This is a genomic window from Paenibacillus sp. FSL P4-0338 (genome assembly GCF_038002365.1).
Taxonomy (GTDB): domain Bacteria; phylum Bacillota; class Bacilli; order Paenibacillales; family Paenibacillaceae; genus Paenibacillus_AQ.
The window spans coordinates 115,344-1,038,089 of the sequence record NZ_JBBOCG010000002.1 but is presented as its reverse complement, the minus strand read 5'-3'; the positions used below and the strand labels follow the sequence as shown (position 1 = coordinate 1,038,089).

The 922,746-nt window shown below is 52.9% G+C and carries 743 protein-coding genes, 15 tRNA genes, 6 rRNA genes, 7 pseudogenes and 11 riboswitches (2 of these 782 running past the window's edge); of the genes and pseudogenes, 235 read left to right on the top strand and 536 right to left on the bottom strand.

Going from position 1 to position 922,746, the window contains the following annotated elements:
* From MKZ07_RS28480 to MKZ07_RS28465, 4 genes are all read right to left on the bottom strand, one after another.
* Positions 1-314, bottom strand: partial view of a pirin family protein gene (locus MKZ07_RS28480; protein WP_341028900.1) — the beginning only. Its footprint begins 388 nt before the window's first position; only the first 314 of its 702 coding nucleotides appear in the window; it begins with the start codon at positions 312-314; its stop codon lies off the left edge, out of view.
* Positions 315-335: 21 nt separating this feature from the next.
* A complete protein-coding gene (locus MKZ07_RS28475) occupies positions 336-911 on the bottom strand; it encodes a hypothetical protein (RefSeq protein ID WP_036693576.1) in 576 nt (191 codons plus the stop codon).
* 162 nt (positions 912-1,073) lie between these two features.
* On the bottom strand, positions 1,074-2,006 hold the full coding sequence (locus MKZ07_RS28470; RefSeq protein ID WP_036693574.1) for a manganese-dependent inorganic pyrophosphatase: 933 nt from the start codon (positions 2,004-2,006) through the stop codon (positions 1,074-1,076).
* Positions 2,007-2,093: 87 nt separating this feature from the next.
* Positions 2,094-2,930, bottom strand: coding sequence for an AAC(3) family N-acetyltransferase (locus MKZ07_RS28465; protein ID WP_084648866.1), 837 nt, complete (start codon positions 2,928-2,930; stop codon positions 2,094-2,096).
* A gap of 147 nt (positions 2,931-3,077) precedes the next feature.
* Between MKZ07_RS28465 and MKZ07_RS28460 the strand changes: the two genes are divergently transcribed.
* On the top strand, positions 3,078-4,061 hold the full coding sequence (locus tag MKZ07_RS28460) for a ring-cleaving dioxygenase (RefSeq protein ID WP_341028896.1): 984 nt from the start codon (positions 3,078-3,080) through the stop codon (positions 4,059-4,061).
* A 123-nt stretch (positions 4,062-4,184) separates the two neighbouring features.
* Here MKZ07_RS28460 and MKZ07_RS28455 read toward each other — a convergent pair whose 3' ends face one another.
* Both MKZ07_RS28455 and MKZ07_RS28450 read right to left on the bottom strand, forming a co-directional pair.
* Positions 4,185-4,877 carry a hypothetical protein gene (locus MKZ07_RS28455; RefSeq protein WP_051493334.1) on the bottom strand — a complete coding sequence of 231 codons (693 nt, stop codon included), beginning with the start codon at positions 4,875-4,877 and terminating at the stop codon, positions 4,185-4,187.
* Between the two features lie 105 nt (positions 4,878-4,982).
* A complete protein-coding gene (locus tag MKZ07_RS28450; RefSeq protein WP_036693787.1) occupies positions 4,983-5,672 on the bottom strand; it encodes a YjjG family noncanonical pyrimidine nucleotidase in 690 nt (229 codons plus the stop codon).
* A gap of 94 nt (positions 5,673-5,766) precedes the next feature.
* Here MKZ07_RS28450 and MKZ07_RS28445 point away from each other — a divergent pair, with 94 nt between their 5' ends.
* Entirely contained in the window at positions 5,767-6,726 is a 960-nt protein-coding gene (locus MKZ07_RS28445) for an MraY family glycosyltransferase (RefSeq protein ID WP_372238069.1), read from the top strand.
* 657 nt (positions 6,727-7,383) lie between these two features.
* Here the strand turns inward: MKZ07_RS28445 and MKZ07_RS28440 are convergent.
* From MKZ07_RS28440 to MKZ07_RS28420, 5 genes are all read right to left on the bottom strand, one after another.
* Positions 7,384-7,905 (bottom strand): mismatch-specific DNA-glycosylase, encoded by a 522-nt coding sequence (locus MKZ07_RS28440; RefSeq protein ID WP_036693571.1) that lies wholly within the window; start codon positions 7,903-7,905, stop codon positions 7,384-7,386.
* Positions 7,906-8,128: 223 nt separating this feature from the next.
* Positions 8,129-10,159 carry a hypothetical protein gene (locus tag MKZ07_RS28435; protein WP_143804284.1) on the bottom strand — a complete coding sequence of 677 codons (2,031 nt, stop codon included), beginning with the start codon at positions 10,157-10,159 and terminating at the stop codon, positions 8,129-8,131.
* Entirely contained in the window at positions 10,113-11,015 is a 903-nt protein-coding gene (locus tag MKZ07_RS28430; protein WP_036693567.1) for an ABC transporter ATP-binding protein, read from the bottom strand. Before MKZ07_RS28430 ends, MKZ07_RS28435 begins: the two co-directional genes overlap by 47 nt.
* Complete coding sequence (locus tag MKZ07_RS28425; protein WP_036693565.1) at positions 11,008-11,397, bottom strand: GntR family transcriptional regulator; 390 nt, start codon at positions 11,395-11,397, stop codon at positions 11,008-11,010. The genes MKZ07_RS28430 and MKZ07_RS28425 overlap by 8 nt, the downstream gene beginning before the upstream one ends.
* 190 nt (positions 11,398-11,587) lie before the next feature.
* A complete protein-coding gene (locus tag MKZ07_RS28420; RefSeq protein ID WP_063828998.1) occupies positions 11,588-13,036 on the bottom strand; it encodes an MFS transporter in 1,449 nt (482 codons plus the stop codon).
* Between the two features lie 155 nt (positions 13,037-13,191).
* On the opposite strand from MKZ07_RS28420, the gene MKZ07_RS28415 reads away from it, so the two are divergent.
* Positions 13,192-13,809 (top strand): TetR/AcrR family transcriptional regulator, encoded by a 618-nt coding sequence (locus tag MKZ07_RS28415; RefSeq protein WP_036693564.1) that lies wholly within the window; start codon positions 13,192-13,194, stop codon positions 13,807-13,809.
* Between the two features lie 89 nt (positions 13,810-13,898).
* Here the strand turns inward: MKZ07_RS28415 and MKZ07_RS28410 are convergent, their stop codons facing one another.
* Entirely contained in the window at positions 13,899-15,053 is a 1,155-nt protein-coding gene (locus MKZ07_RS28410; protein ID WP_341028885.1) for a polysaccharide deacetylase family protein, read from the bottom strand.
* A gap of 499 nt (positions 15,054-15,552) precedes the next feature.
* On the opposite strand from MKZ07_RS28410, the gene qoxA reads away from it, so the two are divergent.
* Genes qoxA through qoxD form a run of 4 tightly spaced genes read left to right on the top strand, consistent with a single transcriptional unit; the run spans position 15,553 to position 19,451 of the window.
* Complete coding sequence (qoxA, locus tag MKZ07_RS28405) at positions 15,553-16,569, top strand: cytochrome aa3 quinol oxidase subunit II (protein ID WP_341028883.1); 1,017 nt, start codon at positions 15,553-15,555, stop codon at positions 16,567-16,569.
* Between the two features lie 44 nt (positions 16,570-16,613).
* On the top strand, positions 16,614-18,563 hold the full coding sequence (gene qoxB, locus MKZ07_RS28400) for a cytochrome aa3 quinol oxidase subunit I (RefSeq protein WP_036693561.1): 1,950 nt from the start codon (positions 16,614-16,616) through the stop codon (positions 18,561-18,563).
* Positions 18,560-19,156 (top strand): cytochrome aa3 quinol oxidase subunit III, encoded by a 597-nt coding sequence (gene qoxC, locus MKZ07_RS28395; RefSeq protein ID WP_036693560.1) that lies wholly within the window; start codon positions 18,560-18,562, stop codon positions 19,154-19,156. Before qoxB ends, qoxC begins: the two co-directional genes overlap by 4 nt.
* A 1-nt stretch (position 19,157) precedes the next feature.
* Positions 19,158-19,451 carry a cytochrome aa3 quinol oxidase subunit IV gene (qoxD, locus tag MKZ07_RS28390; RefSeq protein ID WP_036693559.1) on the top strand — a complete coding sequence of 98 codons (294 nt, stop codon included), beginning with the start codon at positions 19,158-19,160 and terminating at the stop codon, positions 19,449-19,451.
* A gap of 126 nt (positions 19,452-19,577) precedes the next feature.
* On the opposite strand, the gene MKZ07_RS28385 is transcribed toward qoxD, so the two are convergent.
* The 14 genes from MKZ07_RS28385 to MKZ07_RS28320 form a co-directional block, all read right to left on the bottom strand.
* On the bottom strand, positions 19,578-20,705 hold the full coding sequence (locus MKZ07_RS28385) for a TolB family protein (protein WP_036693557.1): 1,128 nt from the start codon (positions 20,703-20,705) through the stop codon (positions 19,578-19,580).
* A gap of 125 nt (positions 20,706-20,830) precedes the next feature.
* Positions 20,831-22,540 carry a methyl-accepting chemotaxis protein gene (locus MKZ07_RS28380; protein WP_036693556.1) on the bottom strand — a complete coding sequence of 570 codons (1,710 nt, stop codon included), beginning with the start codon at positions 22,538-22,540 and terminating at the stop codon, positions 20,831-20,833.
* A 136-nt stretch (positions 22,541-22,676) separates the two neighbouring features.
* The gene (locus tag MKZ07_RS28375; protein WP_036693554.1) at positions 22,677-23,375 is read right to left on the bottom strand and encodes an ECF transporter S component; all 699 of its coding nucleotides are present in this window, start codon (positions 23,373-23,375) and stop codon (positions 22,677-22,679) included.
* On the bottom strand, positions 23,351-25,081 hold the full coding sequence (locus MKZ07_RS28370) for an ABC transporter ATP-binding protein (protein WP_341028875.1): 1,731 nt from the start codon (positions 25,079-25,081) through the stop codon (positions 23,351-23,353). The genes MKZ07_RS28375 and MKZ07_RS28370 overlap by 25 nt, the downstream gene beginning before the upstream one ends.
* A complete protein-coding gene (locus tag MKZ07_RS28365) occupies positions 24,997-25,941 on the bottom strand; it encodes an energy-coupling factor transporter transmembrane component T (protein ID WP_051493330.1) in 945 nt (314 codons plus the stop codon). The genes MKZ07_RS28370 and MKZ07_RS28365 overlap by 85 nt, the downstream gene beginning before the upstream one ends.
* Positions 25,938-26,870, bottom strand: a complete 933-nt coding sequence (locus tag MKZ07_RS28360; protein ID WP_341028874.1) for a DUF4430 domain-containing protein — start codon at positions 26,868-26,870, stop codon at positions 25,938-25,940. The genes MKZ07_RS28365 and MKZ07_RS28360 overlap by 4 nt, the downstream gene beginning before the upstream one ends.
* Positions 26,871-27,289: 419 nt before the next feature.
* Positions 27,290-29,455 carry an S-layer homology domain-containing protein gene (locus MKZ07_RS28355; RefSeq protein WP_051494056.1) on the bottom strand — a complete coding sequence of 722 codons (2,166 nt, stop codon included), beginning with the start codon at positions 29,453-29,455 and terminating at the stop codon, positions 27,290-27,292.
* Positions 29,456-29,662: 207 nt separating this feature from the next.
* Positions 29,663-29,840: riboswitch (cobalamin riboswitch) on the bottom strand.
* Between the two features lie 1,002 nt (positions 29,841-30,842).
* The gene (locus MKZ07_RS28350) at positions 30,843-34,052 is read right to left on the bottom strand and encodes a GAP1-N2 domain-containing protein (protein WP_341028872.1); all 3,210 of its coding nucleotides are present in this window, start codon (positions 34,050-34,052) and stop codon (positions 30,843-30,845) included.
* The gene (locus tag MKZ07_RS28345) at positions 34,049-35,311 is read right to left on the bottom strand and encodes a hypothetical protein (RefSeq protein ID WP_036701281.1); all 1,263 of its coding nucleotides are present in this window, start codon (positions 35,309-35,311) and stop codon (positions 34,049-34,051) included. Before MKZ07_RS28345 ends, MKZ07_RS28350 begins: the two co-directional genes overlap by 4 nt.
* A 48-nt stretch (positions 35,312-35,359) precedes the next feature.
* Positions 35,360-35,995 (bottom strand): hypothetical protein, encoded by a 636-nt coding sequence (locus tag MKZ07_RS28340; RefSeq protein WP_036701282.1) that lies wholly within the window; start codon positions 35,993-35,995, stop codon positions 35,360-35,362.
* A gap of 30 nt (positions 35,996-36,025) precedes the next feature.
* Positions 36,026-37,297, bottom strand: a complete 1,272-nt coding sequence (locus tag MKZ07_RS28335; RefSeq protein ID WP_036701284.1) for a vWA domain-containing protein — start codon at positions 37,295-37,297, stop codon at positions 36,026-36,028.
* Between the two features lie 836 nt (positions 37,298-38,133).
* Entirely contained in the window at positions 38,134-40,560 is a 2,427-nt protein-coding gene (locus MKZ07_RS28330; RefSeq protein WP_341028870.1) for a transcription initiation factor TFIID, read from the bottom strand.
* Positions 40,561-40,564: 4 nt separating this feature from the next.
* Positions 40,565-43,954, bottom strand: a complete 3,390-nt coding sequence (locus tag MKZ07_RS28325) for a tubulin-like doman-containing protein (RefSeq protein ID WP_076157010.1) — start codon at positions 43,952-43,954, stop codon at positions 40,565-40,567.
* Positions 43,955-44,026: 72 nt separating this feature from the next.
* Complete coding sequence (locus tag MKZ07_RS28320; RefSeq protein ID WP_036701290.1) at positions 44,027-45,847, bottom strand: vWA domain-containing protein; 1,821 nt, start codon at positions 45,845-45,847, stop codon at positions 44,027-44,029.
* 244 nt (positions 45,848-46,091) lie between these two features.
* Here MKZ07_RS28320 and MKZ07_RS28315 point away from each other — a divergent pair, with 244 nt between their 5' ends.
* The 7 genes from MKZ07_RS28315 to MKZ07_RS28285 all read left to right on the top strand — a co-directional run bounded on the left by MKZ07_RS28315 (position 46,092) and on the right by MKZ07_RS28285 (position 52,640).
* Entirely contained in the window at positions 46,092-46,244 is a 153-nt protein-coding gene (locus MKZ07_RS28315; protein ID WP_155991665.1) for a hypothetical protein, read from the top strand.
* Positions 46,237-47,160 (top strand): hypothetical protein, encoded by a 924-nt coding sequence (locus tag MKZ07_RS28310; protein WP_036701292.1) that lies wholly within the window; start codon positions 46,237-46,239, stop codon positions 47,158-47,160. The genes MKZ07_RS28315 and MKZ07_RS28310 overlap by 8 nt, the downstream gene beginning before the upstream one ends.
* Before the next feature lie 55 nt (positions 47,161-47,215).
* Positions 47,216-49,018, top strand: a complete 1,803-nt coding sequence (locus MKZ07_RS28305) for a hypothetical protein (protein ID WP_036701294.1) — start codon at positions 47,216-47,218, stop codon at positions 49,016-49,018.
* Between the two features lie 163 nt (positions 49,019-49,181).
* A complete protein-coding gene (locus tag MKZ07_RS28300) occupies positions 49,182-49,877 on the top strand; it encodes a response regulator transcription factor (RefSeq protein WP_036701296.1) in 696 nt (231 codons plus the stop codon).
* Positions 49,867-51,183 carry a sensor histidine kinase gene (locus MKZ07_RS28295; RefSeq protein WP_051494059.1) on the top strand — a complete coding sequence of 439 codons (1,317 nt, stop codon included), beginning with the start codon at positions 49,867-49,869 and terminating at the stop codon, positions 51,181-51,183. Before MKZ07_RS28300 ends, MKZ07_RS28295 begins: the two co-directional genes overlap by 11 nt.
* A gap of 24 nt (positions 51,184-51,207) precedes the next feature.
* Positions 51,208-51,690: a DUF2231 domain-containing protein gene (locus tag MKZ07_RS28290; protein WP_036701299.1), complete on the top strand. Its 483-nt coding sequence runs from the start codon at positions 51,208-51,210 to the stop codon at positions 51,688-51,690.
* 146 nt (positions 51,691-51,836) lie between these two features.
* Positions 51,837-52,640 carry a hypothetical protein gene (locus MKZ07_RS28285; RefSeq protein ID WP_341028865.1) on the top strand — a complete coding sequence of 268 codons (804 nt, stop codon included), beginning with the start codon at positions 51,837-51,839 and terminating at the stop codon, positions 52,638-52,640.
* Between the two features lie 101 nt (positions 52,641-52,741).
* On the opposite strand, the gene aroB is transcribed toward MKZ07_RS28285, so the two are convergent.
* From aroB to MKZ07_RS28270, 3 genes are read right to left on the bottom strand one after another with little or no spacing between them, the layout of a single operon-like run.
* Positions 52,742-53,887, bottom strand: a complete 1,146-nt coding sequence (aroB, locus tag MKZ07_RS28280) for a 3-dehydroquinate synthase (RefSeq protein WP_036701301.1) — start codon at positions 53,885-53,887, stop codon at positions 52,742-52,744.
* Positions 53,888-53,928: 41 nt separating this feature from the next.
* A complete protein-coding gene (locus tag MKZ07_RS28275; RefSeq protein WP_036701303.1) occupies positions 53,929-54,678 on the bottom strand; it encodes a WecB/TagA/CpsF family glycosyltransferase in 750 nt (249 codons plus the stop codon).
* Positions 54,679-54,709: 31 nt separating this feature from the next.
* Entirely contained in the window at positions 54,710-55,594 is an 885-nt protein-coding gene (locus MKZ07_RS28270; RefSeq protein ID WP_036701304.1) for a hypothetical protein, read from the bottom strand.
* A 161-nt stretch (positions 55,595-55,755) separates the two neighbouring features.
* Between MKZ07_RS28270 and MKZ07_RS28265 the strand changes: the two genes are divergently transcribed.
* On the top strand, positions 55,756-56,457 hold the full coding sequence (locus MKZ07_RS28265) for a class I SAM-dependent methyltransferase (RefSeq protein WP_036701306.1): 702 nt from the start codon (positions 55,756-55,758) through the stop codon (positions 56,455-56,457).
* 426 nt (positions 56,458-56,883) lie between these two features.
* Here MKZ07_RS28265 and MKZ07_RS28260 read toward each other — a convergent pair whose 3' ends face one another.
* From MKZ07_RS28260 to MKZ07_RS28245, 4 genes are all read right to left on the bottom strand, one after another.
* Complete coding sequence (locus tag MKZ07_RS28260) at positions 56,884-57,807, bottom strand: ADP-ribosylglycohydrolase family protein (protein ID WP_036701308.1); 924 nt, start codon at positions 57,805-57,807, stop codon at positions 56,884-56,886.
* A gap of 36 nt (positions 57,808-57,843) precedes the next feature.
* The gene (locus tag MKZ07_RS28255) at positions 57,844-58,842 is read right to left on the bottom strand and encodes a Gfo/Idh/MocA family protein (protein ID WP_036701310.1); all 999 of its coding nucleotides are present in this window, start codon (positions 58,840-58,842) and stop codon (positions 57,844-57,846) included.
* Between the two features lie 201 nt (positions 58,843-59,043).
* On the bottom strand, positions 59,044-59,844 hold the full coding sequence (locus tag MKZ07_RS28250; RefSeq protein WP_036701312.1) for a hypothetical protein: 801 nt from the start codon (positions 59,842-59,844) through the stop codon (positions 59,044-59,046).
* Between the two features lie 398 nt (positions 59,845-60,242).
* Positions 60,243-60,956 (bottom strand): YceI family protein, encoded by a 714-nt coding sequence (locus MKZ07_RS28245; protein WP_036701314.1) that lies wholly within the window; start codon positions 60,954-60,956, stop codon positions 60,243-60,245.
* 144 nt (positions 60,957-61,100) lie between these two features.
* Here MKZ07_RS28245 and MKZ07_RS28240 point away from each other — a divergent pair, with 144 nt between their 5' ends.
* The 4 genes from MKZ07_RS28240 (at position 61,101) to MKZ07_RS28225 (ending at position 64,715) form a co-directional block, all read left to right on the top strand.
* A complete protein-coding gene (locus MKZ07_RS28240; RefSeq protein WP_036701316.1) occupies positions 61,101-61,781 on the top strand; it encodes a response regulator transcription factor in 681 nt (226 codons plus the stop codon).
* Entirely contained in the window at positions 61,769-63,199 is a 1,431-nt protein-coding gene (locus MKZ07_RS28235; protein ID WP_036701318.1) for a sensor histidine kinase, read from the top strand. The genes MKZ07_RS28240 and MKZ07_RS28235 overlap by 13 nt, the downstream gene beginning before the upstream one ends.
* Positions 63,200-63,305: 106 nt before the next feature.
* Positions 63,306-63,821, top strand: a complete 516-nt coding sequence (locus MKZ07_RS28230) for a hypothetical protein (protein ID WP_036701320.1) — start codon at positions 63,306-63,308, stop codon at positions 63,819-63,821.
* Positions 63,822-63,977: 156 nt separating this feature from the next.
* Positions 63,978-64,715 (top strand): hypothetical protein, encoded by a 738-nt coding sequence (locus MKZ07_RS28225; protein ID WP_036701323.1) that lies wholly within the window; start codon positions 63,978-63,980, stop codon positions 64,713-64,715.
* 266 nt (positions 64,716-64,981) lie between these two features.
* Here the strand turns inward: MKZ07_RS28225 and ltrA (MKZ07_RS28220) are convergent, their stop codons facing one another.
* Both ltrA (MKZ07_RS28220) and MKZ07_RS28215 read right to left on the bottom strand, forming a co-directional pair.
* Positions 64,982-66,274 (bottom strand): group II intron reverse transcriptase/maturase, encoded by a 1,293-nt coding sequence (gene ltrA / locus MKZ07_RS28220; protein WP_036694821.1) that lies wholly within the window; start codon positions 66,272-66,274, stop codon positions 64,982-64,984.
* A 625-nt stretch (positions 66,275-66,899) separates the two neighbouring features.
* On the bottom strand, positions 66,900-67,826 hold the full coding sequence (locus tag MKZ07_RS28215) for a DUF6612 family protein (RefSeq protein WP_051494060.1): 927 nt from the start codon (positions 67,824-67,826) through the stop codon (positions 66,900-66,902).
* 211 nt (positions 67,827-68,037) lie between these two features.
* On the opposite strand from MKZ07_RS28215, the gene MKZ07_RS28210 reads away from it, so the two are divergent.
* Positions 68,038-69,495, top strand: a complete 1,458-nt coding sequence (locus MKZ07_RS28210; RefSeq protein WP_036701325.1) for an amidase family protein — start codon at positions 68,038-68,040, stop codon at positions 69,493-69,495.
* A gap of 42 nt (positions 69,496-69,537) precedes the next feature.
* Here the strand turns inward: MKZ07_RS28210 and MKZ07_RS28205 are convergent, their stop codons facing one another.
* Both MKZ07_RS28205 and MKZ07_RS28200 read right to left on the bottom strand, forming a co-directional pair.
* Positions 69,538-69,861, bottom strand: coding sequence for a YciI family protein (locus MKZ07_RS28205; RefSeq protein ID WP_083677915.1), 324 nt, complete (start codon positions 69,859-69,861; stop codon positions 69,538-69,540).
* 13 nt (positions 69,862-69,874) lie between these two features.
* A complete protein-coding gene (locus MKZ07_RS28200; RefSeq protein WP_036701327.1) occupies positions 69,875-70,432 on the bottom strand; it encodes a DUF1273 domain-containing protein in 558 nt (185 codons plus the stop codon).
* Positions 70,433-70,670: 238 nt separating this feature from the next.
* On the opposite strand from MKZ07_RS28200, the gene MKZ07_RS28195 reads away from it, so the two are divergent.
* Genes MKZ07_RS28195 through MKZ07_RS28185 form a run of 3 tightly spaced genes read left to right on the top strand, consistent with a single transcriptional unit; the run spans position 70,671 to position 74,635 of the window.
* A complete protein-coding gene (locus MKZ07_RS28195) occupies positions 70,671-72,320 on the top strand; it encodes a spore germination protein (protein WP_036701356.1) in 1,650 nt (549 codons plus the stop codon).
* A gap of 28 nt (positions 72,321-72,348) precedes the next feature.
* On the top strand, positions 72,349-73,452 hold the full coding sequence (locus MKZ07_RS28190; protein ID WP_036701329.1) for a GerAB/ArcD/ProY family transporter: 1,104 nt from the start codon (positions 72,349-72,351) through the stop codon (positions 73,450-73,452).
* Complete coding sequence (locus MKZ07_RS28185) at positions 73,445-74,635, top strand: Ger(x)C family spore germination protein (protein ID WP_036701331.1); 1,191 nt, start codon at positions 73,445-73,447, stop codon at positions 74,633-74,635. Before MKZ07_RS28190 ends, MKZ07_RS28185 begins: the two co-directional genes overlap by 8 nt.
* 89 nt (positions 74,636-74,724) lie before the next feature.
* Here MKZ07_RS28185 and MKZ07_RS28180 read toward each other — a convergent pair whose 3' ends face one another.
* Complete coding sequence (locus MKZ07_RS28180; RefSeq protein ID WP_036701332.1) at positions 74,725-76,764, bottom strand: beta-galactosidase; 2,040 nt, start codon at positions 76,762-76,764, stop codon at positions 74,725-74,727.
* A gap of 119 nt (positions 76,765-76,883) precedes the next feature.
* Here MKZ07_RS28180 and MKZ07_RS28175 point away from each other — a divergent pair, with 119 nt between their 5' ends.
* Complete coding sequence (locus MKZ07_RS28175; protein WP_051494062.1) at positions 76,884-77,720, top strand: AraC family transcriptional regulator; 837 nt, start codon at positions 76,884-76,886, stop codon at positions 77,718-77,720.
* A gap of 145 nt (positions 77,721-77,865) precedes the next feature.
* On the opposite strand, the gene MKZ07_RS28170 is transcribed toward MKZ07_RS28175, so the two are convergent.
* Positions 77,866-78,786 carry a LysR family transcriptional regulator gene (locus MKZ07_RS28170; protein ID WP_235218581.1) on the bottom strand — a complete coding sequence of 307 codons (921 nt, stop codon included), beginning with the start codon at positions 78,784-78,786 and terminating at the stop codon, positions 77,866-77,868.
* A gap of 124 nt (positions 78,787-78,910) precedes the next feature.
* On the opposite strand from MKZ07_RS28170, the gene MKZ07_RS28165 reads away from it, so the two are divergent.
* A complete protein-coding gene (locus MKZ07_RS28165) occupies positions 78,911-79,099 on the top strand; it encodes a hypothetical protein (protein ID WP_341028848.1) in 189 nt (62 codons plus the stop codon).
* Between the two features lie 215 nt (positions 79,100-79,314).
* Here the strand turns inward: MKZ07_RS28165 and ltrA (MKZ07_RS28160) are convergent, their stop codons facing one another.
* The 4 genes from ltrA (MKZ07_RS28160) to MKZ07_RS28145 form a co-directional block, all read right to left on the bottom strand.
* On the bottom strand, positions 79,315-80,607 hold the full coding sequence (gene ltrA / locus MKZ07_RS28160) for a group II intron reverse transcriptase/maturase (RefSeq protein WP_036694821.1): 1,293 nt from the start codon (positions 80,605-80,607) through the stop codon (positions 79,315-79,317).
* Between the two features lie 625 nt (positions 80,608-81,232).
* On the bottom strand, positions 81,233-82,537 hold the full coding sequence (locus MKZ07_RS28155) for an ABC transporter substrate-binding protein (RefSeq protein WP_036701336.1): 1,305 nt from the start codon (positions 82,535-82,537) through the stop codon (positions 81,233-81,235).
* 59 nt (positions 82,538-82,596) lie between these two features.
* Entirely contained in the window at positions 82,597-83,430 is an 834-nt protein-coding gene (locus tag MKZ07_RS28150) for a carbohydrate ABC transporter permease (protein ID WP_036701338.1), read from the bottom strand.
* Positions 83,430-84,311: a carbohydrate ABC transporter permease gene (locus MKZ07_RS28145; protein ID WP_036701340.1), complete on the bottom strand. Its 882-nt coding sequence runs from the start codon at positions 84,309-84,311 to the stop codon at positions 83,430-83,432. The genes MKZ07_RS28150 and MKZ07_RS28145 overlap by 1 nt, the downstream gene beginning before the upstream one ends.
* A gap of 133 nt (positions 84,312-84,444) precedes the next feature.
* Between MKZ07_RS28145 and MKZ07_RS28140 the strand changes: the two genes are divergently transcribed.
* The gene (locus tag MKZ07_RS28140; protein ID WP_036701342.1) at positions 84,445-86,283 is read left to right on the top strand and encodes a sensor histidine kinase; all 1,839 of its coding nucleotides are present in this window, start codon (positions 84,445-84,447) and stop codon (positions 86,281-86,283) included.
* Positions 86,280-87,992 carry a helix-turn-helix domain-containing protein gene (locus MKZ07_RS28135; protein ID WP_341028845.1) on the top strand — a complete coding sequence of 571 codons (1,713 nt, stop codon included), beginning with the start codon at positions 86,280-86,282 and terminating at the stop codon, positions 87,990-87,992. The genes MKZ07_RS28140 and MKZ07_RS28135 overlap by 4 nt, the downstream gene beginning before the upstream one ends.
* Positions 87,993-88,167: 175 nt before the next feature.
* Here MKZ07_RS28135 and MKZ07_RS28130 read toward each other — a convergent pair whose 3' ends face one another.
* The 3 genes from MKZ07_RS28130 to yicI all read right to left on the bottom strand — a co-directional run bounded on the left by MKZ07_RS28130 (position 88,168) and on the right by yicI (position 93,805).
* Entirely contained in the window at positions 88,168-89,400 is a 1,233-nt protein-coding gene (locus MKZ07_RS28130; RefSeq protein ID WP_076162511.1) for an IS110 family transposase, read from the bottom strand.
* Positions 89,401-89,735: 335 nt separating this feature from the next.
* Positions 89,736-90,911 (bottom strand): SGNH/GDSL hydrolase family protein, encoded by a 1,176-nt coding sequence (locus tag MKZ07_RS28125; protein ID WP_341028844.1) that lies wholly within the window; start codon positions 90,909-90,911, stop codon positions 89,736-89,738.
* 572 nt (positions 90,912-91,483) lie between these two features.
* Positions 91,484-93,805 carry an alpha-xylosidase gene (gene yicI, locus MKZ07_RS28120; protein ID WP_341028843.1) on the bottom strand — a complete coding sequence of 774 codons (2,322 nt, stop codon included), beginning with the start codon at positions 93,803-93,805 and terminating at the stop codon, positions 91,484-91,486.
* A 126-nt stretch (positions 93,806-93,931) separates the two neighbouring features.
* Here yicI and MKZ07_RS28115 point away from each other — a divergent pair, with 126 nt between their 5' ends.
* Positions 93,932-94,849 carry a helix-turn-helix transcriptional regulator gene (locus tag MKZ07_RS28115; RefSeq protein WP_036702019.1) on the top strand — a complete coding sequence of 306 codons (918 nt, stop codon included), beginning with the start codon at positions 93,932-93,934 and terminating at the stop codon, positions 94,847-94,849.
* Between the two features lie 161 nt (positions 94,850-95,010).
* A complete protein-coding gene (locus MKZ07_RS28110) occupies positions 95,011-95,361 on the top strand; it encodes a nuclear transport factor 2 family protein (protein WP_051494108.1) in 351 nt (116 codons plus the stop codon).
* A gap of 441 nt (positions 95,362-95,802) precedes the next feature.
* Here the strand turns inward: MKZ07_RS28110 and ltrA (MKZ07_RS28105) are convergent, their stop codons facing one another.
* The 14 genes from ltrA (MKZ07_RS28105) to MKZ07_RS28040 all read right to left on the bottom strand — a co-directional run bounded on the left by ltrA (MKZ07_RS28105) (position 95,803) and on the right by MKZ07_RS28040 (position 112,068).
* Positions 95,803-97,095 carry a group II intron reverse transcriptase/maturase gene (ltrA, locus tag MKZ07_RS28105; RefSeq protein WP_036694821.1) on the bottom strand — a complete coding sequence of 431 codons (1,293 nt, stop codon included), beginning with the start codon at positions 97,093-97,095 and terminating at the stop codon, positions 95,803-95,805.
* 589 nt (positions 97,096-97,684) lie between these two features.
* Complete coding sequence (locus tag MKZ07_RS28100; RefSeq protein ID WP_036702018.1) at positions 97,685-98,617, bottom strand: sensor histidine kinase; 933 nt, start codon at positions 98,615-98,617, stop codon at positions 97,685-97,687.
* 26 nt (positions 98,618-98,643) lie between these two features.
* Positions 98,644-99,381 carry an ABC transporter permease gene (locus MKZ07_RS28095; RefSeq protein WP_036702016.1) on the bottom strand — a complete coding sequence of 246 codons (738 nt, stop codon included), beginning with the start codon at positions 99,379-99,381 and terminating at the stop codon, positions 98,644-98,646.
* Positions 99,374-100,297 carry an ABC transporter ATP-binding protein gene (locus tag MKZ07_RS28090; RefSeq protein WP_341028841.1) on the bottom strand — a complete coding sequence of 308 codons (924 nt, stop codon included), beginning with the start codon at positions 100,295-100,297 and terminating at the stop codon, positions 99,374-99,376. Before MKZ07_RS28090 ends, MKZ07_RS28095 begins: the two co-directional genes overlap by 8 nt.
* A 94-nt stretch (positions 100,298-100,391) precedes the next feature.
* The gene (locus MKZ07_RS28085; RefSeq protein ID WP_036702012.1) at positions 100,392-101,084 is read right to left on the bottom strand and encodes a response regulator transcription factor; all 693 of its coding nucleotides are present in this window, start codon (positions 101,082-101,084) and stop codon (positions 100,392-100,394) included.
* A gap of 1 nt (position 101,085) precedes the next feature.
* Complete coding sequence (locus tag MKZ07_RS28080; protein WP_036702010.1) at positions 101,086-103,188, bottom strand: class I SAM-dependent methyltransferase; 2,103 nt, start codon at positions 103,186-103,188, stop codon at positions 101,086-101,088.
* Between the two features lie 171 nt (positions 103,189-103,359).
* Positions 103,360-104,298, bottom strand: coding sequence for an alpha/beta hydrolase (locus MKZ07_RS28075; protein WP_051494107.1), 939 nt, complete (start codon positions 104,296-104,298; stop codon positions 103,360-103,362).
* 125 nt (positions 104,299-104,423) lie between these two features.
* Positions 104,424-105,791, bottom strand: a complete 1,368-nt coding sequence (locus MKZ07_RS28070; protein WP_036702009.1) for a sensor histidine kinase — start codon at positions 105,789-105,791, stop codon at positions 104,424-104,426.
* Entirely contained in the window at positions 105,788-106,462 is a 675-nt protein-coding gene (locus MKZ07_RS28065) for a response regulator transcription factor (RefSeq protein ID WP_036702007.1), read from the bottom strand. Before MKZ07_RS28065 ends, MKZ07_RS28070 begins: the two co-directional genes overlap by 4 nt.
* 113 nt (positions 106,463-106,575) lie before the next feature.
* Positions 106,576-107,451, bottom strand: coding sequence for a radical SAM/SPASM domain-containing protein (locus MKZ07_RS28060; protein ID WP_036702005.1), 876 nt, complete (start codon positions 107,449-107,451; stop codon positions 106,576-106,578).
* 49 nt (positions 107,452-107,500) lie between these two features.
* Positions 107,501-108,487, bottom strand: coding sequence for a Gfo/Idh/MocA family protein (locus MKZ07_RS28055; protein WP_036702003.1), 987 nt, complete (start codon positions 108,485-108,487; stop codon positions 107,501-107,503).
* A gap of 1,034 nt (positions 108,488-109,521) precedes the next feature.
* Positions 109,522-110,910: a threonine synthase gene (gene thrC / locus MKZ07_RS28050; RefSeq protein ID WP_076161800.1), complete on the bottom strand. Its 1,389-nt coding sequence runs from the start codon at positions 110,908-110,910 to the stop codon at positions 109,522-109,524.
* Between the two features lie 197 nt (positions 110,911-111,107).
* Positions 111,108-111,602 (bottom strand): CYTH domain-containing protein, encoded by a 495-nt coding sequence (locus MKZ07_RS28045; RefSeq protein WP_036701999.1) that lies wholly within the window; start codon positions 111,600-111,602, stop codon positions 111,108-111,110.
* A gap of 121 nt (positions 111,603-111,723) precedes the next feature.
* Entirely contained in the window at positions 111,724-112,068 is a 345-nt protein-coding gene (locus MKZ07_RS28040; RefSeq protein WP_341028833.1) for a winged helix-turn-helix transcriptional regulator, read from the bottom strand.
* Positions 112,069-112,183: 115 nt separating this feature from the next.
* On the opposite strand from MKZ07_RS28040, the gene MKZ07_RS28035 reads away from it, so the two are divergent.
* The gene (locus MKZ07_RS28035; protein ID WP_341028831.1) at positions 112,184-113,101 is read left to right on the top strand and encodes a DsbA family protein; all 918 of its coding nucleotides are present in this window, start codon (positions 112,184-112,186) and stop codon (positions 113,099-113,101) included.
* Between the two features lie 271 nt (positions 113,102-113,372).
* Positions 113,373-113,510 (top strand): hypothetical protein, encoded by a 138-nt coding sequence (locus tag MKZ07_RS28030; RefSeq protein WP_341028830.1) that lies wholly within the window; start codon positions 113,373-113,375, stop codon positions 113,508-113,510.
* Between the two features lie 10 nt (positions 113,511-113,520).
* Here the strand turns inward: MKZ07_RS28030 and MKZ07_RS28025 are convergent, their stop codons facing one another.
* Together MKZ07_RS28025 and MKZ07_RS28020 are read right to left on the bottom strand one after the other, a co-directional pair.
* On the bottom strand, positions 113,521-116,124 hold the full coding sequence (locus MKZ07_RS28025; RefSeq protein WP_036701995.1) for a beta-mannosidase: 2,604 nt from the start codon (positions 116,122-116,124) through the stop codon (positions 113,521-113,523).
* Between the two features lie 216 nt (positions 116,125-116,340).
* Positions 116,341-117,036, bottom strand: coding sequence for a TetR/AcrR family transcriptional regulator (locus MKZ07_RS28020; protein ID WP_036701993.1), 696 nt, complete (start codon positions 117,034-117,036; stop codon positions 116,341-116,343).
* Positions 117,037-117,169: 133 nt separating this feature from the next.
* Here MKZ07_RS28020 and MKZ07_RS28015 point away from each other — a divergent pair, with 133 nt between their 5' ends.
* Entirely contained in the window at positions 117,170-118,522 is a 1,353-nt protein-coding gene (locus MKZ07_RS28015; RefSeq protein ID WP_036701991.1) for an MATE family efflux transporter, read from the top strand.
* An 80-nt stretch (positions 118,523-118,602) separates the two neighbouring features.
* On the top strand, positions 118,603-119,385 hold the full coding sequence (locus MKZ07_RS28010; protein WP_036701989.1) for a fused MFS/spermidine synthase: 783 nt from the start codon (positions 118,603-118,605) through the stop codon (positions 119,383-119,385).
* Here the strand turns inward: MKZ07_RS28010 and MKZ07_RS28005 are convergent.
* The 10 genes from MKZ07_RS28005 to MKZ07_RS27960 all read right to left on the bottom strand — a co-directional run bounded on the left by MKZ07_RS28005 (position 119,351) and on the right by MKZ07_RS27960 (position 135,196).
* On the bottom strand, positions 119,351-121,111 hold the full coding sequence (locus MKZ07_RS28005; protein WP_051494105.1) for a SpoIIE family protein phosphatase: 1,761 nt from the start codon (positions 121,109-121,111) through the stop codon (positions 119,351-119,353). The two genes, MKZ07_RS28010 and MKZ07_RS28005, sit on opposite strands and share 35 nt — an antisense overlap.
* On the bottom strand, positions 121,108-121,521 hold the full coding sequence (locus MKZ07_RS28000; protein ID WP_051494104.1) for an ATP-binding protein: 414 nt from the start codon (positions 121,519-121,521) through the stop codon (positions 121,108-121,110). The genes MKZ07_RS28005 and MKZ07_RS28000 overlap by 4 nt, the downstream gene beginning before the upstream one ends.
* Positions 121,518-121,859 carry an STAS domain-containing protein gene (locus MKZ07_RS27995; RefSeq protein WP_036701987.1) on the bottom strand — a complete coding sequence of 114 codons (342 nt, stop codon included), beginning with the start codon at positions 121,857-121,859 and terminating at the stop codon, positions 121,518-121,520. Before MKZ07_RS27995 ends, MKZ07_RS28000 begins: the two co-directional genes overlap by 4 nt.
* Positions 121,860-121,863: 4 nt before the next feature.
* Positions 121,864-124,428, bottom strand: a complete 2,565-nt coding sequence (locus MKZ07_RS27990) for a chemotaxis protein CheW (RefSeq protein ID WP_341028825.1) — start codon at positions 124,426-124,428, stop codon at positions 121,864-121,866.
* A gap of 22 nt (positions 124,429-124,450) precedes the next feature.
* Entirely contained in the window at positions 124,451-124,879 is a 429-nt protein-coding gene (locus MKZ07_RS27985; protein WP_036701984.1) for a chemotaxis protein CheW, read from the bottom strand.
* A gap of 12 nt (positions 124,880-124,891) precedes the next feature.
* Positions 124,892-126,463 carry a methyl-accepting chemotaxis protein gene (locus MKZ07_RS27980; protein WP_162174505.1) on the bottom strand — a complete coding sequence of 524 codons (1,572 nt, stop codon included), beginning with the start codon at positions 126,461-126,463 and terminating at the stop codon, positions 124,892-124,894.
* 243 nt (positions 126,464-126,706) lie between these two features.
* Positions 126,707-128,842: a LuxR C-terminal-related transcriptional regulator gene (locus MKZ07_RS27975; RefSeq protein WP_084649114.1), complete on the bottom strand. Its 2,136-nt coding sequence runs from the start codon at positions 128,840-128,842 to the stop codon at positions 126,707-126,709.
* Positions 128,843-129,077: 235 nt separating this feature from the next.
* On the bottom strand, positions 129,078-134,057 hold the full coding sequence (locus MKZ07_RS27970; protein WP_445670314.1) for a DUF4132 domain-containing protein: 4,980 nt from the start codon (positions 134,055-134,057) through the stop codon (positions 129,078-129,080).
* Positions 134,058-134,076: 19 nt separating this feature from the next.
* Complete coding sequence (locus MKZ07_RS27965) at positions 134,077-134,496, bottom strand: hypothetical protein (protein ID WP_036701980.1); 420 nt, start codon at positions 134,494-134,496, stop codon at positions 134,077-134,079.
* Between the two features lie 67 nt (positions 134,497-134,563).
* Complete coding sequence (locus tag MKZ07_RS27960; protein WP_341028816.1) at positions 134,564-135,196, bottom strand: hypothetical protein; 633 nt, start codon at positions 135,194-135,196, stop codon at positions 134,564-134,566.
* Between the two features lie 202 nt (positions 135,197-135,398).
* On the opposite strand from MKZ07_RS27960, the gene MKZ07_RS27955 reads away from it, so the two are divergent.
* Positions 135,399-136,151, top strand: coding sequence for a 3'-5' exonuclease (locus tag MKZ07_RS27955; RefSeq protein ID WP_341028813.1), 753 nt, complete (start codon positions 135,399-135,401; stop codon positions 136,149-136,151).
* A gap of 244 nt (positions 136,152-136,395) precedes the next feature.
* On the top strand, positions 136,396-137,166 hold the full coding sequence (locus MKZ07_RS27950) for a MerR family transcriptional regulator (protein ID WP_341028810.1): 771 nt from the start codon (positions 136,396-136,398) through the stop codon (positions 137,164-137,166).
* Positions 137,167-137,239: 73 nt separating this feature from the next.
* Here the strand turns inward: MKZ07_RS27950 and MKZ07_RS27945 are convergent, their stop codons facing one another.
* From MKZ07_RS27945 to rbsK, 6 genes are all read right to left on the bottom strand, one after another.
* Entirely contained in the window at positions 137,240-137,800 is a 561-nt protein-coding gene (locus MKZ07_RS27945; RefSeq protein WP_341028807.1) for a PepSY domain-containing protein, read from the bottom strand.
* Positions 137,801-137,916: 116 nt separating this feature from the next.
* Positions 137,917-138,519 (bottom strand): PepSY domain-containing protein, encoded by a 603-nt coding sequence (locus tag MKZ07_RS27940; RefSeq protein ID WP_051494099.1) that lies wholly within the window; start codon positions 138,517-138,519, stop codon positions 137,917-137,919.
* On the bottom strand, positions 138,516-139,883 hold the full coding sequence (locus MKZ07_RS27935; RefSeq protein ID WP_036701975.1) for a sensor histidine kinase: 1,368 nt from the start codon (positions 139,881-139,883) through the stop codon (positions 138,516-138,518). The genes MKZ07_RS27940 and MKZ07_RS27935 overlap by 4 nt, the downstream gene beginning before the upstream one ends.
* Positions 139,880-140,572 (bottom strand): response regulator transcription factor, encoded by a 693-nt coding sequence (locus tag MKZ07_RS27930; protein WP_036701973.1) that lies wholly within the window; start codon positions 140,570-140,572, stop codon positions 139,880-139,882. The genes MKZ07_RS27935 and MKZ07_RS27930 overlap by 4 nt, the downstream gene beginning before the upstream one ends.
* Positions 140,573-140,749: 177 nt before the next feature.
* Positions 140,750-141,514, bottom strand: a complete 765-nt coding sequence (gene aroD, locus MKZ07_RS27925; protein ID WP_036701971.1) for a type I 3-dehydroquinate dehydratase — start codon at positions 141,512-141,514, stop codon at positions 140,750-140,752.
* A gap of 112 nt (positions 141,515-141,626) precedes the next feature.
* The gene (rbsK, locus tag MKZ07_RS27920) at positions 141,627-142,565 is read right to left on the bottom strand and encodes a ribokinase (RefSeq protein ID WP_084649113.1); all 939 of its coding nucleotides are present in this window, start codon (positions 142,563-142,565) and stop codon (positions 141,627-141,629) included.
* Positions 142,566-142,877: 312 nt separating this feature from the next.
* On the opposite strand from rbsK, the gene glgP reads away from it, so the two are divergent.
* Both glgP and katA read left to right on the top strand, forming a co-directional pair.
* Positions 142,878-144,494 carry an alpha-glucan family phosphorylase gene (gene glgP, locus MKZ07_RS27915; RefSeq protein ID WP_341028801.1) on the top strand — a complete coding sequence of 539 codons (1,617 nt, stop codon included), beginning with the start codon at positions 142,878-142,880 and terminating at the stop codon, positions 144,492-144,494.
* Positions 144,495-144,765: 271 nt separating this feature from the next.
* Positions 144,766-146,220, top strand: a complete 1,455-nt coding sequence (katA, locus tag MKZ07_RS27910; protein WP_036701960.1) for a catalase KatA — start codon at positions 144,766-144,768, stop codon at positions 146,218-146,220.
* 193 nt (positions 146,221-146,413) lie between these two features.
* Here the strand turns inward: katA and MKZ07_RS27905 are convergent, their stop codons facing one another.
* From MKZ07_RS27905 to MKZ07_RS27820, 18 genes are all read right to left on the bottom strand, one after another.
* Positions 146,414-147,256, bottom strand: coding sequence for a hypothetical protein (locus MKZ07_RS27905; protein ID WP_051494098.1), 843 nt, complete (start codon positions 147,254-147,256; stop codon positions 146,414-146,416).
* A 179-nt stretch (positions 147,257-147,435) separates the two neighbouring features.
* Entirely contained in the window at positions 147,436-148,386 is a 951-nt protein-coding gene (locus MKZ07_RS27900; protein ID WP_036701958.1) for a helix-turn-helix transcriptional regulator, read from the bottom strand.
* Between the two features lie 372 nt (positions 148,387-148,758).
* A tRNA-Gly gene (locus MKZ07_RS27895) sits at positions 148,759-148,829 on the bottom strand.
* 17 nt (positions 148,830-148,846) lie between these two features.
* Positions 148,847-148,920 (bottom strand) — tRNA-Pro (locus MKZ07_RS27890).
* A gap of 32 nt (positions 148,921-148,952) precedes the next feature.
* Positions 148,953-149,029, bottom strand: a tRNA-Arg gene (locus MKZ07_RS27885).
* Positions 149,030-149,039: 10 nt separating this feature from the next.
* Positions 149,040-149,114 (bottom strand) — tRNA-Gly (locus MKZ07_RS27880).
* A 7-nt stretch (positions 149,115-149,121) separates the two neighbouring features.
* A tRNA-Leu gene (locus MKZ07_RS27875) sits at positions 149,122-149,205 on the bottom strand.
* A 16-nt stretch (positions 149,206-149,221) separates the two neighbouring features.
* Positions 149,222-149,297: transfer RNA gene (locus MKZ07_RS27870), tRNA-Lys, on the bottom strand.
* Positions 149,298-149,323: 26 nt separating this feature from the next.
* A tRNA-Gln gene (locus MKZ07_RS27865) sits at positions 149,324-149,398 on the bottom strand.
* A 205-nt stretch (positions 149,399-149,603) separates the two neighbouring features.
* Positions 149,604-149,681 (bottom strand) — tRNA-Asp (locus MKZ07_RS27860).
* A gap of 4 nt (positions 149,682-149,685) precedes the next feature.
* A tRNA-Met gene (locus MKZ07_RS27855) sits at positions 149,686-149,762 on the bottom strand.
* A 32-nt stretch (positions 149,763-149,794) separates the two neighbouring features.
* A tRNA-Val gene (locus tag MKZ07_RS27850) sits at positions 149,795-149,870 on the bottom strand.
* 5 nt (positions 149,871-149,875) lie between these two features.
* A tRNA-Glu gene (locus MKZ07_RS27845) sits at positions 149,876-149,947 on the bottom strand.
* Between the two features lie 162 nt (positions 149,948-150,109).
* A tRNA-Ser gene (locus MKZ07_RS27840) sits at positions 150,110-150,199 on the bottom strand.
* Between the two features lie 3 nt (positions 150,200-150,202).
* A tRNA-Asn gene (locus tag MKZ07_RS27835) sits at positions 150,203-150,278 on the bottom strand.
* A gap of 51 nt (positions 150,279-150,329) precedes the next feature.
* Positions 150,330-150,446, bottom strand: a 5S ribosomal RNA gene (rrf, locus tag MKZ07_RS27830).
* Positions 150,447-150,522: 76 nt separating this feature from the next.
* Positions 150,523-153,451, bottom strand: a 23S ribosomal RNA gene (locus MKZ07_RS27825).
* A gap of 266 nt (positions 153,452-153,717) precedes the next feature.
* A 16S ribosomal RNA gene (locus MKZ07_RS27820) occupies positions 153,718-155,278 on the bottom strand.
* Together the 16S, 23S and 5S rRNA genes with 13 tRNA genes alongside form the textbook arrangement of a ribosomal RNA operon.
* Positions 155,279-155,679: 401 nt before the next feature.
* Here MKZ07_RS27820 and MKZ07_RS27815 point away from each other — a divergent pair.
* The gene (locus tag MKZ07_RS27815) at positions 155,680-155,805 is read left to right on the top strand and encodes a DUF4023 family protein (RefSeq protein WP_076161612.1); all 126 of its coding nucleotides are present in this window, start codon (positions 155,680-155,682) and stop codon (positions 155,803-155,805) included.
* 199 nt (positions 155,806-156,004) lie between these two features.
* On the opposite strand, the gene MKZ07_RS27810 is transcribed toward MKZ07_RS27815, so the two are convergent.
* Both MKZ07_RS27810 and MKZ07_RS27805 read right to left on the bottom strand, forming a co-directional pair.
* Positions 156,005-156,721, bottom strand: a complete 717-nt coding sequence (locus tag MKZ07_RS27810; RefSeq protein WP_341028796.1) for a hypothetical protein — start codon at positions 156,719-156,721, stop codon at positions 156,005-156,007.
* Between the two features lie 104 nt (positions 156,722-156,825).
* Positions 156,826-157,383, bottom strand: a complete 558-nt coding sequence (locus MKZ07_RS27805) for a GNAT family N-acetyltransferase (protein WP_341028794.1) — start codon at positions 157,381-157,383, stop codon at positions 156,826-156,828.
* 280 nt (positions 157,384-157,663) lie between these two features.
* Between MKZ07_RS27805 and MKZ07_RS27800 the strand changes: the two genes are divergently transcribed.
* Positions 157,664-159,202, top strand: a complete 1,539-nt coding sequence (locus MKZ07_RS27800) for an acyl-CoA synthetase (RefSeq protein WP_341029786.1) — start codon at positions 157,664-157,666, stop codon at positions 159,200-159,202.
* Between the two features lie 174 nt (positions 159,203-159,376).
* Here the strand turns inward: MKZ07_RS27800 and MKZ07_RS27795 are convergent, their stop codons facing one another.
* The 3 genes from MKZ07_RS27795 to MKZ07_RS27785 all read right to left on the bottom strand — a co-directional run bounded on the left by MKZ07_RS27795 (position 159,377) and on the right by MKZ07_RS27785 (position 161,455).
* Positions 159,377-160,243: a CPBP family intramembrane glutamic endopeptidase gene (locus MKZ07_RS27795; RefSeq protein ID WP_036694588.1), complete on the bottom strand. Its 867-nt coding sequence runs from the start codon at positions 160,241-160,243 to the stop codon at positions 159,377-159,379.
* Positions 160,244-160,340: 97 nt separating this feature from the next.
* Complete coding sequence (locus MKZ07_RS27790) at positions 160,341-160,913, bottom strand: hypothetical protein (RefSeq protein ID WP_036694656.1); 573 nt, start codon at positions 160,911-160,913, stop codon at positions 160,341-160,343.
* Positions 160,914-161,014: 101 nt separating this feature from the next.
* The gene (locus MKZ07_RS27785) at positions 161,015-161,455 is read right to left on the bottom strand and encodes a HEAT repeat domain-containing protein (protein ID WP_076161608.1); all 441 of its coding nucleotides are present in this window, start codon (positions 161,453-161,455) and stop codon (positions 161,015-161,017) included.
* Positions 161,456-161,664: 209 nt separating this feature from the next.
* Between MKZ07_RS27785 and MKZ07_RS27780 the strand changes: the two genes are divergently transcribed.
* Positions 161,665-162,618 (top strand): NADP-dependent oxidoreductase, encoded by a 954-nt coding sequence (locus MKZ07_RS27780; protein WP_341028791.1) that lies wholly within the window; start codon positions 161,665-161,667, stop codon positions 162,616-162,618.
* Positions 162,619-162,623: 5 nt separating this feature from the next.
* On the opposite strand, the pseudogene MKZ07_RS27775 reads toward MKZ07_RS27780, so the two are convergent.
* Positions 162,624-163,324 (bottom strand): annotated as a pseudogene (locus MKZ07_RS27775) (DUF554 domain-containing protein).
* Between the two features lie 228 nt (positions 163,325-163,552).
* On the opposite strand from MKZ07_RS27775, the gene MKZ07_RS27770 reads away from it, so the two are divergent.
* A complete protein-coding gene (locus MKZ07_RS27770) occupies positions 163,553-164,749 on the top strand; it encodes a nucleotidyltransferase domain-containing protein (protein ID WP_036694592.1) in 1,197 nt (398 codons plus the stop codon).
* A gap of 286 nt (positions 164,750-165,035) precedes the next feature.
* Here the strand turns inward: MKZ07_RS27770 and MKZ07_RS27765 are convergent, their stop codons facing one another.
* The 6 genes from MKZ07_RS27765 to MKZ07_RS27740 form a co-directional block, all read right to left on the bottom strand.
* Complete coding sequence (locus MKZ07_RS27765) at positions 165,036-166,832, bottom strand: ABC transporter ATP-binding protein (RefSeq protein WP_341028788.1); 1,797 nt, start codon at positions 166,830-166,832, stop codon at positions 165,036-165,038.
* 13 nt (positions 166,833-166,845) lie between these two features.
* A complete protein-coding gene (locus tag MKZ07_RS27760; protein WP_036694594.1) occupies positions 166,846-167,304 on the bottom strand; it encodes a lasso peptide biosynthesis B2 protein in 459 nt (152 codons plus the stop codon).
* Positions 167,301-167,606: a lasso peptide biosynthesis PqqD family chaperone gene (locus MKZ07_RS27755; protein ID WP_036694597.1), complete on the bottom strand. Its 306-nt coding sequence runs from the start codon at positions 167,604-167,606 to the stop codon at positions 167,301-167,303. The genes MKZ07_RS27760 and MKZ07_RS27755 overlap by 4 nt, the downstream gene beginning before the upstream one ends.
* Entirely contained in the window at positions 167,603-168,541 is a 939-nt protein-coding gene (locus MKZ07_RS27750; protein ID WP_036694600.1) for a hypothetical protein, read from the bottom strand. The genes MKZ07_RS27755 and MKZ07_RS27750 overlap by 4 nt, the downstream gene beginning before the upstream one ends.
* 178 nt (positions 168,542-168,719) lie before the next feature.
* Positions 168,720-168,845: a paeninodin family lasso peptide gene (locus tag MKZ07_RS27745; protein ID WP_036694602.1), complete on the bottom strand. Its 126-nt coding sequence runs from the start codon at positions 168,843-168,845 to the stop codon at positions 168,720-168,722.
* Between the two features lie 28 nt (positions 168,846-168,873).
* Positions 168,874-170,799, bottom strand: a complete 1,926-nt coding sequence (locus tag MKZ07_RS27740) for an asparagine synthase-related protein (protein ID WP_036694603.1) — start codon at positions 170,797-170,799, stop codon at positions 168,874-168,876.
* 270 nt (positions 170,800-171,069) lie between these two features.
* Between MKZ07_RS27740 and MKZ07_RS27735 the strand changes: the two genes are divergently transcribed.
* Positions 171,070-171,654, top strand: coding sequence for a GNAT family N-acetyltransferase (locus MKZ07_RS27735; RefSeq protein ID WP_036694604.1), 585 nt, complete (start codon positions 171,070-171,072; stop codon positions 171,652-171,654).
* Between the two features lie 103 nt (positions 171,655-171,757).
* Complete coding sequence (locus tag MKZ07_RS27730) at positions 171,758-172,633, top strand: GNAT family N-acetyltransferase (RefSeq protein ID WP_341028781.1); 876 nt, start codon at positions 171,758-171,760, stop codon at positions 172,631-172,633.
* 32 nt (positions 172,634-172,665) lie between these two features.
* On the opposite strand, the gene MKZ07_RS27725 is transcribed toward MKZ07_RS27730, so the two are convergent.
* From MKZ07_RS27725 to MKZ07_RS27665, 13 genes are all read right to left on the bottom strand, one after another.
* Positions 172,666-173,322 carry a M48 family metallopeptidase gene (locus tag MKZ07_RS27725; protein ID WP_036694657.1) on the bottom strand — a complete coding sequence of 219 codons (657 nt, stop codon included), beginning with the start codon at positions 173,320-173,322 and terminating at the stop codon, positions 172,666-172,668.
* A 33-nt stretch (positions 173,323-173,355) separates the two neighbouring features.
* A complete protein-coding gene (locus tag MKZ07_RS27720; protein WP_156949612.1) occupies positions 173,356-174,657 on the bottom strand; it encodes a hypothetical protein in 1,302 nt (433 codons plus the stop codon).
* Between the two features lie 236 nt (positions 174,658-174,893).
* A complete protein-coding gene (locus MKZ07_RS27715; RefSeq protein WP_051493414.1) occupies positions 174,894-175,919 on the bottom strand; it encodes an ABC transporter ATP-binding protein in 1,026 nt (341 codons plus the stop codon).
* A complete protein-coding gene (locus MKZ07_RS27710) occupies positions 175,916-176,932 on the bottom strand; it encodes an ABC transporter ATP-binding protein (RefSeq protein WP_036694608.1) in 1,017 nt (338 codons plus the stop codon). The genes MKZ07_RS27715 and MKZ07_RS27710 overlap by 4 nt, the downstream gene beginning before the upstream one ends.
* Positions 176,899-177,858: an ABC transporter permease gene (locus MKZ07_RS27705; RefSeq protein WP_036694659.1), complete on the bottom strand. Its 960-nt coding sequence runs from the start codon at positions 177,856-177,858 to the stop codon at positions 176,899-176,901. Before MKZ07_RS27705 ends, MKZ07_RS27710 begins: the two co-directional genes overlap by 34 nt.
* A gap of 59 nt (positions 177,859-177,917) precedes the next feature.
* On the bottom strand, positions 177,918-178,889 hold the full coding sequence (locus tag MKZ07_RS27700) for an ABC transporter permease (RefSeq protein WP_036694610.1): 972 nt from the start codon (positions 178,887-178,889) through the stop codon (positions 177,918-177,920).
* 120 nt (positions 178,890-179,009) lie between these two features.
* Positions 179,010-180,755, bottom strand: coding sequence for an ABC transporter substrate-binding protein (locus tag MKZ07_RS27695; protein ID WP_036694611.1), 1,746 nt, complete (start codon positions 180,753-180,755; stop codon positions 179,010-179,012).
* Positions 180,756-181,349: 594 nt separating this feature from the next.
* Positions 181,350-183,911 carry an ABC transporter permease gene (locus MKZ07_RS27690; protein ID WP_445670310.1) on the bottom strand — a complete coding sequence of 854 codons (2,562 nt, stop codon included), beginning with the start codon at positions 183,909-183,911 and terminating at the stop codon, positions 181,350-181,352.
* A 10-nt stretch (positions 183,912-183,921) separates the two neighbouring features.
* The gene (locus MKZ07_RS27685; RefSeq protein WP_076161582.1) at positions 183,922-184,623 is read right to left on the bottom strand and encodes an ABC transporter ATP-binding protein; all 702 of its coding nucleotides are present in this window, start codon (positions 184,621-184,623) and stop codon (positions 183,922-183,924) included.
* Positions 184,624-184,844: 221 nt separating this feature from the next.
* On the bottom strand, positions 184,845-185,741 hold the full coding sequence (locus MKZ07_RS27680) for an SDR family oxidoreductase (protein WP_341028778.1): 897 nt from the start codon (positions 185,739-185,741) through the stop codon (positions 184,845-184,847).
* A 159-nt stretch (positions 185,742-185,900) separates the two neighbouring features.
* A complete protein-coding gene (locus tag MKZ07_RS27675) occupies positions 185,901-186,740 on the bottom strand; it encodes an aldo/keto reductase (protein WP_341028776.1) in 840 nt (279 codons plus the stop codon).
* 43 nt (positions 186,741-186,783) lie between these two features.
* Positions 186,784-187,239: a putative immunity protein gene (locus tag MKZ07_RS27670; RefSeq protein ID WP_235218408.1), complete on the bottom strand. Its 456-nt coding sequence runs from the start codon at positions 187,237-187,239 to the stop codon at positions 186,784-186,786.
* Positions 187,236-189,635: a GH36-type glycosyl hydrolase domain-containing protein gene (locus MKZ07_RS27665; protein WP_341028775.1), complete on the bottom strand. Its 2,400-nt coding sequence runs from the start codon at positions 189,633-189,635 to the stop codon at positions 187,236-187,238. Before MKZ07_RS27665 ends, MKZ07_RS27670 begins: the two co-directional genes overlap by 4 nt.
* Before the next feature lie 171 nt (positions 189,636-189,806).
* Here MKZ07_RS27665 and MKZ07_RS27660 point away from each other — a divergent pair, with 171 nt between their 5' ends.
* Positions 189,807-190,781 carry a DUF4003 family protein gene (locus MKZ07_RS27660; RefSeq protein ID WP_341028773.1) on the top strand — a complete coding sequence of 325 codons (975 nt, stop codon included), beginning with the start codon at positions 189,807-189,809 and terminating at the stop codon, positions 190,779-190,781.
* A gap of 286 nt (positions 190,782-191,067) precedes the next feature.
* On the opposite strand, the gene MKZ07_RS27655 is transcribed toward MKZ07_RS27660, so the two are convergent.
* Positions 191,068-192,447, bottom strand: a complete 1,380-nt coding sequence (locus MKZ07_RS27655) for an amino acid permease (protein WP_341028772.1) — start codon at positions 192,445-192,447, stop codon at positions 191,068-191,070.
* Positions 192,448-192,686: 239 nt separating this feature from the next.
* Between MKZ07_RS27655 and MKZ07_RS27650 the strand changes: the two genes are divergently transcribed.
* Complete coding sequence (locus MKZ07_RS27650) at positions 192,687-194,462, top strand: ABC transporter ATP-binding protein (RefSeq protein WP_036694624.1); 1,776 nt, start codon at positions 192,687-192,689, stop codon at positions 194,460-194,462.
* On the top strand, positions 194,449-196,224 hold the full coding sequence (locus tag MKZ07_RS27645) for an ABC transporter ATP-binding protein (protein ID WP_036694628.1): 1,776 nt from the start codon (positions 194,449-194,451) through the stop codon (positions 196,222-196,224). The genes MKZ07_RS27650 and MKZ07_RS27645 overlap by 14 nt, the downstream gene beginning before the upstream one ends.
* A 502-nt stretch (positions 196,225-196,726) precedes the next feature.
* Here the strand turns inward: MKZ07_RS27645 and MKZ07_RS27640 are convergent.
* On the bottom strand, positions 196,727-197,329 hold the full coding sequence (locus MKZ07_RS27640; protein ID WP_036694629.1) for a GNAT family N-acetyltransferase: 603 nt from the start codon (positions 197,327-197,329) through the stop codon (positions 196,727-196,729).
* 24 nt (positions 197,330-197,353) lie between these two features.
* Positions 197,354-198,271: an AraC family transcriptional regulator gene (locus MKZ07_RS27635; protein WP_036694630.1), complete on the bottom strand. Its 918-nt coding sequence runs from the start codon at positions 198,269-198,271 to the stop codon at positions 197,354-197,356.
* Positions 198,272-198,340: 69 nt separating this feature from the next.
* Here MKZ07_RS27635 and MKZ07_RS27630 point away from each other — a divergent pair, with 69 nt between their 5' ends.
* Complete coding sequence (locus MKZ07_RS27630) at positions 198,341-198,892, top strand: histidine phosphatase family protein (RefSeq protein ID WP_036694661.1); 552 nt, start codon at positions 198,341-198,343, stop codon at positions 198,890-198,892.
* A gap of 100 nt (positions 198,893-198,992) precedes the next feature.
* Positions 198,993-199,523, top strand: coding sequence for a ClbS/DfsB family four-helix bundle protein (locus tag MKZ07_RS27625; protein ID WP_036694632.1), 531 nt, complete (start codon positions 198,993-198,995; stop codon positions 199,521-199,523).
* 338 nt (positions 199,524-199,861) lie between these two features.
* Here the strand turns inward: MKZ07_RS27625 and MKZ07_RS27620 are convergent.
* The 13 genes from MKZ07_RS27620 to MKZ07_RS27560 form a co-directional block, all read right to left on the bottom strand.
* Positions 199,862-200,634, bottom strand: a protein-coding gene (locus MKZ07_RS27620) for an IS5 family transposase (protein ID WP_341027176.1) whose coding sequence is annotated in 2 segments (ribosomal slippage) — positions 199,862-200,304 and positions 200,304-200,634 — 774 coding nt in all. Because the reading frame shifts where the segments join, the coding sequence is not laid out codon by codon here.
* Between the two features lie 36 nt (positions 200,635-200,670).
* Positions 200,671-202,272, bottom strand: a complete 1,602-nt coding sequence (locus tag MKZ07_RS27615) for a glycosyltransferase family 39 protein (protein WP_341028770.1) — start codon at positions 202,270-202,272, stop codon at positions 200,671-200,673.
* Between the two features lie 328 nt (positions 202,273-202,600).
* The gene (locus tag MKZ07_RS27610; RefSeq protein WP_076161564.1) at positions 202,601-203,461 is read right to left on the bottom strand and encodes a formylglycine-generating enzyme family protein; all 861 of its coding nucleotides are present in this window, start codon (positions 203,459-203,461) and stop codon (positions 202,601-202,603) included.
* A gap of 166 nt (positions 203,462-203,627) precedes the next feature.
* Positions 203,628-204,251 (bottom strand): glycoside hydrolase family 11 protein, encoded by a 624-nt coding sequence (locus MKZ07_RS27605; RefSeq protein ID WP_036694640.1) that lies wholly within the window; start codon positions 204,249-204,251, stop codon positions 203,628-203,630.
* 558 nt (positions 204,252-204,809) lie between these two features.
* Entirely contained in the window at positions 204,810-205,850 is a 1,041-nt protein-coding gene (locus MKZ07_RS27600) for an NAD(P)-dependent alcohol dehydrogenase (protein WP_036694641.1), read from the bottom strand.
* A gap of 252 nt (positions 205,851-206,102) precedes the next feature.
* Positions 206,103-207,230: an ROK family transcriptional regulator gene (locus MKZ07_RS27595; protein ID WP_036694642.1), complete on the bottom strand. Its 1,128-nt coding sequence runs from the start codon at positions 207,228-207,230 to the stop codon at positions 206,103-206,105.
* 169 nt (positions 207,231-207,399) lie between these two features.
* Entirely contained in the window at positions 207,400-208,044 is a 645-nt protein-coding gene (locus tag MKZ07_RS27590) for a hypothetical protein (protein WP_156949613.1), read from the bottom strand.
* A gap of 126 nt (positions 208,045-208,170) precedes the next feature.
* Positions 208,171-211,533, bottom strand: a complete 3,363-nt coding sequence (locus tag MKZ07_RS27585) for a HEAT repeat domain-containing protein (protein WP_341028767.1) — start codon at positions 211,531-211,533, stop codon at positions 208,171-208,173.
* A gap of 262 nt (positions 211,534-211,795) precedes the next feature.
* The gene (gene yaaA, locus MKZ07_RS27580; protein ID WP_036694647.1) at positions 211,796-212,554 is read right to left on the bottom strand and encodes a peroxide stress protein YaaA; all 759 of its coding nucleotides are present in this window, start codon (positions 212,552-212,554) and stop codon (positions 211,796-211,798) included.
* 81 nt (positions 212,555-212,635) lie between these two features.
* Positions 212,636-213,802, bottom strand: a complete 1,167-nt coding sequence (locus MKZ07_RS27575) for a GyrI-like domain-containing protein (protein WP_341028766.1) — start codon at positions 213,800-213,802, stop codon at positions 212,636-212,638.
* Positions 213,803-213,860: 58 nt separating this feature from the next.
* Positions 213,861-215,255: an AraC family transcriptional regulator gene (locus tag MKZ07_RS27570; protein WP_341028765.1), complete on the bottom strand. Its 1,395-nt coding sequence runs from the start codon at positions 215,253-215,255 to the stop codon at positions 213,861-213,863.
* Positions 215,256-215,285: 30 nt separating this feature from the next.
* Positions 215,286-217,466 carry a 1,3-beta-galactosyl-N-acetylhexosamine phosphorylase gene (gnpA, locus tag MKZ07_RS27565; protein ID WP_341028763.1) on the bottom strand — a complete coding sequence of 727 codons (2,181 nt, stop codon included), beginning with the start codon at positions 217,464-217,466 and terminating at the stop codon, positions 215,286-215,288.
* Between the two features lie 12 nt (positions 217,467-217,478).
* On the bottom strand, positions 217,479-218,498 hold the full coding sequence (locus tag MKZ07_RS27560) for a glycoside hydrolase family 88/105 protein (RefSeq protein WP_341028760.1): 1,020 nt from the start codon (positions 218,496-218,498) through the stop codon (positions 217,479-217,481).
* A gap of 195 nt (positions 218,499-218,693) precedes the next feature.
* Between MKZ07_RS27560 and MKZ07_RS27555 the strand changes: the two genes are divergently transcribed.
* Positions 218,694-219,635, top strand: a complete 942-nt coding sequence (locus tag MKZ07_RS27555) for an AraC family transcriptional regulator (RefSeq protein ID WP_076161548.1) — start codon at positions 218,694-218,696, stop codon at positions 219,633-219,635.
* Here MKZ07_RS27555 and MKZ07_RS27550 read toward each other — a convergent pair.
* The 4 genes from MKZ07_RS27550 to MKZ07_RS27535 form a co-directional block, all read right to left on the bottom strand.
* Positions 219,619-220,044, bottom strand: a complete 426-nt coding sequence (locus tag MKZ07_RS27550; RefSeq protein ID WP_036694654.1) for an NUDIX domain-containing protein — start codon at positions 220,042-220,044, stop codon at positions 219,619-219,621. The genes MKZ07_RS27555 and MKZ07_RS27550 overlap by 17 nt on opposite strands.
* A 429-nt stretch (positions 220,045-220,473) precedes the next feature.
* Positions 220,474-227,736 carry an S-layer homology domain-containing protein gene (locus MKZ07_RS27545; protein ID WP_341028756.1) on the bottom strand — a complete coding sequence of 2,421 codons (7,263 nt, stop codon included), beginning with the start codon at positions 227,734-227,736 and terminating at the stop codon, positions 220,474-220,476.
* 315 nt (positions 227,737-228,051) lie between these two features.
* Positions 228,052-234,708, bottom strand: a complete 6,657-nt coding sequence (locus tag MKZ07_RS27540; RefSeq protein ID WP_341028753.1) for an S-layer homology domain-containing protein — start codon at positions 234,706-234,708, stop codon at positions 228,052-228,054.
* Positions 234,709-235,006: 298 nt separating this feature from the next.
* Positions 235,007-235,741 (bottom strand): hypothetical protein, encoded by a 735-nt coding sequence (locus MKZ07_RS27535; RefSeq protein WP_143804333.1) that lies wholly within the window; start codon positions 235,739-235,741, stop codon positions 235,007-235,009.
* 193 nt (positions 235,742-235,934) lie between these two features.
* Between MKZ07_RS27535 and MKZ07_RS33670 the strand changes: the two genes are divergently transcribed.
* Positions 235,935-236,087 carry a DUF4304 domain-containing protein gene (locus MKZ07_RS33670; RefSeq protein WP_084648854.1) on the top strand — a complete coding sequence of 51 codons (153 nt, stop codon included), beginning with the start codon at positions 235,935-235,937 and terminating at the stop codon, positions 236,085-236,087.
* Positions 236,088-236,250: 163 nt separating this feature from the next.
* Here MKZ07_RS33670 and MKZ07_RS27530 read toward each other — a convergent pair whose 3' ends face one another.
* The 6 genes from MKZ07_RS27530 to MKZ07_RS27505 all read right to left on the bottom strand — a co-directional run bounded on the left by MKZ07_RS27530 (position 236,251) and on the right by MKZ07_RS27505 (position 244,476).
* Positions 236,251-237,420, bottom strand: coding sequence for a DUF4317 domain-containing protein (locus MKZ07_RS27530; protein ID WP_036693000.1), 1,170 nt, complete (start codon positions 237,418-237,420; stop codon positions 236,251-236,253).
* Positions 237,421-237,602: 182 nt separating this feature from the next.
* On the bottom strand, positions 237,603-238,211 hold the full coding sequence (locus MKZ07_RS27525; RefSeq protein ID WP_036693010.1) for a hypothetical protein: 609 nt from the start codon (positions 238,209-238,211) through the stop codon (positions 237,603-237,605).
* A gap of 45 nt (positions 238,212-238,256) precedes the next feature.
* The gene (locus tag MKZ07_RS27520) at positions 238,257-239,096 is read right to left on the bottom strand and encodes a hypothetical protein (RefSeq protein WP_341028747.1); all 840 of its coding nucleotides are present in this window, start codon (positions 239,094-239,096) and stop codon (positions 238,257-238,259) included.
* Positions 239,097-239,370: 274 nt separating this feature from the next.
* On the bottom strand, positions 239,371-240,918 hold the full coding sequence (locus MKZ07_RS27515; protein ID WP_036693017.1) for a GGDEF domain-containing protein: 1,548 nt from the start codon (positions 240,916-240,918) through the stop codon (positions 239,371-239,373).
* Between the two features lie 73 nt (positions 240,919-240,991).
* Entirely contained in the window at positions 240,992-242,746 is a 1,755-nt protein-coding gene (locus MKZ07_RS27510; protein ID WP_036693020.1) for an ABC transporter ATP-binding protein, read from the bottom strand.
* Positions 242,743-244,476 carry an ABC transporter ATP-binding protein gene (locus MKZ07_RS27505; protein WP_162174445.1) on the bottom strand — a complete coding sequence of 578 codons (1,734 nt, stop codon included), beginning with the start codon at positions 244,474-244,476 and terminating at the stop codon, positions 242,743-242,745. Before MKZ07_RS27505 ends, MKZ07_RS27510 begins: the two co-directional genes overlap by 4 nt.
* 170 nt (positions 244,477-244,646) lie before the next feature.
* On the opposite strand from MKZ07_RS27505, the gene MKZ07_RS27500 reads away from it, so the two are divergent.
* Together MKZ07_RS27500 and MKZ07_RS27495 are read left to right on the top strand one after the other, a co-directional pair.
* Positions 244,647-244,853, top strand: coding sequence for a helix-turn-helix transcriptional regulator (locus tag MKZ07_RS27500; RefSeq protein ID WP_036693024.1), 207 nt, complete (start codon positions 244,647-244,649; stop codon positions 244,851-244,853).
* Complete coding sequence (locus tag MKZ07_RS27495) at positions 244,850-245,281, top strand: hypothetical protein (RefSeq protein WP_036693028.1); 432 nt, start codon at positions 244,850-244,852, stop codon at positions 245,279-245,281. The genes MKZ07_RS27500 and MKZ07_RS27495 overlap by 4 nt, the downstream gene beginning before the upstream one ends.
* A 17-nt stretch (positions 245,282-245,298) precedes the next feature.
* Here MKZ07_RS27495 and MKZ07_RS27490 read toward each other — a convergent pair whose 3' ends face one another.
* The 4 genes from MKZ07_RS27490 to MKZ07_RS27475 form a co-directional block, all read right to left on the bottom strand.
* A complete protein-coding gene (locus MKZ07_RS27490; RefSeq protein WP_036693032.1) occupies positions 245,299-247,023 on the bottom strand; it encodes a helix-turn-helix domain-containing protein in 1,725 nt (574 codons plus the stop codon).
* Positions 247,024-247,074: 51 nt separating this feature from the next.
* On the bottom strand, positions 247,075-247,842 hold the full coding sequence (locus MKZ07_RS27485; RefSeq protein WP_036693035.1) for a (2Fe-2S)-binding protein: 768 nt from the start codon (positions 247,840-247,842) through the stop codon (positions 247,075-247,077).
* A 1-nt stretch (position 247,843) separates the two neighbouring features.
* Entirely contained in the window at positions 247,844-248,911 is a 1,068-nt protein-coding gene (locus MKZ07_RS27480; RefSeq protein WP_036693038.1) for an ABC transporter substrate-binding protein, read from the bottom strand.
* A gap of 750 nt (positions 248,912-249,661) precedes the next feature.
* Positions 249,662-250,819, bottom strand: coding sequence for a 5-methyltetrahydropteroyltriglutamate--homocysteine methyltransferase (locus MKZ07_RS27475; protein WP_036693042.1), 1,158 nt, complete (start codon positions 250,817-250,819; stop codon positions 249,662-249,664).
* Positions 250,820-251,041: 222 nt separating this feature from the next.
* On the opposite strand from MKZ07_RS27475, the gene MKZ07_RS27470 reads away from it, so the two are divergent.
* From MKZ07_RS27470 to msrAB, 5 genes are all read left to right on the top strand, one after another.
* A complete protein-coding gene (locus MKZ07_RS27470; RefSeq protein ID WP_036693044.1) occupies positions 251,042-251,584 on the top strand; it encodes a hypothetical protein in 543 nt (180 codons plus the stop codon).
* A gap of 76 nt (positions 251,585-251,660) precedes the next feature.
* Positions 251,661-252,365 (top strand): response regulator transcription factor, encoded by a 705-nt coding sequence (locus MKZ07_RS27465; RefSeq protein WP_036693045.1) that lies wholly within the window; start codon positions 251,661-251,663, stop codon positions 252,363-252,365.
* Positions 252,365-253,405, top strand: a complete 1,041-nt coding sequence (locus tag MKZ07_RS27460; protein ID WP_036693047.1) for a sensor histidine kinase — start codon at positions 252,365-252,367, stop codon at positions 253,403-253,405. Before MKZ07_RS27465 ends, MKZ07_RS27460 begins: the two co-directional genes overlap by 1 nt.
* Before the next feature lie 43 nt (positions 253,406-253,448).
* Positions 253,449-254,165: a cytochrome c biogenesis CcdA family protein gene (locus tag MKZ07_RS27455; RefSeq protein WP_341028743.1), complete on the top strand. Its 717-nt coding sequence runs from the start codon at positions 253,449-253,451 to the stop codon at positions 254,163-254,165.
* An 18-nt stretch (positions 254,166-254,183) separates the two neighbouring features.
* Positions 254,184-255,737: a bifunctional peptide-methionine (S)-S-oxide reductase MsrA/peptide-methionine (R)-S-oxide reductase MsrB gene (gene msrAB, locus MKZ07_RS27450; protein ID WP_341028740.1), complete on the top strand. Its 1,554-nt coding sequence runs from the start codon at positions 254,184-254,186 to the stop codon at positions 255,735-255,737.
* A gap of 96 nt (positions 255,738-255,833) precedes the next feature.
* Here the strand turns inward: msrAB and MKZ07_RS27445 are convergent, their stop codons facing one another.
* Complete coding sequence (locus tag MKZ07_RS27445; protein ID WP_341028739.1) at positions 255,834-256,937, bottom strand: slipin family protein; 1,104 nt, start codon at positions 256,935-256,937, stop codon at positions 255,834-255,836.
* Positions 256,938-256,968: 31 nt separating this feature from the next.
* Between MKZ07_RS27445 and MKZ07_RS27440 the strand changes: the two genes are divergently transcribed.
* A complete protein-coding gene (locus MKZ07_RS27440; protein ID WP_341028737.1) occupies positions 256,969-257,166 on the top strand; it encodes a hypothetical protein in 198 nt (65 codons plus the stop codon).
* A gap of 799 nt (positions 257,167-257,965) precedes the next feature.
* Here MKZ07_RS27440 and MKZ07_RS27435 read toward each other — a convergent pair.
* The 4 genes from MKZ07_RS27435 to MKZ07_RS27420 form a co-directional block, all read right to left on the bottom strand.
* A complete protein-coding gene (locus MKZ07_RS27435; protein ID WP_339222253.1) occupies positions 257,966-258,802 on the bottom strand; it encodes a copper amine oxidase N-terminal domain-containing protein in 837 nt (278 codons plus the stop codon).
* 54 nt (positions 258,803-258,856) lie between these two features.
* Positions 258,857-259,180, bottom strand: coding sequence for a nucleoside triphosphate pyrophosphohydrolase (locus tag MKZ07_RS27430; protein WP_339222252.1), 324 nt, complete (start codon positions 259,178-259,180; stop codon positions 258,857-258,859).
* Positions 259,181-259,185: 5 nt separating this feature from the next.
* Positions 259,186-259,872 carry a nuclease-related domain-containing protein gene (locus tag MKZ07_RS27425; RefSeq protein ID WP_339222251.1) on the bottom strand — a complete coding sequence of 229 codons (687 nt, stop codon included), beginning with the start codon at positions 259,870-259,872 and terminating at the stop codon, positions 259,186-259,188.
* Between the two features lie 142 nt (positions 259,873-260,014).
* Positions 260,015-260,470 (bottom strand): hypothetical protein, encoded by a 456-nt coding sequence (locus MKZ07_RS27420; RefSeq protein WP_339222250.1) that lies wholly within the window; start codon positions 260,468-260,470, stop codon positions 260,015-260,017.
* Positions 260,471-260,663: 193 nt separating this feature from the next.
* On the opposite strand from MKZ07_RS27420, the gene MKZ07_RS27415 reads away from it, so the two are divergent.
* The 4 genes from MKZ07_RS27415 (at position 260,664) to MKZ07_RS27400 (ending at position 267,324) form a co-directional block, all read left to right on the top strand.
* On the top strand, positions 260,664-260,918 hold the full coding sequence (locus tag MKZ07_RS27415) for a helix-turn-helix domain-containing protein (protein ID WP_339222249.1): 255 nt from the start codon (positions 260,664-260,666) through the stop codon (positions 260,916-260,918).
* Positions 260,919-261,709: 791 nt separating this feature from the next.
* The gene (locus MKZ07_RS27410) at positions 261,710-263,032 is read left to right on the top strand and encodes a DNA cytosine methyltransferase (RefSeq protein WP_339222247.1); all 1,323 of its coding nucleotides are present in this window, start codon (positions 261,710-261,712) and stop codon (positions 263,030-263,032) included.
* Positions 262,986-264,089, top strand: coding sequence for a DNA cytosine methyltransferase (locus MKZ07_RS27405; protein WP_339222246.1), 1,104 nt, complete (start codon positions 262,986-262,988; stop codon positions 264,087-264,089). Before MKZ07_RS27410 ends, MKZ07_RS27405 begins: the two co-directional genes overlap by 47 nt.
* The gene (locus MKZ07_RS27400; protein WP_339222244.1) at positions 264,067-267,324 is read left to right on the top strand and encodes an N-6 DNA methylase; all 3,258 of its coding nucleotides are present in this window, start codon (positions 264,067-264,069) and stop codon (positions 267,322-267,324) included. Before MKZ07_RS27405 ends, MKZ07_RS27400 begins: the two co-directional genes overlap by 23 nt.
* A gap of 705 nt (positions 267,325-268,029) precedes the next feature.
* Here MKZ07_RS27400 and MKZ07_RS27395 read toward each other — a convergent pair.
* Positions 268,030-268,404 carry a hypothetical protein gene (locus MKZ07_RS27395; protein WP_341028732.1) on the bottom strand — a complete coding sequence of 125 codons (375 nt, stop codon included), beginning with the start codon at positions 268,402-268,404 and terminating at the stop codon, positions 268,030-268,032.
* A 54-nt stretch (positions 268,405-268,458) separates the two neighbouring features.
* Here MKZ07_RS27395 and MKZ07_RS27390 point away from each other — a divergent pair.
* Positions 268,459-269,231 (top strand): IS5 family transposase gene (locus MKZ07_RS27390; protein WP_341027176.1). Its coding sequence is split into 2 segments (ribosomal slippage): positions 268,459-268,789 and positions 268,789-269,231, totalling 774 coding nucleotides; the frame shifts between segments, so codons are not numbered across the junction.
* Between the two features lie 217 nt (positions 269,232-269,448).
* Here the strand turns inward: MKZ07_RS27390 and MKZ07_RS27385 are convergent.
* The 4 genes from MKZ07_RS27385 to MKZ07_RS27370 form a co-directional block, all read right to left on the bottom strand.
* Complete coding sequence (locus MKZ07_RS27385) at positions 269,449-269,910, bottom strand: hypothetical protein (RefSeq protein WP_339222241.1); 462 nt, start codon at positions 269,908-269,910, stop codon at positions 269,449-269,451.
* Between the two features lie 127 nt (positions 269,911-270,037).
* Positions 270,038-270,349, bottom strand: a complete 312-nt coding sequence (locus MKZ07_RS27380; protein ID WP_339222240.1) for a sigma factor — start codon at positions 270,347-270,349, stop codon at positions 270,038-270,040.
* A 210-nt stretch (positions 270,350-270,559) separates the two neighbouring features.
* The gene (locus MKZ07_RS27375; protein WP_339222239.1) at positions 270,560-271,336 is read right to left on the bottom strand and encodes a hypothetical protein; all 777 of its coding nucleotides are present in this window, start codon (positions 271,334-271,336) and stop codon (positions 270,560-270,562) included.
* Between the two features lie 95 nt (positions 271,337-271,431).
* Complete coding sequence (locus MKZ07_RS27370; protein WP_339222237.1) at positions 271,432-271,740, bottom strand: hypothetical protein; 309 nt, start codon at positions 271,738-271,740, stop codon at positions 271,432-271,434.
* Positions 271,741-272,194: 454 nt separating this feature from the next.
* On the opposite strand from MKZ07_RS27370, the gene MKZ07_RS27365 reads away from it, so the two are divergent.
* The gene (locus tag MKZ07_RS27365; protein WP_339222235.1) at positions 272,195-273,892 is read left to right on the top strand and encodes an AraC family transcriptional regulator; all 1,698 of its coding nucleotides are present in this window, start codon (positions 272,195-272,197) and stop codon (positions 273,890-273,892) included.
* A 63-nt stretch (positions 273,893-273,955) separates the two neighbouring features.
* Positions 273,956-274,996 carry an ABC transporter substrate-binding protein gene (locus MKZ07_RS27360; protein WP_341028729.1) on the top strand — a complete coding sequence of 347 codons (1,041 nt, stop codon included), beginning with the start codon at positions 273,956-273,958 and terminating at the stop codon, positions 274,994-274,996.
* Between the two features lie 256 nt (positions 274,997-275,252).
* Here the strand turns inward: MKZ07_RS27360 and MKZ07_RS27355 are convergent, their stop codons facing one another.
* Both MKZ07_RS27355 and MKZ07_RS27350 read right to left on the bottom strand, forming a co-directional pair.
* Positions 275,253-275,870 carry a type 1 glutamine amidotransferase family protein gene (locus MKZ07_RS27355; RefSeq protein ID WP_341028727.1) on the bottom strand — a complete coding sequence of 206 codons (618 nt, stop codon included), beginning with the start codon at positions 275,868-275,870 and terminating at the stop codon, positions 275,253-275,255.
* Positions 275,871-276,164: 294 nt separating this feature from the next.
* A complete protein-coding gene (locus MKZ07_RS27350) occupies positions 276,165-276,653 on the bottom strand; it encodes a hypothetical protein (RefSeq protein WP_341028725.1) in 489 nt (162 codons plus the stop codon).
* A gap of 287 nt (positions 276,654-276,940) precedes the next feature.
* Here MKZ07_RS27350 and MKZ07_RS27345 point away from each other — a divergent pair, with 287 nt between their 5' ends.
* Together MKZ07_RS27345 and MKZ07_RS27340 are read left to right on the top strand one after the other, a co-directional pair.
* On the top strand, positions 276,941-278,146 hold the full coding sequence (locus MKZ07_RS27345; protein ID WP_341028722.1) for an MFS transporter: 1,206 nt from the start codon (positions 276,941-276,943) through the stop codon (positions 278,144-278,146).
* A gap of 115 nt (positions 278,147-278,261) precedes the next feature.
* A complete protein-coding gene (locus tag MKZ07_RS27340; RefSeq protein WP_341028719.1) occupies positions 278,262-279,239 on the top strand; it encodes a phosphotransferase enzyme family protein in 978 nt (325 codons plus the stop codon).
* A 385-nt stretch (positions 279,240-279,624) separates the two neighbouring features.
* Here MKZ07_RS27340 and MKZ07_RS27335 read toward each other — a convergent pair whose 3' ends face one another.
* Positions 279,625-280,650: a carbohydrate-binding protein gene (locus MKZ07_RS27335; protein WP_341028717.1), complete on the bottom strand. Its 1,026-nt coding sequence runs from the start codon at positions 280,648-280,650 to the stop codon at positions 279,625-279,627.
* A 339-nt stretch (positions 280,651-280,989) separates the two neighbouring features.
* On the opposite strand from MKZ07_RS27335, the gene MKZ07_RS27330 reads away from it, so the two are divergent.
* Both MKZ07_RS27330 and MKZ07_RS27325 read left to right on the top strand, forming a co-directional pair.
* Positions 280,990-283,134 carry a sensor histidine kinase gene (locus MKZ07_RS27330; RefSeq protein ID WP_341028715.1) on the top strand — a complete coding sequence of 715 codons (2,145 nt, stop codon included), beginning with the start codon at positions 280,990-280,992 and terminating at the stop codon, positions 283,132-283,134.
* A gap of 22 nt (positions 283,135-283,156) precedes the next feature.
* Entirely contained in the window at positions 283,157-283,846 is a 690-nt protein-coding gene (locus MKZ07_RS27325) for a response regulator transcription factor (protein WP_036693096.1), read from the top strand.
* Between the two features lie 69 nt (positions 283,847-283,915).
* On the opposite strand, the gene MKZ07_RS27320 is transcribed toward MKZ07_RS27325, so the two are convergent.
* The 9 genes from MKZ07_RS27320 to MKZ07_RS27280 all read right to left on the bottom strand — a co-directional run bounded on the left by MKZ07_RS27320 (position 283,916) and on the right by MKZ07_RS27280 (position 294,252).
* The gene (locus MKZ07_RS27320; protein WP_036693099.1) at positions 283,916-284,485 is read right to left on the bottom strand and encodes an SF0329 family protein; all 570 of its coding nucleotides are present in this window, start codon (positions 284,483-284,485) and stop codon (positions 283,916-283,918) included.
* A 117-nt stretch (positions 284,486-284,602) separates the two neighbouring features.
* Entirely contained in the window at positions 284,603-285,829 is a 1,227-nt protein-coding gene (locus MKZ07_RS27315; protein WP_036693102.1) for an RtcB family protein, read from the bottom strand.
* Positions 285,830-286,051: 222 nt separating this feature from the next.
* Positions 286,052-286,768 carry a M24 family metallopeptidase gene (locus MKZ07_RS27310; protein WP_156949562.1) on the bottom strand — a complete coding sequence of 239 codons (717 nt, stop codon included), beginning with the start codon at positions 286,766-286,768 and terminating at the stop codon, positions 286,052-286,054.
* A gap of 79 nt (positions 286,769-286,847) precedes the next feature.
* Positions 286,848-287,567 (bottom strand): SDR family NAD(P)-dependent oxidoreductase, encoded by a 720-nt coding sequence (locus MKZ07_RS27305; protein ID WP_036693105.1) that lies wholly within the window; start codon positions 287,565-287,567, stop codon positions 286,848-286,850.
* A gap of 10 nt (positions 287,568-287,577) precedes the next feature.
* Positions 287,578-288,567 carry a tRNA dihydrouridine synthase gene (locus MKZ07_RS27300; RefSeq protein ID WP_036693107.1) on the bottom strand — a complete coding sequence of 330 codons (990 nt, stop codon included), beginning with the start codon at positions 288,565-288,567 and terminating at the stop codon, positions 287,578-287,580.
* 63 nt (positions 288,568-288,630) lie between these two features.
* Positions 288,631-289,170, bottom strand: a complete 540-nt coding sequence (locus MKZ07_RS27295) for a hypothetical protein (protein ID WP_341028709.1) — start codon at positions 289,168-289,170, stop codon at positions 288,631-288,633.
* Between the two features lie 18 nt (positions 289,171-289,188).
* Complete coding sequence (locus MKZ07_RS27290) at positions 289,189-291,153, bottom strand: ABC1 kinase family protein (RefSeq protein ID WP_341028707.1); 1,965 nt, start codon at positions 291,151-291,153, stop codon at positions 289,189-289,191.
* Positions 291,154-291,221: 68 nt separating this feature from the next.
* Positions 291,222-293,546, bottom strand: a complete 2,325-nt coding sequence (locus tag MKZ07_RS27285; RefSeq protein WP_036693110.1) for an ABC transporter permease — start codon at positions 293,544-293,546, stop codon at positions 291,222-291,224.
* 1 nt (position 293,547) lies between these two features.
* Positions 293,548-294,252 carry an ABC transporter ATP-binding protein gene (locus MKZ07_RS27280; RefSeq protein WP_036693342.1) on the bottom strand — a complete coding sequence of 235 codons (705 nt, stop codon included), beginning with the start codon at positions 294,250-294,252 and terminating at the stop codon, positions 293,548-293,550.
* A 245-nt stretch (positions 294,253-294,497) separates the two neighbouring features.
* Here MKZ07_RS27280 and MKZ07_RS27275 point away from each other — a divergent pair, with 245 nt between their 5' ends.
* The 5 genes from MKZ07_RS27275 to MKZ07_RS27255 all read left to right on the top strand — a co-directional run bounded on the left by MKZ07_RS27275 (position 294,498) and on the right by MKZ07_RS27255 (position 298,665).
* Entirely contained in the window at positions 294,498-294,866 is a 369-nt protein-coding gene (locus tag MKZ07_RS27275; RefSeq protein ID WP_036693112.1) for a GntR family transcriptional regulator, read from the top strand.
* Positions 294,867-294,871: 5 nt separating this feature from the next.
* The gene (locus tag MKZ07_RS27270; RefSeq protein ID WP_036693114.1) at positions 294,872-295,741 is read left to right on the top strand and encodes an ATP-binding cassette domain-containing protein; all 870 of its coding nucleotides are present in this window, start codon (positions 294,872-294,874) and stop codon (positions 295,739-295,741) included.
* Position 295,742: 1 nt separating this feature from the next.
* Positions 295,743-296,426: a hypothetical protein gene (locus MKZ07_RS27265; RefSeq protein ID WP_036693116.1), complete on the top strand. Its 684-nt coding sequence runs from the start codon at positions 295,743-295,745 to the stop codon at positions 296,424-296,426.
* A 298-nt stretch (positions 296,427-296,724) separates the two neighbouring features.
* A complete protein-coding gene (locus MKZ07_RS27260) occupies positions 296,725-297,945 on the top strand; it encodes an MFS transporter (protein ID WP_036693119.1) in 1,221 nt (406 codons plus the stop codon).
* 132 nt (positions 297,946-298,077) lie between these two features.
* Positions 298,078-298,665 (top strand): RBBP9/YdeN family alpha/beta hydrolase, encoded by a 588-nt coding sequence (locus tag MKZ07_RS27255; RefSeq protein ID WP_036693122.1) that lies wholly within the window; start codon positions 298,078-298,080, stop codon positions 298,663-298,665.
* A 28-nt stretch (positions 298,666-298,693) separates the two neighbouring features.
* Here MKZ07_RS27255 and MKZ07_RS27250 read toward each other — a convergent pair whose 3' ends face one another.
* Both MKZ07_RS27250 and MKZ07_RS27245 read right to left on the bottom strand, forming a co-directional pair.
* Positions 298,694-299,512 (bottom strand): CPBP family glutamic-type intramembrane protease, encoded by an 819-nt coding sequence (locus MKZ07_RS27250; RefSeq protein WP_036693125.1) that lies wholly within the window; start codon positions 299,510-299,512, stop codon positions 298,694-298,696.
* A gap of 25 nt (positions 299,513-299,537) precedes the next feature.
* Entirely contained in the window at positions 299,538-300,104 is a 567-nt protein-coding gene (locus tag MKZ07_RS27245; RefSeq protein ID WP_036693129.1) for a TetR/AcrR family transcriptional regulator, read from the bottom strand.
* Between the two features lie 258 nt (positions 300,105-300,362).
* Between MKZ07_RS27245 and MKZ07_RS27240 the strand changes: the two genes are divergently transcribed.
* From MKZ07_RS27240 to MKZ07_RS33665, 5 genes and pseudogenes are all read left to right on the top strand, one after another.
* Entirely contained in the window at positions 300,363-302,240 is a 1,878-nt protein-coding gene (locus MKZ07_RS27240) for a leucine-rich repeat domain-containing protein (protein WP_036693131.1), read from the top strand.
* A 173-nt stretch (positions 302,241-302,413) separates the two neighbouring features.
* Positions 302,414-303,190 carry a class I SAM-dependent methyltransferase gene (locus MKZ07_RS27235; protein ID WP_036693134.1) on the top strand — a complete coding sequence of 259 codons (777 nt, stop codon included), beginning with the start codon at positions 302,414-302,416 and terminating at the stop codon, positions 303,188-303,190.
* Positions 303,191-303,403: 213 nt separating this feature from the next.
* A complete protein-coding gene (locus tag MKZ07_RS27230; protein WP_036693136.1) occupies positions 303,404-305,242 on the top strand; it encodes an HSP90 family protein in 1,839 nt (612 codons plus the stop codon).
* Entirely contained in the window at positions 305,243-306,301 is a 1,059-nt protein-coding gene (locus MKZ07_RS27225) for a hypothetical protein (protein ID WP_036693139.1), read from the top strand. It abuts the gene before it with no gap.
* A gap of 92 nt (positions 306,302-306,393) precedes the next feature.
* Positions 306,394-306,471, top strand: a pseudogene (locus tag MKZ07_RS33665) (putative holin-like toxin); the annotation flags it as partial.
* Between the two features lie 137 nt (positions 306,472-306,608).
* Here MKZ07_RS33665 and MKZ07_RS27220 read toward each other — a convergent pair.
* Entirely contained in the window at positions 306,609-308,231 is a 1,623-nt protein-coding gene (locus MKZ07_RS27220) for an amidohydrolase family protein (RefSeq protein ID WP_341028698.1), read from the bottom strand.
* 111 nt (positions 308,232-308,342) lie between these two features.
* On the opposite strand from MKZ07_RS27220, the gene MKZ07_RS27215 reads away from it, so the two are divergent.
* A complete protein-coding gene (locus MKZ07_RS27215; RefSeq protein ID WP_341028695.1) occupies positions 308,343-308,924 on the top strand; it encodes a TetR/AcrR family transcriptional regulator in 582 nt (193 codons plus the stop codon).
* Positions 308,925-308,959: 35 nt separating this feature from the next.
* On the opposite strand, the gene MKZ07_RS27210 is transcribed toward MKZ07_RS27215, so the two are convergent.
* Complete coding sequence (locus tag MKZ07_RS27210) at positions 308,960-309,847, bottom strand: AraC family transcriptional regulator (RefSeq protein ID WP_036693145.1); 888 nt, start codon at positions 309,845-309,847, stop codon at positions 308,960-308,962.
* 121 nt (positions 309,848-309,968) lie between these two features.
* Between MKZ07_RS27210 and MKZ07_RS27205 the strand changes: the two genes are divergently transcribed.
* Positions 309,969-310,724, top strand: a complete 756-nt coding sequence (locus MKZ07_RS27205; protein WP_341028693.1) for an SDR family NAD(P)-dependent oxidoreductase — start codon at positions 309,969-309,971, stop codon at positions 310,722-310,724.
* A gap of 75 nt (positions 310,725-310,799) precedes the next feature.
* Here the strand turns inward: MKZ07_RS27205 and MKZ07_RS27200 are convergent, their stop codons facing one another.
* From MKZ07_RS27200 to MKZ07_RS27125, 16 genes are all read right to left on the bottom strand, one after another.
* Positions 310,800-314,843, bottom strand: coding sequence for an S-layer homology domain-containing protein (locus MKZ07_RS27200; protein WP_341028692.1), 4,044 nt, complete (start codon positions 314,841-314,843; stop codon positions 310,800-310,802).
* Between the two features lie 373 nt (positions 314,844-315,216).
* Positions 315,217-316,254, bottom strand: coding sequence for a hypothetical protein (locus MKZ07_RS27195; RefSeq protein WP_341028691.1), 1,038 nt, complete (start codon positions 316,252-316,254; stop codon positions 315,217-315,219).
* A gap of 46 nt (positions 316,255-316,300) precedes the next feature.
* Complete coding sequence (locus tag MKZ07_RS27190) at positions 316,301-317,254, bottom strand: class I SAM-dependent methyltransferase (RefSeq protein ID WP_051493300.1); 954 nt, start codon at positions 317,252-317,254, stop codon at positions 316,301-316,303.
* 5 nt (positions 317,255-317,259) lie between these two features.
* The gene (locus MKZ07_RS27185; protein WP_036693153.1) at positions 317,260-318,108 is read right to left on the bottom strand and encodes an FkbM family methyltransferase; all 849 of its coding nucleotides are present in this window, start codon (positions 318,106-318,108) and stop codon (positions 317,260-317,262) included.
* Between the two features lie 42 nt (positions 318,109-318,150).
* Positions 318,151-318,963 (bottom strand): ABC transporter permease, encoded by an 813-nt coding sequence (locus tag MKZ07_RS27180; protein ID WP_036693155.1) that lies wholly within the window; start codon positions 318,961-318,963, stop codon positions 318,151-318,153.
* A gap of 4 nt (positions 318,964-318,967) precedes the next feature.
* Complete coding sequence (locus tag MKZ07_RS27175; protein ID WP_179090472.1) at positions 318,968-319,777, bottom strand: ABC transporter permease; 810 nt, start codon at positions 319,775-319,777, stop codon at positions 318,968-318,970.
* Positions 319,755-320,759 (bottom strand): ABC transporter ATP-binding protein, encoded by a 1,005-nt coding sequence (locus MKZ07_RS27170; protein WP_036693160.1) that lies wholly within the window; start codon positions 320,757-320,759, stop codon positions 319,755-319,757. Before MKZ07_RS27170 ends, MKZ07_RS27175 begins: the two co-directional genes overlap by 23 nt.
* A 30-nt stretch (positions 320,760-320,789) precedes the next feature.
* Positions 320,790-321,968 (bottom strand): radical SAM/SPASM domain-containing protein, encoded by a 1,179-nt coding sequence (locus MKZ07_RS27165; RefSeq protein WP_036693162.1) that lies wholly within the window; start codon positions 321,966-321,968, stop codon positions 320,790-320,792.
* Positions 321,969-322,004: 36 nt separating this feature from the next.
* Complete coding sequence (locus tag MKZ07_RS27160) at positions 322,005-323,093, bottom strand: radical SAM protein (RefSeq protein ID WP_036693165.1); 1,089 nt, start codon at positions 323,091-323,093, stop codon at positions 322,005-322,007.
* A 27-nt stretch (positions 323,094-323,120) separates the two neighbouring features.
* On the bottom strand, positions 323,121-324,236 hold the full coding sequence (locus tag MKZ07_RS27155; protein WP_036693168.1) for a hypothetical protein: 1,116 nt from the start codon (positions 324,234-324,236) through the stop codon (positions 323,121-323,123).
* A 43-nt stretch (positions 324,237-324,279) separates the two neighbouring features.
* Positions 324,280-325,638, bottom strand: a complete 1,359-nt coding sequence (locus MKZ07_RS27150; protein WP_076158535.1) for a hypothetical protein — start codon at positions 325,636-325,638, stop codon at positions 324,280-324,282.
* Positions 325,635-325,886, bottom strand: a complete 252-nt coding sequence (locus MKZ07_RS27145) for an acyl carrier protein (protein ID WP_036693173.1) — start codon at positions 325,884-325,886, stop codon at positions 325,635-325,637. Before MKZ07_RS27145 ends, MKZ07_RS27150 begins: the two co-directional genes overlap by 4 nt.
* 13 nt (positions 325,887-325,899) lie before the next feature.
* Entirely contained in the window at positions 325,900-326,850 is a 951-nt protein-coding gene (locus tag MKZ07_RS27140; RefSeq protein ID WP_341028682.1) for an NAD-dependent epimerase/dehydratase family protein, read from the bottom strand.
* Positions 326,851-326,946: 96 nt separating this feature from the next.
* Positions 326,947-328,002 carry a hypothetical protein gene (locus MKZ07_RS27135; RefSeq protein WP_341028680.1) on the bottom strand — a complete coding sequence of 352 codons (1,056 nt, stop codon included), beginning with the start codon at positions 328,000-328,002 and terminating at the stop codon, positions 326,947-326,949.
* Between the two features lie 13 nt (positions 328,003-328,015).
* A complete protein-coding gene (locus tag MKZ07_RS27130; RefSeq protein ID WP_083677988.1) occupies positions 328,016-329,506 on the bottom strand; it encodes a class I adenylate-forming enzyme family protein in 1,491 nt (496 codons plus the stop codon).
* On the bottom strand, positions 329,503-329,742 hold the full coding sequence (locus MKZ07_RS27125; protein WP_036693181.1) for an acyl carrier protein: 240 nt from the start codon (positions 329,740-329,742) through the stop codon (positions 329,503-329,505). Before MKZ07_RS27125 ends, MKZ07_RS27130 begins: the two co-directional genes overlap by 4 nt.
* A 227-nt stretch (positions 329,743-329,969) precedes the next feature.
* Between MKZ07_RS27125 and MKZ07_RS33660 the strand changes: the two are divergent.
* A pseudogene (locus tag MKZ07_RS33660) lies at positions 329,970-330,114 on the top strand (IS256 family transposase); the annotation flags it as partial.
* A gap of 426 nt (positions 330,115-330,540) precedes the next feature.
* Here MKZ07_RS33660 and MKZ07_RS27120 read toward each other — a convergent pair.
* Positions 330,541-331,536 carry a phosphotransferase enzyme family protein gene (locus tag MKZ07_RS27120; RefSeq protein WP_036693187.1) on the bottom strand — a complete coding sequence of 332 codons (996 nt, stop codon included), beginning with the start codon at positions 331,534-331,536 and terminating at the stop codon, positions 330,541-330,543.
* A gap of 177 nt (positions 331,537-331,713) precedes the next feature.
* Here MKZ07_RS27120 and MKZ07_RS27115 point away from each other — a divergent pair, with 177 nt between their 5' ends.
* The gene (locus MKZ07_RS27115; protein ID WP_036693190.1) at positions 331,714-332,091 is read left to right on the top strand and encodes a hypothetical protein; all 378 of its coding nucleotides are present in this window, start codon (positions 331,714-331,716) and stop codon (positions 332,089-332,091) included.
* Positions 332,092-332,220: 129 nt separating this feature from the next.
* Here MKZ07_RS27115 and MKZ07_RS27110 read toward each other — a convergent pair whose 3' ends face one another.
* The gene (locus MKZ07_RS27110) at positions 332,221-333,246 is read right to left on the bottom strand and encodes a serine hydrolase domain-containing protein (protein WP_036693193.1); all 1,026 of its coding nucleotides are present in this window, start codon (positions 333,244-333,246) and stop codon (positions 332,221-332,223) included.
* Positions 333,247-333,322: 76 nt separating this feature from the next.
* Positions 333,323-334,210: an AraC family transcriptional regulator gene (locus MKZ07_RS27105; RefSeq protein ID WP_036693195.1), complete on the bottom strand. Its 888-nt coding sequence runs from the start codon at positions 334,208-334,210 to the stop codon at positions 333,323-333,325.
* Positions 334,211-334,356: 146 nt separating this feature from the next.
* Between MKZ07_RS27105 and MKZ07_RS27100 the strand changes: the two genes are divergently transcribed.
* Positions 334,357-335,112, top strand: coding sequence for a GNAT family N-acetyltransferase (locus tag MKZ07_RS27100; protein ID WP_036693197.1), 756 nt, complete (start codon positions 334,357-334,359; stop codon positions 335,110-335,112).
* A 117-nt stretch (positions 335,113-335,229) separates the two neighbouring features.
* Here MKZ07_RS27100 and MKZ07_RS27095 read toward each other — a convergent pair whose 3' ends face one another.
* Entirely contained in the window at positions 335,230-335,778 is a 549-nt protein-coding gene (locus MKZ07_RS27095) for a histidine phosphatase family protein (protein WP_036693199.1), read from the bottom strand.
* Between the two features lie 153 nt (positions 335,779-335,931).
* Here MKZ07_RS27095 and MKZ07_RS27090 point away from each other — a divergent pair, with 153 nt between their 5' ends.
* Positions 335,932-336,219, top strand: a complete 288-nt coding sequence (locus tag MKZ07_RS27090) for a hypothetical protein (RefSeq protein WP_162174446.1) — start codon at positions 335,932-335,934, stop codon at positions 336,217-336,219.
* On the opposite strand, the gene rlmD is transcribed toward MKZ07_RS27090, so the two are convergent.
* The 4 genes from rlmD to MKZ07_RS27070 form a co-directional block, all read right to left on the bottom strand.
* Positions 336,216-337,721: a 23S rRNA (uracil(1939)-C(5))-methyltransferase RlmD gene (rlmD, locus tag MKZ07_RS27085; protein WP_341028673.1), complete on the bottom strand. Its 1,506-nt coding sequence runs from the start codon at positions 337,719-337,721 to the stop codon at positions 336,216-336,218. The two genes, MKZ07_RS27090 and rlmD, sit on opposite strands and share 4 nt — an antisense overlap.
* Before the next feature lie 34 nt (positions 337,722-337,755).
* Complete coding sequence (locus MKZ07_RS27080) at positions 337,756-338,646, bottom strand: diacylglycerol kinase (RefSeq protein ID WP_036693231.1); 891 nt, start codon at positions 338,644-338,646, stop codon at positions 337,756-337,758.
* A 243-nt stretch (positions 338,647-338,889) separates the two neighbouring features.
* Positions 338,890-339,654 carry a sirohydrochlorin chelatase gene (locus tag MKZ07_RS27075; protein WP_076158513.1) on the bottom strand — a complete coding sequence of 255 codons (765 nt, stop codon included), beginning with the start codon at positions 339,652-339,654 and terminating at the stop codon, positions 338,890-338,892.
* A 3-nt stretch (positions 339,655-339,657) separates the two neighbouring features.
* Positions 339,658-339,948 carry a YerC/YecD family TrpR-related protein gene (locus MKZ07_RS27070; RefSeq protein WP_019913624.1) on the bottom strand — a complete coding sequence of 97 codons (291 nt, stop codon included), beginning with the start codon at positions 339,946-339,948 and terminating at the stop codon, positions 339,658-339,660.
* Positions 339,949-340,322: 374 nt separating this feature from the next.
* Here MKZ07_RS27070 and MKZ07_RS27065 point away from each other — a divergent pair, with 374 nt between their 5' ends.
* On the top strand, positions 340,323-340,871 hold the full coding sequence (locus tag MKZ07_RS27065; protein ID WP_036693237.1) for a hypothetical protein: 549 nt from the start codon (positions 340,323-340,325) through the stop codon (positions 340,869-340,871).
* 27 nt (positions 340,872-340,898) lie between these two features.
* On the opposite strand, the gene corA is transcribed toward MKZ07_RS27065, so the two are convergent.
* From corA to MKZ07_RS26995, 14 genes are all read right to left on the bottom strand, one after another.
* Positions 340,899-341,858, bottom strand: coding sequence for a magnesium/cobalt transporter CorA (corA, locus tag MKZ07_RS27060; RefSeq protein WP_036693238.1), 960 nt, complete (start codon positions 341,856-341,858; stop codon positions 340,899-340,901).
* A 202-nt stretch (positions 341,859-342,060) separates the two neighbouring features.
* The gene (locus MKZ07_RS27055; RefSeq protein ID WP_036693240.1) at positions 342,061-342,963 is read right to left on the bottom strand and encodes a response regulator; all 903 of its coding nucleotides are present in this window, start codon (positions 342,961-342,963) and stop codon (positions 342,061-342,063) included.
* 3 nt (positions 342,964-342,966) lie between these two features.
* Positions 342,967-344,256 (bottom strand): ATP-binding protein, encoded by a 1,290-nt coding sequence (locus MKZ07_RS27050; protein ID WP_341028664.1) that lies wholly within the window; start codon positions 344,254-344,256, stop codon positions 342,967-342,969.
* 87 nt (positions 344,257-344,343) lie between these two features.
* Positions 344,344-344,994 (bottom strand): amino acid ABC transporter permease, encoded by a 651-nt coding sequence (locus MKZ07_RS27045; protein WP_341028662.1) that lies wholly within the window; start codon positions 344,992-344,994, stop codon positions 344,344-344,346.
* A 42-nt stretch (positions 344,995-345,036) separates the two neighbouring features.
* The gene (locus MKZ07_RS27040) at positions 345,037-345,687 is read right to left on the bottom strand and encodes an amino acid ABC transporter permease (protein ID WP_036693248.1); all 651 of its coding nucleotides are present in this window, start codon (positions 345,685-345,687) and stop codon (positions 345,037-345,039) included.
* 185 nt (positions 345,688-345,872) lie between these two features.
* Positions 345,873-346,727: a glutamate ABC transporter substrate-binding protein gene (locus MKZ07_RS27035; RefSeq protein WP_036693249.1), complete on the bottom strand. Its 855-nt coding sequence runs from the start codon at positions 346,725-346,727 to the stop codon at positions 345,873-345,875.
* A gap of 33 nt (positions 346,728-346,760) precedes the next feature.
* On the bottom strand, positions 346,761-347,489 hold the full coding sequence (locus MKZ07_RS27030) for an amino acid ABC transporter ATP-binding protein (protein ID WP_036693252.1): 729 nt from the start codon (positions 347,487-347,489) through the stop codon (positions 346,761-346,763).
* A gap of 414 nt (positions 347,490-347,903) precedes the next feature.
* Positions 347,904-349,196, bottom strand: a complete 1,293-nt coding sequence (gene ltrA, locus MKZ07_RS27025) for a group II intron reverse transcriptase/maturase (protein ID WP_036694821.1) — start codon at positions 349,194-349,196, stop codon at positions 347,904-347,906.
* A gap of 653 nt (positions 349,197-349,849) precedes the next feature.
* Positions 349,850-350,839 carry an inorganic phosphate transporter gene (locus MKZ07_RS27020; protein ID WP_036693255.1) on the bottom strand — a complete coding sequence of 330 codons (990 nt, stop codon included), beginning with the start codon at positions 350,837-350,839 and terminating at the stop codon, positions 349,850-349,852.
* Between the two features lie 12 nt (positions 350,840-350,851).
* Positions 350,852-351,469 (bottom strand): DUF47 domain-containing protein, encoded by a 618-nt coding sequence (locus MKZ07_RS27015; protein WP_036693257.1) that lies wholly within the window; start codon positions 351,467-351,469, stop codon positions 350,852-350,854.
* Between the two features lie 205 nt (positions 351,470-351,674).
* Entirely contained in the window at positions 351,675-352,790 is a 1,116-nt protein-coding gene (locus MKZ07_RS27010; protein WP_305954389.1) for a DUF3048 domain-containing protein, read from the bottom strand.
* 169 nt (positions 352,791-352,959) lie between these two features.
* Complete coding sequence (locus MKZ07_RS27005; RefSeq protein ID WP_036693263.1) at positions 352,960-353,736, bottom strand: DODA-type extradiol aromatic ring-opening family dioxygenase; 777 nt, start codon at positions 353,734-353,736, stop codon at positions 352,960-352,962.
* A gap of 83 nt (positions 353,737-353,819) precedes the next feature.
* On the bottom strand, positions 353,820-354,650 hold the full coding sequence (locus tag MKZ07_RS27000) for an alpha/beta hydrolase family protein (protein ID WP_036693266.1): 831 nt from the start codon (positions 354,648-354,650) through the stop codon (positions 353,820-353,822).
* A gap of 204 nt (positions 354,651-354,854) precedes the next feature.
* A complete protein-coding gene (locus MKZ07_RS26995; RefSeq protein ID WP_341028655.1) occupies positions 354,855-355,055 on the bottom strand; it encodes a hypothetical protein in 201 nt (66 codons plus the stop codon).
* A gap of 185 nt (positions 355,056-355,240) precedes the next feature.
* On the opposite strand from MKZ07_RS26995, the gene MKZ07_RS26990 reads away from it, so the two are divergent.
* The gene (locus MKZ07_RS26990; protein ID WP_341028653.1) at positions 355,241-355,903 is read left to right on the top strand and encodes a DUF1129 family protein; all 663 of its coding nucleotides are present in this window, start codon (positions 355,241-355,243) and stop codon (positions 355,901-355,903) included.
* 41 nt (positions 355,904-355,944) lie between these two features.
* The gene (locus MKZ07_RS26985; RefSeq protein WP_341028651.1) at positions 355,945-356,883 is read left to right on the top strand and encodes a hypothetical protein; all 939 of its coding nucleotides are present in this window, start codon (positions 355,945-355,947) and stop codon (positions 356,881-356,883) included.
* A gap of 75 nt (positions 356,884-356,958) precedes the next feature.
* Here MKZ07_RS26985 and ilvA read toward each other — a convergent pair whose 3' ends face one another.
* The 21 genes from ilvA to MKZ07_RS26880 all read right to left on the bottom strand — a co-directional run bounded on the left by ilvA (position 356,959) and on the right by MKZ07_RS26880 (position 383,775).
* Positions 356,959-358,221: a threonine ammonia-lyase IlvA gene (gene ilvA, locus MKZ07_RS26980; protein ID WP_036693275.1), complete on the bottom strand. Its 1,263-nt coding sequence runs from the start codon at positions 358,219-358,221 to the stop codon at positions 356,959-356,961.
* Between the two features lie 197 nt (positions 358,222-358,418).
* Positions 358,419-360,461, bottom strand: a complete 2,043-nt coding sequence (locus MKZ07_RS26975) for a methyl-accepting chemotaxis protein (RefSeq protein ID WP_341028649.1) — start codon at positions 360,459-360,461, stop codon at positions 358,419-358,421.
* Between the two features lie 284 nt (positions 360,462-360,745).
* On the bottom strand, positions 360,746-361,234 hold the full coding sequence (locus tag MKZ07_RS26970; protein WP_256706978.1) for a PadR family transcriptional regulator: 489 nt from the start codon (positions 361,232-361,234) through the stop codon (positions 360,746-360,748).
* 48 nt (positions 361,235-361,282) lie between these two features.
* Positions 361,283-362,125 carry an NmrA family NAD(P)-binding protein gene (locus tag MKZ07_RS26965; RefSeq protein ID WP_341028646.1) on the bottom strand — a complete coding sequence of 281 codons (843 nt, stop codon included), beginning with the start codon at positions 362,123-362,125 and terminating at the stop codon, positions 361,283-361,285.
* Between the two features lie 277 nt (positions 362,126-362,402).
* Positions 362,403-363,725, bottom strand: a complete 1,323-nt coding sequence (locus MKZ07_RS26960; protein ID WP_341028644.1) for an SEC-C metal-binding domain-containing protein — start codon at positions 363,723-363,725, stop codon at positions 362,403-362,405.
* Between the two features lie 307 nt (positions 363,726-364,032).
* Positions 364,033-365,298 (bottom strand): phosphoribosylamine--glycine ligase, encoded by a 1,266-nt coding sequence (purD, locus tag MKZ07_RS26955; RefSeq protein WP_341028642.1) that lies wholly within the window; start codon positions 365,296-365,298, stop codon positions 364,033-364,035.
* A gap of 23 nt (positions 365,299-365,321) precedes the next feature.
* Positions 365,322-366,869, bottom strand: a complete 1,548-nt coding sequence (purH, locus tag MKZ07_RS26950) for a bifunctional phosphoribosylaminoimidazolecarboxamide formyltransferase/IMP cyclohydrolase (protein WP_341028640.1) — start codon at positions 366,867-366,869, stop codon at positions 365,322-365,324.
* A 579-nt stretch (positions 366,870-367,448) separates the two neighbouring features.
* The gene (purN, locus tag MKZ07_RS26945; RefSeq protein ID WP_036693288.1) at positions 367,449-368,063 is read right to left on the bottom strand and encodes a phosphoribosylglycinamide formyltransferase; all 615 of its coding nucleotides are present in this window, start codon (positions 368,061-368,063) and stop codon (positions 367,449-367,451) included.
* Complete coding sequence (gene purM / locus MKZ07_RS26940) at positions 368,063-369,103, bottom strand: phosphoribosylformylglycinamidine cyclo-ligase (protein ID WP_036693291.1); 1,041 nt, start codon at positions 369,101-369,103, stop codon at positions 368,063-368,065. The genes purN and purM overlap by 1 nt, the downstream gene beginning before the upstream one ends.
* Positions 369,104-369,759: 656 nt before the next feature.
* Positions 369,760-371,256, bottom strand: coding sequence for an amidophosphoribosyltransferase (gene purF, locus MKZ07_RS26935; RefSeq protein ID WP_036693294.1), 1,497 nt, complete (start codon positions 371,254-371,256; stop codon positions 369,760-369,762).
* Complete coding sequence (gene purL / locus MKZ07_RS26930) at positions 371,241-373,487, bottom strand: phosphoribosylformylglycinamidine synthase subunit PurL (protein ID WP_036693297.1); 2,247 nt, start codon at positions 373,485-373,487, stop codon at positions 371,241-371,243. Before purL ends, purF begins: the two co-directional genes overlap by 16 nt.
* Positions 373,465-374,154, bottom strand: a complete 690-nt coding sequence (purQ, locus tag MKZ07_RS26925) for a phosphoribosylformylglycinamidine synthase subunit PurQ (RefSeq protein WP_036693302.1) — start codon at positions 374,152-374,154, stop codon at positions 373,465-373,467. The genes purL and purQ overlap by 23 nt, the downstream gene beginning before the upstream one ends.
* A gap of 5 nt (positions 374,155-374,159) precedes the next feature.
* Entirely contained in the window at positions 374,160-374,405 is a 246-nt protein-coding gene (gene purS / locus MKZ07_RS26920; RefSeq protein ID WP_019913657.1) for a phosphoribosylformylglycinamidine synthase subunit PurS, read from the bottom strand.
* Positions 374,406-374,565: 160 nt separating this feature from the next.
* A complete protein-coding gene (locus MKZ07_RS26915; protein ID WP_036693305.1) occupies positions 374,566-375,456 on the bottom strand; it encodes a phosphoribosylaminoimidazolesuccinocarboxamide synthase in 891 nt (296 codons plus the stop codon).
* Positions 375,457-375,823: 367 nt separating this feature from the next.
* Complete coding sequence (gene purB, locus MKZ07_RS26910) at positions 375,824-377,119, bottom strand: adenylosuccinate lyase (RefSeq protein ID WP_036693308.1); 1,296 nt, start codon at positions 377,117-377,119, stop codon at positions 375,824-375,826.
* Between the two features lie 6 nt (positions 377,120-377,125).
* The gene (gene purK / locus MKZ07_RS26905; protein ID WP_341028636.1) at positions 377,126-378,466 is read right to left on the bottom strand and encodes a 5-(carboxyamino)imidazole ribonucleotide synthase; all 1,341 of its coding nucleotides are present in this window, start codon (positions 378,464-378,466) and stop codon (positions 377,126-377,128) included.
* Positions 378,463-378,948, bottom strand: coding sequence for a 5-(carboxyamino)imidazole ribonucleotide mutase (gene purE, locus MKZ07_RS26900; RefSeq protein WP_036693310.1), 486 nt, complete (start codon positions 378,946-378,948; stop codon positions 378,463-378,465). The genes purK and purE overlap by 4 nt, the downstream gene beginning before the upstream one ends.
* Positions 378,949-379,192: 244 nt before the next feature.
* Positions 379,193-379,294: riboswitch (purine riboswitch) on the bottom strand.
* A 152-nt stretch (positions 379,295-379,446) separates the two neighbouring features.
* A complete protein-coding gene (locus MKZ07_RS26895; RefSeq protein ID WP_036693311.1) occupies positions 379,447-379,881 on the bottom strand; it encodes a universal stress protein in 435 nt (144 codons plus the stop codon).
* A 50-nt stretch (positions 379,882-379,931) separates the two neighbouring features.
* On the bottom strand, positions 379,932-380,195 hold the full coding sequence (locus MKZ07_RS26890; protein WP_036693313.1) for a DUF1294 domain-containing protein: 264 nt from the start codon (positions 380,193-380,195) through the stop codon (positions 379,932-379,934).
* Positions 380,196-380,274: 79 nt separating this feature from the next.
* Positions 380,275-381,522, bottom strand: a complete 1,248-nt coding sequence (locus MKZ07_RS26885) for an MFS transporter (RefSeq protein WP_341028634.1) — start codon at positions 381,520-381,522, stop codon at positions 380,275-380,277.
* A 114-nt stretch (positions 381,523-381,636) separates the two neighbouring features.
* A complete protein-coding gene (locus tag MKZ07_RS26880) occupies positions 381,637-383,775 on the bottom strand; it encodes a DNA topoisomerase III (RefSeq protein ID WP_341028632.1) in 2,139 nt (712 codons plus the stop codon).
* 129 nt (positions 383,776-383,904) lie between these two features.
* Between MKZ07_RS26880 and tsaA the strand changes: the two genes are divergently transcribed.
* On the top strand, positions 383,905-384,348 hold the full coding sequence (gene tsaA, locus MKZ07_RS26875) for a tRNA (N6-threonylcarbamoyladenosine(37)-N6)-methyltransferase TrmO (RefSeq protein WP_051493310.1): 444 nt from the start codon (positions 383,905-383,907) through the stop codon (positions 384,346-384,348).
* Between the two features lie 18 nt (positions 384,349-384,366).
* Complete coding sequence (locus MKZ07_RS26870; RefSeq protein WP_036693316.1) at positions 384,367-385,272, top strand: AraC family transcriptional regulator; 906 nt, start codon at positions 384,367-384,369, stop codon at positions 385,270-385,272.
* 75 nt (positions 385,273-385,347) lie between these two features.
* On the opposite strand, the gene MKZ07_RS26865 is transcribed toward MKZ07_RS26870, so the two are convergent.
* The 13 genes from MKZ07_RS26865 to MKZ07_RS26805 all read right to left on the bottom strand — a co-directional run bounded on the left by MKZ07_RS26865 (position 385,348) and on the right by MKZ07_RS26805 (position 404,312).
* Positions 385,348-386,484 carry a DUF4179 domain-containing protein gene (locus tag MKZ07_RS26865; protein WP_036693317.1) on the bottom strand — a complete coding sequence of 379 codons (1,137 nt, stop codon included), beginning with the start codon at positions 386,482-386,484 and terminating at the stop codon, positions 385,348-385,350.
* Complete coding sequence (locus MKZ07_RS26860) at positions 386,459-387,061, bottom strand: RNA polymerase sigma factor (RefSeq protein WP_051493311.1); 603 nt, start codon at positions 387,059-387,061, stop codon at positions 386,459-386,461. Before MKZ07_RS26860 ends, MKZ07_RS26865 begins: the two co-directional genes overlap by 26 nt.
* Before the next feature lie 142 nt (positions 387,062-387,203).
* Entirely contained in the window at positions 387,204-387,950 is a 747-nt protein-coding gene (locus MKZ07_RS26855; protein WP_036693321.1) for an acyl-[acyl-carrier-protein] thioesterase, read from the bottom strand.
* Positions 387,951-388,178: 228 nt separating this feature from the next.
* Positions 388,179-388,295 (bottom strand): 5S ribosomal RNA (rrf, locus tag MKZ07_RS26850).
* A gap of 127 nt (positions 388,296-388,422) precedes the next feature.
* Positions 388,423-391,351 (bottom strand): 23S ribosomal RNA (locus tag MKZ07_RS26845).
* Between the two features lie 266 nt (positions 391,352-391,617).
* A 16S ribosomal RNA gene (locus MKZ07_RS26840) occupies positions 391,618-393,178 on the bottom strand.
* Between the two features lie 365 nt (positions 393,179-393,543).
* The gene (locus MKZ07_RS26835) at positions 393,544-394,353 is read right to left on the bottom strand and encodes a transglutaminase-like domain-containing protein (RefSeq protein WP_036696894.1); all 810 of its coding nucleotides are present in this window, start codon (positions 394,351-394,353) and stop codon (positions 393,544-393,546) included.
* A gap of 13 nt (positions 394,354-394,366) precedes the next feature.
* Positions 394,367-394,448: riboswitch (cyclic di-GMP riboswitch) on the bottom strand.
* 73 nt (positions 394,449-394,521) lie between these two features.
* Positions 394,522-394,603: riboswitch (cyclic di-GMP riboswitch) on the bottom strand.
* A gap of 126 nt (positions 394,604-394,729) precedes the next feature.
* Positions 394,730-395,383 carry a class D sortase gene (locus MKZ07_RS26830; protein WP_036696896.1) on the bottom strand — a complete coding sequence of 218 codons (654 nt, stop codon included), beginning with the start codon at positions 395,381-395,383 and terminating at the stop codon, positions 394,730-394,732.
* Positions 395,384-395,449: 66 nt separating this feature from the next.
* A complete protein-coding gene (locus MKZ07_RS26825; RefSeq protein ID WP_036696898.1) occupies positions 395,450-395,854 on the bottom strand; it encodes a GtrA family protein in 405 nt (134 codons plus the stop codon).
* Complete coding sequence (locus tag MKZ07_RS26820) at positions 395,844-396,821, bottom strand: glycosyltransferase family 2 protein (protein ID WP_036696899.1); 978 nt, start codon at positions 396,819-396,821, stop codon at positions 395,844-395,846. Before MKZ07_RS26820 ends, MKZ07_RS26825 begins: the two co-directional genes overlap by 11 nt.
* A 96-nt stretch (positions 396,822-396,917) precedes the next feature.
* Positions 396,918-400,757, bottom strand: a complete 3,840-nt coding sequence (locus MKZ07_RS26815; RefSeq protein WP_341028621.1) for a phospholipid carrier-dependent glycosyltransferase — start codon at positions 400,755-400,757, stop codon at positions 396,918-396,920.
* Entirely contained in the window at positions 400,754-402,754 is a 2,001-nt protein-coding gene (locus MKZ07_RS26810; protein ID WP_341028619.1) for a hypothetical protein, read from the bottom strand. Before MKZ07_RS26810 ends, MKZ07_RS26815 begins: the two co-directional genes overlap by 4 nt.
* Positions 402,755-402,911: 157 nt before the next feature.
* Positions 402,912-404,312, bottom strand: a complete 1,401-nt coding sequence (locus MKZ07_RS26805) for an NCS2 family permease (protein ID WP_036696901.1) — start codon at positions 404,310-404,312, stop codon at positions 402,912-402,914.
* 128 nt (positions 404,313-404,440) lie between these two features.
* A riboswitch (purine riboswitch) is annotated at positions 404,441-404,540 on the bottom strand.
* Positions 404,541-405,079: 539 nt separating this feature from the next.
* Between MKZ07_RS26805 and rsgA the strand changes: the two genes are divergently transcribed.
* The 4 genes from rsgA to MKZ07_RS26785 all read left to right on the top strand — a co-directional run bounded on the left by rsgA (position 405,080) and on the right by MKZ07_RS26785 (position 408,010).
* A complete protein-coding gene (rsgA, locus tag MKZ07_RS26800; RefSeq protein WP_341028616.1) occupies positions 405,080-406,153 on the top strand; it encodes a ribosome small subunit-dependent GTPase A in 1,074 nt (357 codons plus the stop codon).
* Positions 406,150-407,157, top strand: coding sequence for an aminoglycoside phosphotransferase family protein (locus tag MKZ07_RS26795; protein WP_341028614.1), 1,008 nt, complete (start codon positions 406,150-406,152; stop codon positions 407,155-407,157). Before rsgA ends, MKZ07_RS26795 begins: the two co-directional genes overlap by 4 nt.
* 150 nt (positions 407,158-407,307) lie before the next feature.
* The gene (locus tag MKZ07_RS26790) at positions 407,308-407,511 is read left to right on the top strand and encodes a helix-turn-helix transcriptional regulator (protein ID WP_036696905.1); all 204 of its coding nucleotides are present in this window, start codon (positions 407,308-407,310) and stop codon (positions 407,509-407,511) included.
* On the top strand, positions 407,501-408,010 hold the full coding sequence (locus MKZ07_RS26785; RefSeq protein WP_341028613.1) for a DUF3278 domain-containing protein: 510 nt from the start codon (positions 407,501-407,503) through the stop codon (positions 408,008-408,010). The genes MKZ07_RS26790 and MKZ07_RS26785 overlap by 11 nt, the downstream gene beginning before the upstream one ends.
* A 134-nt stretch (positions 408,011-408,144) precedes the next feature.
* On the opposite strand, the gene guaA is transcribed toward MKZ07_RS26785, so the two are convergent.
* The 4 genes from guaA to MKZ07_RS26765 all read right to left on the bottom strand — a co-directional run bounded on the left by guaA (position 408,145) and on the right by MKZ07_RS26765 (position 415,770).
* Positions 408,145-409,683: a glutamine-hydrolyzing GMP synthase gene (guaA, locus tag MKZ07_RS26780; RefSeq protein ID WP_036696906.1), complete on the bottom strand. Its 1,539-nt coding sequence runs from the start codon at positions 409,681-409,683 to the stop codon at positions 408,145-408,147.
* A gap of 593 nt (positions 409,684-410,276) precedes the next feature.
* Positions 410,277-412,703, bottom strand: a complete 2,427-nt coding sequence (locus MKZ07_RS26775; protein WP_341028611.1) for a DUF4129 domain-containing transglutaminase family protein — start codon at positions 412,701-412,703, stop codon at positions 410,277-410,279.
* The gene (locus tag MKZ07_RS26770; RefSeq protein ID WP_156949727.1) at positions 412,672-414,213 is read right to left on the bottom strand and encodes a DUF58 domain-containing protein; all 1,542 of its coding nucleotides are present in this window, start codon (positions 414,211-414,213) and stop codon (positions 412,672-412,674) included. Before MKZ07_RS26770 ends, MKZ07_RS26775 begins: the two co-directional genes overlap by 32 nt.
* A gap of 144 nt (positions 414,214-414,357) precedes the next feature.
* The gene (locus tag MKZ07_RS26765; protein ID WP_341028607.1) at positions 414,358-415,770 is read right to left on the bottom strand and encodes a polysaccharide deacetylase; all 1,413 of its coding nucleotides are present in this window, start codon (positions 415,768-415,770) and stop codon (positions 414,358-414,360) included.
* Positions 415,771-415,878: 108 nt separating this feature from the next.
* Between MKZ07_RS26765 and MKZ07_RS26760 the strand changes: the two genes are divergently transcribed.
* Together MKZ07_RS26760 and MKZ07_RS26755 are read left to right on the top strand one after the other, a co-directional pair.
* Entirely contained in the window at positions 415,879-416,559 is a 681-nt protein-coding gene (locus tag MKZ07_RS26760) for a DedA family protein (protein ID WP_341028606.1), read from the top strand.
* Positions 416,560-416,596: 37 nt separating this feature from the next.
* Positions 416,597-417,550 (top strand): helix-turn-helix transcriptional regulator, encoded by a 954-nt coding sequence (locus MKZ07_RS26755; RefSeq protein WP_036700087.1) that lies wholly within the window; start codon positions 416,597-416,599, stop codon positions 417,548-417,550.
* Between the two features lie 331 nt (positions 417,551-417,881).
* On the opposite strand, the gene MKZ07_RS26750 is transcribed toward MKZ07_RS26755, so the two are convergent.
* Together MKZ07_RS26750 and MKZ07_RS26745 are read right to left on the bottom strand one after the other, a co-directional pair.
* Positions 417,882-419,414: a DHA2 family efflux MFS transporter permease subunit gene (locus tag MKZ07_RS26750; RefSeq protein ID WP_036700084.1), complete on the bottom strand. Its 1,533-nt coding sequence runs from the start codon at positions 419,412-419,414 to the stop codon at positions 417,882-417,884.
* Complete coding sequence (locus MKZ07_RS26745; protein ID WP_036700082.1) at positions 419,411-419,863, bottom strand: MarR family winged helix-turn-helix transcriptional regulator; 453 nt, start codon at positions 419,861-419,863, stop codon at positions 419,411-419,413. The genes MKZ07_RS26750 and MKZ07_RS26745 overlap by 4 nt, the downstream gene beginning before the upstream one ends.
* Positions 419,864-419,993: 130 nt before the next feature.
* On the opposite strand from MKZ07_RS26745, the gene MKZ07_RS26740 reads away from it, so the two are divergent.
* On the top strand, positions 419,994-420,680 hold the full coding sequence (locus MKZ07_RS26740; protein ID WP_036700080.1) for a hypothetical protein: 687 nt from the start codon (positions 419,994-419,996) through the stop codon (positions 420,678-420,680).
* A 169-nt stretch (positions 420,681-420,849) separates the two neighbouring features.
* On the opposite strand, the gene MKZ07_RS26735 is transcribed toward MKZ07_RS26740, so the two are convergent.
* Complete coding sequence (locus tag MKZ07_RS26735; RefSeq protein WP_341028603.1) at positions 420,850-425,136, bottom strand: acyl-CoA dehydratase activase-related protein; 4,287 nt, start codon at positions 425,134-425,136, stop codon at positions 420,850-420,852.
* Between the two features lie 120 nt (positions 425,137-425,256).
* Positions 425,257-425,718, bottom strand: a complete 462-nt coding sequence (bcp, locus tag MKZ07_RS26730; RefSeq protein ID WP_036700078.1) for a thioredoxin-dependent thiol peroxidase — start codon at positions 425,716-425,718, stop codon at positions 425,257-425,259.
* Between the two features lie 102 nt (positions 425,719-425,820).
* Between bcp and MKZ07_RS26725 the strand changes: the two genes are divergently transcribed.
* From MKZ07_RS26725 to MKZ07_RS26715, 3 genes are all read left to right on the top strand, one after another.
* The gene (locus MKZ07_RS26725) at positions 425,821-426,879 is read left to right on the top strand and encodes an LCP family protein (RefSeq protein WP_036700076.1); all 1,059 of its coding nucleotides are present in this window, start codon (positions 425,821-425,823) and stop codon (positions 426,877-426,879) included.
* Positions 426,880-426,984: 105 nt separating this feature from the next.
* A complete protein-coding gene (locus MKZ07_RS26720) occupies positions 426,985-428,301 on the top strand; it encodes a glutamate-1-semialdehyde 2,1-aminomutase (protein WP_341028601.1) in 1,317 nt (438 codons plus the stop codon).
* A 240-nt stretch (positions 428,302-428,541) separates the two neighbouring features.
* Positions 428,542-428,898, top strand: coding sequence for a hypothetical protein (locus MKZ07_RS26715; protein WP_341028600.1), 357 nt, complete (start codon positions 428,542-428,544; stop codon positions 428,896-428,898).
* A 103-nt stretch (positions 428,899-429,001) separates the two neighbouring features.
* Here MKZ07_RS26715 and MKZ07_RS26710 read toward each other — a convergent pair whose 3' ends face one another.
* The 10 genes from MKZ07_RS26710 to MKZ07_RS26665 all read right to left on the bottom strand — a co-directional run bounded on the left by MKZ07_RS26710 (position 429,002) and on the right by MKZ07_RS26665 (position 437,395).
* On the bottom strand, positions 429,002-429,454 hold the full coding sequence (locus MKZ07_RS26710; RefSeq protein ID WP_051493986.1) for a hypothetical protein: 453 nt from the start codon (positions 429,452-429,454) through the stop codon (positions 429,002-429,004).
* Between the two features lie 478 nt (positions 429,455-429,932).
* Positions 429,933-430,178 carry a hypothetical protein gene (locus MKZ07_RS26705; RefSeq protein ID WP_036700069.1) on the bottom strand — a complete coding sequence of 82 codons (246 nt, stop codon included), beginning with the start codon at positions 430,176-430,178 and terminating at the stop codon, positions 429,933-429,935.
* A 9-nt stretch (positions 430,179-430,187) separates the two neighbouring features.
* Positions 430,188-430,751 carry a peptide deformylase gene (gene def, locus MKZ07_RS26700; protein WP_036700114.1) on the bottom strand — a complete coding sequence of 188 codons (564 nt, stop codon included), beginning with the start codon at positions 430,749-430,751 and terminating at the stop codon, positions 430,188-430,190.
* 104 nt (positions 430,752-430,855) lie between these two features.
* Complete coding sequence (locus MKZ07_RS26695; protein WP_036700067.1) at positions 430,856-432,148, bottom strand: stalk domain-containing protein; 1,293 nt, start codon at positions 432,146-432,148, stop codon at positions 430,856-430,858.
* 265 nt (positions 432,149-432,413) lie between these two features.
* Complete coding sequence (locus MKZ07_RS26690; RefSeq protein WP_036700064.1) at positions 432,414-432,704, bottom strand: hypothetical protein; 291 nt, start codon at positions 432,702-432,704, stop codon at positions 432,414-432,416.
* A gap of 15 nt (positions 432,705-432,719) precedes the next feature.
* Positions 432,720-433,607, bottom strand: coding sequence for an inositol monophosphatase family protein (locus tag MKZ07_RS26685; protein WP_036700061.1), 888 nt, complete (start codon positions 433,605-433,607; stop codon positions 432,720-432,722).
* A 258-nt stretch (positions 433,608-433,865) separates the two neighbouring features.
* The gene (gene uvsE / locus MKZ07_RS26680; protein WP_036700059.1) at positions 433,866-434,894 is read right to left on the bottom strand and encodes a UV DNA damage repair endonuclease UvsE; all 1,029 of its coding nucleotides are present in this window, start codon (positions 434,892-434,894) and stop codon (positions 433,866-433,868) included.
* On the bottom strand, positions 434,891-435,208 hold the full coding sequence (locus MKZ07_RS26675) for a hypothetical protein (RefSeq protein ID WP_036700056.1): 318 nt from the start codon (positions 435,206-435,208) through the stop codon (positions 434,891-434,893). Before MKZ07_RS26675 ends, uvsE begins: the two co-directional genes overlap by 4 nt.
* Positions 435,209-435,255: 47 nt before the next feature.
* A complete protein-coding gene (locus MKZ07_RS26670) occupies positions 435,256-436,347 on the bottom strand; it encodes a D-alanine--D-alanine ligase (RefSeq protein ID WP_036700054.1) in 1,092 nt (363 codons plus the stop codon).
* 19 nt (positions 436,348-436,366) lie between these two features.
* Positions 436,367-437,395 carry an amidase domain-containing protein gene (locus MKZ07_RS26665; protein ID WP_341028596.1) on the bottom strand — a complete coding sequence of 343 codons (1,029 nt, stop codon included), beginning with the start codon at positions 437,393-437,395 and terminating at the stop codon, positions 436,367-436,369.
* Positions 437,396-437,703: 308 nt separating this feature from the next.
* Here MKZ07_RS26665 and acnA point away from each other — a divergent pair, with 308 nt between their 5' ends.
* Complete coding sequence (gene acnA / locus MKZ07_RS26660; RefSeq protein ID WP_076161307.1) at positions 437,704-440,448, top strand: aconitate hydratase AcnA; 2,745 nt, start codon at positions 437,704-437,706, stop codon at positions 440,446-440,448.
* A 93-nt stretch (positions 440,449-440,541) separates the two neighbouring features.
* Here the strand turns inward: acnA and MKZ07_RS26655 are convergent, their stop codons facing one another.
* The 3 genes from MKZ07_RS26655 to MKZ07_RS26645 all read right to left on the bottom strand — a co-directional run bounded on the left by MKZ07_RS26655 (position 440,542) and on the right by MKZ07_RS26645 (position 444,869).
* Positions 440,542-441,555: an ABC transporter substrate-binding protein gene (locus tag MKZ07_RS26655; RefSeq protein ID WP_036700048.1), complete on the bottom strand. Its 1,014-nt coding sequence runs from the start codon at positions 441,553-441,555 to the stop codon at positions 440,542-440,544.
* A gap of 176 nt (positions 441,556-441,731) precedes the next feature.
* Positions 441,732-443,951 (bottom strand): response regulator transcription factor, encoded by a 2,220-nt coding sequence (locus MKZ07_RS26650; RefSeq protein WP_305954402.1) that lies wholly within the window; start codon positions 443,949-443,951, stop codon positions 441,732-441,734.
* Between the two features lie 165 nt (positions 443,952-444,116).
* A complete protein-coding gene (locus tag MKZ07_RS26645) occupies positions 444,117-444,869 on the bottom strand; it encodes an IclR family transcriptional regulator (RefSeq protein ID WP_036700045.1) in 753 nt (250 codons plus the stop codon).
* 284 nt (positions 444,870-445,153) lie between these two features.
* Here MKZ07_RS26645 and MKZ07_RS26640 point away from each other — a divergent pair, with 284 nt between their 5' ends.
* Positions 445,154-446,152 carry an alpha/beta hydrolase gene (locus MKZ07_RS26640; RefSeq protein WP_036700108.1) on the top strand — a complete coding sequence of 333 codons (999 nt, stop codon included), beginning with the start codon at positions 445,154-445,156 and terminating at the stop codon, positions 446,150-446,152.
* 187 nt (positions 446,153-446,339) lie between these two features.
* On the top strand, positions 446,340-447,527 hold the full coding sequence (locus MKZ07_RS26635) for a Fe-Mn family superoxide dismutase (protein WP_341028591.1): 1,188 nt from the start codon (positions 446,340-446,342) through the stop codon (positions 447,525-447,527).
* Positions 447,528-448,249: 722 nt separating this feature from the next.
* Here the strand turns inward: MKZ07_RS26635 and folE are convergent.
* The 5 genes and pseudogenes from folE to MKZ07_RS26610 form a co-directional block, all read right to left on the bottom strand.
* A complete protein-coding gene (folE, locus tag MKZ07_RS26630; protein ID WP_036700041.1) occupies positions 448,250-448,843 on the bottom strand; it encodes a GTP cyclohydrolase I FolE in 594 nt (197 codons plus the stop codon).
* A 60-nt stretch (positions 448,844-448,903) separates the two neighbouring features.
* Complete coding sequence (locus MKZ07_RS26625) at positions 448,904-449,149, bottom strand: YneF family protein (protein ID WP_076161298.1); 246 nt, start codon at positions 449,147-449,149, stop codon at positions 448,904-448,906.
* A 122-nt stretch (positions 449,150-449,271) separates the two neighbouring features.
* Positions 449,272-450,459: pseudogene (gene queG, locus MKZ07_RS26620) on the bottom strand (tRNA epoxyqueuosine(34) reductase QueG); the annotation flags it as partial.
* A gap of 35 nt (positions 450,460-450,494) precedes the next feature.
* Positions 450,495-451,112, bottom strand: a complete 618-nt coding sequence (gene lepB, locus MKZ07_RS26615) for a signal peptidase I (RefSeq protein ID WP_083678144.1) — start codon at positions 451,110-451,112, stop codon at positions 450,495-450,497.
* Positions 451,113-451,318: 206 nt separating this feature from the next.
* A complete protein-coding gene (locus MKZ07_RS26610) occupies positions 451,319-451,738 on the bottom strand; it encodes a GNAT family N-acetyltransferase (protein WP_036700038.1) in 420 nt (139 codons plus the stop codon).
* 416 nt (positions 451,739-452,154) lie between these two features.
* On the opposite strand from MKZ07_RS26610, the gene MKZ07_RS26605 reads away from it, so the two are divergent.
* Positions 452,155-452,763: a superoxide dismutase gene (locus tag MKZ07_RS26605; RefSeq protein WP_036700036.1), complete on the top strand. Its 609-nt coding sequence runs from the start codon at positions 452,155-452,157 to the stop codon at positions 452,761-452,763.
* 118 nt (positions 452,764-452,881) lie between these two features.
* Here the strand turns inward: MKZ07_RS26605 and MKZ07_RS26600 are convergent, their stop codons facing one another.
* From MKZ07_RS26600 to acpS, 13 genes are all read right to left on the bottom strand, one after another.
* Positions 452,882-455,554 (bottom strand): glycoside hydrolase, encoded by a 2,673-nt coding sequence (locus tag MKZ07_RS26600; RefSeq protein WP_341028585.1) that lies wholly within the window; start codon positions 455,552-455,554, stop codon positions 452,882-452,884.
* Positions 455,555-455,569: 15 nt separating this feature from the next.
* On the bottom strand, positions 455,570-456,583 hold the full coding sequence (locus MKZ07_RS26595) for a carbohydrate ABC transporter permease (protein WP_083678142.1): 1,014 nt from the start codon (positions 456,581-456,583) through the stop codon (positions 455,570-455,572).
* Between the two features lie 22 nt (positions 456,584-456,605).
* Positions 456,606-457,505, bottom strand: coding sequence for a carbohydrate ABC transporter permease (locus tag MKZ07_RS26590; RefSeq protein ID WP_036700035.1), 900 nt, complete (start codon positions 457,503-457,505; stop codon positions 456,606-456,608).
* Positions 457,505-460,045, bottom strand: a complete 2,541-nt coding sequence (locus MKZ07_RS26585) for a DUF5696 domain-containing protein (protein ID WP_051493984.1) — start codon at positions 460,043-460,045, stop codon at positions 457,505-457,507. The genes MKZ07_RS26590 and MKZ07_RS26585 overlap by 1 nt, the downstream gene beginning before the upstream one ends.
* Positions 460,046-460,063: 18 nt before the next feature.
* A complete protein-coding gene (locus tag MKZ07_RS26580) occupies positions 460,064-460,687 on the bottom strand; it encodes a Yip1 family protein (RefSeq protein ID WP_036700034.1) in 624 nt (207 codons plus the stop codon).
* The gene (locus MKZ07_RS26575; protein ID WP_341028579.1) at positions 460,674-462,116 is read right to left on the bottom strand and encodes a tetratricopeptide repeat protein; all 1,443 of its coding nucleotides are present in this window, start codon (positions 462,114-462,116) and stop codon (positions 460,674-460,676) included. The genes MKZ07_RS26580 and MKZ07_RS26575 overlap by 14 nt, the downstream gene beginning before the upstream one ends.
* A 19-nt stretch (positions 462,117-462,135) precedes the next feature.
* Positions 462,136-462,999, bottom strand: coding sequence for a carbohydrate ABC transporter permease (locus tag MKZ07_RS26570; protein WP_036700030.1), 864 nt, complete (start codon positions 462,997-462,999; stop codon positions 462,136-462,138).
* A gap of 5 nt (positions 463,000-463,004) precedes the next feature.
* A complete protein-coding gene (locus MKZ07_RS26565; protein WP_372238099.1) occupies positions 463,005-463,910 on the bottom strand; it encodes a carbohydrate ABC transporter permease in 906 nt (301 codons plus the stop codon).
* A 72-nt stretch (positions 463,911-463,982) separates the two neighbouring features.
* Positions 463,983-466,892 carry an extracellular solute-binding protein gene (locus MKZ07_RS26560; protein ID WP_235218553.1) on the bottom strand — a complete coding sequence of 970 codons (2,910 nt, stop codon included), beginning with the start codon at positions 466,890-466,892 and terminating at the stop codon, positions 463,983-463,985.
* Positions 466,893-467,048: 156 nt separating this feature from the next.
* The gene (locus MKZ07_RS26555; RefSeq protein ID WP_036700024.1) at positions 467,049-468,464 is read right to left on the bottom strand and encodes an extracellular solute-binding protein; all 1,416 of its coding nucleotides are present in this window, start codon (positions 468,462-468,464) and stop codon (positions 467,049-467,051) included.
* 495 nt (positions 468,465-468,959) lie between these two features.
* Entirely contained in the window at positions 468,960-469,997 is a 1,038-nt protein-coding gene (locus tag MKZ07_RS26550; protein ID WP_036700021.1) for a LacI family DNA-binding transcriptional regulator, read from the bottom strand.
* Positions 469,998-470,961: 964 nt separating this feature from the next.
* Entirely contained in the window at positions 470,962-472,239 is a 1,278-nt protein-coding gene (gene mutY, locus MKZ07_RS26545; protein WP_341028576.1) for an A/G-specific adenine glycosylase, read from the bottom strand.
* A 23-nt stretch (positions 472,240-472,262) separates the two neighbouring features.
* Complete coding sequence (gene acpS / locus MKZ07_RS26540; protein WP_036700130.1) at positions 472,263-472,676, bottom strand: holo-ACP synthase; 414 nt, start codon at positions 472,674-472,676, stop codon at positions 472,263-472,265.
* A 282-nt stretch (positions 472,677-472,958) separates the two neighbouring features.
* On the opposite strand from acpS, the gene MKZ07_RS26535 reads away from it, so the two are divergent.
* The gene (locus tag MKZ07_RS26535) at positions 472,959-473,777 is read left to right on the top strand and encodes an alpha/beta hydrolase family protein (RefSeq protein ID WP_036700133.1); all 819 of its coding nucleotides are present in this window, start codon (positions 472,959-472,961) and stop codon (positions 473,775-473,777) included.
* 75 nt (positions 473,778-473,852) lie between these two features.
* Here MKZ07_RS26535 and nadE read toward each other — a convergent pair whose 3' ends face one another.
* The 3 genes from nadE to MKZ07_RS26520 all read right to left on the bottom strand — a co-directional run bounded on the left by nadE (position 473,853) and on the right by MKZ07_RS26520 (position 477,105).
* Positions 473,853-474,662: an ammonia-dependent NAD(+) synthetase gene (gene nadE, locus MKZ07_RS26530; protein ID WP_341028573.1), complete on the bottom strand. Its 810-nt coding sequence runs from the start codon at positions 474,660-474,662 to the stop codon at positions 473,853-473,855.
* A gap of 140 nt (positions 474,663-474,802) precedes the next feature.
* Complete coding sequence (locus tag MKZ07_RS26525) at positions 474,803-475,237, bottom strand: BrxA/BrxB family bacilliredoxin (protein WP_036700137.1); 435 nt, start codon at positions 475,235-475,237, stop codon at positions 474,803-474,805.
* A gap of 167 nt (positions 475,238-475,404) precedes the next feature.
* Positions 475,405-477,105 carry an ATP-binding protein gene (locus tag MKZ07_RS26520; protein ID WP_156949729.1) on the bottom strand — a complete coding sequence of 567 codons (1,701 nt, stop codon included), beginning with the start codon at positions 477,103-477,105 and terminating at the stop codon, positions 475,405-475,407.
* Between the two features lie 197 nt (positions 477,106-477,302).
* Between MKZ07_RS26520 and MKZ07_RS26515 the strand changes: the two genes are divergently transcribed.
* Complete coding sequence (locus MKZ07_RS26515) at positions 477,303-478,562, top strand: BaiN/RdsA family NAD(P)/FAD-dependent oxidoreductase (RefSeq protein WP_036700138.1); 1,260 nt, start codon at positions 477,303-477,305, stop codon at positions 478,560-478,562.
* Between the two features lie 73 nt (positions 478,563-478,635).
* On the opposite strand, the gene MKZ07_RS26510 is transcribed toward MKZ07_RS26515, so the two are convergent.
* Positions 478,636-479,904 (bottom strand): ABC transporter permease, encoded by a 1,269-nt coding sequence (locus MKZ07_RS26510; protein ID WP_156949730.1) that lies wholly within the window; start codon positions 479,902-479,904, stop codon positions 478,636-478,638.
* Entirely contained in the window at positions 479,883-480,680 is a 798-nt protein-coding gene (locus MKZ07_RS26505) for an ABC transporter ATP-binding protein (RefSeq protein WP_083678082.1), read from the bottom strand. Before MKZ07_RS26505 ends, MKZ07_RS26510 begins: the two co-directional genes overlap by 22 nt.
* Before the next feature lie 334 nt (positions 480,681-481,014).
* On the opposite strand from MKZ07_RS26505, the gene MKZ07_RS26500 reads away from it, so the two are divergent.
* The gene (locus MKZ07_RS26500; RefSeq protein ID WP_036700143.1) at positions 481,015-481,482 is read left to right on the top strand and encodes a MarR family winged helix-turn-helix transcriptional regulator; all 468 of its coding nucleotides are present in this window, start codon (positions 481,015-481,017) and stop codon (positions 481,480-481,482) included.
* Between the two features lie 474 nt (positions 481,483-481,956).
* Here MKZ07_RS26500 and MKZ07_RS26495 read toward each other — a convergent pair whose 3' ends face one another.
* The 3 genes from MKZ07_RS26495 to MKZ07_RS26485 all read right to left on the bottom strand — a co-directional run bounded on the left by MKZ07_RS26495 (position 481,957) and on the right by MKZ07_RS26485 (position 484,538).
* Positions 481,957-483,471, bottom strand: a complete 1,515-nt coding sequence (locus MKZ07_RS26495; protein WP_036700145.1) for an MDR family MFS transporter — start codon at positions 483,469-483,471, stop codon at positions 481,957-481,959.
* A gap of 9 nt (positions 483,472-483,480) precedes the next feature.
* On the bottom strand, positions 483,481-484,059 hold the full coding sequence (locus tag MKZ07_RS26490) for a GNAT family N-acetyltransferase (protein WP_036700148.1): 579 nt from the start codon (positions 484,057-484,059) through the stop codon (positions 483,481-483,483).
* 179 nt (positions 484,060-484,238) lie between these two features.
* On the bottom strand, positions 484,239-484,538 hold the full coding sequence (locus tag MKZ07_RS26485) for a hypothetical protein (RefSeq protein WP_036700151.1): 300 nt from the start codon (positions 484,536-484,538) through the stop codon (positions 484,239-484,241).
* Positions 484,539-484,768: 230 nt separating this feature from the next.
* Here MKZ07_RS26485 and MKZ07_RS26480 point away from each other — a divergent pair, with 230 nt between their 5' ends.
* Positions 484,769-485,248, top strand: a complete 480-nt coding sequence (locus MKZ07_RS26480) for a GAF domain-containing protein (protein ID WP_036700153.1) — start codon at positions 484,769-484,771, stop codon at positions 485,246-485,248.
* Between the two features lie 221 nt (positions 485,249-485,469).
* Here MKZ07_RS26480 and MKZ07_RS26475 read toward each other — a convergent pair whose 3' ends face one another.
* From MKZ07_RS26475 to MKZ07_RS26465, 3 genes are all read right to left on the bottom strand, one after another.
* On the bottom strand, positions 485,470-487,902 hold the full coding sequence (locus MKZ07_RS26475) for a glycogen/starch/alpha-glucan phosphorylase (protein ID WP_341028568.1): 2,433 nt from the start codon (positions 487,900-487,902) through the stop codon (positions 485,470-485,472).
* Positions 487,903-488,009: 107 nt separating this feature from the next.
* The gene (glgD, locus tag MKZ07_RS26470) at positions 488,010-489,113 is read right to left on the bottom strand and encodes a glucose-1-phosphate adenylyltransferase subunit GlgD (protein ID WP_341028566.1); all 1,104 of its coding nucleotides are present in this window, start codon (positions 489,111-489,113) and stop codon (positions 488,010-488,012) included.
* Positions 489,114-489,136: 23 nt separating this feature from the next.
* Entirely contained in the window at positions 489,137-490,300 is a 1,164-nt protein-coding gene (locus MKZ07_RS26465; RefSeq protein WP_036700161.1) for a glucose-1-phosphate adenylyltransferase, read from the bottom strand.
* A 455-nt stretch (positions 490,301-490,755) separates the two neighbouring features.
* On the opposite strand from MKZ07_RS26465, the gene MKZ07_RS26460 reads away from it, so the two are divergent.
* From MKZ07_RS26460 to MKZ07_RS26450, 3 genes are all read left to right on the top strand, one after another.
* On the top strand, positions 490,756-491,442 hold the full coding sequence (locus tag MKZ07_RS26460; protein WP_036700162.1) for a response regulator transcription factor: 687 nt from the start codon (positions 490,756-490,758) through the stop codon (positions 491,440-491,442).
* Positions 491,439-492,908: a sensor histidine kinase gene (locus MKZ07_RS26455; protein WP_036700164.1), complete on the top strand. Its 1,470-nt coding sequence runs from the start codon at positions 491,439-491,441 to the stop codon at positions 492,906-492,908. The genes MKZ07_RS26460 and MKZ07_RS26455 overlap by 4 nt, the downstream gene beginning before the upstream one ends.
* Positions 492,909-493,043: 135 nt before the next feature.
* Entirely contained in the window at positions 493,044-493,610 is a 567-nt protein-coding gene (locus MKZ07_RS26450) for an FAD-dependent oxidoreductase (protein ID WP_036700166.1), read from the top strand.
* Positions 493,611-493,674: 64 nt separating this feature from the next.
* Here MKZ07_RS26450 and MKZ07_RS26445 read toward each other — a convergent pair whose 3' ends face one another.
* The 11 genes from MKZ07_RS26445 to ltrA (MKZ07_RS26395) form a co-directional block, all read right to left on the bottom strand.
* Entirely contained in the window at positions 493,675-494,658 is a 984-nt protein-coding gene (locus tag MKZ07_RS26445) for a glycosyltransferase family 2 protein (protein ID WP_036700168.1), read from the bottom strand.
* A gap of 84 nt (positions 494,659-494,742) precedes the next feature.
* Entirely contained in the window at positions 494,743-496,932 is a 2,190-nt protein-coding gene (locus MKZ07_RS26440) for a glycosyltransferase family 39 protein (protein WP_036700170.1), read from the bottom strand.
* A gap of 161 nt (positions 496,933-497,093) precedes the next feature.
* Complete coding sequence (locus MKZ07_RS26435; RefSeq protein WP_341028560.1) at positions 497,094-497,639, bottom strand: DUF1697 domain-containing protein; 546 nt, start codon at positions 497,637-497,639, stop codon at positions 497,094-497,096.
* A gap of 41 nt (positions 497,640-497,680) precedes the next feature.
* Positions 497,681-498,481, bottom strand: coding sequence for a phosphotransferase family protein (locus MKZ07_RS26430; protein ID WP_341028558.1), 801 nt, complete (start codon positions 498,479-498,481; stop codon positions 497,681-497,683).
* A gap of 16 nt (positions 498,482-498,497) precedes the next feature.
* Positions 498,498-498,794, bottom strand: coding sequence for an antibiotic biosynthesis monooxygenase family protein (locus MKZ07_RS26425; protein WP_076160099.1), 297 nt, complete (start codon positions 498,792-498,794; stop codon positions 498,498-498,500).
* A 14-nt stretch (positions 498,795-498,808) separates the two neighbouring features.
* Positions 498,809-499,429, bottom strand: a complete 621-nt coding sequence (locus tag MKZ07_RS26420; RefSeq protein ID WP_036700176.1) for an alpha/beta hydrolase — start codon at positions 499,427-499,429, stop codon at positions 498,809-498,811.
* A gap of 128 nt (positions 499,430-499,557) precedes the next feature.
* The gene (locus tag MKZ07_RS26415; protein WP_036700179.1) at positions 499,558-500,682 is read right to left on the bottom strand and encodes a GerAB/ArcD/ProY family transporter; all 1,125 of its coding nucleotides are present in this window, start codon (positions 500,680-500,682) and stop codon (positions 499,558-499,560) included.
* A gap of 27 nt (positions 500,683-500,709) precedes the next feature.
* Positions 500,710-500,913, bottom strand: coding sequence for a hypothetical protein (locus MKZ07_RS26410; protein WP_036700181.1), 204 nt, complete (start codon positions 500,911-500,913; stop codon positions 500,710-500,712).
* Between the two features lie 3 nt (positions 500,914-500,916).
* Complete coding sequence (locus MKZ07_RS26405) at positions 500,917-502,074, bottom strand: Ger(x)C family spore germination protein (RefSeq protein ID WP_036700183.1); 1,158 nt, start codon at positions 502,072-502,074, stop codon at positions 500,917-500,919.
* Positions 502,071-503,618, bottom strand: a complete 1,548-nt coding sequence (locus MKZ07_RS26400; protein WP_235218554.1) for a spore germination protein — start codon at positions 503,616-503,618, stop codon at positions 502,071-502,073. Before MKZ07_RS26400 ends, MKZ07_RS26405 begins: the two co-directional genes overlap by 4 nt.
* 309 nt (positions 503,619-503,927) lie before the next feature.
* On the bottom strand, positions 503,928-505,220 hold the full coding sequence (gene ltrA, locus MKZ07_RS26395; protein WP_036694821.1) for a group II intron reverse transcriptase/maturase: 1,293 nt from the start codon (positions 505,218-505,220) through the stop codon (positions 503,928-503,930).
* Positions 505,221-505,922: 702 nt separating this feature from the next.
* On the opposite strand from ltrA (MKZ07_RS26395), the gene MKZ07_RS26390 reads away from it, so the two are divergent.
* A complete protein-coding gene (locus MKZ07_RS26390; protein WP_036700187.1) occupies positions 505,923-506,288 on the top strand; it encodes an MGMT family protein in 366 nt (121 codons plus the stop codon).
* On the opposite strand, the gene MKZ07_RS26385 is transcribed toward MKZ07_RS26390, so the two are convergent.
* The 3 genes from MKZ07_RS26385 to MKZ07_RS26375 form a co-directional block, all read right to left on the bottom strand.
* Entirely contained in the window at positions 506,285-506,992 is a 708-nt protein-coding gene (locus MKZ07_RS26385; RefSeq protein ID WP_036700190.1) for a DUF1361 domain-containing protein, read from the bottom strand. The genes MKZ07_RS26390 and MKZ07_RS26385 overlap by 4 nt on opposite strands.
* Before the next feature lie 319 nt (positions 506,993-507,311).
* Entirely contained in the window at positions 507,312-508,604 is a 1,293-nt protein-coding gene (gene ltrA / locus MKZ07_RS26380; RefSeq protein ID WP_036694821.1) for a group II intron reverse transcriptase/maturase, read from the bottom strand.
* A gap of 660 nt (positions 508,605-509,264) precedes the next feature.
* Positions 509,265-509,693: a hypothetical protein gene (locus tag MKZ07_RS26375; RefSeq protein WP_051493992.1), complete on the bottom strand. Its 429-nt coding sequence runs from the start codon at positions 509,691-509,693 to the stop codon at positions 509,265-509,267.
* A 172-nt stretch (positions 509,694-509,865) separates the two neighbouring features.
* On the opposite strand from MKZ07_RS26375, the gene MKZ07_RS26370 reads away from it, so the two are divergent.
* Positions 509,866-510,177, top strand: coding sequence for an ArsR/SmtB family transcription factor (locus MKZ07_RS26370; RefSeq protein ID WP_036700192.1), 312 nt, complete (start codon positions 509,866-509,868; stop codon positions 510,175-510,177).
* A gap of 116 nt (positions 510,178-510,293) precedes the next feature.
* Here the strand turns inward: MKZ07_RS26370 and MKZ07_RS26365 are convergent, their stop codons facing one another.
* The 7 genes from MKZ07_RS26365 to MKZ07_RS26335 all read right to left on the bottom strand — a co-directional run bounded on the left by MKZ07_RS26365 (position 510,294) and on the right by MKZ07_RS26335 (position 516,401).
* Positions 510,294-512,072: a SulP family inorganic anion transporter gene (locus tag MKZ07_RS26365; RefSeq protein WP_076160087.1), complete on the bottom strand. Its 1,779-nt coding sequence runs from the start codon at positions 512,070-512,072 to the stop codon at positions 510,294-510,296.
* 106 nt (positions 512,073-512,178) lie between these two features.
* Complete coding sequence (locus MKZ07_RS26360; protein WP_036700195.1) at positions 512,179-512,505, bottom strand: ArsR/SmtB family transcription factor; 327 nt, start codon at positions 512,503-512,505, stop codon at positions 512,179-512,181.
* Between the two features lie 116 nt (positions 512,506-512,621).
* On the bottom strand, positions 512,622-513,002 hold the full coding sequence (locus MKZ07_RS26355; protein WP_036700196.1) for a hypothetical protein: 381 nt from the start codon (positions 513,000-513,002) through the stop codon (positions 512,622-512,624).
* 67 nt (positions 513,003-513,069) lie between these two features.
* Positions 513,070-514,698, bottom strand: coding sequence for a phospholipase D-like domain-containing protein (locus MKZ07_RS26350; protein ID WP_341028550.1), 1,629 nt, complete (start codon positions 514,696-514,698; stop codon positions 513,070-513,072).
* A 267-nt stretch (positions 514,699-514,965) separates the two neighbouring features.
* On the bottom strand, positions 514,966-515,262 hold the full coding sequence (locus MKZ07_RS26345) for a putative quinol monooxygenase (protein WP_036700199.1): 297 nt from the start codon (positions 515,260-515,262) through the stop codon (positions 514,966-514,968).
* 35 nt (positions 515,263-515,297) lie between these two features.
* Positions 515,298-515,933 (bottom strand): nitroreductase family protein, encoded by a 636-nt coding sequence (locus MKZ07_RS26340; protein WP_036700201.1) that lies wholly within the window; start codon positions 515,931-515,933, stop codon positions 515,298-515,300.
* A gap of 39 nt (positions 515,934-515,972) precedes the next feature.
* A complete protein-coding gene (locus MKZ07_RS26335) occupies positions 515,973-516,401 on the bottom strand; it encodes a MarR family winged helix-turn-helix transcriptional regulator (RefSeq protein ID WP_036700203.1) in 429 nt (142 codons plus the stop codon).
* 107 nt (positions 516,402-516,508) lie between these two features.
* Between MKZ07_RS26335 and MKZ07_RS26330 the strand changes: the two genes are divergently transcribed.
* A complete protein-coding gene (locus tag MKZ07_RS26330) occupies positions 516,509-517,291 on the top strand; it encodes a carbon-nitrogen family hydrolase (protein ID WP_341028547.1) in 783 nt (260 codons plus the stop codon).
* 30 nt (positions 517,292-517,321) lie between these two features.
* On the opposite strand, the gene MKZ07_RS26325 is transcribed toward MKZ07_RS26330, so the two are convergent.
* The gene (locus MKZ07_RS26325) at positions 517,322-518,227 is read right to left on the bottom strand and encodes a lipoate--protein ligase family protein (RefSeq protein WP_051493993.1); all 906 of its coding nucleotides are present in this window, start codon (positions 518,225-518,227) and stop codon (positions 517,322-517,324) included.
* A 223-nt stretch (positions 518,228-518,450) separates the two neighbouring features.
* On the opposite strand from MKZ07_RS26325, the gene MKZ07_RS26320 reads away from it, so the two are divergent.
* Entirely contained in the window at positions 518,451-519,338 is an 888-nt protein-coding gene (locus MKZ07_RS26320) for a CHAD domain-containing protein (RefSeq protein WP_036700208.1), read from the top strand.
* 106 nt (positions 519,339-519,444) lie between these two features.
* Here the strand turns inward: MKZ07_RS26320 and MKZ07_RS26315 are convergent, their stop codons facing one another.
* Complete coding sequence (locus tag MKZ07_RS26315; protein WP_341028545.1) at positions 519,445-520,080, bottom strand: ThuA domain-containing protein; 636 nt, start codon at positions 520,078-520,080, stop codon at positions 519,445-519,447.
* A gap of 49 nt (positions 520,081-520,129) precedes the next feature.
* Positions 520,130-520,852 carry an SDR family oxidoreductase gene (locus MKZ07_RS26310; RefSeq protein WP_341028543.1) on the bottom strand — a complete coding sequence of 241 codons (723 nt, stop codon included), beginning with the start codon at positions 520,850-520,852 and terminating at the stop codon, positions 520,130-520,132.
* A 229-nt stretch (positions 520,853-521,081) separates the two neighbouring features.
* Here MKZ07_RS26310 and ytxJ point away from each other — a divergent pair, with 229 nt between their 5' ends.
* The 4 genes from ytxJ (at position 521,082) to MKZ07_RS26290 (ending at position 524,050) form a co-directional block, all read left to right on the top strand.
* Positions 521,082-521,408: a bacillithiol system redox-active protein YtxJ gene (gene ytxJ, locus MKZ07_RS26305; protein ID WP_036700214.1), complete on the top strand. Its 327-nt coding sequence runs from the start codon at positions 521,082-521,084 to the stop codon at positions 521,406-521,408.
* Complete coding sequence (locus MKZ07_RS26300) at positions 521,405-521,647, top strand: glutaredoxin family protein (protein ID WP_341028542.1); 243 nt, start codon at positions 521,405-521,407, stop codon at positions 521,645-521,647. The genes ytxJ and MKZ07_RS26300 overlap by 4 nt, the downstream gene beginning before the upstream one ends.
* Before the next feature lie 106 nt (positions 521,648-521,753).
* Entirely contained in the window at positions 521,754-523,085 is a 1,332-nt protein-coding gene (locus MKZ07_RS26295) for a WD40 repeat domain-containing protein (RefSeq protein WP_341028541.1), read from the top strand.
* Positions 523,086-523,290: 205 nt separating this feature from the next.
* Positions 523,291-523,460, top strand: a riboswitch (cyclic di-AMP (ydaO/yuaA leader).
* Positions 523,461-523,594: 134 nt separating this feature from the next.
* Positions 523,595-524,050, top strand: a complete 456-nt coding sequence (locus MKZ07_RS26290; protein ID WP_341028540.1) for a hypothetical protein — start codon at positions 523,595-523,597, stop codon at positions 524,048-524,050.
* 519 nt (positions 524,051-524,569) lie between these two features.
* Here the strand turns inward: MKZ07_RS26290 and MKZ07_RS26285 are convergent.
* Together MKZ07_RS26285 and MKZ07_RS26280 are read right to left on the bottom strand one after the other, a co-directional pair.
* On the bottom strand, positions 524,570-524,767 hold the full coding sequence (locus MKZ07_RS26285) for a hypothetical protein (protein ID WP_143804369.1): 198 nt from the start codon (positions 524,765-524,767) through the stop codon (positions 524,570-524,572).
* 18 nt (positions 524,768-524,785) lie between these two features.
* The gene (locus MKZ07_RS26280) at positions 524,786-526,444 is read right to left on the bottom strand and encodes a family 43 glycosylhydrolase (protein WP_076160065.1); all 1,659 of its coding nucleotides are present in this window, start codon (positions 526,442-526,444) and stop codon (positions 524,786-524,788) included.
* A gap of 148 nt (positions 526,445-526,592) precedes the next feature.
* Between MKZ07_RS26280 and MKZ07_RS26275 the strand changes: the two genes are divergently transcribed.
* Positions 526,593-527,477, top strand: coding sequence for an AraC family transcriptional regulator (locus MKZ07_RS26275; protein WP_036700247.1), 885 nt, complete (start codon positions 526,593-526,595; stop codon positions 527,475-527,477).
* A 457-nt stretch (positions 527,478-527,934) separates the two neighbouring features.
* On the opposite strand, the gene MKZ07_RS26270 is transcribed toward MKZ07_RS26275, so the two are convergent.
* The 9 genes from MKZ07_RS26270 to MKZ07_RS26230 all read right to left on the bottom strand — a co-directional run bounded on the left by MKZ07_RS26270 (position 527,935) and on the right by MKZ07_RS26230 (position 538,055).
* Complete coding sequence (locus MKZ07_RS26270; RefSeq protein WP_036695288.1) at positions 527,935-529,683, bottom strand: ABC transporter ATP-binding protein; 1,749 nt, start codon at positions 529,681-529,683, stop codon at positions 527,935-527,937.
* Positions 529,673-531,457 carry an ABC transporter ATP-binding protein gene (locus MKZ07_RS26265; protein WP_036695287.1) on the bottom strand — a complete coding sequence of 595 codons (1,785 nt, stop codon included), beginning with the start codon at positions 531,455-531,457 and terminating at the stop codon, positions 529,673-529,675. Before MKZ07_RS26265 ends, MKZ07_RS26270 begins: the two co-directional genes overlap by 11 nt.
* 603 nt (positions 531,458-532,060) lie before the next feature.
* Entirely contained in the window at positions 532,061-532,261 is a 201-nt protein-coding gene (locus MKZ07_RS26260; RefSeq protein ID WP_036695286.1) for a hypothetical protein, read from the bottom strand.
* Positions 532,262-532,301: 40 nt separating this feature from the next.
* A complete protein-coding gene (locus tag MKZ07_RS26255; RefSeq protein WP_036695285.1) occupies positions 532,302-533,591 on the bottom strand; it encodes an ABC transporter permease in 1,290 nt (429 codons plus the stop codon).
* Positions 533,584-534,486 (bottom strand): ABC transporter ATP-binding protein, encoded by a 903-nt coding sequence (locus MKZ07_RS26250; protein WP_036695284.1) that lies wholly within the window; start codon positions 534,484-534,486, stop codon positions 533,584-533,586. Before MKZ07_RS26250 ends, MKZ07_RS26255 begins: the two co-directional genes overlap by 8 nt.
* Before the next feature lie 2 nt (positions 534,487-534,488).
* Complete coding sequence (locus tag MKZ07_RS26245) at positions 534,489-535,418, bottom strand: ATP-binding cassette domain-containing protein (protein ID WP_036695283.1); 930 nt, start codon at positions 535,416-535,418, stop codon at positions 534,489-534,491.
* Positions 535,418-535,828 carry a GntR family transcriptional regulator gene (locus tag MKZ07_RS26240; protein WP_036695296.1) on the bottom strand — a complete coding sequence of 137 codons (411 nt, stop codon included), beginning with the start codon at positions 535,826-535,828 and terminating at the stop codon, positions 535,418-535,420. The genes MKZ07_RS26245 and MKZ07_RS26240 overlap by 1 nt, the downstream gene beginning before the upstream one ends.
* Positions 535,829-535,880: 52 nt before the next feature.
* Positions 535,881-536,609: a hypothetical protein gene (locus MKZ07_RS26235; protein ID WP_076160053.1), complete on the bottom strand. Its 729-nt coding sequence runs from the start codon at positions 536,607-536,609 to the stop codon at positions 535,881-535,883.
* A 486-nt stretch (positions 536,610-537,095) separates the two neighbouring features.
* Entirely contained in the window at positions 537,096-538,055 is a 960-nt protein-coding gene (locus MKZ07_RS26230; protein ID WP_036695281.1) for a tyrosine-type recombinase/integrase, read from the bottom strand.
* 210 nt (positions 538,056-538,265) lie between these two features.
* Between MKZ07_RS26230 and MKZ07_RS26225 the strand changes: the two genes are divergently transcribed.
* The 4 genes from MKZ07_RS26225 (at position 538,266) to MKZ07_RS26210 (ending at position 543,239) form a co-directional block, all read left to right on the top strand.
* The gene (locus MKZ07_RS26225; protein ID WP_036695280.1) at positions 538,266-538,694 is read left to right on the top strand and encodes a chemotaxis protein CheW; all 429 of its coding nucleotides are present in this window, start codon (positions 538,266-538,268) and stop codon (positions 538,692-538,694) included.
* A 29-nt stretch (positions 538,695-538,723) separates the two neighbouring features.
* Complete coding sequence (locus MKZ07_RS26220) at positions 538,724-540,724, top strand: chemotaxis protein CheA (RefSeq protein WP_341028535.1); 2,001 nt, start codon at positions 538,724-538,726, stop codon at positions 540,722-540,724.
* A 29-nt stretch (positions 540,725-540,753) separates the two neighbouring features.
* Positions 540,754-542,343: a methyl-accepting chemotaxis protein gene (locus tag MKZ07_RS26215; RefSeq protein ID WP_036695278.1), complete on the top strand. Its 1,590-nt coding sequence runs from the start codon at positions 540,754-540,756 to the stop codon at positions 542,341-542,343.
* A 113-nt stretch (positions 542,344-542,456) separates the two neighbouring features.
* On the top strand, positions 542,457-543,239 hold the full coding sequence (locus MKZ07_RS26210; protein WP_341028533.1) for an MBL fold metallo-hydrolase: 783 nt from the start codon (positions 542,457-542,459) through the stop codon (positions 543,237-543,239).
* Between the two features lie 197 nt (positions 543,240-543,436).
* Here MKZ07_RS26210 and MKZ07_RS26205 read toward each other — a convergent pair whose 3' ends face one another.
* The 8 genes from MKZ07_RS26205 to MKZ07_RS26170 form a co-directional block, all read right to left on the bottom strand.
* Positions 543,437-544,447: a phosphotransferase enzyme family protein gene (locus MKZ07_RS26205; RefSeq protein ID WP_341028531.1), complete on the bottom strand. Its 1,011-nt coding sequence runs from the start codon at positions 544,445-544,447 to the stop codon at positions 543,437-543,439.
* Between the two features lie 201 nt (positions 544,448-544,648).
* Complete coding sequence (locus tag MKZ07_RS26200) at positions 544,649-545,113, bottom strand: DUF420 domain-containing protein (protein ID WP_036695274.1); 465 nt, start codon at positions 545,111-545,113, stop codon at positions 544,649-544,651.
* A 36-nt stretch (positions 545,114-545,149) separates the two neighbouring features.
* A complete protein-coding gene (ctaG, locus tag MKZ07_RS26195) occupies positions 545,150-546,058 on the bottom strand; it encodes a cytochrome c oxidase assembly factor CtaG (protein WP_341029774.1) in 909 nt (302 codons plus the stop codon).
* Positions 546,059-546,086: 28 nt separating this feature from the next.
* On the bottom strand, positions 546,087-546,410 hold the full coding sequence (locus tag MKZ07_RS26190; RefSeq protein ID WP_036695273.1) for a cytochrome C oxidase subunit IV family protein: 324 nt from the start codon (positions 546,408-546,410) through the stop codon (positions 546,087-546,089).
* 4 nt (positions 546,411-546,414) lie between these two features.
* Positions 546,415-547,041 (bottom strand): cytochrome c oxidase subunit 3, encoded by a 627-nt coding sequence (locus MKZ07_RS26185; protein ID WP_036695272.1) that lies wholly within the window; start codon positions 547,039-547,041, stop codon positions 546,415-546,417.
* Complete coding sequence (gene ctaD / locus MKZ07_RS26180) at positions 547,038-548,885, bottom strand: cytochrome c oxidase subunit I (RefSeq protein WP_051493522.1); 1,848 nt, start codon at positions 548,883-548,885, stop codon at positions 547,038-547,040. The genes MKZ07_RS26185 and ctaD overlap by 4 nt, the downstream gene beginning before the upstream one ends.
* A gap of 128 nt (positions 548,886-549,013) precedes the next feature.
* Positions 549,014-550,063 (bottom strand): cytochrome c oxidase subunit II, encoded by a 1,050-nt coding sequence (coxB, locus tag MKZ07_RS26175; protein ID WP_036695271.1) that lies wholly within the window; start codon positions 550,061-550,063, stop codon positions 549,014-549,016.
* Positions 550,064-550,471: 408 nt separating this feature from the next.
* The gene (locus tag MKZ07_RS26170) at positions 550,472-550,660 is read right to left on the bottom strand and encodes a hypothetical protein (RefSeq protein ID WP_019913840.1); all 189 of its coding nucleotides are present in this window, start codon (positions 550,658-550,660) and stop codon (positions 550,472-550,474) included.
* 487 nt (positions 550,661-551,147) lie between these two features.
* On the opposite strand from MKZ07_RS26170, the gene MKZ07_RS26165 reads away from it, so the two are divergent.
* Together MKZ07_RS26165 and MKZ07_RS26160 are read left to right on the top strand one after the other, a co-directional pair.
* Entirely contained in the window at positions 551,148-551,486 is a 339-nt protein-coding gene (locus MKZ07_RS26165; RefSeq protein WP_036695270.1) for a DUF4870 domain-containing protein, read from the top strand.
* A 93-nt stretch (positions 551,487-551,579) separates the two neighbouring features.
* Positions 551,580-552,533 (top strand): diacylglycerol/lipid kinase family protein, encoded by a 954-nt coding sequence (locus MKZ07_RS26160; protein ID WP_076160034.1) that lies wholly within the window; start codon positions 551,580-551,582, stop codon positions 552,531-552,533.
* 216 nt (positions 552,534-552,749) lie between these two features.
* Here MKZ07_RS26160 and MKZ07_RS26155 read toward each other — a convergent pair whose 3' ends face one another.
* From MKZ07_RS26155 to MKZ07_RS26145, 3 genes are read right to left on the bottom strand one after another with little or no spacing between them, the layout of a single operon-like run.
* Complete coding sequence (locus tag MKZ07_RS26155) at positions 552,750-553,055, bottom strand: hypothetical protein (RefSeq protein ID WP_036695268.1); 306 nt, start codon at positions 553,053-553,055, stop codon at positions 552,750-552,752.
* A gap of 49 nt (positions 553,056-553,104) precedes the next feature.
* Positions 553,105-553,923: a TrmB family transcriptional regulator gene (locus MKZ07_RS26150; RefSeq protein ID WP_341028527.1), complete on the bottom strand. Its 819-nt coding sequence runs from the start codon at positions 553,921-553,923 to the stop codon at positions 553,105-553,107.
* Between the two features lie 36 nt (positions 553,924-553,959).
* The gene (locus MKZ07_RS26145; RefSeq protein ID WP_341028525.1) at positions 553,960-554,790 is read right to left on the bottom strand and encodes a zinc ribbon domain-containing protein; all 831 of its coding nucleotides are present in this window, start codon (positions 554,788-554,790) and stop codon (positions 553,960-553,962) included.
* 279 nt (positions 554,791-555,069) lie between these two features.
* Here MKZ07_RS26145 and MKZ07_RS26140 point away from each other — a divergent pair, with 279 nt between their 5' ends.
* Positions 555,070-555,444: a hypothetical protein gene (locus MKZ07_RS26140; protein WP_036695264.1), complete on the top strand. Its 375-nt coding sequence runs from the start codon at positions 555,070-555,072 to the stop codon at positions 555,442-555,444.
* A 284-nt stretch (positions 555,445-555,728) separates the two neighbouring features.
* Positions 555,729-556,391, top strand: a complete 663-nt coding sequence (locus MKZ07_RS26135; protein WP_051493521.1) for a GTP pyrophosphokinase — start codon at positions 555,729-555,731, stop codon at positions 556,389-556,391.
* Between the two features lie 844 nt (positions 556,392-557,235).
* On the opposite strand, the gene MKZ07_RS26130 is transcribed toward MKZ07_RS26135, so the two are convergent.
* From MKZ07_RS26130 to MKZ07_RS26120, 3 genes are all read right to left on the bottom strand, one after another.
* Entirely contained in the window at positions 557,236-558,207 is a 972-nt protein-coding gene (locus MKZ07_RS26130; RefSeq protein WP_341028521.1) for a hypothetical protein, read from the bottom strand.
* Between the two features lie 39 nt (positions 558,208-558,246).
* Positions 558,247-561,336 (bottom strand): DEAD/DEAH box helicase, encoded by a 3,090-nt coding sequence (locus MKZ07_RS26125; RefSeq protein ID WP_341028519.1) that lies wholly within the window; start codon positions 561,334-561,336, stop codon positions 558,247-558,249.
* A gap of 347 nt (positions 561,337-561,683) precedes the next feature.
* Positions 561,684-564,134 carry a glycoside hydrolase family 31 protein gene (locus MKZ07_RS26120; protein WP_341028517.1) on the bottom strand — a complete coding sequence of 817 codons (2,451 nt, stop codon included), beginning with the start codon at positions 564,132-564,134 and terminating at the stop codon, positions 561,684-561,686.
* Between the two features lie 196 nt (positions 564,135-564,330).
* On the opposite strand from MKZ07_RS26120, the gene MKZ07_RS26115 reads away from it, so the two are divergent.
* Positions 564,331-565,095 (top strand): tryptophan-rich sensory protein, encoded by a 765-nt coding sequence (locus tag MKZ07_RS26115; RefSeq protein WP_036695260.1) that lies wholly within the window; start codon positions 564,331-564,333, stop codon positions 565,093-565,095.
* 311 nt (positions 565,096-565,406) lie between these two features.
* Here MKZ07_RS26115 and MKZ07_RS26110 read toward each other — a convergent pair whose 3' ends face one another.
* From MKZ07_RS26110 to MKZ07_RS26090, 5 genes are all read right to left on the bottom strand, one after another.
* Positions 565,407-565,787: a RidA family protein gene (locus tag MKZ07_RS26110; RefSeq protein ID WP_036695259.1), complete on the bottom strand. Its 381-nt coding sequence runs from the start codon at positions 565,785-565,787 to the stop codon at positions 565,407-565,409.
* 109 nt (positions 565,788-565,896) lie between these two features.
* Positions 565,897-566,559, bottom strand: a complete 663-nt coding sequence (locus MKZ07_RS26105; RefSeq protein WP_036695258.1) for an oxidoreductase — start codon at positions 566,557-566,559, stop codon at positions 565,897-565,899.
* 25 nt (positions 566,560-566,584) lie between these two features.
* Entirely contained in the window at positions 566,585-567,859 is a 1,275-nt protein-coding gene (locus MKZ07_RS26100; RefSeq protein ID WP_036695257.1) for an MFS transporter, read from the bottom strand.
* Between the two features lie 101 nt (positions 567,860-567,960).
* Positions 567,961-569,376, bottom strand: coding sequence for an ATP-binding protein (locus tag MKZ07_RS26095; protein WP_036695256.1), 1,416 nt, complete (start codon positions 569,374-569,376; stop codon positions 567,961-567,963).
* Between the two features lie 193 nt (positions 569,377-569,569).
* Positions 569,570-569,773 carry a CsbD family protein gene (locus MKZ07_RS26090; RefSeq protein ID WP_036695255.1) on the bottom strand — a complete coding sequence of 68 codons (204 nt, stop codon included), beginning with the start codon at positions 569,771-569,773 and terminating at the stop codon, positions 569,570-569,572.
* A gap of 482 nt (positions 569,774-570,255) precedes the next feature.
* Between MKZ07_RS26090 and MKZ07_RS26085 the strand changes: the two genes are divergently transcribed.
* From MKZ07_RS26085 to MKZ07_RS26070, 4 genes are all read left to right on the top strand, one after another.
* Entirely contained in the window at positions 570,256-571,161 is a 906-nt protein-coding gene (locus tag MKZ07_RS26085; RefSeq protein ID WP_036695253.1) for a hypothetical protein, read from the top strand.
* Positions 571,162-571,210: 49 nt separating this feature from the next.
* The gene (locus tag MKZ07_RS26080) at positions 571,211-573,088 is read left to right on the top strand and encodes an FAD-dependent oxidoreductase (RefSeq protein WP_036695252.1); all 1,878 of its coding nucleotides are present in this window, start codon (positions 571,211-571,213) and stop codon (positions 573,086-573,088) included.
* A gap of 240 nt (positions 573,089-573,328) precedes the next feature.
* A complete protein-coding gene (locus tag MKZ07_RS26075) occupies positions 573,329-573,778 on the top strand; it encodes a hypothetical protein (protein ID WP_036695251.1) in 450 nt (149 codons plus the stop codon).
* Between the two features lie 19 nt (positions 573,779-573,797).
* Positions 573,798-574,778, top strand: coding sequence for a polyprenyl synthetase family protein (locus MKZ07_RS26070; RefSeq protein WP_036695250.1), 981 nt, complete (start codon positions 573,798-573,800; stop codon positions 574,776-574,778).
* 217 nt (positions 574,779-574,995) lie between these two features.
* Here the strand turns inward: MKZ07_RS26070 and MKZ07_RS26065 are convergent, their stop codons facing one another.
* The 12 genes from MKZ07_RS26065 to MKZ07_RS26010 all read right to left on the bottom strand — a co-directional run bounded on the left by MKZ07_RS26065 (position 574,996) and on the right by MKZ07_RS26010 (position 591,289).
* Positions 574,996-575,958, bottom strand: coding sequence for a hypothetical protein (locus MKZ07_RS26065; RefSeq protein WP_156949632.1), 963 nt, complete (start codon positions 575,956-575,958; stop codon positions 574,996-574,998).
* Between the two features lie 581 nt (positions 575,959-576,539).
* Positions 576,540-577,424 (bottom strand): UbiA-like polyprenyltransferase, encoded by an 885-nt coding sequence (locus MKZ07_RS26060; RefSeq protein WP_341028512.1) that lies wholly within the window; start codon positions 577,422-577,424, stop codon positions 576,540-576,542.
* A 17-nt stretch (positions 577,425-577,441) separates the two neighbouring features.
* Positions 577,442-578,725, bottom strand: a complete 1,284-nt coding sequence (locus MKZ07_RS26055) for an aspartate aminotransferase family protein (RefSeq protein WP_341028511.1) — start codon at positions 578,723-578,725, stop codon at positions 577,442-577,444.
* Positions 578,726-578,893: 168 nt separating this feature from the next.
* Complete coding sequence (locus tag MKZ07_RS26050) at positions 578,894-580,819, bottom strand: peptidase U32 family protein (RefSeq protein WP_341028509.1); 1,926 nt, start codon at positions 580,817-580,819, stop codon at positions 578,894-578,896.
* 21 nt (positions 580,820-580,840) lie between these two features.
* Complete coding sequence (locus MKZ07_RS26045) at positions 580,841-581,632, bottom strand: energy-coupling factor transporter transmembrane component T family protein (RefSeq protein ID WP_036700649.1); 792 nt, start codon at positions 581,630-581,632, stop codon at positions 580,841-580,843.
* Positions 581,625-582,533: an energy-coupling factor transporter ATPase gene (locus MKZ07_RS26040; protein ID WP_341028506.1), complete on the bottom strand. Its 909-nt coding sequence runs from the start codon at positions 582,531-582,533 to the stop codon at positions 581,625-581,627. Before MKZ07_RS26040 ends, MKZ07_RS26045 begins: the two co-directional genes overlap by 8 nt.
* On the bottom strand, positions 582,509-583,375 hold the full coding sequence (locus MKZ07_RS26035) for an ATP-binding cassette domain-containing protein (protein ID WP_341028505.1): 867 nt from the start codon (positions 583,373-583,375) through the stop codon (positions 582,509-582,511). The genes MKZ07_RS26040 and MKZ07_RS26035 overlap by 25 nt, the downstream gene beginning before the upstream one ends.
* A gap of 19 nt (positions 583,376-583,394) precedes the next feature.
* On the bottom strand, positions 583,395-583,958 hold the full coding sequence (locus tag MKZ07_RS26030; RefSeq protein WP_036700635.1) for a Gx transporter family protein: 564 nt from the start codon (positions 583,956-583,958) through the stop codon (positions 583,395-583,397).
* Entirely contained in the window at positions 583,942-584,331 is a 390-nt protein-coding gene (locus MKZ07_RS26025) for a NusG domain II-containing protein (protein WP_036700638.1), read from the bottom strand. The genes MKZ07_RS26030 and MKZ07_RS26025 overlap by 17 nt, the downstream gene beginning before the upstream one ends.
* A 203-nt stretch (positions 584,332-584,534) precedes the next feature.
* Positions 584,535-586,070, bottom strand: coding sequence for an HD domain-containing phosphohydrolase (locus MKZ07_RS26020; protein WP_036700639.1), 1,536 nt, complete (start codon positions 586,068-586,070; stop codon positions 584,535-584,537).
* A 500-nt stretch (positions 586,071-586,570) separates the two neighbouring features.
* Positions 586,571-587,533: an alpha/beta hydrolase gene (locus MKZ07_RS26015; protein WP_036700659.1), complete on the bottom strand. Its 963-nt coding sequence runs from the start codon at positions 587,531-587,533 to the stop codon at positions 586,571-586,573.
* Between the two features lie 426 nt (positions 587,534-587,959).
* The gene (locus MKZ07_RS26010) at positions 587,960-591,289 is read right to left on the bottom strand and encodes a choice-of-anchor A family protein (protein ID WP_341028501.1); all 3,330 of its coding nucleotides are present in this window, start codon (positions 591,287-591,289) and stop codon (positions 587,960-587,962) included.
* Positions 591,290-591,370: 81 nt separating this feature from the next.
* Positions 591,371-591,463, bottom strand: a riboswitch (cyclic di-GMP riboswitch).
* Between the two features lie 751 nt (positions 591,464-592,214).
* On the opposite strand from MKZ07_RS26010, the gene MKZ07_RS26005 reads away from it, so the two are divergent.
* Positions 592,215-592,595 (top strand): hypothetical protein, encoded by a 381-nt coding sequence (locus MKZ07_RS26005; RefSeq protein ID WP_051494113.1) that lies wholly within the window; start codon positions 592,215-592,217, stop codon positions 592,593-592,595.
* 362 nt (positions 592,596-592,957) lie between these two features.
* Here MKZ07_RS26005 and MKZ07_RS26000 read toward each other — a convergent pair whose 3' ends face one another.
* From MKZ07_RS26000 to MKZ07_RS25985, 4 genes are all read right to left on the bottom strand, one after another.
* Positions 592,958-593,380 (bottom strand): ASCH domain-containing protein, encoded by a 423-nt coding sequence (locus MKZ07_RS26000; RefSeq protein WP_076162415.1) that lies wholly within the window; start codon positions 593,378-593,380, stop codon positions 592,958-592,960.
* 182 nt (positions 593,381-593,562) lie between these two features.
* A tRNA-Thr gene (locus MKZ07_RS25995) sits at positions 593,563-593,634 on the bottom strand.
* 87 nt (positions 593,635-593,721) lie between these two features.
* Positions 593,722-594,501 (bottom strand): sugar phosphate isomerase/epimerase family protein, encoded by a 780-nt coding sequence (locus MKZ07_RS25990; RefSeq protein ID WP_036702134.1) that lies wholly within the window; start codon positions 594,499-594,501, stop codon positions 593,722-593,724.
* 47 nt (positions 594,502-594,548) lie between these two features.
* Positions 594,549-594,857: an MTH1187 family thiamine-binding protein gene (locus MKZ07_RS25985; RefSeq protein WP_036702132.1), complete on the bottom strand. Its 309-nt coding sequence runs from the start codon at positions 594,855-594,857 to the stop codon at positions 594,549-594,551.
* A gap of 341 nt (positions 594,858-595,198) precedes the next feature.
* A riboswitch (cobalamin riboswitch) is annotated at positions 595,199-595,431 on the top strand.
* A gap of 344 nt (positions 595,432-595,775) precedes the next feature.
* Here MKZ07_RS25985 and MKZ07_RS25980 point away from each other — a divergent pair.
* Complete coding sequence (locus MKZ07_RS25980) at positions 595,776-597,761, top strand: anaerobic ribonucleoside triphosphate reductase (protein ID WP_341028495.1); 1,986 nt, start codon at positions 595,776-595,778, stop codon at positions 597,759-597,761.
* Positions 597,758-598,285: an anaerobic ribonucleoside-triphosphate reductase activating protein gene (gene nrdG, locus MKZ07_RS25975; protein WP_036702129.1), complete on the top strand. Its 528-nt coding sequence runs from the start codon at positions 597,758-597,760 to the stop codon at positions 598,283-598,285. Before MKZ07_RS25980 ends, nrdG begins: the two co-directional genes overlap by 4 nt.
* Before the next feature lie 93 nt (positions 598,286-598,378).
* Here the strand turns inward: nrdG and ssuE are convergent, their stop codons facing one another.
* Positions 598,379-598,948, bottom strand: a complete 570-nt coding sequence (gene ssuE / locus MKZ07_RS25970; protein ID WP_036702127.1) for an NADPH-dependent FMN reductase — start codon at positions 598,946-598,948, stop codon at positions 598,379-598,381.
* Between the two features lie 407 nt (positions 598,949-599,355).
* On the opposite strand from ssuE, the gene serS reads away from it, so the two are divergent.
* The 4 genes from serS to MKZ07_RS25950 all read left to right on the top strand — a co-directional run bounded on the left by serS (position 599,356) and on the right by MKZ07_RS25950 (position 609,019).
* Entirely contained in the window at positions 599,356-600,636 is a 1,281-nt protein-coding gene (gene serS, locus MKZ07_RS25965; RefSeq protein WP_036702126.1) for a serine--tRNA ligase, read from the top strand.
* A 653-nt stretch (positions 600,637-601,289) separates the two neighbouring features.
* Positions 601,290-606,419 carry an S-layer homology domain-containing protein gene (locus MKZ07_RS25960; RefSeq protein WP_341028491.1) on the top strand — a complete coding sequence of 1,710 codons (5,130 nt, stop codon included), beginning with the start codon at positions 601,290-601,292 and terminating at the stop codon, positions 606,417-606,419.
* Between the two features lie 417 nt (positions 606,420-606,836).
* A complete protein-coding gene (locus tag MKZ07_RS25955) occupies positions 606,837-607,742 on the top strand; it encodes an ArsR/SmtB family transcription factor (RefSeq protein WP_076160235.1) in 906 nt (301 codons plus the stop codon).
* A gap of 5 nt (positions 607,743-607,747) precedes the next feature.
* Entirely contained in the window at positions 607,748-609,019 is a 1,272-nt protein-coding gene (locus tag MKZ07_RS25950; RefSeq protein ID WP_036702122.1) for an MFS transporter, read from the top strand.
* A gap of 412 nt (positions 609,020-609,431) precedes the next feature.
* On the opposite strand, the gene MKZ07_RS25945 is transcribed toward MKZ07_RS25950, so the two are convergent.
* The 12 genes from MKZ07_RS25945 to MKZ07_RS25890 all read right to left on the bottom strand — a co-directional run bounded on the left by MKZ07_RS25945 (position 609,432) and on the right by MKZ07_RS25890 (position 625,785).
* Positions 609,432-610,067 carry a histidine phosphatase family protein gene (locus MKZ07_RS25945; protein ID WP_076160332.1) on the bottom strand — a complete coding sequence of 212 codons (636 nt, stop codon included), beginning with the start codon at positions 610,065-610,067 and terminating at the stop codon, positions 609,432-609,434.
* A 38-nt stretch (positions 610,068-610,105) separates the two neighbouring features.
* Positions 610,106-610,909: an aminoglycoside N(3)-acetyltransferase gene (locus MKZ07_RS25940; RefSeq protein ID WP_076160230.1), complete on the bottom strand. Its 804-nt coding sequence runs from the start codon at positions 610,907-610,909 to the stop codon at positions 610,106-610,108.
* A gap of 208 nt (positions 610,910-611,117) precedes the next feature.
* Positions 611,118-612,701 (bottom strand): response regulator, encoded by a 1,584-nt coding sequence (locus MKZ07_RS25935; RefSeq protein WP_036702117.1) that lies wholly within the window; start codon positions 612,699-612,701, stop codon positions 611,118-611,120.
* Entirely contained in the window at positions 612,701-614,596 is a 1,896-nt protein-coding gene (locus tag MKZ07_RS25930; protein WP_341028481.1) for a cache domain-containing sensor histidine kinase, read from the bottom strand. Before MKZ07_RS25930 ends, MKZ07_RS25935 begins: the two co-directional genes overlap by 1 nt.
* A 66-nt stretch (positions 614,597-614,662) precedes the next feature.
* Positions 614,663-616,345, bottom strand: a complete 1,683-nt coding sequence (locus MKZ07_RS25925; RefSeq protein WP_083678085.1) for an extracellular solute-binding protein — start codon at positions 616,343-616,345, stop codon at positions 614,663-614,665.
* Positions 616,346-616,444: 99 nt separating this feature from the next.
* A complete protein-coding gene (locus MKZ07_RS25920) occupies positions 616,445-617,335 on the bottom strand; it encodes a carbohydrate ABC transporter permease (protein ID WP_036702113.1) in 891 nt (296 codons plus the stop codon).
* Between the two features lie 18 nt (positions 617,336-617,353).
* Positions 617,354-618,343 carry an ABC transporter permease gene (locus tag MKZ07_RS25915; RefSeq protein WP_036702111.1) on the bottom strand — a complete coding sequence of 330 codons (990 nt, stop codon included), beginning with the start codon at positions 618,341-618,343 and terminating at the stop codon, positions 617,354-617,356.
* A gap of 161 nt (positions 618,344-618,504) precedes the next feature.
* Positions 618,505-619,170, bottom strand: a complete 666-nt coding sequence (locus tag MKZ07_RS25910; protein WP_076160222.1) for a hypothetical protein — start codon at positions 619,168-619,170, stop codon at positions 618,505-618,507.
* Between the two features lie 344 nt (positions 619,171-619,514).
* Positions 619,515-622,742 carry a cellobiose phosphorylase gene (locus MKZ07_RS25905; protein WP_341028478.1) on the bottom strand — a complete coding sequence of 1,076 codons (3,228 nt, stop codon included), beginning with the start codon at positions 622,740-622,742 and terminating at the stop codon, positions 619,515-619,517.
* 43 nt (positions 622,743-622,785) lie between these two features.
* A complete protein-coding gene (locus tag MKZ07_RS25900) occupies positions 622,786-624,129 on the bottom strand; it encodes a glycoside hydrolase family 30 protein (RefSeq protein WP_341028476.1) in 1,344 nt (447 codons plus the stop codon).
* Positions 624,130-624,237: 108 nt separating this feature from the next.
* Positions 624,238-625,251: a LacI family DNA-binding transcriptional regulator gene (locus tag MKZ07_RS25895; RefSeq protein WP_036702103.1), complete on the bottom strand. Its 1,014-nt coding sequence runs from the start codon at positions 625,249-625,251 to the stop codon at positions 624,238-624,240.
* 51 nt (positions 625,252-625,302) lie between these two features.
* Entirely contained in the window at positions 625,303-625,785 is a 483-nt protein-coding gene (locus MKZ07_RS25890) for a hypothetical protein (protein ID WP_076160214.1), read from the bottom strand.
* Positions 625,786-626,086: 301 nt separating this feature from the next.
* Between MKZ07_RS25890 and MKZ07_RS25885 the strand changes: the two genes are divergently transcribed.
* Entirely contained in the window at positions 626,087-626,893 is an 807-nt protein-coding gene (locus MKZ07_RS25885; protein WP_341028473.1) for an HNH endonuclease, read from the top strand.
* On the opposite strand, the gene MKZ07_RS25880 is transcribed toward MKZ07_RS25885, so the two are convergent.
* Complete coding sequence (locus MKZ07_RS25880) at positions 626,880-627,077, bottom strand: YwbE family protein (RefSeq protein WP_036702099.1); 198 nt, start codon at positions 627,075-627,077, stop codon at positions 626,880-626,882. The two genes, MKZ07_RS25885 and MKZ07_RS25880, sit on opposite strands and share 14 nt — an antisense overlap.
* A gap of 72 nt (positions 627,078-627,149) precedes the next feature.
* Between MKZ07_RS25880 and MKZ07_RS25875 the strand changes: the two genes are divergently transcribed.
* Positions 627,150-627,452: a hypothetical protein gene (locus MKZ07_RS25875; RefSeq protein WP_036702097.1), complete on the top strand. Its 303-nt coding sequence runs from the start codon at positions 627,150-627,152 to the stop codon at positions 627,450-627,452.
* 45 nt (positions 627,453-627,497) lie between these two features.
* Here MKZ07_RS25875 and sdaAA read toward each other — a convergent pair whose 3' ends face one another.
* The 3 genes from sdaAA to MKZ07_RS25860 all read right to left on the bottom strand — a co-directional run bounded on the left by sdaAA (position 627,498) and on the right by MKZ07_RS25860 (position 629,665).
* Complete coding sequence (gene sdaAA / locus MKZ07_RS25870; RefSeq protein ID WP_036702096.1) at positions 627,498-628,376, bottom strand: L-serine ammonia-lyase, iron-sulfur-dependent, subunit alpha; 879 nt, start codon at positions 628,374-628,376, stop codon at positions 627,498-627,500.
* A complete protein-coding gene (gene sdaAB / locus MKZ07_RS25865) occupies positions 628,373-629,089 on the bottom strand; it encodes an L-serine ammonia-lyase, iron-sulfur-dependent subunit beta (protein WP_036702095.1) in 717 nt (238 codons plus the stop codon). Before sdaAB ends, sdaAA begins: the two co-directional genes overlap by 4 nt.
* A 165-nt stretch (positions 629,090-629,254) precedes the next feature.
* Entirely contained in the window at positions 629,255-629,665 is a 411-nt protein-coding gene (locus MKZ07_RS25860) for a GNAT family N-acetyltransferase (protein ID WP_036702094.1), read from the bottom strand.
* A 355-nt stretch (positions 629,666-630,020) separates the two neighbouring features.
* On the opposite strand from MKZ07_RS25860, the pseudogene MKZ07_RS25855 reads away from it, so the two are divergent.
* Positions 630,021-630,406, top strand: a pseudogene (locus MKZ07_RS25855) (SDR family oxidoreductase); the annotation flags it as partial.
* Positions 630,407-630,481: 75 nt separating this feature from the next.
* Entirely contained in the window at positions 630,482-630,937 is a 456-nt protein-coding gene (locus tag MKZ07_RS25850) for a hypothetical protein (protein WP_235218603.1), read from the top strand.
* A gap of 348 nt (positions 630,938-631,285) precedes the next feature.
* On the opposite strand, the gene MKZ07_RS25845 is transcribed toward MKZ07_RS25850, so the two are convergent.
* The 3 genes from MKZ07_RS25845 to MKZ07_RS25835 form a co-directional block, all read right to left on the bottom strand.
* A complete protein-coding gene (locus MKZ07_RS25845; protein ID WP_341028471.1) occupies positions 631,286-633,097 on the bottom strand; it encodes an NAD(P)H-hydrate dehydratase in 1,812 nt (603 codons plus the stop codon).
* A 272-nt stretch (positions 633,098-633,369) separates the two neighbouring features.
* On the bottom strand, positions 633,370-634,002 hold the full coding sequence (locus MKZ07_RS25840) for an NAD(P)-dependent oxidoreductase (protein WP_036702092.1): 633 nt from the start codon (positions 634,000-634,002) through the stop codon (positions 633,370-633,372).
* A gap of 60 nt (positions 634,003-634,062) precedes the next feature.
* Positions 634,063-634,476, bottom strand: a complete 414-nt coding sequence (locus MKZ07_RS25835) for a GNAT family N-acetyltransferase (protein ID WP_341028469.1) — start codon at positions 634,474-634,476, stop codon at positions 634,063-634,065.
* A 227-nt stretch (positions 634,477-634,703) separates the two neighbouring features.
* Here MKZ07_RS25835 and MKZ07_RS25830 point away from each other — a divergent pair, with 227 nt between their 5' ends.
* Entirely contained in the window at positions 634,704-635,012 is a 309-nt protein-coding gene (locus MKZ07_RS25830) for a hypothetical protein (RefSeq protein WP_036702089.1), read from the top strand.
* Between the two features lie 199 nt (positions 635,013-635,211).
* Here MKZ07_RS25830 and ltrA (MKZ07_RS25825) read toward each other — a convergent pair whose 3' ends face one another.
* The 5 genes from ltrA (MKZ07_RS25825) to MKZ07_RS25805 form a co-directional block, all read right to left on the bottom strand.
* Positions 635,212-636,504, bottom strand: coding sequence for a group II intron reverse transcriptase/maturase (ltrA, locus tag MKZ07_RS25825; protein ID WP_036694821.1), 1,293 nt, complete (start codon positions 636,502-636,504; stop codon positions 635,212-635,214).
* Between the two features lie 588 nt (positions 636,505-637,092).
* On the bottom strand, positions 637,093-637,314 hold the full coding sequence (locus MKZ07_RS25820; protein WP_036702087.1) for a YezD family protein: 222 nt from the start codon (positions 637,312-637,314) through the stop codon (positions 637,093-637,095).
* A 101-nt stretch (positions 637,315-637,415) separates the two neighbouring features.
* The gene (cysW, locus tag MKZ07_RS25815; RefSeq protein ID WP_036702085.1) at positions 637,416-638,279 is read right to left on the bottom strand and encodes a sulfate ABC transporter permease subunit CysW; all 864 of its coding nucleotides are present in this window, start codon (positions 638,277-638,279) and stop codon (positions 637,416-637,418) included.
* Positions 638,280-638,304: 25 nt separating this feature from the next.
* Positions 638,305-639,168 carry a sulfate ABC transporter permease subunit CysT gene (cysT, locus tag MKZ07_RS25810; protein ID WP_442792489.1) on the bottom strand — a complete coding sequence of 288 codons (864 nt, stop codon included), beginning with the start codon at positions 639,166-639,168 and terminating at the stop codon, positions 638,305-638,307.
* 18 nt (positions 639,169-639,186) lie between these two features.
* A complete protein-coding gene (locus tag MKZ07_RS25805) occupies positions 639,187-640,308 on the bottom strand; it encodes a sulfate ABC transporter substrate-binding protein (protein ID WP_036702083.1) in 1,122 nt (373 codons plus the stop codon).
* A gap of 371 nt (positions 640,309-640,679) precedes the next feature.
* Here MKZ07_RS25805 and MKZ07_RS25800 point away from each other — a divergent pair, with 371 nt between their 5' ends.
* The gene (locus MKZ07_RS25800; protein ID WP_051494111.1) at positions 640,680-643,007 is read left to right on the top strand and encodes a poly(ethylene terephthalate) hydrolase family protein; all 2,328 of its coding nucleotides are present in this window, start codon (positions 640,680-640,682) and stop codon (positions 643,005-643,007) included.
* A gap of 102 nt (positions 643,008-643,109) precedes the next feature.
* Here MKZ07_RS25800 and MKZ07_RS25795 read toward each other — a convergent pair whose 3' ends face one another.
* Entirely contained in the window at positions 643,110-644,162 is a 1,053-nt protein-coding gene (locus MKZ07_RS25795; protein ID WP_341028465.1) for a lactonase family protein, read from the bottom strand.
* Positions 644,163-644,419: 257 nt separating this feature from the next.
* Between MKZ07_RS25795 and MKZ07_RS25790 the strand changes: the two genes are divergently transcribed.
* The 3 genes from MKZ07_RS25790 to MKZ07_RS25780 all read left to right on the top strand — a co-directional run bounded on the left by MKZ07_RS25790 (position 644,420) and on the right by MKZ07_RS25780 (position 646,589).
* A complete protein-coding gene (locus tag MKZ07_RS25790; protein ID WP_036702079.1) occupies positions 644,420-644,680 on the top strand; it encodes a GlsB/YeaQ/YmgE family stress response membrane protein in 261 nt (86 codons plus the stop codon).
* A gap of 168 nt (positions 644,681-644,848) precedes the next feature.
* Positions 644,849-645,355 carry a CcdC family protein gene (locus MKZ07_RS25785; protein ID WP_036702077.1) on the top strand — a complete coding sequence of 169 codons (507 nt, stop codon included), beginning with the start codon at positions 644,849-644,851 and terminating at the stop codon, positions 645,353-645,355.
* Between the two features lie 271 nt (positions 645,356-645,626).
* A complete protein-coding gene (locus tag MKZ07_RS25780; protein WP_036702075.1) occupies positions 645,627-646,589 on the top strand; it encodes an L-lactate dehydrogenase in 963 nt (320 codons plus the stop codon).
* 91 nt (positions 646,590-646,680) lie between these two features.
* Here MKZ07_RS25780 and MKZ07_RS25775 read toward each other — a convergent pair whose 3' ends face one another.
* On the bottom strand, positions 646,681-648,708 hold the full coding sequence (locus tag MKZ07_RS25775; protein WP_341028464.1) for a methyl-accepting chemotaxis protein: 2,028 nt from the start codon (positions 648,706-648,708) through the stop codon (positions 646,681-646,683).
* A gap of 182 nt (positions 648,709-648,890) precedes the next feature.
* Positions 648,891-651,218 carry a heavy metal translocating P-type ATPase gene (locus MKZ07_RS25770; RefSeq protein ID WP_156949767.1) on the bottom strand — a complete coding sequence of 776 codons (2,328 nt, stop codon included), beginning with the start codon at positions 651,216-651,218 and terminating at the stop codon, positions 648,891-648,893.
* A 214-nt stretch (positions 651,219-651,432) separates the two neighbouring features.
* Between MKZ07_RS25770 and MKZ07_RS25765 the strand changes: the two genes are divergently transcribed.
* Positions 651,433-652,524 (top strand): cation diffusion facilitator family transporter, encoded by a 1,092-nt coding sequence (locus MKZ07_RS25765; RefSeq protein WP_235218601.1) that lies wholly within the window; start codon positions 651,433-651,435, stop codon positions 652,522-652,524.
* Positions 652,525-652,751: 227 nt separating this feature from the next.
* On the opposite strand, the gene MKZ07_RS25760 is transcribed toward MKZ07_RS25765, so the two are convergent.
* The 8 genes from MKZ07_RS25760 to MKZ07_RS25725 form a co-directional block, all read right to left on the bottom strand.
* Positions 652,752-653,117 (bottom strand): ArsR/SmtB family transcription factor, encoded by a 366-nt coding sequence (locus tag MKZ07_RS25760; RefSeq protein ID WP_036702072.1) that lies wholly within the window; start codon positions 653,115-653,117, stop codon positions 652,752-652,754.
* A gap of 243 nt (positions 653,118-653,360) precedes the next feature.
* Positions 653,361-654,098, bottom strand: a complete 738-nt coding sequence (locus MKZ07_RS25755) for an ABC transporter permease (RefSeq protein ID WP_036702071.1) — start codon at positions 654,096-654,098, stop codon at positions 653,361-653,363.
* Between the two features lie 2 nt (positions 654,099-654,100).
* The gene (locus MKZ07_RS25750) at positions 654,101-654,817 is read right to left on the bottom strand and encodes an ABC transporter permease (RefSeq protein WP_341028459.1); all 717 of its coding nucleotides are present in this window, start codon (positions 654,815-654,817) and stop codon (positions 654,101-654,103) included.
* The gene (locus tag MKZ07_RS25745) at positions 654,814-655,725 is read right to left on the bottom strand and encodes an ABC transporter ATP-binding protein (RefSeq protein WP_341028458.1); all 912 of its coding nucleotides are present in this window, start codon (positions 655,723-655,725) and stop codon (positions 654,814-654,816) included. The genes MKZ07_RS25750 and MKZ07_RS25745 overlap by 4 nt, the downstream gene beginning before the upstream one ends.
* An 81-nt stretch (positions 655,726-655,806) precedes the next feature.
* Positions 655,807-657,225, bottom strand: a complete 1,419-nt coding sequence (locus MKZ07_RS25740) for a sensor histidine kinase (RefSeq protein ID WP_051494110.1) — start codon at positions 657,223-657,225, stop codon at positions 655,807-655,809.
* Positions 657,222-657,908, bottom strand: a complete 687-nt coding sequence (locus tag MKZ07_RS25735) for a response regulator transcription factor (protein ID WP_372238092.1) — start codon at positions 657,906-657,908, stop codon at positions 657,222-657,224. Before MKZ07_RS25735 ends, MKZ07_RS25740 begins: the two co-directional genes overlap by 4 nt.
* An 88-nt stretch (positions 657,909-657,996) precedes the next feature.
* Positions 657,997-659,031 carry an EAL domain-containing protein gene (locus MKZ07_RS25730; protein ID WP_036702065.1) on the bottom strand — a complete coding sequence of 345 codons (1,035 nt, stop codon included), beginning with the start codon at positions 659,029-659,031 and terminating at the stop codon, positions 657,997-657,999.
* A gap of 208 nt (positions 659,032-659,239) precedes the next feature.
* Positions 659,240-659,659: a pyridoxamine 5'-phosphate oxidase family protein gene (locus MKZ07_RS25725; protein ID WP_036702064.1), complete on the bottom strand. Its 420-nt coding sequence runs from the start codon at positions 659,657-659,659 to the stop codon at positions 659,240-659,242.
* A gap of 159 nt (positions 659,660-659,818) precedes the next feature.
* Between MKZ07_RS25725 and MKZ07_RS25720 the strand changes: the two genes are divergently transcribed.
* The 6 genes from MKZ07_RS25720 to MKZ07_RS25695 all read left to right on the top strand — a co-directional run bounded on the left by MKZ07_RS25720 (position 659,819) and on the right by MKZ07_RS25695 (position 665,912).
* Positions 659,819-660,997 (top strand): MFS transporter, encoded by a 1,179-nt coding sequence (locus tag MKZ07_RS25720; RefSeq protein ID WP_036702062.1) that lies wholly within the window; start codon positions 659,819-659,821, stop codon positions 660,995-660,997.
* 48 nt (positions 660,998-661,045) lie between these two features.
* Entirely contained in the window at positions 661,046-662,497 is a 1,452-nt protein-coding gene (locus MKZ07_RS25715; RefSeq protein WP_341028453.1) for a hypothetical protein, read from the top strand.
* A 72-nt stretch (positions 662,498-662,569) separates the two neighbouring features.
* Positions 662,570-662,680: riboswitch (TPP riboswitch) on the top strand.
* A gap of 149 nt (positions 662,681-662,829) precedes the next feature.
* Positions 662,830-663,903, top strand: a complete 1,074-nt coding sequence (locus tag MKZ07_RS25710) for an ABC transporter substrate-binding protein (protein WP_036702059.1) — start codon at positions 662,830-662,832, stop codon at positions 663,901-663,903.
* A 52-nt stretch (positions 663,904-663,955) separates the two neighbouring features.
* The gene (locus MKZ07_RS25705) at positions 663,956-664,249 is read left to right on the top strand and encodes a thiamine-binding protein (RefSeq protein WP_036702057.1); all 294 of its coding nucleotides are present in this window, start codon (positions 663,956-663,958) and stop codon (positions 664,247-664,249) included.
* Positions 664,246-665,007 (top strand): ABC transporter permease, encoded by a 762-nt coding sequence (locus MKZ07_RS25700; RefSeq protein ID WP_036702056.1) that lies wholly within the window; start codon positions 664,246-664,248, stop codon positions 665,005-665,007. Before MKZ07_RS25705 ends, MKZ07_RS25700 begins: the two co-directional genes overlap by 4 nt.
* Positions 665,007-665,912: an ABC transporter ATP-binding protein gene (locus MKZ07_RS25695; protein WP_341028449.1), complete on the top strand. Its 906-nt coding sequence runs from the start codon at positions 665,007-665,009 to the stop codon at positions 665,910-665,912. Before MKZ07_RS25700 ends, MKZ07_RS25695 begins: the two co-directional genes overlap by 1 nt.
* A 508-nt stretch (positions 665,913-666,420) precedes the next feature.
* On the opposite strand, the gene MKZ07_RS25690 is transcribed toward MKZ07_RS25695, so the two are convergent.
* The 9 genes from MKZ07_RS25690 to MKZ07_RS25650 form a co-directional block, all read right to left on the bottom strand.
* A complete protein-coding gene (locus tag MKZ07_RS25690) occupies positions 666,421-667,023 on the bottom strand; it encodes a response regulator transcription factor (RefSeq protein WP_036702054.1) in 603 nt (200 codons plus the stop codon).
* Complete coding sequence (locus MKZ07_RS25685; RefSeq protein ID WP_036702052.1) at positions 667,020-668,171, bottom strand: sensor histidine kinase; 1,152 nt, start codon at positions 668,169-668,171, stop codon at positions 667,020-667,022. The genes MKZ07_RS25690 and MKZ07_RS25685 overlap by 4 nt, the downstream gene beginning before the upstream one ends.
* A 6-nt stretch (positions 668,172-668,177) precedes the next feature.
* Positions 668,178-668,915 (bottom strand): ABC transporter permease, encoded by a 738-nt coding sequence (locus tag MKZ07_RS25680; RefSeq protein WP_076160315.1) that lies wholly within the window; start codon positions 668,913-668,915, stop codon positions 668,178-668,180.
* Entirely contained in the window at positions 668,915-669,826 is a 912-nt protein-coding gene (locus MKZ07_RS25675) for an ABC transporter ATP-binding protein (RefSeq protein ID WP_036702050.1), read from the bottom strand. The genes MKZ07_RS25680 and MKZ07_RS25675 overlap by 1 nt, the downstream gene beginning before the upstream one ends.
* Positions 669,827-670,133: 307 nt before the next feature.
* Complete coding sequence (ltrA, locus tag MKZ07_RS25670) at positions 670,134-671,426, bottom strand: group II intron reverse transcriptase/maturase (protein ID WP_036694821.1); 1,293 nt, start codon at positions 671,424-671,426, stop codon at positions 670,134-670,136.
* A 601-nt stretch (positions 671,427-672,027) separates the two neighbouring features.
* Entirely contained in the window at positions 672,028-672,615 is a 588-nt protein-coding gene (locus MKZ07_RS25665; RefSeq protein ID WP_036702048.1) for a TetR/AcrR family transcriptional regulator, read from the bottom strand.
* Between the two features lie 91 nt (positions 672,616-672,706).
* Positions 672,707-673,969, bottom strand: a complete 1,263-nt coding sequence (locus tag MKZ07_RS25660; protein ID WP_341028447.1) for an alpha/beta hydrolase family protein — start codon at positions 673,967-673,969, stop codon at positions 672,707-672,709.
* Positions 673,970-674,797: 828 nt separating this feature from the next.
* On the bottom strand, positions 674,798-675,550 hold the full coding sequence (nfsA, locus tag MKZ07_RS25655) for an oxygen-insensitive NADPH nitroreductase (protein WP_341028445.1): 753 nt from the start codon (positions 675,548-675,550) through the stop codon (positions 674,798-674,800).
* Between the two features lie 164 nt (positions 675,551-675,714).
* Entirely contained in the window at positions 675,715-677,058 is a 1,344-nt protein-coding gene (locus tag MKZ07_RS25650) for an aminotransferase-like domain-containing protein (protein WP_036699015.1), read from the bottom strand.
* 207 nt (positions 677,059-677,265) lie between these two features.
* Between MKZ07_RS25650 and MKZ07_RS25645 the strand changes: the two genes are divergently transcribed.
* On the top strand, positions 677,266-678,204 hold the full coding sequence (locus MKZ07_RS25645) for a DMT family transporter (RefSeq protein WP_341028442.1): 939 nt from the start codon (positions 677,266-677,268) through the stop codon (positions 678,202-678,204).
* Positions 678,205-678,369: 165 nt separating this feature from the next.
* On the opposite strand, the gene MKZ07_RS25640 is transcribed toward MKZ07_RS25645, so the two are convergent.
* The 3 genes from MKZ07_RS25640 to MKZ07_RS25630 form a co-directional block, all read right to left on the bottom strand.
* Positions 678,370-680,823: a heavy metal translocating P-type ATPase gene (locus tag MKZ07_RS25640; RefSeq protein ID WP_036699018.1), complete on the bottom strand. Its 2,454-nt coding sequence runs from the start codon at positions 680,821-680,823 to the stop codon at positions 678,370-678,372.
* Between the two features lie 118 nt (positions 680,824-680,941).
* Positions 680,942-681,142 carry a copper ion binding protein gene (locus tag MKZ07_RS25635; RefSeq protein WP_036699020.1) on the bottom strand — a complete coding sequence of 67 codons (201 nt, stop codon included), beginning with the start codon at positions 681,140-681,142 and terminating at the stop codon, positions 680,942-680,944.
* 365 nt (positions 681,143-681,507) lie between these two features.
* Positions 681,508-681,786, bottom strand: a complete 279-nt coding sequence (locus MKZ07_RS25630; protein ID WP_235218520.1) for a metal-sensitive transcriptional regulator — start codon at positions 681,784-681,786, stop codon at positions 681,508-681,510.
* 335 nt (positions 681,787-682,121) lie between these two features.
* Here MKZ07_RS25630 and MKZ07_RS25625 point away from each other — a divergent pair, with 335 nt between their 5' ends.
* From MKZ07_RS25625 to MKZ07_RS25610, 4 genes and pseudogenes are all read left to right on the top strand, one after another.
* Positions 682,122-683,642: an MDR family MFS transporter gene (locus MKZ07_RS25625; protein WP_036699026.1), complete on the top strand. Its 1,521-nt coding sequence runs from the start codon at positions 682,122-682,124 to the stop codon at positions 683,640-683,642.
* Positions 683,620-684,210: a PadR family transcriptional regulator gene (locus MKZ07_RS25620; RefSeq protein ID WP_327196393.1), complete on the top strand. Its 591-nt coding sequence runs from the start codon at positions 683,620-683,622 to the stop codon at positions 684,208-684,210. The genes MKZ07_RS25625 and MKZ07_RS25620 overlap by 23 nt, the downstream gene beginning before the upstream one ends.
* Before the next feature lie 229 nt (positions 684,211-684,439).
* On the top strand, positions 684,440-684,652 hold the full coding sequence (locus MKZ07_RS25615) for a hypothetical protein (RefSeq protein WP_036699028.1): 213 nt from the start codon (positions 684,440-684,442) through the stop codon (positions 684,650-684,652).
* A gap of 65 nt (positions 684,653-684,717) precedes the next feature.
* Positions 684,718-685,655, top strand: a pseudogene (locus MKZ07_RS25610) (aldo/keto reductase).
* Positions 685,656-686,111: 456 nt separating this feature from the next.
* Here the strand turns inward: MKZ07_RS25610 and MKZ07_RS25605 are convergent.
* Positions 686,112-687,344 (bottom strand): IS110 family transposase, encoded by a 1,233-nt coding sequence (locus MKZ07_RS25605; RefSeq protein WP_076162511.1) that lies wholly within the window; start codon positions 687,342-687,344, stop codon positions 686,112-686,114.
* A 967-nt stretch (positions 687,345-688,311) separates the two neighbouring features.
* Between MKZ07_RS25605 and MKZ07_RS25600 the strand changes: the two genes are divergently transcribed.
* The 5 genes from MKZ07_RS25600 to MKZ07_RS25580 all read left to right on the top strand — a co-directional run bounded on the left by MKZ07_RS25600 (position 688,312) and on the right by MKZ07_RS25580 (position 692,160).
* A complete protein-coding gene (locus tag MKZ07_RS25600; RefSeq protein ID WP_036695624.1) occupies positions 688,312-689,628 on the top strand; it encodes a hypothetical protein in 1,317 nt (438 codons plus the stop codon).
* A gap of 1 nt (position 689,629) precedes the next feature.
* The gene (gene sipW / locus MKZ07_RS25595; protein ID WP_036695623.1) at positions 689,630-690,229 is read left to right on the top strand and encodes a signal peptidase I SipW; all 600 of its coding nucleotides are present in this window, start codon (positions 689,630-689,632) and stop codon (positions 690,227-690,229) included.
* Between the two features lie 104 nt (positions 690,230-690,333).
* Positions 690,334-690,930, top strand: a complete 597-nt coding sequence (locus MKZ07_RS25590; protein ID WP_036695622.1) for a TasA family protein — start codon at positions 690,334-690,336, stop codon at positions 690,928-690,930.
* A gap of 39 nt (positions 690,931-690,969) precedes the next feature.
* The gene (locus MKZ07_RS25585; RefSeq protein WP_036695621.1) at positions 690,970-691,560 is read left to right on the top strand and encodes a TasA family protein; all 591 of its coding nucleotides are present in this window, start codon (positions 690,970-690,972) and stop codon (positions 691,558-691,560) included.
* Between the two features lie 267 nt (positions 691,561-691,827).
* Positions 691,828-692,160 (top strand): helix-turn-helix domain-containing protein, encoded by a 333-nt coding sequence (locus tag MKZ07_RS25580; protein ID WP_036695620.1) that lies wholly within the window; start codon positions 691,828-691,830, stop codon positions 692,158-692,160.
* A 146-nt stretch (positions 692,161-692,306) separates the two neighbouring features.
* On the opposite strand, the gene MKZ07_RS25575 is transcribed toward MKZ07_RS25580, so the two are convergent.
* Positions 692,307-692,450, bottom strand: a complete 144-nt coding sequence (locus MKZ07_RS25575) for an anti-repressor SinI family protein (RefSeq protein WP_143803895.1) — start codon at positions 692,448-692,450, stop codon at positions 692,307-692,309.
* Between the two features lie 34 nt (positions 692,451-692,484).
* Positions 692,485-692,588: riboswitch (cyclic di-GMP riboswitch) on the bottom strand.
* 496 nt (positions 692,589-693,084) lie between these two features.
* On the opposite strand from MKZ07_RS25575, the gene MKZ07_RS25570 reads away from it, so the two are divergent.
* Entirely contained in the window at positions 693,085-695,952 is a 2,868-nt protein-coding gene (locus MKZ07_RS25570) for a 2-oxoglutarate dehydrogenase E1 component (protein ID WP_341028438.1), read from the top strand.
* Between the two features lie 59 nt (positions 695,953-696,011).
* A complete protein-coding gene (gene odhB, locus MKZ07_RS25565) occupies positions 696,012-697,319 on the top strand; it encodes a 2-oxoglutarate dehydrogenase complex dihydrolipoyllysine-residue succinyltransferase (RefSeq protein ID WP_036695618.1) in 1,308 nt (435 codons plus the stop codon).
* A 603-nt stretch (positions 697,320-697,922) separates the two neighbouring features.
* Here the strand turns inward: odhB and MKZ07_RS25560 are convergent.
* The 3 genes from MKZ07_RS25560 to MKZ07_RS25550 all read right to left on the bottom strand — a co-directional run bounded on the left by MKZ07_RS25560 (position 697,923) and on the right by MKZ07_RS25550 (position 701,628).
* Positions 697,923-699,173, bottom strand: coding sequence for an L-lactate MFS transporter (locus tag MKZ07_RS25560; protein ID WP_036695617.1), 1,251 nt, complete (start codon positions 699,171-699,173; stop codon positions 697,923-697,925).
* Positions 699,174-699,295: 122 nt separating this feature from the next.
* Entirely contained in the window at positions 699,296-700,027 is a 732-nt protein-coding gene (locus MKZ07_RS25555; RefSeq protein ID WP_036695616.1) for a LytR/AlgR family response regulator transcription factor, read from the bottom strand.
* On the bottom strand, positions 700,024-701,628 hold the full coding sequence (locus MKZ07_RS25550) for a sensor histidine kinase (RefSeq protein ID WP_200869210.1): 1,605 nt from the start codon (positions 701,626-701,628) through the stop codon (positions 700,024-700,026). Before MKZ07_RS25550 ends, MKZ07_RS25555 begins: the two co-directional genes overlap by 4 nt.
* A gap of 561 nt (positions 701,629-702,189) precedes the next feature.
* Here MKZ07_RS25550 and MKZ07_RS25545 point away from each other — a divergent pair.
* Entirely contained in the window at positions 702,190-702,417 is a 228-nt protein-coding gene (locus tag MKZ07_RS25545; protein WP_036695615.1) for a hypothetical protein, read from the top strand.
* A gap of 106 nt (positions 702,418-702,523) precedes the next feature.
* On the opposite strand, the gene MKZ07_RS25540 is transcribed toward MKZ07_RS25545, so the two are convergent.
* Both MKZ07_RS25540 and MKZ07_RS25535 read right to left on the bottom strand, forming a co-directional pair.
* The gene (locus tag MKZ07_RS25540) at positions 702,524-704,041 is read right to left on the bottom strand and encodes a methyl-accepting chemotaxis protein (protein ID WP_341028432.1); all 1,518 of its coding nucleotides are present in this window, start codon (positions 704,039-704,041) and stop codon (positions 702,524-702,526) included.
* Between the two features lie 325 nt (positions 704,042-704,366).
* Positions 704,367-705,830, bottom strand: coding sequence for an NAD(P)/FAD-dependent oxidoreductase (locus tag MKZ07_RS25535; protein WP_036695613.1), 1,464 nt, complete (start codon positions 705,828-705,830; stop codon positions 704,367-704,369).
* Between the two features lie 136 nt (positions 705,831-705,966).
* A riboswitch (purine riboswitch) is annotated at positions 705,967-706,066 on the bottom strand.
* 361 nt (positions 706,067-706,427) lie between these two features.
* Here MKZ07_RS25535 and MKZ07_RS25530 point away from each other — a divergent pair.
* Positions 706,428-707,387, top strand: coding sequence for a GGDEF domain-containing protein (locus tag MKZ07_RS25530; protein WP_162174468.1), 960 nt, complete (start codon positions 706,428-706,430; stop codon positions 707,385-707,387).
* A 98-nt stretch (positions 707,388-707,485) separates the two neighbouring features.
* On the opposite strand, the gene MKZ07_RS25525 is transcribed toward MKZ07_RS25530, so the two are convergent.
* Positions 707,486-710,626 (bottom strand): EAL domain-containing protein, encoded by a 3,141-nt coding sequence (locus MKZ07_RS25525; RefSeq protein WP_341028429.1) that lies wholly within the window; start codon positions 710,624-710,626, stop codon positions 707,486-707,488.
* Between the two features lie 299 nt (positions 710,627-710,925).
* Between MKZ07_RS25525 and MKZ07_RS25520 the strand changes: the two genes are divergently transcribed.
* On the top strand, positions 710,926-711,069 hold the full coding sequence (locus tag MKZ07_RS25520) for a hypothetical protein (protein WP_171720322.1): 144 nt from the start codon (positions 710,926-710,928) through the stop codon (positions 711,067-711,069).
* A gap of 258 nt (positions 711,070-711,327) precedes the next feature.
* Positions 711,328-713,625: a TPM domain-containing protein gene (locus MKZ07_RS25515; protein ID WP_341028426.1), complete on the top strand. Its 2,298-nt coding sequence runs from the start codon at positions 711,328-711,330 to the stop codon at positions 713,623-713,625.
* A 159-nt stretch (positions 713,626-713,784) separates the two neighbouring features.
* Here MKZ07_RS25515 and MKZ07_RS25510 read toward each other — a convergent pair whose 3' ends face one another.
* On the bottom strand, positions 713,785-714,651 hold the full coding sequence (locus tag MKZ07_RS25510) for a LysR family transcriptional regulator (RefSeq protein ID WP_341028425.1): 867 nt from the start codon (positions 714,649-714,651) through the stop codon (positions 713,785-713,787).
* Positions 714,652-714,765: 114 nt separating this feature from the next.
* Between MKZ07_RS25510 and MKZ07_RS25505 the strand changes: the two genes are divergently transcribed.
* Complete coding sequence (locus tag MKZ07_RS25505) at positions 714,766-715,218, top strand: rhodanese-like domain-containing protein (RefSeq protein WP_036695609.1); 453 nt, start codon at positions 714,766-714,768, stop codon at positions 715,216-715,218.
* Between the two features lie 91 nt (positions 715,219-715,309).
* On the opposite strand, the gene MKZ07_RS25500 is transcribed toward MKZ07_RS25505, so the two are convergent.
* From MKZ07_RS25500 to MKZ07_RS25375, 26 genes are all read right to left on the bottom strand, one after another.
* Positions 715,310-716,098 carry a formate/nitrite transporter family protein gene (locus tag MKZ07_RS25500; protein ID WP_036723535.1) on the bottom strand — a complete coding sequence of 263 codons (789 nt, stop codon included), beginning with the start codon at positions 716,096-716,098 and terminating at the stop codon, positions 715,310-715,312.
* A 335-nt stretch (positions 716,099-716,433) separates the two neighbouring features.
* Complete coding sequence (locus MKZ07_RS25495) at positions 716,434-718,959, bottom strand: S-layer homology domain-containing protein (protein ID WP_341028422.1); 2,526 nt, start codon at positions 718,957-718,959, stop codon at positions 716,434-716,436.
* 158 nt (positions 718,960-719,117) lie between these two features.
* Positions 719,118-720,212, bottom strand: a complete 1,095-nt coding sequence (locus MKZ07_RS25490) for a toxic anion resistance protein (protein ID WP_036695607.1) — start codon at positions 720,210-720,212, stop codon at positions 719,118-719,120.
* A 13-nt stretch (positions 720,213-720,225) separates the two neighbouring features.
* Positions 720,226-720,939, bottom strand: coding sequence for a hypothetical protein (locus MKZ07_RS25485; protein WP_036695606.1), 714 nt, complete (start codon positions 720,937-720,939; stop codon positions 720,226-720,228).
* 36 nt (positions 720,940-720,975) lie between these two features.
* Positions 720,976-722,031 carry an ATP-grasp domain-containing protein gene (locus MKZ07_RS25480; RefSeq protein WP_036695605.1) on the bottom strand — a complete coding sequence of 352 codons (1,056 nt, stop codon included), beginning with the start codon at positions 722,029-722,031 and terminating at the stop codon, positions 720,976-720,978.
* Entirely contained in the window at positions 722,028-722,864 is an 837-nt protein-coding gene (locus MKZ07_RS25475; RefSeq protein WP_036695604.1) for an HAD family hydrolase, read from the bottom strand. Before MKZ07_RS25475 ends, MKZ07_RS25480 begins: the two co-directional genes overlap by 4 nt.
* Positions 722,861-724,015 carry a cysteine protease StiP family protein gene (locus tag MKZ07_RS25470; RefSeq protein ID WP_036695603.1) on the bottom strand — a complete coding sequence of 385 codons (1,155 nt, stop codon included), beginning with the start codon at positions 724,013-724,015 and terminating at the stop codon, positions 722,861-722,863. Before MKZ07_RS25470 ends, MKZ07_RS25475 begins: the two co-directional genes overlap by 4 nt.
* Positions 724,012-725,304 carry a phosphoribosyltransferase family protein gene (locus tag MKZ07_RS25465; RefSeq protein ID WP_341029769.1) on the bottom strand — a complete coding sequence of 431 codons (1,293 nt, stop codon included), beginning with the start codon at positions 725,302-725,304 and terminating at the stop codon, positions 724,012-724,014. The genes MKZ07_RS25470 and MKZ07_RS25465 overlap by 4 nt, the downstream gene beginning before the upstream one ends.
* A 76-nt stretch (positions 725,305-725,380) precedes the next feature.
* The gene (locus tag MKZ07_RS25460; RefSeq protein ID WP_341028419.1) at positions 725,381-726,589 is read right to left on the bottom strand and encodes an HpcH/HpaI aldolase/citrate lyase family protein; all 1,209 of its coding nucleotides are present in this window, start codon (positions 726,587-726,589) and stop codon (positions 725,381-725,383) included.
* Between the two features lie 232 nt (positions 726,590-726,821).
* Complete coding sequence (locus MKZ07_RS25455) at positions 726,822-727,565, bottom strand: TerC family protein (RefSeq protein WP_036695602.1); 744 nt, start codon at positions 727,563-727,565, stop codon at positions 726,822-726,824.
* Positions 727,566-727,592: 27 nt separating this feature from the next.
* Entirely contained in the window at positions 727,593-728,915 is a 1,323-nt protein-coding gene (locus tag MKZ07_RS25450) for a TerD family protein (protein ID WP_036695601.1), read from the bottom strand.
* A 94-nt stretch (positions 728,916-729,009) separates the two neighbouring features.
* Positions 729,010-729,591, bottom strand: coding sequence for a TerD family protein (locus MKZ07_RS25445; RefSeq protein ID WP_036695600.1), 582 nt, complete (start codon positions 729,589-729,591; stop codon positions 729,010-729,012).
* Between the two features lie 50 nt (positions 729,592-729,641).
* On the bottom strand, positions 729,642-730,217 hold the full coding sequence (locus MKZ07_RS25440) for a TerD family protein (RefSeq protein WP_036695599.1): 576 nt from the start codon (positions 730,215-730,217) through the stop codon (positions 729,642-729,644).
* Positions 730,218-730,246: 29 nt separating this feature from the next.
* The gene (locus tag MKZ07_RS25435) at positions 730,247-730,843 is read right to left on the bottom strand and encodes a TerD family protein (RefSeq protein WP_036695598.1); all 597 of its coding nucleotides are present in this window, start codon (positions 730,841-730,843) and stop codon (positions 730,247-730,249) included.
* A gap of 112 nt (positions 730,844-730,955) precedes the next feature.
* Positions 730,956-731,402 (bottom strand): tellurite resistance TerB family protein, encoded by a 447-nt coding sequence (locus MKZ07_RS25430; RefSeq protein WP_036695597.1) that lies wholly within the window; start codon positions 731,400-731,402, stop codon positions 730,956-730,958.
* Positions 731,403-731,659: 257 nt separating this feature from the next.
* Positions 731,660-732,382: an amino acid ABC transporter ATP-binding protein gene (locus MKZ07_RS25425; RefSeq protein WP_036695638.1), complete on the bottom strand. Its 723-nt coding sequence runs from the start codon at positions 732,380-732,382 to the stop codon at positions 731,660-731,662.
* A 14-nt stretch (positions 732,383-732,396) separates the two neighbouring features.
* Positions 732,397-733,044, bottom strand: a complete 648-nt coding sequence (locus MKZ07_RS25420; RefSeq protein WP_036695596.1) for an amino acid ABC transporter permease — start codon at positions 733,042-733,044, stop codon at positions 732,397-732,399.
* A 96-nt stretch (positions 733,045-733,140) separates the two neighbouring features.
* Positions 733,141-733,956: a transporter substrate-binding domain-containing protein gene (locus tag MKZ07_RS25415; protein ID WP_036695595.1), complete on the bottom strand. Its 816-nt coding sequence runs from the start codon at positions 733,954-733,956 to the stop codon at positions 733,141-733,143.
* Between the two features lie 220 nt (positions 733,957-734,176).
* On the bottom strand, positions 734,177-735,052 hold the full coding sequence (aguB, locus tag MKZ07_RS25410; protein WP_036695594.1) for an N-carbamoylputrescine amidase: 876 nt from the start codon (positions 735,050-735,052) through the stop codon (positions 734,177-734,179).
* Between the two features lie 28 nt (positions 735,053-735,080).
* Complete coding sequence (locus tag MKZ07_RS25405; RefSeq protein ID WP_036695637.1) at positions 735,081-736,109, bottom strand: agmatine deiminase family protein; 1,029 nt, start codon at positions 736,107-736,109, stop codon at positions 735,081-735,083.
* Positions 736,110-736,349: 240 nt separating this feature from the next.
* The gene (yfcE, locus tag MKZ07_RS25400; RefSeq protein ID WP_341028413.1) at positions 736,350-736,901 is read right to left on the bottom strand and encodes a phosphodiesterase; all 552 of its coding nucleotides are present in this window, start codon (positions 736,899-736,901) and stop codon (positions 736,350-736,352) included.
* A 506-nt stretch (positions 736,902-737,407) separates the two neighbouring features.
* A complete protein-coding gene (locus tag MKZ07_RS25395; RefSeq protein ID WP_036695592.1) occupies positions 737,408-738,892 on the bottom strand; it encodes a glutamate synthase subunit beta in 1,485 nt (494 codons plus the stop codon).
* A 293-nt stretch (positions 738,893-739,185) separates the two neighbouring features.
* Positions 739,186-740,166, bottom strand: a complete 981-nt coding sequence (locus MKZ07_RS25390; protein WP_036695591.1) for a permease prefix domain 1-containing protein — start codon at positions 740,164-740,166, stop codon at positions 739,186-739,188.
* Between the two features lie 5 nt (positions 740,167-740,171).
* A complete protein-coding gene (locus MKZ07_RS25385; protein ID WP_036695590.1) occupies positions 740,172-740,498 on the bottom strand; it encodes a PadR family transcriptional regulator in 327 nt (108 codons plus the stop codon).
* Between the two features lie 307 nt (positions 740,499-740,805).
* Entirely contained in the window at positions 740,806-740,985 is a 180-nt protein-coding gene (locus MKZ07_RS25380) for an aspartyl-phosphate phosphatase Spo0E family protein (RefSeq protein WP_036695589.1), read from the bottom strand.
* A 261-nt stretch (positions 740,986-741,246) separates the two neighbouring features.
* Positions 741,247-742,638, bottom strand: a complete 1,392-nt coding sequence (locus MKZ07_RS25375) for a helix-turn-helix domain-containing protein (RefSeq protein ID WP_341028410.1) — start codon at positions 742,636-742,638, stop codon at positions 741,247-741,249.
* 256 nt (positions 742,639-742,894) lie between these two features.
* Between MKZ07_RS25375 and MKZ07_RS33655 the strand changes: the two genes are divergently transcribed.
* The 3 genes from MKZ07_RS33655 to MKZ07_RS25365 all read left to right on the top strand — a co-directional run bounded on the left by MKZ07_RS33655 (position 742,895) and on the right by MKZ07_RS25365 (position 745,426).
* Entirely contained in the window at positions 742,895-743,326 is a 432-nt protein-coding gene (locus MKZ07_RS33655) for a helix-turn-helix domain-containing protein (protein WP_442792445.1), read from the top strand.
* A gap of 570 nt (positions 743,327-743,896) precedes the next feature.
* Positions 743,897-744,418 (top strand): TetR/AcrR family transcriptional regulator, encoded by a 522-nt coding sequence (locus tag MKZ07_RS25370; RefSeq protein WP_036695588.1) that lies wholly within the window; start codon positions 743,897-743,899, stop codon positions 744,416-744,418.
* A 114-nt stretch (positions 744,419-744,532) separates the two neighbouring features.
* On the top strand, positions 744,533-745,426 hold the full coding sequence (locus tag MKZ07_RS25365) for a hypothetical protein (protein WP_036695587.1): 894 nt from the start codon (positions 744,533-744,535) through the stop codon (positions 745,424-745,426).
* Positions 745,427-745,442: 16 nt separating this feature from the next.
* On the opposite strand, the gene pulA is transcribed toward MKZ07_RS25365, so the two are convergent.
* The 3 genes from pulA to MKZ07_RS25350 form a co-directional block, all read right to left on the bottom strand.
* On the bottom strand, positions 745,443-747,395 hold the full coding sequence (gene pulA, locus MKZ07_RS25360) for a type I pullulanase (protein ID WP_341028405.1): 1,953 nt from the start codon (positions 747,393-747,395) through the stop codon (positions 745,443-745,445).
* 573 nt (positions 747,396-747,968) lie between these two features.
* A complete protein-coding gene (locus MKZ07_RS25355) occupies positions 747,969-748,595 on the bottom strand; it encodes a C39 family peptidase (protein ID WP_051493578.1) in 627 nt (208 codons plus the stop codon).
* The gene (locus MKZ07_RS25350; protein ID WP_063829031.1) at positions 748,592-752,065 is read right to left on the bottom strand and encodes a PAS domain S-box protein; all 3,474 of its coding nucleotides are present in this window, start codon (positions 752,063-752,065) and stop codon (positions 748,592-748,594) included. The genes MKZ07_RS25355 and MKZ07_RS25350 overlap by 4 nt, the downstream gene beginning before the upstream one ends.
* 305 nt (positions 752,066-752,370) lie before the next feature.
* Here MKZ07_RS25350 and MKZ07_RS25345 point away from each other — a divergent pair, with 305 nt between their 5' ends.
* The 3 genes from MKZ07_RS25345 to MKZ07_RS25335 all read left to right on the top strand — a co-directional run bounded on the left by MKZ07_RS25345 (position 752,371) and on the right by MKZ07_RS25335 (position 755,017).
* A complete protein-coding gene (locus MKZ07_RS25345) occupies positions 752,371-753,195 on the top strand; it encodes a hypothetical protein (RefSeq protein ID WP_156949643.1) in 825 nt (274 codons plus the stop codon).
* Positions 753,196-753,299: 104 nt separating this feature from the next.
* Entirely contained in the window at positions 753,300-754,406 is a 1,107-nt protein-coding gene (locus MKZ07_RS25340; RefSeq protein WP_036695585.1) for a glycosyltransferase family 4 protein, read from the top strand.
* A 284-nt stretch (positions 754,407-754,690) separates the two neighbouring features.
* Entirely contained in the window at positions 754,691-755,017 is a 327-nt protein-coding gene (locus MKZ07_RS25335) for a P-II family nitrogen regulator (protein ID WP_036695584.1), read from the top strand.
* Positions 755,018-755,237: 220 nt separating this feature from the next.
* Here the strand turns inward: MKZ07_RS25335 and MKZ07_RS25330 are convergent, their stop codons facing one another.
* On the bottom strand, positions 755,238-756,479 hold the full coding sequence (locus MKZ07_RS25330; protein WP_036695583.1) for a DUF445 domain-containing protein: 1,242 nt from the start codon (positions 756,477-756,479) through the stop codon (positions 755,238-755,240).
* A gap of 362 nt (positions 756,480-756,841) precedes the next feature.
* Between MKZ07_RS25330 and MKZ07_RS25325 the strand changes: the two genes are divergently transcribed.
* Positions 756,842-757,717, top strand: coding sequence for a Cof-type HAD-IIB family hydrolase (locus MKZ07_RS25325; RefSeq protein WP_076161721.1), 876 nt, complete (start codon positions 756,842-756,844; stop codon positions 757,715-757,717).
* 13 nt (positions 757,718-757,730) lie between these two features.
* On the opposite strand, the gene MKZ07_RS25320 is transcribed toward MKZ07_RS25325, so the two are convergent.
* Positions 757,731-757,856: a hypothetical protein gene (locus MKZ07_RS25320; protein ID WP_256707949.1), complete on the bottom strand. Its 126-nt coding sequence runs from the start codon at positions 757,854-757,856 to the stop codon at positions 757,731-757,733.
* A gap of 136 nt (positions 757,857-757,992) precedes the next feature.
* Between MKZ07_RS25320 and MKZ07_RS25315 the strand changes: the two genes are divergently transcribed.
* Complete coding sequence (locus tag MKZ07_RS25315; RefSeq protein WP_036695581.1) at positions 757,993-758,463, top strand: Imm30 family immunity protein; 471 nt, start codon at positions 757,993-757,995, stop codon at positions 758,461-758,463.
* 93 nt (positions 758,464-758,556) lie between these two features.
* Entirely contained in the window at positions 758,557-760,902 is a 2,346-nt protein-coding gene (locus MKZ07_RS25310; RefSeq protein ID WP_036695580.1) for a UvrD-helicase domain-containing protein, read from the top strand.
* A 156-nt stretch (positions 760,903-761,058) separates the two neighbouring features.
* Here MKZ07_RS25310 and MKZ07_RS25305 read toward each other — a convergent pair whose 3' ends face one another.
* The 3 genes from MKZ07_RS25305 to MKZ07_RS25295 all read right to left on the bottom strand — a co-directional run bounded on the left by MKZ07_RS25305 (position 761,059) and on the right by MKZ07_RS25295 (position 762,945).
* Positions 761,059-761,640, bottom strand: coding sequence for a 50S ribosomal protein L25 (locus tag MKZ07_RS25305; protein ID WP_036695579.1), 582 nt, complete (start codon positions 761,638-761,640; stop codon positions 761,059-761,061).
* 95 nt (positions 761,641-761,735) lie between these two features.
* Entirely contained in the window at positions 761,736-762,683 is a 948-nt protein-coding gene (locus MKZ07_RS25300) for a DUF1861 family protein (RefSeq protein WP_036695578.1), read from the bottom strand.
* Complete coding sequence (locus tag MKZ07_RS25295) at positions 762,649-762,945, bottom strand: helix-turn-helix domain-containing protein (protein WP_063829030.1); 297 nt, start codon at positions 762,943-762,945, stop codon at positions 762,649-762,651. The genes MKZ07_RS25300 and MKZ07_RS25295 overlap by 35 nt, the downstream gene beginning before the upstream one ends.
* Before the next feature lie 198 nt (positions 762,946-763,143).
* Between MKZ07_RS25295 and MKZ07_RS25290 the strand changes: the two genes are divergently transcribed.
* The 3 genes from MKZ07_RS25290 to MKZ07_RS25280 are packed head-to-tail and all read left to right on the top strand — an operon-like array spanning position 763,144 to position 766,506.
* A complete protein-coding gene (locus tag MKZ07_RS25290) occupies positions 763,144-764,325 on the top strand; it encodes a glycosyltransferase family 4 protein (RefSeq protein WP_036695577.1) in 1,182 nt (393 codons plus the stop codon).
* Positions 764,325-765,431, top strand: coding sequence for a glycosyltransferase (locus tag MKZ07_RS25285; protein ID WP_341028397.1), 1,107 nt, complete (start codon positions 764,325-764,327; stop codon positions 765,429-765,431). The genes MKZ07_RS25290 and MKZ07_RS25285 overlap by 1 nt, the downstream gene beginning before the upstream one ends.
* On the top strand, positions 765,424-766,506 hold the full coding sequence (locus MKZ07_RS25280) for a mannose-1-phosphate guanylyltransferase (RefSeq protein ID WP_036695575.1): 1,083 nt from the start codon (positions 765,424-765,426) through the stop codon (positions 766,504-766,506). Before MKZ07_RS25285 ends, MKZ07_RS25280 begins: the two co-directional genes overlap by 8 nt.
* A 148-nt stretch (positions 766,507-766,654) precedes the next feature.
* Here MKZ07_RS25280 and MKZ07_RS25275 read toward each other — a convergent pair whose 3' ends face one another.
* The 10 genes from MKZ07_RS25275 to MKZ07_RS25230 all read right to left on the bottom strand — a co-directional run bounded on the left by MKZ07_RS25275 (position 766,655) and on the right by MKZ07_RS25230 (position 775,979).
* Positions 766,655-766,891: a DUF6953 family protein gene (locus MKZ07_RS25275; protein ID WP_036695574.1), complete on the bottom strand. Its 237-nt coding sequence runs from the start codon at positions 766,889-766,891 to the stop codon at positions 766,655-766,657.
* A 121-nt stretch (positions 766,892-767,012) separates the two neighbouring features.
* Positions 767,013-768,056, bottom strand: coding sequence for an ABC transporter ATP-binding protein (locus tag MKZ07_RS25270; protein ID WP_036695573.1), 1,044 nt, complete (start codon positions 768,054-768,056; stop codon positions 767,013-767,015).
* A gap of 41 nt (positions 768,057-768,097) precedes the next feature.
* Positions 768,098-768,898: an ABC transporter permease gene (locus MKZ07_RS25265; RefSeq protein ID WP_036695572.1), complete on the bottom strand. Its 801-nt coding sequence runs from the start codon at positions 768,896-768,898 to the stop codon at positions 768,098-768,100.
* Positions 768,895-769,824: an ABC transporter permease gene (locus tag MKZ07_RS25260; RefSeq protein WP_036695571.1), complete on the bottom strand. Its 930-nt coding sequence runs from the start codon at positions 769,822-769,824 to the stop codon at positions 768,895-768,897. The genes MKZ07_RS25265 and MKZ07_RS25260 overlap by 4 nt, the downstream gene beginning before the upstream one ends.
* Before the next feature lie 98 nt (positions 769,825-769,922).
* Positions 769,923-771,029, bottom strand: coding sequence for an ABC transporter substrate-binding protein (locus tag MKZ07_RS25255; RefSeq protein WP_036695570.1), 1,107 nt, complete (start codon positions 771,027-771,029; stop codon positions 769,923-769,925).
* Positions 771,030-771,257: 228 nt separating this feature from the next.
* The gene (locus MKZ07_RS25250; protein ID WP_036695569.1) at positions 771,258-772,034 is read right to left on the bottom strand and encodes an ABC transporter permease; all 777 of its coding nucleotides are present in this window, start codon (positions 772,032-772,034) and stop codon (positions 771,258-771,260) included.
* An 18-nt stretch (positions 772,035-772,052) separates the two neighbouring features.
* Complete coding sequence (locus tag MKZ07_RS25245) at positions 772,053-772,841, bottom strand: ABC transporter ATP-binding protein (RefSeq protein WP_341028388.1); 789 nt, start codon at positions 772,839-772,841, stop codon at positions 772,053-772,055.
* A gap of 22 nt (positions 772,842-772,863) precedes the next feature.
* Positions 772,864-773,892 carry an ABC transporter substrate-binding protein gene (locus tag MKZ07_RS25240; RefSeq protein WP_036695567.1) on the bottom strand — a complete coding sequence of 343 codons (1,029 nt, stop codon included), beginning with the start codon at positions 773,890-773,892 and terminating at the stop codon, positions 772,864-772,866.
* Between the two features lie 47 nt (positions 773,893-773,939).
* Entirely contained in the window at positions 773,940-775,394 is a 1,455-nt protein-coding gene (locus tag MKZ07_RS25235) for an aryl-sulfate sulfotransferase (RefSeq protein WP_341028384.1), read from the bottom strand.
* Between the two features lie 42 nt (positions 775,395-775,436).
* On the bottom strand, positions 775,437-775,979 hold the full coding sequence (locus MKZ07_RS25230) for a MarR family winged helix-turn-helix transcriptional regulator (protein WP_341028381.1): 543 nt from the start codon (positions 775,977-775,979) through the stop codon (positions 775,437-775,439).
* A gap of 331 nt (positions 775,980-776,310) precedes the next feature.
* On the opposite strand from MKZ07_RS25230, the gene MKZ07_RS25225 reads away from it, so the two are divergent.
* Together MKZ07_RS25225 and MKZ07_RS25220 are read left to right on the top strand one after the other, a co-directional pair.
* Positions 776,311-776,904 carry an RNA polymerase sigma factor gene (locus tag MKZ07_RS25225; protein ID WP_076155575.1) on the top strand — a complete coding sequence of 198 codons (594 nt, stop codon included), beginning with the start codon at positions 776,311-776,313 and terminating at the stop codon, positions 776,902-776,904.
* Positions 776,870-778,018, top strand: coding sequence for a DUF4179 domain-containing protein (locus MKZ07_RS25220; RefSeq protein ID WP_076155577.1), 1,149 nt, complete (start codon positions 776,870-776,872; stop codon positions 778,016-778,018). The genes MKZ07_RS25225 and MKZ07_RS25220 overlap by 35 nt, the downstream gene beginning before the upstream one ends.
* 85 nt (positions 778,019-778,103) lie before the next feature.
* Here MKZ07_RS25220 and MKZ07_RS25215 read toward each other — a convergent pair whose 3' ends face one another.
* The 3 genes from MKZ07_RS25215 to MKZ07_RS25205 form a co-directional block, all read right to left on the bottom strand.
* Positions 778,104-779,225, bottom strand: a complete 1,122-nt coding sequence (locus MKZ07_RS25215; RefSeq protein ID WP_341028377.1) for a TolB family protein — start codon at positions 779,223-779,225, stop codon at positions 778,104-778,106.
* A gap of 103 nt (positions 779,226-779,328) precedes the next feature.
* Positions 779,329-780,801, bottom strand: coding sequence for a sensor histidine kinase (locus tag MKZ07_RS25210; protein ID WP_341028375.1), 1,473 nt, complete (start codon positions 780,799-780,801; stop codon positions 779,329-779,331).
* Positions 780,798-781,490, bottom strand: coding sequence for a response regulator transcription factor (locus MKZ07_RS25205; RefSeq protein ID WP_036695561.1), 693 nt, complete (start codon positions 781,488-781,490; stop codon positions 780,798-780,800). Before MKZ07_RS25205 ends, MKZ07_RS25210 begins: the two co-directional genes overlap by 4 nt.
* 238 nt (positions 781,491-781,728) lie before the next feature.
* Here MKZ07_RS25205 and MKZ07_RS25200 point away from each other — a divergent pair, with 238 nt between their 5' ends.
* Positions 781,729-782,139 carry a hypothetical protein gene (locus MKZ07_RS25200; protein WP_235218451.1) on the top strand — a complete coding sequence of 137 codons (411 nt, stop codon included), beginning with the start codon at positions 781,729-781,731 and terminating at the stop codon, positions 782,137-782,139.
* A gap of 200 nt (positions 782,140-782,339) precedes the next feature.
* On the top strand, positions 782,340-782,789 hold the full coding sequence (locus MKZ07_RS25195; RefSeq protein ID WP_235218450.1) for an SMI1/KNR4 family protein: 450 nt from the start codon (positions 782,340-782,342) through the stop codon (positions 782,787-782,789).
* Positions 782,790-782,793: 4 nt separating this feature from the next.
* On the opposite strand, the gene MKZ07_RS25190 is transcribed toward MKZ07_RS25195, so the two are convergent.
* Both MKZ07_RS25190 and MKZ07_RS25185 read right to left on the bottom strand, forming a co-directional pair.
* Complete coding sequence (locus MKZ07_RS25190; protein ID WP_341028372.1) at positions 782,794-786,381, bottom strand: ATP-binding cassette domain-containing protein; 3,588 nt, start codon at positions 786,379-786,381, stop codon at positions 782,794-782,796.
* Positions 786,382-786,466: 85 nt separating this feature from the next.
* Complete coding sequence (locus tag MKZ07_RS25185) at positions 786,467-786,595, bottom strand: hypothetical protein (RefSeq protein ID WP_256706412.1); 129 nt, start codon at positions 786,593-786,595, stop codon at positions 786,467-786,469.
* Between MKZ07_RS25185 and MKZ07_RS25180 the strand changes: the two genes are divergently transcribed.
* Positions 786,555-787,103, top strand: coding sequence for a flavin reductase family protein (locus tag MKZ07_RS25180; RefSeq protein WP_341029763.1), 549 nt, complete (start codon positions 786,555-786,557; stop codon positions 787,101-787,103). The two genes, MKZ07_RS25185 and MKZ07_RS25180, sit on opposite strands and share 41 nt — an antisense overlap.
* Here MKZ07_RS25180 and MKZ07_RS25175 read toward each other — a convergent pair.
* The 7 genes from MKZ07_RS25175 to MKZ07_RS25145 all read right to left on the bottom strand — a co-directional run bounded on the left by MKZ07_RS25175 (position 787,100) and on the right by MKZ07_RS25145 (position 796,190).
* Positions 787,100-787,624, bottom strand: a complete 525-nt coding sequence (locus tag MKZ07_RS25175; RefSeq protein ID WP_341028370.1) for a helix-turn-helix transcriptional regulator — start codon at positions 787,622-787,624, stop codon at positions 787,100-787,102. The two genes, MKZ07_RS25180 and MKZ07_RS25175, sit on opposite strands and share 4 nt — an antisense overlap.
* Positions 787,625-787,820: 196 nt before the next feature.
* On the bottom strand, positions 787,821-790,694 hold the full coding sequence (locus tag MKZ07_RS25170; protein WP_341028367.1) for an S-layer homology domain-containing protein: 2,874 nt from the start codon (positions 790,692-790,694) through the stop codon (positions 787,821-787,823).
* Between the two features lie 245 nt (positions 790,695-790,939).
* Entirely contained in the window at positions 790,940-792,055 is a 1,116-nt protein-coding gene (locus tag MKZ07_RS25165; RefSeq protein ID WP_341028366.1) for a DUF4037 domain-containing protein, read from the bottom strand.
* 207 nt (positions 792,056-792,262) lie between these two features.
* On the bottom strand, positions 792,263-792,820 hold the full coding sequence (locus MKZ07_RS25160; protein ID WP_341028365.1) for a hypothetical protein: 558 nt from the start codon (positions 792,818-792,820) through the stop codon (positions 792,263-792,265).
* Positions 792,821-792,835: 15 nt separating this feature from the next.
* Positions 792,836-793,720, bottom strand: a complete 885-nt coding sequence (locus MKZ07_RS25155) for a DegV family protein (protein ID WP_341028364.1) — start codon at positions 793,718-793,720, stop codon at positions 792,836-792,838.
* A gap of 250 nt (positions 793,721-793,970) precedes the next feature.
* Complete coding sequence (locus tag MKZ07_RS25150) at positions 793,971-794,984, bottom strand: S66 family peptidase (RefSeq protein ID WP_341028362.1); 1,014 nt, start codon at positions 794,982-794,984, stop codon at positions 793,971-793,973.
* A gap of 171 nt (positions 794,985-795,155) precedes the next feature.
* On the bottom strand, positions 795,156-796,190 hold the full coding sequence (locus MKZ07_RS25145; RefSeq protein ID WP_036695551.1) for an AI-2E family transporter: 1,035 nt from the start codon (positions 796,188-796,190) through the stop codon (positions 795,156-795,158).
* Positions 796,191-796,423: 233 nt separating this feature from the next.
* Between MKZ07_RS25145 and MKZ07_RS25140 the strand changes: the two genes are divergently transcribed.
* On the top strand, positions 796,424-797,263 hold the full coding sequence (locus MKZ07_RS25140) for an SDR family oxidoreductase (protein WP_341028358.1): 840 nt from the start codon (positions 796,424-796,426) through the stop codon (positions 797,261-797,263).
* 59 nt (positions 797,264-797,322) lie between these two features.
* Here the strand turns inward: MKZ07_RS25140 and MKZ07_RS25135 are convergent, their stop codons facing one another.
* The 8 genes from MKZ07_RS25135 to MKZ07_RS25100 all read right to left on the bottom strand — a co-directional run bounded on the left by MKZ07_RS25135 (position 797,323) and on the right by MKZ07_RS25100 (position 803,998).
* Positions 797,323-797,769, bottom strand: coding sequence for a hypothetical protein (locus tag MKZ07_RS25135; RefSeq protein WP_036695549.1), 447 nt, complete (start codon positions 797,767-797,769; stop codon positions 797,323-797,325).
* A gap of 53 nt (positions 797,770-797,822) precedes the next feature.
* Entirely contained in the window at positions 797,823-798,740 is a 918-nt protein-coding gene (locus tag MKZ07_RS25130; RefSeq protein WP_076155612.1) for an ABC transporter ATP-binding protein, read from the bottom strand.
* The gene (locus MKZ07_RS25125) at positions 798,737-799,747 is read right to left on the bottom strand and encodes an ABC transporter ATP-binding protein (RefSeq protein ID WP_036695547.1); all 1,011 of its coding nucleotides are present in this window, start codon (positions 799,745-799,747) and stop codon (positions 798,737-798,739) included. Before MKZ07_RS25125 ends, MKZ07_RS25130 begins: the two co-directional genes overlap by 4 nt.
* 14 nt (positions 799,748-799,761) lie before the next feature.
* Entirely contained in the window at positions 799,762-800,607 is an 846-nt protein-coding gene (locus MKZ07_RS25120; protein ID WP_036695546.1) for an ABC transporter permease, read from the bottom strand.
* A 4-nt stretch (positions 800,608-800,611) separates the two neighbouring features.
* The gene (locus MKZ07_RS25115; protein ID WP_036695545.1) at positions 800,612-801,562 is read right to left on the bottom strand and encodes an ABC transporter permease; all 951 of its coding nucleotides are present in this window, start codon (positions 801,560-801,562) and stop codon (positions 800,612-800,614) included.
* A gap of 85 nt (positions 801,563-801,647) precedes the next feature.
* Positions 801,648-803,261 (bottom strand): ABC transporter substrate-binding protein, encoded by a 1,614-nt coding sequence (locus MKZ07_RS25110; RefSeq protein WP_036695544.1) that lies wholly within the window; start codon positions 803,259-803,261, stop codon positions 801,648-801,650.
* Positions 803,262-803,357: 96 nt separating this feature from the next.
* Positions 803,358-803,783, bottom strand: a complete 426-nt coding sequence (locus MKZ07_RS25105; protein WP_036695543.1) for a peptidylprolyl isomerase — start codon at positions 803,781-803,783, stop codon at positions 803,358-803,360.
* Positions 803,780-803,998, bottom strand: a complete 219-nt coding sequence (locus MKZ07_RS25100; RefSeq protein ID WP_036695542.1) for a hypothetical protein — start codon at positions 803,996-803,998, stop codon at positions 803,780-803,782. Before MKZ07_RS25100 ends, MKZ07_RS25105 begins: the two co-directional genes overlap by 4 nt.
* 232 nt (positions 803,999-804,230) lie before the next feature.
* On the opposite strand from MKZ07_RS25100, the gene MKZ07_RS25095 reads away from it, so the two are divergent.
* The 6 genes from MKZ07_RS25095 (at position 804,231) to MKZ07_RS25070 (ending at position 809,099) form a co-directional block, all read left to right on the top strand.
* Positions 804,231-806,000, top strand: coding sequence for a glycosyltransferase family 2 protein (locus MKZ07_RS25095; protein WP_341028349.1), 1,770 nt, complete (start codon positions 804,231-804,233; stop codon positions 805,998-806,000).
* A gap of 208 nt (positions 806,001-806,208) precedes the next feature.
* Complete coding sequence (locus MKZ07_RS25090) at positions 806,209-806,550, top strand: sigma factor-like helix-turn-helix DNA-binding protein (protein WP_036695540.1); 342 nt, start codon at positions 806,209-806,211, stop codon at positions 806,548-806,550.
* Positions 806,493-806,714, top strand: coding sequence for a hypothetical protein (locus MKZ07_RS25085; protein ID WP_156949642.1), 222 nt, complete (start codon positions 806,493-806,495; stop codon positions 806,712-806,714). Before MKZ07_RS25090 ends, MKZ07_RS25085 begins: the two co-directional genes overlap by 58 nt.
* 187 nt (positions 806,715-806,901) lie before the next feature.
* Complete coding sequence (locus tag MKZ07_RS25080) at positions 806,902-807,792, top strand: diguanylate cyclase domain-containing protein (protein WP_051493572.1); 891 nt, start codon at positions 806,902-806,904, stop codon at positions 807,790-807,792.
* A 33-nt stretch (positions 807,793-807,825) separates the two neighbouring features.
* Positions 807,826-808,530: an MBL fold metallo-hydrolase gene (locus tag MKZ07_RS25075; protein WP_341028346.1), complete on the top strand. Its 705-nt coding sequence runs from the start codon at positions 807,826-807,828 to the stop codon at positions 808,528-808,530.
* 119 nt (positions 808,531-808,649) lie between these two features.
* On the top strand, positions 808,650-809,099 hold the full coding sequence (locus MKZ07_RS25070; protein WP_036695538.1) for a GNAT family N-acetyltransferase: 450 nt from the start codon (positions 808,650-808,652) through the stop codon (positions 809,097-809,099).
* Here MKZ07_RS25070 and MKZ07_RS25065 read toward each other — a convergent pair.
* The 5 genes from MKZ07_RS25065 to MKZ07_RS25045 all read right to left on the bottom strand — a co-directional run bounded on the left by MKZ07_RS25065 (position 809,096) and on the right by MKZ07_RS25045 (position 814,967).
* The gene (locus MKZ07_RS25065; protein ID WP_156949641.1) at positions 809,096-809,476 is read right to left on the bottom strand and encodes a hypothetical protein; all 381 of its coding nucleotides are present in this window, start codon (positions 809,474-809,476) and stop codon (positions 809,096-809,098) included. The two genes, MKZ07_RS25070 and MKZ07_RS25065, sit on opposite strands and share 4 nt — an antisense overlap.
* Before the next feature lie 324 nt (positions 809,477-809,800).
* On the bottom strand, positions 809,801-812,443 hold the full coding sequence (gene clpB, locus MKZ07_RS25060) for an ATP-dependent chaperone ClpB (protein ID WP_076155626.1): 2,643 nt from the start codon (positions 812,441-812,443) through the stop codon (positions 809,801-809,803).
* A 77-nt stretch (positions 812,444-812,520) separates the two neighbouring features.
* A complete protein-coding gene (locus MKZ07_RS25055; protein WP_341028343.1) occupies positions 812,521-813,516 on the bottom strand; it encodes a DnaJ C-terminal domain-containing protein in 996 nt (331 codons plus the stop codon).
* Positions 813,517-813,784: 268 nt separating this feature from the next.
* Entirely contained in the window at positions 813,785-814,237 is a 453-nt protein-coding gene (locus tag MKZ07_RS25050; RefSeq protein ID WP_076155631.1) for an Hsp20/alpha crystallin family protein, read from the bottom strand.
* A 175-nt stretch (positions 814,238-814,412) separates the two neighbouring features.
* The gene (locus MKZ07_RS25045; protein ID WP_076155634.1) at positions 814,413-814,967 is read right to left on the bottom strand and encodes a GNAT family N-acetyltransferase; all 555 of its coding nucleotides are present in this window, start codon (positions 814,965-814,967) and stop codon (positions 814,413-814,415) included.
* Between the two features lie 105 nt (positions 814,968-815,072).
* Between MKZ07_RS25045 and pdxR the strand changes: the two genes are divergently transcribed.
* Positions 815,073-816,530, top strand: coding sequence for a MocR-like pyridoxine biosynthesis transcription factor PdxR (gene pdxR / locus MKZ07_RS25040; protein ID WP_341028341.1), 1,458 nt, complete (start codon positions 815,073-815,075; stop codon positions 816,528-816,530).
* A gap of 320 nt (positions 816,531-816,850) precedes the next feature.
* Here the strand turns inward: pdxR and MKZ07_RS25035 are convergent, their stop codons facing one another.
* Entirely contained in the window at positions 816,851-817,813 is a 963-nt protein-coding gene (locus MKZ07_RS25035) for a helix-turn-helix transcriptional regulator (protein WP_076155638.1), read from the bottom strand.
* Between the two features lie 114 nt (positions 817,814-817,927).
* Here MKZ07_RS25035 and MKZ07_RS25030 point away from each other — a divergent pair, with 114 nt between their 5' ends.
* Both MKZ07_RS25030 and MKZ07_RS25025 read left to right on the top strand, forming a co-directional pair.
* Complete coding sequence (locus MKZ07_RS25030; RefSeq protein WP_341028338.1) at positions 817,928-818,353, top strand: VOC family protein; 426 nt, start codon at positions 817,928-817,930, stop codon at positions 818,351-818,353.
* 67 nt (positions 818,354-818,420) lie between these two features.
* Positions 818,421-818,660 carry a hypothetical protein gene (locus tag MKZ07_RS25025; protein WP_341028336.1) on the top strand — a complete coding sequence of 80 codons (240 nt, stop codon included), beginning with the start codon at positions 818,421-818,423 and terminating at the stop codon, positions 818,658-818,660.
* Here the strand turns inward: MKZ07_RS25025 and MKZ07_RS25020 are convergent.
* From MKZ07_RS25020 to MKZ07_RS25010, 3 genes are read right to left on the bottom strand one after another with little or no spacing between them, the layout of a single operon-like run.
* Entirely contained in the window at positions 818,657-819,556 is a 900-nt protein-coding gene (locus MKZ07_RS25020; RefSeq protein ID WP_036695529.1) for a DNA-3-methyladenine glycosylase family protein, read from the bottom strand. The genes MKZ07_RS25025 and MKZ07_RS25020 overlap by 4 nt on opposite strands.
* A complete protein-coding gene (locus MKZ07_RS25015; protein ID WP_083677835.1) occupies positions 819,537-820,121 on the bottom strand; it encodes a methylated-DNA--[protein]-cysteine S-methyltransferase in 585 nt (194 codons plus the stop codon). The genes MKZ07_RS25020 and MKZ07_RS25015 overlap by 20 nt, the downstream gene beginning before the upstream one ends.
* Positions 820,102-820,692, bottom strand: a complete 591-nt coding sequence (locus tag MKZ07_RS25010) for a bifunctional transcriptional activator/DNA repair enzyme AdaA (RefSeq protein ID WP_051493571.1) — start codon at positions 820,690-820,692, stop codon at positions 820,102-820,104. The genes MKZ07_RS25015 and MKZ07_RS25010 overlap by 20 nt, the downstream gene beginning before the upstream one ends.
* A 223-nt stretch (positions 820,693-820,915) precedes the next feature.
* Between MKZ07_RS25010 and MKZ07_RS25005 the strand changes: the two genes are divergently transcribed.
* Together MKZ07_RS25005 and MKZ07_RS25000 are read left to right on the top strand one after the other, a co-directional pair.
* Positions 820,916-821,182, top strand: coding sequence for a hypothetical protein (locus MKZ07_RS25005; protein WP_076155647.1), 267 nt, complete (start codon positions 820,916-820,918; stop codon positions 821,180-821,182).
* A 22-nt stretch (positions 821,183-821,204) separates the two neighbouring features.
* Positions 821,205-822,083 (top strand): AraC family transcriptional regulator, encoded by an 879-nt coding sequence (locus MKZ07_RS25000; RefSeq protein ID WP_036695526.1) that lies wholly within the window; start codon positions 821,205-821,207, stop codon positions 822,081-822,083.
* A gap of 121 nt (positions 822,084-822,204) precedes the next feature.
* On the opposite strand, the gene MKZ07_RS24995 is transcribed toward MKZ07_RS25000, so the two are convergent.
* On the bottom strand, positions 822,205-822,687 hold the full coding sequence (locus MKZ07_RS24995; protein WP_341028333.1) for a hypothetical protein: 483 nt from the start codon (positions 822,685-822,687) through the stop codon (positions 822,205-822,207).
* 134 nt (positions 822,688-822,821) lie between these two features.
* Here MKZ07_RS24995 and MKZ07_RS24990 point away from each other — a divergent pair, with 134 nt between their 5' ends.
* Complete coding sequence (locus MKZ07_RS24990; RefSeq protein ID WP_341028331.1) at positions 822,822-823,667, top strand: copper amine oxidase N-terminal domain-containing protein; 846 nt, start codon at positions 822,822-822,824, stop codon at positions 823,665-823,667.
* 5 nt (positions 823,668-823,672) lie between these two features.
* Here the strand turns inward: MKZ07_RS24990 and MKZ07_RS24985 are convergent, their stop codons facing one another.
* Positions 823,673-824,305: a copper amine oxidase N-terminal domain-containing protein gene (locus MKZ07_RS24985; protein WP_341028329.1), complete on the bottom strand. Its 633-nt coding sequence runs from the start codon at positions 824,303-824,305 to the stop codon at positions 823,673-823,675.
* 269 nt (positions 824,306-824,574) lie between these two features.
* Here MKZ07_RS24985 and MKZ07_RS24980 point away from each other — a divergent pair, with 269 nt between their 5' ends.
* Together MKZ07_RS24980 and MKZ07_RS24975 are read left to right on the top strand one after the other, a co-directional pair.
* A complete protein-coding gene (locus MKZ07_RS24980; protein ID WP_341028327.1) occupies positions 824,575-826,212 on the top strand; it encodes an SWIM zinc finger family protein in 1,638 nt (545 codons plus the stop codon).
* Positions 826,209-829,250 carry a DEAD/DEAH box helicase gene (locus MKZ07_RS24975; RefSeq protein WP_341028324.1) on the top strand — a complete coding sequence of 1,014 codons (3,042 nt, stop codon included), beginning with the start codon at positions 826,209-826,211 and terminating at the stop codon, positions 829,248-829,250. Before MKZ07_RS24980 ends, MKZ07_RS24975 begins: the two co-directional genes overlap by 4 nt.
* A 112-nt stretch (positions 829,251-829,362) precedes the next feature.
* Here MKZ07_RS24975 and MKZ07_RS24970 read toward each other — a convergent pair whose 3' ends face one another.
* Positions 829,363-830,157, bottom strand: a complete 795-nt coding sequence (locus tag MKZ07_RS24970; RefSeq protein WP_036695521.1) for a hypothetical protein — start codon at positions 830,155-830,157, stop codon at positions 829,363-829,365.
* A gap of 613 nt (positions 830,158-830,770) precedes the next feature.
* On the opposite strand from MKZ07_RS24970, the gene hflX reads away from it, so the two are divergent.
* A complete protein-coding gene (gene hflX, locus MKZ07_RS24965; protein ID WP_036695520.1) occupies positions 830,771-832,042 on the top strand; it encodes a GTPase HflX in 1,272 nt (423 codons plus the stop codon).
* A gap of 448 nt (positions 832,043-832,490) precedes the next feature.
* On the opposite strand, the gene MKZ07_RS24960 is transcribed toward hflX, so the two are convergent.
* The 9 genes from MKZ07_RS24960 to MKZ07_RS24920 all read right to left on the bottom strand — a co-directional run bounded on the left by MKZ07_RS24960 (position 832,491) and on the right by MKZ07_RS24920 (position 849,007).
* Positions 832,491-834,506, bottom strand: coding sequence for a hypothetical protein (locus MKZ07_RS24960; protein ID WP_341028320.1), 2,016 nt, complete (start codon positions 834,504-834,506; stop codon positions 832,491-832,493).
* Complete coding sequence (locus tag MKZ07_RS24955) at positions 834,503-835,762, bottom strand: glycoside hydrolase family 88/105 protein (RefSeq protein WP_341028317.1); 1,260 nt, start codon at positions 835,760-835,762, stop codon at positions 834,503-834,505. Before MKZ07_RS24955 ends, MKZ07_RS24960 begins: the two co-directional genes overlap by 4 nt.
* 27 nt (positions 835,763-835,789) lie before the next feature.
* The gene (locus MKZ07_RS24950; protein WP_076155671.1) at positions 835,790-837,538 is read right to left on the bottom strand and encodes a glycoside hydrolase family 3 protein; all 1,749 of its coding nucleotides are present in this window, start codon (positions 837,536-837,538) and stop codon (positions 835,790-835,792) included.
* A gap of 138 nt (positions 837,539-837,676) precedes the next feature.
* Entirely contained in the window at positions 837,677-841,144 is a 3,468-nt protein-coding gene (locus MKZ07_RS24945) for a carbohydrate-binding domain-containing protein (protein WP_341028311.1), read from the bottom strand.
* Between the two features lie 131 nt (positions 841,145-841,275).
* On the bottom strand, positions 841,276-842,829 hold the full coding sequence (locus MKZ07_RS24940) for an ABC transporter substrate-binding protein (protein WP_051493194.1): 1,554 nt from the start codon (positions 842,827-842,829) through the stop codon (positions 841,276-841,278).
* Between the two features lie 54 nt (positions 842,830-842,883).
* Entirely contained in the window at positions 842,884-843,777 is an 894-nt protein-coding gene (locus MKZ07_RS24935; protein WP_036691245.1) for a carbohydrate ABC transporter permease, read from the bottom strand.
* Between the two features lie 45 nt (positions 843,778-843,822).
* The gene (locus tag MKZ07_RS24930; RefSeq protein WP_084648797.1) at positions 843,823-844,812 is read right to left on the bottom strand and encodes an ABC transporter permease; all 990 of its coding nucleotides are present in this window, start codon (positions 844,810-844,812) and stop codon (positions 843,823-843,825) included.
* Between the two features lie 225 nt (positions 844,813-845,037).
* Positions 845,038-847,269 carry a collagen-like protein gene (locus MKZ07_RS24925; protein WP_341028306.1) on the bottom strand — a complete coding sequence of 744 codons (2,232 nt, stop codon included), beginning with the start codon at positions 847,267-847,269 and terminating at the stop codon, positions 845,038-845,040.
* 262 nt (positions 847,270-847,531) lie between these two features.
* Positions 847,532-849,007, bottom strand: a complete 1,476-nt coding sequence (locus MKZ07_RS24920) for an ABC transporter substrate-binding protein (protein WP_341028303.1) — start codon at positions 849,005-849,007, stop codon at positions 847,532-847,534.
* Positions 849,008-849,086: 79 nt separating this feature from the next.
* Here MKZ07_RS24920 and MKZ07_RS24915 point away from each other — a divergent pair, with 79 nt between their 5' ends.
* Both MKZ07_RS24915 and MKZ07_RS24910 read left to right on the top strand, forming a co-directional pair.
* Positions 849,087-850,979, top strand: coding sequence for a sensor histidine kinase (locus MKZ07_RS24915; protein WP_341028300.1), 1,893 nt, complete (start codon positions 849,087-849,089; stop codon positions 850,977-850,979).
* On the top strand, positions 850,954-852,570 hold the full coding sequence (locus tag MKZ07_RS24910; RefSeq protein ID WP_162174437.1) for a response regulator: 1,617 nt from the start codon (positions 850,954-850,956) through the stop codon (positions 852,568-852,570). Before MKZ07_RS24915 ends, MKZ07_RS24910 begins: the two co-directional genes overlap by 26 nt.
* Positions 852,571-852,581: 11 nt before the next feature.
* On the opposite strand, the gene MKZ07_RS24905 is transcribed toward MKZ07_RS24910, so the two are convergent.
* Together MKZ07_RS24905 and MKZ07_RS24900 are read right to left on the bottom strand one after the other, a co-directional pair.
* Complete coding sequence (locus MKZ07_RS24905; RefSeq protein ID WP_036691253.1) at positions 852,582-853,310, bottom strand: hypothetical protein; 729 nt, start codon at positions 853,308-853,310, stop codon at positions 852,582-852,584.
* Positions 853,311-853,483: 173 nt separating this feature from the next.
* Complete coding sequence (locus MKZ07_RS24900) at positions 853,484-855,184, bottom strand: DUF4127 family protein (protein WP_341028297.1); 1,701 nt, start codon at positions 855,182-855,184, stop codon at positions 853,484-853,486.
* A 466-nt stretch (positions 855,185-855,650) separates the two neighbouring features.
* Between MKZ07_RS24900 and MKZ07_RS24895 the strand changes: the two genes are divergently transcribed.
* Entirely contained in the window at positions 855,651-855,812 is a 162-nt protein-coding gene (locus tag MKZ07_RS24895) for a hypothetical protein (RefSeq protein WP_156949526.1), read from the top strand.
* Positions 855,813-856,789: 977 nt separating this feature from the next.
* Here the strand turns inward: MKZ07_RS24895 and MKZ07_RS24890 are convergent.
* On the bottom strand, positions 856,790-857,542 hold the full coding sequence (locus MKZ07_RS24890; protein ID WP_036691256.1) for a geobacillin-26 family protein: 753 nt from the start codon (positions 857,540-857,542) through the stop codon (positions 856,790-856,792).
* Between the two features lie 611 nt (positions 857,543-858,153).
* On the opposite strand from MKZ07_RS24890, the pseudogene MKZ07_RS24880 reads away from it, so the two are divergent.
* Positions 858,154-859,087 (top strand): annotated as a pseudogene (locus MKZ07_RS24880) (transposase).
* Positions 859,088-859,212: 125 nt separating this feature from the next.
* Here MKZ07_RS24880 and MKZ07_RS24875 read toward each other — a convergent pair.
* Positions 859,213-859,695, bottom strand: a complete 483-nt coding sequence (locus tag MKZ07_RS24875; RefSeq protein ID WP_036691258.1) for a copper amine oxidase N-terminal domain-containing protein — start codon at positions 859,693-859,695, stop codon at positions 859,213-859,215.
* Positions 859,696-859,797: 102 nt separating this feature from the next.
* Between MKZ07_RS24875 and MKZ07_RS24870 the strand changes: the two genes are divergently transcribed.
* Complete coding sequence (locus MKZ07_RS24870) at positions 859,798-860,196, top strand: GNAT family N-acetyltransferase (protein ID WP_036691260.1); 399 nt, start codon at positions 859,798-859,800, stop codon at positions 860,194-860,196.
* Here MKZ07_RS24870 and MKZ07_RS24865 read toward each other — a convergent pair whose 3' ends face one another.
* Together MKZ07_RS24865 and ald are read right to left on the bottom strand one after the other, a co-directional pair.
* Complete coding sequence (locus tag MKZ07_RS24865; protein WP_051493195.1) at positions 860,197-861,465, bottom strand: PucR family transcriptional regulator; 1,269 nt, start codon at positions 861,463-861,465, stop codon at positions 860,197-860,199.
* Between the two features lie 286 nt (positions 861,466-861,751).
* Positions 861,752-862,885 carry an alanine dehydrogenase gene (gene ald, locus MKZ07_RS24860; RefSeq protein ID WP_341028282.1) on the bottom strand — a complete coding sequence of 378 codons (1,134 nt, stop codon included), beginning with the start codon at positions 862,883-862,885 and terminating at the stop codon, positions 861,752-861,754.
* Between the two features lie 310 nt (positions 862,886-863,195).
* Here ald and MKZ07_RS24855 point away from each other — a divergent pair, with 310 nt between their 5' ends.
* The 5 genes from MKZ07_RS24855 to MKZ07_RS24835 all read left to right on the top strand — a co-directional run bounded on the left by MKZ07_RS24855 (position 863,196) and on the right by MKZ07_RS24835 (position 869,914).
* Positions 863,196-864,515: an ABC transporter substrate-binding protein gene (locus MKZ07_RS24855; protein WP_235218337.1), complete on the top strand. Its 1,320-nt coding sequence runs from the start codon at positions 863,196-863,198 to the stop codon at positions 864,513-864,515.
* Positions 864,516-865,366: 851 nt separating this feature from the next.
* Positions 865,367-867,139 (top strand): sensor histidine kinase, encoded by a 1,773-nt coding sequence (locus MKZ07_RS24850; RefSeq protein ID WP_341028278.1) that lies wholly within the window; start codon positions 865,367-865,369, stop codon positions 867,137-867,139.
* A 27-nt stretch (positions 867,140-867,166) separates the two neighbouring features.
* On the top strand, positions 867,167-867,958 hold the full coding sequence (locus MKZ07_RS24845) for a response regulator (protein WP_036691265.1): 792 nt from the start codon (positions 867,167-867,169) through the stop codon (positions 867,956-867,958).
* 234 nt (positions 867,959-868,192) lie between these two features.
* Positions 868,193-869,074 carry a carbohydrate ABC transporter permease gene (locus MKZ07_RS24840; RefSeq protein ID WP_036691267.1) on the top strand — a complete coding sequence of 294 codons (882 nt, stop codon included), beginning with the start codon at positions 868,193-868,195 and terminating at the stop codon, positions 869,072-869,074.
* A gap of 12 nt (positions 869,075-869,086) precedes the next feature.
* Positions 869,087-869,914 carry a carbohydrate ABC transporter permease gene (locus MKZ07_RS24835; RefSeq protein WP_036691269.1) on the top strand — a complete coding sequence of 276 codons (828 nt, stop codon included), beginning with the start codon at positions 869,087-869,089 and terminating at the stop codon, positions 869,912-869,914.
* Between the two features lie 190 nt (positions 869,915-870,104).
* Here the strand turns inward: MKZ07_RS24835 and MKZ07_RS24830 are convergent, their stop codons facing one another.
* On the bottom strand, positions 870,105-870,827 hold the full coding sequence (locus MKZ07_RS24830; RefSeq protein WP_341028276.1) for a class I SAM-dependent methyltransferase: 723 nt from the start codon (positions 870,825-870,827) through the stop codon (positions 870,105-870,107).
* Positions 870,828-871,081: 254 nt separating this feature from the next.
* Here MKZ07_RS24830 and MKZ07_RS24825 point away from each other — a divergent pair, with 254 nt between their 5' ends.
* Complete coding sequence (locus MKZ07_RS24825; protein WP_341028273.1) at positions 871,082-872,074, top strand: hypothetical protein; 993 nt, start codon at positions 871,082-871,084, stop codon at positions 872,072-872,074.
* Here MKZ07_RS24825 and MKZ07_RS24820 read toward each other — a convergent pair.
* Complete coding sequence (locus tag MKZ07_RS24820; RefSeq protein ID WP_036691273.1) at positions 872,005-873,234, bottom strand: Zn-dependent hydrolase; 1,230 nt, start codon at positions 873,232-873,234, stop codon at positions 872,005-872,007. The two genes, MKZ07_RS24825 and MKZ07_RS24820, sit on opposite strands and share 70 nt — an antisense overlap.
* Before the next feature lie 198 nt (positions 873,235-873,432).
* Between MKZ07_RS24820 and MKZ07_RS24815 the strand changes: the two genes are divergently transcribed.
* The 4 genes from MKZ07_RS24815 (at position 873,433) to MKZ07_RS24800 (ending at position 878,171) form a co-directional block, all read left to right on the top strand.
* The gene (locus MKZ07_RS24815) at positions 873,433-874,308 is read left to right on the top strand and encodes an aldose 1-epimerase family protein (RefSeq protein WP_341028271.1); all 876 of its coding nucleotides are present in this window, start codon (positions 873,433-873,435) and stop codon (positions 874,306-874,308) included.
* Positions 874,309-874,519: 211 nt separating this feature from the next.
* Positions 874,520-875,509: a glycosyltransferase family 2 protein gene (locus MKZ07_RS24810; RefSeq protein WP_036691276.1), complete on the top strand. Its 990-nt coding sequence runs from the start codon at positions 874,520-874,522 to the stop codon at positions 875,507-875,509.
* A complete protein-coding gene (locus tag MKZ07_RS24805; protein WP_341028267.1) occupies positions 875,506-876,612 on the top strand; it encodes a polysaccharide pyruvyl transferase family protein in 1,107 nt (368 codons plus the stop codon). Before MKZ07_RS24810 ends, MKZ07_RS24805 begins: the two co-directional genes overlap by 4 nt.
* 44 nt (positions 876,613-876,656) lie before the next feature.
* Positions 876,657-878,171, top strand: a complete 1,515-nt coding sequence (locus MKZ07_RS24800) for an oligosaccharide flippase family protein (protein ID WP_341028265.1) — start codon at positions 876,657-876,659, stop codon at positions 878,169-878,171.
* A 129-nt stretch (positions 878,172-878,300) separates the two neighbouring features.
* Here MKZ07_RS24800 and MKZ07_RS24795 read toward each other — a convergent pair whose 3' ends face one another.
* The gene (locus MKZ07_RS24795; RefSeq protein WP_341028263.1) at positions 878,301-879,392 is read right to left on the bottom strand and encodes a threonine aldolase family protein; all 1,092 of its coding nucleotides are present in this window, start codon (positions 879,390-879,392) and stop codon (positions 878,301-878,303) included.
* Between the two features lie 195 nt (positions 879,393-879,587).
* On the opposite strand from MKZ07_RS24795, the gene udk reads away from it, so the two are divergent.
* The 8 genes from udk (at position 879,588) to MKZ07_RS24755 (ending at position 887,708) form a co-directional block, all read left to right on the top strand.
* Positions 879,588-880,217: a uridine kinase gene (gene udk / locus MKZ07_RS24790; protein ID WP_036726376.1), complete on the top strand. Its 630-nt coding sequence runs from the start codon at positions 879,588-879,590 to the stop codon at positions 880,215-880,217.
* A 112-nt stretch (positions 880,218-880,329) separates the two neighbouring features.
* Positions 880,330-880,653, top strand: coding sequence for a hypothetical protein (locus MKZ07_RS24785; protein ID WP_341028260.1), 324 nt, complete (start codon positions 880,330-880,332; stop codon positions 880,651-880,653).
* 299 nt (positions 880,654-880,952) lie between these two features.
* Positions 880,953-881,846, top strand: coding sequence for a carbohydrate ABC transporter permease (locus MKZ07_RS24780; protein ID WP_340827743.1), 894 nt, complete (start codon positions 880,953-880,955; stop codon positions 881,844-881,846).
* Positions 881,843-882,721: a carbohydrate ABC transporter permease gene (locus tag MKZ07_RS24775; protein ID WP_341028257.1), complete on the top strand. Its 879-nt coding sequence runs from the start codon at positions 881,843-881,845 to the stop codon at positions 882,719-882,721. The genes MKZ07_RS24780 and MKZ07_RS24775 overlap by 4 nt, the downstream gene beginning before the upstream one ends.
* A gap of 55 nt (positions 882,722-882,776) precedes the next feature.
* Positions 882,777-884,165 carry an ABC transporter substrate-binding protein gene (locus MKZ07_RS24770; RefSeq protein WP_341028254.1) on the top strand — a complete coding sequence of 463 codons (1,389 nt, stop codon included), beginning with the start codon at positions 882,777-882,779 and terminating at the stop codon, positions 884,163-884,165.
* 198 nt (positions 884,166-884,363) lie between these two features.
* The gene (locus tag MKZ07_RS24765; RefSeq protein ID WP_036726344.1) at positions 884,364-885,356 is read left to right on the top strand and encodes a LacI family DNA-binding transcriptional regulator; all 993 of its coding nucleotides are present in this window, start codon (positions 884,364-884,366) and stop codon (positions 885,354-885,356) included.
* A 12-nt stretch (positions 885,357-885,368) separates the two neighbouring features.
* Positions 885,369-886,367 carry an N-acetylglucosamine kinase gene (locus tag MKZ07_RS24760; RefSeq protein WP_341028250.1) on the top strand — a complete coding sequence of 333 codons (999 nt, stop codon included), beginning with the start codon at positions 885,369-885,371 and terminating at the stop codon, positions 886,365-886,367.
* A 6-nt stretch (positions 886,368-886,373) separates the two neighbouring features.
* A complete protein-coding gene (locus MKZ07_RS24755; protein ID WP_036691289.1) occupies positions 886,374-887,708 on the top strand; it encodes a 6-phospho-beta-glucosidase in 1,335 nt (444 codons plus the stop codon).
* A gap of 67 nt (positions 887,709-887,775) precedes the next feature.
* Here the strand turns inward: MKZ07_RS24755 and MKZ07_RS24750 are convergent, their stop codons facing one another.
* The gene (locus MKZ07_RS24750) at positions 887,776-888,498 is read right to left on the bottom strand and encodes a bZIP transcription factor (protein WP_051493197.1); all 723 of its coding nucleotides are present in this window, start codon (positions 888,496-888,498) and stop codon (positions 887,776-887,778) included.
* A 128-nt stretch (positions 888,499-888,626) separates the two neighbouring features.
* Complete coding sequence (locus tag MKZ07_RS24745; RefSeq protein ID WP_327196373.1) at positions 888,627-889,442, bottom strand: helix-turn-helix domain-containing protein; 816 nt, start codon at positions 889,440-889,442, stop codon at positions 888,627-888,629.
* A 126-nt stretch (positions 889,443-889,568) separates the two neighbouring features.
* On the opposite strand from MKZ07_RS24745, the gene MKZ07_RS24740 reads away from it, so the two are divergent.
* Complete coding sequence (locus MKZ07_RS24740; RefSeq protein ID WP_341028246.1) at positions 889,569-890,855, top strand: Gfo/Idh/MocA family protein; 1,287 nt, start codon at positions 889,569-889,571, stop codon at positions 890,853-890,855.
* Between the two features lie 210 nt (positions 890,856-891,065).
* Here MKZ07_RS24740 and MKZ07_RS24735 read toward each other — a convergent pair.
* Positions 891,066-891,149 (bottom strand) — tRNA-Leu (locus tag MKZ07_RS24735).
* A gap of 253 nt (positions 891,150-891,402) precedes the next feature.
* Here MKZ07_RS24735 and MKZ07_RS24730 point away from each other — a divergent pair.
* Positions 891,403-893,199: a helix-turn-helix domain-containing protein gene (locus MKZ07_RS24730; RefSeq protein WP_341028243.1), complete on the top strand. Its 1,797-nt coding sequence runs from the start codon at positions 891,403-891,405 to the stop codon at positions 893,197-893,199.
* A gap of 120 nt (positions 893,200-893,319) precedes the next feature.
* Here MKZ07_RS24730 and MKZ07_RS24725 read toward each other — a convergent pair whose 3' ends face one another.
* Together MKZ07_RS24725 and MKZ07_RS24720 are read right to left on the bottom strand one after the other, a co-directional pair.
* Positions 893,320-894,225, bottom strand: a complete 906-nt coding sequence (locus MKZ07_RS24725; protein ID WP_341028240.1) for an AraC family transcriptional regulator — start codon at positions 894,223-894,225, stop codon at positions 893,320-893,322.
* Between the two features lie 108 nt (positions 894,226-894,333).
* A complete protein-coding gene (locus MKZ07_RS24720; RefSeq protein ID WP_341028237.1) occupies positions 894,334-895,221 on the bottom strand; it encodes a GNAT family N-acetyltransferase in 888 nt (295 codons plus the stop codon).
* A gap of 190 nt (positions 895,222-895,411) precedes the next feature.
* On the opposite strand from MKZ07_RS24720, the gene MKZ07_RS24715 reads away from it, so the two are divergent.
* The gene (locus tag MKZ07_RS24715) at positions 895,412-895,804 is read left to right on the top strand and encodes a hypothetical protein (RefSeq protein ID WP_036691296.1); all 393 of its coding nucleotides are present in this window, start codon (positions 895,412-895,414) and stop codon (positions 895,802-895,804) included.
* Between the two features lie 101 nt (positions 895,805-895,905).
* On the opposite strand, the gene MKZ07_RS24710 is transcribed toward MKZ07_RS24715, so the two are convergent.
* The 3 genes from MKZ07_RS24710 to MKZ07_RS24700 form a co-directional block, all read right to left on the bottom strand.
* Positions 895,906-897,192, bottom strand: coding sequence for a glycoside hydrolase family 18 protein (locus MKZ07_RS24710; protein WP_341028233.1), 1,287 nt, complete (start codon positions 897,190-897,192; stop codon positions 895,906-895,908).
* Positions 897,193-897,364: 172 nt separating this feature from the next.
* Positions 897,365-900,181: a glycoside hydrolase family 3 C-terminal domain-containing protein gene (locus tag MKZ07_RS24705; protein WP_445670309.1), complete on the bottom strand. Its 2,817-nt coding sequence runs from the start codon at positions 900,179-900,181 to the stop codon at positions 897,365-897,367.
* A 222-nt stretch (positions 900,182-900,403) separates the two neighbouring features.
* Complete coding sequence (locus MKZ07_RS24700; RefSeq protein ID WP_235218339.1) at positions 900,404-900,565, bottom strand: hypothetical protein; 162 nt, start codon at positions 900,563-900,565, stop codon at positions 900,404-900,406.
* Positions 900,566-900,788: 223 nt separating this feature from the next.
* Between MKZ07_RS24700 and MKZ07_RS24695 the strand changes: the two genes are divergently transcribed.
* A complete protein-coding gene (locus tag MKZ07_RS24695; protein WP_341029759.1) occupies positions 900,789-902,099 on the top strand; it encodes a putative DNA modification/repair radical SAM protein in 1,311 nt (436 codons plus the stop codon).
* Positions 902,099-902,980 (top strand): TIGR03915 family putative DNA repair protein, encoded by an 882-nt coding sequence (locus MKZ07_RS24690; protein WP_084648805.1) that lies wholly within the window; start codon positions 902,099-902,101, stop codon positions 902,978-902,980. The genes MKZ07_RS24695 and MKZ07_RS24690 overlap by 1 nt, the downstream gene beginning before the upstream one ends.
* Before the next feature lie 66 nt (positions 902,981-903,046).
* Here the strand turns inward: MKZ07_RS24690 and MKZ07_RS24685 are convergent, their stop codons facing one another.
* The 5 genes from MKZ07_RS24685 to MKZ07_RS24665 form a co-directional block, all read right to left on the bottom strand.
* Complete coding sequence (locus MKZ07_RS24685) at positions 903,047-905,431, bottom strand: phosphoketolase family protein (protein ID WP_341028227.1); 2,385 nt, start codon at positions 905,429-905,431, stop codon at positions 903,047-903,049.
* Positions 905,432-905,709: 278 nt separating this feature from the next.
* A complete protein-coding gene (locus MKZ07_RS24680; RefSeq protein WP_036691306.1) occupies positions 905,710-906,432 on the bottom strand; it encodes a GntR family transcriptional regulator in 723 nt (240 codons plus the stop codon).
* A gap of 93 nt (positions 906,433-906,525) precedes the next feature.
* Positions 906,526-907,668, bottom strand: a complete 1,143-nt coding sequence (locus MKZ07_RS24675; protein WP_036691307.1) for a response regulator — start codon at positions 907,666-907,668, stop codon at positions 906,526-906,528.
* A gap of 109 nt (positions 907,669-907,777) precedes the next feature.
* Positions 907,778-912,337 carry an S-layer homology domain-containing protein gene (locus tag MKZ07_RS24670; protein WP_341028222.1) on the bottom strand — a complete coding sequence of 1,520 codons (4,560 nt, stop codon included), beginning with the start codon at positions 912,335-912,337 and terminating at the stop codon, positions 907,778-907,780.
* A gap of 340 nt (positions 912,338-912,677) precedes the next feature.
* Positions 912,678-913,613 carry a GNAT family N-acetyltransferase gene (locus MKZ07_RS24665; protein WP_341028216.1) on the bottom strand — a complete coding sequence of 312 codons (936 nt, stop codon included), beginning with the start codon at positions 913,611-913,613 and terminating at the stop codon, positions 912,678-912,680.
* A gap of 246 nt (positions 913,614-913,859) precedes the next feature.
* Between MKZ07_RS24665 and MKZ07_RS24660 the strand changes: the two genes are divergently transcribed.
* On the top strand, positions 913,860-916,241 hold the full coding sequence (locus MKZ07_RS24660) for a GH36-type glycosyl hydrolase domain-containing protein (RefSeq protein ID WP_341028213.1): 2,382 nt from the start codon (positions 913,860-913,862) through the stop codon (positions 916,239-916,241).
* Between the two features lie 418 nt (positions 916,242-916,659).
* Here MKZ07_RS24660 and MKZ07_RS24655 read toward each other — a convergent pair whose 3' ends face one another.
* The 3 genes from MKZ07_RS24655 to MKZ07_RS24645 form a co-directional block, all read right to left on the bottom strand.
* On the bottom strand, positions 916,660-919,212 hold the full coding sequence (locus MKZ07_RS24655) for a diadenylate cyclase (protein WP_341028210.1): 2,553 nt from the start codon (positions 919,210-919,212) through the stop codon (positions 916,660-916,662).
* A 680-nt stretch (positions 919,213-919,892) separates the two neighbouring features.
* Entirely contained in the window at positions 919,893-922,502 is a 2,610-nt protein-coding gene (locus MKZ07_RS24650; protein WP_341028208.1) for a metallophosphoesterase, read from the bottom strand.
* Positions 922,503-922,505: 3 nt separating this feature from the next.
* Positions 922,506-922,746: the end of a class I SAM-dependent methyltransferase gene (locus tag MKZ07_RS24645; protein WP_341028205.1), read on the bottom strand. The gene runs 1,025 nt beyond the window's last position; 241 of the gene's 1,266 nt are visible here — the last part of the coding sequence; its start codon lies beyond the right edge, outside the window — the gene reads right to left on this strand; it ends in the stop codon at positions 922,506-922,508.

Below are 922,746 nucleotides of genomic sequence, written 5' to 3'. Positions count from 1 at the left end.
TTATGCTCCGTATGAATCGCGCCGGTCCCTGCCGACATCCGCTGGATGCCGCCGAAGGACGTCTGCGCGACATTGCCCAGGTTGTCCTCATGACGAAGCACGCCGGACAGTACAATGGAGACAATCTCCATGTCACTGTGCGGGTGGGCGCCGAAGCCTTTGCCCGGAGCGATCGTATCATCGTTACAGACGCGCATCGGCCCAAAGGCCGTATTGTCCGGATCATAGAAATCCCCGAAGGAGAAGACATGACTGCCCTTCAGCCAGCCGTAGTCGAACTGGTGCGCAGACGCAGCAGGGTAGATTTTAATCAATGGAACCGCCTCCTGTGGTTATTATGAAGTGGTCGATATCTGCAGTTCAGAAACGATGAACCATTTCTTGGACGCAGCATCCTTGAAGTACACCTGAATCATATAGTTCCCCTTGTCGGTAACCTTATAATTATACGCTGACGATTTGAACCAGAAGCTGTCCTTCTTCTCTGTTATTGGCTGGTTATCCACAACATCCGTCTTGCCTGCCGGGTCTGTAATGGTAATTTTCAGATCGGAGATATCTGTTTTGAGATCATCCACCTGCACCAGGGCAGAGAAGGTATTGCTGGTGTCCATTCTGACTTTGCCAAAAATCTTGCCCTGCTCATCCAGCAGCACCGTGTTCACATTAGGCTTGTAGATCTTGACCGTCCCTGCTGAGTCGTCCACAGATACAATCGCCTGCATATTCTCAGAAAGCTGTTCCACAGGCACATAGACCCCGCCGTCCGAGGATAGTGCAGACTGCTTGAGCAGCATATTATTCACATAGAATGAGAGATCTGTTTTGCCGGCAGCAGCATACAGCAGGCCTCCTCCCGAGACCATCATCAGGCACATTGTTGAAATCGCCAGCTTGCGCATCTTCCCCATTATTCCCGTCCCCCTATATAATGTCCTATGCTGTTTATACCCTTCAGGCGTCAAGGAGTTGCTGTGAATTGTAAAATAAAACCGGCTGCACAATTTCCTGAGGAAAAGGTACAGCCGGTCACGGGACAACCTTCTTGCTCCGGGTGCACCCGGAAGCAGCAATTACAGCTTGGCGATCGTCTCGGTAAGAACCGGTACAATCTGTGATTTACGGGATACTACGCCCTTCAGCACAGCCTTGTTATCATCCAGCTTCACATTGTAAGCCTGCTCTACAGCCTCTGCTACGCGGCCCAGGGCGAGACCCACGGAATCGTTGTTCAGGATATCGGTAACTACGAACAGGAACAGATCCAGTCCCTTGTCATCAATAATCGCGGTAAGTGCCGCTTCCAGCTCCGGCTGCTTGGATAGAACATCATTCACATCCACAGCGTTAACCTGGGCAATCTCCACCTTATATTCACCCATCTTGAATTCCTTGGCATCCAAAGAGATCAGTTGGGCAATACTCTTGTCGCTCAGGTCTGCACCGGCTTTGAGCATGTCCAGGCCATAGCTCTCAGCATCTACTCCGGCAATAGCCGCAAGCTCACGCGCAGCTGCCACATCCTGCTCTGTGCAGGTCGGCGATTTGAACAGCAAGGAATCGGAAATGATAGCGGACAGCATCAGACCGGCGATGTTCTTAGGAATGGCCACGCCATTCTCTTTGTACAGCTTGTTCAGAATGGTAGCTGTACAGCCGACCGGCTCAGCCCGGTAATACAGCGGATAGGCTGTCTCGAAGTTCGCAATCCGGTGATGATCAATAACCTCAACCACACGAACCTGATCGATATCATTCGCACTTTGCTGGCGTTCATTATGGTCAACCAGAATCACTTGTTCAGCTTCGGCGGCTACGTTCTCCACCAAACGCGGTGCTTCTACCCCGAAGTGGTCGAGGGCGAACTGTGTCTCTCCGCTGATGTCTCCAAGACGGACCGGCTCGGCATCCCAGCCCAGTTCCTTCTTCAGTGCCGCATAAGCAATAGCCGAGCAGATCGTATCTGTATCCGGGTTTTTGTGACCAAAGATCAAAGTTTTTGTCATTTCCAATCTCCTTACTATGTTTTTGTGAGAATAATATACCATACATTGATAGAGACCTGCCAGAGACCCGTAAATATCCGGCTGGAATTAACTCTTGGTATGCTCCTGTCCTACCTGTACAGCTTGCCCCCGCTTCGTCTTCGGCAGCGCCTCAGGCACATCCTCCCCGGAGAGCGGCTCGTTATCCGAGAACAGATCCGGGTTCTCTCTGAGCATGCCGCTCAGGATACGTGTAGTCTCTACTGTGCCGCAGAGCATAACCGCCGCATCGCCGAAGCTGCCCCTGCGCAGCGCTCCGCCGTCCTCCAGCACGGACTCCACCTTCCAGAAATGCTGCGACCAGGACAATCCGCAGTGTCTGCGCGAAGGCACCGCAATCTCCTCCCCTGCCGGCGTCACAGTATAGAGCGCCTCATGCCCGTCCGTCATCCGGCCGGGAATATCCACCCACTCTTCAATGCCGTGAATGAACGTATTCCTCCGCAGATCCACACCGAGCAGCATAATCTCCGCTCCCCGGTCCAGCAGCTTGCCATAGACCGAGCCGCGCGCACAAGGCGTATCCCAGCGCTCATCTCCGGTTGTGAACACCGCTGCATCCCTGCCCAGCGCCGCCACTGAATGCGTGGGATGCCAGGAACGGATCACGTTCGGCCGCTTACGGAACAGCTCCGGCAGAATCCCCACGCAGACGGGCGACTCCAGCACCGAGAAGCGCGGATTCTGCCCGTCGATATAAGACCAGGTATGGGTCGGCAGGACCAGTAGCCCCTCCTTCATATATTCTGAGAGAACATCCAGTACGGTATCTGCTCCCCCTTCCACTTCACCAATGCTTTTGAGCGAGGAGTGGACCAGCAGTGTCCCCTGCGGATCGATCCCCATCCTCTCCAGCTGCTTCATCAGACTTGATCTGGTGTGCATGATTAACCCCGCTTTCCTGAATAATAAATACCGATCTTGAAATACACCTTGCAAAATTACTCATTTACTATTAAAATTATAGTAACTTAATATTAATAAGTAATTTACAGCTTTTATATACCAACTCAAATCTCAGGAGGTATTCCCATGAGTTTAACATTAAAAGGACTTCACCATGTATCTGCCATTACCGCCAAAGCGCCGGAGAACTACAAATTCTATACAGAAGTGCTCGGACTCCGCTTGATCAAGAAGACCGTCAACCAGGATGACGTATCTGTCTATCACTTGTTCTACGGGGATGAGACCGGGAATCCCGGCACGGAGCTTACCTTCTTCGAGCTGCCTAACGCAGGGCGCAACCGCGATGGCAACAACAGCATCTCCGCACTCTCCCTGCGTGTTCCCGGCGATGATGCCCTGCTCTTCTGGACACAACGCTTCACGGTACTGGGCGTAGAGCATGAGGGAATCACCGAACGCGGCGGCCGCAAGACGCTGGCCTTCACCGACCATGAGGGCCAGCGTCTCATCCTCGTCTCGGATGAGCATAACGAGGGCATGCCCGGCGGCAAGCCGTGGGCCAAGAGCCCGGTTCCTGCCGAGTATGCCATTGTCGGACTGGGACCCGCACATCTGACCGTCGAGACCGCTGAGCATACGGCCCTGATTCTGGAGGACCTGCTCGGCTTCCGCCGCGCAGGCAGTTATCCTTCTCCGGTGGCGGGCCAGCCGGATATTATCGTGTTTGAGACCGGTGAAGGCGGCTCCGGCACGGAGATCCATCTGGAGGAACGCAACGATCTTCCACAGGAGCGCCTGGGACGGGGCGGTGTACATCATGTAGCCTTCCGCGTCGATAACGAAGAGGAGCTGAAGCAGTGGATTGAACGCATCCGCAGCGTACAGCTCCCGAACTCGGGCTTTGTAGACCGCTTCTACTTCCGCTCCCTGTACTTCCGGGAGCCGAATGGTATTCTGTTCGAGCTGGCAACGGACGGACCGGGATTCGCCACAGATGAGGAAGTCGAGCATCTGGGCGAGGCGCTGGCCCTGCCGCCGTTCCTGGAATCTAAGCGAGAACAGATTGAGGCCCACCTGAAGCCGCTGGATACCCGTCCGCAGGTCTAACGTTATCATCCTAGTGATAATAGCTCTGGCGGTTTGCATACGAAGAAACTCCGGCTGACTTACAAGCCGGAGTTTCTTTTGGGTTAGCCAAGCCTGCATAACAATTTAACTTACTAGCTCAGATCAGCTCTCCGACCAGGTGATCGTGAAGAGGTTGAAGCCGGGCCGGGCCGTGGAGGCTTTGCCTGTAATGGATACAGGACTTGTCCCGCCGAGTCTGCCCGAAATTTTGACATTGCTGGCCGATACAGACTCCGAAGCATTATCCAGATTTTTAATCCGCGCATATTCACTGTACACGAAGCCCATAATCTCCAGTGTCTCCTGCGTTGAATACGTGAACGCCACCTTCTTCTGGCCGTTAGCATCCGTATCCAGCGTGATTGCAATCAGGGCATCCTGGGGAATCGGAAAGTCCTTAGGCAGATTAACCGGTCTAGCCGTTCCCTCCACTACTGGAGCAGGAGTTGCATTCCCTCCGCCGGTAGAGGTTCCCGGAGCAGGAGTCGGAGCAGGAATATCCGCGCTGCCGGCACCAATTCTCACTTTATAGTTGACCGAGTCATAATTGATAGGCACCTTCAGCACCGTAGCGATCGACTGGACCGGCAGGTAGGTGAGACCTTCGTAGGTGATCGGTGTCAGGGTTTTGCCATTACCGTCCTTCATCCAAAACGGGTTACCATCCACGACAATACCCAGGCTATGGTTCAGATAAGCCTTAATCTGCTGCAGTTTGGTGCCCGCATACACCCCTGCCGAGCCCGTTACCGTCATGCCGGTGACAACTGCGGCAATCAACCATTTTTTCTTCATAATATCCTCTCCCGTATGTTGTTGTTAAAAAAGTAGGAACTTAGCGTCCCTATATATTTAACACGGGAGCGAAACTTTCAACCTGCCTGCTGCCGTATATTCCGTTTACGCGCGCTTCACGATCTCGACCAACTCATCCAGACTGCGGATTTCATAGGTCGGAACTATCTCAGGATCACCGGGCTTGCCCAAGGGATTGAACCAGCATGTATCGATGCCGTAATTGTTCCCGCCCCGGATATCAGAGGTCAAAGAGTCCCCAACAATCAGCACCTTGCGTCTATCGGACAGATTAAGCTTGGCAAAAGCATAATCAAAAATCCCCGTCTCCGGCTTCTGGTAGCCCGTCTCTTCCGATACAATTACCGCTTCGAATACCTCGCTGAGCGGGGAACCCTTAATCCGGGCATGCTGCACATCGCTGATTCCGTTCGTAATCACAGCCAGCCTGCATCCGGCAAGCTCGCCGCAGAGCTCGGCAGCCCCCTGAATCAGGAAGGTACCCTCGCCGAGAAAGCGCAGGTATGCTTCACTGAATTCCTCCGGCTTGAACGTGAGCTGACGGGCGGCAAACAGCCGGTTGAACCGTTCTACGCGCAGGGCGGCAGAGGTGATCTTCCCTTGCTCGAAATCCTTCCATAAGGCATGGTTAATCTCCTTGTAGCTGGCCGCATACTCCTGTGCGCCTGTCTTCTGCCCGAAGTGGGCGAAGGCATGGCTTAAGGCATGGCTCTCGGCCATTCCATAATCGAACAGTGTATCATCGGCATCAAATAAGATACATTCGTATTTCATCATTTCCTCCATCTCGCTTATGTAGTTCGACAACATACATCCTTCTGCGATATAATCTGAGTTAGGCCTTTAAAAAATCAACGGGGTGATTGTCATTTTATACGGTTTAGCTTTTCTCGTGTCATTTTTTATCGTTTATCTGCTGATTCCTCCTCTGGCCAAGCTCGCTTTCCGGCTCGATTTCGTGGACAGGCCAAGGGAAGATGTTGAACGCAAAATCCATAGGGAGCCCATCCCGCTAACGGCAAGCTATGCCATATTCGTAGGTTTTTTCATTACATATCTGCTATTCGCACGTGAATTCACCCTGGAGACGCTCGCCCTGTTCATTGGCGGTGTGCTTCTGCTGACTATAGGAACCATCGATGACTGGTACAAAACCAAAGGTAAGGATTTCCCGGCTCTGCCCAAATTCATCGTACAGATTGCCGCCGCCGTTCTGGTGTTCTTTTCCGGCAATGCGTTCACCGGCTTCATTAATCCGTTCTCAGGTGATTATATCTCACTGCCGTTCATTTTGCAGTTCCTGCTGACGATCATCTGGATCTTCGGTGTCACTACGGTCATTAATTTCTCTGACGGCATGGACGGTCTGGCCGGCGGACTTACAGCGATCTCGGCAGTAACCCTGTTCGTCGTCGCACTCACGATGGGCCAATCTACTTCAGCCTTCATGGCAGTTTCGCTGATTGGGGTTACCCTGGCGTACTTGCGCTTCAACAAGGCTCCGGCCAAAATCTTCATGGGCGATGCCGGCGCCACCTTCCTCGGCTTCATTCTGGCGGTGATTGCACTGGACGGTGCCTTCAAGCAGGCCACGGTGTTGTCGCTGTTTATTCCGATTCTCGCGCTGGGCGTACCGATCTTCGACAATATTTTTGTCGTTATCAGACGCTTCCTTAAGGGACAAGCCATCTATCAGGCGGACGCCACTCAGGTTCATTACCGTCTGCTCAAGGCCGGTCTGAACCAGAAACAGGTGGTCGGCGTGCTCTATCTTGCCAGCGTCTGCCTCTCCCTGTCGTCCATTATCCTGCTGCTGATCCAGACGTAATGAAGTTACTATGTATGTCAAAGGCTGTTCCCACAAGTTATGAAATGGCTGCGGGGACAGCCTTTTTAGTTTTGATTTTTTGAGCAGGATCAGCGTAGGCGCTTGGGTGGACGCTCCGCGAACGGACCGTTGTTCCACATGAAATGGTTACTTAGGCTTTTACTTTTGAGCAGGATCAACGCGGGCACTCGGGTGGACGCCTTTTTGTTCGAGCAGGATCCACGCAGGCGCTCGGGTGGACGCTCCGCGAACGGAACGTTGCTACAATCGCTGTTGTCTCCAGATTTTATTTATTTCCTTAATCGGTAAAAATCCGGAGACAAAGGCGACCGCTATCGCTTTTCCGCATTCGTTCCGTCCTCACCGCTGTTTAAGCGGGATGCGATTTAAAACCACAAACCCGGCACTACACACGCCCTTTCGCCCTCGCGTCAGCTCATGCGTTAGGTTTTCTGTATACATTCGGACCACGAGCCGTCCCCAGCAAATGTATGCTGTTTTCCGCATACATTCAGGCCACACGCCTGCACGCTAGCAAATGTATGCTGTTTTTCGCATACATTGGGCCCTCTTCCCCTCGTACCTGCGCATTGTGTTCGGTTTTCCGCATAAATTCAGGCCGGTTACTCGTGAACCAGATCCCTCCCGGGCCCGGCTTCAAGGCTCCTGCACCCCTGTGAAGTCACGCAGCTGAGAGTAGATTCCGATGATCTCCGGCATCGGCATGCGGACCAGACCGCTGGATGAAGGGGCGACGAACTCCTTGACGCCGTCCACCACGGGAGCGGCTCCTTCCTGGAAGCCCCAGGCGGCTGTACTTCTGCGGCTGTACTCTGTGTACACGCCCTTGCCGACAAAGCAGGCAATCTCTGGACGGTATTCCTCCAGTTTGGCCCGCAGGAGCTCGCGGCCCTTGGCGTACTCCTCCCGGGTGATATCTTCAGCGCCTACGGTGGGGCGGGCGACGATGTTGGTGAAGCCATACCCCAGCTTCAGCAGTTCCCCGTCCTCGGAGGCCTCGTATAACCGCGGCGTCAGTCCGGACTTATGCAGTATGCGCCAGAAGTTATTGCGCGGATTGGCATAATGATGACCTAGCTCGCCGGAGCGGATGCTGGGATTGAAGCCGATGAAGACAATCTGCAGTCCATGATCCAGATGATCCCTTACCTCTTCCATGTTCGTTCCTCCTTACACTGGCCGCATTATTTTGCAGACCCTAATCTAATATACCCATGCTTCGGACTCAGGTACAACTGAAGCAGAAGCAGAGAACATAACACTGGCACTGACCTGGCACCGGCACTAACTTCCCAATACAACAAAGAAATCCCCCCGCAAAGGATATGCATCCGTTAACGAGGGGAACAGACCGTTGATTTACTGTAATAGATTAAACTGACTAAGGAAGAAGAGCCTTCAGCGCCGGAGACATCTCCTGCTCATCCAGCGAAATATAACTAGATGAATCATTCTTATACACTATCTTCACCGCATATCCTCCCTCTCTGCGGTTGTAATTGCGGCGATGCTCCAGAATACCGTTAATGAGCGTCTTGTCTGTGACCATGACCGCCCGTTTCTCGCTGCGGGCTAACTCCAGACGGGTCTCGGGATCATACATCCGCCCGGGTGGCAGCTTATTGTGATTCATATCCCTGAACATCTCGGCGGACACGACATCCGCTACGGTAATTTTGACTTTATCCGCATATCCCTCCTGCTCCAGCCAAGCCCCTAATTCATGGTAGGTAGGATACCAGCTATAAGTGTATTGAGCCTGAAACCCGTTCTGATCCGGTTTTTGAATAACCTGAATGGAAGCCCGTGACCGCTGATCCGAGACCTGATCCTTATAGGACATATTCAGCAGCTCACGGATCAGGATGTCCTTGAACTCCTTCACCTCTTGCGGATCGGAAATACTGAAGGCCTTATCCAGATTGCTCATCCGGATACTTTCTATGTTCTTGTTCATCCGGGAGATCTGATATCGCTCACGTTTGTAGTCCGCATGTCCCATGACCGCCTTCAACTCCGGCTCGAAGCCCGCTGACGGAACCAGATAGGTCCGCATGAGCGTCCCTCCGCTCTTCAGCTGGTATGATAGCGTGAAAGGATGGCGGGGGAGATATACATAATCCCACATGGCCTGCCCCTGATCAGGCTTGGCTGTTACGACAGCATGGTGCAATGCCGTTACAGCTTCAATATATTTCGCGTCCTTGGAATAGATATCAACCTCCTCCGCAGGTGCAGCGCTCTGAGCGCCGAATGGGCGTTGCATCAGGTCTGCATAATTACCACCGGCGAATACTGCACTCACCTTCCCGGAGGCCGGAACCCGGGTCTCATATCCGGTCAAGCCGGATACAGGAACATAGAGCAGCAACCCAAGCAGGATACTATATACTGCCAATTCAAGCGGCAGCTTGCGGCTCAGGATATGCCAGGTTTTGCGGAGAACCATCTCTACGAGAATATAACCGATTACCCCTCCGGCGACGACACTGCCGACGATCCAGCCTGTTCCCTGCTTGATACTGCCGAAGTAGCTGAGCGCAAGCAGCATACTGCAGAGCATCACCCCTGCTTTGAATAGCGGGTCGAAATAGGTGAAGGCCATTGCCTGTCCAGCCTTCTCACTGTGGCGCTTACGGTATAGCACGAAGGAGAGCGTTAAAAAGGCTGCAAACAGTAGAGCATACACCCATAGCTCTGTAGGACTAAATGGGCTATAAGACATATCTGCAATCCGCAGCATCGGCGCCCAATCCTTCAGGGATTCCCTCGATCCTATACTATCCGGGTACCCATACAAATATCTGTTCAGATGCATATCTATAAACATTAACATTGCCGCAGGGAGGACTAACAGAATGAGGGTCACCACTCCCTGCAGAATGGTCTGCCCCGTGCATATCCCGACAAACATCGTGAACGCGAACAGGAACAGGGTCAGCACAGTAAGGGTCAGACACCACTGCCAGACCTCCGCTCCGTGATAGATATACATATTGCTCTCCAGCGGGCGGACCAGCATCGTAACCACACTTGTAATCCAGATGGGCGGCAGCAGCAGAAGCAGACCGCTCAGCGTATAGGAAGACAGCAGATGCGAGCGGCGCAGCGGGAGGCTGTGCATCAGATCGGAGGAGCCTTTGGACTGTAGATAACGGGACAGGAACAATCCGGTGATGATCGGAAAAGGAATAAGGATTACCGGAATGTCCATGCCAAGATCGAATAGTCCCTCTAATACGACAGGCTCTTTTAGCCCTTCTCCATTAATGAACAGTTGCAGCGGGAGTATGAATAAGAGTGCTAGTGTGTACAAAATTCCAATCCAGCCATACTGGCGCAGGTTCTGGCGGATAATGCTGCTGTTACAGAATAATCGGCTGCGCGTCATAACCGGCATCCCCCATTTCATAGATAAAGATTTCCTCAAGCGTCAGCGGAAGCAGGTCATACACATACGGGTCATAGACATGAAAAGCCTGACTGATCCGCTCCCGCTCTCCTTTTACAATGTACAGGCTAACGCTTCCCCGCTGCTCCTGATGGAGGATCTGCAGCTTGGATTCCAGCGCCGCCGCATGACGTACGTCACGGAAAGCGACCTGAATCTTGTGCGTGTCGGCCTTCAGATCGTCCAGATCCTTCTCCACCAGCATCCGGCCCTCATGCATAATGCCGACATGGTCGCACAGATCCTCAATCTCGCGCAGATTATGCGAGGAGATCAGCACGGTAAGCTCGCGCTCGGCGACTTCCTGGAACAGCAGATTCTTGATCTGGCGGCGCATCACCGGGTCCAGGCCGTCGATCGGCTCATCCATAATCAGCGCATCCGGCTTGCAGCTAAGCGCCAGCAGGAAGGCGGCCTGCCGCTGCATCCCTTTGGAGAAGCGGCTGAGTCTGCGCCGGGGATCGAGCCGGAACACTGTAACCAACTCCTCGTATCTTTTTTGACTCCACCCTGTATAGATTGAGCGGTAGAATTCCGCCATACTTTTCATCGTAGCCTGCGGGAAGAAGTACGGGCTGTCCGGCATGAAGAACAGACTTCGCTTGACCTCCGGTGATTCATAGACGGGCTGCCCGCCTACCTTGACACTCCCTGTATCTGGACGATAGATGCCCACAAGCATCTTCAGGAGCGTGGTTTTGCCTGCTCCGTTAGATCCCAGCAATCCGTAGATGGCCCCTTTGGGTACCGTCAGCGAGAGGCCGTTCACAGCCTTTTCCTCCTGAAAAATCTTGTTCACTCCGCGTATCTCAATCATGGCTGCTCTCCTCTCTTCTCATATCCAGCGCCTGGCGGTACAGGGAACTGATTTCCGTCTCCGTGAACCCAAGGTAGACTGCTTCTGCCATCAGCCGCAGCAGTTCTTCCTTCAGCTCTGCCCGTTTGCTCTCACTTTGGCCCTGCTGCAGCGCGGCTACGAAGTTGCCCTTGCCCTGCAGCGAATAGATATACCCCTCACGCTCAAGCTCCCGGTAGGCTTTCTGAATCGTATTGGGATTGACTGTAAGCTGCGAGGATAACGCCCGCACCGAAGGCAGCTGTTCATCCGCCCGCAGAATACCATGCATAATCAACTCTTTCACCTTGTCGGTCAGCTGCTCATAGATCGGCTTGCGGCTGCGTACATCCAACTCGAACATGACAGTCCTCCTTTCTTCGGACCTGTGATCCGGCTGTTCAACTGTGTTAACTGTACTACTATTATTAATACAGATAAGAATTAATGTCAATCATTAACTTTTACTCTGTCTAGTTCCAGCGTATCACGCAAATAACCCCCACCTGCCTGCCCTGGACAGATGGGGGTTATGATTGCTTAGTGGGACTCTTCTATTGAACATGAACGCTGCTGCTACGCCGCTGTCTGCGTTCATCGCTGAACAGGGCAGCGCCTATACCCGGGAGGAGCAGGTAGCCTGCGAACTTATAGGTCTGACTAAACGCATCCACAGCCGCCTGTTGCTGTCTTATTGCCACGGTCCCGGCCTCTGCGTCTGCGGAGTTCGCCGCGCTCAGCTCCCGGGTTGTATTATGCTGGAGCACAGTGACGATGATAGCCACGCCGAGTACACTCCCCAGCGCCTTCGCCATATTAGTCACTCCCGAAGCTATGCCCACCTTGTCTTCAGGAACGACCCGGATCGCCGATGACATCACTGGTGCCATCGAGAGCCCCACGCCAAAGCCGGTCACTGCAAGCCGTAGCATCACCGCACCCAGCGTAGAGTCGGCCTCAAGTCCGCTCATGGAATAGGTGGCACCGCCAATCAGCACCATTCCCGCTGCGGCGAACAGACTGCTGCCGTATTTCGCAGACAGCGGCCCGGATACAGCCGAGCTGGCGATGGAGCCTAAGGCCATAGTTGAGAGGACCAGCCCTGCCCTCAGCTCCGACACCCCCATCACCCGGGTCAGATAAAAGGAGGTCAGCAGCGAAATATTCATCAGCGCCGCCCCCAGCACGATCATCGATACCGAGGTACTGTTGAAGGCCCTGATCTTCAGCAGGGACAGGGGCAGCATCGGCTCCTTCCCCTTAGACTGCGTAAGAAAAAAGAACACCAAACACAGCACCCCCGCAGCCATCAGTCCCAGGAACGGGCGCGAGCTCCAGCCGTAATCCTGCACTTTAATCAGGGCATATGTAATGCAGAACATCCCGCCTGTAATCCCCAGCATTCCGCCATAGTCTATGGACCGCCCTGCTGAATCATCCCGTGACTCCTGAATGAACATAGCGGTCAGCCCTATACTCAGCAGCCCAAGCGGTACGTTCACAAAAAAAATCCACTCCCAGCTCAGCTTCTGTGTCAGTATTCCGCCAAGTGCCGGACCGCTTGCCGCAGCCACTCCCGAGACGGCTCCCCATATGCCTATAATCAGCCCGTGCATTTCTTTGGGGAAGGTGGTGGTGCTTAGCGGAATTGTAACCGGCACAATAATGGCTCCCGCCAAGCCTTGAATGACCCTGAACAGAATCAGCATGCCAAGTGAAGTGGAGAGTCCGGCAAGCAGAGAGCTCAGTGTGAACACCCCCACGCCAATGAGGAATACCTTCTTCCGTCCGAATTGATCGGCCAGACGCGAGGCAGTCAGGATGAATACGGCAAATGCCAGGTTATAGCCGTTCATCACCCAGGATACCTGCGACACACTCCCCCCGAACTGGCGGGTCATCTCCGGCAGGGCAATATTAATAATGGTTGTATCCAGCAGCGCCATGAAAAAGCCCAGCACAATCGCCGTAAAGGATAAAGCTCTGCGCATCCCAATCCCCATATCGATCATCTCCTGAAATATGAAATAGAGTTCATATTCAGATTATATGAACCCTAGTTCATATTTGTCAATCAAAAAATGAACTCCGGTTCAACTTTTATTGACAGCGCAAAACCACTCCACTACAATCTGTACTATGAGGGGGACCTTACGATATGGGTGAAACAGAGGACAAGATTAGAACTCCGCAGCAGGAGCGCAGTATACGAACGAAGGAAGCCATTATCCGGGCCGCGATGCAGCTATTCTCGGACAAGGGTTTCTATCAGACGAATACGAAGGAGATTGCAGCGGCAGCCGGGGTCTCGACCGGGAGCTTCTACTCCTATTTTGTGGATAAAAGGTCCGTATTTATTGAGGTGCTCCACATGTACGGGGATGAGCTGATGGCCGAGGTCGAGCGGTCGATGGCAGAGATTAATTTCAATACGATTGAACGTACGGACCTGATCCTGCATCTGATAGACACGCTTCTGCTCGCGCATAAGGCATTTATCGGGTACCATAAGGATCTGAATATTATGTATCACAGCGATGAGGCTATCAAGCAGCTGATGGATGCCCAGTACGAGTCCGGCCGGCTCAAGACGCTGACCTATCTTCAGATGGGACAGGATGAACTGAAGACCGAAGATACGGAGGCAGCTTCGATCATTGTGTTCGAGTCAGTGAGCGCGATTGTAGACTTTATCTCCTTCTCGCCGCAGCGGATCGCTGTGGACCGGCTGAAGTCAGAGCTGGTTCATATGCTGGTGCAATATCTGTATAAGTAACAACTGCCTTTTCTCTATACATTTCCTCAAAAAAAGAGCAAGCCTGCAGGTACCCCGCAGCTTGCTCTTTCTTTATTGACCCTTGCGGATCAGCGTTTATCCTTCCAGAAATTGAGCGGCTCCATATCCTTCGTAATGAGCTTGAAGGTATAGCCTTCCTTCTTCAGCTTCTCCAGAATACGCGGCAGCACCTTGAGTGTAGCCTTCTGGTCATGCATCAGAATTACCGGATTCGTCTTGGACGCCTTCAGCTTATTCACCTGATCCATCACGGTGTTATAGATTCTGTCGCTGTTCTGTTTGTATTTCCAGTCATAGGAATCCACGTTCCAGTCCCAGAGATGGTATCCCTGCGTCAGGACTTTATCGCGGAAGGACTTGGTGAAATAGGGCTTGCTTCCGTATGGCGTACGGATCAGTGGGGTGCTTACTCCCGTCAGCTTCTTCAATGTTGCATTGGCCCCTGACATCTCGGCAAGCGCCGCTGCAGGAGAGGCATAGAACTTCTCCTTGCGGTGGGTCACACCATGCAGCGCTAAGCCATAGCCTTCCTTAGCAATCCGCTTTACCTGGGCGGGATGCTCATTCATGTTGTTCCCCAGCATGAAGAAGGTCGCCTGTACGTCATATTTGTGCAGGATATCCAGCAACTCACCAGTCGTCGCTGACGGGCCATCGTCGAAGGTCAGGTATACGGTCCGGCCCGGCTTGCCCGGCTCAGTGGGTGTAACGGGAGTGGCAGGAGTCACTGGAGCCACTGGAGCCTTCGGCTTCAGGTCGGCAGCATATTTATCGGTAAACACTGCATCGGTAAGCTGCGCCGAGCCGTCCTTCACACGAAGTAAATATTTATCTCCCGCGTAGGAAATGCTATACCCGAGGTACCCGCTAACCTTCAGCGGAGCCATGAGTTTGCCGTCCTGCACGAAAGTGCTCATAGGCACAGTAGTGCCATCCTTAAGCACGGCACCTCCGTCCTTGCTCAGCAGGGTAAGCGAACCCGTTCCGCCGGCTACTTGAATTCCGTCCGTCATTCCGGTAAGGGTCCATTTCAGCTCATCCGCAAGTGCACACAGCGGTACATAATAGGTGCCTTTTACGGAAACAGCTTCAACCTTACTTAATTTATCGTTGACTCCGAGCTTAAGAATAGCGCTATCACCTTTAGCATTAGCCGGGACCTGCACAAGCCCCATGATTAGGAATAAAGACATGAATAAGAGCAGAATTTTCTTGATACGCACAGCAGCAGTCTCCAATCTATGTATATTTATCTATTACTTTATCATATATACTTTCAACGTAATTTGAGAGATTGTAACCGGAAGCTAAAAAATTGTTACTCTTGTGCAATGATAAATGAGGGTTCGCCAACATTTTCAGAAAGCACGCAAATCTCGTCGAATGCTGTCACAGCAAGCGTTACACGGTTAAATCAGCGGTTTTTGGCGCAGAATAATTGTGACAATATTAATAACAATATCGATATTTTGAACAAAAATTGAACAACCTTAAAATTAGCTAAAGTGCGCCACTACAGTGATCTTTATCATACCCTTAGGGAGTTGTAACAATTTGATCACACATATTTAACTTGTTCGCCATTTTTAAGGTCTTTTTTATACTTTTATACAAAATATGTATTTTGCATTATGGGTAAGTAGTTCTTACTATAGATACAGATCAATGTACTCCCGTTAATGAACGGCGAATGAAAAGTAGTATTGAAGGAAGGAGTTCTATATGAAAAAAAAGGGACCGTTATACGCTTTGTTTTTAAGCCTGATCCTTCTCCTGCCGGGATGCAGCTCAATCGCTGTTTTGAACCCGAAGGGGCCGTCTGCAAGGACGTTATCTGACACCATCTTGCTCTCTATTCTTGTAATGCTCGGGGTTCTGGCTGTTGTCTACATTCTGTATATCTTTGTACTGGTGAAATATCGTGCGAAGAAGAGTAATGAGGGCTACATCCCTGAACATGAGGAAGGCAACAAGGTACTGGAGGCCATCTGGATTATCATTCCGATTATCATCGTAGCCTTCCTGTCCGTTGTTACCGTCAAGACGACTAACGAAGTGGAGAATGTGGCTGCGGACTATCAAGATCAGACTCCGCTGGTCATCTATGCTTCCTCTTCCAACTGGAAATGGCATTTCAGCTACCCTGAGGAAGGGATCGAGACGGTTAACTACGTGAATATGCCGGTGCATCGTGCGGTAGAATTCAGAATGTACTCATTCGGCACCATTACCAGTCTCTGGATTCCACAGCTTGCCGGCCAAAAGTACGCCATGAGCGACATGCTGACAACGCTTCATCTCTCCGCTGATACAGAAGGCTCTTATATCGGAAAGAACGCTAACTTCAGCGGTAAAGGCTTCGCCCACATGGAATTCGAAGCGCTTGTCCTGAGTAACAAGGGTTACGAGGACTGGGTGAAGGAAGTGAAGGAAACTGCGCCTAAGCTGACTGAGGAAGAATTCAAGGGCCTGCTGGCCACGGATTATCTCGGACGCAAAACGTATTCCTCCACCCATCTGGAGTTCAGCCCGCCTCCTGGAGACCACGGCGAGCATATGAGCGGCGGCGGCAAGGAGATGGATATGGACAACGGCAATCAGGAGCATCAGGATAACAAAGAGCTTCATCCTTCTCCAGAGCCGTCCAGCGGAACGGAATTCGATAGTAAGCCTGATCCTGAATTGGACCAGCCGCTGCCAACCTCAGCTGTAGATGAAAGCACACATGAAGGACACTAGCTCTCTTGCGAGCTTAATGCAACACACTGAAAGGAGCTACCCTAATGGATTTGGACAAATTTAAGGTTCACGGCGAACCCTTGATATACGGGGCCATGATCAGTATTGCACTGGCAACCATCGGGATTCTCGTAGGGCTTACCTATTTCAAGAAATGGGGCTATCTGTGGCGCGAATGGCTGACTACGGTTGACCACAAAAAAATCGGGATCATGTACATCCTCGCCGCGCTGCTGATGCTGTTCCGCGGCGGTGTAGATGCAATGATGATGCGTCTGCAGACGGCTGCGCCGGAAATGAAATTCCTCGATGCACAGCATTACAATGAGGTCTTCACCACCCATGGTCTGATCATGATTCTCTTCATGGCCATGCCGTTCATCATCGGTCTGATGAACGTAATCATTCCACTGCAGATCGGTGCACGGGACGTTGCCTTCCCGCGGCTGAACGCCGTCAGCTTCTGGCTCTTCTTCATGGGCGCCATGCTGCTGAACATTTCGTTCGTCATCGGCGGCTCGCCGGATGCGGGCTGGTCAGCGTACTTCCCGCTGGCGAGTCTTGAATTCAGCCCGACCGTAGGGAACAACTACTACTCTCTGGCTCTGCAAATATCCGGTATCGGTACGCTGATCACCGGGGTTAACTTTATCGTAACAATTCTCAAAATGCGCGCACCAGGCATGACGCTGATGAAGATGCCGATGTTCACCTGGTCCGTACTGATCACCAACGTTATTATTGTCTTTGCTTTCCCGGTTCTTACCGTAGCGCTGGCGATGATGATGTTCGACCGCCTCTTCGGCTCCCAGTTCTTCACGATGGCCAACGGCGGGATGGATATGCTCTGGGCCAACCTGTTCTGGGTCTGGGGACATCCGGAGGTCTATATCGTAATCCTTCCGGCGTTCGGTATTTATAGTGAGATTATCGCCACCTTCTCGAAGAAGAACCTGTACGGCTATACCTCCATGGTATTCAGTATGCTGATCATCTCGCTCCTGTCCTTCCTCGTATGGGCGCACCATTTCTATACGATGGGTCAAGGTGCCATGGTCAACAGCTTCTTCTCGATAACAACGATGGCCATAGCAGTACCTACCGGGGTCAAAATATTCAACTGGCTATTCACCCTGCGAAAGGGCAGGATTACCTTCACGACCCCGATGCTGTATACTCTAGCCTTTATCCCGATCTTTACGATCGGCGGGGTAACGGGCGTCATGCTGGCGATGGCCAGCGCCGATTACCAGTATCACAACACGATGTTCCTGGTTGCGCATTTCCACTACGTGCTGATTCCGGGTGCTGTGTTCGCCGTCATCGCCGGGTTCCACTATTGGTTCCCTAAAGTGTTCGGCTTCCGCCTGAACGAACGGCTGGGCAAGCATGCCTTCTGGTGGATCATCATTTCCTTTAACGTAACCTTCTTCCCAATGTTCTTCCTGGGACTGATGGGAATGACACGCCGTCTGTACACTTACTCTAAGGAATCAGGCTTCGGTCCGCTCAATATGCTAAGCTTCGTCGGGGCTGTCGGTCTCGCCATCGGCTTCGTGATCCTGGTCTACAATATTTACTGGAGTACCCGCTACATGCCAAGAGATACAACAAACGATCCTTGGGATGGCCGGACGCTCGAATGGGCTACGCATAGCCCGATTCCGCTCTACAACTTTGCGATTGTGCCTAAGGTTGAGACGCGTGATGCTCTATGGTCTGCGAAGCAGGAGAATATCCCGCTGTATACAGACACCAAATACACCAAGATTCATATGCCAAGCAATACCGGCAAGCCGTTCATATTGGGTGTAGTCTTCTTCTTCCTTGGCTTCTTCCTGGTATTCAGCATGTGGATTCCGGCGATTGTTGCCGGAATTGGAATCCTGGTCGTGCTGGCCTTCATGTCCTTCGATAAGGACCAAGGCTACTACATTCCTGTAGAAGAGGTTATAGCTACAGAAAAGAAACTGATGCGGGGTGAGACTGTATGAAAATAGATGCGTCCAAGCCGCTCGAATATTCAACGGAAGAGAACAGTAACAAGATCTTCGGCTTCTGGGTCTTTCTCGGAGCCGAGATCCCTCTCTTCGCTACGCTGTTCACTGTATATTTCGTAATGGTTAACCGCTATGCCAGCGGACCGAGCGGCAGCGAGCTGTTCGAGATCGGCCCGGTGCTGATGGAGACCTTCCTCCTGCTGTCGAGTTCCTTCACTATCGGTCTGGCTGTCCATGCCATGCGGCATGGCTACAAGAAAGCTATGATGGTCTTCATGGCGATTACGCTGGTGATGGGTCTTGCTTTTGTCGGTATCGAAATCGACGAGTTCTTCACTTATGTGCATGAAGGAGCTACCCTGCAGACCAGCGGCTTCCTCTCCAGTCTGTTCATACTACTGGGAACGCATGGTCTTCACGTCAGCTTCGGCCTGCTGTGGGGAATTGGCATTATGATTCAGCTGTGGAAGCGCGGCATTACTCCCGCTACCGCCAACAAAACGTTCATCTTCTCCCTGTTCTGGCACTTCTTAGACGTGGTCTGGATCTTTATCTTCAGCTTCGTCTACCTGAAAGGACTGATGTGACATGATGAAGCAACTATTCCCAATTAAGCATGTGATGGGTTATGTAGCCTCTCTGGTCCTCTCTGCCGCTGCACTGATTGTTATTTATGGAGACCTGTCCTCCAGTGCCAATATGGTGGTGCTGCTAATCACAGCGCTAATCCAGGCTTCCTTGCAGCTGTTTGTGTTCATGCACATCGGAGAATCGGCCGATTCCAAAAAAGAACTGTATATCAACATCGCATATGCCATGTTCGTGGCCCTGGTCACCATCTTCGGCACCCTGTTCATCTTCGTATGGGGCTGGTATGCTTAGCACCTAAGAAGCAGAGGAGCGTTATGCTCCTTCAAGTAATCTATAAAAAAAGCGGTCCGTATCCGGTAGATTTACCGGTGCGGACCGCTTTTTTTGGATTTTAAAGATTGCCATCATGTTGATGTTCTACTTTAACTGTACTATACTGCTGCTGCTGCCGCTGTCATCCCGCTCCGTATACGCAAGCTGCTTGCCATTGGGGCTCCATGAGGTGGTCATCGTCCCGTTGCTCTCCGCAATCTGAACGGACTTATCAGAAGACAGGTCGTAGACATATAAGGTATTCTTCGTTGTCCCCTTCTCCTCAATAGTTACACTATAGGCGACCAGACGTTGGTCTGGAGACCAGGAGACGGACCCAAGTTCAGCGCCTTCCACCAGGGTCCGCGGATTCTTACCGTCTGTGCCGCTGAGCAGCAGCGCCTGGGTATTCTCCTTATACTGCAGGATCAGCATTTGTTCTTCGTCCGGCGAAGGGTTTACGCTGCTGGTACCTGGAATATTTAGGTCTGCCTTTTCCTTAGTATTCAGGTTCAGGGTGTGCAGCGAGTCATTCGAATTACTGGTGTAATAGATCTTATTCTTGATTTGTCTTACAACAATCAGGCCTTCCCCGCCCAGTCCCTCCACCGGCGCAATCTTCATAGAAGTAGTCGCTGTATAAGCGCCGCCACTGTACGCTGGACCCACTACTGTATCCTTATCTGCCCACTCGGCTCCCATTGCCCCGGCAATGGTATCGCCCTTGATGGTGAAGGTCTTCTTGGACCCCAGGTCCATTACATTGTAGACAGGATCGCCCAGGGAGAATTCACTATACAGCAGAAACAACTGATCGGCGGATAGCTTGGCATCCCCCAGCATCATGTTCGCCTTCTCAGTAATCAAATCGTATTTGCCGGTATCCAGATGGAAGAAATACAGGCTCTGCGGATAAGACCCCTTCAGCTCTCCCGAGGCGATCGGCCCAAGCTTATCGTTCGCCTTGGACACGACAATGGTGTGATCATCTTTCCAGTCGGAAATCGCGATTTGCTCATACTGCTTAACTTCCCCAACCTTTACGCCAGCAGCTTCAGCAGGTGCCGGTGTAGCCTTCGGCCCTTCCGTCGGCTGGACAGACGCTTCTACAGGAGCTGCTGTTGGCTGCGGGCTGGGGCTAACCGCCGGAGTACTAGCCTGATTCGAGCTGCAAGCTGCAAGTGTCATTAACAAGGCTGGAACTACCGCCAGCTTCCATGTTCGATTATTCATTATAGAGACCGCCTCCCTGAGGTTAATAATAATAATACGTTCAAAAGCCCGGCTCCGCTGAGGATGCCCGGGAATCTCCAGGGTTCCTCGGCCGAATCGGGCCAGGCTCGTGTCTATTATAGCAGTTACAGCCGGAACCTTGCCAGATGCTTCTGCAGATCCTCGGCCAGGGTAGCCAGATACTGTGCGGAAGAGGACATCTCTCCCATCGCGGTCAGTTGCTCCAGGCTTGCTTCGCTGGTGCCCTGAACGTCTGCGGCGCCTTTGCGCGAGATTTCATTCACCGTCGACATAGACTTGGCTGCTTCCTCCGATTCTTGCGCGACATGGCCGATAACCTCTGTAATCTGCTCTGTCTGCTCACTGGCCGCCTGAATGGAGGTCTGGATCGCTGTAAAGGCTTCCGATACCACTTCACTCTGTGCTACGCCATGAGAGACAATCCCGGAGCCCTGCTCCATCGATTCAACGGCACTGGCGGTCTGCTGACGGATATGGTTAATGATCTCCGTAATCTGCAGCGAGCTTGATCCGGTAGCCTCCGCCAGCTTCCGGATCTCACCGGCAACTACTGCGAAGCCACGGCCATGCTCACCCGCCCGTGCCGCCTCGATAGAAGCATTCAGGGACAACAAATTGGTCTGGGTCGCAATCTCATTGATGGTTGTAATAATCGTATTTATCTCTTCAGACAGGCTGCCCAGGTTGCCCACAATCAGCCGGCTCGCCGAGACACTGGAGTCAATCTCCCGCATCTGGGCCAGAATCTGCTCTACTGCGTACACACCGCGTTCCGTGGAGGAGGCAGCCTGTTCCATCAGGCGTGTCATTTCATTTCCGCTATGCCGGGCTTCGGCAATCTCATAAGACATCGTCCGTACAGACTGCGTAGTAAGGGTAATGCTCTCTGCCTGCACATCGAATCCGGCCGCGATCTCGCCTGAGGTCTCAGCGATCATCTGTGAGGCGTGTGCGGTCTGGTCGGCACTGGCGCTCATCTGCTGGGAGGAAGCCGAGAGAATCTCGGCGCTCTCCGAGACGCCGCGCATCATATTTTTCAAGCCGTCCAGCATGGTATTGAACGAGGTATTAATCTGGCCGATCTCATCCCTGGACCGGTAAGCGGCAGAGGCCGTCAGATCCCCTTCTTCCGCCCGCTTCATCAGCCCCTGCAATTCCTTCAGCGGTCTTGTAATCAGCCGTGTGATAATGATACTGAGGACAATACTGAGCAGCAAGGCCAGCACAATCAGAACGCTGCTTAGTGTAACAGAGCTCTTGGCACTCTCTATGGTCTGTGTGTTATGGGCAGACGCATCCTGAATGAATAACGTCGCTGTCTCTTCAAGCAGCCTGACCATTTTGTCACGCAGCTCATTAAAGGTCTGGCCCGTGAACACCTGATACCCTTCGTCGTTAAGATCGTTATCGGCCAGGTGGATAATATTATCACGCTGTGAGCGGTAGTCCGGCAGCAGCAAGGTATATTCGTTCACATAAGCAGCAATCTTCTCATTGTTAAATTCAATGTTCCTCAGTTCGGCCATCAGCTCATTGTTCGTCTGGATGTTCTCCTGAATTCTCGCCTTCAGCTCCTGCTTCTTGGCGTCATCCGTGGTAATCAGATCCTCCAGCAGAAAAGACTCAATTGCCCGGTTATTCCCGCGGATCTCCGTTACGAAATAAATCGGCTGCAGGTTCTGCCTGTACGTCTCTTCAGACCTGTCCGCCATTCTGGTTGTCGTCAGAATACCTGTTGTTCCAATCCCGATCAGCAGTAGGATAACCACCGCTATCAGTACAATCATTTTATGCTTAATCTTCAGATGTCTCATTTCCCGTTATCCCGCCTTCTCGAATCTAGCTGTAACCTTATTTATCGGAGAATAACATCGAATTGTTGATGGCCCTGCTAAAAAAAATGTCGAAAAAAGAAGAAAAATATCGTTTTAGTAAAGCGCTATCTATTAATTATAATTCCATTCCCTCTTGAAGCAAGCCATATTTCTTGCGGAATCTCTGCAGCACCTTGGTCCAGCCTCCGGCCAGCACCGCTAAGAAGAATACATTCGACAAGGCATGGGCCAGATCGAAATAAAAGCTTGCGGCAAACGTAACGGCAACCAGCCGCCAGCTAAAGGCATCCGGCAGACTGAGCAGGACCCAGATATTCATAATCCAGCCGAACAGGAACCCCCAGATGAAGCCAAACACCAGCAGTCCGGCCCGCTTACGCAATAGCCAGCTCCTCCGCAGCCACCCGGCTGTAAGTCCGGTCATGCCCCAGGCGAACATCTGCCATGGCGTCCAGGGCCCTTGCCCGAAGTAAATATTGGAGACCAGCGCAGCAACTGCACCGATGACGAATCCCGCCTCTGCCCCGAAGACATAAGCGGAGAGGATGACAACGGCCGACACAGGCTTCACCCCGGGAAGCGCGGCAAAAGGTATCCGGCTGACCGCAGCGATGGCTGACAACACCGCCAGCAGCACGAGTTCACGGGACTGTAGCGGCCGGCGCTCCAGCCGGATGAACAGCGGCAGGAGCGCAGCCAGCAGCAGCACCACGCTAAGCAGTACATAATGCCGGTCAGTGAATGCTGCGGTAAGCGCAAGCCCGGCGATGAAGAGTCCCAGGGCAATTATCAGCGGTACGCGGAAGCGGGCCATGCGCGAATCACATCCTCAATAGTCAATGCCTGCGGCAGCCAGTCCCGCACCATCCGGTTGACTGCCGTGGTATAGAAGTAATTGCTGCTGAAGAACTCAGCCGGTGTGCCCTCCGCCGTAATTCCCCCGTCGAACAGGAGCGCACAGCGCGTAGCATGCTTAGCCGCGAACTCTACATCATGCGTTACGATAAGAATACTGATCCCTTGCCCGCGCAATTGCTGAAGCAGGGCGGCCAGCCTGTCTTTGGCGGCTGGATCAAGCCCCTTGGTCGGCTCATCCAGCAGCAGAATATCCGGCTTCATGAGCAGCATCATGGCAAGCGCGGTCTGCTGCTGCTGCCCGCCGCTGAGATCATGCGGATGACTCTGCAGCACCTCCCGGAGCTGGAACACTTCGAGTAAAGCCTCAATCCGGCTTGCTGCTGCCTCAGGGGATAACCCGGCGTAGCTGCCCATATGCTGTAACTCCTCAGCCACTGTATCATAACTGAAATAGAGCAGCGGATTCTGCGCCAGCAGGCCGGTAGTCTTGCCTTTGGCCAGCTCTATTTTGCCGCGCTGCGGCTTCATCAGCCCGTTCAGCACATGCAGCAGGGTGGACTTGCCTGCGCCGTTCCCGCCCATGACTGCCAGGAGCTCCCCCTGCTTGAGTGTCAGCGAGAGCTTCCTGAGGACCTCCCGGCCCTCCTTCTCATACCGGAAGGTCACTTCGCGGCAGGTGAGCAGAGACGATGCGGCGGGGATTGGGGATGAAGACGCCCCTTGAGCAGATATTACGCGGGAAGTTAGGGGGGCTGGTACGTCGGGACTATTCAAGTTATTAACAAGTTCTAAGCCTGCGGCAGCGTCCGTTCTAGCCAGCAGGGAATGTATCCAGCGTCTGCCCTCACGCACGGTCAGCGGAATATTCTCCGGCGCAGTCGAATCTGCCTCCGGAGAGAGCGACAAGTGCAGGCGTGAAGCGGCTGACAGGTAACGCCCAGCCGAGGTCAAGGCCCCGCTGCCGGTCTGCCGGGCGAACAAGCGGGGAGCGGCATCTGCCAGCAGCTTGCCGTCTTCCAGCATCAGCACCCGATCAGCCAGCGGCAGCACCTCCTCCAGCCTGTGCTCGCTGATGATCACCGTGACCGCCATCTCCTCGTTCAGCCGCTGCAGCGCCATAATGAATTCCCGCGCAGCAACGGGATCAAGCTGGGAGGTTGGCTCATCAAGCAGCAGCACCTTGGGCTGAAGCAGCAGCACTGAGGCCAGGTTCATTAGCTGCTTTTGTCCGCCTGACAGCTCATGTACCGGACGGTAAAGCAGCGGCTCCAGCCCGAACAAGCCACAGATCTCTGCCAGCCGGGTCCGCATGACAGCAGGCGGTAGCCCCAGATTCTCCATGGAGAAGGCCAGCTCATGCCAGACCGTATCCATCACTATCTGTGCATCCGGGTTCTGGAAGACCATCCCGATCTCCCCGGCAGCCACCGCTGCCGGAAGCCCGGATAGAGGTTTCCCTTTGTAGGTCAAGGTTCCGCTGGTTGAACCTACCGGGGCGAGCTCCCGCTTCAGATGGCGCAGCAGGGTGGTTTTGCCGCTGCCGGACGGGCCGCAGAGCACGACAAATTCACCCTCTTCTATGACGAACGATAGCTCATGGAGTGTGTCCCTGTTTTCTTCAGGGTATCGGAAGGATAACTGCTGTGCTTTGAGGATCTCCATAACCATTTCTCCTTTCCTTCCAGCCCCGCAGGAATGAGCACGAACAGGCAGAAGCTGCCGTACATGACGGCCTCCTGCCAGCCGAAGTCCGCCGGTCTCATCCGGGGATAGATCTCCAGCTTGCCGTAGCCCTGCACCCAGAACAGCAGCGTAACCACACCGCTAACGGTTAACAGCAGCATCACCAGCTTATCCTGCAAATCGGCCTTGTATATCGTGTAAGTGCTGCGTTTGGTGCTGCCGTAACCACGGGCTGACATGGAGTCTCCAGTCTGGAGGGCTTCCTCCAGCGACCAGGTCAGCAGCACTTTGAGCAGCGTCATTCCGTCAGTCATTCTTTTCTTAAGGCTTCCCGTACCGGTATCTACCCCGCGCAGACGCTGGATCAGCGTAATCTGGCGCAGCCGCCGCTGGAACAGCGGCACGAACCGGATGGCCATCAGCGTCAGCAGCGCCGTTCTCGGCGCAGCCGCCGCGAACAGGTACATGAATTTATCTGTAGTCACCGTGTAATTGTAGGATATAAACCAGATAAAAATGGTTAGCAGCATTGTCATCATCATCAGTCCATACAGCACAGCTTCCAGTGTAATAGGCTGATCCAACCAGTAGAACAGAATATGCGCTCCTCTATGCGAGAACAGCGGGTTCAGCAAGGCCACGGAAGCTGTCATCAGCAGCATAAAAGGCAAGCCGCGCACAAGCAGCCTCCCTTGTCCCTGCAATAGCAGCAACACCAGCAGTCCGGCTATCTCTGTAGCCAGAAATAACGGATGGAAGATCATCAGAGTGAACAGCAGCAGCCCTGCATAATACAGCAGGGCTACTACCGGATGCATGGAACGGAAGCCGCTGCTCATGGTGCTTTGGCCCCCAGGTCTTTGCCTAGATCAAGCGTATACAGCCACTCGATGGTATCCCCGGGCTCGACGATCCAGCTGCCCGCAGCCTTGGACGGAAATTCTCCATTGACCTTGTACATCCACCCGCTCTCTGACCCGTGATCATTCTCGTACAAATTATCTATACCTTCCACGTAAGCAAATGCCTTGCTGCCCTGATATTCCATCTGGATCTTCTGCCCCCGCGTAATCCGCTTCAGCAGGTCCAGCACACTCTCGCCCTTCTTGATCTCATACTGGGCGGCGGCCAGAATCACACCATGCTCCTCATCTCCGGTGATGGAGAGGGTGACCACGTTGTCCGGCTTGGGCGTGGCTGCCGGGGAGCGCGTGGCGGCTGGCGGCTTGGCCGTAGCCGCCGGAGCGGGCTTGGGGGTCGGCGGCTTGGGTGTGGCCGCCGATGGTTGCGTCGCCGCTGCGCTTGGCGGCGCCGGCTTGGCGGGCTCGCTTACGCCCGCCGTTGGTTGCGTCGCCGCTGCGCTTGGCGACGCCGGCTTGGCGGGCTCGCTTACGCCCGCCGATGGCTGCGTCGCCGCTGCGCCTGGCGACGCCTGGGGCTTGGCGGGCTCGCCCCTGCCCGCCGATGGTTGCGTCGCCGCTGCGCTTGGCGACGCCGGCTTGGCGGGCTCGCCCCTGCCCGCCTGCGCTGGAGCTGCCGTACCTTCCGCAGGGGCGGATGGTACGGCAGTGCCCTCAGCGGCTCCCGGCAGCGGAGCCGCTTCGTCTCCAGGCCGCGGCGTCTGCGCGGCCGGGGTCCCGGCGGGCGGGTGTGTGCCGCCGCCTGCCTCATCCGGCTGCGCAGAGGAGCAGCCGGAGAGCAGCAGCACCATCAGCAGGAGAAGCAGCGGAGCCAGCCTTCCCCGGCCTCTTTTGACTAGTTTGAACATTACCTGCACACCTCCACAAAAAGGGAAAAGAACGGGGCAGTCAGCCTGTTCCCCGTTCCTTCATACACCTTATGCTTACTTTTCAACACATATCCAAACGAATTTCAAGCAAATTTGTCACGCTAACGAGCCTTCAGCGCTTCGGCAACCCTATACGCCTCAACGGCTCATCGGCACGGATACTTTAGTTGGATTTTCTACACTTAATTATCCTGATTACGCATCTGTACAGAAATTAGTTGGATTTACAGCATCTAATTCTGCCCAGACCTCATCCTTCTGCAGCTTCAGACCTGAATAAGTGTCATTTATCCAACTAACTCCCGCTCTGCAGCAAATCCGGCCAAATTAGATGTCATTTATCCACTTATCGTCGGCCCCAGCGTGCAGTACAGTCTGCTCCCAACTCCAACTAAGAACTAAGGCAACCTAACCGCCACAGCAGCAGCCATCTCACGGGTTACCACAGCGGAAGGCTCGAATGCGCCGCCGGTGCCGCTCATATATCCAAGTCCCGTCACCGTACGGACAGCGGACAACGCATAGTCGCTAATCTTATCTTCGTCGCTGAACTTACCAGCCCCTGCTCCAGTTGATGCTGCATCCAGCTTATAAGCTCTAACTATCATTACAGCCATATCCTGACGCGTAACCAGCCCGTCCGGTTTGAACGTCTTAGCCGTCACGCCGCTGATAATTCCCAGCTCCTTCGCCCGGTTCACTGTTCCATAATACCATGTACCGGCCTTAACATCACTGAAGGCCCCAGCGGAAGCCGCCGCAGACGGCTCATTCCCGGTTAACCGCAGCAACAGCGCTGCAAATTCAGCACGGGTAATATTCTTTTTCGGCGCAAACACCAGACTGCCCTCACTCACACCATTCATCAGCTTGCGGTCATACGCCGTGTATACTGACTCCAGCGCCCAAGGCGAGATCGACTTCACATCGGCAAAAGCCGGACGGTCCGCCGCAGCAGAAGCCACCGTTACCGGGACCGTATGACGCACGATGGCAGGGGTCTTATCCTTCAGATATCCCGTAACCGTCAGGGTATATTTATTCGCCGGCAGACCACCAGCCACAACAGCCACGCCCGCAGCATCTGTAACTGCCGTTTTGCCGCCGATGGTTACCTGTACGCCTGCTGCCGGTGAAGTTACCGGATCAGAGGTGAAGGTCGCCTCATTCCAGACCCATTGCTTCTGGTTCACCTGCACCTTCAGATCTTGTCCAGGCTGCGGCTGTGCGGGCGTCACGGTTACGGCATCAACCACCTGCGTGTTGTCTCCGCCATAATAGACCACAATGCGGTCATTCTCCTCCAGCGCGAAGTCGCCCATCCCTACACTTGGATAGATCCATGCTCCGCCGCGGGCGACCACATACATCCAGCCATCATATCCGCCAAAAGTACCCGCAATCACGCCGCCGATCCCCGTCACATAATTGCCTGCTTCATTGACCAGGGCCAGGCGCTTGGCGGCTGCTGTCTTTTCCAGTGCATTAAGCACATTCCCTGCATACACGCCGCCTTCAGCCAAGGCTCCATTCGGACCTTCAACAGTAACCGAGACACTTACCTGATGATTCTTCACTGGTGTGCCGCTAAAATCAAAGAGCTTAGCGCCTGTACCAAACAGCTTGTACGCTACCAAAGCCTCCAGCGCCTGCTCCGTAGAGAGCGGATTGGAGCTGCCGCCCGCAGTGTGGACGAATCCGCCATCTGCTGCGCTGAAGCTCAGCAGCTTGCTGACCAGATTAATCTGGCCTTTGGTATACTCTGCTCCTGCCGGATCAATGCCGAAGGCAGACAGACCGATAATGGCCTGAGCTACACTCTCGCTGCTGTCGCCATATCCGCCGTTCTTGTCCTGTGCCTTAGCCAGCCAGGCTGCCGCCCGCTGACCGGCAGTATTCACGGCTGCTTCCTGCTTGTGTCCAGCCAGTGCGTTCAGCGTCATCGCTGTCATATCCGGATCACTCGCACCCGTGGTCAGGGTGAAGCCGCCGTCCGGGTTCTGCTTCGCCAGAATCTCTGCCAGCAGCTTGGACGGTGTCCATTTCGCATTTGCCGGGATCGTATAGCTGCCGGAATCCAGAGCGAGCAGTGCATAGACCGGATTATTCAGCGTCTGGCCGGTAATTGCATCGTGATTGTAGAGCTTCTCGATCAGGTTATAGCCTGCCACCTTCTCAGGATCGCCGCCCAGTGCCTTAACAGCAAGTGTGATCCGGGCATAGTCCGTTGCTCTGGCAAAAACACCCTTAGCCTCACTCACCTTACCTTCAAGCGCCTTCAGATAGCTGGCAGGAACCTTGTAGCCTGCTTGTGCAAGGCCAATCGCCTGCCAGTCCGACTGGACTCCGTTCTTCAGCATGAACTCCGCAGTAGCATAGACCGCAGCGGTTACGCTGGCTGCCTCACTTGCGGGCAGAGCGGATACTGCGGGCGCGGAAGTCCCGCCTGCCTGTGCAGCAGCAGCTTGTCCTGCCGGGGCTACAGCTGCTCCCAGCAGTGCGAACAGCATAATGACAGCAAGCCCCAACCGTATGAACCTGGATGATAGAGAATGGTTCTTCATAACTAACCTCTTTCCTGAAATAGAATGGATGAATCCTGCTTCCTCCGCAAAGAGAGCGGCAACCTAAAGACCGCCCTATGCAGGGCGGCCGGGGAAGAATACAATACAGGGCGGCTGAAGGAGTCGATGGCTCTCCAACATTACATTGAGCTTATACAGCCCTCGCCAATATCAGCATCTGCTCCACATTCTTACCCCCGAAGAATAGAAACAACATCGAAAAAGGCAGGTCTCCTGGCTCATACTTCACCGCTTCCCCCGCCTTCCCATCCAATTAGCAGACAGTGGCTCCTCAGGAGTTGCTCCGTATTTACAGTGGCGGGACCGCGCCGGACTTGCACCGGGCTTCCCTTTTAAGCAGATTGCTCTATTAGACATAGCCCTGCCAGCATCTGCTAGCGACAGCGTCCGGTCTCTAAGGCAATCTGCACCTTTTCCCAAAGCTTATTAAATTTTAATATTCTCAAACCATCATATCGACTATTCCCCTGTATGTCTATAGACAAGGTATATCTATTCCAGCGCCCCAAGACTCAGCCCATTCCGCACAAAAATCCTGAATAGCACATGCCCGCTCCCCCGGCACATTCGTACTATTCAGGACTATAAAAAGTTAATCTTCTGCTGCTAATCAAGACGTTGGTCTACTGCAAATCAACACTCTAGCGCACCTATGGAGACCGCGGCAGAAGGCCGATTGTATTCTATACATCACAATTAGTATAAAAGCAGCCGATAACGCATTCTGTTGCACTTCATACCATCGATTTCGGCAAATCCCCCTCAGCCGGGCCAAATCCCAAAAATCCACTGCACCAAATACAACAGAACGCCATATTAACTCCATTATGCCTGATTCTAGTGTACAAAGTGCGATCGAGCCGCTTCTTCCGGACACTACCATACTTAACTAATTACTTTATGCTCTTATCAGCCCGCTGGAGCGCCAATCATTGTACTACGTTAAAGTAGCATGCACTAGGCTATGACTAGTCCTCCATGCCGCGCTATATGCGCACAACGGTTCAGCTGCCGCTAGTCGATCATCAGGTTCAAACTAATCAACATTCATTTAATCCCCTCGCTTGCTGAGGGTTTGCAGTCCCCCAACTAACAAAGGTGAGAACGTTATGCTTAAATGCAATCTGTACAACTAAATCGTCTGATTTACGGCCAAATGTACTTTTAGCTGTATTTCGTGCAACTAAAATGCTTATGTACCCGGCTTTTCGCCCATTCAGGGCAAATATAGTTGTATAGAATACAGTTAGGAGAGGTATGCCTTCCTTTTCACTGTTTTTAGTTGTACAGAGTACACCTATCTCTGTAAGTAATGTTACCTGATCGCATTAGTTAAAAGCTTACGCAGCCTGCTATTGCTGCTGCTTTATTCTGCGTCCGTGTCCGCCTCCGGGCTTGCGGAAGCGGATGGCTCCGCACTAGGCGCGGCTGCAGCTGTAGCTTCCGGGGCGCTGCCCGGATCTGCCGCCAGCTTCAGCGAGTATCTTCCGGTGGTGATCATATCACCTGCCGCCAGCTTCGCGCCTGCTGAAAGCTCCACCGTCACCTCGTATACGCGTGACGGAGGAGTGCCGGCGGCTCCACTGTCCGCACCGCCGTCCACTCCCGCTCCTGCATCACCCTTCGCACCGCCGTCCACTCCGGCTCCTGCATCACCCTTCGCATCGCCGTCCACTCCGGCTCCTGCATCACCCTTCGCATCGCCGTCCGCTCCGGCGCCTGCCTTACCACTCGCATCGCCGTCCGCTCCGGCGCCTGCCTTACCACTCGCATCGCCATCCGCTCCGGCTCCTGTATTACCCTTCGCATCACCGTCTACTCCGGCGCCTGTATTACCCTTCGCATCGCCATCCGCTCCGGCTCCTGTATTACCCTTCGCATCGCCGTCCACTCCGGCGCCTGCTGCAACCTGGCAACTGCTAACCGTTGCCTTAACCTCATAGTCCGTAACGCCGCTGGCGGACTCCACGCCGATCCGCTCCGGCTTGAAGGCGGAGCATTCCGCAGCATCAGTGAAGCTGAACAACAGCTTCACGCTGTTATTCTTACCCGCATCTCCGCTACTATTCCCGCCAGTCCCTGCATCACCGCCGTTATTCCCGCCGATAAGCCGGACTGAGACCGGAGCCGCTACAGCGGCTTGTCCGGTCTCTGCCGGAAGCGGGCTGGGGCTGGCCACCGGCGCAGCTGTATCCTTGCCGCGTCCCCCTAGCTGGCTCAGCAGGATAACCGCCGCAATCAGAATGATCCCGAGGATGCTCCCTGAGATCAGGATTTGAAATCGGCTGCGGCTGACCCACCGCGCCAGCGGCGAAGCCAGCTGGGCGCGGGCTTCATTGTAGACAGTCTGCATGGCAGGCGTTGCTGTGTCGAGATGGGTTTTGCGGAATTCCCGGTTCTTGAACGCCTCGCGGTCGCTCTTTAGGAAATATCTCAGCACGGCCCGCTTGTAATTCGGCCACAGCTTCTTGCCTGAGCTTGCGAACAGCCAGCTATGCTGCGACCAGTCCAGGAACCGGTACACTGTCTCCTTGTCATTGCCCGCCTTGCGGACCACCAGATCCAGCAGCGCATCATAATCCAGCGGTCCGCCTTCACGTTCACTGCTGTGATAGAAGGCCAGCGGCAGCCGGTCGAATGGCTCAAGGCTCCGCGCTTCCTTCAGCCACCGCGCGCCCAGCAACTGTACATCGTCCAGCTCACGCGGCGTCAGTCCGGCAAAAATCTCCTCGTCCGGCGACTCCTCCCCGAACCAGCGGTAGGCCGCGCGCAGCGCATTCGCTTTGCGCTTCGCAATCGCATCGAGCGGCGGCTGCCAGTCTGCCGTATCCCGGTAACGCAGGAACGAGATCTCCAGCAGCTGCTCCATCGTCAGCTCGTCCAGCGAGAGCCGGTTCAGCAGGAAGCGGTCCGCAACCGTGCCCAACTCCTCCATAACGGACAAGGCCTCCGGGTACACACCGCCTCTGCGGCGCTGCTTCTCTGCCTGTTGGACCGCTTCATGAACAGCCGTTACCGCCGCTACCGGATCGGACTCCCGCTGCAGCTTCTCCAGCAGATATTCCTTGAAGGTATCCCGTACCGCTGCCTGCTGAAGCACTTCTGGAAGGCTCCGGCCGAAGTGGCCCACGAGGCGGAGGATATCCGCCGTCCCGGCAGCGGCAGCCAGCCGGGATTCCAGATACGGCTCGAACAGCGCTCTGCGGAAGAGAGATTGGGACAGCACTTTTTTGAAGAATGCCTCACTAAGCTCCGCATCGCTCTCAATAATCCCGTAAGCCGCCGACAGCACATCCTCCCGGCCCCCGGACTGGCAGTTCAGCATCCCGTTGATGAAGTAATCGACGATCTTCACCCGGTAATTATGGCCCGGCAGCGCGTAATACGCCTTGAACTGTTCCAGGATCTCCGTTGACGGAATCCCCTTCTTGCGGATCAGATCATATTCGCGGTCGAACCGCTCCAGGAACATATCATTCAGCCGCACCCGCGAGTCCAGCTTCCCCTCCGGCTTCAGATAGGACAGCAGGCCGCCGAGTATAGCGTTCTTGTTGTCTGTATATAAGGCTTCGTTGCCTTGCTCGATTTCATAAAAGACCGCCAGCTCATTGTAGAGCGCCAGCGACAGCTTACGCTCCGGACTCTCTCCGAGCAGCAGGCTGTCGGCAAACTTAGCGAAATCGCGGAGGCTTCCGCCCTTCTCCACCAGCGTCTTCCAGGCCAGATCGGCATAGATCTGCCGCGACTCGCCGAAGTCGGTATTCAGGAACCTTGCACCTGCCAGATCGAAGATGTAATCCTTCTCGATATTGCGGTCGCCCGGACGCAGTGAGCCCTTTTCCACGAAGGTCAGGTGAATATATTTGCGGCTCTGCGGCTCCTTGGCATACGTGATCACTCCGAGCCTGCGGCGGAAGTCATATGGCAGCGCAGCGAAGATAACTTCCGTCAGCCGGACCGCACGCTGCGACAAATCACTGATGGGCACATCCAGCGCTACATAGATTTTCTTCTTCCCGGCTACGGACAGCATTACCGCCTGCAGCAGGGCTTTGAACAGCTCTTCTGTGAATCCTAGACCGGACAGCACGCTGCGCGGATCTGACGGCACGTCCAGCTCTCGGGTTGCCACGGGAATCGACTCCAGCTCAGGCAGGGTTCCGCCAGGCTCTCCCTCATAGCTCCGGGCAAACCCCGCGTGCAGCCAGCTTCCATACCCCTCGACAATCTCTTCGGAGCGGATAGGCGGCACCACGAAATTATGGGCAAAAAAAGCGCTCCGCTGCCCCGTAAAATCCGCCGCCAGATAACGGCTCTCTCCGATCACAGTCTCGTTGCTCTCCGTATGGAACAGGTGCAGCGCAGCCGGATACAGCTCCTCATCCTTCTCGCCGCGCGCCGTAAGTTCAGCCGGGGCATCGTAGAGGCAGAAGGGATGCAGGATTTTTTTGACAAAATTATTATCGAGACTCTCCGATTTCGCTACCGTATCGAAGCCCTCTGTCGACCGGTACACGCCGCGGCGCTCGCGGGTATACATCTGCTGGGTGATCATGGACCCTGACAATCTGTTCACGGCCCGTCGCTCCCCTCAATGTAATTCAGCTTGTGCAGCAGCCAGATGAACGGCTCATCGACCCGGATCGGACTGACCACACCCTCCACCTTCTGATTGACCGGATTGCTGCCCAGCGCAGACACGGCGAAATACCCTGTATTAGCAAAATACACATCCATCGTATCCTTGAACGGACGGTCCACCTTCTCAATAAAGCGCCGGATTTCACCGTCGATGTTGTGGAACTCGTCCAGGTTCAGCGTTTTGCGGTGCACGTAGTTGTTGAACACATTGCTGTTCGACTTGATATAGTCGCCATCCTCATCCTTGAGGGAGTGGAGCATATCGCTTTTGGCCAGGACGACTGCGGTCGGAATCTCGGTCTTGCTCTTCTCCTGATAGGCGATGAAATCCCCGAACATGGTCAGCACCACATCACGCGGCTCATCATACTGCGATACCCACTCTCCCGGGCGGTCGCCGAAGTTAATGCGGATCTTCTCCCGGACCGAACGGATCTGCAGCGGATCGACCATGAACAGAATCCCTGCGGAGTTCTTAATATGCTGGCCGTGCAGGCCTAAGTAATCCTGATCGACCATTCCTTCACCGGCTACATCGAAGAACACCAGCGTCAGCGGGGGCTTGGATTCATCCTTGAACACAAACTGGAAAATAAACGGCTCCTGCATCTTCTCCTTCTGGGTAGACGCCAGCAGATCCCCACGCTCGAACAGCGGCTCCTCGTACAAGGTGCGGAATTTGCGGCTGATCTCGGCATTCAGCGGCATACAGGCTGCGTCGAAATGCCCTGCCGTTGTATGCTGGAGCGTGTGGATCAGCGAGGTCATATAGACAGACTTCCCGACCTGGGAAGCTCCGATAATCGAGATAATATTGCTAGGCACCTTGCCTGCTGTTACAGGCAGTTCGTTATGGCAGGACGGACAGAGCCGTCTGCGGGTCATCACCCCGTAGCGGTCGGTGAGCCCGGTCAGCACATTGTCTGTATAATGATGATACTCCTCCGGGATATCCGCCGGCTGCAGAACTGCTTCCATATCATCCACCGTATCGAGGCCGAAGCGCTCCCGGTATTTATTCAGCAGATCATCCTCACCGAGCGCATAATTCTCATCATCCTCACGGCTGTGCATGGCCCGGAACACCACTTCCTCCGGCTCAAAGCGCGTGAAGCAGAACGGGCAGACGATATCGTAATACAGCGGCCTCGCTGCAGGCTGATTCTTCTTCATGAAACGGCTAAAAAAAGACATCTCTCATCCTCCTCAGAGTTGTGTCAGCACCCGGTATGCTACTCCCGCTCACTCGGGAACCAGCTCATAATACGCCCCGTATTTAGGCCCATCGGTGAAAAAAATACGGATGAAGTCGTCCTTGCCGACCTCAATCGGCGGGAGCTGGTTGCGCCCGGGAGCGAAGTCCTGAACGAACGGGAACCTTGCACCGTCCTCCTTGGAGGATGGGTGCGCATCCCGCTTTTTGACGTAGCAGAGCACTTCCTTCGGCACCGGCACCTCGGCAGTAATCGTCATCTGCACGGTTTTCAGCTTGCTGAACAACCCCTTTTTGTGCTGGACCGCGTAGTAGATCCTCGCTTTGCCCGCGCTGACGAGCGCCCGGTTACCGCCATCCTGCTGACGGACCAGCAGCGTCTCCCCATTCTCGCTAATCCGCACGTAAATGGTATAGGCCACCATCCCGATCTCGTCCAGCCGGTCCCGGTACCCGTTATTCGCTTTGTATTCTTCACGCGTGTAGAGCTTCATGCCCGGAGGCGGATGCTCATGACTGTCCGGTGCCTCCGCAGAGGCCTTATGAATATATACCGCCTGTACACCGTCCGGCCAGCGCCAGCGCAGCGTACAGAACCGGTCTTCCACTCTGGATACAACTTCGGTAATCACCGGTGCTCCAGCGTCTGCCTCGGCGTACTTCATGGCAACCTGCCCCTTTCCCTGCATCTGGCTTTAGAACCCTTTACTGCCGCGGTTACGGCGGGGTGAATGAATACTGTCCGCAGGCGCATTAGCAGCCCCCGCAGCTCTTCCCCGGCGCGACAAGCGTCCTTCCCCTACAGGCACGATATACGTGAACAAGGTGAGAATGGCCGCCAGAACGAGCAGCGCCAGCAGCCGGGTCATAGGGTCCCAGAGCGTGTCGCCATTCAGGCCGGATTCCAGAATCAGCCCCGCAATAAGTCCCGATACCGCGCCCCCGATACTGAAGCTCCGGGCCAGATGGCGGTTATCGAACACAATGCCAAGGCCCAGACCCAGCGCCGTACCAAGCAGCATCAAGGCCAGCACACGCACCACAGCATAATAAGGGCTGTCCGCGGTCTGGTCGCTGCGTTCGGTCAGCAGTGTCCGGTCCCCCAGACGGTCATAAATCTGCTGGAATACGTCGCCAAGCCGGTTCGCATCGGCCACATCATAATACTGTCCGCCGGTGCCGCTGGCGATATTCTGGAGCAGATTTGCGCCGGACGGATCATCCAGGGCCAGCCCAATTGTATTCACTTTTATTCCACGCGCTACATAGTCTGTCAGCTCCGTAGAGGTATTGAACTGGCTGACACCGTCGGATAGGAGAATAACCATCGCCCCGCGGTCCGCGCCGTCTTCATGAATTACCTTCATCGCTTCGGCCAGCGCGCCGCTGATATTCGTTCCGCCTTCAGTCGTCTTCAGGCTGCTGATGACCTCCATAACCTTCTCGCGGTTCGCCGCTTTGGAGAGCGGGAGCAGCGGCTGGACCACGGAAGCCTCATTGCTGAAGGTAACTACAGCGACTTTGTTGTCTTTTTTGAGCTGCTGCACCAGATTCTTGGCCGCCGCGTAGCGCCTGTCTGACGGGTCGCTCTGCGACATGCTGCCGGAATCATCGATCACCATGACGACATTCTTAACCGGTTTGCTGCCGCCGAAGTTCAGCTCGTACACGAACTCGGTCAGCGTGCCCACGCCGAGCAACAGCACGACCATGAGCGGGAACATTTTCCACGAGGTGCCCAGGTAACGCAGCTTCCATGATTGTCCGTTCAGCTTCGGTGAAATGTTCTCTGCGACCAGAGCGCCTATTCCAACACATAAGGCCACGATGGCAAAATAAATGCCGACCAGCACCATCTGAGGTAAATCATACGGCCTGCGGTCCAGCAGCAACTCACCGAGCACAAACGCTACACCCGCGCCGAGCAGACTGAACAGCAGCAGGAGCAGATTGATTTTTCGCTGCATTGCACTTCATCCTTTCCGGGAAAAGCTTGATCTTCACGCGCTTCCCCATTCCATTCTATTGCACATCCGGCAGTGGAATGAATGAGAATTGTCCTACGAAGCCTGTTAGTGTAGGCCCGCACCCACGTCCGGGACCCGGAGCATGGGTATTATCATGGTGAACCCTCGGATCTCGGCCACCCTCCTGTAATCAGGGGCATTAGTGCTCCTCATTTGGCGGTTCAGCATACTTTCGGTGAAATCAGGGGCATTAGTGCTCCTCATTTGGCGGTTCGGCATACTTTCGGTGAAATCAGGGGCACTAATGCTCTTAATTTGCTGGTTCGGCACACTTCCGGTGAAATCAGGGGCACTAATGCTCTTCATTTGGTGGTTTAGCGCGCGTTCAGCGAATTCAGGTGCACTAATGCTCCTCATTTGGTGGTTCGGCATACTTTCGGCGAAATCAGGGGCATTAGTGCTCCTCATTTGGCGGTTCGGCATACTTTCGGTGAATTCAGGGGCATTAGTGCTCTTCATTTGGCGGTTAAGCACACTTTCGGTGAATTCAGGGGCACTATTACTGACACTTGCCAGCATCAGAGGGATTTATCCCTCTCTTTCCGCCATCCAGGCCACTTCCGCCAGCATCCGGTCAGCCTACGAACTCGCGCGGACTATAGATCCTGCGGTTGTGGTAGCCCGAACATAAATAATAGTTTGTCATAGCACTTCGCTCATCAGCACTCATCCCATCTAATCGCCGCTCATCAGCACTCATCCCATCTAATCGCCGCTCATCAGCACTCATCCCATCTAATCGCCACTCATCAGCACATATCCCATCTATTCGCCACTCATCTCATCACCGGCAGCTGCTCCTCTTCCAGACCGTGGAGCTGGTATCCGTTGCCGGCATAAGTCTCGTAATAGACCTTGCCGTTGCGGTAGTAGAGCAAGTCTTCCAAGTGGAAGCCGCCCATCAGGTTCAGCTTCTCTACGCCGCTGCGGCGCTGCTCATGTACGAAGCCGAGCCGGTAGATGCGGGTGGTCTCGTCAGCACTGAAGGCATAGCGCAGGAATTCGGAGGAGCTGTCGCCGAAGAAGTACTTCTCTTCATGCCGGTGCTCCTGCGTATACTCGAACAGGCGGACATTCATCGCCGCCTCCTCCTCCAGACTGCGGTAGAGCTGCTTGAACAGCTCCTCCTTGGAGACGATGTCCCGGTTCTCGTAAGCGGCTGCGACATTAGCGCGCCGCAGCAGCTCCTCCTCGAACGGAAGCGTGAACGGTCCCGCCGTAAGCAGCTCCCGGCGGCACAGCTCAATCAGCCGCTCGGCAACAGCCTGGCCGCCTCCTTGCACTAGCAGCCCGGAGAGACTACCCATGAACCGCTCGCTGAAGAAGATCCCCGCACCGCGCCGGGTCTCGATATCCTTCATGATATCGTCGGTCACACTGCGGTAATACTCCATGATGTTCTGATCTACGGCCTCTTTGCTGCGGCCAATGCTGACGAGGGCCAAGCTGTGCAGATCCTCCTCCAAAGCATCCATCGCCGCAACCTTCGTTCTGCTGTCTGCGTGCAGCTGCTCCAGTGCAGCGTCATAGCGGAGACAGAGGGCCAGCTCGCTCTCCAGCAGCAGAATCTCATACTTCTTGCCGTAGACGGACTCGAACAGATAATGAATGAAATTGCGCACCGTCCGTTTGTCCAGCAGCGGCACCCGCTGGAACGGCTGGCGCTCCACGCTCTCTGCATAGAGCCGCTCCAGCTCCTCCTGCGCGGAGAGCAGGGCGGAACGCAGACCGCCCATATGCTGGCGCAAGGCCTGCAGCACGCTGCCTCCCTCACCTGTCTTCTCACTGGTCCATTCTGCCAGCTGGTAGAAGGTGACCGGGAAGGCTCCTGCCTCCTCGGCCGCCAGCACGCCGGCCCACTCCCGGGCCGGGTCGATGCCCGCCGCCCTTCTCACGGACACCTCCGCAAAATTACTGCGGAAGTAAGCCTGCGCCCCTTCCCCGAACAGCAGTTCCTCGGCCTCGCGCAGTGAGAGCATGCGCAGCTGTGAATAGGACGGGCGCCCGTGGCTCATCAGCCCGGTCATCTCGGCGAGAGCGGACTGCTCCGGCAGCAATTCCGCCGCGCGGTCACGCAGGGTATCCGCTCCAAGGCCAAGCATCGCCTGCCGCTCCTTAAGACTCCGGTTATGGCCTGCACGCAGCCGCCCGGACAGATAATGCAGTGCATGGTACAGTACCGCCAGCGCAATCTGGCGGTTCGGCCGCCGCACCGCCGAGAAGCCGGCAGACGCGTAGCCTTGTCTGCCTGTGCTGCCGCGGATGCCGCTTTTGAACGTCATATTATTGTAGCCGCCATGCCCGGAGGCCTGATCGGCCGCAGGCCGGACCCGGTTCTTGAGCAGGCTGATGTGGGCGATAATCTCGTAATTGTCGTCCATCCCATGGACCGACATCAGTCCGCGCTCGTTCTTGTCGGAGAGCAGATAGACCAGATCGAACAGCGGAGAAGGGCCATGCGCCACTGGAATGGACAGCCCTTCCTCCGTAACCAGCAGCGGAGCGCTTAAGGCATAATCCGCCGCCTGCATCCCGTCCAGCTCACGCAGACAAGCCAGCCCGACCGAGCTGGAATAGCCGAAGTTATCCCCCTGCTCCCGTTCGTTAATCAGCGCGTACAGATCAATCTGTACTGATTTGAACGACTGGCTGAGAATTGCGCGGGCCAGGAGCACGATCTCCGGCAACAGCACATTCTGCGGGTCATCGACCCGTGTAATGACAGACAGATGGATAACGTCAAAAGAGGAATAAAGCCGCCCGTAATCCGCTATGCTGTTGCTTAAGCTGCGCAGCGTCCGGTTCATTCCGGCCAAATACTGGCTATCCTCATGAAATTCACGGTACAGCTCACGCCGGACCGTACGCGGATCACGCCCTGCCGTATCCGGCAGGGTCATGTGCATCACACGTTCATGGACGCTGCTGTTTCCGCTGCCGATCCGCCCCTTGACCCCCTCCTTCTCCTGCGTACTGCCGCTGCCGTTATGTGAACCGGCATGCAGCGCCATCACGCCGCCCGCATTGTCCCATTTGCGCTGACAGCGTTCCAGCACAGGGCCGATGGCCGGGGTCACCTTATCGCCCAGGAACAGGAACAGCGCAGGGTAATGGATACTGCTGCGCCCATCCCCCTTATTATGCTGTGCTTCCTCCAAAGCAGCGTATTGCTCGGCATATTGTAAGGCCTGATCTCTGATCATAGGCCTACTTCAGCTTTCTGCGGATGCTGCCAAGCTTGCCGGTCAGGCTCTTGTAGAAGCTGTACATTTCATCTCCGTTGGCATGCTCTACCCGCTCATATTCCAGAGCGTCACGTGCCTCCAGGAACGAGACATACATCCCTTCCAGCTTATACAGCAGCGGAGTTACATCTTCGGCTGCGGTCATCTCTCCGGCCCGGCGTGCTGCCTTGCGGAGCAGGAGACTGCGGCTTTTCTCATCCAGCTCACGGAAATGGCGGTAGACGGCATACTCCACATAGCTGCGTTCCTTCATCAGATTGGCGAACGGCTCCCAGGCATCCTCGTCCTCGTCACGGTCATAGACATAGAGCGCACCTTTTTTGGTGATGGTATCGGTGTACAGCGCTTCGATGAACTGGTCCAGCCATTTGTCTTCATCCAGATGCTGATGCACCAGCGCCTCCAGCTCCTGTGACTTGGCTGCCAGCGCATCGTATTTCGCCAGCTCCTCACGGACACGGGCAATGAGCTGCGGGGAACGGATCAGGTTCTCCTGGGCCAGCTCCAGATTAATGCTGCCGAAGATATCCTTCACGGCTTCGCGTTCAAGACCTCCTGTACGGAGCGCTTTGAGCTCTTCAGCAGCCTTGCGCACTTCACCCAGATTCGGACGCGGCGCATCCAGCTGCAGATCATAAGCGCCCAGCAGCTTGCCCAGATCCAGCGGCTTCGTGAAGTTCACGGAGAAGCGGCTGCTCGTGTTCTCGTCCACACCCTTCTCTATAATGACACCGGATTCCAGCGCCCGGGCGAAATCCGCACGCACTCTGGCATTATAATCACGGACGCGCGGGTTCACGTAAGTATCGCCCCATGACTTCTCCGGGATCGGTGAAGGCAGATAGGTCCAGTTGTCCTTGTCCGTCATCACGAGATGGCGTCCAATGCCTTCTTTATCCAGGATGGTCCGTTCATAGTTCTCCTCAAATACCCGCAGCGGCGTGTATACGAACAACGGCACCCCGTTGCGTGTATTCAGCCAGAAAATCCGGTTCTTCACCTGGCTCTCCTTGATCGTGAACTGCGATTTGCCGAGTGCATTGTTCTGATAATTCCGCACACCCTTCAGAATCCCCGGTGCCTTCACCGGCACAGAGACGAAGCCCCAGGACGGGAAGTGCAGACTGCCTGAGCTGTTGCTGAGGTGGAAAATCGGCACCGCATCCTCATCCAGACGTCCGGCAATAATCCGCTCCACGAACTTATCCAGCGGCTCCTCGTGCCCGTATTTCATCACCAGGAAATCCTCCATCGAGCGGGTAATCAGATCCCCGAACTTGTCGCTGAGGAACTCGGATATGGAGCGGACAATATCAATCTCCTGCTCCCTTACCCAGCGCCCGGAATGCTTCAGCATCTCGCGTGTGAAGTCACGGATCAGATCATCGCCATCCTTTTGATCCATGATTTTGGAGATGGTCGCCGAGATATCCGGCACGTTGACGATATTCCAATAGTAGGTTTTGTTGCCCTTGTGGTCAGCCTGCTCTTCGCCGTTAATCAGAATGTCGCCGTTCTTCTCGAAGATCGAGCTGAGCGCGGTCAGAATCTCGGTGAATACCCCGTAGATCCGGCTGTTCTCTTCATTCAGCAGCTCATACAGATCTTCATAGAACTGGATCATCTGCTCGGTGCGCTCCACATCGGCGTGCAGCCAGTATTCATTGATTTTGGCTTCAATATAGGCGTTCTTCTTCTTCTCCTTGGACACAAAAGCGCTCCGCGCATCGCCCAGCTTATCCTCTGCACTCTCCTGTGCGGTCTCAATATCACGCGGCAGGCGCAACAGACTCTCGCGCAGCGCTTCAATATAAGACTGGATCAGCTTCAGGATGCAGAAGCCCTTCTCTGTGTACAGCAGCCGCGACACATAGAACGGCCCCTGCTCGGGATGAAGGAAGATGCGCTCCAGCTCTTCGCCGAACTGTCCGGCAATCTCGCCCGGAAGCTGCTTCTTGGATTTGATATATTCCTCACGCGCACGGGCCAGGAAGTTCTGCTCCAGCTCCGTATCCATGCTGACGACCTGATTCTTGACCACGTTCGCATGGCTGAGACGCTCGCTGTTCTGATAGCCCGGCAATGGCTCCGGCACACGGGACTCGAACGTCTTGATCATCGTATCAAGATCGATGCCGAGCTTACGCGCCATCTTCTCCACATCCTCCTGATTCGGGGCGTGATGGAACATCTTGTCCATTTTGTCGAAGAGGCGGTAGGCCAGGTAGGTTGTCATTTCCTCAATCGGCAGCACGGCCGAGGATGCTCCAATAATGTTGTATTCATAGTTGGCAGGATAAGTCTTGTTCATCTGGGCAATGTTCGTGCGGATGTTGCTGATATAGTCATGGATGGCGAACTCTTCGCCGGATGCCTTCTCTTCACTGGCCATGAAGTTGGTGATGTTCTCAGCCGTCACATTCATGCAGTAATCGTAGGCATTCTCCAGCAGCTTGCCTTCCGTATTCGTTGCGGAGATGAGATGACAGAGATTGAACGGCGGCAGCGGCGAGTTGACGCTCAGAATATTGCCGTACTTCTGGCGGAACCGTTCGCCCCGGCTGTCCACGTTCATCCAGTAATCCAGTTCTTTAAGCGCGGCATACCCGTTCTTACGGATATACTCGCGGGTATGCTCGCTGAGGCTTTTGTTCGACAGGTTGACGTCCGGTGTGAACAGATAGCCCAGCGTATTGACACGGTCTATCCCGGCTGCGCCGTAGTCACGTTCAATAATGCCGCGCACGATGTAGGCAATATCCAGGAACGCCCCGCTGCCGGTTCCGCCGGACAGACCGGTAAGCAGGAAGACCATCAGCTTCTTGCTGGTGCCGACAGACAGCGTCTTGATCTTCTTGTCGATGGCGGCAACCACCTGGTTGATCTTCGTGAACAGCAACAGGCGTCCGGCCTGGCGCACCCCGGCGGCTCCGTTCATGCCGTCTGTGATGCTCAGCTCCGGCGACAGCCAGTCTGTAATGTAAGAATCCAGGATGCTGCGGTTCTGCAGCAGTCCGCCGATCTCGGCATTGGCCAGCAGCACGAATTCATTCTGCGGATCGAGGCCGATGCCCTTGTATTTTTTGCCGCGGTCCTGTTCATTGGTCTCGAACGCCAGGAATTCCACGTTGTCGGGCTTATCCCGCTTCTTCTTGGACAACGGATCTTCAGGCAGCTTGAAGCGGCGGTTAATCTGGTATTTGAGCCGCAGCAGGGCATCGATGCCCGTGCCGCCAAGCCCGATAATGAGGATCGGGTTGTCGATGGTATCCACTCTAATCTTGTCGCTGACGATCCCTCCGCCAAGCGATACATCCAGCTGTTGAATATGTTCTCTTACTACCGGTTTCATAGGTTCTCCCCCAAAAGTTGTGATAGCCCATGCATCCCGAATCGCTTCGGGAGCATACACTTAGCCTGCTTGTCAGATCAAATATTCCAATAGAATCGTCTTGTCTACCGTCTGCAGAGAGACTGTTACCCGGTCCCCGCTCTTCAGCTCCAGGCCCCGCGAGGTATCAGCAGCACGCCCTGAGCGTTCCACCGAGATCCCTTCGCCCCCGCGCAGCAGGAGCCGGTCATGGGTTCCCGGGGTGAAGACCAGCTTTTCGCTCTCCTTAAGTTCAGGAGCAAGCTGCAGGAGCTGGTGCAGAGTGAACTTGCCGCGGAAGGCGGCGAGCTTCTTGTACTGCGGATAGGTTTTCTCTCCGGTGTTCCCGTCCACCACTTCCACTACCAGTTGTCCGACGAACCCCCGGTTAGCCTTACTGCGCAGCAGCCAGAATGCGGCAGCAGCAGCCAGCAGCAGCACAATACCGCCGATGATATAGTACAGCGTGTTCGAGGTCTTCTCCTCAGCAGGCTCTTCGCCCGCAGGAGTGCCTGCTGACGGCGGGGTAGTCGCCACCGTTCCCGTCTTGGCATTGATCGTCAGCTCGTCGCTCTCGCGGTAGAAGCTGCTCTCCTCGGCCCGGACCTTCAGCTTATATTCATGACTGTCTTGTATCTCAAAAGTGCCCTTAAACGCAGCACCCGAATTGTCCAGCGGAATCTCCTGCACCTGGCCGGTATCGACATCAGTTGCCAGCAGCACCGCCTTCATCTCCTGATACAGGCTGCCTTCCGTTACCTCCGCCCCGTTGCTGTACAGATGGGAAGAGATCTCCACCTTGTCGCCTTTGCCGTAAGACTTGGCTGGCAGAGCATCCAGCTTCAGCTCCAGATCGTAGTTGAACACCAGATTAATATCGATCTTATCCTTCGGCACACCCTTGACCTGGAGCTTCCAGTCCCCCTGCTCCGGCGCGAGCAGCTTGATCAGGGTGTAGGTGGACGACTTCGACAGCAACACCTTATCCGAGGGAATAGCAACTTCCTTGCCGGAAGGATCGCTCAGCTTCGCCGTCACCGGCTTCGAGGACATAATGGAGATATTCGCTTCCAGCACGCTGCTGTTCGGCACGTTCACCGTTACGTCCTGATAATCGCCGTTTGCCGTAATGGACGGCACCGGCACCACCTTCAGCTTCAAGTGGCTGGCAAAAATCTCGCTGAGAATCTGCGGCAGATCATCGGCAGAATTCGTGGTGAACGCCTTGCCGCCTGTCTCGGCGGACAGTCCGGCCAGAATATTCTTGTTCAGCTTGCCGTCTGCATTCAGCCCTATGCTATATACGGGATACCCCTTCTGCTTGGCAGACTCTACTGCTGCCTTCAGCTCCTTGTCGGAATCGGACTGCTTCCGGCCGCTGGCTTCATTCAGGTCATTGTTGCCGTCCGCCAGCATGACAATCATTGGCTCATGGCCGGGATCGCTGCCGTTCTCCAGCACCTTCACTGCCTCTTCCATCCCGACCGCCAGGTCTGTGTAGGGTCCGCGGCTAAGCCCGTCGATGAAATTCTTCAGATCCTCCTTGTCGCCAGCGGATTTGATGCCGAGCAGCGCCTTCTCGCGCTGTACCTTATCGGTGTAGGCCACAATGCCTACCTTATCGCCTTGGGTGGACAGCATATCTATGAACATCTTCATCGCTTCATTGGCTATCTTGTTCTTGTCGCTCTTGTTCATCGAGTTGCTGACATCAATCAGCAGCACAGCGTCAATATGTGACGGTGCGGCTGAAGCCGCGCTGGCTCGCGAAGCAGCATATGGAGATACAGTGATGCATAAGATCATGAGCAATACAGGCAATATGCGCTGCAGTCTATTCTTGGCCTTGCTGAAATAACGTTCGTTACGAAGCATAAATAGGGCTCCTCTTGTGTGAAATTAGGCGGATATGGCAGATCCGTAACGCATAGCTAAATTCTGTCAATAGCATGCCATTATGATATAATTAAACCTTGTAAACTTCAACATAGTGACCGCTGGACCGGCACTTCCGCTAGTGGCAATCGCCATCCTGAGCCGGATAGACTATTCTAAGTATACGCCGCTTTCCTGAATATTTGATTAAAAGACCGTAACCAGAGCAGAAAGGAAGAGTTCCATGATTACATACGCCATACTCGGGATAACGTTTCTCTATGCTGTGATTCAGATCATTCTATATGCTTCCCGCCAGCGGAAGCCGCTCACCCGCGAGGATATCGACGAGCGCCTGCTGGCTGCATTGAACGGAGGAGATACGGCCCGTGAGTAAAAAGAAACCGGTGATCTTCCGTCCCTTCAAAGCCCCCCGTTACGCCTTCGAGAAGCTGCGCATCTGCCGCCGCTGTCACCGTTACACCGCGCTGGGCGAGGAACGCTGCACCCGCTGCGGCCGCGCTTCGCTGACTCCGGTGGAGAAGTATGCAGTGTCCCAGGCCGGGCGCAGGGTACAGACCCGGCTGCTCGTTATTCTCCTGCTGACCCTGGCCGGAATCTATTTCGGACAGAATCTGCAGCAGATGGTGCTGTGCGGCACAGGCGGTCTCGTATTAGCCGGACTGGTCTACTATACGCAGCGAAAAGTACGGCAGAACGAAAATCTGTATGCGCTGAACAAACTGCTTGGCCGTAATATCTATAGCATCAAGGAAGATCTGGAGCTGAACCGCCAGGAAGCCGTGACGGTACTGCGCGAGAATGATGTGCTCGCTTATGAGAAGCTGCGCGAGATCTCCGTGCTGCTGCGCGGAGACCGGATCTCCCGCCAGCGTGTCGCCCTGCTGCACGGCTTCCAGCTGCGCAAGGACATGACGCTGGAGCTGGAGCAGCTGCTGCTGAAGGACTTCGAGCCGCTGCTGGCTGAATATATCGGGGAGATCGCCAGGGTCCGCCCCGAGCTGATCAAAGACCGCACCCTGCGCTATGTCAAGAATTACGAGGTGCAGATTCTCGAAATGGATACGGGGCTGGTCATTATGGCCGCCGTTGCCAGTGCTGCGGTCCGCATGAAGCGATACGCGCTGCTCTACTCCGGCATGATCGGCCGCTATGTGCAGGAGCTGCCCAAGGACCGGTTCCTGCGCTTATCCAGACTCATTGCCGCGAACCCTTATGAGCCGTGGAACGGCCTGGATGCCAAGGTAGAGGAGATCCGTGAGCTGAAGTACCGCTGGGACCCTGAAGTATAAGGTTAGAAGCGGACTGCCGCTCTATCCTTATCTATAAATAAAGGGGCTATATTATATGACGATCATACGGGCTGTAACCCTGCGGAATATTATGATTATTCTGTGTATTTTGATGCTGCTCCCGCTGGGACAGAAGGCGCTGGGGATTAAAAATAAGCTTAAGGATGTACAAGAAGCCGGTGAATTGTACGCTGCCGGGGAGCTTATCGCCGCCGAGAACCGGTACCGCCAAGCAGCGGCCAACCACGCGATTTCTTATAAAGAAGAAGAAATATCGGCAAGACTGGCAGAGCTGGCTCCCATAACGGGCATCCGCAGCAGTCTAAGCAGACTGTCCTTAACGCTTGCGGACCAGCTGACTGTGAAGGATTTCGCAGGGATGATGGAGAGCTACGCCTACCTGCTCAGCCTGAAGAGCAAGTATATGACGCCGGGCGGTCCCTATGAAGCCTATTATCGCCAGCTCTCGGCGGATTCAGGCGTCTCAGACAAGATGACAGCCGGGTTCCGGCAGTTCAAGGATGAGTATCTGGCCGGACTTACCGCAGGTTCGACTAAGAGGGCAGATTCCGGGACGGGCAGCGACAGTACGGACAGTCTCAAATGGAGCCTGCTGCAGATTCCGGCAGACTATTACGGGGGAACCGCCGCCAAGGATAAGCTGCTCGCTGCGAGCTTCAAGGCCTATGATACCGCGGGGCTCAAGGCTCTGGCCGCAGCCGGAAGCTTCGGGCCTATGCTGGAGAGCGCCCTCTCTATGGAAGAAGCTTATAAGAATCATAGTTATACCGCGCCTTGGCTTAACAAGCAGGTTCAGGAGAGCGCTTCGCTCATCCTGAACAAGGATCTGGATGGTGACCTCACCGCAGTCTTCGCCGGACATGCTGCCCGCTACCGCAGCTATGCGGCATCTGCCGGCATCACCAGCTCCAAGGTGCTGAAGCTGATCGATAACAGCATCGCCCGGCTGCTCCGTGAGGGCACGCGCCATGTGCGCAGCGGCCGGTATGCGGATGCCATCAGGCTCTATGCCGAGCTGGCTCCGGTGCAGGATACCTCGGCGGAGACCGCAGCCGCAACGCTGGCCTGGAATACCGCCGAGCCGGTACGGCTGCTGCCGGGCGGCGAAGTGCCGGGCAGCTACTCCCTTACAGCGTCCGTTACTGACAAGTACGGTGCCAAGGTAGCCGTAGCTGGAGTAGATGCTGGCGGCAAGCTGGTCTACGCCGAGATGGGCGGGGACGGCACGGTCTCCACCCGGACCGGGGAGGTAGTCCCGGGTTCGGGGATGCTGAGCGCTCTTTCTTTTGACGAGCCGTTATCCGCTTACTCCGAAGTTCCAGTAGTTGTAGCTAACAGCGGTGAGACTGACGGACGCAGCACCTTCACAGGCTATGCCATCCGGCCGGAAGGTATCTCCCTGCTGTTCAGCTTCACGGGCAGCAGCTATGAGCTTATGGCGGAGGATGGCTCCATCCGCGTTGCGGACAACGATCTGACCGATGGGGCCGATGGCCGGACAGCTATTTTCCGCCAGGTGAACGGAAGTTATGAATTCACGGAGCTCTACCAGGAGGCCGCCGCCTATACTCCAATTGATGCGGCACAGCTTGAGCTTCATCTCAATGAGAAGGTGATGTTCTCCTGTGAGATTATCCTCGACTCTGCCGGAAGAACCGTCGCGCTCGCAAATGGACGTTACCTGCTTCTTCAAGGCCAGGTGCCTCCGTATACCGGCTCCGCCGTCATCAGCGGCCAATTTGAGAATGGCTATGGCTCGGTGGAGACTGATCTCGGCGAAGCTGCCGTGCCGGTATTTATTGTTGATTCTGCGGACAGCTTGAGCCTCATACTTTAACCTAACCGGGATAAGGAGCCTTTATTGCACATAGAGGTTCTTTATCTCTTTTTGTGCTTGGAATTTCATTATTTTTTCATTAATAACGGCTATACTGGGTCTTACAGGAACTGCGCGGGAGCGGTATCCATAATCATTCAATGAAGAAAGCGGGCTTGCTGCTATGCGAATTCTTTTGGTGGAAGATGATTCCAAGCTGGGCTATATGATCCAGTACAAGCTTAAGCAAGCCGGACATCTGAGCGAGTGGGTCCAGCATTCGGATGAAGCCGAGACATGGTTTGCTGCAGGGGAATTTGATCTCTACATTCTGGACTGGATGCTTCCCGGCAAAACCGGACTTGAGCTGTGCAGACAACAGCGGACAAGGAACGACAACACCCCCATCCTTATGCTGACTGCACGCGGCGAGATTGAAGACCGGGTTAACGGGCTGCTGACAGGGGCAGATGATTATGTAGTCAAGCCGTTCGCCTTCGAGGAGCTGCTAGCCCGGATCACTGCCCTGGACCGCAGAAAGCAGGTTCAGGGCACGATGAACAAGCTTGCCGTTGGCGGGCTGCTTTTGACTCCGGATACCCAGGAGGCTGAACGTGACGGTGTCTCTTTTACACTGACCCGGCGTGAATTTCAGCTGCTGGAGTACTTCGTCCGGCATCCTGGAACCGTATTGTCAAGAGAACGGATTCTGAGTTATGTCTGGGGCAATGAAGCGGATGTAACGCTGAATGCCGTCGATGCAGTCATCCGGCTCTTGCGGAAGAAAGTCGATGATCCTTTTCCGGTAAAGCTGATCAAGAGTGTACACGGAAGAGGGTACCGCTTAATAAATCCTGGAGCTGAGCCGGATGATACCTAACACGCGCAAGCATCTGACCCTCTTTTACAGCACCATGATTGGATTGATTCTGCTGATTATGGCGGTCTCCTTCTATTATGCATTGTCCGAAGTAATCCACAGGGATGAGAATCATAATCTCGAAGCTGCAGCATACAAGGCCCGGGAAGAATGGCTCCATATCTCCCCGCAGGATGCGGAAGAATCACAGGAGCGCCGGCAGGCAGACCATGCGATGGAGTGGGAATATTTGCAGAGCGACCAATTCGCGGCAATTACGGACAGTGCGTGGTCGATCGCTGCGCAGTCCCCCGGTAGGGAGAATCCGCTGCTCGCTCCTTCCATCCGGCAGCAGCTTGACGCTCAACCTGACCAAAGCCATGTTCATCTCCGCATTTCTTCCGGTAATCGTATGACAACGTATGCTGTACTGCGTATGTCGGCCGGAGATGCAGCTCAGCACATCATACTTATCGGTGAAGATGTCACGAGGCAGGAGGCCTTGCTTCAGCAAATGAGGCTGCTGCTCACAGCCATTACTCTGCTTCTGCTTGCTGCAGCCACCTTCATCGGGTACCTATTCGCCGGCCGGACCATGGTTCCCATTAGACAGGCGTTTGCCCGGCAGCAGAAATTTACAGCGTATGCTTCCCATGAGTTAAGAACACCCTTAAGCGTACTTCAACTGGCCGTGGATATTCTGGAGGAGGAGAAGGGGAAGCTGTCCCCTGTTCAGCAAAGGGTTCTTGCGGATATGAAGGAGGAGCTGCAGCGCATGAACAGACTGACAGAGCAGTTGCTCACGCTGGCCAGGAACGACTCTCCCCTGCAGCATACCGCCCATAAGCCGTTCGACTTAAAGCACAGCCTATCCTTCGCCGCAGCAAGAATGCAGTTGATGGCCGCCGAGAAACAAGTGACCCTGCAGCTGGATATTGACCACCCGGAAGAAGCGTTTCTTTTCACCGGAGACAGCGAACAGATCGACCAGCTGCTCTACATTCTTCTGGATAATGCGATGAAATACTCTTCCGCAGGGGATAAGGTCACACTGGGGATATCCCGTAACGGCAACGGTACGGTCGGGTTATCCATCCAGGACACAGGATGCGGCATTCCCGAAGCTGATATCCCCCATCTATTCGAACGTTTCTTCCGTGTCAATCAGGCCCGGACACGGGAACATGGCGGCACCGGTCTGGGTCTTGCTATTGCCTCTGAGATCGCCAACAGACACGGAGGCCGAATCGCGGTCCAGAGCACCCTTCATCAGGGAAGCACCTTTACGGTCATTCTCCCTGAAACCAAGGGTTCCACCCGGCAATAACTTTGAGAACTGGAGGTTTGAAGAATGTTCACTGAAATATTGGCACATATTCATCCGATTATCGTACATTTCCCGATTGCTCTGATCATTATTGGTTGCGGCTATGATGCGGTGCTCGCTGTGAGGAGACGCGCTCTGCCGCCCGGACAGGGGTTATGGTTATGGCTTCTGGCCGCCGCCGGGGCTTGGGCCGCTATTGCGACAGGTCCCGATGATGATGCGCGCGGAGTAACCTCATTCATAGAACCGCATGAGACGCTTGCGACATTAACCGCTTGGACAGTAACTCTGATCGCGGCCTGGAGATTGCTGATGCTCTGGAAAGGAAACCGGGCGTTTGTGAGAATACCGTTAGCGCTGTATATAGCCGTATCTGTGGCTTCATGCGGCCTGGTGCTGGGAACCGGTTATTACGGCGGAAAAATGGTGTACACGGACGGCGTAGGGGTATCCGCCAATGGCGCCGCAGTGAATCCGCCTCACTCCTCCTCTCACCGTGGCGGATAGAGATTCCTCGGGGCTGCGGATATTGCGAACGGCGCGGAGCCGCAGATCAGTGACGGGATGAGCAAGGTGACCTCTGCTTCATATATTGAAAGATTAATAGTCACGATGATACTATATAACGTAATTAAATGAATTGGAGGGAAATGATGGACGCTAAAGCGAAAAAAATATTAAACAAAACGTTCTGGTCTGCGCAGGGATGGAAGCCTGCCGGGACAAGACTGCCTTTTGCAGGAGAAGAGTTTGAATATGCTAAAAGCAAAGGGGTGATGTTCGATCCTGTGACGATGACGCATGATGAGTGTGTCTCGAGAATTTGTTATTTGCTAGAGCATGAGATGACGAAGGACAGGCTAGCTGCTGCCTTTTTACATAGCTTATCCACAAGAGAAGTACATCTGAGAAGCGGGTTATCCAGCTATGCATTAACCAGCAACCTTATTCAGCATAAATATAGTGACAAGCTTCTGGAGCGTGCCAGCTACAGCCATTGCTTCTATTGTAACGAACATAAATTAATGACTCATGAAGAATGGAATAATGCCGATATTAATATTTTGAATTTTGAACGGGTAAAATGGGGTGGTGTCCGCTTAAATTGGCTCCTATATTGCTGGATGGATATAGAACTGCTAGCGAAGGAGGAACCGGTAGAGGTGACATCTGAGGATGTTCAGATTCTCAAAAATTTACTGGCAGAGGTGGATGCCTGCGCTGAGACGGATTCCGCACGTAAATTAGAGAAGCGTTGGAAGAATGTATTAGCCTCCAACCAGTATGAACGAGATGCTATGATGGAAATATGGGGGTTTGCAGGTATATTAGCTTCTGAGGAGCGGCTTGGACCGGAACGCGGCAGAGGGACGGACTTCGTATCCGTAGATTCATGGCTTGGCATAGATCGTTATGCGAAAGAGAAGGTTGAGTATTATTTTGGAACTTATTTATAGCAAGGAGAATGGAATGGGCCAACTCCACTTTCGCAGAGTGAAAATTGAGTTGGCCCATTCCATTATGGACGATTCTATGTTTGAAACGAAATCGAGAGTGATTAATGGTTTGCGCGTAACTCTTCCAGCAGCTCCATCACCTCTGACTCCTCTACCGGAACGGAATACGAGCCGTCTGCGAAAAGCTTCATCCTCCCGATGCCGTCCTGGAAGACGAAGCGGATGCGGCCGCTGCGCACTTTTTTGTCCGTGTACATCTTATCTAGGAGCGCGCGGTTTGTAATATAATTTGGAATCTCTGTCGGCAGCCCCGCCTTCTTCAGCAAAGCCACCACACGGTTAGCCTGCTCTTCCGTCATATAACTTAATTTCACACCCAGCTTCGCCTGAATAACAAGGCCCACAGCAATGGCCTCGCCATGCAGCAGCCGGTAACCACTGAGCGCCTCAAGCGCCCGGCCTGCCGTATGCCCCAGATTCAGAATCTGCCGCAGATTACTTTCATGCTCATCCTGCTCTACCACTTCATATTTGATCCGGCAATTCGTCAGCGCGATATGCTCACACACCCCGGCCTCCAGGATCAGCTCCCCTTCTTCTGTAATGATTCTGTCCATGTTCGCTTCCAGGTAACTGAAGAACTGCTCATCCCCCAGACAGGCATGCTTGATGGTCTCGGCCAGACCGCTTCTGAACTCACGGGACGGTAGTGTACGCCAGGCGGCCAAATCTATGTATACTTTACGGGGCTGGTGAAAGACGCCGATCAGGTTCGTGGCGACAGGGGTGTTCACGCCTGTTTTGCCGCCAACGGAGGCATCTGCTGCTGCCAGCAAGGTGGTAGCATAATTCAGCGAAGGTACTCCCCGGCCAAAGGTTCCTGCCACAAAGCCCGCCAGATCCGTCACCGCTCCGCCCCCCACCGCAATAATACAGCAATCTCTGCCGTAGGCATGGCTTAGCAGCTGGTCTTCCAGCATTGCCTTCGTCTCCCGGGTCTTCGAGCTCTCCCCCGCCGGAAACGAGAATAATTCCACTTGGAATCCCTCATGACGTAGCAGCTCTAGTAAAGGACGGCCATATAACAACTCCACCGTAGAGTCTGTAATAATTGCATATTTGCTAATCCCCGTAAGCAGCCCCTGCTGCAAATCGCGAACTAATGAGGCGGACAGATGCTCACCGATTTCAATAGAGTAAGAGTGATCGACTACTTTTTGGAGTGTTACTTCAAAGCTCTTGGACATGGGCTCAGCCCCTTTCTCTATAAGACTATTGCCTGCAGATTTCATTTACGGATCATCGTCCGGTAGACGAACTTCGGCAGCGCAGATTGTCTGCGCCAGCGTGACTTCTGGCCTTTGGCGACGGGTGAGAACAACAGTCTGTGCGCCCACTCCAGATTCATTTTTTTCCAGATGGCCGGTGCTGGCCGTACTTTCCCGGAGATCACATCCAGACTTCCGCCCACGCCAAAAACAAGCTTAATCCCCTGCAATTCGTCTTTGTGCTTATACAGCCATTTATCTGAGTACGGAGCACCCATGGCAAGAATGAGCACATCCGGCTTGGATTGCTGAATACTGGCAATAATCCCTGGCTCTTCGTCAGGTGCAAAGAACCCGTGATGCCTCCCGGCAATCTTCACCTGCGGATAGCGCGTGTTAATCTGCTCCACTGCCAGTCTGCTAGTAGACTCATCTGTCCCCAGAAAATAAAAACGCCAACCCCGCTCATTTCCCCTCGCAAGTAAACTCAGCAGCAGGTCATAGCCGGTCACCCGCTCCGCAATAGGATTGCCTTGTCTTCGCGCCGCCATCACAATGCCGATCCCGTCAGGGACAATCAGATCTGCCGAGTCGATGATCTCCCGCAGCTGTTTGTCCGTTTGACTCGCCAGGGTAATCTCCGGATTCGCCGTAATGAGATGAAACAGCCCTCCCTGCCCGTCCATGATCTGCTCGTCCAGCAGCGAAGTCGTCTGTTCCAGCGTCAATTTGGAGAAGGGGAGTCCCAGAATACACACCTTGTCCTTCATCTTGTCACCTCTCTCTTATTCTCTAATCCCGTCAATCCTCGAAGTACTTCCACCATTCCACCAGCCAAGGCTCATCAACGCCGCGCAGGAGGAATTCCTCCAGCAGCACCTGACGGACCCGCTTCTCCATCTTCACAAAGCTGTTATCCTCCTGGTACATTGGCGCGTATGAAATATCTTCTGACAGGTAGAGCCGGAAGTCCTTCATGCAATCAAGCACCCTTTTTCCCACTGGAAGCTGCTCTGCTACCTGTACAAGCCATTTATCATACGGGTAGGGGTAGCCCTCCACCGTAATGGCGCAGCGCAGGGCCTGCTTGAACACCTCGACCGCCTGAAAAAGAATCGGAAAAGCCTCTCCCCGGCGCACGGGATTATCCAGGCTTTTGGCAGCACTCCGTAGGTCTATGTATGTCTTCTTCCGCAGGTTCATTAGAAGATCCGGGTGCAGCGGAACCGCTTGCGCGAACAACTCTTTCAAGCCCAGCGAATCATGATAGATACAGGAAACGGATGCATTCCACAACCAGTCCAGTTGCCCCTTCCCCAGAGCCTGCCCCAGCTCCGCTAATTTGAGCAGGGTGTAATGTCCTGTTTTGCCGCCGGGCAGATGCACATCGACAAACAAGCTGCTTCCCTCCGGGATCAGCCCCGCCCGTTCAAACCGGCTCGTAATCAGCTCATAGCGTTCATCCCGGCAGACCAGGATCAGATCGATATCCGAGCTGTCGTCCACAATCCCTAAGGCCGTTGATCCATCCAGCAGGATGCTGATATGCCCGCAATCTTCCGCAAGCAGCGGGTGATTCAGGATGTGGGTGCTGATATAACTGGCAATTTCCTGAAGTAATAGGCTATGCCGCTGCCGGTTGTCCGGCTTAAGCAGCAGACTGGATAGACTTGCCGTCCATAGCATACGCTTCCCTCCCTCTCTTAGTATTTCCGCTTCCTGCAACCAACCGCACAGAACATATTTCCGGAATATTATAACATAATTTAGGAGGGTTACTGTCTGGATTGTCTCATAGTGTACATTTGGTTTGCCGCATGATGACAGGAAGGGAGACTTTGAGAAGAATGAATGATGAAACGATTTATAGCCATGAGGACACGCTGAGGATGCTGGACGCTTTTTTCCGGGAGGAGGGAGAGTGGTGGGATGAGTTCTATGCGGATAAGGAGAAGGGCATTCCCTTTTTCCGGGATTGTCCCGATGAGAATCTGGTGGAATCCTTCAGCGGCGGGGTGCTCACCCCGGGCCGGGTGCTTGAGCTAGGCTGCGGAGGCGGCAGAAATGCAGTGTACATGGCCCGTCAGGGCTGTAAGGTGGACGCTGTGGATATTTCTCAGGCAGCGGTCAATTGGGGAATGGAGCGTGCAGCGGCACATCAGGTCGAGGTGAATTTTACTTGCGGGAATATCTTTGACCTGGAACTGACGCCCGGGAGCTATGACCTCATCTATGACAGCGGATGCTTCCATCACATCTATCCCCACCGCAGAGCCACCTATCTGGAACTGCTGGACAGGGCGCTTACGCCCGGCGGTTATTTCGGCTTGACCTGCTTCGCAGCAGGTTCCATGGGTGCAGAGATTACCGATTGGGAGGTCTACCGTCAGCGGCGGATGAGAGGCGGATTAGGGTTCACGGAGGAGCAGCTCAAGACGTTCTTCGGCAGTTACGAGAATATCCGGTTCCGGCGGATGCGCCAGACGGAGCAGAGTGAGAATCTGTTCGGTGAAGCTTTTCTGTGGACGGCCTTGTTCCGAAAAAGATAACTGCAGACATCAGAGCTATAACGAGCCACCACCTACTGGAGCAGTTATCGGATGCTGTCGGAGCTCGAACAGTAGTAACTGTACTTTGTACAATAGAATGCTGTAAAAAGGGCATCGAAATAGATTCTATTGTATTCGGTACATTTGAATGTTGAATAAAGGCTATTTTTCGCCCATTACGCAACATTCTACTGTATGAAATACCTGAAATACCTCTATTCCTCGGTTCTCAACCATTCGGGTAAATTTAGTTGTACAGACTACAGTTAGCAGAGGACGGCCTGCCATTTCACGTTTTTTAGTTGCGCAGAATACACTTATCTTCCATAATTGCTTCGAACGTAACCTCATGCTCTGCACGAAAAATAGGCTGAGCGCTCAACAAATGCGCCCAGCCTATCTCATGCCGCTTATTCCCGCTTACTGTTACTGCACCCGCTCCGTGAACAACCGGCCCGCGTAGTCGCTGATCAGCTCACGCATCGCCAGCTTGCGGCTCCATTCGGCCGGGATGCCACTGAGGCCGTAGTAGGCTCCGGCGATCTGGCCGTAGATGGCCCCGGTGGTGTCGGCGTCATTGCCAAGGTTCACGGCGAACAGTGCGCCCTCTGCGAAGCTGTCCGACTTATGGAATGCCCATAGCGCCGCCTCCAGCGACTCCACGACATAACCCGATCCCTGAATCTGTGGCGGCTCCTTCAGCTTGTAGGAGCCTTGCTTGATGTTCAGCATATGCGGCGTCAGCGTATCTTCATCCAGCCATTCACGGAAGGCCTCCGGCGCCAGCATCTCCTGCTTACTCCAGCCGTGCAGCCCGGCGAGAATATATGCCGCTAGCAGGCGGCAGGCAGCAAGACACTCGGCGGCCCCGTGTGTGGTTCTTGAACTCATCGCTGCATAGCGGATCACCTCCGCGGGGTGCTCCGCATAGTACATCACCACCGGAGCCAGACGCATAATTGAGCCGTTACCGGCAGAGAACGGGTCCTCTGAACCGCTGTAAGCCTCCCCGCTTGCTTCATACCGGTGCAGCGCTTCGCGCGTTGCGTTACCGATATCGAAGCACCGGCTGGTGCTGCTGAGTGCGCCTTCGCGGTACCATTTCACATAACGCTGCATCTGATCTGCCGGATCGAAGCCCTGCAGGGCAAGCAGACTCTCCGCAAGGCAGAGAGCCATGGAGGTATCATCCGTCCACTGACCCGGCTGCAGAGCAAATACCCCGCCGCCGACAATATCTGTCATTGGCTTGAAGGTGCCTGGGGCTTGGAACTCTACAGTTGTTCCCAGCGCATCTCCGGCGGCCAGCCCCTGCAGGCAACCCTGATAACGATCATTAGTCAATGTCACTTGGTCTCCCCCTTTCCAGAAGCCTCACACCGGCGGTTATTCGCCGGGGTATTTCAGCCCCCATTGTGCCCGGACAGTATCCAGCAGCTTCATTATGGCTAAGGATTCATCGAGGGTCATTACCGGACTCTCAGTAAGTCCCGCTTGAAGGCAGCGGCCCACTTCTTCCGCCTCGAAGGCATAGCCAATCGAAGCGCGTTCATCTTCGAACATCTCTGCTAATTCGCCGTTCATGTACAGCTCAGCAGACTTGGGATTGACCAGCGTGCCTTTGACCACGATATGCCCTTCCGTTCCGTAGACATAAGCTTCCTCATGCATGTTCAGGCGCACGCCCCCGTTCAGAGAAGCAGACACGCCATCGCCGTAGGACAGCAGCAGCGAGAAGTGCTCGTCCACGCCAGTCTCTCCGATATGAACGGTGCTGCTGACCTTCTCAGGATGCGGTCCAAGGACCATCGAGGCGAAGGAGACTGGATAGATTCCGACATCCAGCAGCGCTCCGCCGCCAAGGGCCGGATTCAACAGACGTCCTTCCGGGTTCCAGTCGGCGCGGAAGCCAAGGTCCGCCTTCACCAGCCGCACTTCACCAATTCTCCCGGCTGCGAGCCACTCCCGCACCTTCACCTGCGCCGGGATATAACGGCTCCACATCGCCTCCATCAGGAACAGCTTGTGCTCCCGGGCATAGGCCACTACTTCCTCCAGTTCAGCACTATTCACGGTAAAAGGCTTCTCGCACAGCACAGCCTTACCTGCACGCAGCGCCAGCAGCGCGTTCTCCCGGTGGAACGGATGCGGTGTGCCGATATAAATGGCGTCCACATCAGGATCATTCACCAGCTCTTCGTAGGTGGCGTATGCCACAGGAATGCCGTGATCGGCTGCGAATTTATCCGCGCTTTCCTGCGAGCGCGAGCCGACTGCATAAGCCACGCCGTTGCTGGCATGGGCCAGATCTGTTGCGAATTGATGGGCGATCCAGCCTGTGCTGAGAATGCCCCATTTTATCGTGTAAGCGTTATCTGCTGCCATAGTAATCTCCTCCTCTTAATGAAGCTCAGGTCCCTCTGATTCTATCAAAATCTCCCTGGTGTGTACATGTCCGCCTTCCGGCAGGACCCTCCAGCTCTAGACAAGTGTGTATTACAGCCCCAAGTGGAAACGGCTTTGCCGTCCTTTTAAAGGACGGTACCGTTTCAGCGAGAAATAGAAGGATAATGGATAGCGTGAAGCCTATACATTCTTATATTTGAACAACGAATTCAGGCGTTCCTCCGAATAACCGTCCTCCCCGCGCCAGTTGGCTACAGCGTTGAAGTCATTGCCTCCGCCCCGGCCCTGACGCGGCTCCTCCTGCGGAACCAGAATACCGGCATATCCCCAGATCTCCATCACCACATCCCGCTCATACTGATTAGAAGGGAAAATATTCTTCCAGTGCTTCTCCAGCTTCCGTGCCCCGTCCTTGCTGCCGCATAGCTTCACGGCCTCGGCCATGTCCTGCAAAATACGAAGATCCTGCGGAGTTGCCTCCACCTCCTCCTCCCGGCTAAACAGCTCCAGATCCAGCCAGCAATACAACAGCTTATTGAGGCGGATGCCACCCCATTTGACCCGCTCGAAATTGAGCACATTCAGATCTACAGCGTTGTACTGCTGATCAGACATCAGATGCCCGGCATCACAGGCCGCACAGCTGCTATACCTTGGCTGCTTAGCAGGAGGCTGGGCGTAGGCATGCGCAGACAGCTCCGAGGTCAAGGCCCAACTGGACAAGGCGCTCCGCAGATGAACCTTCCGGGTAGATAGACTGTGCAGGAAACCCGCCGCCACCTTGTCCCGGGTCACGCTTCCGCTGTGCAGCACCCGCAGTTTCTCCACCAGCTCATCATGGGTGATCGTCAGGGGATCGAACATGACCCCCTTGCTCTTGGCATAGTCGAAATCTTCACCGGAAAAAGTCCCGTACGTGCCCTTCCAGCCGCTGGCACTCCAGAACGATTTTTGCAGTATGGTTTTGGCCTTACGATCCATGTATCTTGCTCCCTTCCTTACCTGATGGTCCTGTTCAATGATTATGTATCTCTTATACTTAACCTGAAGGCGGGGATTTGCACCGTTACAAGAAATTACCCCTAAGGGGTGAAGGATGCTTTTATGGCGGTGCTCAGCCTACCTCTCACCAGTTCTGAGAGTCTTCTCTCACCGACCGCTTGTATGGATAGCACAATGTCCATATCTCACCGCAGCAGCAACGATTGTGTTCGCTTTTTCGATTACATTCCGGCCGTACACCCCGCGCCAGCCTAATGTGTTCGGTTTTACGCATACATCCGCCCCCACCGCCTTCGCGCCTGCCCAAGTTACATCGAAAACCCTCCCCGCCAGCCGCAAATCCACGGCAACGGGAAGGGTAATCTCCAAACCCTATATTATTTCTTAAGCACAAGCTCCAGGCGCACATCAAGGTTGTTCTCGGTACTCAGCACGATGGAATGCGGATTGCTAAGGCCGAAATCCTCGAAGGTTACTGTAGTCGTACCCGACAGCTTAAGCTCTCCGCCGCTGTATGCGGCCTGCGAGTCGAACGTGACTTCCTTCTCAATGCCCTTCACAGTCAGCATCCCCTTCAGTTGTACCGGCACCGCGGTACCCTCTGTCCATTCCTTCGGCAGCTCCGAGAAGGACTTCACCGTGAAGGTAGCTTCCGGGAACTCTGCCACGGACAGGAAGTCCGCTCCCTTGACGTGCTCGTCCCGTGGGGCTGTTCCTGAATCAAGTGCGTTCATGTCTACCGACCCTTCGCCGGTCATCGCGGAGGCATCCTCCAGATTCACCTTCCAGGTTCCCTTAACGGAGGGGTCTACGAAGTTCACGGTTTCCTTGGATGTGGTCACAGACCAGTAGACCTTGGACGGCTCTGTAATATTCCAGGCTCCGTTCAACTGCTCCGGTGTTACAGCAGCAGCGGCAGCAGCCGCATTGGCCGTTCCTTCCTTCTGGGCTCCGCTATCCTGGGCCTGCTCAGGAATCACCGATTCAATCTCCACCTTATTGCCAAGGCTGTTATTCACTAAGATGAAGGCGGTGATGGCTCCTGCAATAATTACAATGGCTGCGGTTATAGCGACGGTTCTCTTCTTCATACGATCTCCTCCATTCCATATTCTTATCTCTGCTCTATTGGCTTGGCTCCCATTCTACCAAAGCAATATGTCGGGAATAAGTCAAAGCGGACAGGCCGGGAATATGTTAGAATTGTCGTAATTTTAGTTAAGGGACTGAAGCTCATGCAATCGATACTAATCGTAGAGGATGAAGAAGCCATCGCGCGGGTGCTTAGTGCCTATCTGCGAAAAGCAGGCTTCCACGTCACCCGGGCCGCAGACGGCCGGAGTGCCCTGGACACCTTCGAGGAGGCGCCGCCCTCACTGGTCCTGCTCGATATCATGCTGCCGGAGATGGACGGCTTCGAGCTGCTGCAGCTCATCCGTGAGCGGAGCAGCTGCCCGGTCATCATGCTCACCGCCCGCGACGGCATCAATGACCGGCTCGCGGGACTGGACGGCGGAGCTGACGACTATATGTCCAAGCCCTTCATTCCCGAAGAAGTGGTCGCACGGGTGAAGGCGGTGCTGCGCCGTCCCTCGCAGTGGTCGGACGGCAGCCGCAAGCGCCATTTCGGCAGTCTGTTCATCGATTTCTCGGCGCGCAGCATCTTTCTGAACGGGGCGGAGGTCAGCCTCAGCCCGCGCGACATGTCGGTTCTGCTGTTCCTGGCCGAACGCCCGAATCAGATCTGCACCCGCGACCAGCTGCTGGAGCATGTATGGGAGATGGACTACGATGGAAGTGACCGGGCTGTTGATCTCTCCATCAAGCGGCTCCGTCAGGCACTGTCGCACTGGCCGGAACGTGAGGGCGAGATCCGCACACTGAGAGGAACAGGATATCAATTATGGACAACATAAATAAGAGTAAGAAGAAACGCAACAAGAAGAAGACCACCTCCATTCTCACTTACTGGACTCTGCGGTATCTGCTGATCATCAGCATTGGGCTGCTGGTGACGGCACTGTTCACCTTCTGGTGGATGCAGCAGGAGGCAATGAGCAACCGGATGCAGACGACCGGCCTGCTGGCGCAGGAGATCGCTGACCGCAGCGTAGATACAGACGGCCAATTAGCGATTACCCCGAACCTGAATAAGCTGGTGGAGGACCGCAAACGCTTCTTCAAGGTAACTGAGGAGATGTGTGTAATCATCACCGGACCAGAAGGAGAGCTGCTGTACTCCCAGCCCCCGATGACGGACGAGGAGATGCGGTACAAGCTCAATGATAGCCTGACCGATTCGCGGACCTCGGAATACAAGGCCGCTGCCGCGCAGATCCAGGGGGGCCAGGGCACGCTGGGGCAAGTGCTGGTTATGCAGTCCAAGCGCTCCCTGCGCCATATCCCGACGGAGGAGATTACCTTCTTTTCGATTATCATCGTCTTCCTGATTATTTTAAGCTGGCTGACGATCTATCTCTTATCGATCAAGCTGGCCAAGCCGGTTCAACGGGTGGCCGCCGCCGCCGCGCAGATTAGCAGCGGCCAGTATAATATCGTGCTTGAGACCGGGGCCAGAGAGCGCGAGATTCACGAACTCCTCGTCTCCTTCCAGGAGATGGCGGGCAAGCTGCAGCAGTTCGAGCAGTCGCGGGCCATCATGCTCGCCGGCGTGTCCCATGAGCTGAAGACGCCGGTCACCTCAATCAAAGGACTGCTCCATGCAGTACGCGAGGGGGTTGTCGAAGGCGAGGAGGCCGGGGAATTCCTTGATATCGCTCTGCTTGAGACCGGGCGGCTGCAGCATATGGTCGCTGACCTGCTGGACTACAATGCGTTGACGGCAGGCATGGTTGCCGTCCGTCACGATAACCTTGAAGCAGCACCGCTGTTGGAGGAAATCCTCTATCAATGGATGCTGACCCAGAGCGAGGAAGTCAATAAGCCCATCCTGCTGCTGCCGGAGACCCCGCTTGTGCTGCGAGGGGACCCGCTGCGCATCCAGCAGATTATTGTGAATCTGCTGGGGAACAGCCTGCAGGCGAAGACGCCGGACCGCAAGCTTCAATTGAAGCTTGAACTTACTCCTACGCCGCAGGGGCAGGCCGAAATCACCGTTACGGATAACGGGCCGGGCATCCATCCGGATAGCCGGGAACGGATCTTCGAAGCCTTCTACCGCAGCTCGGGCAAGCAGAGCCTGCTTCGCGGACTCGGGCTGGGCCTGACGTTCAGCAGACTGCTGGCCGAGGCCATGGGCGGCAGTCTGGAGCTGGGCAGCCACCCGCCGCAAGGCTGCTCCTTTGTGCTGCGGCTCCCGCTGGCAGAGTCATGAGCCCGGGAAGCGCGTGTAGTCCCGCGCCACACTGCGTGGTATAATCAATAATTTATAGCGTAAAACATATAAATTCTTATATTTCAAGTGGAAACCGGAGGCGTATATGCTTACTTTTGAACAGAAAATAGCTATTCTTGATTCCTATCCCCAGCTGGAGGCGCGGAAGGTCTCGCTGGGACGGGTGAATTATCACCTGGAGCAGAGCCGGCACGATAAGAAGACCGTGGCTTCGCATATTCACCCGAACGGGAACGGCTTCGTCTATGCCGGGCTGCTGCGGGGCTATGAGACGGATGATAAGGGACTGGTCAATATCCGCGATTATTCGGAGGCTGCGCTGCGCGAGCTGCTGGATGCGTCCATCACCTCTCTCTTGATGTACATTCCCGAGGCCCCGGCCCCTTCCAAAAGAAAGAAAAAAGCGCAGACTGGCGGAGCTGAAGCGCAGTCGCTGTGGACGAATGAGGATGGCCATACGCTGAGCCTGAGATTCGAAGAGGATCTGTGGTATCTCTATGCCGGACTGCAGCTTGAGATGGCCTTCGAGACGACGGCTGAAGCGGAGGAATATCTCGCTGAAGAGGGCTTTGCCCGGGTGGCGGACGAACCACAGGAATAGGAATGGCCCCGGCCCGTAAATCGACGTTTATCGACGATTTACGGGCTTTTTCGGATGAATTCCTGCATATTCCGGCAAATTTATAGAATTTCCCGGTGAGTCCCCTTATACTATAGCCAATGGCATTTTCCATATATTTCACAAGGAGGAATCACCATGAACAATCCGGAAGGTGGAACACCCTTCACGAATCCTGAGGGACCCAACAACCAACCTGGGCAACCGCAGCCCCAGCGCAAGGTAACTGAGCAGCTCAACAACCTACTCAAGGATGAACGTGTACAGCAGGCACAGGCGGTAGGCAAGCAGTATTGGAGCTTTTATCTGAGAGCCCTTACCCGTCCGTACAGTACAATGAGGGAAATTCCTGTGGCCCATTTCATGAACAGCCTGATCACTATGGGGCTTATGGCCTTGCTGACGGCCTTATATTTCCTCACCCTGTTCATCAAATGGGATGTCTCGGCCATCTTCGGCCCCGGCTTCCTGAAGCCGCTGCTATTGACGGCGGCAGGCCTTGCCGTTGCTTGCGGAGCCACTTATGCCGTTCTCCGGCTGGAGAAGGTCAGCTTTGATTTTAAATTGCTGATTACCCGGATGGGAACACTGCTCGTTCCGGCCGTGGCGCTGCTAGTGCTGGCGATTCTCACGCTCGTTGTCAGCCTGTACTCCTTCTCGACCACACTGGTGGCGTTGTCCTTCCTGTTCGTCTTCATCAGCATGAATACGGCTTTGTTTCAATATCCGCTGAACACCGCCGGCAGCCGGGGAATTGATACCTTATACCCGATTGCCATCGCCAACATTGTGACCGGATATATTTTCTACAAGCTGATCACCTCCGTCATTGCCGGCGCAGCCCTTGGTATGCTCAGCAACTCGTTTAATTTATAAAATCACCCCGCAAAGCGGGGCTTTAGCTAAGATGTTCACCCAGGTACTTTACAGGGGCGCCAAAACAACTTACCAAGTGGAAACGGCTTTGCCGTCCTTTTAAAGGACGGTACCGTTTAAGCGAGAACATAGAAGGACAATTTATCGTGTGAAACCTATAAATTCTAGAGTAAAGGGCTGGTGCAACCCAGCCCCTCCTCATCAAACCGTACGTGAGGTTTTCCCTCATACGGCTTTCCGATGTTTGTCATTCATCGGCATGCAGATTACAATAGCGTTTTTAGTCCATATTGGATGGTCAAATATCTAACTTCTGACCGGGATCTCATCCATCTTCCTCGTTGTCTCTTCTTCGCATACCACCGGGTAAATCGTTGCAGAATATACCAATCCAGTTTTGCTAACCTCTTTTGGCTGTACTTTGTGTAATAGTAGTTTCTCCATCCTTGAATCTTGGGATTGAGCCATTCCACGTGTTCCGCAAACGATTTCGAACGCATGCTGGGCGGTGCTAATCTTTCTTTAACCACGCCTCGAATTCGTTCCTCCGCCTTCTTCGTTAGCCACTGCTGCGTGGTGTAATACACCTTGCCTTGGGATGTTTCTGCCTTCTTTTTCCGGTGGTGCATTCCTAAGAAGTCGAATCCTTCGTCTCCTGTCCATAAGCCGACAATACGGGTTTTGGTTGGGTGTAGCGTCAGCTCCAGACGTTCCATGATTCTGCGTATGAGTTCATACGCATGTCCGGCGTCCTTTTTAGTTTTACAGACCACCACAAGATCGTCTGCATACCTCGTGAGTTCACCTACTCCTTTCCCGTGTTTTTCCCACAGTCGGTCAAAATAGTTCAGATAGATGTTCGCCAAAAGTGGTGAGATCACTCCACCTTGTGGTGTGCCTAAATCGGAACGTCTTACGTTTCCTTCTTCCATGACTCCCGCCTGAAGCCACTTCCGGATTAACTTCAGGATTCGTCTGTCATTGATACGCATTTGTACCAATTTCATCAGTTTCTCCTGGTTAATATTGTCGAAGTAACCTTGGATGTCGACGTCGACTACCCAATTTCCTTTGCGGTTGCAGGCTTTCCGGATTCGATCCAGTGCTCCTTTCGCACTTCGCTTCGGGCGAAATCCGAAGGATACTTCTTCGAAATCCGCTTCGAAGATCGGTTCAATGACGAGTTTGGTTGCCATCTGCACCACTCGGTCGCGCACGCTGGGTATGCCCAGCGGTCTTGGTTTCCCGTCTTTCTTTGGGATATAGTGCCGCCGTACGGGCTGTGGGTGGTAGTTACCATCCTTTAATGCTCGCTCGCAGTCTTTGAGAAATTGCACTTCTCCTTGTTTCTCAATATCCGCGAGCGTCACCGTATCTACTCCGGCAGCCCCCTTGTTCGCTTTCACCCGTTTCCAGGCTTCACTCAGCACATCCCAGCGGTAGACTTTGTCGTACAGTGCATGGAATTTACGCTTGTTGTTCTCCTTGGCCGCATGACCTAGCTTTTCTTGGAGTTCTTGAACTTTTTCCTTAGGTGTCGTTAGCCTACTGGCATTCACTCACTCGTACCTCCTCCAAAAGCATAAACAAAGCAGGGCTCCTTCTCTCCCTAAGGTTATGTTGTCCTTAGGTTCCTCGGTACTATGAGCCCCTCGGACTCCCTTCCCACAGACGGTTCATTTCATCTTTTGGACTTATAGAGCGTCTTTTTACGGGTTTCTAAAAAAAAAATCCTCCCGTGTGGGGGAGGGTCTCCCCAGTTCACTATGTCTTCTTTCCTTCCATGCCGATCCCCATACGCCGGAGGATTCTTCACTGCCGTTCCAAGTTCTCTGCAGCTTCCATGGTCTTCACCCATATAAGCGAGGTTCGACTTCCTCTCTTCCCCCTTGCGGGGCCTTTATGACGACGCGGCAGGATTCACTTCATGTTACGGCCTGGCGGGTTGCTCGCCCTGTCTCTGACCGGACTTTTGTCGATGCGCTTCTACGCACGGATTTCGCCGTACGCAGGCATCCTAGCTACACGGGGGCTTGGCCCCTCCCGTGACCGGACTTTCACCGGTTAGAAGATACGCGCTTTCTGGGCACGCCTTATATTTGCAAAAAAACGGCGCTGCCGTCCTTAACAAGGACAGCAGCGCCGTTTCCATGTGCTACATTGCTATTCAGCCCGTTACGCCTGTTACGGAGTTGTCGGGGCTGACGGTGCAGAAGGCATTTCAACTTCCTTCGCGTCTAGCGCTTCCTGCGGAATTTTGATCTCATCAACCTTGTTGTGATCGCTGATGGTCGCCTTCATATCCATATCAATGGATATTGTCTGGTCCCCATTGATCATATCCATGACCATGGTTACTTCAGTACGGGTTGGGAAGTAGGTCTTTTTATCCACCGCATACGCAATATTCATGGTTTTGATATTCATCTGCTCCATCATGGCAGCCATCTGCTGATCAGAGCCGCCGGTCTGGTTCATGTAAGTCTTCGCCAGCTCCTTGACATCATCACCGGATACCTCTGCGGCCAGCATATAGTTATCACCATCCTCAGTGATCTTTGTCTTTTCGGAAATTGCCTTGAATTGCTCCAACTGCTTCTCCGGGTTAGTAGACTGCTGCATAGCGGTAATGACCTGTTGACCCATTGTAGCAGGCAGCTTCATCCACGCACCGTTCGTCTGCGAATAGAAGCCGTCCTTTGTCACATACTGCTCAATCTTCTGGTCGCCCTGGGCCGTCTTCATCAGTATCTCCTGATGCATCGTCAGCGGCTCCTTAATGAATTTGGATTTCGTGGTCATATCGGTATCTTGCGCATTGTCCCCTTGTGCCGTCTTCACATTGATCTTCTGCTTCACTTGCGATTCCATCTCGAAGCTCTTCAGCTGATCAGACGCAGCAACCGTCTTCTTAATCAAATCCTCTACACTTGGAACTCCGTCCGAAGTCTGTTCAGCAGGCGCAGCCGATGCAGAAGCTTCCGGAGCCGCGTTCCCTGCAGGCGCAGCTGTTGCAGCCCCCTCCGAGGGTTTGAGTTCCTCATTATTGCCGCAGCCAGCCAAGGCAGCAGTCAGCATAACACCCATAAATATCGTAGTCCATTTCTTCAAGTTCGACTCCTCCTAATCATATCAGCAAGTAGTATTGTTAAATCTTGTGATGTATTTAACCACAGGGACACCCCTTTTAATCAGCCGTTTAAAAGTTACATCCAAAGTCATGGTCGTTCCGCCCGCAAAAGAACACTATGAAGACAGGCAAAACTATGCTTATATGATGGAGAATACTACTAAATCCAAAAGGGAAAGAAGCGTGGACCGCATGAGTTTTGAAATCGTAGAGGCTACCATAGCGGAGATTGGGACTGCTCTGGATTCCGGAGAGATCACGTCCAGACAATTAGTCCTGATGTATCTGGAGCGCATTGCCGATCATGACAAAAGCGGCCTGACCGTCAATTCCGTGCTGGAGATTAATCCGGATGCGCTGTTCATCGCTGAATCCCTGGATGCTGAGCGTCTGCATCAGGGGCCGCGCGGACCGCTGCACGGCATCCCCGTGCTATTGAAGGATAACATTAATACCGGGGATAATATGCATACCAGCGCGGGCTCGCTCGCGTTGGCGGATTCTTTTGCCGGAGAGGATGCCTTCATCGTCAGCATGCTGCGCGAGGCGGGAGCTATTATTATGGGCAAAGCCAATATGACGGAATTCGCTAACTTCATGACGAACGGCATGCCCTCCGGCTACAGCTCCCGGGGCGGGCAGGTGCTTAACCCCTACAACATCTCCACGCCGACAGGAGGCTCCAGCGCCGGGTCTGCGGTAGCGGTAGCCTGTAACTTCTGCACGGTATCCGTCGGAACGGAAACCTCGGGCTCGATCCTCAATCCCGGCAATCTTGGCTCTATTATCGGTATTAAGCCCACGGTGGGGCTGATCAGCCGCTCCGGTATTCTGCCGCTCTCCAGCACGCAGGATACCGCCGGGCCTATGGCACGAACGGTCCGGGATGCCGTCCTTCTGCTGAATGCCCTGCTCGGTCAGGATGCCGGCGATGCAGCTATGGGTACGAACAGAGGTAAGGTTCATGAGGATTATACGGTTTTCCTGGATGCAGACGGTCTGCGGGGAGCAAGAATCGGAATTCCTCGTGATTATTACTTCGAGGAGCTGACGGAGGAGCAGCTTGCGCTGTTCAATGCCTCTGTAGAGAGAATGCGGGAGCTTGGAGCGACAATCATTGATCCGGCCGAGATTACAACAGCACGGGAGATCAGCTATTCATCCGTGGTGCTGAATGAATTCAAAACCTCGCTGAACGCCTACCTGGCCCGCCTGGGTGCGGGTGCACCGATGCGCACCCTGAAGGATATTATTGATTTCAATCATGCCCATCCGGTCCAGACGCTGAAGTTCGGGCAAGCTACCCTGCTAGATGCCGAACATACGACCTCCGGCACCTTCACTGAGCCGCAATATCTTCGTGACCGTATGACAGATCTCAGGCTCTGCAAGGAGCTGGGGATCGACGCTACCATGCGCGAGCATCAGCTTGATGCCCTGCTGTTCCCCGCTGACTTCGGCGCACGGATTACCTCAAGAGCGGGATATCCGTCCATCGTTGTGCCGTCAGGTTATACCTCAGCCGGAGCCCCCTTCGGCGTAACCTTCTCCGCCCGGGCCTATGAAGAACCGGTGCTTATCAGACTGGCCTACGCTTATGAGCAGAACTATAAGGTGCGCAAGCCGCCTTCACTCCGTAGCTTCATCTGATTCCGCTTCACTCTATGTTCTCTATTATTCCTAATACAATGCCTAATCTGCGGCTATGCCCATATGCCTGTTGCCTTCATGGGACAGGCCCCAGGTGCGCAGCTCGTAGCTGCGGATACCCGAAGTGACATACGGGTCCCGCTCTGCGATAGCTGCCGCTGCCTCGCGGGAAGCTGCGCGGATAATCACCATCCCTCCAGGACTGTCACTGAACGGTCCGCATAATACCAGTTGCCCGCTTCGCTCCAGTTCCTGCAGATGCTTGACATGCGCCTTGATAATCTCCATATCCCTGCGGTCCTGCTCCGTAGGACTCAGCAGAATGACATAACAGATATCCTCGGGGTAAGCCGTCTCCTGATTCATGATTATCTCTCCTTCAATCATAATCCTGCCGGTTCTCTTCATCGGCAATGCTCTGAATCTCCTCTGCATGCATCAGATGCAGCTCATAATCGCCTTCGGCATGCAGCTTCACGACCCGCTCTTTCGTAAACTTCGCACTGCTCTCCGCTGCATCCTCGTCGTAGAACAACAGAATCCCGTCGCTTTTGCGCAGCAGGAGATCATCTCTGGCCTTGAACTGCCAGCTTCCGTCATAGGGGGCATTGCTTACGGCTCCGTAATAGTCGGCACCGGCCACAATACGGCGGTATTCATTCTGCTTCTCTTCCTTCCATTTCTCTTCCGGTGACGCATGCGCCGTAATAATACCCAGCTTCAGTCCTGGATATTGCTGCTTCAGCTCCAGCACTACTTCGCAAGCCCACAGATCAACGCCATATTGCCCGGGCGTGATGACCCATTCCAGTCCCTCCTCCACCAGCGGAATGATCCGGTTCGCGAGTGCTTTTTTGATATAAGGAATACCCTGATGCTTGCTGTCATAAATGCCGAGCTCATGGGCCCGGTAGCCTGTGACCAGTAAAGTCTTCATGTGCCCCGCCTCTCTCATGACTGCTTCATTCCGATATGTATGGAACAACCGGTACTCTATGCATTATATCTTATTTCGCGTGGCAGGGCTTCCGGACCCGGAGAGTATATAAGCCGGACCCGCCGTGCCAAATTATTTTCGGTAATTATGAGTAATTTTAGATGAAGTTTGGAAAACTGCATGAAGATGAAAACTCGTACTCCGTTATACCCAAATTCGAAAGCTGGGGATGATTACACTGTTCGGTATGATTCTTTCCTATATACCCGGCTGGGCAATCTTCGCCCAGGCGGGTGTGGCTATACTTGTTCCGCTGCTCCTGGCCTATCTCTATAAATCGCTCTACAAGCTGGTAGGCAGCGGACGCGGCCAGATCGGGTACGGCGCAAGAACCCTTCCGCAGCCGCCGCCACCGCTGGCTCCCGAGGAATCCTCTGCCCGTTTTACCGGTGATCTCCAGACCGACCTGCAGGCGGTTAAATCCGGCATCGGCAACAACAGCGATGTCCATTTCAGAGCATTCACAAATGCGAACACAGGTGCACAAGGAGTCGTCATCCATATCGACGGAATGCAGAGTGACCGGCTGCTCAGTATGGAAGTCATGCAATACCTGATGTATGAGATGCCTGCCGGTCCACAGTCTTCTGTTGAAATGGCCGGGCAACGTCTTCCCTTCAGTGAGCTTAGAGAGGAAGAGCATATCAGGGACTTCAATAAGTCTGTCCTCTTCGGTCATGCCGCCCTCCTGATCGAAGGACTGCGCTGCGGCCTCCTGATCGAGATGCCCAATGCTCCCAGCCGCCAAGCGGACGAGCCGGTCTCCGAAGCGCTGCTCCGCGGCCCCAGACTGGGCTTCACGGAAGTGCTCAGCGAGAATACCTCTATTTTGCGCCGCCAGGGCCTTAGCGATCAGCTTGAGATGGTATCCTTCCGGGCAGGGACCGCTATTGAAAGGGAGATCGTTGTGGCCTACATGAAGGATATCGTGAACGCTGATCTGCTGGAGGAGATCAAAAACCGGATCTCCAAAATCGATATGGATTTTCTGGCCGAATCCGGTTATATTGAGCAGCTCATTGAGGATAATTATCTCAGTCCGTTCCAGCAGCTGCAGAATACAGAACGGCCGGACAGGGTCATCAGTGCCCTGCTGGAAGGACGGGTCGCCATTATGCTCGACGGCACGCCCTTTGTGCTAATCGCACCGGTAACCTTCAGCATGCTGCTGCAGTCACCGGAAGACTATTATGATCGCTGGCTGCCGGGAACACTTCTGCGGCTGCTGCGTTTTGGCGCTTCCTTCTTTGCCCTGATGGCTCCAGCCCTGTATATCTCATTCATCTCCTTTCATCCGGGGCTGATTCCTACAGAGCTGGCGATTACGATCATCAAGACCCGGCAGGGTGTGCCCTTTCCCTCTCTGATAGAGGTGCTGATTCTGGAGGTCGCCATTGAGATCCTTAGGGAAGCGGGCATCCGGCTGCCGAAGCCGATCGGTCCGGCGATGGGCATCGTCGGCGGTCTGATTATCGGTGATGCAGCGGTCCAGGCCGGGATCGTCAGTCCGTTCCTGGTCATTACGGTCGCCGTAACCGCTATCTCCTCCTTCTCCATTCCGATGTACAGCGCCGGAATCACCCTGCGGATGCTGCGCTTCGCCGGCATGCTGTTCGCCTCGGTGCTGGGAATGTACGGGACCATTCTGTTCTTCCTGCTGATCTGCTGCCACCTGACCAAGCTCAAGAGCTTCGGAGTGCCTTATCTGACCCCGCTCTCCCCGTTCCGGCTCAGTGACTGGAAGGATCTGTTCCTGCGCGCTCCGATGGCCCTGATGAAGCGCAGACCGAAAATGATGAAGACCAAGCAGAGTAAACGAAGATCATAACCGCGCCTGGTATAAGGAGGAATGCAGTATGTTCATACGCACCGATGACAAAATTACCGCTACACAAACGGCCATATTCCTGAACAACACCTTGCTGGGCGCGGGTATTCTCACACTGCCGCGCAGCGTGAGCAAGAGTGTCGGAACCCCGGACGGCTGGATCTCCACCCTGCTCGGCGGGGCCATTGTGATGCTGGCTGTACTCCTTATGGTGAAGATCAGCCAGCAATTTCCGGGAAAAACCGTCTTTCAGTACTCAAGGCTGCTGACCGGCCGGTTCATCGGCGGTATTCTGTCTATGCTGTTAATTCTGTATTTCATCACTATCGCCGGCTTTGAGATCCGTACACTGGCCGAGGTTACCTTGTTTTTTCTCCTGGAGGGAACTCCGATCTGGGCAGTGATTCTTCCTTTTCTCTGGCTGAGTACCTATCTCGTGTACGGAGGCATCAATTCTATAGCCCGTGTCTACACCATTGTTTTTCCGATCAGCATTATGATTCTGCTCATCTCCTTCGTGCTCAGCCTGCGGATGTTCGATATCGATCATCTGCGTCCTGTACTCGGCGACGGATGGTCCCCCGTATTCGCGGGGCTCAAATCCACCGTGCTTGTATTCACCGGCTGTGAAGTGGCCATGACACTTGTGGCGTTCATGGAGGACCCCAAAAAGGCTGTCAAAGCCATGCTTGGAGGCCTCGCCATCCTGCTGTCCATCTATTTCCTGACTATCATTATAGTGATCGGAGGCATCTCTATTGATTCCTCCATCTCCAGCACCTGGCCCACTATCGATCTATTGCGCAGCTTTGAGGTGTCGGGTTTTTTCTTCGAGCGTCTGGAATTCCCGTTCATGGTCATCTGGCTGATGCAGATGTTCTGCAACTTCAGCAGCTTCTTTTTCCAGTCCTCACTGGGTCTCTCACAGATCTTCAAGCTTAAGGTGCACCCGATTATTTATGCGCTGGTCCCGCTGCTGTTCATCTCGGCGATGCTGCCCAAATCCTTAAGCGACCTGTTCGTACTCGGGGATACCATAGGCAAGATGGGAGTGGGGCTGTTCCTGCTGGTGCCTGTCCTGCTCTCCATCGTCTGGCTCATCCGGGTGAAGGGGCTGAAGCAGCATGTATAGACGAATTCTGGTGGTGCTGTGCAGTCTGCTGATTCTTGCCACACTGACCTCCTGCTGGAGCAGTAAAGAGATTGAGGATCTGGCCCTATACGCTGGCCTGGCTCTGGATATCGGAGAGCTCTCACCCACAGAGCAGAAGCTGGAGGACAAGGGCGCCACTTATTATAAAAAAAATAAGATTACCGCCACTGTGCAGATGGTTCCGGCTAACTCCGTAGGAGGGGTAGATAATCAAGGTAACAGCAGTAGCAGTGCACCTTATATGAATGTAACCGGAACCGGAGATTCTGTGCTGGAGATCTTCCGTCAATATTCGATTCTGCGTGAACGGCCGATCATCGGCCACCACCTCAAAGTTATAGTGATCTCAAGTGAGCTGCTGAAGCAGCAGAAGATCAACCAGTTATTGGATTTCGTCCTTCGGGATAATGATATCCGTCCCAGTACGATGGTGTTCTTAAGCCAAGGCCGCGCAGCAGACACCATGGTCTCGAAGCAAAAAAATGAAATCCCTGCCTTTCACATCAGAGATATGCTGCGCAATCAGAAGAGAACCAGTAAGGTGCTGGACCCCGTTATTTTATCCAAAATGGATGCCCTGATGGCCTCCAAACGAAGTTTTGCGCTGCAAAACCTGGTAACGGCGAATGATGAGGTAGAATTCTCGGGAGCCGGAGTGATTAAAGGAGATACAGGAAACTGGGTGGGGACGCTAAATCAGGAGGATACCGAATGTTTGACCTGGCTGAGCAACGGGGGGCAAAGCGGGGTCATTAAGACCTACGACTGGAGCAATGAGCCCGTTACCTACGAACTCAAGTCCATGAAAAGTAAAATTACGTCCAAAGTAGACGGAGACAATCTGTCCTTCGACGTCAACATTAAAACGGAAGGAAGGCTGATTGAAACCTGGAACGTAGAGGAATACCCTGCTGCCACCCATCTTCCCCAAAAAGCAGAGAAGCTGTTCAAGAAGCGGCTGGAGCAGATGATGCAGAGCCTGCTTCACAAGCTGCAGTCCGATTACAAAGCAGATGCCGCCGGGTTCTCCAACCGGCTCAGCATTCAGGAGCCCGCCTTATGGAGGAAGCTGGAGGATCACTGGGACGAGGAGTTCAGCCGGACCCCTATTCATGTCACCGTTGATTTGAAGATTACGGACTTCGGCTCCTTCACTCAATAGAATAATCCCGTTAAGTGAGTCTGTATAAAAAAGAAGCTGTCCCGGCCACCGTTTCTAATAAACGGCCTTCGGGACAGCTTTGTCGTGCCTTACTGTTTGTCTGATTTGTCTGAGAGAATCAGCACTCCGTGCCCAGGAACCGGGGTGGAGCCGCTGGACTTCTTCCCGGTAAGCAGATCGGTCCGCTTGCCTTCGCCAATATCCGCCCGAAGCTCCTCTGCTGAATGGTTCAGCAGGAACAGATAGGATACGCCGTCCTTCACACGCTGGACGGACTCAATGCCTTCAGGTGCGCTGACCAGCGGCACAATGCCGTTATCCGCGCACAGGTTAGCGAGGAAGCCGTTAAGGAAGGCCGCATCGGGACTTGTGGCCACATAATAGGCCTTGCCTTCACCGAAGCTATTCACCGTCAGGGCAGGCATGCCTTTATAGAAATCCGCGCCATACTGAGCGAGCACCTCTGCGCCTTCGGGATGAATCAGGTCGCAGAGCAGACCGCAGGTGTAAGAACGGTTCAAGGCTCCCCAGTCCTTATTCATTACAATTTCATTGCTCATGCCCGGCAGAAGGGCATCGATCTCCTCGGCCCAGATTCCCAGCACCTTGCGCAGCTCTCCCGGATACCCGCCAACCGTAACCAGATCGTTCTCATTAACAATCCCGCTGAAATACGTCGTAATGAAGGTCCCGCCTGCCTGGACGAAGGCTTCGACCTTCTCGGCGAAGCCCGGCTTCACCATATACAGCACCGGTGCAATGACAATCTTGTATCTCGACAGATCCTCTTCTACCCCGATCATATCCGCTTCGATGTTCTGCTGATAGAGCGCATCATAATACTTATGGACCTCATCCACATAATTCAGTGCAACGGACGGGCCGCTGGAGAGATCAAGCGCCCAGCGGTTCTCCCAGTCGTAGACAATCCCGATCTGCGCCGCACTGCGTGCATCCAGCAGCTCGCCGCCCAAGCTTTCCAGTTCCCGGCCCAGCTCGGCGCATTCGCGGAATACGCGGGTATGCTCATGTCCTACATGCTCAATGACCGCTCCGTGGTACTTCTCACACGCGCCGATGGACCGCCGCAGCTGGAAGAACAGCACGGTGTCGGCACCGCGCGCTACCGCCTGATAGCTCCAGAGACGCATCACGCCGGGGCGCTTCAGGGAATTGTAAGGCTGCCAGTTCTGCTGACTTGGCGTCTGCTCCATCAGCATGAACGGCTGGCCGTTCTTCAGGCCGCGCATAAGATCATGCGTCATCGCTGTATAGCTGACCGGGGTGTCCAAGGACGGATAGTTATCCCAAGAGATTACATCCAGGTACTTGGCCCACTTGAAATAGTCCAGCTCCGGGTAGAAGCCCATCAGGTTAGTCGTAATTGGAACATCCGTGCTGTACTGCTTAATCGCCTCATATTCGAGGATGTAGCATTCCAGCAGGCTATCCGACATGAATCTGCGGTAGTCCAGAGAAATCCCCTGGAAGTTGGTCCGGTTGCCCCCCCACTCTTCACTGAGTTCATTCGGAACAACGATTTCCTCCCAGTCATAGAAGGTATGGCCCCAGAACCGTGTGTTCCAGGCTCTGTTGAGCGCATCCAGCGTTCCGTAACGGTCCTTCAGCCAGACGCGAAAAGCAGCCTCGGACTGCTCGGAGTAATCATAGCCGCCGTATTCATTAGAGATATGCCAGGCCACCAGGCCCGGATGATCCTTATAGCGCTCCGCCAGCTTGCCGGCCAGCAGCGCCGCATATTTGCGGTAGATTGCACTGTTCGGATTGGAGTTGTGACGCCCGCCGAATTTGCGCTTGCGGCCCTGGACATCTACCCGTGTCACTTCAGGATAGCGGTGAGCCATCCAGGCCGGATGCGCCCCTGTACCCGTAGCCAGACATACATATGTGCCGTTCTTATATAAGCGGTCGATTAATTCATCCAGACCCGCGAAATCGTACGTATCCTCAGACGGCTGAATCAGCGCCCAGGAGAACACATTGATGGTTGCCACATCTATGCCCGCGAGCTTGAACATCCGCTCGTCCTCCGCCCAGACCGGGGCCTCCCATTGCTCCGGGTTATAATCTCCACCGTACCAGATCTTAGGTAACTTCTCGTTGATCACGCTACGCACATCCTTTATAGTATAAGTATATTCTTATTTTAATCGCTACCGCTATCGCTATAAATATAATATTAATGAATTGGAATATAATAATATGGAACAACAGGAGATGAACCGGAATGTCACTGGATGCCGTCCGCAGAATCGTATTCGCCCAGGAGAGCGGCCAGCTGCTCCCCATCACCCTCGACAGTATGGGCTATAACCCTGATCAGGAACAAGTCTCCCGGCCGCAAGGCTATCACACCTATCACTGGCTGCAGACAGCGCATGGTAGCGGGATGATCCACTTCGACAACAAGAAGCTCACCCTCACCGAGGGCAGCGGCATTCTACTGATGCCGGGTACACCGCACCGCTATGAAGCGCTCTCCTCAGAGACTTGGCGCACCTATTATCTCACCTTCGGAGGGACCTCAGCACGGCATATTCTGGATTCGCTCGGGATGAACACCAGCCTGTTCTACCGCTGGGAGAGCGGAGCGCCGCTGCGCTGGATGCTGAAGGAGATGCTGGACCGCCACGATGCTTCGAATGACATGTTCAGTCTCGGGGAATCCAGCGATGCCTACCGGTTCCTGCTGACTCTGAACAAATACGGGCAGCTGCATAACAACACGGCGATCTCCCGCAATGTAGACAAGCTTCAGCCGCTGCTGAAATGGATGGACAGCCATTATGGCGATCCCGAGGTAGGTCTCAGTGATCTCGCTTCCCGGCTTGAGGTGTCCGGCAGATATCTGAACAGCCTGTTCCTGCAGACCTTCGGGCTCTCCCCCTATGCTTATTTCGTCCGGCTGCGCATCCGCAAGAGCAAGGAGCTGCTAGTCGCCCAGCCCGAGCTTACCGTCAAGGCCATCTCGCAGCTGGTCGGCTTCCGCGATGTCAGCCATTTCGTAGCCACCTTCCGCAAGCAGTCGGCGGTTACGCCGGAGCAGTTCAGGAAGCTGCACTGAGTAGCACGTAAGATTGTGTTCGCTTTTCCGTATACATATTGCACTCGACATTTCCTATACAAACACAGAGACGGATACCATCCACCTAAGTGGGGTATCCGTCTTTTGCGGCATAAATATATGATCTTATACTACGCTGATGACTTCACTGCGCTTGTTCCTCCACAGTACCGCCGCTGCCTTGCAGCCTGTCTGTACCGCTCACCGCTTCCGGCAACCCTGCCTTCAGCTCTTCTATGAACTCCCGGAACGCACTCGTCATATAGAGGTCACGCCGCCGGATGAATACCGTCGGCACCTCTGCATACTGCTCGGGGAACGGATAGATCCGGATACCCTCAGTGACATTCATCCGGGTGAAATAGGATAACGGCAGCACCGCATAGCCGATTCCCGCCTTTACGCAGCCGAGCAATCCTTCCATCGTCCCGAACTCCATTACCTTACCCAGCCGTCCGCCCTCTTCCGCCAGCCAGCTCTCCAGCCTGTTCCGGTACAGACATTCTGAATTTAGCATCAGCAGAGTCTTGTCATGAACAGAGCGGATACCCTGATAATCCATCGTATCGGGTATCACCAGCCCAATCCGCTCCTGAATGAGCAGCTCCTGAACAAGCTCCGGGTGCTCCACCGGTCCGTCCATCAAGGCCCCCTGCACGTTATGCTGCAGAACCGACTCGATAAGCTCCCCCGCCCGTCCGACCTTAAGATGAACTTCCACATCCGGGTAGCACCCGCGGTACGTGGACAGGATAGCAGGCAGCCATACTGCCGCCGTCGTATCCGAGCCAACGCTAATTGAGCCTGTCGGAACCGGCGAATCCAGTACCGCCAGCTTGGCTTCATCCAGCAGATTAAGAATCTTGGCCGTATACTCCATGAACGTCCGTCCTGCCGAGGTCAAGGTGATTCCCCGGCTATGCCGGTAGAACAGCGGAGTCTTCAGCTCCTGCTCCAATTGTTGAATTCTTGCAGTCACATTCGACTGCACATAGTTCAGGCTTTGTGCAGCCTTTGAGATACTTCCTTCTTCAGCAACCGCCTGAAACACTTTGAGAAGACCCATATCCACGCTGCATCGCTCCCCCGGATCACCCATCAGCCGCAGTGATGGCCACCATCATTTCCCTTCATTATACATGATCCGCTCCACCGATTATGATAAAAATACCAAAGAAGGAGTGATACTCATGGGAAATAAACAGTGGAATTTCAAAATTCCCGGCAGCCCGGAAGATACCGCATTAACTATAGATACGAAGCAAATCACTACCGTCTATGACCTGCTGGACAGGCTGCGGCAAGCACAGTCCCAGACTCCCCAGGGTACCCCCTTACTCTCCCGAACCTTTAGAAAAAGACGCTATCCTTCCGCCTGATGATCCACCCGCCGCTGCCTTATCAAGTGGAAACGGCATTGCAGTCCTTTGAAAGGACGGTACCGTTTCAGCGAGAAATAGAAGGATAAGTTATTGTGTGCAACATATAAATTCTAGAGTAAAGGGCTGGTGCAACCCAGCCCCTCCTCATCAAACCGTACGTGAGGTTTTCCCTCATACGGCTTTCCGATGTTTGTCATTCATCGGCATGCAGATTACAATAGCGTTTTTAGTCCATATTGGATGGTCAAATATCTAACTTCTGACCGGGATCTCATCCATCTTCCTCGTTGTCTCTTCTTCGCATACCACCGGGTAAATCGTTGCAGAATATACCAATCCAGTTTTGCTAACCTCTTTTGGCTGTACTTTGTGTAATAGTAGTTTCTCCATCCTTGAATCTTGGGATTGAGCCATTCCACGTGTTCCGCAAACGATTTCGAACGCATGCTGGGCGGTGCTAATCTTTCTTTAACCACGCCTCGAATTCGTTCCTCCGCCTTCTTCGTTAGCCACTGCTGCGTGGTGTAATACACCTTGCCTTGGGATGTTTCTGCCTTCTTTTTCCGGTGGTGCATTCCTAAGAAGTCGAATCCTTCGTCTCCTGTCCATAAGCCGACAATACGGGTTTTGGTTGGGTGTAGCGTCAGCTCCAGACGTTCCATGATTCTGCGTATGAGTTCATACGCATGTCCGGCGTCCTTTTTAGTTTTACAGACCACCACAAGATCGTCTGCATACCTCGTGAGTTCACCTACTCCTTTCCCGTGTTTTTCCCACAGTCGGTCAAAATAGTTCAGATAGATGTTCGCCAAAAGTGGTGAGATCACTCCACCTTGTGGTGTGCCTAAATCGGAACGTCTTACGTTTCCTTCTTCCATGACTCCCGCCTGAAGCCACTTCCGGATTAACTTCAGGATTCGTCTGTCATTGATACGCATTTGTACCAATTTCATCAGTTTCTCCTGGTTAATATTGTCGAAGTAACCTTGGATGTCGACGTCGACTACCCAATTTCCTTTGCGGTTGCAGGCTTTCCGGATTCGATCCAGTGCTCCTTTCGCACTTCGCTTCGGGCGAAATCCGAAGGATACTTCTTCGAAATCCGCTTCGAAGATCGGTTCAATGACGAGTTTGGTTGCCATCTGCACCACTCGGTCGCGCACGCTGGGTATGCCCAGCGGTCTTGGTTTCCCGTCTTTCTTTGGGATATAGTGCCGCCGTACGGGCTGTGGGTGGTAGTTACCATCCTTTAATGCTCGCTCGCAGTCTTTGAGAAATTGCACTTCTCCTTGTTTCTCAATATCCGCGAGCGTCACCGTATCTACTCCGGCAGCCCCCTTGTTCGCTTTCACCCGTTTCCAGGCTTCACTCAGCACATCCCAGCGGTAGACTTTGTCGTACAGTGCATGGAATTTACGCTTGTTGTTCTCCTTGGCCGCATGACCTAGCTTTTCTTGGAGTTCTTGAACTTTTTCCTTAGGTGTCGTTAGCCTACTGGCATTCACTCACTCGTACCTCCTCCAAAAGCATAAACAAAGCAGGGCTCCTTCTCTCCCTAAGGTTATGTTGTCCTTAGGTTCCTCGGTACTATGAGCCCCTCGGACTCCCTTCCCACAGACGGTTCATTTCATCTTTTGGACTTATAGAGCGTCTTTTTACGGGTTTCTAAAAAAAAAATCCTCCCGTGTGGGGGAGGGTCTCCCCAGTTCACTATGTCTTCTTTCCTTCCATGCCGATCCCCATACGCCGGAGGATTCTTCACTGCCGTTCCAAGTTCTCTGCAGCTTCCATGGTCTTCACCCATATAAGCGAGGTTCGACTTCCTCTCTTCCCCCTTGCGGGGCCTTTATGACGACGCGGCAGGATTCACTTCATGTTACGGCCTGGCGGGTTGCTCGCCCTGTCTCTGACCGGACTTTTGTCGATGCGCTTCTACGCACGGATTTCGCCGTACGCAGGCATCCTAGCTACACGGGGGCTTGGCCCCTCCCGTGACCGGACTTTCACCGGTTAGAAGATACGCGCTTTCTGGGCACGCCTTATATTTACACAAAGGACGCCCCGCCTCCTCTCCTTTTCGGAGAGCGACTGGAGCGTCCTTCACAGCTTCGCTTACTTAAGCGCTTCGTCTTATTTCTTCAGCTTATCCCAGGCAGCCTGCATGCCCTTCTCCCAGCCGGCTTCATCTACTTTGCCGGCAATCAATTCTTGAATAGAGCTGGCGAATTCCTGTGTAACGCCATCAGGGAATTTGGAAGCCTGCAGCCCGTATACCTTGCCTTCTTTTACATAATTCCAGACATCCGCACCCAGCAGACCGATATCCTCAGGGGTTGCTGGAATAGTGGATAGCGCAGGAATGAACTTCCATTTCTTCACGATATACTCTTTCCCCATATCCGAAGTGACCAGCCAGTTCAGGAACGTCTTGGCTTCTTCCTTGGAGCCGGATTCCTTATTCACTACCAGGTTCGCCGGAACGCCCACCGACAGCTTATCGTTCATCGCCGCATCATCGTTGATGGGCATCGGGAACATCCCGATGTTCATGTCCGGCGTAATGTTGTCCACCAGCGTCTGTGCCCAGTTGCCTTCCTGCATCATAGCCGTTTCTCCCTTGGCGAACAGTGCCAGGTGAGTATTGGCATCGGTGGTCAGCGGATTCTTCTGGCCGTATTTTACCGTCAGGTTCAGCAAGTTGCTCCAATCCTTGAACTTCTCATTCCCTACAATGGATGCAGTTCCGTCGTTCAGGCCCTTGATGAATTCATCTACATTATCCTGCTGAGCAAAAGCTACGCTAATCCCCTGAATCCCCAGCAGCCACCATTCCTGATAAGCGTTGCCAAACGGAGTTACGCCAATCGCCTGTAGCTTTTTTGCTGCTTCTTCAAGCTGGGAAATGGTTTTTGGCGTCTCTGTAATCCCGGCTTTGGCGAACAGGTCCTTGTTGTATACATAACCGATACCTTCAAGGTTCATTGGCATCCCGTAGGTTTTGCCGTCCTTGGTCATAGGCTCTGCTGCAAGTGGAATCAGATCCTTCACCCAAGGCTGGTCCGACAGGTCTTCCAGTTTGTCAGCCCACAGTGCCATTTCGGCATACCCGCCGTTACTGAAAATATCAGGAGCATCGCCGGAAGCGAATTTGGTCTTGAGCGCTGCACCATAGTCTGCACCGCCGCCCACGGTCTGGATATCCAGCTTGATGTTAGGATGCTCCTTCTCGAATTCCACCTTCAGCTCATTCAGGCCTTCCACAATCTCAGTTTTGAACTGGAAAATCTTAACGGTCTTCACAGCGCCGCTATTGCCAGCGCTTCCATTAGAAGCATTATTGGAGGCAGACTTATCGGCATTGCCGCCACAAGCCGCGAGCACTACTGACATTAGCATTACGGATGACATCATCAGTGCAGAATGTTTCTTCTTCATTAGATATTTCCCCCTTGAATAATTTAACTGCTTCTTATGTGGAACGGGAGCCCGGTGAATTAACCCTTCACCGAGCCAGCCGCTATTCCCTCAACAATGTAACGCTGCATGAACAGATAGAAGATAACAATCGGGGCAATCCCGATGGTCAGTGCCGGAAGCGCCATATCCCACTGCTTCGTATACTGGCCGAAGAAGGAGAAGGTCGCCAGCGGAATGGTCCGCAGTCCGGGTGCTTGAAGAATCAGGGACGGCAGCAGATAGTCATTCCAGATCCCCAGCGCATTCAGCACGATAATGGTCATCAGCATCGGCTTCAAGAGAGGCAATACAATCCGGAAGAACGCCGAGATCGGGTTACAGCCATCCACCGTGGCCGCCTCTTCAATCTCCAGCGGCACAGACTTGATGAAGCCGTGGAACAGGAAGATCGCCATCGGAATGCTGAGGCCCAGATGGGAGATAATGAGACCTGTGAACGAGTTATTCACGCCCAGGACGTTCACAACCTTCAGGATCGGAATCATAATCGTCTGGAACGGAACCACCATCGCCGCTACCATCAGCAGCAGAAGAATCTGGTTGAACCGGTTATTGGCACGCACCATGCGGTACGCCGCCATCGCGCTGAACAGCGAGATAAGCGCTACACTGATGATCGTAATGATCAGCGAGTTGCGGAAGGCCTCGGAGAACCGGGCCAGCTTCCAGGCATTGGCATAGTTCGACCACATGAAGGTCTGCGGCCAGCTTGCCGCGTCGCTCAGAATCTCGCCGAAGGATTTCACCGAGTTCGCCAGCAGGAAGTAGAACGGAGAGAGGAACAGAAGCGCCAGAAGGATCATCATCACTTCAATGCCGATATTCCATCTGCTTTTGGTCTTGGCATTCATTAAGCTTCTACCTCCTTACTCTTCGTTATACGAACCTGAATGACAGTGATCAGCGCTACAATGAGGAAGAACAACAGCGCCTTTGCCGTACCCAGACCATAACGGTTATTCAGGAAGGCTTCGTTATAAATGTTCATCGCTACAGATTCCGTAGACTTGAACGGCCCGCCTTTGGTCAGCGAGAGGTTGAGGTCGAACATCTTGAAGGACCAGGAGATCGCCAGGAACAGTCCGATCGTAACCGCAGGCATAATCAGCGGAAGGATGATGTTGCGCAGCACCTGCATCCGGGAAGCGCCGTCAATCTCGGCAGCTTCGAGCACCTCTTTGGAGACGTTGCTGAGCGAAGCGATGTAGATGACCATCAAATAACCGGAGGACTGCCAGATGAATACCATGACAATCGCCCAGAAGCCGGTGGTCGCATCCCCGAGCCAGGGAAGGTTGAAGAAGGACAGGCCGGTAAGATCGCCCATAGTGGCGAAGCCTTTGATGAAGATGAACTGCCAGATGAACCCGAGCAGCAGGCCCCCGATCACATTCGGCATGAAAAAAATGGTCCGGAGCATATTGCGTGTCTTCAAAGGTTTGGTCAACAGATAGGCCAGGAAGAAGCCTACTACATTAGTCAAGATCACACCCAGCACGGTGAACCTCACGGTAAACCAGAAGGATGACCAGAAATCGTGATCATTCGTAAAAATACTTTTAAAATTCTCAAAGCCGACCCAGCTTACATTACCGGATACGCCGTTCCAGTCCGTGAAAGAGTAGTACATCCCCATCAGAAACGGAATAATCATGATCAAGGTAAAAAACAATAATGCCGGGCCAACGAAAAATACCTGCTGACCGAATTGGGACAATTTATTGCCGCGCATGTTATGGCCCCCCTTTCTTTTACTCACTCACTTGTTTATGATCTAAAGATATTATCTGTTTTTTGCAGAGCCTCTTACACCTACGCAAGTGATCTTTAGGGTGTAAAATATTGACCTGGATGTGACCCGCCCCATGAAATGGACCAGTATCCGCACGAAGCTGATCGTCTTTCTGCTTGTGCCCACCTTAATCTGCATTATGGCTACGATGTATGTCAGCTATTCCCACACCACCAAGTCGCTGCGGGACCGGGCGGTCGATGAGAACAAGAATCTGCTCTATCAGGGCTACAAGAACATTAACAGTCTGCTGCAGGAGATCAACCGTCTGTCGCTGAACGTGTATTCGGACGGCGATTTCTACCGGCTGCTTGAAGCAGGGTACGACGATCTGTCCTCCGATATTGCCATCTATAACTCGCTCAGCTATATCTCCACCTCGCTGCCCCACCTCTCACAGGTGTACTTATACAGTGTGAAAGACTCGAAGGCTACGCTGATTACCGACAACACAACACCCAAGCGCTGGCTGGCTGCTGCACCCTACCACCAGTCCAGTCTGAGCGGAAGCTCTCCGGTAAGCGTGCAGAGTACGCATCTGAGCAATGCTTACGGGCTGAGGCTACCGTTAACACAGTTCATACCGGAGCCAGTCTTTACCCTGCACCGCAGGATTGAGCGTGTCCCTACCTCTCAGGCGTTAGGCTATCTGTCTATTGATGTCAAGCTGACTGCCCTCAGTGAGATTGTGGACCAGCTGTACGAGCAGGATCAGGAGAATCTCTACCTGGTGGACAGCAGCGGCAGGCTGGTCTACAGCCAGACTACCGGGCTGCTAGGCAAACCGCTGAATGCCGATTGGTATAACAATCAGATTGCGGACAGCACGCAGCTGCAGGGTTATTTTGAACAGGACAGCTCCGTATTTATCTATCAAAAAATCGACAGCATCGGCCTCGGCTGGACGCTTGTCAAGCAAATTCCTGTCTCCTACCTGTTCCGCGAAGCCAAGGAGGCCGCCGCGATCAACCTGCTGCTGCTGGCGCTGCTGCTGGTGACGATCATTATTCTGACGATCCTCGTCGCCTTCCGGATTACCGCGCCGATCAAGCAGCTGACCCGGTATATGAATCAGGTCCAGACCGGTAACCTCAACATTGAGATCCGCCCGGCAGGCAACGACGAGATCGGTGTGGTCACCGAGCATTTCCGCAGTATGATGGACACGATCAACAATCTGATCCTGCGGGAGTACAGGCTGGAGCTGGCGAGCCGGACCAATGAGCTGAGGGCGCTCCAGTCCCAGATTAACCCGCATTTTCTGAACAACACTCTCCAGATTATCGGTACGCTGGCTCTGGAGCTGAAGGTGCCGCAGATCTATGGCCTGCTCTCGGCTCTGGCCAAAATGATGCGCTACAGCATGTACAATGATGAGAAGGTGGTGACGGTCCAGAATGAGCTGGACCATGTCAAAGCGTATATCCAGCTGCAGAAGGAGCGTTTTGAGAACAAGTTCAGCTTCAGTTGTGAAGTGGAGGAGCCGCTGCTTCAGGCGCTGATGCCCAAAATGATCCTTCAGCCGATTGTGGAGAATTACTTCAAGCACGGCTTCCAGCTTGACCGGCAGGACGGATATATTGAGATTAACGTGGCCGGGGTAACCCCGGAGCGGATGGAGATCAGCATCGCCAACAATGGCCTCCCCATTCCGGCAGGCCGGCTGGAAGCGCTGCGCAAGGAGCTGGAGCAGTCCAGCACCGCTGAAGAACGGGAGCTGCTGCAGAACGCCGGACAGGACAGCCCTATCAGACGCGATGCTCCGGGCGCGGGCATCGGCCTCGGCAATGTGCTGGGCAGGCTGCGGCTGGTCTGCGGGGATAATGCCCTGCTGACCGTGGATAATCTGAAGGCAGGCGGGGTAATCATCCGCTTGGAAATCGATATCGTAGTGGAGAGTGAACGGATATGAAGGCACTGATTGTAGATGACGAAGCAAGAGTCCGGAAGGCAGTCCGCCTGCTGGTGGACTGGGATGCTCATCAGATTGAGGAAATTCTGGAGGCCGGGAACGGCAATGAGGCCATCGGTCTAATCCGCCAGGAGAAGCCTGCGCTGGTCATTATGGATATGATGATGGAGTCCGGGAGCGGCCTGGAGCTGATGACCTGGGTGGATGAATTCGCAGGCAGTACCAAGTTCATTGTGGTCAGCGGGCATAATGACTTCGACTTCGTCCGCCAGACCGTCCGCCATGGCGGCATCGATTATATCCTGAAGCCGATTGAGCCGGATATGATTAACAGCGCGGTATCCAAGGCGGTAACCGCCTGGAGGGCCGAGGAAGCGGAACGCAGCCACCGCCAGCACCAGAGCCTCCGGCTGAATGAGATCAAGCCGATCTTCGGGGAGAAGCTGCTGTCCGCATTGATCGATGACCGGGTGAATGCCGAGGCCTCGCTGCGCCGTCTGATCCATGACGGCATCATCCCGCCGGACAGTAAGACCTCGCGCCTGCTCCTTGTGCAGACGGACAACGGCAACAATCCGCTGCTGCGGCGCTTCGGCGGTGACAGCGAGCTGCTCTACTACGCCATCGTGAACATCTGCAACGAATTTCTGCAGCAGGGCACGGGCATAGCGTTCCGCTATTGGGGCGGGCCGCCGGAGATTGCCATTCTGCTCTGGGAGCCGCATGAATCCGTCACTTCGCTGATCAGCCGGATGAATCAGGGCATCTTCCTGACGCTGCAATTCCGCATGCATTTCGGAATCAGCACGCCGGGCGCCTTCCCCGCGCATCTGCCGGCAGGACGTGCCGAAGCCGCCGAAGCCCTGCTGCGGCGGAATCTGCTTAGGCATGAGGATTACTGCCATTTTGCGGGAGCTGAAAGCAGCCGGGATGCGGGGGCGTTGTCTGGTGGGGTGACTGGCACGGAAACGGACGCGGGGCCGGGGGCGATGCTCGGCGGAAAGCAGCGCGATAAGCGGGAGAACGCAGTCCCGCTGAGCTTCGCCGATGTTCAGGAGGACTGGCGGATGGCGGTCATCAGCGGGACGCCCGAAGCCCTAAGCGCAGCGGCGCAGCATTGGACCCAGGAGCTTAGCCGCCGGGGAGTGGTTACGCCGCAGATGCTGAACGACTGGAAGGCCGATGCGCTGCTGATGCGCTCCCGTCTGGTCCGGGAAGCACTTGGCAGCCAGGCTGCTAACGTGCTGGCTGAGCTTGAGCAAGGGGACCAGCAGTACCCCTCTCCGCAGCCCAGCGGCTATTCCTTCTCCCTGTTCGCCTGGCGCGACTGGTCCCTTGCCTTCATGCAGCAGTTATCCCGGGCGCTCACGGACAGACAGCAGAAAGAGCGGAACCCGATGACGGAGATCGTAAAATACATCGAGCAGAATTACCCGTCAGATCTCTCCCTTCAGGAGGTGGCGGGCAAATTCCAGGTCAGCCGCGAGTATGTCTCACGCCGGTTCAAGCAGGAATACGGCATCAACTTCTCCGACTACATCGTCAGCGTCCGCATCGAGAAGGCCAAGCTGCTGATGCAGAATCCGGGCCTCAAGCTGGCCCAGATCTCAGAAATGGTCGGCTTCCACGACGTCAAATACTTCAGCAAAGTCTTCAAAAAGCACACCGGCCATTCGCCTAAGGACTACCGGGATCAGGCGGAGCATTAAGCTCCGTCTGGGTGGTGGATGAATACTGATTACTGGGTGCTGATTAACTGATTGCCTTGTTGTATTCGGTTTAATACGAAAATAAAAATATCGGAAAATGCGCCGCAGACTGGGTTTTTGACAAAAAAAGACCCACCGCCCCAAAAAACGTTTCGTTTTTTTGAAAAAGGGAAGACTATGGGATAGGATTCAATTGAACACTATATCCTAACTGCTGGATATATTTCACGTACCTATCTAACGTGTTTTTCTTGGACGTCTCATCGCCTAGTGAGACGTCTATTTCTTGGTATGACCTCTTCTCCCGCATCAGGGCATGGAGGATTCGAATCAGCAAATGCGCGGTGGCGACGTTTGCTTTTTTATCGCCTCGTCTCTTTCGAATTCGTCGAAAGAATTGTCCGATCCGGTTCGAGGAGCGAGAGTTTGCCCAAGCCGCCTGACACAAGGCCCCTTTCAGATGCTTGTTCCCTTGCATCGTTTTTGACTTTCTTCGCTTTCCAGCGCTTTCGTTGTTCCCTGGACACACCCCCGCCCATGAAGCAAACTGCGCATCACTCGGGAACATTTCCGCGACATGCGGCCCCACTTCGGCAAAGATGGTCACGGCAGACGTCCGCTCAATTCCTGGAATGGAGTCAATTTGTTCAATCTTCTCCAGGTACGGTTCTGCCTTCGCCTCGATTCGAGCTTCCAGTTCCGTGATCCTTTTCTCCAAATAGACCAAGTGGTCCCAGTGGTCTCGAATCATCTCGCGATGATGACGGCGCAGCTTGCCATTGAGCGCGTCTAGCAACTGCGGAACTTTCTTTTTTAAACGGGTTTTGACCAGGTTCTTAACGGTCCCTTCGTCGATGACCTCGCCGTCCATGATCTTCTGGAGCAGGCCCCGCCCTGAAACCCCATATAGATCGGACATAAAGGTGGTTAGCTTGATGTTGGCATCCTGCAGGATTTTGTGAATGCGGTTTTTCTCCGCCGTCACCGCCTGCACCATCTTACTCCGGTAACGGGTCAAGTCTCGCAAATCCCGGATGTCCTGTTCGGGCACCATACTGCCTTCAATGAGCCCGCAACGGTGCAATTGCGCTAACCAGCGCGCATCTTGCATGTCACTTTTTCGACCCGGCGTATTCTTTACCCGCTGGGCGTTGGCCAAGACCAGATCACAACTGCCCTCTAAGATGTTCCATACCGGTTTCCATAACACGCCCGTGCTCTCCATCACCACCTCCCGGCAGCCGTGTTCACTCAGCCAATCTTGCAGGCCTAGCAATTCTTTGGTTGTCGTCCCAAAGGTTTTCAGGTGACATTGTGGTTTCTGTTCGATCGGTCCTTTCAACACGCAGGCCACAACGGTTTCCTGGTGCACGTCCAGACCGGCGCAACACATACGTACAGCATCCATTCCAACCATCCTCCATCGTCAGTTTACAAATCATGCGCTCGAGTGAGTGTAATTTAATACACGTACTTTTGGGGCTACAATAGGCGATGCTCGAAAAGCGCAATAGAACGGTTTTTCGCACGGGGTGTATCCCAGTAACCGTTTCCGCCCTTTGATTTGTATATGTAGTGTTGACGACTACAGCCTCATTTAGAATGGTTGCGACGGATGCCACCCGCTTATTTTCATTCCTGGGGGTGACAAGGCATCTGTCTTGTCATGCCTGTTTTTCGCATACATTTGCCACGGTTACTCCACTCTTTTAATTGCTGGCGTTCGTTTGCTGGTAAATTCCGCTAACCTCTGTACCACGCCAAAAAAGCCTCCGCCACTGCCTTGCCCGCCGCACCGTTCGGATGCGGGTCGAACTCGTCGCTCATGTATTCCGGCTTAATTCTATGGTCAGCGGGGGCCGCAACAGAGAGCACGGCGGCCATGTCGAATACGCGGTCCACTCCGGCCGGAGGGCTCGTACGAATGCAATCATTGACTTTGCGCCAATAGGTTTCCCGCCCCCCCTCGAAATTAAAAGGTGGCACTGTGCTGAGAATAACCGCCGCCTCCGGCTGAGCTTCCTTGATCCGGGAGATAATGTACGCCAGGTCCTCCAGCAATTCCTCTGCCAAGCGCTGGCCGATATCAAGATCATTCACACCCAGCACGATCAGCACCTCATCGCCCTGCTGCGCCTTATGCAGCCAAGGCCCGTCCGTGGCTACATCATAAGCCCGGCCCCAACCGGAGCCGATATTCCACACTCCATACTCTGTGCCCAGCCCCTCCGCAATTCTTGCCGTCCAGTGTGTGTATTGATCCTTGGCCGTCCGTACCCCCTGCGTGATAGAGTCACCCAGGAATACCAGCTTCTTCGTTACGCCCTTCTTGTAGCCTAGGAAGCTTGGGAGGACCTGCAGCTTGTCCGATTCACTGAACGCATCCGCAGATTCCTGAGCGGCCAAATTGCCCGGTGCATCGTAGCCGGAGACCAGCATTCCCTCCACATTGAAGGGGAATGACTTTCCTGCACCAGCCGTGTTCAAGGTCCAAGTGAAGGCCAACATGTGCCCCTCCGGCAGCTCCAGAAGCGCTTCGTCGCTCCAGAACTGCTCGCCTGGCTCCACACACCGCGACCGTTCGCCGCCGAAGGTAACCGGCACCTGTGAGCCCGGCACAATGCTGCCGTCCGGCGCGGCTCCGCCATCGGCGACATATGCCGCTTCGATGCTCCACTTGCCGCCCGGTTCACTGGCTACGGCGTCCGCGCCCAGATCCCAGGTGGAATCCACCGCGTTGCTGTGCCAGAACTTCAGCGTCAGCTTGCCGTTCTCCCGCAGCCGGATATAGGTGCGGTACGTATGGGTGAACGGCTCCGGTGCGTTCATAATATAATTGGCGGTTGTAGACAGCGCGGTGGCCGAGGTGAACTCCGGCTGGCTCAACACTCCGGCTGGACTGTTCTCAATATTGCTCATAGTCATCGACTCCTTCTTATTCTGATGTTGCTTCTCTGGCTGATGGGTGGTGGGTAGGGCGGCTGGTGCTGTACAGAAACTTAACTCGGCACTAACTTGGCCCAACTTTGACACGACTTCGACCGACTGGCCCAACTTCTGCCCGGCTTCCTCCCGGCTATAGCTCGCCTTTGACCAAACTTTGCCCCCACTCCTGCCCGACTAATGTTGCATTATCTGCAACACTGATGCCTGTGAAACCCGCTATTCCGGTGCAATGTTGCACAAAATGCAGGAATTTCGCCGCTGATTCGCTCTGGGAAGCTGAAATGCTGCATTTTTGACAACAATTCGCTATAGCCCTGCTCCTGCTGAGGGGAATGTTGCACTTCTTGCAGCATTTAGCCCATTGTGCGCCATAGCGAGCAACAATCCCTCCAACGCCGCCAATCCCCAAAAAGCTCCCCGATCCAGGAGACGAATGTCCCCTGTCATCAGAGAGCTTGGTTACTTAAGGGCACACCACATGCTAAGCCCGCGTACGGGTGTATTCATTCTGTCTTGCAGGTATGTTAATTCAGTCTATAGCTGTCTTATTTCAGCGTAATCGTGAACGATACGGACTTCTCACCCGCGCCCACGCTCACTGTTGTCTCATCTACCTGCTCCGCACCTTCCACGGAGGCGATAGCGCCAAGATCCTTCACCGCCAGGGTGAATGCTTTGCCGCTGCCTTCGGCAGTTACTTTTACAGCGCTGCCGCTGCGTACCGCTTCAACCTTCAGCTCAGGAGCGCCGTGGATATCGCGCACAGTCGCAACAGCAGACTTACCATCCTCCAGGGAGTACAGCCCGAACTTCACACCGTCGGCAAAATCATAATCCGGACGGCTGTCCTCGCTACCGAGCGCAAGCAGGGAATTCTGACGGACAAACAGCGGCAGGCTGAAGAAGTCATGCTTCTCCTTGCGCCATGATCCGCCCTGTACGGTCTCACCGTTCAACAGGTGTGTCCAGCGTCCAGCTGGCAGGTAGTACTTCACTTCGCCGTTCTCCTGGAAGATCGGAGCCACCAGCAGGGAATCGCCCAGCATGTACTGGCGGTCCAGTACCTCGCAGGTCGGATCTTCCGGGAACTCCATCACCATCGCCCGCATTGAGGCCCAGCCCTGCTCATGCGCCTGTCCGGCTACATCATACAGGTATGGCATCAGGCTGCACTTCAGCTTAGTGAAGAAGCGGGTGACATCGACAGCTTCGTCGTCGTACGCCCAAGGCACACGGTAAGAGGTGCTGCCGTGCAGGCGGCTGTGGCTGGAGAGCAGGCCAAAGGCCAGCCAGCGCTTGAACACATGCGCCGGAGCAGTGTTCTCAAATCCGCCGATGTCATGGCTCCAGAAGCCGAAGCCGGACAATCCAAGCGACAGGCCGCCGCGCAGGCTCTCTGCCATCGATTCATAGTCAGCGTAGCAGTCGCCGCCCCAGTGAACCGGGAACTGCTGCCCGCCGGCTGTGGCGGAGCGTGCGAAGACAGCTGCTTCATTTTTGCCAAGCTTCTCTTTGAGCACTTCAAAGACAACCTTGTTATACAACTGGGTATAGTAGTTATGCATCTTGTATGGATCGGAGCCGTCGAAGTAGACCACATCCGTCGGAATCCGTTCGCCGAAGTCCGTCTTGAAGCTGTCTACGCCCATGTCCACCAGGTCACGCAGGTAACCGGCATACCATTCACAAGCCGCAGGGTTCGTGAAGTCGACCAGGCCCATACCCGCTTGCCAGAGGTCGGTCTGATAGACGTCGCCGTTAGCTTTTTTGAGCAGATAACCGTTCTTGCGGCCTTCTTCAAACAGCGGGGAGCGCTGTCCGATATAGGAGTTGATCCACACGCAGATCTTCAGCCCCTTGTCGTGCAGGCGCTTCAGCATACCCACCGGGTCCGGGAACACACGGGAATCCCACTGGAAATCCGTCCATTGATATTCGCGCATCCAGAAGCAGTCGAAGTGGAATACATGCAGCGGCAGATCGCGCTCCGCCATCCCTTCCACGAAGGAGTTCACCGTAGCTTCATCGTAGTCTGTAGTGAACGAAGTCGTCAGCCACAGACCGAAGGTCCAGGCCGGAGGCAGCGCAGGCTTGCCGGTCAGGGAGGTGTATTTGGTGATGACCTCTTTAATCGTCGGCCCTTCAATCACGAAGTATTCCAGGCTCTCGCCCGCTACGCTGAACTGGGCCTTCTTCACCTTCTCAGATGCAATCTCATACGAGACCAACTCCGGCTGGTTCACGAATACACCATATCCCTTGCTCGTCACATAGAACGGAACGTTCTTGTAGGCCTGCTCCGAGCTTGTCCCGCCATCCTTGTTCCACAGATCGACCACCTGGCCGTTTTTTACAAAAGCTGTAAATCGCTCGCCCAGACCATACACGAATTCGCCAACGCCTAAGTCCAGCTCCTCACGCATGAAGGTGTTGCCTTCCTGATCCGTGATGTAGGCCATCGATTTGTAACCGCTGCCGGTAATCCGCTCGTCGCCGCGGTAGAAGTCCACAGACCAGTGAGTACCCTTGTTGATGACCACGCGGAGTCCTCCGCTGATCAGCACCGTCTGCGCCTCTGTCTCCTCGATTTCCACATGATCGCCGGTTCCCTCAGTCAGCTCGAACGAAGGTCCGCGTGGAATCACGCCGTCGTTATGAATAATCTTGACGCCTACCACGCCCGGAAGCGGGGAATGGAATTTCACCGTCAGCAGTGTGGAGTTGAGCGTCGCCGAACGTCCCGTGATGGGCGTCGTCTGCGTGATGGCAGTCAGGCCTTCCTCCGTTTTTTCTACCACATAGTTCTGCACTGCACCATTGATTGTAATTCCGTCACGTACCAGCCATAAGCCGTCTGTAAATTTCATATGTGCACTTGCCACCCTTCGATTTGGTGTATATAGTTGCATTATACCGATAATAAAAGTTCAAAACTAATAATATAAAGCTCATTTATAACACTATTTTGACGTAATCTCACAAGGAGGCCCCTAATGGACCGCACCTCGCAGCGCTTGCTCAAAGAAGACCGCGAACACGGGGATGTCATGTTCCCCCTGGCTGCCTACTGGATTGACCTTCCCGCCGGAGCGCATGTCCTGGACACCCACTGGCATGAGGAAGCCGAGTTCTTCCTGCTGCTGGAAGGCGAGATTCTGTTTCAAGTGGACAGCGACTATTTCACGCTTCGTCCCGGTGAGGCTGTGTTCATTGAATCCGGGGATATCCACGCCGCTCACGCACTTACGGAGACCCCCTGCCGCTTCTGCGCCCTTGTCTTCCACCCCGACCTGCTGGCCAGCGCCCAATATGATACCATCCAGCAGAGCGTCATTTTGCCGCTTCAGGAGAAACGCCAGAGCTTTCCGCGCCACCTCACCCCTTCTGTTCCCTGGCAGGCGGAGCTGCTGCTGCATCTGAACCGCATGATGAACGCGTATGAGCAACAAATGCCCGGATTCGAAGCTTTTATGAAAGGAACCCTGCTGATTATGCTCTCACAGATTGCGCAGCCGGGGCGCTTCGTCAACCACAGCCAGTCCGTAGGCACGGAGCCCGCGAAGATTGACCGCCTGAAACGGGTAATTCTCTATATCCAGGACAACTACCAGGAGCCGATCCGTACCCGTGACCTGTCGGGGCTGATTCCGATGAGCGAGGGGCAATTCTGCCGTTTTTTCAAAAGCATGACCCGCAAGACGCCCGTCGATTACATTAACTCCTACCGGGTCCGCCAGGCCGCAGCCCTGCTGAAGCAGGGGGACCGCAAAATCTCCGATATTGCCATGGATGTCGGCTTCGACAACGTCAGCTACTTCATCAAAGTGTTCCGCAAAGTCATGAACTGCTCGCCCTCAGAATTCCGCAAGGACGCCAGTCCCTTCGCCGGGCAGAACCAGCTTTATCCGTAGGCTGAACCCCGCTCCCTTTCTTTTTCCTGCTTACGGTTGCCCGGATACGTTTAAGTTAGTGTATGGATGACCAGGCACCTGCCGCTTCAGCGGTGGCCTAATGGCTCATTCCGGTGGACATGCCGTTCCCCCACCAATCTACTTACAGGAGGCAGATATTCATGAATCAACATGTTACCTTGCCAATTGAGGTACAGGACTTCTACAATGCAGTAAACCAATACCAGCCCGACGCTCTGATCGAATTGTTCGCTCCCGGCGCTACCGTGAAGGATAACGGGAAGTCGGCCGAAGGCACAGAAGCCATTGCGGCTTGGGGTGAATCCGAGCTTTTCTCTGCTAAGGTCCGCTTTACTATTATGGAAATTGAAGAAATCCAGGGCCGCATTGCGGTGACCGCTGAGATGGAGGGGGAGTTCAATAAGAACCGTGTTCCCGCCCCGCAGCAGTTCACCCATGAATTCAAGGTACAAGGCGGCAAAATCAGCGAGCTGATCATCACGCTAAAATAAGCTTTAATGTATCCAGCACAAAATCACCCTAACGGGTGAACGGGATAGCACCGAATGTATGCTGTTTTTGATATACATTTGGGCCATACGTCTGCGTACGAGCTCAATGTGTACTGTTTTTAGCATACATTCGGGACGTGTGCCTGCGTGCGAGCACTATGCTGTTTTCCACATACATTCGGCCCGCCCTCCCTCACGCCAGCATCCTCGAGATAAATGAAGGAGCATGATCCTCCATCCTAATTTCCTGCAAGTGGAAACGGCTTTGCCGTCCTTTTAGAGGACGGTACCGTTTCAGCGAGAAATAGAAGGATAATTTATCATGTGGAACGTATAATTCTAGAGTAAAGGGCTGGTGCAACCCAGCCCCTCCTCATCAAACCGTACGTGAGGTTTTCCCTCATACGGCTTTCCGATGTTTGTCATTCATCGGCATGCAGATTACAATAGCGTTTTTAGTCCATATTGGATGGTCAAATATCTAACTTCTGACCGGGATCTCATCCATCTTCCTCGTTGTCTCTTCTTCGCATACCACCGGGTAAATCGTTGCAGAATATACCAATCCAGTTTTGCTAACCTCTTTTGGCTGTACTTTGTGTAATAGTAGTTTCTCCATCCTTGAATCTTGGGATTGAGCCATTCCACGTGTTCCGCAAACGATTTCGAACGCATGCTGGGCGGTGCTAATCTTTCTTTAACCACGCCTCGAATTCGTTCCTCCGCCTTCTTCGTTAGCCACTGCTGCGTGGTGTAATACACCTTGCCTTGGGATGTTTCTGCCTTCTTTTTCCGGTGGTGCATTCCTAAGAAGTCGAATCCTTCGTCTCCTGTCCATAAGCCGACAATACGGGTTTTGGTTGGGTGTAGCGTCAGCTCCAGACGTTCCATGATTCTGCGTATGAGTTCATACGCATGTCCGGCGTCCTTTTTAGTTTTACAGACCACCACAAGATCGTCTGCATACCTCGTGAGTTCACCTACTCCTTTCCCGTGTTTTTCCCACAGTCGGTCAAAATAGTTCAGATAGATGTTCGCCAAAAGTGGTGAGATCACTCCACCTTGTGGTGTGCCTAAATCGGAACGTCTTACGTTTCCTTCTTCCATGACTCCCGCCTGAAGCCACTTCCGGATTAACTTCAGGATTCGTCTGTCATTGATACGCATTTGTACCAATTTCATCAGTTTCTCCTGGTTAATATTGTCGAAGTAACCTTGGATGTCGACGTCGACTACCCAATTTCCTTTGCGGTTGCAGGCTTTCCGGATTCGATCCAGTGCTCCTTTCGCACTTCGCTTCGGGCGAAATCCGAAGGATACTTCTTCGAAATCCGCTTCGAAGATCGGTTCAATGACGAGTTTGGTTGCCATCTGCACCACTCGGTCGCGCACGCTGGGTATGCCCAGCGGTCTTGGTTTCCCGTCTTTCTTTGGGATATAGTGCCGCCGTACGGGCTGTGGGTGGTAGTTACCATCCTTTAATGCTCGCTCGCAGTCTTTGAGAAATTGCACTTCTCCTTGTTTCTCAATATCCGCGAGCGTCACCGTATCTACTCCGGCAGCCCCCTTGTTCGCTTTCACCCGTTTCCAGGCTTCACTCAGCACATCCCAGCGGTAGACTTTGTCGTACAGTGCATGGAATTTACGCTTGTTGTTCTCCTTGGCCGCATGACCTAGCTTTTCTTGGAGTTCTTGAACTTTTTCCTTAGGTGTCGTTAGCCTACTGGCATTCACTCACTCGTACCTCCTCCAAAAGCATAAACAAAGCAGGGCTCCTTCTCTCCCTAAGGTTATGTTGTCCTTAGGTTCCTCGGTACTATGAGCCCCTCGGACTCCCTTCCCACAGACGGTTCATTTCATCTTTTGGACTTATAGAGCGTCTTTTTACGGGTTTCTAAAAAAAAAATCCTCCCGTGTGGGGGAGGGTCTCCCCAGTTCACTATGTCTTCTTTCCTTCCATGCCGATCCCCATACGCCGGAGGATTCTTCACTGCCGTTCCAAGTTCTCTGCAGCTTCCATGGTCTTCACCCATATAAGCGAGGTTCGACTTCCTCTCTTCCCCCTTGCGGGGCCTTTATGACGACGCGGCAGGATTCACTTCATGTTACGGCCTGGCGGGTTGCTCGCCCTGTCTCTGACCGGACTTTTGTCGATGCGCTTCTACGCACGGATTTCGCCGTACGCAGGCATCCTAGCTACACGGGGGCTTGGCCCCTCCCGTGACCGGACTTTCACCGGTTAGAAGATACGCGCTTTCTGGGCACGCCTTATATTTAAAAAAGAAATCGTTCCTTCGGAAGATTGGGCTCCCGCCCAGCCCTTTCAAAGGAGCGATTTCTTTGGTATGAGACAATCCTCCCCAAATGCTATGAATAATTGAAACACTCCGCCGTCCAGCGCCGCGCCAAGCGTGCCCCCCTGCTTCTCAACCAATTGCTTCACAATGGCTAAGCCGAGACCGAGCTGACCGCTCGACCGCGAAGGATCGCTGGTGTACGTCCGCTCGAACAGCCTCGGCAGATCCTGCTCACGGATATGCTCCGTTTCATTGACGAACTTCAGCTTCACTTGCTGCTGTTCCGTAAACAGGGAGATGGTTAAGCGGTTCTTGCCGTAACGGAGCACATTCTGGAGCACATTGGAGAAAATGCGGATCATGGCTTTTTCATCCAGGGAAATCGTCTTGACGTTCTCATCCAGATGAAGCTGCACCTCAATGCCCTTCTGCGTAAGGTCCGGATGAAACGCCAGAATCACTTCGCTCAGTAGACTGTAGAGATAGACCGGCTGGCTGTCCAAGGGAGAGTCCCCCGAGTCCATACTGGATAATTCATAGAATGATTCCACAATATTGTTCATGACCGCCATTTTATGCATGATGATCTCCATATACTGCTGCCGCTCGGCCTCGGAGGCAAGGGGATCTTTCAGCAGATAGGCATATCCATGCATGGACGTAAGCGGAGTCCGCAGATCATGGGACAGATTGGCAATCTCTTCCTTCACGGCGCGCTCTCTCGACTGGTGGATCACCCGCTCTCTCTGGCGCTGATCCAGCAGCCGGTTAAGGGCCACGATGAGCTTCTCCATCTCCTTCCCGGGCAGAGGCAGCTTGACATGCAGGTGCTGCAGGGAAGACGACTCCCACTCCGTCAATTGCCGCCGCACTTGAATCATGCTCTGCCGCTGCAGTAGATACACAAGCAATATCCCTACAGCCGCCAGAGCGGCAATGATGGCTATAGCAAGATACATTTGTCTTCCCTCCTTAGCTGCACCTGTTAGAACTCTTCCTTCCTGAACAGATACAATCCCAATACATAAAAGAACACTGTAAACACCATTCCTGTAACCCACGGCTCCCAGGCAGGATAGGTTGCCACATCGTAGGCATGGAACAAATAATAAGCAGGGCTGTGACTGTAGAGCCAGGCCGCCCAGGTAAATCTGCCTTTCAGAGCGCTCAGAATCATATAGGGCAGGAAATAGATCAGCAGGAACACGGTAGATATCTGTGCATTCTTGTTCATCACAGCGGTAAGACAGAAGTAGGTGGTTACGCCGGCAATCATAATAGGCAGCAGACCAAGCAGCATCTGGCAGTATTCCGTAAGCGCATATTCATAGCTGCGCAGCAGCAGCCTTGAACCGAGCAGGACCGATATCCCGACCAGAACGAGCGCGAACAGCAGGAAGCCGGCCAGTGTAACCAGCAGCTTGACGGTGTAAATCGAGCGTCTGCTGAAGCCGTAGGCTACGGTATTTTTGAGCACATGCTTGTGATCTCCCATCAGGATTCCGGTGAAAATAGTCAGCAATGCGAAGATCACCGGCATCATTGACAGCACATTGCGGTAGAAGAAGCGCTCATTCCCATAGGGGAAATCCGGCACAGACTGATGAAAGACCTTGAGAGTTATAGCGGCAGCGACCATTAACACCGCACAGAGCAACCCGTAATAATAATAGCTCTTGGTGCGGACAAAACGGTACTGCTCACTTTTCATCAGATTAAGCATGACGCTCACCTCCCAGCAGACCCAGGTAGTATTCTTCCAGATCCCCGCCGGTGGCCGCAATGGAATACACGCTGACGCCCTGGGCATGAAGCACCCGGTTGAGCTGATCGGTCTTATCCATACCACCAGAGAGCACAATCCGGTGTCCCGGCAGAATCCGGTAAGGGATGCCCGGGAAATGCTTCTCCAGAACGGTAGACGCTTTGCCGCTGTCATCCACCACGATCTCTACATTTCTTCTGGTCTTCTGCAGCAGTTCTTCTGCCGTCAATTGCTCCACAATCCGCCCCTGGTCCATGAAAATATAACGGGTAGCCACACTCTGCAGCTCAGACAATACGTGACTTGAGATGAGGATCGTGATCCTTTTCTCTTCATTCAGCGTCTGCAGGAGCTGGCGGATCTCCGCCTTTCCCTCCGGGTCAAGGCCATTGGTCGGTTCATCCAGAATCAGCAGCTCGGGGCGGGTCATCAGCGCAAGCGCGAGTCCCAGCCGCTGTTTCATTCCGAGGGAGAAGGCTTTGAATTTCTTGTTTGCGGCATGAAGCAGATTGACATCCTTAAGCGCCTGCTCAATGGAATCCTTGCCAGCCAGCCCCCTCTGCAGGCGGAAATACTCCAGGTTCTGCCTGGCTGTGAATTCCGGGAAGAACGCCGGCTCTTCAATCATCGCCCCGATGCTCCGGCGTCCCTTCCGCAGACGGGCGTCATCCCGGTGTCCGTAGAGCGCAATCGCGCCTTTTGTTGGAAACACCTGCTCTGTAATACATTTGAACAGCGTGGTTTTGCCTGCGCCATTTTTACCGATCAGTGCTACGATATCCCCTGACTCAACCTGCAGGTTAATATCCCGGAGTGCGGAAGAATCCTGATAGGTCTTACTGAGCGCCTTAATCTCCAATATACAATGCATCATCGTTAAGACTCCCTTGCCGTTTGATAATTCCATTGTATAAAGAACACTTTTAATAAGCTTTAAGCAAAGTCTTAAGAAAGTGTAAAGAAATCCCCTAGACCAGCTTGAACCCGATGCCCCAAATCGTGCGGATATACTCTTCTTCCGTGATTGCAGCCAGTTTGGCCCGCAGATTGCTGATATGTACATTAATGGTGTTATCGTCTCCCAGGTAGGTGCCGCCCCAGATTTGCCGGTACAGCTCGCTTTTGGAGAAGATATGCTCCGGCCTCGACATCAGCACCGCCAGCAGTTCAAATTCGTATTTGGTTAAAGCCAGGACCTGGCCGTCCAGCATAACCTCCCGCCGCTGCTTGTCCATGACCAGCCCGCGTACCTTAAGCATCTGTCCCTCAGAACCTGCGGCAGGCGCATATTGCAGCCGGCGGAGCTGCGCGTACACTCTGGCCAGCACCTCCTCCTGGTCAAAGGGCTTAGTAATGTAGTCATCCGCTCCCAGACGCAGCAGACTCACCTTGTCCTCCAGCGTGCTTTTGGCCGAGATTACAATGATGGGTACGGTTGACTGCTCACGGATCTGTGCAATCAGAGATTCACCGCTCATGCCCGGCAGCATCAGGTCCAGCAGGATTAACTGGTAGTCTTCAAGCGACATTCGGAGGGAGGCTTCACTCCCTGAGAATGCAGGCACGGCCGTCAGTCCTTCACCTGTCAGCATCCGGCACAGCAGGCGGTTAATGTCGGCATCATCTTCTACCACAAGTACGCTGAGATTAGCGTGGTTCACTTTAGCCTGCCTCCTTACGGATCACAATAAAGCAGGTGCTGTCCGGAAGCGGCACAGGCTCTCCGCTCTCACCCATAATCTTAACCCGGTCCTCCAGCGCCTCCGTATATCCCTCCTGCAAATAATGACGGAAGACCTCTATCTTGGCCCGGTCCCCAAGCGTCTGCTGAATGAATGCGGCGTACTGCGAGGGTGTGAAATAACCGAACTGCTCCTGAACCTCATGAATGTAGGCTTCCTCTCCCCAGGTGTAGGTATAGAGGAATTCCATCGCATCATTTACCGGCATCAGAACCTCCTGTTCGCCAAGCTGTTCATAACGGATATTCCGACCGGCAAAATCCTTCGCGTACCGCTCCAGCCACGCCATACCGTCCGCCTCCAGAAACCGCACCCGGCGCTGCTGCTCCTCCGGCTCACTCATAATGCCGTCGCGGATAATAATCGTTCCTCCATCTGCCAATACATCGAAGGCACTGGTCAGCGCTGCCGCCACCGTGCCGTGATTGAACTTCCGGCCGTCCAGCGGCACATAAGAATACAGCTCATGCAGAATCGATGAGAAAATCACCGTGTCCACCGTGCCCCGCTCCACGTAATCCTTCAGGTTCAGCGCATCGCCCTGGAGCACCTCCCAGCGGCGGTCCTCCCGCTGCTTGCGCTGCCGCAGCGCTTCAATCACATTGCTTGAGATATCAATCCCCACAGGCACTACCTCCGGCATCCGCTCCTCAATCAGATCAAGCAGCACCCCGCCGCCGGGGCCGATGTCCAGCACCTTCCGTCCGGTAACGTAGTCCAGAATCACTGCCTTATAGTCAGCCGTATCATTCATCTGGCTTAAGTACGTGTCCTCATTGTGGAAGCGGTCAAAGGCGTCCCTCCGCAGATCGAACAGGTCGAACAGCAGCAGGACCGCCCGTTCATACAGCGCCGACTTCTCGGCCTCTATGCAGAACTCAATCAGCTTCTCCGCTGCCGCTGAGAACTCGAACTGGAAGAATAGCGTATCCGGCAGATGCTCCTTACCCAGCAGCCGGTGCGTAAGATGCGGGTTGCCGCCGGAAGGCTTCACGCCGCTGTAGATCTCCTCCCAGCCAAGCTCCGAGAGATACTTCTCAATAATCCGTTTTTTATAGACATTGATCTTCTTGCTGCCCTTGTAATCATAATGAATACTGTTCATGACCGCCTCGAAGCTGAGATGGCTTAGCTGGCTTAGCTGCAGCGGGCTGCTGCCGGCCACCAGACTCATGACCTTCAGGAACTGCTCCAGCGAGAAGGTCTGGAGCGCCGATTCCACATACCAGAAGGTGGCAGGCTGCAGCGGCTCCAGCGCAGCTGGGAGGAAGCCCTCCTGCACCAGCCCGTCCCACTCCGCCTCATAATCCTCCCCCTGCGCAATGGACCCGGCGCGCATTCTCCGCAGACGCTCCTTCATCGGGACCTCAGGCTGCAGATTCCCTGAGGCAATTACAGCAATCAGCTCCATGACCTGCGGACGGACCTCCTGCCACAGCTCCGGGGATACCGCAGCAATGATGCAGTGATTCAGTGCGAACAGCAGCCGCTCCAGCTCCTCTGCGCCCAGCAGTCCCTGCTCCACCAGTGCGGACAACGGAAGATTGACGGAAGGCGGAACCTCGCCGCGGATTTGCTGTCCAATCAGCCCATGAGTCTCAATCAGCGTATGTATCACCCGTCTCTTCTCCGCAGAGCCTGCCTCGTCCTGCTTCAACCCTTCCGCATACCGCCGGTACAACTCCGCGGAGCCGATATTATGAACGAAAATATTAATGCCCTCTTCCTGCCAGCTCCGGCGCTGACGGAGAGTCCCGCCCTTAGCCGTCTCCGACCAGATCAGCGTCTCCTCGGCCAGCTCCTTGATCCAATACGACAGCGGCAGACTGTCCAGCACCCGCAGGCTCCGCTCCACATAATCCAGCACCGGATTCTGCTGCGCAAGCGACTGCAGCGATTCTACCCGCTCCAGGTTCACAATCGTCTGCTCCGCCTGCACGATGGACTCCAGCCATGGATAGCCTTCTCCGGCAGGCCACCCTCCTTCACGATATGCCTCTATAGCCCGTAATGATTTCAGCATTTGCATGCCTCCCTATGTAATAGCAATCTATATACAATAGCCCATGTACTTCAGGTTTGAATCAGAAGCTCTGACGAATTGAACAAACCGCAAGCTTCTGGATAGAAGCTTGCGGCTACGGAGAGCTCTTGTTCAATTGTATCAGATCTATGGCCGGGAATCAGATTCCGCTCATTTCACTCCTGCCATGAATTCTCTGTAATCCTTGGCAATCTCTTTGGACAGCGTATGGTGCAGATAATGACCGCCTTCGAGCGGCACCAGCTTACCGTACACGGAATCCTTCACCTGCTCCTCATGCAGCTTCATCCAGCCTTCAACGTCGGTATTATTCGACTGTATGAAGAGCAGCAGCGGAAGCTCTTTGGGGAAGGCCAGCGCCTGGGCTGCTGTGAAATTCTCCTTGAAATGGTCGATCTCATTCATGACAGTGTCATTGTTTAAGTTCTTTGTGGCGATCATTTTCATCTGCTGCTTGGTGTGCTCGTCGAACGGAAGCCCGGCATACGGGTCGGGGCCTATCTTTTGGAACAATCTCATAATGCCGGATTTGTCGAGGAACTTCAGCGTCCCCACCGGTATTTTATCGTCCAATCCCCCTTGGTTCGGCACACTGCTGTCAATTCCTACAAAAGCCTGCACTTCATCCTTATACTTGTTCACATAATCCAGCCCGTAGATGCCGGCGATGGAATGACCCATGAGCGTGTAACGTTTGATCCCAAGCTGCTGCAACGCTTCATGAATCTCACTGACGATATTGTCCGAGGTCCGTTCTTTATCTGTCCGGTCACTTAAGCCATAGCCGAACGGCTCCACCACGACTACTTTGTAGTTAGGGGACAGCTCGTCTACCAGCGGTTTGAAGTCAAGTGCGGGCGCCCCGGTGCCATACCCCGTCAGCAGCACCACGGTCTCCTCACCCGATCCCTGGATGAGTACATTCATCTTCTTACCATCGACTGGCACAAGCTGACCGTACTGATCAATCTTCTTCAGCTCCGATTTGCTGCTGATGATATTGACCACAAATACTACGGCAAAAAATAACACGATCACAATCAGCAATGCCGCTATAGATTTAAGCAGAATTCTGAGTCCTTTTTTCATTATACAATCACCTGTCCTTATGAATCGGATGTGCTGCCTTGATGAGGAGCTAAGGATAGTATATATAATGAAAATGTACTCTCCGTGACGGTAATATGAACGGAGGATGAACGGGAGAAACAAACTTAATTCGCCGGTATATTCAGCGGCAGCGTTACAATGAAGCTTGTGCCTGCGCCAAGCTCACTCTCGACCCGGATATCTCCTTGGTGAAGCAGCACGATCTGCTTCACGATCGCCAGCCCCATCCCGCTGCCGTTATACTTGTTGCTGTGGGAGCGGTCCGCCTTGAAGAAGCGTTCGAAGATCCGCTTCTGGTCCTCGGGGGCGATCCCGATGCCGGTATCGGATACACGAACGGTCACACTTTTATTATCTTGCTTCGTATGGACACTTATTACTCCCCCATCCCCGGAGAACTTGATGCTGTTGCCCAGCAGGTTCGTCCATACCTGGCTCAACAGGTCATAATCCGCCGTGAGCACGGCAGCCGTCAGCTGAAGATCGAAGTTGATGCGCCGGGCCGACCATTGCGGCTGAAGAGCAACGATCACGCGCCGGATCTGTTCATCCAGGCTGAAGGTGGTGAACCGGAGCTGCTGGGACTGCGATTCCAGCAGGCTCAGCTTCAGCAGGCTGTCGCTCATCTTGGACATCCGTTCGGCTTCCCCGATGATGATATCGAGATAGCGGCCCCGCTCGCTCTCAGGAATATTCATCTGCTTCAGTGCCAGGGCATAGCCGGAGATGGAGGTCAGCGGCGACTGCACCTCATGAGATACATTCGACACGAAGTCACGGCGCATCTGCTCCAGCTGCTGCAGATCATGCATCATCTCCTCGAAGCTGCGCGCGAGGGCACCCAGCTCTCCCGATTGCTTGATATTCAGCTTCACGTTGAAGTCTCCGGCTGCGATCTTGCGCGTCGCATTGGTCAGCTTCTTAATCGGCCGGACCAGGAACATGGCCGCTACCAGGATCACAAGACTGCCGGAGATCAGCGAATACACCACGAAATACACCAGCCATTTCAGCACAAAGGCGGAAGAGGGGGGGCCGACAGGCTCTACGAACAAGGCTTTTTTTTCCGTATCCGTAGTTAATTGCAGCCCTAGGAGGCTGGTGGAGATGCCTGTCGGATTGACCTGCACAATTCCGCCTGCCAGCACCTGCTGGACCTGCGCTTCAGTCACGGTCTCCAGCTTCATCCCTTCTGGACCGCCATAAGACTGAACCCCGCCGTTCTCATCATAAATCCGCACATGATAGGTCTCAAGCTGATTCATGCCTGCAACGAACTCGTTGGCTTCGTTCAGCGGAAAGCTCTTATAGATCCGTACGATATCTTGTCCGAAGCGCAGCAAGGGAACCTGCAGATTCTCGTTCAATTCGTCTTTATATATCCAGATCGCCAGATTGAAGGAGATCACTGTCCCCCCGATCACGGAGACCAGGAAGGTCAGGACCACTCGGGTATAGAGGGATTTGATCATTCAGTAACCTCAAGCCGGTAGCCCAGACCGCGGACAGTCTCGATCCGAAAATCCGGCGAAGCCGCAAACCGTTCACGCAGACGCTTGATATGTACATCTATCGTCCGGTCATCCCCGGCGTAATCGATCCCCCAGATCTGGTCGATCAACTGCTCGCGGGTATAGACCTGTCCCGGTGTTCCAGCCAGCTTATAGAGCAGCTCGAACTCCTTAAGCGGCAGGGACAGCGCTTCTGTCCCGTTCATCACCTTGTAGGTCTGCCGGTCCAGCATCACCTCTCCGATACGGATCGTATGCGACTTGCCGATTCCCGAGCGTTTCAGCAAGGCTCTGACGCGGACCGTCAGCTCCAGCGGATCGAAGGGCTTGGTCAGATAATCATCGGTTCCCAGCTCGAAGCCCTTCACCTTCTCCCAGGTCTCCCCCTTTGCCGTCAGCATTAACAGCGGCAGCTCCGGGTCCGCTCTGCGGAGCTCCTTGCATAGCGCCCAGCCGTCCATCACCGGCATCATAATATCCAGGATGACCAGATCCACATGTGTTCTGGCATAGACCGCCAGCGCCTCTTGGCCGTCTGACGCTTCAGCGGTATCGAAACCGTCATTGCGCAGAAATAGGCAGACAAGCTCGCGGATATTCGCATCGTCGTCTGCAACAAGTATAGTAGGCATCTATTCCCTCTTTTCGTATGATCCGGCCTTATAAATCTCTATTCCCTCTAGCATCACCCTGCTGCCTTGCCGGTATGCACTGCACTAGCATCCACTCCGGCCTCGCGCTCCGGCTAGGTGCCGAACCGCTGCCGGTAACCGCATTTGCGGCACAGCTCCTCCACGGCCTCCCGGCGGGAGAAGCCATAGAACAGATTATTCGCCCGTTCCCCCTCGACAATCTCGGAGAACGGTTGCTCATGAATATTGCCGAGGTTGATCACCCCTTCGCCATCCAGACAGCACGGCACAACGGTGCCGTCTACCAGGACCGCCGCCTGGCTGCGCAGCGCATGGCAGAAGCCCTTGCCGTCATCCTCCGGCTCATGCAGTGCGGGCCATCTGAACTCGTGGTCCTGGTTCAGGTACACACGCGGGGCAATCTTCACGCCGCTGCCGGGGATGACCTTCTCCTCGATCCTGTAGTCGAGTCCGAAGGCCTCCTCCAGCAGAGCCAGTGTCTCGCGGTTACGCTCCTTCTCCAGATTCGTCCGGTTGTCCTCTGTCAGATTCCAAAGCCGGAACGAGACAATAACGCCCTGAGCTGAGATCTCCCGGACAAACTGGATAATCTCTGTAAGATAACCTTCACGGTTCTCCGAGCCTGCATGGCCGTCGAAGCTGTGCAGCGAGAAGTTCATCTGCCGCAGCGCCGGCTTGCCGAGCAGCTTCGGCCCCGCCTTACGGATTAGCGTGCCGTTGGTCGTAATGTTAACCTTGAAGCCCTTGGCGTGTGCGGCATCCAGCAGCTCGCCCAGTTTCGGATGCAGCAGCGGCTCGCCTTTGACATGCAGATAGATATGATTGCTATGCGGTTTGATCTCATCAAGAATGGTACCAAACGTCTCCAGCTTCATGAAGTTCTTCTGCCGCTCCGTGGGCGGACAGAAGCTGCAGGCCAGGTTGCAGACGCTTGTGATCTCGATGTACACCTTTTTGAACGTCTTCAAGTTCCGCTCCCCATTTCAATATATAATGCAGGCCAGGCTGCCCGTTACGCTAGAGATCCGAAGCATACCGCAGGCCGATCTGGGCCCTCGCCTCTTCCATCAGCTCTGCCACCGCCAGGGAATTGGCGTGGCTGTTGGTCGCGCTCTCCCGCTGCCCGCTCTTCAGCAGATGAATGAACTCCTCAACCTCATAGTACATTGCCTCATACACCTGCGGGAGCGTAAGCTCCTCGACGGTTCCGTCGCGGTAGTGGATTTTGACCTGATAGGGCTGGTTAATCTTGTCGATAACCATTGTTGCGTTCTCTCCCTGAATCTCGGCAGGCAGATAGGAGTCCGCAATCTTGGAATGCATAATGACCGCCCCCATGTCCGGGTAGCGCATCACCATACTGCCTTCTCCGTCCACACCCGAAGCAAGCATCAGGCCTGCCGCCTTCACTGTATCCGGCTTGCCGAACAAGACCACCATCGGATACAGGCAGTAGATGCCCAAATCCATCAGAGAGCCGTTAGAATATTCAGGATTGAACGCGTTCAGCACCGTCCCCTGACGGTAAGCATCATACCTCGAAGAGTATTGACAATAACCTGCGAAGTAGCGCCGGACTTGGCCTAGCTTATATAAATTATCCCGGATCACACCAAAATTCGGCATGAACGTGGATTTCATCGCTTCCATGAACAGCACATCATTGCGGCGCGCCGCTTCAATCATCTCCTTCAGCTCCCGGCTGTTGGAGGCCGCCGGCTTCTCACAAATCACATGCTTGCCGTGGTTCAGACAGATCAATGAATGCTCCGCATGCATCGAGTTGGGGCTGGCGATATAGACCGCGTCCACCTCTGCGCTTGATACCATCGCCTCCAGATCCGTATAGATCGAAGCCCCGGCATACTTGGCGGCAAAAGCCTGTCCCTTCTCCTCTGTGCGGGAATACACGGCCGTAAGCAGAAACTCCTCATTCTCAAGTCCCGCCTGCACAAAGCGGTCTGTAATCCAGTTAGTCCCTACAACCCCGAAACGAATAGTCATGAATGATCCCGTCCTTTTTCAAAATATATAGAATTTATATGTTCACGTTATACATTATCCTTCTATTTCATGCCGAAACGGTAGCGTCCTCTAAAAGGATGGCAAAGCCGTGTCCACTTGAAATGTCAGCTATACCTGCTATTTTCTCATTCCATGATAGGTATGTCCACTTATATACCGTAATTTCCGACAAATTCCGCTAGATTTCGCTTGTGAAAAAAAGCACCTGAGGATAAGCACAGAATTCACCTTCATTCGGCCAACACCTCTCAGACTATGAGACCATTGATCCAGCCGTTACCTCCTGGAATCCATGCATTAACCCCAGGCAGAATCATACCCCACAGTGGAGCCATTCTACTTCAACGAACCTTGCATTAACTCCCACCGAGCCATTCCACTCCACTAGCCTTGCATTAACTTCAACAGAGCCATTCCACTCCAACTAGCCTTGCATTAACTTTAACAGCCGAGCCTGCAATTGTACTTCGTACAATAGAATCGCGTGTAAAGCCCCCGTTTTGCCATTCTGCTGTATTTCGTACAATAAAATTAGCAGTTTGAGCCTGTAGCAGGCCTTCTCCCATAAATCTGCTGTATCAAATACAATAGAAGCGATTTTCGAGGTGTTTTGGAGACTTTCTATTGCCCATAATGCAATCACCCGAATGGGCGAGAACGCAGTTATAGAGATTTTTTAATTGCACCAAATACAGCTAAACAGAAATTTAGTGGCAAATCAGGCGATTTAGTTGTACAGATTGCATTTAAGCATTTACCCACTCGCACCTTCAAAAAGGTACACAAACCCCTCAGTAAGCAATTAGTTAACATCCTTCTCACAGATTCACAACTGATGCGCTACGAGAGGACAGCGGAGCGTACTATTCAGTGTCCCACAATACGAGCGACAGCGAACAGTGCGCCCACTATCCAGTGTCCCACAATACGAGCGACAGCAAACAGCCCCCGCTCATCCCGGCGGGGGCTGTCTTCATAATGCGGACGGGCCAGTCTGGCCCCGGCTCGCTATTTTATCCGTAAAAAGCCACAAGCTGGCGCACAATCTCCGCCTTGTCATGATCGACCACGACCTGATGCTGCGGCAGCTCGAACAGGGCGGCGATCGGCGCCGGGAACTCCTGCTTGATGCCGGTCAAGGCAATCGCCTCGTCGAACTTGGCCGGATGCGCTGTAGCGTAAGCAATGCTTATCTCATCCGGCGCACTGAACTTCTCGTAAGCGGCTACGCCACATGCCGTATGCGGGTCGAGCAGATAGCCGGATTCCTGCTGGTACTTGCTGATGATCTCCAGACACTGTGCGTTCTTCACGCCCAGCGCGGAGAAATCCGCCTGTACCCGGGCCAGCAGTTCGCCCTCCACCTTAATTGCGCCCTCACTCTGCAAGGCTGCCATGTACCCGGACAGCTTCTCTGCATCCTCATCCAGCAGATAATACAGATAGCGCTCAAAGTTGCTCGCCACCTGGATATCCATTGACGGGCTGTAGGTGCCCGTGAAGCTGCCCGGCTTGTATTCACCGGTAACCACGAACCGTTCGAGGATGTTATTCTCATTGGTGGCGATGATCAGCTTGTGGATCGGCAGACCCATTTTCTGCGCCAGGTAGCCTGAGAAAATATTACCGAAGTTACCCGAAGGCACGCTGATGTTGACCTTCTTCTGATCGCTTCCCGGAAGCTGCAGATAAGCATGGAAATAATAGACCGTCTGCGCCAGAATGCGCACGAAGTTAATGGAGTTAATTGCCCGCAGGTGATACCGTCCCTTGAAGTCGAGATCGGCGAACAGCTCCTTGATAATCTTCTGGCAATCGTCGAAGTTGCCTTCTACAGACAGATTCAGCACGTTGCTGTCATCTACGGTGGTCATTTGCAGTTCCTGTACCTTGCTGACCTTGCCGTGCGGATGAAGGATACAGATCTTGATCCCTTCTTTGCCGCGCACTCCTTGAATCGCAGCCGCTCCGGTATCGCCGGAGGTAGCCCCGAGAATATGGATGATCTCACCGCGCACCTTGGCAATATAGGAATACAGCTCGCCCATGAACTGCAGCGCCACATCCTTGAAGGCAAACGTCGGCCCATGGAACAGCTCCAGCACGTATAGAGAATCGTTCACCCGGTGCAGCGGCGTAACTTCCGGAGCGCGGAAGTTGCCATAGCTGGTGTAGACCATCGAGCGCAGATCTTCATAAGGAATTTCGTCATTGGTATAGTAGGAGAAAATCTCAAGGAACAGCTCCTGGAAACTCAGGCTTCTCCATTCCTCCAGCTTCTCCGGGGAAATCACCGGAATCTCAGCCGGCACCATCAACCCGCCGTCATCCGCCAGCCCCATCAGAACTGTATCAATAAAGCCTCTGGCCGCTACCTTGCCTCTTGTGCTTATATACTCCATACCCGTCTCATCCTCCTGAACCCCTCTTTATTTACTGTACATAGTACCACGTTTACGCGTTAAAGTCCGCTGATTCCGCACAAGTGGAAACGGCATTGCCGTCTTTTTAAAGGACGGTACCGTTTCGGCGAGAAAGATAAGGATAATTTTAGCGCGAAGCATACAAATTCTTATCTTTAGATAAAAGCTCACCAGGCCTATTTGCCCTGAAGCTCTTTCCAGACGGTTTTGTTACTGTACTTCTTCTCTGTGCTGACATCCAGGCCGAACCATTCCGGGGCAGCGAAGCCTTCCGCCTCCTCCAGCGAATCGAACTCAACCTCAAGCACCGTAAGCTCCAGCTGGGTGTAGAGATCAATCTCCACCGTAGTGTCGTTCCATACGCCTGTAATGCGGGTTTTGACCAACGGGATCGCCTTCACAGCCTCAATCATCTGGTTATACAAGCCTGCGGAAATGGAATATTCAATCTCCTGGCGGCTGATGCCCTTGCCATCCTTGAACGTATGCGTGTAAGTTACCTCACCCGTGTCCAGATCCGTGATCTTTCGCACCCGCAGCTCCTGCCCGTCCTCAATCGCAAGATAGGTCTGGTCAATACTGTGACGGGTCAGCACCTTCAGCTGTCCTTCTTCAATCAGCCGCTCCGGGTATTCCGGCAGCAGGAATTTGCGTTCAATCTCCATAGCCATGCTGTTTCTCTCCTCTGTATGCGGGCATTGTGCGAGCGTTAATGTTACATATTATTTATCATCATAGGGGCGGGCCATACGCAAGTCAACCGGAGACAACCGATTCACGGGTAAAATATTCCTATCCCTTTCCTGCGCCCGGGACATGAATGTTTTTGGCTCCCCAGGCTACGATCTCTTCAATTAACGGGACCAGCTCCTGCCCGGAGGGGGTCAGCGAATATTCGACGCGCGGAGGCACCTCATGATATTGCTCACGATGGATAATTCCGTGGTCGATAAGATCCTTGAGACAGTTCGTTAACGTGGTTCCGGTGATGCCGTTCAGCCTTCTTTTTAGCTCGTTATACCGGATCGGCCCCTCTTCGCTCAGTAAAGCAAGGATAGGCAGATTCCACTTCCCGCTGATGACATGAAAAGCAAAGGTGGCGGGGCACATCTGCGTTAAGTCGACCTCATATTTCATTGGGGATTCCTCCATCAGTATATTAAATATACCAGGTATTAAAAACAATAGTACTTGTTAATATTATTCCAGATATTATAATCATACTATAAAAAAGAAAGTGAGGTAAACAGCTATGAATACAAATCCTATGATCTGTGATCTGAAGACAGGTGTATGCGGGGTCAGCGACGAGGAGCATACGCAAATTATAGATTTCAATCCGCAGCCGCAGCCCAAAGTTACTCTCTATTATGCGACAGATCCGATCTGTTCACACTGCTGGGCCATCGAGCCTACCCTGAACCGGTTTATTCAGCAATATGGCAAGTACTTTGAACTACAGCCTCTAATGGGCGGGTTATTAGCGGGTTGGAATGGCTTTGCTGACAAGGCGAATGGAATACAGCAGCCAGCCGATGTAGCGGGGCACTGGAAGGAAGTCGGAGAGCATTACCGCATGCCTATTGACGGCACCCTATGGCTCCACAATCCGATTATGTCCTCTTATCCGCCCTCCAGAGTATTCAAGGTTATCCAGCAGAGACATCCGGGGAAGGAGCTGGCCTACTTGCGGAGCGCGAGAGAAGCCGTCTTCGTCTTCAACCGGAATATCGGGGAAGACGAGGTACTCACGGATATTGTGAATAGTCTGGGATTACCGGGCGATGACATCGTTCAGGCCGCAGGACTGGAAGCGGCACAGGAACTGCTGGAGGAGGATTTCCAGAAGGTAGCCCAGCTCGGCGTACGCGGCTTCCCGACCCTTGTCATGGTCAATGAAGAGAACCAAGGCATCAAGCTCGTCGGGTCCCGTACCCTGCAAAACTACGTGGACGCCTTGCAGCAGCTTATCCCTGAGCCTCTTGCTCCTGCTGCTCTACCGGCTATGCCGGAGCTGCTGGCCGGAGGACATCTTCTCTTCTCCAGAGAAATCGAGGCCATGTACGATATCGGGCAGGATGAGGTGGAGGCCTTCACCGCTGCTGCGCTTCCCGCGCATTCATACCGCACCCGGCAGATTCTGGGTGAGATGTTCATCGAACCGGCCTGAAGACGGCTGGGTATTCAAAAACAGCGGTCCCCCGTCATTGGAGGACCGCTGTTTGTTGGATGATACTGAATCATAATGCTCATTATACGAATTATGATGCCATGCGGACTGAGAATCCTCTATCCGGCTTAAACAGCTGATTTTTCCTATCATCCGGACTCAGAGGCCCCTATTCGTGCGATTTCACCTTGAAACGGCCAGCCCGGAAGACAATAAGGTCTTCTGAGTCCGCAAGAACAGAAATCAGATTAGTTTATGAGCAAATAAGTTCATGTCAGTCCGCAAGCCGGCTGTGGGTGAGGGGAGCCACGGCTCCAGAGGTGAATCCCCGCTGCAGAGGAATCCCCGCTGCGGCGGAATCACAGTGGCGGGCAAGTCCACGGTTGCGGAAGTGTCTGCATCTGCGTGAGAGTTCTTGATTAGATATAATCCGCCATCGAGCGGATCACAAGCCCCGTCGGAGCTGCCGGAATGAAGTCGCCCCCTCCATTGCCGCTGCTTCTAAGCGAGAACTCCACCGTCTTCGGCTCACCCGGCAGCAGATCGAAGTAATTATCGGAGAAGATGCCCTCTTCTTCTACAGTCAGATGAACCCCCCGCGCCAGCACATCGCTGCTCAGCGTGAAGCTCTGCCCGCCGCTTCCCGGTACCTCTGTCACCGTGATAACCGGCTGGCTTAGCGGAATATCCTTGGCAGCCGCGAAGTAATGCTCCTTGCGCTCCAGCACTTGCCTTGTCTCCGGTCCTTGTTCCTGCACCTGCCTTGCCTCTGTCCCCTGCTCCACGATCTGCCCGCTCTCCAGCAGCGAGGCCACCAGCAGCACACTAGCCGGCTCGCGGCCCTCCAGCACTTCGGCCAGCGGCAGCGTGAAGATCACAGCTGACGAATCCTCAGCAAGGGTTACCGGCTGCGACCACTCACGCAGCAGTACGCCGCTGATATCATGCAGCCGCAGCACCAGCTCTGCGTCCAAGGCTTCCCTCCGGTCAGACACCCCATAGACCTTGACGCTCTCCCCGTCCGTGCTGTCTACAGACAGCAGTACCTCCTGGAAGCTGCGGCGCACCGTATATTGCAGCGCCTTCCAGCGCCCGTAATAATCCATGCCCGCCCAGGAGGCTACCGGCCAGCAGTCATTCATCTGCCAGTACAGCGTGCCCATGCAATAAGGCTTGTTGCGGCGGTGGCTCTCCATAGCCATGCGGATCGCCTCGGCCTGAAGCACTTGGCTCATGTACAAGAAGCCCCGGAAATCCTTCGGCTGCGGCAGGTACATATCCATATACTCCTTAATCAGCTGATTGCCCGCTCCATTCTTCTGATGAGCCAGCATTACCTTCGATTCCAGCGCCAGCTCTGCTTCCTCTGCATAGCTCAGCACCGACTTCAGCTCCGGGAAGGACTGGAAGCCGTATTCGCTCATGAAGCGGCCCACCTTGAGATTATAGTTCTCGAACGGCTCCTTGGCGTGCCAGACGCCCCAATAGTGAACATCCCCGTCACCCTTAATTCGCGTGGCATGCTGATCCTGAGCACCGGTAAGCTCGCGCAGCGGTGAAGACGGCCAGTAGTCCATACCCGGATGGTTCGCAGCAACGGCTTCCGGCAGAATCCGGTGGAAAATCTCTTCATATGCAGCCCATAAGATCTGGCGGATCTCAGCATTCAGCTTCTCCTTCCAGCCCCAGCCCATGTACTCCTCATACTGCGACCAGGCCGAGTCAATCTCATTGTTCCCGCACCAGAGCGCGATACACGGGTGGTTACGCAATCTGCGGACATTATATACCGCTTCTGCGCGGACATTATTCAGGAACGCCTCATCCCCCGGATACATGCTGCAGGCGAACATGAAGTCCTGCCAGACCAGCAGCCCGTATTCATCACACAGCCGGTAGAATACCTCTTCTTCATAGAATCCGCCGCCCCACACCCGCAGCATATTCATATTGGATTCCACGGCCGTGGCTATCTCATGGCGGTAACGTTCTTCCGTAACCTCTGTAATGAAGCTGTCGTTCGGGATATGATTGGCACCCTTGGCGAAGACCGGCACCCCGTTCAGCTCAAAATGGAACGACGCCCCCTGCGCATCCGGCTTACGCACCAGCTTCATTTCCCGAAGCCCCGTCGTTGCCTCCGATACTGCTACAACCTGCGCTTCTTGCAGCAGCTCTGCACGGAAATGGTACAGCTCCGGCGTGCCCAGGCCGTTGCACCACCACAGGCGCGGGCGGTCAATCACCAGTTCAAGCTCTATCGACTGCTTGCCCGGAACGAGCGTAACCGCCTTCATCCATTCCTGCCCTTCAGTGCTCACGCGCAGCATTCCGTTCCATGCTTCCGGTGCATCCGCTTCAATCACGGCCGTCAGCCGGGCCTCCTGCTCATTCACTGCATGCTGGCGAATGTACAGATCCTCAATCGCCGCAACGTTACGGCCCGTCAGCATAGCTTCCCGCCAGATTCCGCTGGTCAGAAATCGCGGGCCCCAGTCCCAGCCGTAATGATACGGCGCTTTGCGGGCAAATACACTGATCCGCTGCTCCTGAAGACCACCTAACTCAGACTGGTCATTCGGCGCAGGCAGCGCGTAGCCCAGCGCCGCCAGCTTCGGCAGATCCTCAGTCACCACCGAGCGGAAGACGATGTGGAGCTCATTCTTACCTGTCCGCAGCAGCCCCTTCACATTCACGGTCCAGGACAGGAACATATTGTCTGCGGACAAGGCATGCACCCCGTTCACATACACATCGGCATACGTATCCAGCCCGGCGAACACCAGCTCAGTTACCGCCAGCGTCTGCCATGCCTCTTCTAATACAAATCCGGTTCTGTATTCCCAGTCCTTTTTATCAATCCATTGCAGCTCATGTTCATTCGTTCCATAGAAGGGCTGATCGATAACGCCATTGCGCAGCAGATCCGTATGCACCGTTCCCGGTACCACAGCCGTAAGCCATTCATCATCTCCGCAGGCTCTGAACTCCCAGTTCGACAGGTCGATTTGTAGTTGTTTCATAGTTCCTCCTATACTGTTTTTGCGCATTTCGGCGCTTAGCTACCCTAATTATATTTTGTTATAATAATGTTAGCAATAACAATATTCAAGGTAGCTACAATACAAACAAAACAAACATCTCATCGAACCCCTCAAACACATGCCCCCCTATATTAAGCCCCAGTCACCAATGTATCATTTGTTATTTTTGTTATCTTCCCCTGCGCTTACTTCTGCTTACTTCTGCTTATGCTGCTCTTCATGCTCCTTAATCACCTGCTCCGTCCCGAGCAGAATCAGCCTCAGTCCGAATTCAAAGGCCCCGTCAGTCCCCAGCAGCTCGAACAGTCCGTTCTTGAACATCCTGCGGAACAACCCAACCTCCTTATCGCTCATCGATTCCATCAGGCGAAGCAGTTCCTCACCCGGAGGCTCCTGTTGTTCCTTAGCCATCATAGCGACATTTCGCTCATGCTCATAATCGTCCAGCACGAAGAAGAACACGAAGTTCACCAGTGTTGTGACCACCTGCACCTTCTGCGCCTCCTCAAGCGGCGTGGATTCCACGCAGTGCAGCATCCGGTTGTTGAACCGGATAATGTCCGGCTCGTGGGGCAGTGTCATCATCATAAGTTGGGTGGAACAGGAATACCGGCTGAGCACGCTCCGTACCGTTACCGCAAATCCTGTCAATTGTTCCTTCCAGTCGCCCTCCGGGCGGTGCTCCTCCAGGATGACTCTGGAGATGTGGTTGGACAGCCGCTGGTAGAGGTTCTGCTTGCTCTTGAAATACCAATACAGCGAGGGAGCCTGAATGCCCAGCCGTTCCGCCAGCCGCCGCATGCTGAATTTCTCGATGCCCCCCTCCTTAAGAAGCTCCCATGAAGCTTCCAGAATCCGGTCCTCCGAGATTTGAGGTTGTGCTTTTTTCATCGTTATCCGCCCTTTTATCTAACAGTGTAAGTTTATGCTTTACAGTCTCTTAGGTTCATGATATCATCTAACACTGTAAGGTTCAATCTAACGCCGTTAGATTGACAAAAATCAGTGAAAGAAGTGATCCCTAATGGATACCGAAAACCTTTATTATTTTGAAAAAGCACCTATCACCAAAGCTGTCGCCCATTTCGCCGTGCCCATGATGTTAGGCACCTCCATGAATGTCATCTATTCGATTCTGAATGCCTATTTCCTGGGCACTCTCCACAATACGGCCATGCTGACCGCACTCGCCCTGACCTTACCGCTGTTCGCCATCATTATGGCACTGGGCAATCTGGTGGGGATCGGCAGCGGCACCTACATCTCGCGGCTGCTTGGCGAGCACAAATATGATGAAGTCAAGCAAGTGTCCTCCTTCGCCTTTTACAGCAGTCTCTTGCTTGGCCTCCTCGTGATGGCCGCAGGTCTACCGCTGATCGGCCCGATCCTTCACAGTCTGGGGGCAACGCCGGATTCCTATGGATTCACGAAGGATTATGTCACAGTCATGCTGATTGGCGCGCCGTTTGTTGTGTTGTTCTTTACGCTGGAGAATATGGTCCGCTCCGAGGGTGCAGCCATCGTGTCCATGATCGGGATGATGCTCAGCGTGGTGGTTAATATCCTGCTCGATGCTCTGGTCATCTTCGTGCTCCACTGGGGTGTAATTGGCGTAGCGTCGGCAACGGTTGTTGCCAACATGGTTGCGAGTGCCTACTACGCCTTCCATATGGGCTACAAAAGCCAATTCCTGGCGATCTCCTTCAAATGGTTCAAGGCCACCAAGGATATTCTCAGCAATGTGTTCAAAATCGGCGTTCCGGTCTTTATCATGAGTGTCTTTCTGGGAGCCATGTCGCTGATCTTCAACCTGTTCCTGATCGAATATGGAGATTCGGCTGTAGCCGCTTACGGGATATCCTCAAGATTGCTGCAATTTCCCGAGTTTATTCTGATGGGATTGTGCGAGGGAGTGGTGCCGCTCATTGCCTTCTCATTCACAGCGGATAAGCTGCGCATGAAGCATACCATCGGATTCACGGTAAAAGCGATGGCCGCCATGGCTGCCGTATTCGGCATCATCGTCTATCTGATATCCGACCATCTGATCGGTCTGTTCACCCAGGACCCGCAAATGATTCAAATGGGCAGCTACATTCTGCATGTCACCTTCTTGTCCTTATTCATTTCAGGGCTGACCACCTTGTTCATGGGGATCTTCCAAGCTACCGCGCAGGGAACAGCCGCGTTCGTAATGTCGATTATTCAAGGGGTCACCCTGATTCCTGTGCTCTTCTTCGCCAACCAGACGAATGGCTTCCATGGAGTGGTGTGGTCGCTGGTCATTGCCGATGCCGCTGCCTTCCTGGTCGGTGCCGCCATGCTGTACGCCCTACGGCACAAGCTACAGCCCGAACTAGAGAGTCTGGTACATTAAGTAAACCTAAGCAGTCTCTGAGAAACACAAGCAGCCGCAGGGAGGCCCTTCCTGCGGCTGCTTTATGCTTTTATGTTACTATGAAGGTTGTAACGCATTCCATCTGCAGAAGGAGTCTGATCCGCTTGCACGCACCACTCCATACTAACCACGACTCTCAGGACCTCGAGGTCTACGATACAACCGAGCTATATGGTGAAACCGGACGGTTCCGGGTTCTGCAATTCTCAGGGGAAGCTGTTCAAGGCGCAATGGATCTGGACCATCCGCGCCGGGTGATCTTCGAGTATCCCCGGGCGATGATCCATCTGATGGAAGCGGGTAATCCTTATTTCGAGCATGTCTTCCTGATCGGACACGGGATTGGGACGATTGCCGGTTATTTCGCCGAGAAGCAGTTTACGGTGGCTGAGGTGAACACGAAGGTAGTGGAGTACAGCAGAACCCGCTTTGGCTACACGCAGGATAACATCCTGATCGGTGACGGCCGCAGCCTGCTGGAAGCCGCCCCGGACCAGGGCCATGACTACATCCTGCTTGATGCCTTCACCGCTGCCGGGACACCGCCCCATTTCACCACGCTGGAGTTCTTCCGCCTTACCCGCGCCAAGCTGAACAGACACGGCCAGATCATCATGAATCTGATGGGCCGCAGCGGTAATGACCGCTTCATCAGTGCCATCCATACCACACTTCGTGAAGTGTATCCCTACACCCGATCCTTCGCCCTCCCGGCAGAAGGTGCGGCGGACCTCCGTAATATTATATTGGTTGGCAGCAACCGGCCAATCCCCTGCCAGTCCCGCCACATGGCCGGCTTCAGAGAGATCACGCCCGGGCCGGGGTATGTGATCCGGGATTAGGTCCTGCTTCGCTGCCAATATCCATGCAGATCATGCAAACATCATCCGGCATTTCCAGACCGGACAGATTATTCTCTCTACCGGATTCAAGCAGTTTGTCCAGCAGTACAGCAATCGGCTCATGTCTAGTATCATTCATTACTTGTACTACTCCTTCAACCTGTTCCTTCAACATATAACCAGGCTTCTCGATCAAACCGTCAGTATACAATAGTATTCTGGACTTCCCTGTAAATTGGATAGTCTGCTTTTTTGCATTTAAGTGGGGAATAATGCCGACTGGAAGACAGGAGGATTTCAAATGGAACACTTCTCCGCTGTCATCCATAAGCATACCGCTGGGATGGCCCGCGTTGATATATTCGATTGAACTCGTCTCTGTGTCCACGATCAAATATATGGCTGTGAAATAGAAATTGGCTGTTTCCTTTGACTCGCTAAACAGCTTGTTCATATGATTGTTTAAATCTGTAATCACTTCTTCCGTACTTATACTGCCCTGAATAATCCCTCTAAGAAGAGAACGTATAGACATACATACGAGTGCTGAAGAAACACCGTGTCCCATAACATCCATAATCAGAATACCGTACCGATGTTCACTTATACGGTACCAGGCATACATATCACCTCCAAGGTTCTGCGAAGGTATGTATCTGGCGTCAATTAAAAATAATGGCGTGCTCACCGGTCGACTGAGTACGCTCTTCTGCACCTGTCTGGCCAGTTCCAGATCAACTTGAATATTTTTCTCAATCAGTTTTTTATGGGTAATATCCAGTACCACTCCATTCACGATAACTGAATCACCCTTTGCAGTATAAAAGGGGAATAACCGGCTTTCAACCCATCGGATTTCCCCACTTGAATGGACAATACGATATTCCAGATTCGTAGTATAGGTTTCCCCGTCTGCAGCAGCAGCCATTCTGGCACTAACCATATCCTTGTCCTTATCATAAATCTGCGCCGACCATAAATGGGGGTATCGGTAATACTCCTCTGGAGTATAGCCGAATGTCCTTTCGCATGCTTGAGAGATGGTAAGTAGTTTATCTTGAGTCACATCATATGACCACAGTATAATATCAATACTCTCCAAAATAGTATTCAGCTGCGCCTGTACTACCTTCAGCTTTTCCTGCATTCTTTCAAATTCTGTAATATCCTTAGCAAAACCGATAACTCCCCGGATCACTCCTTCTGCCATAAGAGCGACACTCGATATATCAAAGATTTGAATCTCTCCGCTCTTATTAATCAATTGCAATTTTCGTGAAGTGGAAAGTATGCTTCCATTCATAATATTCCTAAAGGTCTGCCTAATTATCGGCACATCCTCCGGAAGGAGTAACTTGATAAACGGAGTACTCTTAATCTCTGCCTCTGAATATCCGAGGTTATCCAGAAGATTAGGGCTTACACTAATGATTAATTCATTGAGATCCACCACGTAAATTCCTGCATTGTTATACAAAAATAACGATTCATACCGCTGCTCACTGTCCCTTAGCTTCTTTGTACTCCCTTCATGCTGCCTGTGTAAGAGAATTAGTGAAGTCAGAATAACACATTGGCTCACAAAGCCGACAATAAAATCATAACTAAACCCTTTATTTACAAATAAAAGATTATACAAATTCAAGACAACTATTATGAAGAGAATCAGAAGAAATCTGTTTTTGACACACCATTCTCTGAGCGGGTATAACCATCTAGTGTTCATGTCACTCTCCTTTTCTTAGTCATGTAAAGCGTTACATAGGCATCTTCAGAGATTAACCTTACTTCATCCATAATTCCGTGAATGAGCATCATTCCCCTGCCATGCAATCCAAAAGGGGAGACCTGTTCATGATGTAATTCAAAGGATCCGCCACTCTGACAAACTTTAATCTCCATGATATCCGATTCGACCAGCCAAGAAACTCTGAACCTGCATATGTCTGAAGAACTTCCATGCTCAAATGCATTCATACATGCCTCTTCGGTTACCAACTGCAGCAGGATGGATTCATGCTCTGAGAAGCCTGAAATTTGCGCTATTTTCCTAGTAGTTTTTATGGCAAGAACTATATCATCGCGGTTATAAATAACGAGAATTTGACCATATGTTTTATCTGAGAGGTTGTTCATTTTAACCCGCCATTTAAATAGTCATAAGCATCATTAAGTTCCGTGAATATCTTCATGAAAGTACTGAAGTGAACAATTTCAAGTATTTCACCTACGGTAGGTTGTACACCTGCAATAACCAGTTCCTTGCCGGTACGACCTGCAGTCAGTACAGCATCAGCTATAACTCCAAGTGCAGCGCTGTTCAGGTAGGCTACATCTGTCAACTCAAGGATAAGACCTCTCGATTCACATTCTAAAAGCCTCTGGATGGTCCTGTGGAACTCTTCTACATTCTTAAGGGTTATATCTTTATTCCATTTCAACAGTTGTATCTTCTCGTGTAAAGAGTTCTCCATTAATCTATCCTACCTCTTTTCTCTTAGGCTCCAGATTTAACAGCTTTTCTAAATTCAATAAATGAATAAACTGCTGATCATTTTTATAAATGGCATCCAGCATTTCGGAATTCCGCATTACCTGATCCGGTGCCTCGTCCAAATGAGCCTTGGGAAGCAGACGAACCTCCGAAACCTCATCAACCAGAAGGCCTATCTCATGACCTGAGACTTCACAGATCAGAATCCGGGAGCTGGCAGAGTGGTCGTGAGCACTCATACCTAACCGGAGACATATATCATATACCGGAAACAATAATCCTCGTAGATTAATCATCCCCAGAACATGAGGAGGCGCTGAAACAAGCTGATGAATTTCCGGTACAGGCACAATTTCTTTCATCTTCCGGATCGGAATGGCAAAATCCATTGCCGACATCTTGAAGGTTACGTATTTCCCGGTTTCGTCATAAGGCTGTTTGCCTTCAGCCTCTTCTGGCAGAACCCTATCATAGGAAGATCCTGCTTCACGAGCAATAGAACCTACATCCAGGATATGCGCTACATGGCCGTCTCCAAGAATAGTTGAACCCGCGATATAAGAAACGTTGCCGATATAATTCCCCAGTGATTTGATCACGATCTCCTGGTTGCCAATGGTCTGGTCCACGACCAGACATACACGTTTATCTGCTAATCCGACAATTACAACAAATAGACGCTCCTTACTTGCACCCGGCTCCTCCTGCACCTGCAGCTTGCGGTGCAGACGGACAAGGGGCAACACCTGATTACGGAATTCACATACTTCTTTCCCTTGTACTGTGAGAATATCAGCGGTTCTCAGCCTAAAAATTTCAATAACATTAACTAACGGAACCGCAAAGGTGCTGCTCCCCAGCTTAATGAGCAGGGAGCGGATAATCGCCAGGGTCAGGGGGACTTTTATTGTAAACACCGTTCCTTCATTAGGTGTCGTTTCAATATCAATGACACCATTCAATTTCTCAATATGCGATTTCACAATATCCATTCCAACCCCGCGGCCGGATAAATCTGAAACCTGCTGTGCTGTAGATACCCCTGAACGGAAAATTAACAGCACCAGCTCTTTTTCACTCATGCGGGCAACCTCTTCAGCCGTAGCAAATCCTTTACGAACCGCCATTTCCTTTACTTTTTGGGCATCTATTCCCCGGCCGTCATCGGCAACGGTTATCACGACCATATTTCCTTGATGACTTGCCCGGAGTACTATGATACCTTTGCGAGATTTGCCCTTGGCTGCACGTTCTTCTGGACCCTCCAACCCGTGATCGGCAGAATTGCGCAGAATATGAATGAGCGGGTCGCTAATTTCCTCTATCAGGGTCCGGTCCAGCTCCGTCTCTTTGCCTTCGATGATGAGTTCAATACTTTTATCCGACTTTTGTGCCAGGTCTCGAATCATCCGCGGAAAGCGGCCGAATAAATGCTCTATCGGCAGCATCCGCGTTTTCATCATGCCATCTTGAAGATCGGAAATAACCATATTCAAATGATTGGCAATGTCATTCAGCAGATTGATATCGACATTGTTTTTGAACTGCTCGCTTAATTTCGCCCGTATACTGTGCAGTCTCGTATTATCAATGATCAACTCACCCACCAGATTGAGCAATCCCTCCAGCCGCTCCACATCAACACGGACCGTCTGTGCTACCTGTACCTTACTTTCGGGGGCCCTTGTGGATTCTTTAGTTTTGGCCGTCTCCTTTAGCAGATTATTAGATTCTTCTACCTTAGGCACAACTACTCCTTCTACAAAGGTATCCAGATTTAAATTTGTAATGTATTCCATACGCACTGAGTCAATCTGAGAGATTTGATTCAGACTGGCAATAATGTCCTCCTGCATTTGTCTGGTAATCAGAATATATACAATAGTTCCGGAAAAAGATGTATCCTTTTCGATCAATTCCAATGCCGGAAAGCAAACAGCAATTTCCCCCTGCTCCTTCAGATTGATCTCCGCCAGCTTAGCGCGTACATATTTCATGGACTCCTCTTCAGCCAACTGAACATGAATTGCCATTACCTCTGATCCGTTATCCAAAGCAGCTTGAATTTGTTTTCTCCGTGCATCGTCAAAAACAATATGCAGGGGAGGAGGTGCAGCTTTTCTCTCTTCAGCCTCACGTTTTGTGCTTTCGGCTGCAGCGGGAACCCGGACTTCTTCCAACCGGCGTATCAGCTCCGCAGTGTCCCCCTCTTCCAACATCCCGCCCAGAATGGACTGGCGAAGCTGCTTAATGAAATCAATACAGTCAAACATGATGTGCAGTAGTTCGGGAGATACCTCCAGTTGGCCGCCACGGATCAGATCAAAGACACTTTCCATCTGGTGTGTCAATCCGTTAAGCTGCTTAAATCCCATTACCGCCGAGGATCCCTTCAAGGTATGTGCAGCCCTGAAAATATTTTGTATGACAATCTCCTGACAACCCGCACTCTCGAGCACCAAGAGGTACTCATCCAAGCATTGAAGCTGCTCTTGCATTTCATCCAGAAACACTCCCAAATATGCGGAATTATTCTGATAATCATTCATTTTCTTCGCTCTCCTTTGTGCGTTACCCTTCACCGAACAACCGCTCGATATTCAGAATACTAATTAAACCTTCAGAGCTTTTCCCGATCCCATCCATATACTGGGCACCGTCTATTTCATGGGATTCCAAAGGAGACTCAATTTCCTGGAAAGAAGTCACCTTCTCTACAGCATCCACAATAATGCCCATAGCCTCGTGTTTATACCGCACTACAATAATTCGTGATTGTATCCCTGCAGCAGTCTCGGGAATACCAAATCTTCTGCACATACTGATCACCGGTACAATCTTGCCACGCAGATTAATAACTCCTTCAATGAAGCTCTTACTATTAGGTACCCCCGTGATATGCTCCATTTTTATTATTTCATCAATATCCCGGATATTAAAGGCATGCTTCTCACTTCCCAGCCTGGATACGATATATTGGTCAGAATCTGCTGTTAGCATGACTTTCCCTCCTTACAGCTTGAAGGCTGCTACTGCGCCATTCAGCTCATCAGCCAGTGTAGCAAGCATTTGTGAGGAAGCAGCTGTTTCCTGTGCCGCTGCTGCCGATTGCTGGCTTCCTGCTGCTACTGCCCCAATAGATACGAGCACCTCACTCGTTTGCGCCGCCTGTTCCTCACAAGCCGCCGCAATACCTGTAATTTGCTGGGTCGTCTCATTTACACGGGATGCTATGCCCTGGATTAAGCCTTCCGTCTGGTCTGACAAGGCCGAGACCTCGTTTACAGCCTGTACACTTAGTACCGTATTCTTTTGCATTCCCCGGATGATATAGGCGATTTGTTTGGTGGCCTCACTGCTTCGTTCCGCCAGCTTACGGACCTCATCGGCAACAACGGCGAAGCCCCTTCCCTGCTCTCCCGCACGCGCCGCTTCTATTGCTGCATTTAAGGCGAGCAGATTGGTCTGCTCGGCGATCTCATCAATTACTTCAATAATCTCACCGATTTTTTGGGAGTCCTGCTCTAGCAGCTCCATCTTCTCCGACAAGTTATTCATGCCCAGACTGGAATTCCTTACAGCGATACTTCCCTCCTCGGCCCCTTGACGAGTCAGCATGGACAGCTCCGACACCTGCTCAGCGTTCCTTGCAACCTCATCGATGCCTCTGAGCAGATCCTGAATCAGATGGTTGATGTTCTGGGCAGCCTGGGCCTGTGACTGACTGCCGCCGGCGATTTGTTCGGTAGTTGCTGATATCTCCTCGGAAGAAGCAGCTAAGTTCTGGGCAGATTCTGCGGTATTGCCGATTAATCCTCTTAAATTAGATATCATTTCATTTGCTGCCGCTGCAAGCTTGCTGAATTCATCACGGCTTTTAATCGAAATCTGTTCCCTGAGATCGCCGTCTGCCATCTTCATCATTACAGCCAGAAGTTTGGATACGGGTCCCACAATTCCTTGAGAGATCATTAAAGCCAGTGTGACAGCAATTGCAGCCGCCAGAAAAGCAAAGATAAGGATGGTAGTTCTTCCGGAATTATAGCTGCTTTCAGTGGCTTCAATAGTGTTATTTGCTCCTGTTACTACATCTTTGACTGCCAGATTTGCTGTATCCAGCGCCAATTGCAAATCAGGGACTGAATCAAGCATGGTCTGATAGGCATTAACGTTATCATTTTTCGTTCCCATTTCAATAACGTCCGGAACAATTGCATTATACTTCTCCACACTCTGCTTGATGATTTCCAGCGATGATTTTTGGTCAGCGCTCAGTGCAAGCTCTGCATAAGCCTTGATTGTTGAAGCAATATTATCCTGGTCTTCTTGAATGGCTGCACGTATTTCACTGAATTCTGCAACACGCGTTTCCAGTACGATTTTCATCAAATCGCCACGGAGTTTATAAAGATTCGTTTGTATACTCTCCATATTGACTAATGTCGGGAGATTATAATTACGCATTTCCACTGAATTGCTGTTCATTTGCTCCATCTTTACAATTGATAAGCCACTGATCACAAGAAGCATAGCTATAACACCCAAAAAACTTCCCAATAATTTAGTGCGGATGTTTAATTTCACATGAAACACTCCTTTAAGTAAATTCTTTTAATTGCAAATTGCATTTTTACCAATTTATCCTTTGTTATGCCTCTGCTCCAAACGGTTGAATATGTGAAATATTTCTCTTACATCATCATCGAACTAGGCCCTTGTGCCTATCATCACTAGTTCCTGTTCTTCGACAGTGTATCCCTGTTCTCTATAGGAATTTTCTCCCTCCCCTTCAGCAAAAAAAAAGCAACGAACACGAATTATACGGGTTCATTGCTTTTTCATATTATAGGTTAGGGATGAATTATACATTTGAGAAATCGCCTGGGCCCGGCCGTTGACACCCAGCTTCTCGTATATTTTAGTGATATGATTCTTAACGGTATGGGTACTGATATAGAGCTTCTCAGCAATTTCCTTATTGTTTAGCCCCTGTAAGACAAGTTGCAGAGTTTCCTCTTCCCTCGAAGTCAGATTGCCTTTGCTGACAAGTGGAGAAAGAGGTGCTGGCGATGCAGACAATGCGGACAAATAATGTTCAACGGTTCGCAGGGATGGGTCATTTATAGGAATAGGAAGGGATTCCCTCCACCCCTGCTCTCCTCGTTCGATATACCAGAGAACCATCAGCAGCGCTTTTCCCAGGAATGAATAGGACCTGCTTCTTCTTGCTTCATTCTCTCCAGTCTGGCCTGATCTGTAGCTCTGCAATTGACGCAGTAAACCTATAGCAGGGATGTCCCCGACATAACCTGCTAACAGTTCCGGATCATAATCAGCGAGCAGACTTGCCTGAGCCATACATTCCAATTCTTCAGCAGAACGGTCCAACTCTATTAGCAAACCACGTGTAAGCGCATTCACTTGGATTCCTTTGTTATACGCTTCGGGCTTCCACATTAACAACATATCATGCAATATGTTTATAATATTCTGTTTATCGACCGGAACCTCTGTTGCAGCTCCCAGAAGCTTTGTGACTATTAATGTATTGATTGCCTGTAAAAATATTGTAAACTCCTTATTCTGGGCTTCGTTTTGAAATTGGACCGTGAACACCCCAAGCAATCTTTGTTCGGCGGCCACTGGGAATTCAACCAGGCTTCTTCCTTTCCAATCCCGTTGTACAGGTCTGCCAAGCGTATTCAATGATGGCATCCCGCCGCCAAAATAGGTTGTTTCAATATCGGCTGCATAATCATTGTACAGCTCACTAGGAGCAGTGGAAGCCGTATATATTTGCATGCCCTTCTCACCCGGCAGATGCAATAACAGACAAACAAAAGAACTGCCGACCTGCTGCTGGACGGTCTCCATGAATATTTGCAGGAAGTTCTCCCTGCCTTCGACTGACACAATGGTCCGGGAGATTTCCACGAAGGCCTCAATCCGCATTCTTCTCCGTTCATAGGTTGCTTCATTATCCAAGTGATATATAGAAGAAGAGAGTTGCTGAGCCAGCAGCATGCCCAGATCCGCCTGCTCTTCTGATAATTCTTGCCTTAACGAATCTCCGCCAAACAACAGCCCGAACAGCCTATTCTTATACTTAACCGGGTAACAGATAATAACTTTAGGCTTAATTCCCTTTGACGTAAAAAAAGAAATCCGCGGATCCCGGTCTGATTTCTCCCAATACCCCATCTGCTTGGAGAGCCCTACCTGCCCCAAAAAACCTTCACCCAAAAAAAACGAAGCTCCCATTAAAGGATTATCGATATGAATTCCGGTTGTTTCAATTACGGTATATTGTTCATCATTGGATAGGTTACTGGCATATCCAGCAAATTCAAGTCCCATTACACGTACAAAGATATCAAGTACCCCTTGCATCCAAACCGGGCTTGCCGAATCCATCAGATTTACAAGATTCAACAACTGCAGATTATTCAAAGCTTTATTGTCTTCCTGCTCATGCTCGAGTAAAGCCGTCACGGCACCTGCAAGGGAGTCTAACTGATTAAGGAGATTCTCAACATATTGTTTGTTGTATGCTGCTACACCATCGAGGGCGCGGGTCCAGTCCTGCCATTTATCCGAAGGGAGCGTTTCATATATTCTGGCGGCAATCAATTCTTTGATGCTTCTATCTATCATAACCCCTGCAATAATATAATACGGTGGTCTTCCTCTGGTTGTAATGGGGGCAACCAGAAGCTTAAACCCTGTAATCGTTTCGTATACAATTGGCTTTGGTATGCCCTGTACTTTGCCCATAATTTTCACAATGCTATCTTCAAGGGAATTACTCTGGAAATCTAATAATAAGCCCACCATATCAGTCATTCCTGAAGGCTCTGTTAAGCGTTCGTCCTGTTGATTGGTAATCATAACCGTCAATCCGCATAAAGAAGAGTAAGCATCCTGCAGAATCTGCAAATTTAACTTCAGCTTGTTCTTCATCATACATTCCTCATTTCCCACCTACTGTCTGCATGTAGAAATTCGCTGTATTATGACTTTTCTCCTGCATGACCAATATATAAAATTACAAAACAAAGAGACATCACACACAATATACATATCCAAATGCACAAAAATGCAATTCCAATCCTACTCCGGGCCCTAAGGTGTTTGCATATTTCTACAGGGCTTCCGCAGCTGAAGCATAAGTGCAAGCCCCGTACGTACGGCATATAGCTTAAGCCTTCAGCTGTTCCAGAATCTGCGGGTCCTTGATCTTCGTATCATCGGCCAGCAGCACGACCTTGGAGAGTACCTCCGCTGTGCGCGGGTCCTCGTCCAGGAACGGCAGGAACAGCCGGCCCCGGTGCTGCGAATGCACCGGGATAATCGACAGGGCGCCTGCGGCCTGCTTGTACGCCTGACCGCTGCCCAGATGCACTGCATACTCGCCCAGCGTACCGTCTATACGCGCATAATTGCCATCCAGCCGGACGTTCCCAATCTTCAGCAGACGCAGCGACTCGCTGACGATCACCCGGCGCATCTCTACAGTCGTCAGGCTCGCTTCCGGATCGACGCCGCCGACATGGGCCACGCTGACGACAAGATCCACATCCCGCATAACCTCCGAGAACAACATGGGCGGCACCTGATCCAGCGGCACGCCCTTGTACGTCTTCCGGTCGAAGAACTGCACCGTCTCCAGTGTCGGCGCCTCAGTGTCCGCCGGCGAGAACCAGTCCGCCATGGCATAGAGCCGGACGATCAGGTTCTCGGCATAGAACACCTTCTGCAGCCCTTCCTCATAGCTGACCGTCCACTGCCGCCCCTTCAGGAGGGCGACCGTCTTGCTCGGCTGCACCTGATGGCCCGCATAACGGCGGGACAACACGCCATGGGCCAGTTCATCCTCATTCGGCAGATACAGCTCGCGGAAGACCTGCTTGAACGGCTGGCGGAGCTGACGGTCGAACAGATCCTTCTGATACAGGCTCCATTGTCCACTGCGGTATAGATCCAGCGGATGGGCAATCCGCAGCGCCGTCTCCCCGCTCAGTGCCGTAGATTCGCCCGCAGGACTGACCAGTGCCCCCTGATCCGCATCGTAATACCCCAGAGCATCGCCGCTCATCAGCACCAGCTTGCTAATCAGCGGAGCCAGCACCGGGTTCCGGCTCAGCCCGGCAACCTCTGCCGGTGTAAAGCTGCTGCCGGACTCCATCGACCGCTCCAGCTCGGCCCGGGCGCGCCGGAATTGTCCGGTTAGCTCGCTCTTGGCCTCCTTCAGCGCTTCGATCCACTCATGCTTCTTGAAGCGTGCGGGCACCGACTTCAATGCCTTCCCCTTGCTGGTCACTGCATAATCGCTTTGCCCTTCTTCATCGATACTAAGCGAGACGAAGGTCTCTTCGTCCAGCTCATAAGGCTCGAAGTACGCAGCATAATCATCCAGCTTGCGCGCCTCCATATCCCAGATCAGGCGGGTGACATCGGCATATCCGGCATTGCGAGCCAGGTTGCCCAGGGCAATCTGTGCGGCCTGGCCTTCGCTGGCGCGGCGTTGTGCGCCGAACTTCTTGCTCTCCGCCAGGAAGCGCTGGATGAACTCATAACGCATGCGGATATCCTGTTCGCGGTCTTCTCCCAGCGGAATCAGGCTATAGCTGAGCAGATGATCCTTGCCCCGCTTCTGCTCTACAGACTGCTTCATCTCTTCCAGGTTCAGCTTGCCGAGCGTGGCGTCGGCGAACAGCTGGGAACGGCGGTGGTTCGCACCGGCAGAGATGTATTTGGCACAGTCATAGAGCAGTTCGAACCGCTCTTGTCCAAGCTCCTTGTAGGCGGACTGGAACCAGTTCACATCGAAGGCACCGTCATTGAACTCCTGCGGCGTGATCGGCGAATAATGCGCCACCACCGTCTCTTTTTCGGCCGAGAAGCTTTCGTTAATATGGGCATGGAAGTACCAGGCGGCACTGCGCAGCCCTTCCCAGCCGAGGTATTCGGCAATAATCTCGATCCACTGCGGGGCGTACATGGCGGCCTCCAGCAGTTTTTGATCAGAGAGCTTGTATTCCTGCAGCAAGGTCTTCAGCCGCTCCGCATTGTCGCCCTCGCGCGGATAACATACCTTAAGGAGATGGCTGAAGGATTCTTTCTTCGTAATATTGTTGCCGTACCCGTACACGTAGCCGCGCACGAAGGTATCCTTATTCAGCCCGGACAGGATGCGGATACAGTACTCCAGCCCCTCGATCCGTTGCAGCCCCATCGTCATGCCGGTCACCTCGGTCGGCAGGTCGCCGCGCCCCAGCTCAATGGCCAACAGACGGTCAATGATCCGTGTACGCAGTGCAACCATCTGTGGACTGTTCTCAATCCAGTCGTACCGGCGTGAACTGATCCAGCTCATATGGTTGCGTGCATCCGTACTCAGCAGCAGTTCCTTAAGCAGCGTCTCTTCGCCGATGATTCCATCGTTGAAGGCCTGGACATAGTGTTTCAGCCCGATGATGCTGGACCGTTCTCCGTCCCCGCTGATTCCCTCGAACCTGTAGCAGGTACGGAACATCTCCTTGAACTCCTCTGGTCCGTTCCATAGCTTCTGCACCATATCGATCCACGGATCTGCCAGCACAGACAGGAAAGGCCAGTCCACAGCAAGCTTCTCCTCCGGGAACGCGGCCAGCAGCGCATTCACCGCACCATCGGCAAGACGGAAGCCCTCAGGGCTCTTATGGTCCGCGCGGAATGCATCCAGCAGCGACTCTACCTGCCATCTGTACTTCAGCTTGTCCACCAGCTTCATCACAGCCTGGGCCTGCTCCAGCGGATAGACCTCTCCCGCGAACTCCTTACGCCAGCCGGACAGCAGCTTCTGCTTGCTTAGTTCCTTATCATCGATCCCTACGGTATCGTAGCCGTCATAGTTCTCCAGGGTCTCATCCAGCTCCTCCAGGCTGATATAGAAGTTCAGCTCTATCAGATCCCGGGCGCTCCAGCCGCTCTTATCCCAATATTCAGCCCATACCTCATGCAGCGGGTACTGCTCAAGGGCGGATTTGACGGTCTCCTCATCGTTAATTAAGTACCCCTGCAGCGGTCTGAGGTTGGTCCCGATCAGCAGCGTATCCTTGTATCCGCTGTAGTATTCGACCTCATACTCCACATCGCGGTGCTTGTGGATCGTGTTGTCCAGTCCCTTAAGGAACGTATTGATCTGCTCCAAGGACAGCTTGAACACCTGATCCCAGGCGAATCCGTCCAGCACCGGCCCCTGCGTCAGCCACTTCTCAGACTGCTTGGGATCGAACATGCCGAAGCCGTTCACCTTGGTGTACTCATTCTTCTGGCTCAGCCTTCCAATCAGCTCGCGCTCCTGGTCGGAAGGCTTCTCCAGCGCCTCCGCCAGCGGACGTACCGCTTCAAAGAGCACCTGACGCTCCTCATCCTGGAACAGCACCGTCATAATCTCCAGTCCCGCCTGCCGCTGCAGGGCATTCTTGCCCTGCACCAGTCTGCGGACGGAGTCCTTCAGCGCTTCATCCGGCTGATTCAGTAGCATCCGGGTCACGCTCTGCCGAAGCGTACCCGTCTTGAGCTTCAGCAGCCCTTCGGCCATCAGCAGCTCATCCTCTGCCAGCGTCAGCTCCTGCGCCAGGTCCAGCGCCAGTTCCCGGTTCTTTATGCTCTTGTCAGAGAGGCTGACGAAGATGAATTCGCGCTGTACGGTATCCTCCGTATGCTGCACGAAGTAATTCAGCAGCTCCCCCCGTATGTCCGTGCTGAGCTTGTCCTTCAGCGCCAGCAATTCATTGACCCAGGCCGGGTCCATATCATAGGAGATCAGATAGAGCATCTTCTGGACCGGCAGATCACGGGTGTAGCTGACCTGCAGGAAATCCAGCACCTTGGAGGTGCCGGTCAGCTCCCGGCTGTCCGGGTTCAGGAAGATGTGCTTCAGCAGACCGAAGTCGCGCTGCCGCTCGCTTTTATCCTCAAGCTGCGGGCTGGTTACGACCTCGATCTTCGGCCCATTATCCTTCGGCCCTCTCCACATCCGGTTATAATCATAATTATAGTTCGTCAGAATCCAGTACAGCAGCTCCGGCTCTTGCTCGCTCAGATACTTCCGGGCGCTGCTCAGGCGCACCTCCCGGTTCTGGCTACCCGAGAGTACATACTGGGCTACGATTTTCTGGTAGGACTGGCCCTGTTCCATCAGGATATCCACCTTGCCAATCAGCTCATTCTCCTCATAGACTGCCGTCGCCCACAAGCTCAGGTAGACATGGTTGGCATTCTCGCTGGTCAGCCATTCCTCACGCAGCGCTTCATCTGTCAGCACCTGATAAGCTCCTTCAATCAACTGCTTCGCCACCCGCTGGTTCTGGGCTTCCAATCCCATGCCCGTCCATACGCCCAGGGCACGCACCACCGAGCTGTAGCGCACGAGATCATTATCCAGAATCACCTTAAGCATATAGAGATTGTTCTCTATTGTTCCCTCATCCATTGTCTCCATAATGGACTGCCGCAGTCCCTCCTGCAGCCGGGCAGCGAGCAGCAGCTCGCCAATCATCTGAACAGCAGCCTGATTATGGCTGAGGAATGCACCTTTTATCATATTGCGGCTGAGCATTGCCCCCTGGTTGTCCCCGTACACCGCATCCTTAAGCAGATTTTCCATTCCGCTGCCGCTGCGGTCCAGCTCATAGGCTATTACATCGGGAACGGCAATATCCACACGGTAGGATGTACTGTAATCCTTTTCATGATTCCCCTGCAGATACTCCGGCAGCGAGAATTCAATCAGCTCCATATAGATCAGAGCATTGATTTTGCGGAGGATCTGCATCCGGTGCGCCTGAACCTCCCGGGTCCGGAACGGCCGGCGCAGATACCCTATGGAATAAGGGTACTCCACTGCATGATTAACTATGTACCTTGTAAGATCAACAGTATGTGCGCTGTACAGCTGCTGCATGACCCCAATCAGTGGCCCCCAGTATCCGGTAAAATCAGCCTGAGCCGCCGCAGCGCGATCATCCATGATAACAAGGAAGCGGTCCAGCGAATCTTCCCCTTCATGAAGGTAGCGGTTCTTGCTGAACTCCGCGAGCAGGCCTGCCAGTTCCGCGCCTTCCCCCTTCAGCCCCTTGGCTTTGTTCTCAACATCCGCGTACCACTGAGTCTCCCACTCTTCATTTCCGATCTTCATCCTGTCATCTCCCTCACCATAATCTTCCGGCCAGCATCGTGAACCGGATCAGCGTCAGCTCATCGCCCTCTTCGAGCCTCAGCGGCTCATCCAGCGCAGTACATTCCTCTTCCTGCACAAACACCTTGTACAATCCGTCTTCGTAGGCAAGCAGTGCCGCATCCGTCGCCTTCTCCAGCTCAGGCTTTGCCTCGCCGTACACCGTGCCGAACCCGACCTTACCGTTATCGCCCTGCTCCGCAATTTCACCTGCAGTCAGGTAAGGGATCAACTCCCCCCGCTCCTGCCGCTCAAGCATCGCCTGCACCTGCCCGGCAACAATCTCCGCGATCAGCGCGCGAAGCGTCTGCGGACGGGCCGCAAGCAGCAGCTCCTTGCGCTCAAGCACCGGCCTGCGTTTGCCCAGGCTTTTGACGGTTACATACAGCTTCATGGCCTTCCCTCCTTACCTCAATAGCTCAATAGTTCTATTCGACAGATTATCTAGTTCATTACCCAATTTAGAGATAAATGTCACACCCTAACCAACCGGAAAGAACATTATAATTCTGCTCCAGGGTCTGGCTTCCATCCACCTCCAGCACCTTCAGCTTCCGATCCTTCGCTTCCCGTTTAACCTTATCAGCAAACAACGCGTCTCTCCTCATCCAATTTTCAAAAGAACGCTCAGGATTCTCTGTAGCTTGTAAGATGCCTTGAATCCATTCCCGCCTGCTGTATTGATTACGCTGAAATTGTTCTGACGGAATCATCCAGATTGCTCTTTCTTTTTGCCTCAGGAGAGGTTCTATCAGATCTGGTAATAACTGATTTCCTTCTACAACAACCGGATCGCTTCCCCCACCCGCCACATCGCTCAGTACATACAAGAAATCCTCCCGCAAATATTCAATATAAGTTTTCAACTGTTCCGCAATCTTCCTGGTGAGAAACACTTCATTCATCGCCATCCGCGACACCCTGTACATTACAGGCTGATCCTTCTCTGTAATATGCTGCAAATGCATCCCGACATGTTCGTCACAGGCATAGAGCGCAAAACCATTCTCCTCTGCAAACCGCTTGGCAAGTGTACTCTTTCCCGCACAAGCCGAACCGCCAATCCAATAGATTTCCCTGTTCAGATCCAACATTGGTTCCTCCCGGTAACTGGTCAAAGCCTTAAGTTCACTGCCCCGTTAGTTTTTCTCCTGACCTATTCGACATCTTCCTATTACTAACCTTTGCTTCCCACTCTTCCTTATTTCCCATGCAGCCTCTTTTTTTGCTAAAATAGAAGGGTCGGCGCATTTTCGTGCAATCTTGGCGCCAGTCACTGAAACGGAGGCATTACCTGTGGATTATATTATTCTGGACATCGAATTCAACGGCCGCAAATTTGCCAGCGAGCATCCCATGGAGGTCATTGAGATCGGAGCGGTCCGGTTAGACGCTTCATTGCAGGTTAAGGATGAATTCTCAGCCTTAATCAGACCCATATACTTCTCCACCCTGAATTCATTCATTAAGAAAAAAACCGGCATCCCCCAGGAGGATATCGACGTCGCCAGCCGGTTCCCGAAGGTTATTACCGCCTTCAGAGCGTGGCTTGACCAGAGTACTGACGGCGTGCTGCTCTTAACCTGGGGCGGCGAGGATATGAAACGGATTATCCAGGATGTGCGGATGCACAAGATGGATGATGCCTACTGGATGGAGGCCACCTACTTCGATCTGCTCAAGGGCGTCCTGCGCGCCCGCGGCCTCAGTAACGACATCAGCGTCGAAGGAGCTATGGCCCTCTTCGGCCTGGAGCCTTCCGGCTCCGCCCACCGCGCGCTTGACGATGCTAAGATGACGGCGGAGATCTTCCGCGCAGTCTTCAGCGAGCTGGACTTTGCGCGGTCACAGCATTATGTCGATACCTTCTCGAACGCCAGAGAGCGCAAGACGGTTAAGATCGCCATCAAAGCGATGACCGCCCAGAAAATCGTCCCCACCTGGGAGCTGGTTGCCGAGCATTACTTCCCTGCGGAGGATGCCCTGGCGGACCCCCTGAAGCTGGCAGAGCTTAAGGCGTATTTCGCCGCCCAGCTTGGCAAGAAATAACCCCATATGCCCGCGCAGCAGCGGCAATCTCCCGAGGCATAGCCCGGGCGGTTGCCGCTGTTTGCTTTTCCAGCACCGACGGTTACCCGCCCCGCAGTCTGGTTATTCTACCAAATAAGAGTTGACCTTGCCGTTACGTCAAAGTGTACAGTTAGATTTGTAAGCGGCCGCTTACCCGGCGGGGAGGCCTTGAAGACCATCCTCTGCCGGAGACGCGAGAGACAGATAGGAGGCAAGCAGGACCATGGAATATACGGTGCAGAAGCTGGGGGCACTTGCGGGGATCAGTGCACGGACCCTGCGGTATTACGATGAATTCGGCATTCTGAAGCCGGCCAGAATCAATTCCTCAGGATACCGGATCTACGGCCAGGCCGAGGTGGACCTGCTGCAGCAGATTCTGTTCTACCGGGAGCTGGGCTTAAGCCTGGAGGCGATCAGAGATATTATCCAATCGCCCTCCTTCGACGGCGCCCGCGCCCTGCGTGAGCACCATGACCAGCTGCTTCAGCGGAGACAACAGCTGGACCGGCTCATCGCGAACGTCGAGCAGACCATTGCACACACAGAAGGGAGAAGTTCAATGAGTAATCAGGAGAAATTCGCCGGCTTCAAGCAGAAGCTGATCGCAGATAACGAAGATAAATACGGACAGGAGATCCGGGAGAAATACGGCGCGGAAGCTGTGGAGCAGTCGAACCGCAAGCTGAGCCATATGACGGAGGAGCAGTACGCTGCCCTTCAACAGCTTGAGGCTGACATGTTCGCGTCCCTGGAGCAGGCGATGGAGGAAGGCGATTCGGCCAGCGAGCTGGCGCAGAAGGCCGCTGACCTGCACCGTCAGTGGCTAAGCTTCTACTGGGATACGTACACCAAGGAAGCCCATGCCGGTGTGGCCCAGATGTATGTCCAGGATGAGCGCTTCACCGCTTATTACGACCAGCGCCGCCCGGGTATGGCCGCGTTCCTGCGTGATGCTGTCCACGTGTATACGGGAGCGAAGCAGCAGACGTAATCGTTTGGAATAGCAAAGAGGCAGCCGTTAATCCGGCTGCCTCTCTTTTATTCTGCTGGAACGCTCTTCTGGCTCAATCATCATTCTCGTCGGAATCGGTATCGGTGTACACAACCTTGGCAGTATACGCATCGACACCTACTTCTGTCTTGACCTGCCCGTTCCTGATTTCAACCTCATAGACAGCGCCCCCGTGATCCCGGTCCAGATCAATCTCGGTGACCGTCCCCTTCACAGCAGCTTGAGCCACCTCAGCCGCCTTGCCTGCGGTAATCAGCTTCCCGCCTGAGGCCGGAGCTGCCTTATGAGAGTCATCATCATCTGCATCCTTGCGCACGCTGATCAATTTTCCCGAATACGCATCTACCCGGACATCTATCTCCTGCTTGGTCTGCTGAATTTCGATATCGTAATACGTGCCGCCGGCCTTCTTCTCCAGATCAATGCTCTCCACCTGCCCCGGAGCTGCCTTCAAGGCAATCTGCTCAGCTCGGCTTACACTGATCAACGTTTGACTCTGGCTCTTCACGGATGCAGCTGCTTCTGCCGTACTCCCCTTCAGCTCACCTATACCATAAGCGCCGCCGAGAATAAGTGCTGCCGCCGTGATACTGCTCCATATCTTTGTCTTCAATGTTAACGCCTCCTAAGTTCATTCTTCGCTGCTTCATGTAGTAACTATAACGCTACAATCTGAGAGAACAGCGGGAGCAACATTAGAATTCGCTGAGAAAACAAATAAACAGAACACTAGGAATCGTCCCCATCCGGCTCTTCCCAGGTCACAGACATAATATGGCCCGAGATTGCATTCACCTGGACTACGGCCTCCCGTCCGTCTGAAGTATGAATCTCCACCAGATAATAAGCGCCCGCCGCATCGATTCCCGTATCCACATCGTCCAGCTCCCCCGGTACCTCAAGCAGAGCCAGCCTGACAGCCTCCTCTTCGGAGACTACGCTCTGCGCTGCCGGGGTAGGTGCTGGTGACGGGGTCGCGTCAGCTCCGCCAGATGGAGCTGGAGTAGCGGCAGACGTAGGCTGCACCGCCGGTTCGTCCGTGCGCTTCAGCAGCACGATGGAGAGAATCTCGCCGGTCACTCCGTCCAGCTTCAGCTCATACCGTCCTTGCTCCGTCTGAAGCTCTGCTACATAAGCTCCAGCTTGCAGCTTCAGACTGTCTACCTTACCGGGATATTCGCTCAGCACAGCCAGCGTAGCCTGATCTCTGGATAACAGCGGCTCCGAATCCTTGCCAAATATCCAGAAGGCAACCACAGACAGCAACAGGAAGACAACCATACCTATAACTGCCTTGTACATCTTGCTCTTGTTCGTTGGTTTCTGCTTCATTGTCCACCTCCCCTGGGGTCCGCAGTCATGCGGATCGTCACCGAGGTTCCCAGTCCTACCGTACTCTCCATAGACAGCTCCGCTCCAATCGCTCCCGCGATCTCTGCGGCAAGTGACAGCCCCAGGCCTGCCCCTCCGTTCTCACGGGTTCTCGCCTCATCCACTCTATAGAAACGGTCGAATATCTTCGGCAGCTCCTCCAGCGGAATTCCAATGCCGCGGTCGGTAATCACAATCATCCGTTCCTGCCCGGCAGCTTCAATACGCACAGTTATCTGCTCATCGCTGTATTTACGGGCATTATCCAGGAAGATGAATAGCAGCTGCCGGAGCTTAGCTTCATCGCTGTAGCCCTCAGCCAGCCCTTCGACCTGAACCATGACCTCTCTCCCGTACGCATTATGAAAAGCCTTCGCCGAAGAACGCACCAGCTCCTCCAGATCCATCACCTTCAGCTCCAGCTCCCACTGCTCCGGGTGCTTCGCCAGCAGCAGCAGCTGCTCCGTCATTTCCTTCATCCGCACAGCTTCGGAATGGATGGCCTCAACCGATTCCTCGAACAGCTCCGGGTGATCCCGCCCTCTGCGCTTCAGCAGACTGGCATAGCTCTCAATAACCGTCAGCGGTGTCCGCAGCTCATGGGAGGCATCCGACACGAATTTCTCCTGCTTCACATAATTGCTCTCCAAGAGGCCTATCATTTCGTTGAAGGTATGCCCCATCTCTATCAGCTCATCCTTCGAGTGTGCTTCCAGCGGAAGCCTGCGGAATTTCCCGCTGCGCTGAATCTCCCGCATGGTTGCCGTCATTTGGACGATGGGCCGCATAATCAGGCCCGACAACAGGCGGCTGGAGAGCAGCAGCGGAAGCAGCGCCGCAAGCGTAGCCCCGGCAAGGACCATCCGAAGCACTCGTAATGTATCCATCGTGCTCTCCAGACTTTTGGTCATCTGGAGATTCAGCACGTTCCCGTCCGTCCAGATGACCGGAACGCTCACGAACGCATACAAGCGTCCGTCCACCCGGACCTGCTCCGCCTGCTTCCCGGAATGGTAGACCGGCTTCATCCGGCTGACCTCCTGCCCGGACGCTGAGGTAACCGGCGCCGGTCCGCTACCGTCCGCAGAGAGCAGCCGCAGCATTCCCTCAACAGGCACATAAGCCCGGAGCAGCTCCGGTGCCGTTACCCCGTCTCCCGCTTTTCTCATCGCGGCAGCGATTCTGGCCGTCTCGGCAGTTGCCTGCCCGAGCTGGCTGTCTAGTGACATCCGGCTGAACAGGGCGTAGATGAACAGGTTCATGAGGATAAGCAGCACGGCGAACAGCACGCTGGAATACAGATGAATGGTACTCCGCAGCTTCATGGGGTATCCTTCAGCACATAACCAACGCCCCGCACGGTCTGAATCAATTCAGGCTCGTGGCCGAGCGTAATTTTTTTGCGGACATAGCGGATATAGACATCTACAATATTCGTATCACCGTAATAATCGTACCCCCAGACGGCGGCCATGATCTGTTCCCTGTTCAGCACCTGGCGCTTATTCTTCAGCAGGTAGACCAGCAGGTCGAACTCCCGGGGAGTCAGCTCGATGCTTCGGCCTGCCCGCTTCACCTCCCGCGTAGCTTCGTTCAGCTCCAGATCATCTGCCAGCAGCAGATTGACGGCTTCCTCTCTCCTCTGCCCCGTGGCCAGCCGCAGCGCAGCACGGACACGCGCCAGCAGCTCCTCAATTTGAAACGGCTTCGTAATATAATCATTGGCCCCAAGGTCCAGGCCTGACACTTTATCCTCCACAGAGCTTTTGGCTGTAAGCAGCAGAACAGGTGTATCGGGATCGCCCGACCGGATCCGCCGCAGCAGCTCTATGCCGCTGAATCCAGGCAGCATCACATCCAGCAATAGCAAATCCGGCTGCTGCTCCTGGTACATCTCCAGCCCCTGATGGCCGCTGCCGGCAATGGACACACGGTATCCCTCGCATTCCAGCTCAATCTGCAGCAGACGGGCAATTCTCACCTCGTCCTCCACAACCAGAATCAATTCTGTCATCGGCGCTCCGCCCCTTCTACTTAGTTGCCTCCATTGTAGGGCATGGACAGCTACAGTTTCAAACTCCGCACGCCACTTGCAATACTCTCTATGTATGCAAAAGGGTGCTTCCACCGTTTCACCGGCCGGAAACACCCCTGTCTATCCCCACTCCTGCTGCTTCCGAACCGGCAGCCGCTACAAGCTGCGGTGCAGCAGTTCCAGCACACCGCGCAGCTCGGCAACCGCCACCTGCCCCGGTGCCGAAGGCTTATGCGCCGCACCGAAGGTCAGCGCCGAGCCGAAGATCTCTCCGGCCAGCCGGCTGATCACGCCCTCCCCATTCATCGCCATCGTAATGATCGGACGGTCCGCATACTGCTCCTGCATCCGGTTCGTCGCCGCCAGCAGGGTCAGCACATCGGCTGGACCTTGCGGCATTACGGCAATCTTCGGCAGATCGCCGCCCAGCTCTTGCGCCCGGCGCAACCTGGAGACAATCTCATCCTCGGACGGCGTCCCGTCGAAGTCATGATTCGAGAGAATCACGAACACCGCCTGTCCATGTGCTGCTGCAATCAGTCTGCGGACCTCCGCTTCCTCCTGGAACAGCTCCACATCCACAATATCCACCAGCCCGCTCTCTACCGCTGCCTGGATCAGCCGGAAGTAATAGGCTGAGGAGATTTCCCTCTCGCCGCCTTCCCTGGCGCTGCGGAAGGTGAAGATCAGCGGAATCTCCGGCAGCAGGCGCTGAATATCCTCCAGCACCTGGGTCACGGCATTAATATCTTCCACCTCCGTGAAGAAATCACTGCGCCACTCCACCACATCCGGCGCCAGTGCGATTAGCGCCTCAGCTTCTGCACGCAGCTCCGTCCGCGTCGTTCCGACCAGCGGAACACAGATTTTGGGCATCCCTTCTCCGAGGGTTATATTCTTAACAGTTACTGTACCGCTCAAACGTGTCAGCTCCTTAGCGGACCCGGAGTCTCAGAGCTTCCTCTGACGCTCCCCGCTTAATTTGTCTATAAGCATCTGCTTACTCTATCTCACATACGGAATCTGCTGGGATCTACTGCTCATGAGGCTTCGCATCAGCAGCTGTCCGCAGGAACTGCTCCACCTCTTCGAGTCTGGGCAGAGAAGCAATCGCACCGGTCTTGCCAACCGCCAGCGCACCGACAGCATTGGCGAAGCGGACCGCTTCCTCCAGTGTCCTACTGCAGGTCAGCTGCCAGGCCAGAGCCCCGTTGAAGGAATCACCGGCTGCCACCGTATCGACCGCCTGCACCGGGAACCCCTGGACATGCCGGCTTCCGGCAGCATCCACGATTAACGCCCCTTTGGAGCCAAGCGTTACAATGACGTGCCGGACCCCTTTTGACAGCATAATCCGGGCCGCACGCTCTGCATCCTCCACATTCTCCACAGAGATGCCAGCCAGAATCCCCGCCTCTGTCTCATTCGGAGTCAGATAGGTCACATGGTGCAGCAGCTCATCACTCAGCGGCTGGGCCGGAGCCGGATTAAGAATCACCGGAATCCCATGCCGGGACGCCATCGCTGCCGCAGCCTCGCACATCGCCAGATCCGTCTCCAGCTGCATCACCACGATCCCGGCCCCGCTGATCACGGTCTCAAGCGCTTCAATATCCTCCGGCTTCATCTCCATATTCGCACCAGGCACCACAATGATCCGGTTCTCTCCGGACCCGTCCACCACAATGGAAGCAACCCCTGTAGCCTGGGATTCACTCTGTGAGATATACGCAGTATGCACCCGCTCCTGCTCCATAATCTCCAGCAGCCCGCTGCCAAAAGCGTCTTTCCCCACTCTGCCGATCATCGTCACATCCGCGCCCAGTCTGGCCGCCGCAACGGCCTGATTCGCCCCTTTTCCGCCTGGAGACAGAACAAATCCCTGACCGAACAGGGTCTCCCCGGCCTCCGGCGCACGCTCTGCCCGCACGACCATATCCATATTCAGACTTCCAATTACGACTATACTCAATCCTTTACACCACCACTTGGTTTATTGTTTGATTTATGGTTTAGCTTATGATTTAGATGAACCTTGTACATTTATTCTCCCCTTATCTTATGGCCTTCCGGCAGGTTAATCAAATTTTATTTATCGGCTCCACAGGCAGCCAGTTGTCACCGAAAATTCGCTGTGCTTTTTAAGGATAAATATGCTAGAATGATGGTGCAATCGCTTCCAGAGCCCGTCCTGCCTTATTGAGCAAACGTTTGCATCTTAGATACAGCCTGCAGTAATTCTTATTCGCAGTACCATCTAAATCGCATTTAGGAGGCTTATCAAGTGAGCGACAACCACTTACCGTCAGTAGCTTATTTCAGCATGGAGTACGGACTGCATTCCGATTTCAAAATGTACGCCGGAGGCTTAGGCATTCTGGCCGGAGATTACATCAAGGGCGCGCAGGATATCGGGGCACCCATCATCCCTATCGGACTCAAATGGAAGCAGGGCTACACGGACCAGAAGATTGATGCAGACGGTAACCCCTACGACTCTTACCACAACTATGTGTACGACTTCCTGGAAGATACAGGCGTCAAGGTCACGGTAAAAGTCAGAAAGACCGATGTAGTCTGCAAAGTGTGGAAAACCGACCATTTCGGCAACCGTCCGCTCTATTTGCTCGACACCGATATCCCGGAGAACAGCGATGCCTGGATTACCGGCCAGCTCTACGGCTGGTTCGGGGAGGAGCGGATTGCCCAGGAGATCGTTCTGGGCATCGGCGGCGTCAAAGCCATGCGCGCCCTGGGCATTCCCATCGATGTCTATCACTTCAACGAAGGACATGCGGCGCTTGCTGCAATCGAGCTGATCCGGGAGAAGATGTCCGGCGGCAGTACCTTTGAAGAAGCCTGGAAGGCTACACGGGAAGAGGTTGTGTTCACTACACATACACCGATTAAGGAAGGTAACGAGACCCATCCGCTGGACCGGCTGGAATACATGGGGGCCTTTAATGGCTTAACCCGGGCGCAAATGGAGCGGATTGGCGGAGAACCCTTCAACATGACCGTTGCCGGCCTGCGGCTGGCGCGGATCTCGAATGCGGTTGCCCAGCTTCATGCCGAGACCGCGAACACCATGTGGAAGGAAGTCGCCGGCCGGTCTGCCATCATAGGCATCACCAATGCGATTCACACCCCTACCTGGGTAGATGAGCGGATGACCCGTGCCTTTGAGAAGGGCGGCGACCTGTGGGCCGTGCACAAGGAGATCAAGCAGGAGCTGATCAGCTTCATCGAGGAACGTTCCGGCATCGCCCTGAATGCCGACCAGCTGCTGATCGGGTTCTCCCGGCGCGCCGCTCCCTACAAGCGCAGTGACCTGATTTTCTCCCAGCCGGACATTATAGAGCCGTACCTGGAGAGCGGCAAGATCCAGATTGTCTTCTCCGGCAAGGCGCACCCGCTGGACGACAACGGCAAGCGGATCGTCAGTAATCTTGTAGCCATGATGCGCAAATATCCGAAGAGCGTAGTCTTCCTGGAGAACTACGATATGACCATCGGAGCCCAGCTGACCCGCGGCTCTGACATCTGGCTGAACAATCCGCGCAGACCGCTCGAAGCCAGCGGAACCTCCGGGATGAAGGCCGCCATGAACGGCGTCCTGAACTGCTCCATTCTGGACGGCTGGTGGCCGGAGGCCTGCATCGACGGCGAGAACGGCTGGCAGATCGGCGACGGCTTCGAGACTACCGACTTTGCGGTGCTTGACCAGCATGACAGCGATGCACTGTACGAGACCCTTATGAACCGCGTCCTCCCGGTCTTCTATGAGGATCAGGCCAAGTGGGTGCAGATGATGCACCGCAGCATCGAGACCACCCGCATCGAATTCGCCACCAAGCGCATGCTGGATGAATACTATAACCGGATGTATATCACAAGCTAACTCGTATTAGTTTGGTATCATCAGCTAACTTGCAGGTCTTCTTGCTTCCGTCATCAGTACCCCTTCCTGCTCCGCTTCTGTTCCAGAATCCCCCCTCCTGTCCGCTGCTGCGGGCGGGAGTTTTTTTGTTGCATTAGTATCATCAACCATCCTTCTTCTACATAAGCTTAATTATAATAATTATAAAAAAGGATTGATTTTATTTAAATTCTTGCTATTATAATACTTATACTTAATCTAAAATCAAATCCTACACGAGGTGATTGTGTTCATGACTACAAACAATAACAACAAGCTAACGACTAGCTGGGGCGCCCCCGTAGGCGACAACCAGAATTCAATGACCGCCGGTGCCCGCGGCCCCGTGCTGCTGCAGGATGTCCACTTACTGGAAAAGCTCGCCCACTTCAACCGTGAACGTGTTCCTGAGCGGGTCGTTCATGCCAAAGGTGCCGGTGCCCATGGTTATTTTGAAGTCACCAATGATCTCTCCCAATATACGAAGGCTGCCTTCTTGTCCGGGGTCGGCAAACGCACCCCGATGTTCATCCGTTTCTCTACCGTAGCCGGGGAACTGGGCTCATCCGATACCGTGCGCGATCCGCGCGGCTTTGCTGTGAAATTCTACACCGAAGAGGGCAACTACGACCTGGTCGGCAATAACACGCCTGTCTTTTTCATCCGTGACGCCATCAAATTCCCGGACTTCATCCATACCCAGAAGCGTCATCCGCAGACCCATCTGAAGAACCCGAATGCGGTCTGGGACTTCTGGTCCCTCTCCCCCGAGTCTCTGCACCAGGTGACGATTCTGATGTCTGACCGCGGCATCCCGGCTACTCTCCGCCATATGCATGGCTTCGGCAGCCATACGTTCAAGTGGGTGAATGCCGAAGGTGCAGCCGTCTGGGTCAAATACCACTTCAAGACAGAGCAGGGCGTCAAGAATCTCGATGTTAAGCTGGCAGCACAGCTAGCCGGGGAGAACCCGGATTATCATACAGAGGACTTGTTCAACGCCATTGATACCGGAGACTTCCCGGCCTGGAGGCTGCATGTGCAGATTATGCCTGTGGAGGATGCCGACACCTACCGCTTCGATCCGTTTGATGTAACCAAGGTATGGTCGCAGAAGGATTACCCGCTGATTGAGGTAGGCCGCATGGTGCTGGACCGCAATCCTGAGAATTACTTCGCCGAAGTGGAGCAGGCCACCTTTTCCCCCGGCTCATTCGTTCCAGGCATCGAGGCTTCTCCGGATAAAATGCTTCAGGGCCGACTGTTCGCATACGGGGATGCCCACCGCTACCGTGTAGGAGCGAACCATAACCACCTGCCGATTAACCAGCCTGTCGCCGAGGTCAACAATAATCAGCGCGACGGCGCGATGAATGCTACGAATAACGGGGGAGGCTCCGTCTACTACGAGCCTAACAGCTCCGGAGGTGCAACCGAGTCAGCGCAGCATAAGGCGGCTGCTTTTGAAGTCTCAGGCCAGGCGGACAGCGTCTCATATGATCATGACGATCACTACACCCAGCCGGGGGACCTGTACCGCCTGCTGAGCGAAGAGGAGCGTACCCGGCTCGTAAGCAATATTGTTGGTGCCATGACTCCAGTAGAGTCTGAGGAGATCAAGCGCCGCCAGATTGCCCACTTCTACAAAGCCGATCCGGAGTTTGGCCGTCGAATCGCAGAAGGACTGGGATTGGCTGTAACAGAGTAACCTCTATCCACAGCAAAGAAGGGATAAGCATCGCTTACCCCTTTTTTTGCATGATATGCAGCTTATATTTCCAGATTCATGAGACAGAGAGATTATAGACTAGTGGCCTGCTCCGTGATTGTTAATAGAGATATTGCCGGAGGCTGCGGATAAGTGGCCGCCTGCGCTTGCAGTTGATACCACAACGCTTGCGCTAATCAACAATACGGCTGTTAATAACGAGATCGCCTTTTTCATCTTTTAAAAACTCCCTCTCTAAGATATTTTTCATTATGTTTTGATAAGATTCTTGTTGTTCTGCGGTGGCATGGCTCCGGATGTGCTCATAAAACGACACGATCTTCCTAAAGCCTGTCCCATCATAAAGTTTACTACTTATTACCAAAATATAGAGAGTCAGATTAATTGCATCATGAATTTTCTCCCTTTTATACAAATAAATTGCACTAAGATGCATGTAGTCTATGTAGTATCTGATGTCTTCCTGCTTCGCTCTACAGCTCAGCTCCTTAAGCGGCTCATTGAACTCATCCAGTACCCAATCGATAGAAAAGTTATACTTAATTGCAGATTCCAGCACAGTAATTAGGCAAGCAAGCAGTTCCTCCTGGTCTCCCGTGCGAATGAATTCAACATAATCAGGAAGAACTTCTACCTTCCCTTCCAGCAGATCAATGACGAAGGTGTTGGCTATAGCAATGTTCTTGTAGTACTCTACTTCTGCGGCAGCTTCCTGATCCATATCCGTGATCCAGCTCAAATCCGAATACAAGCCTATACATTTTCTTGATTCAGCGAGGTTACCGAGCTTTTGATAGGCAATCCCCTTCATGCATGCACTGTACCCGAGATAATACGCTATATTTTTTTTCAAATAATACTTCTTTGCACCCTGTTGATGGGAGCCGTAGGTTAGAACTGCAAGTTCAAAGAGCTTGTCTGAAATCTCGAGAATTGCCGTCCAGTTCTCCCATGAGAACGAGACTTTAAGCATATCTGTCAAAGAGTCTTCATTCATCCCATCCAGTTCCAGCAATTTCTATCTTGCCTCCTATCATTCCATTATATTCCAATAATAACCTGCTTCACCGCTCCGGTCAATTCATTCAGGGCATATATATCTCTAAAAAAGCCTTTATTCTCCAGTTGAACTATTCAATCTAACCTTTTCGACATATTTTATTCCATATTATGTAGTATTGTGATCTACAACTACTACTGATACACATCCAGCCACTGCTCCAGCTGCTCCTTCAATCGTTCCCTGGCCGACTCCGGCTCCAGAATCTCCGCATTAGGGCCATACTGCAGAATCCACTTGATGAACTCATTCTCATTATTAACCGTGACTTCGAACAGCAGCGTCCCATCGCCTTCTTCGCTCATCCGCGGCTGTACGAACAGCTCCTCTTCCTTAATGTAACGCGCCACCTCCGGATCGAACCGTACCTTGAACGTGACATTCCGGGTCCCCCGGTTGATCGACCAGGTGTTTTTCAGATACTGCTTAATATTGAAATTTCCCTTATCAAAAGTAGACGCCGTCATCTCTACCTGCTCAAACCGGCTGATCCGGAACGTACGTATTGCGCCCTTCAGATGGCAATAGCCAATGAGATAAAAACGCTGATCCCGCGGGATCAGATAATACGGGTCAATCTCCCGCGCCGTAGTAACGTTGCTTGATTGCGAGTGGTATACCGTACGGATGCTGCGCTGCTCCAGGATTGCTCCAATAAGCGGCTGCAGGAAGTTCCGGCTCTCCTTGCGGTAGGCCGGGGTGCCCATTTGAATAATATCCGCAATATTCTCCAGCAGGCCATTTTGCCGCGATTTCTCCTTCAGATGAGTCCCCATCACCTTGTCATACGCAGAATGAAAACCCGGTGGGATTCTATCCTGATTCAGGACCGAAGGCAGCAAAGAGAACGCCAGCGACTCCTGCTCCGAGAAATCCAGCGGATACAAAAAGAATTTCCCCATGAACCGGTACCCCGTGCCCCTTCCTTCATTCGTAACCGGAGCAAAGTGGCTGATCAGCTCAAGATCCCTGTAGATCGTTCTTATATTCACCTCGCACCTAAAGGCCAAATCTGCTGCGGTAATCCCGGGGTTCGACTGAATGGCGTTAATGATTCTAAAAATCCGTATTACTTTGTCTGTCATAACAAATGCTCCTCAGCTTCCAAGTAAGTGTTGCCTATGATCCAATAGTCCCATAGTTATACTATATCAGTTCTATAGAAACATAACGCCCTCCAATACTATTGCAACCTCCCGGCCCTTACAACAAAATCACCCTAACGGGTGAACGATACTGCTGCTAATACCATTCTTAAACGGAGTTCACTTTTCTCCCTCTCTCTGCCTTCTCTCCATCTCTCTGCCTTCTGGCGGCCATTTGACAGCTACAGCTTAGCCAGGTGGAGCATCGATACTCTGGATTCTATTGTGTTCGGTTTTTCTCATACATTTCCTAAATAGCAAAAAAAGTCCGCCTTCCCAATAGGGCTGACGGACTCACGTGATACAGATATAAGCGGGTGATGGGAATCGAACCCACGCTATCAGCTTGGAAGGCTGAAGTTCTACCATTGAACTACACCCGCATAGGTGAAATGAAATATCGGGATGACACGATTTGAACATGCGACCCCCTGGTCCCAAACCAGGTGCTCTACCAAGCTGAGCTACATCCCGTTAATACAAAAACTGAATCAATGAAGTATAAATGGCGCGCCCTGAGAGATTCGAACTCCCGGCCTTTTGATTCGTAGTCAAACGCTCTATCCAGCTGAGCTAAGGGCGCAAAATCTATATGGAGCGGACGACGGGAATCGAACCCGCGACCCTCGCCTTGGCAAGGCGATGCTCTACCGCTGAGCCACGTCCGCAAAAACATGGTGCGCGTGAAGGGACTTGAACCCCCACGTCGTGAAACGCCAGATCCTAAGTCTGGTGCGTCTGCCATTCCGCCACACGCGCACACGTTACAAGAAAATGGTGAGCCATGAAGGACTCGAACCTTCGACACCCTGATTAAAAGTCAGGTGCTCTACCAACTGAGCTAATGGCTCTCATAAGAGAAACAATCGAAAATAGATGGCTGGGGATATAGGAATCGAACCTATGAATGACGGAGTCAAAGTCCGTTGCCTTACCGCTTGGCTAATCCCCAATATTATAATTAGCAAAATACTACGGAATCGGATGGATACTCTATACTTCGAGATATAGGATGCTCAATCCCTTATGTCTTAATACCAATTAAAATGGCTTAACAGGGCGGGATACTCTTCACTCCGTTACGAGATTGCGAAGTATTCCTTACGAAGCTTATGCGTAAGCGAACCCAGGGAATTCTCATCCCTTAAGCCATTAAATGGCGGAACCGACGGGATTCGAACCCGCGATCTCCTGCGTGACAGGCAGGCATGTTAGGCCAACTACACCACGGTTCCAAATTGGTTGCGGGGGCAGGATTTGAACCTGCGGCCTTCGGGTTATGAGCCCGACGAGCTACCGGGCTGCTCCACCCCGCGTCATTGAACAAAATCTATTCGGTTAAGATAGATGGTGGAGGCTGAGGGGTTCGAACCCCCGACCCTCTGCTTGTAAGGCAGATGCTCTCCCAGCTGAGCTAAGCCTCCATATATGACTCGTATGGGATTCGAACCCATGTTACCTCCGTGAAAGGGAGGTGTCTTAACCCCTTGACCAACGAGCCATGCTGTAAATATATTTGCTCTCATCCCTTTGCAGGGAGGTAACGCTACGGAGAGAGAGGGATACTCTTCACTTCGTTACGAGATTGCGAAGCAGTGCTAACGAAGCCTATGCTCCAACGAACCACTGAGAGTTCTCATCCCTTTGCAGAGAGGTAACGCTACGGAGAGAGAGGGATTCGAACCCTCGAGACGCTTGTGGCGCCTACACGATTTCCAATCGTGCTCCTTCGGCCAAACTCGGACACCTCTCCATATGGCTCCCCGAACAGGACTCGAACCTGTGACAACTCGATTAACAGTCGAGTGCTCTACCAACTGAGCTATCAGGGAATATGTAACCAATTAGGGCAAAAAAAATACCACAGTGTGTGTGGATGGTCCGCTTGGCGGCGTCCTACTCTCCCAGGACCCTTCGGTCCAAGTACCATCGGCGCTGGAGGGCTTAACGGTCGTGTTCGGGATGGGTACGTGTGGAACCCCTCCGCTATCGCCACCAAACGGGCATTTACAGCGTAAATGCTTCAGGAATTGATTCCTGAAAACTGAATCCGAAACGAATCTGCGTGTTAGAAATTTGGATAAGCCCTCGACCGATTAGTATTGGTCAGCTCCATGCATTGCTGCACTTCCACCTCCAACCTATCTACCTCGTCGTCTTCAAGGGGTCTTACATACTGGGAAATCTCATCTTGAGGGGGGCTTCACGCTTAGATGCTTTCAGCGCTTATCCCGTCCGTACGTAGCTACTCAGCCATGCTCCTGGCGGAACAACTGATGCACCAGCGGTACGTCCATCCCGGTCCTCTCGTACTAAGGACAGCTCCTCTCAAATTTCCTGCGCCCACGACAGATAGGGACCGAACTGTCTCACGACGTTCTGAACCCAGCTCGCGTACCGCTTTAATGGGCGAACAGCCCAACCCTTGGGACCTACTTCAGCCCCAGGATGCGATGAGCCGACATCGAGGTGCCAAACCTCCCCGTCGATGTGGACTCTTGGGGGAGATAAGCCTGTTATCCCCAGGGTAGCTTTTATCCGTTGAGCGATGGCCCTTCCATGCGGTACCACCGGATCACTAAGTCCGACTTTCGTCCCTGCTCGACTTGTAGGTCTCGCAGTCAAGCTCCCTTATGCCTTTGCACTCTGCGAATGATTTCCAACCATTCTGAGGGAACCTTTGAACGCCTCCGTTACTCTTTAGGAGGCGACCGCCCCAGTCAAACTGCCCGCCTGACACGGTCCCCGTACCGGATTACGGTACTAGGTTAGAACCTAGATACGATCAGGGTGGTATCCCAACGGCGCCTCCGCAGAAGCTTGCGCTCCTGCCTCAACGGCTCCCACCTATCCTGTACAGATCGTACCCAAATTCAATATCAAGCTGCAGTAAAGCTCCATGGGGTCTTTCCGTCTTGTCGCGGGTAACCTGCATCTTCACAGGTATTAAAATTTCACCGGATCTCTCGTTGAGACAGCGCCCAAGTCGTTACGCCATTCGTGCGGGTCAGAATTTACCTGACAAGGAATTTCGCTACCTTAGGACCGTTATAGTTACGGCCGCCGTTTACTGGGGCTTCGGTTCACAGCTTCGGGTTTAACCCCTAACCACTCCCCTTAACCTTCCAGCACCGGGCAGGCGTCAGCCCGTATACTTCGCCTTACGGCTTCGCACAGACCTGTGTTTTTGCTAAACAGTCGCTTGGGCCTTTTCACTGCGGCCCCCTCGGGCTATTCACCCTACCGAGGCACCTCTTCTCCCGAAGTTACGAGGTCATTTTGCCGAGTTCCTTAACGAGAGTTCTTCCGCGCGCCTTAGAATTCTCTTCTCGCCTACCTGTGTCGGTTTGCGGTACGGGCACCTTCTCCTGACTAGAGGCTTTTCTTGGCAGTGTGAGATCATGACCTTCGCTACTATAATTTTCGCTCCCCATCACAGCCTGGCCTTAATAGTGTGCGGATTTGCCTACACACCAGCCTCACTGCTTAGACGGACATCCATCAGTCCGCGTCACTACCCTCCTGCGTCACCCCATCGCTCATAGCGGATTACGGTGGTACAGTAATTTCAAACTGTTGTCCTTCGACTACGCCTTTCGGCCTCGCCTTAGGTCCCGACTTACCCTGAGCGGACGAGCCTTCCTCAGGAAACCTTGGGCTTTCGGCGGATCAGATTCTCACTGATCTTTTCGTTACTCATACCGGCATTCTCACTTGTATGCTGTCCAGCGCTCCTTACGGTACACCTTCAACCTACATACAACGCTCCCCTACCCCAGATGCAAAGCATCTAGCCATAGCTTCGGTGGTGTGTTTAGCCCCGTTACATTTTCGGCGCAGAGTCACTCGACCAGTGAGCTATTACGCACTCTTTCAATGGTGGCTGCTTCTAAGCCAACATCCTGGTTGTCTGTGCAACTCCACATCCTTTCCCACTTAACACACACTTGGGGACCTTAGCTGATGGTCTGGGCTGTTTCCCTTTTGACAATGGATCTTAGCACTCACTGTCTGACTCCCGGCAAGAAGTTAATGGCATTCGGAGTTTGACTGAGCTTGGTAACCCTTGCGGGCCCCGCACCCAATCAGTGCTCTACCTCCACCACTCCATTCACCGAGGCTAGCCCTAAAGCTATTTCGGGGAGAACCAGCTATCTCCGAGTTCGATTGGAATTTCTCCGCTACCCCCACCTCATCCCCGCATTTTTCAACATGCGTGGGTTCGGGCCTCCAGTGCGTGTTACCGCACCTTCACCCTGGACAGGGGTAGATCACACGGTTTCGGGTCTACGTCCACATACTCAGTCGCCCTATTCAGACTCGCTTTCGCTGCGGCTCCGGCTTCTCACCTTAACCTTGCATGTTAAACGTAACTCGCCGGTTCATTCTACAAAAGGCACGCCATCACCCATAAAGAGGGCTCTGACTTTTTGTAAGCACACGGTTTCAGGTTCTATTTCACTCCCCTTCCGGGGTGCTTTTCACCTTTCCCTCACGGTACTGTTTCACTATCGGTCGCCAGGTAGTATTTAGCCTTAGCAGATGGTCCTGCTGGATTCATACGGGGTTTCACGTGCCCCGCACTACTCGGGATCCGTCTCGGAGAGAACACAGTTTAGGCTACAGGGCTTTTACCTCTATCGCGGGCCTTTCCAGACCTCTTCGCCTACCATATTCCTTTGTAACTCCATGTGAGACGTCCCACAACCCCAAGAGGCAAGCCCCTTGGTTTAGGCTGTTCCGCGTTCGCTCGCCGCTACTGACGGAATCACTATTGTTTTCTCTTCCTCAGGGTACTTAGATGTTTCAGTTCCCCTGGTCTGCCTCTGCGTATCCTATGTATTCAGATACGAGTAACTGCGAATTACCACAGCTGGGTTTCCCCATTCGGACACCCCCGGATCAAAGCTTGCTTACAGCTCCCCGAGGCAGTTTCGTTGTTCGCCACGTCCTTCGTCGGCTCCTGGCGCCTAGGCATCCTCCGTGTGCTCTTAGTAGCTTAACCAACGTTCCGGTGTTTTGCTTGTTTGCACAATCAAAAACCTTCACTTTGTAGCAACTAATAACTATTTCAACTTGCTTACACAAGTTTCAGCTAAAAGATGTTCTAAAACGCAAATTCGTTTCGGTATCCAGTTTTCAAGGATCAAGGTAAAGATGAGAGCTTAAACTCTCAAAACTGACCAACGAGTGAGTAACAGGCCTAAACCTGATTGGTGGAAGCAAGCTTCCGATTTGAATGTCTTCATTGCAGAAGACGATTCTCCATAGAAAGGAGGTGATCCAGCCGCACCTTCCGATACGGCTACCTTGTTACGACTTCACCCCAATCATCTACCCCACCTTCGGCGGCTGGCTCCCTTGCGGGTTACCCCACCGACTTCGGGTGTTGTAAACTCTCGTGGTGTGACGGGCGGTGTGTACAAGACCCGGGAACGTATTCACCGCGGCATGCTGATCCGCGATTACTAGCAATTCCGACTTCATGCAGGCGAGTTGCAGCCTGCAATCCGAACTGAGACCGGCTTTGCTGGGATTGGCTCCACCTCGCGGCTTCGCTTCCCGTTGTACCGGCCATTGTAGTACGTGTGTAGCCCAGGTCATAAGGGGCATGATGATTTGACGTCATCCCCACCTTCCTCCGGTTTGTCACCGGCAGTCACTCTAGAGTGCCCAGCTTAACCTGCTGGCAACTAAAGTCAAGGGTTGCGCTCGTTGCGGGACTTAACCCAACATCTCACGACACGAGCTGACGACAACCATGCACCACCTGTCTCAACTTTCCCCGAAGGGCACCTGATGCATCTCTGCTTCGTTAGTTGGATGTCAAGACCTGGTAAGGTTCTTCGCGTTGCTTCGAATTAAACCACATACTCCACTGCTTGTGCGGGTCCCCGTCAATTCCTTTGAGTTTCAGTCTTGCGACCGTACTCCCCAGGCGGAGTGCTTACTGTGTTAACTTCGGCACCAAGGGTATCGAAACCCCTAACACCTAGCACTCATCGTTTACGGCGTGGACTACCAGGGTATCTAATCCTGTTTGCTCCCCACGCTTTCGCGCCTCAGCGTCAGTTACAGCCCAGAAAGTCGCCTTCGCCACTGGTGTTCCTCCACATATCTACGCATTTCACCGCTACACGTGGAATTCCACTTTCCTCTTCTGTACTCAAGTCACCCAGTTTCCAGTGCGACCTCAGGTTGAGCCCAAGGTTTAAACACCAGACTTAAATAACCGCCTGCGCGCGCTTTACGCCCAATAATTCCGGACAACGCTTGCCCCCTACGTATTACCGCGGCTGCTGGCACGTAGTTAGCCGGGGCTTTCTTCTCAGGTACCGTCACTCCGGTAGCAGTTACTCTACCGGACGTTCTTCCCTGGCAACAGAGCTTTACGATCCGAAAACCTTCATCACTCACGCGGCGTTGCTCCGTCAGGCTTGCGCCCATTGCGGAAGATTCCCTACTGCTGCCTCCCGTAGGAGTCTGGGCCGTGTCTCAGTCCCAGTGTGGCCGTTCACCCTCTCAGGTCGGCTACGCATCGTCGCCTTGGTGGGCCATTACCCCACCAACTAGCTAATGCGCCGCAGGCCCATCCCCAAGCAGCAGATTGCTCCGCCTTTCATTCTCTCCTCAGGAGAAAAAAGAAATTATCCGGTATTAGCTACCGTTTCCGGTAGTTATCCCAGGCTTGAGGGCAGGTTGCCTACGTGTTACTCACCCGTCCGCCGCTAAGTCTGAAAGGAAGCAAGCTTCCTTTCAGACTCCGCTCGACTTGCATGTATTAGGCACGCCGCCAGCGTTCGTCCTGAGCCAGGATCAAACTCTCCAAATTGGTATTTAGAAAGAGCGATTGCTCATTTTGAAACATCTGACGAGAATTTACATTCTCTAATTTGGATCTCGCCGAAACGATCTCCAGGTACTCACTCGTTGTTCAGTTTTCAAAGATCAAGCTCGTTGTCAGCGCCGCTTACCGCGTCACCAGCAACTCTTATAATATATCACATCCAACCGATCAATGCAAGCTCTTTTTTTAACTTCTTTTTCGAGCTCGGCGTTGATGTTTCGCGGCCAGAAATAGAATATATCATGGATAGAGATTCATTGCAAGCATTATTTTATATTTAACATCTTAGAATGATATTAACCGTAAATGGACAGAATAACCGAATATCTAAACGTAAGCTATGCATGCCTCAAGCCTACGTTATCTAACCTTCTAGGAGGATTGTTATGGACACTCATGAATTCGTGGAGAAGTTCCAGGAGAATCAGCGTAAAGCGCTAAAGAACAGAAACCGCGGTAAAGGAACCCCAGGCGCAAGACTGGCCAACAAGCAGCATAGCTCTAACAAATAACAGTAACAAGCATGCCACAAGCGGAAACGGCTTTGCCGTCTTTTAAAGGACGGTACTGTTGCGGCGAGAAATAGAAGGATAATGTATAGTGTGAAACATATACATTCTTCTATATCAAAACAAAGCAGGGATGTCTGCGCAGCCAGTTACGGCTCTGCGGACATCCCTTTTGCATTCTATTCTATAGAAGGAGTAGTAATTATTTGCTCAGCTTCGTTACGCCCACTGCCACTTTCTCGATTTGTGCTTTGCTGAGTGATTTGTCAGCGGAGCTGATGGTTACAAAACGGTCTGCCAGCTTGAAGGTCAGCATCGGCGTATCCGAAGGGGTATACCATTTCGCCTCTGTTCCATTGGAGAGCTTCACTGTACTGCTGTCATATCCATCGGAATAGTCACGCGGCGAGACATTTACACGCATTTTATTGAACAGGAAGCTTACGCCGTCATCACCGCCCGCAACCTTCTGGAAGGCATCTCCACTGACCATCTGTGTAGGGGCATAGGCTGTCTCAAAGCCCTCGAAGTTCGCAAACGCCTTAGCAATCTGCTCCTTCTGCGCTGCAGTGTATTGTACCGCCGTCAGCTTCACAGCTGAACCATTATCCGGCGTTGTCGCCCCTGTTCCAGTTCCAAGGATAACTTCATTCGTGGAGGCATTGAATGTCACCGGTACCTTCAGTGCATCTGCCATCGCCCGGACCGGAAGATACGTTGTATCCTTATAAGTGATTGGCGCCATTGTTTTGCCGTTGTTATCAACCGGAGTATAGGCCGCTCCGTTAACTTTGAACCCGATGCCGTGGTTAAGATAGGCGCTGATCTTCTGCATGTTCGTTCCTGCGTAGACCCCTGCTGAACCTGTAACGGCCATTCCGAATACCATCGTTGCTATGATCATTTTTTTGCTTTTCATTGAATATCGTCTCCCTTAGCCTGTGATATCAGTGTGTTCCTTGCTATGGATTTATTAAACCATTAACTTGTTTCTAACTTGTATCCGGATTGTAAAGAAGTAATTCAAATCTTCACCCCATACACCTCTGTATACAAAATATCTCTAAATCGGCGGAACTCTTTCATCGTCACCGGCTCCGGGTAGGTCATAATGCGCAGCGGAAGATCGGCTTGCCCTGCACGCAGCGGCGGCTGCATATAGTTATAGGGATTCAGGTAAAAGCCCAGCCGCTCGTAGAATCCGATTCTTCTCTGTTCCAGCTCACCGTCCGGCGGCTCTACCTCAAGCAGCACCGGCTTGTCCGAACGCATAAGGTAGCTGCTCATCAGCTTACGGCCGATCCCTCCGCTCCGGCACTCGGGATTCACGGCAATATGCTCGATGAACCGCAGCTCGGGTAGCTCCCATGCCGCCAAAAAAGCCAGTATCTCCCCCTCCGCATCCTTGCTGGTATACAGATGATAATTCGGCCGATCCAGCAAAGCCTGCTGCCCGGTGCGGGTTCTAATCTCACTTACCGGAAAAGAGGCTTCCATGATCGCGAATATTTCATTGAATTCCACTTCACTAATGCCTGCTTCATGAATAGTTGTCTCATTGATCATTGTATTCTCGTCCATTGCAATGGCCTGCTTTCTGCCGCTTCGCTGCGTGAAGGGCTCTAATGTATGGTCCCCTTATCCGGTTAAAAATACCTTCAGGGAGCCTGTACGCATCAAGATGTTTCAAAATAAAGACTGTCACAGAACATTCTCCGCTTCCCTATGAGCCGATTAGCATCTGGTACTAGGAGAACGTGCTATACTGTAGTTAACAGATACATCATTACTTATAATAGGAGAGGTTCATTTGGATAATCAACGCTGGATCGCACCTGAATTCTACAATCTCACTTCGGAAATGGAGCAGCATCCTGAAGATATGATTGCAATTAAATGGTTACATGAAAATGGGAGCCTGGAGCAAATCACCTATGGTGCACTCATGGCTCAGGCTAACCGCCTCGCCGGCGGACTGGCCGGCCTCGGACTTACGCAAGGCGACCGGGTCCTGGTCATGGTCCCCCGCCGCATCATCGCCTATGCGATATATCTGGCCTGCCTGAAGCTGGGACTGGCTGTTATCCCTTCGTCTGAAATGCTGCGGGCGAAGGATCTCTCGTACCGGCTGCGCCATTCCGAAGCGCGGGCTGTTATTGTCTGGTCTGAGGTTACCGGAGAAGTGAACAAAATCTCCGACGATCTGCCTGCACTGGACTACCGCCTCTCCGTCTCCAGCGGTGCAGCTGAGCCTGAAGAAGGCTGGATCGACCTGGAGGGTCTAATGGAAGGACAAGCCGATTCTCACCCTACGGTTGCCAGCCGCCGTGATGATATCGCTATTCTGGCCTACACCTCCGGAACCACTGGCAATCCCAAAGCAGTAGTTCACACGCACGGCTGGGGATATGCCCATCTGCGGATCACTTCCTCCCTCTGGTTCGATATCCGTGAATCAGATACGGTCTGGGCCACTGCCGCACCGGGCTGGCAGAAGTGGATCTGGAGTCCGTTCCTGACGGTACTCGGCAACGGGGCAACTGGCTTCGTCTATAATGGAGCCTTCCATCCGGAGCGCTACCTGCAGCTGCTGCAAGATGAGAAGATCCAGGTATTATGCTGCACACCGACAGAATACCGCCTGATGGCGAAGACTGAAGGTCTGGCAGACTACGATCTGTCCAATCTGCGCTGCGCTGTATCCGCCGGTGAACCGCTGAATCAGGAAGTGATTCATACCTTCCAGCAACACTTCAATATTACAATCCGTGACGGCTATGGACAAACAGAGAGCACCCTCATCATCGCAGCGCTGAAGGATGAGCCGATCCGGGTCGGCTCCATGGGCAAATCGATTGCTCCGGGCATTGTCGAAGTGATCGACGAGGACGGACATCCGCTGCCGGCCGGAGTGGTCGGTGATATCGCCGTACATCTGAGCATGCCTGCATTGTTCCAGAACTACTACAAAGATCCTGAGCGCAAAGCGAACTGCTCGCATGGGGAGTATTTTGTAACGGGCGACCGGGCGCGCAAGGATGAGGACGGCTATTTCTGGTTCGAGGGGCGCGGCGATGACATCATCATCAGCTCGGGCTACACGATCGGGCCGTTCGAGGTCGAAGAGGCGCTGATGAAGCATACCCTCGTTAAGGAATGTGCCGTAGTCGCAAGCCCGGATGAGATCCGCGGGTCCGTCGTCAAGGCTTTTATTGTACTCAAGGACGGCCATGCCGGAACACCGGAGCTGACCAAAGAGCTGCAAGCCCATGTGAAGGAGCAGACCGCCCCCTACAAATATCCGCGCAAAATCGAATACATTACGGATCTGCCGAAGACTACCTCCGGAAAAATCCGCAGAATCGAGCTGCGCGAGCAGGAGAAGCACGCTAACCTGTAACATAAGCTACTCTGTTAAGTGGAAACGGCTTTGCCGTCCTATTAAAGGACGGTACCGTTTCAGCGAGAAATAGAAGGATAAGCTATCGTGTGAAACAGATAAATACTTATATTTCCTAGGAGGGCTGCAAATCAGGCTGCTATATTGCCAGCCGAAACTATAAAATCCCCGTTCCTACAGTGATGCAGGACGGGGATTTTTGTGTTTCGGGAATGCTAACAGCAATACAAACAATACTGCAAGAATCAGCGTAGTCACCAGACTGGCCTCCAGACCAAACTGGCCACCGGTTAGCATTTCATTGCCCTTTAGAGCTACGGAATACAGACCATAAGTGTTATTACCGCTCACCGCAACCCCGTAAATATAACCCTGGAATAGATTCCAGGAGATATGCAGTCCCATTGCCGCATACAAGTTGCCGGTTCGCAGTGTCATCCAAGAAAAGATCAGGGCAATGAATACGATATTGAGTCCGCTGACCCAGTTATATCCGGGGTTCGCCAGATGGGCCAGCGAGAACAGGACGGAAGTCACGCCCACCGCAGCCGGAACGCCAATCCGTAAGGACAATAGCTGTTGAAGATAGCCTCTGAAAACAACCTCCTCGCATACTCCCGCCAGCAATGCTGTAAGTACAATATCCGCCGCATCCAGCTGTCCGAATTGCGGGTGTGCCCATTCCCCTTGCAGAACAGCATACCCCAGTCCCCACAGCACAAGCAGAATCAATGAAAGCAGCAGAAATCCGCCAGCAAATCCGGCGGCAAGGCTTACACCGTCCGGTCTGGATAATCCAATGCTGGACAACGGACGCTTATGAATTCTCCGTACCGTATAACAAACAACAATAAAGGAGTAGATCGCTGTAGATTTGAATACACGTACCCACCCGTCCGGATCAAAAAGCTGCTCAGAGCCGATCCTCAGCGATACGCCAAAGGAGACAAGAGCCGTCAGAAAAACAATAACCGCTACGACACATGATATTTCCCAACCTGCTCTAAGCTGCCGGTTACGGTTCATGAATATATTTTGCATATTGCGGATTCCCCTTCCCTCTATTGCCTGTCATTCATTAGACGGACTTCAAGGGGTTCTCCCTGCAAATTCATAGAAATGCTTGGAGGCATTGTCTTTACTCGGACCAATACTCGGCATCCGGGTTGAGCGCTGAACCTACTTCACCTTCTTTTACCAGATCGCAGTCCAGGTAGCCTTCCTCATCCAGGAAATAGACCTCCTGCTTATAGAATTCGCACAGCGTCTCCAGGAACTTCTCCGGTGAATCGTACATCACCACCAGATCGCCGTAGTCGTGCAACAGATCGCAGATCCGTTCCACGCCTTCTTCAGAGCGGTAGTAGCAAATGAAATCACTCCCATAGTTCGTCAGCAGCGGCAACACGATTCCACCGCCGGTATATCCCTTCTCCTGCAGAATCCCTGAGAGTATCTTCACCTCATGGCCGTATTCTCCGATATGAATCAGCCGGTAGCCCGGAATGAACTCCAGCAGACTGGGATCTTCCTCGGCGCCGCCCGTTCCAAGAACCGTATCATAGACCGCACGCAGAAGCGCAGGTACTTCGGGTGTAAACTCTAATATCGCATCGCTGCCCCCTGCCGGAGCTTCACCCAGACTGGCGGTGTACCCGGGACGCAGCTGCGTGGACAGCTTAAGGAATTCCTGAAATGTACCGGTAAGCATGTAATCATCCTTTCTCACAAAAATATAGCGGAGCAATAAGGAACGCCCCTATCTCTCCGCTTGGTGCTGTCTTGCTAATTCGCTATGTTATTTGAGATTGGTTACTTGGCAGCCGAAGCCCACATCTTCTCCAGCCACTGATCGAAATCCGCGCCCTTCTCGCCTTCATAGGCATCGTAGATATCAACCCGCATCTTCTTCAGCTTCTCTTTGAACTCTTCGTAGGTATGGTCCTTGGGCAGGCTCTTCTTAATCCGCAGAATAATCTTGGACAACCCTTTGAACAGTTCGGCTTTGTTCTTCGATGGAACCTTGACCTCTTCGCCGAAAGCCACCAGCTTGTTATATGCGGCTTCTTGCACGGTATATACAGGATCGCTGATCATCAGGCGATTAAGGATATCGATAATTTGTTTGTGGTTGTAGCGGCCCAGCTCTTCTACCGCTTCAAGACGCGCTCTCCAGTCTGCGGAACGGCCGGCGGCTTTCTTCAGTTCGTCATAGTTCTCTGGCAGCTCTTGGATTACTTCTTCATTATTCAAGCGTTACAATCCCCTTCTTGGTTAAATCTGATATATAGAACGTAATCATCTTACTTAGTGCAATTCTACCGTACTGCGCTGCTTGATTTCAATCTTTTGTCCAAACATTCATGGAAAAAGACTTGGAGGACGGATTTTGACTAACGGTAGCCGTATGCGTATAGTATGTACCAAATCATCCACCAGTAGATAAAGGAGACCCACCATAGATGAAAGCCATTGCTATACATATGCCCGGCCCGCATGGGAATCTAACAGAAATTGACCTCCGTCAGCCTGCTCCAGGTGAGCATGAGGTGCTAATTGAGATGTATGCGACCTCTGTTAATCCGGCAGATTGCAGCATACTGGATGAAGCACGGATTGCCAGCGGGGAACCCCCTGCTGCCTGTCCATTCATTCCAGGCGTTGTTGTAGCCGGAATCATTGCAGACACCGGCGCAGGGGTGAGCCGCTTCAAGCCTGGCGACGAGGTATTCGGCCTGAAGCCCGCTAGTGAGAGCGGAGGTTACGCGGAATATACGTTGGCCAAGGAGCATGAGCTTGCGCTTAAGCCCCCGGGGGTATCCTTCGCAGCAGCCGGGGTGTTACCCGCTGCCGGGCTTGCCGCCTGGCAGGCGTTGGCTGCCGCCAAGGTCGCAAGCCGGGACCGCGTGCTGGTGCAGAACGGTACAGGCGGAACCGGCAGCTTCGCAGTACAGCTGGCCAAGCTCAGGGGTGCTACGGTGATTACTACCGTCAGCGGCGATGAGGAGCTGGATATTGCCTGGGGCCTCGGGGCCGATCAGGCGATTAACAGCAGCGAGCAGGATTGTGCCGCGATTCTGGGACAGAGTATCGATGTGGTGATCGATACCGTAGAAGGCAGGGTGCTAAGCAGAAGCTTCGCGGTACTGGCTCCGGGCGGAAGGCTGATCTCCACTGCTGAACAACCTGATCCAGCCTTGGCAGCACAGCAAGGAGTTACAGCAGCTTATCTGACTCCCGCTGCCGATCCCTACCAGTTGAGCGAGCTGGCCCGGCTGACGGCCGGGCGGAAGCTGCAGCCGCTGATCGGCGGTGTTTTTCCGCTGAGTGAAGAAGGGCTGCGCACTGCACATGCGCTCAGCGCAAGCGGGAAGACGCGGGGTGTTATTGCTATTACGATAATTGATAAGCGATAATTCAGTTAAAAGTTATGTACCAGCACGACCAGCAGCACAGCCATCAGGATACCGGGCAGCAGGTTGGCTACCTTGATCTTAGTGATCCCGAGCAGGTTCAGACCGATTCCGATAATCATTACCCCGCCTGTAGCGGTCATCTCTGCTATGCAGTCGTTCAGCAGCGCATCAGGCACAAACCGGGTGATCTGCGTAGCCAGTAAAGCGATGGCACCTTGATACATAACAACAGGAATAGCCGAGAACATCACTCCGATGCCCAGCGTTGAGGTTAGAATTATGGCAATGAAGCCGTCCATGATGGATTTGGCGTAGAGGATTTCATGATTGCCTTTGATACCGCTGTCCAGCGCGCCTAGAATAGCCATGGCTCCTACAACAAACACCAGGCTTGCCGTGACAAGCCCAGCGAGATACTCCCCTGTCCGCCTGCACCTACTCTGCGCTCCAGCCAATCGCCCGCACGGGTGAATTTGCCTTCAATGTTGATCCACTCCCCGGCCACTGCGCCGATCACCAGACTTAGAATGACGATGAGGAAATTCCCGCTTTTCAGGCCCATCTGCACCCCCAGCAGCATAAGCGCCAGTCCAATCGCTTGCATCACAGTGTTCTTCATACTCTCCGGTATCCGCTCCAGCAGCTTGCCCAGCAGAGTTCCGGCAATAATTGCTATTCCATTCACGATTGCTCCGAGCAGTACCATTCCTCAGCAACTCTCCCGTCGATTCTTTTCTCTCTTAATCTGCATTATAAGGGCAGCCGTCACTATTGAGTCAAGACTATTCTCTGCTGGCAGGAATGATAAGCTCCGAGACGCACCCGGCGAAAAATTGACAAATTTCGGTTAGCGATGGTACGCTCACTAATATCGTTCTTTTAATAGAACAAATCCGGTGCGGATCTGTTCACAACTCAGGTGAGGAGCGTCTCTATGACTGACCGGAAGATCCTTAATCAGGCAAGCTTAACCAAGGAAGTACGCCTTATTCTTGCACTACTGAATTCCGGAAATCCAGATGAGACGGCGCGGAAGCATCCGCAGTTGTTCACAGAGGTGAACTGGGACTTATTCGTGGAGCTGAACCGTCAGCACAGGGTGTATCCCTACCTCTATTCCAGGCTGAGCAAGATGGAGGAGAAGGCGGTCCCTTCTGACGTTCTGGAGCAGCTAAAATGGCAATACCGCAGGAATACGGTGCAGATGCTCCAGCTTAGCGGTGAAATGAGCACTATCGCAGGTCAGCTGGCCGAGCTGAATATCCGCTGTCTGTTCCTCAAGGGGCCGGTGCTTGGGCAGGAGCTGTACGGAGACCTGTCGCAGCGCACCTCCCGGGATCTTGACTTCCTGGTGCCGATTGAACAGCTGGAGGATGCCGAAACCTTGCTGATCCGGCTGGGCTATGAGAAGGAAGACAAGTTCGAGAGCCTGCTTGGCGACTGGAAATGGCGGGAGCATCATTCGACGTTCGTGCATCCGCTCAGCAATGTTAATCTGGAGCTGCACTGGCGGTTAGGGCCAGGGCCTGCCAAAGAGCCTGCGTTCGACGAGCTCTGGCGTCACTCGCGGACCAGCAGCGCCTTCGGCCAGAATGTCCGCTATCTGGGGCCGGAGGATCTGTTCATGTTCCTGGCTGTACACGGTGCCAGACATGCCTGGTCCCGGCTGAGATGGCTGCAGGACATCAAGATGCTGCTAATGGGACAGCAGCCGCCCGACTCCGCCAAGCTGGTCCGCTTACTACAGCACTATGATCACAACGCCATAGGAGGACAGACGCTGATTCTGGCCAGAGAGCTGCTGGAGACGCCTGTCGATTCCAGCCTCGCCCCTCTGATGGACAGCCCCAAAGCCCACAGGCTGGCGCAGGATATTCTGTTCTATCTCCCTCGGATTGTGAATTTGAATACCCCTCCACTGGAGCCGGAGGTGGAGCAGCACTTCAAGCGGTATCTGCCAAGCATTCTATCCACCCGAAGCCGGATGCTCCGCTCCGCCAGCTTCCTGTACCCTTATGCTGCGGATGCCAAGATGCTGCCGCTGCCGAGAATGCTGCATTTCTTGTATTTTCCGCTGCGGCCTTTGCTGTGGAGCTGGCGGAAGATTACGGGTGCGGAGAAGGAGAATTAGGCAGGGACAGCCATACCAAAAAGGCAAGTGCTGCGTTAGATTAGCAGCACTTGCCTTTTTACGGTTTCGGAGCCGGGTGGCGGTCAGCCAATGTAATCGGTTTTTCGATTACATTCGGGCTACAACCTCTGCGCCCATCCAATGTAATCGGTTTTTCGATTACATTCGGGCCACAACCTCTGCGCTCGCCCAATGTAATCGGTTTTTCGATTACATTCGGGCTACACACCCACGCAGCACCGAATGTGTTCGGTTTTTCGCCTACATTCGCGTTTTAGGTATACCCTTATCCAGCTTCTTCCTGCCCTTTCAACAATCGGCTGAACATGCCGCCCTTCTCCGAAGCCAGACCGCTATAGACTCCCTGCTGGATGACCCGGCCCTGGTCGATGACCAGAATCTGATCGGCATCGCGGATCGTGGACAGGCGGTGGGCAATGACGATGACGGTCACCGATGCCTTAATCCGCTCCAGCGCCTCTTGAATCCGTTGCTCGTTCTCGGTGTCGAGCGCACTAGTCGCCTCATCGAGCACCAGAATCGACGGCTTGCGGATAATGGCGCGCGCCAGCACCAGGCGCTGCCGCTCCCCGCCCGACAGGCGGACACCCCGGTCGCCGAGCAGCGTATCCAGTCCGTCCGGCAGCTTGCGGACAAAGTCCGCCGAGGAAGCAAACTCCAGTGCCTCCCACAGCTCAGCTTCCTCCGCATCCGGCTTGATCATCATCAGATTATCCCGGATGGTAGCGTTGTACAGGAACGGGTCCTGCGCCACATACCCGATGGATCTCCGGTAGGACAGCAGCCGCTCCCCTGTGACCGGCTGACCGTCCGCCAGAATCTCCCCGTTCTCCGGCTGCATCAGTCCCATGAGCAGATCGACGAGCGTGCTTTTGCCGGCGCCTGAACGTCCGACAATCGCCGTCATCTGCCGGGCGGGAATCTGCACATTCACGTTCTGGAGCGAATATTGCGGCTCGTCCGCATGATAACGGAAATCGACATTCCGGGCTTCTAGACCGCGCTCCAGCGTCAAAGGCAGCACCCGTTCTCCGCCTTGATCCGCTTCATGCTCGACAGCAGCCAGACATTCTCCCTGCAGCGATTGCAGTTGTTTGAAGGATGGCACTACTGAGGCCAGCTGCTCCAGCAGCGACTGTAGCGTCGAGAAGGTCGGCCACAGCCGGGTGAAGACGAGAATGACCAGCAGCAGATTCGGCCCTTCCACTTGCATGAACCGGAAGGAGACGAAGATAAATACAGCAATCAGCAGCGTGGAAGACAGCTTATACAGGAGCTGGGAGTTAGAGCGCAGGCGCGTATAGTCGAGCTGCTCCTGCTTAACTTCGCCGGTGAAGGCATGCAGCCATTCGAGGCGGGACTGCTCCAGATTATTGCTTTTGATATCCTTGATTCCGTTCAGCTGATCGGTAATGCCGCCCAGATACGTCTTGCCCAGCTCCGTGCTGCGGCTGCCCAGCCTCTTCGCCTTACGGATGAACCGCCGGGAGAAGATGGACAGCAGCGCCGCACAGACGAGCACCGCCAGTGTCATCTTGGGGGACAGCCAGAAGGCAAAGGCAATCTGCACCAAGGTGAACAACAGCGAAGTGAGAAACTGCAGGAAGCCGCTGATACCCGCCAGAACTCTGGCTAGCTCCGTGGTCATCATATTGATCAAATCAGAGGTGCGTTTTCTCAGAAAAAAAGACCACTGTGCCCGCAGCAATGCGCTATACACCTCATATCGCAGCTGCCTGCCATAGGTCTGCTGAATTTCTACATTGCGAATCGCTACAAACCTTGCAATCAGATTCTGACAGAGCACAATTAGAACGTAACTGCCCAGCACCAGCAGCAGCGCTGTGGATTGCGGCAGTTCACTGATGAATCCGAGCATAGGCAGATGATAGCCCGCCGCCGCGCCGCCCAGCTGAATGCCGGCCATGCCAAGCATGGGAACAAGCAGCAGTATGGCAGAGCTCTCCAGCAGACCGCTGATCACCATGCCCAGCAGATTAAGATACAGCTTCACGCCCGACAACCGCTGTAGCTGCCGGACGTAGTAGATTATGGCTTGCATGGACCCACCTCGATTACTCGGCTTGTAACACCTTCGCGAACTTCTCCACCACCACGAAGCCTTGCATAGCGTCATCCCCCGAGACATAATGGGCTCCGCTGCGCAGCCAGGCGTGGGCAATCATTTTGCCCTGCTTATCGCGGGCCACCCCCATGTAGAGGGTACTCTCAATCCCCCGCTTCTCCAGCATCTTCAGGGCGGCTACCGCCCGGACCATACAGGTGCTTTTCCAGGGAGTATAGCGGCTCATCACCCGGATCGCCTTGGTAATCTGCTGGATGCGGCGAATATCGGAAGTTCTGGATACTTCGGGAGTCTCCATGGATTTCACCCCCAGCTGCGGGGCGGTCCTGGCAAAGGGGAACAACAGCTGGATGCGGACCAGCATCAGCCGCCATAACGTCTCGGGAATCAGCGCAAGCAACGCCTTGTCATGCACCAGCAGAAGACGGAGCCGCCGGAGAGTCATCATGGCCCGCTAACGATAGAGACAAGATCCTCATTCAGCAGATTCTGTACAAAATCAATGACATCCTGCTGCGCCAGCTCTGCCGGTACCTCAAAGATCTCCTGCATCTTCCCGGCAATCTGCCGAATCGATACCGGTGAAGCCAATGCTTCCCAGATCTCACCGCCGACTTCGCCGAGGTTGTAGTATTTCCCGTTCTTCACATTCAGCATGACCTTCTCGCCGTCCATGTCACTTGCGATATTGCCTTCCCGTTGAACCAGTACCGACTCCAGCGACAGCACTTCTGTAGTATTCATATTCATAGGTTCATCTCCTTCATCTTAGGCATAATCGTCTCCATAATCATTTCCGTCTGCTGCGGTGCACTGAAGCCCTGCTCGGGGCGGGTCAGCCGGTACATCGGCAGCCGGTTTACGAACGAGGCCAGCAGCCCGAAGTGCCATTCTCTGACACCCATAGGGTCAACCAGCGCTTTTTGATAAGTATGATTGTATAAGGTATGAAGCCGGTCCAAGCCGCTTATAGCCTCTACGGCCACCGGCCCGTCCTGCACCACAGACAGTTCAAAAATGCCGGCCAGCGGCAGCGGCTCACTCTGGAACCGGTCATGCACCGGTACCGCGAACTTGGTCTCCCGCTGAAACAGCGGACGGTATGCAGACGAATTCATTCCCAAATAGTCCAGGCTCTGCTGCCACAGCTTCTGCTGCGGATAACCTGGAACAGCTAATGGATGTCCATTATGCACCAACACGGGAATAACGTCGTCACTGACCAGGAGATGTCCCTGATCCATCAGATAGGAGGCAAGCGTGGATTTACCCGCACCTGAACGCCCCACCAGCGCATAGGCTTTATTGTCCAGCACAAGCGAGCTGCCATGCAGGGCCAGTATTCCTTTTTGCATCAATACTACCCCCATACAGCTGCCCAGAATGAATAAGCGGATGCTATCCGGATCGGCGCCTGCTGCTGGAGAGACTGTAATCGTACTGCCGTTCTGTATGGAAAAAATAGCAGTGCCCTTCACCATGAACATCACTTCATGCTCCGCGATGCCCAGGTTCGGCGTAATTTTCGGTATCGCTTCCCATCGTTCAGACAGAAGGCCTTCCACTACCCACAGGCTCCCTATCCTTCCGGGGTGATCCATACGGGGGAGCTCCGGCAACGGGAACTCACTGAGGATATGCAGGCCAAAAGCCTTATAACCGAGGCATTGCACTGTGCCAGCCATACTGCTCACTCCATCTCAGTCAATTTCACCCGTTGTCTTGCGGATGACAAGTGGAAACGGCATTGCCGTCCTTTGAAAGGACGGTACTGTTTCGGAACGTTACTTCGGATAAAGGGATAGCCCTGATCCCCCTCCAGCAAGCTAAGAGGGATTAGGGCTGAGCGGTAATGCAGGAAGACTAGGAGTGACTAACGATTTCATCTGGATCGGCTTGGAACGCATCGGCAATGGATACCCCCGGGCCAGCCATAGTCATTTTCACATCCAACACTTCCAATGCAGGCTTGCTGTATTCCTTTTTCATCTTGTCACCCCCTTTCAAGAAACGTCCTTCAGGAGAGCCGCTTCAAAAAGCGGTAGAACACCAGTCCTCGCGTAAGAAGGCGGAAATCTGTGTTAAAGATTAATAATGGTTCGGGCTCACTACCCAGCCGGTCCAAGCATCCGGCGAGCCCGGGACGATTCAGATAAGACGAAGCACGAGGGTCTTGCAGCATCTCCCTCAGCTCCTGCTGGAACCTCTGCCACTCGGGCAGTATACGGGTAATGCCGTCAGCTCCCTGAATACCGCGGCGGGTCTGGTTAAGCCTGACCTTATCCGGCAGCCGCCCCTCCATCGCCCTGCGGATGAGCGAGCGGTCCATTCCGTTCTGGACGTATTGCTCCTCAGGCACCGACATACAGAAGTTGATGACACGCAGGTCATTCGTCGCATCCCGGTCCCAGACCCTGTACTTCAGCGACAGCTTGGTAGCCGCCGTTCCGTTCACATTCCAGACATGCGGCTGGCGGAAATGCTCTCTGCGGATATCGTACACAGTCTGGGAGGCTGGCGACTGGTCCAGCTCCTTCAAGCGCTCCTGCACCCCTGTCCGCCGGGCAAATTCAGGATGGATCAGTTCCGGCGGAGCCTCCTGCTTCCCGGTCATCAGCTGGCCCAGGGCAGGGAATACCTTGCGCCCGGCAATCTTCAGCATTCTTTTGCGGCTTACGCCCATCGAATGGCTGTACAGCTTATTCTCCCGGTAAAAGCGGAACCAGCGGAACTCCCGCAGCAGCTTCGCCTGGTAATCCAGCGCCGGCCCCCAGGAGATACTCCAGTTGCCCCGCTGTCCGCTGAGCAGCACACCGGCATTCTTCAGTCCGGCTTGTTCATATATGCCCCTCAGCCAATAGGAATTCTCTATGAATTTGTAGGGCATCTCCATAATATCGAGCCATTCGTCGATTTCGCCATAAGAGCTGCGGTCAGGAAAATTGTAAAAGCCAGGCTCAATATTCCCGACGTAGTCGACGGTCTCCTGAATATATGGACGCTCATCGGTCACCCGCTGGCCCAGCTTGAACCCTGTAAAGTGATCCAGGGGATATGAACTGAAGGTGTAGAGCGGCTTACCTTCGCTGCGAAGCGCCTCTGCCGCAAAGCTCACCACCGCCCCTGAGTCCAGTCCGCCGCTTAAGTTCGCACCCGCTTCAAGATGGGTACGCAGCCGGTCCCGGACTGCACGTCCGAACACTTCACGGAATGCCTCCTCATACTCGCCATTGCTGCGCAACCGGAGTGGAGACGGGGTCTGGAAGGTGTAATACCTGGAGAAGGTTATCCCCTTCGCGCTGACTGTCATTGAATGCGCCGGGGGCAGCTGCTCCACACCCTGATAGACCGTGGAGAACATATCCGCGACATCCATCCGGCCCTGGCCTGCCAGGTATTCAGAGATCCAGCCTTCATGCAGTGCGTGTGTTCCATCCATTAGCGTGAGCAAGGGATGAATCACGGTGCAGAAGGAGAACTGTCTGCCAGAGCGGTGAAAGTACAGCGTCCGGCTCCCCGAGAAATCCCTCGCTCCAAACAGCGTCTGCCTGCCGGCATCCCAGATCATGAAGGCAAAATCTCCGACCAGATGCACCGGAGCCTGATCCCCCCATTTCTCATAGGCCAGAAGAATCAGCAGACTGTCCGGCATCGACTCCTGATCCTCCCGGACCACCTGAAGTTGTCCGAAGAGTTCGCTGCGGTTATCAATGATGGCGTCCGCTACGATCGTCAGCTTCCGCTGCGGATCATAATAGGGAAGCACCTCGCCCCGGGACTGCGGAGTAATCCACTGTGCGTGGCACCCGAGGAACAGCCCCTCCGTATTCCAGCCCCGGGCATCATCCGCCGGATAACGCTGCAGCTCCTGCATCAGTCGCAGGCCAAGCTCCGGGTCCAGCGGCCCATGCTGCATAGAATAGATCCCGGCGATTGCACTCATGGGTTAACCTCCAGCTGTCTATAATTTCGCTACCGTTACAGTACTAGGTTCATTACAACAGGTTCTTAATAGTGAACACTTCTTATTACCTAAGATAACGTTCTTGCCATTAAATGTGAATAGTACCTGAGAGTACTTTTAGGTATCCTTTAGCGTATTGACTATAGTTAAAATCTATGGTATTAAAACCCTGAAATATGACCTATGGTATATAATGGCTTATACTAAAAGTGACTGATTCACCAAATACCTTTAGTAGGAGCTAGATTTATGAAGAATTATTCAATGGACCCCATCCTGATTCCCGTACCGGAAAGCTTCGAAAGCAGCCGCCTGCAAATTCGCTCAGTAGCATGGGGAGACGGCGCTACTATACATGAAGCGGTACAAGAGAGCGCAGTGGAATTACGGCACTGGATGCCTTGGGCCCAGCAGGTCCCTTCTGTGGAAGAATCAGAGGTATCCATCCGGAAATCACGGCTGCAGTTTCTGGAACGCAGCGATATCCGGCTGCTGCTTTTTCATAAGAAGACGGGACAGCTTATCGGGAGCAGCGGCTTGCACCGAATCGATTGGCGGGTGCGTAAATTTGAAATCGGATATTGGGTTCGCACCTCATACGCGGGTCAAGGTTACATCTCAGAAGCAGTAAATGCCATTACAGATTTCGCCATACAGGAGTTACAGGCTAACCGGCTGGAGATCCGTTGCGACTCACGCAATACACAGAGTGCTCGCGTAGCCGAACGTACTGGCTTTACCTTGGAGGGTATCTTGCGCAATGACAAGACCGATGTAACGGGTAGCTTAAGAGACACGATGGTCTACTCAAAGGTTCGCGGGGTTGAATATTAAACGGGATTATTTAATTTAACTTAACTAATACCTGTCTGGCGGAGAGGGGATTTAGTATAGTTGGGGGTATTCTTTTACCTATACACTGAAGGAGCAACTACCTATGGATACTCTTCAATTTGTCTGTAATTATAAAGATATAGAGCCGCTGCGGAACAGCTTTTTCGAGTTGGCAAAAGATACGTTCGAGCTGGAGCTGGGGCGCTGGTATGAGGAAGGCTTCTGGACGGATAAGTATGTTCCTTATTCTTATGCGGAGGGAGACCGGATCGTGGCGAATGTCTCGGTGAATCTTATAGAGCTAATTATTAATGGGGTGAAGTCCCCTGCTGTGCAGATCGGAACAGTAATGACTCATCCTGACTATAGAGGACGCGGCCTGTCTGCCCGTTTGATGGACAAGGTGCTGGAGGATTACGGACAAGCGTGTGAATTCATGTATCTTTTTGCCAATGAGTCAGTCTTGGAGTTCTATCCAAAATTCGGCTTCCACCCGGTGGAAGAACAGATCTTCTCCATGCCCTGCCTCGGAGGCGCTGCCGGATCTGCGGCAATCCGCAAGCTGGATCTTGCCGACCCGCGTGATCTGAGCCTGGTCTCTACCCTTGGAGCGCAGCGGGTACCGGTATCTGAGCGTCTTGGCGTCAGCGGCGCCCATGGACTCCTGATGTTCTACTGCCTGAATGTGTTCAGCGATCAGCTCTACTACCTGGAGGACGAGAATCTCATTGCCATCTGCCAGCAGGAGAATGGGCAGCTTGAGCTTTTCGATCTGATCAGCACACAGCCCGTCTCCTGCCGCGACATCGCCCTGAAGCTTGCGGACAGCGACACGGAGACGATCATCTTCCACTTCACCCCGGATGACCCTGGCCTGGAGTTGTCAGGCACCAGCCATTCAGAGGGCCTATTCGTCCGCACTCAGGGCGGGCAGCAGTATCCTGCTAACGTCAAGCATCCGGCTACTTCCATCGCCTAGGCGTACGCTACACTTTTAACCTTGTAAAATGTTCACAGCGTCATAAACTGCCCCTGCCGGGCCAGATAGGCTTCCTTGTCCTTATAGTCCGGCATTATACTGCCCAGGCGCCGCCAGAAGGAACGGTCATGATTCATATGCAGCAGATGACACAGCTCATGAATGATGACATAGTCGATCACTTCAGGCGGCGCCATGGCCAGGCGGTAATTGAACGTCAGCTTGCCGTCAAAGCTGCAGCTCCCCCACTTGGTCCGGGATTCCACAATCTCGATATTCTTCGGCTTCACTCTGAGCTGCGTCTGGTAGGGCTTGATGCGCTCTGCGATGATTTTTTTCAGACTGGCCGTATAGAACTTCTTCAGCGCAAGCTTCAGCGCCTCCGCATCCGCCTGCCGCTCCCCAATCAGCTCATGCAGCGCATACTCCTTCCCCAAGTACAAGAAAGCTTCTTCGTCTCCCTCATAAGCCTTAACCTGCGGCACCTGCCGGGCCGCGGCATTGCTGCGCAGCTTCTCCAGAATCTTCGGGCCTAGACTTGCTACCGCACCGAGGATCGTCTCTTCACTCGTTCCCTTGGGCGCTTTAACGGTAATGAGATCCGAGCCGTCCACCGTTACGGAAAGCTTCTTGCGCCTCACATACTGGACATGTAACGTCACCATCTGATCTTCTAGTTGAATCTGCATAGCCACCATCGTTTCTGTAATTTCTAGTACACACTAATACACCGGATAACCGGATACAAACACCGCCAGATACAGGAGACCCCCCACAATGAATAGCGTCGTGAGCAGGATATCCTTCCATCTCTTATCCTCCGTCAATAGCACAGCGGCGAAGGCCAGCGGAAAAGCTACAGCGAAATAACGCGGAGCAGACAGCAGCCAAGTCGGGGCCACCACATAGACGAAATAGGCGATCATGTACGCCATATAAGCGGGATTAAGCTTCTTCGCACTGCGGAGCATCATGAAGAGAACCAGGAAGATCGCGCACAAATTCGGCAGCCACAGCCCCAGGAATGACCGGTAATCGGCATCCTTGAAGGTATTCACCGCATACTCTATCTGATATCTCACGGTATCAAAAAAGAAGTAGAACCGCTGCGACCAGTGCTCCCGCTGATAAATACTGAACTGGAATGCGTTGCCCGTCACATTGTAATTGATGTAGAGATAAGCCAGCAGACCGAACGAGACGCTCACCAGAGAGAGGACAGCCAAGATCAGCTTATTCGTAAAAGCCTTCCGGTCCATTGACCTGTAGCCAGCAGCCAGCTCCCGGGCAAATTCCACGGCAATCGGCACGGCCAGCAGAATCCCCGGGGAACGGGTGAATCCGGCCAGCGCCGCGCAGAGGCAGCCCAGCAGCCAGCGCTTTTTGCGCACAAAATACAGCGCCATCAGGGAGAGCAGCAGGAACAGCGCCTCCGTCATGGGAAGGAAGAAAAAGAAGGCCGACGGAAAGATAAAGATGTACTTCACTACCCGCAGGGCATTCCTGCGCCCCATATCCAGCCGGGCCAGTTCATAAGCGAACAACGCCGCAACAAGCGTGCAGAGATTGGCTACAACAAATCCGGCAGCCATATAATTTCCTGTGAAGAACTGCGCCAGCTTGATCATAACGGGGAAGAACGGCAGAAATACAATATGAAATCTGGGGTCCCCTTCCGTCACATACCACCGCTCGGCAATGCCCAGATAGGACATCGCATCAATTCCGCGGATATGCCACATCTCAATGAAGCGGGAGAACAGGCTGCCGGAGCCTCCCTCCCGAAGCACCCAGAACACATAAGCTGCCAGGATCAGCAGCACCCGGCTGAATATCACCCACAGCACAATCTTCAACCAGGTCCGCTGCCGTTCCTCCGGCGAGTCGTCCATATTCACCGTCCGCAGTGCGCCTGGGCTCATGATGTATCCGGTTATAGCGGGTATGGCCCGCAGGCCCGTCCAGATAAACAGGGCCAGACAGAGCAGCGAAGCCAAGGTCCCCGCCAGGGTCCAGGTATGCACGGACACAGCCCATACCCAGACAGCTAATATCATAACAAGTATAAAGAGTGCTGAAATTGCTGTATTGACCTTTTTCACCATAGCCTCCGGTTCCGCAACCTTTGCGTTGTCTTTTTCTCATTTTCTTATAGAAATGCCTGTAGCACAATGATTAGTTTGATCGGGCATGACAAAAAAGGAACACTGCGTAAGATTCAGCAGCGTTCCTCTTCGATACAGCGTAGGGTAATCCTTAATCAGGATTTCGGAAGTAACGGGAAATGACAGGCTACCGGACGGCCCGGCAGGACCTCTTCCAGCAGCGGCTCCACGAAGCGGCATTTGTCCTGGACGAACGGGCAGCGGGTATGGAACCGGCAGCCCGAGGGCGGATTGGCCGGGGAGGGCACATCTCCCTCCAGCATAATGCGCTCCTGCTTGCGCCTTGGCGTAGGCTTGGGAATGGCCGAGAGCAGGGCGGCAGTATACGGATGCAACGGAGCCGCGAACAGCTCCTCCGTCTCTCCTACCTCCACCAGCTTACCCAGGTACATAACCCCAACACGGTCAGAGATATGCCGGACTACGTTAAGACCATGCGCGATGAAAAGGAAGGTGAGGCCCAGTTCCTTCTGCAGCTTCATCAGCAGGTTAATGACCTGGGATTGCACGGATACGTCCAGCGCAGACACGGCCTCATCGGCCACAATAAACTGCGGATTCAGTGCAATCGCCCGGGCGATACCGATGCGCTGGCGTTGTCCGCCGGAGAATTCATGCGGGTAGCGGTTCCGGCGGCTGGCATCCAGACCCACCAGCTCCATCAGCTCAACTACCCGGGCATCGATCTCCTTGCCGGACATCTTCCAGTGAATGCGCAGCGGCTCGCCGATAATATCCTTGACGAGAAAGCGCGGATTGAGCGACCCGAACGGGTCCTGGAAGATAATTTGCATCTCTTCCCGCAGCTTCCGCATGTCACGCGAACCCAGCGAATGGATATCCTGGCCCTTGAATAACACCTGCCCCCCGGTCGCACTTTGCAGCCGGAGCAGTACCCGTCCGAAAGTGGATTTGCCGCAGCCGGATTCCCCGACCAGCCCGAACGTCTCACCTTGGCGGATCGCCAGACTGACCCCATCCACAGCCTTCACCTGTCCAACGGTCCGGTTAAGCAGACCCTTGGTGATCGGAAAATATTTCTTAATATCTTTAACTTCCACCAGCACTTCAGAAGAAGCGGGTAGCTTACGGTCTGGTATGGTTGCTGCCCTGTTCATCATGCGCGCTTCGCCTCCCTGCTGGTACCCGCTGAAACTGGCTTATCCTTGAACAGCCAGCAGGCGGTCCGGTGATCACCCGTGATCATGAAATCCGGCGGCTCCTGGCTCCGGCAGATCTCCATAGCATGCGGACAGCGCGGGTGGAAGCGGCAGCCCGCAGGCAATTGTCCTATCGGCGGAATCGTTCCGCTGATCGTATAGAGCTCGCCTCCCCGTCCGCCTTCGAACCCCGGAATTGACTGGAGCAGACCTATCGTATAAGGATGGCTGGGATGGTCGAAGATCTCTTCCACACCGCCCTCTTCCACGATAGCACCCGCATACATGACAGCAATGCGGTCCGCCATCTCGGCGGCCACCCCCATGTCGTGGGTAATCAGCAGGATGGACATGCCAAGCTCCGACTGAAGCTTGCGGAGCAGATCCAGAATCTGCGCCTGGACCGTCACATCAAGCGCGGTGGTCGGCTCATCGGCAATCAGCAGCTCGGGCTTACAGGCCAGCGCAATCGCAATGACTACGCGCTGGCACATCCCGCCGGACAGCTCATGCGGGTACTGCTTCGCACGGATCTCCGGTGCGGGAATCCCCACTAATCTAAGCAGATCGACCGCCAGCTTCAGCGCTTCTGCATCCTTCTTATTCTGATGCAGCCGCAGACTCTCAGCGATCTGCTCGCCTATGGTGAAGACCGGGTTGAGCGAAGACATCGGGTCCTGGAAGATCATAGCGATCTGGTTGCCGCGGATTTCCCGCATCTCCTCCTGGCTCTTCGCCCCCAGATCCTGTCCATGGAAGTCAATCTGTCCATCCAGGATCATACCGCCCGCATAATCAATCAGGCGCATGATCGCCAGCGAGGTGACACTTTTGCCGCTGCCGGATTCGCCTACAATACAGACCGTCTGACCTTTATTCACCGTAAGGGAGATGCCGTCGGTTGCTTTGAGCAGCCCCTTCTCTGTCGCAAAGCCGGCGGTTAGTTTCCGGATTTCGAGTAGTTTTTGCGCCATTGTTCCAGCCTCCTCCGGGATTTGGTCACTTGCTGTCTGGGATCAAGGGCATCCCGGATGCCGTCGCCGATAAAGTTAACCGCCAGCACCACCATCAGGATGCAAAAGCCCGGATACACCGCCTGCATCGGATCAACCAGCATGAACTCCTGCGCGTTGCTAAGCATCAGCCCCCAGCTCGTAGCCGGAGCCTGGATACCAAGACCAAGATAGGACAATGCAGATTCACTGAGAATCGCGCCGCCGACCATCAACGTGGCATTGACAATAATCGGGAAGCTTGCATTACGGAGCAGATGCCGGAAGATGATCCCCCAGCTGGATACCCCGATTGCTCTGGCCGCCTCCACATACTGCATTTCACGCAGCTGCAGGAAGGTTCCCCGGACCAGCCGGGCAATACTCATCCAGCTCGTGAACGCCAGAATCAGGATCATGAATTTAATCTTTGTTCCGAACAGCGCCATCACCAGGATATTCAGGAACAGGGACGGTACGGAGTTCATGACATCAACAATACGCATGAATACCGTATCCACAAATCCGCCGAAGTAACCCGAAATGGCTCCGACCACTGATCCGACCAGCACGGATACAAAAGCAACGGAAAAACCGATAAGCAACGAGATTCGCGCACTGTAGAGCAATCTGCTGAGAATATCACGGCCCAGCTCATCAGTGCCGAGGGGATGACCCTCCGCTCCCGGCTTCAGGTTGGCGAACATCAGATCAATCTTCTCCGGCCCATAGGAAGTCAGGAACGGTGCGAAGATCGCCAGCAGCACAAAGATAAGCAGGACGGCCAATCCGCCCATGGCAAAAGGATTGCGTGAAAACTTCTTCCACAGCACTCTCCATGGGCCGGGAGGTCTGTCCAGATCCACCACTGGAATTTCCGGGTCGGTCCCGCCCGGCATCGGACTCATATCCGGTGTCCCCAGCGGCTTGGATACCTTCCCTTTGGCAAGCTCAGTATTGTCTGTACTCATGCTGCCTTCCCCCCTTGCTTGCCGAGCTTCACGCGGGGATCAACTACGACATACAGTATATCTGCCAGAAGATTGCCAATGACGACCATCACAGCCGTTACGATGGTCACAGCCATCAGTGCCGAATATTCGCGCGCAGTGGCCATCTCTACGAACCAACGGCCCATTCCCGGCCAGTTGAATACATTCTCTGTTAGTGCGGCCCCTCCCACCAGGATCGGAAGATCAAGGCCAAGTATCGTAATAATTGGAATAAGCGCATTGCGCAGGGCATGGCGGAAGACGACCTTCCGTTCCTTGACGCCTTTGGCCCGTGCCGTCCGGATATAATCCTGATCCAGCACCTCCAGCATACTGGCCCGCGCATACTTCATATAAGAAGCCAGGAAACCAAGTGCCAGCACTGTTATTGGCAGCACCAGATGCATGAATAAATCAGCGATACTGTCTTCCTTGCCTCTTGTATGCATATCCGACAATGGGAACCAGTCCAGCTTGAGCGACAGCCACTGCTGCAGCAGAATCCCGAACCAGAAGGTCGGCATGGCGAAGCCCAGATAAGAAATGAAGGAAGCCGTCTGATCCGATAAACCATAGACTTTGGTACTATTGTAGATTCCCCAGGGGATTGCGATCAGCAGCGATACCAGCCAAGCTGCCCCCATCAGGATTATGGTATTGCCGATACGCGGCCACAGCAGGTCCGAGATCGCAATATGGTTCTTAAAGGTATAACCCAGATCCCCTTGCAGCAGGTCGCCGATCCAGTGAAAATACTGTACAGGAATGGGCTGATCCAAGCCCAGGTTCTTGGCTTGCTGCGCAAATATTTCCGGCGTCAGTCCCGGTGCGAGCATCACTTGCGTAGGGCCGCCCGGAGCCGCATGGATGAGAAGAAAGGTTAGTATGGTAATCAGAAAGATGACCAGTACCGATTGAAGTACACGGCGTATCAGATATTCTGTCATTGGCTGTCCTCCTAGAGATGGTAAGGCGATAGATTACGGAAGCCCCCCATTTATACAAAAGGGGGAGGTGAAAGAGAATTCTCTTTCACCTCCCGCAAGTCTATTCAGTTAGTCGGTACGTTACTCGGTTACCCACCATTTGATAGCGTGGAAGAACTGTCCGTAGCCCAGTGACGGCTCAGGAGCATCCTCCTCTGCCCAGTGCACTCTAGGTCCTGTTCCGATCGCCTGACCATACTGATACAGGAAGACATAAGGAAGGTCGGTCGAGATTTCCTTACCTACTTCTTTGTAGATTTCTTTGCGCTTAGCCTGATCTACCGTGGAATATCCGTCTACCCACAGCTTATCCAGCTTCTCATTCTTATACCAGCCGCTGTTCTGTCCGGCAGGCGGGAAATACTTGGAGGAGAAAATGCTCTCTGCATCCGGGTCCGGAGTATTCAGCGACCATGCCAGCAGCAGGGCCTGATATTTACCCGGCGTTACGTTCTGGTCAATCCATGCAGCGAAATCGATCGCCTTAGGCTTCACTTCAATGCCTACATCTTTCAGGTTCTGCTGGATAACAGCGGCTACCTGTTCACGACGGCTGTTGCCGGCATTATACTGCAGCTCGAAGGAGAAGCGGTGGCCATCTTTGACCAGAATGCCGTCTTTGGCATCCGCAACCCAGCCGTCTTCAGCCAGGAGCTTCTTGGCCGTTTCAGCATTGTAATCATAGTTCACAGCAGCATCACCCGGGTCAGCCCAGGTATCTGGCAGGAACGGTGCATTCATCAGTGCGCCTACGCCCTTCAGGATATTGTCTACCATCCCTTGACGATTCAGGGCATGGGCAATCGCCTGTCTGGTCTTCTGTCCCTGGAACAGGCCGTAGCCATCCGGGAAGTTCTTGCCGTCAAAGTTGAAGTTAACATATTCATACTGTGCGCCCGGCTTCTGGATGATATCGATTTTGCCGTCAGCCTTAACTGCTTCAACCTGGGTTACAGGAATCGCACTAATATGGTCTGTGTCACCTTTCATAATCGCCTGAACTTCAGTATTCTGGTCGGCATAGACCTTATAGATAATCTGAGCGATATGAGGCTTCACGGTTCCCCAGTAGGCCGGATCAGCATCCAGGGTATGGCTCTCTCCCTGCTTCCAGGCTGTCCATTTCCACGGTCCGCTTGTAACGGTCTTAGCCGGATCTGTACCGAAAGCGTTTTTCTGCATTTCGGTCGGCTTCACATCCTTAAGAACATGAGCGGGAACAATCTCCTGAACGAGCGCGTACAGGAATGGGGCGTAAATCTGGGACATCGTGAATTTCACCGTGTGGTCATCGACCTTCTCCACGGTCTTCACCTTGTCAAAGGCACTGATCAGGGGCGAGCCAGTCTCCTTATTCTTGGCCATTTCAACGGTGTAGACTACATCATCTGCAACGACGGGCTGGCCGTCACTCCATTTGGCGGTATCCTTCAGCTTCACAGTGTAGGTCAAGCCATCTTCGGAGATCTCCGGCAGCGCGGCAGCCAGCGACCAATCCTCTGCCTGTACATTGCCTTCACGGTCCAGGTTATACAGCTTGGCGAAGACGAATTGGGCCACATCACCAGAAGCGGTGTCATTAACTAAGAGGGGATTAATATTAACAATATCGGAGAATGAGCTTGTAACTAGTGTTCCGCCGTCAACAGGCGCGTCAGCAGCAGGTGCTTCCGTAGCATCAGGCGCTGTACTCTCTGCCGGAGCTGTAGTGGCTGCAGGCGCACTTGTTGAAGAACCCGCAGTGTTATTCGTACTGCAACCTGTAAATAGAACCCCTACCAACGATAAGACTAGTAAACCTGACCACCATTTTCTCTTTTTCGCCATTCCTTTACTCCTCCTTAGTTAGGTGCTTGTACCTGCTCTTCAAAGCTTCTCGGGAGACTGGATGCTCCGGATCGTTATGCGCCTAAGACTGCTAATGACCGCCTTCGCATTACATGTGACATAACATCACACCTAATATATATTGAAGGAATGCGATAAATAGACCGCAGGTCAATTAGGATCAGGGATAACTTTTCCGGCGGGAAGCCTCACAACTTCCCTCATAAATTATGGTTTATATTACATGTGAATATATCTTACGTCAATATATTTATTTACCGCTGTATAATCTTACTTTTTTGCTCCTGAAACATTTACTTCCAATGTATCTTGGAATAACTGTAAAAAAACCTTTCACACATCATTATAATGAGTTTAATCGGGTTAGTTTTAATGACACTTTCTTATCATATTCGCTATTTTTCGACACTGTTCATCATATTTCTGTGTGTTTCTGCGCTAATCCTCTTGTTATCCAGCCCTTTTCAGGCACAAAAAAGAAGAATAACGGCTCCGGGCTCCCTCTGCCCCCGGCTCATTATCCTTCCTTATATACTGATGCTTTTTTATTTTTTTGACAAAATCGTGACTGAACTACTCTACCGACTTCAGCGCTTCAATCATATGAATCCGCTTGAGCTTGATGTGCATGAAAGCCATTACGATCCCTGAAAATAGTATGGTCAATAGCGCTGCATAGATGTAGCTCTGCCAATTGATAAGCGGAGCGAACATGGTGGCATCCAGCTCAGCGGTCGAGAGGACGAAACGGTGCAGGATCACCCCCAGGGCACTGCCCGACAGGATGCCGAGCAGGGTCAGCAGAATATTTTCCCGGTAAATATACAGAGTGACTTCCTTATCATAGAAGCCGAGCACCTTAATCGTAGACAACTCGCGGATCCGCTCGGATACGTTAATATTGGTCAGGTTGTACAGAACCACGAAGGCCAACGCGGCAGCAGAGACAATCAGCACCACAATGACGATATCCATACTGTCCATAGTTTCCTCGAAGGCTTCTCCCACTCCGCTGGAAAAGCTGACCAAGGCCACCTGGCCATTAGCAGTCAGCTTCTCCCTGAAGGCACTCTCCCACCCTTTATCCTTGCCGCTGTAGTTGAGTAATTGAGTATTATAGACCGGCTCCTTGCCGAACACCTCCATGTAGTAAGCCGGAGTCATGTATACGTAATGCAGCACATAGTTCTCAGTGACCGCTGATACCTTGACCTGGAATGGCTCATTATTGCTGTCAAGAAGCGTCAATGTATCCCCGGGAGCAACATCATACAGCTTGGCCAGCTTCTCTGTAATGACCGCGCCCTCGTCACTAAGTACACGCGGCTTACCGGTGCTGCGGTCCTTGAGATTAACGAAAGACGCCAGATCAGCTGTATCCGAGGGAACAAATATCCGCACTTCCTGATCGTTCACGCCTTTGGCCCGGGCGGTCATAGCCTCCTGCAGTACATTCAGCGTACCTGTCACCGCAGTCTCCTGTTCAATCAGCTTCTTATAAGAAGCCTGATCTGAGGCTGTTGCATTATCATGCAGGGCTACCAAGGCGCTGTATTTCATAATCCCGCCGAACTGCCGCTCGGCGATGCTGCCAATGGAATCCTTCAGTCCAAAGCCGGTCAGAATCAGCGCAGTACATCCTGCCACCCCGATAACGGTCATGAACATCCGCTGCTTGTAGCGGAACAGATTGCGGGCCGTTACCTTTTGCACGAAGCTGAGCCTTCTCCACAGGAAGGTGAAGCGCTCCAGCAGAATCCGCTGCCCGCTCTTCGGTGCCTTGGGCCGCATCAGCACAGAGGCGCTACTCCGCAGTTCCACCCGTGAAGCGATCATCGCCGTCATCGTTGTACATACCAGCGCTACGATGATGGAGATCACGGCGTAGGAAGGATAGAAGCTCTTGATCACATCCGGCAGGTTGTAGAGCGAGCTATAGGCATTATAGATCAGATCCGGGAAGAACGTGAAGCCGACCGCTAGACCCGTAATAGATGCCGCAAGGCTGGCGAGTGTTCCGTATACCAGAAACTTGGTCATAATGTCCATAGCGCCGTATCCAAGTGCCTTCAACGTCCCGATCTGGAGCCGCTGCTCCTCCACCATGCGGGTCATTGTCGTTAAACTGACAAGCGCTGCAATCAGGAAAAAGAATACCGGAAAAGCCGACGCAATCGCGGACAAACGGTCCGCATTATCCTTGTATTCGGCGTATCCCGGGTTAATCGTGCGGTCTGCCACATATATCTTGGGCAGCTCCGGCTGGCTCTGTGCGGCGGATGCTGCCTGTTGTTGCGGCTGTTGCTGTTGCGTCCCCTGCTGAGCCGCAGCCTGCTTGGCCGCTGCTACCGCCTCCGCCTTCAGCTCCTCCAGACGCTGCGCCGGGTAATCCTTCAGCGCCTCCTCCACCCCGGAAAGATGCTGCTCAATCAGCTTATCATACGCAGGCGTATAGGCTGTTTGGGCAACCGTATCCTTGAAGCTGAGGTATGCCTCCGTATATACCGGAAGTGTGAAATCCCCTTCCGGGATGAGCGCGAACGCATCAAGGGTCCCTTTGCCGATCCGGCTGGTTCCGCGGTTCGCGGTCTCAATATATTGCGGACTCTGCGCGAAGCCTACTACAGTATAGGTCTTGGTCCGGAAGCTCTGTTCGGGCTTCTCCCCGGCCTCCCCGCCGAAGATAATGGAATCGCCGAGCTTGAATTTGTCCTGTTCGCGCAGGTGCTCATCCAGTACAATCTCTCCAGAGGCTGCCGGGAGATGCCCGGCGGTGAGCTTGTAGCCGTTCAGTTCATTATTGTCTGCATATGAATAGACCTTGGCAATTAGCCCGCTGTCGCCAAGAAAGACATCCGAGCTGTATACAGGCTGAACCGTCTGCACCCCGGGTATCCCCCGAAGCTGTTCAATCCCTCGCTCCGACAGCCCGTAAGTGGACTGGACCCGCAGATCCATCAGCCGCAGATCCTTATAATAGGTTGCTGCGGTGTCCAGCATATCCGGTCCGGCCGACTTGATCCCGGAGAAGAAGCTGACCCCCAGCATAATAATTGCAAAGATCGAGAGGAACCTCGCCTTGGTGCGGCCGATCTCCCGAAAAACATCCTTCCATAGTGCCCGTTTCTTCATCATTCCCGGCTCCTTACCATTCGATATCTTCCACGGATACCGGTGCTTCGTTCTTCACCATTTTCCGTACCTTGGCGTTGTTGATCTCAATGACCCGGTCGGCCATTGGAGCAATCGCCAGATTATGCGTGATCACAATCACCGTTGTGCCGGTGTCGCGGCAGGTATCCTGCAGCAGCTTAAGCACCTGCTTGCCGGTATTGTAATCGAGCGCACCGGTCGGCTCATCACAGAGCAGCAGCTTCGGCTGCTTCGCCAGCGCTCTGGCGATAGCCACGCGCTGCTGCTCCCCGCCAGAGAGCTGGGCCGGGAAGTTATTCAGCCGCGCGCCAAGCCCCACATCCTCCAGCACCTTCCGGGCATCGAGTGCCCGGGGCGAGATCTGCGAAGCCAGCTCGACATTCTCCAGGGTGGTCAGATTAGGGACCAGATTATAGAACTGAAACACGAAACCCACGTCATTACGGCGGTAACCGGTCAGTTCCTTGGCGTTATATCGTGCGATGTCGGTACCGTCCACAATGACCTGGCCTTCGTCGGCGGAATCCATCCCGCCCAGTATGTTAAGCACCGTTGACTTTCCAGCCCCGCTGGGCCCTACTATTACAGCAAATTCACCCTTCTCAATCTCGAACTCAATGCCGTCATTGGCAACAATCAGGGTCTCCCCCATCTTATAGCGCTTATATTCGTCCTTCACCGTTACGAATGCCATGCCGTCTCCTCCTGTCTTCTCCACAAACCGCTTATGCACCAGAACTGGCAGATACGATTCAATTAGTCCAGTGTAGCATATGAACCCCCTATGATGGCAAAAGTGGGGGAGGCCGCCCTCCGCTGAATCCAGGTGACGCAGACTGCTGCGAGTATTCCCCTCACAGCAAAAAACCTCCTAGCGGAGGTTCTTGCTCAAGGATGTTGTTACTCAACCTTAATTTATGGGGTCGGCATTCCACCGTTGGCATTCAGAGTCTCGCCGCTGACATAACTTGATTCCTGGCTGGCCAGGAATACATAAGCCGGGGCCATCTCAGCAGGTTGGCCGGGGCGTCCCAGCGGGGTCTTGGCTCCGAATTCCTTCAGGACTTCCTCCGGCTGTCCGCCGCTTACCTGAAGCGGAGTCCACACCGGTCCCGGTGCGACAACGTTCACCCGGATTCCCTTAGGCGCCACCTGCTGGGCGAACGCCTTGCTGAAGGTGTTGATCGCGCTCTTGGTGGTGGCATAATCCAGCAGAATCTCTGAAGGCTCATAGGCCTGAATCGATGATGTATTAATAATCGTACTACCCGGCTTCATATGCTTCACCGCTGCCTTGCAGAGCCAGAACAGCGAGTAGACATTCGTCTTGAAGGTAGCGTCGAACTGTTCTGTAGTCAGATCCGCAATGTCTTTCACGAACTGCTGCTTACCGGCGATGTTAGCCAGGATATCAATCCCGCCCAGCTCCTCTACGGCCTTGGCAATCAACTGCTCACAGTACTTCTCGTCCTTCAGATCCCCCGGCAGGGCCACTGCCTTGCGGCCGGCTTCCTCTACGAGCTTAACGACTTCCTTCGCGTCAGCTTCTTCCTCCGGCAGATAGGCCAGCACCACATCCGCGCCTTCACGGGCAAAAGCAATCGCTACCGCCCGCCCGATTCCGCTATCCGCTCCCGTAATGACGGCCTTGCGTCCGGTGAGCTTCCCGCTGCCCTTGTAGGTACCCGCTCCGTCATCGGGACGCGGATGCATCTTCGTCTCCAGGCCGGGACTGGGCTGCTGCTGCTCGAATTCAGGCGTAGCCTTTTCATATTGCTGCACAGGGTCTTGAATCTTATATTGATCACTCATAATGTATTCCTCCTCTGTTCGCTTCTGATTGTGTAGGCTTCTGACTCTTTCTATGTAACCAGCTTCCCTTTTTCTCAAACGAATTATGTATGAGCGCTGTAACAAAACAACAGCCCCCTGCCAAAGAGCAAGGGGCCGTATCTCTATAACATAAATGGATCAGAATTCTTCGTACACAGCCGGGTCCTGGTCCCACAGCGGTCCGGTGGACGGAAGCTCAGCAATCACCTTCATCTCAGCCTCCGACAGCTCGAAGTCGAAAATATCCAGATTCTCCCGCTGATGCTCCTCCGACTGCGATCTTGGAATCGGAACGGCTGCCAGCTGCACATGCCAGCGCAGAACAATCTGCGGGACGGATTTGCCCTTGGCTGCGGCAATAGCTCGTAGCTGTTCATTCTTAAGCAGATCCTCGCCGCGTCCCAGCGGACTCCAGGATTCTGTGACGATTCCGTGCTGCTCATGATACGCGCGCTGCTCCGCCTGATGGTAGAAGGGATGCAGCTCAATCTGGTTCATTGCCGGTACCACCCCCGTCTCCTTGATCAGGCGGTCCAGATGCTCCGGCAGGAAATTGCTGACGCCGATCGAACGGATCAGCCCTTTTGCCCGCGCATCAATCAGTGCCTGCCACGCTTCCACATACAGGTTCACCTTGGGATTCGGCCAGTGGATCAGATACAGATCATAATAATCCAGCCCCGCCCGGTACAGCGATTCTTCAATGGTCTTAAGTGCTTCCTCATACTTATGATGGCGTCCGGGCAGCTTGGAGGTAATGAACAGCTGGTCTCTGGCTATGCCGCTCTGCCGCACCGCCTCTCCGACAACCCCCTCATTCTCATAGTTGAATGCGGAATCGATCAGACGATAGCCTAAATCCAGCGCTGTCTTCACACTTTCCACACCCTCAGCGCCTCTGATCCGCGCAGTTCCAAAGCCAATTGCAGGTGCCTTCCTTCCATCATTCAGCAGTATTTCCGGAATATGATTTGTCATGTTTAAGAGCCTCCTGTGTGAAGATCATCGATCTCATGCTTCGTTATTCCTCATTCAGACGGATCAAATGCCGGTACTGCCATTCGCGCTCCTGCATCACGGCAGAAGCGGCCAGGCCGGGTCCGGCTGCTTCGTACACCGCCTTAACCGCATAAGTGGCGGCATGCACCGCATGGGTGGCTACATGGGCGGTAGCCGCTGCATGACCCGCAGCGCGGCAAGCCGCGCAGGCCGCTGCCGGACTTACCTCACGCGCAGCCGAGTGGGCCGCGAACGCAGCTTGCCGTGCAGCGGTCATCTTCAGCTCCCTGCGCACCCAGGCGCGTCCGGCTTCTACTGCCTGCCGGGGCCGCTTCTCTTCCGGGGATGCCGCCTCCACATAAGGCAGTACCCGTTCTGCACAGTCCCCGGCCCAGGCAGCCAATACTTCGTGCTGACTTGTGGCGGCCAGTGCGGCGATGGATTCATCCAGCCCGTCAGCGGCCAGTTTGGCCTTCACTCTACTCCTCCAGCAGCCCCTGCCGGAATCTTAACCAGCACCTGATACTGCTTACCCGGTCTCAGTTCTTTCAGAACACCGTCTTCCACAAGCTGTCCGTCCAAATATACCTCGATTGCCGCTGCGCCAGACTCACGTTTCATCTCAATCTGCAGCTCGGCGCCTCTGAAGCTGCGCTTCACGCTGGCTTCCTGCCACGCGGAAGGAAGCTGCGGCTTCACCTGAAGCCCTTCCCGGCAGCCTTGCAGTCCGAACAGTCCGTCGATCAGGCAGCGGTACACCCATGGAGCGGTTCCGGTGTTGAACAGATGACTGGAGCGTCCGGCAGTCTGCGGGAACTGCTTGTAAGCCCCCCGGTAATAATTAGGGATGAACACCGGCAGCTGGCCCCGCCGGATGATATCCTCGATATCAGGCCCGGGGAGCATTTTGCGCAGCAGACGATAAGCGTGATCCTGCTCCCCCACTGCATACAAGCCATAGATATAGAAGGCCGCGGCATGGTTGTAGACTGCGCCATTCTCGGCTGTCCCCGGATGCTTTTGGGTCACCCGGCCCACATCCTCGCGCATGGCGGTATAGGATGGTGCGAGCTTTTCTACTCCATACGGGGTCTCCAGCTGTTCATGGACCGACTTTATCAGCTTCGCCCGCTTCTCCTCACCGGCCGCACCGCTGAGCAACGCCCAGCCCTGGGGATTAATGAAAATACGGCCTTCCTTGTCGCTGCTGATTCCGAACACCACATTGTCATCGGTAATTCCCCGCGCATACCACTCGCCATCCCAGAAGTACTGATTGACGAGCTTATTCGTCTCCTCCGCCGCATGGCGGAAGGTCTTGGCGATATCCGTACGGCCGCTCCGCTCACAAATATCCGCCCAGACCATACAAGCATACGCGGTAGCGATGGTCAGCCAGCCGGACACGCCTTGTCCCCGGTACCCTACCATATTCATCGGGTCACACCAGTCGCCCTGATTGATATAATTCAGGCCGCGCTCATCCCGCTCATGGAGCAGCCACTGTACCGCCCGGTCGATATGCTCATGCACAGGTCCTGTCTCCAGGCCGCCCGTATACGATACTTCCTCATCCAGAATGCTGTAATCATCCGTCTCATCCAGATAGGTACTAAGGCAGATCGGCAGCCAGACACAATGGTCTGTATGCGGAACCTGATTGATATATTTCAGTTCAGCCGCTTCATGCAAAATAATGCCGTCCGGCATCGCTCCGCTGGCCTCCTGCTGGCTTAAGGCCGTCAGGAACGCCTCTCTTGCCGTCTGCGGCTTAAGATAGCTCATTCCCATATTATCCTGCAGATAATTCCGGGTCTGCGGGTCGGTGGTCAGGCGGTTGGTCTGCCCGTGATAATACATCTGCCGGGGCAGCCAGTGGTTGACCAGATTGTCGAGGTCCGCATCCGGCGTAGAGATCTCAATGCTTCCTCTGCCTTCCGCGATGTACTGGGCATATTCCCGCTCAGCGCGCATGAATCCGTCCTCGCCTGCCGCATCGGTATCCAGAAACAGCTTCCGGCGGATCTCCGCAATCTCCTGTTCACTCCGGGCCGGGCCGAAGACGAAGCGGTATTCACGTTCTTCCCCCGCAGCCAGGTCCAGACTGTATTGCAAGGCGGCAACCGGGGTCTCATAACGGGCTTCACCTTGCGCCAGCCGCTGACTCTTAAGCGCTGACGGCGAGCCGATTCCGCCTTCGCCCTCGAAGGCTTCCTGATTCACTTCCCAGGAGGCCGGGGCATGGTCGGCCAGCAGAAAGGTTTTGTCCTTCAGATGCTTGATCTTGGCATAATCCTGATATTTCTGATAAGGTGTGACCGCTGTAGCCACAATTCCCTGCAAGGCTTCCTTATACTCGCCCGACTGATTCATCCATGACATATAGCCGATGGTGAAGTAGGGATAGAGGCTGATACTCCGCTGAACTGAAGACAGATTGGTCACTTTTACCCGCCACAGCTCCATCGGGTCATCCTTAGGCAGGCTTAACGTCATCTCTATCGCGATCCCGTTCTTCTCGATGGTCCATACAATATTATGTTTACCTACTGCAAAAGTGTAATGATCCGGAGGGTTGCGGACAGGCTCATAAGGGGCAGAGAACAGCTCTCCATTCTCCTCATCCTTGACATAGACGAAGCGGCCGGGGTGATGGGCATAATAAGGCTGCTCCGGCTGCATGAACGTCTTGGCCTCCAGATTCGGCGCATAAGAGTATTTAGCAGGCTCGGGCTGCATGAACTGGGCTACCGCATAGCCCCGGCAGTTCATATGAATCATCATCTGCTCATTCCACAGGAACCCCGAAGCCTTGGGGAGAATGGTGGGACTGGACAGCTCATAATATTCATTATCTTCAGATGCTCTGATCATTCTCGTGCCTCTCTTTCCGGAATAAATATCCATCATTCTAGTATACTTTATTCAAGAATACGCTCTCATAGGTTTGGGGGCAAGTCTAATGGAAGAGTTTCAATTTCATCGTTTTGGTTTTTATAGTAGAATATACCCAAATTAACTACCACTAAATGAGAGGTGCATCCTATGAAGCAATCGTACATAGCCAGACTTGAATTATTCGTAACTAACGCGCAGCAGATTAAACAGGAATTCCCGTGGCAAAATGCCTCCGTGAACCGGCTGGCAGCCTTGCTCTACGCCGTGGAGGACAAGATGGTCAACGTACAGGCGATCCGCATGTACCATGAGATGGTCAAGGATAACACCCGGGGCTTCTCCTCCTTCCGCGGAACCTCAGCCATCTGTATTGCTGCGCTGCTCTCCCTCTCCGCCCAGCCGGAACAGCAGCTTGCAAATACGCTCGCTGTATATGACCTGCTCAAGGAACGCAAATTCCGGGCCTCCGACTACCTGGTCATTGCCGCCTATCAGATCGCTGCCCATACCCCGTACGATCAATATGCCGCAGCCATAGACCGCACTCAAGCTTTCTATGAAGGAATGCGGTCAAAGCACCGTTTCCTCACCGGACGGGACGACTATATCTTCGCCACCATGCTCGGCCTCTCCGATATCCCTGTAGAGCAAGGGTTGGAGCAGCTGGAACAGCTCTATGTTACGCTCAAGCCCGAGTTCTTCTCCGGCAATAGTGTTCAGGCGCTGACACAGGTGCTGGTGCTAGGCGGCGAGGATCTCACAAGCCGGGTGCTTAGCCTGCGTGAGGCGTTCCGGGCACGGGATATCCGGCTGGATAAGGAGTATACACTCTCGTCCCTTGGCATCCTGTCCCTGATCCCTTATGAGCAGCAGCAGTTGGTAAGCGATGTCTCGGACACCTATGAATTCCTGCGTCCGCAGAAGGGCTTCGGCGGCTGGTCGATCAACAAGCAGGAGCTGCTCCTGCTGTCTGCCGCACTCGTCTCCTATCAATATATAGTCGATGTGAGAAACGGCATTATTGAATCCGCACTCTCTACCAGCCTGACCAACATCATCATTGCCCAGCAGACAGCGATCGCTGTAGCTGCAGCCTCTGCTGCGGCGGCAGCTTCTTCTTAAGGGCTGACATGCAAAAGGCTTCCGGAGCGTAATTGCTTCGGAAGCCTTTTAGTTGGATTTCAGGCACTTGTTAACCAGCGATCTCCCGTGTGACGGAAATTAGTTGGATTTATGACACTTAACTCTGCCCATATCTGCGATGTTACCTATATCCGGCTGGATTAGGTGTATAATTTCCAACTACAATTCGCCAAACAACGATTTTGTTATAATTAGATGACGTTTTTCCACTTGTTGTTATGTTAGATAGCAGCGGCCGCTTGCCTGCCACCCTTCCGCAACAACCCTACACTTCCTCCCCATCCTCGGGCATCCGGCGCCTGCCGATCCCAAACGCATAGTACCCCGCCACAACAACAGCCAGGAACGACGCGCCGACGATCAGCGACAGATGGGTATCCGGGTTGAACCACATGCCGATGATGACCAGCGACAGGAAGATAATGATAATGTAGTTACTGACCGGGAAAAAGCGGGACTTGAACGGATGGACTGCCATCTCGCCTGCCCATCGCTCTCTGAATCTGAACTGGCTGAAGGCCAGGGCGAACCACGGAATCATTCCCGGAAGCACGCTGGCACTGTAAATATAGAGAAACAGCTTGGAGTCCGGCATCAGATAGTTCAACAATACGCCTACGAGCAGCAGGGAGATCGTGGTAATAATGCTGTTTCGGGGCACTCCGCTGGCAGAGACTCTGCCGAAGAACTTCGGAGCCTGTCCGTTCTGGGCCAGCGTGTAGAGCATTCTTCCCGCACTGTAGATTCCGCTGTTGCAGCCCGACATCGCCGCTGTCAGCACCACGAAGTTGATAATGCCAGCCGCAGCGACAATCCCTACCTTGGCGAAGGTCAGCACGAACGGACTGCCGATCTCGCCGATCTCATTCCACGGATAGATGGTCACAATGATGAAGATGGCCCCCACGTAGAAAATCAGAATGCGCCAGATGATATTCTTGATCGCTTTGCGCAGCGTTTGCTTCGGATTCTCCGCTTCCCCTGCCGTAATCCCCACCAGCTCAATCCCCTGATAGGCCGCCGTGACAATGCAGAGCGCGAACAGAAATCCCTTTAATCCTCCGGCAAAAAAACCGCCATGGCTATACAGATTGGACAGACCTAACGGCTGCCCGCCATTCCCGAGACCGAAAAAAATCACCCCGGTGCCGATCACCAGCATCACAACAATGGCAACCACCTTGATCATCGCAAACCAGAATTCAAACTCCCCGTACAGCTTCACCGCCGCCAGATTGGCTGCCGCAATGATGCCCACCCCGATCAGCGCCGGAATCCACTGCGGGATATCCGGGAACCAGTACCCGACATAGATACCAATTGCCGTAACCTCCGCCATTCCGACTGTCACCCACAGGAACCAATAACTCCAGGCGGTCAGGAAGCCGGCCAGCGGGCTGATATATTTGTGGGCAAACGTGGCAAAAGAACCGGTCACCGGCTCCATCACCAGCATCTCCCCCATAATCCGCATCACAAAAAACATAATGATTCCTGCCAAAAGATACGCAAGCAGCACGGAAGGCCCCGCCCACTTAATCGTACTTGCCGAGCCCATGAATAATCCCACGCCAATCGTGCCGCCCAGTGCGATCAGCTCGATATGCCGCGGCTTAAGCCCTCTGGTTAACTCTTTGGATTCCAACGAAATGCTCCTCCTCATATGTACACCTGTACACCTCACATGTACTCCACGCAATCTATCTTAATATGTAAGCATCATTGTAAGCTGTGATCTACATTAACGCAATGCAGAATTACTGGATTACTCCAGCAGAAAGTTTCACCATTTGTAACAATAAATTGCCCCAGAACCTATACATTTTGGTTCATAGTGTTATAATCACTTTGTTTATCACAAGACAACAGGAAACAGGTGATCAGATGTTTGAAATCAAATGGCTGTGGCAGAACCTGGAGGGCAACCGGGCGCGGTATATCGTGGCGCTCTGCCTCTCGGTGGTGGGCTCAAGTCTTACGATTGTGAACCCCTACATCAGCCAGCGCATCGTCGATACGTTCATTGCCGGTGACCACGCCGGAGAGAATCTTGCTACAGGCCGCGGACTGCTCATTGCACTCTGCCTGGGCATGATCGGCTTCTCTCTGCTCCGAACAGGGCTGGCATACTTCACGACCATGCAGTACGAAATTTCTTCACAGAATATGATGTACAATATCCGGATTTATCTGTACAACAAGATTCAGGGCCAGGACCGGGAATATTATGACCGCAACCGCACCGGGGACCTGATGACGAAGATGACCGGGGATCTGGATATGGTCCGCCACTCGATGGCGTGGATTTTCAAGACGATCATTGAATCGCTTACGATTTTCCTGGCAGCCGTCATTTATTTCCTCACGATTGATGTGAAGCTGACGCTGTGGATGCTGATCCTGTCACCGCCGATTTTTGTAGTGGCCTTTATCTTCGCCAAGCGAGTGCGCCCGATGTACATCGACCTGCGCGAGCGGCTGTCCCAGCTTAATACGACGACCCAGGAGAATATCTCCGGGAACCGGGTGGTGAAGGCTTTTGCCCGTGAGGAGTTCGAGATTGCCAAGTTCACGGAGAAGAACGTCAACTACGCGGTAGCGAATAAAAAAGCGGCTCTCGTCTGGCTTGACTACTTCCCTTATCTGGAGTCGTTCGCCCAAGGCTTCAACGTGGTTCTGATGCTGGCCGGTGGTTACTACGTGATGGAGGGGCGGATTACCTTCGGTGAGTTCACGGCGTTCTCCTCACTGATCTGGGCGGTCTCGAACCCCATGCGCAATATCGGAATTATTATTAATGATATTCAGCGTTTCTTTGCCAGCTTATCCAAAATCGTCGATATCTATTACGCCCGCCCGGCGATTGCCAACGATCATAACCCGGTGGAGCAACGCCGCTATGAGGGACGGATTGAATTCGATCATGTCCGGTTCAAATATGATAACGCTACCGTGCTGGATGATGTGAGCTTCACGATAGCCCCCGGCGAGACCATTGCGATCATGGGGGCCACCGGCTCCGGCAAAACCTCGCTCATCAACCTCATTCCCCGCTTCTATGATGTGGCTGGCGGGCGTGTGCTGGTGGACGGCAGAGATGTCCGGGAGCTTGAGCTGGATGAGTTGCGCGGGAATATCGGGATGGCTACGCAGGATGTCCTGCTGTTCTCCGATACCATTGACGGCAACATTGCCTACGGCGATCCCGATCTGCCTGAGGAGGATGCGCAGGCTTACGCGGCTCTGGCCGCTGCCCATGATTTCATTGTCCGGATGCCTGAAGGCTACGATACCGTAGTCGGGGAACGCGGTGTCGGGTTGTCCGGGGGCCAAAAGCAGCGGATTGCGCTGGCCCGCGCCCTGGCGGTCCAACGTCCGATTCTGATCCTGGATGATACGACCTCAGCGGTCGATCTGGAGACCGAGGAGCATATCCAGCGCAGCCTCCGGGAGCTGGAGTATCCCTGCACGAAGATCATCATCGCACAGCGGGTATCCACTACGGCCCAGGCTGACCGCATTCTGATCCTGGAGGGCGGGCGCTTGATTGAGGAAGGGACCCACGCCGAGCTGCTGGCGAAGCGGGGTTATTACTATGATGTATTCATGCTTCAGAACGAGGGCATTGGAAGGCAGGTGACCGAGATTGGCCAGGAATAAATTCGATGTCGATGAGAATCTGGAATCGCCGTTTAATATCAAGCATTTCCGGCGGGCCATGGTCTATATCCGGCGTAAAAAGAAGCCGATGCTGATCGCATTCGCGCTCAGCGCATTGTCAGCGGCAATCGCCCTGTCGGCTCCGCTGATTATGCAGCATGTGGTGGATGTGACCATACCCGCCAAAGACATGGGAGCACTGGCAGGCTGGTCCCTGCTAATGCTGGCGACCATCGTGGTCAGTGTCATTCTGGCGACTATCCGCTCACGGATTATGACCCGTGTCGGTCAGGATATTATTTTCGATATCCGCACCGACCTGTTCAAGCATCTGCAGGAGCTGCCCTTCAAATATTATGACGACCGGCCGCAGGGCAAAATCCTGATCCGGGTCGTGAACTACGTCAACGGGGTCTCTGACGTGTTGTCCAACGGGATTATCAACTTCATCCTGGAAATCGTGAACCTGATCTTCATCGCGGTGTTCATGTTCGCCGTGGATGTGCGGCTCTCCTTCATCATTCTGGCCGGACTGCCGGTGTTCCTCGGTGTCATGCTGCTGATCAAGACCCGGCAGCGCCGGGCCTGGCAGGCCGTATCGAACAAAAGCTCCAACCTGAATGCTTATCTGCAGGAGAGTATCAGCGGCATCGGCGTCACCCAGATGTTCTCCCGGGAGACACGCAATGAAGGGATCTTCACCCGTCTGGCCGGCAACTTCCGCACGGCCTGGATGAAGGCGCTGCGTTACAACATACTGATTCCGTTCAGTGTCGATAACCTGTCTACCATTGTTACGGCTATGATCTTCCTGGTTGGCCTGCTGACCCTGGACCCGCAGAATATGACGCTGGGCGTCATTCTCGCGATGAGCAGCTATGCGGCACGCTTCTGGCAGCCGATCCTGAACCTGTCGAACTTGTACAATAACTTCATTAATGCGGTCGCTTATCTGGAGCGGATCTTCGAGACGCTGGATGAGCCGGTAACGGTCAGCGATATTCCCGGTGCGAAGGCGCTGCCGCCAGTGGAGGGCCGGGTGACGTTCGATGATGTCACCTTCGCCTACGATCCGGGCCTGAATATCCTGGAGAACATCTCCTTCGATGTCGCAGCGGGAGAGAGCATCGCTCTGGTCGGTCCGACCGGAGCGGGCAAGACCACCGTCGTCAACCTGATCTCACGCTTCTATAACCTGACCGGCGGACGCATTCTGATCGACGGGCAGGATATCTCGCAGATCACGCTGAAGTCACTGCGCAGCCAGATGGGGATCATGCTGCAGGACAGCTTCATCTTCTCGGGAACCATTCTGGATAATATCCGCTATGGCAGACCGGATGCGACCGAGCAGGAGGTCATCGCCGCTGCGAAGGCGGTCTGCGCGGATGATTTCATCCGCGAATTCGATCAGGGCTACCAGACCGAGGTGAACGAACGCGGCTCCAAGCTCTCCCAGGGGCAGCGGCAGCTGATCTCGTTCGCCAGAACGCTGCTGGCCAACCCGCGGATTCTCATTCTGGATGAAGCCACCTCCTCTATTGATGCACAGACCGAGCGTCTGCTCCAGAAGGGGCTGAATGAGCTGCTTAAGGGCCGGACCTCGTTCATCATCGCGCACCGCCTGTCTACAGTGAAGAACTGCGACCGGATCATGTATGTCTCGAACAAAGGCATTGCCGAGAGCGGCTCCCATGACGAGCTGATCGCCCGCCGCGGCCTGTACCACCGGCTGTATACGGCGCAGAAGATGGAAGCCTGACGTGCAACGCAAGTAAGGCTATATAGATTGTACTTGTAGTTCAATTTATATAGGTTCAAACAAGTGGAAACGGCTTTGCCGTCCTTTTAAAGGACGGTACCGTTTCAGCGAGAAATAGAAGGATAATCTATCGTGTGAAACATATAGATTCTTATATTTTAAGAAATCGCCAAAAACCGCAGCAGGGGCTCCCCTGTCTGCGGTTTTTGGCACGCTTAGTTGGACCGTACAGCACATCTCCAGTGAAGATTGCGCCCTCACGTAAGATCCGTTACCGCCTAAGACTACTGTTACTGGCTTTCTCAATTTCGTGCAATTAAGCAATACTAATACTCCTGCTGCGATCCATGCGGACTGGAGAGCCGCTATTCCTGTGCATTGCACCATTTCGCGGGCTAAGCGGACTCACATGCACTTAACTAGCCGCGCTTGCCTCATTTCCATCACCAACTGGCCTTATAACGGCCCCTCAGTCCGCGGACGAGCGATAAAGCTGTCTTTTTCACAAAATAAAGGCCTCATGGTCCGGTTGTAGAACCTTCATATACTCTTCCCTCAGCATACTATAGATCTCCAGATCGACCACGCCCTTGCCGGACCAGAGGGCCGCCTGCCGCAGCATCCCTTCCTTGACATATCCGTTCTTCAGCAGCACCTTCTTGGAGGGCTCATTATTCAGCATCACTTCCGCCTGAATCCGGTTCACCTGAGCCTGCTGGAACAGAAATGCTGTCAACAGCTCAACGGCCCTGGAGGCGAGGCCCCTCCCCCACTGGGCTTCCGCAAGGAAGTAGCCAATGGTGACCATATTAACCCTCTGATTGAAGTCGCAGGCTTCAATGATTCCGAGCAGGTGCGTATCGTCCGCTGGAGCGAAGATGCCCCACTTGATCCGCGATCTTTTGCCATAATCCCGCTCATAATGACCGATCATGCTCTTGACTGTAGTCTTATTGTGCTTGGGGATAATCCCGCAATATTCGAACACATGGTCATTGCTGTAAATCTCGAACAGCCCGTCCAGATGCTGCTCCTCAATCTTGCCCAGCACCAGCTCCTCTGATCTTAAGACAGGGAACTGGTCAAACACAATCTCCATCTTCACCCGGGGCACTCCCTTCTCTGATCCTTAAGCGCTTGGCCTAATGGGGACGTACAGCTCAACCATGCACTTGCCCTGCGGGTCCTGCGCAGGATCATTCAGACAGAATTCAAGACATGGCCGGTCATCGGCTTCATAGCCGCTGCGGGGTAACCATACGCTGAACATCGTATCATACGCAAGGACAAATCTCTCTACCGTATCATAGTAGGAATACACCGCATACTGCCCGCCGGATAGAGTCTTGTATGCTACCTCCTCCCGATGGGCCTCCCGGTCGAATCCCTCCGGAAGTGTAACGCAAGCATCATAGCGGCATACAGACTCTTCCGTAAGTTCCCCGTCATCCAGTGAGATTCCGATGAACTGCTGATTCGCCGGATGCAGCCCCTTCTCAGTAGCCCAGCCGGTTAGCTTGTCCCATGCGTGATGCGTGTCCAGGTAACTACCAATATGCCTGACATAAGCGACTTCAACTTCTGCAATTACTCTAAGTTCCACCATACTGTCCCATGCCCTCCTTAACAGCGAATTACCTTCGGCTTTATTGTAATCCGCCAGGGCGGCCGGCTCTGCCTGCTTATTGCTGAGGAGTGACGGGAAATTGCTATGTTTCTGCCTGCTGTTCCTGACACTGCTGGGCGTACAGCCGAAATGCCGTTTGAAATGGACATTCAGAGCAGATACCGATTCAAAGCCACTTTCCCATGCAATCTCCAGAATGGTCAGGTCCGTCTTGGTCAGCAGCTCCCATGCCCGCTCGATACGCTTCCTGGTAACGAAGGCCATGGGCGTCATGCCCGTGAAGGCTGTAAATATTCTGCTGAAATGATATTTGGAGAAATGGGAGATCTCCGCCAGCTGATCCAGCCGCAGCGGCTGGCTGCTGTGATTTTCTATGTAGGCAATGACCTGCTTGATCCTCTCTCCATACTGCTCCTTCATCACTGAATCCCCCGTCCTCTTCGTGTTACAATACTGTACAAATATTAATAGATGAGGCGATAGTGAATGATTACCACTCTGTACTTCGTACGACATGCCCACTCTACTTATTCTACCGACGAATTGAATAGACCTTTATCCGAAGATGGACGGGCAGACGCACAGAGAGTTACCCGTCTACTACTTCATGAGAATATTAACATTCTGATCTCTAGTCCCTATAAACGGGCTATACAGACCATTGAGGGGCTGGAGAAACCGCTCAGGACTAGGATTGTAATTGAAGATGATTTTAAAGAAAGAATCTTGTCTTCAGAACCTGTACCGGACTTCGGGCAGGCTATCTCCAAGGTATGGGAGGACTTTTCCTTCGCCTGGCCGGGAGGAGAATCCAATCTGGTTGCCCAGAAGAGAGGCGTACAAGCACTCTATAAAGTTTTGCAGCAATATAAAGGAAATTCAATCGCTATCGGAACTCACGGTAATATGATGGTCCTGATCATGAATGCTCTGGATAAGCGTTATGATTATAGCTTCTGGAAGCAGTTAGAAATGCCAGACATCTATAAGCTAAGCTTCGTTGAGAACAAGCTTGTGAGTGTACAGCGTATTTGGCGCTAGCCCCCCCTTGGCCACACATATAGTTTCGATGCACCCGATTAAACTTGACAGACTGCTGTCACGGCGCTGTGATATAACCAGGTAAAGGAGTGATTGTCTTATGGCAAGCTATGAATACTCGTCAAGGCAGGACTTGATGGACACGATCCATAATCTGTACCTGCTCTTGGATGCCGAGTATGACGGCATTAACAATACATATAAGGATACGCGAATGCCCGAGGTGGACAAAACCCCTGCCGAGATCATCGCTTATCAGCTGGGGTGGCTGGAGCTGGTGAGGAGCTGGGACCGGAGCGAGCTGGAAGGACAGACCTTCTCCATGCCCGCTGCGGATTACAAGTGGAATCAGCTCGGCGGGTTGTATCAGTCCTTCTACAGCAAATATGCGGAGTATTCCCTGTCTGAGTTGCGCGGGCTCTTCCGGCAATCAGAGCAGCAGTGGCTGGACTGGATCGGAACATTGACGGAGGAGGAGCTGTTCATCCAAGGCGCGCGTAAGTGGACCGGAACCAAGGAGAACTGGCCGATGGCCCGGTGGATTCACATTAACTCTGCCGCTCCGTTCAAGACCTTTCGGGGGAAGATCCGGAAGTGGAAAAAGCATTGTCCTGAAGGACTGGCAGAGTGAAATAGTGGCAATATGACAAAGTGGCATAGCAGCTTAGCGTCCACTGCTTCGCAATCATTGCGTGCTGTCTGCCCTCCCGTCTGGCCCTTGCATCCCCCTCCTGTCAGGGCCTTCACGGTTCATTCCCCTGCTCCCGTCCTTGAAGTTGGTGCCCCCGCCGTTCATGCCGGGGAAGCCGCCGGGCCGGGAATTGAAGTCTGCACTAGTAATATTTTGAGCCGTGACCGCTTCGCAGGAAGTGAGCAGCAGAGAACAGCTAAGCATACTAATGATTAAGGTGATGTAATATTTCTTAGTCCGCATGATTAGGGCGTGTCTGAAAACTAATCATATTGAAGCTACTTCAACAGAATCATCGCGGAAGCGAGAAAGGCAAAGCTTAAAAAGTTTCGAGAAAGCTTGTCATAGCGTGTTGCGATTCCGCGGAATTGTTTGAGTTTGTTGAAAAAACATTCCACTACATGGCGTTCTTTATAATGGTAAAAATCACATGTCCAAGGATTTGCGGCATTGGATTTGGGCGGGATACAGTATGTTGCGTTTTGGGATTCAATGTACGTTCGAATCTCTACCGTTCCGTAGGCTTTATCGGCTAAAATAGCGGTTCCGGACAAGCTTACCCCTGACAGGACTTCGACCGCTGCCGTACAATCATGGATGTTTCCAGGCGTTAAAAATAGGCGAATCGGATTCCCTAGCGCGTCGACTACAGCGTGGATTTTGGTATTGCGTCCCCCTCGGGAAAGTCCGATTTCTTGGTTGGTTGCGGCATTTTCAGCCCTTTTTTAGCCCCCGCTGCGTGCTGGTGAACTTTACAAGAGGTGCTGTCTAGAGAAACATCCTGCAAGTCTGCATCGCTGGCGAGCGCTTCAAATATCTTTTGAAAAAGATCGTCATTGCTCCATAAACGAAACCGGGAATACACGGTTTTCCAAGAACCAAAACGTTCTGGCAGATCACGCCAAGGTGCCCCTGTTTTGACTTTCCAAAGCATGGCATTAAGCATCACCCGATTGGGTTTTGAGGGTCTGCCTTCACCCTTGTTTTCAGGTGGCAACAGTTCTTTGACCCTTTCCCAGTCCGGGTCTTTGATTTCGTGGCGTCTTAGCATCTTTTACAAGCTCCTCGTAATTGCGTCCTTGTAAAATTATGCTACGGTTATGCGTTGGAAGCAATATCTAGTTTTAAGACACGCCCTAGACCTCCTTGTCCCGGTCAGCAATACATATACGTCTTGGACACCCAAGTAGGATAAGACAAGCAGCAGCGGATACACAGGATACAGATACCGGGACTTAATCTCCCAGAGCAGGTAGAACCCGATGAAGCCAAGAATCACCAGCAGGAGCGGGGTCTCCGCGAAGCGCTTAGTCCGCAGTCCCCGGATTAACCGGATCAGAATGAAGACGTACATCAGGAAATTCTGGACATATATGGCCCACAGCAAGCTGCTCCGGTACATAGAAGCACCTTCAAACAGTCTGCTTGCAGCTGTGGAATAGCTGTAATGGCCCATTACCATGCCGCCCCTCCCGCCAACAGAGGAGGCTCCTTCATTTCCTATCCCGTAGCGCTCCATCTGATAGGTCCCTTCCGTCCAGGTCCAGACCAGCTTTTTATAATACATTCCTGCAAGCTCGGTTAAGGTCGCGCCGGAGAGCTTGCTGCGGATAGACGCCTTGAACAGTTCTACACTCTCCGCCTTATTATAGCCGGCCTCCTGTTGGTAGATATTATAGCTCTCCCGGTCATCCCAGAACCCGAGTGTCTCCAGATTAATCCCCATATTCAGCCACATGTACACTGGAGCAGAATTGCTGGACGGCGATTCGTCCACAATGCCTGTTGCTTGAAGCGCCGTATTCTGAATCCAGGCAGGGAGAACCCACAGCAGCAGCGTTACTCCAAGGGCAGCCATGACCTTTTTCACGCCAATCGCCCGCAGGTTCAGGAGCAGACCGAGGACAATGGCAATCAGGAAGATCATACCTATACTACGGAAGTAGTTGCCGAGTGTCAGCAGAACTGCCGCGAACAGTATATCCTTCATGGATCTTCTGCGGATGAACCTGACTGCGAAGTAGAGCGCGCTGGTGAGCAGAGCCGTGGCAATTCCATCATTATAGATGAAGTTGCTCATGAACAAAGCTGGAACATAGGTCGCAGCCACAATCAGAAGGCCATAGTCCTTCCTGCTTGATTTAGGATTCAGCTCTTGGCAAAGCAGGTAGATGACCAGCGTAGTGACGAGGGAGAAGAGGATATTGAAGCTTTTGATCACCAGATAATTGTCCGGGAACAGAAGCAGCAGCGTCTTCAGATACAGCACGAAGGAGAAATTGAACGGGAACATGTAGAGGTATCCGCCTGACTGAAAGGAGGAATAGTCCTTGTCATAGAGCATAGCCCAGGCCAGGGACAGCACCGTCTGTGAATCATCTGTAGGCATGCGGGTGAACAGAAAAATAATCACGAGCTGCAGGATACCAGACAACAGCAGAACGGCTGGAATAATCTTGGCCCGGCTATAGCCTTCAAGCTTCCGTGAGAGTCTGTACAGCACGAAGCCCAGTCCCAGAACAACTACGATCCATAGCAGGAAAATAAGCGGCTGCTGCCCTTCCAGCACCGCCCGGTCTCCATACACGGAATAATTATATTTTGCCCGGAAAAAGAAGGATGAAGCGATGAACAGCCCAATGAACAAGGCGAGGATGATCGTTACGATTTGCTGGATTCTTTTTACCATGATACCCTCCTGATCGGCAGCGTCCGGCGAATCTTTCGCATGTGCCTTAATCCATATACGGAGTATACATAGTGAATCTGAATGTTAGTTGAAAGGATGCTTCCTTATCACAAGTGGAAACGGCTTTGCCGTCCTTTTAAAGGACGGTACCGTTTCAGCGAGAAATAGAAGGATAAGTTATCGTGTGAAACATATAAATTCTTATATTTTTTAAAAAACCTCCGGGTCCTCTCCAGCCGCTGCATCCATAGATGCGCTCATGCCGGAAAATGTTCCCGAAGGCTTGCTGCTTAAACTATTCTGTTCCTGTTGAATACGTGCGGGTGAATCACTTGTCAGCAACAGCACGAACCACACGAAAGCCCTGGTCATTCCCCCGGCTGCTTGGGTCGAATTGGCCGCGGAAGGATACCTCCGTATTGTTCACTCCGCCGATCCAGCCACCGCCCTTCACGAGCCGGACCGAGCCGGTCTTGCTATTCGAATCCGCTTTCCCGTACCAGTTCCAGCACCATTCCCTTACGTTGCCTGACATATCGTACAGTCCCAGCTCATTGGGCTGCTTGAGTCCGGTATTTCTCGGCTGGCTATGGTTGTTCTCAATCGCAGGCCAGGTCCAGTCCCCAGTCAGGAATTGATCGCCGGAGTTCCTCCAGTACCAGGCTACCTCCTCCGGGTTGTCGCTTCCGCTATACGGATTGCTTGTGCTCATCTGGCCTCCGCCTGCTGCATATTCCCACTCGGCTTCTGTCGGCAGACGGTAACCGTCCGCCCCTTCATTTGCCGTTACATTCCATTTCATGAAATCCCGGTCACTTGTATTATTCGAATCAACCGTATTCTTGTCTATATTATAATAGAGGGCCAGGCCTTCCTTCACACTCCGCTCATTGCAGTACTCCACGGCATCATACCAGGTTACGCTCTCCACCGGCAGCTTGTCTCCTTGGAACTGCGAGGGGTTACTCTTCATCACTTCCAGCCATTCTTGCTGGGTGATCTCATATTTACCAATGTAGAAGTCCGGGAGGGTCATCTCTGTCCCGTAGTAATTGGATTTCGTATCTTTAAAAGTACCGCCTTCTATCCGCACTAAACGCTCATCCGCGGCAGGCTTCTCCTGCGCGCAGGCACTGGCTATAACCGCGATTGCCATACACAGAATCAGAATCATTAATGGTTTTCTCATGAATACCTCTCCTTTGAGCAGATGGGCAAGGTACAGGACCTAAGCACAGATCGGTGCATGAAAATGATAAGGCCGGCAGCTTGTCCACCCGGCCGGCCTTAGCCTGTCAACGGTTAGCTGAACTTACGGCACTGCCGGAACGGCAAGGCGCCTGTCAGCTTGTCCATTACCACACGGTTACGTTGGAGCTGCCGCTGCTCTGGTATCCTTCGGTAGCCAGTACCTGATATGACCAGCTGCTTCCCAGATACATTGATTTGCTCTGCCAGGCATTCACGTGGTTGCTGAATGTAATCTGGACATTGCTGCCGATTGGCCGTTTAGATTGTCTTACACTCCAGTACTGCGGGAACGTAGCATTTCCGTCAATAGAAGGAGCGTCGTAACGCATGGTACGATAGATATCATAAGTGCCGCCATCACTGTTCACCGTGCCTTTGTAATCGCCGGTTGGTCTGTAAGTTCCCCAGTTGTCTACCACGTAATATTCAATAAGGGAATTCCGGGTCCATCCGTATAAGGTCAGGTAGCCGTTGCCGGAAGGCGCGAAAACCCCTGCATTATAATTTACAACCCGGTTCGGTGATCCGTAAGTCCAGCCTTTACCCACTACGAAGTTCCCGGTATTGTACCAGTTCACACTATAATTCCCGCCACTTCCGTTCACCGCATTCACGGTTCCGCCGCCATCGGTCCAGTTCTGCCAATAATCTGTTGCGCCTGCAGTAGCTGCGAACGCGCTGAAGCTCAGTGCCGCTGTCATTAATACCGTAAGAAGTTTCTTTTTCATTGTCAATTAATACCTCCCGATTATAATGTGTTTGCTTGCAGCTTGCTTCCCCCAACAGAATAATAACTTATCCTGATGGTTATCCCATATATTTACTTGTCCTCCTTTCGAGAAAATTATATCTAGTAAGCGTTTACATTACTCTCCGCAAACTAAAGATTAACCCCCAATTTTTATTGATATTATGAAATTATTGGGATGAATCGACGAGAATTCCACTCTCGCCGAAGATAGGGGCGGAAATTGGGGGAAATTCGGCAGCGGCGGACTACCATTTACTCCTTCAGGATGGGTTGGCTGGAATCAGGTGCACTAATGCTCTTCGTAACCTAAGAGGGGCCTATCAGTTCATCCTCCGGCTCACCTTCAGCCCACTAAAGGAATTGGTCCCTTTCTTCCACCTCACCCCGTCTTCAGAGCCGACCAACGCCAAAAAGCCGCCCCAAACGGGGCAGCTCTGCGCTATTCTGCCATACTCACTTGTCACTATTCATCCATAGCTAATCTATTAACTTTTTCTATTCACCATCTAGCTATTCCCCATCAACTTTAGTCCCTCTAGCCCATCTTGATAACCGCCTTAACCACATCCTCCTTATTATTAATCACGTAATCGAACGCTTGCTGCGTCTCCTCAAAGTTGAATTCGTGTGTGACGATCCCCTTGACGTCGATCTTGCCGTCCGCGATGGCTCCGATGGCTGCCGGATACAGGTTGCGGTACCGGAAGACCGACTTGATGCCGGCTTCCTTGAACATAATCTGCATGAAGTCGAAGTCAATGATATCCTTGGCGGCCAGGCCAACCAGGACGATGGTTCCGCCTCTTTTGACCAGATATGGCGTCTGCTTCACCGTATGTTCACTGCCTGCCGTCTCAATCACCTTATCCACGCCCGCGCCATCGGTCCAAGCCGCAATGGTCTCCAGCACATTCTCCTGCTTGGCATGGATGACCCGCGTAGCTCCCAGCTTCATCGCCGCTTCCAGCCGCTTCCCGATAATGTCCACCACCACAATCTCCGTAGCCCCGTAAGCCTTGCAGGCTAGTAGTGTAACCAGTCCTATACAGCCAGCTCCAAGAATCACAACACGGTCCCCCAGCTTAACGCCGCCCTGCGCCGCAGCATGGAGTCCTACCGCCAGCGGCTCGACCAGTGCGCCCTCCTCCGAAGACACATTATCCGGCAGCTTGAAGGCCATATTCTCGGGGTAAGCGATATAGTCCATCAGACAGCCATGGTACGGCGGCGTAGCTAGGAACTGTACATCCGGGCAGAGATTGTACTTGCCACTCTTGCAGAACTCACACTGGCCACAAGTCACACCAGGCTCCAGCGCCACCCGGTCCCCCACCTTCAGATGCTTCACGCCAGGGCCAAGCTCCACCACTTCCCCGGCGCATTCATGCCCCAGAATGAAATCTCCGTCCACCACGAAATCACCGATCCGGCCATGCTCCAGGTAATGTACATCCGATCCGCAGATGCCGACAACCTCCAGCTTCACAATGACCTCGCCCTCCCGGACTGCGGGCATATCGATGTCCTTCATTGCCATTTGCTTCAGATCTGTCATATAAAAAGCTCTGTTCTTCATCCATTTCTCCTCCTCAGGAACATTAGCATACTCTTTAACAAACTCCTGTTACTTCAAGGATTTTGCCTTCCTTCTTCAACCATTCAATAATAATATACTTTTATAAAACCATTTAAATAAGATTATAAACGGAATTGGGGTGAAGTCAACAAAAACTCCCCCAGAGAAGGACAAGGCTGCGATTGCAGCAACGTCCCTCTTCCGGAGGAGCGGGGAAAGCAGATATTGTATTAGGGTAAAATCAACCCGGATCTAGATTCTGTCGATAAATTCAGTCACCAGCTCCAGGGCAGCGCCCACAGCGGTGGCCTCCAGCTTATATTTGCAGACCCGCAGGTAGGAGCCATCCTGCTCGAAGGTGTTCTTGCGGGCTGCCAGCGCCTGAAGCTCATCAATGTATTCCTCCATGTGAGCCCCGGCGTAGCCGCCGAGAATCACATCGCAATCGTACAGCATCCGCAGGTTATTCACTGTAAGCACCAGATAGCCCAGATATTCCTGCCAGATAGCCCGCTGCTCCTCCTTGCCCTCTCCCAGCAGCCGGAAGAATTCCGCGATGCTCCCCCCCGTGCTGTCCGATAGAATCCTCGCTGAGCAATAGGCATCTACACAGCCCTTCTGTCCGCAGTAACATGTACGCCCTTCAGGCACAATCGTCATATGCCCGAACTCTCCGCTACGGTGGTTCTGGCCTGCATAGATCTGGTTACCGGCTATAATGGCACCACCCACACTATTGTTAAGGGACAGATAGACCACATTGTGTATGTCCTGCTCTCCCCACAGTTCAGTGAGTCCCGCCGCATTCGCATCATTGCTCAGGACGCAGGGATAAGGGATGTATTCGGCGAACCGCCGGACACTGCCTCCCTTGAAATCTATGACTGTAGCATAGCTTACCGTCTGCCGGTCCCCGGATAGAATCGCAGGCAGCGCAATGCCTACTCCCAGAATCCGGCTGCGGTCCAGCTGACATTCCTCTACGAACTCCTCCACCAGCTTGCCTACCCCATGGAAGTAGGTCTCCTCATTTGCAAACGGATAATGATTCCTGACATTCTTAATGATTCTGCCGCTCAAGTCAATGACGACAATCCCCACATGATTCAGGGTAATATCCAGTCCGACGGCATATCCCGCCACACTGTTACAGGCCATCGACTTGGCCTTACGCCCCCCGGTGGATTCATACAGCCCGGTCTCCTCAATCAGCCCGCGTTCCTGCAGTTCCTTGAGATTCTGTGTCACGGTTGGAAGACTTAGACCCAGCGCCTGTGCAATCTCCTGAATGGAAGTGGATTCACGGTGATACAGGTACCGGTAAATGGCATTCCGGTTCATCTTTTTAACTTCCATACTGTTCAAGCGATGTGTCGCCATTCCAATCCCCCTCACTTTTACAAATGTGCTTTATAATTTTATACATATAATATGCAATCACACCCGTTATAGCAATCATTAGCCGCTTTAGTTGTGAATAATTTCACTTAAGTGGTTTTATTGTATCAAGAATTGGAAGGCCCGTCATTAATCTTTTGGGTCGATGGCCTTAATCGGTCCCTCTTGTCGCACTCATTCGCATGTTAACGCCAAGAATGACGAGCCAACCGGAGAACAGCAACTGGGAGATCAGGATCATTCCCTCACCAAGTAACCATGGATAGGAGCCGATTAGATCAAACACCCCGGTCAGAAGCCCGAGGGCTGCCGTGAATTGTCCCAGTCCGCTCTTCCAAATCACAAGGCTCAGCAGAATCGTTGCGATTCCAACAACTAATGCGACACAATGCACGCCCCCGTAATAGAAGCTGATGATCAGCCTGTAGCTCTCCGGCGTAAGCTCAATCCCATATACCGGATAGACCAGCCTCCCCAGAATAATAACCAACACGATATAGACAGGAACGCTAACCGCCAGCAGGCCGCAGCCAAACTCAGTCAGGACCGGATTCACCTGCACCAGCAGCCGGTATAATGCCGCGATGGAGGGGATGAGCAATACCGCAGCAAAGAACAGCACCTCGTCTGCCATTGAGAGCTGGAATCGCCATTCGCTCAGCCATGATAAGAGCGCAGCATCCTCCAGCGGAGGAGCAGGCACCGATCTCAGGAACAGATATTGGGCCAGGAAGAGCAGGCCGGAACAAATAAACGCCATTCCGCCAAACCGGATCAGCCGCTGACGGGTCATCATATCGCTTCATCTCGATTCTTATTTATTCTTAATGCTGCCGAATTCTATGAACATTTAGGCTTCCGGGTCTATGGCCGCTCCGAACAGGATGAGCAAGGCAAGCCTTGGCCCATCCTGCATATGCGGTTATAGCATGAACAGCCGTGACTCTCTCGCCGTCCAAATATTCAGCGCCTGTGTGCGGACTGCGGGATTCGCATGATTCCTGTACTCCCGCAGACGCTCTGACGGTTCCGGGCTCCAGCGCAGTGCGCTTCCCGCCGCTTCCAGCAACGACAGTCCGAGATACGGAGCCTCGTAAGACGGTTCTGCCCGCAGAACATCCACAATCTCAAGCAATGTCTCCGGTATCCAGAATCCGGCGCTGTTCTCCAGGCTGGCGGCAAGCCCGCGGTACAACTCGCTCAAGAGCTGAGGCTGACGGGTCACCTCCTGCGCGATCCGCTTCACATACCCGGACGCCTCCTCTGCGTGACTCCAATCGATCACTGCGATATATAAGGTCAAGACAAGCTCATATAAAGTCTCATCGGCGGCCAGCGTGCCGGCCAGCTCCAGGTACAACGGGGTAATCTGTATGCTTGTACTCTTAGGCAGACCGGTCAACTGCTTGATGAGTACCTGCAGGCGCTGCCGGTGCGGCAGGTCTCTATCCGCCGCTGCATTCCATTCCTGCGTCACGGGCGTTGCCGCCAGCTCCCGGCAGATATCGGCTACAACCGCGTTCACTTTGCCGTCCCGGGCGGCTTCAATCAATGTCATCATCGCGAACTCCCAGCTGGAGCTGTCCTTCAGACCCGCAACCGCCTGAGCCGCAGCCGCCGCAACGGTGTCTTCATAACCGCTTGTCCACCACTTCATGGAAATATAAGCCTGGCTGATGACGGATACATCCGGGTGAGCGGCAATGGCTATGATTAAGTCCAGATAGCGCGGTCTGTAAGCAAGCGGAAGCCCAGCAGGCTGCTGGGACAACAAGCTTACTGCGATATCACGCTCTGGAGAAGCAGCGATGGTACGCAGCACCTCCCAGCTCCGTTCATCATCCAGCAGCCCTCTGGCAGCATGCCCTATAGCAATCACCACATCCTTATGCACAGCAGGCTTCGCGAATTCATTCAACAGCAGCGGAAGACTGTCCTCACTTCTATACGCACCAAGCAGGCGGATGGATTCCTTGCGGACGGTGATCTTCAGCTTCTCCCTGCTCAGCAGAGCCTTCAGTGCCTGAGACAGCCGCTGCGGACTGACCCGGCGGATACACCTTGGGATGGAGTACATCGCTACACGGGCCCGGTCGCTATCCAGATGCTCCAGCAGCACCGGCAGGGATTTCTCCGGCTCCTCCAGCAGGGACAAGGCATGAAGCGCTGCCTCCACTACCGCCACCTCTTTGTCCTGTACCAGTTCATACAGCCGCTCCGGGTTCCCATCCGGCATACTGGCCATGATTCTAATCGCTCTCGAGCGCTCAAACAAGCTGTACTTGGAACCCGTTGCGACTGTGCTTAACAGAGCACCGTACGCCTCCTGCTGGCGCGGCAGCCAGCGGTAGAATCCGTCCGCAGCCGGAACGGGATAGACCGTTTTGCCCGAGAGGAACTTGCCCTTGATCGCAGCGCCCGAAATATAAGGGTCCAGCCATTCCTGGCGCTTCAGATGCAGATGCAAGAACACCTCGTGGATGGTGATATACGTTGGATCTGCATCCAGCAGCTCCTTCACCCGTTCATCGCGCGTCTGCAGCGGCTCCAGCCAGAGACGGGTTGCCCGGATAGCGGTTCCCTCGGTTTTGGCCCGGGTGGCTTCCCGTAAAAGCTGCTGTAGCTTGAAGATCCCGTACCCCCTTTTACCAAAAGAAGTTGCCAGGCTCAGCACCAGGTTGTAATCCTCCCGCTTGCCCGCCTGCGCAGCGTAGGAATAGATGCCGTCAAAGATGATCTCTTCCACGCCCCGCGGCATGTTCTTCGCAAGGGACGGCAGGGAGAGCTGCCCGTCCTGCTTCGCCAGCTTCTGGAGCGTGTTCAGCGCGAACTTGAACAGCTCCCCGCCCGTCTCCGCCGCCTGATGGCGCAGAATCGAGAAGGCCAATTGCTGCACAGAGTACCTCGTACCATAGGAGGTGTCTCTGGCATCAATCACACTGTCTACCAGCACAGTAAGCGCAGGGACATGGGCAGCCTCGTACACAGACGCCGGACTCTCCGACAGCTCCTTGAACACCGCCGCCCGGACAGGGTCCTGATCATTACGGATGCGGCCTAAGGTCAGTAGTGTAGCATCCATTCCCTGCCTTGCCAGAACGGTGCTGCGGACCAGCTGCATCAGCGCCGTAGCGCGTTCATCTGCATTCGATACCCGGGTGGCCTGCTCCAGCTGCTCTCTGACCTGAAGAATCGGGCGGGCGGCTGTGATGCGCAGGGTGTTCTCCCGGCTCTCCCTGATCTCACGCAGGCCCAGCATCCGGGCAGCCTCCCGGTCACGCAGCGCATGCGGCAATACATACAGCAGCCCCTCCGGATAAACCCGCTCCCGGCGCTTCTCCTCCTCATACGCAGCATCGAAAATCTCCTGGCGCTTAGAAGGCGCAAGATGCTCCAGAAGCCGCGCCACATGGTAGGGCTCGTCCGCCAGCAGCTTGGCAAGCTGCGACAATTGATCCATGGAGAGGAGCTTCGCCCGCTTGAGCACAGCTTCAGGCACACCATAAGTCATAAGCTCACCACGCGTCTGCGTCCGGATCAGCAGCTCATACACCGCGCCTGGTCTCAGGCGCATCAGTGTGCCAAGATTCGCCTTAAGCGGAGGCGGCAGCATGTCTGCCGGCCCATGGTTCACCGCATAAGCCAGCACCAGGTCAGGCTTGTGACTACTCAGATGCTCCATCGCGGAGGAGAACTGCGACCAGACCAGCCCCTTAGCCCTTAGCGGGGCCGCTTCCAGCTCGCTGGTGAAATACTCCGCGACCACCTCCAGATGGCGGCTGGACAGCTTTTTCCAATCCTTAATGGCGTACCCCAGCTCAGCCAGCCGCGCGCAGACGGTAGCCGCAGAGCAAGCCTGCAGCACAATCGCTGCCTCCTCCGGGCCCCACCGGGCCTGTACCACTGGCAATAGCCGCTCCGCCAGCTCCTGGCGGTTCATCAGGGCTACCGTGCGCAGTAGCTTGCGGCGGCAATCCTGTGACAGCTGCGGAAGCTCGTGTTCAATCTCTTCGGCTGAAGCGGCCTTGGGCAGCAGGCCCGCAGCCATTTTCCTGATACCCGCCATAGGATGATATAGCGCAGATCGGATCACAGAACCATCCAGCGTAGCGATCGCCCCCATCAGGGCCAGCCGCGCTTCATAAACCCCGCCCCCAAGTAAGGAGGTAAGTAGCTGTGAGTATTCCGGGGACCCCAGGTGATCACGGCCTAGTCGTGTGATTGTTTTGATTCTATCAGAATACCCCAGGGCATCCAGCTCCCCCAGTAAGCGCTCTTTATTCAATGGGTCTCGTCTCCCAGTCATAAGTCCTCCTCTTGAATCTGTTCTGAGTTCTTCCTTATTTTACAAAAAGTAAGCTTTCACCCGCAACAAGTGGAAACGGCTTTGCCGTCCTTTTGAAGGACGGTAACGTTTCAGCGAGAAATATGAGGATAAGTTATTGAATGAAACATATAAATTCTAATATTTCAAACAAAAGGGTAACCCCGAATCCGGTGCTTCCACCATCTTCAAGATTACCCTCTATACTGCTCAATCTATCAGCCTATTCTTTGTCTTGCTTGGCTTGAACGAACACATACGTGTTCTCATCCGACAAGGCCGCTTCATACCGGAAGTCAAATCCGCTGAAGCCCTGAATCTCCTCGACGCTGGTAATCTGCTGCTCCGCCATGAACCGGACCATCTCGCCCCGGGCCATCTTAACCAGTGTCGCCCGCTCCACCACCTTGCCGCCGATGTTCTGCCCGAATACACAGCTTACCATCCGGACATCACTGCTGAGGTAGGGAGAGACGCACCTGCTGTATTCCTTGGAGGCCAGATTCACAATCGTGTCAGTCTCTGCGAACAGCTGGTCCGCTAATCTTCTGTTCCAGAACTCATAGAGGGTACTGAAGCCCCGCCCACCCAGCTTGGCCTGCATCTCCAGCCTGTAAGGGACCACCCCGTCGAACGGCTGGACGATCCCATAGAATCCTGATAGTATCCGCAAATGCTGCTGCAGATAGTCCAGCTCCTCCGTCTGAAAAATCCCCGGCGCCATGTACTGGTACTGGATGCCCTCATAGGCGAAGATCGCCGGGGTCAGATTCCGGGTCAGGTCCATCTCTTCAATCCGCTGCATATTCAGCGCAGCAATAGCGTCATTGCATTTCCACAGCGCCTTGGCTTCTGCGTAACTCAACTTACGAAGCAGGGCCAGGAGCGTCTGTGACTCGTTTAAGAACTGCGGAGCCTGGCGGGATTCCAGAAAATCCGTGTCCGTTTTCATCTTTTTGGCAGGTGAAATGATGATTCTCATGATACGCTCTTTTCTACCCCTACGGGAAAATAAATGTACCTCTATACTATCATATTATCCCCGCGCCGGCCCCCGGCCAAGCTATTCAGCAGCAAGCGGTACGAAGACAGAGGCGCAGTTCGCCTGGCGGAACCGGGCAATCACATGCCTGCTCCAGTCACGCGTATACTCAGGGTGGGCGCTCAGGTACAGCTCCTCCAGATGATTGAATGCGGCATCATACGGGATGCCCGGATGATCACCGTTCACCTCAAGCTGGGTAATATGCAGATAGATGCCCCCGGGCACCGTCATCTTCTCCACACTGTCAGGAAGGCCATCGAAGCTGCTGACCCTTGTGCCGAAGCAGGAATTCACCCTCCCCTCCTCCCCGCTGTTCACCGGGAACCCGTAATAGTCATGCAGATAATAACGGGCTGCCCCGGTGGCGAATACCTGATCCTGCACGCCGAAATATTTGGTGATCACAAACTCCTCATCCTCCGGCAGCGTCATGCTGCAGGCAATCTTCATCTCCGGCAGCGTTACCGGCTTGAAGCGCAGGGAGCCGAACTGTTCAGCCGTATTCCCTGGCAGAATCACCGGCTCGTATTTGGTAAGAATCTCACCGGACTGGTCATATGTATTGAAGCTGAGGCCGGCGGGATTATAGACATAGCTTGTATCGTTGCGGAATTCACCCACGAAATATTCATCGGCGTGCATCCGTTCCTCGTAGCCGGTCCGCCCGGCGCTCTTCGATTCATTGATCAGAACCTTGGCATACCGGCAAGCGGGTACGGTCAGCGTCTCCGTATACTCCGGCAAATGCGCTGGCAGCCCCTCGAAGCTGCTTACCTCCATGCCCACAATCACTTTGTAGTTGCCATCCCCCTGAACCCCGGTGCGTACTGTGACGATCTCCCGGCCCTTAATCTGGTGCTCTATCAGACTGGAGAGCAGTGCAATCTCTCCTTCTGCCGCCAGCTTTTTCGTATAAAAATAATCATTAATCGTACCGCCCGCCTGCCCGGAATCATAATACCCGCCATAACCCCGGCTCTCATACGATATCGGCAGCGCAATCCCCACAACCTTCATTTCCGGCCTGTCCACAATGCTGCACAGCTCCGTAACCTGCTCTACATGAACCTCACTTAACATCTCCATCTGCTTCAGCTCCTCCACCATTCTCAGGATTACCGGCTTCACACGGGGACTATAGCCTTCAGCTGCTTGCTGCGGCAGTGCTTGCTTGCTCAGATTCATAGGTCAGCTCCTCTCCTGGTTAAGCTCAAGTATAGTAGCTCACGGTTCGTAAATATTATCACTTCTTAACATCTTTCAGCTTCATCCACACGCTCATCGTTATGGCATCCGGGCGGCCCGGGGCTACTGTCTCATAGGTGGTAAAAGGAAACGTCCCCTCCCTGCTACACCCGCTCTCCTCTACCCAGCTCTCCAAAAGCGCGATAAACATTCCCCGGTCTCCATAGCTGCTGCTCTCAAGCACCGCATACCTGCCTTCGGGAGCCTGCAGAATCTGAAGGCCGCTATCTCCGGCGAGCGCTATCGCTTGCCCCCGCTCCAGCCGGACTCCGCAGGTACAGCGCCCGCCGTGCTGGATGACGCAGAACATGCTGGCCGTTCTTAGCACTTCAGGATGATGCCTTGAGCAATAGTTCATCACGGCTGCCGCTGCCTCCTCTTCCGCCTGCTCCCCTTCCCTGGACGCAGCCAGAAATTCAAGACCTTCACTGAAGCTCACACTGATCTTGTCATAATCCGTCCGCTTCCTCACCGGCACATACAGAATAAGCCTCTTCACCTCGCTGCCCTTGCGGATATACTCTTCCCCGTAGCGCTCCTCATCCTGCTCGAACATGCTGGTCCTCAGCCACTTCAGATACAGATAGTCCCAGGCCAGTCCGATCTCAGCCTCATCGCTTCGGACCGCCAGCTTGGCACAGGTTAAGCTGCGTTCCGGGACAACCGCAAGCTCCCGGAAGATACTTCCGGTTAAGCTATGCATCAAGGCTGGGCCATACTCCACCGCAAGCTCATAACAGAACAAGCCGCCCTGCGGCTGCCCGTCTCGCCCGAAGAGTCTGCCCTGGTAGGCGGGGAGAAGAGCGTATAACGCTTCCAGCGCTTGCTGTTCAATGCCGCCGTGTCTGGTTGAATAGAATTTCATATGTATGGTTGCAGGAAGGATCTCTGTGCTGACGGTTACCTGCCGGACGGCTTCACTGTCGAATCTGGGGAAGAAATAGCAGGCGGCACTTTTTTGATAGGCTAGCGGGGTTAAGCTTGTGGCTGATTTCACATACTTGCATAAGGCTTGCTGGGAGCTGTAGCCGCAGGCGTATGCAATCTCGGCAAGCGGACGCTGTGAGCTTCGGATCATCCCGAGCGCCACCGAGAGCCTGCGCTTGCGGATGTACTCTTTGACCGAGTGGCCGGTGTAGGTATAGAAGTCACGGTACAGCTGCATCAGCGAGGTGAATCCGGCCTGCGCAGCTTGTTCAAGCGGAATCTCCTCATGCAGATGCTCCTCGATGAAGGCGATAGATTGTCTGAAGCGGGCGGACCCTGGCATAGGCATTCCTCCGGGAAGTACAGCATGCATTTCCACATAAGCCGTAGCGGCTACGATTGCAAAAAAAGTCCCGCCTTGGTACGCATTATGAAGAGGCGTGGCGGGATCGGTTACCATAATCATACATACTTAACTCTAAAGGTTCAACGGATCTTAGATATTCGATTCCCCAATCACCCGAATCACCGTATCAAAAGCTTCCAGCTCCACAACCTGCGGACCGCAGTCCGTCTCGATGGTGGTCTGCTGCGGCTGTGCGCTATTGTTAATGACAACCAGGCGCTTGCTCTGCGGATAATACGCACACTCGGTGTAGAGATTATCCGGGAGGTAGCGGGTCTCCTCCAGCTCATTGCCGGCATAGCGGATCAGATTCAGCAGCAGGCGGGTATTCTCCCAGCTGAAGGCCAAGGACGGCAGGTAGATGCCCTTCCCTCTCCCGAAGCTATTCACAGTCAGGGCCAGCTTGCCCTCTACCTCACGGACCACCGCAGCAGCCCCATCGGTCAGATAGACCCCGTTCTTCGGCGTGAGGCTGACGCCATCCGGCACCAGTCCCTGCACCGGCTGAACTTCATAAGCCCATTTGCCATGCGCCACCCGTGCGCCGGTATCCTCATCCACCCCGAGAACATGCGCCATCCGGAAGTAATGATCGTAGCCGTCCACGGCGGAAGGCTGATTCACCCCGATCAATGCGCCGCCCTTATACACCCACTCTGTCAAGGCGTCCACCGCCTGGCTGTCCTTCCAGTGCACCCCGCCGCTCCACGCTGAACCGGCGCTGCCTGCATTGATCACCACATCCACATCCTGCAAGGCACCCTGTCGGACATCCCCGAAGTCGATAAACCGCACCTCTACCGGTAAGCCGGATAAGGCCTCATTAATATGAATCAGATCATGCATATACGTCTCATGGAAGTGGCCGGAGAGGGTCCACGACCGCAGCTTGCCCCACGAGTGCAGAACAGCTACCTTAGTCTTGATGTGATACGGCTTCCCCTGCCTGTGCAGCTCCTTGATCTCCCTGAATTCATCCGCAATCTTCTCAATGTACGCACAGAAATCCGGGTAAGGCTCGACCAGATGCAGATAGCCGCCCAGGCCAATCCGGTCGATCGGCTCACGCAGGAGGGCACGCCGGATGTTAATCCAGTATTGCTTCGCATCGAGTGTGGGATTGCCTCCCTCCATGAAGGTAGGTGCGCCGCCCAGGCCAACCGGGAACAGATACGGATGCAGCCGGATCTCATGCGTCTCCACCTTCACCCCTGAGCAGAGTCTGGCTTCATAGCCCGAGAACACGCATTTGATCATCCCGTCGAAGCCGAACTCCCCGAAGCGGTCATTGTAGGGCTCTGCGCCCACCCAGCTGTCATCATAGAAGACATACGCCAGCTTGCCGTGCTTATGGACAATGTCAATTAACTGCTTGCCGAACCCGATGACGAAATCGTTGATAAAAGCCATATAATCGAGCTTACGCTGCTCCGCCGGAATATGACTGACACGGTATTTGCCGCCGTTCACGAAATCCTCTGCGCACAGCGAATAGCCGTATTGCTCCGCGAACAGATCCAGGCCCCGCGCGCTCACCGTGAAATCGTAGGACCCCCAGTCCGAGAACAGATGGCGGTTCTGCCCGCTGCTGCCCCAGATCCAGGCGAAATTGTAGAACAGGGAGGTGAAGCGGACCACGGTCGTCGCCTGATGCTCCCCGCACCAGTCCTCCATCCAGTCCAGCAGGTACTGCCGGGTCTCCTTATACATCGGATCAATCTGCATCAGATGCTCTTTATCCCAGTGATTCGTCGTGTGGTTGTACATGGAGATCTCTTCCCAGATCCGGTAGGCCATGAAGCTGACCGTATATTTATGCCAAGGCGTTATACCGGTTAGCACCACATTGCCGGACTCCCGGTCGTAATTCCACTGCTCCCCCGGCACCTCCTTCCCGGTTGTCCGGTCGTACACCTGCCAGTACTTGAACGCCTCACGCGAATCATTCACCCTGAATTGCTCTGCGAAGAAATCCTCCAGCAGGTAGATGGATAGGTAATCCTGCACAGCCACCTTCGGACTTGTAATCAGGAAGGTCTGCTGCAGCTTGTCCGGGTTCCTCGCCGCCCAGCCGTTATGGTCGCGGATGATGCACAGGGTCGAATAGATGCCGTAGCCGGCATTGATAATCTCTTCCGACAATTGCGTGCCGTCACTGTCACGAATGACATCGGCCCCCCAGCGTTCGGCAAGCTTCAAGGTCAGTGCTTCATAACCGGCTTCCCCCGGCAGGGTAAAAGCTCCTGTGGAGCCTGTAGATGGTGTCGGCAACAGAATTCCTCCTTATTTGAGCAGATCCGACAGGAACGCAAGCGCAAGGCCCTGGCCCCAGCCCTGAGTCCAGTCCTTGGGAATATGGCGGTACCCTTCACGGTCCTTCATGACGGCGGTGCCGCCCGATACGTTCAATACGCGTCCGTCTTCCGTGATGTTCTCCAGAATGCCCTTCAGGGCCTTCTGTACATATTTGGTATGCAGCGGATTGCCGTTATTCACCATGGCCGCCGCGATCCCGCAGGATGCCGACACCTCTTCATAGGACTCCTCATCGTCCAGCAGTGTGCGCCACAGGCCGTTCTCCGTCTGCAACAGCTTCAGCGCCGCCAGCTGATCCCGGAGCGAGCACTCCACATCCATACACTGCGGGTACAGGTACCACTCCTTAAGCAGCGGCTTCACCTGCGACATCGTATAGGCTCCCCAGGCATTCGCCCGGCCCCAGTACAGCCCGGACATATGGTCCTGCTTCACATGGTTATAGCCATGGAACCAGAGGCCGGTGCTTGGGTCCTGTAAGTATTTGATGTGCCAGTAATACTGGTTAAGCGCGTCCTGGATCAGCTCCTGATCCTCCAGCTTGCTGCCCACACGCAGCAGGAAGAACGCCGCCATGAACAGCGTATCCGCCCAGGCTTGCTCCGGGAAGTCATTGGATGCCGAGACCGTATGCTGCAGCACCTGATCCCCGAACCGCAGCGCGCTCCCCCGGATATAGCCGATTTTACTCAACACAATATCCCAGTACTTCTGCTCCCCGGTCTCTTCGTACAACGTGATCAGCATATGGCCCATTGCACAGGTGTTGACCGTAAAGGCGGGCAGCCCCAGCTCAATATATTCATCTACCCACTTCACCAGCTGGTCCAGGTACTCCTGGTTCCCCGTGGTCTGGTAGGCTCTGGACACCCCGTAATAGGCAACGCCGCAAGGCCACTCCCACGTTAAATCCATCGCCAGTGTCTTCCTGGCAACCTTATCGATTACGCTTAAGATTTCTTCCCGGTTATATGTAACTTGAAGCATGTGCATTCCCCTCTCCTGTTCCTTGCGTCTCTTGAAGGCAGCTACCATCCGTCCATCCGCTTGCAAGCGCTTTACAGAATCTATTGTAAGCAGTAAAATGTTCTACATCTAAGCACATTCACATCAAAACTGCGCAATTTCGACCCTTTATTCTTCATTCCTATTCTAACGTAAGAAGGACAGGAGCTACTGAAGATGCCCAGAAAAAAGAAACCCGTCATTGAGTACCGCCACTATAGCCTGCCGATCCAATTCCCTGTCCTGCTGCTCAGCGGCGAACGCTGGAAGATCTCCGATATCAAGAGTGAGCACCTGCATTTCCATAACCATCTGGAGATCGGGATCTGCTATTCGGATAGCGGAATTATGGAGATTAAGGGCGAGAACGTGCCTTTTGCCGCCGGGGATGTGACCTTCCTGCCGCGGTATCTGCCCCACACGACGTACAGCTCTCCGGGAGAGGCCAGTCTGTGGTCCTATCTGTTTTTCTCGCCGGAAGATCTGTTTCAGCATTCCTTCAAGAGCGCCTACGCCGGCTTCGAGCCGAATCTCTGGGCGGTGCAGGGCGCGAACTGTATTCTGAGCAGGGACAAGCACCCCCTCATCTATACGCTGGCTACCTCCATCGTCCTCGAATTGCAGCAGCAGAAGCCTTATTATCAGGAGAGTGCGTACGGCTTATTGCTATCCCTGTACATTGAGCTGCTCCGCATTCATTCTACGAACGAAGCCTTGAGCGGCCAGGAGGCCGGGCATAGCCTGAAGGGCGATTTCGTGATCTCTCCTGCGCTGGAGTACATCACCAGGAACTATATGACGCCGATGACCATTGATGATCTGGCCGAGCTGTGCCACTTAAGCACCACCCACTTCCGCCGCAAATTCCATGACATCATGGGCACCGCCCCGCTGGATTTCCTGAGCAGCACCCGGATTGAGGAAGCCTGTAAGCAGCTGAAGAGCACCGAGGATTCCATTCTGGAGATCTCGGAGAAGGTCGGCTTCCACTCCATCTCCAGCTTCAACCGCTGCTTCTCCAAGCTGATGGGCCTCTCGCCCAAGGAATGGCGCAAGGGTGCACAGTCGGAGGCGCAATCGGCGAAGGCGAGTATTCTGGAGTTCACGGGGTGGGTATGAGCGCTACTCTTCTAATACTCTCTTGGGTCCAGGGAGGAGCCAGGGGATGCTTCATGATCTCATCGCAGGTCAGCCAGTGGACGGCTTCCACTTCATCCGGACTCCGGTTAGTTGCCGTACCACTCTCATATTCACATAGGAACACCATATTGATGACATGACGCCCATCCTCAGTTACGAAGGAGGAGCTATACACAAAAGTAACCGCATCCTTGATCACGATGCCAACCTCCTCCTCGCACTCACGCTTCACCGTCCGTTCGAGGATTTCAAGCGTGTTGCCCTCAATATCCACTTTTCCCCCTACAAGAGCCAGAGTCCCTCCTGCATGCTCTTCTTGGGTACTTCGTGTAATCACAAGCCACTTATCTTCCTTACAGATAGCTGCTTCTACGTTAACAATAAACACACTGACATGCCCCTCTCCTGAAGATTCTGTTATAGCCAATTATAGCAAATACCAGACCTCTTCTAGCAAACACCAAGCTTCCAATCGTCCGGGTGATCAGCAAGTGGACAAACGTATCTTAATTTATCGCTTTCTGAGGATTGTACGCAAACAGGTGGAAAAACAGCAACTAGTTCTATTGATTGTGCCAATTCAGCTGAATTGTGATCCATTAAGTGTCATTTATCCAACTACTGTCCCTTTAGGACTCATCCGCTCTGCAACAAGTGTATAAAATCCAACTGCTTACGCGCAGCACCCCGCCCCCTTCCAGCTCTAGATTTTCTATAATTAGGTACACGCCAAATGTCAAAATTCAATCGTAAAAAAGCGAATTCAGCTCAATGCCTGAATCCGCTTTTTTGGGTTTGTATAATTTAGTTTAGACCATTAATCAATCAGCTTCGACTTCTGGAGCAGACGCTGGATCAGCACCGCCACTTCAGCGCGGGTGACGTTAGCCTGTGCCTCCAGCTTATTGCCGCCGCGGCCGGTGATTAAGCCAGCGGAGGCTGCCAGCGCCAGGCTGTCCTTCGCCCAGGCTCCCGTGCGGCTTGCATCCGTAAAGGCTGCAAGCACGCCTGCGGTGTCCACTGCGCCGGTCTGTTCTGCGAGACCGGTCAGCTTCATCGCCTTGGCAATAATGTTCATGGCCTGCTCGCGTGTGATCCGGTCTCCAGGACGGAAGGTTCCGTCCTCGAAGCCGTTGATCAGACCCGCTTCGGAGGCTGCCCCGACTGCTGCTGCATACCAGCTACTCGCCGGAACATCTGCGAACTTCGCAGCTCCCTCTCCAAGCTTTAGGCCCAGACCGCGTACGATAATCGCTGCGAACTCTGCACGGGTGATGTCAGCGTTCGGGTTGAACGTTGATTCGTTCACCCCGTTAATGACCAGACGGGAGCCCATGTCATTCACTGCATTCTTCGCCCAATGCTTCTCCACATCCGCGAACGTCAGCGGATGCCAGACCACCGAATAGGTGCTGTTCGTCAGACTGTTGATCTCTGCATAATACTTACCTTCCTTCAGGATGATTCGGGTGGGTACATGACGCACCGTTCCATCCGGATCAACAACGATACCTGTTGTAAGCCGGTTCGGGTTAACCCCCTGCGGAAGCGCCACTGTCCGCGATACATAAGCATTGAACCGGTTCAACTCTACTGTTGAGGTCCCGGAAGAAGCAGTAACCGTGAAATCCAGGGCTGGTGCTGCAAGGGTAAGGCCGTCTCTGCCTGCCGCAGCGCTAACCACCTGGTTCATGGCAGCCGAAGCATCACTAATGGTAATTCTCAGCGTAATGTCATCCAGCTTAGCTCCGTTACCTAATCTTGCGGCCAATGCGGCGATGTTAACCTCGGATGCAGGTAAGGTATAACTCCCCTTGCTGGTCTGAAGCACCAGGGTGGCCGCCATATTCTCCATATTCTTGATCATCTGGCCGCTCAATTCTCCGACAATCACATTCGAATCCAGCATCATCGGAATAGTTACTACAGCGCCGTTCCCCTCGGCATCCAGCTTCGCCTGCAATCTGGCCGGATCTACCGCGATGGTCGTTGTTCTAACGTTACCGGTGGTCGTGGTCGTTGCTTTACCCGCGTTCTCCTCCTTGCCGTTCACAAGGACAATCACATCGGTGACCGTACTGGACGGATTCCCGGAAGGAGTCCCGCTGTTCGTGTTACTTCCGGCAGTTGGGTTATTTCCGCTTCCCGGGCTGACCGGTTCGGGAGTCGGCGTTACCGGAGTCGTCACCGCAACTACTGCCATGACGCTGCCGTATTTCACCACTCTGCCTTCCTCATCTACCTCAGCAATCCCAAGCGTATCCCCATCGGCTGCCGGAACTAGCCCTTCAATGCCTACAAGGGTGTATCCGGTTAGAAGGTCTCCTACATTCGGTACAATGATGCTACCAGCACCAAAATTCTTATACAGCAGCTTATGCCCTTCAGCTGGTGCAGGCGTAACCTTGATTTGCGTATAGCCGTTACTCTCTGCACCACTCGGATCACTGGCACTCACAGCCAAGTCCCCGGCAGGGCTCAAGACATTCGTTGTAAAAGTCAGCGTAGTTGCCGGTCCCGCCGGAACCGATCCGCTGGCCGCCACACGAACCTTCACCGTATGCTCCCCGCTCAGGTTCGGCAGGTTGGTTCCGTCATATCGTACGAAGGGTCCCTCATCCACGGAGAATTCCATGCTGGTATTCAGGCCCATAATCGTATTGTTCAGATCATCCGCTACCACTTCTGGAGCTGCCGGGATCACGGCATCCGAGTCATGCACGGTCACCTGAGCAATAACCGAGGCAAAGTCAGTTGACGTAGCCTTCACCCGCACATAATACGTGCCCGGTATCAGACCAGTAACCGTAATGTCTGTAACTTCTGTCCAAGCCCCTGTGTTCCCCATCTGGTATTCCATCTGGACGGTCAGATTCTGCAGTGTTCCGTCATTGGCCCCGTTATAGGTCACATCCGTGACACTCACTCCAACCGGAGCAGCCTGACGCGCAGGAACACTCAACACTTGCGCATCACTATCGGTGGTGGTCACACCGTTACCTGTCTTCACGATATTCAGCACGCTGCCCAGCCAACTGCTGTCTATCGGCAGCGTTCCGTCCGTGGTGGCTGTTACAGCCGTACCATTTACGGTGTATACCCCTTCTGGAATCAGACCTGTCAATTGCTCAGCGTTAAAATCAATCACCGCCGCAGGCGTCACTTCCGCCTCAGATGCAAAGGAGGTCACTGTCACTTCCACCGCCGCAGAACTGAACGCCGTTGCTGTTGCCTTCTTGCGGACATCATAGATACCTGGCGCAAGTCCTGTGACGGTGGTGCCTGGAACATCTGTCCATGCGCCTGCTGTACCTTGTCTGTATTCCATGGCTGTTGTCACATTCGTGAGCGTGCCATCCTTCGCATGAATCGCCGTTTCGTCCGTTGAAGCTACACCCGCAGGCGCTGCCGGACGGGCAGGAATAGTCAAGGTCTGCGCCACACTATCTATGGTTGTCGATGCATTCCCCTTCTTCACTAGGCTCAGGGAGCTGCCCAGCCAAGAGCTATCCAGCGCCAGCTTGCCGTCTGCATCCGCTGTTACGGTCAACGTACCGTTCAGTGTATACGTGCCATTCGCCGCCAGACCGCTCAGCTGCTCAGCTTCATAGTCAATGACCGCTGCTGGTATGGCTTCCGGTATCGCTACATACGCTACCACATTCACGATGTGTGCTACCGAGGCAAAAGCCGTCAATGTCGCCTTGGTCTGGACGTAGTACGTACCCGGAGCAAGTCCCGTCACCGTTGTACCCGTCACATCCGTCCATGCTCCTGCGGCACCTTGCTTGTACTCCATGGCCGGAGTCGCATTCGTAAGCGTACCGTTCTTCGCGTTAATCGCCGTCTCATTCGTTGCTGTTACTCCGGCAGGCGCTGCCGGACGAACAGGGATGGTCAAGGTCTGCGCCGCACTGTTAATCGTCGTGGACGCATTTCCCTGCTTCACAAGGCTCAGAGAGGTTCCCAGCCAAGAGCTATCCAGTGCCAGCTTGCCCGCCGCATCCGCATATATTGATAACGTGCCATTCACCGTATAGAGACCATTCGCCAGCAGACCGCTTAGCTGCTCGGCTTCATAGTCAATCACCGCTGCCGGGATTGTCTCTACCATTGGCACATACGCATTCACCGTAACACTATACGCCTCCGAGGCAAAAGACGACGCCGTCAATTTCACACGGACCTCGTACGTACCCGGAGCCAGTCCCGTCACCGTTGTACCGGTCACAGCCGTCCATACTCCCCCGGTACTTGGCTTGTACTCCATCGCTGAAGTTACATTCGCAAGTGTACCGTTGTTCGCATCTATCGCCAGTTCATCCGTTACCGTCACACCTGTCGGTGTTGCCGGACGGGATGGAATGACCTGCACCTGCGCCGCACTGTCTACCGTTGTCGAAGCATTCCCCTGCTTCACAATACTCAGGGACTCTCCCAGCCAGCTCTGCTCCAGCACCAGGGTGCCATCCGCAGTCGCGGTTACCGCTGTACCATTCACGGTATAGGTGCCATTCGCCAGCAGACCACTCAGTTGCTCGGCTGCATAGTCAATCACCGCTGCCGGGATTGTCTCTACCATTGGCACATACGCATTCACCGTAACACTATACGCCTCCGAGGCAAAAGACGACGCCGTCAATTTCACACGGACCTCGTACGTACCCGGAGCCAGTCCCGTCACCGTTGTACCGGTCACAGCCGTCCATACTCCCCCGGTACTTGGCTTGTACTCCATCGCTGAAGTTACATTCGCAAGTGTACCGTTGTTCGCATCTATCGCCAGTTCATCCGTTACCGTCACACCTGTCGGTGTTGCCGGACGGGATGGAATGACCTGCACCTGCGCCGCACTGTCTACCGTTGTCGAAGCATTCCCCTGCTTCACAATACTCAGGGACTCTCCCAGCCAGCTCTGCTCCAGCACCAGGGTGCCATCCGCAGTCGCGGTTACCGCTGTACCATTCACGGTATAGGTGCCATTCGCCAGCAGACCACTCAGTTGCTCGGCTGCATAGTCAATCACCGCTGCCGGGGTAGTCTCTGCCGTTGGCACATACGTATTCACCGTTACACTATGCGTTTCCGATACAAACGACGACGCCGTCAATTTCACACGGACCTCGTACGTACCCGGAGCCAGTCCCGTCACCGTTGTACCGGTCACATCTGTCCACGTTCCTGCTATTCCTTGCTTATACTCCATCGCATTAGTCACATTAATCAATGTACCGTTGTTCGCATCTATCGCCATTTCATCCGTTGCCGTCACACCTATTGGTGTCGCTGGACGGGATGGAATGGTCAGCACCTGCGCCGCACTGTCTACCGTTGTCGAAGCATTCCCCTGCTTCACAATACTCAGGGACTCTCCCAGCCAGCTCTGCTCCAGCACCAGGGTGCCAGCCGCAGTCGCCGTTACCGCTGTACCGTTCACGGTATACGTGCCATTCGTAATCAGACCACTCAATTGCTCGGCTGCGTAGTCAATCACCGCTGCCGGGGTAGTCTCTGCCGCTGGCACATACGCATTCACCGTTACACTATGCGTTTCCGATACAAACGACGACGCCGTCAATTTCACACGGACCTCGTACGTACCCGGAGCCAGTCCCGTAACCGTTGTACCGGTCACATCCGTCCACGTTCCTGCTATTCCTTGCTTATATTCCATCGCATTAGTCACATTAATCAATGTACCGTTGTTCGCATCTATCGCCATTTCATCCGTTGCCGTCACACCTATTGGTGTCGCTGGACGGGATGGAATGGTCAGCACCTGCGCCGCACTGTCTACCGTTGTTGAAGCATTCCCCTGCTTCACAATACTCAGGGACTCTCCCAGCCAGCTCTGCTCCAGCACCAGGGTGCCAGCCGCAGTCGCCGTTACCGCTGTACCGTTCACGGTATACGTGCCATTCGCAATCAGACCACTCAATTGCTCGGCTGCGTAGTCAATCACCGCTGCCGGGGTAGTCTCTGCCGCTGGCACATACGTATTCACCGTTACACTATGCGTTTCCGATACAAACGACGACGCCGTCAATTTCACACGGACCTCGTACGTACCCGGAGCCAGTCCCGTAACCGTTGTACCGGTCACATCCGTCCACGTTCCTGCTATTCCTTGCTTATACTCCATCGCATTAGTCACATTAATCAATGTACCGTTGTTCGCATCTATCGCCATTTCATCCGTTGCCGTCACATCCGATGGTGTCGCCGGACGGGATGGAATGACCAGCACCTGCGCGGTACTGTCTACGGTTGTCGTAGCATTCCCCTGCTTCACAATACTCAGGGACTCTCCCAGCCAGCTCTGCTCCAGCACCAGGGTGCCAGCCGCAGTCGCCGTTACCGCTGTACCGTTCACGGTATACTTACCATTCGCCGTCAGACCGCTCAGTTGCTCGGCTGCGTAGTCGATCACTGCTGCCGGTGTCGGCTCCAGCGCTGGCTTGAACAGCGTTACGGTTGCCGTCTGCGGCGAACCGCTAACCGTGTATCCGCTTGGCGAATTCACAGCCACGGATACATCCCCCTCGCCGGTCACTGAAGTAAGTGCAAGGCTCCAAGCGGTCCCCGACCCGCTCAAGGTCCCTTTTACCGCAGAGCCTGTATCATCTGTAATCGTGATATCTTCTGCTGTTAATCCAGTGATCACAGCATCAAAGGTCAGGTCAATCTTCGTTGAAGTAGTGGTTCCCGGCACACCATCCGCTACAGCCGATTGCAGCACAACCGGAGTTAAGACCTCCCTGTTGAACAGCTTGCCGGTGATTCGGAAATGAGTAGCATCTGTATTATCTGTTGTGATGAAAACAATCTTGTCGCCGAAGGCCGGATATACAGCGAACTTCGCATAATATTCCACATTGAACATCCAAGTGTCTTCATTGTATCCCTGAAATACAGCCGGAGCGGAATCCACCGGCTGATCCGTTGTATACAGCAGGGTCCCGTCATTGTCATAGTAATTCAAGTAAGCATACTGGGTTCCCTCCCACTCTGTACCATAGTTATAGGCATCGTCAATGGCCTTATTCGACGCGGCATCCGTGCTTACTGTAACGAATCCCGGCAATGTGCCTTTCTTGTAGACAGCGGCAGATGTCTCGCCCAGCGAACCATTTACATTAAATCCGCCTTGGCTCACACCCGCATTGTCATATAAGGAGACACTCGTAATTCCGGTTTGCCAGCTAAATTGACTGAACATGAAATTCCCGTTGCCCAGTGTATGCAGATACAACTGCTTCTCATTCGTTCTCGCTCCAACATTAATGGTGGTTATGGAGGTTCCGCTGTTATTGAATAACTGCAGATAGATATTATCGTTCGGGGCCCCCGAATTGTAAGCCGCCATATACACGCCGTCACCAGCGGCGACGTAGGACATGCTCGCATTAGCAGCTACCAGCAGGGTTTCACTTGACACCGGTACGCCCGCAGCGGTAAATACGCGGGTAACCGTGCTTACATTATCATTTCGTTGCCAGGAAAAAGCGATATCGCCGTTAGACAGCTCCGCCGCAGATATAAAACGCGTCAGCTGCGGCTGACTGGCCGCACTGAAGGTATTCAGCCGGGTCTGGCCAGTCACCTTCTGGCCGGTCTTATCCAGCACCATGAAATAAGCATTGGGTGTGGCCTCGGTAACTGTGCCCAGCTGCAGGTTGTACTCGCTGGAGTCGCTTTTACTGTACATAATCAGCAGATTTCCGTTATTGAGAGCAAGCATACTCACAGACGTCATTTTGTAATAGGTGTCCATCAGGTTGCCCAGGTTAACGTCCGTTATAAGCGTTCCTGCGCTGTTAAAGACCCTTAAGAAGTTAGAGGAAGTGTATGTATTCCCCTGATAGACGAATGAATTCAGCAGAACCGCCGTACTTCCATCCTGTAGACCCTGCGCATCCGTCAGATTCTTGCCCGCCGCATAGGTAACCGGAGGCTCAATTACAAAATCGGCCGCTTCATTAAACGACTGCACCGCCGCATAGGCACGGAGTGACATCATAGGCAACAGCCCAATCACCAATACCACAGCCAGCCCGATCTTCCCCATTTTCTTAAACATCGCTTTCCTCCTTGTCGAATGACCATTTCCATAATATTGATAACGCTTCCGCAAAACTCTGAACATGCTGCACACGCTCTGCACATGCCCGGCATTAGCAAGCATTAGTTTTCCATACTGGTTTATCGACATTTTTCGCGTTAAAGTTAACTAATTCGACAAATTATTATATTCAATTTCGATATTTATGTATCTTTATTACTTGCATCCTTCATGACAGGGCACTTCCTACCTTTTTCACCCTTCTAGTAGGATGCATAACATTAAAAAGGGATTCAGCTCAAGCTGAATCCCTTTTTCTCTTTCCCTCTCCGTTTAGTCAATCAAATCTGACTTCTGCAGCAACCGCTGCATGAGAACAGCCACTTCTGCACGTGTGACATTAGCCTTGGCTTCCAGCTTATTACCGCTGCGGCCGCTAATCAGACCAGCCTTGGCAGCAAGTGCCAAACTATCTTTTGCCCAGCTGCCGGCAAGTCCTGCATCAGTAAAGGCTGCAAATACACCTGCTGTATCCACTGTGCTGGTCCGGTCTGCAAGACCGGTCAGCTTCATCGCCTTAGCGATGATCGTCATCGCCTGTTCGCGTGTAAGCTTGGCATCCGGACGGAAATTTCCGTCCTCGAAGCCGTTAATCAGACCATACTCCGAGGCCGCTTGTACCGCCCCTGCATACCAGGCACTCACTGGCACATCAGCAAAAGAAGTCGCTCCTTCACCGAGCCTCAGTCCCAGACCGCGTACAATAATTGCTGCGAACTCTGCCCGAGTGATATCCGCATTCGGGTTAAACGTCGTTTCGTTCACCCCGTTAATGACTAACCGCGAGCCCATATCATTCACTGCAGCCTTCGCCCAATGCTTCTCTACATCTGCGAAGGTCAACGGATGCCAGACTACCGAATACGAGCTATTCGTTAGACTGTTAATCTCAGCATAATATTTATTATTCTCCCGGATGATTTGGGTGGGTACATGACGCACCGTTCCATCTGGCTCTACAACGATACCTGTTGTAATCCGGTTCGGGTCAACGGCTCCAGGAATCTCCACCGTACGTTTCACATAAGCGTCAAACCGGTTGATTTCCACTGTGGAATTACCGTAGGTCCCAGTGACTGTGAAGTCTAGTGAAGGTGCAATCAGGTCAAAGCCGCCTTTGCTTGCTGCGACGGCTATCACTTGATTCATTGCTGCAGAAGACTCGCCGATCGTAATCTTCAGCTTGATATCTTCCAGCTTCACACTGGTGCCAAATTGCCGGGCCAACGCTCCGATATTAATCTCGGATGCTGGTAAAGTGTAAGAAGCCTTGCCGGTCTGGAGTACAAGCGTTGCCGCCACATTCTCCATATTCTTGATCATCTGACCGTTCAATTCGCCAACAAAAATGTTGGAGTCCAGCATTACTGGAATTGTAACCACTGCCCCAATGCCTTCCGCATCCAGCTTGGCCTGGAGCTTGAGCGGATCTACGGTAATGATCGTAGTTTTGGTGTTGCCCGAAGTAGTTGTCGTCGCTGTGCCCGCGTTCTCCTCCTTGCCGTTCACAAGGACAATTACGTTGGTGACCGTACTGGCTGGATTCCCGGAAGGAGTCCCGCTGTTCGTGTTACTTCCGGCAGTTGGGTTATTTCCGCTTCCCGGGCTGACCGGATCAGGAGTTGGTGTTACCGGAGTCGTCACCGCAACTACTGCCATGACGCTGCCGTATTTCACCACTCTGCCTTCCGCATCTACCTCAGCAATCCCAAGCGTATCCCCATCGGCTGCCGGAACTAGCCCTTCAATGCCTACAAGGGTGTATCCGGTTAGAAGGTCTCCTACATTCGGTACAATGATGCTACCAGCACCAAAATTCTTATACAGCAGCTTATGCCCTTCAGCCGGTGCAGGCGTAACCTTGATTTGCGTATAGCCGTTACTCTCTGCACCACTCGGATCATTGGCACTCACAGTCAAGTCCCCGGCAGGGATCAAGACATTCGTTGTAAAAGTCAGCGCCGTTGCCGGTCCTGCCGGAACTGATCCGCTGGCCGCCACCCGTACCTTCACAGTATGCTCGCCGCTCAGGTCCGGCAGGTTGGTTCCGTCATATCGTACGAAGGGTCCCTCATCCACGGAGAATTCCATGCTGGTATTCAGGCCCTTAATCGTATTGTTCAGATCATCCGCTACTACTTCTGGAGCCGCCGGGATCATGGCATCCGAGTCATGCACGGTCACCTGAGCAATAACCGAGGCAAAGTCCGTTGACGTAGCCTTCACCCGCACATAATACGTGCCCGGTATCAGACCAGTAACCGTAATGTCTGTAACTTCTGTCCAAGCCCCTGTGTTCCCCATCTGGTATTCCATCTGGACGGTCAGATTCTGCAGTGTTCCGTCATTGGCCCCGTTATAGGTCACATCCGTGACACTCACTCCAACCGGAGCAGCCTGACGCGCAGGAACACTCAACACTTGCGCATCACTATCGGTGGTGGTCACACCGTTACCTGTCTTCACGATATTCAGTACGCTGCCCAGCCAACTGCTGTCTATCGGCAGCGTTCCGTCCGTGGTGGCTATTACAGCCGTACCATTTACAGTGTATACCCCTTCTGGAATCAGACCCGTTAGTAACTCAGCAGCATAATCGATGATCGCATTAGGCATCACTTCCGCCGTTGCCGCAAATGACGTTATCGTCAACTCTGCCTCAGCTGAGGTGAAGGCCGTTACGGTCGCCTTTGTGCGGACAAAGTACATGTCTGGTGCAAGGCCTGTGACGGTTGTGCCCGTAACAGCTGTCCAAGAACCTGCCGTGCCGCGCTTATATTCCATCCCAGTATTCACATTGATGAGTGTGCCGTCCTTCGCATCAATCCCGGTTTCATCCATTGAAGCTACACTCGCAGGCGCTGCCGGACGGGACGGAATGATTAAGGTCTGCGCCGCGCTGTCGACGGTCGTTGTAGCATTCCCCTGCTTCACGACGCTCAACGTAATACCCAGCCAGCTGCTGTCCAGAGCCAGCCTCCCAGTCACATCCGCTGTTGCTGCCAGTGTGCCGTTAATGACATACTTACCGCCTGGAACTAGTCCGGTCAACTGCTCAGCTTCATAATTAATCTCTGCTGCCGGGGTGATTTCCTGCGCTGCCACGTACAGCTCGACAGCTACACTTTGCTCTTCCGAGGCAAAGTCCGTTGCAGTTGCCTTCACCCGTACGTAGTACGTGTCCGGAGCAAGGCCTGTCACGGCCGTGCCTGTAACGACACCCCAGGCACCTGCGGCACTCTTCTTGTATTCCATCGTGGAATCTACATTAACCAATGCTCCATCCTGAGCATTAATCGCGGTTTCATCCGTTGCCGTTACACCCGCAGGCGCTGCCGGACGGGACGGAACATTCAGCGTCTGCGCCACGCTGTCTGTAGTCGCCGAACCGTCACCCTTTTTCACGATGCTTAATGAAGCTCCCAGCCAGCTGCTAGCTATAGCCAGCTTACCGTTAACGTCAGCCGTTACAGGCTGACCGTTCACGGTATAAGCAGCGCCTGGCGTCAGGCCAGTCAGCTGCTCGGCAGTATAGTCGATCACCGCTGCCGGGGTAGTCTCTGCCGTTGGCACATATGCATTCACCGTCACACTATGTGCTACCGATACAAATGCTGCCGCTGTCGCTTTCGTGCGGACATAATAGGTATCCGGTTCAAGGGTTGTTACGCTTGTACCCGCAACATTCGACCAAGCACCTGCCGTTCCACGCTTATATTCCATCGCAGCAGTCACATTCGTCAGTGTTCCATCCTTCGCATCAATCGCGGTTTCATCCGTTGAAGCCACACCCGCAGGTGCTGCCGGACGAGACGGAACATTCAGCGTCTGCGCCACGCTGTCTGTAGTCGCCGAACCGTCACCCTTTTTCACGATGCTTAATGACGTTCCCAGCCAACCGCTATCTATAGCCAGCTTGCCGTTAACGTCCACCGTTACAGGCTGACCGTTCACGGTATACGCAGCGCCTGCCGTCAGGCCAGTCAGCTGCTCCGCAGTATAGTCGATCACCGCTCCAGGGGTAGTCTCTGCTGTTGGCACATATGCGTTCACCGTCACAGGCTGCGCTTCCGATACAAATGCTGCCGCTGTCGCTTTCGTGCGGACATAATAAGTATCCGGTTCAAGGGTTGTTACACTTGTACCCGCAACATTCGACCAAGCACCTGCCGTTCCACGCTTATATTCCATCGCAGCAGTCACATTCGTGAGTGTTCCATCCTTCGCATCAATCGCGGTTTCATCCGTTGAAGCTACACCCGCAGGCGCTGCCGGACGGGACGGAACATTCAGCGTCTGCGCCACGCTGTCTGTAGTCGCCGAACCGTCACCCTTTTTCACGATGCTTAATGACGTTCCCAGCCAACCGCTATCTATAGCCAGCTTGCCGTTAACGTCTACCGTTACAGGCTGACCATTCACGGTATAAGCAGCGCCTGGCGTCAGGCCAGTCAGCTGCTCCGCAGTATAGTCGATCACCGCTGCCGGGGTAGTCTCTGCTGTTGGCACATATGCGTTCACCGTTACAGGCTGCGCTTCCGATACGAATGCTGCCGCTGTCGCTTTCGTGCGGACATAATAGGTATCCGGTTCAAGGGTTGTTACGCTTGTACCCGCAACATTCGACCAAGCACCTGCCGTTCCACGCTTATATTCCATCCCAGTATTCACATTGATGAGTGTGCCGTCCTTCGCATCAATCGCGGTTTCATCCGTTGAAGCCACACCCGCAGGTGCTGCCGGACGAGACGGAACATTCAGCGTCTGCGCCACGCTGTCTGTAGTCGCCGAACCGTCACCCTTTTTCACGATGCTTAATGACGTTCCCAGCCAACCGCTATCTATAGCCAGCTTGCCGTTAACGTCTACCGTTACAGGCTGACCATTCACGGTATAAGCAGCGCCTGGCGTCAGGCCAGTCAGCTGCTCTGCAGTATAGTCGATCACCGCTCCAGGGGTAGTCTCCGGTGCCCCCCCCACTCCACTGTCCAGTACAATTCTTGTATTGTCGTTACCTACAATATAGAATTTATCATTCTGGAACCTAACCTGGTTTAATCCTTTTCCGCTGACTCCCAGCGCCTGCTCATCATATTGGGTCCAGGTAACCAGGTCTTTAGAAGAATAAACCACATGGGATTCCTGATCGTTGTACACTACACCCGCAGCAACATAATAACCGTTACCATAATCTATGGAACGCAGCTCCGTCCAGGCTGCGCCTGCATCAATCTCATGCTTCGTCCAGACAGAGGTGTCGCTTAACACACCGCTTGTCTCCAGCAGCTGCGGAGTTCCATCATTGCCATTCGTAGCTATAACGGCATATTTTCCATTCGCATAAGTGATATCATAGAAAGTGATGTAGCTGGAGGGCTCGTAATCCTTCAATGAGTCAAGTGAACTCCAGCTTGTTCCATTCGTAGAGGCCCAGATCCCTCCTGTACCAAAGGCCACATAACCCCCGTTCACAGCCTTCACATGGTTGAAAGAAGCGCCGTTTAAGGTAGTTACAACTGTCCATGAGACTCCATCAGCAGATTGGAGAACGTTATCGCCAGCCACGGCAACAAAACCGTTAGTGCCATAAGCTAATCCTTGTACAAGACCGGTAGCTCCGGCTGGAAGATCTGTAACCGTCCAATTCTCTCCATCTCCAGAGACACCCAGCTTTTTCCCCGCTGCAACGAAAACATTGTTTCCATAGGCAATTTCAGCGAATCCCAGCTTAGGCAGCAGGCGGTTAGACACACTCAACTGATCCCAGCCGCTTGAAGAGGACAGGAATATACTATCCTGAAGCTCCGAACCCGCGTTTGAGAGAACGTTTCCAACAACCTCCCACTTGTTTCCATTATAAGAACTTCCTTGTAAATTCCCGCCGAATCTGGCCCAGCGGGTCTGATCTGACGTCACGACAAGACTATGCGATGACTTGGTTATCAGAACCATTCCTGTGCCGTTTGAAGCAGCCGATATAATGGTATGATTCGTTACGGGCTCCGCCGCTGTCCAAGCCCCTCCACTATTGGCCGAGGTATACATTTTACCTTCCCTGCCATATCGGTAGAGTAATGATCCCGCCTGCACAACGCCAAGCATATAATCGTAAGAAGAGTCTGCCGCAAAGGTCATTCCATTGCTGCTTACATAACCGTTCTCCCAGTTTTTCGATACATAGAGCTTACCGTTGTACACAGCTAATGCATCCAGCCCAAACGTTCCGCCCAAGAATGCAGACGTCCAGCTTGACCCGTCACCCGAGTGGGCATAAGAGGCGAATATATTTCCCGTAATCACATATTTTCCATTGAAATTAATAATGTCCGTTATATAAAAAGTAGTACTGGTAGTCGATCCGTTTGGCCAGAGTGCCGGAACAGTACTCCACTGGCTCCAATTCTGTCCGTCTGCGGAAGAATAGATAACTCCAAGGTCTTGCGCCCGATTAGCAGCGGCCCACCTTCCGCCGACAGCATAAAATATCCCGTTAATGTAACGTACCTTTTGCAGGATATCAGCATTTACAGATGAGGATTTATCACTCCAGGTTCCGCCTCCATCCGTAGAGACAATAACCTTAGCCTTTGCAGTGGAGTTTGAATAATCAACACCTACCGCTACATAAGTACTTGAGGTAAATGCAATACTCCTCCATGAAATCTTGGCATTAGATGAAGGGGTACTGATCTTGCTCCAGCTCATTCCATCAGCCGATTGTACGATTCTCCCGCCCTCTCCTACTGCGGTATAAGTTCCGTTCTCATAGATTACACTGTTCAAGTTCGTATCCAGGTTGTCTGCCACGGCCGATGCAACAGTCAAAGTATCCGCCGAAGCCTGTGCTCCGGCAATACTCATATTCGGGAATATCAGTATAAATATAAGCATGAAAATCGAGATTTTTTTCCATAACAACGGTCTTTTCATACACATGCCCCCTTATGTCTATTAAATGTGCCGTCCAATTTATCCGTTAGCCAGCCCTCAACCCGTTAGTAAAAGTGCCCTCCTGTGAGCAGAATATAATTATCCACATTGGATTCGACAAAAATCGCCATAAACCTTCAAAATTACTTTACTAAAATTTAAAATACATCATTATATTTTTTTGCCGAATTTGGAAGCCACTCTTGCAAAAGAACTCCAGCTTCGCAACAGGATGAGTTACCATACGCGCAAAAAAGCCCGCTCTGTCGATTGCACAGAACGGGCTGATAAATATCCTCTACATTTCTTCCACATACCGCTTGGCTTCGCCAAGGGGCATATCCGTATGCTGACGAACCAGCTTGATGGCAAGAATAAGCTTGCCGTCCTTTTTTAACTGCCGGACATGCTCCTGGACCTCTTCGGGAACGACCCTCAGTGTTGTGCTTGCTGCCTCCCGGCGCTTCAGCTCCGCGGCTACCCGCTGCTCCATATCCGGCGTCAACGTCTCGTCTACAGAAGCGGCAGGCACCGGCCAGCGCTCCGGCCTACTTCCCCGGACCGCTGCGAGTACGGTGCCTACAATCGAATAGAGCACCATATACTGGGCCAAGCGGTACAGGTATAACCATACGGTACTTAGCGTGACCATCTCCCCGCCAGGCTTCAGTATAGCAAGGTTATCCGAAATGACATACTGGCCTGGCGCATAATTATTGACATCCTGGTCCAGCTGCAATTGACCTATAGATGAGACGATCCATTGCAGCGGCTTATTGTATACGGGGTTCCCGGCCGTGTCGATCATCATGCCCAAGAACGAGAAGACGGCGACGGCAAAGACCAAATAAGTGGACCAACTCAACCTTTTTACTAAAACTATAATACTGAACACAACCAGCAACGTCAGACTTCTCATGTAATCGTTATGTAGGAATAATTGAAAAACTACCGGCAGCCCCCATCCGAACAGCAGCACCATCACAGCCGCAAACCCAAAGAAAAACAATAGAATCTTAACATTCTTCATCACTACCTGCATTCTCCTTTCCTGTCTCCTATCCTATATTTACCCAGAAAGAAGTCATTTGAGGCGATCCTGTTTATAGTACCCTATAGCTGTCAGCCGACAGGTTATAATATGCAGCCTACTATCACCTCAGGTGAAGGAGGACTTACTTACTATGCAGGAATTGTTAAATATGAAATAATTATTCAAACAAGTCATCAAGCAGGACGTCAAACCTTTTTTCTCCGCACAGGGCTACCGTACAAAGGATCTGAACTTCTACAAAACAGAGGGCCAGCTTATCTATAACATCAATATTCAGAAATCGACGGGCAATACCTGGGACAAGCTCAGCTTCTATGTGAATTGAAGCTCTTCCTAAGCCCGCCCTGCTCCGGCCCATTGTGTTCGGTTTTTCGCAGACATTGGGCGTCGCGCACTCGCACCAACCCTACACCTACACATAAAGGGCTTCCCGCTCTCCTAAGGAGACATCGGGATAGCCCTTTTTCCGAAAAAACCTTCTATACAGATTAGGATAAGTTCTCCGTCAGCAGCGTGAAGCCCTCGATCACCGCATCCTCATCAATCTCAATCATGATGCAGCGCTTGCCCTGGTAATTCACCTGCCGCACATATCTCAGGTCCTGCGGGCTGATCGTGATGGAAGCGACCTTCGTATCGATCTTGATCGACTTCGAGGTGAACTTCGGGATGACGCTGCTGGCCTTCATCTCATAGTGCTTATTGTCCACGATGGTCTCGAATGCCCGCTCCACCTTCTCCGCCGTCACATCCTCCACGCCACTCGCCTTTAGCACACGCTCCACATCACGGTAATCGAGTCTCGGCGGTTCTTCCTCTTCCGCGTTGTCTTCAATCACCTGATGAATCTCTTCATACACCTGGGCAATGGTCGCCACATCGATCTGTTCGCCCGCCACTTCCTTCACAATATCTTCAAAAATAGACCGTTCCTCCAGCGCCGTCACCGACCGCTCCGCATTCAGCACCTGCTCGATGAACTGCGGGTTCGGGTTATTCGCGCTTCCTGTGCAGTACAGGACACGGTTGATATCCGAATAGTTGTCGGTCACACTCGGGTAGAAGAAGCCCTGCTCCGGCGTGCTGAGCTTGATGATCGGGTCCACCATGATATTATACTTGAACTCCCGCTCCACATAATCGAACAAAAGCGTCTTACGCTGCTGCTCCGTAGAATTCACACTGCACAGAATGAACGGGTGCGCGAATACCTCGTCCTTCCCGGTCTGCTCAGCTTCGTCATTACGCGCCTTAGTCGGCCGGAAGTATTGCCCCCTTACGAAGGTGATGACCGCATCCTTCTCATACTTGGCATCCACCAGCATTTTGTCCACCAGCATGAGCATCAGGTCCTGCCACTCCTCCGGGTCACCGGTTATCAGCCCCTGGTGCAGCATCACCTGCGACGGCTCCTCCGCTTGCTCCAGGAACTTCAGCTCGAACAGCTTCTGATCCAGCTCGCCCGTCAGCAGCTTCCGGAAGTTACTCATATACAGCTCCTGCTTCTCGCGTTCCAGCATGGCGAACGGCTGGCGCTCGAAGTGGTAGATTTCGTTCGTTTCTTTCATAATATAGACATTCAGAATATCGTACAGATTCAGCTGATCATGGTCCATCTTGAACTGCTTGCGGATATGTGCGGCTTCTTTCTTGATCATGGTATGTGACACAGCTCCTATGAAATGAATTGGTCAGGCAATAGCTTCCTTAATTATAGCACGTACGTTCTCCATGCAGTTGAAAATTCCGATTCAGCCCCTCACCTCAATGGAGGTGAATTCTCAACGTTGGTGATAAATAAAACCCCTTCGCCAGAAGGGGTTTTATTTATCAGTTCTATTCATTTTTTGTAGGCGGCTTCAAGATCCAGCAGATTCTTATCCGAGATCACCTGGTAATTACCGTCCTGTTGGGGAAATTCCAGGCTTGCCATAACTTCAGCTTTGAACAATCCATTCTCCCTCTCTGCTGTCTTGTCTGTTCCTGAGGATATCTTTATCAAGACCCAGCCGGTGCGATAATTTTCCTCCTTACGGATAATGTTGATCCATGAGTCTCCAACATCGGCAGGCTGTTTCTGCGGGTCTCCGTAGAGGTAGTTCCAGTAGAAGCGTTCCCCGGATTTCTTTGTGTTTCCTCCTTTGCTGAGGCTTTCAAGCTTCCCCCCAGCATCAACACATAGGTAAGCAGTATCTCCAGATAATTCATAGATAACATCATCACTGCCGTGCAGCTCAAACAGAATGCCTGGAGTTACGCTGATTGCTGGTGACCACCCAGCATTCCAGGATATATCAACTATTTCGTCAGCAGGCACATCAACAGCATTCAGTTCCTTCACTTTTTCCTCCGTATTGAGCGAGCACCCGGTACCAATCAGAGCCAGCATAAGGACTGCGCAGACAAATTCCCACCTTAATCTGCCAACTTTGATTTTGTTGAAGCTCATATTCAGCACCTCCTCTATTCAATTGGGATATTAGAAAATCAAAAATCAGATTGCAGGCTCAATCTTGTTAGGTTGGGGCCCAGGACCGTTTTTTGCCCAATAAATAATATAATAAATTGAGCTATTGTATGTTATGTTCCCCGGGTTACTTATATTGTTTACAGAATATTCATTAGTCCAGGTGGTATATCCTGGAGAGGAATAATTCCATCTCAAAGGATTGGTCCCCCTAGGTTTATGTGTCCAATCATTACCTGATAGATCACCTTTCATGAAAAGATAATCTACGCTGCCTTTTCTAATAGCACCTACTTTTTGATAATTAGCTAGTGGCGATGGTTTTGTGATTGTTTTATAACCCCAATATCCAAGGGTATCCAAATCATCAACTACTAAGTCCGCCATACTAGCTATAGGTAAACTCATACTGAATCCCTGACCGGAATGATAGCCTGGATTTTGGAATACATGCACTCCAATAGAATATCCATAACAATTATATCCGGTATAGCTGTTTGACCATGATCCTATCACTGTGCTATTTACTAACGAATAGCTGGCTTTAGCAGAGCTTTTTAAGGGAGAGACATCGAGAATTCTCCTAGCTAACTCCGCTAGCTCTGTATAATTATATGGGATGTGGTCCGTGCTTACTACTCCCCGCTCGATGTCCGAAACTATTGTCTTCACAGCATTCTCAGTGTATTCATTCTGTTCTAATCCCTCAGGCAGGATCAGCCCGTTATCAACGAGGGTATCCAGTAAATTATCACTGCTTAATTGTGCCAGCTTCTCTATTGCTAATGGGTTAGTCTCAGCATTCACTTGATTGGCCGGGAATCCGAAGACAAATAACATTATGATTACCAAAAATCCTGAGAGCATTACCTCCCCCTACAATAATAAAGATAAAAGCACAAAAATGTAATATTTTACACAATAATTCCATATCTTTATTTTCTACGAATGCTAAAAAGCCTTTTCTGCCATTGAACAGAAAAGGCTCCTCCGACAAAACATATCTACTACACAATAACCATATCAAAATTTCGCCTGATAGCCTGAGTGTAGTGGGGTGCTCTTGATATCAAGGACCCTTGCCGTCTCATACAGAAACTCCCGCACGGTTTCCTCAATTAACGACATCCCCCTGCCCATCTCAAATCTCATGATTTCCCTCCGCCTCTCCCCGCTTGATCGCATACATCCGTCTGTCGGCTTGGCGCAGCAGCGCGTCCGGGGCCGTTCCGTCCTGCGGATACAAGCTGATGCCGATGCTCATATCGATCTTCAGCTCTTCGCCTTCATAATCCAGCGTGGCCTGTGCAGCCGCCGCCAGCAGCCGGTGTTCCAGCTCTGCGGCGGTCAGCCCGCCTCCATCCACGGGGCAGAACAGCACGAATTCGTCGCCGCCGAAGCGGGCCGCCAGCCCGTCCGGCTGAACCAGCTGATGGATCATGCCCGCTACCTTGCATAACATCTGGTCACCGGCCTCATGACCCCAGCGGTCGTTCACCAGCTTGAACCGGTCGAGATCCAGCAGCAGGATGGCTACTTCCCCGCCACTGCGCTCTGCTTCCGCAAGAGTCTCCTCCAGTTTGTCGTAGAATTGTCTGCGGTTCGGCAGCCCTGTAAGCGGATCATGATAGGCCATGAAGGCAATCTGCCTTACATGCTGATTGCGCAGCCGGATGTCCCGGATGAGCAGCACGGCATGAGGCTCATGATCCACGGTCACGTAATCCCCGTTAATCATCACCTCGATCGGACTGTCCCCGCTGTGCAGCACCATTTCCAGCTCGCTGATATCCTCTTGCGCCTGAAGCTTCGCCACGATCTCCGCACCGCCCAGATCGGCAAGATTAGCCTTCCCGAGGGACAGACGATCGAACATCCTGCCGGCACTCGGATTCGCTTCCTTGATGCTGCCTGACAACGAGACGAGCAGCGCAGCCTGCGAGCTGATCTGAAACATTTTTTTATAGCGCTGTCCTGAATGGTGTAGGAACTCATACCTCTGCATGGACAGGCGCAGCACGAAGCACCAGATCAATCCTCCGTAGATATACGTATAGGGCGGCAACATTTCATCGAAGCGGAGATAACCGAATACAGCTACCCAGAAGAACGTCACCCAAGAGCCGTACTCCAGCAGCTTGAAGATACCGCCATGCTCCTGGTAATCAGGATCGGCGGCACTCCACTTGCGTGCACTGCGCAGCATGACGATGGGGATGAAGCTAAGCAGCAGACTTGCCGTTAAGGTCCCGTAGTAGGCTGAATTTGCTATCGGCCATTTCCATACCCCGCTTACGGTGAACAGCTGCACAGAAGTATAGGAACGTTGACCAATGAGTCCCGCCGGGATCGCCAGCGTTAGGATATGTAACAGATAGGGATACCACGGCCGGGACATCCGCTTATGGAGGCCAATCAACCGGGCAATCAGATGGAAGCCAAGCCCTGGAATGAGGATACCGACATTGGCGAACCAGACCGCAGCCAGCACCGGACTATATTCAATCGGCAGCATATACCGGATGTACTCCTCCAGGAACATCAGGAAATAGCACAGAATTGTAGCGCTTACCAGACGATGTTCAATCTTCCGCGGGTTGCGCAGCAGCACATCCATTCCCATGTAGAAAAAGAAGAGCATCGGCAGCCAATAAAATACGACAGGTATCCACACATGGATCGGGCTCATCTCTCTTCTCCTCTACAGTCTGTCACGGACATAGTTAATCTTAATTTTAATATATTACCGGGTGGAGACGCCGTCAATGAACAAGTTCTGTGGTATGGCTTAAGGCGGCGTATTGGCTGCGGAACAGCAGATCATAGGCCTCATTCCGGTTACGCAGGTTAGCATGGGTATCGCAGGCTGCCACCTTACCGGCTTGCAGAACCAGCACCTTATCACAGTCTTGGATCGTAGAGAGGCGGTGTGCGATCGAGATCATGGTAGTTCCAGCCGACAGACGCTTCAGCTCATTCCTGATATCGCTCTCATTCTCATGATCCAGGGCGCTTGTACTTTCATCGAAAATAATAATGTCCCGCTGCTGCAGCAGCGCCCGCGCAATCGACAGCCGCTGCTTCTGGCCCCCGGAGAGCTTCATCCCCTTCTCCCCGATAACCGTATCCAGCCCTTGCTCGAGTGATGCAATGAAGTCATAGATATTGGCGCTGCGGCAGCAGGCGATCAGCTCTGCTTCCGTTGCCCCGTCCCCCGCCAGCAGCAGGTTCTCCCGGATCGTCATATTGAACAGAACAGGCTCCTGCACCACGATGCTTACCTTGGCCGCCACACTCCCGCTGTTCACCGCATGCAGATCCGTGCCGCCGATGCTGACGCTCCCGCCCTGGGGCTTCATCTGTCCGGTCAGCAGTCTGGCAAGCGTAGACTTGCCGCTGCCGCTCTGCCCTACGATGGCTAGATGTTCGCCCTTCCCCACCGAGAACGAAATCCCGTCCAGCGCGAAGGCATTCTTCCCCTCATAGCGGAACTGTAAATTCTGAACCTCAATCTCTTGTCCGCTAATGCGCTTGTAAGGCCGCTGGTCCACCTTGGCATGCAATAGTCCGATCACTTTACTGATATTCACCGAATCATTCTTGTAATTCAGCAGGCCGTTGCTGATCGTCTCGATGAATCCGAAGAACTGTCCGTAGAAGCTGATGAACACCAGCAGCACACCGACCTCCGAATAGCCCTTAATCACGAAGAGTCCGCCGATGAAATAGATGAACAGCTGGGTAATGAAATTCTTGGTGAAGAACGAATAGGTAACGCCCAGATGCTGATAGAGCTGGCTGCGGAACCACACCGGACGGATAGCTGCATAATGCCCGTTCAATTCCTCTAGCTGGGCCTCCTCCAGATTATTGGTCTTAATATCCTTCCAGTTCTGCAGACTAGCATGTAAAAAGGATTCGTACCCGTTCTGCAGTCTCCATAGCTCCTCTCCCGCCTTTCTCGTCTTCTCGCCCAGAAGATTCACCGTCAGCAGGGAGACCGGAACGAAGACGAAGCTAAGGAGGGCGATCCGCCAGTCATAGCTTACAAGGATCCCAGCCAGCGCAGCAGCATACAGGACAGCGTAGCTGAAATCTAACAGATGAACCGTGAAGAACCGTCCGGCGGCAGCTGAATCCTGCTCGATCCGGCTTTTTAGATCACCAATGCTGTACCCGCTATACTCCTCATAATCCAGGCTGCTCACTCTATTCAGCAGTTTGCGCTTAAGCCTGAGATCATACCTCAGGAGCAGCTGGTTGGAGTAGCGCTTGCTGACCGCAATCCCGGCCGTCGTAAGCAGGAATACCCCCAGATAACCCGCGATAACCGGCCATAGCCCACTCAGATGCTTCTCCACCAGCACGCGGTTGACGAGCAGAGAGTACAAGAATAACGGAAGCAGTCCGCAGACCAGATTCCACAGCTTGAACAACGCGAGCACCAGCAGCGGCTTACGGACACCTTCAATTCCCTGTGTCAGCGCCTTATAGGCGGCCCATCTTGTCATGGTCATACCGCTTCGCCTCCTGCACACTGTTCGCTGAATAGATCTATGTACGTTTTGTTGCTTCTGATCAGCACGTCGTGAGTATCGTAGCCTGTGACCCGGCCATCCTCCAGCACTGCAATCGAGTCACAGCCTCTAAGCGTGGACAGCCGATGGGCGATGATGATCAGCGTCCGGTCTTGCCCAAGCTCACCGGTCATCTGCCGGATCAGCGCTTCATTCTTGCTGTCGAGGGACGAAGTTGCTTCATCGAAGACCAGAATTTTCGGATTCTTGACCAGGATTCGCGCAATAGCCAGACGCTGCTTTTGGCCGCCCGATAATTCCTGCCCGGAAGTCCCCAGCACCGTGTCCAGCCCGTCCGGCAGATTCAGGACCAGCTCATACAGCGCAGCTCTCTTAAGTGCTTCGAGTAACAGGCTGTCCTGATCACGGTTATTCGTAAAAGACAGATTATACCGCAGCGTGTTATCGTACAGAACCGTCTCCTGATGGACCACGCCCACCTGACTCCGCAAGCTGTGCAGGTTATATTCATTCACGTTGCGGCCATCGATCAGAAGCTCGCCGCCGTCAACAGGATAGAGGCTACAGAGCAGGCTTCCGAGCGTTGTTTTCCCGGCTCCGCTCCTCCCGGCAATGCCCACGGTGCTTCCTCCCTCCACACGGAGATTGAACCCGTCCAACACCCGCCTCTCTTCCGTATATCCGAAGCTGACATTACGAAATTCAATCGTCCCCTCGTTAATCAGTGTGGGCAGAAGCGCTTCTCTGTAGTCCTCCTCCTGCTCATTCAGGAGCTGCGCAACACGCTGTAAGGACACCGACTGCCCCCAGGTATCGGTAATCTTGCCGCTCATCGAGCTGAAGTAAGTCACAGCCATATTGAAATAGCTGGCGGCAGCCACAAAAACACCAAGCTGCATCTGCCCCTTCACAATCAGCCGGGCACAAATGATGAACAGCAGCAGTTGTGCAGCAAGCGTGATGAATGCGTTCACCCGCTCGGTGGTTACTTCGATTCTTCCATTGTCCACATGCTTGTGATGGATAGAGACTGTCCGTCTGAGATAGGTACGCGTTACCTGCCTCCCGGCATTCAGCAGCTTGATCTCCCGCATATTCGCCACAATTTCAAATAAGTACGAGGACAGCCTCCCTTGCTCCGCCGCCAGATCCCGGTTAACTCTAAGCGCCCGTTGCTTAAAGTATTTCGAGGCCAAGAACACGACAGGCACCAGTACCACCGTGAACACTCCCAACAGGACATGATAATAGAACATGAAGCCCACGGCGAACACGATATGCAGTAGATTCGAATACCCCCACAGTCCGCTCCAGAAGACGAGATTCATAATGTCCTTGGCATCGCGGTTCATCCGGCTGATCAGATCGCCGCTGTACATCCCGGAGAGATCCTTCCCCTTCTGATGCAGAATCTTGCGGAATAGCGCCCGCCGGATATCGAACACGAACCCCGTCATCATCTGGGAGGAGATCAGATTGTTCAGCGTCGCCACAATGAACTGATTGAACAGGAGAATTCCGGCATAGATCAGGCACAGCTTCAGGAAAGCCTTCAGATCCTGGTCATAAAAAGCGATATTAATCAGCCGTCCGCCCAGGAACGGATACATCAGGTTCACTAAGGTCATTAACGTAGTTACTAAGAAACCGCATACAAATACCAGCTTGTGCATCCGTATGAAGGTCATCACCCACCGTCTTGCAGTCACTGCCCCACCGCCTTCCATATATTCACAAGGAATATTGTAGCACGGACGTTCGTATATGAGGAGTGAGCAAATTCTCCATTCATCCTAGAATGGAAAGCAAACTTTACATAATGCGCATAATGCGATACACTCTCTATGTAAAGTTAACTTTCCATAAAGAGAGGGATTCCATGAATAACCGTTTGGAAGAGTTACGCAAGCAGCGCGGAATCAGGCAGGAGGAATTAGCAGCGGCGCTTGAAGTGTCCAGGCAGACGATTGGTTCGCTGGAGAACGGCCGCTATAACCCCTCAATCCTGTTAGCGTTTAAGATTGCCCGTTATTTCGGGCTGAGCATCGAGGAGATTTTTATTTATGAGGAGGAAGAGAATTCATGAAGAAATCCGTCACCGCTTATCTTCTGGTTATTGCAGGTCTTCTGTTGCTGGCAGGCAGTCTGTACCTTATTAGAACGGTTCAAGACCCGCAGGGGATCATGCGGACGTTGCCTTATATCTGTATTGGGCTGGGCTCCGGCGTCTTTGGCAGTGGAATGGGGGAACTCATCGGACAGCGTGCTCTGAAGCAGAGCCCTGCCACCGCCAAGGAACTGGAGATCAACAAGAACGATGAACGCAATATCGCCATTGCCACCCGGGCAAAGGCGAAGGCCTATGACATGATGGTTTATATATTCGGGGCTTTAATGCTGGCTCTTGCCTTAATGGAAACTGAACTCACCGTTGTGCTGTTACTGGTATTCGCCTACCTGTTCACGATTGGATACGGCATCTATTACCGGTTCAAGTATGATCGGGAGATGTAATTGGCAGCCGTCATCACTCAAGCCAGCAAGGCCTGGGCCACCTGATCCAGAATGCAGTTGATGCCTGTAGGTCCATAACAGCCGATCCAGGTAGCAGCATCTACCGGGTATATAAGCTGCCGCTGATCTGCACCTAGCATGCCCCTCACACTATGCTCTGTCATCGATATTCCCCCCTGCATTCGCTCGTTGCTGAGCAAAAAGTAGTAGTTAGCATGCACAGCCGGAAGTCTGTCCACGGAAATATGATAGGCCGTGTCAGAGGCGGTGTCCGCCACAAATAACGGGGCCGGCAGACCAAGGTCGCGGTACAGTACAGCACCTGTGCGGTGAGAAGCCGTGTGTACCCGGACGATGGACTCGCGCGGACGGATCAGCGCAACACTTTTACCCGCGAGTACCGGAGCAAGCTCTGCGGACAGCAATGCTGTACGGCGGAGATAATCGGCAATAATATGCTCTGCCTCCTCCTGCTTGCCGGTCAGTTCTCCGAACAGACGCAGAATCGTCTGCCAGCTCTCATTACGCTTGAACATGACCGTTGGCGCTACCTGGCTTAAGCGTTCATAGTGCGGAGCATGCACCTCGGTGCAGATAATCAGATCCGGCCGCAGCCGTTCAACCGCCGGCAGATCCGGGTACTCATAGGTTCCGAGCATTTCCGTTGCCGTTAATCTCTCCCGGAAATACGGCGGGAAATTCAGCGCCCCGCTTCCGAAGCCTACGCTTCCTGCGGGGGACATCCCCAGCGCATGTAAATGGTCAGCATATTGGACGTCCAGCACGGCGATCCGCTGCGGAGCAGAGGTGACAAGATATTCGCCCCGCAGATGGGGGATCACCGGACCCTGTGTTGATCCGTGCGGGGAGACCGAGCGTTCCGGCAATCCCGAAGGAACGGGAACCGTCCCCGGATCTGAAGCGGCAGCACGCCTGTAGAGCTGCGGAGGGACTCCATAATGCTTCTTGAATGCTCTGCTGAAATAATACATGTCGCGGTAGCCTGTCCGCTCCGCGATTACGCCGATGGGAGCATCCGTGTAACGCAGCATTCGCTCTGCATTCTCCATCCGCAGCTGGATCACGTATTCCATCGGCCCGAGCTGCTTCTCCTGCTTGAACCGCCGCTGGAGCTGCCGCACGCCGCATCCGGCCAGTGCGGCCAGCTCCTTAAGCCCCAGCTCCTGACGATAATGTCCCGCGATATAGGCGGCAACAACCTCCACCATATCCGGCTCTCTGCCGCCCTGACCACGTTCATGCTCCATAATAAGCTCGCACAGCATGCCTTGCAGCAGCGCATTGGCATGGAAGCGTTCCAGTCCTTCTCCCCGGCTCCATTTGGCTGCAATTCTCTCCGCTGCCATATGCAGCTCCGCAGGGGGCGCGGAATGGTGTACAAACGAAGTCCGCAGCGGGTGATTGCGCTGCGGGAAGAGCACATGGGCAGCTCCCGCAACAGGAATGGCCTTGTAGCTAATAGCTGTATAATGAATGTTGTCTGATCCCGCACTCAGAGTATAGGCTGATCCCTTGGCAGCATGACAAGCAAAAGAGGCCTGGACATGGCAGCCTTCACCATTCATCACAAGCCCTCCCTGCCCGCCGATGGCCAGCAGCAGCTGATTTGCCGCCAGTTCCGTTTCGCCCAGCACGCCGCCGGGCGGCACAGTACCACTGCGCACATCAAGCATCTTGACCGCCGTATCACTCCATAGACTCGCCTGTTCTTGTTGCGGCATTTCTCTCATCTCCTGACAACAGTATCCTTTGCTAAACGGATAGACCTGCTGTCATTTTAATTGAGATTCATTCTCATTGTCAATTTTCGGGCACTTTCTGCAATATTCCCCGGACATCCGGTAGTAAAAGCAGCACGTGATACGCTTGCTCTTCGCAACCGGAGCCTCGTCACTCCCCTCGGTGAACAGGGTGAACGGGTTGCGTCTTGCGCTGAACAATGGACCGGCGGCCATCCGGGTCAGATACGTAAAGTCCTCTTGCATCCGCAGCCTTTCTTCGCCGGACAGATCTGCTCCGGGCGCATACAGCGGGGCAATACGCACCATTATATTCTCCCACAGCACAGCCATGGAGACAGGTCCAACGGCAGCAAGCGTCTGCAGCATCGGCGCAAGCCGTACTGCAAAATTCCCCTTAACAACAGCTTCGCGCCACACTCCCCGATCATCCGGCGGGGAGGCTGACTGAAGCCCGTCCAGCGCCAGGAAAGGGAATGTCGTCTCTTCTGCAGAAGCCGGATGATAGAGGAAGCTTCTGTCCAGCGGGAAGAAGACTTCACGATTATGAATGGTCATGGCGGTCAGTATTGGCGCGATCCACAGATATCCGATCCGCTTAGCCAGCATGGAAGCCGCAACCTGTGTGTCCGGCGCACCGATATAATCCTTAAGCCAGCTAACATATTCGCGGCACACCGCCTCGTCTTGCAGCTCACTCAGAGCAATGGTGCGGACGCTGCCCGCAGGCGGCTCCCCCAGTCTCATCCGGTAATCCTCCGCCAGTTCCCTCCAGGGGGCGGACGACAGATATTGGTCCATCTCAGTTAGCTCCAAGCAGCGCTTCCGAGGCCTGATCTACAATAATATTGATCGCAAGGGGACCATAATACGCGATCCAGAGCGTTGAATTCACATCATAGGCACGGTTATTCTTCACTGCATCAAGGGATTTCCAGATCGGACTGCTGGCCAGAGCCTCTGCCTCTTTGGCGAACAGATCATCTGAGAGCAGAAAATAGCGATCTGCCCCGATATCAGAGACAGTCTCCATCGATATTTCAACCGAGGTATCATCCTTGATCGCCTGAACGAACGCAGGCGCCTTTAATCCCAGATCCTCATACAGAATGCTTCCAGTACGGTGCTCAGGACCATGTACACGGATCCCTTCCGGTCTCGGGCGAATCAGCGCGACCGTCTCGTCGCCCAGCTTCGCCGACAGCTGCTCACGCAGTCCGGTGATTTTATCCTCATAGGCCTTCTTCACCACTTCGGCCTCTGCCTGCTTACCTGTTATTGTACCGATGGTAGCCAGCGTATCCCGCCAATCCTCATAGAAGTCCAGTACGATTGTAGGCGCGATTTTACTGACACTCTCATAAGCCTCCTCCTGAAAATCAGTCATCAGGATCAGATCCGGGTTCAGCGCCACAATTGCTTCCAGATTGGGCTCATCGCGTGTACCCAGGACCTTCACACCATCCATCTGAGCACTCAGATATTCCGGGAACTCGTCCTTGGTTCCAGCAACCACGCTGCCTGCCGGCTTCTCTCCAAGCGCGATCAGCTGATCGGCGAATTTCACGTCAAGCACAGCGATCACCTTCGGCTTCTCCGTCAGCGTATGTTCACCTTTCATATCTTTAAGAGTAACCGGGTAGGCTGCTGTCGCCTGTGCCTCCGGTGATGCCTGCGCCTGTGCTTCAGCCGACGGAGACGGTTCAGCTGACGCAGACGGCTGTGCGGCTGTCCCTGCATTAGCTCCCCCTCCAGATCCGCAAGCTGTCAGTACCAATACCAGTGCCAGCATCCATACCATGAATAATCCTGATTGCCCAGCGGCGAATTTCTTCCTGCCGGCCTCTTGTTTCTGTGTTGCTCTGTTCACACTGACTCCCCCTGTTATGTATTATGTGATAATGATTTTCATTATCATAATTGTTAAAGCGAGTATATCCGATCTGCTGCCTCTGTTTCCATGTACTTTTGCGACATTACAGCCGGATAAATGCGACATGTTGTTTAGCTATATAAATTGAACTAATATTTTTTTCTTTTGGGATTGGCCGTGACTCCAGAGAAGTTTTGGACTTCCGGCCGCTGTTGTGTTTGAATTTCTTGATTAAAACTGCTACGCGCAGTGGAAATCCAAACACAGCCTATGCTTACGATGCGAGCTTTCCTGCGGAAAGCCTTCAGGCGGGCGCTTCCGCTCCTACAGTTCCAAAATTCCCCTCCGCCACTTTTCCCTTAACTTTAATTTTCAAGTTTAATCTATATAGCAGGTGATATAGACCGAAACATTAGGAAATCACCCTGTCGGGTGAAGGATGCGATGCCTTCTCTTACCAGCCGCTTGTATAGAGAATTGTTGCAATTCTTGCAGGATTCCTCTTTAACTATTACTTACTGAATGTACAATGTTGCATTATTCACACAAATTTCGGTGTTTAGAGCAAGTTAGCACTGGATTTGTTGCATTTCGTGCAGAATTTCAGCGTAAGACGCTTCTAATGGGCAGCAATGTTGCATTTCTTGCAGGAATCCTCTATACATGTTACCTAAACAATCAATAAGCCCGCATCCTGTTGCCAGATGCGGGCTTGCTTTTATGAACAGTTGCTGCCTATTAATGAAGTTAAGCCCAGTATTGCTGAGCAATCTTTTGCCCCTGTCTGATCTTCGCCCATTGCTCCGCTTCCGTCAGCTCATTACCCCCGTCGCAGGACGCGAAGCCGCATTGGTGGGAGAGCAGTAATCTCTCCTTCGGAATGATCGTGGACGCTTCATCCAGCATGCGGAGGACACGGGTCTCATCGTCCAGCGTACTGGTTTTGGAAGACAGCAAGCCTAGTACAATTTCCGTCTCCGGTCTATCCTTGAACACGGCAAGTGCCTCCAGCGAGCCCGCGCGTTCGTCGTCCCACTCCAGGAAGAAGCGGTCGTACTTCAGCTGCTTCAGGAACAGGTTGGCAATCTTCACATAAGAGCCGCCGCCCATATTCCGGGAATCATAATTCCCGCGGCAGTTATGGGTCCACATAAGCAGCCCCAAGCTATGTCCGTAATCAATAATGGTGTTGTTAATATCGATGAACTCTGTAGCGAGACTCTGTACTTCTTCATGGTTGATTGCCTCACCGGTAAAGGGCGAATTCGGATTATCGTCCGCGAATAGCTCCCAGAGGCAGTCGTCGAATTGCAGAATCTTACCGCCAGCGGCTGCGAATTCCCCTACAAAATCCTTATATGCCGTCACTAGACCGGCCTTCAGCTCATCACGGTTCTGGTACACTGCACCTTCGCCGCCAAGGTTATCCGACCAGGACAGCTCTCCGAAGATATGGGACGGCGAAGGCACGCACAGCTTCGTCTCCCTGTCTCCCGCATGCTCTTGAAGCTGGCGGTACGCCTGAAGGAAGTGGTGATTCTTACCGCCCAGCTCGCCTGTGATGCGCAGACCGATGTCTTTGCGCGTCTCGTATTTGGAGGTGCCGTCAACGTCTCTGAAGAAATACCCGTGAGGCGCGATATAGCGCTCCATCCCCTGGAAGCCCCACGCAAAGTCCAGATGCCACATCGACTTGGAATACTCTCCATCCGTCAGAATCGATAGCCCATTCTCCTTCGCTTGCTCGACTACCGACTGAATCGCCTTCGCCTCACACTGCTCATAGCCCTGGAAATCCCCGTAAAAAGGATACTGAATATCGTCCCGGTGTTCAATCTGCTGCTTATATTCTAATAGCTCCGCCGGACGCAGCAGGCTGCCTACGATCTGAAATCTATCACACATGATTAGCCCTCCTCTAGTTCCACTGTTCTGTCTTTGTGTATAAATTCTAGCATGGAGTACGGCATTAGACGTAACACTTATAACTGATATCTGGCTATAGGGAGAAGTTATACGTTCTTTGCGCCGCCGTAATACAATCGTAAGATTTCGCTTAGAGAATCGTAAGCTCTCCCGTTTATTCTGTTCCATGTAACCACTACAAAGAAATGGAGCGTGATTAGCATGGGTAACAGCAAAGCAGGCAAACGGTTCATGATAGCGGCAGTATTGGTTCTCTCTCTGGCGGTGTCCGGCATCTCCGGTGCGGCGGCAGGCATCAAGACGATGAAGAAAGACGGCATGGAGCTGATGAACCTAAGACAGGCCGCCATGATGTACGGCTACAGCATTGAATGGAACAGCAAGGACCGCTCCGTCTCGCTGATGTACATGGACAAGATGATGGACGACAGCAAGACGATGGACGACAGCAAGATGATGGACGATGGCGACATGATGGACGATGGCAAGATGATGGACGACAGCAAGACGATGGACGATAGCAAGATGATGGATGACGGCAAGATGATGGATGACGGCAAGATGATGGACGACGGCATGATGCCGATGGGCAAGATGATCAAGGTTATGATTGGGTCGAAAAAAATGATGGTCGACGGTAAGACGGTTAATCTGAGCATGGCTCCGGCCCTGTACGATGGCAGCACTTATGTGGCGGATACGGTAGTGACCATGTACATGAAGCCTGCCAAGGCCATGAAATAAGCCGGACTGAGCCGGACCCCCGCCATATGATATGATGGAATCAAATGGATTTTGGACAGATATGGGGTGGGTTAAGATGAATGAACGAGTGCTGGTCGCGGATGATGATCCGAATATTACCGATGTGTGCCGCAGGTATCTGGAACGGGAGGGGTATCTGGTCACCACCGCCAAGGATGGCTTGGAGGCGCTAGAGCTATGGCGCAGCCAGTCTCCAAGCCTGATTGTGCTTGACTTGATGATGCCGCATAAGAATGGCTGGGAGGTATGCAGCGAGATCCGGCAGACCGAAGATCTCCCGATCATCATGCTGACGGCGCGCGGCGAGGAGCAGGACCGGCTGATGGGGCTGACGATGGGGGCGGATGATTATCTGACTAAGCCCTTCAGTCCAAGGGAGCTCGTACTGCGGGTGCAGGCGATTCTGCGCAGAATGAGAGTTGTCCAGGTATCGCCGGCTACCGCCGCTGAGCACACAATCAAGTACGAAGGACTGACCCTCGATGTCGGGAAGCGTACGGTGGAGATCAGCGGGCAGGCGATTGACTTGACGGTGACCGAATTCGAAATGCTGTATCTGCTGGCGAGCCATCCGGGGCAGGTGTTCTCCCGGACGCAGATGCTGAGCAAGATCTGGGATTTCAGCTATGAAGGAGATACGACTACCGTTACGGTGCATATAAGAAGATTACGCGAGAAGATCGAACAGACTCCCTCCGACCCGAAATACATCAAGACGGTCTGGGGAATCGGATATAAGTTTGCGGGTGATGGCATCTGATGAAGCTGCGCACCTATCTATTATTGTCCAGTCTCACGGGGATCGGCGTATTGTTGATCTGTCTATTCGTCAGTTATTCCCGGATGCTGCTGACCATTGATCAGCTATACTATCTGTCGGGCATCACAGCCGGGATCGGCGTGTTCTCCTTCGTCCTGCAGCATCTGCTGACGCGGCCGGTGGAGAAGTCCATTGCCCGGATTACGGAGCAGACGGTACGGATTGCCGAGGGGGATTTCCACACCGAGGTCCCCACCATCGGCCCGCACGAGTTCAAGCTGATGGCCCGGCAATTCAATGAGATGAGCAGTAAGTTAAAAGAGAGCTTCGACCATCTCCACCAGTCCGAGTCCGCCCGGCGGGAGCTGATCGCCAATGTCTCCCACGATCTGCGGACCCCTCTTGCCTCCATTCAGTCGTTCGTAGAAGCGCTGGAGGATGATGTGATCAAGGACGAAGAGACCTTCCAGCGGTATCTGAATACGATCCGGCTGGAGACGAAGCGGCTGGCGGGGCTGATCCAGGACCTCTTTGAACTATCCAGCCTGGAGGCCAGCGGCGGAACCTTCGACCCGCAGCCCTGCCATGCGGATGAGCTGCTGATCAGCACGCTGGAGAGCTTCTCCTTCCATCTGGCGGAGAAGCGGCTGAAGGTCGAGATTGAGCTGCCGGAAAAGCTGCCCGCGGCCCTGATGATGCCCACGCAGATTAAGCGGGTGCTGTCCAATCTTGTGCAGAATGCGGTTCAACATTCTCCTGAAGAAGGCCATATCGTGCTGTCCGCCGCCGAGGAAGGCCCGTTCCTGCGAATCGCTGTGAGCGATGAGGGTCAGGGAATTGAAGCTGCGGAGACCTCACGGATCTTCGAACGGTTCTACCGGATAGATAAATCACGCAGTAAGAATAGCGGAGGCGCCGGACTGGGTCTTGCCATCGCACAATCCATTGTAGAACTGCATGGCGGCAAGATCGGCGTAGAGAGCACTAAAGGTTCTGGAAGCTGCTTCTGGTTCACGGTCCCCATCTACACCAGCCGGTAAGCCTTAGCTTTAGAGAAGCGTATTCATATAGGTGGTGATAGAGATGGCTGGTGATTTTGTATTCCTGTTCGGCGTCTTCGGCGCAGGGGTATTATCGTTTTTTGCACCCTGTATTCTGCCGCTGCTTCCGGTCTATGTCTCGTATCTGTCCGGAAGCCTGGCGGGCAATGTGAATCAGGGAGGGGTGGACGCAGGCTCCTTGCGGTTCCGTTCGGTATTCATGCTGCGGACCCTAATCTTCGTGCTTGGACTATCTGTGGTCTTCATCACCCTGGGCTTCGGCTCCGGCATTCTTGGCAATGTCATTTCAAGCTCCAGGTTCATTGCCGTCTGCGGAGTGATTGTCATTTTATTCGGAATCTACCAGACCGGACTAATCAAGATCTCCTGGCTCGAACGGGAAAAAAAGCTGTCCAGTCCCCGCGCAGCACGTGGCGGCTATATCGGGGCCTTCCTGCTCGGCCTGACGTTCAGCTTCGGGTGGACGCCGTGCATTGGCCCGGTACTCGCGGGCATTCTCAGTATCGCTGCCGGGGAGGGCTCCCCTGCTTATGGAGGATTTCTCATGCTGTTGTACACGCTGGGTCTGGCAATTCCCTTCCTTATACTATCCGTCTTCTCGGAAGTTCTGGTTAAGCGGATTCGCCGCTTGTACCGGTTCATGGGCGGGATCAAGATCGCCTCCGGCTGTATGCTGATCGCCATGGGGCTGCTGCTAATGACAGACCAGCTGAATACGATTGTGAGCTGGATTCAATAACGGGAGGAGGAATCAGGCATGAAGAAGACATGGAAGTGGATGGGATATATGCTGGTGATTGGCGGCTTGCTGTCGATCCTAGCCGCATGCGGCGCGAAGCCTGATGCGGGAGCAGGCAAGGCAGACTCTGCCGCAGCCATGAGCAAGGGGAAGCCTGCACCCGCCTTCGCCTTGAACGATCTGAAGGGCGCTTCACTCAAGCTGGAGGATCTGAAGGGCAAGAAGGTCTATGTGAAATACTGGGCCTCCTGGTGCTCCATCTGCCTTGCCGGTCTGGAGGAACTGAATACGCTGGCCGGCCAGGAGAAGGACTTCCAGGTGGTATCGATTGTAACCCCAGGCTACAAAGGCGAGAAATCCGCCAAGGAGTTCACGGACTGGTTCAACAAGCAGCCGTATGACAATCTGACTGTGCTGCTCGATGAAGACGGGACATGGGCCAAGGAGTTTCAGGTACGGGCGTATCCCAGCTCTTTTTATATAGATGAAGAAGGAATGCTGGTGAAGTCCCTCCCGGGTCATGCCTCCAACGAGCTGATTAAGGACACCTTCGCGGGAATGAGCTCCACCTCAGCTGCCGCCCCGGTTCCAGCGGTCAAAACCGCAAGTATAGCCGAGAAGGATCTGCGTAGCCTGTACCTGGCAGGCGGTTGCTTCTGGGGTGTGGAAGCGTATATGGCCCGCATTCAGGGAGTTCAGGATGTCACCTCAGGCTATGCCAACGGGAAAGGCGAGAATCCGACCTACGAGGATGTTATTCGCGGGGACCGGGGGTTCGCGGAGACTGTGCATGTGAAGTACGATCCGAAGCAGGTCACCCTGAAGCAGCTCCTGGAAGCTTATTTCAAGGTTGTTGACCCGACCAGCCTGAACAAGCAAGGCAATGACCGGGGCGTTCAATACCGGACAGGAATCTACTATTCGTCCCCGGAGGATGCAGCTGTTATCCAGCAGGCTGTAGCACAGGAGCAGACCAAGTATGACAAGAAAATCGTAACCGAAGTCCTTCCTCTGGAGAACTACTATCTGGCGGAGGAATATCATCAGGACTACTTGGCGAAGAACCCGAACGGGTACTGCCACATTGACTTAAGCATCCTGGACGAGCAAGAGCCGGTCATCGACCCGGCCCAATACCCGCGCCCTTCCGACGCAGAACTGAAGGAGCGGTTAACTGCCGATCAATACGCGGTAGCCGTCAAGAATGACACGGAGCGTGCCTTCAGCAACGACTATTGGGATAACTACGAGGCTGGCCTGTATGTCGATATCGCCACGGGTCAGCCCCTCTTCTCCAGCAAGGATAAATACGACTCCGGCTGCGGCTGGCCCAGCTTCACCAAGCCGATTGCCCCGCAGGTCGTCACCTATGATACGGATACCAGCTTCGGCATGGAACGCACCGAGGTCCGCAGCCAATCCGGCGATATCCACCTGGGTCATGTCTTCGACGATGGTCCTGCGGACCGCGGCGGCAAACGCTACTGCATCAACAGCGCCTCTATCCGCTTCATCCCTCTGGACCAGATGGAGGGGGAGCATTACGGGTATTTGACGGGGTTGGTGAAGTAGATTAAGCGTAGTCGTACCGATGTAAGGAGCTTCTCATACAATAAGAATCGCCCTCCACTAGCTCATAAGCTGAGCTGTGTGGAGGGCGATTCTTGTCTATTTACTTGCGCCGATGAGCGAGCTTAACCGCTCCAGCAGATCACCGCCGCCGGTGACCGAGATGGAGCCGATCCGGTCGCAGATTTTCTCCAGGAATTCCAGCTCCTTGAGCCGGAAGAGCGTCTGATTCTCATCCATCAGCTTCGCTGTATTCAGCAGGCTGCGTGTCGAGGCTGTCTCTTCCCGGCGGGTGAGCAGGTTGGCCTGGGCTTTTTTCTCAGCGAGCAGCACGGTGTTCAGGATGTCCTTCATGTCTCCCGGCAGAATTACATCCTTCACCCCTGCCCCGAGGAAGCGCACCCCGAACTCTTCCTCCTTCTCCCGGATACGGTCCAGAATGAACGTCGTCAGATCCTCCTTCCGCTTCAGCAGATCGTCCAATCTCAGCGTCCCGACATACTCGCGCAGCAGGAGCTGAAGCTGGATATGAATCTGCTCATCGAAATCCTTCATCTCCAGGACACGGTGCGGACTTACGATCCGGTACTGGCAGACGAAGTTCAGGCGCAGCGTAACCTTATCTTCCGTCATCATCTCCTGGCCAAGCAGATCCATCTGCTGCTGTCTCAGATCGACCTTCTTGGTCAGCACCGAGACCGGTCCCTTCCAGAAATAATACTTCCCCGGCGTCAGCTCCCGCTGAAGCGTATGATCATAGAACAGGAACCCCAGCTCGTGGCTGGCAATTTCGCAGCTCTGCACATACGGCGTAAGCTTGGCGATGATCGAGCGGTCGATCCCGGCGGGCAGCTCCGGCACACGAATGTCCGTGTGGACGAAGGTGTGCTTCCTCAGCAGATTCCAATACGCATACACCCCCGGCTTCAGCAGCTGCATGAACTGACCATCCTCATAGTGCAGCACATTCTCATGATCCTGTACCCGGACCACCTCAAGCTCCCGCAGGAGTTCATCATCCTGTAAGAACAGCTGCAGGTCCTTCCCGCCAGCGCTAAAAGGCTTGGCAATATCCAGTACCACCACAGTATGCTGCGACCAGGAGAAATAACGGTAGGTTCCCGGCAGCAGACGCTTCACATAACTTCCCTTATGAAAGAGCAGACCGCGCTGGTCCGCTTGAATCGTGATTGGCTTCAACATCGTATGTATTACCCCCTTCATGATTGGACCAATGGAAGACAGAATCCCGCTGCGGACCCGGACGGAATCACGCTTGAGACAGCCCGTCTGCCGGGAGATCCGGGAGGACTACCTGAGACCTGAGCTGACCCAACCTTCAGCCAGCCTTCGTTCTCTTCTGTCCTTACCTCAGTCTCCGCAAGCTTCCCTGCTGCCGGTATCCACAGATTACAAAGCCCTGCCACAGTAGCGCTAGACCAGCCGCCAGGGATTCTGTCCATTGGTTTCCTTACTCAGATTGTGCTTCAATGTGGCTCGATGGAAATCGAGTAGTGTAACCAACGTCGCTGTGAAGGCGATCGGGGAATCGAACCCCTTATCTGCTCTTACCGCAACGGACCGTACAGGATACCGTAGCATACATGCCGGCACTGCGGGATCACCTGAGATCCCCGCCTCGTTACGTCCGCCCGGATAAGAACCGGTTGTAGGATGAACGCTCTTGGCGTTACCTTACAGGGTCTATCATCGCTGATATCCAGCAGGGCGAACATGGCGGAAGTATTACGATGGGAGAATAAATTTCCAGAGGGGGATTTTAAGAGGCACAGAAAAAAGCCCAAAAGCAGGTGTTGGCTGCTTTTGAGCTTGGTTAGGGGTTTGTATATTCAAAATTACTACAAAAAAATAGACCGCCCTCTCCAAAGGAATCGGTCTATTTCTTGACTGCTATTCCGAAAGCCACCGCCCTTAAAAGTGGATACTGCTTCGAGAGTCGTGTATCGAGCACGGCTCTCTTTTTTCATTATCTGGTTGTGTTGATTCTCTCTTTCCACAAAAAGAATCAGGCCACCCCGGCCAACGGTAAGCGTCCTATTTCAATGGATAACCTTTAGAAGCCGCCGCCCTTATAAACGGCTATTGCTCCGAGAGTCGTGTTACCAGCACGGCTCTCTTTTTATTATACTTTCTCCTGCCTATTGCACCGCTCTCTTAGAATTTCTCATTAGCCCGAGCCCACTCTTCCGTGCCTGGCCTCCTTGTTTTCTTTACTCAATCCGTGAATTAAAAATCACATAATCCGGCGCTGTGGGCACATTAATCGTGAATGACAAGGCTCCTGCCTTGGGAGTCGGCTGCGAAGGCCCGGGAAGCTGCCGGACTACGGCCTGTCCTTGGCTGTCCACAGCGACCAACTCCAAGCGGGAAGCACCCTTGGGAATGACAAACCCGGAAGCATTAATCACACTGAGACTCAGCCGGAAGCCCTTGCTATCAGCAGACTGCGTCAGTAGTGTCGGATAAAAGGGATTGTGGTGCTCCCCTCCCAAATCTCCAAACGGGGTCACGCTCTGCCAAGACTTGGCCTGCGGCAATTCCGTATCTCCCCGGCCCTGCACTATCAGTACTTTGAGTCTGAGCACCTTATACATGTTCTCCCATTTCACCTTCTTTAGCCCAGTGAGGATCGGGTTCATGGGCGCAAACAGTACGCCTTCCAGCAGTTGTGGGGATGTCCCCAGCGCTATTGTACTGCCGTCTTTGGTTACCGCAGTGGCCTGTCCGGCCCGCAGTTTCCCCACACTCTCCCCAAGAAGCGATACCGTGGTGCTCTTTGTGACGGCATCATACGTCAGCTGTGCACCCAGCGCACCTGCGAACGCACGGACAGGTACCATCAATTTGCCTGCCTGTATATAGGGCGCCAGCTTACCTGGAAACAGCACATATTGGCTATTGATCAGCAGCGGACTAATCTGGTTCCCCACTACCGGTGCGGCCTGCGCCGGAGCCGCCGTATATATGACCGGCAACAGACCGGCGCACAGCAGCATAATCAAGGTTTTCATAGCCAGCCGAAAGAATGGATGATGGCGATCATTCATAATTGTTCTCTCCCTTTGTCGTGAATAATTTGAATAGAATTAAATGCCTAGTGTCTACTCCGTCACTTCAATTAGAAAAGTTCGATCTGCAAAGCCTCCACGTTCCTCAGCTTTCTTTGCCCTTACCTTCTCTAGATCTTCAGGCAGGATCTTATGTATTTGAGCAAGAGCATGAACCACCTCAAGGATATCGGCCAGCTCTTCCACCGCCTCTGCATCACCAGCAGCTTGATTATACTCTTCTACCTCTTCACGAAGCTTCTTTTTCAATTCAGAAACATAGGATTCGTACTCCAACGTTATGCAATTACAGTCCTTACCCGACTCTTGAATAATCTCAGGGATTTTGTCGCGAACAAGCTTGTTGTAGATCGTCATTTCATTCAGCTCCTTTTCTTGATTTTGTCCACATGAAGCTTACGAATCTCAGCATCGGTGATGTTGGCCTGGACCAAATAATCATATATAGTTTGGGCCAGTGCCGCAGAAATAGGAGGCTCAGGGTTCCCCAACTTCAAACTGATCAGCTTCCTAGAGATAAACTCACTTAATTCCACATCATACACAACCATTTCGTCCGAGTGAATCTTCCGTAGCTCCGGGTCAATACTGAAGCGACATCTCATCGTGAATGAAATCATAGAGATGTATTTTACGGCAGCTACATCTTTTAGCAGACTCTCAATGGCCTTGATATGCCCATAGTTCTGCTTCAGCGGATTATACATCTTATACCGGTTACTCACCGACCATTGCTGATCCGCCCGCCCACCTTTAATTTCTCCAATGTAGTTTTTCGTCTCAATAACAAATACGCAATATGGGGAAATAACAACATGATCAATCTGGGCGTAGCCTGTTCTAGATTTGGGATTAGGGAGCAGCAGATCGCTTAAGAATTTACAGTCCTTAGGTAGCTGGTCAAGCTGAATGTTAACTTTATGCTCGCCTAGCTGACCAATTCGGGTGGGAGCAACCTTGGGCTTAGCCTTTGGAGTATGTGCCTTATGTAATGCCTGTGGCGGCTTAGAATCTGATTTTCGGAAGAGTGCCCTTAATGCCTCAAACATAGCCCAACCTCACATCCTCTGGATTTACAATATATATGGTAATTCGACAATATGGGAAGGATTCCCTTCCATTAGTGAGCATAAGAAAAGGACTGTCGCGTGAACAGCCCAAACATGTGTAAGCTTATATTTTTATCGTATCTTATTCCGAGAGAACAGAAGGAGCAGTAAAGGCATTTGCAAGCTGCATTCCATCCTTGAGCCCCTGTAGATATAGACGTTCATTAAGAACGGCTTGCTTTAATTGAAGCTTATTCTCCCAATCCTCAAATTGCGGCATACGTGCAATATCTATGGAGTCGAACAACGCCTGAAACGCCTCGTTCTCTTCTTCAAAAGCTTGTCTAGGCTCCGACTGATATTCTATTTGTGCAGTCACTTCGTCTAAGCGTCCCTGAATCGTCTGTATAAACCATGCCGGAAAACTCACTGCATCTCCCCCAGAACAGAAGTTTAAAAGCAAACTCTCTGAATATCCGTTCTTCTCGTGATACATCCGATTAATAAGTTCATCCACTTTACGACTCTGAGTCTGAAGTGCCTCATTGGTGCTTAACGGAATTCCTTGCTCCATTAGTTGCTGCCCGAGTTCGTCCAACTTGCGCTTCTCCTCCTCGTACTTGTGCATTAAATTGTGCATTGCATCCTCACCTTTCTGGCAAAGCTATAGTTGTAGACGATGTATAAAATTTTTAATGCGTTTATCGGTTTATTTTATTTTAATTCGATATTCGCATTAAAACAACTCCTACCTCGCATACAATTCAGTTAAATTGTGAGGTGACACGGAAATGAGACATCGCAAAGAGCCCCCTGGTGACAAAAACATCATTGGGAGCCGAGTTGTATCAATTCGCAAAGCTAATAAAATGAAGCAGAAAGATTTTCTTGCTCGGTTACAAACCTTTGGATTGGACATTAGCCCGACCAGTTTATCAAGATTGGAAGGTCAACATAGGCTTGTACAGGATTATGAAGTGGTGGCTGTTGCGAAAGCACTGGAGGTTTCGGTTGGGGAGTTGTTGGGAGATAGTGAAAAGAAATAAAGATAACTCTACTTACTGTTTACTGCAGAATTAAAAATACTGATTTAATCTTTCAACATTGAGGCAAATATATTCCTTCTTTAAGAATTCTATTTGCTCTTTTTTCATAGCTATAGTCATTTGATTTGTTCATTTTCACGCCTTGAAAATGAGATATTTTCCCAAAAATACTTAATTTGATATAATTAGTTATTCAGCATAACAAATCGATTGACCTACATGGATAACTTTACAACTCCTATGATTTCAAAAGGCTTCATAGCCAAATAATCGCTTTATACATCTTATATATTGAAAATCATACCTATTCATCTCCCCTTTTGATACGAACATATGTATGCTATAATTGTACAAGTTAATAAAATGTCGTTGTACGTTCATAAAAAAGGGGCGTAATGTAAGAAGATTTTCATAAGGTCTAGATCCTAGAGAGTACGTATATCAAAAAAGCGTTTTCTATTGGGTGGATTGGACTTAAATCTATGTTTTCAACTAATTTATAAAACCCAAAATAAACATGTTTTCCCTTTGATCATTTCATAAGAGATCAAATTTAATTCATTTTAAATTTTCATTAAACATTAAAATACAAGTCAAAGTCTTGTATAATAATCACAAGAAAACTTGTTAATAAGGATCAAATACTCTGGTATTAATGAAAGTTAAGTACAGAGAGAATTCTCGCACTAAACCAGAGAAAGTTCACGTTAAAAGTTAGCATAAGTTGCTAAAACTAAAGTTTTAAGTTTGCCCACTATTAATAATAAATAAAGTTTCTTTGAGGTGTGAATATGCAAACACAAGAATTACTTCATAAAGCAATTTCCAAACCTGTTGGTTCAGAAGATTACAGGGATTATAAGACTATCTTGTTTAAAGAATGCGAAAGAGAGTTGCAGAATTTTGAACCGCTGAGTATTGGCGAGACAGCCCTTAACCCTATTCAAGTACTTGACTTTTTTAGCGGTGCAGGAGGAACTTCTCTCGGATTCGCTGCAATAAACCGTCTTTACCCAGTTTTCCGTTTTCTTGGAGGTTGCGATATTAATTCAATGTCTGCCGCTAGTTATAGTAAAAACTATGGAACCCCATTAATAAATGAAGATATTCTTGAAATTTCTAAAAATAAAAATAGTATTAGGAGCTTTTTAGAAAGTATAGATTTTAATCCTAAACTTCCAACAATACTAATTGGTTGTGCTCCATGTCAGGGATTCTCCTCTCATAGAAAAACACGATGGGATGAGGAAGACGATGATAGAAATAACCTAGTAGTGGCTTTCTCTCGTATTGTTTCAGAAGTGAATCCCGCCGTCTTTATCATGGAAAATGTCCCTGAATTTCTATCTAATAAGTATTGGAAATATTTCAGTAAAGCTAGATCAACTTTTCTTGATGCAGGTTATACAGTAAAGCAACACATTCACAATGCAGCCGAATTTGGTGTGCCCCAGGCACGTTTTAGATCGATCGTTATTGGAATGAAAAAAGAATTTTTGTTGCCTGAGGGCATATATACACCAGATTCATTTAAGACCGTACGAGATGCAATAAGTTCCTTAAGTACAATTGCTGCGGGTGAAACATCCCAAGAAGATTGGATGCATAAGGCTGTTGCCCATAAGCCAAGTACTCTCGAAATAATTAGGAAGGTGCCTCATGATGGCGGTAAATTACCCCAAGGAATTGGCCCGGAGAGCTTAACTAGGATTAAAGGATTTTCAGATGTTTACGGAAGACTTAGTTGGGATAAACCTTCTATTACAATTACTCATTATGCCCGGAATCCTGCAAGCGGACGATTTACACATCCTGTTCAAGATAGAGGGATTACCGCAAGAGAAGCTGCTCGCCTTCAGAGTTTCCCAGACGGTTTTACATTCGAAGGGAAATTTGATGACATTTACCGTCAAATTGGAGAAGCTGTCCCTCCGCTTATGTCATGCGGCATTGCGTCAAGCGTTTTGATTGAATTTCTTTCATGTGAACCAACCGAAGCTCAATTAAGTGCTGGTATTCAACCTCAAGATTTACCCGTGAGCAATTCTTACTCGAATGTTATTTCAGATGTTAAAAGTAAAAGGGGGGGCAAAAATGCGGTTAACTTGTGTTGATAGCTTTTCAGGTGCAGGAGGCCTATCATTAGGTCTTCAGCAGGCCGGACTTGAAGTACTACTTAGTTTTGATATTGAATCTAAATGTATCGATACAATTAATAATAATAACAAATACTTCTCACACCCTGCGATAAGTGCAGACATAAAGGATATGCTCGGAGGACGGTTGTTAAACGAGATCGGTTTAAGACAAGGTGAACTCTTTTTACTCGCAGGCGGGCCACCATGTCAAGGGTTTTCCGTTCAACGTATTGGCGAAGATCTTGACAGCAGAAATGATCTTGTTCTTCAATACGGAAGCCTCATCGACGAAGTTCGACCAATGTTCTTCGTAATGGAGAATGTATCAGGCCTACAAGGAAAACGAGGTAAAGCAACTCTTACTGAACTGATACGCCATATGGAGGACATCGGCTATGTAATTCATAAGGAACTTATAAATGCAGAAGACTATGGCATACCTCAACGCAGGAAGCGCATTATTTTGGTTGGAGAAAGACGAGATATAGGCTCAGAGTATACTTTCCCAAAACCAACGGGCAAACGGCAGACAGTACGTGAAACAATAGAGTTCTTACCCGAGCCCCCAAAAGATGGAACTACTCACCCTGACTACCTTCATCACAGGAGAGATCGACTTTCTGATAAAAATATTCAACGCCTCATGGTATTGAAACAAGGCCAGGGACGTGATCACCTACCTGATGATTTATTGGCAGATTGTCATCGGATCGATAGTGCAATTATAGGCCACCGAAATGTATATGGCAGAATGTCATGGGACGATGTAGCACCTACTATTACAGCACGTTTTGATAGCTTCACTCGGGGAATGTTCGGCCACCCAGAGCAATTGAGGAGCATATCACTTTGTGAAGGAGCTTTATTGCAGACTTTCCCAATCGATTATAAGTTTTCTGGTACAAAAGTTGAAATTGCTCGACAGATAGGAAATGCAGTCCCTCCAACACTCGCAAAAATAATTGGTGGAAGCATTATAGAATATTACCTTAGAAAAGAGGTAAAAGCTTGTGTCTTATCAGGTAATTATTAAAAAATATTTATCAAGCCTCCAACAAGATTATCAAGACTCATTATCAGGTAATCAACATACTGCCGAGCTCTCTTTCAGGCCTCCTTTGGATACTATGTTTAGAGAGCTGGCTACTGTTCTTAACGGAAATCCAAATATTGTAGTTATACTAGAACCTAAGAACCAAGCTCGTATGGGTAGGCCTGATTGGCGAATGCATGACAGAAATACTCTAGGTGTATACGGATATATTGAAGCTAAGGGCTTAAGCCAGAATACTTTTGATATTGCACCGTATGAAGAGCAATTTAATCGTTACCTTTCATTAGGACACAAGCTAATAATTACTGATGGCATTGACTTTGTTTACTCATTTACTGATGGCATGAAACCAAAAGTTGTTTCATTGATTGATAAATCGCTTATACTTCAGTCTGATTGGTCTTCTATTACTCCAAATATAGAATTCGAGCACATGATGCGTAGATTTTTTTCGGAACCATCGCCTCAGTATTATGACGAAGGATCTTTGGTGGAGCAAATTGCAATCAGAACACGTTATCTCTCAGATGAAATACTTCGTTTTTCGTCAATTCCATTAGATGAGGCAATGGATACTGAGGAGAAAAATGCAATCATTTTGTTAGATGGGTTAAAACAATTAGTTTATAACCATAACGATTCTAATATGCGTTTTGACAGTGTGTTTGCAGATTTTGCAGCTCAAGTCATTATGTTTACAATTTTATTTGCACATCGAGTTGAATGTACTGATGCTGATTCAGCAGTAGAAAAAGAAAGAAAAATTAGAGAGTACCTGTCCCGTGAAATTGTGGAAGGACAAGTTCTTCGCCCATTCCTTACTATCATTCATTATATAAATAACCAAGAAGATGAGAGTAGTTTCATTCTTTCCTGGACTGATGAGTGTATAAGCTTCCTATCATTCGTTCACATGACTGAACAACAAAGACAACATCCTGATTATCATAAGCTGTTTGAACTATTTTTGTCTAAATTTGATGCTCGTTCTCGCTTTGACTATGGTGCGTTTTATACCCCCATTGAGCTAGCTGACTTTATAGTTAGATTTACCGAAACTATCACAAAACGTTCTTTTGAAGGAAATAGTATTTTTTCAGACGGGAACATAATTATTGATCCATGTTGTGGAACTGGATCATTTCTTGAAAGTATCAGAAGAAACGATGCGAAAAAGGGAGCTTACTTGCTGTGCGGCTATGAAATATTACCCGCTCCATATATGCTTGCGAATTACCGAATGGCGATACTTGATACAGAGATTAACGAATCACGTTCCCACAATGAATTGTTACTAGCTAACACATTAAGCAACTACCTATTTGGTACGCCTGTAAACCCCCTTACGGTTGAGGGATATGAGTTAAATAGAGCTTACGAAATAGCTTCAAGGCCTATAACTCTTGTCATTGGAAACCCTCCATCCTCAGATTCATCGAAGATTAACACAGGAGATGATTTTTCTGTAATCCTGGACCTTATGGATGATTTTAGACCACCGGTTCAAAAACGTCATTTACGCCAGAATATTCAAAAGCAAATTAACAATCCTCACTTACAATTTTTGCGTTGGGCCTGTGAGAAACTTGATACTGCTCAAAATCATTCTGTTTTAGCATTAATTGTTCCCTCTAGTTTTCTTGAAGCCGATTCTTACAAGTTTGCTAGAAAGTACATTATTGAACATTTTTCTAATATGTGGATTATATCGATAGATGCTGATGCAAGAGCCGGCATTCGTTCAGATAGTTTATTTAATACCCAACAAGGACGAGCTATACTTTTTGCAACGCGTCGTTATGAGGAAACTTTGGGAGTAGAAAAATATAGGTACTATGATCTCTCCCGGTTTGCAAAATCAGATAAAACAAAAACACTTGCGAAAAGTGCTGATGAAATTTTTGGAATGCTCACTGAACATGATATAGACGAAGCTAGTTATAGCTTATGTCCATCGATACCTTTTAATCATGAAATTTATTCTTCATTTTGGCCTGTAAGCAACGAAAATGATGAGATTTCGATCTTTCAGCAATATTGTTCTGGTATAAAACTAGCCCCAACTAGTATCTTCACGCACTTAAAAGCACCTATGCTGAAACGGAGAAGCAAGGAAATTATGTTCCGGGGGAACGCTGCTGCTAAAGAGTGGATGGCGCATCAAGATAAACCTCCTAAAGACGAGGAGATAAGTTTCTTTGCCAATGAATTGATTTCTCACGGAGATCCGCAAGCCGTTGACACTTTGCTTAACGCCAATATTGTAAATTATGCTTTTAGACCTTTTTTGACTATGAAAGCATTTTTATGGCAAGACCTATTACACAAATTTAGTCGAGTTGGTGGTGGTGGGACTCGCAGAAGACCCGAAATTAGTGCTGCATTCAGTGCAAAAGGAACTATCGGATTTGCACTTTCTCATTCCCCTAAAGACCAAAAGGATAGGCTTAGACAATTTGCTTCTTTTTGTTGGTACCACCCTGATAATGATTTATGTAGAAGAGGCAATTCTTATATTTACCTTAACCAATATCCTGTGAAGGGAACACGAAATAGAGTTATAGAAAACAATATTCATCCTAAATTGGGAGTGCTCTTATCTCAATTATTAGCAGTCCCTATAAATAATATAGCAACGGAGATGGTATTTTATACTTTTGCCGTTCTTTGCTCCCAAGTATATCTGGACGAGTTTGAAGGTGCTTTGTTTACAGTAAATCGTGCTGATATGCGTCCACGAATTCCTATTGTTAATGATGCCGATGTATTCCGTCGATTAAGTTCGCTTGGACAACAGGTAGCGGAACTTGAAAAACGAGACTACTTTCCAGCAAATCATATGGGCTTTGATTATGAAGCTATTCAGGCAGAAATTCCAGAGGGATTCAAATTAAAACTCCTGGATCATCTTTTCGATGAAGAGCGAGAGATTTTAATTCTTACGGACGGATTAACTAAAGTTGAGATCCCCTGCCCTTCTTACATTCAGAGTATCAATATTGCTGGTTATGATATCATTAAAAACGTTTGGATGAAATTTAACTCTTATAACTTTACCCATAGTGTTTTTTCACCAAATGACGTTATAGATTTGCTTAATTTAATTAATAAATTAATTGAATATGTATCTTTGGTTGGACAAATTGACGTAGTAATTCACGACATTATTGAAGGGGCCTACCCACTCTTATTACCTACTGAGGGTAAATCCTAAGAGAATTAAACGCCAATGGTTGATGTTTATGATAAAAGAACGCGCTATTCTATTATGCAAAAGATAAGGTCCAAAGGTAACAAATCAATCGAACTACATCTGATTCACTTGTTTAAGGAACACAGCATAACCGGATGGCGACGTAACTACCCGGTGAAAGGACATCCTGATTTTGTATTTTAGATCGGCAGATTGCTACTTTTGTTGATGGGTGCTTTTGGCATGGACACACTTGTCGAAACACACAACCCCAAGAAAATGTTGAATATTGGGATGAAAAGCGTTCGCATAATATCTTACATGATAAAAAAGTCATAAATATTTTCAATAGCTGTGGCTGGACTGTCATTAGAATCTGGGAGTGCGACCTAAAAAAGAAAAATCAATATCAAACTATGCTCCGACTTAAAGAATCTATTGATAACAAAAGGTATTTTTCTGATACTCATAATTTCTTTTGGCAGCCAAAATGTAATTGTTAAATCTCAAGCGTTCTTTATACTCTATGTTGACCAAGAAAAATAAAGAAGACGTACAGGAATTCCCTGGCGTCTTCTTTGCTTTTTTTTGAGTCTGGTCACAATACCTTCGAATTCAGGAAAACCATGAGCTTGGCCTTAGGGCGTGTCTTAAAACTAATTTTTGATATGGTCTTCATTTTTGGTTTTTCAATATTCGTTCGCTACTTTTGTTCTAGAACCATATTTAGAGTTGAAATTCCGAATTGGAGCTGGTAACTGCCTTTGAAGTTATTGCCTTCACAAAGGTTTCTTTACTAGTTTGGATCGCTAGTTCTTTTAATTTGTCTTTCCCTTTAATAATGAAAAAAGGTGTGCCAGTAACATAATAATTCGAAAAATTGTTCGGTGTTATTTTTTCGCCTGTGATAGAGTAACTGGTAACTTTTCCGATTTCCAACTCAACTTCACTGGCAGATACGTTTTCGTCAGTTACTAAATAAATTTGGTCATTCCATTTTAAGATAGGAGCTGCGTTACTTTGAGAGGATTTAATCTCTGTAAAGGAAATATCCTTCTTTGTTGTATTAGGGCGTGTCTTAAAACTAGATATTGCTTCCAACGCATAACCGTAGCATAATTTTACAAGGACGCAATTACGAGGAGCTTGTAAAAGATGCTAAGACGCCACGAAATCAAAGACCCGGACTGGGAAAGGGTCAAAGAACTGTTGCCACCTGAAAACAAGGGTGAAGGCAGACCCTCAAAACCCAATCGGGTGATGCTTAATGCCATGCTTTGGAAAGTCAAAACAGGGGCACCTTGGCGTGATCTGCCAGAACGTTTTGGTTCTTGGAAAACCGTGTATTCCCGGTTTCGTTTATGGAGCAATGACGATCTTTTTCAAAAGATATTTGAAGCGCTCGCCAGCGATGCAGACTTGCAGGATGTTTCTCTAGACAGCACCTCTTGTAAAGTTCACCAGCACGCAGCGGGGGCTAAAAAAGGGCTGAAAATGCCGCAACCAACCAAGAAATCGGACTTTCCCGAGGGGGACGCAATACCAAAATCCACGCTGTAGTCGACGCGCTAGGGAATCCGATTCGCCTATTTTTAACGCCTGGAAACATCCATGATTGTACGGCAGCGGTCGAAGTCCTGTCAGGGGTAAGCTTGTCCGGAACCGCTATTTTAGCCGATAAAGCCTACGGAACGGTAGAGATTCGAACGTACATTGAATCCCAAAACGCAACATACTGTATCCCGCCCAAATCCAATGCCGCAAATCCTTGGACATGTGATTTTTACCATTATAAAGAACGCCATGTAGTGGAATGTTTTTTCAACAAACTCAAACAATTCCGCGGAATCGCAACACGCTATGACAAGCTTTCTCGAAACTTTTTAAGCTTTGCCTTTCTCGCTTCCGCGATGATTCTGTTGAAGTAGCTTCAATATGATTAGTTTTCAGACACGCCCTAGATTCTTGAGAATTTGAGCAAGCGATCAATAGTAATAATAGAGAAATCCCTATTAATTTTTTCATGTTATTCCTCCATAGAATCTTTATTTTCTTCATCCCCTCAGATGATGATAAAGGCATTTGGGGGTATCAAAAACGATGGACAAAAAGGCGCTCCTTCGAGAACACCTTTTTGAATATAGTTTATTTAAAATAATTCTCTAGCTTACTGATTATTTCAGCATTGCTGGTTGAATACTGACGTAGTCTATTCTTTGTAGCCTTACCGTCAAATAAGGAGATATTCATTGTGTTATATATATCAATCCCGAATCTAGCCTCCTTATTTACATATATCCGAATGGTATACGTATAGGGATCAAACTTAATTTTTCTGTCATGTGCATTCTTCAAGTCTAACTTATCGAACTCAGCTATGATCTTATTTATTTCTTCCCGATTTTCAATTTTAATTTCATCTTGAGTAACTTCAACACCTGAAGATCTTTGGGTGATATAAATGGTGGATACTTCATTAACATTAATTTTATCAGTTACTACTTTCTTAAAAGAAGTCGTCTTCTGAGCATTATATACAAAAACAGATGCAACCAAAATAATGATTAAAGCCCCGATTCCTATAAGGTACTTGGTTTGTTTTTTCATTATAAATTCTCCTTCTTTATCGCTTGATTACATTCATGTTTCCATCAGCCACCCTCTTCCCTTAAAACCCGCAGCACCCGCCCCCTAGCTCTCGATATATACTGCCGAACATGCTGCGTGGGAATATTCAAGAGCTCCCCGATTTGTTGATTGCGGCTGCGAGATCAGGGATTTGCTCTGCTACATCGTTCTTCAAGCCGGTATAGACCTTCCTGGAACGGCGGGTGCGCCTTCGGATATGGTCATAACAGTAATGCTTAATGGTATTGACGACATAAGAGGTAACTTTGCAGCCGCTTAAGGAGCGCAATAGAGATGTTTTGGGGATCAGCTTAATAAAAGCTTCCTGAATTAGATCATCAATGACCTCTTGATCCTTAATAATATTAAATGCTTTCTTTCTCATTAAAGGATAGTGGTTCTCATATAAATTCTTCATGAATGTTCTATCATCATCGGGTTCACAAGCCTTTAGAACGCGAAGTGAAATTTGTAACCCCTCCCCATATAATCCATATTAATTCCATTTTTAATCAATTATACCCTTTTTCCTGGTGATTCGGGCTCGTGAATAATAGGCTGGCGCAGAAAAAAAGAACGCCACGGCGTTCTCTTAATCATTCAGTATCACGTAGCTTCTAATGTCTCTCTATCTTCGATTTCGGACAAACCATGAACTTGGACTTAACAGGACAATGGTGATCACCACCACCGCCCCAAGCAGCATGATGTTCCAGCGGTCAAAGGTCCGGTAGAACAAATCCGGTGAGAGGTACGCTCCATTCTGATACAGTACGTCGTCAATATACCGTGCAAAGGTATGCTTCCCCTGGTCCAGGGTCCAATGTTGCTGACGTACAGCAGCACGAAATGGCTTGTTTGCTCTAATCGCTGAATCCAATACAGCCTCTAAGCTGTCCATTTGCACATAGTAATACTTCTCGCTCAATGCAGGATTTGCATCCTCTGCCGTCTTGAACGGCCGGACATACCGCCAACCCTTCTCATAAGTAGGATAGCTGGTATAGCCGTACCCTAACTCGTAGAATGAGGAGGCTTGTGTTCCTTCCGGAATGGCCTCAATCATCGTACCCTTCGGGATTTCTAAGGCAACAGGAGTTTCGCCGGATGGAAGCTCAGTATAATACTGCAAGGTTACAGGTGCTTCTATACGATGTGTTAAGGAATACGTAGGCTCTGCAGAAATGCCGGGAAAATAGAAGCTATACGTGCTCAGGTCCATTTGCTCCAGCGGAATGCCTTGTCCATAGGGACTGGCAGTTGCCGCAGTAGAGAAGTCCTTACGTAATTGATGGTTGTGATACAATGCGGAACCTGTGCGGTAGACAATAATGCACAAGAGGATAATGACCGTCAACACGGCACACCACGATAGCAATGATCTGGAAGCAGCGGGAACAGACATGTCATTATCCTCCTTATCGGTTCAGTTAAGCTAATTAACCTTTACGGTGAAGCCGGTAGGCTCAGCGTAGTAATCAGGCGTGCAGTACATAACCTTTATTCAAACCCATCCTCAGGCTCCCCCACCTCAAACCCTAATACCTTTGTAGCTTCTGCTTTAAACCTTCCGATCCAAGAATCCCAACCGCTCTGATCCATCTGCGCATAAAATGATAACCCGCTTGGCTCAACGGATGCCTGAATATAAACCTCATCCTCTTCCTGTCCATACCAGTGTGGAATTCCGTCTATGTACCCGATCCAACCAGGCATACGCTCATATAAGTTGGCAACTTTATTCCATACTTCATCGGGTAGATAATACCATATGTTCAGATTGCAATTATGAGAGGTTATTTCATTCATTTGCCTTCCTCCTTAGCCTCCAACCTTCAATTAAGCATCCCTCACATCGTACCATATATTGGAATTCATGTACTACCACGCCTAGCCCGACCAACAGAAATACCCTCATGCTGCACTCCTTCAGACTGATGTCAGGCATTATTTTCAACCCGCCCATTGTAGTGACCAGCGTCAAGTTTATCTTCATGCCATGCACTTATAATTACATCTGCGTTCTGAATCATTCTTTGAATATGGTCTACATCGTCTACAAGTCGCTTAATTCTGAAATGTTTGAAGCAATGATGCTTATGCTAACCTTTGGTTCGCTTGATCGGAGAGAGGATTTTCCCGTAGAAAAAAGAGCGAAGCTTGACCTTCTCATCCGTCTGGTTCTATGGGTTCTCCATCAGATGAACGCATATGACAATTCGTTTTTGTTATTGATATAATCAAGGCAGGGGGAGGTGCAACGGTGGATCAACATAGGCAAGCGGAAACGAACAGCTTGGACAACATGCTCTTACAGCCTGGAACTGAGGAGCATATCCTCTCTACAAGAATGTCGCTCCCGGAAAGACAATTTGTCAAATCTCACGTGCTGCTTCTCATTGTAAGCGGCAAGGGGGAGCTTGAATATAACGGACAGACTTATCCAATGGAGCGGGGCCACGCTTATCTATTGGCTCCCGGGATGTTTATGGAATTACGAACATCCGCGAATAATCCACTGAATTATTACAGAATCAGCTTCGATTTGTGGAATCCGGTCATGAAGGCGGGGGGTGTCAAGGATAACGAGGCCCTGTTCTGTCAAGCAAGATTCGCTGATGAGTTGTATGGCAAGCTACAGGTCCAGCAGAGCGCGGAGGTGCTCGGACGGACTGAGGAGCTGTGCAAGATTGGCGTCTCCGGCAAGGGAATTGACTCTAATTCCGGCGAACAGTCGATTCCAACTCCACACAGGTCTAGCTTCTCCTTTCGGCGTCAGATGCTGCTCTTCGACTTGCTGAACCAGCTGTTTCTGTCACAACCCGCCGATACAGCTGAGAATATATCGCGGCTCGAGCGAACAATGGATTATATGCATACCCACTACCCTGAGCTCATTACACGTGAGAAGCTCGCCGAATTGGCCGATATGAGTGTCTGGCATTACGCCCACTTGTTCAAGGCAAGGACTAGACACAGTCCTATGGAATATTTGAACGGAATCAGGATGAATCAGGCCAAGGAACGATTGCTCACTGGTGGAGGAAAAGTTCGCGACGTTGCTCGCCAGGTTGGGTTTGCCGACGAATTTTATTTCAGCCGCAAATTCAAAAAAACGGTCGGACTTTCCCCCACGAACTATATCAAGCAAAAGCTCGAGAAAATAGCGGCCATCAGCTTTCCTTATACGGGTCATCTGCTTGCCTTGGGTATAACTCCTTATGTGGCGCTTGTCGACAAACGCCGGGATTTGCACAGATTAGATTACGTGGAACATATTCCGTATCAGTTGTCGCGTTCCAAGACCATGAGCTTTGAGAAGTGGAGAACAAATCTGGATGTGCTTGCTGAAGCTCGTCCTGAGATCATCATCTGCAGTGAATATGAAGATGCAATCTCCCAGGGCTGTATCCGCCAATTGGCTACCACCGTAGTCATTGCGTGGAACCGGCTGGACTGGCGCAGTCATTTTCGCCAAGTAGCGCTGGTGGTTGGCAAGATGAGGGAGGCGGAGCTGTGGTTGGCCGCCTATAAGGCAAAAGCGGAGCGAGCCGGCGCGCTGCTTCGATCGGGACTCGGAGAGCATACAGTGTCTGTGCTGCACATTATGCTTGGCGAGTTGCTTGTCTATGGCTGCCGGAATGCCGGAGCCGTGCTATTCGAGGACCTTGGCTTGAACCCTGCATATGATGTGCACGACATTCAGACCTATCGCAATATCGGCATCGAGGACCTTGCTTCGTATACGGGCGACCGGTTGCTGCTGATCGTCGATGGGGACCCCGCTTCCAAGCACACATGGGAGACCCTTCGCGAATTAGAACAGTGGACCAGGCTAGTGGCTGTTAGAGAAGGACATGTCTACGAACAGCATGAGATGCCTTGGCTCGACTATTCCCCGCTCGCTCACAACATGATTATCGATCGGGTCGTTACGTTGTTCGGCGGCACAGGATGCTGAACGACTTAGCATCGGTGTCCATGGGTATCCCGCACAATTGTCCATGTATAGGGACATAGGCTTATGCTAAAATCAACATTGATAATGATTATCAATGTTGAGGGAGGGTATATTTTGCTTTTCAAACGTAAAGCTGCTATTCATGCATGTATTGCACTTTTGCTTGTATTTCTGACCGCTTGTGGAGGAGAAGAAGGGGGAGTCGCCACACAAAACACTTCTTTGGCTCCCCAATTTCTCACGGTTCAGCATAAATTCGGTGAAACGGATATTCCTGTCCATCCGCAACGGATTGCTTCGATCAATCTGGAGGATATGCTGCTCTCTCTTGATTTACCGGTCGTGCTGGCTGTAACGGCGGGGTCGGACAATTACTTGATGCCACAGCTGCAAGCCCGGGATATCCAGGTGCTCCCATCCCTTTCGCCGGAGGCGGTGCTTGAGTCGAACCCCGACTTGATCATTGCATTCGATGTTATCACACAGGAAGATTACGATGCCCTGTCCAAAATCGCGCCGACAATCGTCTATAACCGCCGGACGTGGAGAAGTTCAATTACTGAGATCGCCAAAGATCTAGGTCAGGAGGAGAAAGCGGTAGCTGTTCTCAAAGCCCATGAAAAGAAGGTGGCGCAGGCTAGGGAGGATCTGGCACCTGTTATAGCGGCCCAACCTACGGTAGCATTAGTTCGGGTTACGGCCAAAGATTTCCGCCTGTATTTCCCGTCGATTCTGTCCTCTGAGCAGGTGCAAGGCTATGCGACCGCCCTGTATCATGATCTTGGACTGCAGGCCGATCCACTTGCCTTGGATTTGCAGAAGAAGGAACCCGAAAGAGAAAATGCGACAATATCGATGGAGTTGTTACCACAAATTAATGCCGATTATATATTCGTCACAGTTGGCAGCGCCAGTGGAGGGCCGGAAGATTATAAGAAGGATCTCGAAGGCTTCGCCGAAATTGAGAAATCCGCCGTCTGGAAGTCACTTCCAGCTTATCAGCAAGGGAATATCCATATGGTTGGAGCCAAACACTGGATAAGCGATGGCATGTTGGCCGATGATCTGAAAATTAACGATATCGTCCAAGCACTCGGGAAGTAGTCGTAGAGCAGCGAGGAAATGGCCTATCGTGGCAGACATCGAGAAATGCTTCCGGCGCACCCAGCTTTTGCAGGTTCTGCACCTCGTCCTCGGCTTCTTCCACTGTTTCCAGATGTACATCCTCATTCGCCTTCTCCGCCATTCGTTCCACCTTTGCAGAATTCGCTTCATGTCGGCTACGTAGAAGTAGCCGACCTTTCCGAGTGGTGGGTGTTCAGCCCGTCCGCGAAGAGAGGGCGGTCTTGCTTAACTGCTCTTATCCCATCAACGCATAGTAATACTTCGCTTCCTGAGTCTTATACAGACCATACCAGGCCTCTAATTTGTCTGGTGCAAATACATCCAGGGCTTTCAACACATGCAGAGTGAATTCCAGCGGGGCGATGCCGGTTGCTGTGATTAGCTTGCCGTCCGTTACAGCGGGCTGCATTTGGTAGAACTCTTCGCCGGTGTAGGCGGGACAGATCATTTTGAGATACTCCAGATCATTGCTTGTATGCGGGCGTGAGTTCAGCAGTCCGGTCTGGGCAAGTCCCATGGTAGCCCCGCAGATCGCTGCCACTAATATATCCTCCTGTATACACCTCTCAGCAAGCCCAAGGATCGGCTTGTGGATGGCTTCGGTCCATGTCTCACCACCGGGTAGGATCAAGGCGTCTCCGCTTACCAAGCTGCACTCCTCTACCGTGATGTCAGGCATGATTTTCAGTCCGCCCATGGTAGTGATCAGTGTCTTCTCATTGGCTACGGTTACTATTGTAGATGGGGCTTGTCCCTCCTTGTAACACCTTCCCGAGTTCAGTTCAGCCGTTAGATACCCTACCTCCCAGTCGGCCATGGTGTCTAACACATATAGATATACCTTATTATTCATTAGTACGTCCTCCTTCAAGTTTCTTTCTTTTTTTATTATAAAACAGCTTCACTGACAACTACTGTCAGTGAAGCTATTTAAGCTGAACATATTCACTAGCGTTGCAGGCCGCCTTACTCTCTACAATTTACAATCATCTGGAGCCAGGAGGACGCCTGATCTTCGAGATGCGTAATCCCGCAGGAACTGACCTGTCCGATAAAGGGAGACGGGTTGGGGCCAATTCATCGATTCAGACAGCAACATAGTCAAGGTATCGGGCACACACTCAGCGTATGTAAGAAATCGTAAGCTTCAATCTGTTCTTTTTGCCATAATTAAGCTGACGATCTGCTTCATGTCCTCTTGGTTCAGGACGGAATACCAGCGGCTGGTTGTGTTATCCTTGCTAACTTTCAGCAGAAACAGCTCCTTCTTATCTTCGGAGACATCCAGAATCACTCTTAGGCTGCCCTGGACGTTTAAAAATATGGAGTCGAAGGGATCGGCTCCTTTTTGGTCACTTTTTGTCTTTTCCTTCACTTGCAGGTTGGAAAGCCGGGTTATGATATCGCTAATATGTTCATCGCCCTTAATCTTGAATTCGCTCTCTGCATCATTTCCAGGAATGAAGGTCAGTGTAGTGATCTCCTTGTTAGGTAAGGCGGGTGCTATCTGCCCTATCGTTGTTGTTGCAGGATGGAGCCAGATTCGAATGGTGGTACCATAATTTTGGATCAACAGGAAGATAGGAATGGCTGCTAATATAATTCTCAGTGTTAAAAAAACCTTCCGGTTACGCATATAAGGTTAACCTCCTTGTCTGCTCATTCGTCATGATATCGTCCTTACATTCATACCCAAGTATATCATAAGCTGGTTATACCCTCCCCTTCGCGCACCAAAGACGCCGCAGACGAACCTGATCGTCTCGTGTTCCCTCTATTTAGTTCTGTCCTCTTTTCTAGAGAACTTCCATGTTCCTATAGCACCAGCATCATCCTATAGGACTTAAAAGTGCGTACTTCTACATTTCTTATTTACTGTTTACACTAACATCAGCCATTGATTAACGAGGGGGAATGATTAATTTGGGACAAAACTGGAAAATCTTCATACTTGCTGTGGTCTGCTTTATTGTCGGGACATCCGAGTACATGATCACAGGCATTTTAGATAAAGTTGCCGCCGATACCGGAGTGACATTATCTCAGGCTGGACAGTTAATGACCGTCTACGCGCTAGCCTACGCCATAGGTACACCGATCCTAATGGGGGTCACGGCCCGGTTTGACCGTCGAAAGTTGTTGTTGTACTCGCTTGGCTTAATCATCGTGAGTAATGCGCTAATCATGATTTTGCCGGGTTATCGATTTATGCTGCTTGCACGGGTAATCATGGCGCTCGGAACTGGCGTATTTGTCGTGACATCACTTGCCCTAGCCGCTAAGTTAGCTCCTTCGAACAAGAAGGGGAGTGCGATTGCCACGGTGTTAATGGGTGTCACCGCTTCACTTATCTTGGGCGTGCCCATTGGCCGGGTGATTGCCGCCGCGTACGATTGGAGGCTGATTTTCGGCGGCATTAGCCTTCTTGCTATGGTCAGTCTGCCCGTGCTGGCAAGCGCAATACCGCGGATGGAAGGTGATGAGCCGATCTCCTTTGCCAAACAACTGGCTATGGTGAAGAGACCGCGAATCGCACTCTCTCTCGCCATTAACTTTTTTATGACGATGGGTTATGGCATTGCCTTCACGTATTTGTCGCCTTATCTGCTGGAAGTTGCCGGAATGAGCGATCGTTGGGTAAGCGGAGCCCTGTTCGCATACGGTATCGCCAGTCTAATCGGGTCAAAGGCAGGGGGAAGCGGCACCGATCGATGGGGAGTAGCCAGAACGTTAACTGGAGCAACGTTGTTAAATATGGTGATGCTGATATTGTTATCGGTAGTTTCTGGCACTTCCATATTCCTTGTTTTCTCAGTGCTGGTGCTTTGGTCGCTCTTCTCCTGGGCAGCCTCTCCAAGCCAGCAATATGATCTTCTTACCTTGTCTCCCAAGACATCTGGTGTCATGCTTGCCCTCAACACATCTGTGCTGCAACTGGCGATAGCGGCGGGGGCTGGACTTGGAGGCATTGTCATTAACTTTTTATCGCTGCAAGCCATTACGTGGGTCGCTGCTGCCTCCGTTGCTGTAGCGGCTATGATTTCTGCTGCGTTGTTCGGCATGATAAGTTATCGGTCGCGCCAAGAGAGTCAAAGTGCAGAAATAATAACATCTACAGCTCCGGAATAAGCTCCGGCTCCCCCTATCAATAAAAAACAAATATAGTCAACAGTTCCATTCCCGCCCATGAAGAACTATGCTATCGTACCTATTATACTTTGATAAATGAGGGAGCGAGCTGCGATTGAATAGACACTTGAATACCGCAATGGAAGCACTGGAGCACTACTCTATAAGCTGCAAGTCGGTTGATTTCATTGCACAGAGCGGCAATACGATCTACAAAGTCACTGATCTGGACAACAATAGTTACAGCCTCCGGTTACATATCTCTAAGAATGACGCACTTGAGCCAATCTGGAGTAAGCGGGAGGTCCTTCAATCCGAGATGGTTTGGCTGGAAGCCTTAACCTTGGAAACCCATGTGACCCTGCCTTCACCTTTTAAGAATATTCGCGGAGAATTCATTACGGAGGTGAACCATACTCACTGCACTTTGTTACGATGGGTGGAGGGTGAGCAGAAGCCTTTTATTCCTACTATAGAAGACGCTGGGGCCATAGGTGAATTGATCGGCAAGCTACATAAGCAAGCCTCGAACTGGAGCATCCCCGATGCCTTTGAACGCCCGGCCTTTGATGGCTCCCGGATCTTACAAGCCCTTAATACGCTGAAGGAACGCGCTAATGCCGGACTGCTTGATACAAGAGATACGGAGCTTCTGCTGCATGCAGGCGAGCAGGTCATTCACATGATGAACTCTATGGAGCGGACCGCCAGCCATTGGGGCATGATTCATGCTGATTTGATTCCAAGTAATTTAGTGTTTGATGGAGAAGAAGTACGGCCCATTGATTTTGGCGCCTGCGGGTTCGGTTATTACTTAGTGGATTTGGGCTGGACGTTCTCCTACATCCATCCTTCGTTCAGAGAACAGCTGCTTCAGTCTTATTCCATGCACCATCCGTTACCTGATAACTATACCCAGCGGTTAGAGGGCTTTTTCATTGCAGCACAGCTAGAGACCATGAATTTCTGGCTGGGCCTGCCTGACTCGCAAGAATGGCTGCCAGAACATATCGGTAAATTAGCCAGTAGAGAGATTAAGGCCTACTTAAACAATGAATCGTTCCTCTTCAGCGGCGTGCCGTATTGGGAATGACCTTCACCTGGGCTTGGCACAAGCGCAAGAACAAAATCACCCTTACGGGTGAATGAGATTACCTACGCGCCAGCAAATGTATGCTGTTTTCCGCATACATTCGGGCCATGCGCCTGCATGTGAGCACAATGTATGCTGTTTTTCGCATACATTCGGCCATGCGCCTGCGTGTGAGCATAATGTATGCTGTTTTCCGCATACATTTGAGCCATGCGCCTGCGTGTGAGCATAATGTATGCTGTTTTCCGCATACATTTGAGCCACACACCTGCGCACCACTTATCCACAACAGAAGAAAATCATAATTTCCTATACAAAAATAAAGACGCTGCGGGGTAACTCCCCGAGCGTCTTTGGCCTCTTTTTATAGGAAGGAAGTACTCCCTTAATTCTGCCCTCCATACCCCTTATACGTACCATAGACGGCATTCGCATACTGATCCGCCAGAATCGGGCGGCCGTAGGAATCGGTGGCGCCTGGATACCAGTTGTCGCCCCCGTTGTAATGTAAGAGTCCGTTGTAGATGTTGCCGAATCTGCCAATCTTCTCATCGAGAATAAGTCCGCCTAAGGCTACCTGATCCTGTTCGCTGCTGTGATTATATGTGCGGCCGAATTTGGCGCTGAATTGGGAGGCATACGCGGCCCGTGTATTCGGCTCGACCTGCATCAATCCGTCACCGGCGGATGGGCTGCCGGGCAGGCCTGCTCCGAAGCTGCTCTCCTTCTTGATCACCGCGCTTAGTAACAGTGCGAAATCTCCGCCTTTTCCGAATTTATTGTCCACATTCATGGCATAGGTCCAGATCTGGCTGGGTACCTCGGAGGGACGGGTGACGCCGGACGCGGGCGGTGAACCGTTGTAGATTTTGACCGAAGACATCTTGTCATTCACACTGTCGCCTACCCAGGAGGAGCTCGCCGTGTAGGTCCACTTCGTGCCGCCGAAATTATCGTCCGCATACACTTCAACCGTCCAGCCATTCGGTACCTTGAGCGAGGACATCCAGTCATTTGGAATGCCCGCATTGTTCAACTGGGACAGCACATAATTGCCTATTCCCAAGGTGACGGCCTTGCCGCCATAGTCTCTGTCTGCATAGAAGATGGCTCCGTTCGTAGCTGGGGGTGTGGTGGGAGTGGGCGTTGGTGTCGGTGTGGTAGTGTTGCCGCTCTTCCACAGTGCAGGAACATTCGGCGGCTCCCAGCCGGTCAGTGACGTATGCGCCTGCAGACAGGTATATGTACCTCCCCCATAGGTTACGGTGTCATTCACCGCATAGGCCGTGTTCGGCGACCATGCTCCTCTCGCGGCTGCATTTGCATTCGGTAAGGCGGTGAAGAATACGGAGAGCAATAATGCGAATGCGGCCAACAGGGATGCAGCTCTAGCTGACACTTTGGTATACAATAGCCAAGCCTCCTTAGATCGTTTCCCCACAGAATAACCCCACAAAGCCCCAAAACATAACAATAAAAAGGACCCTCCATGGGCCATTCATCAGGGTAGTATATTTTATTACCGATTTTCTAATTCATTCCAACATTTATGTAGTCTTTGAATCACCCCGAGAAACTTACAACTTTCGACAGTTCCGTCTCCTTGCTAGCATTCTACACGGAAATTTAGCCTGTTAATGAAAGAAAAGCAAACTTTACATCGTGCAATTTCACACAATTTTCGGCAATGATGCTATCATTAAGGCAATGAGCTTAAGAATGACGAATCTTGTAGATTGGGGTCGGCTTCATGATGAGGGGGATACTAAGGTCCGGTTCTCGTAATATCTGGTTACATATCGCTGTGGTTGTAGTTATGGGACTGATCGCAAGCTATGCCATCCTGTCTGCAACGCCGGATGCCCCCAAGCCTCGAAGCAAGGAAGGCCTTCTGGATCTAACGCATACCTCTATTAGTACCAATCCGCTGAAGTTACAGGGAGAATGGGCCTTCTATTGGCACAAGCTGCTCTCGCCCGAGGACATACGAACCCGGATGGCAGGCGGGAAACCGGCCGGCCGGGACCGGTATATCAACATCCCCAGCTCCTGGCTGGGCTACCCGCTGGACGGTCAAGCGCTGAAGGGCGAAGGCTATGCCACCTTCCGGTTGGTGATCCGGCTTAGTGAGCAGGATAGCAAGGAACGGCTGGCTCTGCGGCTGCCTACTATTTTTCATGCCTATAAATTATGGGTGAACGGAGAGCTGCTAGCAGAGGTCGGTGTGGTGGGTCAAGATAAGGAGGACATGACGCCGCGTCTGGCGACGAAGCTGGTGTTCTTCCAGCCTGAAGGCGACACGGTGGAGCTGGTGATGCAGGTAGCGAACTTCCATCATAAGCGGGGCGGCATCACCAAGGATATCGAGCTGGGCGGCAGTAATGTGTTGACGGTCCGGACCCATCTGAAGATTGCTGCGGATATGTTCATCACGGCCAGCCTGCTGGTGATCGGTGTGTATCATCTGCTGCTGTTCATGCTGCGGCGTAAGGACCGGGCACCTCTATACTTTGGCCTGTTCACTGTGATGTTCTCTATCCGTTCCCTGCTGAACGGCGAGCTTATGCTTACCCAGTGGCTGCCTCACTTTCCGTGGGAATTGCAGTTCAAGCTGGAGTATCTGATCCTGTGCCTCGGCGGATGGATGATCACAATGTATTTTGAATGCATTTTCCCGGATTACGTGTCGCGGTGGTTCCGCTATGGCACCCGGATCGTCACAGGCGCACTCTGTCTGGTAGTTGTGCTGACCCCTGCTCTCGTCTATTCCCGAATGCTGCTGCTGATCGGTGTGGTCGTGGTTCTCCATATGGTGTATCTGATGGTCGGGTTGGCTCATGCGGCCTTGCGGCGGATGGAGGGAGCGCTGATCTTCCTGCTGGTGTCGGTGGTGGCTCTGGCTACAGTGATCAACGATTTCCTGTATTACAACGAATGGTCCCCCATCGGGAACAGCTCGCCGTTCGGGCTGCTCATCTTCACGGTTGCCCAGATGCTGCTGCTCTCTTCCAGATTCACGCGGGCGGCAACGAATGAAGAGCGGATTGCCCGGGAGCTGCAGGAGGCCAACCACAAGCTGACCGGGATGAATGCCAATCTGGAGCAGATTGTGCTGGAGCGCACCCACGCCTTATCCGCCGCCCATGAGGATCTCCGCCTGTCGTACGAGCGCTTACTGCACTCCGAGGAAGGCCGGAAGAAGCTGCTAGCCTATATTACGCATGATCTGCGTATGCCGCTGTCCAGTATGCTGGGTTATGTCGAGGCGGTGATGGACAGGGTGAAGCCGGAGCGCAATGAACAGTACCTGAGGTATATCCGTGATAATACGATAAGGATCAACCGCATGATCGGGGAGCTGAGCTTCTTGTCCCATCTGGAGACAGGGCAAGTGGAATACCGGATGGAGCCGGTTCAGGTGATTCAGTTCCTGCGCGGCTTCTATGAACAATATGAGCTGGTGGTGCGGGATGCGGGGCTGAATTTCGATCTGGATATCGGGCATACAGAAGCTTCAAGCGCGGTCCAGCCTGTTGCCCGGATCGATACACAACGATTAGAGCAGGCGTTATTCAATCTGGTGTCGAACGCGATGAAGTTCACGCCTGGCGGCGGATTGGTGCGTCTTACGTTGGCCGTGGACGAAGGGAACGATACGCGGTGTGCGGTCATCAGCGTGCAAGACTCCGGTATGGGTATTCCTCCAGAGCAGCTGGAGCAGATCTTCGACCGCAATTACCGGGTAGACCGGCCGGGGCTGGATATGGGCGTGGAGGGCAGCGGACTGGGGCTGGCGATATGCCGGGAAATTGTACAAGCGCATGGCGGGAGTGTCCGGGCGGAGAGCGACGGGAAGACGGGGTCGATTTTCCAGGTCATATTGCCGTTGATCTGAGAAGCAGGAAGGTGACAATAGAATGGACACATACCGAATTATGATCGTCGACGACGATCCCCATATCTGTGAGATTGTTGAGCTATACTGCCAGCGGGAAGGCTTCGACTCCTCATCTTGCCACAGCGGGGCCGATGCTATGATGCTGCTTGCGTCCTTTAACCCGGACCTGATTGTGCTGGATGTGCTGCTGGCGAATGAGAACGGCATTGACTGGTGCAAGAACGCACGCAATTACACGAATGCCCCGATTGTGTTCCTAAGCAGTCAAGAGGAGGATGAGGTGAAGATCAGCGCTTTATCCTATGGCGGGGATGATTATGTGACCAAGCCGTTCAGTCCGGGCGTACTCATGGCCAAGATCAAGGCCCACCTCCGCAGGGTATCCACGGGCAGAAGGGAACAGCTGCTGGAGCTGCCGGGACTAACGCTGGATTTCTATGCTCAGTCTGTCCATATGGGAAGCAGAACGATTTTTCTGTCCAAAAAAGAATTCAGCCTGCTCTCCTACATGGCACAGAACGTGAATCAAGTGGTCACTGCCGATACACTGTTTCACCTCATCTGGGGGATGAAGAGTCTGGAGGATACGCGAACAGTGGCGGTCCACATCAGTAATCTGCGCAAAAAAATCGAGGAAGACCCCATCCATCCCGAGCGGATCATTACCGTCCGTGGGGCCGGATATATGCTGGTTGCCGGGAAACGCTGAGCACAAGCGGAAACGGCTTTGCCGACCTTTTAAAGGACGGTACCGTTTCAGCGGCAGCGGCCATAACAATCATCGTGCCCCGCGCCGCAGATCATAGAAATACTCCACCGCCGGATGCTTCCGCTGCATCTTCACGGCCATCCCCTCGATCCGCTTCCGCCCGACTCTCCGGTCCATCAGAGCCAGGATGTTCAAGATAATATCACTGCTCTCCAGGCTCTCCTCGATAGGAGTAACCAGGAACTTATTCGCCACCACAATGAAATTCGATTTCGTCAGGGCAGCCTGGGCCAACATTAATGCTTTGGCATGTTCGGTGGTTAAGCGGCTTCGGGCCATTATGATTAGGCGGTCCTCAGGGATGGGGCCTTTGGCCGTCAGTCTAACTGCTTCAATGTCCTCATTGGTGACGGAGATATGCAGCTCCGGGTCATTCTTGACCTCCAGCTCGGATGAGTACCAGCGGATAGAGCTGGACTTGTCGGTCATGCTGAGAATGTTCTTCTTGTCCACCGTAATATAACAGGTGCCTGATTTATCCGGCGAATAGCGGTAAGCGGGCGCCCGGTACTCTACCCGTCCCTCTAAGGATGGGCTGAGGAAGCCCTCCAGTTGCTGTTTGAGTTTGCTCCAGGACATGTAATCCCTCCATATTGAAAATGGAAAAAGGCCTATCGGCCTCTTCTTGAAGTTCTATGTTACCATACTTCGCGTCCTTACTGCCCGCCTGTGGAGACTTCGTGATGGATATCCCCCTCAATCCTTATACGGATCGAACTCATCCGCGCCAGCCATACATACGCCCACCGGCTTCAGAACGTGCATAACCTCAATGGTCCCGGCGTGCGCTTCCAGTACTTCTTGCAGCTTCCGGTAGACAAAAGGACTCTCGTCCGTCCCTGCGCCGCGCAGCTCTACACCGAACTCACGGACCGCCTCCATCATCTGCCCTGGCGTGATTTGACCTCCACTGCGGGTGCGGGTCTTCCAGTTCATACGGCCCGCTGCCTGGGTCCGGCTCATGATTCGGCCTGCTCCGTGAACGGTGCTGTAGTAGGCCTCACGGTTCTCCACGCTGTCCTTTCCCCGGACGATCACGGAGATGTCTCCCATGCTGCCGCCAATGAAGCCTATCTGGCCGGGTGCGGACGGAGTGGCCCCTTTGCGGACAACGATGACTTCCTTGCCGTCATGCGTCTCTTTCCAGGCATAGTTATGATGGTTATGCACCACCATGTCCGCTTCTGTTCCCAGAATGGCCAAGACCTGCTGGATGACATAGTCTCTGCCCGCATAAGCATAGCGACCAGCCAGCTTCATCGCTCTGTAATACATATCGCCCAGCTCACTGTTCAGGTCGAGCAGTACGGGCGGCTGATCCATCTTTTCCCCGGGGGCATTCGCCAGGAAGTCTCTGCCTGCTGCCAGGTTAAGGAACCCGCTCGCTGTCTTATGCCCGAACCCTCTGCTGCCGAAATGATTGGCAATCCATACCCGGCCGGTTGCGTCTTCTTCTAGTACGTCTACGAAGTGGTTGCCGCTGCCGACGGTACCGAGCTGATTCTGCGCCAGGTCCTTCAGCTTATCATGTACTCCGCTGCCCAACGTCTTGAACACCGCCCAATCCGGGTCGTCGAACAGTTCGTGTTCCACCCGCTCGTTATTAACCCGGCCTATGCCGAAGGAGATTCTGCGGGCAATCTCGTCCATGATCCCTGAGAGTCGCGGCCGCAGCTCCTCTATCTTCAAGCCGGTCCGCACCGCCTTATTCCCGCACCCGATATCGTAACCCACGCCAGACGGAGAGATCTGTCCATCGTACACCACCACGCCGCCAATCGGCTGGCTGTAGCCTTTATGATGATCTGCCATAAGCAGGGTCTGCACCACATTCCCGTTCTCCGCACACATCCGGGCCTGCACCAGGGCTCCTTCATCCGGCTTCCCCCACACCCGCACTCCGTCTATATTCTGATAAGCCATTTCGTTCTACCTCCTATGATCGGGATCACCGCGATGGTGCCGCAGCGTCCTCATGCCCTCTTAAGCTTCTGTGTCTATATTCGCTTATCCGGGCACCCAAGTACATGGCGGAAGTATTACGAACTGGGGATATCTAACAATGTAGCATACGTTGCCGGAATTCGAGAACATAAATAGGCCGCCCCGGTAACGGAAGCGGCCTATCTACTATTAAACAAGAAATCATAAGATAAGTAATTCTCCATCACGGAAATAATAAATATTCTCCCGTTTAAAACCGTACAATCCATTTGTGTGCTTAATATGCGGCTCAAATGTAAATAGTGATCCTTCACTAAGCTTCATCTTATTCCCGGACTCAAAGTATTTTCTGTGATCTTTATCGAATTCAATGGTATGTCCCAAATTTCCGGAAAAATCAAGATTAATGTAACCAAGTTGTTGGATAACCTCATTCATATATAAGTAGACTTCTTCAAAAGTCATACCCGGTCTTACAAAATCAATAAATTTGTTATGGAGCTCCTTTTCGGCGTTAATTCCATGTGAAAATTCTAGTGCAGATTCATTATTGGTATGTGCAAGTGCGTCTTCGGCAATTACTTTTCCATCAATCACTATTAGTGTTCGTGCATAGTCTCCCCAATAGGCGTTAATCTCTGGACTAAGATCTATGGTCACGATATCATTTCTGCGGACAAATGTATCCGAAGGCTTATACTCCTTACCCGATTCGGACCTAATTGTTCTCTTCCCAACGTGAACAAATGCCCCTACACCGTGATACCAAAAACTATGAATCCCCTTATCTCTCATAATCTCTTCGGCTCTATAGACGATTTCCTTTTCTGTGATACCTTCTTTAATTATCCCCTGTAATTGACTTATAGTATCTTTTGCGATCGATTGAACATAAGTATACTGTGACAGATGCTCCACTCTAAAACCGCTCTCCCCTTGACCGCGTGGATCGCGGCTACTGGCATTCTATTAAGTCTGATTCTCCACTGCTTCATCCCTACGCATTCGAATCCAGCATCGCCGGAATATTGATCTCCTTCACACAGGAAGCCTTGGACAGATTCATGACGCATTGTACCAGGGACACGATATCCTGAAGCGGAATCTGTGTGCCGTTGTAGGCAGACAAGACGGGCTCCACACCGGCCTCCAATGGAATCTGCGTAGCTATCTCGCCAGGATTTATGACCGTCACACCAATGCCATACGGCTTCACATGCTCCCTGACCGCATTGGCGATCCCGCGCAGACCGAACTTGGACGCGGTGAACGAGACCTGGGTGTAATCATTATGATCGAGGCCTGCCGTAGAACCGATGAAGAAGATGTTCGCATGCGCAGACTGCTTGAGATTCGGCAAAAGCTTCTGAATGCACGTAATCGCCGCAGTCACATTAATGTTAATGATGCTGGCAATCTCAGCCGGATCGTCCTGCTCAAAATCATAGTCATCGCTGAACCCCTTGCTCTCCCATACGCCAACATTATAGATGAATACGTCCAGGGTAACGCCGTTCAATGATTCTGCAATCCGGCCCGCAGCATCCGGCTTCGCCAAGTCAGCCTCCATCCAGGTCCGCTGAACCCCATCCTCCAGCTTCAGGCTGTCCGGATACGTTCTTGAGACCACCCAGACCTGATCGCCCGGCACCGGCAGCGCTTTGACGAAGGCCTCTCCCAAGCCCTTGCTTGCTCCGAAAATAATAAAGTTTCGCATATGCCCTCCCTTAACCCCCAAGCTCCTCCGCACCGTCCTGCTCTTTGCTGGCGAATTCATCCAGCAGCGCACGCACCTCGCGGGTGGACTTGGTGTTCATTAGATGATTTCTGAGTTCACTGGCGCCGCGGAAGCCGCGGACGTAGATTTTGAAGAAGCGGGGCAGCGGCTTGTAGGAACGTGATTCCAGCGCCGAATAGTGGTCATGGAGATCCAGGTGCAGCCGTAGCAGATCCATGAGCTCCTTGCTGCTATGCTCCCTCGGTTCCTGCTCGAACGCAAACGGATTATGAAAAATCCCGCGCCCGATCATAATCCCGTCCACTCCGTACTCTGCGGCAAGCCTCAGGCCCGTCTCCCGGTCCGGTATGTCCCCGTTGATCGTCAGCAGGGTGTGCGGCGCGATCTCATCCCGCAGCTTTTTGATCTCAGGAATCAGCTCCCAGTGGGCATCCACCTTGCTCATTTCCTCCCGCGTACGCAGATGGATGGACAGATTCACAATGTCCTGCTGCAGAATATGAGTCAACCAGCCCCGCCATTCATCCACGCTGCTGAACCCGAGCCGGGTCTTGACGCTGACAGGCAGCCCTCCAGCCTTGGCGGCTTGGATGATCTCCGCAGCGGTGTCCGGGCGGCAGATCAGTCCGCTGCCCTTGCCATTCTCGGCTACATTCGCTACCGGACACCCCATGTTCAGATCGATGCCCTTGAAGCCTTCTTCGGCCATACTAATGCTCATCTTCCGGAAGTACTCCGGCTTGTCCCCCCAGATATGGGCGACCATCGGCTGTTCATCCTCCGTGAAGGTTAACCGCCCCCGCACCGCCTGCTTCCCCTCCGGGTGAGCATAGCTCTCTGTATTCACGAACTCCGTAAAAAACACATCCGGCCGGCCCGCCGCGCTCACCACATGACGAAACACCACATCCGTCACATCCTCCATCGGGGCCAGTATAAAGAAAGGGCGTGGCAATTCACGCCAGAAATTATTTATCATATGAAGTACCTCTCTATGCATGCCGGGATCATCCTTATCCGGCCGTAATAAAGCTAAATTATATCATAACTCCGGGGGAATGGTAGCGGCCCTGCCTAACCATACCTGTGCGGCTTGAGACCTCGGCTGTCCGGGCAGACAGTAAGGCTCAGATTCAGCGGCAGGCTCCCAGATGAAGTCCTCAAAACCGGGCACTGTCCCGTACAGATGTGAGGGGAACGCCTGGCGCTCGCCTCTAGCCTCGAAGGTATTGTCGTAGAAATGCAGCGCATCACGGAAGGCGACCACAATCTGGGATTGGATGAAGTTCGGATGATAGAACCAGATTCTCAGATAAAAAGGTTCATTGAAACCTGCCATCTGCCGGGACCAGGAATGATACACCTCGATCATCGCCTCCAGCAGCAGACGGGAGTACCACACCGGCGGATTGCGCCTGTTCAACCTGTAGAAGGGGTCGATCCATAGCTTCACATAATCCCGCCGGGTGGTTTGCAGCTCCTCCAGATCGAGGTGCATACACCATTTTTTCCACTGGTCAATCTGCTTCACCCTGCGCTTCCAGCCGCGTATTCTCTTCTTGTTCGAGAGTGGATTCGCCATAATCTTGTATGTCCTCCGTTAACTCTTAGGTTTCAATTGCTTAATCACGGACATCATCAGGATGATCATCCCTGTGCCGAAGCCTGACATCGATAGGGGCGCCAGCACAAACCGCATGATCTCCCCCTGCACCCAGAAGCTTGCCAGCATAATCACCATACAGATCACCGTGAATATCCCTACCGTCAGCGTCCCTACGAAATCCGTCAGATTATGATTGTCCTCACGCGCCAGCGTAATCCGGTTCTCCTTCAGCAGCGGCAGCTCCAGCAGCTTCGGGATATAGTCCTCCAGCCGCCCCTTCACCTTGTTGAACTGTTCCTTGACGATCTCTCCCGTATCCATCTGTTCTGCGAAGGACTGGCTCGCTGCGGATAAAGAGTACGACTCATCTACTGAGGACAAGGTTCCGTCCAAGGTAATAATTGCCCGGAAGGCCCCGGCCACCGTCGGCTTCAAGGACATACCCAGGTCAGTAATCATCGACATCAGCCGCCTCATCATGACACTGGTAGGATCAGGGGAGAAGGAGGCTTCGGATAAAAGTCTGCCGAGGCGCCGCTCGATCATTTTCACATCTAATTGCTCCCCTTCTTCACAGACCCCAGCCAGGCCCTGGGCCATCTGCTTCGTCTCCTTCCGGCTGTAGCCCATCAGGAAGTTGAGCATCCCTGCCCGCTCTTCCTCTGTCAAATAACCCACGGAGCCGAAGTCAATCAGTGCGACTTCCCCGTCCCGGGTCAGCATCAGGTTACCGGGATGCGGGTCGGCGTGGAAGATGCCGATCATCAGAATCTGCTGCAGGAATGCGTGCATGATCATTTCCGATACATCATTGGTCACCTTCCGGGTGAACCGCTGTCCTTCAATATATTCCATGGTCAGAATCTGCTTGGTCGAGTACTCGGCGTAGATCTTCGGCACTTGTATCGGAATATCGTGTTCCTGGAACGCTTGGCGCAGCAGGTTGGTATTCAGCGCTTCAATATCAAAATCTGTCTCTTCGATCAGATTCGTTTTAAAGCCTTGGGCGAGCTGAATTAAGCCAAGTCTTTTAATTTTGGAGGAGCGCTCGGAGAGCCGGGTCACGAATTGGATTAACAGGTCCAGATCTACGCTCATCTTCTGCTTCACATCCGGACGCAGGATTTTGACAACCACCTTCTCGCCTGTGGACTTCAGCCGCGCCAGATGCACCTGACCGATCGAAGCCGCAGCAATGGGTTCCATCCCGAAGTCTTCATACGTCTCCTCCAGATCACCAATTCTGCTGTCGATGATCTCCTTCAGCTCCTTCCGGCTGAGTGGCTTAACCTGGTCATGCAGGCTGGAGAACGCCTCGATGTATTGTGCCGGGAGCATGTCCTTTTTGGTCGATAAGACTTGTCCGAACTTCACGAAGACCCCGCCCATGTTATCCAGAACGGCAGCAATCACGTGCGGCAGCTTCGCATGATCCTGCTGGAGCAGATGGTTCAGCCCTTTGCGAGAAGCGATCCACAGCAGACGGACCATACGCCTGAAGCCGCGCACCTTGCCCATCATATACCCGAGCGGGTTCCCGGACTGCAGCAGTTTGAAATTGAACACGCTAAGCAGCATGTAGACATAGCAGGAGATAAATAGAATCAGCAGCGGGTAATAGATGAACATCACCCTGACCATCTCCGCTTCGGAGGGAGCCACAGGCTGCTTGAAGTAGGTTGAGGTTATGATGAGAGTGACGACGGATGTGCTGAAAAGAATCGCCACCATTAACTGGAACTGTTCATGCTTGAAGGTCCTGATGCTGCTTATGATGAAATACAGAATGAACGCCACAATAATAATGCTGCTCATGTAGAATTGCTCCAGCACCTGCACCAGCATACTGACCGCCAACGCGCTGACAAGCGGCATTATGATCTTATGCTTCGCGTTGAATATATAGGCAAGCGCTGTGAACACACCGAAACCTACAAGCATTACAATGAAAAAGAACATCCTCCAGCCCCCTGTATCCGCTTCATTATCCTCACTATAGCATATCCGGTTTGGGGTTCGGAACTCCGCTATTCCAGGCCCTTCAGCGATTCGATCATATTGATCCGGGTCACCTTGCGTCTGAGCAGAAGGTTGGCCATAAGGGTAAGCGCGAACGCAACTGCAACCGACATCAGGAGGCTGGCAAGTCCTAATTGATCCGGAATTTGCTGGTGAGTACTGGACAACGCTTTTACGACCAGTTCATACACATAGCCGGAAATGGAGAGGGCGACTATGACTGCCACCGTAGTGATGAATATATTTTCCATGAAAATAAGCCGGTTGATCTGATTTCTGAAATAGCCTAATACCTTGAGCGTCGCCAGCTCGCGGTTCCGCTCATACATATTGATCGACGAGATCGTGTAGATCGCGCCAAAGGATAGGATCACCGCGCAAACAATAAACATAATAAAGACAAAGCTGTTCTGCTGCAAAATATAACGGCCTTCCTTCTCCAGCTCATCCTTGCCTGATATTGCTTCCACCCTGGGATCTTTCCCGAACCCGCTCCGAATACCGGTTAGAGCTCCCGGAGAATCCGCTTCCACCAGCAGGGCGTACGGTTTGTACACGATCCCGAAGCTTGCCAAATAGTCTGGCGTGATATAAAAGGCCGGGCTTGAGTATTGTGTAGAAATACCGAGCACCTTCATCTCTACCGTCTTGTTATCCAGCTCAGGCGCAGTAAATGCAATATTTATGGTATCCCCTTTCGCAATACTATAATGGTCAGCATACGATTGGGGCACCAGTACACCGTGGTCCTCCAGTTGCAGGCGATGGTCTTTGTCATCATAGAAATGAATGAGTCTGTTATCCGGTTCCGTGACCCTCAGCTCCGCTTTTTCGGACTGCTGGTTCTTGCTCAGCTCAATGGGGAAGGCGGACAACGCATAATGGCTTTTGATGCCTGAAGGAAGAGACTGTCCCGCCATGGCCTCCCCCGCTTTATAATCGACACGAAGGTCATAGCTGTACACTTGCCTGAACTGGCCGGCTACCTTTTGCAGGGAAGCTTGGGTGCCAAAGGCCGTTATTAACAGCACTGTACTGACCATCACCCCGACCGAGCTTGCCAGAACCTTAACCTTGTTCAGAAAAATATTCCGCAAAATCAGCTTGTACCTGTACGGCAACCATCCCCAGAGCCCCGGAATTCTCTCGATGAGTATAGGTTGTATGGATCTGGGCGGCTTGGGGCGCATGGCCCGTGACGCACTTTCCTTCAACAGGCTTCTTCCGCTGAAATAACAAGCGAACATGCCGAACAGGCTGGAGACGAGCATGGGCGGAAAGATCAATCCAACCGACAGGTCAAATTGAATACCCGGCAGTGTGAAGGACCTGGCATTCGATGCCGCGATAAGGGGCACAAATACAGCCGCAGACAGGATATATCCCAGAATCGAACCAGCTACTCCAACCAGCACGGGATAGCCCATATAATGAAGCATGATGCTGCTTCGGCTCACACCGAGTGCCTTCATGATGCCGACCTGATTCCGCTGGGAATCAATTATTCTGGACATGGCCAGGAATAGGATAATCGCTTCGATCAGGAAGAGCACCAGAGGAATGACCTTGCTCATTAACCCGTTATTATGGAGCGTAGCCTTCAGGCGCGAGTAGCTGAACGAGCGTTCCTTGCTCTCTTGGCCCAGATACTGCAGCCCTTTGGATTTCTCCTCTATGGACTTGCCGATTTGATCCACATCGTAGCCTTCCTTGGCATCCACCAGCAGTTCATTATAGAAGAAGGCGCCTGCGACCTCAGGGATAGCCGCCTCGCTGACGTAAGCAACGCCGTCATGCTTATGATCCTGTGTCTCATTCTTTTTGGCGTGCTCCACATTCTCCCCTAAGCCGCTGATCCTGAAGGTCAGCTCTTGGTCTTGAACGCGGATCGTCACTTGATCTCCAACTCCGTAGCCATGCTCTGCGGCATAACGGGAATCCAGCACAATCTCGTTTGCCCCCGATGGAGGTCCCCCCTCCAGCATCTCCAGCGTGTTAATTTCATTACTCTCCGGGATGGAGTGAATTCGAAGTGTCGAACGGTAACCGTCAAATGACTCTGTGGCATTGAAGGTATAACGCCCCTCCAGCTTATGGATGCCCTCTACTTGACTCAAGGTCGTAATACTCTCCGGCGGGAGTTGACTGTAATAGAGGTTAAGATCGCTTAATGCGTGTTCAGCAAAATAAGCCTTCGTATAATCATTCAAATGATTGCTTAAGGACGCCAGCCCTGTATAGAAAAAAGCACCTACTGCGACAATCAGCACAAAGGAGAAAAACTGCCCGGGCGACTGTCTGATATCCCGCAACAGCTTGAACAGAAGCTTCATCTCACCACTCAATCCCTTCAGCACTTTGTCTGTTTTCATTCATCGTTATACTTTCAATTCTGCCGCTTTTGACCTTAATGACCTTGTCCGCCATCTGGGCAATCGCCGAATTATGCGTGACCAGCACAACGCATTTGTGAGTCCCCCTGTTCAAGTCCTCCAGAAGCTTCAATACCGCCTTGCCCGTCACATAATCGAGTGCCCCGGTGGGTTCATCACAGAGCAGAAGCAGCGGATTCTTGGCAACGGCTCTGGCAATCGCCACCCGCTGCTGCTCGCCCCCGGATAGCTGGGACGGGAAGTTCCGGTTCCGGCTGCTTAACCCCACCTTGTGCAGCACCTCCTTGGCATCTAAATGATCCTTGCACACCTCAGCAGCAAATTCGACATTCTCCAGTGCATTCAGGTTGGGAATGAGGTTGTAGAACTGGAACACAAAGCCAACCTTCTCCCCCCGGTAGCGGGTCAACTTCTTCTCGCTGTATTTCGTGATGTCCTGCCCGCCGACAAGAACCCGGCCTGACGTAGCCGTATCCATACCTCCCAGAATGTTAAGAATCGTGCTTTTGCCGGCTCCGCTTGCTCCTAGTACAACGACGAACTCCCCTTCCGATATGGAGAAGTCTACGCCGTCAAGCGCCCGGATGGTCACCTCCCCTACTTGATACTCCTTGGCTACATTCTTGAACTCAATCAGCTTGTTCACTACTGCTTTCATCTCCTCTGCTTCTCTGAAAGGTCAAACAACCGCATCACTGGACTGTTATTTCCGCCTTTAGTATGTTAGTATGTTACTAATGTAGCATACTGTAATACATGAAAGTTCAAGCTGTCAATATGAGCCTTCCCGGTTCATCTGGAGCTATCATTCTGTGGATTGACAATTGGATGTCCATCCTTTATGGTGGTATGTTATATGAGTAACATACTAAGAGGACGAATGGTGAAGCCATGACCATCACTTTTGACGATAATCTACCGATATTCCAGCAGGTCGCCCATATCATTGAGGATGATATTCTGAACGGCACGTTTCAGGTGGACGAGCAGATTCTTTCGGTTGCCCAGTTCTCCCAGCTGTTTCAGATCAATCCGGCCACTGTGGTTAAGGGGATTGGCTTGCTGGTCAACGAAGAGATCCTGTACAAAAAAAGAGGGCTGGGCATGTTTGTCGCGGCCGATGCCAAAGAGAAAATTCACTTGAAACGAAGAGAGCGGTTCACCAAAGAACTCTTGTCCAATCTGCTGAACGAAGCCGACAAGCTTGGGCTGACCACCGGCGATATCATTGACATGATCACACAACTGAGAAAGGACTGAAATCCGTGAGTATAGCATTAGCTTGCGGCCGTCTGACCAAATCCTTCGGCTCTGCTCCGGCTCTGCGGGCGCTCGATTTACAGCTGGAAGAAGGCGTCATTTACGCGTTACTTGGACGCAACGGGGCCGGCAAAACCACATTACTGAATACGATTGCGGGTGGAATTGCGGCAGATTCCGGCACGATTGAGGTTGGCGGACAGCGGCTGCACAGGGGAGAATTACCGAAGGACTTGTGCTATGTACGCGATCACTACCAGCATTTCGGGGGAGCGAAAGTCATCGAAGCTTTGGAGACCGCAGCAGCCTTTTATCCCAGGTGGGATGGTTCTTATGCCCGCGAACTGCTTGACCTCTTCCTAATCGATAAGGACCAGAAGATCAGGCAGCTCTCCAGCGGGAACCGGTCGCTGCTCCAGAATGTAATCGGACTGGCCAGCCGGGCGCAGTTAACCTTATACGATGAGCCTGTGCTAAGCCTGGATGTGTTGATGAGGGAACGGTTCTACAAGGCACTTATGGAGGATTACGCCAATTATCCGCGCACGATTCTGCTGTCCACGCACTTGATCGATGAGATCGCACCGGTCGCAGAGAGGATCATTATCCTTGAGTCAGGCTCCCTTCTGCTGCAGGAGGATATGGAGCAATGCCTCCAGTCGGCTTATCTGATCCGGGGACATTCGGAGGCTGTAGCTTCTTATACATCCGGCAAACGGGTGATCTACCGCGAGGATTATGGAAGAGGAACACTTGCCGCACTTTACGAGAAGCTGAGTGACAAGGACAAACGGTTGGCCCGTGAGCGGGACATATCGCTCGAAGCGCTGAGTCTGCAAAAGCTATTCCTGTATTTGATCGAGGGAGGTCTATAGATTGAGTGCTTTGACCGTTCATCTTAAAGCAACCTACAGACTGCTTAAACTATATATCTGGCTGGTTCCGATGATTATTGTGCTTGGCCGGACGACAGAGCTTATGATTACTTTCCTGACAAACACAATGAGTGCCTCACGTTTATCCGAGAGCAACATGCTTATTCTTCTATTGCCATTGTTCGCCGTCACGCTGCCGCTGAGCTATTACCAACGGATTGTTCATTTGGGCGCCAGCAGGATGCAATATTACAAGGGAATACATACCGTTTTTGCCGTCTGGGCGGCAGGCGTTGCCTTCATGAACTCCCTATGGCTCGCCTTGCAGGTCCATGTCTTTCACAATTATGATAATGCCACGGATCTGGTCGCCGCCTTTCATTGGAATGATTACGGCTTTGCCGGTTCATTTCTGTATCAAACCGCCTTTTACCTGATGGCCATGGCTTTGCTGAGTATGCTGGTCTCGGGATTCTTTACCCCCGCAGGCTGGCTGTTGACTGTGCTGATTGCTGCAGCTATTCCGGTCGGAACAGCCATCCCGGAGCTCAGGGTTCACGTGGCCTCCTTCTTCCGTACCCTGCTGCTGAACGATTCTCTCTTGCTGGGCACCGGCTTCAACCTGCTGCTGTATCTTGTTTTCGCGGCTGGCGGGTGGCTGTTTACGAGAAGACGGGTACATTGATGCAGGGTTCAATACTATTGACAGCTTCAAGAGTTCAATGTTAAGCTCCAGCTATAAAATTCGAGGAGGATGGCAGCCGATGATTCCACGTATATGGTAAGCACGCCCAACAAAAGCTGATTTCTCACCAAGTGTGGGCTTTTTTGAGTTGCTGCTATTTACGTTAAGGACATCGGCTGCGATCCGCTACGGCTTATTTCACTATGCCCGGTTTCGCACTGTCCCGTTATGTAATTGTTGCAGACCCAAGCCCCTATGCGGACTTGGGTCTGCTTTTATTTAGGGAGGGTACAAACTTATGAATATTCAATGGAAAAAGACGTTCGCCTTCATCTTCAGCGGACAAATCTTCTCGATATTAACCTCTGCGATGGTTCAGTTCTCCATCATCTGGCATCTGACTGAGACGACAGGATCAGCTGTCGTGCTGATGCTGGCCGGTCTGGCCGGGTTCCTGCCGCAAGCGGTCTTAGGTCCGTTCATCGGCGTCTGGCTCGACCGGTGGAACCGTAAGCTCACCATGATCGCCGCGGACAGCGCCATTGCACTAACCAGTCTGATTCTGGGTGCTTATTATCTATGGGGGGAGCCGAGCTTATGGGTTGTGTATGCCATCCTGCTCATTCGTTCGGCAGCATCTTCCTTCCATGCACCATCGTTTCAGGCTGCGATTCCGCTGATAGCACCGGAAGACCAGCTCACCCGGGTGGCAGGCTGGAACCAGCTCATCTTCTCTGCTTCCAGCGTACTTGGACCGGCGCTTGGAATTGCGGTATACTCGGCTACTTCACTAGGAACCGTATTGCTCTTAGATGTGGCTGGCGCTTTAATCGCTAATCTTATGCTTTTGTTCGTCCAGATTCGTCAACCGAAGCCGGAAATCGTAGAGACCCCCTCGTTCCGTAGGGAGTTTATGCTCGGCTGGCGGGCCTTTCTGTCGCAAAAGTCCATTGTCACAGTAACGGTTGCCATGGCGGTCTTCAGCGTGGTATTCATGCCGCTGGCGATGCTGTTCCCCTTGATGACGCTGTCGCATTTCGGACGCGGCGGCTACAGCGCCAGCCTGATTGAGGCCGTATTCGGAATTGGGATGATCCTTGGAGGTGCCCTGCTGTCCGTGCTTGCTTCCAGATGGAAGGACACCACCTACATGAGTCTGAGTCTGGTTGTGATCGGGCTCACCTGTGTCCTGAGCGGGGTGACCGGGCGCGAGGCCTTCCTTGCTTTTACCGTCCTCTCGTTCCTGATGGGTGCCGCAGCCCCCTTGTTCAACGGCCCGTACATGGCGATGATCCAGAAGTCTTACGAGCCTGAGCTTCTGGGACGTGTCCTCTCCTTCGTGACGAGTATCGGACTCTTGTCGTCTCCGCTCGGGCTTGCGCTGGCGGGACCTGTGGCTGACCGGTTCGGCGTTCCGTTCTGGTTCTTCTGGTCGGGGATAGTCGTGATTCTGATTGGAGTATTCCTATTTGTCAGGTTTGCAGGAACAGATACAGACAAGGAACCTGCTAGTGAATAAGTGAAGGTAAATAGACCGTCCTCCCTTTAATGGGATGGCGGTCTTTTTTAGGGGTTGTGCATGCAGAATGGAAGAATCTATAATATACGCGACTGGGAATATTCACTTTTACTTAATGGGAGGAGTTACGATATGGCTGATCCTACAAACAGCAAGCATGTTTATATTATTCATGGTTACGGAGCCACCCCGGCCAATCATTGGTTTGGATGGTTACAGAAGCGGCTCGCGGCAGACGGGATTACGGCAGATATTTTGGAAATGCCAACGCCCTTATCGCCTAATCTCCAGCAATGGCTGGAGCATCTGTCCAGTAAGGCCAAGCTGCTGAACCAGGACACCTATTTCGTTGCTCACAGCTTAGGCTGCGTCTCTCTGCTCAAGTATCTGCTCAGCGCGAGGCCGCAGGAACCGCTCGGCGGTCTGGTTCTCGTGTCCGGCTTCATCAAGCCGTTACCCGGCCTGCCAATGCTTGATGAGTTCACGCAGGATCAGATCAACTACAGCGAGGCTGCAGCACTGGCCCCCAAACGTGCAGTGATTGCCTCCAAGGATGATGCCATTGTGCCAGTCGCGCTCAGCAAGGAGTTAGCACAAGTCATTCATGCCGATTTTCACGAGGTAGAGCACGGCGGACATTTTCTGGACAGCGACGGCTTTACCACTTTACCTATTGCCTATGATGTCCTGCGCGATATGATGGGGCATGAAGCAAAATAACCGTGTATCTCTCGCCCAGGTTCTATCCTCATACGCGCTTCAATCGTCTCGACCTGAGCCATAATCCGAATCCAATGAACAGAATCGTCGTTACCACGCCGGTGGTCGGGCTGAACCATAGTTCGCCTGCCGGCGTGAATGTAATGATCCCGGCAACCGATACCAGCAAGGTAGGTACTCCATCCTCCACTGCGTGCATGAGTACACACGGCCACACCGATTGCGTAAGACGATAGATTTCAACGTACATGATGGACCAAGCAACCATGAGCACACAGCCGATGAAGACATAGCCCCATCTCGTCGTAGTCCCGAAATAAGTATCTGGCAGGAAGACCAGATAATATGCCGTATGCCACAGCGCCCAGACCAGACCGGACACAAGATAGATTATCCAGTCATTCAGCTTCAGCTCGATCAGCTTCGGGGTCAGATAGCCGCGCCAAGCGAATTCCTCGAAGATGTTCTTGATCAAGTTGCCGGCGAGCGATACTCCAACCAGCGACAGAATCGTAAGTAGTTCGGCCTCTGAAGTGCTGGCGCTATTGAACAGCAGAGCAAGCCCTACCGCAATTACCATGATTACCGGATAGACAGCAATGGCTGCGCCGTACCACTTCCTATTTCCTCTTAAATTAAACCTTACGCCAATATCCTTCCAATCGCGGTTCAATAGCCGCAGTACAAGCATGGCAATCACCGGCAAAATCAGCCATAAGCCCATGCCCGGCGAATTCCCTTCCGGCTGATCCGGCAGCTTCGTATCCACCCATACCCCAATCCAGCCGCTGGTCAGCACAATTACGATGAACAATATAAGACTAAGCTTTGTTCTGCCTGCTGTCATATGATCATCCCCTCCAGGTTCAGGATTACTCCATGCCACGCTTCGCTGTGCTGATGACATCCTCCGCCGCGCTGTTCAATAGCTGAATCATCTGCTCCTCCGTATAATGGTCCGGCAGCAGCTCATTGGCAACCATCACACTCATCCCAACCTGGAACATCTTCATTTTGAGCAAAATCATCCCCAGTTCATCATCCGATAATCCATTCAGATCTGGGTCCGTTCTCATCATCTGTATGAACCCTTGTGTCTCTGCCTCATCATGCTTCGCCTGATCGTTCTTCTTCATCACCAGATCCCGGAACAATATCGGATACTCCCGGGCAAAGCGGATGCTGGCCGCCCCGATATCGTAGAACGGATGCCCGGAGTTCTGCTCCAGCAGAATCTGTCTGCTCACCGTAAGGGTTCTCTGGTGCACCTCCTCCACCAGCTCGCCAGCCTCTTTGAAATTGACATAGATGGGGGCGATGGAGCCCCCCAGCTTCTCGGCCACCTTACGGATGGTCACGGCATCCACTCCTTCGGTCCTCGCAATTTCGAACGCCGCATCGATGATTTGTTCTTTGGTGAACTTTTTTTTGGGTGCCATAGGTTTCCTCCTGAAATAAAACAATCGATACAAATCATATGATATATATCAAATGATATACAAAATTCATCCCAGGTGTCAACCTAATCTTAACGGCTTGATTCTCCTTTTTAAGAACTGTTGTGTTCTGAGCATCTGTTCATATAGAATCAAATTATCAGCTTCACTCCAAAGAATAATGGAACAAATCAGCGGAGCCCACGTAAATTCCGATAAGATCACTGGAATATCATTACATCATGAAGGAGGCGGCTGCCCATGGCATTTATTCCGTTGAACTGTCCCAATTGCAGCGGACGAATTGAATACAAGGAAGGCACGATTCTCAAGTGCCCTTATTGCCAGACCGAGCTTCTGCTCAAGCAAAATAATGTCTACTATGTAGATCAGACCATTAACCATTATCACGGGACACCCCCTCCCAAGGCCGCACCGAAGCCAACCGTCTCCGTCTCCATCCCCATCAGGCTGGTGCTGGTCCTGCTGCTGATGCTGGGCGGCGCTATCGGTACATATTTCTATTACAGCCTAAGCTCTCCGCAGCAGGCAACCAAGGCTAATCTGTCTGTGCGGACGATGCCTGAAAGCGAGGTCCTGCTCACCTTCCTGCGGGAGACCCTGGGTAAAGGCTCTGCCATGCCGACCGAGGAGGAAATTGCCCGCCTGCGGTATTTATCTGTGAAGCATTCGGATGGGGACCAGTGGCAGTTCACCTACAGCTTCTCCGATCCCTTCAGCGATGCACAGGCCGAGAAGCTCACTTATGTGATCCAGGATAAGCGGCTCAATACCCAGCGGATCGACCAGCGGGACTTCGAAGCCTTCACGGGGCTGACGGCACTGGACTTGAACGGGACCTACGAAATTGACCAGACGGATCAAATCAGTTTTGCCCATATTCCCGGATTAAAAAGCTACGGCGGCGCCTTCAACGAATCCTTCAGCAGATTCTCCGGCTATTTCGGCGACAAGTCCAAAATTACGGAGCTGTCCACTCAGCTGCGCAGTAATCAGGAAGTGGCGCTGCTGCTGGAATTCCCCAATCTAAGCTCACTGTCTATTACCTATGTGGATGAGTCTATAACGGATTTGCATCTGCTGAGTAAGCTGGCGCTGAAGTCCCTGTCCCTTACCTTCGTCAATGACCTGGGGTGGTTATCATCCATGACGGGGTTGTCTTCTCTGGCTATCTATCACAGTGAAACCACAGATCTGCAGCCTTTGTATGCCTTAACCGGACTCCAGGAGCTTAAGCTTTCCTATTTGTCCAATGTGAAGTCGATTGACTTCGTGCAGAACATGCCTGCTCTGCAGACGCTGGATATCGAGAATCTGAATTTCTCCAGCCTGGAGCGTCTGGCCGGGAAAACCTCCATTACCAGCCTCCGGCTGGCGTCCTTAAGCAAGCTTGGCTCGGTAAAGGCTGTGAACAGCCTGCCCTCGCTGCGGGAATTCACCTTGTACGGTTATTACGACGAGCCAGACGCACTTACCTTACCAGGAGTCAAACGGATGGAGATTCCAGCCTCCTTCCTCTCCGGGCTGAAGGCGCCAGCGGTAACAAGCCTGACGCTCCGGGGAGGCAGCGGGGAGCTGAGCATGGCTGAGCTAAAGAAATTCCCGGAACTTGCGGAGCTGTCCCTCTGGGGGAGCGACGACATCATCCAGCTTCGTGCGCTGGACAGCTTGTCCCGTCTGAAGACACTACGCATCTATGATTCGTCACTGTATTCAGAGAGCGATGCCTTATTCGGCCTGAAGCAGGTGAACACGCTAGTGTGCTCGGAATGCCGCCTGAATTTCAAGCAGGCAGCAGCAACGAATAGTGTGCTTGAACATTTGACCTTGGACCGGCCATACTTCTCCTTGAACAACAACTCCGTTAGTGAGGTTGACCAGGTGATGCCTTACTTCGCGGGCCTGACTGCCCTGCGTTCCTTCACCCTGCAGGACAACAACCTGGCTTCTCTTGCGTTCATGAGCAAATGGCAGGCCATCGAGGAGCTTCATCTGGAGAACAATGCAATTTCCAATATAGAGCTTCTGAGCAAGCTGCCCAAGCTGCAACAGGTATTCCTGGCCGGCAATTCCGTGGCGAACAAGTCCGTGCTGGATGCAGGCGTACGGGTATATTAATTTCCGCTACTATGATATGAGAGAATAGACCGCCCTCCTTAAAGAGCAGAGGCTTGCGGTCTATTTTTGTTGAGAGCGCAGTTATAGGCAATGCTTATTAAACGTATAGAAACTATATATTTCATTTATAAGCTATGCAGCACTATACTGAACTTCATAAGGAGGGGAAGTACATGAATCAACCGGCTTCCAATAACCAATGGCAGGCAGATACGTATGATCATAAACTGGATTTCGTCTCCAAGCTGGGCAGCGATGTCCTCTCGCTGCTGCAGCCTCAGCCCGGTGAGCGCGTGCTTGATATCGGCTGCGGAACAGCCGATCTTACAGCTAAGATCGCGGCCGCTGGAGCGGATACAGTGGGCATCGATCTGTCACCCGAGATGATTGCCCGTGGCCGCAGCAAGTATCCGCACCTGAATCTGAGCGCCCAGAATGCATACACTTACCGGACCGCTCAGCCTTTCGATGCAGTGTTCTCCAACGCTGCGCTGCACTGGATGAAGGACGCGCACGCCGTCGCGGTAACGGTAGCAGGTGCACTTCGGACCGGCGGGCGGTTCGTCGCCGAATTCGGCGGCTACCGCAACGTTGCCGCGCTGGTGAATGCAACCGAGGCTGCACTGGAAGCGCATGGCTATGACCCGCAGGGACGCAATCCTTGGTATTTCCCCACCATCGGAGAATATGCGGCAGTGCTGGAGGCACATGGCTTCCTCGTCACGCTGGCCCAGCATTTCGAACGGCCGACTCCCTTGCAGGGGGAGAGCGGAATCCGGGATTGGCTCGACATGATGGCCGATGACTTCTTCTACGATGTCAGTGCAGAAGACAAGACTGTAATCTATCGCGAAGTGGAAGAGCAGCTGCGTCCGGAGCATTACCTGCAGGGACAATGGATTGCCGACTACCGGCGGCTGCGGGTCTGTGCAGTGAAGATGGCGGAGTGAGTATTAGATAAGCGGAGAGCCTTCAGATTGTCTGGAAACCCGGGTCCTTTCAAGACCTTGGGTTTCTTTTATAATGCAATGATAGAGACGCTTGGGAATATATGTTTCTCATCATGCAGATTCTGGGTAATACATAGAGTTGTATCTGTCTACATAGAAACTGATTGTCGGCATGAAGCACAAGCAAAATGATTACAGAACAGGAGAATCAAGATGGAGAACCAAAACCGGGATACGTACCGCTTTCAGGTGAACTTAAGCGGGATGATCAACATTTTGTCTAACCATTTGTATAGCAGCCCGAAGGTATTCTTAAGAGAGCTGCTGCAGAACGGCATAGACGCGATTACTGCACGTCAGGCATATTCCCCAGTAGGCTACGAAGGTAAGATCCATGTCGAGGTAAGCGGAACCTCCACGGGGGCAACCTTATTAGTAGAGGATAACGGGATCGGGTTAGATGAGGCAGAAATTCATGAGTTTCTGGCCATGATTGGACAATCCTCCAAGCGGGGCGAAGATTTCCTGTCGACCAATACCTCCTTTATCGGTCGGTTTGGCATCGGACTGTTGTCCTGCTTCATGGTGAGTAACGATATCGTAATGGTTACCCAATCGGCCAAGGGCGGACCTGCCCTGGAATGGCGCGGGAAGCCGGACGGCACTTATACGATCCGTAAGCTCGATGGGGCACATGCCCCCGGCACCAAGGTTTTTTTGCGTTGCAAGGAAGGGTCGGAAGCTTACTTCGAAGAAGAGAACCTGCGGGAAGGTCTATTCCATTACGGCGCTCTGCTGCCTTACCCGATCCAACTGGTGTCAGACCGCAACACCCGCCTGATTAATCCGCTGACCCCGCCGTGGATCAAAGATCCGCAGCTGGCCCGGAAGCATCGTGACGAGGTACTGGCCTTCGGCAAGCAGGTGCTGGGAGAGACATTCCGTGATTTCATTCCCCTGCACACCGCTTCGGGCCGGACAGGAGGCATCGCCTTCATTCTGCCACATGCGGTGAATCTGAACGCCAAGCGCAATCACCGGGTATACCTGAAGCACATGCTGGTCTCCGAAGCTGCCAGCAATATCCTGCCGGACTGGGCGTTCTTCGTGAAATGTCTGATCTGGACCGATGAGCTGCAGCCCACCGCTTCCAGGGAGCATTTCTATGAGAATGCTCAGCTGGAGCAAGTGCGGGAAGAGCTGGGAAATGCCATTCGTCAGGAATTGATGCGGATGGCCGAGTATGACCCGGACCGCCTGCAATCGATCATTTCACTGCACGCCTTATCGATGAAGGCGCTCGCGGTGGAAGATTCGTCATTCTATTCTATCATTCATGAGTGGCTGCCGTTTGAGAGCACGTATGGCAGAAAGACGCTTGGCGAGCTGAAGCAGCAGCCTCCCCTGTACTTCACGGCGACGCTGGACGAATACCGCCAGATTACCCACGTGGCTTCGGCCCAATCCATGCTGGTGGTGAATGGCGGGTATATCTATGATGCCGAGCTGCTGTCCCGGCTTCCGCTTATTGACCCGGAGGTGCAGACGGAACGGCTGCTGCCGGAAGAGGTGTCCTTATCCTTCACCGATATTACGCCTCAAGAGCGGCTGGATTACTATGAATCTGTAAGACTCGCAGACAGTGTCCTGCAGAAGTTCCGCTGCCAGGTGCAGCTGCGCCGCTTCAAGCCAGAAGAGATTCCGGTGCTCTATACTCTATCCGAGGAATCCGCCCAGTGGCGTGTACTTGAGGCAACGAAGGAAGTCAGCACCGACGCTCTTTCCTCCGTGCTAGGCAGCCTGGGCGCTTCGCTTAAGGATACGGCATACGCTACACTTTACTTTAACCTGAACAATCCCGTCATTGAGAAGGTATTCCATCAGGGGAATCAGGCTACGCTGCCTTCTATTGTCGAGATGCTGTACTGCAATGCGCTATTGATGGGACATTATCCAATGAACCGCCAGGAGATCGCGCTCCTGAACCAAGGCATTATTCAATTTATTGATTGGGGATTGACGGCCAGTCGATCCGCAGAAGGAGAGAAATAAATGAACGTTACCGAGATGGATTTCGACGATTTAATGGAAGAAGCCTACGGCCTGCCCGGAGGCAAGGCTAAGCTGGAGCTGCTGGAGCAGGCCGTACGGGTGGCCGATGCCGCAGGAGATATCGATCAGGGCTATGAGGCCCGCAGCGAAATCGTAGAGCTGGGCAGCTTCCATGGGTATCCGATGAAGGCGCTGGTCGCCTTTTCCTGGCAGCTGGGGCAGTATGACAAGAACCCTGGCCGGTTCGATGATTACAGTCTGATGTGGTCGTACAAGTGGGTGCTGGACCGCATTACCGCTTTTGCAGATATTAGCCGCACTCAGATTGAGAACCTGCTGGAGGATATGAAGACCCGCTACGAAGCCGAAGGCTATAGCAGCCGGACCTATCACTATTACCGGGCGAATATTCTCGAAGATTTCGGGGAGCTGGAAGCTTCACAGGCCGAATGGGCGATTGTCCAGACCATGGACCGGGACGAGATGAGCGATTGTGAGGCTTGTGAGCAGCATGGCCTGGTTGAGTTCCTGGCGAAGCAGGGAGACGATGAAGCAACCGTTAAGGCGGCTGAACCGATTCTCAAAGGTAGAATGACCTGCGGTGAGGTCCCTCATGTGACCATCACCAAGGTACTGTTCCCTCTCCTACGGCTGGACCGCCAGAAGGAAGCCGATAAGCTTCAGAAGAAGGGCTACAAGCTGGTAAAAGGAAACCGCGACTTCCTGTATCACCAGGCAGAGCATATTGGTTACCTGACCCTGACCGACCCGGTCAAGGCGCTGGAGGTCTTCGAAGAGTATATCGCCTCCTCTCTGGATCACGAGAACCCGGCCGATCAGATGATTTTCAACGCTTATTCGGCCAAGCTGTTCCGCCGTCTGTCTGAGGAATCCATCCGCTTCCAGGTCAAGCTTCCGGCTGGGCACCCGTGTGAACGCCAATCCGAAGACGTAGCTTCGCTTGCGAAATACTTCCAGAAGTTAGCTCTCGCTACAGCGGAGAAGCTGGATAAGCGGAATGGCAACGGCTATTATACTGAGCTGATAGAGAAGCTGTAGGATGCGTTCCTACGGCATTGAGTAAGAACAAGCGCAAATAAGAGCAGCTCCCGTAATGGGGGCTGCTCTTTACATATTGTAACTAAGCATTTACAGTGTTTGAAGCAATCATGCTGATGCTAACCTTTGGTTTGCTTATCGTAGCGCTGCAGTCCAATACACGCAAATAGACCGCCCCCCAGCAAGGTGTGCGGTCTATTTGTCGTATCCTGTTTGCCTGAGGCCTACCGCCCGGATGTTAACAGTAGTTAACAAACTTGTGAGCACAAGTCCGAAGACGCAGCTGCACTTGCGAGGCATTTGCTGCTCATTTCGTTCCCAGCCTTTGCTTAATCGAACTAAGCATTTGATTATCGTGATAAGCACCGGCCCGTATCACAGCATTGATTTTATGAAGATTTTGTACACTTTCAATGGGATTGGCATCCAAAAGGACCATGTCGGCGATTTTTCCAATTTCTACGGTGCCCAGATCGTCCATCCGGTCCAGAAATTCAGCCCCGTTCAGCGTGGCCATCTGAAGAACATGCAGCGGCGGGATGCCGGCTCTCTCCAACTCGTCGAATTCCTCATGAAGGGAATAGCCCGCAACCTGCCAGCTGTCTCCGCTGCCCCCGTCTGTACCCGCCAGCAGCTTGACGCCCTCCGTATCATAAGTCTTGACGAGCTTCAGGTACAGATCGTAAAGACCCTGGGCGGTTGCTTCACTACTATTGGAGAACAGGCCAGACCGCATACGTATCATAGTCGGACTCTGCCAGGTATTGTATTGTACATACACATCGGCTAGCTCCTTAGCCTTTTCCCCGCTATACGTATTGATGATATGCATCAGCTCCGCCTCATCCTCTTTGCCGCCTGAGGTTTTGATGGCCGTCTCCAGAACCTTAGCATTCACGAAATCCCGCAGTCCCTTGATCTTCATAAGCTGTACAAAAACCGGATTTCCCGTGATTGCCGGTACGCTCTTTTCCTGCGCCCGCAGCCTCTCTTCATCCGTGGAGCTTGAGATCAGGCTCCCGTTGTTGATGCCGAAATGCTCCACACTCTTGAACCCCTGCCTGGCGGCCTCCTTTAAATCCATATCGGACAACACATGTCCCGCAACCGGCAGATTCAATCTGTCTGCTTCCGCCTGAATGGCCTGGAGCACCTCAGGTGTAACGCCGCCCACTTTGATGAAATCAGCCCCTGCCTGCTTTTGCAGCCGGACAAACTCAGCGGCAACCGCAGGCGTCGGCGCATTGATCGGTGTCAGCACATCGCCAGGCATGGTGAGGAGTGCAGCCCGGTCTACGGAACGGGTAAAAGCGCCGGAATGCCATTCCTTCAATAGCTCGTACGAGCCGCTCATCTGCCTGAACCCTGTGATCCCGTTAGCCAAAAGACTCTCCATCGTCTCGTCTGTATGCTTGTCCCCGATGACATGCATATGCATATTCAGATAGCCGGGAACGGCGTATTTCCCCGCAGCATCTACAACCTTGGTATTCTCACCCGCCTCAAGCGTGCCCATTGGCGCAATGGCCCTGATTACCCCGCCGGCGCACAGAATGCTCATGCCCGAAGCTAAGCCGCCGGTGCGCGTATCCACAATAGTGACGTTATTCAGCAAAAGCTCATAGGACGCGCTTGGCTGTTCCAGCTGGAGTCCGGTGTAGGTTCCGGTAACGGGCGAAGGCTGCCCTGCGAACAAACCTGTCCAAGCCACGGCCAGAGCGATGACCCAACAGAGCGGGACGCGCCATCCGTGCCAGAAGGCCGATCTTCTCACAAACACTAGCCCCCCGATACAGGCTGCCAGTATCAGATATGCATACCAGCGTTCGCCGCTGCTGATCATCAGCAGAAGCACAATTCCATACAGGAGCACGGACAGCAGTGTAAATCCACCGGTCTTCAGAACGCTTTTCCTGATCTGATTCTTCATGAGTTAACCTTTCTTAATCCGTTGTATGATGGGGCTAAATTATGATACAAATATATCATAAGTATGAATGTGATCAATGGAAGATCAAGAAGTGGAACAGGAGCGGGGCTAATGTATCGTATTGGCAATGATAAACGGAAGACACAATCGGCCAGACTGGTCTGTAGGGGCCTGGAGGAATTGATGCGAAAGCATGATTATAGCGACATCACCGTGACCAGCCTCATCAACACCTCCGGTGTCGGCAGAGCGACCTTCTACCGCTTGTTTGACGACAAGTCAGATGTGGTTCTGTACCAGATGGAATCCGTCTTCACTGAATTATTAAGGAGTACCGGCCCTTATTCCGACCCTAACGCGATGGTCATGGATTTATTTGAGCTTTGTTTTGGCCGAAAAGAGTTCTTTTTATCGATTATCGAAGCCAATTTGTACGGAGAATTTCAAACCCGGCTTGCCAGTATTCTCAGTCAAAAACTGAACTTCGTTCAAGAGAGAACCGGCTTGGATTACAGGAACTGGCAGTACTTTATACAAGTCCGCACGGCGATGCTGTTGTCCGCTCTGCGCGTTGCCATTACTCAGTTTAACGAGGACAATCCAGTGGAAGTGCTGGAGACACTGAACAAGCTTTTCGGCAAGCAGCCGGCGTTATTCTATGAAGCGGGGACAGCCGCGGGAGCCCAGGAGTGACTTCCTGCATTTCCCACGGCTCTTGGCATGACCTTCTAATCCCTCATGCTTTCAATTCGTCTTAGGCTCTCCGTGTCCCGGGCTGGAGATGCACCGAAGAAGCGGGAATACTCCCGATTGAACTGAGAGGGACTCTGATAGCCAACATGATATGCGGCACTTGCTACTGGATAGCCCTCGAAGGCAATGAGATTTCTGGCCTCAAGGAGCCTTAATTGCTTTTGAAATTGAATAGGACTTAACCCCGTAGCCCGTTTAAACTGCCGGTGAAAGGTATTTATAGCCATTCCCGATTTCGATGCCAGCTCACCAATGTCTATTGGCCTCATAAAATTACTCCGAAACCATTTTACAATTTGAGATATCCTGGACAAATCACTTTCCCGCTGACCAAATTGCCTCAGATTCCCTCCTTGTGGTCCCATCAGTACGCGATACAGGATTTCGCGCTCATAAGCCGGTGCAAGAGCCGGAATATCTCTTGACGCTTTGGATAATCGCAATAAACGCAGCCAAGCCTCCATCAATTCAATATCCATGTCGCAAGCTGCGAATGGCCCGGAAGCAGCCGGTAATAGATTCTCCTGGAGATCTCTTAGCAGACTCTGAAGAACATTCTGATTCAACTTGAGACCAAGGGACATGTAAGGATGGCCATAGCGGTCTGGATGTACAACCGCCGTTGCAGGAACATGTACCGGTAACACGTAATAAGATGGTCCTGCCAGTTCTGTGCTGCGCCCCCCTATGGATAGAATCTTTCTTCCTTGAACCGTAAAACCAATCATCGGCTCGTACAGCGCTGCAAGCTGATGATTGGGGATCGCTCCTTTAATCATACTTAGCCCCGGTACTCCTGTATCCATCTGCCTGGTGCCCGCATCTTTCATCAGCTCCATTATTTCTTCAAGGACATTTTTCATGCACATAGTTTATCACACGAATGGTGCTTTTAGGCAATCAATAGGCACTTTCAGGTCTATTTGGATATGTCAGCTGCCGCTACAATTAGAACCAGGCCGAACACAAAACAAGGAGGAGCTTATGACAATTGCGATAGTAACGGGTGGAAGTAATGGCATTGGAAAAGCGACGGCGCTGGAGCTTGGCAAGCGTGGAATTAACGTCATTCTCACCTACAATTCCTATAAGGACCGTGCAGAAGATGTCGTACAGGAAATCGAGAAAAATGCAGGTGTCCGGGCAGTCGCACTGAAGCTGGATCTGACGCAGATATCAACCTTTGCAGGCTTTATTCTAGAAGTGAAAGAGAGTCTCCACAACATTTGGAACCGGACAACCTTTGATTACTTGGTGAATAATGGCGGTATTGGCGGACCCATGCTGTTCACTGAGATGAGTGAAGAATATTTCGACAAGATTCTGAATACAAACTTCAAAGGACCGGTTTTTCTAACACAGCAGCTTGCCGGATTCATGGAGGACGCCGGAGCTATTGTAAATACCACGAGTTCATCCAAAAATCAATCATTTCCGGGCTACTCCGTCTATGGCTCGTTAAAAGCAGCCTTCTCAACCTGGACCCGCTACATTGCCAAAGAGCTTGCACCGCGCCAAATTCGGGTCAACGCCGTGTCGCCTGGTCCTACGCACAGCAATTTCGGCGATGGAGTATTCGATAAACATCCCGAATTCATTAAGCCGCTGGCGGAGCAATCTGTATTCGGCAGAATCGGCCACCCCGAAGATATAGCGAGGGTTATTGTGAGCTTGTTGTCTGATGAGTTCGGATGGGTTACAGCCCAGGACATTGAAGTGTCTGGCGGGCATTTGCTTTAATTCAAACGCCAAAAGACCGCCCTCCCGGCAAAGGAGTGCGGTCTTTTAAGCATATCTTGTTCCTATAAGAAGCTTTTACTTATTGTACAATCTGTAGAGGAAGACCGCCGCTTCTGCTCTGGTGGTGTTGCCGGCCGGATTGATCTTGTTACCGCTGCCTTGGATAAGCCCTTCCTTCACCATGGCGGCTACGCTGTTCACTGCATAGGAAGCCACCTTGGACTTGTCGGAGAATTTCTGCAGATCCGCAGCTGTACCCTGGGTATTCAGCTTTTTCTCCAGCTTCAAGGCCCGTTCGGTCAACACCATCATGTCCTGCCGGGTGATCTTCTGACCGCTGCCGAAGCTGCCGTTATCCAGGCCATTCGCAATTCCAAGCGCTTTGGCAATGGCAAGTTCATTATAGTAGTAAGCATTCTTCTGTACATCGCTGAAATTGCCATCTGTCTTCGCAGTCAACCTAAGTGCTCTGACCAGGGAATACAGGAAATCTGCTCTGGTGATATCCGTTGACGGATGGAATACCTGACCCTCTGTCATGAGAATATCCTTCGATGCAAGGACTTCGACCGCATTTTTGGCCCATGCTGTTTTTCCGAGATCTGTGAATGTCTTGGATACATAAGCTACTGCGAAATCGCTGAAATGAGTGGTTGTGAAGGTTACCATACCGGTCTTGGAAGCATAACGTCCGCTTGGTACGGTCATAACCTTCCCGCTTCCGTCAATATACCGCACAACTATCATTTCCGGATTCTTCAGTTCGTCCGCAGACGGCTGGTAGGGCACGGATACGGTTACAGGTGCCCCGGGATTACTCCAGGCTGTTTCTTTGCCATCTACCTTAAGACTAAGCTGAATGATCGGTCTATCGCCTAGTTCCTCTTTTACTTCCGCCGGGAGCCTGGCCTTGTCACCTTTTCCAATCTCCAGCGCTACTTCCTTGCTGCTGCTTTCAGGTGTGCCTGTCAACATATTACCGGGGATGACGACCTGACCGAATTCGGTGGAAACAGTCAGTTTGTTATCCTTGGTTCCGCTGGTCAGTGCTGCAGCAGGCAAGCCTACCGAGTATGAATTCACTCCTTGCACGGCAGGGATGTCCAGCGTCACATTTTTCCCGATGAATTCCTTTGCTTGTGCCAGATCCGATACCTTAACTGATGCAGTCCCATTGTTCACTGTTGCCTGCATGGTTACTTTCTGACCTTCTACAACGGGTGCTGCTGGTGTTGGAGAAACTGCTGGTGCAGACGTTGCATAGCTGCCAGGTGCAGACGTTGCAGGCGCAGGTGTTGCTGGTTCAGGTGTTGCTGGTTCAGGTGATGGTGATGGTGTTCCAGGTTCGGGAGTGGACGGAGTCTCTGTCTTACTGTTGGTTACTTTCAGGGTATAAGTCTTGACCCTGCCGTCTGCCCCTGTGACCTCAACCTTTATATCTGTTTTGGTGCCCGGTGTCAGCGTTATAGCTTCGGAAGCTGCACCGCTGGCAACCACCGTATCGTTGACTTTGATGGTTGACCTGCTGTCTGCCGCCGCTGCTGTCACGGTCATGCTGCTGACATCCTTCAGGGACACATTATACTCTGTGGTGGACGCATTGAACGCTGGCTCGAGTGTTCCTGCACTCAAGGACAAGCTTCTGAGGTCAGCGTTCACGCTATTAGGTGTATAGACTCCAAGATCGCCAAGGTCGATAGCATTATTCCCGATGGCCTGATATTCGCCTGCAAAATAATCCTCCAGATACGAATGTCCCAGAAGGAACCGGTCCGGCTTCATAGCGCCATAGTACCCGGCATTCGCATTACTTTGGCCATCAAACAGAACATAGCTCCCCTGCCATCCGGAACCACTCACGCCCCAGCTGATGATGTGGTCGATATACGGGGCGAACTTATTGAACATTTTGTAGAGCAGTGCGTACTGATAACCAAGAGCGTCCGACTGTCTGACATTAAGCACTGCCGGAGCGGTTGCGCCTCCTCCAGGGGCATCGGTCGGCACCTTAAGATCAAGCTCTGAATAGGTAATACCCGACAGCAGGCCCCGGTCAACGAGAGAGGCATAGAGGGCCATCGCATACTGGTTGTCGCTTGCAAGGGTTTTACCTACCATATCATGTCCCTGGATTCCGATGTCTTCGATCAGGGGTCTTCCGTCATACAGCGGATCGGAGCGCCATGCGGTATTTAATTCGAGAACCATATTGTATACAGTTCTGGCTTTACTGCGGGTCGCAAGCCCGTAATCGTTGTACGTCAGCTTCGGAGGATTGTCAACGATGTAGCTGTCAATGCTGCCTTTATTGTCGTGTCCATCCAGCTTCATATACTCCGGAAGGTTAGCGTAATTGGCTTTGTAAGCTTCCGCCATCTTGACGTTGGGCGCCGCGATGTGCGCATTTTTGAACAGCAGGTACACGTAATGATCGGTGATGTCGCCGCCAATCTCATCATCGGACATGGCCACCAGCCAGTTGGTATGCTTCAGGCTCGTTCTCCAGCTGTTCGAATCCTTAAGGGAAATCTCGCTGTGGCGGCTTTCGTGTACCTCTTCGTTCAGCACATCCCACGAATTGAACGGAATGACGCCACGGGCTTCGCTGGACCCGTACTTCGTATCTGTAGTCAGGAAGTGCCGCATCACATACATGGTGTGGTTGAACTGCACTCTTCTCGCCATTTCTTTGTCTACCTTAACCGTAGTCGTGACGCCGTTGCCAAGTCCGTAGAACTCGGCACTGCCGTTATACCCGGAGGGCAGGCTTGCAGGGATCATCTGCGCCATCCAACCAGGGGCCTGGTTATACCAAGCCAGAACATGACCGTGAGACTTGTACTGTCCGGGAGTTCCCGAATCCCGGATCGCCTGATAAGCGTTCGTCGGGAAGCTGTATTCCTCTAAGCCAGGGGCAGTGGTTGCGCCTTTCATGGCCTCACCGTTCACGTTCTTCAGCCATTCGGGACCACGGGGATGCGTGCCGTCGGCCTTCAGATTGTTGCCGTCGACGAAGATCTCATAGTGATTGGCTCTGGTTCCGGTTACAGGCCCGGTGCCGATCGCGCCGACCATGAACAGGCCATTTTTCTTATTGTACACACTCTTTAGAGGCGCTACGGCACTCTGGTTTTCCTTGTTAACTACGTTCGAAAGGGCCTCGCCATTCGGATCTGGTGCGGTAATCTCGATGTTAGAGACCAGCAGCATACCAGTTTCTTCAGGACGGGCATTCTCGCCATGCAGCTCAAGAATGAAATTCGAGGAATTTCCAGCTGATGCGGTAATACTGTGATGCGCCTTCAGCCAGGATTCACCATTGTAGCTGCCCACCCAGTCAGGGTTCAGGTTATTGTACTGGTAATCTCTGAGGTAGCTGTCCAGGTTTTCATTGGTATTTCTGACTCTCCATCTCATGAATTTGCCTTGCGCACTCTTCGGATAGTAGACATCGAATTCAATCGTTGAACCCACTGTGACATTGACGGCCGGGGACAACGGGGATTCCAGACTTATGCCGCCGAAGGTGCTTTTTCCGTTGTGGGCGTAATTAATCTGAAGCACTTCCGCTTTACCTTGGGCATCTGCAAAAGGATACGTTATCGTCTTGAATGTGCCGCCGGCAAAGTCAGCGGGAACACGATTGTCCAGCGGAGTTCTAGCCGTCCAGGTATTAGTGGGCGCGGTAACTTTTACAGAAACCTTACCCGGACCCGGATCAAGACGGAAATACGGATCGGAGCCGTCTGACTTAATATTTTTGGTGAAATTCATTATCGCTTCTTTAAGTGCTGCAATAGCTTCGCCATCGGGAGTGTTCGCATTACGTGCGAGTTCAATCGCATCATTCAGAGCTTGGAGCTCATCAACATGCACCCAAGGAAAAGCCTGCTGCACGTCAGAACCATAGACAGCTCCATACACAGAATGGCTGACTTGGAGCGGGAACTCCGCATTGCCGGTTTTTAGAGCCTCGGCCTCAGCAATGAGGTCGCTCAGTTCAACGGACGGTTCCTCTCCAGCCGCAGCAGCCGGGACGGGAGTATACGTGAAGATGGAGAACAACATGATGATGACGAGAAGGCGGGAGATGCTGATTACATATTTTCTACTGTTCATCTAAGTTTGACTCCTTTTCTTATGGAGATTCTTACCCTTGATTACGCCAAGTCTGGCTTGACAGTCAATTCCGCACCTCCCTCTGAACCCATTGGCAGACAAAGTTTGAAAACGCATTCACAAAAGCGGATGATTAGGCTGTAACTGTTTTCATATTAACAACACGAAGCGAAAGTCTAAATACGGGTAATGCACGAATGATTTTAATATATTACGAAAATAGACACATTCCCCAGCCGATCCTTCCATGAAACAGGGAATATGGTATGGCAATGGATTATAGGCAAAAACAAAAAGACCGCCCCCTCTCGCAAAGGTATGCGGTCTATCTGATGCTCTACTCGGTTACCTGACTCACATTGCTGGTTCAGCTTTACAGTCTCGCAGCCTTTAACATTAAATAAAAATGATGATTAAAATGCACTTCATTCGTATATATTTTTGTGAATAAACCAATGCACTTGTCTTTTATTTCCCCAGTGAACTTTTGGGACATGATGGCTTTATTCGAATAGAACCTTACTGCCTTCCAGTCATTAATAATTTGGTCCAATAACGGGTCAAGCGTATCTTTTGCATTGATATGATCAAGGTTATACTTATAGAGAGTATTTAACCTGTATTTCTCAGAACATTTCCTATAAATAGTACTGCTTAGTGTTTCTATAATCGTTTCATTTGTTATAATGAGCTCGTAATTTTCTGCCAACAACAATATATTATTTAAACTTTCCGTTATTTCATTTTGATACCTGCACATATTTTCTATAAATTTATTGATGTTATTTTGTGCTAACCTCTTATTGTTCAAGCTATCATGATCAGTGGGGGACACTAGTGCATATTCCCAAAAATAGTTTGGCATTTTCACATGTTCCGAACTCAGGCATGACAATTTAAATTCTGAAAATGGTAAAGAATATTGTCTGTATTCTTTAATATCATCAACCGTATATATTTCATCGTTAGTAAGATTAAAGCCATGGACAAAAACAGGGTGCAGTCCATGTTTTTTGTTATAGTAAAAGTCTCTCCCGCGTTGATAGAATAAATCAATAAAAATGGAAATCGGATGCCCCCTGGAAATAGAGCTTATGATCTCATCTTGTAACGTATCTAGTGCAGGGGATTTTTTACGAACAGAGATCCCCATTTCCTCAAGGATCTGATCTCCCTCCTGAAGCTCCAATACCTCTAACTTGAAATATCCTCTTGCTTGTATTTTTTGTTCATTAAATCTATAAATACTAATCACATTATTCAAAATCGGCAGTTCATCTTTTTCGAAATATCTGGCAAGCGTTAAATACAAATTGTAGTCGCAACTAAAGTATGGAAAATTATGATGAGGAAACATTTTGGTCATGCCGTCGAAGGGTTGAAAGGTGTCCAGGGAAATAATATCTTCCATACAATATTTCTCCTAACCTAAAATTATTGTCGATATTACGGCTATGTCACCTCTTAACAAGGTTCATCATACGGTATTGCTGCGTCCCAGCCTTCATCTCTTCATATTTCTTCGAGCCGGGCAATGCGATGAAATCACTGATATCTCCATTATTCATGCTCACGTTGGCATTGTTCGCAATTCCTTGTGGGCCAGTACGTTGCTTTGCATTCTCATCACATGATAGAAGGACATTCGAAGTCACATCCTGATTGCGGATTACAGACAGACCTGCTTCCTCTAAAAGCCTCACGTTCTTCGCTACCTGATCTTCCAGCATCAGCTCCGTATACAGAAATACACCGCCAACTCTCATTATCCGGTACACTTCTTCATAGAAGCGTGATCGGTTCGGATAGGCTTGCGCGGATTCCATATTCAATACAATATCGAAACTCTCGTCTGCAAACGGTATATTCTCCGCATCGCCGACGAGATAGAAAGATTCACCCCCTCTGGATTTGGCACTGCAATACGCAATATTCGCCGGGCAGATGTCGAGACCGACAATAGACAGAGGCTTGAAATATTTATACAAAGCTGCTATGTTCCCTCCCCTGCCGCATCCGATGTCGATAACCTGCCGCTCCGAAATCGCCGTCCTGCCCACCGTCTCGAGCAGCAGCTTGACTGAATTTCTATTCCATACATCGTCGGGCTCGATCACCGCATGTTGCTCACTCCCTTGCGAGACGTAACCATAGTTTAAGAAGGTTGCGAATCGGCCTATGCCGGAAAGCGCAAAGGAATCCGAAATCTCGCTATAATCTCGAATTTCGCCCTCTTTACGCTTCCAATCAGACGGGTGGACAAACTGCTCACGCCGGTCGAGCATCGATACATAACGATTATCGATCGTATATGCCGCATCGCAGTTGCGGCATCGCAGCAATGCATCCGACTGGGCCAGCTCGCCCTTGCAGCTGGAGCATACCAACCTTGCATGCAGATGCTGTAGCATGACTATCACCCAGCCGATATATGCATTTGATTCAATGCGTACACATTATAGTAATTTGGGATATTCAAGTCTTCGTAGTAATCGATCGAGATATTGAAGCCGTTGGTTCGGAAGATGTTCTCAAGCCTGCTGATTTGTTCTCCGTCCAGTCCGTGTACCTCCATTACAATTTGCCTGATTTTGCCCCAATCCTCTGGATGGATGCCTTCCAGCACCTCAAATTCACTTTTTTCCACGTCGATTTTGAGCAGATCAATGGGGTTCAGATCGTAATAGCGGATCATTTCAGAGATCGTAGTTAGCTTGCAGCGATGGATTTGTTCATTCAAGAGCTTCGGCGACATAAGTTGATCGACAAACCGGTTTAGCATGCGCGGGTCGGCGAATTGATCCCGGTAATGGTTGATTAACCCGTATCGGAGATCCTGATCGTGGTTCTCCCGGTATTTGATCTGGACAGAATCCGTGGACATCGTGGGGAAATAGGCAAACTCCGCTTCCTTGATCTCATTGGAAAGCCCAACGTTAACCGTTGTTACTCGAGGCAGCGAGCTCGTATTCATCTTCAGGAGCTTAAATGTCGGAGGCAGTGGCTCAAACGCATACACCCTGCAGTTGCTCTTGCTGCTGACATATAGGGTGAACATGCCGATATTAGCACCGACGTCCATGACCGTGCCATTATCCGGGAGCGTAATCCCATGCTTGAAATACATCTCCTTTTGGAAAATCTCGTTGTAGAGGAACTCAGTCTCACCTTCGTTGTTTTGATAGATTTCAATCCCGTTGTCCAGCCGCTTCTTTGCGGTGGCCTCTGTCTCCGACGAAAGGCTCTTTTGCTCCATCCTGCTCATCCAATTCACCTTCTCAACAATTTATTTTTTTGGCATTTCTCTCTAACTGCTGGCGCTCTCATAGTGTTTGACGGCCAGCTTCCAGAACAGCCTGACCACTATAAGCGATATCACAGGAGCTACAAAAATCCATATCCCAAGGAACAGGTCCAACCGGTCGATCAAATAAACTGACGGCATGTTGGTGATAAACAAGATAGGCACGACATACAGCCCTATTCTCCGCAGCCATTTGGGGTATATGTACATCGGCATATTGTTCAAATCCCAACATTTGTCCAGTATGTCGAAGATCGCACCGGACTTCACCGTCCAGAAGGCCAGAATTTGCGGAAGCAGAAGCACCGAGTAGGTCACGATCGTGCTACTCAAGATCACCCCGATATATCCGGCCAAGTGGATCAGGCTTGGCTCGATGCCAAGACGCCGCCAGGCCAGTACGATCATCGTGATCCCGGCGATCAGGTTCGGAATTGGAAACGCAAAGTTAACGTTCCGGAATGAAATCATGAACTGCAGCGATAGCGGCTTCGTCATATACAGGTCCAGCGTCCCGTTGCGGATATGGCCGGCGAATCTATAAAAGTTATCCATAAACAATCCTGTATAGATTGCGATCATAATCGTATAGGTCCCGGTGAAGATCATCATCTGGTCAGGAGAAATTCCATTAATTTCGATTCCTAGCTGGTAAACGAAAATGATATAGATCAGCTTAGAAAACAGAAATACGGTCTCCATGATCAAACCGGAGTAGAAATTCGCTTTGTATTCCATGTAACCGACCAGGCTATTCTTTGCGAAAATAAAAAACATACGTACATGCTTCCGAATCTCACTCAAGCGGATACTCACAGATCTAACCTCCAACGGCTACATATTTCTTCATTCCGGAATCCCAAGACAACTTGGAAATGATCAACAGCACAATTACCCAAACCGCCTGCAAGAGGAGCCCGCTCACGATATCATGAATCGCCAAGCTCCCGTTGATGATCTTAACCGGGAAGAATACAACATACTGAAACGGTAAATAGCTGGAGATTCTAGCAAACGTATCTCCGAAAATATTAAGCGGAAAGATGGCGCCACTGAGCAGATAGACGCCTTGGTTGAAAGCGATAAATACGCCCCAAACCTCAGTAATGATGAACGCGAGCGCACTAATTGAATAAAAGAGCAGGAAGTTGATGAGCAGTCCGAACAGAATACTGATCAAAAACATAACGATCTGCCCCGCGCTAAGCTGAAACTCCCAAATCTGAGTAAACACGGTCATCAGTATGACGAATAAGACAAGGACAACCCCGGTCTGAACCGTTTTTCCACCAAAAAAATTGCATATCCGATAGCTAAAATAATGAATGGGCTGAGCGATAAATTTGCTCAGTCCACCCGTCTTGATATCATTCGCGATTTCCCCTTCGAAGCCGGCAGAAACCAGCTTGGAGACGACGCCGGACAACACGGAATAGATGATGATCTGTGAATAAGAATAGCCGTTAATAATCTCTTGCGGCGAGCTGCGAAACACGGCTGTCCAGAGGAAGCATTGGACGAGTATGATAAAGCCGCCGCTAATAATACTCATCAGGAAATCGGTCCGATACTCCATCGCATTCTGAAGCGCAAGGATGTACGTCCTTTTATACTTCTGCAAGACTTTCATGTCTGACCTCATCTTTCTGATATAAGCTTTCGATGCCTCGCTCGACAGGTATATCTTCAACTGTGAAATCAAGGATCGGGAACCGGTCCAGCATCATCTTGGAAAGTCGCTGAAGCTCATGCTTATCGATCTCCATGACGGCATTCAGGCCGTCATGTTGAGTAATAACGCCATAGTCGCTTAGCGCTTGCCTTGGCACTTCGTCCGTAAATTGCAGCTTAATAATCTTTTTGGCATGAAACAGCTCGTTCACACGCCGGAGATCGCCGTCGTATACGATTTTCCCTTGATTGATGATGATCGTTCGTTTGCACAGATCCTCAATATCCGCCATGTAGTGGCTTGTCAGAATGACCGTTGCCTTCGTCTGCTGGTTATAATACTTCAGGAACTCCCGAATGCGCTTCTGCGAAATCAGATCGAGTCCGATTGTAGGCTCATCCAGGAAAATCACCTTGGGCCGGTGGATGAGCGACGCAATTAGCTCCATCTTCATCCGTTCCCCCAGCGAAAGCCTCCGCACCTGAATGTTGAGCAAGTCTTTAACGTCAAGCATCTCCGTAAGCTCATCCAGGATAAGGTTGTAGGACTCATCCTCGACCTCATAGATGCATTTGTTCAGGTATAACGATTCATTCGCCGGTAAATCCCACCACAACTGCGATTTCTGTCCCATCACGATCGAGAACTGCATCTTGAATTCTTTTTTTCGCTCCCAAGGGACATAGCCTAATACCGTCGCCTGCCCGCTTGTCGGATACAAGATCCCGGACAGCATCTTAAGCGTTGTCGTTTTACCGGAACCGTTCGGGCCTAAGAATCCAACCATCTCGCCTTGCTCGATTACAAGTGATATATCGCTAACCGCTTCTTTGATCAGTGATTTACGCTTCACTAAATTTTTGAGCGATTTTTTGAGTCCCAGTTCTTTTTCGTAGTACTTGAAACTTTTGGATAATTCTTTCACCTGGATAATACCCACTTGCGCACCTCATTTGTGAATTTAGAATAGTTAAACACCGTGCAAATGCAAGACACTGCACTTGGAACATGCCGGTGTCAGTCGTTCGTCCATCATTTCCCTTATCCTTCTGTAGTTCATGCTATGCCATAATTCTTGTACAGACGTTTCTTGTAATTTGCCGATCTCGAACTCCTTGAAAAATTTGCACGCGATAATTGTTCCGTCGGGCGTAATGTCCATGCGGTTCGAGAGCGCCAGGCACTTCTTGTTCATCGTGCCTTTGCCCTCCACCTCTTTGCCGAGCACGAAATCTTCAATCTGGTCTTGATCCAGATTCGGCTGGTAGCGCAAGCGCATTTTCCAGACCCGCTGATTCACCCGGTCCAACTCGCTCATGAGAGCAGGGATACGCTCCGGATCGAGCTTATAGTTAAAAGCATGCCAGCTTCGTTCGCCCCTGTGCCCGCTCGCCGGAAGGAAGTCGAACTTCTGGTTGAAGTAATCGTCCATCCCCTGCGAGCATTCGTCCGAGATGTACCACGGGAAGCAGACGATGACCAGATCTACGCCGACACCCTCCAGAAAGTCCAGCAGATCGTACAGCTTGTCGGTCATACCATCGTTAACGACGGTATGGATCGAAATTTTGCCTCTGAATTTGTTCTCCTTGCGCAGCTCGACCAGCATCCGGATAGCATCTATCGCCTTGCCAAATACCCCTTTGCCGCGAAGCGCATCATTCTCTTCTTCGAATCCGTCAAGCGCGATGAGCAGCTCCAGGTTATCGGAGATTCTCTGCAAGGCATCCAGCTTTCGCTCGATCAGCACCGCATTCGTACAGATTGTCGTCTCACGGGGATGGGCTTCAAGCAAATCAGCCAAACGGTCGAAATGGCTGTATACAAGCGGCTCGCCGCCCCAGATATAGAGTCTCGACTTGGCGGGTTCCGTCTCAAGGATCAGCTTCTCCAGCAGCCCGTAGTCGAGCTGTTCCCGCTGCTGCTCCGGTGTCATGAAGTGATGGTAGCCGGTGTCGTTCCATTGATAGCAATGCTTGCAGCGCAAGTTGCATTGGTTCGTCAGTTTAATCCCGACCGACTCTGGCAACGGTGTCGCGTAACCCGCTATTTTCTCTATATTCCGCTTGGTTTCCATCGTATTCCTGATGGTACGTTTTAAAATATGCAAATCCTTTGCGGAATGTTTAATCTCAGATTTCGGATTCATATCAACACACCCTTCTTAAACGTAATAGGTCATGAATCAGTAGATATAATACCTTGAACAAGCCGTACAAATCGGAAGCATATTTTTTTTCATATACGCGCGATATTCTTTGTACTTGTCACTGCGCCAGATATCCACCAAATTCTCTTCGTTCACGTTGCCGAAGGTCAAATCATAGAAGGCATGGCAGGGCGAAACATCGCCCCTTGCCGTAATCTCCGCATAAACCCATGGAAGGGAGCACTGTCTTCGTTTATCAGCCATCTGATCGAATTGCCCCGAGAAATAGTTACGCAAATTCAGTTCATCTATCGTCTTCGGATAGGTGATCACATGGATACTATTTTTTATGCAATACGCTTTAACATTATTGAGCTGTCTCGTCAATTCGGGAATATCGATCTGGCTGAACGAACTGATATCCCGCCAGACCATCCCCTTGGCATACGGAGCTTCATGCACACCGAATTCCTCTCTAAGAACATCCACATATTGGGCATACTGTTCTTCCGTGGCATAGAGCTGCACTTCCATACTGATATGGTCCAGCATCGACAAGTCGATATGCTTAAAGAAAAATTCCTCGATGTACATATAGTTCAAGGGCGTAATGATAAAGGATACGCCCATCTTCGGAAATTGCTTGCCTTTGCTTTGACGGAGCTCATAGAGCTTCTCAATCCCCTTGATCACTTTCTTGAATACGCCTTTGCCCCTCTGCCTGTCGTTGATTACCTCAGGGCCGTCGAGCGACACCCAGATCTTATTGGGCGCAGTCTCGACAAGCATCTCGGCATTCTTCTCAAGCAATGTGCCGTTCGTGGGGAAGTCCGCTCTGCTTCCATAATGATTGATCATGGCGAGAATGTCGCTCAGCCAAGGGTACATCAGCGGCTCGCCGCCGAAGAAATCGTAATACGGCTTGCCGGGACTGCACTCTACGATGATCTTTTTGATCAGATCCGGGTCCAGCTGCGCTAACGTTTTTTTGCTTTTGTAGGGTCCTTCGAGTCCCCACTCATAGCACATCTTGCATCGCAAATTGCACTCCTCGAGCAGTTGCAAGACGATCCATCTCGGATAGCTTGTCGTATCCTGGGCAACACTCAATTTGTTTACGCTCATCGCATAACCCCTTCTGCCATTGAATTCTTACCCCTTCGTTAACGCGACTCTCGCACAATAATGATCTACATAATTCGTCCGTTCTCCGGGTCTGTTCTTGATCGCTTGATGCATCTCCTTAAGGACATCTACGGAAAAGTCCATCTCCCGCCACTTCTCGTAGCGTATTCCAAACCCAAGCGACTCCCATAATTCCAAATTGCTAAGCTCGTGACTTCCGAACGGCTCCAGCAGAATAAGAGGGGTTTCGGATGCAAGCGAGTCAATCAATGTGCCCGCTCCCGGCTTGGCCACGATAGCCATCGCCTCCGAAGCGACGTCGAATAACCAATGATGATCAACCTTAGCCGCGTATGAATTCGTATCTTCTCCCGTTATTTCGATGTATGGCGGAAACTCGTGCAGGCCGTTTGCGCTTTTCACCCATGCACACCACTCCGGATCGTTCATCCAATATCGTAGCTTATGATTGGGCTTCGCTTCCTTCCAATCATAAGCTACGATATCAAGCCCGTAGTTATGGCCGACAAGCTCTGGAACTTTACTTTGATAAGTGCCCATCCCCCAGCCGCCGCCATGAACAACAAGCCGCCGCTTCCTTGATTCGAAGGGCAGTGGCATACCCAGAGGAACCGGGATTTCGCATCGAATCTCCATCTTGCCGGGTTCATAGAGAGAAGCATTGTAATAATGCTCTTCATAGCGAGGATGATACTTCTTCAGGCTCTTCCAAGACGGGGCCAGATCTGAATCGACGTAGAGCAGGTCTACATGAATTCGATTCGGCAGCATCTTCTCCCTATACAAATCCAGAATATAGACCCAGTGTCCGGATAGCGATATGAATTCGTAGCGTTCTTCCGCTTTCCACGCCTCCAGCAATAGCTCAACCTGGGCGTAATCTATGCTGCCCTGGATATCCATCGGCATTCGGGCCGAAAAATTGGCAAGTGCGAAATCATTGTGGTAAGCCTTCCTGCTGTCGGCAATATGATCTCTCTTGTCTTTCTCCAAATAGCTTTCGAACACGAGCACTTCCGTCGCGATATCCCTTTTCTCGAAATCTCTTGCAGCTAACAGGCCGGGAATATAGAACCCCAGACCGAAACCGGAGCATAGAAACGTTACTTTTCGCTTACCCATAACTCTCTTCCTCCATTCATGGTTTCAAGCTCTTCGGACTGCATCAGCGGGCGATCTTGAAGGATAACGACGACAGCACCTCATTAACCTTCGCGGACAATCGTTCGTTATCCCCTTTCCCCTCAATCAACGAATAATACAATCTGCCCTTCACCTGCTTATTCCGGATCCCCTTGCACTCGCTGACGACTTTGTTAATAAAGAGCGTATTCGCGCTTAACGGTAGCATGCCGAACCCCCGATCAGGCTTATATAGAACACCCTCGCGGTCCAGTGATTCCAGCAATTGATCGAAGGATACATCACATGCAAACTGTAAGGTCGCATGCGTCATGCTCCCGGCCGTACCGTGCTTCTCGAGATATCGGTCAACATAATGTTTGATCAGACTCATCGATCTTCTTGCATTCACCTCAACGATTGGAACGATGCGGCCTTCTCTCAACAGCATCGAATCAACGCATACGTCGCCGTGATAACCAGACCGGTAAAGCTCGCGAGCCGTCAGCTTCATTACATCAAAGTACTCCGCTTCGTCCAGCATATGAAGCAGCCTGTCGTCGGCAGTATAGGAGCCTTGGTAAGCGAAATTATGATTGACTAATTGCTGCACGGAGATATGTCGGTACGTACCGTCCGGATCGATGTGGAATTGGCAGGAGAAATCCAGCTCCTTGAGAAGGAACGGCTCAATAATAAACCGAACCGTTCTTCCCTTTCTGCACTGACCGGCGAGATAGGATGTGACTCGCTGCAGAATCGCTTCCGACTCGATGAGCAAATTCCCCTTCCCGGATACCCCAAACTCATCTTTGATCAGGAAGGGTCCTTGTTTCAGCAAAGCCAAGCCGCTTGACAGCAGCTCTTCGTGGGAATAGACCGTCTGGCTGTCACATTGAAGATCTAGGCGACGGTTCAATTCGGTTGAATACAGCTTCGAGTTGACCTTCTGAACCGTCTCGACAGCTGGACAATCCTGTTCCAGCCCGTAACGCGCTGCAGTACGATCCGCCCCCGGAATGACGGCAAAGGGCGACAACCGGGCTCCCTTCAGCCAATATGGATCCATGTCCTCCACTCGATCAGCTGAGGTGAGCAGGTCGAATATATTGGCGGTTCTGCCTGCACTACCTCCATCAGGACTCTCAAGATCGGTTGAATTGGAAAAAAATTTAAATCCGATCTCATGCAAATACGCTTTATGGCAAACGTTCATTCGATAACGGGTAATAAGCCTATCCTGGCCCTCGCAAAATGGGAAAAGCAGCTCATCCATGGCCATCACGACATTCTCCATTTCAGGATCGTGAACCGACGGCAGTTTGGCTAAATTAGGGTCACGCCAGAAGCGTTCCGCGTCAAACATCCCGATAATGAGCTCGGATTTGCGTCTATCGTTCATACAGATGTCGTCTTCTGCAGCTCCGAGATATAATTGCAGAAGGCTGTAACCGATTCCATGCATTCAAAGTCGAATTGTTCGAAATCGATTTCAATATCGAAACGCTCTTCCACCTTCAATAAGAAAGTAATTAGCTGTAAAGAGTCCAATCCCCCGTCTTCCATGATGCTGGAATGCCCGTTCAAGCTGATTGCCAGCTGGGCGTCGTCCTTGACTTCGCTTATCATCGCTATGATCTGTTTTTGCATAGGAACCTCCCGTTTAATGGATATATTGACCTTGGTAATAATGGATCGTTCTAGCGAGTGCATCATGCAAACTGATCGCCGGTTCCCAGTCTATGATCTTCCTTGAAATGGTAGTATCCGGATTCCTCCTCTTGGGATCATCTTCCGGTAGCGGGAGAAACTCGATCTGCGCGTTGGACTTCATGAGCTCCTTCAATAATTGGGCGACTTCAAGTATGGTGACTTCTTGCGGATTCCCCAAATTGACCGGCTGTTCATACGTGGTGCCCAGCAGTCTCATAATCCCTTCCAGCAAATCGTCGATATACTGAAAGCTTCTCGTCTGTCTGCCGTCGCCATAAATCGTAAGGTTTTGCTTGGACATGATTTGATTAATGAAATTGGTAATGACACGTCCGTCATATAAATCCATCTTCGGGCCGAATGTATTGAAGATCCGAATGACCCTTACCGGTATGCCGTATTTCCTGTTCATCCAGTAGGTAATCGCCTCTGCATACCGCTTCGCTTCGTTGTAGCAGCTTCTTGCTCCAATCGAATTCACGTTGCCATAATAGCTCTCCGGCTGAGGATGAACGGTTGGGTTACCGTAGATCTCGCTTGTTGAAGCCAAGAAGAAAGCGGCCTGCTTCTCTTTGGCCAGATGCAGCAGATGCATCGTTCCTTCGCTGTTGACCCTCATCGTTTCGATCGGATAGGACAAATATTTGGGCGGGCTGGCAGGACTTGCGAAATGCATCACCCAATCGACAGGTCCTTCAACTGCGAGCGGATAAATGACGTCATGCTCGATAAACTTGAAATTCGGCGACCGTAGGAGATTGTCAATATTGACAGTGGACCCGGTCAGAAAATTATCGGCACCGATAACGGTATGGCCTTCCCGCAGCAGCCTCTCGGCAAGGTTGGAACCGATGAAGCCTGCGACTCCCGTTAATACAATGAATATAAAGATCCCCCCCATTGCTTATGATTGGTGATAGCAAAGCCTATAATCCCAGCATCACTCCCTTCAATAGCTAGATCACCACCCGCTTCGGGTGGGGCTACTCCCTCGACATTACTGAATGGCTACCTGCTTCAGCCATCGTTCAAGGAATATTGATTCTTCATTTTCTATATTTGTTATCAGCGTAAGTAAGCTTTCTAAAATACTTATATCCCTTGTCAAATTGTATTTGAGCGCTACATTCACAAGTATCCTCGCCTTCACTTCAATTGATATGCATTCGTCTATATGCTCTTGATTTAATCTAATTAGATGACGATTATGGTACAAATACTTGAGTCTTAACGTCATTAACTTCTTATGATCATAAAGTAAATGAAAGGGTCTTATATCAAGTTCAGATTTTTTTTCCGTTGTCTCTTTCACATAATTTAATAGAGTTGTGTATATTTGGATGCCGAAGTCAAGATTATCCCTGTCGCCGCCATAGTTGGACATCTCCCAATATTCCGGCGTTTTTTTAGTGAAATAGTTTCTTATAGAATTCACTAGAGTATCTGCACTGAATTTATCCTGATATTGATCATTGAATGTATACAGATAAACCATTTCTCTTAGATAATCATGATTGGTTGTTAGATGATTAGTATTGAACGCAAGATTGAAATCTGTAAATGATATCTCAGCTTGACTATAAACACCGTTCTTAAAGAAATCGGAAACATACAATATCTCTCTATTTAAATCATAACCGTATACAAATATGTCATGATGCAAATGGAGTCTATTATATCGATCACTTAATGGCACGTAGAAATAATTCACCATGGTGTGGATATAATTATTAGCATTAATGTTTTCTATAATAAATTGAATAACAGAGTCCCATTTAGTTGTTACAGTATCTCTATGTATCTTTTGAGTCGTAATCCATTTGCACGCATCTGAAGGCCGCAGCTCATAAGTCAGAGGGAAATAAAAATCTCCCCAATGATGCTTATAATCTTTGTTAATATATAATTGAATATAATTACTAAATATCCATGGGTGTGCGCACTCGTAATGGGTAAGAATGGACAAGAGATGGGCATGTTGCGTATATGTTGTAATCATCGGATAACTTATTGGTAATATTCCCTTGTCCAATGGTTGGGTTGTATTCTTCAATTTCTTCTTCCCCCTACTCATTTAGCAATAAGCGCTTTGTACTTGCCCTGTCCAGTTTTCCTGTTTTTGTTTTTGGAATGTCATCTATAATCCTCCATTGTCTAGGCACTTTATACGATGACAAATGCAAGTTGCAATGTTGTGTCAGCGCATCTATATCAACCAGACATTCTTCAAAAACTTTCAGAAATGCTATGGGTACTTCGCCTAATAGATCATCGTGCACACCAACAACCATGACCTCCTCCACTTCTTTCAAGCCATATATAAATTCCTCGATTTCTTCCGGATAGATATTGATACCGCCTGATATAATGATATTTTTCTTTCGGCCTGTGAGTATGAGACACCCTGATTCATTCCAATATCCCAAATCTCCTGTCTTTAACCAACCATCAACAATGGTAACGTTCGTTAACTCCGGATTTTTGTAATAACCAAGCATCACATTCGGGCCCTTGACCCAAATTTCTCCTGTAGCAGCAGTTCCTTTAACCTCATTCTCTTCTTCGTCAACAAGCCGAATAGAAACGCCACTGACGGGTGACCCACAGGAAAGGCTGCGGTCTCCCCGTTCCATCATGCTCACCCGCGGAGAAGCTTCAGTTAATCCATAGGTTTGAATAATATCCGCTTTGGGAAACACAGTCTGAAGATGGTCTACTAATTTCGCGGGAATCGCCGCACCGCTAATCACAATAAATTCAATAGAATCAAAGGCACTCCAGTTTGTTGTCTGATGAAAATCGGAAACAAACTGCATCAATTGCGTAGGCACCGCTGAGAATGCCGTGACCGCCTTATTCTGAAACAGTCTAAAAGCTGTGCGCGGCAGCAAGGGCAAGCTGATAAGTATAATTCGGGTTCCATGAAGCATGCAAGAAATCAATTGCGTGACAATTGTAGAACTGAAATGAACGGGCATCGTGACAAGAAACGAATCTTGATCCGTATAACCGACCTTTTCGCCATGTGCCAGCGCATTCGTTAATACATTCCTATGGGATAACATAACGATTTTAGATTTTCCGGTTGTGCCCGATGTAGGAAGGAGAATCGCACATGGATTGGAATCGGACGGATTCGTTAACGGGATCGATTCGAACGAAGGCATCGGCTCTTGTGATAAATCCTGAGCGGTAACCCAATGAATATCACAATTTAAATGCGCAGGTTGTGCATATTTGCTGATAACCAGCCTGACGTCACTGGCATTAAGAATATTTTCAATTTCAGTTTTGGAAGCCGAGTAAGGAACCGGCACTAGTACATGACCGCAGAACTGAATACCAAGCGCTGCAGTAATGAACAAGGGCTCATTATTTGTGTATACTGCAAGATGACTTCCGGCCTCAAGATCAAAGTTCTTCTTTATATATAAAGCAATCAAGTATGCTTCAGTCATCACCTCTGCATAAGTCCAGTGCTGCTTTATATCTTGAAGGATAATATGTTCTTTGCGGTCACATGCCTCCATAAATACACGCTGAATGATAGTCATCATATCGTTTTCCCGGTCAAATAATTAAGGATTAATCCAGCCGTGGAGAACTTCTCAAACAACAGATCCTCATCAGGGATCGAGATGTTAAACTTCGATTCCATTGAAACAATAAGCTTGATGAAGCCAGCCGAATCGATCCCTTGATCCAACAAATTGGTATCGTGATCATCTGGATAATCGATTTCAAGCTCAGCAAAAATTTCATCTCTCAAGATATATTCAATTGATCTAGACATCATGTTTCCTCCGTTCCATAATCTTTAGAAAGGCTGGTTAGAGAGGATGGCATACATGGTGATATTCAGTGATGAGTAAGTGAAAGTGCTTGTGAAGGAGAGTAATCTCAAAACGATGGACAATGTCCATTCGCACTGAAAGAGTTGTTTGCAGAGACCCTGCAATTTATGCTGGAGGCGGAATATCACACGGTGCAGGACATGAAAAGCTTGACGCGAAGAGTACAACGACGGAAATGTCCGAGGGTTACCATCGTCAACATCGCTAAGCAACTAAAGAAAAAAAGCATTTTCCCAAGCGATGAAGCGCTGCTGAAAATGCTCTACTTAACTACGATGAATGCCACTTGTAAATGGATGGTTTTAGTATAAATTGCAAATATACCAATTGTCAACAATTTTAAATAAGCCCGTTGATGCCCTTTAGAATTCCATTCGTCATCTGAATGTTTCTCTCATTTTTGATCTGCGTTTTCCGCTTATCTTCCCGATATAACCTTACCAAGCACTCCACATGTGTGGAGTGCTTAATTTTGAATGTATCTTCATCAATCGTTTGGCGAGTTAGATGGCGGACGAGTTCTAACTGCTCATGTTGAAGTTCTTTAAGTTTCTTCTGGACTTTCTGAAGTTCATTTCTGCACCAACTGTGATCCAATAGAATAACCGCTCACGTTGATTGAGCGGTTATTCTACTATCGTCACCCGTTAGGTCAATAGCATTTGGTCACAGGTCCGTGGTAATTTGTGGGCAACAGAAAGAGGATGCCAATCGGCTATGTTACTTAGATTTCTTCTCTAGATTGCTAGGCCTACTTGATTGATGTTATAAAAAACTGCCTTGCCTTTCAACAAAGACTTACAAAGTTCAATCAGACTTGGTATATGTTCACGTATCCACACATGCATTTCTTTTGTACTTAGCCTAAACGCGTAGAGTTCACATATATTCAAGAACATCAATTCTTCTAACTGTGCGATGTCCATTTCTCCTGACGCAACACTAGTGTAGCCGGAAAGTAGCTCATCCCTTAATTCATTTTTAGTAAATAGGGCACCCATAGCGACGTCACTTGCGTAATATCCGAACCCCGATAATCCGAAGTCGATGAATGAAATTCCCATTGATGAACGGATTAAATTGCTGTAGTGAATGTCACCATGAATTAATCCCCATGTCTCAAAACATTTGGCCCAATTTTTCATACGGTCGGTTACCAGCAAAATGGCACTTTCAAGAATTTGAAACTCTTCAGTGGCGATAACACCCATTTTTTCGCCTGATCGCAGTTTATTCAACATGATATTTACCGACTCTATCCCATATTCGGGTCTTATGAAACTTGAATCATGTTTAAAACCCTGCGAAAACTGATGTAATTCTGCAATAGACTTTCCGAAGGTTCCAACCATTTCCTTACTAGTGAAATCTCCCTTGGACATGGTTTCTCCAAAAATCCATTTCAATACGGAACAATGCACTTCTTCGCTTTCAACGACATCGCTTGTTACAAGCTCACCCTCTAGATTCGAAACAGGGATTTGAACAGGGATTTGCGAATGAGACGACAAAGCTAACAGATATATTAGTTCTGATTGAATCGCCTCACGTGTGTTTTGTAAACCCTGCATGTTTTTTGTGATTGGTTTATGCATACGCAACAAGTAGGTATCTTCCGATCCCTTTTCTGTTACTTTGTAGGTAATATTTTCATTATGACGAATAAATTCCACGATAGGGTCGATTAAAGGATATTTCTGTATAACCTCTTTAAAGCACTTCGAATAATCCATGGATAAAATTTCACTCCTTACCATAGTAAACTACTACACGTTTGTAGATCCCCCCATTTGCAGACATAGAGCTTCAGAGCGGTGAGCCCTACTATACCTATGTACAAAAGCATATCTTTGAAGTGCTTGGTATGGACCATACCTCTATTCACTGGGCGCAGCAGGATAATCCAGCAGTTGCCGATGGGAGAAGCAGAATTCAAGGATACACGCGGCCTAATCGGATGGGTCGTTCACAGGTTCAAAAAAACGGCGAAACTGCCTGCCCCGTTGAACAAACACTATCTTTCGATAAATGCTGCAGGACTTGTCTTTATTGCGAACACCGCAATTCTGGGCTATAGAACCTTGAATAACTCGACCTATCCAGCCCTTCGCATCCACCTAATATTGAACATCGTTTATGTTGTGCTGACAGCCGGTTATATCGTACTGCTTGGACTTAAGTTGTGGAAGCAAAAGAACGGCAAACGAAGAACAATCCTATATGCGCTGTCCGGCTGTTCAGCATTGCTGTTCAGCGCACTTATCATCGGCTGGGATCTGTACTTTTAGTTTGCTTATGAAATGAGAAATTCTGAGATGCTAAAAAGCCTTTCTAATAACAAACTCCTACGCGGCACTAAATTTTCAAAATGTATTGATTCTCCGTGGCTAGAGGTTGTTATAGCTTGACGTTAAAACTTATTCATCATGATTGAACTTGTAATATAAGTCATTCACAAGCTTATAGATGCTGGTCCAATTAAGATTGCTGCAATTGCAAAATAAAATGACACTGAACCGTTTTTCATAAAATCTAACATAAATACTTCTGAATCCGGCATCTCCGCCCGTATGCCAAAGTGTCCTTTGTCCACACTTATTCTGGATCATCCAGCCATAGCTGTAACCGCCGCAGGAATCGGACAGCACTTCCCCGTCCGAACGGATACCCTCTTCGTAAATCCGTTTTTTAATATCCTGACCCAATAATTTACTGCCATACAGAATATCGTCATATAGCTTCATATCTGAAATTGAGGTAAATACATTTGCACAGCCTGTTGCAAGTGTATCGACATAATAGCATTTCAAGTCACTCTCATGTTGCTCATATCCGTAGGCTCTATTGGGAACAACAGGTTGTTTTTCATCAAAAACCAAAGTATGCTTCATGCCTGCTGCATCAAAAATATTTCTTTTCATATAATCAGCAAGGCTCATATTCATAATTCTCTCAATAATGATCGCCAACAGTACGTAATTGGAATTACAATATTCCATTTTACTGCCCGGTTTAAAGCATAATTGCTGCTGGGCCTCAAGCAGACTCAAAACCTCGGCATTTGTAGAGTACAGGGCGTTGTTTCTTGCCTTTTTCCAAAGCAAATCATTATAGTCTGCCAAGCCGGAAGCATGATGCGCCAAGTGATAAATCGTGATTTCATCTGCGTAATGCTTCAACTCGGGTATATATTTTACCAGCAGATCCTGTTCACAAAGCTTTTTGCTTTCAATAAGCTGCAATATGGCGATACCTGTAAACTGCTTGGATACAGATCCAACGTTAAATACAGTACTGGACGTAATAGGAATGCCATGTTCGCAGTTGGCAAGACCACGATAATCTTCGAATACCACATTCGAATTTTTGATTGCAATTAATGCGATTCCAGCTGAGTTATTTGTATAAGCTCCTTCATAATATCCTTCCAGTGTTATTTCCATATTCCCCCTCCTTTCTCCATTCAATAAAGGCGTGTGATGACTTTGTCATTTGCATGTATTCGTTTTTTTCCTATACCTATACGACCGGCACATAGTAGTCCAGCTCACAATAATCTTGGGTACACAGACTCCTATCTACATACTCAAAATGAAAGTGGTTCTCCCAATCAATCGGCTTGTTCTTTGTCAAAAAATCATCCTTGAAATCCCAAAATTCAAGCAGATGTTCCCATGTCAACTCCTCCGGAGGAAAAAAACCTATAAACCGGAAAACCGTATAGCTGCCGGCGGGAACGACAAGCCGCTTCATATCGATGGGCAAAGCGCTGTCTTTTCCAATCTCCATACTGGATAAGTAGTAGGTATACTGGCCCCTTTCTTCTCCCCAAAAGGTAAACCCGTAATAAACGTTTGGATTGACAGGCTGCATGATCCTTGAACGATGCCCGTGGAAAAATTCAACAGCCAGGCTAGTGGCTTTAAACTCCTGCAGATTTTCCTGGATACTCACCTGATGCAGCAGACCGCCAAGCTCAAAGGCAGGCCGAAAAACATGAAATGGCCTTACGAGCAGGGCATGATCCAATTCAATAAGGAGCGAAGGATCTGCCTTGGGCGTAATTGGAACATGGCGCGGGCTTCTTCGATATTCGGAAGGAGACAAGCCGAACTCGCCTTTAAAGGCCCTTGTAAAAGATTGCTCATACTCGAATCCATATTTTTCGGCAATACTCACAATTCGGTCATCGGTATGGATCAACTCGTACAAGCTTTCCGTCAGCTTCCGGGAACGAGCATACTCCATAATGCCGCGCCCGGTCAAAGACTTAAAAATCCGTTGAAGGTGGTACCTGGACAAGTACACCTGTCCGGATATATCCTCCATGGATAGATGTTGATACATATTCGCTTCAATACAATCAACGGTATTCTGGATATGCCCTATCCGATCATTCTCGCTCACATGTTCCCCCCAAGTCTGTGATCCCGGCTAACGAATTCATTTCTGGCACAAAGAGCACAATTTGTTAAGGTTGATTCTGCCCCTCTTTAGTATAATCAGGCTGATCAGAAAACGCATTCACAAAAATCCAGCAGAGGAGAATGAAGATGAACCCGCAAATCATAAGAAGCCATATTGATGAGGGCGGCACGTTTTATTTGGATATTCTGGGGAAATCCGAACACATGGAGAACGAACAACGTCCTCATTATACAATGATCCATCCCAAAAAGGGATACCATGGGGGAACGTCGATCTATAACATTCAAATTGAACATTTGCCCGAGCCCGAAGCATTACGCCTTGTACAGGAGATCAAAAGCTACAAGGAGCATATATTCTGGGGAATGTATCCCTCCGTGCGATTGATGCAGTATGTTGGGGAGGGTAAACCCAGACCGGAGCCATTGCCAGAGCCGAACGAGGAGGAGGCCGGTATGGCTCTGCTGGCCGCAGAGAAGCCCGAATATCCCAGGAATCCCAACCATATAACGGTACATAAGGTTAACAATGCTGAAGATTTCAAGCTCTGGGCGCTGCTTTGCAACTTCGTTATTCACCAAGGGTATCCCATTATTCATCCCGAGCTTCATTACCCGGTATGCCAGGAAGGTATTCTAACGTGCTTTAATGTGTATGATCAAGGAACACTGGCAGGGGTGTCATCTCTTTTAAATCACAATGGGGTTTTCTCCCTGGAATTTGTTGCTGTATCAGACGCCTTCCGCCGAAGAGGAGTCGCTACGGCAGGGGTCATCGCTGCTGTTGAAGATGCCTTTGCTCAAGGAGCCGAGCTGATTACGGTAAGGTCGATTGGAAAAAGCAAATATCTGCTCCCTAAGCTTGGATTCCGAATTTACTGAAAGACGAAAAGCCCTCTCCCAAAGGAGTGGGCTTTTGATAAAACGTCTCGGTTTTCTTCATAACGATTGGTTAATCAATTACTGTTTTTTTTTATTTTCGCCAATACATCTCAACTATTAGTCGTTCCTTACTAGCACCGAATTAAAAATATATTCTTTGTAGTGTCCGTTGTCAGATGAAAATCTTAAAATATTCCCGTCTTCGGGAATACCTTCAAAATAAGCTCCAATACAACCAGTAGTACATCTGTGACCTGATATTAAAATATTCACATTTCTTAAACTGTATTTAGCTTCAAGTTCATTCATAAAGTTGAAGACTCTTGATATGTAGGTCTTAATTTCTTCAACGCCTTTATAAACCCTCGTATCAGGTACTACTCCGACCATTTTTACATCGCCTTTTTTTAATCCATCGGCTTCACCTAAATCGAATACATCCAGTCTCTTATCAATTATCGCTTTAGCACCTGTTGCAATCTCAGCAGTTTGGATAGCTCTTTCTTGTGGGGAAGAAAAGACATAGTCAAATTTTGTATTCTTAAGTTTATCCCTTAAAAGTTCCGCTTGATTGATACCTACTTCATTTAATGGCAACCCTAGTCTACCTTGGAGTCTTCTCTCTTTGTTCAAATCTGTTTGTCCGTGTCGAACTACATAAATCATACTGTAACCTCCCCAACGTAATATTCGTATTTCCCCTTGTCCCTTGAACATTTTAATGCAGTCATAGTCATACTACCATATACTGGTACACAAGGAGAATGCACGAATTCTTTGTTCGTTTTGGATGTACGTACCATAGCATTGAGGAAAATTTTGTACGGAACAGACAACGGTAAACTATGCCGCGACAACAAAAAGCAATTCGCTAGGCAGAATGACCTTGCCCTCTTCTCAAATCAGGCATTAACCCTTGATGCTTTTACCGTCCAAAATGAACGCATCCAATCCGAACAGCAAGGAATTATGAAACGAAAAGTTGAATTGGAATCCATTCTCGAAATGCAAAAAGACACGGAAGAGAGATTCCGTGCCTACTTCATCAAGATTCACTACAACATTGCCCAACCTCAAGGAAAAGGCGAATTACTACAAGGGGCTTAGTCATTAGCCCCTTTCAATTTTAGTAACACTGTACACTCCACATGTACCGTATGCGGGAACATATCCACCGGCGTGACCTCCACCGCCCGGTATCCCCCATCCTCCAGCACCCGCAAATCGCGGGCCAGGGTAGACGGGTTGCACGAGACATAGACGACACGCTCCGGCTGCATCAGCAGGATAGTCTCCAGCAGGCGCGGGTCGCAGCCCTTGCGCGGGGGATCGACGACGATGACATCGGGAGTGATGCCCTGCTCTTTCCAAGCGGGGATGACATCCTCCGAAGCGCCGACTTCGAATTTAACGTTGTTCATTCCGTTCAGCTTCGCATTGGCACGGGCGTCTTCGATGGCTTCAGGGACGATCTCAACTCCGTACACCTGATCCGCGTGCTGGGCCAGGAACAGGGAGATGGTGCCGATGCCGCAGTAGGCATCAATCACGGTTTCCTTGCCGGTAAGTGCAGCGTATTCCAGAGTTCTGCCATACAGCACCTCAGTCTGGGCCGGGTTCACCTGGTAGAAGGAGCGCGCCGAGATGGCGAATTGCACCTCTCCAATGTAGTCATAGATGACCTCGCTGCCCCAGAGGACACGGGTATCGTTGCCGAAGATGACATTGGTCTTCTGCGTGTTAATATTCTGGCAGAGGCTGACCACCGCCGGAAGCTGCTCACGGATACTACCGAGCCAAGCATCCAGATGCGGGATATCCCGGCCGTTCGTGACCAGCACCAGCATCATCTGGCCGGTGCGGAACGCCTTCTTCACCACAACGTGACGGAGCAGGCCACGGCCGGTCTCTTCGTCATAGGCGGTGATGCCTAGCTCTCGGCCGAGGCTCTTGACGGTGGCAACGACCTTGTCGTTGTCCTCATGCTGGATCAGACAGGTCTCCATGTCGATGATCCGGTGACTGCCCCGTGCATAGAAGCCGCCGACCAGACCGCCTTCGGTCACACTGATAGGCACCTGGGCCTTGTTGCGGTAGCGCCATGGCTCGTCCATGCCGAGTGTAGGCAGCACGCGGATGCCTTCGCCTTGAGTCCCTGATGCACTTGCTCCATCTGTACTCGCCGCTCCTCCACTAACTGCACCGGCCACCTCCAGCTTCCCGATCCGCTGGAGGTTGTCCACCACCAACTGCCGCTTCCACGCGAGCTGCGCGGTGTAATCCATATGCTGCAGCTGGCAGCCGCCGCATTGATCATAGATCGGGCAAGGCGGCGCGATGCGGTCGCTGCTGGCCTGCACTAGCTCCAGCAGCTTGGCGTAGCCATACTGCTTCTTGGTCTTCAGCACTCTGGCCCGGACTCTCTCACCGGGAAGAGCGCCCTGCACAAATAGGGTAAAGCCCTCTACGCGGCCTACCCCTTCACCTTCATGGGTCATGCCGATAATATCGAGCAGGACCTCATCGTTCTTATTCACCGGCAGACCGGCGACAGGGGCCGCCCCTTGTTCCCGGCGGCTTGCGCTGCGCCTACTGCGTTGTTTATTCATGTGTATAGGTTCACTTCTTTCATGTTCTTCACGATTAATTCTGCGCGAAAATCCGCAGATGCTGCGGCAGGATGCTGAAGTTGCCCGGCAGGGTGCCGCCAAGCTCGCCGTCCAGGTTCAACTGTACGTGGCCGGGAGAGGTAACCTCCATGGCATCGGTGCGGAAATGGATAACCTTCTTGTCATTCAGGTGATCTCCGCGGATGGTCAGACGCACCAGCCGGATGAACTCGGCCAGGTTGCATTTCTTAACGGCAATAACGTCGAGCAGGCCGTCATCGATACGCGCACCCGGGGCCAGCTTCTCGAAACCGCCGACTGAATTCGTGTTGGCGATCAGGAAGAGCATGAACTCGTCATGGATCATCTCCTGGCCGTTCGCGCGGATGTACAGCTCTTGCGGAGCAAGGCTGGCCATCTTCTCGATCCCCTTCAGATAATAGGCGAGCTGACCCATCATGGTCTTCAGCTTGCTGGGGACCTCATAGGTCAGCTCCGTCAGCTGCCCTCCGCCTGCTATATTAATGAAGTAACGGTCATTGGCTTTGCCGAGATCGATCAGGCGCGATTCCTGACGCAGAATCAGGTCGCAGGCTTCCTCCCAATTCTTCGGAATACCCATGGCCCGCGCGAAATCATTCGTCGTTCCCAGCGGCAATATGCCGAGCGGGGGAAGGTTCGGCTTCTCCGCCATCCCGTTAATCACTTCATTAAGCGTACCATCGCCTCCGGCAGCTATGATCAGATCATAAGTACCGCGTTCCACAGCCTGGGCTGCAGCCGCAGTAGCATCGCCCTCTCCCGTTGTTGCATGGCAGGTAGCTTCGATACCGCCCATATCCAGCCGGTCTAGAATATCGGCGAGTCGTCTTTTCATTTCTTCCCGTCCAGAAGTGGGATTATAAATCAATCTCGCAGTTTTCATTACCGGAACGCCACCTGTTTATATAATGGATAACTTTACTGATTATACCCAATTCTGTACCCCACAAGCAATGTCGGAGGAACTGAGGAGGAATATAAGTATACCCTCCGCCCGGGCTCCAAGCTTAGAAGATCGGCAGAAAGTATAGATATATGTATGCAGCAGTGGTAACCATGGCTACATGGAACACTGGGCGCACCCTATAATCAGCTTCATTACCCGCTTACGAATTAACGTTGACCCTCAAGCCTCCAGGCGCTGGAGCACTGCTTCCACCTGCCGCTGAATCCAGCGCGGCAGCAGCGGATGCGGCAGCAGCGTCTGGCCGGAGTAGGCATAATCTAACCCTTCCAGCCGCTGCGGAATAACCACCTTAGTGAAGTACCCCTCACTCAAAAAAAGCGGAGCTACCAACACACCATAGCCCTGCTTCTGCCAGTGCTCCACCCGGCTTCTTATACTGTCCGGGTTCAGCAGCCCGTAATCAGCTGCATCCAGCCCGCTTATCTCCCGTACCCGCGCGGCAAGTGAAGAGATGCCCTGCTCCCAGCGCTGCCGGAAGCCGTCATGCCTGCTGCCGTGTCCGACCAGCAGCACCATCTCCCGCCCGTTATGCTTTGACAGTTCCCGAATCTTATCCCACAGCATCTGCGCAATATCGGGATCATCATCGACAGGATAGCCATAGTGAATTTTCGCGGCAACCCTGAACGGCGCAAGGTCGGTCTCCCGCTCAGGAACCGGCTTAGCGCCCAGCGCATACTCTATCTCATCGACATGCGTGCTGCCGGAAGAAACAAACAAGGGGATCACAATAATATCTGTGACCCCTGCATGTTCCAGCTTATCGATTCCATCCTGTATCAATCGTCCTTCTACCAGCTCAAGGAAAGCCACTGCCACCGGCAGCTCCTCCCGGAACGTGAGATGGCTCACTGCCTCGTCTACCATCGACACCCAGGCCTGATCACGGGAGCCGTGACTGATTAACAATACACCCGGAACCATAGATTATCGGCCCAGACGTTCCAGCGTAAGCTTATAACCGTCATTGCCATAGTTCAGGCAGCGCTTCACGCGGGAAATTGTAGCCGTACTGGCCCCCGTCTCGGCTTCGATCTGATTATATGTAGACCCCTTGCCCAGCATCCGCGCAACCTCAAGGCGCTGCGAGAGCGATTGAATTTCGTTCACTGTGCACAGATCATCAAAGAATACATAACATTCTTCCATATTTTTCAATGTTAAAATAGCCTCAAATAATTGATCGATACTTTTATCGTTTAGCTTCTTTAGCTGCATCGCCCTATCATCCCCTAAACATTAACTTAATGTGACTATCTTGCCTCTACTATATTGTACTGGAGCACATTTTTCAAGCATTAACGGTTTCACGCTGTAAAGAGTGAAATCGATGGACAAACGTCCACCCCTGGCGTACACCATCACTGGGGTTAATTCTAATCTACTTCCGGCTTCCAGGTTAGACCGCCTTACTCATAGTACTACAAAACCGTGCGAAATCAAGCATGGACACGGTTTCTTCACTTCCGCTTGCCGCTCTATAGGCATTCGCCCTTTTCCGCTAGTATCCCGGTTACCCGGGCATTCGTCTATACCGTCTGTTCGCCCATGACATACAGTATAGCAAACCACTAACGAAGGAATGTGATCCTATGCCTCAGCATTACTATAATCATTCCCGCCAGCAAGGCCGTTCCCTGGCTGAACCCTACAATCCGTCACCCTACCCGGGACTATCTGCTTATACACCTGCCCCGCTTCCCGGAGAACCTGAGCTGCTGCCTGCTTATGGCGCTGAAGTCACCGATACGACCCTCGCGCTCCCTGCTGCAGAAGCTTCTACTGCGAAGGCCGGAGGCCTGCTTGGCGGACTCGGCAATCTTGGAAGTCTGGCGAATATGGAACAGATCAAGGGAATCGTTGACCGGATGGGCGGTATTGACGGAATCGTCAACACCATGGGCAAGGTGCAGAAGGTAATGCAGGGCTTCTCACAGATGGCTCCGATGGTGAAGCTTGTGATGGGCGGCTTTGGCAAAGGCAAGGGAAGCGGAGCGGGAGAGCTCGCCGCCGAGGAGGATGCAGCCCTCTATAGCCCCAAACGGCGCAAAAAAAGACGCTCCGTCCCGAAGCGCCGCAATACCACCTCCAAAAAGCGTAAATCCGGCGGGCCTTCCTCCGTTAAGCGCCGCCGTTCCTAAGCGGCGGCGTTTAACGCGCTTTTCCCGTTACTTAAACCAGCCGCTCCGCCGGAACCAGCCGAACATTCCGATTCCCAGCACCAGCATAAGCAGCAGCACTGCGAAATAGCTGTATTTCCATTCCAGCTCCGGCATCACCCTGAAGTTCATTCCATAGATTCCGGCGATCAGCGTCAGCGGCATGAATACCGTGGTAATCACCGTGAGTGTCTTCATAATGGAGTTCATCCGGTTGGAGTTGAGCGAGATATAGCTGTCACGCAGGTCGGCGGTCATTTCCCGGTCAACTTCAATCATGTCGGTCAGCTTCAGCAGATGATCATAGATATCGCCGAAGTAGACCCGCTCCTCCCCGTTACTCTGCACATGCTGCGAATTGACAATCCGGTACATCAGATCACGCATCGGCACAATCGTCCGCCGCAGCTTCAGCAGCCTTCCGCGTACATTGAAGACCTGGCTCATCAGCTCTTCCACCGATTCGTTGCCGCCCTGGCTCTCCAGATCCGCAAGTTCATCCTCCAGCGTATACAAGGACGGGAAATACCTGTCGACCAGCTTGTCCATCACAGTGTAAGCAGCGGCCATCGGTCCGCCCGACCAGCCCTTGCGGCTATGAATCTCAGCTTTGACCATCTGCCACGCTTCCTCCATCTCCGGCTTGTCCTGATGATGGTAGGAGACGAGGAATTTCGGGCTGAGGAACAGGTCAATCTCTTCGGCCTCCAGCGTCCGCTCATTCAGCGAATGCAGCACGAAGAACTGCACATCCTCGTAATAATCAAGCTTCGGCCGCTGCAAGACATGCATACAGTCTTCAATTGCCAGCGGGTGAAAATGAAAATAAGTATCCAGCTTCAAGGTTTCTTCCTCCGTTGGCATAGCGAAATCCGCCCAGATCCAGGAATAATCGTCCAGTACGATATCCTGAAGCAGCAGATCGGTCAGCACCTCACCCGTAGGCGTTACGGCAAGTGTTCGTATCATAATATAAGTCCTCCGCCCTATGTAGGCAATCCGCAGCAGAGCTGCGCTGTTCTAGTTGCTTCCTCCCATTGTACAGCATGTCCCCGCAAAAAAATAACCGCCAGCCCGCTGACCAGCGGCTCCGGAGGTTTCTTGGTCTTGCCTCTATAGCTGACGATGCCATTTGCAGTGAAAGGCCCGGACCCATAGTCCCGTATCCGGCTTAGCGGCCCAAGCCTTCCAGCACCTCCAGATGCAGCACCTGCAGAAATTTCTTAATGTTCACCTTCACCTTGCCGCTATCCCGGCCCTGTTCGATCTCCTTCATCTTCAGGCGCACCTCTTCGAAGTCGAAATACAGCGGCGCATAATGCTCGAACTTCGGATTCCCGTAATCTGTCAGACCGATGGACGCGAGACTTGTCAGACCCGCCGCCAGTGCGCGGCGCAGACGCTGCTCAATAGCCTTGACCTCTTTGGCTGCCTCCACAGGTACCGGTCTGTATTTGGCAGCAGTCAGCTCATACAGCTCCTTCAGGGACGGAAGACTTCCGCTCTTCCCTTCCGCTACCGCCAGCTCCATGATCGTGATAATATCACGGCTGCCATTCTCCGAGATCATACCCATATTCATCAGAATGGGCTGGACAATCTCCTTGACGGTCCGTTTGCCCGGCTGCAGCTGGGGCAGTCCGAACTGCAGGCCCTCCAGCTTGCCCAGCGTCAGCTTGATCTCATCCAGATAACGGCCCATGGCGTAACGTTCATTCACTTTATATAGAACAGATTCGACTTCAATCTTGTTGATCGGCTTGCGGATGAAGAATTCAATTCCGCTCCTGTAGGCGCGGCTGACCATGTCCCCGTTCTCAATCTGCGAGATCATGACGAATTTGGAGCGGCAGCCCTGTGCCTGAAGAGTGAGGATGGTCTCAATCCCGTCCTGGTCCGGCATCAGCAGATCCATCAGCACAATGTCCGGGGTCTCGCTCAGTATCAGAGCTATACCCTCCTGTCCGCTCGCTGCAGTCCCCGTCACCTCACCAAGCCCGCTGTCCTCAATAATATGCTGCAGCATTCTTCTCGCCGACGCGTCGTCATCTACAATACAGAATGATAGCGGCATCCTCTATTCCTCCTTCCGCAGCTTCATGCTCGGCACTGTAATCTGGAACATGGCCCCTCCGGCATGCGATACCGGCTGAACCATAATGCTTCCCTCGAACATATTCACTATATCCCGTACATGTGAGAGCCCGATCCCCGTGGCAGCGATGCCCTCTTCATCGAATTTCGTTGTGAAGCCCGGCTCGAACAGCAGGTGGAGATCACGCTTCCCGATGCCCGTCCCGCTATCAGTAACTGTCAGAATCGTCATACCGTCCTGCTCATAAGCGTTCAGATGGATGCTGCCTGTTCCTTGGATGACTTCCACCGCATTGGCGGTAAGATTGTTAAGCAGGGTCAATAGAGGAATGTAGCTGTCGGTTGTGTAATCGGAGGTGATGTGAATATGGAACTTAATCTCTTTGCCCAGCATTTCCGCATATTTGCCATTGCTCTTGACCGCGAACTGCAGAATGCCCGATAACGGCATGTCCCCGTTCACCTCACGCTCTACCAGCTTCACCAGCCCTGCCAGAATCCGCTGCGAATCCTTCTTCACCTCATGGAGCTGCTGGGTGATGTCGAGCACCTGCCGGCTGTAACGCCCCGTGCCTTCCCCGTCCTTCAGCTTGGTGTACAGCTCAAAGCTGTTCAGCGTTACCTGCTCCAGGGTGCCTATGGACTTCTTCAGATAGAACACTTCCCCGTACAGGCCGGAGCCGAATCCGAGCATCTGCTGGGTCCGTTCATGCTGCTCCCGCTCCCGGATACGCAGCTGGCTGACAGAGATACTGCTGTATACCCCGGTGGTGAAATACGTTCGCAAGACCGCAATCGCCATCAGGTACGTCCACTCGTTCAGCCGGAAGGTAGCCGAATCCAGCACAATCAGGCGGGCCAGCAGCTCCATTTCATTGGACAGGAGATCGATCACCGCGGCAACGGCGCCCAGCACCAGCGGATGGAAGGTGTCGATCCGGCTCTTGATGACATACATCAGCGCGCCGAACACCATGTAATAGATCATTGCCGAGAAGTGGCTGCTGAGGCTCTGCTCTGCCGTCAGTCCGCTTCCCTCCACCATATCCATGGCAGTCCGGAACAGCAGCACGACCACCCCGGTGGCACAGCCTGTGCGGATATACGGCAGCTGCCTCATTAACAGCAGGAAGAGGAGAAAGGCGCTGCTGCCCATGGCAATGCGGAAGATATCTCCGTCAAACGGGTTGATCTTGAATTCTCCGGCTACCGCAGTAACGGCGGCCACCAGCAGAATCTGTACCGCCTTCATTCTCAGAATCGATTGTCCCATCGCCACTGCTCCTGCCTAGAGAGGTTGACAACTATAGTATCATAGCCGTACTGGATTGAATATGGCTTAATCCTCATTCGGCTAAGGTTATACCGCTCTGTGCTCAAGCCTTCTGGACAGCAGCGACAGCAAGTAATTGACGACAAAATAAATCAGGGCAACCAGCGCCAGCGTAGGGATGGCATAGCTGTAGCTGTGGCCGATGACAATGTTGGCATTATGCATCAGCTCCGGCAGGGAAATCACAACAGCGAGCGAGGTATCCTTCAGCAGGGAGATGAACTGGCTGACCAGTGGCGGAACCATGCGCCGCAGACCCTGGGGAAGCACGATATGCCATAAGGTCTGTAGATTGCTGAGACCGGAGGAACGCGCCGCTTCAATCTGCCCCTTGTCGATCGACATTAAGCCGCCGCGGACAATCTCGGCAATCATCGCCGCCTCGAAGATGGTTAGTGCTGCAATGGCCGCAGTAATCAGTCCGAGCTTGATTCCGACCTCCGGCAAGGCGAAGCGGATGAAGAAAATGATCAGCAGCAGCGGCAGATTACGGATCAGCTCCACCAGGTAGAACATGACCGGAGACAGCACCGGCACCTTCGAATAGCGGATGACGCCAATAATACAGCCGATGATAAAGCTCAGGAAGATCGATACAAAAGCAACGATCAGCGTCACATACAATCCGTCCAGCAGAAACTTCAGATTATCGGCAGAGTATGCACCTATGAAATCCATAATACCCCTCCTTTAGCTTCAGATGTCCTTTAATGATGCTTCTTAATATTTGCGCTGCAGCCGGCGCTCCCAGATCCGCACGCCGTAGCTGAGCGGAAGTGTAAGCACCAGATAGAATACCGCTACGAAAATGTAGGTGTCGAAGGTACGGTAAGTCTCTGTAGAGATCCCGTCAGCAAAGTACATCAGATCAAGACCGGCCACCAGAGTCAGTACCGAGGAGTTCTTAATCAGATTAATGAACTGGTTGCCGAGCGGCGGAATGACCAGCTTGATCGCCTGCGGCAGAATAATATGCAGCATGGTCTGTATGTAGTTAAGACCGGAGGAACGTGCCGCCTCCATCTGTCCCTTGGGCACGGCCATAATTCCGGCACGGATCGCTTCGGCGATGAAGGCCGAGGTATATACGGCGAGTCCAATGGTTCCTGCCTTGAAGCCGTCCAGTGTGAAGCCCAGAGCGGAAGGCCCATAATAGAAAATATACACGACTAGCAGCAGCGGAATGTTGCGGATGAACTCCACATACACCGCACCGGACCAGCGCAGACCCTTGACCGAAGTTATGCGGAAGACGGCAACGACCGCGCCGATCAGGAAGCTGCCGATCAGGGCCAGCACACTGGACAGCAGCGTACCGTAGAAGCCTTCCATATACAGTCCGAAGTAGTTCGTTAATATTGAGAAATCCATCAATGTTCACCTGCCTTTACCTGTGGATGAGTTCGTTCCTGCCCGGCATGACCGCCGTTCCTACAAACAAGTAGAAACGGCGTTGCCCTCCTTGGAAAAGGCGGTACCGTTTCTACGAGAAATTCGTGTGAAACCCGTTTATTCGTTTTTACCTTGATGGAAGCCTGCTCTTACTTGGGACAGACTTATTTAGCCGGGGCTTTACCAATCCACTTCGTATAGATGGCATCATACTCCCCATTCGCCTTCAGTTCAGCCAGTGTATCATTAATCGCCTTAACTACATCCGCGTTGCCTTTCTGGACCGCAATGCCGTATGGCTCATCGGTAAACGGCTTCCCTACCACCTCGAAGCCGGGGTCCTGTGAGGCCATTCCGTACAGAATCGCATCATCCGTAGTGAGCGCGTCGCCCTGCCCCGCCTTGAGCGCGCTGAAGGCATCCTGGTAGTTATCGAATTCAAGCACGTTTACGCCCGGCACCTTCTCTTTGATATTCTTGATCGAGGTTGCCCCCTTGGAGCCGAGGATCTTCGTATCCTTCGTAACGCTCTCCAGGCCTGTTATCGGGCTGCCCTTCTTTACAAGCAGGGACTGGCCGGCCTGGAAATAGACGTCAGAGAAATCGACTTCCTTCTTGCGGTCCTCCGTAATGGTCATGGTAGCCACCACCATATCGATCTCGCCGTTATTCAGCATCGGAATGCGCGTCTTGGAGGTCACCTCCTTCAGCTCGATGGCATTCTCGTCACCGAGAATTTTCTTAGCGATGGCCTTGGAGATGTCGATGTCGAAGCCTTCCACGTTGCCGGAGGCCGGGTCCTTCAGACCGAACAGGCGGGTATCGAACTTCACGCCGACGAGCAGCTTGCCGCGCTCCTTGATCTTGGCAATGGCTGCAGAGTCAGCGGCTGCCCCTCCGGCTGCATTGCCGCCTGCCGCAGGGTCGTTCTTGCCCTTGTTGTTGCCGCATCCGGCAATGACCAGCAGGGCCGCAATCATCAGCGCACTTAACACCTTGAAGCTCTTAGACATTTTCATTTCGTTTCCTCCCCGGATTCCTATATATTTAGTTTAATGGCTTAATACACGGCTGAGAAAAGTACGCGTCCGCTCTTCCTTCGGGCTGGCGAAGAAGGCTTCCGGCTCCGCCTCTTCCACGATCTGCCCTTGATCCATGAAGATGACCCGGTCCGCTACCTCACGGGCGAAGCCCATCTCATGGGTCACAACGACCATTGTCATGCCCTCACGCGCCAGGGCGCGCATGACATCGAGCACCTCTCCGACCATCTCCGGGTCCAGCGCCGAGGTCGGCTCGTCGAACAGCATAATCTTCGGCTTCATCGCCAGCCCCCGGGCAATCGCCACCCGCTGCTGCTGTCCGCCGGACAGCTGGGAAGGATAGGACTCTGCCTTGTCGGCAATGCCGACCTTCTCCAGATAATACATTGCGGTCTTCTCCGCTTCCGCCTTGCTTAAGCCCAGCACCTTCACCGGGGCCAGCGTGATGTTATCAATCACCTTTTTGTGCGGGTACAGGTTGAAGTGCTGGAAGACCATTCCGATCTCTTTGCGCAGGGTATTGATATCTGTCTTGCGTTCGTTTACAGTTATACCGTCCACGGTTAATCCGCCGCTCGTTATCGTCTCCAGACGGTTAATGCAGCGCAGCATCGTGCTCTTGCCGGAGCCGGAAGGACCGACTACAACAACTACTTCCCCTTCCTGAACATGCAGATCAATGCCCTTCAGTACATGGAATTGTCCGTAATGTTTGTCTACCTGATGAAAGTCGATCAATGGCTAGGCCTCCTTTGTCTATTCGGATGTTTGTCAGCAATGGTAACACTTAAAACAAACCTTACTTCAGAGACTACCAAATCCTACATAATACTACGCAAATTTCATTTCTCATATGTTATTTTCTTTTAAATATGTGATGTATTTCATTTTCTTTTTATGCCCATTAACATTTTTTATCAGTTTGGTGTAGCCTTTTGTGACATTCCTCTCTTGAAAAATCAAGTGGAAACGGCTTTGCCGTCCTTTTAAAGGACGGTACCGTTTCAGCGGGAAATAGAAGGATAATTTATCGTGTGCAACATATAAATTCTAGAGTAAAGGGCTGGTGCAACCCAGCCCCTCCTCATCAAACCGTACGTGAGGTTTTCCCTCATACGGCTTTCCGATGTTTGTCATTCATCGGCATGCAGATTACAATAGCGTTTTTAGTCCATATTGGATGGTCAAATATCTAACTTCTGACCGGGATCTCATCCATCTTCCTCGTTGTCTCTTCTTCGCATACCACCGGGTAAATCGTTGCAGAATATACCAATCCAGTTTTGCTAACCTCTTTTGGCTGTACTTTGTGTAATAGTAGTTTCTCCATCCTTGAATCTTGGGATTGAGCCATTCCACGTGTTCCGCAAACGATTTCGAACGCATGCTGGGCGGTGCTAATCTTTCTTTAACCACGCCTCGAATTCGTTCCTCCGCCTTCTTCGTTAGCCACTGCTGCGTGGTGTAATACACCTTGCCTTGGGATGTTTCTGCCTTCTTTTTCCGGTGGTGCATTCCTAAGAAGTCGAATCCTTCGTCTCCTGTCCATAAGCCGACAATACGGGTTTTGGTTGGGTGTAGCGTCAGCTCCAGACGTTCCATGATTCTGCGTATGAGTTCATACGCATGTCCGGCGTCCTTTTTAGTTTTACAGACCACCACAAGATCGTCTGCATACCTCGTGAGTTCACCTACTCCTTTCCCGTGTTTTTCCCACAGTCGGTCAAAATAGTTCAGATAGATGTTCGCCAAAAGTGGTGAGATCACTCCACCTTGTGGTGTGCCTAAATCGGAACGTCTTACGTTTCCTTCTTCCATGACTCCCGCCTGAAGCCACTTCCGGATTAACTTCAGGATTCGTCTGTCATTGATACGCATTTGTACCAATTTCATCAGTTTCTCCTGGTTAATATTGTCGAAGTAACCTTGGATGTCGACGTCGACTACCCAATTTCCTTTGCGGTTGCAGGCTTTCCGGATTCGATCCAGTGCTCCTTTCGCACTTCGCTTCGGGCGAAATCCGAAGGATACTTCTTCGAAATCCGCTTCGAAGATCGGTTCAATGACGAGTTTGGTTGCCATCTGCACCACTCGGTCGCGCACGCTGGGTATGCCCAGCGGTCTTGGTTTCCCGTCTTTCTTTGGGATATAGTGCCGCCGTACGGGCTGTGGGTGGTAGTTACCATCCTTTAATGCTCGCTCGCAGTCTTTGAGAAATTGCACTTCTCCTTGTTTCTCAATATCCGCGAGCGTCACCGTATCTACTCCGGCAGCCCCCTTGTTCGCTTTCACCCGTTTCCAGGCTTCACTCAGCACATCCCAGCGGTAGACTTTGTCGTACAGTGCATGGAATTTACGCTTGTTGTTCTCCTTGGCCGCATGACCTAGCTTTTCTTGGAGTTCTTGAACTTTTTCCTTAGGTGTCGTTAGCCTACTGGCATTCACTCACTCGTACCTCCTCCAAAAGCATAAACAAAGCAGGGCTCCTTCTCTCCCTAAGGTTATGTTGTCCTTAGGTTCCTCGGTACTATGAGCCCCTCGGACTCCCTTCCCACAGACGGTTCATTTCATCTTTTGGACTTATAGAGCGTCTTTTTACGGGTTTCTAAAAAAAAAATCCTCCCGTGTGGGGGAGGGTCTCCCCAGTTCACTATGTCTTCTTTCCTTCCATGCCGATCCCCATACGCCGGAGGATTCTTCACTGCCGTTCCAAGTTCTCTGCAGCTTCCATGGTCTTCACCCATATAAGCGAGGTTCGACTTCCTCTCTTCCCCCTTGCGGGGCCTTTATGACGACGCGGCAGGATTCACTTCATGTTACGGCCTGGCGGGTTGCTCGCCCTGTCTCTGACCGGACTTTTGTCGATGCGCTTCTACGCACGGATTTCGCCGTACGCAGGCATCCTAGCTACACGGGGGCTTGGCCCCTCCCGTGACCGGACTTTCACCGGTTAGAAGATACGCGCTTTCTGGGCACGCCTTATATTTTCAAATAACCTCCGCTTAGGCCGAGGTTTACCGCTGAACGCAAAAAAAGATGTCCTAAAGCCATCCATGGCTTCTGCGACATCTTGTCCAGGCAATCTATTCTGTTCAGTCCTAAAAGAAGAGCTTGAAGATCACTCCCGACAGCAAGGCGCTGATCGGAATCGTAATGAACCAGGTAACCACGATCCGTCCGGCCACTCCCCATTTGACAGCGGAGAAGCGCTTGGCAGAACCTACACCCAGAATCGATGAAGTGATCGCGTGGGTTGTACTTACTGGCAGATGCAGCAGCGTAGCCGTGAAAATAACAGAGGCCGCCGAAATATCCGCCGCGAAGCCGTTGATCGGCTCAATTTTGAAAATCTTCGTGCCCATCGTCTTAATAATCTTCCAGCCGCCGATAGACGTTCCGAGTGCCATGGATGTAGCCGCTGCAATCTTAACCCAGAGCGGAACCTCCATCGTCTCAAGCCGTCCCGAGGTAACGAGGGCAAAGGTAATGATCCCCATCGCCTTCTGCGCGTCATTCGTACCATGGGTGAAGGATTGCAGTGCGGCCGTCACGATTTGCATCGAACGGAAGCCCTTGTTGACCGTATGCGGACTGCGCTTCGCGAAGATCCACTTCAGAATCGTCATCACAATATACCCGATTACAAAAGCGATCAGCGGGGAGAAAATCAGCCCCTCTACGATCTCAATGAACCCGCTCCATTTGATATGCTCTGTACCTGCCCCAACATAGACCGCACCGGCTAACGCACCGATAAGCGCATGGGAGGAGGATGAAGGAATACCCAGCCACCAGGTCACGAGATTCCAGATAATTGCCGCAATGAGCGTCGCTGTGACAATATCTATACCGTTGTCCAGCAGGGTCGGATCGGTAATGCTGCCCCCGATCTTCTTCGCCACGCCGGTGAACATCAATGCGCCGATAAAGTTCATCGAGGCGGCCAGCATGATGGCTGTACGCGGCTTCAGCGCACGGGTCGAGACAGAGGTAGCAATCGCATTGGCGGTATCATGGAAGCCGTTAATGAAGTCGAACGCCAGCGCAAGAAAGATAACAAAAGCTAGTACATATATAGATGTATCCATATTTAAGGCCCCTTATGAGTTACGCATGATGATCGATTCCAGCATGTTGGCTACGTCTTCACATTTATCCGTGGTGGTCTCGAGCCGCTCATACAATTCTTTGCGCTTAATCAGCTCAATCGGGTCCTTCACAGTCTCGAACAGGGCCTTGGTGCAGATACGCAGGACTTCGTCGCCCTGGTTCTCCAGATCATTCAGACGGATGGTGTATTCGCGGATCGCCAGCAGCTTCTTCTGGGAGAGCAAATGAACTGCCTTCTGGATCTCGTATGCACTCTGGCGGAGAATCTCTGCAAACTGGACAATATACTCATCCGCATCCAGCAGGTTATACATATAGAAACGCGAGGCTGAGGCCTCCAGACCATCAATGACATCGTCCATGCTGGTGATCAGATCCATGATGTCGTCCCGCTCCAGCGGCGTAATGAACGTCTTGTTCAATTCCTTGATGACAGTATGTGTGTAAGTATCGCACTGGGATTCGTATTTCTTCATCTCCGCGGCGAAGTTCTCCACATTGCCCTGGAGAGTCGAGATATTCTGAGCGAAATAATCCGCAGCCTGAACAATGGTGTCAGCCATGTTTTCCAGCGTCTCAAAGAATATATCCTTTTTTCTGAGCTTCATTAGTCTAAGACCCCTTTACATAATATTGCCGTGAAAAAAATGAAGTCATTCCATGTAAACCGCATGAAAATGAATGACAACCCTTGTTATCTTATCATATCGACAGAAGGGATAGAAGACAAAAAACCGAACTTTTTTACACTATAATAACAATTCCCTGTAATCACGAAAATAATCATCCGAACATTCGATTCTCCAGCTGAACTTAGAGGGATGCAGGCGCCAGCGCATATTCGACATGACTGCTGAACGAGGGGCTGTTCGGGACAATCAGAATATGGGTGATTCCCGGGAACATCAGCGCCTCCTTGCCGTCCTTCTTCACGAACCGGATGACGTCTCCGGGGCTGCGCGACCATTTGCCCTTAATCGCTACGCCGCGCTGTAACAGCACTGCTTCTCCCCCCAGCTCCGTATCCACCTGCAGCCGGCCGACATCGTCAAGCACCTTATGGTCCGAACCCATCACGATGATGTTCGCCGCTTCCACCGGACGGTTATTATTCAGATCCAGATGCGGCTTGCCGTTCACCAGGCGGGCATACGTACGCTGCTCTGCATTATATTGGTACCCGACATTGTAGCTCTTCAGCAGGAAGTTCACACTCAGCGCAAGCGCCGGGGTGCCCTCCACAGGAATGTAATCCGGATCATTGAAAAGAAAACCAGGGACCTTCACGCTCTCCGCATACCCCAGCTTCCCGGCACCCTCCCGCAGCTTGGCGGCATTGCTGTACAGGTTATGCGGGGCCTTGCGTTCCTTGTCCCGCCAGAAGTAAGCTCCCGCGCGTCCGATTTCGTCCATATCCGCCTTCTTCTGCCGTTGCAGAATGGCATAAGCGTCCGGACTGCCTCCGGCATGCACTGTTATGCCGCCGTAGCTCTCGCCGATATCGAGCAGATATGGGCGGATACTGCGGATCGGCCCGATCTTCACCACGCCGGCATGACTCTGAAAGATACCGATCAACCGGGTAATACCGCCCTCGGCCAGCACCTCGTACAGAATATCCGCCTCGCTGATCCCGGACTGTGGACGGGCCGCCGGGGCATTATTAATCATGACCGCGAGCGGCCGGGGCAGGCTCCCCTCTTCAGATACCAGGCCCGTTAAGCCGGAGATCGCTCCGGCGGCAGGCTCAGGGGCCGGGGTCTGCGCCACCTCTGTCGGCTGTGGCTCCAGGGTAGGCGCTGCTGTTGGTACAGATGTTTGTACAGGTACAGGGTTGGCTTGCTCATTACTGCAGGCAGAGAGCAGCACGGCGGCAAGGACTAGAGTATATACAGGACGGGATACAGAACGGTTCATCGATATAGACACGTTGTTCCTCCTAATCATAAGTTACAGCTTGCTTCTCTCGATGCTCTTCTGTGAAACTCGCTTCCTTCATTTAATCATAGCTGGCAGAGTTTGTCTTGAGTCAAGTGAAAATGGCAGCAGAAAAAGGGTACAGCCCTTATAGCAGCTGTACCCTCTATTCATTCCTATATTAGTCAAGCATCCAGCAGTTCAGGCTGAGCGTACCGTATTGGTAGGCCTGAATCATTAGCTGTGCCCGTCTGCCTTCATCGGCTGCCCCCATTGCGTAGAAGAGCGGGATAAAATGTTCTTTGCCGTAGGCAGGTACGGCCTCTCTCACATGTGGCGCTTGCTTCTCATACGCATACAGGGAGCGAAGATCCCAGGCCGCAAGCCGCTCTGCAATCCACCCGTCGAAGTCAATCGCCCATTGCTCCGGCTGATCCTTTTGCTTCAGCAGTCTGAGGTTATGAACCAGACCGCCGCTGCCGATCAGGAGAATGCCTTCCTCGCGCAACGGAGCAAGCATCCGTCCGATGTTGTACTGCTCCTCAGGCGAGCGGAGCGAATCCACGGATAAGGCCACGACCGGAATATCCGCCTGCGGGAACATGGTGCTCAGGATGACCCAGGCGCCATGATCCAGCCCCCGTCCCAGCACGGGCTGATGGGGCAGATTACTATTCTTGAACAGTTCCGAAATACGGCTGCTGAGTGCGGGATCACCTGGAGCAGGATAACTCAGCTGATACATCTCTTCCGGGAACCCGTAGAAATCATGCTGCGCTTCATGCTGTGTGTCCACTGTAATCAGCTGCTCTGGACTGTCCCAATGAGCTGAGAAGATCACAATGCCGCGGGGCTTCCCCAGATCCGAACCCAGCCGCTGCAGGAAACGCGTGTAGTCGTTATCCTCAAGTACCAGCAGCGGGGAGCCGTGCGCAATGAAAAAGGCCGGTAATTTCATAGGGTAAGAGCCTCCATTTCCGGTATGGTCTGCCCCTTTATTTTACAGCTAATTCCCAGCCATTGCGAGTGCCGTTACCGCTCCTATATCATCCAGTTCTGCCATTCCTCCTGCAGATGCTCCTGCTGGTTCATCCAGTCCCGGGTGCGCTTCAGCACCTGCTCCTGCGCCGGACCCGAAGAGAAGGTATGATCGCCCTGGAAAATAATCTCCTTGTCGCACCGTCCTTCCGGCCGGGTCCAGAACAGCTTCTGGTAGAGGAACGCATAGTCCACAGGGATCACATCATCGGAGGTTCCGTGAATGACCAGCACATCGCCGCTGAACTTTCCGGCCTCTTGGAACGGCTGGAAAGCAGCCAGGGAATTAAAGTATACCGGAGTGAACGAATATCCGGCATAATCTGCGCTGCCGCTCTTCACCGACCGGTCGAAAGCTTCCCTGCCGACAATCTTGACGATATCATTGAAGGGATAGCCGACAGCTGACCATAGTACAAGATTCTTCACCCGCCGGTCACGGACACCGGTCAGCAGCGCCACCGCACCTCCCAGACTGTGCCCGATCAGCGTTACACGCTGCGGGTCCACATCGGCCGAGCTGATGCCGTAATCTAGCACCGCCCGGGTCTGCCCGATCATCGACTCCATATCCTCACTGCCGTAATCGCCGCTGCTCTCCCCGCAGCCTGCATAGTCGAAACGGATTACCATATAGCCATCCTGCGCCAGCTCCCGGGCTGCCTTGACGAAGATCCGGTCGACACCGATCCGGCTGCCCACGAAGCCGTGGCAGATCACTGCAAGCGGCACCCGGTTCTTGCACCGTCCTGTCCCTGCCCGGTCTGCGGCCGGATAATGTATACTCGCTGTCAATTCCTCTCCGTTATGCCGGATGATGATATTCCGTTCCATTGCGGTGTCCTCCCCTGTATGGCTAATTTATTTTAAATTATAATAATTCCGATTAACTTAGTATGATTAATAAGTCTATTATAATATCTGTGCTAATTTGTTGTCAATATGCATGAAGCCCGCAGCTTTCATCAGCTCTTCAGGAGAAAAGGCCCCTTCCACTCCCTTAGGAGCAAAAGAGGCCCATATCTGCTTAGGCATCACTCAATCATAGCTGTCGTGAAACATGTCGTGTGTCTCCTGCCGGCCTTCCCAATCCCCGAGCCCGTTCTCCTGGCCCTGGCCCGCAGCATCCCATAGGCTGAAGCCGTCAGAATTGCCCCAGTCCCCCACATCATTAGTAGGTGCAGGCGCGGTGCCGCCGTTCACAGCCTTGCCGGGTTCCTGCTTGTTGTCCTGTTCCATAACGCTCCCTGCCTTCCCTCTAGCTATAGTTGGTGAAGCCACCACCTCTTCAGTGTTTACTCTTCCAAAAGGATTATTCAGACCTTCGTGAACGAACGTTGTCCTTGCACACGGCTGGTGCACAAACGTATACTCTAGGTTGAAGGTATCCTGATCACTCAATGCTGGAGGTATAGGTCCACACTATGAAAGTCAAAGCTATGATTAAGCAGAACAACCTGCTGCGGGAGCAGATGACACCGTCTAACCGCTCTTATTTCGAAGATATGATTCTGGCGATGCGCGCCAGTTCAGTAGATGCTGTACGTGCAGAGGAGCTGCTGCTGGAGGCGGCCGCGCTGCTGCTGAAGGGACAAGCCAAGGGGAAGAACGCCAAGCAGGTTTTTGGCGAGAAGCCCGGTGATTATTTCAAGGAAGTGATGGACAGTGCTCCGCCGCGTGCACCACGCAGCCGGCTGAAGAACTCCCTGATGATCTCCTGGTCCGCTCTGACCCTGCTGTTCGGGACGATGGGCATTGCCGGTCTGATTACACAGTGGAGCGGCGGTCCGCACGAACTCTTCGGCCAGCTTAGCCTGTTCACGCTGGTCGTTGTCGGCGCAGGCTCCATCGTGCTGGCTGAGCTTATTATGAAATGGATGGCCTCCCTCTCGGAGGACGACAGTCCGAAGCCCAAGACCTTCGACATTAAGGCCTTGGGCATCTATATTGGAATTGCCGTGATTGCGGTATTCGCCGGCATATTCCTCGATAATCTGTTCCCGGTCATTCCGGTCTCGCCCTGGGTCAGTCTGGCGTTGGCCGCTGCCGGAGGTCTAGGGCTGAAATTCATATTCTTCCCATCCTAGAGGCTGTATCCCACATCCATTCCACACAGGAGGAGACTCGAATGAAAAAGCATGCCGTTCTATCCGCCGCAATCGCCCTGCTCATGGGGCTTCAGGCAGGCGCAGCCGTCCCGGCCGGTGCCGAAGGCAGCGGAAGCAGCCCGACAGGCACTTCCGGTGCAGCTGCAAGCGCTAAGACTGCCAGTCATGCAGAAGCGGTCTATAAGGCCGCGCTGCCGCTGCTGTCCAGTGGTAACCTGCCGGGCGCCATTACCTATATGAAGACGAAGCTGTATGCAGTCACTCCGTATCAGGCGACTGTACTGACGCTGAAGCTGGAGAACCTGCATAAGGCGCTGCTCCCCTCCTGGGAGAAGAAATTCAGCAGCAGCGAGGTCCAGCGGAAGCTCCTCACCGTCTACAGAGGGGGAGTCAGCATGGAGAAGCTGGCTGAGAGTACGGATAACGCCGCCCTGCGCGCCCTGCTGCAAGGCGCGGGCGAGAGCGGGTACAAGCTGGATACCGCTGAGGGCAGCTTTTACCCGGTGATTGATTATGCGGCTTACCGCAAATATAAGCCTTATGTAACGGAGGATATCAGCAGTTATATTTCCATTATGGCGGCTGAATCAGATCTGCCTCCTTCCAAGGATAACGGGCTGATCATTGCCTGGGGCGAGGTGGCCGACCGTGCGCTGACCCAGGAGCAATTCATCCAGACCTATCCCAAATCCAACCGGGTACAGGCCGTCAAGAAGCTGTATAACCAGTATGCTGTGAACACCTTCTACGGTCAGAACAACACCCCGCTCTTCCATTACGATAATCTGGAGATGGATCTGGAGGCGCAGAAGGCCTACACCAGCATCCTGGCTAAGAACAGCAGTACCAGCGCCTTCCTGCAGAAGCTTGAGGGCTTCATGAAGCTGATGAAGAGTAACGGCTACCTGCTGGACGACGCGGCGGAGCAGTATCTGAAGACTGAGGTGCCTCAGCCGTAGACGGTTCAACTGAATCCATATAACAACAAACAGCCCCGTCCGCAATCACGCCGGACGGGGCTGTTGTCTATAAGATTAGATCAGCATACTGAACAGATTAACATCCTTGTTGATCTCCACATAATCGACGCCCTTCTGCTTCATCCGCTCAATCAGCGGGGCGTAGGCATCGGTAGACATCAGCTCAATGCCGACCAGGGCCGGGCCGTTCTCCTTCTCATTCTTCTTCGTGTACTCGAACCGGGTAATGTCATCGTCCGGACCGACCACCTCGGTCAGGAACTCGCGCAGGGCACCCGCGCGCTGCGGGAAGTTGACCATGAAGTAATGCTTAAGGCCCTCATAGATCAGGGAACGCTCCTTGATCTCCTGCATCCGGTCGATATCGTTGTTGCCGCCGCTGACGATGCAGACCACGCTTTTGCCGCGGATCTGATCACGGTACATGTCCAGTGCAGCAATGGGGAGGGAACCGGCAGGCTCCACCACAATGGCGTTCTCGTTATACAGCTCCAGAATAGTGGTACACGCCTTCCCCTCCGGCACCTTCACCACATCATCCAGAAGCTTCGAGCAGATATCGAAGGTCAGGCCGCCGACACGCTTCACCGCCGCGCCGTCCACGAACTTGTTGATCTCCTTCAGGGTGATTACCTCGCCGCTCTGCATGGCCTCACTCATTGAAGCCGCGCCGCTAGGCTCCACACCGATCACCTTAGTTGCCGGACTCACCGTTTTGATATAGGTGGCTACACCGGCTGCCAGCCCGCCGCCGCCGATGGTGACGAACACGAAGTCCGCAGGCTTGTCCAGATTCTCCATTACCTCCATGGCTATGGTACCGTTGCCGGCAATAATACGCGGCTCATCGAACGGGTGAATCAGGGTCATGCTATAGTCTATGCAAGCCTGCAGCGCTTCATCATAAGCATCATCAAAGGTATCCCCCTTCAGAATCACCTCAACGAACTCGCCGCCGAAGCGCCGGACCTGCTTAATCTTCTGATTAGGAGTAGTGCTCGGCATGAATATCTTGCCTTTGATGCCGAGTGCCTTGCAGGAATAAGCCACGCCCTGGGCATGATTTCCCGCACTGGCGCAGACGATGCCCTTGGCTCTGTCTTCGTCAGACAGACTGCGGATCATATTATAGGCCCCCCGGATTTTGAAGGAGCGTACAATCTGCAGATCCTCACGTTTCAAGTACACATTACAGCCGTATTTGGCCGACAATACCGCATCCAGCTGGAGCGGCGTACGGACGATAACCTCCCGCAGCACATGGTGTGCGCGTACAATATCTTCCATTCCTACGATCCGGTTTTCGCCTTCTCTCATGTTTTTCCCGCCTCACTGTCTCTTTCTTATCGTTTCGCTTCTTGTAACATACTCTTCCAAGGACTTTTTTTCAACCCTTGTCCTCTCCACACACCATAACATCCACTGAGAGTGGAATGGTGACCAGCAGCCCCCCGCCGATAAGCAAGAGGGAGGTCCGGCATCTACCTGCCGGACCTCCCTCTCACCAGAACCCTTTATACCTTAAACCTTGACACCGCACTCAGCAGCTGCGCCGAGCTATGCTTGATCTCCTCCATCTCCGCTACGATGCTGCCCGACCGCCCGATGATCTGCTCCGCTCCGGCAGCGATGACTCCCGCTCCTTCCGCCCCCTCATTCGTCGCACTGCCAGTCTCGCTGATCGCAGTGAGCATGCTCTGGATGGAAGCGAGCAGCTCTTCCGAAGTGGCGCTGAAGTCCGTCACCAGCTCCTCGATATACCGGGCATCCTCACTGTACCGCTCTCCGGTCTCCTGCATGGCATCGTAGTCCTTCTTCACCTGGCTGTCCATGAAGCCCAGCATACTCTCCGCAGCCTCCACAAGATTGGACACCGCCTCGATTACCGCCCCGGTCACTCCCTGAATCTCAGTCACCGTCTCACGCGAGTTGTCCGCGAGCTTACGGATCTCCTCCGCCACTACAGCGAACCCCCGGCCGGCTTCTCCGGCCCTGGCCGCCTCAATTGAAGCATTCAGCGATAACAGGTTGGTCTGGGCGGCGATCTCCAGAATGGCTCCTGTAAGCGCGCTGATCTGCGAGATTGATCCCGACTGTTCAATGGCTGTGCGCAGCTTCTCTTCACTAAGTCCGTACACGGTATCCGCCTGTGTGCGGGATTCCCAGGCTCTCTCCTTCAGCCGCTCCGCCCGTATGTTAATTTCTCCGGCGGCTTCCGCCCCCTCCTGGGCTTTGCGGGCAATCCCGTGGATCGCCGCCTCGATCTGGGTCGTACTGGCGTTCATCTCCTCCATTGAGGCGGCGGTCTGCTGCAAGCCTGCCGACAGCTCCTCCGTAACCCCCGAGATATCGGTGATGCTGCCGTCCAGCACGAATACGTTCTGCTCTGTATTCCCCACCGCTCCCGAGATACTCTGCGAGCTGTGCAAGATCTCCTGAATCAGTGACTGCTGCGAGGCGATCATATCGTTGAAGCCCTCAGCCAGCACCCCTATCTCGCCTCCCGCGGTCACCCTTGCCCTTACCGACAAGTCTCCGTCCTTCGCCTGCCCGAACGCAGCTGTGAGGAGCGGAATTTGCTTCAGGATGCTGCTTGAGACCAGATACAGCAGGACAGACAGCACCGCAATCGAAGCCATAATAGAGAGGAAGAAAATCAGCGCGAAGCGCTTCAGCTCCAGCTCCGCATGCTTCTGTGGTACGATCAGCGCGACCGACCACTGGTTAGCCACAGCCGGTGAATAGGATACATAGCTGGGTTCGCCGTCAATGTCCGTCCGGATGACATTAGAACCCCATTGCAGCATTTTATCGCCAACAATCTTCCACGATCCACCCAGGTCAGCCATCTTCTTCAGCAGGATATGATCCGGATTAGGATGGTAGATGAACGTCCCTGTCTCATCAATCAGCACGGCATAGCCGCTGCCCTTATAATTAAAAGCGCCCAGCGCCGCTGTAATCTGCTCTATCGAAATATCTGCACTCGCCACACCGATCAGCTTGCCCGAATCATCAAGCAGCGGGGTGCTGACACTAACGACCATTTTGCCCGACCCGGCATCAATATAAGGATTGGTAATCGTAACACGCTTGTTCGCAGCCGCAGCGGAATACCAGCTTCGCTCCTTCAGCACGTAGTCTGCCGGAGGCTCGAATTCATCCTGGGTAATCACCTTGTTCACCGCATCCAGACCTATGTATACATTGAGCAGATTCTTATTGTTGTTCTTGATTAGGTTCAGCGTCTCGATCAGCTCCGCGTACCCGTCCGTAGTCTTCAGCATCTGCGCATCCTTCACCCTCAGAATGAAGTCGCGGAGGTAGGCGTTGGCATTGAGCAGCGCCACACTATCCACAGCAGGCTGCAGCAGGTCATTGACCTGCACCCCGATCTCCCCTTTCTCATACGTCAGTGAGCTCTTCAGCCCGTCCACGATAAGCTGCTTGGCATTGCTGTAGATCACTGCAGACACCGCCATGAAAATAACCACCACAGACAGAATCACTGACAAAAACAGCTTGCCGCGAATCCCCATATTCCTTAATGCTTTCATAGAACTCCCCCATCCCCATGTCAATAGACTCAGGCCCTAAGCTCTACCTGCGGCTATTCTCTGTCTTTTCGACTTATTTCTGCAAAAAATCCCCTTATCCCTTTACCGTTTCTCCGTAAGCTGTGAAAAAACTGTGACTATGTCAGGTATTTTCTCATGATTATCCTGTTAACCACCTGATTCTTCCTCATTTCCACTTGTTCATGTCAGGTTTGTCGCACAAAAAATACTCCCTTTCTCTGCTGTATTCAGCAAACAAAAGGGAGTATGAGGAGTACACCGTCCTACCGTTCCAGCAGCTCCTGAAACCATTTCAGGTTCAATTCATGGTGGGCTCTGACATTATTCATCATCGATTTGGCCGTATCGTAGATCTTATCTTGCTTGGCATCCAGCACATGGTCAATTTCAGCAATTTTGCGCCGTGTCTGCTCCATCTGCACCGCTACAGCCGCCTTGAATTGTTCAGGATCATATTGGTGGGCGAACAGCGTTGTCATGTAAAAGGCTAACGTAATATCGTCCGTCTGCAGCGAATATTTGGCCATCAGTGCTTTGAAATGCTCGTCGCCCTGCGGTGTGATCTCGTAGATATATTGCTCAGGATAGTTGTTCACGCTAACGACCTCCACCAGCCGGACCCAACCTTCCCCCGCTAACTTCTGCAGGTTGTAATAGAGCGATCCCTTCGTCATATGAACAAGGTAACGGTAATCCCGTTCTTTGAAGACACTGAGCAATTCATAAGCGCTGGATTGTCCGCAATCCTTCAGCAGACCCAGTATAAGTAAGGGTATAATAGTGAATTCCTCTTTCTGTATTTATTGAAAATCACCGAGATGCTCCGCGATCCATTCTCTGAACGTATAAGGCTCCCGGCCAAGAATCGTCAGCACCGTGTCCGTCACGGCGAGCTTATGCTTCAGGCTATACTCCCAGTCCTGAACTCTAAGGGTAATGTACTCTTCAGCGATATACTTGCTCATATAAGAACGGAAGTCCCCGATCGTCTGCTCCTCCAGTTGAATGGATTGTCCAAGCTGCTTGGAGATTTCGGTCAATATGTTCCGCTGGCTAAGAATATTTGCTCCTGTGAGCGTCAAGACCTGCCCGGAGAATCTGTCAAAATCCGCTGCAACCTCACTGATCACTTCGGCAATATCTGCTTCATGCACACTGGCCAGCTTTGCCTCCAGAGCCGGTAGCCGGATCGTCCCCTTATTGTATCTAAAAAGGTCCCTCCAGTAAACGGTATTATGCATGAAGGCCTCGGCCCGGATATACACATACCGAAAGCCATACGCCTGAATCTGCTCCTCGACCTTCTTATGTTTCATAGCGTTCTCATTGTAACCGGCATCCGAGCGGTTGATCGACGCTGAGGATAAGAACACGATGTTCCGTACACCCTTGTCCCGGGCAGCCTGCAGAATTTCTTCGGCATCATCCAGCAGGATCAGGAATAAGGTCTCCACGCCTCGCAGACTGTCTGACCAGGCACTGCAATCCTTAATATCGCCAGTGACGATAGTCATTTGATCGCTCTGATCGCTTATCAGTTTCTCCGGTGTCCGGGTGAGGGCTTTGAAATTGACATCCTTAGACTTGAGGGAATGTACAACCCGATTTCCGACCGTTCCAGTTGCTCCAGTAATAAATAACATTAGGAGGACCTCTTTTCAGATAGTTTAGTCTAATTAGACTACACATCATAATATAGTCTAATTAGACTATATTGGCAAGGGGATTTATACGTAGCCCAATCCCAACGCCAATGTGGTCGGTTTTTCGATTACATTCGCCCATCCACCTGCGCCACTCCCCAATGTGTTCGTTTTTGGCATACATAGGCGGTGTGAGATGAAATCAAGGAGGTCACGCCTAATCTCCATAAAAAAACACAGCCCCGGAGGACTGTGTCTGGTATTTCATCTATAGTGTCTATTGCTTCAGCATCCACTTAAGCAGATCCGGCAGGCTCGCCCACAAGCGCGAGTGCATAATTACATATTCAATCGCTTCATTGGGATCACCCATACCGACAAAATCCGGAAGATTATGCGGCAGCCGCTTCACGCCCAGCAGGTAATCCGGCACATGCTTGTTCACTCCGCGGGCTATGCGGTAGAGCATTTTGAGCTGCGAGGTAATCCCGTTCTTCTTGAACTCCAGTACAATCCGGTCATAGGCAAAAGCCGCCGCCGCATCCTCTTCACCGTAGTTCTTAATAATCCGCTCTGCCTCTTCAAGCTGGTTGCTATACAGGTATACAGCAGTCAGCAGATAGCGGGCACCGGTATTATCATCCTGATTAAGCTCCAGAATATGCTCCAGCATCTCTGTTGCTTCCTCCGCCTTACCGCCGAACCAGCAGGATTCCGCGTAGCTCTGGCAGATACGGATATAAGGACGGGTCTCATATAGCCCCCAGAAGAACCCTTTATGCTTCGTAAAATAAGACTCGCCCAGCTCCCGTCTGCCTGCGGCGATTCCCGCCTTCAGCAGCTCCCGCGCGTCATCCTCATTCTCCGTTTCCTCGGCGAGAATAAGGTAGGCTTCCGGGCTGTCCGGATAGAGCTCCAGCGCCTTCTCCGCCAGCTGGACCCGGCGCTTCGCAGAGGTTGCCTCCATGGCTTGGGCCAGAAGGGTCTGTGCCTTCTCCTGCGGAGTTTCCGCTCCGTTCAGCGCCATCAATTCATCCGCTTCCCCGGTCATGCCGTATTCCTCGACATAGTTATAGATCTCTTTAACCTTGCGGGAGATCGTGGCCGTAGTAACCGCGTATTTGTCCGCCAGCTCCGCCTGCGACAGCATGAAGCCGTATTCCTCGGACAGCAGGTATTCGATTGCCGCACAGAAGGAGCCTGTCTTCTTCACGGCCGGCTTGGTCTGGCGGGAGAAACCGTTCCACAGCAGCAGTGCTTCCAGAATCAGCTCCCGGTCATACTGCTCTCTCATGTGCTCGATCAGCTCCAGCGCCAGCTGTTCATGGGCCGGATGCTCCCAGTTCAGCTCCTTCGCCACCATCTTCTTCAGCTTGGGCAGCGTTAGCTTGCCCGCAGCAGGGGCAGCACTTACCGTAGCCGGCTGTTCCTCGTGCACGATTACGCCGGGTATGGTTACAGGCGCTTGCGCCGCTGCATCCCCTGCGGTAACCAGCCGCAGCATTGACTGGGCTGCCGCTCTGTCTTTCTCCATGCAGCATTTCTTATATTTGTTCCCGCTTCCACACGGGCATAAGTCGTTTCTTCCTACCTTACTCAAAACTAATTCCCCCTTAAATCAGTAACTGTACATCCGCATAAGCATCGCTTTTATTGTACTATTATAACATTCGTTATGGAATTGCAAGTGGAAACGGCTGTGCCGTCCTTTTAGGGACGGTACCGTTTCGGCGAGAATAGAAGGATAATGTATAGCGTGAAACATATGAATTTCTCTATTTTAAAAAAGGCCTTTCCTTAGAAAGGAAAGACCCTTTATCTGTATATATCCGCACATTTTCCCCCGTACGAGTTGTATTATAGCACTTCTCCTACAACTTGTCAGTCCTTTTTTTGGGACTTTCTCCTCAGACCAGTGCCTTCATTGCGATATCACTGCGGTTCTGTTTACCCGCAAACGTAATAGTCTCCGCACTGGCATAGGCCGATGTACGTGCTTCGGCAATGGTTGCCCCCAGGCCTACCACCCCAAGCACACGGCCGCCGGTGGTCACCCAGCCTCCGTCTTCACTGCGTGCGGTTCCGGCATGGAAGACCAGCGCAGAGCTGCTGTCTTCCAGCCCGCTGATCGGCACTCCCTTCGGGTAAGGCCCGGGATACCCCTCCGAGGCCAGGACCACGCAGACTGCCGCCTCTTCGCTCCACTCAATCGGAATATCGGCGAGTCTGCCTTCGGTCACAGCCAGGAAGATCTCCAGCAGATCGCTTCGCAGCCGGGGAAGAACCACCTGGGTCTCCGGGTCCCCGAAGCGGGCATTGAACTCAATCGTCTTCGGTCTGCCGTCCGGCGAGATCATTAGTCCCGCGAACAGCACTCCGCTGAAGGGCCGCCCCTCAGCCACCATCGCTCTGGCTGTCGGCTCAATAATCGTCTCCACCGCTTCACGGATGATCGCTTCATCGATATGCGGCAGCGGGGAATACGTCCCCATGCCTCCCGTATTAGGTCCTTTATCGCCGTCGAATACAGGCTTATGGTCCTGAGCCGCAGCCATCGGCCGCACCGTTTCGCCATCCACGAACGCCAGAATCGACATTTCCTGCCCGGCAAGGAACTCCTCAATGACTACCTGCGCCCCTGCTTCCCCGAAGACCTTGTCGACCATGATCTCCTGAAGGGCCTGCTCCGCCTCCTCCGGGGAATATGCCACGGTTACCCCTTTGCCTGCGGCCAGGCCGTCCGCCTTGATGACAATCGGCAGCTCCTGGCTCCGCAGATAAGACAGGGCTGTCTCATAATCGCTGAATTTCTCATATGCGGCTGTCGGAATGCTGTATTTATGCAGCAGATCCTTCATGAAGGTCTTGCTGCCCTCAATCTCTGCGGCATTCTTCCGCGGGCCGAATACAGGAATATCCTGGGCTTCGAAGGCATCCACAATGCCTGCAGCGAGCGGATCATCCGGTCCGATGACTACCAGGCCCACCTTCTTCTCCTTCGCAAAAGCGGTCAGCTTATCGAACTCGAAGACGCCGATCGGCACACATTCCGCAAGCTGCGCAATCCCGGCATTGCCGGGGGCGCAGTAGATTTTACCGGCACGGGGACTGCGGGACAAGCTCCAGATGATCGCATGCTCTCGTCCGCCGCCGCCGACTACTAAAATATCCATAAGGCTCTGATCCTCCCAGCGTGCTAGTGTTTGAAGTGGCGTACGCCGGTGAAGACCATGGCAATGCCGTATTCATTGGCAACCTTAACCGATTCCTCGTCCTTGATCGAGCCTCCCGGCTGAATAACTGCCGTAATGCCCGCCTTCGCAGCCATTTCCAGTGTATCGCCCATCGGGAAGAAGGCGTCTGATGCCAGCACAGCACCCTTTGCTTTCTCGCCTGCTTGTTCAATGGCAATCTTGGCCGCACCGACACGGTTCATCTGTCCTGCACCTACACCGACTGTCATATCGTCAGCCGCAAGCACAATGGCATTGGACTTCACATGCTTCACGACCTTCCAGCCGAACAACAGCTGCTTCAGCTCTTCTTCCGTAGGCTTGCGGTTAGTTACAACTTGCAATTCCTCAGGATTCACAGAGTGTACATCGCTCTCCTGCACCACCATTCCACCTTCAACGGAGGTAACCACAAAGCTGCTCTTGCGGGATGAAGCGGTGCTGAGGTTGCCCAGTTTAAGCAGGCGGATATTCTTTTTCTTCGTCAGGATCTCCAGCGCTTCTTCTGTGAAGCCCGGGGCCAGGACGATTTCGAGGAAAATATCCTTCAGCAGATTAGCCGTGTCCGCATCAATAATCCGGTTGGCTGCCACAATTCCGCCGAAGATGGAGGTAGGGTCCGCATTGTACGCTTTTTGATATGCTTCATAGACACTTGTGCCCACGCCGACTCCGCAAGGATTCATATGCTTCACGGCTACAACGGCAGGCTCTTCGAACTCTTTGACAATCTGGAGCGCCGCGTTCGCGTCATTGATATTGTTGTAGGACAGCTCTTTGCCGTGCAGCTGCTCAGCAGCCGTCAGCGTATCCTGTGCAGCCAGCGGCTTGCGGTAGAACGCAGCCTTCTGATGCGGGTTCTCCCCGTAGCGCAGATCCTGGATTTTCTCATAAGTGACCGTATAGCGCTCCGGCAGCGGTTCACCGGTGACATTCGCCAGATAATCGGCAATCAGGGCGTCGTAAGCCGCCGTATGGCGGAAGACTTTGGCCGCAAGACGTTTGCGGGTTGCAAGGGTTGTATCTCCACCGGCGCGTACTTCTTCAAGCACATTCGCATAGTCAGCCGCATCGACCACCACACTAACAAACGCATGGTTCTTCGCCGCAGAACGCAGCATCGTCGGTCCGCCGATATCGATATTCTCGATAGCCTCTTCATAAGACACATCCGGCTTGGCAATCGTCTCCGCGAACGGATACAAATTCACCACGACAAGGTCGATGTAATCAAGGCCAAGCTCATTCATCTGACGGGTATGCTCTTCGTTGTCACGAACGGCCAGCAGGCCGCTGTGTACGGCTGGATGTAAGGTTTTGACGCGTCCGTCCATGATCTCAGGGAAGCCGGTAACATCAGAGATGCCAATGACCGGAACGCCTTCCTTCGCGAGAAGTGTGCTGGTGCCGCCTGTGGAGATAATTTCTACGCCTAATGCAGACAACTCGCGGCAAAAATCCACGATGCCCTGTTTGTCCGATACGCTGACCAGCGCTCTCTTGATACTCACTTTGAATAGTCCTCCTCTGGATTCTCGCTAGATTATTAGGGTGTTGTAAGAGTTACTTGATGAATCGGCTGCTCTTGAAGACGGCTTGTACCCACTCATTGGCGCAGCTGATTTAGTTGGATTTTTGTCATCTAATTCCGGCGGGGAAGCACGTAGCGGGGCAGTAGTTGGAAAATACACACCTAAATGACGCCAGATAAGGTCAATCATTCGATTGGGGCCGGATTAGCTGTACTTTTTCCACTTATGCTCCGTTCACCGCATATATCAGCCAGATTAGATGGAGAAAATCCACCTGTTCCAGCAGCTTAGCTTATTGAGTTGGGAATACTGAACCTTTAAATCAAATGATCCCCGTGCCTATGAATGTTTGCCGGATGAACTCCGGATGATTACAGCAACGAATCCTGTAGAACAAACTATTAATTTAGAATTCCCTGGTGTTTCTGTCCTGATATTTGTGCTTCTGTCCTTATGCCAGCAAACCTGTATTTTCGCAATTTCCGGCCATGCCGCCAGAGCTTCCGTCAATTTCTGACGCCTCAGCAGTATTTCCCGAGAAATATACAGCTACTTCTATTAATCGCCAATGGTCGCCATTCTTCCGTTCAATTCTACTTTTCCGGCGGCAAAAGCACTCACTACCTCAGGATACAGCGCGTATTCCACCTGATGGATACGTGCAGCCAGCGATTCAGCGGTATCTCCAGACTGGACCTCCACGCTGCGCTGGGCAATCACCGGTCCGGTATCCATGCCTCCATCGACAAAATGCACGGTCACGCCTGTCAGCTTCACGCCATACTCCAGCGCCTGCCCGATCGCGTCCTTCCCGGCAAAAGCCGGCAGCAGCGAAGGATGAATGTTGATGATCCGTCCGGCATACGGTGTGAGCAGAACAGGGGAGATTAGCCGCATATAACCGGCCAGCACCACCAGTCCGATGTTCCGGCGCTGCAATTCAGCCACAATCGCGGCCTCGTACTGCTCCCGGCCCGCGAAGTCCTTCGGCCGCAACAGCAGAGCAGGAATTCCTGCCTCCTCTGCCCGCTGTGCTACAGGCGCTTCCGGTTTATCCGAGACCAGCAGCTCTATGCTGCCTCCGCCCAGCCTGCCCTCCCGCTGTGCCTGGACCAGTGCAGCGAAATTGCTGCCCGTTCCGGAGGCAAAGACAGCGATTCGGCTCCACTCCATCAGACTTCAGCTCCCGTGAAGGTAACAATGCGCTCTCCTTCAGTAACCGTGCCGATCCGGTAAGCCTCTTCCCCGCTGGCCTTAAGCAGTTCCAGCGCACGCTCTCCGTCCGCTTCCGCCACTACCAGCACCAGCCCCACGCCCATATTGAACGTTGTGAACATGTCGCGGTTGCTGACCTGCCCCTTACTCTGCATCAAGCTGAAGACAGGCTGGATCGGCCAGGAGCCGTAGTTGATCTCTACATTCACATGCTCCGGTAATACGCGCGGAATGTTCTCGATGAACCCGCCGCCGGTAATATGGGCCATGCCCTTGACCGGAAGCTGTTCCAGCAGAGCGAGTAGCGGCTTCACGTAGATCCGGGTTGGGGCCAGCAGAACGTCCACCAGCGGCGCTCCCAGCTCCGGCACAACCTCATCTAAGCCGTAACCGTCTTCCTCCAGCAAAAGCTTGCGCACCAGCGAGAAGCCATTGCTGTGAATCCCGCTCGAAGCCAGCCCGATAACTGTGTCTCCTGGAGCAATATCTGATCCGGTTACCAGCTTCGCCTTATCGGCCACACCTACGGTGAATCCGGCGATATCATATTCGCCAGCTGCATACATGCCCGGCATCTCGGCGGTCTCGCCGCCGATCAGGGCGCAGCCCGCCTGATGACAGCCTTCCGCGATCCCGGCTACGATGGCTTCGATCTTCTCCGGCACGACCTTATCGCAGGCCAGATAATCGAGGAAGAACAGCGGCTCAGCACCCTGTACCACGATGTCATTCACGCACATGGCGACAGCATCGATGCCAATCGTGTCGTGGCGGTCAGCCGCGAACGCGATTTTCAGCTTCGTGCCCACACCATCTGTTCCCGACACGAGAACTGGCTCTTCGTACTTGTCCTTATTCAGGCCGAACAGGGCGCCGAAGCCGCCCAGCTCCGTCATCACTTCCGGACGGTATGTGCGCTTCACATGCTTTTTCATGCGTTCTACTGCTTCATTGCCAGCCGCAATATCCACTCCGGCTTTCTTGTACGCTTCTGACACGTTTGGACACCTCATTTAGATTAGTTTAGAGCGCGGGTTCGGGGCGGCAGGGATTTGAAATGATAGGGTCGTTATAGTCGTCATTACAAAGAATATTTGGACTTCCGGCCGCTGTTATGGCCCGATTTCCTGATTGATACCGCTATTTGCGGTAGAAATCGGGCCATAAAGGCGGACGCTACCGCTCCTACAGTTCCAAAATTCCTCTCCATGACTCACACCACCGCAGTTCAAACCTCTGCCGCAAGCCGAAGCTTCGCGCCTTGCACAGCGGCAAGGGGGCGGCGCTGGGCTTCGCACAGCGCCTCCTTAGGCGACCGGTCCCCCGTTTTTGCGTTAGCAAACAGGACGGGGGTGGGAGCTCTTCTCCGCACGGGGCGAAGCCGTGCGGGCTTCTTAGGCGACAGAATCTCCGGATTTGCGCAGCAAATAGGACAGATTCTGGAGCCAGTGGGCCCAGCGGGCCGCAGGCCGCCGGGGGGCAGCACCGCATAAGCGCGTCCCGTCCGTGCGCAGCACATAGGGACAAAGCGGGCACCCGCACCCAAGCCTCCTTAGCAAGTTTAGAGCAGAAACAGACCACCAAACTTCCGGAATCCCCCTTCGCAAGGGGAACTTAGGGGGATGAGCCCCACAGTGTTAGGCGGATGTTCCGCCTAACACGAGCATCCGTCCTTCTCTTCCCCGCCGAAATCCACCTGCGTCGGGTAATCATTGTCGAAGCAAGACAGGCATAGGCCGCCTTTATAGTCGTCACTATTATAGCCGCCGATGGACTGGATCAGCCCCTCGGGAGAGAGGAACGCCAGGGAATCAGCGTTGATCTCCTCACACATCTCGGCGATGGTCTTGTAAGAGGCAATCAGCTCCCGGCGGTCCGGGGTATCAATGCCATAGAAGCACGGATTCTTGAACGGCGGCGATGTAATCCGCACGTGGACCTCTAAGGCTCCGGCTTCGCGCAGCAGGTTGACGATCCGGCGTGAGGTGGTACCTCGCACGATCGAATCGTCGATCATCACTACACGCTGGCCTTCCACGACGCGGCGTACCGCGCTGAGCTTCATCTTGACGCCCTGCTCACGCAGTTCCTGGCTGGGCTGGATGAACGTGCGGCCGGTATACTTGTTCTTGATCAGCCCCAGCTCGTACGGGATGCCCGTCTGCTCGGCATAGCCGATGGCGGCGGAGATACTGGAATCCGGCACGCCGGTGACAATATCCGCATCCACGAAGGCTTCGAGCGCCATACGGCTGCCCATCCGCTTGCGGGCGGAGTGCAGGTTGGAGCCGTTCAGGTCGCTGTCCGGGCGGGCGAAGTAGATGTACTCCATCGCGCACAGCGCTTTGCGCTTAGGCTCTGCGAAGCGTTCTTCACGGAAACCGTTCTGGTCCAGCACCAGCAGCTCGCCGGGCTCGATATCACGCACCAGCTCGGCGCCGATCACTTCGAGCGCACAGGATTCAGAAGCGAAGACATAGGCTTCGCCCAGGCGGCCCATTACAAGCGGACGAAGTCCGTGGGTATCTGAGGCGACAATCAGCTTGTCATTGGTCATCAAGAGGAAGGCGAATCCGCCGACCAGTTGCGACAAGGCATCCTTCGTCGCTTCGACAAAATCCTTCTGTGAACGTGCAATCAGATGCGCCAGCACCTCGGTATCACTAGTCGTCTGGAAGATCGAGCCGCCCTGCTCCAGCTGCTTGCGGATCAGCGGTTCGTTAACGATATTGCCGTTCGTGGCAATCGCCAGATCACCGTCACGGTATTTGAAGACCAGCGGCTGCGCATTGGTCAGCCGGCTGTCTCCGCTGGTGGAGTACCGCACATGGCCGATGGACATGTCTCCCACCAGTGAAGCGATTTTGTCTTTATCGAAAACTTCTTTCACCAGGCCCATGCCGCGGTGATAGTTGAAGTCGCGCCCATCCGCCACGCAGATGCCCGCGCTCTCTTCTCCCCGGTGCTGCAGAGCATGCAGGCCATAATAGGACATGGAGGCGGCCTCCGGGTGTCCGAAGACCCCGAAGACGCCGCATTCTTCTTTTAACGTATCAAAAATATCTCCCGAGCCCGTTCCTTCATTGTAAAAGTCGCCGGTCCACAGGATAGGGGTTTCCTGCTTGTTCCCGGTCTTTATTTCATCAGACATGGAATAGCATCCTCCCAAATGGTCTTGAGTTCGGTAACAGCTTCATCCAGTGCAGACGAGCCGTCCAGTGTAACGCGCAGGCGCTCTCCGCCCACGGTTCCAATGATCTCTACAGGCACGCCGTATGCGGCAACTGCCGCCTTCAGCTCCTCTGCATGCTCAGGCGCGGAAGTCAGGATAATACGGGACTGGCTCTCGCTGAACAGCGCCACATCCGGGCGTAATCCGCCCGCAGACAGTTCGATATTCGCGCCGATGCTGCCGCTGATGCAGCTCTCTGCCAGTGCTCCGGCCAGACCGCCTTCAGACAGGTCATGCGCCGAGCGCACCCGACCGCTGCGGATGGCAGCGAGTACGGCATCCAGCAGCTTGCGCTCTGTCGCCAAGTCCAGCGCCGGCGGACGGCCTTCGGTCACGCCGTGAACGGCATACTGGAATTCACTGCCGCCCAGCTCTGCCTTCGTCACGCCCAGCAGCAGTACAGCATCGCCTTCCTGCTTGAAGGCCTGGGTTGTAATGTGATCCGTATCTTCAATGAGACCGACCATGCCAACAACAGGTGTCGGGTAGATGGACCCGGAGGCATTCTCGTTATACAGGCTGACATTCCCGCCGATAACCGGCGTATCCAGCACCCGGCAAGCTTCCGCCATACCGTCTACCGCCCGTTCCATCTGCCAGAAGATCTCCGGCTTCTCCGGACTTCCGAAGTTCAGGTTGTCCGTAATCGCCAGCGGCTGGGCACCGGAGCAGACGATGTTGCGCGCCGCTTCGCTGACAGCAATGCGTCCGCCCACTTCAGGGTCCAGATAGACATAACGGCCGTTGCAGTCAGTCGTCATGGCCAGACCTTTGCGGGTGCCATGAATGGTTACCACTGCCGCATCGGAACCCGGACGAACCGCAGTACTGGTGCGTACCATGTAATCATATTGGTTGTACACCCATGCTTTGCTTGCTACCGTAGGCGAACCCAGTACGGTACGCAAAGCGCCGCCCAGATCGGTAACTTCTTCATAACGGAGCGTATCTACCGAGGCATTCTCCTCATAATAAGCAGGAACTGCCGATGGTTTGTTATAAATAGGGCATTCATCCACCAGCGCCTTCACCGGCATATCGCCTACTACTTCACCGTGATGGAACAGCTTCAGGCGGCCGTCATCGGTCACCTTACCCACCTTGCGGCAGATGACGCCCCAACGATCGAAGATTTCCTGGGCCTGAGCCTCATCCTTAGGCTCCACCACGAACAGCATCCGCTCCTGGGATTCCGAGAGCATCATCTCATACGGGGTCATCCCGTCTTCACGCTGCGGCACCTGATCCAGATAGAGCTCCAGACCGTTGCCTGCCTTGCTCGCCATTTCCGCGCTGGAGCAGGTCAGTCCGGCTGCGCCCATATCCTGAATGCCGAGGACGATGCCGCTGTCGATCAGCTCCAGGCAGGATTCCATTACCAGCTTCTCCATGAACGGATCGCCGACCTGAACCGCTGTCTTCTTAGCTTCGGATTCTTCGCTCAGTTCCACAGAGGCAAAGGTCGCACCGTGAATCCCGTCACGGCCAGTAGGCGGACCTACGTAGAAGACAGGGTTGCCCACCCCTTTGGCAACGCCGCGCTGGATTTTGTCATGATCAATCAGACCGACACACATCGCGTTCACCAGCGGATTACCGTCATAGCTGTTGTCGAACATAATTTCCCCGCCGACAGTAGGGATGCCGATACAGTTGCCGTAGCCTGCAATCCCGGACACGACATGCTCGAACAGGTATTTAACCCGGTCACTTTCCAGCTTCCCGAAGCGCAAGGAGTTCAGCAAGGCCACCGGTCTTGCTCCCATGGAGAAAATATCGCGGATAATCCCGCCCACTCCGGTCGCCGCGCCCTGATAAGGCTCTACCGCCGACGGATGGTTGTGGCTTTCGATTTTGAAGACAACGGCCTGGTTATCACCGATGTCCACGATGCCCGCGCCTTCACCCGGTCCCATCAGCACCTTCGGTCCGCTTGTCGGGAAACGGCTCAGCAGCGGCTTGGAGTTCTTATATGCACAGTGCTCAGACCACATGACGCTGAACACACCGATTTCTGTATAGTTGGGCTTACGTCCCATGAAGGAGGTAATGAGCTCATATTCGCTGTCTGATACACCGAACTGACTGTAGATTTTCTGCTCCGCGATCTGCTCTGCGGTCGGCTCCTTAGCGGATACTTGCTGCGTCATAACGATCCCTCCATGTCTTGAGAATGGATGTGAACATCCGTTTGCCGTCTTCCGAGCCCAGCAGGCTATTCGCTGCACGCTCCGGGTGAGGCATCATGCCGACTACATTGCCCGCCCTATTACTGACTCCGGCAATATCGGCCACCGAACCGTTCGGGTTGTCACTGTAGGTGAATACGATCTGGTTATTCGCTTGAAGCTCTGCGAGCGTCTCTTCATCACAATAGTAATTGCCTTCGCCATGCGCGATAGGGATGACGATCTCTTCATCCTTCGCATAGTCAATAGTAAACGGGGTTGTGTTATTAATGACCTTAAGCACCGTGTCATGACAACGGAACTTCATCGACATGTTGCGGCGCAGCGCGCCCGGCAGGAGACCCGCTTCAGTCAGAATCTGGAACCCGTTGCAGATGCCAAGCACGAATTTGCCTTGCTCTGCCGCCTTAGCCACTTCAGCCATTACCGGAGCGAACCGGGAGATTGCGCCGCAGCGCAGATAGTCACCATAAGAGAAGCCGCCTGGCACGAGGATGCAGTCATACGCCGACAGGTCTGTCGCTGTATGCCATACATAATCTACTGGTTCGCCGAGGCTGTCTTCTACTGCCTTGTAGCAGTCAATGTCACAATTGGAGCCTGGAAAGACAAGTACAGCAAATTTCATGACGTTTAGTCCTCCAATTCGTAGCGGTAATCCTCGATCACCGTGTTGGCCAGCAGCTTCTCGCACATTTCCTTCAGGCGTCCTTCCGCTTCTGCGCGGTTATCCGTATCGAGGGTCAGCTCCATATACTTGCCGATCCGCAGACTTTCAACTTCCTGGAATCCAACGGAATGCAGGGCACCCTGCACGGCAACTCCCTGAGGGTCGAGCACGCTTTTCTTAATGGTGACGTAGACTGTCGCTTTTAACATACGCTTGTAGTTCCTCCTAGAATTTAATGAACTGAATTAGGCTTACTGGCAGCTTGCTTAACTGCATAATGTACAACTATATTCTCAATATTCCCTGCAAAATTAGCTTTAGTTGTATTTCGTACAGCTATTTCTATGAAAATCTGCATTTTACGCCATCCTACAACGACTTCCCGGTAAGACGGTGATAAATATCCAGGTACCGGCGCGACGTCTCCTCGACTACCTCAGCCGGCAACGGGTCCGGCGTACTGTTTTTGTCCCAGGAGGAGGCTGACAGGTACGTGCGAACCGGCTCCTTATCCATGCTGTCGATCTCGATATCCAGTGCATATTTGTCCTTGGCCCAGAAGCGGGAAGCATCCGGCGTGAAGATCTCATCGATCAGAATCACCTTACCATCCAGCAGTCCGAACTCGAATTTGCAATCGGCGAGGATGATACCGCGTTCTTCACAATAAGCTCTGGCAAAAGCGAACAGCTTCAGGCTCTTCTCCTTCAGCTCCAGCGCAAGCTCTGCGCCGATCTGCTCCTGCATCTGCCCGAACGGAATGTCTTCATCGTGACCAACATCATTCTTAGCCGCAGGTGTGAAAATCGGCTCCGCCAGCACCGCATTTTTCCGCAGTCCCTTGGGCAGCTCAATGCCGTTGACTTGACCGGTCTCCTGGTACTGCCGCCAGCCGCCGCCTGTAATGCAGCCGCGCACGACGCATTCGATGTCAATCCGCTCGGCTTTGCGTACGACCATGATCCGGTTCTTCAGCGCTTCACGGTCCTTCACAATATCTCCGAGCTTGTCCACCTCGATATGCACCACATGGTTCTCGATCAGCTCCCGGGTCTGGCCGAACCAGAAGGCGCTGAGCCGGTTCAGTACATTGCCCTTGTCTGGAACCGCCGGGTCCAGCACATAGTCGAATGCAGAGATCCGGTCTGTCACCACGATCAGTATCTCATCCCCCAAATCATACAGCTCACGAACCTTGCCTTTGTAGAGCAGCGGCGCATTTACTAGTTCCACGGCAGTGGATACGGCTAGGTGTGTCATGACCTTTCCTCCCTTGAACAAATGATCTTGCTATATTCGGGCTAAAAGCTTTGGGAGGCTTGTTTCCTGAGCTTCGCATCAAGGAATTGACTACACCTTCGGGTTAATAGGGTCACTGCGGAAATTTTGGACTTCCGATCGCTGTTATGGTCATATTTCTCTGATTTAACCACAGGCTGTGGTAGAAATCGGACCATAAAGACGAACGCTTCGCTTCTACAGTTCCAAAATTCCTCTCCGTTCCTCCTTTACCCCAAACCTAAATTTCAATTTCCTGTGCCCCGCATATCAGGAAGAAGCATCCCCGTCGCTCCGCCCAACTCTTCTCCAGCTCATCCCTTCACCACTGACTTACCTTTTTTATAAATTAGATCAGTTCCAGCTTGCGGAAGATGGTGTCCACATGCTTGAGATGCCAGGAAGGGTTGAACGCATCCTCAATCTCCTCCGCGCTAAGCACGGCTGTGATTTCTGGGGTGGCTTCCACGATGTCACGGAACTGGGTCTGTTCCTCCCAGGCCTGCATCGCACGCGGCTGCACGGTGTCGTACGCCTGCTCGCGGCTGAAGCCCTTGTCGATCAGTTTGGTCAGGATGCGGCCGGAGAACGGAACCCCGAAGGTACGGTTCATGTTGCGCTTCATATTTTCAGGGAATACAGTCAGGTTCTTCACGATGTTGCCGAAGCGGTTCAGCATGTAGTTCAGCAGCATGGTCGCATCCGGCAGGATGATCCGTTCTACGGAAGAATGCGAAATATCACGTTCATGCCACAGCGGCACGTTCTCGTAAGCTGTCATCATATGGCCGCGGATGACACGCGACAGGCCAGAGATGTTCTCGCAGCCGATCGGGTTGCGCTTGTGCGGCATCGCGGACGAACCCTTTTGACCCTTGGCAAAAGCCTCCTCCACCTCGCGGATCTCACTCTTCTGCAAAGCGCGGATCTCGGTTGCGAACTTGTCCAGGGAAGTGGCAACCAGCGCCAGCGCCGCCATATACTCTGCATGACGGTCACGCTGCAAGGTCTGCGTGGAGATCGGAGCCGGGCTGGTGCCCAGCTTACGGCAGACGAATTCTTCAACGAACGGGTCGATGTTGGCATAAGTACCGACCGCCCCGGAGATTTTGCCGAATTGCACGCCGTCCGCCGCATGACGGAAGCGCTCCAGGTTCCGCTTCATTTCCTCATACCACAGTGCCATCTTCAGGCCGAATGTTGTGGGCTCTGCATGTACGCCATGGGTACGGCCCATCATCGGGGTATCCTTATAGGCGATAGCTTTGTCTTTTAGAATCTCAATGAACCGGATAATATCCTGCTCCAGAATCTCGTTGGCCTGACGCAGCAGATAACCCAGCGCCGTATCGACCACATCTGTCGAGGTTAGTCCGTAATGCACCCATTTGCGCTCTGCTCCCAGACTTTCGGATACCGCACGGGTAAAAGCAATCACATCATGGCGCGTCTCCAGCTCAATCTCATCAATCCGCGCGATATCGAATTTGGCATCCTTGCGCAGCTTCGCGGCATCCTCATGCGGGATCACTCCCAGCTCGGCCCACGCCTCACAGGCGCAAATCTCAACCTCCAGCCACGCGTTGAATTTATTCTCTTCGGTCCAAATGGCCCGCATCTCAGGTCTGCTGTAACGTTCAATCATAGCTTGTCAGTTCCTCCAAAGGTTAGTTTGCTCTACCCAGGACAATCCGTCGCCGGTATCCTTGCAGAGCAGGTTAATATGGCCCATTTTGCGGCCGGTTGTGCTCTCGGTCTTGCCATATATATGAAGCTTGGGTGATACTCCAAGCCTGCTCACTTCTTCATTCGCACGGCAGGCTGCCCGAACGGCTCCTTCCAGATGCTGGCCGAGTACATTCACCATCACCACAGGAGTAAGCAGCGAGGTATCGCCCAGCGGCAGATTACAGATGGCCCGCACATGCTGCTCGAACTGCGAGGTCACGCAGGCATCCATCGTGTAATGGCCGGAATTATGCGGCCGCGGCGCCAGCTCATTGACGAACAGTTCTCCATCCTCCGTCACGAACATCTCAACCGCCAGCAGTCCGACCGCCTCCATGCCGGAGACAATCCGCTCGGCCAGCTCACAGGCCCGCTGTTGAATCTCCTCCGGCACCCGCGCAGGTACAATCGAGAGATGCAGGATGTTATCCACATGAATGTTCTCGGCAGGCGGGAAGCTCTTGACCTCCCCCGAGGCGCTCCGGGCCGCGATGACCGAAATCTCACATTTAAAAGTGATGAATTTCTCCAGCACCAGCTCCGGTATATCTGCTTGCGCCCCCGGCGCGACCTGATGGAACGCTGCAGCCAGCTCTTCCAGCCTGCGGATGACGGCTTGTCCCTTGCCGTCGTACCCCCCTGTGGCTGTCTTCAGCACACAGGGCAGGCCCAGGTCGGCAGCCGCCGCTTCCAGCTCCGCCAGGCTGCCGACCTTGCGGTACGGGGCAACGGGCACGCCCGCCGACTCGATTGCCGCCTTCTCGCGCAGCCGGTGCTGTGTCGTATACAGCAGCGCGCTGCCCTGCGGCACGTACGATTCCTCCGTCAGCAGCGCGGCTACGCCCGCGTCAACGTTCTCGAACTCGTACGTGATGACGTCCGAGCGCCGTGCCAGCTCGCGCGCGGCGTCCCGGTCGTTATAAGCCGCAGTGATCTGCGGCGTCACCTGTCCGCACGGCGCATCCTTTGCTGGGTCCAGCGCCACGAAGCGGTAGCCCATGGCGCTGCCGGACAGCGCCATCATGCGCCCGAGCTGCCCGCCGCCGAGCACGCCGATCGTTGCGCCGGGCAGCAGCGTCCGTGGCGGCTGCGCCCCGGTCTCTTCCCGCTGTGCCTCAGCCCCGGCAGCTTCCGCTCTGCCTTCAGCCTTTACCGCCCCGGCACTGGCACCTTCCGCTTCGCCTTCAGCCTTCATCCCTCGCCCAGCCTTAGCCTGCTCCGCGCCACCCTCCAGCCGTCCGGCTTTCAGCTCCTCCGGGCTCATAGGCTCTCGCTGCTTTCCAACACCTCTTGCTGGGTCGCCTCGCGCCGCAGCTGCACCCGCTGCGCTACCTCCGGCTCGAAGGCGCCGATGATCTGCGCCGCCAGCAGCCCCGCATTGATAGCTCCGGCGCGGCCGATGGCTACTGTCGCTACCGGGATGCCCGCAGGCATCTGCACAATCGACAGCAGCGAATCCATGCCGTTCAAGGCCTTCGACTGCACAGGTACACCGATGACCGGCAGCGTGGTCTTCGCAGCCACCATACCCGGCAGATGCGCCGCACCGCCCGCTCCGGCGATAATGACCCGCAGGCCGCGCTCCGCCGCCTCCTCGGCATAACGGAACATCAGATCCGGTGTGCGGTGTGCAGAGACAACCTTTTTCTCATAAGCTATATCCAGCTCCTCCAGCACTTCACAGGTATGCTGCATCGTTTCATAGTCCGATTTGCTGCCCATAATGACACCAACTTGCACAGACATCGTTCACCCAGCCTTCCATTTCCGTTATAGAGATTTCTCTGATTTCAGTGTGTCCCGTTTCCTGCCAATTCCCGCATGAACCGTGAAAAATAGCCCGGACTCCAGACGCATTCTGCTGCGGGTGGACCCGGACTACTAAAGGAATCAGGTGATAACCGCCTGGCAGCCGCACTCTCCCCGTTCTAACAGGCAGGAGAATGCAGGAACACCGCCCCGGTCTGCGGGGAGGCTAGCTGCTATCGTTCCAGTTATCCTATTTCCTCGTAGTCCGGCAATTTACGGTTACCGGGTAGAAACTTCCGGGCCCTATCCCCGGTTTTATACGAGCTCTTCATAGATTCAGTTTAACAACGCCCTACACATCATGTCAACTTAAACACGAACATTGTCATATCATGTCTGCAAATTGTTCGCTTTTGGGCATAAATGAAAATCTTATTCCCGCTAATCCGCCTAAAAAAAGGGGAACGCCGCAGCGTTCCTCTACTAAAGTTCCTATTATTTAACAACCAGCACCGGAATGCGCGCACTTTGCACCACATTATGGCTGACGCTGCCCAGAACGAATTCCCGGATACCGCCCAGCCCCCGGCTGCCGATTACGATCACATCTGCATCCTGCTCCTTGGCATAATTCAGAATAATTTCCGCAGGCGATCCCTGCAGCAATTCTACCGTAGCATTCAGACCTTCGGCTTCCAGGCGGCTTTTCACTTCTTCCGTAGTCTGGACCGCGAGATCATAATAATCCTTGTTCACCGATGCCGGCAGAGGCGCGAGAGCTTCCCCGATGAAGAACCGAGGGAATTCAAATGCGTGTACGACGTACAGGGAGGACCCTGGAGTTACCTTAGCCAGCTCGATCGCCCGTTCCAGAGCCTGATTCGAAGCCTTTGAACCGTCATAGGCAAGCAGAATTTTAGAGAATAACATTTACGCCACCTCTTTCTATTATTTACATCATTACCAAGCCCTCAAGCGGCTTACCTCAAAAAATACCCATACAGCACCATATTCAGCAGCAGCAGCAGCGGAATTCCGAGTCTGAAGGAAGTATGCCTTGTCTTATGGCGCTTGCGGTACATGGCAATCAGCACACCCAGCGCACCGCCCATGAACGCCAGCAGAAACAATGTTTTCTCCGGCACCCGATCCCGTCTTTTCCGGGCCTTGTTCTTGTCTTCCGACATTACTACATACCCGATAATGTTGATCAGCGCGAACCACAGCAATACCACCTTGACCATCCTTCCGGCCCCTCCTCCTAGCATCCTACCTTGCTCTCTATTATATTACCCTTTCCGGCAAAAAACCAATAACCTCACATCACCGGCCCTGCAACTGCCGCTCTTTCTTGCTCCGCCCGCCTGCGGCTCCGGCTTCCCTGATCCAGAACCAAGACAGCACTGCCGCCAGCACTGCTGCCACGCCGCCCAGCCAGAAGCCTCCTCGCAGACCGTACGCCGCACTCATCCATCCCGCTACAAAAGGACCGCCGGACATGCCAATCGCATACACCGCCTGATAGAACCCCATCGCTGTCGCCCGCTTGAACGGAGCTACCCCGGAGACGGATTTGCCCAGCAGCAGCGGGAAGATCAGTCCCTGCATGAAGCCGTTCCCGATCTGTGTTACACATAACGCCGCAAGCGTTGGCATCGATGGAATGAGCAGCGTGAACACTGCACTTCCGGCAAAGCCCAGCATCAGCGTCCCCCGGTCCCCCAGCCACCGGCCGAACAGCCGAGCACCATAGAGGGTCGCTATCGCATGAGGCAGCATAAAAGCCAGCGTCAGCCAGCCGAGACTCCCTTTGCTCGCGCCAATATAGAGCGCCTGATTCGGCGTGTAGCCGAACATCGTAATGAACAGCACGCAATGGGCCAGCACCGATAACAGCGATACTTTTACCAGCAGCGGTTCCTTCACGACGCCGGCCAGATCCTTGAGCTTAATCGCCGTGCGCTTCTCCAGCTGTTGCTCCGGAAGACGGATGACCAGCAGCATCGCGGCCACCGCCACAATCCCTCCGATGATGAACGGGGTATTCCAGCCGAAGTGTTCTACGATATAGCCGCTGATCATCATACTGGCCAACTGGGCAATCACCGTGGTGAACTGGAGCATCCCCATAGCCCTGCCCGCCTCTTCTTTCGGAAAATACCCCGCGAACATCACCGAGTACACGACCCACGCCGATGCCGCTATCCCCGAGACCGCCCGCGCAGCCAGCGCCCAGCCCGGATGTGCCCCTGCCAGGAACAGCAGACAGCTCGCTCCGCTTGCGATCAGCCCCAGATAAATGAACGGCCGCCGCCGGTTAAGTACATCTGACCCCATCCCTATCGGCAACCGGAACAGAATCTGCATCAGGCCGTATATCCCAAGTACCGCTCCTACCATGACATAAGAAGCTCCGAGATGCTCCACATAAGGTGAGAGCACCGGAACATAGATATACGAAGAGAACCAGAACATAAAGACTATCACCAGAAAATACAACCGGCTGCTCTCCTTCGTACCCTGAGCCTCTGCCGCTTTCACCACACCCTCTATCCCTTCAGCCGCTGCCACTTCTCCACCTGCCCCACTCTATTTAGCGGAACCCTAACACCGGATCCCGTATCAATCATTTACAGTAAAGCATATCTGCCGTCCCTTAGACAGCCTTACTTTGGCTTCTTGCGGCTACTTGCCCTTCTGTTTCGCTTCCATCGCAGCCTTCAGCAGATCACCAAGATTGTTGCCGGCACTTTCCGTCTTGCTGTACTGCTGAACCAGCTTCTGCTGCTCGCGTTTATTGATATGCTTGTGGTCCTTATCCATCGTCTCTGTAATGCCGCAGCCGAGGCACTGCACATACTTTCCGGCCTTGCCTTCCTTCATCTCCATCTTCTTATGGCACTGCGGGCAGCGGCGGTTCGACAACTGCTTCTCGCCCGCCCGGGTGTAGCCGCAATCCTCCTTCGGACAGACCAGCAGCCTGCCGCGTTTGGTCTTCTTTTCTAACATCCTTGTTCCACACTCCGGACAATGGCTGTTAGAGACATTATGCGGCTTGTATTCCGCTCCGCTGTTCTTCACCCCGGACACCAGCTCCTGGGCCATACTCCGAATCCCCTGCAAAAAAGGCTCCGGGCGCCCCTGCCCGCGCGCAATTCTCTCCAGCTCCGCTTCCCAGCGTGCCGTCAGCTCCGGTGTACGCAGCTGCCCCGAGACCAGCTCAATCAACTGCTTCCCCTTGCCGGTCGGATGCAGCAGATTGCCCTGCCGTTCAATTGTATCCGAGCTGACCAGCTTCTCGATGATATCCGCACGTGTGGCCGGTGTCCCCAGCCCATGCTTCTCCATCTGCGTCAGCAGCGTGGCTTCGTTATAACGCTTCGGCGGATGTGTCCGTCCCGGCTTGATGATGCAGCGCGCAAGCTTCACGCTATCGCCTTCCCGCAGCTCCGGCAGCTTCACATTGCCTGCCGAGGGTTCATCCCCCGCATTCTCCTCTTCGTCATCCGAGCTCATATCTCCGCCGTATACCTCACGCCAGCCTGCATCCTTGACGGTAGTTCCCTTCACATAGAAGCTTTCACCATCCACGGTTACCGTTACAGCTACGGCGTCATAACGGGCCGGAGGATAGAACAGGCTAATGAACCGCCGTACGATCAGATCGTAGAGCTTCCGCTCTTCCACACTCAGCAGATTAAGCAGCACCGTCTGCTCTGTCGGAATAATCGCATGGTGATCACTGACCTTGCTGTCATCGACAATTCGCTTCGTAATCGGCAGCGGCTTCCGCAGCAGCGGTCTGGCGAGGGAGGCATACGGCCCGACAGCCACACTGTCGAGTCTTTCTTTTAACGTACCCGTCATATCAGCGGTCAGATAACGGCTGTCTGTACGCGGATAAGTGACCAGCTTATGTTGTTCATACAGCTTCTGGAGCACACTTGAGGTCTGTTTGGCCGAGAAGCCAAATTTGCGGTTGGCATCCCGCTGCAGCTCGGTCAGATCATAGGCCAGCGGATGCGGCTCGCTTTTCTCACTCTTTTGTACCTTAGTGATCCGCCCGCTGCGGCCTGTAAGCTTATCCTTAAGGACATCCGTCTTCTCCCTGTCAAAAATCCGGCCGTCCCCGCCCTGCGCACGCCACCCCGCCTGGAAATTCCCGAAGTCCCCAGTCAGCAGGTCATATTCCTGGGAACGGAAGCCGGTAATCTCACTCTCCCGGTCCATAATCATTCCCAGGGTAGGTGTCTGCACACGCCCCGCAGAGAGCGGCGCGCCGAACTTGCAGGTTAAGGCCCGCGTCACATTCAGCCCGATCATCCAATCCGCCTCAGCACGGCAGCGTGCAGATTCATACAGGCGGTCGAAATCCCGTCCAGGCCGCAGAGAAGCGAAGCCCTCCTTAATGGCCTTATCCGTCTGCGAAGAGATCCACAGCCGCCGGAACGGCTTTTTCCAGCCAGCCATATTCATAATCCAGCGGGCCAGCAGCTCACCCTCACGGGCCGCGTCTGTTGCCACGATCAGCTCTTCGATATCCTGCCGCTTCATTAGCTGCTGCACGGCCTTATATTGCTGACTGGTCTCGCGCAGCACCTTCAGCTTGGCCTTCTCTGGAAGAATCGGCAGATCCTCCAGCGCCCACGTTGCATATTTATTGTTATAGTCCTCAGGCTCAGCCAGACCAACCAGATGCCCGAGAGCCCAGGTCACCACATATTTCGGACCTTCCATATAACTCTTCTGTTTATTTCCACAGCCCAGCACCCGCGCAATCTCACGGGCTACCGACGGCTTCTCTGCTAATACTAATACCTTCATCGTCCAAACCCCTCCCTGTCATCAACAACCTATTATACCATGACATACAAGTCCGCAATTATCATCAGGCCGAATTCCCTTTACTTCCGATAGACTAGAATCATCCCCAGCCGAAAGGAGTCACAGACAATGTCCGCATCAGAATCGTATAATATTATACCAGTAGGAGTTGTAACAGGAACACAGCAGAACCTGCAACTTGAGATTAGACCCGAATACAGACCCGCCTTGAAGGGGTTAGAGGCCTTCAGCCACTGCCAGATTCTATGGTGGATTCATGAATTTGCAGCAGATCACTTCCGGGGAACTACGCAGATTGAGCCTCCCTATGATGCCCCGGTTAGCGGTGTATTTGCCACCCGGTCTCCGGTCCGCCCTAATCCGCTTGGACTGACGGTTGCCCGTATTCTATCCGTTGACCTAGATCAGGGAATTGTGGAGGTCAGCGGACTGGATGCCTATCCGGGAACACCCGTGCTTGATATCAAAGCTTATTTCCCTTCCACCGACCGTGTCTGTCAGGTTAGAGTGCCTGCATGGGCTGCCTCATGGGGAGAGTGGACTGTAGAGTAACCTAGAGGAGAGGACTTCATGAAGAACAGCCAGCTCATTCTACAGGCGATTGAATATATTGAATCGAAACTGAAGCAGCCGCTGTCTGTTCTGGACCTCTCCAGAGAGACCGGCTATTCCCTGTTCCACTTTATCCGCCTGTTTCAAGGGGTTACCGGGCTCACACCGGGCGACTATATGGCAAGACGGAGGATTTCAGAGGCGGCCCGGGATATTCTGAGCAGTCCCGAGCGGACTTTTCACGAGATCTCACTGGACTATGCTTATAATGATTACGAGACCTTCACCCGGTCCTTCAAAAGACTGCTGCACACCACTCCCACCCATATCCGTCACAAGTCTAACCCGGATATCCCTCTGTTGCTCCATCCCTTACAGCCCGCTGATTTGACGCACTGGTCAGACCAGAAGGGCGCCTCTCCTGACCTGATTGAGCTTGGTGAAATCAGACTTCAGGGGCGGTTCATTACCGTTACGCAAGATCAGTCGGTCATCGGATCCGCATGGGAGCAGCTGTTCAGCAGCCTTTCTGCTATCCCGGACCGCAAGCTGCCAGAACAATATTACCAGCTAGGCTATTGGCCGGATAACTATGAGGATCAGGGAATCTCCTTTCACATTGCCTGTGAGTTGAACACCCTGGCATCTGTACGTACCGGCAATACCGTTCAGTCGAGTTGCGAACAAGTTGGCAGCAACCTGCCTATCCATACACTGCCGCCAGCACGTTATCTCAGATTTAAGCATACAGGGCCATCCGCAGAAGTCTCTGCCACCTACAAATATATCTATGGCGTTTTTCTACCGAGAACCGATTACCGCCTGAACCTCTCCTATGAATTTGAATACTACGGCAAGGACTATCTCGGACCGGAGCATCCTGATTCAGTAAGTGAAATCTACATTCCGCTAACATTGCTTTAATCGTCAAAAAGCCCGCATCTGCACAGCAGACGCGGACTAGAGCATAAATTATTTCACACCTAACTTTTCTGAAATTCAAGGAATTTGTATCGTTGTTTCAAGCTCCTTCATATAAGTTTTTACCGGTTTCCCATCGGCATCCAACAAGAGTTTCGGCTCATTATCCAGAGTCATTGTATACGGTCTGACCGTAATCGTCTTGGGTTTTTGCGGGAAGGTATTGTACAGGCTATCCACAATAGGATGCTGAACCGCCTTCATCATGGCATATCCGAGACCCTTTGGACCAATAACATTACCGGCATCATCCACAAGCTCATAGAATACCTCCGTTGGACCATATTCCCCTGTCTGCTCCGGCGATGCAGGCACCTCTCCTTCGCTGGTGACGACCAGTCTCATCGCAGCAGGCGTGATGTCCAGACTCTTTACTTTATAATGGAAGGAGTCTTTGCTTGCCCCCTGACCCGGAGTAAGATTGATGATCCCCTCCGCAAGCTTCTTCACCGTCACCTGGAACTTAAAGGGCTCGGCGATTTGGGCAACCGGCACACTGATATTTACCTTGAATTCATCTCCGAGAGCTGATGTATTCCACAATTCTCTCATTTCCAATAAAAGGGTATTGGGTTGCCCCTGTACGTCGCCTGTAGAAGAAGAACCGAAGCCCATACGCTCACCAGATTCCAGGGTAACTTCAGGCAACCCCAGCAGGCCTTTCGTCGATTGATCGAATTCATGGGTTTTATAATCAGTAATCTCCGCCAGCATCCGCTCATCCGCTACTCCAGCCCTTTCAAATCCAATAGCCAGTTGAATCCCGTCATAAAATACCTCTGTAACACTTAACGTCACTCCATCTTTGGTCACGCTCATGTTAGGTGAAGTGGTCAGCCCCTGTTCCGCCGCCAACTTCAATCCTGGGTTCTCCGTATGCTTGAATATACTGTTGAACACGGGGAGCTGACTCAAAGTATCGGCCCAGGCCGGGGAGATGAATCCTGCAGTTATCGTACCTAATCCTATCACTGCAGCTATACTTGCGGCTGCTAACGTCTTCTTAAGCAATTTGCTTCCTCCTCTGGTCTCCAAATGTTCGATCCGGTTCATAATCTGCTCATTATAGCTATCAACAGGAAACTCCACTCTTCCGACGCTGCTGCGAATATGTTCCAGCATTTGCTTCTCAGTTTGATTCTGCCATTTCTCCATGAGCACATTCTCTCCCTTCATCCGCTTTTTGCTGAATCAGTTTTTTACGGAGCCGTTCATATTTTTTGCGCAGTGCCGCCGAACTGCTTCCGGTAATCATTGAGATCTCTTCGAAGCTGTATTGTTCAATGACACGAAGGATTAATAGCCCCCGCTCTTCCGAAGTGAGGTTTTCCAAAATCCGGTCTACCGGCGGCTCCTCCGGCAACGCTTGTTGATGCGTCATCAACTGCAGCTTATAAAGGGACAGCAACCGGCTGCGGCGCTTACGCCTGCGTAGCTGGTCCAGGCAATGATGATAAGCCACCTTATATAGCCAAGCCGAAAAAGAAACCCGCTTCTCATAACGCCTAAGCTGCTGATATACCTTCACGAATATATCCTGCACAGCGTCCTCTGCTTCTTCACGGTTTCTTAGGAGATAGTAGCAATACGTGTAAATCTTTCTTTCATATTCCGTAATTATTGTTGTAAAAGCTTGCCTGTCACCTGCGTGTACCTGATGAATAGCTTCTTCAATCTTTTTGGATTCAGGTGGGCCCCCGGGGTTACCTTGCTCCAAAGAAATCACCTCCATTTTCCTTTTACACCTGTATAACGATTATCAATTGTGTATTTGTGACATATAAGGAAGTAGCAAATATGACAAAAGACAGTTCCCCTGAAATCCGAGCAACTGTCTAGATTTAACATTATGTAAGTCTCTCTCAGACATCTATCTATCTTCTAAGCTTCAGGCAAGCTTCAAAAAAGATTCGTCCCCCGCCTTGACCGCGCACATATACCCCTTCTTCAGTCAGAGAAGAACGCATAACACTAATCTCCTCACCATACTTGGCTTCCTGGGCATAGGTAATATGGAGCCCCGTAAGCTCTAACTCCTCCCACTCCTCCAGCGCCAGTGCATCACAGCATAAATCTGCATACCGCGCATTGTTAAGATGTTTGTTGTTATCCAGCCCGCTATATCTTACCTGATAACGGTAGGCCTCCTGCAAGGGAAGTTCTGGTGGAATGATTACTTTATCCGGCAGACTGCCTACGGAATCCTCTACATATGGCTCGACAACAATAGGCAAGGCTGACGGACGCAAAATCTTTCGTTTGCCGATATCCACAAGCGCCCAGATCGATCGCGCCGAAGCTAGCTCTACACCTTGGGCATCATAAATCCGGTAATCCCGCTGCCAGAGCGGTCCTTTGTTTCCTTTACTCCAGGTGTGTACATCAAGAAGCTCACTCGGGGACGGCAGACGCTGCAGATTCAGATCAAGGGTGATAACCATCCAACCCATTCCCGCCTTAAGCATACTCTCCATACTTAGCCCAAGACTGCTTACAGCCGAATCCGCAGCACGCTGCATGATATCCAGCAGAAAGGAGAGCTTGCCCCTTGACCGGTAATCCGTGTCACTTGCCTGAACCCTGAACTGCTCTGTCCACAAAAAGCTGCTGTGCTTGTCCATAACTTTCGGCTCCTTCGTCTAACTATCCCCAATTTTCCGTGCCTATCCACATTATTCTACCGGATATCCACATCATTTGGGGAGAAGTATCAAAAAAACTAAATCTATCCACATGTGTATAACTATGCTCCACTTGTAAGAATACCTGAATTCTACTCACAAGCTGTCCACACACTTCCCCGAAAATACAAAAAGACCACTGTCGAGGTATCAACAGTGGTCTTGCGTGCTTGGCAACGTCCTACTCTCCCAGGACCCTTCGGTCCAAGTACCATCGGCGCTGGAGGGCTTAACGGTCGTGTTCGGGATGGGTACGTGTGGAACCCCTCCGCTATCGCCACCAAACATGCGTCTGTGAAACAGACGCTGCCGCTAGAAATTCGGTTCATCACGAATGTGTGAATGAATTTCGTTGCGTTCAGGAACTTGATTCCTGAAAACTGAATCCGAAACAAATCTGCGTGATAGAAATTTGGATAAGCCCTCGACCGATTAGTATTGGTCAGCTCCATGCATTGCTGCACTTCCACCTCCAACCTATCTACCTCGTCGTCTTCAAGGGGTCTTACATACTGGGAAATCTCATCTTGAGGGGGGCTTCACGCTTAGATGCTTTCAGCGCTTATCCCGTCCGTACGTAGCTACTCAGCCATGCTCCTGGCGGAACAACTGATGCACCAGCGGTACGTCCATCCCGGTCCTCTCGTACTAAGGACAGCTCCTCTCAAATTTCCTGCGCCCACGACAGATAGGGACCGAACTGTCTCACGACGTTCTGAACCCAGCTCGCGTACCGCTTTAATGGGCGAACAGCCCAACCCTTGGGACCTACTTCAGCCCCAGGATGCGATGAGCCGACATCGAGGTGCCAAACCTCCCCGTCGATGTGGACTCTTGGGGGAGATAAGCCTGTTATCCCCAGGGTAGCTTTTATCCGTTGAGCGATGGCCCTTCCATGCGGTACCACCGGATCACTAAGTCCGACTTTCGTCCCTGCTCGACTTGTAGGTCTCGCAGTCAAGCTCCCTTATGCCTTTGCACTCTGCGAATGATTTCCAACCATTCTGAGGGAACCTTTGAACGCCTCCGTTACTCTTTAGGAGGCGACCGCCCCAGTCAAACTGCCCGCCTGACACGGTCCCCGTACCGGATTACGGTACTAGGTTAGAACCTAGATACGATCAGGGTGGTATCCCAACGGCGCCTCCGCAGAAGCTTGCGCTCCTGCCTCAACGGCTCCCACCTATCCTGTACAGATCGTACCCAAATTCAATATCAAGCTGCAGTAAAGCTCCATGGGGTCTTTCCGTCTTGTCGCGGGTAACCTGCATCTTCACAGGTATTAAAATTTCACCGGATCTCTCGTTGAGACAGCGCCCAAGTCGTTACGCCATTCGTGCGGGTCAGAATTTACCTGACAAGGAATTTCGCTACCTTAGGACCGTTATAGTTACGGCCGCCGTTTACTGGGGCTTCGGTTCACAGCTTCGGGTTTAACCCCTAACCACTCCCCTTAACCTTCCAGCACCGGGCAGGCGTCAGCCCGTATACTTCGCCTTACGGCTTCGCACAGACCTGTGTTTTTGCTAAACAGTCGCTTGGGCCTTTTCACTGCGGCCCCCTCGGGCTATTCACCCTACCGAGGCACCTCTTCTCCCGAAGTTACGAGGTCATTTTGCCGAGTTCCTTAACGAGAGTTCTTCCGCGCGCCTTAGAATTCTCTTCTCGCCTACCTGTGTCGGTTTGCGGTACGGGCACCTTCTCCTGACTAGAGGCTTTTCTTGGCAGTGTGAGATCATGACCTTCGCTACTATAATTTTCGCTCCCCATCACAGCCTGGCCTTAATAGTGTGCGGATTTGCCTACACACCAGCCTCACTGCTTAGACGGACATCCATCAGTCCGCGTCACTACCCTCCTGCGTCACCCCATCGCTCATAGCGGATTACGGTGGTACAGTAATTTCAAACTGTTGTCCTTCGACTACGCCTTTCGGCCTCGCCTTAGGTCCCGACTTACCCTGAGCGGACGAGCCTTCCTCAGGAAACCTTGGGCTTTCGGCGGATCAGATTCTCACTGATCTTTTCGTTACTCATACCGGCATTCTCACTTGTATGCTGTCCAGCGCTCCTTACGGTACACCTTCAACCCACATACAACGCTCCCCTACCCCAGATGCAAAGCATCTAGCCATAGCTTCGGTGGTGTGTTTAGCCCCGTTACATTTTCGGCGCAGAGTCACTCGACCAGTGAGCTATTACGCACTCTTTCAATGGTGGCTGCTTCTAAGCCAACATCCTGGTTGTCTGTGCAACTCCACATCCTTTCCCACTTAACACACACTTGGGGACCTTAGCTGATGGTCTGGGCTGTTTCCCTTTTGACAATGGATCTTAGCACTCACTGTCTGACTCCCGGCAAGAAGTTAATGGCATTCGGAGTTTGACTGAGCTTGGTAACCCTTGCGGGCCCCGCACCCAATCAGTGCTCTACCTCCACCACTCCATTCACCGAGGCTAGCCCTAAAGCTATTTCGGGGAGAACCAGCTATCTCCGAGTTCGATTGGAATTTCTCCGCTACCCCCACCTCATCCCCGCATTTTTCAACATGCGTGGGTTCGGGCCTCCAGTGCGTGTTACCGCACCTTCACCCTGGACAGGGGTAGATCACACGGTTTCGGGTCTACGTCCACATACTCAGTCGCCCTATTCAGACTCGCTTTCGCTGCGGCTCCGGCTTCTCACCTTAACCTTGCATGTTAAACGTAACTCGCCGGTTCATTCTACAAAAGGCACGCCATCACCCATAGAGAGGGCTCTGACTTTTTGTAAGCACACGGTTTCAGGTTCTATTTCACTCCCCTTCCGGGGTGCTTTTCACCTTTCCCTCACGGTACTGTTTCACTATCGGTCGCCAGGTAGTATTTAGCCTTAGCAGATGGTCCTGCTGGATTCATACGGGGTTTCACGTGCCCCGCACTACTCGGGATCCGTCTCGGAGAGAACACAGTTTAGGCTACAGGGCTTTTACCTCTATCGCGGGCCTTTCCAGACCTCTTCGCCTACCATATTCCTTTGTAACTCCATGTGAGACGTCCCACAACCCCAAGAGGCAAGCCCCTTGGTTTAGGCTGTTCCGCGTTCGCTCGCCGCTACTGACGGAATCACTATTGTTTTCTCTTCCTCAGGGTACTTAGATGTTTCAGTTCCCCTGGTCTGCCTCTGCGTATCCTATGTATTCAGATACGAGTAACTGCGAATTACCACAGCTGGGTTTCCCCATTCGGACACCCCCGGATCAAAGCTTGCTTACAGCTCCCCGAGGCAGTTTCGTTGTTCGCCACGTCCTTCGTCGGCTCCTGGCGCCTAGGCATCCTCCGTGTGCTCTTAGTAGCTTAACCAACGTTCCGGTGTTTTGCTTGTTTGCACAATCAAAAACCTTCACTTTGTAGCAACTAATAACTATTTCAACTTGCTTACACAAGTTTCAGCTAAAAGATGTTCTAAAACGCAAATTCGTTTCGGTATCCAGTTTTCAAGGATCAAGGTAAAGATGAGAGCTTAAACTCTCAAAACTGACCAACGAGTGAGTAACAGGCCTAAACCTGATTGGTGGAAGCAAGCTTCCGATTTGAATGTCTTCATTGCAGAAGACGATTCTCCATAGAAAGGAGGTGATCCAGCCGCACCTTCCGATACGGCTACCTTGTTACGACTTCACCCCAATCATCTACCCCACCTTCGGCGGCTGGCTCCCTTGCGGGTTACCCCACCGACTTCGGGTGTTGTAAACTCTCGTGGTGTGACGGGCGGTGTGTACAAGACCCGGGAACGTATTCACCGCGGCATGCTGATCCGCGATTACTAGCAATTCCGACTTCATGCAGGCGAGTTGCAGCCTGCAATCCGAACTGAGACCGGCTTTGCTGGGATTGGCTCCACCTCGCGGCTTCGCTTCCCGTTGTACCGGCCATTGTAGTACGTGTGTAGCCCAGGTCATAAGGGGCATGATGATTTGACGTCATCCCCACCTTCCTCCGGTTTGTCACCGGCAGTCACTCTAGAGTGCCCAGCTTAACCTGCTGGCAACTAAAGTCAAGGGTTGCGCTCGTTGCGGGACTTAACCCAACATCTCACGACACGAGCTGACGACAACCATGCACCACCTGTCTCAACTTTCCCCGAAGGGCACCTGATGCATCTCTGCTTCGTTAGTTGGATGTCAAGACCTGGTAAGGTTCTTCGCGTTGCTTCGAATTAAACCACATACTCCACTGCTTGTGCGGGTCCCCGTCAATTCCTTTGAGTTTCAGTCTTGCGACCGTACTCCCCAGGCGGAGTGCTTACTGTGTTAACTTCGGCACCAAGGGTATCGAAACCCCTAACACCTAGCACTCATCGTTTACGGCGTGGACTACCAGGGTATCTAATCCTGTTTGCTCCCCACGCTTTCGCGCCTCAGCGTCAGTTACAGCCCAGAAAGTCGCCTTCGCCACTGGTGTTCCTCCACATATCTACGCATTTCACCGCTACACGTGGAATTCCACTTTCCTCTTCTGTACTCAAGTCACCCAGTTTCCAGTGCGACCTCAGGTTGAGCCCAAGGTTTAAACACCAGACTTAAATAACCGCCTGCGCGCGCTTTACGCCCAATAATTCCGGACAACGCTTGCCCCCTACGTATTACCGCGGCTGCTGGCACGTAGTTAGCCGGGGCTTTCTTCTCAGGTACCGTCACTCCGGCAGCAGTTACTCTACCGGACGTTCTTCCCTGGCAACAGAGCTTTACGATCCGAAAACCTTCATCACTCACGCGGCGTTGCTCCGTCAGGCTTGCGCCCATTGCGGAAGATTCCCTACTGCTGCCTCCCGTAGGAGTCTGGGCCGTGTCTCAGTCCCAGTGTGGCCGTTCACCCTCTCAGGTCGGCTACGCATCGTCGCCTTGGTGGGCCATTACCCCACCAACTAGCTAATGCGCCGCAGGCCCATCCCCAAGCAGCAGATTGCTCCGCCTTTCATTCTCTCCTCAGGAGAAAAAAGAAATTATCCGGTATTAGCTACCGTTTCCGGTAGTTATCCCAGGCTTGAGGGCAGGTTGCCTACGTGTTACTCACCCGTCCGCCGCTAAGTCTGAAAGGAAGCAAGCTTCCTTTCAGACTCCGCTCGACTTGCATGTATTAGGCACGCCGCCAGCGTTCGTCCTGAGCCAGGATCAAACTCTCCAAATTGGTATTTAGAAAGAGCGATTGCTCATTTTGAAACATCTGACGAGAATTTACATTCTCTAATTTGGATCTCACCGAAGTGATCTCCGATACTCACTCGTTGTTCAGTTTTCAAAGATCAAGCTCGTTATCAGCGCCGCTTACCGCGTCACCAGCAACTCTTATAATATATCACGTTCATCCGAGCAATGCAAGCTTTATTTTTGAAATTACTTATTTAAGTAATTCTCATTTCCTTTGCCGCTCCAACAACGCTTACTTATAATAACCTATCCTTCTATTAAAAAGCAACCTTTATATAAATAAAAATAACCCGCTTAATGATTAAGCGGGTTATTCTCAGGTAATGCTATAGTTCACAGCTATTCTTAGTAGAATTTCGCTGCAGTGTATTTGCTTGCTGCTTTGACCAGTTCTGTTGATACTGTGTTCTTGCCCAGACCTGCATCTACTGTAGTATCAATCGTTACCCATTTGCCATTTAGGAACACTTCGTTCCAGGCATGGTATGAAGTTACATAGCTTGTATTTCCCATAACCAATTTGGTTGGAATACCTTCACTGCGGAGCATAGTAGCGAACAAGGATGCGTAATCGTAGCAGATCCCTTTGTTGGTAGCCAGCGTGTTATCGTTGTTCGGAATATAATCTGTGCTTACGCTGTTAGCCAGAGAGTAGTCATATTTCACGTTAGCTACGATGTAATTGTAGATAGCCTTAACTTTGTCTGCATCTGTGGTCAGACCCTTTGTAAGCTGGGCTGCCTTTTGAACGGATTTATCGGAAGAACTCCACTTAACATTCTGTACAGAGCTCAAATATACGGCATTCACATTGCTCATTGAAAGAGAGACAGTCTCGGAAGATAGCACTTTGTATTTGTTGCCCGTAGTATTCTCAAGAACGGATACCTTGTAAGAGCCGTTTCCTTGTTGCAGCGGGAACGTCTCGTTCGGCTTGGAGGTGTATAAGTTGTAAGTATAGCTGTTATTGTCCTTGGTAATCATGAGCTTCATCTTCTTGTCCTTAGGAACATCGTACGAAACCCCGATAACCCCTTGATCAAGTTGTCCAACATTTAACCAGCTTGAATCTGCATTAGCAGCTTGAGCAGTGCCTGTCTGCACGGAAGTGACGATTACAAAAAGTGTAATTAGCATTAAATAAAACTTTTTCATGGATAAAACCCCTTTCGGTAGCTGGCTGCCATCCATGACGGGAAGGCCCTTTAGCTTTGCGTCCCTACCTTTCGATAGGTTTGCCGTTATCGTATAAGCTTTATCTGTCCAATCTACTACCACATAATGACAGATTCTGAATTAAAACAAACAAAAAAAGCCTCTTCATTCGGTAGCTGGCTGCCATCCATGACGGGAAGGCCCTCTAGCTTTGCGTCCCTACCTTTCGATAGGTTTGCCGTTATCGTGCATTAGCTTTTGATAGTTCTATTTTACCATACACATCTCTATTAGCAAGACCCAAATTGCTAGATTCCACCACAAATATACTAAAATTTTATGTTTTTTCGACCTTTATCGCCTTGTTCTGATAGATTCAGGTGAGCTTCGCATGAATGATGAGTCTGTGGGTCGGGTTGACAAGCGGATCACAGGTAATGAGGGTCAGAATCTTATCATTATCATTTCCCTTCAGTACCGAAATATCGGTAGGCTCTACAATAGATACATCATATACAACATACTTGTATTCCTGGCCGCTTGTAATAACAGTAATGGTGTCCCCATTACCGACCTCATCTAGTCTGTTGAACAGCCGCCCTGCCGTTCTTGAGCGGTGTGCCGCAATTGCTGCATTGCCTACCGCGCCAATCGGAGCTGTCTCCTTCATATGCGCCGCAGCATGCTTCATATTGGTCTTGGTGGCGCCCTCCAGAACAGGCAGCTTCAGATCGATTTTGTCGATTTCAATAATGGCAGTGATCTTCCCTCCAACTTCAATCTCGGGCGCTGCAGTGGGCACCGGCTCTTCCGCACCAGACTCTTCCGCGAGCAGCTGGGTGACTTCCGCATAAGGCTTGCTCAGATCCTGGCTGGCAGGAGCCGTAGCCGAAGGAACGATTTCACTATAAGCCTGTTCGGCCTCTTCCAGCAGCTTCTGCTGTTGACGGTCCTCGTACCATTCGCTTCCTTTGGGGTAGAGCATAATCAGGACCCCGGCAAGTATAATCAAATAGGATAACTTCCGCATGACAATCGCCTCCGCAATATAGAATAACTGCAGCCCCGCAGGATACGGGGAATATATACTGTCTCTTTAGAATACCCATTTCCGGCTTCCAAAGAAATTAATGATCACTGTTATGAAGGTAACCAGCACCTTGGCCAGTAGCACCTGTATCCCCAGCCGGTCAGTCAGAAGATGAATCAGCAGCACCGAAATGCCCAGTACCAGCAGATTCAGCACAATAAATCTCACCAGCTGCATCCGGTCAAAGCCGCCATTCCCGCCTCTGTCCCTTCCCTTAAAGGTCACCTTCTTATTCCAGAAAAAGCTGTTGGCCGTCCCGGCGCTGTAGGAAATAATCTGTGCGGGGGTGTTAAGCATCCCCAGGGAATGCAGCAGGGTAAATACCGCAAAATCTATGAATGTATTAAGCAGGCCCACCGCATTAAATTTCAGAAACTGGATCATGCCTGCGCGCCAAGCCTTATCTTGCATAATCGCTTTCCTTCCGGGTGTCTTCAGCCTCTGTCTCCGGGTAGCCTCTGGTCTCGCTTACGATATAGAGTGGTCTATCCTTCGATTCGTCATAGATCCGTCCGATGTATTCCCCAATGACGCCCAGCAGCATCAGCACAATGCCGTTAAACAGCAGGTTAACTCCCACAATGGATGCCCAGCCCGGCACGGTCCAGGAGGTGAAAACCTTCTGGAATAAAACCAGGAACAGGTAAATGAAGCTGGAGAAGGACAGGAAGAAGCCGACATAGGAGGCGATTTTGAGCGGCTTATGCGAGAAGGAGGTGATTCCGTCGAGCGCAAAGCGGATCATTTTTTTGAGCGGATATTTTGTCTCCCCGGCGAAGCGTTCCTCCCGCACATATTCCACCATGGTCTGCCGGAAGCCAACCCAGCTCACCAGCCCCCGCACATAACGGTTCTTCTCCTTCAGGCCGCGCAGCACATCGCAGACCTTACGGTCGATCAGCCGGAAGTCCCCGGTATCTGTGGGAATCTCCACACTGGTCATGCTGCTGAGCAGACGGTAAAAGATTTTGGCTGTCACCTTCTTGAAGAAGGTCTCTCCGTGGCGCTTCAGCCGCTTGGCATAGACTACCTCATAGCCTTCCTTCCACTTGGCGATCATCTGCAGGATGACCTCCGGCGGGTCCTGGAGATCTGCGTCAATCACCACAACAGCCTGACCTTCAGCATAATCCATGCCCGCTGTAATCGCCACCTGGTGGCCGAAGTTACGGGAGAAGTCAATCAGCTTGACATGCTCATCCGCATTACTGATTCCGCGTATAATCTCAGCCGTACGGTCCCGGCTGCCGTCATTGACGAACACGAGCTCATAGGTATCCCCGCACTCATCCATTACTTTTTTGAGCCGCTCGTAGGTTACCTGAATGACTTCCTCCTCATTATACATGGGGACAATTACACTATATCTGGCCTTCACAAGGGTTCCTCCTAAATTTATTGTAAGCCACAGCTTCCTTGATGCACCTCATCAACATCAGCTTTGAACAAATATACGGCTCTTACAGCTCCCCTCCTAGAATACCCAGGAAGGGAACCAGCGAAGTACTTGAATGATATAACTGCTGTTCACCTGCATGCCGGACAATACCGGATAGAACATTACAAACAGGATGGCTGCGGCCGCAACATAGGCGTACCGCAGGTATCTGGCACCCTGGAACCTGCTGTCAAGCAGCTTCAGGATGTACACAATGGATAGAATCATAAACGGCACCATCGCAAAGTAATGGTACAGGAACGTCTCACGCGGCACAAGCATCCAGGGAACATATTGTGAGAAGAAGCCGATCCAGATCATGTACAGGTTCTTGTCCCGGCGCTTCACAGTGAACCATACGGCAGCCAGCATCGCGAAGATTCCTGTCCACCAGATCAGCGGATTGCCCATCGTTACTATGCTGCTCGTCTTGCCTGCGGGTAAGCCTTCGCCGCCGCTGAAGAACCACACAGGACGCTTCATGAACGGCCACTCCCACCAGGAGGAGGCGAACGGATGTGTTGCTACAAGCTGGCTGTGATAGTTGTACATATTCTTCTGGGCATCAATCAGCCCCTTAACGGTGAAGCCCTCTGCCGACGCAGACAGTGAAGGAATGAAGGACAAACTATATACGATCCCTGGAATGACAATGAAGAATCCTATACAGCTAGCCAAGGTGATCACTGTATTCTTCCAGAAGGACTGATCTGCAGTCCTGCAGGCGGCTTTGAGCTCCTGCCCGCTCAGCTTGCCTTCAGACAATAGACGTCCGGCAGCCTTGTATTCTCTGTAGCGTTCAAAGAGTACCAGCGCAAGCATAATAGCAAGTCCCGCGCCACCGTAAATCACGATCCACTTCGAAGCAACCCCGATGCCGAAGAACAGGCCGGACCAGAACAGCGGAACCAGTGTGGTCCGCAGCGGAACACGGTAGAAATTCATCGTGAAATACCGCTGCATGAAATAGAACATCAGCATAATGAAGAATACACCATATACATCGATGGTCGAAATCCGCGTCTGGGTGAAATGCATGAAGTCCAGTGCGAACAATCCTGTTGCCAGTGCAGCATAGGTAGTCTTACGGAACAACCGCATAGCCATAATATAGATCAGCGGCAGCATCGCAATCCCGAACATGGTGCCTATGATCCGCCACCCGAACGGATTGACGCCGAACAGCTCCATTCCTACCCCGATCAGCAGCTTGCCAAGCGGCGGGTGCGTGTTCTCATAAGGCACAATATTATGATAATGCTCATAAGCCGTGCGGGCATGATAGATCTCATCAAAATACGTACTGTTCATGAAATTAGAGTTCTCCGGTATGACGGACTGCTCGTCGAACAGATTGGCCGGCGTTCCTCTTTTGGCTGCTGCTCCCGAATCAGGTGTTACGCTTGCTATGGTCAGAGGAACCTTCGGTGCCCCCTGCTCATAGAAGGCCATCTCATTGAGGGTGAAGCCTGGAGACGTAACCGAGAGCTTGACATATCTTGCGGATACGTTAAGCGGCTGGCTTTTCCAGATGAAGACATTGCCGACATCCTCGCTTACCTCAAGCGGACTACTCCAATTATCAGGGGTCTGGCTGAATTCCAGCTGAAACTTCCCTGTTCCGACACCGCCGAACACATTGACCCGCTCCAACTGACGGGCCTGCCCCAGATCCACATAGAAGCTATCGCCGCTGGCCGCCGGCTCCCACAGAGTCTCTGGCGCCTTGTTATCACCCAGATGATAGAGGGCCAGCGCCCCGTATAGCACGGTGATACCGAGCATCCAGATCCAGTCTCTGCGCTTCAGCTTCAGCGGAGAACGCCGCTCAGCAGGGGCAAGCGGCTTGATGCCTTCTGCAAGCAGCAGATCTGCTGCATAGGACTCCTTGGGAGTAACCGGTTCAGGCAAAAACTTCGCAGTTCGGCGGATATATACATCGTATCCAATATAGAGCAGATATATCGCAAGAATGATAGTGGTAATAGCTGTAACCAGAACAATACCGTCGGCCGGTGGATTTCCGCCGGTATTCAGGTACGCCAGTGTATAACCAACATTGATGTACTGGGTCAGGGAGAACCCGAGAAACAGGGTAAGGAACCGCCGGTCCCGGCTCTCCATGAAGGCGAATAAGGACAGGATCAATACCGGATACAAGTAACGCTCATGCATCTTGGTACCGAATACGAAGACAATCGTGATCAGCACCATAGCGATGAAGTAGGACTTGGAGAGATCCTTACGGTCCTTAGTATTGAAAGAATAATATGCAGCAAGTGCAACTGCCACCAGGATGAAAATAAAGCCCCATATACGGTAAGGAATGCCGAGCCAGGTCACATCCAGCGCCGACCACATCGGGTCAGTCAAGGCATACAGATTGAACGCATTCACTGTGGAATACGGATAGGAGGACAGTGTACTTTTGTAGAGGTTAATCAAGCCCGCAAAACCGCCGTTATTCCAGAAAAACGGGGCTGCGAGGACAAGAAAGATCCCCAGTCCGTATAGGGCGCCCAGCGCAAGCTGCTTCCAGGCCCGGTGATGATAGAAGGCTAACAGCAGCACAGGTGTGAAAATCAGCGCCTGCGGCTTAATCAATGTAGCGACGGCAAAGAAGATCGCTGCACGTACAAAGCGCTTATCGACAACCCCAATTATACTGAGCAGCAGGAAGATGAGGAAAAACGAATCCGCCTGTCCCCAGGCTGCCGAATCCATCAGCACAGCCGGATTGAACAGGAACAGCATCATCAGCCCCATAGCCAGCCCGGAGCCGAGCCTGGTTCGCGCGCTCTTATAAATAATCCAGCCAAGCACCAGATCAGAGAGAATCGCAGGCAGCTTGAAGAGAACCGTCTCAGCACCTGATCCGCCCGCAAAGTTAAATAATCCGCGCAGCAGGCTAAGCAGGTACAGCACATACAAGTAACCTGGCGGGTAATCGGCGAAATACCCTTCCTCATAGAACTTGCCCGGTCCAAGGTCGGTCATGCGCTGGCCCCAGGCCATGAAGGTATTCATATCATTCTTGTAGCCCTGCGCCGTAAGGCCGATCCAGATCCGCAGGATGAACGCTACGCCAAACAAAACATACAGCCAGCGGGTATAGATTACATCCTCCTGTCTCAGCAGACGCTCGCTGCGGAAGGCTCTTGTGTATAGGAACGCAAAGAACAGGCAGAATACACCGGAAAGCAGCAGCAGCTTGGCCGGCGATACTTTATGCGGCACTTCCTCCGGCTTGCTTCCGCTATCCGCATCTGCCGGGGGAGCCTGGGTTCCGCTGTCCAGTGAGATTATATTCGCTCCCTCCGGCACTGTATCCAGCTTCTCTACGGACAGATCATCGAAATAGGCCTTGCCCTGAACCAGATTAGCATAGCCGCCGAGCGCAGCGCCGATTCCGATCTCGGTCTGCTCCTTGCCGGTCTGGCCGATGAACACCAGACGCTGCCATTCGCCGCCGGTATCGCTGGTAGCGGGATAACCGCCCCCAATGCCTACCGGGAAGATGTTGGCCCCGATTCCTCCGCCTACGGTGCTGGCTATTTTGACATATCCAGAGATTCTGTAGTAGCTATCCGGCACAACGGTAACGGTCTGCACCCACTTCAGGTGATTGGGCTCCAGATTCTCGATCACCGCCGCTTTGCTGCCGGAATGAACCTCTTCGGACTGAACGGATATGGAGCCTGCCGCATCTCCGGCAATCCACATGTCCTTGCTCCAGCCTGCTGGTGCCCCCTCTTCCCCTTCTTCAAAGCCCGGGTTCTGCAATAAATTCCCTTCGGCATAAATGCTTGTTGCAGGAAGAATAAATAAGAAGAGCATTAATATAACGGTTGCCGCTGCACGTACATTTTTGGTCATCGTTCTACCCTCACCTCGTCAATGTTAATCCAGCCATTACCGCCGGTTATGTATACTTCCGCCTGTATCCCCTGCTCCAGAGTGACCGCAGGAAGTGTGACCTGTTGATAGGCTTCCGCCGCAGGCAGCTCTGTCTCTGCAAGCACCTTACCGGCCGCCCGAATGCCGATCTTCCCGCCGCTGCCGCCGCTACTAGCCATAACGGTCAGTCTGTACTCACCGGCTGTTGCGGTAAAACTCTGGGAAACGATGGTCTCCGCTCCGGGATCAAGATATGCCAGCTTACTCCCGGCGAAGGGGTTATTGCCAGCCACTCCCGTTCCCGCAGAGAAGGACCAGCCCGTTGTCCCTTCCTCAAATCCGCCGTTCACAAATTCACCTATAGCAGTCTTGGGTGTGTCTTGAGACCCGCCATTCTGTTCACTGGTGAGCAGTACGCTGTAGTTGGCAAAGCGCTTCACTCTAGATCCGGCACTTGCCGCAGGCGGCGCAGCAGTATTCGCATAGATATATGCGGCATTCGCAGGCACCCTGTTCAAATCATCAAACCTGTATCTTCCAAAGGAAGAAACTCGCTGAAAGGCTTCTCCCGGATTGGCATACTGAACGGACTTCAGGAAATCATGCGGATTGATCTGCTCATAGAACAGTACATAAATATAAGGCATATTCACCTGATTCGTAAGATAGACTTCACCGGTGCTATGTTCCGAAGCATACTCGACAGCCTCCCCCAAGGATTCATAGAAGGCTGGACCGATTTGCACAGGGAAATCGCGGAAATACGCATTGGAGAATAAAATAAACATCACGGCGAATCCGGCCGCAGCCAGGATGGCTACGCCTTTGGCTCTGCCTGCCAGCCAGACGCATCCGGTGCTTACCAGCATAATGAATGGATAAAAAATAATATTAATCCGGTTAATATTCACAGTTGTAATCAGCGCCATAAGTACCGCCACCAGGAGCCAGAGCAGCAGGACTCCCCTACCAGCGCCCTCCCTCTCCCGCCGGCTTGTCCACCAGGAATGCAGGAGAACGACCAGGCCGAGCAGTGCAAAAGGCAACGCCAGCGGGTACGCATATCCGTAAGGAGAGATGGAGTTCCAGGCCAAGCCGTCGCTCCCGCTCCACATCAGCTTGCTGAAGGCACTAAGGTTATCCGTAGCAGCCTGCCACAGCCTTCCGCTGAATACGGATGAAATCTCCTCCACGCGCGGCGTCGTAAGCTTCGGAATCGTGAATAGCGGAGTAGCTATATCCTGCATGGCGTAGCGGTTAATGATAATAAATAGTAATATAGGCAGCGCCAGTGCCGCAAACCATACAAAATTCCAGGCCAAGGCACGGGGTCGCAGGACCTTGCTATATAATAGAAGAATTGCCGTACCGAGCGCAAATAACGGGACGAAAAAGTAGGCTGTTCCATAGGCGTACAGCGAGAGGGCCAGCATGCCGGTAAAGGCGTACAGCCATCTTGGATTCGTAAAGGAGCGTAGCAGAAAGTATACGGCTATCAAAATCATCGTAGGAAACAGATTCGATTCCAGCGCCCACCTGGACATCATAATATGCCACGGATTAATGGCGATAAAGAACATGGCAGCGGTCCCGGCCCCAGGCGAGGCTGACAGTCTTTTCATAATGAGATAGAAAAACAGCATGCCCAGTAGTCCCATGATTAGGCTAAGAGCCCTTACAGACAACGGCGTTAGTCCGAACAACAGAATGAACGGCATGGACAAGTAGGCATAGAGCGCATTCTGCCCGCTGCCCCAGGCGATTAGATGAATCGGCAGATGAACACCATTCCGGTCCATCCCGTAATGCAGAATGGAGTAGGCATCATAGCCGATAGAGGCTTCGTCCTGATTCAGTCCTGGTGGAATAGAAGTTATGTATAGAATACGGACCATTGCCCCAAGCAGGAACAGCAGCACCGGCCAGGGCTGGCTACGGAGGGACTTGTACACTCGATTGAATACACCGGACACCATTTATCACCTCTTCAACAATATAATCTAAATATTGGTTGATGAAAAGGGTAAAACCCAGCTTCTCTCCGGCGGCTTCCCCCTTTCAAGAGCAAAAAGAAAACGGCCTCTTCATATAATGAAGAGACCGCAGAATGGAAGTCAGAATCCGTGGAGCTTATTAGCCTTGGCTGCCGATCAGAACATAACGCAGAATAATCAGAATCGCCAGAACCCACATCATCCAGTGGATATCGTATTTCTTCTTGCCGGCGATATTCGCTACACAAGCCAGAATAACATAAGTAACAATCCCGAATGAGATCCCGTTAGCAATGTTATACGTAAACGGCATGATTACAAAGGTCAGGAAGGCCGGAATTGCCAGCACCATGTCCTGGAAGTCAATCTCACGGATCGATTGAGCCATGAGTACACCGACAATAATCAGCGCTGCCGCTGTGGCCGGACCAGGGATCAGAGCGACTACCGGAGCCAGGAACAAGGCAAGCAGGAAGCAGATCCCTGTAGTTACTGCAGTCAGACCCGTACGTCCGCCTTCAGCTACACCGGCTGCACTCTCGACATAAGCGGTAGTGGTGGAAGTCCCCAGCATCGCACCGCCCGCAACAGCTACTGCATCTACGAACATAGCATTGCCGACACGCTTTTTGCCCTCTTCAGGGTTCTTCATGATTCCGGCACGTTCAGCAGTACCTACCAGCGTACCGAAGGTATCGAACAGTTCCACGAAGGTAAAGGTGGCAATCGCCGATACGATGCCGGTGTGCATAATGCCTTCCCAGTCGAATTCCCAGAAGTTAAGCTGTGTGAAGTCAGGAATCCAATGTGCTTGCGATTCATTAATTGTACTGAAATCTACAGCACCCATCAGGATAGCAGCGACGGTAGTACCGAGAATTCCGAACAGGATGGCGCCGCGAACGCGCAGTACCATTAAGATGGAGATCAGAAGCAGGCCGATAATGACGAGTTGAACATTCGTATCTTCTAGACTGCCCATATGAATTACCGTTTCAAAAGACAGTACATCTGTAAATTTGTTAGCAGCGATGTCTTTACCGGCTTCCACACCAATGGTCATCAGTCCGCTGTTCTTCAGGCCGATAATGGTGATGAACATCCCGATACCGACAGTGATCGCATGCTTCAGGCTGTCAGGAATGGCAGTGAGCAGAATTTGCCGGACCCGGGTAATGGTCAGGATGATGAAGATAATCCCGGAAATAAATACAGCGGTAAGACCCATTTGCCAGGTGAACTCATGTTCAGTGGTGGCAGAGGATAAGACTACGGAAGCGAAATATGCGTTAAGGCCCATACCAGGTGCCAGAGCGACCGGGAAGTTAATGAATAATCCCATAGCAATGGTGAAGATACCTGCTGCCAGCGCTGTAGCTAGGAAGACAGAATACCAGCCCATATCAATGCGGCCGAAGGCAGTCAGGGTGTTTGGATTAACCGACAGAATATAAGCCATTGCCATAAACGTGGTTATACCGGCCATGATCTCTGTACGTACTGTGGTGCCGTTCTCTTTCAGTTTGAAAAAGCGGTTCAAATGGTTCTCCCCCTAAGGTTGTATGTTGTGCCAATACAGCAACACAGGAAGCCGGCATCTGGGAAGACACCGGCCCGAAAAAAGAGATCGCTGCCCGGAATCCCGGACAATCGCCGGTCATCCCAGAACAAGCTGCTCTTCTTAATCGTAGCCAGGTCATTACGGTGACCTCGTAGAGACTTCCGGGCCGATCCCCGGAATTATACGAATATATTTGCTGTAGCGCTTTATCATTTTAGGGGGAGATGACATGCCTTGTCAATGGCAAATACGAACATTTCCCGTCAGGTTTGCACAAATGTTCGTAAATTGAACATTTTTATGACAAATCCCGCTTGGTTCAGGGAGAATCCCCCAAACATTGCAGTATAAATGCGGATAGAACCGCACTAAATTAATTATAATTAAACTCTACATGGATTCGCACGCCAAAATATGTTAACCTGAATTTGCTTAGAAATAAGCAATCAATTTTCTTACAAGTTCCTTATCCGAAAGGGGATGTTTTAATTGGCTACTACTTATATGGTGGTTTCAGTTTAGAACTGCATAGCAGGCATACTTCTCACAAAAATCGGGCAAAGCCCCGTATTATTTGGTATGCCATCCCAAGTAACCTTTCGTGAATATTGCTGTTTGCGGGGTACGATGAAGGTCGTATCTTCTTTGCATCTTGATGCCGCAGATCAGCAGCTTCTTTAAGAGGCTGCTGTTCCGCGGCATTTTTGCGTCCACAAAACAACATCATAAGGAGCTAAACCTAAAACATGATTAATCTAAAAACCTATGGATATACAGAAATAGAGGAAATTCCTTCAGGGCTATTGCCCGGCAGAATTACAGAGCTCCGGCGGGAGCGCTTCACAGTAATCACAGAGCGGGGTGAGCTAACCGCTGTACTCAAAGGCACATTCTATCATAGTGCTGAATCGCGTGAAGACTTCCCTTGCGTGGGGGATTTCGTCCTGCTGCATCCGAATAGGAGCGGAGATTCGCTTATTGTTACGCTTCTCCCCCGCCGTTCCAAGTTCTCGCGGGCGAATTATTCCGGCCATGCCGCAGGCTATACCAAAACCATTCTGGAGCAGGTCGTGGCCGCCAACTTCGATTATGTCTTCATCCTGTCTTCCCTGAACTGGGATTTCAATGTCACCCGGATGATGCGGTACCTGACCCAGGCCAGACAGAGCGGCGGCCAGCCGGTCGTCATTCTGACCAAGGCTGATCTCACCGAAGACTACAGCCTACCGCTGGCAGAAGTCCGGCTGAGCATGCCGGATGTTCCGGTGCACGCCGTGTGCAGTCACAACGGTCTCGGTCTACATGAGCTTGATGCCTACCTCAAGCCAGGTTCAACTATCGTCTTCCTCGGCATGTCCGGGGTCGGCAAATCGTCGCTGCTTAATGCGCTGATGGAACAGGATGTCATGAAGGTTAGTTCGATCCGGGAGGAAGACAGCCGGGGACGGCATACGACGACCCACCGTCAGTTGTTCATGCTCCCCTCGGGAGCAATGGTGATCGATACCCCAGGGATGCGTGAACTAGGGCTGTTCGATGCCGACGAAGGCATCTCTGCAGGCTTCGCGGATGTAGAAGACTTGTTCACCAGATGCCGGTTCAGCGACTGCCGCCATGAGTCCGAGCCGGGCTGTGTGGTGCTCGCCGCACTGGCGGATGGTTCCCTGACGCATGAACGCTGGGAGCGCTACAAGGCCCAGCAGCAGGAGAACCGGTTCGTTCAGAATAGAACACACTATCTCAGGCACAAGGATGCCCAGAATCAGTCAGCTGCGATGCAGCGTAAGCAAATGAAGAAAAACGGAGGACGAAAAAAATGAAGATTCCAACTGAAGCGTTATATACTGCACTAAGTGCGCTTTTCAAAACAACGATTACATCTGCTGACTACCAGACGTTACAGCTACATGGCGGGACCTTGGGGGATGTGCAGCTGGTTACCGGAACAGCCGAAACGGCTGACGGAGAGCAGCTGCCGTACCGTATTGTGCTGAAAATCCAGAAGAAATGGGAACGTTACGATGATCCGCATTCCTGGCGGCGGGAATATGACCTCTACGCTTCGCCACTCGATGCAACCTTCACAGAATCCTTCCGCTGGCCGGTGTGTTATCATGCTGAGATGAATGAAGCCGGGGATGAAATGAGATTATGGCTGGAATATATGGATGGCATCTCAGGCCTGAACCTGACCGGTGATATGTATGAACAGGCGGCACTGGAGCTGGGACGCTATCAAGGCAAATTATACGCAGCGCAGCCTGAAGTGCTGCAGAGTCTGACCAACCTGAGCCATGCAGATCTCATGAAGAACACCTATCTGCATTACCGGTCCTGGCCGCTCGTCTACGACTATATCCGTTCGGAGGAATGCGACTTCCCGCAGCATATCCGGCAAATGCTCATCGACATCGACGAGCAGTCGGACGATATTTTTGCCCGGATTGAAAAATTGCCCCTTGTACTGTGCCACCGGGACTTCTGGGTAACCAACATCATCTATACTGGCGGGACCATCGCGCTGATCGATTGGGATACCTCGGGCTGGGGCTACCTCGGCGAGGACATCGCCAGCCTGATTGCGGATGAGGTGGATCTTGATCACATGATTGAATACTATCAGCGGTGTGTCCCTGCTTATTACCGGGGCTTCACGGAATATGCGGGAGAGATTGCCCCGCTTGCCGGCCACTGCGTCTACGAATTCATCCTGCTCGTGTTCGGATACAGGATGGTGGAGGGGTATCTTCATACGGATAGTGATGACAAGAAGACAGAGTGTCTGGCTACGCTGGAGAAGGTGTATGAATTGAAGAGCTTGTAGCAGTCCGCCTAAGCGGGAAGAACTCCAAACCCTAATATAGGGTTTTGGAGTTCTTTTTTGTCATATATAATCGACATATAAACTTATGGAGAGTACCATGAACATAGAGTTAGTCATATATATATGACTTTTTATCAAGGAGGAATCGATATGAACAGGGTTGCCGAATACAGAAAACGCTCCGGTTTGTCGCAGCTTGCCCTGTCGAAGGAGGTCGGAGTTGCCCGGCAGACGGTCAATCTGATTGAGAATGACAAGTATAATCCTTCATTGGATTTGTGCGTTAAGCTGGCCAAGGCCCTGAACTCTGATTTGAATACACTTTTCTGGGAGGTAAACAGTAATGCTGAGTAATATGGAGAAGAGAATGCTAAAGCCATTTGTTGGCTATATAGAGGAAAGGGATGAGTATCAGCGGGGAGAGATTCATCGTATTCTTGCCGGTGCCTGCATGCATGCCTTGTATCTGACGTCTGGTCTTATGCTCATCAGCTTAATTATGGATACCATACATCACACATTCACATTCGGAACTATGGCTCTCTTCATTGTGCAGCAGTTCGTAGCCTACTACATCCTTATCCGGCTCCGAAAAACCGGAGTTGCCGAAACGGAATATGATATAAATGCAGATTATGAAAAAACAATTAAAACATTGAAGAAAAAGTTTTTCTTAGCGGGTGCCCAATGGGGCTTCACTATGTTCGTCCTGATGGAGTTCCTATTCCCGGCGTTAGCTGGCGAGAAGATTGAAATCGGCCTGTTTAATATTCTGCTCTGGTGTACCGCAGGTGCCGCCTTTGGCATCATTACATACTTTCTTCAAAAAAGAAATATTAAAAAAATCGTTTAGAAATAAAAGCGGGAACAGCTTTGACGATCTTTTAAAGGACGGTACCGTTTCAGCGAGAAATAGAAGGATAAAAAAACTCTCTTCTATTGGCAGAAGCCTGCCGGTAGAAGAGAGTTTTTATTTTCAACCTATGTCTATTCCCATTCGATGGTTGCTGGCGGCTTCGAGGTAATGTCGTAGACGATACGGTTGACGTTATCGACTTCGTTGACGATGCGCACGGAGATTTTCTCCAGTACATCCCATGGGATACGTGCCCAGTCGGCGGTCATGCCATCGATGGAGGTTACGGCACGAATGCCTACGGTGTAGGAATAGGTGCGCTCGTCCCCCATTACGCCAACACTCTTCATGTTAGGGAGAGCAGTGAAATACTGCCAAATCTCACGGTCAAGACCCGCCTTAGCGATCTCTTCACGCAAAATATAGTCGGAGTCGCGGACGATCTGCAGCTTCTCTTCGGTCACTTCACCCAGCACACGAATCGCCAGACCCGGACCCGGGAAAGGCTGACGCCATACGATCGCATGCGGCATGCCCAGCTCTTCACCCAGCTTCCGGACTTCGTCCTTGAAGAGAGTGTTCAGCGGCTCGATCAGACTGAATTTCATATCTTCCGGCAGCCCGCCCACATTGTGGTGCGACTTGATCGTCTGCGCTGTAGCTGTACCGCTCTCTACGATGTCTGTATACAGTGTACCCTGGGCCAGGAACGCGAAGTCACCCAGCTTGGCCGATTCTTCGTCGAAGCAGTAGATGAACTCGTTGCCGATGATTTTACGCTTCTGTTCGGGATCGGACACACCGGCCAGCTTGCCGAGGAAGCGGTCACGGGCGTCGATTTTGACAACATGGATATCGAACTTGCCGACAAAAGTCTCCATGACGCTCTCCGCTTCACCTTTACGCAGAAGACCGTGGTCGATGAACATACAAGTCAGCTGATCGCCGATCGCACGGTGAATCAGCATCGCCACAACAGAGGAATCCACGCCGCCGCTGAGTGCGCACAGCACCTTCCGGTCGCCGACTTTATCACGGATGTCCTTAACAGCATCCTCAATGAACGACTCCATCGTCCATTTGCCCTCGCAGCCGCAGACCTCGTACAGGAAGTTCGAGATCATCTCATTCCCCTTCACGGAGTGGCGTACCTCAGGATGGAACTGAACGGCGAAGAATTTGCGTTCATCATTACTCATGGCTGCAATCGGCGCGCTCTCTGTACCGGCATCCAGCTTAAAGCCCTCCGGAAGCTCCACTACATGGTCCCCGTGGCTCATCCATACGGTCTGCTTGCTCTCAAGGCCCGCTGCAAGCACGGAGCTGGGTGCGAATTCCACATCTGCTTTGCCGTACTCACGCTTGGCGGAGCGTTCCACCTTGCCTCCCTGCTGCTGTGCCATCAGTTGCATCCCATAGCAGATCCCGAAGATCGGCAGCCCGAGCTCGTAAATCGCCGGGTCTACATGTGGTGCATTCTCCGCATAGACACTGCTTGGCCCGCCTGAGAATACAATCCCTTTGGGCGATAAAGCCTTAATCTTCTCCATCGGTGTATTGTACGGCAGAAGCTCGCTGTATACCCCCAGGTCACGAATTCTGCGCGCGATAAGCTGGTTATACTGTCCCCCGAAATCCAGAACAACGATCATTTCATTTGGCTTGTTCATTACTTGCCTCCCTTGATTATTGGATTCATTATACTCATGGTTAATTCTCAGCGTCAAGGAAATGGGGTCCCACTGCTTCAAGGTTTTGGGCTGGCTGTGGTTGGGATGGAGGGAATACCTGCACAGGGCAAAGGTAGCGGAAACAGGCTCGTGGCTATGACTGTATGGAATACCTGCAGATGAGCAAATGTCTGCCGATTCACCGCTGCCGGGAGCCGACACCAAGTTATAGGGATAAAGAGAAGAATTGTAGCCGTGGGCTGTCGGTGGATAGTGTCTGGCATGGGGAGCGTGGATTTAAATATGGTCGGTTTTTCGATTACATTTGGCCCTCGTGCCCGCGCAACGCCAACTGTGGTCGGTTTTTCGATTACATTTGGCCCTCGTGCCCGCGCAACGCCGAATGTAGTCGGTTTTTCGATTACATTTGCTCCTCGTGCCCACGCAGCGCCGAATGTAGTCGGTTTTTCAATTACATTTGGTCCTCGTGCCCATGCAGCGCCGAATGTAGTCGGTTTTTCGATTACATTTGGAGCGGCAAGCTTAGCCGTCACAAAGACGTCCGCTGCAAATGCAGGGACGCCGCTTCTGGATCAGGTTAGATGGAAGGTGATCATCAGGCACCGGGCCATGAAAGCCTCTTCGTCCTTGGCATCGGCAGCATTGGGTGGCGACGAGGGCGACATAGGCGCGGAAGGCGTAGAGGGGGCGGCGTCTCCAGAGGAGCCCGACGCCGGCAAGGGCACGCCGCCTCCGGCGCCGCCATACGCCAGGGTCTCCCACTGGCGTACAAACCCCCGGACGGCGGCGCGCAGCCGCCCGTCCTCGATAGCCAGGGAGTCTGCATACTCCCTGGCGGTAACCCCGGGCAGCGGCGGCCCATACCGCGCCGCCAGCCCATACCAGGCCAGAGCGGCGGCGCGCAGCTGCCGCTCACGGCCAAGCCTGCCGGCGCGGCGCACGGCCGGCAGCAGGGCCAGGCTGCGCCGCCAGCGGAGGGCGGCAGCCAGCACCAGCGCCGCCAGCGCGAGCGGCGCACGGTCCGGGCCGCCCGCCTGCGGCAGGGCGGCAGTGAGCGCGTCCGCGTGCAGCGCAGCGGAGCGGCGGGTGTCCGGCAGCGCGGAGGCCGCAGCCGGGTCCGTAGCAGCCGCGCCGAGGGCAGCGGCGGCAGCGGCGGAGGGCGTGGGGTCGAAGGGGACCCAGCCCGCGCCGGGGAAATAGACCTCGACCCAGGCGTGGGCATCGCCGCCGGTCACGCTGTAGCGCTGCGGCACAGAGCCGGGCACGGCGGTTCCCGGGCCGTAGCCCTGGACGTACCGCGCCGGAATGCCGCTGCTGCGCAGCAGGACCGTCATCGCAGTGGCAAAATGCACACAATAGCCCTGACGGGTCCCGAACAGAAAATCATCGGTGAAATCGGCACCGGACGGCGGCACACGGGTCTTCAGCGAATAGGTGTAGCCGTCCTGAAGATAGCCGGCTATAGCTACGGCGGCATCGTAACGGCTCGCCGCAGCAGTGGTAAGATCGCCGGCCAGTGCACGTACTCTGGGCGGCAGAGCAGCGGGGAGCTGCAAATACTGGCTGCGGACCCCGTCAGGATCACTCCCCTTCAGCTTCCGCAGCGCTGCCGGATCACTTGGCGGCAGAACAGACTTGACGGTATACTCCGTAACCCCTGCGGAGCCGTAGACTTCCGGCAGGCGGAAGCTGAGCCTGTCAGGGCTAGTCAGCACGTAACCCAGCTGGCTTCCGTCTGTAAGCCGGATGTTCTGTACGTCTGTTATCGCGCCTGCGCTGAACAGCGGCACACCTCCGGTGGAAGGCGAAGCGAGCTGAATCCGCTGGATAAATGTCTGGCCCCCGGCGGATGAAGCATTCGCCAGAGCGGGCACCGCCCCGGATAGGCGGGGCAGATTCAGCGCTGAATACGCGGCTCCGCTCCTGATCCAGCGGCGGCCGTCATAATACGCCATGCTCTCCCCCCGCGAGTAGTAGGGACGGGACGCAGTGACCGTGAAGGCCGCCTCCGTGCTGGGTGTCAAGGGCATGCCAAGCTCTCTGTCCTCCATACTGTAGCCGGTGCTGCCGGTGCCGGGTACGCCTGTCTCCTCCGGCCTTTGCGCCGCAGCCCAGTGCTCCAGCTTGTCCAGCACCGGCTGCAGTGTAACCGGGGCAGCCGGGCGTGCGCCCAGCCCTTGCCCGGCTATCCAGGCGGCCAGCGTTACCAGCACAGCCGCCGATAACGCCCCGGCTCCCCAGCGGGCGTAAGGAAGAACCTGCCTTCCTGTCCGTTCTTGCAGGTGGAGCAGTCCGCTGAAGGCCCGCAGCCACAGGATCAGTCCCGCCATCACCAGGACATCCCCGGAAGTATTAACGGCATAGCCCATATCCAGCACCAGCAGATACACCAGCGTTACACCGGTGAACAACGCAATACTTCCCCTGTACAGCGCGAGTTGCTGGACAGAGGACACCAGCAGTCCCCAGCCCAGAACCAGAATCAGCAGTCTGCTGTCCTCGCTTAAGGCGGAGATCCGGCCGGAGAACAGCAGTAGGGCATCCTGTCCGCTTTTCTCCATGGCATAGACCTTCAGCCACCCGCCCCCGCCTCCCGCAGCAGCACAGAGGCCATACCAGGTCATGAAGATTAGCAGAAACTGACCGCTTGCCTGTACAAGACGGGGCAACAGCAGACAGCCCCATGCGAGAAGTGCTGCTGCAGAGAGCATCAGGAGCCGCAGGAGCTGTGTATGGTCCGCTGCCGCAGACAATCTGTAGAGCGGCAGCAGCCACAGACCAAAGACGCCCATAATTGCCAAAGAGAACAGGCCGCGATAATACAGGGGGCTGTCCTCTCTTTTACCTGCGGTGCTGTTCTCTGCAAGTTCTGATTCCTGTATCCCTGCCGCTGTAAACATGATGCTTCCGTAGCAGCGCTGCCTGCTGTGGGTTGAGCCCTTCGGACTGGCGCCATCCGCACTCACTCTAGCAGGAGGTGGAGTTATCCGGGAATCCATCAGGCTCCGCCCCCTTGTACCCTTGTGCAGGAGCAGCATTGCTCAGACAGTGAATCCTCGCTCCAAGCCGCATTAGACTTCCTGCAATCGTATCCGAGGCAGGCAGTCTGCTGTCCCCGTACACCGCGGGATCATGCCCCGATGTTGCCCAGTCCTCCGGTGCCAGCCTGCCGCTGCTGGACAGCTCCGGCATTGTACCCGCTGCTCTGGCGGGACTCCGTACAGGATTACCGGGAGTCCGGCTCGGAGAAGGCTGGTCCCAGACATAATACAGTTCCACCCTGATTCCCTGAACCAGGAAGCGGGCCAGCGTTCTCGCCGACTCCTCCTCCAGCCGGCCGGTAATGACGGATACCGTCATCCCGGGGATCCAGCTCTGTGACGCATCCTCCAGCAGTCTGCTGAGACACTGTGAACCGGAGGGAGCAATCTCTGTAAGCAGATCCCGGACCCTCCCGGGAATCTGGCCCAGCCCCTCATGCCTAGCCATCCCTTCCGGCCAGCCGCCGCTGAAGAGCTGGATGTAGCTGCCGGAGCGCTCGGCAGAGAGCAGCAGCCCCATAGTAGCCGATACCGCCTGTTCAAAGGCCGGGATCACCGACCTCCGCTGGCTGCGGGGAACATGCGCACCACCGGGAATCTCATAATCCGCCGGACTGCTCGCAAGCACGATGCAGGTCATCTGCCCCGCTTCACGTTCCGGCACTCTGCTCTGCAGATTGCCTTTACGGGCGCTGCTCTTCCAGTGAATCCGGCTGAACGGATCACCCGGTGCATAATCACGGATATCCGCTGCTTGCGGGCTGCTATGGTTCCCCCGCCCGGATGCACGGTCTCCGGAAAGCAAGCCGGTATCCGGCACTGCTGCGCCCATATATAGAGCTCTTGGCAGCACCTTGAAGCCCGCCTTGCCGCCCGGCTGGCAGCCGCCTGTGAACAGCCCCGGCAGATCTCCCCAGGTTACACTGCACCCATGAAGCTGATGCACGCCTCTTGGGACAGACAGCAGCTCATACGAATATTTGAAGGAGCGCCGGAAGCCGGGAAACAGCAGCTCCTGATGGCTGCCCCCACTCCAATAATCTGTAACAATCATCCAGGGCAGCGGGATTCTGGCGTTAAAAGAAATCTGAACCTCCACAATAGCGTCATCCCCCGCAGACAGACGCGCAGGAGCAATCGTGCGCTGGACACTAACTCTCCGGGGACCGCAGAGCTGCATCAGCAGGCCGCCGGACATAACCACTCCGCCAGCTGTCAGCAGCAGCAGGAGCGATTCTCCGCCGCGCCACATATACAGCCCTCCGGTAACCGCCATCAGGAGCAGCATTCGCCCCCACTCCTTGGCTGCGCGGCGGATGCGCTTCCGGGGGAACCCTGCAATCTCTGCATTCCCGTACCTGCCCAGCTGTGAATATACCTGTGATTTCGGATCTGTCAATGATGATGAGGACAAGGAGGACACCCTTCCATGGTCATAGACTAGCCCCCTGACAGCCCGTGGTTTCACTGGCTATACCGCTTGCTGAGGCCTGTTGCTATCTATTCTTTCCACGAAAAAGGATGCCCAGACATTCAGCAGCCGCTTTTCCCCGCTAGCTCTCCCTGTTCTCTGCTCTCCTTGCCGTTCCCTCCTCCCAACCGGATATCCGCCTTAAGCTGCGGTGACCCTGCGCTCCTCTGCATTTACAAAGGCTTCCGCACCCGGATGACCTGCCGCCTCCAGCAGCATACGCAGGGGTACCCAGAGGGAGGAGCCTTGGAGCTGTACCTGTGCCGCCTTGTACTCTGCTGTACCGTCCGGCCAGTGAATGCCCACCTCCTGCCTTTGTGAGTCTAACGTCATGCTGCGGCCGTTCCAGCTTACAGCTGCGCTGCGGGTAGCCACATCCCAGCCGACCCGTCCGCCCAGCCGTTCCACGGTGGCGCGTAGCGGAACATAGTACTGCCCGTCCTGTAGACGGTACTCTCCGGGCTTTAGCTTGGTTTCCATCCCGCCAATCTCAAGCGCAAGCGCCTTGCCTGGTGCAAACAACTCCGCATTCGGGGCAATATTGACCGATATCCAATCCTGTGACGGTTTGCCCCGATGAAGGGAGGCTGCCTTGGAAGACACCCTGAACTGTACGGGATCACTCTGCGCATCCAGAACACCGAATCCATAACCGGCTGCTCTGTAGCGTTCAATGATGGCGGGCAGCGCCTTGGCGCTCTGTTCATGGCCCGATCCGTCATGCAGCAGCAATACCACACTGGAAGAGGTCAAGTCAGCCACAGAAGCCTCTACAATCTCCGCAGCGGGCACTCCCCGGCGGCGGGAATCCCCGCTGTCCACAGTCCAGTCCATCACCCCGTAGCCTGCCTGCTTCAGCAGATTGAAATATGTACTGTCGAAATGGCCGAACGTGCCGCCCGGCGCACGGACCAGCTGCGGACGGACGCCTGTGATCTCACGTACCGTTTCCTCCGTCTGTTTGATTTGGCGCCAGAACTCCTTGAAGCCGCTATATAAATCATGATAGTTATGATTATAGGTATGGTTGCCGATAGCATGCCCTTGCTCCCAGATGGCCTTGATCAGCTCGGGACGGCCTGCGGCCTGATCCCCCAGCACGAAGAAGGTCGCCTTAACCCCCTGCTCCTGCAATATGCTAAGTACCTTGGGAGTAACTGCGCTTGGACCGTCGTCAAAAGTCAGATAGACCACCTTCTCCTTGCGGTGTCCCGCTGCCGGAGCAGCTTTTCCCGCAGCAGCGGATACTTGAGCAGGACGCTCCGCACCTGCTTTAGGGGCTGAACCGCCCGAAATGTGCAGCTGCCGTAATTCTGCGGTTGTCATTCTGGCCGCTGCCGGGCGCAAATCTTGCACCGGGACAGCCGGAGCATTATTCTTAGAGAGTAGAGGTAACGTACTGCCTGCTTCAGCCTGTAGGGAGTACTTACTCCGCGAACCGGAAGAATTCCCCTGCCCTCCATAAGCTGACACACCCAGACTTAGCACAACAGCAATAACAAGCAACCCGCAGATCATGATGCGGCGGATAGGATTTTCCCGGTTGTTCTTCATCTTCTCTACCTCCAGCATTCTATTGGCGCCTCCGCACCATTTGGTAGATTGTATGAAGACAAGCTTCAGAATAGAATTGGCGCGCAGCCTTTGGAGAGTGAAGAATTTATGGATATGCTGAAATGGATACAGGAATTGTTTGCGAGCTATGGATATAGCGTATTGTTCTTCGGGCTTTTGCTCGAATTTATCGCCCTGCCTTTTCCCGGGGAGACCACGATGGCCTTCGCAGGATTTCTCTCTTTCACGGGGAGGCTGGATTTCTTCACACTGGTGATCGTAGCCTTCTTAGGGACTACAATCGGGATGACCATCACTTATTTCATCGGACTGAAGGCCGGTCTGCCCTTTATCCAGCGGTACGGCAAATGGTTCATGTTCTCTCCCGCCAAGCTGGAAAAGACACAGCGCTGGTTCGAGAAATACGGCAGCGTGCTGATTTCCATCGGCTATTTCATCCCCGGCGTCCGACACTTCACCGGCTATTTTGCCGGGATTATCGCCCTGCCCTTCCGTAAATTCGCTATGTATGCCTATGGGGGCGCAATATTCTGGGTAGTGTTATTCCTCGGAATCGGCAAAATCTTCGGCCCGCAGTGGATGGGCATCTTCCACCTGATCGAATCCTACGCCCTTTGGATTGCGGTAGGTGTGCTGGCCATCGCCGCGCTGATTGCCCTCTACCGTTACCGGGCTGCCATTTCTCTCCGGCTGCGCCGGCGCAAGCCAGTGGCTACGCTTGAACCCAAGGTCCAAGTGAAGGTTAAAGAAACCTCCAAGACCCGTTAATCCACACCTTACCTAACGCCTGAAAGAAGGTTTTCCTGTGAAAATAGACCGTCTGCTCTCCATTGTCATTCTGCTGCTCAACCGGCCGCTGATTCAGGCCAAGGAGCTGGCCGATATGTTCGAGGTCTCCGTGCGTACGATTTACCGCGATATAGACAGCATTAACAGCGCAGGCATCCCTGTGGTCACCTATCAGGGATCAGGGGGCGGCATCGGCCTCATGCAGGGCTACCGGCTGGACCGCAACGTGTTATCGGAACGCGAGCTGGCCGATATTTTCAACGCGCTGCAAAGCGCCTCTTCCATCGGAGGAGGAGGCCATCAGCTATTGATGGAGAAAATCAGCAGTGTCGTCCCTCCCTCCCAGATCGCCGCCTTCCGCAGCCAAACCACCCGGATGATTGTCGATTTCTCCCCCTGGGAGCTGACAGGCCCGCTGGAGGAGCGGCTGAGCCTTCTTAAAGAAGCCTTGGAGAAAGAGGTTACGGTCACTTTTGAATACATAACTGCCGAAGGCAGGGTAAGTCTGCGTACGGTCGAGCCGTATACGCTGGTTCTCAAGGGACCGTTCTGGTACTTATACGGGTTCTGCCAGGACCGTCAGGATTTCCGCCTCTTCAAGCTGCTGCGGATGAAAGCGCTGGTGAAGGAGAACAGGCACTATATCCGCCAGGATATCCCGCTTACAGAATTGCCGTGGAGTAGTAGCTGGAAGGAACCGCAGAATCTCACGCCGGTCAAGCTGCGTTTCGCGCCGGAAGGCAAGCATCTCGCAGAGGAATACTTCGACTGTGAGACGCTCCAGCGGGATGATACCGGCGGATACACCCTAACGCTCCAGTACCCTGAGAATGACTGGCTATACGGCTTCCTGCTAAGCTTCGGGACCGTCCTGGAGGTGCTTGGACCGGAGCATGTCCGCCGCAGATTAGGCGAGGTGGCCCGCGGCGTCGCGGCGGCATATTCAGCAGATCTGGCGGAGACGCAATAACCGCCATGCCCGCATTCAAGCATGTACAATCTTTCTCCATCCGCATCCGAACCTGAATCCATGTTGTCAGGTTTGCCGGTATATACTCTAAGGGAGAAGCTGGTTATGGGCTGGATGGCTGGGAGGTGCAGGGCAGCGGGGCAGTTCTGCATCCTCTCCAGACGCAGGAAAGACGATCCGCTATAACCGTTAACGGTTATAGCGGATCGTCTTTTTTAAAATATAAGAATTTATCTGTTTCACACGATAAATCATCCTTCTATTTCTCGCTGAAACGGTACCGTCCCTTAAAAGGACGGTAAAGCCGTTTCCACTTGTACTGTAAACAGGATTATGCTCTCTGTGATTTCGTCAGGTTCGGCTGCGGCTGTCCGCCTTCCGCTTCTTCCGTCTTCAGGAAGTCGGGCTGCGGAGAGGTCTTGCGGATGAACAGCGCCAGCACCAGGGCAACAACAGTTACCCAGGTCGCTACAGCGAACGCATGGGTAATCCCATTAATCGTTGCGTCCTGTGTAAGCTTGAGCATTGCAGCCTTATCGGTCTTCGACACCGCTCCGCTTACCAGCGCATCGGTAATGTTGCTCTTCGTACGGTTAGTCATCAGGCTGACGAACAGGGCCATCCCCAGTGCGCCGCCCACGGTACGCAGGGTGTTGGACATGGCTGTACCATGGGAAGCCAGACGCTGCGGCAGCTGGTTCAGACCAGCGGTGACGATAGGCATCATCAGCATCGACATCCCGAACATCCGGGCCGTATACGTCAGGATCAGGTGAGTATAGGTGGTAGTGGTGCTGATCTGGCTGAATTCCCAGGTCGTCACAGTGGTGATAGCAAGGCCGATAACCGCCAGCCATCTGGCGCCGATTTTATCAAATATAATTCCGGTGATCGGTGACATAACGCCCATCAGAATCGCACCCGGCAGCAGCATCAGTCCGGATTCCATCGGTGTGAAGCCTCGGATCGTCTGCAGATAGATCGGCAGCAGGATCATCCCTGCATACATAGCCATGGTGACGATAATGTTGATCACAGTAGTAAGTGAGAACATATTGTAGCGGAAAATCCGGAACTCAAGCAGCGGCTTATCCGCGGTCAGCTCACGCCACACGAACAGCCCCAGAGACACGATACCCAGGATCAGACAAAGAATAACGGTCTTACTTCCCCAGCCGTCTGTTCCGGCGTCACTGAAGCCGTAGAGCAGCCCGCCGAAGCCCAGGGTTGATAAGATCACACCCGGTTTATCCAGCTTCGGAGAAGTCAGCTTGCCGACATTCTGCATAGTCTTCATGCCGAGCAGCATCGAGAAGATGGCCAGCGGAAGCACGATGTAGAACAGCACGCGCCAGGAATAGTTCTGCACGACCCAACCGGATAAGGTAGGTCCGACAGCCGGAGCAAAAATCATCGCAACCGCCATCAGCCCCATTGCCTTGCCCCGTTCTTCAATCGGGAAGATGCGCAGGAACACAATGTTCATCAGCGGCATCAGAATTCCGGCACCCACGGCCTGAATGACTCTGCCGACCATAATCATCTCAAAGCCTGTTCCTATTGCACAGACTAGAGTACCTATCGAAAATAACATCATTGCTGTCGTAAAGAGCTGGCGGGTCGTAAATTTCTCCACCAGATAGGCGCTTATCGGCACAAGCACACCGTTAACCAGCATGAACCCTGTCGTCAGCCATTGCGCCGTATTGGCGAGGATATTCAGATCCTCCATCATTTTGGGCAGCGCCACATTCATCAGTGTCTGATTCAATAACGCCACGAAGGCGCCGATCAGGAGCGCTGCGATAATCGGGCCTCTGCGGACCGTCTTGGACGGTGCATTACCGGCTGTAATTGTACTCATAGCTTCTTGTTGTCTCTCCCTTGTTCTAGAATTCGGATAATTTCACCATGCAGCCGCAGCAGCTCCTGTACATCCTCCGCAGGAATATTTGCCATTGGCTGCAAATGTCTTCGGAGTGACTGTCTGCTGAGCAGACGGATCTCCTTGCCTTTCTCAGTCATCGCCAGCTTGAATATTCGTCTGTCGCTCTGCGAGCGTTCCCTGGTAATCAGTCCGGCCTTCACCATCCGGTCCACCACCCCGCTGGCTGCGCTGTTGCCCAGATGCAGAAGATCGGCCAGCTCCGTGATCCCGATATCGGGATGCAAGGATAATTTACGCAATACCATCAGCTGGGTAGATGTGATGTTAAGCTCCTCTGCATCCTTCCACAGAAGCTGCTGGAAATTATGAGTAATGCAGCGGAAAGAGGACAGAATATCGTCCAGTTGCTTTTCCTTTTCTTCCAAGCCTTATCCCTCCACAAACATAATGCACAATAATACTTCGCATGCGAACTATTTTACAATTTACCTATTTATCCGTCAATGATTTTCTTGCAGAAATTTTCTGAAAAATTACGGAAAGCGAGGATTAAACATGAATACAGAACAACGAAATCACTGGAACAGGCAGCATAAAATTTTGCCCGGGATCATCACCAAGCCGGAGGCGCATACTGAAGCAGTCGCTATCATTCTGGAGCTGCATACCGCCCTCTACGCCTCTGAAGAAAACAGCGGGGAACAGGCAACCTATGAGGATTCCTTATGGGACAATCTGCTGGAGTCCACCGCGCGCAGCTATCCTGTGGAGACACCCGGCAGCCGTAATTCTATAGTCTGGCATCTGTGGCACAGTGCACGGATTGAGGATATCACCATGAACATCCTGGGGGCGGACCGTGAACAGGTGCTATACTCCGGTCAGTATGCCCGGAGGCTGGGGGTTCCTTACGTTCATTCCGGCAACGGGATGAGCGAACAGGATGTTGCTACACTCAGCAGAGAGGTGAATCTTGGAGCGCTGGCTGAGTACCGTCGCGCTGTCGCCCGCAGAACACGTTCCATCGTATCCTCTCTACAGCCGGGACAGCTCGGGATGAGGGCAACTCCGGCGCAGTTCGAGAGAGTCCGGGAAGAGAAGGCCGTACTGGACACCGAGCAGTGGCTGCTGGATTATTGGGGTGGCAAGACCTTTGCCGGGCAGGTGCTGATGCCGGCCACCCGGCATAACTTCGTCCATCTGAACAAAGCGATGCGGGTGAAGCAGAAGCTGCAGAAGTGAATCCGGGGTATTCGGAGGATTTGGCCCACGTGCTCCGCGCCTGCTCCATGTGGCCGGTTCTCCGCACACATGGGAGTTGAGCCCTGGAATTCAAAAAAAAAGCGGACCGGAGTTTCCTCCGGTCCGCTCTTCATTTACTCAACCGCTGCTTATTCGCAGGCGGCTTGCTCTATCCTTGGCAGCCCACACCTCCGGCCATGACAGGCACCAGCTGTGCCAGATCGTCCGCTGACGGCTGGGTACCGGCAGTAAGGCCGCTGGCAATCGACATCATCAGCTTGATCCGGTTGGCCTGGTTGACCACACTGACTCCGGCATCATAATCAATGGCGACGATGTTCGCACCAGGATATAGCTCCTTAAGCCCCTTAATCATCCCGCGCCCGGTAATGTGATTGGGCAAGCAGGCAAACGGCTGAATGCAAGCAATATTGTTCACACCGTTATCCAGCAGATCCATCATCTCCGCCGTCAGGAACCAACCTTCGCCCATCTGGTTGCCAACCGACACGAGGCGGCTTGCCTTCTCGGCCAGACCGTAGATGTTCTCCCGGCCTTTGGATAGTCCAGCCTGCTCCAGTGCTACCTTGACCGGCTTGCGGTAGATTTCAAGATAGGAGATCAGCATGGGATTGATATAGCCCAGCCGCTTGCTTTTGCCGAATTGCTCGGCCTTATAGATCGGATTGTAGACACAATAGAAAATGAAGTCCAGGAAATCAGGCATCACGGCCTCTCCGCCCTCGGCCTCAATCATGTCGATGATATGGTTGTTGGCATCCGGATGGAATTTGATTAGAATCTCCCCGACAATGCCCACCTTGGGCTTCTCTACCAGGATGACCGGCAGCCGCGAGAATCCGGCAACAATCTCACGGGTCAGCCGCTTATATTCGCGGAACGAGAAGTTTGACAGACTGCCCTTGCAGCGGTCCATTCCCTCGCGGAATAAGGCCTCTGCGCTTCCCGGTACTGCTTCATACGGTCTGAAGCGGTGCAAGAGACGCATCATCAGATCCCCGTAGCAGGCTGCGGCGATCAGACGGTTCGCCAGCTTCAGGCTGATGCGGAAGCCCGGCTGGTTCTCCATCCCGGAAGCATTCAGGGAGATGACCGGGATCTGCCCCAGATCAGCATCCTTCAGCGCCTTGCGCAGCAGGGAGATATAGTTGGTCGCCCGGCATCCGCCTCCAGTCTGCGACATAATCACAGCAGTCCGGTCCGGGTCGTAATCGCCGCTCTTCAGTGCCGACAGCATCTGCCCAATCGTGACAATCGCCGGATAACAGGCATCATTGTTGACGTACCGTAGGCCTTCCTCCGTCTCCTGCGGACCAGTCGATTCCAGAATTTTCAGCCGGTAGCCCGCATCCTGGAAGACCCGTTCGAACAGCTCGAAATGAATCGGTGACATCTGCGGGGCAAGGATGGTATAGCTATCCTTCATTTCTTTGGTGAACGGCACATTGACTTGCGGCTTGTAGAGCAGCTGCGGCTTAACCTCGCCTCTCTCGCGCTCACGCATCGCGGCCTGGAGCGAACGCAGGCGAATCCGCGCGGCTCCGAGATTGCTGATCTCATCGATTTTGATAAGCGTGTAGACCTTGTTGTGACGCTCCATAATCTCCTGAACCGCATCGCAGGTGATCGCATCGATCCCGCAGCCGAAGGAGGTAAGCTGGACCAGCTCCAGATCATTTCTTCCCGCCGCCAGCCGGGCTGCACGGTACATCCGTGCATGGTAGGTCCACTGGTTCACTACGCCAACGTCCCCTTCACTGTGGTCCAGATGGCAGATCGAATCCTCGGTCAGCACCGCAAGTCCCATACCCGTAATCATATCGGCAATCCCGTGGTTGATCTCAGGGTCGGCATGATACGGATGCCCGCAGAGCAGAATTCCCTTCGTGCCTGTCTCCGTGAGGAAGACCAGCGTCTCCTCGCCCTTGGTACGCACATCGTTCTTCGCCTGTTCCGCTTCCGCCAGTCCCGCCTGGACAGCAGCCGCAATCTCCTCCTTAGGCACCTCGGCGAAGGTTCGCGCCAGCACCCGGGTCAGCGCCGGAATATCGTCGAAGGTCAGGAACGGGCTGACCAGCGGAACCCCCTGCTCCTTCAGGCCGTCCATATTATTACGGATCACCTCGGGGTAGGAGGCAACCACCGGGCAGTTGAAGTGATTCTGCGCCGCATCATCCTCCTTCTTCTCATACACCACCGCCGGGTAAAAGATGAAATCCACGCCCTGGCCGATCAGCTGCTGCACATGCCCGTGAGCCATTTTGGCCGGATAGCAGATGGATTCCGAAGGAATGGTATCCATTCCGCTCTCATACAGCTTCTTACTGGACTTCGGAGACAGCACGGTCCGGTAGCGCAGCGAGGTGAAAAAAGTATGCCAGAACGGGTAATTCTCGAACATATTCATGGTGCGCGGAAGACCAACCGTCCCCCGGATCGCCGCCACCTCAGGCAGGCCCTCGTAGGCGAAGAACCGCTCATATTTATATTGCATCAGATTCGGCAGCGTATTCTTCTCTTTCTTGCCGCCTGCGCCGCGTTCACAGCGGTTCCCCGTCACATGGAAGCTCTTGTCCGGGAACCGGCTGATAGTCAGCGCACAGTTGTTGGCACAGCGGCTGCAGCGGCCTGGAGCGACGGAATACTGGAAGCTCTCCAGCTCCTCCGGTCCGAGAATTGTGCTGATTCCTTCCAGCGCAGCTTGTTCTCTGGCAATCAGCGCGCAGCCGTAAGCACCCATCACACCGGCGATATCGGGTCTGACTACCGTTCTTCCCGTCAGCAGCTCAAAAGCCCGCAGGACAGCCTCATTATAGAAGGTCCCGCCCTGAACAATGATATTCCGGCCCAGATCTTCAGGATTACGGATCTTGATCACCTTTTGCAGCGCATTCTTCACCACGGAATAAGCAAGCCCCGCCGAGAGATCAGCAAGTGTCGCCCCCTCCTTCTGGACCTGCTTCACCTTGGAATTCATGAACACGGTACAACGCGAGCCGAGATTCACCGGCCCCTTCGATTCGAGCGCAGCAGCGGCGAATTCCTCTATGCCAAGCTCCAGCGCGGAAGCGAAGCTCTCCAGGAAGGAGCCGCAGCCCGCCGAGCAGGCTTCATTAAGCATCAGGCTGTCGATGGCTCCCCCGCGGATCTTGATGCACTTCATGTCCTGGCCGCCGATATCGAGGATGAAGTCGACCTCCGGCATGAACCGGGAGGCTGCCTTGTAGTGGGCCACCGTCTCTACTTCCCCGCCGTCCATCCGTAGCGCTGCCTTGACCAGACCCTCGCCATAACCGGTTGCGTAAGCTCCCGCAATGTAGCAGCCAGAGGGCAGAATTCGGTAGAGCTCCTTCAGCGCGTCCGTAACCGACTGCAGCGGATTGCCTCCATTGCTCCCGTAGAAGGTATGCAAAATCTCATCCGCCGCTCCGGTAACCACCAGCTTTGTCGTGGTCGAGCCGGCATCAATGCCGAGATAGACCGGCCCCTGGTAAGCAGCCAGCGCGGAGCGCGGTGCTGTAGCCTGACTGTGACGGAGTCTGAACTGCGCCAGATCCTCCGGCGCTCTGAACAGCGGCGCCAGCTCTGCATCCTCCGCGCGGTCCTGTGAGAAGTCTACCGCCATGATCCGCGCAATCCAGCCGCTCAGCGGCAGGAACACGGGATCTGACTCGGCAAGCGCTGAACCGATGGCGACGAAGTATTGCGAGTGCTCGGGGAACAGCACCTCGTCCTCCTTCAACCCCAGCGTCTCCGTGAACCGGTCCCGCAGAGCGGACAGGAAGGTCAAAGGTCCCCCGAGAAAAGCAACACGCCCACGGATTGGCCGTCCGCAGGCCAATCCGCTAATTGTCTGGTTCACGATGCTCTGGAAGATCGAGGCCGCCACATCCTCGCGCCGCGCCCCTTCATTCAGCAGCGGCTGCACATCGCTCTTGGCGAATACCCCGCAGCGCGAAGCGATGGGATAGATCCGCTCATGCTTCACCGCGAGCGCATTCAGCCCGGCAGGGTCCGTCTGCAGCAGAGAGGCCATCTGATCGATGAATGCCCCTGTACCGCCTGCACAGGCTGTGTTCATCCGCTGCTCAATGCCGCCGCTGAGATAGATGATTTTGGCATCCTCTCCACCCAGCTCAATCGCGGTATCACATTCTGGAATCCGTCCGCTGATCGCCCTCGTGCAGGCAATGACCTCCTGGACAAACGGAATCTCCCCTAGCTTAGACAGGGATAACCCGGAGGAGCCGCTTACGGTGAGCGCTGCTTCACTGCCGGGGAACCTCTGCTGAACCTCTGAGAGCAGGGTGACCGCCGCCTTTTTTATATCACTGAAATGACGCACATAATCCTGATATATAATGATATCCCGCTGCATAACTACCAATTTGGCCGTAGTTGATCCGACGTCAAGCCCAATACGCAGTCTCTTCATGCCATCCCCCATACCTTGCTCCAAATTTGAAGTAATATGAGGCAACTATATCACGAGTGAGCGTGGCTATAGCTGTTAGAAAAGTAACAGACAAATACAATTAATTCCCAGCACACTTAATTATTTCACGATTTGTTCTAATGCGGCCTCTACATGGCCCTTCACTCTGACCTTTCGCCACTCCGCTCTCAGAATGCCTTCCTCATCAATTAGAAAAGTAGAACGGACAATGCCCATGAATTCCTTGCCGTAGAGCTTCTTAAGCTGCCATACGCCGAATAATTCACTCACCGTATGCTCCTCATCGGACAATAGCGGAAAGGGCAGGCTGTTCTTGGCAATAAATTTGCTGTGCGAGGCCAGAGGATCGGCGCTGATTCCCAGGACAACTGCCCCATTCGCAGTAATCGTATCGTGGGCATCACGAAAATCACAAGCCTCTTGAGTGCAGGCCGGAGTACTGTCCTTGGGATAGAAATAGAGCAGCACCTTCCTGCCGCGATAGTCGCTTAAGCTGATGCTAGCCCCTGTTGAGACAGGGAGTGTGAAGTCCGGAACCTTGTCGCCTATAGTGATATTCATTTATTATTCACTCCTTGTAATATGGTTAATGATTTCTGAAATTGCGTGTCTTCCCAAAAGAAATTATAATGTAGAGAATGTGAACTGGAAAGGACGAACGAAATGCCGCCAAGAAAGAACCGGCACGCAAAAGCCGGCAAGTCAAAGAAGAAAACGCTGCTCTGGACTCTGGCAATCATACTCCTTTTAATTATCGGAGGTCTGGTTTACTATTTCACTGCTATTTACAACCAGCTCGATAACCTCCACAAGACAGGCGAAGATTCTCCGTGGGCCAATGTACCGACAGCCTCGGCAGAAGCCGTAAAACCTCCCGAATGGGAAGGCACAGAGCCGGTCAACATCCTGCTTATGGGCGTGGATGGCCGCGGGGTGAAGAAGGGCGAGGTGCCGCGTTCCGACACCATGCTGGTAGCCTCACTTGATCCGGTAAAGAAGAAATTCTATGTCTTCTCTATTCTGCGTGATACGTATGTTGATATTCCCGACCACGGGACCCAGCGGATCAATGCCGCCATTACTTACGGACCCAATACGGCGATGCAGACGGTAAGCGACCTGCTCGGCATTCCGATTCAATATTATGTCTATACCGATTTCCAGGGCTTCATTAAGCTGGTGGATGCCGTGGGCGGTGTGGACTATGAGGTCGAAAAGGACATGCGCTACACCACTAAGGCAGACGGGCCTGAATACGATATTGATCTCAAAAAAGGCTTCCAGCACCTGGACGGAAAAATGGCGCTGCAATATGTACGCTTCCGCCATGATGCCACCTCCGACTTCACCCGGACCGAGCGCCAGCGCGGCTTCCTTAAGGCGGTGGCGGACAAGGTGATCAGCACCACTTCGATCATCAAGCTGCCGAATATTCTCGGTCAGGTTACGCCTTATATCGACACGAACCTTGACGCGAGCGACATGTGGAAGCTGGGCGCTGTAGGTTATGACAGCTCTATGGGCGGCAGCGAGCAGATTCCGCCGATGAAGCTGATCCGGGAGAAGACCCTCAAGGACGGCTCCCAGGTGATAAGCTTCAGCAGCGAGAAGGCACTGAGGCAGTTCGTAGAGGATACACTCACTGCACCAGAACCATCGCCAACTCCTGGAGCAGAGGCTTCACCAGGCAGCAGTCCTACAGCATCACCGGGAACAAAGTAACATCCAATATAACCATGCTTGGCACACGGGGCGGGCGGACAGCGGGAATCAGCCGCGGTTCGCCCTTTCCCATGGGCGCAAGCCAAGAAGAAAGGAACATTATCTATGAACCGCAGCACATCAGAACAGTTATACGAGGAAGCTCTCCAGCATATTGTCGGGGGTGTGAACAGCCCCTCCCGCTCCTTTAAGGCCGTAGGCGGAGGAGCTCCTGTCTTCATGAAACGCGCCGGAGGCTCACGCTTCTGGGATGAGGACGGCAATGAATATATTGATTATCTGGCCGCCTACGGCCCGATCATAACCGGACATGCCCACCCGCATATCACCACTGCCATTACAGAGGCCGCGCAGAACGGCCTGCTCTACGGAACACCAACCCGGCTTGAGATCAAGCTGGCCAAGATGCTGAAGGAAGCCATTCCTTCGATGGACAAAGTACGCTTCGTCAACTCCGGTACAGAAGCCGTCATGACGACCATCCGCGTCGCCCGTGCCTACACCAAGCGCAGCAAAATCATCAAATTCGCCGGCTGTTATCACGGCCACTCTGACCTTGTGCTTGTAGCCGCAGGCTCAGGCCCGTCGACCCTGGGCATTCCAGACAGCGCAGGCGTTCCGGCCAGCATCGCCCAAGAGGTCATCACCGTTCCCTTCAATGATCTGGATGCCCTGCGTGAAGCATTGGAGAAATGGGGCCAGGATGTAGCTGCCGTTATGGTTGAGCCGATTGTCGGCAACTTCGGTATGGTTATGCCGCAGCCGGGCTTCCTGGAAGGCCTGTGCAAGCTGACGCACGAGAACGGCTCCCTGGTTATCTATGATGAAGTCATTACCGCCTTCCGTTTCCACTATGGCTCCACCCAGACCTATACGGGTCTTGCGAATCATGAGGAGATCATTCCCGATCTGACTGCCCTTGGCAAAATCATCGGCGGCGGGCTGCCGATCGGCGCTTACGGCGGCCGCAAGCATGTCATGGAGCAGGTCGCTCCGCTCGGTCCTGCTTATCAGGCCGGCACGATGGCCGGTAACCCCGCCTCCATCTCAGCAGGGATCGCCTGCCTGGAGGTGCTTAGCGCAGAAGGCGTCTATGACGAGATGGAGCGGCTGGCCATCCGCCTGACCGAAGGACTTCAGGCATCCGCGGGCCGTCACGGCATTCCGCTGACCATCAACCGGATACGCGGCGCATTCTCTACGCATTTTTGCAGCCATCCTATTACGAATTATGAGGAGGCGCAGGATACCGATGGTGAAATGTTCGCCCGCTTCTTCCGGCATATGCTGAGCCGGGGCATCAATCTGGCCCCGTCCAAATATGAGGCGTGGTTCCTGACCACAGCCCACACAGACGCCGACATTGACCTCACCCTCGAGGCGGCAGAGGCTTCGTTCGCGGCTATGGCTGCGGAGAAGTAATCGATTTTGACCGTATAGAAATGCCCCCCATGCCTGGCATGGGGGGCATTTTTGATTATTGCAAAAATTTAAATTTACTTTGGGTTCTTCCGTGCTCGAATTAAACGCATGGATTGTGGTTTCCACATCGGTTTAATCACGCTCTGATATCACTGGTAATTTTCTCGTTTATATCATTTAATTCAATAAAATGTTAAAATAATCAAGTGATTAATTCCAATATGGGAAGGGTGTCTGCTCTTGAAGAGCAAAAAAGATCGGGTTTCTTTACTTACCATACTTTTGGCACTTTTACTTATCAATCTATTTGGTGATTCTTTAAATTCGTTGATTTGGATGCATTTTACGTTATTCATGAACTGCATCTTGGTTCAAGCTGTTTTTCTTCAATTATCGAAGATATTGAACTCAAAAACAAATCGTGTCCTGCGTTTTGTACTGACCCTTTTAGCGTTATTGACTGGTCTAAGTACATTTGTTGTTATACTCTATTCCCCCATGGGATCATTCAATCGAGTTTTCTTTTTTAGTTTACAGCTTGTCATCACCTATGCTGAAGCAATCCAGCTTAAAGATGAATATAAGAAACAAGCATAAAAGAAAAACAAGTTGATTGAAATAGCTTCTTTAGAATAAAAAAAGCCCACTGCAAAAAGGGAAAAAAGCGTCGTGCAGCTAGCTGCACGACTTGTACTTTTAATTAATATCCTACTGCTTCATAAGATGTAGTTGTATAGTAAGTCCAATAGCTCATAGTAGGATTGACAATTAACTTTTCCCAAGTTGTTACGGTAACTTTAATTCTACCGAATGATCCGGAATTATCGACTAAAACATGTAGGATTTCAGCAAGTCTGTTTTGGTCTGTGTAATTAATGATCTGTTCAATAAGTTTTGTTGTAGTCACTACGAGTACAGCTAGACTTAAAAATCCAGCAACTTGAGGTGGAAGTTTTGCCGCAAGAATTTGTTTTATGCGACCGTAACCGTAGGTGGCAATAGCCCATCCAAGTCCCGTTACGCTTTGACCTACACTACTTTCAATCATGGCATTAATTTGGTCTTTCGTAAAATAAACTGTTTCCGTTGAACGAACGTTTGGACTGACTACACCTGCTACATTTGAAGAGGTGATTGCTTGTTGATCTGACATTGTAAATCCTCATTTAGGTTTCAAATGAAGACAATAAGGGAGTCAGAGAAAATAGGCTACTCCCAAGCCTACATACTCTGTTATTGCCTTTCACTATTAAGGGTATATCTCGCAAGTAAAAAACAACCTGATTTATTAAATACTTTATTTCCTTCTGAAAGCAGCTCCGTGGATCTTACCGGCGTCGTCCCCCTCGGAAGGCGATAGCCATCCTTTTTTTGCTTCCGTTATTCTTTGAAACGAAACAGCGGCAGTCTAAGACTTAATCAATAAAGTCTTAGACTGCCGCCGATTATTGTTGTGAAGAAAAGCTAATCGAACAATTTGCTCTGGATGAGTCCGCGAAGAAGTTACTTAAGTAATAACCTGTTGGCCATCTCCATGGTATACTTATTCACAAAAAGTAGATCTGCTTGTCCAAAGTGACCTACTTGAGATGGGGTCGTCTAATCCCCCACCCCTCAGATGGAAATCCTCACTACTCCCCACTCTTCCGCCGCCCATACACAAACAGCGCCGCCACCACAAGCGGGGTCACCAGCCGTACGGCAAGCGGCATGCTCCCGCCCGTAAAGGCGACCACTACATAGCTTATCACGATGGCTGCTTCGGACATCAGATGCTTGTGAAAGGTTCCTTGTCTCATCCTGTAGATGAACACCAGGGCGATGACTACGGCCAAGCCTGTGTAGAGAAGGGTTAACGGTAATCCATCAATATTCATATCCCGCCGCTACTTGCCCTTCTGCTCATACAGGCTGCGGATTTCCACATCCTGCGGAAGCTTGAACGGGTTCTGCGGATTGATCCGGTCATAGAACATCATTCCGTCCAGGTGATCCATCTCATGCTGGATGATGATCGCCTGATAGCCCTTGAATTTCTGGGTAATCACCTCGCCGTTCAGATCAAAGCCCCTGACCTTCACAGACTCATAACGCGGTACGAAGCCGTGCACCGGCCGGTCCACAGACAAGCAGCCCTCGCTCTCCGGCAGATAGACCATCGCCATCGAATGGCTGATAATCTTGGGATTCACCCAGGTATATTCCACATTCTTGCCATTATCGTCCTTCAAATACATGACAAACATCCGCTTCGATAGTCCGATCTGGTTAGCGGATAAGCCTACCCCTGAACGCAGCTTATATTTGGCAGACATTGCCGCATCCTGACTGTTCTTCAGAAACTGCATCATGCTCTGCAGCGCACCGCGGTCCTCCGCCTGCAGCGGCAACTGTACCGGTTCCGTCACCGCACGCAAGACAGGGTCGCCTTCCCGTATGATATCCTCCATCGTGATGATGTAATCAGCATTATACTTTGTACTAGACAACTAGGTTCATCCACCTTTTCCACTACGGGACTGATTTGATGATGCTATGGTTAGATTATGCGCAATTACGGATTAATAAAAGCTGTCCGCAGCTTACTGCTGTAATTCACATCGAAGCCCAGTCCGGTAGCAAGCGCGGCGAGCGGAAGATAGGTTTTATCCTCTTTGCCAACCTTATGCAGAAATGCCGGGGTATCGATCGCCACATCCGCACCGTTAACCTTCATAGTTTTCGAGCCGATAGTAATAACTACCGTTTTTCCGCCGTAAATTACGGTCGCACTGGAGGTTTTGTTATCCCATTTGCCTGTTGCCGAGGCCGCATTCAGAATATCCTTCAGCGCCAGAAAATTCTGCCCATTCTTCAGAATCGGCTTATTGGGCGTATTCAGTTCTTTCCCCTTCACCACGATGGACATTGGCACCGTCTCTGAAGCCATCGCCGTTACTGCTGGCATACGGTATTCCCCCCATTGCAGTTCAGCGAATACAGTGGCAATCCGCTCATAACCAAGCTGCGTAGGATGGAAGTCTGCCGCCCCTGCTCCGATGATATGAGTTAGCGATCCCTCTACACCGGCGAACTTTTCGGCTACATGAGCTACCTTAAGAGGCGCGCCTGCCTGGTTCAGGGTAGCCGCGATATTCTCAGCCGCGATGGTGAACTGTGCAGCCGCATTCATCAGTTTGTCATACGAAGCCCCCAGGGCGATTCGCGGAGCAGGCTGATACTGATCGGCCAGCAGAATGGTTGCCTGCGGATTCACTTCCCGAATATTCTTCAGCAGTGCTGTTACATTATTGCTGTATTCCGTCAGACGCTCCGCAAGCTGGGAAGCGAAATCGGCATCGGTCAGCGTCTTGTAATTCAAGAACAGGCTGCTGACATCATTACCGCCGATGGTAATGGTGATCAGATCCGCCGCAGCGAGCTCCGTTCTAATCTGCGGGGCCAGCGCAGCAAATTGCAAGGTACGCGGATCAGACAGCCCCGGCTGAATGGCCTCCGGCGTAATAGCCGCACTGTCCTTAATAGCTCCGGTATATTGAAGCAGCCCCGCTGTCTTAAGGCCCAAGATGCCGTAATTCTGAAGCTCACTTCTCCCGTGATACCAGCCCTGCTCCAACAATCGCTCAGCGTATCCGTACGGCTTCACGCTGGGATCAGTCATCCCCGGCTCATACCCGGCAGTAATGGAATCTCCAAGTGCTACGATACGAAAGACATCCTGCTCCGTTCCTTGCGCCACGGCTGCTGCAGCGGCATCCGCCGGACCTGCATGCACATTGATTAATACGGTGAACAACAGCAGTCCGCTAGCAGAAGCTGATATTAACCTTCTCCATGTCTTCAGCATCGTATTCCTCCTAAATTAGTATAATTCTATTCTAACATCCCGCTCCGCCCCTGTGGAAACAGCTTTGCCGTCTTTTTATAAATATAAGAATTTATAGGTTTCGCACGATAACTTATCCTTCTCTTTCTCGCTGAAACGGTGCCGTCCTTTAAAAAGGACGGCACCGCCGTTTCCACTTGAGCTGGTAGCGCTTCACTGGCTTATCTTTGCGCAAAAGAGCGGTCTCCCGATGATTCGGAAAACCGCTCCTGTGGATAACAGCAGCTTATTGCTCCCCGCTGCTAGATTCTGAAGATTTCTTCGGTCGGCCAGTGCTTGGCGGACCGCTTGCCTGGTCTGAGCGCTTTACATATTTATCATACCGGTCATCCAGCTCATAGGCGATTTTGCGGTAACGAAGCGTCTCTTCGACTATAGGGTCAAGTGTAGTCTGAATGCGGATCTCATACTTGGGGGAAATTTGACGAATCTCCTTGGCTTGCTGATCGGCCTGTTCCATCTCGCCGTCCTCCAGAAGCTCGCTTAGCCTCCGCTCCAGATCTTCCTTCTCATTCATACGTTGTAAGCCCCCCTACTGCTTCTTGAAGCCTGTGGCATCTGCAGCCTGCAGGGACGTAACCAGATAATCATGAATTCGTCCATTGCTTGCGACCACATGGCGTGTGCCGATATCGTAGGGATCGCCCAGCGTGTTCGTGACCTTGCCGCCGGATTCCAGCACCAGCAGCACCCCCGCCGCACAGTCCCAAGGGCTTAGTCCAACCTCCCAATACCCGTCCACTCGTCCGGCAGCAACATAAGCCAGATGCAGTGCCGCCGATCCTCCGGCACGAATACCGCGGACCTGCGGCATAATCTGCTGCAGCCCGGCCATATTCGCCGGCTGGGCCAGCACGCGGTCCGGCGGGAAGCCCATGGCGATCAGGCTGTTGCCCGGCAGTGTCTCCGCTGATACCTTCGTAGGAATCCCGTGCATGTATGCACCCTTCCCCTTCTCGGCCACGAACATCTCGTCCCGGATCGGATCATAGATAACGCCTACCGTAAGCTCTCCCTTAACTACCAGAGCAATCGATACGCAATAGAACGGGAAGCCATGCACGAAATTGGTCGTACCGTCTATCGGATCGACGATCCACAGATACTCATGCTGCCGCGCTTCATCCAAGGCAGCCGTCAGTGCCTCGGCACCGGGCTCAACACCCTCCTCGCCAAGGATGGCATGGTCGGGATAATGGGTCAGGATCAGCCGGCGGATCATCTGCTCCACACCCTTATCGACCTCCGTGACCAGATCCTGGGCCGATGTCTTACTGCCCAGCTCCTTCACCTGGCCTTGTCTGCTCTTGATCCATTCCCCCGCTTTGGCTGCAGCATTGATGGCTGCCGCCGTATGTCCCTTGCTTGTAACTACATAGGGCTCCCGTTCATTTCGGTTATCAGGACTTACAGGACTCATCTCTTCACTCCGCTTTCTTTGAGCATGATTGTTCTCCCGGGGAACGCTGTTTCCGCAGGATACCATTTCTCTGCCTTAGAACATGATTGCTCAACTTTCTTTCAACGTACCTCATTTCGGCCGGTTTATCAAGTCATGACTGGTGCCGCTAACGGGCCTGGCCGGCAAGTTTTTTGCCAGTTATGGTTCAAATATAAGAATGTATATGTTTCACGCTATACATTATCCTTCTATTTCTCGCTGAAACGGTACCGTCCTTTAAAAGGACGGCAATGCCGTTTCCACTTGTATATTCACGCTGGCTCCGTTTAGTACCATAATTCCATTCCCGCCCTCTGCCAGTCCCTTCATCTCCTCCATCAGACCAAACAAGGCGCCATCCTTGTGCTTCGCCTCAATCATCACATCTACAGCCGGAGTATCCGCAGCAATCCGCTTCAGGAAAGCAACCAGCGGTGCCGGCTCCACCCCATCGGCATGGCTGCGCGGATCAGACGGGCTGCGCGGGCTGGACACATGGATCTTCGGCGGCAGATGACCACCGGGCGGCACATCCTTCAGCGCCAGAGGGCTTGTCCATGTCTTAAGAATCTCCGGCCACAGCTCCCAGGGGAGCTCGCCTTCATTGTTGACCCATTGGTGATGGATATCCAGCACCATCGGCAGTCCCATTCTGCGGCAGACCGCAAGCGTCTCCACCGCGTTGAACGTCTTGTCGTCGTTCTCCAGTGTCATCCGCTCTCTAAGTGCAAGCGGCAGTGCAGAGCATTGCACGCAGAAGCGTTCCGCAGACAGAGGCTTGTCCCCGTAAGCGCCGCCGATGTGAATATTGCTCTTAGCCGTCGCCGGCAGCCCCATCGCGTCCAGCATGTCCGTATGATGCTGCAGATCACGGATCGAGCTTGCAAGCACCTCCGGCCGCGGCGTACTCAGCACCGTGAAGTGATCCGGGTGGAAACTGACACGCAGCCCGTGCTTCTTCACATAGCTGCCCACCACAGCGAATTCCTCCGCAAGAGCATCGAGAGGATTCCAGTCTGCGAGATCAGGATGGGTTGCCAGCGGAACAAGCTTAGAAGTAAGCCTGTAGACCTCAATATCCGAGCCGACATTATGCTTCAGCAGACGGAGCGTATTATGCAGATTCATCCGGGCAATGGATTCCAGCTTGCGAAGTCCCGCTTCCCGGTCGCCCAGCTTGTTGAAGCTTGCCATAGTCATCGTTTTGGAGGGAGAACAGTCCGGAATCACCGTAGACATGGCGACATAGCCGAAGCGGACAATCATCCCTCTTCCCCGAAGAACATCTCGTAGGCAAGAGCCGTCTGAACGCGCGACTCTTCCTCATTCAGCTTACGGACCAGATCCATTTCCACCGCCGTAACCTCATTGCCCTGAAAATTAATTTCTGCAATCGACGCGGAAATTTTGACAATTGCCACCGCAACATTCTGCGGATTATAGGCGATAACCTTCTGGCCGGTCGGATAGACACGGAAGCCCTGCTTCACCATCTTGGTACGTCCGTACTCCAGCAGTTCGTACAGCTCCTGCTCATTCTTGAACTTGCACACCGAATTGAATTCTGATTGAAACCCCATGCTTCTCTCTCCTTCCCGGCCGGAATGCTCCCGCCGATCACCGTGGTTTATTCATTATCGTACTTCAGGCCCTGTCTGAACCGGTAACGCTCCAGCGCCAGCGCGATCATACGGTCCAGCAGCACTTTATAGGACACACCCGTCTCACGCCACAGCAGCGGATACATGCTGAACGGGGTGAAGCCGGGCATGGTATTCACTTCATTAATAAGAATCTTGCCGTCAGACCTCCGCAGGAAGAAGTCGGCCCGGGTAATTCCGCTGCCCTCAATAGCCTTGAAGGCCAGTATCGCCGACTCGCGCAGACGGTCCGCTACCTCGGGATCGACAGGTGCAGGGATCAGCATCTGTGATTTGCCGTCAGTGTATTTGGCCGCATAATCATAATATTCACCGGAAGAGACGATTTCACCCGGAACCGAAGCCTCCGGCTCCTCATTGCCGAGTACCGCCACCTCCACTTCCCGCGCATCCACGAACTCCTCAATAATCACCTTCGTGTCATAGCGGAAGGCATAGTCCACAGCCTTGATCAGACTTTCCTTGTCGGTGGCCTTGGAGATCCCTACGCTCGAGCCCAGGTTGGCAGGCTTGACGAATACCGGGTACCCCAGCTTATCCTCCAGATCTACAATCAGCTCGTGCTTGTGCTGTCTCCAGTTCACAGCATTGAAGTAGCAATAGTCACATTGCTCAAGCCCCGCCTCGCCGAACAGCTTCTTCATGACCACCTTATCCATGCCCGCCGATGAAGCCAGCACACCTGCACCGATATACGGGATATTCGCCATCTCGAACAGTCCCTGAATGGTGCCGTCCTCGCCGTTCGTACCGTGCAGCAGCGGGAACATGACGTCTATTACCTGCTCGCCTCCGCTAAGCCCGCTGAACAAGGTATTCAGGGCCGAGCCCATATCTCCGGCCACCCCAGACAGCTTAAGCTGCTCAATCGCGGAGAAGGGAGCCTCCAGCACTGCACCTACCTTCCATACCCCCTGCTTGGAGATATAGAACGGAATAATCTCATATTTATCGTAGTCAAAAGCGTTCATAACCGCATAAGCCGTCTGCAGCGATACCTCATGCTCTCCGGATTTGCCGCCGTACACCAGTCCTACGGTAGTTTTAGCGTTCCCCATGCATTAACCTCTTTCTGAACTATAAATAGTCATTAATATGAAAAAAACGATAAGCCGTCCGGTCCGTCCAGGCGTAGGAATCCTTGTAATCCCAGAAGCGGTGACGGCTGCTAACCGTCCGCGCATTCACCAGCGGCTGCCCGCCCGCATCAAAAGCGGTAACGATCGTGCTGTGCTGATAATGTCCGTTGCCGTCCCAGTCATACTGAATAATGTCGCCCAGCTGAAGCTGCTCCGGCCGCTCGACAATCTCCGCACGCAGCCCGCTGCCGCGGCTCCCGCTCAGATAACGCTGCAGGCTGTCGGAGACCGCCCAGCTGAAGCTCCACCATTCCTGGGCTCCATTATAGCCCTTGTACCACCAGCCCGTTTCTCTTTTACCAGTATAGTTGATAGGTGCTCCCCCTGCAAAGAGACATTGGGAGACATAATTGGTGCAGTCCACCTCAAAAATCTCGAACTCCGGATTCCCTTCCTTCCACCAGAGGTCGGCATAGGCTGCGACTTCCTCCCGGCGGTAGCGCACCTCCCTTGCACCACTTGCGCCTTTCAGGACACGGCGGTTCAGCAGCGGCTGGGACGGACGCGGATCGGGCAGAGCCTCCCCCCACTCCGAGAGCCGCAGTGCCGGATCTTTCTCCACTACCTTGCGCACCCCGCTCCGTTCAGGCACACGGTGCTCCACATTCACAATCTCCCAGCCGCCCTTTTCACGTACAAAGGTCAGGCGCTCCGACTCCACCACATCCTCACGGTGGGTCATCCCGCCCTTCTCATAATAGAAGGCGCTGTGCAGCGCCACATCGGCGACCACCTCTGCTGGATTCTGCCGCACGGTCCGCAGCGTCCGCACCCCCGTCTCCCCGCGCAGCGGAGTAATGCCCCGGGAGGTGTACCACTGGGCGATCCGGCGGGAGCGCGTGCGCTGTTCGTCAAGGAACCGGGGGTCCCTGATCGTGGTATGGCGCGGCTCGGCGCCAGGTGCAACCCGCCCCTTGTTCAGCTGGTCCACATAGACATAGAGACTTTTCTTCCACTGCTGCTCCATTCATACTCCGCCCTTTCGTTCACAGATAAGAATGTATATGATGTAAGCTAAGAATATTCCTTCACGGTTTCACCGCCATAATGGCTGCTGTCCTATGTATATGAAGGATTGCTTGCACCTATACGGAAGCTGGAGCGATTTAACTGCAAGGAAGTCAGGGGCTGAGGGTTCTATGCATCCGTGTGAACCCTGAATATACCTTACATCAAGGAGCAAAAAAAACTTTACTCCCCCCATTGTAAACGTTATACTTAAAGTATAGTAATTATGAAATGTAGTTTCACCAGATGAAACGAGGAGGCGCATATATGCCAAGCAAGGACCATTTTTCATTGGCCAAGAACCTGAACTCAGGTGGCAAAACTTATCGCTACTATCATTTGAACGCTCTGGAGGAGCAGGGTGCAGGCGACATTTCCTCCCTGCCATTCTCCATTAAGGTATTACTCGAAGCGGCTGTCCGCCAATATGACGGACGGGCGATTACAGAAGAACATGTTAAACAGCTGGCTAACTGGTCTGGCGGCATTGACCGCAATAAGGAAATTCCGTTCATTCCTGCCCGGATTGTCCTGCAGGACTTCACCGGCGTGCCTGTAGTTGTCGATCTCGCGGCTATGCGCGATACCGTCAAGAAGGCGGGCGGTGACCCGAAGAAGATCAACCCGCTTGTACCGGTTGACCTTGTTATTGACCATTCGGTTATGGTTGATGCGTTCGGAACGGCAGATGCCCTTGAATATAATATGAACGTAGAATTTGAGCGTAATGAGGAGCGCTACCGCTTCCTGCGCTGGGCACAGACCGCCTTCAATAATTTCCGTGCGGTTCCTCCGGCAACCGGAATTGTGCATCAGGTGAACCTGGAGTATCTGGCTTCTGTAGCGGCCACTAAGACCATTGACGGAGAAACTGTTGTCTACCCGGATTCCCTGGTCGGCACGGATTCCCATACTACAATGATTAACGGCCTTGGCGTAGTGGGCTGGGGCGTCGGCGGAATCGAGGCTGAAGCAGGAATGCTGGGACAGCCGCTGTATTTCGTTACCCCGGATGTCGTAGGCTTCAAGCTGACCGGAAGTCTGATGGAAGGCGCTACAGCTACCGATCTGGCCCTTACCGTTACCCAAATGCTGCGCAAAAAAGGCGTAGTCGGCAAGTTCGTCGAATTCTACGGTCCGGGTCTTGCGAACATCAGTCTGGCAGACCGTGCGACAGTAGCCAATATGGCTCCTGAATACGGCGCTACGATCGGCTTCTTCCCTGTAGATGAGGAGACGCTGGCCTATCTGCGCAGCACCGGACGACCGGATGAGCTGGTAGAGCTGGTGGGGGATTATTATAAGGCGCAGGGTATGTTCCGCACCGCAGAGACACCGGACCCGGCATTCAGCGATGTCATTGAGCTGGATCTGGCTTCAGTGGTTCCCAGCCTGGCCGGACCGAAGCGTCCGCAGGACCGGGTAGAACTTACCCATATGAAGGAGAATTTCGAAGGCATTATCCGTACACCTGTTGACAAGGGCGGCTATGGCCTCAGCGATGAGAAGATTGCCGAATCGGTGGAAGTGCAGCATAAGAACGGAAGCAGCAGCAAGCTCACCACAGGAGCGGTTGTCATTGCAGCCATCACGAGCTGTACGAACACCTCCAACCCGAGCGTAATGCTGGGCGCAGGACTGCTTGCCAAGAAGGCTGTAGAACGCGGTCTCACCAAACCTGGCTATGTCAAAAGCAGCCTCACTCCCGGATCGCTGGTCGTTACGGAATACCTGCAGAAGGCTGATCTGCTGAAGCCGCTGGAAGCGCTCGGCTTCTACCTGGCCGGCTACGGCTGCGCCACTTGTATCGGTAACTCCGGCCCGCTGCCGGATGAAGTCAGCGAAGCCATTACAGAGCATGATATGACGGTTGCCGCAGTCATCTCCGGGAACCGTAACTTCGAGGGCCGCGTGCATGCCCAGGTTAAAGCCAACTATCTGGCTTCACCGCCGCTGGTTGTCGCCTACGCCCTGGCTGGCACAGTGAATATTGACCTGAAGACCGAGCCGCTGGGCTATGACCCGCAGGGTGAGCCTGTCTTCCTGGCCGATATCTGGCCGACTACAGCCGAGATCCGCGAAGCCGTAGCGCTCTCGCTCAGTCCGGAAATGTTCCGCAGCAAATATGAGAATGTATTCACGGCCAATGAACGCTGGAATAACATTCCGGTACCGGAAGGCGAGCTGTATGAATGGGATAACAACTCCACTTACATTCAGAATCCGCCATTCTTCGAGCATCTGGCAGACGGTGCCTCTGACATCCAGGATATCAAGAGCTCGCGCGTGCTTGCGCTGCTTGGCGATTCCGTTACTACCGACCATATCTCACCAGCCGGGAATATCTCCACTTCCGGTCCAGCCGGAGAATATCTGCGCGGTCATGGCGTGGAACGCGCTGACTTCAACTCCTACGGCTCACGCCGCGGGAATCATGAGGTGATGATGCGCGGTACCTTCGCCAACATCCGTATCCGCAACGCAGTGGCTCCTGGAACAGAAGGCGGCGTAACCACCTTCCTGCCAAGCGAAGAGGTCATGTCGATCTATGACGCCTCCATGCTGTACCAGTCGGCCGGACAGAACCTGATCGTTATCGCCGGTAAAGAATACGGCACAGGCAGTTCCCGCGACTGGGCTGCGAAGGGGACACTCCTACTCGGAGTCAAAGCCGTCATCGCTGAGAGCTTCGAGCGGATTCACCGCAGTAACCTCGTCGGCATGGGTGTGCTGCCGCTGCAGTTCCAGGAAGGCCATGGCTGGAGCAGCATGGGGCTGACCGGACGCGAGACCTTCGACATTACCGGTCTTGACAACCATGTCCTTCCCGGACAGGAGCTGACAGTCACTGCTACCCGTGAAGACGGCACCCAGTTCGACTTCCCGGTCATTGCCCGTCTCGACAGCAGCGTAGATATCGATTACTACCGCAATGGCGGTATTCTGCAGACAGTACTCCGCCAGATGCTGGCTGATGCTACAGCTTCGGAAGCGGCTCAACCGGTAGAATAAGTTGACTTCATAAGGATAGTCATTATACAAGCTGCGCCGGTATCAGATTTCAGTCTGATACCGGCGCAGCTTTTTGTCTTATTCAGGAATGCCCTATTTGACTGACAGCAGGCTGTTCGTAATGAAATCCAGCTGTTTCTCCAGGGAGATCGGGTCATTGTACGTATCGGCAGCAGGATTCAGCATGAACACATTCCCTGCCTTGACTGCCGGAAGCCCCTTCCACAGCGGATTGTCATAGACAATCTTCGGGTCTGTATTATCCCCTGACCATTGGCAGGTGAAGATAATGTCTCCGGCAAAGTCCGGCAGCTTCTCCATGGAGATGGTAGCCCAGCCTGTTCCGCTGTCGATGGCCTCCTTCTGCGCTTCAGCAGGAGCCTTCAACCCGAACTCACCATACAGAATCTCACCACCCCGGCCATAGTTATGTCCAAAGACAAACAGCCCCTTGGCATATGGATTCAGGATAGATACCGTCTTATTACCCACAGCAGCCTGCACCTGCGGCTTCAGCTCAGCAATACGGGCCTCCCACTGGGCGATCCAGGCCTTAGCTTCATCATTCTTGTTCACCAGCTTGCCGTAGTCGAGCATCTGATCCTTATAATTTTTGGCGCCATATTGAATCTGTACCACAGGCGCAATTTCCTTCAGCTTATCGATGCCTTCTGTTCCGGTATACACAATAATCAGGTCAGGGTCCAGGGCCAGGATATTCTCCGGGGTGACATCGTCACCCAGCCCTTCTGCACCTCCAAGCATCTCTGCAAGATACGGACTATCCTTGGCTCCTTGCATGACCCCTACCGGCTTCACGCCCAGCGCCAGAAGATATCCTGTATAAAAGGCTGTAGTATCCACGATTCTCTGCGGATTCTTAGGTACTTGAACCTCACCGGCGCTATCCTTGAAGGTAACCATCTCTGCTTCAGCGGAGGGTTCACCAGCAGCCGGAGCAGCCGTGGGTGCTTCGGAAGGTGCAGGTGCATTCGCTGCCGCCCCGGAGCCAGAGCCGGAGTTATCCGATGATCCGCAGGCTGCCAGCAGGACAGCCATGACGAGAGTAAAGACAATCAGGACAAGACTTTGTTTAGAGTATCGCAAGATAATCCCCCTATGTATATATGATATTGATAATCATTATCATTAGTAATATATCACAGAGTTTTCAGGCTGACAACTCTCCCGGAATTTTCCGCAGCAAAAATCCCCTTTCACTGGAAAGGGGATTTCATTTCTCCTGGCATACGCAGATAAATTTTCGCAGCCTCAGGAGGCCTTCAGGACATCTCGATACGTTCGGAATCGAATATTCTTTTATAGACCAGAGCTATGATCTGTGAACGGTCCGTCACGTCCATTTTATTAAAAATGCGGCTTAGATGATTCTTGACGGTATGCTCACTGATAAACAGGGCACTGGCAATCTCCTTATTCGTCTTGCCCAGAATAATCAGCTCCAGCACTTCCTCCTCGCGCGGTGAGATTCCCCATTCCTCCTTGGGCGTCTTCAGCGCTGTACTGTTCAGCAGCTTCCCTGCCGACACGCCTCTTCTGGCAGGCATCGCTTCCGAGCGGCTGCGCAAGAAGGATTGGAAGGTAGTGCGCGGCTCACTGTAAAGCTCCCCGACCACATGATCATCCAGATAGAAGCGGGAGGGGGTCAGCCACTCCAGATCCGTGTCCGCCAGCAGCTCCTTGTCCGCGCCTCGGCCTGCATGATGAAGCACCAGCACGAGCAGTTGGGCCGTGACAGAGACCGAAGGCTTATTGATCTCAAAATAGAACGAAGCAAACTGGTCCACCTGCTTCAGTAAAGAAAGCTCCTCCGGGTAGAATCCGTACCCATGCAGGAATTCCAGCCTGAACGGTGCCAGCAGGGCAGCCGTTCTCATCTGCTCTGACTCCCGCTCCGGCAGCCCTGTATAGCGGGCAAGCTCATACGCCATAGCAGAAGCCTCCGCCGACAGGCGGTGCAGCTCGGGATTACTGAGCCGGAGATAATGAAGCGTCTGCCCGGTGAAGACCCCTGCCTGCTTCATATGTCTGGATTCCTTCTCGATCAGACGAATCGAAGTACTCGCCAGACTGGCCAGACAGCTTGTTAAGGACAGCCACTCCTCAGCTTCGCTGCGGCGTCTGAAGCCCACGGACAGAATGCCCTTAAATACCTTCTCGGCAATCAGCGGACATTCGAGCAGGACCTGCCCCTCCGCCTCCCCGTTGAGGATCGCAGAAGAGAGAAAGGCCTGCGAGGAGTACCGGGACTGGAGGTCATAGATATACGGCGCAATTTCCTCCGGCCTCCATCCCTTGGCGTAATGGGTCTCCCCCGGCTGCTCCTCGAAAAATACGAGTACCGATGACGGGAAGAACGGCATGCCCATAATCATATCCAGCAGCCCGGTGCCCAGCTCCTGGGTGGATGCGGCCTGCGGCAGCAGGCGGGCAGCTTCCTTCAAACGCAGGGTGGCCTCCCTGCGCAGGGCTTCACGCTGCACCAGTTGCTCTCCCCGTCCGGATAAGCCCAGGAGCGCAGTAACATTCTGCTCATGCTGAGCATAGTCCTGTATCGGGCGGCTCTTCCCAAAGCCCACAGCGAGCAACAATGCTCTCTTCCCGCTGTGAATTCTCACCGGATAACATGACAAATATTCCGGCTGCGTCATCCCGCGCTGGGTGAAGAATAACGATCTTGAATCTTGGGCAACGCTCTGCCAATGCCTGGGCTCCATGCCTAGAACTGCCTGTCCCAGAAAACCGTCTCCTTGCTGGAACCCGGCATTCATGAGGAGTCCTGCTTCTTTGCCGGCAGAATATTTCACCTTGAACTGGCCGGCCTCCTCCTCTTGGGCAAAGGCATACAGCTCTGCATCAGATAACGTACCGGCCATCTGCTGCAGCACAACCTCTATCTTCAGGAACTCACTCTCCAGATTGGATAACAGCTGGGAAATCAGCAGACCCCGTCTCTGTTCCAGCGGCTTCACTGCACACCCCGCCAGCAATTTGGAGAGCACATTCCCGAGCACACTCAATTTCCCCCTGATGCTGGCGATACCTTCCCGGCTAAGCTCAGGCATGGCGGCCAGTACATCCTTCAGCATCTCATAATCCGGGTGATTCCGCATCTTGGCCTCGAACGCCCGCAGTACAAGCCCGCGGGTGCCTTCTTCCATATATAAGCCGGACCATAAATAGTACGTCTGTCCATAGTCAGGAACCAACGGACTGACCACATACTTCAGCCCGGGGACCCACTCCTCAAGTATGGCAGGATATGATAAGGGGCCCAGTCTGAGCAATGCAGGCTCGAAGGGCCGCTCTATGTCCTCTAAAGATTTAAACATCTTCTGATAGAATATTCCGGACAGCGTGGGGCGGGTAACCACATTCCCAGCCTGATCCGTAAGCACAAGCGCCTGACCCGTAACAGAGCCGAACGTATCCTGGAGCTCTTGAATTTCTCCCATCAGTGAATCGGGTATAACTACTTTCATCCCATCACCTCGTGCACTGGATTCCTCTTATTTCTTCAATCTCAATTTAGCTAATCATTACTAATGATAGTCCATTTTAACTAGATATACAATGAATGTCGAAGGCTGAATAGCCTTCATTTCCTAAAGTTTTCCTGCGCCGATCTGCTGCCGGAGGCCTCCAGCTCAGCTCATCATTAGGCCCATTTCAGCAGCGGCCTCAGCCAAAATGACAGCATATTCCTCCAGAGTCTCCCGCGACAGACGACTGACCGGGCCGGACAACGAGAGCGCTGCTACCACGCCCCCGGCCCGGCCGGCGATAGGCACAGCCACGGCTGCCGCTCCCGGCTCCCGTTCCTCGAAGCTGGTCGCATAGCCGCAGCGGGTAATCTCCTTCAGCTGCTCCAGGTACAGGCTGCGGTCTACGCTGTCCGGCCATGCGGGGTCGGCCAGCAGCCTGACCTGCACTTCCGGCGGCGCGTAAGCAGCCAGCACCTTGCTGGATGCGCCTACCGAGAGCGGCAGCCTTGCACCGATCTGGGCTACCCGGCGGATAGCCTGGCGGCTCTGCACCGCCTGAATGCGCACACGCTCCAGATTGTCGCGCAGATACAGGCTGACCGTCTCGCCCAGGCGGTCGCGAAGCCGCTCCATGGCGGGCAGCAGAAGCACCGCCGGCTCGTTCAGCGTCGGAAGATGTGTGGACAGCTCCCAGATGCGGATACCCAGGCGGTATTTGTCAGTCCCGTCGTCCCGCTGCAGGAAGCCCTTCTCCTCCAGTGTGGTCAGCAGGCGGTGCACTGTGCTTTTATGCAGGCCAATCTTCGCAGAGATCTCCGTCAGACTAAGGTCGTAATCATCATTATCCTGAGTAAAGCACAGTAATATATCCAGTGCACGTTCTACGGCGCGTACAGTCAGCTTCCGGTCTTCCACCCCGATCTCCCCTTCACATGTTTCACCTATTGAAACCCGGTTACATAATTATTAAGATATCCCTATCTTAGTGCAAAAGCCTAAATAAAGTCCAGCAGATTCCGTATCCATAATCAGCCGCCGCAGTTTACAGTTACATTACAAAAGGACCATTTCCATTGACTTTGTAAGGGCATAAATTTACGATTAAATATATGAACTATTCATGCTCTGAATCATGAAACTTTCCAGGAGGGGACCTTATGAATCTGGCAACTAGTCATCCCGGCGCGCCGGTCTCCCGTATGCCTAACGAGGATAAGCCCGCTTCGTCAACCTTAATTCCGATTCGGATGATACGTGTCAAGCACATCATTGTGGCACTGCTGTTATCCGTATTCTTCTTCTTTGTATTCTGCTTCATCGCCCTGCATGCCTATATCGCCTGGGTGCTCTCGAATCCTACCGTAGCCCCGCTCTACTCCAATCCTTATCAGGCCAAGGGGCTCGCCTACGAGGATATCAGCTTCCCTGCCAAGGACGGCAGCCGGATGATGGAGGGATGGTATATTCCTTCCAAAGGAGCTACCAAAACCATTGTCTTCAGTCACGGCTACGGCGCGAACCGCGAAGAGAGCTGGGTTCCCATGTATGATCTTGCCCATTATGCACACAGTCTGAGATTCAATGTCGTCATGTTCGACTACGGCTTCGCCTCCAAGACCGACAGGGACATCGCAACCGGCGGCAAAAAGGAATCCCAGCAGCTGCTCGGAGCCATTGAGTTCGCCAAGGAGCAGGGGGCAGATCAGATTGTGGTCTGGGGCTTCTCGATGGGCGCAGGCACCGCCCTGCAGGCAGGACTTGTAACCAAAGATGTGGATGCGATGATTCTGGACAGCACCTTCCTGCTGGAGCCGGACACCCTGTACCATAATATCAAGCAGAACATCAATCTTCCCCGCCAGCCTTCGCTGGAGATTATGGAGATGCTCTTCCCGGTGCTGAACGGCACAGGACTGAATCAGATTCCTTACTCCAAGGTCAAATCGGAGGATTATCCGTTCCCGGTGCTGTTCATGCACGGCACTAAGGACGATAAGGCACCTTATCCGATTGCCGAGGAGCTGGCGGCGAATCAGAGCAATCCGTATTCGGATTCATGGATCGTGGAGAACAGCCATCATGAGCTGCTGTTCCGCGAGCACCCGCGCGAGTATCTGCGGCGGGTATCCGCTTTTCTCGGGAATGTACAGCTGGCCCAGATCAGCGGGAGCCACAGCAATCCAACCGCAAGTAAATAAGCTTCTTATCGTTACCCTAAGGCATGTGCAGATGTATCTTGTGATACATTCTGTGCATGCCTTTTTACTGTGCGTGGCACCAGGTCCTCCAGTCCACCGCGATTCCCCGCACAGGCTAGTCTCATAAGCTGTTCCTCTCTGGCATATAATGGACCGATGAAACTTTAGGACGGGAGGACTACATGTCATGCCATATGTATTCGTTGCACCGCCGCCAGTACAGATTCTAGGGGAAATCGCCTTCTGGAAAAAACAGGAGAAGGAGCATGCCGAGGTTCTAATTCAGATCATCCCACGCCTGGAGGAGCCTTATGTGAAGCTGCTGGAGGACTGGGCCATTGTATTCCTGGCTACAGAACAGGCGGCCCAGCATCTGCTTTCCACTCCGCAGGCACCGGACACTGGCGGTCCCGGGAGTCCATCCGCCGAAGCCGGGCTGCTGCTGCACACCGCCTGCGACCAATCCGCCGAATTCATCAGGCACCTTAAGGCCATGAAGGAGGCCAGCGCCGCCGTCAATGCCTTCCCCCTGGCAGGAACCACGCTGCTGCACTTCATCCGGGAGTCTGAATACTTCCTCGCTGTGCTGGCCGCTCTGACCCCTGCGGACTACGGGCCCGGGATGCTGCGGATGAATCCGCCGGAGCAGGCTGAAGCCGCTCCTTCACCCGATCCGGCTGCAAGCGGAGAAAGTCTTCAGGGAACAGGAAGCTTCGCAGTTCCGTTATGGGAATCCCGCGAGGCAGGCCCGGTTCCCATCGGCGGGCATACGCTTCCCCCTCTGCCTTATGTTTATAATGCACTGGAGCCGTATATTGACGAGAAGACGATGATCATCCATCACGACAAGCATCATCAGAGCTATGCAGACGGACTGAACAAGGCGGAGAAGAAGCTGGCGGAAGCGCGCCTGAGCGGCGACTTCGATCTGGTTAAGCATTGGGAGCGGGAGCTTGCCTTCAACGGGGCTGGCCATTATCTGCATACAATCTTCTGGAATGTCATGTCCCCGCAAGGCGGCGGCCGTCCCTCCGGTGCGCTGCTGGACGCCATAGAACGCAGCTTCGGAAGCTATGAAGCCTTCAAGGCCCAGTTCACTGAGGCCGCGGGTAAAGTCGAGGGCGGCGGATGGGCCCTCTTGGTCTGGAGCCCGCGCAGCCGCAGACTGGAGATTCTGACGGCTGAGAAGCATCAGAATCTGTCCCAATGGGATGTCATTCCGCTGCTGGCACTAGATGTGTGGGAGCATGCTTATTACCTCAAGCATCAGAACAACCGCGCCGATTACATCCAGGACTGGTGGAGAGTCGTCAACTGGCCTTATGTCGCCGAGCGCTACGGGGCTGCCCGCAAGTTGGTCTGGGAGCCTTTTTGAGGCTCTGCGGTGTATTCGGTTTTAAGCATACAACTAGCCCGTGTACCCTCAGCGCGGCATATTGTATTCGGTTTTTCGCGTTCCGGTTCCGCGTATCTCTCGCCCATTCTGAGGGTTTTCACGCGCACCGACCGCTTGTATGGAGCGGCCATTGTTGCACTTCTTGCAAGATTTCTCTAAAAATATTGCTGGTTGCAGTACATTGTTGCATCATTTGCAGGAACTTCGGTGTTTAGAGCCAGTTAGCACTGACTTTGTTGCATTTCGTGCAGAATTTCCACATAGGCAGCTTTTATTGGGCTGCAATGTTGCACTTCTTGCAGAAATTTTCTAAATTTATTAGAAGGTGTGGAGTATTGGGTGACGCACCTTCGCGCGAGCACAATGTATGCTGTATTTCATATACATTTGGTCCATATGCCTGCTTGCGAGCACAATGTATGCTGTTTTTCACATACATTTGGTCCATGTGCCTGCTTGTGGGCATAATGTATGCTGTTTTCCACATACATTGTGGCCATATGCCTGCTTGCGAGCATAATGTATGCTGTTTTTCACATACATTTGGTCCATATGTCCCTGTACCAGCCAATTGTATTCGGTTAGAAGGACACTATAGTTTCCTATATAACAAATATAACAAAAAAAGCCCGCCGCCACTGTTGCAGTGGCAGGCGGGCTTATCCATGGCAGTTCCGGTCCAAGTGCAGGGATAACCTGCTCTATTCCTTGATCAGGGCCAGGAATTCGGCCCTTGCCGCAGCATCCTCACGGAAGGTGCCGCGGGTGGCCATCGTAACCGTCTTGCTGCCTGGCTTCTTCACGCCCCGGGCACACATGCACAGATGCTCCCCTTCGACTACAACCATAACACCGTGCGGATTCAGCACCTCGGTCATGATGTCGGCGATCTGGGCCGTGATACGCTCCTGCACCTGCAACCGGCGGCTGACCGCTTCTACGAGCCGGGCCAGCTTGCTGAGTCCGGCAATGCGGCCGCTGGGAACATAGCCGATATGCACCTTGCCGAAGAATGGAGCCATGTGATGCTCACATTGGCTATAGTAGACAATATCCTTCACAATGACCAGCTCTTCATGAGACTCGTCAAACGTTACGCCCAGTGCTTCGCGCGGATCAATGGAATAACCGCCGAAGATCTCTTCATACATCCGCGTCACTCTGGCCGGTGTTTCGAGCAGACCTTCGCGGCTGGTATCTTCACCGATTAATTCCAGAATCTTCTCTACATGATACTCAATCTGCTCCCGGTTTACAGAAACCTTCCCGTTCTTGTACTCCTTGATGCCTCCCATGAAAGCTCCCCCCTTCCGCACCTGCAGCTGACTCTTATCTATTTCATACGATCATCATTATTACTTCTTGCGGGAATTTCCTTTGCCCGCAGCAGGACGCCCCGGCGGATTACCATTCTTCATCATCTGCTGGGCACGCTGCATTTGCTTCCCGTTCAGGTTATACCCCATTTGCTTGGCAACCTTCTGCAGCATTTCAGGATCATTCTGCATCGTTGTCATCTGTCTGCGCAGATAATACACACCGATGAAGAATCCGCCGATCAGCCCTACCACAAGCGTAATAATAGGCAATGCAATATTCATCTGTAATCCACCTTTGTACTCTATTGTCTGGCGATAACCCTGTTCAGGCACGCGAATCTATCATAGCATTTCAACAACTGGACAGCAATTGGCAAATCCCGCTGTCAGCCGGTTCATGTCACGTCGGCTGCTCCCTGTTCCCGGAGCTTGCCTACAGCCTGCTCCAGCATGTCGCGCACCGCAGCGTCCTCTTCGCTCTCCAGCGCCTGCTCAACAGCCGCAAGCGCTGCTTCGCCGCCGATGCGGCTAAGCGCCCAGGCCGAGGTTCCGCGCATTTCCGGCCGAGGCTCCTTCAGCAGAAGCTCCGTCAGCTTCGGCACCGCCGAAGCCTCCTTGAAATTGCCCAGGGCAATGACAGCGTTACGCTGAATCGGCTTCTTGCCGCGCCAAGCCGCCGAGCTACTGCCGAACTTCTCCTTGAACTCCCGGTTGCTGAGGTCCAGAATCGGCATCAGAAGCGGCTTAACCACCTCAGGGTCAGGCAGAAGCTGCGGGCGGTGGTTCCAGTTCTTGCCCCGGTTATGCGGACAAACAATCTGGCAGGTATCACAGCCATACAGCCGGTTGCCGATCTTGGTCATATAGTGATCGCTCAGGAAGCCCTTCGTCTGGGTCAAGAAGGAGATACAGGCCTGGGCATTGAGCTGGCCCGGTCCGACCAACGCTCCGGTAGGACAGGCGTCGATGCATTTGGTGCAGTCACCGCAGCCTTCCTGCACAGGCTGGTCCGGGGGAAGCGGCAGATTCGTCACCATCTCCCCCAGATAGATCCATGATCCCCACTTGGGGGAGATGATCGCGCAGTTCTTGCCGCTGAAGCCGATCCCTGCCCGCTCTGCCACAGCCCGGTCTACAAGTGCCCCCGTATCCACCATGCTCTCCAGCACGGCATCCGGGACACGCTCACGGATGAAGCTCTCCAGCTTCGCCAGCGCCTCACGTAGGACATGATGGTAGTCCTGGCCCCAGGAGGCGCGGGCCAGAATACCCCTGCGCGCACCCGGCTCGGATTTGGGCGGGTCCTCCATTTTGGAGGGATAAGCAACCGCAATGGCAATGATGGAGAGCGGCTGCTCCCCGGACTGCAGGGCCGGAACCGTCCGCTTGTCCAAATCAGGCTCCTCGAACCCGGATTCATATCCGTTGTCCCGGTGCTCCTGGAGAATGTTCTTCAAATATAAAAACGGCTCTGCAGTGGTGAACCCGATATCATCGATACCGAGCGCAGGTGCAGCCGCCTTAATCTCAGCCTTAAGCTCCTCCCATTTGGAAGGAGGCGGAGCGTAACCTTTCTGGATGTTGAGGTGCATATCCGCCTCTCCTTTATAGAATGAATAAGGTAACTCTACAGGGCCTTCATCTTAGAGAAAGGCCACCAGATCAGGGACACCTTACCCACGATACTCTCCCCTGCGACAGCGCCGAAATAACGGCTGTCCTTGCTGGCTCCGGCATGCCGGTTGTCCCCCATGACGAAGTAGGTCCCCGCCTGCACGGTCAGGCTATTGAAATCGGGATCTTCAATAGATGTATCGATATAAGGCTCATCCAGCAGCTTGCCGTTGAGATAGAGCTGCTGGTTCCGCACTTCAATGATGTCGCCGGGAATGCCGATCACCCGCTTGACCAGATATTCCTTGCGGCTGGGTCCCGTACTGGGATCATGAAGGACGACAACCTCCCCGCGGCCCGGATTCCCGAAGCTGAGGGCGATTTTATTAATAATCAGCTTCTCTCCCTGATACAGGGTAGGCTGCATGGATTGCCCGATTACAGTAGACACATTGAACACATAGATATTAAGCAGCGACATCACAGCAAACACAATCCCCGCCGTAATGATCCACTCCCGTATATCCTTGATCCACGTTCTTCCAGACTTCTGTCTGGACTTATTATGCGTCACTGATCTGTATCTTTGTCTGCGGCTCCGCATGAAATCTTCTTCAAGCTCCCGGTTCATAGGCCACCTACTTGCTTCGATTGGGTTATCCGTTCCTTAACAATAGAAAAGCATATCTCCCGCCCATTTGCAATGGACATAGGGAAGATATGCTTTAGTATAATGAAACAGACTATGCAGGAATATCCATATACTCGAAGTTCCGGCCCTGCAATAGCTCTCTACTCTAACATTTGATTCCGCTTACAGCAGCGGTTCAGCAACAGTTACCCGACAATGCTCAGCTTGCGCACGGATTTGAAAATGTGGTTCTCGTCATAACCCATGGCCTCATAGAGCGGCATTGCAAAAGAATTGTGTTCATCCACGGCAACATAGATACCGCTGACCTTCCGCGCCTGAAATCTGTTCTCCATAGCCGTTACAAGACTCTTGCCGACTCCTCTGCGGCGGTAATCAGGATGGACGGCAATGCGGAAATAACAGCCGTGATTCTTCTCAATCGTACCAATCAGCGCACCGATGATTTCTCCTTCATCCTCAGCAACTACAATGAGATCAGAATCCCATGACAATTGCCTGGAGAAAGGCTCGATCGTGCTCTCGAAACATTCTTCCGATAATGCGGTCTGCAGCAATTCAGTCACTGGAGTAACATCGCTTAATTGAAAGGAACGAACGTGCATACTTAAAAGTCTCCCTTTTCTATGGCTTATGATTTTACAAAAAGAAGGGGTTTCCATAACAGTATAAAGTGGAAAAAAGCATCAAAAACCGAGGAATACCTGCTTTTGTCTCTATTAAAGCACACTTTTCTCGCGTTATCATCATTTTTCTTTTGAAAGCGCTTGATATGAAGCGTTTTCATTCAATATAGTTTCATATTTAACATGTATTAGGAGATTTCCTAGTCAAAACGTCCCAGTTACTAAGCCTTATTAGTTTAACATAGCCTTAACACTTTCTGTGTACGGAGGACAAGAAAATACTTTTTAAACATTTTTGTTTATTTAATGTTGCATTATTGTTCCAGATGCGTTTTAATAATAGTATCTCAACGGATATATACCAAAACCAACATATAATCAGGAGGGATTTTTCCATGGCTTTTCAATTACCGGCACTTCCGTACCCGAACAACGCACTTGAACCACACATCGACGCATTGACGATGGAGATTCATCATGACAGGCACCATAACACTTATGTGACGAACCTGAACGCCGCACTGGAAAAGGCACCCGAACTGCAAAACAAAAGCATCGATGAGCTTCTGACCGACCTGAACGCTGTACCTGAAGCGATCCGCACAGCGGTCCGCAACAACGGCGGTGGACATGCCAACCACACCCTGTTCTGGGAAGTGATTGGACCGAACGGCGGCGGCGCACCTACTGGCGCACTGGCTGCTGCCATTGACAGCGAACTGGGCGGCTTCGATAAATTCAAGGAAGACTTCGCTACTGCGGCTACTACACGCTTCGGCAGCGGCTGGGCTTGGCTCGTTGTGAAGGACGGCAAGCTTGCTGTAACCAGCACTCCTAACCAGGATAACCCGATCAGCGAAGGCGCAACTCCAATCCTCGGCCTCGATGTATGGGAGCATGCCTACTACCTGAACTACCAGAACAAACGTCCTGACTACATCAAGGCATTCTGGAACGTAGTGAACTGGGAAGAAGTCGGCAAACGTTACGAAAGCTCCAAATAAGCATCGGCCTTCAGCATGATGCTGTAAGCAAACAGGTTCACCTCTGCTGTAATGGCAAGGGTGAACCTGTTTTTGTATACCGTCTCCGTTCAACGTGCACGCTAGGCCAGGCCTCAGATCATTGCATGAACTTGGCATTCAGAGCGTCGTATTCACGCCGGGTAACCGGAATTACCGTTCCATGACGGGGGCTGGCCGGCAGCTCATAATCAGAGGATACCGTCCACTTGCCGGAATCCAGATCTTCCGTCTCCAGCGGGATGTACCCTCTCCCTCCGAATTCATCCACAAACAGATACCACTTCTGCTCCGTATTGGATTTGAACAGGGTTGGCCCTTCAATGCCCTTCAGTCCGCCGACACTCCCGCTTAGCAGCTTCACCGCAGGGGCAAATACCGAATCCAGGGACTCCTGGAACACCATTTTGCCAAAAGGGGATTCCGGGCCTTGCTCGCGTTCATCCTTGGTGAATCTGTAAATCTTCCCGTTATACGCAGCCATAGTGGTATCGATGATCGAATGCCCGTAGTCCATATAGACCTGCGGCTCTGTGAACGCGCGGAAATCGCGTGTCTTGCTGTACATAATTTTCTGGTAGGCGTCCCCGGTGTGAGTGGAATCGGTGTACATCCGCGAGGCCCAGAATACGATATATTCCCTGCTCTCCTGGTCATAGATCACCTCAGGTGCCCAGGTATTCCCCGCTTCCTCAGGTGAGACCTGGGCTTCCCAAGGCTCCGACCAGTCCACCAGATTATCCGATTCCCATACAATAATCGCCCGGCTGCCTTGTGTCTGGGCTGCACCCCAATCCCAGTTGCCGTTGATCTTCAGATCGGTGGCGATGAGATAGAACCGGTCCCCTTCAGGTGAACGGATGATGAACGGGTCCCTGACCCCCTTGTTGCCCAAGCTGGACCTAAGCACGGGCTTCCCGGCATTCAGCTCCTTCCAATGCAGCGGGTCATTGCCTTCGCTGAGGGCGAAATATACCTGCTCGCCGTCCCCGGTCCCTTCGCCTGTGAAATAGCTGAATAAATAGCCCGCATAGTCCCCCGCAGCCGGAATTTCCTGCGCAACCTGAGTCTGCGCAGCCTGAGTCTGGACAACCTCACCCGGCAGGTTAGCCTCCTCCTCTAACTCCGGCCCGCCGGCCACCAGGGTCACCACCGACTTGGCCGGGATAACGGCCTGGAATACCTGCTCCCCAGCTGCTGTCCCATCAGCAGCTGCATCAGCGGCCACATCCTCGCCGCGCGCCAGATCCAACTGCGCATTGGTTACATAGGAACGCAAGGCAGATGCCTTCAGTCCCAGTCCGCTCAAGGTGAGCTGCACCTGCTTCTCCTCCAGGCTGTCATTCACCAGCACCGCCGTCATGCTCTGCTCCTCATCGTGCAAGTAAGCCGAGCCGAGCAGCTCGCTTCCGGCTTCCTGGCTCAGACCGGAGAGTGCAATCCGCACCGCTCCGGGGCGGATGAACTTGCTGTAGTTGCCGAGCGACCAGAGAATCTTCGAGGTCAGGATGTTCTGCTCATCCCCAGGCTGAGTGTAATCGGTGTACAGCAAGCCGTCCTTGTAATCCACCTTGGACACTGCAGTCCACCACTGCCATGCGGCTGCATCCGCCTCGGTCAGATCAAAGTGAATGGTGCGCGCCACCTGTAGCGCCGGCTCCATTCCCAGATCCCGTCCCGGGCCATAATCGCCCATAATGCAATATTCGGTAACCCAGTACTTGGCCTCAGGATCATATTGCTTCAGATTACCGTCCAACAGCTGTCTTAGCTTAACCAGGCGGTCATCGCCGGGATGGCTGTAATCAGACCAGTAGGAATGCGAGGCGATCTTATTGCCTACTGCTTCCTTCAGCACAGGATCACCCAAGAGGTCCTTAATATATTCACGGTATTTTCCCAGCCCCAGGCTGTTAGCCCCGCTGGAATAGACACCGCTGCCCGTGAATTCCCGGTAGTGCTCATCATCCAGCAGAGAGGTAATCTCTACCCCGTCCGGAGCACTGATCTGCGCTTCCAGCCCGCTGGCGCGGAGCTGGGCGTGCAGCTCCAGAATCACCCGCTTCAGGTCGTCATTGTTGTACCGGCTGGCTTCCTGCTGCGCATGATTCCAGTCCCAGGTCGGCTCGTTAACGGGGCTGATATAATTGAACTCCAGCCCTTCCTGCTTGAAATGCTCCAGCACCTCAATCAGGAAGGCGGCGAAGGCAGCTTCAGAGCCTTCCTTCAAATTACTGGACCCCACCTCTGGGTCAGGCTGGGCATGACCGCTACGGGTCATCCAGACCGGCGGGCTGTTGACGAAGGCAATCAGAGATTCGACTCCGCGCTCCTGGGCTGCCCGCAGGAACCACTGCTGGCCTGCCTGCCTGCTCCAGTCGTACGGCCCTTCCTCCGTTATTTTGAAGGCTTCCGTTCTCCGCCATGGATCTGGAATGATCGCCTGATCGGTCTCCGCCGAGCCTGCGCCTATATTGAAGCGCCAGGCCGACAGCCCGATCCCTCTGCTGCGTGAGAACAGTAAATCTGCCACCTTGTTCTTATTCTCTTCGGTCCACTCCTTCCCCAGGGGGTCCATGGACCAGGCGTCGGACGCGCCAAAGTTATCGATAGTCTGATAGCGGAGATTACCGTCTATCGTCACTGCCGCATCCGGCGGTTTCTGGTGCTGCACAGGGATTTCCTCCTCTTTCCTATTACTGAACAGAATTACTACAACAACAACACACACTAGAACAATGCCGATAACCGCCGTAACTGCCAGCCGCTTCATGCTCCTATCCTCCTCCTAACCAACCAGACCGGAACGCTCCACACTCTCTACGAAATGCCGCTGAACGAATACATAGAGGATAATCAGCGGCAGAATCGCCATCAGCACACTCGTATTCATCATCATGGACATGAAGAACGGGTCCTGAACGAGCGAATTCGCCGCTTGGCCCCCGCCGGTCATGTAGGTAGCAATACCGTAGCCCGCCGAAGACATCATCGATGACATGACCTTCGGTTCGTTCAGATACATATTGGTGAAGAATGAATCATTCCACTGCCACACGAAGGAGAACAGCATCACCGTTACCATTGACGGAATAGCATTGGGTAGAATCACCCGCGCGAAGGTGGTGAAATAGCCGGCTCCGTCCACATAGGCCGCTTCCTCAATCTCTCGTGGAATACCCTTGAAAAACTGGCGGAAAATATAGACATACAGCCCTGTCTTAACACCCATCCCGAGCATCGAAGAAATTATAAACGGCCAATACGTATTGATCAGGTTCGCCGGCTTCCCCGTGAACAGCTCAATCAGACCGAACAGGTCAAAGTTCTTGAAATGCAGGTACAGCGGGATCATGATCGTCTGGGACGGGACAAGAATCGTAAAGATTACTGCGGCGAACAGCAGCCCGCTCCCCTTGAACTTAATCCGGGCAAAGCCGTAACCGGCCAGCACACAGATGATCGTCTGAAGCACCATGACCGCTGATGACAACAGCATGGTGTTACGCAGAACTGCCGGATAGTTCATCGCCTTGAAGACAAGCCTGAAGTTCTCCAGGGTGAAGGCCTGCGGGACCCAGATCACGGTGGAATCATACAAATCATCCATACTCTTGAACGCAATCGACAGCTTTAGCAGGATCGGGTACAGGATGACGAACGAAATGCCGAAGACCAGCACAAAGCGGGCGAATACCCACAACCATTTTTTTGAAAATTCCACCCAATAGGCGGCCGAGGCCAGCCTGTGCAGCTGCTCTTTCCTGGATCGGTGCGGCATTGCTGCGGTCTCTGTCTTCATGAATGCTCCTCCTTCCTAACCGCTAGTCTTGATAAAAGACTTTACGTGAGATCAGCGCCGTCGTTATCCACAACAGCAGTGCAATGATGACAAAATACATCCAGGACATGGCTGCGCTCAGCCCGAAATTGAAGCTCTTGAACGCTGTATCCACCACCATGCGGCTGGTCTGGTCGCTGATGAAGCTGTCGATGATGGTGTAGACCAGATTGGTCAGAATCAGCGGGCCGATCATCGGAAACGTAATTTTCCAGAACGCCTCATAGCCTGTGGAACCTTCAATCTTCGCCGCCTCATACAGGGAAGGTGAGATCGATTGCAGCCCCGCTAAAAAGATCAGGATCTGCACGCCCGATTGGCTGACAATCTCATAGATCCGGCTCACCGCTCCAGTCAGATACTGCACCACGGTAGGGCTCAGGCCAGATTCGATCAGCAGCGTGGTCAGCTCCAGATTCTTGATCACCGACAGGCCTCCGCCTGTGGAATCACTGGCGCTGCGTACAACGGACTGCATCAGGTCCCCGTTCTCGATGCTGGCAATAATGCCCGAGGCCAGAATGACCGGCAGGAAGAAGATCGCCCGGGCCAGCACTCTGCCATGGAACTTCTGATTGAGCAGCACGGCGAAAAACAGGCTGAAAATCAGAATAAGCGGGGTGTTCAGCACGATATTCATCACAGATTCCGTTAATGTCCGGACATAGGATTCATGGGAGAACAGCGCCTCCCGGAAGTTCGCGAGTCCGATATACTTCAGCGTGAAGCCCTCATCATTGACCTGCAGGTTACTGAGGCTGAACCGCAGGGAAGACAGTAGCGGCGTCAGGAACAGGAAGCAGAAGCCCGCGAACCAGGGAAGAATGAAGTACAAGCCGTAATATCTGTTTTTTTGCTCCAGGGACAGCTTCTTAAGCTTCATTATTGCTGCTCACCTCCTACCCGGTAATTCCGTCCGTCTATGGTTACTCCGCCCACACTCACCGGCGTACGGTTGTAATTGACTATAATCGTGGTGCCTGCTTCATAAGTCGTCTGATAGACACCTTCCGCCAGCTTCTTATGCTCTCTGATCGTCTGGGACTGGACATTCTTCAGCACGAGGCTCAATGCCTGATACTGACCGGCTGCCTGGTCAATCCAGCTGCGGTAATCGGCGGAGTAGAGGCTGCCAAAGCCCGTCATTTTAATCGCGGAAGGATCAGCATAGAACCAGGTGTAATACGGTGCGCCCCCGGTCTCCAGCGCCTTGAGCAGACTGAGCGATGCATCCTGATCGTCAGCCATATTCCAGGCAGTTCCGGCATATTGCAGATAACCGTGGTACACCATCTGGAAGAAGGGGATGCTCTCATCCGTAATATTGAACCCGCTGCTCTGCATGGGTGCAGCCAGTATATGGCGGGCGAAGGGAGCCGCGTACGCATTGCCGCCCTCTACCATCAGGCGGGGCACCGAGCTGCTCATACGCTCCAGCTGCTCCTTGACGATTCCCTCGGCCTGCTGGCGGTCAACCAGTTCCTCCGCATTGAAATCGGAATTCAGCCCGCTGCCGAGATCCCGCAGGGACAAGCCGTCTACTCCAAGCTCTGCATAATCCCCGAGGAAACCGTCTACCACACCCGGCAATACCCGGGGGCTGACGACATAACCGGAGGGCTCCTGCACATCCAGCTTCAGCATGGAGAAGTCGAAGGGATACGTATGCGCCAGCTTACCCGTAATCAGCCGGGAGGCCTGTGACTTGCGGAGGCCCTTGGCTTCCGGGAAGGTCTGTAGGAACGAAGCATCGGGATACAGTGTAATCCCCTTATCCTGTGCGTAGGCCTGCAGCTCCTTAAGCCCAGCGGTCCCGCCAAGCTTGCTGTCTACAGATACGCCCTTCGGGTAATTATGGTTGATGCCGCCGTTGAACCATCCGGTATACCGCAGTTGAATGTCCCCGATCCCCTTCTCCTGCATCTGCTCCAGAATGGCCTTGGCCTCCTTGAAGGAGGTAAGCGGCTCATAAGCGCTGTAAGGAATGCCCAGGAAGAATTTCTTCTTCGGAATGCCGCCGATCAATTCCAGATAAAAGGGAACGTTCTCTGTCCTGTCCAGCCTTGCCATCCTGGTATGTTCGATTAAGTACTCCCGGTAATGCGCGGCCATACCTGAATAGCTGGCTTCCTCCTGATCAAGGAAGCTGTACGCTACAGTGATATCTCCGGGGTAGATCCCCGCCTGAAATTGCTTCACTGTACTGGAGCGCCAGCCGTTGGTCAGTGTCACTTCCTCCAGACTGCCTAGCGTATAGCTGGAGAAGACATTGTTATACTGATTCAGCCGCCCGCTGACATCTGCCTCCACAGCCGCAACCGCGTCCCCGCTCTCGATCACCGCCAGGAAGCCCCGGTCCTCAACCTTCATGCCGAATACAGGCAGCCGTGCGGTCTCCTCCTTCTGCACTTGCCCCAGCTGGGTCAGCGCAGCATCCGGCCCGTACATCGCTGTACGGTAAGGGGTAGCATAGAGCTTGTTATTATTGAAGTGTATCAGTGACCCGGAGCCGTCCGGCACCAGGCTGTAGCCTTCATCCTTTGTCCCGCTCGCCCCAAAAAACGGAAGCAGCGACAAACTCTGAATGTGCATATTATCCGGATAACGGACCTTATCGCCCGGGATGCTTACCTTCAGCTGCTTCCCGTCCAGCCGGTATTCCAGGGGAAGTGTCACCAGGGCGGCTCCGTCATCCTCTTCACCGTAGGCGGCTTTATCGATGGCGATTTGCGCCTCATCATAGCCGATCAGCCCGAACAGGGTGGTTACCTTCTTCAGCCCCACTCCCTTAAAGGAGGTGTCTCTTCGTTCATACCGCTTACTCAATTCATCGTACCTGAACCGCTTCTCAATCTCCTTCTTGTCACTTTCCTTCTCAAGACGGCCGATGATCAGGGTACGGAAGCGTTCTTCACTGATGTATTTGGGAATTCCGTCGATATTGCTCTTGACCTCCCCCAGCGTGTACACGATGTTCAGACTGTCACCCGATTCCTCAATGGTGAATTGACTGCTCTGTACACTGTGGGTGTAGTTGTCGTAGTTCATGAGATTACCCTTGCTGTCATAGTAGGTCAGCTCTACCTGCACATTCAGCTTGGATTTGTTATAGCCGGTGGCAACGGCGTCCTGTTCACGGTCCTGCGGGTTAGAATACCAGATCGCTCCGCTCTTCTTATCCTTAACGGCAACCTCCGTAGTCGTCTGATTCAGATACAGGGTCAAATACTCGTTGTCCAGGGCCGCCTTCAGATCTGCGGATAGCTCCGGCGCTTCCGGGGTACGGGTATTCTGCCCGCTCTGCACTTCAGACTGTACCGCCGCTTCCGCTTCAGGTGCGGATTCCGCCAAGTCCGCGTAAGGCAGAACGGCTGCCCCGCTGAGCATAAGTACAATTGCAATGATGGTTAGCTTCTTCTTCAAAGCCTGGCTCCTCCTTTCTTATCCGCGAAGTGAAAGCTCCTGGTAGACGGTGTAGACAAAACTGACAATTTGCTGGATCAGATTAAAGAACAGCAGGCCCAGGAAGATGATGATGCCCACCACGGCCAGTGTCAGCAGCATGGTTGTAATCGTTTTGAGCACCGTGTACTGATGAACGGTCATGGTTCCGATGAACAAGAGCCACACGAACCAGAGCGTGGCCAAAGCATCCAGCAAATGATAGAAGGAAGCCTCCCGCAGCGTGATCACATTACTGAGCAGGATATTGGGAATGTTGATCAGAATCAGCGGAAGCAGGGCGTACCCGGTCGTAATGACGATCTCCTTGAACTTCCCTTCCCCGTCCATCAGCGTCGTCAGGGACCAGTTCGCCAGGCACCAGAGCAGGAACGGGAAAATAATATACTTGAGCTCATTGATGCTGTTCAGTGCAAGCGGGTGATTATAATTGACCACATAGCCTACATATTGGCGCTTCACAATCATGGTCAGGGTAAGGGCCATAAGAATGCCCAGTGCCATGCGCAGCTTGCCCTTATTCTCGTATTTCAGATCCCAGAATCCGTCGAAGGGGTGCACTGCTACATGCAGTGAATATTTAATGTCCTTAAGAAACGACATCCTGAACCCTCCCTTCCTTTCTCGGCCGCTTCACCAGGCGGACGATGACGCAGCCGCCCAGCAGCACGGCTATTATTCCAGTCATATAGAGGCTGAAATAATCGCGCATATACTCCCTGCGGTATTTCCCAAGCGCCTTGGAGTAATATTCGTGGTCATTACCCAGCTTCAGATAAGTCATAGCCTCCTTATATTCGCCTTGGCGGAGCAGCGATTTGCCGATGCCGACATACGCCATCTCATAGTTGGCATCCAGCTTCAGCACCTCCCGCCACAGCTTAGCGGCTTCATCATGCTTACCGGAGCTGTACAGGGTGTTGGCTTCATTGACCATGCTGCCGAACTGAGTCACTGTGAACTCGGTAATTCTCCCCAGATCACGGTCCAGTACATAGATTGCATCCTCATAGCTCTCCACCGCCGCCGGGTTCTTGAAGGTACCGAGCTGGCTGCCTAGTTGACCGATGACATACAGCAGCTTGCCGTCCTCATTGTAGGTGAACACCCGCCCGCGCGTAGAGTCCAGTACCCGGTAGACTCCGTTTCCGGTCACATCAATATCAATGAAGGCGGAGCGGTCCCGGCTCAGATCGCCGATGGGCGGGATCTCTTTGCTGACCCGCAGGACATCGATGCCGGAGGGATTCAGTCTTTTTACCGGAGAAAAGGTCTTCTTATCCACCGTAGTAGTATAGATGAAGCCATCCTCATCGACATCGGTATTATTGAATTCCAGCGGAATGAACTGCACCATCTTCTCGCGCTGCTCCTTGGTCGATACCGACTTCCAGAACAGATCCACAGGATCAAACTGCACCTTATTCGTGCCCATGAAGCCTGTGAACTGCCCGTCGCTGTCGAACTCGATCAGCCCTTCATAGACCCCTCTGCCAACCACATAGATGCGGCCAGCCTTATCAACAATCACCTTCCGCGGAAAATACTCAAAACCCGCTCCGATCACATCCGCCTTCGGCGGTCCAATCTCCCGCACGAAGGTCCCTGTGCCGTCCAGCTCGACCAGCCGCCCATTCTCCGTATCTGCCACGTAGATCCGGCCGGCGTCCGTAACGAAGAGTCCCTCCGGGTTATTGAAGCTGTCCTTCTTCTCCCCGTTCTGGAAGCCTTCGATAACACGGAGTGTGTTCCACTCCTTATCCAGCACCACAATCCGCCCGTTCCCGGAATCGAGCACGTACAGCAGCCCCTCCGCCGAAACGAACAGGTCCCCCGGAGCATTCCAGGCTCCTGTTCCTGCCTCTAGCCCGCCGATGGCCCTCGAAGGAAGATAGGCAATCGGCGACTGAACCGCCTCGCCCCAGTAGGAATAGGTATATCCTTCATACGGCGCAGCCCCGGCCGGCCTTGGACACAGGCTCACAAGCAGCAGCACGGATACAAGCACCAGTATCGATGACTTTATTCTCAACCCTAACGCCTCCATCGCTTCAGTCCTTCATGCCGGACGAAGCCATCGTCTGAATCACATTGCTCTGTGACAGAATGAACGTCACAATCGGCACGGTCATCATAATCACCGCTACCGCGGCCCCGACTCCTGCACGGGCGATCCCGCCCTGAATAATCTGGCCCATCGCGTAATGCAGCGTCTTGAGCTGTTCGCTGTAGATGAAGCTGCCGCCGTCCGTGCCCCATAGCATCTGCATCATCAGGATGAGCAGCGTCAGCCAGGCCGGCTTCACCAGCGGCATAACGACCTGCCAGAAGATGCGGTATTCACTTGCCCCGTCAATCTTCGCCGCCTCCAGCAGCGCATCCGGGATCTGCTCCATAAACTGCTTCATTAGATAGAGTCCCAGCGGATAGGCAAAGGCGGGAACGATAACCGCCTGGTAGGTGTCCATCCAGCCTAGAGCGGACATAATCATATAGTTCGGTATCGCGGTAACATGCGGCGAGAACATCAGCGACAGGACAACCACGGTGAACAGCACCTTAGAGCCGCGGAATTTATGCTTCGCCAGCGGGTAAGCCGCCGCCGAGGCCAGCAGGATATGCCCGGCTGTACCGGCAGCGGTAATGAATACCGTGTTGAATATATATCTGGAGAACGGCACCCAGGAATTCTTCATCACCTGAAACAGATTGGCGAAGTTCTCAAGCGTTGCATTGCGCACAAACAGCGTAGGCGGGAAAATAAACAGCTCATCCAGCGGCTTGAACGCATTGTTAATGACATAAATTAACGGAATCGCCATGAATGATCCGAATCCGGCCAGGGCCAGGAACAGCAGGGCGTCGACCTGCCAGGAACGGTTTACTTTTTTGTTCAGACGTATTGCCAGCTTCATCCCGCTTATTCACCCACCCTCTTCAGCAGCTTTTGGACAATCAGATTGCTGCCCAGCATCATCACGAACAGCACGGTGGCAATCGCCGAGGCATAGCCCATCTCGAAGCGGATCGTACCGTAGTCCACCAGATGGGTTACAATCGTATGCGCCCCGTACTGCACACTCGGGAAGCCTGCCAGCGCCATAGCCACATCGGCAACTGCCAGTGACGCAGTGATCTGAATGACCGCACCGAACATCAGCTGCGGGCGCATGGAAGGCAGCGTAATGAACCACAGCTCCTGCCAGCGGTTTTTGACACCGTCCACAGCCCCTGCTTCATATAACGTCTTGTCAACGGTCTGCAGTCCGGCGATGAAGGCCAGGAAGCTGGTCCCCAGACTTAGCCAGAGCTGCACCAGCATAATGATCCCCAGCATATACTTGGGGTCCTGCAGCCATTGGATCGGCTCATAAATTACGCCAAGCTGCATTAGGAAACCGTTGATAATCCCGTAGGAGTCACTGGAGAAGATAATCTGCCAGATGAAGAATACATTCCCCGAGATGGACGGCGCAAAAAAGATCAGGGTCATGAACGCCCGCAGCTTGGGATTCAGCTCATTGATCAGCCAGGCAAACAGAAAACAGGCAATATAGCTGACCGGTCCGGTAACGACTGAGAAAATCAGCGTATTCTTGACCCCGATCAGGAACACATCATCGTTCCAGAGCAGCTTGGAATAATTCTCCCAGCCGATCCAGCGCGGCATCTCCAGCATGTTGAAGTGCGTGAAGCTGAAGATGATCGAAATCACTACCGGCAATACGGTAAACAACAGAAACAGCACCATATATGGAGCCAGCAGGATATACAAGTGCTTATCCCGCCGCACATCCTTGCCGAACAATGCCCAGTAATTACGCAGCCCGGAAGGGGACAGCCGGGGCTGAATCAAGGGTTCGGCCGTATTTTTCACTTTCTGCACAAGAGTCCCTCCCTATTCCCTTCGTTTCAAATCGAACTCTGCTCTCTTTTGATCAATCTCATAGTCGATCTCCTGCACATAATCGTACAGGGCATCGGCGGTATTCGTTCCATTGTTGATGACCTCGCGCAGAGCATTGTCCAGATGGCGGCCCGTGAAGTAACCGCCCGGCACCTCAGGCACACCCTGCACCCATTGCCACTGCTCCTCCAGATGGCGGTAATCGCTTGTCGGCCACGGCAGCTCCTTAAGCGCTTCAACGTTAGCGGTCGGATACCGCGCAGCCGCGCCCATGAGGCCCTCCATCTCCCGGCCGAAGCGGACCTGCGAATCCTTGTCTACCCACCACTTCATGAATTCCCAGGCGGCAGCCTTGTTCTTAGCCTGCTTGAGCATCAGGGCGGCGGTGCCCCCGCTGGCCACATCCCTGCGGATACTGCCGTCCGGCTGCTTTGTGCCCGGAACCGGAATGAATTCCCATAATCCCTTAATCTCCGGCGCGGATACGCTCAGATAGTTATAAAAGGTATAGTCCTGAATGCCGACCGGCATCTCGCCGGTGCGGAACCGCATCGGGAAGTCGAAGATCAGCGGCAGCTTGTAGCTGGTATAGAAATTGGTCCAGTCCTTGAAGGCAGCCAGCCCGGTCTCTGTATCGAGTCCGCTCTTCGCTCCGTTATTCAGATAAAAGGATCCGCCCATCTGATAGAGCAGCATGGCATAGGCGCGGTTGACCTCCAGCACCGGCACGCCTGTCGTCTGCGCGAGCGGCAGTGCCATATCCATCCGGTGCTTCTGCAGCACCGGAATCATTGCATATACCTCATCCCAGGTCTGCGGCGGCTCAAGATTCAGCTCCTGCAGAATATCCTTCCGGTAGAACAGCATGTTGAAGATCTGCTGCTCCGGCAGGGCAAAGACCTGATTCTCGAACCGGTACGGCACGAGCGCACTGTCTCTGAACTGCTTCACCACTTCCTCATAGCCGGGATACTTCGACAGATCCTCCGCCGCCTGGCGCATCCCGAAGTTCACCGGCATATCATTGCCGACCTGCATCGCCACATCCGGGCCTTCCCCGGCCAGCGAGGCGCGCAGCAGCACATTCGGACTCACCAGCTTCAGATTGACACCGATGCCGGTGAGCGGGGTAAATGTATCATCAATCATTGCCTTCAGCACCTGCGCCTGGTCGCGGCCGGTTCCGATCCATACATCAATGGTCTCGCCGTTCTCCGTGGTATTGCCAATGGTGTTGTAATCCTCGAAGAACGAATGGGTGAAGGACGACACCTCATGCCCGATCTTCCGGAATACGGAAGCATTCGCCTTTGGCAGCTTCACATCCGGCGAAGACAGCAGCAGGTAATCAATTTCCAGCGGCTGCTCCCGTACCTCCAGAATCCAGGAGCCTACGCTGCCCACGTTGATTTTGAACTGCGACAGCCGCTTTTGCACCGTTTCCGGCTTATCGGCCATGTCCGCCAGCTGATAGGCAGTTTTATTCAAGGTTGCGGTTTTATCACTCTTTTCCCCTGTAAGCCGGACCAGCTCTTCCGATACGCCATATAGAATCTGGCTCTGCTCACGGAAGACCGCCGTCATATCCGGGATTTGCTCCTCTAGCCTGTAATCGCGGTACGGATCTGGCACATTGCCTGTAATCATCAGGATTTTGCGGTACATCGCGTTAATGTCCAGCACACTGGCCTCCACCTGGCGCAAGAGCGGTGCAATGGCTCCGAGGCTGACCTCCAGCTGCAATTCGTGTTTTCCTTTGCTTAAATAGAATAAATAAGGCTCCTCATCGTTCCCCAGCCGGTTCATCTGCCAATCCGAGTCATAGTAGAACGGAATCTGCAGCATTTCCCGGAACGGAATCTCTCCGTCAATCCGCATAGAGCGTGTGGAATATATCCCTCTTAGCAGCTCCTGCCGGCCTTTGATGGTGATGTTGTACAGACCGTCCTCCGGCGCTTCCACCTCCCAGGCGATCCATTGGCCCGGTACCCGCCAGTTGTTGCCGCCAATGGTGTTCATTCTGATCTTGGAGACATCGTACGGCTCTGTTGATGGGCTTGAGCGGTCTGTGACCGGATACAGGGTCGGGGAGGATTTGTAGGCCGCCGCTTCCCCCTGCACCTTCACCGCGTGCCCGCTGGTGGCCTTATATCCCTTGGCCTCGTAGCTCTGCTTCACCTCTGCGTAGGCAGCGGGTGCAGCGTAGCTGTGCAGCTTAATATAGTCGATGACCATCGGTTCTCTGCTGGATACCATCGTCAAGGTGTGCCTTCCGGCCGACAGATAGAATTGGTAAGGCTCCTCATAGTAGCCTTCCGTATCTCTCAGCAAAGTCTCCTGCCAGGCCGGGGCCTCAATCTGGCGCGGCCGGAGATCGTTATCCCGGTTATCCTGCTGGATCTCCGGGTTCTCATTGACCCAGATCCGCCCGAAGGACAGATTGCGGGCGCTGGTGAACGGCAGCTTGCCGTCAATCAGCAGCTCACGTTCAATCGCCGAGCTTTTGCCCTTCACCGGATAATACCGGACAGAGATGTGGTACAGCCCGGACTTCGGCACATCCAGCTGCCACTCCACCGAACCGCTCTCCTCCGTTCTGACGTATCTTCCCGTCTCACCGCCAAGCTCCGTCAGCACCTCCGGGCTCATCCCCTCGGCCCCGGTATAATCGGCTCCATTCAGCATAATTTCTTCACGGGGCTGCTCCTCGCCCTCGTATTGCTGCAGATAATGCTCATAGCTGCCCTCAGGCGGCTGCCGCATCTCCTGCCCGTTCCCCGTCTCACCTTGTGCCTGGGCAGCAGGCAGCTCTGCACTTGCCGCAGGCAGCGCCATCATGGAGATCAGCATGACGGTTACAAGTGTCCGGTTCATCATCCGCCGGGATAATGATATTCTCACTCAGGTTCCCTCCTCTAGCAGACTTGCAAATTAAGAGTGATACAGGTGCACACGGCTACGCCGCCCTATAAGGGCGGCTGCCGATTCTGCGGACTAACACAGCAGGTATTGCGCAGGACAAGCAGGTATTACGCTTGTTATAAGCTGTCCTGTTCCCTATTTCTTCTCTTTATCCTGCTCACCGCTCAGTACCTTCTTGGCTGCGGCCTGCGCCGTTCCAATGACTTGGGCCACCCCGGTGGACGGTGTAATCTCGCCCTTCAGGAATTTCTCAGTTACCTTATCCAGCTGATCCTTAACGCCAAGACCGCCGTAACGTCCGCCGAAGACCCGCTCCACCTTACCTTCATCATTCATCGCATTGGCGATAGAGGCTTCATCCGGCAAAACATTCTCCATCGACAATCTGCGGTTCTCCTGCCAGCTGTCGAACGGCTGCAGATCCTCCCAGATCTTCACGATGGTATCCGCATCCTTGACCCCTTTGGGAATGGCATAGGCTGCTGTCTGGCCCAGCGGATCGTAGTACTTATCGGCCTGCGGGCCTTTTGGAATATAGACATATCCCCATTCATCCTTCATCTTGCCGAGAATACGCCCCTCGATTTCCCAGAGACCGCCCGGATACATAGCCACCGTTCCTTCTCCAAAGTACTTAGCCGGATCTTCCCAGTCATTGCCCTCGTTAGGCTTGAATACCTTATCCTGGGTATAGAGCTTATGAAGGAAGTTAAGCGCTTCCATGGATGCCGGTGAATCAAAGACCGCCTTCTGGGTAGCTTCGTCATAGATTTTGCCGCCGTTGCTGGCGATCAATAGCTCTGAGATTACATAATGGGCTCCGGCCAGACCGTACTGGTCCATCTTCCCGTCCCCGTTCTTGTCAATCGTCAGCTTCTTCGCCGCATCAAGCATCGTATTCCAGTTCCAGTTATCCTCATCCATCAGCTGCTGCGGGTCCTTCAGGCCTGCTTCCTTGAAAATACGCTTGTTGTAGAACACGCCGCTGTCGTTCGGGCTGTACCAGCTCTCCAGGCCATAGACCTTGTCGCCGCCGAAGCGCATGGAATCAATCACGCTCTGATCGATGAGTGAATCCTTCAGATAATCATCCAGCGGTGTAAGGAAGCCGCCATGCATCAGGCCCCAGATGAAGCCGTCCGGCAGCCGGACAATTTCGGCAAACGGATCGCTTGCCATAACGGAAGAGGACAGCTTCTCAGCGGTGGACCAATACTCTGTATTCAGGTATTTAATCTTGACGTTGTATTTCTCTTCCACCGCTTTGATCCGCTCGCGGGCAAGCTCATCTGCCTCTGAATCCCCGACAGGAGTGGCATCCCACCAGTGGGAAATGCGGATCTCCCGCCCGTTCAGATTGGCAGCCGGTGTTGCCGAAGGCGCTTCCGTTGCCGCTGCTGGCGTTTCACTGGCTGCCGGAGCCTGAGTCGCCTCCGCCGCCGGTGTTGCCGGTGCAGCCGCATTATTCCCGCCGCTGCAACCGGTTACAAGTGTAACTACGGCTGTCAGCAGCATGAGCCAAGCCGAGCTTTTCTTCTTTAACTGTTTCACTGTTCGCCACGCTCCCCTAATTTCAGTGATGTTAAACTAATCCAAGCCTGTATGCGTCCGTACACTGCTCCTTCCCCATGTCATATTTATATAGTGGCGTATGCCAGCATATAAGCCCTTAAGATAATCCTCGAAATAATAGGTTACGGCTGCGATTTCTAATACTTTTCAAATTATCAGTAAATTCGAAAACTCCCCTTGTTCCATATGTACCGCCAGAGTAACCGCTTACTCAAAACCAAAAAAATAATGAAATGGGTTTCATGAAATCCATTTCATTATAACTTCTGCTTATCCTCTGGTCAATCCTACTTTACACAAATTTCATGCTTCAATCCAAAAACTTTCCAGAATACAGGCCCCCTCGTGCTGAGGCACTCCACATACGCCTGGAAAGTTCTTGACCGCCCCTGGATGAACATACTTGAATGCTTGCGCGGCAGACTTGTCTGGTAAGCAGCTTCCGGCGGGAGATATTGCGGGCTATTCTGAGAGCTATTCTGCAGAATTTTTCGGGCGTCCCGTGCTGTCGCGTACCACCAGCTTTGGCTGGAGCACCGTCCGTTTCTTGGGATTCCTGCCGCAGATCAGCTCATGAAGCATCTCTACAGACAGCTCCCCCAGCTGGTTGGTGTTCTGCGAAACCGTGGTCAGCTCCGGAATAACCGCTCTGGACAAGGGCGAATCGTCGAACCCGACGATCGACAGATCCTCCGGTATCTTCAGCCCATGCTGGGTGGCAGACTTCAACGCCCCGATAGCAGTAAAATCATTCACACACAGCACCGCTGTCGGCCGGTCCTCCTGCTCCAGCATCCGGTCCATCAATGCCCGCCCGCCCTCGATCGAGAAGTCGTGGAACATGACCCAATCCTTGCGCAGCGTAAGCCCCTGTTCTTTCAGCTTCATCCTCACCGACTTCAGCTTCACTTGGGTTGTGGAGGTCTCCTCCATTCCCCCGAGGAACCCGATTCTCCGGTGCCCCAGGTCCAGCAGATGCTGGGTAGCCAGTGCGGCCCCTTCCTCTTCATTGGTATATATGCGGTGCAGGCCGCTCCGGGGCAGATTGCCGTTGACCAGCACGATCGGCACATGCTTCGACAGCTCCACGACCTCCTGCGACAACGCCGGCGGGCACTGGTCCAGGTTAATTCTGCCGCCCAGGAAAATAATCCCGTCCACTCTTTTCTCTCGAAGAATGCTAAGGTACTCCGACTCGCGGCTATGCTCACCCGCCGTATCGCAGAGGAAGAAGGTATAATGCTTCTCTCTGGCTACATTCTCGGCTCCCCAGAAGACTTCCGGGAAAAAGGGGTTGGTGATGTCAGGCAAAATCATGGCGATCGTGCCGGTCTCCTTCTTGAGCAGACTGCGGGCAAGCGCGTTCGGCTGAAACTGGTGCTTCTCAATCACAGCCATGATGATCTCCCGGGTGCTCTCCTTGACCGGAGCTGTATTGTTGAGGACACGGGAGACTGTGGCTACGGACACCTGGGCCTCCTTAGCGATATCATATATGGTAATCGTCTTCATCCTTTACCTCCTTAGTCTCGCGTTCCTGGATTATGGCTTTTGGCAACTTATATCCGGGGCGGATGGGTGCGGGGATTGGGGTGGGGCGGGAGTTGGGGCGGAGCAGGTGTTGCGGCATGGGGCAGGGCGCGGTTAGGGTTGGTAGGGCGCGAGGGAATGGCTCGGCGAATTCAGGGGTATTTGTGCTCCTCATTTTGCTCAACCGCCCGCTTTTGGCGAATTCAGGGGTATTTGTGCTCCTCATTTCAGCTAACCGTCCACTTTGGGCCAATTCAGGGGCATTTGTGCTCCTCATTTCAGCTAACCGTCCACTTTGGGCCAATTCAGGGGCATTTGTGCTCCTCATTTTGCTCAACCGCCCGCTTTTGGCGAATTCAGGGGTATTTGTGCTCCTCATTTTGCTCAACCGCCCGCTTTTGGCGAATTCAGGGGTATTTGTGCTCCTCATTTACGCCTGCTGCCTACTTTGGATACTTTTAATAAGATTCATCCCTTTGATTTCACCGTGCGGCTTCACTTTCGGCACATTCAATGGGATTTATCCCTCTGATTTCACCGCGCGGTCCACTTTCGGCACATTCAATGGGATTTATCCCTCTGATTGCGCCGTACGGCTCCACTTTCGGCACATTTAATGGGATTTATCCCTTTGATTTCAACGTGCGGCGGCTCACTTCCGTTAGTGGTGCACATATACTATACTTTCGGCTGTTGAGGTCAGGTAATATATAGTTCCAGTTTGTCCACATCCGATAGCCACACATTTGCTCAACAGCACACGGAAGCGGAGGCACTCTCTTTAGAAGGACGGCAGCCGTTGCAGCGTTGGTGAGAAGATAAGAGAAGCACTCCCGTCTAGCACTAAACATACTAATCTTTACACTGCAACCGGCAGCAGTGATACTCATATCTCGGTGGAGTGTATCGCTCAGCGGGTAACAGCATCACAGCTGTGGCTTAGAGCCTACGTCTCTTGCTCATCGAAATAGCTGTTCAGCAGCTTGAGGAACACATTCGGAAAGGCATAATTCTTCATGTCCTCGCGGCTGATCCAGCGCTGCGCTCCGCTGTCTGCCGCATCGGCTGCGGCATCCCCGCTGTCGAACAGCGCCAGCGGTGCGTCTTCCGCTGGCTGTATCCCCAGCGCCGCAGCCACGCGCTCCGCAGGCGCCGCCCCATACATGGCGCGGCCCTCCGCTGCCAGCGGCAGCGCCGCCTCTTCCCTGCAGCGGTACACCTGCAGGGTCCACACAATATGGCTGAATGTATGCTCCGCAGCCATCCAGTGCCCCTCAGGCCGGGCGTGAATCCCGGCCTGGCTCATGGACCGGCGCAGCCGGTCCAGCGCTGCCGCTTCCGGCAGCAGCGCACCGCGCGCGCCGCCAGCCTCAGCAGGCGGCGCAGGCCAGTGCGGCAGCTCCCACATGCGGGCCAAAAGCCCGCTAGCCGGCCGCTGCCGGATCAGTACCCGGCCCGCGTGCTCGCCGCGGCCCTCGACCAGGGCGGCCAGCCGCTCCTCCGGACGTGGCGGCTTCGCCTTGGTCTTGACGGGCAGCGAAGCCTCGCAGCCCGCCAGCCGCGCGGCGCAGTGCTCCATCACCGGACACGGAAGGCAGCGCGGTGATTTCGGCGTGCAGATGAGCGCACCAAGCTCCATCAGCGCCTGATTGAAGCTGCCTGCCTCCCCTTCGGGGATGAGCTCGGCGGCGAGCTTTTCCATTTTCACACGGGTCGGGCCTTTGGCAATGTCATCCTCAATCAGGAAATACCGGGATAAGACGCGCATCACATTGCCATCCACCGCCGGCTCCGGCCGGTTGAACGCGATGCTCAGAATAGCACCGGCTGTATACGGGCCTACGCCCTTGAGGCCGAATACGGCATCTCGGTCATCCGGTACCTGCCCTCCGTACAGCTCCTTGACCTGCTTCGCGGCATGCTGGAGATTCCGGGCACGTGAGTAGTAGCCAAGTCCCTCCCAGCACTTCAGCACCTCTTCCTCCGGTGCATCAGCGAGCGCCTCTACAGTCGGGAATTGCTCAATGAAACGGTTGAAATAAGGAATTACCGTATCTACCCGGGTCTGCTGCAGCATAATCTCTGAGATCCAGATGTAATACGGGTTGCGGTGGCGCCGCCACGGCAGGTCCCGCTTCTGGAGGTGGTACCATTCCAGCAGGAACCGGCTGAAGAATAACTTGGCTTCCTGCTGCGCTTCTACGTGCTTCTCATCTGTGTTCATCGTTATTCTCCTTGCCGTTCATATTATATAGTTACAGGCTGTAGACCGGGTGTCCGCTCCACCACCGCGAAGGCAGAGGCCAGTCCGCGGCTGTGCGTAATAGTGAGATGAATGACATACTCCTCCTTCGGCAGCCGCAGCCGGGACCAGGCCTCCGCAGACAGGATGGCTACTGGTTTGCCCAGTGCATCCGGCAGAATCTCAATGTCCTGAAAACCCACCATCTGACCGATTCCGCAGCCGAGCGCCTTCACAACCGCTTCCTTGGCCGAGAATCTTCCGGCGATGAATTCCGCTGTCTTCGCGCCTTTGCCTGCGGCCAGCGCCAGCTCCTGCCGGGTCAGAATTCTCCGGGAGAAGCGGCTGCCCAGGCTGCCCTCCGTAATCCCGGCAACCCTGCCGATTTCCAGCACATCATGCCCGATTCCGTAAATCACACATCCCACACCTCTCCTGGCTCTGCATTCCTTAACCCTCTTATATTACCTTCTATCCTTACCCTGCGTCTAATGATATGATCTTGCTAGGACTCCACAGATCTCATGTAACAGTGAAGCCTGTCAGCATCTTGACCAAGTATTATTAATAATAGTCTTAGCGTCAGCTTTCTGCTATTTTAAAAGAAAAAAAACTGAAAGTCTATCACGCACAAATCAGGTATATCTGGTAAAGAAGTACAACCGCCAGTTCCAAGATATGTAGGAAAGGAAGAATACCTTATGTCCCGTAATTTTGAATTACCCGCAGGAGAGGATGCGGTGCTTCGCTGTTCCCATTTCCCCGCCCAGGGAGAGGCCCGCAGTGTGATAGTCATCGCTCACGGCTACAAAGGCTTCAAGGATTGGGGGATGTTCCCGTATACGGCACAGGCGCTCAGCGACGAGCATGAAGTAATCACCTTTAACTTCTCCCATGCCGGCATCGGCGAGGATCTGCAGAATTTCACCGAACTGGACAAGTTCGCCCGCAACACCTACCAGCGTGAGATCAAGGATATGGAGATCCTGCTCTCTTATCTGAGCCAGCACCACAGGTTCGGCAGCCTCCCGCTCTTCCTGCTAGGCCATAGCCGCGGCGGGGGCGACTCGCTCCTCTACGCACTGGATCATCCCGCAGAAATCACCGGGGTCATCTCCTGGAACGGGATCACTAACCTGGATCTGTTCACAGAGCAGCAGAAGAGTGAAATGCGGGAAAAGGGCAGGACCCATGTGCTCAACGGACGGACCGGCCAGCAAATGCCGCTGGATGCCATCATTATAGAGGATCTGGAGCAGCAAGCGGAGCGTTACCAGATTGTAGAGCGGATGAAACAGGCCAGCTGCCCCGTTGTCCTGATTCAAGGCAGTGAGGACGGAGAGCATCTGCGGCGCGGCTCCGAGCAATTGATCCGGCTGCGGCCGGATATCGAATGGGTGCAGATTCCCGGCGGCAATCATACCTTTGGCACCGTTCATCCTTTTGCCGGTACTACCCCCCAGTTAGAACAGGCGATATCCGCTACCAGGGATTTCATCAACCGGGTGCTCGCGAAGTAGATTCTTACTCTTACCAAAAAACCGCCGGAGCGTCTGCATCAAACGCAGCGCCCCGGCGGCTCCGGCATAACCTGCTTAGATCCCCGGAATACTGTCACGCTTATGCGCCGTTCTCCGGAAGAAGCGCTCCAGCTTCTCAGCCGCTTCAGGGCTGACGGTCTTCCCCTCCAGATAATCGCTGTTCTCCTCGTAGGTGATTCCAAGCTCAGTCTCATCCGTCTGACCCGGCCAGAGTCCAGCCGTCGGCGCTTTGGTTACGATATCCGCCGGCACGCCAAGCGCCGCAGCCAGCTGCCGTACCTGCCGTTTGTTCAGAGAAGACAGCGGTGTAATATCGACGGCGCCATCGCCCCACTTCGTATAGAATCCGGTAATGGCCTCTGAGGCATGATCGGTACCCACCACCAGCAGATTGTTCTCAAAAGCAAGCGCATACTGCATCACCATCCGCGTTCTCGCTTTTACATTCCCCTTGCCCTGATGGGTAATATGCTTATGCTGTCCCAGGGCCTTCAGGCTATGCTCGACCTCCAGAGCAATCTCGTTCACCGCTTCTTCAATATTGGTCTCCACCGTATGGGTCAGCTCAAAAGCCCGGGCCACCGCATAGCTGTGCTCAATATCCTCCTGCTCCCCGTAAGGCTGGAACACCCCGAGTGTCATATACTCCTTGCCTTCCTCTGCCGTCAGCTCATCCGTAGCCAGCTTGCACAGACCCGCAGCCACCGCACTGTCCACACCCCCGCTAATCGCAATCAGCAGACCTCTGGCCCCCGCCTGGAGCGCATACGCTTTCAGGAAATCTACACGTCCCCGTATCTCTGCATCTGTATCAATTACCGGCTTAACTCCCAGCGTAGCAATAATCTCTTCCTGCAGACTCACAGGACCACCCCGTTTCTTAGAATTGTATTTCCTAGCCTTAACATTAGAAAAAATCCCGCATGAGCCAAGCCTCCGGCTGACGGCTGGCTGATGCGGGATCATTACTTATTCATGCTGCTGCCTTAGGCTGCAGGACATTATTACTGGCACACGCGGTCAAAAACTTCCTTCAGCTCCGCAGCAATCTCGGCGGCCGAACGGTCTTCCACACCGTGACGTTCGATGAAGTGAACCAGCTCGCCGTCTTTCATCAGGGCGATGGACGGGGACGATGGCGGATACGGAGCGAAATATTCACGCGCCTTGGCTGTAGCATCCTTCTCCTGACCGGCAAATACGGTGAACAGGTGATCCGGCAGAATCTCGTTCTGCAGCGCCTGGGCTACCCCTGGACGGCACTGTCCGGCGGCACAGCCGCATACGGAGTTAACAACAACCAGCGAAGTTCCCTTGGCTGCCGGAAGGGCTGCTTCCACATCCTCCGGGGTCAATAGCTCCTGAAATCCGATACTTGTCAGATCGTCGCGCATAGGTTGAATAGAATCTCTCATATATTGATTAAAAGACATGGACATTTCTCTGCACTCTCCTTCATCACTTGAATTGAGATACGGCCCTGAACCGGGATAAAGTTACCGCGTTCCAGCACTACTTGCTAACTTTATTATACATACATACTCTGCGAAAGCAAGAGAAGCAGCCTGCTCCAGCCTGCCGCTGCACAGTCCCGAATCGGTGCCCGTCACCCCCGAATCCGCTGCATATATACAGGGCTTTGGACCACTCCCTCTCTGGAATCCACCGGAATAGTAACGATGACCGAGGTCCCGCACCCTACCTCCGATTCTACCCGGATCGTCCCGTTATGCCGCTCTGCAATACTAAGACAGAGCGACAGCCCAAGACCTGTCCCCTGGCTCTTGGTGGTGAAGAACGGGGTGAACAATTGTTGTAGCTGGCTCTCGGGCATACCGCCTCCGGTATCCGTTATAATCAGTAGCACGGTATCCTCATGCTCACAGGCAGCCAGTGTCAGCACGCCCTTGGCCTCCATCGCCTCCATGCCATTGCGGGCCAGATTCAGAATCAGCTGCTTGATCTCCCGGACATTGAGCTGCAGCAGCGGCATGGCCGGGCTGATCTTCAGTTCAACACTTTGGCCGCGGAGATTGGCATCCGCCCAGATCAGCGGCGTAAGCTCCTCCAGAATAGGCTGGAGCCCGGCCGGCTCCTTGTCCGATACACGGGTCTGTGCCAGCGACAGAAAGTCATTGATGATGCTGTTGGCCCGGTCCAGCTCCTCCATGACAATATGATAATAGGAGTGGAGATCCTCCGGGCTCTTTTCCCGCATCAGCTGCAGGAAGCCGCGTACTACCGCCATCGGGTTGCGGATCTCATGCGTAATTCCGGCAGCCATCTGCCCGACCAGCGACAGGCGCTCGACATTGCCAAGTTCACTGCGGATTTTCTCCTCTTCCGTCAAATCCTGAATAATCATGACGATTCCGCCCGGCTGCCCCGATTCATGCTGAAGCGGCGCGGTAAAAATATGATAGGTCATCGAATCGACCCTGATCTTGGTATTGGAACGCTGTCTGCTGCGCAGAACCTCATGTAACCGGGTGAGGGCGGCCTGATCCATGCTTTTGCCGAAGAGCTCACTGGCCGGACTGGACAAAATAATCTCTCTGGTCAACAGAGGGCAATGACGCTGCATCAGGCTCAGCATGTATTCATTCACCTCCGTCACATACCCGTTGTCATCGAACTCCATAATATTCAGCGGAACCACATTCGTGATCTGCTGCAGCTTCTCCGATTCCCACAGGAATTTCTCCGAGATCCCCTGCATTTGTATCCTGACTTGCAGCTTGTCCCAGGCCTTATCAATATAAATGATAAACAAGGCGCCCAGAATTAAGGCCGTCAAGGCATATAGCCCGGCCAGGGCGGCTTCAGCAGAAAGGATATTCAGGACGCTCCGGCCCTGCATATTCGGTACAATGACAATGAACAGCATGCTCGGGAAAAGCGCGCCCCACAGAATGCCGATTTTGCCGGGAATCGCGGATTTCTTGAACAGCCCGGACATACCGAAGAGCAGCGGATACATCAGCACCCCTGTATTCAAGAAAAAATGCTCTATCCCTGACGGCATCGAGAATAATGCAGTACAGAATAAGAAATACAGTGCCAGGTATACACTGGAGGGCAGGTTACCATATAAGATCCCGAGATAGGCCGGGAGAATCGCCAGATTCAAATAGACCACTCCGAACATCGTATCGGATAGCGCCATGCACAACGTAATGCCCAGTGCGCAGCAGATCATCAGAAAGGTATGGTCATCGGGGAACCTGATGTTCCGGCGTAGGGGATCGCCCCGGTCCAGCCTCCACTGAAAAAGAAACAGGAACATGCAGGCAGCCGATATTTGCAATAAAATATCCTTTACCGCATAAATAATTGCAATCACTCCTCAAATTGGTTAAAATTCCTTTTCCACTTAGATTAAAGCATACCCGCGCATTCCTGACAACGATAATCAGGTTTCGGTCGCTTGGATCTGGCTACACTCCGCCTGGAATGGTATGATGCCGTTAATAGAGTGTCGCAATAAGCAAAAGGAGCAAATGAATGAATAGCTATGATGTAATCGTCATTGGAGGCGGCCCGTCCGGGCTGATGGCCAGCGTAGCCGCAGCCGGACACGGGGCGTCCGTACTTCTGATCGACAAAGGGGCTAAGCTGGGCCGCAAGCTGGGGATTTCGGGCGGCGGGCGCTGCAATGTTACCAATATAAAGGAGACCTCGGAGCTGATCGCCCATATTCCGGGCAACGGCCGTTTTTTATACAGCTCGTTTGATCATTTCAATAACCGGGATATTATAGATTTCTTTGAGGGGCTGGGCATCGCCTTGAAGGAGGAGGATAACGGGCGGATGTTCCCTGTATCGGACAAGGCCGCAAGCGTAGTATCCGCTCTGATAGGCAAAGTACGGAGCCTTGGCGTGCAGATCATGACGGACAGCCCGGTCCGGGAGGTTCTCTACGGGGAAGGAGCCGTCCGTGGCATCCGCCTGGAGTCAGGCAAAGCCTTCAGTGCGAAGGCTGTCATCATCGCCACCGGAGGCAAGTCCGTGCCTCAGACTGGCTCTACCGGCGACGGATACCCTTGGGCTGCCGCTGCCGGACATACGATCACGGAGTTGTTCCCGACCGAGGTCCCCATTCTCTCACGGGAGGCGTGGATCAAATCCGGGGAGCTGCAGGGCTTGTCCCTCCGCGATGTTACGCTGAGCGTCTGGAATCAGAGGGGCAAAAAGGTGATCTCTCACCGGGGGGATATGATCTTCACCCATTTCGGCCTATCCGGCCCGATCGCGCTACGCTGCAGCCAGTTCCTGCGCCAGGTTCAGCAGAAGTCGGGAACCGATACCGTGGAGATGTCCATCGACCTGTTCCCGGATCTGTCCCTCCAGGAGGCGGAGTCTATGCTCCAGAATAAGCTCGACCTGGAGCCGAAGAAGGCTATCCGCAACTCGCTGAAGGGCCTGCTGCCCGAGCGCCTGATCCCGCTGCTGCTGGCGAAGGGTGGGCTTGACGGGGAGATTACAGGCCATCATCTGCCCAAGACTGGCCTTGGGGCGCTGGCTGCCCTGGTGAAACGGATGCCCGTTCAGGTTCATGGGACACGTTCCCTGGCGGAAGCCTTCGTAACCGGCGGTGGAGTCGCGCTTAAGGAGATTGATCCCAAAACCATGCAGTCCAAGCTGACCGCAGGCCTCTATTTCTGCGGTGAGATTCTCGATATTCACGGGTATACCGGCGGCTATAATATTACCGCCGCCTTCTCCACCGGCTATACGGCCGGCAAGCATGCGGCGGCGCAGTAAGGCGGATAAGCAGCGCCTATAGTTAGAACAGTAAAGAGCCTTCCCCCAGCTTGTGGAGGAAGGCTCTTTGCTGTTATCTTGCAAATCTGATGACACTGAAGATACGGCCGATCCAGATTCCGGCGGCAGCCCCGACAGGGATAAAGATCAGCAAGCCCCACCAGCCATAGGCAGGAATACAGAGCATAGCGGAGCACAGGACAGCGAAGGGCGTCAGCAGAATGGGCATCGCCTTGGAACCGGCGTCCGCCTTCTGCACCTTGGTGAACGGCAGAATGCCGATATAATCATCCCCGGAGAACAGATTCCAGAAGGAAGTCAGCCAGTAGGCCATCATACTCGTCAAGACAATATATAGCAGCCATTTCAGTACTACTGGCACAATAAAGATGGCCACCAGCGACACTCCAGTGAACTGCAAGTACAGCTTGAGATGGGCCGGATTGCGCAGCATCGCCTTCATCCCTGCGGCGGCGAAGCGGCTCTCGGGCAACTTCGAGGCCAGCAGCGGCTGCGACTTGCGGAAGATCCAGGGCTTGTAACGTGTCGGCCGCGGCTTATCCAGCACACGGCGCAGCAGAATCGCTGCAATTCTCATCCGCTGCTTGTAGTCTTCGCGCACATCATTGATGAACGTGCCGCGCAGGCGCAGGCGTGCTCTGAAGGCCAGGACGGTCACTGCCGCATAGGCGGCAGCCGCAAGGAACAGAAGGGTTGGGCTATCCTTCCAGAAGAGCGCAAGACGCAGGTAGATCCCGCAGGGCACGGCCACCGCCAGGATCAGCCACAGCCGGCGGCGGAAGCCCTGACGCTGCACCTTGACGATATGACCCAGCAGCTTAACGGCCCAGCTGCAGGTTATGGTCAGCGCCAGCAGGCCATAGGTGCTTGCCGCGCTCAGACCATAGCCGCGGATCAGAAACGGCAGCAGAATGACGTACACCGCCGCCATCTTCAGCGCAGTTACCGCTAGGCTATAGACCATGCCGCCTTTGAGAATCGTGCTGATCCAGTTCTGCCGCTGCCGCAGGAACAGCAGATCGCCTTCCTGGAGCAACAGCACGATACCTCCGGTAGCCAGCAGAATGGCCAGCAGCGAAGGCACGATCACAAAGGGTACATGGCTGAACCAACCCGGAAGATTGCCATTCCAGTAGCCATAGTAGAAGCGGCCGCCGAGCAAGCCCCCCGGGATGAGAATATACAGCAGGACTGTCCAGTCTACAGCCGTACGGATAATAGCAGTCTGCTCCCGGAAATGGGAGAACAGTCTTCGTCTTAAGAGATTCCTTGCAGCCGGGAACGCAAATGAATTCCGGCTCATGTTAATTCGTCGAAGCAATCAAACAGCGATCCCTCCGGCAGCCCCGCTTCCCCGCGTATCGCCGCAAGTGTCCCCTCGGCGGCAATTTTGCCTCCGGAGATCAGAATGAAGCTGTCGCAGATTTTCTCCGCTGTATCCAGAACATGTGTGGACATCAGCACCCCGGCACCGCGCTCCCGTTCCGCCTCCAGCAGGCGCAGGAAATCCTTGGTGGCCCTGGGATCAAGCCCGATGAATGGCTCATCCACTATATAGACATCCGGCTGTACCAGGAAGCCAAGCATGAGCATCATCTTCTGCTTCATCCCCTTGGAGAAGCCCGCAGGCAGATCATCGCGCACATGGGTCATGCTGAACTGTACCAGCAGTTGTTCCGCCGTGGACTCGAAGGCTTCATAGCTTAAGCCGTAGGCGGCAGCGGCCAGATCCAGATGCTCCCACAGCGTAAGGTCCTCGTAGAATACCGGCTGCTCCGGCACGTAGGCGTAGGACTGGTTCTCGCCGCCCAGCTTCACCCGGGCCTTGGCATGCTTCAGCAGACCGAGCAGCGTCTTGATCGTAGTGCTTTTGCCGGCCCCGTTCGGTCCGATCAGTCCCAGCAGTTCGCCCTTTCTTACCTGGAAAGAGATTCCTGAGATGCGGATATCTCCTGCCTCATAGCCCGCTTCCTCAATCACCACATCAAGCACAGTATCCTCATCATCGTAGTCATCATCGTCGTCGTAATACTTGTTGATCCGCTCCTCCGTCTGCTTCGGAGCCTTCTGTTCCTCTGAGCCTTCTGTCTCTTCCATGTATCTCTCCATCTCCTGTATCATCATTCAATATAATGCGATCATAGCACCCTGGACGGGCCTTTGCTGCAATAATTTTCACCCTTTACTCTCTCCGCAGCCTGTAGCCTTCATTATACGAATAACCGGTCACCGACTTCAAATTCCGCACAAGAATACATTTTTATGCACCTTCAAAAGATTGTTCAATTTTTTATAATTAAAAGTGTGCTTATTGTGACAAATGACATGTTCTTCAATCTTTGTTTGACGTATTGTAAAACTAGATATCAGGAAGCAAGTATTCCAAACCGTGCGGATAAGCCCGTACGATTAACAATAGAGGTGGAGAAGCATGATACAATCCTATGAACGCGATACTCAGTTGACCCTGCATTTGTACAGAGTTTTTGCCAAGTCCTTCAAGAGCATTAACGAGCATGCTGTAACCGGCAGCAAGATCGAAGGCTTCAACCCGACCGCCTTCGCAGTCATGGAGGTGCTCTTCTACAAAGGACCACAGCCAATCCAGCAGATCGGTGCCAAGCTGCTGCTTCAGAGCGGCAACGTTACTTATGTGATCGACAAGCTGGAAGAACGCGGCTATCTGCAGCGCAAGCCTTGCCCTAGCGACCGCCGTGTTATTTTTGCCGAGCTGACTACAGAGGGCGAACGCCTGATGAACGAGATGTATCCGAAGTACTCAGAGCGCCTGCATCTGGCCTTCAGTGGACTCAGCGACGAAGAGAAGGAACAGATGATTGTGTTGCTTAAGAAAATGGGCCTGCAAGCCGAGAAGCTCTCCCCGCTCCCGCGCAAATAAGGCTAGTTAAGGAATCGGCGGTTGTGAATCTATTCACTAATTCAACCAGTTATCAGAGTATGGGCTGCTCCAAAAAGCATGAATCGGCTGCTTGGAACAGCCCTTTGTTTTGAGCGGGATCAACGTGAGCACTTGGGTGGACGCTGCGTGAACGGACCGCATTCAGGCTATGCGCCTGTGTCTGAGCACAATGTATGCTGTTTTTCACATACAATTACAATTTAGTTCATATGCCACGTACCCGCCATGGTATGTGGTTGTATGCATACTTTACCTTCAGCCCTCAGTCACATTCAGCAACCCAGTCATTCTACGAATCACTCATGTGCAACATAAAAATTATATTTTCAAAAAATCGCTCCTTGGGTAAATGGAAGGTCCGCCATCCATTCCCAAAGGAGCGATTTCTTTGTATGTTCAAAAACCCTCTCGATAAATCTCCTAATCAGGAGAATCAGTGCTAAGACTTGAAGCTTAATGCTTCAAAGGTGTGCTTGCTTCCTGTATGGAAGGCACCCCTCGATCAAGGCGTACTGAGATCACCAGAGAGATTACAGCGAACACCGCCATTACGATGAACAGGGAGTGCAGGCCGCCCTCCAGCGCACCTTGCAGACTGCTCCAGGCTTCCTTAGGCAGGACGCTTCCGCTATGCGGGTTAAGCAGCTGGTTAATATCTGCGCCAGAGACGGCAGCTCCTGGCTGTTCCGCCAGGCTCCGGTCAATACTGAAGTTCAACCACGAGCCGAAGATCGCCACCCCCACCGTCTGCCCGAGTGAGCGGGTGAAGGTGTTCAGTGCCGTAGACGCACCGCGCTGCTCATGCTGCACCGAGGACTGGGCGATAATGGTGAAGACGGTCGAGGCATAGCCGAAGCCCACCCCGCAGCACAGCATCAGCACCAGAAGCAGCTGCTGGGAGGAGTCTGCATTCATTAGCGTAAGCCCCACGGCCGCGACAACAATCAGCGACAGGCCGAGCATTCCCGTACGGCGCGTGCCTGCACGCAGAATCATCCGCCCGCCCGCAATGGAGCCCAGCATCCAGCCGACCGACATCGGCGCCAGGAGCAGGCCTGAGAGGGCGGCACTTTTGCCGAATACGCCCTGCACCCACAGCGGAACATAGGTAGACAGGCCGATAATCAGCGTGCTGACCAGCAGGTTCGCCCCTGTAGAGACCGCAATATTACGGATGGAGAACAGCTCCAGCGGCAGCATCGGCTCAGCGGCCCGGCGCTCCACGAACAGGAACACCACCAGCAGCAGAACAGCCGCCAGAAGAATGGACAGCAGCAGCGGAGAGTCCCAGGGCAAACTCTGCCCCCCAGTTGTCAGGCCAAACAGCAGCGCCCCCATCCCCGCAGCGAACAGCAGCACTCCGGCTACATCGATCTTCGTCTTACGGCGCACCTTCTCTTCCTTCAGGTACCGTGAGATGAAGATAATCGACAGCAGGCCGAACGGCAGATTGAATACGAATACCCAGCGCCAGCTTAAATAATCGACTACATAACCGCCTAGCAGCGGCCCTACAAGCGAAGAAATCCCCCACACCGAGCTAAGCAGCCCCTGCGTCTTAGCCCGTTCCTTCAGGCTGTAGATATCTCCGATAATGGTAAAGGTCATCGGAATCAGCGCACCGGCACCAATCCCCTGTATCCCCCGGTAAATAATCAGCTGCTGCATACTCTGCGAGATTCCGCATAACAGCGAACCTGCCAGGAAGACTACAGCGCCGCCTATGAACACGGGCTTCCTCCCGATCAGATCACTCAGCTTGCCAAAAATCGGCGTGGTCACGGCCATCGCCAGCAGATACGCTGTAAAGATCCAGCTCAGCCACTGCATCCCCTGGAAATCCCCTACGATGGCCGGACCCGCAGGACCCGTTACGGTCCCTTCAATTGCTGCCAGAAATGTAGCCAGCAGTACGCCTGTCAATATTAACTTTCGCTGCTTTTCCCCCAGTGAACTCAATGATTCCATACCTTCTCTCTATGTTCTCTCTGTTCTCTCTCCTGCACCCGTATCTCCTTGCAGCAGGGAATACATTACTACATCCTGATAGCCGGAAGCCGTATGCCGGTATTGCCGCAGCAGCCCTTCCTGCCGGAAGCCAAGTCCCGTGAGCAGCCGCTCTGCGCGAAGGTTGTCCGGGTGGCACAGGGCTTCCATCCGGTTCAGCCCCATGCTCTGGAAGCCGAAGGCTAGCACCAGCTCCAGCGCTTCCCGCATGTATCCTTGGCACATGGCTGCCGGTGACAGCTCGAAGCCGATCTCTCCCCGGTAGGCGCCTTGAAGCTGCCAGTGGTTATAGCCGCAGCTGCCAATGACACTGCCTTCCGGCCCCAGGATGCTCCAGCGCAGGCTCTCTTCCTCCGCAGCCCACTCCGCCAGCAGGGCAATCAGTGCTTCTGCATCCTCCACAGAGGACAGAGGGGGGCCATCCAGCCAGGGCGCTACCGCCGGATGGCTCCAAATCCCGAACAGCGCCTGCGCGTCCGCAGGCAGCATCGCCCGCAGGCGCACCCTCCGTCCGCTTAATTCCGGGATTACCCCTCCGCACACATACATGTTCCCGTCCCCTTTCAACCCTACCAGTATACACTCTATTCTGCCCGGGCGGCGCGTTTACCTGTCACTTCCGCTTAACCATCACAAACAGCGTCTGACCCTATGGCTTGCCGCCACACGGTCAGACGCTGTACCTTATACCTAATGTTATGTTACATTCCGTACAGCAGCATTCAGAATTAACCTGACGCACCCGCTGCCTTAACCGGCTTAAGCACCTCAGTGCACAGCACGCCAAGCTTGGCCTGAATGGCTTTGAATTCTTCGATTCCCGTTCCCGTAACACTATAAGCGTCGCCATGGGCGGTGAGGAAATTCTCCTGGGTCAGCCGTTCCAGCTCCTGTTTCACTTCGCGCTCCGCCACCCGGTACCCCAGGTTCTCCAGCTCCGGCAGCATTTCCGTTAGTGTCAGATCCTTCTCATGTGCACAATATAGCATATGGATTCCAATAAACAAGTTCTGTACGTCGGCGCGCATATTTCACTCCTTCTGGCTACTAGCCTGCTGTATTTATAAAAGCATTACCCTGCCCTGAGTTCCCGGAAACATCCTCACTTCTAGGATTCTTTCTTCTTACTCTTTTTCCACTAAGCGGAAAAACCTGTTAATCCTTGATTATACTTGACGTATCACGCTTCCCTGTACTATCTTGATAGTTAACAGTTATGGGATTCATACTGACTCAAGGTACAGGAAGGTGATGCTTCATGTTTCAAGCCATGCCTTATGATGGCACTCGCAGCGAACGGTTCGAAGCCGTTCTCAGCCAGCTCGGGGCACTGATGGAGGGTGAACCGAACGCCATTGCCAACTTGGCCAACGCTTCGGCACTGTTAAAGCTCTCTCTGCCGGACACCAACTGGACCGGTTTCTACTTGTTTGACGGCAAAGAGCTGGTGCTCGGACCCTTCCAGGGACTTCCGGCCTGCATCCGGATTCCGCTGGGCCGCGGCGTCTGCGGAACCGCAGCCGCTGAACGCCGCACGCTAGTGGTCGGCGATGTTCATGCCTTCCCGGGACATATTGCCTGTGATGCTGCCTCTAACAGCGAAATAGTTGTTCCCCTGGTCAAAGGGGACACCCTCTATGGCGTACTTGATATCGACAGCCCGCTCAAGCACCGCTTCGACGACGAGGAGCGCCGCTTCCTCGAACGGTTCGCAGCCATGGTATCCGAGGTGCTGTAAGGCTAGCCTTCATTATCAGCAGCAAATAAGCCCTGAACCGCAAAATAACCCCGCAAAGTGGAGCTTAGCTTTGATGATGACTCAGGTACTTTGCGGGGACCCCAAAACATATCAATTCTTATCTATCAAAAAAGCCGCCCCACCGCAGGAATGATTCCTGGATGGGGCGGCTTTTGCTGCTCTGATTACACCGCCTGAAGCTGCGGCCCGTACCTATGGCGTTACAGCCGGACCGGATCGATATGCCAGATCTCGGCGGCGTAGCGGCTAATCGTATTGTCGCTGGAGAACTTGCCGGAATGGCCGATATTGATGATGGACTTCTTCAGCCATTCCTTCTGGTTCCGGTAAGCCAGGTCAATCTTGACATGGGTCTCCACATAGCTGGCGAAATCCTTAAGCACGAAGAATTCGTCATTGTTGTCAATCAGCGACTGGAAGAGCGTATCGAACTCCTGGGCATGGGAACTGAAGGGGCCAGGGACGATTAGCTGATCCAAGACTTCTTTTACCCGGCCATCGCCATTGTAGATATCGCGGGCGTGGTATCCGCCGTACTGGTAATAATCAAGTACCTGCTCTGCACGGAGGCCGAACAGGAACATATTATTGTCCCCTACCATCTCATGCATTTCCACATTAGCCCCGTCCATGGTTCCAATCGTCAGCGCACCGTTCATCATGAACTTCATATTGCCGGTACCGGAGGCTTCCTTGCTCGCCGTGGAGATCTGCTCGCTGACATCAGCGGCCGGAATAATCTTCTCCGCCAGCGATACAGAATAATTCTCCAGGAAGAAGATACGGATCTTCCCGTTAATGTCCGGGTCTTTGTTCACTACATCAGCCACCGTATTGATCAGTTTAATGATCCGCTTGGCCAGATGATAGCTTGGAGCAGCCTTGGCACCGAAGATGAAGGTCCGCGGCACGATATTAATGGATGGATTATCCTTGATCTGATTATACAAATGCATAATATGAAGCACGTTCAGCAGCTGACGCTTATAGGCATGCAGGCGCTTGACCTGTACATCGAAGATCGAGTCGGGATCTACCGCAATACCGTGCTTTTTCGTGATATATTCAGCCAGATGCAGCTTGTTGCGGCGTTTGATGGCGGCCACCTGCTCCTGGAAGGAGGCATCCTCACTGTATTTGATCAGTCCGATCATCTCCTGTGGCTGATGCAGCCAGCGGGTGCCGATCGACTCGCTGATCAGTCCGGCAAGCTCGGGATTGGCATGCTGCAGCCAGCGGCGGTGCGTAATGCCGTTGGTCTTGTTATTGAAGCGGTGCGGATACATCTCATTGAACAGCCGCATCTCACGCTTTTGCAGAATCTCGGTATGCAGCGCCGCTACACCGTTCACACTGTGGCTGGCAACAATCGCCAGATGCGCCATCCGTACCTGATCGTCATGGATGATCGCCATCTGATTGATCCGGTCCTGGTCTCCAGGATATTTGCTCATCAGTTCGCCGCAGAAGCGGGCGTTAATCTCTTCAATAATCAGGAAGATGCGCGGAAGCAGCTCTCTGACCATGCCGATCGGCCACTTCTCCAGGGCTTCGCTCAGAATGGTATGGTTGGTATACGATACCATCCGGGTAGTCATGCTCCAGGCGTGATCCCAGCCCAGATTATAGACATCCATCAGAATGCGCATCAGCTCAGGGATCACCAGCGTAGGGTGAGTGTCATTGATATGCAGGGCTACCTTGTCAGGCAGGCTGTCAATCGGCAGGCCTGTCTTGGCGAAGGTCCGGATAATACTCTGCAGGCCGGCACTGCACATGAAGTACTGCTGTTTCAGACGAAGCAGCTTGCCTTCGTACTGGGAATCATCGGGATACAGGAATTCAGAGATGGATTCCACCGAACGCTTGTATTCCAGAAACTTGTGATAATCCGTACCGCCCTGAGCGCCGAAGACTCTCGATGGCTGGGTGATGGACTCAGCACTCCAGTTACGCAGCGTGTTCACATGTCTGCGGTCTGCACCAATCACCGGGATATCATACGGAACCGCACGTACAGCCTCATAATCCTTGTGCTCGAACACAAGCTCATCATTCTCCCAGCGGGTGTCCACATGTCCCCAGAAATGCACCTCTACCTGTTTATCTTCGCGGCGAACTTCCCACACGTTGTCATTCTGCAGCCAGTAATCCGGGAGTTCCACCTGATAGCCGTCTACAATCTTCTGCTCGAACAAGCCGTATTTATAACGGATGCCGCAGCCGTGCCCTGCATATTGCAGGGAAGCGAGCGAATCCAGGAAGCAGGCTGCAAGGCGGCCCAGCCCCCCGTTGCCCAGGCCGGCATCGGCTTCGACCTCTTCGATATCCTGCAGACAGAATCCCAGATCCGCAAGGCCCTCGCGAACGACCTCCAGCACACCCATGTTCAGCAGGTTATTGCCCAGCAGCCTGCCGATCAGGAATTCCATGGAGAAATAATATACCTGCTTATCCTTGTCGATCTTGAACTTCTGATTGGTGGCCGCCCAGTCCTTACCGGCATTCTCGCGGATCATGTTGCCGAGAATAATATAAATGTCGGCGTTCGAAGCTTCTTCAAGCGGCTTGCCTAATTTCCCGATGAGTTTCTCGCGGAACACTTGTTTGAAAGTCTCTTTATCGTTGAACAACAGCAGGTTCCTCCTTACAGGATGCATGTATTTGTTGATAATAGTGCCTATTACAACACTGGATCAGGGGAAATGCCCCTAGCGGTACATTTCCCCTGATCCAGATATTATATCTTGCTGCTCTTGGCTATGACAAATGGACGCCTGCTGTCTCCAACGAGTATCCGGTCTTTGCTGAGATGCACATCTTTGTCCATGATCACATTCTCAATCACAGCATTCTCTTCAATGACGCATTTCTGCATAATCACAGAATTAATAATTCTCGCACCCTTACGAATCTGTACGCCCCGGAAAATAACGCTGTTCTCCACTGACCCGGCGATTACACAGCCGTTGGCCACCAGCGAGTTGCTGACCGACGCACTGTCCAGATAACGGGTTGGCGCCTCATATTTAATCTTGGTCTGCACCGGATTCTCTTTGAACAGACCGAAGTAATTCTCCTGCTTCAGCAGCTCCAGGCTGTTCTTATAGTAACTCTCCAGCGAATTGATAACGGCATGGTAACCCTTATATTCATAGGCGGAGATTTTGAATTTGTGGCGGTTCTTCTGAATGGCATCGCGGAAGAAATAGCTCTCGCCATGGGCAATGCAATGCTCCACCTGCTCCAGGAACAGCTTCTTCTCCATAATGAAGATGTCCAGATACACATTCGGATGATGCTTCTCATGGTGAATATTCGTCACTAGATTGTCGTCATTAAGCTCGACCCGCAGGCACGGGTCATGCTCGGGCTGAAGCTCGTCAATCTGCTTGTAGACCATCGTTACGTCCGCACCCTGTTCCAGGTGATACTGATAGAGGTCCTGCAGGTCCACCGTGTTAATATGCTGGCTGCCGGAGAAGACGATGTATTTGGCCGAAGCCCTTTTGAAGAAATCCAGATTGTTATGATAATGCTGCAGGTCGCCCAGGGAGGTGTCCGTAGGGTCATTCCAGTCCGGTGGCAGGATGAACAGTCCGCCATGCTTGCGGTTCATATCCCACGATTTGCCGTCGCCGAGATGATCCATCAATGAACGGTATTTGCGGCGGACGAACAGCCCTACGCTCTCCAGCTCCGCACGCATCATGTTCGACAAGACGAAGTCGATCAGCCGGTAACGGCTGGCGAAGGGGACCGCTGCTCCGCAGCGGAAATAGGTCAGTTCATTTAAATTATCCAATTCATGATCAAGATTAATTACACCCATAAGCTCTTTCATCGGAATCCCCCGCCCTCTTGTGGTTATATGGTTTTGGCTGCTACAGATTTGAGCTTCTTGCTTCGTTTGTCGATCAGCAGAATTTCATTCTCATTCTCCCGGTCGGCGCCGATTTCCATATTATCCTCAATGACCGTGTTCTGACTGATGATCGCTTTGTGAATTCTCACGTTCTTGCCGATCTTCACCTTGGGCATAATGACAGAGTCGGTGATGACACTGCCTTCGCCCACTTCAACCCCGTAAAAGAGGACAGAGTGCTTCACCTCGCCATGCACGATGCAGCCTTCATTAATGATGCAGCTCGATACCTTGGCTCCCGGTGCCACATATTGTGCGGGCTGATTCGGATTACGGGTGAAGATTCTCCAGCCGGTATCATTCAGGTTCAGGGGAGGCGTATCGCTCAGGAGATCCATATTCGCTTCCCACAGACTGTCTACCGTACCTACATCTCTCCAATAGCCTTCAAAAGGATAAGCGTACAGCGATTGGCCTTCACCCAGCATCATCGGAATAATGTCCTTACCGAAGTCATGGGATGATCCGGCGTTCTCCCCGTCCTCAAGCAGATGCTTGCGCAGAACATCCCATTTGAAAATATATACCCCCATCGAAGCAAGTGTGCTCTTAGGCTGGGCTGGCTTCTCTTCGAACTCATAGATCTTCAGGTCATCTTCTGTATTCAGTATGCCGAAGCGGCTTGCTTCCTCCAGTGAAACGTCAATGACTGAGATGGTGCAGTCCGCATTCTTGGATTTGTGATATTGCAGCATCGCATGATAATCCATCTTGTAAATATGGTCTCCCGACAGAATTAACACATGCTCCGGATCGAACTGATCCACGAACTTCAGATTGCGGTAGATCGCATCTGCCGTTCCCCGGTACCAGCTGCTTCCGTTCTCCCGTTCATGCGGAGGCAAGACGAATACGCCGCCATCCTTGCGGTTCAGGTCCCAGTCGCTGCCGACCCCGATATACGAATGCAGCACCAGCGGTTCATACTGTGTCAGCACACCCACGGTATCGATGCCTGAATTCGAGCAGTTACTTAGAGGGAAGTCGATGATGCGGTAGGTTCCTCCGAAATATACAGCCGGTTTGGCAATCGATTTGGTCAGACTTTTTAATCTTTTCCCTTGGCCTCCCGCCAACAGCATGGCTACCATCTCTTTTTTCTTCATGGAAGAGCCTCCTTGACTTATGGGTAATGGAACATGTAATAAATTAGGTTGAATGAGTGATGCTGTGAAGTGCAGACCTAAATAGATACCCTAAAAAGAAGTGTTGTGAAAAGATTTAACCCAAAAGAAATGCCTAGACAGGATGAATACGGGTTGTACGGGGAGGAAAACAGCTGAACGGGACATGTTGTATCCTTATATTCTAATAGTGTTCTATGCCCGCCGTAAAAAACCCTTTATTACCTGAACTAAACTGTTTAAATTTATAACTATATTTCATATTCATGGCGCGATAAGTCACTATAATTAGATTAACCATTATGATTAACCGCAATCAGCCGGGATGAATCGAATCCGTGGCTCCAAAGGCCTATTTTCAGCAAACGTTCAACCGGGGAATTCATACTATGGACATACTACACTAATTTCACTTACTCAAAATGGAGGAAATGCCAATGAAAGCGACACAAGGTATCCGGCTACTCCTGGTGGATGATGAGCCTCATATCCTTCAGTTTCTGGAGCTGGGCCTAATGAACGAAGGCTTTGAGGTACAAACCGCCGCAGATGGCGCTGAAGCCCTGGCAACGGCAGCCGACTTTAAGCCGCATGTTGTTATCCTTGATGTAATGATGCCCGGTATGGACGGATTCGAGGTCTGCCGGTGCCTCCGTTCCGAGGAAGCGGAGGTGGCGATCATCATGCTGACCGCCAAGGATGAGGTGGACGACCGCGTGGCGGGCCTGTCTCTGGGCGCAGATGATTACATGGTGAAGCCGTTCAGCTTCGAGGAGCTGCTGGCCCGGATTCAGGCCCGGCTGCGCAACCAGTTTCCCGGCCTGCTCGGTGAGGTCCGGTGCGGCCCCTTCCGGATTGACGGCCGCCGCAAGGAGATCCGCCATAAGGAGGAGGTGCTGGAGCTGTCTCCGACTGAATATGAGCTGCTGCAGTATCTGGTGATCAACCACGGACTGGTCCTGAGCAAGCCGATGATTCTCGACAAGGTGTGGGGCTATGACTTCGGCGGGGAGGAGAATATCGTGGAGGTCTATATCCGCTCCCTCCGGGAGAAGCTCGGCGACAAGGAGCACCGGATCATCCGCACCCTGCGCGGGGCGGGGTACCGGGTGGATCTGGTATGACTGCCCGGACCCGTAGATTCACAGGCAGATTCCATGCTCCGCGTTCCCTGCGCAAGCAGCTGCTCGCCGCCTCGCTGCTCATTCTTTCAGGATTGCTTATACTGATCGGCACACTCCAGTATGTACTCATGCGGAATTTCATATACAGCAACCGGGCGGAGGCGATGGAGACCCAGATACGCTCTGTGCCATTTGAAATCTTCAATAATGCAGGTAACAGACGGCCAGGGGGAGACCGGCGCCCCCTGCTGCTCGACGCCCATACTACCCTCGCTATCTATAATCAGGACGGCAGCTTCATGGATTTGAAGGAAGAGACCCTGTCCGCTTCGCCTGCACCAAGAATGAGTAATGAGGCCTATGACCAGCTGTTGAAGCTCCCCCAGGACAAGAGGGGCGGGAGTTACCAGCTGATTCCCGCCGGGGATGGCAGCGAGCATCTGGCGGTCTTCATGAATCTGGGCAGGCCCGGAGCTGCCCGGATGCTTCTGCAGATGACGGTGGAGACCGGACCGCTGAAGGATGTCATCCTGCAGCAGCTGCTTATCTTCGGCGCATTGTCGGTAACGGCTCTGCTGGCCGGGCTGCTGCTGTATTTGCCTGCGCTGCGCAAAACGCTGGTCCCCTTATCCAACATGGGGCGTTCGGCCCAGATTATCGATGCCGGCAACCTGAATGTGCGGTTCCCTGAGGAGCAGGGCCAGCTTGAGATCGACCAGCTCGCCCAGTCCTTCAACGGCATGCTGGAGCGGCTGGAGATTTCGTTCAAGAATGAGCGGGAGGCGAAAGAGCAGATGCGCCGGTTCGCCGCAGATGCTTCCCATGAACTGCGAACGCCGCTGACATCCATCTACGGCTTCCTGGAGGTCCTTCTGCGCGGAGCTGCCGATAACCGGGAACAGCTCTACAGCGCGCTGAACAGCATGCACGGTGAAGCCAAGCGCATCAACAAGCTGGTGGAGGACCTGCTTCTGCTCGCCCGGATGGACGGCGCACCCCGGCTGCGGGTCAAGCAGGTACTGCTGGGCGAGCTGATCGACGACATGCAGGCGCAGCTCCGGGTGCTGGCCGGAGAGCGGCAGGTCGTCTTCGACCTGGCCTGCGGCATCCGTTGCCTGGTTGATCCTGACCAGATCAGACAGGTCCTTCTTAATCTATTCCACAATGCGGTTCAGCATACCGATGCGCTCAAGGGCATCATCCACATATCGCTACACGCCGGGGGAGAATTAGCAGAGCTTACCGTGAAGGATAACGGCTCCGGCATCTCTGCGGAGCATCTCCCGCATGTGTTCGACCGCTTCTACCGCAGCGATTCCTCCCGCACACGCAAATACGGCGGCTCCGGGCTTGGATTATCGATTACGAGGTCCATTGCCGAAGCTCATCAGGGAGAAGTTACTGTATCCAGCCCCCCGGGTGAGGGGGCTGCCTTCAAGGTCTCTCTTCCATGTCTGCGGAATTAGCCAATGAGCTGTAAATAGCGATATAATAGTTCTGCGAAGTGTATGCTTCCGAAGCGAGTTTTGCGATGTGATTCAACGAGGTTTATGCTATCAAAACTTAAGTGTATGCTTTCAAAACTTTTAGGAGGTTATCTCATGTACGAAATCGCCATTATCGGTGCCGGCCCTGCCGGTGCAAGCGCCGCCCTGTTCGCTGCCAAGGCCGGCAAAAAAACACTGCTGATTGACAACGACAAAGGTATGACCCGCAGAGGCTGGTATGAGAATTATTACGGAATTAGCGAGATCGGTGGACCTGATCTGGTAGAAACCGGACATAAGCAGGCTGTGAAGTTCGGGGCCGAGCTGGTTGCCGGACAGGCGACGTCGCTTGAAGCCAGCGGTGAGGGCTTCGTCATCGGGACAGAGAGCGGGGCTACTTATGAAGCTAAGCATGTCGTGCTGGCGACAGGTGTTCTGACGGATCTGGCTGCCGCAGCCGGGGTAACGACCAAAGAAGGTACGGAGCCAAGAATCAAGACGGTGATTGCCGCCACACCGGAAGGCAGAACCAATATCGACGGGATCTGGGCCGCCGGAACCGTTGCCGGAATGAGTGTCCACGCCATAATCACTGCCGGGGATGGCGCCAAGGTTGCCGTCAACATTATCAGTGAGCTGAACGGCGCACGTTATGTCGATCATGATTTGCTGAAGGCTTAGCAGAGACTACATAAGAAACGCCTTTCCTTAGAGAGGAGAGGCGTTTCTTTTTTACGAAATATTGTTATTTGTTGAGACTGGCGACTCTCTGCTCCTGTGCGCTCTGCTGCGGCCTGCCGCTGTAGAACTCCTGAACGATGTAGAGGGGACGGCCCTTCGATTCATCATAGATCCGTCCGACATACTCGCCCAGAATACCCAGCATGAGCAGCACGAACCCGTTGAAGGTTAAGGTGATTCCGATCATCGATGCCCAGCCCTTCACGGCTGCGTCTGTAAAGAGTGCCAGGTACAGCACATACAGCAGGTACAGAAAACCGGATACGGACAGCAGCGCTCCAAGAACACCCGCCAGCTTCAGCGGCTTATAAGAGAAGGAGGTAATGCCGTCCAGTGACAGCTTCAGCATCCGCCCTAACGGATATTTAGTCTCTCCGGCCAGCCGCTCCTCCCGCTCGTATTCTATCGCCTTCTGCCGGAATCCAACCCAGCTGACCAGACCGCGTACGAAGCGGTTCTTCTCCGGCAGACGCTTCAGCTCGTCGCAGACCCTGCGGTCCATCAGGCGGAAATCGCCAGTGTCCACCGGAATAGAGATATCTGTCGAATAACGCAGCACCCGGTAAAATAAGCTGGCCGACCACTTTTTGAACAGGGACTCTCCGTTTCGCTTGATCCGCTTGGCATATACGACCTGGTAGCCTTGCTTCCACTCCGAAATCATCTCCGGAATCAACTCGGGCGGGTCCTGCAGATCCGCGTCAATGATCACAACCGCATCGCCCAGCGCATAATCCATCCCTGCGGTAATAGCAACCTGATGCCCGAAATTGCGGGACAGATCGATCAGCTTCACACTTTCATCCCAATAGCTGTATTCCTCGATCATCTGCGCGCAATTGTCCGTGCTGCCGTCATTAATGAAGATCAGCTCGTAAGGCTCGCCTGTTGTGCCCATTACTTTTTTGATGCGCCGGTAGGTTTCCTGAATAACAGCCTCTTCATTGAACATCGGTATAATAATGGAATAGCGCACTTGGATACTCATGGGCAGCTCCTCCTCAAAAGTAGTAAGGAAGCGCGCCGGCACAGGGCCGGATATACGCGCTTCTTGTTCTCCTGCTCCCGCAGGTTAGTCCAGGGTTATCTCGTAAAGGGTTCCGGCATTGCCGCTGCTCTGTGTTCCCTGCCAGTCTGCGGCCGGAACCTCCGTGCCGTTCTTGGTGATCCATTCCGTAATCTCCGAGCTGCCGCCCCTCATTCCGCCCATGCCGCCGCTGACCAGGAAGTACTTCACCTGCCCGCTCTCTATAAGCTCCTTCAGGCTGTCCGGGGTGTAAGGCGTATCTGACGCATTGAAGCCGTTCAGGATAACAACCTGCTCCCCTTCGTCGATGATATACGGGCCTGCTGTTCCATAATCCATCGCTGCGAACAGATATTTCTCGCCGGTATTATGCTCCTTGAGAAAGCCCAGCAGAGACTCATTAATACCAGCGGCGTTATTTCTTCCCCCCATGCCGCCCATGTTGGCTATGTTGGGCATGTTGGGCATGTTGCCCCTTGCGCTCATCCCGAAGGAGCTGCCGCTATCCGGCCCTGCTGCAGGCGTCATGCTGTTATTGCCATAGACAATCGGTGTGAATGCCCAGTAGAGCGGGCCAATCAGCAGCACCAGGAACCCTGTTACCGCAGCGGCATGTAACCAGGAAGGCTTACCCTGTACCGCCTTCAGCAGCCGCAGAATGATTAGCACTACTGTCATTGCAATACCTGCTGCCAGTATGCCCACGGACCACCCGCTGCCGATGGTATCGTTATACGGACGGATAATGTACACCTCAAGCACCGTTGTAGCCAGCACCGCTGCGGGCAGCAGCCAGGACAGCCAGGTCTTCCGCTCCTTATAGTAGCTCCAGAGCTGAGACCAGCCTGCACCTGCCAGCGCCGCCACCGGCGGAGCCATCATGATCAGGTAGTACTGGTGGAAGAAGCCGGCGATGCTGAAGAATCCCATGACCGGAATCAGCCAGGCCAACCAGAACAGGGCTTCCTTATGCTGCCGGGTGAAGCTCCTGCGGCGCAGGCTGGCCAAGATCCCGATGCTGCCGAACAGCACGAACGGCAGCATCCAGCTCGCCTGGCCGGACAGCTCCTGCTGGAACAGCCGCAGCGGACCAGCAGTGCCTGTGTTGAACATCCCGCCACCGCCCATCCCACCGCGTCCGTTCGGGCTTCCGAACCCGCCGAATCCGCCGCTCTCTCCTTCTGCGCGCCGTCCTCCATCCTGACCGCCCGGCACCATTCCGCCACCGCGTCCGTCCTGGCCTGGTGCAGTCCCGCCGCTGTCACGGCTCTGATTGTCCCCGGCGGCGGAATCACGGCCGTTCATCGTCCCTTGCCCGTCTGCGCCCCCTTGCCCGTCAGCTCCATCCATGGGCGGGAATTCACCGCTTAAGTCCGGCATTTCCCCGTTCATTCCTGGCATACCACCACCGCCCAAGCCGCCACCTCCGGCTCCCCCAGTACTACGGTCACCGGTCAGACGGGACACACCGTTATAGCCAAAAGCCAAATTAAGCACAGAGTTGGTGCCGCTGCTCCCGATGTAAGGACGCTCATCGGCCGGAATGGAATCGACAATTACAGCCCAGGATAGAGACACTGCCAGCAGTACGGCAGTGCAGGCTGCCAGGGTGCCGGTCTTCTTTTTCCAGTTCACCTTGGCTGCCAGGAGATAGAATAGATAGAAGGCCGGAAGAACCATATAAGCTTGCAGCATCTTCTCATTGAAGGCGACACCGATGAGTCCGAAAGCTGCCAGCAGGCTGCCAAGCCGGTGGGTCCGGGTGCCTCTGAACAGGAACCATGCCGCCAGCAGCAGTGTGAATACCAGCAGCGTATCAATATTGTTCGTCCGGCTTACCGCTGCTGCTACCGGAGTAGCGGCCATAACGAGCGCTGCAAGCCGTGCCGCCGCCCGTCCGAAGGTTGGCTTCACCAGCAGATAGACTAAGAGTACCGAGCCTACACCGCTGAGCACCTGCGGCAGAATGACACTCCAGCCATGCAGGCCGAAGACCAGCGCGCTTAAGGTCTGCAGCCAGAAGGTTACCGGCGGCTTATCGACCGTTACAGACCCTGCCGAATCCAGGGAAGCGAAGAAGAAGTTATGAAAGCTCTGCAGCATGCTGCCCACTGCGGTTGTATAGTACGTATTGGCATATTGGTCATTCCAGATTCCGTATCCGTACAGGACGGCTGCCAGCAGCATAATCATTAGCAGGACAACATCGATACCCGGCCTCTTCAGTAATTTCATTGTATGATCCACTCCGATTCGTTCATTTCTTAGGTGTATTATGGCATCTGTACCTTAACCCGTAATGAATGCCCGCTGAATGTTTGCTGAACGTGCCGGACACGCCAAATACCCCGCCAGGAGATGTCCCGGTGGGGTATTTGGTAGAGCTACTATTTCCTTTACGGCTTACGGGCCAGTGCGGCTACCTTGTTCAGGGTGTTCCAGTTGCGAGCAGTAAGCGCCGTTCCCAGCAGCTTGTCGAACGGCACCTTGAACAGCGGCGACCCGCTTACACTCACTTCATAGAAGGCATACAGCTCCCTGCCGATCACCCGCAGCTTATCAGCTCCATCCTCATAGGGGCGGAGTTTCTCCAGCGCTTCAGCGGCTGGCTCCGCTGCCATGAACGAGACGTACAGCCGCTTGTAGGCTTCCTGCTCACTCTGCGGGAACGGATTGCCGGCAATAACTGCCTCCAGCTCCTCCAGAGAACGAATCATCACCGGTACTTCAAAGCCGAAGGTCTCCTGAATCTTCCCGCTAATCATCTCGGCCAGCCCCTCGCCGGTTAATGCTTCACTCTCAAATATAACATTGCCGCTCTGGATGTAGGTGCGTACATTCCTGAATGGAAGTGTTCCGAGGGTGGCCTTCAGGTCCTGCATTTTGATCACTTTGTTGCCGCCGACATTAATGCCGCGCAGCCATGCAATATATGTATTCACCAGCACTTCCGCCTCCCCTATACAGTCTCTTGCTTGCAGCGCTATGCTCTCAGACGTCTGCGGATCTCACGGACCAGCAGCTCCTTCTCGGGAACCGGAAGTCCCTCCACCAGCCGTGCGGCTGCTACCGGCAGTATCCACGGTTCGATATCCGCAAGCGTCAAGCCTGACAGTTTCCGATACCTGCCGACATATTGCTCGGTCAGCCGCTTCCTGGCGAACCCCAGGAACCCCTTAGCGAACACGGAAGCCTGCGGAGGCATGGCCCCGATACTGAACATGATTACTGAACGTGCCACATCTGCCGCAGGATTACCGCGGACGCCGGTCATCCAGTCAATGACCCACAGCTTATCGTCCATCAGGATATTATCCGGGTGGAAATCGCCATGGCATAGCTTCTCCCCGTCCGGCAGCCGGGCAAGCCGGGACAGAATCTGTGTTTTCTCCTCTGTCTCAAGCATGGGTGCGGCGATAATATGCTGCTCCAGGCGCTTCTTCTGCGCTCCGGCTTCGCCCATGCCGTCAAGCTGATGGAGGCTGTAATGCAGGGCGGCCATCTGTTTGAAGCCGCTGAAGTTCAGCCACGGCTTCCGGTTCATCTGCTGCAGCAGGGTAGGACCGGCGATCTGCTGATATACAATTCCCTGTTTGCCCTCTACAACTACCCGCTCATGGGGCTGCGGAGTAGCAACACCTTGTTCATAGACCCATTTACTGATGCGGTATTCCAAGTCCACATGTTCTTCTGGAACATCGTCACGGTACAGCTTAAGAATCCTTCCTTCCCCGTACTCCAACACTTCAGCCGTTCTGCCTTGGCCGATCACCTTCCCCTGCATATACGCACCCTCTCCACTAATCCAGACTAACCTTCGTATAATGCTCTACTATAGGAAAAGGGCTGTAATAATGATGCAGCAGCGCCTTCCACTCCTGATACTGGGGCGATTCCCTGAAGCCTACGGTATGATCCTCCAGGCTGCGCCATCTGACAACCAGCAGATACTTGTGGTCATCCTCCATACAATGCTGAAGCTCATGGCCCAAATACCCGTCAATCGAAGCAATCAGCGGGGAAGCCTCCCTGAAGCTCTGCTCGAAGGAATGGGTCTGTCCCGGCTTCACCTGAAGCATTGCCGCTTCTGTAATCATGCTCTCATCTCCTTTTATAGTGAATCTCGGAAAAATTCATGATAAAAATTAATAATAACCAGCAGCACAGCCAGCGATTCGTTGACGCTATCCACCTCCAGATAGTGGTTGGCATCGTCAATTCTATATACCCTTACCTGCTTCATGCTGCTAAGCTCGGCAGGATGCTGCCCGGTGAACATCGGGTCACTCCCGCCGTAGATCACACTGCCCCGGCTCTGCCGGATGAACGGAAGGCTCTCGGGAACAGGGGTAAGGAACAGATGCGAGACCTTCTCGCCCATTCCGGGCTCCGACGCCGCCTTACCGGCAATAATCGTGCCCATACTCTTACTGATGAACAGGAACTGCTCATAGTCGGGAAGCGAAGCAAGCGCAATCTTGCATTCCTCGGCAACAATATCAATCTCTTCGCGCTTGAAGGCTACTCTGGCAGCCTGGTAGCCGTATTCGAGCAGCAGCAGGTCACAGCCGTATTCCCGGGCCAGCTTGCCTGCATAATCCAGCAGCGGCCGCTCGGCGGAATAATTCTGTCCTGGAAACACCACGGCCAGCACCTTGGAGCCTTGCGTAATAAGCTTATGTCTGACCTCTCTGCCCCAATGTGAGGACATTACAATGCTGGATACGCTCATCTGTAATCCACGCCTTTCTTACCTGTTCTATGAAATTCTCTCTTATCTCTCATTATAGCTAACTTCAGCACAGGTTGAAATCCGGAAAGCCCCGCAGGGCGGGGCTGAAGAAATGACGCTGCTCTGCTCTATAAACCTTCCGGCTGCTGCTCTGGAAGAGCCTTGTGCCTGCTGCACCTTTTGCGGACAACAAGCTCGGCTGTAAGCCACAGCAGCACAGGAATCACCACTTCGAACGGGAGGGCATATACCTTGTAGATGTGATACGCGAACTCTTCCATTTCCATAATATTGGAATAGATGAAGTCCGACAGATAGATCATGATCAGTCCCATCTGCAGCACTACAGACCGGTAGCTACCCAGCTTGAATACTTTCGCTACCCCGTTACAGGTTACATACAGACACAGACTGACCTTGACGAAGAGCGCCGTAACAAACACAATGGCTGCCGAGCCCTCGATCCGGGTAACGAAATCACCGATATTAATCCGGCTGACCGCCACGTAAGAGGGGAAGTACAGACCGGACAGAATATCAGGGCCAAGCACCAGCAGGTTGCGCAGTGTAATCATAATAATGATAACCCCTGCAATCAGTGTGCTGCTGACCAGCACCCGCTTGGCAGAGCCCTTGGCTGGGATGGCGCTGAACGCGCCCAGGAAGACTACAATCTCGGCAAAAGGGAAGGTGAACGAGCCAGCCGTATCTGCAAGAATAAGGTCTAATCTGGTATGGAGCAGTGGCCTCAGATGATGGTACTCAAACTTGGGTACAGAGAGTAGTTGTAGGACCACAATTACAATCAGCGAGAACAGCAGCAGGAATTTGGCGCTTCTTCCAAGCACCTCGATCCCGGCGTGGACCACCCAGATACAGAGCAGGCCGATCACAAGCATAGGTGCGAGCATCGGAGTTGCGGTTAAAGCCACGGTCTTGCTGAACTCCCCGAAATTGCGAAGCACCAGCGCTCCAAGATGTAAAGCATACCAGATATACAGACAACAGAGCATCCGTCCCAGGACGGAGCCGAACACTTCAATCAGCATGTCATACAGATCCTTGCCTGGAAACAGGACATGGAGTCTCGCATAGATCAGCATAAGGGGAATCGCCAGCAGAATCGCCAGCAATTGGGCAATCCAGCTGCTGTTGCCGGACTGTGACGAGGTTCCCAGGAACAGGGAAGCTCCGGTGATAAATAATACAGCGATGCTGATCGACTGGCCAGCCGGAATAATCTCTTTGCTCACACTCTCCTCCTCCTTCAGCGTCACGCGCTAATATAGCCTTTTGATCCAATCCACAAACAGCGGGGACGGACTGGGTATCTCCCAACGCATCGAGAGTGCGAAGGCCAGCGCGAAGGAGATCAGGTACAGGGCAGAACAGACCAGGAAATCCCGCTTCATTCCCTTCTTCCGCAGCCCATATGGATCAATTACAGCGATCAAGGCATAGATCAACACCACGTAAATAGCCATAGCTTAATCTCCCAGCCGGATGGCCCGCGATGTCTTGGCACTGCTCTGTATCGTCACCTTGGACTTGACGTTCACTTCAAGACCGGCAAAGACCTCAGGCCAGTGATCCTTCAGCTCCGCCCAGAGCTTGGGCTGCTTCTCGTACAGGCTCTCGCCAAAGCCAAAAATATCAGCTTCATATTGCTGCTGCATCTTATGAACTAACGTAAGAATATCCGCCTGCAGCTGCTCAGCCGCCCGTTGCTCAATATCATGAATAGTCTCATTTTTTAAGAATCCGTCCGTGGTCATCACCTCATCCAGCCCCGTCTTGGTTGCCGTACGAATCTCCATCTGGAGCCTGCCATTTACCATTTGGTGCTTCAGCTTGGTCTGATTGGAGACAATCTCCAGGGAATACGCCGGGTTCCCCCGCTTATCATCCACAACCAGCACCCCTCCTTGCAGTACATTTTTGATCATAAGCATCGTCTTCGTCTCATCGCCGCTCAGTTTGCCCACCATCCGGTCCTTCACGAATACGGCGGTGCCTGCCACCCTTTCGCTCTTTTCACCATTTTTCTGATGAATATGAATGATTGGGGCTGTAGCATAAATCCCTGAAGTCTCCAGCTTGTCAATGAAATCCCAGATCTCCACAGCCGGAGCGATGTTCATATACTTCTCGTCATGCATCATCTGGGCTAATTCAAAAGACAGAATCGCTTCTGTGGTACTGTTCAGATTGAGCACCTCGCGGGCCGTCTTCTCTCCTGATATGAAGATGAACACATCCGAACGGGTCTCCGTGTCCCGGCTGTACCAGTCAATGACTTTCACCAGCCCCTCTCTGGCGGCTTCCTCACTGATGATTATTGCCTTGGCGTGACTCCAGAATAGCCTCTTGCCGGTCATAGAGATCATATTGCGGACGATTTCAAACATCGTATTCCCGCTGAGACTGACCATTTTATAGCCCGCCTGAGCCTTGTTGGCTGCCCCGCCAGTATCTACGATCTCTACTGTAAGCAACAGCTTCCCATCCTCATCTTTGTCAATGGCCACCCCGGCTACAATCGCCATATCATCCACCTCGGTATAATTCCAGCAGCCGGTGAGTCCCAGGCTCAACAGCAGCAGTAGTGAGATCAGAGAGGCGATCCCTCTTCGCAGGGATCTCATGACCGCTTCGCCGGTCTTTTCGGCGGCTTCCGTCTCCGGTTGCGCATTCCAATCATCGCCGGCCGCAGATTCATATCCCACCAGGGGGCACGGATGGTTGTATCCTTAATATCCTGCGGGCGGATCGAGCCAACTCCCAGCATGTAAGAGACCCCGAAGGAGCGCAGACTCATCAGGTGAATGACCAGACCGAGCAGACCGAAGAAATATCCGTAGAGACCGAGGAAAAAGGTGGCGCCCAGCAGCGCCAGTCTGGCGATGATCAGCGGCCCGGTCAGCCTTGGATTCAGCAGGGTCGTTATCCCTGTCAAGCCCACCACGATGACCATCGGCGCACTGACAATCCGGGCATCCACAGCAGCCTGGCCCAGCACCAACGCTCCGACAATGCTTACCGCCTGCCCAATCGAAGTCGGTATCCGCGCCCCCGCTTCCCGCAACACCTCGAAGATGGTCAACATAAGGAGGGCTTCAACTATGGTTGGAAAAGGCACCGATTGCCTTGCGGTCGCAATGCTTAGCAGCAGCAGAGTGGGGACCATCTCCTGGGCATAGGTCACCAGGGCAATATAACCGGCCGGAATACTGATCGACATGAAGGCGCCCATCACTCTAAGCACACGGTTAAACGATGCAAAATAATAATTGATATAATAATCCTCACTGGCCTGGAAGTTCTCTACGAATACATAAGGGACAGTCAGCGCAAAAGGGGTGCCTTCGATGAGCACCGCAACCCGGCCCTCCAGGATTTTGCTTACCAGTGTGTCCGGCCGCTCGGTATTTCCGACAGTTTCAAACGGAGAGTACGGCTCGTCACGGATCAGCTCGGACAAATAACCCGTATCCAGAATCAGATCAAGCTCCACCTTCTCCAGCCTGTCATACAGCTCCTTAATAATGGCAGGAGAGGCCAGGCCCTCCATATAGCAGATGCAGGTCTGTGTCCTGCTGCGTGTTCCGATTTGCGTGAATTCAAATTTCAGATCCGGGTCCTGCACTCTGCGGCGGATTAGGGTCAGATTGACAAGCAGCGATTCGGTGAACCCCTCCCGGGGACCGCGCACTGCTTTTTCTGTAGTAGGCTCTTCTATCGCTCTGGAATCCCATCCCTGAACATTGATAACCAGCCCTCCGGCATAGCCATCCAGGAGCAGCAACGCCTTCCCGCTGACGACCGCTCCGATCAATCCCTCCAGCTCCCCGGTGGCCGTGACATCAGGCGTATCAATAACGGTCATCCGGATTCTTTCCATTAGAACCTTGGGGTCCCGATACTCTTCTTCTGCGGGCTGGTAAGCCAATACAGGCTTGATGATCCCTGTCTGAATCAGATTCCGGTCCACCATTCCATCGACATAGATTAATCCGCAGCGGACGGGAGCGCCCTGGCTGTTCTCTATGATCCTTACTCTCAGTGTCCCGTCGTTATTGAAAATCTTCCGCAGCCGTTCCACCGTCTCCTCCAGCGAAGGGCTTAGCGGAGGATGCGCGGACAGGGTACCGGCAGCTTCACTGTTCAGTGCAGAATGCTTGTTCTTCACCGCTATCACTCCTGTCAGAGATCTATTGCTCTGATTATCCCCCGTCTCTCTAACTCCTATTCGCCAGAATTTGCTGGATAGGAGAAGCAGAAGCCGCCCGGCCCCTGAATGGCACAGCAAGTGGAAACGGCATTGCCGTCCTTTTAAAGGACGGTACCGTTTCAGCGAGAAATAGAAGGATAATGTATAGCGTGAAACCTATACATTCTAGAGTAAAGGGCTGGTGCAACCCAGCCCCTCCTCATCAAACCGTACGTGAGGTTTTCCCTCATACGGCTTTCCGATGTTTGTCATTCATCGGCATGCAGATTACAATAGCGTTTTTAGTCCATATTGGATGGTCAAATATCTAACTTCTGACCGGGATCTCATCCATCTTCCTCGTTGTCTCTTCTTCGCATACCACCGGGTAAATCGTTGCAGAATATACCAATCCAGTTTTGCTAACCTCTTTTGGCTGTACTTTGTGTAATAGTAGTTTCTCCATCCTTGAATCTTGGGATTGAGCCATTCCACGTGTTCCGCAAACGATTTCGAACGCATGCTGGGCGGTGCTAATCTTTCTTTAACCACGCCTCGAATTCGTTCCTCCGCCTTCTTCGTTAGCCACTGCTGCGTGGTGTAATACACCTTGCCTTGGGATGTTTCTGCCTTCTTTTTCCGGTGGTGCATTCCTAAGAAGTCGAATCCTTCGTCTCCTGTCCATAAGCCGACAATACGGGTTTTGGTTGGGTGTAGCGTCAGCTCCAGACGTTCCATGATTCTGCGTATGAGTTCATACGCATGTCCGGCGTCCTTTTTAGTTTTACAGACCACCACAAGATCGTCTGCATACCTCGTGAGTTCACCTACTCCTTTCCCGTGTTTTTCCCACAGTCGGTCAAAATAGTTCAGATAGATGTTCGCCAAAAGTGGTGAGATCACTCCACCTTGTGGTGTGCCTAAATCGGAACGTCTTACGTTTCCTTCTTCCATGACTCCCGCCTGAAGCCACTTCCGGATTAACTTCAGGATTCGTCTGTCATTGATACGCATTTGTACCAATTTCATCAGTTTCTCCTGGTTAATATTGTCGAAGTAACCTTGGATGTCGACGTCGACTACCCAATTTCCTTTGCGGTTGCAGGCTTTCCGGATTCGATCCAGTGCTCCTTTCGCACTTCGCTTCGGGCGAAATCCGAAGGATACTTCTTCGAAATCCGCTTCGAAGATCGGTTCAATGACGAGTTTGGTTGCCATCTGCACCACTCGGTCGCGCACGCTGGGTATGCCCAGCGGTCTTGGTTTCCCGTCTTTCTTTGGGATATAGTGCCGCCGTACGGGCTGTGGGTGGTAGTTACCATCCTTTAATGCTCGCTCGCAGTCTTTGAGAAATTGCACTTCTCCTTGTTTCTCAATATCCGCGAGCGTCACCGTATCTACTCCGGCAGCCCCCTTGTTCGCTTTCACCCGTTTCCAGGCTTCACTCAGCACATCCCAGCGGTAGACTTTGTCGTACAGTGCATGGAATTTACGCTTGTTGTTCTCCTTGGCCGCATGACCTAGCTTTTCTTGGAGTTCTTGAACTTTTTCCTTAGGTGTCGTTAGCCTACTGGCATTCACTCACTCGTACCTCCTCCAAAAGCATAAACAAAGCAGGGCTCCTTCTCTCCCTAAGGTTATGTTGTCCTTAGGTTCCTCGGTACTATGAGCCCCTCGGACTCCCTTCCCACAGACGGTTCATTTCATCTTTTGGACTTATAGAGCGTCTTTTTACGGGTTTCTAAAAAAAAAATCCTCCCGTGTGGGGGAGGGTCTCCCCAGTTCACTATGTCTTCTTTCCTTCCATGCCGATCCCCATACGCCGGAGGATTCTTCACTGCCGTTCCAAGTTCTCTGCAGCTTCCATGGTCTTCACCCATATAAGCGAGGTTCGACTTCCTCTCTTCCCCCTTGCGGGGCCTTTATGACGACGCGGCAGGATTCACTTCATGTTACGGCCTGGCGGGTTGCTCGCCCTGTCTCTGACCGGACTTTTGTCGATGCGCTTCTACGCACGGATTTCGCCGTACGCAGGCATCCTAGCTACACGGGGGCTTGGCCCCTCCCGTGACCGGACTTTCACCGGTTAGAAGATACGCGCTTTCTGGGCACGCCTTATATTTCAAATAAGCCCGCTCTGTAACAGAGGGGCCGGCTGAGGCCAAGCTTCGTATGAGATTGTCAGTTACTGCTGGACTAGTGCCAATGCTCCTTGCAGCAGTCGCTTTATGTTATGGTTAGAATAGTATTGTTACAGAATGAGAATTTAAAGGAGCCCGCAAGATGACACCATTCACACGAAAAGTTATCCTCATCATTCAATCGATTCCGGAAGGCTCCGTCATGACCTACGGCGGAATTGCCCGGGCGGCCGGAAGCCCCCGGGCAGCACGGCAGGTCGTGCGCATTCTGCACTCCATGAGCAGGAAGTACAAGCTGCCGTGGCACAGGGTTATCAACGCCAAAGGCATGATCTCGCTCACCGAAGACGAGTCCGCCTCCCTGCAGCAGCTGTACTTAACCGGAGAGGGCGTTAGCTTCGATGAACGGGGCATGGTTGACCTGGAGCGCTACCAATATGTTCCGGCTCCTGAGCTGGAGATGGACATGGAGCTTCCGCCTGAACTCGGCGATGAGGAGGACATTTAACCTATCTTCCTCCGGCTCTCGGAATAACTCCTGCGGCTCCCGCCCCCCAGCCCGTTCAGCAGGCAATACATCGTGGCATAGATCACCAGCAGGACAAAAGCGATGAACAGGCTGAAGAACACAGACTGCCGGTTCAGGCTGTCCATGACCAGCCGGTACAGCTGATGGCGGTCCGTCAGCACATCCCAGCTGTTCAGCCGGTAGACTCTGCCGAGCAGGACGCCGTAGCCGCCCATAACACAGGCGAACAGGACGAAGACCCACGAGAGCAGCATGTTGCTTTTCCGGTATATCACGTGCTGGAACTGGTACAGGGAGAAGAATCCGGTCAGCCAGCCGCTCCAGGTGAACAGGAGGAGGGTGGTCAGATCATACCAGTACCGGTTCTGGATCGTTCCGCCGACGATATACTTGCTTTTGCGGACGGTCAGATGAATCAGATCGGTCATAATATAAGGCGCATTCGGAAAAAACAGCAGCCAGGCAACGCCCAACGGCAGAATCAGCAGCCCCCCGATCTTCCGCTTATCCAGCTCATGCGCGGCCATGGAGAAGAAGAAAGGCACCCAGGCCAGAAACAGATTCCAGATCAGAAAGGCATAGAACGTATCCGTCTGCAGCGAAACTACGCGGTATACCGCCAGCGTTGCCGCCGTCATAGCAGCCAGAAGGATGAAGACCTTGGTGTAATTCAGTTCTTTCATGAAGGATAATCTCCTTACCTTGATATAGTCCATTTATGTAATTGTACAAATATGGGGCTGGAGTGTCCAATATGGGAAGGTTCAACGGGAGGGTTCACGGGATATCCAGTGACAAGTGGACAAGACACAAGTGGAAACGGCTTCGCCGTCCTTTTAAAGGACGGTACCGTTTCAGCGAGAAATAGAAGGATAAGTTATCGTGTGCAACATATAAGTTCTAGAGTAAAGGGCTGGTGCAACCCAGCCCCTCCTCATCAAACCGTACGTGAGGTTTTCCCTCATACGGCTTTCCGATGTTTGTCATTCATCGGCATGCAGATTACAATAGCGTTTTTAGTCCATATTGGATGGTCAAATATCTAACTTCTGACCGGGATCTCATCCATCTTCCTCGTTGTCTCTTCTTCGCATACCACCGGGTAAATCGTTGCAGAATATACCAATCCAGTTTTGCTAACCTCTTTTGGCTGTACTTTGTGTAATAGTAGTTTCTCCATCCTTGAATCTTGGGATTGAGCCATTCCACGTGTTCCGCAAACGATTTCGAACGCATGCTGGGCGGTGCTAATCTTTCTTTAACCACGCCTCGAATTCGTTCCTCCGCCTTCTTCGTTAGCCACTGCTGCGTGGTGTAATACACCTTGCCTTGGGATGTTTCTGCCTTCTTTTTCCGGTGGTGCATTCCTAAGAAGTCGAATCCTTCGTCTCCTGTCCATAAGCCGACAATACGGGTTTTGGTTGGGTGTAGCGTCAGCTCCAGACGTTCCATGATTCTGCGTATGAGTTCATACGCATGTCCGGCGTCCTTTTTAGTTTTACAGACCACCACAAGATCGTCTGCATACCTCGTGAGTTCACCTACTCCTTTCCCGTGTTTTTCCCACAGTCGGTCAAAATAGTTCAGATAGATGTTCGCCAAAAGTGGTGAGATCACTCCACCTTGTGGTGTGCCTAAATCGGAACGTCTTACGTTTCCTTCTTCCATGACTCCCGCCTGAAGCCACTTCCGGATTAACTTCAGGATTCGTCTGTCATTGATACGCATTTGTACCAATTTCATCAGTTTCTCCTGGTTAATATTGTCGAAGTAACCTTGGATGTCGACGTCGACTACCCAATTTCCTTTGCGGTTGCAGGCTTTCCGGATTCGATCCAGTGCTCCTTTCGCACTTCGCTTCGGGCGAAATCCGAAGGATACTTCTTCGAAATCCGCTTCGAAGATCGGTTCAATGACGAGTTTGGTTGCCATCTGCACCACTCGGTCGCGCACGCTGGGTATGCCCAGCGGTCTTGGTTTCCCGTCTTTCTTTGGGATATAGTGCCGCCGTACGGGCTGTGGGTGGTAGTTACCATCCTTTAATGCTCGCTCGCAGTCTTTGAGAAATTGCACTTCTCCTTGTTTCTCAATATCCGCGAGCGTCACCGTATCTACTCCGGCAGCCCCCTTGTTCGCTTTCACCCGTTTCCAGGCTTCACTCAGCACATCCCAGCGGTAGACTTTGTCGTACAGTGCATGGAATTTACGCTTGTTGTTCTCCTTGGCCGCATGACCTAGCTTTTCTTGGAGTTCTTGAACTTTTTCCTTAGGTGTCGTTAGCCTACTGGCATTCACTCACTCGTACCTCCTCCAAAAGCATAAACAAAGCAGGGCTCCTTCTCTCCCTAAGGTTATGTTGTCCTTAGGTTCCTCGGTACTATGAGCCCCTCGGACTCCCTTCCCACAGACGGTTCATTTCATCTTTTGGACTTATAGAGCGTCTTTTTACGGGTTTCTAAAAAAAAAATCCTCCCGTGTGGGGGAGGGTCTCCCCAGTTCACTATGTCTTCTTTCCTTCCATGCCGATCCCCATACGCCGGAGGATTCTTCACTGCCGTTCCAAGTTCTCTGCAGCTTCCATGGTCTTCACCCATATAAGCGAGGTTCGACTTCCTCTCTTCCCCCTTGCGGGGCCTTTATGACGACGCGGCAGGATTCACTTCATGTTACGGCCTGGCGGGTTGCTCGCCCTGTCTCTGACCGGACTTTTGTCGATGCGCTTCTACGCACGGATTTCGCCGTACGCAGGCATCCTAGCTACACGGGGGCTTGGCCCCTCCCGTGACCGGACTTTCACCGGTTAGAAGATACGCGCTTTCTGGGCACGCCTTATATTTTAATAAAACCGACGGGAAATTTACGTCTGTAAATTCCCCGCCGGTTTTTGCTTTGAGCCGGTTCGTTACTGCCTAACCGTAGGCTTATGCAGTAACCCTCATATGAATTACTTTTCGCTTACGAAATATATTCACTGTACTCATCCTCAGTCGTCTGCACGTTCTTCAGATACGTAATCTGCCCCATATCATTCACATGCATAATATCTATACCCGCCTTCGCATAGACCGTGCCATCGGCAGCTTGTCCGCATACTGCCCAGTTGGTCAGGTAGCTGCCGTCAGGCTGAAGTACCCATGCGTCCCACATATGTTTAATGTCTTTGTTGTGTTCATAAAAAGTCTTAATCACTACCTCGAATCCTGTGCGGCTTCTCCCGCCCGATACAATTTCAGCATCCTGCGTGAACAGTGACAACAAGTCGTGCATCGCCCGATCGTCGGTGCGAGAGGCATCATACAAACGGAAATAGTTGTTTAACATGGTTATGTTCTTATCCGTGTGTTGAGCGTTAGTGGTATTACCGGCATTTGTTGTGTTAGACATTTTGTTACCTCCTGAATTTTCTGTAGTGTTATACAAAGTTGTTTTATAGTTCGAATATTTTCCAACTATTTAACATAAGAAGAACTATACCACACTTCTAAAGCAACGTATATTATAATTCGAAAATTATCGAACATTGAAAGAAGATATTGAATATGCTAGTATCTACCTTATGAGACATTTATCGATACCTACAGTTTCAGAGATGCGTCTGACCACGGTCTGCAATGCATTAGGTGACCCGTTGCGCATGAAGATTGCACATTGTTTAGCCAGTTCTGGCGAGAAACGCTGCTCCGCCTTTGAAGTCGACCACATCTCAAAATCAACGTTGTCCCACCACGTTAAAATGCTTCGTGAAGCTGGAATTATCCAGCCGCGCATAGAAGGCAAACAGCACTTTTATTCGCTCAGAAAGGATGACTTAAATACACGTTTCCCAGGTCTGGTCGATATGATTCTGCACGCAGGAGATTTAGGATAATATAGGATAAAGCGGGGACATGTTATAGTAAACGACAAAGAAATCGCTCCTTTTGGGATGGAAGGCGGACCCTCCATTTTACCAAAAAGGCGATTTCTTTGTCCGGATTACAAGGGTTATACCCCGCCGCTCAGCTTGCGGGCCACCGCCGGAGTGCGGCCCTTGAAGGCCGCGCTGCGCGATGAGGATTCCTCCAGCCCCGAGAGGGCGCTGCATTCTCTGAAGGCCGCATGTGTGCAGCCCCGGCAACGGCTGGGGTTCACGCTGCCCAGCGCATCATTGATCGCTTCGCCGGTATGATCATAGAACTGGGAGGCACCGATCCGGTCATACAGTCCTGTTCTCTTGAGCAGCTCAAGCGGTTGGCTCTGGATGCCTGAGATCATCAGCCTGCCGCCTGCCGCCTGCAGGTCCTTCACCAGCGCTGCCAGATTGGCCTCGCCTGTCGTATCCATCAGCGGCACCTTGCCCATGCGCAGCAGGATAAGCTTAGGCTGATCCGGGCCGAGCTCGGGCATGGTGTGGTCGAAGCGGTAAGCGGCTCCGAAGAACAGCGGTCCCTCCACATTGTAGATTCCGATCTGCGGACAGTCGTGGCTCTCGGTTACCATATGGGCCTCGACCTTGACGGAAGACGGGTCAGGCAGCACCTTGGAGATTCTGTGTACCTCGCCCATACGCTTGACGAAGAGGACAACGGCCAGGATCAGCCCCACCTCTACCGCCACGGTCAGATCGGCGAATACCGTCAGCAGGAAGGTAATCGCCAGCACCAGCGAATCCCCGGTCTTCAGCTTCAGAAGATGAAGGAATTCCTTGCGTTCACTCATATTCCAGGCTACGACCATCAGAATCGGGGCCATCGCTGCCAGCGGAATGCTGGAGGCGTACGGGGCGAACAGCAGCAGGATCAGGAACACCACTACACCGTGAATGATCCCGGAGAGCGGGGACGCGGCGCCGCTGCGGATATTGGTGGCGGTTCTGGCAATCGCGCCGGTAGCCGGTATCCCGCCGAACAACGGCGCAGCGATATTGGCGACCCCCTGACCGATCAGCTCCCGGTTGCTGTCATGGCGGCTGCCCGACATGCCGTCGGCCACGACTGCGGAGAGCAGCGACTCAATGGCCCCCAGCAGTGCAATGACAAAGGCCGGACGGATCAGCAGCTTGATTTTCTCCCATGTAATGACCGGGAAGTGAAAGCTAGGGAGTGTATTCGGAATATCTCCGTAGGCAGAGCCGATGGTCGTCACCTTGCCGCTGAAGAACAGGGCAGCGATAACCGTAGCACACAACAGTCCGATCAGAGAACCCGGCACCTTCGGAGCAAATTTCAACCCCAGCACCACTACGGCGAGACATACTCCCGCAGTCAGAATGCTATACAGATTGATTGTGGAGAGATGCGCCCCGATCTCCTTCATATTGTCGATAAAGCTTTCATGCCGCTTCATATCCCTCAGGCCAAGGAAGTTCGCAATCTGCCCGCTGAAAATAATAACGGCAATCCCGGCCGTAAAACCAATAGTCACCGGCTTCGGAATGAACTTAATCAATACCCCCAGCCGCAGAACACCCATCAAGACAAGAATTACCCCGGCCATCATTCCGGCAATCAGCAGATTCTCATACCCGTACTGCATCGCAATGGCGAACAAAATAGGAATGAATGCACCCGTAGGCCCGCCAATCTGGAACCTGGACCCGCCGAATAAGGAAATCAGTATACCGGCCACAATGGTTGTATAAATTCCGTACTCCGGCTTCACACCGGAAGCAATAGCAAATGCCATCCCGAGAGGGATGGCAATAACGCCGACGATTGTCCCTGAAATGATATCCTTGCGCAGCGAAGCAATGTTATAGCCTTTGAAACGGCCCCACCCTGTCATCCTATAACCTTCTTTTCTCTAAATATCTGATTATTTGAATATAATACTCACATTACTCCTGCCCGCTGCTCTTGTCAACGGGGTAATCCGCCCCCGGAAGCCGGGGTTATTCGCTGCGGATGCCTTCGAGCAGGGAAATGGTACTCACCAGATGATTGTCGAAAATCTGCCTGGCTACAGCCAGAAGCTCCTTGATCAGAGGATCACGGAGGGCATAGATGACAGTGGTCCCTTCCTTGACGCTGGTGACCACATTTTTGGCCCGGAGGACGGCCAGCTGCTGGGATACCGCAGAGCCTTCGGAGCCCAGAATCGCCTGCAGCTCGTTCACATTCTTCTCGCCTTCGCTAAGCAACTCCAGAATCCGAATCCGCATCGGGTGAGCCAGCGCCTTGAAGAATTCCGTCTTAAATTGTTGAATATCGCTGTTCATCAGATTTCTGCTCCTTATGCTGTTACTTGTTTCAATCTATATTATATTAGCGCATTTGCCTGAAGGTGGCTATGCCGGGGCAGGAAATCGTTCGTAAGCCGGGTGCCCTGCGGCCCTTACAGATTCACGGGATACAGCCTCACTTCACGGGTCCTCAGCTCAACGAACCCGCCCAGCGCCATGGGTTCGCCCAGGCATTCGAACATGATCAGGTCGCGGCCGATCCGCAGATAACCCGCGCCGTCCTCCTCTATATTTTCCAGCACGCCCGTCAGGATAACCATGTCCCCTTCGATACGCAGGCCAAAGGCACCTCCGGGAGCCGGCACAATATCGACCCAGCTCATGAACAGCGCCGGCAGCTCCCATTCAGCTTCCCAGACCTCTCCCGTCTGTACAGGCGGCCCGCACCAGATGGCTCTGGCTTCCCCCCATTCTGCTGCCGCGAATCTGATTTCCCCGGTCCGGGGACCTTGTCCAAGAATGTGTATGTTCATCTTCATTAGCTCCATCTTCGTTCATTGGTATATCGCCATTATACATGACCGGACGCCGGAGAGGATATCAGGTGTAGTTCTGCGTTGCTTTATTCAGATACGTGCTGGGATGCAGCCAGGGATGCTTGAAGAACTCGTGTTTGCCTTTGATCTTACGGGAGACGCTGAGGTCATAATCAATCATGCGCTTCACCTTCTCCGCGAGATCTCTGCCCTTCACCAGCAGGCCCAGCTCGTAATCATGGCAGGCACTCCGTTCATTAATATTATACGAGCCGTGAAATACCGCCTGCGCTCTGTGGTCGTAGATGATTTTCCAGTGGGAGAAGCGTTCAGTCGCACTATAATCATAGAAGGATACGCCGTTACAAAAGGGAACATACATGTTGCTGCGCACCGCCGCCCGGTTCGTCGGATGGTCATTAACCTCCAGCGGATTGCAGATGACGAGATGGCAGGCACGCTCCGGCCCCACTTCACCCAGCCGGTCCCAGAAGGCCTGATCGATCAGATACGGATTCACAATAAGGGTCTCATCGGCTGCATAGGTGATCACATCCAGAATATATTGCTGAATCAGATTCACCGGGTTGCCGGGAAAGCTCGCGAAGAGCGTACACTCCTCCTCCCCGAACGCATAGTCCACCGCAGGACGATAAAAGGGTGACGCAAGGTCAAAGTGATCTCCCCCGAGCAGCAGCCACCTGGAGTGAAAAACAGCGTTCAGCGACTGGGCCACAGCCCCCTGAATGCGGAAGCAGCCGTCATGCCACTCCTCTTCCTTCGCGGGGATACCGAGCGGACGTCCATCCACCTGCTGGTCCGGGGCTTCCTGGATAGGTGTCGCAAAGGTATACTGGTCCCCGATATTCAGACTGCCGATAATAGAAGTTATTCCGTCTATAATCATGAATTTGCGGTGGTCAATCACATTCAGCCCGGTCACCTCCACATCCTCCTGAACCTTATCCTGCAGAAAAAGGATGCTCTCAGGCACGCCCTGTGACTTCAGCGCCTTGCGCTTCGCAACCCATTCCTCCGCACCGTAATAGGAGTGGAAGGTATCCAGCAGCCTGGCTCCCGCCTGCTCCAGACGCCCGGCAATGTCGGAGAATTGCCCCACCTCCAGATTCTGGCCGTATCCGAGCGCAGTGACTGTATAATTCACCATTATTCTGACCGCTACCCCGCGCTCAAGTGCATGAAGCAGCTCATCCGCGATAAGGTTCCCCGAATGATCATTGAAGAACAGCATGACAGACAGATGAATATAACGTTCAGCCTTGCGGATCTCGCCGAGCAGCATGTCCAGGCATTGCGGCCCGTTCACATAAGGATCTACCCGGTTATGCCGGGTGGTCTGCGGGGCCAGCGCCCTGAGCTTGCCGGAATCGAGTCCCGCTACTGTGTCCGCGAGCTGATTAAGCCATTCCTGGCTTATACCCGGCAGCTGCCCGAGCTGCTGCATATCGGTTATGACGCCCCCGCTCTCCTGTCGGTAGGCGCGCGCGGTATCACTTTGCAAAAGAGGGGCAAAAGCCGGCTCAGCTTCCTCCGCGCCTTCGGTCAGCGAGGCCAGGGAGCCGCCCGAAATGTGATAATTCACGTAATCTATGAGATCCTGCTGGAGCTGTCCGTCCTGGTCCGCAGCAGTAGAAATTGAGGGTAACCGGTGATTGTTATGTACACTAGTCATGCTGTCTTCATCTCCTTCGTTCTTCCCGCGCCTGCTTCGCCAGCAAATGACAAGTCAAGTCAGGGTAAGGTAAGATACCCGGCTTGTACGTTTTATAAACGGCATGGGGTCATTCAAAATAACCCCACAAAGTGGGGCTTTAGCGTAGGTGATGACTCAGGTACTTTGCGGGGACCCCAAAACAAAAAAGGATGCCGCAGCAGTCATTAGACTGCCGGAGCATCCCGGGATTCCAAATTGTATAGGGTTAATCATTTAACACCTTAATTATTTGCTCAATTCCTCAGCACTATACACCTTAACCTCAAGCGGTGCGGTCAGGAACTCTCCCGCTTTGGAGGCGAAGCCGGTGAAGTGAGGGCTTGTGTTGTGAGCGGCAACGGCGGCCTGGTCACGCCAGGTCTCAATCATAATATAGAGACTTCCGTCAGCTGCATGCTTATACAGCTCGTAAGACAGATTCCCTTCTTCTTCGTGCGTGGCGGCAATCAGCGGTTTCGCCGTGGCCAGGAACTCTTCCTCCCGTGCAGGATTCACATGAAGCAGTGCATGGATAATAATCATTCAGATCTTCCTCCTAGAATTTCATGGGTATAACGTTATTTCCACTGAGCAATCGTGTCGATAGGCAGACGGACGGAGGCGTAGCCTTCATCTAGTGCTTTGCCGATCGAGATCAGCATAACCGGAATGTAGCGCTCTTTGTCCATACCGAACATTTCAGCGATTTGATCCTTTTCGAATCCGCCGATCGGATTGGTGTCATACCCGTGTGCGCGGGCGGACAGCATCAATTGCATGGAGACCAGACCGGCGTCAATCATCACAGTCTCTCTGTTCACATCTGCGGGCAGCTTAGCGAAGTGGGCGCCGAGGGCGGCAAGCTGTCTTTCTTTTACCTCGGCAGGCATAAGTCCGCGTTCAACAGCCGTTCCGTAGATTTGTTCAGCGTAATCGAAGTTATTCATATCACCGAATACGGCAATCACCGCTGCAGAGGTTTCGACTTGAGTCTGGTTGAACTTGGCAATAGGGGCCAGCTTAGCTTTGGCTTCAGGGCTTTCGATGATTACAAAACGCCAAGGCTGCATATTCACGGACGAAGGCGCCAGCGTAGCTTCAGTCAGAATCTCTGTCATTTCCTCTTTGCTGATTTTGACGGATGAATCATATTTGCGGATCGAGCGGCGTCCTGTAATAATGCTGGTGAAGTCATTGTTTTTGGTAGTGTTCATGTGAAATAGCTCCTTTATGGGTTTGATTATAGGTTACGGCTACAGTACATTGATATTATGCTGCAGCCGGGTAAGCATCTCTGCGAGCACCGTGCGCTCCTGTTCGTTGAATCCGTTCAGCAGATCGCTGATGAACTCGGTCTTGCTCTCCCGGTAGTCATGGATATGATCCCGGCCCTGAACGGTCAGGGAGACAAGCGTCACCCGGTTATCGGATGGATTATTGCGGCGGGCAATCATCCCGTTCTCTTCAAGTCCCTTCAGGTGGCGGGTAACTGCTGCTGCATCGATTTCCAGAAGTTTTTGCAGTGCAATCTGACTGATCTCGGAAGTCCGGTACAGCTCTTGCAGCAGCCTGAAGCGGGTTGGCGTCATGCCGGCGCAGCGCTCGAATTTGGGGCCGATTTCTTTGTGCAGGGCCTGCAGCAGTTGAAAGATCTTATGTTCATCCGGCTGAACTTTGCTCAAGATTAACCCCCTAACGCAAGTAAATTGTGCAAAACCTTTTCGACAAAACATACTTTACACCCAATTCGTTGACCCGTCAACTAATAATTTTTGGAGGAGGCTGCTGTATGAAAATAGCCCTGATTCAGCTCGATATAGCATTTGGCAAACCGGAGGTGAATTATGCTGCCGCCGTGCGCAAAATTCGTGAAGCTGCCGCTGGCCGGCCGGACTGCATTATTCTTCCCGAGCTATGGACAACGGGATATGATCTGACCCGGCTGGGCGAGATCGCCGACACCGGCGGACATACTACAGGCGCCTTGATGTCAGGTCTGGCCCGGGAATACGGCGTGAATATCATTGCCGGCTCCATTGCCGTCAGGCAGGAGAACGGCGGCATTACGAACAGTATGTATGTCTTTGACCGCAGCGGGGCGTGCACCGGGGAGTATAGCAAGCTGCATCTGTTCAAGCTGATGGAGGAGCATCTCTACCTCCAGCCCGGCTCCGCCAAAGGACTGTTCATGCTGGACGGCATTACCTGCGCCGGGCTGATCTGCTACGACATCCGTTTCCCGGAATGGGTCCGGGTCCATATGGCCGGAGGGGCTGAGATCCTGTTCATCAGCGCTGAATGGCCGCTCCCTCGCCTCTCTCACTGGCGCGCGCTGCTGATCAGCCGGGCAATTGAGAACCAGTGCTACGTAGTGGCATGTAACCGGGCAGGGGCAGATCCGGCGAATACCTTCGCTGGACATTCCCTGATTATCGATCCTTGGGGCGAGATTGTCAGCGAGGCCTCCGGCTGCGAAGAGATCCTCAGCGGCGAGCTTGACCTCGCCCGGGTCCGGGAGGTACGGGGGCAGATCCCGGTCTTCGCGGACCGGCGTCCGGAGTTGTATATGTAGTTGGGGGCTGTTTTTCGCATACAGCCCGCCTCAGCGGGCGTACCTCTCGCGCAGCATATGCGCTGCTTCAAGCACCTGCGGGTCGTTGTACCGCAGGCTGTAGCCCGTCTCCTGCTGCAGCAGTTCCGCCGGCAGCAGGCGGGTTCCCCGGCCGGCAACTGCCTGCCGGATGCCCGCGGTGAATTCGGCCGCCGAAGCCGGGCCGCCAAGCTCCGCGAGCGCGGCGATGGTCTCCGGCCGCACGCGCGGATAGTCCAGGGAGGCATCGCCGTCCGCTGCATCCTGATAGAAGCGGCGGATGAGCTCTCCGCGCGCGAGCCCCGGGCCGGACACAATCACAAACGCGTGGACGAAGTACGCGCTGCTCTGTCTGCGCTGGGCGATGCCGCAGAACTTGCGGCCGCCGATCGCCAGGTCGAAATCACCGGGGCAATACGACCCGGTGACTTCTTCCGCCCGGATCTGCGCCGCTGCCTGCGGATAGCCCGCAGCTACCGCTTCGGTAATGACCGAAGCCAGCAGCCGGAAATCATCGTGGAAGTCCAGCTTGCCCGCAGGCTTCGGCAGCAGGAGGGACACGTTGATGACTCCCGCATCCAGCGGTACCGCAGCGCCGCCCGAATGGCGGACTGCCGTACGGATGCCCTGCTGCTCCAGCGCCTGCATCGCCTCTGCTGCGCGGGGCAGCTTGCTGTCCCGCAGCCCCAGCGCGACTCCGCCGGGGTGGCTCCAGAGATGCAGCACCGGCGGGACTCTCCCGGCCCCGACATCACGGCACAGCACCTCTTCAAAAGCGAACGGAATCAGCATATCCTCCGCAGATGCCTCTTCTCTCTCTTCCCCTGCTTCACCGCCGGTATGTGTGAAGAGGATCATCTGCTCCGGCAGCCTTCCCGCCGCCCCGCTCTCCAGTACATCATAAGGTTCACTCCGCATGCTGATTCCCCTTTCTATCTATAAGACTGCGCTAATCTTAACTCCGTTAACTATTCACATTGTAACCGATCTCTACTCGCACCGTACAATCGGCAATGTATCCCCTTACAGATTTGAAATGGCGGAGCGAACCCGTTATCCTTAATGTAGTACAGAAGAATATACCAGCCATAAGATCCGCGCATAAGCTCATGCTATACACAACCTCTAGGAGTGATGCTGCATGACAACCGAACCACAGGCAAAGGACAGGCAACTTAGTAAATCCAGGCAATGGGAACAGGCCATGCACAAGCTGTATATTAATTTTCAGGACTACAGCAAGGATGCACGCAAAGGGTTCAACGATGAGGATATTCATCAGGCCAGAGTCAATAGCCGCAAGCTGCTGACGCTGTTGTCCATTCTTGATCCGGGCCATACTGCAACGGCAGAATTGTATACAAGCTTCAAGCAGGCCCAGAAGAAGCTCGGCAGAGTCCGTGATGCAGATGTGCTGATCGGGTCTTTTGAGGACCGGCGCAAGGCGGCGGAGGCGGCGGGCGATAAGAAGACTGCCAAGCTGCTGAAGGCGGTAATCGAACACCAGAAGGATACACGGAAGGCTGCCCGCAAGAAGCTGAAGAAGGCACTGCCCAAGCTGTCCGGCCACGCGCTCGAAGCGCTGTGGACACCTTTTATTAAGACAGGCCTAGAACCCCTCGCTGCCAAAAAAGACGCCAATGTAGCCATGCGCGAGCTTGAAGTCGCCTTTGAACAGAAGAAAAAATCCTGTAAGACCCTATTCAAGGGTCCGGCAGCCGAATCGCAGGAAGCCTTCGAAGCTCTGCATGAGCTGCGGATCGCCGCCAAGGAACTGCGTTATACGGCAAATGCGGCTGCTTTTGCGCTAAATCAGAAATTCCATGCCCATGAAGCCTTCTATAAGGACATTCAGGACCAGCTCGGACTCATTAATGACAAGCGGGTATGGCTTGAGACGCTGCAATCGATTGGGCGCGAAGAGCTGGATGTCGGCAAAAAGGTCTGGGCCGCCTTCACCGATACGCTGCGGGCAGAGGTACTGGAAGCTCTTCATCAGAACGAGGTCGTCCCTGTTGCTGATGCTTAAGCCCCCGAAATAGGGCATCATAGCTGATCATCCCATTTCTTACACAAAGGCAGGACACCGCATGTTATCCAAGCGGTATCCTGCCTTTTATCATAAGCGTCACGTATTACAGCATTCCGGCAGCCCACAATCCGCCTCTGCGGATCATCCGGCGCAGCTGCTCTGAGGAGAAGGAAGGCAGATGATGCCCAGGCATCAGATAGACCACCCGGCCTTCACCGAAGGCATGGCACCATGCCGCCGGTCTCATCGCTCCGTCATGCGGATATTCGGCCAGCACCGTTGTCCCGAAGTGGGGATGCTGCTCGAAATAATAAGGCTCATCCTCTATAACAAAATCAGATATCCCCTCCATAATCGGGTGCTCCGGCGCAGTCACCTTCATCTGCAGCGCTGTGAACGCCGGATGATGGGTGAACCGGGCACCAAGCATCGCCCCAAGCTCCTGATTACGCTGCAGGGATATGCCGTTGTGCACGACAAGCAGCCCGCCGCCGCCAGCCACATAAGCAAGCAGGGCCCCGCTCTGCGCAGTGGGTAATTGCTCCTCGGAGAACTCCGTATAGGAGATCACCAGTCTGCATTCTGCCAGCTCTGCCCGGTTCATCCGTCCGTAATCCTCCGTGGAGACCACATGGAACTCGGGCTCAAGGAGCTGCTCCAGTTCACGGTCTACTCCCTCGAAGGGATGGTACTTCACTTCAGTATAGCTGCCGAACGCCAGTGCTTTGTATGAAGACATGATGTACACACCTCTCTTTTGCCAAGATAGCCTGTCCTGAATGTTCGTGTCACCAGGGCCAGAGATTGCCGTCCAGATCGATAAAAGCCGGTTCTTCAGCCAAATACATCTTATGGTTATGAACGATTGTCATAATCTTGCCTGCCGATTCTTCAGGAGTTACAGGCGCCTTCGCATCCTTCTCCCCGTTCATATAGGTCTGCAGCCAGCCGGGATGGAAGACCATCACTTGTCCGCCCATCGCACGCAGATGATTGTGCAGCAGCGAAGACTGCATATTAAGTGCGGCCTTGGACATACAATAGCCATACATATTGATCCGCTTGTTCCGTCCGATGCTTCCGGCCTCCGACGAGATATTAATCACCAGACGCTGGCGGCCTTGCAGCAGTAAGCCCATCAATGCATTGCTCACTCTCAGCGCACCAAGCGTGTTCACGTTATAAATCTCCGCCATCGCTTCATCATCCATATCCACGAGCACCGTTGCATCATCCGACCGGTGGATAATCCCCGCGTTATTGATAATCATATCAAGGTGCCCTGTACTCCCGGCAATACTCCGTGCAGCCTCCTTTACGCTCCCTGCATTGCCGATATCAAGAGGGACCAGTCTCAGGCTATCCGGGTATTGCGCTTTCAAAGCTTCCAATGCCGCAGGGTCCGGCAAATACTGTCCGGCAAACACCATGTACTTACTCTCCAAAAGAGATCGAACGAGACACAATCCCAGTCCACGGTCAGCACCGGTAACACAAGCAACCCTTTTCATGAGCTCCCCCCTCATATCTGCATGATTATGCACCGAGCCTAGATTCATCCCTCTCACATTAGCATGGCCTCGGGCCGTTAACAACATCCTTCAAGGGAGGGGCCGGGCTATGCAGAACTTTACTTTTGCTTTAATTTTGAACTATGTTACAATCATGATTAATAGTTGTTAACAACACAATTGTTGACAACAGGTTTCATTAACTCTTACCCAGGAAGGTGATCCTCCGATGTCTATTCAACAAATTCACACTAAGGAAGAACTAGAGCAATATATCGGGCAGCCTGGCAAAAAACTGCTCTTCAAGCACAGCACCACCTGTCCGATCAGCGCCAAGGCCAACGAAGAATTCCAGGCCTATGCACAGCATTCAGATACTCCTGCAGCCGTTGTCCATGTGATCGAAGACCGTCCTGTCTCCAATCAGATTGCTGAGGATTTCGGAATCAAGCATGAATCCCCGCAAATCTTCCTGCTGGAGGACAGCGAAGTCCGCTGGAATACCTCACACTGGAAGATTACCCAAAAAGCGATAAAGGAAGCAGTGGAGCAATGAGCGCGAACGTAATTGTCTATTCGACCTCCGGCTGCAGCGAATGCAATCAGGTCAAGCAGTTGCTGGAGAGCAAAGGCATTCCCTTCGAGGTGCGGGATGTGATGACAAGCTCGGTCTATCAGGAGGAAGTGGAGAAGCTGGGCTTCATGGGCATTCCAGTCACTGTATCCGGGGACCGGGCAGTCAAGGGCTTCAATCTTCCTGGGCTTCAAGAGCTTATGGATGCTGCTGTTCTGTAATATACACAAAGGTGCTGTTCTCTCAACAGGAGCAGCACCTTTTTTTGCGATTCATTGATGTAAAATATGTATATTTATATATATCTGGAACAGGAGGACTGATCAATTGAACTGGCTACAAAATGAGCAGGCTGCCAAATGGCGTGAAGAAGGGCAGCGTTATGCGAGCGACGTTAACCAATTCGTACATAAAGGACTGACTGAAGGCTGGGACAAAGCGGGAAATGAACCCGCAGAGGATACACGCGGGACCCTCGCCGCCAAAATCTATAAGATGATTCGAGGAGCTAATGAGCACGGTGAGATGGCTGAGCTGCGGGCGCAATTGCCGGCGGCAACGTGGCCGCTCTCCGGCCACTTTCAGAAGGAGATGCAGGCGATTCGCGGTATCCATTTCATCAGTGATGATGCTGTGGTATTCAGCACCGGTACCCCCTGGGAGAAGAATGCAGTTGTGGTTGTACATAAGGATGTTATTTCCGTATTCGGCGAGTTTAGCCTGGTTGGGGCATCACCTGATAATCAGTTCTATGCGCTCGCCGGAACTCAGGGGATTACCATTATGCAATCCATGAACAGCACACTTCAGGGCACAGTTGTAGCAACCCTCTCATGGCGTGAGCTGAATGGAACGATTCAAGCGCTGGACCCGGACTTTCCCGTCTTGGACATAGACAGCCTGGACCAGGCGTTACCCTTGGAGCAGGTCATTCCTTTTAACGGGGGCGGGGCGTTATTGCTTGTTATGAGCCAGGGAATTTTCCTGGTCCAGCAATCGGAGGAGAAGCCCTGGGAGGTGAATCTGCTGCATCCTGATCTCGAAGAATATAAAGCAGATGAGATAGAGCACATTGAAATTGACATGCCGCATGGTGCCGTCTCTCCGGATGGAAGATGGATTTCCTATGGCAGCCAGGGCAGTGATCATCTTTTATATGACATAACTTCAGGGCAGGTTCACTTATTCAATCCGGAATCCAGTTACCCGCACTATACTATATTTACGAAGGACCAGCATAGCGTATGGTTCAATGCCTGCCACTTCTATAATGGCGTTACCCTTGCCGTTCCCCTTGAAGATGTGGTAGCAGGAAAACTCCCGGCAGACCAGGAATATCCGCTTGTTAACGAGGAAGCCCGGGTGTATGCAGCGGCAGCGCTGAAAGAGGGTGTTGTCATTGGCGACGCTTATGGCTACTTAAGGCTCATTGATGCAGAGGGGCGGGAGCTGTGGCGTTATTATGCCGGAAGCACTATTTCAGGGTTAGCTATCAATCCGGATGAGACGCTGCTGGCTGTTGGGACTTATGGAGGGATGCTGCACTTCCTGGACCTTCATGCAGCGCAGCGCAGCGACTATGAGATTACAACAGGAACCGTTCGTGAGGTGAAGCGGATCATTGCCTGGAAGAATCAGAAGGTTCCGCTGTGGTGGTGATCTCTGCCAAAAATAAAAAACAGCGCTTGAGCGAGATAAATGGCAGATAATCTGCTACATATAGGTGTTTTAGCTTCCCTATGCACAGCCATTCAGCCATTTGCTGAAAAAAAGGCGAATAGCACTCTTTTCCATTTTTACAAACCCCCTCCGAAAAGAGTATGATTCGTGTTGAAAGCAAATGAATGCATTCATGAAAACAAGCAATGCATGCACGCTGAATTTCCGTCATGTGGAAAACGGGGGAACCATCCGGCCGTCAGGCCGACTTGGGGTGAATCCGAAGGAGAATGCCACGCGCAGGTCTCCGGCAGGTAGGGCGACTCTCACCGTCCGAATCCGACAGCTAACCTCGTAAGCGTAAGGAGAGAGCCCTGATCCGCCACGCTTTTGTGCCAGGCGTCTTACGCCTGTTATCCACAACCGCAGGCAGAGGTCCTCCTCTGCCTGCGGTTTTTTGCGCGCTGGAATGAATTGCACAGTATAGATTCAGAAAGGAACGTGACCACATGCCTGACCCCTTATCGCCCACGGCAGCTGCTGCTGCCGGATTCAACCACTACACCCGGCAATATAGCAGTCCCGTCTATGCGCTAAGCTGCCTTCTGCTGGAAAAAGGCGCCCGCGCCGAGCAAGCAACCACCGCCACCTTCGTGGCACTCCATCCACTATGGCTGAAGAGCAGCCTCTCAGGGGACAGCGCTGCTGCGGCTGCCTACAGAGAGTGCATCCGCCAATGTGCTGTGCTCGCCCGGGATCATAGCCGCTGCGCTGCTACCCTGCTTAATTGGGACGATCACGTTGCCAGTGCCTTATGGTACGGCATCCAGCTCCCCCTGCCCGACATCAGCCAGATCCTGGATTGCAGCATCCCCGAGCTGAAGGCCCGGCTTAGAGGAATACGCGAACAGATGGCAGCCGCCCATTCTGCCTTGCCTGCGGTCCATCGTCCTTCGGCGGGATGAGACTGGGTATAACGCGGGATACGCGGGCTATAGGAATGAGAGCCGCGGAACGAGTTGGATGTGGCGGGATTAGGGTACGGATGTCGAAGAAGGTGATGGATGGTGAGCCATGCGGACTACAGATCCCCTATTTCGGCAAATGGGACCATTCCGAAGGCCATGCGGACTGAGAGGCGCTTAATTAACCTATTCCGCCTCATTTCCCTCTCCACACAGCCCTTTAACGTCCTCTCTGTCCGCAAAGGGGAGAGAATCGGTCTTTTTCACAAAATAAGGGCCTCTGGGTCCCCCTACAAAACAAAATGCCCCCTCAAAGTGGGGCTTTAGCTTCGATAAATGACTCAGGTACTTTGCGGGGATCCCAAAACATATAGATTCTATCAAAAAAAGCCGCAGCATCCGCCGCGACTTAGTCCTTGATTCTCAGCACCAGCATCCATACAGTGCTTGGCTCACCTTACATAGCTCAACCATCCGATGCATCGATCCTGTCTTCGCCAACCGTTCAGTACATAGAACTCAGCTCTTGCCCTTACCACCCTTACCGCCCTTGGCAAACCGCCAAAAAGCCATACAGCAGCCGAGCAATCCGGCTCCCAGCATAAGAGTCTGTAACGCCCCCAGCCAAGCCGACTGAGCCGAGGGGATCAGGCTGCTGACAATAATGAGCAGGATAGAGACCGCGACCAGCACGGGGGTTTGTCTACTTTTCTTCACAACCATTCACCACTCCTGTTAGTAATTCTTAACTCTATAGTACTCAAAATCAGCGTAGGAGTCATGCTGGTGGGCATCCACGGAGCCGATGAAATTGAACAAGCCTGTAAATCCGCCAATCTCCCCCGGCTCCCCGTTCACGCCTTCATCCGACAGATAGAGAGCATCGATATTCTCTGCAAAAGCTTGCCAATCTCCGTTATCCCCGAAGCGGTAAAGGATACTCGCGATGCCTGAATGATAGATCAGCTTGAGCTCCGCTGTGTCTTCAGGGACTGGAATGTAATTGTGGACCAATTCAATACGTTCCCCCAGCTTGGCCTGCAGCACAGATAGAACGGTGCCCTCTGATTCGGAGTGGGTCAAGTGAACATACAGCCAATTATTCGAATCATAGTATAGCCCCATCCCCGCCGTTTCCGAATAATGATCGGGATGAAATTCCACCTTGGTTTGAACTTCATAATGAAGGGAGGTTGCACGCGTAGCCAACATCGCCGGATTAATCTGCGAGAAGAAAGAATTCTCTCCATGAATGCGCAAGTAGCCCGGACGTTCAACCGTATTCACCCATGCCGCTTGCTGGTCCCGGTATGGAGTCAGAAAATGAATATCATAGTGCTCCTGGTTAAAATCATCGAATACATCATGAGAGAGCCTGTCCCCCTCTAATTCAACACCTGTTAACCCCTCAACTTCCATTTTGGCTACATTCGATCCATCCTTCATTTCCAGCCAGCCGTCTACTGTCCAATGCATTTTTTGGATCGAGGTTTCACGGCCTAATGGGTTTAAAAGCGTTCCTTCCACAGGCCGTGACATTAGATGGGCAATGTACCATTCGCCTGTTTGGGTTTGAACTAATGAGCCGTGACCTGCTTTTTGCATGATTGAGCCTGGATTATACATCTCAAAATGCCCGGCATCTGGATTACCCAGTGAGAATAGATGGCGCGGCGAGGAGGTGATAATGGGCTCTCCCGACGGATGCGGTTCATAGGGGCCAAAAATATTCTCCGCACGTCCCAGCTCAACACCATGAGCATATCCCGTTCCGCCAGCAGCTAATAGTAGATAGTACATATCTCTATATTTATAGATCTGCGGTGCTTCAGCACAGCCGCGGCTGGTGAATCCTTGCGTCACCCGGTGCCATTGTCCAGCGATCTTTCCCTCATTCAAATCAAATTCAGCGATCACAATATGTCCAGGCGCCTGATACCCTTCACGGGTCTCCCATTCAAGAATGGACACATAGTGTTTGCCGTCTTCATCATGAAACAGCGCCGGATCGAAACCGATGGATGTCAGATAGATTGGCTCCGACCAGGGTCCATGGATATCTTCTGCCCACATGGCATAGGAATCCGAGTTAAATTCACGGCCTGCCATGTTCAACATATGCGAATAGGCTAACCAGTACCGGTTCGTAGAAGAATCATAGGATAGATGCGGTGCCCAGATCCCGGCTGGAGTATTAGTGCCTCTTAGATTCACTTCACCTTTATTCAGGGCAAAGGCCGTCAGCTCCCAGTTCGCTAAATCGGTTGACTTGAAAATTTGAATGCCGGGATTCCAATGAAACGTGGATGTCGCAATATAATACACATCATCCACTCTAATAATAGAGGGATCTGGTGCCATTCCAGGGATTATTGGATTATTAATCTTCGTCATTTATTTGCTTCCCTTCGCTGTTTAGCCATATTATTTACCCTTTTTCTATTGCCTATGTATATTATAATAACTACTAACGTACTTAAGCGATGGGATGATTACGGCTAGATTTACCCAAATCAAAGGCAGGTGCTGCAAATTGGAACATATGAATAGGTATCACACAGGTGCACAGACGCTGCTGCTGCCGCGCATTGATTGGAATATACGCTTTTTTGGCGCACATACACAGACTGTTCCTGCCGATTGGAGCATGACTACAGAATCCCACCATGCCTTTGAGATTCTAATTGTGCTGGATGGGGCTCAGGAGACAAGAATGGATCATGAACAATTCATTGTGAACCGTGATGATATTCTGCTGATTCCGCCTGGGTTCGAGCATACGAATAAGTGTATTTCCGCTACATCGATGACCTATTTTTGTGCTCATTTCGATATAGACGAGCCCTCCTTGCGGATGCAAATCATGAAAAACTGTGATTGGGTCTATACGCCCTCCAATGTGTATCATGACCAGTTGAAACAATGCCTTCAAAAATGGATCGATATTCTGCATGAGCCTGAGTTGTCGTTCACCAAAGCGAAGCTAAAAGCACAAATGGTCTTGTTCGAGTTATTGGAGGTGCTGGTAGATATCCAGCCGGTCCTGACGGAGATACGTGCTAACCAGTCCATGACCACTGCGAAATACGCCAAAGAAATTGCCGAAGCCATCAAGAGTGCTTTTAAGAAAAATTGCACCCAGGGAAATTCAGACTACACCATTCGCATCCAGCCCATCATTGCTTCGCTAGGGATCAGCCCTAACTATGGATTAGAGGTATTTCAAAAAATATATAAAATGTCGCCCCGCACCTATCTATCTGACTTAAAGCTACAGGAAGCCAAAATATTACTCCAGCAGCCCAGGATATCTTTAAATGAGATTTCAAATCGTTTAGGCTACAAGAACCTCTCCCACTTCAGCAGACAATTCAAAAGATGGACAGGAGTTAACCCTTCTGACTTTCGTAAAAAAAATGGTGTATAAGCAAACACCCACCTGCCTTTATGGACGGATGGGTGTTTTGTTACTTTTAGGTTATTTGCTATTATTTTTTTCATAAGCTTATTTCGATATATTTCAATGCTATTCTTTGATTCAATAAAACCATTCTTAAAATATTCATATTCCGATTGTAAAATGACATCATTATTTTTCAATTCAGATACTAACAAAATATTTCTTTCTTCAAGAATAATAGGGGCCTTAAATGGTTTGGTAATATTCCAATAGGCTTCTGAAATTAATTCGCAATTGATCTGAGAAATTGTGAATTCTAATCTTTCTGCTGCTATGAGTATACTATTGAGACCGTAGTTTAATAACCAGTACTCCCCCTTAACTATCATCATCATAAGTTATTTGTTAAAAATCAATAACCTCGCGGCAATTTCCTGAAAACTCTAAACATGGTGAGATGATCATTTTGCTTCCTCCCTTGATATTAATTATAATAAGTTGCTTGTGCATGCCACATGCCAGCATAGACCTTCTTTTTATTTAGCAGCTCTTGGTGTGTGCCATACTCTACGATCTCGCCTTGATCAAAAACCGCCACCTTATCACAAAAGGTACAAGAAGACATTCTGTGGGAAATGTAGATCGTCGTTCTCCCCTTAGCCAAAACATTAAAGTGTTGATATATTTCTGCTTCAGCATAAGGATCTAGTGAGGATGTGGGCTCATCAAGTATTAAAATCGGAGCATCCTTTAGAATATTCCGCGCAATTACCAGCTTCTGATATTGTCCACCGGAAAGTTCAATTCCACTGCTGTCCAGTGTCTTGTATATGGATGTGTTTAAGCGTTTAGGTATTTCCTGAATTTTTTCGAATAGACCGACTTGCTTCAGTACCTCTTCCATACCATCTTCCGACCTTTGACTTTCGTTATCTAGGTTTTCTCTAATCGAGAATGGAAGTAGCTTATAATCTTGAAAGACGACAGAGAGAAGCTTCATATACTCCTCATAATCGTATGTCTGAATATTTTTTCCACCTAATAAAATTTCGCCTGCCTGTGGTTTATAAAGTCTGCATAGTAATTTAATGAAGGTTGTTTTTCCAGCACCATTAGGGCCTACAATTGCCAGCTTCTCGCCCATTTGAAGGATAATTGACACGTTCTTAAGTACTAATGATGAATCATCGTTATAGGAAAACGATACATTTTTAAATTCCAGCTTTAAATCATTGGGGAAGATACGATTACCGTCTTTATCAGGTTCTGGAACCCGGTTAAAAGTAATGAAGTTGTCGATGTGCTTACACATTTGCCTGAATTCAATGACAGACCTGGTCAGCTCTGTCAGATGATTAGAAAGTAAATTGGCAGATGAAATATACATCGTAAATTGACCAATCGTTATATTTTGTTTAAAAACACGGTAGGCCGCATAAGCAACAATAGCTGCATTCTGTATTTGAATAGCAAGTGAAGATATCCCGTAGCTCTTACCTTTGTAATGGGTTATTTTATCGTTGGCTGTAATCGCATCTTCATGATATTTCTTAGTTTTATTCATAATAAAAGGCGATATGTTATAAAGACGAATATCTTTTGCAGTAAAGAAGTTAATGGCCAGCCCTATATAATACGACCATTTCCGATTAAACAATACTTGATTTTGCTCATGTTCAAACTCTCTGTTCTTCATTTTTTTGTATATATATGAATTAAAAATCACTACTGCAACCACTAAGAGAAGGATATAAACATTCATTGTTACTACTATGATTAAAAACCCGATAAGCCCAACAACACTCTGTATAAAACGATTAAGTAATCCTACAATAGTCATCTTATTGTTGATAAAAAACATCACTTGCTCCCGCAAGTTGAGTACCTTCGCATCCTCTAAATATTTAAAATGAACATCCATAATCTTTTTGCCCAGCTGAAGCTCGATATCCGCCATAAGCAGATGATTTTTCAATTCCAAACTTCTTGCCATTAGCCTATCAAGCAAGCCAATGACTAAATTCCCAATAACCATTATAGAAATGTACATGATCAACTGACTAGCAACTTTGTAGACGGTTAATTCATCGATTATAAAACGCAGCATGATTATATTAACAAAGGGCTGCGCAGTTTGAACAAGTGCTGATAGAATCACAAGTATAAAGTAGTTCTTGGATAAGCCTTTTATAAGCTGGATGTAAGAAATAAATGTTCGGATATCATGCTTCATCGGAGTATTCCTCTCCAGCAGATTGATAGTACTGGCTTTGGACCTTAAACATTTGTGCATACTTACCATCAAACTTCATTAATTGATTATGATCGCCATATTCAACAACCGTACCATTTTCAATGTAGGCAATTTTATCGCAAAAACGAGTGCTAGATAGCCGGTGTGAAATATACAACACTGTTTTATTTTCTACGATTTCATTGAAGTTTTTATACAATTCATATTCTGCCAATGGATCTAAAGCGGAAGTGGGCTCATCGAGAATAATAATACCTCCGTTTTTATATAGAGCACGCGCTAGAGAAACCCGTTGGCTTTCACCACCGGATAACTCGATACCATTTTCGTCTAAAATCTTGTACAAACTCGTATGAATCCCCTGCTTAAATGAACTTATCTTCTCTGCCAGCCCAACCTTTCTTAGACATTCATTGACTAATTCGATATTCATTTCCCCGCGTTCTTGGAGTGAAATATTCTCGGCAATGGAATAGGCAAAGAGCACAATTTCTTGAAAAACAGTGGAGATAAGAGCGAGATACTGCTGCTTAGGGAAGGATTGAATGTTTATTCCATTCAGCAGGATTTCACCCTCAGACGGCTTATATAAACGACATAGTAATTTAACTATTGTCGTCTTTCCAGCACCGTTCACGCCCACAATAGCGAGCCGCTGCTCTTGCTCAATTGTCAAGCAAAAATCCTTCATCACAAAGTTATCCGCACCCTCATACTTAAATGATACATTCCTGAATTCAATCGAATAGGGCGGCGATAGATGCTGATCTGCGGGAAGGGCAGAGTCCTCCTCTTGTTCATAATACAAAAACTCACGTAAATCGCTAATACGCAAGGTATTATCATTAATATCCACCAAGCTGCTCATACTATTTTTAATAGCGTGATAGAATACAGCAATAGATGCCGAATACATGATAAAATCACCAATGGAAATTTGGTTATGCCATATCAGGTAGGCCAAATATGTATACGAAACAACTTCGCCAAAAAAAGAGAATAATAACTCTACGCTTTGAACAAAAAAATATTTCTTAGATATCTCTTTGGCCAAAAGAAAACGCTTACACTTTGCTATATTATATTTATTAATTAAAAACGGTCCGTAGTTGAACAAGCGTATATCTTTACCGTAGCTAAAATCCTTCATAATGCCGCTTATTACATCTTTCTGCCGCTCCTGCTCTGAAATGGCATCCTGCTTGTGGTAATGAAAGCTTTTGGCGTGATTAGTAAATTTCGCTAGTACAAACGCCATTACAACATTAAAGATAAAGAGTAAGGGGTGAAGCGTCATAATAATGGCCGCATAACCCAATACAATGAATATATTGCTCATCAGTGAAGATATTTGCGGCAAAAAACTATTTACCACACTATAAATTGTCATTCTTGCGGTATTGGATTTGTTCAAAAATTCAGCGTTTTCAATATTAGCATAATCTGTTGTTAGGTTAACGTTGGTATATTTGCGTAAAAATCCATACACAATTTTCAGACAGTTATTTCTCTGTTCGATAAAATTTATCGCGAAATTCACAACAATCAAAGCACCTGTGCTACAAACAATTAACATAATGAGCATATTAGAGCGGTTTTGTCCCGTTAATTCGTCAATGATTAACTTAGGCATGAATACCGCTAAAAATGGTTGAATGCTGACAAAAACCGTTAAACAAAGTGTCATTAAGATATATTTTTTATCAAAAAACCATGCTTTCCCGATGATATACAGAGTGTTTTTGTACTTCACATTTAACGTATCTATGTATGCAATATGACATCAGTCCTTTGATTAATATTAGTTACTATGTTAACCGGGCTGTCGTGGCTTCATTTAAGCCTACTAGGTTATTCAATTCCCCTTCAGTGCTGCGACAATTTCCATGCCTGGGTTGAGCTCGGGTTCAATGCCCTTGAACTCAGAGCTATAAATAAGGTTAATCAGGTCCACACTTAAATCGGGACTTTGCTGAATCACTTCAGCTATGATGACTATGTAAAATTTGGTGCTTCATTGGAATTTCCGCCTCTAATTGATACCTTATCATATTTCCCGGCTCCCGGCACAAACACGTCCTCCAGCACCATGCAGCACTCCCCTATCTCTCGCCAATTCTGAGAATTCCCTCTCACCGACCGCTTGTATGGATTCGCATACATTCTAGAATCATCACGGAAGTCCCAACTCCAGTACAATCACAAGTGGAAACGGCTTTGCCGTCCTTTTAAGGGACAGTACCGTTTCAGCGAGAAATAGAAGGATAAGTCATCGTGTGAAACATATAATTTCTTGTATTTCAAAAAAAGCCCACCCGTAATCACGGATGAGCTTGGTATTAGCTGCAACTTCGTCTTATTCGCTACGTTTCTTAGATTTACCCAGGGTCACAATCGTCATCATCATCCCTACAAGGCCCATGCCTAACAGCAATCCTTGCGAGAAATCCATCACGTTGCTTGCGCTAGGCTGAATCACTTGGCTGGCAGCAATGGCTGCAAGTGAGGCCAGGAACAGCGTCGATACCTGTTGGTTTTTGAATTGTTTTTTAATCATGTTAGACACTCCTTAGCAGGTTTTTATTTTGTATACAATCTTAGATTTTATAAGCCTTCATCGCTTTTCTGATCTCCTTGATGCTAGGGCGCTTGCCGTACATCAGGACGCCGGTGCGGTAGATCTTGGCGGCGAGCCAGCCGAAGAGGAAGGTTGTAGCCAGCAGGATCGCCAGCGAGACCATGATCTCCCAGAAGGCCACATGTCCGACCCCGATGCGCAGCAGCAGGCTGAGCGAAGAGGTGAATGGCACGAAGCTCGCGACCTTAACCAGCAGAGTGTCCGGGTTCGAGATACTGAACAGCGGCAGATAGAAGCTGACGAAGCCCAGCATCATGACCGGCATCACGGCCTGTCCCAGATCCTCTGTCCGGCTGACAATTGAACCGACAGCGGCATACATCAGGGCGTACAGGAAGTAGCCCAGGATATACAGGATGAATCCATAGACGAGAATTCCGGCATTCAGCTGGCCCAGATCCATATTGAAATCACTCAGGATACTCGAATTGTGCGGCAGCATCAGGTTGACGGCGATGGCAGCCGAGATAATCGCGATCTGCATCAGTCCGACAAGGAAGATTCCGATCACCTTGCCGAACATTTGGGTTAAAGGCGAGGCGCTGGTGATGAGAATCTCCATAATGCGCGAGCTTTTCTCCGAGGTAATCTCGGCTGAGATCATATTCCCGGTCATCATGACTGACATGAAGAACAGCATCAGCAGAACATAGACTACTACATAATTGATAACAGGCTTCGCTTGATCCTGATCTGAGCCATCCACTGCTCCGCTGGAACTGAGCTGCTCTGTACCGATGGAGACTGGAGCGAAGATTGCCGCCACCTGGCTCTCGGTCAGCTTGTCGCCGACAATCAGCCCGGTATTCACCTGCTGTAGAGCCGCTTGCAGATTCGTTCTCAGCTGGCTGCTGATGTCTCCGTCTTTGCTGTGATACGTAACCGGTGGCACCCCTACACTGCCCTTGTCGGCAAAGGTAAGATACCCCTCAATCTTCTCATCCTCCAACCCCTGCTTCAGCGCAGCATCCTCAGCGGAAGGATAAGCGGTAAATACGACTTTATCGTCTGCTTCAGCCGGCGGAGTATAAGCGAGCAGCAGCTCGGCGGGCCGGAAGCCCTGCGTGGCAACTATTCCGATCTGTGTCGCGTCCTTGGCACCGTCTTCTCCCTTGAACACTTTGATTAGATAAGGAATATTCATCCCAATGCTAAGCAGAAGCACCAGAATCAGGGTCGTAATCATGAAGGATTTCGTTCTTACCTTGTTCTTGAATGTGAAGCCGATAATGGTTGCCATTTTATTCATTGGATTCACCCACCGCTCTGATAAAGATTTGGTTTAGCGTCGGTTCCTTAATCTCGAAATGCTCGACCTCGCCTTGAGCCACAGCCAGCTGCAATATGCGCTGCGACGCTCCCAGGTCATTGATGGATAACACATACCCGCGCTCTTGCCGCTGCACTCCGGTAACTCCGGCAATCTCGGTAAGTCCGTTCACTTCCCCGGCGGTGCGCAGTACAACCTCTTCCCGCGGATACCCCTTCTTGATCTCGCGGATATCTCCCTGAACTACGGTGTTCGAACGGTCAAGAATCGTGATATTGCGGCATAATTCCTCAACATGCTCCATGCGGTGCGTGGAGAACAGAATACTCGTTCCCAGATCCCGCATCTCTCTGACTGTATCCTTGAGCAGCTCCACATTGACCGGATCGAGGCCGCTGAAGGCTTCATCCAGGATCAGAATCTTCGGCTTATGGACCACAGCGGCGACGAAGCCCATCTTCTGCTGATTACCCTTGGACAGCTCTTCAATCTTCTTATTGTAATATTCCGGAACATCGAAGCGCTCCAGCCAGTACTTCAGGCTCTTATCCGCTTCACTGGCGGACATCCCGCGCAGCTGCGCCAGATAGATAATCTGATCGCTTACTTTGACCTTCGGATACAGTCCCCGTTCTTCCGGCAGATAGCCCATCAGATGCTGAAGCTCCTTACTATACGGCTTGCCGTTATACAGGATGCTCCCTTCGTCGGGATAGATCAGGCCGAGCACCATGCGCATAGTCGTTGTTTTGCCGGCGCCGTTGGCACCCAGCAGACCGTAAATCTCGCCTTGCTCCACCTTTAGACTGATTCCGTTGACGGCTGTCTTCTCACCGTACTGCTTCACTACCTGCTTCAACTGCAATGCTTCCATTCTTATTCCCCTCTCTTCTGGTCGATCAGAACCGGACGATGTCCCCGGGTCCATAAGCTTAGGATTTCATCCAGCTCCAGGCTGCGGCTCTTGAGTACCTTTACGCCCAAATCGTGGATGCGTTTCTCATACAGATAAATTTGTTGGGTTAAAAAGGAAGCCACACCCGGCGTCTCGAGCTTCAGCTCCAGCGCTTGTGGCAGCTCGGCTGCGAGTGCCTGCAGGTCCTGCTCGTCTTCAATTTGAACCCACAGCTCAGCCCAAGAGCCGAATAGACTGTCCTTCTCGGCCATTCCCAGCAGCTGCCCCTGATGCATCAGCACGATGTAATCGGCCAGCCGCCGCACCTCATCCACAATATGGGTCGAGATGACAATCGTCGCCTCGTGCTCCTCCATGTAGTTCTGCAGCGTATCAATCATAGTCTTCCAGGCAAAAGGGTCCAGGCCCGAAGAAGGCTCATCCAGCAGCAGCAGCAGGGGCTTCGCCGCAAGGGCCGCCGCAAGCTCGAACTTGCGGCGCTCACCCTTAGACATTTTACCCAGTCTGGCATTCTCTGGCACTTCAAACCTCTGGATCAGCTCCTCGAAATAGCTCTGGTCCCAGGAAGGATACCAGTGGCTGCGGAAAGCCGCCGCCTCACCGGGTGTCCAGAAGTTCTCCTCTGGCTGGGGCATCTCCGGCACGTAAGAGATGGTCTGGCGGAGCTCCATCGGCAGTACACCGCGGTAAGCCTCTTCATACCAGCGGATCTCCCCTTCATCCGGCAAAATCAGCTGCAGGAGCATATTCAGCAGCGTGCTTTTGCCCGCGCCGTTCTGGCCCACCAGCGCTGTAATATATCCTTGCGGCAGCCGGAGATTCATCGGCCCGATGGTTTTGTTCCGCCGCTTCTTGCAAACATCCCGCAGTTCTATAGCTTGCTGCCCCATCAGCTTCCCCCTCTTTCTGCCTGCTTCCCGTATTTGCTCTTCACAATCTCTGTGAACAGCCTGGTCAGTTCCTCTTCGCTGCATTGGACGGACAGTCCCGCCTCCACGGCGCTCTCCAGCGCCTTGCGGATGGTCTCCTGCTTATAGTCCTCCATGGCTCCGGTCCCGATATGGGATACGAAGGTGCCCGTCCCCTGCCGGGTCCGCAGCAAGCCTTCGTTCTCGAGATCCTGATAGACGCGGCGGACCGTAATGACACTGCACTTCAGGTCACCCGCGAATTCGCGGATGGAAGGGAGCAGCGTCCCTTCTGTAATCGCACCTGAGATAATCAGCGATCTGAGCTGCGTCTCAATCTGATGATACAGCGGCTCTGCGCTGTTCTCATTAATTTGTATAGGTATCCACATCATTTACACCTGCCTTCCAGGCCCGGCCCCCGGATGAACGCCTTGCCCCGTCTCATACGAGATCACGGCTCTTCAGCCGGTAAATCGTCCACTTGCAGAATAGCTGCATGGATAGAACACCCGCTGCAAGTGCACCCCACATCAGCGGAGAGCCCAGCCCCCATGACCTGGAGGCAGCGACCGTAGCGAGCAGAATATTGCCTCCCGTCAGGTAGACTAATCCTGACACGCCCACCGCCAGCAGCATAACGGATGAGATGATCCAGAAGTACATGACGCCGCTGACCGAGAACTCGATGATAATGTAAATGCCTGCGACAATTAGACTGTAAGCGATCCAGGTAAAGGCAAAAGCCAGATACGAAGCAGGCGGCAATTCCGCGCGTATTCCAGGGCTGAACAGATAGATCAGGCTGAAGTACAGCGTGCCGTTCATGACAACGGCGAACAGGGTATCCAGCTTTCTTTTACAGAGAACAGCAGCTACAGGCACCGGCAACGCCCGCATATACCCCAGCATCCGGGTATAGGTATCCTCCGAGATATACTTCATGTTCCGCCGGGAAAAGGTGATCGTGAGCATAAGCATCATCGTAACCATCAGAACATCGCTGAGCAGCTGCTTGTCATGTCCTGTTAACGTATCGTCGATGACCATTCCTGACAGCGCAGCAAAATATCCCATGATCAGGAGCGAGAACAGCAGTGCCCACAGCAGCTTCCAGCGGTCACCGTGGAATTCGCTGCGTACGATGACCCATGCTTGCTTTAACGTCGTCATAACCTTTAACCTCGCTTTATTCTTCTTTGAGCGGCAGAAGCCGCCAGATCTGCTTAACTTCAGTGTGTATCTATGTGTGCTTACTGTATATATCTATATACACAGTATATGACCTGTGCTTTTCACTGTCAATAGAAAACCTCGGCTATTTTTATTCACAAAAAAACCCCGCACATGGGCGGGGTTGGTTGGACTTTATTTATAGGAGCATACGCAGGATTTACGGCACAAGTCCCGGATTTGAATGCAAATACCACATGAAGCTAAGTCATTATGTATACTTTGACGTTTTTTGTCGTACAATATCTCTTATGCGACTTTTTTGGAGCGAAGCAAGAGAAACTATGCATACTTACGCATAATCAAACAGCAATGCGTTTATTATAGGTCATTTCCTAACTTCTGTATAGAAACTTCGCCGGACCAACCCCTCTATTTCCACAACGATGTTCAATTCGTGTCTCTGCAATTTTTGTCGAATCTAATCTATTGAATGAACGTGCGCAGGCTGTCCTCTACAAAATCCGGGGCAGCCTTTTGAATCTGTTGAACGGTATGGAGATACCGCTGGGTGGTATTGATGTGGGAATGCCCCAGCGATTCCTGAACCTGCTGAAGTGACGCTCCCTGGAGCAAGGCCAGTGTGGCATTCGTATGGCGCAGCCAGTGCGGCGTCAGTTTTTTCTCAATCGTACTGGCAGCTCCGGCGTTCTTAATAATCCGTTCCACCTGCCGTGAAGATAACGGAAACATCCTCTGCTCCGGGGTGACCTCTTCCTTCCTTGGCAGGGTCTCAGACAACTTGGAGTACAGCTGCCAGAGGGTCGGCGGAACCTTGATTTCTCTGAGCTTGCTCCCCTTGCCGTTCTCCACGGTCAGCCAGACCGAGGTCTCCAGCAGATCATTATGGAAGTCCCCCCACTTCATCGCCGTCAGCTCCGATACCCGCAGACCCAGTACTACCAGCGTCAGCCCGATCAGATAGTTGCGCAGTCCTTGCTTCTCCAATACATCCAGTAATTCTCCCACCTCCCGTTTGGTCAGGAAGTTCTTGCGGCTGGTCACGGTTATTTTGGGGATGCGCACCGAGGAGGTCGGATTCACTGCAAAGATCCCGATATGCTGATCACTTCCCCATTTATAAAAAGACTTCAACGGCGCAAGGAATGCCGCTATGCTTGCCGGTGCCAGCTGCCTCTGATAGCTGTAGCCCCCCTGCGTCAGGAAAATCTTATACGCCTCAATCTCCCTCCAGCTAACTGCCCGTAAGGAGGTGCCTGCAATAAATCTGCGGAAATCAGCAATCGCGCGCTTATAATTCCGACCTGTATTAACATTCGTACAGCAGGTAGCCATAAACATCTGAACAATCTGATCATCGCTTAGATAGCCCTCTTCCGGGTACACCAAGCTGAGCGCCGTACGGCTAAATTCGGTCTGACTCATTCTTTTTTCATCACTCCTCAGGATTAGACATGTCGCATAAGAGATATTGTACGACATTTTTGTGGTATTTTGTCCCATTATCACACAGGGATGGCTAAAGACCGGAACATGCAAGATCAGCAGAAGGTAATGCGAAGAACTCAGGAGGGAGACGGAGACAGAGTAGCAGCTGCGGGCCAGCCAAGTAATATGAGAAGCCGGAGGGTAACTATGGAGACCGTTTTGCAGAAACAATATGTTGAATTCGGGGTAGATCACGAGCATTATGCGATCCCGATCTCAGATGTCCATGAAATTATAAGAATGCAGGAAATAACGGAGATCCCCAGCAGCCGTCATTATGTTAAGGGCATTATCAACCTCAGGGGTAAAATTGTGCCAGTGCTCAGCCTTAGAGTGCTGCTCCAGATGGAGGAAGTGGCCCATACCAAGCATACACGCATTCTGGTGGTTCATCACCAGGAGGAGTCTCTCGGCGTCATTGTCGACAACGTGAATAAAGTGACGACCTTCAGCGATATTCAGCCCGCAAATGGCAGCATCGCCGGAATCAGCGGTTCCTTCTTCAATGGAGTAGGCTTCTCTTCTTCCGGGCTGGTCGGCATTCTGAGGCTGGATGAGATCCTGCTGCGCGACTAAACAAAGGCTACACGGAGAGAAGGCGAACTATGGTTGATTTATCGGAATACCGAGGGATTTTTCTGGAGGAGCTGGAGGACCAGCTGCAGTTGATCGAGGATGAGGTGCTCAGGCTGGAGCAGGCCGGGGAGACGGAAGTCGGAATCCAGCAGTTCTTCCGGGCGGCCCATACCCTTAAAGGCTCCTCAGCCTCTATGGGCTACAACGGGCTGAAGGAAGTCACGCATCATCTGGAGCATCTGCTGCATCAGATGCGGGGCGGGGAACGGAGGGTCACGCCGGAGCTGATCCGCCTGTTCTTCGAAGCGCTGGATGGAATGCGCGCGCTACAGAGCGAAATCGCGGCTACGGATCAGGAGACCACAGATGTATCCGGTCTGGTTCAGCGGCTGAGTACATTCGCAGCGGAAGGGCAGCGGGAGCCAGAGGATAAGGCCCCCGCTGTGCAGACAAGCCAGGCCGAGATGCCCCTCCAGTTGTTCTGGGTGCATGTGTGGCTCTCTCCCGGCTGTGAGATGAAGCTGCCCCGTCTTCACCTGATCGATGCCAAGCTGCGGAGTATCGCTGCGGTCCTGCGCATGAAGCCGGAGCTGGAGGAGATAGAGGACCACGACAGCCGGATCGACGAGGCCTCCTGGTTGCTGTCGCCCAAGATTGATATCGGGGAGCTCCATCAGGAGGTCTTATCCATTATGGATGTTGATCGTATCTACATAGAAGAAGTGCTTAACGATTCTCCGCGTCCCGGTGAATACATGAGACCGCCCCATCTAGAGACTGGAAGCCGGGAGCTCCCGGAAGCACCCGAATCCCCGCCGTCTGCCGCTGACAAAACCAAGCCGCAAACCATCCGCGTCCAGGTGGAGCGTCTGGAGAAGCTGATGAACCTGGCGGGTGAGCTGGTCATCGACCAGACCCGGTTCCATCTGCTGAACCGCAGATTCCACCAGCAATACGGAACCAATGATCTGACAGAGGAGCTCGGCCAGCTTGCTGACCATCTGGCTATGATTACAGGCGAGCTGCAGGAGAGCATGATTAAGGTGCGGATGCTGCCGATAGAGCAGCTGCTGAGCCGCCTCCCCCGCATGGTCCGGGACTTGTCCGGCTCCCTGGACAAGCAGGTTGAGCTGGTCCTTGAAGGCAAGGAGACGGAGCTGGACCGGACGCTCATTGAGGAGCTTGGCGACCCGCTGATCCATCTGCTGCGCAATGCTGTCGATCACGGCATAGAGACCCCTGAAATCCGCCACAAGTCCGGCAAAAGCGAGACCGGAACCGTCCGCGTCGCCGCCTCCCACGAGGACAACCAGGTCATCCTGGTCATCGAGGACGACGGAGCCGGGATCGATTCCGCCCTGATTGCAGAGTCTGCTCTGCGGAAGGGTATCATTACGGCAGAAGAGGCCGGCGGGATGACTGAGGATGAAGCGCTGCGGCTTATTTTCCGGCCCGGCTTCTCCACAGCTCAGCAAATCAGTGATATTTCCGGCCGCGGAGTCGGGATGGATATCGTCCGTAATGACATTGAACGGATTAACGGCATGATCGATATTGAGACCACCCGGGGAAGAGGCACCCGCTTCCGGATTCGCCTGCCCTTAACACTCGCCATCATCCGGGGTCTGCTCGTTCATGCCGGAGGAGCGACCTTCGTGATTCCCATGAGCAGCGTGGCCGAGATTGTCCGCGTCACTCCAGAGGAGATCAGCTCTGTCCGGGGGCAGAATGTCATTACCGCACGGGGCCAGCTCGTACCGGTGGTCTGGCTGCAGGATGTCCTGCGGCTCCCCGCAGGCGCGGGCGGCAGCGCAGCATCCATTCCGCTGATCATCGTGGGGCGGGGCGAGAAACGGCTGGCATTGGCCGTAGATACACTTATCGGCAATCAGGATATCGTAATCAAATCGCTCGGCTCCTACATGGGCAAGACTGAGAATATATCAGGAGCTACCATCCTGGGAAATGGAAATATCGCACTGATCATAGACATAGCCAGCTTATTTTTCACTACGGGAGTTTTCGCTTAACAAAATCATGTTTATTGGGGGAAACAGGTATGAAATGGTTCTATAATCTAAAAACAAGCGTGAAATTAATCTCGTCCTTCCTGATCGTCGCTGTTATTCTTTCCTTCGTGGGTCTCTACGGACTGAGCAATCTCGGCTCTATCAATAAGAGTCTGGATGATATGTATGTGAACAATCTGGTTCCCGTCTCCTCCCTGCAGAGCTCGCAGAACAGCTTCTCCGTCATGCGCGGCATCGTCAGGGATCTGTACATTAAGCAGACCCCTCAGGAACGCCAGCAGAGGGTAGAAGATTATAAAAGAGAGAAGCAGAACGTGCTCGATAGCATCGCCGCCTTCCGCAAAACCAAGCTGAGCCCGGAATCGGTTCAGACCATTGCCCCTTTTGAAGCTGCCTGGAATGAATATTTGCTTACCTACGATTCCCTGGTCAGCCTCGCGCTGAGCGGACAGGACGAGAAGCTGCTGGAGATGCTGCGCAGCAGCACGCTTAATAGTCAGGGCGATACCTTGAAGCAGATCCTGAACGATCTGATTCTCACCAATACCAGGGAAGCGGATCAGGCCCGGCAGGCTGGAGCCGTACTCTATAGCTCTTCACGCAACATTACCCTCGGCATTATTATCGGCGCGGTTATTCTGTGCATCCTGTTAGGGTATATCATCTCCCGCATTATTTCTAATCCGCTGGCGAAGGTTGTCAAGGTTCTCTCGAAGGTGGCTGACGGCGACCTGCGCAGCCAATCCGATATCGATACCAGAGATGAAATCGGCATTCTGGCTGCCAAGGTGAACGAGATGGTCGCTAGCCTCCGCAAGACAGTGGGCTCCATCCTGCTGCATTCCCAAAGCCTGTCCGCCGCCGCCGAGGAGATCTCCGCCAGTACGCAAGAGGTGGCAAGCGGCAGCACGACTACAGCGGATGATGCCGGGACCATTAGCGAGTTATTCAAAGAGCTGTCCAGTGCAATCCACTCTGTAGCCCAGAATACCGAGCAGGCCTCGATGATTTCCGATGAGACGGTAACCATTGCCGAGAACGGGAACAGCATCATTCAGGAGTCGATGGAGAGCATGCAGGCTGTCAGCGGGCAGATGGCTAAGCTTGAGGAGGACTCGCAGAAGGTCGGTGAGATTATCGATGTCATCGAGGATATTGCAGATCAGACCAACCTGCTCGCTCTGAATGCCGCCATTGAAGCAGCCAGAGCAGGCGAGCAGGGCCGCGGCTTCGCGGTTGTGGCCGACGAGGTGCGCAAGCTGGCTGAGCGCAGCGGCGAGGCCACCAAGCAGATTACCAGCATCATCAAGGGAATGCAGGTGAATACACGCTACAGCGTGAGCGCTGTACAGGAGAGTGCGGAGCTGTCGCAGAAGACCGGCGTTTCTTTTCATCAGATCGTGACGATGGTCAACAGCGCCGGCCAGAAAATATCAGAAATCGCCGCCGCCAGCGAAGAACAAGCCGCCCAGTCCACCAACGTCCTCGCTGCCGTGGAGAGCATCTCCGCCACCACCCAGCAGTCCGCCGCCAGCAGCGAAGAAACCGCCTCTTCCGCCCAGTCCCTGGCCAGCCTGGCCGAGGAGCTGCAGAGTACGGTGTCTTCGTTCCGGTTGTAGCTCTTGGTTCATTCAGGTGCCTGCAAGCTCTCTTTCGGAGCTTGCAGGTTTTTTTGTTTATCTTGCAGGATCAGACGGGTATACAGTATCTTTAATTATTGGAGGAATGTGTAATGGATGATTCTTGGTTCACGGTTACAGCAATCGATAATTCAACCTTCGCCATCAGCGAATACGGTCATTGGGAACAGGTACATTCCTTCCTGTTACTCGGAGCAGACCGGGCTGCACTGATCGACACAGGGCTTGGCATAGGGAATATCCGCAGCATCACCAGCCAGCTGACCAGGCTGCCCATAGATGTCCTTACTAGTCATGTTCATAGTGATCATATAGGCAGCCATGGAGAATTCGGGCGGATTCTGGTGCATGAAGGTGATCAGCACTGGCTGATCCATGGTATCCAAGGCTTGTCTCTGGAGCAGATTAGGCGGAATATCGGCCGGGATATCACACGCCAGACACCTGCGGGATTCACTCCCTCTACCTACACACCTTTTCAAGGGGAACCGGCAGGATTGCTCCATGACGGAGATACGGTTGACCTGGGCGGCGGACGGATCATCACGGTATATCATACGCCCGGGCATTCACCAGGCCATCTATGCTTCTTTGATAATCAGCGCGGGTTTCTCTTCAGTGGCGATCTGCTCTATGACACCATGCCAGTCTACGCCTTCTACCCTTCCACGAATCCCGCTGAACTGACGCGCTCCCTGATACGCATTTCAGAGATTAGCGGCGTCCGCAAAGTATACGGCTCACATTATACTCTTGGACTTGAACCTGAGATTCTTCAAGAAGCAAAGTGTGCGGCTCTATATCTGCAAGAGCAAGGGCTTGATCATTTTGGAACAGGAATCCACCGATTCAATGGTTTTAGTGTACAGTTCTGAACGCAGCCGGTGGCGTTAAGTGGATTTTGTCCATCTATTTTGACGGCACCGCCCCATTCACGGACAACAGTTGGAAAAACGACACTTAATTTCTTCGATTCCGTCCAATTCGATGATTTCCGGGGAATTAGGTGGACTTTTTCCAATTGCTTACCTGCAAATATCCGCATCGCTGGAATTAAGTGTGCTTTTTCCAACTATGATCCTTGCCCCTCTTCGCCGAACCCATCGATTAACGAAATCCCCTTGGTAATACGCACTGTACTCTCCTGCAAGAACCCACGGGTCCAATCGTCAGCCTGTGTTATATCCCAACTCCGGTGCATGCCGACGACTACGATAATTTCACGCAGTTTAAGAAACAAATCCAGTTGACTCTTCCAGCCATCGGGGAGCTGCCGGCCATCCTCCGTGTAGCCTAGCTCGAAATGCCGGATAAAAAGCTCGTATTGCGCCTTACGTTCAGACCTCGAATCTTCCCCAAATACATATAGTAAATAATAGAGCTGGATAGCAATATCCTCGGCATACCAGCTGTACTGACACTCATCGAAATCAAAAAGCGTGATCCGCCCTGACTCATCCACTGAGAAATTGCCTACGTTGATATCCCCATGAATTAAACCAAAATCATCTGAGGTGACAGGCAGACTGGCCAACTCTGCTTTTAGTCCATCAAGGGCATGTATAATGGGCCCAAGCTGTGCCGGTAAATAATCTTTCGCCCGCATAAGGTATTCATTAGTCTCCCAGGTATGCCTTCTGGATACCGGTTTGTACCGCTTAGTCAGTTCATGAAGCCGGCCTGTAATACGGCCACATTGCTCATATAGCATCGGGTTCCCCAGGCATTCCGGATATCCAATCTTCTTGCCGGGTGCATAATTGAACGCTGCTGCGTAAAAATCCATCGTATTCCCATGAATACGCTCAACGTCCTTTCCATTCACCGATCGAACCGGAGCTGAAACTGACACCCCTTTCTCCGCTAGGTAACGAATCCATTCGATTTCGGCTGCAACTCCCTCGGAGGTACGAAGTGTCCCCGGAGTAAAGCGAAGAATATATTGGGACTCACCGAGGATATAAGAATATATGAAGTTTTGAAAGCCTCCAATGAAGGTCAGATCCTTGGGGCTAATCCCAAAGCGCCTAGCACCTTCAGCAGCATGTTCGTCCAGAAACATTCGTTTGATGTGTGGGTCCATGTTTTCTCCTTAATGATTGAAATTAAACTGCATTGTTATTCTTAACATTTGGCGAGTGCAATCCCACGCGCATTGTAATCGGTTTTTCGATTACATTTCGCCCACTCCAAGCCCCTAACCCAAAAAAAGCCCGCCCCTCCCCCGCAGCAGCGGCAGATGGACAGGCTTCTCCCCTATTTCAAGGCATCTCTTCCCTTCGGATTACGCGCCCAGGATGATTTCCCAGACTGGCTTGGTATGGCCGCCCGGATAGAAGATATACAGCAGTACATAGACGGCAACTCCGGTGATGGCAGTGATGAACCAGATGACAGCGGTCACTCTGCCCCACTTGCGGTGCTTGGCATACTTGGCCTTGAAGCCGAGCGTCAGCGTGGTGATGCCGAATACGGCAGCGACGGTAGCCAGCACGATGTGGAAGATCAGGAAGACATGGTAGATCGTCGTCAGCTCATCCGGGCCGCCCCAGGAGGTATTGCCTACGAACACCGTTCTTGACGAGTACACCAGGAAGAACAGAATCGCTGCCACTGCAGCCGCAATCATCGTCTTCTTGTGCGCTTCGCGTTTGCCTTGAATGATCTGTCTCCAGCCGATTGCCACCAGCACCGCGCTTATGACGATGAACGATGTGCTGATCGTAGGAAACAATGTGAAAATATCCATGAATATCCCCCTCGGTACTTACCAGCTCATTATAGTTCAGACCTCCTCCGCCAGTGCAGAGGGTGACGCGGACACATCTGTGTCCTCTTGTCCGTTCTCTTTTTTATACCAATGATAGAACACATAAGCAAGCATCGAGGCGAAAATAAATTCCTGAATGAACTTCATCACGATGCCGCCGACCTGCTGATCTACCTTGGGAGAGAGAGATCCGAAGAAGCCGGGACCGCCAAAAGCCTGCAGTAATGCAGCCGGACTCTGCGGAACACAGTAGCCCATCGCCTTCGCCCAGGTGCCCGGGTCGCTATATGTAGCATAGAGGGGGGAGCCCGCAAAGATTATCAGCCCGCAGGCCGGTGTCAGCAGCACCATGTTCAGAAAGATGAAGCCCACCTGCCCCAGACCGCTAAGCGCCCGGTATTCCGGCAAGGGGTTGATCAGATTCCACCACATCAGCGCCGAGGTCAGGAACAGGACGCCATAATACAGACGGTGAACGGTGAAATGCAGCATGACATAATCATGGATGGCGGGGATATGGTAGAGCGAGAACAGGCCATTGAAGAGCAGGGCCGCCACCAACGGCTTAGCAAGAAAAGCCAGTCCCTTCAGCGGATTCACCCGCAGCAGAGCGCGCCAGCACCAGTCGGGAATACCGAGCATAATCAGCGGAACCGCCACCAGATAGGATAAGGCCATACTGACCATATGGAAGGAAAATAAGATATGTCCCAGCAGACTGACCGGTCCCCCCTGCGCCAGATAGAGGGCTAGTATTCCGCATAAGAACAGCCCCCTCCGCCAGAAGGGGACTGCAGTGCTGCCCTCAAAACGGGAGGCCAGCGGACCGATCAGCACAAAATATCCGGCAGTCAGGAGGAGCATCAGGGCCAGAAACAGCGGACTCCATAGTTCCGTAAAGCTGAAATATTGCAATCCCGGTATCATCCTCAAGACCTCCCCGGAGATAGAATCAATCCCACCATACCCAATAGAGTGCCATTACAATACAGGTGCCTGCGATAAAAAAACCGCCCAGCATGAAGATAATCGGGATCATATGCCCTTTGTCCTTCAGATGCATCCAGAAGCCCATCTGCAGGAACACCTGCAGCACAGCCATTACCAGCAGCAGGATGATCGCAAAGGTAGCATTCACCCCTCCGGCCGCCACCGCGGCAAAAGCGATCAGCGTCAGCACCACGGAGAACACAAACACCACAATATGCCGCTGCGGTCCTTCCGGACGGTGCCGGTGCTTCACCGCAGAATCTGAAGAAGGCTGCTTCGTCGTCATGGCTTCACCCCACCTTTCCGAGCAGGTATACGACTGTGAAGATAAAGACCCATACCACGTCAATGAAATGCCAATACATCGCCGACACGTAGATCTTCGGTGCAGTAACGACCGTCAGGCCTTTATGCAGCAATTGTCCGATCAGCACGGCAATCCACAGAATCCCGAAGGCAACATGGGCACCGTGGAACCCGACCAGCGTATAAAAGGCCGAGCTGAACGCACTCGTCGTCATCCCGAATTCCTCATGCCGGATATATACACTGAACTCGTAGATCTCCAGGATCAGGAATGCAAGGCCAAGCAGGACGGTCACCAGCAGCCAGTTCCGGAGCTGGGCCACATTTCCCCGGTGCATGGCCTGAATGGCGAACACACTGGTCAGACTGCTGACCAGGAGGAGAAGGGTCGCTGCTGCAACCAGCGGCAGGTGGAACAGCTCAGCCGCCGTGGGTCCCTCATTCGTCTGATTGCGCAGGGCCAGGAAGGTAGCGAACAGGGTGCCGAAGAGCACCGCTTCCCCCCCGAGGAACAGCCAGAAGGCCAGCACTTTGTTGCGTCCTTCCAGGGTCGCTTTCTCAGGTTCATGCGGGAGTATACCGTCCGCTGCTTCAGCATGTGCCGTTGTCATCTCTGCTCACCTTCTTCCAGCTCTTCGGGTTCAATATGCCAGCCGTGATCGTCGAACAGCGACCGCATCAGCATCGATCCGAAGGTAATAAGAAGCCCCAGCGCCGTAACAATATAGTTATTGAACAGGAAACTCATTATGCTGCTGCTGAATTCATCGCGGCTGAACATGAAGCCAAGGCCCGCAATGAAGATACCGACGGACATCAGGAACGGCAGAATCGTGGCTGACGGCATATGAATCGGGCCAATCGGCTCCGCAGGAGTCATGGCTTTATGCCCGGCCATTTTCTCTTTCCAGAAGGCATCCAGGCCCCGCACCAGCGGCGTCTGCTTGAAGTTATATTCCGGCGGCGGCGAAGGTATCGTCCATTCAAGCGTCCGCCCGTCTTCCCACGGGTCTTCCGGCGCATCCGCCGGCCGTCTGGAGGTCAAGAATACATTTATAAGGAAGATAATCATGCCCACTCCCATCAGGAACGCTCCCACTGTACTGACCAGGTTGAGCGTATCGAACTGCTGGTTCGGCAAATAGGTGAATACGCGCCGCTGCATCCCCATCAGCCCCAGGAAATGCTGCACGAAGAACGTTAAGTGGAACCCGATAATGAAGGTCCAGAAGGTCCACTTGCCCAAGGATTCGCTGAGCATGCGCCCGAACATCTTCGGCCACCAGTAGTGCAGCCCGGCGAACAGCCCGAGTACTAGACCGCCGACAATGACGTAGTGGAAATGCGCCACCACGAAGTACGTATCATGGAACTGGAAGTCCGCCGGCGCGGAAGCCAGCATCACCCCGGTTACCCCGCCCATCGTGAAGGTGGGAATGAACCCGGCCGCGAACAGATTCGGAGTCGTGAACCGTACCTGTCCGCCCCACATGGTGAACAGCCAGTTGAAGATCTTGATCCCGGTCGGAACGGCAATCAGCATGGTAGAGACGGAGAATAAGGCGTTAGCTACCGGACCAAGGCCGGTGGTGAACATATGATGCGCCCAGACCATGAAGCCCAGGAAGGCGATCAGAATCGTCGCAAAAACCATGGAGCTGTACCCGAACAGCCGCTTGCGCGAGAAGGTCGGAATGACCTCGGAGATGATGCCGAAGGCCGGAAGAATCAGAATATACACTTCGGGATGGCCGAAGATCCAGAAGATATGCTGCCACAGCACGGGATTGCCCCCACCGTCAACATCGAAGAAGTTGGCATCCAGTATCCGGTCGAAGGTAAGCAGGACAAGTCCTACGGTAACCGCAGGGAAGGCAAATAGAATAATGGCTGAGGTAATAAAGGTAGCCCAGGCGAACATCGGCATCCGCATGAAGGACATCCCTGGCGCGCGCATCGTAATGATGGTAGCCAGGAAGTTAATCCCGCCAATCAGGGTGCCGAGACCGGCAATCTGCAGTCCTATCGTATAAAAGTCCACTCCATGCGAGGCGCTGTAGCCCTTACCTGATAGCGGGGTATAAGCCGTCCAGCCCGCATCAGGCGCGCCGCCCATGACCCAGCTCAGGTTCAGCAGAAGACCGCCGAACAGAAAGGTCCAGAAGCCCAGCGAGTTGAGAAAAGGAAAGGCGACATCCCGCGCGCCGATCTGCAGCGGAATCACCGCATTCATCAGCGCGAATATAACAGGCATGACTCCAAGAAAGATCATGGTCGTGCCGTGCATGGTTATCAGCTCGTTGAAGGTCTGGGCATCCAGGAAGGTATTCATCGGCTTGATCAGCTGAATACGGATCAGGATTGCCTCCAGGCCACCGATGCCGAAGAATAGACCTCCGGCCCATAGATACAGGATGGCTATTTTTTTGTGGTCGACGGTGGTAATCCAGTCCATCAGCCCGGTATGCCGCTTGGCGCTGTGGCCGGGCTGCAAGGGCTGGGAGGGCTGCAAGGATTGCGCTGCGTGAGCCAAGGTATGTACCCCCTTATCAAATATGCTGCTTCCGCTTCAGTCATAAGCCCCTATTCCAGCGTATAACCGGCCAGATATTCGGCAATGCCGTCGATCTCTTCATCACTTAAGCCCATATCCTTCGGGTTCGGCATCTTGTTGCCGGGCTTCACACTCTGCGGATCATGCAGCCAAGTCTTCAGATTCTCCAGGATTGGCGCCCCGTCTTCACGGGTGTCATCATTAAGCAGAATTCCCGCAACCGATTCACGGGAGCCAATTCCGGTCAGGCTGGGAGCCACCGGTGATGCGGGCATGCTGCCAATCGCGTGGCAAGTCAGGCACTGGGACTTGAACTTCTCGGCCAGTACCGGGTCTTCCGGCATCACCGACTCCGGCGCCTTCATCGAAGCCACCCACTTGTCAAAGGCTTCACCGCTGACCGACTTCACCTTAAACTCCATGAACCCGTGTGAGGGTCCGCACAGCTCCGCGCATTTCCCCCGGTAAACGCCTTCATTCGGCGCACTGAAGCTGAAGCGGTTCACCGTGCCGTCGGGATTGGTGTCCATTTTCCCGGCAAGCGAGGGTACCCAGAAGGAATGCAGCACATCCTTGGTACTCAGCTCGAAGGCAATATGCTTGCCAGTAGGAATAATCAGATCCTGCGCGGTCGTTATTCCGTAATCCGTATATTCGAACTCCCACCAGTACTGGTGGCCGGTCACCTTGACCTTGATGGCGTCCTTGTCATCCGAATGATCATTGCCGGCAGCGAACACCACCTTCACCGTGGGAATCGCCAGCACAATGACGAGAATAAGCGGGATGACCGTCCACAGCACCTCCAGCTTGAAGCTGCCCTCCACCTGCTTCGGAATCTCATCCTGATCCTTCTTCCGGCGGAAGCGAATCCATACATAAGCCGCAATGGAGAAGACGATCAGCAGCACCACGATCATGATCGTGATCGACAGCTTCATCAGTCCGTAAGAGCTTTCCGCTACGGGTCCCTGCGGTCTGAGTACCGACAAGTCCTCCCGCCCGCATCCGGCCAGAAGGAGTCCAAGCGCTGCGGTCATGGGAAGAAGCCGCTTACCAGCCTGCCACGTTTTCATCATTGATCTACCCCGCTTTTCCCGAATTCGTAGATTAGAGTATTTTCCTGTCAATTATAACAATCACTATTAATATAAGTTCGGCCTACGGTTTTGTCAATCGTTCACAACAAATTCACAAAATCATTTTTAAATCGCATAAAGCTTGTCAACACTGATTTTATAAGCGCTTTCATTTTTGCTGGAAAACTGTTAAACTACTTCTGAAGCGTATTCATATGTATTTGTGTCTAAACATTCATTTGACATACGAAGACAATCTGCAAAGGGCATACAAAAAAAACCGATTCCAGAAACAGCAGGCTGCCCGGGCACGGTTTATGAGAATCCTCATGGATGTTATCGCTTGAATGTAGCTTACATATATAGTTGTCGGTATCACACAGCACAAAACAGAATCTGGCTGCTTTTTCAGGAGACGGAAGAATTCATTCTAACCAGCTCATGCTCCACAACCATGGTCAGCTCTTCCTCATAACCTCCCGTGATCCGATACTTCCGGACGTACTCTTTCACAAATTTCTTGGGATCTTTGGGCCGGAAAATACGTGTCATTTCCCGTAGACTTTCCTTGACTTCGTTATGACCTTTACTTGCCATGATCAGTTCCCTCCCAAAACATTGAAAATGAATGCTCCGTTGTAGAGAATGCATGATGAAAAGTTCGCCGTAACCTTGAAATGCAAGTTAACAACCATTACACATACGCGGCTTGCATTACCCGTCCAGACTACCATTCCAGTAACTTGGAATTCCGCCTTGCCGGTGAAGCAGGTTCGTCGTGATTTGGGCTGAGAGTAAGGATGTCCCACTGCAAAGACACCTTGACACTTTAATTACCCGAAGAGCCACTTACTGAATCACTCCTTTCGGGCCTTATCGTTATATTGTATCATATTCCAGATGAACTTCCACCTTTCCATGTAAAAATGCAAATGGAAATTTTATATAGTATATGCTTGCCCTCCCGTTTGTGAACCTGAACATATTGTGCTCCCTTTCCCCAGAAATTATTGGATAGCATCTCCGCACGGCTCATACTTTGCCTGGACACCTCATAGGCTTGTAGGGAAGGAGAGTGAGCCCTTTGTCGCCTTTCAGATCTTCGACCGGACTGCCCGATAACATTGCTGCCGCTTTGTGTTATTTCTTCCCGTTTATCGGGGCGATTATTTTCCTCGCACTGGAGAAGCGCAGCCGCTTCGTTCTGTTCCACTCGCTTCAATCCCTGATTGCCTTCGGAGTGCTTATGATCGCTCATGTGCTCAGCGGCTTCATTCCGCTTCTCGGTGATGTGGTAGGCGCCCTGATCTCCCTTTGCAGCTTCGCGGTCTGGCTCCTGATGATCTACCATGCCCTGGGCAGCAGATGGTTCAAGCTCCCTTGGGTCGGGGAGATCGCCGAAAGCCAGCTGCGGCAGCTGTAGCTGCAGCGCCGCAGAAAATAGTTTCCCTTTTGCCTGCCCGCTCCTTACAATGGGATAAGACAAGCAGGAATCTACAGGCTGGGGGAAGCATCCATGTATTTGTTCATCATAAATTCCCGCTCCGGCGGCGGAGCGGGGCGCCGGACCTGGCACACCGTACAGGCCTTGCTTGCGGCGCGGGCTGTTCCCTATGAAGCGCTGTTCACCCAGAGCGCTGACAGCGCAGAGAGTCAGGTGCTTCAGGCGCTGGCCCGCAGCGAAGACTGGCGCGCTGCCATCGTTGTCGGCGGCGACGGCACGATCCACAGTGTGCTAGGCGCACTGCGGCGCAGGAATGTCCCGCTGGGTGTCATCCCGGCGGGTTCGGGCAATGACACCGCGCGCGGGTTCAGCATCCCGCTCGCGCCCGAGGCAGCGCTGGATCATGCGCTGCAGGAGCGCTGGATCGAAGCCGATCTGCTCAACGCGGCAGGTAGCCTCACCCTGACCGCGGTAGCCAGCGGCTTCGACGCGCAGGTGGCCGTCAATGTGAACGGCAGCCGCTACAAGCGGCTGTGTAACGCCATTGGCGCCGGGCGCCTAGCCTATATCATCGGCGTTCTGCATACGCTGATGACCTTCAAGCCCTGCCGCGTCAGCGTGACCTGCGACGGCAAGGAGCAGGCCTTCGATCAGGCGTGGCTGGTCTCGGTCTGCAACCTGCCCAGCTACGGCGGCGGGCTGCTGATCTGCCCGCAGGCGGAATCAGGCGATGGCCTGCTTGACGTCTGCGTCGTGCACGGGGTCAGCCGCGGGCAATTGCTGCGGCTGTTCCCGACGGTGGTGAAGGGCAGGCACACGAAGCTGCCCTATGTCACCATGCTTCGCGGTCGCAGCGTAGCCGTCCACTTCGCGCAGCCGCGCCACGCCATCGGCGATGGCGAAGCGCTCGGCACGGCGCCGCTGGCCGTGGCTTGCGAGCCGGGCGCGCTGCGCGTGCTCTCGCTGCTGGCGGCAGCCGGGGCGCCGGGCGAAGCCGGGCCCGGTTCCAGTCACGCCAGCATCTAGGACGGGCATCGAGCCTCAAACACTCGAAGTCCGGCCTTAGCTCCAGAGTCAGGGGTCCTGCGAAGGCTTCCTGTAACACAAATAAAACAGGCCCTGCGGAGAGTGATCCGGGGGGCCTGCTTTTTTTGTGCTGCTTTTATGCTATTATTCATCCAGATGATTAATCAAATTGTAGCATCAAGCTCCATTACTTCCAGGCGGAGCCTGCTTTGTCATCTACAGCCCTGTTGGCTTCTGGGGCAGTAAGTTGCCGACAATCGACTTCAACTCACCCTCCGGCTTGCTGTTTTTCTTCCCGTTGTCAAAGCTGGTAATGCGGATCTCGGAATAACTTTCTCCCGGAGCCACTGGCTTGAAAATCCATTTCTCCCGGTTATCCAGCCGGACGTTGAACTTCATGTCCTTGAACATCTCCACCAGCTCCCGTTCTTCCGGGGTCTTGCCCTCTTCAAGGAACAGCAGTCCGCGCAGCGGCTTGACGCCATCTGCATGCTGCACTTCAAAATGTACAATACACTCCATGCTTGTCACCTCCCTTGCTTAGTGAACTTGGGCACTTACTACCCCAGCCCTATTCCTCCGGCTTTTCTCCGGATTCCTCCTGATCATGCAGCACATATTTGCTGTAGATCCGGCTGTAGCGCTCCCCGTAGCGCCGCTGCAGTTCGGGGCCCATATCTTCCTCAAGCTCGAACAATACCAATTCCTGTGTAAAAGATTTGAGCAGCAGCTCCACCAGCACCGGATGCTCAGTAATCACAGCCTGGGCGCTCCCGTCCTCATAACGCATGCCGAGCATGCACCAGCTCCGGTCCACGACGAAGGAGAACTTCCGGCCTCCGCTGCGTTCCGGCTTGCCCGGCAGGGGCGGCCATACCGTATAAGGTGCCGGTACAGCGTCACCGCCGTCAAAAGCCCAGAGCAGCTTCACTCCGCGCTTCTCCGCCTGCTCAAGCTCACTGCGCAGCAGCGAGGCTTCCTCCCGCCACACATCCACTACAATCTCCTGAGCGGCAAGATTCAGCTGGCGGACCAGCTCTCCAATTACATTCCGGTCACCCTCCACGTTGTAGAAGGAGGGGCTGACCGGACCCCCGCGCGGCATTTCACTCTCCATATAAGCAAGTGAGGCCTGCACCCGGCCGGATATCATCGTGGCCAGCTCTTCCGGGTCCAGCACACTGTAGCGTGCCGGCTCCCCTTCTCCGCAGCGCACGTAGCCTTGCTGAGTCAGGCGCTGAAGCGCCGCGTATACGTTCGATCTTGATACTCCTAGCTGCTTTGCCACTTCGTAGCCCGAAGCCTGGCCCTTGGTGGCCAGCTCAACCATAATTTTGGATTCCATCTCTGTGAAACCCAAATTGCGCAGATGCAGCAGCAACTGTTCCATCTATGTTGTCCCCCTAAGCTGTCAGTACTACACTGTCTATATTTGTTCCGAGCCGCAGCGCGGGCACCACATGGAGCCCTTCGGCAAGTCGGCGCGGCAGATCTGGCAATTCACGACCTCCCGTGTATCCACATCTCCGGCTACCCGTTCTTCGGCTGGCTCACTTGCTTTCCAGTCCCTGATCCGGCGGTCCAGCTCCAGTTGCCGCTCCCGTTCCCGTTCCAGCTCATCCGCCTCCCGGCGGCTCCGGTCAGAACCTGAAGCCATCCGGTCAGCTTCCTCCAGCTCTGCCTCTTCTTCCAGTTCAGGCAACACCTCCGCGTACTGCACACGCGCTTCGGGTCTTCTCGCCAGCTCCCGTTCCGCTTCGGTCAGCTCTTCCTCGCCGTAGTACTGGTCTTCCTCATCTTCATGCTCCAGCACCGTATGTACGGTAACCGCAGATGGCGCTGCGGTAGCGGCAGCCGCGGAAGACGGTTCTTTACGCAGTGAAATCCCCTTATCTTCCGGCTTGCGTGGTTCCAGCTTACGTCCGCAATGCGGACAGAAATTGGCATCCAGCCCTACGATCTGACCGCAGGCGCACAAGCGTTCATTCCTCAGTTCGGCAATTCTTGAGCGTACGTCCTCGATCTGCTCCTGCAGCTTGTTACAGCCCCGCGCAAGCTCGATCATCTGGCCTTCAGCCACCGACATATCCCTTGAACGATACCCCTCGTAGAACAGCTTCCCCATTTTCAGAAATTCAACCTGCATCTCATGCTCAATATCTGAAATCTGCCCATTCAGCTTGCTCACTTCCACCGAGCTTTGCGCTTTTTCACTCACCCGGCTGGCACCGTCTTTAATGCGTTGCAGAAAATTCATTGTAGTTCCTCCTTCTCCAGAGTGAGAATAGGCTGATTCGCAGCCGCGTATATCCTTCCATTCCGATTGCCGCTCCATGCAGCAGTGGAAACGTGATTCTATCATACCAAAAGTCCACGGCAGATTCATTATTTGTCGTCATGTGGTAAATACCAAGTAGAGCGGCTAGCGTTCTTACTTGGAATGAGTATGCTGCGGAAGGAGCAATCATACATATTGCCTTCTGCTGTCTTTCGTTCCTGCGTACCCGTACATTATCGAATGATGGAGGGATGAATTGTGACTAACGATAACCTTAACCGATATTTCGTCTCTGTGAATCACGGTCTGATTCACGAAGAGAGGGGCGACTCCAGTGAGTACGAGGTTCTGCTGTCCAGTAACGGGCTGACCGTGCTTCAGGATCTTCTGGCTGATCTGGCCAGCGGGGATGAATACGCCTTCCGGCGTGCTCTGGTACCCTACAAGTCAGCCGATCATGATGATGCCGCAGAGCAGTTCGATGACGCCACCATCCGCCTGTTCCAGTATCTGCATGACCACGGCACTGACAAGACCCGCCTTCAGATCGAAGGATTGAACGTCCTGCAGAAGCTGGAGAATATGGGCTATCAGGATGAAGGTTACGGCACAGGCTCTCCCACCAACAAATAAGAATGAACAGAGCTGCGCCATAAGAATGGCTTAATGCCTATACTGTGCTAATACGCGCCGGAGGGAAGAATGTTTCTCTTCGGCCAGGGTTACGGTTTTATTTTGCTTCCGGAGCTGTACATCGGTTAAAATAGAATCAGAACCGCAGCTAGCGCTGTATAGGATTGCCGTAGTCATCCATTCATGATCTACAGTCACAAATAACGAAAACCGGGAGAGTTTCAGTGGAAGAATATGATAGTACACAAGTAACATTGAACAAGTTGCAGGTCCATGTGAAGGATATGCAGAAGTGGCAGATTAACGAGGATTTTGCCAAGCAGGTTGAGAATTTCAAGGCTTTGCCGGCGCTGTACCGCCATGCTCTGAATGAGCTTGAGAATAAAATCGATATCATCAGGACCGAGTGGCAGGTGCGTGACGGCTTCAGTCCGATCGAGCATGTGAAGTGCCGGATCAAAGAACCGAAGAGCATTGTGCAAAAGATGCAGCGTAAGGGCTACGAACTTAACCTGGATAATATGGAACAGCACATCCATGATATTGCGGGGATGCGGATTGTCTGCGCCTTCGTGAAGGATATCTACCGGCTGGTGGATCACCTGTGCGCCCGCGAGGATATCCGTGTGCTTGAGATTAAGGACTACATCGCCCATCCGAAGCCGAACGGTTACCAGAGCCTGCACCTTATCGTGGCTATACCACTAGTGTTGCTGGATGGCACACGCTGGGTGAAGGCAGAGATGCAGCTGCGTACGCTAGCCATGGATTTCTGGGCGAGCATGGAGCATATTCTCTACTATAAATTCGACAAACAGCTGCCCTCCCATGTGGCCGAGGAGCTGAAGGAAGCCGCCCGTGCCGCCGATGAGCTCGACCAGAAGATGCTCCGCTTGCGCCGGGAGATCCTGGAGCTGTCAGAAGGCAGCGGCAGTAACGAGTCTTAATTGTGCAGCACAGAACACACATAAACTTAGGGTGAAATGCCCGCAGCTAGGCCGTTATCCGGCTACAAGAGGAGCGCTTTTGTGCTCCTCTTTTGTTTTGCTGGCTTGCTGGGAGGGTGCCGCCTCCGCCCGGTTTGGGCCAATTCAGGTGCACTTCTGCTCCTCATTCCCGCCTCCCGCCCGGTTTGGGCCAATTCAAGTGCACTTCTGCTCCTCATTCCCGCCGCAAGCCTGGTTTGGGCCAATTCAGGTGCACTTCTGCTCCTCATTCCCGGCTCCCACCTGGTTTGGGCCAATTCAGGGGCACTTCTGCTCATCCGCGCCTGCTGAATATCAGCTAAATGTCTGCACGCCAACTTCTGGCCGATTCAGAGGGATTTATCCCCTTCATTTCTTCATTCCGCCAACTTCCAGCCGATTCAGAGGGATTTATCCACTTTATTCTCGTGCAGCCATCCCCAATCCTCTCCGGCGCACTGCTCACAAAACTAATATTACTTGTGAGATCAGTTCTTACGTCCGTTCGTGTCCCGGCATCCGATTCATTTCCACCAGTTGGCCTAGTTTACACTCTATATTACTTAAAGAGCAGCTTTAGTCGCCGTACAAACAATACAGCATAGCTCATTTAATCCCGCCACACCTATCCGTTCAACCCGGAGCTTACTATAGAGCCATGCTTACGAACCCGCGTAGCTACAGCTTACTTAGGTCCACCTCACGAACCCATGCAACTACAGCTTACTCAAGCCCGCCTCACGAACCCGCAGCTACACCTTACTCAAGCCCGCCTCACGAACCCGCAGCTACACCTTACTCAAGCCCGCCTCACGAACCCGCGTAGCTACAGCTTATTCAAGCCCGCCGCTCGCTTCGCGGCAGCTTCCGAGACGCGGCGCATCAGGAGCGCAAGCCCCTCACGCGCCTTGGGTGTCTGCGGCAGGAGTGCGCTCCAATCCTCCTCCGGTTCCATTACCTCAGGCATTGCCGGAAACGGACGGGAGGAGATCTCATGAAACAGCGGCCCCGGCTGGTGCAGAGAGCCTTCAGCCGCAGCCTCGGCCAGCCATTCTCCAGAGGATACAGCCGGACCCTTGCGCTCCAGCCTTGCCAGCTCGGACGCGAGCGACACAGACGCAGGCGCGTCTTCTTCCGCACTTCGCTCGTTCTCCTGCTCCGCCCACAGGGCGAACACACCGGAGAGCAGCTCTTCCTTGGACAGTCCGCGCAGGGCGAACGCAAGCAGCGGCTCCTGGGTCAGCTGCTGCTGGACCTGCCCCACCAGTTCCTCAGCCGGCAGCAGACCCGTGCCCTGTTCATCTGCAGCCAGCCTCAGCTCGTCATCCGCAGGCAGCAACTCCAGCGCAGCAAGCCCGCCATTCAGGCTGCCCTGCAGCAGATCATACAATTCACCCGGATGCGCCGAGAGCTGATGCAGTGCTTCATTCTTCCGGGCGGGCGTCCACTGCGGAATGCGGAGAGTAACAGCTTCCCGCTGCACCTGCGGCACAGGTTCTACCTGCTGACCTTGCTGCACACTTTGTCCTTGCTTCACTTGTTCCGCCCGCTCTCCTCGCTGTCTCTGTTCCGCCCGTTCTCCTTGCGACGCCCGCTCTCCTTGCCGCACGGTTTCCGCCTGCTTTCCCTGCCCTTGCTCCGCCCGCCGCTCTTTCTCCGCGCGCACTCCTTGCTTCTCTATCCCTGCTCTGGCTTTGCCGCTGCGTCTGTCTGTTCCTTCAGCAACAGGCCCCACACTCCCGGTGGCCTTAATGACCCCGGGCAGCACCTCCAGCCGCAGCTCCAGCAGCTCATTCATCGATGCTTCCTCCTTCTGCCTTACAATCTATTGCACAATCTACATCCAGTCCTGTCCCTGTAGTTCAATCAGCTCTTTGAGCTCATGGTTAGACATCTCGGTCAACCAGTTCTCCCCGGAGCCAACGACCTGCTCGGACAGGCTTTTTTTACGTTCAATCAGCTCGTCAATTCTCTCCTCCAGCGTCCCCTGGCAGATCAGCTTATGCACCTGCACATTCTTGTGCTGTCCGATCCGGAAGGCGCGGTCCGTCGCCTGATTCTCTACGGCCGGGTTCCACCAGCGGTCATAATGCAGCACATGATTGGCCCGTGTCAGGTTGAGGCCAACGCCTCCTGCCTTAAGCGAGAGAACGAAGAAGGCCGGACCTTCCCCCTCCTGAAAAGCATGCACCATCTCGTCGCGCTCGCGCTTCGAGATGCCGCCATGCAGGAACAACGGCGTCTGACCGTATCTTCGGGCCAGCCGGCTGACCAGCAGCTCGCCCATCGCCACATACTGGGTGAAGATCAGCGCCGATTCGCCAAGCTCAGAGATGCTGTCGAGCACCTCGAACATGACGTCCATTTTACCCGAAGGCTCACTGCGCAGGCTCCGCCCCTCGTCCTTGCGGAACAGCTGGGGATGATCGCAGATTTGCTTCAGCTTGGTCAGTGAAGACAGCACCAGCCCCCGCCGGGCCATTCCTGAGCGCTCGCCGATGACGCCCAGCATCTCATCCACAACGCCCTGATACAGCGCTGCCTGGGTCTCCGTAAGCGGACAGTAGGACTTCAGCTCAAGCTTCTCCGGCAGATCCTTCGAGATATCCGGGTCACTCTTGAGACGCCGCAGCAGGAAGGGCGAGACCAGCCGGTGCAGCTCACGCAGCCGTTCGCCGCCCTCTCCCGACACATAACGCTGGCGGAAGGAATGGTACGTGCCCAGATAGCCTGGGTTGAGAAAATGGAAAATCGACCACAGCTCGCCCAGCCGGTTCTCCACCGGAGTACCGGTCATTGCGATCCGGTGCGGCGCGCTCAGCTTCATGACGCTCTGCGCCTGCTTGGTGCGGTGATTCTTGATATACTGCGCTTCATCCAGCACAACAGTAGACCAGCGTACCCCGGCCAGATCCTCGCTGTCCCGGCCCGCCAAATGGTAGGTGGTCAGCACAATCTCATGGCTGGCCGCCAATTCCCTGAATCCTTCGCCGCGCACCCGCCGTCCTCCATGGTGAATATGCAAGCTAAGCGAAGGGGCGAAGCGCTGCAACTCCCGCTGCCAGTTCCCCAGCAAAGAGGTCGGGCAGAGAATCAGTACAGGCTCCTGCTTCTCGCCTGGAGGGGCATTCAGCGCCCGGTCCAGCAGGCAGGTAATGACCTGTATGGTTTTGCCGAGGCCCATATCATCAGCCAGGCAGACTCCGAATCCGAGGCTGCTTAGTGCCGTAAGCCACTGATACCCCCGCTCCTGATAAGGACGCAGTGTCCCGTTCAGGTCCTCCGGCACCGGACGCAGCGGCATCCCGCGCAGCGCATCGCCATGCATGAGGGAAGCCAGCAGGCCGGAGGTCTCCATGCCGGTAACCGACATGCCCTTCCACAGCCGCTCATCGCCATCCTCCGCCTCCAGGCGCATCCAGTCGGCTGCTGTCATCTCTCCGCTCTCACCGCGCTTAATATATCTCAGGACCTGACGCACTTCCTTGGGGTCCACTTCAATCCATTCTCCCCGGAAGCGCACAAAAGGCACGCCCGCCTCCACCAGGGCATTTAATTCATCCTCAGTGATATCCGAATCCCCTAGAGAGGCTTCGATGCGGAAAGAGATCAGCTCTTCCATGCCCAGCGCCGGCTGAACCGGACCGTCCATTCCGCCAACCGGCGGCTGCATCTTCATTTTCATGCCGATCCGCCGACGTCCCTCACGGCTCCAGCGCGATGGCATCTGCACCGTAATTCCCCGTTCCCGAAGCTGCTGCACGCTCTCCTTCAAGAAGAAATACAGCCGCTCCGGCGGCAGCTCAATACCGCGCGGAGCCGGTTCAGCCAGCGAACGCCGGATATCCGGCGAGCTCTTCGCCGCCCGTCCCAGAGCTGCAAGCAGCTGCTGCTGGATATTGCGGTATCTCTTGCCCCATAGGGTGAATTCCCGCTCCCGGCTGCTCCACACCGCTTCCGCCGGAATCCAGAATTCCCCCTCCTCCCGGCTCTCCGCCCAGAAGGTCAGTTGCCACAGCTCGCTCTCCTCTGCCGGCGGCTCCAGCCGCAGGCCCAGACTAAGCTGTCCGCTGCGGGCCTCCTCGGTCTCGAAATGCGGCACCTCATGGCCCGCCGTCTCGTTCACCACGCTCAGCAGCTCCGTCACCTCAGCCGGGGTCCCCTGCACGGGGATATCCCGGCTGCCGGTAAGCAGACTGTTCCACCACAGCTCGGTCAGCGGAGAATAGCCGCGGCGGTAATTGGCCTTATACGGCGCCAGCGCGCCCTCATGGGCGGCAACCACATTCTTGATCTCGGCGGTCATGACCGCCTGCAGGAAGGAATACAGCACATATCCGCCTGCTTCCTCGCGCGAGGACAGGTCGCCTTCCTCGGCTACATGCGTGCCGAGCGCAAGCACCGGCATAGAGGCCGCCATCTGCAGGAAGAACTCCTTATCCGCCTCTTCCCGGAACGCCGGTGACCAGCATACAGCAGCAGCCTGTTCGCCGCCGCGCCGCCGCGAGCCCACCTTGCGCGGCGGCTGAGCGCCGGGCACAATCCCGCCCTTGCCCATCAGCTCCAGCGCGAAGCGGGCCGCTGCCGACCAATAGCGCAGCTCTCCCCCAGGCTCAATGCCTTGGGCGCTGCTGGCCTGTTCATCCCAGGCCAGCAGCAGCTCGAAGGCATCCTTCGGAGACAGCGCCAGCCCTTCCAGGGTGCGTCCGGGCAGTCCGCGCCGCGCCGGCTTGCCCTCCGCAGCAGCGGCCGCAGGATACTTCACTTCCGCCAGCCGCAGGGCAGCACCCGCAAAAGGACGCCAGCCGCTACGGAGCTCCAGCCGTTTGATCACGCGTGTCCATGCGTCCACCTTCGGCTCGGAGGTTTCGCCCGAGAAGCAGAATAATACGTCCCCTAACCATATTGCATACAGATGCTTAATCATTGTTGGTTGATCTCCATTCTTTTGAGCAAACAGCAAGAACAGCCCTTCCACTCCGGAAGACTGCCTCCTGCTGCGCGAGAAATATATTATGAAGCTGCACCGGCGGCAATAGCTCTAGCCGTACAGCCTTCCTGTTACGTTGTTTGCTGCAACTTTTTCTTCATCCCTTCATCTTATACGAAAAAGCATATATTTAAAAACTTTTCTGTACATTTTCTGTGATTTTCAGCAGATTGTTGTTCAGATCAGGCCAATACTGTCCAGATTGCGTTACAGCAGGAAGAACCGGCACGCCTCTCCAGGCAAGCCGGTCCTCAAATCCTTTTACAGTTACAACTATCTGCCCCCTAGTCCTTACCCGCCAGAATACGTAGTTCTCCGCCCCCGGCAGCATCTGCCACCTGAACGATGACCGCGCCGTTCCTGCCGTTCCGGGCCCAGCCCAGCGCCCCTTCATTCAGCTCTTCCAGACTAATCTCGGCCAGCCCCTCCACCGCATCAACAGTGAAGAACGGATAGCAGAGCGCGAACCGCAGCGTCTCCCGGCGCGGCTTGTAGTCATGCACCGCATACGCCCACTTCAGCGCAAGCGTACCCTCCCCGCCTTCGGCCTGCACGATAAGCTCCGTATACTCCCCTTTGCGGTAGCTGAAGCTGTGGCCGTCATCCTCGTACAGCTTGAAGGACGAAGAGAAGCTCGCAGCTGCTTCCGCCCCGTAGAGATGGAAGATGATCGTCTCCTCTCTGTCCTCCAGCGCATACTGTCTCAGCGGGCCTTCGGCCACGAAGCTGCCAGCCTTCACATACATCGGCATGATGTGCAGCGGCGCAGCCGCAAGAATATGGCGTCCGCCTTCGTGAATCTCCCCGTCCCAATAGTCCAGCCAGCAGCCTTCCGGCAGATAGACGGAGCGGTGATCTGTATCCGGGCGGTAGACCGGGGCTATCAGCACATTTTCACCCAGCAGGAACTGGTCGCACAGGTTGGTTACATGCGGATCCCGCGGATACTCGAGCACCAGCGGACGGATGACAGGCAGACCGCTCATTTCCGCTTCATGAAAAAGATTATACAAATGCGGCATCCAGCGGTACCTCAGCCCGATGAATTCACGCAGAATCCCTTCCACCTCTTCCCCGAAGGACCACGGCTCCTGGCGCAGCGTTCCGATGGAGGAGTGATTTCGGCAATAGGGGAAAAACACGCCCATTTGCGTCCACCGCACCAGCAGCTGCGCCGACGTATGATGGGCGAACCCGCCGATATCCGGCCCCGAGAAGGCCAGCCCGGACAGCCCCATGTTCAGCACCATCGGCATTGCCATTGCCATATGCTCCCAGAAGCTGCGGTTATCGCCGGTCCATACGGCCGCATAACGCTGGATGCCCGCATACCCGGCACGGGTCAGCACGAAGGGACGCTCTCCCCCCATATGCTCGGCCAGCCCCTCGTAGGTCGCTTTGGACATCATCATCCCGTACAGGTTATGGTATTCTTCATGCGTCACCGGCCGCCCGTTGTTGAAATGCATCACATCAAGATCCATTGTCTTAGTCTCATTGAAGACCGCCGGCTCGTTCATATCGTTCCAGATGCCCTGAATGCCAAGCTCCGTGTAGTATTTGTGCAGGTCTCCCCACCACTCAGCTGTCCGGCTGTCGCTGAAATCCGGAAAGGCGCTGATTCCCGGCCATACCTCACCGAAGAAAATATCCCCCTCCAGGCGGCGGCAGAAGTGCTTCTCCAGCACCCCTTGCTTATACACCTCGTATTTGGGGTCTTTTTTGACGCCGGGATCGACAATCGGGACAATGCGCACACCCAGCTCCGCTAGCTCCGAGATCATTTTCTGCGGATCAGGGAAGTTGACAGGGTCGAAGGTGAATACGCGGTACTCGTCCATATAGTGGATATCCAGATAGATCACATCGCAGGGAATGTTCTTCTCACGGAAGGTCTTAGCCAGCTGCAACACCTCCTGCTGGTTCATGTAACTGTAGCGGGACTGGTGATAGCCGAGCGCCCACTTAGGCGGAAGGGCGATCCGGCCGGTGAGCGTGGTGTATCTTTTGACGACATCCTTCATCTCAGGCCCATTAATGAAATAGATATCGTAAGCTCCCGTTGAACAGCCAATGGTAAAAGCAATCCCGTGCGAGCGCATGTCGAAATCACTCCGGCCCGTATTATCCAGAAACAGCCCGTAGGAGAGGTCACCGTGCATGTGGATAATGAGCGGAATCGACTCATAGAGCGCCTCAATCTCCGGCAGATGCGGGGCGAACACATCGGTGTTCCAATTCGTATAACGTTCCCCGCGTTTGTCCAGGAAGCTCGACTTCTCACCCAGTCCGTAGAAATGCGAGTCCGGCTGCATATCATATTCCGCATGGCTTGCGCCGCGCGGGTTCCAGCTCGACAGATTCTGCTGCATGATCACCTTGCCGGACGTATTCTCCACGCGGAGCAGAAATGAGGCCTTCTCAATAATCAGCCGGATGGCGCCGGTAGAGAAAATGAGCTGCTCCTCCGTCTCCTCTACCGGAAACAGATGCGGAATACAGCACTCCTTCAGCACCGCCTCCGAGGTAGTCAGGTCCGGCACCTTATCATGGAAGACCTTCATCCGGAACATATCATCACTCAAGAAGATAAAAGCCATCCCGGCGCATTCCCCGCGGACGATATAGATATTCTCAGAGCGTTCCCAGGACACCACGCTGCCCGGCGTGTTCCAGGTCTCCTTCATCACCAGCGGCCCCATCTTCTCGGGGCGTATCGCCTCACTGCTCTCCATGTATCTTCTCCCCCTTCGCTGCTTGCTGATCTACTTCTTGACTACATATTACCCCGGGCCTAAGGAATACTATCCGCAATTGTTATGACCAATTGGTCATTTTTTCGCCGAATTAGTCTTAATTGCCACCAAAGCGGGTATATTCTATATAGGCCAAGGCCAAAACGTAGTTATCAATCAAGTTAGGGGTGGTCATATGACTAGAACTAATCCTTATAAGTGGGGGAATTTGCTGCTCTTCCTCGGCGTCATTGCCGTCAATACCCTTTCGGTCGTCCTGCCGCTTGGCGGGAACAGCACCGCCGAAATCTCGGACAGGTATCATACGTACCTCACACCGGCCGGATATGCTTTTTCCATCTGGTCCCTGATCTATCTGCTGCTGGCCGGATTCATTATTTATCAGTTCCGCAAGGGTACCGGGGGCAGGGATTCCATCCAGCGGATCGGGATCTGGTTCATGCTTAGCTGCATCTTCAACATGGGCTGGCTGCTCCTCTGGCATTATCTGTACATTGAGCTATCGCTGGTGGCGATGGTGCTTCTGCTGCTCTCCCTGATCGTCATTTACCGCAAGACCCGCTTTATCGCAGATCCCACGACTGGCGAGAAATGGCTCGTGAAGCTGCCGTTCAGCCTGTACCTCGGCTGGATCTCGGTAGCCACCATTGTCAATGTCAGTGTTGTGCTGGTGAAGAATGACTGGGACGGCTTCGGACTCAGCGCCCCGTTCTGGGCAGTCATCATGCTCTGCGTCGGTGCTGTGCTGGCTGTGCTGGTAAGCTACCCGTATCGGGACAGCATTTATCCGCTCGTCTTCGTCTGGGCCTACATCGCCATTGCTCTTGAGCATAAGGACACGAATGAGGTGTATTTCACAGGCCTGATTGCAGCAGGACTTCTCTTGCTCTACAGTATTTGGCTGCTGCTGACTCCGCGCCGTTCCCGCAGCAGATACTAAATAAATTGAACTAATAGTTTTCTGTTTTGGGATTAGTCGTGACTCCAGAGAAGTTTTGGACTTCCAGCCGCTGTTGTCTGCAGATTTCTTGATTCATCCCGTTTTCAACGGTTGAAATCCGCAGACAAAGGCGGTCGCTACCGCTCCTCCAGTTCCAAAATTCCCTTCCGCCACTTTTCCCTTCCCTTAAGTTTTCAAGTTCAATCTATGTAGATACGCTTATATGTGCACGCAAAATCCCCCGCACGCCTGCTTCACGTGCGGGGGATTTCCCTTTACCCTGCCTTGACCGGATGTAACCGGCCGGGGTCTTATTTCTTGCGCGCTACCGCTTCGATCTCGACTAGCGCATCCTTCGGCAGACGGGCTACCTCAACGGCACTGCGGGCCGGGTAAGGCTCAGTGAAGAAGGTGCTGTACACCTCGTTAACCGCCGCGAAATCATTCATATCCTTCAGATACACGGTTGTCTTCACCACTTGATCCATTGATGCTCCGGCCTCTTCCAGGATGGCCTTTACATTGCTAAGTGACTGGCGTGCCTGCTCCTGTACACTGCCCGGCAGTTCCGCTGTCTGCGGGTCCATTCCGAGCTGGCCTGAAGTGTAGACCCAGTTGCCGGCAACAATCGCCTGACTGTAAGGACCGATCGCTCCTGGGGCTTTGCTTGTAGCTACTTGTTTCTTGGACATAGTGAACGCCTCCTGCATGCTGTACGCGGCCTGTAGACCGCTATGTACATTCTAATCGTATGCCTATTGTAAGTCCTGTAGTCTGCGGTTTGCAAACCCTGCTGCCCGGTTAATGCTTGCCGATCACATGAATGACTTCATTCGTGTAGATGTGCACGCCGCCTGTATCGGCCAGAGCAATATTCATCATCGCCCGCGCAACCGTGGCTGCTGGAATGGCCCGGAACTTCGCAGCCTTGCCTACCATGGCGAAATCCAGCGCCTTCATCAGCACAGCCGCGGCGCGTTCGCCTAACCTGAATTCTGCCCGGTCACCCAGCAGCAGGGACGGCCGGAACAGATGCAGGCCGTGGAATCCGGCAGCAATCAGGCCCTCCTCCGTCCGCCCCTTAATCCGGCTATAGAAGGTGCGTGATTTGGCGCTGGCTCCCATAGAGGACACAGCCAGGAACTGCTTCACGTTATGCTCTTTGGCCAGGGCGGCAGCGGCAAGCGGGTACTCCAGATCTACCCGTTCGAACTGCTCCTGGGAGCCCGCCTGCTTAATCGTTGTTCCCAAGCAGCAGAATACTGCATATACACCGGCGAATTCCCCGCTGTATTGCTCAAGCCGGTCCCAATCCACTTGAATCTGTCTCAGCTTGGAATGCTCAAGCGCAAGCGGACGGCGGACCAGTACGCGGACCTCGTCCCAATTCCCGTTCAGCAAATCCCGGGTCAGCGCACTGCCGACCAGACCTGTAGCACCCAGTACCAGTGCAATTCTTGTCACCGAAATAGCCTCCTTGTATTCCTCCTTATTCATCCCGCAGGATACGGCGGCCCAGCAGCAGCGCCAGCAGAATCATCAGCACGCCTACCACTAACTGCATGCCGTAGATCTGCATCCACTGCGGCCATTCCTTAATCCATTCATAGATACGGCCGCCCAGCAGCGGGCCGAAGAAGGCCGCCAGACCCGTAAGCGCCGCATACATCGCCATATACATCGGCCGTTCGCGCTTCGGCGTATCACCAATAATGAAGTTGAAGGCAAGCTGGTTGAAGCCGCCCACACCCACGCCGAACACAATATGGGCTGCAAATAATACCGGAAGCATCGGCAGCACGGACAAGAGTCCCCAGATCAGGGAAGAGACCGCGATAATCGGCAAGGTCCAGAGCAGCAGCTTCTTGTTACTGTGCCTTGCGTTCAGGTTGCCCCATACATAGAAGCTGGCCATCATGAAGACCGTCTGCGCCACATTCAGCAGGGACAGCTTCTCATAATTGATATTCAGCAGTTGCAGCATGACATAGGAATACAGCGGTACTGTCAGGTTCTGCAGCAGCAGCCAAGCAGACAGGAACAGCGTGGATTTCATGAACAGCTTGTCCTGAAGCGGCTTCTTGAGCATCGGCAGGAAAGCCTTTTCTTCGGATTTCTCAAACGGCACATCCGGGTAGAAGAAGAACACCACGATGTTCGAGATGGAGAAAATCCACACTACAATATACAGGATAAGGAATCCGTGTCCGCCTGGATAACGGTCAAGAACAATACCGCCCCCGTACATCACCAGGCTTCCCAACGCATTAAGAAACGTATTACGAATGCCGAAATAACGGCCCCGGACCCTTGCAGGCACCAAGTCACTGATGACCGAGTTCCAAAGCACACCGCCGGCAGTGTTGGCAATGAAGGCAATGGTATACAGAACGATGAAGGCGGTAACCCAGTGCTCTTGCGGAAAAATAAACGGAACCAGGCCCGTAGATCCCCACAACAACCGGTGTAAGCCAATAAAAGTCACGAGTGCCCACTTTCGGCTCGGCAGCTTCTGGATCAGGAAGGCCACACCGATCTGTGCGACGTTCACCAGCGTAGTTAGTGCCAGGACAAATCCGATCTGACTGGAGCTGGCACCCAGGTATAACAGAAATCCTGTAAGAAATTGGCCTTGCAGCAGCACCTGGAATATGGTGGACGGAATCCCCTCGAAGGTAGCGATCTGCAGATTCTTGCGGTGTACGGAGGCCTTGCGCAAATCCTTGGAACGGTTCCGCAGCGGCCGGCTTCTCATGATGTTCATGGGGTGTTGACTCTCCTTTGATGCGGCTTTTGCTTCATTCTACTCAGCACCAGGTTCCTGTCAATACACCGAAATCACAAATAAAGTTGGAGCTGCGGGGATTATACGGACGCGCCTGAATGCAGTGGTAAATGTAAGGAGAATATACTGCCCTGGCCTTCCCGGCTACGCAGGGTAATGAATCCGCCCAGGAGCCTGGCCAGATCATTGCTGATAGACAGGCCCAGCCCCGTACCGCCATACTTACGGCTGATATTGATATCCGCCTGTTCAAAGGCCTCGAAGATCAAATCATGTTTCTCAGGGGGAATGCCGATTCCGGTATCTTCCACCTCAAAGGCAATCCACTTCTGCGAAGCAGCCCCCTCCTGACGTTCCACTACACGGATATTCATAGTGACCCCGCCAGTCATCGTGAATTTGAAAGCATTCGAGAGCAGATTGCGCAGAATCTGCTGCACCCGCTGGGGGTCCGTGTAGATTACGGCCGGCACCCCTTCGTCCAAGGAGACACTGAAGGTGAGCTGCTTCTGTCTGGCTAAGACACCGAACTGCTGGACGAGCAGATCAGGGACCTCGCTGGTATTTAAATCCTCTATAATAATATCCAGCTTCCCGGCCTCTACCTTGGACAGATCGAGAATATCATTGATGAGCGACAGGAGATCCTCTCCCGAGCGGTGAATGATCCCGCCATATTCAGCAAGCTCCTCCTCACTCAGGGACTCATCGCCTTCTTCAATCATCTGGGACAGGTTAATAATGCTGTTCAGCGGGGTTCTTAGTTCATGGGACATGTTCGCCAGGAACTCCGATTTGAACTGTGAGGCGAGCATGAGCTGCTTGGCTCTTTCCTCTAGTACAATTTTATTCTTATGCAGCTCCTCCGTCTGCTCGGACAACAGCTTATTCGCTCTAATGATCTGTCCGGTACGCATCAGGTCCAGATGGAAATCGCGGATAATCAGCGCGAACAGAGCACTGAGGACAAGGCCTGCGGGAAAGGTAACCGGCAGAATCTTCGTTATGTAATCATGTGTGGGAATGACCCCAAATAAGGCAATATTCAGCACATTTACTACATTGACTACCAAGATGGTGACAATCCCCTTATACATCAGCGAGGAAGGTGAACGCTTCATCCATAGGCTCAGAGCGGCACAGACGAAGCCCAAGATAGTCAGATTCAGCACGCCTACCAGCGCTGCCTCGTTCACTCCGAAGGTCAGGCGCGTAAGCCCGGTTGCGATTCCGATGATAATCAGGACCAAGGGTTGGGGGTAAGCCAGTGTTGAGATGATAAGCGGTACATACCGCAGGTCGAAGATGACATGCTCATGCAGTCTGTAGCCGAAAAAAGTGCTGATCCACCCTGCGAAGACCGCGAGCAGCACCCAGCTTACTCTTTTTACAGGCTCAGATGCGTGGGTTACGGTGTACTTGTATATTAGATTCGCCAGATACGACAGAGTGATCAGTAAAGCTGTATTCACAAAAAAGATTTTGACATATTCCATAGCTCCACTCCTGCAGCGAAAATAAGTTCACAATAATATTTATAGTATCATACTGGAGGAATGAAAACATGAAGCATGAGGGCTATAGCATATGTATTTATATGAGAGTGAAAACTGCCTCATGTCCTGAAGACAGCAAAAGAGCGCAAATCAGATACGATCCGCGCTCTTTCCTTTTATCGTTAACTGCTGATTAGCTGCGGTGGGAGGACTCCCATTTATGGTACTCCGCTTCGGCTTCATCCTTGGAATGGCCGTAACGCTCCTGCAGCTTGCCCACCAGCTTGTCTTTTTCACCGTCGATGATATCCAGATCGTCATCCGTCAGCTTGCCCCATTGCTTCTTGGCTTCACCTTTAATCTGTAGCCATTTACCTTTGATCACATTGTTATCCACTACAAGCTCATCTCCTTAGTTGTCTATTTAATGTCTGGCGAAAGCTTATAATTGCTTGTGATCTATTACCCCTATGACTTTTTGCTGAATCGCCAGGGTGTGCAGGGGCTGCACCTGCAACCGGGTGAAACCATGCAGAATAACTCAACTTTCGTCACATAAAAGTCTTTATAAAAAGCTATTCAACTATCTTAAAATTTGATATACTTCAGAAGTAAATTTATTTATGATTTAAGTGATTATTTTCACATGATAGTTCCATAGCTTGTGCTAAAATGCCATCGAACAAGAAACGATATGATTAAATTTTTTCTTATTGCCTGCCGATATATGTCGTATGCCTGCTACAAAAAGGGACTTAAGACCGAGTTGAAAGTGACATTTATCATTTATAAAGTGATTTTTATCACTTCCATGGCTATTAAAATGTTTTACATTTTAATATATATATTTTAAACTATTTTCTTGGAGGTCATATCAAAATGAAAAAAGCTTCTGTAATCTTGTCGAGCGCTCTGGTATTGGGTACTTTACTCGCAGGTTGTGGCAACAGCAACAAAGCAGAGAACGCTGCTGCAACAACAGCACCTGTAGCAACTGCTACTGCCGCAGCTGAAGCAACTACTGCACCTGCAGCCGAAACAGGCAAGTACCAGGACGGAACCTACTACGGTACAGTGGATGCCGATCCAGAGACTGGCTGGCAGACCTTTACACAACTGACTGTAGAAGGCGGCAAAATCACCAAAGCTGACTGGAATGCTTTCAATGTTAAAAAAGCAGGCGATTTGAAGAAAAAAGTATCCGAAGACGGCAATTATGGTCTGGTTAAAATCGGCGGTGCGAAGTCCGAATGGCATGAACAGGCTGCTCTTGCTGAAGCCTACCTGATTGAAAAACAAGATCCTGCTGCTCTCACTGTAAATGCTGAAGGCAAAACAGATGCAATCTCCGGTGTATCCGTACACGTTAGTGATTTCGTTGGCGCAGCTCAGGCTGCACTTGCTGCCGGTCCTGCACAAGCAGGCCCATACAAAGATGGCGGATACACTGCTGAAGGCGAAATGGATGCTACATCCGGCTGGAAGTCCACTGTAGCTCTGTCTGTTGCTAACGGCAACGTTGTAGCTGTTAATTTCAGCGGTGTGAATGCTGCAGGCGACGATAAGAAACAATATTCTGTAGACGGCAAATACGGCATGAAAGCCGGTGGCGCTGCTGCTGAATGGCATGAAGAAATCGCCCTTGCAGAGAAATACTTCCTTGAGAACAAAGGCGTAGCTCCTACCCTGGATGCTGAAGGTAAAACAGACGCAATCTCCGGCGTATCCATCCACGTTGGTGAATATTTCACACTTGCACAAAAAGCACTCGAAGGCGCGAAATAAGTATTCGCCACCCTTTTGCAGCTAATCAGATGAATGAGGTGAGTTTCTCTTGAAGAAAATAGTCATTTTGGGCGGCGGCTACGGCGGCGTACTCACGGCTAAGAAACTGGCAAAGAAATTTAAGAACGACAAAGATGTAGAAATCAAACTGATCGACCGAAATCCATATCACACTCTTTTGACTGAGCTGCATGAGGTTTCTGCGAATCGCGCACCTGAGGATTCGATCAAAATTGACTTGAAAAAAATCTTTGCCGGCCTGAAGGTAGATGTTGTTCTAGACGAAATCAGTAACATTGATTTCAAGAACAAGAAGCTGAAGTCCGACAAAGCCACCTATGCTTATGATTATCTGGTCATCGGCACAGGAAGCAAGCCAACCTTCTTCGGAATCCCCGGAGCAGAAGAGAACACCTTCTCCTTCTGGTCTTACGATGATGCAGTAGCCCTGAAGCGTCAGATCCGCGACATGTACACCAAAGCTGCGAAGGAAAAGAACCCGGCTACTCGCCGCGCTATGCTGACCTTCGTAATTATCGGTGCCGGCTTTACCGGCGTTGAGCTTGTAGGTGAAATGGCCGAGCAGCGCGAGGAGCTCTGCAAGGAATTCTTCATCGATCCTTCTGAGGTTAGATTGGTTGTAGCTGATATGGCTCCGAAGATTCTGCCTATCCTGCCGGATAAGCTGATCCAGAAAGCCGAAGCCCGTCTGCGCAAGCTGAAGGTAGAAATCGTTACAGGCGCCAAAATCACCGAAGTAGGCGCAGGCTCTGTTGCCCTCGGCGAGAAGAACATCGTGGATGCACAGACAATCGTCTGGACAGCCGGTGTTGAAGGCTCCGAAATCGTCGGTAACCTTGATGTTCAGCAGCAAGGCCGCAAACGTATTGTTACTAATGAACACCTTGAGAGTGTTGACCATAAGAACGTATACGTTGTTGGGGATAACATCTTCTTCATCCCTGAAGGCGAAGAACGTCCAGTTCCGCAAATGGTTGAGAATGCTGAACAGGCAGCTCCGGTTATCGCAGGCAATATCACTGCCGATATCAAGGGTACGCCTAAAAAAGCATACAAACCAGGCTTCCACGGCACCATGGTTTCGATCGGCAGCCGCTACGGTGTAGCGAACGTTGGTCTTCCGGGCAAGTTCTTCATGCTGACCGGATTCATGGCTATGTTGTCCAAACATTTCATTAATATGTTCTATCTGTCCCAGGTTGTGGGCTTCAACAAGGTCTGGACTTACATGATGCACGAGTTCTTCCATGTTGAGAACCGCAAGAGCTTCGTCGGCGGTTACTTCTCCAAGCGCTCACCGAACTTCTGGCTCGTTCCGCTCCGTATGCTGCTCGGGGGAATGTGGTTATATGAAGGTATAGAGAAGATCCGCAAGATCTGGGTTGATCCGAATAAGATTTTCCTGATTCCTGCGGCTCCTTATGCAGACGCCACATCAGCAGCAAGTCAGGCTGTAGATGCAGTCAAAACTACCGTAGATGCCCAATCTGCCGCTTCCGCAGTATCCACTGCCAAAGAAGCTGTATCGGCTCTTCCGGTTCCAGGTTTCATCTATGATATCTCTAACTGGTTCATGGATCTCATGTTCTATAACCCGGACGGTTCTTACACCTTCCTGGCCAAATGGTTCCAAATCGGTATGGTTTGTGCCGAGATCGTCTTCGGTGTAATGCTGATTGTTGGTCTGTTCACAGCGATCTCTGCTCTGGCCACGATAGGTATGGCGGTTATGATCTGGACCACCAAGATGGCAGCAACAGAAATGCTCTGGTATGTTGGAGCAGCTATTGCCTGCATCGGCGGTTCCGGCAGCGTGTTCGGCCTGGATTACTATGTTCTTCCTTGGCTCAAGAAGCAGTGGAAGAGGATTCCTCTCGTCCGGCGCTGGTATCTGTATACCGACTGATGAACCGGGTAACTGGTTGTTACGAACTACATTCATTTATAAACAGCGGCGGATGCACAGGCTGCGCTGCTGCAAGCTGAATAGGATATTCTCAAGAGTAATGTGTCCCTAGGACACATTACTCTCCTTGTTTAACGAGGTGAAAGTACATTTATATGCGTTTTTTCAACAAAGTGGTTTTGTAGGAATATTCAGGGATTGAGTTCCTTCCAGCAAAACCGACATGAAGGAGAGAAGCTTGTGAACCAAAAAATCACCCAAGATACGTTCCGGTTGCTTCAGGCTGAAATGTCTAGTATTGCCGGAATTCAGTTGTCTCTCTCTCCGGCAGAATATGAGCAAATGCTCTCGGTACTGGAACGCCATGATCTGGAGTATGACCGCAAAACCCATTTGCTAGGCATTTATACTATCCTTACCTTGGCAGCACAGCGCCATATGGAATGTGTCCCACATCATCCTGACCTGACCCGTAACATTTTGGATGGAGATTACCTGTACAGCTTCTATCTGCAGTTTGCAGTGAAATGCAGGGAGCTGGATCTGGTAGCTTATATGGCCTCTTCCATCAAAAAATTGCAGATCGAACGTTCAAATGGAGAGTTCACGGAACACAATCTGGCCAGGGAGCTTGGTGAATTCCTCATTCAGGAGCGCAGACAACGAAGCCGTACCAGCAAAGCCATTTGAACAGGTGGGAACATGAACGATGAAGCTGCACGAAGCCTTGAATATTGATCTGAATGAAATTAACCGTGAAATTAAGAATCTGGTGACCCGTGATAAGGATGTTCCCAAAAAGTCGCAGCTGGCGCAGAGCATTCTAGAACTGACAGGCTCCGGCGGTAAACGCCTCCGCCCGCTGATGGTTATTGTCGGCAGCCGGTTTGGTCCTAAGCCTGCCGGACGCCGAACCCTGCAATTATCCGCTGCGGCTGAATTTATCCATGTGGCCTCATTGATTCATGACGATATTATTGATAACGCCGAGCTGCGGCGGGGCGAGCCTGCGCTGCATATCAAGACCGGTATTCTATCCGCTGTCCATATCGGTAATTATATGTCTGCCCGCATTATTGAACTGCTCAGCAAGTACACCGGGGATAAGGACCGTTACGTTCACGATTTGTCCTCTGTCGCTACGGGCCAGCTATGTCTCGGTGAATACCAGCAATTGGAGCATGCCTTCGATTATGATCTTACACTGGAGCAATATCTGGAGAAGTCCCGTAACAAAACCGCGCTGCTGATGGCTACCTGCCTGCGGGTAGGCGCACTGTCGGCGGAGAGCAGTGCAGAGACTGCCCAGCTTCTCTATGATTTCGGCGAAGCGCTGGGGATGTCATTCCAGATTCAGGATGACATCCTGGACTTCACGCAATCAGCGGATGTACTCGGCAAGCCGGCCGGCAGTGATCTTCGCCACGGCCAGGTTACCCTTCCTGTGCTCTTCGCCTTACAGGATGCCGAACTTGCCCCTGTCATCCGCAGAATAGGCCCTGACTCTTCTCCTGCGGACATCGAGCAGGTCTTGGAGCTGGTAAGGGGCAGTGATGCCCTGGCCCGCTCAGAGTCTGTCAGCCAGGACTATCTGTCCCGGGCTGCTGCGATTGTGGAGCAGCTCTCCAGCTTCCCGGCGCATGCTGACCTGAGGACTCTGCTGCAATACTTCGCCGGGCGTGACCGCTAAAGCACCAGCACAATGTGGTGACAACCTGTGCGAGCACAATGTATGCTGTTTTTCGCATACATTCAATTTTTAGCTGTTGAAATCCCTCTTGTCTACAAATTTATACATCTTTCCACAGCATCAGGAAACTATAGTTTCCAATACAACTACAACAAAAAAAAGGCTGCCAGAACTTTCCTGGCAGCCTGGGTGCCCTGTAACAGGGGCGCCCTTTTGTTTATTCATTTTCAAGCAGCATCGTATCTATCTTCTCCTGAAAATCATCCCTGTACTGACGGAATGCCTCGGTATCAAACTTAGTATTGGGATCTTTGGGCATGGGCGGGCCAGTGAGGAGCTGCGCGTACAAGCGGTCAGTTTCTTGGGATAGCGGTGCCCATACTTTCTTCACATCGTCATATTCAGCACCCAGGCCTGCGATGTAGCTGTCGGATTCTTTCTTGTGGGCCATCGCAACAGCTAACCGCTCCATGGTTGCCTGAATATCCATCTTTTCGCCGACACTGTTCTTCCCGTTCTTGGAATAATAATGGAACTCAGCGAAGCCTTTGTTCCACACATCGACAATGATAAAGTTGACCAATTCATCCAGCACCGTCAGGGGCGGTAACGTCACAGCAGGAACCGGTGCTTTGAACTTGCTGCGGAGATGGTCAAATTCGGCTTTCTCCACTGCTTCCATAGCCCTGAAGATTTTGTTATCTGCAATTAGAACAATAACCTCATTGTACATATTCGACCGTTTTTCACCCTGAAGCAGTACCGCATCCACCTTTGCCCCATTGTCATCTGTATACTCTGTAGATTCAATGACCTTGGGTCTAAGCACTTTAAGCTCTGGCTCCGTCTCCGTCAATTGGGCTTCTTTGAACAAAGCCTGCACACCGGGATGGAGATGTTCAGCCACAAATTTCTTTTTCGCCGCCACATCCGAATTGTTCACATATGTAATGATGTAGTCCAGAGCCAGCTTCTCCGCAGCCGTAGGCTCTGCCTTAGGTGCTTCAGTAGGAGTAGTTGTCGGGGCAGGAGTAATCTCTGCCGTAGGTTGAACAGTTGCAGCGACAGTGGGTGCAGCAGCAGTCGGAGTGTTATCAGGCTTCGCTGTATTGGCGTCCGAAGCGCAACCCGACAGCACAGCACAAGCCACAGTAAGGCTGAGCACCAGTTTGTTGTTCAATTGGTATTCCTCCTTCAAGAAATTGGATGTTCCAAGACCTATTCTTTCTATACCCATCCAATAACCACTTAAAGCTCATGTTAATTGAAGTTTTGCTGAACAAACGAACGCAGCGCAGCGTACGTGAGTGGTGTTTAGCGTGGAGGTTTGGGGTTTGGGGTTTGGGGTTTGGGGTTTGGGGTTTGGGGTTTGGGGTTTGGGGTTTGGGGTTTGGGGTTTGGGGTTTGGGGTTTGGGGTTTGGGGTTTGGGGTTTGGGGTTTGGGGTTTGGGGTTTGGATGTCCCAAAAAGAAGAAAAGCGCGAAGCTCTAAGCTTATTCGCGCTTTTTCTGCCGCTCCGCCCCACTGGGTAGGCCTGTTGTCTTTTTGAAGTTTAATCTTCTCTGGGGGAGGTTAGGACGGAACGGAGAGGAATTTTGGAACTGGAGGAGCGGTAGCGTTCGCCTTTAACTTCGGATTCCTACCGCTTTCAGCGGCTCCAATCAGGGAATCCGAAGTTAACAGCGGCCGGAAGTCCAAACATTCCGCGCAGTGCAGCTCCCCAACCTCCGGCACGCGCCACACTCCGACGCGCTTCCCACCCTACTTAACGTAAAAATAATCAATCAGCGTACACAGCAAGATCACCATACTGATCACCTGATTCAAATTATAAGAAGCCACCTTCATCAGCTTACGGTTGGCAGGCTTGATAATTTTGTGCTCCGTCATGAGCAGCACCGTAGCAATGCCGATGCCCACCAGATACAACCAGCCGAGATCACGCCAGAGGTACAGGAACAGCAGCAGCATAACCATAATGAAATGCAGCCCTTTCGAGATCCGCAGCGCATTCTCCAGGCCGAAGAAGCTCGGAATGGACCATAAGCCGTTCTTGCGGTCGAACTCAATGTCCTGAGTCCCGTAGATGATATCAAACCCGGCAATCCAGAGCATCACCACAGTTCCGATCACGAATGGTGTGAACGCAATATTCCCGGTGACCGCAAACCAGGCGCCAATCGGCGCCGAAGCAATCACAAAGCCCAGATACAGATGGCTCAGGAAGGTGAAACGCTTCGTATAAGAGTAAGATGAGATCAGTACAATGGCTACTGGGGACAGCACCAGACAGAGCAGGTTCAGCATCCCGGAAGCCACAATAAACAGGGCATAATTGATGATAATGAACAGAATGACTTCTTTCTCGGCGAGCAGACGCTGCGGCAGATGCCGGTGGGCGGTACGAGGATTGTTACCGTCGAAGGTGCGGTCCACCAGACGATTAAACGCATTCGCCCCGTTGCGTGCCCCGATCAGCGCGATCAGTCCCCATAACATCATATGGCCGGAAGGCCAGCCGCCCGCCGCCCACACCATCGAGATGATGGCAAAAGGCAGGGAGAACAGCGTATGGGAGAACATCACCAGCTCGCTGAACATTTTCAGTTTAAGCGCCGTATGTTTAAAAGCATTAATGATAACCATAATGTTAGGCCTCTTTCTCAGTGGATCGCTTGCAGCACTTCATGGAGTGCATCCAGCAGGGCATCGATATTCCCGGAAGTGACAACAAGCGGCGGCTGGAAGGCAAGGACGTTGCGGCCTATGCCATTTTTGCCGATCAGGTATCCGCGGTCCTTCAGCTCTTCCAGCACATAGTCTGTCACAGCAGCGGCATCCTCAGTCTCGGAACCGGCCAGCTCGGCCCCCAGCATAAGTCCGCTGCCCCTTACATCGGTAATCAACGCAGGGTACCGCGCCTGGAGAGCAAGCAGGCCTTGCTTCAGCTGCCCGCCAAGCTCAGCCGCACGTTCCGCCAGCCGCTCATCACGGATGTAGTCCAGCACCGCCAGCGCCGTAGCCGCTGAGACCGGATTCCCTCCGAACGTCGAGGCGGAAGGCTTGTTCAGCGATGCCGCAATCTCATCCGTTGTGGAAAAGGCAGCGATGGGCACTCCGTTCCCCAGTGCCTTGGCCATGCTGATAATGTCCGGCACGACGCCGAAATGCTCCATCGCAAACATCGCTCCCGTCCGGCCGTAGCCGGTCTGGATTTCGTCGTCAATCAGCAGTACACCGTATTGCTCAAGCAGCGCCTTCACCTCACGGAAATAAGACAGCGCAGGCATGACGATCCCGCCGTTCCCCTGAATCGGCTCCACGATCATAGCAGCGATGGTGTCTCCCTGGGCAGCGAGTACTTCCTTCAAATTCTGGATGGACTGTGCCGCGGCTTCCTCCAGCGTCAATTCCGGATGATACGGGCGCTTAATGAACGCCACATCCTCATCAAGGTAGGCATCGGTTCTCCACATTTGCAGCCCGGTCACACTCATGGTGAGGTTGGTCCGGCCATGCAGGCCGGCCTCCAGCGCGATGAAGCCTTTGCGGCCCGTATGCATCCGCGCCAGCAGCAGTGCCCCTTCATTCGCCTCTGAGCCGCTGTTGACGAAGAATGTCCGGCGCAGCGTGCCCGGCAGCACTTCTTCCAGACGCTCCGCTAAGTCTACATTCGGCTGGGTCAGATAGATCGGCGAGGTGTGCTGCAATTGCTGCAGTTGTGCTATCGTACGTGAAGTAATAGCCGGATTACAGTGGCCGCAGGCAACCACAGAGACTCCCGCGAAGAAGTCGGTGTATTCCTTGCCTTTCTCATCGTAGACGTACTGCATGCTTCCGCGCACCAATTGCGGGGCATCCCGGTAAAAATGTGCGGTGCACGGGTAGAAATACTGCTTTCTTTTGGCAGCTACCGCTTCTCGTCCAATGATGACGCTCTGTTCCATGAAGTTCCCCTCGCTTTCAATAGCTGATGATTTAACAATAATGGCTAAGCAGGATGATCCCAAATGAGGCATACCTGTCTATTAGTTTGTGAAAAAAGGTACTTATAATTGCGCCATATGCCCTTATTATACTCGCAGCAGCGTTATTTTAAAATTGAATTATTAGCATTAGTTAAATTGCAGTGAACCGAGGGTGTACCCCGCATATACCGGCTTCAGTCCGCCCAGCAGATCATCCTCCGGCTTCGTTCCATCCATCGCAGCCTGATAAGCAGCAATAATAGTGCGCAGCTCCTCTATACTGTATGTCGCGCCTTCTATCCGGAAGCTGGCAATCCCCAGGCCGTTCATTTCACTAAGCATCGGGAGATAGCATAGCTCCTTGGCGAACAACAGATGGCAGCGGCCATATTGGTCACGGTAGACCGGGTTCTCGCCCTTGTCAGTCTTAAGCACCAGCACATCATTGCGGACATATTGATTGTCTTCTTCCCCGATCGGCTCCATCACCTCTGTATTCTCGAACAGATCATGCTCCATATACATCAGTGCGGGCGTTCCGTGCACCACAACCTCCAGCGGCAGGTCGCTGCGTGAGGTGAAGGAGGCGAAATGCTCCAGCGTCATCTCCGGTGAAACGGTCAGCCTGGTAAGGCCCAGTCCCGCATACAGCCCGGCAGACAGATGGTTGTAGACATTCAGATTAGCATCGCCAATCATCGGATAACCGGTCGCGCGGTAGCGGCGGATCGCCCCCAGGTTCGTAATGATCAGGCCGTCAATCGGCAGCCGCTCCCCGTTCAGCAGATGATCATACTGGTCGAAATGCAGCTCATTCATCATCCGCGGCAGGCCGAGATATAGCTTGGTATGACCTTTTACCGCTCCAAGGTCCTTAATATCCTGCTTCGTAAAAGGACGGTCCGGCTCAAACACATCGCCCGGCAGATACAAGCTGTCTACCCCCATCTCCAGTACGAGACGCGCCTGCTCCATATTATTCACACGTACTGACAGCTCAGGCTTGTTAACAGTGCTGCGTCTGTCTTCAGCCATTCGCCCGCGCAGCTCCGTCACCCGCTCTACAGACAGCTCACGTTCGGCAGTCGGCGTACTGAACACTTTGCCGGTGCTGTAGAACTTGCCTGTTCCCTCATAACGACGGTTGATATTCGATAGTCCCGGTTTGCCAAAAGCATACGCCGTGGAGAAATCGCGCTTACGGTTGTTATACAGCTCTTTGGAATCCTTGGTCCGGTCGAAGCCAAGCGGATCATCGATATAACGGTCAATCGCATCGCCGTAGCTGTTGGACAGCATCACCATGAATTCTTTATCGCGCATACGGCCTTCGATTTTGAAGGAAGTAATGCCGGATTCAATCAGCTCCGGAAGATGCTCATACATGAACATATCCTTCACCGCCAGCGGATATTCCGCAGGGAAGACATAGCCGTCACGTTTGATCCGGTAATCCCAGCGGCAAGGCTTCATGCATTTGCCCCGGTTGCTGCTCATTCCGAACACCTGGGAGCTGAAATAACAGTTCGCCCCGTGTACAGAGCACATATCGCCGTGGATGAAATATTCCAGCTCCATGCCGCTTCTTGCGCCCAGCAGCTTCGCGGTCTGCAGATCCATCTCGCGGGAGGTAACGACCCGGCTGACGCCCAGCTCCTTCAGCGCGTGGATCATCTCCAAATTATGCACATTCATCATGACGGAAGCATGAACCGGCAGATTCAGCCCCATCTCGCGGATCAATTCCAGCACCGCCATATCCTGCACGATCAGCGCATCCGGGCGGACCGTGTCCAGGAAGCTAAGGTACGCTCTGGCCTCTTCCACATCCTCTTCGCTGAACAGATTATTTACCGTGATATATACTTTTTTGTCCATACTATGGGCGATATTCAAGGCTTCGATAATCTCTTCATGACTCAAGTTATAGCCCTTGCGCATCATTCTCATGTTCAGCACCGGACCGCCGAAATACACCGCATCACACTTCGATTCAATGACAGCCTTGAAGATCTCGAAGGTTCCCGCAGGTGCCAATAACTCCACTTCTTTACCATTAAAATAACGTGCCATTTCCGTATCCCCCTAAATGTCTTACAATAATGCTACTGCAACTCCCAGTACAACGAACATAGCAACAAAAAGCGTATCCGCCGCGCCCCACCTGAGCCGGTGATACCGGCTGCGCGGCGCATCCATGCGGAAGCCCCGAGCTTCCATGGAATAGATCAGGTCCTGGGCGCGCCGGAACGCACTGGCGATGACCGGAACCAGCAGCGAGACAAGCATCCGCGCCTTCTCCTTCAGCGGCAGCTCCTTCAGATCCGCTCCGCGCGAGGCTTGCGCCTTCAGAATAATCTGCGCCTCATCGAGAATCGTCGGGATGAAGCGGAGCGCGATGCTGATCATCAGCGTAATCCGGTCCGGTGACAGCCTGAGCTTCTTCAGCGGGGCCAGCACTCCCTCCAGCCCCTGGTTCAGCTTGCCCGGCGTTGTCGTGAACGTCAGCAGCGCGGTGAAGGTCAGCAGGAACAGCATACGGATCACAGAGAATGCCCCCAGCCGAAGTCCACCCGCATGCAGAGAGAATGAGCCAAGCGACCATAGCACCTCCCCTTCCTTCACGGACAGCGCCTGTACAATGAAGATGAACAACATCAGATAACGCAAAGGCTTCGCAGCCTTAATGAAATATTTCAGTGGAATGCGGGTCGTCGCCATCACCACGATGGAGAAGAGCGCAACCAGTCCGATGGATATCCAGGAAGTGGACAGCAGGATGATAGCAACATAGAGCAGCATTCCGGTAATCTTGGACCGGGCATCCAGCTTATGTACCCATGAGCCCGTATCAATGCTGCGTCCCAGCAGCAGACGCTCATTCATGGCCATTCCCCATTTCTTCCGTGCCGGAGGTATTCAGCGTGCGGCGCTCTTCCAGCAAGGCCGCAAGCCGCCCCGCGAGGCCCTCGGCTGTAAGGAGCGGCTTCTCTCCGCTAAGGCCGAAGCGCTCGGCGGCAGCCTGCCAGTAACGCAGAGACTGCGGAACCCGCAGCCCGCAGCGCTCCAGAATCGCCGGATCAGCGGCCAGTTCGCCGCCGCTGCCCTGGAAGGCGAGCTCCCCCTCCCTCAGTAGGACCCAGTTGTCAGCATAAGGCAGCAGTTCATCCATCCGGTGCGTCACGATGATGATCGTCCGGCCCTGCTCGCGGCACAGCCGCTCCAGCAGCGCGATCAGCTCCGCCCGGCTTACCGGGTCCAGGGTGGCAGTCGGCTCGTCCAGCACGACAATGTCCGGGTCCATCGCCAGCACCGAGGCAATGGCTGCCTTGCGCATCTGTCCTCCGCTAAGCCGGAAGGGATTGCGCTCCAGCAGCGCCAGATCCAGTCCCATGTCTGTCATCGACTTGCGTGCCCGCTCCTTGGCCTCCTCCAGGCTGACTCCGAAGTTCAGCGGCCCGAAGCAGAGATCCTTCTCTACCGTATCTTCGAACATCTGCTGCTCCGGGAATTGAAAGACGAGGCCTACCCTCCGCCGCAGCGGAAGCAGCCTCGGTGATTTCTCCCCTGCAGTTATCGTTACATCCAGCACCTGCACCGTGCCTTCCGTCGGCTTAAGAATGCCGTTGAACAGCTGGAGCAATGTAGATTTACCGGAGCCGGTGGCTCCGGCAATGCCGGTCAGCGAACCCCTGGCAATCTCCAGATTAATCCCGTGCAGCGCCGTCTGCTTCCACATACTCCGGTCAGCATACGTATAGCTTACTTGCTGTAGTTGTATTGCCATAGTGTGTCTATAAGCTCCTTTTCGCTGGCGGGTACATCCACCGTAATTCCCCGGCTCTCCAGTTCACGGGCAAGCTGCCAAGTATAAGGCTCCCGCAAATGGCATTTCTCCAGCAGCTCTGCATCACGGAACAGCTCCGCAGGTGACACATCTGCCGCGATGCTACCCCCGTGCAGCGCCAGCACCCGGTCCGACGCCAGAATCTCATCAGCATCATGAGTAATCAGCAGAATCGTGTAGCTGCCTTCTGCTTGCATGTCGCGCAGAATCCCCATCAGCTCGTCGCGGCTGCCCTCGTCCAACATAGAAGAGGCCTCGTCAAAGATGACGATGCCTGGCTTCATAGCGAGAATCGAGGCGATGGCCACACGCTGCTTCTGCCCGCCTGACAGCTCTCCGGGATGCTTGGACAGCAGATGGCTGATCCCGAGCTTACCGGTATAGAATTCAAGCCGCTCCTTCATCTCTTCGTAGGGCAGGCACAGACCCTCCAGGCCGAAGAGAATATCTTCTTCCACCGTCTGACCGATGAACTGGTTATCGGGGTTCTGGAAGACCATTCCGATGCATTGCCGGATGGACTGAATCGTCTCTTCCTGCAGCGTATGTCCGCAGACAGAGATATGGCCGGCACTCTTCGGAAGCAGCGCATTCAGCAGCTTGACCAGGGTCGATTTTCCGCAGCCGTTAGGCCCCACAATGCTCACCCATTGACCCTGCGGGATCGACACGTTGATATCATGGAGAATCGGATGCTCCGGGTCATAGCCGAAGGATACGCCCTCAAGGGCAATGACTGCTGGCTTCTCACCAGCTTTTATATCGTTGTACGCTTGATTCATGTTACTCATCCTTCCGCAGCTAGTGACCCGGTCCGTTCAGGAACTCTTCAAATAAGGATATTTTGGATAGCGAGTCAACCACATACCGGACGGCGAAGCCGACAGCAATGCCTGTAATAATGCCTGTGATCAGAAGAACCGGCAGGTAATAGAAAATACTTGTTGAATTGAATACGAATGAGGCTGCGAGCAGCTGTCCCGTATTATGAGCCAATCCGCCCGCAATACTGATGCCGATGACACTGAACTTTCTGCGGCCAAGCTTCACCAGCGCGAACATCACAATGAAGCTGAACAGGGAGCCGAACAGGCTGAACAGCAGGCTGGATAGCGTACCAAGCAGGAAGGCGGTCAGCAATGTCTTGAGGATCACCAGAACCAGGACATCGCGTCCGCGCAAAAAGTAAATACAGGTCAAAATCATTATATTGGCGAAACCCAGCTTCGCCCCGGGCATCAGCCCCACTCCAGCCAGCGGGATCTGTGCCTCCACAATACTCAGCACCACAGCAACGGCAGCGAATATAGCAATAATTACGGTCCGCTTCAGCGCTGTAGCCGATTCACTACTGGACATAGCCATCTACTTCATCCTCCCCGGCCGCACTTGCAATCTCAACCAATACCCGGTGTGGAAGGCATACGATGGTCTGCTTGGGCAGCGTGATGAATCCGAAGCCGAGGCAGACCTTATCCGGGCAATCCGCATCGAACATCTCAACCCCGTAATCATGCACCTTCAGAATGTTATAGCCCCGCTCGGTGCGGACCTCAATAGTCTGCTCTTCTTTGGTTAGGGTTATCGTTTTGAATAACTTACCATCTACTGTTATATTGGCCTTGAGTTCTTTGCCTGGCCCACCTTTATCAGCATCGTTTGACAGCCATCTTGGCACGAGAAAGGCGAGCGCAGCAATCAGAACGATAGAAATCAGCAGCACATCTGCGCGTTTCATAGAAATCTCCCTTATTTTTTAATTAAAATCCAGACTTAATAATTATAACGGTCTGCCCTCAATCCTTCAATGAATGTAGTCGTTAATTGTCGCATTTCCATCGCAGTTCACAAAATAGGCACGCAAAGCCGAAGCGGAACCTCCATAAACTGGATAGTATCCGCTTCGGCAAGGAATATAAGGATATGCTTTCATCTAAAGTGTTACCCCGCTTGGACAGGCTGAGCATCCTTGCGGGCTTCCGGCTTCTCTCCGAAGTAATCCAGGAACAATCCGGCGAATTCAGGGTCCCATTGACTGCCCCTGCCCTGCTCCAGAATGCCCAGCGCCCGTTCGTGGTCCATCCCTTTCCGGTAAGGCCGGTCGGACGTCATCGCATCATAGGCGTCCGCTACCGCGATAATCCGGCCGTGCAAGGGTATATTCGTACCGGCAAGACCATCCGGGTAGCCGAGGCCGTCATAACGCTCATGATGCGAGCGGACGCCGCCCAGATAGGGTGCCATTTTGTCCGCCGGTTCAATCTGCCGCAGAATATTCTCCCCCAGCACAGTATGGCTCTGAATCTGAAGGAACTCCTCATCCGTAAGGGCTTCTTCCTTGAACAGGACGCTGTCTCTCACCCCGATCTTGCCGATATCATGCAGCAGGGCTGACTTGCGCAGATCATCCAGCTCCTGCCCGCTCAGTCCGGCCAGCTGTCCGATAATCACCGAATACTCCGCTACACGGAGCGAATGTCCTGCCGTATAAGAATCGCGGGCATCCAGTGCCACGGCAAGGGTGGAGAAGTAGCTGTCCAGCAGCTGGCGGCTCTGCTGCTCCCGTGCCTGAAGCCCGCGGACCATCATGTTAAAGCCTGCCACCAGCTTCGAGAACTCATCGGAGTACTCATCCTGCACCTGGACCAGATTGCCGTCCTTCACCTGGTTCATCGCCTGATACAGCTCATGGATCGGATACTGTACGCTATTCGTCAGCAGCCAGGCCGCAATGGAGGAGAACAGCGTACCGATCAGCAGCACCATCCCCGCCCAGGCCCAATAGCTCTGAAGTCCTACGACGACTATCGAATTCCCCTCACCATTCATACGGATATGTGTCGCCATAATAAACAGGAACAGCGGGAAGGTGCCGATCAGCATACAGCTCACCAGGAATTTGGGGCGTATCGGCACGAACACATGGCCCTCCAGGGAAAAATCCACGCTATACTGCTCCAGCGCACGGTTCCTGAACTCCTTAATCAGCGGAATAATGGAGGTGCAGGTCAGGAAGAATTCAATCAGGGAATGCATACAGGCCACAAGCACAGCGCAGCACATGGCCAGGATCAGATAGAAGTAAGGGAACGTAACCCAGCCGGCACGGATCATCCAGAAGGTCAGCAGCAGAGCCGGAACGGATAATCCGAGCAGATGCGGCCCCATAATCCGCTGAACGGCCCGTTTGGGCAGCTGGTGCGTGTGCAGATATGCTTCTTCCAGCATCGATAGCGCAGCATTCTCCTGAACCAGTGCAGCCCGTATAGGTCTGATCTGTCTGAGAAAAATAGTAATCTCTATGGACGCCATAATCACAAAGGAACAAAGAAGCACCAGCAGGAGCCGGTAATATTCAACCCGGCTGATCTCCAGGGAAGATAACATAAGCAGACTCCCGACTGCCAGTACCGCTACAGCTGAGCTGAAGATGTAGTTCCGGATCTGTTTCTTTAAAAAAATTCTGTATAGTTCCATCTGTCCCCTCATTCCCGTCCCGGCCGCAGCCCAATATACAGTTGCATATATATGATCCCCGTGTTATAATAAAATAATATTTGTTTTCGAGTATGTTTATCCCCATCAAGAAGATGTCAGGCCGATGAATCACTTCTTTATATTATCGGCGGTTTGGACACAATATCTTACGTTTTCTTGCAGTACTTTTCCTTTTTATGAGACTAAATTCGAACATAGCATTCCGATTCACACTGGCGCGGCCACGGAGCCGCAAGGACAAAAGAGAGGTAGGGCTTTTGTCGTATTGGAAGGATTTCTCTCGCCACACGGCTGCTGGAAATAACAAGGAATAACGACACCCGTTTCGCTCACAAACGGCGGGGGATTTATATACCGATAAGACATGGCTGGCTGCTTCTCTGTTCTTCAGGGAAAGGCCCCATGTGTGGAACATAATTAGCGCCCGATAACCGCTGTCTGCGGATATCGGGCGCGTCTACGTTCTAGGGGTTTTTATCTTACAGATTCAGCGGCAGCCGGGCTGTGTGTACATAGCGTTCTACGAATTCGCCTACTGTGCGGATGTATGTGCTTTTATCCGTATCATAGGACAGGCCATGCCCTGCTCCATGCACCACCAGTTGCTCCTTCGGACTCCGGCAGGCCTCATACAGCTCATTCATCATCGCATAAGGCACGAACTTATCCGCATCTCCGTGGATGAACAGAATCGGCACCTGGGCCTTGCGTACCTGCTTCAGCGCAGACGCCTCCCCGAAGGAATAACCAGCCTTCATCCGGGTCACCAGACTGGCCACCGGCACAAACGGGAAGCTGGGCAGATGGTACATCCGCTTCAGCTGATAGGACAGCTGCGCCTTAACCGAGGTATAGCCGCAATCGGCGACAATCACCTTGACCTGCGGAGGAAGCTCCTCACCGGACGTCATCAGTACCGTGGCTCCACCCATAGATACACCATGCAGCACGATTTGCGCGTCCGGACCGTTCTCCTGCAGGACAAATCCGATCCATTTCAGATAATCCCGGCGCTCCGGCCAGCCAAAGCCGATATAATCCCCTTCGCTCCGCCCGTGTCCTCTGGCATCAGGCAGCAGCACATTGTACCCCAGATTCTCATAATAGTTCTTAGCGGTCGCCCCCATATCCTTGGCCTTCCCGGAATACCCGTGGGCAACAATGACCGTCCGGCCGGCAGCACGCTCTGACGCCAGATAATAGCCTTGCAGCTTGAGTCCATCCTCAGACACCAGCTCCACCTCACGGAAGGTCTGCCGGGACACCCACTCCGCCCCTTCTCCCCACGAGGCTCCAGCCACCGGCGGCGGATCGATCTTAAGGTCTGGGGTCTTGGCCAGGAATTCCTTAGGGGCCCGCTTAATGGCTACTCCATAAAAATAGAATCCGGCATATCCCACCCCTGCGGCCACCACGATCAGCACCACAAGCAGGGTTATCATCCACATCAACGTTCCTCCTTCAGTAAGCAACCATTCCAGCCAGGGAATAGGATCTTTTGCTTAGTGTAATTTGAGCCTAGTATAGCACGGGAGTACGGCTAACTGAAAATACAGCCGGGGCTAAGGCAAGATTCAGCATGAATGGATGGAGTATGAATTACGACGACGCTTAGGAGCACGCTCCGCAAACGGAACGTTGTTCCAATCGCTCTTGTATCCAGATTTTTTTACATTCCCCTAATCGGTGAAAATCCGGATACAAAGGCGACCGCTCCGCTTCTCCACAATCATTCCGCCCGCTCCGCTGTTTAAGTGTAGGAGTATCAAATGAAAAAAGAGCTGCTCCAGGAGAACTTCATCTCCGAAAGCAGCCCTTGTCAAATTACAGGGTCATCGTTTGTCTATATAAATCTCAGTTCCGGTGATTCACTTACGTTTGCTGTTTCTGGTGGTTCTTCTAAGAATCAAGCCCAGACCAGCGAGTGCCAAACCAGCAAAATAATAAGGAGCAGGACTGGATTCGCCCGTCTTCGGCAGCATTCCATCCACAGGCACACTGCCTAGAGGAACCTCATCATCAATAATGACTACATCGGGTGCCGGTTCCGCTGAAGGCGTTGGCTCCGGTGTTGCTACTATTGGCGCAACCGCAACAGCCGGTGTCGGCGTTGGGTCTGGTATTGTTGTAGCTATTGGAGCTACTACAGGTCCCAGCGGCAGTGGATCATCATTCACGGCCACATCATTGCTCACGATAAATCCAATTATCGGAGTCGGCGTAGGCACTGGAGGGAAACTGGACGGCGGCGATGTTGGCGCTGGCGTTGGTTCTACCGTCGGTGTCGGTGTCGGTGTCGGCGTTGGTTCTACCGTCGGTGTTGGTGTCGGCGTCGGTGTCGGCGTTGGTTCTACCGTCGGTGTTGGTGTCGGCGTCGGTGTCGGCGTTGGTTCTACCGTCGGTGTTGGTGTCGGCGTCGGTGTCGGCGTTGGTTCTACCGTCGGTGTTGGTGTCGGCGTCGGTGTCGGCGTTGGTTCTACCGTCGGTGTTGGTGTCGGCGTCGGTGTCGGCGTTGGTTCTACCGTCGGTGTTGGTGTCGGCGTCGGTGTCGGCGTTGGTTCTACCGTCGGTGTTGGTGTCGGCGTCGGTGTCGGCGTTGGTTCTACCGTCGGTGTTGGTGTCGGTGTTGGTTCCACCGTCGGTGTTGGTGTCGGCGTCGGCGTTGGTTCTACCGTCGGTGTTGGTGTCGGTGTCGGCGTTGGCGTCGGCGTTGGTTCTACCGTCGGTGTTGGTGTCGGTGTCGGCGTTGGTTCTACCGTCGGTGTTGGTTCTACCGTCGGTGTTGGTGTCGGTGTTGGTTCCACCGTCGGTGTTGGTGTCGGCGTCGGCGTCGGCGTTGGTTCTACCGTCGGTGTTGGTGTCGGCGTCGGCGTTGGTTCTACCGTCGGTGTTGGTGTCGGTGTCGGCGTTGGTTCTACCGTCGGTGTTGGTGTCGGCGTTGGCGTCGGCGTTGGTTCTACCGTCGGTGTTGGTGTCGGTGTCGGCGTTGGTTCTACCGTCGGTGTTGGTGTCGGCGTTGGCGTCGGCGTTGGTTCTACCGTCGGTGTTGGTGTCGGTGTCGGCGTTGGTTCTACCGTCGGTGTTGGTGTCGGCGTTGGCGTCGGTGTCGGTGTCGGTGTCGGCGTTGGTGTCGGCTCTACCGTCGGCGTTGGTGTCGGCACTGCTGTCGGCGTTGGTGTCGGTTCTACCGTTGGTGTTGGTGTCGGCACTGCTGTCGGTGTTGGTGTCGGCTCAACTGTCGGCGTTGGTGTCGGCTCTACCGTCGGCGTTGGTGTCGGCACTTCTGTCGGCGTTGGTGTCGGTACCACTGTTGGCGTTGGTGTCGGTACCGCTGTTGGCGTTGGTGTTGGCACCGCTGTTGGCGTTGGTGTCGGTACTGCCGTTGGTGTTGGTGTTGGCACCGCTGTTGGCGTTGGTGTTGGCACCGCTGTTGGCGTTGGTGTCGGTACCGCTGTTGGCGTTGGTGTTGGCTCTGCCGTTGGCGTTGGTGTTGGCACCGCTGTTGGCGTTGGTGTTGGCACCGCTGTTGGCGTTGGTGTTGGCACCGCTGTTGGCGTTGGTGTTGGCACCGCTGTTGGCGTTGGTGTTGGCTTCACTGTCGGTGTTGGCGTTGGCTTCACGGTTGGTGTTGGCGTCGGCTTCACTGTCGGCGTTGGCGTCGGCTTCACTGTCGGTGTTGGCGTCGGCTTCACTGTCGGCGTTGGCTTCACGGTTGGTGTTGGCGTCGGCTTCACGGTTGGTGTTGGCGTCGGCTTCACTGTCGGCGTTGGCTTCACTGTCGGCGTTGGCGTCGGCTTCACGGTTGGTGTTGGCGTCGGCTTCACGGTTGGTGTTGGCGTCGGCTTCACTGTCGGCGTTGGCTTCACTGTCGGCGTTGGCGTCGGCTTCACGGTTGGTGTTGGCGTTGGCTTCACGGTTGGTGTTGGCGTCGGCTTCACGGTTGGTGTTGGCGTTGGCTTCACGGTTGGTGTTGGCGTTGGCTTCACGGTTGGTGTTGGCGTCGGCTTCACTGTCGGTGTTGGCGTCGGCTTCACAGTCGGCGTTGGCGTCGGCTTCACGGTTGGTGTCGGCTTTGGAGTTGGAGTGCACACAGGTGTAGGTGACGGTTTTATGGTCGGTGTAGGCTTCACTGTCGGTGTTGGCGTTACCGTTGGTGTAGGCTTCACAGTCGGTGTCGGCGTTACCGTCGGTGTTGGTTTTACTGTCGGTGTTGGTGTTACCGTCGGTGTTGGCTTCACAGTCGGTGTCGGCGTTACCGTCGGTGTAGGCTTCACAGTTGGTGTCGGTGATGGACTAGGGGTCGGCGTTGCGGTCGGCGTCGGACTCGGCGGCGGCCCCTCTCCCTCGTACATCCCAAGGTGCATCTCAACCCCGCCGCGAAAAGATTTTGCAATCAGGGTCCCGTAAAGCTCTGCTCCGGCATAATGAACATCCGCTCTAGGTGCGAGGATCGTCCCGTAGAATGAGGTATAAGCGATATTCACCTCAGAGGCTTCGTAAAAGTTGAACAATACTTGACTGGCTCTGCCGTCCTTCATTGAAAAGCTCGGCACATTGACTGTAGGCCCGCTTATATTAATAATCAGCGTAGCGTTCTGGGCAATGTTGAACTGAATATAATTCGTACTCGCCAGTGTCGCGGCATCCAGATGAACCACATTGAAGCGATCTGGTGCATTTATCGTAAGCTGTCCATAATGATTATTGCCAATCTCATTCGTGTCGGCCAAGGCCCCATACTCTGTGGAACGCGAGATTAGAAACTCCCGCTCGGCTGCAAAATCAATCGGGCTGGCATTTTTCTTCCCGCCTCTAATGTTGACACCAGGCTCATTGGCTGTAAAGCTATCCCCAAATACCACATTTCCATAGATCTCTCCACTGCCTGAATGTACAAAATTCTTACCGGCCACAAGTACATCCGTCGGCGCAGCACCACTGTATGCTCTTGCTACTCCGTAACCTCCGGAGAGGGTAATGTTCCCTGCCGCTGCCAGGCGGCCCTCAATCTGATCATTGCTCTGTGCAAAATCCCCGAGGATAAAAGCATTAAAATTCCCTGCGACTCCTAAAACCGGTGTTGGCGTATACGGCACCCCTGAAGCTGCTCTAACATCCGTCCCCCACGTAAAAGCACTGGATAAGGTCAATAGGCCAGCCATAATGATGGCGGCTGTTTTACGCACTCTTTTTTTCAATAGTCCACACCTCCTAGTTACTATTCTATGAATCTGTCACGCAACTATAACAACAAAAAGACCGCCACGAAGGGTTAGCTTCACGGCGGCCGGACGACCCTAGCCTCAACTTTAGAGACAGTAGATTCCTGACTTTGCGTCCCGTTCTTTCGATACGGTTTGCGTTTGTACATGATTTCGGTATGAAATTGAGATTTGCTTATGTAAATTCGTTGTTGAGTCTATGACATTTGTTACTTTTGTACTATTTTAGTTTATCCGCTCCCCCACCCTGTTGTCAATCCATTCCCAGTATATTTTTTGAAATTATTTTTTGCGAAGGTTCCTCTTTGATCCCTTGTACCATAAGGGTTAAGGGACGAGTCTCTTTTTTATCTATTGACGAAAAAAGTCGAGAAATCAGAGAATTGGCTGTAGCCGTTTATCCCGCTTTTCTATAATTATATCAATTTATATTATTAAAATTTGATGCATTTGTCCTATTTTTATCACCCGAAGCCCATCTCCCCTCCCATTTCGCTTCTGTTCAATGTAATCCCCCCTATTTATGGGAATCTTAGCCCCGAAAAAAAGTGCCGCCCATAAGGACGACACCTGCTAATAGAATTCATATATTTTGAATAAAATGTCGCCTAGGCGGACCCAAACAGCTGAATCCAGCCAATCATTGATACCCAGAGCGGAACACTTAGAATGATCCCGAATACTAAACCACGGCGGAGACTTCCTTCATGACTCATTGCCATTCTCCTTTGAGCTGATTTATTTTTCAATCTTTAATATTTCAATTTTAATATAAAATAATTCATTTGATTTTATTGTGAAAAATGTCACATTATTTGAGTTAATTTATAAAACCCATTGATTATTTTTTGAAGGATGAGTTACAATGCGAATATACGTTCTCTTTGAGGGGTTGAGAGGGATGCATAGAGCAGAGAGCCAGGATAACCTGCTGGTCAAATCCTATATTTTGCTGCCGCTTATTCTATCCGCCTTCGAGCGCGATGCTTCTGCTATATCCTCAGAGCTTCGCACGCCTGCGCCTTATCTGGAGGTCATCCAGAGGGCAGTCCATGCCGTTTCTGCCGATCTGCGGGAGGTCCGTGCCGGGATGCGCGCCCGTGGTCTGAGGGTCTATGAACAGAATCGGCTGGAGGCGGGTGTTGAAGCCAAATTCGTCTGCAGGGGTTATCACGAGCGGATGCTGCTGCTGGATGACGTGATTGCCGCCCAGGCCACTCTGCATATGCACAGGTATCTGGGTATGGAGAAGACGGCGCAGGGCGGCCCGAAGCAAGGATAACAAAGAAGCCTGCCGCAAGCGGCAGACTTCTGCATTAAATGATCACCCGGATGCAATTACATTAACAACGTCCAATACCCCAACGTGCCGCATATAACCACCACAGCTACCGGGTACAAGATTCTACGGCTGACCTGATCCCTGAACGCAAGAAACAAACAAAGCATACAAAGCCATGCAATTAGAAGGCTTCCCATCTATTATGCATACGCCCCTTCCCGGCATTCCTGCCCCTCTCCAGCGGTAGACCGCCTCAGAGCACAACTATCCTTATATATAGGAAGATTTCCCGCCGAATATCCCAATTATACCAGCCGGCAGCCAATCCGGAGCAATTTTTCTTCAAAATATCGTCAGGAAATTCACAATTCCTCTTCCAGCACAGGATATTCCCAGAACCCCAGACGTCCCTTGGCAGGTATGGGATGTACCAGCGGAACAACCTCCTCCAGCTTCCAGGCATACCTTCCTTCGGCATAATTGCCGAATACATATTCATTTCCACCCGGCCAGCCTTGCTGCGCAAGCCCCGGTGTCATTTCACAGCAATCCGCAATGCGGCTGACTGCAATGATCTTGCCGGTTGGCAGATTGTCCGCAGTGTAGCCGTGACGTGCAAGCAACGACTGGAACGGCTCCGTCCGGCAGATCGCTTTATTTACCTGCATCCCGGCATGAATAGCTAACTCCCCCCGGTGGGCGGTCCGCCAGGTCCGGGTTTCGATTTGTTTTTCTCCCAGCGCAATTAACGTGGCCCACGGCTGGCGAATGGTCAGGCATTTCATAGTTGTAGCTCGCCTCCTCTGTTGAATACCTTTTACTCAGAATTACTAAGGCCATCTATGAAAAAAAAAATTAGCTGCGTACGAGCATAATGTATGCTGTTTTTCGCATACATTCGGCCGTGCGCCATTAAAAAACGCGGTCCCCTGAACCGGAAGGCCGCGTTAAGCTTAATTCATAAGAATGCTGGTGAAGGGAATTGAACCCCCGGCCTACGCATTACGAGTGCGTTGCTCTACCCCTGAGCTACACCAGCTTACAGACTCTGAAGTCTGCCAAACAAAAAACATTATAACTCTTCCAGCGGAAAACGCAACCCCTTTTTCCTCTGGCGGCTGTGTCCTCAGCCGTGCATCAGCCCCAGCCCGCGGAAATAATCCAGCGCGAGCTTAGCGCTTGCAAGGGAGGATACCTCATAGGCCTCTTGCTCCACAATATAATAGAGAATTCCACTCTGCTCCGCGATCTCGAAGACGCTCTGGAAATCCACCTCTCCTTTTCCGAGATCGGTCTCCTCCTGGTTGGCTCCGAAATCCTTAATGTGGACCAGCGGAACACGTCCGGCGTACCTTGAAACATATTGAGCCGGGTTGGCTCCGCCTCTGTGTACCCAGCCCAGATCGAACTCTGCCAGCATCTGCTCCGCAGGAATCCGCTCCAGCCAGATATCGATGACCGCCTTGCCGTCAACCTCTGCGAATTCATAATCATGGTTGTGATAACCGTACTGCATCCCTGCCGCCCGGACCATCGCGGAAGCCTTCTCCAGGAATGGAATGATTCTTGTTACATCCTCTATGGAAGGGTTCTGCGGAAGCGGTGCCGATGGGGTGATCATATATTGCAGTCCGAGCTCTACACCATATTCAATCTCTTTGGCTAATGCCTGTTCCATCTTATCCAGACTGCTGAAGTCCAGACCTACATGCGCCGAAGGGGCAGCCAGGCCAAGTTCATCCAGCTTACGGCGCAGTTCCCCTGCAGATACACCGAAATAACCGGCGAATTCCACTGCCTGGTATCCCATCTCTGCCACCTTGCCCAGTGTACCGAGGAAATCGCGTTCCGTCTGGTCACGCAGTGTATACATTTGAATTCCGATCTGCTGTGCTGCTTCTGTCATGAAGAATCCGCTCCTTATCGGTTAATTCTGATTAGATACTATAGTGGTTACTCTCCCTGAAGCTTACGCTCCACGGATTCCAGCTTGCTGCGGCTGGTGGAGGTCTTGTCGCGCCGGTCGTCGATCTTGAGCGAGGTGGAGACTCTCTGCGCCCCGGCGGTGAACGGCGACTCATGCAGCGCTTCTACCGCAGCCAGAATCCGCGCTACCGGTCCCTCAATAATTGTACCCATAGAAGTTAGCTCATAGGTAATGCCCTCCACCGTCTCCAGCACGCGCTGCATCTCGGCCACATAACTGCTGAGGCTGGTGCTGCCTGTCCCAATCGGAATAACGGTCACTTCGCCAATTGCCATTGTGATCTCCCTCCTAATTATCTGTTGTTCCTGCCTCTTACTTATCCTCTTATTGTAACGCTTCGCCAAGCTTGCCACAAATCACCTGCCACCCCTCTCTATTCTATTAATATCCGTCAAAATAATTACCAGGATTAGACGCACTCTATTTATGGATTCTTTGTGGCGTATTTTCGGAGATTTTATGAAACATTCACGGCAGATTCGGAGGAAAGTTGTGGATTACCTGTGGACTAACTGTGGATCAGCTGTGAGTAAAAGCGCCGAACCCGCTCCCCGTGCGGGATTGCAAAAAAACATTTACAAACACAATATATTGCGGTAGCTTTAATAGATCACAACAAAATATAGTAGAAACGGGTGTTTCACCCCTTGTAATAGAGGTGCGACTTAATAGGGAAGCGCGGTGCAAAACCGCTGCGGTCCCGCCACTGTAACCGGATGCTCCCAGGGCGCGATGCCCCCAGGGCCGCATTCTCCGGCTAATTGCCACTAAGGGGCTGAATAAGCCCCCCGGGAAGGCACCGGAGGAGTTGCCGGAAGCCAGGAGACCTGCCTGTTTCGGTGGCACCGCTTAGACTCCTGCGAGGAACAGGGGAGGTGTCCGTATGCGGCCTGCCATAGCAGAGTTAGCCTTCCGTCAATCGGGCCATAGGCTGCCGATACCTGAGGACGATCGGGGATTATCTTCAGGTATCGGCTCTGCGGAATATACAAGAACGGGCGTAAGCTATTTGCCCCGTGTCTGCTCGTATGTTCCACCCAGACCACAGGCAAATTTCCGCTTACCGGATCTTTGCATCATGCATTCGGGCATTTCCGGCCTTCCCGGCCGGGGGTGCTTTTTTACTGATGTCCTGACCATTCTATCTATATTACATATTACGCTTACAATACCCGAGAGGAGAGAGTTATATAATGACACTGCTGGAGAAACGTTATAACGAAGGACAAGCTGCACAGGAGGATCTTTTGGAAGAGGTCATTCATCTGGGACGGGATATTATCGACAGCCGGGATCTGGATCTGCTGCGCGAGAACGCCAACCTGAACGGGGAGAGCTTCTCCGGCAAAATGAGCAAGTTCGGCAGTGAATACTCCAAATGGTATGCACGCAATTTCACCATGCCGCCACAGCTGGTACAGGCTACCCTGGATAATGTCGTCTATGTACATGACCTTGATCAATACGCCATTGGAACCACGAACTGCATCTTCATTCCGTTCGAACGGCTTCTCCGTGAAGGCTTCAACACCGGCAACGGCAGTGTACGGCCTCCTAACTCGATTATGACGGCGATGTCGCTGGTGGCGATTATTTTCCAGTCACAGCAGAATGCGCAGTACGGCGGCGTATCCGCCAATAAGCTGGATTATGACCTGGCCCCTTATGTTACCAAATCCTTCTCCAAGCTCTTCCGCAAAGGTCTGGAGTATTTCGAGGAGAATGCAGAGGGTTCTGCACTTGGGGAGATTACGATGAGCCGCAGCGATCTGGCTGAGCAGTATCCGCGCGCCTTCCGTTTTGCCCTGAAGGAGACGCAGAGCGAGACCCTGCAGGCCGCAGAGAGTATGGTACATAACCTGAATACGATGTCCAGCCGCTCCGGCGGCCAGATTCCTTTTACCAGCATCAACTACGGCACCTGCACCTCACCAGAGGGCCAGCTTGTGATCAGCTCGTTGCTAACGGCTACGATGAACGGACTGGGCAGCGGGGAGACACCGGTGTTCCCGATTCAGATTTTCAAATGCAAGCAAGGCATCAACCAGCAACCGGGTGATCCTAACTACGAGCTGTTCCTGAAGGCAGCCGAGTGCTCGGCGCGCAGATTATATCCGAACTTCGCCAATCTGGACGCTCCGCTGAACATGCAGTATTATGATCCGGCTGACCCGGATACCGAGTTCGCTACGATGGGCTGCCGGACCCGTGTACTCAGCGACCGCTTCGGACGCAACCACTGCTCCGGCAAAGGCAACCTGTCCTTCAACACGCTCAACCTGGTGCGTCTTGGACTGGCCCACGGCACGATAACCGGCCGCCGCCTCGCTGCTGACGAAGAAGGATTCTTCGACGACCTCAATCACTATATGGATATTGCACTGGACGGCCTGTTGCACCGCTTCCGTATCCAGGCTTCCCAGAAGGCCAAAGCCTCCGATTTCATGATGCGTGAAGGCGTCTGGGAAGGCGGCGAGCAGCTTGCCCCCGATGACAGCGTAGGCGAACTGCTGAAGCACGGCAGTCTGTCGCTGGGCTTCATTGGAATGGCTGAATGCATGAAAGCCATGTACGGCAAGCACCACGGCGAAGATATGGAGATTCACGCCAAGGCTGTTGCTATCGTCCGCCATATGCGTGAATATTGCGACCGCAAGAGCGAGGAGCTTAACCTCAATATCACCTTGTTTGCAACGCCGGCTGAAGGTCTCTCCGGCAAGTTCACGAAGATCGACCGCAAGGTGCTCGGCTCTATCCCTGGGGTAACCGACCGTGAATACTATACGAACTCGTTCCATATTCCGGTCTATCATGAACTGAGCGCAGCTAAGAAGATCAGCCTGGAAGCTCCGTTCCATGAACATTGCAACGCCGGAGCGATCTCCTATGTCGAGCTGAACGGCAATGCCCGGAGCAACCCGTCAGCCTTCGTCAAAATCATCAAATACGCGCTGGAGCAGGACATCAGCTACTTCAGTATTAACCATCCGATTGACCGCTGCTCCGGCTGCGGCTATGAAGGGGTTATCGGCACGAATTGCCCGACCTGCAATGCCCATGAGGATACCACCCATATCCGCCGTCTGCGCCGGGTTACCGGGTATCTGACCGGTGACTACCAGACCCGCTTCAATGCTGCCAAGCAAGCCGAAGTCCGGGACCGTGTTAAGCATCTATGAACATCTGCGGATATTACCCGGAGTCGATCAATGAAGGGGAAGGCCTGCGGGCCGTCCTCTTCTTCAGCGGCTGCCGCCACCGCTGCCCGGGCTGCTTCAACCCAAAGACCTGGAACTTTAATTACGGGGAGGTCTTTACCCCGGAGCGGCGGCGGGAGATTATAGAGGAAATTGCAGGCAATCCGCTGCTGGACGGCTTGACGCTTGCGGGAGGGGACCCTTTTTTCTCGGCTGAGGAGGCTGCAGACTTCATTCACGAGCTGCGCGCGGAGCTGCCGGACTTCCCAATCTGGATCTATACCGGCTATACGTACGAGGAGCTTACGGCTTCACCGGGCTCTGCGGAATGGAATCTGCTGGCCTTGTGCCAGGTCGTGATCGACGGACGGTTCGTCGAAGAGCTCAAAGACCTTACCCTCTCCTACCGGGGAAGCAGCAACCAGCGGATCATTGATATTCCGGCGAGTCTGGCGGGAGATAGGGTCGTACTGTGGGAGCCGGAGCTGAGCTTTCAAGGGGTATGAAATCCCCATACAAAAAGGCACTACACTCCCGCATTCGGGTAGTGTAGTGCCTTTTGATTGTACCGGGCGGCAAATGGAGCCGGCAGCCTAACGTTATTCTACGGCTGCTGATTGCCCTGCCTTGCGCCCCACCTTATGCTCCGTCTCTTCCGCCAGCTCTTCCAGCACGCTGTCCAGGCGAAGCTTCAGCTCCTCAGCCAGCTCAACTACGCCCTGGTCGTTACGCACTGCCTGGGAGTCTACGGCGTAGACGCCGCCAAGAATGTAGCGGGCGCCAAGTACGGACAGTACCGGCTTCAGCGCATAGTCAATCGCCAGCAGATGCGCGAGACTTCCGCCCATGAAGAGCGGCAGGACGATTTTGCCGGCCAGCCCTTTTTGCGGCACCAGATCCAGGAAGGTCTTCAGCACTCCCGTGTAAGAAGCCTTATATACCGGACTGACGACGATTACCGCATCGGCTTCCGCCACGATCCCATTCGCCTTGACGATGGCTTCACTCTCGAACTTGGTGTGAATCAGATCCTCCGCCGGAAGCTCAGCGACATTGATCCGCTCCACTTCATACCCGCGCTCACGCAGGGCACTCTCTGCATACTCAATCACGGCATTAATCCGTGAGACCAGAGAGGGTGTTCCGTTAATTACGACTATTTTGGCCATTTTCGCACCTCTTCCGTCCGCAAGATAGGATGGGCCGGGCTGCTTCGCCGGGCGCCAATACTTTAAATTAGTAATAATCCTAGCAGAGTACAAGGAATATTGTCAAACCCCTCTTATGCTTGCAAACCGCTGCCGCTCTGGTTATAATAAACGGCAAACCTATACCCCCACCAGGCCAACGACCGGCATCCAACCGCGAGGCGTCTGCGACCGGAGCAGCTTCCTGTTCCCTAAGTTTACCGGGTTTCGCCCGTTACCGCGAAGACCAAAGAGGGCCTGATTCCGCGCTGCATAGCTGCTATACGTGAATGAGGTCAACCTGGGTGGCACCGCGAGCTGACGCTCCTCGTCCCATGGATGAGGGCGTTTTTTGCGTTTTTTTACCCACACTTAAGGAGCGGATGCAGATGTTGGATATGAATTGGATCAGGGAGAATGAGGACATTGTACGGAAGACGGCCGAGTGGAAAAGATTGAAGTTCCCCCTGGAGGAACTTCTGCAGTGGGATGACCGGCGGCGGCTGGCCCGCCGGGAGACCGAGCAGCGCCGGGCGGAGCGCAACGCGCTGACCAAGGAGGTCGAGCGCCTGCTGCGCGGGGGCGACCATGAAGGCGCCGAGCAAGTGAAGGCGCAGGTGCGGGGGACCCTCAGCGAGTTGGCGCGGCTGGAGGCGGAGCTTCTGGATGCGGAGCAGCGCTGCAGCGAGCTGATGCTCCTCGCGCCGAATCCTGTATCGGCGGATACGCCGATCGGACCGGATGACAGCGCGAATGTGGAGCTGCGGCGGCATGGCGCGCCGCCGGTCTTCGGGTTCCGCGCGCGGGACCATGTCGAGCTCGGAGAGCTGCACGACATTATGGACCTTCCGCGCGGCGTCAAGGCCGGAGGGCCCCGCAGCTATGTGCTGAAGGGGGCCGGACTCCTGCTGCACCTGGCCGTGCAGCGGCTGGCGCTGGATGTACTGATGCAGCGCGGCTTCAGCGTCATGGATGTGCCCGTGATCGTCCGCCCGGAGGCGCTGGAGCGGACCGGGTTCTTCCCCGGCGGCCGGGAACAGACCTACGAACTGACTGGCGAGAAGCGCTGGCTGGCCGGGACCTCGGAAGTATCGCTGGTCTCGCTGTACAGCGATGAGATTCTGGAGCTGGAGCAGCCGCTGCGCCTGGCCGGGATGTCGGCCTGCTTCCGCCGCGAGGTGGGTTCGGCCGGCCGCGATGTGCGCGGGCTGTACCGGGTCCACCAGTTCTCGAAAATCGAGCAGGTGGTCATGTGTAAGAACGATCCGGCAGAATCGGAGCAGATGCTCCAGGAGATTCTCGGCAATGCCGAGCATATTCTTCAGCTGCTGGAGCTGCCTTACCGGGTAGTCGCCGTCTGTAGCGGAGACATGGCGATGAAGACCCACAAGCAGTATGACATTGAGACCTGGATGCCGGGCAGAGAAGCTTACGGGGAGACCCACTCGGCTTCCAATCTGCTCGACTTCCAGGCCCGCCGCTCGGGCATCCGCTACCGTGATGAAGACGGGCGGCTGCAATACTGCCATACCCTGAACAACACAGCGGTGGCCACGCCGCGCATCCTGATCCCGCTGCTGGAGAACCACCAGCAGGAGGATGGTTCGATCTATATCCCACAGGCACTGCGGCCTTATATGGGCGGGACGGAGCGGATTGAAGCTAGGTAAAGCAACCTAACCTTATCCATTGGCTACCTATCCGCCCACTTCTGGGGGTACCCGGCGAATTCAGGGGCATTAGTGCTCCTTCTATCGCTCCTTTGACCCACATCCTGCAAAATCAGGGGCAGTACTGCCCCTGATTTTGCTCTTTCTGCTTACATTGGGTACATTCAGGGGCACTAATGCCCCTTTTCTTCACCTCGGAGTTCAATCGGCCCATGCACCTTCCCGCCAACGCATTGTAATCAGTTTTTCGACTACATCCAACCCACGCACCCTCCGACAGCACATTGTAATCGGTTTTTTGCCTACATTCGCCCGCGCACCATCCGTTTGTGGTGGATAATGTGTGCATAGAAGAGTTGAGGGGAAGTGGATTGATGATCATAGTTTCTTTAACAGCAAAAACAACAATAACCGGCGCTTCCCTCACTTAGTAGGGGACCGCCGTTTTTTAGCATATAAATAACATATAGTTTACATGTTTTTCAGAAAACATAACTAATTCCCCATGAAATATATTAAACTTTTATTTATTTCATCATTTCCAACCATGATTTTATGCAAGTTTAACAAATATTGACGAAAAATTGCGCTAGATTCATATTATCTCTATTATAATAGAGTACGAATGATATTTTATGGGGAGGTATACTCACATGAAACTTTCTTCACAATGCAGGAAGCCGCTCAGTCTATTCCTGGCGGCAGCATTGCTATTAACCGGGATCTTCCCGGGAATGTCCACAGGCTCAGGGACGGCCTCGGCAGAGCCGATTATAGCAGCCGATATGGTTGCGGCCACTGCGGCCACCCAAGCTCCCCCCGTTACTGCATCCCCTGCCTCAGGCACTAAGATCGGTACAGGGTCAAAGATTACTTTAAACACCTCTGTAACGGCAAGCGTGTACTACAGCGTCTACGCCAACAAGAGTACTACAGCAGAAGTGGCAGACCAGTTGTATACTGCCCCAATCACCGTTCACTCCGATATTACCTCGCTTAAGATTACAGCTTATGCCTCATTACCCGATTCTGAGAAAGGTCCCACATCCACTTTTGAATACAGCGTCTCTCCTGCACTGGCAGGTCTGAAGATTAACCAGATTCAAGGCGCAGGACATATCTCACCTTACTTGGACGCAACGGTCGTTGACGTCAAAGGAATTGTTACCTACATCAAGGATGCGGACAGCTTCTATATCCAGTCTGCGGCCGCTGATATGGATAACGATATCAAGACCTCGGAAGCCATTCAAATCTATCAGAAGGGAAAAAGCAGTGCCGTTAAACCAGGCGATGCTGTCACGGTAGACGGCGTTGTCAAAGAATTCGGCCGCTCGGGACAGTTATCCACCACTCAGATTACAGCCAGCCAGACAACGGTTGTCAGCAGCGGCAATCCGCTTCCGGCCCCAACCCTGCTGGGCACCGGCGGACGCCTCATCCCAACGGCTGTAATCGACGATGATGGCCTGAACCCGGCTAAGTTCGAGCCCGCCACCGATGCCATCGACTTCTATGAGAGCCTGGAAGGCATGCGTCTGGAGCTTGCCAAGCCGACCACCGTGGGCCCTGCAGTCTACTATGCTTCCAGCAGTACTTTTGAAATCCCAGTGGTGACCGTCAACGGTACAGGCAACACGACTGAAGTGACTTCCCCTGCCGGTGGACTGGTATTGACGGGTGCCGACTTTAACCCGCAGCGCCTGATTCTCTCGGTGAAGACCGCTCCGGTACTCACTAAAGGCCAACAATTCTTGGGCAATGTCAACGGTATTCTGACCTATGATTACGGCAAATTCCTGATTTCTACGGAAACAGACGGCCTGCCGGATGTCTCCCCAAGCAAGCTGAAGAGAGAAGTGACCTCGCTCTCCCCGGGAGATGCGGATAAGCTGAACATCGCTTCTTTTAACATTGAGAACTTCTCCCAGCACAATGATCCTGCCAAAATCACCAATGTCGCCAAAGATATTGTACTCAATCTCAAAACACCGGACATCGTTGGCCTGACAGAAGTGCAGGATAACGATGGAACCGGCAAAGGCGGAACGGATGCCAGAGAGAGCTACAAAGCGCTGATTGCTGCCATTGCTGCCATTGACGGCGGTGCATCTAACTATGGTTACACGGATATCGCACCGCAGAACAACCAGGATGGCGGCGTTCCAGACGGCAATATCCGCTCCGGCTTCCTATACAATATGAACCGCGTCACTCTGAAGCCGGGCACACCCGGTACAGCTACAGACGCTGTAAGCTATGCTGCCGGATCTGGCCTAAGCCTGAATCCGGGCCGCATTGATCCGGGCAATGAGGCCTTCAAGGAGTCGCGCAAGCCGCTGGCTGCCGAGTTCCTTTTCGGGGGCAAAGAAATCATCGTAATTGCTAATCACTTCAACTCCAAGAGCAGCGACAACTATCTGTTCGGTTCCGTTCAGCCTCCGGTCTTCTCGACTGAAGTTCAGCGGGCCAAGATCGCCAAGGTAGTAGGCAGCTTCGCTGAGGATGTGCTTCAGAAGAATCCTGAGGCCAATCTTGTCGTGCTTGGCGATCTGAATGACTTCCAGTTCTCAGACACGCTTAATATCCTCAAGGGCAGTGCGCTTACGAATCTTGTAAATACCCTGCCGCTGAATGAACGGTATTCCTACAACTTCCAGGGCAACTCCCAGACGCTGGATCATATCCTCGTCAATAACCGGCTGGCTTCTGCCAGCAAGCTTGATATCGTGCATATTAATGCCGATTTTGCAGATCCGGGAGATTATCCGAAGGGCACTGTATCGGATGCCGACGGCATCCGGATCAGTGACCATGATCCGCTGCTCGCACAGATTGATTTCGGCGGGGCAGATTTCAATCTGCGGGTCCTGCATACGAACGATACCCATAGCCATCTGGAGAATATCACCAAGCGGACCTCCGCCATCAGCAGCGAACGGACAGGCAATACGGTACTGCTGGATGCGGGTGACGTCTTCTCCGGAACCCTGTATTTCAACCAGTTCAAGGGTCAGGCAGACATCAAGTTCATGAATAATATCGGCTATGATGCGATGACCTTCGGCAATCATGAGTTTGACATGAACAAGGAGAATCCGGAAATCCTGCGGAATTTCGTGACGGCGGCCAAGTTCCCTTTTGCCAGCTCCAACATTGATTTCACTACCAAGAATAGTGAGCTTGCTGATCTCTATCAAGAGATGACTGGTATTCTTAAGACGGATGAGTCCAAAAGTACTGCCAAAGACGGTCACATCTATCCTTCCGTCATCAAGGACGTATATGGAGAGAAGATCGGAATCTTCGGCTTGACGACTGAGGATACTGTAGGCCTCGCGTCTCCTGGTGATAAGATTATTTTCAAGGATCATGTAGAAAGCGCGAAGCGTACCGTCCATGCGCTTGAAGCCCAGGGCATCAACAAGATTATTGCCGTCACCCATCTGGGGTACACTGTGGATCAGGAGCTGGCCAAGGCCGTTCCGGGGATCGACATTATTGTCGGCGGACATTCCCATACGAAGATCGATAACCCGCCAGCCCCTGTGGTGATTGCAGGTACGGACAAGAAGGTCCTGATTGTGCAGACTGGTGAATACAGCCAGTTCCTGGGTGAGCTTGACGTTACCTTCGATAAGGATGGCGAGGTCAAGGCTTATCAGGGCAAATTGCTGGATGTCAATCTGTTCGGTGAAGATGCTGCTGCCAAAAAAATTCTTGCCCCGTATGATGCCGAACTCGCAACGGTTCGAAGCCAGGTTGTAGGCTACTCGGACGTTGACCTTTACACCAACCGCGACATTGAAGGGAAATCTGTCCGCGTGGTGCGTAAGGAAGAGACGCCAATCGGCAATATGATTGCTGACAGTATTGCGGAGAAAGTAACCGAGCTAATGCCTAACTTCGTATCCAAGGAGGACCAAAGTACGATCAAAGGCATCGTCGCCATCCAGAACGGCGGAGGCATTCGTGCAGCGATTGACAAGGGCGATATTACGATGGGTGAGGTGTTGACCACACTCCCATTCAATAACAGTCTGGCAGCCCTGAAGGTTACCGGCGCAGAGATCATCTCCTCCCTGGAGAACGCAGTCAGCGGGCTGGAGTCCGATCAGGGACGTTTCGCCCATGTCTCGGGGATGAAATACACGTATGACTCTACCAAGAAGCCGGAGATTATCGATTCATTAACCGGCAAGGTCACGCAAGCGGGAGAACGCATAATCTCCGTTGAAATCAAACAGGCGAACGGGTCTTATCTGCCGATTGATCCGGCAGGCTATTATATTCTGTCTACGAATTCCTTCATGGCAGGCGGCGGGGACTTCTACCGTGCACTGGCCTCAGCCAAGGCGGACGGACGTTATTACGAGCTGGGTCTTCCTGACTTCGAAGTTCTGCTGGCCTATCTGAAGAAGCACCTCCAGGTGACTTCCAGCGTTGAAGGACGGATCACCGATCTGAAGGGCGCCGTTCCAAACCCAAGTCCGACTACAACACCAGCACCAACCACCAATCCGGGCGGATCTAATCCGGGTGGAACCGGGGGAGTGACTCCTACAGCAACGCCATCGGCCACCCCTGCTCCAAGCGCAGGAGCAGCGCCGCAGGTTACCACGTTTACTGCAGCGGATCTCACCGCTCAGTTTGCAGCCTTGCCCGCCGGTACTAATGAGCTGAAGCTCCCGCTCACGGCTTCAGCAGGCGGCGCGCAGGCTGTGCTGCCAGGCAGTGTGCTAGTGCAGCAGGCGGCGGCACAACCCGACACAGTGTTGACCTTCATCTCTACCGGCGGTGCTTCCTACTCCCTGCCGCTGAGTCTAATTAACGGAACGGCTCTGGCCGCACGGCTTGGCACCAGTGATTTCACAATTACTGTCTCATTGCTTCAGGCAGATACCGCTATACTGGACAGCCTGAACAAGGCCATCGCCGCGCAGGCAGGTACGATCACTGTTGCTGCGCCCGTCATTGAATTCAGCATCAGTGCCCAGGCAGGTACCACCAGCGTTCCGCTGAACACCTTCGGCAGCACTTATGTGAAGCGGACAATCACGGCCACTGGTGCAGTTGATGCTAAGGGTGCGACTGGTGTCGCCTTTGACCCGGCCACAGGTAAGCTATCCTTCGTGCCTTCGGTCTTTGGTAGTCCGGCAGACGGACATACGGAAGTAACGATTAAGCGCAACAGCAACAGCTATTATACTGTGGTGAAGTCGTCCAAGACCTTCGGTGACACTACCGGGCACTGGGCACAATCCGCCATTGAACTGCTGGCCTCGAAGCTGGTGATTACCGGCACCAGCCCCGCCGCTTTCTCGCCTGCACAGTCCATAACACGGGCAGAGTTCGCAGCGTTGATTACCCGTTCCCTGGGCCTTGCCCCGGCTGCTCCGGGAACCCCCTTCAAGGATATTAGCGCAGGCTCCTGGTACACAGAAGCTGTACAGACAGCCGCTGCCGCAGGTCTGATTACCGGATACACGGACGGCAGCTTCAAGCCGGGCAGTCCGATTACCCGGCAGGAGATGGCAGCCGTTCTGTCCAAAGCCATGAAATACACCGGCAAGACCCTGACGTCTGATCCGGCTGTACTGGCTAAATTCCGCGATGCCTCAAGCATCCCGGCCTGGTCCAGAGCAGCGGTAGCAGAGATCGCCTCAGCAGGCATCATTCAGGGAACCCCTGATGGTGCGTTCGCTCCGGCGAAGCTGGCTACCCGTGCAGAAGCAGCTACGATGCTGGAGAAGACCTTGAAGTCGCTGCAATTCATTAACTAACACACGCACGCCACAGCGTTATACGAGGTTTAAATCTGTAAAGGCGGTTCCCAAGGCGCATGATGCGCTGCGGGAACCGCCTTTTTTGAAAGATAAGAATTTTTATGTTTGGCCCCGCAAAGTACCTGGGTCATCATCGAGGCCGGAGCTCCACTTTACGGGGTTATTTTGTGAAGCATAAGACTACTTCTTTGCGAGAAAGAAACTCCCTCCGAATACTGCGGCAGCCGCTCCATTGCTCTGATAAAAATATCTTGTGCCGCATCCTCCGAAAAAAAAGAATCATTTGCCAAACTAAAAAGGTTCGTTTATTATAAAACTAATATAAGTTCTATGTTTATAGAACAAATTAATTATTCTTCATTATCTATAATTTCTCTTGTCTAACCCTACTACACAAGAAAGCAGGAATTTCTTATGGATTATAAAGTAACTGTAGACTTCGCGCCTATCTATGAATGCATTACCAGCCTGAACGCTTTTATCGGCAAGCAAAATCATACCGCTATGGATGCCGGGACCCCCTGGGTCCGCCAGGTTCAGACACAGTTCGCCCCTGTCATGCTCCAGCGTATGAAGGAAGTGCTGAAGCTCACCGATAATTTCAGTCTCTCCCCCTTCATCTGGAGCTGTCCCGGAGAGCGTACGGCGGAGGAATTCCTGCATTGGTTCGAAGAGCTGTCTCCGGGGGAACTCTACAACATTGCCGGACGGTTCGGACAGAGTGTGCCTGCGAATCTTGCCGGGCTGCGGGATGCGGCGGCTGAAGTGATCCGCGTGTGGAATGACAGCTATTTCAGCAGCATTGATCCGGCCATTATAGAAGGACTGCGGCAGGAGGCCGAAGTACGGGCAGCGATGCTGGACGGCACGAATGATATGGCTCTATATGAGGCAGCTACCGGAGGGATGCGGCTCTATCCGTCGGAGACGCTGAAGCAGGTTATTATCACTCCGCAGTATCATGCCCGTCCGCTGGTCATCTCTTCTCAATATGATGAATTTGTGTTCACCAGCTACTCCTGCGATGCGCTCCCTCCGGGAGAAGGACGTCCTGCTGCCGCTCTCCTGCGGCTCACCCGGGCATTGTCGGATGAGACCCGGCTGTTCATTCTCCGGCAGCTTACCGGACGGCAGATGAATTTCACGGAGATTGTGAAGGCGGTCCAGCTGTCCAAAAGCACGATTCACTACCACCTGATCGCGCTGCGCGCAGCAGGTCTGGTCATCGTTCACACCAGCGGCAAAAGTGTCTCCTACAGCCTGCGGCTGGAGGCGCTGGACGATCTGCCCGGGCAAATTGAGAATTATCTGAAGGGGTGAGCAGGTTGCAGAAACGGAGCTATTACGGATTGTTATCCACGGTTTCACTCAGCGCGTTCGGCGATGCCTTTGGGCTGCTGGCTATGGAGTGGCTGGTCTATGACCTGACTGGCTCCAAGGTAGCCATGGGGGCGCTTGCGCTCAGCTCCATGATTCCCGAGCTAGTGCTGCGCCTGCTCGGCTCGCCGCTGTCCGACCGGCTGCCCCGCGCAGCGTTCATGGCCTGCCTCGCCGTGCTGCGGCTGCTGGCGCTCCTGCTTCCGCTCGGCATGGGACTCGCCGGCCATCTCCAGCTCTGGCAGCTGTTCGCTGCCGCCAGTCTTAGCGGTGCCTGCTCCGCGCTGTTCCTGCCGACGGCCATGGCCGTCATCCCCGAAATCGCCGGGACCGGCAAGCTGATGCGCGCCTTCGCCATCATTGACGGCTGCAAGGGCGCTGCCGTGCTGCTCGGCCCGGCGCTTGCCGGCATCCTGACCGCAGCCAGCGGTGCCTTGCCGGCGCTCGGGGTCAACGCCGTCTGTTATATGGCTGCGATTGCCATGCTGCTGTGGCTGCCCCGGATGGGCAAGCCGGCCGGAACGCCTGCCGCTGCCATCTCCATATCCGGCTATCTGCGGGAGGTGGCCGAAGGCTTCTCGTTCTACCGGCGGTTCCCCGCTATGCTGACGATCATGATGATGGCTGCCGTAAGCAATCTTAGCTCCACAGCTATATGGACGATGATGGTCCCTTATGTCCGTGAGGTGCTGCACCGCGATGCAGCGGCTGTAGGCACACTGTCCACAGTGTCTGCGCTTGGCTACCTCGCCGGGCTCGGGGTCATCTCCATCATGGGCGAGATTAAGCAGCGGCGCGCTGTCATGCTGGGCAGCCTGGGCTTGTCGGGCATCGTCACCATGCTGTGGGGCTTCATCCCCAGCTATGCCTTCGCCCTATTCGCCGTATTCGCCGCCGGGCTGATGGGGCCCTTCTTCAGCTCCTTAAGCTCCTCTCTGCACGGGCGGCTCGTGCCCGGTCCGCTTCAGGGCCGGGTGAATTCGGTCCGCTTCCTGATTGGCGGGAGCCTGTCGCCGATTGGCGCCTTGGCCGCCGGTACGGTCGCCGAGCTGTACGGGGTTCCAGTGCTTTTGCTTGCCGCAGGCCTGCTTCCGGTGCTGTACGCCGGAGTAGCCCTACGCCTGCCTGGATTGAAGATGCTGGACGGCGACTTGTCTGTGCTGGAGCAGCGGGACCGCCAACGCCAGGAGGCTGCGCTGACGGGCAATGTCTCTATGTAGATGGACCTCAAGGAGCTGGCAGTGTTGTATTTCGCGCAGGATCTCCGCCCACACCGCTCCTATCGAGCCACTGTGTTGCACTTTATGCAGGATTTTTCTAATTTAGATACTGGTTACAGCACATTATTGCAACTTTTGCAGGATTTCGGGCGATTCGGGGCTAGCGGGAGCTGGATTGTTGCCTTTCGTGCAGGATCTTCGCCCAGGTTGCTCCTATCGAGCCACAGTGTTGCACTTTATGCAGAATCTTTGCGCAAGCCGCTCCTATCCAGACGCAGTGTTGCACAATGATCAGGATCTCCCGCACGCCGTAATCTGTCCCACGCCGCCCCACGCCAAACAGGCGATGCCACATGCGCATCGCCTGTTTATCGTAACTGCACCTGCTGTGCTGCTATCCGCTAACTGCTGCTCAGGACTCCAGCTCGCCATGAGCAGTCACATAATGGCTGGTATCCCCGTGCAGCACAATCTCCGGCACGCCGTTAGTAATATCAATTCTGCAAAGGCAGGTAGGGTGGATGTAGGGCAGATCCCACAGCTTCTCCATGGACCGGCCTTCAAAATAAGCCATCAGCACCTTCACCACTACTGTATGGGTGGCAATAAGTATCGTGCCGCCTTCATGCCGGTCGATAAGTTCACGCAGCTTGCCGAGCGCACGCTCCTGCACGGCGGCGAAGGTCTCGCCGCCCTGGATACTGAACAGCGCCGGATCACCCCAGAACAGCTGGTGCTGCTCCGGGTACTGCTCCTCCAGCTCACCGGCCTCCCGGCCTTCCCAGATGCCGAGGTTAATCTCTCTGAATTCATCATAGGCGGTAAGCGGAATCTCCCGCTCCCCCCGGATAATCTCTGCCGTCCGCAGCGCCCGGGGGCTGGAGCTGGCATAAACCGCGTCCAGATGGACATCCTGCAGGCTCTTGCCCAGCCATTCCGCCTGCTGGACGCCCAGCGGCGTAAGCGGCGAATCCTGATGACCCTGCATCCGCTTCTGCACATTCCATTCCGTCTGCCCGTGTCTTGTAATATACACTGTAGTAGTCATGAATTCCGATTCCCCTTTACCCAAGTATGTATCGATAATTACCTGCGGCAGCGCTCCAGCCACTTCACCCCATAATCGACTATCTCCCGCTGCGGGACCAGCTGCGCCGCAGATGCTGCAATGAAGTCCTTGGCAATCCGCCCGGTCTCCTTGTCAAAGTCCGCGCCAAGCTGAGCGAAATCATCCGAATTCCAGTTGTAATCACTGAACTCCACCCATTGCCGGGCACCGTCCACCAGCATCGGAGCGCCTGCGATCACTTCCTGCTTCCCGGCATAATCCGCCCGGTACTCCGCCAGATGCAGCGAGGTGTTGTTCCCATGGTCCACGCCCAGCAGCAGCACGCTTCCACCTAGCTCATAGATCCGGGCCAGCGGCGACCGCTCTCCGAAGGCATATTCCAGGCCATGGCCGTCAATAATGACATCCCGGTTCTTCCCCCAGGCGGCAAAAGAATCAATCGGATGACTGCTGCGCCGCACCCCCCGCTGCTTGCGGAAGCAGTCCGGGATAATCCCCATGCCGCGAATCGGCGTGAGGTCCGGGTCGTACGCCGGCATATGCTCGCGGATGCCCGGCCACCAGGCCTCCGGCACCGGCGGTCTGCTCCAGCCTGACGGATCGGTCAGATCCGAGGATTGCGTCGGCATCACCAGTGTTCCTTCCCCGCCCAGCACCTGCTCCAGCGCGAGGATCACGGCAACGGGTCCGCCTGCCACCCACTGCCCGAGTGACTTGAAGGAGGAATGCATCAGCAGCGTCATTCCCTCCTGCACACCCAGCCGCCGGAAATCGGCGGCAAGTCTATCTGTCGTAATCAGTGTTCCTTGGATCTCTTCCATACAAATACCTCCAGACCTTCCATCCATCCTATCATAGATCACAAGTGGAAACGACTTTGCCGTCCTTTTAAGGACGGTATCGTTTCAGCGAGAAATAGAAGGATAATTTATCATGTGAAACATATGAATTCTTATATTTGAACCGCAAGTCTTCTTGTCACCCGGACCTAATGCTATATCTGCCATCGTTCTTGTATCTACTCTAGCCCTAAGACTCCTTATCCTCAGCCTGGCCGGGATAACGCCCCATCAGCAGCTTCGCCCGGTACTCCCCGGGAGAGATGCCCTCCAGTTCCTTGAATACCCGTGCGAACTGCTTACTGTTCTCGAAACCGACGGACTCGGAGACGGAAGCCAGCTTGACCCGGTTATCGGCCAGCAGCTCTTTGGCGTGGCGGATGCGGACTTTTTTGAGATACAGCACGAAGCTCTCCCCGGTGTAGGCCTTGAATGCCTCACTGAAATAAGAATAGTTGAGGGACACATAATTACTGACCATCGCCATGTTCAGCGGGCGGGCATAGTTCGCTTCGATATAAGCCAGCGCTTCCTCCATATCGGCATGCTCGGTGTGGGCGGATTTGATGCCTATAATATAATCGTTAACGCTCAGGAGCAGATGCTCAAGCGCACGGTAATAGTCGTGGAAATGGCGGAAATTATGCAGGTTGCCCACTTGGCGGTAGAGCTTCAGCACCTCCACCGAAGCTTCTCCATGGGTACGGAACACCTCATCCAGTACACGTTCATTCATACTCCGCCCAACATTCTCCAGGTAACTCAGATCCAGCCTCAGCAGATGCTCCGTCTGAAAAACAACACCAAGCAACGCCTTGATCTCCTTCTCCCGCCCGGTGCCCAGCATATTAAGCAGCTTACGCAGCTCCTCCTCGGGGAGCGGGAAGCTCAGCCGCCCAGCCTGAATATCCGTATAGTCCACGAAGCTGGCCTGCGGCGACAGGAAGGTATATTGCAGCGCCCGGCAAGCCTCCAGATAACAGGCGCGGAACTGCTCGGCACTGCGGCTCTCCCTGCTGATTCCGAGCAGCAGCCGCGTTAACTCCTTGGACTCGGCCTTCCTCGCCAGCTCCAGGAAGTTCTCCCCCTCTCCGACAAGCACCAGCTTCCCGTCCCCGTCCGTCAGGATCTCCGTGAATTTGTGCTCCAGCGGTCCGCCCAGCTGCTCCAGCAGCCCCTGCACCTCTCCAGGCTTCATCCGTGTACCGTCACTGTGATAATAGTTCAGCACCCCTACTGTAAAAGGCAGCGCCAGCCCCGCAAGCTCCTCCTGCTGGGCCGCCGATACCTCGCCCTCCTGCTGCATCAGGAGGCTGCGCAGACGGGCCGCCCGCAGCTCGCGGCGGTAGCCCTCTGCTTCCTGCAGCTGCTTGTGGCTGCTGGATTCCCGCTCCGCCCCTTCCTTGGCTATGCGTTCGAGAATCTCGAACAGCTCCTCGCGGCGGATCGGCTTCAGCAGATAATCCTTAACGCGGTAGCGGATCGCGCTTTTGGCATATTCGAAATCATCATGGCCGCTGAGAATAATCACAGCCGGAGCTCCGCCCGCCCCTGCTTCCGCAGACAGCCGCGCCAGCAGCGTAATCCCGTCCATGATCGGCATCCGGATATCGGTGATAATCACATCCTGCCGCTCCCGCTTATACTGCTCCAGTGCCTCTGCACCGTTTCCCGCCATCGATATATTGTAGACCGACGGATATTCCCGTTCGATCATCACCTTCAGACCTTGACGGATCATTCTCTCATCATCCACAATCATCAGATTTATCATCACTGATTATCCCCTGTCAATAGAACTTTGGGCAGAGACATGTACACTGCCGTCCACTTCCCTGCTTCGCTCTGCACTTCCAGTCCATAGGCTTCCCCGTAAAAGAGCTGCAGGCGCTGATGCACATTGCGCAGTCCAACGCCTCCCGCCTTATATCCACCGCTGCTAATCCCGGAAGCGCCCGCTCCAAGCTCTTCCTTCGCATAGATCGCCTCATGCAGTTCCACCAGCCGCTCCTGCGTCAGCCCCAGCCCGTTATCGCGCAGGACAATGAAGATATCCCCCTCCGCCTCTGTAAGCTCGATCTTCACAATCCGGTCCGTTAACTCCACGCCGTCTGCATTCCAGGCATGCTTCACGCTGTTCTCCACAATCGGCTGCAATGACATCTTAAGCACCTCCACTTCCAGATAAGCGCTGTCAATATGAAGCTCCAATTGAATGGTGTGTTCGAACCTGATATTCATGACTTCTATATAATTCTCGATGTGGCGAAGCTCGTCTCTCAGCTTCACATATTCCCCGGTCCATTTGAAATTATAACGCATCATTCCGCCAAGCCGGGTCAGTGCATCCGAGATGGTCCGCTGGTTCTCGATTTCGGCCAGCATCTTGATATTCTCCAGCGTATTGTAGAGGAAATGGGCATCGATCTGATTATGCAGGGTCCGCAGCTCTGCCTCCTTGGACAGCGCCTGCTTATAGACCGCCTGGGCAACCAGCGTATTGATTGTATTCATGAGCTTGGAGAAATGATGCGCCAATTCTCCGACCTCTCCGCCCCCGCTGACCTTAATACTGCCATACGGCTCGCCCCGGCGCACCTTCTTCATCGTCTCTGTCAGGCGGCGGAGATTCTTCAGAATGAATGCATTCAGCACATACGTAATCGCTGTAACCAGGAAAATAAAACCGATATTCACCCCGATAATCAAATTACGGGTCCGCGAAATATCCTTCATGAGGCCTTTCATCGAGACAACAGTGACCAGGGAGGCATCAATCTGCTCCACCGGCGCCTGAATCAGCAGGAACGAGTTCCCGTTCTCCTTGTAATCCATCTCCCATTCCCCGGTCTTGCGGTAGGTGGCCAGCCGTTCCTTGATCGCTGCGCTCAGCCCGGAATCAGTGGTCAGGAAGGAGTTGTCGGTGCGCGTGAACAGATTCAGCGCATCATCCACAATGACCATCTGGGATTCGTTATCCTGCACAGAGGTATAAGTCTTGGGCGTGAACTTGCTAAGCAACATATCTACCTGAACCATTCCGATATGATTCCCTGCCGGGATACTGATCTCCCGCAGCACGGATACCTTCGGCTGGCCTTCCCCGGCTCCCCCAGAGAATCGCTGCATCAGATCAATGTCCGTATTTTGAAAGGACCAGAGATTCCGCCTTCCTTCCAGTCTCATGGCCTGCTGGAACCAGGGCTCCATAGAGACCCGGGATTCACGAAAAATAACAGGCCACAGCTCATACACATTCGGACTGGCAGAGAACAGATACAGATGCTCGATATTCGGGTTGTTGAACTGAATCTGGCTGAAATTCAAAAAGGTAGTCGTATTGAAGTCAATCAGCTCACCCAGGGTCGGATCGTCCTCACTGATCAGATAATCCCGCACACTTTTATCGCTATACGCCATCTGAAGGGCCCGTTCCATCGCCTCGATCTGGTTGAGTACATGCATTCTCTCCATTTGCAGCAGATAGCTGTTCTTCTCGATCGAATCCCGCATATAGGTGTTGTTGATTTCCTGATACGAATAGAAGGACACCAGCAGGCTGGGTCCCAGAATAATGAAGATATAGGCCGCAATCAGCCGGCTCTGCAGTGATCTCCGCCCCCACCAGTAGTGGAAGGAGTGCCATAATGCCCCTGTTCTCTCTTTCATGCCCACCTCTTGAAAATAGCCCAAAAGCCCGCAGTATGCGGGCCATTGGGTCATATATTTAAAAACTTACATTCCGAGTTTTTTCTTATTCTCTTCATATTTCGTCTGGCGGTAGGCATCGAAGGTCGCTTGGCCTTCCTTATCCTTTTTCGCAATATATTCCGTCCAGATCTTGTCGAATTCCGCATCGGAATCAGCCATCAGCAGCTTCGGCATCGTTTTGCCGCGGAGCTGTTTCAGCTTGGTGGCGATAATGCCTTCCGGTGAGTTACCCGTAGGATCGATTAACTGGAACTCCGAAGTATTGATCGATTTGCCCTTGGTCCAGTCTTCCAGTTGCTTGAACGGCTCCACGGATTCCGGTTTCCACTGGTCGGTAATATTCGTATTCTGCATCATCCAGAAAGTGAAGGAAGAGCCGAATTGCTTATCGAAGGCTGCACGGTCGGAGTTCATAAGCTTCAGCGCTTCAGGCAGGAACTGGTCCTTGCCGTCAATTGTATCATAGCTGACCCCTTTTTCGCCCAGATAAAGATCCTTATTGCCTTCTTCACTGTTCAGATAGCTGAGGAATTTAATCGCACGCGCCTTATCCTTAACATCCTTCGAGATCAGGGTTACGGTCCAGCCGGAGATCCCAGGGCCGTTCAGTGCAGGCTGATCCATCTTGGTGTTAGCCGGACCGTCTACTGCAATGTACACCTGCTCAGGGTTCTTCTGGAAGATAGTGCCGAGCTGGGAACCGAAGTCCGTACGTTGATATAGCATTGCGAAGTAGCGGCCCTGTACGATCTTTTCTTCCATTTGAGCACGCTTGTCAATGAAGATATCCTTCGCAAGCAGTCCGTCCTGGTTCGCCTGGCGGAGGGTCTTCATCCAGCGGACATACTCAGGGTCACTCTCGCGGTCGTAGACCTTGCCGTCTTTTTCCCAAGGAATGTTCAGGAAGTTCTGAATGTAGCCTTCAAGGGAATCATTGCCGTTCTCGGTGAACTCATGCAGACCCAGCGGAATCAGCGGCTGTCCGTTCACTTCAGGGAATTTCTCCTGGGCTGCCTTCAGGGCGCCAAGGAAGCCTTCAGGTGTGCGCATATCCGGGCTGCCGATCGCTTCATAGATATCCTTGCGGACCGCGAAGGTCTGGTTGGAAACATAAGTATCGCCATATTTTTCGTAGTCGGCAGGAGAAGAGGAAGAGTTAGGATAGCCGTAGACGTTGCCGTCAGGCTGTGTGTACCAGCCCAGCTTATCTTTATCCGAGACCTTGAAGAAGTACGGGTCATATTCCTCAGCCAGCTTGTTCAGCGGAAGCACCAGCTCGCCTTCCACCATTTTTTTGATCGCATCTTCCCAGTAGCCGAGCGTGATGAAGTCAGGCATTTTGCCGGAAGCAATCAGCGTATTCAGCTTTTCATTCTCATTACCGGCAGGAACGATGAAGTTCACGTTAACGCCAGTCTTCTTGGTAATATATTGCGAAGTCGGGTCAACGCCCCACTTGTTGGCGAACCAGGCAAAGTTCAGGTACCAGTCGAAGGTAATCGGTGAAGTATCGCTTTTCCAGCCCGGCTCATCTGCGTTCAGTGCAGGTGCTGTTGTTTCTGTGGCTGGTGCTTTGGTAGCTTCCGTATTCGCCGGAGTGTTGCTCCCGCTTGCGTTATTGCTGCTGGAGCAGCCTGCCGCCAAGGAGGTCAGCATTAGTCCTGCAAGCAGCAGACCCATTTTCTTTGGCTTATGTTTCATGCCCATTTGTTTACCCCTTTTCTAGAAAATAATAATTATAAGCTCAACCCCGTTGCCCATAAGACACCCGGGCGCTGGAGGAGTTACCTGGTAGCAAGGAGATGATCAGCCCTTGATCGAGCCGATCATCATGCCTTTGACGAAATAACGCTGCAGGAACGGATAGACGAATACGATAGGCAGCGTAGTGACAACCATGGTTGCCAGCTTGATGGACTGGGACGTTACCGACCTTGTTGCCGCGTTACCCTGGACAGCCACCATCATAGTATTGGAGCTTGACTGGGCGACTACACGGAACAGATAGGTCTGAATCGGCTGCAGGTCCACATTGTTGATATAGATAATCCCGGCAAAATAATCATTCCATTGATACACGCCGTGGAACAGCGCAATGGTCGCAATAACCGGCATGGAGACCGGAAGGATGATCCGCAGGAAGATGGACCAGTCGTTGGCCCCGTCAATCCGGGCGGCCTCTTCCAGACCCTCGGGAATCTCCCGGAAGAAGGTCATGAAGATAATGAGATCGAAGAAGCTGAACATCACTGGAATAATATAGACCAGGAAGTTATCCAGTAGATGAAGGTCGCGGTTCAGCAGGAAGGTCGGAATCAGACCGCCGTTGAAGAACAGCGTAACGGTGCCGATCAGGATGTAGATTTTTCCGCCTACCAGATCCCTGCGGGATAAAGCATACGCCACCATTGCGGTGAAGAATACATGGACAGCGACACCAAGCACTGTCTTGGCTACCGTAATTCCCATGGCGAGCATAATGCCCGGGCTTGCGAATACCGCTTCGAAATTCTTCAGCGTGATCATCCGCGGCCACCAGTAGATGCCGCCCAGCATGGCGTCGTTCCCGTCATTGAAGGAATTGACCAGCACATACCAGATAGGATACAGCGTCAGGAAGCAGACACAGAGCATGACCAGATTATTGACGATATCAAAGATAGCTTCACCTTTGGTTTTACGTTTTAGAGCAAACATATATAGGTCCTCCTTGTCCTAGAACAGCGACGTGTCGTTGATTTTTTTGGATACCTGGTTGGCAATCAGCAGCAGAATCAGTGCTATAACCGCTTTGACCAGGGTGACCGCCGCAGAATAGGAGAAGCGGTTGGAGATAATACCCGTCTGATAGATATAGTAGTCAATTACGTTAGAAGCACTGTCATTGAGCGAGTTCCGCAGAACCAGAATCTGGTCGAAGTTGGAATTCAGTACCCCACTGACGGCCAGAACAAACAGAATGCTGATCGTTGCCCGAATAGCCGGCAGTGTGACAAACCACATTTTCTGGAAGCGTCCCGCTCCGTCAATCGTTGCTGCTTCATACATTTCCGGAGATACGCCGGCGATGGCCGCGAGATAGATAATGGCAGACCAGCCAAGCTCCTTCCAAATGTCAGAAGTAATAATAATGGTCCAGAAGTAACTGGGCTCAGCCAGATAGGTAATCGGCTTGTCAATCAGATTGAGTGCAAGCAGAATATTGTTGATAATCCCTACATCAGCCAGCCAGGTGGCCAGAATCCCGCCAAGTACAACCCAGGACAGGAAATGCGGCAGATAGGAGATCGTCTGAATAGCCTTCTTGTATCTGATGGAACGGACCTCATTGAGAAACAGGGCGAATATGATCGGCAGCGGAAAACCGATGAACAGCTTAATCAAGCTGATGCCAAGCGTATTGCGGATGACATTCGGCAGATCCTCGTCAGCGAACAGCTCCCTGAAATGCTCCAGCCCTACCCATGGGGCTTCGGCAATCGACTTGACGATGTTATATTCCTTGAAGGAAATAATCAAGCCATAAATCGGAATGTAGTTGAAGATGATCATCCAGACTACGCCGAGCAGGGCCATGGTCTGCAGATGACGCTGGGCTACAAACTTCCTCCACAGTGTGTTTTTGCGACCTGAACCGGTTTCGATTGACGCCGGAATGAGCGGCCCCATGGCCGGATTCGGCTTGGTGTTACGTTTGTTCTCCATCGTATGGACCTCCAAAATACCTATCTTTATTGTGAAGCGTTTTCATCTCTATGTATGTATTGTATGCGTTTTAGGTATTCGGTAAAAGGCCTCATTTTTCGTATTTAGGGGCTCATTTTTCGGCTTGGAGCGTCCCTCTGAGCACTCCAAGCCGGGGCCTGTTACACATGCAGAACCGCATGCTCCTCCGATAGTACGATATAATCACCGGTCACACCGTCCTCAAAGGCAGGCTTGCGCGGCTGGCCGTTTCCGAGCGGGGGCAGATCCTGATGGTATTTGTAGAATACAAGCTGGGATCGTGTGCCCTCCTGAGTCAGCTCAAGCCGCAACTCCTCACCGGTCAGACGGACAGCGGACACCACACTCCCCGTTACTTTTGCCGTCAGCTCATCCCATTGCTCTTCCTCAGGCTCCCCTGCCCAGCTGGATATCCACGGCCGGTGGCTCTTGTTGTAATTTAGGTGGCATTCAATCACTCTGCCGTCCAGCAAAATATATTGGCCCGATGCCCAGACGGCATACACAAGATACTGCCTAATGCCCTCCTTCTCCAGCAGCAATCCGAAGAACCCGGGACCGCCCATGCCATAGGTTCCCAGATGGGTGGAGAATCTCACTGCCCTGCTGCCCAGCAGCGAGTCAGTGTCAATCTCTGTCAGGGTTCGGGGTCTGGCGGTCATCATCGCCTCGCCTTCTTCCGCCTCATAGTGGAAATCCCTGAATGCAGGTTCTTCCACCCAGCCCTTCGACTCCCATGCCTCCCGCTGGGCAGCCGGAACAATCAAAGAGTATTTCTCAATCAGTCCCATCTTAAGCTCGCTCATTCCTTCATCCTGCTCCTCTCTTGTTTGGCTGCTCTAATTCAAGGTAATCTAGGCCAAGCTAACCAACCCAACCCAACCAATCCAGGCCAACCCAATCCGCTACCTCGCATTCCGGCTGGGGTGCTGCTATCAAATCTATACCCCATTATTATAAGCTAATTCTCTGCTTGACTGAATTAGCGTCTATGTTGGCCTAAGCTTCAGCCCATTGTAATCAGTTTTTCGATTACATTGGGTCCGCGCGTCTACACCAGGTACATTCCGTTCCCCTTCCCCTAATCACCAAAGAGGAGGCCCCAACGGACCTCCTCCATAGCTTATTCTACTGGTAATGCAGACACAGCTTATTCCATCACCGCACGGATCGCGGCAATCTCCCCGCGCCGCAAGGCCTCGGCATCCGCGCCTCGCAGCAAGCCTCCGGATACACTGCGTTCCTCGCCGCTGCGGAATTCCAGCTTCATCTGCTGAATAACCGCCTTGCTGTCGCCGAAGGTATCCGCATGACGCGGATTCACATAGGTCACTTCCGTGCTGCCCAGCAGCTTGAAGGAGACCTCTCCCTGCTCGTCGAACAGCCAGCCGGGAAGGGCCGGATGCAGCGCCAGGGTTAGTTCACCATCTGAGATAGCGAACAGGCTGCTGCCTGCCATCATCGTTCTCCACATGCTCAGGAACTCGGCGGTGGAGCCGCTCAGCCGGGCAACAAATCCCCGTCCGTGTGTATGCGGGTCAGGGTTGCCGCCCGTGGAGATGAACGACGAATTCTCCAGCGTACTGCGTCCGTAGACCTCTGGATCAAGGAACGGAATCAGCGACGTTCTCAGCTCACTGTAGAATTCTTCATACAGCCCCGCCTTCAGCAGCTCAAGCAAGTATTTATAGGACATGTGCAGGAAATTCGATTCCCGCTCCTGCCAGCCTGCAGTGAACGCCCGGATACGTCCGATCTCATGCCCCTCTTCCTCCAGCGACACCGAAGTGCGGTACATTGAGGTGACCGGATCGAACAGTCCGCTCTGCTTCACCTTGCTGTAGATGGCCTTGGCGGTCTGCTGATCCTCCAGTGTCTTAAGCCAGCGGGTTGGGCCTTCCAGGAAATACGGAAGCGCTGAAGCCTCGAATGCCTCTACGACTGCCTTCGGCAGTCCATAGCCGCTGATGACCGGCTCGCCGGCAGCATCCGTGACCGGCTGGAAGCGCGTAGCCTCGAAACGGAAATAGGTTGGCACCAGTCCGCCGCCCATCTCCACCGCACGCGCGATCCCCTGATCCGTCTTGCGCAGCCACTGCTCCAGCATTTCGCGAATCACCGTAAGAGAGACATCGCGGGTCTCACCTGTAATCCCGAAGCGAATCTCCGCCCGGTAAGCCTCACGCGCATAGGCAACGCGGTCCCAGTATGCGAATGGGTCCAGCGAGCCGTCCAGCACTTCCGTTACAGCCTGCTCTACCTGTGTCAGCAGCGCCGCTATCTCCGATGGAAGCGCCACTGACGCAGGAAGCCCGGCACTGTTCTCCAGCGCTTCCGCCATGAACACCAGCATCCGCTTCAGCTCCAGCGTCTCGCTCATCCCCGAGCCGATCAAGCCCGGCAGCCCGTTCATCGCATCGTTCCAGCCCGGCTTGTTCGCCTCCATCTCCACACCCATACCGTACGGATCCAGCGTAGCGAATTTGTTCAGGGCGAGCGACAGCATTTTCACAAATAGACTGGTCCGGTAGATCTCCCCATGCCCGCCTTGCGTGCGCAGCCACTCGGTACCGGATGCCTTGCGCTTCAGCTTGTGCAGCTTCTCCTCATCCTCCAGCAGAGCTCCGAACTGCCGCACCTTGCCGCCGCTGATCACATATTTCTCGCTGCGCGGCAAGACGTACGCCGGAGAGTCGTAGAACGCATACGTCTCATCCCCGAACAGCAGCTCCCCAAGACGCTCAGGATAAATATCCAGATAGCCTTCCACCAGGTCCAGGTTATACGTCCAATGATCAGACCAGAACCCCTCCCCGAAGGCGGCTTCAATGTTCTGCTGCGACAACGCTAGCACCCCGCTGAGGAATTCCTGCTCGCTTAGGGTTAACGCAATCTGCTGATCGGCAATATAGTTAATCAGACTGCCTGCGGTGAAGCGTCCGGCCAGGAGCTGCGTAAGTCCCGCATGCTGCTCCGCAAGCGCTCCGGCCAGCCAGGTCTTAAGCTGCTCTTCCGCACCCGGCAGAATCTCGAAGCTGGTGCCCTGTACACTGAGCGGATTGTAGCCGTCTGCCTGAATCAGGCTATAGAACATTTTGATATTGAAGCTGCCCACCTTGGGATGGAAAAAGACGTCGTTACGCCGGTTCTGGTTCATATCGCGGAAGTTCCCGTTCCCCTGCGAATAATATTCGGGAGCCAGCGAGAAGAAATTATAATCCCGTTCCATATCGCCATGCTTGCGGGAGTAGAGATGGACGACGAAGCCCTCTTCCCCATTGTCAAAAATAAACGGATATCCCCCGCGCAGGAAATTGTCGAGATAGGACTGGCGGCAATACGCGTCGAAGATCGGCGAGGACGTCCGGGTGGCGATATCTGCAGTTAACTCCTCGGTCAGCGCGGCAGCTTCAAGGGATTTGGCGGCAAAATACTCCTCACGGCACAGCTCCGCCGTCCGTTCATTAATCCGGTCAATATCATTCACATGCCCGATGATCGTGTTCAGCTTCAGCGAAGCACCAGGGGCCAGGGTCCGGGCTGTGCCGCTGAAGCCGCACGGCACCTTGTTAACCGGATACTGCGGTTGTGCCAGCAGCTCTGCCAGCGGAAGCGCGGCGAAGCGGTCGGGATAGGTCAGTGAAGTATTCCCGCCAAAGATCACCTCATAGTCTACCAGCGGACGGAGCAGTTCCCCTTCCACCGTGGAGGAGAGATAGAAATGCCCGCTCTCGATCTTGCCAATTTCGGCATCGTCATTCGTGCCGGAGCGCAGCTTGTAGAACGGAATCCCGTGCTCCAGGTTGAACACATCCATCCAGCTGCGGAGCAGGTTCCCCATCTCCTTATAGTTGCCGTTTGCCACCCCGAACGGAAGCACCTCCGGCAGACCGTCCAGCAGTTCCAGCTCAAGTTCGGCTCCGCCGATGTTCTGAATCTCCACCTGACGGACCAGCGCGGCATAATCATCCCCCGGAAGATTGAAGTAGTGGACCGTGGTCTTCAGCCCATGTCCGGTATGCGTCTCCTCAATGGTTAATCCGTTCGGCAGAATGGTCATGATCCGCTTGGCTTCAGGGTCCGGGCGGGCCGACTGGAACGGTTCATAGATCTCTGCTGCCCCCTTCAGCTTGATGAAGGTGCGGAAGCCGGTCGATGTTACATTCTTGTAGGAGATATTGGCCGGCGAGAACTCCATGATCGGTGAGTTTTTGTCCCGCACGCCGAAGCTGCTGATCCCTTGGCCGCGGTTCACATAGAACGTCCACATCGGGATTCCCTTCAGTCCGGCCAGGCCGGGCAGGAAGCTGGCGAACGGCTTGCCTTCGTGGAACTGCTCGATAATAAATTTCCCTGAATCAAAAGTATAATGGCTCATCTTTACTCCTCCTAAAATATCAATAAATGCTTGCGGCATAGACCTAAGCCTGTGTGATCAGATGGGTCGCAATAGAGTGCGCAGGCAGCGTGCATTCGGCGGTCTCGGCGCCCAGTCCCAGCGTCAGCGTACGTGCTTCCCCGCCTTCGTTCATCAGCACCACAGCGAGGCTGCCGTCCGGATTGCGGAACGCTGCCGACAGCACCTCTGCCGCTGCCGAATCCAGGCCGATCCGCACCGCACCCGGAGCAATAAATTTGCTGAAATGTCCGATGTAATAATACGAGCTGTTGTAGTGGACCTCGTCTGCAGCCGTATCGGCAATCACCGGAGCATCGCAGAGATTGCCTACATGGTTCGGCCCGCCCGTCTCATCCAGCACCAGATTCCAGTCCAGGTAGCCTTCGGTCCAGGCATTCAGATCGCCGATCATATTGCGGCCGTAGCGCTCACCCGTGAACCATTCCCCCAGACGCACGCCGCCCTCCTGGCAGCCTTCAGTGAACAGCACATGCTTATCCGGGAAAAGCTCATGCACCTGCTCCACGTTGCCGAACTCCTCGCCGCCGTACCAGTGAATTCCAGTCCCCCAGACATACTTTGCAGCCTCCGGGTCCGACAAAATCGGGGTCACGCGCTCGACCATAATGTCGCGGTTATGATCCCAGATTACGATGTTCACATCGCCCATTCCAGCTTCGTGCATTACGGGGCCGAGATGATTTTTGACAAAATCACGCTCTTCCTCTGCACTGTACACACAGGAATCCCAAGTCTGTACTGCTGCCGGCTCATTCTGCACAGAGACACCCCAGACCGGAACGCCTTCCTTGCGGTAGGCCTCGATGAATTTGGTATAATACCGTGCCCAGACCGGCGCATACTCCGGCTTCAGCGAGCCGCCGTTATTCATCTCCCCGTTGGTCTTCATCCAGGCAGGCGGGCTCCACGGAGAGGCCAGCATGGTGAACGGTCCGCCCCGGGCCTCCATGGCATCCTTAATCAGCGGCAGAACCCACTTATGGTCGCGTGAGATATCGAAGGTCTTAAGCTCCGTATCCCCATCCTCCACATACGTATAATTGCCGAGTGCGAAGTCGCAGCTATGGATATGGACACGGCCCATGCTGTAATTCAGCCCATCCACCGGGTCGAAATACCGCCGGATGACCTCTGTGCGCTTCGCCGGACTCATCCGGGACAAGGTATACGCCGCTGCTTCTGTGAATGCGCCGCCAAAACCAATAATGGTCTGATACGCCTGCTCCGGCCGCAGCACGATATCTGCTTTTGCCGCGGCGCTGTCCGCATTGAACTGAATGCCATCCTTGGGACTCAGACGATCCCCTGTATCTTTGGCGGTGACTACGGTTTGTACTGTTGTCATGTCCATCACTCCTCTATTATTTTGCCAGGTTACAGCAGGAACGAAAGAAATCGAAACCGGTTTCGATTTTGCCGAAAAAAAAGGTATTCCTGAATGAACGCATCTTCATCACATGCGCGGCGGTGCGCAGGAATCCCTCACAATAATCTCTACAGGCAGCACAAGTGCTTCCTGAGCCGTACCTGGACCGTTCATAGATGCCAGCAGGAGCTCCGCCGCCCGGGTCCCCAGCAGTCCGGTATTCTGGCGTACAGTGGTCAGCGCAGGCGTAACGTATCTGGCAAGTTCGATGTCGTCATAGCCCATCACCGAGACATCCTCCGGCACCGCAAGCCCCTGATCCTTAGCTGCCATTACTGCACCTAGGGCCAGCAAGTCACCTGAAGCAAAAACAGCCGTTGGCCGCTGTGGCAGCGCCAGCAGACGCTTCATTGCACCATAACCGTTCTCCAGCGCGTAGAAGGCTCCCTCGGCCACGTATTCATCCGGCACCTCAAGTCCCTGCTGCTCCATCGCCGTTCTGTACCCCAGCTCCCGCTGCTGTCCCGGATAGGTGTTCCCGCCTCCCGAGATGTGGGCAATCCGGCGGTGTCCAAGACGGGCCAGATACTCTACCGCCTGCAGTGCACCCGTCATATTATCCGAGCAGACTGTATGCGACAGCTCCGTCTCGAAATCGAGCACCACGGTCGGAATATCACTCTCCAGCAGCTCCCGGAAATACGGGTCATCGTAATCAGAGAGGAACACTACCACCCCGTCGACGCCGCGAATCCGGCAGTTCTCCAGATATCCGCTCTGCTTGCCGCCGACATCCTTCGAGATGAACATGAGGGCATAGCCCTTGGCTACGGCAACCTGCTTGAAGCTCTCAATCACTGCGCTGAAAAAGGGATGGCGGATTCCCGCCCCCGTATTCTCAACAAACAGCACACCGATGGTCCAGGATTTCTTAGTCGTCAGTGTACGTGCATGCGCATTGGGAAGATACCCCATCTCCCGGGCGGTACGCAGAATCTCCTCACGCGTCTTCGCCCGCACATCGGAATAGTTATTGAACGCCTTGGACACTGTGGTTGGTGAGTAGCCGGTCCTTTTGGCAATATCATATATCGTGGTCATTCCGGTTCACTCCCGCAGCTCAATGAAAGCCCTTTTATGTTCACTGACATTCTAACTTCTTTCGGTACGTCCGTCCAGCATAAAATATCTTTGGACCTCAGGCAGCAGCGTCACGATCTGAATCAGCATTCCCAGCGACATATAGAACACATGAATGAAGCTGACCATGTTCCACATGTAGGTCTGCGCCATAATCCAGATAATCTGGCCGAAGCCGATATAGAGTGAAAAGCTCCAGGCCGCATGCCGCTCCTTGAACGGTGTCAAGGCGTAGCTCCAAGACCACTGCGGCTGCTTCCAGAGGCCGTACAGTACAAGCAGCGGGAGCAGGCCGAATACAGACAGGAGCAGCAGCCCGGGGATGGCAAAGCTGTGAAAGGGCATTCGTACCATTGCCGAGACCGGCATGCCGAGTAATTCCCCGCTGGGATCAGCCAGCAGCGCCAGCCCGCCGGCAATGGCCCCCAAGCTCAAAAAACCTTGAAGTACAATCAGCACCCTCACAGCACCTGGCATTTTTTTAGCAGCATTCATCCTCATTCCTCATTTCAGGCACATTTTTTTCCGGCTACAGCCTCGGGCTATTTCTTGTTAGCGCCTATGCTTTATTGAGATTTTACAGATTTCTCCTCAAGATTGCCGGGAAAGAAATCACACTCCGGAAAATTCGCAGGATGTGCCTGCTGTGTGAATGTCTGCAGTTTACGCTATACTAGTATCAATTAGGACAACTACTGAAATTAAAACGGACGCATGCAAGCAGATGCACTTATCATTCACAATACAGAAGGGATTGGACGGTTGCGGCTTAAGGCTGCTTCTGCCAAGTACATTTATGACTGAGACCACAACTCTACCTCCATCCAAAAAATGCGCGTACTGCCATCAGCTTAAGCCGCTCTCTGAATTCCGCAGGCGCACAGGCAAGCGCGCCAAGGGCGTGTCCCGGCGCGGAGCCTGCCGGGAATGCCGCAAGCTCCGCGAGGCTGAAGCTTCCTTGCCGCCAGTGCGGGCAAGCGTAGCGCCTGCCCTGCCGGAGCGCCCGGCAGGGCCCCTCAAGCGTGACAAGGGGCCGGCCTCTATCTCCGGGGCAGCTGCGCCCGGGAAGGCACAGCCGCCCATAGCCCAGCCCCTTCCGGCCTCACGGCCTGAACGTGCCCGGGACGCCAGAGGCAACGCGGGAGCGGCCGGTCTTAAGGGCAAGGCACGTCCCCGGCATGCCGCCGAGACCGGACGCAGCCTTCCGCAGCAGCGCGGGCCGAGGCCCGATCCGCAGGATGCCTCTGCCCTGATTCCTTCCTCCAAGGGCATGATTCTCATGCGCGGGCACAGCGATAAGGGCCGCCGCTGGCATCAGGAGATCGACCTTGAGCTTGCCGTGACGCTGGTCAAGGAGCATGCGGCCGTCGTTGTGAACCGGCGGACGATCCGCCGCATATATAGCAACAAGGACTTCCGCGCCTATATTTTGACGAGGGACCGCTATACGTGTTATTTCTGCGGCCAATACGGGGATACCATCGATCATCTGCTCCCCCGCGCCAAGGGCGGGCATACTACGCCGGACAACTGCGTCTGTGCCTGCAATTTATGCAATCAGACGAAGGCTGACCAGTCGGTGGAGCAATTCATGAGCCGGTAATGTTCTTGACCCGTCCTACCTGGCCGTCCGCCAGACGTACCTTGATCCCGTGCGGATGGCGGGGCGAGTTGGTCAGGATGTCTTTCACTGTGCCATGCGTGAGCTTGCCGGTCGCCTGATCCTGCTTCAGTACGATGTCTACCTGAATGCCGGGGCGGATATCCGCTCTTATTTGTCCGTTCATAATACACTCTCCTTCCGTTAATATTTGCGTTATATGTCGTCTACTTCCTCTTACAGATAAGGATGAACAGCCATGGCTTTTGGAATCAACCGGGCGGAATTAACCCGCTGGAAACAGGCCGTCTCTGCAGGGGAGATTGCGTTCCTGACCCATTACTGGATCGATAAACGCTACCCCGGGATCACCACAGTCACCAAGGTGGGCTGCAGCGATCTGCCCCGCCTGCGGGATTGGTGCAGGAAGCACGGTCTCCCGGCGCGGTATATTCATAACCGCCAGCCGTTCCCCCACTTCGACCTCATGGGCCCGAAGCAGGCGGAGATTCTCCGGCAGGAGGGCTTATGGGAGCACCTGGAACGCTTCCGTATGCTCTGAATTCTATGATGAACGGCAGACTGAGGAGCGCCTGTGACCGGGCGGTTATTTCGGGTTCCGCAGATCCTTCATAATCCGGCGGCCGGTCGGGGTCTGGGCCAGCCCGCCCCCGGCCGTCTCCCGGTGCTTCTCAGGCATCGCAGAGCCGACCTCCAGCATGACCTTAATCACTTCATCGGACGGAATCACGCTACGGACGCCAGCCAGGGCCATATCCGCCGCCGCAAGCGCCGTAACGGCACCGAAGCCGTTGCGGACAATACACGGAATCTCCACAAGTCCGCCTACCGGGTCACAGATCAGTCCCAGTGTATTTTTGAGCGCGAGACCTACCGCATGTACAGCCTGTGCCGGAGTCCCGCCGCGCATCTCGGTCAACGCTCCGGCCGCCATGCCGATCGCTGAACCCACCTCGGCCTGACAGCCGCCTTCCGCACCCGATACAAAAGAATTATTAGCAATAACATACCCTATCGCTCCAGCCGCGAACAAACCGGAGACCATGTAGTCATCGTCCCAGCCGAAGCGCTCCTGACAGCTCAGGAACACACCGGGGATAATTCCGCAGGAGCCGGCAGTCGGTGTGGCAATAATCCGGCCCATGGAGGCGTTCACTTCAGAGACAGCAAGGGCATACGCCATCGCCTGGCCTGCCGGTCCCCCGAGACAAGGCTCATCCGCTGCATTATAGGCGGCCACCCGCTGGGCATCCAGGCCTGTCAGGCCGCTGCGTGAGGTGGTATCTTCGGTCATGCCGCGCTGCACCGCTTCCTTCATCACCCCGTAATACTCGCGCATGGTGGCGAATTCCTGCTCTTTGGAACGGCCGGATTCTGCGCTCTGCTCCTCAAGCATCAGAGCGCCGATCCCAAGCTCCCGCTCCCCGCATAGTACAGCCAGCTGGCTCAGTGTTTGAAAATTCATGTTGTGATGTCCTTCCCCTTCTGTGTCTGTTCTTGTGCATTGCCGTTCAAATCGACTACCTTGACGCTCTTCACTGCCGGAAGCGCCCGCAGCTTCTCCAGCAGCTCCGCCGTGGCTGACTCATCCAGCTCCAGTACCGTCAAGGCCGCCCCGCTGCGGTTCTTCCGGTCCAGTGACATATGTCCGATATTGAACTGGCCCTCCCGCATGACATCCGTGACACTGGCCAGCACACCCAGATAATCCATATGCTGAATCAGCACTGTAGGGTACATGCCGGTCAGCTTCACACTGAAGCCGTCAATATCCACAATCTCAATATTTCCGCCGCCGATGGATGTGCCTGTTAGGGTCATCTCCGTCCCGCTCTCCCTGCCTACAAGACGCAGACGGACCGTATTGGGATGGGGAAACAGCCCCGTTCCCTGACCGAAAGAGATGCTCATCCCGGCTTCGGCCGCAAGCTCAATGGAATCCGGCAGCCGGTGGTCGTCCGTGGCGAAGTCAAGCAGACCTCCGGCGATTGCCCGGTCTGTCCCATGTCCCTGATAAGTCGCGGCAAAAGAACCGAAGAACGTAACCTCGGCCTCTCCCGGCAGCTCACCAAGCACCTGCCTTGCGGCCCGCCCGATCCGCGCGGCTCCCGCTGTATGAGAACTGGAAGGCCCGACCATGGCCGGACCTATAATTGAGAATACATCTTTAAATCTCATAGTTCTGGTCTCCCGCTATCTAAATTCGGCCATGCACAGCGAATATTATTCATCTGTTCATTGTACAGCACCTATATATTATACTGCGTCCGCACCAAAGCTACACTATTACATGAATTGTGAGGGAAATAGAAGGATAATGTATAGCGTGAAGCCTATAAATTCTTATTTTGAGAACAGCACCAGCCCGTCCCGCTCCTGCCAGCCGATACGGGTCCAGAAGCTGCGGCCCGGGGCATTATTTTCGATCACCATGAGATGGCACTTCGTTATGCCCGCTTCCAGCAGTTCCGCGAGGCAACGCCTCACCAGCTCACGGCCTGCACCGCTTCCCCGGCTGCCGCTGTCGACAGCCACATGATACATATAGCCTCTGCGTCCGTCATGCCCGCACATCGCTGTGCCCATTAGGGTGCCATCTTCCTTCACGCAGACCTGGCTGATGCCCGGATTCCGCTCCAGATAACGGATGATGTGCTCACGCGAGTCGGCTTCACTGAGACCCATTCCGTCCGTATTCTCCCATAACCGGTAAGCCGCCTCGTAATCGTCCCCTGTCATTGCTCTATATATCATTCATTCTCCCCATTTCTATGTTTAAGACTCCACTTCACGCCGCACGCTTTTCTGGGCGCATGCATACCCATATACGGAAGAGCTGAGCAGGCAAGGAGGAGTAACCGCCGATGAACCCCGTGCATCCTTATTATGGCAAGTGGAAACAGCTTTGCCGTCCTCTGAAAGGACGGTACCGTTTCAGCGAGAAATAGAAGGATAAGTTATCGTGTGAAACCTATAAGTTCCTTATATTTTGAAAAGACGGTCTGTCATGTGCAGCCTGTCGCTTTCCCCCTCAGCACCAGGACCGCCAGCCCGGGCTGGCGAGCGTAATGCAGCCGCCTCCAATCAGCGAGCAGCCGCAAGGCAGTCCTTTTTCCTGACTCAGGCGGCGCTTCCGCATCTTCATCCAGGGAGCTGCATCATTAACACCGCCTCCATAACCGCATACCGGGGACACGAGGAGCTGATTGACTATTCATCCACCAAAGGCGCTATCGTCTCCTTCACACGTTCGCTCGACTTATCTCTCGCCGGCAGCGGCATCCGTGTCAACAGCGGAGCTCACGGTCCGGTATGAACGCCGCTGATTCCCGCCAGCTTCTTCTCTGCGGAGGAGGTCAGTGTCTTCGGTACTGAGACTCCGTCAAGCGTGCGGCACAGCCCTACGAACTGGCAGGAGCCTAAGTCTACCTGGCCAGCGATGATGCTTCTTATGTAACCGGCACCTGCATTCATTTTAACGGCGGAGACATGGTTACCAGCTTATCCATGTCCAAGCTTCAGCCGGTCACTCCGGCCGTATTCATCCCCCACCTGAAAGGATGTATAGCAATGAATCAACACAAGGATTTCAACCTGCCTTCTGTCCGCCTCAATGCGGGCATGTACGCTCTGACCAAGCTGTCGGCCGCCGGATTGACCTTCATCCTGATCTCCCTGTTCATGCTGATCCATGGCTATGAGAACGGAATTCCGTCCGGCTGGCCAGTATCGGTTCCTTATGCTATCTACGCCTACGGCCTACCGGCTGCCATCCTCGCTGATGCGCTGCTGCGCATGTTCCGCTCCACCTCACTCAGCCCTGCGCTGGTCCTGTACGCCATTGCCGGCTATGGCGCCGGCCTGTGGCTCGCTGCGGAGCAGGGCGGCGACGCCCTCGTCTCCGGCCTTACCGGCCTCGCAGTACTGTTGCTGTTCCGCATCGCTCAAACCGCGGGCGAGCGCTTCCCGATCCTGCTTCCCTTCTTCGCTCTGTTTATTCCGCTGGTCTGTCTGGTTCTATTCTGACCTGGACGGATTCAGGCGGGGGCGTTGGTGCATCGCGCGCTATTGGATGCCCGCAGCATACAATTGGAATAGGAAATCAGGTGGCAAAACTACTAATAAAGTTAGTTTTGCCGTCTGGAGTGAAATGTGCCAAATTAAGTGTCGTTTATCCAACTAACGTCCCGCCAGAGCTCATCCGTTCATCAGCAGGTGGACAAAATCCACCTATTATCCGCTAAAGCAAACTAACATAGACTTTGAGCCCAAAGTAGGACCGTGCGCCAGAGCGAGCAAGAACTTGAACTTGTTAATAGAATGTTGCCGGAGGCTGGCGCTGTTGGTTTTGAGAAATCAAGCCGGTGCCTACACTTACAGCGCTTCGATAATATCCCCGGCGATCAGGGCGGCAGGATGGTCCCGCTTCCTGGCGGCGCGTTCTCCGGCCAACCCGTGCAGGTAGACTCCGAATGCTGCGGCCTGATCCGCCTCCAGGCCCTGGGCCAGCAGACCGGAGATGATGCCCGTCAGCACATCCCCCGCACCGCCGGTACCCATACCGGGATGCCCGGTGATATTGATATAGGCTTGCCCTTCGGGCGTTGCTATTACGGTATGGGCTCCTTTGAGTACAAGGATTACCCCATGCTGAACTGCATAGGACAATGCCAATCCGATCCGGTCCCGCTGCACCTCCGCTGTAGATATCCCCGCCAGACGGGCCATCTCCCCCGGATGCGGGGTCAGAATAACCGGATGGCGGCGGCTCCAGCTCCGATATCCGGCATCTGCCAGTATATTCAGCGCATCCGCATCGATAACCATAGCCCTGTCCGACTCCTCCCACAGTCTGCGGAGCCACTCCGTATCTCCTTCGAACCGGCCCAGGCCGGGGCCGATGGCTACACAATCGCGGCTGGTACTCAGCCGCAGCACTTCAGCGGCCGTACCCGCGTTCCACTCCCCGTCGCCTCCGGTGACCGGGGCCAGCATCAGCTCCGGTACGGAACCGATCACATAGGGCAGCAGCTTCTCCGGCAGCGCCCAGGTTACCAGCCCGCAGCCTGCGCGCAGTGCAGCGCGGGCAGACAACAGGCCTGCGCCGCTCATGCGCAGGCTTCCTGCTGCAAGCAGGACATGCCCGTAGGTACCCTTGTGGCCCTCGGGCGAACGGCGGCGCGCCAGGTCAACCTTCAAGCGCGCCGTCAGTACTTCCGGCGTCAGGAGGCTGACTCGGACGCCCCCCTCCCGGGCAAGTGCAGCGGGTATGCCGATGGAGCGGACCACGACCCGCCCGGCTGCCTCTGCGCCGGGATATTGCAGCAGCCCCCGCTTCAGGAACGCGAGGCAGACGGTCACTGACGCATGAATGCAGGGCTCATGCGTCTCCCCCGTGTCCGCATCCAGCCCGCTGGGGATGTCCGCGGACACAATGGCTCTGCCGCTGGCATTCGCAGCGGCAATCAGCTCCGCATAGGCACCGCGCGGGGCTCCCGCGCTGCCTGTGCCGAGCAGCGCATCCAAGATGCCGCTGCATGCGGCAAGGTCCAGGGCGTCCCTGCCGTAGACTACGGCAGGGATGCCCATGGCTGCAGCGGCATCACGCTGCAGCGCGGCTTCGCCGGCCAGCGACTCCGGCGCGGCCGCGTACACCAGCGTGACGGCGATGCCGGCCTCACGCAGGTGCCGGGCGGCGGCGAGGCCATCGCCGCCGTTGTTGCCCTTGCCGGCGAGGACGAGCCAATGCTCTCCGCCGGCACCGGCAAACGTCAGCGCTGCATCTCCGCTGACAGAGAAGCCCGCAGCATCAGCGCCGAAGCCTGGCGCCACGCGCCCGCTTGACGCATGTGCTACGCTACCAGTTGCTACCGTTCCGCTACTCCGCACTACACCTCCAGCCATGCCGAACCCATCACTACGTACACCATCAACAATCGCTCCCGCTCCGGGTACTTCGCCACCTAGCACTCCCGCTTCATTACTCCACACTCCACCTCCAGCCGTACCAGCCACACCAGCCACACCAGCCATACCAGCTTCACTTGCCCGGCGGCGGCAAAAGGCGATGACCTCCTCGGCAATGGCCCGTCCGGCATTTTCCATCAGGGCGATGGCCGGGATGCCCAGCCGCTCAATCGTGTCGCGGTCGAATGCCCGCATCTCCTCCGCTGTCACCACATCCATTGGTCCAGACCTCCTTCATAGTTGCTTCGATTGTACTAAGTCCCGTTTCAGCAAGCAAATAACCCAGGTAGCTCATAGCGTCCAACGAGTAACTAGTAACGATCTGCTTAAAAAGAAAAAAGCCCTCCCGCTACGAGGAGGACTCTTTATGTTAGATAGTTAAGGATATCGTTGTAAAATCAGGCGTTTTAGTTGTACAGAGTGCGTTAAACCTGCCGCTGACTCTACCTCTGCATTTTCACCTTCCGCCTCCGCGTACACCCCCACCCTCATCAATACCCTACAGTAAACCTGGCCCTGCTGAAATTACCTTCCTCCAGCTCATCGATGACCGCCACAGCGAAATCCTGGATGCTGATGCCGCTCCGGCCGTCTTCATCTACAATAAGCCGGTCGAGGCCGATACGGAATTGGCCGGTGCGGCGCCCTTCTACCAGAGCGGCAGGCGGACTGAGATACGTATAATCCAGCTCTGACCCTCTATAGATCTCATACGCATTGGCATGAGCCGAAGCCAGCGCGCGGTAGTCCTCGGGGAATCCGGCGGTGTCCATCAGCCATTCTCCTGATTCTGTCTTCAGGCTGCCCGCTCCGCCGACAATGATCAGACGCTCAAGTCCGGCCGCCCGCATCCCTTCCAGCAGTGAATCCGCCACCCGCAGCAAATCATTCTCATGCCCCGCCGCCGGACCGAAGGCACTGATTACCTCTTCATGCCCGCGCACGGCTGCCGTTACCGAGGCCGGGTCCAGCAGATCAGCAGCGGTCACCTGCAGCCGCTCATGCTGAAGGCTGAAGGCTTCCGGTCTGCGTACCGCAGCCGTGACCTCATGTTTTCTTTTTAATGCTTCCTGTACGATGGCACTTCCAACTCTGCCCGATGCCCCAAACACTACAATATCCATTCTCCCGCTGCCTCGCTTTCCTAATCTGCTATCCTTTATCATTACACGAATTCATACGATTTATCGCCGCAGGAACATTCCCTGTGAAGCAGGCATTACCGGCGCGAACCCGTATCTGGCATATAGCTTGGCCGCTTCCCCGTCAGCGATGAGACTGATATACGCCTTTTCCGGCACACTGTCCAGGAACGTGCGGATTTCCTGCATGATGCTTTTTCCGAGACCCCGTCCCTGGAAGGAAGGCTTCACAGCAATATCCGTCACTTGAAAAAAACATCCCCCGTCCCCAATAACCCTGCCCATGCCCACTAGTTGCTCCCCTGCATACACCGTCACGGCAAAAGCAGAGTTAGGCAGTCCGGCGGACGCCCCCTCTATGCTCATCGGACTAAGCCCGGCTTCCTGCCGCAGCGCCAGATAATCCTCAACTGAGGGCAGCTCCTGCCAGATCTCCGGCTGTACTGAATTTGTCATAATTCTCCTCCTGTATCCTGCAATCTGCAAGCAGATCCCGCTGCCATACTGATACCAATATATATGTATTTGTTCAAAATTGAAACGCCCCGACTCCTCCGGCGTACAATAACTCAAAACACAGCACTTGCTCTCTGCGGGCGTGCAGGTTATTCTTACCCCGTGTCCTTGGGTAAACTGTGGATAGACAAGCAACACTATTATTTTGGAAGGTTGGTGAAGTAATTATGTCTCCTACAGGGAAACTATTTAAATGGGGTACTTTCGCTTATGAGGCTTTTCTGGCGCTGCCGATTATCGGGGGAAGCTTTGTTGTGGCAAATGCCTGGGTACCGCTTGGGGTCGCTTTTCTGCTGCATGCTGTAGCCATTATCATTCTGCTGAGAGAGCGCGGTCCGATTATCGGGAATGCAGTGGGTGTGGTCACCTCGGTGGTTGCCTTGATTCCTTTTGTCGGCTGGGTGATGCATGCCATTACCGCTATCATTCTGCTCGTAGAAGGACTGAGCGGATCACGGCGCAATCCACGTTACTGATAGTCAACAAGCGGAAACGGCATTGCCGTCCTTTTAAAGGACGGTACCGTTTCAGCGAGAAATAGAAGTATAATTTATCGTGTGCGACATATAAATTCTAGAGTAAAGGGCTGGTGCAACCCAGCCCCTCCTCATCAAACCGTACGTGAGGTTTTCCCTCATACGGCTTTCCGATGTTTGTCATTCATCGGCATGCAGATTACAATAGCGTTTTTAGTCCATATTGGATGGTCAAATATCTAACTTCTGACCGGGATCTCATCCATCTTCCTCGTTGTCTCTTCTTCGCATACCACCGGGTAAATCGTTGCAGAATATACCAATCCAGTTTTGCTAACCTCTTTTGGCTGTACTTTGTGTAATAGTAGTTTCTCCATCCTTGAATCTTGGGATTGAGCCATTCCACGTGTTCCGCAAACGATTTCGAACGCATGCTGGGCGGTGCTAATCTTTCTTTAACCACGCCTCGAATTCGTTCCTCCGCCTTCTTCGTTAGCCACTGCTGCGTGGTGTAATACACCTTGCCTTGGGATGTTTCTGCCTTCTTTTTCCGGTGGTGCATTCCTAAGAAGTCGAATCCTTCGTCTCCTGTCCATAAGCCGACAATACGGGTTTTGGTTGGGTGTAGCGTCAGCTCCAGACGTTCCATGATTCTGCGTATGAGTTCATACGCATGTCCGGCGTCCTTTTTAGTTTTACAGACCACCACAAGATCGTCTGCATACCTCGTGAGTTCACCTACTCCTTTCCCGTGTTTTTCCCACAGTCGGTCAAAATAGTTCAGATAGATGTTCGCCAAAAGTGGTGAGATCACTCCACCTTGTGGTGTGCCTAAATCGGAACGTCTTACGTTTCCTTCTTCCATGACTCCCGCCTGAAGCCACTTCCGGATTAACTTCAGGATTCGTCTGTCATTGATACGCATTTGTACCAATTTCATCAGTTTCTCCTGGTTAATATTGTCGAAGTAACCTTGGATGTCGACGTCGACTACCCAATTTCCTTTGCGGTTGCAGGCTTTCCGGATTCGATCCAGTGCTCCTTTCGCACTTCGCTTCGGGCGAAATCCGAAGGATACTTCTTCGAAATCCGCTTCGAAGATCGGTTCAATGACGAGTTTGGTTGCCATCTGCACCACTCGGTCGCGCACGCTGGGTATGCCCAGCGGTCTTGGTTTCCCGTCTTTCTTTGGGATATAGTGCCGCCGTACGGGCTGTGGGTGGTAGTTACCATCCTTTAATGCTCGCTCGCAGTCTTTGAGAAATTGCACTTCTCCTTGTTTCTCAATATCCGCGAGCGTCACCGTATCTACTCCGGCAGCCCCCTTGTTCGCTTTCACCCGTTTCCAGGCTTCACTCAGCACATCCCAGCGGTAGACTTTGTCGTACAGTGCATGGAATTTACGCTTGTTGTTCTCCTTGGCCGCATGACCTAGCTTTTCTTGGAGTTCTTGAACTTTTTCCTTAGGTGTCGTTAGCCTACTGGCATTCACTCACTCGTACCTCCTCCAAAAGCATAAACAAAGCAGGGCTCCTTCTCTCCCTAAGGTTATGTTGTCCTTAGGTTCCTCGGTACTATGAGCCCCTCGGACTCCCTTCCCACAGACGGTTCATTTCATCTTTTGGACTTATAGAGCGTCTTTTTACGGGTTTCTAAAAAAAAAATCCTCCCGTGTGGGGGAGGGTCTCCCCAGTTCACTATGTCTTCTTTCCTTCCATGCCGATCCCCATACGCCGGAGGATTCTTCACTGCCGTTCCAAGTTCTCTGCAGCTTCCATGGTCTTCACCCATATAAGCGAGGTTCGACTTCCTCTCTTCCCCCTTGCGGGGCCTTTATGACGACGCGGCAGGATTCACTTCATGTTACGGCCTGGCGGGTTGCTCGCCCTGTCTCTGACCGGACTTTTGTCGATGCGCTTCTACGCACGGATTTCGCCGTACGCAGGCATCCTAGCTACACGGGGGCTTGGCCCCTCCCGTGACCGGACTTTCACCGGTTAGAAGATACGCGCTTTCTGGGCACGCCTTATATTTTCACAAAAGACCTCCCATTGGTTGCCCAATGGAAGGTCTTTCTGCATTATCCTCGTCCCCCAGTACGGGTATCGGTCCGCCGGCTTCCGGTCTCTCCACTACCACGTGAATTTGCTGTGCTGTTCTCGAAACGTTTGCGCTCCGTGCGCTCCATCTGTACGATTTGACCTTCATGCACTACGATGTGCAAGGAGCCGAATTCCATATCGTCGAGAAGTTCCGTTATCCGCGCAAGCCATACCTCATCCACCTTTAGTGGTTTCGCCATTCGCAAGCCTCCCTTTCCCGGTTAGGGAAGTAACTCTGCCTAAATTCCGTTATTACCACCTTGTATACTATGAATTAACTTAGCACGGCTCCCAATAGCTGTCAATGAGCATTTTTGCGTACAAGTACGCTTTTTACAATCATCGTCACCAGTGCCAGCAGGAGCAGCAGAGAAGCCACCGCGAAGGATGCCGAAAACTGATATTCGTTGTACAAAATTTCGACATGCAGCGGCAACGTATTCGTCTCCCCGCGGATATGCCCGGACACCACCGATACGGCGCCGAACTCGCCCATGGCCCGTGCATTGCAGAGAATAATGCCGTAGAGCAGACCCCACTTGATATTCGGCAGCGTGACGCGCCAGAAGATCTGCCACCCGTGCGCACCTAGCGTAATCGCAGCCTCCTCCTCCTGTGTGCCCTGCTCCTCCATCAGCGGAATCAGCTCGCGGGCTACGAACGGGAACGTGATAAACAGCGTAGCCAGCACGATGCCTGGCAGGGCGAAGACGATTTTGATATCATGGTCGCTTAACCAGGGGCCGAACCAGCCGTGCGAGCCGAACACCAGAATGAAGATCAGTCCGCCAATCACCGGTGATACCGCAAAGGGCAGATCGATCAGCGTAATCAGAAATCCCTTGCCGCGAAAACGGAACTTGGTCACCGCCCACGCCGCCGTTACTCCAAAGACCGTATTCAGCGGAACCGTAATCGCGGCGACCAGCAGCGTCAGTCTCAGCGCCGAGGCGGCGTCCGGGTCGGTCAATGCGGCCCAGTAGACATCCAGCCCCCGCTTCAGCGACTCCACCAGAACAATGATCAGCGGCAGCGCAATCAGCCAGAGCAGGACCAGTCCAGCCAGGGAGATGAGCACCCATTTCACCACTTGTGACTCCGTCGTAGAAGGCGATGACGCGCCTGTTCGCGGCCCGGGGACATGCAAGGGAACCGTACCGGCCATTCTAATTCCTCCTAAATTAATGTGTTTATCGCGAGCTCCGCCGAGCCCAATGCTGAAGGCTGTTGATGACCAGCAGCATCAGGAAGGAGAGCAGCAGCAGAATCAGCGCCACGGCAGTGGCTCCGGCGTAATCGAACTGCTCCAGCTTGGACATGATCAGCAGCGGGGCGATCTCAGTGCGCATCGGCATATTGCCAGAGATGAACACGACAGAACCGTACTCGCCGATGCCCCGGGCGAACGCCAGAGCGAAGCCCGTAAGCAGCGGAGGCAGCAGCTCCGGCAGGACAATCCGCAGGAAGGTACGCCCGCGGCCTGCCCCAAGCGTAGCTGCGGCTTCTTCCATGTCCCTGTCCAGATCCTCCAGCACCGGCTGCACCGTGCGGACGACAAAGGGAATGCCGATGAACATCAGCGCCAGCGTGATGCCCAGCGGCGTGAAGGCTACCTTGAAGCCCAGCGGCGTCAGCAGGGAGCCGATCCAGCCGTTCTGGGAATAGAGGGCGGTCAGCGATACGCCCGCCACGGCTGTAGGGAGCGCGAACGGCAGGTCGATCAGGGCGTCGAAGATTCTTTTACCGGGGAATTCATACCGCACCAGCACCCAGGCCAGCAGCAGTCCCAGAAAAACATTAATCAGGGCCGCAGCGCCCGCCGTACTCAGACTGACACGGTAGGAGGCCAGGACGCGGGCATCCGTAGCCACATCCCAGAACTTGGCCCAGCTCAGCCCCGTTGAATTGAAGAGCAGCGCGGACAGCGGCAGCAGGACCACAAGACTCAGATACAGTACGCTGAACCCCATCGTAATTCCGAACCCCGGCAGCAGCTTGCGCCGCGACACCGTCCTTGCAGCAGCTTTGGTCATGACACTCATCTGCCCATTCATCCTTTCAAGACTCCGCTATCAGCTGCCCGGTACGTAGATTTTGTCGAAAATCCCGCCGTCATTGAAGTGCTTCGCCTGGGTCTCCTTCCAGGTTCCGAATTTATCGGCCAGGGTGAACAGCTTAATCTCCGGGAATTGATCCTTGAACTCGGCCTTCACGCTATCCAGTGTCGGACGGTAATAGTTCTCGGCAGCAATCTTCTGGCCTTCCTCGGTGTAGAGATATTTCAGGTAGGCATCTGCTACCTCGCGCGTTCCTCTTTTATCAACCACCTTATCCACCACCGCAACCGGCGGCTCTGCCAGAATGCTCTCTGACGGATTCACAATCTCGAATTTGTCCGGACCCAGCTCCTTGATAGACAGATACGCCTCATTCTCCCAGGCAATCAGCACATCCCCGATGCCGCGTTCCACGAAGGTAGTGGTTGAGCCGCGCGCTCCGGTATCCAGGACCGGTACATTCTTGAACAGCTTTTGCACAAATTCCTGAGCCTTGGCTTCATCATTATTATTGTGGTCCAGCGCATAGCCCCAGGCAGCCAGGTAGTTCCAGCGGGCGCCGCCAGAGGTCTTGGGGTTAGGGGTGATGACCTCTACGCCCTCCTTCAGCAGATCGGGCCAGTCCTTGATGCCCTTCGGGTTGCCTTTGCGGACCAGGAAGACGATGGTGGAGGTATACGGGGAGCTGTTATGCTCATATTTACTCTGCCAGTCCGCGCCGATCAGCCCGGCCTCCTGAAGCGCATCAATGTCATATCCGAGTGCCAGCGTAACGACATCTGCCTCCAGGCCATCCAGCACAGCCCGGCTCTGCTTGCCCGATCCGCCATGCGATTGCTTGACTGTTACCTTCTGGCCGGTCTCCTGCTCCCAGTAGGCGGCGAAGGCCTTGTTGTAGTTCTCATACAGCTCACGCGTTGGATCATAGGATACATTCAGCAGCTCGACTGGATCTTTGGCCTGTGTCTGGGTGGCTTCCGGTGTTGAAGACGCCTTCGCCGCCGCTTCTGCCACGGCCGGGGCCGCCGTTCCTGCACCCGCACTGTTCCCTGCATTACTGTTCCCGCAAGCCGTAAGCCCTGCCGTCAATATCAATGCAACTCCGGCGAGAAGCCCCTTCTTGATCCCTTGTGTCATCCTTAGCCCACTCCCCCATATTAGTCTGGTAACAAGCAATAGACGCAGGAAAGCCCGCTTGCGGCAAGTCAAACCGGTCTTATAGACACGTATCTGCGAGCCTGAAGCAGGCGTTCCTCCGTCTGTACGGTAAGAACTTATTCGATTATTCCTACCCATTTAGTAGGTTATACAGATATAATACTGAACGCTTCCCGCGCTGTCAAACCTTTTTTTCACTTTGAATGAAAGACGGCGATCCACGGGCCCCGGGCAGGAAGTGGCGCCCGTTCCTGTAAGCTCCACTTGTTATTGCTGCCCCAAAGTAATATCATTGCTTACATCTAATAGAGTGAAAAAATAGAGTGGAAAACGCACCGGGGGAAATAATCATGGGAATGGATTTGGAGTATGGCCCCGCGCCGCAGGGACCGCGGCTGCACAGGCGCGTACTCAAAGAACTGGGCAGACGCATTCTGGAAACGTACAGGTATGATACTACTTTATGGAGGACTGCGCTCAGCGGCCCTTGGACGCTATGCATTCTGGCTTTTTCTATAGTTATTATGGGTATTCCTACCGGACTCGGAAGCGCAGCAGATATTATGTTGGCAGTTGGCGCAGGAACGCTTGTTATGGCGCTGGCCAGCAATCTGCTGGCTGTGCTGCTCTCTCTAACCGGACTGCGGCTTCCGCATCTGTTCGCAGGCTCTTTGCTCAGCACTTATGGGGCTGTATTGCTAATCTTATATTTTTCCGATCTGGAGCTTGAAGCTGCAGCCGTTATCGCCGGTATCGCAGCCTTGGCCTGCGGGTTAGGGGGACTTGCGGCCGGCCTGCTGCGGACCCGCAGAATGCTCAGCGGCAGTCTGCTGGCAGCGGCACTCCTCCTCTCCCCCTTCGCACTGGCCTATGGCTCCGGGACGGGGAGCAGCCCGGTATCGGTACCGTCGCTTCAGAGTCTGGCGGCAGACGGACAGGTGCTTCCCTTACTTGCAGACGATCCCGCACAGCCGGGCGGCTATACATTCCACAGCTTCACCTATGGAAGCGGCAAGGATCTGCAGCGCAAGGAGTACAGCAAGGATGTCCTGCTAACCTCTGCTTCCGTGGATGCTACCGGGTATATCTCTTCCTGGCCTGTGCTGCGGACCCTGTTCTGGGGATTCGATCCCGCTTCCCTCCCGCTGAACGCCAGAGTATGGATGCCGGACGGGGACGGGCCGTATCCGCTGGTGCTCATGGTGCATGGCAACCATATGATGGAGGACTTCTCCGAGGGCGGCTACGCCTATCTTGGTGAATTGCTGGCCAGCCGGGGCTTCATCGCGGTCGCCCTGGATGAGAATTTCCTGAATTATTCAGCTTGGTCGGGTATTCCAGACAACGACTTCAAGGTAAGGACCTTAATGATTCTAAAGCATCTGCAGCAGATCGGAAGCTTCGCGGAGCATCCCGGCACCCCCTTCTACCAGAAGGTTGATTATGACTCTGTTGCGCTGCTCGGCCACAGCCGGGGCGGCCAGGCTGTAGCCATGGCTGCGGATGCATCGCTCTGGTTCAGCAGTGATCCGGTTCTGGAGGCTATTCAGCAGTTCCATATTACTTCAGTCATTGCCCTGGCCCCTACGGATAAAATGATCGACAGCAAGCAGGCCCGTCTAACGGATGTGAGCTATCTGACGCTGCAGGGCGCCCGTGACGGCGATGTGCATGATTTCTACGGGGACCGGCAATATATGCGTTCTTCCTACACCGGCAATACCCCCGGCTTCAAAAGCTCGCTCTACATCGCTGATGCCAACCATAGTCAGTTCAATACGGACTGGGGGCTTTATGACCAGACGCTGCCGACCGGCCTGTTCCTGAAGCGTTCCCGGATCATGGACGGGGAGGAGCAGCGGAGAATCGCGAAGGTCTATGTCTCTGCCTTCCTGGAGAACACGCTGCACGGGAGAACCGAGTACCGGCAATTGTTCCGCGATTACCGCAGCGGCGCCCGGTGGCTGCCGGATACCGCCTATTATAACCGCTTCCAGAGCGGGTCCTATATCACGGTAGCGGACTATGATGAAGATCGCAACAGAGGCATCGTTCAGGGCGGGACCGTCTCTACGACTACGGGGCTTCACTGGAGCGAAGAGGCCGCGAAGGACCGTGAACGGAACAATAAGCCCTCTTACGGTATCCTGCTGGAGCGCAGCGCAAGCCCGGATCAGGAGTCTGCGGACGCCGAGGCGGCTTACAGCATTAGGCTCAGCGATACGCTGACCCGGACGCTTGCGAAATCCCCTGCTGTAGAGGGGCTCACCTTCTCCCTGGCGAACCATAATTCCGATCCTAACCAGGACGGCGATGCCGGGCCGATGCCGGAAGCTGAGCTCTCTCCGGATGTGGAGGTGGAGCTGACTGACAGCAACGGCACCGCCGCAAGAATCCCTCTGGACGAGGTGATGGATATTCTGCCGCTCCCGCAGACTGAATTCACGCTTAGTCCGTGGCTGGAGGAGCGGATCAGTGACGGCAAATTCAGCAACCTCTCGGAAGCCGTCTACCAGACCTACAAGCTGCCCTTCGAGCTGTTCCTTGAGGAAGAACCGGAGCTTGATCCGGACAGTTTGACTGATATCACTTTTTATCTGCAAGGCTCAGAAGACAAGATTATGCTGGACGACATCGGCTTCTACGAGCGGGGGGACCCGCTGACAGGAGTGTATTAACCGGACATCATTCTATCTATAAAAAGCCCAAATTGCCCCCTGCCCGCCATACTCCGGCGTTCAGGGGGCTTTGCCGTTCCTGCACAAAGATACTTGTCCAGGTTAGTCCAGGGCTACAAGACAGACAGGGGCTGGTACTTCCAGCTCATTGCCGGTAGGGATCAGCCGCCCGGTCTCACTGTCTATGCGGAAGGAGGCAATATTGCCGCTGTTCTGGTTAGCGGCGAGCAGCATGCCGCCGATCAGAGCGAAATTGCGCGGTGTCCGGCCCCCGGAGATTACCCAGTCTTCCGCTTCCAGCAGACCTGTAGCCTTATCGATGTGGAATAGTGCGATGCTGTCGTGTCCACGGTTGGATACGTAGAGGTAACGCCCGCATGGCGATACATGGATGTCAGCAGCCGTGTCATCACTTCCGGCCGTATAGTGCTCTGGGAGACTGCTGATGCTCTGCAGGAGCTTCAGATTACCCTGAGGCTCATCATTGGCGAACACGGTAACCGAATTGTTCAGTTCATTGACCAGATAGATCCATTGCCGTGAAGGATGAACCGCCAGATGGCGCGGTCCTGAGCCTGGAGGAAGGTCCACCTCCCGGTGAGTGACCAGCTTCCCGTCCTCCACACGATAGATCACGATCTGGTCAAGACCAAGGTCACAGACCAGCACATGTTCACCCGTCTTATCCGGAATCACCGAATGGGGGTGGGGAGCCTCTTGTCGGTCACTGCGGATTCCCGAGCCCTCATGCTTCACCTGGGAAGACATCTCCTGCAAGGACCCGTCCGGGTTCAGCGGGAACACATTGACGTTGCCCCCCATATAGTTAGACACGGCTATGTAATCTCCCTGCAGAGCAACCGAGACATAACAAGGTGCGCCGCCTCCGGTTGCTCTGCTGCCCAGCGGATGCAGGGCTTTGCTGCCGGGTTCAATCGCATAGGCATGAATCTCACCCTCATCCTGCTCGCTCACTGCATATAATGCAGTCTGCGCCGCATTGACCGCCAGATAGGAGGGATTCTGGGTCCCCCGGGTACCGCCCATAAGCCTCATTTCTCCGGTCTCCTTATCCAGCGCACCGAGCAGGATGGCCTCTTTCTCCTTACTGTTGTACGTTCCAATATAGAATAATACTTCATTAGGCTGGTGCATGGCTGCGGCTCCTTTTTGTTCTAAAGTATATAATCTTATATAACCTGTACACCCCTATTCTCACTCAGAGGGTGATCCATTAATTCACTATAACATCTTTATGTACCCGCGGCCTTATCAGGGTTAAACAGCATAAATTTGGACAGACTGGAATACTAAATAAATGTGTGCCGGCAAAATTTAACACTGGTTTAAACGCTGAGCATGAGGTTAATAGTAACCATCGAAGACAACAAACACAAAAGGAGCTGAAGTAAATGAGTTTACTATGGATGTTGATTGTTGGTGGCGTAATTGGTTGGCTGGCCGGGTTGATTATGGGCCGGGACATTCCGGGCGGAGTTATTGGCAACATTATCGCTGGTATTCTCGGTTCATGGCTGGGCGGCATGCTGCTGGGAAGCTGGGGACCTAAGGTCAGCGACTTCTATGTCTTCCCATCACTGATCGGTGCTGTGATTCTGATCTTTATCGTAAGCCTGATTCTGCGTTCGGTTGGCGGACGTAGCCGTTCTTAAGCTCTATGGCAGCATTCTTCGATGAAGCTGCTGAACTATACTTAGCAAGCAGACCCGCCGGGGTTAGACTCCTGGCGGGTTTGTTGTGTGTACCTCATTCTGAAATCCAATCATTATCTGCTATAATGAAGACAATAGTGACCAAAATCACAGAGAGGACAGTGAATTATGGGTAACATCAACCCCTCACTTCTGCATGTGGGCTCTACGCTGGGGGCCGTATTCATGGCGCTGATGGTGATTTTCATCCGCATGAAGGCCAGTGCCCGCCCGGTAACGATCCGCAAAATATGGATTCCGCCGCTTGGCATGTCCACTGGCTTCGCCATGTTCGTCGTACCGGAAGTGCGCTTCCCCTGGTGGTGGGCGGCCGCGGCCTTCCTGGTCGGCTGGTTTATTTTTGCCTATCCGCTAATCCGCAGTACGCGGTTCGAAGAACGTGAAGGGCTGATCTATGCCCAGCGCTCCAAGAGCTTCGCGTTCATTCTGCTTGGACTGCTGCTGGTCCGCACTCTGCTCCACGAGTTCATCAACCGGTATGTATCTGTTCCTCAGTCCGGCGGATTATTCTTCATTCTGGCCTTCGGCATGATCCTCCACTGGAGACTGTTCATGTATAAGCACTATACCGGAATGTTGCCTGCCGAGCCGCAGATTCCGCAGCCCCGGGTCTAGGGCGAAGCGGGGTAAGACATTCATTTATGTAAAAGGGGGGTGTCCCCGGCAGCCTTAGGGATGACTGCCGGAGGCACCCTTTCCTTCTGCCTTCCCAAATGCCCATCAGCTGCATATTATAGTTCATAAGAACCCTGACACTCTAACCTTCCATGTGAATTGTGGCTAAATAACGGACGGGGACAGCGGGCATTTTCGGTGCTATGTCAGGTAACTTGCGATGAGATCGGTTAGAATAGTACCATACTTGTAGAGAGTGGGGACGGGGCAATTGAAAAGTAAATCGAGAAAAGTGGCAATCGTCGGCTCCGGCATGGTCGGCTCAAGTGTTGCCTATTCCATGGTGAATCAAGCCGTATGCGATGAGATCATGATGATTGACCGCACCTACGACCGCGCCATGGCACAAGCGCTTGATCTCTCGCACTGCATGGACTTCACCGGAACACGCACCAAGGTCTATGCCGGCACCGCCAGCGACTGTGCGGGGATGGATGTCGTCATTCTGACGGCAGGCGCCAATCCCAAGCCGGGGCAGACCCGGCTGGATGTACTGGATGCTGCTGCTGTAATTACCCGGGAGATCATCACCGAGATTATGGCGGGCGGCTTCGATGGTATCTTCGTCGTCGCTGCGAACCCTGTAGATATTGTGACTTATATGGTCTGGCAGATCTCCGGCCTGCCGCGGCACCGGGTGATCGGCACAGGCACCTCCATCGACTCTTCCCGGCTGAAGACACTGTTGTCGGAAGTATTCACGATCGATCCGCGCAGCGTCAACGGCTATGCCCTTGGCGAGCATGGGGAATCGCAGTTCGTGGCCTGGTCCCATGTGACCATCGGCGGCAAGCCGATTCTGCAGATTATGGAGCAGCACCGCGAGCGCTTCAGCAGCCTGGATCTGGAGGATATCGCCCGCAAGACGAAGGATGCCGGCTGGGAGATTTTTACGCGCAAGGGCTCCACTCACTTCGGGATCGGCAGCGCGCTCGCCTATATCACCCGCTCCATTCTGAATGACGAGCACAAAATCATCGCCGTCTCCGCCATCCTGGACGGGGAATACGGACAAAGCGGCGTATGTGCCGGAGTACCGGCTATTATCAGCAGCAGTGGCATTCAGGAATTGCTGGAGCTGAACCTCAGTGATACGGAGATGGCCAAATTCACCGCCTCCTGTAGCATCATCCGCGCGGGAATTGATAGCCTCACGCTAGAGGAGCAGCACTAAGCTTAACAGCATAGCCTATACAGTAAACACCCCTCTGCTTCACACAGTAACCTGTGCGGCAGAGGGGTGTTTGCGATGATTTCACCTGATATTATTGAAACTTCTCGATCTCGCTCCGCAATTCGCTCATTAACTGGTTGAGGGATTCGGCTGAGGTGACGACCTGGCCCATCAGATTCCGCTGCTCGGTGGAAGCCTCCGCCACCATCTCGGCACTCTCGGCAGAATCTCTGGCAATGATCAGCATATCGGAGATGGAGGCTGTAATCTCCTCTGTCCCGGCGGACATCTGTTCATTGACGGCAGAGACGTCCTGGATCTGAACCGATACCTCACGGATGGACGAGCGGATATGGTCGAAGGAGGTGCCTACGTTTTGCATTTTACCCATTCCGTCTCCGATCTCAGCAATGCTCTTCCCCATAGAGACCTCAGCCGCTCTGGTGGATTCCTGAATCTGACGGATCAGCTCCACAATATTCACAATGGCGCTGTTCGTGCGCTCCGCCAGCTTCTTCACTTCATTCGCCACCACGCCGAACCCGCGCCCATGCTCCCCTGCTCTGGCCGCTTCAATCGACGCATTGAGGGATAACAGCCCCGTCTGGTTGGAGATTTCGGAGATTACATCAACAATCTGGCCAATCTGTTCAGATTGTCCGCTCAGATTGCTGATCAGAGCCGAGGTCTCCTCCGCAGCGCCGCTGATGACAGTCATCTGCTTAAGTGTGGATTGAATCTCTACATATCCGTTCTCGACCTCGGTGCTGACCGTCTCTGCCTGGTCGGACACATTGACGGAGGATTCCGCAATCCGCTGCAGCCCGATCGCCATCTCCTCCGTAGCTCTTGCCGCCTGTTCCGAGCCCTTGAACTGTTCGCCCATGCCCTGAGCGACTTCCTGGACGACTGTCTCAATCTCAGCCGACGTATTCGAGGTCTGATTAGCGTACTTCAGCACACTTTCTGCCGAGACAGCAACCTGGGCCACTGTAGCATCGATTTTACCGACAATGCCGGATAATGATCCGATCATATCATTAATGCTCTGGCTCATCTGGCCGATTTCATCACTGGAGCGTACGGTCACCCGTTCGCTGAGATGGCCGTCCGCTACTTTCTTCATCACCCCGGAGATCGCTGCAATCGGCTTCACAATCAGACGGGTCAGATACAAGGCCAAGGCAATGACCGCTAAAATGATGATTACAATGAACAAGGTGGATATCCGCTGGGCTGAGGTGACTTTGGCGGTAATCTCGCTTTTGGGAACCGTAATCAGCAGCTTCCAGTCTGTGCCCGGAACGCTACGGAAATAGGTAATCACCTGTTTGCCGTCCTCTCCCTTGTAGGCTTCCGAGCCTGCTTCCTTGCCGAGAATATGCTCTACAGCCTGTTTCATCTCTGTTGTCTTGGCGTAATCCGCGATATTCTTGCCGATCCGCTCGGTCTCGGAGTAGGCGTAATAATCACCCTTGCCCGAGATTACGTATCCGTAGCCGGTGTCGCCCACGTGGATATTTTTGCCCATCTCCATCAGAATGTCCGGTGTCACCGAGAAGGCGATGCCGCCGCCAAACTGTTTGTCCTTGTCCACGACCGGAACGAATACCGGAATAATATATTTACTGAGCTGTTCCAGATAAGACATCTCCGCTACAGCCGGAGCAAGACTCTCCTTTGCCTGCAGGAAATATGCCGATTGGCCTACATCCGCCGTAAGCTTAAGGGAATTGGCCAGAATGCCTTGCTTGTTAATGACGCTGTAACCTTCGGACTGAGTATCGCTCTCTTCGAGTACCTTGACCACAGGAAAAATAGTATCCGGTCTCGAGGTATCAAATTCAGGATGCTGTGCAATCAGCTCCTGGACCGCAGATGTCCGCGTATTCAGCCACTCTGCGATCCGTGTGGTATTCATCTCCAGAATATTCTGGGCGAGCTCCTCACTGTCGTCTCTGGTTACACCCCCGAAGTACTGCATGAAAAAGATCGTGACACCAAGCAGAGGTACAATAGCAATTGCCAAAATAACAAGCGAATACTTGCTTTGTAGCGACAATGATTTTCCATTCTTTGCATTCATTTTCAATTTGGACCGTACACTTGCCTCATTCACCGCAAAATCCCCCTAGAAACCCTTTGTGGTCTTCCATATGCTGTAAATATATATTGATATATCGGCATAAATAGACAAAAAGCATAATACATGCAATAAAAATAAGCCTTAAGACCCAAAAATTAGGATCATTAAGGCTTATACTTTTCATAATTATTTCATTATCGCATCATATTACACCATTATACCGATTTCGGCGGCTGTAAAGCTCGCATACTGTTCAGTACAGCAAGTACAGTAACTCCGACATCTGAGAATACGGCCTCCCACATGGTGGCAATTCCGAACGCTCCCAGCAGCAGGAAGACCGCTTTAACTCCCAGCGCAAAAGCAATGTTCTGCCAGACAATGGTCCGTGTCCGCTTGGCGATGCCGATGGCGGAGGCGATTTTGGAAGGTTCATCCGTCATGATTACAATATCCGCAGCCTCAATGGCTGCATCCGAGCCAAGTCCGCCCATGGCAATCCCGACATCCGCTCTGGCCAGCACCGGAGTATCATTAATCCCGTCCCCGACAAAAATGATCTTCTCCTTCGGTCCCTTTTCCCGCTCCAGCTGTTCAATCGCCGCGACCTTATCCCCCGGCAGCAGCTCTGCATGGATCTCCTGAATACCCAGTTGTCTGCCGACAGACTCGGCTACCGGAGCGGCGTCACCAGTCAGCATAACCGTCTTGTGGATTCCCAGTGCATTCAGAGCCTGAATAGCCTTAAGAGAATCGTCCTTCACTTCATCTGCAATGACGAGATAACCTGCGTAGCGCTTATCTACAGCAATATGAACGATCGTCCCGTACTCCTGCGGGGTTACGCTGGCAATCCCTTCACGCTCCATCAGCCGCGCATTCCCGGCAAGCACTGCCTTCCCCTCCACGGTAACGGCGATGCCGTGGCCGGAGATTTCGTTATAGTCGGTAATCGCTTCGCCGGGAATCGCTTCGCCATAGGCTGCACGGATGGATTCCGCAATCGGATGGCTGGAATGGCTCTCCGCATAAGCCGCTACCCGCAGCAGTTCCTGCCCGGTGAAGCCTTCCGCCGGAATATTGCCGGTTACCGTGAACTGGCCTTTGGTCAAGGTTCCTGTCTTATCGAACACAACGATCTTCACATCATTCAAGGCTTCCAGATAGTTGCTGCCCTTCACCAGAATCCCGTTCTTGGACGCGGCACCAATACCGCCGAAGAACCCAAGGGGGATCGACACGACAAGCGCACAAGGGCAAGAAATAACGAGGAAGACCAGTGCGCGGTAGATCCAGTCCGAGAAGGTGGCTCCGCTAAGAACCAGCGGCGGAACCACTGCCAGCAGCAGCGCTGTTATCACTACAACCGGCGTATAGGCGCGGGCGAATTTGGTGATAAAATTCTCTGTCTTCGCTTTGTTATTCGTAGCATTCTGCACCAGCTCCAGAATCTGCGAGACTGCTGACTCGCCGAAGTCCTTGGTCACTTCAATGGTAATCACACCATTGCGGTTAATGAATCCGCTCAGCACCTGGCTTCCCGGCTGTGTCGAGCGGGGTACCGATTCTCCGGTCAGCGCCGAGGTATCCATCATCGCGCTGCCCTCAAGAATAATCCCGTCCAGCGGAACCTTCTCGCCGGGCTTAACCACGATGCTGTCCCCTACGCTAACCTCTTCGGGGGACACCTTGCGCAGATTATTGCCTTCCTTCAGATAAGCGAACTCCGGCCGTATATCCATCAGCGCTGTAATCGAACGGCGTGAACGGTTCACAGCCATTCCCTGGAACAGCTCACCCACCTGATAGAAGAGCATAACCGCGACGCCTTCAGGATATTCGCCGATAGCGAAGGCACCGATGGTCGCAAGGGCCATCAGGAAGTTCTCATCGAACACCTGGCCTCTTACAATATTCCGGGCAGCAGAGAAGACAACCTCACCGCCGACAATCAGATAGGCTGCCAGGAAGATCAGCAGCTCGGTGATCCCGCTGACTGGCAGGAACATCCCGGCAGCGGCCAGAATGGCACCACCGCCCAGCCGCATCAGGATGCGGCGCGTATCGCCCTCCCCATGCTCGTGGCTGTGTCCGTGGCCATGGGAATCCTCATGACTGTGGCTGTGCTCAGCAGCATGTGAATGCTTGTGCCCGTCTTCATGGGAATGCACTTCTCCGTGGGCATGCTCATGACCGTGCGGTTCGCCGTGGCTATGAACATGGCCCTGTCCTTGAACTGCTACGCCGCGCACCTGAGCTGCATCCTCCGCAGACAAGGGCTTCTTAACAGCCCGCGAAGCTTGAACCGCCCGTGGCTTCACATGCGGCTCCAGCTTGGTTACCGTCTGCTCAGCCTGCCCGGCGATCTCATCCGCAGCAGCAGCCGTTGTCTCCAGTGTCATGGTCTTGGTGGCGAAGTTGACGGTGCAGGAGGACACACCTTCAATCTTCTTGACCTTATTCTCGATCTTCATTGCGCAGTTCGCGCAGTCCAGCCCATCCAGTACCCATTTCCGCTTCACATTGTCTTCTAACGTACTCAAATGACTCATCTCCCTTGATCGTCCCTATATATGAGTATTTGTTCATATGTTAACTTACACCTATTATATTCTCCTGAAACATACAGTGTCAATGCATTCAGCCCACAGATTGTGGCAAAATAAAAATAAGAAAAGCTTGTAATTTACCTGCAGACGCCATAATATTAACATATGAGCAAACATTCATATGTTAACTGAAAAGAGGTCCTATCTAATGAACAATTCCAAAATGAACAACGTTAAACCTTCCGGGCAGCATCCGAATGTAACAGCTTCGAACAGCAGTGGATCGGAGCACGCAAGTCATGAGAATGCAGAGCATACGCATAGTGACTCACATGCTCACTCACACTCTGGGACACATACTGGAGCACATGCTCATTCGCAATCTGGCGGGCATTCCCACTCTCATTCACATGCACATTCACATTCCCACGCACCGGATAATAAAAAGGGGCTGCTAATCGCCTTAATTATCACCGGCGGCATTATGTTCCTTGAATTCTTCGGCGGTCTGTTTACGGGAAGTCTGGCTCTTTTGTCCGATTCAGGCCATATGCTCAGTGACACCGCCTCCCTTGCCCTTAGCCTTGTGGCAATGATTATCGCGGTGAAGCCGGCATCCTCCAAGAACTCCTACGGCTTCCACCGGTTCGAGATTATGGCGGCCTTATTCAACGGGGTGACTCTGTTCGTCATTGCCGGATTCATTATGTATGAAGCTTTCCAGCGTTTCTCCGCCCCTCCGGTGGTAGCCAGCGGAACGATGATGCTGATTGCCAGTGTCGGATTGCTGGCCAATCTCGTCAGTGCGTGGTCACTGATGCGCAAAAGCGGGGCTAAAGACAATATCAATATCCGCAGCGCTTACCTGCATGTAATCAGCGATGCTCTCGGCTCCGTGGGCGCGCTGGCGGCTGGTCTAATTATGAACCTGTTCTCCTGGTATGTCGCAGATCCTATCATCAGTGTGCTGGTTGCCCTGCTGATCCTGCGCAGCGCCTGGGGTGTCATCAAGCAAGCCTTCCATATTCTTATGGAAGGAACTCCGTTTAACGTGAATGCTGAAGAGGTGAAGAAGGCGCTACTGGGCATTGAAGGGGTTGAAGATGTGCATGATCTGCATATCTGGACCATCACCTCCGGCCTGGATGCCCTCAGCGGTCATCTGCTGATCAGAGACGGGGTGAATACGGAGCAGGTACTGCAGCAGGCACTTCAATTAGTGGAAGAGAATTTCGGCATCCAGCATACCACACTGCAGATTGAGAATTCTGCTGTGAAGCACGGTCACCTTCCGGTTTGAGGAAGAGGTGGTACGCGGAGAAGGGTGAGGGAGTATGCGAGTCCAAGGGAGTCCGGGATAGTCGGAGGAAACCTAACGATTCTGTAGGCCTGCCGAATATATGCTGTTTTCCACATACATTCGGCGCACTGGCACATATATATTTGGTTTACCGCACAACATAATATAAAAGGGCTGCCCCAAGCCATTACCTGGCTTGGGGACAGCCCTTTTGCTGTCATAACAATCTATTCATGCCGGATATGTTCATGAGTCTGCAGGAAGATCTGCTCCACATGTGCATCATTCAGCGAATAATATACGGTCTTGCCTTCCTTGCGGCGCTTCACAATCCGCAGATTCCGCAGATAGCGGAGCTGATGGGAGACTGCCGACTGTCCCATATCCAGTATGGAGGACAAGTCATGCACACATAGCTCCTGCTGGGATAACGCGTAAATCAGCCGAACTCTTGTCGGATCGCCCAGTGCCTTGAACATTTCCGCCATCTTATCTGTAGTCTCGCGGTCCGGCAGAATCAAGGCCATAGATTCCGGTTCCAGTTCGGAACCATTACAGGTGTTGTCGCATTCTTCAAGTGCCGCTGGTTCCATGCTCCCGCCCTCCTCCATATACTCATCCGGCATCGCCGGCGCTTAATAGTATCTTCTACGATTAATTATAGGAAAAATGGCGTCGAATGTCCATGGAGAAGGGAAATGCGTAAGGGATTTCACTCAAACATGCGGCGGTGTATAGCGTTGCGTTCGGGTTCGCTTCGAATATTCCGTGTTAGTTGTAGTCATTGGATTAGTATTTAACATTTCCCGCCAGCCGCATTCCTATACCTGCTAACCTTATACCGCCTTACGCCAAAAGCCTATCAAGCCAGCACCCAGGAACAGAAGCAGGCTGCCCGACACGACAATCATCAGGCTCTCCAGCGGCAGGTTGAAGGCGCCGAACCGTTCTTCTCCAAAGGGGGACATGGCCAGCATCGGTTGTACCCATGGGTAATAAGGTCCGTAGGTGGCAGAATTGGCAATCAGTATATTGGGAATGGTGAAGCAGACATTCAGCGCCAGCGGAGCGCCGAAGCTGCTCCAGCCCTGGGATACCGCCAGTTGCAGGGCAGCCAGGGGCAGGCAGGCAAACCATCCTCCGAACAGGCTGCTCAGCAGCAGCTCCCAGGGAACTCCCCCTTCAGCACCCCGATACCATCCGACCCCCAGAACCCCTCCAACAAATAGCAGCTGCACCGCACCCAGCAGCGCTATTATCAATACATATTTGGCAAAGTATACTGAAGTCCGCGTAACCGGGAGCGCCAGGAGCTGCTTCCAACCGCCGTCACTATGCTCATTGCGGCAGATTAAGGCAGCGAAGAGTCCTGAGAGCACCGGAAGAAACAGCAGCGCATGTAGCGTTGACATCGTACTCAGCAGAACCTGCCAGGTGATTGTCTGATTTCCCGGCATGTCCGAAAGCGCACCAATCGGCAGGGAGACCAGCGGACTGAGCAGAATCAACAGCCAGGTGCGGAATCCGGCTATCTTCAGACACTCCGCAGACATGATTCGCAGAAAATTCCTCATATTCAGTCCACATCCTTTCGCGCGAAATGGATGGCTCCAGGCAGGATTACCAGGAGTCCAACCACCAGGCCGGCTCCGCTGAACAGCCAAGGACGCGGATCACTCCAGGCTAATTCCGGCCAGGAGAGCGGGAACCACTGCGTGAAGTACGAACCGAACGGGCTGACCAGCGACAAGGTCAATCCCACCGATACCGGAAGGGTCTGGTTCCGGCTGGTTAAAGACAGCCACAGCTGGAGTGCAATGATAGGCATGGCCGCAGCATAGGCGGCGAAGCCCATCCGCAGGACATCTGCGAGCGGTATCGGCTGAGTACCGAAGCCGAGCAGCAGTCCGAGAATGACGGTTCCCGCCGACAGCAGCAGGCAGGACACGATAAGCAGCAGCAGGCAGAGCAGCAGCTTCGCCATGAATACTGCCGTACGGGAGACAGGCAGCGCCAAAAGCTGCTTCCAGGCGCTGGTCTGATGCTCGACATTCGCAATCAGAGAGCAGATTAGTGTGCCTCCAAGATAAAGGGCAATCGGTACGAAAGGTATGACCTCACTGAGCAGGCCACCCCACAGATCCTCGCGGTACTGCCCGCGAAGATAGTCATAGCGGAGGCCGAAATTCAGTCCCTGCATGGCGATGAGGCCCAGTGGACCGAGAAAGGTGAGGAACCATATGCCTTTGCCGCGGATCTTAAGCCAGTCCGCCGACAGCGCACGCCACATCATAGCTCCCCTCCCCCAACCACCTGCAGGAAGAATTCCTCCAGAGATTGCCTGTGCTCCTCCACCCTGTAGATCGCGTGACCCTCCTCGACCAGCTCTTTGACCAGCAGCGATACTCTCGCATCACTCATCCGGGGCAAAACCAGCCGGCCCTCCTGCAGCTCGCCGCCGCAGCCGCGCCGCACCGCCGTCATCAGCGCAGTCTCCGGCTCGGATAACGCCAGGCGCAGATGGCCGGCCGCCTGCTGCTGGAGATGGGCAATGGTATCCTGGTAGACCATCTGTCCCTCGCGGATAATGCCAACCGTACCGGCCATCTGCTCAATCTCGCTCAGCAGATGGCTGGAGACCAGCACCGTAATCCCCTGCTCTCCGGGCAGCCGCTTAATCAGGGAACGGATCTCCTGTATGCCTGACGGGTCCAGCCCGTTGGTCGGCTCATCGAGAATCAGCAGCTCCGGGCTGCCCAGCAGAGCTGCCGCAATCCCCAGCCGCTGCTTCATGCCCAGCGAGAAGCCCTTGACCGGCCGCGTCTCCTCCCCGGTAAGTGAGACGATCTCCAGCACCTCGGCAATGCGCACCTTCGGCACAGCCAGAATGCGGCGGATCGCCTCCAGGTTGTCCCATGCACTCAGATGCCCGTAGTAAGACGGCGATTCCACCAGCGATCCTACCTTACGCAGAATGGACATCCGGTTCGCACGCAGCTCCTTGCCGAAGATCTCAATACTGCCGGAGGTCGGCTTGATCAAGCCGAGCAGCATGCGGATAGTTGTTGTTTTGCCGGCACCATTTGGTCCGAGGAAGCCGTAGATTTCCCCTTTTGTAATATTGAGATTCAGGTTCTTCACAGCCGCACGGCCGCGGTATTCCTTAAGCAGGTTTCTTGTCTCTATCACTGTATCCTTCATTCTTCTCTTCACCTCGGTAACAGCATAACGCCCCAAGGTTAAAAGCACGGAAGCAGCAAGTTTAAATTTCGTTTAAATTGTTCAGGCGTTCCGCTTCCAGATCACAACTTCGGTTCCCTTCGCCGTGCTCTCCATGCTCCATTCCAGGTCCATCCGCTTCAGCAGCAGATCAACAATCGACAGGCCCAGGCCTGCTCCTGCGGAGTCAGTGCTCTGCGCAAGGCCGCCGCCGTGATCCGAGATGATAATCACCCGGTTGCCCTCACGGATCTCCGTAAGTATTCCTACATACAATCCGCTGCGTGCATGACGCAGAATGTTCTGGAACAGATTATCCAGCACTCTGCGGAACCAGCTGTCATCGATCTCCCAGTACAGCGGCACAGCCTCCAGATCAATATCGATCTGGTACCCCTCCCTCTCCCACACCGGATACCAGGCGGCGGCGCTCTCCCGCACCAGTCTCAGCACATTCCGGCGTTCCGGGTGCAGCGCAATGCGCCCGCTGTTCAGCAGATTGTAGGACAGCAGGTTCTCAATCAGGATGCTTAGGCTCTCGATCCGCTGATCCATCAAGTCAAGGGAGGACTGCCCGTTCGGTGACAAAGGCTCCTTGCCCAGTACATGGAGATGGCTGCGAATGACGGTAAGCGGAGTCCGCAGATCATGCGACAGATCGGCCACCAGCCGCTTACGCAGCGCCTCTTCTTCCGCCTCTCGGGCACGGCCTGCCTTAAGCTCCGTCACCATGGTATTGAAGGCTTCCTCCAGACGTCCGATCTCATCCGGCTTCCCCGGCGGAACAATCTGCGGCAAGCCCTCCTGCCCGGTGAACACCATAGCGGTCTGCAGCCGCAGCAGCCTTCTGCGGATCATGATGAAGAAGAACCAGGAGCTGGTGATGAACAGAAGGAAGAACACCAGCATGGCAATCGTATACCATTTATCCAGACCTGCGGTATATTTGCTCTTCGTAATATCCTCAGGAATCTGCATAACCATGAAGCCCTCAGCGGCTTCTGCCCGGTCCCCTATGAAAGCGACAATCGCCAGCGGCTTCAGCGCTACACTGTCCTTCATGAAGGATACCGCTTCAGCGGCGCTCCACTGGGCGGGAACGGCCGGAGCCTCTCCCGTCAAAAGCAGCGGCGGTCCTGAAAGCTCTCTAACCAGCTGTGTTTCCCCCGCAGGATCGACCCAGAATATTCTCGCCAGCGGATAGGCTTCGCTTAAGGCCGACAACCGCCGGGTGATATCTGCAGGAGACTGGTCAAGGAGCTTGCGGGCCTCCTCATGCCACATAATCTCCAGCTTATCTATACTGGAATACTGCTCATACTCCTTAGGTGGACTTGTATGAGTAAGCCCCCCGAAGATACTGTACACAGCAATCGTCAGCGGAATAACAACGGGCACGAACAGCAGTGCAGCTACAATAATCAGCAGATAACGAAAAAGCAGCGAACGGTGCAGCAGCTGGAAACGCCCTGTCCCCTTCACCCTCTCACCCGGTAGCCGATCCCCCGGACCGTCTCAATAATCTCCGGCGCTGCAGGATCAAGCTCCAGCTTCTCGCGCAGATAACGGATATGTACCATCAGTGTCTTGTCGCCTTCGATATAGCTCTCCCCCCAGACCGCCTCATAGATCTGCTCCTTGGTTAGAATCTGGCCCAAATGCCGCAGCAGATAAGAGAAGATCTGGAACTGCTTGCCGGTAAGCATAATCTCCCGTCCGGTCGCAGCTTCCGTGACCACACTGCTTCCCGGTCTGACAACCAGATGCTTAAGCGTGAGCTGGGCGGGCGCAGCAGCACCGCTTCTTCTCAGCAGCACCTCTATTCTCGCCGCCAGCTCATCGGGATGAAATGGCTTGGTCAGATAATCATCGGCGAAGTCCAGCCCCTGAAGCTTATCGTCAATGGAGGTGCGCGCCGAGAGCATCAGAACCGGCAGCTCCGGATACGCCCGCTTCAGCCGCTGGCCGACGGTGAAGCCATCCAGCCCCGGCAGCATCACATCCAGAATCGCAAGCTGGCAGCCCTCTGCGGCTTCAAGCGCCCCGTCCCCGCTCTCCAGCCAGCGCACAGCATATTCCCGTTCCCGCAGATCAGCCGCCAAGGCACTGCCGATCTCCCGGTCATCTTCTACGTACAATAGGGTTACACTCACGTTGTTCTCCATCCTTTCTTCCTTCCAAATGGCATCACAAATTCCCGGATACCAGCAGTCTTGAGGTCTGCCTGCATCCGGGGAGGTTCATACTTGCTGTTCAGGCCATAATTCCGAACCGTCCCGGCGGCTTATCCTCCGGCAGCCCGAACAGATAGCCTTGTCCCAGATCCATGCCCAGATCACGGCAGACCAGGAATTCCTCACGGCGTTCAATGCCTTCGGCCAGCAGGCTTGCACCGAATTCTCCGGCCCTGGAGATAATCTCCCCAAGCATCCGCTGCTTCCCTTCATCCCGGTCACAGAAGCTGATTAGACTGCGGTCAACCTTGACATAATCCGGCTGGAGACTGGACATCAGTTCAATGGTCGAATAGCCCGCGCCCACATCATCCAGCGCAACCCGCATCCCCTGCTGGCGGTATTCGGCGAAGATGGCTCGCAGATGCGGAATATCGCTGATCTGCTCCGTCTCCACAACTTCAAATACATAATCCTCCGGGTCCTGGTCCAGCCTGCGGATCGCCTCGAAGGTATGCGTAAGACAATACTTGGGATTATAAATAGAAGAGGGCAGGAAGTTAATGAACCGCTTGATGCCCTTGGGCAGCAGCCTGCTGCTGGTCTCTATCGCCGAGATCCGGGCGGCCCGGTCCAGGAAGGAGTGAAACCCTGTACGGCGGGCAATCTCAAATAGCTCATAGGGCTGAAAGTAACTGCCCTGGGCCAGCGGCCGCAGCAGAAATTCAAAACCGACAATCTCCTCGCTGAAATTCACAATCGGCTGCATATGGCTACAGAAATCATGGCTCATAATGATGGATACCAGATTCTCATTAGCGAAGCGGACCTTCAGCTGCTCAAAGGTCAGCCACCGGTCCGGGGCCGCAGAGGCACCTTTACTCTTAACGCATACGGTTAAGGTATCCGCTATGTCCTTAGCCGCCACCAGTATTTCAATAAGCTTCAACAGCTCTTCCTTACGATGATATGGAATGATACAGGTCTTGCTTGTCTGATAAACTTCATAACCGGCATTTCGGATGGCAGCAGCCAGCGGAGCTGAGCAGGGGCGGAGCTTCAACTCCCCTTGATCCTCTATCGGGTCGATGTCAGCACAATCAACACAGTTCATGGCAATCCCCTCCGCCTCATGATGTCGATAACCTGAGGCCATTATAGCATGATTCCTCCGGCACAATCCGGAAAGAAGCAGCAGAAAGAGCCTCTTTTGAACCATGAAGGTCCATAAGAGGCTCGGGTTGCCAGACTATATAGTGCTCAGGCTTTGGCAGAACTCACCCGTTACCGGACACGGCCATCCTTTTACCGGAGACACCCGCTTAAGACTGCCATACCCCATGCTCGCCGTTCTTGCCCATATATTCAATCCGTGAAGGTGACAGCTCAAGAATGACATAATCGGGATCATCCGGTCCCTTGAACCATTTCTCCAGGGACTCATTCCATACCTTAGAGCGCAAGCTATCATCCTTCGTCACAGCAACCGTAGCTTCAATCTCCAGTACTTCCTTGCCGCCGCCCTGTTCATAACCAAGCAGCAGACAAGCATTCGGATTATCCTGAAGCTCTTCTACCTTATGAGTCTTGCGGCTCGTTGCGAGATAGATGGACAGCCCGTCATGAAATACCGCCATGTATCGCACCTTAGGCTTGTTACCGGCCTCAATCGTGCCGAAGGAACCGAACCTGTTCTCGTCCAGCACCTGTATGATTGTTTTCTCCAGCTCTTTGTTGTCCATTGACGTCACAGCTCCCTTCAAATTCATGTGAATATAAGTTTATATATTCACGTCCGCGGTTTGGATTTATGATTAACCTGTGCCTAATATAGTGTACCCTTCCCGTTCATTCTGAATCCCGCCATCTGCTCATAAATTGATTCATAAGGAGTCTTATCCTTGAAAAAACTAATCTGGATCGGCTGTCTCTCCTATTTCGTAATCGGCCTTGCCCATGTCGTCCTGGGCTCCATTCTGCCAGTGCTGCTCCAGCATTATGACCGCAGCTACAGTGCAGGGGGCGAGCTGATCTTCAGCCAATTCGCGGGCTTCCTGGCCGGCGTACTGGTCTCGCCGCTGCTGAACCGGCGGTTCGGCAAGCGCGGCGGCATTATGATTGCCACCGGCCTGCTGCTGTGCGCCGAGATTGCTTATGCCTTCCTCCCGCCCTGGGGCTGGATGTACGTAATTGCCGTAGCCGCAGGGTTCGGCTTCGGGATGATCGAAGCCGTCATCGGCACGATTATTATAGCCGCAGTCACCGAAGGAACAGCAGTTGCCATGAGCCGGCTGGAGGTGCTGTTCGGTGTCGGGGCGCTGCTCATGCCGCTGGCGGCCAGTCCGCTGATTGCCGCAGGGCAGTGGCGGCTGGCCTTCCTGATCGTTGCCGCCTTCTCCCTCCTCTCGCTGCTCTTCTGGGCGAAGAGCAGATTCGGCCCGCTGGACAGCGCGCTGGATGAGCGGCCTGCCCGCCCTGACCGCGCTGCGGCAGCGGGAACCGCCAGAAGATTATCCTTGCCCTACAAAGGCAAGCAGTGGGTCGTGCTTGGCTTGTTCATTCTGTTCTTCTTCCTCTATGTAGGCACCGAGATGAGCCTGGTGAATTTCATGCCGGCGATCTTCATCGCGAAGCTGGGCATGAGCGAGGCCACGGCTGCGCTCACGGTGACCTTCTTCTGGCTTGCTATGTCGGCAGGCAGACTGTTCGCCGGTGTCATTGCCGAGAAGATTTCCTACCGTATCTATGTGCTCGTCAGCTGCTTTGCCGCTTTGCTGCTGCTTATCATTTTCCCGTTCGCCGGTCACCGGCTTGCCGCCTTTGCGATCATTCTGCTGCTTGGCCTGTTCATGTCCGGCATCTTCTCGATCGCGCTGGTCTTCTCCAGCAAGCTCCTGCCCGGCGCAGAAGAATCGACGCCCAGCATTATGATCGCCTCCGGCGGAATTGGCGGCGCGGTGCTGCCGCTGCTGACCGGCTGGTCCATGGATCATCTGCAGATCGCCCAGACCTCGGGACTTTTGGCCGCTTTTGCCGCACTGTTATTCGTGCTGAGCGTGACAGCCTGGAGAATCGGGTAATTATAGCTGACAAGGTCCATATTCTGTGAATAAGGATGGAACCCACACATGGCTGAACTGCATTCTGAGCCCACTCTGCATACCGCCTTGCTGCAATTCATTTTCCCCTTTTCAATTAAGGCGGAAGTCGATCAAGAGCTGATTGAGAGTCTGCAGGAGGATGGATTTACGCGTTTTTTTCTGGAGAACAAGGAACTGGAGCATGCTTATTACGGGGAGAATCACTGTGTATCCCATGAGAAAATGGAGCGAAGCTATCTTCCGTTTGCCGCCCATGTCTTGTTTCCGCGTGAGAAGGACAAGGATTCCTTTCGCCGCTTTTCCCGGGCCAATGATCTGCTGTGCGGGCTGCAAATGCCCTTTCGGACGGTTCCCTTCCGCGTGCTCTCGACCGATGTGTTCCTCTGCCCGTTCGAGCTGGGCTTCCTGACGGTAAGAGTGGCTATTGAGGAGGAGAACCTCCCCTTCAGCATGGTGCTGGAATTCGCCGACCGGTTCCGCAATCTGGAGGATGTCAGTGTTCAGGATGAGCATACTTTCATTCATTGTCATAAGAAGTCTTTTGCCCGGGTGGAGGATTTCGTGTTCAGGCATCTGGCAGCGGGGCTTGAGCCGTATCTCGATCCTGCGGAGACGAATGGCAATTATTTCGAGACCCTGCCCTTCTTCGTCGATGAACGGATGCTGGTGCAGGCCTTCTACGGCGTTAATCTCCAGGAGGATGAGGAAGAGATCAGTGTTGAAATGCTCTACCGGGCCTCCCAGGTGGACGGTCTGAACATTGACGGCACCCCCTACATGAGTGCGAGTGATCCGGACTATATCAAGCAGTACACCCGGGAGCATTGCTATAGCCGCTGGGGGCCGGACACCTATTATATGACCAATGAGCAGACCTTCTGCTGCGTGAGCCGGGCTACGCCTGCGATTGCCGCAGGCCTGATCAGCCAGATGTACGGCGAGTATTATTACGGAATGCTGCTGAGTATTTTTCATAAAATCGTACTGCTGAAGCTCGCCAACCTCCACTCCCGACTGCGCATCAACCACGATAACGACGAGATCGAGAATCTGATCTTCCTGATCAACAAATTCTCGGCCAAATTCTACTTCCTGGAGCTGATTTCGCAGTCGCAGGGGCGTGAGATTTTTTTTCAGCTGCGTAAGGTGTATGGCAATGATGCCTTGTTCGATGAGGTGAAAATGACCCTGAATGACCTATTCCAGTATCAGGACAAATTCCAGGCCAAACGGCGGGATACGCTCCTGATGGTGCTCACGGTATTTACGGTCATCAGCGGAATCTACGGGATGAATCAGGTAATCGAGGATCTGAAGGGCCAGATCGACTGGAGCAAAATGCTGGAGTACTCCGCGTTCGAGTATCTCGCTATGTTCCTGACCTTCTCGGGGATCACCGTCAGTGTCGGCTTAACGCTGAGAGAGCTCTGGAACGGTATCCGCAGCCGCCGCAAGAAGCGGCATTATACGAGGGATTAAGATACAGAGGGTGGACAACGGCGAAGCTGCCGTCTATAATACACCGTAAGAACATAGCAATACCCGTGAACTTTATAGAACCAGGGGTGCTGGAATTGGCCGGCTGAGATTGTATCCCACAAGATACTGACCCTTATACCTGATCTGGATAATGCCAGCGTAGGAATCTTCATTCGGCACAGTGCCTTAAGCAGTACTGAAGCTGAAGTCCCCTCACGCAAGTCACTGGCGTCCCGATCATCGGGACGCTTTTTTGATTCTAAGGATGTACAGGAATAAGGTTTCTGTAAGCTCTGAAGACTAGGGGTTGCTGGAAGGAGAGAGAAAGAGAAATGGGAGTCAAAAAAACAGTCACACTACTGCTCAGCTCCATGCTGCTGCTCACTGTAGCGGGATGTGGCGGCGGGAACAACAGCGGGAATGCGGGAGCCAGCGCCCCTGCTGCCGGGAACAGCACGGCTGCACCTGATGCAACCGCAGCCGCACCCACGGATGCACCTAAGGTGCTGACCCCGGTCAAGATTGCCCTGGACTGGACGCCGAACACCAATCATACCGGCCTGTATGCCGCCAAGGAGCTGGGCTATTACGCGGAGGAAGGTCTTGACGTGCAGATTGTACAGCCTGGCGCTGCCGGATCTGATACGATGGTCACTTCCGGTGAAGCCCAGTTCGGCATCAGTGCCCAAGAGGCGCTGACCCTGGCCCGTCTGCAGGATGTACCGCTGGTGTCGATCGCTGCAATCATTCAGCATAATACCTCCGGGTTCGCGGCTCCGAAGGACCGCAACATTAAGACGCCGAAGGATTTCGAAGGCAAAACCTACGGAGGCTGGGGCTCCCCTGCGGAGCAGGCTGCCATGAAAGCCATCATGGACCCCGAAGGCGGGGATGTCTCCAAGGTGAAGCTGGTGAATATCGGTGAAGCGGACTTTTTCACAGCCGTGAAGCGGGATATTGACTTCGCCTGGATCTTCTATGCCTGGACCGGCGTAGAAGCCGAGCTGCGCGGGGAGCCGCTGGATATGCTGTATCTGAAGGATTACGCTCCGCAGCTCGATTACTACACCCCGGTGCTGACCACCAGCGAGAAGGAGATCGCCGAGCATCCTGAAGTGGTGAAGGCCTTCCTTAAGGCTACGTCCAAGGGATATCAGTACGCTATCGATAACCCGGAAGAAGCCGCGACGGTCTTGTCCGATGCTGTACCTGATCTGGACCCCAAGCTGGTGCTGGCCAGCCAGAAATGGCTTAGCCCGAAATACAAGGACGACGCCCCGCGCTGGGGTGAGCAGAAGCTTGAGATCTGGAAGAATTACGCCGACTGGATGTACGGCCTGAAGCTGCTGGATAAGCCGCTGGATGCGGAGAGTACGTTTACGAATGAATTTTTGCCGGAATCATAATGAACCCGCATGGCGGGAATCTTATACTTAACTTGGAGAGGAAGGATTCATCATGGCTAATACATTGCTGAGCATTCAGGTCATTCCGAAGACACCGAACAACGAGGATTCTATCCCATACGTGGACAAGGCCATTGAGGTCATTCAGAAGTCAGGCGTGAAGCATCAGGTGAATCCGCTGGAGACCACGATGGAAGGTGAGCTGTCCGATCTGTTGGATATTGTGCGTGACATGCATGAGGCGCTGATCGCTTCCGGCAGTCCGAGTGTGATCTCACAGATCAAGATCGCCCATAATCCGGGCGGCATCAGCATGGATAAGCTGACGGAGAAATACCGGCCGTGAGAAGCACCTGGAAGCTAGTGTGGCCGCCCCTTGTGGCGGTCCTCTTTTTTGTCGGGATATGGCAGCTATCGGTCATGGTGTTCGACATCCCGGCTTACCAGCTGCCCAGCCCTGCGGATATCGCGCGTGAGTCGAAGAACAACGCCTCCGGGATCTGGGAGCACACCGCTGCTACGCTGCGGCTGACCCTGATCGGCTTCCCTGTCGGCACAGGCATTGGCCTGCTCACCGCCTTGCTGCTGCATCTGCTGCCCTGGCTCAAGAGAGCGCTCTATCCGCTCCTGATCCTCAGCCAGAATGTGCCTTCTATTGCGCTTGCCCCGCTGCTGCTGATCTGGTTCGGGTTCGGCCTGCTGCCCAAAATCATCCTGATCACCCTCGTCTGCTTCTTCCCCGTAGCTGTTGCAGCCATGGGCGGACTGGCCCAAAGCGACCGGGTGATGATGAATTATATGAAGATGGCCGGTGCGGGCAAGTGGCAGATCTTCACCCGGCTGGAGCTTCCCGGCTCCCTGCCCTCCCTGTTCTCCGGGCTCAAAATCTCGGCCACCTATGCGGTGATGGGCGCAGTCGTGGCCGAATGGATCGGCGCCGACAAGGGAATCGGCTACTATATGCTGCTGCAAAAGTCCTCTTACCGTGCGGACCGGATGTTCGTGGCCATCGCCATCATCGTGCTGCTGAGTCTCGTATTATTCGCGCTCATTGCCCTGCTGGAGAGATGGCTGGTGCGCTGGAAGCCGCGTAAGGATGCTTAATGTGTACAGAAGGATCATCCACAACAGAAGTAACCATAATGAACAGAGGGAGGCTGGGCGAATTGTCTGAGCTTACGAGGATTGAACTGGAGAAGGCGGACGGAGACGGACGCCTGCGCACTCAGAGTGTGCCGCCTGCGCTCGAAGTCAGCGGCATCTCCAAATCGTTCACGCACCGCCGCCGGGAGACGCAGGTGCTGAATCAGGTGTCCCTGACCGTGGAGCCGCAGGAATTCGTCTCCATTGTCGGCCCGTCCGGCTGCGGCAAAAGCACGCTGTTCCATATTATCGGCGGCCTTACACTGCCGGATACCGGAACGGTGAGCATGAACGGCCTCCCGGTGACCGGGCAGCGCGGCAAGATCAGCTATATGCCGCAGCAGCCCGCGCTGTTCCCGTGGCGCAGCACGCTCGACAACGTTCTGCTTGGCGGCGAGCTGCAAGGCGCCCCCAAGCGGGAGGCCCGCGAGACTGCGCGCCACTGGCTGGCGAAGATCGGCCTGGGCGGCTTCGAGCGGGCCTACCCGCACATGCTGTCCGGCGGCATGCAGCAGCGGGCCGCCTTTCTGCGGGCCATGCTCGCGCCGCAGGAGCTGATGCTGCTCGATGAGCCGTTCAGCGCACTCGACGCGCTGACCCGCGAGCAGATGCAGCGCTGGCTGCTGGAGCTGTGGGAGGAGAACCGCCGCTCCGTGCTGTTCATCACCCATAACATCGAAGAGGCGTTGCTGCTCTCCACCCGCATCTATGTTTTCTCGGGGCGTCCCGGCTCCGTCCTCCACACCGTGGAGGTCCCTTTCCCGCGCCCGCGCCGTGAAGAGATCGCCGATTCGCCGGAGTTCCTTCGGATGCGGCGTCAGCTCTCCCAGTGGATGCGCGAGGAGCAGGCGAAGAGCCAGAGTTAAGAGGGGTTGCTGCGCTGGTGACTTAGCAGGAAAGGTGGCGTGGCGCCCCCTGCTATACATAACAACAGCCCTCGTGACTCGGCACTGCCTTGCCTGTAGCAGCATAACTCTGCCTGATTGTATTTAGTGCAATAGAATCTTCAATATTCCGGACAAAATTCACTTCTGCTGTATTTCGTACAGCAGATTTTGTATATTTGCCCAAAAATACCACTTTCGCAGATTTCTGCTGTACAGAGTACAACAGAATCGGATTTGCTGCGGATTCAGGGAACATCTGTTGTATAAAATACAATTGAGCTAACCATTCCACCCATAGCTGTATTACGTGCGATTAAAAGCAGCCAAAAACATAGTTTGTCTTCTGTAGCTGCAATTGGTACAACTAAGTTAGCCCCAAAGGGGTGAAATCCAGGATAAACAGTTAGTTTAATTGCACCAAATACAGCTATATAGAGATTCGGCGGTACATCAGATGATTTAGTTGTACAGAGTACCCCAGGCCGTCCTACATCCAGCCCTTGTCCTCTGCCAGCCGCACCGCTTCGATCCGGGTCTTGACCGCAAGCTTGCTGAGGATCTCCGAGATGTAGTTGCGGACAGTACCGTAGGAAAGGTGGAGCGCCGCAGCGATCTCACCGGCGCTGCGGCCCGCTGCGGCCAGCTTCAGAATCTCCCGCTCCCGGTCGGAGAGGGGGTTCTCTTCGCGCAGGCTGCCGAAGACCAGCTCGGGCGAGACCTCACGGCCTCCGCCCATCACGCGGCGAATGGCATCCGCCAGCTTATCCACCGGCTCATCCTTCAGCAGATACCCCTGAATTCCGGCCTTCACTCCGCGCTCGAAATAGCCGGGACGGGCGAAGGTGGTCAGGATAATAATCTTGGTGGCACAACCCCACGATTTCAGTATCTCCGCCACCTCCAGGCCGCTCATCAGCGGCATTTCAATATCCATCAGGCATACATCCGGCTGGACACGTTCGATCAGGGCCAGCGCCTCCGCCCCGTCCCCGGCTTCGCCCGCCACCTCAATATCATCCTCCAGATCGAGCAGCGATGCCATCGCGCCGCGCAGCAGCCGCTGATCCTCGGCAATTATGATCCTGATCATGCTGTTTCCCCACCCTTTCCATCCTTCACTACTCTTGGTGTAACCACCGTTAGCCGGGTTCCCCCGCCGGGTCCCGGAGCCAGCGTCAGCGAGCCGTCAATCAGGGCCAGCCGCTCGCCCATCCCCTTCATGCCGTTGCCGTCCCGGCGCTCCGTCCCCCCTGAACCGCTCGCTTCTACCCCTATGCCGTTATCCTCCAGTGTGATCTGTACCTCGCCGGGTGTCATTACGATGCTAATCCGGCATTGGTCCGCACGGCTATGCTTAACGATGTTGGTAATCCCCTCCTTGATGCAGAGGCTGAGAATATTCTGCGTCAGATCGGATACACCCGGCAGCGCTGCATCTCCCTCTACCTCAAGCGCGATCTCCGCGCTGCGCAGCATCTCCGCCGCCTCAGCCAGCTCTTCGGCAACTGAGACTGCACGCATCTCAGAGACCAGCTCCCGGACCTGGCGCAGCGCGGCCCGCGAGGTCCGCTGGATCTCACGGGCTTCCGCCTGTGCCCGCTCGGGATTCTTCACCACCATTTTCTCAACAAGCTGGCTCTTCAAGGTAATAAGCGACAGGGTATGCCCCATCGTGTCATGCAGATCACGGGCGATGCGCATCCGTTCCTCGCGCTTGATCATTTCCTTGATCTGCTCGTTAGCCTGGTCCAGCTCCTTCTCCAGCACCCGCCGCCGGTTAATGGAGCGGATGCCGAAGGGCGTGATCAGCATCATTATCGCAAATGGCAGCATGAAAAGGATATCCGGGCCATACACCTGCGGCAGGTAGAATAGGCCCAGTCCGGCCAGCACAGCGGTGAACACCGCAAGAGCCCGTCTGAATTGGCGCGTATCAGTATACCAGCCAATAAAGTTACTGGAGAAGAAGCCCATATACATGTTGTAGGGGCTATAGACTACGGTTAGCACGACAATAATCAGCAGCTGCACTCCCATCCAGGCCGTGTACGTTCTACCCTCCGTCCAGTAGAGCTGACGGTACGTCACCAGGAACAGCAGGACCAGCCCATAACCCGCCATCAGCTTGACCCCGCTATACCCCTGAAGGTTAAGAATCGGGAACACCAGATAGATCAGCCAGATGTAGGGGAAGAAGCCGAATTTTTGCGGAAAGAACCGGAACTGCTTACTAGCCATTGTACATTACACCGCTTCCTGTTTTCGCCTTATATAGACCGATAATAACATAAATACGGCCAGGTAACCGAGCAGCAGCAGCACAGCCTTCCACGACGGGGAACCTCCCGCTACAATCGCCCAGGCTCCATCTCCATAATTGTAGGACGGCAGCCAGTGCCCGATCTTCTGCATCAGCTTAGGCATAATGTCGAGAGGCATCCACATACCCCCGGCCACCGCCAGCCCCATATAGAGCACATTGCTCACCCCGCTCGCCGTATCCACCCGCTTCATGGACCCGATAATCGTACCCAGCGCGAGAAAAGGCAGTGAGCCCGCAAGCAGCCACAGTCCACTAAGCAGCCACTGCGCTGCTGTCAGCGACACCCCGTTGATCAGATACCCGGCCAGGAAAATACACAGAACCGAGAACAGATGCATGACGCTCTGACCGAACATTTTGCCGAAAAAATATACCGAGGACGGCAGCGGAGTAATGCGGATAAACGTATTCCAGCCCTGCGTCTGCTCCTGCACCAGCCGGATGCCGAGGGTCATAATCGCCGAGCCCATCACGCTGAAGGCCGCCATCGACATCAGATAATGCGCCTGCCACTGCTTCGTATCGTCCGTGCCCGTATTCACCACCCGGGTGAAGATGAAGTAGAACATAATCGGCATGAGCAGCGACCAGAATACATAATAGGGATTGCGGATAATCCGCAGCAGCTCTGCCTTGCACTGGGCCAACATAGGTTTCATCATACTGCCGCCTCCTCTTGATTCAGGGTCAATTGCTCGAACGCTTCATCCAGCTTCCCCTGGTCGATCCGTACATCCTGCACAGCCAGCCCGTTCACGAAAATAGCCCGCAGCGCCTCATCCGTATTCTCCGTCGTCACATGCAGCCGCCCATCCTTCTCGTAGCAGCCTTCCACGGTTGGCAGCTCCAGCAATTGATTGCGCAGCAGCGCCGGGTCGCCGGACGCCAGGAAGGACAGCGACTTCTTCACCAGTCTCGCCTTAATCTCGTCCGGGCTTCCGTCCGCCGCCAGCACTCCCCGGTTGAACAACAGAATCCGGTCCGCGATATCCTCCGCTTCCTGCAGGTAATGGGTGCTGAACAGAATCGTCTTGCCCTGATCAGACAGTCCCCGCACCCTATCCCAGAAATGCCGCCGCGCCGTCGTATCCAGCCCCACCGTCGGCTCATCAAAAAACAACAGATCCGGGTTGCCCGCCAGCGCCAGCGCGAAGCTGAGACTGCGCTTTTGCCCGCCGGAGAGCTTCTCCGCATAGCGGTTCAGATCCGCCGCCCCCAGCCCCGTCGCCTGAAGCAGCACCTCCATCTCCATGGGCTGCGGATAATAGCTGCGGATCAGGGCCAGAATCTCCCGGACCTTCAGCCGGTCCATAACGCTGACCTCCTGGAGCATGGCTCCAGTCCGCTGCTTCACCCTGACGTCTGTTGGCTTATGACCGAACACCTTCACGCTGCCCTCCGAGGGCTCAAGCAAGCCCAGAAGCATCGCCAGTGTAGTGGTTTTGCCGGCTCCATTAGGGCCAAGCACCGCTGTGATCGAGCCGCGGCTAATCGTAAAGCTCACCTGCTTCACCGCTTGCTTCTCCTGGAAGCTGCGGCTGACATTGTTCATTTCAATGACATGTTCCATCATGTATCCCTCCGTGTCCTTCTGCCCTCTTGGCTATATTGCTATAGTACCGGAGACCGGAGAGAAGCATCAGTATGGACTGTCACCGATTCAAAGTGACAACTGTCACCCGGCAACAAGTGGAAACGGCTTTACCGTCCTTTTAAGGACGGTACCGTTTCAGCGAGAAATAGAAGGATAATTTATCATGTGAAACATATAAGTTCTAGAGTAAAGGGCTGGTGCAACCCAGCCCCTCCTCATCAAACCGTACGTGAGGTTTTCCCTCATACGGCTTTCCGATGTTTGTCATTCATCGGCATGCAGATTACAATAGCGTTTTTAGTCCATATTGGATGGTCAAATATCTAACTTCTGACCGGGATCTCATCCATCTTCCTCGTTGTCTCTTCTTCGCATACCACCGGGTAAATCGTTGCAGAATATACCAATCCAGTTTTGCTAACCTCTTTTGGCTGTACTTTGTGTAATAGTAGTTTCTCCATCCTTGAATCTTGGGATTGAGCCATTCCACGTGTTCCGCAAACGATTTCGAACGCATGCTGGGCGGTGCTAATCTTTCTTTAACCACGCCTCGAATTCGTTCCTCCGCCTTCTTCGTTAGCCACTGCTGCGTGGTGTAATACACCTTGCCTTGGGATGTTTCTGCCTTCTTTTTCCGGTGGTGCATTCCTAAGAAGTCGAATCCTTCGTCTCCTGTCCATAAGCCGACAATACGGGTTTTGGTTGGGTGTAGCGTCAGCTCCAGACGTTCCATGATTCTGCGTATGAGTTCATACGCATGTCCGGCGTCCTTTTTAGTTTTACAGACCACCACAAGATCGTCTGCATACCTCGTGAGTTCACCTACTCCTTTCCCGTGTTTTTCCCACAGTCGGTCAAAATAGTTCAGATAGATGTTCGCCAAAAGTGGTGAGATCACTCCACCTTGTGGTGTGCCTAAATCGGAACGTCTTACGTTTCCTTCTTCCATGACTCCCGCCTGAAGCCACTTCCGGATTAACTTCAGGATTCGTCTGTCATTGATACGCATTTGTACCAATTTCATCAGTTTCTCCTGGTTAATATTGTCGAAGTAACCTTGGATGTCGACGTCGACTACCCAATTTCCTTTGCGGTTGCAGGCTTTCCGGATTCGATCCAGTGCTCCTTTCGCACTTCGCTTCGGGCGAAATCCGAAGGATACTTCTTCGAAATCCGCTTCGAAGATCGGTTCAATGACGAGTTTGGTTGCCATCTGCACCACTCGGTCGCGCACGCTGGGTATGCCCAGCGGTCTTGGTTTCCCGTCTTTCTTTGGGATATAGTGCCGCCGTACGGGCTGTGGGTGGTAGTTACCATCCTTTAATGCTCGCTCGCAGTCTTTGAGAAATTGCACTTCTCCTTGTTTCTCAATATCCGCGAGCGTCACCGTATCTACTCCGGCAGCCCCCTTGTTCGCTTTCACCCGTTTCCAGGCTTCACTCAGCACATCCCAGCGGTAGACTTTGTCGTACAGTGCATGGAATTTACGCTTGTTGTTCTCCTTGGCCGCATGACCTAGCTTTTCTTGGAGTTCTTGAACTTTTTCCTTAGGTGTCGTTAGCCTACTGGCATTCACTCACTCGTACCTCCTCCAAAAGCATAAACAAAGCAGGGCTCCTTCTCTCCCTAAGGTTATGTTGTCCTTAGGTTCCTCGGTACTATGAGCCCCTCGGACTCCCTTCCCACAGACGGTTCATTTCATCTTTTGGACTTATAGAGCGTCTTTTTACGGGTTTCTAAAAAAAAAATCCTCCCGTGTGGGGGAGGGTCTCCCCAGTTCACTATGTCTTCTTTCCTTCCATGCCGATCCCCATACGCCGGAGGATTCTTCACTGCCGTTCCAAGTTCTCTGCAGCTTCCATGGTCTTCACCCATATAAGCGAGGTTCGACTTCCTCTCTTCCCCCTTGCGGGGCCTTTATGACGACGCGGCAGGATTCACTTCATGTTACGGCCTGGCGGGTTGCTCGCCCTGTCTCTGACCGGACTTTTGTCGATGCGCTTCTACGCACGGATTTCGCCGTACGCAGGCATCCTAGCTACACGGGGGCTTGGCCCCTCCCGTGACCGGACTTTCACCGGTTAGAAGATACGCGCTTTCTGGGCACGCCTTATATTTAAATAAGGCGCTCCTGTCCACGATTTCGTTATCGTAGCAGGAGCGCCTCCGTGTGCATATTACTCAAACCTCAATTGCCCAATCGCCTGTTCCAGCATGTCGTTCAGCGTCCGTCCTCCGGGAGGTGCACTTACCCAATGGAAAACCGCTGTGCGTATCGCTGCCATAAGCAGCGCGGCCAATAAGTCCGGGTACAGGTCGAGCTTCACATCCTTATGTGTGCGTTCCGCAATCACCTTGGCCAGCTCCCGCTCAATCTCAATCTCCACCTTGCGTGTGGCGCCGAACAATGCCGGATCATCGCGAAGGAGGACGATACGCGCATACCACTGCCGGTCTGTTGTCTCGGCGAATCCGTCAAGCACAGCAGCCCGGATCGAGTCTTGCAGCGGTTCCCCCGACGGACGGCCGGCAAGGGTAGCCGCTATCCGCTCGGAACGCTGGTACGCATTGCCGACAATCGCAGCCTCTTTGGACGCAAAATAGTTATTGAACGTCCGCATGGAGACATTCGCGGCTGCGGCAATATCCTCCACCCGAACCTGGCTGGCCCCTTTCTCCATGGCAAGTCTGCAGGCTACATCGCTCAGCGTCCGCCTGGTCTCTTCTTTTTTGCGTTCTCTCAAGCCCTGTTTTTCATTCGTCATGTCACTCAATTGCTCCAATCCTTATATGTAGTCAAGATCTGCGTTGCTGTCATTTCAGCACCGCAGATCCGGCCTTAATCCTGAAGATCGCTTACTGCGCCGGTTGTAGCTGAATGTTATAATCGAGCACCTCATCCAGCCAGTCAAACATCACCTGGTAGCTGAGCGGCAGATTGTTCAGCTGGCAATGCAGGTCGGCACCATCCTCCTCCATCCCCTTGAAGATCGCATTCTTCTTGTTCGGAGCCTTCTCGTAAGTGTCGATCGCTTGCCGCTGCATCTCGGGATGCTCCGCTTCCGAATACATGGAGAGCAGGGGACACTTGACGTCCTTAGGGTCAACCTCCATCACTTCTCCGGCTGAACCATGCCACCCGGCAATGCTGTCCAAGCCATGGGACCAGGCCAATCCGGCGAACAGCACCTGGCCGGTGTACGGCATTTTCTTAGTCTGCTCCGCCGCTTCTTCTGCACTGCCCCTGAGAAACGAGGGCATGCCTCGTTCAATGAAGGACGCCATGGAGTACACCGGTGAGTTCGGCACTGCCGCTGCGAAGCGGTCGTCACAGCTTGCATGAACCATTGTCTTGGCCCCGCCATAGCTCATGCCGCTGACGACCAGCCGCTCAGGGTCCACATCCGGCCGGGCCAGGACGAAATCCGTGGTGGCTCTGTAGACATTATGCAGCTCCTCGCGCGGGAAGTTCTTGGCCGTTGCCTCAGGCTCATAGAACCGGACACATACATCATAAGGAAGGTCTACGATCAGCGCGTTATATCCCCGGTCAATAGCCGCTTGCCCTCCGAGAAAATAGGTGTCTTCCTTGTGCGTTTCCCCGCCGTTATGGAAAATAATCGTTGGTTTAGGCGTATTCCCGTGCTCCGCCTTCAGGAAGCATCCCGGGAACTTATACCCCTTGTATTCCACCTCGACCCACTCGTGGGGAATCTGCTCAGACTTCGCATCAAGCGCCTTGCGGAAGCATTCCACACTTTTGCCGTGGTACCGCGCAAAATCCGGTTCATCTGGAAAAGCCCCGTAAAAGGCTGCCCGGTAATACGAGTGGGCACGGATAAAGGCCTCGCTGGCACTGATCAGATGCCCTTTCTTCAGGCAGCGCTCTGCCGTTGCCTCGATCTTAACGGCTTCCTTCTCGAATTCAGTCTTCCAGCTGGTCAAAGAGCTGGGATCAATGTTCCGTGCAAGCTTAAATACTTCACCCTGCGACACACCGCCGCAATGTACGAACGACAGCAGCCACTGGAACGTGAATTCAATATCATCGCGCTCGAAGAATACCTTGTGCGTCAACCGTGCAGCCACCTTTGTCTCTTGCCCGTCTACCTGTACCATACCCTTCTCCTCCTTCTCAAATCTATGATTTCAAGAGCATCCGCAGCAGAACAGCCGCGAAGCGGAAGAGGGAATTTGGCTACGGCGCGATTCCGGGCCCGGGTGTTGGCGTCCAGCGAAATCCAACCTCTATCCAAATTTTAGCACTTTCCATATTTTTGCGCAACACGCAATATTTCTTTTAATGCAATTTTGCTGTGAATGCAAAATAATCGAATAGGAGAATACCCTTCCACTCGCTTCGGCTCACTCACCCTCACTCGAACCCATTGTATGTTGTTTTCGGCATACATTTGCCCCGTTCACCCTTGCAGTTGCACATTGTATGTTGTTTTCAGCATACATTCGCCCCGTTCACCCTTTCAGTTGCACATTGTATGTAGTTTTCGGCATACATTCGCCCCGATTCCCCACAGTTGCACATCATGGCGATGTTCCGCCTATCTCTGGCCAATTTTGATGGTTATCACTCTCTGCCACCACTTGTATCGGTTTGTGGCAGCATTGTTGTATTTTTTGCAGGATTTCTCTAGACATGTTACTAGCTGCGGTGCATTGTTGCATCGTTTGCAGGAATTTCGATGTTTTGAGCAAGTTTGTGCTAGCTTTGTTGCATTTCGTGCACGATTTCCGCATAAGCCGCTTATTTTCGGCAGCATTGTTGCACTTCTTGCAGGAAATTCAATATTTGTTACTGGCTGTGGCGTACTGAGCCTGCGTACCTTCGCGCCAGCCTACAGTATTCGGTTTTACGCATACGCTCGGTCCATCCTCCCCCAATCAAAAAAAGGCCTCCCCCACAGACTCTGGAGAAGGCCTTTCTGTTCACTACCTCTGCATGAATCCCTTGCTGAGCAGGAATTCCTTCATGTGCAGCCTGGCAGGCTGAGCCAGCCGGCCCGCCATCATCTCCGACCAGGAGGCTGCACTCTGGCCGCCGGTACGCTTGCGCATGTAGTCGCTGGAGATCGCGTCGTACACCCGGGCCTGTTCCACTGCGGCTTCGGCATTATAGCCGTTATGATGCAGCACCGCCGCCTGCGGCAGGCGCGGGCGGATGCCGTTCACAGCGGCCGGATATCCGAGGCACATGCCGAAGACCGGATAGACCAGCTCCGGCAGGCCGAGCAGTTCAGATACCGCAGCGATCTCATTGCGGATGCCGCCGATGTAGACAATGCCAAGGCCGAGCGATTCTGCGGCAACAGCAGCATTCTGCGCGGCGAGCGCCACATCGACAGTCGCTACAATCAGATTCTCGGCCGTGTCCTCATAGGACGGCTTCCCCTCCAAATGCGGAGCGGACGCTTCCCGCAGCCGGTACAGGTCCGCACACCAGACCAGAAAGACCGGACACTGTTCGATGTACGCCTGATTGCCGGATAAGGCAGATAACTGGGCTTTCAGTGCTGGCTCCGTTACAGCAATAACTGTGTACGCCTGGACATTGCTGGAAGTCGAAGCCATCTGTCCCGCTCCAATCACTGCTGACAGCAGCTCGTCGCTGACCGGCTTGTCCTGGTACTGGCGGACAGAGGTATGACGGTTCAACAGCTCAAGGGTTTCATTCGTTATTTTCATTATCGTCCCACCTCTCTTCACTCCTATATAAGCCTATTATGATCCCATTTCGCGGCCCATACAACAAGAGTGGCTCCCTTCCAGCCTCTTTCAGACTCTTCCGCCCTCTTTCGCCTCTTGCTCCTCTTCTTCCTCTTCTTCCGCCTCTACGGCCTCTACGGCCCCTACCACCCGCTCCCGCGCTTCACCTCCTGGACAACCGTCAGGATTCCCTCATCAATCTGCGTAAGCCCCGCCCGGGAAATACTGATGCGCAGGAATTTGTCCCGGGTCTGGTAACCCGGCAGATAGAAGCCATTCCCGGGTACCACGCGGATCTTCCGCCCGGCCAGGCGCTTGACCAGACGCTCCAGGTTGACGGTGAGCGGCAGCTTGAACTGGATATAGATGCCGGAGCTGTCCGCAGAGGCTTCGATTAAGCCGTCTGTATTATGCCGCCCGAGTGCTTCGTATACCGCGCGGATTTTTTTGGCATACATGGCTTTGATCTTGTGCCTGTGATGCCCGTACATCCCGTTCTTGATGTATACCTCAAGCGCAGCCTGTGACAGCAGCGAGGTATCGGTGTAGCCTTTATAGGAGCGGAAGGCCTCCAATAGGGGCTGCGGCACAACCACCGCACCGAGCCTAAGGCCCGGGAAGATGATTTTGGAGAAGCTTTTGAGATAGATGACATGGGAAGTCTGGTCATACGCATAGATCGGGTCATAACGCCGTCCGATCCCCAGATCCGCCATATAATCATCCTCGGCGATGTAGACATCGTATTTGGCTGCCAGTCCGGCAATGACCTTGCGTTCCTCTGTGCTGTAGGTTGTCCCAAGGGGGTTGTGATATCTGGGCATCGTATAAAAAAACTTAAATCTCCCGCTGGCGAACTTCTCCTCCAGCTCCTGCAGGTTAATGCCCGCCGCCGAACGCCCGATTCCGCTCACCGGCAGGCCCTCAGCCTCCAAATACCGCAAAAAAATATCATACCCCGGCTGTTCCACCAGAATCTCCGTTCTGCCGCTGGGAAAAGGCATTCTAGCCAGAATCTCCAGCGCCTGCTGAATCCCCGAGGTAATCAGAATCGACTCCGCCTTGGCGAACACCTGATACTCCGCCAGATGCGACACCAGGGTGCGACGCAGCGTCTCCAGCCCCAGGGCATCACCATAGGTGAACAGATGGTATTTGTACTGATCAATCGCCTTATTGAGGCAATGCTGGAAGTCCAGGTACGGAAAGACGTTCAGATCCGGCGAAGCCGAAGCAAAATCAACCGTCCCTTCGCTCCCCGCCGCTGCCGAATCGTCACTCTTGTCCACCATGTAATAGCCGCTCTGCGGAATAGAGTAGATCGTATGCGTCCTCTCCAGCTCCCCGTATGCCTTCAGAATCGTACTGACGCTGCAGCCGTAGATTTCTGAAGCACTGCGCACAGACGGCAGCTTATCCCCCGGGCGGTACTGCCCTTCCTTCATCTGCCGCTCCAGCTCTGTGATCACCTGATGATATTTGTTCATCGCCCGCCTCCGTTCGCCGTCATTACCCTACTATGCCGTGTATTTTATCCTATTATTCTTCCCTTATTATATAGGATCGCGGCAGACTGTACCGGTACAGTTGAGGAAAGCTTGTATTGTTGGTGTACGCCTTTTCCTTTAATTTTAAAGTAATAGATCGAATGTTTACAGCATCCAATCTTCACTAACCTATAAGGAGATGTACCCATGCACAAACAAGGACTCAACCTGGCCTACAGCTTCGCCGTACTCAATGCGGTCATTATCGGCTTCTCTTTCCTGTTCACCAAAGTGGCTCTCGTTCATGCCGGGCCGCTCGACACGCTGACCTTCCGGTTCGCCGCCTCGTTTGCCGTGATGTCGGTTCCGGTCGCCCTCGGCTGGGTCAAGGTTTCCTACCGGGGCAAGCCGATTGGCCGGGCCCTGCTGCTCGCCGCGATGTATCCGCTCGGCTTCTTCACCCTGCAGGTCTTCGGACTTCAGCGCGCCACCTCAGCCGAGGGAGGCATCCTCTATTCATTCACTCCGGTGGTGACGATGATCATCGCCTCGATTTTCCTGAAGGAGAAGACCACCCTGCTGCAAAAGCTGTGTATCTTCCTCTCGGTATTCGGCGTGGTATTCATCTTCGTCATGAAGGGAAGCGGCATTCAGCTGTCCAATATGACCGGGATTGTGCTGCTGTTCATGACTTGTCTCGCTTTTGCCGGGTACAGTGTGCTGGCCCGCTCCCTCTCCAGCCACTTCAGCCCTGCTGAGCTCAGCTATCTGATGATGGGAGTCGGCTTCGCCACCTTCCTGATCATCTCGCTTACCGGACATACAGTCAGCGGCACGCTCGGGGATTTCCTGAATCCGCTGGGAAGCACAACATTTGTCCTGTCCGCCGTATATCTGGGGGTGGTCGCCTCGCTGGTCACAACCCTGACTTCAACCTATATTTTATCCAAAATCGAGGCCTCACTCATGAGCGTCTTCACCAACCTCTCCACCATCGTATCCATTGCAGCCGGAGCGATCTTCCTGGGTGAGCAGATCACGGTCTATCACTGGATCGGATCATTCCTGATCATCGCCGGGGTTATTGGCACGAACCTGCTGGGCCGGAAAAAGACCGCTGCGGCTTCCGCAGCAGCCAGCGAATAAAGCAGCATAGATTGAATTCGCCTAGAAGGATAAGTTATCGTGTGAAACATATAACTTCTTAATATTCTAAAATAAAGAATCGCCGGCAGATACACACCGGCGATTCTTTGCGTTGCGGCCTTCTGTCCGTCCGGACGAATCCGGCTGCGGATGGCCGCATCATTCTTACAGCTTGACGCGCTGTAAACGCAGCGCGTTCAGTACAACAGATACCGAGCTGAAGGCCATCGCGGCTCCGGCCAGCCAGGGCGCCAAGAAGCCGAGCGCCGCAATCGGGATGCCGAGCGTGTTGTAGGCCAGCGCCCAGAACAGATTCTGCCTGATATTGCGCATGGTCTTGCGGCTCATCAGGATCGCATCCGGGATGCTCATCAGATCGCCGCGCATCAGCGTGATGTCCGCCGCCTCCATCGCTACATCGGTGCCGGTGCCGATCGCCATGCCCGTATCCGCGGTTGCCAGCGCCGGAGCATCGTTGATGCCGTCACCGACCATTGCTACCTTGACTCCGCCGCTCTGGAGCCTGCGGATCTCTTCCGCCTTGCCCTCAGGCAGCACCTCCGCCAGAACCGTGCGGATGCCCGCCTGATCCGCAATCGCCTGGGCCGTAATCTTGTTGTCTCCGGTAATCATGATAACCTCAATACCCATAGCATGCAGCCGGGCTACTGCCTCGCGTGAGGTATCCTTAATCGTGTCAGCCACGGCAATCACTCCCGCTACCGCATCCTCCACGGCTACCAGCATCGCTGTTTTACCCTCTTGCTCAAGCCGGGTCATGATCCCTGTCCACGGCTCGATATCCAGCCCGTTCTCCACCATCATCCGCCGTGTGCCTACGCTTACCTTCTGGCCGTCCACTACCGCCGACACCCCGCGGCCTGGTACCGCCTCGAACTGGCCCGCAGGCGGCAGGTCGATTCCTCTACCCTGTGCTCCAGCCACAATGGCCTCCGCCAGCGGATGCTCCGAGAGCTTCTCCGCAGCCGCTGTTATGGCCAGCAGCCGGTTCTCGCCAAGCACCCGGCCTTGCGCAGCTATTGCGGTAGTTGCTACAATATCGGTCAATACAGGCTTGCCGTTGGTCACGGTCCCGGTCTTATCCACGACAACCACCTTCACGCCCTTCGCAGCTTCCAGATGCTCCCCGCCCTTGAACAGGATGCCGAACTCGGCGGCCCGGCCGGACCCGGCCATAATGGAGGTTGGCGTCGCCAGTCCCAGTGCGCAAGGACAGGCGATGACAAGCACCGCAATGGCTTTTTCCAGGGCCTCTGCAAACTGCCCCGGCGCTCCCCAGATATACCAGACCCCGAAGGTTACAGCAGCAATACCAATCACAATCGGCACGAAGATCCCGGAGATGACATCAGCAATCCGCTGGATCGGTGCCTTCGAGCCCTGCGCTTCCTCCACGACTCTAATGATATGTGCCAGCGCCGTATCACGGCCGACCTTACGGGCTTTAACCCGCAGCATTCCGTTCTTGTTCATCGTAGCTCCGATAACAGAATCCCCCGGCTTTTTCTCCACCGGGATACTCTCGCCTGTGAGCATGGATTCATCGACGGAGGACAACCCCTCAACGACTTCACCGTCTACAGGCACCTTCGTGCCGGGCTTCACCAGCACAATATCGCCGATCACTACATCCTCCACGGGAATGCTCAGCTCCGCGCCGTCACGCAGCACCAGTGCAGTCTTGGCCTGAAGCCCCATCAGGCTGCGGATCGCATCCGACGAACGCCCCTTGGCCAGCGCTTCTAACCACTTGCCTACGAGAATTAACGTGATCAGAACCGCACTGGTCTCGAAGTACAGCTCCACGGTGTGGTGCATCCCGCTCATTTTCAGAGAATCAATCGTCAGGTATAAGCTGTAAAAATACGCCGCAGAGGTACCCAGCACCACCAGCACATCCATGTTGGCACTGCCATTCTTCAGCGCCTTATAGGCGCTGACATAGAACTGCCAGCCGATCACGAACTGAACCGGGGTCGCCAGCACAAGCTGGAACCAGGGATTCATGAATAGCTCAGGCGTCCAGATCCAGGTTGTGAACGAGAAGTGGCCCGCCATGGCCCAGAGCAGCGGGAGAGACAACAACGCGGAGATCATCCACTTATTCCGCTTGCGTGTAATCTCTTCACTGCGCTGCTCCGCGATATCCTTCCGGTCCTGCTTAAGTGACGCCTTATAGCCGATGCTGCTCACCTTATCCATAATCTCGGCTGTACTGACATTGCCCGGCGAATATTCCACATGCGCAGTCTCCAGCGCCAGGTTGACATTCACAGCCGCGATCCCCGGCATCCGTCCCAGCACCTTCTCAATGCGCGCCGAGCAGGCGGCACAGGTCATGCCGGTAATATCGAAATCCGCCGACTCCTTCAGCGTATCGTAGCCAAGGGAGCGGATCTTCTCCTCGATCTGCGGCACATCCATAACCGCCGGGTCGAAGCCCACCGTAGCCTGCTCCAGTGCCAGATTGACATTCGCCCGGGATACCCCCTCCATGCGAGACAAGCCCTTCTCAATCCGCGCCGCACAGGCGGAGCAGGTCATGCCGGTAATCTGCAGCGTTGCCTGCTGCGGGGCGGCCTCTGTACTCTTTTCCATCCTCATGCACCTCCACATACCCCCAAGGGGTATATTTATCTTGAAAAGAAAAGGCATTGGCGCCCGGCCCTGTACCCCAGGGTTCCCTGCTCCAAGCCCTTATATTACAAACCTTAGCTTACACTACGTCGTAGCCCTGATCTTCAATAGCGGCCTTGATCTTATCCAGGCTTACCGCATTCTCATCGAATTCAACCGCCACCGTCTTCGCCGGCAGATCCACCTTCGCTGCAGCGCCTACACCGCTCACAGCCTTCTCTACAGCACTTACACAATGACCGCAGGACATTCCTTCAACATTCAGTGTTACGTTCGACATTTGAATAACCTCCTAATTATTGTTGGTACACGCTTAATTTGTGTTCATATTCTACAGCCGGATATATAGATTGTTCCGTGAGGAAGGGGTAGCTGTGCTTGATTGTACTTTATACAACAGATGCCGGATAAATCAGCCTCTGAGTGGAATCTATTGTATTTTGTACATTAGTTTTTCTGCTTTTAGGCACTTTCACCTTATTTCCCTGACTTCAATTGTACGGAATACAATAGAATGGATATTTTAATCGTTAAGCAGGAATTCTATTGCACAAAGTACAATCAGACCCTTGGTCGTTATTCTTTTTTCTTCCTCACCACAGCCTGGAGAATTCGAACTATTAAATCCCATACAAAGCACAACCTTTATTTCATCAGCTTGTTCACCGTAACCAGCAGTTCGTCAATCACCTCATGCTCACCGGCTTCGATCCGTTCGATAATGCAGCTCTTCATATGGCCTTCAAGCAGCAGCTTGCCCACACTGTTCAGGGCCGCCTGCACCGCCGCCAGCTGATTCAGCACATCATCACAGTAGGTATCCCGTTCAATCATGCCTTTGACTCCGCGGATCTGCCCTTCAATCCGGTTCAGCCGGGTCGTCAGCCCATTCTTGAATTCCGGGGAATGATGACTCTTACGCACACCGGAAGCAGTAGAATGGCAGGCTTCTGCACAATCCTGTCCGGCAGGGTCCTTCTCATTTGTAGACACAGGAATCAGCCTCCTTATTACCAATATAATATACCCCCCATGGGTATGTCAAGACCTCAGGTGACAAGCAGCCTTTTTCCCTCCTCCAGATACTTTGCCCTATTGCAGCAGGAATAAAGGACCGGCAGATAAGGAATACCAAGTACACGCATGCAAGTTCCCAGCAGATCCCAACCTGTATGTCCTCTTTAAAAAAACAATTGCCACCCTATTCAAATTTGACTATAATGAAATTCCATTGAATTTTAAACATAAAGGAGCTTAACATGCACAGCAAAGAAAGTAATCTCAAGCTCGTCATTGTCGGACTGCTGCTCGGTATTCTGATGTCAGCCATGGATAACACCATTGTTGCCGCAGCTATGGGCACGATTGTCTCCGACCTCGGGGGACTGGATAAAATCGTCTGGGTCACCTCCGCCTACATGGTCATGGTTATGGCCGGAACCCCAATCTTCGGCAAATTGTCCGATATGTACGGACGCAAACGGTTTTTCATCTTCGGGCTTATCGTGTTCCTGATCGGCTCCGCCCTGTGCGGAACGTCGGCGAGCATTACCCAGCTCAGTATTTACCGTGCGATACAAGGGATTGGCGGCGGAGCACTCATGCCGATTGCCTTCACGATTGTCTTTGACATCTTCCCGCCTGAGAAACGAGGTAAGCTCACCGGACTCTTCGGTGCTGTCTTCGGAATCTCCAGTGTGATTGGGCCTCTGCTTGGTGCGTATATCACCGAATATGTGAGCTGGAACTGGATTTTCTATATTAACCTGCCCATCGGGATTGTCTCGTTCTTCCTTATTATGACCTCCTACAAGGAATCCATCACGCATTCCAAGCAACGGATTGACTGGGGCGGCGCGTTCACCCTGGTGGCAGGTATCATCTGCCTGATGTTCGCCCTGGAGCTTGGCGGTAACCAGTATGCCTGGGATTCTGCGGCCATTCTCGGACTGTTCGCTGCGTTCGCCGTGCTTCTGATCGCCTTCATTATCATTGAAAAATTCGCGGCAGAGCCGGTCATCTCTTTCGCCATGTTCCGGCAGCGCCTGTTCGCAACCAGCAGTATACTTGGCTTGTTCTATGGTTCAGCATTCATCGTAGCAACGGTATATATCCCAATATACGTCCAGGGGGTATACGGCGGCTCCGCCACCAATTCCGGCCTGATCCTGATGCCAATGATGATCGGTACCGTAATCGGCAGCCAGTCCGGCGGTCTGCTTACCACCAAAACGAGCTTCCGCAACATCATGCTGCTGTCAGCAGTCTGCTTCGTGGGGGGGATCTACTCCCTCAGCACCTTGACCCCGGAGACCCCCCGGATGGCGCTTAATGCCTTCATGGCGCTGACCGGCTTCGGTGTGGGCTTCTCCTTCTCCGTGCTCAGCCTGTCTTCGATCCAGCATTTCGACATGCGCCAGCGCGGTTCGGCAACGTCCACCAGTACCTTCATGCGCTCGCTCGGGATGACGCTGGGGATTACAATCTTCGGCATTATCCAGCGCAACCACTTCGCCTCCGAGCTGAGCACAGCCTTCGGAGACAGCGGTCAGGCCGCTTCCTTCGGCGACCCGCGTTCCGCGTTAACACCCGAGGCGAGAGCGCAGATTCCGCCGCCTGTCCTGGAGAAAATCACGAACTCACTGTCTTCATCGATCTCGCATACCTTCTTGTGGGCCATCGTTCCGGCGGTGCTTACGGTGGTCTTCGTCCTGTTGATGCCGAAGGACCGTCTGCTGCCGCAGGGCAGCCAGCACGGTGCAAATCAAGGTCAGCGGTAAGCCCATGCCGATGAAGCTGCTGATTCTGGGACTTTTGCTGGAGCGGAATATGCATCCCTACGAGATTACCCTGGTCATGAAGGAACGCTCTATGGATCAAGTCATCAAGCTTCAGACCGGTTCCTTATATTACGCCGTGGACAAACTGGCCGCAGGCGGCCACATCGAGGCGGTGGAGATCATTCACAGCCCGGACCGGCCGGATAAGACCATCTACCGCATTACGGATAAAGGCAAAGAATTGATGGAGCAGCTCATTCTCCAGCAGATTAAGAAAAGTGATCCGCCGTATCATCCGCTGTACATGGCCCTGGCCCTCGCGCGTCATATCGACCAGGGCAAGGTGGCGAAGCTGCTGGAGGAACGCATCCGGGAGGCGGAGCATCAGGTGAATTATGCCTATCAAGTATACGAGGAGCATATCTCCATCGTGCCCCGCTCGGTGCTGCATATGATGTACGGCAGATATGAACATAGCCAGACCGAGCTGAAATGGCTGAAGCGCCTGTATGAGGATGTAGCCGTCCGCAGACTGGATGATATCGGCAGACCGATTATCGGAGACTAATAAAATACCTATGAACCAGGGGGATTGTCTATTCTGCCGTTACCGGCAGCAGGCAGTCCCTTTGGTGTCTGGAGTACGTCCTCGTATCGCGGATTTCAGCCGCTGTAACTGTTTAGCGAAGACAATATGTGTTTATGTAGGGAGCAAACCGCCGGCGAGCGGCTTAGGCAACTGGACTGAATGCCAACCCCCGCCTGACGGATACTCTGGAAAGGGAAGTGAAGCCGCTATGAGCGATGACAAAAAGCCGATCAGAGACGAGCGTGACCACCCGGAGCAATACCCTACAGATAAGCCCAGCCTGTTCGATGTAGATGAGAGCCAGCAGCATGTGGACCCGATACCCGTAGAGGACCTGACACTCGAGAAAGAGGAAGAGAAGGATAAAGAGACCACGAAGCACCGTTCCTCCAGCGACAAGCGATACCACACCGGGTTCTAAAGGTGTAGGCTTGTCCGGTAGCATAACCGGAGCATTCTCAAGCTGAATACTATGGAGGGATCACTTTGCTGAAGGCGTTACCCCTTAACCAGCGCGGCATACCTGCCAGCCGTATCGCGCTGGGCTGCATGGGACTGGGAGGAGGCTGGGACCGCGAACCGGTCACCGCTGCGAATATGAAGCAGGGGCATGAGGCGCTGGATGAAGCGCTGTCGATAGGTATTAATTTTTTTGACCATGCGGATATCTATACCCGGGGCAAAGCGGAGAAGAGGACATCCTGCTTCAGTCGAAATGCGGCATCAAGCTGATGGAGCCAGGCGAACTCTCTAATAGCTTCGACCTCTCCAGGGAGCACATTCTGTCCAGTGTTGATGGAACTCTCACACGGCTGGGCACAGAGTATATTGATATTCTGCTGTTGCACCGCCCCGATCCGTTAATGGACCCCGAAGAGGTGGCGGAAGCGCTGCATCAGCTCAAGGCCTCCGGCAAGGTGCGCCACTTCGGCGTCTCCAACATGAGCGCCGCCCAGATCCAGCTGTTACAGACTTATTGCGACGAGCCGTTCATAGTCAATCAGCTGCATATGAGCCTGTCCAAAATCAGCTGGGTCGACACCGTACTCGGCGTGAACCGCGACCCGTGGAAGGACATTACGTTCCCGGAGGGCACCATGGAGTATTGCCGTGCCGGGAACATCCAGCTACAGGCCTGGGGCCCGCTGGCCCAGGGACTCTTCAGCGGACGGCCGCTTGACGGCCAGCCGGACAATGTTGTGAATACAGCGGCCATGGTACGGAGACTTGCTGACGAGAAGGCTACGACACCCGAGGCTATCGTCCTGGCTTGGCTGATGACGCATCCCGCAGCTATTCAGCCCGTCATCGGCACTGTGAATCCGCAGCGGATATCCGCCTGTGCAGGCGCAGACCAGCTGGAGCTATCCCGCAAGGAATGGTATGAGCTGTACATCACCTCGCGCGGGGAGAAACTTCCTTGAGTTTGTATTATATTGGGAATTTCGTGAAGGAACAGGTTCAGCGAATTCGGACATTTTCATAAAACTAGCGGAGAGGGGCTGTCCTAAAAACCATGAAATGGCTGCTTAGGACAGCCCTTTATTGCGGAGTAGAGTCAACGTGAGCACTTGAGTGGACGCTCCGCTGTTTAAGTGGTAACGAAACACCCAATCATAAGAGAATATCATTTGAATTCTCTTCCACAACAGAGAAAGCAGCGATTCTCCATTAACGGAAGTATCGCTGCTTTTGGGACAACCCCTTCTTTGCCAACGAATACACTAACCCATTCGTTTAGCCGACTGGTGCAGCATCCGAATTGTGTTCGGTTTAATACGAAAATAAAAATATCGGAAAATGCGCCGCAGACTGGGTTTTTGACAAAAAAAGACCCACCACCCCAAAAAAACGTTTCGTTTTTTTTGAAAAAGGGAAGACTATGGGATAGGATTCAATTGAACACTATATCCTAACTGCTGGATATATTTCACGTACCTATCTAACGTGTTTTTCTTGGACGTCTCATCGCCTAGTGAGACGTCTATTTCTTGGTATGACCTCTTCTCCCGCATCAGGGCATGGAGGATTCGAATCAGCAAATGCGCGGTGGCGACGTTTGCTTTTTTATCGCCTCGTCTCTTTCGAATTCGTCGAAAGAATTGTCCGATCCGGTTCGAGGAGCGAGAGTTTGCCCAAGCCGCCTGACACAAGGCCCCTTTCAGATGCTTGTTCCCTTGCATCGTTTTTGACTTTCTTCGCTTTCCAGCGCTTTCGTTGTTCCCTGGACACACCCCCGCCCATGAAGCAAACTGCGCATCACTCGGGAACATTTCCGCGACATGCGGCCCCACTTCGGCAAAGATGGTCACGGCAGACGTCCGCTCAATTCCTGGAATGGAGTCAATTTGTTCAATCTTCTCCAGGTACGGTTCTGCCTTCGCCTCGATTCGAGCTTCCAGTTCCGTGATCCTTTTCTCCAAATAGACCAAGTGGTCCCAGTGGTCTCGAATCATCTCGCGATGATGACGGCGCAACTTGCCATTGAGCGCGTCTAGCAACTGCGGAACTTTCTTTTTTAAACGGGTTTTGACCAGGTTCTTAACGGTCCCTTCGTCGATGACCTCGCCGTCCATGATCTTCTGGAGCAGGCCCCGCCCTGAAACCCCATATAGATCGGACATAAAGGTGGTTAGCTTGATGTTGGCATCCTGCAGGATTTTGTGAATGCGGTTTTTCTCCGCCGTCACCGCCTGCACCATCTTACTCCGGTAACGGGTCAAGTCTCGCAAATCCCGGATGTCCTGTTCGGGCACCATACTGCCTTCAATGAGCCCGCAACGGTGCAATTGCGCTAACCAGCGCGCATCTTGCATGTCACTTTTTCGACCCGGCGTATTCTTTACCCGCTGGGCGTTGGCCAAGACCAGATCACAACTGCCCTCTAAGATGTTCCATACCGGTTTCCATAACACGCCCGTGCTCTCCATCACCACCTCCCGGCAGCCGTGTTCACTCAGCCAATCTTGCAGGCCTAGCAATTCTTTGGTTGTCGTCCCAAAGGTTTTCAGGTGACATTGTGGTTTCTGTTCGATCGGTCCTTTCAACACGCAGGCCACAACGGTTTCCTGGTGCACGTCCAGACCGGCACAACACATACGTACAGCATCCATTCCAACCATCCTCCAGCGTCAGTTTACAAATCATGCGCTCGAGTGAGTGTAATTTAATACACGTACTTTTGGGGCTACAATAGGCGATGCTCGAAAAGCGCAATAGAACGGTTTTTCGCACGGGGTGTATCCCAGTAACCGTTTCCGCCCTTTGATTTGTATATGTAGTGTTGACGACTACAGCCTCATTTAGAATGGTTGCGACGGATGCCACCCACTTATTTTCATTCCTGGGGGTGACAAGGCCTCCGTCTTGTCATGCCTGTTGTCATGCCTGTTTTTCGCTTACATTTGGCCCACACGTCTCCGCCTGACCGATTGTATTCGGTTTTCGCTTACATTGGGCCCTATTCTTCACCCCGCCCACTTTCGCCCCATCCAGGTGCACTTATGCTCCTCATTTACGCTCCCCGCCCACTTTTGCCCCATCCTGGTGCACTTATACTCCTCATTTACGCTCCCCGCCGACTTTCGCCCCATCCAGGTGCACTTATGCTCCTCATTTACGCTCCCCGCCGACTTTTGCCCCATTCAGGTGCACTTGTGCTCCTCATTCCCGTTCCCCGCCCACTTTTGCCCATCCAGGTGCACTTGTGCTCTTCATTTCCGCTCCCAGCCGACTTTCGCCCCATCCAGGTGCACTTATGCTCTTCATTTCCGCTCGCCGCCAACTTCCTGCACTTAACACCTATTTACTTCATCACCCCCTCGCTTTTCTACTCGCCTCACTCCGTTCCTCACACTCACTCCAGCCATTCGTTCTTTATAAAGAACATTTGTGAAAAACAGCGATACCCGCAGCTATAGCGAGATATCCCATCCAATTCGTACTTTATTGCGAACATTTCGCTGAAATTAACATTTTTCTTTTCCAAGCGGTGCAGTGTATGATTTGCTTACGATATCGTTCTTTATAAAGAACGAATATAACGAATAACTCATTAGCAAGTTGAGAGGGGGCTTAGCTATGTACCCCAGATCTGCCAAGCGGCGCAAACGAAAAACCAGGAAGCTCGGCCTGCGGATTCTGCAATCGGGTATGGCCGTATCTGTGCTACTGATGTACACCTCGGGCCAGATCGGCAGCACCTATGGAGAGTTCAACACCTCCCAGGAGCAGATCAGCTCCATCGGGCTGTGCTCAGTATTCCCGGGTCAGATTGAACAGCTGTTGTCCGAATTCAGCGGTCACATAAGCACCCTCATGGAGCTGAAAGCTTCCCTTGGCAGCCATAGCATCAGTGGAGTGTATGACGCCTCAATCGCTACCGGAGAGCTATCGCTCGCAGAGCTTGATCAGGCTGCGGACGAACTCTCGTCGCAGCTCACTCAAGCTGGCAGCGAGATCGATCTGCTGGAGAAGCAACTGAGCTTCAACGGGACGGTCTGGCAACAAATCCTGCAGGAAATTGGCTATGCAGCGGCCATTCTGCACAAGCTCGGAGGGTATATGGTGAATCTCGACCCTAACTGTCTGGAAATCCGTGATGCACAGTTCTTCGACCAGATTCAAGAGAGTCTTCATCAAAGCGGGATTCTGTCGGAATCGCTGGCGGAGACGTTAAGCGGAATTGTGCAATACCTTGGCTCGATTCATGATATCGGCGGATCATTGCCCACTGGCAATCCTGACCGCGTCTTACTCCGGCAGGATGACTACAGCTTCCCTGCTGAAGAGCCTATCCTCTCGTTCGTAACCAGCGCCTATCAGGCAGATTCGCAGGTATCCCCCGCGCTGCTGGCCGCGTATGAGCAGTTGAATACCGAATTAACGGCGTCCAAGGATACACTGTCCTCCACAATCCACACCTTGCAGGAACGGCTGGCAGAAATCGCTGACGCCAAGACGGCCCTTGAGGACAAGGCGAAGGCACAGCAAGAGGAAGAGGAACGACTGGCGCTTGAAAAGGCCAATAAAGCCAGAGCGGAGGAAGCCGAGCGGCTCGCCATAGAGAAGCAGAAAGCTGCTGACGAAGCGCTGAAGCTGGAGCATGAACAAGCCCAGAACCAGCCGCCTGCCACCAGTCCTCCTGACAAAAGCCAGCCGGTAGAGGAGCCCGCTCCCGAAGCTCCTGTACAGAACACCCCAGTCCCAACAGCTTCAGCAGCTGAGGTTATTGCTCCAGCAGCCACTCCGGCGCCTGAGATTCTTTTACCGGAAGCGGCTCCAGATCATGAACCCGGCAGCGAAATTCCAATTCCGGGCACTGTGATGGACGGCGGGCAACCTGCTCCTGCAGCTACACCGGCTCCACAACCCGATACCAGCAAAGGCGGCGAATAAGATGCGCATCCGTAAAATAGCGGGCACGATAATCTCCACACTAATTCTGATGGTGTTCCTGGTGCTGATCACAGCCGTTGTGATCTCCAAAGCCTCCGGCGGCGAGCCCTCTTTCTTCGGCTACCAGATCAAGACGGTATTATCCGGCTCCATGGAGCCCGGCATACAGACCGGTTCCATTGTGGCCATTAAGCCGGGCGGAGACATGAGCCGTTTCCAGAAGGGTGATGTGATCACTTTTTTGAATCCCGATAATATTCTGATCACCCACCGCGTGGTCGATGCTGAGCTGAACAGTGCTCTGGGGGAAGCCAGCTACACCACCAAGGGCGACAATAATGATTCAGCCGACACCGCCGCCGTCAGTTCCACGAATGTGGTAGGTGAGTACACCGGCGTGACCGTCCCCTATGTGGGCTATGCCATGAGCTTCGCAGTCTCCAAAGCCGGAAGCGTAGTGCTGATGATTATTCCCGGACTGCTTCTGCTCCTCTACGCGCTGTATTCTTCCTGGAAGGCCGTTGCGGCACTTGAAAAGAAGAACGTCTCGTCTTCCGCAAACAACGGCGGCGGGCCGGATACTGTGACTGACCTCGTATAATGATCAATTGTCCTCTCCCGTTTACGAAACGCGGAGCCACAATACAGCTTGCCGGAAGCCCCGGCTATGCACAAACCAGACTCATAAGAGAGAGGGATGAACAAATGAACGTCAAAAAAACATTAGGTCTCGGCGTTGTATCGGCAGCATTAGGCTTGACCCTGGTCGGCGGAGGCACCTTCGCTTACTTCAGCAGCACCTCTACTACCTCATCTTCTTTTAACAACGGAACTTTATCACTGAAGTCTGATCCCTCTGTCATTGTTAATCTCAGCAACCTCAAGCCGGGAGACAGCATCTTAAGAGATTTCAAGCTTATAAATGACGGGACGCTTAACATTCCGAAAGTAGTGCTGCGCACCTCATCGGTCATTACAGACGCTCTGGGAGACAACGGCTCCCATAATTTCAAGGATGATATTATTGTGACCTTCCTCGCGAACAAGGATAAGCAAGAAGCGCCGCTTCTGGTCATCTCGCTGGCCGATTTGGAGAAGCAGAGTCCCGATCTGGTGGCCCGGGGAATTCTCGGAGCGATCCTGGGCGGAGAGAAGTCCGGCATTAAAGCCGGAACCTCCGATAATCTGCTCATTCAATTCGCCTTCAAGGAGACTCTCCAGCCGCAGAACTATTATCAGGGCGATACGCTTGCGCTGACGCTGAATTTTGAAGCCAACCAGGAAAAAGGCAGTCTCAAATAATTTACCAACAAAACAAACCATTCGAGGAGGAAATTAATCATGGGTATCAAAAAAACATTGGGTCTTGGCGTAGCATCAGCAGCACTGGGTTTGTCTTTAATCGGCGGGGGCACGTTCGCTTACTTCAGCTCCACAGCCACCAGCACGGCAACCTTCGCCGCAGGTACGCTGAAGCTTGGCTCTTCCTTCAATACTCCGGTAGCGTTGACGAATCTGAAGCCGGGAGACTATACCGTCCGCACCTTCACCTTGTCCAATGACGGCACACTGGATATCAAATTCCTCAAGCTTGCCACCACTTACACCGTGACCGATGCCAAGGGCGATAACGCAGGCCAGGATCTCGGAGACCACTTCAAGGTCAAGCTCCTCGATAATTCATACACCGGCGGTTCATTAAGCGGTCATGTGCTGTCCGAGATCTCCCTGAAGGATCTGAAAAACACCCCCAGCTACGATCTCGTAGCAGCAGGTATACTGCCGGGAGGGATTGCCGCAGCCGGGTCCAAGACCTTCAAGATCGCCTTCGAGTTCGTGGACAATACGCTCGATCAGAATATTTTCCAGGGTGACGGCTTAGCATTGAACTGGACCTTCGATGCACTTCAAGGAGTGGGAGAAGCCAAGTAGGCCAAAGCTGCATTTATCGATCAAGAACGGCATATCCTCCCCCATCCGGGCCGGGTATGCCGTTTCCTTTTCCCCGCTTCCGGGTTCAAGGATTTTTGTCCGATTTGCAGATTTTTGTTATACTGACAAGTGGAAACGGCTTTGTCTTCTTTTTAAAGAGCGGCACCGTTTCTGCGAGAAAGATAGGGCTACGGTATAGCGCGAAGCATATCACTTCTTATCTTTTACCAAAAAAGTACGGAGGGCGTTGTAATCGTGTCAGATACTATGGGAAGCCGCATCCACAAACTCCGGCTGGAGAAGGGCTATTCGCTATCCGAGCTTGCGGATAAGGCTGATGTGGCGAAATCATACCTCAGTAATGTGGAACGGAATATTCAATCCAACCCCTCCATTCAATTCATCGAAAAAATCGCAGACGCGCTTCAGGTATCCATTCATGTACTGCTGTATGGCGGACTGGCAGAGACGGAAGAACAGGCACTGGACGGGGAATGGTTCCGGCTGGTTCAGGAGGCTATGGCCTCCGGTATAAGCAAACGCGAATTCAAGGAATTCCTCGATTACCAGAAATGGCGCATGGAACAAAAGGACAACTAGACGTAGCATCGTATGCCTCAAGGAAGACTCCGCACGGCAGGGAGGCCGCCTTCGGCGAGGGCATTCTTTCAAGCGGCATACAGAAAAGGCACAGCGTACCGGACGCTGTGCCTTTTCTGTATGTATCCTAACAATGATGACCGCCCTTACATCGCCTGGAGTGCCTTTTCACTTAGAAACCGGCGGATATCCTCCGCCGCGATCCCCGCCTGCTTGGCAGACATCAGCAAGTGCACCCATTCTAAATCCAGATCTACTGCCTGCAGCTCGTCATTCCCCTGGTTGGACATATCCAAGAAATCTCCTCCTAGAATTTTCGCGTCCCCAGGCAGTCCGGCCATCATAGTAGTATTGCTACTTTGTAGTATCTCTACGTTAGATCCGAGACTTTGTGCCCCTGTCTTTCGGCAGGTTTACCTTTTACTGGACCCTTTCCATCATGAAAGGATCTGGCAAGAATCGATGAAACCGTTCTCCGCAATAACATTATACAAGATCATACGCGATTAGTGTGTCGTTTTCTGGAATTTTTTTATGATAAAATGTGAGGAAACTTAGCTGAAATTGCCAGCGGCTTGTATAAATATTTCCAGTTCCAAGTTCAAACCCTAAGTAATAGTTTAATTATGCTAAAGGGAACTCTAACTACTCCGCTTTACCGCACCACGCAACATCGTATAGAGACAATTACCCATCTGTATAGATAACGGACAGTGATATGGATTTATTTCTATTTATGATAGTTCCGTATGAATACTGTAATGAATCATGCCGAATTGCGAACGGATTGACCGAAAGTATGAATTGATTACCCCGCCGGAAAGTAGCACAATAGGATGAGAATGAAACCGCAAACATTTGCAGCTCCGCCAAGTGGCACACTGGATGCCTCGCGTGGAGTTTATCCGTTAGGAGGACCTATTCATGGCAGTCAAAGAGCCCTATAACGACACAGTATGGAGCAAATACTACGGCCCCAATCTGGGCTACATCCAAGAAAGATATGAGCAATTTGTCAAGGACCCCTCTTCTGTTGAACAACATTACCGCGATCTCTTCACCGTATCCGGCCCCCCTCCACTGGCACCCGATGCCGAGAGGGCTCCAAGGCCTGCCGTATCAGCAGATGCCGAGTGGCTCAAGAAGGCTGTCAAGGCCTCGAAGCTGATCGCCAATATTCGAATATATGGCCATATGGCCGCAGACATTGACCCGCTGGAGCGCAGCAAGAACCCGATGGCCAAATGGCTGGAGCTGGAGACCTACGAGCTTACCCGCGAGGATCTTAATGCTCTGCCCGCTTCGCTGATCTGGGATAATGCCCCTGCAGATGTGCATACCGCGATGGATGCCGTCCACAGAATGCGTCAGGCCTATACCCAGACCATTGCCTATGAATTCGGGCATGTGCATGATGAACGCGAGCTGCGCTGGCTCAACAGCCAGGCGGAATCGATGACCTCCCCTGCCCCGCTGAATAATACAGAGCGCAAAGAGCTGCTGAAGCGGCTGGTTCAGGTGGAGCATTTCGAGACCTTCCTGCACAAGACCTTCGTCGGCCAAAAGCGGTTCAGCCTGGAGGGCAATGATGCCCTCGTGCCGATGCTGGATGAGATTGTGCGGGCCGCCGCGCATGACGGCGCAGAGCATATCCTGATGGGCATGGCCCACCGCGGAAGACTTAATGTGCTGGCTCATATTCTGGGCAAGCCTTATGATATTATTTTCTCGGAATTCCATCATTCGCCGAACAAGGAACTGTTCCCTTCGGAAGGCTCCATGGGCGTGACCTACGGCTGGAGCGGTGATGTGAAGTATCATCTCGGGGCTGACCGTGCCGTCCGCGAAGGCGAGACCGTGCGCACCCGGATCACACTGGCCAATAACCCGAGCCATCTTGAATTCGTTAACCCTGTCGTCGAGGGCTTCACACGCGCCGCACAGGAAGAGCGCAACGATCCGGGACTGCCTAAGCTGAACACAAGCAAGGCCATGGCTGTGCTGATGCACGGCGATGCCGCCTTCCCTGGAGAGGGCATTGTCGCTGAGACGCTTAATATCGGCAAATTGCAGGGTTATCAGAATGGCGGCACCGTGCATATTATCGTCAATAACCGGATCGGATTCACCACAGAGAGCGAGGATTCCCGCTCCACCCATTATGCCAGCGACTTGGCCAAAGGGTATGAGATTCCGGTCGTGCATGTCAATGCCGATGACCCGGAAGCCTGCATTGCCGCAGTACGTCTGGCCAGTGCTTACCGCCATATGTTCAAGAAGGACTTCCTGATTGATCTGATCGGCTACCGCCGCCACGGGCATAATGAAATGGATGATCCTGAGACCACCCAGCCGATTGTGTACGGCAAAGTGCGTAACCACCCTACTGTGTACCGCGCTTATGCAGAACGCCTGGAGCGCGAGAAGGTAATTACAGCAGATGATCTGAAGAACATGATTGCCGAGGCAGAGAGCGTCCTCCAGCAGGCCTTTGACCAGATGAAGGAAGGCAAGCACAAGAATGCGGAGTCCAAAACCGCCGTCGCGCTGGATAACGACAGTCCCCAGCAGCGTCCGACTGCCTTCCCTCTTGCCGGTCTGCAGGAGATTAACCGTGAGCTGCTGCGCGTACCGGCCGGCTTCAAGGTCTATCCGAAGCTGGAACGGATTCTGCAGCGCCGCAAGGATGCGCTGAATGACGGAGAGCGGGTAGACTGGGCGCTGGCAGAGACACTTGCCTTCGCTACCATCCTGAAGGATGGCACGCCGATCCGCCTCAGCGGACAGGATGCACAGCGCGGCACGTTCGCCCACCGTCATCTGGTGCTGCATGACAGCGAGAACGGGGAACTCTATGCTCCGCTGCATCAGCTGAGTGATGCCGGCGCTTCATTCGGCGTCTACAACAGTCCGCTGTCCGAGGCCTCTGTCCTTGGCTTCGAATATGGTTATAATGTGTTCGCACCGGAGACCTTCGTCATCTGGGAGGCTCAATACGGCGACTTCGCCAATGCCGCTCAGGTCATTATTGACCAGTTCATTTCCGCCGGCCGCGCCAAGTGGACGCAGCGCAGCAATCTGACGATCCTGCTGCCTCACGGCTATGAAGGCCAAGGACCAGAGCATTCCAGCGGCCGAATGGAACGGTTCCTCCAGCTCTCCGCTGAGGAGAACTGGACTGTAGCCAACCTGACCACTGCTGCTCAGTATTTCCATCTGCTCCGCCGTCAGGCCGCACTCTGCGGACAACCGGATGCCCGGCCGCTGGTGATCATGGCGCCGAAGAGCCTGATCCGTAACACGCGCAGCACCTCAGCCGGAGCTGACCTCGCTTCGGGCACCTTCCAGCCGGTTCTTCCCGAGCCGCTGCTCGGCAGTAAGCTGGAAGCCGTGAAGCGCCTCGTGGTATGCAGCGGCAAGGTGGCCATCGACCTGCAGACGGAGCTGGAAGCAACGCGCGGACAGGACTTCTCCTGGCTGCACATTTTGCGCATGGAACAGCTCTATCCGTTCCCGGAACGCGAGCTTGGCGCTCACCTTAGCAGCTTCAGCTCGCTGGAGGAAATCGTCTGGGTACAGGAAGAACCGAAGAATATGGGCGGGTGGACGTATGCCGAATCCCGGCTGCGCGCCATCGCACCGCAGAAGGTCACTGTCCAGTACATCGGCCGTCCGGACCGTTCCAGCCCGGCCAGCGGCTATGCAGATGTCCATAGCTTCGAGCAGCGGCGCATTGTCCGGGAAGCCCTGAAATTGAATGCTACAGTGCAAGCACCTGTACCGTCTTCCTGAGTACAGCAAGGCGGTCATCCGATATTACGCACACCACTATATTTGGGGAGGTACGGCCTGTGTCCGAGATAAAAGTACCCGATTTGGGCGAATCGATTTCCGAAGGAACGATCTACAAATGGCTGGTTAAAGAGGGCGACACTGTCGGCCAGGGGGATGTGCTTGCCGAGCTTGAGACCGATAAGGTCAATCTGGAGATCAGTGCGGAGGAGGACGGCGTCATCTCCTCCATCCTGCGCCAGGCGGGCGAGAACGTTGCCGTTGGCGAAGCCATCGGCATCATCGGCAGCGCCGCCGGTGCAGGCGCTGCCAGCAAGCCGGCAGCAGACAGCGCTCCGCAGGGCGGCAGCGCGCCTGCTGCTGCCGCAAGTGCCGCAGCGGCTGAACCGGCCGCTGCTGTAACGGCTCCAGCCGCCGCCGAAGGTGCGGCGGCAGGCACTGCGGCCCTGGCTTCGCCGGGGGCGCGCAAGCTGGCACGGGAGCGGGGCATCGACCTCGGCGAGGTCAGTGCCCGCGACCCTATCGGCCGGATCGGTCAGGCCGATGTGGATGGTCATGGCGCAGCGGGGCCGCAGGCCGCTGCGCCAGCGGCTCCGGCTGCGCGGCCGGAGCCGGCGAAGCCCGCGCCGCCGGCAGCGGGCAAGGCGCCGCACGCCGAGGACGGCAAAGCCACCGAGCGCAAGCGCATGTCGCGGCGGCGGCTGACGATTGCCAGCCGCCTGGTCGAAGCGCAGCAGACGGCCGCGATGCTGACCACCTTCAATGAGGTGGACATGACCGCCATTCTCGACATCCGCAAGCGCCGCAAGGATGCCTTCAAGGAGAAGCACGAGGTCGGACTCGGCTTCATGTCCTTCTTCACCAAGGCCGTCATCGGCGCGCTCAAGGCTTACCCGATGCTGAATGCCGAGATCGACGGGGAAGATCTCCTGCTGAAGAAATATTATGACATCGGCATTGCCGTAGCTGCCAAGGAAGGCCTGGTTGTACCGGTCGTCCGCGATGCCGACCGGCTTAGCTTCCCTGAGATCGAGCGGCGGATCGGCGAGCTGGCCTCCAAGGCGCGCGCCAATACGCTCAGCCTGCCGGAGCTACAGGGTGGAACCTTCACCATCACGAACGGCGGAGTGTTCGGCTCCCTGCTGTCCACACCGATCCTCAATACCCCGCAGGTCGGCATTCTCGGCATGCACAAAATCCAGCTGCGCCCCATCGCGCTGGATGAGGAGCGCACGGCCAACCGTCCGATGATGTACATCGCCTTGTCCTACGATCACCGGATCGTGGACGGATCAGAAGCGGTCAGCTTCCTGGTCAGAGTCAAGGAATTGCTGGAGGACCCGGAATCCCTGCTGCTGGAAGGCTAAGTCTCCGGCCACACAGTTTCTCCATCCGCTTATCTGATAACAAGTGGAAACGGCTTTGCCGTCCTTTTGAAGGACGGTACCGTTTCAGCGAGAAATAGAAGGATAATGTATAGCGTGAAACATATAAATTCTTATATTTACACAAAGGCACCCGGCGGAGCGTAACCCTACGCTTCCCGGATGCTTTTTTTCATATCCGCTGACTCCGCTATCCCCGCTCATACCAACATGCGCCTGTTCTCGGCAGCCCACGCACCTCCGCCGCGCTGAATGTAGTCGGTTTTTCGATTACATTTGGCCTTCGCGGCACGTCCGGGCCAATTGTGATCGGTTTTTCGATTACATTCGGCCTTCGCGGCGCACCCAGTCCAATTGTGATCGGTTTGCTGAATTAAGTACGGACGACATTCTATAATAGTCACACTGCTCATTTTCATGCTGGATTTGTGTCTCGAAAGATAGGTTTGTGTTCGACCATGAAAAAAAGACATCCCCCACCCGCTTACACAAGCGTAGGACATCTCTTCTCCGAACTATTCTCTTTGTCTATAGTACTCTTATCTGTCTATAGTACTTCTCAAGCCGACACAAGTCGATATATGGTTAAGCCGAATTCCGTGAAGGCTTCAGGCTCATTCCCTTAGCTGTAGCCGCTCTGGCTACCGGAGGCTTCAGCGAAACCGCCAGGATGCAAGCCACAATACACAGCAGCCCGATGATGTTAAAAGTGGGCTTGAACCCGCCGAGGAAGGCGGCGATGAACGAACCGGACAGCGCGCCGATCCCGAAGCCCTGATAGATAATGCCGTAGTTCTTGCTGTGATTCTTCAGGCCGAAGAAGTCACTGACGATCGCCGGGAAGACGGTAATGTTACCGCCGAAGCAGAAGGCGATGGCCGCCACACAGGCGAAGAACAGGCCATAGCTCAGCGTGGCATAGCTGAGGGTAAACATCGCCACAGCTGTTACCGCCAGCGTGATACTAATCAGCTTGGTCCGGCTTACCCGGTCGGATAATGCGCCAAGAATCAGGCGTCCGGCAGTATTAAAAATAGCGATCATCGCTACAGCATTCGCCGCCGTCGCCACATCCATACCTGCCAGCTGCACACCGATATCCTTTACGATACCGATCAGATACAGGCCGCTCATGCAGGCGGTGAAGAAGATTACGAACAGCAGGTATGCTTCCTTCGTGCGGAGCATTTCTTTTACCGTATAATCCTTAGGCAGAAGTTCAGCCCCGGAGGCGGCCAGCTTCGGATTTCCCTTGACAGGCGCAGCCACCGGAGCCTCCCGGACCAGCAGCGAGCCGATGAGGATCATCGTCATAACTATAAGGCCCCAGTATAGAAAAGCATTCGACACCCCCGCCGATTCAATCAGGCCGCCGTTGATGTATTTGAAGATCAGGCTGCCCGTTCCGTATGCACCCACGGACACCCCGGAGATCAGTCCCTTATTCTTCGGGAACCACTTCATCAGGTTGGACAGCGAAGTAATATACGCCGTTCCGTCCGCATACCCGACTACTACACCAGCCAACAGGTAGAACATCGGCAGGGAACTGGCCTGCGAGCTTAGAATCAGCCCCAGCCCCAGCAGTATGCCTGAAGCTGCGGTCAGTCTGCGGAGACCGAACCGGTCCTGCAGCTTGCCTGCGAACAGTGTGGCGAAGGCCAAGGCAAAGCTGGTAATAGAAAACGTTATCGAAACTGAGCTAAGCTCAAAACCAAATGTACTCACAAGATGTGCATTGAACAGGCTCCAGGTGTAGATGGTACCGAGTCCCATTTGCATAATTACTGTACCTAGTACGATGAGCCACCGTTTACTGGCTGTATCCGTTATCATCAGAATTCCCTCTTTCTCGCTGAAGTCGCTTCAAGGCTTACTTTGCCTCTTCATTGTAGCGAAAGGGGCTCCTTCTGAGAGAAATCCGGAATGAGATGACACTGACAGGGAATGAACTGCCGTTAGAGACGCATAATCTGCCTGAATTCCTTCACCTTACTACGGCTGACGGGTACCTCGACATTCAGATCACGCAGCCGGAGCAGATAGGTATTGTTGAACCAGGGGATGATTTCCTTGATTTTGGACAGATTGACCAGATAGGAGCGGTGGCAGCGGAAGAACTGCTCCTGCGGCAGGCGGGTATGGAATTCGCTGATACTTAGAGCCATGCTGTATTCCTCCCCCTTGGTGATCACACTCGTTGTTTTCTCCTGCGCCGAAGCATAATAGATCTCGTCTGCATTGACGACGATAATCTTTTCATTTTTCCACAGATTGACCTTATCGCTGCCCAGCTTCACCGGTCCCTCTTCCCCCTGGCGGCTCCCGCCCATGATGGCACCTTCCAGCTTCTGCAGCATTGCTCTGATCCGCGTCTCGCTGTAAGGCTTCAGAATATAGTCGAACGCTTCAATCTCGAACGCCTCGGCAGCATGCTCCTTATAGGCTGTAATGAACACAATATACGGCTTGACCGCGAACCGGCTGATATTATGGGCCAGCAGCACCCCATCAATTGAAGGGATATTGATATCCAGGAAAATCACATCCACCGTATCCGTCTGCAGATACTTCAGCGCATCCAGCCCGTCCTCGAATTCCGCTGCAATCTTGATCCGGCTGTGGGTCTGAATCAGATACGTAAGCTCCTGTCTTGCCAGCACTTCATCCTCGACAATGATCGCTCTCATCGCTGCTCCTTTATCACATCAAAATATATTTCCGTCCCCTTAGCCAGCCGCCGGATGATCAGACCTGTACCATAGATCAGCTTGATGCGCTGGTGCACGTTGTTGAGGCCGATTTTGTTGCCTTCCATGCTTCCGCTGTAGACCTTCGCAATCGTCTCTTCACTGATCCCCGCTCCGGTATCGGCAATTCGCACCCTTACACTGTCTCCGTGGTCCTTGACCGAGATGTCCACAGTTCCGTTCCCCTTCCCCTTCAAAATCCCGTGGATAATCGCATTCTCCACCAGCGGCTGAATGACCAGACTCGGAATGCGTACCGCCACCTCATCTATATCGTACAGAACACTCAGGCGGCTGCCGAAGCGGGCCTTCTCAATCTCCACATAATGCTGCACCTGCTGCAGCTCGCGCCGGATATCTATAGACTCATCGGTCAGCTCCAGATTATACCGCATGTACCCCGACAGATTGACGATCAGCTCGCGCGCCTTGTCCGGGTCGATCCGGATCGAGGAAATAATCGCATTCAGCGCATTGAACAGAAAATGGGGGTTGATGCTGGTCTGCAGCGCCTTCAGCTCGGCCTTGTTGGCCATCTCCTTGATCCCCTCGACCCTTGAGACCTCCATCAGTGTGGAGATGATCTGTGACAGCCCTACAGCCATAGCCTGGAGGGAATAGGTGATTTTATGCGCGTGGGTATAGTAGATCTTGAGTGATCCCGTCACCTCCCCCTTCTCCTTCAGCGGAATAATGATCAGCGAGCGGATGTCCCGGTTCATGTACTCGGTATCGTCGTCACGGATGGTAATCTCCCCGCTGCTCAGCGTCTGCTTCGTCTCCTCACTGATGATCTCATTAGCTTCGGCATAATATTCTTCCCCGACACCCACGTAGGCCAGAATGACTCTGGTATCGGTAATGGCCACCGCATCCGCCCCGATATCCTTCTGGATGATTCCGCAGATGGTACGCAGGGACTCGGGATTAATACTGCGGAAATACGGAAGCGTCTTATTGGCAATATCCAGCGCCAGCTTGGACTGCTTCGCGGCAATCCGTTCCTTCTCCCCTTCTACACTCTGCACAAGCGTAACAATCAGTCCGGCACAGATCTGCCCCATTATCATCGGAAAAGCAATCTTGGACACAATGTCCACCCCCAGCGAATGGGGATCAGCCATCACCAGAATCAGCGCCATCGTCAATGCCTCACAGGCCATTCCGGCGGCAATGGCAGCGATCCAGCGCCGTTCAGGCGAAGTGCGCCGGTAAATGATCCCGGATACCACACCCGCTGTAATGCTGGTAATCAGACACGGGAGCGAGGTGACCCCGCCGATATCGATCAGGAAGCGGTGTACGCCTGAGATGATCCCGGTAATCAGCCCGACCCAAGGGCCGAACAGAATCCCCCCGGCTATAATGGCGATAATCCGCACATTGACCAGAGACCCCTCCACATTAATTCCGCTGTAGGTTCCGAAGATGGCGAACAGGCTGAAGATGACCGTGACAATCGCCAGCTCCTGCGGCGCATGAACCCCTTTGGCAAAAATCTCCTTGAACCTCGGCACCCGGCTCAGGACGAACAGACACATCAGCAGCAGCGCTGCCCGCTCAAACAATTGCAGCAAAATACTCAGATTATATTGCACACTCACGCCTCCATAGGACAAGCTATCGGTCCATTATAAGTTGGGATAATGGTTATAGCAATCTGCGCAGCGGCCTCTAATGGTTGAGGTAATCCTATTGGATTTCCAAACCGGGCATGTCTGTTCCCTCGGTATAAAAGCCCTTCTATTGCGGAAAATTAACTATTATCGTATGGTTTCTTTAAAGGAGTGATAGCTTGTGCGTCTAGCTTTTTGGATTGTATTTGCCTTTGTTGGCATTTTGATCTTTTGGATAGTTGGCGGCTTAATTGGCCGTAACAAACGAAAGTAATCTATAGGGGCTATAACAGCCCCTCAAAATAACTGCTGCACCTTTTCTTCGGACTGCGCATCAACACTAAGAATCTTGATGTTTAAACTTCTAATAGCTATAAGAACGGGCTAGTTACCACAACTAACTTGGCAAACATACGTCTATTTATGGGACAGTAAGTTCAACAATGTAGGATTAGTAAAAAGTATCTTTAGTGAGGAAGATTAATTATGGGAATTAATGGGGATTTATCCCTTCTTCTTAGTTTCATTGCGTTAATTGCGGCTATGTTTATTTCATCGCTTATCGGACTTATCTTTGGGATTATCAGTATTGTAATGAGTTTGATACTAATGAAGACTGAGAAAAAGAAACACTTGATTGCAATAACAATCAGTACAAGTGCAATATTAATTCCAATAGTACTGGCATTAACTCTAGCGACCTCACTTCAATGAAATTTTAGCCGCTGTCCGTCCAACAGTAGTTTAACGACACAGCTTAACTCCATTTATAGGGAAGGCCTCTTTCTACTGCACAGTTTGCGTCCATTATTCAATGCCTCTAAACTGCCAGATCAATTCCGACCACACCCACAATTTCCCCGTCGCCGTTCGTAATTGCTCTGGAGAGGGTGATGCAGGAACGCTTGGTAATGGCCGAGACATACGGCTGCGAGACGTACTGCCCTTCCGCCATCGCTCCGTTCCACCAGTCACGGCGTTTCGCATTCAGCAGCCCGGCCGCAGGCTCGGAGTAAATGAAGGTGCCATCTGTCCGGTTGGACCAGATGGCCTGCACATCCGGCACCTTATGCTTGCAGGCTGTAAGAACTCTGCCATGGATATCCGCATCCGCTGCACACATCTCCTGCTTGGCTGCTATCTCCTGAAGCACCGCCTGCATTTCCTCAAGCCGCGCCGAATATTGGCCCAGCTCAATGACTTTGCGATCGGCAATGCCGTTCACCGACTGCTGCAGGGTCTGAGATTCCAGCAGCAGGCTCGCGCTGATCTCATTAAGCTGCCCGATCTGTGTGCGCTGGCGGGTTACCTGCTCCAGGGTCAGGTCTACGCCTGCTATGGTCTCATTAACAATTCCCACTGCACCGCTTAGTTCGCCGGTCACCTCTTCAATCAGTCTGCTCTGCCGCTCGGCCGCAGCCGCTGACTCCGTAACTATGACCCCAACTTCCTCCACCCGGGCCGAGATATCCCCCAGGCGCTGCTTCACCTTCGCCACTTCATTCACGCCATGCGCAACCGCTGTCTGCTCCTTCGTGACCGACTCCAGCACCTGCCGCACTCCGTGATTGAGATCCAGCAGCACCGCCGTAGAACGCTCCACCGAATCCCGGCTCTGATCGGCCAGCTGCCTGATCCGGCCTGCGACCACAGCGAACCCCCGGCCCGATTCCCCCGCCCGCGCAGCTTCAATCGAGGCATTCAGCGCCAGCAGCGAAGTCTCATTGCCGATGCCTACGATCAGGGCGTTCATCTCCTCCACCAGCGCAATATGTCCGCTTAGCACGGTGAATTTGCTCAGCATATCTCCGCTCTGCTCCTGCAATTCCTCCATGACCTCATCGGTATTCTTCAGGGAATCCACCATCCCCGTCATCCCTGTACGCGCTGCCTGCATCGCCGCACTCAGCCGCCCGGTCAGCTCTCCAATCTGTCCGGTAACCGCTGCCACTCCGCCCATCCTGGCAAAAGCCCCCTCAATATTAGCCTTCGCCTCATTGCTCCGGGTCTGCAGCTCCACCTCATAGGCATGCGAATAGTCCGCTGTCTGCTGAAGCCCTTCGGTATGACGGGTAATCTCCTCCAGAGCACCATGCAGCCGGTCCGTGGTGACGACAATTTCATTGCCCAGCAGCTCCACCTTGCTCCGGGCTTCTGCCAGTTGCCCGGCTCCGGCCACTCCGCCCCGGCGGATATTCAGCGCAATCCCGGCAAGCGCCGCCATCAGCAGCAGATAGACAACCTTATGTACCCAGTACATCTCCATCCATAACCCATACATCCCCACACCCAGCAGCAAAATAATAACGATAGCGGCCTTGCTCCGGCGAACTCCCATTCTGCACGTTCACTCCACTCTATCATGTTATGTATTCTAACATTATATCAGCAGAGTTAAATTAGGGAAACCACTACTCTATAGATTGGACTTATATTTTTTCTGTTAGGGGTTTGCCGCTCTACCAGCCAATTTCCATTGGGTTTTAAGCATACATTCAGCATTAAAGTCATTCTACGAATCATTCAAAGAATACTTATCCCCAAATCTATACACATCTTATCCACAATAGAAGAAAGCCATAGTTTTCTAAAAAAACAATAAAAAACAGCCGTCCCCAGCTTCTGCGGGTACGGCTGTCCTTCCGGCGTCTTCCCGCCCAGAGTTATACTCCTGCGGGTTGTACGCTAACCTCTTGGGCATTCTTCGCCATCATGCCGCGGGCAATCCAGACGCCAGCCGCTCCGGCTTGGGCCAGTCCGCGGGTAATGCCTGCCCCGTCGCCGCCGCAGTAGAGGCCGGAGATTTCGGTCTCGAACTCATCCGTCAGCTTCGGACGGGCGGAATAGAATTTCGCTTCTACGCCATAGAACAGCGTATGTTCAGAGGCGATGCCGGGGGTTACCTTTTCCAAGGCTTCCACCATTTCAATCAGGCTCTTCATTGTGATGTAAGGCAGCACCAGACCCAGATCGCCGGGCACCGCTTCCTTCAGCGTCGGCTCCAGGAACCCTTCCTTGATCCGGGTCTCCGTAGAACGGCGGCCCCGCAGGATATCCCCGTATTTTTGTACAATGACCCCGCCGCCGGACAGATCATTCGCCCGCTTGCAGATCTCCCGGGCATATTCGTTCGGCTTGTCGAACGGCTCAGTGAAGGTATGGGAGACCAGCAGCGCAAAGTTGGTATTCTTCGAGCCCAGCGCAGGGTCCTTGTAGGAGTGCCCGTTCGCAGCCATCGCCCCGCTGTGATTCTCCACCACCACATGCCCCGAGGGATTGCTGCAGAAGGTGCGGACGCGTGTACCCACGGAGGTATTGAAGATGAATTTGCCCTCGTACAGATGCTCATTGATCTCCCTCATCACCACATCCGAGGTCTCTACACGCACCCCGACATCGACCTGGTTATTGTACATTTTGAGCCTGCGCTTCTTCAGCACCTCTGTCAGCCAGGCCGAGCCGTCCCGTCCCGGAGCAATCATCACCAGACCCGCTTCATGACTCTCCCCGTTCTTCAGTGTAATGCCTGTAATGCGGTGCGTTCCGTTCTCTTTGACGGTAACGATATCTTCTACTTCTGTCTTGTATAACATATCAATGCGTGTCCGCAGATATTCATAGATTGATTTCAGAATCTCCAGGTTCTGCTCGGTTCCGAGGTGGCGGACCTGCGCCCGCAACAGCTTCAACCCGGCGGCATATCCCCGCTGCTCAATACCGCGAATGCTCTCCGTGGTCGGATCGGTAATGACCGGGGTTGCCCCGTGCTCCAGGTTGATTCCATCTACATATTCAATCAGCTCCATCACCTTGGAAGGAGGCAGATAATCCGTCATCCAGCCGCCGAACTCGGTTGTAATGTTGAATTTGCCGTCACTGTATGCCCCAGCACCGCCGAAGCCCGCAGTAATGGAGCAGGCCGGCAGACAACCGGCGAATTCCTTGCGGCCGGAGGCGGGTGGACAGAGCTTGATTTTCTCCTCCAGGATCGGGCAGTTGCGGCGGTAGATATCATGGCCCTTGTCCACCAGCAGCACCTTCAGCTCAGGGGCCTTCAGCGTTAATTCATAACAGGCGAATATTCCAGCCGGACCGGCTCCAACAACAATTACATCATATTTACTCATATCTTCTCTGTTCCTCCCAGGTGAAACGGCTTCGGCCTGCAGTTGACAGGGGCTGCGAAGCGTCTCTGCGGTATATTCGTCCACTTATCCAAGCAGCACCCAACAGCACACAAAAATCCCGGCCTCTTCATAGGTATGCAAAATGCACCCTATTCGTAGCCAGGAATTTACGGTCCCCTGTAGAAACCCTCAAACCTTATCATTGAGGATATACGAACATCTTTACCCGTTATTACGGGCCAATTGGAATTTTACCGAATAAATCCGAATGTGTCAATGACGAATAGCATTAATAGTTCGTGTTTATAGCAATACACGGAATCACACATACTGATAACCTCAGAAACTCCTTACAAACACGAACGTTATTACAGACCTATTCCCATACATAAGACCTAGAAGGAGAAACGTGAACATTGTCGAATATATAAGTACATTGCCACTGGAAAAGAGGAACATCTTATGCAGATCCCGCCGCCTACTCCTCGCCAAATGTATTGGAACCGCGTCCTCCTCAATACCTTTTGGATGGCGTTTATTGTTTATCTGGCAAGCCAGCTATATGTTTACTTATCCATGTGGGGCCATCGGCCCGAGTTGTCCGACAATCCATATCTCATTAGGCATATATGGATTCCAGATGCTATTCTGTTCGCCCTGCTACTGATTCTGGAGTCTGTTCATAAATACAAGCCGTTGTTATCCGAATTCTCAATTATTCTTGGAAGCCATCTGTGCGGCATCGTGTTCATTCTGAATCTTAGTTCCGAATATCATGTGAAGCCACTGATTATGCTGCTTCCCCTGCTGGTATCCATGATCTATCTGAGGGAGAATTATCTGAGGGCTTCCTCTGTGATCTGCCTGATCTACATCATCATGCTATTTCTGAACACCTCTATTACCGATTACACGCTACGCATCCAGAACATCATTATCACCCTCATCTTAGCCGGAACCTCCCTGGCCGGCTTCGGTGTTATAGCCCGGGGCAAGGATCTTATGCGGTCGCTCGAGAATTCGGTGAAGTCAGAGCAGGAGCTGCGCATCCAGAACATCATTATGGACAGGCTGTCCAAGATCGACCCGCTGACCGACCTGTACAACCATAAGACCTTTCATGAGTACCTGGGCTGGCTGATTGACCATCAAGAGAGCAATCCTTTTCCGATGCAGCTGGCTGTTATTGATATCGACAATTTCAAAAAGGTCAATGACGAGTACGGACACTGGGTCGGAGACATCGTTCTCCGGCAGGTCGCCGCTGTTATGCTCCAGCATATCGACTCCGATGATTTCGCAGCCCGGTACGGCGGGGAGGAATTCGTAATTATTCTGACAGCCAAGACATTGGAGGATTCGAAACGGATCATGGAGAAGATCCTCATGGGGATTGCGAGCCTCCCAATCAGCGAAATGGACAACAAATCGGTTACCGTGAGCATCGGAATGCATGAATATAACGGCGGGGATTCCAAAAGCTCTATCTTTCAGCAGGCAGACGACGCCCTGTACGAGGCCAAGAAGTCCGGCAAGAACAAAATTATCACCCTGTAGTAAGGTCACATATAAATTCTATATTTCAAAAAAGCGGGTCCACCATGCATAGCAACGTATGCCGGGGACCCGCTTGTCATCTAAGTCCATTCTCTGCTCTATTCCAGTTCCTCCGCTCCATACCTTCGCTGCGGAACGAGCAACTCCATCACCTGGCGCTGCGGCACCGGCCGGCTGATCAGGTATCCCTGCACCTTATCGCAGTGTGCCTCCTGGAGGAAAGCCCATTGGCTGGCATCCTCCACGCCCTCGGCTACTACATCCAGGCCCATCTTATGGCCCAGAATAATAATCGTCTGCACAAAAGATTCGCTAAAGGCCTTATCGGCCAGGGAATCGATGAAGATTTTATCCATCTTAAGGGTAGAGATCGGCAGCTGCTGCAGATAGCTAAGGGAAGAATACCCCGTCCCGAAATCATCCAGGGCAATCCGTATCCCCCGGGACTTGAGGAACTCCAGCTTGCTGACCGTACTCCCGAACGACTCCATGAAGATGGACTCTGTGATCTCCAGCTCCAGACTGGATGCCGCAAGGCCGCTCTCCGCCAGACCGTCCAGCACAATCTCTACGAAATCATCCTGCAGGAGCTGAATAATGGAGATATTCACCGATATTTTGTAAGGAATGCCGGTCCGCTGTTGGATGCTGTTCATGAACTTGCAGGCTTCCCGCAGCACCCATTCGCCGATATAGATAATCAGCCGGGAATCCTCGGCGATCTTGATGAAGGTGAGCGGGGAGACGAAGCCGAGGACCGGACTGTTCCAGCGGATCAGAGCCTCGAAGCCTGAGATCAGACCGGTCTCCATCTGTACCTGCGGCTGATAATGCAGCTCGAATTCGTTATTATTCATTGCACTGCGCAGGTGCTTCTCAATATTCATCCTGTCATTGAAGGGGGTATGCATCGATTTATCGTATACGACGTAGGTGCTTTTCCCCTCTTCCTTGGCCCGGTACATCGCTACATCGGCGTTCTTCAGAATCTCTTCCGTTGTCTCGCCGTCTTCCGGGTAGAAGGAGATCCCGATACTGGAGGACACATACAGATTGCTCTCACCGATAAGAAAAGATTTGCGGAACGCACGCATAATATCCTCAGCCAGATTAAGCACATCCACCCGGCTCTCAATATCCTTGAGGAAAATCACAAATTCATCTCCGCCCAGCCGCGACAGCATATCCGCCCTACGCACAACAGACTGGAGACGCTCACTGGCCTTGCGGATCAGAATATCGCCGGACTTGTGTCCAAGCGTGTCATTGATGTATTTGAAATTATCCATATCTACAAAAAGCAGCGCCGCACTGCCGCCCGTCCGGCGGAAATAACTCTCCATCGTCTCCAGCAGACTGAGCCGGTTCGGAAGATTGCTGAGCGAATCCATATACGCCAGGCGGTGCATATTCTTCTGATTCTCCAGCAGCATATCATATTGCCCTACAATCTCCTGCTGGGTCGCTGAAAGCTGCTCATAGGTCACTTCCAGCTCCCGGTAGCTGTTATTCAGCTTGAATTCAGCCTGCTTGCGCTTACTAATGTCGATCAGGGAGCCGAGGAACAGGACAATCTGATCCTTCGGATCAACGATCGCCTTACCCCGCACCTCGAACCAGATGTACTCGCCCTGTCCCGTTCTCATCCGGTATTCGGTTTCATAGATCGGGGTCAGTCCGGTAAGATGCTCCTGTCTGGCCTTGCGCGCGGATTCCTGGTCATCCGGGTGAATAATGCTGAGGACGCCTCCCTCAAAGGAGTTGATCTCCACCTCGGTATATCCCATCACCTCGTACCACCGGTCCGAGAGCTTGTAGAAGCCGCTGTCCCAGTCCAGCTCCCACATGTAAGCACCCGAGCCTTCCGAGGCCAGGCGGAACCGCCGTTCGCTGACCCCCAGCTTATTGAACTGATCCTGCAGCTCCACCTCTGTGGCCGCCAGCTCCTCATAAGTGGATTCCAGCTCCTCATAGCTAAGCTGCAGCTTAAGCTCATTCTGCTTGCGTTCATCAATATCGATGCCGACCAGCACGAAGATATTCTCCGCCTGTTCGTCCATCCCCTTAATGAGAGCCGTGCGGACGGAGAAATAATGCGCACCCGGAGAATGGTCGGGCAGTCTCAGCTCGACATTGGTCACATAATCCTGAGCTGCCGCTTTGGCAAGGAGATCCCTAAGCACAGCTGCTCCAGCTTCCAGGCCGGTCAGCTCATCTATGCTTACACCAAGCACCTCCTTCTCCTTCAGCCCGGTCATCAGCTCGGCATATTTATTGAAGCGCACGCTCCGTTTGTCCCCGTGAACAGCCCACACAATCACCCCGGTATTCTCGATCACATCCTTGAAGAATTCCTGTTCAGAGTGAATCGTACGGCGCAGCCGCCGGATATACATCCGGAGCAGGACGGCACCGAACACCAGCAGAATGGTTCCAATGGAGAACACGGTAAAAATCCGGTTACGCATCTTTTCATTATAATGGTCGGAATGCACGAAGAAATACTGCTGGTAGAGCTCTTCGAAGGCACCGGAGCTTATCAGACGCTCTAGCCTAGCATTGACGTAGGACAGCAGCTCCGGCTTGGACTTGCTGATGCCGTAGGCCACATCCTGCGGATACAAATTGCTCAGTTTGCGGATAATATTACCGGTTAAGCCCTGTTCCACAATCAGATAATCGACAACCCCCTGATTCTCGAACAGCAGGTCGATCTCACCCTGACGCAGAGCGTCTAGCGCTTCCGGTACGGTTGCATATTCTATGTATTCTGATGGCGGGATACCCGCCTCATTCTGCAGGACAGACTCTGCATATTGTCCTTTACCAACACCGATCTTGTACTTACGGAGTGTGCCCAGCGTCACCTCACTCTGGAGTCCTTGCCGCGAATAGACGGAAATATAGCTTTTTAGCACGGGTTTTGAGAAAAGAATGTCCTGCTTCCTCTCCTCGCTGACAGCCATCAGCCCGGTAGTATCAATCCCGCCCTCAGTCAGCCGCCGGTACGTCTGCTCCCAATTCCCGGTGCTGTAGTGGACAAGATATTCGTTCTTCTCAAAGATCATACTTGTCAGATCAATATCGAAGCCCGTCAGATAACCATTCTGTATGTACTTATAAGGCGGATACTCCAGTTCTGCCTGGTACTTAATTTCCTGTCTATCGGCATAAGCGGCAGCGGGGTGTGCAAGCATGAGCACAATGCTAATTAGAAGCAACAATTTACACCGCTTCATCGCAATTCTCCTTTATCCCAAGTAAGATCGGCCTAACTATGTATACAAGCTTATTCGACAAAATATGGTAGGGTTCCTGCTCCTTTTATCTCATTTCCGATAAATTGTGCATATCCTTGTGATTTCGTATCTTTAACTCTTGAGCGTACAATCTTAGATTTAATCAAAAACTTTAGATTTGTATTGCTTTTTGTGGTTAGAATGTGGATAATAACATTAATGGTTGATAATGATTATCATTATTGGATGTATAACATTCATTATTTTCTATATTTGAGCTAAAAGGAGACTGAACACCCATGAACGCAGCCACTACCCGGACCGCCCTGCAGGTTGACGATTACCTGGACCTGCTCAATCTTGCTGTGAAAGTCGGAGATATGAAATGGCAGAAAGAAATCAAGTCCCGGTTGCAGTATATCCTGTGCCTGCAGACCCGATAGTCCATTTCATACAGAAATAGATGAATATCGCTTACTTCTTACACAAGAGGCGGTTCCAAAGGCCATTAAATGGCTGCTGGGACCGCCTTTTGATTTGGAGCTTTTGATTGGAATAAGGATCAACGTGAGCACACGGGTGGACGCAATCTCCCTCAATTCAGCAGCACCTGCATCTGCGGAGCTTAGAATGTTTAATGATATAGTATAATGATCAGCATACTACAATGAACAATAGCCTATAGATCGGAGTGTGTCAGCTTGAGAAAAAACCTCACCCTCGCCTTGGTCTTGATATTATCGCTGCTGTGGATTCCGGGGGTCTATGCTGCGAATGTTCCCGCACAGCAGGGAGTAATTACGGATGAAGCCCGGCTGCTGTCTGTCCAAGAAGCAGAGAGTCTCACCCAGATTGCCACTACAGACCGGTACACCTTCCATGTCTTAACCGTTGATTCGCTGGCCGGGAGCGACATTTCCAGTTATGCTGCGGATGTATATGATACCTGGGGGCTGAAGTCCCGGGACATCCTGCTCCTGATTGCTTACGAAGATCATCTGACCGAGATCACCTTCATTAACCCCGGGCTGCAGGATGCACTCGATGCCTGGTCCAGACAACAGGGCGGAGCTGCGGGTAACGCAGCAATTAACAAGGTGCTGGAGAAATATTTCAATCCTTATGCCAGAAACGGAGATATTCCTGAAGGCATACGTTCTGTTATCCAGCAGATGCAAGCCATTGGCAGCAGCGGACAGAGCGGCAATACCGGCAGCGGTGCATCAGGCGGTGCTGCCTCAGGGACAGCAGGAGCTGCCTCAGGCGCTAACAGCAGCGGTAGCGGATTCCCTCTCCTGCCAGTCGCAGGCGGCCTTGTCTTGGCCGCCCTGCTGATACTGCTGCTGTATGTGCTAATTACCGGACTGCGCCGCCGCAAGGGACTATCCGCACAGCGTGAACAGCTCGCCGACCTGCTGGTACGGGCGAACCACGCCCTGGAATCCCTTCAGCCTTTCCAGGGGATTGTGCAGGGCAAGACCGGTGAGATGGTCGAAGGGATCTCGAAGCGTCTGACCTCCCGGCTGGTTGAAATCTCTGCATTGCAGACCGCCGGGCAGGCACCGTTGCCACCGTTCTACCGCCTGTCCGCACTTAAGACGGCAGCAGAGCAGCTTCAGCAGACAGAGGGGGAATTCCGCGCCTCCCTGGAGGAAGAGGAGAAAAAGGTCGCGGTCATAAGCGATGCCGACCGGAACGTCAAACAGCAGATCACCGAGTTGAAGCAGGCGGCCCCGGAGCTTGAGGAACAGCGGCAGCAAGCGGTCCGGGAGACGGGCTATACGCTGGAGGAGATTGCCCAAGATCTTCAGGAGCTGGCCGAAGAGACGGCCAAGGCAGATCAGCTGGAGCTGTTCGACCCGATTGCCGCCCAGGAGATTACTGCACAAGCCAAGAAGCGGCAACAGCAGATTGAGCAGGATGTGCAGGATGTGGGGACCTTTGACGACAAGCTGAAGGCCTTCCCCGGTGTCCTTGCGGCTGCCCGCAGCCGGATTACCGGGCTGATCGACCAGAACTCCCTGCACAATATGAAGGTTAAGCCTTACGACAGCCTGGAGCAGGCTTCCGCTGCCGCCAGTTCCATGGAAGCGCCGCTGCACAGCGGCGATATGGACGAAGTGCGCCGGATTGGCGCTGACATGGATGCCCTTCTGACTGAAGCTGTGGCTATGACAGAACGCCAAGCTATGATCCGGCTGAACAACCTGAGGGATCTGGAGACTGTACGCAGCACATGGGCAACACTAAGCCAGCGGCGGAACGAATTACAGAGCCGGCTTGCCGGGGCGAAGAACCGGTTCGCCCGGCAGCACCTGGACGCTCTGGAGAAGCTGCTGGAAGAGGCCGGCGGCGCACTGCGGCAGGGCGCGGCGGAAGCACCGCAGCTCGAGACCTGGACCAGCGATGCACGCGGAGAGTATGACAATGCCCGCAGCGGGCTGGACCGGCTGCTTGCCTTGCAGGATGAGACTGCAAACAGCATGAATAGCATTAGCAGCAGTCTAGACTCTCTGGAGGAGCGCCTGGACAGCCTAAGAAGGCTGTTCACGGAAGGGCAGAGCCGGGTGGATGCTGCCTACAATCTGCTGCACAGCAGAGGAATTGCCTCGCAGAACCGCTTCCAGCTATCCTTGCTGCCGGAGTATACCGAGTTGGAGCAGCGTCTGGCCTCGAGCCCTTACGATCTGGATCAATTGGAGGAGACAGGACGCTCCTATGCTTCGCAGATCGCGTCCTTCGTAGAAGAAGCCAACCGGCTGGTCCGCCAGAAGGAAGAGGCCGAACGCGCAGCCAGAATGGCCATGCTGCAGGAGCAGCAGCGCCGGGAGCAAGCCCGCAGACGCAATTCCGGCCCGCCGGGCGGAGGATTTGGCGGTGGAGGACGCTCCTCGGGAGGCTCTTCTTGGGGCGGCGGTGGCGGCGGCGGACGTTCCTCCGGAGGCTCTTCATTTGGCGGCGGCAAATCCGGCCGAAGCTCCGGCGGCTCCAAGTGGTAAGCAGCCGATTGCCGCTACAGCACATACTCCCCCTAACAGGTGGATGATGTAACAATCTATTCTGCGGCATTAAGCAAAATCAGGGACATTAGTGTCCCTGATTTTGCTTACTATGAACTTCATCCGCCCCACGCACCCTCACGCGAGCTAATTATATTACTACTGCATCAGGGCAATGAAATCCTTGAAGGCTGGGGAGAGCTGCAGCTCCTTGCGGTAGATTAACTGAATGTAGAAACGCTCCTTTTGCCCCGCCAAAGGAATGCCCGTCAATACCCCTGTACGCAGCTCCTCCTCCACCGCATAGCGCGGCAGAAAGCCTGTCCCCCAGTTATGCTTCACCGCCTGCTTAATGCCCTCCAGATTCCCGAATTCCATGCCTACACGGGCAGCGACACCGGATTCTCTGAATACCTGGAGCAGCTGCTTCCGGTAAGTGCAGGTATGCTCTGTCAAAACCAGCATCTCCCCCTCCAGTTGCACAGGAGTAACTGCCGTCTCGGCTGCTAAGGGGTGCTTCGGATGGGTAACGACATATAGCGCTTCTTCACGCAGCGGCAGAGTGATCAGGTCGCCCGTATGAAAAGGAACATCGAAAATCAGACCAAATTGAATGGATTTATCTAGGACGGCGGCAATAATATCCTCTTCAGAACCAGGCTGTACCCGCAGCTGCATGCCCGGATAACGCATCCGGTACTGATGAAGCCGGTGAGGCAGGAAGTAGGCGGCCAGTGTCTCAATAGCACCAATGTTCAGCGTACCCTGGTCACCGCCTGTAATTACTGCTCTAGCCTCTTCGCTCAGAACCAGCATCTGCCGGGCATACGGGAGCAGATTACGGCCGGCGAAGGTTGGAACCATCCCTCTGCCGGAACGTTCCAGCAAAGTGGCCCCATACATCTCCTCAAGCTTGGCAATCTGTGCCGTCACACTCGGCTGGGCGTACCCCAGCACATCGGCCGCCCGCGTATAGCTCCCGTGATCAACCACAGCACAAAAGGTCCGTAAGTAAGTTAATTCCATATGCAGACCTCCTGAATTATCAAAATTTTCGATATTTGATATCACAGACTATAAATAACTCCAATTATAAGTTCCCTGTATACTTAAACCAACTTATTTAAGGAGGAATTACGTATGAAAAGACAGGCAAAATCTCAAGTACTGGCTGCACAGGCTGCGGACCCGGCGGATGCAGTAAGGCATTTCACCGCAAAAGCAGCATTCGAAACGGATGTCGCCGATGTTGCTTATGATCTGAGCGAAGGAATTACCGGCTTCCGGCTTATCGATGTTCGTGATGCCCATTCTTATGCGGAAGCGCATCTGCCGGGTGCCCTCTCTCTGCCCGGAGGCCTCCTACACACCACTTCCCCGGAGTGGTCCAAGGAGGAGGTTCTGGTGATCTATTGCTGGGGGCCTGCCTGTAATGGAGCCAGCAAAGCCGCTGCACAGCTCGCCGCACAGGGGTACTTGGTGAAAGAAATGCTCGGAGGCATAGAGTATTGGCGCAAGGAAGGGGGAAATCTGGAGGGGACTCTTAAGGAGAACGCACCTCTATATTGGAACGTATCTGACAGCTCACTATAATATCTCCAAACTCCCTAATTCCGCACTACAGATGCAAAACAGCGATCCCCCTATCACCGGAGAATCGCTGCCCTGTCGATTATATTGCCGTTCAGTGAGACTCATCCTCCAGAAATGGCTTGTTCACATAGTAATACATCACGCCCATTAGCACGCCGCCGCCGATGAGATTGCCTAATGTGACCGGGACGAGATTATGCACCACGCCTCCCCAGGAGATCGTACCGGGGTGGTCCAGGACGAGGGCAATCGCGAAGGTACACATGTTGGCAATACTATGCTCGTAACCCGAGATGAAGAAGCAGAACACGAACAGCACCATGGCGAACATTTTGGCACCGTCGTTCTTCATTGACATCGGCACGAAAAAGGCCAGACAGACGAGCCAGTTACAGAGAATCGCCCGGAAGAACAGCTGCATCGCCGGAGCTTCCATCTTATGGGCCACCACATTCAGCAGGAACCCGTTGACAGAGGAATCATAGAACAATCCGGTCAGAAAAATAAGCAGCGCAAACGCCGTAGCCCCAAGAATATTGCCCAGGTAGCTGACGACCCACATCCGCACAACCTCAGTCCATGCCAGCTTGCGCCTCAGTGCCGCATAGGTGTAATAAAAAGTGTCCCCGGTGAACAAATCGCCCCCGCCGTAGGAAATCAGGATGATGGCTGCGCCGAACGTGATTGCAGCCATCGGATAGGTCATCGGCGATTGTTCCATATAGAAGAAGTTGCCGGTCTTAAAGGCTACGATCACGCCGAATCCGATAAACATGCTGGCGAGCATGGCCCTGGCAATGTAACGCCATACGCTTTGCCGGAAGATCTTCTGTTTCTTAAGTGCAAGCTTCTCTACCTGCAGCAGTGCCTCGTTCTCCATTTGACCTCCGTATTCACTTTATATTTTCAGCGGTGCCGGAAGACTGTTGTACAGCCTCCAGGCTATTATACCCAATAAACCACTGGAAATTGCTTGAATCACAGAGCATCAATAATTTATGGATTCCGCACACTGCCCGCACCCTTTTCACAGGCCGTTATCCTCCCGATCATTCAGGCTGGCAATCGCCTCCGCTTTCTCACTGCTGGCTACGACGATAAGCACTACGATCAAGCATCCCAGAATCATCCCGCTTATCCCCTCTTTCTCCACAGGTCGCCTTAGTGACAACGTATGTGGAGGAGCGGGATAATATGAGTAGGATTAGCGGAGAATCAGTCAGTCAAACCGCCAACATAATAATTAAGCGCCTTATAATTAGCATCATAGAACAGGATAATGTAGTCTTCCGGTTGTCCGTTCCGCACCGCATCATCAGATAACTGAATTCGCTCATAAAGATAGATACTGTTAGTATTACGGTAATCATTTAAATACTTCACTGCGGATTCTGCAGTGAATTCTTGCTTAGCTGCAGCTAACGCTGATTTGGAGGTCGCTGTGAAAAAGACCGCCTCGGGATGCATTTTCTGATAATCCTGTACAGATACATAATCTATCCGCGTACCGTTGTTATAGTCCCGGACTAACTTAATGCCGTCGTGAACTTGGGTCGCTGTACCATCCCATACAGGCTGCTTAGGCGTGAAATCAACCAGTTTTGTGGCGTAACGTATGGCTTGTCCCTCTTTGTTATAGTAGACCACAGTCACATAACTCTGTCCGCTCTTATCTGTTACCGCAAGAACGGAAGTCTGAACATCAGCAATATTAATTTTCCCATAAGGGCTTGGTTGTGCTAAATCTTCTGCACGAACAGGATTGGCTGTAATGTAATACGAGAAGCTGCCTACGCTTTCCTTCAGCTCATCTGGGTAACCCATCAAATTCATGCTTATTGTCTTGCCGTTGAATTGATTATATCCATCAATAATCACGGATTGAACCAGGTCCATATTCTGTAGTGGTCCCGATTTCTTGGCGTCCATCAGAGTTGATACAGCATTCTTAAGCTTATTCTTGCGTTCTCCCCAATTGAAAGAATCATCAAACGGCAAGTAAGCTCTATAAGCCCTGTTCACTGCATCTTCATCCATTAAAGTTACATTCGAAGGAAGCTCGTCAATTCTTTTCATGGCTGCTTCTAATTTCAGGTCTGTGCTAAGCATCACTTTGCCGGTGTAAAATCCCAACGCCTTCATCTCGGAATCGAGGAAAATAATGGTGTATTCGTCTTCGTTATATGTTTTGAAATTATATAATGTATCATAGGCAAACGGGATATAGCCCGGTGATGAAGCAGCACCTGCTGTATTAGAGGTTACTGTAGCATCAATCACACTGACCCAGCTGTCTCTGTACACTTTACGCGAAGCATGAATGATATCATTCAATTCCAAATTCAGTTTACTGTCCATATAGTACTTCGGGGTAATTGTATATCCCACTGCTCTTCCGCCAAATTGCAGAGCAGCATCTTCCACATCAATAGTATCCCGATAATATACTTGGGAAGACACGGTGCTGAATTTCTCCTGGGTAATAGTCACACCACTGTGCAGTAACATTATACTGCTAGAAGCCTCAGTAACTGTAGGCTGCAAATTCACCTGTTGAGTATAAAATCCAGTCACTTCATTCGAGGAATTCCGCACCAGAACCGAGACATATTTATCGCCTGCTGCGCCAATCTTACTGGCAGGAATCCAGATGCCCGTCTGCTTGCCCAATGAGTAGCCCGTACTAATAGAAGCGTATTGGAGATTGGTAAGCTTCCAATGGAGGTCTCTAGAGCTGATCGGCTTCGCGGTTACATAATAAGTAATACGGTCATTTAGGCTCACCGCACTCCCGAGCACTCTGCTATAATCAATTTCCAGATAAACGGTATTCGTCACTGTGTTGTCAGGACGAGAGGTAATGCTGATATCAAGGGCCGGAAGCTCCTTGACCGGTAATTCATTAACAGGTTCCGGGCTTGGTGTCGGTGTTGGAACCGGCGCTGGTGTTGCCGCCGGAGCCGGGGTTGGCGTCACCTGAGGACCACCACCACCGCCGCCACTGCCACTACCTCCACCACTTCCTCCCGCAGCTACAGCAGCAGTTACAGTTGGTGCAGCTGCAGCTACTGGAGTAGCCGATGGTGTTACGGCTGGAGCAGGCGTCGCCGCTCCCTGTGCAGATTGACCCGTTCGAGAGACTGAAGCATCAATCAGCGCCAAGGATTCTGCACGGGTCAAGGCTTTGACGGGCCCGAAGGTTCCATCCGGGTATCCTTTAAGGACTCCCGCCGTGACTGCTGCTGCAATACTCCCCTTGCTCCAGGATGCCATCTGGCCCGCATCACTGAAACCCTTCAAGACCTCTGTATCACCCGCGCTGAGCTTCAGCAGCTTAGTGACTATAACTGCCGCTTCCTGGCGGTTAATCGGGGCATTCGGGCGCATCTCATTGTTGAAGCCCTGGATATATCCAGCCGCTACAGCCTTCGCAACCTCACTATACACCCAGCTGGTAGACGGCACATCGGTGAATTTCACCTTACTCTGTTCCGTAAAATGATAAGAACGGTTGATGAGTGTCATGAACTCCGCTCTGGTAATGGTCTGGTTCGGTTTAACCGATCCATCCCCAAACCCTTTAAGCAAGCCGCTGTCCAGCCAGCTTTGAATGGTTTGTTGGGCCCAGTGGCCTTCATAATCCTTTGAAACTGCAGGCTGAGCCAGTACAGTCCCCATCGATCCGAATAGCATCGCCGCTCCGGCGAACCCTGCCAATATTCTGTTTGCTTTCCTGACCATCAATATTCTCTCCTTGTATGTACGACTAGAACCTTCTCATAATAGCTCACCGGAATATATTAGTAAATTAGAAATTTAACAGTAAAAAAGCCTACTGAATACCTATCAGCAGGCTTCTCCATCATTCTATAAAAATTGTACCAGCCACATTCAAATCATCAGTTCAAAAAGCTGCTCAGCCCGCTCTCCGCCTGCTTCAAAGCCTGCGGCTGTGAGCCTTCGTTAAGCCCGAGCCGGTTGTTAAGCTGGGTGTTGATGGTGGTCATTTTGGACGTATAGTCCTGACAGCTCTCGATAATCCGCCGGTTGGACTGCTCCGAGGTATCCAGGGCGCTGAGCAGGTCGCCAATGGCCTGATTCACGGCTTCCAGGGACATGGACGGCTTGGAGAGCAGCTCCGTGGTCTTCTCGGTCGTCGTGCGCAGCAGCCGCGCATTCTCCTTGAACTGGTCCTCGATCGTCTTGTTGGTGGCTTCCACTGCATTGATGACATTCTCCTGATCGGCCAGGGACATGGCAATCATCGCCGAGACGGTGATCAGGTTAGAAGTCTTATCAATCGCGTTGTTTACGGAATCAATCAGCTTGTCATTATTGTCATTGATGATATCCGTTGCCGCAATCGCCTGATTGTAGAGCAGAATCATCTCGGTCATGGACTGAATCCGCACCATAACCTTGCGCAGCCCCCGCTCCAGATACGCTTTGCGGAATTCATTCTCGGGCTTAGCGATCTCAACCTCGAACAGCTCCTTCAGCTTATTGCCGAAGGCGATCTTGGTCTGGAGGTTATAGATCTCCTCCATGGAGGTACGCTTCAGCTGGCGCATGTTAACGATGCTCTCCTCCAGCGTATCCCGTCCGTCACGCAGACCGGTGATAATGGCATCAATGTTAGTGCGGACCGACTGATATTTGTAGACATAATTCTTAAGCGGGCTTTTGCGCAGCATTTTGCCGAAGAAGCTGACATTCTTGCTCTGCTGAAGGGTCTCGCACTCACCCCGCAGCTTCATAATCATATTGGGTACTTCCACCCGCTTACCGCTCATCAGGTCATTGACCGGGCGGTCCAGCAGCTTCAGCGTCTGGCCTGCCTTCTCCTGCGTCTTCACCCCAAGCTTCCCGATATCATCCATCAGGGAATCCAGTGCCACCGTGTCAGTCTTGGCTACCTGCTCAATTAGCTGGGAAGCCTCCTGGACTACCTTCTGCTCATCTTCTTTTCTAAGCTCAATTAACTGCGTGGACATGGTCGCCCTCCTCCTATAATTCGGAACTGCTGTAGCGCTGATGAATCAGTTCCGCCTTGGTCTGAAGTTCCATCAGGTCTTTGTGCTCAATCGTCGACGCAATATCAGAAATTTTGGCATCGACATCACGCAGACCATTCAGCAGCATTCTCCGGTTTCTTGTCTTGGCTTCGCCGCCCAGGCGCAGGAACGGATTGATCACTCCGTTAAGGTCCTTCAGCACCAGCCTGCGGACGGTATGGTTGATCTCGCCATTGCCCAGCTCCTGCAGCAGCGGAATGACGCGCTGCAGTCTGGCGAACAGTGCCAGCGACTTCTCGACAATTTCATTGTCCAGCGTATCCTTCTGCCCTTCGGAGATAATCATATCCTCCAGAATACTAAGATACTCTACCACCGGGGCGAACTCTGCCCCGATCTGTATTTCCTCCCTGTGTCCGGTTCCCGAATGGGCCGGGGAGGCCTGTCCCGCAGCAGCAGGCAGGGCAGCAGCAGACGAAGCTTGCGGCGCGGCGGCGGATGCTGCCGGAATCGCCTTCGGCTCCTGTCCGGCAGGAATCACCTCCACCGGGAGATTCACTCTTGTACGCCTAAGCTCCGGCACCGCAAGTGCAGCTCCGATTACCGGAAGCAGCAGCGAGACCAGCTCAGGCAGGAAGCCGCTGGTCAGTACGGCTACGACATAACCGGCACCGGCATACGCCAGTACTTTGAATTTAGCTTGCATTCCTTCTCACCTCTTATGAGCGTGAATGCTTCACGCTCAATTCACGGAATCCGTAATCACGGATTCTCCGTTTATTCTCATGATCAGCGGCTGCTCAACATGGCTGGCCAGGACGTTATGCTCGAACTCCGCAGGCAGAACCTCGCCGCCGAGCGCGCTTTTGACAGCCAGATATGGGAAGTTGATTCCGGACAGACAGGAGATATGCAGACCGCCGGACATCCGCGGGTTAATCTCCAGCAGCTTGGGGACGCCGCCGCTGTACTTCATCTGGACATTGAAATTGAACGGAATCCGGTACGTCTCAGCCACCCTGCGGGCTACCTCCGCAAGCTCCGGGATATACTCCATAAGCCGCAGACGGCCACCCGCCTTCCGGCGGGGAACAGCGGCCAGCAGATTGCCCTTCTCATCCGACAGACAATCAATACTATATTCATAGCCCTCCAGCAGCTCCATCACCATCAGGTTAGGGAAACTCCCGGCTTCATCAAGGATGCAGTAAGCCTCCTCGAAGGAGATCAGCGGAGTCACATGGCCGAACAGCTCCTCCACGGGACTGCGGTCATTATCTATGATCCGGAATCCCAGTCCGCCTTCCGTCTCGGTAGGCTTGAAGCAGACCTTGTGTCCTTTGGCTGTGAGATCTTCATAAGCTTCCCTGAACTGCTGCGCATTACTAACCACATGATAATCAGGAATCGTCATAATCCCGTTGGCCTTCACGCTCTCATAGAACTTGCCTTTGTCCATGATCATCTCCAGCAGATCCAGATCACGGCAGACCAGCACCTTCGTCCCGATCTCATCGAACAGCGAAGCGTGCAGCGCGATATCGAGCATATGCAACCGGGGAATGAAGATATCAATCTCGTTCCGGCGGCAGAAGTCAACACAGAACTGCACATATTCAATGCCTTCGAGCGCCGGCTCAGTTCCGGCCACATCGGCGCCTTGCAGCGACATATGGTGGATATCCGGGTGGGTGGCGAAGATTTGCACCGGAATCCCGTCTTCATTGCCCCGGATGAGATTCATGTAGTGATAGGCAACAGAGAACCAGCGGTTGAAATATATATTTACCTTTTTCATGGTGGCGGTCCAACTCCCAATGCTGTCAAATGTGTATAAATCCTGTGAACATACTGCATAATCTCATCCGCGGCAAATACTCCCGGCCGCTCAGTAAACGGATACTCTAAGTGTACTAAACCCGCCTGCTGCTCGGCAAATATTTCTCCGTGGCAGGGGGCTATGGCATAGTCGGCGGCGGCGAGCAGGCTCTTGTCCAGAAGAGAGTCCCCAGAGGCAACCATCGGCTCCGAATGCACAGTGCGGCGCACATGGAGAATGGCATCGCTTTTGTTCACCGCCTCCGGCACGATATAGAGCTTGCGCCCCTGCAGGGATACTTTCCAGCCAAGCTCACCCAGCCGCTGCGCCATCTTAGCAATCTCCTCCAGCGGCAGCAAATCCCGGTGAACCACGAACGTATAGAACAGCTCATCGCAATACCGCCGGCTGATGATCCATTCTTCCCGGACAACAGCGCGCACGATGCTTTCGGCTTCTTCCGTTGCAGCGGAGCCGCGTTCCACCGCTCTGCCAACAGCCGTCCGCCAATCCTGGTCCACTACCCCGTTCACAAGAATATTGCCGCCATTGCTGGTGATGGCATAATCCGGAATGACCGTCTCCTGGAACAGGTTAATCCGCCGGTACTGGGCAATCGTACGTGTAGTCACCGGCATGAAGACAATCTTCGCCGCCAGCTCTTTCAGTGTAGCCAGAGCCTGCTGTGAGATATACGATACCGTTCTGCCGTCAACAACCTCTGCCGGAGCCAGACCAGGGGTATCCTCAGGAACGCCTATCGCGCTAGGAGAGTAGATCAGCGTGCGGTCCAGATCGCTGGCGTAGATCATTCACTCTCCCCTTTCAGCGGCTTGATGATTCCACAGCAGGAGTAGGTCAGCCCGGGATATACCTCAACCGGTACGCCCCGGTCCTCAGCCAGCAGCAGAATATGCCGCAGGTTGGGATTGTCCAGCCTGTCGACAAGGATTCTCCAGGGCACTCTGCGCAGCAGTACACGCGTCGTCTCACCGACTCCGGGCTTCACCAGATTGATATTATCAATACCGAAGGTATCCTGGATACTGCGGATATCGGCCAGCCCCTGCCAGGTAATCTCCGGCGGATGCTCAAGCATCTCCGCAGCCTGTGCTAGCGCCTCTGCCGCTACTTCAGCGAAATACGGGGTAATTGCTTCAACGAATACGTTGGACAGGTCACTGTCCAGCCATTCCTTGTAGAATTTGGCCCCGTGGAATTCCTCAGGCCCGATCAGATCATCACGGAGCACCGTACGGCTCATCAGGCCGGATACCGTGGAGTTCAGGCAGGCGCTTGGAATCAGATAATCCTCCCGGGTTCCGTAGGTACCCGAGCAGTGACCGGGATCAGCAAGTACCGCCAGATCATCATTTAGCGTAAGGCCATATTTCTTATACATACTCTCACAGGCCTCTATCAGCACCTGCCGGATGGCCCCCTTGCCGGTCCAGCCATCGATGAATTGCAGCTCGGCATCCCCTCCATGCTGCTGCAGCATATAGAGCACCGCATTCTCATCAATCCCCTTGCCGCGGATAATGGAGATGCTATAATGCGGAAGGTCCGCTCCATATTTCTCAAGAATATAACGTTTGATCAGTACCCCGATCGGAGTGCCCGCTCTCGCCAGAGAGACCAGCACGGTATTCGCCGTTCCCCGCCGGGCAACAATCATCTCGGACACCCCAGCTACAGCCAGCGCCACCTTCCTCGCAGTCTGCTGCAGCGTCTCATGAAACAATTCGATATACTGCTCTGTCGGCTGGTATTCCACCGGAAGCATCTCCGAATAATGCACGCCGGACTGGATCGCTTCCTCCCGCTCCGCCGTCCCCCGCTCAAGGGATACATTGCTTAGATCCTTGAGCAGGAAGGTAACGTCGGAAGCAGGATAGCTGCCCAGTGCCACCGGAGGAGATATTCTTCTATTGTGAATGGCTTCGATATCTATTCCCTTCATAGCCCTGAGCCTCCCGTAACTGGTTCTGGGCTGAACACAACAAGATGTACCTTATTGCCCGCCAGCCTCTGTAAAATATCCGTCATCGGCGCAATCCGCTGCCGGGGCACCTCGCGCTCCAGCAGGACGAAGATATCGTCATACTGGCCGGGGTCCACATTATAGATGAAATTCGTGATCTCCGTATCGCCTGCGGACGGATAGGCAGCGGCGCTGTGCACACCGTAATCCGCACGCCGCTCGGAATGGATCGGACTGCGGGTCGAGGACTGGTACAACACGCCCTCTCCCATCTCTGCGGCGATCCGCATCGGCAGATACATGAACTCGCCTACGCCCATCACCAGCGTACGGGCACCTTCACGCAGTCCCCGAAGCTGCCTGGCCACATGGCTTACAGCTACATCAATCTGCGCATTATCCGCAGACTCCAGACCGAAGCGGCCGCTGTGCTTCAGATATGGCGATGGATTGATAACGCCCTGCCCATCCGCCGAGGTTACAAGAAGCCGCTCTAAGCCGTCGAATGCATAAGTGGTTACAAGCTCTGCGCCTGTGGAAGCAGCGGCTCCGCTATCAGCTGCGGCTTGCAGCTGCGGTATTCCCTCAACCTTGATACTTCCCTGAAGCAGGGATAAAGCGGTTATACGAATTCCCAGCTCCTGCTCCAGATCACGGTAAGCCTGGATATTAGCTTCACTCCGCCAGTCCAAGAGAGAGGCCACTACATAGTCCCTGCGCGGAAATTTGGACTGGATGTCACGGATCGTATTAATCGCCGTATTACCGGTCGTAATCTCGTCATCCACCAGCACAATCGGCTCTGTCCCCGATAACAGTTCAGCATTCAAGGCATAGCAGAGATGATCTACGGCGTGGGAATGCTCCTCTTCAAAGGTGACCACCGATTCCAGCTCAGGAATCAGCTCACGCGTGGTATGAATATAAGACGCACCGCCAGCGAACGCATTATACATGCTATGGCCCAGGGCGGTAGCGGTTTCGGCGAACCCTATAAACAGAACCGGCTGCGGCAGAACCAGGCGCGCAGCAAGCAGCGCATGATAAGCTTCTTCCGCAACTTCAGGATGGATCAGGCCATGAACGGCCTGGTTCATCAGCGGGTCCATAATCTCCCGGTCAACGGTATCCGCGCCCATCTCCAGATACAGAAGCAAGGCGAGTGCAGCTCCGCTGAGCAGCGGGGTATACGGTCCTACGGGAATATGCTTGCCAAGTACTTTGCTGACGAACAGGAAGGAACGCTTCTTATTGATTCGTGCAGCCATGGAGAACAAGGAATCCACAGGCATATGAAAAGGATTCGAGGTTTCTGTTACCGTAACCTGCAGATTCTCGACGATATTAAACGTGTGTGTATTCGTTCTCGGGTAGTAATCCGACAAAATGCTGTTGTTCATGTAACACCCCGTATATTTGAGATCGTAATAAAATTCGTCTGGCCCAGTTCAAATGAGGCTTGATTTCATTCATTTTGTTATAATATTCACTCTTGAACACGCCGCGGCTGCCATCGTTGCTGTCTACAATACTTAAGGCGTCCACATACTCTTCATGCATTACAGTATACATGGCCTGCACCGGTCTGAGGTGGGAGGGGTGGATAATAGTTTTGCCCACAATGCCGTTCTCCTTGTCCAGAATCACTTCCCGGATCAGTCCGTCCATCGAGCTGGAGATGAAATTATTGCGCATCTCGCGGCCATGCTTGCCGTAGGTATCCTCGAAGGGCGTCTCCCGCAGCTGCGGGCGGAGGACACGGTGTCCTTTGCTGGCAAAATACTCCCACACAGGTCCCGAGATCACGTAGCCTTCCTCTACACGGCCAAATATGTTAATGATATCCGACATGCAGTCACGGATCGGCGTCAGGTCATAAATACTGATATCCGGACTGCGCCGCAGTCCGAACAGACTGGAGAAGTCCGTCGCCCCAATCCGGACATTCAGCACATACTCGCGGTATTGCCCGAGCAGATCCCGGACCCCAAGCAGAGTGTCCATCCGGCTCTCCCGGTAGATGATCGGCGCATTCTCCAGAATCGGCATCCCGTACAGCACCGGGGCGGAATAGCTGCGTGTGTCATTGTAATCGGCAATAGCCTCGAAATAATCTGTACCGTTCTCTACGGAGAATTTGGGGAAGACGAAGCCGGTCAGCATGGTGATTAATGATCCCAGCCGGAAAATCAGATCTCTTAGCTGTGCAGGGTTACGTACGCGGATGAACAGCAGCGGAAGACTGCCGAGCTGGTCCGGCTCATTCTCCGCATAAGCGGACAGGAACGCCAGATGCCTGACGATGGACTCTTCGGCATAATCCACTTCACCGTCCCCGATGGCATCCTCCAAATCTATGATTACCGTGATAAGCCCCGAGGCTCTCAGCTTAATAATATCTTCGGCAACACTGGCACGGGTGGCCGGCATATACAGGGCTGCTCCGACGGCATAAGCCAGTAAATCCTTACGGGTAGTATGATCAAATGAAACCGGCGGAACATGGAATAATGAGGCTTCCTGTTCTTGTGTGAGGTAATCGAAATATCTCAAAGCCCTTCCCCCTTAATGTTGTGCCAGCACAATACAAATGGCCTTTGGCTTCGAGCAGAACCAGCTATGCCGTCCTCTCGGGGACGGTATCCGGCTTTCTTTGAACCCAAGCAAAGGCCATGCTATAAACACCTATTACGATTACCCGAAAGGCGCGCCGGAGTCCACCCTTCCCGTGAACCCCGCGCCTTCCTGCACAGCTATAAGGATAAAAATATGAAGCAGAAGTAAATCAGGCTTTGTGGTTCTCGGCCTTCTTCCGTTTGCTTGCGCTATACACGATAGTACCTGCAAACACCGCAATTAGAATACCGAAGAAAATTACATGCGGCAATTCATAGCCGAAGGCTCCGGCAAGCATTTTACCGGCAATCAGTGCAATAAGCAGGAATGCCGTTTGTTCCAGTTCAGGATATCTTGCGATCAGCTTGAGGAATACCTGTGCCACACCGCGCATCATCAGTACGCCGAGAATACCGCCAAGGAAGAGTACCCAGACTTCAGAACTAAGACCGAATGCTGCTACCACGCTGTCAATACTGAAGGCAATATCCATTAATTCAACCAGAAGGACCGTCTTCCAGAAAGAGGCACCTTTATTCTTAATCTCGCCATCTTCACCGCTGCCCTTGAACAGCCCTTTGTAGGCAATATAGAAGAGATACAAGGCCCCGAGCACCTTAACCAGCGTAAATTTGACGAGATAGGTCCCCAGACCAATCGCCAGGAATCTGAATAAATAAGCGCCGAGTATCCCGTAGAACAAAGCCTTACGCTGCTGCTCCTTCGGAAGGTGCTTAACCATAACCGCCAGTACAAGCGCGTTATCAGCGGACAACAGACCCTCCAGCAGAATCAGACTTCCGATAATTCCCCAGCTGACAGGGTCGGAGAGCGTTCCTGCAATATCACTCCATGAGAAGAAATGCCCGTAATTCTCACCGATACTCCTAAAAAAATCACTGAACCAGTCCATTCCACTTGCGCCTCCGGTAATATCAAATTATTTACTTCCCGCTACCCAGCGAAGCCCCCAGCCATAAGCCTCATCCATCTCCCGGTGACCGCTGAAATATTGCACGAGCCGTTCAATACTGAAGGTCTCATTGTCCACATTCCGGATCAGCGCGATGGCGCACATGCCTTTACGGTTGTTATGCTCGTCCAGATTAACGATAATATCCGGTCCTCCATCCTGCTTCAGGGTAACCACTCCATCCGCCTCAGACCAGTTGGTAACTCCTTTGTAAATAAAGGCAAACACCAGAATCCGTTCGATCTGGGCAACCTTACTTCCGTTTATACGCAGATTCTCGCCGGATGTTACGGAACCGGTCCGGTCATCTCCATCGAGCATCATATAAGGCTGCTGCTGCAGGTTACCGAACGCATTGCCCAGTGCCTGCACCACGCCTTTGCTGCCGTTCTTCAGCTCATACAGACAGGCCAGATCGAGATCCACCCCGCCCTTGTTACGGCTGAACAGCCCTCCGCCCTGCTTCTGGTTCCAGTTGAGGTTAATCAACAGCTCACCCAGTCCGGAGGCGGATTTCTTCAGGTTAATCGAATCGCCCTTCTTCTTCAGCTCAATCTTCTTCAGATTGAGATTCAGCGCCGGTGCGGGAGCAGCCTCCTGCTTAGGCGGTGCCGGTGCAGGCGGTGGCGGAATCACAATATTCGGTCTGGATGACTCCGCGCGGGGCGGCGGCACTTGAAGCGGCGGGCGTCCCGGCGGCGTCTGTTCCTGCGGCTTCGGTGCCGGTGCAGGCTCATCCTCAACTTCTATGCCGTAGTTGCCGCAGAGCGCCTTAAGCCCGCCCGAGAAGCCCGCAACAATCGCACTGTATTTCCATTCTTCACCATGTCTATATAATTCTCCAACTACAACAGCCGTTTCCACAGAGAACTGATTTCCGAGGTTACACCGCAGAAGCTGCGCACCTGTCGCCTGATTTACGACCCGGCACTCCGCTTCGCTCATTTGTCCGAACATCTGCTTGCGGTTTTCTCCGTCATACAGAGTAAGGGTGAAGGCAATCTTCACTATGTTTGCCGGAATCCGCTCCAGCGAGACCTCGAACTGCTTCAATCCGCCCGAAGCCGTCCCCGGCACATCCTTATAGGTGATATAGGGAGTAGACGGGTTATTATAAAAAATCAGATCATCGTCACTGCCCACTTTACCGCCAGCTCCAAGCAGGAATGCGGAAGCATCAATATCCATGGAAGACGGAGCTTTCCACCCGATCTCAACCGTAATGCTGCGGAGCCCCGGGCTCCCTTTGGTCAGGTCTGCTTTCTGCCCTTTGACTACTTCTGTATTCATTCTTACGCCACCTTTATACATGGATAAGAGCGCAACTTATCAGATTTTGTGTATAAAAAGGGCAGGATCGATGATGATCCCGCCTTTGAAGCTCTTATTGCGCGTCCAGCCCGTAGTTTTTGCATAATGCGCTTAGTCCGCCGGCGAAGCCGCTGCCGATCGCCTGGAATTTCCAATCCGCCCCCTGGCGGTAGAATTCACAGAAGACTACAGCCGTCTCGGTGGAGAAATCCTCGCCCAGATCGAACCGCAGAACCTCACGGTCGCTGGATGCATCTACAACGCGGACAAAAGCATTGGAGACTTGTCCGAAGTTCTGCGCCCGGGTCTCATAATCATAGATCGTGACCGTGATCCCGATACGCTGAATATTCGCAGGCACCAGACTGAAGTCTACGATGATCTGTTCATCATCCCCGTCGCCTTCACCTGTACGGTTGTCGCCTGTATGGGTTACAGAGCCTGTACCGCCAGTCGGGTTGTTATAGAATACAAAGTCATTTTCGCTTTTGGCTTTGCCGTCCTCATGCAGCAGGAATGCTGATGCATCGAGGTCGAAATCCTTGCCGCCGCTATACTTGTTTGTATCCCAGCCCAGTCCTACTACAACTTTGGTCAGACCCGGATTCGTCTTGGTAAGATCAATCCGCTGTCCTTTGGAAAGACTGATCGTCACTGTCAAAAACCCTCTTTCCTTACAGATTTAATTCCCGTAATGTCAGAGTCTTATTGCAGGCCGTAATCACGGGTCAAGCCGGCCAGACCGTCCTTGTAGCCGCTGCCGATCGCGTTGAATTTCCATTCTGCACCGTTACGGTACAATTCACCGACAACTACGCCTGTTTCAACGGAGAAATCTTCACCCAGGTCAAAGCGGATCAGTTCCTCACTATTCGCATCGTTAACGATACGCACATAAGAACGGGAGACTTGTCCGAAGTTCTGGCTTCTGGACTCTGCTTCATAGATGGTAATGGTGAAGGCAATCTTGTCCACATCTGCAGGAACATTAAGCAAATCGACTTGAACCTGCTCATCGTCTCCGTCGCCTTCTCCTGTACGGTTATCGCCGGTGTGAACGACAGATGCGTTCTCGTTCTGCTTGTTGTTGAAGAAGATGAAGTTGGTTTCTTTATCTACTTTACCGCTGGCATTGGTCAGGAACACGGAAACGTCAAGGTCAAAGTCCTTACCGCCATCGTATTTATTCGTATCCCATCCTAGGCCGACTGTGATTTTGGATAAGCCCGGGTTGGTTTTGGTCAGATCGATTTTTTGTCCCTTGGATAAGTTGATAGCCATGAATAGAGCCCTCTTTTCTCAAATTGGATTTAGATATAGCGTTCTGCCAGCTGATTGATATGCGCTGCGTGGGCGCCTTCACCGATGGCGGCGAATTTCCACTCATCGCCGTGACGGTACAACTCACCGCAGATCAGTGCCGTGAAGCCTGTATAATTGTCTGTCAGATTAAACTTAACCAATTCTGCGTTGCCTGCCGCATTAATAATCCGGATATACGCAGATTTGATCATCCCGAAATCCTGCTTGCGGTTCACAGCATCGTAGATGTTGACTACAACCAGAACCTTATGGACATCGGCAGGAATCGACTTCAGATTCACATTAATCTGCTCGTCGTCCCCGTCTCCCTCACCCGTCAGGTTATCTCCCGAGTGAACCACGGAGTTGTTCGTATTCTGTTTGTTGTGAAAGCAGACGAGGTTCAGCTTATTGGTCAGCTTGCCGTTCTCATTCAGCAGCAGCGCTGAGGCATCGCAGTCCACGTTCGCCTGTTTCTTGACGCCAAAGAATCCTCTTGCCGGTTCGGCAGGGTCCCAACCCAGTCCTACAATTACGTTAGACAGTCCGGCATTGCCTTTGGTTAAATCGATCTTCTGACCTTTTACCAGATTAATTCCAGCCAACTTGAAGTACCTCCGTTTCCAGATAGAAGTGTGCTTGCGGGTGTTACATCAGTGATACGGCGATGAATCGCCTAAAGTTTCACCTAATTAGCAAATGGAATCCAGCCTGTAATTACAGGCTGAATTCACTAGGGCTAAGTGACAGCACATTGCAGATATTCCGCACAACCGCTTTCTCATGCTCATCGAAGTCACCGTCAGCCGCACCAATCGCGGAGCATACGCCTACAATAACGCGGCCAATCTCCGGTTTGCTGCTGAACTTTGCAATCGCCTTGAGCGCTTCCTGCTTGCCGATTTCGGGCGAGAATTCGAAGTTGCTCACATAGAAATTAAACTGGGCGATGACATCTCTCATATCAAATACCTTAAGTTCATTGCTGAGATTCATGTACCCCGCCATCTTGTTCTTCTCGGATTCCTCAATCTTGCCGTCAGCCGCAGCCACCAGTGCGCAGCCTGCCACTACAGCATTCATGAAGTCTTTATTTTTAAATTTCTTAACCTGTTCTGTCAGTCCGTTTTTTGTCGTATTCAGCCAATTTTTAAATGTGCTCATCGTATTCTCCTTCTATCATTATGGAATTATGACCAGCAGAAAGCCTATGCGGTCTTATTAAGCACCCTATCCTTGTCTGCCGGAAATATAAGGATAAATCATTATGCAGAACCGCTGTCATCCTTATACTTTAAAAAAAGATATCCCCGAGCCTCCTCCCCGCCACCCTGGGCAGCTATTCACGCTTGGACTTATTGCCTATTTCTTACTCTTCTAATATAACCGATTAAATAACAATATTCTACTTTGGGCGATTCTTACAGCACCTTGGACAGAAACTCCCGTGTACGCTCATGCGACGGGCTGCCGAACAACTGCTCCGGCGCACCCTGCTCGACTATGGCCCCTTGCTCCATAAAAAGCACCCGGTCCCCCACTTCACGGGCGAAGCCCATCTCATGGGTCACCACAACCATGGTCATCCCCTCGCGGGCCAGCTCCTTCATAACCGCCAGGACCTCGCCCACCATCTCGGGGTCCAGGGCCGAGGTCGGCTCGTCGAACAGCATGATCTTCGGCTCCATCGCCAGCGCCCGGGCAATCGCCACCCGTTGGGCCTGACCGCCGGAGAGCGAGGAAGGGTACATCTCCGCCTTCTCGCTAAGACCCACCTTCTGCAGCAGCTCTAATGCCTTCTGCCTCGCTTGATCCGCCGTCCATTTCCGCACCTTCATCGGGGCCAGCATGATGTTCTCGATCACTTTCCGGTGCGGAAACAGATTGAACTGCTGAAAGACCATCCCCAGCTCGGTACGGATATCGTTAATCCTTGTGCTCTTGGCGATCAAGGAAGTGCCTCCAATGATAATATCGCCCGCTTGCGGCTGCTCCAGCAGATTAAGGCAGCGCAGAAAGGTCGATTTGCCCGAGCCCGAAGGCCCGATGATGACCACAACCTCCCGGCTGTGAATGTCGACGCTGATATCCGTCAGTACCTGATGGGCACCGAATGATTTGTACAGATGCTTGACTGAAATAATCGGTTCCATAGGGGTTACACCTTCCGTTCAATATAATTAAGCAGCTTGCTGAGCGAATAAGTAAGAATGAAATAGATCAGTGCAGCGGTCAGATACGGCTCCCAGATCCGCAGGTATTGGCCTTTCATGGTATTGCTCCAGTACATAATCTCAGGGGCGGCAATCAGCGCCAGCAGCGAGGAATCCTTAACCAGCACAATGAATTCATTCCCGAACGCGGGAACCATCCGTTTGATCGCCTGGGGCAAAATAATGAAGCGCATCGCCTGCTGCCGGGTCATTCCGAGGGACAGGGCCGCTTCCCGCTGTCCGGGGTCGATGGACTGGATACCGGCGCGGAAGATCTCCGCAGAATAGGCGGCGGAATTGAGCGACAACGCCACGAATGCGCTCATCAGTACGTAGGTTTTGCCGTAGAACAACGGGATCAGGCCGAAATGGACGATCAGAATCTGCACATAGAGCGGCGTACCGCGGAAGATGTTGATATAGGCATGGAAGGGCCAGCGGAAATACCATTTGGGCGCCATTTTACCGAAACCGATAATCAGCCCCAGCAAGGAGCCGCACAGAATGGAGACCAGCGATACGCCGATGGTGAACAAGGTCCCTTTTAGCAAAACCGGTAAATAATGAACGATGATGTCGAATCTGAAATCCATAGAATTCTTCCCTTCTCTTCTGCTTCTGACTTACTCAAAAAAAGAAGCACGCGCAATAGCAATCATTACGCATGCTTAGTTGTTGCGGTTCTTAGGCTACTTCGCGTTCATAAGCGCCGCCGTGTCCGGCTCTTCGCCGAACCATTCCTTGTAGATCTCCGCATATTTGCCGTTCTCGATGACCTTTTTGATCGCCGGGTCCAGCTTCTCCTTCCATTCGCTGCCCTTCGGATACAGGATACCGTAGTACTCGGAGCCGAAATTCTCCTTGTCGATAATGCCTGTCAGCTTCTCCTTCGGGTTGTTCTTGATGTATTCGTTCACGATGGCGATATCCGCGACCACCGCATCCGCCCCGCCGCCGTTCAGCTCCATCAGCGCTACCGCATTGCTGTCGAACCGCTTCAGGTTGCCGTTGTCGACGCCCATAATGCCGCTCATCAGCTCATCTGCTGTCGTAGCCGCCTGAACCGCAACCTTCTTCCCCTTCAGGTCCAGGGCGGATTTGATGTCGCTGCCTTCCTTCACCATGATCATGTTCGTAGATTCGAAATAAGGGATAGAGTAGTCATAGGTTTCCTTGCGCTCATCTGTAATCGATACCGAGGATACGCCCGCCTGATATTCAGTGCCCTGCTTCACACTGGTCAGCATGGTATCCCAGCCTGTGTTGGTGAGCGTGTAATCGATGCCGGCCTCCGCCATTACCGCCTTGATGAAATCAATGTCAAAGCCCTTGATCGTATCGGTATCCATATACTCCATTGGTGCATAGCTGGCATCAGTAGCGATTTTGAGGCTTTTCCCGTCCGCACTGCCGCCTTTTGCATCATTATCAGAGCCACAACCCGCTATTGCCAAGACCAGGAGTGCCACCATACCTGACATCGCCCACTTTTTTCGGATTCCCATTCTCCAATCCCCCTACTTATTTGTAAAATAACTTAAGGAGATTTTATCAGATTAAAGTAATGATGACAATTAACTTTATCCATTCATGTAATATAATATGACACTATTATCGATATATTGTAACATATCATGCAAAAAAGCAGCCAAAACGTCCCGGAGAGAGCTCCCCGGTAGCATTTTGGCTGCTTACTGAATTGGTCAATACATATTAGCGCATAAGTTAGAAGGTCAGATCACCGTCATACGAAGCAATCATCCGGTACAGCTCCGGACGGCGGTCACGGAAGATCCCCCATTCAATCCGTCCTACCTCAAGAGCATCCAGATCGAATTCGCTGACCAGCACGGTCTGCTCATCCCGTCCGGCTTCGACAATCTTGTTGCCCTGCGGACCAGCAATGAATGACGAGCCGTAGAAATCAATGCTGGAATCCTCGTCAGTCTCCTTGCCGATCCGGTTGGAGGCCACGACAGGAATCAGGTTAGCGGCAGCATGACCGAGCATGCAGGTCTGCCAGTGATCCTTGGAATCAATCGACCCGTCCTGCGGCTCCGAGCCGATGGCTGTAGGATAGAACAGAATCTCCGCCCCCATCAGGCTCATCACCCGGGCAGCTTCCGGGTACCATTGGTCCCAGCATACACCGACTCCGATTTTGGCATAACGGGTATTCCACACCTTGAAGCCGGTATCGCCCGGGTTGAAGTAGAATTTCTCTTCATAGCCTGGACCGTCAGGAATATGGCTCTTGCGGTATTTGCCCATCACGGTTCCGTCCGCATCAATTACCGCCAGCGAGTTGTACCGCGCATAATTCTTCTTCTCATAAAAGCTGATCGGCAGCACCACCTCAAGCTCCTTGGCGATAGCCTTGAAGTGGTTCACCGCCTTGTTCTGCTCAAGCTCCGTAGCATAGGCATAGTAATCCGACTTCTCCTTCTGACAGAAATACGGCGTCTCGAACAGCTCCTGCAGCAGAATAATCTGCGCGCCTTGGGCAGCCGCCTCTCTAACCAGTGTCTCCGCTTTGCGGATATTCTCATCAATGTCGCCGGAACAGCTCATTTGCGTCGCGGCTACTTTTACTTGTCTCATGGTTGTTCCTCCTTGGTTGGATCTCAGTCTAATCCACCGCAGGCATCTGCTGGGTGGTGCAATGCACGTTCCCGCCTTCGCCGATCACGGCCATTCCGTTCACGGTACGGATGCGACGGTCCGGGAACAGCCCGGCCAGCGTCTCTTCAGCCAGCTTGTCCGTTTCAGCCGCTGTACCGCCGAAGACTGGCAGGATAATTCCGCCGTTCACGAAATAGAAATTCAGATAGCTCAGCGTCAGGCGGCTGCCCTCGAAGTCCACGCGGGGCGGCTGCTGGATGCGGATAATCTCCAGCTTCCGGCCTTTGGTATCAACCGTCTGCTCCAGAATACGCAGATTCTCCTGCGTAATCGCATAGTTCTCATCCTGCGGGTCCTCGCAGACCTGGATAATCACCTTACCCGGTGCCGCGAAGCAGGCGATATTATCGACATGCCCGTCCGTCTCATCCCCGCTGAGGCCGCGCTTCAGCCAGATGATGGACTCGGTCCCGGTATATTGCTTGACATAATCAGCAATCTCTTCGCGGCTAAGCTCAGGATTACGGTTCGTATTCAGCAGGCATTCCTCTGTGGTCAGCAGGGTGCCCTCGCCATCTGTATGAATGGAGCCGCCCTCCATCACCAGCGGAGCATCGAACGCATTGACCTCCAGGTGCTTCAGAATCTGCGGAGCCACCTCATCATCGAGATCCCAAGGCGAATATTTGCCGCCCCAGGCATTGAACTTCCAGTTGACCCCGGCCAGCTTGCCGTCAGGACCCGAGAGGAAGGTCGGCCCATTGTCCCGCAGCCAGGCATCATTGTGCCGGATCGGGAGCAGCGTCACGTTAGCGCCAAGTGCTAATTCCTCAACAGCTTCCAGCTCATCCGGATTGACGATAACCGTCACCGGCTCGAATTCGGCAATCGCGCGGATAATCTCGGCATAGCCCCCGCTAACCGCTTCATGATTATCAGGGTGTACCATCGAGTCCTTCACCGGCCAGGAAATGAAGGTCCGTTCATGCTTGGCCCATTCGGCAGGCATTGTATAGTGTAAATCACGTGGATGCATCATTTAGTTACCTCTGCTGTTTAGTTTTTGAAGCCGGGGGATCTGCCCGCAAGCTCCTCACCCATCATACATTAATATGCCGGTGGGCTCAATTGCTGCGCAGCAATAATCCCTCTGGAAATATCCAGAGGGACTGCCATAGAAGCATAATAATCTGCGGACTGTAATCAGAAAAACTGTGAGACTCTAATCAGAGAGATTGCAGGACTACAATCAGAGGACCTCAGGGATGAATCGATTTTACAGAGTGATACGCTTGATGATGTTGCCCTCAAAATCCTTAATGCTGAACTCACCGTTCTCCAGAACGCCATAGGAGTTCGGGTTGTTCTCCTTGGGCAGCGCAATCGATCCGGGGTTGAGCACATTAATGCCGTCCTTCACCTCTGCCACCGGCAGATGCGTATGCCCCTGAATGAACACATCCTGCGGGGCGAGCGCAGGTAAGTGATCGATGCTGAAGCCATGCCCGTGGGTGGCGTAGATTTTGCGGCCTTCATGCAGAATAAGCACATAGTCGCCCATCATCGGGAAGTGCAGCAGCATCTGATCCACCTCGGCATCACAGTTACCTCTTACCGCCGCCAACGATTTGCCCGATTCGCTATAAGCATTCAGCCTGTCGGCGACCCCCTGCGGATTATATCCCTCCGGCAGCGGATTCCTCGGTCCGTGATACAGGAAATCCCCCAGAATAACCAGCGTGTGCGGCTGCTCCTCGTCCGCCTTCGCCAGCGCCTGTTCCAGCCAGTACAGTGATCCGTGAATATCGGAAATGAACATCAGCTTCATTCTTACGCTTCCTCTCTATCCATATAGGTTGAACAACTGCTGTGACTCTCTATAAAATCCTGCCCTAAATGCAACATTCCGCGCACCATTCCGGCACAAATCAGCTATTGTTGCATAAAAGGCAGGATTCCTTCTCCTCGCAGCGAAAATACATTATAAATCCTGCAGTTTGTACAACAATCCACCTATATGCCGCATATCGTTAAACCAAAATTGTACTATATACAAAAATCGGATGCATCACAGCGCACGTAAGATAAGACTAGAATATCCGGGTAAAAGCCTGCCTCCATTGTAAACGCCTCAGCCGGATGAACGCAAAGCAAGACGCCCTGACGGGCGTCTTTTAGCAGGCCTTCTCGTAACAGGGCGTTCCGTAACAGAGCCTCTCGTAACAGGACGTTTCTTGCCAGGGCGCCCCGTAACAGGGCCTCTCTAGAAGAGACATTCCTTGAAGGGTAACGCTTGCCTTAGCGTCTACTTGCAACTTACTTAATCAGCAAGCCTCAAGGCAGATTGGACGAGCCCATCAGGAAGCGGTCTACCTCGCGGGCAGCCTGGCGGCCCTCGTTAATCGCCCAGACCACAAGGCTCTGGCCGCGCCGCATGTCGCCGGCTGTGAAGACGCCCTCCACATTCGTTGCCTGCGCGCCGAACTCTGCCTTCACGTTGGAGCGCTCATCGCGCTCCACGCCAAGCTGTTCCAGCACCGTCTCTTCCGGTCCGGTGAAGCCCAGCGCCAGCAGCACGAGCTGCGCCTGAACAACCTCTTCGCTGCCCGGCACTTCTACCGGGGCCATCCGCCCGTCTTCCGTACGCTTCCATTCAATACGCACTGTATGCAGCTCCTGCACATGTCCGCCTGCATCGCCCACGAAGCGCTTGGTATTGACCAAATAGCGGCGCGGATCTTCTTCATATAACGAAGCCGCCTCCTGCTGTCCGTAGTCCACCTTCAGCACCTTCGGCCATTCCGGCCACGGGTTCCCCGGCTGGCGGGTCAACGGTGACTGCGGCATAATCTCCAGTTGGATCACACTGCGGCAGCCGTGGCGGATCGAAGTGGCTACACAGTCCGTCCCCGTATCTCCGCCGCCGATGACGACAACATCCTTGCCTGCCGCGGACAGATACTCTCCGTCAGCCAGTTCGGAATCCAGCAGGCTCTTCGTGTTCAGCGTCAGGAACTCCATCGCCTGATGAATGCCGCGCAGCCCGCGGCCTTCGAGCGGCAGATCACGCGCTTTGGTCGATCCGCCGCAGAGAACCACTGCATCATGTTCCTCCTGTAACTGAGCCGCTGTAATATCTCTGCCGATCTCGGTCCGGGTGACGAAGGTCACGCCTTCCGCAGCCAGCAGATCTACCCGGCGCTGCACCTTCTTCTTATCCAGCTTCATGTTCGGAATACCGTAGGTCAGCAGTCCGCCGATCCGGTCAGCCCGCTCATAGACCGTTACACTGTGTCCCGCCTTGTTCAGTTGGGCAGCGCAGGCAAGCCCGGCAGGGCCGGAGCCTACGACGGCAACCTTCTTGCCTGTCCGGGTAAGCGGCGGCTCAGGAACGATCCAGCCTTCCGCGAACCCTCTATCTACAATCGCTTTCTCGATCGATTTAATCGTTACCGAATCACCGTTCTTCCCTACTGTGCAAGAGCCTTCACAAGGCGCAGGGCAGACGCGTCCCGTAAATTCCGGGAAGTTATTCGTCTTGTGCAGGCGCTTCAGCGCAACCTGCCAGTTGCCGCGGTAGACCATGTCATTCCACTCTGGAATCAGATTATGCAGCGGACAGCCGCTGGCCATCCCTGACAACATACGCCCGACATGGCAGAACGGTGTTCCGCAATCCATACAGCGGGCACCCTGCTCACGCAGCTGTTCTTCCTCCATCGGAACCGAGAATTCATTCCAGTTCTTAATCCGCTCCAGCGGCTCGCATTCAGCAGGCGTGCGCCGCTGATATTCTATAAATCCGGTTGTTTTACCCATCCCTGTCATCCTCCGAGTCTCTCTGATTGGCCGCCGAAAGGTAATAGACGGCATTCATGCCCACACCCGGCTCCAAAAAGAAACACACTCTTCTGTCACCGTCCGTTATTCTGTCACTGTAAAGCAGCGAAGCAAGAGGCTATAACGGGGCTTCATATCACCCCGGTACAGGCTCTTGCACGGTTATAATAAGGGGAATAAATGCCTTCATATTACCACCTACCCGCAGGGAGGGAACATGAGCAATATCACCTTTTGTGTTAACGTTATGTGGCAAATCGTGCACAGCAGACTCAGGCAGCATCCTTTTTCTTGAACATATTGTAGACCGAGCTGAACACCCCGAACAGAATGCCAGTTAACGGGAAGACGATCCAGTTGATCTCCCACTGGTCGAACACAAAACCGCTCACCAGAAAAACACAAGTAACCAGCGGCCAGATCACAGCGGCAACCGCACCGACAAACCGGTCCTCCTCCTTCTTCGCTTCACTAAAATCCCCGGTCTTCAGCAGTCTCTGATAAGCCCCCCGGATATTCCCGTAATACACAAAGAGGAACACGGCAACAGCCACCATAATCAATAGAACGGCTACCCCGTAGGAGCTGTATTCATCTCCGAACGCAGCAGATACAAAGATGGCAATCGGCGATACTACGCATAAACAGACCCCCATGATAAGCGACAGCGTATAGGTGGCGGCAAAAGCCGACTGTCTCTGCTCAATATATGCCTCCAGCGGATACGGCAGACTGAACCCGGACTCCAAATATTTGTATTTCTCCATTTTCGTGCCACTGTAGATGAATAACGCGATAGCAGGAACGAGGAGCAGTAACAGGGAGACCAGCCCGATCATGCTCATCGCATCCTCAGAGAATACAGAGTCCATGAACCCGTTCTCCCCCAGACCTGAGATCAGGATAAGCAGAGCAGCGCCTAGCATAATCAGCCCTACACCCCAGCCTACGAGCAGGCCGGATCTTTTTTTGGCAGCGATAAATCCCTCTACAGCAAGCTCATCCAACATGGGCAGCCCTAGTCCTTCCTCCTTACGAACCTCTCCAAGCCCCAGCTCGCTTACCAGCTCATCAATGTTTCCGAATTCGGAAATGACGATGCCGACCGCCTCATTCTCCGACTTCCCTTCACTCTTCTGTTCATGGTATTTCTCCTCCATGTTGCCAAGCAGCTCCTGCTTCAGCATAAACATCTGTTCTGTTCTGGGCAAAGATGCGAACATATTGTTCAAGTATCCAATGATGGTATCCAAGTTCCTCACAGCTCCTTTATGAATTTGTTGATAACTTCCTGCGTTACCTGCCATTCTTCGCATTTTGCCCGGTAGTAGGCCAGGCCCAGGGGAGTGATGCGGTAGTAGGTGCGTCTTTTGCCAAATGTCTCATCCAGATAGAAGGAATCGATATAACCGTTCTTCTCCAGCCGGGTGAATGCCGAATAGAGTGTGGTCTCCTTCATAATGTATTTCTCATCCGATAGCTTCCGTATATTCTTGGAAATCTCATAGCCGTAAGACTCCCCGCCCAGAAGCATGTAGAGGATCATCGTGTCGTTGTATCCCCTAATCACATCACTGCTGATCAATTGCCTGCCTCCTATTACTTCATCTGTCGTAGTAATTAAGTTCAGTTTAGCACAATTACTACGACAGATGAAGTAGTTTTTTTACGTGGGAATACTATTTATATTAAAAGCGGGCTTATGGGCGGTTTCCGTGCTAAAGCAGGCTCGGATAAACCCTTGACATAAAAGCGCCCCTTGGAGAGTTTCCTCCAAAGGACGCTTAAAATGAATCTTATTCCTGGACTTTGATGTCCCGTTTTTCGGAATCATCTGATACACTAAAGGGGCGAGCGAACCCGACAAAGTTTCTCGCCCAAAAGTCGATTGTTCACCCAATCGGCTTTTTCATTTGCTCACCTATCGAATTGTACTGATTAATCAATTCATCCAATACCATTGATTGCTTGATTACAGCCGGATGCTGAAAATTCTCGTGCTTTGTTGTAAGAGCATGAAGGCGATTCCTGGCACGTTCAATACGTAACTGTATGAGCATGCTTTTTTTCATCGTAAAGCAACATCTCCTTTCTGTGATATTTTAGGTTTTTATGTCAAATAATTGCACAACACTCAGATGACAACTCTCCATTTATTGTTAATAATGGTTGAAACAAATTTAAATTGCCTCCTTAATATACAAAAAGCTTTCTCTCAGGAGAAAGCTTTTTTTGTGCAAACCGATGAAGTTGTAATATCTTAGCCCCAGCCAACGCCATGCCCCATTGTGGTTAATGTAGTCATAACAGGAGCCACAGTAGCAACAAGACAACTAAACGAAACTAAGAGGAACCATGTTTTTTTCCGCATTGATTCGATGCACCTCACTCACAAGTTTTTTAAATATCCTTTTCGCTTCTTGATCCGCATGATCACGATATTGTTCAAAAAGAGTCATACAGGTGATCATATTCCGTACACTTTTTATATTAATAGAAAAATCCAATCCTTCTAATATAAGATTAATTGCATTGTCCGGATTTTCCGGGCTTTTATTGAATTTATAAACACCCAAGTCACTTAAAAACTGAGCATACTTTTCTCCTAAAATTGATTTGTTATATTGGCCGTATTGACCCTCGATAGCTTGAAATGGAATAAATGCCTTAAACCGCTCCAATATGTCATCAATGTCGAAACCAAATTGATTCGCCGCTTGAACAATGTTACCCAAAGCAACAAAGATTTCTTCCGGATGATCGGCCACAAAATTAGCATAATCATATACTGCCTCAGCTTCACCAGACCATATTCGATACAGATATGTATTGGCTTTACCCCACTCAACGAATTGATTCATAAGGAATATAGCTTCCTCGTCATCTTCACGTATCCAAGACCTCCCTTCTGAATATAAAGCGACATATTGCAATGCTCCAGTGTAATCCTTATATTCTTCGCATACAGCGGAACGAACCAGCCAAGCATAAAAGATGTAGAAGTAGACTGGTCGTTCAGACTTCTTTTCACTTTCTCTAACGTTGTGTAAGTCATACTGGATTTGAGAAATCCGAAGCATTTCTTCAGCTAATTCATCTACCCTTTTCCACTTATGTACAGTAACCAGCACATCAATAAGGCACTTTAGTGCTTCCAACTGATCGGCTTCATGCAACCGATTCACGTAATCTTCAAATACCATCGCTGCTCTATAGTTTTTTTCCAAATCATTACCTAGCTCAACTAAAAATAAGCGATAACGGCAAAACGCCAACCGCTCGGAATGCTGAAATTTTTCAGCTTTACTCACATTATCATAGAGCAATGCTGCAGCTTGATGATACTTACTAGCAAACAGTTCTTCAGCAACATCAAACAGCGCTGGAACATAAGACAAATTATCAAGTAACCGCGTGACTATCCGCTCAATACAATCCAGACGCCCTAGAACCGCACACTTGATAATAAACGGACGTATTCTACGCATCGATGCGAAAAAAGCAAAACACTCTTCTACATATAAATCAAACAGAGCGTCCTCCTCTAATCCCAGCGCACCTGTAATTAATTCTAACTGCCTAACAGAGATTGGCCTGCTCCCCTGGAGTATCCGGCTAAGTGATCCAGAATTAATTCCAGAGAATGCAGAAAATTGAGCGTAGTTCATCTTCTTGCTCCGCATGTAGTTCAACAAAATCTGACGTATTGATTGTTCTACATCCAAATAGACACAATCCCCTTTCATGAAATACCCATATTTTAGGATGTTCATATTAATTATAGTAGTTCTTAATCGAACGGTGGTCAACAATGCAATTTGGTGACTATTTAAATGATTAAAACTACCAGAAACCAGGGTGATTTGTTAAAGAAAAACTCAATCATCAGAAGAAACATAGGGTTCGCCTCTCGCTGTTACATGTTATATGAATGATAACTATTAATATATACATCTTATAAAATAAATTCAATCATATAAAGTGTATTTCATTCCTGATTTCAATCATATATCCATCTGCCTATTTATCCCTTTCTTACCTACACTTTTAGTCAAGCAGTCTTCTGAAAGGAATGAATACATAGTGGATTACTCCCTCACATTAGTACGCATCGGACAACTGGTACGCCAATGCAGACTCAGTCAAAACTTGACTCAAGAACAATTAGCTGAGTTGGTCGGGACCAGCCACACGACCATCGGAGCCATCGAGCGAGGGGAACGTAATGTCACCGTCCGCTCGCTGCATCGAATAGCGGATGCATGCCAAACAGATCTGTTCTCCATGCTCTTGGTAGACCAACCTAATAACGAGCAGTTGTCTTCCATCATTGCGCTACTGATTGATCGAAGCCCCAGCGAGTTGCGCACAGCCTTGAACGTGCTTCAAAGTATCTTTCAACCACCTTCCTAGTAGCCCATCAGATTTCAACTTGTGAAAATCACTTTAACTAATGGCTTGCTGAGGGTTTATCGCGCCCCGTTTAGTGTGCAAGTGTGAGGCTTAATTGTAATTTGTACAACTAAATCGCCCTATGTGCCGCCGAATCTCTGTTTAGCTGTATTTCGTGCAATTAAAATGCCTCTATATCTGGATTTCCGTCCATCGTGGCAGATTTAGTTGTACAGAATACAGTTAGAAGAGGAAAGCCTCTCGTTTCACTGTTTTTAGTTGCACAGAATACATTTAACTCTCGTTGTTTGCTGCGAACTGAATGCATTATTTACACCTTCCAGAATATGAGCTCATCCGTCAAGTCCATAACACCGAGTCCTCCAGTAGAAGGGAGCCCTGACTCTACCATTTTAAATTTGTTGCTCAGATATGGCCTAATAATCAAGAAAAAGAGCAGGTTATCGAAGAGATAGTCCGCTCTTTTTGCACCAATAATAAGATTAGACCATCAGTTGGGATTGACAGAAAAATCATACTTTTATATGATTTATTTATCGCACGATAAATAAATGATTGGAACTGATCACAATGGCAGCAAAGGAAGATAAGAAGCAAAAAATTATGGAAAGTGCCTTGACCTTATTTGCAGAAAATGACTACTACAGGACAACAACCGCCATGGTAGCTAAATCAGCGGGAGTTACACAGCCCTACATCTTTCATTTTTTTGACAACAAAGAAGACTTATATGTAGCAGTGTTAAAACATGCCTACGATCGGATTCATGACACTTTTATGGAAGTCGAGGCACCTGCTGATCAGTTGGTTGGCGCGATGGGCAGCAGTTTTTTCAACTTAATGGAGACACACCGTTCCGAAGTATTAATGGTTATGCAGGCTTATACCATCTCGGAAGCGGGGATCAAACAACATTCTGCTAAGCTCTATAAGACTATTTTTGATGAAGTGACTGCCAAATTTCAGAAAGCAGGGTTACCCAATGCGGAAGAAAATACGATCCGTTTTATGAGTATGGGGCTGCTGGTCACGTTATCCGAGGTGCTTGATTTATCAGAAATAAAACAATCCATACTAATGACTAAGAATTGAATCAGGGGCAAGCAGCAAACGGATAAATCTTATCTGTTACTGCTTGCAATTATTTTTGATAATTATTTATTGATTGATAAATAAATTTGAGAGTGTGATCGAACCGTGCCTACTATGTTCAACGAATTGATGACATCTGCCGTATCTATTTTCAAGCGTGAACAAGCGCTCGTTATGCTTGGACTGCTTGGGTTTGTTATTGCGGGATGTGCTGCTGTCTATATGTTCTTTCAAGGAGCAGTTGTTCTGCCGGAGGGTAATATTAAAAATGTATTCTCGTTTGCAGCAGCACTAGGAATTTTTCTGTTATCCATTGCTGCGATCTTACCCTTTGCAGGCTTTACCGTTCGCATGAGAAAAGTGGTTCGCCGGCTTCTTATCGCTGCTGCTTCATACAGCTATGTAATTGAAACCCTGCAGAATTTCCGGGGCTTCAATCCCCGTTTCTCTAAAGCCGGCGGACCGGTGGATATCCTTGCGGGAGCTTTATTTGGCGTCGTATCTCTTTCTTTTGTCATCTCGGGCATCCTGCTTACTGTCCAATTTCTGAAAATGAAGGCTCCATTATCGCGCCCTGTAATTATCATCGGTATCCGTTATGCCTTGCTGTCGGTATTCATAGCTAATCTCGCAGGACTGATCATGATGAGTTTACAAGGCCGTTTTTTCGGAGCTGGAGGCAATTATATTGTACTACATGGAATTGGCCTCCATTCGCTCCAAACCCTACTGTTACCCGCCTGGCTGCTGGAACATTCGAATCTACTGCCCGGCAAACAGCGTCAGCTCCTGCATACAGGCTGCATAGCTTGGTTGATTGGCATAATGTTTATAGCCGTTCAGAACAGTCTTGGCTGTTCTATGTTTGAGATCAGCTTGTTCCCGATACTTACCGTCCTCTGTTTACTGGTTTGGCTGCTTACTGTCATTTCAGCATACATTAAGCATATTTCCGCCACAGCAAAAAGCAGACTGCCCCGGCAGCCTGCTTCGACGCGTTATCTATAATCGCGATACCTATCAGTTAGTTTACAGCAAGTACAATCATTCCTATTCCAGCAGCAGTTAAAATGCCGCCCTCCAGCCCGCTGATCTGCTCGCCGAATACAATGCCCCATGCTCCCAGTTCGGGCAGCTTCAGGGCTGCACCGTCCGGGTTGGCATTGTACAGAACGTACAGATGCTCCGCAGAATCTCCTCCGGCATGATCGCGGAGTGTGAAGGCCACCGCCTGCATCGGTGCGTCCTCGAACACCAGATGGTCACGGATCTCCTCTGCGGTACGCAGCCGGAAGGCGGGGTGAGCCGCGCGCAGCGCGATCAGCTGCTTCATGTACGCTACGGATTCAGCATGCTCCGCGCAGCGTTCCCAGTCCAGCCAATTCACTTCCACTGGCGATTTATAGCTGTTCTCCACACCATCCTTGGTCCGCAGGAACTCCTGCCCGGCATGAATGAACGGTATCCCTTGACTCGTCAGCACCATAGCCGAGGCCAGATGGTGCATAGCACGGCGCTGCCCGTCTTCTGCTCCAGCCGTAGACAAGACCAGCTTATCCCACAATGTATGATTGTCATGGCACTCCACGAAGTTCACACTCTGCTGCGGCTCCTGGGCGTATTGTCCAAGGCCGGGCCCATAATAGATTGCTCCGGCAATGCCTGTCTTCACATTGCGCTCGAAGCCGATCCCCCCGCCGATGAAGCCCTTTTGGTCATGCAGAAATATGTTTCCCTTCACCGCATCGCGGAAGCCGTCATTAAAATGCCCGATGCCCGGCATCTCATTGGCCTGACGCTGGTTGGCCCGCAGCTCTTCTGCCAGTTCCGTATCCATCACCCAGCCCTCGCCAATGGTCATAATCGAGGGGTCCAGCTCATCCAGACGGCAGCGGATCTCATTCATGGTTCCTACATCATGAAGTCCCATCAGATCGAAACGGAAGCCGTCAATATGGTACTCCTTAGCCCAGTACAACACGGACTCCACGATGAAACGGGACATCATCTTCCGCTCAGAGGCAGTGTCATTCCCGCAGCCTGAGCCGTTCGACAACCGCCCGTCCTGCTTGTACCGCAAATAATAGCCGGGGACCAGCTTGGTGAAATTGACGCGGAAGCCGTCATACACATGATTGTAGACCACATCCATGATCACACGCAGGCCGCGGTCATGAAGTGCCTGAATCATCGTCTTCAGCTCCCGGATGCGCAGGCCCGGAACATACGGATCTGACGCATAAGAGCCTTCAGGAGCATTGTAGTTCTTGGGATCATATCCCCAATTATAATGAGGCTCCATAAGAAGGGTCTCATCTACGCTCTCTGTTGCATAATCATAGATAGGCAGCAGCTGCACATGGGTAACACCGAGACTGCCAATATGATCAAGACCGGTGGCAATGCCCTCAGGACCCCGGGTGCCGGCTTCTGCAAGACCCAGGTATTGCCCTGTATGCGTAATCCCGCTGGCAGGATGAACCGATAAGTCACGCAGGTGAAGCTCATAGATCACCGCATCCACCGGGTCCGCAAGCGGCGGCTTATCCTGCGTCCAGCGCGCGGGATCGGTCTTGCGCAGATCCAGTATAGCCCCTCTGTCCCCGTTCACGCCGACCGCGCGGGCGTACGGGTCCACTGCTTCATTCCATAGATCACCGATGCGCACCTTATAGGTGTAGAACATTCCGTCCAGATCGCCCGGAACGCTGAGTCTCCAGGTTCCCCGGACGTCACGCACCATGGGAATCTGCTGCTGCGCAGCATCCTTCCAGGATGGATAGAGCACCAGCTCCGCTTCCTGGGCCGTCGGGGCCCACAGACAGAACGCTGAGCCGGACGCCGAATAGGTTAGGCCAAGATCCTCACCGTCATAGCTGAACAGCTCATCGAAACTCCGGTCGAAGACGGAGATTCCGCTGGTAGCCGCCGGGTCCCCGTAATCAATCGGTTCCTTCATTTCCTTCTGTACTGACAAGGCATACCGCCTCCTTTACCCTTAACTAAATATACGGCACAATTTCAAGTATTTATTCAACTCTGTTTTTCTCTATATGAAATTTTATCCTAACCACCATGTTTGTGCAAACGTTTGAATCACACGCTGCAAGTGGAAACTGCATTGCCGTCCTTTGTAAGGACGGTACCGTTTCAGCGAGAAAGATAAAGATAGGGCGAAGCATATACATTCTTATCTTTCAAAAAAGCCGGGGCACAGCAGATATCCTTCCCCAGCCCGGCCACTATCTTGAAGCAGACTAGTAGCTCATGAGATTTAAAAGGATGGATAAGGTTGTTAAACCGTATCTCAATTAGAAGAGGGAGTCCACCCGTCTCACTGTTTTTAGTTGCATAGAATACATTTATCTCTGATATGGTTCGCTACGAACTGAATACCTGTCTCTTTACTCCAAGGAGTTCTTTACTTGCTAAAGGTGGCTTCCTTCCAGAATAGGAGTTTCTCTCCGTTCGTTGCACCGATTCCTCCAGCAAAGGGGAGCCCTGACTCCAGCATTTTAAATCTGATGCACTACTATCTCCTGCTTGTCTGTTACTGCACATCTGGAGATTCCGGCAGGTTGAGCGATACCATCGTAAGTATTCTTTTATTCGCTGAATAAGAGATCTGCCGTTCTCTGCCCGGAGTATAACCGCCGCCCGGATGCCGCACCCCGTTGTCATGGACAACCAGCTTGCAGGAGCCGTCCTCTTCATCCTCATAGCCGATTCCCAGCACCCAATGATAATCATACGCATATCTTCCGCGCCAGCGGAGGCTGAACCACTTGTCGAATTTGAGCGCGACCGGACGCCCGGCATCAATCTCGGCCCGGTAGCGCCCGATATCATTGAACACGGATACCTTAATCAGGCCGGAGCGGTTACTTAAAGGCGGCAGGGCTGCGCCGATGTAAGCCCGGAGGCCTCTGACAAAGCTGCGTGTGCTCATGCCCCAGGGCGTCCCGCCATGATGGGCGTAGATGTAGTTAATATGCGCGGCCATGGAATCAAAATGACGGGTACCCGGAATAAACGTCCGGCCCCTATGCGAATGCCAATATTCCACGAGGGCGGCCATGGTCGCCGGCCCGCAGGCTGAGGAAGGCGAGGCTACGCCTGTCTCCCACTGTGTATACGCCTTCGCCTTCAGGCGCTCCCCGGAAGGCTTCCGGCTCATAGAGATACCCTATGGCTGCAATGCTCCAGCACCCGGTCAATATCGGCAGCCAGGAACGGCTTGCTGACAAAGTCATCCATGCCCGCCGCATAGCAGCGCTCCCGGTCCTCTTTTCTGGCATACGCTGTCACGGCTGCAATATACGGCTGGTGCGGAGCAGGGGCCTGTTCGCGGATTCTGGCCGTTGCCGTAAGCCCGCTCATCCCCGGCATCTGAACATCCATGAATACCAGATCATACCGCTCACGGAGCACTGCCTGCACCGCCGCTTCGCCATGATCGACCAGATCGGCGGCATAGCCTCTTTTGTCCAGCATAGTCACCAGCAGCTTCTGATTCACCGGATGATCCTCCGCCACCAATATACGCAGAGTCCCAAATTCAGAGGCGGGTTCGCCTTCTTCCGGACTGCTAATCCGTTCAGAGGCCGACGCTGGTTCAGAGACGATCACCGTATCCTCCCAGACGCCTTCCGGTTCCAGCTCTATATCTACAGGCAGGATGAAATAGAAATTAGATCCTTCCCCGACTACGCTCTCCACAGTGATGGCACCGCCCATCAGCTCCACCAGCTTTTTGCAGATCGCCAGACCCAGTCCGGTTCCCCCATACTTGCGGTTAATAGACGGGTGCAGCTGCGAAAAGGACTGGAACAGCAGCGGCTGCTTCTCAGGAGGGATGCCAATGCCTGTATCGGCCACGCTGAATTTGAGCGTCAGCTTCCTGCGGCCCCTGCTATATTCTCTGCTCAGCAGAATGGAGACCTGTCCCGTCTCGGTGAATTTCACGGCATTGCTGACGAGATTCACCAGCACCTGGCGCAGCCGGGCCGCATCTCCCATAATCAGCTCCGGCACATCCGCAGCCATGCGGCAGGACAACTCTATATTCTTTTCACGGGCCTTCGGCATGAACAGCTCCGTAATATTGTCGAGCAATTCCGCCAGACTTACCGGTTCGTGGGTAAGCGTCATTTTACCGGCCTCGATTTTGCTGAAATCCAGAATTTCATTAAGAATATATAACAGGGATGCACTGCTATCGCTGATAATCTGCGCATATCCCCGCTGTTCTTCCGTCAATTCCGTCTCAGCCAGCAGATCGGTCATACCCATAATTCCGTTCATCGGTGTACGCAGCTCATGGCTCATGATGGCAAGGAACTCCGATTTGGCCTGGTCGGCTTTCTCCGCCAGCTCCTTGGCTCTGATAATCTCCTTCTCCCCTGTAGTATCACGGAAGACAACGACCGCACCCTTGCGCTCACCCTTGTCGAACAGAGGGGTAACCTGGTACTCTGCCAGGAAGCTGGAGCCGTCCTTGCGCCACAGCACCGCATCCAGACTCTGATGGGCTTCTCCTGCCCGGACTGCCCGCATCAGCGGAGACTCATCCGGCCGGTAATGGTTGCCGTCGAGCGCGGTCTGCTGGATAGGGTACAGGTAAGGTTGCCCGGTAATCTCATCACATTCGAAGCCCAGCATATGCGCCCCCGCAGGATTAATAAAGGTGACCTTCCCCTCGTTGTCCAGACCGAATATCCCTTCGGACACGGCATTGAGGATCAGAGTGTAATCATTGCTCAGCTTCTCGATCTGCTCCGTGTACCTGATATGATCTGTGATATCGCGGGAAATTCCATACACCCCTACCACCTGATGATCTACAACAATTGGAATATTAATCGTATTGATCTCCACCGGGTGCCCGTCTTTGTGAATCAGCGTCAGATCATAGCTCTGCGGCTCCCCCTGGCTGGCAAGGGTGAAATGATGCAGCGTCTTCTGAATATCTTTGCCAGCGACCAGCGGTCCAAAATAATTCCCCAGCAGCTCCTCCAGCGAGTAGCCGCTCAGCTTCTCCAGATTGGCATTCGCCGTCAGATAATCCCCCTGCAGATTCATGGAATACACCGCCGCCGGATTATACTCGAACAGGGATTTGTATCGTTGCTCATTCTCCTGCAGCTTCGATTCGAATTGCTTGCGTTCAGTAATGTCACGTCCTACCGCAATAATCTCTGTCTTCCGGCCCTGCGCATCAAAAATATAACGGCTGTTCGTCTCAAACCAGACATAGGTACCGTTCTTGTGGCGATAGCGGTAGGACGCCGGGGGAATCAATCCAGAATCTTCGCTCTCCGCCATCTGATTCAGAATCATTTCCAGATCATCGGGATGCAAATAATCGTAGGCACTGGTGCCGATCATCTCTTCAGGCTCATAGCCGAGCAGCGACCGGCTGGCCGGCGAGCAGTACAGGAAGATGCTATCCTCTATCCCATGGCGTGAGATCAGGTCAAGGGAATTCTCTGACATCAGCCGGAAGTTCCGTTCACTCTCCCGCAGCTGCTCCTCCATATGCATACGCTCGGTAATATCCTGCATCATGCCGAACAGCTGGGCTGGCCTGCCTTCCGGTCCCGGGATAACGTCCCACTGGACATGCACCATCAGGACCTCCCCATCCGGCAGAATCATCCGGAAAGCCGTATTCCCCGGCTCCCCCAGTCCCCTAGCCCGTTCGACGGCCTCCCTCAGAATCGGAACATCTTCCGAATGGACCAGTGCCAGAAAGGCATTCTGATTCACATGGCCTGTCTCCACACTGTATTGCAGAATACGCCGCAGCTCATCGGAGAACGTGACTCTACCCTTTAGCAGATCCCAGCCCCATGAGCCTATTCTGGCTACCCGCTGAGCGGACGCAAGGGCCTCCTCGCTGTGCTTGCGCCGGGTGACGTTACGGCCAATTCCCATAATCCGTGTGATTTCATCCTTCTCATTGCGAATCACATGGAAGGAGGTCTCGAACCACAGATAGTGACCCTCCTTATGGCGCAGGCGGCGGCTGGAGATATTGTTCTTCAGCAGACCGCCGGAGCTGTTGATAGCCTCAACATCGTCCAGGTGATAGAATTCTGCGCGGTTCCTGCCGATAATCTCCTCCGGATGATACCCGATCAGGGAGTAGGAGGACGGTGATATGAACGTTATCGTCCCGTCCGGCAGGGAGAAGGAGATCATGCTCTGATCGTCTTTTATGAATAAATTGTACAGATCACGGCTGTCTACGGTTAGCTGATCTGCAATTTTGCGGTCTGTTATATCCTGTGCATATACAATAACAGTCTGGCCGGACAGCTCCTCTTGCGCCGGAATGAAGGTCAGGGAGAGCCAGAACGGATACCCGTCACGGCCGGAGAACCGCTGATCTATCTGGAGATGCTGTCCTTGCTGTTGTGCAAGCTCTATCCCGATTCGCTGAATAGAGAATTGCTCGTGCAATTCCCGGCCCGCCCCCGATAGAGTCCCTGAGAGAAACTCAGCTTCAGTGCAGCCCAGCATATTGCAAAAAGAAGGGTTAATCTTCATCCATCTGCCTCCTTCCGGAGACAATACCGCCATCCCCACCGGAGATAATTCGAAGGCTTGATCGAGAATGCTGTTATTACTAGCCAAGTTATCCATTACATAGGACCTCCTTCATCCCGGGCTGGCGTTCGCTTCCGCAGACCCTCTGCTGTTCTTCATCTGCCATTTCTACCTTCACAGTATACGCTATGACTGTCACAGAATGAAATGGAAGCCCAGCCCTTGATTTCTAAAAGTTAAAATTGAAATTATTGACAAAATATACGGTTATCCCTATATTTAAAAGCAAAACTATCTTCGTGACTCATTACGCCGGAAGCACCCGTAATAGAGGCCTGTTGGCCTTTACTGCGGGTGCTTTCTTTGTGTTCCTGGACATGAAGACAAGCGGAGGAATGTTAATGAACAATCTGTATAAGCCAAGTTGTCTGCTGCTGTCCGTCTTGATTGCCCTTGCCCTAAGCTTCCCGGCCGGTCCGGCTTCGGCAGCGGCGGCGGTGATTACCTCATCGGTTCAGGCTTCCTTTGACCTGACTGCTGCTAAGGCGGACAGCACAGCCCGCGCCCGGATGAAGAGCCAGTTCACAGAGTTAACCGTCCTGTCTGCCGGGTATGACAGCCGGGAGGTGCAGATCAGGACTCTTCATGATCAGAATACTGAGGCGCTGAATGCAGTCCGGGAGTCCATCAAGAATATGGACCAGGCTTCCATCACCAAGCTGAGCGCCGCGCTCAGCAGTGCCAAGCAGCGTTATCAGCCGCTGTTCGATCAATACAGCGCGCTGAACAAGCGGATCTCCCTGCTCAAGAGACTGAAGGACAAGACGCTGAATTCCGTCCTGAAGGCCCAGTCGGAAGCCATGAAGCTGCTGGTCCAGATAGCCCGCCAGGAGATTCGCGATAAGGAAGCGCTGCTCAAGGCCGCCAAGGATACCCGTACGCGCCGGATGGCCGCTGCCCGCAAGACCCTGTCCGGCATTGACAGGCCACAAGGCCTAATCAAATCGCAGAAAAGCGCAGTCTCTGCCCTGAACAAGCGGCTAACAGCAGACTGGAGCGACTTCAAAGCGGCTATCCGCAAGCAGAATCCGGCTCTGGCCGGACAATCCTTATCTTCTATGGTCTCCGGGTACAAGCAGATCGCGGCGGGAAAGCTGAAGATCCTGGAGTATGAGCAAACGATTGCCGGAGTCATTGCCGTTACTCTTAAACAGACGGGCAGCTAGGCCGCAGACGGCCGTTCCCTGCTTGCTCCTGTGTCTTCTGCACGCCTGAACGCATATGTTAGGTTAAGAACCCTATCTACTATGCAGCGGGAGGAGCAGCTACAATGCACATCTGCATGATTGCACCGGAGCAGTTCACGGTTCCCGGGGACGGCTCTGTAGAGATTTGCATCTGGAATATCGCGCGCAGGCTGGCCAAGAGACATAAGGTAACCGTCCTAAGCCGCAGAGCTGCCGGTCTTCCTGACACGGATGAGCTCGAGCAGGTCAGGTTCATCCGGCTGCCCTCAGGCACCCCTTCCAGGTACCGCAGCTCCGTTCTTACATTCCTGGAAGCCGCCGAGGCGTTCGATCTTATTCAGATCGATAACCGGCCACGGCTGGCGGCGGCTGTGAAGCGGCAGTCACCCGGCACTCCGGTGATGATATTCCTTCACTCTCTCACATTCGTGCCCCAGGAGCCCGCCATTGCCCGCAGCCTCGCCCTGGCCGATGCCGTCACGGCCAACAGCAGCTCCCTGGAACAGCGGCTTACCCGGAGATTCCCCGGCATCCGCAGCAAGCTTCACGTGGTTCCTCTGGGGGCAGACCTGTCGCGCTTCACCCCTGTGTCTGTGCAGGAGAAGGCGCGTCTGCGCACGCTGCATGGTCTTGGCCCCGGCTTCACGGTCCTGTTCGTAGGCCGGGTCATTCCGCGCAAGGGAGTGCCTGTGCTGCTCCGGGCCATGCACCGCTTGAACCGGCATATGCCCGCCCGGCTGCTGATCGCGGGCAAGGGGAAGCCGCCGTACCTCAGGCAGCTGAGAGCCCTTGCCCGGCGGCTGGGCGTACAGGTGTCTTTTCTCGGCAATATTCCCCATGAGGATATCCACAGTATGTATCAGGCTGCCGACTGCTTCATCTGCCCCTCCCAGCAGCATGAAGCCTTCGGGCTGGTGAATGTGGAGGCGATGGCCTCGGGGCTGCCGGTGATTGCCTCCAGCAACGGCGGAATTCGGGAGATTATCGATTCGGGCCGTAACGGCTTTCTGGTGAAGCAGTACAGGAACCCTGCTGCTTTTGCCAGCCGTATGCTGCAGATCGGCCGCAATCCCGACCTTGCCGCCAGGATCGGACTACAAGGCAGAAGTGATGCGCTGCTGATGTATGAGTGGCAGCATACCACAGAGCTGCTTGAGAATATTTATTTGAAGCTGACGGGATCACGTTAACCAGAGGAGGCTTTCTTATTCAGGGTTCCACTGGTTAACGAAGGGGCATAACACTTTACCTTGCGATATTTTTCTGGATGGCGGACAGCCTCTAACTGTAACCCAGTCAGGATGCGACAATGTGTCATATGGATTTTGTGATCCTTCTCGCAGGATGCAGCCGAGAGTTAATAATATACTACACATGTAAGCGTTGCCATTAAACAAATGCACTGCACAGTAATCCACCGAGATATTGGCAACCCCCTACAACCTATTATTCGCTGTAGAAAGGGTGCATCGTTATGTTAATGATCAAAGCTATAGTAAGACCTGAGAAGGCGGATGACGTGATGGCCGAATTGCTGCTGGCCGGCTTCCCCTCCATCAGCAAAATGGATCTGCTCGGGCGCGGCAAGCAAAAGGGTATTCAGGTTGGAACCAACCATTACAATCAAATCTCCAAGAAGCTGCTGATGATCGTCATTCAGGATGAAGACAAGGATGACGTGATCAGCATTATTATGCGTACAGCTAGATCTGGTGAGCATGGCTCCTTCGGCGACGGCAAAATCTTTGTCCTGCCGGTACAGGAGGTCTTCACCATCAGCAACGGCAAGAACCAGCTATAGAGTGTCTTCGCTCTGCTATATTCGCGCCTACAAGTGGAAACAGCTTCGCCGTCCTTTTAAAGGAAGGTACCGTTTCAGCGAGAAATAGAAGGATAAGTTATCGTGTGAAACATATAACTCCTTATATTTTGAAAGAGGCAGCAAAGCATCCCCCGCTCTCCGTCATCACGGACGACCGGGGACTGCCTTGCTGCCTTTATGAATTGCTGATATATCAATCTCAGATCAGCTGGATGACAGTAAGCACCAGCCCGACCACAAAGCCGCAAACGGCCCCGTTGACACGAATCCACTGCAGATCCTTGCCAACCTTCTCCTCCAGCATATTCACCAGAGCGGCATCATCCATCTGATCGAGGTTCTCCTTAACCAGCTGCCCGATCCGGTAATGATTAGCTTCCACGAAGGAGATTAGTGTACCGCGAATCCGGTCCTCCGATGTCTGAATCCATTCCTTCTCCTGGCTAACCCGCCGGACCAGCGCGGCATACAGCGAGAACAGCCTGCGTCCGCCACGGCCCCGGTCCTCTTCCAGCAGCGTAACCGCCTTGCCGCGCAGCCCTTGCAGCTGCTGCAGTACAAATGCGGCGGCCGCTTCCCCTTGAAGCTCATTCAGCGCCCAATTCTTCAGCGAGGCAATCCGCTCTTCATCGCTCAGCAGCTGGAACAGAGCCACCCGGATCTCCCGGATGACCTCCTCCCGGTAGGGGCTATCCTCTTCCTTAAAGTCACGAATCGTAGACTGCACCATACCCTGGAGCATTTCCCCCAGCATATCGGCATCCACGAACCCGACGAAGGCCTGAAAGGCCATTCCTTTCAGTCCGCCCAGCTTAACCTCGGCCAGCTTCTCACTGGCAATCTTACCCAGCATGGCCCGCGTCTCCGGGCGTCCGCTCCAGGCGGAGATCCCTTCCAGCGCAAAATCAAGGGCTGCAATGTCCTTGCCCTCATTCATCAGGCTGGTGGCGATGGTATCTGCTGCGACTCCAAGCTTAGCTTCACGCAGATAGCTTGCCGCTGCCGATTGAATATACGGAACGGCCTGCTCTACCGGAAGCCGCAGTACGAAGCCCTGTAGCTGCTCCAGCACTTCCTGCCGCGCTTTCTTTCTGGAGAAGAACCGGGTCAGCACGGTAGCTCCGAGCGAGACTATATTGAATGTGCGCAGCTTATTCTCAATGCTCTCCTTGTTCAGCAGCTCATTCTCCATCGCAGAGATCAGGGACTGGATCAGCTTATCCCGGTTCTTCAATAGCAGCGAGGTATGCGGAATTCTAAGGCCCAGAGGATGGCGGAACAGCGCCGTCACGGCAAACCAGTCGGCGATGCCTCCGACCAGACCTGCCTCGAATCCCCCTCTTAGCAGAATAACTGCAAGATTCTCCGGCAGAAATAAGGTGAACAGAAAGCCGCAGGCCATAATAGCCAGAGAGATCGTAGCTAAATTTCTGGATTTCATCAGTATCTTTTCCCCCTTACATAGCGACCCCATGCCGCTTGCATCCCGGTCATCATCTCTTGCACATGCAGAAGACGAACCAGGCTGTCAGGTTACAGGTCTGCCTTACATTGTACCACGTGAGCACTCTTTTCTGAAAATCCATCAAGCTGCATGCAGCAGGGAACTGTTCTGTAAATACTATAGATGAACACTTTAATTTTAAGTTTCCGAGTAAATAATGATAAAATACAAGTGGAAACGGCCGAAAAATAGAAGGATAAGTTATCGTGTGAAACATATAAATTCTTATATTTCAGGCAAAGCCTACGCGCCCTTGAAGGGGAAATTACAATAAACAGATAGAACAGGAGAACAATCACATGCTTATTGCACTGGATATGGACGGAACACTGCTCAATGCGGAGGGTGAAATCAGCAACGAGAACAAAGAGGCTATTCTTCAAGCACAGCGCCTGGGCCATATCGTGATTATCGCTACGGGCCGTTCCTACATGGACGCTGAGCGGCAGCTGCGGCTGGCTGATCTGGAATGCCCTGTGGTGAGTCTTAACGGTGCTGTAATCACGCTGGCTGACCGGAGCGTGGCGGCAAGCACTCCGCTGAATAAAGAGAATATTATTCCCGCGCTGCGCTGGCTGAATGAAATTCCTGAATTGTATTACGAGGTATACACTGAGGATAACGTATATGTTGAGCTCGACAAGCGGGTACAACTGGAAAAGCTGGCTACTCATAAGGATACTGAGGTTCCCGAGGAACTGGCCTGGCTGCTCCAGGCGATGGTCGATCAGCAGTTCCAGCAGGCAGCTGTAACCTACGTGGAGAAGATGGAGGACGTCTGGAGCAAGGAAGAGAATCTGATTTATAAGACTTTGGTCTTCTCGCTGAACCGTGAGCTGCTGAAGGAAGCCTCTGTGCGGTTCGCCGCCATCCCCGGACTGATTATTACCGCATCGCATGTCAACAATATCGAGATCAACCATGAGGAAGCGAATAAGGGTGCCGGTGTAAGCATGCTCGCTGCCCATTACGGGATTCCTGCGGAGCAAGTGGCGGTGATGGGCGACAGCTACAATGATCTGCCTATGTTCGAGATGGCGGGGTACAAGATTGCCATGGGGAATGCCGCCCCCGTGCTGAAGCAGACCGCCGACTTCATTACGTTAAGCCATACGGAGAATGGTGTAGCGGCAGGGCTGCGGCATCTTCTGGACAGAAGAACAGCCTTCAAATGAAGGCTGTTGTTTACTAACGGCGGTCGGTTCCCGAGCGCCGGAAGAGGCATAATGAGATGGCTCCCAGGTTGAGTGCCAGATATAGAATAAGCGTTAACCGTTCGGCATTGGTTAATTCCATAAGTACCGGAATAAACATAATATCCCTCCATACCTTACTTCTATTTGTACATCTGTTATAATCAGCTAGTCCTTTGTCCAATATATTAGCCTTATCTGTCAAAAAATGGACTTTATGATAAATGGCGTTATTTTCTGCTGGGAGGAATTACTCTATGAACCACCTATACCCCGGGATTGCCCGGCTATATGAGAACCGGCTGCTGCGCACCGAGCTGGAATGCGAGCAGTTCGATCAGGCACTGGAGGGTCTGGCCGGTGATACGGAGGATGCCGTCATTCACCAGATCTTCAAAGTATTCGATGATGATACGGAACAGCAAGAGGTGATGTTCAGCCTTGTTCATTTTGTAGAGAGTATCCAAATGGAGATGTATCTGACCCAGCTGCTGGAATCACTGCCGGAAATGCTGGAGCATGCCCGCAACTGGGCGATTGTGCTGAATCAAAGAATTCTCCAGGACGACACTTACCGCAGGGATTACGCTGAGATCGCTGTGCGCATGCCTCCTAGAATCCGGCAGTGTCTGGCCTTCCTGCTGGAGGAGATCAAGGAAGATCAGCCGCGGCTGTACGAGCGCAAGGTGAATTCTCTTCTTGCCAAGCTGAATACATCCGGGAGATAGCCTCGTGCAGAAAAGAGTGCAGAATGGTATAGTGTATACTGGCCAAAACCGCAGGACTGATTATGCATTCAGAAACATACGAAGGTGAACATAATGAACAAGCTCTTATTTCATAATATCCCGCTGGGAGCCAGCGGTGAGAATATACCCCAGGCCAAGGTAGCCTCGGCCCGGACGAGCCGGGAGACGGTGCAGCCGGGGGACAGCGATGCGGCTTATTTCAGGCGGCTGGAGGCTGGAGGCATTCTGCTCAATCCCCCGCAGATCTCGGCGGTGCGCCATCATCTGGGGCCGCTGCTGACACTGGCTGGAGCCGGCTCCGGCAAAACCTCGGTGCTGATCTGCAGAACCGGGTATTTGCTGTCTGTGCGCGGCATCGCCCCCGGACGCCTGCTGCTGCTGACCTTCTCCAGCAAAGCAGCGGCAGAGATGCGCGAACGGATCACCCTGTTACCGGGGGTGAACGAAGGGGATGCTGCGCGCCTGCAGGCGCGTACGTTCCACTCGTTCTTCCTTTATTTCCTGCGGCGGCAGGGGCTGCGGCAGGATATTTTCAGCGAGACCCGCCGTCAGCATATTCTGCTGAAGCAGATTATGCGCGAGCTGGGACTGCCGAAGGATGCCTATCCTCCTGAGAATCTGCTCAGTCTGCTCTCCGCCTGCAAGATGAACATGGGCTTGCCCGCACAGCTGCCGGAGACTACCGAGGCAGAGAAGGAGATGAAGGCTATCCTGGCTCTATACGAGCAGTGGAAGGCCGATCATTTCAAAATCGACTTCGACGATGTGCTGCTGCTCGCCTACCAGATGCTCCGTGAACAGCCTGCGCTGCTGCGGGAGCTGCAGCAGCAGTATCAATATGTGATGGTCGATGAATTCCAGGATACGAATGCGCTGCAATATGAGCTGGTGAAGATGGTTGCTGCTCCGCAGGATAATCTGATGGTGGTCGGCGACGATGACCAGACGATCTATTCCTTCAACGGAGCCCGCAGCGAGTTCATTCTGGAGTTCGAGAAGCTGTATCCGCAGGCCAAGGTGATTACGCTGGATATCAATTACCGCTCCGGACCGGCGATCATCGGGCTGGGCAACGGTATCATCCGCCATAATTCACGTCGCCGCGCCAAGACGCTGCAGGCAGCCCGCAGCAGCGGCCTGCCGCCCCGTTATCTGCGTCCGCTTACAGCAGATGACGAGGCCTCGCAGATTGTGGAGCATATTGAGCGTGAGACTCAGAGCGGGACCCGGGAATTCCGTGATTTCGCCCTGTTATACCGCGCGACAAGCAGCAACCGGGCGGTCCTGGAGCTGCTGCTGCTGCACGATATTCCTTATATAGATTATGGTGAAGGCCAGCTGTTGTATGAGCATTGGCTGATCTCTCCGGTGCTGGATCACCTGCGCCTGTCGGTGAACCGCCGCGACTTCGCCGCCATGGAGAATATTCTGCCGACACTCTACATGAACCGGGACAAGGGGATGGAGTATATCCGGCGCATGGAGGCGGTGCAGGCGAAGCAGGGCCCGCTGATTCATCTGCTGTCCATGCCGGGCATGGAGGATTTCAAGGGCGTCAAGCTGCGCGAGCGGCTGGACCTGATCCGCGGCCTGCGGGAGCTGACGCCAGTGCAGGCAATCCGCCAGATCCGCACAGTATTCTACGATTATTTCATCGAAGGCAGCGAGCGCCATCAGGCTACGCTGCACCGGGAGACACTGAAGGAAATGCTGGATGAGCTGGAGTCCTCGGCGGAGCGCTTCGCCACGATTCCGCTATTCCTCGAATTCATCGACAACGTAACAGAGCGTAATGAGCAGAACCGGCAGCCGGGGCTGAAGGAGCAAGGCAACCGGGTGGCGCTGATGACCATCCACAAATCCAAGGGACTGGAGTTCCCCGTAGTCTTCCTGATCGGAGCCTCCGAAGGGATTCTGCCGCATAGCTCCGCTCTGGAGGAGGACCGTTCGAAGGACCGCAAACCAGCGAAGGCCTCGGTCAAGGTGATCAGTGCGGCGGCTGCAAGAGCCGCGGCTGAAGCAGGCATTGCCGCATTGGAAGAGGAGCGCCGGCTCGCCTATGTAGCCGTTACCCGGGCCAAGGAGGAGCTGTTCATCAGCTCGCCCGCCCGGCATCGGGGTAAGAAGGCGGAGGTCTCGCGCTTCATGCTCGCGGCCTTCCGCTCGGCGGCCCGCCCGCAGGCACCGGCTCCACCCGCCGGAGGGAGCAGCGCAGGCAGATCGCCTATAACCCGCAGCAGCACCCCGGGTTCAGCCGCAGTGAGAACGCATACTGTCCCGGTCTGGAAATGCACCGGCAAAGCCTGTCCGGGCTGGACCCGGAAGAAGGCGGGCGGGGCAGAGGATCACCTGACCTCGAAGCCGTGTCCGCTCTGCAGCTCCCCGATGGAACCAAGCACCCGCGAGGTCCCGGTATAAGCGAACATCCGGCTGCCTTTTCAGCTAACCTGCCAGATGTAAGTTTCCTCCCAAACAATAAAAAGCCCCTTCCAGCAGACGTAACCGGAGTCATGATATGTTCATGAATTCCGGGTACGCTCTGCCAGAAAGGGGCTATTATTCATTAATCTATATTTAAGCCGGAGTGACTTCCGGTTCTGCTGCTTCTTCATGGACCGTCTTGATCTGAATCATGACTGTGCCCGGAGCAGTCAACACTTCAATTCCATCCTTGAAGATCAGATCAGACACCAGCAATTGGTCGCCGATGGCCAGGCCGCTGATATCCACTTCCATCGATTTCGGCAGAGCTCCCGGCATGCAGCGGACTTCTACTTCATATATTTCCACCTGCAGTACGCCGCCTTCTTTGACACCCGCAGCTTCGCCTGCAAAATGAATCGTAACCTTGCTGTCCATACTGATGCTCATATTCACATGCTGGAAATCGACATGTAGCACTTTACCGGACATCGACTGCTTCTGAATGTTCTGAACCACTACCGGAAGGGTCGTTCCATCCGGCAGCTTCGCCTGCAGAATCGCCCGCGGATTCGTTCTCAGCATCTCCAGCAGTTCCTTCTCGTTCACTTCAAGACTGAGAGTATCTTTACCAATGCCGTACAGTACAGCCGGTATGCGGCCCTGCTTTCTTGCTGCATTCAGGTTGGACTTTGTTTCCGATGTACGATTGCTTAATTGAATAAATGTACTCATTGCTTGGTTCCCGCTCTCTTTGACCATAAATTCTTGTCAAACATAGTGTACCATGACCATATAATCTAGTCAAACTTACTACCATCAGACCTCCATCAGACCTCATACTCAGCAAAAGGATCAGGAATCTCAATACGATAGGCTTCCGCATCGCTGACGCCTACCGACAACACCGACCGGCCGTCCTCCCCCCGTACCAGTCCGCCGCTGAAGATCACATCCTGCAGATCAGGCCGTTTCCCCGGACCGACCGGGAAATCGCTTCGGGCGGCAATGATTTTGAGCGGAGTCGTCTCGAAGGTGTCCGGGTTGAGCGAGAAGACCATAGCGTAATAATGCTTCTTCCCCAGAGGATCGAAGCAAGCGATATGCCCAAGCACACCGACATGGCCGTTGCTTAGCAGATGGGCTTCATTGGCGCCGCCCCACTCTTCCTGCACGAACTGATGCTGTAGAATTTCTGCTTCCACGAGCGTCTGTTCATTCAGCTCTTCCAGAGAATCGATAACCGTGAAGCCGATCTGCCCTCTGCCGCCACGCTCCCCCTGCGGTCTCGTAAGCACACCGATTCTCCCGTCCTGCAGCTCTATCAGCCGGATGTCCTTCATCTGCTGCGGACCGGAGGCGAAATGGTTCATCGAATCGATCCGGTACCCCCGGTAGAACTGCGTGACCCAGGAGACGATTTGCGGCGGATGATCCCCGGCCGTAATGACTTCAACTCCGCCGACAATCAGTTCGCCCTTAATCCGGGTGACACAGGGGTCCTGCAGGTTATAGGTATGCGTATGTGCCCTGGGAACCCATACCCCGTCCCCTCGGGATGTAAAAAAGAAGACTTGAGAGAACTCACTGTCGCGCTCCTCAACTCTTCCCAGTATGACCTCCTCCCCGTCATGCGGGAAAGGGGCCGTTATATTGTATACATCACGCCCGCCTACACCGGAGAAGACCAGCTTCTCCACGTGTACGGTACGGAGATTGGCGTAAAAGGTATCCAGCAGTTCGCTACAGGCTGCTGCCATTGCCGGGCTCCTTGTCATTGCCTTCCTCCTCATATTCATTTGCCTTATCTATTGCCCAATCGTTCTCATCTGATTCCATCCGGATCAATTCCCCAGGCTGAATATTGAAGTAGGTACAGAGCTTTAACAGCAGATCCCGGGGATACTGCACCATCTCATCCTTGTACATCCGCCGGACGGAATCAAAATGGTAGTTAATGTCTTTGGCAAGCTTGCGGATCGATAATTTGGGGTCATGTTCTTCCATAACCTCACTTAGTTTACTGCGAATGACTGGCATCCATACACCTCCTACAATACTATATCTGGAGATTTTAGGAGAGTCAATAAATTGACAAGATAAAATGGTCATGTTATAGTCGATTTAGGAAATAAATTGCAGAAACGAAAATTCATACCACTCACCCCTGGAAAATAAAGCTCTCTTTATTTTCTTTTTTTATCCCCAAATTACGATAATCCATAGGGAGGCTCTATCATGAACCGCAGCAACCGCAATAAAAACATAGTTTTCCTGTCCACCAGCCTGCCTAGAGAATGCGGAATTGCTACCTTCACCCAGGATCTGCTGGATGAGTTCACGAAGCTTCAAGGCTTCAACAAACCGCGGATCATCGCCATGAACAACAACAGAGATTACCGTTACACGGATCAGGTCATGAGGGAAATCAACCAGCAGCAGCTATCCGATTATATAGATTCAGCCCGGGAAATTAATCAGTCGGATACCAATCTGCTCGTCATTCAGCATGAATTCGGCATCTACGGCGGAGAGAGCGGTGAATATCTCCTGCAGTTCACGGAAGAGCTTCAGGTCCCTTATGTGGTTATCTTCCATACTGTCTTAACCAAGCCTACACCGAAGCAGCATGAGATCATTACCCGGCTCGCTGAAGGAAGCGTCCAAGTGGTCACGATGGCCCAGTCCACAGCACAGGATCTGATCTCTGTCTATCATATAGAAGCCGCCAAAATCGCCTTCATTCATCACGGTGTGCCCTTTGTGCAGACAGCTACCCGCGCGGAGCTAAAGACCCAGTATAAGTTCGGAGACCGCAAAATTCTCTCCACCTTCGGCTTCCTGAGTCCCGGCAAGGGCATTGAATATGCAATTGAAGCGATGAGCGGAGTGGTGAAGCAGCACCCGGACGCGCTCTATATCATCTGGGGCAAGACCCATCCGGTCGTTAAACAAGAGGCAGGCGAAGTCTACCGGCAAAAGCTGACCGATCAGGTGTATGAGCTAGGACTGGTCAATAATGTGCTGTTCGTCGACAAGCTGCTGACCCAGGAAGAAGTCATCGAGTCACTGGTGATGTCGGATATTTATATGACTCCATATCTGGGCAAGGATCAGGCTGTCAGCGGCACCCTCGCTTACGGCATTGGCTATGGCAGAGTCATTATCTCCACCCCTTACCGCTATGCCGAAGAGATGCTAGCTGAAGGCCGGGGGTTGCTCGCGGAATTCCGCAATTCAGCTTCTCTGGAAGCCTGTATTCTGGAGCTGCTGGATGATCCGGCCAAAGTCGAGGATATGGAGCAGCGTACACAGGCGCTTGGCAGTAAGATGATGTGGAGTGAGGTTGCAAAGAGCTATGCAGCCATCTTTCACGATAAAATAGCCCTCTCCACCCCGGCTGACCGGAGTGTGATTTGATGCATCCACCAGCAGTGTTGCAGCTCAAACCGGACTATATGCGCCGGATTACCGATGACACGGGGATTTTTCAGCATACGAAGTTCGGTGTTCCCGACCGTGCCAAAGGCTACACCACCGATGACAATGCGCGGGCTCTAATTGCAGCCGTACTGATGTACAAAAAAAATCCCGAGGCCGCTGCCCTCGACCTGATCCATACGTACCTCTCTTTCGTCCATCATGCACAGACGGAGGAAGGCAACTTCCGGAATTTCATGGACTACAGCCGCTCCTTCCTGGAGGAGCACGGCTCCGAGGATTGTCAGGGACGCACCCTCTGGGCGCTGGGCTTCGCCCTCTCCTATTCTTCCATCCTGCCGGATAATCTGCTGAATACCTGCCGCTATCTAATCAACCAGGCGCTGCCTCATATCGGCGGCATTCGGTCTCCCCGGGCACTTTCCTATGCACTTGTCGGGCTAAGCTATCTGCTCAAAACTCCCGGAGCACTCACCTACTCCTTTCCGTATCCGCATACACCAGGCACAGAGGAAGAACAGGCCTTCCTGCCCGAAGCCTTCATTAGTGAGCTGATCGAATCCATCGCGGTCCGGCTAAATGACCAGTACAACCATACCAAGGGCGAGGGCTGGAACTGGTACGAAGACAGCCTGACTTACGGGAACTCGATGCTGCCTTGGGCACTATTGAAGGCCTACAAGATCTCCGGCAATCCGGTGCTCCGAGCTACGGCCCAAGAAAGTCTGGATTTCCTAATCTCCCGGACCTTCGCGCCGGAAGGCTATTACAAGCCCATTGGCAGCCATGGCTGGCTGCTGCGCGGCGGCACGCCTGCGCTCTATGACGAACAGCCGATCGAAGCCTGCGAGATGCTGCTCGCCTGCCGGGAAGCCGCCTCGGTGCTGAAGGACCCTGCTTATCTGCGGAAGGCTGACTTATGCTATGCCTGGTATACAGGGAATAACTCCTTGCAGCTCAGCCTGATAGATCCCCAGACCGGGGCTTGCTACGACGGGATTCACAGTTCGGGACTGAATCTCAATCAAGGCTCGGAGAGCATTATCTCCTTCTTGATTGCCCATCTGGTGACCCATCATGGATAAATTCGCAACCATTCTCGCAGGCGGGGGCGGCACCCGCTTCTGGCCGCTGTCGAGACAGGAAATCCCCAAGCAGCTGCTGAACATCAGCGGCAACGATATTATGCTGAACGATACGATCGAACGCTTCAAGGGCATTATTCCGCAGGAAAATACCGTTATTGTAACGAACCGAACCCAGGCGGTACTGCTGGAGAGCATTATGCACAGCAGTGTGCAGAAGAGCAATATCCTGATTGAGCCGGTGGCCCGAAATACTTCGGCGAGTATTCTATTCGCCGCTTTCGCCATCCAGCAGATGAGCGAAGGGGACTCCTTAATGGTCGTCCTGCCTTCCGATCACTATATTACCGATGAGCCGCAGTTCCGGCTTACGCTGGACGAAGCTTGCACCGTAGCCATGGAGAGCAATACCATTGTCACGATCGGGATCAAGCCGACCTTCCCGTCCACCGGTTACGGCTACATCGCTTATGACAAAGAGCCGATCGCAGTCAAGCCGGTTGCCGTATACGATGTAGCTGAATTCGTGGAGAAGCCGGATTTCAAGAAGGCACAGGGGTATCTGGCCTCAGGCAATTATCTCTGGAACAGCGGGATCTTCATCTGGAAGACCTCGGTCATTATCGATAACTTCAAGCGTTATTTGCCGCGGTTGTATAACACGATGCTGCCGATCAGAGAGGCATGGGGTACGGATCAAGAGCAAGAGACGATTAACCGGATCTACCCGCTGCTCCAAAATATATCGATCGACTATGGCATCCTTGAGCGTTCCGACGAAGTTGTGGTCCTCTCCGGACAGTTCGGCTGGAATGACATCGGCAGCTGGGATGCACTCGGTGCCATCTTCCCGCCTGATGGTGAAGGCAATATTATCAAAGCCAATCATTTGGGCATCGATACCCACAACTCCATCATCTATGGCAACGGGCGGCTGATCACCACTATAGGCGTTGAAGGTTTTATTATCGCCGACACGGGGGATGCCCTCATGATCTGCCCTAAGGACAAGGCACAGTCCGTCAAGGACATTGTGGATCTGCTCAAGGACAAAGGCATGCTGGAATATGTATAGGAGATGTCACTCGAAGAATAATTTGGGCCAATGGGGCTAGTACAGTATTGCTCCCCTTGTTCTAGCAGAAACGGCTACGCCGTCCTTGTCAAGGATGGCGTAGCCGTTTTTGCTCATGTTATTAAGGTGGTCTTGTGACCGTTCAGCCTCAGGTCCAGGCCCACAGGAATCCGTCGCGGTCCCAGGCAATCCGGCCGCCATGCAGCTTGCGGAAGGCCTTCTTCACTTCCTTGGATAACGAAGCATTGCCGTTCTCATTCACGAATACAAACTGTTCACCGAAATTTGCCTTCACATATTGGGTCGCAGCGGTCTGGTATAACGTCCCTGTGAACTTGATTTCCTTCACCATCCACTCCGCCACTTCCTGTGCGGTTACTTCCATTGGGGGTACTGCTCCTTCCTGTTCTTCTTGCTTGCTTGCAGATTTCCCCATTATACCACGAATCCCGCTGCTTCTATCCGATCCATTCCGGACTAACGGCGGAACCTGCTTGAACAGACAACTACGCCCCTTCCTGCTCCAGATGCAGCAGCTTAGCAGCGTCCATGAGAAGGGTCACGCGATCCCCTTCCCGGACCTGCAGCCAGCGCCCGTCATTCAGCAGGTCTACTGTTAAGGGGATACCTTCCGCCGTCACGCTGACCCGGATAATGCTGCCCAGAATGGATACCGCCTGGACCTGACCGTGCACATCCACCATACCATCGGCGTCATCCTGGATCGGCTCCCCTGCCGCCAGCAGGGTTACGGTCTCCGGCCGGATGGCAAACCGGTCGGCCCGGCTCTCGATGCTGCGGAAGAGCGATAGCGCCTCGGCCCGGCTCAGCACATTGTAGCTGCCCATGAACCGGGCGGCAAATTCAGTACGCGGCGCTGTGTAGAGCTGCTCCGGCGAGCCTTGCTGAACGATCTGCCCCTTATTCATGATGCAGATCCGGTCCGAGAGGATCAGTGCTTCCTCCTGATCATGGGTGACGAACAGCGTCGTCATGCCAAGCCGCCGCTGGATGTCGCGGATCTCCGCGCGCAGATTCTTGCGGATTCGTGCGTCCAGTGCGCTGAGCGGCTCATCCAGCAGCAGCAGCTTCGGCTGGACGGCCAGCGAGCGGGCCAGCGCCACGCGCTGCTGCTGCCCGCCGGACAAGGACTGCGGGTAGACATCCCGCTTGTCCTCCAGATCCACCATCGCCAGCAGCTCTGCGCTGCGCGTCCGCCTTGCTGCAGGAGCGATGCCGCGCATGCGCATGCCGTATTCCACATTTTGACGGACCGTCAAATTGGGGAACAGCGCATACGACTGGAACACCATGCCGATGTCCCGGCTGCGCGGCGGCAGCTTCGTCAGCTCCCGGGACTCCAGCAGCATACTGCCGCTATCCGGTTCTGTAAGCCCAGCGATGCAGCGCAGGAGTGTGCTTTTGCCGCAGCCCGACGGTCCCAGCAGCGTAACCAGCTCCCCTTCGGCGATACTCAGATCCACCCCATCCAGTACCCTGGCATCGCCGAACCTTTTATGGATACCCAGCAGCTTCAGATAATCATTCATTCCTGTCCCTCCCTATTAATGCCGGGTCTGCCCCGGCTTCCTTACTTCGATAACCGGCCCATCCGCTGCCCCAGCTTCATCAGCACGGCCGACAGCAGCAGAATGAAGAAGAAATATGAGATGGCAATGGCGCTGGCCAAATGCCCGCTTTCTCCGACTCTTTTATACAAATAGACCTGAATCGTCTGGATATGGCCCCCGACCAGCATATTCGTCAGCACAAACTCCCCGAACAGCACCGAGAACGACAGCAGCGCCGAGACGATAATCCCAGGCCATATATTCGGCAGAATGACCGTGAGGAAGGCCGTACGCCTTCTGGCTCCCAGCAGTTCAGCGGCATTCAGCAGCTCCACCGCCGATACACTAAGCAGACTGTTACGGATGCCCTGATACATATAAGGCAGCACGACTACAAAGTACGCCCCAATCAATAAATAAGCCGTCCCCGAAAGGTTAAAAGGTCCCGAGGAATATGCGCGGATCAGCCCTACGGCAGCTACCACCCCAGGCACGGCATAGGGCAGAACGACGATTCCCTTCATGAAGCTCTCCCAGCGCGGATAATAGACCGTAATGACAAAAACAGCCGGCAGCATCACAGCGAGACTCAGCGCCACACTGATGCCGCACAAATACAGGGAGGTCCAGAGCGCTTCCAGGAAGCGGCTGTCCCGGAACATACCGCTGAACCATTCCAGCGTCCAGCCTTTAGGAAGCAGCGTATTCTGCCAGTCCCGGGCAAAAGCATACAGCCCTGTAGCCGCCAGCGGCAGCAGCAGGTAGACCATCAGCAGCAGCATGAAAACGCGCGGGCCGATCCCCGCTCTGCGTGTATTCATTGTCCTGCCTCCTCCCGGGCGATCCGCCAACGGCGCTTCCATGCCTGGCCGCTGCTGCTATGTTCCCGTCTGGACTGCAACGCACCGCTATAGACGTCCATCCGGCGCACCATCCGCTGATTCAGGAACACCGCCAGCAAAGTGCTTAACGCCAGCAGGACAGCAAGGGTGCTGCCCATCTCCGGCTGGGTGACCACATTGCCCGCTACCAGGGAGCCAATGCGCACAGACAACAGATTATAGTTGCCCCCGACCAGCGCATAGGCTGTTGCGTAGGCACCCATCGCATTGGCGAAGAGAATGCCGAGCGTCCCGAAGATCGCCGGGGAGAGCACGGGCAGCCCAACCGTCGTCCAGAACTGCCAAGGTCTTGCCCCCAGCAGGTCCGCCGCTTCCCTCCACTGCTCCCGGATGCCATAGAAAGCCGGATACAACAGCAGTAATGCCAGCGGAATTTGGAAATAGACATAGACCAGAATCAGACCGGACCAGCTGTACAGGTTGAAGTCGCCGAATACATTCCAGCCCCATTGCTTGAACAGCAGCGTGAACACGCCGTTATTGCCGAGCAGAATAATATAGGCAAAAGCTAGCGGAACTCCGGCAAAGTTCGAGGTCATATTCGAGAGCAGCAGCAGCCGGTCGCGCGCAGCCGGGGCAAAGCGCGTGACGCAATACGCGCAGGCCAGGCCCACCCCCAGCCCGATCAGGCTGGAGAAGACAGCGATCAGCAGGCTGTTCTTGATTGCCTGCATGTAATAAGCACTGCTGAGCGCATGGATATAGTTGCCCAGCGTGAAGCCTTCGCCGCCAGAGCTGCGAAGACTGCCCAAGAGCATCGACAGGACCGGCACGGCCTGGAAGGCCAGCACCAGCAGCACAAACGGAGCCAGAGCCAGCAGACTACTCCATTGTCGTTGTTTCATTCCGTACACTCCTCTCTTCTTAAGATACGGAAGTAGCAAGCGGGCGCCCCGGATACTGCAAGGCGCCCTTCATCTGTTGCATACAGTTCAGTCTGAGGTTAGTTCAGGTGGACCAATACGCGTTCCTGCCAGAGCTGCGGAATCGTCTTGGCGGTTGCCTCCCACACCTTGTAATCGCCTACCGGCTTCACGTTCGCGTATTGCTCCTGGGGAAGCAGCTTCGCAGACACCTCCTCCGGCAGCTTCACACTCTCGCGGATCGGACGGGCGTAACCTTTGGCCAGGTTGATCTGGCCTGCATCGCTGAGAATATACTCACGCGTCAGCTTGGCGGCATTTGGATGCGGAGCCCACTTATTGATAATGGTCGCATAACCGCTCACTACGCTGCCTTCCTTCGGAATCGCCACATCGAAGCTGCTCTTATCAATCTGATCCTTATAGTTCAGCGCATTGAAGTCCCAGAGCAGGGTTACCTCCACCTCGCCCTTCTCAATGTTCGCAAGCGATGCTTCGGCATTCGAGAGACGGCCCTTCTTGGCCAATTCCTCGAAGAAGGCGAGTCCCGGCTCAATATTGGATTCATCCCCGCCAAAAGCAATCGCAGCCGCCAGCACGGCCATCTGCGCCTGTGCAGCCTTCGTTACATCGCCTACAATGATTTTGTAGCTGCCGTTCTTCAGGTCTTCCCAGCTCTTAGGCGGACTAGCCACCAGCTTGGTATTGGTCAGGAAGGCGATGCTGCCTTGATAACCGACCACCCAGTGGCCGTCCTTATCCTTGGCCCAGGCGGGAATCTCATCCCAGTAAGAAGTTTTGTAAGGCTGGGTTACGCCTGCATCTGCTGCAACCGGACCGAAGGCGATACCCACATCGCCAATGTCGGCGGTCGGCTTGTCTTTCTCGGCATCGAACTTGGCAATTTCCTCCGCGCTCGACATATCTGTATCGGTATGTGTAAGTTTGTATGTTCCCGTAATGTCCGTCCAGGTATCCTTCCAGTTCGCCCAGGTATCCGGCATCCCCACGCTGACCACCGCGCCTTCCTTGGCTGCTTCGGCCTCAATGTCGCTCAGACTCAGCTCTGCGGTGCTTGCGGTGCTGTCATCAGCTTTCGCCTCCGAGTTGGCACAAGCAGCCAGCAGCAGGACGAGCAAGCACAACAGCAGACTCATAGACCCTAACCGTGCAAATCTCTTTTTCATGATTTCCCTATCACTCCTATTTCTGATTTGCGGGCTAATCTCTGAATGGAAGCTTGTTCGGTGCCCACCTGAAGTATAGAGGTCCATTATTTGCCCGGCATTAAGCTCAGTAGTAACCTTTGTAAACCCGCAGCATTTGTGGCAGACCGGAGAGCCTTAACCACGCTGCCTTCCAGGTAACACAAAGAGCCCCCGGAATAACCGGAGGCCATGCGCTACTCTCTCATTTTATCTTCTGTGCGCACCCACGCTGACCACACCGTAGCGGTAGAGCACCTTCCGGCCGAACCAGCCGAAGGCCCGGTCTGTGAAGAAGCCCATGAAGCCGAGGCTAATCAGCCCTACGAAGATCCAGTCGGTACGGAAGAACAGCCGCGAATTCCAGATTAGGTACCCCACCCCTTCGTTCGAGGCAATCATCTCCGCGCCGATAATCGCCATATAGGAGGTGCCCATCGCCAGCCGCACACCGGTGAAAATATACGGAATCGTCGAAGGCACAATGACATGCAGCAGAATCTGCCACTCACTGGCCCCCATGCTGCGTGCGGAACGGATCTTGTCCTCCTCTACCGACATGACCCCGGTCAGGGTATTCAACACCACAATGAAGAAGGTGGCGTACATAATCAGCGCGATCTTCGACTGCTCCCCGATGCCGAACCAGACCAGGAAGAGTGTAATGAAGGCAATCGGCGGAATGAAGCGGATGAAGTTCAGGAACGGCTCAGCGAACAGGCGGACTACATTCACCTTGCCGGTGATCAGTCCTGCCGGAATAGCCAGCAGACTGCCTAGCACCCAGCCGATCAGCACGCGGTACAAGCTGACCCCGATATATTGCACCAGCGTCCCGTCCTCCACCAGCTCACGCCCGCCCCGGACCGTTGCCCACGGCCCGGGAATGATATCCGGACCATACACCCAGGCGCCAAGCTGCCAGAGGAGCAGTACGGCAAGCCACAGCAGGGATACGGATACCCATTTCTTTTCCAACCATCTCATCAGGTATCACCTCCCGTCCTATTCTTCAAAATGGCTCTGAATCCGGCTATACAGCGAATAGAATTCAGGTGAAGCCACATCCCGGGGGAAGGGCAGCGTATTGTCGTAGATGTCTGTGATATTGGAGGAGGGCCCTACCGACATAATGCCGATGCGCTCCCCCAGCAGCAGTGCTTCCTGAATATCATGGGTCACGAAGATCGCCGTCTTATGCGTCTCCCGCCAGATCTGCACCAGCTCCTTCTGCATCGTCCGCCGGGTCATGGCATCCAGCGCGCCGAACGGCTCATCCATCAGCAGGATCGCCGGATCATTCGCCAGCACCCGGGCCAGCTGTACCCGCTGCTTCATTCCTCCCGACAGCGCCTTCGGGAATTTGTCCTCATGGCCGTTCAGCCCGACAAGCCCGATGTAGCGGTCAGACAGACGCCTGCGTTCGGCCTTCGCCGTCTTCTTCATCCGCAGTCCGAACTCTACATTCTCCCGCACCGTCAGCCAGGGGAACAGGGACGAATCGGCCTGCTGGAACACCACCGCCCGGTCCCGGCCCGGCTTATCCACCTCGATGTTGTCTACCCGCAAATGTCCGCCAGACTTGGAGACGAACCCGGCAATCATATTCAGCAGCGTGGATTTGCCGCAGCCGCTTGGGCCGAGCAGTACGAAGAATTCTCCGCCCTTGATCACCAGATCTACATCCTTAATAATGTAGTGAACATCTCCGGCTGCCGGTTCACTGTAGCTCTTACGCAGCTGCTCGATATGAATAGCATGCTGCCTTGCCGCTGGTTTAGCAGATAAAGACATGGGGCACCTCCTGTAGTTTCATTTATTCCGGGTAGGTCACTTTATCCGGCAACGCCTGCTTCAGCGGCTCCAGCTTAAGCTTGCTGCCAAGGTCAAAATCCTGCGTGATAATCCCTGTATCCACCATATACTTCTTCTGTCCGGCGAGGCTGTCGTATGCAGCCTGGGTGAAGCCCACCTTCCACGGATTCGCCGGCAGATCCTTCAGCGTTGCTTCCTTCGGCTGCTTCACTTCCTTGTACATCAGCTCCGCTACTTCCTCGGGATGCTCCTGTACGTACGCCGAGGCTTCATCCACCGCTGCCAGGAAGGCTCCAATGCCTTCACCATGCTCCTCTGCAAAAGCATCCGCAGCTACGATTCCCATCCCCAGCCGCACCGGAGTCTTCGACATATCGGTCAGCTCATGCACGCCCTTAAGTGCAGCCAGCTTATCGGTCAGCGCTGAACCGCTGAACCAGGCGGCATCGACATCCCCCTGCTTCAGGGCGATGAAGGCTTCGTCGAAAGCACCCTGTCCTGTAAGCTTCACACCGCTGAGTGCGATGCCCTGCTCCTTCAGATATTCGTCCCACAGATACGGCAGGAACGTCCCGCGCAGGAAGCTCAGATTCTTACCCTTCAAGTCCGCGGCAGACTGAATATCGTCTCTGACGTACAGCTTCCATACTGCCGCTGCCTGATCCGTGGCCTGACCAGCGGAAGCAATGATTGAATAGTCGCCCTTGGCAACGGCATTCAGCACCGGGAAGTCCGCACCGAAGGCCACATCCACCTGCTTGATGAACAGCGCATTCACTCCCTCGGCCGGTGTCCCGAAGTTGATCATCTCCGCATCGATGCCGTGGCTTGCGAAGATGCCTTGCTTAAGGGCTACCCGGAAGGTCGGATTCGTGTTGATATCGGCAATCCTGATCTTCAGGGTCTTCGGTGTACCGCCGCCCTCTCCCGCAGAGGCTGCCGCATCTCCCTTGGAGCTGCAGCCGGAGAGCACCAGTACCAGAGATAAGGATAAGAGCAGAAGGCTTGAGCTGTACCATGATTTTGTCACAAGAACGCACCTCTTCGTCTATGAATTTCTAAAGCCTGCCTGAGTCTCTACCTGGCCCGCCGGACGCTGCCTTCATCCGTAGTGGCTACACAGGCTGCCCCCTCTGTAAAAGGCATCGTCGTCGCTACCTGCACGACCGAATCCGATCCCTTCGGAGCGGCCCCCGGTACCCTGAAGCTGGACACATCGAGCGGCTCAATCGCATTCTCCTGCGGCTTCGTAAGCTGCGGCACCCAGGCATAGGGTACCCGGTAAGAACGGTAGACCATATTCGTATTGCGGCGGTCTGTGTACGGGGAGATATACTCCCAGACCAGCTCATGCGCTGCCGTGACCTCGAACAGCCGTCCATTGGAGCCTTCGGTAATCAGCGTGTTGCCGTTCGCAAGCCGCTGCGCCGAGCTGATATACGGGCTGTAGAACTTATAGGAATCCGTCGGAATGGAGAATCCGGCCTCCGCCGAAGTATACTGCCACTCAATCTCCAGCGTCACCGGGTTAATCTCCAGTACGCGTGAGTGATCACGCAGCGCGTTCTTCTGCCCGAACGGCGATGCCGGATTCGGCAGGCCGTAGCCGCCCCAGCCGCCGTTATCGAATACAAGCAGATTGCCTTCCCCCGGCAGTCCCTTCGGAATGATGTGGGCGTGATGCTGGCCGATAATCCAGCCGATATGCTTCACTTCGGGCAGGGAATAGTCCGGGCCCAGACGCCAGACGATAGCCCCGCTGCGCTTGTCGGTGATGGCGATAATATTCGCCTCGCGGGCATCCCAGATAATGTTATCCGGGTGGAAGCGCTCGTCTCCTTGATCATAGAACCGGTTCGGCCCCACATAAGACGCAGAATTAATATGCAGCCAGTCGCCTACGCCGCCGCCCAGATCCCCGAAGGAGCGGGTATTGGGGTCGCGGAACAGGACATTGCGCGCCGCCTGGTCGAAGCCCAGCTCCGCGAAATGATCGCTGGCTGCCCACTCCCAGAGGATATTGCCTTCCCAGTCCACTTCAATAATCGTGTCATCCAGCAGCTCTTTGTCGGAAATCTCAGGGTTATGCAGATTTTTATGCGCCAGGATTAGCGTTGTCCCGCTGTTAACCGAAGGTTCAAGCCCGGGAGCATAGTATCCCGCAGGATTGCCTTCCCGCTGGTAATCATGGTGCTGGCGGGCATACCACAGCGGCTCAGCCCCCGGGTCCGCGATCTGCTCATAGCTGTTGTATCTCCAGACCACATTGCCGTCCCAGTCCACCTGCACCAGATCGACATTATCCTGAATGCCGAATTTGGGATCTCTTCTGCCGGTGCTGCCCAGGACATAGCCGCCAGGAAGGATTTTGGCCGGGAAACCGATCAGTCCTTGCCATAGATGTACCTCCTTGCCGCTCATGTCGATTAGCACTACGCCCTCATCGCCTGCCTGAAATACCGTGTAGCCGCTCCATGCCTTGGCCGGGTTATATACAGTTGTCCCTGTTGGATATACTGTGGAATGTCCCATGCTCATCTCTCCTCATCACTGGGTTGGTATGCTCTTCATTTCTCAATAGCTGAGATAATTACTCTTCGTGCCTCCGCGCCGCTTCTGTTCAGGCTCTGCGGGAACGGGTATGGCTGCATTCTGCCGGGCCAGCTCCAGCAGCGTCTCCGAGAACCCTTCCAGATTCCCGATCATCCGCTGATAGAACCGGCTCTGCTGCTCCAGCTCTTCCTCCGTAAAGCCCTCGAACAGAAGCATAATACACCTGGCACCGATGTTTCCGTTCCGCTCCGCCATCTCCCGGCCGCGGGCGGTAATATCCAGCAGCACAGTCCGGCGGTCATCCTCCTTACGCCTGCGTACCGTATATCCGCCCGCCTCCAGCTTGTCACTCAGCGCCGTTATGGCGCCTGAGGTGAAATCAAGCTGCTCCGCCAGATCGCCCAGACGCTGCTCCCCGTCACGGATGATTTTGTGCAGAATCAGCATTCCCGGCAAGGCTACTCCCTCCACGTATACGCGGTCACGCTCCTTAACGAACCTGCGTACCAGCTTACGGAACAGATGATCCGCCTGCTCCAGCTGCTCCCACTGTCTATCCTCCATGCCCTCTCTCCTCTGCTATTCATCCACGGGACGCAAATAGGCCCCCGGTCCATTCCCTGTTCGGGAACTGTAGCGGGAGCCTTTGGTGGTCCAATCAGCTCAAATCTCAGGTATGATGTTGACAACGATTCTTTCACTGTTCATTTAATTAGCGGTGAATGATTGCTGTTATCATATACCCCCTTAAACTCACCTGTCAAGTATGAATTATAAAAACAAGTGTGGACCGGCTAACCGGCTAATAACCGCAATTGCCTTATGTATAAAATTGTGTCACAATCCGCGGCATTCCGATTGTTATATAGGTATCCAACCAAAGGAGGTGAGGTAAGTGCAATTAACCGTCCCCGGGGAAGCGGACGAACGAAGCTTAATGATCGAGCGGGCTGTAGAGGCTGTCAAGGCTGGAGACAAGCAGTCGTACGAAATCATTATTAAGCGGTTTCAACGCCAGATTTATACCTATTGCTTCTATATTCTCAAAGACCATACCGAAACAGAAGATGCCGTTCAGGAAATCTTCATCCGCGCCTATGCGAACCTCCACCGCTATGGCAGCAGCACTTCCTTCTCAGCCTGGCTGTACAAAATGGCTTACCACCATTTAATCAATTTGAAGAAAAAACAAAGCCGCTGGCTTAGATTAGTAGAGCATTACAAGGAGCAGCAGCGGCAGGAGCAGGTCCCGCCAAGTGAATCGGTAACCTCCGAGCTAATAGCCTGTCTGACCACAGAGGAGCGCCACATCCTGCTGCTGAAGGCCGTAGAGCAGTACACCTTCGAGGAGATCAGCGAAATTATGGGAATCAAGGCGACAACCATCCGCAAAAAATACGAACGGCTGCGCAAAAAACTGCTGGAGCGTGCCGCCCAAAAAGGAGCGAGGAAGCATGGATCAATATCGGGAGCGAACAAGACATCGTGAGATGGATGCTATTGAACAACATATTCGGGAATCCGTTAAGCCAAGAGCGGAGTTAAGCACGATCATTATGAATAAGATTGGAGAGGAAGAAATGAGCAGCATAACAAGATCAAGAGGATCGAAGGCCAGACCGGGGATTTTCAAAAAAACAGCTATCGCCGCCACCATCGCCGGGGTTCTAGGTGCAGGCATTCTGGGCGCAGGCTTCGTGTCACCGGCAATGGCAGATACGCTTAAGAAAATTCCGGGGATCGGCATTCTCTATCAGGGAACCACTCCGCACTCGCTTGAGCTTGCAAAAAGTCAGGGGATGTTGTCACAGCCGGGTCTCAGCGTAACCCATAACGGAGTTACACTCAAGCTGACCGATCTGCTCTATGACGGCACACGGCTCAGCTTCCAGCTTGAGCATGAGGGCGGATTAGATTTCTCGGGCGAATCTATAGGGCAGTTGATTGAGCCACCGGCCGTCTTGGCTGACGGGCAGCAGATTAAGTTCACTTCAGGAGCCTTCGGCGATATTCCTTATCAGGATAATGCTTATCTTGCCGAGCTGTCGGGCGATTTGAATCTGCCGAATGAATTCACCCTGACGGTGGAGGCTAAGGTCAAGCAAATGAATGAGACCTTTACATTCACTGCACCTGTAAAAATCATGGATACCGCCCTCACGGTTACCCCGAACATCACCAAAACAGAGGGTGCCTTCAGCTATACTGTCGAGCAATTAAAGGTCACTCCGGTATCCACCCGTCTGGTTCTGAACAGTCAGGGTGAGGTGCCGCAATCCGCAGAGCAGTCCGGCGAATTTCATGCCAGCATGATGTACTATGAGCTTGTAGACGACCAGGGCAATTCTATTGACCCGAATAGATACGGATTTTACGACAGCAAACCGGAGACAGAATACTATCTGAATGAGCTGTATCCTCCTTTTGCTAACACACCTAAGACCATAACCATCAAGCCGTATACGCTGACCGTTAAGAGCGATGACTTCACCATTGCGGGGCAGAAAAAAGACAGTAACGGTAACATTCTGCCGGGACGCGGGAATCTGGGCAAACGGACTTATCTGAAGAATCTGGAGACCACGATCACCCTCCAGCCTTAGTGTATTAGTTCTCCCGCTTCATGCTGTTCATCATCTAAAAAGCAAGGCTGTCCGGGCAGCCTTTTGCTTTTGGCGTATAAAAGCGTTACGACAGGCTGACCACATAGGTCAGAAACTGATAGATATTATCCTTCAACACTGTGGCTGTGGCCAGCAGCTTCTTACCGGACGGACTCCAGTGGAGAGGATCAGACAGATGAAAATCATTCAGCACAGGCGTCTGCTCTCCGGTCTCCACCTCGGTAATGAACAGGTCCTGCTGGTCATCCGTTGAACCAGACGCCGTGACTGCATAAGCCAGCAGCTTGCCGTCCGGCGACCAGCTGGTGCCGAAGATCTGCTGCCCCGAAGCTAGCTTAGACTGCTCATTGCCCTCGCTGTCACAGAGCTTCAACGTCATCTCTCCGCGTCCGGTACGCTCAACAATCGCCAGCATACTTCCGTCAGGGGAGGGAACGGCCCAGATCACATTCTTTAGCAGCACCTTAGTCTGCTTCGTCACTATGTCATAGGCGCTTAGCTGGCTATCTTCACCTGTAACATAGAGAATCCGGCTGCCGGTCTGAACCACCTCATGCACATAAGGGATGCCCGTCTTCAGGATCGTCTCCTGCTTGCCGGTTAGATCTGCACTTCGAATATTGCCTTCCATATCAGGAAAAATCACATGCGTATCATCCGCCCATTTCCCTTCCTCGATCTGAAACTCCGTCTCGCTAACCTTCACCGGAGCGCCGCCAGCCAGGTCCATAATGTATCCGATCCCAGTCATCTCGGACAGCTCCTTGAAGAAGATATGCGTCTTGTCCGGGGAGATTTGCGGCGCGCCATAATTCAGCTCTCCAACCTGCAGCGGAGCTTCCTCACCTGTGGACAGGGTATACAGATAGAGATTCAGCGGATACCGTTCCTGTCCTTCAATCACCTGCGAGGGGAGACTGCGGTTCTCCTTGGTCACTACCATTACATCCTCACCGGCAAAATCCGTCCCCCGCACCCCCTCCACCTTCTGTATGCCCTCAAGCTTCAGCTTCGTATAGACCGGTTCGCTGATATTGTCGAGGACTGTAATTTTGCGGCCCGCCTTCTCTACAACCTCACGTGTATCTGTGTTCTCAGTACTACAGGCAGTAACCGACAGCAGAACAGCTCCGCAGAGCAGAATGCTCCAGATTTTGCCCCAGGCTCTATGGCTCATATGATTCATTCAGGCTTCCCTCCAGCTCATCGCTCATGTTGCCTCTTCAGCATACCGGACGCTTATTTCCAAACCGCATCTCAACTATATCCAACTTGTAAACATTATCCCTTCAGGTCACCAGCGGAAAAGACAGCTCAAACGCCGCCCCTTCGCCTGAGCCTTCCAGCAAGATAATGGTTCCGCCCTGCTTCTCCACCAGATTACGGACCAGCGAGAGGCCAAGCCCTGTGCCGCCCGAGGCTCTGGAACGGTCACGATTGACCGTATAGAACGCTTCGAAGATCTTCTCCCGCGACGCCTCCGGAATGCCGATGCCGGAATCCCGTACAGTAATCCACACCCGCTGATCCCTTACCTCGCTGTGCAGATGGATACTCCCCTGCGGAACATTATATTTGATTGCATTGTCCAGCAGATTGATGAAGATATGCATGAAGCTCTCCCGGTCAATCCAGATATGCGCGGGCTGGGCGTCAAGCGTGACTGTGAGGCCGTAGCGCTCCGCCTTGCCTTTCATCCGTCCGCAGATATCGCTCAGCGTACTCTCAACCTCCAGCAGCTCTGCCTGGGATTCAAAATCATACTTCGCAAGCGCCGTCAATTGCAGCACCTTCTCCACCATCTCGTACAGCCGCTCTGTTTCCTTGGCAATACTCAGCTTGGCATCATGCAGCAGCTTGGGGTCATCGTCATACATATTCAGCAGGTCGACATACGCCTTAATCGAGGTCAGCGGCGTCTTGAATTCATGGCTGATGTTCCCGATGTACTGCTTCTGCTGCTGCTCCAGCGCCTGAAGCTTCTCCACAGCCAGCTGCAGCTTGTGCCGTTCTTCATCCTTGGCGGCAATGCTGCGCTCAATCTCCCGGCTCATGAAATAAATGCCCTCGCCCAGCTCCCCCAGCTCATCCTTGCGCCTTACCGGCGGAGCCGTGATATAGTTGGCCCCGCGGATATCCTCCGCCGCCTTCTTCAGCCGCCCGATGGAGGCAGCCGCACGGTTGAAATACAGATACCCGAGGATGAAGCTGAACACCAGCACCGCGCCGCCTGTTGTCAAGAACAAATTCAGCAGTGTCTGCTGGAAGCTGCGGGCGCCCTCCAGAGAATACTGCAGCTGCACCACGCCCATCTGCCCCTCCGGTCCCTGCAGCGGGGCCAGGTAGAACAGCTTGTCGCCTTCACTCTGGTAGGCGACCTTGTTATTCAGCGCGTAGTCCAGCGCTGTGCTGAGATCCGGCTTGCCCGGACCCGTCCCAGGCTCGCCTTGCGCTGAGGTGCCCGCCTGCTGTCCCTGGCTGTCGTACAGGGTCACCTCCAGGCCGGTGAATCCGGCCAGCTCGGCAGCCAGCGCCTTGCCGCGCTGCTGCATGAAGACCTGCGGCGTAAGGCGCGCGCCTGTATAATACGTCTGCTTCACGCGCAGATTGACCGTGTTGACATGCTGGGCCAGACTGCGCTCCGTCTGGCCCTGCTCATTGCGCTCCACGCCGCGCAGGACGAAGTAGCTCAGCACGCCGACGGCCAGAATCAGCAGCGCCGCCAGGAACAGGCTGAACTTCAGCTTAATGCTGATTCTCATGAGTAGCTCCCAGCAGGCACTGCCTTATAGCCTACGCCGTAGACGGTTTGCAGGATATTCTGGTAGGGCTCGCCCAGCTTTTTGCGCACCCGCTGAATATGAATATCTACGGTGCGCGTTCCCCCGGCATAGTCCATATCCCAGATCTGCTCCAGCAGCTCCTCGCGCATATACACCCGCTGCGGGTGCGAGAGCAGCAGATGCAAGAGATCGAATTCCTTCGGGGTCAGCTCCAGCAGCTCCCCGCCAAGCTCGGCGCTGCGCCGGTCCGGGTAAACCTGCAAGAGACCGTATTCGATCAGCTCACTTCGGACCTCAGCCGTATTCTTCTCCAGCCGGCGCAGCAGCGCCTTCACCCGGGCCAGCAGCTCGCGGATCTCAAAGGGCTTGGTCATATAATCGTCTGCACCAAGCTCCAGACCGACAATTTTATCGACAATATCATTCTTGACAGTCAGCAGGATAATTCCAATATCATCCCGGTCCTCCAGCTTGCGGCAGACATCATAACCGCTCAGCTTCGGCATCATTACATCCAGCACCAGCACATTTGGACGGAAGGTATTCGCCTTGCTTAACGCTTCCTCCCCGTCACCGGCAGTATCGACTTCATAGCCTTCACGCCGCAGCGCGTAGGCAATCGCACTCACAATGGCCGGTTCGTCATCAACGACCAGTATTTTTTTCATAGACGGCCCATCCTTCCGCTCTCGCTTGTTCAGTTCGGGTAATGTCCTTCAAGAATAACGCAGATGAAGAAGCCGGAGCAAGGAACCGGCAGAGACAAGCAAAGTTTAGGTTATCTTTAAGAAGACTTAAGCTTCATTTCAGTATTATTGGGTAAACTGTACTTAGCTGAAGTTCACTAGCCGCCGTAAATGATGAACCTTGACCGATATAACCAACCACGAAAAGAGGATTATACACATGAATATAAAACATATGAATATTAAGCGTGTAATGATTGTAGGAACAATGATCGTAGCCATGTCGTTCGGAGGAACGGCCTGGGGCAAGCCGGCTTTACATACCCTTCCTGTCGCCAAATGGTCCACCTCTGATGTGGCCGATACCGATGAGCTGCTGGATGCCCTGAACCTGAACCCTACCTCTGACGAAGAGCTATACGACGCCTTGTATGACGGAAAATCCCTGCGCAACATCGCCGAAGAGAATGGCGGCAACGTGACCCGGGTTATCAACTTGCAGGTCAAGCAGCTGACCCAGCAGCTCGAAGCCAGACTCGCCAGCGGCAGCATCACCCTGCAGCAGTTCAATGCACAGAAGGCCGAGCTCAGGGAGATAGTCGCGCAGAGTGTCGAAACTTCGTTTGGGTGAGTGAATGGGCGCAGCGACAATTAAATGTGGCTGAACGTATTTAAATAAGCTGTCCTACGAGCAGGCATACTGCGCGTGGGACAGCTTTTTTATATGCGGCTCATACGCCTTCACAGCTAAATACTCAGATCATTCAAAGCGCACTATTGACCTAAGCCCCGCTCTTGTTATGATTAATAGATACTCTTAGAAGCGGGGGAATGGCAATGCATAATGCGCTAATGGAACGTTTGCAGCTTTTTTTAACCAAAGAGGGGAATCAGAGTCTGCTCGGTACACCAGCAACAGAGGAACAAATCGCTGGGGCAGAGAAGCAGCTGGGTCTGTCGCTGGATCAGGATTATGTTCAATTCATCCGAAGCTTTGGCGGCGCCTATGCCGGGCTTCCCGTACACGCTTTCAGCAACGGCTCCTCCATCGGGCGGGAGAGTGTGACCGAGTTAACGTTGTCCTTCCGCGAGGATTACAAGGATACCCCTATGAGCGGGCTGCTTGCACGAAGTGCAGTCTTCTCTATGGACGGCTCAGGTAACCCGATCCTGCTTGACCCCGAAGGCCGCGTGCTGCTCATCGACCATGATAACGGGGATTACGAGGTGATCGCAGAATCGTTTGCTGCGCTGATTGAAGAGAATTTTATGGAGTGGTAGAGAATCATCCCATTCGTTTAAGCTTCATATCTTCAATATCCAAAATGTTATGATAAAAGTTGGACTGAGTATCTTTGTGTGAAATACCAATTACCATCGTATTAGGCAACTCCAGACTCAGTAGTCTGTATAGATCTGACTCATGCGTTCCATAAATATCGGTAGTCGCCTCATCAATTAATAACAATTCCGGCTTGAGGAGAAGACATCTCCCCATATTAAGGAGTTGCTTCTCGCCCTGGCTGAAGCTATCCAAATACTCATTGGTCTCTTGTTCAAGGGAGCTTACTCTGCCCTTAAGTTTCAACTTCTCAAGCATTGACCATATCTCCTGATCCGTACATTGCTGCTCGGGGTCCAAATTCTCTCTTAGAGTTCCGTGGTAGAGTACGGGACGCTGTGGTAAAGTCACGATTTTCTTCGCCAACAAATGATCTGGAATGGATTTAACATTCGTATCTCCAAGCAGAATCTCACCTTCATAGTCCATAAATTGGGTCAGGCAGTAAAATAACGTAGACTTGCCACTTCCCGTTCTTCCTTTGACAAGCAGGTTTTGATTTGGTTCAAGTTTGAGGGTCAGTCCAGAGATGATCGGCCTTGAATCATTATACTGAGCGCTCAAATTCCTGATTGTCAGGCCCCCTGCTGTATTTATAAAGGGCGGTAAGCTCTCATGTATGGTTTTTGGGGATTCTTCATTTTCAAGATCCAAGATTCTTTCAAGTGAATTCGTCCCAATCTCCATATGACGAAGGTCTCTAAGTAGGACCTCAAAATTAGAAAATGCTGTTAACGTATACGTTAAAGTAACGTAAATAACAACAGGATTTCCTGAAAACCCCTTTAAGCTCATAAGAATCAAGAAAGCAGAAAATGTAAAATACCCTGCAACTTCTATCCAGAACAGATAAAATCTATTAACAGACTGCCTTGTATACTCAGCATTTAGTGTATAGGATATTTTTTCTTTCCATATATTCAATAAATACACTTGAAGATTTTTCTTTCTCACATAATCAGAATCTGCTGCTGCAGACTTCAGAATAGCAAGGCATGGTTCGTGAGCTTCGTTAGCTAACTTAGAGGTAATTTTACCTGTAATACGAACTTCTTTCTGAATCTTATTGAAAAAAATCAGGAATACACCCAGGACCAGAACCATATATAAATCTGAATATGCTATTAATAGGGATGCAGTAATAATTTTAAAAAATGATTCCAGCAAATTACTGGTATAACCACTCATATCCATATCAATAACTTTCATATCATTGGAAAAACGGGCAGATAAAGAACCATTCTGCTGTTTGCTGAACTGCAAAAAGCTCATTTTGGATACCCTCTGTAATAACTGCTGATGAAAAGATTCGCCTGCTTTTACATTACCTAGATAAATTATACTTATGCGAACAATATTGGTGAGGACCAGCAAGAGGGCTACGCCAAAATAAATAGAGGAAAACAAAATTGGGTTTGCTGCATTCCCGCCGAATCGTGGCACTATATATATGGATGCAACATCGATAATCTGCGCTAAGATAAATAAAAATATGAAAAGAAATAATATCGGCCTGTTCCCAATCTCCAAAAAATAATTTTTGAGGATCTTTAAGCCGGATTGCTTAGTCCCTGTATTTTCGTCAGAATCCGGCGCATCCAGATTTAATTCACGTCCTTCAGACCGTTCATTTTGCGTGATTTCATTCTTGATTTGAATTGCAATTTCATCAGGGAGGAATTCCCGTAGTGTACTGTGATTGAGTTCACTATTTTGAAAGGAATGCTGAATACGCCCCTCTCTCATTACAATAACTTGGTCCGCTTGTTCGAATAATTCCTGGTCTATGGTTGCTGCTACCATAATTCTCGTTGTATCTTTCCAAAAATCTAAAATAAGATTTCTGAGCACTCTCTTCCGTACCTTTGCATCCAAAGAGTTTAAGATCTGGTCAAGCAGTACTACTTGGGCCCCCTGATATGCAGCCCGGGCTAATAGAATTCTTTTTATCTGTCCGCCTGACAGATTGACCATATCCGTATTAATAATAGTAGAGTCTCCACTCGCCCATTGTTCCAGATCCTCGCCTAACTCGCATGCATGAATAATCTGATCATAACGCGCTTCTTCATAAGGTCTGTCCAGGATAATATTATCCCTAATACTTACCGGAAATAATGGAGAATTATCCAAGACCTCCTCACATTGCTGAGCCAGGCGGCTCTCACCCTGAACGCATTCCAAATACCCTGCTATTGAACGTAGCAGAGTTGTTTTCCCAGATCCTGTTTCGCCCACTAAGACAACTAACTGTCCTGGAGCAATGGTTAGGTCTATATCTGTAAGCAGTATCTGACTTGGGTCCGTAAAATTACTAAAGGATGCTTTCTGTAGTGCGATTGTCTCTGCTTGTGGGGGAGTTGAATGGCTTCCCTCCCATGCAAATTCATCCAGACTAACATATTCCTGTACTAGTGAGATTGCCTTCATTCCTTGTCTAACCGTATTTATACTAACTAGGAAGTCGTTAATACAACGATCAAGGAGGCCAAAAACGATAAAGGAAGCCATGGTTTTTTCAACACTTAGCGGATAGCCCATGAGGGAGGAGAAACCGATACATATCATAGCTGTTAAAGGTACCATAGAGTAGTTAATGAGGGTTAATAGAATCTGAACCTTACTTTTTTTATGTAAAACTTCCGATTGTCGTGATCTTTCATTTTTAATCTTTTGAATGAAGTAGTTGGTAAAATTCATTTGTTTAGCTTCTTTAAACTTGTGAAGAAAGTCGTTAATTTCAAAGAGCCTCTTACTATTCACTTTGCTTAACTCTGTATCTACCTGATTCAGTGTACGAAGTAGCCGTGAGAACATTGGTGCTGCGAATAATAACAAGCATCCCATAAGACCCCCCACTCCTAAATACATTACCAGGAGTGCAACTCCAAATATAACACCAAGGGCGCTGCTTACACCGTCTATAAACCAGACAATTCCTCTTAACCAGCTAATCTGGTTTCCATACAAATCGATCAATTGTCCTGCTCGCTGAGAAGATTCTCTTTTCCGCAAAATATTTTTGAAAAGTATATTTCGATAATTAAATTCAATCGATGTAATTAGCTTCCAACGAAAATGTAAAAATTGAGAATTACAGATTACCTTAATCATCTGTATGGCGATAAACAGGAATATACCTCCTAGTGCTTTACCGTGCGGCTGCGAGCTTCCGTTAATAATTGAGCGAAGAATATCAGGAAACAAATACGGGATGGAGAATTGTAATGCCAGTGTCAGAAAAGCAAGCAGCGCATAAGCAAGAAAGGAGAACTTCAACTGACGCACAATATGCATAATCAGTGGCATCACATTTTTTTGTCTGCGAACGGACTCAGACTCTTCTTGAAAATGATCTATCCCATAGGCGGAGGGAATGACCAAACATGATTCTTGAACAGCACTTATTGGCAGATCCTTACGAATAGCTTTATTAATGAAGGGACGTGTCCACGTAAAAAAAACTCTTTGAATAGGATTTGATTTCTCTTCAATCGAGCGGCTCTGATTCGAATTAATCAAACGGTTCATCCCTTCAACAACTCATTTATGAAATAAAATCCCAAATGTCATAAAATATATTAATTCATGTTTTGTGGATATAATATAAAAAATGTCATGCCCGTTCTGGAGGATTGAACTCCTTCCAATTCGTCATGTAGGCCGTATCATTCCCGCCATAGAAATTCACCGGAACTCCTGTCATCTTACTGAACACCTTGAATGAAGATGATAGCGTAAACATCAGTCCTATTTCATCCTCCTGGGCTTTAGGAGACTGTATTGTACTAGGGATTGGTCTTGGGGGAAAAGCTATCGAGAACCTGGAACGGCTTTCCGAATGCGTTATTAACATCCCCGGCCCTTCACTATGGGAGAATGTGGAGCAGCTTGCTCCCTATACGGGTAAGAATCCTGTCCCTGATTACAAGCAACAACATGGCTACTCCTATCAAAAGGATAAATATGCTGCCAGCGGACTCACACCTGTTACGTCCATAACTGTTAAGCCTTCACGAATTATGGAATGCCCGTTACAAATTGAAGCAAGCGTCCAACCTATCCGGATACCGGATCATTCGCCTGGCTTTGCAATCGTTGAGGCACAGGCTGTTCATGTACATGCGCACCAGGATATTATTATGGATGACAAACATATCGATCCGCTGAAATGGAGTCCGCTCATCTATAATTTCCGTCATTATTTTGGTCTGGGTCATCAGCTTGGCAAAACCTACCGGGCAGAAACCTAATCCTTATGGTTGATGTCCCACGCTCCCATAGAGCAGAACTCGACCTTAAGGCCGGATATGCCTGTTATGTCTTCAAGAACCGGTACAATCAAACCCGAATAGCGTTGATATAACCATTCTGAAGCAAAACGGCTCGGACTGTAGACGCAGTAAGTCTCCCCCACCTGCTTCCCCTTCGTGCCCTTGAACCAGGTGTTGAAGCTGGGCGGCGAGATGCGGCCTTGGATATGATTCAAAGCTTGCGTCCAGACCTCATCAGACAGCTCCATGGGAGGGCTTACAATTTTCTCAGAAGCTGAATCGCCGCTAACTCTCTCCCCTAACAAAAGCTCTTCCACCGACTTCCCGAAGACCTGTCCAAGCTTCAGCAACACCCCGATATCAGGCAGGCAATCACCCTGCTCCCACTTGGAAACCGCCTGATGGCTTACGCCAACTAAGCTGGACAGCTCTGTCTGGGTCAGGGATAATCCCTTCCTTAAGTTCAATATATTCTGCCCGGCTTTGTTATTATCTATCAACGTGAGGACACCTCCACTCTACTATTACTCAACACAGCCAATAGTAGCATAGAAGAGCTGAGATCGAAATCGAGCGTAAGTTGAGTATTTTAATTATCTTCTGCAACTCTAGGTTGCACAAGGCTATGTAGTGGTTTTGAATGCTAATTCCATTAAAAAACGGCTGGTCAGGTTCCCCTGATCCAGCCGTTTACGGTTACTTCAACAGTACATTATCGATCAATACTGCCGTGTCAAAGACACTGTCACCTTGATCCCATACATGGAACCGGAGGACAATCGAGCCCTTGCCGGCAAATTGGCTCACATCAAACTGGACATGCTTCCAATTCGTCATGTAGGCCGTATCATCCCCGCCGTAGAAATTAACGTCTACTTTATTCGCGTCAATCCAATAGGCTGTGGATTCATTAATCGATTCCTTACCGACAATCACAGATTCCTGTCCGTAGACACTGGACGTCACCGTAGGTCCGCCATTCAAGTGTGAGGTCACGAGGGAAGCTGGATTGATGTATACACTGGAAGTTACTGTTGCTCTGAATGTATCGTTATATTTGGTTCCAACAAATTCCTTCGGCTCCTCAGAAATGAAATTGTAATCGAACGACAAGGTTGTGGCTCCCGCCGGGACCATGAAGCTCTGCTCGATATAACTATCCGAATTGTAGTCATATCCTCCCTTGTCATTGTTTTCAAACCCAAGGCCAGTACTGATAATCGCCATGTAGTTACCCTCTGTAGGCTTAAGCGGCCCCAGCTTTGAGATGACCCGGACATCTCCGTTTCCATTCCAGCCGGTCCACTTTCCGTTCTCAAAGGTTCCGTTGATGACCCCTTCGGTTTTCGTACCAATGCTGCTTCCCTTCATGACGAATGCTGCCAACCCGTCATTGGCTCCGTGAGCAGCCACTGCTGCCTCAAAAGCTTGTCCGGTTGTCATATTCTCATTGTTCAAGGCGTTGAATACAAATGGGGCAATGACCTGATCATAAGCAAGCTTTACATAATCGGTGTAACCATAATAAGCGCTGGCCCCATTGTTGAGGAACGCATCCGACATGGAATCGTTGTATGCGCTGCGGCAGCTGCCGTTATATACAATAGTACCAGGAAGCATATCATTGTACCGTGTAATGAAAGAAGGCGTAATCGCATAATAGCCCGATATGATAGCCAGTCTGCCCTTTTTCAGATCCAGTTCATAGGTCTTGTTGTTCTCAGCCGTTGCCTTCTCTCCGGTCAGGAACATGACCTGCGGCCCCGCATATTTGAAATCAACACCATATTTATCATGGAATTTCTGGAGCACAATCTCATCATAGTACGTATCCCCATGGGAATCTAAGACCACAACACCATACTGATTAAGTCCTTTGAAGAAGTTAACACCCGCTGCGCTATCCTTTACTCTCTCCACAAGGAAGGGGTAATTCGACTGCTCAAAGCTTTGATATACAGCGTCATACACCGTAGAAGATGGAAGTGTACCGGAGAACGGAGAAACCACAGCAACCTGCTGGCTTCCTATGGTGGCTACGGTTTGTTCCACATCTTGCGTGAGCGCCGTCAATGCGTTATTGGAAGCAGCCTCTTCGACTGTGTTGCTTAATCCTTTTGTATTCTCAGGGGCCGAGGATATTCCGCCTAGAATCCCGTTATCCAGCAAATACCAGATGCTTCCTCCCTCACCTGATATTCCTGCATGCTCTACTTCGTCCTGGGTTTGAAGCCAAGCCACTGTTTCTTCCTTGGCCTTTTGCAAGTTACCGCTAGAAGCAGCCAATTGATCAAGCTTACTCTGTGTATTATTTTCAATAATTTCTGTTTGTGCAAGCTGTTCATCTGTAAGATGTTTCAGTACAGACAGTTTAAGGACTGCACTGCTAGGCACATCTCCAGCAAAGGTCTGCAGATTTATGTAGCCTTCCGTACTTTCAGTTAATACTGCTTTGCCGCTATAGAGTCCGTCTGCTGCAAGGCTGTCTCCATGAATTTCTAAACCATCATCGTGCAGCAGGGTAATCTGTGACATCACTTTGCCGCTGTCATCTACCTGATAGACACTTGCAGTTACTGTCTCTGCCGCATTAAGCGTTGTACGGAAAATAACTTCAGTGGACTCTTCTGCATAAATAGCATCTGTACTCTCCCCCTTCACTACAATCTGGAGAGCATTGGCCGGTACTGGAGTCGGCTCCACTGGTGCCGGTGTTGCTGGTGCTGGAGTCGGCTCCGCTGGTGCCGGTGTTGCTGGTACAGGTGTTGCCGATGCTGGCGTTCCTGGACCCGGGGCTGCCGGAGCACTCACAGACGTATCACGGATAGCTTGTGTCGCTGTGGGAGCCGGAGTAACCACTGGAGTCTTACCCTTATCAGTCTCTTCAGCAAGAAGCTGCTTGGACTTCTCAACATATACTGCTTTATTCGTCTTGAACTCATATGCGAGACGGGCCAGAGCCTGGCGCTCTGCACGCTCTTTAGGTTTGAATTTCAGCGTACCGTCAATGCCCTGAACCCCGTTGATGAACCCATTGTTGAAGGCCAGGGATACTTGAGCTTTTGCCCATTCAGACACCTCTGACATATCGGACAGCTTGCTGCCAAGCGGAAGCTTCTTCGCTGTTTCATCTAATTCAAAGGCCCGGATGAAAAATACAACCAGCTCTTCCCGGGTTACACTCGAATTAGGACTGAACGTGCTCGCCGATGTCCCCTTTGTGATGCCTGCCTTCACCAACGCACCTACATAACCACGATACCAGCTGGTGGCGGCAACGTCTTTGAATGGTGCGGTCTCGTCACCACTTACTTCCAGTCCTAACGAAAGGACTATTATTTTCGCCAGCTCGGCGCGCGACATAGCCTTATTCGGTTTGAAGGTGTTATCTTCATACCCCGAGATTATTCCTGCTTCAGTTAAGGATTGAATCTCCTTCTGAGCATAAGAGCCTGCGATATCCTTCAATTGCGCGGACTCCCCGAACACCAGATGTGGCGTAAGGCTGCTGATTAGCAGGGCAAGTACAATCACCAGACTGAGTTTACGGCGTGCTGCTTGGAATAACAAAATTACTTCCCCCTCTTTCTTTTTAGAAAAATTCATAAAAACCATCGTCCTACAGAGTCCCATGGATGGAATATCGCTCCATAATTCGACAACTTCTTGATTCTACAATAGGACTATGTAAATTTACTATGTATATTGATACAAGGAAATTGTATAAATTGGAAGAATGGAGGGGAAAGATTAAAAAAGACCATCAAGCATAAGCTTGATAGCCTAAAGGCTGCTCGCACGAAGCGCAGTCTTCACTATACAATCATATCCCCCACCCCAGTTCTCTCTATATCAGACCTGACGCTGTATATTGACTTGAATTTGGAATAGTGATCCGCCCAGATTAACAGATGTTCACTTGTAATGAATTGATCCAGCGTACCCGGGATTTCCAGCTGCTGAAGTTCTTCGGGTAACGTAGCGAATAGAGCATCCTCCATATTGGTATAAGAATAGGATTGCAAGCCTCTTGCGTAGAAAATGGAGGGTTGAAGCTCAATATGATCCGTCAGCTTCATCTCGTTATGTTGATTCACTAATTCCGTTAATATCTCTTCCATTTGTTCAACGGCCCTTGTAACAGAGGGTTCCAGCAAAATAGCTTCAAGCTGCTTGGTCTGCCTGCTAACCTCAGGGCTGATCTGCACCAGCTCCCTGGATATCCATTTGTAGGTTCCGGGCCGGAGCCTTTTGTTATAGAGAAAAATCAGTTGAACTGCCTGCTCCACCATGCGGTTGATGAGCAACCTGGCCGACAACGGTTCGCCCCGGAGGTCTGCAAGTCCTGCCACATACAGCTGCCGGAATGAACTCCAGGCATACTTCAATTTGTACCGCCATATCTCATCGGGCAGATAAGCCAGTCCCCTTCGCACTTCTGTCATCTCCCCAACAGGATCTGTAAAGATCCTTCCCCTTGTCCATTCCAGCAATTTCTGCTCAGGAATGACTAACCATTCGTATAAGGATGGATATGGGGTTAGCAGTCCCAACTGGATTCGCATGTGCCGGGAGACGCTGGTAATTGCAATATGATGAAGGTTGCTCTGCCCATTGTAGGGTATAAGCACCTCATGAGATTCATCTACCGAAAACCGGGAAGGATACCCTTTGAACAAGGCTGGCACCTCTTCATCGAATGCTTGGTCAAGGCTTACAGCATATTTATCGTAATCCGGGTCCAGCAGCCAAATGTAGCACCTCGCCCCCCATTCATGATCTCTGGAAAGAACGTCATCATAACCCAGAACATCCGAACCATATCCTATCAATCCGGCAGCATGCTTCTCCACTAGTTGCGGGAAATGTCTGGCTATCAGCGGCCTCACAATCTCCCAATAGAACTCCTCGCTCAAGTCTAAACCCTTCATTTGCAGACTCCATTTCATATAACAGTGCGCACTCACATTTTGTTTTACCGGTAACCTTATGTTAACACTTCGCCCACAAATTACTAGACTATTCATTTGAATTCTGTTATCATTTAGATTGAAGTCTTGATAATAATACTATTCCATTAAAAAACGGCTGGTCAGGTTCCCCTGATCCAGCCGTTTTCTGGTTATTTCGATTCCACATTATCGGGCCCGGCTCCGCTCACTCAGATACCGGCTAACCGCCCCATCGCTCCAGACATGCGCTTCGACGTACCGCTCGGGACCGTATTTTCCGTCATTGTTCCAATTCTGCGGTAACCCGTACTTGTCAATGATGCTCACAATCTCGGAATAGGTATACAGGGTGTGCCTGTACTCTTTGCCATCGTTAATCAGCGGGCTGAAGGTCGGCATGGAGTCTCCATAGGTAAAAGAAATCGTGTTCACATCAAATTCCTCAATCGGAATCTTGAGTGATGCGCCATTCTCGAACCACGTGCTTAGCCACGGACTATGTTCAACTACCATATAATGCGGGGAGGACCGCTGGACCAGACCGCCCTTACGTATAAATTCCGCCCGGATGATGCTCTCGCAGTTCCGCCGATATTCCACATATTTATCGTGTCTTTGGGCGCTCTGGGCCTTGGGCTTGGTCTCTTTAATCGTCTCCAGCACAGCCCTCGCCTGATCGCCCGGTAAATCGGATAGGCTGACAAACGGACCCACAGCAGCATCATAATAATGATATAAGAACATCGTTCCGCTCCTTTTCTAGAGCACAGACTCCAGCACTTCATCCTCAGCATCAATACTATTCATAGCCGTACGGTTAATCCAAGACAGCGCCAGTGTTCCCTCGCCCATATGAGCACCTACCACCGGGACAAAGGTCATAATCTCTGTACGCACCGAAGGGGACATGGCCTTAATGGCCCACTCCAGGCTCAGCGCCTCTTCTTTATTGTTCGCGTGCATAATACATACATCCTGGAAGCGGCCGATTTCCTCCTGGATGGTCTCCAGCAGCTTTTGCTTCGTCTTCTTGAAGGTGCGGATTTTATCAACGACGACAATCTTACCCTCATCGAACCGCAGAAGCAGATGAATCCGCATCAGCTGGCCCAGCAGGAACTGAGAGCCGGAGAGCCGTCCGCTGCGATGCAGCTGGTTCAGGCTGGCAGGGATGATATAGAAGGACATTTCCTCGATTATATTATCAATTCTGTTCTTGATCTCCTGTGCAGAGCAGCCTGCCTGCTGCCAGTGAATACCGCGCAGAAGCATCTCACGGATAGGATACGCGCCTACTTTGGAATCGATACCAATTACGTTCACTCCAGCAATATCCGCCGCCTGCATCGAGGTGTTGAAGGTCCCGCTAAGCTCGGAGGAACAGTGGATCGCAATAATCTCGTCATACTCTTCCTTCAGACGCTCGTATAATTCCACGAACTCACCAATCGGCGGCTGGGAGCTACCCACCTTGTCATGCTGCCGCATTTTGTCATAGAACTGATCGGCGTTAATATCTATATTCTCTTTATAACATTCATTATTGACGATTAGTCGGAGGGGAACGATATACACATGGTTATTCATAGCGAATTCAGAATCAATGGTGCTGGTGCTGTCAGTCACCCAGGCGATGGATTTCATAGTCACTACTCTCTTTCGTGAGGGATTCACTGCTCAGGAATCGGCAGCTATGGCTGTCTGTATATTCATAAATTATACAGGATGCCAGCCATACATAGAGCATTCCTTTAATAATCCAATCACTTTTTTTCAACTAAATTCGACATAAATTCACATTATATATGACGAATATACCTGTTTAAGAGAGGTTTGATTATGGTATGAGAAGAGGTAGAAATTAGAGTTCGTACGAGCATACTACTAAGTTCCTCTACTCCCGGAAGTACTGCGTCATCGTTCCCTTACCTGCCCCAACCACCACCTCTGCAAAAGCACCGTTCACCAAAGTAACCTGCGGCGGCAGATGTCCGCAGTCGATGTCGTATGCCACCGGCAGTCCCAGCTCATCGGCCAGCTCCTGGTAAACATCCTCTACGGTGTACCCGTCCATAGGGCGGTTAGCCGCACTGCGGCCGAACATGAGACCGCTGCAATGCTCGAACCAGCCCGCCAGCTTCATCTGCACCAGGGAGCGGCGCAGGTCGGTCACAGACAGCTCACAGTTCTCCAAATACCACAGAATAGGCTCATTATGGATATAGTGCTGCTGGAAATGCCGGACCTCTCCGTAGGGCGTGCCGATCAGATGACGGATAACGTCAATGCAGCCCCCCAGCAGGCGCCCCTGCATGGCGATAGCGAGATTACCCACCGTCTTCCAGTTAGTTGCTTCTGTAAGGTTGAACACATGGGGGGACGGCTCGCCTCCCCATTCCAGCTGATATTGCTGTGAGGATTGCTGAAGTACAGCGCCACCGCTTGGCGTGGACAATACCTTCTCCCACATGGAGGTTGTCGGGTCTGTCTGTTCCCCACGGAGGTCAATGAAGTTCGTGCCATGGGCAGTGGCAATCCCCGTCTTCAAAGTGACCGCCAGCAGCAGCACACTGATGTCGGAATACCCGAGAATCCATTTAGACTTCATCTTGCTGAAATCCACCAGCTCCAGCATCTCGATCAGCAGCTCCCCGCCCCAGGGAGGCACGACAAGTCCGATGGACTCATCGGCCATCATCTTGTTGAATTCAGCAGCACGTACAGCAGCCGGGGCCGATTTGGCCTTCTCCTGTGTCCACGCTGTGGGTCCGCAGACTACGCCGTACCCACTTTTTCGCAGCCGTTCTACAGCCAGCTCAAGCAGTTCACGAAGCGCCTCCCCCACTCCAGATGAGGGTGCAGTTACACCAATAACGGCTCCTGCTTCTAATACTGGATATCTGATCATCTTGTTATTTCCCCCTAAGGTAACCCCACAAAGTGGGGCTTTAGCTTTGATGATGACTCAGGTACTTTGCGGGGACCCCAAAACATGTAAATTCTATAAAAAGACGATACCCGAACCTTGAGCAGGTTGAATATCGCCCTATGCGTATTACGGATTATAGAATTGGCTGCGTCATTCCAGTGAAGGCTTATTGTCCCGGCTAATATCCAGGATATCCAGGAAAAAGACGAAGATCGGAATCCCGAGAATCAGCCCCCATACCCCGATATAATGCTCGGAGAACAACAGTACTACGAGGGTGTAGAACATCGGCAGGTTCATTTTGGAGGACATCAGCTTCGGATTCAGGAAGTAGCCTTCAATGACATGCAGAATGGCAATCATCGCCAGAATATTGATCGTCAGCGCCAGTCCGCCGGTGTTGTAGCCGATGATACATAGCGGAATCAGTGAAATGACAAAGCCGACGACCGGAATCAGACTAAGCATGAAGATCATAATGGAGAGGGCGAACAGATAAGGGAATGGCTGGAAAAAGAAACCAAGCACCCACAGCCCGACCACCGTAAACAAAGTATTGAACAGCGCAATCAGAATCTGTGCTTCAATCACCTTGCCGAAGGAGGAGATGAATTTTCTGCCGAAATACTCAAGCTCCACATAGAACCAGGAGATTTTGCTGTCTCTCAAACGGGAGGTAAAGTTGACGATCCGGTTCTTTTCCAGAATGAACACAAGGCTTAGAATCGTGGACAGGACGAAGGTGGTTCCCCAGTTGCTGATTTTGAAGACATATTCGATCCCCTGATTCAAATAGCTCTGATAGTTGAGCTCCTTGACCTTTCGGAACAAGTACTGCATAATTTCATTCTGCGGAATATCATCGGAGGTCAGCGTCCCGAGAAAGGTGGTTAACTGCTTGATCTGCGAGAATACCTTGGGCATATATTTGACGAGTGCCATGACGATCATGCTGATCAGCGCCACATACAGTATAATGATGATAACCTTGCTGTTCACCTTCACGAATTTGCCGATCCGCTTGCTCAGCAGCACCTGAAAGCTGTTCATTACATAAGCAATCAGGAAGGTCAGCAGCACCAGATTCAGCATATCCCTGATACTGTACAGCAGCAGTCCAATCAATCCCAGAATCAAGAAGCGCCGGACTGTTAAATTGGCGACATAACGCTTGAATACTTCCATTGTTCCCTTGTTCCTCTCCATTCGCAGGCGATTAAGATTTTAGTTATAGTGTACCGTACTGAAAACAATTATAGCAACTTTGGCATCGCCCAATTTCCGCGAAACAACGAACTTTATGTCGATTTACAGGAAGCTCTATTACTATATGCTATAATGTGGGCAAAATTGGATATTTTATACCTTTCCCAAGGTTCAAATCAATGAAGTTCAAACTAATGGAGGCGAAAGCTAGTATGAAAAAAGTAATCTGCATCACCGGAGCATCCTCCGGCATCGGCCTTGCCACAGCACTGAAGTTCGCCCATGAGGGCTGGACGGTCTATGCCGGAACACGCCATCTGAAGCGTGAACAGGAGCTGTACCAGAATGTGGAGGGTCTGCAGTTCGTAGAGCTGGAGGTGACACAGCCGGAGAGCATTCAGCAGGTTATTGACCGGATAGAAGCAGAGCAAGGCAAGCTGGATCTATTATTCTGCAATGCCGGATTCGGCTACCTGAGAGCGCTTGGACAGGCACCGTTCCCTGAGATCGAGGATGTCTTCAATACCAACGTGTACGGGGTAATGCATACGATCCGTGCTGCACTGCCGCTGCTGCAAAAGACTGGCTACGGCCATATTGTGGCGACCTCCAGTGTCGGCGGACTGGTCGGGCAACCGATGAACGAGGTGTACTGCGCCAGCAAATTCGCAGTGGAAGGGCTGCTGGAGAGCCTCGCCACCTACTACAAGCCGCAGTTCAACATCGACATCACACTGCTTGAGCCAGGGGCAATTGCCACGGAATTCAATTCAACTGTAATGGGGCATGTCGCCAGCACCGGCAGCGTTCTGGAAGACGAGTACAAGCCCATTCTGGATGCTTATAGAGCAGCCTTCCTAGAGCGCAATGTGGAGCCGCAGAAGGCAGACTCTGTTGCGGATGTGATGTGGGAGCTGGTACAGCTTGAGACCAAGCCGCTGCGCCTGCGCACCTCGGAGCGGGCCGAAGCCTTCGTGGCCCGCAAGGTTAGCACCGACCCTACCGGACTGGAAGGCGTACTAAGCACGCGCAGAATTCAGTTAAATATGTAAAAATGTAAGCAGCCGCTCCATTCCTGGAGCGGCTGCCTTTGGCTTTCCCATATCCAATTCTAGCGCTGAATCGGCTCAATCCGGTACGTTCCGGTATTGCCGTCTCCGGCAGGCACGCCGGTGACCGCCCAGCCGTAAGACAATACATCCTCCAGCCGTCCGCGCTCGGCCTCCGTTAATTCCGCTTCCACCGCTTCCTGCCCCTCTTCCAGCTCCAGCTTCGCTTCAATACCCAGCGCAACCTCTATCCAGCTGCGGATTCCGCGGATGGTATTGTATTTAATCTGGTAGCCTTCCAGAACGGCCTGCCGGAATCCCTCCGGCTGTTCCTCAGCAAGGACAGACAACTGCCCGTAATCGAATTCGTATTTACTCTCATCGGCCGGCAGATCCCCTTCGCTCACTCTGCGCAGCAGCTCTTCGTCAGATCCGGATAACGCGCGCAGCGATTCCAGCAGAAGGGCATCCCATTGTGATAATTTGACCTTGCTAGTCGGTATTGTCATTGTATCTCCTCCTTGATTCGCAGATGTGTATCTCCTAAGATTCGTTCACAGCATTAGTCTGCATATTCCCCGGCCACATAATGTCCGGGACTCACTTCCCGCAGTGCAGCGGTTTCCTCTGTCCCGCGCGTAGCCGGGTAGGCCTCCAGCTGGATTCTGCGGCTGGCCTTCATCGGGTCTGTCTCCAGAATGGAGGACAGCAGCGCTCTGGTGTAGGGATGGAGCGGATTATCATACAGCTCATCGCTTGGAGCCACCTCCACCAGCCGGCCGCCATACATCACGCCGATCCGGTCGGCAATATGGCGGACCATCGACAGATCATGGGCGATGAACAGATAGGTCAGCCCGAACTCGGCTTGCAGATCCTCCAGCATATTAACGACCTGGGCCTGGACAGAGACATCCAACGCAGAGATGGGCTCATCGCAGACGACGAACTCGGGCCGGACCGACAGCGCCCGTGCAATAGAGATCCGCTGGCGTTGCCCGCCGCTGAATTCATGGGGGAAGCGGTACAGATGCTCCCGCTTCAGCCCCACCTTCTCCAGCAGCTCTGCCACCGCTTCCTTGCGCTCTTCGCCCGGATAGAGACCGTGAATCCGCATCGGCTCACTGATCAGCTCCAGTACGTTCAGGCTTGGATTAAGGGAGGAATACGGGTCCTGGAAAATCGATTGAATCCGTCTGCGGAAGGGCTTCAGCCCTTTTTCGCCCAGCTTGCCAAGCGGCTTCCCGTCATAGAACACCTCACCGTCCGTATAATCGTACAGACGAAGCAGGCAACGGCCGACCGTGGACTTGCCGCTCCCGGATTCGCCAACCAGTCCGAAGGTCTCACCTTGACGGATCTGGAAGCTGACTCCGTCTACGGCCTTAAGTACACCCTTATCCCGTCCGCGCAAATCCTTGCCCTTCGGGAAATGTTTCTTCAGATTGCTAACCTCCACAAGCACCTTGCGCTCACTCAAGTGAAATCCCTCCCCGCTGTAACTGCCGTCTTCTCTTCTGTACCTTCGGTCAGCCAGCACATCGAGCGGTGCCCTGGTGCAAACTCAACGACCGGAGGACGTTCACTGCAGCGGGCGAAGGCATGCGGACAACGGTCCATGAACGGGCAGCCGGGCGGGGGATTCAGCAGATCGGGCGGTGTGCCCTCAATTGGAATCAGCCGCTCACGTTCACCGCCGCCGCGCTTCGGTATGGAACGCAGCAAGCCCTGCGTATACGGATGCTGAGGCCGGTAGAAGATATCCTGCACCGTCCCCTCCTCCATAACCAGTCCGCCGTACATGACAATGACACGCGTGCAGACTTGAGCTACCACTCCCAGATCGTGGGTAATAAGCGCAACTGCCGTATCTCCCCGTTCCTTCAGCTCTTTGAACAGATCGAGGATCTGAGCCTGGATGGTTGCATCCAGCGCGGTGGTAGGCTCATCGGCAATCAGCAGCTCCGGGCGGCAGGAGAGCGCCATCGCGATCATCACCCGCTGGCGCATCCCTCCGCTGAATTCATGCGGATATTGCTTCAGCCGCTGCTCCGGATCACGGATGCCAACCTGGCGGAGAAGCTCCGCTGCTTCGGTATACGCCGCCGCTTTATCAAGTCCCCGGTGTCTGCGGATCACCTCTGTTAATTGCTGGCCGATTCGCTTGACCGGATTCAGTGAGGTCATCGGGTCCTGGAAGACCATCGCAATCCGGTTGCCGCGTAAGCCCCGCCACTGCTTCTCCGTGAGCCCCTTCAGGCTCTTGCCGCGAAACTCCAGCTTCCCGGCAGTCATATGGCCCGGCGGCGTGATTAGTGACATGACCGCCTTGGCTGTAACGCTTTTGCCACTGCCGGATTCCCCGACAATGCCTACGGTCTCGCCCGCATCAATATGGAAGCTAACTCCACGGACGGCCTGATTCTCCCCGTCCCGGGTAGCGAAGGAAACCTGTAAATTCTCAACAGTCAGCAGCCGTTCAGTCATGATGTTAAGCCCTCCTATCTTCGGATCAGCTTGGGTTCAAAGCCGACCCGCAAAATGTCTCCCAGCACATTGAAGCTCAGCACAGTAAACAGGATCATCAGCCCGGGGAACAGCGCCAGATAAGGCGCCTGGGCAATATACCCCTGTGCGCTGTTCAGCATACTCCCCCACGTGGCATTCGGCGGCTGCACCCCGAAGCCGAGGAAGCTGAGCGACGATTCCATCATAATGGCCGAGGCAATATTATTCGTCGCACCTACAATAATCACCGGTATCAGCCCCGGAAGGATATGCCGCCAGATCATGCCGAAGGCACTCTGTCCCGAGGCTTTGGCATATAACACGTACTCCCGTTCCTTAATCGTCAGGGTCTCCGCGCGGACGACACGGGCCACATTCATCCACATCAAGAGAGCAATAATAATGATCAGGTTGCCGATGCTCGGCTTCAGATAGACGCTGAGCAGCAGCAGGATCAGGAAGGACGGGATCGACATAATAATATCCAGCATCCGCATCAGCAGATTATCCAGCCAGCCGCCGAAATAACCGCTGATGACCCCAACCACTACTCCGACTAAGGTTGCCACAATCATGGAGGCGAATCCGACCAGCAAGGACACCCGGCCGCCGTATAAGGCTCTGGACAGATAGTCGCGGCCATAATCATCGGTGCCGAACAAATGCGCAGCGCCGGGCTTCGTGAGACGGGCCATGGCATCCATGGCATTCGGATCATAACCGGACAGGAAGGCAAAGATAGCCCCCAGGGTAAATACCGTTAATATCACAAGAGCAGCGACACCCAGACCGTTCGTAAACAGCTCTGACTGCAGGTTTTTCCATTTACTACGATTCATGAGGTCACCCCTTCAGTTTGATTCTTGGATCGACAACGCTGTAGAGAATATCTGCCACCAGATTCCCAAGGATCAGCATTAATGAGGAGAACAGGGTAATCCCCATAATGACAGGATAATCCATCCCCTTCACCGCCGTCATTCCCAGGGAGCCGATTCCCGGCCAGGAGAAGACCGTTTCCGTCACGATGGCCCCGGCCACCAGATCCCCCATTGACATACCGAGCAGGGTAATCACCGGCAGCAGCACATGCTTCAACACATGGCGGAACAGAATAGTCGATTTCTTCGAGCCAAAAGCATACTGGATCTGCACATACTCCTCCTTGAGCTGTCCGATGGTGCTGGAGCGGATGTAGCGCACATATCCGGCCAGGAAGCCGAAGGCCAGCACCGTGCATGGCAATATCCCGTGCTTCAGCACATCAAGCGCTGATTCCACACCAATCGTACGCATACCCATGCTCGGAAGCAAATGCAGCTTGATTGCAAACAGGTACATCAGCAGGATCGCCAGCCAGAATAACGGAATGGAAATCCCCACATAGGAGATGAAATTGATCAGCTTGTCTATCCAGCGGTTGCGGTTCGCACCGGCCACGAGGCCAAGCGGAATTGCCAGGATTACTGCCAGCGCGATGGCGCTGCCCATTAGTCCCGCTGTCGCAGGCAGACGTTCCAGGATCTGGCCCAGCACAGGCTGGTGATTGACCAGTGAATAGCCGAAGTTACCTTGGACCATTTCCTTGATCCAGATGAAATATTGGATATAAGCAGGCTTATCCAGCCCCAGATTATGGCGGATGCGCTCAATATCATCGGCATGCATATTGGGCGTCACAAATGACAGCACCGGATCTCCCGGGGCCAGCTTGATCATGGTAAAGCAGACCACCGATACAAAAAACAGCATCGGCAGCGTCTGCAGCAACCTTCGGACGATGAGTTGTCTCATACGCAGCTTCTCCTAGCTCTTAACAGGCAAAAATAAGCTGGGGGAACCAGCTTATTTTTTTACCTTGCTTATTTTGTGAGGCGGATTATTTCTTGTAAATCTTGGACAGGTCTTCGAAGATGACGACCGGCTTCAGGACAGCCTCATCAACTCCGCCGTAAGTCTTAGAGATAGCTACAACAGTCTTTGTATAAGCGATCGGATAGATCGGAGCATCTTCGGCTACCAGTTCCTGTGCTTTCTTGTAGATCTCTGCACGCTTGGCCGGATCTGCTTCGCCTGCACCATCATTCATCAGCTTGTCAACTTCACTGTTGGAATAATGCGAGTAATTGGATGAGCTGCCCGTAGTGAACAGGATACGGTACGCATCCGGATCATACCCCATGATATAGCCGGTCAGGGCCAGCTCATAATCGGTAGCCTTCAAATCAATGAATTTCTGCACCCAGGCCGAGGAATCCATGTTCTGCAATTCAACCTCTACGCCGATTGCCTTCAGCTTCTGCTGCACATACAGCGAGATGGCTTCCTGCGCCTTGTTCCCGCTCTGTACGATATACCGGAGCTTCAGGTTGCTCTCACCGGCAGAAGCCAGCAGTTCCTTCGCCTTGGCAGCATCATTGTCAAAGGTAGGGACTTCGTTCGTGAAGTACAGCGCATCCGGTGTCAGGAAAGACTTTGCCGGATCAGCATATTCGCTGGAAGTGTAAGCTGTCTGGATCAGCTCGTCGCGGCTAAGGGCCAGGGACAGGGCTTGACGGACTTCTTTTTTGGCGAGGGCGCCGGTATCGCTGTTCGCATTGAACATGAGATAAGCGAGGCGGCCTTCGCTATACGGGAGAATCTCAAAATTATTCGTCGCTTGAATCGTAGGAACATCCTTCGGGTCCAGATACTGCACATTAATCTCGCCGTTCTGCAGAGCCAGATTCGCAGCATTGGTATCCTTGGCAATCCGGTAAGTGACCGAATCGAGATGCGGCTTGCCGCCGAAGTAGTTATCGAAGCGTTCCAGCGTCAGGTACTCGCCGGCCTTGTATTCCTTGAATTTGAAGGGACCGGAGCCGACAGGAGAAGCGTTCTTGGTGCTCTTCTCAATGTTGGTCTCATTCTCGTAAATGTGCTTCGGAATCGGGAACACCTGTACCAGCGTTGCTTCAAAAGCCGGGCTGACCTGAGGCAGCTTGAACTCCACAGTTAGGTCATCGACCTTGACGGCCTTGATCGCCTTGTCGCCGATCAGGAAGTTGGCCCGCAGGAAGCTGTTCTGCTTCTCGTCAAGAATACTGTCGATGGTGAACACAACGTCATCTGCCGTCAGCTTCTCTCCATCATGCCAAGTCAATCCATCCTTAAGCTTCAATGTATACGTCAGATTATCGCTTGACGGTGTTAGGCTGTCTGCCAGGTAGAAGGTCTTCTTGCCATTGTTCACCTGGAACAGCGGAGCATACAGTGCCTGGTCAATGGTTAGGCTGACACGGTCACCCGCATAGTTCGGGTTCAGTACCACCGGATCGGAAGCGACCCCTATAATCAGACTGCCTCCATCCTTCGGTTCGCCGGCAGCTGGCTCTTGTGATGCAGCCGGCGTCTGTGCGGCATTGGTAGATGAAGCGTTATTCCCATTGGAACATGCACTGATCATCAGTGTTAATAATATTAGAATAGCAACCCCGGTTATCCCTTTACGCATTGTCTCTTCCTCCATGTCTATGAGCATTGTTACTCGTTGTTGAGCAATTATATATCGGAATACTCGGAATTACAATGTATGAATTTACCATAGACTTTACCAGACGCGGACCTCCTGCATGACCGCTCCGCGCCGCAGGGCATCGACATGCTCCATGCCTTCTGTGACCCTGCCGAATACCGTATGCCAGCCATCCAGATAATCGAACGTATCATAACAGATAAAAAACTGGCAGGACCCCGTACCTGGTCCAAAATGCGCCATAGACAGCGCCCCGCGCACATGCTTATGGGGATTCCCCTGCGTCTCACAGGGAATGGGATCTGTGCCGCCTCTGCCGTTGCGCTCCGGGCAGCCTCCCTGGGCGACGAAGCCGCGAACCACACGCTGAAAGGACAGACCGTTGTAAAAGCCGCTGTTCGCAAGCTTTGCGAAATTGGCTACAGTTCCCGGCGCCTCCTGTTCGAACAGCTGCAGCCGAATCTCCGGTCCCTGCTCCAGACGGATCAGAGCCTGCTTCATGGCGACTCCTCCTCTACACGGCCTGCATTGTCTGACGGTGCACCGATATAGACGGCCGTCTTGGCAGGATGCAACGGCGCATAAATCTCCTCGATATCCTCGTCCACGAGTGGCCTAAGCTCTCCGCCCTCCATATGCAGGAACACCTCAGCGCGCGGATTCATCGCCAGGAGGACATTGATCAATTGCTGTACTTTTAACGTTGGCTTGTCCATCCTCTCACTCCTGCCTGCCCTCTTCCGGGAATTATATATATTAGCGGTATTGTACAACAGCTCAGGGCAGACGGCAATACGGCTCTCCTCTATACATACAGGTTATTATTTCGGGGAAATGGGGAAAGTCCGGTACTTCTCTGAAAATATCGAATACATATAATTGATATCAACTATTTGCGAATCCAAGGGGATGTTCTATCATGTTGACCTTATTCTGGAGTGGCCTGCTATGAATCCGAATAGAATCCGGGTGCTGCTCGGCAGCCCAATCCATCAAAAACCGGCGATCCTGGAGCAATTCCTGAACTCTCTGCTGCGTCTGAACCTGAAGGATATCGATCTTGATTTCTATCTGATTGACGATAACCCGGATGAAGCCGCAAGCGGGCTGCTGCAGCAGTTCGCCCGGAACGGCAGATCCGTCTTCCTGCAATCCTCCGGCTACCATGATGACTATATCCGTGATGAGCATACGCATGTCTGGCACTCTAATCTGATCTGGAAGGTAGCCGGATTCAAGAATCTGATGATCCGGCGGGCGGAGGCCTTCGGCTATGACTACCTGTTCCTGATTGATTCCGATCTGATTCTCCACCCGGATACACTGGTGCACCTGATCGGTACAGGCAAGGATATTATCTCCGAGATTTTCTGGACACAGTGGCAGCCGAATACACTGCTGCAGCCGCAGGTATGGATGCATGACGAATACAACCAGTGGGAGATCCATCCGGGGGAGCAGCTCTCGCCGGAGGAGATTCAGCGCCGCTTTTTTGCTTTTTTGCAGAAGATGCAGCAACCAGGTATCTATGAGGTTGGCGGACTTGGCGCCTGCACACTGATCAGCGGCTCAGCCCTCAGCTCCGGGATCAGCTACGATCCGGTCCGTAATATCTCCTACTGGGGAGAGGACCGTCATTTCTGCATCCGTGCAGCGGCGCTCGGCTTTCCACTTTTCGTGGATACCCACTTCCCGGCGCTGCACCTCTACAGAGACAGCGATCTGGATCTGGTGGCGGAGTTCATCCGGCACACCTCGGGCACGGAAGCAGAGCCGGAGGCCTCACACGAAGCACCCATCTTTGAAGATAGTGATACAACCGCTGATGATGATCTGCCAGATTGCGCAGAGACGGCTCAGCCCCCCGCTGACAAAAGAGTGCAGGAGGCAGCAGCGCAGTGGGAGGTGCTGTGGACCGAAGCCGAAGCCCGGCAGCACTTGTCCAAGGAGCCTCTGCCTTCTGACGCAGGCGGTGACGTAACCGGAGCGGAGAAGAAGAATCCGGCAGTTCCTGCTTCCCGCCGGCCCAAGCTGACTCTCACGATGATCGTCAAGAATGAAGGCACCAGGTTCCTGCGCCAGGTGCTCGAGGAGCATCGTAAGTACATCGATGAGGCCGTCATTATCGATGATGCAAGCACAGATGATACAGCCGATATCTGCCGGGAGGCTCTTGAGGGGATTCCGCTCCACCTGATACAGAACCCTGTCTCCCGCTTCCATAATGAATCAGAGCTGCGCAAGCAGCAGTGGGAGGCGGTGGTTAGGACCCGGCCCGAGTGGATTCTCAATCTGGACGGGGATGAGCTGTTCGAGTCATGTTTTCCAGAGGAGATTGATTCCCTGCTACGGACAGCAGATTGCGACTTATTCTGCTTCCGGCTCTACGACTTCTGGGATGAGGCCAGCTACCGCGAGGACAGCTACTGGCAGGCTCACCAGAGCTACCGCCCGTTCCTGCTCCGTTACCGGGAAGACTTCAACTATGCCTGGAATGATCTGCCGCAGCACTGCGGGCGGCTGCCGGAGAATATCTTCGAGCTGTCCCATCAGTTAAGCAACCTGCGTCTGAAGCATCTTGGCTGGTCGAAGCCGGAATTCCGTCTGGAGAAATATCTGCGTTATATGCTGCTGGACCCGGACGCCCAGTACGGCTGGAAGGAGCAGTACCAGTCTATCCTAGATCCGCATCCCCGGCTGGTTCCTTGGAGCGAATAAGGCGCAAAACTAGTCATAAGAAGAACGAAAGAAGCTCCCTATCGGAGCTTCTTCTTTTTTTGCGAATAAGCTTCAGGAAATAAATTACTATAGGTGTGCAGGCAAATATGCTAAAATAACAGAACATAAGTTCGTATTTCTTTTGTAAAATATAGCCTAATATTTCCCTATTATTAGAAAGATATATAGATGAGGAGGCGTAACGGCAATGGAACAGCAAATGATACAGCGTTACCGGCAGGAAATCTATCGAATCGGCTGGCGCTTACAATACCGCAGCAAGCGAACCCGACGGCATGAATGTACCTTCATGGATATCCGCCCGGCTCAGCGGGATGAAACGGAGGAGATGATTAACCGGTTGTCCGTTGAGCAGCTATTAGATACACTTCCAACCAAAGGAAAGGTGATTCTGCAGAAGATTTATCTGCAGGAAATGACAGAAGCTGAGGTCGCGGCACAGCTGCATATGAGTCAACAGGGGGTTAACAAATGGAAGCAAAAAATGCTCCAGCAGCTATCACAGACAGCGAATTCGCAGACCTTCTGACAGGCGTCCGTCTGAAACAGCCGGAGGCCATGCTCCAGATCATTGAACTATTTCAGGAGGACATCGAAATGGTCAGTCAGTGCATTCTTCTCCCGCGGGAGGATGTCATTTCACATATTGTGACGGAGATTCTTAACTTCATACAGGCCGGGGATAGCACATGAACAAGCGGGCAAATGCCACCCTATAGTGGCACTGCCCGCTTGTTATCTATTAGGAATAGCTAATCTATCAGGCAAGACCGGCATTCATGCCGGCTGTACCCTAGGTATTGACATTCCTGCTAGGGTAAGGTTTATGGTTACTATAAGAAGTTCCGGCCGGAATAACTTATGAAAGGGTGTTCATGCGTTGAAGATCGGAGAGTTCGCAGAACTGAATAAGGTTACCACCAAAATGCTCCGGCACTACGACGAGATCGGTCTGCTTCATGACGCAGCGATCGATCCCGGGACAGGCTACCGCTTCTATACCCCGGAGCAATCACATCCTCTGAACTGGATCATGATTCTGAAGAGCCTCGATTTCACTCTGGGAGAAATCAGGGAGCTCTTAAGCGGACCTGTGGACAGCCTAATCCTCATCCGTCAGCTTGTACGCAAGCGCATCGGGATTACGTCGGCCTTAAATGAACAAATCCAGAAGAAACTGGCCATAGACCGTCTAATTACCCTCATTGAGAAGGAAGGGTTCGAAATGAATAAGACCATCCATTTACAGAAGCTAGGGCTAACAGATATACATGTAATCAAAAAGAACATGCCCAATATGGAAATGTTCCTCGAAAATGTAGCCGGTATTGCAGCAGAATCTGCGGGCAGTGATATCCACTCGGTGATCCGCTTCGATATCAGCCACTTCAAACAAGTGAATGACGACTACGGCTTCGACATAGGGGATAAAGTCATTGTCGCCTGCTATCAATTAATTAAAGCGGCCGTCCATAAGCATCTGGGTCATGCTACGATTGGACGCGCACACGGGGATGAATTCATTGTGTTCGCCATAGCGGACAAGGACAGTGCCAGCTTGGCTGCCCAAAGCATCATAAACGATATGAAAAGCTTCGATTTCACCGCTATCGGCTGCTTGAGGCCCATGGGATGTTACATCGGAGGTCTGGTCGGTCCGTTCGGAGCCGGCACCGATATCCGCACCATTATCGAGGCTTCCATCGAGACTCTAGACCGGGCACGGCGAAATGGGGTACACTCATTAAATATTGAATCTTACATTGTATAACTCGAATGCCACAAGAAGGGGCGGAACCCATCCATGGAACTCTACGCCGTAAAAATTGGTGAATCTTCATTTCGCTTAAGCAACATATACCGCGATATGAAACATTCGGAGGAAGCAGTCCAGATTGCGTGGTCATTTTATATTGCCAAGCATAATAATAAAACAATCTGTATCGATACAGGCTTACGCGATGAGAATGTGGCACAGCAATGGGGAATTACACTAACAGACGTTGCAGACGAGTTAAGAGGCATCATTGGCAATCTAAGCTCCGTAGATACAGTCATCATTACGCATAGTCACTTTGACCATATTGAGAATCTTGACTTGTTTGATAAACCTGAAATTATCATTTCAAAAACCGACTATGAAACTGCGCTACAGCAATGCTCGCCGGCCATCAAGGAGAAGCTGCTTCAAGGCCGGGTTGTCACCGTAGACAACGAATATATTTACGACAACCAGTTCAGATTCAAGGTGATCGGCGGGCATAGCCCTGGTTCGTCGGTGGTTTACTTTGAATCGGTTCATACCAACTATATAATTACCGGCGATGAATGCTACTGGTGCGATAATTTGCTAAGCAATCGGCCGAACGGGGTTTTTTCGAGTACAGAAAATAACGAAATGTTTCTAAATGAGGCTCATCACAACGGATTCATTCCGCTCCCATTCCATGATCTGCAAATATTCGAACACTATCCGGCTGTTTCTAACAATATAATGAGAATCCTTTAGATTTTGGATATGGTCATCCTTTATGGATGGCCTTTTTTGTCGGATATGTCTATCACGTGTTGAGTTATTATACTAATAGTTGTATTATTATTCAATATTCACAAAGAAGGAGCACACCTATGCCATTAATAATCAGAAACGCTGAGCCTAATGATATAAGCAGTCTGACCGAGCTGATGTATGAATACATCGTTGGTTTTTATCAGAACCCCAAACCTCCTGCCGATAAAATCAGCTCTTTAATCCAGACCCTTTTTGACCAGCAGCAGGGGGTGCAGCTCGTGGCAGAGCAGAATGGAGAGTTGGTCGGCTTTGCTACCCTATTCTTTACATTCAGCACTATGAAAGCAGATAAAATCAGTGTTATGAACGACCTCTTCGTAAGAGAACCCTTTAGAGATACCGAAGTGGAATCACAACTATTCCTGGCATGTCAACAGTACTCACAGAATCATGGATATGCCAACATGACTTGGATTACTTCTACTAATAACAAACGTGCTCAAAGCTTCTTTGAAAACATGAACGCGGTCAAAGGGAAGGATTGGGTTCACTACTCCCTTATCTAAATCAACGCGTCGAAATGGCCCTCTGCGTCTACTGTCGCTGTCCGGGGATCGGTCAGACCGATGCCCTTAAGGCCTCCCTTTCCCTCAGTCCGCCAGGGCGGAGTATGATCCTGAAGCGGGGGAGCAGGTACAAATGAAGCCGAAGCGGTACTCCCGCTTTTCTGCACCAGATGGGCCTCCAGCTGCCGTATTTGCCGCTGCAGCTGCTCCCGGCGATAAGGAGTCTGCATCTCTCCGCCCTGCGCCGCATTCACCTTGTCCAGCTCCATCAGCAGCCGGTTGCGCTGCTTCTCCAGAGAACTGACATCACTCTGTGTGCTGCCATAAGCTGTAGTGGCCTGTACCGGGCTGATACCGGATACCGTCTGTGCCGCCATGATCTCTCCCCCCGTTTCCTTGGCTTCTGCTTCAAATCCAGCCATATTCGAAAGTTCTAATCATTTCTATTACCCGGTAGCCCCAGCCATGACAACATTTCAACCACATATTTACAAAGAATCGTCGTATAGTCTCAGTCAGATGCTGATTGGACTATACCAAAGGCCTAGCCGGGAGGTCTGTAAAAGCGCCAAAGGCCCATGCTAGCGTTGCCCCGCACCGCTAGCATGGGCAGTTCCGCCTCAATAAGGCAGAACGCTTTTTGTGGATGCTTTGTAGATTGCCGCTGTCTCCTTAGGGGAGGCGCCGGGGCCCATTACATTTCACATCGATCCTACTGTCTTCGCAGACTCTGATTTCGCTATTGCAACGGTCAGCTCGCCGTCCGCTTCGTCCACCGTCATTACCGAGCCTTCTTCCGCTTCTCCGGCGATCAGCGCGCGCGCTACCCGGGTCTCCAGGCTGCGCTGAATGAACCGCTTCAGCGGTCTAGCCCCATAGACGGAATCGAAGCCTTCCTCGGCAATGAAGCGGACCGCCTTGTCACTCAGCTTAAGACCGATGTTCCGCTCGGAGAGACGCAGACGCAGGCCATCGACCAGCTTAACCACAATTCTCTGGGTCTCGCCCAGTGTCAGCGGCTTAAACATCACGATATCATCCACCCGGTTCAGGAACTCCGGACGGAAATGTCCGCTCAGCTCCTTCATGACCCGGTCCTTCACGGCTTCGGTCAGCTCGCCGTTGTCGTCCGTGCCCTGAATCAGATGAGGCGAGCCGATGTTGGAAGTCATGATGATGATCGTGTTCTTGAAGTCGACCATCCGGCCCTGCGAATCGGTCATCCGTCCGTCATCCAGCAGCTGCAGCAAAATGTTGAATACATCCGGGTGCGCCTTCTCCACCTCATCCAGCAGCACCACCGTATACGGCTGGCGGCGCACCGCTTCGGTCAGCTGGCCGCCTTCTTCATAGCCGACATATCCCGGAGGAGCACCCACGAGGCGGGAGACACTATGCTTCTCCATATACTCCGACATATCGATACGGATCATGCCGTCCTCGCGGTCGAACAGCGATACCGCCAGCGCTTTGGCCAGCTCCGTCTTCCCGACCCCGGTCGGCCCGAGGAACAGGAACGAGCCGATCGGACGGTTCGGGTCCTTGATGCCGGCTCTTGCCCGAAGAACGGCATCGGCTACCAGCCGGACCGCCTCATCCTGCCCGACTACCCGCTCATGCAGCGTATCCTCCAGCCGCAGCAGCTTATCCCGCTCGCCTTCCACCAGTCTGCTTACGGGAACTCCCGTCCAGCGCGAGACAATATCGGCGATCTCCTCCTCCGTCACGGCTTCACGCAGCAGCCGGGTCTCCTGATCCTGCTGCGCCGCTTCCTCCGCGCCCTTAAGCTGCCGCTCCAGATCAGGAATAATCCCATAGCTTAATTCAGCCGATTTGTTGAGATCATAGATCTCCTGCGCATCGACCAGATCCTTGCGGGCCTGCTCCAGCCGCTTTTTCAGGTCGCGGATGCCCTGAATGGCCGATTTCTCCTTCTCCCAGCGGGCTGTCATCCCCAGATGCTTCTCCTTGAGGTCGGCCAGCTCCCGCTGGAGGTTCTCCAGACGGCGCGCACTGGCGTCGTCAGTTTCTTTTTTGAGCGCAGCCTCCTCAATCTCCATCTGCATCAGACGGCGGGTCACCTCATCCATCTCGCCGGGCATGGAGTCAATCTCCGTGCGGATCATCGCGCAGGCTTCATCGACCAGGTCAATCGCCTTATCCGGCAGGAAGCGGTCGGTGATGTAACGGTTAGACAGTACACCGGCTGCGACCAGAGCGCTGTCATAGATTTTGACCCCGTGATGCACCTCGAAGCGTTCCTTCAAGCCGCGCAGAATCGAAATGGTATCCTCGACATCCGGCTCACTGACCAACACCTGCTGGAAGCGGCGTTCGAGCGCCGGGTCCTTCTCGATATATTTGCGGTACTCATCCAGCGTGGTCGCCCCGATACAATGCAGCTCGCCCCGGGCCAGCATCGGCTTCAGCATGTTACCCGCATCCATGGCTCCCTCTGTCTTGCCTGCACCAACAATCGTATGCAGCTCGTCAATGAACAGGATAATCCGCCCGTCACTCTCGCGGATCTCCTTCAGCACCGCCTGCAGCCGCTCCTCGAATTCCCCCCTGTATTTCGCACCGGCAATCAGTGCACTCATATCCAGCGAGAAAATCGTCTTGTCCTTCAGTCCCTCCGGCACATCCCGGCGGACAATCCGGTGGGCCAGCCCTTCGACAATTGCTGTCTTGCCGACACCCGGCTCTCCGATCAGGACAGGGTTATTCTTGGTCTTGCGGGAGAGGATGCGGATCACCCGGCGAATCTCAGCATCGCGTCCGATGACCGGATCGATCTTGCCTGCCCGCACCTCGGCTACGAGATCGCGGCCGTACTTCTCCAGTACCTCATAAGTTGCCTCCGGCTCCCGGCTGGTCACCCGCTGGTGTCCGCGGATCTCCGCAAGCACACCGAGCAGCTTCTCCCGGGTAACGCCCCGGCTGGTGAATAATCCGCGCAGCTCGCGGTTCCCGCTGCTTGAATCCGAGGCCATCGCCAGGACCGCATGCTCCACCGCAACGAATTCGTCCTGCATCTTGGCCGCTTCCTGCTCCGCCTGCTCCAGCATGGCAATCAGCGCAGGCGAGGCATACCGCCGCATGGTGCCTGCTCCGCTCCCGCTTACGCTGGGTTTGCGCTGGAGCAACGCCTCCGTACCTTGCAGCAGCTCGGCTGCGGGAACATTCATCTTCTGCAGCAGCCGGGGCAGCAGGCCCTCATGCTGGTGCAGCAAGGCCTTCAGCAGATGAAGATTGTCAATCTCCTGATGCCCGCCGGAAGCCGCCAGCGACTGTGCCTCCGCCACGGCCTCTTGCAGCTTCTGGGTAAGTTTATTGAAATCCATTAGAATCATCGCCTTTCTACAATGTATATGTTAATCAGCCGGATGCCCGGCTGTTATTTACTGAATCAGAATATGCCTTACCGTGTTGCGGCTCTGCGCCGCTGCGCTCCGCCGGAGGTGCGCCGTTTCGCACCCGCCTGAAAGCTCCCGGACTCCGCCAGCTGGCGGTACAGCTTCTTCTCTGCCTCGGTCGTTCCGGCCGGAATGACCATCTCCATCCGGAACAGGATGTCACCATTCGTTCCGTCCGGACGTCTCAGCCCCTTGCCGGAGAGGCGCAGCGATCCGCCGCTGGCTATACCGGCAGGGATCTTCAGCTTCACGCTGCTGCCGTCCGGGAGCGCCACCTTGGCTTCCCCGCCAAGCACAGCCTGCCAGGGGGCGATCTCAACCGTGCCGAGCAGATCCCCGCCGTCCGGATCATAGATCTCGTGCGGCAGGAGATGCAGCGAGATTAGCAGATCGCTGCCCTGCCCGGCTCCGCTTCCACCGCCGGGTACCCGAATGACGGTCCCTTCCGCCGAGCGTGCAGGAATCTGTACATTCAGGTCCTTGCCTGCCGCCTGAACGCTGATATTACCGCCTTTGTAGGCCTGCTCCAGCGTAATCTCAAGCTGGGCCTGCATCGTACTGAACTCATCCCCCCACGGGCTTCCGCCTGGACGGGCGCCACTGCCGCCCGAGAAGAAGCCGGCGCGGTCAGCCGCGCCCCGGCTACCGAAGAACATCCCGAACAGATCCTCTTCGGGTATACCACCGGAAGAGGCGGCTCCGCTGCTCCAGCCCGCGCCAAACGGCGTTTCCCATGACGCAGAGGAGGCTGATCCATGGCTGCGCTGACCCCGTGAGCCTGCTGCGGCTCCATAGCGGAGCTCCTCATCATAGATTTTGCGCTTCGCTTCATCGCCCAGCACCTCATATGCCTCGGCTGCTTCCTTGAATTTCTCCTCTGCCTCCGGGGCCTTGTTGACATCGGGATGCCATTTTTTGGCCAGCTTCTGATAGGCCTTCTTGATCTCCTGCTTCGAGGCCTTCTGATCTACCCCAAGATGCTCATAGTAATTTGCCGCCACCGGGACCTCCTCCTTTCGTGTAATGAGAACCTTCCATCTTCCTCCGGGAAAAGACGCATTATAGCCGGAACCCCCACTACAATGCGTCTAATATGAAGTGCTATATGAAAAGCCCGGTAAAATCCTGCTGCCGCCCGGTGAACCGGATAGGCCAGCGGCTTCAGCCGCTAAGCCCTGAGTTCCTGCGGAAGCGGCAGCTTCAACCGGACTTGGAGGTCCATCTGCCTCTTAAGGCTGCCCTGACGCTTACTAAAGCTCTTTCCGGCCCTTAAGCATCGCCGCCGTCCTGAATTTCGATCCGTTTGCCCTGGGACTTCTGCCGTTTCGGCACCTCCAGGCTCAGCACACCGTCCTTCAGAGAAGCACGGATGTCTTCCTCTGCAATATCCTGGACGTAGAACCGGCGTACATATTCGCCAACCCGCCGTTCGCGGCGCACCATCTGATGCTCCTTATTCTCCTCATTGCTCTCTTCTGTGCGAACCGCCTTGATCGAGAGGTAAGGGCTGGAATAATCAATGTCGATTTCTTCTTTGCGGAAGCCCGGAAGCTCGGCCTCGATCAGATATGCTCCTTCACTCTCCCGGATGTCGGTCCGGAAAGACAGCGCGTTACTTGTCAGCGGTGCGAAAAAATCATCATTAAACACTTCGTTCAGCGACTTCGCCAGCACACCAAAAGCATCATCTCTACGTTTACCAAAAGGAACCAAATCAAACATCTTTCATTCTCCTCTCATTTGACTTTGTCTGACCTATGGCTTTATTATAGCCTGCACCCCCGGAGAAAACAAAACCGGTATAAGCCGAAAATCCGGGAAAATCCGGCGTTTCGGCTCGTTTTTTATAATAAATTTTAACATTATTAAATATTTGACCTTATTTGACCTTCCTGTTCTACTTCAAATAACGCTCCCGGTATTCACTCTCCAGCATGCCCATCATAATCACATCATGATACTCATGGTTATAGAACAGCGTCTGACGCCGTACCCCCTCCTGCACAAAACCGATGGACTCATAGACATGCGCAGCACGGGCATTATAACTGTAGACCTCCAGCTCAATCCTGTGCAGATTCAGAATGCCGAAGCCGTAATCCAGCATAAGCAGCAGCGCTTCGCGCCCGTATCCTTGTCCCTGATGCCGCTCGTCCCCGATGGCGATCCGCAGATTGGCATTCCGGTTATCCCCATCGATATCCTGAATGGCGATGTCGCCGATAATCTCGTCGTTCTCCTTCAGCGCGATCAGCAGCAGCACCGTACTGTCATCCCCGGATTTATGGGCAATATACTGCTCAATCTGCTCCTTGGTGATATGCTTTTTCGTTCCTGTAAGCCTGCGGACTTCCGTGCCATAGAACATATGGTAATACATTTCGGCATCTTCCCCGTTAAGCGGGCGCAAATATACCTTATCCCCTGTTACAAGCCTTGAATGACCGTTCATCTCTGTCCACTCCCACTGTCGTAATTGCTTTTATCGTAATATAAATCTGTATACTATAAAATATACAGAAACGTCCAATTTCAAAGGACAGATGGAAGGTGAAGCATGCTGCTTGTCCCGGATCTGAATGAACACAGCGAGACCCCTTACTATATACAGCTCTATGATTATCTGGCAAAAGCAATCCTGAGCGGCAGCCTCCAGAGCGGGATGCGCCTGCCTTCTATCCGCCGTCTGGCGGCGTTATGCGGAATCAGCGCCACTCCGGTGGAGCTTGCTTACCAGCAGCTTCTGGCAGAGGGCTTCATCGCCAGCAAGCCGCGCAGCGGCTATTACATCCTGCCCGTTCACCAGGAAGGCAGCACTGCTCCTGGCGGGGAACGGCCCCGTCCGGCCCCCCGCCCGATCACGCCCCGGGATTCACGGCACTACGCGTATGATTTCCATATGTCGCACAATGATTTCTCCCTGTTCCCGCATAAAATATGGCGCAGTCTCTACCAGGAGCAGCTGGCGAATCCAGACCTGCTCCAGTACGGCGACCCCCAAGGAGAGCCTGCCCTCCGCGCAAGCATCGCCGCCCATCTGCGGCAATTCCGCGGGCTGCGCTGCACAGAGAAGCAGATTGTAGTCGGCGGCGACCAGTATACGCTGTGTTCTTTGCTATGTCTGCTGCTGAAGGGAAGGGTTAACAGACTGGGTATCGAAGATCCGGGGTACCACCTGCTGCCGGCGGCATTCCGGCGCAGCGGATACAGCATCCTGCCGATTTCGCTGGAGGAGGATGGATTGCAGCTAGACAAGCTCTACAGCAGCGGGGCAGATGCTGTGTACATCTCGCCGTCCCACCAGTTTCCCCGGGGAATGACCATGCCGATCACCAAACGCCTCGCATTGCTGGAGTGGGCCCGGTCAACGGGCGGATATATCATCGAGGATGATTATGACGGGGAATTCCGATATCACGGGCGGCCGATCCCCGCACTGCAAGGGCTTGCTGAGGGCAGCCCGGTAATCTATATGTGCAGCTTCGCCCAGTCAGTAACCCCTGCCTTATGTATTCACTATATGGTTCTGCCGGAGGAGCTGCTGCCGGATTATCACAGCCTGAGAAGCGAGCTGTACCTGGAGCATTCAGCCTCACGGCTGCATCAGATTGCGCTGCATTATTTCATGGAGCGGGGGCATTTCGAGCAGCACCTGCGCCGGATGCGCCTGCTCTATCAGCGCAAGCATGACCTGCTGCTGCGTTCGGTCAGGCAGCATTTCGGCGATGCCGCAGTACTCAGCGGAACGGATGCCGGATTCCATCTGCTGCTGACCTTTAAGCCGCCCGAAGCAGAAGTTGGCTCCAGAGTCAGCAGCAGAGTTAGCATTAGCACCAGCGCCAGGGAGCTTGCTGCCGCAGCGGAAGCCGAGGGCATTCGCGTTACCCCCATGTCCTACACCTGGTGGGGCAAGCCGGACTACGATCAGCCTGAATTCATCCTGGGCTTCGGCGGGATCGCCGAGGATCTGATCGATGAAGGCATCCGCAGATTGGCGGTGGCATGGCTGGGCTAGCATGCATCAGATTTAAACCTCATTCCTGCGCAAACATTCGGATACTATAGGCGCTGGAACAGCAGTAACTGTATTCTGTACAATGGAATGGTGTCAAAACAGCTTCGAAATAGATTCTATTGTATTCGGTACAATGGATTGTTGAACAGAGACTATTTTTCGCCCAAAATGCCATGTTCTAATGTACGAAATACAACAGAATATCATTTTACGGTCAAATATAAGCTTTCTGTTGCAGGAAATACAATCAGCTACTTTTATCTCCAGCGAGAGGTCGGTGACGGGTGCAGGAGCTGCCTAATATCTTAAGGGCTTTTAGATCAACTATACTTCTCCAGCATATCCGCAAGCGTCCGCTTCACCTCAGCCACCAGCTCCGGCGGCTCCTGCACCGTAGCCTCGCTGCATAGGCCCATCACAAAACGCGCGAAGAAGCCCAGATCACTTCCCGGAATCTCGCCCTCCAGCCAGCCTGTGCCATCTTCACGCATATGCAGCAGCACCGGGGACCATACCTCCCCTTCGCAGGCCTGAACCCCCTCACTGCCCAGCTCCACGTATAGCTTGATAAGTCTATGCTCTGTCTGCGGCGGCGGCGGACTGCCGTATTCCTCCATATTGTCCAAGTGGATATGACGAAGATCAAGCGCGGCCGGTCCCGCTTCATCATATCCGGCAGACTGAATCCGGTCACAGCGGAAGATCCGGATGCCGCTCCGCAGGAAACAATACGCCGGACAATACCACAGGCCGTTACTGGCATAGATGCCGACGGGCTGAATCCACCTTTGCTGCCGCCGGGCCTTTGACTGGTAATCGATCAGCAGCACTTTTTGCCCGGTGGCCGCTTCCAGCAGTTGGGGCAGATAAGGGAATTCCGCCTGCCGCGCCGGGGTCAGGAAATCGATCCGGTGCTTCATCTCGTCAATCCGGTCACGGACATCGCCAGACATGTAGTTATAGAATTTGTGCAGGGCGGATAAGGATTCTTCCTTGAAGGGGAGATATTTATAATGGCGCAGGGCATGGCTGGCAAAAAAAATCGCCACCGCCTCTTCCTCCGTGAACGCAATCGGCGGCAGGATTCTCTCGCTTAGTACCTGATACCCTCCATGCGGCCCCACTTCGGAATAGAGCGGTACGCCCAGCTCCCCCAGCTCCTGCAAATCCCTAAGGATTGTGCGTGAAGAGACTTGGAATTCGTCAGCCAGCTCCCTTACGGTGAATTTGCGCTTGCGGTTGACGGTCATCATCAGGTCCAGCAGCCTTTTGGATTTCGACACAGGGTTCACTCCATTTATATTTTAACTATGACAAGACCTGTCACTATTACAGTCTACACTATAACCATAGCCGGTTAGTACAGGCAAATATACCTTCCAAGGAGCGAACAAGACATGAAGCTGCAAATGAACCCTTATATTCTGGTGGATGGATCTGCTGAGGAGGCGATAGCCTTTTATCAGGAGGCGCTTGGCGCTGTGGTGCTGTTCAAGCAAACAATGGGCGAAGGCCCGCAGAATCCGGACGCCCCCATGACGGAGCAGGAGAAGGCGCAGATTGCCCATGCCGTGTTACTGGCGGGAGAGACGAAGTTTTTTGTGGCGGATTATGAGCCGGGTATGCCGCGCAGCCGGGGCAACAGCATCAATGTGTGTCTCTCGGTGGAAACCGAGGTTGAAGCACAGCAGCTATTCAACTCACTGAAGGCAGGCGGAACTGTCGACATCGAGCTGGCCCCTACCTATTACAGTCCCGCATACGGCATGGTGACCGATAAGTTCGGCGTATGCTTCCAGATCTTCACGATGAACGGGCGGTGAGGCTGTTGAGGCTGAGGTAACATCGGGCCGATGGGCATTGCGGGCAACACACATTGGGGGAAATACTATGCTCAAAGCCGATGTGCCTGTGCGCTGGCCGAATGTAATCGGTTTTTCGATTACATTCGGCCCGTCAGCCATCGCGCCGTCCATTGTAATCGGTTTTTCGATTACATTCGGCCCGGTAGCCATCGCGCCGTCCATTTGTGGTCGGTTTTCCCACCACATCCGCATTGGGCAGATCAGCCGCAACAACGCAAACAAAGCCCTGTCCCCCGGAATCCGGCGAGACAGGGCTTTGTTCTAATATAACGCCCGCCACAAGTAAAAGGTGGCGTATGCTTCCCAGCCTTGCCACGGCCGGGCCAGCTCCAGCAGCTCCGCCGGTGTCGGCTTGCGGTCCATGCCGGTCAGATGCTTGATCACGTTCTGCAGGCCAACATCGCCGACCGGATAAGAGGATGCATCGCGCAGGCAGCGCATACGGACATATTGCGAGGTCCACGGGCCGATCCCGCGGATCTGCAGCAGCCGCTGCTCGGCGGCAGCCGGGGACGGAAGCCCCAGGAGTTCCTCCCGGCTCAGCTCCCCGGCTGCGATCAGCCCGGCGACCGTAAGAATCGTCTGCGCCTTACTGCGGGTTAACTGCAAAGCGCATAATTCCTCTAGCTGCACCTGCGCGAACACCTGCGGTGCGGGGAACCGGTAGTAGGTCTGCCCCTCCCATTCCAGCGCTTCCCCGTATTCAGCGGTCAGCCGCTGCTTCAGCCTGTAGGCAAAAGCCAGATTCACCTGCTGCCCCAGAATCGCCCAGCATAACGCCTCGAACAGATCCGGGATGCCGATGATCCGCAGCCCCCGGTGCTCACTTGCCAGCGGCCCGAGCAGCGGGTCCGCTGCCGCCAGCGTGTAGAACGGGGCAAGGTCCCGGTCCAGATCAAACCACTCCACAATGTAGCGGGCCAACGCCTCCTGCTCCAGTGCACCAGGAATCGCCCCATGCAGCAGGGTTACACACAGCTTGTGATCCTCGGACACACTGAGCCTCACCAGAAGCGGGCCGCCCTCTATCCTGAACATCCGGCTGACGCCTGCTTCATCCGTGCGGAACAGGCATTCCAGCGGCGAGCGGTTCATGTACTCCAGACAGGCCCCCAGGTCAAAGTCTGCCGGCAGCGGCAGCTCAAAAAGCAAATCGTTCATGACCAGCCGCCTTTACATTCAGAATCCCCTCCAGCTGGAGTAATTCCTGCTTCATCTGGAGTCCGCCCCGGAAGCCGGTTAAGGTACCGTTCGCGCCAATCACCCGGTGGCAGGGTACAATAACCGGCACCGGGTTCTGCCCGTTGGCCGCACCGACAGCACGAACTGCCAACGGTCTGCCGATCCGCTCAGCTAATTGCTTGTAGCTGGCCGTCTCCCCATGCGGGATGGTAAGCAGCCCCCGCCACACCTCCTGCTGAAACGGAGTGCCCCACAGATCCAGCTCCACACTGCTGAAATCTACCGGCTCTCCGGCAAAATAACGCTCCAGTAGCGTTATCACTCCAAGCTGCTCAAATCTACCGGCATCCTCTATGAGCTCATGGGCAGGCGCATACATTTTCAACCATGTGGCAGGTAATTGCCCTTCGTCCTGCGGGAAGGATAAGCGGATCAGTCCTTTATCGCTGGCCCACAGGGTCCACTCTCCGTTTCCGGGATTCAGGGTATGATGATAAATCGTAATAGTATTTGTACTCCGGCTGTTATTCCGGCTTGGGTTCATGTTGGTTTCCTCCTTCGTTATGCTTGCTGCGGTACTCTGTAGGGGACAGCCCCGTCTTCTTCACGAACCAGGCGGCAAAATGAGAGGGCGTACGGAACCCCACAGCCCCGCCAACTTCAGCCATTCCCGCCGCAGTCTGCGTCAGCAGCCTGCAGGCTTCATCCGTGCGCAGCGTGTCCAGTCTGGCAGCAGGTGACAGGCCGGCAACCCGCTTATAGGTGCGCTGCAGGTGGAACGGGCTGACCTTCAGCTCTGCGGCCATCGACTGGAGGGTCAGCTTGCTGCCGAACCGCCCGTCCATAATGGCATCTGCCTGCGCCGCCAGGACCGCGTCCGGCCGGAGGGTGCCGCCTTCCTCGGGGCGGCATCTTTTGCAGGGACGAAAGCCTGACGAAATAGCCTCCTGCAAGGAGCCATAGAATATAACATTCGTTGCCTTCGGTGTTCTCGCCCGGCAGGACGGACGGCATACAATATGGGTCGTCAGCACCGCCGTATAGTAGATCCCGTCATAGGTCGGCTCGCGCCGCACTACCGTTTCATAGATATGCTCGAACAATTGCGGGTCCATCCCCATCACCTCTTACCGCCAGTATAAACGATTCGTTTCGGCTTATGCAGCCTATTGCAATAGGAGAGCAAGATTACGACAGTGAGGCAGATGGACAAACAATTGGAAAAACGTAATTTACCTAGCCGATTTCCGGGCAATACGAGGAAGAAAGTGGAAAACCGCGGCTAATAATGCTATTATTGACTGCTTGAATTAAAGTCAGGGAAGGACACAAAACCCAATGAAGCTATCAGATATCCGCTGTGAACGCCTAAGCACGAAGGATTCTCTCGCAGCCGCAAAACTATTAAGCCTGGACGGGGACACTGGTCCTGACCTTCTGCAGGTGCTGGAAGAAGAGCCTGAACTGTTTATTGCCGCTTATGTAGGCGAGACGCTTAGAAGGATAATTTATAGCCTAAAGCATATAAATTCTTATATTTTAAAAACTCCGGACAACTCAGAGCATTCCCGGTCAGGCCCTTCCCTGCCCGCTTCTCTACAATGAATAGTGAAAGGGAGATGAGGAGATGGAGACGATACGGCTGCTCCAGCAGGCGATTGATTACGTAGAGCAGAATCTGCAAAACGCCATCGGCGTCGAGGATATCGCCGGAGCGGCGATGACCTCGAAGTACCATTTTCAGCGGATGTTCCATGTCTTGACAGGGTTCACTGTTACCGAATATGTACGCAACAGGCGGCTTACACTGGCGGCGGAAGAGCTGGCCGGAACGGACGGCAAGGTGATCGACATAGCGCTGAAGTATGGGTACGAGACGCCTGAGGCCTTCACAAGAGCGTTTCAGCGGGTACATGGGGTGACTCCCAATATGGCGAAGAAAAAGAACGTGAAGCTCAAATCGTTCTCCCGCATTTCCTTTCAAATTCAAATCAAAGGGGAAAGCGAAATGAATTACAGAATGGTTCAAGAGAAGGGCTATAGAGTCATGGGTAAGGAGGTTATTATCCACCAGGATGCTTATAGTGAAATCCCTGCGTTTGTAGAGAAAATCTGGAACGATGGGACGCATGACCGGATTAACGAATGTGCCGGAAGACCCGCAGGTTCACTGCTGTTCGGTTATTATTATGACTTCAGCGAGGACGGAACCAAACGGTATCTGATGGGAACGGAACTGCCGGAAGGACAGGACGTCCCGGAGGAGCTTGACCAACTGACTGTGCCTGACCAGACGTATGCTGTATTCGAAAGCCGTGATTCATTTTCCGGGGACACAGAGTTAGACCTTGCGATTCTGAATGTGTGGCGGCGGATCTATTCGGAATGGTTCCCGTCGTCAGGCTTTGAGCAAGTGGAGGGGCCTTGTCTGGAGAAGTACTACTGGACGGGCGACACACATGAGGAGTCAATCTGCGAGGTATGGATTCCTGTGGTGAAGAAATAAATACAAGATTACTGATAAGCCCTCTACCAGCCGTAACGGCATCTGGAGGGCTTTTTTGCGGACAGTGGTAAGAAATCATACTCTCTCAGTTTAATCTTATAATCAGTGAATGTAATGAATTCTATGATTCTCCTATGAGCTTGTTTACTTTTGAAGCAAAAGCATCCCAGCTTATATCATATCCAACACCGTAATTCCATCCGTTAGTACGCAGCCTTTGAGCTAAATGGATGTAATCAGCACGTTGCTTATCGTTTAGGCTAACATCAAAAGTACCGTCACCCGCCTTAAACGCATTCATGTAATCGTACAATTTCATTAGGATATCTTCCTTCCCCTTATCGCTTTCCATTCCACTGTGTAAGATAATCGAATCGATCGCATCATCTAGTTTCTGTGTTACAAGAGTTTCATTTTCCCAATTATGATCTTGTTGATACTGTATAGTTTCCTCAAGTTGAACTAGATCTCGTTGGATGTAAGCATTCAGTAATTCATGTCTCAACTCTTCATTCCTACTGACACGCTTAAACTCCATAAAAAACATAGCATTTCCGAATAGAGAAACTACTAAAGCTACTAAAATCCAGTCTTTTTTATTCATGCTTTCTCCCATACTTATCCTAATTTTAATTTCAAGTTATACTCAATATATATAAATTACTGGAAGGGAATGATTGGTCTATGTCTTCATTAAAAAGATGGTTTCCTGCCTGTTGCATTATGCTGTTCATGCTTATGCTTCCCAACGTTATTCTGGCAGCCCCTGCTTCCAGCCCGGCCCGGTCAACCACAAGACCTATACAGGTGAACATCGATGGTGCTTTTATCTCCGCTGATCGCAGTCCCTTCATACTGGCTGGCCGAACGATGATTCCCATCCGCACGCTTGCTTCCCTGGGGCTCCACTATTCCTGGAATGGTATCCGCCATACAGTAACGATTACGAATTCCTCCAATGACCAATTTGAAATGACTCAGGGACAATCGATTGCCTATAAGAATGGCGTACCGGTACAAATGGATAGTGAAGCCAATAATTACAACGGACGACTCATGGTTCCCGCAAAGTTTATCAGTGAGGCATTTGGATACAGTGTGTACTACGAAAAGATAAGAGAAATCATCTTCATTCAGTCCAAGAATTTCACTCCTGATGCCCAGGTCATCCATTCAGCAGACCTTAAACAGGCCCGCCTGGCGGCCGTTTCGTTGCCGGTTCGCTACTCTTTCAAGCCTGGTACAAGTGTACAAAGTGATCGATCCCAATATTTCACCTACTCCTTTGCTTCAAAGGACGCCACCCGCTATGCCTACAGCAATGGAGAAATAACCACTGTGGTTGAGATTACAGGCACAACGGCAACAGCCATATGGCAGGCTTCGGAGGCAGATATCCCCGGTTATCCGGCAACTACGTTCGGCGGTGTGCAGCCAGCGTATATTTCCGATCTGTTTCAGGACTCTTTTAGCTACGACAACGGGGTGTATAGCGGTTATCAGAGGCTTAGCGACGACACTGTAACAACCTTTAAATTCTCCGGCCTCCCTTATACGGATCTGATCCGGGCCATCCCGGAGTAAGGAACCTATATGCCAAAGTTAGCCCCCGGGAAAAGGGTGTACCGGTCCAGATATTTTGCCGTGTCCGGTACCCTTTTCACGGACTTGATTTTCCCCTGCCCAAAAACAAAATTCCACCGCTCCACCTTCACCTTGTACTCATCCTCCGCAGTCACTCTCTGGACAATCCGCACCGTTAAGCTGCTGTCTGTACTTGCAACAGGCTTCATATCAACAATCGTTTCCATATTATACGTTCCCGCCGGGAAGCTTTCGTTATAGATGTCCGTCTTGAAATCAGGCGTAACTACATCGAGCACTCCCTGATAATCCCGTTCGTCATACGCCATAATCCATCTGTATGCCAGGTTCCGGTTCGCTACATAAGCCACGCTGCTGCGCTCCATTCCGAAATTCGGATCAGAATCCACATATACGGTTTTACTTGTGTTATCCCACTGAATACTGGCGTCAAATCCTTCTGAAACGGCCCGAATCGGGACATATACCGTACCATTAATAATCCTAGGCTGCGTCTGAGTTTTCACTTGATTACCATTTACGATTATTTTTGGAGCGACGGTAGCCGCAAAGGCTCCCGCACTAAACACTAGGGTCAAGGCTAATCCTGATATGCCTATTTTCAAAAGTTTGTTCATTCTTGATCTCTCCCTGGATGATAGATTTCTATCTTAGACGCCGCTCAAGCATATTTGTTTCTATAAAATCAAAATACTGTAATTATTCGTTTGATTGCCCGCAATGTTGCATTTTGTGCAGGATCACAGCTTCGGCCGCTGTTCCCCTAAATTTTCAATTTGGGGCATATCATACCTGCCAGGATTTCAGACTTTTGCGGGTTACGCTATACAATAATGATATAATGGAACGACGGATTCACCCAATCTGCTACAGGAGAACGATAGCGATGCAGTCAAACTATATGATGGATGCTGCCGGGTGGGATAAGCTCATCTCGGAGGTTGCCCATTCTTTCGATGATCTGACCCTGAAACGGGGATTTCAATATTATAAGCAGCAGCGCGTGCAGGTCTTCAGGATGGTCACGCCGCACAGAATCATGTCGCTGGTCGAAGGCCGGGAGGATTATGCGGTCTCCATTGACCTGGACGATCTGCAGGAGAGCCATTGCGATTGCCCCGTATCCGGGATGTGCAAGCATATGGCGGCTGTGCTGATGCAATATGCCGAGGAGCAGGAGCGGCCTGTACATTCCATCGCGAACGCCAAGGCGCTGATTGAACAGCCCAAGCTTCATCCGGCTAAGGCGTCCGCTGTCCCGGGACGGCGCGGGGAACAATTGAAGAAGCTGGCCGCCCTGATTCCTGAGGCTACGGTGCAGCAGTGGCGTGAATACATGGCGCTGCTGGTGGAGCCGCTTGCCCATACGGTGCGTAACCCGCAGTATGCGGACCGGGCGCTCGCCGCCATCACCGGGGGCCAGCCCAAGCTGCCTCCCGCAGCTGCCCAACTGTTCAAATTACACGCTCATCTCTGTGTGCTGGAGAGTATCCTCCGGCCTGGCGGGACCTCTCTCACGGCGAACCCCATGTCCCTTGGTTATTCCGTGGGCTATTACACCTCAATTGCGATTTCCGAGCTGCAAAAGCATATCACAGACATGATGAAGCGGGGTCTGCCGCTGGCGGAAGCCCCTGAGGAGTGGACGAGAGTCCACGATACGATTGCCTATCTGCGGACCGAGATGCTGAACGAAACGCGCGACCGCGCCAGAGAACAGCCTTATTTCTCAGCATGTTACAGCCTGCTGTGGATCAACTGGATTACCCCGAATCTAAGCGGACCGGAGCTGTACACCCAGGAGCTGGCGGAGCTGCAAAAGGCCGGAGAAAAGCTAAGCGCCGCGGCTCCCCGCCATGCCCTGCTGCTGGCTGAGAGCCGGATGCATGCGCTGCTGCATGAGGATGCGGACGCTCTTGAGAAGCTGAACACAGCGGCCGAACGGCCCGGGCTGCACCCGGAGGAGCTGATGAGCTTCCTGCCTCCGCTGGCTGAAGCCGGTCAGTGGAGACGCCTGACCCTGTGGCTGGCCGCGCTCGGTCCGCTGATGAACAGCCGAATGTACAATCTGCTGGATTATGCGGGCTACTGGGATGAGGCGGTCCGTCACCTGCCCGATGAAGAGCCGCTGATGTGGGAGACGCTGTCAGGGATGCTGCCGCTGTCACGCGAGATCTATGAAGTCCAGCTGCTCGCCTATGGCAAATGGCAGGAATGGATGGATATGCAGATCTCCTCCGGCCATCAGCCCTCTGACTTCCGGGTGAGCGATCTGCAGCCGATCGAGAAGAATGCGCCGGAGCTGCTCCTGCCGTTCTATCATCAGGCGGTGGAGCGTTTCGTGCTGGACAAGAACCGGCACAGCTATAAAGCGGCTGTGAAGCTTCTGAAGCGGCTAGCCAAGCTATACAAAAAACTGAAACGCGAAGCGCGCTGGGAAGTGTTCCTGGACGGCTTCACGGATAGACACAGCCGCTTGCGCGCCCTTCAGGAGGAGCTGCGGAAAGGAAAACTGATCCCATGAATATGAAGATGCGCAATATTACCGTCCAGCTCGCCCTTACCCAGTATGGCGATGCGCTGATCTACGGTGTGGATGACCGGGATGATTATATACCCGGTGTCCAGCTCAAGCAGAAGCTGTTCGCCTGGCATGAGGAATCCTTCTACGGCACCGAGCTTAGCACCTCGAAGGCCGATGAAGTCGAGCTGGTGGTGCTGCCTGCCGAGCAGGTCCTGCCGTTCTTTGCGGACCTGCGGCTGCTCCGGCATGTCGGCTGGAGCTGGCAGGGCGATGCCCAGCTGTTAACCCGGCTGGCCCCGCTGCTGGCCGGAATGCTGGAGGCCCGGCAGTATGCCCCCAGCTTCGCAGCGTACCGTGAAGGCCAGCTCCGCTGGGCCTGGACGGAGCAGGTGCTGGCAGAAGCCGCCGAGGCAGACTGGGACGATGCGGCCGCGCTGCATCGTCTTCAGGAGCGCAGCGGGTTCTCCGAAGGGCTGCAGGCCGCCTTCTCGGCGGCGGTCTTCCAGCGGTACTACAGCACCGAGGCGCAGGCCGGTGATCTGCGCAGTGAATTCCCGCTGCTGTTCAGCGCAGGCGGGAGAAGCGCAGCCGGTATGGACGAGGACAGCTGGCTGATGTCCATCGGCTGGAAGGCAGACACCGCGCCGTTCCGGCCGGTGCTGCAGCTGCTTGAGCCTGACGATGAGCTGCCGCACTGGCGGCTCCAGCTGCTCCTCCAGGACAAGCGCGACGAGTCCGCGCTTGTGCCGCTGCGGCTCACCGGGGACGGCGAGCCGCATGGCACTTGGCCCGCAGCGTGGACAGCGCATGTCCACGAGCGCGCGGGCGGGTGGCTGTCACGGCTGCGTGACAGCCTTCCGGAGCACATCGGGCGCGGCGCTGATGTGCTGGCAGAGCCGCTAAGCGACGAGGTCGCGTGGCGGTTCCTCACAGCCGACAGCCGGGCGCTGCTGGAGGCTGGCTGGCAGGTGCTGCTGCCGGCGTGGTGGGAAGCCGCCAGCCGCAGGAAGCCGCGCCTGCGCGCGAAGATCAGCTCCGGCACGGCTGAGGGCAGCCGCGGGCAGTCGCTGTTCGGCCTAGATGCGCTCGTCGATTTCGACTGGCGCATCTCCATCGGCGACGCCGACCTGTCCGAGGCAGAGTTCGCGGACCTTGTCGCCCGCGGAGAACGCCTAGTCCAGTTCCGCGGCAAGTGGATTCCGCTGGACCCTGCGCTGCTGGCGCAGATTCAGCGGGCCATGGCCGGGATGGACAAGTCGCGCGGCTTGTCCTTCCAGGATGTGCTGCAGCTGCACCTGCTGAACGAAGGGGCAGACGGCGATTCGGAGGAAGCGGAAGCGCAGCGTGCCGAGGAAGAAGCGGTCCGCGTCCGGCTGGAGGTCGAGCTGAACGAGCATCTCGTGAAGGTGATCGGCCAGCTCGGGCAGCGCAGCCAGTGGCCGAAGCCGGAGGTGCCGGCCGGTCTGCACGCCGAGCTTCGAAGCTACCAGCATGAGGGCTTCGCCTGGCTGGTCTTCCTCCGCCGCTTCGGGCTGGGCGCTTGCCTGGCCGATGACATGGGGCTTGGCAAGACGGTGCAGCTGATCTCCTACCTGCTCCATCTGAAGGAGCAGGAGGAGGAAGCGGCTGCTTCCGGCGCACCCGTGGCCCGGCGGCAGACCGAACCGGCCGGCTGGCCTTCGCTGATCATCTGCCCAACCTCCGTGCTGGGCAACTGGCAGAAGGAGCTGCAGCGCTTCGCGCCTTCCCTGAACGTGATGCTTCATTACGGAAGCAGACGGCTGGATGCCGGATACTTCTACGGCGCGGCTTCGCAGGCGGATGTCGTGCTTACCTCTTACGCTACCGCTGCACTGGACCAGGAGCTGCTGAAGCAGTTCACCTGGGCAACCGTATGCCTGGATGAAGCACAGAATATCAAGAATGCCGGAACGAAGCAGTCCGCTGCCGTGCGCAGCTTCCCGGCCCTGCACCGGATCGCCCTGACCGGAACGCCGATTGAGAACAGGCTGTCCGAGCTGTGGTCGATCTACGATTTCATTACACCTGGTTACCTGGGCAGCCCGAAGGGGTTCCAGGACCGGTTCGCAAATGCCATTGAGAAGGAACGCAATGCCGAGCGGACCGCAGATTTGCAGCGGCTGGTCAAGCCGTTCATGCTGCGCCGCAAGAAGAAGGACCCGGCGATCCAGCTTGATCTCCCGGATAAGAATGAGATGAAGACCTATATCAACCTGACAGCCGAGCAGGCCGCTCTCTACGACCAGAACGTGAACAGCCTGCTTGAACGGATGCAGAAGCTGGAGGGCATCGAACGCAAGGGGGCCATTCTCGCCGCCTTGACCAGCCTGAAGCAGCTCTGTGACCATCCGATGCTGCTGACCAAGGAGGCACTGCCTGAGCCGGAAGACGGCAGCGCTCTGGACACCACCTCCTTGATCGAACGCTCCGCCAAGCTGGAGCGGCTGCTGGCCATGGTCCGCGAGCTGCGCGAGGAGAACGAGCGCTGCCTGATCTTCACCCAATATGTAGGCATGGGTAAGATGCTCCAGGCCGTACTTCAACAGGAGCTTCAGGAACCGGTGCTGTACTTGAACGGCAGCACGCCGAAGAACACGCGCGACCGCATGATTGAGCGGTTCCAGGCTCCCGCGCTGCCTGCGGGGGAAGCCGCTGCAGGTGCAACTGCCGGAGCACAGCCGTCCGATCAGCCGAATGTATTCATCCTCTCGCTCAAAGCGGGCGGGGTTGGCCTTAACCTGACGGCCGCCAACCATGTGTTCCATTTCGACCGCTGGTGGAATCCGGCGGTCGAGAATCAGGCCACGGACCGTGCTTATCGAATGGGCCAGACCCGGGATGTTCAGGTGCACAAGTTCATCTCGCTCGGCACGCTGGAGGAGAAGATTGACGAGATGCTGGAGAGCAAGCAGCAGCTCAGCGACGACGTTATCTCCGGCTCCGAGGGCTGGATCACCGAGCTGTCCACGGACGCGCTGAAGGATCTGTTCACGCTGCGCCGGGAATGGGTAGGATAACCCGCTGCTGCGGATACCCCCTGTTCCGGCTATCTTTTATCTGCTACAGGTCTGGCATCGGTCTGTTACCAGTCAGCCAGCGTGGCAGTAACGGGCGTTCACCCGGCGGTCTTCACCATTGCTCAGACATTCTGAAGGTAACCGCCACATTGTCCTCACCGGCAAGCGAGCTGACCACCAGCGTGACCGGCAATAGCTGAAGATCGTAAGCGAGCCGCTGATTCAGCAGATTCGCCGCCACATTCTGGTACGCCCCGGATATGCCGGAGCCGATGCCTTGAGTCAGCACCCGTCCGCCGGTGACCGATGTACAGGTATAGTTCACCAGTAACGCTGTTTCAGTGACAGGGATAGCCGTAGTCGGTGTAGGGTAATTCACGAAAGCCCCGTTAACGGTCCCCCCGGCTATCACCTTATAGCGGATGGGGGTGGAGGCCAGAATCTCCAGCCCGTCTGGAACGATCTCGGCGGCCACTGCTTCAGGAACGGCGATCGTGGTGCTTCTGCGGAAGCTGAGGGCTGCGGTGTCGCTGCCGGTTACGGGAATATTGTTACGGAATTCAGAGGTAATCCGGCTCACCGCTATGGGCTGCAGGGAAACGGGAATCCAGAGCCCGCCGCTGTCCACCAGATAGATCCGGACCCGGATCTGCTCCTGGGAGTAAGCAATGTTGAATTGGAAAAAATTCTCCGTAATATTATACGTTTTGGTCATAACTTCCCGATAGTTCGACTCAAACAGCTCCTGCGCGAACAGCGTTGCGGGGCTTACATCATTATTTAACCCGGTTAAATAGACCGTTCCCTGTGCTACACCATTGTTCACTACCTTCACCACAGCCTGACTGATGGGCCCTGCTCCCGGGGTAGGGTTCTTTGTTAACATATTGGTTGTTAATATAGGCATAGTTATCACCCTCCGATTAGAGCCGTATTCAATAGGATATGCAGATGAAAATGGAAGTTTCTAGTCGGTTGACAGACCATGGCACATGTCAAATCACACACACTCCCGCTTACTGGGGGTTGTTGCCAGATGACAAGGACTGTGCTAAAATCAATGTAACTTTTTAGAACGGAGGGTTGCGTGTGATAGACTATATCCGGATTCGCACTTTGCGCGGCTAATTATTTTCCCATAGCGCGAAAGCTCTGCCTTGTGCAGAGGACTCAGGATAAGTCTGTCCATAACACGTAACCCATAGCATACACCTGTTAATCCGCAAACCGTACACTGATACCCGGAACCGGTACACTGTGCCCACTAGTGCATGTACCGCTTTGCCAGAATCTGTGTTTGCCGGGAGGATTAGCTTTATATCTTTTTAAGCTGCCGGGGCCTTTCGCCCCTGCCGCTTAAATCTTCATGGTGTCTATGGCAAGTATGGCCGTATAGCTGCTGCTCCCGTGCAGCGGGCTATACCAGACTTTATTCTGTTGTTCCTCCACCTACTGTTAGCACAGGCAGACTGCCTGTGCTTTTTTGATGCCCAAATTACACTATGGAGGTTGATCTATATATGGAACCCGTACAACAGAAAGCCGTTATCGTCGGCGTACAGCTGCAGAACGACACGAACTTCGCTTATTCCATGGAGGAGCTGCGTAATCTGGCAGCCGCCTGCGAGATTGAGGTCGTGGCTGAGCTTAGCCAGAAATCCAGCCGGGTGAACCCTTCGCATTACATTGGGTCCGGCAAAATCCAGGAGCTGGCGCTGCTGATGGAGCAGCATGATGCACCGGTCGTTATTTTCAATGATGAGCTGTCTCCCTCCCAGATCCGCAATCTGGAGTCATCACTGGACCGCCAGGTCATTGACCGGACCATTCTGATTCTGAATATCTTCGCCTCGCGGGCGAAGACCAAGGAAGCCCAGCTTCAGGTAGAGGTCGCACAGCTGCAATATATGCTGCCCCGCCTGAGCGGTCTGCGTGAGTCTCTCGGCAGACAGGGCGGCGGGGCCGGTCTGAAGAATAGAGGGGCCGGGGAAACCAAGCTGGAGCTGGACCGCAGACGGATTGAAGAGCGGATCTCCGCATTGCAGTTAGAGCTGCAGACGCAGGTCGCAAGGCGCCAGATCCAGCGTAAGCAGCGGCATAAGAACGAGGTGCCTGTGGTCTGTCTGGTCGGCTACACCAACACCGGCAAGTCCAGCTTAATGAACACCCTGGTGGAGACCTATCATCCCGGTTCGGGCAAAGGGGTGCTCGCCAAGGACATGCTGTTCGCGACGCTTGAGACCTCGGTGCGCAGCATTGTGCTGCCCGATCACAAGACCTTCCTGTTAACCGACACCGTAGGCTTCGTCAGCCAGCTGCCCCATCATCTGGTGAAGGCGTTCCGCTCGACCCTGGAGGAAGTAACAGAAGCGGATCTGCTGATTCATGTCGTCGATATTGCCGATCCGCAGCATGAGCAGCATATGGCTGTAACGAATGAGACCCTGAAGGCGCTGGGCGCCGACGGAATTCCTACCCTGTACGCCTACAACAAGGCCGATCTGAGGGAGGAGCCTTACCCGCAGGTGGAGGAGAATTCTGTAACCCTGTCTGCTAAGAAAAACCGCGGGATCGCCGAGCTGGTCACTCTGATCCGCAGCCGCATCTTCACCGACTATGTACAGTGTGAGATCCTGGTCCCGTTCGACCGGGGCAGCATTGTCTCCTACTTCAACGAACATGCCGATGTGCAGTCCGTCAGCTACGAAGAGCAGGGCACACGCCTGAAGCTGGAATGCCGGGCCGCCGATTACGAGCGGTTCAGAGATAATTTTATAGAGCTGCCGCAATAAAATCACTGAATGTCAAAGGAGCTGGTCCCCGCATTACGGGGGCCAGCTCCTTGTGTTGTAGCCGGTTTTCGCATACGTTCTGAAGTGTCCCTTCCTTTCATGGCAGTGCTCCGCCTATCTCTTGCCCATTCTGAGCATTCTCTCTTACCGACCGCTTGTATGGATAGCATTGTTGCACATCTTGCATTATTTTTCCAAAAATGTTACTGCCTATGGTACATTATTGCATCATTTGCAGGAATTCCGGTGCTTAGTACAACTTAACGCTGGCTTTGTTGCATTTTGTGCAGGATTTCAGCATAAGCCGTTTCTATGGGGCAGTATTGCTGCACTTCTTACAGGATTTCTCTACGATGTTACGGGCTGCGGAGCATGGCGTCCATCCATCATCGCAACAGCACCAATTGTATTCAGTTTTTCGCATACATTCAGCCTTTTAGCGGTGATGTCATCGCTCTCCCGGAGCGGGCCGCAGGTTAAGTACGAATCCGCCCTTCATGCTATTCATGCTGTTCACGCCTCTTACACCCCGCTCTCCCTTCTCAACATTCGCTTCATTCTCATGATTCCATTCGTCGACCCTCTTCTCTCCCGCCACCTTCCTTCCTGCAACTCTCTGCGTTCTGCTCCCTCCGTGCTCTCCTCCGCCGCTTACCCGCAACGCGCCCTCATCCGTCGGCTCCAGAAGCGGGGCAAAGCTCAACTCCCCCTCCTCCCGAACCTCCAGAGAGAACACCAGCGCTGCCTGCTGCATGGAGGTGAAATCCAGACTCCTGCGCGGACCGGCGTAGAGAATCATATCGATATTCATGTGGCCGTCTGCCTTATGAACCTCCCATGCCAAGCGGTTCCTTGCATCCACTGGCCCGCTGAATGCCGCGAACCAGGTGGTCAGGCTAAACACCGTCCCTCCGATGCTGATCAACGCACCTTTCTCTGTTAATCCGGCTGTAACTCCCTCCAGAGCGCCGCCAACCTCCAGCCGCAGCCGCAGGTCCGAGGCCGCAATCACACCGCCGGTCCGGTCCAGATTCGGATGAGTATCCCCGCCATCCGTTATAAAATCGATCCCGAACAGCACATGGCCTGCCTCCTGCAGCGATTGGAAGCGTGCGGAGCAGTAGTCATAGCCGTCATGCAGGCAGCGGAGCCGGATATAGGCAGGCTGACCGTAATGATCTGCATAGATCAGCAGCGGCCGTCTTTGGTTCCACAGATCACTGTGGGTGAAGGAACCCATGCTCCACTGCGGAGTCATATAAGTGACCGCCCACTTGCCGCCATACTCCTGCCTCTGCCTATGCACCTGACCCAGACCCTGCTCCCCCTTCCATCCTTCCCCCAGCTCCAGTTCCAGCTCCACTCCCCGTTCCCGATCCTTACCCTGCTCTCCCCTCCGTCCTTCCTCCAGCTCCCGCCCTTCCCCTTTTCCTTTTCCTTCTCCCTCCCCTTCCAAGCGCTGCCTTACCTCCTTCGTATCAGGAACCTTGAATCGATCCAGATAAGCAGGGGGACAATGGATGCCGCTCATATACCATTCCTCTTCGTAGGGCAGCTCCTCCCATGGGAAGAACATCACGGCTCCTCCAGTCGCCAGTTGCAGAAACGCCTTGCTCTGGTCCTCCAGCAGCACCCCGTAGCAGCGGGAATGCGGCCCGGACCACTGGGCCGTGGCGGGATGATAATACCCGGCCACGGTCCTCCAAGTCAGTTCAAGCAGCTCGCCGGTCCAAGCCTTGACCCTGCTGTCCGAGGATTCGGACTGAAGCTTCGACAGCTCCAGAATGGCAATGTAGGTGTAGACCGGGCTGTTGTATTCCTGAAAGGCCCCATGCTTCAGGGTATGAGCATGTAGCCTCCTTAGCCGCTCCAGCCCATAGTCCGCATAATCCTTACGCCCCAGCTTCTCCCCGGCAATTCGGGTCACGAACGCGCCAATTATCGCAATATTGGTATAATCCAGTCCGACATTCCGCCGGATAATGGCTTCGCAGGCACACTCTATGGACAACACGGCCGCTTCCCGCAGATCATCCGGGAAGCGGTGGCCGTGACGTGAAAGGGCCTGCACCAGTCGGCTGCCGCAGAAGTCCGCCCAGTTCCAGTCCGGCGGAGCCATCTGGTCCAGCGGCTCTTCATAGAACCAGGACCAGATGCCGAAGGTATCATGCGCCGGGTCCATATCCTGCAAGGAGATAACCTGCAGGATAATATCGAATGCCCGCTGTTCATAACGGGCCAGCTCCGTGTCAAGCAGTCCAAGTGCATAGCTGAGCGAGTCTCTGGTGGAGTGGATGAACTCCGCCTGCTTCAGCGTTGTATGATAACCCGGGCTGCTGAGCGGGGAGCGCAGCATGCAGATCGCCGGATCATAGCGGGATTCCAGTCCCGCCATCTTATGGATCAGCCGTTGCCGCTGATCCAGCCCTCCACACCCCGCTTCTGCGTTATCCTTCACGGTCATCCCCCTGCCTCCCCTTCAACATTTAATGAACCCAACCCCTCGGATTGCGCCTGACGTTGCTGATCCTCCTGACGTTGCTGCCCCCCTTGACGCTCTGAATGTTCTTGACGCCCTTGGTCCTCTTGTCGTCCCTGGCGCTCCTGACGCTCCTCATGCTCTTGACGCCCCCGATGCCCTTCATACTGTTTCGTATGCCCCGCATTCAATGCCTCTGTCAGCAGCTGCATCACCAGCCCTTGCCCGTACAGTGCCGGATATCTCCCGATGGTGTTATAGGCGGCTATCGACGGCATGACCGGGGTGCCTCCCGAGACCCCCTGCACCTCACCGTCTTCACGGATAAGTGGAAGAATACCCGCAAGGGCCGCCTTCGCGTTCTCCAGATAATCCTCCTCCAGCAGTCCGCTCTTCACCGCCTTCAGGAAGCCGCAGGCAATCCCGGCGCTGGCCGAGGTCTCCTCGTAATAATCCGGCTGATCGAGCACCGTATGCCACAAGCCGCTGGCCCCCTGAGCCTGCCGCAGCGCAGAAGCAAGCCTGCGGTAGCGGCTGTACAGCTCCTGCGGAATAACAGTCAGGCTTGCGGTCCCGGCCACAATCTCCGGGACCGCAAGTGCCACCCAGGCATTGGCCCGGGCCCAGCGGGCTGCCGACATATAGCTGCCTGCCCGGCTGTTCCAGCCATGGAACAGCAGCCCCGTCGACGGGTCCTGGAGCAGCCGAAGGTGCAGCAGCGTCTGCTGCACAGCGGCGGCGGCAAGCTCCCGGTCTCCGGTTAGCACGGCAAGCCGGGCCAGGAACAACACGGCCATATACACCGTATCGGCCCATACCTGTTCCGGGAATTCCACCGCCTCTGTCACCGTATGCTCCAGTGCCCCTTCCCGGGTCCGGGGGGCAGTCTCCCGTATCCATCCGGCAATCTCCTGAGCCGTGCTTAGATACCAAGGGTCCCCGGTCAGCCGGTACAATTCAGGAAACACTGCATAAGGAGCCAGCGAATTAATGACCCGAATCCCCTCGGCCTGCTGCTTATTCTGGCCCACCCAGTGCAGCAGGTATTCGATCACCTCACCCTTACCAGCAACTGTACCGTATTCCAGCAATGAGATTACACCCACGCCGGGCACCCAGTCCCAATGATCTATATCCATGGCCCAATTGCCCTGGTGCCGTTCGGAGCGCATGTATTCCCAGATACGCTCCAGCTTCTGCTCTAATGCCTGCCTGTTCTCTAATTCCCGCTTGATAGTCAAGACGTCTGAAGCCTCCCTGAATCGTAATCACCCTCTGGAATCTCTGCCTTTACTGGAGAGCCTCCCTGAACCGTAATCGCCCTCTTGGATCTCTGCCTTTACCGGAGAGCTTCCCTGGAACGGAATCTCTCCGAACAGCGCTTTAACCGTCAGCTCCACCGTATCTTCATGCAGGGAGTACGCATTCACCAGGGTATTTAAGAAGGGAATGTCCTGCAGCAGATAAGGCGTAGCGAACGAAATACCGATCGGCCGGACTGTCTCCGCATGCTGCATGGCCCAGATGGCTTTGGCTGCTTCGCCCACCGGACGGGCAGTGTTCATCATTCCGTGCAGCGGAAGGAAGTAAGGGGCGAAGGCCGCATCCCAGCGTACCCCGGACAGCTCCCATTGCCGCAGCGTCGTCAGCGGCTCGAATTCATCCAGAATATCGACCGCAAGCCCCCTGGCCTTCAGCTGCTCCACGAACAGATTCATCCGCTCATATCTGCGCCCCTCCGTCACCTTGTTCAGCATGATGACCAGCACCCGCCGGACCTTCTGCGGATTCAGCGGCAGCTGGCCGGTGCGGTTGCGCACCAGGGTAATACAGCGTCCGGCCAGCTCGCGGCTGAACTGTCTGACCTGCCGGTCCAGACTGGGCAGCAGCTTGTCGTCCAGCAGCGGCAGCGCCCGGCCATCCTCTCCCCCCGCGTGGGCAGCATGCACGCCAAGCCGCGCCTTCAGCTCCAGAATCCGCCGGACACTGGCCTTCAGCCGTTCCCGGCTGACGCGTCCATCCTCCACCGCCTGCTCCATCACCGTGAAGTATCGCACTCCCGGCCAGAGCAGCACATCCGTACCGCAATTGAAGCAGTCTATGATGCGCTGCGTATAGTCTCCCCAGGATAAGAACCCGCCCATATCCAGCGCATCTGACAACACCACTCCATCGAAGCCCAGCCGCTCCCGCAGCAATCCTGTTGTAATCCGTTCAGAGACGGTTGCCGGAATCGGCTTCGATCCGGCACCGCCTGCCCCATCTTCAATCCAGGGAAGGGCGATATGTCCGGTCATATAGGACATCACACCCTGATCAATCATCTCTCCAGCCACCTGCCCGTACGTGGAGAACCAGTCCTCTTCAGATAAGCTGTTCACCGTAGTAATGATATGCTGATCCCTGTAATCGACCCCGTCACCAGGAAAATGCTTGGCGCATGCCGCAAGGCCATGCTCCTGCATGCCCCGCATAACAGCGGCAGCCAGGCGTGCCGCCCGTCCGGCCTCATCGCCGAGACAACGGGTCGTAATCACGGGATTCATCCAGTTCAGCAGCAGATCGGTGCCCGGGGCCAGCGCCCAGGTGAACCCCGCCGCCCTGCCTTCCAGCGCGGTATATTTGCCGTATTCATAAGCCAGCGCTTCATCATCGGCGGCGGCAAGTGCAAGGAGCGGCGGGAAGGCCGTGAGACTCCTCACGGCCGAGCCTGCCCCGAATTCCAGATCACCGGAGAACAGCAGCGGGAACCTGCTGATGCCCTGCAGCATTCCCGCCCAGTCCCGGTAATCCTCTGCTTTACCCGCAGCCTTCTGAATAACCTCCCCGCCGATGAAGAAGCTGCCCACCGGATACTGCTCCAGATACTTGCGGAGACTTGCCTCATCATCTCCTTTGAACGGCAGTCTGCCTGCATGGTCTTGCATCGTCTGCCCGATCAGCTCACGGAGGCTCATCGCTTCAAGCGTGCCCTCTACCCATTTCTGTTCTTCCTTGCTTAACGGCTTCTGCATCATTTAAGGCTCCTCCCGGCAGGTTCTGTTCTGAGTCCAGTGTACCGGATCGCGAAGCTGCTCTACATACAGCCAGCTATAATATAAGTTCAATATTCTACAAACTGCCTGCGCGGATATCCCTAGCGGCTGATTAGCCGGTTAGGGCAGGCTGATCAGAAGCGTCCGTGCCCGCTTGTTATTCTCCTTATTCATCTCCGCATACCGCCAGATATCATTCACAAAAAAGCTGACCGTAAACCCGCCGATAGTCGGCACCGTCCACCGGGGGGTGCCCTGCGCACTGGCGTTAGCCGTCAATGTAATCTCTTCGCCCGGCTGAATCACACTGGTATTCGTGTCCGTCCATGAGACCACCCCGCCGTTGACTGAGAAAGCGCCGCCGGTAATCTGCCCGAGTCCGGTCGAGGCATTCAGCGGTGTGGGACGGACGCCAATGTTCTTCACTTTGGCCCAGAAGATCAGGGAGTCGCCCAGCTGCGGTGTGCTGTGCGCGGAAGGGCTGCCGTCGCTGTTCACAATATGCCAGCCTATATCCGTCACGGTCAGATCCGGTCCCGGTACGGGCAGTGCAGACTCATAGCTCTCATACTCCAGCCCGCTGACCATTACCTTTCCGCCGTTGCCTGCAATCTCTATCCGGTGCAGCCCGTATTCGAGACCCGTCAGCTCGTAGACAATTTTATGATCGCCCTCCAGCCCTGCCTGCGGAATGACTACAGTCTCCTTATACTCGCCATCGACGTAGACATCCGCACTGCCCATGTCGCTCTTGATATCTGATCTCCAGCGGACACCGATGCCATTGAAGCTGAAGGCGGCTGTGGCATCCTCTTCATAGGTCACATGGGAGACGCCATTGGGTGCAGGTGTGAATCCGGCATAATCAATGTAAGGATGATCATGTGCGGCCGGATACCAGTGGGAGAGCGGAACATACAGCCCTTCCTCCAACTTGAAATAATCGAGATTTGCCCCCTTCCCGGCGGAGGTGAAGCTGATCGTGTTATAGCCCGGCTGGAGGGTAATCCCATACTGCCGTGCCGTCAGATTCGCGGTCCAGCTTCCCGTAGAAGGCAGGGTTACTGTGGACTGCTTCACGCCGTTCACGAGGATGTTTTTCTTAGACTCTTCGTTGGAAGCGTATACAATTGTCAGAGTATAGCTTCCTCCGTTCACGGAATGGAAGCCTTGGATCGTTAAGCCTCCGCTATGCGTCTGCTCCACGACCTTGCCGCCCGAGGCACTGCTGTTATTACCGGTCCTCAGCGGCAGGGCAAAGGCGGTAGCTTCGGCCTCGAACTTGGCCGGATCGCCTGCGGCATGCGGTGTAATGGGCATGACCGGTGTAGTCGCTGATACGGCTGCGCTAAGAGGCGATACATTGCCGGAATCATCCACGGCCTGCACCGTGTAGCTGTAAGTGGTCTGGGGCGCTACGGTATAGTCGCTCCAGAAGGTCAGCCTACCCGGAATATTGATCACCGGAGCCGCTCCGCCGTCACGGTAGACGTTATAGCTGACGACAGCATCATTGTCTGTCGAAGCTGCCCAAGTCAGCCGAATCTGCTCATGGCTTACAGCTGTTGCCGCAGGATTGCCCGGAGAAGCAGGCAGCGTGTTGTCCTGCTCATCAAGGATATACTGGACCGTCTCTCCCGCTTCCAGTGCCACTGTAAGGGTAATGTAGGGATCTGCCGTTAGCTCCACCCGGGAGTAGGCGGCGGCATACGTCTCCCCTGGACCGAACCGTTCCCCCGAATACACTCCGCTGGACGGCAGGGCCACCCTGACCTGCATCGTTACCGGCGTCTTCTCGAAATTCACGAAGTTCAGCAGGATTTTATCTGAAGCGGCTCCGATAGCTGAAGTGCCCAGCGCCGAGGTATCCACTGCGCGGAAATATGCCTTCAGCCCGGTCAGCTCAGCCGCATTCAGCACCTCGTAGCCCAGCGGGCTTCCATGCGTAGCGTACGCGGCGGCCAGTCTGCGGAACGTCTTCAGCCGGGTCTCCCCGGATTCATTGATATTGGCCGATACCGCCGCTGTATCCTCATAGCGGTGTGTGTTCCAGTTGATCGCGGAATCGAACAGGCCAAACTCCGTCCCGTCATTGAAGAAGGCGGCGTGCTGCATAATATGGTCGGCATAACCGATATTCCCCCGCAGCTCCCGGTCAAAAGCAGAAGCGAACCGGTAAGCATACGTCCCGTATTTCGTATTGTCCGAATGATTGTCGTTGCTGCCGGTCTCGCTCATGGCCATCTCTTTGCCGAAGCCTTCCTCTGAATCGCTGTACACCCGCAGATTCTCATACAGGCTTCCGCCCGGCAACGGCTGGACGCCGGTCCCGCCATAGCTGTGTCCGTTGGTCACATCCGACAGCGCTTCAATCGGCGCACGCTGGGCAGCATCCCGTTCCCAGCCGTCGGGGGTGCCGTTATACGGCCAGTAGGCCCAGCCGGGAGCAACAATCTTCAGGTACGGCTGGCTGTTCGTCTGCCTCTCCTCGTCCATCATTTCATGAAGCGCCAGCACCGCCTTCTGTGCCCAGCCGAACAGTCCCGGCTCATTGCCTGTCTCGGCATACTGGTACAGATCGCCAAATTTGCTGACAAAGCCGCTGTAATAGCTCCTCAGCGCAGAGCTGATTGTCCCTGCCGCCAGCTCGCTGTTAGTCTTCCAGTTACCGCCGATGATATTAACCATGGGCGCAAGGTTGAGGTCGCGCAGCGTCTCCAGGTACTTGCGGCCCTGCGGGTCCCAGCCTGCGCTGGTATCGGACCAGAAGGAGGTGCGCATCCAGTTGCCGCTGTAGGCAATGCCCAGCCACTTGGTCATCGGGGCCAGATGGCGGATCGCATGCTCGTCATACCGGAAGGTCGAGGCAGCAATTGTGCTTCCCAGGTGGATATACCGTCCGTGGATAGGCTCGGTGGCAGGCTCAGTCAATGTGTCCAGCCTGAGATAATCCCATTCAAACCACAGATACTTGTCACCGTCGTATCCGGGTGACTGCGGATCTGCGTATAGCCCGCGGTCCACAGTCAGCTTCAGCTCATTGCTGCCGGTCTTCAGCTGTTCTGAGGGGATGTAGAGTCTATAGGTTTCTTTCCATGTGTTCGTAAGGGGGGTCTCTCCGTCGTTCAGCCCGGTAATCTGAATTAGCCCGCTGAAGCTGCCATTGGTGAATACGGCCAGCTGCGGAATAGCGGTGCTTGCATCCAGTACCTTGAAGCTGAACTCTACACCATAGGGGGGAACGTCCGTAAGATTGAAGCTTAGCTCCATCGCCGCATTGCGGTCCAGCTTCATGCCGCGGGAGATCGTATTCCAGTTCAGGGGATTGACGGGGAGAGTAATATTCTCACTGTACACATCCTGATACACTGTAAATTCTGCAGAGCTGTTATCCTGCTCGCCCACCTGCCAGAGCAGCGGGGACGGCTGGTAGGTATCCTCTGTGACTGTACTGTTATTTGCTTGTTCTTCCACAACCACCTGTGCAGGCGGCATTTCGGCAGAGCTAATTCGTGCTCCGGGCAATGATGCAGACATCCATACCAGAACTGCAATGAGCAATTTGCCTGTGATTCTCTGAATTCGCATAGTAACACCCTCTCTTGATCAGATAGGGGCTCCCCAAAGGCTGGATTTGCGAAAGAGAATACCCGGTACCTGCCGCAGGCGGCCGCGTGACTGCTGCTGCCGGATACCGGGCGTGCTATGGCCTCTACTGCTTATTTGGCGGCCAGAAAAGCGTCGAGCTGACTCTGAATTTCCGTAATCACAGCGTCCAGGCCTGCGGCCTTCAGCTTGCTGTTCATCTCCTTCAGGACCGGCTCAGGGTCCTTTTCCCCGGAGAACAGGGTGTTCTTATACTGTTTCGTAATGTTGATCAGCGCCCCGATCTGTGACTGCACCTTGGTCGAATCGAACACAAACCCGATGACCGGTGAAATATTCGAATTCTTATTCCAGTCCGTATAGAGCTGCACGCGCTTCGGATCTTCATCCTTATTCAGGTAGTTCAGCAGCACATTGCCGATCATCCAGGAGGATACGGAGTTATAGCCGCTGTCCGCAATGAACTCTACGGTATTGTTCTCCAGCTTCTTGTAGTGCTTGCCCTCAATGCCGAAGGTCAGCAGGTTGTAGAGCACCGGATCGGTGTGAATCAGGTTCATGAACATCATAGCCCGCTCGGGGTTCTTCGAGGTTCTGGAGATGGCGAGCATCGAGCCCTGCAGACTCTTAGTGCTGACCTGAACAGGCAGCAGTGTCTTGATGATCATCGGCTTCTCAGCGAGCCGGGTCCAGTCATTGGTGGAGGTCGGATTCATGTTGCCGTAGACGAACCAGGCTTTGCCGCTTTTTACCGCATCCTTCAGCTCGGTCTTGTCTGTAGCTCCATTCTTGTTGATATAGCCCGCTTCATACCAGCTGCGGATCAGCTTCAGCCGCTCCGTCATGGCTGGCGTGTCGTATTCGTTGAACACCTTCATGGTCTTGTAATCGAGCAGAGTCGGGATATCATTGCTGCCGTCCAAGTCCTCGCTGTCAGGATACGCGGTGAACCAGTGCAGACTGTCGGTATGGTTCATGAACAGCGGGGAGAGCGCCGGCTCCTTCTCCTTAATCGTCTTCAGCATCGGCTCAATATCCTCCAGCTTCTGGAGGCTGTTCACATCGAAGCCATATTTATCGACAATTGCTTTGTCAAAAGCAAACCCGACCGACTGCCCCAGCTCCTTCTCGGTTGGAACCGCATACAAATGTCCGTTGACGGTAGCCGCCTGCAGGTAGGCGGGATTGATCTGTGCCTTCGTCTCCTTGGCATAGGTATCCAGCAGCTCCTCCAGCGGCAGATACGCTCCCTTCGCGGCATTGGTCATGAAGTTCCAGGTATAGACCATGTCGAACACCTCGCCGGACTGGATCATCAGGTTGACCTTGTCGGCCGGCTTATCCCAGCTTAGCTGGTTAATCTTGAGGGTAGCGTTGATTTTATCCTTCAGGTAGGCGTTGATCTCCTGCTCTACGGATGCCACATCCGTATCCGGCCCGCCGGGCAGATACAGGGACAGCTCCACCGGTGCAAGCGTACCCGGCTTTTCTGTTCCGGCTGCTTCCGTGGCAGCAGCTTTCTTCGTTGCCGCCGGAGCCGTGGTACTCTCTCCCGCTTTCTCTGTAGGCGCCGCTGTGTTGCCGTTGTTCCCCGAGCATCCGGCCAGAGTGAACCCGGCTATCAGTACAAGCGACAGCAGCAGACCTGTGACTTTTTTACCTGCCATACTTTTTTCCTCCCCTTGATGGAACAAATATATGCTAATCGGTAGGTTCCGAGGTTAGCCTTTGATAGAGCCGAGCGTCAGTCCTTTGATGAAATACCGCTGGAAGAACGGATAGGCCAGCACAATCGGCCCAATGCCGATCAGCGCCATCGCCATGCGGATCGTCTCGCCCGGCAATTTGGCCAGCTCGGTGGCCGAGCCTTGAATGAGTGCCCCGTTGCGGCTCAGGTAATCGGCCTGGGAGATCATTTTGTACATCAGATATTGGAGGGAATAGAGGTCTGTATCGGTGATGAAGATCATGCTGTTGAACCAGTCGTTCCAGTAATGCAGCGTATTGAACAGCCCAATCGTAGCGAAGACCGGCAGGGACAGCGGAAATACAATCTTGAAGAATGTCCGCAGCTCCCCCGCCCCGTCGATCGTAGAGGCTTCAATCAGCGCAGGCGGTACACTCATCTGGAAGTAAGTCTTCATAATCAGCACATTGAACGGAGACAGCAGCATCGGCACGACCAGTGCCCAGATCGAATTCTTGAGGTCCAGCACCTGGGTGTAGACCATATACCACGGCACCAAACCGCCTCCGAAGAGCATAGTGAAGAAAATCAGGAAGGCGAACACCCCCCGGTACCGGAAATCGGCCCGCGAGATCGGATACGCATACAGGGAAGAGATGAACACACTGACCAGCGTTCCGGTAATGGTGACGAAGAACGAGATGCCGTAGGCCCGCAGCACCACGCTGTAATCCTTGAAGATATATGCGTAAGCCTCCAGGCTAAGCTTCTCCGGGATGAATTGATACCCGTTGCGCACGATGTAATCGTAGTCGGTAATGGAGATCATGAAGACGAGTACAATCGGCAGCAGGCAGGCCAGAGACAGGATGATAAAAATAATATGGAGGAGAACGTTAGTGAAACGGGATATTTCGTTATTAGCCACGGATTTCCACTCCTTCTTAGGGTACGTGCACCGCCTGACTTTTATCTAGAACACCGCCTGATCCTTATCGACCTTGCGCACGATCCAGTTCGAGCCGAGGACCAGGAAGAAGCCGACCACCGATTGGTATAATCCGGCCGCTGCGGACATCCCCAGGTTACCCATATTAATCAGCGCGTTATAGACGTAGGTGTCGATGACCAGTGTAGTTGGGTACAGCGCCCCGGAGTTCAGTGTGGTCTGGTAGAACAGCCCGAAGTCGGAACGGAAGATGCCCCCGATCGCCAGAATCGTTGTAATAATAATGACCGGCCGGATGAGCGGAATGGTGATGTGCATAATCTGCTTCCACTTGCTGGCACCGTCGATCAGGGCCGCTTCATAGTACTCGTTGTCAATGCCGATGATCGCCGCCAGATAGATGACACAGCCATAGCCCACCCCTTTCCAGAGATTGATCAGCGGCAGAATGAACGGCCAATACTTCGGCTCCGAATACCAGTTCAGCTCATCCAGCCCGAACAGGGCGAAGACCCCTTTGTTAATGAAACCGTATTCAACATTCAGAAAAGCGAACACCAGATAGCTCACCACCACCATCGACAGGAAGTAGGGGAAGAACATGATGCTCTGATAGAATTTGGCGGCCAGCTTGTTCCTCAGCTCATTCAGGGCAACCGCGATGGACACGGCAAAAACCAGATTGAGCACAATGAACACGAAGTTGTAGAGCACCGTATTGCGGGTGATAATCCAGGCATCCGAGGTGGCGAACAGGAATTTGAAGTTATCCAGCCCCACCCACGGACTGCCAAGAATCCCGTCCACATAATTGATATTCTTGAACGCGATCACAATTCCGAACATCGGCAGATAATTGTTAATCAGCAAAAATACTACGCCCGGCAGCAGCATCAGCAGCAGCACCTTATGCTTCAGCAGATGCTTCAGCCCGTGTCTCTTCTGTGTGTTCCGGCCTGCCGGCAAGCTGCTGCTGCCTGTACCCGCCATACTTCTCTTCTTCTCTGTAATCATTCCTTCCGCCTCCTGATTCCTTCAGCGATCCCTCTCTTCCCTGACTTAAGTGTACCTGCAGGCGGCCCCCTGCTAAATAAGGCCATCTATAATAAAAGTTCAAAATCCTACGGAGTTTGGAAGGGCCATACAAAGGAATGGACAAAACACAAAAAGGCGCTCCACGATGACCGCCGTGGAACGCTCTTGTAGCTGAAGCTTATGCGCTTGATCCGACAGCCGGGATTAGGTCAGTCTGTGAACAGACCACACAATCCCCGAGGAGGCACCTCCAAGATCTAACGGCACAGTTAATCCATCTGCTACATAGAAGAGACCGATGACATCACCCGCTGTTAAGTCGAACTCACCCGCCAAGGTTACCGTGCCGTTGCCCAGTATTGTTCGGAGGGACAACACCAGCGCAATATTTACATCCAGCAGCGGGAACAATCCGGTTACCAGATTCGTCACAGTAGGGGACGTTCTCTGCACTACAAAAGCCGGATCAATTCCTGCTCCCAATGCAACCGAGATGGCAGCTGTAGTGCTGTAGTTAATGGTAGCCTCAAACGAATATCTACCGGATACCGGTATCGTGTAGTTGCCCGTAGTCTCATTAAATGTCGCACTATCATAGTACGGCGTAGTCACAGTCCAGCCGGTCAGCTGAGTACTGGTCGTGACTGAGAACGTCGGCAGGAATGCGGAGAACCCTTCCGCTGCCAAATTCGGGCCAGTCGCTCCGGTCGCTCCTGCCACCGCTACTCCTGTTGGCCCAGTTACCCCGGTCGCTCCCGTATCACCGGTTGCCCCGGTTGCTCCGGTTGCTCCGGTTGCTCCAGTCGCTCCGGTTACTCCCACTCCCGTTGCTCCAGTCGCCCCGGTCACTCCCACGCCTGTTGCTCCAGTCGCTCCGGTCGCCCCGGTCACTCCCACGCCTGTTGCTCCGGTCGCCCCGGTCACTCCCACGCCTGTTGCTCCAGTCGCTCCGGTCACTCCCGCGCCTGTTGCCCCAGTCGCTCCGGTCACTCCCGCGCCTGTAGCTCCGGTCGCCCCGGTCACTCCCACGCCTGTTGCTCCGGTCGCCCCGGTCACTCCCACGCCTGTTGCTCCAGTCGCCCCGGTCACGCCTACGCCTGTTGCTCCAGTCGCCCCGGTCACTCCCGTTTCACCTGTTGCCCCGGTCGCTCCGGTCACTCCCGCGCCTGTTGCTCCGGTCGCCCCGGTCACTCCCACGCCTGTTGCTCCAGTCGCTCCGGTCACTCCCGCGCCTGTTGCCCCAGTCGCCCCAGTCACTCCCACGCCTGTTGCTCCGGTCGCTCCGGTCACTCCCGCGCCTGTTGCTCCAGTCGCCCCGGTCACTCCCACGCCTGTTGCTCCAGTCGCCCCGGTCACGCCTACGCCTGTTGCTCCAGTCGCCCCGGTCACTCCCGTTTCACCTGTTGCCCCGGTCGCTCCGGTCACTCCCGCGCCTGTTGCTCCGGTCGCCCCGGTCACTCCCACGCCTGTTGCTCCAGTCGCTCCGGTCACTCCCGCGCCTGTTGCCCCAGTCGCCCCAGTCACTCCCACGCCTGTTGCTCCGGTCGCTCCGGTCACTCCCGCGCCTGTTGCTCCAGTCGCCCCGGTCACTCCTGCTCCCGTTGCTCCGGTCGCTCCGGTCACTCCCACGCCTGTTGCTCCGGTCGCTCCGGTCACTCCTACGCCTGTTGCTCCAGTCGCTCCGGTCACTCCCACGCCTGTTGCTCCAGTCGCTCCGGTCGCCCCGGTCGCTCCCACGCCCGTTGCTCCGGTCGCTCCGGTCACTCCTACGCCTGTTGCTCCAGTCGCTCCAGTCACTCCCGCGCCTGTTGCTCCAGTCGCCCCGGTCACTCCCACGCCTGTTGCTCCAGTCGCTCCGGTCACTCCCACGCCTGTTGCTCCAGTCGCCCCGGTCGCTCCAGTCGCACCGGTCGGACCTGCCCCAGTCGCCCCTGTTACTCCTGCGCCAGTTGCACCGGTCGGGCCTGTACCGCCGGTCACTCCGGTCGCCCCTGTCACCCCAGCTCCAGTAGCTCCGGTCGGACCTGTCACCCCCGTCACGCCGGTCGCTCCAGTAGCCCCAGTCGCCCCCGTTCCGCTGGTATCGCCCAATAATTCAGCCGAGACCAGCCGGTGGGCGGTGACTAGCTGGCCGGTGCTGCTCTTCCCCCATACAGAGATCTGAACCGGATCATCTACAATAGCCGGAGTGGCAAACACAAATTCAAAAGCATCCAAATCCGCAAAATAAGTAGAAGTAATAGATTCATTGGCAGCTACATTAAAAGATTGACTGACATACAGTACCCGCATGCCTCCCTGCATGTAATAGCCTTGTAAAGATACCGTAGAAGCTGAAATACTACTGCGGTTATCAATTCTGACCGTAACCTGTGTGGTGGGTCTTACCCCTCCTACTGCATTATTTTCCAGTGGTCCTGTAGATAGTAGAGTCATTTCACTGTCTCCTTTAATGGTAGATTTGTACTGTCCTGCTAGATTGTCCTTTCCTCGCTTAATCTATCTTTTGACTTCATAGAAGCTAGCAGGATAGCTAGCAGCAGAAAGATGGATCAATATAGTAATATTCTGCGATTCCGGCACGGTGTGTGCAGTAAAGCTAGATTCCGGCAGACATCCCATATAAATAGGAGACAACACAAAAGGGCCCTCCCCTCAGCCGTACTGGCCGGGAAAGGTCCCTGAATATAAGCCTATTCTATTCGCGTCCGCTGCTTGAACGGCTCTGCTGGCTCTCCCCCAATAACGGGGAACGGGGATCGAACTGCGGATAGATATACTCCTCACGCCGAAAAGAATATCCGGTAGCTGCAATATCCAGCATCTGATTCAGCCGCTCACTCTCGCTGCCCAGTCCCTGGTCCAGCGGAATGTCCCCCGCGATGATCCACAGGTACAGCTGCATTCTTGGACGGTCACCTGAATAACGCGGCTCCATCGACACCGTATTCGGGTCGTATTGGTCCATGATCTGCGGGGAGAGCGGGTAGATCGATTCTGCTGCGGTGGGATAGAATTCCCTGAAGTGGCGCAGCCCGCGTGAAGCGCCCGGCTGATCCATAATCCCGTCTGTCACCGGGAGGGCGAGCGCCTGCTGGTACAGCATGCCCAGGAACTCCTTCGATTGAAGAAAACGCCAGACCTTCACCGCAGCCTCCCGGCTCTGCGCTGCACTATTCACCACCAGCGGAGCGTGGGGGACCATCATCAGGGCCCCGGCCCCGCGCCGTGACAGGTCCGCGGCCGGAGGGAGCGCTACTCCCCAATCATCCTTAGGCATATACTCCTGCAGCTTGACATAATCTTTGCTGGTAACATACATCATGCCAATATTGCCGTCCGCGAATTGCCGGAGCGCGCTGCTCAGCTTCAGCAGAGTCTCCCCCGGATAGAGGCTGCCCTGCTGCTTCATCTCCCGCACCATCTGCAGCCAGGGAGCATACACACTCAGGTCATAACGGCCCGACCGGTAATCATAAAGATAATAACCGCTGTAGGTATTCGATAGCTCCAGCCCAGCCTGGAGACTGGCCCTGCTATCCCCGGCGGGCAACGCGAAGCCGTATTTGTTCACCGGTGCTCCGGCCCGGCTGATCTGCAGGGCCGCCTGTTCCAGTGCAGCGAAGGTAAGCGGAGGCTGCTCCGGGTCAAGTCCCGCACTCCGGAACAATTGCTTATTGTAGATGAGGCGCACGGTATCAATACTGGAGGGCATGAAGTAGATTCCGCCCTTGAACAACGAGCCGGTGGCATACTGCCTGGCCCATACCGGGAACCGCAGCAGCCAGCCGGCATCCAGCTCCGCTGACAGATTAGTGAGATACCCCTTGTTGACATAAGTGGCCAGCCAGGCGTTATCGACACTGAACACATCCGGCCCCTGCCCGGAGGTCATCAGCATATTCAAGGTATCGTCGTAGGCGTCTGTTGCAAGGTTCATGGGCACAATCTCAATCTGATCGGGATTCGTTTTATTGTAATGGCTGATGGCATTCTTCACTTCCAGATTCTCCGTCCAGTCAGACAGGGCGACCCTCACCCTGGTGGTCTGCTCCGCTGGTACGGCCTCCTCTTCCGGGGTGAGGTCCGGCAGCAGCGGGCGGTTATAACCAAGAGTGTAAATAGCCAGCCCGCAGCCTAAGACGGCAATAAAATAGAACAATAACCTTTTCACACCGCACCTCCTGCGTTGACATCCTGACTTCACGCGTTTTACAATGTATACCAATTATTACCCAGGAAGGAGGACTCCGATGAAGAAATATTACGATTCGTTGTCGAAGGCACTCTTCCTCTATAACTTCAGCATCCGCAGCCGCCTGATTCTCTACTTCCTCTTCCTCGTTCTTCTCCCGACTACGATCATCTCGGTCACCATCTATAACAAATCCGCCGGGATCATTACCCGGAATATGAATACATCGATTGAGAATAACTTCAATCTGGTTCAAGATAATCTGGCCCGCCGGTTCGAAGCCGCCAATCAAGCCATGACTGCGCTGTACCTGAATTCTGAATTCGCGGACCTCATCTCCTCCAACCGGCCAACAGACAGTACCGGAATCATTAATGAACTGGCCGCCCTTAGCAAAATCCTTGAGGATTTCCCCGCGAACGGGACCTCCGGCAACAGCTTCGTTCCTATGCTCTATATGCTGAACCGGCCGGAATATACCCAATATAATTTCTCGCGCCGTGTATTCAATATCGATCTTATCACCTTGAAGCCCTGGTATTTAAGCATTCCGGCCAAAGCAGATTTTGCCGTGGTCGGCCTTAGCTCGCTGGATTCCCGGTTCACCCTCAAATTCGCGAAGCGCCTGTTCGGTATCCGGCATGCACAACTGCCCTATGTCGGGCTGCTCACCCTAGATATCCCGGCGGCCGAATTCGGCACGCTCCTGGAGCATTATAAGCCCACGCCCGGCAGTAAGGTCTATATCGCAGACAAGTCCGGAACCATCGCTATCAGCCCCGAGCCGTCACTCATCGGCCAGAATATCGCGGCCCAGGATTATTACAGCAAGCTTAGCTTGACTACAGACTCTACTGACAGCACCGGTAACCCGTCCTCTCCAGACGACCCATCCGCTCTGCATTCCTTCCGCCACTCCATCGGCAGTGAGGAGATGCTCGTCTCGTACAAGACCCTGGAGAACACCGGCTGGACCATCCTGTCCTTCTCACCTGTCCGCGAGCTTAACGGGGAGCTGATCTCCTTCCGCCGGGTGATGTACATCGTAATTGTCATCTGCATGCTAGTCTCCTTCCTGATGGCGCTGCTGCTGTCCGAGAATATCTCCGCACCGATCCGCAAATTCATCCAGTCGATGTCGCATGCCGAGAGCGGGAACTTCAATATCCCCATCCGCTACCGGCGCAAGGACGAATTCTCCTATTTATTCAACCGCTACAATAAGCTGCTCCAGCAGATTAAGGCGCTGATCGACAAGCTCTACGTCACCGAGCTGCGCAAAAAGGAAGCCGAGCTGCAAATGCTCCAGGCCCAGATCAATCCGCATTTTCTCTACAACACCCTGGACTCCATTAACTGGATTGCCATTAACCACGATATTCCCGAGATCAGCAGCATGGTCACCTCACTCTCGGACTTCTTCAGATACAGTCTAAGTAAGGGACGCAATATTATCCCGCTCCGCGATGAGCTGCGGCAGGTCGAGAGCTATCTGCAGATTCAGCAGTTCCGGTTCCAGGACCGGCTTCACTATGAGCTGGAGGAGACAGACCGGGCTCTGGCAGAGGAATGTCTGGTGGTGAAGCTCAGTCTTCAGCCGCTGGTGGAGAATGCCCTGATTCACGGGATTCAGCAGCGGCGGGGTACAGGCACGATCCGTATCCGGGTAGAGCAGACGCAGGAGCTGCTTAGTATCTCCGTGTTCGACGATGGAATAGGCGCAGATCCCGCACGGCTGAATCAGCTGCTGGAAGACCCGCAGCCGGGCAACCAGTCTTACGGCATCCGCAATGTGCATATGCGGATCCGGCAGTTTTTTGGAGAGTCCTACGGCATCCGTTATTACGACAATACCGAAGACGGCTGCGGTCTGCTGGCTGTCATCCGGTTCCCGGTGGTCACTACTTGGAATGAGGTGAATGAAGATGTTAACGATGATCGTAGCGGATGACGAGCCGTTTATCCGCAGCAGTCTGATCCGTGTGTTCGATTGGCAGGAAGAGTTCGGGATAGAGATTATCGGGGAAGCCTCGGACGGGCTGGAAGCCTACGAATTATGCCTGAAGCTCCGGCCGGACATCCTGTTCACCGACATTATGATGCCGCTAATGGGAGGCCTGGAGGTAGCAGAGAAGCTGCGGGAGGCAGGCTGCCGGACCCGGATTATTATTATCAGCGGTGCCCAGGACTTCTCCTACGCCCGGGAAGCGCTGAAGATCCATGCAGAGGGATATATTCTGAAGCCTGTCAAGCTGCCCGAGATCCGCAGTGTCTTCCGCCAGGCTGTGGCCAAGCTGACAGAGGAACGCGGGCAGCAGCTGGATATGGAGCAGCTTAAGCAGCAGCTTCAAGACAATATGCCGCTGCTGCGGGAGAAATTCCTCCAGAATCTGATCGCCGGCCTCTACCGCAAGGAGGAGGAGATCTGGCAGAAGATACAGTACTTCGCACTGCCCTTCCAGCAGGGGACGCTTCTCAGCGTCTGTGTGCTCCAGCTGGATGAATACCGGAGCGCGGTGGATAAATACTCGGAGGAGCACAAGCAGCTGCTTTATTTTTCCATCCAGAATATCATTCAGGAGAGCCTGGACAGCTACCCCTGCGCCATCAGCTTCGTGGCTAGCGAGAACGAGTTCATCCTGGTGTTCTGCACCCCGCAGACGCCTCCGTCCCACTCCATCTCCGGGACCTGCGGGCAGATTATCGCCAACATTCAGAAGTATCTGCGGCTGGACGCCTCCGTCGGCATCGGGCGGGCTTGTCCGCTGGCGGGCCAGCTTGAGGATTCCTATAAGGATGCGCTGGCCGCGCTGGTGTACAAATTCTATACCGGGCCTGCCTCCGTCCTCTACATCAAGGATATCCAACCCGACACGGAGAAGCTGCAGAGCACCTTTATCTATAAACTCCAGGCCCGGCTGATGAATGAATTGAAGGCAGGACATACGGACACCGTCACCCGGCTGATGGAGCAGCTCTTTGGCGGACTGGCCGGGCACAAGCATAGAATTGAATATGTGCAGAGCCTCTGCGCAGAGATGATTTTCACCTCCGCCAGAGCTCTATATGAGATTGATGAAGATATCGGGCAGGTGCTGAGCGACCGGATTAGCATCATGGATAAGCTGTATCAGCAGACCACCATCACCGGCCTTAAGGCGTATATGCTGTCGCTCCTGCATGATTTAAGCGCTTATGTGGCAGGCAAGAATACCTCCAGGAACAGCCGGATCGTCAGCAGCATCCGTACCATCATTCAGGAGGGATACGCCTCAGAGCTGTCCGTGTCCAGGATTGCCGAGGACGTATTTCTGACACCTAACTACATCAGTCTGCTATTCAAGAAGGAGACCGGGAGAACCATTACCGACTATATCACCCAGATCCGCATAGGCAAGGCGAAGGAGCTGCTGCTGACCACGGACCTGAAGGTCATGGAGATCTCGGAGCGGGTCGGCTATGAGAATCCCCATTATTTCAGTACAGTTTTCAAAAAAAACACCGGCCTGCACCCGCTCAAATTCCGTTCGGCCAAGGGTTAGGCCGCCGCCCTCTAGCGGATAATATAGGATTTCGTACCTATTCTGGAGTAGATGGCGGTTTTTGCATTCACTTTGCTGGAGGCCGGCAGGCCCTGGCGCGCGTTGCCCAGTGAAGCAATATAGTCAAAGTCCGGGTGAAGCCCCTCATCCGCCAGATAGGCCGAGGTCCGGCTGCCCGGCACCCGCTCCCTGTTGAGCGAGGTTATCATCTGCGCGGCACTCTTGATCCCGAGTCCGTGTCCGTAGTAACTGTCCCTGGACAACATAATGGCGTTCTCCCCCTGCCATTCCGGCTTAGCCGGATCATGGTCGGGATTCTTGAAATAGACTACATCGCCCGGCTGCAGCTCGGCCTGGTTGAACGTGGTAATCAGCTTCAGATTGCTGTCATAGCTCCAGTCCCACAGGTACAGGCCGGTGAAATTACGGTTGAAGGCCGCCTCCCCAATCATGTTGATGGTTGCTTTATATAGAATCATCACCATCGCCATAGCACATTCAAAGGCATACAGCTGTCCATTCACAAAAATATCATTGATCGCTGCCGAAGGGGTGACATTTGCATTCAGTTCAAATCCCCCACCTCCTGTACGAGTCCAATACCTCGGATTGCAGCGGGAATTCTGGAAGGTTGAGAAATCCGTCCCTCCTGCATCCATTGCCCGGGCTGCCGCAATAATCTCCCCCCGCATTCTACTCTCAAAGGCCATATCCACAGGAGCCGCGTATCCATACCCCATTCTGCTTCCCCCTTTCGTCTTCTTGTCATGAAATATAGGTTATTGTACGTGTCGGGCCTCCTATTGGTGCGTAGGAGATGAATTCAGCAACGAATCCCCCTACAACATATATGCTTACAACAAAACAGCCCCCCGTAATCTATCCACGGAGAGCTGCCGATCAGAAACACCTATTAATCTAAGGTGACATGAGGATTCAAAGTAATCTCAAAGGCGCGGCCCCAAATATAATCGGGATCATCGTATCGAAGTACGGCACTGGTATATTCCGAGAAGACCCAACTGCCCCCGTTAATCTGCCGGATACTGCACGCCGGCTCAGCACTGCCAATCAGGAAGGCGGTCGTCCCGGCAAGCGTGTCTGTGTGTGTCTGCATCCGCTCTCTCAGCAGAGCCTGAAGATGAGCGTAGTCCTCCGGGCTATTGAACAACAGCATATTCTGATCTGTAAACGTTGCAACATTCTCATAGAGCGAATGGGCTCTGGAGTACATCCGGATTTCGCCAATCGCCAGCCTTTTGTAGAAGTAGTCCTTCAGGAAGCGCTTGAACAGCAGTGAGCCGTGAGCGTTAACCGCAAGGTCCAGCGCTGCTGCGCCGGTCTCTGTAACGACCCAAGCATACCGGGCCTGGGCCATGCCCAGTGCGAGGCCGATTTTGTTCCCTGGCGTATTCCAGCCGCTATACCCAAATAGCGCGCCAGTACGCCTGCTGCCCAGCAAAGCCTCAGTTATACTTGCATCTGCTGCACCTGCGCCGACACAGTCAATCACTACCGACGGGACAAGGCGGGAATAGTTATCTTCGATCCGGTTAACCGCAGCCAGTGCCTGATCCGCAGCGGTAATTGCGATAATCTCCACCTCACGGGCATCACCTACCGCCTCTCCCCCCACAATATCCAGATGGCGCAGGATGTTCTGATGCACATTCATATATTCATACGGACTCGTAAGGGTAGAGCCATGAGGTCCGAAATATTCAACAGTGTATCTGGTGGTGGCCCCGTTCCGGTAGAGCTGATTCGCCATCCGTGCCAGTAAGGACTGTCCCAGTCCGTCTGCATCAGGGAGAATGACGGCCCGGTCCGGATTTTGACCCTGAGTCCCGCCCAGCCATTCATTAATGCCTGCTTCCATATAGTGAATCTCGTTAATCTGCACGCCCTGAGTGTTGGCGTCATCTACACCGACTGCAAGGAAATCAATAGAGCCCTCCTGCGCCAGCACCTCCAGAATATAGCGGTTCGTCTTGAACTTATGCGCTCTGGTATTGTAATACTGCTCTTTATCAAAAGTAGCCGTATCTCCATATGCGCCAGTCTGGGACAGGTTATATCCGCTGAGAATATCGTCGAACTGCGCGAAGCTTCTGCGCGGCTGAAGCATGAAATTACGGGACTCGGTATAGGCCGCCAAATCCAGCCCTTCCGCAAAAGAGGTGGTGGCCAGCCTCATAATCGTATCCATTACATACACTGGCTTGTCCGGGTAAGCTTGCTTCACTTCACGGATGACTTCCAGCAGTTCTGTAATTGCAGCATCATAAGCGGGATAAGCACCCCCTGCATCCGTACGCAGACGGCGACTGCCAATCAGCCCCCCATAGGCCAGCATGTCCGCCGACAGGATGAAGCCATCCACTGAAGCCACATGATCCCGAATAAATTTCCGGATCTTGGCCGTGTCTCCATAAGCCGGTGAACCTGTGGTCAGCAGGGTTGTGCCCGATGCTGTCTTTTGCGAATCCAGGCGGTTCTTAAGGTCCGTTACATCCGGTGTGATCACATGAATCCCCGCCGACTTCCCTAGCACAATCACATCATCCAAATTGACAGGCCGATCATCGAGCGGTACATATAGCACTTTCTTCATTTACATCACACTCCTCTAGTTAGCAGATAGGCGCTGAACAGATGCCCTCACTATATAAGGTGATTTACACAGATGGATTACAACCAGAACGATAAATTTTTTTTGCCGTGGTTCGTAAAAAGGAATTTACATTGACTCTAGTATTTAGAGCGATAAAATATAGGAACATTCGTTCTTATTATAATAGATGAATATATTATGTTCACTGGTGGAGATTATTCTGATAAACAGTTATTTGTATATAGTCTGGGTAATAATGACTTTGTAAGAACCAATCATTTTCGTTCGCTATTGGCTTCGTTTTATAGCCAGATTGTGATTAAAAAATATGGCGGGGCATGATTTATTAACTACTCAGCTCCATTATCATAAGCACTTCGAAGAGTTTGCAGATTCCTTTGTTTTCCGACTTACCAAAATGAAGGACAAGCGAAAATAGACGCTTGGTTACAGGAAGGTGATATAGATGAGTGAGACGGAGAAACGTAGAGGCAGACAAGAAGAATATACGGATGAGCAGCTTGACGATTTCCTAATCGAGTTTACTACTAAGAATCCAACCAAAAATCTAAATCTTTCACAACTTGAAAAGCAATTCTATCCAAATAGAAATGGGTGGTTCTGGTGAGAAGAACTACATTATATTGAAAGATGTCGTAAAATTAGTTGAAAAAATTGAAATAATCAAAAGGCAATGATTCGTGATTTTAAATATATCAAGAAGTCTCTATGAGCTTTTATGAAAAGGCTAAAGAGATGGAAGAAAGAGCTAAGAAGTACAGCCAAGAAATAGCGCAACTGAAAGAATAATTAAGGATTGCTAAAAAGGACGTTGAGTATTACAAAGACCAGTATCTAAGCGTTACGATTCGTTCAGCAAATATAGCTAGTCGGCAGGAGGAGGGCTTAAAGGATGTTTTAGGAGTGGACACAAGAAGTAAAGAGAGTTTAGATAAAGTGATTTTATTAGATTTTGGAAAAAATTTTCTGCACTTTTTGAGGGGGATGAATAATACAATAGCATCTGCTTCCTATAGTAACTTTAAAATATTTAACCAGCTAATCTAGAATAAAAATAGTGAATCTCCTCTGTATTATGAGAAATGAAATAACTATTCAATGCAATATGAAGCAATACTACAGAGAAAAAAATAATCAAAAAGAGAGGAGAGGCTTTTTTTGCACTGAAAAATATAAATATAAAAATAATAAGTGAGATAACGATTGCACTTAAAAGAGAGACTTGACGAACCAATAGCTCATTTAAATTTTTAATAAACCCGTTGAGATAGATGGTATTGTTATTATCTTGTAGGACAGTAAGTGAACGAGCAGGGGAGGTAAGCGTGTAGTAGCCCGTATCCAGGTGACTGTAAGAATATCTATTAAATATATCTCTTGAACGTTCATTATTGAGATTACCATTAAACAGTACCGAATAAATTAGAGCGAAAAACATAAATATAACAAGTAGAACTGCAGTAAAGATTCGTTTTGATTTGAACACATAAATCACCACTTTTGAATTTTGATTTTTTTGAGATGAGGTGGAAGCAGTACATCCACCTCACCCATATTAACTCATTATGTTAGCTAAAGTATTACTTAAACACGCTCAAAAAAATAATTGGCATCATTTGCAGATTGTTTAGCATCCCAGAACAAATATGCTACTGTGATTGAACCGCCTATTGCTGTAACGAGTGATACAATAGCTCCAACACCAGTAGCAGCAGCAGCTCCTGCGGCGATTGTAGTTGCAAGGGCAGTGCCGCCTACAGCAACAGCTTCCACCTGCTTCTTATTAACATTATTTACAGCTAGTCTATAGCTCTCTAGAGTAGAAGCGTTACTGGAATTTTCTTCGATGTCACGCTTTGCTCCTCTGTCACACTCTAATGTCCACGAATAACTTGTTGGAAGTGTGAATTTATGTACAAAATACTTTATGTCCCAAAATGTTGTGATTTTATAAGAGATTAAGCCTTCATAGATACCACGTGCGGCAGCATTTCCAATATTATTAGACTGTTCTTCCAAAGCATTCAAATCTAAAGTGAACGAATTCACTACATTCTGGCTATTACCCTTTTTGAATGTACTCTCTTCTGTGTTGGCAAGACTTATTTCTTCTGTGGTCACAGAATTATTTACTTTATCATACACAGTGATGTAGGTCATACTATCGTTCGTTACTTGTACTTTTTTTATGGTGGTGGAATCTTCAAGAATATCAATAGTAAATTCCTGTCCGTTATAATTAACTTTTGATTGGTTCTCGGCTGCGTGGGCTTCTGCACCAAAAAATGAAATTAGCAGAGATAGGCTTAACACCAAAGATAAGAATTTCTTGAACATAAGTAACCTCCAGATACATTTTTTTTAATGGAAATTCTGTTGATCTGTAAAATTTAGGGATTAATAAAAATATTCTCCTTCCTTGTGTATTTTAAGAGAAAATATTACACTAATACCATAACACGGAATATTTAAACTAGTAAAGTTAAATTATGTAAAAAATAAGAGTTTTCATGCATATTTATTGTAAATTATTAATGATTTTACATGGGGAATCCGGTTCAAAATGGCTGGATTTTCTCTTTTTAATAGAAAAATATTAAAAAATGCAGAAATAAAAAATTGGAATAAGTATATGATGTAAATGGGGGATTTTATTGATTAGGACGAGATTGACCTAGAGTGAGAAGTGTTTTACTCAGGTTTTGGACCGCCATGAAGGTGATTATACGGAGGAACGTCAAAGATACTCTAAATGAAACAAAGATTTTAGAGCGTTCTCCAAATGGTGGCGAGTTAATCTTGGAGTGATAAGTATAATACATGAGCATTTTGCATTAATTTAAGCCCTTGTTACACAAGGGTTTTTCAAGCATAAAAAAGGACTTCACCCCAACTTGGAGAAGTTTTTTGGTAACGACACCAAAACACTCAAGAGGAGGAAGTCCCCTTTGTATATTCTCCAAGAAAGTCTATTTTCCTTTGAGGAGCTTCAAAAAATTGAATCGAAAGAGAGATTGCCCATTTTTTTCAGTGGACTGGATCTACGGCCTTGTGGCTCAGTGTCAAGAAGCAGGAATCCTGGGCGGAACTCATGTTGCCATCGACAGCGCAGCTATTTACGCCTACGAGAAAAAAGAACCTAAGCGAAAAAGCGAACTCACCGGCAATGCCAACTGGGGAGTTAAACTCGATACATTTGGCAACAAAGTCAAGTGATTTGGCTATAAGCTGCATCTGGCCGTCGACACGAAGAGTGAACTTCCGATTGCCCTTAAGGTTACACCCGCTCACGTGAATGATGGCGATGAGGGACCTCCACTCATGAAGCGAACCGTCGAACGATTCAAACCTCGTTTTTTCATGCTGGATGCAGGATATGACCAACTGAAAAACTACGAAACGGCCCGCAGCCTCAAGGCTCAAGCAATTATTCCCATGGATCCGCGGAACGAAAAGGAACCTCCAGCAGGCATGACAAGCAAAGGGACACCTTGCTGTTCAACGGGGTTTCCTATGACGTATTGGGGACAGGAAAAGGAATGTTTGAAGTTTCGTTGTCCACACGCTACGGGGAAAGTGTATTGTCCTTTAGGCATGACGACTTGCTCCACTTCCAATTATGGAATGGTGGTTAAGGTCAGCACGCAGAAAGACCTTCGCCGCTATGCGATGCCGCACCGGGAAAGTCGGGGCTGGAAGGAACTGTACAACACGCGAACCAGTGTAGAACGCTACAATTCTCGAATGAAGACCTATCCAACCGCAGACCAATTACATGTTTGGGGCATCCAAAAAGTTACGACTCACCAATATTTGAATGCCATTGTGCTGCTTGCTTCTGCGCTCGCTGTATCAAGACAAAGAGGCGTAACTGCTGCTTAAAATGTAGCCTTTCCTCAAATTCTGCCCGTCTGTCCATTTTTGCTCTTCTTTTCTCAAAACCTTAATTTAACATGCAGTAAAAAGCCTGCCCAGTTGAACGGCAGACTCTCTACATGCATTCAGTATTATTCAGAAAAATTAATATACACGGAGGCATCATCAGCCGTTTTATTCCAAGTAACCTGTGCGCCAAGTGCTTCAGAGATAAATCTTAAATTCACAAAGAATATATTACTATCAGGTTCTAGAGAAGGAGCTTGAGTTAATACCACTTTATTTCCGTTCACAACCCCATCATATGAATTATTTGTTAACTGAATGATAATATCATCTTTGGTCGCAGTAACTGTTTTGGTCGCGTTATTCCATTCTACTGTCATTCCATAGGCCTCGAATATAGGCCGCATAGGAACAAGCGTTGTCCCAAGAGTTGTAACATTAGCGTAGATATCCAATTTTTCATTATTGATAAAAACACTTGGATGTTCTCTGGAAGATTTGACACTAGCTACACTACCAGCGGGAGCTGCTGAAGCAAATATACTATTCACTCCAATGCTCATTGAGATCGCTGTGACACTGAGAAATACGCTCACTATTTTTCTCATAAAAACCTCCACTTAGTTATAGACGATGCAAGAGTATCCTTTATCCATTTTTGCTCATTTATAGCTTAGAATAATAAAAATGAATGTAAAAGGAGAGTCATTATGGCATTAGAATTTAAGGTCAACGAAAAATTACTGCCTGAACAAATGGCTGAGGTGTTTAGATTATCGGGCCTAAAGCGGCCTCACAGCGATTTAGACCGTATGGGGAAAATGATTGATCAGGCCGATGTCCTAATTAGCTGCTGGGATGGCGGCCGGGTAGTCGGAGTAGCACGGGCCATTACGGACTATTGTTACTGCTGTTATCTATCAGATTTAGCTGTGATTCAGGATTATCAGAAGAAAAATATAGGTAAGAGCCTGATAGAACTGCTTCAGCAGACCTTAGGAGATCAAGTATCCATCGTGCTTTTGTCTTCCGAGCAAGCTTTAACGTTCTATCCTCAGGTCGGCTTTGAACAGGCGAATAACGCTTTTCGGATTGCCCGAAAACTTTAGCTACTCTTTGGAACCCTCAGCCTCCTGGAACCATAGATTTACCTGTGCGGTCTCCTCGGTCAGAAGATCCAGATAGATGGAGGTGCGGTAATCGGTCTCCTTGAGGCTCCGGCCTGTAATCTCGGCGATCCGGTTCAGGCGGTACATTAAGGTATTGGTATGAATATGCAGAAAAGCGGCCGATTCCTTCAGATTCCCGTTCAGCGACAGATATACGGCGAGAGTCTTCAGGAAATCACTCTTATGCTCACGGTCATGCTCTTTCAGAGGGTAGAGCAGCGCGCTCCGGCGGGGACGGTTCCGTTTCTGTTCCAGAATAGCCGGAAGGTAGGCCCAGAACCCGATTTCTTCATAGAGCAGCAGCTCACGGGTATGATAAGGCAGCCGCTTCTTCATCTCCAGAATCTGCAGCGCTTCGCGGTACGCTTCGGCGGCCGAAGTATATTCGCGGTATTCAGGACTGCAGCCTGCCGTAAGCCTGCCGCCTTCGCTCTGGCCCAGCTCCCCTAGCAGCTTGTGCAGGAACGAAGACAGACGCCCCGTCCCTTCTACCGGAAATATAAAGGAGAACAGAATAATCAGCCGGTTCTGCTCGGCAGTCTGAAAGAGCAGCCGCTGCCCGCTATAGGTATCCATCACCCTGCGGAATTTCTGCAAAAAATGCTCATCCACCGGCCTGCTGCTCTCCAGCACCCCGATATAATATCGCTCCGGCAGCAGAATCGTCCCCGCCTCTGCCTCCTGGCGAATTCGCAGTTCACTCTCATAATGCGAGGTCAGCAGCTTCCAAAAGAAATCCTCGAACGTCTTCTCCTGCCTCGTCTTCCAGCCGCGCTGCTTCAGCAGATAACGTCCGGCAATCCCGGCAGCCTTCTCCACGATACGCTCCGCATGCCCTTCGGTAAGATTCCCACCGTCCACTACCCAGATATAGCCGAGAATCTCCTGCTGGTGCCGGATGCACATGGCAAGTCTGGGACCCAGACCGACCTCCATCACGGCGGGGATACGGATCGGATGGCCGGTATTCTCCAGATTGTGCATCACACCCTTTTTGCGAAGGCCAATGATCACGGTATTCGGTACTCTTTTGCCGATAATGGTGGAGATTCGTGCGGCATCGCTCTCAAACTGATGGGAGCTGTAGCCAATCACATGATGATTGCTGTCCTCAATCGTAACCTGCGCCTGAAGCGATTCACTAAGGGTATCCGCCAGGGATTCCATGCTGTCAAAAAAACGGTCAAATGATGGCTCTGCTTCTGTCAATGTTCCCACCTCAACCCCAAAGAATAGCCGAAGCTTATATAAGTGATTACATTATATTACAGCGCCTGGCAGTTGCCTATAGGGAGATGCAAAAAATGTGGAGGAAACCTGACATGGTATGAAGAATGTGTTCACTTTTCGATTACATTTAGCCCACTCCAACATAAAAAGCCCGGTGATCGCTCACCGGACTGCAATAGGCGTAGACGTACTCTTTCCTGCCTACTTTTCTATCCCCTGACTTGTCTATTACAATACCCCTCTAGCCGACTTTTTTCTCTACAAATTAGATCAGCGTGAACTCTTGCTCTACAGCAGCTTCAACCGTGAAGTACTCTTCCCCAAGAGCTTCGGCTACGGCCCGGCAGGTGATTTTGCCGTTGGCTACGTTGACGCCGCTTTTCAACCCGGCATTGTCTTCGATAGCCTGAAATACGCCTTTGTTGGCAATTTGCAGAGCATATGGAACGGTGACGTTGGTTAGGGCGATGGTCGAGGTTTTGGCGACTGCGCCCGGCATATTGGCGACCGAATAGTGCAGGACCCCATGCTTCTCGAATACAGGGTTGTCGTGCGTGGTCACCCGGTCAATCGTCTCCACAATCCCGCCCTGGTCAATCGCCACATCGACAATGACGGAGCCCGGCTTCATCGTCTGCACCATCGCTTCCGTTACGAGCTTAGGCGCCTTCGCGCCTGGAATCAGCACTGCCCCTACCAGCAGATCCGCTTCAGCAACGGCCTTAGCAATATTGTACGGATTGGAGATCAGGGTACTGATCTGGGCACCGAAAATATCGTCGAGCTGACGGAGCCGGTCTGCGCTCAAATCGATAATGGTCACCTCAGCGCCAAGGCCGATGGCCATCTTAGCGGCATTGGTACCGACCACCCCGCCGCCGATGATGCTGACCTTGCCGCGGCTTACGCCGGGAACACCGGAGAGCAGGATGCCCTGTCCGCCGTAGTTCTTTTGCAGGAATTGTGCACCGAGCTGTACAGCCATACGCCCAGCTACCTCGCTCATCGGGGTAAGCAGCGGCAAGGTACGTCCATCCACTACGGTCTCATAGCCGATGGCGAATACGCCTTTGTCTTTGAGGGCGGCAGCCAGGGCCGGCTCTGGAGCCAGATGCAGATAAGTGAAGAGGATAAGCCCCGGGCGGAAGTAGCCGTATTCACTGCTCAGCGGTTCTTTCACTTTCATTACCATTTCAGCAGCAGCCCATACTGCGGCAGCTTCAGCAACCAATTCCGCACCAGCTATGGCATAATCTTCATCAAGAAATCCACTGCCAGCACCCGCTCCGGCCTCAACAAGCACCTTATGACCTTCTGCGCTCAGACTCACCACACCCGCAGGGGGAATCGCTACGCGGTTTTCGTTGTTTTTGATTTCTTTCGGTACGCCAATAATCATCGTTCATCGCTCCTGTCAGGTAGGGTTCTCTTATGTAAAGAATCATAACATATGATCTTCAGCTGCATTTTGGGTAAAAAGAAAAACATGATCTGACATGATTGTGTTTTTACACAATGGGCTTAGGATGCCTCAGCGGCTCCCGGAATAGAACGTTTCCCTGCACTATAGCCCGCCCTTGCCATAACCCGGGGAGAGAATGTAAAGTTATGTTCCATATTCTCCTGTTTTTTGTTCCTTCTGACGCTTCCGGCCATCTGCTATTCTTGAGTTGCAAGCCTATACAGTACACTCAGGGAGGTTGTCGCTTTTGAACAAGAGCCGTGTTATTGCCGGAATCACTTCACTAGTTCTGATCATGGGCCTGGCCGCAGGCTGCGGGAACAGCAGCAATTCATCTTCAGCGGACAATGGGAGCTCTGCTACAGGTAAGAATACAGCGGTTACGCTCAAAATGTGGGGCGGTGTCCCGCCGGAATCCGGTCCGCAGCAGGTGGTGGACAACTGGAACAAGGAGCACCCCGATATTCAGGTGGAATATGTACGCTATGTTAATGATGATGACGGCAATCTGAAGCTGGACACGGCGATGATTACCGGCCAGGATGTGGATTTGTTCGTGAACTATACGATCTCCCATGCCGCCAAGCGGGTAGAATCGGGACTGGCCCTGGACCTCAGCGGCTTCACCGATTACAACATTGAAGAGAAGATGGGCGCGGACACCGCGAGCTGGAAAATTGACGGCAAGTTCTACGGTGTTCCGACGACCAAGAGCCCGTTCTTCATCGCCCTGAACAAGGACGAACTGGATAAGGCAGGCCTGCCCGTTCCGAAGGAATGGACCTGGAATGAGCTGCGCGAGTATGCGAAGAAGCTGAAGAGCGGCAATTCCTACGGTTTTATTCAAAATATGGAGCCCTTCGTGGACCCCATCGACTCCGTGCTCTCTCAGGAGGGCTACACCAAGCCGGACGGCACCTCCAATCTCGACCATCCGCTGGTCAGACAATGGCTTGAGACGCTGAACGGGATGATGCAGGACGATAAGACCACACCGCCGCTCGGCGAGCAATTAACTTCCAAGATGCCGGTGGAGCAGGTGTTCCTCAGCGGAGAGGTGCCGATGCTCAATATCGGGGCGTGGCTGCTGCGCAGCTCGAATAACTTCACTGACTTCCCGCGTGATTTCAAAATCGCCTTCGCTCCGGTACCCCGGCTCACTGAATCCGCCAGTGATTACGTGACCCGCGGGGGCCTCGGCGATTACATCTCTATTAACGCCAAGTCCAAGAAGCAGGAAGCGGCCTGGGAGTTCCTGAAGTGGTATTCCGATGGCGGCATGTCCCCGATGGCAGCGGGAGGAAGACTCCCGGCCTCCAAGGATGCCAAGCAGGAAGATGCACTCAAGAGCCTCATCGGCGACAAAAGTGACTCCTACGATCTGGACTCCCTGATGTACGTCATGTTCGACAATAAGACGCCAACCTATGTCCGCAGCCTGCCGCAAGAGGTAATGGACCTGCGCTCACAGGAGTATGAGAAGTATTTCCTCGGCTCGCAGTCGCTCGATCAGACTGTGCAGGCCATGGCAGCGCGGCATAACGGGTATTTGAAGCAGAAGAAGTAGCGTGAGGGGCGCAGACAGAGAAGAAACAGAGAGATATCATGCATCGTACAGGAGGCTTGCCATGGGAATCATGGCGCCTCTCTTTCTTTTATCTGAACCTATCAGGAACAGGCTAGGCCTTGAATGAATGCGGCAAGCTCCAGCCGCGTTCTTGCGGACTGGAATGCGCTTATTTGGGCGAATCGCGCTGTTCTGGAGGCCACGCGGACTCAGAGGCGCTTAACTACCGTTTCCCCCTTCATTTCCGGTTACCTGGAGGGATATAACGGCCTCTGAGGCCGCCGATCCGTCAGTCTGTCGGCCCCAAGATCCGCCGATCCGTTGGTCCATCAATCCGTCGATCCATCAGTCCGTCGGTCCACAAATCTAGGCGGCACATGCGTCCGGGAACCCTAATTACCGCGCACACTGGCAGATCGTTTATAATTGGGGGGAGGGACTATCTTTACAGAGGAGTGATGGAATGCTCAAAAGCTTCAAACCCTTTGACAGGACAATCATTATAGGCGGATTAGTCTCGGCGGGAGTCATTTTCCTGGCTGGCGTGTTTCTTCTGCTTGCGCTGAAGTACAACATCATTCGTTTAAACTGACATCCATCTTATGCCCCTGCATACTCCATGGGGTTCCTTGACAAGGCGGGGCGGATAACTATCCGATCCGTCTTTCTTGTCCCGCTGTCAAGCAGCCCGAATAGAACAAAACTATGCATTTCTGGCCTCCTCCCGTACCCGCTGGAACAAATCCATGCAATTTGAAATATCGCCAATCCGGCGGAGGGATTATGCTATAATCTAGCATATCAACCGTCCCGAACCGGGCAGGTTCAGTCAGGCTTGGAGGTGCTTCCCTGTGTCACAGCTGCTGCGTGTGCTGATTCCCCAGAAGTTGAAATACCGCCTGTTCACCGCGTTCGTGTGCCTGATTCTGCTGCCGTTCGGCGCACTGAATATCTATAACTATCAGCGTATTGAGACGCTGGTCCAGAAGAAAATCAGCCAGCAGAGCCACTATCAGCTGGAGCAGATGTACCGCACGCTGGAGGACCAGATCAGTATTGCCTTCAAAACGCTGCTGTTCCTGAAGCAGGATGACACTGTGAAGTCCGTACTGCTCCATCCCGGACAGCGTAATGAGCTGGAGAACAAGCGGCTGATGGAGAATATTTTCAAGAATCTGAACAACAGCTTCTTCCTGTATAATCCTTCGGTCTACTTCATGATTCTGGACTTATCTGAAAGCGCATACACCTCTTACCAGCCTAAGGATTCACTGGTCTATTCGGATCTGCGGGGAAATCCGGGGTTCGACAGAGGGCAGATGAATAACAGCTCCTATCACTGGGTGCCTAATGATACCAACTACGTGCTGCGTGATGTCTCGACCAGCGCCTACCTTCTCTCCTTATACGCCTATCTGGAGGATGCCCGGAACCAGCCGTATGGCATGGCCCGGATCAGCATTGATTATACGTACTGGCTGCGCTCCATTCACAAGCAGTCCGATCTGGAGCAGCAATATTTCCTGATTACCCGCTCGGGCGAGGATATCTCCCAGTCGGTTCCGGGCAGCCAGCTATCCGAGAAGGTGAAGGCAGGCTTTGCCGGGCAGCCGGGACAGCAGTATTTTATCGACAAGGACGCGAACGCCCTGATTAATTATATCTATGTGGAGTCGCTGGACTGGTATATCGTCAACCGGATTCCGTTGTCTGTGCTGTTCGTGGAGATCGAGGGGCTGAAGCAGCAGTACTTCATTACGTTCCTAGTGCTGACGAGCATCTTCCTGATGATGACCTTCGTGATTGCTACGACGATTACGCGGCCCTTGTCCCATCTGCAGAACAAGATGAAGGCGGCGGTGCAGAAAAGCCTGAAGATCCGCCTCCCGGAGCACAAATTCAGCGGCGAGATCCTTGAGCTGACCCGGACCTTCAATACGATGCTTGACGACACCCACCTGCTGATCCAGAAGCTGAAGGCGGAGGAGCGGCAGAAGGAGGCGGTGCATTTTCAGATGCTGCTGGCCCAGACGAATCCCCACTTCCTGCTGAACACGCTGAATACGATCAAATGGATCGCCATCCGTGAGCATAACGAGGATATTACGAACATGACACTGTCGCTCGGCAAGCTGCTGGAGGCCAGCCTGAATACCGATAAGGATCTGATCCATCTCAAGGATGAAATTGAGCTTGTTGAGGCCTATGTCCATATTCAGCAGGTCCGTTACGCCCACAAATTCGACTGTACTTTCACGTATGACGAGGACATTCTCTATGCTCTGGTGCCGAAGCTCAGCCTTCAGCCGCTGGTGGAGAACGCCATTATCCACGGAATCAGCAGGCTGCCGGGCCACGGCCTCATTGAGCTGAACGTCCGCCGCGAAGAGCACAGGCTGATTGTCGAGATCCGGGACAACGGCGTAGGCATGGAGCAGGGCGGGGGCCCCAAGGCTCCGCGCAAGCGTCCGGGCATCGGACTGAGTAACATTCAGGAGCGGCTGCGGCTGTTGTTCCGGGAAGAGGGGCAGCTTGAAGTTCTCTCAACCAGCGAAGGCGTTACGGTCCGCTTAACGCTCCCGCTGCTAATGTCCACACCTTACGGCAACGAACATCCGGCTTGAAGCGCATAACTAAGGGAGGGATTACACATGTGGAAGGTACTGCTGGTGGAGGATGAGGTATTTGTACGGGAAAGCGTGCGTGAGATTATCGCCTGGGAAGAGCTTGGCTTCACGGTCAGCGGAGAAGCGGGCAACGGGGCTGAGGCGCTGGAGATGATCCGCGAAGATGTACCCGATCTGGTGATTTCGGATATCGTCATGCCGGAGATGGATGGCGTCGAGCTGCTGCGCAGAACCCGTGAGGAGGGGTATGGTTCCCGCTTCGTCATGCTGACCTGCATGAATGACTTCGAGAATGTGCGGCAGGCCATGGAATACGGGGCGTCCAATTATATTCTGAAGCTGTCGATGAGCGTGAATTCACTCCGGGACACACTGCGCAAGATCAGCGGCGAGCTGGAGAAGAACCGCAAGGCAGAGCCGGATGTGCTTAAGGAGTCTCCCCCGCCCCCGCCGGCCCATGAGGAGATTACGAGCCACCCGGAGATCCAGAAGATCCTTCACTATCTGCACGAACACTACGCTGAGGATATTACCGTGAAGTCGATGTCGCAGTATGTCATGATGGCCGAGAATTATGTCAGTACCCTGTTCAAAAAGAAAACCGGCCGCACCCTCATCCACTATCTGCACCGTGTACGGGTAGATCAGGCGATCCGGCTCCTGACCGGCTCCGACCTGCCGGTCTATGAGATCGGCAACCGGGTCGGCTTCGTGAGCGATAACTACTTCATCAAGATTTTCAAGCGCCTGACCGCACAGACGCCCAGCCAATACCGGCATCAACAACGGGAGAAGCCGGATAGCTTAAGCCTGTAGCCTGCCTTTCAGATTACGATCATAGTATCGCTCCAGCGGCATTCCTTCAAGGGAATGCCGCTTTTCTTGCTGGGCGGAACCTGGATAGAACATAACTAAGAACGAAGCGCCTGCTGCCGCTTGTGTAATTGTATATTTCTGTGCCATGAAGTGGGGGGTTTTGTTCCTTAACCCTCACGGGAACGCTTGCTATGCTTGTAATGTACTTATTAAGACCTAAGGAGTGGGGCTATTGTGAAAGCAACCTGGATGCGACGTCAGCAGCTGCTGGGCTATCTGTTTATCGGGCCCAATATGATTGGCGTGATACTGTTTTTTATCATACCGGCTATGTATTCGTTCTATCTCATGTTTACAGACTACAAGTTTATGAGTCCTAATACCAAGTTCATCGGGCTGGCCAATATCCGGCGGATGCTGGGGGATGAGGTCTTCTATATTGCCATTAAGAACACGCTGCTGTTCCTGCTCTCTGTTCCGGTGTCGATTGGGCTGGCGTTCCTGGTGGCTGCCATCCTGAACCGTTCCGTCTATCTCAAAAAGCTGCTCCGCGCCCTGTACTTCATGCCCTACATTACCAGCGGCGTAGCCGTAGCCTTCGTCTGGATGCTGCTGTTCCACCCGAATAACGGGCCGATTAACGGCATTCTCCGCTCTATGGGCATCGAGAACCCTCCCGGCTGGCTGTCCACGATGGACACGTCCATGTATGCGATTGATATCATCTGGATCTGGTTCATGCTCGGCTATAACATGATTATCTACCTCGCCGCCTTGCAGGAGGTGTCGGGCGAGCTGCTGGAGGCAGCCACCATCGACGGTGCCCGCACGTGGCAGACGGTCCGCAGCATCCTGTGGCCGCTGGTGAGTCCCACTACTTTTCTGCTGCTGATTACCGGGCTGATCATGTCGATTAAGCAGTTCGGCATCATCCAGGCGATTACGCAGGGCGGCCCCGGGAACAGCACCACCGTATTATCCCTGTTCATTTATCAGAATGCCTTCCGCTATTACGAGATGGGCTATGCCTCAGCAGTCTCCTGGGCCCTGTTCCTGATCATTCTGATCTTCACCGTTGTTCAATGGCTGGGCCAGAAACGCTGGGTTCACTACTAAGGAGCTGAGAATATGAATAAAGCCGCCGCTATCAAAATCATCACCACATTAATCATGCTGTTCTTCAGCATCGTCATGATTGTACCCTTCCTCTGGATGATCAGCACCTCCTTCAAAACACCGTCAGAGGTATTCCGCTATCCGATCCAGTGGATTCCGGACCACTTCAACTGGAGTCATCATGTCAAAGTCTGGTCCGGCCAGGGCAGCTTCGTACCTTATTATTTGAATTCCCTTAAGGTCGCTGTGCTGAGTACCATCGGTGCCGTCTCCCTGTCCGCCTTGGCAGCCTATGGGTTTGCCAGAATTGAGTTCAAGGGGCGTAACACAATGTTCCTGGTCTACCTGTCCATGATGATGGTTCCTCCGCAGGTGCTGTTCGTGCCGAAGTTCATCATGTTCGACTGGGCCGGCATCTATAACACTCACTGGGCGCTCATTCTGCCAGGTATGTTCACCATCTTCGGCGTGTTCATGATGCGGCAGTTCTTCCTCTCCGTACCCCATGAAATCTCCGAGGCCGCCTTCATCGACGGCGCAGGCCATTTCCGCATCTTCTCGCGGATTATCCTGCCGATGGCCAAGCCATCGCTGGCGACCCTGGCGATTATTGATTTCTCCTGGCACTGGAACGATTATGAGAACGCGCTCGTCTTCCTGATCGACCAGGATCTGTTCACCGTTCCGCTCGGGCTGCAGAACTTCATCCTGGAGAACAATGTCGATTACAACGGCATGATGGCCGCAGCAACCGCCGGGATCATCCCGATGATTCTCGTCTTCCTGCTCGGCCAGAAATACATTATTGAAGGAGTGGCCAGCTCAGCGGTGAAGGGGTGACAACTGATTGTATTTCCTGCAATAGAAAACGCATAGCTGACCGTAAAATATGATTCTATTGTATTTCATACAGTGGAATGTTGTGATTTGGCTGAAAAATGGCCTTTTTTCAATATTCAATTGTACGGAATACAATAGAATCGATTTCGGAGCCTTTTTTACAGCATTCTGTTGTACAAAGTGCAATTACCTATCGTTCCTCCGCCTTCACAGCCACCCAGCCGTCAATCAGATAAGCGCCGAAAAACCGGGATACGGCCTTGAACCCAGCCGCCAGCAGCAACTCCTCCACTTCTGCGGCGGGGAGCGGATGGGAGGTTACTCCGAAAGAGTGCTCAAAGGTCTTCCACTGTTCTTCCGGTATCCCGTTCCCGAGCATATGCAGCCGCCAGCCTGCCATCTGTATCTGCCATTCGGGAGAGCCCGGCCCCCCGCAGATGGCAGACAGACAGAGCGGCGCACCCGGCTGAAGCCGCGCGGCAATGCTGCGAAGGAGCGCCAGCTTGTTCGTCCTCCCTTGCAAGAAATGCAACACCAGCATACAGGTTGCGGCATCATACGCTCTAGTGCAGTTCCATGTACTGGTCTCCGTATGATGCAGCTCCACTCTATCCAGCAGACCCGCGACCCCCAGCCGCTGCTGTGCAGCCTGGAGCATACGCTGCGAGGTATCCAGGCCGCTGAAGCTCCAAGCCGGATGGTTCAGGCCCAGCTTTAGTATCTCCTGGCCCCCGCCTGCTCCTACAACCAGTAACCTTGGCTTCTCCCGCTTGTCCAGCCGCGCTGTTAACAGCGTATCCATCAAGTCATACTGGAGCTGGTAGCCGGGGATTTTGCGGCTGATGCTCTGAATATACTGATCCCCGTCGGCCTGTTCCCAAGGACTGGCTGCCTTGCTCATGCTGTCTCTCATTTCATCCCCTCCGGTGTGATAATCGGTACATGACCCCAACAGGTCATGTACCGATTATCAAGGCCGGGCCCCGGAACCGCCATCCCACATAGCTGGGATCTATAGAACGGGCCGCTCATACCAGTACCCCGGACTCCCCCGTTCCAGCCGCATCAGCGCCTCCAGATAACAGAAAACAAATCTCATCGACAGCTGCTCATACTAAAATGTATAATACTCCCAACGTTTCAAAATAACATCGGGAGGTAAATATTATGAAAAAAATATTACTTGATGAGTTTTTGAGATTAAGAAAACTAATTCACCGTAATGCCAGACCGCTTGAATTTACAAAGTGGAAGTATTTATTTGAAAACGGGAGCTGCGAGGAATTCCTTTCAGTTCTGTCCAGTTACCAAAATGAGGATGGCGGTTTTGGTTACAACATCGAGTGCAACAATTGGAACCCTAATTCTTCTCCCTATACAATATGTATAGCGTTGGATTATTTGGACACGGCAGATGATTCTGTTAGCAGTATAAGAGATACAATTATTATGGGTATCATCAACTACCTTGATTCCGGTACATATTTGTTGGATGACGGCTGGGTGGGGATGCAAGGAATCCCTAGCAACAATGATTTCGCACATTTGCCATGGTTTCATTTCGACCCAAAGAAAGCCACGGAAGCTGATATTGGAGTAACAAAGAGACTTTCAGACTTTATACTTAAATATGCAGACGAAAACAGTGATATCTACCACAAAGCAGTGACTTTAAAAGACAAGTACAAGCTGTGTGGTCAAATCCTACTCAACGGCGTCCCCGATTATGACCCGGTATCGTTGGAAATGAAATCATTTGACCCTGTAACATGGCCGTTTTGGTTACCATTGCCCGTGTACTTTATGGGTTCGCCAAAAAGCAACCACTATCCAGAACTTAAACATGTTGCAGATATAAATCTGGATACAATTATTGACATACTGCTCAATACCACAGAAATTCAAATGGCAACTGATGAAGAATTAACCACATTTGAACATAATAACCCGTATCCGGATGGCAAACAATGGTGTGTCGCTGAACAAGCCATCGGTAATTATTATTGGGGTACTCATCATATTACCTCTGATTTGGATATCTTGAGGAAGTTTGATCGATTGGATTTCGACCTGCCTATCCAATCCCCCGCTCAGTCACGAGACAACACCGACAGCACCGTCTCCAGCACCACATTCACGCCCATCTCACAATCCTCATAGGAGGTGAGCTCTTCCTCGCAATGGCTTTTCCCGTTCACGCTTGGGACAAAGATCATCGCCGACGGCAGGAACCCGGCCACGAACTGGGCATCATGCCCCGCACCGCTCGCCAGCTTCCGGCTGCTGTAACCGAGCTTCTGCGCAGCCTGCTCCACTAGCGCACAGATCCCCGGATCAAACCATACCGTGTCGCGGCCCCACAGCTTCGTCTTCGACACGCTGCAATCCAACAGCTCCTCCGGCAGGCCGTGAATGACCGCCTCGACCTCCCGGACCACATCCATGTCCTTATGTCTCGCTTCCACGGTGAAGATTACCTTGTTCGGAATCACGGTATGGATGTTCGGCAGCACATTTATCCGTCCCATCGTATAGACCAGCTCAGGGTCCAGCACGGACAGCTTGCGGCGCAGCTCCGCAATAATATCCGTAGCGGCAAAAAGCGCATCCCGGCGCATATCCATCGGCGTAGTTCCGGCATGATCCGATTCCCCGGTCACTTCAATCTCATAGCAGGCCATGCCCACGACACAGTCAACAAGGCCGATCTTAACGTTCTCCTTCTCCAGCACAGGGCCCTGCTCGATATGCAGCTCCAGATAAGCCGCCGCTTCCCTGATCCGGTTCTCTGCATCGCCGGCATAGCCGCTGGCCTCCAGCGCCTCGCCGAAGCTGACGCCCTCCGCGTCCTTCTTCCCCAGCATGGCTGCCTTATCGAACTTGCCGGATAAGACGCCTGAGGCCATCATGGACGGCTCGAAGCGGGCACCTTCCTCATTGGTGAAGTTCATCACCGTGACAGGCAGCCGGGGCTTAATCCCGTGATCTACCAGGGTTCTCACGACCTCAAGGCCGGCAATCACCCCCAGTACACCGTCGAATCTGCCGCCCTTCTTCACGGTATCCAGATGTGAGCCCATCACTATCGGGGGGCCCGCTTCACTGCCAGCCAGAGTGGCATACATATTGCCCATATCATCCACCTTCACGGTCATGCCCAGCTCTTCGCAGCAGGCGGTGAAATAGCCGCGCACCCGCACATCCTGCTCCGACAGCGATAGCCGGGTAACTCCGTTATGGTCTGTCCGCCCGAAATCGGCAAAGGCCTCAATGGTATTCTTCAGCCGCTCACCGTTCACCAATAGTTGCTTCACCTGCATCGGCTTATTCCCCCCCGTTTCCGCTGATATGGAATCATTGCTATCCTTCTATGTTAACGAATTCCACCTGTTTGTCATTGTACATACTGTAAAAATTATAGGCTGGAGAATTTCCGTTATTTGCTGGCACCTGCGGGGAAGTCTGTTAGAATATGAGACATCAGGATTACATATTGCAGGGCGAGAGGGGTACAGAGCATGAATACTATTTTACGCAGCAGCCTGGCCGTGGCCGAGATCAGTTCACTCGGTGCTGAGCTGGTCAGCTTCAGAAGAACGGATACAGATACTGAATATATGTGGAACGGAGACGCCGCCTATTGGACAGGCCGTTCTCCGGTGCTGTTCCCGATGATCGGGGGAGCCGCAGGCGAAGTGGTCCGTGTAGATGGACAGACGTATCCGCTGGCCCGCCACGGCTTCGCCAGACGCAACGAATTCACGCTGGTGGAGGCAAGCGAGACGCAGGCGGTCTACCGGCTATCGCACAACGAGGACACGCTGGCCAGCTATCCGTACCCGTTCCATCTGTATCTCACCTATAATCTGAACGGCAGCACGCTGGACATCAGCTACCGGGTGGAGAATCCCGGTGAAGGGGAGATGTTCTTCCAGCTCGGCACCCATCCGGCCTTCAACTGCCCGATTGGCGGAGAAGGCCGCTTCACCGACTACTATCTTGAATTCGAACAGCCGGAGCGCCTGGAGCGCTTATTCCTGAATGAGAATGGCTTGATCACTCCGGGCCAGAACGAGGCCATGCTCGGCGCGGACAACAAGATGCCGCTGAACCACGAGATGTTCGCGCATGACGCCCTTGTCTTCCGTAATGTCCAGTCCAAATCGGTTGCCCTGAAAAGCAGACAGTCTGACCGGAGCGTAACCGTCGCCTTCACGGGCTTCCCCGATCTCGGCATCTGGCAGCCGAAGAATGCACCGTTCGTGTGTATCGAGCCTTGGCATGGCGTGGCCGATCGCGAAGGCTTCACCGGCGATTTCCGGGAGAAGCAGAACGTCATCTCCCTGCCGCCGGGCGGCCAGTTTACCAGCGCGCTGGCGATTACGTTTAACTAAATTTCAGCAGGCGAAAGGCCGCAGTCACCCCATGGTGCTGCGGTCTTTTTGCTGCGAAACAGCGGCTTCCCGTCAGGCAGTTCACGCCCCTCCTCAAGCGATAAGTACACTTTAGTAGTATATACAACCTTTTGACCCGGATAGTAAGATTATCACAAATATAGTGACGCGTAGACCCGAATCAGAACCGGGAAAGGAAGTGACTGCTCGAGTGAAGCCAGAGATAAGTATTATTGTGCCTATCTACAACGTGGAACTGTACCTGAGGAAGTGTGTGGATTCGATATTGGCGCAGACCTTCCGCAATTTTGAATTGATTCTGGTCAATGACGGATCACCTGATAAGTGCGGCGAGATTTGCGAGTATTACAAGGAGCTGGACCCGCGTGTTGTCGTCATTCATAAGCAGAACGGCGGATTGTCCGATGCCCGCAACTATGGAATTGATGTGGCAGAGGGCCGGTATATCGGGTTCGTCGACAGCGATGACTGGATTGAACCGGACATGTACGAAGCCCTGTACGAACTCATCACCGCCCACAATGCAGATATCGCTGTATGCGGCCATTGCGAGGTACAGGATGATGTCAAGCTGGAAAAGTCCTTCACGCACCAGGTGCGTGTATACGATAATGCGCAAGCCATTGACAAGCTGCTTGAGGATACCGAGATCCAGAACCTTGCCTGGGATAAGCTGTACAAGGCTGAGCTGTTCAGCCAGGTGAGATATCCGGTCGGCCGGTATTTCGAGGACATTTTTACCACCTATAAATTATTCCTCCAGGCGAACAAGACCGTCTCGCTGGACTCCCCCAAATACCTGTATCTCAAGCGAAGCGACAGCATCACCGGAGCGATGAACAACCGGAAATATTACGACCGCTTCCGTGCGGCGCTGGAGATCTACGAGACGATTCAGGATAAAAACTATCCGGTCGCCAAAGAAATCTCGTTATCCCGGACCGTAACCGAAGGCATTGAGCTGTGCAACTTCCAGCTGATTACCGGCGAGACTGCAGTTAACAAGGAATATCTGGCCGAGCTGGGCGGGTTCCTGAGCAAGCATACCTCCGCGATCCTGCGCAACCGCATCATCCGCCGGGAGATGAAGACTGCAGCCCTGCTTATTCTGACCAGCTCCACGGTATACAAAATGCTGTATTATTCCAAACTCCGTTTGAAGGGAAGTAATATGATATGAGCCAAGCCCTTGAGAAGATCCTGCCGCTGTCTTTCCGCAATTATGTAAGCAATATTCCCGTTTACCAATACTATAAGGGCTATCTGAGCTACCGGAATGCATATAAAGACAAGACGAAAGCCATTTACGTCGTCGGCTCCCCTGAGCATGACAATCTGGGCGATCACGCCATCACTTATGCGCAGATGAATTTTTTGCGGAAAGCTTTTCCTGACTATACCCTGATTGAGATTGTCGCCAACCGGCTGATGCATAACATGAAGTGTCTGGAGGAATTCTGTTCGCCGGAGGATATCTTCGTGCTTCAGGGCGGAGGCAACTTCGGGATCGAGTATTTCCGTGAGGAAGAGGTACGCCGCAAGATTATCTCCGAGTTCCCAAATAACAAAATCATCGTCTTCCCGCAGACCATCTACTTCGGTGATACCGAGCTTGGGCGCGCGGAGTTCAAGAAGACACAGGACCTCTATGGCTCCCACAAGGACCTCACGCTGGTCGCCAGAGAGGCAACGTCGTACGAAATTATGAAAGCAGGTTTCAGAAACAACGCAGTACTGTTAACGCCGGACATTGTAATGTCCCTGGACATCACTGACCCTCCCAAGGAGCGCCACGGTGCCCTTCTGTGCATTAGAGCCGATAAGGAGAGCATTTTCAGCGAGCAGGATAAAAAGGTCATCCAGGAGTACACCTCCAAGCACTACAGCACCACCACCTTCACGGATACCTGCATTCTCCGCCCTGTCTCCCTGGAAGACCGGGATCACGAGCTGAACACCTTATGGAATCAGTTCAAGGAGGCCGAGGTTGTGATTACGGACCGGCTGCACGGGATGATTTTTGCGGCGATTACGTCCACACCTTGTATTGCACTGGGGAACTACAATTATAAGGTCGTAGGCAGCTACGAATGGATCAAGCATCTGGGCTATGTAAAATTCACGAACGATGTGAAGCACATCCCGGCTTTGCTGGAAGAACTGAAGACGATCCAGCGCCCCCGGTACAATAATGAGTTCTCGGTCCAGCATTACAGCCAGATCATTGAATCCATGGCAAGCAGCAGCGCTAGAGAACCTGCTTCGTCTATCGTTACCGCTTAAGATAAGCACAAGACACTCTCTGTAGCGAGGAAGCGATCCCACCCTTGAAAACAAATATAAAACTTGCTGCAATCATAACCTATGCTTCGGTATTCCTAGGCGTTATTATCTCCCTGGGCTCGACGCCGTTCATTGTGTCGACCCTGGGGAAATCCGAATATGGATTATTCGCGCTGGTGAACTCCATCATCGCCTACATCGTCCTGCTGGATCTGGGCTTCGGCAGCGCGGTCATCCGCTTCAATGCGAAATACATCTCTGAGAATGACTCCGCAGGCCAGCGCAATATTAACGGAATGTTCCTGCTGCTGTTCTCAGCCATCGGACTCCTCTCCTTACTTGCCAGTGTGATTCTGGTGTTTAATTTCGATTCGATCTTTAGCAGCCTCGATGAAGCTGAGCTGGGCATTCTGAAGACGATATTTATCATTGCCGCCATCAATGTGGCTGTCTCGTTCCCGCTGAATATCTTCAGCTCGATCATTACGGCCTATGAGCGGTTCGTCTATCTCAAAATCATCAATCTGATCCGCGTGGTCCTGTCTCCGGCCATGATGGTGCTGGTCCTGCTGTTCGATTTCAGATCGACAGGAATGGTTACTGTTGCGCTTGTGCTGAACCTGGCGATCGGTGTGATTAACGTGGTCTTTTGCCGCACCAAGCTGAATCTGAGGGTCCGGTTCCACGGCTTCGATACCAAGCTGTTCAAAGAGATCTTCAGCTACTCGTCGTATATCTTATTGTCGTCGATCGCCTTCCAGATCTATACGAATGCCGATCCGCTGATCATCGGGATGTTCCTCGGGGCCACGCCTATCGCCGTCTTCGCCATCGCTGCCCAGCTCAACACGTATATTCTCAACTTCTCCAATGTGCTGGCCAGCTTCTATCTGCCCAAGCTCACCAAGATGATCGTCAAGGGTGCAGATCAGGCGGCCTTAATGCTGGAGCTGGTCAAAATAGGCAGAATCCAGGCGCTGATCGTAGGCTACATCGTCTCGGGCTTCGTGTTGTTCGGACAGAGCTTCATTCTGATCTGGCTCGGTCCGGATTACAAATATGCATACACGGTTGCGCTGATCATCATCATTCCCCAGATCACATCGATTGTGCAATCGCTGTTCGCCACCATGCTGGAAGCGATGAATATGCACCGGGTGAAGGCCTTCATCTATTTCTCTGTTGCTATTCTGAAGGTGGCCCTAACCTTCTGGTTCATCCGGATCTGGGGGATTACAGGCTGCGCCATTGCTACGGCTATCGGGATGATCATCAATGTATGCCTGAATAATGTGTACTACAAGTATAAATTGAAGTTCGATATCCTTCATTTCTGGCTGCAGATCATCCGCGTCTTCATTCCGGTGGTGCTGCTGTCCGGTGTGTGCGGGTTCCTGCTTAGCTTCGTGAGCATCACTTCTTACGTGTATCTGGGCATGTATGTCATCCTGTACTCCCTCATCTATGTGCTTACTATGTGGCTGTTCGGACTGAACGGGGCAGAGAAGCAGATGGTGGCCGGACCGGTGCGAAAAATGGCTCTGCGGAGTCAGGCCTAGGACTCTACGTGAGGCGGGCGGTGATTGGCATACCGCGCTTAGGCGCTGCTCCATGCTGTGCCTAAGCGAAGAAGCCTCTGCGGGTAAGATCCGCAGAGGCTTCTTCGCTTAACTTGGCAAGTTTGCTGATCAGAGCTGCTTCAGCCGCTCATCCAGCAACCGGAACATGCTTCTGAGGGCCGTCTGGTCCGCTTCGCCATAATGATCGCCGATATTGATCTCATAATAGCAGGAAGCCTCGCCGATTGGCTTGAGCCGTGGTGTCAGGCCAATGCCGGTCTCATTATAGATCCCAATCAATACAGGGGCAAGCTGCTCCAGAGGCAGCGCAAAGTGGATGTGGAACATATTCGAGACCGGAACCTCCGGCAGCGTGGATACCTTATGGCAGCTGTTGAATAAGGCTGCCAGCTCCTTGGCCTGCTCATAGTATTTTGACATCCTGCCGATTCTCTGCCGGTAATAATACCGGGCCGGGACAATATAGGGATAGAGACTGATCAGGTCGCCCCCATGGCGACGCTTCCAGATCTTCGAGGTCTCCGTGAACTCCCGGCTGCCGGCTAAGATCGCTCCGGCAATCCCGCCGATGCCCTTATAGAAGGAGACGTATACACTGTCGAAGAGCGCGCAGACCTCGGCCGCCGTCTTGCCGTAGTAAGGCAACACCTCGAACAGCCGCGCCCCGTCCAGATGGAGCTTAATTCCCTGCTCCCGGCAATACCCCGATATCGCTTCCAGTTCGGCATATTCCGGCAGCTGTCCGCCGATCTCCCGCTGCGGCAGCTCCAGCAGCAGACAGGCAACCCCCGGTCCCATCTCCTTCACATCCTCCAGGGTAATCAGACGGTCTGCACTGCCCAGCAGCAGCGGCTCCAGATGATGCAGCTCCTTCAGGCCGTCCTGCTCATGAATCTCCAGGTGGCATAGCGGGTGATAAGCGACTCTTTTGCTGCCCTCACGGTCACTCCAGATCCGCAGGGCAATCTGCTGCGCCATCGTGCCGCTGGGGAAGAACACGCTGCATTCTTTGCCCAGCACCTCTGCCATCTCTGCCTGGAACTCCTCAATCACCGTCCCTGTTCCGTACATGTCCGCAGCAAGGCTGTCCTCTACACTGGCCAGCGCCTTCTTGAGTACGGCTGCGTCCCGTCCGCCATGGCCAGCAAGCTGCACCTGCGTCCTGCCGAACGCCTCCATTAAAGCATTCTCCTCGTTCATTTTATTATCCTAGCCCCCTTCTTCGTAGCACCCGATCTGTATGAATCCTTGAAATTATATCATTCCTCTACAAAATAACCGAATTATTAGAATGTTCACATGATATTCCTCTCCAGCAAGGTGAAATAAGTTGACCGCTGTGCTACAATATTGGAATTGCAAAGGCAATTGCTTAGGGAGGTTTATAAATTCACCATGCTTATTATTGGTATCGCCGGCGGGACCGGCTCCGGCAAGACAACGGTAGCGCGCTCCGTGATTGACCGTCTTGGCTCTGACAAAGTAACATTCATATCCCAGGATAACTACTATAAAGACCATTCTTACCTCAGCATGGCTGAACGCGGTGCCATTAACTATGACCACCCGCTGGCCTTTGACACGGAACTGCTGATCGAGCATCTGGATTGTCTCAAAGCGGGACAAGCCGCCTTCGCTCCCGTGTATGACTTCACGGTTCATGCCCGTTCAACCGAGAAGACTGTGGAGCTTGCCCCGAATAATATCGTCATTCTGGAAGGACTGCATGTGCTGTCCGATGAGAAGCTGCGCGAGCAGCTCAACATCAAGGTGTTCGTGGACACCGATCCCGATGTGCGTATCCTGCGCCGGGTGCTGCGGGATATCGAGGAACGCGGGCGGACCATCCGTTCGATCCATACGCAATACCTGACCACGGTGAAGCCGATGCACGAGGCCTTCATCGAGCCCTCCAAGAAATACGCAGACCTGATCATCCCGGAAGGCGGACAGAATCAAGTCGGAATCGAACTGCTGTCGGTACTGACCGAGAAGTATCTGTCCGGCGATCACCAATGGAACTGAATTAAGCCGCACCGGCTGATATGGTGCAAGGACCGTCCGGCAATGCCGGACGGATTTTTTCTGTTCCGGGAGATATAACATATGCGAAAAACCGAACACATTGGGCGACGCGATGGCTATCGGACAAATTGCAGGCGAGAAACCGAACACATTTCTCGGTGCGATCGCTACCGGGCCCATTGTAGGCGAAATACCGATCACATTCGGCAGTATGAAGGCGCTCGGACCAAATGTAATCGAAAAACCGATCACATTCGGCAGTGCAAAGGCGCTCAGACCAAATATAATCGAAAAACCGATTACATTCGACGGCGCGATGGTTACCGGGCCGATTGTAATCGGAAAACCGATTATATCGGGCAGCTCGAAGGCAGCAGGGCCCTTTGTAGGCGAAAACCGGCAAGCAATCGGTCGCCCGCTGGTGAGCTTTTCATGAAATCACGCCTCAAAAGTCAGGTTACCTTACATAAAACCCCTGTTCACACCGGAATTTTCACTATTTTCAGCATTATCATCCATTCATTTGTTATATTTATTGACTGGTAACGCTTTATTACCGAAATAAAGTGTTGATTATTTGGTGATCATCCACTATGATTAGGTCAACGGACGGCGTTAAAGTTAAAGCGATTTAACTTATAATTTGTCCACTATAATAAAATTGGTAAATTACATTTTTATTTATCATTAAAGTTAAAGCGCTTATACTTTTAACAATGAAAGGCTGGTGTGTCCGTGATTAAGAGTGAGAGCCGGCGGCAGACGTTCTACATGTATCTGTTCATTTCCCCGTGGCTGGTCGGCTTCCTGATCTTCGCCCTGTACCCGATCCTGTCATCGCTGTATTACAGCTTCACCGACTATGACATCATTCATCCGCCCAGATTCATCGGCCTCGCCAACTACACGGAGATGTTCCACAATGAACTGTTCTGGCGTTCCGTGAAGGTCACCCTAAGATATACCTTCATCAGCGTTCCGGTACAACTGCTGCTGGGCCTGGGGTTCGCCCTGCTGCTGCATCAGACCATCCCCTGGCGCGGCTTCTTCCGCACAGCGATGTATTTCCCGAGTATGGTCTCCGGTGTGGCCATGTCGCTCCTCTGGTACTGGATCTTCAATCCGCAGATCGGCCTCTTCAATTATATGCTCTCCTGGTTCGGCATTCACGGCCCGGCCTGGCTGATGAATCCCGATACAGCGCTGTATGCCCTAATTATCATGTCCCTTTGGACAGCGGGCTCTGGCATGATCCTCTTCCTCGCTGGTCTGCAAGGAGTCCCAGCCAGCCTGATCGAAGCTGCCAATCTGGATGGGGCAGGGCGCTTCCGCATTTTCCTGAATATTACGCTGCCGATGATCTCGCCTGTCCTGCTGTTCCAACTGATTATGGGGCTGATCGACTCCTTCCAGGTGTTCACGCAAGCCTTCGTAATGACGCAGGGCGGACCCAATTACTCTACCTGGTTCTACGTCTACAATCTGTATACCAGTGCCTTCAAGGAATACCGCGCCGGATACTCCTCCGCGCTTGCCTGGGTCCTGCTGATTGTCGTCATGCTGTTCACGGCGGTCATTATGAGGCTGTCGCGCCGTTATGTCCATTATGAAGGAGGCAGCAGCCGATGAGCACCGTTAAGGCCACCCGCCCGTTTGACCCGCCCCCCCGGCTCCGCCGGAGAATCAAGCCCGTTAAGATTGCCAGCTTCACCGCGCTCCTAGTCACAACGTTTCTCATGCTGCTGCCGCTGTTCTTCATGGTCTCCACCTCGCTGAAGTCCAAACGGGAGATGCTGAAGTTCCCGCCGACGTTTCTGCCGGAGAGCTGGGCCTTACGCAATTATGTCGATATTTTTGAGACTCTCCAGTTCGGCACATTGTACAAGAACAGCCTGATTATCGCCGGCTTCTCCGTATTCGGCACCCTGCTCTCTTCGGCGCTGGTTGCTTACGGGTTCGCCAGGTACCGGGGGCGCGGCAACAACTTCTGGTTCATCCTGCTGCTGAGCACGATGATGCTGCCTTATCCGGCCATTATGATTCCGCAGTTCGTATTGTTCTCCAAAATGCAGTGGATCGACACCTTCCTCCCGCTGATTGTGCCTGCCTTCTTCGGCTCGGCGTATAACATCTTCCTGCTGCGGCAATTCTTCTCCACGCTGCCTGAGGAATTGTTCGATGCCGGACGCATTGACGGCTGCGGCGAGCTGAGGATGTGGCGGACCATCGCGCTGCCGCTGTCTGCGCCGGCGCTGGCGACGGTTGCGATCTTTGCTTTTATCTACAGCTGGAATGATCTCTTGACCCCTGTGCTCTATCTAAGCTCATCGGACAAATTCACGCTTCCCGTAGGGATGGCTTCCCTCACCTCATCGCGCTTCCGCATTCCGCCGTGGCATCTGCTGATGGTCGCCTCCGTCCTGGCTATGGTTCCAATCGTCACCCTGTTTGCCATCGCCCAGAAGCAGTTCGTCGAAGGCATCGTACTGACCGGTATCAAGTAAGGCAGCAAAGATATCTCGGGTTACAACACTTGGAAAATTCAGGAGGGATTGGACAATGAAAAATATGATGAAGAGCAAGAGGTATGCGCTGCTGCTCGCAACAGCCCTGACAGTATCAGCAGTCTTGGCGGGCTGCGGCGGCGGCAAGTCAGCAGGCAATGTGGCGGCTGGGGACAGCGGAGCCGGGAATACCGGCGGTTCGGGGGAGCAAGTGACGATATCCCACTATACCATTGATTCCGAGGACCGGACTTTTATCGAGAAGCTGATCCCGGATTTCGAGAAGGCGCATCCGAACATCAAGGTCAAGGTGGAGAAGGCACCGTATGAGCAGTTCGACAGCAAGCTGCAGACACTGATTGCCGGCGGCAATTCCCCGGATGTGACGAGCCATTACGGATATGGCGGCTTTGCCGAATACTATAACAAGGATATGCTGCTGGATCTGACGGACCTTATTCAGGAAGACGGCTTCAAAGCCGAGGATTATCATATCCCAGAGAATCTGATGAAAATCTATACCGTAAACGGTCATACCTACGGCATACCGGTCAATATGTACGTCACCCTGATGCTCTACAACAAGGATATGTTCAATGCTGCGGGCGTCTCCTACCCGCCAAGTGATTATGAAGATAAGAGCTGGACGTTTGACCGCATGGTGGAGGATGCCAAGAAGATGACACTTGTCTCGGACGATATCGCCAAAACACAGTACGGTGTAGACTTCACCTGGGCGGAGCGGGATATGCGGCCGCTGTACTTCGGGGCAGAGCCTTACTCTGAAGATACCTGGACCAACGGCGGTGTTCCTTCCGAGACGCATTTCGATTCACCCGAGGTCATTGCCGCTTACCAGAAGCTGTTCGACCTTGTGTTCAAGGAGAAGGTGTCCCCGACTTCCGAGTGGAGTAAAAGCGTAGCCGGACAGAACGGCGACCCGTTCGTCGCAGGCAAGATCGGCATGTCGATCGGCGGCTCCTGGAACCTCGCGGGGGCTAACGACTTCCCGTTCAAAATTGGCGTAGCCGCCGTGCCTTGGGGAGGCAACGACAAGGTGCGCAGCACGCTGTTCGTTGATCCGCTGCTGATTCTGAAGGACTCGAAGCATCCGAAGGAAGCTTTTGAATGGATCAAATACCTGATGACTACTGAAGTCCAGGAGAAGTCCATCGAGCTGAGCGGAGGAAATCCGCCAGTTAATACGGAAGCGGCTGAGGTGTATTACAAGCATTTTGACGGCATTGATCCGGAGGATGTGAAGAAGGTCTACGAGGGCGCGGTCAAATACGGCTATGAATCCTACAATCATCTGATCACCAACTACTCGCAGATCAACGACATGTTCATCAATGAGCTGCAGCCGGTCGAGACGGGTCACAAGACCCTGGAAGAGGTTATGCCGGTGATTCAGAAGAAGGTTACGGAGATCATCAAGAGGTAGCGGCCCGGCGATGGTTATATGTTTAGCGAAACCCCGGTGCGGCCTGTATACTGGAGATAGAATAAGTGGAAACGGCTTTGCCGTCCTTTTAAAGGACGGTACCGTTTCAGCGAGAAATAGAAGGATAATTTATCGTGTGAAACATATAAATTCTATATTTTAAAAGCACCGGACAATCTGCCGCAAGGAGCGCTTGAAATGAAAGTAAGTATTTTTGATGTAGCCAAAAAATCAGGGCTGTCCGTGGTCACCGTATCGCGGGTATTAAACGGAGCAACGTCTGTGCGGGAGAACAACCGCCAGAAGGTGCTCGACGCGATCAAGGAGCTGGATTACCGCCCGAATGCAGCAGCCCGCAGTCTGGCCAGCGGCAAGACCGGCATCATCGGCCTGATCGTAACGACCCTGCAGGATTCCTTCTTCGATGCTGTGGTCAAGGAACTGAATGAGACGCTAGCCCTGCACGGATATTATCTGGCGATCTCCGTATATGATGGCATTGGCTCCGGCGAGAGCCACTACCTGATCCAGGAAGACCGGGTGGACGGACTTATCCTGCTCTCCCCGATCAAAGAGGACAATTATATTGTCGAGCTGAAGCGGCGGGGCATTCCCTATGTGCTGATCGACAACCAGCTGCCGGAGAATGACAGCTACTCGATCACCATCGACAACTTCAAAGGCGGGTATGCCGCAGCCAGCCACCTGCTGGAGCTGGGGTATACCTCCATCGCCCATCTCTGCGGGCAGGAGATGTTCCGCAGTACGCGGGAGCGGCGCGCGGGCTTCCTGCAAGCGCTGCAGGAGCAGGGCCTCGCCCCGTTCGAGATCGTACACGGTGAATTTGAGATCACCATGGGCTACGACACGGCGCAGCGCTGGCTCGCAGAGGGTAAGCTGCCGGGGGCGGTATTCGCCGGAGATGACAATATCGCCCTCGGGGTGATCAATGCCCTGATGGAGGCAGGCGTAAAGGTGCCGGAGGAGGTTGCTGTAGTCGGCTACGACGACCACTATATCGCCTCCCAGCTCCACCCGCATCTGACCACTATGCGCCAGCCGGCGGATAAGATCGGAGTCGCCGCCGCCGACATGCTGCTGCGCCGGATCAGCGGGGAGATGAAGCGCGGCTCCAATATTAAGATCGATCCGGAGCTGATTGTGCGGGAATCGACGAAGATTACACTTTAGGAGGTACAAACATTGGCTTACTACATGGGAATCGACGGGGGCGGCAGCAAAACCTACGCCCTCATATGCGATGAACAAGGCCGCATCCTCGGCAAAGGCCGGAGCGGCAACGGCAATCATCAGACCAGCGTGCAGCAGGCGGAAGCAAGCATCCGCGAAGCGGCCTCTCTAGCGCTGGCCGAAGCCGGGCTCCGGCTGGATCAGCTCCGCCATGCCTACCTCGGGCTGGCCGGGGCGGACCGCCAGACCGATTATAACATCCTGCATCCGCTGATCCGCCGGATCGGCTTCACGCAGTACACGATCAGCGGTGACCCGATGATCGGCCTGCGGGCGGGGACAGACCGCCCCTACGGCGTGGCCCTGATCTGCGGCACCGGCACCAATGCAGCGGGCCTGAATCCTGAGGGCCGCCACTTCCAATGCGGCGGCTTCGATTATATGTACGGCGATTTCGGCGGCGGTGGTGCGCTGAACATCGAGGTGTTCCGCACGGTCATCCGGGCCTGGGACGGCCGCGAGGTTCCTACGCTGCTGACGCAGCCGCTCCTCAGGCTGCTTGGCTATGAGCAGGTGGAAGACATGTACGACGACTTCCTGGATCACGGGAAGCAGGTGCCGCTGGATGCGGCCCGCCTGCTGTTCCCGGCAGCGGCGGAGGGCGATGCCGCCGCGCTGGCGATCTTGAACCGCCAGGGCGTAGAGCTGGGCAAATCGGCGGCGGCTGTCATTCATCGGCTCGGCATGGAGAATGATGAGTTCGATGTGGTGCTGGCCGGAAGCCTGCTGACCCGGGGCGACCGCGGCTGGATTCGCGGCCCGATTGAGCAGGCAGTGCGCGAAGCGGCACCAAGGGCGGCGGTGGTCACACTGTCCACCGAGCCTGTGGTCGGCGCGGTCTGGTCGGCGCTGGAGAGTGACGGGATCACCGTCAGCCAGGAGATGTATGAGACGATGCGTGCTTACAAGGAATTTGAGCTTATTCCAACGATCATCACCAGACAGGAGTGATTCATCTTGACAGCAAACCAAGGTCTTAAGATTGCCGTAATTGGCGGGGGCTCCTCCTATACCCCGGAACTGGTAGAAGGCTTCATCCTGCATTATAAGGAGCTCCCGGTCCGGGAGCTATGGCTTGTAGATATTGAAGCAGGCCTGCACAAGCTGAACATCGTAGGCGCACTGGCGAAGCGCATGGTGGAGAAATCCGGCCTCCCGATCAAGGTCCACCTCACTACCGACCGCCGCGAAGCGATTGCCGGGGCGGACTTCGTCAGCACGCAGATTCGCGTCGGTATGCTGGATGCCCGCGCCCGCGACGAGGCGATTCCGCTGAAATATGGCGTGATCGGCCAGGAGACGACCGGTCCCGGCGGCATGCTGAAGGCACTGCGCACCATCCCGGTCATTCTCGGCATCTGCCGGGATATCGAGGAGCTGGCGCCGGACGCCTGGCTGCTCAACTTCACCAACCCGGCAGGCATGGTCACCGAAGCCGTGCTGCGGTACTCCAAGGTGAAGAGTATCGGCCTGTGCAATGCCCCGATTGGCCTGATTAAGCAGGTATCAGCCAAGTATGACACTGCCCCGGACCGGATCTATGCCGAGTTCGTCGGCCTGAACCACCTGCACTGGATTACCCGCATTGATGTGGAGGGTGAAGACAAGCTGCAGGAGATGCTGAAGGATACCGCTGGCTACAGTGCAAAGAATGTTCCGGCACGCGAATGGAACCCCGAGTTCCTGCAGTCGCTGCACGCCTTGCCTTCGTATTATCTGAAGTACTTCTACATGACCGATGCGATGCTCGCAGAACAGCAGGAAGCCGCCGCGCAAGGCGGGAACCGCGCCGAAGTGGTCAAGCGTGTGGAAGAGGAGCTGTTCGCCATCTACAGCGACCTTGCGCTGGATGAGAAGCCGAAGCAGCTGGAGCAGCGCGGCGGAGCCTTTTATTCGGAAGCGGCCGTGAACCTGATGCGCTCACTCTATAGCGGGACCAATGACATTCAGACGTTGAATGTGGCGAACCGGGGCATTCTGGACTTCCTGCCGGATGATGCCAGCATCGAAGTCAACTGTGTCGTGACTAAGACTGGCCCCCTCCCGCTGCCGCTGACCAAGATTCCGCCGATGGCCACAGGACTGATCCACGCCGTGAAAACCTATGAGCAGCTAGCCATCGACGCCGCTGTCACCGGAGACCGCAGCCTGGCGATCCAGGCGTTAGCCCATCACCCGCTCGTCCCTTCTGTGGAAGTAGCCATCGCCATGCTGGATGAGATGCTGGAAGCGAATAGGGAGTATCTGCCGGCCTTTTTCGGAGAAGCGGCTGCCCCTGCACCTGTCTTATAATTTCCTTCTTCTGATAAAAAAGCCTGTGCCAACCACAGTTCACTCTGCGGCCGCACAGGCTCTTCTCTTATTTCTTTATGGTATAACGGTAGGTTTCGCCCTCAATCTCGAAATCCGCATATAGCGGCTTGCCGCTCGACTTCACTTCATCAGGAACCTCGGCCAGGAACACCAGCGTACCATACTTCAGCGGTCCAATCGTCGAGATATTGGTATAGGTGAATTCTTCACCACCGTTCTTCTCCATCGTCGCGAAGGTGCTATACACATATTTGTTGTCATATGTAACCTCCACATCCGCTACTCCACCCGCATTGATGGCTTGGCCTGCCAGATTTTTCACCTTCAAGGTGATCGCCAGATAGGTTGTCCCCGGTTCCTTGGCTTCATAGTAGGTGTAGTATGAACCCGGATTCGACGGATAAACTATTTTGCTGAATGATGTCTTGGTAATAGTATATTCACCCGTATCATCAATCCTGAGTGGCGTGCCCTTTACGATCCGCTTGTATTCATCGCCGGAATCAGCGGCTGCCGGGCTGTCTCCGGTACTTAGAAGTTCAGCCGTGCCGCCTTCCTCTTTCGCTGTCACAGGCCTCACAACAAGATCCTTCTTCAGCGCTTCATTCTCTTCCTTTAAAAACTTATTCTCCTTCTTCAGCTCACTAATCTCTGCCTTCAGCTTCTCCGTGAGCTCTCTGCCAGCGCCTGCACTGCCCGAAGAACAGCCGGTTACGGTTACCGCAAGCATAGCAGCAGCAAGCCAGAGACTCCCTGAATGGATTTTCATAACACACTCCAATATCTGTATTTCAACCTTCATTTATTATAAGACAGACTCTGTGTCAAAAGATAGAAAGATATGTAGCATCCCTCACAGCTATTGTCGAATGAAACATCGGATGCGGGCCGTAGTCGTCATCCCCTGTGCTGCTTGCGGTACTGGAGAGGGGAACGCCCCGTAATGGCCTTGAATTTCCGACCGAAATGCGCAATGCTCTCAAATCCCGTCTCCGCTGCCACCCGGGTGATCGGCCACTTCGTCTGTGTGAGCAGCGCCTTCGCCTCACGGATGCGGACAATATTCAGGTATTCAATGATGGTGAAGCCTGTCGTTTGCTTAAAAATCCGGCACAGATACGTTGCGCTGATGAAGAACCGCTCGGCAATGCCCACAAGGCTCAGACGCCCGCTGTAATGGTTGTCCAGATATTCGATGATGCTGTACACCCTGCGCTGCCCCTCGCTCTGCTCCGGGGAGACCAAGGCGGGCTTCGCCCCCCGTATCCGCTCCAGCGTAATCAGCAGTTGCAGCAGTAGCGTCCTTGTATATTCAGTGCTCCAGCGCAGACCCTCTTTCTGTTCCTCCTGCATCGCCTGGAGCAGCTCTGTGATGACTCCCTGTTCATGCGCCGTGGGCCGCAGCAGGAAGCTCTCCCCTTCGAACACATTCATCCAGTCTGCCCCGGGTGCCACCGGCCCCAGATAGGCATCATTGAAGCTGATCAGCACCCGCTCATGCGGCAGATGGCTTCCGCCGGTTGTGCGGTGCAGGTGATTTTTGTTAATAAACACGAGGTCTCCGGCTTCCAGCGCGTACCTTCCGTTGCGGATATAATAGTGACGCTGCCCGGACAGCAGATAGTATATTTCGTAGAAATCATGGAAATGGTCGGTGTCCATATTGAAATGCCCGATGCGCCTCAGCTGCTCAATCTGAAAGATAGGTTCCACCTTCACCAAGCCCCCTGCCAGGATAAGATCTGCACTCTTTTGAGCAAAACAGTCTAAATTCCGTTCACTTTCTGCATTTTCTATACTATAAAATAGAATCAAATCCAAGTAAATGGAGTGATCCCCTTGTCCAAAAAGAAATATGCACTTGTCGGCACCGGCGGCCGGGCTGAATTTTTCTATGGCGCTCTTGTTACCGCTTACAACGAAACCTCCGAGCTGGTGGCCTTCTGTGATGTCAATCAGACACGGATGAATTTCGCCAATCATATGCTTACAGGCAAATACGATTACCATGAGGTGCCTACGTACAAGGCCGAGGATTTCGACCGGATGATCACCGAGACCCGGCCCGACTTCGTGCTGGTGACTACGATTGACCGGACGCATCACAAGTATATCATCCGCGCGATGGAGCTCGGCTGTGATGTCATTTCCGAGAAGCCGATGACAATTGACGAAGAGAAATGCCGGGAGATCTTCGATGCGATTGAGCGCACCGGCCGGAATCTGCGGGTCACCTTCAACTACCGCTACGCCCCGCATAACACGAAGATCCGCGAGGTCATTATGGACGGCGTGCTGGGTGAAATTCTGTCCGTGAACTTCGAGTGGCTGCTGAACACCCAGCATGGAGCGGACTATTTCCGCAGATGGCATCGCGACAAGCGGAACAGCGGCGGCCTCTTGGTGCACAAATCGACGCATCACTTCGACCTGATGAACTTCTGGCTGGGGTCGCAGCCGGACACGGTTTTCGCCATGGGCGACCTGCGCTTCTACGGCAGAGAGAATGCTGAGAAACGGGGCATCACCGAGTTCTACCAGCGTGCCTACGGCAGTAAGGCTGCAGAGAACGACCCGTTCGCGCTACATTTGGACCGTAACGAACATCTGAAGAGCATGTACCTGGATGCCGAACACGAGGATGGGTACCAGCGCGACCAGAGTGTGTTCGGGGACAATATCAGCATCGAGGACACCATGAATGTTATGGTCAAATACAAGAACAAGACCGTCATGAACTATTCCCTTAACGCATATATGCCGTGGGAGGGCTTCATCATCGTGTTCAACGGTACACAGGGCCGGATGGAGGTACGGATTACCGAGCAGTCCTACGTCAACTCCGGCGGCAAAAAAGAAAACGAAGGCGCGCTGGAAGACATCAGCATTATGATCTATCCGCACTTCAAGGAGCCTTACCGTGTAGAGTTCGAGAGCAGCAGCGGTGGACACGGCGGCGGTGATCCGGTGCTGCTGAGCGATATTTTCGACAAAAAGCAGGAAGACCGCTTCAAGCGCGCAGCTTCGCATAAGGACGGCGCGATGTCGATTATGACCGGCATTGCCGCTAACCGCTCCATGAAGACCGGCCAGCCGGTGCGGATTGCTGACATCTGGCGGGGGTAATTCTAGCGCGTGGTCTCGCAGCAGCTATGAACCCGACAATGAAGAAGCCCCCTTTCCACCACTTGGATGTGGGGAAAGGGGGCTGTTTAATTGTCTACTTGGAGCCAGGCACATTGTATTCGGTTTCTTGCATACATTCTGCGTGTCGCAGCAAAAAAAAGACCCTTCATTTAAGAAGGGCCTTCGCTTGCATTACGGTTAAAACCATTATGCGGTCAAGAGGACTCGAACCTCCACGATATTGCTACCACTGGCACCTGAAGCCAGCGCGTCTGCCAATTCCGCCATGACCGCAAAGAAAACATTCAATGCAACGCAAGAAGTAATATATCATGAATTCTTCAGAAGAACAAGTCTTTTTTATTTATCAGAGTTAAGGAGGAGAATAGCCGCATTGTGAAGGGGTTAACTGGCGCATTACAGCTTGCCTCAACTTACGGTTGATTTTGTTATACCGCTTACCCTACTCCAGTATATGGGTTATTTTGAGAGCTGATATTATAATAGCCTTACGACGTCGGAATCCACTATAGGAGTTGTATCGCGCATGATCGTTAGCGAGAAAGTTGGTAAACGGATTGCTACCCTCCGCAAAACGAAAGGCTTGTCCCAGGAACAATTAGCGGAATTGCTCCATGTCAGCGCCCAGGCGGTATCCAAATGGGAGACCGGCAAGTCTCTGCCGGAGACGGCCACCCTTCCCCTGCTGTCTGCCGCATTGAATCACTCTATTGATAGCATCCTGCTGCCCCAGGAGCTTGTGGTGCTCTCGGCAATCTATACGGATGGACAGCAGGAGCTGGATGTTACCCAGCTTGTGAACCAGTTTGTAGCTTCAGACCGATTAAGCTTAATCCCCGGGGAGCACCTCTTTCCCCACTCCTGGAATGACAGCCGCCTGAAGCTGCTGCTTGTTACCTATGAGACCCCTGACGGTATGTATTCGACCTTTGTGCTGAAGGACCAGCTGCTTACGATAGATATCCATTCGAACGGGTATGTATCAAGCAGTAATGAGCTGCAGATTATTGCTGCACATTATGGGGATGAACAGGCATACCGCAGCGTTGCGGACAAAATGAAGCATTACGAGCATTTCCGCTGGACTCAGTTCACCGCCACACATGAGCTGTTTCCCAGTCTGGTCGACTGCGGCGGTCAAGACTACCTGCTGCTGGTCTACCTGAATGCCGAAGGTATTCATGCCGTAAGCTGCGCGGAAGGCGAACAGATTCATTACAGCGGGGACCGCAGTTATCTCTATCAGACCCGTTCCTCCCGGGATGAATGCATTATTGAAGGGCTTCCGCGACTGGGCTTCGGACGGGGGCAGGATTGCTCCTGGGCAGGAGCCATGATGCTCGCTCTTACCGCCAGAGACATAGAGACCACGTATGAGCAGGTGATGGGCTATTCGGGAGCCTGCTGGAGAGTGGCTTTTGAACCGGTATGGGACTTCAGTGCTGCGGATGCCCTTGTCGTCTATGACTATTCTATCCCCGCCTGCAAGGCTTATGGACTAAGCGCCCACCAGGCCAACCGGTTAGAGCCGCAGCAGCGCACAGCCGAGAAGCTGGCGATTCTGGAGGATATCCGCCAAGGCAGACTGCCCCTTGCCATTAACCTCAGGGTAGCGCCGGAGTGGGGAGTCATTACAGGATATCTGGCGGAGGGGGATGTGCTGCTGTGCCGCAGTTATTTTGACGATGAAACCTTCAGTGAGCTTGAAGCTGATCCTGAATTCCAGGCTCATATGAGGATAAGCCAAGGGTATCTCCATGTGGATCAATGGCCTTACCGGATCATCCGGTTGGGCGAGCAGACGGCGGTCCCTTCTGCCTTGGAGAATCTGTATGCCTCGCTTCATATTAAGCTGGAATCGATGCAGGCTGAGACCATAGCCAGTAACAGCACTTATGCTGTAGGATACAAAGCGCTGGAGCTATGGAGAGAGGGGCTCCTGGATCATCCATGGTATGCCGCAGCGGACGAAGAAACCTTCAGCCGCAGGTTATCCGTTAATCACTTCTGCATGATGGCCCTGGTAGATGCCCGCCGCTGCGCCGCCGCCTACTTAAGTGACTCTCTGACGCTGGTGCATGACCCGCAACAACAAGCTGCCTTAGCGGAGATGACTGAGATCTACGGAGAGATGGCTGGTCTGCTGGATAGATACTATAAGGAGATGTCCGACCCGGCAGTTCTCCGCACAACCGGCACTGCCCCGAGAGCCAACTGGACGACCCGGCAGCGTGAGCAGCAGGCAGAGCTTCTGGCGAAGGTTGCTTCGCTGGAGCATCAGGGAGATACTCTTGCGCAAACGGTGCTGAGCCTAACTTATTAGTGTATTGATGTATAACGGCTCTAGTGCCGGGTTTGGCCTGACGTAGAATTGTTGTGCAACAGGCAGCAGCTTAAGCAGAAGCGCCAGACGCTTTTGCTTAAGCCAGACTGCTGTTCGGAGTTAGTCTAATTTACGGACCGGCCGCAGCACCGCATACCCGTAACCCTCAGGGAAATGCCGCTGATAATCCTGTTTCTCCTCTTCGTCCCACATATAGCCCATAACCGCAGGATCATAATTCCAGGCCACTCCCTCAACAATACGCATCACCTGCCCATTATCCTGCAAGTAATCAAAGGGCGGATGAAAAAAGACCAGATACTCCGATTCCGGGATATCGAGGCACTCCATACCCTCCGGAACCGCCCCGTCGTAGTCAGCCGCGACAAGGATACCGTATAGATAGCCTTTGCGCCCCTCCTGATAGAACCAGCCTGCCGTTTGGCCCAGTTGGCCAGGCAGCGTATGGTGCGACATACTCTCCAGAGTTCCGGAGACCTCATCGCAGTCATGCCCATTCTCCCAGAATCCTCCGTAATTGTTAGAGCCGATATCGCGGATGCCGATAAACTTATGCGCCGGTATCCACTCAAGCTTAATCTCCGCTTCCTGCAAATGCACCTGTCTCATTCTATCCCGCTCCCTGATCAGATAATGATAAGGAGTGAACACCTCGGCACGAATAGCCAGCGGAATCGGTTGTGGAGCTATGCGGTAGGCATGAGGAGTGAGCTTGAAGGCTCTGAGAAAGGCCCGCGTGAACGCCTCCTGGGAGGAAAAGCCGAACTTCACGGCAATATCCAGAATGCGCGCATCCGTGTCCCTAAGCTCCAGGGCCGCCCGGCCGATCCTGCGCTGCCATACATAATCCCGCAGCGTCATCCCGGTCAGCGCATGAAATTGCCTGGTGCAGTAATACGGCGAATACCCCAGTTGCTCAGACATCTTCAGCAGGGTAGGCGAAGACGAGAGATCCTCCTCCACCCAGTCAATCATGCGCTGAACCATCTCATTCCATTCGTACATTGTTGTTCTCCTCCTTTCATTGCTGATTTTAGCAGAGGCCTAGAGTGTAGATATGACTTGAGTTGTGGTACCTTTAATCCTATTTGTATCTTCACAATTTGTATATTTTCAGAACATCCCGCCCCCAATAAGAATATGCTTCATGACACGGTCCATGGTGAACCCGTTCTTGTCGTAGAAGCGGATGGCAGCTGTATTCTCTTCGCCGACAACCAAGCTGATACCCGAATAACCCAGCCCTTTGTACTTCTCTGCCAGACAGGCAATCAGTTGCCTGCCTATGCCCCGGCCTCTCTCTTCGGGCCGAATACATAGGTACTCCAGATGAAGGGTGCCGGTCCGTGCATTTCTTCTAACAATTATGTATCCGGTGAACCGGCCCTCATTAAGGACAGCTTGAACGTCATATTCACTGTTGCTGCTGTCTTCTATCTCTGCAGTAATCTCCTCCGGGGTAAGAATTGCGCCTTGAAATTGCTGATTATGCAGATCGAGAATCTCCCCGGTCCACCTGGAGGCAGGCTCTGTGACGGGCAGAATAGACAAGCCAGGGTGCATGCGGCGGATGTTGTCAGGCGCTGATGCTATAGCGATCGAGTAGTGGTAATGCGTGTTCACCTTCTCAGCCCGATAGCGGGCAACATATTCAATGAGCGCAGTATTATCACCGCTAATAAAAAGATGGACGTACATTATAGCTCCAGCTTGAGCAGTCTCACTCAGGTAGTTGAATAAGCGCTGAAGCTCTTCTTCAGGGTGCGCTGAATAATAAGGGCCCCATACCTCAATATCCTTTTGCCCACCCCCAACATCATAGATGTCCAGGATAATCGCGCCAGTAATACGTTCTCCTTCATACAGCACCAGACTTGCTTCCTCCATACCATCACTAAGGTCATGCATAACATCCTCCAGCGTACTGCCTACATACCCGCACTGCTGGTCTCCTGCATTACGGGCGCAGATGAACGCCGCTAACTTCCCGATATCAGCCAAACGGTTCTCCCCCCTAATCATAGATTCACTATTGTAAGATAATACCACCTACCTACTAATAGTACGCTATCCCGCCCCCAAAGACAGCCCCGGGTTGTTCAAAAATAATCTGCAGAACTCCATACCCGCACAAGCCGCCCCCCAGGTTCTGAGTAAAATAAAGTAAATAGAACAGTGAGGTGAATGACGAATGGCAAATTCAACAAAGCTCCGCAAGCGGGCACAGCAGCTGAAAGGCCAGCCGGTCTGCATCACTTTGCATAATGGGCGTTCCTACGTAGGGTGGATTACAGACCTGAACCAGGAGGCGGTGATTCTGTCCAGACCCAGCACGCGTAAGGGACCATCCCCGAAACGGAAATCCTCTTCAGCTGCGCGCAGAGCAGAGGTATCCGGCTTCATGCCTTTACTAGGCTCGCTGATGGGCGGAGGAGGCGGGGCGGCCGGTATCGGCGGGGGTCTCGGACGGTTCATGGGCATGTTCGGAATGGTGCAGAAGGCTATGCCGGTGATGAAGATGGGCTACAACATGATCAAATCGATCCGGCCTTTTCTGGGCGGGCTCAAGGGCTTAATGGGCTAACACGTATATGCTCAAAAAAACGGATGTGCCGCCATTTCGCATGGGCACATCCGTTTTGGTGTGGAGATTCTTACGCCGCCGCTGGCCGCAGCGTCTCCGGTCTATTTTTTGACCACCTTGAAGTTATCCGTAAGCAGCAGCCAATTCTGCGGAAAAGGCAGGCCCAGCTTCCAGTAGCTGATGCCCCGCAGCCCTAACTCCTTGATCAAATCGAACTTAGCCTGAATCGAGCGGGCATCCTCAAACCATACCGTATGCTGCCGCCCCTCGTCATCGGTGTAATTGAAGTGCGGCGCCTCTGCTCTATAGTCATACTGAATGCCTGCATTCCTGTTCCTTGCCAGATCAATGGCTGCCTGCGGACTGAGCGCTTTCGCATATTGCCCCCCTGCTACAAAAGGCAGTGTCCAATCATAACCGTACAGATTCTGGCCCATCATGATTTTACCGGCGGGCATCTCGCTTGCTGCATAGGTCAGCACCTGACGGACAGGCCCGATGGGCGAGACAGGCATCGCCGGCCCCCCGCTGTAGCCCCATTCATACGTCATAATAATGACGAAGTCAGCCACCTCGCCGTGGACCTTGTAGTCATGCGCCGTATACCAGGCCCCAACCTGTGACGCGCTGGTCTTGGGGGCAAGGGCGGTGGACAACAGGAAGCCCTCCTTGTGAATGACGTCTGCCGCCTTCCGCAGAAAAGTGTTGTATGCTTCACGGTCCTCCGGCCGGAGAAACTCCAGATCAAAGTGGATATCCCGGAAGTTCAGCCGCTTCGCTTCCGCAATGATATTCTCAAGCAGCCGGTCCTGGACCTCCTGATCATTCAGAATGATGCGCCCAAGCTCCGAGCTGAACTGGGCATCCTCCAGATTCGTCACAACCATCATCAGCGTCACCTGATGCTCTGCGGCAATGGAGGCGAGGCCGTCCAGAGGCGGCGGTACCAGTGTTCCGTCCCGCTTGATCCGGAAGCTGAACGGTGCGAGATACGTCAGCTCAGGAGCAGCCTCACGTGCAGCATTCTGCAGCGGCTGGGAGACACTCTCCCCCCGCGGCTCCACATATGCGTTCACTTCCGCTTGCCGCCTCGGTCCAGGGGGAATATACAGCCGGAGCCCGACCTGCAGCGGCTGATTCAGCGTCAGCCCGTTCACCTCAGCCACCTCGCTTGCCTTCAGGCCGAACCGCTTGGCGATGCTGTAGTAGCTGTCGCCCGGCTGCACCCAATAATATTGCCCGGCAATCGGGATTACCAGCGCCTGCCCCGCCACCAGTCTTCCCGGCGCAGAGAGCTGATTCGCCTCAGTTATCGTATCTGTGCTGATTCCGTAGGCCTGCGCAATGCCATACAGCGTCTGGCCCGGCTGCACTACATGTATTTGCATATCGTTCCTGCCATCCCTTCATAGTAGCCGTTTTATCTCTATTTTATTCGGCGGCCCTGCGGGTATGCGGAATCAGGCGGATCATGCGAATTCTTATATATGCACAAAAGACACCCCGGAGGGTGTCTTGATGCTGGTGCTATCAATGGTTGCTGATCCTATGGTGCTGATGCTATACCTGCTTGAATTCAATCCATTCAATCTGCAGACCGGGCTTGACGAAGTCGAGCTTCAGCTCATACCGTCCGGCTTCCAGTTCAACCTTGACCAGCTTCTGTCTGATCCACCGGCCTTCCGTTCCGTTCGTCTGAATGGTGGTTACCGCTTGTCCATTCAGAGTCAGGTTGCAGGCGCTCTGCGCAAGCTCAGGCTCAGGAGACATGATGCTGACAATAATGCGGTACTGGCCCGCCTCGTCAGCCTGAATGTAGGTCGGCCCGGACACCGCAGGCGTTACCTGTGCGTTCTCGCTCAGAACCTGTACATGCTCAGCCGCGATAGCCAGATCAGTCTTGAACGTATCGACCGCTTCAATAATCTCATGCTTTCTGGAGAACACCGGCGCCTTCATGATGAACTCACAGATGTTGATTGCGCAGCGCTGAAGCTCCCCGCGGGTAAGGGTACCGTTCTCCAGAGATGCGATCGTGTTGTCGTCATAAGCGTTCACTTCTGCCCCATAGTTGCTGACAACCATGTACACATCGTTCTGCGCACGGACCATCCAGTTCATATTCTTACGGTCTGCCGGCCCTCCGTTCACCACATCATTCATAATCGCCCACCAGTCGGTCATGACGATCCCCTGGAAGCCCCATTCGCCGCGAAGCAGCGTGGTGTTGAGGTCATAGTTTGAAGCCGCCCAATGCCCGTTCACAGGGTTGTAGGAGGTCATGATCGAATTGGCCCCACCCTGCTTGACTGCGATTTCGAAGCCCTTCAGGTAGATCTCACGAAGCGCGCGTTCCGATACGACAGCATCGACCTTACTGCGGTGCTTCTCCTGGTTGTTGCAGGCAAAATGCTTCAGCGTCGCATTAGAGCCGCCCTTCATAATTCCGCGTGTGCATGCGGCAGCGAAGATCCCCGAAATCAGCGGGTCTTCGGAGAAATATTCGAAGTTGCGCCCGTTCAGCGGGCTGCGCCGGATATTCAGCCCTGGTCCCAGCAGCGCATCCACCTGGTTGCGCAATAATTCCTGGCCTTCCATGACATACAATGCTTCCACCAGTTCTGCGTTCCATGTAGCGGCGAGCAGGGTGCCAATCGATACCTGTGTAGCCTTCGCTCCACTGTCCATACGGATACCGGATGGGCCGTCCGCTGTAGCTGCAACCGGAATGCCGTAGCTGAACAGACTGTCGCTGACGCCCCCGAACGCCGAAGCCGTACCCGGAGTTACCAGCGGGCTGCTCATTCCTTCGCCCCGGACAATCGCCGCCAGGTCTTGGTCGCTTAGCTGGGCAATGAAGGTGCTCATGCTGACTTTTCCGTCATGGACATCTCTCAGGGTATATCCCTGATTACCGGTCTGCGCAAGCGTCTGCGGCAGATTGCGTTCAATCCGCTCCGCCAGATCCACCTTGCGTGTAGGTACCTCAGACGAGACAAGCTCATACGAACCGTCTGCCTTACGGGCACCCGGCTTCATCCGCATGAAACTCTCAGTAGGTGCCATTGCTTCTTCCAGCTGTTCCACAACCTTAAGCTCTTCCAGCACATAACCTTCTTGTCCGTCCAGAAGCACTGCTGACACCGCTTTGACACTGGTGCCTGCATAGAAGCGGTAGGTACCGGCTTCGAGCACATAAGCGGAAGCATGCCCGGTCACACCAGCGTCATCATAGGAAGCCATGGAATGGAGCGGGAAGCTCACAGTAAGGCGCTGAGACTCACCAGGCTCGAGCAGCTTGGTCTTAGCGAAAGCTGCCAGCGCTTTGGCCGGTTGACCCAGCTGTCCCTGCGGCGCTTCGTAATACACCTGCACTACTTCTTTACCGGTATACACCGCTCCCGTATTCGTTACAGTTACACCAATTTCAATCTGCGGCTCGCCCGCCTGGTTCACCAGCTTCGCTTCCTCCGGCTCCAGCTTGAAGGTCGTGTACGAGATCCCGTAGCCGAATTCATACTGAACCTTATCGGGGCAGAAGGTCTCGAAATAGCGGTAGCCTACATAGATATCTTCCTCGTACAGGTTCTTGAACTCATTGCCGTAGTTGCGGGTCGACGGGTAATCCTCAATGGAATACGCGATGGTGTCCGTCAGCTTGCCGCTTGGCGTAACCTCTCCGGCCAGAACATCGGCAATCGCGTGGCCGCCTTCCATGCCGCCATGCCAGGAATAGATCACAGCAGAGATAGGATTCACATAAGCGGCGTCATTCACCCAGCTCATATCCATGATATTGGACACATTGAGCACCACAATCGTCTGTTCAAAATGAGCCGTAACCGAGACAAGCATCGCCTTCTCATCTTCCGTCAGCCGGTAGCTGCCTGCGGTATCGGCATTATCCTGATCCTCGCCCGCCGTACGTCCTATAACCACAACCGCTTTGGCTGACTGGCTTCGTGCCTGCTTCACCAGCTCGTCCGTAAGCGGCATTTCCTTCTGGTTCCACGGCTCCGCAGCCCATACCTTGCCGCCGTCATCGAACGGGTTAAGCCCGATCCAGGCCTCATAGGCTGCAGCCAGTTCTTCATTCACGCTAATGTTCTTCTTGCTGCGCAGTCCATCCAGCAGGTTCGTCGTATATGCAACGTGAACGCTACCGCCCGATCCAGTACCGCTGCGGTAATAATTCACCTGTATTCTGCCAAAAACAGCAACGCTCTCACCGTTACCCAGCGGAAGCACCTGTCCCTCATTCTTAAGCAGTACCGCGCCTTCTGCGGCTACCGTCCGGCTAAATTCTGCAAAACCCTCTAACGGCACTCCAATGTTCTGTGTACTCAATTGGTTTCCTCCTGTATGTTCATTTCCCATGCTGTGGGTTGATTCTATAAATAACGCCCTCCCGAAGGGAATGTACGTTACCTTGAATCTGTATGGTCTTGCATATAGCATATCCTTCTAAGAATATAAGCTCCAGCCATATTATTCAAGCACCGCTCTAAAAATAAAAAGACACCTGTGCGGGCGTCTTTCAAGCCTGTTCCTATGCAATCCGCTGCGCCTGAATAAATACGTCCGGATCTTCTGTTTATTTTATCTGCGGCGGCGGCCCTTCATCATGCGGTTGTACATAATAAGAGCAGCAACGATCATGCCCAGCATGGCTACACTGCCTGCCGATTCCTGCGACATGCCGAACATCAGGCACACACTTGTCACTAGCTGTCTTGTCAGCAGCGCGACGGCTATCAGCATGATAGGCCGCCATATGTTATATCCTCTCACTTTAGCAACACTCCTAACCCGATTTTCAATAATCGCATGATTCCTCATTCCATGAACCATCAATTTCTATTATAGCACAAGAAGGAATGCGCATACATTTTGCAGGCGGCCGGGGAGGTGGATTACGCTTTGACAAGAACGTACGTTCGATATATAATGCTCACATATGAGGGGGATTGAGACCGTGGATGTAATGGAGAAACTAGAGATTCTGACCGCTTCAGCCAAATACGATGTGGCGTGCACTTCAAGCGGTTCCGACCGTAAGGGCCAGGCCGGGACGCTCGGCAACACCTCTGCGATGGGCATCTGCCACAGCTTCGCGGCGGACGGCCGCTGTATTTCGCTGCTGAAGGTGCTTATGACCAACGGCTGTGTATATGATTGTGCCTATTGCATCAACCGCAAGTCCAACCCCATTCGCCGGGCGGCCTTCACCCCCGAAGAGATCGCAGATATCACCATGCAATTCTACCGCCGTAATTATATAGAAGGATTATTTCTCAGCTCAGGCATTATGCGCAGTCCCGACTACACCACCGAGCAGTTAATCGGCGCACTTGAGCTGCTGCGCAATGTCTATCATTTCAACGGTTATATTCATGTAAAAGCCATCCCCGGAGCAGACGAAGCCCTGCTGTCCAGACTTGGGCTGCTCGCCGACCGCATGAGCGTCAACATCGAACTGCCCTCGCAGGAGAGTCTCGGACGGCTCGCTCCCGATAAGAGCAAGGTATCCATCCTGAAGCCGATGGGGCTGATTAGCAGCCGGATCAAGGAGAACCGCTCCGATATCGTCCGGTATAATCACGCGCCCCGCTTCGCTCCGGCCGGACAGAGCACCCAGATGATCGTGGGGGCAACGCCAGATACGGATTACCAGATTCTTAATCTGACGGAGGGATTATACCGCAAATACTCGCTCAAGCGCGTCTTCTTCTCCGCCTACACCCCGGTTGTGGAGGATTCCCTCCTGCCCGCTCTCGACACCAAGCCACCGCTGCTGCGGGAACACCGGCTCTATCAAGCCGATTGGCTCCTGCGTTTCTACGGCTTCAAGGCGAATGAATTATTGGATGAGGCCGTGCCGAACTTCAATCCGCTGCTGGACCCCAAATGCAGTTGGGCCGTTAACCACCGGGAGCAGTTCCCCGTTGAGATCAACCGCGCCCCTTACGAAATGCTGCTGCGTGTACCCGGCATCGGCGTAAGAAGCGCACAGCGGATCGTGAAGGCCAGACGGGCCGGAGCGCTCGATTTCCATGCGCTGAAGAAGCTGGGAGTGGTCCTCAAGCGTTCTCAGTTCTTCATCACCTGTAAGGACAAACCGCTGGAGGGACTGAAGGTAAGCGAGCACACCCTGCTTCGCTCACTCATGTCCGGGGAGCAGCTCGCTCTCCAGCAGCCGCAGGTGGAGCAACTCACGCTGTTCGACGACTTCAACCTGTCAGCACTTCCGGCAGCAGATAGTTGGAACCTGCTCAAGAAGGGGGCGAAGGCCTGATGTTCAAGCCGTCCGCACTGGCGTATACCTATGATGGAAGCTTCGAGGGCCTGCTGTGCTGTGTGTTCGAGAGCTATGCCTGGAAGGAGACTCCGTTAACGATACATTCCGCAGATGCAGAGCAGGGGCTGTTGCTGGAGGCCAAATGGATCGAGACTGACAAGGACAAGGCAGCACGGGTACTGAAATCCCTGCCGCTGCGGATCAGCCGGGAAGCCGAAGAACTGGTGCGTCTGGGCTTCTGGAGCTGCGCTCCCGAGAAGGAAATGCTGCTGTTGAACTTCCTGTATCTCGGCTTCCAGCATGGCCGCAAGGTGATGAATATGCTGGCCGACGACACGGTGAACACACTAATGAAGGCCGTACAGCAGCTCCGGCATGAAGCGCATCTGTATACAGGCTTCGTCCGCTTCTCCGTATACGGACCGGTCATGGCCGCAGTCATTGAACCGCAGGGCTATGTGCTGCCTGTGATCCAGGAGCATTTCTGCGACCGGTTCCAGGGGGAGAGCTTCATGATCTACGATCAGACGCACGGAGCTGCGCTGATTCATGAGCCCGGACGGGAGGCCATCGTGCCGTTAAACGGCTGGACCCCGCCCGAGCCCGATGAGACGGAGGAAGCGTACCGCCGCTTATGGACTGGCTTCTACAATGCCATCGGCATCAAGGAGCGCTACAACGACCGGCTGCGTTCCTCACTGATGCCGAAGCGCTACTGGAAGCACATGGTGGAGATGAATGGAAGGGGCGGTGTGCCTGTACTTTCTGCGGGGCAGCGGAAGAGAGCATTGCAGCCGGAAGCGCCGAAGACCTCATCGATCCCGGACATCCAACTTCAATCATCGGATACAAAAAGCGCCCCGCAGCCATCAACATGACTAACCGGAGCGCTCCCTGATTGAAGCCTTCTATATTATCAATGAAATAACACTATCATCTAAAGCCTAGTTCAAAGCCTTCCATACCCAGTTCTCAACCTCTGGAAGGTCAATGCCTTCTTCGCGGATGTATGCATGATGCTTCTGCACGATGGCATCCATCTCGTCAGCGATGGACTGGTATTTGCTTGCTTCCGGCAGGCTCAGCACAGCTTCCTTCGTGAGGTCGAAGCGGTCCATCTGGTTGAGGACACGCATATCGAACGGTGTAGTGATGTCGCCATTCTCGCGGTAACCATGCACATGCAGGTTATGGTTATGGCGGTCGAAGAACAGGTCTTTGATCAGGCCTTCATAGCCGTGGAAGGCGAAGATGACCGGTTTATCTTTTGTGAAAAATTGATCAAACTCCTCGTCAGACAAGCCGCGCGGATCAAGCTTCTGACTTCTCAGCTTCAGCAGATCGACTACGTTAATGTAACGGATCTTCAGCTCAGGCAGCTTCTCATGCAGGATCGAGATGGCAGCCAAGGCTTCCATAGTTGGTTCTGTACCCGAAGAAGCGATGACGAGATCCGGCTCTCCGCCTTTGTCGGTGCTGGCCCAGTCAATGATCTTGAGGCCTTTAGTTACCAGCTCCTGAGCTTCGTCGGCCGAGAACCACTGCGGACGCGGATGCTTGGAGGATACAATCAGGTTGATCTTCTGACGGTCATTCAGGATCGTGTCGAAGACAGCCAACAAGCTGTTCGCATCGGACGGCAGATACTCACGGATGAATTCAGGCTTCTTGTCAGCCAGATGGCCGAGCAGACCCGGATCTTGGTGGGTATAACCGTTATGGTCCTGCTGGAATACGGTCGATGTGGCGATCACGTTCAGGGAAGGAATATCTTCTCTCCAGGTCTGATCTGTCGCCTTACGCAGCCACTTGAAGTGCTGGGTAATCATCGAGTCAACCACGCGCAGGAACGCTTCATAGCTGGCGAAGAATCCGTGGCGCCCAGTCAGGACATACCCTTCCAGAATCCCTTCCGCCTGATGCTCAGACAACTGGGAGTCAATGACACGGCCGTATGGAGCAAGGAATTCATCCTGCGGTTCCTGAATGGCATCCATCCATTGGCGCTTGGTCACTTCGAATACAGGTCCCAGACGGTTAGACATAGTCTCATCCGGTCCAAAAATCCGGAAGTTGCGGTTCTCTTCGTTGAGCGTAACAACCTCTTTCAGGTATTTCCCCAGCACGGCCATATCCTGTGCGATCACTTGACCCGGAACGGAATTATCCAGGGCGTAGTTGCGGAAATTCGGCTTGTGCAGGTCTTTGATCAGCTTGCCGGCATTCGTTACAGGGTTCATCCCCATACGTCTGTCGCCGGTTGGCAGCAGCTCAGCCAGATCCGCGTTCAGACGGCCGTTCTCATCGAACAATTCTTCAGGTCTGTAGCTGTTCAGCCATTCAAGCAATGCCGGAGCATGCTTCATGTTCTTCTGATCAACCGGAATCGGCACCTGGTGGGCACGGAAGGAGCCTTCATTCGGCACGCCGTCCCATGCTTTGGGACCAGTCCAGCCCTTAGGCGTACGGAAGACCAGCATCGGCCATACAGGGCGTTTAGTATCGTTATTTTCACGGGCATTCTTCTGGATTGCGGCAATTCTCTCTACGATCGTATCCAGCACCTTCGCCATTTCCGGGTGCATCAGATCCGGGTTCTCGCCTTCTACGAAGAATGCTTCCCAGCCATTTCCGGCAAAATATGCGGTCAATTCTTCTCTGCTCATCCGGGAGAGGATGGTAGGGTTGCTGATCTTGAAGCCGTTCAAATGCAGAATCGGCAATACAGCACCGTCTGTAATCGGGTTGATGAACCGGTTGGACAGCCAGGAAGCGGCCAGAGGGCCGGTTTCTGCTTCGCCGTCACCTACAACTACTGCAGAGATCAGATCAGGGTTATCGAGAATCGAACCCACGCTGTGCGACAGGGAGTAACCCAGTTCGCCGCCTTCGTGAATGGATCCAGGTGTTTCAGGAGCAGCATGGGAGGCTACACCGCCAGGGAAAGAGAATTGCTTGAACAGCTTTTTCAGACCAGGGATGTCTTGGGTGATCTGGGGGTAGATTTCAGTGTAGCTTCCGTCCAGATAAGAGTTCGATACCATCACCTGGCCGCCATGGCCCGGGCCTTCAATATAGAACATGTTGAGATCATATTTAGTGATTACACGGTTCAGGTGCGCATAGATAAAGTTCTGCCCAGGGATGGTGCCCCAGTGTCCGATCGGCTTCACTTTGACATCTGCATCCTTCAGCGGTTCTCTTAACAACGGATTATCCTTCAAATAAAGCTGGCCTACGGAGATGTAGTTCGTTGCACGCCAGTAAGCGTCAAGCTTTTCCAGATACGTTTTCGAGGAATAATCCACCTGTTCGATTGTTAATCCCATGTCTTCCACTCCCTAATCTTTTTCTTTGTATTTTGAATGTATCACTTCTACAGTTACATCATACATCGGCATTTCAGAAATTCAATCTTTTTAGAAATTAATACGGTCCAATATTGTGAAATTTTGAACATAGTATGAAATTCGCTGCAAAATTCGCACAAAATTATATTCTTTTTTATATTTATGGATTAATTTGTTATGTCCGAAAAGATGCCAAAAAGACCGGGACTCCTCCCGGCCTGCTATACCTCAGTTATGCTATTTACAACGTCCACCCGTTAATGCACAGACACGAACGTGTTGAACTTCAGATACTCATAATGGAAGCGCATATGCGAGAATTCAAACGGCGTGCCGTTATCCAGGAAGAAGATTCCTTCCATAATCCCTACAGGTTCATTCTCCTTCAGATGGAGCAGCTCCTGGTCATTCGGCAGCGAAGGCTCGGCAAAAATAGACAAAAAGGATTTAGTCACCGCCAGATTGCGCGACTCCTCCAGATAATGAAAAATCGAGCCCTCGATAATCGTCTGGTCGAGATTTTGCACAATTTTGATCGGAATATATCCCGTCTCAATCATGAAGGGCGCACCTTCAAACAGACGCAGACGCACGATCTTATACACGAAATCATGGGGCATCAGGAACAAATCCCGCTGAAGCTCCTCCGTGGGCCGGATGACCTCGAAGCTCAGCACCTTGATCTCCGGCTTCTTGCCGTGCATCTGGAAGTTATCCGACACCCCCAGGTTAGAGCCCTCGTAATTGAAGATCGAATCGTTCTTTATGTATAGCGGATTGATGAAGGTGCCGGAGCCGCGTTTCTTGAAAATAATGCCCGAGCTCTCCATCTTCATCAGCGCACGCTTAATGGTACTGCGGCTAACCTGATACGCCTCGCTGAGACTGCGCTCATCCGGCAGCTTCATATCGGCGTACTGCCCGGCAAAGATCTTCGTTTTGAGGTCAGCAATAATCTGCTTGTAGACAAATTGGGTCATGGGGTGCTCCTTCGTCGGGTCTTTGCAGAACCAGTTCATTCAAGATTAAATATATCATAATTTAGATAGGGCAAAAAGGATGAATCCACGGATTCACCCTTTTTGACGCTTGTTGTCCCAATCCCTATACCATTTGACAATCTCCCGGCTCGGTTTCTCCGCAACCTCTGCTTCCATAACCGTTTCCAGTAATACATATTGTCTTTGCACCAGAAAATGAAAGCCCATGCTATCCGATATTTGCATGTACAATAATTGCGCTTGCTCCTCTAACGGATAGCGGGTGCACACCTGTTCAATATGCTTGAAGGCCTGTTCATATTCTGCATTCCCCATATACCAGCGGACCAGATTCAGCTTGAGCCGAATCCACTGCAGCTGGAATCTTTGCCGTTCAAGCTCCGCCCACACATAATCGTACCCCTCCAGATATTCGCTCTTGAACAGCTTCAGGATTCGTTCATATTCAGGCAGTGTGTCATTCGACAGCTCTAACCCCGCTTGGATAAAGCGGTCAAACTCATCAACGTCCAGGCAGATCCCATCCAGCTTGAGCAGATAGCCGTCCGCCGTATTTTGCAGGAGAATCCGTTCTCTGCTGAAAGGCTCCAGCATTTTGCGGATATGATACACAGCAGTATATAACTGCGGATAGGCCCTGTCCGGATCAAAATCAGCCCACATTAGCTCAATTAGAGTCGCTTTACTGACCACTTTGCCGCGATGATGCAGCAGATAAAAGAAGATTTCCTGCGCCTTCGCCGTTCTCCATTGCAGTGACGGAAGCTCCTGACTCCCTTCGTAGATCCGGAAGGCATCGAGCATCAGCATCCTCCAGCTTGTCTGCGCTGACGTTGCCCGGGCTGCCAGGCCAGGCTTCTGCTGAGCATTCAATCTCCGCACTGTAAGCTTCAGACGGTCCATATGAATCGGCTTAAGCAAATAGTCCAGGGCATTCAGCTCAAAAGCCTTGATCGCATACTTATCATATGCCGTTACGAATACAACCTGCAGATCGGGTCTTCGCTCCAGTAGCCTCTCCGCCAGCTCAATCCCGCTCAGCTCCGGTAAATGGATATCGAGAAACACAATGTCGGCCTCGGTCTCCTCCACCTTTTGCTGCCCTAGCAGCGGATCGGTATATTTGCCGATAATCTCAAAATCACCAAGTGCATGCAATTGGCGTTCCAAAGCCTTTAGTGCCAATTCTTCATCGTCAATCAGGATTGCTCTCATTCGGATCTCCTTCGCAGCTGGAAATCGGTAAGGTGTTATAACCATTATACTTCAAATTTAATGATTTAGGGGTTGGAGGAGAATGATCTCTCCTCCAACCCCTATCCATTTATTCTGTAACCCGTTGTTCCTTCTGTTCACTGTCGACCCGGTACTGATGGTCGATGACAGCCTCCTGGATATCCAGGTAGGCCCAATGATTCTTGGAGACATCCGGGAATTTCACCGCATCTGCTCCATGGAGCGGACCGCGGCCAAACATCTGATTAACAATGACTACAGCTTCCGCACGGGTCAGATAAGCATTCGGCTTGAAGCTGCCGTCCGGGTAGCCTTTGAGCAAGCCCGCCTTCACATTGGCTTCAATGACGCCTTGTGCCCAATGTCCGGTGGTGTCGCTCATGCTGGACTTACCATCTGCCGGTACTGCAAGCTTCAGGTAGTTGGCAGCAGCAGCGGCCATCTCTGCTCTCGTAATCGGTGCATTCCCCCGGAATTTCCCGGCCGGATCACCCTTCATCAAGCCCTGTGTATTCACAAAGGCAATGGCTGCTGCCGCATAATGACGGACAGCGACATCCGGGAAGGGAGGATTGCCTACAGCCGCACTAGCATCATAGCCCAGATTCCGGGCAAGCATGAGTGCCATCTGCGAGCGCGTTACCCGATCGTCCGGCTTGAATTCGCCATCCGGGAAGCCAACGATATAGGATACATGCGTAGCAGGCGACTGATTATTGAAGTTGATAATCGTAAAGGTACTGAATTTGCTTACCGAGAATTCCAGTCCAAGCAGTCCCTCTTTATAGGTAACCGCTTTGCCTTTGACAACCTCTTTCGTGCCGTCGGTATGTTCAATGAAAATACCGAGCTGTGCCAGGAATGCATTACGCGCCGCTTCATTCGCAGGCAGCTTCACATCTCTTAGCGGCAGAATCAGGGTTACTGCGCGGCTGGACAGGTTCGTCTCGATGGTCATCGGTCTGGCGACCACTTCGATTTTGTTGTCCTTGGCCACTTCACGGACCACAGCTTCGAGCGTGGCTCTTTTCTCGATTTCATTCCGCTCTGTTGCACTTCTCACCGGCACCAGCCGGAAATAGAAGTCTTGTAAGGTGCCTTCCAGCGATTCATTCGGAACACGCACAATCGCGTTCTCCGTATAGATTTCCAGTACAATCCCATTTTCTTTCAGCAAATTTGCGGTCTCCGCCGGAATTTGGACATTCACTTCGCTGACATTGTCCGCCGCATCCGGGATGACTACACGGGCAATGCTTTGTCCCGTCTCTTTCGCCTTCTTCACCGCTTCTTCAGCCTTATCCTTGGTGAAGCGGACCAGATCAGTTATGGTTCCGTTGCTGTGCGTCGTCCGCTGAACCGGTACCTTCGTGATCCCCACCGCATTGGCACCGCCTATGGCTACATCCACCTGGATGAGTTCGGTTTTGGCAGTATCCGGTGCAGGAGCAGGGCCGGAGCCTCCGCCGCTGGAAACAGGCTGTTCTCTGGTAATGATCATGGTGTAGGTGTTCGTTCCACCTGCGGAATCCTTGACGGTAACCAGAACTTCATTCTTGCCTACTTTCAGAGGGAGCGCTTTGCTCCATTCGCCGTTCTTCACCTCTACCGGCGCTTCACCGGTAATGCTGAGTGTTACCACCGCACCCGGGTCAAGTGTTACCGGCTTGAATGACATTTCATATACACTGTTCCCTACAGTTACATCATAACTTGTAGTTTCAGGCTTGAACTCCGGCTGCAGGGTGCCGCTTGAAGGCTCCAGGGAGACCAGCTTCCCGCTTGCGCGGATGACCTGAATCTGGTATTGGCCCAGCTTAACGCCCGGACGCTTCGCATCCACAATATCCACCTGAATGATGTTCAGCCCTTCCTGAAGCGGCAGCTTGCTCCAGTCACCGTCAGGGACCTCTACACCGTTCAGGCTAACCTTGCGCAGTGTATCGTTATCTCCTGCCGGGGCAAGATTCAGGGCGATGGTACCGGTCTCGTTAGGCACGGTCGCCTGATAGCCGCTTGGTACATCCGGCTGGAAGCCCGGACTTAAGGATACCGGCTTGTCCCCAACGGATAATCCCAGACCGTTCTCAGGCAGCTTGCCTGCCTCTGAGATATACTTGGAATCTCCGCCAAGATCAATTCCCGGCTGCAGACCCGTAAGCGGGTTATTCTTGTTGCCATTCTCCGTTACGTTGCCAAGCTCTGGATCGTAGCTCAACAGTCCGCCCTTATGATCTTCCGGAATGGACACGATCAGTTCATTGCCGTTGATCTCAAAAGGCTCCTTAAGCGGCACACCGCCGTAAGTGAATCCTGACAGATCGGTCAAGTCGTTGATTGGCTTGTTGAATACCAGCTTGAGCTTGCCGGCTTCGGGATAAGCAGCAACGAGCTGAAGCGGAATCACATTATTATCCTTCGTAATGCCGGACTGGTCGCCTGCCTGAATCGGCTTCAATTCGTTCAGGACATTGCCTTCAGCCGTAACATTACCGGCAGCAGGGTCGTACCCTACGACCAATGCATCATCTGGACCGAGCGCTTCCTCCAGAACGACTTCTACTTTATCGCCCTGTACGGACTTCACAGCAATCACTTTCCGTCCATCGACGGTAAGCCCGGTGAAATCAGCATCGGTCAAAGCAGAACCTACAGGCTGGTTGAACGTCAGCACAGCATGATCCGGCTGTCCTTCATTTACCGCCACATGAGTCAATTCCAGCTGCGGCACGGTGAACGGTACCAGCTTCGTTTCTTTTCTTACCTCATCACCGAATGTCTTGGTAGAAGTCACCGCTACATGGTAGGACCCTGGTGCCAGCGGTCCCGGCAGCTTGGTGTCCCACTTATAGACATCATCAGTTACCGTAATGCCTACTTCAAGATCGAACAGATAGGCATTAGGATGAACGTCCACTTTATAGACGGCAGCCGTAACTACCGAGTCCAGTGCAGCTTGTCCGGTTACCGGGAGCGGGAAGTCTGCTCCGTATACCTCGGTTCCGTTCGCAGGCTCTTGAATCTGCAAAGAGTCACCGAACGGACCGTTAGCGATCAGCGTAAAGTCGGACACTGGCTCCTTCCCCGGCGTCTGAGCCTCGATTGCCGACTCTGCGGCATTGTATTCGATTCGAACCACAGGGTCATTGGACAACGGTCTGGCCAGGGTCAGAATAATGACACTTGGATCTTCGTCGGATACTACAGCCTTCGTAACATCGACCAATTTTCCGTCCAATGTTACTCTGAAGTCATCTGTAGTATCCGCATCGTCCGCGTTAAACTTGATGTCCTTGTCGAACTTGATAGACACCTGATTGTTGCTTCCGGCTGTATAGCTTGCGCTGTTAGCTACCGGCGGCTGCTTAACCAACCCGGCAATTGCATCCTCCAGACCCTTGCGGGCAGCTTCGATTTCTTCCGGGGTAGCATGGTCATTATCAAGAACAGCGTTGGCAGCATCTGTTGCCTTTTGAAGAACAGCCAGAGACTCCTTTGTATAGGTCTGCGGAGCAGTATTCAGATAGCCCTGCGCTGTAGTAGCATCCGTTTTCAGCGGTGTTTTGTCCAGCAGTGTAATGGTTGTGTTAATGCTGGTGGTGGAATCTCCTGGCATGCCGCCGTATTCAACTAGGTAGGCATTTACTGCGTTGTCGATTGCATAATCGTTCCATTTACTTTTATATTGACCGCTAGAATAAATATGGACCACATGCTCGAATGTGGCGTCATTGGGTTCTCCCGTAGCCCAGTTAGCGTACATAGGGCCGTATGTTGCATCGGTAACATTGGGAACTGTGGCAGTATCATCATTTTTTCCATTAATGTTATACCCCTTGTAGAAAGGAAGTCCGGATTTGCCTTCGTATTGCACCATTCCTTCCGGTCCGGTTACCCAGCGCCAATCGCCGTAGCCGTTATATTTTCCAATGCTCTGCAAGGTAGAGACATTTTGGGTGGCCCTTCCGTTCCCGTCTACCGCCCGGGCTACATCTTTCCCGCCAATCCAGCCAATTACTGGAGTCTTATCGACAATAAAAGCGTTCTCATCCGGGTCAGTAATCGTCACCAGATACCCCTGGCGTCCATAATAACTCTTCTTCTCGGCATCCGCCTTGGCTTTCGGCCACGTGATGCTAGTTTCTGACACATACTCATAGAAATGGCCGTTTTTATTAAAGGCCGGGACAGGACCAAGGCCGAAGGTCAGACTGCGCTCTCCTGGTGATGTCATAGTGAATTCGGCATTTTCCAATACGCTCTGATACTCTGCAGTTGAAGCTCCGCCTTCTAATATATAGACACCGTTCCCCGCGCCGGATTTAACTGTAATTTCTGTACCAGTTGTTACGAACGTAATCTGGTCACCCTGCTTGTACCCGTTAATGACAACCGTTGCGCCCGTCATCATTTCACCAGGATCTGCGGTTATAAATAGCTCCGGGAAGGTTAATTTTACCGATCCGCTATCCTTGGTGAAGCTCCGGTACTTATCTGAAGTGAAAATTTGTTCCGAGCCGTCATTCTCCGCTACAGCCGCATGGGCCACTGGCCCAAGCACCGCAAAGTTGGCAGTAACCAGCGCAATCGACAACGAGGCTGCCAGAGCGCGGGAACCTCTTTTATTCCATTTCTTCGATGTTGTCATCTTTTTTTGTTCTCCTCATCTAATGGGACTTTTATGGGATCAGCCGACACTTCCTATTATTCATAGACCGCTTGCCTGTTACCTGTACTTTCCTCCCTTCTTATGCAGGCGTTCACCAAATCGTGCGATACGGATACCGACAGGTTGTGTATCATAATCTCTTAGTTTCTAATACTATCCGACAGACCTCTACATTAACTCTACAAATCTCCTTCATTGTGACAAAAATCATTGCATAATTGCGAAAGACACCTTCCCTTTGTGTTTCCAGTCATTTTTATAGCAAAAAAAAGACACCCCTAAGGGTGCCTTCGCTGATCTTGCGGATCGCTTATTTGCGTTAATCCACCGGGATATACATCTTCTGAATCTCCTGCACCCCGGGCTTAAACCCGAGATTGTAGTACATAGATTCCGCATCATTTCCTTCCATTACATACAATCTCAGCAGCGGATACGTCCCCTTCAGAGTGGTAAGGGCTCTTTGCAGCATCCGTGTAGCCAATCTTCTCCCACGATAAGCGGGATTAACGCCAATGCTATAGACTGCGGCCACATCATCCTGGAGACACAGCCGGCAATTGGCAATGAGCTGATCTGTCGCGTTATCGAATACCAGCGTGGAAGCCTGCGTTAATATTTCATTGGAGTAATTAGGATCTTCACCGGGTATAAAATCTTTTAAAGCAAATTGCTTCCTCCGGGTTGCATCCAGTCCGCCTCTAAAGCTCTCAAAATCACAACGGGCAATCTCTTCTTCAAGAATGAACCTTTTGCCTCCGTCCTCAGTCCCTTCCACTTCTGGACTCTCAATCCTCAGATCATCCTCCCATTTGATGTGAAAATATTCTGTAGGCCGCTGCATCCAGCGGCATCTGAATTCATCCGGCCAGAAGCCTGCCCGGGCATACAGATGAACCTGATCCGGTAGAATCTCATAGGTGCGTATGGGCTCCTTCCGGTCAGACCAATGAATCAACAACGCTTTAAGCTGCTTCAATACTCCAAATGAATCGTTAAAGGGCGGGATTACAAAGAGATGGTAGATCACATTCGGTGACATCCGGACTCCGCCGACTTTGCTCCCCCCCTTGTATATCCAAAAGGCATTCCTGCGCGGATTCGCATAGCTTTCCTCTCTAAAAAAACCGTTATACTCCATGTTATAATAGACGGAGCAATATATTCCCCACTCCTTGGGCTCTGCTCTTCGGATAGACCACTCACCGTTTAAATCGTAGGATATCGTATCTTCAGACCATTGCTTTATACTCATCTTGCACTCCTCCTTATACTTCCAGCCATCTAGCCGCACTCACATATACTTGATCTTATCAACGCCATACCCCCATTCAAATATAGGAAACTGCTATAAAAAGACTCTACTGTTTGTTTTTTTCTCAAATATAGGCTATATTGTCAGACCACTATTGTCTTATAATGGAAGTGGGCGGGATTCTTCGGTCATTTGTGAACGCGCGTTCATAACCCTGCCTGTTATCTATCATGAGGAGGAATGGTTATGCAATACGGTCATTTTGACGACAAGAACAAAGAGTATCTGATTACAAAACCGAATACGCCTGCTCCCTGGGCCAACTATCTCGGCTCGCCGGAATACGGTGCGATTATCTCAGGCAACGCCGGGGGCTACAGCTTCGTGAAATCCGGGGCCAACGGACGGCATATCCGCTATCATTTCAACTCCAAGGACGAGCCTGGGCGCTACATTTATATCAAAGACCTGGAGAACGGCGATTATTGGTCCGGCTCCTGGCAGCCGGTAGGCAAGAATCTGGAGCAATACAAATCCGTCTGCCATCATGGAACCGGATACACGAACATCGTCTCAGATTATGACAACATTCATACCGAGTCCTTATACTACGTACCGCTGAACAAGACCTATGAGGTATGGCGCATGAAGATCCGCAATGATGGCACCACTCCGCGTAAGCTGGCTCTCTTCGGCTTCGCCGAATTCACCAATGACAACAACTATGAGCAAGATACCGTGAACCTGCAATACACGCTGTTTATTTCCCGGACCTACTTCAAGCACGATAAAATTCTTCAAGTCATCAATGAAAATATCGCGGGAGAACAGACCTGGAGATTCTTCGGCGCGGCCGGAGCAGAGGTGGCCGGTTATGACGGGGACCGCGATACATTCCTTGGAGATTACCGCAGCTACGGGAATCCGCTCTCCGTGGAGAACGGACAATGCTCGAACTCACTGAACTATAATGCCAATGCCTGCGGTGCCCTGCAGATGAATGTAGAGCTGCAGCCGGGAGAAGAGAAGGAAATTGCCTTCCTGCTGGGACAATATGATGAAGAAGGAGCCTCCGGCATTCTTAGCCACTACCAGGATTTGTCCGTGGTAGACCGGGAGCTTGAAGAACTGAAGACCTTCTGGCACAGCAAGCTTAACCGCTTCCAGGTGCAGACTCCAAGCAGCAATCTGAACCATATGATCAACACATGGAACGCATATCAGTGCTTCATCACCTTCATCTGGTCGCGTGCCGCCTCCTTCCAGTACTCCGGCCTGCGCAACGGGCTTGGCTACCGGGATACGGTTCAGGACATCCAGGGCATTATCCATCTGGACCATGAGATGGCTCTCGAACGCCTGCGGCTGATGATCTCTGCCCAGGTATCCAATGGCGGCGGACTGCCGCTGGTGAAATTCGACCATAACCCGGGCCATGAGGGAACACCAGACGACCCTGAGTATGTGCGGGAGACTGGACATCCCCACTACCGGGCCGACGATGCCCTGTGGCTGTTCCCCACGGTTATCAAGTACCTGAATGAAAGCGGGAACTGGGACTTCACCGATGAGGTCATTCCTTATTCAGATCAAGGCGAAGCAACGGTGTATGAGCATCTGCGGCAGGCGCTTCAATTCAGCCTCGACCGGATGGGCGCGCACGGGATGCCGGTTGGACTTCATGCCGACTGGAACGATTGTCTGCGGCTTGGCGCCAAGGGTGAATCCCTGTTCGTGGCCTTCCAGCTGTACATGGGCTTCAAGGTATTCATGGGCATCGCGGAGAACAAGAACAAACCGGAGGATACGGCGTGGGCACAAGGGCTGCTGGAGGAGCTGGACGGTAATATTCAGAATTATGCCTGGGAGAACGATCAGTTCGTCCGCGGCTTCACCGAGGACAACTATACCATCGGCTCGTGGGAGAACGACGAGGGCCGAATCTGGCTCAATCCGCAGAGCTGGTCGGTGCTTAGCGGCGCAGCCCGCCCTGAACAGGCCAAGCTCGCCATGGACAAGGTCTATGACAATCTGCGGACTGATTACGGCACGATGCTATTCTACCCGCCATTCCGCAAATACGGCTTGCCGGTGGCACTGATGGCGCTGTTCAATGCCTCAACGAAGGAGAACGGCGGCATCTTCAGCCAGCCGCAGGGCTGGCTCATCCTGGCGGAGACGGTGATTGGTAACGGTGATCGCGCGTTCGAGTATTTCCTGAACTGCAGCCCGGCCACCATGAACGACAATGCGGAGGTCCGTAAGCTGGAACCTTACGTCCACGGCCAATTCGTGGAATCCAAGGACAGCCCGTATCAGGGGCGGGCCCATGTCCACTGGCTGACCGGCACCGCCTCCACTGTCATGGTCTCTCTGGCAGAGGGCATAATGGGCGTTCAGCCGCAGAAGGACGGCCTCCGTCTGGACCCGTGTGTCCCTTCGGACTGGACCGACTTCTCCATGGTACGCGAATTCCGCGGGAAGAAGCTGAACATCCAGGTGGAGAACAAGAACGGCGTTCAGAAAGGCGTCTCCCGCATCGTCATCAACGGCGAAGAAATCCAGGGCAATCTGATTCCTGTATCCCGTATGGCAGCAGAGAACGATGTGCTGGTTGTGATGGGTTAAAGTTTTATCAGAACCGAGGGTAGAATGTCAAGTGTGCCCTCGGTTCTGATAAAAAAGTGAGTTCTCAGACTTTTATAAGATTTCCTGTCTACTTTAAAATTCAATCAACTCCTCCGCCTTCTTCTTACTGTTTGCACAAGATAGGTAATTGTTTCTTTTACAGCCTTAAGAATGATTTCATCAATTATTTCATAGCAACTTACGATATACTGCTGCACTACTAACCAACCATTCTATGTGCTAACAAATACAATATCCTATCAGAACAGATCGGCCTAAATGTTCGAGTAAAACGGTTCGGCCCCAATACCATTTACAAAAACAACCGCAGTCGGCTATTTGAAACTCCAGCCCCCACTTTTATGAGTTATCCATTCTCAATACTCATTCTTATCTCCCCGAATTATTCATCGTTTTTCTACGGTAAATCGAAATCACATTGTTCTAGTGCAGCAGCCACTTCCGGGATTTCTTCTTTTATTCTATTACCGTAATCCTCTAATAATTTCTCTAGAGCTTTACTATTATATTTATCATTCCTCTTTGCTGAATAGCTGGTAAGCGCATGTAAATACAAAGGAACTTCTTTTTTAATGAGTTTTTCAATATACTTTAAGGTTCCTTCTTCTGAAAATTCAATTTCAGAGTTTATAAAGTCATTAAGCGCTTCGTATAGCTCTCCTCTTTCTTGGTAAAGATCGCCTCGATTCCGATAAAGAACATTTTTAGAACTTTTTTTTATTTCTATTGCCTTTGTAAAATCAAGCAATGATTTATCAAAATATTCTTTCTTCTTCTCTATATTTGAGTAACGTCCAATAAATTGCAAGGAAATTGCACGACGATTATACTCATGTTGATCAATCTCAAAATCATCTGCCATTTTGAATATAATTTCAATTTGTTCTAATGCAGCTTTATAAACTTGAAGTATATTTTCTTTATTAGTTTCAATATTCCTTTGCCTAAAAATAGAATTGGCGAGAGCCCGATTATATTTCAAAATAAATCGGCCACATACTGTTAAGCCTTTTTCATAATAATGTGCTGCTTTGAGAAAAAGATTTTTATTGAAAAAAGTTTCTGCAAGTTTGAAATAATGATGATGATCAATTATAGTTTCATCCTCAACTTCTCCAAGACGTTTATCGTAACTTTGAAGGGTTTCTTCACTAAGCTCATCATTATCTTTTATATAACTTATCATAGCTCTCACTAACTGGCGTATAACAGCTTCATTTGCCTGTTCTGGTATCAGATTAATCATGCCATCCTCCGAAATGATAGCAATGACACATCCTTTTTCTTCTGATTTCAGTTTTTCGAGATAACGGTGCGCGGAATGAAATCTTGCTCCACGACTTGCATCTCCCAAATTTGCTTGAGCAAGTCCATCTAGAATAACGCCAATAGCATGACAAGCACCTGTCGTGTCAAAATATATCGCTCCATCAATGGAAGTAAGGTGTTTAATAAATGTTGGGCTAATCTCTGTTGCTTGAATCAGGGTAGATTGTTTTCCTAGTTTTATCAATTCTTTTTCAGCAGTATCGGGATCTGTAATGACAACCATTGTTCCATTTTGTTGTTCAGTTGCCTTTTGAATGATAAGTCGGAGCTTATCAATCCCCTTATCGGTTAAAGGCGGAGAAACATCTTTAAACTGAGTTCTCATAGTTCGTTCAAAGAGTTCGGTTGTAAAAAAACCGGAACCGATTTCTGGATTTTTAAAGGAAATACTGGTTAATTTATGGAATAGGATCTCCGAATTTGTTGTCATCTTGAAGATTTTGGATTCGACTTCCGTAACTACACGGGCATCTGTATCATCCCTTTTCTCTGTAGTCACAAGGAGTAGATCATATCTGGACAACCCCTTAAACTCCACTTTGAACAATAGATTCTCTCCTAGCTGACCCCAGTCTATTTCCCCGACACCATAAATGGCCTTGTTATCAGCAATTAAGTACAGTTCCCTCTCATTGTTCGTTAACTCAAGCAATTTCCTGATTCGCCGAGCATCCTCTAAATTAATTGGTTGTTGATCTTGAAATTTGATGGAATATTTAACAAACTTGCTATCTTTCAGCATTTTAGTATTGAGTAGCAGCATACATCCAAATGGACTCTCACCTTCATAGGTCCTGTTAGAGATTCCATCAATTTTTTCAAGCAAATTGTTAATATAATACTGATTATTTTCAATTTCGGATAACTCTTCATCTATGCTAGAAACTTCCTCTAGATACTGTTTATTCATAAGAAAGTCCTGTACCTTTCCAAAAAATAAACGTGCCATCCTTTGAAGGAACTGGATAGTATTCTCTTTGTACTTAGTTTCAATAGTCTTATCATCGTTAATAAATAACAATTCCGCATTACCCGAAGTTTTATAATAGTCCGTGAAATAATAATCCATGATCATTCTTAGAAGAGACAATTGTGGTCTTTTAAAAAAAGTATATCGCGTTACTGAATTTGTATATTCAATGGACAAAATATATTTAATTGTAATTTTTTTATTTTTTATCTTAAGATTAAAACTATTGGAGTAAAGGATATTCCATTCATTCAAAACTTGTCTAACTGTGGTCTTCTCATTGGATTCAATTTGCTCTTGATCCTCACTTACAATCGACTCAGATAGTCGTTCTTTCGTAAGCATATTGGATTTCAATTTATTGTTATCGAGTTCTATAATATAATTCTTTGCATCACTATCTGAGGCTTGTCGGGCTAAACCAAGTCTCTTTAATACTTCAGCTGGATCATTTAGCTCTTCTTGTATTATCTCACTATCTTGGCTTTGAGGCTCCCCCAACCCACTTTTAACTCGAAATCCATCCATCCATTTATGATCGTTGTCTAATTGAATGGAGTATAGTTTTAAATCTAACCTATCATCAAGCTTTTTCAGAATATATTCTAAATTTCGGTATACTTCCTCATTTATGTACTTTAGCTCTTCCAAAAAAACAGCTCCTCTTTTAATAAGTATTAAAATCTTTTTATTCATTCTTTGGTATAATATTCACCGATAAACACTTCCATAATATGTTTATCATACCGCCGTTTTTATATTGATGTATATAAAAATATCTTTTATAAATTTATTGTCTTATTTTTTGTAAGCGTGTTTATTTTCAAAAAAAGGACAGAAAAGGCCGCCACTTCGGGTAATGGTAAGTACGACCAAACCGAAATGAGGCGACCTCATGAATAAATATACCCCATTCTTGGCCGTATTCAAACAAATATTAACTTCGGAAGAAGCCAGGGGGTAACTGGGCAAACCGAGTACTACGAGGATATAGGAACCAAAATGACTGTCGGTGTGTTCTTCGACTGCTTCGTCCAAGATTCAAAATTGGTAATTGAATACGAACAGTGTCCGTCGAGTAATGACAAGACACTAAGAGAACTTTTCTTACTCTTTGCCGATGAGGCTCTTGACCTGGATTAGCAGCATATGAGTTATTTCTCTATATGTCTCAGGTAAAAATTAAGAAGAACAAAACAGACGTTTTTTGTCAACTTCAGGAATGAATATCCGGTTTAACTAGCTATATCAAGAGTTTGTTTGAAGAACTCAGCCGCGAAAGTTGAGAACATAACTAAAAAAAGACGTTGTGATAATCCTTTTATTATTTACTAGAGCCTCGGATCGATCTCCTTCTCCTTCGTCACCTCGAACAACAGGTTCGCGGCAATCTGTTTGTAGGTGCTGTTGTCTGCCGAGATCTCCTCCAGCTTAATCTCCAGCATGTGCTTACCCAGCCGGTGCTCAGCCAGGGAAGTGCGCAGCTTAGGTGCGATATTCTTCTGCTTCATCAGCTTGGCATACTTGTGCGGAAATCTGTAGTCGTAGCCGTAGATGATCGACAGGTAACCCGGATTACGGACCTTCAGGTAAGGGACCACTCCCGGCTGCTCCTGCTCCGGCTTGATCACGATCCCTTCCATCTTCTGCTCAACGGTTATGGCGGCGAAATATTCCTCAGCCCGGCTGTAAGCCTCCGGCTCCTGCAGGTCCAGCACCAGGATCTCATCGTCATTCAGGAAGCGGTACTGCTCCGAGGTTACTCCCTCAGGCATCCGTTCCTCCCCGCTCTCCAGCACTTCCTTCAGAATAGCAAACGGCTTATAATCCAGCTCCGCCTCCCCGGCGTACAGCTCCAGCTGCCGCTTATACACCCGGTACGCCTCGTCCCTCTGGTCAAGCCCCACATAGGCATCCCGGATGCTGCGGACATGCTTATACGTCTGGTATACATGAGCACCATAGCTGGTATTAAGCGCTTCTTTGGTCAGATGATGCTGATCCTGCTCGAATCCGCTGGCTTCATACGCCTGAATCAGCTCACCGAGCGAATCCTCGAACCCGTGCTCTCTCAGGAACGCAAGCTCGTTCTCCAGCGCCCGCCCAATCGGCTGGAACTGGCGTTCAATCAGCCCTTCCCCCAGCGCCTTCCAGGGCAGTAGTTCCCCGTCCAGCAGCAGCACACGGATGCCTTGCTCCGCCATATACGTTCCGAACCGCTCCAGCAGTCCTTCATAGACCGGCGTCAGATCTACAGCCTTGACCTTATAGCCATTGCGGCTAACCGCATAACAATGCTCTACGTCCCGGAATAGATACACCGTGCAGCGCGATCCCATATACTTAGGCTGAAGGACCACCTCAGACACCCCGCGTCCGGCAAAATAATCCAGACCCTTGCGCAGTGACTCCAGCTCGCCTGCTACTTCATCCTTATCCGCAGGCGACATCGTCCCGGAGATGAAGTTGACCTTATTCTGCGAGGAATAGCGCAGTCTGCGCATGGACTCCGCATCCAGCTCCTCCACAGAGACCATGCTCACTTCGCGGAAGAGAACCGGCAACTCTTCCGGCAAGAGCTGCTGGCGGGATTTATGGCTTTTGTAGAACGGCTTGAAGGTTATAAGGACAGAAGTTAGCCCGTTCCCATGCACCGCCCCTGTATCCAGATGTAATTTGTTCTTGATACGGAACGTCTGCTTCGCGGCAATATGTCCGAACAGATGGAACGGATGATTGCCCTCCGCCTCCTCCTTCAGGAAGCCCAGCTGCTGCTCGTACGCAGACTCACGGTCTAGCCGGAAGTTGCGCTGATGGCGCAGCGAATTCGTATCCAGCTTCCCGATGTACTTATTGCGGCAAGGCGCATGCGTCACATAGAAGGAAGGCCCCCGATTCCCGATATAGCGGTAAAAGGGCTTCGCTCGCTCCACCAGCACGGAGAATTGACGGAACAACTCTTCATCTTCCTGTAACACCTGAGTGGAGTCAAAATAGGTTCTCAGCAGCTCCGGCTCAGTCCCCTTAATCTCCCCGCGCAGGTACTTGTAGACGAAATTCTCATGGTTGCCCATTACGAACAGGAAATGCTCCTGATTGTCATACAAAAACTCGATAATCTCCCGGGTCTGCTTGCCTTTATCGATCCAGTCGCCCGCCAGGATGATCCGTGTATTCCTCAGCTTATCCGTAGCGCTTAGCTTCCCTTCTTCAATCCGGTAGCCGTAGCTGCGCAGCAGCCCTTGCAGCTCTTGAACACATTCATGTACATCCCCGACCACAATGTATTCCTGCTCCTGCGGAAGCACCGCAGCGGCATAGGCCTCCCAATCCTGAATGTGCACCCGGTAATCCGGGTTCGGCAGCTTTTCTCCAGAACCTTCAGTACCTTCAACACCTTCCAGCAGAAAATCCTTGGCCCGCACCTTATGAATACCATGGTAGCCCTCGCGGGACAGCACAGGCAGCACTTCTCGGCGCAGCCGGTTCAGGTGATTTGAGATCAGCTTCTTCGAGCGCTCCGAGGCATAATAATCCTCCCGCTTACGGTAATCGAACAGAATGACCTCCAGATTATACTGGTTCTCCTGGGCAATCGCCCGCACCTTGCTGCGGTAATCCTCAGCGAGACCTATCGTATCCATAATGACAAACTCCGCATTAATCGGCCAGGAGGTCACCCGCTTCAACCGCTCGAACAACAGCGCGAACGTATGCGAGCTGGCCTCCAGCATGACCTGATCATATTTATCGTAGTCATAGCCCAAGATCTCCTGACGGATCAGGTCTGAAGAGAGATACTGCACATTCGTGCGCAGACCTGTGGTGCTGTCCGCAGCCTTAAGCTGTGGGATCAGCACTTCTTTGGCAAAAGTAGACTTCCCGCACTCCGTCGCGCCCACCAGCATGAATATCGTGTGTACCTTCGTCTGAATGTCCATGGCCTAACCCTCCTGTCTGCGCACAATGGCGCTCTGCGTGGTACGAATGTCGCCCACCCGGTCACCTACGAGCGAGAATTCGGCTTCCACGCCCAGCCCTTGCAGTGTGAGCGTCAGCCACTCCTGGAACGCCGCCTGGCCTTTTTCCCACTTGTGATCCTCATGGCGGAAGCCTTCCAGCTCATAGTAAGGATTGAAATCCGCATTCGGCGTAGTCACAATCAGCTGTCCGAAATCCACATGA

What these genes read in the sequence shown, in the direction of transcription:
- MKZ07_RS27430 (WP_339222252.1), bottom strand. Translation starts at nt 259,180, where the DNA reads ATGACGATCTACAACAAGCTTGTTCGCGACAAAATCCCTGAGATTATT.
- MKZ07_RS26385 (WP_036700190.1), bottom strand. Translation starts at nt 506,992, where the DNA reads ATGAAAGAACTGAATTACACCAAGGTCTTCATCCTTCTGGCTGCTATG.
- MKZ07_RS27600 (WP_036694641.1), bottom strand. Translation starts at nt 205,850, where the DNA reads ATGAAGAACAGAGCTTTTTATATGACAGATCTGAAGCAAATGGCAATG.
- MKZ07_RS25760 (WP_036702072.1), bottom strand. Translation starts at nt 653,117, where the DNA reads ATGGAACCAGCGGCACTTGAAGAATGCGACAACACCTGTAATGGTTCC.
- MKZ07_RS26230 (WP_036695281.1), bottom strand. Translation starts at nt 538,055, where the DNA reads ATGAGTCAGACCGAATTTAGCCGTACGGCGCTCAGCTTGGTGTACCCG.
- MKZ07_RS24815 (WP_341028271.1), top strand. Translation starts at nt 873,433, where the DNA reads ATGAATACTATTTTACGCAGCAGCCTGGCCGTGGCCGAGATCAGTTCA.
- MKZ07_RS24805 (WP_341028267.1), top strand. Translation starts at nt 875,506, where the DNA reads ATGAGCCAAGCCCTTGAGAAGATCCTGCCGCTGTCTTTCCGCAATTAT.
- MKZ07_RS28225 (WP_036701323.1), top strand. Translation starts at nt 63,978, where the DNA reads ATGAACAATCCGGAAGGTGGAACACCCTTCACGAATCCTGAGGGACCC.
- MKZ07_RS26440 (WP_036700170.1), bottom strand. Translation starts at nt 496,932, where the DNA reads ATGAAATTACTGAAGAGGCCGGGTATCGATGTTGTCCTGCTAATGATT.
- MKZ07_RS27815 (WP_076161612.1), top strand. Translation starts at nt 155,680, where the DNA reads ATGGACACTCATGAATTCGTGGAGAAGTTCCAGGAGAATCAGCGTAAA.
- MKZ07_RS27120 (WP_036693187.1), bottom strand. Translation starts at nt 331,536, where the DNA reads ATGGATTATTCGAAGTGCTTTAAAGAGGTTATACAGAAATATCCTTTA.
- MKZ07_RS27275 (WP_036693112.1), top strand. Translation starts at nt 294,498, where the DNA reads ATGACCATCACTTTTGACGATAATCTACCGATATTCCAGCAGGTCGCC.
- MKZ07_RS28335 (WP_036701284.1), bottom strand. Translation starts at nt 37,297, where the DNA reads ATGCAGCGAAAAATCAATCTGCTCCTGCTGCTGTTCAGTCTGCTCGGC.
- MKZ07_RS26760 (WP_341028606.1), top strand. Translation starts at nt 415,879, where the DNA reads ATGGATATGCTGAAATGGATACAGGAATTGTTTGCGAGCTATGGATAT.
- MKZ07_RS27935 (WP_036701975.1), bottom strand. Translation starts at nt 139,883, where the DNA reads ATGAAGCTGCGGAGTACCATTCATCTGTATTCCAGCGTGCTGTTCGCC.
- MKZ07_RS28185 (WP_036701331.1), top strand. Translation starts at nt 73,445, where the DNA reads ATGTATAGACGAATTCTGGTGGTGCTGTGCAGTCTGCTGATTCTTGCC.
- MKZ07_RS25940 (WP_076160230.1), bottom strand. Translation starts at nt 610,909, where the DNA reads ATGGAAGAGATCCAAGGAACACTGATTACGACAGATAGACTTGCCGCC.
- MKZ07_RS24970 (WP_036695521.1), bottom strand. Translation starts at nt 830,157, where the DNA reads ATGCCTATATTAACAACCAATATGTTAACAAAGAACCCTACCCCGGGA.
- MKZ07_RS25355 (WP_051493578.1), bottom strand. Translation starts at nt 748,595, where the DNA reads ATGAGCCGGAAGCCTTCCGGGGAGCGCCTGAAGGCGAAGGCGTATACA.
- MKZ07_RS27745 (WP_036694602.1), bottom strand. Translation starts at nt 168,845, where the DNA reads ATGAAAAAGGAATACAGCAAGCCTGCATTGGAAGTGTTGGATGTGAAA.
- MKZ07_RS26030 (WP_036700635.1), bottom strand. Translation starts at nt 583,958, where the DNA reads ATGGCTATGTCCAGTAGTGAATCGGCTACAGCGCTGAAGCGGACCGTA.
- MKZ07_RS25765 (WP_235218601.1), top strand. Translation starts at nt 651,433, where the DNA reads ATGAACAATTCCAAAATGAACAACGTTAAACCTTCCGGGCAGCATCCG.
- MKZ07_RS25120 (WP_036695546.1), bottom strand. Translation starts at nt 800,607, where the DNA reads ATGAATCGTAGTAAATGGAAAAACCTGCAGTCAGAGCTGTTTACGAAC.
- MKZ07_RS24665 (WP_341028216.1), bottom strand. Translation starts at nt 913,613, where the DNA reads ATGAGTATAAAGCAATGGTCTGAAGATACGATATCCTACGATTTAAAC.
- MKZ07_RS25020 (WP_036695529.1), bottom strand. Translation starts at nt 819,556, where the DNA reads ATGAACGATTTGCTTTTTGAGCTGCCGCTGCCGGCAGACTTTGACCTG.
- MKZ07_RS26690 (WP_036700064.1), bottom strand. Translation starts at nt 432,704, where the DNA reads ATGAATGAGAAGGAAGATCTGGAGCGGAGGCTAAGCGAGCTTCTGGAG.
- MKZ07_RS27790 (WP_036694656.1), bottom strand. Translation starts at nt 160,913, where the DNA reads ATGCTTACCGGTACATTTCAGGAATTCCTTAAGCTGTCCACGCAGCTG.
- MKZ07_RS24650 (WP_341028208.1), bottom strand. Translation starts at nt 922,502, where the DNA reads ATGGACATTCAGACGAAGGTACACACGATATTCATGCTGGTGGGCGCG.
- MKZ07_RS25005 (WP_076155647.1), top strand. Translation starts at nt 820,916, where the DNA reads ATGAAGCTATCAGATATCCGCTGTGAACGCCTAAGCACGAAGGATTCT.
- MKZ07_RS25500 (WP_036723535.1), bottom strand. Translation starts at nt 716,098, where the DNA reads ATGGAGAACGAGGCACTGCTGCAGGTAGAGAAGCTTGCACTTAAGAAA.
- MKZ07_RS24915 (WP_341028300.1), top strand. Translation starts at nt 849,087, where the DNA reads ATGAAGAAATATTACGATTCGTTGTCGAAGGCACTCTTCCTCTATAAC.
- MKZ07_RS24710 (WP_341028233.1), bottom strand. Translation starts at nt 897,192, where the DNA reads ATGCAAATACATGTAGTGCAGCCGGGCCAGACGCTGTATGGCATTGCG.
- MKZ07_RS26120 (WP_341028517.1), bottom strand. Translation starts at nt 564,134, where the DNA reads ATGGAGAGCAGTGAGGCGATACGCCCCGAGAAGATGGGGCCGCTGGTG.
- MKZ07_RS28230 (WP_036701320.1), top strand. Translation starts at nt 63,306, where the DNA reads ATGCTTACTTTTGAACAGAAAATAGCTATTCTTGATTCCTATCCCCAG.
- MKZ07_RS28430 (WP_036693567.1), bottom strand. Translation starts at nt 11,015, where the DNA reads ATGATTGAGATACGCGGAGTGAACAAGATTTTTCAGGAGGAAAAGGCT.
- MKZ07_RS26635 (WP_341028591.1), top strand. Translation starts at nt 446,340, where the DNA reads ATGCCATATGTATTCGTTGCACCGCCGCCAGTACAGATTCTAGGGGAA.
- MKZ07_RS24820 (WP_036691273.1), bottom strand. Translation starts at nt 873,234, where the DNA reads ATGCAGGTGAAGCAACTATTGGTGAACGGTGAGCGGCTGAAGAATACC.
- purD (WP_341028642.1), bottom strand. Translation starts at nt 365,298, where the DNA reads ATGGATATTTTAGTAGTCGGCGGCGGCGGACGAGAGCATGCGATCATC.
- MKZ07_RS28345 (WP_036701281.1), bottom strand. Translation starts at nt 35,311, where the DNA reads ATGTCTTTTTTTAGCCGTTTCATGAAGAAGAATCAGCCTGCAGCGAGG.
- MKZ07_RS26100 (WP_036695257.1), bottom strand. Translation starts at nt 567,859, where the DNA reads ATGAACATCATGAGAAGCCGGCCGCTGCGGAACCGTTCCAAGGATTTG.
- MKZ07_RS26190 (WP_036695273.1), bottom strand. Translation starts at nt 546,410, where the DNA reads ATGACGACGAAGCAGCCTTCTTCAGATTCTGCGGTGAAGCACCGGCAC.
- MKZ07_RS26795 (WP_341028614.1), top strand. Translation starts at nt 406,150, where the DNA reads ATGAAGATTCCAACTGAAGCGTTATATACTGCACTAAGTGCGCTTTTC.
- MKZ07_RS25615 (WP_036699028.1), top strand. Translation starts at nt 684,440, where the DNA reads ATGAGCGATGACAAAAAGCCGATCAGAGACGAGCGTGACCACCCGGAG.
- MKZ07_RS25065 (WP_156949641.1), bottom strand. Translation starts at nt 809,476, where the DNA reads ATGGCGGCACAGACGGTATCCGGTATCAGCCCGGTACAGGCCACTACA.
- MKZ07_RS28385 (WP_036693557.1), bottom strand. Translation starts at nt 20,705, where the DNA reads ATGAATAATCGAACATGGAAGCTGGCGGTAGTTCCAGCCTTGTTAATG.
- MKZ07_RS26355 (WP_036700196.1), bottom strand. Translation starts at nt 513,002, where the DNA reads ATGAACATACACATTCTTGGACAAGGTCCCCGGACCGGGGAAATCAGA.
- MKZ07_RS27750 (WP_036694600.1), bottom strand. Translation starts at nt 168,541, where the DNA reads ATGGCTGGCACAGTGCAATGCCTCGGTTATAAGGCTTTTGGCCTGCAT.
- cysW (WP_036702085.1), bottom strand. Translation starts at nt 638,279, where the DNA reads ATGGCCGGTACGGTTCCCTTGCATGTCCCCGGGCCGCGAACAGGCGCG.
- MKZ07_RS25915 (WP_036702111.1), bottom strand. Translation starts at nt 618,343, where the DNA reads ATGGAGAACAAACGTAACACCAAGCCGAATCCGGCCATGGGGCCGCTC.
- MKZ07_RS25625 (WP_036699026.1), top strand. Translation starts at nt 682,122, where the DNA reads ATGCACAGCAAAGAAAGTAATCTCAAGCTCGTCATTGTCGGACTGCTG.
- MKZ07_RS25250 (WP_036695569.1), bottom strand. Translation starts at nt 772,034, where the DNA reads ATGAGATGGTTGGAAAAGAAATGGGTATCCGTATCCCTGCTGTGGCTT.
- MKZ07_RS25935 (WP_036702117.1), bottom strand. Translation starts at nt 612,701, where the DNA reads ATGATAAATCTGATGATTGTGGATGATGAGAGAATGATCCGTCAAGGT.
- purE (WP_036693310.1), bottom strand. Translation starts at nt 378,948, where the DNA reads ATGTCTGTGCAAGTTGGTGTCATTATGGGCAGCAAATCGGACTATGAA.
- MKZ07_RS24775 (WP_341028257.1), top strand. Translation starts at nt 881,843, where the DNA reads ATGAGCACCGTTAAGGCCACCCGCCCGTTTGACCCGCCCCCCCGGCTC.
- MKZ07_RS25015 (WP_083677835.1), bottom strand. Translation starts at nt 820,121, where the DNA reads ATGAACCCAAGCCGGAATAACAGCCGGAGTACAAATACTATTACGATT.
- MKZ07_RS28025 (WP_036701995.1), bottom strand. Translation starts at nt 116,124, where the DNA reads ATGAAACAACTACAAATCGACCTGTCGAACTGGGAGTTCAGAGCCTGC.
- MKZ07_RS26390 (WP_036700187.1), top strand. Translation starts at nt 505,923, where the DNA reads ATGACACCATTCACACGAAAAGTTATCCTCATCATTCAATCGATTCCG.
- MKZ07_RS25790 (WP_036702079.1), top strand. Translation starts at nt 644,420, where the DNA reads ATGAGTTTACTATGGATGTTGATTGTTGGTGGCGTAATTGGTTGGCTG.
- MKZ07_RS28450 (WP_036693787.1), bottom strand. Translation starts at nt 5,672, where the DNA reads ATGAAATACGAATGTATCTTATTTGATGCCGATGATACACTGTTCGAT.
- MKZ07_RS25205 (WP_036695561.1), bottom strand. Translation starts at nt 781,490, where the DNA reads ATGAAAAAAATACTGGTCGTTGATGACGAACCGGCCATTGTGAGTGCG.
- MKZ07_RS25215 (WP_341028377.1), bottom strand. Translation starts at nt 779,225, where the DNA reads ATGAATCATATGAGCCATAGAGCCTGGGGCAAAATCTGGAGCATTCTG.
- MKZ07_RS26115 (WP_036695260.1), top strand. Translation starts at nt 564,331, where the DNA reads ATGACTAGAACTAATCCTTATAAGTGGGGGAATTTGCTGCTCTTCCTC.
- MKZ07_RS24845 (WP_036691265.1), top strand. Translation starts at nt 867,167, where the DNA reads ATGTGGAAGGTACTGCTGGTGGAGGATGAGGTATTTGTACGGGAAAGC.
- MKZ07_RS28210 (WP_036701325.1), top strand. Translation starts at nt 68,038, where the DNA reads ATGAGTTTTGAAATCGTAGAGGCTACCATAGCGGAGATTGGGACTGCT.
- MKZ07_RS27000 (WP_036693266.1), bottom strand. Translation starts at nt 354,650, where the DNA reads ATGGAACGGAATATCATCATCCGGCATAACGGAGAGGAATTGACAGCG.
- MKZ07_RS25235 (WP_341028384.1), bottom strand. Translation starts at nt 775,394, where the DNA reads ATGGGACATTCCACAGTATATCCAACAGGGACAACTGTATATAACCCG.
- MKZ07_RS26160 (WP_076160034.1), top strand. Translation starts at nt 551,580, where the DNA reads ATGTATTTGTTCATCATAAATTCCCGCTCCGGCGGCGGAGCGGGGCGC.
- MKZ07_RS26185 (WP_036695272.1), bottom strand. Translation starts at nt 547,041, where the DNA reads ATGACAACGGCACATGCTGAAGCAGCGGACGGTATACTCCCGCATGAA.
- MKZ07_RS27065 (WP_036693237.1), top strand. Translation starts at nt 340,323, where the DNA reads ATGCCTCAGCATTACTATAATCATTCCCGCCAGCAAGGCCGTTCCCTG.
- MKZ07_RS25505 (WP_036695609.1), top strand. Translation starts at nt 714,766, where the DNA reads ATGAAAAGACAGGCAAAATCTCAAGTACTGGCTGCACAGGCTGCGGAC.
- MKZ07_RS28435 (WP_143804284.1), bottom strand. Translation starts at nt 10,159, where the DNA reads ATGAAATGGGGGATGCCGGTTATGACGCGCAGCCGATTATTCTGTAAC.
- MKZ07_RS25420 (WP_036695596.1), bottom strand. Translation starts at nt 733,044, where the DNA reads ATGGATTTCAGATTCGACATCATCGTTCATTATTTACCGGTTTTGCTA.
- MKZ07_RS26525 (WP_036700137.1), bottom strand. Translation starts at nt 475,237, where the DNA reads ATGTCCATGTCTTTTAATCAATATATGAGAGATTCTATTCAACCTATG.
- MKZ07_RS28020 (WP_036701993.1), bottom strand. Translation starts at nt 117,036, where the DNA reads ATGAAAAAAGCACAACCTCAAATCTCGGAGGACCGGATTCTGGAAGCT.
- MKZ07_RS25115 (WP_036695545.1), bottom strand. Translation starts at nt 801,562, where the DNA reads ATGAGACAACTCATCGTCCGAAGGTTGCTGCAGACGCTGCCGATGCTG.
- MKZ07_RS26825 (WP_036696898.1), bottom strand. Translation starts at nt 395,854, where the DNA reads ATGCAAGATAAGGCTTGGCGCGCAGGCATGATCCAGTTTCTGAAATTT.
- MKZ07_RS25525 (WP_341028429.1), bottom strand. Translation starts at nt 710,626, where the DNA reads ATGAAGCGGTGTAAATTGTTGCTTCTAATTAGCATTGTGCTCATGCTT.
- MKZ07_RS25910 (WP_076160222.1), bottom strand. Translation starts at nt 619,170, where the DNA reads ATGAGCGAGCTTAAGATGGGACTGATTGAGAAATACTCTTTGATTGTT.
- MKZ07_RS25835 (WP_341028469.1), bottom strand. Translation starts at nt 634,476, where the DNA reads ATGACAAATTCAGTACAGCCGGAGATCTGGCAGGAGCTGCCCTCAGTT.
- corA (WP_036693238.1), bottom strand. Translation starts at nt 341,858, where the DNA reads ATGATACGAACACTTGCCGTAACGCCTACGGGTGAGGTGCTGACCGAT.
- lepB (WP_083678144.1), bottom strand. Translation starts at nt 451,112, where the DNA reads ATGAACCGGGAGCTTGAAGAAGATTTCATGCGGAGCCGCAGACAAAGA.
- MKZ07_RS26200 (WP_036695274.1), bottom strand. Translation starts at nt 545,113, where the DNA reads ATGGATATTTTCACATTGTTTCCTACGATCAGCACATCGTTCATCGTC.
- MKZ07_RS25690 (WP_036702054.1), bottom strand. Translation starts at nt 667,023, where the DNA reads ATGATCAGGATCATAATTGCCGAGGATCAGCGGCTGCTGCGCGGCGCG.
- MKZ07_RS26145 (WP_341028525.1), bottom strand. Translation starts at nt 554,790, where the DNA reads ATGAATTTTCTGCAACGCATTAAAGACGGTGCCAGCCGGGTGAGTGAA.
- MKZ07_RS26235 (WP_076160053.1), bottom strand. Translation starts at nt 536,609, where the DNA reads ATGACGACGTTAAAGCAAGCATGGGTCATCGTACGCAGCGAATTCCAC.
- MKZ07_RS27130 (WP_083677988.1), bottom strand. Translation starts at nt 329,506, where the DNA reads ATGATGACTATCATTCAGCGTGTATTTATGGAGGCATGTGACCGCAAA.
- MKZ07_RS26535 (WP_036700133.1), top strand. Translation starts at nt 472,959, where the DNA reads ATGTCCCGTAATTTTGAATTACCCGCAGGAGAGGATGCGGTGCTTCGC.
- MKZ07_RS26990 (WP_341028653.1), top strand. Translation starts at nt 355,241, where the DNA reads ATGAAAGTCAAAGCTATGATTAAGCAGAACAACCTGCTGCGGGAGCAG.
- MKZ07_RS27485 (WP_036693035.1), bottom strand. Translation starts at nt 247,842, where the DNA reads ATGGACCAATATCTGTCGTCCGCCCCCTGGAGGGAACTGGCGGAGGAT.
- MKZ07_RS28080 (WP_036702010.1), bottom strand. Translation starts at nt 103,188, where the DNA reads ATGCTGAAATCATTACGGGCTATAGAGGCATATCGTGAAGGAGGGTGG.
- MKZ07_RS28015 (WP_036701991.1), top strand. Translation starts at nt 117,170, where the DNA reads ATGGATACCGAAAACCTTTATTATTTTGAAAAAGCACCTATCACCAAA.
- MKZ07_RS26685 (WP_036700061.1), bottom strand. Translation starts at nt 433,607, where the DNA reads ATGAGTCCTGTAAGTCCTGATAACCGAAATGAACGGGAGCCCTATGTA.
- MKZ07_RS25510 (WP_341028425.1), bottom strand. Translation starts at nt 714,651, where the DNA reads ATGGAATTAACTTACTTACGGACCTTTTGTGCTGTGGTTGATCACGGG.
- MKZ07_RS26465 (WP_036700161.1), bottom strand. Translation starts at nt 490,300, where the DNA reads ATGAAGAAAAAAGAGATGGTAGCCATGCTGTTGGCGGGAGGCCAAGGG.
- MKZ07_RS25330 (WP_036695583.1), bottom strand. Translation starts at nt 756,479, where the DNA reads ATGAAATCCAGAAATTTAGCTACGATCTCTCTGGCTATTATGGCCTGC.
- MKZ07_RS27530 (WP_036693000.1), bottom strand. Translation starts at nt 237,420, where the DNA reads ATGATCAAGAAAGAAGCCGCACATATCCGCAAGCAGTTCAAGATGGAC.
- MKZ07_RS28055 (WP_036702003.1), bottom strand. Translation starts at nt 108,487, where the DNA reads ATGACTATTCGTTTCGGGGTTGTAGGGACTAACTGGATTACAGACCGC.
- MKZ07_RS27500 (WP_036693024.1), top strand. Translation starts at nt 244,647, where the DNA reads ATGAATAACCGTTTGGAAGAGTTACGCAAGCAGCGCGGAATCAGGCAG.
- MKZ07_RS28330 (WP_341028870.1), bottom strand. Translation starts at nt 40,560, where the DNA reads ATGATCAGAGATCAGGCCTTACAATATGCCGAGCAATACGCTGCTTTG.
- MKZ07_RS25185 (WP_256706412.1), bottom strand. Translation starts at nt 786,595, where the DNA reads ATGTTTACGCTATCATCTTCATTCAAGGTGTTCAGTAAGATGACAGGA.
- MKZ07_RS28045 (WP_036701999.1), bottom strand. Translation starts at nt 111,602, where the DNA reads ATGGCTATGGAGATTGAACGCAAATTCCTGCTGCCGGAATACCCGGAG.
- MKZ07_RS25150 (WP_341028362.1), bottom strand. Translation starts at nt 794,984, where the DNA reads ATGATCAGATATCCAGTATTAGAAGCAGGAGCCGTTATTGGTGTAACT.
- MKZ07_RS24945 (WP_341028311.1), bottom strand. Translation starts at nt 841,144, where the DNA reads ATGCGAATTCAGAGAATCACAGGCAAATTGCTCATTGCAGTTCTGGTA.
- MKZ07_RS27755 (WP_036694597.1), bottom strand. Translation starts at nt 167,606, where the DNA reads ATGAATATGAATACTACAGAAGTGCTGTCGCTGGAGTCGGTACTGGTT.
- pdxR (WP_341028341.1), top strand. Translation starts at nt 815,073, where the DNA reads ATGCTGCTTGTCCCGGATCTGAATGAACACAGCGAGACCCCTTACTAT.
- MKZ07_RS24940 (WP_051493194.1), bottom strand. Translation starts at nt 842,829, where the DNA reads ATGGCAGGTAAAAAAGTCACAGGTCTGCTGCTGTCGCTTGTACTGATA.
- MKZ07_RS28270 (WP_036701304.1), bottom strand. Translation starts at nt 55,594, where the DNA reads ATGCTATGGACGGCAAGTCTATCCAGTCTGCTGCTTAAGCCGGACAAC.
- MKZ07_RS28065 (WP_036702007.1), bottom strand. Translation starts at nt 106,462, where the DNA reads ATGCCTACTATACTTGTTGCAGACGACGATGCGAATATCCGCGAGCTT.
- MKZ07_RS26670 (WP_036700054.1), bottom strand. Translation starts at nt 436,347, where the DNA reads ATGGGGAACGCTAAAACTACCGTAGGACTGGTGTACGGCGGCAAATCC.
- MKZ07_RS27730 (WP_341028781.1), top strand. Translation starts at nt 171,758, where the DNA reads ATGGATACTCTTCAATTTGTCTGTAATTATAAAGATATAGAGCCGCTG.
- MKZ07_RS25490 (WP_036695607.1), bottom strand. Translation starts at nt 720,212, where the DNA reads ATGTCCACGCAGTTAATTGAGCTTAGAAAAGAAGATGAGCAGAAGGTA.
- MKZ07_RS27690 (WP_445670310.1), bottom strand. Translation starts at nt 183,911, where the DNA reads ATGATGAAGAAACGGGCACTATGGAAGGATGTTTTTCGGGAGATCGGC.
- MKZ07_RS27110 (WP_036693193.1), bottom strand. Translation starts at nt 333,246, where the DNA reads ATGGAAATAACACTGGAAGGATATTATGAAGGAGCTTATACAAATAAC.
- MKZ07_RS25465 (WP_341029769.1), bottom strand. Translation starts at nt 725,304, where the DNA reads ATGGCTGCACGAATCAATAAGAAGCGTTCCTTCCTGTTCGTCAGCAAA.
- MKZ07_RS28320 (WP_036701290.1), bottom strand. Translation starts at nt 45,847, where the DNA reads ATGCTTCGTAACGAACGTTATTTCAGCAAGGCCAAGAATAGACTGCAG.
- MKZ07_RS27290 (WP_341028707.1), bottom strand. Translation starts at nt 291,153, where the DNA reads ATGTTCTTTTTCATTGTAATGCTTGTAGGTTTCGGTGTGTTCACAGCG.
- MKZ07_RS28175 (WP_051494062.1), top strand. Translation starts at nt 76,884, where the DNA reads ATGTCACTGGATGCCGTCCGCAGAATCGTATTCGCCCAGGAGAGCGGC.
- MKZ07_RS26610 (WP_036700038.1), bottom strand. Translation starts at nt 451,738, where the DNA reads ATGCACGTTCGTTCCTTTCAATTAAGCGATGTTACTCCAGTGACTGAA.
- MKZ07_RS27150 (WP_076158535.1), bottom strand. Translation starts at nt 325,638, where the DNA reads ATGAACGATAGACGCAAATCCGAGCTCATTATCGGGATGTTTGACGCG.
- MKZ07_RS26785 (WP_341028613.1), top strand. Translation starts at nt 407,501, where the DNA reads ATGCTGAGTAATATGGAGAAGAGAATGCTAAAGCCATTTGTTGGCTAT.
- MKZ07_RS25850 (WP_235218603.1), top strand. Translation starts at nt 630,482, where the DNA reads ATGAATCAACACAAGGATTTCAACCTGCCTTCTGTCCGCCTCAATGCG.
- MKZ07_RS28235 (WP_036701318.1), top strand. Translation starts at nt 61,769, where the DNA reads ATGGACAACATAAATAAGAGTAAGAAGAAACGCAACAAGAAGAAGACC.
- MKZ07_RS25550 (WP_200869210.1), bottom strand. Translation starts at nt 701,628, where the DNA reads ATGTGTCTGTTCGTCCTGAGCCGGGTGCCGAGGTTCAAGGAGATTTTT.
- MKZ07_RS26135 (WP_051493521.1), top strand. Translation starts at nt 555,729, where the DNA reads ATGCAGAAGTGGCAGATTAACGAGGATTTTGCCAAGCAGGTTGAGAAT.
- purN (WP_036693288.1), bottom strand. Translation starts at nt 368,063, where the DNA reads ATGGAGTGGAGCCGAATCGCTGTCTTTGCCTCCGGAACGGGCAGCAAT.
- MKZ07_RS24675 (WP_036691307.1), bottom strand. Translation starts at nt 907,668, where the DNA reads ATGAGAGCAATCCTGATTGACGATGAAGAATTGGCACTAAAGGCTTTG.
- sipW (WP_036695623.1), top strand. Translation starts at nt 689,630, where the DNA reads ATGCGCATCCGTAAAATAGCGGGCACGATAATCTCCACACTAATTCTG.
- MKZ07_RS26345 (WP_036700199.1), bottom strand. Translation starts at nt 515,262, where the DNA reads ATGATTATTATCCATGCACTGCTTCATGTGAATCCTGCACGGGAGGAA.
- MKZ07_RS28375 (WP_036693554.1), bottom strand. Translation starts at nt 23,375, where the DNA reads ATGGCCCGCTTCCGCGTACCGCTGATAATTGCCCTGGGACTCTTCATC.
- MKZ07_RS28000 (WP_051494104.1), bottom strand. Translation starts at nt 121,521, where the DNA reads ATGAACAACCTCTCAGATAAAACATATGGTCAAATTCTCGTTATTTAT.
- MKZ07_RS25895 (WP_036702103.1), bottom strand. Translation starts at nt 625,251, where the DNA reads ATGACCACGATATATGATATTGCCAAAAGGACCGGCTACTCACCAACC.
- MKZ07_RS28170 (WP_235218581.1), bottom strand. Translation starts at nt 78,786, where the DNA reads ATGGGTCTTCTCAAAGTGTTTCAGGCGGTTGCTGAAGAAGGAAGTATC.
- MKZ07_RS26360 (WP_036700195.1), bottom strand. Translation starts at nt 512,505, where the DNA reads ATGAACAGCGATATTCAACAATTTAAGACGGAATTCTTCAAGGCGCTG.
- MKZ07_RS24980 (WP_341028327.1), top strand. Translation starts at nt 824,575, where the DNA reads ATGCAGTCAAACTATATGATGGATGCTGCCGGGTGGGATAAGCTCATC.
- qoxD (WP_036693559.1), top strand. Translation starts at nt 19,158, where the DNA reads ATGATGAAGCAACTATTCCCAATTAAGCATGTGATGGGTTATGTAGCC.
- MKZ07_RS28325 (WP_076157010.1), bottom strand. Translation starts at nt 43,954, where the DNA reads ATGAAACCGGTAGTAAGAGAACATATTCAACAGCTGGATGTATCGCTT.
- MKZ07_RS28360 (WP_341028874.1), bottom strand. Translation starts at nt 26,870, where the DNA reads ATGTTCAAACTAGTCAAAAGAGGCCGGGGAAGGCTGGCTCCGCTGCTT.
- purK (WP_341028636.1), bottom strand. Translation starts at nt 378,466, where the DNA reads ATGAGCCCGGAGGAGCTGAAAGCCGGACGGCTGGAGGGTGGCGCGGAG.
- bcp (WP_036700078.1), bottom strand. Translation starts at nt 425,718, where the DNA reads ATGAATATCACTATAGGCGACAAGGTTCCGGACTTCACACTCCCTGTC.
- msrAB (WP_341028740.1), top strand. Translation starts at nt 254,184, where the DNA reads ATGAAGAAGACATGGAAGTGGATGGGATATATGCTGGTGATTGGCGGC.
- MKZ07_RS26085 (WP_036695253.1), top strand. Translation starts at nt 570,256, where the DNA reads ATGAAAAAAGCTTCTGTAATCTTGTCGAGCGCTCTGGTATTGGGTACT.
- MKZ07_RS26870 (WP_036693316.1), top strand. Translation starts at nt 384,367, where the DNA reads ATGAAGAACAGCCAGCTCATTCTACAGGCGATTGAATATATTGAATCG.
- serS (WP_036702126.1), top strand. Translation starts at nt 599,356, where the DNA reads ATGTTGGATATGAATTGGATCAGGGAGAATGAGGACATTGTACGGAAG.
- MKZ07_RS27685 (WP_076161582.1), bottom strand. Translation starts at nt 184,623, where the DNA reads ATGGCATTCGTAACGGTGAAGGACGAATATAAGCGCTATAAGATGGGG.
- folE (WP_036700041.1), bottom strand. Translation starts at nt 448,843, where the DNA reads ATGGGAGGCATCAAGGAGTACAAGAACGGGAAGGTTTCTGTAAACCGG.
- MKZ07_RS25305 (WP_036695579.1), bottom strand. Translation starts at nt 761,640, where the DNA reads ATGAGTACATTTATTCAATTAAGCAATCGTACATCGGAAACAAAGTCC.
- MKZ07_RS27490 (WP_036693032.1), bottom strand. Translation starts at nt 247,023, where the DNA reads ATGCCGCAACAAGAACAGGCGAGTCTATGGAGTGATACGGCGGTCAAG.
- MKZ07_RS25405 (WP_036695637.1), bottom strand. Translation starts at nt 736,109, where the DNA reads ATGCATCCACGTGATTTACACTATACAATGCCTGCCGAATGGGCCAAG.
- MKZ07_RS26365 (WP_076160087.1), bottom strand. Translation starts at nt 512,072, where the DNA reads ATGACAGGGTGGGGCCGTTTCAAAGGCTATAACATTGCTTCGCTGCGC.
- MKZ07_RS25890 (WP_076160214.1), bottom strand. Translation starts at nt 625,785, where the DNA reads ATGAATGCTGCTAAAAAAATGCCAGGTGCTGTGAGGGTGCTGATTGTA.
- MKZ07_RS25350 (WP_063829031.1), bottom strand. Translation starts at nt 752,065, where the DNA reads ATGGATAACTTGGCTAGTAATAACAGCATTCTCGATCAAGCCTTCGAA.
- MKZ07_RS27975 (WP_084649114.1), bottom strand. Translation starts at nt 128,842, where the DNA reads ATGATGAAGAACAAGCTGAAGTTAAATTTGCAGATTCTGCAGGATGCT.
- MKZ07_RS25090 (WP_036695540.1), top strand. Translation starts at nt 806,209, where the DNA reads ATGGAACAGCAAATGATACAGCGTTACCGGCAGGAAATCTATCGAATC.
- MKZ07_RS27005 (WP_036693263.1), bottom strand. Translation starts at nt 353,736, where the DNA reads ATGAAATTACCGGCCTTTTTCATTGCGCACGGCTCCCCGCTGCTGGTA.
- MKZ07_RS27040 (WP_036693248.1), bottom strand. Translation starts at nt 345,687, where the DNA reads ATGGATTTCTCAATATTAACGAACTACTTCGGACTGTATATGGAAGGC.
- MKZ07_RS27805 (WP_341028794.1), bottom strand. Translation starts at nt 157,383, where the DNA reads ATGGACGAGAATACAATGATCAATGAGACAACTATTCATGAAGCAGGC.
- ctaD (WP_051493522.1), bottom strand. Translation starts at nt 548,885, where the DNA reads ATGGACTGGATTACCACCGTCGACCACAAAAAAATAGCCATCCTGTAT.
- MKZ07_RS24835 (WP_036691269.1), top strand. Translation starts at nt 869,087, where the DNA reads ATGAATAAAGCCGCCGCTATCAAAATCATCACCACATTAATCATGCTG.
- MKZ07_RS26350 (WP_341028550.1), bottom strand. Translation starts at nt 514,698, where the DNA reads ATGACTAGTGTACATAACAATCACCGGTTACCCTCAATTTCTACTGCT.
- MKZ07_RS28355 (WP_051494056.1), bottom strand. Translation starts at nt 29,455, where the DNA reads ATGAAGAACCATTCTCTATCATCCAGGTTCATACGGTTGGGGCTTGCT.
- MKZ07_RS26455 (WP_036700164.1), top strand. Translation starts at nt 491,439, where the DNA reads ATGACTGCCCGGACCCGTAGATTCACAGGCAGATTCCATGCTCCGCGT.
- MKZ07_RS25430 (WP_036695597.1), bottom strand. Translation starts at nt 731,402, where the DNA reads ATGAGCACATTTAAAAATTGGCTGAATACGACAAAAAACGGACTGACA.
- MKZ07_RS28030 (WP_341028830.1), top strand. Translation starts at nt 113,373, where the DNA reads ATGTCAGTCCGCAAGCCGGCTGTGGGTGAGGGGAGCCACGGCTCCAGA.
- MKZ07_RS27520 (WP_341028747.1), bottom strand. Translation starts at nt 239,096, where the DNA reads ATGCTCTCAGGATTTTTGGTAATCATAATGTTATTTGTCTTCGGATTC.
- yfcE (WP_341028413.1), bottom strand. Translation starts at nt 736,901, where the DNA reads ATGAAGCTGATGTTCATTTCCGATATTCACGGATCACTGTACTGGCTG.
- MKZ07_RS27145 (WP_036693173.1), bottom strand. Translation starts at nt 325,886, where the DNA reads ATGCAAAAACAGATCATAGCGATGATAAGCGAAGTCAAGGACGACGCC.
- MKZ07_RS27225 (WP_036693139.1), top strand. Translation starts at nt 305,243, where the DNA reads ATGAACGTTACCGAGATGGATTTCGACGATTTAATGGAAGAAGCCTAC.
- purS (WP_019913657.1), bottom strand. Translation starts at nt 374,405, where the DNA reads ATGTTAAAAGCGACAGTCTACGTCACCATTAAGAAAAGCGTGCTCGAC.
- MKZ07_RS28265 (WP_036701306.1), top strand. Translation starts at nt 55,756, where the DNA reads ATGAATGATGAAACGATTTATAGCCATGAGGACACGCTGAGGATGCTG.
- MKZ07_RS27075 (WP_076158513.1), bottom strand. Translation starts at nt 339,654, where the DNA reads ATGGTTCCGGGTGTATTGTTAATCAGTCACGGCTCCCGTGATCAGGCC.
- MKZ07_RS26275 (WP_036700247.1), top strand. Translation starts at nt 526,593, where the DNA reads ATGAATAGGTATCACACAGGTGCACAGACGCTGCTGCTGCCGCGCATT.
- MKZ07_RS27205 (WP_341028693.1), top strand. Translation starts at nt 309,969, where the DNA reads ATGACAATTGCGATAGTAACGGGTGGAAGTAATGGCATTGGAAAAGCG.
- MKZ07_RS26125 (WP_341028519.1), bottom strand. Translation starts at nt 561,336, where the DNA reads ATGATTAAGCATCTGTATGCAATATGGTTAGGGGACGTATTATTCTGC.
- MKZ07_RS25285 (WP_341028397.1), top strand. Translation starts at nt 764,325, where the DNA reads ATGCATCCACCAGCAGTGTTGCAGCTCAAACCGGACTATATGCGCCGG.
- MKZ07_RS25265 (WP_036695572.1), bottom strand. Translation starts at nt 768,898, where the DNA reads ATGAATACACGCAGAGCGGGGATCGGCCCGCGCGTTTTCATGCTGCTG.
- MKZ07_RS28095 (WP_036702016.1), bottom strand. Translation starts at nt 99,381, where the DNA reads ATGCTTAATCTGATGAAAAGTGAGCAGTACCGTTTTGTCCGCACCAAG.
- MKZ07_RS25560 (WP_036695617.1), bottom strand. Translation starts at nt 699,173, where the DNA reads ATGATAACGGATACAGCCAGTAAACGGTGGCTCATCGTACTAGGTACA.
- MKZ07_RS28005 (WP_051494105.1), bottom strand. Translation starts at nt 121,111, where the DNA reads ATGAACACTAGATGGTTATACCCGCTCAGAGAATGGTGTGTCAAAAAC.
- purL (WP_036693297.1), bottom strand. Translation starts at nt 373,487, where the DNA reads ATGACGCAGCAAGTATCCGCTAAGGAGCCGACCGCAGAGCAGATCGCG.
- MKZ07_RS26330 (WP_341028547.1), top strand. Translation starts at nt 516,509, where the DNA reads ATGAAAATAGCCCTGATTCAGCTCGATATAGCATTTGGCAAACCGGAG.
- MKZ07_RS25535 (WP_036695613.1), bottom strand. Translation starts at nt 705,830, where the DNA reads ATGAGTAAATATGATGTAATTGTTGTTGGAGCCGGTCCGGCTGGAATA.
- ald (WP_341028282.1), bottom strand. Translation starts at nt 862,885, where the DNA reads ATGATTATTGGCGTACCGAAAGAAATCAAAAACAACGAAAACCGCGTA.
- MKZ07_RS26095 (WP_036695256.1), bottom strand. Translation starts at nt 569,376, where the DNA reads ATGGAATATGTCAAAATCTTTTTTGTGAATACAGCTTTACTGATCACT.
- qoxC (WP_036693560.1), top strand. Translation starts at nt 18,560, where the DNA reads ATGAAAATAGATGCGTCCAAGCCGCTCGAATATTCAACGGAAGAGAAC.
- MKZ07_RS27525 (WP_036693010.1), bottom strand. Translation starts at nt 238,211, where the DNA reads ATGAGCTTCAACAAAATCAAAGTTGGCAGATTAAGGTGGGAATTTGTC.
- MKZ07_RS28440 (WP_036693571.1), bottom strand. Translation starts at nt 7,905, where the DNA reads ATGGAAGAGGTAAGGGATCATCTGGATCATGGACTGCAGATTGTCTTC.
- MKZ07_RS25470 (WP_036695603.1), bottom strand. Translation starts at nt 724,015, where the DNA reads ATGAAGGGAATAGATATCGAAGCCATTCACAATAGAAGAATATCTCCT.
- MKZ07_RS27285 (WP_036693110.1), bottom strand. Translation starts at nt 293,546, where the DNA reads ATGAAGCTTCTGTTCAAGCTGTTGCGGGATATCAGACAGTCGCCCGGG.
- qoxB (WP_036693561.1), top strand. Translation starts at nt 16,614, where the DNA reads ATGGATTTGGACAAATTTAAGGTTCACGGCGAACCCTTGATATACGGG.
- MKZ07_RS27590 (WP_156949613.1), bottom strand. Translation starts at nt 208,044, where the DNA reads ATGATGACCCGTCAGCGGCTGATCCGGTTTGGCGGAATGGCGTTTATT.
- MKZ07_RS25475 (WP_036695604.1), bottom strand. Translation starts at nt 722,864, where the DNA reads ATGATCTACGCCAGCGATCTGGACCGCACGCTGATCTACTCTCCTAGC.
- clpB (WP_076155626.1), bottom strand. Translation starts at nt 812,443, where the DNA reads ATGGATTTCAATAAACTTACCCAGAAGCTGCAAGAGGCCGTGGCGGAG.
- purF (WP_036693294.1), bottom strand. Translation starts at nt 371,256, where the DNA reads ATGTCTGATGAAATAAAGACCGGGAACAAGCAGGAAACCCCTATCCTG.
- MKZ07_RS25605 (WP_076162511.1), bottom strand. Translation starts at nt 687,344, where the DNA reads ATGGATGCTGTACGTATGTGTTGTGCCGGTCTGGACGTGCACCAGGAA.
- MKZ07_RS25230 (WP_341028381.1), bottom strand. Translation starts at nt 775,979, where the DNA reads ATGGAGGATAGACAGTGGGAGCAGCTGGAGCAGGCGGATCATCTGTTC.
- MKZ07_RS28380 (WP_036693556.1), bottom strand. Translation starts at nt 22,540, where the DNA reads ATGAGACATCTGAAGATTAAGCATAAAATGATTGTACTGATAGCGGTG.
- MKZ07_RS27765 (WP_341028788.1), bottom strand. Translation starts at nt 166,832, where the DNA reads ATGCAAGCCATAATCTACTACGTCCGGCAGCTACAGCGGTTGTCGGGC.
- MKZ07_RS25135 (WP_036695549.1), bottom strand. Translation starts at nt 797,769, where the DNA reads ATGACAATACCGACTAGCAAGGTCAAATTATCACAATGGGATGCCCTT.
- MKZ07_RS26420 (WP_036700176.1), bottom strand. Translation starts at nt 499,429, where the DNA reads ATGAGCGTATCCAGCATTGTAATGTCCTCACATTGGGGCAGAGAGGTC.
- ilvA (WP_036693275.1), bottom strand. Translation starts at nt 358,221, where the DNA reads ATGAGAGAAGGCGAAAACCGGATCGTAGGAATGGAAGATATTGTACGC.
- MKZ07_RS25415 (WP_036695595.1), bottom strand. Translation starts at nt 733,956, where the DNA reads ATGGGAATCCGAAAAAAGTGGGCGATGTCAGGTATGGTGGCACTCCTG.
- MKZ07_RS25960 (WP_341028491.1), top strand. Translation starts at nt 601,290, where the DNA reads ATGAAACTTTCTTCACAATGCAGGAAGCCGCTCAGTCTATTCCTGGCG.
- MKZ07_RS27990 (WP_341028825.1), bottom strand. Translation starts at nt 124,428, where the DNA reads ATGAATGATTATCAGAATAATTCCGCATATTTGGGAGTGTTTCTGGAT.
- MKZ07_RS26300 (WP_341028542.1), top strand. Translation starts at nt 521,405, where the DNA reads ATGAGCGCGAACGTAATTGTCTATTCGACCTCCGGCTGCAGCGAATGC.
- MKZ07_RS25190 (WP_341028372.1), bottom strand. Translation starts at nt 786,381, where the DNA reads ATGAACCGTTTGATTAATTCGAATCAGAGCCGCTCGATTGAAGAGAAA.
- MKZ07_RS26790 (WP_036696905.1), top strand. Translation starts at nt 407,308, where the DNA reads ATGAACAGGGTTGCCGAATACAGAAAACGCTCCGGTTTGTCGCAGCTT.
- MKZ07_RS28475 (WP_036693576.1), bottom strand. Translation starts at nt 911, where the DNA reads ATGGGGAAGATGCGCAAGCTGGCGATTTCAACAATGTGCCTGATGATG.
- MKZ07_RS26110 (WP_036695259.1), bottom strand. Translation starts at nt 565,787, where the DNA reads ATGTCCAAGAAACAAGTAGCTACAAGCAAAGCCCCAGGAGCGATCGGT.
- MKZ07_RS24705 (WP_445670309.1), bottom strand. Translation starts at nt 900,181, where the DNA reads ATGGGAAATGAACATACAGGAGGAAACCAATTGAGTACACAGAACATT.
- MKZ07_RS25860 (WP_036702094.1), bottom strand. Translation starts at nt 629,665, where the DNA reads ATGATATATAGAGCAATGACAGGGGACGATTACGAGGCGGCTTACCGG.
- MKZ07_RS27545 (WP_341028756.1), bottom strand. Translation starts at nt 227,736, where the DNA reads ATGTTTAAGAAAATGGGGAAGATCGGGCTGGCTGTGGTATTGGTGATT.
- MKZ07_RS27035 (WP_036693249.1), bottom strand. Translation starts at nt 346,727, where the DNA reads ATGAAAATGTCTAAGAGCTTCAAGGTGTTAAGTGCGCTGATGATTGCG.
- MKZ07_RS26710 (WP_051493986.1), bottom strand. Translation starts at nt 429,454, where the DNA reads ATGTCAGATCAACAAGCAATCACCTCTTCAAATGTAGCAGGTGTAGTC.
- MKZ07_RS28315 (WP_155991665.1), top strand. Translation starts at nt 46,092, where the DNA reads ATGATTACATACGCCATACTCGGGATAACGTTTCTCTATGCTGTGATT.
- MKZ07_RS27260 (WP_036693119.1), top strand. Translation starts at nt 296,725, where the DNA reads ATGAATATTCAATGGAAAAAGACGTTCGCCTTCATCTTCAGCGGACAA.
- MKZ07_RS26765 (WP_341028607.1), bottom strand. Translation starts at nt 415,770, where the DNA reads ATGAAGAACAACCGGGAAAATCCTATCCGCCGCATCATGATCTGCGGG.
- MKZ07_RS26410 (WP_036700181.1), bottom strand. Translation starts at nt 500,913, where the DNA reads ATGGCTATTTACGTGGTGTTGATCTATGCCTTGATCGCTGTAATTGAT.
- MKZ07_RS25990 (WP_036702134.1), bottom strand. Translation starts at nt 594,501, where the DNA reads ATGACAGAAGCAGCACAGCAGATCGGAATTCAAATGTATACACTGCGT.
- MKZ07_RS27385 (WP_339222241.1), bottom strand. Translation starts at nt 269,910, where the DNA reads ATGAAAAAACAAACCAAGTACCTTATAGGAATCGGGGCTTTAATCATT.
- MKZ07_RS25290 (WP_036695577.1), top strand. Translation starts at nt 763,144, where the DNA reads ATGAACCGCAGCAACCGCAATAAAAACATAGTTTTCCTGTCCACCAGC.
- MKZ07_RS26260 (WP_036695286.1), bottom strand. Translation starts at nt 532,261, where the DNA reads ATGATTAAAAAACAATTCAAAAACCAACAGGTATCGACGCTGTTCCTG.
- MKZ07_RS28470 (WP_036693574.1), bottom strand. Translation starts at nt 2,006, where the DNA reads ATGACAAAAACTTTGATCTTTGGTCACAAAAACCCGGATACAGATACG.
- MKZ07_RS25345 (WP_156949643.1), top strand. Translation starts at nt 752,371, where the DNA reads ATGAACAATCTGTATAAGCCAAGTTGTCTGCTGCTGTCCGTCTTGATT.
- MKZ07_RS25160 (WP_341028365.1), bottom strand. Translation starts at nt 792,820, where the DNA reads ATGTTCTTATATCATTATTATGATGCTGCTGTGGGTCCGTTTGTCAGC.
- yicI (WP_341028843.1), bottom strand. Translation starts at nt 93,805, where the DNA reads ATGAAATTTACAGACGGCTTATGGCTGGTACGTGACGGAATTACAATC.
- MKZ07_RS27230 (WP_036693136.1), top strand. Translation starts at nt 303,404, where the DNA reads ATGGAGAACCAAAACCGGGATACGTACCGCTTTCAGGTGAACTTAAGC.
- MKZ07_RS25725 (WP_036702064.1), bottom strand. Translation starts at nt 659,659, where the DNA reads ATGGACAACAAAGAGCTGGAGAAAACAATCATACAGGTGCTGGACGAG.
- MKZ07_RS26640 (WP_036700108.1), top strand. Translation starts at nt 445,154, where the DNA reads ATGCCTAACGAGGATAAGCCCGCTTCGTCAACCTTAATTCCGATTCGG.
- MKZ07_RS28140 (WP_036701342.1), top strand. Translation starts at nt 84,445, where the DNA reads ATGAAATGGACCAGTATCCGCACGAAGCTGATCGTCTTTCTGCTTGTG.
- MKZ07_RS24680 (WP_036691306.1), bottom strand. Translation starts at nt 906,432, where the DNA reads ATGACCCAATTTGTCTACAAGCAGATTATTGCTGACCTCAAAACGAAG.
- MKZ07_RS24750 (WP_051493197.1), bottom strand. Translation starts at nt 888,498, where the DNA reads ATGAAAATCCATTCAGGGAGTCTCTGGCTTGCTGCTGCTATGCTTGCG.
- MKZ07_RS27470 (WP_036693044.1), top strand. Translation starts at nt 251,042, where the DNA reads ATGGGTAACAGCAAAGCAGGCAAACGGTTCATGATAGCGGCAGTATTG.
- MKZ07_RS25710 (WP_036702059.1), top strand. Translation starts at nt 662,830, where the DNA reads ATGGGAGTCAAAAAAACAGTCACACTACTGCTCAGCTCCATGCTGCTG.
- MKZ07_RS25845 (WP_341028471.1), bottom strand. Translation starts at nt 633,097, where the DNA reads ATGGATGTGGTGACAGCGGAGGAGATGCGGGCATTCGACCGCGACACG.
- MKZ07_RS25705 (WP_036702057.1), top strand. Translation starts at nt 663,956, where the DNA reads ATGGCTAATACATTGCTGAGCATTCAGGTCATTCCGAAGACACCGAAC.
- MKZ07_RS26775 (WP_341028611.1), bottom strand. Translation starts at nt 412,703, where the DNA reads ATGGATTCCCGGATAACTCCACCTCCTGCTAGAGTGAGTGCGGATGGC.
- MKZ07_RS25010 (WP_051493571.1), bottom strand. Translation starts at nt 820,692, where the DNA reads ATGGACCCGCAATTGTTCGAGCATATCTATGAAACGGTAGTGCGGCGC.
- MKZ07_RS28415 (WP_036693564.1), top strand. Translation starts at nt 13,192, where the DNA reads ATGGGTGAAACAGAGGACAAGATTAGAACTCCGCAGCAGGAGCGCAGT.
- MKZ07_RS27965 (WP_036701980.1), bottom strand. Translation starts at nt 134,496, where the DNA reads ATGAAGCTGTATGTAACCGTCAAAAGCCTGGGCAAACGCAGGCCGGTG.
- MKZ07_RS25660 (WP_341028447.1), bottom strand. Translation starts at nt 673,969, where the DNA reads ATGGTACAGGTAGACGGGCAAGAGACAAAGGTGGCTGCACGGTTGACG.
- MKZ07_RS28035 (WP_341028831.1), top strand. Translation starts at nt 112,184, where the DNA reads ATGAATACAAATCCTATGATCTGTGATCTGAAGACAGGTGTATGCGGG.
- MKZ07_RS25495 (WP_341028422.1), bottom strand. Translation starts at nt 718,959, where the DNA reads ATGGTCAGGAAAGCAAACAGAATATTGGCAGGGTTCGCCGGAGCGGCG.
- MKZ07_RS26515 (WP_036700138.1), top strand. Translation starts at nt 477,303, where the DNA reads ATGAATAGCTATGATGTAATCGTCATTGGAGGCGGCCCGTCCGGGCTG.
- guaA (WP_036696906.1), bottom strand. Translation starts at nt 409,683, where the DNA reads ATGAACAAGCCAAATGAAATGATCGTTGTTCTGGATTTCGGGGGACAG.
- MKZ07_RS25905 (WP_341028478.1), bottom strand. Translation starts at nt 622,742, where the DNA reads ATGAGCCATTATACTTTTGATTCAGGGAAATTTATTATCGAGCAGTTC.
- MKZ07_RS26815 (WP_341028621.1), bottom strand. Translation starts at nt 400,757, where the DNA reads ATGACCAAAAATGTACGTGCAGCGGCAACCGTTATATTAATGCTCTTC.
- yaaA (WP_036694647.1), bottom strand. Translation starts at nt 212,554, where the DNA reads ATGAGAATCATCATTTCACCTGCCAAAAAGATGAAAACGGACACGGAT.
- MKZ07_RS25255 (WP_036695570.1), bottom strand. Translation starts at nt 771,029, where the DNA reads ATGAAAAAGAGATTTGCACGGTTAGGGTCTATGAGTCTGCTGTTGTGC.
- MKZ07_RS28115 (WP_036702019.1), top strand. Translation starts at nt 93,932, where the DNA reads ATGGACCGCACCTCGCAGCGCTTGCTCAAAGAAGACCGCGAACACGGG.
- MKZ07_RS26830 (WP_036696896.1), bottom strand. Translation starts at nt 395,383, where the DNA reads ATGCGGAAGTTATCCTATTTGATTATACTTGCCGGGGTCCTGATTATG.
- MKZ07_RS27330 (WP_341028715.1), top strand. Translation starts at nt 280,990, where the DNA reads ATGATGAGGGGGATACTAAGGTCCGGTTCTCGTAATATCTGGTTACAT.
- MKZ07_RS25695 (WP_341028449.1), top strand. Translation starts at nt 665,007, where the DNA reads ATGTGTACAGAAGGATCATCCACAACAGAAGTAACCATAATGAACAGA.
- MKZ07_RS27295 (WP_341028709.1), bottom strand. Translation starts at nt 289,170, where the DNA reads ATGGCGAATCCACTCTCGAACAAGAAGAGAATACGCGGCTGGAAGCGC.
- MKZ07_RS26665 (WP_341028596.1), bottom strand. Translation starts at nt 437,395, where the DNA reads ATGGAGCAGCAGTGGAAGAAAAGTCTCTATGTCTATGTGGACCAGCTG.
- cysT (WP_442792489.1), bottom strand. Translation starts at nt 639,168, where the DNA reads ATGAATGGGCAGATGAGTGTCATGACCAAAGCTGCTGCAAGGACGGTG.
- MKZ07_RS26490 (WP_036700148.1), bottom strand. Translation starts at nt 484,059, where the DNA reads ATGTATGTGTGCGGAGGGGTAATCCCGGAATTAAGCGGACGGAGGGTG.
- MKZ07_RS26495 (WP_036700145.1), bottom strand. Translation starts at nt 483,471, where the DNA reads ATGGAATCATTGAGTTCACTGGGGGAAAAGCAGCGAAAGTTAATATTG.
- MKZ07_RS27380 (WP_339222240.1), bottom strand. Translation starts at nt 270,349, where the DNA reads ATGAAGAATTTATATGAGAACCACTATCCTTTAATGAGAAAGAAAGCA.
- MKZ07_RS26965 (WP_341028646.1), bottom strand. Translation starts at nt 362,125, where the DNA reads ATGTTATTTATTACTGGAGCAACTGGAACGGTCGGAAATCGGGTTGTA.
- MKZ07_RS27415 (WP_339222249.1), top strand. Translation starts at nt 260,664, where the DNA reads ATGAGACATCGCAAAGAGCCCCCTGGTGACAAAAACATCATTGGGAGC.
- MKZ07_RS25295 (WP_063829030.1), bottom strand. Translation starts at nt 762,945, where the DNA reads ATGCCAGTCATTCGCAGTAAACTAAGTGAGGTTATGGAAGAACATGAC.
- katA (WP_036701960.1), top strand. Translation starts at nt 144,766, where the DNA reads ATGACTACAAACAATAACAACAAGCTAACGACTAGCTGGGGCGCCCCC.
- MKZ07_RS27055 (WP_036693240.1), bottom strand. Translation starts at nt 342,963, where the DNA reads ATGCCGCTATCATTCTGTATTGTAGATGACGACGCGTCGGCGAGAAGA.
- MKZ07_RS27540 (WP_341028753.1), bottom strand. Translation starts at nt 234,708, where the DNA reads ATGAAAAGACCGTTGTTATGGAAAAAAATCTCGATTTTCATGCTTATA.
- MKZ07_RS25340 (WP_036695585.1), top strand. Translation starts at nt 753,300, where the DNA reads ATGCACATCTGCATGATTGCACCGGAGCAGTTCACGGTTCCCGGGGAC.
- MKZ07_RS28460 (WP_341028896.1), top strand. Translation starts at nt 3,078, where the DNA reads ATGAGTTTAACATTAAAAGGACTTCACCATGTATCTGCCATTACCGCC.
- nrdG (WP_036702129.1), top strand. Translation starts at nt 597,758, where the DNA reads ATGAACATCTGCGGATATTACCCGGAGTCGATCAATGAAGGGGAAGGC.
- MKZ07_RS25585 (WP_036695621.1), top strand. Translation starts at nt 690,970, where the DNA reads ATGGGTATCAAAAAAACATTGGGTCTTGGCGTAGCATCAGCAGCACTG.
- MKZ07_RS27810 (WP_341028796.1), bottom strand. Translation starts at nt 156,721, where the DNA reads ATGAAAAGCAAAAAAATGATCATAGCAACGATGGTATTCGGAATGGCC.
- MKZ07_RS28090 (WP_341028841.1), bottom strand. Translation starts at nt 100,297, where the DNA reads ATGATGCATTGTATATTGGAGATTAAGGCGCTCAGTAAGACCTATCAG.
- MKZ07_RS25095 (WP_341028349.1), top strand. Translation starts at nt 804,231, where the DNA reads ATGAATCCGAATAGAATCCGGGTGCTGCTCGGCAGCCCAATCCATCAA.
- MKZ07_RS25450 (WP_036695601.1), bottom strand. Translation starts at nt 728,915, where the DNA reads ATGAATACAGAAGTAGTCAAAGGGCAGAAAGCAGACCTGACCAAAGGG.
- MKZ07_RS24875 (WP_036691258.1), bottom strand. Translation starts at nt 859,695, where the DNA reads ATGAGAAAAATAGTGAGCGTATTTCTCAGTGTCACAGCGATCTCAATG.
- MKZ07_RS27740 (WP_036694603.1), bottom strand. Translation starts at nt 170,799, where the DNA reads ATGAGTGCAATCGCCGGGATCTATTCTATGCAGCATGGGCCGCTGGAC.
- purQ (WP_036693302.1), bottom strand. Translation starts at nt 374,154, where the DNA reads ATGAAATTTGCTGTACTTGTCTTTCCAGGCTCCAATTGTGACATTGAC.
- MKZ07_RS25200 (WP_235218451.1), top strand. Translation starts at nt 781,729, where the DNA reads ATGAATATAAAACATATGAATATTAAGCGTGTAATGATTGTAGGAACA.
- MKZ07_RS26130 (WP_341028521.1), bottom strand. Translation starts at nt 558,207, where the DNA reads ATGAATGAGCTGCTGGAGCTGCGGCTGGAGGTGCTGCCCGGGGTCATT.
- MKZ07_RS27235 (WP_036693134.1), top strand. Translation starts at nt 302,414, where the DNA reads ATGAATCAACCGGCTTCCAATAACCAATGGCAGGCAGATACGTATGAT.
- MKZ07_RS26430 (WP_341028558.1), bottom strand. Translation starts at nt 498,481, where the DNA reads ATGCAGGGGAAGGTGATCGGCCAAGGCAGAACGGCTGAAGTGTTGGAG.
- MKZ07_RS27425 (WP_339222251.1), bottom strand. Translation starts at nt 259,872, where the DNA reads ATGTTTGAGGCATTAAGGGCACTCTTCCGAAAATCAGATTCTAAGCCG.
- MKZ07_RS26590 (WP_036700035.1), bottom strand. Translation starts at nt 457,505, where the DNA reads ATGAAGCTTAAGAAGCTGTCCCTGGAGCAAAAAAACAGATATTACGGC.
- MKZ07_RS25785 (WP_036702077.1), top strand. Translation starts at nt 644,849, where the DNA reads ATGGGTAACATCAACCCCTCACTTCTGCATGTGGGCTCTACGCTGGGG.
- MKZ07_RS24925 (WP_341028306.1), bottom strand. Translation starts at nt 847,269, where the DNA reads ATGACTCTACTATCTACAGGACCACTGGAAAATAATGCAGTAGGAGGG.
- MKZ07_RS25110 (WP_036695544.1), bottom strand. Translation starts at nt 803,261, where the DNA reads ATGCGTAAAGGGATAACCGGGGTTGCTATTCTAATATTATTAACACTG.
- MKZ07_RS27350 (WP_341028725.1), bottom strand. Translation starts at nt 276,653, where the DNA reads ATGCGTAACCGGAAGGTTTTTTTAACACTGAGAATTATATTAGCAGCC.
- MKZ07_RS25645 (WP_341028442.1), top strand. Translation starts at nt 677,266, where the DNA reads ATGCACAAACAAGGACTCAACCTGGCCTACAGCTTCGCCGTACTCAAT.
- MKZ07_RS24960 (WP_341028320.1), bottom strand. Translation starts at nt 834,506, where the DNA reads ATGACCGTGAAGGATAACGCAGAAGCGGGGTGTGGAGGGCTGGATCAG.
- MKZ07_RS24785 (WP_341028260.1), top strand. Translation starts at nt 880,330, where the DNA reads ATGGCTATCGGACAAATTGCAGGCGAGAAACCGAACACATTTCTCGGT.
- MKZ07_RS25880 (WP_036702099.1), bottom strand. Translation starts at nt 627,077, where the DNA reads ATGAACGGACAAATAAGAGCGGATATCCGCCCCGGCATTCAGGTAGAC.
- MKZ07_RS27360 (WP_341028729.1), top strand. Translation starts at nt 273,956, where the DNA reads ATGCTAAAATCAACATTGATAATGATTATCAATGTTGAGGGAGGGTAT.
- MKZ07_RS26865 (WP_036693317.1), bottom strand. Translation starts at nt 386,484, where the DNA reads ATGGAGAAATGGCAGAATCAAACTGAGAAGCAAATGCTGGAACATATT.
- MKZ07_RS25830 (WP_036702089.1), top strand. Translation starts at nt 634,704, where the DNA reads ATGTCTCCTACAGGGAAACTATTTAAATGGGGTACTTTCGCTTATGAG.
- MKZ07_RS27635 (WP_036694630.1), bottom strand. Translation starts at nt 198,271, where the DNA reads ATGAAGGAGCAGTATGGAGAGAGGATCAAGCAGGTCATTGCCTACATA.
- MKZ07_RS27760 (WP_036694594.1), bottom strand. Translation starts at nt 167,304, where the DNA reads ATGATGACTCTCCGGCGGCTCCGTCTTCTGCTGGTGCATGACAAGGCG.
- MKZ07_RS25030 (WP_341028338.1), top strand. Translation starts at nt 817,928, where the DNA reads ATGAAGCTGCAAATGAACCCTTATATTCTGGTGGATGGATCTGCTGAG.
- nfsA (WP_341028445.1), bottom strand. Translation starts at nt 675,550, where the DNA reads ATGAAAATAACGAATGAAACCCTTGAGCTGTTGAACCGTCATACCTCT.
- MKZ07_RS25590 (WP_036695622.1), top strand. Translation starts at nt 690,334, where the DNA reads ATGAACGTCAAAAAAACATTAGGTCTCGGCGTTGTATCGGCAGCATTA.
- MKZ07_RS25155 (WP_341028364.1), bottom strand. Translation starts at nt 793,720, where the DNA reads ATGAAATCCATCGCCTGGGTGACTGACAGCACCAGCACCATTGATTCT.
- MKZ07_RS25335 (WP_036695584.1), top strand. Translation starts at nt 754,691, where the DNA reads ATGTTAATGATCAAAGCTATAGTAAGACCTGAGAAGGCGGATGACGTG.
- MKZ07_RS27300 (WP_036693107.1), bottom strand. Translation starts at nt 288,567, where the DNA reads ATGATAAATAATTTCTGGCGTGAATTGCCACGCCCTTTCTTTATACTG.
- MKZ07_RS28300 (WP_036701296.1), top strand. Translation starts at nt 49,182, where the DNA reads ATGCGAATTCTTTTGGTGGAAGATGATTCCAAGCTGGGCTATATGATC.
- MKZ07_RS26880 (WP_341028632.1), bottom strand. Translation starts at nt 383,775, where the DNA reads ATGAAGGTATTAGTATTAGCAGAGAAGCCGTCGGTAGCCCGTGAGATT.
- MKZ07_RS25715 (WP_341028453.1), top strand. Translation starts at nt 661,046, where the DNA reads ATGGCTGAACTGCATTCTGAGCCCACTCTGCATACCGCCTTGCTGCAA.
- MKZ07_RS27680 (WP_341028778.1), bottom strand. Translation starts at nt 185,741, where the DNA reads ATGAGTGATCAATATAAGATTCAAGACCCTGTGCAGCAATATGAAAAG.
- MKZ07_RS26485 (WP_036700151.1), bottom strand. Translation starts at nt 484,538, where the DNA reads ATGCGCGCCGACGTACAGAACTTGTTTATTGGAATCCATATGCTATAT.
- MKZ07_RS24830 (WP_341028276.1), bottom strand. Translation starts at nt 870,827, where the DNA reads ATGAGAGACAGCATGAGCAAGGCAGCCAGTCCTTGGGAACAGGCCGAC.
- MKZ07_RS27615 (WP_341028770.1), bottom strand. Translation starts at nt 202,272, where the DNA reads ATGGTAAAAAGAATCCAGCAAATCGTAACGATCATCCTCGCCTTGTTC.
- MKZ07_RS25000 (WP_036695526.1), top strand. Translation starts at nt 821,205, where the DNA reads ATGGAGACGATACGGCTGCTCCAGCAGGCGATTGATTACGTAGAGCAG.
- MKZ07_RS26240 (WP_036695296.1), bottom strand. Translation starts at nt 535,828, where the DNA reads ATGTGGATACCTATACAAATTAATGAGAACAGCGCAGAGCCGCTGTAT.
- rlmD (WP_341028673.1), bottom strand. Translation starts at nt 337,721, where the DNA reads ATGAATAAACAACGCAGTAGGCGCAGCGCAAGCCGCCGGGAACAAGGG.
- MKZ07_RS27695 (WP_036694611.1), bottom strand. Translation starts at nt 180,755, where the DNA reads ATGGCGAAAAAGAGAAAATGGTGGTCAGGTTTACTAGTCTTATCGTTG.
- MKZ07_RS25820 (WP_036702087.1), bottom strand. Translation starts at nt 637,314, where the DNA reads ATGGCGAAACCACTAAAGGTGGATGAGGTATGGCTTGCGCGGATAACG.
- MKZ07_RS26015 (WP_036700659.1), bottom strand. Translation starts at nt 587,533, where the DNA reads ATGATAACCCTGCTTGTGGTGCTGATCGTGGTGGCCGCAGGGGTGGGA.
- MKZ07_RS26270 (WP_036695288.1), bottom strand. Translation starts at nt 529,683, where the DNA reads ATGAAGCATGATATCCGAACATTTATTTCTTACATCCAGCTTATAAAA.
- MKZ07_RS25100 (WP_036695542.1), bottom strand. Translation starts at nt 803,998, where the DNA reads ATGGACAAGCCAACGTTAAAAGTACAGCAATTGATCAATGTCCTCCTG.
- MKZ07_RS26995 (WP_341028655.1), bottom strand. Translation starts at nt 355,055, where the DNA reads ATGGAACAGGACAACAAGCAGGAACCCGGCAAGGCTGTGAACGGCGGC.
- MKZ07_RS26705 (WP_036700069.1), bottom strand. Translation starts at nt 430,178, where the DNA reads ATGAATATTGATGGATTACCGTTAACCCTTCTCTACACAGGCTTGGCC.
- MKZ07_RS27080 (WP_036693231.1), bottom strand. Translation starts at nt 338,646, where the DNA reads ATGAAAACTGCGAGATTGATTTATAATCCCACTTCTGGACGGGAAGAA.
- MKZ07_RS27795 (WP_036694588.1), bottom strand. Translation starts at nt 160,243, where the DNA reads ATGCAAAATATATTCATGAACCGTAACCGGCAGCTTAGAGCAGGTTGG.
- MKZ07_RS28200 (WP_036701327.1), bottom strand. Translation starts at nt 70,432, where the DNA reads ATGAAGACTTTACTGGTCACAGGCTACCGGGCCCATGAGCTCGGCATT.
- MKZ07_RS25365 (WP_036695587.1), top strand. Translation starts at nt 744,533, where the DNA reads ATGTTCAACGAATTGATGACATCTGCCGTATCTATTTTCAAGCGTGAA.
- MKZ07_RS26595 (WP_083678142.1), bottom strand. Translation starts at nt 456,583, where the DNA reads ATGAAGACAGAGACCGCAGCAATGCCGCACCGATCCAGGAAAGAGCAG.
- MKZ07_RS28240 (WP_036701316.1), top strand. Translation starts at nt 61,101, where the DNA reads ATGCAATCGATACTAATCGTAGAGGATGAAGAAGCCATCGCGCGGGTG.
- MKZ07_RS28040 (WP_341028833.1), bottom strand. Translation starts at nt 112,068, where the DNA reads ATGAAATATGAGGTCGACTTAACGCAGATGTGCCCCGCCACCTTTGCT.
- MKZ07_RS26155 (WP_036695268.1), bottom strand. Translation starts at nt 553,055, where the DNA reads ATGGAGTGTATTGTACATTTTGAAGTGCAGCATGCAGATGGCGTCAAG.
- MKZ07_RS24985 (WP_341028329.1), bottom strand. Translation starts at nt 824,305, where the DNA reads ATGAACAAACTTTTGAAAATAGGCATATCAGGATTAGCCTTGACCCTA.
- MKZ07_RS25140 (WP_341028358.1), top strand. Translation starts at nt 796,424, where the DNA reads ATGAAAAAAGTAATCTGCATCACCGGAGCATCCTCCGGCATCGGCCTT.
- MKZ07_RS27735 (WP_036694604.1), top strand. Translation starts at nt 171,070, where the DNA reads ATGAAGAATTATTCAATGGACCCCATCCTGATTCCCGTACCGGAAAGC.
- MKZ07_RS26500 (WP_036700143.1), top strand. Translation starts at nt 481,015, where the DNA reads ATGATACAATCCTATGAACGCGATACTCAGTTGACCCTGCATTTGTAC.
- MKZ07_RS25875 (WP_036702097.1), top strand. Translation starts at nt 627,150, where the DNA reads ATGGCTTTTGGAATCAACCGGGCGGAATTAACCCGCTGGAAACAGGCC.
- sdaAA (WP_036702096.1), bottom strand. Translation starts at nt 628,376, where the DNA reads ATGAATTTTCAAACACTGAGCCAGCTGGCTGTACTATGCGGGGAGCGG.
- MKZ07_RS26310 (WP_341028543.1), bottom strand. Translation starts at nt 520,852, where the DNA reads ATGAAAAGGGTTGCTTGTGTTACCGGTGCTGACCGTGGACTGGGATTG.
- MKZ07_RS24870 (WP_036691260.1), top strand. Translation starts at nt 859,798, where the DNA reads ATGGCATTAGAATTTAAGGTCAACGAAAAATTACTGCCTGAACAAATG.
- purB (WP_036693308.1), bottom strand. Translation starts at nt 377,119, where the DNA reads ATGATTGAACGTTACAGCAGACCTGAGATGCGGGCCATTTGGACCGAA.
- MKZ07_RS26375 (WP_051493992.1), bottom strand. Translation starts at nt 509,693, where the DNA reads ATGTCTAACACAACAAATGCCGGTAATACCACTAACGCTCAACACACG.
- MKZ07_RS27190 (WP_051493300.1), bottom strand. Translation starts at nt 317,254, where the DNA reads ATGCTACAGCATCTGCATGCAAGGTTGGTATGCTCCAGCTGCAAGGGC.
- MKZ07_RS27125 (WP_036693181.1), bottom strand. Translation starts at nt 329,742, where the DNA reads ATGTCTAGATCAATTGAATATATCTTGAGAGATGAAATTTTTGCTGAG.
- MKZ07_RS26750 (WP_036700084.1), bottom strand. Translation starts at nt 419,414, where the DNA reads ATGAGTACAATTACAGCCGGTAATGCACCGTCCAAGACGGTCCGCAGA.
- MKZ07_RS27715 (WP_051493414.1), bottom strand. Translation starts at nt 175,919, where the DNA reads ATGATGAACAGGGCAGCAACCATACCAGACCGTAAGCTACCCGCTTCT.
- def (WP_036700114.1), bottom strand. Translation starts at nt 430,751, where the DNA reads ATGGAGGATATCATACGGGAAGGCGACCCTGTCTTGCGTGCGGTGACG.
- MKZ07_RS25920 (WP_036702113.1), bottom strand. Translation starts at nt 617,335, where the DNA reads ATGTTTGCTCTAAAACGTAAAACCAAAGGTGAAGCTATCTTTGATATC.
- MKZ07_RS28100 (WP_036702018.1), bottom strand. Translation starts at nt 98,617, where the DNA reads ATGTATCTTGCTATAGCCATCATTGCCGCTCTGGCGGCTGTAGGGATA.
- MKZ07_RS25980 (WP_341028495.1), top strand. Translation starts at nt 595,776, where the DNA reads ATGACACTGCTGGAGAAACGTTATAACGAAGGACAAGCTGCACAGGAG.
- MKZ07_RS26035 (WP_341028505.1), bottom strand. Translation starts at nt 583,375, where the DNA reads ATGAATCAAGCGTACAACGATATAAAAGCTGGTGAGAAGCCAGCAGTC.
- MKZ07_RS26205 (WP_341028531.1), bottom strand. Translation starts at nt 544,447, where the DNA reads ATGGACCCACACATCAAACGAATGTTTCTGGACGAACATGCTGCTGAA.
- MKZ07_RS25730 (WP_036702065.1), bottom strand. Translation starts at nt 659,031, where the DNA reads ATGAACTGTGTTGATTGTGCTGACATCGACCCGATAGAGGATCAAGGG.
- MKZ07_RS27705 (WP_036694659.1), bottom strand. Translation starts at nt 177,858, where the DNA reads ATGAGTCCGATGCCGGGCGGGACCGACCCGGAAATTCCAGTGGTGGAT.
- MKZ07_RS27770 (WP_036694592.1), top strand. Translation starts at nt 163,553, where the DNA reads ATGACTGACCGGAAGATCCTTAATCAGGCAAGCTTAACCAAGGAAGTA.
- MKZ07_RS26170 (WP_019913840.1), bottom strand. Translation starts at nt 550,660, where the DNA reads ATGGCAAGTAAAGGTCATAACGAAGTCAAGGAAAGTCTACGGGAAATG.
- MKZ07_RS25840 (WP_036702092.1), bottom strand. Translation starts at nt 634,002, where the DNA reads ATGGATATTGTAGTGTTTGGGGCATCGGGCAGAGTTGGAAGTGCCATC.
- MKZ07_RS27305 (WP_036693105.1), bottom strand. Translation starts at nt 287,567, where the DNA reads ATGCGAAACTTTATTATTTTCGGAGCAAGCAAGGGCTTGGGAGAGGCC.
- MKZ07_RS25665 (WP_036702048.1), bottom strand. Translation starts at nt 672,615, where the DNA reads ATGACGAATGAAAAACAGGGCTTGAGAGAACGCAAAAAAGAAGAGACC.
- MKZ07_RS27960 (WP_341028816.1), bottom strand. Translation starts at nt 135,196, where the DNA reads ATGTTGGATCTGAACAGGGAAATCTATTGGATTGGCGGTTCGGCTTGT.
- MKZ07_RS27560 (WP_341028760.1), bottom strand. Translation starts at nt 218,498, where the DNA reads ATGCTTCAAGTTACATATAACCGGGAAGAAATCTTAAGCGTAATCGAT.
- MKZ07_RS28370 (WP_341028875.1), bottom strand. Translation starts at nt 25,081, where the DNA reads ATGGAGATCCTCAAAGCACAGCAGTTATCCTTCCGATACCCTGAAGAA.
- MKZ07_RS25105 (WP_036695543.1), bottom strand. Translation starts at nt 803,783, where the DNA reads ATGAAGCAGGCTCTGATCCGTCTGGAGCAGGGACCGGAGATTCGGCTG.
- MKZ07_RS26915 (WP_036693305.1), bottom strand. Translation starts at nt 375,456, where the DNA reads ATGACACACCTAGCCGTATCCACTGCCGTGGAACTAGTAAATGCGCCG.
- MKZ07_RS25325 (WP_076161721.1), top strand. Translation starts at nt 756,842, where the DNA reads ATGCTTATTGCACTGGATATGGACGGAACACTGCTCAATGCGGAGGGT.
- MKZ07_RS25045 (WP_076155634.1), bottom strand. Translation starts at nt 814,967, where the DNA reads ATGAACGGTCATTCAAGGCTTGTAACAGGGGATAAGGTATATTTGCGC.
- MKZ07_RS25275 (WP_036695574.1), bottom strand. Translation starts at nt 766,891, where the DNA reads ATGGAAGTAACCGCACAGGAAGTGGCGGAGTGGATGGTGAAGGAAATC.
- MKZ07_RS26480 (WP_036700153.1), top strand. Translation starts at nt 484,769, where the DNA reads ATGTTTCAAGCCATGCCTTATGATGGCACTCGCAGCGAACGGTTCGAA.
- MKZ07_RS27100 (WP_036693197.1), top strand. Translation starts at nt 334,357, where the DNA reads ATGAACCCGCAAATCATAAGAAGCCATATTGATGAGGGCGGCACGTTT.
- MKZ07_RS25455 (WP_036695602.1), bottom strand. Translation starts at nt 727,565, where the DNA reads ATGGACTGGTTCAGTGATTTTTTTAGGAGTATCGGTGAGAATTACGGG.
- MKZ07_RS24770 (WP_341028254.1), top strand. Translation starts at nt 882,777, where the DNA reads ATGAAAAATATGATGAAGAGCAAGAGGTATGCGCTGCTGCTCGCAACA.
- MKZ07_RS25735 (WP_372238092.1), bottom strand. Translation starts at nt 657,908, where the DNA reads ATGGAGAACAACGTGAGTGTAACCCTATTGTACGTAGAAGATGACCGG.
- MKZ07_RS26020 (WP_036700639.1), bottom strand. Translation starts at nt 586,070, where the DNA reads ATGGAACTATACAGAATTTTTTTAAAGAAACAGATCCGGAACTACATC.
- MKZ07_RS24795 (WP_341028263.1), bottom strand. Translation starts at nt 879,392, where the DNA reads ATGAACGAGGAGAATGCTTTAATGGAGGCGTTCGGCAGGACGCAGGTG.
- MKZ07_RS27200 (WP_341028692.1), bottom strand. Translation starts at nt 314,843, where the DNA reads ATGAACAGTAGAAAATATGTAATCAGCATCTCCCGCCTTCTCGTCATC.
- MKZ07_RS25145 (WP_036695551.1), bottom strand. Translation starts at nt 796,190, where the DNA reads ATGGAAGTATTCAAGCGTTATGTCGCCAATTTAACAGTCCGGCGCTTC.
- MKZ07_RS25575 (WP_143803895.1), bottom strand. Translation starts at nt 692,450, where the DNA reads ATGTCCAACCAGGGGAATGACGAGCTGCAGGCAGTAGATCTGGATTTA.
- MKZ07_RS25755 (WP_036702071.1), bottom strand. Translation starts at nt 654,098, where the DNA reads ATGAGGAATTTTCTGCGAATCATGTCTGCGGAGTGTCTGAAGATAGCC.
- MKZ07_RS25220 (WP_076155577.1), top strand. Translation starts at nt 776,870, where the DNA reads ATGGATCAATATCGGGAGCGAACAAGACATCGTGAGATGGATGCTATT.
- MKZ07_RS25805 (WP_036702083.1), bottom strand. Translation starts at nt 640,308, where the DNA reads ATGACACAAGGGATCAAGAAGGGGCTTCTCGCCGGAGTTGCATTGATA.
- MKZ07_RS25945 (WP_076160332.1), bottom strand. Translation starts at nt 610,067, where the DNA reads ATGACTACTACAGTGTATATTACAAGACACGGGCAGACGGAATGGAAT.
- MKZ07_RS24685 (WP_341028227.1), bottom strand. Translation starts at nt 905,431, where the DNA reads ATGGGATTAACAATCGAACAGGTGGATTATTCCTCGAAAACGTATCTG.
- coxB (WP_036695271.1), bottom strand. Translation starts at nt 550,063, where the DNA reads ATGATGAAAACGTGGCAGGCTGGTAAGCGGCTTCTTCCCATGACCGCA.
- MKZ07_RS27570 (WP_341028765.1), bottom strand. Translation starts at nt 215,255, where the DNA reads ATGATTATGGTAACCGATCCCGCCACGCCTCTTCATAATGCGTACCAA.
- MKZ07_RS28465 (WP_084648866.1), bottom strand. Translation starts at nt 2,930, where the DNA reads ATGCACACCAGATCAAGTCTGATGAAGCAGCTGGAGAGGATGGGGATC.
- MKZ07_RS25025 (WP_341028336.1), top strand. Translation starts at nt 818,421, where the DNA reads ATGCTCAAAGCCGATGTGCCTGTGCGCTGGCCGAATGTAATCGGTTTT.
- MKZ07_RS27355 (WP_341028727.1), bottom strand. Translation starts at nt 275,870, where the DNA reads ATGAATAATAAGGTATATCTATATGTGTTAGACACCATGGCCGACTGG.
- MKZ07_RS27220 (WP_341028698.1), bottom strand. Translation starts at nt 308,231, where the DNA reads ATGAAGAATCAGATCAGGAAAAGCGTTCTGAAGACCGGTGGATTTACA.
- MKZ07_RS27210 (WP_036693145.1), bottom strand. Translation starts at nt 309,847, where the DNA reads ATGAAAAATGTCCTTGAAGAAATAATGGAGCTGATGAAAGATGCGGGC.
- MKZ07_RS27780 (WP_341028791.1), top strand. Translation starts at nt 161,665, where the DNA reads ATGAAAGCCATTGCTATACATATGCCCGGCCCGCATGGGAATCTAACA.
- MKZ07_RS28075 (WP_051494107.1), bottom strand. Translation starts at nt 104,298, where the DNA reads ATGAAAAAAGGACTCAGAATTCTGCTTAAATCTATAGCGGCATTGCTG.
- MKZ07_RS26150 (WP_341028527.1), bottom strand. Translation starts at nt 553,923, where the DNA reads ATGGAACAGTTGCTGCTGCATCTGCGCAATTTGGGTTTCACAGAGATG.
- MKZ07_RS25440 (WP_036695599.1), bottom strand. Translation starts at nt 730,217, where the DNA reads ATGGCTATCAACTTATCCAAGGGACAAAAAATCGATCTGACCAAAACC.
- MKZ07_RS25985 (WP_036702132.1), bottom strand. Translation starts at nt 594,857, where the DNA reads ATGGCAATTGGCGAAGTGACCGTTATTCCGATTGGGACAGGCAGCACC.
- MKZ07_RS27610 (WP_076161564.1), bottom strand. Translation starts at nt 203,461, where the DNA reads ATGAGAAAACCATTAATGATTCTGATTCTGTGTATGGCAATCGCGGTT.
- MKZ07_RS27675 (WP_341028776.1), bottom strand. Translation starts at nt 186,740, where the DNA reads ATGACAAATCATATTCCGGAAATACTGCTGAATGATGGAAGGAAGGCA.
- MKZ07_RS28245 (WP_036701314.1), bottom strand. Translation starts at nt 60,956, where the DNA reads ATGAAGAAGAGAACCGTCGCTATAACCGCAGCCATTGTAATTATTGCA.
- MKZ07_RS26000 (WP_076162415.1), bottom strand. Translation starts at nt 593,380, where the DNA reads ATGAAATGCCTGACCATTCGCCAGCCGTGGGCCACGTTAATTGCGCTG.
- MKZ07_RS27950 (WP_341028810.1), top strand. Translation starts at nt 136,396, where the DNA reads ATGGAATATACGGTGCAGAAGCTGGGGGCACTTGCGGGGATCAGTGCA.
- MKZ07_RS24695 (WP_341029759.1), top strand. Translation starts at nt 900,789, where the DNA reads ATGGAGAAACTAGAGATTCTGACCGCTTCAGCCAAATACGATGTGGCG.
- MKZ07_RS24725 (WP_341028240.1), bottom strand. Translation starts at nt 894,225, where the DNA reads ATGTACGAATGGAATGAGATGGTTCAGCGCATGATTGACTGGGTGGAG.
- MKZ07_RS24975 (WP_341028324.1), top strand. Translation starts at nt 826,209, where the DNA reads ATGAATATGAAGATGCGCAATATTACCGTCCAGCTCGCCCTTACCCAG.
- MKZ07_RS27460 (WP_036693047.1), top strand. Translation starts at nt 252,365, where the DNA reads ATGAAGCTGCGCACCTATCTATTATTGTCCAGTCTCACGGGGATCGGC.
- MKZ07_RS27940 (WP_051494099.1), bottom strand. Translation starts at nt 138,519, where the DNA reads ATGAAGCAGAAACCAACGAACAAGAGCAAGATGTACAAGGCAGTTATA.
- MKZ07_RS26005 (WP_051494113.1), top strand. Translation starts at nt 592,215, where the DNA reads ATGCATAGAGCAGAGAGCCAGGATAACCTGCTGGTCAAATCCTATATT.
- MKZ07_RS26600 (WP_341028585.1), bottom strand. Translation starts at nt 455,554, where the DNA reads ATGAAGCGGCTGGCAGTTACGGCGGTTATCGGCATTGTTCTAGTGTGT.
- MKZ07_RS27465 (WP_036693045.1), top strand. Translation starts at nt 251,661, where the DNA reads ATGAATGAACGAGTGCTGGTCGCGGATGATGATCCGAATATTACCGAT.
- MKZ07_RS27255 (WP_036693122.1), top strand. Translation starts at nt 298,078, where the DNA reads ATGGCTGATCCTACAAACAGCAAGCATGTTTATATTATTCATGGTTAC.
- MKZ07_RS24825 (WP_341028273.1), top strand. Translation starts at nt 871,082, where the DNA reads ATGAAAAAAATATTACTTGATGAGTTTTTGAGATTAAGAAAACTAATT.
- MKZ07_RS26650 (WP_305954402.1), bottom strand. Translation starts at nt 443,951, where the DNA reads ATGAAAGTAGTTATACCCGATTCACTGATGGGAGAAATTCAAGAGCTC.
- MKZ07_RS26320 (WP_036700208.1), top strand. Translation starts at nt 518,451, where the DNA reads ATGACAACCGAACCACAGGCAAAGGACAGGCAACTTAGTAAATCCAGG.
- MKZ07_RS25580 (WP_036695620.1), top strand. Translation starts at nt 691,828, where the DNA reads ATGGGAAGCCGCATCCACAAACTCCGGCTGGAGAAGGGCTATTCGCTA.
- MKZ07_RS25685 (WP_036702052.1), bottom strand. Translation starts at nt 668,171, where the DNA reads ATGGCTAGTAAGCAGTTCCGGTTCTTTCCGCAAAAATTCGGCTTCTTC.
- MKZ07_RS25260 (WP_036695571.1), bottom strand. Translation starts at nt 769,824, where the DNA reads ATGAAACAACGACAATGGAGTAGTCTGCTGGCTCTGGCTCCGTTTGTG.
- MKZ07_RS25795 (WP_341028465.1), bottom strand. Translation starts at nt 644,162, where the DNA reads ATGCACCAGCCTAATGAAGTATTATTCTATATTGGAACGTACAACAGT.
- MKZ07_RS26445 (WP_036700168.1), bottom strand. Translation starts at nt 494,658, where the DNA reads ATGAGTATCCAAGTGCGCTATTCCATTATTATACCGATGTTCAATGAA.
- MKZ07_RS27245 (WP_036693129.1), bottom strand. Translation starts at nt 300,104, where the DNA reads ATGGCACCCAAAAAAAAGTTCACCAAAGAACAAATCATCGATGCGGCG.
- MKZ07_RS26340 (WP_036700201.1), bottom strand. Translation starts at nt 515,933, where the DNA reads ATGAACACTACCAAAAACAATGACTTCACCAGCATTATTACAGGACGC.
- uvsE (WP_036700059.1), bottom strand. Translation starts at nt 434,894, where the DNA reads ATGATTGTCCGCTTCGGCTATGTCGCCATGTCTACGGTGATTCCGGAC.
- MKZ07_RS27455 (WP_341028743.1), top strand. Translation starts at nt 253,449, where the DNA reads ATGGCTGGTGATTTTGTATTCCTGTTCGGCGTCTTCGGCGCAGGGGTA.
- MKZ07_RS26735 (WP_341028603.1), bottom strand. Translation starts at nt 425,136, where the DNA reads ATGAAGAGACTGCGTATTGGGCTTGACGTCGGATCAACTACGGCCAAA.
- MKZ07_RS28155 (WP_036701336.1), bottom strand. Translation starts at nt 82,537, where the DNA reads ATGAAGAAGAAACATTCTGCACTGATGATGTCATCCGTAATGCTAATG.
- MKZ07_RS26460 (WP_036700162.1), top strand. Translation starts at nt 490,756, where the DNA reads ATGAAAGCGACACAAGGTATCCGGCTACTCCTGGTGGATGATGAGCCT.
- MKZ07_RS26250 (WP_036695284.1), bottom strand. Translation starts at nt 534,486, where the DNA reads ATGGAAGCATTGCAGTTGAAGCAGGTAGTGAAGCAGTACGGTGAGAAG.
- MKZ07_RS26720 (WP_341028601.1), top strand. Translation starts at nt 426,985, where the DNA reads ATGAACCGCAGCACATCAGAACAGTTATACGAGGAAGCTCTCCAGCAT.
- MKZ07_RS26625 (WP_076161298.1), bottom strand. Translation starts at nt 449,149, where the DNA reads ATGAATATTGCATTGCCTATTATTACGCTTGTGGTAGGGCTGATCGGC.
- MKZ07_RS27595 (WP_036694642.1), bottom strand. Translation starts at nt 207,230, where the DNA reads ATGGCGACACATCGCTTGAACAGTATGGAAGTTAAAAAGATGAACCGG.
- MKZ07_RS26225 (WP_036695280.1), top strand. Translation starts at nt 538,266, where the DNA reads ATGGAGACCGTTTTGCAGAAACAATATGTTGAATTCGGGGTAGATCAC.
- MKZ07_RS27800 (WP_341029786.1), top strand. Translation starts at nt 157,664, where the DNA reads ATGGAGCAGCATCCTGAAGATATGATTGCAATTAAATGGTTACATGAA.
- MKZ07_RS25680 (WP_076160315.1), bottom strand. Translation starts at nt 668,915, where the DNA reads ATGAAACCTATGTTGGCCCAGTGCAAGGCAGAGCTGCTGCGGATTATC.
- MKZ07_RS26605 (WP_036700036.1), top strand. Translation starts at nt 452,155, where the DNA reads ATGGCTTTTCAATTACCGGCACTTCCGTACCCGAACAACGCACTTGAA.
- MKZ07_RS27650 (WP_036694624.1), top strand. Translation starts at nt 192,687, where the DNA reads ATGTTTGAAATCAAATGGCTGTGGCAGAACCTGGAGGGCAACCGGGCG.
- MKZ07_RS26505 (WP_083678082.1), bottom strand. Translation starts at nt 480,680, where the DNA reads ATGGAAGAGACAGAAGGCTCAGAGGAACAGAAGGCTCCGAAGCAGACG.
- glgD (WP_341028566.1), bottom strand. Translation starts at nt 489,113, where the DNA reads ATGAAAGAGCTTATGGGTGTAATTAATCTTGATCATGAATTGGATAAT.
- rsgA (WP_341028616.1), top strand. Translation starts at nt 405,080, where the DNA reads ATGATTAATCTAAAAACCTATGGATATACAGAAATAGAGGAAATTCCT.
- MKZ07_RS28145 (WP_036701340.1), bottom strand. Translation starts at nt 84,311, where the DNA reads ATGCGCGGCAATAAATTGTCCCAATTCGGTCAGCAGGTATTTTTCGTT.
- MKZ07_RS27625 (WP_036694632.1), top strand. Translation starts at nt 198,993, where the DNA reads ATGGCAAGCTATGAATACTCGTCAAGGCAGGACTTGATGGACACGATC.
- MKZ07_RS27665 (WP_341028775.1), bottom strand. Translation starts at nt 189,635, where the DNA reads ATGATCAGAGCATCTGAAGATAATGAATATTATGAGCTGTCCAGTCCC.
- MKZ07_RS27995 (WP_036701987.1), bottom strand. Translation starts at nt 121,859, where the DNA reads ATGGAGAACTCTTTACACGAGAAGATACAACTGTTGAAATGGAATAAA.
- MKZ07_RS25165 (WP_341028366.1), bottom strand. Translation starts at nt 792,055, where the DNA reads ATGAAGGGTTTAGACTTGAGCGAGGAGTTCTATTGGGAGATTGTGAGG.
- MKZ07_RS28125 (WP_341028844.1), bottom strand. Translation starts at nt 90,911, where the DNA reads ATGAGCAATATTGAGAACAGTCCAGCCGGAGTGTTGAGCCAGCCGGAG.
- MKZ07_RS24910 (WP_162174437.1), top strand. Translation starts at nt 850,954, where the DNA reads ATGTTAACGATGATCGTAGCGGATGACGAGCCGTTTATCCGCAGCAGT.
- MKZ07_RS26860 (WP_051493311.1), bottom strand. Translation starts at nt 387,061, where the DNA reads ATGGAGGTGATTTCTTTGGAGCAAGGTAACCCCGGGGGCCCACCTGAA.
- MKZ07_RS26045 (WP_036700649.1), bottom strand. Translation starts at nt 581,632, where the DNA reads ATGAATGAGCGTCTGCTGCTGGGACGCAGCATTGATACGGGCTCATGG.
- MKZ07_RS28340 (WP_036701282.1), bottom strand. Translation starts at nt 35,995, where the DNA reads ATGAAGTACGCCGAGGCAGACGCTGGAGCACCGGTGATTACCGAAGTT.
- MKZ07_RS26835 (WP_036696894.1), bottom strand. Translation starts at nt 394,353, where the DNA reads ATGAAAAAGTTTTATTTAATGCTAATTACACTTTTTGTAATCGTCACT.
- MKZ07_RS27440 (WP_341028737.1), top strand. Translation starts at nt 256,969, where the DNA reads ATGGAAGACAGAATCCCGCTGCGGACCCGGACGGAATCACGCTTGAGA.
- MKZ07_RS27020 (WP_036693255.1), bottom strand. Translation starts at nt 350,839, where the DNA reads ATGGATACATCTATATATGTACTAGCTTTTGTTATCTTTCTTGCGCTG.
- MKZ07_RS25800 (WP_051494111.1), top strand. Translation starts at nt 640,680, where the DNA reads ATGGGAATGGATTTGGAGTATGGCCCCGCGCCGCAGGGACCGCGGCTG.
- MKZ07_RS26220 (WP_341028535.1), top strand. Translation starts at nt 538,724, where the DNA reads ATGGTTGATTTATCGGAATACCGAGGGATTTTTCTGGAGGAGCTGGAG.
- MKZ07_RS24930 (WP_084648797.1), bottom strand. Translation starts at nt 844,812, where the DNA reads ATGATTACAGAGAAGAAGAGAAGTATGGCGGGTACAGGCAGCAGCAGC.
- MKZ07_RS25270 (WP_036695573.1), bottom strand. Translation starts at nt 768,056, where the DNA reads ATGAATGATTATCTGAAGCTGCTGGGTATCCATAAAAGGTTCGGCGAT.
- ytxJ (WP_036700214.1), top strand. Translation starts at nt 521,082, where the DNA reads ATGTCTATTCAACAAATTCACACTAAGGAAGAACTAGAGCAATATATC.
- MKZ07_RS26245 (WP_036695283.1), bottom strand. Translation starts at nt 535,418, where the DNA reads ATGGGGCAGCAAGCTATAGAACTGCGGGATGTTTGCAAGAAGCGGCGG.
- MKZ07_RS25070 (WP_036695538.1), top strand. Translation starts at nt 808,650, where the DNA reads ATGCCATTAATAATCAGAAACGCTGAGCCTAATGATATAAGCAGTCTG.
- MKZ07_RS27435 (WP_339222253.1), bottom strand. Translation starts at nt 258,802, where the DNA reads ATGAATGATCGCCATCATCCATTCTTTCGGCTGGCTATGAAAACCTTG.
- MKZ07_RS24900 (WP_341028297.1), bottom strand. Translation starts at nt 855,184, where the DNA reads ATGAAGAAAGTGCTATATGTACCGCTCGATGATCGGCCTGTCAATTTG.
- MKZ07_RS24690 (WP_084648805.1), top strand. Translation starts at nt 902,099, where the DNA reads ATGTTCAAGCCGTCCGCACTGGCGTATACCTATGATGGAAGCTTCGAG.
- MKZ07_RS27700 (WP_036694610.1), bottom strand. Translation starts at nt 178,889, where the DNA reads ATGACAGAATATCTGATACGCCGTGTACTTCAATCGGTACTGGTCATC.
- MKZ07_RS27410 (WP_339222247.1), top strand. Translation starts at nt 261,710, where the DNA reads ATGCAAACACAAGAATTACTTCATAAAGCAATTTCCAAACCTGTTGGT.
- MKZ07_RS28255 (WP_036701310.1), bottom strand. Translation starts at nt 58,842, where the DNA reads ATGGCAGCAGATAACGCTTACACGATAAAATGGGGCATTCTCAGCACA.
- MKZ07_RS26695 (WP_036700067.1), bottom strand. Translation starts at nt 432,148, where the DNA reads ATGCTGAAGACATGGAGAAGGTTAATATCAGCTTCTGCTAGCGGACTG.
- MKZ07_RS24995 (WP_341028333.1), bottom strand. Translation starts at nt 822,687, where the DNA reads ATGAATAAAAAAGACTGGATTTTAGTAGCTTTAGTAGTTTCTCTATTC.
- MKZ07_RS28275 (WP_036701303.1), bottom strand. Translation starts at nt 54,678, where the DNA reads ATGAAGGACAAGGTGTGTATTCTGGGACTCCCCTTCTCCAAATTGACG.
- aguB (WP_036695594.1), bottom strand. Translation starts at nt 735,052, where the DNA reads ATGAGACAAGTAAAAGTAGCCGCGACGCAAATGAGCTGTTCCGGCGAC.
- MKZ07_RS28150 (WP_036701338.1), bottom strand. Translation starts at nt 83,430, where the DNA reads ATGAATGCCAAGACCAAAAGCAGATGGAATATCGGCATTGAAGTGATG.
- MKZ07_RS25745 (WP_341028458.1), bottom strand. Translation starts at nt 655,725, where the DNA reads ATGAAGGATACAGTGATAGAGACAAGAAACCTGCTTAAGGAATACCGC.
- MKZ07_RS27660 (WP_341028773.1), top strand. Translation starts at nt 189,807, where the DNA reads ATGAAGCAATCGTACATAGCCAGACTTGAATTATTCGTAACTAACGCG.
- MKZ07_RS25675 (WP_036702050.1), bottom strand. Translation starts at nt 669,826, where the DNA reads ATGGAACATGTCATTGAAATGAACAATGTCAGCCGCAGCTTCCAGGAG.
- MKZ07_RS24950 (WP_076155671.1), bottom strand. Translation starts at nt 837,538, where the DNA reads ATGATGCAGAAGCCGTTAAGCAAGGAAGAACAGAAATGGGTAGAGGGC.
- MKZ07_RS26975 (WP_341028649.1), bottom strand. Translation starts at nt 360,461, where the DNA reads ATGAAAGCATTAAGGAATATGGGGATTCGCGGCAAGCTGTTTTTGTCA.
- MKZ07_RS26895 (WP_036693311.1), bottom strand. Translation starts at nt 379,881, where the DNA reads ATGTTATTCTCTAAAATTCTGCTTGCCTATGACGGTTCAAAGGCTTCG.
- MKZ07_RS25545 (WP_036695615.1), top strand. Translation starts at nt 702,190, where the DNA reads ATGGGAATTAATGGGGATTTATCCCTTCTTCTTAGTTTCATTGCGTTA.
- MKZ07_RS27140 (WP_341028682.1), bottom strand. Translation starts at nt 326,850, where the DNA reads ATGGGGGGGATCTTTATATTCATTGTATTAACGGGAGTCGCAGGCTTC.
- MKZ07_RS28110 (WP_051494108.1), top strand. Translation starts at nt 95,011, where the DNA reads ATGAATCAACATGTTACCTTGCCAATTGAGGTACAGGACTTCTACAAT.
- MKZ07_RS25085 (WP_156949642.1), top strand. Translation starts at nt 806,493, where the DNA reads ATGGAAGCAAAAAATGCTCCAGCAGCTATCACAGACAGCGAATTCGCA.
- MKZ07_RS26725 (WP_036700076.1), top strand. Translation starts at nt 425,821, where the DNA reads ATGCCGCCAAGAAAGAACCGGCACGCAAAAGCCGGCAAGTCAAAGAAG.
- MKZ07_RS25480 (WP_036695605.1), bottom strand. Translation starts at nt 722,031, where the DNA reads ATGAAAAAGGTAAATATATATTTCAACCGCTGGTTCTCTGTTGCCTAT.
- MKZ07_RS28205 (WP_083677915.1), bottom strand. Translation starts at nt 69,861, where the DNA reads ATGAATCAGGAGACGGCTTACCCCGAGGATATCTGTTATGTCATTCTG.
- MKZ07_RS25930 (WP_341028481.1), bottom strand. Translation starts at nt 614,596, where the DNA reads ATGAAAGAGAGAACAGGGGCATTATGGCACTCCTTCCACTACTGGTGG.
- MKZ07_RS25650 (WP_036699015.1), bottom strand. Translation starts at nt 677,058, where the DNA reads ATGAACAAATATCATCAGGTGATCACAGAGCTGGAGCGGCAGATGAAG.
- tsaA (WP_051493310.1), top strand. Translation starts at nt 383,905, where the DNA reads ATGTCCGCATCAGAATCGTATAATATTATACCAGTAGGAGTTGTAACA.
- MKZ07_RS26370 (WP_036700192.1), top strand. Translation starts at nt 509,866, where the DNA reads ATGAGACATTTATCGATACCTACAGTTTCAGAGATGCGTCTGACCACG.
- udk (WP_036726376.1), top strand. Translation starts at nt 879,588, where the DNA reads ATGCTTATTATTGGTATCGCCGGCGGGACCGGCTCCGGCAAGACAACG.
- MKZ07_RS26325 (WP_051493993.1), bottom strand. Translation starts at nt 518,227, where the DNA reads ATGCGGAGTGAACCTTATGATGTACTGGAGAGCGGGGCGGCGGGAAGG.
- MKZ07_RS26890 (WP_036693313.1), bottom strand. Translation starts at nt 380,195, where the DNA reads ATGGTCAAGGTGGTATTGCTGTGGTTCGCGCTGATCAACATTATCGGG.
- MKZ07_RS27515 (WP_036693017.1), bottom strand. Translation starts at nt 240,918, where the DNA reads ATGAGCCCGATCCATGTGTGGATACCTGTCGTATTTTATTGGCTGCCG.
- MKZ07_RS28135 (WP_341028845.1), top strand. Translation starts at nt 86,280, where the DNA reads ATGAAGGCACTGATTGTAGATGACGAAGCAAGAGTCCGGAAGGCAGTC.
- MKZ07_RS26210 (WP_341028533.1), top strand. Translation starts at nt 542,457, where the DNA reads ATGGATGATTCTTGGTTCACGGTTACAGCAATCGATAATTCAACCTTC.
- MKZ07_RS27710 (WP_036694608.1), bottom strand. Translation starts at nt 176,932, where the DNA reads ATGGCGCAAAAACTACTCGAAATCCGGAAACTAACCGCCGGCTTTGCG.
- MKZ07_RS25370 (WP_036695588.1), top strand. Translation starts at nt 743,897, where the DNA reads ATGGCAGCAAAGGAAGATAAGAAGCAAAAAATTATGGAAAGTGCCTTG.
- MKZ07_RS25310 (WP_036695580.1), top strand. Translation starts at nt 758,557, where the DNA reads ATGAACAAGCTCTTATTTCATAATATCCCGCTGGGAGCCAGCGGTGAG.
- MKZ07_RS25195 (WP_235218450.1), top strand. Translation starts at nt 782,340, where the DNA reads ATGGCAATGCATAATGCGCTAATGGAACGTTTGCAGCTTTTTTTAACC.
- MKZ07_RS25570 (WP_341028438.1), top strand. Translation starts at nt 693,085, where the DNA reads ATGGCAGTCAAAGAGCCCTATAACGACACAGTATGGAGCAAATACTAC.
- MKZ07_RS27445 (WP_341028739.1), bottom strand. Translation starts at nt 256,937, where the DNA reads ATGTTGAAGCCAATCACGATTCAAGCGGACCAGCGCGGTCTGCTCTTT.
- MKZ07_RS28190 (WP_036701329.1), top strand. Translation starts at nt 72,349, where the DNA reads ATGTTCATACGCACCGATGACAAAATTACCGCTACACAAACGGCCATA.
- qoxA (WP_341028883.1), top strand. Translation starts at nt 15,553, where the DNA reads ATGAAAAAAAAGGGACCGTTATACGCTTTGTTTTTAAGCCTGATCCTT.
- MKZ07_RS28010 (WP_036701989.1), top strand. Translation starts at nt 118,603, where the DNA reads ATGAAGGTTGTAACGCATTCCATCTGCAGAAGGAGTCTGATCCGCTTG.
- MKZ07_RS24890 (WP_036691256.1), bottom strand. Translation starts at nt 857,542, where the DNA reads ATGTTCAAGAAATTCTTATCTTTGGTGTTAAGCCTATCTCTGCTAATT.
- MKZ07_RS27475 (WP_036693042.1), bottom strand. Translation starts at nt 250,819, where the DNA reads ATGTGTGATAGATTTCAGATCGTAGGCAGCCTGCTGCGTCCGGCGGAG.
- MKZ07_RS24765 (WP_036726344.1), top strand. Translation starts at nt 884,364, where the DNA reads ATGAAAGTAAGTATTTTTGATGTAGCCAAAAAATCAGGGCTGTCCGTG.
- MKZ07_RS25540 (WP_341028432.1), bottom strand. Translation starts at nt 704,041, where the DNA reads ATGGGAGTTCGCCGGAGCAAGGCCGCTATCGTTATTATTTTGCTGCTG.
- MKZ07_RS26425 (WP_076160099.1), bottom strand. Translation starts at nt 498,794, where the DNA reads ATGATTACAGAAGCGGCAATGCTTCAGGTGAAGCCGGGACAGACCCAT.
- MKZ07_RS27095 (WP_036693199.1), bottom strand. Translation starts at nt 335,778, where the DNA reads ATGATTTATGTAGTTCGACACGGACAAACAGATTTGAACAAAGAGAGA.
- MKZ07_RS26570 (WP_036700030.1), bottom strand. Translation starts at nt 462,999, where the DNA reads ATGAAGCTGGCAATACGTCTGAACAAAAAAGTAAACCGTTCCTGGCAG.
- thrC (WP_076161800.1), bottom strand. Translation starts at nt 110,910, where the DNA reads ATGGAGTATATAAGCACAAGAGGCAAGGTAGCGGCCAGAGGCTTTATT.
- MKZ07_RS26405 (WP_036700183.1), bottom strand. Translation starts at nt 502,074, where the DNA reads ATGAGATCCCTGCGAAGAGGGATCGCCTCTCTGATCTCACTACTGCTG.
- MKZ07_RS25925 (WP_083678085.1), bottom strand. Translation starts at nt 616,345, where the DNA reads ATGGGCATGAAACATAAGCCAAAGAAAATGGGTCTGCTGCTTGCAGGA.
- MKZ07_RS28130 (WP_076162511.1), bottom strand. Translation starts at nt 89,400, where the DNA reads ATGGATGCTGTACGTATGTGTTGCGCCGGTCTGGACGTGCACCAGGAA.
- MKZ07_RS26255 (WP_036695285.1), bottom strand. Translation starts at nt 533,591, where the DNA reads ATGAATAAAATGGCAACCATTATCGGCTTCACATTCAAGAACAAGGTA.
- MKZ07_RS26040 (WP_341028506.1), bottom strand. Translation starts at nt 582,533, where the DNA reads ATGGCAATACAACTACAGCAAGTAAGCTATACGTATGCTGACCGGAGT.
- mutY (WP_341028576.1), bottom strand. Translation starts at nt 472,239, where the DNA reads ATGAACACAGATGAGAAGCACGTAGAAGCGCAGCAGGAAGCCAAGTTA.
- MKZ07_RS27165 (WP_036693162.1), bottom strand. Translation starts at nt 321,968, where the DNA reads ATGAATCCGAAATCTGAGATTAAACATTCCGCAAAGGATTTGCATATT.
- MKZ07_RS24905 (WP_036691253.1), bottom strand. Translation starts at nt 853,310, where the DNA reads ATGGGGTATGGATACGCGGCTCCTGTGGATATGGCCTTTGAGAGTAGA.
- MKZ07_RS28250 (WP_036701312.1), bottom strand. Translation starts at nt 59,844, where the DNA reads ATGGATCGTAAGGCCAAAACCATACTGCAAAAATCGTTCTGGAGTGCC.
- MKZ07_RS27725 (WP_036694657.1), bottom strand. Translation starts at nt 173,322, where the DNA reads ATGCAGATTCAACTAGAAGATCAGATGGTGACGTTACATGTCCAGTAT.
- MKZ07_RS27575 (WP_341028766.1), bottom strand. Translation starts at nt 213,802, where the DNA reads ATGAATCTGAGCAAGCAAGCACTGCCGCAGCAAGCAGCTGAAGGCTAT.
- MKZ07_RS27320 (WP_036693099.1), bottom strand. Translation starts at nt 284,485, where the DNA reads ATGTCCTGGAGCAAACTCAAACAGCAACTGGAGGGCTTCCTCAGCCCA.
- MKZ07_RS28165 (WP_341028848.1), top strand. Translation starts at nt 78,911, where the DNA reads ATGGGAAATAAACAGTGGAATTTCAAAATTCCCGGCAGCCCGGAAGAT.
- MKZ07_RS26740 (WP_036700080.1), top strand. Translation starts at nt 419,994, where the DNA reads ATGAATACAGAACAACGAAATCACTGGAACAGGCAGCATAAAATTTTG.
- MKZ07_RS25050 (WP_076155631.1), bottom strand. Translation starts at nt 814,237, where the DNA reads ATGTTTGATTTGGTTCCTTTTGGTAAACGTAGAGATGATGCTTTTGGT.
- MKZ07_RS24990 (WP_341028331.1), top strand. Translation starts at nt 822,822, where the DNA reads ATGCTTCCCAACGTTATTCTGGCAGCCCCTGCTTCCAGCCCGGCCCGG.
- MKZ07_RS25485 (WP_036695606.1), bottom strand. Translation starts at nt 720,939, where the DNA reads ATGCAAGCTAAATTCAAAGTACTGGCGTATGCCGGTGCCGGTTATGTC.
- MKZ07_RS27160 (WP_036693165.1), bottom strand. Translation starts at nt 323,093, where the DNA reads ATGAGCGTAAACAAATTGAGTGTTGCCCAGGATACGACAAGCTATCCG.
- MKZ07_RS28365 (WP_051493330.1), bottom strand. Translation starts at nt 25,941, where the DNA reads ATGAGCAGCGGCTTCCGTTCCATGCATCCGGTAGTAGCCCTGCTGTAT.
- MKZ07_RS25280 (WP_036695575.1), top strand. Translation starts at nt 765,424, where the DNA reads ATGGATAAATTCGCAACCATTCTCGCAGGCGGGGGCGGCACCCGCTTC.
- MKZ07_RS26985 (WP_341028651.1), top strand. Translation starts at nt 355,945, where the DNA reads ATGAAAAAGCATGCCGTTCTATCCGCCGCAATCGCCCTGCTCATGGGG.
- MKZ07_RS26060 (WP_341028512.1), bottom strand. Translation starts at nt 577,424, where the DNA reads ATGGTTATCATTAATGCTTTTAAACATACGGCGCTTAAACTGAAAATG.
- MKZ07_RS27930 (WP_036701973.1), bottom strand. Translation starts at nt 140,572, where the DNA reads ATGACAGAATTGATTCTGGTTGTGGAGGACGAGGTGAGAATTGCCCGT.
- MKZ07_RS25125 (WP_036695547.1), bottom strand. Translation starts at nt 799,747, where the DNA reads ATGACTGAACGGCTGCTGACTGTTGAGAATTTACAGGTTTCCTTCGCT.
- MKZ07_RS27555 (WP_076161548.1), top strand. Translation starts at nt 218,694, where the DNA reads ATGCCCAGAAAAAAGAAACCCGTCATTGAGTACCGCCACTATAGCCTG.
- hflX (WP_036695520.1), top strand. Translation starts at nt 830,771, where the DNA reads ATGGAACCCGTACAACAGAAAGCCGTTATCGTCGGCGTACAGCTGCAG.
- MKZ07_RS24730 (WP_341028243.1), top strand. Translation starts at nt 891,403, where the DNA reads ATGATCGTTAGCGAGAAAGTTGGTAAACGGATTGCTACCCTCCGCAAA.
- MKZ07_RS27405 (WP_339222246.1), top strand. Translation starts at nt 262,986, where the DNA reads ATGTTAAAAGTAAAAGGGGGGGCAAAAATGCGGTTAACTTGTGTTGAT.
- MKZ07_RS26025 (WP_036700638.1), bottom strand. Translation starts at nt 584,331, where the DNA reads ATGAAACGCGCAGATGTGCTGCTGATTTCTATCGTTCTGATTGCTGCG.
- MKZ07_RS26315 (WP_341028545.1), bottom strand. Translation starts at nt 520,080, where the DNA reads ATGTCTTCATACAAAGCACTGGCGTTCGGCAGCTATACTGAAGTGAAG.
- MKZ07_RS27015 (WP_036693257.1), bottom strand. Translation starts at nt 351,469, where the DNA reads ATGAAGCTCAGAAAAAAGGATATATTCTTTGAGACGCTGGAAAACATG.
- MKZ07_RS28305 (WP_036701294.1), top strand. Translation starts at nt 47,216, where the DNA reads ATGACGATCATACGGGCTGTAACCCTGCGGAATATTATGATTATTCTG.
- MKZ07_RS26450 (WP_036700166.1), top strand. Translation starts at nt 493,044, where the DNA reads ATGTACGAAATCGCCATTATCGGTGCCGGCCCTGCCGGTGCAAGCGCC.
- MKZ07_RS27325 (WP_036693096.1), top strand. Translation starts at nt 283,157, where the DNA reads ATGGACACATACCGAATTATGATCGTCGACGACGATCCCCATATCTGT.
- MKZ07_RS26050 (WP_341028509.1), bottom strand. Translation starts at nt 580,819, where the DNA reads ATGGCACGTTATTTTAATGGTAAAGAAGTGGAGTTATTGGCACCTGCG.
- MKZ07_RS26855 (WP_036693321.1), bottom strand. Translation starts at nt 387,950, where the DNA reads ATGGACAAGCACAGCAGCTTTTTGTGGACAGAGCAGTTCAGGGTTCAG.
- MKZ07_RS27215 (WP_341028695.1), top strand. Translation starts at nt 308,343, where the DNA reads ATGTATCGTATTGGCAATGATAAACGGAAGACACAATCGGCCAGACTG.
- MKZ07_RS26810 (WP_341028619.1), bottom strand. Translation starts at nt 402,754, where the DNA reads ATGGTGTCCGGTGTATTCAATCGAGTGTACAAGTCCCTCCGTAGCCAG.
- acnA (WP_076161307.1), top strand. Translation starts at nt 437,704, where the DNA reads ATGCCAAGCAAGGACCATTTTTCATTGGCCAAGAACCTGAACTCAGGT.
- MKZ07_RS28290 (WP_036701299.1), top strand. Translation starts at nt 51,208, where the DNA reads ATGTTCACTGAAATATTGGCACATATTCATCCGATTATCGTACATTTC.
- MKZ07_RS26070 (WP_036695250.1), top strand. Translation starts at nt 573,798, where the DNA reads ATGAAGCTGCACGAAGCCTTGAATATTGATCTGAATGAAATTAACCGT.
- MKZ07_RS27045 (WP_341028662.1), bottom strand. Translation starts at nt 344,994, where the DNA reads ATGGATTTCATAGGTGCATACTCTGCCGATAATCTGAAGTTTCTGCTG.
- MKZ07_RS28455 (WP_051493334.1), bottom strand. Translation starts at nt 4,877, where the DNA reads ATGAAGAAAAAATGGTTGATTGCCGCAGTTGTCACCGGCATGACGGTA.
- MKZ07_RS28070 (WP_036702009.1), bottom strand. Translation starts at nt 105,791, where the DNA reads ATGATCAAATCCCTCTATACCCGAGTGGTCCTGACCTTCCTGGTCTCC.
- MKZ07_RS27495 (WP_036693028.1), top strand. Translation starts at nt 244,850, where the DNA reads ATGAAGAAATCCGTCACCGCTTATCTTCTGGTTATTGCAGGTCTTCTG.
- MKZ07_RS27250 (WP_036693125.1), bottom strand. Translation starts at nt 299,512, where the DNA reads ATGACAGCAGGCAGAACAAAGCTTAGTCTTATATTGTTCATCGTAATT.
- MKZ07_RS25885 (WP_341028473.1), top strand. Translation starts at nt 626,087, where the DNA reads ATGACTGAGACCACAACTCTACCTCCATCCAAAAAATGCGCGTACTGC.
- MKZ07_RS27510 (WP_036693020.1), bottom strand. Translation starts at nt 242,746, where the DNA reads ATGACCATGACAAGATGGGCCGCCTATAAGGCGCTGACACAGGGAATT.
- MKZ07_RS25635 (WP_036699020.1), bottom strand. Translation starts at nt 681,142, where the DNA reads ATGTCGAACGTAACACTGAATGTTGAAGGAATGTCCTGCGGTCATTGT.
- MKZ07_RS26550 (WP_036700021.1), bottom strand. Translation starts at nt 469,997, where the DNA reads ATGAAGACGATTACCATATATGATATCGCTAAGGAGGCCCAGGTGTCC.
- MKZ07_RS28420 (WP_063828998.1), bottom strand. Translation starts at nt 13,036, where the DNA reads ATGGGGATTGGGATGCGCAGAGCTTTATCCTTTACGGCGATTGTGCTG.
- MKZ07_RS25315 (WP_036695581.1), top strand. Translation starts at nt 757,993, where the DNA reads ATGAACCACCTATACCCCGGGATTGCCCGGCTATATGAGAACCGGCTG.
- MKZ07_RS26580 (WP_036700034.1), bottom strand. Translation starts at nt 460,687, where the DNA reads ATGTCGTTTCTTAAGGACATTAAATATTCACTGCATGTAGCAGTGCAC.
- MKZ07_RS24670 (WP_341028222.1), bottom strand. Translation starts at nt 912,337, where the DNA reads ATGACAACATCGAAGAAATGGAATAAAAGAGGTTCCCGCGCTCTGGCA.
- MKZ07_RS27155 (WP_036693168.1), bottom strand. Translation starts at nt 324,236, where the DNA reads ATGGGTAAGCGAAAAGTAACGTTTCTATGCTCCGGTTTCGGTCTGGGG.
- MKZ07_RS24715 (WP_036691296.1), top strand. Translation starts at nt 895,412, where the DNA reads ATGGCAAATTCAACAAAGCTCCGCAAGCGGGCACAGCAGCTGAAAGGC.
- MKZ07_RS25380 (WP_036695589.1), bottom strand. Translation starts at nt 740,985, where the DNA reads ATGAAAAAAAGCATGCTCATACAGTTACGTATTGAACGTGCCAGGAAT.
- MKZ07_RS25750 (WP_341028459.1), bottom strand. Translation starts at nt 654,817, where the DNA reads ATGATGTGGCGTGCGCTGTCGGCGGACTGGCTTAAGATCCGCGGCAAA.
- MKZ07_RS26290 (WP_341028540.1), top strand. Translation starts at nt 523,595, where the DNA reads ATGCCTGACCCCTTATCGCCCACGGCAGCTGCTGCTGCCGGATTCAAC.
- MKZ07_RS27240 (WP_036693131.1), top strand. Translation starts at nt 300,363, where the DNA reads ATGGCATTTATTCCGTTGAACTGTCCCAATTGCAGCGGACGAATTGAA.
- MKZ07_RS27185 (WP_036693153.1), bottom strand. Translation starts at nt 318,108, where the DNA reads ATGAGCAGGATGGAGCAAAAGAGCCTTTCGTCGGAGACAGAGGCCACC.
- MKZ07_RS25300 (WP_036695578.1), bottom strand. Translation starts at nt 762,683, where the DNA reads ATGACAAGGAGCCCGGCAATGGCAGCAGCCTGTAGCGAACTGCTGGAT.
- MKZ07_RS28285 (WP_341028865.1), top strand. Translation starts at nt 51,837, where the DNA reads ATGGACGCTAAAGCGAAAAAAATATTAAACAAAACGTTCTGGTCTGCG.
- sdaAB (WP_036702095.1), bottom strand. Translation starts at nt 629,089, where the DNA reads ATGAGATTTAAAGATGTATTCTCAATTATAGGTCCGGCCATGGTCGGG.
- MKZ07_RS25955 (WP_076160235.1), top strand. Translation starts at nt 606,837, where the DNA reads ATGGATTATAAAGTAACTGTAGACTTCGCGCCTATCTATGAATGCATT.
- MKZ07_RS25520 (WP_171720322.1), top strand. Translation starts at nt 710,926, where the DNA reads ATGAACGCAGCCACTACCCGGACCGCCCTGCAGGTTGACGATTACCTG.
- MKZ07_RS25600 (WP_036695624.1), top strand. Translation starts at nt 688,312, where the DNA reads ATGTACCCCAGATCTGCCAAGCGGCGCAAACGAAAAACCAGGAAGCTC.
- MKZ07_RS26055 (WP_341028511.1), bottom strand. Translation starts at nt 578,725, where the DNA reads ATGGAACAGAGCGTCATCATTGGACGAGAAGCGGTAGCTGCCAAAAGA.
- MKZ07_RS27050 (WP_341028664.1), bottom strand. Translation starts at nt 344,256, where the DNA reads ATGGGACAATCGATTCTGAGAATGAAGGCGGTACAGATTCTGCTGGTG.
- MKZ07_RS27070 (WP_019913624.1), bottom strand. Translation starts at nt 339,948, where the DNA reads ATGCAGCTAAAGAAGCTAAACGATAAAAGTATCGATCAATTATTTGAG.
- MKZ07_RS27175 (WP_179090472.1), bottom strand. Translation starts at nt 319,777, where the DNA reads ATGAAAGTCTTGCAGAAGTATAAAAGGACGTACATCCTTGCGCTTCAG.
- MKZ07_RS28295 (WP_051494059.1), top strand. Translation starts at nt 49,867, where the DNA reads ATGATACCTAACACGCGCAAGCATCTGACCCTCTTTTACAGCACCATG.
- ssuE (WP_036702127.1), bottom strand. Translation starts at nt 598,948, where the DNA reads ATGGCCAAAATAGTCGTAATTAACGGAACACCCTCTCTGGTCTCACGG.
- MKZ07_RS26675 (WP_036700056.1), bottom strand. Translation starts at nt 435,208, where the DNA reads ATGGGGTTTCAATCAGAATTCAATTCGGTGTGCAAGTTCAAGAATGAG.
- MKZ07_RS24660 (WP_341028213.1), top strand. Translation starts at nt 913,860, where the DNA reads ATGCAATACGGTCATTTTGACGACAAGAACAAAGAGTATCTGATTACA.
- MKZ07_RS25210 (WP_341028375.1), bottom strand. Translation starts at nt 780,801, where the DNA reads ATGAGAATCAGCATTAAGCTGAAGTTCAGCCTGTTCCTGGCGGCGCTG.
- MKZ07_RS25640 (WP_036699018.1), bottom strand. Translation starts at nt 680,823, where the DNA reads ATGGAAAAGAGTACAGAGGCCGCCCCGCAGCAGGCAACGCTGCAGATT.
- MKZ07_RS27985 (WP_036701984.1), bottom strand. Translation starts at nt 124,879, where the DNA reads ATGCTAACAGCAGATTCTGACCAATATATCGTATCCAGGCTGGGAAGT.
- MKZ07_RS25395 (WP_036695592.1), bottom strand. Translation starts at nt 738,892, where the DNA reads ATGGGTAAAACAACCGGATTTATAGAATATCAGCGGCGCACGCCTGCT.
- MKZ07_RS25075 (WP_341028346.1), top strand. Translation starts at nt 807,826, where the DNA reads ATGGAACTCTACGCCGTAAAAATTGGTGAATCTTCATTTCGCTTAAGC.
- MKZ07_RS26215 (WP_036695278.1), top strand. Translation starts at nt 540,754, where the DNA reads ATGAAATGGTTCTATAATCTAAAAACAAGCGTGAAATTAATCTCGTCC.
- MKZ07_RS28425 (WP_036693565.1), bottom strand. Translation starts at nt 11,397, where the DNA reads ATGTTCGAGTTGGATGTACGCAGCCGCAAGCCGATCTATGAGCAGCTG.
- MKZ07_RS27900 (WP_036701958.1), bottom strand. Translation starts at nt 148,386, where the DNA reads ATGACAGACAAAGTAATACGGATTTTTAGAATCATTAACGCCATTCAG.
- MKZ07_RS25555 (WP_036695616.1), bottom strand. Translation starts at nt 700,027, where the DNA reads ATGAGAGCGATCATTGTCGAGGATGAAGTGCTGGCAAGACAGGAGCTT.
- MKZ07_RS24895 (WP_156949526.1), top strand. Translation starts at nt 855,651, where the DNA reads ATGAGTGAGACGGAGAAACGTAGAGGCAGACAAGAAGAATATACGGAT.
- MKZ07_RS27375 (WP_339222239.1), bottom strand. Translation starts at nt 271,336, where the DNA reads ATGTCTGTTCCCGCTGCTTCCAGATCATTGCTATCGTGGTGTGCCGTG.
- MKZ07_RS27315 (WP_036693102.1), bottom strand. Translation starts at nt 285,829, where the DNA reads ATGGCTTATCAGAATATAGACGGAGTGCGGGTGTGGGGGAAGCCGGAT.
- MKZ07_RS25900 (WP_341028476.1), bottom strand. Translation starts at nt 624,129, where the DNA reads ATGACAACAGTACAAACCGTAGTCACCGCCAAAGATACAGGGGATCGT.
- MKZ07_RS25245 (WP_341028388.1), bottom strand. Translation starts at nt 772,841, where the DNA reads ATGTCTTTATCTGCTAAACCAGCGGCAAGGCAGCATGCTATTCATATC.
- MKZ07_RS27195 (WP_341028691.1), bottom strand. Translation starts at nt 316,254, where the DNA reads ATGGAAGATATTATTTCCCTGGACACCTTTCAACCCTTCGACGGCATG.
- MKZ07_RS27370 (WP_339222237.1), bottom strand. Translation starts at nt 271,740, where the DNA reads ATGAATGAAATAACCTCTCATAATTGCAATCTGAACATATGGTATTAT.
- MKZ07_RS26280 (WP_076160065.1), bottom strand. Translation starts at nt 526,444, where the DNA reads ATGACGAAGATTAATAATCCAATAATCCCTGGAATGGCACCAGATCCC.
- MKZ07_RS25320 (WP_256707949.1), bottom strand. Translation starts at nt 757,856, where the DNA reads ATGTTTATTCCGGTACTTATGGAATTAACCAATGCCGAACGGTTAACG.
- MKZ07_RS27605 (WP_036694640.1), bottom strand. Translation starts at nt 204,251, where the DNA reads ATGAAAAAGAAACTTCTTACGGTATTAATGACAGCGGCACTGAGCTTC.
- aroB (WP_036701301.1), bottom strand. Translation starts at nt 53,887, where the DNA reads ATGTCCAAGAGCTTTGAAGTAACACTCCAAAAAGTAGTCGATCACTCT.
- MKZ07_RS24700 (WP_235218339.1), bottom strand. Translation starts at nt 900,565, where the DNA reads ATGCTGATAGCCGTCGCGCTGCTGACAAGACAGCTAGTGACAAGTGTG.